This window comes from Hymenobacter sp. BRD67, from assembly GCF_013256425.1.
Taxonomy (GTDB): Bacteria; Bacteroidota; Bacteroidia; order Cytophagales; family Hymenobacteraceae; genus Hymenobacter.
The window spans coordinates 2,720,528-3,639,118 of record NZ_CP053904.1 but is presented as its reverse complement, the minus strand read 5'-3'; the positions used below and the strand labels follow the sequence as shown (position 1 = coordinate 3,639,118).

The 918,591-nt window shown below is 59.0% G+C and carries 826 protein-coding genes, 12 tRNA genes, 54 pseudogenes and 1 riboswitch; of the genes and pseudogenes, 447 read left to right on the top strand and 445 right to left on the bottom strand.

All coding sequences use genetic code 11. The annotated features are described in order from the left end of the window. Positions 1–12: 12 nt before the first annotated feature. On the top strand, positions 13–714 hold the full coding sequence (locus GKZ67_RS16955; RefSeq protein ID WP_173244668.1) for an HAD family hydrolase: 702 nt from the start codon (positions 13–15) through the stop codon (positions 712–714). An 18-nt stretch (positions 715–732) separates the two neighbouring features. Here GKZ67_RS16955 and GKZ67_RS25315 read toward each other — a convergent pair whose 3' ends face one another. From GKZ67_RS25315 to GKZ67_RS16935, 4 genes are all read right to left on the bottom strand, one after another. Further along, the gene (locus tag GKZ67_RS25315) at positions 733–1,263 is read right to left on the bottom strand and encodes a transposase (protein WP_173244665.1); all 531 of its coding nucleotides are present in this window, start codon (positions 1,261–1,263) and stop codon (positions 733–735) included. Positions 1,264–1,289: 26 nt separating this feature from the next. Then, a complete protein-coding gene (locus GKZ67_RS16945) occupies positions 1,290–2,297 on the bottom strand; it encodes a transposase (RefSeq protein WP_173244662.1) in 1,008 nt (335 codons plus the stop codon). Positions 2,298–2,354: 57 nt separating this feature from the next. After that, the gene (locus GKZ67_RS16940) at positions 2,355–2,768 is read right to left on the bottom strand and encodes a hypothetical protein (protein WP_173244659.1); all 414 of its coding nucleotides are present in this window, start codon (positions 2,766–2,768) and stop codon (positions 2,355–2,357) included. A 140-nt stretch (positions 2,769–2,908) separates the two neighbouring features. Continuing rightward, positions 2,909–3,436 carry a 3-hydroxyanthranilate 3,4-dioxygenase gene (locus tag GKZ67_RS16935; RefSeq protein ID WP_173244656.1) on the bottom strand — a complete coding sequence of 176 codons (528 nt, stop codon included), beginning with the start codon at positions 3,434–3,436 and terminating at the stop codon, positions 2,909–2,911. Positions 3,437–3,589: 153 nt separating this feature from the next. On the opposite strand from GKZ67_RS16935, the gene GKZ67_RS16930 reads away from it, so the two are divergent. Beyond that, a complete protein-coding gene (locus tag GKZ67_RS16930; RefSeq protein ID WP_173244653.1) occupies positions 3,590–5,344 on the top strand; it encodes a hypothetical protein in 1,755 nt (584 codons plus the stop codon). A 54-nt stretch (positions 5,345–5,398) separates the two neighbouring features. On the opposite strand, the gene GKZ67_RS16925 is transcribed toward GKZ67_RS16930, so the two are convergent. The 3 genes from GKZ67_RS16925 to GKZ67_RS16915 form a co-directional block, all read right to left on the bottom strand. Then, positions 5,399–5,872 carry a hypothetical protein gene (locus GKZ67_RS16925; protein WP_173244650.1) on the bottom strand — a complete coding sequence of 158 codons (474 nt, stop codon included), beginning with the start codon at positions 5,870–5,872 and terminating at the stop codon, positions 5,399–5,401. 372 nt (positions 5,873–6,244) lie between these two features. After that, positions 6,245–6,457 carry a hypothetical protein gene (locus tag GKZ67_RS16920; protein WP_173244647.1) on the bottom strand — a complete coding sequence of 71 codons (213 nt, stop codon included), beginning with the start codon at positions 6,455–6,457 and terminating at the stop codon, positions 6,245–6,247. Positions 6,458–6,561: 104 nt separating this feature from the next. Beyond that, entirely contained in the window at positions 6,562–6,822 is a 261-nt protein-coding gene (locus GKZ67_RS16915; RefSeq protein ID WP_173244643.1) for a hypothetical protein, read from the bottom strand. Between the two features lie 468 nt (positions 6,823–7,290). Here GKZ67_RS16915 and GKZ67_RS16910 point away from each other — a divergent pair, with 468 nt between their 5' ends. After that, entirely contained in the window at positions 7,291–8,016 is a 726-nt protein-coding gene (locus tag GKZ67_RS16910; RefSeq protein WP_254244897.1) for a glycosyltransferase family 2 protein, read from the top strand. 285 nt (positions 8,017–8,301) lie between these two features. On the opposite strand, the gene GKZ67_RS16905 is transcribed toward GKZ67_RS16910, so the two are convergent. From GKZ67_RS16905 to GKZ67_RS16895, 3 genes are all read right to left on the bottom strand, one after another. Next, positions 8,302–9,398, bottom strand: a protein-coding gene (locus tag GKZ67_RS16905) for an IS3 family transposase (protein WP_173244637.1) whose coding sequence is annotated in 2 segments (ribosomal slippage) — positions 8,302–9,146 and positions 9,146–9,398 — 1,098 coding nt in all. Because the reading frame shifts where the segments join, the coding sequence is not laid out codon by codon here. 63 nt (positions 9,399–9,461) lie between these two features. Beyond that, a complete protein-coding gene (locus GKZ67_RS16900) occupies positions 9,462–9,656 on the bottom strand; it encodes a hypothetical protein (protein WP_173244634.1) in 195 nt (64 codons plus the stop codon). Between the two features lie 572 nt (positions 9,657–10,228). Next, positions 10,229–10,774 carry a carbohydrate binding domain-containing protein gene (locus tag GKZ67_RS16895; protein ID WP_173244631.1) on the bottom strand — a complete coding sequence of 182 codons (546 nt, stop codon included), beginning with the start codon at positions 10,772–10,774 and terminating at the stop codon, positions 10,229–10,231. A 287-nt stretch (positions 10,775–11,061) separates the two neighbouring features. Between GKZ67_RS16895 and GKZ67_RS16890 the strand changes: the two genes are divergently transcribed. The 6 genes and pseudogenes from GKZ67_RS16890 to rfbA all read left to right on the top strand — a co-directional run bounded on the left by GKZ67_RS16890 (position 11,062) and on the right by rfbA (position 17,420). Beyond that, positions 11,062–11,661 (top strand): acyltransferase, encoded by a 600-nt coding sequence (locus GKZ67_RS16890; RefSeq protein WP_173244628.1) that lies wholly within the window; start codon positions 11,062–11,064, stop codon positions 11,659–11,661. Between the two features lie 89 nt (positions 11,662–11,750). Then, positions 11,751–13,048: pseudogene (locus GKZ67_RS16885) on the top strand (nucleotide sugar dehydrogenase). Positions 13,049–13,130: 82 nt separating this feature from the next. Continuing rightward, the gene (gene galE / locus GKZ67_RS16880; RefSeq protein ID WP_173244625.1) at positions 13,131–14,162 is read left to right on the top strand and encodes a UDP-glucose 4-epimerase GalE; all 1,032 of its coding nucleotides are present in this window, start codon (positions 13,131–13,133) and stop codon (positions 14,160–14,162) included. Between the two features lie 98 nt (positions 14,163–14,260). After that, positions 14,261–15,315: pseudogene (gene rfbB / locus GKZ67_RS16875) on the top strand (dTDP-glucose 4,6-dehydratase). Between the two features lie 112 nt (positions 15,316–15,427). After that, positions 15,428–16,435: an SDR family oxidoreductase gene (locus tag GKZ67_RS16870; RefSeq protein WP_173244621.1), complete on the top strand. Its 1,008-nt coding sequence runs from the start codon at positions 15,428–15,430 to the stop codon at positions 16,433–16,435. Positions 16,436–16,541: 106 nt separating this feature from the next. Continuing rightward, complete coding sequence (rfbA, locus tag GKZ67_RS16865; protein ID WP_173244618.1) at positions 16,542–17,420, top strand: glucose-1-phosphate thymidylyltransferase RfbA; 879 nt, start codon at positions 16,542–16,544, stop codon at positions 17,418–17,420. 79 nt (positions 17,421–17,499) lie between these two features. Here rfbA and GKZ67_RS25310 read toward each other — a convergent pair whose 3' ends face one another. Together GKZ67_RS25310 and GKZ67_RS16860 are read right to left on the bottom strand one after the other, a co-directional pair. Beyond that, positions 17,500–17,586: a hypothetical protein gene (locus GKZ67_RS25310; RefSeq protein WP_410505085.1), complete on the bottom strand. Its 87-nt coding sequence runs from the start codon at positions 17,584–17,586 to the stop codon at positions 17,500–17,502. A gap of 23 nt (positions 17,587–17,609) precedes the next feature. Beyond that, positions 17,610–18,707 carry an ATP-binding protein gene (locus tag GKZ67_RS16860; RefSeq protein WP_254244896.1) on the bottom strand — a complete coding sequence of 366 codons (1,098 nt, stop codon included), beginning with the start codon at positions 18,705–18,707 and terminating at the stop codon, positions 17,610–17,612. 171 nt (positions 18,708–18,878) lie between these two features. Here GKZ67_RS16860 and hemA point away from each other — a divergent pair, with 171 nt between their 5' ends. Continuing rightward, complete coding sequence (hemA, locus tag GKZ67_RS16855) at positions 18,879–20,159, top strand: glutamyl-tRNA reductase (RefSeq protein WP_173244615.1); 1,281 nt, start codon at positions 18,879–18,881, stop codon at positions 20,157–20,159. 101 nt (positions 20,160–20,260) lie between these two features. Here the strand turns inward: hemA and GKZ67_RS16850 are convergent, their stop codons facing one another. After that, on the bottom strand, positions 20,261–20,527 hold the full coding sequence (locus GKZ67_RS16850) for an ArsR/SmtB family transcription factor (RefSeq protein WP_254244895.1): 267 nt from the start codon (positions 20,525–20,527) through the stop codon (positions 20,261–20,263). Between the two features lie 782 nt (positions 20,528–21,309). Here GKZ67_RS16850 and GKZ67_RS16845 point away from each other — a divergent pair. The 4 genes from GKZ67_RS16845 (at position 21,310) to GKZ67_RS16830 (ending at position 24,462) form a co-directional block, all read left to right on the top strand. Then, positions 21,310–21,579 carry a hypothetical protein gene (locus GKZ67_RS16845; RefSeq protein WP_173244612.1) on the top strand — a complete coding sequence of 90 codons (270 nt, stop codon included), beginning with the start codon at positions 21,310–21,312 and terminating at the stop codon, positions 21,577–21,579. Beyond that, positions 21,570–22,421, top strand: a complete 852-nt coding sequence (locus GKZ67_RS16840) for a mechanosensitive ion channel family protein (protein ID WP_173244609.1) — start codon at positions 21,570–21,572, stop codon at positions 22,419–22,421. The genes GKZ67_RS16845 and GKZ67_RS16840 overlap by 10 nt, the downstream gene beginning before the upstream one ends. A 98-nt stretch (positions 22,422–22,519) precedes the next feature. Then, positions 22,520–23,002, top strand: a complete 483-nt coding sequence (locus GKZ67_RS16835) for a GAF domain-containing protein (RefSeq protein ID WP_173244606.1) — start codon at positions 22,520–22,522, stop codon at positions 23,000–23,002. Between the two features lie 74 nt (positions 23,003–23,076). After that, positions 23,077–24,462, top strand: coding sequence for an FAD-dependent oxidoreductase (locus GKZ67_RS16830; RefSeq protein ID WP_173244603.1), 1,386 nt, complete (start codon positions 23,077–23,079; stop codon positions 24,460–24,462). Positions 24,463–24,531: 69 nt separating this feature from the next. Here GKZ67_RS16830 and GKZ67_RS16825 read toward each other — a convergent pair whose 3' ends face one another. After that, complete coding sequence (locus tag GKZ67_RS16825) at positions 24,532–25,401, bottom strand: hypothetical protein (RefSeq protein WP_254244894.1); 870 nt, start codon at positions 25,399–25,401, stop codon at positions 24,532–24,534. Between the two features lie 203 nt (positions 25,402–25,604). Between GKZ67_RS16825 and GKZ67_RS16820 the strand changes: the two genes are divergently transcribed. From GKZ67_RS16820 to GKZ67_RS24755, 4 genes and pseudogenes are all read left to right on the top strand, one after another. Next, on the top strand, positions 25,605–26,582 hold the full coding sequence (locus tag GKZ67_RS16820) for an isopenicillin N synthase family dioxygenase (RefSeq protein ID WP_173244600.1): 978 nt from the start codon (positions 25,605–25,607) through the stop codon (positions 26,580–26,582). Between the two features lie 181 nt (positions 26,583–26,763). Next, positions 26,764–27,252 carry a hypothetical protein gene (locus GKZ67_RS16815; RefSeq protein ID WP_173244597.1) on the top strand — a complete coding sequence of 163 codons (489 nt, stop codon included), beginning with the start codon at positions 26,764–26,766 and terminating at the stop codon, positions 27,250–27,252. A gap of 450 nt (positions 27,253–27,702) precedes the next feature. Further along, positions 27,703–28,068: pseudogene (locus GKZ67_RS24760) on the top strand (chromate transporter); the annotation flags it as partial. A gap of 119 nt (positions 28,069–28,187) precedes the next feature. Beyond that, on the top strand, positions 28,188–28,838 hold the full coding sequence (locus tag GKZ67_RS24755; protein WP_317172172.1) for a chromate transporter: 651 nt from the start codon (positions 28,188–28,190) through the stop codon (positions 28,836–28,838). Positions 28,839–28,922: 84 nt separating this feature from the next. Here the strand turns inward: GKZ67_RS24755 and GKZ67_RS16805 are convergent, their stop codons facing one another. The 3 genes from GKZ67_RS16805 to GKZ67_RS16795 form a co-directional block, all read right to left on the bottom strand. Then, positions 28,923–29,996: a lipocalin family protein gene (locus GKZ67_RS16805; RefSeq protein ID WP_173244595.1), complete on the bottom strand. Its 1,074-nt coding sequence runs from the start codon at positions 29,994–29,996 to the stop codon at positions 28,923–28,925. A gap of 50 nt (positions 29,997–30,046) precedes the next feature. Beyond that, on the bottom strand, positions 30,047–30,400 hold the full coding sequence (locus tag GKZ67_RS16800; protein ID WP_254244893.1) for a carboxypeptidase-like regulatory domain-containing protein: 354 nt from the start codon (positions 30,398–30,400) through the stop codon (positions 30,047–30,049). Between the two features lie 166 nt (positions 30,401–30,566). Continuing rightward, positions 30,567–30,851, bottom strand: coding sequence for a hypothetical protein (locus tag GKZ67_RS16795; RefSeq protein WP_173244592.1), 285 nt, complete (start codon positions 30,849–30,851; stop codon positions 30,567–30,569). A gap of 113 nt (positions 30,852–30,964) precedes the next feature. Here GKZ67_RS16795 and GKZ67_RS16790 point away from each other — a divergent pair, with 113 nt between their 5' ends. Beyond that, the gene (locus GKZ67_RS16790; RefSeq protein WP_173244589.1) at positions 30,965–32,734 is read left to right on the top strand and encodes an amino acid permease; all 1,770 of its coding nucleotides are present in this window, start codon (positions 30,965–30,967) and stop codon (positions 32,732–32,734) included. Positions 32,735–33,136: 402 nt separating this feature from the next. Next, the gene (locus GKZ67_RS16785) at positions 33,137–33,931 is read left to right on the top strand and encodes a LytR/AlgR family response regulator transcription factor (RefSeq protein ID WP_173244586.1); all 795 of its coding nucleotides are present in this window, start codon (positions 33,137–33,139) and stop codon (positions 33,929–33,931) included. A gap of 21 nt (positions 33,932–33,952) precedes the next feature. On the opposite strand, the gene GKZ67_RS16780 is transcribed toward GKZ67_RS16785, so the two are convergent. Both GKZ67_RS16780 and GKZ67_RS25305 read right to left on the bottom strand, forming a co-directional pair. Continuing rightward, the gene (locus GKZ67_RS16780) at positions 33,953–36,475 is read right to left on the bottom strand and encodes a PAS domain-containing hybrid sensor histidine kinase/response regulator (protein WP_254244892.1); all 2,523 of its coding nucleotides are present in this window, start codon (positions 36,473–36,475) and stop codon (positions 33,953–33,955) included. Next, positions 36,364–36,597 (bottom strand): PAS domain-containing protein, encoded by a 234-nt coding sequence (locus GKZ67_RS25305; protein WP_410505084.1) that lies wholly within the window; start codon positions 36,595–36,597, stop codon positions 36,364–36,366. Before GKZ67_RS25305 ends, GKZ67_RS16780 begins: the two co-directional genes overlap by 112 nt. A 676-nt stretch (positions 36,598–37,273) precedes the next feature. Between GKZ67_RS25305 and GKZ67_RS16770 the strand changes: the two genes are divergently transcribed. The 4 genes from GKZ67_RS16770 (at position 37,274) to GKZ67_RS16755 (ending at position 42,693) form a co-directional block, all read left to right on the top strand. After that, the gene (locus tag GKZ67_RS16770; RefSeq protein WP_173244578.1) at positions 37,274–40,600 is read left to right on the top strand and encodes a T9SS type A sorting domain-containing protein; all 3,327 of its coding nucleotides are present in this window, start codon (positions 37,274–37,276) and stop codon (positions 40,598–40,600) included. Positions 40,601–40,655: 55 nt separating this feature from the next. Continuing rightward, positions 40,656–40,907, top strand: coding sequence for a hypothetical protein (locus GKZ67_RS16765; protein ID WP_173244575.1), 252 nt, complete (start codon positions 40,656–40,658; stop codon positions 40,905–40,907). An 80-nt stretch (positions 40,908–40,987) separates the two neighbouring features. Then, a complete protein-coding gene (locus GKZ67_RS16760; RefSeq protein ID WP_173244572.1) occupies positions 40,988–41,695 on the top strand; it encodes a Crp/Fnr family transcriptional regulator in 708 nt (235 codons plus the stop codon). 257 nt (positions 41,696–41,952) lie between these two features. Continuing rightward, a complete protein-coding gene (locus GKZ67_RS16755) occupies positions 41,953–42,693 on the top strand; it encodes a helix-turn-helix transcriptional regulator (RefSeq protein WP_173244569.1) in 741 nt (246 codons plus the stop codon). A 49-nt stretch (positions 42,694–42,742) separates the two neighbouring features. Here the strand turns inward: GKZ67_RS16755 and GKZ67_RS16750 are convergent, their stop codons facing one another. The 8 genes from GKZ67_RS16750 to GKZ67_RS16715 form a co-directional block, all read right to left on the bottom strand. Beyond that, entirely contained in the window at positions 42,743–44,155 is a 1,413-nt protein-coding gene (locus tag GKZ67_RS16750; RefSeq protein ID WP_173244566.1) for a carboxypeptidase-like regulatory domain-containing protein, read from the bottom strand. Between the two features lie 216 nt (positions 44,156–44,371). Beyond that, on the bottom strand, positions 44,372–44,647 hold the full coding sequence (gene csgH / locus GKZ67_RS16745) for a curli-like amyloid fiber formation chaperone CsgH (protein WP_173244563.1): 276 nt from the start codon (positions 44,645–44,647) through the stop codon (positions 44,372–44,374). 115 nt (positions 44,648–44,762) lie between these two features. Next, a complete protein-coding gene (locus tag GKZ67_RS16740) occupies positions 44,763–45,398 on the bottom strand; it encodes a hypothetical protein (RefSeq protein ID WP_173244560.1) in 636 nt (211 codons plus the stop codon). Positions 45,399–45,517: 119 nt separating this feature from the next. Continuing rightward, the gene (locus GKZ67_RS16735; RefSeq protein WP_173244558.1) at positions 45,518–46,135 is read right to left on the bottom strand and encodes a hypothetical protein; all 618 of its coding nucleotides are present in this window, start codon (positions 46,133–46,135) and stop codon (positions 45,518–45,520) included. A 177-nt stretch (positions 46,136–46,312) separates the two neighbouring features. Next, on the bottom strand, positions 46,313–47,743 hold the full coding sequence (locus GKZ67_RS16730; protein ID WP_254244891.1) for a CsgG/HfaB family protein: 1,431 nt from the start codon (positions 47,741–47,743) through the stop codon (positions 46,313–46,315). Positions 47,744–47,784: 41 nt separating this feature from the next. Next, complete coding sequence (locus GKZ67_RS16725; protein WP_173244556.1) at positions 47,785–48,198, bottom strand: curli production assembly/transport component CsgF; 414 nt, start codon at positions 48,196–48,198, stop codon at positions 47,785–47,787. After that, a complete protein-coding gene (locus GKZ67_RS16720) occupies positions 48,195–48,857 on the bottom strand; it encodes a CsgE family curli-type amyloid fiber assembly protein (RefSeq protein ID WP_173244553.1) in 663 nt (220 codons plus the stop codon). The genes GKZ67_RS16725 and GKZ67_RS16720 overlap by 4 nt, the downstream gene beginning before the upstream one ends. A 229-nt stretch (positions 48,858–49,086) precedes the next feature. Continuing rightward, positions 49,087–50,076, bottom strand: coding sequence for a DMT family transporter (locus tag GKZ67_RS16715; RefSeq protein ID WP_173244552.1), 990 nt, complete (start codon positions 50,074–50,076; stop codon positions 49,087–49,089). 49 nt (positions 50,077–50,125) lie between these two features. On the opposite strand from GKZ67_RS16715, the gene rpiA reads away from it, so the two are divergent. Then, on the top strand, positions 50,126–50,896 hold the full coding sequence (gene rpiA / locus GKZ67_RS16710; RefSeq protein ID WP_173244549.1) for a ribose-5-phosphate isomerase RpiA: 771 nt from the start codon (positions 50,126–50,128) through the stop codon (positions 50,894–50,896). Between the two features lie 74 nt (positions 50,897–50,970). Here the strand turns inward: rpiA and pgl are convergent, their stop codons facing one another. From pgl to gndA, 4 genes are read right to left on the bottom strand one after another with little or no spacing between them, the layout of a single operon-like run. Further along, complete coding sequence (gene pgl, locus GKZ67_RS16705; RefSeq protein ID WP_173244545.1) at positions 50,971–51,702, bottom strand: 6-phosphogluconolactonase; 732 nt, start codon at positions 51,700–51,702, stop codon at positions 50,971–50,973. After that, positions 51,699–53,021 carry a glucose-6-phosphate dehydrogenase gene (zwf, locus tag GKZ67_RS16700; RefSeq protein WP_317172171.1) on the bottom strand — a complete coding sequence of 441 codons (1,323 nt, stop codon included), beginning with the start codon at positions 53,019–53,021 and terminating at the stop codon, positions 51,699–51,701. The genes pgl and zwf overlap by 4 nt, the downstream gene beginning before the upstream one ends. 5 nt (positions 53,022–53,026) lie before the next feature. After that, complete coding sequence (locus GKZ67_RS24750; protein ID WP_317172170.1) at positions 53,027–53,215, bottom strand: hypothetical protein; 189 nt, start codon at positions 53,213–53,215, stop codon at positions 53,027–53,029. Then, positions 53,216–54,745: an NADP-dependent phosphogluconate dehydrogenase gene (gene gndA, locus GKZ67_RS16695; protein ID WP_173244542.1), complete on the bottom strand. Its 1,530-nt coding sequence runs from the start codon at positions 54,743–54,745 to the stop codon at positions 53,216–53,218. It abuts the gene before it with no gap. Between the two features lie 145 nt (positions 54,746–54,890). Here gndA and GKZ67_RS16690 point away from each other — a divergent pair, with 145 nt between their 5' ends. Next, positions 54,891–55,322 carry a DUF4174 domain-containing protein gene (locus GKZ67_RS16690; protein WP_173244539.1) on the top strand — a complete coding sequence of 144 codons (432 nt, stop codon included), beginning with the start codon at positions 54,891–54,893 and terminating at the stop codon, positions 55,320–55,322. A 55-nt stretch (positions 55,323–55,377) separates the two neighbouring features. Here GKZ67_RS16690 and dusB read toward each other — a convergent pair. Then, positions 55,378–56,366 (bottom strand): annotated as a pseudogene (gene dusB, locus GKZ67_RS16685) (tRNA dihydrouridine synthase DusB). Positions 56,367–56,455: 89 nt separating this feature from the next. Between dusB and GKZ67_RS16680 the strand changes: the two are divergent. From GKZ67_RS16680 to GKZ67_RS16655, 6 genes and pseudogenes are all read left to right on the top strand, one after another. Continuing rightward, positions 56,456–56,731 carry a hypothetical protein gene (locus GKZ67_RS16680; RefSeq protein WP_173244536.1) on the top strand — a complete coding sequence of 92 codons (276 nt, stop codon included), beginning with the start codon at positions 56,456–56,458 and terminating at the stop codon, positions 56,729–56,731. 88 nt (positions 56,732–56,819) lie between these two features. Then, entirely contained in the window at positions 56,820–57,440 is a 621-nt protein-coding gene (locus GKZ67_RS16675) for a CPBP family intramembrane glutamic endopeptidase (RefSeq protein WP_173244533.1), read from the top strand. 5 nt (positions 57,441–57,445) lie between these two features. After that, a complete protein-coding gene (locus tag GKZ67_RS16670; RefSeq protein ID WP_173244530.1) occupies positions 57,446–57,910 on the top strand; it encodes a phosphatidate cytidylyltransferase in 465 nt (154 codons plus the stop codon). Next, positions 57,910–58,458 carry a phosphatidate cytidylyltransferase gene (locus GKZ67_RS16665; protein ID WP_410505026.1) on the top strand — a complete coding sequence of 183 codons (549 nt, stop codon included), beginning with the start codon at positions 57,910–57,912 and terminating at the stop codon, positions 58,456–58,458. Before GKZ67_RS16670 ends, GKZ67_RS16665 begins: the two co-directional genes overlap by 1 nt. A gap of 164 nt (positions 58,459–58,622) precedes the next feature. Beyond that, positions 58,623–59,907, top strand: a pseudogene (locus tag GKZ67_RS16660) (Glu/Leu/Phe/Val family dehydrogenase). 213 nt (positions 59,908–60,120) lie between these two features. Then, on the top strand, positions 60,121–60,783 hold the full coding sequence (locus tag GKZ67_RS16655) for a phosphatidylserine decarboxylase family protein (protein WP_173246907.1): 663 nt from the start codon (positions 60,121–60,123) through the stop codon (positions 60,781–60,783). Between the two features lie 85 nt (positions 60,784–60,868). Here the strand turns inward: GKZ67_RS16655 and GKZ67_RS16650 are convergent, their stop codons facing one another. From GKZ67_RS16650 to GKZ67_RS16640, 3 genes and pseudogenes are all read right to left on the bottom strand, one after another. Further along, a complete protein-coding gene (locus GKZ67_RS16650; RefSeq protein WP_173244528.1) occupies positions 60,869–61,531 on the bottom strand; it encodes a hypothetical protein in 663 nt (220 codons plus the stop codon). A 70-nt stretch (positions 61,532–61,601) separates the two neighbouring features. Further along, positions 61,602–62,879, bottom strand: a complete 1,278-nt coding sequence (gene kynU / locus GKZ67_RS16645; protein ID WP_173244525.1) for a kynureninase — start codon at positions 62,877–62,879, stop codon at positions 61,602–61,604. A 78-nt stretch (positions 62,880–62,957) separates the two neighbouring features. Then, positions 62,958–64,159: pseudogene (locus tag GKZ67_RS16640) on the bottom strand (thiolase family protein). Between the two features lie 144 nt (positions 64,160–64,303). Between GKZ67_RS16640 and GKZ67_RS16635 the strand changes: the two are divergent. Next, a complete protein-coding gene (locus GKZ67_RS16635) occupies positions 64,304–64,732 on the top strand; it encodes a DUF4293 family protein (protein WP_254244890.1) in 429 nt (142 codons plus the stop codon). A gap of 81 nt (positions 64,733–64,813) precedes the next feature. Here GKZ67_RS16635 and GKZ67_RS16630 read toward each other — a convergent pair whose 3' ends face one another. The 6 genes from GKZ67_RS16630 to GKZ67_RS16605 all read right to left on the bottom strand — a co-directional run bounded on the left by GKZ67_RS16630 (position 64,814) and on the right by GKZ67_RS16605 (position 71,439). After that, complete coding sequence (locus tag GKZ67_RS16630) at positions 64,814–65,854, bottom strand: DUF4476 domain-containing protein (protein ID WP_173244519.1); 1,041 nt, start codon at positions 65,852–65,854, stop codon at positions 64,814–64,816. A gap of 168 nt (positions 65,855–66,022) precedes the next feature. Then, a complete protein-coding gene (locus GKZ67_RS16625; RefSeq protein ID WP_173244516.1) occupies positions 66,023–67,966 on the bottom strand; it encodes an OmpA family protein in 1,944 nt (647 codons plus the stop codon). Between the two features lie 69 nt (positions 67,967–68,035). After that, entirely contained in the window at positions 68,036–68,482 is a 447-nt protein-coding gene (locus GKZ67_RS16620; protein WP_254244889.1) for a hypothetical protein, read from the bottom strand. Positions 68,483–68,760: 278 nt separating this feature from the next. Further along, the gene (locus GKZ67_RS16615) at positions 68,761–69,669 is read right to left on the bottom strand and encodes a (Fe-S)-binding protein (protein ID WP_173244512.1); all 909 of its coding nucleotides are present in this window, start codon (positions 69,667–69,669) and stop codon (positions 68,761–68,763) included. 45 nt (positions 69,670–69,714) lie between these two features. Then, on the bottom strand, positions 69,715–70,026 hold the full coding sequence (locus GKZ67_RS16610) for a hypothetical protein (RefSeq protein WP_173244509.1): 312 nt from the start codon (positions 70,024–70,026) through the stop codon (positions 69,715–69,717). A 30-nt stretch (positions 70,027–70,056) separates the two neighbouring features. Next, on the bottom strand, positions 70,057–71,439 hold the full coding sequence (locus GKZ67_RS16605; protein WP_173244506.1) for a (Fe-S)-binding protein: 1,383 nt from the start codon (positions 71,437–71,439) through the stop codon (positions 70,057–70,059). A 173-nt stretch (positions 71,440–71,612) separates the two neighbouring features. Between GKZ67_RS16605 and GKZ67_RS16600 the strand changes: the two genes are divergently transcribed. After that, positions 71,613–71,685 (top strand) — tRNA-Phe (locus tag GKZ67_RS16600). A gap of 96 nt (positions 71,686–71,781) precedes the next feature. On the opposite strand, the gene GKZ67_RS16595 is transcribed toward GKZ67_RS16600, so the two are convergent. Continuing rightward, on the bottom strand, positions 71,782–72,987 hold the full coding sequence (locus GKZ67_RS16595) for an OmpA family protein (protein WP_173244503.1): 1,206 nt from the start codon (positions 72,985–72,987) through the stop codon (positions 71,782–71,784). A 352-nt stretch (positions 72,988–73,339) separates the two neighbouring features. Beyond that, a complete protein-coding gene (locus GKZ67_RS16590; protein WP_173244500.1) occupies positions 73,340–76,288 on the bottom strand; it encodes a 7TM diverse intracellular signaling domain-containing protein in 2,949 nt (982 codons plus the stop codon). A gap of 189 nt (positions 76,289–76,477) precedes the next feature. Here GKZ67_RS16590 and GKZ67_RS24745 point away from each other — a divergent pair, with 189 nt between their 5' ends. From GKZ67_RS24745 to GKZ67_RS16575, 3 genes are all read left to right on the top strand, one after another. Beyond that, positions 76,478–79,504, top strand: a complete 3,027-nt coding sequence (locus tag GKZ67_RS24745) for a PAS domain-containing protein (RefSeq protein ID WP_173244497.1) — start codon at positions 76,478–76,480, stop codon at positions 79,502–79,504. 249 nt (positions 79,505–79,753) lie between these two features. Further along, complete coding sequence (locus tag GKZ67_RS16580; protein WP_173244494.1) at positions 79,754–80,929, top strand: methionine aminotransferase; 1,176 nt, start codon at positions 79,754–79,756, stop codon at positions 80,927–80,929. A 62-nt stretch (positions 80,930–80,991) separates the two neighbouring features. After that, the gene (locus tag GKZ67_RS16575) at positions 80,992–81,795 is read left to right on the top strand and encodes an amidohydrolase (RefSeq protein ID WP_317172169.1); all 804 of its coding nucleotides are present in this window, start codon (positions 80,992–80,994) and stop codon (positions 81,793–81,795) included. Between the two features lie 92 nt (positions 81,796–81,887). Here the strand turns inward: GKZ67_RS16575 and GKZ67_RS16570 are convergent, their stop codons facing one another. Continuing rightward, positions 81,888–84,239 carry a T9SS type A sorting domain-containing protein gene (locus tag GKZ67_RS16570; RefSeq protein ID WP_173244491.1) on the bottom strand — a complete coding sequence of 784 codons (2,352 nt, stop codon included), beginning with the start codon at positions 84,237–84,239 and terminating at the stop codon, positions 81,888–81,890. A gap of 151 nt (positions 84,240–84,390) precedes the next feature. Here GKZ67_RS16570 and GKZ67_RS16565 point away from each other — a divergent pair, with 151 nt between their 5' ends. Further along, positions 84,391–85,689 carry a UDP-N-acetylmuramoyl-tripeptide--D-alanyl-D-alanine ligase gene (locus tag GKZ67_RS16565; protein ID WP_173244488.1) on the top strand — a complete coding sequence of 433 codons (1,299 nt, stop codon included), beginning with the start codon at positions 84,391–84,393 and terminating at the stop codon, positions 85,687–85,689. Between the two features lie 39 nt (positions 85,690–85,728). Here the strand turns inward: GKZ67_RS16565 and rfbC are convergent, their stop codons facing one another. After that, positions 85,729–86,274 carry a dTDP-4-dehydrorhamnose 3,5-epimerase gene (gene rfbC, locus GKZ67_RS16560; protein ID WP_173244485.1) on the bottom strand — a complete coding sequence of 182 codons (546 nt, stop codon included), beginning with the start codon at positions 86,272–86,274 and terminating at the stop codon, positions 85,729–85,731. 40 nt (positions 86,275–86,314) lie between these two features. Beyond that, positions 86,315–87,454: a glycosyltransferase family 4 protein gene (locus GKZ67_RS16555; protein WP_173244482.1), complete on the bottom strand. Its 1,140-nt coding sequence runs from the start codon at positions 87,452–87,454 to the stop codon at positions 86,315–86,317. 198 nt (positions 87,455–87,652) lie between these two features. On the opposite strand from GKZ67_RS16555, the gene GKZ67_RS16550 reads away from it, so the two are divergent. From GKZ67_RS16550 to GKZ67_RS16530, 6 genes are all read left to right on the top strand, one after another. Next, on the top strand, positions 87,653–87,949 hold the full coding sequence (locus GKZ67_RS16550) for a c-type cytochrome (RefSeq protein ID WP_173244479.1): 297 nt from the start codon (positions 87,653–87,655) through the stop codon (positions 87,947–87,949). 69 nt (positions 87,950–88,018) lie between these two features. Next, the gene (gene hflX, locus GKZ67_RS16545; protein WP_173244476.1) at positions 88,019–89,362 is read left to right on the top strand and encodes a GTPase HflX; all 1,344 of its coding nucleotides are present in this window, start codon (positions 88,019–88,021) and stop codon (positions 89,360–89,362) included. A 120-nt stretch (positions 89,363–89,482) separates the two neighbouring features. Then, complete coding sequence (locus tag GKZ67_RS16540; protein ID WP_173244471.1) at positions 89,483–89,980, top strand: SixA phosphatase family protein; 498 nt, start codon at positions 89,483–89,485, stop codon at positions 89,978–89,980. A 79-nt stretch (positions 89,981–90,059) separates the two neighbouring features. Beyond that, positions 90,060–91,007 carry a hypothetical protein gene (locus GKZ67_RS23815; protein ID WP_254244888.1) on the top strand — a complete coding sequence of 316 codons (948 nt, stop codon included), beginning with the start codon at positions 90,060–90,062 and terminating at the stop codon, positions 91,005–91,007. Next, positions 90,935–92,134 (top strand): phospholipase D-like domain-containing protein, encoded by a 1,200-nt coding sequence (locus GKZ67_RS16535; protein ID WP_254245267.1) that lies wholly within the window; start codon positions 90,935–90,937, stop codon positions 92,132–92,134. Before GKZ67_RS23815 ends, GKZ67_RS16535 begins: the two co-directional genes overlap by 73 nt. 60 nt (positions 92,135–92,194) lie before the next feature. Continuing rightward, a complete protein-coding gene (locus tag GKZ67_RS16530; protein ID WP_173244466.1) occupies positions 92,195–94,309 on the top strand; it encodes a molybdopterin-dependent oxidoreductase in 2,115 nt (704 codons plus the stop codon). A 224-nt stretch (positions 94,310–94,533) separates the two neighbouring features. Here GKZ67_RS16530 and GKZ67_RS16525 read toward each other — a convergent pair whose 3' ends face one another. The 4 genes from GKZ67_RS16525 to GKZ67_RS16510 form a co-directional block, all read right to left on the bottom strand. Then, positions 94,534–94,902 (bottom strand): hypothetical protein, encoded by a 369-nt coding sequence (locus GKZ67_RS16525; protein WP_173244463.1) that lies wholly within the window; start codon positions 94,900–94,902, stop codon positions 94,534–94,536. Positions 94,903–95,082: 180 nt separating this feature from the next. Then, entirely contained in the window at positions 95,083–95,583 is a 501-nt protein-coding gene (locus GKZ67_RS16520; protein ID WP_410505083.1) for a BamA/TamA family outer membrane protein, read from the bottom strand. Beyond that, positions 95,529–98,972: a metallophosphoesterase gene (locus tag GKZ67_RS16515; protein WP_173244458.1), complete on the bottom strand. Its 3,444-nt coding sequence runs from the start codon at positions 98,970–98,972 to the stop codon at positions 95,529–95,531. Before GKZ67_RS16515 ends, GKZ67_RS16520 begins: the two co-directional genes overlap by 55 nt. Continuing rightward, complete coding sequence (locus GKZ67_RS16510; protein ID WP_173244455.1) at positions 98,969–99,175, bottom strand: hypothetical protein; 207 nt, start codon at positions 99,173–99,175, stop codon at positions 98,969–98,971. Before GKZ67_RS16510 ends, GKZ67_RS16515 begins: the two co-directional genes overlap by 4 nt. 275 nt (positions 99,176–99,450) lie before the next feature. On the opposite strand from GKZ67_RS16510, the gene GKZ67_RS16505 reads away from it, so the two are divergent. Further along, the gene (locus GKZ67_RS16505; RefSeq protein ID WP_173244452.1) at positions 99,451–100,740 is read left to right on the top strand and encodes a Pycsar system effector family protein; all 1,290 of its coding nucleotides are present in this window, start codon (positions 99,451–99,453) and stop codon (positions 100,738–100,740) included. A 33-nt stretch (positions 100,741–100,773) separates the two neighbouring features. After that, positions 100,774–100,845, top strand: a tRNA-Arg gene (locus GKZ67_RS16500). A gap of 75 nt (positions 100,846–100,920) precedes the next feature. On the opposite strand, the gene GKZ67_RS16495 is transcribed toward GKZ67_RS16500, so the two are convergent. The 9 genes from GKZ67_RS16495 to GKZ67_RS16460 all read right to left on the bottom strand — a co-directional run bounded on the left by GKZ67_RS16495 (position 100,921) and on the right by GKZ67_RS16460 (position 109,509). Further along, positions 100,921–101,571, bottom strand: coding sequence for a DUF5686 family protein (locus GKZ67_RS16495; RefSeq protein ID WP_254245266.1), 651 nt, complete (start codon positions 101,569–101,571; stop codon positions 100,921–100,923). Next, a complete protein-coding gene (locus GKZ67_RS16490) occupies positions 101,538–102,797 on the bottom strand; it encodes a DUF5686 family protein (RefSeq protein ID WP_173244446.1) in 1,260 nt (419 codons plus the stop codon). The genes GKZ67_RS16495 and GKZ67_RS16490 overlap by 34 nt, the downstream gene beginning before the upstream one ends. Further along, entirely contained in the window at positions 102,784–103,491 is a 708-nt protein-coding gene (locus GKZ67_RS16485; protein WP_173244443.1) for a carboxypeptidase-like regulatory domain-containing protein, read from the bottom strand. Before GKZ67_RS16485 ends, GKZ67_RS16490 begins: the two co-directional genes overlap by 14 nt. A 93-nt stretch (positions 103,492–103,584) precedes the next feature. Continuing rightward, the gene (locus GKZ67_RS16480) at positions 103,585–104,775 is read right to left on the bottom strand and encodes a hypothetical protein (RefSeq protein WP_173244440.1); all 1,191 of its coding nucleotides are present in this window, start codon (positions 104,773–104,775) and stop codon (positions 103,585–103,587) included. Between the two features lie 39 nt (positions 104,776–104,814). Next, entirely contained in the window at positions 104,815–106,149 is a 1,335-nt protein-coding gene (locus GKZ67_RS16475; protein ID WP_173244437.1) for a family 1 glycosylhydrolase, read from the bottom strand. A 76-nt stretch (positions 106,150–106,225) separates the two neighbouring features. Beyond that, on the bottom strand, positions 106,226–107,557 hold the full coding sequence (locus GKZ67_RS16470; RefSeq protein WP_317172168.1) for a GMC family oxidoreductase: 1,332 nt from the start codon (positions 107,555–107,557) through the stop codon (positions 106,226–106,228). Between the two features lie 394 nt (positions 107,558–107,951). Further along, positions 107,952–108,230, bottom strand: a complete 279-nt coding sequence (locus tag GKZ67_RS23810) for a gluconate 2-dehydrogenase subunit 3 family protein (protein WP_254244887.1) — start codon at positions 108,228–108,230, stop codon at positions 107,952–107,954. Next, positions 108,218–108,520, bottom strand: coding sequence for a hypothetical protein (locus tag GKZ67_RS23805; protein WP_254244886.1), 303 nt, complete (start codon positions 108,518–108,520; stop codon positions 108,218–108,220). The genes GKZ67_RS23810 and GKZ67_RS23805 overlap by 13 nt, the downstream gene beginning before the upstream one ends. A 95-nt stretch (positions 108,521–108,615) precedes the next feature. Continuing rightward, entirely contained in the window at positions 108,616–109,509 is an 894-nt protein-coding gene (locus tag GKZ67_RS16460) for an SDR family oxidoreductase (protein ID WP_173244434.1), read from the bottom strand. A 252-nt stretch (positions 109,510–109,761) separates the two neighbouring features. On the opposite strand from GKZ67_RS16460, the gene GKZ67_RS23800 reads away from it, so the two are divergent. Both GKZ67_RS23800 and GKZ67_RS16455 read left to right on the top strand, forming a co-directional pair. Further along, positions 109,762–110,466 carry a hypothetical protein gene (locus tag GKZ67_RS23800; protein ID WP_254244885.1) on the top strand — a complete coding sequence of 235 codons (705 nt, stop codon included), beginning with the start codon at positions 109,762–109,764 and terminating at the stop codon, positions 110,464–110,466. Then, positions 110,391–111,269 (top strand): alpha/beta hydrolase family protein, encoded by an 879-nt coding sequence (locus GKZ67_RS16455; RefSeq protein WP_317172313.1) that lies wholly within the window; start codon positions 110,391–110,393, stop codon positions 111,267–111,269. The genes GKZ67_RS23800 and GKZ67_RS16455 overlap by 76 nt, the downstream gene beginning before the upstream one ends. 6 nt (positions 111,270–111,275) lie before the next feature. Here the strand turns inward: GKZ67_RS16455 and GKZ67_RS16450 are convergent, their stop codons facing one another. From GKZ67_RS16450 to GKZ67_RS16415, 8 genes are all read right to left on the bottom strand, one after another. Beyond that, positions 111,276–111,593, bottom strand: a complete 318-nt coding sequence (locus GKZ67_RS16450) for an OmpA family protein (RefSeq protein WP_173244428.1) — start codon at positions 111,591–111,593, stop codon at positions 111,276–111,278. Positions 111,594–111,739: 146 nt separating this feature from the next. Beyond that, positions 111,740–112,255: a PA14 domain-containing protein gene (locus GKZ67_RS16445; RefSeq protein ID WP_173244426.1), complete on the bottom strand. Its 516-nt coding sequence runs from the start codon at positions 112,253–112,255 to the stop codon at positions 111,740–111,742. After that, entirely contained in the window at positions 112,162–112,440 is a 279-nt protein-coding gene (locus GKZ67_RS16440) for a hypothetical protein (protein ID WP_173244423.1), read from the bottom strand. The genes GKZ67_RS16445 and GKZ67_RS16440 overlap by 94 nt, the downstream gene beginning before the upstream one ends. Positions 112,441–112,488: 48 nt before the next feature. Then, positions 112,489–113,199 (bottom strand): SDR family oxidoreductase, encoded by a 711-nt coding sequence (locus tag GKZ67_RS16435; protein WP_173244420.1) that lies wholly within the window; start codon positions 113,197–113,199, stop codon positions 112,489–112,491. A gap of 41 nt (positions 113,200–113,240) precedes the next feature. Next, a complete protein-coding gene (locus GKZ67_RS16430; RefSeq protein WP_173244418.1) occupies positions 113,241–113,699 on the bottom strand; it encodes a DUF2007 domain-containing protein in 459 nt (152 codons plus the stop codon). A 73-nt stretch (positions 113,700–113,772) separates the two neighbouring features. Further along, the gene (locus tag GKZ67_RS16425; protein WP_173244415.1) at positions 113,773–114,312 is read right to left on the bottom strand and encodes a hypothetical protein; all 540 of its coding nucleotides are present in this window, start codon (positions 114,310–114,312) and stop codon (positions 113,773–113,775) included. Positions 114,313–114,338: 26 nt separating this feature from the next. Further along, complete coding sequence (locus GKZ67_RS16420) at positions 114,339–114,752, bottom strand: energy transducer TonB (protein WP_173244412.1); 414 nt, start codon at positions 114,750–114,752, stop codon at positions 114,339–114,341. A gap of 336 nt (positions 114,753–115,088) precedes the next feature. Then, positions 115,089–115,652: a fasciclin domain-containing protein gene (locus GKZ67_RS16415; protein WP_173244409.1), complete on the bottom strand. Its 564-nt coding sequence runs from the start codon at positions 115,650–115,652 to the stop codon at positions 115,089–115,091. Positions 115,653–115,908: 256 nt separating this feature from the next. On the opposite strand from GKZ67_RS16415, the gene GKZ67_RS16410 reads away from it, so the two are divergent. Both GKZ67_RS16410 and GKZ67_RS16405 read left to right on the top strand, forming a co-directional pair. After that, positions 115,909–115,984, top strand: a tRNA-Gly gene (locus GKZ67_RS16410). A gap of 92 nt (positions 115,985–116,076) precedes the next feature. Further along, positions 116,077–116,159: transfer RNA gene (locus GKZ67_RS16405), tRNA-Leu, on the top strand. A gap of 95 nt (positions 116,160–116,254) precedes the next feature. Here GKZ67_RS16405 and GKZ67_RS16400 read toward each other — a convergent pair. The 8 genes and pseudogenes from GKZ67_RS16400 to GKZ67_RS16370 all read right to left on the bottom strand — a co-directional run bounded on the left by GKZ67_RS16400 (position 116,255) and on the right by GKZ67_RS16370 (position 122,911). Next, complete coding sequence (locus GKZ67_RS16400; protein WP_173244406.1) at positions 116,255–117,037, bottom strand: hypothetical protein; 783 nt, start codon at positions 117,035–117,037, stop codon at positions 116,255–116,257. A 185-nt stretch (positions 117,038–117,222) separates the two neighbouring features. Beyond that, positions 117,223–117,807: an arylesterase gene (locus GKZ67_RS16395; RefSeq protein WP_173244403.1), complete on the bottom strand. Its 585-nt coding sequence runs from the start codon at positions 117,805–117,807 to the stop codon at positions 117,223–117,225. Between the two features lie 99 nt (positions 117,808–117,906). Next, positions 117,907–118,518 carry a hypothetical protein gene (locus tag GKZ67_RS16390; RefSeq protein ID WP_173244400.1) on the bottom strand — a complete coding sequence of 204 codons (612 nt, stop codon included), beginning with the start codon at positions 118,516–118,518 and terminating at the stop codon, positions 117,907–117,909. A 61-nt stretch (positions 118,519–118,579) separates the two neighbouring features. Continuing rightward, positions 118,580–119,245 carry a carotenoid biosynthesis protein gene (locus tag GKZ67_RS16385; protein ID WP_173244397.1) on the bottom strand — a complete coding sequence of 222 codons (666 nt, stop codon included), beginning with the start codon at positions 119,243–119,245 and terminating at the stop codon, positions 118,580–118,582. A gap of 104 nt (positions 119,246–119,349) precedes the next feature. After that, on the bottom strand, positions 119,350–120,132 hold the full coding sequence (locus GKZ67_RS24740) for a phytoene desaturase family protein (protein ID WP_410505082.1): 783 nt from the start codon (positions 120,130–120,132) through the stop codon (positions 119,350–119,352). Then, positions 120,090–120,824, bottom strand: coding sequence for a phytoene desaturase family protein (locus GKZ67_RS24735; protein ID WP_317172167.1), 735 nt, complete (start codon positions 120,822–120,824; stop codon positions 120,090–120,092). The genes GKZ67_RS24740 and GKZ67_RS24735 overlap by 43 nt, the downstream gene beginning before the upstream one ends. A gap of 69 nt (positions 120,825–120,893) precedes the next feature. After that, a complete protein-coding gene (locus GKZ67_RS16375) occupies positions 120,894–121,697 on the bottom strand; it encodes a DUF3800 domain-containing protein (RefSeq protein WP_173244394.1) in 804 nt (267 codons plus the stop codon). A 15-nt stretch (positions 121,698–121,712) separates the two neighbouring features. Beyond that, positions 121,713–122,911, bottom strand: a pseudogene (locus GKZ67_RS16370) (class I SAM-dependent rRNA methyltransferase). 67 nt (positions 122,912–122,978) lie between these two features. Here GKZ67_RS16370 and GKZ67_RS16365 point away from each other — a divergent pair. Next, positions 122,979–123,443, top strand: a complete 465-nt coding sequence (locus tag GKZ67_RS16365) for a GNAT family N-acetyltransferase (protein ID WP_173244391.1) — start codon at positions 122,979–122,981, stop codon at positions 123,441–123,443. An 80-nt stretch (positions 123,444–123,523) separates the two neighbouring features. Here the strand turns inward: GKZ67_RS16365 and GKZ67_RS16360 are convergent, their stop codons facing one another. The 13 genes from GKZ67_RS16360 to GKZ67_RS16300 form a co-directional block, all read right to left on the bottom strand. Further along, positions 123,524–123,898 carry a hypothetical protein gene (locus tag GKZ67_RS16360; protein WP_173244388.1) on the bottom strand — a complete coding sequence of 125 codons (375 nt, stop codon included), beginning with the start codon at positions 123,896–123,898 and terminating at the stop codon, positions 123,524–123,526. Between the two features lie 53 nt (positions 123,899–123,951). Continuing rightward, on the bottom strand, positions 123,952–124,650 hold the full coding sequence (locus tag GKZ67_RS16355) for a hypothetical protein (protein ID WP_173244385.1): 699 nt from the start codon (positions 124,648–124,650) through the stop codon (positions 123,952–123,954). 72 nt (positions 124,651–124,722) lie between these two features. Next, the gene (locus GKZ67_RS16350) at positions 124,723–126,438 is read right to left on the bottom strand and encodes a hypothetical protein (protein ID WP_173244382.1); all 1,716 of its coding nucleotides are present in this window, start codon (positions 126,436–126,438) and stop codon (positions 124,723–124,725) included. 26 nt (positions 126,439–126,464) lie between these two features. After that, positions 126,465–127,763 carry a hypothetical protein gene (locus GKZ67_RS16345; RefSeq protein WP_173244380.1) on the bottom strand — a complete coding sequence of 433 codons (1,299 nt, stop codon included), beginning with the start codon at positions 127,761–127,763 and terminating at the stop codon, positions 126,465–126,467. Positions 127,764–127,772: 9 nt separating this feature from the next. Beyond that, the gene (locus GKZ67_RS16340) at positions 127,773–131,234 is read right to left on the bottom strand and encodes a hypothetical protein (protein WP_173244378.1); all 3,462 of its coding nucleotides are present in this window, start codon (positions 131,232–131,234) and stop codon (positions 127,773–127,775) included. An 84-nt stretch (positions 131,235–131,318) separates the two neighbouring features. Further along, positions 131,319–131,816: a hypothetical protein gene (locus GKZ67_RS16335; RefSeq protein ID WP_173244375.1), complete on the bottom strand. Its 498-nt coding sequence runs from the start codon at positions 131,814–131,816 to the stop codon at positions 131,319–131,321. Continuing rightward, complete coding sequence (locus tag GKZ67_RS16330) at positions 131,813–132,802, bottom strand: hypothetical protein (RefSeq protein WP_173244372.1); 990 nt, start codon at positions 132,800–132,802, stop codon at positions 131,813–131,815. Before GKZ67_RS16330 ends, GKZ67_RS16335 begins: the two co-directional genes overlap by 4 nt. A gap of 132 nt (positions 132,803–132,934) precedes the next feature. Continuing rightward, positions 132,935–133,345, bottom strand: coding sequence for a hypothetical protein (locus GKZ67_RS16325; protein WP_173244369.1), 411 nt, complete (start codon positions 133,343–133,345; stop codon positions 132,935–132,937). Positions 133,346–133,356: 11 nt separating this feature from the next. Further along, positions 133,357–134,673 (bottom strand): hypothetical protein, encoded by a 1,317-nt coding sequence (locus GKZ67_RS16320; RefSeq protein ID WP_173244366.1) that lies wholly within the window; start codon positions 134,671–134,673, stop codon positions 133,357–133,359. Positions 134,674–134,793: 120 nt separating this feature from the next. Then, entirely contained in the window at positions 134,794–137,793 is a 3,000-nt protein-coding gene (locus GKZ67_RS16315; RefSeq protein ID WP_173244363.1) for a DEAD/DEAH box helicase, read from the bottom strand. Between the two features lie 128 nt (positions 137,794–137,921). Further along, entirely contained in the window at positions 137,922–139,055 is a 1,134-nt protein-coding gene (locus GKZ67_RS16310) for an ABC transporter permease (RefSeq protein ID WP_254244884.1), read from the bottom strand. Between the two features lie 365 nt (positions 139,056–139,420). Then, entirely contained in the window at positions 139,421–140,230 is an 810-nt protein-coding gene (locus GKZ67_RS16305) for a class I SAM-dependent methyltransferase (protein WP_173244360.1), read from the bottom strand. A 59-nt stretch (positions 140,231–140,289) separates the two neighbouring features. Next, positions 140,290–140,610: a ribosome-binding factor A gene (locus tag GKZ67_RS16300; RefSeq protein WP_317172164.1), complete on the bottom strand. Its 321-nt coding sequence runs from the start codon at positions 140,608–140,610 to the stop codon at positions 140,290–140,292. A 285-nt stretch (positions 140,611–140,895) separates the two neighbouring features. Here GKZ67_RS16300 and GKZ67_RS16295 point away from each other — a divergent pair, with 285 nt between their 5' ends. After that, the gene (locus GKZ67_RS16295; protein ID WP_173244358.1) at positions 140,896–141,942 is read left to right on the top strand and encodes a hypothetical protein; all 1,047 of its coding nucleotides are present in this window, start codon (positions 140,896–140,898) and stop codon (positions 141,940–141,942) included. Next, entirely contained in the window at positions 141,942–142,331 is a 390-nt protein-coding gene (locus GKZ67_RS16290) for a hypothetical protein (RefSeq protein ID WP_173244355.1), read from the top strand. Before GKZ67_RS16295 ends, GKZ67_RS16290 begins: the two co-directional genes overlap by 1 nt. A gap of 51 nt (positions 142,332–142,382) precedes the next feature. Here the strand turns inward: GKZ67_RS16290 and tatC are convergent, their stop codons facing one another. The 5 genes from tatC to GKZ67_RS16265 form a co-directional block, all read right to left on the bottom strand. Then, entirely contained in the window at positions 142,383–143,201 is an 819-nt protein-coding gene (tatC, locus tag GKZ67_RS16285; protein ID WP_151089484.1) for a twin-arginine translocase subunit TatC, read from the bottom strand. Between the two features lie 240 nt (positions 143,202–143,441). After that, positions 143,442–144,749 (bottom strand): serine hydroxymethyltransferase, encoded by a 1,308-nt coding sequence (glyA, locus tag GKZ67_RS16280; RefSeq protein ID WP_173244352.1) that lies wholly within the window; start codon positions 144,747–144,749, stop codon positions 143,442–143,444. A gap of 92 nt (positions 144,750–144,841) precedes the next feature. Beyond that, complete coding sequence (locus GKZ67_RS16275) at positions 144,842–145,549, bottom strand: metallophosphoesterase (RefSeq protein ID WP_173244349.1); 708 nt, start codon at positions 145,547–145,549, stop codon at positions 144,842–144,844. Positions 145,550–145,639: 90 nt separating this feature from the next. Then, a complete protein-coding gene (locus tag GKZ67_RS16270; RefSeq protein ID WP_173244346.1) occupies positions 145,640–145,852 on the bottom strand; it encodes a hypothetical protein in 213 nt (70 codons plus the stop codon). Positions 145,853–145,967: 115 nt separating this feature from the next. Next, on the bottom strand, positions 145,968–146,480 hold the full coding sequence (locus GKZ67_RS16265) for a hypothetical protein (protein WP_173244343.1): 513 nt from the start codon (positions 146,478–146,480) through the stop codon (positions 145,968–145,970). A 265-nt stretch (positions 146,481–146,745) separates the two neighbouring features. Between GKZ67_RS16265 and GKZ67_RS16260 the strand changes: the two genes are divergently transcribed. The 8 genes from GKZ67_RS16260 (at position 146,746) to GKZ67_RS16225 (ending at position 151,618) form a co-directional block, all read left to right on the top strand. After that, positions 146,746–147,000: a hypothetical protein gene (locus GKZ67_RS16260; RefSeq protein ID WP_173244340.1), complete on the top strand. Its 255-nt coding sequence runs from the start codon at positions 146,746–146,748 to the stop codon at positions 146,998–147,000. Positions 147,001–147,209: 209 nt separating this feature from the next. Further along, a complete protein-coding gene (locus GKZ67_RS16255) occupies positions 147,210–147,470 on the top strand; it encodes a 4a-hydroxytetrahydrobiopterin dehydratase (protein ID WP_173244338.1) in 261 nt (86 codons plus the stop codon). Between the two features lie 98 nt (positions 147,471–147,568). Then, entirely contained in the window at positions 147,569–148,336 is a 768-nt protein-coding gene (gene rsmI / locus GKZ67_RS16250) for a 16S rRNA (cytidine(1402)-2'-O)-methyltransferase (protein ID WP_173244335.1), read from the top strand. Further along, on the top strand, positions 148,317–149,186 hold the full coding sequence (locus GKZ67_RS16245; RefSeq protein WP_173244332.1) for a hypothetical protein: 870 nt from the start codon (positions 148,317–148,319) through the stop codon (positions 149,184–149,186). The genes rsmI and GKZ67_RS16245 overlap by 20 nt, the downstream gene beginning before the upstream one ends. Then, positions 149,183–150,031, top strand: coding sequence for an apolipoprotein N-acyltransferase (locus GKZ67_RS16240; protein WP_254245264.1), 849 nt, complete (start codon positions 149,183–149,185; stop codon positions 150,029–150,031). Before GKZ67_RS16245 ends, GKZ67_RS16240 begins: the two co-directional genes overlap by 4 nt. A gap of 39 nt (positions 150,032–150,070) precedes the next feature. Next, positions 150,071–150,889: an inositol monophosphatase family protein gene (locus tag GKZ67_RS16235; RefSeq protein ID WP_173244329.1), complete on the top strand. Its 819-nt coding sequence runs from the start codon at positions 150,071–150,073 to the stop codon at positions 150,887–150,889. 80 nt (positions 150,890–150,969) lie between these two features. Beyond that, entirely contained in the window at positions 150,970–151,161 is a 192-nt protein-coding gene (locus GKZ67_RS16230) for a FeoB-associated Cys-rich membrane protein (RefSeq protein WP_217278606.1), read from the top strand. A 115-nt stretch (positions 151,162–151,276) separates the two neighbouring features. After that, the gene (locus tag GKZ67_RS16225; protein WP_173244326.1) at positions 151,277–151,618 is read left to right on the top strand and encodes a hypothetical protein; all 342 of its coding nucleotides are present in this window, start codon (positions 151,277–151,279) and stop codon (positions 151,616–151,618) included. Positions 151,619–151,740: 122 nt separating this feature from the next. Here the strand turns inward: GKZ67_RS16225 and GKZ67_RS16220 are convergent. The 3 genes and pseudogenes from GKZ67_RS16220 to radA form a co-directional block, all read right to left on the bottom strand. Next, positions 151,741–152,762, bottom strand: a pseudogene (locus GKZ67_RS16220) (SPASM domain-containing protein). Between the two features lie 78 nt (positions 152,763–152,840). Beyond that, positions 152,841–154,415 carry a peroxiredoxin family protein gene (locus GKZ67_RS16215; protein WP_173244323.1) on the bottom strand — a complete coding sequence of 525 codons (1,575 nt, stop codon included), beginning with the start codon at positions 154,413–154,415 and terminating at the stop codon, positions 152,841–152,843. Between the two features lie 250 nt (positions 154,416–154,665). Next, a complete protein-coding gene (gene radA / locus GKZ67_RS16210; protein ID WP_173244321.1) occupies positions 154,666–156,066 on the bottom strand; it encodes a DNA repair protein RadA in 1,401 nt (466 codons plus the stop codon). Between the two features lie 539 nt (positions 156,067–156,605). Between radA and GKZ67_RS16205 the strand changes: the two genes are divergently transcribed. Further along, the gene (locus GKZ67_RS16205) at positions 156,606–158,003 is read left to right on the top strand and encodes an ImmA/IrrE family metallo-endopeptidase (protein WP_173244318.1); all 1,398 of its coding nucleotides are present in this window, start codon (positions 156,606–156,608) and stop codon (positions 158,001–158,003) included. Between the two features lie 5 nt (positions 158,004–158,008). On the opposite strand, the gene GKZ67_RS16200 is transcribed toward GKZ67_RS16205, so the two are convergent. Then, complete coding sequence (locus tag GKZ67_RS16200; protein WP_173244315.1) at positions 158,009–158,710, bottom strand: hypothetical protein; 702 nt, start codon at positions 158,708–158,710, stop codon at positions 158,009–158,011. Between the two features lie 50 nt (positions 158,711–158,760). Then, complete coding sequence (locus GKZ67_RS16195; RefSeq protein WP_173244312.1) at positions 158,761–160,914, bottom strand: sigma-54-dependent Fis family transcriptional regulator; 2,154 nt, start codon at positions 160,912–160,914, stop codon at positions 158,761–158,763. Positions 160,915–161,142: 228 nt separating this feature from the next. Here GKZ67_RS16195 and GKZ67_RS16190 point away from each other — a divergent pair, with 228 nt between their 5' ends. The 6 genes and pseudogenes from GKZ67_RS16190 to GKZ67_RS16165 form a co-directional block, all read left to right on the top strand. Continuing rightward, a complete protein-coding gene (locus GKZ67_RS16190) occupies positions 161,143–161,505 on the top strand; it encodes a hypothetical protein (RefSeq protein WP_173244309.1) in 363 nt (120 codons plus the stop codon). After that, complete coding sequence (locus GKZ67_RS16185) at positions 161,439–162,506, top strand: TolC family protein (RefSeq protein WP_317172310.1); 1,068 nt, start codon at positions 161,439–161,441, stop codon at positions 162,504–162,506. The genes GKZ67_RS16190 and GKZ67_RS16185 overlap by 67 nt, the downstream gene beginning before the upstream one ends. 100 nt (positions 162,507–162,606) lie before the next feature. Then, complete coding sequence (locus tag GKZ67_RS16180; RefSeq protein ID WP_173244303.1) at positions 162,607–162,771, top strand: hypothetical protein; 165 nt, start codon at positions 162,607–162,609, stop codon at positions 162,769–162,771. Then, positions 162,720–162,998 (top strand): universal stress protein, encoded by a 279-nt coding sequence (locus GKZ67_RS16175; protein WP_173244300.1) that lies wholly within the window; start codon positions 162,720–162,722, stop codon positions 162,996–162,998. Before GKZ67_RS16180 ends, GKZ67_RS16175 begins: the two co-directional genes overlap by 52 nt. A gap of 92 nt (positions 162,999–163,090) precedes the next feature. Further along, positions 163,091–164,176, top strand: a complete 1,086-nt coding sequence (locus tag GKZ67_RS16170) for an HlyD family secretion protein (protein WP_173244295.1) — start codon at positions 163,091–163,093, stop codon at positions 164,174–164,176. Positions 164,177–164,387: 211 nt separating this feature from the next. Then, positions 164,388–165,859: pseudogene (locus GKZ67_RS16165) on the top strand (DHA2 family efflux MFS transporter permease subunit); the annotation flags it as partial. Positions 165,860–166,002: 143 nt separating this feature from the next. Here GKZ67_RS16165 and GKZ67_RS16160 read toward each other — a convergent pair. Continuing rightward, positions 166,003–167,031: a hypothetical protein gene (locus GKZ67_RS16160; RefSeq protein ID WP_254244881.1), complete on the bottom strand. Its 1,029-nt coding sequence runs from the start codon at positions 167,029–167,031 to the stop codon at positions 166,003–166,005. A gap of 154 nt (positions 167,032–167,185) precedes the next feature. Between GKZ67_RS16160 and GKZ67_RS16155 the strand changes: the two genes are divergently transcribed. Continuing rightward, entirely contained in the window at positions 167,186–168,007 is an 822-nt protein-coding gene (locus GKZ67_RS16155) for a class I SAM-dependent methyltransferase (RefSeq protein WP_173244292.1), read from the top strand. 10 nt (positions 168,008–168,017) lie between these two features. On the opposite strand, the gene GKZ67_RS16150 is transcribed toward GKZ67_RS16155, so the two are convergent. Then, on the bottom strand, positions 168,018–168,734 hold the full coding sequence (locus tag GKZ67_RS16150; protein ID WP_173244289.1) for a pyridoxine 5'-phosphate synthase: 717 nt from the start codon (positions 168,732–168,734) through the stop codon (positions 168,018–168,020). A gap of 224 nt (positions 168,735–168,958) precedes the next feature. Between GKZ67_RS16150 and GKZ67_RS16145 the strand changes: the two genes are divergently transcribed. The 15 genes from GKZ67_RS16145 (at position 168,959) to GKZ67_RS16075 (ending at position 183,028) form a co-directional block, all read left to right on the top strand. Continuing rightward, entirely contained in the window at positions 168,959–169,423 is a 465-nt protein-coding gene (locus GKZ67_RS16145) for a GatB/YqeY domain-containing protein (RefSeq protein ID WP_173244286.1), read from the top strand. Positions 169,424–169,501: 78 nt separating this feature from the next. Further along, a complete protein-coding gene (locus GKZ67_RS16140) occupies positions 169,502–170,023 on the top strand; it encodes a CvpA family protein (RefSeq protein WP_173244283.1) in 522 nt (173 codons plus the stop codon). A gap of 141 nt (positions 170,024–170,164) precedes the next feature. Beyond that, complete coding sequence (locus GKZ67_RS16135; protein WP_173244280.1) at positions 170,165–170,749, top strand: anthranilate synthase component II; 585 nt, start codon at positions 170,165–170,167, stop codon at positions 170,747–170,749. Between the two features lie 145 nt (positions 170,750–170,894). After that, the gene (locus tag GKZ67_RS16130; RefSeq protein WP_173244277.1) at positions 170,895–171,596 is read left to right on the top strand and encodes an alpha/beta fold hydrolase; all 702 of its coding nucleotides are present in this window, start codon (positions 170,895–170,897) and stop codon (positions 171,594–171,596) included. A 318-nt stretch (positions 171,597–171,914) separates the two neighbouring features. Then, positions 171,915–172,592 carry a CBS domain-containing protein gene (locus tag GKZ67_RS16125; protein ID WP_151086257.1) on the top strand — a complete coding sequence of 226 codons (678 nt, stop codon included), beginning with the start codon at positions 171,915–171,917 and terminating at the stop codon, positions 172,590–172,592. Between the two features lie 9 nt (positions 172,593–172,601). Beyond that, a complete protein-coding gene (locus tag GKZ67_RS16120) occupies positions 172,602–173,480 on the top strand; it encodes a POTRA domain-containing protein (protein WP_173244275.1) in 879 nt (292 codons plus the stop codon). Continuing rightward, a complete protein-coding gene (locus tag GKZ67_RS16115) occupies positions 173,432–174,070 on the top strand; it encodes a hypothetical protein (protein ID WP_173244272.1) in 639 nt (212 codons plus the stop codon). The genes GKZ67_RS16120 and GKZ67_RS16115 overlap by 49 nt, the downstream gene beginning before the upstream one ends. 119 nt (positions 174,071–174,189) lie before the next feature. Continuing rightward, the gene (locus GKZ67_RS16110; protein WP_173244269.1) at positions 174,190–175,080 is read left to right on the top strand and encodes an NAD kinase; all 891 of its coding nucleotides are present in this window, start codon (positions 174,190–174,192) and stop codon (positions 175,078–175,080) included. A gap of 141 nt (positions 175,081–175,221) precedes the next feature. Next, entirely contained in the window at positions 175,222–176,094 is an 873-nt protein-coding gene (locus GKZ67_RS16105) for a DUF6089 family protein (RefSeq protein WP_173244266.1), read from the top strand. A gap of 42 nt (positions 176,095–176,136) precedes the next feature. Continuing rightward, positions 176,137–176,901: a DUF6089 family protein gene (locus GKZ67_RS16100; RefSeq protein ID WP_173244263.1), complete on the top strand. Its 765-nt coding sequence runs from the start codon at positions 176,137–176,139 to the stop codon at positions 176,899–176,901. Between the two features lie 152 nt (positions 176,902–177,053). Next, on the top strand, positions 177,054–177,797 hold the full coding sequence (locus GKZ67_RS16095; RefSeq protein WP_173244260.1) for an isoprenyl transferase: 744 nt from the start codon (positions 177,054–177,056) through the stop codon (positions 177,795–177,797). Between the two features lie 83 nt (positions 177,798–177,880). Continuing rightward, positions 177,881–180,325, top strand: coding sequence for an outer membrane protein assembly factor BamA (gene bamA / locus GKZ67_RS16090; RefSeq protein WP_254244880.1), 2,445 nt, complete (start codon positions 177,881–177,883; stop codon positions 180,323–180,325). A 147-nt stretch (positions 180,326–180,472) separates the two neighbouring features. Continuing rightward, the gene (locus GKZ67_RS16085; protein WP_173244257.1) at positions 180,473–181,168 is read left to right on the top strand and encodes an OmpH family outer membrane protein; all 696 of its coding nucleotides are present in this window, start codon (positions 180,473–180,475) and stop codon (positions 181,166–181,168) included. Between the two features lie 57 nt (positions 181,169–181,225). Continuing rightward, complete coding sequence (locus GKZ67_RS16080; RefSeq protein WP_254244879.1) at positions 181,226–181,858, top strand: OmpH family outer membrane protein; 633 nt, start codon at positions 181,226–181,228, stop codon at positions 181,856–181,858. A gap of 96 nt (positions 181,859–181,954) precedes the next feature. Continuing rightward, entirely contained in the window at positions 181,955–183,028 is a 1,074-nt protein-coding gene (locus GKZ67_RS16075; protein ID WP_173244254.1) for an RluA family pseudouridine synthase, read from the top strand. 55 nt (positions 183,029–183,083) lie between these two features. Here the strand turns inward: GKZ67_RS16075 and GKZ67_RS16070 are convergent, their stop codons facing one another. The 11 genes and pseudogenes from GKZ67_RS16070 to mazG form a co-directional block, all read right to left on the bottom strand. After that, on the bottom strand, positions 183,084–184,190 hold the full coding sequence (locus GKZ67_RS16070) for a tetratricopeptide repeat protein (protein WP_173244251.1): 1,107 nt from the start codon (positions 184,188–184,190) through the stop codon (positions 183,084–183,086). Then, entirely contained in the window at positions 184,187–184,720 is a 534-nt protein-coding gene (locus GKZ67_RS16065) for a hypothetical protein (protein WP_173244248.1), read from the bottom strand. The genes GKZ67_RS16070 and GKZ67_RS16065 overlap by 4 nt, the downstream gene beginning before the upstream one ends. Positions 184,721–184,791: 71 nt before the next feature. Beyond that, positions 184,792–185,811 carry a PstS family phosphate ABC transporter substrate-binding protein gene (locus tag GKZ67_RS16060; protein WP_173244245.1) on the bottom strand — a complete coding sequence of 340 codons (1,020 nt, stop codon included), beginning with the start codon at positions 185,809–185,811 and terminating at the stop codon, positions 184,792–184,794. Further along, positions 185,798–186,064 (bottom strand): hypothetical protein, encoded by a 267-nt coding sequence (locus GKZ67_RS16055; protein ID WP_173244242.1) that lies wholly within the window; start codon positions 186,062–186,064, stop codon positions 185,798–185,800. Before GKZ67_RS16055 ends, GKZ67_RS16060 begins: the two co-directional genes overlap by 14 nt. 142 nt (positions 186,065–186,206) lie before the next feature. Beyond that, positions 186,207–187,031, bottom strand: coding sequence for an energy transducer TonB (locus GKZ67_RS16050; protein ID WP_173244240.1), 825 nt, complete (start codon positions 187,029–187,031; stop codon positions 186,207–186,209). A 183-nt stretch (positions 187,032–187,214) separates the two neighbouring features. Then, the gene (locus GKZ67_RS23790) at positions 187,215–187,718 is read right to left on the bottom strand and encodes an energy transducer TonB (RefSeq protein ID WP_229725292.1); all 504 of its coding nucleotides are present in this window, start codon (positions 187,716–187,718) and stop codon (positions 187,215–187,217) included. A 5-nt stretch (positions 187,719–187,723) separates the two neighbouring features. Continuing rightward, entirely contained in the window at positions 187,724–188,038 is a 315-nt protein-coding gene (locus tag GKZ67_RS23785; protein WP_254244878.1) for a hypothetical protein, read from the bottom strand. After that, entirely contained in the window at positions 188,035–188,592 is a 558-nt protein-coding gene (locus tag GKZ67_RS16040; protein ID WP_173244237.1) for an ExbD/TolR family protein, read from the bottom strand. Before GKZ67_RS16040 ends, GKZ67_RS23785 begins: the two co-directional genes overlap by 4 nt. 12 nt (positions 188,593–188,604) lie before the next feature. Continuing rightward, complete coding sequence (locus GKZ67_RS16035; RefSeq protein WP_173244234.1) at positions 188,605–189,237, bottom strand: ExbD/TolR family protein; 633 nt, start codon at positions 189,235–189,237, stop codon at positions 188,605–188,607. Positions 189,238–189,427: 190 nt separating this feature from the next. Next, positions 189,428–190,315 (bottom strand): MotA/TolQ/ExbB proton channel family protein, encoded by an 888-nt coding sequence (locus GKZ67_RS16030; protein ID WP_173244231.1) that lies wholly within the window; start codon positions 190,313–190,315, stop codon positions 189,428–189,430. A 374-nt stretch (positions 190,316–190,689) separates the two neighbouring features. Then, positions 190,690–191,516, bottom strand: a pseudogene (gene mazG, locus GKZ67_RS16025) (nucleoside triphosphate pyrophosphohydrolase). Positions 191,517–191,697: 181 nt separating this feature from the next. On the opposite strand from mazG, the gene glmM reads away from it, so the two are divergent. The 4 genes and pseudogenes from glmM (at position 191,698) to GKZ67_RS16005 (ending at position 196,718) form a co-directional block, all read left to right on the top strand. Next, positions 191,698–193,089: a phosphoglucosamine mutase gene (gene glmM, locus GKZ67_RS16020; RefSeq protein WP_173244229.1), complete on the top strand. Its 1,392-nt coding sequence runs from the start codon at positions 191,698–191,700 to the stop codon at positions 193,087–193,089. A 99-nt stretch (positions 193,090–193,188) separates the two neighbouring features. After that, a pseudogene (locus GKZ67_RS16015) lies at positions 193,189–194,330 on the top strand (cysteine desulfurase family protein). Positions 194,331–194,433: 103 nt separating this feature from the next. Continuing rightward, complete coding sequence (locus tag GKZ67_RS16010; protein WP_173244226.1) at positions 194,434–195,396, top strand: ComEA family DNA-binding protein; 963 nt, start codon at positions 194,434–194,436, stop codon at positions 195,394–195,396. Positions 195,397–195,494: 98 nt separating this feature from the next. Then, positions 195,495–196,718 carry a PepSY-associated TM helix domain-containing protein gene (locus GKZ67_RS16005; protein ID WP_173244224.1) on the top strand — a complete coding sequence of 408 codons (1,224 nt, stop codon included), beginning with the start codon at positions 195,495–195,497 and terminating at the stop codon, positions 196,716–196,718. 91 nt (positions 196,719–196,809) lie between these two features. Here GKZ67_RS16005 and GKZ67_RS16000 read toward each other — a convergent pair whose 3' ends face one another. Beyond that, complete coding sequence (locus tag GKZ67_RS16000) at positions 196,810–197,943, bottom strand: MFS transporter (protein ID WP_254245262.1); 1,134 nt, start codon at positions 197,941–197,943, stop codon at positions 196,810–196,812. Positions 197,944–198,153: 210 nt separating this feature from the next. Here GKZ67_RS16000 and GKZ67_RS15995 point away from each other — a divergent pair, with 210 nt between their 5' ends. Then, positions 198,154–198,537, top strand: a complete 384-nt coding sequence (locus GKZ67_RS15995) for an STAS/SEC14 domain-containing protein (protein WP_173244221.1) — start codon at positions 198,154–198,156, stop codon at positions 198,535–198,537. On the opposite strand, the gene GKZ67_RS15990 is transcribed toward GKZ67_RS15995, so the two are convergent. Further along, positions 198,516–199,481 (bottom strand): NAD(P)/FAD-dependent oxidoreductase, encoded by a 966-nt coding sequence (locus tag GKZ67_RS15990; RefSeq protein ID WP_173244218.1) that lies wholly within the window; start codon positions 199,479–199,481, stop codon positions 198,516–198,518. The genes GKZ67_RS15995 and GKZ67_RS15990 overlap by 22 nt on opposite strands. A gap of 153 nt (positions 199,482–199,634) precedes the next feature. Between GKZ67_RS15990 and GKZ67_RS15985 the strand changes: the two genes are divergently transcribed. The 7 genes from GKZ67_RS15985 (at position 199,635) to GKZ67_RS15955 (ending at position 206,437) form a co-directional block, all read left to right on the top strand. Then, positions 199,635–199,994, top strand: coding sequence for a winged helix-turn-helix domain-containing protein (locus GKZ67_RS15985; RefSeq protein ID WP_173244215.1), 360 nt, complete (start codon positions 199,635–199,637; stop codon positions 199,992–199,994). Positions 199,995–200,178: 184 nt separating this feature from the next. Further along, positions 200,179–200,610 carry a molybdopterin-dependent oxidoreductase gene (locus GKZ67_RS15980; RefSeq protein WP_173244212.1) on the top strand — a complete coding sequence of 144 codons (432 nt, stop codon included), beginning with the start codon at positions 200,179–200,181 and terminating at the stop codon, positions 200,608–200,610. A 23-nt stretch (positions 200,611–200,633) separates the two neighbouring features. After that, positions 200,634–203,285, top strand: coding sequence for a TonB-dependent receptor (locus GKZ67_RS15975; protein WP_173244209.1), 2,652 nt, complete (start codon positions 200,634–200,636; stop codon positions 203,283–203,285). Between the two features lie 63 nt (positions 203,286–203,348). Next, positions 203,349–204,440 (top strand): HesA/MoeB/ThiF family protein, encoded by a 1,092-nt coding sequence (moeB, locus tag GKZ67_RS15970; RefSeq protein WP_173244205.1) that lies wholly within the window; start codon positions 203,349–203,351, stop codon positions 204,438–204,440. Between the two features lie 188 nt (positions 204,441–204,628). Then, positions 204,629–205,624 carry a GTP 3',8-cyclase MoaA gene (gene moaA / locus GKZ67_RS15965; RefSeq protein WP_173244202.1) on the top strand — a complete coding sequence of 332 codons (996 nt, stop codon included), beginning with the start codon at positions 204,629–204,631 and terminating at the stop codon, positions 205,622–205,624. Positions 205,625–205,684: 60 nt separating this feature from the next. Beyond that, the gene (locus tag GKZ67_RS15960) at positions 205,685–205,927 is read left to right on the top strand and encodes a MoaD/ThiS family protein (RefSeq protein WP_173244199.1); all 243 of its coding nucleotides are present in this window, start codon (positions 205,685–205,687) and stop codon (positions 205,925–205,927) included. Between the two features lie 69 nt (positions 205,928–205,996). Further along, positions 205,997–206,437 (top strand): molybdenum cofactor biosynthesis protein MoaE, encoded by a 441-nt coding sequence (locus GKZ67_RS15955; protein ID WP_254244877.1) that lies wholly within the window; start codon positions 205,997–205,999, stop codon positions 206,435–206,437. 17 nt (positions 206,438–206,454) lie between these two features. Here the strand turns inward: GKZ67_RS15955 and moaC are convergent, their stop codons facing one another. The 7 genes from moaC to GKZ67_RS15920 all read right to left on the bottom strand — a co-directional run bounded on the left by moaC (position 206,455) and on the right by GKZ67_RS15920 (position 220,808). Beyond that, positions 206,455–206,946, bottom strand: coding sequence for a cyclic pyranopterin monophosphate synthase MoaC (gene moaC, locus GKZ67_RS15950; RefSeq protein ID WP_173244196.1), 492 nt, complete (start codon positions 206,944–206,946; stop codon positions 206,455–206,457). Positions 206,947–207,053: 107 nt separating this feature from the next. Further along, the gene (locus tag GKZ67_RS15945; RefSeq protein WP_173244193.1) at positions 207,054–208,904 is read right to left on the bottom strand and encodes a right-handed parallel beta-helix repeat-containing protein; all 1,851 of its coding nucleotides are present in this window, start codon (positions 208,902–208,904) and stop codon (positions 207,054–207,056) included. A 17-nt stretch (positions 208,905–208,921) separates the two neighbouring features. Continuing rightward, complete coding sequence (locus tag GKZ67_RS15940; protein ID WP_173244190.1) at positions 208,922–209,608, bottom strand: hypothetical protein; 687 nt, start codon at positions 209,606–209,608, stop codon at positions 208,922–208,924. 5 nt (positions 209,609–209,613) lie between these two features. Next, positions 209,614–210,111, bottom strand: coding sequence for a hypothetical protein (locus GKZ67_RS25300; RefSeq protein ID WP_410505025.1), 498 nt, complete (start codon positions 210,109–210,111; stop codon positions 209,614–209,616). A gap of 125 nt (positions 210,112–210,236) precedes the next feature. Next, positions 210,237–211,376 carry a hypothetical protein gene (locus GKZ67_RS15930; protein WP_173244184.1) on the bottom strand — a complete coding sequence of 380 codons (1,140 nt, stop codon included), beginning with the start codon at positions 211,374–211,376 and terminating at the stop codon, positions 210,237–210,239. A gap of 157 nt (positions 211,377–211,533) precedes the next feature. Continuing rightward, on the bottom strand, positions 211,534–212,982 hold the full coding sequence (locus tag GKZ67_RS15925) for a hypothetical protein (RefSeq protein ID WP_173244182.1): 1,449 nt from the start codon (positions 212,980–212,982) through the stop codon (positions 211,534–211,536). A gap of 251 nt (positions 212,983–213,233) precedes the next feature. Then, complete coding sequence (locus tag GKZ67_RS15920) at positions 213,234–220,808, bottom strand: right-handed parallel beta-helix repeat-containing protein (RefSeq protein WP_173244180.1); 7,575 nt, start codon at positions 220,806–220,808, stop codon at positions 213,234–213,236. 1,634 nt (positions 220,809–222,442) lie between these two features. Here GKZ67_RS15920 and GKZ67_RS15915 point away from each other — a divergent pair. Further along, positions 222,443–222,823, top strand: coding sequence for a hypothetical protein (locus tag GKZ67_RS15915; RefSeq protein ID WP_173244177.1), 381 nt, complete (start codon positions 222,443–222,445; stop codon positions 222,821–222,823). A gap of 93 nt (positions 222,824–222,916) precedes the next feature. On the opposite strand, the gene GKZ67_RS15910 is transcribed toward GKZ67_RS15915, so the two are convergent. Beyond that, positions 222,917–223,696, bottom strand: coding sequence for a 4-alpha-glucanotransferase (locus GKZ67_RS15910; RefSeq protein ID WP_173244175.1), 780 nt, complete (start codon positions 223,694–223,696; stop codon positions 222,917–222,919). Next, positions 223,669–225,687 (bottom strand): 4-alpha-glucanotransferase, encoded by a 2,019-nt coding sequence (locus GKZ67_RS15905; protein ID WP_173244172.1) that lies wholly within the window; start codon positions 225,685–225,687, stop codon positions 223,669–223,671. The genes GKZ67_RS15910 and GKZ67_RS15905 overlap by 28 nt, the downstream gene beginning before the upstream one ends. Positions 225,688–225,822: 135 nt before the next feature. Here GKZ67_RS15905 and GKZ67_RS15900 point away from each other — a divergent pair, with 135 nt between their 5' ends. Beyond that, positions 225,823–226,515 (top strand): hypothetical protein, encoded by a 693-nt coding sequence (locus GKZ67_RS15900; RefSeq protein WP_173244169.1) that lies wholly within the window; start codon positions 225,823–225,825, stop codon positions 226,513–226,515. Positions 226,516–226,610: 95 nt separating this feature from the next. Here GKZ67_RS15900 and GKZ67_RS15895 read toward each other — a convergent pair whose 3' ends face one another. Next, on the bottom strand, positions 226,611–227,921 hold the full coding sequence (locus GKZ67_RS15895) for an amidohydrolase (RefSeq protein WP_173244166.1): 1,311 nt from the start codon (positions 227,919–227,921) through the stop codon (positions 226,611–226,613). A gap of 169 nt (positions 227,922–228,090) precedes the next feature. Here GKZ67_RS15895 and GKZ67_RS15890 point away from each other — a divergent pair, with 169 nt between their 5' ends. Continuing rightward, positions 228,091–228,804, top strand: coding sequence for a phosphatase PAP2-related protein (locus tag GKZ67_RS15890; protein WP_173244163.1), 714 nt, complete (start codon positions 228,091–228,093; stop codon positions 228,802–228,804). 68 nt (positions 228,805–228,872) lie between these two features. Here the strand turns inward: GKZ67_RS15890 and GKZ67_RS15885 are convergent, their stop codons facing one another. After that, positions 228,873–230,291 carry an MATE family efflux transporter gene (locus GKZ67_RS15885; protein WP_173244160.1) on the bottom strand — a complete coding sequence of 473 codons (1,419 nt, stop codon included), beginning with the start codon at positions 230,289–230,291 and terminating at the stop codon, positions 228,873–228,875. A 30-nt stretch (positions 230,292–230,321) separates the two neighbouring features. Between GKZ67_RS15885 and GKZ67_RS25295 the strand changes: the two are divergent. Further along, positions 230,322–232,189 (top strand): annotated as a pseudogene (locus tag GKZ67_RS25295) (glycoside hydrolase family 15 protein). A gap of 94 nt (positions 232,190–232,283) precedes the next feature. Here the strand turns inward: GKZ67_RS25295 and GKZ67_RS15875 are convergent. The 4 genes from GKZ67_RS15875 to GKZ67_RS15860 form a co-directional block, all read right to left on the bottom strand. After that, the gene (locus GKZ67_RS15875; protein ID WP_173244157.1) at positions 232,284–234,461 is read right to left on the bottom strand and encodes a bifunctional alpha,alpha-trehalose-phosphate synthase (UDP-forming)/trehalose-phosphatase; all 2,178 of its coding nucleotides are present in this window, start codon (positions 234,459–234,461) and stop codon (positions 232,284–232,286) included. A 141-nt stretch (positions 234,462–234,602) separates the two neighbouring features. Then, positions 234,603–235,136 (bottom strand): TetR/AcrR family transcriptional regulator, encoded by a 534-nt coding sequence (locus GKZ67_RS15870; protein WP_173244154.1) that lies wholly within the window; start codon positions 235,134–235,136, stop codon positions 234,603–234,605. Positions 235,137–235,984: 848 nt separating this feature from the next. Next, complete coding sequence (locus GKZ67_RS15865; RefSeq protein WP_173244151.1) at positions 235,985–236,770, bottom strand: SDR family NAD(P)-dependent oxidoreductase; 786 nt, start codon at positions 236,768–236,770, stop codon at positions 235,985–235,987. A gap of 88 nt (positions 236,771–236,858) precedes the next feature. Further along, complete coding sequence (locus GKZ67_RS15860) at positions 236,859–237,674, bottom strand: phytanoyl-CoA dioxygenase family protein (RefSeq protein ID WP_173244148.1); 816 nt, start codon at positions 237,672–237,674, stop codon at positions 236,859–236,861. Positions 237,675–237,878: 204 nt separating this feature from the next. Between GKZ67_RS15860 and GKZ67_RS24715 the strand changes: the two genes are divergently transcribed. The 3 genes from GKZ67_RS24715 (at position 237,879) to GKZ67_RS15850 (ending at position 240,329) form a co-directional block, all read left to right on the top strand. Beyond that, on the top strand, positions 237,879–238,061 hold the full coding sequence (locus GKZ67_RS24715) for a hypothetical protein (protein WP_317172161.1): 183 nt from the start codon (positions 237,879–237,881) through the stop codon (positions 238,059–238,061). A 29-nt stretch (positions 238,062–238,090) separates the two neighbouring features. After that, positions 238,091–239,449 carry a hydroxymethylglutaryl-CoA reductase gene (locus GKZ67_RS15855; RefSeq protein ID WP_317172160.1) on the top strand — a complete coding sequence of 453 codons (1,359 nt, stop codon included), beginning with the start codon at positions 238,091–238,093 and terminating at the stop codon, positions 239,447–239,449. A gap of 148 nt (positions 239,450–239,597) precedes the next feature. Then, a complete protein-coding gene (locus GKZ67_RS15850; protein WP_173244145.1) occupies positions 239,598–240,329 on the top strand; it encodes a hypothetical protein in 732 nt (243 codons plus the stop codon). 54 nt (positions 240,330–240,383) lie between these two features. Here the strand turns inward: GKZ67_RS15850 and GKZ67_RS15845 are convergent, their stop codons facing one another. Next, positions 240,384–242,027 (bottom strand): S41 family peptidase, encoded by a 1,644-nt coding sequence (locus tag GKZ67_RS15845; protein WP_173244142.1) that lies wholly within the window; start codon positions 242,025–242,027, stop codon positions 240,384–240,386. A gap of 268 nt (positions 242,028–242,295) precedes the next feature. Here GKZ67_RS15845 and ruvX point away from each other — a divergent pair, with 268 nt between their 5' ends. From ruvX to GKZ67_RS15830, 3 genes are all read left to right on the top strand, one after another. Further along, on the top strand, positions 242,296–242,754 hold the full coding sequence (ruvX, locus tag GKZ67_RS15840) for a Holliday junction resolvase RuvX (RefSeq protein ID WP_173244139.1): 459 nt from the start codon (positions 242,296–242,298) through the stop codon (positions 242,752–242,754). Further along, positions 242,726–243,343, top strand: a complete 618-nt coding sequence (gene def, locus GKZ67_RS15835; RefSeq protein ID WP_173244136.1) for a peptide deformylase — start codon at positions 242,726–242,728, stop codon at positions 243,341–243,343. Before ruvX ends, def begins: the two co-directional genes overlap by 29 nt. A gap of 226 nt (positions 243,344–243,569) precedes the next feature. After that, the gene (locus GKZ67_RS15830; protein WP_254244876.1) at positions 243,570–244,535 is read left to right on the top strand and encodes a zinc dependent phospholipase C family protein; all 966 of its coding nucleotides are present in this window, start codon (positions 243,570–243,572) and stop codon (positions 244,533–244,535) included. A gap of 79 nt (positions 244,536–244,614) precedes the next feature. Here GKZ67_RS15830 and GKZ67_RS15825 read toward each other — a convergent pair whose 3' ends face one another. The 3 genes from GKZ67_RS15825 to GKZ67_RS15815 all read right to left on the bottom strand — a co-directional run bounded on the left by GKZ67_RS15825 (position 244,615) and on the right by GKZ67_RS15815 (position 249,992). Next, on the bottom strand, positions 244,615–246,033 hold the full coding sequence (locus GKZ67_RS15825; protein ID WP_217278605.1) for an MFS transporter: 1,419 nt from the start codon (positions 246,031–246,033) through the stop codon (positions 244,615–244,617). A gap of 83 nt (positions 246,034–246,116) precedes the next feature. Next, on the bottom strand, positions 246,117–247,826 hold the full coding sequence (locus GKZ67_RS15820; RefSeq protein WP_254244875.1) for an alpha-amylase family glycosyl hydrolase: 1,710 nt from the start codon (positions 247,824–247,826) through the stop codon (positions 246,117–246,119). A gap of 249 nt (positions 247,827–248,075) precedes the next feature. Next, positions 248,076–249,992, bottom strand: coding sequence for an alpha-amylase family glycosyl hydrolase (locus tag GKZ67_RS15815; RefSeq protein WP_254244874.1), 1,917 nt, complete (start codon positions 249,990–249,992; stop codon positions 248,076–248,078). A 179-nt stretch (positions 249,993–250,171) separates the two neighbouring features. Here GKZ67_RS15815 and glgP point away from each other — a divergent pair, with 179 nt between their 5' ends. From glgP to GKZ67_RS15805, 3 genes are all read left to right on the top strand, one after another. Next, entirely contained in the window at positions 250,172–251,518 is a 1,347-nt protein-coding gene (glgP, locus tag GKZ67_RS15810; RefSeq protein ID WP_254244873.1) for an alpha-glucan family phosphorylase, read from the top strand. Further along, a complete protein-coding gene (locus tag GKZ67_RS23780; RefSeq protein WP_254244872.1) occupies positions 251,467–251,817 on the top strand; it encodes a hypothetical protein in 351 nt (116 codons plus the stop codon). The genes glgP and GKZ67_RS23780 overlap by 52 nt, the downstream gene beginning before the upstream one ends. Positions 251,818–251,948: 131 nt before the next feature. Beyond that, complete coding sequence (locus GKZ67_RS15805) at positions 251,949–252,611, top strand: SOS response-associated peptidase (RefSeq protein WP_173244133.1); 663 nt, start codon at positions 251,949–251,951, stop codon at positions 252,609–252,611. A gap of 6 nt (positions 252,612–252,617) precedes the next feature. Here the strand turns inward: GKZ67_RS15805 and GKZ67_RS15800 are convergent, their stop codons facing one another. From GKZ67_RS15800 to GKZ67_RS15785, 5 genes are all read right to left on the bottom strand, one after another. After that, on the bottom strand, positions 252,618–255,038 hold the full coding sequence (locus GKZ67_RS15800; RefSeq protein WP_173244130.1) for a hypothetical protein: 2,421 nt from the start codon (positions 255,036–255,038) through the stop codon (positions 252,618–252,620). Positions 255,039–255,083: 45 nt separating this feature from the next. Next, positions 255,084–256,271, bottom strand: a complete 1,188-nt coding sequence (locus GKZ67_RS15795; RefSeq protein ID WP_173244127.1) for a DUF4249 domain-containing protein — start codon at positions 256,269–256,271, stop codon at positions 255,084–255,086. Then, positions 256,271–256,597 (bottom strand): hypothetical protein, encoded by a 327-nt coding sequence (locus GKZ67_RS24710; RefSeq protein ID WP_317172159.1) that lies wholly within the window; start codon positions 256,595–256,597, stop codon positions 256,271–256,273. Before GKZ67_RS24710 ends, GKZ67_RS15795 begins: the two co-directional genes overlap by 1 nt. Positions 256,598–256,635: 38 nt before the next feature. Then, positions 256,636–258,996, bottom strand: coding sequence for a carboxypeptidase-like regulatory domain-containing protein (locus GKZ67_RS15790; protein ID WP_317172158.1), 2,361 nt, complete (start codon positions 258,994–258,996; stop codon positions 256,636–256,638). An 88-nt stretch (positions 258,997–259,084) separates the two neighbouring features. Next, positions 259,085–259,774: a hypothetical protein gene (locus GKZ67_RS15785; RefSeq protein WP_173244124.1), complete on the bottom strand. Its 690-nt coding sequence runs from the start codon at positions 259,772–259,774 to the stop codon at positions 259,085–259,087. Positions 259,775–260,061: 287 nt separating this feature from the next. Here GKZ67_RS15785 and GKZ67_RS15780 point away from each other — a divergent pair, with 287 nt between their 5' ends. Continuing rightward, a complete protein-coding gene (locus GKZ67_RS15780; RefSeq protein WP_173244121.1) occupies positions 260,062–261,258 on the top strand; it encodes an alpha/beta hydrolase-fold protein in 1,197 nt (398 codons plus the stop codon). Here GKZ67_RS15780 and nth read toward each other — a convergent pair. The 3 genes and pseudogenes from nth to GKZ67_RS15765 form a co-directional block, all read right to left on the bottom strand. Continuing rightward, positions 261,195–261,880: pseudogene (gene nth / locus GKZ67_RS15775) on the bottom strand (endonuclease III). The gene GKZ67_RS15780 and the pseudogene nth overlap by 64 nt on opposite strands. Positions 261,881–261,998: 118 nt before the next feature. Next, positions 261,999–262,172, bottom strand: coding sequence for a hypothetical protein (locus GKZ67_RS15770; protein WP_254244871.1), 174 nt, complete (start codon positions 262,170–262,172; stop codon positions 261,999–262,001). Then, positions 262,162–262,797, bottom strand: coding sequence for an RNA polymerase sigma factor (locus tag GKZ67_RS15765; protein WP_151086135.1), 636 nt, complete (start codon positions 262,795–262,797; stop codon positions 262,162–262,164). The genes GKZ67_RS15770 and GKZ67_RS15765 overlap by 11 nt, the downstream gene beginning before the upstream one ends. Before the next feature lie 286 nt (positions 262,798–263,083). On the opposite strand from GKZ67_RS15765, the pseudogene GKZ67_RS25290 reads away from it, so the two are divergent. Then, a pseudogene (locus tag GKZ67_RS25290) lies at positions 263,084–263,784 on the top strand (alpha/beta fold hydrolase). Between the two features lie 42 nt (positions 263,785–263,826). After that, positions 263,827–264,822, top strand: coding sequence for a glycoside hydrolase family 43 protein (locus tag GKZ67_RS15750; protein WP_173244109.1), 996 nt, complete (start codon positions 263,827–263,829; stop codon positions 264,820–264,822). A gap of 561 nt (positions 264,823–265,383) precedes the next feature. Here GKZ67_RS15750 and GKZ67_RS15745 read toward each other — a convergent pair. After that, complete coding sequence (locus GKZ67_RS15745; protein ID WP_173244106.1) at positions 265,384–267,129, bottom strand: patatin-like phospholipase family protein; 1,746 nt, start codon at positions 267,127–267,129, stop codon at positions 265,384–265,386. Between the two features lie 683 nt (positions 267,130–267,812). Between GKZ67_RS15745 and GKZ67_RS15740 the strand changes: the two genes are divergently transcribed. Further along, on the top strand, positions 267,813–268,073 hold the full coding sequence (locus tag GKZ67_RS15740) for a hypothetical protein (RefSeq protein ID WP_173244103.1): 261 nt from the start codon (positions 267,813–267,815) through the stop codon (positions 268,071–268,073). A gap of 203 nt (positions 268,074–268,276) precedes the next feature. On the opposite strand, the gene uvrB is transcribed toward GKZ67_RS15740, so the two are convergent. The 5 genes from uvrB to GKZ67_RS15715 all read right to left on the bottom strand — a co-directional run bounded on the left by uvrB (position 268,277) and on the right by GKZ67_RS15715 (position 274,966). Continuing rightward, on the bottom strand, positions 268,277–270,322 hold the full coding sequence (gene uvrB, locus GKZ67_RS15735) for an excinuclease ABC subunit UvrB (protein WP_173244100.1): 2,046 nt from the start codon (positions 270,320–270,322) through the stop codon (positions 268,277–268,279). Between the two features lie 247 nt (positions 270,323–270,569). Then, on the bottom strand, positions 270,570–272,459 hold the full coding sequence (locus tag GKZ67_RS15730) for a hypothetical protein (protein WP_173244098.1): 1,890 nt from the start codon (positions 272,457–272,459) through the stop codon (positions 270,570–270,572). 17 nt (positions 272,460–272,476) lie between these two features. Continuing rightward, complete coding sequence (locus GKZ67_RS15725) at positions 272,477–273,106, bottom strand: RNA polymerase sigma factor (RefSeq protein ID WP_173244095.1); 630 nt, start codon at positions 273,104–273,106, stop codon at positions 272,477–272,479. Between the two features lie 420 nt (positions 273,107–273,526). Then, complete coding sequence (locus GKZ67_RS15720; RefSeq protein ID WP_173244092.1) at positions 273,527–274,264, bottom strand: shikimate dehydrogenase family protein; 738 nt, start codon at positions 274,262–274,264, stop codon at positions 273,527–273,529. Positions 274,265–274,291: 27 nt separating this feature from the next. After that, on the bottom strand, positions 274,292–274,966 hold the full coding sequence (locus GKZ67_RS15715; RefSeq protein ID WP_173244089.1) for a DedA family protein: 675 nt from the start codon (positions 274,964–274,966) through the stop codon (positions 274,292–274,294). Between the two features lie 111 nt (positions 274,967–275,077). On the opposite strand from GKZ67_RS15715, the gene GKZ67_RS15710 reads away from it, so the two are divergent. From GKZ67_RS15710 to GKZ67_RS15690, 5 genes are all read left to right on the top strand, one after another. Then, positions 275,078–276,001 (top strand): bestrophin family protein, encoded by a 924-nt coding sequence (locus GKZ67_RS15710; protein ID WP_151086117.1) that lies wholly within the window; start codon positions 275,078–275,080, stop codon positions 275,999–276,001. A gap of 305 nt (positions 276,002–276,306) precedes the next feature. Then, complete coding sequence (locus tag GKZ67_RS15705) at positions 276,307–279,081, top strand: T9SS type A sorting domain-containing protein (protein ID WP_173244086.1); 2,775 nt, start codon at positions 276,307–276,309, stop codon at positions 279,079–279,081. Between the two features lie 226 nt (positions 279,082–279,307). Further along, entirely contained in the window at positions 279,308–279,805 is a 498-nt protein-coding gene (locus GKZ67_RS15700; protein ID WP_173244084.1) for a hypothetical protein, read from the top strand. Positions 279,806–280,067: 262 nt separating this feature from the next. Next, positions 280,068–281,120, top strand: a complete 1,053-nt coding sequence (locus tag GKZ67_RS15695; protein WP_173244082.1) for a hypothetical protein — start codon at positions 280,068–280,070, stop codon at positions 281,118–281,120. A gap of 59 nt (positions 281,121–281,179) precedes the next feature. Further along, the gene (locus tag GKZ67_RS15690) at positions 281,180–281,515 is read left to right on the top strand and encodes a T9SS type A sorting domain-containing protein (RefSeq protein WP_173244078.1); all 336 of its coding nucleotides are present in this window, start codon (positions 281,180–281,182) and stop codon (positions 281,513–281,515) included. Between the two features lie 98 nt (positions 281,516–281,613). Here GKZ67_RS15690 and GKZ67_RS15685 read toward each other — a convergent pair whose 3' ends face one another. The 7 genes from GKZ67_RS15685 to GKZ67_RS15660 form a co-directional block, all read right to left on the bottom strand. After that, entirely contained in the window at positions 281,614–282,444 is an 831-nt protein-coding gene (locus GKZ67_RS15685) for a phosphosulfolactate synthase (RefSeq protein ID WP_173244075.1), read from the bottom strand. 136 nt (positions 282,445–282,580) lie between these two features. Further along, positions 282,581–283,978, bottom strand: a complete 1,398-nt coding sequence (locus tag GKZ67_RS15680; protein WP_173244072.1) for a tetratricopeptide repeat protein — start codon at positions 283,976–283,978, stop codon at positions 282,581–282,583. 138 nt (positions 283,979–284,116) lie between these two features. Further along, positions 284,117–285,007: an NAD-dependent epimerase/dehydratase family protein gene (locus GKZ67_RS15675; RefSeq protein ID WP_410505081.1), complete on the bottom strand. Its 891-nt coding sequence runs from the start codon at positions 285,005–285,007 to the stop codon at positions 284,117–284,119. Between the two features lie 8 nt (positions 285,008–285,015). Further along, the gene (locus GKZ67_RS25285; RefSeq protein ID WP_410505024.1) at positions 285,016–285,132 is read right to left on the bottom strand and encodes an NAD-dependent epimerase/dehydratase family protein; all 117 of its coding nucleotides are present in this window, start codon (positions 285,130–285,132) and stop codon (positions 285,016–285,018) included. A gap of 34 nt (positions 285,133–285,166) precedes the next feature. Continuing rightward, complete coding sequence (locus tag GKZ67_RS15670; protein ID WP_173244069.1) at positions 285,167–285,853, bottom strand: tyrosine-protein phosphatase; 687 nt, start codon at positions 285,851–285,853, stop codon at positions 285,167–285,169. Between the two features lie 113 nt (positions 285,854–285,966). Further along, positions 285,967–288,174 carry a polysaccharide biosynthesis tyrosine autokinase gene (locus tag GKZ67_RS15665; protein ID WP_173244066.1) on the bottom strand — a complete coding sequence of 736 codons (2,208 nt, stop codon included), beginning with the start codon at positions 288,172–288,174 and terminating at the stop codon, positions 285,967–285,969. Positions 288,175–288,514: 340 nt separating this feature from the next. Then, a complete protein-coding gene (locus GKZ67_RS15660) occupies positions 288,515–289,354 on the bottom strand; it encodes a polysaccharide biosynthesis/export family protein (RefSeq protein WP_173244063.1) in 840 nt (279 codons plus the stop codon). 353 nt (positions 289,355–289,707) lie between these two features. On the opposite strand from GKZ67_RS15660, the gene GKZ67_RS15655 reads away from it, so the two are divergent. The 4 genes from GKZ67_RS15655 (at position 289,708) to hpf (ending at position 292,715) form a co-directional block, all read left to right on the top strand. Next, entirely contained in the window at positions 289,708–290,856 is a 1,149-nt protein-coding gene (locus GKZ67_RS15655; protein WP_173244060.1) for an acyl-CoA dehydrogenase family protein, read from the top strand. A 190-nt stretch (positions 290,857–291,046) separates the two neighbouring features. Further along, positions 291,047–291,241, top strand: coding sequence for a 30S ribosomal protein S21 (gene rpsU, locus GKZ67_RS15650; protein ID WP_151086098.1), 195 nt, complete (start codon positions 291,047–291,049; stop codon positions 291,239–291,241). 149 nt (positions 291,242–291,390) lie between these two features. Next, positions 291,391–292,275 carry a tyrosine-type recombinase/integrase gene (locus GKZ67_RS15645; protein WP_173244057.1) on the top strand — a complete coding sequence of 295 codons (885 nt, stop codon included), beginning with the start codon at positions 291,391–291,393 and terminating at the stop codon, positions 292,273–292,275. Between the two features lie 140 nt (positions 292,276–292,415). Continuing rightward, positions 292,416–292,715, top strand: coding sequence for a ribosome hibernation-promoting factor, HPF/YfiA family (gene hpf, locus GKZ67_RS15640; RefSeq protein WP_151086094.1), 300 nt, complete (start codon positions 292,416–292,418; stop codon positions 292,713–292,715). 71 nt (positions 292,716–292,786) lie between these two features. Here the strand turns inward: hpf and metK are convergent, their stop codons facing one another. The 4 genes from metK to GKZ67_RS15625 form a co-directional block, all read right to left on the bottom strand. Further along, positions 292,787–294,049: a methionine adenosyltransferase gene (gene metK / locus GKZ67_RS15635; RefSeq protein WP_173244054.1), complete on the bottom strand. Its 1,263-nt coding sequence runs from the start codon at positions 294,047–294,049 to the stop codon at positions 292,787–292,789. A gap of 130 nt (positions 294,050–294,179) precedes the next feature. Continuing rightward, positions 294,180–294,626 carry a THUMP-like domain-containing protein gene (locus GKZ67_RS23770; RefSeq protein WP_254244869.1) on the bottom strand — a complete coding sequence of 149 codons (447 nt, stop codon included), beginning with the start codon at positions 294,624–294,626 and terminating at the stop codon, positions 294,180–294,182. After that, positions 294,623–295,369 (bottom strand): class I SAM-dependent methyltransferase, encoded by a 747-nt coding sequence (locus tag GKZ67_RS23765; RefSeq protein WP_254244868.1) that lies wholly within the window; start codon positions 295,367–295,369, stop codon positions 294,623–294,625. Before GKZ67_RS23765 ends, GKZ67_RS23770 begins: the two co-directional genes overlap by 4 nt. A gap of 104 nt (positions 295,370–295,473) precedes the next feature. Beyond that, the gene (locus GKZ67_RS15625) at positions 295,474–296,094 is read right to left on the bottom strand and encodes a hypothetical protein (protein ID WP_173244051.1); all 621 of its coding nucleotides are present in this window, start codon (positions 296,092–296,094) and stop codon (positions 295,474–295,476) included. 96 nt (positions 296,095–296,190) lie between these two features. On the opposite strand from GKZ67_RS15625, the pseudogene ahcY reads away from it, so the two are divergent. Continuing rightward, positions 296,191–297,509 (top strand): annotated as a pseudogene (gene ahcY / locus GKZ67_RS15620) (adenosylhomocysteinase). A gap of 135 nt (positions 297,510–297,644) precedes the next feature. Here ahcY and GKZ67_RS15615 read toward each other — a convergent pair. Together GKZ67_RS15615 and GKZ67_RS15610 are read right to left on the bottom strand one after the other, a co-directional pair. After that, on the bottom strand, positions 297,645–298,478 hold the full coding sequence (locus GKZ67_RS15615) for an SDR family NAD(P)-dependent oxidoreductase (RefSeq protein WP_173244048.1): 834 nt from the start codon (positions 298,476–298,478) through the stop codon (positions 297,645–297,647). Between the two features lie 60 nt (positions 298,479–298,538). After that, positions 298,539–299,300, bottom strand: a complete 762-nt coding sequence (locus GKZ67_RS15610; protein ID WP_173244045.1) for a hypothetical protein — start codon at positions 299,298–299,300, stop codon at positions 298,539–298,541. A 61-nt stretch (positions 299,301–299,361) separates the two neighbouring features. Between GKZ67_RS15610 and GKZ67_RS15605 the strand changes: the two genes are divergently transcribed. The 6 genes from GKZ67_RS15605 to nadD all read left to right on the top strand — a co-directional run bounded on the left by GKZ67_RS15605 (position 299,362) and on the right by nadD (position 303,514). Continuing rightward, positions 299,362–300,084: a glycosyltransferase family 2 protein gene (locus tag GKZ67_RS15605; RefSeq protein WP_173244042.1), complete on the top strand. Its 723-nt coding sequence runs from the start codon at positions 299,362–299,364 to the stop codon at positions 300,082–300,084. A gap of 43 nt (positions 300,085–300,127) precedes the next feature. Beyond that, the gene (locus GKZ67_RS15600) at positions 300,128–301,165 is read left to right on the top strand and encodes a glycosyltransferase family 9 protein (protein WP_173244039.1); all 1,038 of its coding nucleotides are present in this window, start codon (positions 300,128–300,130) and stop codon (positions 301,163–301,165) included. A gap of 159 nt (positions 301,166–301,324) precedes the next feature. Beyond that, positions 301,325–301,975, top strand: a complete 651-nt coding sequence (locus GKZ67_RS15595) for a sigma-70 family RNA polymerase sigma factor (protein ID WP_151086083.1) — start codon at positions 301,325–301,327, stop codon at positions 301,973–301,975. A gap of 127 nt (positions 301,976–302,102) precedes the next feature. Beyond that, positions 302,103–302,321, top strand: coding sequence for a hypothetical protein (locus GKZ67_RS15590; protein WP_173244037.1), 219 nt, complete (start codon positions 302,103–302,105; stop codon positions 302,319–302,321). Positions 302,322–302,333: 12 nt separating this feature from the next. Then, positions 302,334–302,924, top strand: a complete 591-nt coding sequence (gene gmk, locus GKZ67_RS15585; RefSeq protein WP_173244034.1) for a guanylate kinase — start codon at positions 302,334–302,336, stop codon at positions 302,922–302,924. After that, complete coding sequence (gene nadD, locus GKZ67_RS15580; RefSeq protein ID WP_254244867.1) at positions 302,921–303,514, top strand: nicotinate (nicotinamide) nucleotide adenylyltransferase; 594 nt, start codon at positions 302,921–302,923, stop codon at positions 303,512–303,514. Before gmk ends, nadD begins: the two co-directional genes overlap by 4 nt. 86 nt (positions 303,515–303,600) lie before the next feature. Here the strand turns inward: nadD and frr are convergent, their stop codons facing one another. From frr to GKZ67_RS15565, 4 genes are all read right to left on the bottom strand, one after another. Beyond that, the gene (gene frr, locus GKZ67_RS15575) at positions 303,601–304,164 is read right to left on the bottom strand and encodes a ribosome recycling factor (RefSeq protein ID WP_173244016.1); all 564 of its coding nucleotides are present in this window, start codon (positions 304,162–304,164) and stop codon (positions 303,601–303,603) included. 79 nt (positions 304,165–304,243) lie between these two features. Next, positions 304,244–305,035, bottom strand: a complete 792-nt coding sequence (pyrH, locus tag GKZ67_RS15570) for a UMP kinase (protein WP_173244013.1) — start codon at positions 305,033–305,035, stop codon at positions 304,244–304,246. Positions 305,036–305,076: 41 nt separating this feature from the next. Continuing rightward, on the bottom strand, positions 305,077–305,268 hold the full coding sequence (locus GKZ67_RS24705) for an acetyl-CoA carboxylase biotin carboxyl carrier protein subunit (protein ID WP_317172157.1): 192 nt from the start codon (positions 305,266–305,268) through the stop codon (positions 305,077–305,079). Continuing rightward, entirely contained in the window at positions 305,217–305,579 is a 363-nt protein-coding gene (locus tag GKZ67_RS15565) for an acetyl-CoA carboxylase biotin carboxyl carrier protein subunit (RefSeq protein WP_317172156.1), read from the bottom strand. The genes GKZ67_RS24705 and GKZ67_RS15565 overlap by 52 nt, the downstream gene beginning before the upstream one ends. 240 nt (positions 305,580–305,819) lie before the next feature. Here GKZ67_RS15565 and GKZ67_RS15560 point away from each other — a divergent pair, with 240 nt between their 5' ends. From GKZ67_RS15560 to rpsJ, 20 genes and pseudogenes are all read left to right on the top strand, one after another. Continuing rightward, on the top strand, positions 305,820–307,220 hold the full coding sequence (locus GKZ67_RS15560; RefSeq protein WP_173244010.1) for a M1 family metallopeptidase: 1,401 nt from the start codon (positions 305,820–305,822) through the stop codon (positions 307,218–307,220). Next, positions 307,196–308,239, top strand: coding sequence for a HEAT repeat domain-containing protein (locus GKZ67_RS15555; RefSeq protein ID WP_173244007.1), 1,044 nt, complete (start codon positions 307,196–307,198; stop codon positions 308,237–308,239). The genes GKZ67_RS15560 and GKZ67_RS15555 overlap by 25 nt, the downstream gene beginning before the upstream one ends. A gap of 170 nt (positions 308,240–308,409) precedes the next feature. Continuing rightward, a tRNA-Tyr gene (locus GKZ67_RS15550) sits at positions 308,410–308,489 on the top strand. Positions 308,490–308,512: 23 nt separating this feature from the next. After that, positions 308,513–308,585: transfer RNA gene (locus tag GKZ67_RS15545), tRNA-Gly, on the top strand. A 23-nt stretch (positions 308,586–308,608) separates the two neighbouring features. Beyond that, positions 308,609–308,680: transfer RNA gene (locus tag GKZ67_RS15540), tRNA-Thr, on the top strand. A 166-nt stretch (positions 308,681–308,846) separates the two neighbouring features. Continuing rightward, entirely contained in the window at positions 308,847–310,037 is a 1,191-nt protein-coding gene (gene tuf, locus GKZ67_RS15535; RefSeq protein WP_151086072.1) for an elongation factor Tu, read from the top strand. Positions 310,038–310,162: 125 nt separating this feature from the next. Then, a tRNA-Trp gene (locus GKZ67_RS15530) sits at positions 310,163–310,236 on the top strand. Between the two features lie 53 nt (positions 310,237–310,289). Then, positions 310,290–310,487 (top strand): preprotein translocase subunit SecE, encoded by a 198-nt coding sequence (gene secE, locus GKZ67_RS15525; protein ID WP_173244004.1) that lies wholly within the window; start codon positions 310,290–310,292, stop codon positions 310,485–310,487. A gap of 11 nt (positions 310,488–310,498) precedes the next feature. Continuing rightward, positions 310,499–311,056 carry a transcription termination/antitermination protein NusG gene (gene nusG, locus GKZ67_RS15520; protein WP_173244001.1) on the top strand — a complete coding sequence of 186 codons (558 nt, stop codon included), beginning with the start codon at positions 310,499–310,501 and terminating at the stop codon, positions 311,054–311,056. 116 nt (positions 311,057–311,172) lie between these two features. Then, entirely contained in the window at positions 311,173–311,616 is a 444-nt protein-coding gene (gene rplK, locus GKZ67_RS15515) for a 50S ribosomal protein L11 (RefSeq protein ID WP_068340394.1), read from the top strand. Positions 311,617–311,636: 20 nt separating this feature from the next. Then, positions 311,637–312,335, top strand: coding sequence for a 50S ribosomal protein L1 (gene rplA / locus GKZ67_RS15510; RefSeq protein ID WP_151086067.1), 699 nt, complete (start codon positions 311,637–311,639; stop codon positions 312,333–312,335). A 15-nt stretch (positions 312,336–312,350) separates the two neighbouring features. Further along, the gene (gene rplJ, locus GKZ67_RS15505; RefSeq protein ID WP_173243998.1) at positions 312,351–312,905 is read left to right on the top strand and encodes a 50S ribosomal protein L10; all 555 of its coding nucleotides are present in this window, start codon (positions 312,351–312,353) and stop codon (positions 312,903–312,905) included. Between the two features lie 60 nt (positions 312,906–312,965). Next, complete coding sequence (rplL, locus tag GKZ67_RS15500) at positions 312,966–313,346, top strand: 50S ribosomal protein L7/L12 (protein WP_173243995.1); 381 nt, start codon at positions 312,966–312,968, stop codon at positions 313,344–313,346. 422 nt (positions 313,347–313,768) lie between these two features. Then, a pseudogene (gene rpoB / locus GKZ67_RS15495) lies at positions 313,769–317,634 on the top strand (DNA-directed RNA polymerase subunit beta). Positions 317,635–317,915: 281 nt separating this feature from the next. Further along, positions 317,916–322,271 (top strand): DNA-directed RNA polymerase subunit beta', encoded by a 4,356-nt coding sequence (gene rpoC / locus GKZ67_RS15490; protein WP_173243992.1) that lies wholly within the window; start codon positions 317,916–317,918, stop codon positions 322,269–322,271. A gap of 630 nt (positions 322,272–322,901) precedes the next feature. Continuing rightward, complete coding sequence (locus tag GKZ67_RS15485; protein ID WP_173243989.1) at positions 322,902–323,243, top strand: DUF3467 domain-containing protein; 342 nt, start codon at positions 322,902–322,904, stop codon at positions 323,241–323,243. 116 nt (positions 323,244–323,359) lie between these two features. After that, on the top strand, positions 323,360–323,791 hold the full coding sequence (rpsL, locus tag GKZ67_RS15480; protein ID WP_068340417.1) for a 30S ribosomal protein S12: 432 nt from the start codon (positions 323,360–323,362) through the stop codon (positions 323,789–323,791). 96 nt (positions 323,792–323,887) lie between these two features. Then, the gene (gene rpsG, locus GKZ67_RS15475) at positions 323,888–324,355 is read left to right on the top strand and encodes a 30S ribosomal protein S7 (RefSeq protein WP_144846837.1); all 468 of its coding nucleotides are present in this window, start codon (positions 323,888–323,890) and stop codon (positions 324,353–324,355) included. Between the two features lie 111 nt (positions 324,356–324,466). Further along, positions 324,467–326,605: an elongation factor G gene (gene fusA, locus GKZ67_RS15470; protein WP_173243986.1), complete on the top strand. Its 2,139-nt coding sequence runs from the start codon at positions 324,467–324,469 to the stop codon at positions 326,603–326,605. A 46-nt stretch (positions 326,606–326,651) separates the two neighbouring features. Next, positions 326,652–326,957: a 30S ribosomal protein S10 gene (rpsJ, locus tag GKZ67_RS15465; RefSeq protein ID WP_151086051.1), complete on the top strand. Its 306-nt coding sequence runs from the start codon at positions 326,652–326,654 to the stop codon at positions 326,955–326,957. Between the two features lie 69 nt (positions 326,958–327,026). On the opposite strand, the gene GKZ67_RS15460 is transcribed toward rpsJ, so the two are convergent. After that, a complete protein-coding gene (locus tag GKZ67_RS15460) occupies positions 327,027–327,860 on the bottom strand; it encodes a glycosyltransferase (RefSeq protein ID WP_173243984.1) in 834 nt (277 codons plus the stop codon). A 216-nt stretch (positions 327,861–328,076) separates the two neighbouring features. On the opposite strand from GKZ67_RS15460, the gene GKZ67_RS15455 reads away from it, so the two are divergent. The 36 genes and pseudogenes from GKZ67_RS15455 (at position 328,077) to GKZ67_RS15280 (ending at position 352,028) form a co-directional block, all read left to right on the top strand. After that, positions 328,077–329,333, top strand: coding sequence for an O-antigen ligase family protein (locus GKZ67_RS15455; protein ID WP_173243979.1), 1,257 nt, complete (start codon positions 328,077–328,079; stop codon positions 329,331–329,333). A 179-nt stretch (positions 329,334–329,512) separates the two neighbouring features. Continuing rightward, positions 329,513–330,133: a 50S ribosomal protein L3 gene (rplC, locus tag GKZ67_RS15450; RefSeq protein ID WP_151086047.1), complete on the top strand. Its 621-nt coding sequence runs from the start codon at positions 329,513–329,515 to the stop codon at positions 330,131–330,133. A 19-nt stretch (positions 330,134–330,152) separates the two neighbouring features. Further along, complete coding sequence (rplD, locus tag GKZ67_RS15445; protein WP_173243976.1) at positions 330,153–330,800, top strand: 50S ribosomal protein L4; 648 nt, start codon at positions 330,153–330,155, stop codon at positions 330,798–330,800. Next, positions 330,800–331,087, top strand: a complete 288-nt coding sequence (gene rplW, locus GKZ67_RS15440; protein WP_068340438.1) for a 50S ribosomal protein L23 — start codon at positions 330,800–330,802, stop codon at positions 331,085–331,087. The genes rplD and rplW overlap by 1 nt, the downstream gene beginning before the upstream one ends. A gap of 33 nt (positions 331,088–331,120) precedes the next feature. Continuing rightward, on the top strand, positions 331,121–331,948 hold the full coding sequence (gene rplB, locus GKZ67_RS15435; RefSeq protein ID WP_151086043.1) for a 50S ribosomal protein L2: 828 nt from the start codon (positions 331,121–331,123) through the stop codon (positions 331,946–331,948). A 3-nt stretch (positions 331,949–331,951) separates the two neighbouring features. Beyond that, positions 331,952–332,230: a 30S ribosomal protein S19 gene (gene rpsS, locus GKZ67_RS15430; RefSeq protein ID WP_068340444.1), complete on the top strand. Its 279-nt coding sequence runs from the start codon at positions 331,952–331,954 to the stop codon at positions 332,228–332,230. Position 332,231: 1 nt separating this feature from the next. Next, positions 332,232–332,614: pseudogene (gene rplV, locus GKZ67_RS15425) on the top strand (50S ribosomal protein L22); the annotation flags it as partial. Between the two features lie 75 nt (positions 332,615–332,689). After that, positions 332,690–333,585, top strand: a pseudogene (gene rpsC, locus GKZ67_RS15420) (30S ribosomal protein S3). 93 nt (positions 333,586–333,678) lie between these two features. Continuing rightward, positions 333,679–334,107: a 50S ribosomal protein L16 gene (rplP, locus tag GKZ67_RS15415; protein ID WP_068340453.1), complete on the top strand. Its 429-nt coding sequence runs from the start codon at positions 333,679–333,681 to the stop codon at positions 334,105–334,107. 4 nt (positions 334,108–334,111) lie between these two features. Then, positions 334,112–334,321: a 50S ribosomal protein L29 gene (gene rpmC, locus GKZ67_RS15410; protein ID WP_173243970.1), complete on the top strand. Its 210-nt coding sequence runs from the start codon at positions 334,112–334,114 to the stop codon at positions 334,319–334,321. Positions 334,322–334,323: 2 nt separating this feature from the next. Then, positions 334,324–334,623 carry a 30S ribosomal protein S17 gene (gene rpsQ / locus GKZ67_RS15405; RefSeq protein WP_173243967.1) on the top strand — a complete coding sequence of 100 codons (300 nt, stop codon included), beginning with the start codon at positions 334,324–334,326 and terminating at the stop codon, positions 334,621–334,623. Positions 334,624–334,632: 9 nt separating this feature from the next. Next, a complete protein-coding gene (gene rplN / locus GKZ67_RS15400; RefSeq protein ID WP_173243964.1) occupies positions 334,633–334,995 on the top strand; it encodes a 50S ribosomal protein L14 in 363 nt (120 codons plus the stop codon). An 8-nt stretch (positions 334,996–335,003) separates the two neighbouring features. After that, positions 335,004–335,267, top strand: a complete 264-nt coding sequence (gene rplX / locus GKZ67_RS15395; protein ID WP_173243961.1) for a 50S ribosomal protein L24 — start codon at positions 335,004–335,006, stop codon at positions 335,265–335,267. Positions 335,268–335,279: 12 nt separating this feature from the next. Then, positions 335,280–335,836 (top strand): annotated as a pseudogene (gene rplE, locus GKZ67_RS15390) (50S ribosomal protein L5). Further along, a complete protein-coding gene (rpsN, locus tag GKZ67_RS15385; protein WP_144846881.1) occupies positions 335,836–336,105 on the top strand; it encodes a 30S ribosomal protein S14 in 270 nt (89 codons plus the stop codon). Before rplE ends, rpsN begins: the two are co-directional and overlap by 1 nt. Positions 336,106–336,432: 327 nt before the next feature. After that, positions 336,433–336,830, top strand: a pseudogene (gene rpsH, locus GKZ67_RS15380) (30S ribosomal protein S8). A gap of 22 nt (positions 336,831–336,852) precedes the next feature. Next, positions 336,853–337,410 (top strand): 50S ribosomal protein L6, encoded by a 558-nt coding sequence (gene rplF / locus GKZ67_RS15375; protein ID WP_173243958.1) that lies wholly within the window; start codon positions 336,853–336,855, stop codon positions 337,408–337,410. Between the two features lie 9 nt (positions 337,411–337,419). After that, positions 337,420–337,770 (top strand): 50S ribosomal protein L18, encoded by a 351-nt coding sequence (gene rplR / locus GKZ67_RS15370; protein WP_151086030.1) that lies wholly within the window; start codon positions 337,420–337,422, stop codon positions 337,768–337,770. Between the two features lie 6 nt (positions 337,771–337,776). Beyond that, entirely contained in the window at positions 337,777–338,391 is a 615-nt protein-coding gene (gene rpsE / locus GKZ67_RS15365) for a 30S ribosomal protein S5 (protein WP_133656913.1), read from the top strand. Between the two features lie 96 nt (positions 338,392–338,487). After that, positions 338,488–338,577 carry an uL30 family ribosomal protein gene (locus tag GKZ67_RS25280; RefSeq protein WP_410505023.1) on the top strand — a complete coding sequence of 30 codons (90 nt, stop codon included), beginning with the start codon at positions 338,488–338,490 and terminating at the stop codon, positions 338,575–338,577. A 15-nt stretch (positions 338,578–338,592) separates the two neighbouring features. Then, positions 338,593–339,039 (top strand): 50S ribosomal protein L15, encoded by a 447-nt coding sequence (gene rplO, locus GKZ67_RS15355; RefSeq protein ID WP_173243954.1) that lies wholly within the window; start codon positions 338,593–338,595, stop codon positions 339,037–339,039. A 22-nt stretch (positions 339,040–339,061) separates the two neighbouring features. Beyond that, complete coding sequence (gene secY, locus GKZ67_RS15350; RefSeq protein ID WP_151086024.1) at positions 339,062–340,378, top strand: preprotein translocase subunit SecY; 1,317 nt, start codon at positions 339,062–339,064, stop codon at positions 340,376–340,378. A gap of 9 nt (positions 340,379–340,387) precedes the next feature. Continuing rightward, positions 340,388–341,170, top strand: a complete 783-nt coding sequence (gene map, locus GKZ67_RS15345) for a type I methionyl aminopeptidase (protein WP_173243951.1) — start codon at positions 340,388–340,390, stop codon at positions 341,168–341,170. 5 nt (positions 341,171–341,175) lie between these two features. Then, positions 341,176–341,394 (top strand): translation initiation factor IF-1, encoded by a 219-nt coding sequence (infA, locus tag GKZ67_RS15340; protein ID WP_035567874.1) that lies wholly within the window; start codon positions 341,176–341,178, stop codon positions 341,392–341,394. 23 nt (positions 341,395–341,417) lie between these two features. After that, positions 341,418–341,534 (top strand): 50S ribosomal protein L36, encoded by a 117-nt coding sequence (gene rpmJ / locus GKZ67_RS15335; RefSeq protein WP_068340511.1) that lies wholly within the window; start codon positions 341,418–341,420, stop codon positions 341,532–341,534. A 114-nt stretch (positions 341,535–341,648) separates the two neighbouring features. Further along, positions 341,649–342,026 (top strand): 30S ribosomal protein S13, encoded by a 378-nt coding sequence (gene rpsM, locus GKZ67_RS15330; protein WP_151086021.1) that lies wholly within the window; start codon positions 341,649–341,651, stop codon positions 342,024–342,026. A gap of 135 nt (positions 342,027–342,161) precedes the next feature. Next, positions 342,162–342,554 (top strand): 30S ribosomal protein S11, encoded by a 393-nt coding sequence (gene rpsK, locus GKZ67_RS15325; protein ID WP_068340513.1) that lies wholly within the window; start codon positions 342,162–342,164, stop codon positions 342,552–342,554. A gap of 26 nt (positions 342,555–342,580) precedes the next feature. Continuing rightward, a complete protein-coding gene (gene rpsD / locus GKZ67_RS15320) occupies positions 342,581–343,186 on the top strand; it encodes a 30S ribosomal protein S4 (protein WP_151086019.1) in 606 nt (201 codons plus the stop codon). A 167-nt stretch (positions 343,187–343,353) separates the two neighbouring features. After that, entirely contained in the window at positions 343,354–344,343 is a 990-nt protein-coding gene (locus GKZ67_RS15315) for a DNA-directed RNA polymerase subunit alpha (protein ID WP_173243948.1), read from the top strand. A 247-nt stretch (positions 344,344–344,590) separates the two neighbouring features. Continuing rightward, positions 344,591–345,172 carry a 50S ribosomal protein L17 gene (gene rplQ, locus GKZ67_RS15310; protein ID WP_151086015.1) on the top strand — a complete coding sequence of 194 codons (582 nt, stop codon included), beginning with the start codon at positions 344,591–344,593 and terminating at the stop codon, positions 345,170–345,172. Between the two features lie 217 nt (positions 345,173–345,389). Continuing rightward, positions 345,390–348,015: pseudogene (locus tag GKZ67_RS15305) on the top strand (MGH1-like glycoside hydrolase domain-containing protein). A gap of 158 nt (positions 348,016–348,173) precedes the next feature. Further along, complete coding sequence (locus GKZ67_RS15300) at positions 348,174–348,749, top strand: RNA polymerase sigma factor (protein ID WP_173243945.1); 576 nt, start codon at positions 348,174–348,176, stop codon at positions 348,747–348,749. A 127-nt stretch (positions 348,750–348,876) separates the two neighbouring features. Continuing rightward, on the top strand, positions 348,877–349,677 hold the full coding sequence (locus tag GKZ67_RS15295; RefSeq protein ID WP_173243942.1) for a hypothetical protein: 801 nt from the start codon (positions 348,877–348,879) through the stop codon (positions 349,675–349,677). Beyond that, entirely contained in the window at positions 349,667–350,887 is a 1,221-nt protein-coding gene (locus GKZ67_RS15290; RefSeq protein ID WP_173243939.1) for a hypothetical protein, read from the top strand. The genes GKZ67_RS15295 and GKZ67_RS15290 overlap by 11 nt, the downstream gene beginning before the upstream one ends. 76 nt (positions 350,888–350,963) lie before the next feature. Further along, positions 350,964–351,458, top strand: a complete 495-nt coding sequence (locus tag GKZ67_RS15285) for a PPC domain-containing DNA-binding protein (RefSeq protein ID WP_254244866.1) — start codon at positions 350,964–350,966, stop codon at positions 351,456–351,458. A gap of 45 nt (positions 351,459–351,503) precedes the next feature. Then, positions 351,504–352,028, top strand: a complete 525-nt coding sequence (locus GKZ67_RS15280; RefSeq protein WP_254244865.1) for a PaaI family thioesterase — start codon at positions 351,504–351,506, stop codon at positions 352,026–352,028. A gap of 13 nt (positions 352,029–352,041) precedes the next feature. On the opposite strand, the gene GKZ67_RS15275 is transcribed toward GKZ67_RS15280, so the two are convergent. Beyond that, on the bottom strand, positions 352,042–353,568 hold the full coding sequence (locus GKZ67_RS15275) for a diadenylate cyclase (protein ID WP_173243936.1): 1,527 nt from the start codon (positions 353,566–353,568) through the stop codon (positions 352,042–352,044). Between the two features lie 13 nt (positions 353,569–353,581). Continuing rightward, the gene (locus GKZ67_RS15270) at positions 353,582–354,436 is read right to left on the bottom strand and encodes an energy transducer TonB (protein WP_173243933.1); all 855 of its coding nucleotides are present in this window, start codon (positions 354,434–354,436) and stop codon (positions 353,582–353,584) included. A gap of 175 nt (positions 354,437–354,611) precedes the next feature. Between GKZ67_RS15270 and GKZ67_RS15265 the strand changes: the two genes are divergently transcribed. The 8 genes and pseudogenes from GKZ67_RS15265 to GKZ67_RS15230 all read left to right on the top strand — a co-directional run bounded on the left by GKZ67_RS15265 (position 354,612) and on the right by GKZ67_RS15230 (position 361,404). After that, on the top strand, positions 354,612–355,373 hold the full coding sequence (locus GKZ67_RS15265) for a bestrophin family protein (RefSeq protein ID WP_173243930.1): 762 nt from the start codon (positions 354,612–354,614) through the stop codon (positions 355,371–355,373). Beyond that, positions 355,373–355,600, top strand: a complete 228-nt coding sequence (locus GKZ67_RS15260) for a bestrophin family ion channel (RefSeq protein ID WP_173243927.1) — start codon at positions 355,373–355,375, stop codon at positions 355,598–355,600. Before GKZ67_RS15265 ends, GKZ67_RS15260 begins: the two co-directional genes overlap by 1 nt. Positions 355,601–355,735: 135 nt before the next feature. Continuing rightward, a complete protein-coding gene (locus GKZ67_RS15255; protein WP_173246874.1) occupies positions 355,736–356,434 on the top strand; it encodes an MlaE family ABC transporter permease in 699 nt (232 codons plus the stop codon). A 254-nt stretch (positions 356,435–356,688) separates the two neighbouring features. Continuing rightward, positions 356,689–356,991 carry a hypothetical protein gene (locus tag GKZ67_RS22675; protein WP_217278604.1) on the top strand — a complete coding sequence of 101 codons (303 nt, stop codon included), beginning with the start codon at positions 356,689–356,691 and terminating at the stop codon, positions 356,989–356,991. Beyond that, positions 356,988–358,958, top strand: coding sequence for a T9SS type A sorting domain-containing protein (locus GKZ67_RS15250; RefSeq protein ID WP_217278603.1), 1,971 nt, complete (start codon positions 356,988–356,990; stop codon positions 358,956–358,958). Before GKZ67_RS22675 ends, GKZ67_RS15250 begins: the two co-directional genes overlap by 4 nt. A 193-nt stretch (positions 358,959–359,151) precedes the next feature. Then, complete coding sequence (locus GKZ67_RS15245; protein ID WP_173243924.1) at positions 359,152–359,376, top strand: hypothetical protein; 225 nt, start codon at positions 359,152–359,154, stop codon at positions 359,374–359,376. Further along, a complete protein-coding gene (locus tag GKZ67_RS15240) occupies positions 359,367–360,221 on the top strand; it encodes an FUSC family membrane protein (protein ID WP_173243921.1) in 855 nt (284 codons plus the stop codon). Before GKZ67_RS15245 ends, GKZ67_RS15240 begins: the two co-directional genes overlap by 10 nt. 173 nt (positions 360,222–360,394) lie before the next feature. Further along, positions 360,395–361,404: pseudogene (locus tag GKZ67_RS15230) on the top strand (FUSC family protein). 77 nt (positions 361,405–361,481) lie between these two features. On the opposite strand, the gene GKZ67_RS15225 reads toward GKZ67_RS15230, so the two are convergent. Further along, positions 361,482–361,658 carry a hypothetical protein gene (locus tag GKZ67_RS15225; RefSeq protein WP_173243912.1) on the bottom strand — a complete coding sequence of 59 codons (177 nt, stop codon included), beginning with the start codon at positions 361,656–361,658 and terminating at the stop codon, positions 361,482–361,484. A 152-nt stretch (positions 361,659–361,810) separates the two neighbouring features. Here GKZ67_RS15225 and GKZ67_RS24700 point away from each other — a divergent pair, with 152 nt between their 5' ends. From GKZ67_RS24700 to GKZ67_RS15205, 4 genes are all read left to right on the top strand, one after another. After that, the gene (locus tag GKZ67_RS24700) at positions 361,811–361,963 is read left to right on the top strand and encodes a hypothetical protein (protein WP_317172155.1); all 153 of its coding nucleotides are present in this window, start codon (positions 361,811–361,813) and stop codon (positions 361,961–361,963) included. Positions 361,964–362,124: 161 nt separating this feature from the next. Then, positions 362,125–362,820: a hypothetical protein gene (locus GKZ67_RS15215; RefSeq protein ID WP_173243909.1), complete on the top strand. Its 696-nt coding sequence runs from the start codon at positions 362,125–362,127 to the stop codon at positions 362,818–362,820. A 24-nt stretch (positions 362,821–362,844) separates the two neighbouring features. After that, a complete protein-coding gene (locus tag GKZ67_RS15210; RefSeq protein WP_173243906.1) occupies positions 362,845–363,564 on the top strand; it encodes an SHOCT domain-containing protein in 720 nt (239 codons plus the stop codon). A gap of 2 nt (positions 363,565–363,566) precedes the next feature. Further along, positions 363,567–364,628: a DUF3089 domain-containing protein gene (locus tag GKZ67_RS15205; RefSeq protein WP_173243903.1), complete on the top strand. Its 1,062-nt coding sequence runs from the start codon at positions 363,567–363,569 to the stop codon at positions 364,626–364,628. Between the two features lie 5 nt (positions 364,629–364,633). Here GKZ67_RS15205 and GKZ67_RS15200 read toward each other — a convergent pair whose 3' ends face one another. The 10 genes and pseudogenes from GKZ67_RS15200 to recA form a co-directional block, all read right to left on the bottom strand. Continuing rightward, positions 364,634–364,918, bottom strand: a complete 285-nt coding sequence (locus GKZ67_RS15200; protein WP_173243900.1) for a hypothetical protein — start codon at positions 364,916–364,918, stop codon at positions 364,634–364,636. Positions 364,919–364,988: 70 nt separating this feature from the next. Then, positions 364,989–365,825 carry a translation elongation factor Ts gene (gene tsf, locus GKZ67_RS15195; protein WP_173243897.1) on the bottom strand — a complete coding sequence of 279 codons (837 nt, stop codon included), beginning with the start codon at positions 365,823–365,825 and terminating at the stop codon, positions 364,989–364,991. Positions 365,826–365,978: 153 nt separating this feature from the next. Further along, positions 365,979–366,752, bottom strand: coding sequence for a 30S ribosomal protein S2 (gene rpsB / locus GKZ67_RS15190; protein WP_173243894.1), 774 nt, complete (start codon positions 366,750–366,752; stop codon positions 365,979–365,981). Between the two features lie 18 nt (positions 366,753–366,770). Further along, a complete protein-coding gene (gene rpsI, locus GKZ67_RS15185) occupies positions 366,771–367,157 on the bottom strand; it encodes a 30S ribosomal protein S9 (protein ID WP_151085981.1) in 387 nt (128 codons plus the stop codon). 135 nt (positions 367,158–367,292) lie between these two features. Next, the gene (gene rplM / locus GKZ67_RS15180; protein ID WP_173243890.1) at positions 367,293–367,745 is read right to left on the bottom strand and encodes a 50S ribosomal protein L13; all 453 of its coding nucleotides are present in this window, start codon (positions 367,743–367,745) and stop codon (positions 367,293–367,295) included. A gap of 130 nt (positions 367,746–367,875) precedes the next feature. Next, positions 367,876–368,487, bottom strand: coding sequence for an RluA family pseudouridine synthase (locus GKZ67_RS15175; protein WP_317172154.1), 612 nt, complete (start codon positions 368,485–368,487; stop codon positions 367,876–367,878). Between the two features lie 156 nt (positions 368,488–368,643). After that, positions 368,644–369,714, bottom strand: coding sequence for a sensor histidine kinase (locus tag GKZ67_RS15170; RefSeq protein WP_173243887.1), 1,071 nt, complete (start codon positions 369,712–369,714; stop codon positions 368,644–368,646). An 82-nt stretch (positions 369,715–369,796) separates the two neighbouring features. Beyond that, entirely contained in the window at positions 369,797–370,462 is a 666-nt protein-coding gene (locus tag GKZ67_RS15165; RefSeq protein WP_254245260.1) for a response regulator transcription factor, read from the bottom strand. Between the two features lie 195 nt (positions 370,463–370,657). Continuing rightward, complete coding sequence (locus tag GKZ67_RS15160; protein WP_173243881.1) at positions 370,658–371,494, bottom strand: DUF3108 domain-containing protein; 837 nt, start codon at positions 371,492–371,494, stop codon at positions 370,658–370,660. A 160-nt stretch (positions 371,495–371,654) separates the two neighbouring features. Next, positions 371,655–372,664: pseudogene (gene recA, locus GKZ67_RS15155) on the bottom strand (recombinase RecA). A 479-nt stretch (positions 372,665–373,143) separates the two neighbouring features. On the opposite strand from recA, the gene GKZ67_RS15150 reads away from it, so the two are divergent. Further along, positions 373,144–374,199, top strand: a complete 1,056-nt coding sequence (locus tag GKZ67_RS15150) for a hypothetical protein (RefSeq protein WP_173243879.1) — start codon at positions 373,144–373,146, stop codon at positions 374,197–374,199. Between the two features lie 54 nt (positions 374,200–374,253). Here GKZ67_RS15150 and GKZ67_RS15145 read toward each other — a convergent pair whose 3' ends face one another. The 19 genes and pseudogenes from GKZ67_RS15145 to GKZ67_RS25270 all read right to left on the bottom strand — a co-directional run bounded on the left by GKZ67_RS15145 (position 374,254) and on the right by GKZ67_RS25270 (position 392,026). Beyond that, a complete protein-coding gene (locus tag GKZ67_RS15145; protein ID WP_173243876.1) occupies positions 374,254–374,817 on the bottom strand; it encodes a GNAT family N-acetyltransferase in 564 nt (187 codons plus the stop codon). A 215-nt stretch (positions 374,818–375,032) separates the two neighbouring features. Continuing rightward, positions 375,033–375,452: a hypothetical protein gene (locus GKZ67_RS15140; RefSeq protein ID WP_173243872.1), complete on the bottom strand. Its 420-nt coding sequence runs from the start codon at positions 375,450–375,452 to the stop codon at positions 375,033–375,035. A 98-nt stretch (positions 375,453–375,550) separates the two neighbouring features. After that, positions 375,551–376,516, bottom strand: coding sequence for an AAA family ATPase (locus GKZ67_RS15135; RefSeq protein WP_151085962.1), 966 nt, complete (start codon positions 376,514–376,516; stop codon positions 375,551–375,553). 165 nt (positions 376,517–376,681) lie between these two features. Continuing rightward, entirely contained in the window at positions 376,682–377,563 is an 882-nt protein-coding gene (locus GKZ67_RS15130) for a peptidylprolyl isomerase (protein WP_254244864.1), read from the bottom strand. Between the two features lie 16 nt (positions 377,564–377,579). After that, entirely contained in the window at positions 377,580–377,942 is a 363-nt protein-coding gene (locus GKZ67_RS23760; protein ID WP_254244863.1) for a hypothetical protein, read from the bottom strand. Continuing rightward, positions 377,936–378,073, bottom strand: a complete 138-nt coding sequence (locus GKZ67_RS23755; RefSeq protein WP_254244862.1) for a hypothetical protein — start codon at positions 378,071–378,073, stop codon at positions 377,936–377,938. The genes GKZ67_RS23760 and GKZ67_RS23755 overlap by 7 nt, the downstream gene beginning before the upstream one ends. 153 nt (positions 378,074–378,226) lie before the next feature. Next, positions 378,227–380,602 carry a peptidylprolyl isomerase gene (locus GKZ67_RS15125; RefSeq protein ID WP_173243869.1) on the bottom strand — a complete coding sequence of 792 codons (2,376 nt, stop codon included), beginning with the start codon at positions 380,600–380,602 and terminating at the stop codon, positions 378,227–378,229. A gap of 256 nt (positions 380,603–380,858) precedes the next feature. Next, positions 380,859–381,275 carry an ATP-binding protein gene (locus GKZ67_RS15120; RefSeq protein ID WP_173243866.1) on the bottom strand — a complete coding sequence of 139 codons (417 nt, stop codon included), beginning with the start codon at positions 381,273–381,275 and terminating at the stop codon, positions 380,859–380,861. Between the two features lie 92 nt (positions 381,276–381,367). Continuing rightward, on the bottom strand, positions 381,368–381,697 hold the full coding sequence (locus tag GKZ67_RS15115; protein ID WP_173243864.1) for an STAS domain-containing protein: 330 nt from the start codon (positions 381,695–381,697) through the stop codon (positions 381,368–381,370). Between the two features lie 20 nt (positions 381,698–381,717). Beyond that, positions 381,718–383,823 (bottom strand): PP2C family protein-serine/threonine phosphatase, encoded by a 2,106-nt coding sequence (locus tag GKZ67_RS15110; RefSeq protein WP_173243861.1) that lies wholly within the window; start codon positions 383,821–383,823, stop codon positions 381,718–381,720. Positions 383,824–384,012: 189 nt separating this feature from the next. After that, positions 384,013–385,488 (bottom strand): annotated as a pseudogene (gene guaB / locus GKZ67_RS15105) (IMP dehydrogenase). A gap of 638 nt (positions 385,489–386,126) precedes the next feature. Then, positions 386,127–386,474, bottom strand: a complete 348-nt coding sequence (locus tag GKZ67_RS23750) for a hypothetical protein (protein WP_254244861.1) — start codon at positions 386,472–386,474, stop codon at positions 386,127–386,129. After that, positions 386,444–386,844, bottom strand: a pseudogene (locus tag GKZ67_RS25275) (FRG domain-containing protein). The gene GKZ67_RS23750 and the pseudogene GKZ67_RS25275 overlap by 31 nt, the downstream one beginning before the upstream one ends. A 283-nt stretch (positions 386,845–387,127) precedes the next feature. Further along, positions 387,128–387,961 carry an oxidoreductase gene (locus tag GKZ67_RS15095; protein ID WP_173243858.1) on the bottom strand — a complete coding sequence of 278 codons (834 nt, stop codon included), beginning with the start codon at positions 387,959–387,961 and terminating at the stop codon, positions 387,128–387,130. Positions 387,962–388,180: 219 nt separating this feature from the next. Then, positions 388,181–388,918, bottom strand: coding sequence for an ATP-dependent helicase C-terminal domain-containing protein (locus GKZ67_RS23735; protein WP_254244859.1), 738 nt, complete (start codon positions 388,916–388,918; stop codon positions 388,181–388,183). Next, entirely contained in the window at positions 388,888–390,828 is a 1,941-nt protein-coding gene (gene hrpB / locus GKZ67_RS15090) for an ATP-dependent helicase HrpB (protein ID WP_254244858.1), read from the bottom strand. The genes GKZ67_RS23735 and hrpB overlap by 31 nt, the downstream gene beginning before the upstream one ends. 82 nt (positions 390,829–390,910) lie before the next feature. Next, positions 390,911–391,672 (bottom strand): YqjF family protein, encoded by a 762-nt coding sequence (locus tag GKZ67_RS15085; protein WP_173243856.1) that lies wholly within the window; start codon positions 391,670–391,672, stop codon positions 390,911–390,913. Between the two features lie 31 nt (positions 391,673–391,703). Beyond that, positions 391,704–391,808 carry a hypothetical protein gene (locus GKZ67_RS23730; protein WP_410505080.1) on the bottom strand — a complete coding sequence of 35 codons (105 nt, stop codon included), beginning with the start codon at positions 391,806–391,808 and terminating at the stop codon, positions 391,704–391,706. Continuing rightward, entirely contained in the window at positions 391,760–392,026 is a 267-nt protein-coding gene (locus tag GKZ67_RS25270) for a rhodanese-like domain-containing protein (RefSeq protein WP_410505022.1), read from the bottom strand. Before GKZ67_RS25270 ends, GKZ67_RS23730 begins: the two co-directional genes overlap by 49 nt. Positions 392,027–392,080: 54 nt before the next feature. On the opposite strand from GKZ67_RS25270, the gene pnuC reads away from it, so the two are divergent. The 3 genes from pnuC (at position 392,081) to GKZ67_RS15065 (ending at position 394,258) form a co-directional block, all read left to right on the top strand. Beyond that, a complete protein-coding gene (pnuC, locus tag GKZ67_RS15075; protein WP_173243853.1) occupies positions 392,081–392,707 on the top strand; it encodes a nicotinamide riboside transporter PnuC in 627 nt (208 codons plus the stop codon). A gap of 80 nt (positions 392,708–392,787) precedes the next feature. Next, positions 392,788–393,288, top strand: coding sequence for an AAA family ATPase (locus GKZ67_RS15070; RefSeq protein ID WP_254244856.1), 501 nt, complete (start codon positions 392,788–392,790; stop codon positions 393,286–393,288). A gap of 280 nt (positions 393,289–393,568) precedes the next feature. After that, positions 393,569–394,258: an aldose 1-epimerase family protein gene (locus tag GKZ67_RS15065; protein ID WP_173243850.1), complete on the top strand. Its 690-nt coding sequence runs from the start codon at positions 393,569–393,571 to the stop codon at positions 394,256–394,258. A 3-nt stretch (positions 394,259–394,261) separates the two neighbouring features. Here GKZ67_RS15065 and GKZ67_RS15060 read toward each other — a convergent pair whose 3' ends face one another. Further along, complete coding sequence (locus tag GKZ67_RS15060; RefSeq protein ID WP_173243847.1) at positions 394,262–394,516, bottom strand: hypothetical protein; 255 nt, start codon at positions 394,514–394,516, stop codon at positions 394,262–394,264. A gap of 175 nt (positions 394,517–394,691) precedes the next feature. Next, positions 394,692–394,796, top strand: a riboswitch (TPP riboswitch). Between the two features lie 62 nt (positions 394,797–394,858). Between GKZ67_RS15060 and GKZ67_RS23720 the strand changes: the two genes are divergently transcribed. The 7 genes and pseudogenes from GKZ67_RS23720 (at position 394,859) to GKZ67_RS15025 (ending at position 402,092) form a co-directional block, all read left to right on the top strand. Then, complete coding sequence (locus GKZ67_RS23720) at positions 394,859–395,548, top strand: carboxypeptidase-like regulatory domain-containing protein (RefSeq protein WP_254244855.1); 690 nt, start codon at positions 394,859–394,861, stop codon at positions 395,546–395,548. 400 nt (positions 395,549–395,948) lie between these two features. Next, entirely contained in the window at positions 395,949–397,310 is a 1,362-nt protein-coding gene (locus tag GKZ67_RS23715; RefSeq protein ID WP_317172308.1) for a TonB-dependent receptor domain-containing protein, read from the top strand. 133 nt (positions 397,311–397,443) lie between these two features. Then, a pseudogene (gene modA, locus GKZ67_RS25265) lies at positions 397,444–398,210 on the top strand (molybdate ABC transporter substrate-binding protein). Positions 398,211–398,355: 145 nt separating this feature from the next. Beyond that, positions 398,356–398,970, top strand: a complete 615-nt coding sequence (modB, locus tag GKZ67_RS15040; protein WP_410505079.1) for a molybdate ABC transporter permease subunit — start codon at positions 398,356–398,358, stop codon at positions 398,968–398,970. Positions 398,971–398,976: 6 nt separating this feature from the next. Further along, entirely contained in the window at positions 398,977–399,822 is an 846-nt protein-coding gene (locus GKZ67_RS15035) for an ATP-binding cassette domain-containing protein (protein ID WP_173243841.1), read from the top strand. Between the two features lie 62 nt (positions 399,823–399,884). Then, positions 399,885–401,120 carry an acyl-CoA dehydrogenase family protein gene (locus tag GKZ67_RS15030; RefSeq protein ID WP_254244852.1) on the top strand — a complete coding sequence of 412 codons (1,236 nt, stop codon included), beginning with the start codon at positions 399,885–399,887 and terminating at the stop codon, positions 401,118–401,120. A gap of 393 nt (positions 401,121–401,513) precedes the next feature. After that, positions 401,514–402,092, top strand: coding sequence for a hypothetical protein (locus tag GKZ67_RS15025; protein ID WP_173243838.1), 579 nt, complete (start codon positions 401,514–401,516; stop codon positions 402,090–402,092). 26 nt (positions 402,093–402,118) lie between these two features. Here GKZ67_RS15025 and GKZ67_RS15020 read toward each other — a convergent pair whose 3' ends face one another. Next, entirely contained in the window at positions 402,119–402,484 is a 366-nt protein-coding gene (locus GKZ67_RS15020) for a hypothetical protein (RefSeq protein WP_173243835.1), read from the bottom strand. Positions 402,485–402,633: 149 nt separating this feature from the next. Here GKZ67_RS15020 and GKZ67_RS15015 point away from each other — a divergent pair, with 149 nt between their 5' ends. The 4 genes and pseudogenes from GKZ67_RS15015 to queG all read left to right on the top strand — a co-directional run bounded on the left by GKZ67_RS15015 (position 402,634) and on the right by queG (position 406,150). Then, positions 402,634–402,972 (top strand): hypothetical protein, encoded by a 339-nt coding sequence (locus tag GKZ67_RS15015; protein ID WP_173243832.1) that lies wholly within the window; start codon positions 402,634–402,636, stop codon positions 402,970–402,972. 104 nt (positions 402,973–403,076) lie between these two features. Further along, on the top strand, positions 403,077–403,421 hold the full coding sequence (locus tag GKZ67_RS15010; RefSeq protein WP_173243829.1) for an HIRAN domain-containing protein: 345 nt from the start codon (positions 403,077–403,079) through the stop codon (positions 403,419–403,421). Positions 403,422–404,044: 623 nt separating this feature from the next. Further along, positions 404,045–405,097, top strand: a complete 1,053-nt coding sequence (gene ruvB, locus GKZ67_RS15005) for a Holliday junction branch migration DNA helicase RuvB (RefSeq protein WP_151085912.1) — start codon at positions 404,045–404,047, stop codon at positions 405,095–405,097. A gap of 103 nt (positions 405,098–405,200) precedes the next feature. Then, positions 405,201–406,150: pseudogene (queG, locus tag GKZ67_RS15000) on the top strand (tRNA epoxyqueuosine(34) reductase QueG). Here the strand turns inward: queG and GKZ67_RS14995 are convergent. The 3 genes from GKZ67_RS14995 to GKZ67_RS14985 all read right to left on the bottom strand — a co-directional run bounded on the left by GKZ67_RS14995 (position 406,147) and on the right by GKZ67_RS14985 (position 408,653). Next, positions 406,147–406,356 (bottom strand): hypothetical protein, encoded by a 210-nt coding sequence (locus GKZ67_RS14995; RefSeq protein ID WP_151085909.1) that lies wholly within the window; start codon positions 406,354–406,356, stop codon positions 406,147–406,149. The pseudogene queG and the gene GKZ67_RS14995 sit on opposite strands and share 4 nt — an antisense overlap. A gap of 452 nt (positions 406,357–406,808) precedes the next feature. After that, positions 406,809–407,855, bottom strand: a complete 1,047-nt coding sequence (locus tag GKZ67_RS14990; RefSeq protein WP_173243826.1) for a ferritin-like domain-containing protein — start codon at positions 407,853–407,855, stop codon at positions 406,809–406,811. Positions 407,856–407,900: 45 nt separating this feature from the next. Beyond that, entirely contained in the window at positions 407,901–408,653 is a 753-nt protein-coding gene (locus GKZ67_RS14985) for a ferritin-like domain-containing protein (protein WP_173243823.1), read from the bottom strand. A 913-nt stretch (positions 408,654–409,566) separates the two neighbouring features. On the opposite strand from GKZ67_RS14985, the gene GKZ67_RS14980 reads away from it, so the two are divergent. The 3 genes and pseudogenes from GKZ67_RS14980 to aroC all read left to right on the top strand — a co-directional run bounded on the left by GKZ67_RS14980 (position 409,567) and on the right by aroC (position 412,236). Then, positions 409,567–409,929 (top strand): hypothetical protein, encoded by a 363-nt coding sequence (locus tag GKZ67_RS14980; RefSeq protein ID WP_173243820.1) that lies wholly within the window; start codon positions 409,567–409,569, stop codon positions 409,927–409,929. Continuing rightward, positions 409,869–411,047 (top strand): BatD family protein, encoded by a 1,179-nt coding sequence (locus tag GKZ67_RS14975; protein WP_173243817.1) that lies wholly within the window; start codon positions 409,869–409,871, stop codon positions 411,045–411,047. Before GKZ67_RS14980 ends, GKZ67_RS14975 begins: the two co-directional genes overlap by 61 nt. A gap of 110 nt (positions 411,048–411,157) precedes the next feature. Beyond that, positions 411,158–412,236 (top strand): annotated as a pseudogene (gene aroC, locus GKZ67_RS14970) (chorismate synthase). A gap of 108 nt (positions 412,237–412,344) precedes the next feature. Here aroC and GKZ67_RS14965 read toward each other — a convergent pair. Both GKZ67_RS14965 and GKZ67_RS14960 read right to left on the bottom strand, forming a co-directional pair. Continuing rightward, the gene (locus GKZ67_RS14965) at positions 412,345–412,596 is read right to left on the bottom strand and encodes a hypothetical protein (protein WP_173243814.1); all 252 of its coding nucleotides are present in this window, start codon (positions 412,594–412,596) and stop codon (positions 412,345–412,347) included. After that, positions 412,533–414,095, bottom strand: coding sequence for an insecticidal delta-endotoxin Cry8Ea1 family protein (locus GKZ67_RS14960; RefSeq protein ID WP_173243811.1), 1,563 nt, complete (start codon positions 414,093–414,095; stop codon positions 412,533–412,535). The genes GKZ67_RS14965 and GKZ67_RS14960 overlap by 64 nt, the downstream gene beginning before the upstream one ends. Before the next feature lie 294 nt (positions 414,096–414,389). Between GKZ67_RS14960 and GKZ67_RS14955 the strand changes: the two genes are divergently transcribed. Beyond that, complete coding sequence (locus GKZ67_RS14955) at positions 414,390–414,992, top strand: NifU family protein (protein ID WP_151085898.1); 603 nt, start codon at positions 414,390–414,392, stop codon at positions 414,990–414,992. 81 nt (positions 414,993–415,073) lie between these two features. On the opposite strand, the gene GKZ67_RS14950 is transcribed toward GKZ67_RS14955, so the two are convergent. The 12 genes from GKZ67_RS14950 to GKZ67_RS14895 form a co-directional block, all read right to left on the bottom strand. Further along, a complete protein-coding gene (locus GKZ67_RS14950) occupies positions 415,074–415,994 on the bottom strand; it encodes a DUF5777 family beta-barrel protein (protein ID WP_173243808.1) in 921 nt (306 codons plus the stop codon). Between the two features lie 22 nt (positions 415,995–416,016). Continuing rightward, positions 416,017–416,625, bottom strand: a complete 609-nt coding sequence (locus GKZ67_RS14945) for a YceI family protein (protein WP_173243805.1) — start codon at positions 416,623–416,625, stop codon at positions 416,017–416,019. Positions 416,626–416,675: 50 nt separating this feature from the next. Then, positions 416,676–417,107, bottom strand: a complete 432-nt coding sequence (locus GKZ67_RS14940; protein WP_173243802.1) for a hypothetical protein — start codon at positions 417,105–417,107, stop codon at positions 416,676–416,678. A gap of 492 nt (positions 417,108–417,599) precedes the next feature. Then, positions 417,600–418,607, bottom strand: coding sequence for an IS4 family transposase (locus GKZ67_RS14935; protein WP_173243799.1), 1,008 nt, complete (start codon positions 418,605–418,607; stop codon positions 417,600–417,602). Positions 418,608–418,797: 190 nt separating this feature from the next. Then, the gene (locus GKZ67_RS25260) at positions 418,798–419,043 is read right to left on the bottom strand and encodes a transposase DNA-binding-containing protein (RefSeq protein WP_173243797.1); all 246 of its coding nucleotides are present in this window, start codon (positions 419,041–419,043) and stop codon (positions 418,798–418,800) included. Between the two features lie 125 nt (positions 419,044–419,168). Then, positions 419,169–422,189 (bottom strand): protein translocase subunit SecDF, encoded by a 3,021-nt coding sequence (gene secDF, locus GKZ67_RS14925; RefSeq protein ID WP_173243794.1) that lies wholly within the window; start codon positions 422,187–422,189, stop codon positions 419,169–419,171. Between the two features lie 114 nt (positions 422,190–422,303). Then, entirely contained in the window at positions 422,304–422,684 is a 381-nt protein-coding gene (locus GKZ67_RS14920) for a hypothetical protein (RefSeq protein ID WP_173243791.1), read from the bottom strand. A 59-nt stretch (positions 422,685–422,743) separates the two neighbouring features. Beyond that, on the bottom strand, positions 422,744–424,804 hold the full coding sequence (locus GKZ67_RS14915) for a T9SS type A sorting domain-containing protein (protein WP_173243788.1): 2,061 nt from the start codon (positions 424,802–424,804) through the stop codon (positions 422,744–422,746). Between the two features lie 388 nt (positions 424,805–425,192). Next, positions 425,193–425,597: a DUF4268 domain-containing protein gene (locus GKZ67_RS14910; RefSeq protein ID WP_317172153.1), complete on the bottom strand. Its 405-nt coding sequence runs from the start codon at positions 425,595–425,597 to the stop codon at positions 425,193–425,195. 100 nt (positions 425,598–425,697) lie between these two features. After that, positions 425,698–426,324, bottom strand: coding sequence for a uridine kinase (locus GKZ67_RS14905; protein ID WP_173243785.1), 627 nt, complete (start codon positions 426,322–426,324; stop codon positions 425,698–425,700). A gap of 97 nt (positions 426,325–426,421) precedes the next feature. Then, positions 426,422–427,000 (bottom strand): RdgB/HAM1 family non-canonical purine NTP pyrophosphatase, encoded by a 579-nt coding sequence (rdgB, locus tag GKZ67_RS14900; RefSeq protein WP_173243782.1) that lies wholly within the window; start codon positions 426,998–427,000, stop codon positions 426,422–426,424. A 72-nt stretch (positions 427,001–427,072) separates the two neighbouring features. Next, positions 427,073–427,447 (bottom strand): hypothetical protein, encoded by a 375-nt coding sequence (locus tag GKZ67_RS14895; RefSeq protein ID WP_173243779.1) that lies wholly within the window; start codon positions 427,445–427,447, stop codon positions 427,073–427,075. 223 nt (positions 427,448–427,670) lie between these two features. On the opposite strand from GKZ67_RS14895, the gene GKZ67_RS14890 reads away from it, so the two are divergent. The 9 genes and pseudogenes from GKZ67_RS14890 (at position 427,671) to GKZ67_RS14860 (ending at position 434,500) form a co-directional block, all read left to right on the top strand. After that, positions 427,671–427,940, top strand: coding sequence for a type B 50S ribosomal protein L31 (locus tag GKZ67_RS14890; RefSeq protein ID WP_151085879.1), 270 nt, complete (start codon positions 427,671–427,673; stop codon positions 427,938–427,940). Between the two features lie 167 nt (positions 427,941–428,107). After that, a complete protein-coding gene (locus tag GKZ67_RS14885) occupies positions 428,108–429,343 on the top strand; it encodes a GlmU family protein (RefSeq protein WP_173243776.1) in 1,236 nt (411 codons plus the stop codon). Between the two features lie 308 nt (positions 429,344–429,651). Then, the gene (locus GKZ67_RS24150; RefSeq protein WP_262889611.1) at positions 429,652–429,777 is read left to right on the top strand and encodes a hypothetical protein; all 126 of its coding nucleotides are present in this window, start codon (positions 429,652–429,654) and stop codon (positions 429,775–429,777) included. Continuing rightward, complete coding sequence (locus tag GKZ67_RS14880) at positions 429,768–430,784, top strand: DNA polymerase III subunit delta (RefSeq protein WP_317172307.1); 1,017 nt, start codon at positions 429,768–429,770, stop codon at positions 430,782–430,784. The genes GKZ67_RS24150 and GKZ67_RS14880 overlap by 10 nt, the downstream gene beginning before the upstream one ends. Before the next feature lie 151 nt (positions 430,785–430,935). Next, positions 430,936–431,829 carry a DUF2279 domain-containing protein gene (locus GKZ67_RS14875; protein WP_254244851.1) on the top strand — a complete coding sequence of 298 codons (894 nt, stop codon included), beginning with the start codon at positions 430,936–430,938 and terminating at the stop codon, positions 431,827–431,829. Between the two features lie 40 nt (positions 431,830–431,869). Then, a pseudogene (gene hemC, locus GKZ67_RS25255) lies at positions 431,870–432,420 on the top strand (hydroxymethylbilane synthase); the annotation flags it as partial. A gap of 156 nt (positions 432,421–432,576) precedes the next feature. Continuing rightward, positions 432,577–432,819, top strand: a complete 243-nt coding sequence (locus GKZ67_RS25250; protein WP_410505078.1) for a hypothetical protein — start codon at positions 432,577–432,579, stop codon at positions 432,817–432,819. Positions 432,820–432,890: 71 nt separating this feature from the next. After that, positions 432,891–433,499, top strand: coding sequence for a peptidylprolyl isomerase (locus GKZ67_RS14865; protein ID WP_317172152.1), 609 nt, complete (start codon positions 432,891–432,893; stop codon positions 433,497–433,499). An 86-nt stretch (positions 433,500–433,585) separates the two neighbouring features. Further along, positions 433,586–434,500: an SDR family oxidoreductase gene (locus GKZ67_RS14860; protein ID WP_173243773.1), complete on the top strand. Its 915-nt coding sequence runs from the start codon at positions 433,586–433,588 to the stop codon at positions 434,498–434,500. Positions 434,501–434,728: 228 nt separating this feature from the next. Here the strand turns inward: GKZ67_RS14860 and GKZ67_RS14855 are convergent, their stop codons facing one another. The 7 genes from GKZ67_RS14855 to GKZ67_RS14825 all read right to left on the bottom strand — a co-directional run bounded on the left by GKZ67_RS14855 (position 434,729) and on the right by GKZ67_RS14825 (position 439,271). Beyond that, on the bottom strand, positions 434,729–434,932 hold the full coding sequence (locus tag GKZ67_RS14855) for a hypothetical protein (protein ID WP_173243770.1): 204 nt from the start codon (positions 434,930–434,932) through the stop codon (positions 434,729–434,731). A gap of 326 nt (positions 434,933–435,258) precedes the next feature. Further along, entirely contained in the window at positions 435,259–435,774 is a 516-nt protein-coding gene (locus GKZ67_RS14850) for an ABC transporter permease subunit (protein WP_173243767.1), read from the bottom strand. A 226-nt stretch (positions 435,775–436,000) separates the two neighbouring features. Continuing rightward, positions 436,001–436,231 carry a hypothetical protein gene (locus tag GKZ67_RS14845; protein ID WP_173243764.1) on the bottom strand — a complete coding sequence of 77 codons (231 nt, stop codon included), beginning with the start codon at positions 436,229–436,231 and terminating at the stop codon, positions 436,001–436,003. Beyond that, entirely contained in the window at positions 436,228–437,292 is a 1,065-nt protein-coding gene (locus GKZ67_RS14840) for an ABC transporter permease (RefSeq protein WP_173243761.1), read from the bottom strand. The genes GKZ67_RS14845 and GKZ67_RS14840 overlap by 4 nt, the downstream gene beginning before the upstream one ends. 2 nt (positions 437,293–437,294) lie before the next feature. Then, complete coding sequence (locus GKZ67_RS14835; protein ID WP_173243759.1) at positions 437,295–437,600, bottom strand: hypothetical protein; 306 nt, start codon at positions 437,598–437,600, stop codon at positions 437,295–437,297. 208 nt (positions 437,601–437,808) lie between these two features. Then, positions 437,809–438,909, bottom strand: coding sequence for an ABC transporter substrate-binding protein (locus tag GKZ67_RS14830; RefSeq protein WP_173243756.1), 1,101 nt, complete (start codon positions 438,907–438,909; stop codon positions 437,809–437,811). 218 nt (positions 438,910–439,127) lie between these two features. After that, positions 439,128–439,271 carry a hypothetical protein gene (locus GKZ67_RS14825; RefSeq protein ID WP_173243754.1) on the bottom strand — a complete coding sequence of 48 codons (144 nt, stop codon included), beginning with the start codon at positions 439,269–439,271 and terminating at the stop codon, positions 439,128–439,130. A 447-nt stretch (positions 439,272–439,718) separates the two neighbouring features. Here GKZ67_RS14825 and GKZ67_RS14820 point away from each other — a divergent pair, with 447 nt between their 5' ends. Next, complete coding sequence (locus GKZ67_RS14820; RefSeq protein WP_173243751.1) at positions 439,719–441,053, top strand: hypothetical protein; 1,335 nt, start codon at positions 439,719–439,721, stop codon at positions 441,051–441,053. A gap of 104 nt (positions 441,054–441,157) precedes the next feature. Here the strand turns inward: GKZ67_RS14820 and GKZ67_RS14815 are convergent, their stop codons facing one another. The 11 genes and pseudogenes from GKZ67_RS14815 to GKZ67_RS14770 form a co-directional block, all read right to left on the bottom strand. Then, positions 441,158–441,577, bottom strand: coding sequence for a PKD domain-containing protein (locus GKZ67_RS14815; protein WP_173243748.1), 420 nt, complete (start codon positions 441,575–441,577; stop codon positions 441,158–441,160). Further along, positions 441,547–441,807, bottom strand: a complete 261-nt coding sequence (locus GKZ67_RS14810) for a hypothetical protein (RefSeq protein ID WP_173243745.1) — start codon at positions 441,805–441,807, stop codon at positions 441,547–441,549. Before GKZ67_RS14810 ends, GKZ67_RS14815 begins: the two co-directional genes overlap by 31 nt. A 49-nt stretch (positions 441,808–441,856) precedes the next feature. After that, positions 441,857–442,618 carry a LytR/AlgR family response regulator transcription factor gene (locus GKZ67_RS14805; protein WP_173243742.1) on the bottom strand — a complete coding sequence of 254 codons (762 nt, stop codon included), beginning with the start codon at positions 442,616–442,618 and terminating at the stop codon, positions 441,857–441,859. Positions 442,619–442,737: 119 nt separating this feature from the next. Further along, complete coding sequence (locus GKZ67_RS25245) at positions 442,738–442,875, bottom strand: hypothetical protein (protein ID WP_410505077.1); 138 nt, start codon at positions 442,873–442,875, stop codon at positions 442,738–442,740. 332 nt (positions 442,876–443,207) lie between these two features. Next, positions 443,208–443,846 (bottom strand): annotated as a pseudogene (locus GKZ67_RS25240) (ATP-binding protein); the annotation flags it as partial. Then, positions 443,843–445,498, bottom strand: a complete 1,656-nt coding sequence (locus GKZ67_RS14795; RefSeq protein WP_173243736.1) for a histidine kinase dimerization/phospho-acceptor domain-containing protein — start codon at positions 445,496–445,498, stop codon at positions 443,843–443,845. The gene GKZ67_RS14795 and the pseudogene GKZ67_RS25240, both read right to left, overlap by 4 nt. A gap of 56 nt (positions 445,499–445,554) precedes the next feature. Further along, positions 445,555–445,788 (bottom strand): hypothetical protein, encoded by a 234-nt coding sequence (locus GKZ67_RS14790; RefSeq protein ID WP_173243734.1) that lies wholly within the window; start codon positions 445,786–445,788, stop codon positions 445,555–445,557. After that, positions 445,785–446,225 carry a two-component regulator propeller domain-containing protein gene (locus tag GKZ67_RS14785; protein ID WP_173243731.1) on the bottom strand — a complete coding sequence of 147 codons (441 nt, stop codon included), beginning with the start codon at positions 446,223–446,225 and terminating at the stop codon, positions 445,785–445,787. The genes GKZ67_RS14790 and GKZ67_RS14785 overlap by 4 nt, the downstream gene beginning before the upstream one ends. Positions 446,226–446,563: 338 nt before the next feature. After that, positions 446,564–448,921 carry a PKD domain-containing protein gene (locus GKZ67_RS14780; protein ID WP_173243728.1) on the bottom strand — a complete coding sequence of 786 codons (2,358 nt, stop codon included), beginning with the start codon at positions 448,919–448,921 and terminating at the stop codon, positions 446,564–446,566. Further along, positions 448,915–449,514: a hypothetical protein gene (locus tag GKZ67_RS14775; protein WP_173243725.1), complete on the bottom strand. Its 600-nt coding sequence runs from the start codon at positions 449,512–449,514 to the stop codon at positions 448,915–448,917. Before GKZ67_RS14775 ends, GKZ67_RS14780 begins: the two co-directional genes overlap by 7 nt. Next, complete coding sequence (locus tag GKZ67_RS14770; protein WP_173243722.1) at positions 449,511–450,281, bottom strand: hypothetical protein; 771 nt, start codon at positions 450,279–450,281, stop codon at positions 449,511–449,513. The genes GKZ67_RS14775 and GKZ67_RS14770 overlap by 4 nt, the downstream gene beginning before the upstream one ends. Positions 450,282–450,634: 353 nt before the next feature. Here GKZ67_RS14770 and GKZ67_RS14765 point away from each other — a divergent pair, with 353 nt between their 5' ends. After that, positions 450,635–450,985, top strand: coding sequence for a BrxA/BrxB family bacilliredoxin (locus tag GKZ67_RS14765; RefSeq protein ID WP_173243719.1), 351 nt, complete (start codon positions 450,635–450,637; stop codon positions 450,983–450,985). Between the two features lie 75 nt (positions 450,986–451,060). Here the strand turns inward: GKZ67_RS14765 and GKZ67_RS14760 are convergent, their stop codons facing one another. Further along, the gene (locus GKZ67_RS14760) at positions 451,061–451,459 is read right to left on the bottom strand and encodes a GxxExxY protein (RefSeq protein ID WP_173243716.1); all 399 of its coding nucleotides are present in this window, start codon (positions 451,457–451,459) and stop codon (positions 451,061–451,063) included. Positions 451,460–451,559: 100 nt separating this feature from the next. After that, positions 451,560–453,770 (bottom strand): DNA helicase RecQ, encoded by a 2,211-nt coding sequence (gene recQ / locus GKZ67_RS14755; protein ID WP_254244850.1) that lies wholly within the window; start codon positions 453,768–453,770, stop codon positions 451,560–451,562. 212 nt (positions 453,771–453,982) lie between these two features. On the opposite strand from recQ, the gene GKZ67_RS14750 reads away from it, so the two are divergent. From GKZ67_RS14750 to GKZ67_RS14740, 3 genes and pseudogenes are all read left to right on the top strand, one after another. Then, positions 453,983–454,993, top strand: a complete 1,011-nt coding sequence (locus GKZ67_RS14750) for an SIS domain-containing protein (RefSeq protein WP_410505021.1) — start codon at positions 453,983–453,985, stop codon at positions 454,991–454,993. Positions 454,994–455,106: 113 nt separating this feature from the next. Continuing rightward, positions 455,107–455,928, top strand: a complete 822-nt coding sequence (locus tag GKZ67_RS14745; protein ID WP_173243710.1) for a dolichyl-phosphate beta-glucosyltransferase — start codon at positions 455,107–455,109, stop codon at positions 455,926–455,928. Positions 455,929–455,985: 57 nt separating this feature from the next. Continuing rightward, a pseudogene (locus GKZ67_RS14740) lies at positions 455,986–457,073 on the top strand (mannose-1-phosphate guanylyltransferase). A gap of 131 nt (positions 457,074–457,204) precedes the next feature. Here the strand turns inward: GKZ67_RS14740 and GKZ67_RS14735 are convergent. The 4 genes from GKZ67_RS14735 to GKZ67_RS14720 are packed head-to-tail and all read right to left on the bottom strand — an operon-like array spanning position 457,205 to position 459,868. After that, positions 457,205–457,558: a hypothetical protein gene (locus GKZ67_RS14735; RefSeq protein WP_173243707.1), complete on the bottom strand. Its 354-nt coding sequence runs from the start codon at positions 457,556–457,558 to the stop codon at positions 457,205–457,207. 14 nt (positions 457,559–457,572) lie between these two features. Next, positions 457,573–458,301: a 23S rRNA (guanosine(2251)-2'-O)-methyltransferase RlmB gene (gene rlmB, locus GKZ67_RS14730; RefSeq protein ID WP_173243704.1), complete on the bottom strand. Its 729-nt coding sequence runs from the start codon at positions 458,299–458,301 to the stop codon at positions 457,573–457,575. Beyond that, positions 458,265–458,603 (bottom strand): hypothetical protein, encoded by a 339-nt coding sequence (locus GKZ67_RS14725; protein WP_173243701.1) that lies wholly within the window; start codon positions 458,601–458,603, stop codon positions 458,265–458,267. The genes rlmB and GKZ67_RS14725 overlap by 37 nt, the downstream gene beginning before the upstream one ends. Then, on the bottom strand, positions 458,576–459,868 hold the full coding sequence (locus GKZ67_RS14720) for a GWxTD domain-containing protein (RefSeq protein WP_173243698.1): 1,293 nt from the start codon (positions 459,866–459,868) through the stop codon (positions 458,576–458,578). The genes GKZ67_RS14725 and GKZ67_RS14720 overlap by 28 nt, the downstream gene beginning before the upstream one ends. 7 nt (positions 459,869–459,875) lie before the next feature. On the opposite strand from GKZ67_RS14720, the gene GKZ67_RS14715 reads away from it, so the two are divergent. After that, positions 459,876–460,169 carry a DUF4834 family protein gene (locus GKZ67_RS14715; RefSeq protein WP_173243695.1) on the top strand — a complete coding sequence of 98 codons (294 nt, stop codon included), beginning with the start codon at positions 459,876–459,878 and terminating at the stop codon, positions 460,167–460,169. Between the two features lie 269 nt (positions 460,170–460,438). Here GKZ67_RS14715 and GKZ67_RS14710 read toward each other — a convergent pair whose 3' ends face one another. Both GKZ67_RS14710 and GKZ67_RS14705 read right to left on the bottom strand, forming a co-directional pair. Further along, complete coding sequence (locus GKZ67_RS14710; RefSeq protein ID WP_173243693.1) at positions 460,439–463,108, bottom strand: DUF5686 and carboxypeptidase regulatory-like domain-containing protein; 2,670 nt, start codon at positions 463,106–463,108, stop codon at positions 460,439–460,441. A gap of 91 nt (positions 463,109–463,199) precedes the next feature. Then, positions 463,200–464,057 carry a DMT family transporter gene (locus GKZ67_RS14705; protein WP_173243690.1) on the bottom strand — a complete coding sequence of 286 codons (858 nt, stop codon included), beginning with the start codon at positions 464,055–464,057 and terminating at the stop codon, positions 463,200–463,202. Between the two features lie 138 nt (positions 464,058–464,195). Here GKZ67_RS14705 and GKZ67_RS14700 point away from each other — a divergent pair, with 138 nt between their 5' ends. Then, positions 464,196–464,693 (top strand): regulatory protein RecX, encoded by a 498-nt coding sequence (locus GKZ67_RS14700; RefSeq protein ID WP_173243686.1) that lies wholly within the window; start codon positions 464,196–464,198, stop codon positions 464,691–464,693. A gap of 91 nt (positions 464,694–464,784) precedes the next feature. On the opposite strand, the gene GKZ67_RS14695 is transcribed toward GKZ67_RS14700, so the two are convergent. Continuing rightward, positions 464,785–465,423, bottom strand: coding sequence for a DUF4230 domain-containing protein (locus GKZ67_RS14695; protein WP_254244849.1), 639 nt, complete (start codon positions 465,421–465,423; stop codon positions 464,785–464,787). A 102-nt stretch (positions 465,424–465,525) separates the two neighbouring features. On the opposite strand from GKZ67_RS14695, the gene GKZ67_RS14690 reads away from it, so the two are divergent. Next, positions 465,526–466,731 carry a hypothetical protein gene (locus tag GKZ67_RS14690; protein ID WP_173243683.1) on the top strand — a complete coding sequence of 402 codons (1,206 nt, stop codon included), beginning with the start codon at positions 465,526–465,528 and terminating at the stop codon, positions 466,729–466,731. Positions 466,732–466,765: 34 nt separating this feature from the next. On the opposite strand, the gene GKZ67_RS14685 is transcribed toward GKZ67_RS14690, so the two are convergent. The 5 genes and pseudogenes from GKZ67_RS14685 to GKZ67_RS14665 all read right to left on the bottom strand — a co-directional run bounded on the left by GKZ67_RS14685 (position 466,766) and on the right by GKZ67_RS14665 (position 472,290). Beyond that, the gene (locus tag GKZ67_RS14685; RefSeq protein WP_173243680.1) at positions 466,766–467,662 is read right to left on the bottom strand and encodes a 1-aminocyclopropane-1-carboxylate deaminase/D-cysteine desulfhydrase; all 897 of its coding nucleotides are present in this window, start codon (positions 467,660–467,662) and stop codon (positions 466,766–466,768) included. A 23-nt stretch (positions 467,663–467,685) separates the two neighbouring features. Beyond that, a complete protein-coding gene (locus GKZ67_RS14680; protein ID WP_173243677.1) occupies positions 467,686–468,696 on the bottom strand; it encodes a YfhO family protein in 1,011 nt (336 codons plus the stop codon). Next, positions 468,696–470,210, bottom strand: a complete 1,515-nt coding sequence (locus tag GKZ67_RS14675; protein ID WP_173243674.1) for a hypothetical protein — start codon at positions 470,208–470,210, stop codon at positions 468,696–468,698. The genes GKZ67_RS14680 and GKZ67_RS14675 overlap by 1 nt, the downstream gene beginning before the upstream one ends. Positions 470,211–470,637: 427 nt before the next feature. Next, positions 470,638–470,801: pseudogene (locus tag GKZ67_RS23710) on the bottom strand (IS630 family transposase); the annotation flags it as partial. Between the two features lie 379 nt (positions 470,802–471,180). Continuing rightward, complete coding sequence (locus tag GKZ67_RS14665; protein WP_173243668.1) at positions 471,181–472,290, bottom strand: TlpA family protein disulfide reductase; 1,110 nt, start codon at positions 472,288–472,290, stop codon at positions 471,181–471,183. Positions 472,291–472,697: 407 nt separating this feature from the next. Here GKZ67_RS14665 and GKZ67_RS14660 point away from each other — a divergent pair, with 407 nt between their 5' ends. The 3 genes from GKZ67_RS14660 (at position 472,698) to GKZ67_RS14650 (ending at position 476,967) form a co-directional block, all read left to right on the top strand. Next, positions 472,698–473,534: an oxidoreductase gene (locus GKZ67_RS14660; RefSeq protein ID WP_173243665.1), complete on the top strand. Its 837-nt coding sequence runs from the start codon at positions 472,698–472,700 to the stop codon at positions 473,532–473,534. Between the two features lie 104 nt (positions 473,535–473,638). Then, a complete protein-coding gene (locus GKZ67_RS14655; RefSeq protein ID WP_173243662.1) occupies positions 473,639–476,233 on the top strand; it encodes a bifunctional UDP-N-acetylmuramoyl-tripeptide:D-alanyl-D-alanine ligase/alanine racemase in 2,595 nt (864 codons plus the stop codon). A gap of 77 nt (positions 476,234–476,310) precedes the next feature. Next, entirely contained in the window at positions 476,311–476,967 is a 657-nt protein-coding gene (locus tag GKZ67_RS14650; RefSeq protein WP_173243659.1) for an OmpA family protein, read from the top strand. A 168-nt stretch (positions 476,968–477,135) separates the two neighbouring features. On the opposite strand, the gene GKZ67_RS14645 is transcribed toward GKZ67_RS14650, so the two are convergent. After that, positions 477,136–478,035: a carboxypeptidase-like regulatory domain-containing protein gene (locus tag GKZ67_RS14645; RefSeq protein ID WP_151085840.1), complete on the bottom strand. Its 900-nt coding sequence runs from the start codon at positions 478,033–478,035 to the stop codon at positions 477,136–477,138. Positions 478,036–478,366: 331 nt separating this feature from the next. Between GKZ67_RS14645 and GKZ67_RS14640 the strand changes: the two genes are divergently transcribed. Continuing rightward, the gene (locus GKZ67_RS14640) at positions 478,367–479,815 is read left to right on the top strand and encodes an alpha/beta hydrolase (RefSeq protein WP_173243656.1); all 1,449 of its coding nucleotides are present in this window, start codon (positions 478,367–478,369) and stop codon (positions 479,813–479,815) included. Between the two features lie 4 nt (positions 479,816–479,819). Here the strand turns inward: GKZ67_RS14640 and GKZ67_RS14635 are convergent. The 3 genes from GKZ67_RS14635 to GKZ67_RS14625 form a co-directional block, all read right to left on the bottom strand. After that, a protein-coding gene (locus GKZ67_RS14635) for an IS5 family transposase (protein WP_410505076.1) occupies positions 479,820–480,631 on the bottom strand; the annotation gives its coding sequence in 2 pieces (ribosomal slippage) (positions 479,820–480,478 and positions 480,478–480,631; 813 coding nt in all). Positions 480,632–480,828: 197 nt separating this feature from the next. Continuing rightward, a complete protein-coding gene (locus GKZ67_RS14630) occupies positions 480,829–481,203 on the bottom strand; it encodes a hypothetical protein (RefSeq protein WP_173243653.1) in 375 nt (124 codons plus the stop codon). After that, positions 481,149–481,745, bottom strand: coding sequence for a carboxypeptidase-like regulatory domain-containing protein (locus GKZ67_RS14625; protein WP_173243650.1), 597 nt, complete (start codon positions 481,743–481,745; stop codon positions 481,149–481,151). The genes GKZ67_RS14630 and GKZ67_RS14625 overlap by 55 nt, the downstream gene beginning before the upstream one ends. A 227-nt stretch (positions 481,746–481,972) precedes the next feature. Here GKZ67_RS14625 and GKZ67_RS14620 point away from each other — a divergent pair, with 227 nt between their 5' ends. From GKZ67_RS14620 to GKZ67_RS14610, 3 genes are read left to right on the top strand one after another with little or no spacing between them, the layout of a single operon-like run. Continuing rightward, positions 481,973–482,254, top strand: a complete 282-nt coding sequence (locus GKZ67_RS14620) for a ferrous iron transport protein A (RefSeq protein WP_254244848.1) — start codon at positions 481,973–481,975, stop codon at positions 482,252–482,254. 10 nt (positions 482,255–482,264) lie between these two features. Next, positions 482,265–484,439 (top strand): ferrous iron transport protein B, encoded by a 2,175-nt coding sequence (feoB, locus tag GKZ67_RS14615; RefSeq protein WP_173243647.1) that lies wholly within the window; start codon positions 482,265–482,267, stop codon positions 484,437–484,439. Then, positions 484,427–484,924: a hypothetical protein gene (locus tag GKZ67_RS14610; RefSeq protein WP_173243645.1), complete on the top strand. Its 498-nt coding sequence runs from the start codon at positions 484,427–484,429 to the stop codon at positions 484,922–484,924. Before feoB ends, GKZ67_RS14610 begins: the two co-directional genes overlap by 13 nt. A gap of 94 nt (positions 484,925–485,018) precedes the next feature. Here the strand turns inward: GKZ67_RS14610 and GKZ67_RS14605 are convergent, their stop codons facing one another. From GKZ67_RS14605 to GKZ67_RS14590, 4 genes are all read right to left on the bottom strand, one after another. Beyond that, the gene (locus GKZ67_RS14605; RefSeq protein ID WP_173243642.1) at positions 485,019–486,485 is read right to left on the bottom strand and encodes a RagB/SusD family nutrient uptake outer membrane protein; all 1,467 of its coding nucleotides are present in this window, start codon (positions 486,483–486,485) and stop codon (positions 485,019–485,021) included. Positions 486,486–486,506: 21 nt separating this feature from the next. Then, positions 486,507–489,572, bottom strand: a complete 3,066-nt coding sequence (locus tag GKZ67_RS14600) for a SusC/RagA family TonB-linked outer membrane protein (RefSeq protein WP_173243640.1) — start codon at positions 489,570–489,572, stop codon at positions 486,507–486,509. Between the two features lie 236 nt (positions 489,573–489,808). After that, positions 489,809–490,720: a RagB/SusD family nutrient uptake outer membrane protein gene (locus GKZ67_RS14595; protein ID WP_254244847.1), complete on the bottom strand. Its 912-nt coding sequence runs from the start codon at positions 490,718–490,720 to the stop codon at positions 489,809–489,811. 491 nt (positions 490,721–491,211) lie between these two features. After that, on the bottom strand, positions 491,212–494,247 hold the full coding sequence (locus GKZ67_RS14590) for a TonB-dependent receptor (RefSeq protein WP_317172151.1): 3,036 nt from the start codon (positions 494,245–494,247) through the stop codon (positions 491,212–491,214). Between the two features lie 311 nt (positions 494,248–494,558). Between GKZ67_RS14590 and GKZ67_RS23705 the strand changes: the two are divergent. The 6 genes and pseudogenes from GKZ67_RS23705 to GKZ67_RS14560 all read left to right on the top strand — a co-directional run. Beyond that, positions 494,559–495,035, top strand: a pseudogene (locus GKZ67_RS23705) (ribonuclease D); the annotation flags it as partial. An 80-nt stretch (positions 495,036–495,115) separates the two neighbouring features. Continuing rightward, complete coding sequence (locus tag GKZ67_RS14580; protein ID WP_317172150.1) at positions 495,116–495,739, top strand: HRDC domain-containing protein; 624 nt, start codon at positions 495,116–495,118, stop codon at positions 495,737–495,739. Between the two features lie 392 nt (positions 495,740–496,131). Then, positions 496,132–497,229 (top strand): endolytic transglycosylase MltG, encoded by a 1,098-nt coding sequence (gene mltG, locus GKZ67_RS14575; RefSeq protein WP_173243632.1) that lies wholly within the window; start codon positions 496,132–496,134, stop codon positions 497,227–497,229. A gap of 70 nt (positions 497,230–497,299) precedes the next feature. Next, a complete protein-coding gene (gene dtd, locus GKZ67_RS14570; RefSeq protein WP_173243629.1) occupies positions 497,300–497,746 on the top strand; it encodes a D-aminoacyl-tRNA deacylase in 447 nt (148 codons plus the stop codon). A 29-nt stretch (positions 497,747–497,775) separates the two neighbouring features. Continuing rightward, complete coding sequence (locus tag GKZ67_RS14565) at positions 497,776–498,126, top strand: nucleotide pyrophosphohydrolase (RefSeq protein WP_173243626.1); 351 nt, start codon at positions 497,776–497,778, stop codon at positions 498,124–498,126. Between the two features lie 46 nt (positions 498,127–498,172). After that, positions 498,173–499,336 carry an anhydro-N-acetylmuramic acid kinase gene (locus tag GKZ67_RS14560; protein ID WP_254244845.1) on the top strand — a complete coding sequence of 388 codons (1,164 nt, stop codon included), beginning with the start codon at positions 498,173–498,175 and terminating at the stop codon, positions 499,334–499,336. Between the two features lie 341 nt (positions 499,337–499,677). Here GKZ67_RS14560 and GKZ67_RS14555 read toward each other — a convergent pair whose 3' ends face one another. The 11 genes and pseudogenes from GKZ67_RS14555 to GKZ67_RS14505 form a co-directional block, all read right to left on the bottom strand. Next, complete coding sequence (locus GKZ67_RS14555) at positions 499,678–500,706, bottom strand: T9SS type A sorting domain-containing protein (RefSeq protein WP_173243623.1); 1,029 nt, start codon at positions 500,704–500,706, stop codon at positions 499,678–499,680. After that, a complete protein-coding gene (locus tag GKZ67_RS14550) occupies positions 500,697–501,674 on the bottom strand; it encodes a hypothetical protein (protein WP_173243620.1) in 978 nt (325 codons plus the stop codon). The genes GKZ67_RS14555 and GKZ67_RS14550 overlap by 10 nt, the downstream gene beginning before the upstream one ends. A 1,189-nt stretch (positions 501,675–502,863) precedes the next feature. Continuing rightward, positions 502,864–506,739 carry a beta strand repeat-containing protein gene (locus tag GKZ67_RS14545; RefSeq protein WP_173243617.1) on the bottom strand — a complete coding sequence of 1,292 codons (3,876 nt, stop codon included), beginning with the start codon at positions 506,737–506,739 and terminating at the stop codon, positions 502,864–502,866. A 353-nt stretch (positions 506,740–507,092) separates the two neighbouring features. Then, positions 507,093–507,302 (bottom strand): hypothetical protein, encoded by a 210-nt coding sequence (locus tag GKZ67_RS14540; protein ID WP_173243614.1) that lies wholly within the window; start codon positions 507,300–507,302, stop codon positions 507,093–507,095. Positions 507,303–507,320: 18 nt separating this feature from the next. Further along, the gene (locus tag GKZ67_RS14535; RefSeq protein ID WP_173243612.1) at positions 507,321–507,572 is read right to left on the bottom strand and encodes a hypothetical protein; all 252 of its coding nucleotides are present in this window, start codon (positions 507,570–507,572) and stop codon (positions 507,321–507,323) included. A gap of 10 nt (positions 507,573–507,582) precedes the next feature. Continuing rightward, a complete protein-coding gene (locus tag GKZ67_RS14530) occupies positions 507,583–507,828 on the bottom strand; it encodes a hypothetical protein (protein ID WP_173243609.1) in 246 nt (81 codons plus the stop codon). 113 nt (positions 507,829–507,941) lie between these two features. Continuing rightward, positions 507,942–508,256, bottom strand: a complete 315-nt coding sequence (locus tag GKZ67_RS14525; RefSeq protein ID WP_151085829.1) for an FtsB family cell division protein — start codon at positions 508,254–508,256, stop codon at positions 507,942–507,944. A gap of 87 nt (positions 508,257–508,343) precedes the next feature. Beyond that, positions 508,344–509,614, bottom strand: a pseudogene (gene eno, locus GKZ67_RS14520) (phosphopyruvate hydratase). Between the two features lie 104 nt (positions 509,615–509,718). After that, positions 509,719–510,780: a glycosyltransferase family protein gene (locus tag GKZ67_RS14515; RefSeq protein WP_173243606.1), complete on the bottom strand. Its 1,062-nt coding sequence runs from the start codon at positions 510,778–510,780 to the stop codon at positions 509,719–509,721. 93 nt (positions 510,781–510,873) lie between these two features. Further along, positions 510,874–512,310: a T9SS type A sorting domain-containing protein gene (locus GKZ67_RS14510; protein ID WP_173243603.1), complete on the bottom strand. Its 1,437-nt coding sequence runs from the start codon at positions 512,308–512,310 to the stop codon at positions 510,874–510,876. Positions 512,311–512,532: 222 nt separating this feature from the next. Continuing rightward, positions 512,533–513,069 (bottom strand): hypothetical protein, encoded by a 537-nt coding sequence (locus GKZ67_RS14505; RefSeq protein WP_173243601.1) that lies wholly within the window; start codon positions 513,067–513,069, stop codon positions 512,533–512,535. A 129-nt stretch (positions 513,070–513,198) separates the two neighbouring features. Here GKZ67_RS14505 and GKZ67_RS14500 point away from each other — a divergent pair, with 129 nt between their 5' ends. Next, a complete protein-coding gene (locus tag GKZ67_RS14500; RefSeq protein ID WP_173243598.1) occupies positions 513,199–514,140 on the top strand; it encodes a hypothetical protein in 942 nt (313 codons plus the stop codon). Between the two features lie 25 nt (positions 514,141–514,165). Here the strand turns inward: GKZ67_RS14500 and GKZ67_RS14495 are convergent, their stop codons facing one another. The 7 genes and pseudogenes from GKZ67_RS14495 to GKZ67_RS14460 all read right to left on the bottom strand — a co-directional run bounded on the left by GKZ67_RS14495 (position 514,166) and on the right by GKZ67_RS14460 (position 522,733). After that, positions 514,166–515,407 carry a M16 family metallopeptidase gene (locus GKZ67_RS14495; RefSeq protein ID WP_173243595.1) on the bottom strand — a complete coding sequence of 414 codons (1,242 nt, stop codon included), beginning with the start codon at positions 515,405–515,407 and terminating at the stop codon, positions 514,166–514,168. A gap of 210 nt (positions 515,408–515,617) precedes the next feature. After that, complete coding sequence (locus GKZ67_RS14490) at positions 515,618–516,004, bottom strand: PorV/PorQ family protein (RefSeq protein WP_173243592.1); 387 nt, start codon at positions 516,002–516,004, stop codon at positions 515,618–515,620. After that, positions 515,992–516,720 (bottom strand): type IX secretion system outer membrane channel protein PorV, encoded by a 729-nt coding sequence (porV, locus tag GKZ67_RS14485; RefSeq protein WP_254245254.1) that lies wholly within the window; start codon positions 516,718–516,720, stop codon positions 515,992–515,994. The genes GKZ67_RS14490 and porV overlap by 13 nt, the downstream gene beginning before the upstream one ends. Positions 516,721–516,970: 250 nt before the next feature. Next, a pseudogene (gene porU / locus GKZ67_RS23700) lies at positions 516,971–519,366 on the bottom strand (type IX secretion system sortase PorU). Between the two features lie 233 nt (positions 519,367–519,599). After that, on the bottom strand, positions 519,600–521,102 hold the full coding sequence (locus GKZ67_RS14470) for a hypothetical protein (RefSeq protein ID WP_173243586.1): 1,503 nt from the start codon (positions 521,100–521,102) through the stop codon (positions 519,600–519,602). Positions 521,103–521,224: 122 nt separating this feature from the next. Continuing rightward, a complete protein-coding gene (locus GKZ67_RS14465; protein WP_173243583.1) occupies positions 521,225–521,959 on the bottom strand; it encodes a CDP-alcohol phosphatidyltransferase family protein in 735 nt (244 codons plus the stop codon). A 129-nt stretch (positions 521,960–522,088) separates the two neighbouring features. Then, positions 522,089–522,733 carry an MBL fold metallo-hydrolase gene (locus tag GKZ67_RS14460; protein WP_173243580.1) on the bottom strand — a complete coding sequence of 215 codons (645 nt, stop codon included), beginning with the start codon at positions 522,731–522,733 and terminating at the stop codon, positions 522,089–522,091. A 108-nt stretch (positions 522,734–522,841) separates the two neighbouring features. On the opposite strand from GKZ67_RS14460, the gene GKZ67_RS14455 reads away from it, so the two are divergent. From GKZ67_RS14455 to GKZ67_RS14410, 11 genes are all read left to right on the top strand, one after another. After that, positions 522,842–523,924 carry an NAD(P)/FAD-dependent oxidoreductase gene (locus GKZ67_RS14455; RefSeq protein ID WP_173243579.1) on the top strand — a complete coding sequence of 361 codons (1,083 nt, stop codon included), beginning with the start codon at positions 522,842–522,844 and terminating at the stop codon, positions 523,922–523,924. Between the two features lie 130 nt (positions 523,925–524,054). Beyond that, positions 524,055–525,341, top strand: a complete 1,287-nt coding sequence (locus tag GKZ67_RS14450) for a TolB family protein (RefSeq protein ID WP_173243576.1) — start codon at positions 524,055–524,057, stop codon at positions 525,339–525,341. Then, complete coding sequence (locus GKZ67_RS14445; protein WP_173243573.1) at positions 525,284–526,654, top strand: TolB family protein; 1,371 nt, start codon at positions 525,284–525,286, stop codon at positions 526,652–526,654. Before GKZ67_RS14450 ends, GKZ67_RS14445 begins: the two co-directional genes overlap by 58 nt. Continuing rightward, positions 526,645–527,370 carry a hypothetical protein gene (locus tag GKZ67_RS14440; RefSeq protein ID WP_173243570.1) on the top strand — a complete coding sequence of 242 codons (726 nt, stop codon included), beginning with the start codon at positions 526,645–526,647 and terminating at the stop codon, positions 527,368–527,370. Before GKZ67_RS14445 ends, GKZ67_RS14440 begins: the two co-directional genes overlap by 10 nt. 185 nt (positions 527,371–527,555) lie before the next feature. Then, positions 527,556–528,005 carry a hypothetical protein gene (locus tag GKZ67_RS14435; protein WP_317172148.1) on the top strand — a complete coding sequence of 150 codons (450 nt, stop codon included), beginning with the start codon at positions 527,556–527,558 and terminating at the stop codon, positions 528,003–528,005. After that, entirely contained in the window at positions 527,993–528,130 is a 138-nt protein-coding gene (locus tag GKZ67_RS24685) for a hypothetical protein (protein ID WP_317172147.1), read from the top strand. The genes GKZ67_RS14435 and GKZ67_RS24685 overlap by 13 nt, the downstream gene beginning before the upstream one ends. Before the next feature lie 110 nt (positions 528,131–528,240). Beyond that, positions 528,241–528,909, top strand: a complete 669-nt coding sequence (gene ccsA / locus GKZ67_RS14430; RefSeq protein ID WP_254244844.1) for a cytochrome c biogenesis protein CcsA — start codon at positions 528,241–528,243, stop codon at positions 528,907–528,909. Then, on the top strand, positions 528,890–529,138 hold the full coding sequence (locus GKZ67_RS14425; RefSeq protein ID WP_173243564.1) for a CcmD family protein: 249 nt from the start codon (positions 528,890–528,892) through the stop codon (positions 529,136–529,138). Before ccsA (GKZ67_RS14430) ends, GKZ67_RS14425 begins: the two co-directional genes overlap by 20 nt. 129 nt (positions 529,139–529,267) lie before the next feature. Further along, positions 529,268–529,708: a cytochrome c maturation protein CcmE gene (locus GKZ67_RS14420; protein WP_173243561.1), complete on the top strand. Its 441-nt coding sequence runs from the start codon at positions 529,268–529,270 to the stop codon at positions 529,706–529,708. A gap of 329 nt (positions 529,709–530,037) precedes the next feature. Continuing rightward, positions 530,038–530,523 carry a LytR/AlgR family response regulator transcription factor gene (locus tag GKZ67_RS14415; protein WP_173243558.1) on the top strand — a complete coding sequence of 162 codons (486 nt, stop codon included), beginning with the start codon at positions 530,038–530,040 and terminating at the stop codon, positions 530,521–530,523. Beyond that, complete coding sequence (locus GKZ67_RS14410; RefSeq protein ID WP_173243555.1) at positions 530,490–530,819, top strand: LytR/AlgR family response regulator transcription factor; 330 nt, start codon at positions 530,490–530,492, stop codon at positions 530,817–530,819. The genes GKZ67_RS14415 and GKZ67_RS14410 overlap by 34 nt, the downstream gene beginning before the upstream one ends. Here the strand turns inward: GKZ67_RS14410 and GKZ67_RS14405 are convergent. Both GKZ67_RS14405 and GKZ67_RS14400 read right to left on the bottom strand, forming a co-directional pair. Continuing rightward, complete coding sequence (locus GKZ67_RS14405) at positions 530,816–532,789, bottom strand: ATP-binding protein (protein ID WP_173243552.1); 1,974 nt, start codon at positions 532,787–532,789, stop codon at positions 530,816–530,818. The genes GKZ67_RS14410 and GKZ67_RS14405 overlap by 4 nt on opposite strands. Next, positions 532,765–533,589 carry a PAS domain-containing protein gene (locus tag GKZ67_RS14400; protein WP_173243549.1) on the bottom strand — a complete coding sequence of 275 codons (825 nt, stop codon included), beginning with the start codon at positions 533,587–533,589 and terminating at the stop codon, positions 532,765–532,767. Before GKZ67_RS14400 ends, GKZ67_RS14405 begins: the two co-directional genes overlap by 25 nt. 143 nt (positions 533,590–533,732) lie before the next feature. Between GKZ67_RS14400 and ccsA (GKZ67_RS24680) the strand changes: the two genes are divergently transcribed. Together ccsA (GKZ67_RS24680) and GKZ67_RS24675 are read left to right on the top strand one after the other, a co-directional pair. Next, positions 533,733–534,839 carry a cytochrome c biogenesis protein CcsA gene (gene ccsA, locus GKZ67_RS24680; protein ID WP_317172146.1) on the top strand — a complete coding sequence of 369 codons (1,107 nt, stop codon included), beginning with the start codon at positions 533,733–533,735 and terminating at the stop codon, positions 534,837–534,839. Beyond that, on the top strand, positions 534,791–536,317 hold the full coding sequence (locus GKZ67_RS24675) for a hypothetical protein (protein WP_317172145.1): 1,527 nt from the start codon (positions 534,791–534,793) through the stop codon (positions 536,315–536,317). The genes ccsA (GKZ67_RS24680) and GKZ67_RS24675 overlap by 49 nt, the downstream gene beginning before the upstream one ends. A gap of 590 nt (positions 536,318–536,907) precedes the next feature. On the opposite strand, the gene GKZ67_RS14390 is transcribed toward GKZ67_RS24675, so the two are convergent. Beyond that, positions 536,908–539,697 carry a T9SS type A sorting domain-containing protein gene (locus tag GKZ67_RS14390; protein ID WP_173243545.1) on the bottom strand — a complete coding sequence of 930 codons (2,790 nt, stop codon included), beginning with the start codon at positions 539,695–539,697 and terminating at the stop codon, positions 536,908–536,910. 202 nt (positions 539,698–539,899) lie between these two features. Between GKZ67_RS14390 and GKZ67_RS14385 the strand changes: the two genes are divergently transcribed. The 7 genes from GKZ67_RS14385 to GKZ67_RS14355 all read left to right on the top strand — a co-directional run bounded on the left by GKZ67_RS14385 (position 539,900) and on the right by GKZ67_RS14355 (position 545,705). Continuing rightward, positions 539,900–540,721 (top strand): Rossmann-like and DUF2520 domain-containing protein, encoded by an 822-nt coding sequence (locus GKZ67_RS14385; RefSeq protein WP_173243543.1) that lies wholly within the window; start codon positions 539,900–539,902, stop codon positions 540,719–540,721. Positions 540,722–540,780: 59 nt separating this feature from the next. Then, on the top strand, positions 540,781–541,113 hold the full coding sequence (locus GKZ67_RS14380; protein WP_173243540.1) for a 2Fe-2S iron-sulfur cluster-binding protein: 333 nt from the start codon (positions 540,781–540,783) through the stop codon (positions 541,111–541,113). Positions 541,114–541,222: 109 nt separating this feature from the next. Further along, positions 541,223–541,459, top strand: a complete 237-nt coding sequence (gene iscX / locus GKZ67_RS14375; protein WP_151085805.1) for a Fe-S cluster assembly protein IscX — start codon at positions 541,223–541,225, stop codon at positions 541,457–541,459. A gap of 110 nt (positions 541,460–541,569) precedes the next feature. Then, positions 541,570–541,764, top strand: a complete 195-nt coding sequence (locus GKZ67_RS14370) for a cold-shock protein (protein ID WP_151085804.1) — start codon at positions 541,570–541,572, stop codon at positions 541,762–541,764. A 138-nt stretch (positions 541,765–541,902) separates the two neighbouring features. Beyond that, complete coding sequence (locus GKZ67_RS14365) at positions 541,903–542,853, top strand: geranylgeranylglycerol-phosphate geranylgeranyltransferase (protein ID WP_173243537.1); 951 nt, start codon at positions 541,903–541,905, stop codon at positions 542,851–542,853. A 172-nt stretch (positions 542,854–543,025) separates the two neighbouring features. Then, positions 543,026–544,189, top strand: coding sequence for a BamA/TamA family outer membrane protein (locus GKZ67_RS14360; protein WP_173243533.1), 1,164 nt, complete (start codon positions 543,026–543,028; stop codon positions 544,187–544,189). 226 nt (positions 544,190–544,415) lie between these two features. Next, positions 544,416–545,705: a glycosyltransferase gene (locus GKZ67_RS14355; RefSeq protein WP_173243530.1), complete on the top strand. Its 1,290-nt coding sequence runs from the start codon at positions 544,416–544,418 to the stop codon at positions 545,703–545,705. Between the two features lie 102 nt (positions 545,706–545,807). On the opposite strand, the gene GKZ67_RS14350 is transcribed toward GKZ67_RS14355, so the two are convergent. From GKZ67_RS14350 to GKZ67_RS14340, 3 genes are read right to left on the bottom strand one after another with little or no spacing between them, the layout of a single operon-like run. Beyond that, entirely contained in the window at positions 545,808–546,404 is a 597-nt protein-coding gene (locus GKZ67_RS14350; protein ID WP_173243527.1) for a class I SAM-dependent DNA methyltransferase, read from the bottom strand. After that, the gene (locus tag GKZ67_RS14345; RefSeq protein WP_173243525.1) at positions 546,401–547,144 is read right to left on the bottom strand and encodes a PIG-L deacetylase family protein; all 744 of its coding nucleotides are present in this window, start codon (positions 547,142–547,144) and stop codon (positions 546,401–546,403) included. Before GKZ67_RS14345 ends, GKZ67_RS14350 begins: the two co-directional genes overlap by 4 nt. Before the next feature lie 32 nt (positions 547,145–547,176). Further along, positions 547,177–548,232 (bottom strand): acyl-CoA dehydrogenase family protein, encoded by a 1,056-nt coding sequence (locus GKZ67_RS14340; RefSeq protein ID WP_173243523.1) that lies wholly within the window; start codon positions 548,230–548,232, stop codon positions 547,177–547,179. 417 nt (positions 548,233–548,649) lie between these two features. Here GKZ67_RS14340 and purH point away from each other — a divergent pair, with 417 nt between their 5' ends. Continuing rightward, a complete protein-coding gene (purH, locus tag GKZ67_RS14335; RefSeq protein ID WP_173243520.1) occupies positions 548,650–550,170 on the top strand; it encodes a bifunctional phosphoribosylaminoimidazolecarboxamide formyltransferase/IMP cyclohydrolase in 1,521 nt (506 codons plus the stop codon). 176 nt (positions 550,171–550,346) lie between these two features. Here purH and GKZ67_RS14330 read toward each other — a convergent pair whose 3' ends face one another. From GKZ67_RS14330 to GKZ67_RS14320, 3 genes are all read right to left on the bottom strand, one after another. Further along, complete coding sequence (locus GKZ67_RS14330; protein WP_173243517.1) at positions 550,347–550,853, bottom strand: DsrE family protein; 507 nt, start codon at positions 550,851–550,853, stop codon at positions 550,347–550,349. An 11-nt stretch (positions 550,854–550,864) separates the two neighbouring features. Continuing rightward, the gene (locus GKZ67_RS14325; protein ID WP_254244843.1) at positions 550,865–551,644 is read right to left on the bottom strand and encodes a c-type cytochrome; all 780 of its coding nucleotides are present in this window, start codon (positions 551,642–551,644) and stop codon (positions 550,865–550,867) included. 485 nt (positions 551,645–552,129) lie between these two features. Beyond that, positions 552,130–552,936, bottom strand: a complete 807-nt coding sequence (locus GKZ67_RS14320) for a sulfite exporter TauE/SafE family protein (RefSeq protein WP_173243514.1) — start codon at positions 552,934–552,936, stop codon at positions 552,130–552,132. A 255-nt stretch (positions 552,937–553,191) separates the two neighbouring features. On the opposite strand from GKZ67_RS14320, the gene GKZ67_RS14315 reads away from it, so the two are divergent. From GKZ67_RS14315 to GKZ67_RS14290, 6 genes are all read left to right on the top strand, one after another. Further along, positions 553,192–554,217 carry a rod shape-determining protein gene (locus tag GKZ67_RS14315; RefSeq protein WP_151085795.1) on the top strand — a complete coding sequence of 342 codons (1,026 nt, stop codon included), beginning with the start codon at positions 553,192–553,194 and terminating at the stop codon, positions 554,215–554,217. A gap of 85 nt (positions 554,218–554,302) precedes the next feature. After that, a complete protein-coding gene (gene mreC, locus GKZ67_RS14310; RefSeq protein WP_173243511.1) occupies positions 554,303–555,337 on the top strand; it encodes a rod shape-determining protein MreC in 1,035 nt (344 codons plus the stop codon). Further along, positions 555,334–555,861 (top strand): hypothetical protein, encoded by a 528-nt coding sequence (locus GKZ67_RS14305; protein WP_254244842.1) that lies wholly within the window; start codon positions 555,334–555,336, stop codon positions 555,859–555,861. Before mreC ends, GKZ67_RS14305 begins: the two co-directional genes overlap by 4 nt. 117 nt (positions 555,862–555,978) lie before the next feature. Next, positions 555,979–560,316, top strand: coding sequence for an MG2 domain-containing protein (locus GKZ67_RS14300; protein WP_173243508.1), 4,338 nt, complete (start codon positions 555,979–555,981; stop codon positions 560,314–560,316). Continuing rightward, positions 560,297–562,207 (top strand): hypothetical protein, encoded by a 1,911-nt coding sequence (locus GKZ67_RS14295; protein ID WP_173243505.1) that lies wholly within the window; start codon positions 560,297–560,299, stop codon positions 562,205–562,207. The genes GKZ67_RS14300 and GKZ67_RS14295 overlap by 20 nt, the downstream gene beginning before the upstream one ends. Before the next feature lie 169 nt (positions 562,208–562,376). Next, entirely contained in the window at positions 562,377–563,030 is a 654-nt protein-coding gene (locus GKZ67_RS14290) for a hypothetical protein (RefSeq protein ID WP_173243502.1), read from the top strand. A 137-nt stretch (positions 563,031–563,167) separates the two neighbouring features. On the opposite strand, the gene GKZ67_RS23695 is transcribed toward GKZ67_RS14290, so the two are convergent. The 4 genes from GKZ67_RS23695 to GKZ67_RS14275 form a co-directional block, all read right to left on the bottom strand. After that, a complete protein-coding gene (locus GKZ67_RS23695) occupies positions 563,168–563,980 on the bottom strand; it encodes a glycoside hydrolase family 28 protein (RefSeq protein ID WP_254245253.1) in 813 nt (270 codons plus the stop codon). After that, positions 563,908–564,651 (bottom strand): glycosyl hydrolase family 28-related protein, encoded by a 744-nt coding sequence (locus GKZ67_RS22670; RefSeq protein ID WP_217278602.1) that lies wholly within the window; start codon positions 564,649–564,651, stop codon positions 563,908–563,910. The genes GKZ67_RS23695 and GKZ67_RS22670 overlap by 73 nt, the downstream gene beginning before the upstream one ends. A 182-nt stretch (positions 564,652–564,833) precedes the next feature. Then, positions 564,834–565,154 (bottom strand): 2Fe-2S iron-sulfur cluster-binding protein, encoded by a 321-nt coding sequence (locus tag GKZ67_RS14280; protein WP_173243496.1) that lies wholly within the window; start codon positions 565,152–565,154, stop codon positions 564,834–564,836. Between the two features lie 92 nt (positions 565,155–565,246). After that, complete coding sequence (locus GKZ67_RS14275; RefSeq protein ID WP_173243493.1) at positions 565,247–566,263, bottom strand: NAD(P)/FAD-dependent oxidoreductase; 1,017 nt, start codon at positions 566,261–566,263, stop codon at positions 565,247–565,249. 630 nt (positions 566,264–566,893) lie between these two features. Here GKZ67_RS14275 and GKZ67_RS14270 point away from each other — a divergent pair. The 5 genes from GKZ67_RS14270 to GKZ67_RS14250 all read left to right on the top strand — a co-directional run bounded on the left by GKZ67_RS14270 (position 566,894) and on the right by GKZ67_RS14250 (position 573,636). Continuing rightward, the gene (locus GKZ67_RS14270) at positions 566,894–568,066 is read left to right on the top strand and encodes a glycosyltransferase family 4 protein (protein WP_173243490.1); all 1,173 of its coding nucleotides are present in this window, start codon (positions 566,894–566,896) and stop codon (positions 568,064–568,066) included. A gap of 572 nt (positions 568,067–568,638) precedes the next feature. Continuing rightward, a complete protein-coding gene (locus tag GKZ67_RS14265) occupies positions 568,639–569,217 on the top strand; it encodes a TonB-dependent receptor plug domain-containing protein (RefSeq protein ID WP_254244841.1) in 579 nt (192 codons plus the stop codon). A gap of 8 nt (positions 569,218–569,225) precedes the next feature. Next, on the top strand, positions 569,226–571,223 hold the full coding sequence (locus tag GKZ67_RS14260) for a TonB-dependent receptor domain-containing protein (protein WP_173243484.1): 1,998 nt from the start codon (positions 569,226–569,228) through the stop codon (positions 571,221–571,223). Between the two features lie 47 nt (positions 571,224–571,270). Next, positions 571,271–572,461, top strand: a complete 1,191-nt coding sequence (locus GKZ67_RS14255; protein ID WP_173243481.1) for a right-handed parallel beta-helix repeat-containing protein — start codon at positions 571,271–571,273, stop codon at positions 572,459–572,461. Positions 572,462–572,589: 128 nt separating this feature from the next. Further along, entirely contained in the window at positions 572,590–573,636 is a 1,047-nt protein-coding gene (locus tag GKZ67_RS14250; protein WP_173243478.1) for a YncE family protein, read from the top strand. 72 nt (positions 573,637–573,708) lie between these two features. Here GKZ67_RS14250 and GKZ67_RS14245 read toward each other — a convergent pair whose 3' ends face one another. From GKZ67_RS14245 to GKZ67_RS14225, 5 genes are all read right to left on the bottom strand, one after another. Further along, complete coding sequence (locus GKZ67_RS14245; RefSeq protein ID WP_173243475.1) at positions 573,709–574,149, bottom strand: hypothetical protein; 441 nt, start codon at positions 574,147–574,149, stop codon at positions 573,709–573,711. Positions 574,150–574,293: 144 nt separating this feature from the next. Continuing rightward, positions 574,294–577,482 (bottom strand): efflux RND transporter permease subunit, encoded by a 3,189-nt coding sequence (locus GKZ67_RS14240; protein WP_173243472.1) that lies wholly within the window; start codon positions 577,480–577,482, stop codon positions 574,294–574,296. Beyond that, positions 577,479–577,742, bottom strand: a complete 264-nt coding sequence (locus GKZ67_RS14235) for a hypothetical protein (protein WP_173243469.1) — start codon at positions 577,740–577,742, stop codon at positions 577,479–577,481. Before GKZ67_RS14235 ends, GKZ67_RS14240 begins: the two co-directional genes overlap by 4 nt. A gap of 2 nt (positions 577,743–577,744) precedes the next feature. Next, positions 577,745–578,365: an HlyD family efflux transporter periplasmic adaptor subunit gene (locus GKZ67_RS14230; RefSeq protein ID WP_173243466.1), complete on the bottom strand. Its 621-nt coding sequence runs from the start codon at positions 578,363–578,365 to the stop codon at positions 577,745–577,747. A gap of 122 nt (positions 578,366–578,487) precedes the next feature. Continuing rightward, entirely contained in the window at positions 578,488–579,804 is a 1,317-nt protein-coding gene (locus GKZ67_RS14225) for a TolC family protein (RefSeq protein ID WP_173243464.1), read from the bottom strand. Between the two features lie 367 nt (positions 579,805–580,171). On the opposite strand from GKZ67_RS14225, the gene GKZ67_RS14220 reads away from it, so the two are divergent. The 3 genes from GKZ67_RS14220 to GKZ67_RS14210 are packed head-to-tail and all read left to right on the top strand — an operon-like array spanning position 580,172 to position 582,536. Further along, positions 580,172–580,897, top strand: a complete 726-nt coding sequence (locus tag GKZ67_RS14220; RefSeq protein ID WP_173243461.1) for a carboxypeptidase regulatory-like domain-containing protein — start codon at positions 580,172–580,174, stop codon at positions 580,895–580,897. After that, positions 580,786–581,079, top strand: a complete 294-nt coding sequence (locus tag GKZ67_RS14215) for a hypothetical protein (protein ID WP_173243459.1) — start codon at positions 580,786–580,788, stop codon at positions 581,077–581,079. Before GKZ67_RS14220 ends, GKZ67_RS14215 begins: the two co-directional genes overlap by 112 nt. An 8-nt stretch (positions 581,080–581,087) precedes the next feature. Further along, complete coding sequence (locus GKZ67_RS14210) at positions 581,088–582,536, top strand: outer membrane beta-barrel family protein (protein ID WP_173243456.1); 1,449 nt, start codon at positions 581,088–581,090, stop codon at positions 582,534–582,536. Positions 582,537–582,586: 50 nt separating this feature from the next. On the opposite strand, the gene GKZ67_RS14205 is transcribed toward GKZ67_RS14210, so the two are convergent. The 4 genes from GKZ67_RS14205 to GKZ67_RS14190 form a co-directional block, all read right to left on the bottom strand. After that, complete coding sequence (locus tag GKZ67_RS14205; RefSeq protein WP_173243453.1) at positions 582,587–582,946, bottom strand: hypothetical protein; 360 nt, start codon at positions 582,944–582,946, stop codon at positions 582,587–582,589. 306 nt (positions 582,947–583,252) lie between these two features. Next, a tRNA-Arg gene (locus GKZ67_RS14200) sits at positions 583,253–583,326 on the bottom strand. Between the two features lie 123 nt (positions 583,327–583,449). Next, positions 583,450–584,160: a TVP38/TMEM64 family protein gene (locus tag GKZ67_RS14195; RefSeq protein WP_173243450.1), complete on the bottom strand. Its 711-nt coding sequence runs from the start codon at positions 584,158–584,160 to the stop codon at positions 583,450–583,452. 80 nt (positions 584,161–584,240) lie between these two features. After that, positions 584,241–585,149 (bottom strand): DUF2167 domain-containing protein, encoded by a 909-nt coding sequence (locus tag GKZ67_RS14190; protein ID WP_173243447.1) that lies wholly within the window; start codon positions 585,147–585,149, stop codon positions 584,241–584,243. 92 nt (positions 585,150–585,241) lie between these two features. On the opposite strand from GKZ67_RS14190, the pseudogene GKZ67_RS14185 reads away from it, so the two are divergent. The 4 genes and pseudogenes from GKZ67_RS14185 (at position 585,242) to GKZ67_RS14175 (ending at position 588,178) form a co-directional block, all read left to right on the top strand. After that, a pseudogene (locus GKZ67_RS14185) lies at positions 585,242–586,380 on the top strand (cystathionine gamma-synthase). A 148-nt stretch (positions 586,381–586,528) separates the two neighbouring features. Further along, positions 586,529–587,158, top strand: a complete 630-nt coding sequence (locus GKZ67_RS14180; RefSeq protein ID WP_254244840.1) for an SGNH/GDSL hydrolase family protein — start codon at positions 586,529–586,531, stop codon at positions 587,156–587,158. Between the two features lie 67 nt (positions 587,159–587,225). Next, a complete protein-coding gene (locus GKZ67_RS22665) occupies positions 587,226–587,525 on the top strand; it encodes an MBL fold metallo-hydrolase (protein WP_217278601.1) in 300 nt (99 codons plus the stop codon). After that, positions 587,492–588,178 carry an MBL fold metallo-hydrolase gene (locus GKZ67_RS14175; RefSeq protein WP_217278600.1) on the top strand — a complete coding sequence of 229 codons (687 nt, stop codon included), beginning with the start codon at positions 587,492–587,494 and terminating at the stop codon, positions 588,176–588,178. The genes GKZ67_RS22665 and GKZ67_RS14175 overlap by 34 nt, the downstream gene beginning before the upstream one ends. 117 nt (positions 588,179–588,295) lie before the next feature. On the opposite strand, the gene GKZ67_RS14170 is transcribed toward GKZ67_RS14175, so the two are convergent. Further along, the gene (locus tag GKZ67_RS14170) at positions 588,296–589,297 is read right to left on the bottom strand and encodes an OmpA family protein (RefSeq protein WP_254244839.1); all 1,002 of its coding nucleotides are present in this window, start codon (positions 589,295–589,297) and stop codon (positions 588,296–588,298) included. Positions 589,298–589,562: 265 nt separating this feature from the next. Here GKZ67_RS14170 and accD point away from each other — a divergent pair, with 265 nt between their 5' ends. The 9 genes and pseudogenes from accD to GKZ67_RS14140 all read left to right on the top strand — a co-directional run bounded on the left by accD (position 589,563) and on the right by GKZ67_RS14140 (position 594,701). Next, entirely contained in the window at positions 589,563–590,408 is an 846-nt protein-coding gene (gene accD, locus GKZ67_RS14165; protein ID WP_173243441.1) for an acetyl-CoA carboxylase, carboxyltransferase subunit beta, read from the top strand. A gap of 160 nt (positions 590,409–590,568) precedes the next feature. After that, complete coding sequence (locus GKZ67_RS14160; protein WP_254244838.1) at positions 590,569–591,312, top strand: OmpA family protein; 744 nt, start codon at positions 590,569–590,571, stop codon at positions 591,310–591,312. Between the two features lie 164 nt (positions 591,313–591,476). After that, on the top strand, positions 591,477–591,674 hold the full coding sequence (locus GKZ67_RS14155) for a hypothetical protein (protein WP_173240520.1): 198 nt from the start codon (positions 591,477–591,479) through the stop codon (positions 591,672–591,674). 296 nt (positions 591,675–591,970) lie between these two features. After that, positions 591,971–592,204 carry a hypothetical protein gene (locus GKZ67_RS23690; protein WP_254244837.1) on the top strand — a complete coding sequence of 78 codons (234 nt, stop codon included), beginning with the start codon at positions 591,971–591,973 and terminating at the stop codon, positions 592,202–592,204. 32 nt (positions 592,205–592,236) lie between these two features. Continuing rightward, on the top strand, positions 592,237–592,482 hold the full coding sequence (locus GKZ67_RS23685) for a hypothetical protein (protein WP_254244836.1): 246 nt from the start codon (positions 592,237–592,239) through the stop codon (positions 592,480–592,482). After that, on the top strand, positions 592,380–592,685 hold the full coding sequence (locus GKZ67_RS23680; protein WP_317172305.1) for an OmpA family protein: 306 nt from the start codon (positions 592,380–592,382) through the stop codon (positions 592,683–592,685). The genes GKZ67_RS23685 and GKZ67_RS23680 overlap by 103 nt, the downstream gene beginning before the upstream one ends. Positions 592,686–592,864: 179 nt before the next feature. Continuing rightward, a complete protein-coding gene (locus tag GKZ67_RS22660) occupies positions 592,865–593,167 on the top strand; it encodes a hypothetical protein (protein WP_217278599.1) in 303 nt (100 codons plus the stop codon). Between the two features lie 62 nt (positions 593,168–593,229). Continuing rightward, on the top strand, positions 593,230–593,631 hold the full coding sequence (locus tag GKZ67_RS22655; protein WP_217278598.1) for an endonuclease III domain-containing protein: 402 nt from the start codon (positions 593,230–593,232) through the stop codon (positions 593,629–593,631). Between the two features lie 87 nt (positions 593,632–593,718). Then, positions 593,719–594,701 (top strand): annotated as a pseudogene (locus tag GKZ67_RS14140) (radical SAM protein). Here GKZ67_RS14140 and GKZ67_RS14135 read toward each other — a convergent pair. Continuing rightward, positions 594,698–595,222: a hypothetical protein gene (locus GKZ67_RS14135; RefSeq protein WP_173243437.1), complete on the bottom strand. Its 525-nt coding sequence runs from the start codon at positions 595,220–595,222 to the stop codon at positions 594,698–594,700. The pseudogene GKZ67_RS14140 and the gene GKZ67_RS14135 overlap by 4 nt on opposite strands. 47 nt (positions 595,223–595,269) lie before the next feature. Here GKZ67_RS14135 and GKZ67_RS14130 point away from each other — a divergent pair. Further along, a pseudogene (locus GKZ67_RS14130) lies at positions 595,270–595,805 on the top strand (gamma carbonic anhydrase family protein). A gap of 339 nt (positions 595,806–596,144) precedes the next feature. Next, a complete protein-coding gene (locus GKZ67_RS14125) occupies positions 596,145–596,528 on the top strand; it encodes a TM2 domain-containing protein (protein WP_173243435.1) in 384 nt (127 codons plus the stop codon). A gap of 607 nt (positions 596,529–597,135) precedes the next feature. Here the strand turns inward: GKZ67_RS14125 and GKZ67_RS14120 are convergent. From GKZ67_RS14120 to GKZ67_RS14110, 3 genes are all read right to left on the bottom strand, one after another. After that, the gene (locus GKZ67_RS14120; protein WP_173243432.1) at positions 597,136–597,543 is read right to left on the bottom strand and encodes an RDD family protein; all 408 of its coding nucleotides are present in this window, start codon (positions 597,541–597,543) and stop codon (positions 597,136–597,138) included. Positions 597,544–597,567: 24 nt separating this feature from the next. After that, entirely contained in the window at positions 597,568–598,890 is a 1,323-nt protein-coding gene (locus GKZ67_RS14115; RefSeq protein WP_173243429.1) for a hemolysin family protein, read from the bottom strand. A 174-nt stretch (positions 598,891–599,064) separates the two neighbouring features. Beyond that, positions 599,065–599,187 (bottom strand) — tRNA-OTHER (locus GKZ67_RS14110). Between the two features lie 168 nt (positions 599,188–599,355). Between GKZ67_RS14110 and GKZ67_RS14105 the strand changes: the two genes are divergently transcribed. Beyond that, positions 599,356–599,844 carry an Lrp/AsnC family transcriptional regulator gene (locus tag GKZ67_RS14105; RefSeq protein ID WP_173243426.1) on the top strand — a complete coding sequence of 163 codons (489 nt, stop codon included), beginning with the start codon at positions 599,356–599,358 and terminating at the stop codon, positions 599,842–599,844. Between the two features lie 78 nt (positions 599,845–599,922). Here the strand turns inward: GKZ67_RS14105 and GKZ67_RS14100 are convergent, their stop codons facing one another. Next, entirely contained in the window at positions 599,923–601,830 is a 1,908-nt protein-coding gene (locus tag GKZ67_RS14100; protein WP_173243423.1) for an SPFH domain-containing protein, read from the bottom strand. 131 nt (positions 601,831–601,961) lie between these two features. Next, the gene (locus tag GKZ67_RS14095) at positions 601,962–602,333 is read right to left on the bottom strand and encodes a hypothetical protein (RefSeq protein WP_173243420.1); all 372 of its coding nucleotides are present in this window, start codon (positions 602,331–602,333) and stop codon (positions 601,962–601,964) included. A 183-nt stretch (positions 602,334–602,516) separates the two neighbouring features. Between GKZ67_RS14095 and GKZ67_RS14090 the strand changes: the two genes are divergently transcribed. Further along, complete coding sequence (locus GKZ67_RS14090; RefSeq protein WP_173243417.1) at positions 602,517–602,849, top strand: hypothetical protein; 333 nt, start codon at positions 602,517–602,519, stop codon at positions 602,847–602,849. Between the two features lie 100 nt (positions 602,850–602,949). Here the strand turns inward: GKZ67_RS14090 and trxA are convergent, their stop codons facing one another. The 4 genes from trxA to dnaE all read right to left on the bottom strand — a co-directional run bounded on the left by trxA (position 602,950) and on the right by dnaE (position 609,484). Next, a complete protein-coding gene (gene trxA, locus GKZ67_RS14085; RefSeq protein ID WP_068341183.1) occupies positions 602,950–603,279 on the bottom strand; it encodes a thioredoxin in 330 nt (109 codons plus the stop codon). Positions 603,280–603,516: 237 nt separating this feature from the next. Then, positions 603,517–603,705: a hypothetical protein gene (locus GKZ67_RS14080; protein WP_173243415.1), complete on the bottom strand. Its 189-nt coding sequence runs from the start codon at positions 603,703–603,705 to the stop codon at positions 603,517–603,519. Continuing rightward, a complete protein-coding gene (locus GKZ67_RS14075; protein WP_173243413.1) occupies positions 603,678–605,690 on the bottom strand; it encodes a hypothetical protein in 2,013 nt (670 codons plus the stop codon). The genes GKZ67_RS14080 and GKZ67_RS14075 overlap by 28 nt, the downstream gene beginning before the upstream one ends. A gap of 107 nt (positions 605,691–605,797) precedes the next feature. Next, positions 605,798–609,484, bottom strand: a complete 3,687-nt coding sequence (gene dnaE, locus GKZ67_RS14070) for a DNA polymerase III subunit alpha (protein WP_173243409.1) — start codon at positions 609,482–609,484, stop codon at positions 605,798–605,800. 621 nt (positions 609,485–610,105) lie between these two features. Between dnaE and GKZ67_RS14065 the strand changes: the two genes are divergently transcribed. From GKZ67_RS14065 to GKZ67_RS14050, 4 genes are all read left to right on the top strand, one after another. Then, entirely contained in the window at positions 610,106–611,224 is a 1,119-nt protein-coding gene (locus tag GKZ67_RS14065; protein ID WP_173243406.1) for a family 16 glycosylhydrolase, read from the top strand. After that, positions 611,131–612,954 (top strand): Ig-like domain-containing protein, encoded by a 1,824-nt coding sequence (locus GKZ67_RS14060; RefSeq protein WP_173243403.1) that lies wholly within the window; start codon positions 611,131–611,133, stop codon positions 612,952–612,954. The genes GKZ67_RS14065 and GKZ67_RS14060 overlap by 94 nt, the downstream gene beginning before the upstream one ends. 124 nt (positions 612,955–613,078) lie before the next feature. Further along, entirely contained in the window at positions 613,079–613,585 is a 507-nt protein-coding gene (locus tag GKZ67_RS14055) for a T9SS type A sorting domain-containing protein (protein ID WP_173243400.1), read from the top strand. Positions 613,586–613,889: 304 nt separating this feature from the next. Next, positions 613,890–614,957 carry a fatty acid desaturase family protein gene (locus GKZ67_RS14050; protein ID WP_173243397.1) on the top strand — a complete coding sequence of 356 codons (1,068 nt, stop codon included), beginning with the start codon at positions 613,890–613,892 and terminating at the stop codon, positions 614,955–614,957. A 35-nt stretch (positions 614,958–614,992) separates the two neighbouring features. Here GKZ67_RS14050 and GKZ67_RS14045 read toward each other — a convergent pair whose 3' ends face one another. Continuing rightward, positions 614,993–615,679: a phosphatase PAP2 family protein gene (locus GKZ67_RS14045; RefSeq protein WP_173243394.1), complete on the bottom strand. Its 687-nt coding sequence runs from the start codon at positions 615,677–615,679 to the stop codon at positions 614,993–614,995. Positions 615,680–615,841: 162 nt separating this feature from the next. On the opposite strand from GKZ67_RS14045, the gene GKZ67_RS14040 reads away from it, so the two are divergent. Beyond that, positions 615,842–617,131: an aminopeptidase P N-terminal domain-containing protein gene (locus GKZ67_RS14040; RefSeq protein ID WP_173243391.1), complete on the top strand. Its 1,290-nt coding sequence runs from the start codon at positions 615,842–615,844 to the stop codon at positions 617,129–617,131. Positions 617,132–617,219: 88 nt separating this feature from the next. Here the strand turns inward: GKZ67_RS14040 and GKZ67_RS14035 are convergent, their stop codons facing one another. Continuing rightward, a complete protein-coding gene (locus GKZ67_RS14035) occupies positions 617,220–618,002 on the bottom strand; it encodes a class I SAM-dependent methyltransferase (RefSeq protein ID WP_254244835.1) in 783 nt (260 codons plus the stop codon). Between the two features lie 200 nt (positions 618,003–618,202). Here GKZ67_RS14035 and GKZ67_RS14030 point away from each other — a divergent pair, with 200 nt between their 5' ends. Then, the gene (locus tag GKZ67_RS14030) at positions 618,203–618,826 is read left to right on the top strand and encodes a hypothetical protein (RefSeq protein WP_173243388.1); all 624 of its coding nucleotides are present in this window, start codon (positions 618,203–618,205) and stop codon (positions 618,824–618,826) included. Positions 618,827–618,943: 117 nt separating this feature from the next. Here GKZ67_RS14030 and priA read toward each other — a convergent pair whose 3' ends face one another. The 7 genes from priA to rpsF form a co-directional block, all read right to left on the bottom strand. After that, entirely contained in the window at positions 618,944–621,490 is a 2,547-nt protein-coding gene (priA, locus tag GKZ67_RS14025) for a primosomal protein N' (RefSeq protein ID WP_173243385.1), read from the bottom strand. A gap of 72 nt (positions 621,491–621,562) precedes the next feature. Next, entirely contained in the window at positions 621,563–623,614 is a 2,052-nt protein-coding gene (locus tag GKZ67_RS14020) for a thioredoxin domain-containing protein (RefSeq protein ID WP_173243382.1), read from the bottom strand. A 56-nt stretch (positions 623,615–623,670) separates the two neighbouring features. Further along, the gene (locus GKZ67_RS14015) at positions 623,671–624,186 is read right to left on the bottom strand and encodes a hypothetical protein (RefSeq protein WP_173243379.1); all 516 of its coding nucleotides are present in this window, start codon (positions 624,184–624,186) and stop codon (positions 623,671–623,673) included. 182 nt (positions 624,187–624,368) lie between these two features. Then, positions 624,369–625,838: a GSCFA domain-containing protein gene (locus GKZ67_RS14010; protein WP_173243375.1), complete on the bottom strand. Its 1,470-nt coding sequence runs from the start codon at positions 625,836–625,838 to the stop codon at positions 624,369–624,371. 77 nt (positions 625,839–625,915) lie between these two features. After that, on the bottom strand, positions 625,916–626,359 hold the full coding sequence (rplI, locus tag GKZ67_RS14005) for a 50S ribosomal protein L9 (protein WP_173243372.1): 444 nt from the start codon (positions 626,357–626,359) through the stop codon (positions 625,916–625,918). A gap of 10 nt (positions 626,360–626,369) precedes the next feature. After that, positions 626,370–626,642: a 30S ribosomal protein S18 gene (gene rpsR, locus GKZ67_RS14000; protein WP_151085757.1), complete on the bottom strand. Its 273-nt coding sequence runs from the start codon at positions 626,640–626,642 to the stop codon at positions 626,370–626,372. 19 nt (positions 626,643–626,661) lie between these two features. After that, a complete protein-coding gene (gene rpsF / locus GKZ67_RS13995) occupies positions 626,662–627,045 on the bottom strand; it encodes a 30S ribosomal protein S6 (protein WP_151085756.1) in 384 nt (127 codons plus the stop codon). 438 nt (positions 627,046–627,483) lie between these two features. Here rpsF and GKZ67_RS13990 point away from each other — a divergent pair, with 438 nt between their 5' ends. The 31 genes and pseudogenes from GKZ67_RS13990 to GKZ67_RS25230 all read left to right on the top strand — a co-directional run. Further along, positions 627,484–628,782 (top strand): cytochrome c3 family protein, encoded by a 1,299-nt coding sequence (locus tag GKZ67_RS13990; protein ID WP_254244834.1) that lies wholly within the window; start codon positions 627,484–627,486, stop codon positions 628,780–628,782. A gap of 112 nt (positions 628,783–628,894) precedes the next feature. Continuing rightward, positions 628,895–631,957 carry a TAT-variant-translocated molybdopterin oxidoreductase gene (locus GKZ67_RS13985; RefSeq protein ID WP_254244833.1) on the top strand — a complete coding sequence of 1,021 codons (3,063 nt, stop codon included), beginning with the start codon at positions 628,895–628,897 and terminating at the stop codon, positions 631,955–631,957. A 49-nt stretch (positions 631,958–632,006) separates the two neighbouring features. Beyond that, on the top strand, positions 632,007–633,488 hold the full coding sequence (gene nrfD, locus GKZ67_RS13980) for an NrfD/PsrC family molybdoenzyme membrane anchor subunit (protein WP_173243369.1): 1,482 nt from the start codon (positions 632,007–632,009) through the stop codon (positions 633,486–633,488). Then, a complete protein-coding gene (locus GKZ67_RS13975) occupies positions 633,481–634,074 on the top strand; it encodes a DUF3341 domain-containing protein (protein ID WP_173243365.1) in 594 nt (197 codons plus the stop codon). Before nrfD ends, GKZ67_RS13975 begins: the two co-directional genes overlap by 8 nt. Then, positions 634,074–634,829: a c-type cytochrome gene (locus tag GKZ67_RS13970; RefSeq protein WP_254244832.1), complete on the top strand. Its 756-nt coding sequence runs from the start codon at positions 634,074–634,076 to the stop codon at positions 634,827–634,829. Before GKZ67_RS13975 ends, GKZ67_RS13970 begins: the two co-directional genes overlap by 1 nt. Before the next feature lie 8 nt (positions 634,830–634,837). Continuing rightward, entirely contained in the window at positions 634,838–636,160 is a 1,323-nt protein-coding gene (locus tag GKZ67_RS13965) for a quinol:cytochrome C oxidoreductase (RefSeq protein ID WP_254244831.1), read from the top strand. Positions 636,161–636,251: 91 nt separating this feature from the next. Further along, entirely contained in the window at positions 636,252–637,349 is a 1,098-nt protein-coding gene (locus tag GKZ67_RS13960) for a cytochrome c oxidase subunit II (protein WP_173243362.1), read from the top strand. A 32-nt stretch (positions 637,350–637,381) separates the two neighbouring features. Then, entirely contained in the window at positions 637,382–639,247 is a 1,866-nt protein-coding gene (locus tag GKZ67_RS13955; protein ID WP_173243359.1) for a cbb3-type cytochrome c oxidase subunit I, read from the top strand. A gap of 156 nt (positions 639,248–639,403) precedes the next feature. Further along, positions 639,404–639,901, top strand: a complete 498-nt coding sequence (locus tag GKZ67_RS23675) for a COX15/CtaA family protein (protein WP_254244830.1) — start codon at positions 639,404–639,406, stop codon at positions 639,899–639,901. A 195-nt stretch (positions 639,902–640,096) separates the two neighbouring features. Next, positions 640,097–640,534 carry a COX15/CtaA family protein gene (locus tag GKZ67_RS23670; protein WP_254244829.1) on the top strand — a complete coding sequence of 146 codons (438 nt, stop codon included), beginning with the start codon at positions 640,097–640,099 and terminating at the stop codon, positions 640,532–640,534. A 56-nt stretch (positions 640,535–640,590) separates the two neighbouring features. Then, positions 640,591–641,441, top strand: a pseudogene (gene cyoE, locus GKZ67_RS13945) (heme o synthase). A gap of 97 nt (positions 641,442–641,538) precedes the next feature. Next, the gene (locus GKZ67_RS13940) at positions 641,539–642,129 is read left to right on the top strand and encodes a heme-copper oxidase subunit III (protein WP_173243355.1); all 591 of its coding nucleotides are present in this window, start codon (positions 641,539–641,541) and stop codon (positions 642,127–642,129) included. 44 nt (positions 642,130–642,173) lie between these two features. Next, positions 642,174–642,950 (top strand): cytochrome c oxidase subunit 3, encoded by a 777-nt coding sequence (locus GKZ67_RS13935; RefSeq protein WP_151085746.1) that lies wholly within the window; start codon positions 642,174–642,176, stop codon positions 642,948–642,950. 96 nt (positions 642,951–643,046) lie between these two features. Next, positions 643,047–643,403: a cytochrome C oxidase subunit IV family protein gene (locus GKZ67_RS13930; protein ID WP_151085745.1), complete on the top strand. Its 357-nt coding sequence runs from the start codon at positions 643,047–643,049 to the stop codon at positions 643,401–643,403. Between the two features lie 6 nt (positions 643,404–643,409). After that, complete coding sequence (locus GKZ67_RS13925) at positions 643,410–644,102, top strand: hypothetical protein (RefSeq protein WP_173243352.1); 693 nt, start codon at positions 643,410–643,412, stop codon at positions 644,100–644,102. Positions 644,103–644,171: 69 nt separating this feature from the next. Beyond that, positions 644,172–644,666, top strand: a complete 495-nt coding sequence (locus GKZ67_RS13920) for a DUF420 domain-containing protein (protein WP_254244828.1) — start codon at positions 644,172–644,174, stop codon at positions 644,664–644,666. A 27-nt stretch (positions 644,667–644,693) separates the two neighbouring features. Further along, on the top strand, positions 644,694–644,939 hold the full coding sequence (locus GKZ67_RS13915; RefSeq protein ID WP_173243349.1) for a hypothetical protein: 246 nt from the start codon (positions 644,694–644,696) through the stop codon (positions 644,937–644,939). A gap of 161 nt (positions 644,940–645,100) precedes the next feature. Then, positions 645,101–646,120: a hypothetical protein gene (locus GKZ67_RS13910; protein ID WP_173243346.1), complete on the top strand. Its 1,020-nt coding sequence runs from the start codon at positions 645,101–645,103 to the stop codon at positions 646,118–646,120. Positions 646,121–646,203: 83 nt separating this feature from the next. Next, a complete protein-coding gene (locus GKZ67_RS13905; protein WP_173243343.1) occupies positions 646,204–646,404 on the top strand; it encodes a hypothetical protein in 201 nt (66 codons plus the stop codon). Next, a complete protein-coding gene (locus GKZ67_RS13900; protein WP_173243340.1) occupies positions 646,332–648,872 on the top strand; it encodes an ATP-binding protein in 2,541 nt (846 codons plus the stop codon). The genes GKZ67_RS13905 and GKZ67_RS13900 overlap by 73 nt, the downstream gene beginning before the upstream one ends. Before the next feature lie 185 nt (positions 648,873–649,057). Continuing rightward, complete coding sequence (locus GKZ67_RS13895; RefSeq protein ID WP_173243337.1) at positions 649,058–649,426, top strand: hypothetical protein; 369 nt, start codon at positions 649,058–649,060, stop codon at positions 649,424–649,426. 208 nt (positions 649,427–649,634) lie between these two features. Next, on the top strand, positions 649,635–650,261 hold the full coding sequence (locus tag GKZ67_RS13890; RefSeq protein WP_173243334.1) for a hypothetical protein: 627 nt from the start codon (positions 649,635–649,637) through the stop codon (positions 650,259–650,261). Next, a complete protein-coding gene (locus GKZ67_RS13885) occupies positions 650,252–650,611 on the top strand; it encodes a hypothetical protein (RefSeq protein ID WP_173243331.1) in 360 nt (119 codons plus the stop codon). The genes GKZ67_RS13890 and GKZ67_RS13885 overlap by 10 nt, the downstream gene beginning before the upstream one ends. A gap of 268 nt (positions 650,612–650,879) precedes the next feature. Beyond that, the gene (locus GKZ67_RS13880; protein WP_173243328.1) at positions 650,880–652,295 is read left to right on the top strand and encodes a hypothetical protein; all 1,416 of its coding nucleotides are present in this window, start codon (positions 650,880–650,882) and stop codon (positions 652,293–652,295) included. After that, positions 652,280–652,918: a hypothetical protein gene (locus GKZ67_RS13875; protein WP_173243325.1), complete on the top strand. Its 639-nt coding sequence runs from the start codon at positions 652,280–652,282 to the stop codon at positions 652,916–652,918. The genes GKZ67_RS13880 and GKZ67_RS13875 overlap by 16 nt, the downstream gene beginning before the upstream one ends. 2 nt (positions 652,919–652,920) lie before the next feature. Further along, a complete protein-coding gene (locus GKZ67_RS13870; protein ID WP_173243322.1) occupies positions 652,921–653,442 on the top strand; it encodes a hypothetical protein in 522 nt (173 codons plus the stop codon). A 517-nt stretch (positions 653,443–653,959) separates the two neighbouring features. Further along, positions 653,960–654,268: a transposase gene (locus GKZ67_RS13865; RefSeq protein ID WP_173243319.1), complete on the top strand. Its 309-nt coding sequence runs from the start codon at positions 653,960–653,962 to the stop codon at positions 654,266–654,268. Next, a pseudogene (locus GKZ67_RS25235) lies at positions 654,265–654,504 on the top strand (IS3 family transposase); the annotation flags it as partial. The gene GKZ67_RS13865 and the pseudogene GKZ67_RS25235, both read left to right, overlap by 4 nt. A gap of 50 nt (positions 654,505–654,554) precedes the next feature. Beyond that, positions 654,555–654,929, top strand: a complete 375-nt coding sequence (locus tag GKZ67_RS13855; protein WP_254244827.1) for a DDE-type integrase/transposase/recombinase — start codon at positions 654,555–654,557, stop codon at positions 654,927–654,929. Between the two features lie 95 nt (positions 654,930–655,024). Further along, positions 655,025–655,303, top strand: a complete 279-nt coding sequence (locus GKZ67_RS13850; RefSeq protein WP_173243310.1) for a helix-turn-helix domain-containing protein — start codon at positions 655,025–655,027, stop codon at positions 655,301–655,303. A gap of 8 nt (positions 655,304–655,311) precedes the next feature. Next, positions 655,312–655,416, top strand: a pseudogene (locus GKZ67_RS25230) (hypothetical protein); the annotation flags it as partial. 2 nt (positions 655,417–655,418) lie between these two features. Here the strand turns inward: GKZ67_RS25230 and GKZ67_RS13840 are convergent. Continuing rightward, positions 655,419–655,607, bottom strand: coding sequence for a hypothetical protein (locus tag GKZ67_RS13840; RefSeq protein ID WP_173243307.1), 189 nt, complete (start codon positions 655,605–655,607; stop codon positions 655,419–655,421). A gap of 47 nt (positions 655,608–655,654) precedes the next feature. Between GKZ67_RS13840 and GKZ67_RS13835 the strand changes: the two genes are divergently transcribed. Both GKZ67_RS13835 and GKZ67_RS13830 read left to right on the top strand, forming a co-directional pair. Continuing rightward, positions 655,655–656,056: a transposase gene (locus tag GKZ67_RS13835; protein WP_173243304.1), complete on the top strand. Its 402-nt coding sequence runs from the start codon at positions 655,655–655,657 to the stop codon at positions 656,054–656,056. Positions 656,057–656,101: 45 nt separating this feature from the next. Continuing rightward, positions 656,102–656,230 (top strand): integrase core domain-containing protein, encoded by a 129-nt coding sequence (locus GKZ67_RS13830; protein ID WP_173243301.1) that lies wholly within the window; start codon positions 656,102–656,104, stop codon positions 656,228–656,230. 34 nt (positions 656,231–656,264) lie between these two features. Here the strand turns inward: GKZ67_RS13830 and GKZ67_RS13825 are convergent, their stop codons facing one another. Then, entirely contained in the window at positions 656,265–656,483 is a 219-nt protein-coding gene (locus GKZ67_RS13825; protein WP_173243298.1) for a hypothetical protein, read from the bottom strand. A 171-nt stretch (positions 656,484–656,654) separates the two neighbouring features. Here GKZ67_RS13825 and GKZ67_RS13820 point away from each other — a divergent pair, with 171 nt between their 5' ends. From GKZ67_RS13820 to GKZ67_RS13815, 4 genes and pseudogenes are all read left to right on the top strand, one after another. Further along, positions 656,655–657,887 (top strand): FAD binding domain-containing protein, encoded by a 1,233-nt coding sequence (locus GKZ67_RS13820; protein WP_254244826.1) that lies wholly within the window; start codon positions 656,655–656,657, stop codon positions 657,885–657,887. After that, positions 657,884–658,176, top strand: a pseudogene (locus GKZ67_RS23665) (hypothetical protein). Before GKZ67_RS13820 ends, GKZ67_RS23665 begins: the two are co-directional and overlap by 4 nt. 127 nt (positions 658,177–658,303) lie before the next feature. Next, a complete protein-coding gene (locus GKZ67_RS23660; protein ID WP_254244825.1) occupies positions 658,304–658,624 on the top strand; it encodes a hypothetical protein in 321 nt (106 codons plus the stop codon). Beyond that, a complete protein-coding gene (locus tag GKZ67_RS13815) occupies positions 658,575–660,584 on the top strand; it encodes a molybdopterin cofactor-binding domain-containing protein (protein WP_254244824.1) in 2,010 nt (669 codons plus the stop codon). The genes GKZ67_RS23660 and GKZ67_RS13815 overlap by 50 nt, the downstream gene beginning before the upstream one ends. A 78-nt stretch (positions 660,585–660,662) precedes the next feature. Here GKZ67_RS13815 and GKZ67_RS13810 read toward each other — a convergent pair whose 3' ends face one another. The 7 genes from GKZ67_RS13810 to allB all read right to left on the bottom strand — a co-directional run bounded on the left by GKZ67_RS13810 (position 660,663) and on the right by allB (position 666,582). Continuing rightward, positions 660,663–662,096, bottom strand: a complete 1,434-nt coding sequence (locus tag GKZ67_RS13810; RefSeq protein WP_173243295.1) for a DUF6986 family protein — start codon at positions 662,094–662,096, stop codon at positions 660,663–660,665. Positions 662,097–662,122: 26 nt separating this feature from the next. After that, positions 662,123–662,284, bottom strand: coding sequence for a hydroxyisourate hydrolase (locus GKZ67_RS23655; RefSeq protein ID WP_254244823.1), 162 nt, complete (start codon positions 662,282–662,284; stop codon positions 662,123–662,125). Then, positions 662,277–662,459 (bottom strand): hydroxyisourate hydrolase, encoded by a 183-nt coding sequence (locus GKZ67_RS23650; RefSeq protein WP_254244822.1) that lies wholly within the window; start codon positions 662,457–662,459, stop codon positions 662,277–662,279. Before GKZ67_RS23650 ends, GKZ67_RS23655 begins: the two co-directional genes overlap by 8 nt. Beyond that, on the bottom strand, positions 662,456–663,049 hold the full coding sequence (gene uraD, locus GKZ67_RS13800; protein ID WP_254244821.1) for a 2-oxo-4-hydroxy-4-carboxy-5-ureidoimidazoline decarboxylase: 594 nt from the start codon (positions 663,047–663,049) through the stop codon (positions 662,456–662,458). The genes GKZ67_RS23650 and uraD overlap by 4 nt, the downstream gene beginning before the upstream one ends. Position 663,050: 1 nt before the next feature. Next, positions 663,051–663,797 carry a (S)-ureidoglycine aminohydrolase gene (gene allE, locus GKZ67_RS13795; RefSeq protein WP_173243292.1) on the bottom strand — a complete coding sequence of 249 codons (747 nt, stop codon included), beginning with the start codon at positions 663,795–663,797 and terminating at the stop codon, positions 663,051–663,053. A gap of 148 nt (positions 663,798–663,945) precedes the next feature. Then, positions 663,946–665,196 (bottom strand): M20 family metallo-hydrolase, encoded by a 1,251-nt coding sequence (locus GKZ67_RS13790; protein WP_173243289.1) that lies wholly within the window; start codon positions 665,194–665,196, stop codon positions 663,946–663,948. 45 nt (positions 665,197–665,241) lie between these two features. After that, positions 665,242–666,582 (bottom strand): allantoinase AllB, encoded by a 1,341-nt coding sequence (allB, locus tag GKZ67_RS13785; protein ID WP_173243286.1) that lies wholly within the window; start codon positions 666,580–666,582, stop codon positions 665,242–665,244. 110 nt (positions 666,583–666,692) lie between these two features. Between allB and GKZ67_RS13780 the strand changes: the two genes are divergently transcribed. The 3 genes from GKZ67_RS13780 (at position 666,693) to GKZ67_RS13770 (ending at position 670,115) form a co-directional block, all read left to right on the top strand. Next, positions 666,693–668,099, top strand: a complete 1,407-nt coding sequence (locus GKZ67_RS13780; protein ID WP_217278597.1) for a urate hydroxylase PuuD — start codon at positions 666,693–666,695, stop codon at positions 668,097–668,099. Positions 668,100–668,119: 20 nt separating this feature from the next. Then, on the top strand, positions 668,120–669,091 hold the full coding sequence (locus tag GKZ67_RS13775; protein ID WP_173243283.1) for an XdhC family protein: 972 nt from the start codon (positions 668,120–668,122) through the stop codon (positions 669,089–669,091). A 103-nt stretch (positions 669,092–669,194) separates the two neighbouring features. Continuing rightward, entirely contained in the window at positions 669,195–670,115 is a 921-nt protein-coding gene (locus GKZ67_RS13770) for a methylated-DNA--[protein]-cysteine S-methyltransferase (RefSeq protein ID WP_173243280.1), read from the top strand. Between the two features lie 37 nt (positions 670,116–670,152). On the opposite strand, the gene GKZ67_RS13765 is transcribed toward GKZ67_RS13770, so the two are convergent. From GKZ67_RS13765 to GKZ67_RS13725, 9 genes are all read right to left on the bottom strand, one after another. Then, complete coding sequence (locus tag GKZ67_RS13765) at positions 670,153–670,344, bottom strand: hypothetical protein (protein WP_173243277.1); 192 nt, start codon at positions 670,342–670,344, stop codon at positions 670,153–670,155. Between the two features lie 43 nt (positions 670,345–670,387). Next, positions 670,388–672,262, bottom strand: coding sequence for a beta-N-acetylhexosaminidase (locus GKZ67_RS13760; protein WP_173243274.1), 1,875 nt, complete (start codon positions 672,260–672,262; stop codon positions 670,388–670,390). A gap of 149 nt (positions 672,263–672,411) precedes the next feature. After that, positions 672,412–673,758: a DUF58 domain-containing protein gene (locus tag GKZ67_RS13755; RefSeq protein ID WP_173243271.1), complete on the bottom strand. Its 1,347-nt coding sequence runs from the start codon at positions 673,756–673,758 to the stop codon at positions 672,412–672,414. Between the two features lie 54 nt (positions 673,759–673,812). Beyond that, a complete protein-coding gene (locus GKZ67_RS13750; protein WP_173243268.1) occupies positions 673,813–674,727 on the bottom strand; it encodes an AAA family ATPase in 915 nt (304 codons plus the stop codon). Between the two features lie 323 nt (positions 674,728–675,050). Then, complete coding sequence (locus GKZ67_RS13745) at positions 675,051–676,448, bottom strand: DUF4350 domain-containing protein (RefSeq protein ID WP_173243266.1); 1,398 nt, start codon at positions 676,446–676,448, stop codon at positions 675,051–675,053. 75 nt (positions 676,449–676,523) lie between these two features. After that, entirely contained in the window at positions 676,524–677,597 is a 1,074-nt protein-coding gene (locus tag GKZ67_RS13740; protein WP_173243263.1) for a glycosyltransferase family 4 protein, read from the bottom strand. Positions 677,598–677,611: 14 nt separating this feature from the next. Next, complete coding sequence (locus tag GKZ67_RS13735) at positions 677,612–678,319, bottom strand: DUF4129 domain-containing protein (protein WP_173243260.1); 708 nt, start codon at positions 678,317–678,319, stop codon at positions 677,612–677,614. Positions 678,320–678,439: 120 nt separating this feature from the next. Next, positions 678,440–679,456 (bottom strand): hypothetical protein, encoded by a 1,017-nt coding sequence (locus GKZ67_RS13730; RefSeq protein ID WP_173243257.1) that lies wholly within the window; start codon positions 679,454–679,456, stop codon positions 678,440–678,442. 4 nt (positions 679,457–679,460) lie between these two features. After that, positions 679,461–680,453, bottom strand: a complete 993-nt coding sequence (locus GKZ67_RS13725) for a stage II sporulation protein M (protein WP_173243254.1) — start codon at positions 680,451–680,453, stop codon at positions 679,461–679,463. Between the two features lie 97 nt (positions 680,454–680,550). Between GKZ67_RS13725 and GKZ67_RS13720 the strand changes: the two genes are divergently transcribed. After that, on the top strand, positions 680,551–681,279 hold the full coding sequence (locus tag GKZ67_RS13720) for an RDD family protein (protein ID WP_173243251.1): 729 nt from the start codon (positions 680,551–680,553) through the stop codon (positions 681,277–681,279). An 86-nt stretch (positions 681,280–681,365) separates the two neighbouring features. On the opposite strand, the gene GKZ67_RS13715 is transcribed toward GKZ67_RS13720, so the two are convergent. The 13 genes from GKZ67_RS13715 to GKZ67_RS13655 all read right to left on the bottom strand — a co-directional run bounded on the left by GKZ67_RS13715 (position 681,366) and on the right by GKZ67_RS13655 (position 697,266). Then, entirely contained in the window at positions 681,366–682,916 is a 1,551-nt protein-coding gene (locus tag GKZ67_RS13715; protein ID WP_410505075.1) for a GNAT family N-acetyltransferase, read from the bottom strand. A gap of 304 nt (positions 682,917–683,220) precedes the next feature. Then, positions 683,221–683,601, bottom strand: a complete 381-nt coding sequence (locus tag GKZ67_RS13710; protein ID WP_173243244.1) for a T9SS type A sorting domain-containing protein — start codon at positions 683,599–683,601, stop codon at positions 683,221–683,223. A gap of 41 nt (positions 683,602–683,642) precedes the next feature. Beyond that, positions 683,643–684,359, bottom strand: a complete 717-nt coding sequence (locus tag GKZ67_RS13705) for a hypothetical protein (protein ID WP_173243241.1) — start codon at positions 684,357–684,359, stop codon at positions 683,643–683,645. A 96-nt stretch (positions 684,360–684,455) separates the two neighbouring features. After that, entirely contained in the window at positions 684,456–685,121 is a 666-nt protein-coding gene (locus GKZ67_RS13700; protein ID WP_173243238.1) for a 3-oxoacid CoA-transferase subunit B, read from the bottom strand. A gap of 204 nt (positions 685,122–685,325) precedes the next feature. Beyond that, positions 685,326–686,021: a CoA transferase subunit A gene (locus GKZ67_RS13695; RefSeq protein WP_173243235.1), complete on the bottom strand. Its 696-nt coding sequence runs from the start codon at positions 686,019–686,021 to the stop codon at positions 685,326–685,328. After that, on the bottom strand, positions 686,018–687,232 hold the full coding sequence (locus GKZ67_RS13690; RefSeq protein WP_173243232.1) for a carboxypeptidase-like regulatory domain-containing protein: 1,215 nt from the start codon (positions 687,230–687,232) through the stop codon (positions 686,018–686,020). Before GKZ67_RS13690 ends, GKZ67_RS13695 begins: the two co-directional genes overlap by 4 nt. 141 nt (positions 687,233–687,373) lie before the next feature. Then, positions 687,374–688,612 carry a carboxypeptidase-like regulatory domain-containing protein gene (locus tag GKZ67_RS13685; protein ID WP_173243229.1) on the bottom strand — a complete coding sequence of 413 codons (1,239 nt, stop codon included), beginning with the start codon at positions 688,610–688,612 and terminating at the stop codon, positions 687,374–687,376. Positions 688,613–688,628: 16 nt separating this feature from the next. Then, positions 688,629–689,579, bottom strand: coding sequence for a bifunctional riboflavin kinase/FAD synthetase (locus GKZ67_RS13680; RefSeq protein WP_173243226.1), 951 nt, complete (start codon positions 689,577–689,579; stop codon positions 688,629–688,631). A 29-nt stretch (positions 689,580–689,608) separates the two neighbouring features. Beyond that, positions 689,609–690,451 (bottom strand): tRNA pseudouridine(55) synthase TruB, encoded by an 843-nt coding sequence (gene truB, locus GKZ67_RS13675; protein ID WP_173243223.1) that lies wholly within the window; start codon positions 690,449–690,451, stop codon positions 689,609–689,611. Beyond that, the gene (locus GKZ67_RS13670) at positions 690,448–691,278 is read right to left on the bottom strand and encodes an undecaprenyl-diphosphate phosphatase (RefSeq protein WP_173243220.1); all 831 of its coding nucleotides are present in this window, start codon (positions 691,276–691,278) and stop codon (positions 690,448–690,450) included. The genes truB and GKZ67_RS13670 overlap by 4 nt, the downstream gene beginning before the upstream one ends. A 25-nt stretch (positions 691,279–691,303) precedes the next feature. Beyond that, positions 691,304–691,648 (bottom strand): DUF3098 domain-containing protein, encoded by a 345-nt coding sequence (locus tag GKZ67_RS13665; RefSeq protein WP_173243218.1) that lies wholly within the window; start codon positions 691,646–691,648, stop codon positions 691,304–691,306. Between the two features lie 14 nt (positions 691,649–691,662). Then, positions 691,663–692,547, bottom strand: a complete 885-nt coding sequence (locus GKZ67_RS13660; RefSeq protein WP_173243215.1) for a cell division protein FtsX — start codon at positions 692,545–692,547, stop codon at positions 691,663–691,665. Between the two features lie 114 nt (positions 692,548–692,661). Further along, positions 692,662–697,266, bottom strand: coding sequence for a translocation/assembly module TamB domain-containing protein (locus GKZ67_RS13655; RefSeq protein WP_173243212.1), 4,605 nt, complete (start codon positions 697,264–697,266; stop codon positions 692,662–692,664). Between the two features lie 218 nt (positions 697,267–697,484). Between GKZ67_RS13655 and tsaD the strand changes: the two genes are divergently transcribed. The 4 genes from tsaD (at position 697,485) to GKZ67_RS13635 (ending at position 700,288) form a co-directional block, all read left to right on the top strand. Then, complete coding sequence (tsaD, locus tag GKZ67_RS13650; protein WP_173243209.1) at positions 697,485–698,486, top strand: tRNA (adenosine(37)-N6)-threonylcarbamoyltransferase complex transferase subunit TsaD; 1,002 nt, start codon at positions 697,485–697,487, stop codon at positions 698,484–698,486. Between the two features lie 22 nt (positions 698,487–698,508). Continuing rightward, positions 698,509–698,850 (top strand): NTF2 fold immunity protein, encoded by a 342-nt coding sequence (locus GKZ67_RS13645; RefSeq protein ID WP_173243206.1) that lies wholly within the window; start codon positions 698,509–698,511, stop codon positions 698,848–698,850. A 58-nt stretch (positions 698,851–698,908) separates the two neighbouring features. After that, a complete protein-coding gene (gene smpB, locus GKZ67_RS13640; RefSeq protein WP_173243204.1) occupies positions 698,909–699,364 on the top strand; it encodes an SsrA-binding protein SmpB in 456 nt (151 codons plus the stop codon). A 135-nt stretch (positions 699,365–699,499) separates the two neighbouring features. Beyond that, entirely contained in the window at positions 699,500–700,288 is a 789-nt protein-coding gene (locus tag GKZ67_RS13635) for a C40 family peptidase (RefSeq protein WP_254244820.1), read from the top strand. Positions 700,289–700,307: 19 nt separating this feature from the next. On the opposite strand, the pseudogene GKZ67_RS13630 reads toward GKZ67_RS13635, so the two are convergent. Then, positions 700,308–700,969 (bottom strand): annotated as a pseudogene (locus GKZ67_RS13630) (uracil-DNA glycosylase). Between the two features lie 124 nt (positions 700,970–701,093). Between GKZ67_RS13630 and apaG the strand changes: the two are divergent. Genes apaG through GKZ67_RS13615 form a run of 3 tightly spaced genes read left to right on the top strand, consistent with a single transcriptional unit; the run spans position 701,094 to position 702,741 of the window. Next, positions 701,094–701,480, top strand: a complete 387-nt coding sequence (gene apaG, locus GKZ67_RS13625) for a Co2+/Mg2+ efflux protein ApaG (protein ID WP_173243201.1) — start codon at positions 701,094–701,096, stop codon at positions 701,478–701,480. 22 nt (positions 701,481–701,502) lie between these two features. Next, positions 701,503–702,291 carry an O-methyltransferase gene (locus GKZ67_RS13620; RefSeq protein WP_173243198.1) on the top strand — a complete coding sequence of 263 codons (789 nt, stop codon included), beginning with the start codon at positions 701,503–701,505 and terminating at the stop codon, positions 702,289–702,291. A 48-nt stretch (positions 702,292–702,339) separates the two neighbouring features. After that, positions 702,340–702,741 carry a hypothetical protein gene (locus GKZ67_RS13615; RefSeq protein ID WP_173243195.1) on the top strand — a complete coding sequence of 134 codons (402 nt, stop codon included), beginning with the start codon at positions 702,340–702,342 and terminating at the stop codon, positions 702,739–702,741. Positions 702,742–702,749: 8 nt separating this feature from the next. Here the strand turns inward: GKZ67_RS13615 and kdsA are convergent, their stop codons facing one another. Both kdsA and GKZ67_RS13605 read right to left on the bottom strand, forming a co-directional pair. Next, positions 702,750–703,610: a 3-deoxy-8-phosphooctulonate synthase gene (gene kdsA / locus GKZ67_RS13610; RefSeq protein WP_173243192.1), complete on the bottom strand. Its 861-nt coding sequence runs from the start codon at positions 703,608–703,610 to the stop codon at positions 702,750–702,752. A 102-nt stretch (positions 703,611–703,712) separates the two neighbouring features. Further along, positions 703,713–704,333, bottom strand: coding sequence for a methyltransferase (locus GKZ67_RS13605; protein ID WP_173243189.1), 621 nt, complete (start codon positions 704,331–704,333; stop codon positions 703,713–703,715). 133 nt (positions 704,334–704,466) lie between these two features. Here GKZ67_RS13605 and GKZ67_RS13600 point away from each other — a divergent pair, with 133 nt between their 5' ends. The 7 genes from GKZ67_RS13600 (at position 704,467) to GKZ67_RS13570 (ending at position 714,312) form a co-directional block, all read left to right on the top strand. Beyond that, positions 704,467–705,420 carry a hypothetical protein gene (locus tag GKZ67_RS13600; protein WP_173243186.1) on the top strand — a complete coding sequence of 318 codons (954 nt, stop codon included), beginning with the start codon at positions 704,467–704,469 and terminating at the stop codon, positions 705,418–705,420. 97 nt (positions 705,421–705,517) lie between these two features. After that, complete coding sequence (locus tag GKZ67_RS13595) at positions 705,518–706,249, top strand: diphthine--ammonia ligase (protein WP_254244819.1); 732 nt, start codon at positions 705,518–705,520, stop codon at positions 706,247–706,249. Positions 706,250–706,345: 96 nt separating this feature from the next. Beyond that, on the top strand, positions 706,346–709,387 hold the full coding sequence (locus tag GKZ67_RS13590) for a glycoside hydrolase family 3 N-terminal domain-containing protein (RefSeq protein WP_173243183.1): 3,042 nt from the start codon (positions 706,346–706,348) through the stop codon (positions 709,385–709,387). Positions 709,388–709,472: 85 nt separating this feature from the next. Further along, positions 709,473–711,092: a 3-(methylthio)propionyl-CoA ligase gene (locus GKZ67_RS13585; RefSeq protein ID WP_173243180.1), complete on the top strand. Its 1,620-nt coding sequence runs from the start codon at positions 709,473–709,475 to the stop codon at positions 711,090–711,092. Between the two features lie 19 nt (positions 711,093–711,111). Next, positions 711,112–711,831: an SGNH/GDSL hydrolase family protein gene (locus GKZ67_RS13580; RefSeq protein WP_217278595.1), complete on the top strand. Its 720-nt coding sequence runs from the start codon at positions 711,112–711,114 to the stop codon at positions 711,829–711,831. 133 nt (positions 711,832–711,964) lie between these two features. After that, positions 711,965–712,738 (top strand): molybdopterin-dependent oxidoreductase, encoded by a 774-nt coding sequence (locus tag GKZ67_RS13575; protein ID WP_173243177.1) that lies wholly within the window; start codon positions 711,965–711,967, stop codon positions 712,736–712,738. A gap of 383 nt (positions 712,739–713,121) precedes the next feature. After that, the gene (locus GKZ67_RS13570) at positions 713,122–714,312 is read left to right on the top strand and encodes a PAS domain-containing sensor histidine kinase (RefSeq protein ID WP_173243174.1); all 1,191 of its coding nucleotides are present in this window, start codon (positions 713,122–713,124) and stop codon (positions 714,310–714,312) included. Positions 714,313–714,624: 312 nt separating this feature from the next. On the opposite strand, the gene GKZ67_RS13565 is transcribed toward GKZ67_RS13570, so the two are convergent. After that, positions 714,625–715,596, bottom strand: coding sequence for an IS110 family transposase (locus GKZ67_RS13565; protein ID WP_173243171.1), 972 nt, complete (start codon positions 715,594–715,596; stop codon positions 714,625–714,627). A gap of 297 nt (positions 715,597–715,893) precedes the next feature. On the opposite strand from GKZ67_RS13565, the gene GKZ67_RS13560 reads away from it, so the two are divergent. From GKZ67_RS13560 to GKZ67_RS13540, 5 genes are all read left to right on the top strand, one after another. Continuing rightward, the gene (locus GKZ67_RS13560; RefSeq protein WP_173243167.1) at positions 715,894–716,388 is read left to right on the top strand and encodes a ferritin-like domain-containing protein; all 495 of its coding nucleotides are present in this window, start codon (positions 715,894–715,896) and stop codon (positions 716,386–716,388) included. A 182-nt stretch (positions 716,389–716,570) separates the two neighbouring features. Further along, complete coding sequence (locus GKZ67_RS13555) at positions 716,571–717,497, top strand: RES domain-containing protein (RefSeq protein WP_173243164.1); 927 nt, start codon at positions 716,571–716,573, stop codon at positions 717,495–717,497. 108 nt (positions 717,498–717,605) lie between these two features. Continuing rightward, positions 717,606–718,025, top strand: a complete 420-nt coding sequence (locus tag GKZ67_RS13550) for a hypothetical protein (protein ID WP_173243161.1) — start codon at positions 717,606–717,608, stop codon at positions 718,023–718,025. Next, positions 718,022–718,939 carry an isoaspartyl peptidase/L-asparaginase family protein gene (locus GKZ67_RS13545; RefSeq protein WP_173243158.1) on the top strand — a complete coding sequence of 306 codons (918 nt, stop codon included), beginning with the start codon at positions 718,022–718,024 and terminating at the stop codon, positions 718,937–718,939. Before GKZ67_RS13550 ends, GKZ67_RS13545 begins: the two co-directional genes overlap by 4 nt. 73 nt (positions 718,940–719,012) lie before the next feature. Beyond that, positions 719,013–719,870 (top strand): cyanophycinase, encoded by an 858-nt coding sequence (locus GKZ67_RS13540; RefSeq protein WP_173243156.1) that lies wholly within the window; start codon positions 719,013–719,015, stop codon positions 719,868–719,870. 60 nt (positions 719,871–719,930) lie between these two features. On the opposite strand, the gene GKZ67_RS13535 is transcribed toward GKZ67_RS13540, so the two are convergent. From GKZ67_RS13535 to GKZ67_RS13485, 15 genes and pseudogenes are all read right to left on the bottom strand, one after another. Further along, entirely contained in the window at positions 719,931–720,188 is a 258-nt protein-coding gene (locus GKZ67_RS13535; RefSeq protein WP_173243153.1) for a hypothetical protein, read from the bottom strand. Between the two features lie 351 nt (positions 720,189–720,539). After that, on the bottom strand, positions 720,540–721,034 hold the full coding sequence (locus GKZ67_RS13530) for a LuxR C-terminal-related transcriptional regulator (protein ID WP_254244818.1): 495 nt from the start codon (positions 721,032–721,034) through the stop codon (positions 720,540–720,542). A 142-nt stretch (positions 721,035–721,176) separates the two neighbouring features. After that, positions 721,177–721,452 (bottom strand): sensor histidine kinase, encoded by a 276-nt coding sequence (locus tag GKZ67_RS25225; protein ID WP_410505020.1) that lies wholly within the window; start codon positions 721,450–721,452, stop codon positions 721,177–721,179. A gap of 200 nt (positions 721,453–721,652) precedes the next feature. Next, positions 721,653–723,008 (bottom strand): annotated as a pseudogene (locus tag GKZ67_RS13525) (PAS domain-containing protein); the annotation flags it as partial. Between the two features lie 95 nt (positions 723,009–723,103). Beyond that, entirely contained in the window at positions 723,104–723,463 is a 360-nt protein-coding gene (locus GKZ67_RS23645; RefSeq protein WP_254245251.1) for a GAF domain-containing protein, read from the bottom strand. A 5-nt stretch (positions 723,464–723,468) separates the two neighbouring features. Continuing rightward, positions 723,469–724,614: a PAS domain-containing protein gene (locus GKZ67_RS13520; protein ID WP_173243147.1), complete on the bottom strand. Its 1,146-nt coding sequence runs from the start codon at positions 724,612–724,614 to the stop codon at positions 723,469–723,471. A 313-nt stretch (positions 724,615–724,927) separates the two neighbouring features. Continuing rightward, positions 724,928–725,329, bottom strand: a complete 402-nt coding sequence (locus GKZ67_RS13515; protein ID WP_173243144.1) for a KGG domain-containing protein — start codon at positions 725,327–725,329, stop codon at positions 724,928–724,930. A 257-nt stretch (positions 725,330–725,586) separates the two neighbouring features. Next, positions 725,587–725,925, bottom strand: a complete 339-nt coding sequence (locus tag GKZ67_RS13510; protein WP_173243142.1) for an STAS domain-containing protein — start codon at positions 725,923–725,925, stop codon at positions 725,587–725,589. A 412-nt stretch (positions 725,926–726,337) separates the two neighbouring features. Further along, entirely contained in the window at positions 726,338–727,297 is a 960-nt protein-coding gene (locus GKZ67_RS13505) for a cryptochrome/photolyase family protein (RefSeq protein WP_254244817.1), read from the bottom strand. A 67-nt stretch (positions 727,298–727,364) separates the two neighbouring features. Beyond that, positions 727,365–727,538 (bottom strand): deoxyribodipyrimidine photo-lyase, encoded by a 174-nt coding sequence (locus GKZ67_RS23640; RefSeq protein ID WP_254244816.1) that lies wholly within the window; start codon positions 727,536–727,538, stop codon positions 727,365–727,367. Positions 727,539–727,788: 250 nt separating this feature from the next. After that, positions 727,789–729,885, bottom strand: coding sequence for a hypothetical protein (locus GKZ67_RS13500; RefSeq protein ID WP_254244815.1), 2,097 nt, complete (start codon positions 729,883–729,885; stop codon positions 727,789–727,791). A gap of 86 nt (positions 729,886–729,971) precedes the next feature. Next, entirely contained in the window at positions 729,972–730,781 is an 810-nt protein-coding gene (locus GKZ67_RS23635) for a DUF2723 domain-containing protein (protein WP_254244814.1), read from the bottom strand. 258 nt (positions 730,782–731,039) lie between these two features. Next, positions 731,040–731,438, bottom strand: coding sequence for a T9SS type A sorting domain-containing protein (locus GKZ67_RS13495; protein ID WP_173243140.1), 399 nt, complete (start codon positions 731,436–731,438; stop codon positions 731,040–731,042). Positions 731,439–731,777: 339 nt separating this feature from the next. Beyond that, on the bottom strand, positions 731,778–737,243 hold the full coding sequence (locus GKZ67_RS13490; protein WP_173243137.1) for an alpha-2-macroglobulin family protein: 5,466 nt from the start codon (positions 737,241–737,243) through the stop codon (positions 731,778–731,780). A 277-nt stretch (positions 737,244–737,520) separates the two neighbouring features. Further along, the gene (locus GKZ67_RS13485) at positions 737,521–738,303 is read right to left on the bottom strand and encodes a DUF535 family protein (protein WP_254244813.1); all 783 of its coding nucleotides are present in this window, start codon (positions 738,301–738,303) and stop codon (positions 737,521–737,523) included. Positions 738,304–738,695: 392 nt separating this feature from the next. On the opposite strand from GKZ67_RS13485, the gene GKZ67_RS13480 reads away from it, so the two are divergent. The 3 genes from GKZ67_RS13480 (at position 738,696) to GKZ67_RS13470 (ending at position 742,853) form a co-directional block, all read left to right on the top strand. Next, positions 738,696–739,604, top strand: coding sequence for a LysR family transcriptional regulator (locus GKZ67_RS13480; protein ID WP_173243131.1), 909 nt, complete (start codon positions 738,696–738,698; stop codon positions 739,602–739,604). 65 nt (positions 739,605–739,669) lie between these two features. Next, complete coding sequence (locus tag GKZ67_RS13475) at positions 739,670–740,875, top strand: threonine synthase (protein ID WP_173243128.1); 1,206 nt, start codon at positions 739,670–739,672, stop codon at positions 740,873–740,875. Positions 740,876–740,984: 109 nt separating this feature from the next. Next, complete coding sequence (locus tag GKZ67_RS13470; protein WP_173243125.1) at positions 740,985–742,853, top strand: polysaccharide deacetylase family protein; 1,869 nt, start codon at positions 740,985–740,987, stop codon at positions 742,851–742,853. A 45-nt stretch (positions 742,854–742,898) separates the two neighbouring features. On the opposite strand, the gene GKZ67_RS13465 is transcribed toward GKZ67_RS13470, so the two are convergent. The 5 genes from GKZ67_RS13465 to GKZ67_RS13445 all read right to left on the bottom strand — a co-directional run bounded on the left by GKZ67_RS13465 (position 742,899) and on the right by GKZ67_RS13445 (position 746,828). Beyond that, a complete protein-coding gene (locus tag GKZ67_RS13465) occupies positions 742,899–743,648 on the bottom strand; it encodes an endonuclease III domain-containing protein (RefSeq protein WP_173243122.1) in 750 nt (249 codons plus the stop codon). A 98-nt stretch (positions 743,649–743,746) separates the two neighbouring features. After that, a complete protein-coding gene (locus GKZ67_RS13460) occupies positions 743,747–744,040 on the bottom strand; it encodes a hypothetical protein (protein WP_173243119.1) in 294 nt (97 codons plus the stop codon). Continuing rightward, positions 744,028–744,696, bottom strand: coding sequence for a hypothetical protein (locus tag GKZ67_RS13455; protein WP_173243116.1), 669 nt, complete (start codon positions 744,694–744,696; stop codon positions 744,028–744,030). Before GKZ67_RS13455 ends, GKZ67_RS13460 begins: the two co-directional genes overlap by 13 nt. 141 nt (positions 744,697–744,837) lie before the next feature. After that, entirely contained in the window at positions 744,838–745,248 is a 411-nt protein-coding gene (locus GKZ67_RS13450; RefSeq protein ID WP_151085681.1) for a response regulator, read from the bottom strand. 77 nt (positions 745,249–745,325) lie between these two features. After that, positions 745,326–746,828, bottom strand: coding sequence for a sensor histidine kinase (locus GKZ67_RS13445; protein WP_173243113.1), 1,503 nt, complete (start codon positions 746,826–746,828; stop codon positions 745,326–745,328). A gap of 87 nt (positions 746,829–746,915) precedes the next feature. Between GKZ67_RS13445 and GKZ67_RS13440 the strand changes: the two genes are divergently transcribed. Then, entirely contained in the window at positions 746,916–747,746 is an 831-nt protein-coding gene (locus GKZ67_RS13440; protein WP_173243110.1) for a TrmH family RNA methyltransferase, read from the top strand. A gap of 15 nt (positions 747,747–747,761) precedes the next feature. Here the strand turns inward: GKZ67_RS13440 and GKZ67_RS13435 are convergent, their stop codons facing one another. Both GKZ67_RS13435 and typA read right to left on the bottom strand, forming a co-directional pair. Then, complete coding sequence (locus GKZ67_RS13435) at positions 747,762–748,265, bottom strand: hypothetical protein (protein ID WP_173243107.1); 504 nt, start codon at positions 748,263–748,265, stop codon at positions 747,762–747,764. A 123-nt stretch (positions 748,266–748,388) separates the two neighbouring features. Further along, positions 748,389–750,200: a translational GTPase TypA gene (typA, locus tag GKZ67_RS13430; RefSeq protein WP_173243104.1), complete on the bottom strand. Its 1,812-nt coding sequence runs from the start codon at positions 750,198–750,200 to the stop codon at positions 748,389–748,391. Positions 750,201–750,435: 235 nt separating this feature from the next. Between typA and msrB the strand changes: the two genes are divergently transcribed. Together msrB and GKZ67_RS13420 are read left to right on the top strand one after the other, a co-directional pair. Continuing rightward, positions 750,436–751,002, top strand: coding sequence for a peptide-methionine (R)-S-oxide reductase MsrB (gene msrB, locus GKZ67_RS13425; RefSeq protein WP_173243099.1), 567 nt, complete (start codon positions 750,436–750,438; stop codon positions 751,000–751,002). A gap of 72 nt (positions 751,003–751,074) precedes the next feature. Further along, complete coding sequence (locus GKZ67_RS13420; protein WP_173243096.1) at positions 751,075–751,431, top strand: hypothetical protein; 357 nt, start codon at positions 751,075–751,077, stop codon at positions 751,429–751,431. Between the two features lie 196 nt (positions 751,432–751,627). Here GKZ67_RS13420 and GKZ67_RS13415 read toward each other — a convergent pair whose 3' ends face one another. Then, positions 751,628–752,200, bottom strand: coding sequence for a hypothetical protein (locus GKZ67_RS13415; RefSeq protein ID WP_173243093.1), 573 nt, complete (start codon positions 752,198–752,200; stop codon positions 751,628–751,630). 249 nt (positions 752,201–752,449) lie between these two features. On the opposite strand from GKZ67_RS13415, the gene metG reads away from it, so the two are divergent. Then, positions 752,450–754,492, top strand: coding sequence for a methionine--tRNA ligase (gene metG, locus GKZ67_RS13410; RefSeq protein WP_173243090.1), 2,043 nt, complete (start codon positions 752,450–752,452; stop codon positions 754,490–754,492). Positions 754,493–754,566: 74 nt separating this feature from the next. On the opposite strand, the gene pth is transcribed toward metG, so the two are convergent. The 4 genes and pseudogenes from pth to GKZ67_RS13390 all read right to left on the bottom strand — a co-directional run bounded on the left by pth (position 754,567) and on the right by GKZ67_RS13390 (position 757,395). Continuing rightward, positions 754,567–755,133 carry an aminoacyl-tRNA hydrolase gene (pth, locus tag GKZ67_RS13405; RefSeq protein WP_173243087.1) on the bottom strand — a complete coding sequence of 189 codons (567 nt, stop codon included), beginning with the start codon at positions 755,131–755,133 and terminating at the stop codon, positions 754,567–754,569. Positions 755,134–755,325: 192 nt separating this feature from the next. Continuing rightward, positions 755,326–755,897, bottom strand: a pseudogene (locus GKZ67_RS13400) (50S ribosomal protein L25/general stress protein Ctc). A 339-nt stretch (positions 755,898–756,236) separates the two neighbouring features. After that, positions 756,237–757,166: a ribose-phosphate pyrophosphokinase gene (locus GKZ67_RS13395; RefSeq protein ID WP_173243084.1), complete on the bottom strand. Its 930-nt coding sequence runs from the start codon at positions 757,164–757,166 to the stop codon at positions 756,237–756,239. A gap of 156 nt (positions 757,167–757,322) precedes the next feature. Next, positions 757,323–757,395 (bottom strand) — tRNA-Gln (locus GKZ67_RS13390). A gap of 239 nt (positions 757,396–757,634) precedes the next feature. Between GKZ67_RS13390 and atpD the strand changes: the two are divergent. The 4 genes and pseudogenes from atpD to GKZ67_RS13370 all read left to right on the top strand — a co-directional run bounded on the left by atpD (position 757,635) and on the right by GKZ67_RS13370 (position 762,310). Then, positions 757,635–759,136, top strand: a pseudogene (gene atpD / locus GKZ67_RS13385) (F0F1 ATP synthase subunit beta). Between the two features lie 107 nt (positions 759,137–759,243). Continuing rightward, positions 759,244–759,486 carry an ATP synthase F1 subunit epsilon gene (gene atpC, locus GKZ67_RS13380; protein ID WP_151089449.1) on the top strand — a complete coding sequence of 81 codons (243 nt, stop codon included), beginning with the start codon at positions 759,244–759,246 and terminating at the stop codon, positions 759,484–759,486. Positions 759,487–759,717: 231 nt separating this feature from the next. Next, on the top strand, positions 759,718–760,863 hold the full coding sequence (locus tag GKZ67_RS13375; RefSeq protein WP_173243080.1) for a trans-sulfuration enzyme family protein: 1,146 nt from the start codon (positions 759,718–759,720) through the stop codon (positions 760,861–760,863). Between the two features lie 130 nt (positions 760,864–760,993). Next, on the top strand, positions 760,994–762,310 hold the full coding sequence (locus GKZ67_RS13370) for a leucine-rich repeat-containing protein kinase family protein (protein WP_173243077.1): 1,317 nt from the start codon (positions 760,994–760,996) through the stop codon (positions 762,308–762,310). 104 nt (positions 762,311–762,414) lie between these two features. Here the strand turns inward: GKZ67_RS13370 and GKZ67_RS13365 are convergent, their stop codons facing one another. The 3 genes and pseudogenes from GKZ67_RS13365 to GKZ67_RS13355 form a co-directional block, all read right to left on the bottom strand. Beyond that, the gene (locus tag GKZ67_RS13365; protein ID WP_173243074.1) at positions 762,415–763,548 is read right to left on the bottom strand and encodes a DegT/DnrJ/EryC1/StrS family aminotransferase; all 1,134 of its coding nucleotides are present in this window, start codon (positions 763,546–763,548) and stop codon (positions 762,415–762,417) included. A gap of 48 nt (positions 763,549–763,596) precedes the next feature. Next, a complete protein-coding gene (locus tag GKZ67_RS13360; protein WP_173243071.1) occupies positions 763,597–764,292 on the bottom strand; it encodes an acetyltransferase in 696 nt (231 codons plus the stop codon). Between the two features lie 36 nt (positions 764,293–764,328). Further along, positions 764,329–765,482, bottom strand: a pseudogene (locus tag GKZ67_RS13355) (ammonium transporter). 420 nt (positions 765,483–765,902) lie between these two features. On the opposite strand from GKZ67_RS13355, the gene GKZ67_RS13350 reads away from it, so the two are divergent. Continuing rightward, positions 765,903–766,139, top strand: coding sequence for a hypothetical protein (locus tag GKZ67_RS13350; protein ID WP_173243069.1), 237 nt, complete (start codon positions 765,903–765,905; stop codon positions 766,137–766,139). Positions 766,140–766,204: 65 nt separating this feature from the next. On the opposite strand, the gene GKZ67_RS13345 is transcribed toward GKZ67_RS13350, so the two are convergent. Both GKZ67_RS13345 and GKZ67_RS13340 read right to left on the bottom strand, forming a co-directional pair. After that, the gene (locus GKZ67_RS13345) at positions 766,205–766,480 is read right to left on the bottom strand and encodes a hypothetical protein (RefSeq protein ID WP_151089442.1); all 276 of its coding nucleotides are present in this window, start codon (positions 766,478–766,480) and stop codon (positions 766,205–766,207) included. Positions 766,481–766,610: 130 nt separating this feature from the next. Next, positions 766,611–767,854 (bottom strand): annotated as a pseudogene (locus GKZ67_RS13340) (S-adenosylmethionine:tRNA ribosyltransferase-isomerase). Between the two features lie 65 nt (positions 767,855–767,919). Between GKZ67_RS13340 and GKZ67_RS13335 the strand changes: the two are divergent. From GKZ67_RS13335 to GKZ67_RS13325, 3 genes are all read left to right on the top strand, one after another. Continuing rightward, positions 767,920–769,878, top strand: coding sequence for a peptidylprolyl isomerase (locus GKZ67_RS13335; RefSeq protein ID WP_173243067.1), 1,959 nt, complete (start codon positions 767,920–767,922; stop codon positions 769,876–769,878). An 86-nt stretch (positions 769,879–769,964) separates the two neighbouring features. Continuing rightward, positions 769,965–771,353 (top strand): hypothetical protein, encoded by a 1,389-nt coding sequence (locus GKZ67_RS13330; RefSeq protein ID WP_173243065.1) that lies wholly within the window; start codon positions 769,965–769,967, stop codon positions 771,351–771,353. Between the two features lie 117 nt (positions 771,354–771,470). After that, positions 771,471–772,271 (top strand): mechanosensitive ion channel family protein, encoded by an 801-nt coding sequence (locus GKZ67_RS13325; protein ID WP_173243063.1) that lies wholly within the window; start codon positions 771,471–771,473, stop codon positions 772,269–772,271. A 69-nt stretch (positions 772,272–772,340) separates the two neighbouring features. Here the strand turns inward: GKZ67_RS13325 and rsmG are convergent, their stop codons facing one another. The 3 genes from rsmG to GKZ67_RS13310 all read right to left on the bottom strand — a co-directional run bounded on the left by rsmG (position 772,341) and on the right by GKZ67_RS13310 (position 774,852). After that, positions 772,341–772,955: a 16S rRNA (guanine(527)-N(7))-methyltransferase RsmG gene (rsmG, locus tag GKZ67_RS13320; RefSeq protein ID WP_173243061.1), complete on the bottom strand. Its 615-nt coding sequence runs from the start codon at positions 772,953–772,955 to the stop codon at positions 772,341–772,343. Between the two features lie 150 nt (positions 772,956–773,105). Then, the gene (locus GKZ67_RS13315) at positions 773,106–773,729 is read right to left on the bottom strand and encodes an RNA polymerase sigma factor (protein WP_151089436.1); all 624 of its coding nucleotides are present in this window, start codon (positions 773,727–773,729) and stop codon (positions 773,106–773,108) included. Beyond that, positions 773,710–774,852 (bottom strand): glycosyltransferase, encoded by a 1,143-nt coding sequence (locus GKZ67_RS13310; protein ID WP_173243059.1) that lies wholly within the window; start codon positions 774,850–774,852, stop codon positions 773,710–773,712. Before GKZ67_RS13310 ends, GKZ67_RS13315 begins: the two co-directional genes overlap by 20 nt. 66 nt (positions 774,853–774,918) lie before the next feature. On the opposite strand from GKZ67_RS13310, the pseudogene tgt reads away from it, so the two are divergent. The 3 genes and pseudogenes from tgt (at position 774,919) to GKZ67_RS13295 (ending at position 778,185) form a co-directional block, all read left to right on the top strand. Continuing rightward, positions 774,919–776,048, top strand: a pseudogene (gene tgt / locus GKZ67_RS13305) (tRNA guanosine(34) transglycosylase Tgt). 60 nt (positions 776,049–776,108) lie between these two features. Continuing rightward, entirely contained in the window at positions 776,109–777,188 is a 1,080-nt protein-coding gene (locus GKZ67_RS13300; protein ID WP_173243057.1) for an LptF/LptG family permease, read from the top strand. Between the two features lie 64 nt (positions 777,189–777,252). Next, complete coding sequence (locus GKZ67_RS13295) at positions 777,253–778,185, top strand: DMT family transporter (RefSeq protein WP_173243055.1); 933 nt, start codon at positions 777,253–777,255, stop codon at positions 778,183–778,185. Between the two features lie 48 nt (positions 778,186–778,233). Here GKZ67_RS13295 and ispE read toward each other — a convergent pair whose 3' ends face one another. Further along, the gene (gene ispE / locus GKZ67_RS13290) at positions 778,234–779,061 is read right to left on the bottom strand and encodes a 4-(cytidine 5'-diphospho)-2-C-methyl-D-erythritol kinase (RefSeq protein ID WP_173243053.1); all 828 of its coding nucleotides are present in this window, start codon (positions 779,059–779,061) and stop codon (positions 778,234–778,236) included. Positions 779,062–779,159: 98 nt separating this feature from the next. Between ispE and GKZ67_RS13285 the strand changes: the two genes are divergently transcribed. From GKZ67_RS13285 to GKZ67_RS13275, 3 genes are all read left to right on the top strand, one after another. Next, positions 779,160–779,834, top strand: coding sequence for a sugar transferase (locus GKZ67_RS13285; RefSeq protein WP_173243051.1), 675 nt, complete (start codon positions 779,160–779,162; stop codon positions 779,832–779,834). Between the two features lie 194 nt (positions 779,835–780,028). After that, the gene (locus tag GKZ67_RS13280; RefSeq protein WP_173243049.1) at positions 780,029–780,733 is read left to right on the top strand and encodes a head GIN domain-containing protein; all 705 of its coding nucleotides are present in this window, start codon (positions 780,029–780,031) and stop codon (positions 780,731–780,733) included. A 132-nt stretch (positions 780,734–780,865) separates the two neighbouring features. Next, positions 780,866–781,579 (top strand): head GIN domain-containing protein, encoded by a 714-nt coding sequence (locus GKZ67_RS13275; protein ID WP_173243048.1) that lies wholly within the window; start codon positions 780,866–780,868, stop codon positions 781,577–781,579. A 131-nt stretch (positions 781,580–781,710) separates the two neighbouring features. Here GKZ67_RS13275 and GKZ67_RS13270 read toward each other — a convergent pair whose 3' ends face one another. From GKZ67_RS13270 to GKZ67_RS13240, 7 genes are all read right to left on the bottom strand, one after another. Further along, positions 781,711–782,415 carry an SAM-dependent methyltransferase gene (locus tag GKZ67_RS13270; RefSeq protein WP_317172144.1) on the bottom strand — a complete coding sequence of 235 codons (705 nt, stop codon included), beginning with the start codon at positions 782,413–782,415 and terminating at the stop codon, positions 781,711–781,713. A gap of 459 nt (positions 782,416–782,874) precedes the next feature. Next, a complete protein-coding gene (locus GKZ67_RS13265; RefSeq protein ID WP_173243044.1) occupies positions 782,875–783,090 on the bottom strand; it encodes a hypothetical protein in 216 nt (71 codons plus the stop codon). A 302-nt stretch (positions 783,091–783,392) separates the two neighbouring features. Further along, the gene (locus GKZ67_RS13260) at positions 783,393–784,211 is read right to left on the bottom strand and encodes an alpha/beta fold hydrolase (protein ID WP_173243040.1); all 819 of its coding nucleotides are present in this window, start codon (positions 784,209–784,211) and stop codon (positions 783,393–783,395) included. Positions 784,212–784,281: 70 nt separating this feature from the next. Then, entirely contained in the window at positions 784,282–784,533 is a 252-nt protein-coding gene (locus tag GKZ67_RS13255; protein ID WP_173243037.1) for a hypothetical protein, read from the bottom strand. Beyond that, on the bottom strand, positions 784,524–784,877 hold the full coding sequence (locus GKZ67_RS13250; RefSeq protein WP_173243034.1) for a hypothetical protein: 354 nt from the start codon (positions 784,875–784,877) through the stop codon (positions 784,524–784,526). Before GKZ67_RS13250 ends, GKZ67_RS13255 begins: the two co-directional genes overlap by 10 nt. Then, positions 784,874–786,070, bottom strand: coding sequence for a glycosyltransferase (locus GKZ67_RS13245; protein WP_173243031.1), 1,197 nt, complete (start codon positions 786,068–786,070; stop codon positions 784,874–784,876). Before GKZ67_RS13245 ends, GKZ67_RS13250 begins: the two co-directional genes overlap by 4 nt. Positions 786,071–786,196: 126 nt before the next feature. Beyond that, positions 786,197–789,601, bottom strand: a complete 3,405-nt coding sequence (locus GKZ67_RS13240) for a carboxypeptidase regulatory-like domain-containing protein (protein WP_173243028.1) — start codon at positions 789,599–789,601, stop codon at positions 786,197–786,199. Positions 789,602–789,933: 332 nt separating this feature from the next. Here GKZ67_RS13240 and GKZ67_RS13235 point away from each other — a divergent pair, with 332 nt between their 5' ends. Next, a complete protein-coding gene (locus GKZ67_RS13235; RefSeq protein ID WP_173243025.1) occupies positions 789,934–790,842 on the top strand; it encodes a YicC/YloC family endoribonuclease in 909 nt (302 codons plus the stop codon). 367 nt (positions 790,843–791,209) lie between these two features. Continuing rightward, a complete protein-coding gene (locus tag GKZ67_RS13230) occupies positions 791,210–791,752 on the top strand; it encodes a hypothetical protein (RefSeq protein WP_173243022.1) in 543 nt (180 codons plus the stop codon). A 149-nt stretch (positions 791,753–791,901) separates the two neighbouring features. Here the strand turns inward: GKZ67_RS13230 and GKZ67_RS13225 are convergent, their stop codons facing one another. From GKZ67_RS13225 to GKZ67_RS13165, 13 genes are all read right to left on the bottom strand, one after another. Then, a complete protein-coding gene (locus tag GKZ67_RS13225; protein WP_173243018.1) occupies positions 791,902–792,498 on the bottom strand; it encodes a M28 family metallopeptidase in 597 nt (198 codons plus the stop codon). Positions 792,499–792,658: 160 nt separating this feature from the next. After that, the gene (locus GKZ67_RS13220; protein ID WP_173243015.1) at positions 792,659–793,636 is read right to left on the bottom strand and encodes a VanZ family protein; all 978 of its coding nucleotides are present in this window, start codon (positions 793,634–793,636) and stop codon (positions 792,659–792,661) included. 87 nt (positions 793,637–793,723) lie between these two features. Then, positions 793,724–794,104 (bottom strand): glycine cleavage system protein GcvH, encoded by a 381-nt coding sequence (gene gcvH, locus GKZ67_RS13215; RefSeq protein ID WP_151089417.1) that lies wholly within the window; start codon positions 794,102–794,104, stop codon positions 793,724–793,726. A 92-nt stretch (positions 794,105–794,196) separates the two neighbouring features. After that, positions 794,197–800,127 carry a cell surface protein SprA gene (sprA, locus tag GKZ67_RS13210; protein WP_254244812.1) on the bottom strand — a complete coding sequence of 1,977 codons (5,931 nt, stop codon included), beginning with the start codon at positions 800,125–800,127 and terminating at the stop codon, positions 794,197–794,199. 53 nt (positions 800,128–800,180) lie between these two features. Continuing rightward, positions 800,181–801,872, bottom strand: a complete 1,692-nt coding sequence (gene sprA, locus GKZ67_RS13205; RefSeq protein ID WP_173243009.1) for a cell surface protein SprA — start codon at positions 801,870–801,872, stop codon at positions 800,181–800,183. A gap of 192 nt (positions 801,873–802,064) precedes the next feature. Continuing rightward, positions 802,065–802,670, bottom strand: a complete 606-nt coding sequence (gene ruvA / locus GKZ67_RS13200; protein ID WP_151089416.1) for a Holliday junction branch migration protein RuvA — start codon at positions 802,668–802,670, stop codon at positions 802,065–802,067. Positions 802,671–802,848: 178 nt separating this feature from the next. Further along, positions 802,849–805,119 (bottom strand): NADP-dependent malic enzyme, encoded by a 2,271-nt coding sequence (locus GKZ67_RS13195; protein ID WP_173243006.1) that lies wholly within the window; start codon positions 805,117–805,119, stop codon positions 802,849–802,851. A 223-nt stretch (positions 805,120–805,342) separates the two neighbouring features. After that, positions 805,343–807,571, bottom strand: a complete 2,229-nt coding sequence (locus GKZ67_RS13190) for a LysM peptidoglycan-binding domain-containing protein (RefSeq protein WP_173243003.1) — start codon at positions 807,569–807,571, stop codon at positions 805,343–805,345. Between the two features lie 116 nt (positions 807,572–807,687). Beyond that, on the bottom strand, positions 807,688–809,124 hold the full coding sequence (gene gatA / locus GKZ67_RS13185; RefSeq protein ID WP_173243000.1) for an Asp-tRNA(Asn)/Glu-tRNA(Gln) amidotransferase subunit GatA: 1,437 nt from the start codon (positions 809,122–809,124) through the stop codon (positions 807,688–807,690). A gap of 3 nt (positions 809,125–809,127) precedes the next feature. Further along, positions 809,128–809,604: a twin-arginine translocase TatA/TatE family subunit gene (tatA, locus tag GKZ67_RS24670; protein WP_173242997.1), complete on the bottom strand. Its 477-nt coding sequence runs from the start codon at positions 809,602–809,604 to the stop codon at positions 809,128–809,130. A 37-nt stretch (positions 809,605–809,641) separates the two neighbouring features. Next, positions 809,642–810,004: a twin-arginine translocase TatA/TatE family subunit gene (locus GKZ67_RS25220; RefSeq protein ID WP_173242991.1), complete on the bottom strand. Its 363-nt coding sequence runs from the start codon at positions 810,002–810,004 to the stop codon at positions 809,642–809,644. Between the two features lie 392 nt (positions 810,005–810,396). Beyond that, on the bottom strand, positions 810,397–811,911 hold the full coding sequence (locus tag GKZ67_RS13170; protein ID WP_173242988.1) for a polysaccharide biosynthesis C-terminal domain-containing protein: 1,515 nt from the start codon (positions 811,909–811,911) through the stop codon (positions 810,397–810,399). 99 nt (positions 811,912–812,010) lie between these two features. Beyond that, entirely contained in the window at positions 812,011–812,805 is a 795-nt protein-coding gene (locus tag GKZ67_RS13165; protein ID WP_173242985.1) for an enoyl-CoA hydratase/isomerase family protein, read from the bottom strand. Between the two features lie 236 nt (positions 812,806–813,041). Here GKZ67_RS13165 and mscL point away from each other — a divergent pair, with 236 nt between their 5' ends. Together mscL and GKZ67_RS13155 are read left to right on the top strand one after the other, a co-directional pair. Then, the gene (gene mscL / locus GKZ67_RS13160) at positions 813,042–813,461 is read left to right on the top strand and encodes a large conductance mechanosensitive channel protein MscL (protein ID WP_173242982.1); all 420 of its coding nucleotides are present in this window, start codon (positions 813,042–813,044) and stop codon (positions 813,459–813,461) included. Positions 813,462–813,552: 91 nt separating this feature from the next. Further along, a complete protein-coding gene (locus GKZ67_RS13155; protein ID WP_173242979.1) occupies positions 813,553–813,981 on the top strand; it encodes a hypothetical protein in 429 nt (142 codons plus the stop codon). A 150-nt stretch (positions 813,982–814,131) separates the two neighbouring features. Here the strand turns inward: GKZ67_RS13155 and infB are convergent, their stop codons facing one another. From infB to ggt, 4 genes are all read right to left on the bottom strand, one after another. After that, the gene (gene infB, locus GKZ67_RS13150; RefSeq protein WP_173242976.1) at positions 814,132–817,215 is read right to left on the bottom strand and encodes a translation initiation factor IF-2; all 3,084 of its coding nucleotides are present in this window, start codon (positions 817,213–817,215) and stop codon (positions 814,132–814,134) included. 124 nt (positions 817,216–817,339) lie between these two features. Next, complete coding sequence (gene nusA, locus GKZ67_RS13145) at positions 817,340–818,683, bottom strand: transcription termination factor NusA (protein WP_173242974.1); 1,344 nt, start codon at positions 818,681–818,683, stop codon at positions 817,340–817,342. 115 nt (positions 818,684–818,798) lie between these two features. Next, complete coding sequence (gene rimP / locus GKZ67_RS13140; protein ID WP_173242971.1) at positions 818,799–819,272, bottom strand: ribosome maturation factor RimP; 474 nt, start codon at positions 819,270–819,272, stop codon at positions 818,799–818,801. Positions 819,273–819,413: 141 nt separating this feature from the next. Then, the gene (gene ggt / locus GKZ67_RS13135; RefSeq protein ID WP_173242969.1) at positions 819,414–821,165 is read right to left on the bottom strand and encodes a gamma-glutamyltransferase; all 1,752 of its coding nucleotides are present in this window, start codon (positions 821,163–821,165) and stop codon (positions 819,414–819,416) included. 72 nt (positions 821,166–821,237) lie between these two features. On the opposite strand from ggt, the gene GKZ67_RS23620 reads away from it, so the two are divergent. Together GKZ67_RS23620 and GKZ67_RS13130 are read left to right on the top strand one after the other, a co-directional pair. After that, positions 821,238–821,495 carry a hypothetical protein gene (locus GKZ67_RS23620; protein ID WP_254244811.1) on the top strand — a complete coding sequence of 86 codons (258 nt, stop codon included), beginning with the start codon at positions 821,238–821,240 and terminating at the stop codon, positions 821,493–821,495. Continuing rightward, positions 821,492–823,303, top strand: coding sequence for an alpha amylase C-terminal domain-containing protein (locus GKZ67_RS13130; protein WP_254244810.1), 1,812 nt, complete (start codon positions 821,492–821,494; stop codon positions 823,301–823,303). The genes GKZ67_RS23620 and GKZ67_RS13130 overlap by 4 nt, the downstream gene beginning before the upstream one ends. A gap of 157 nt (positions 823,304–823,460) precedes the next feature. Here GKZ67_RS13130 and GKZ67_RS13125 read toward each other — a convergent pair whose 3' ends face one another. The 4 genes from GKZ67_RS13125 to GKZ67_RS13110 all read right to left on the bottom strand — a co-directional run bounded on the left by GKZ67_RS13125 (position 823,461) and on the right by GKZ67_RS13110 (position 829,618). Beyond that, positions 823,461–825,332, bottom strand: coding sequence for a beta-N-acetylhexosaminidase (locus tag GKZ67_RS13125; RefSeq protein ID WP_173242966.1), 1,872 nt, complete (start codon positions 825,330–825,332; stop codon positions 823,461–823,463). Between the two features lie 127 nt (positions 825,333–825,459). Then, positions 825,460–827,049 carry a SusD/RagB family nutrient-binding outer membrane lipoprotein gene (locus GKZ67_RS13120; RefSeq protein ID WP_173242963.1) on the bottom strand — a complete coding sequence of 530 codons (1,590 nt, stop codon included), beginning with the start codon at positions 827,047–827,049 and terminating at the stop codon, positions 825,460–825,462. A gap of 35 nt (positions 827,050–827,084) precedes the next feature. Next, positions 827,085–828,557 carry a TonB-dependent receptor gene (locus tag GKZ67_RS13115; RefSeq protein WP_173242960.1) on the bottom strand — a complete coding sequence of 491 codons (1,473 nt, stop codon included), beginning with the start codon at positions 828,555–828,557 and terminating at the stop codon, positions 827,085–827,087. A gap of 2 nt (positions 828,558–828,559) precedes the next feature. Further along, positions 828,560–829,618, bottom strand: a complete 1,059-nt coding sequence (locus tag GKZ67_RS13110) for a TonB-dependent receptor plug domain-containing protein (RefSeq protein ID WP_173242957.1) — start codon at positions 829,616–829,618, stop codon at positions 828,560–828,562. Positions 829,619–829,624: 6 nt separating this feature from the next. Here GKZ67_RS13110 and GKZ67_RS13105 point away from each other — a divergent pair, with 6 nt between their 5' ends. Next, positions 829,625–829,765: a hypothetical protein gene (locus tag GKZ67_RS13105; RefSeq protein ID WP_173240518.1), complete on the top strand. Its 141-nt coding sequence runs from the start codon at positions 829,625–829,627 to the stop codon at positions 829,763–829,765. A 98-nt stretch (positions 829,766–829,863) separates the two neighbouring features. Here GKZ67_RS13105 and GKZ67_RS25215 read toward each other — a convergent pair. From GKZ67_RS25215 to nagB, 4 genes and pseudogenes are all read right to left on the bottom strand, one after another. Then, positions 829,864–830,121 (bottom strand): annotated as a pseudogene (locus GKZ67_RS25215) (carboxypeptidase-like regulatory domain-containing protein); the annotation flags it as partial. A gap of 650 nt (positions 830,122–830,771) precedes the next feature. Further along, complete coding sequence (locus GKZ67_RS13100; protein WP_173242954.1) at positions 830,772–831,707, bottom strand: glycosyl hydrolase family 18 protein; 936 nt, start codon at positions 831,705–831,707, stop codon at positions 830,772–830,774. A 15-nt stretch (positions 831,708–831,722) separates the two neighbouring features. Then, positions 831,723–832,976 carry a sugar MFS transporter gene (locus GKZ67_RS13095; protein ID WP_317172143.1) on the bottom strand — a complete coding sequence of 418 codons (1,254 nt, stop codon included), beginning with the start codon at positions 832,974–832,976 and terminating at the stop codon, positions 831,723–831,725. Between the two features lie 128 nt (positions 832,977–833,104). Next, positions 833,105–835,020: pseudogene (nagB, locus tag GKZ67_RS13090) on the bottom strand (glucosamine-6-phosphate deaminase). Positions 835,021–835,748: 728 nt separating this feature from the next. Here nagB and GKZ67_RS13085 point away from each other — a divergent pair. Genes GKZ67_RS13085 through GKZ67_RS23610 form a run of 3 tightly spaced genes read left to right on the top strand, consistent with a single transcriptional unit; the run spans position 835,749 to position 837,875 of the window. Then, positions 835,749–836,849 (top strand): LacI family DNA-binding transcriptional regulator, encoded by a 1,101-nt coding sequence (locus GKZ67_RS13085; protein ID WP_254244809.1) that lies wholly within the window; start codon positions 835,749–835,751, stop codon positions 836,847–836,849. A 46-nt stretch (positions 836,850–836,895) separates the two neighbouring features. Beyond that, complete coding sequence (locus GKZ67_RS23615) at positions 836,896–837,465, top strand: Gfo/Idh/MocA family protein (RefSeq protein ID WP_254244808.1); 570 nt, start codon at positions 836,896–836,898, stop codon at positions 837,463–837,465. After that, on the top strand, positions 837,417–837,875 hold the full coding sequence (locus GKZ67_RS23610) for a hypothetical protein (RefSeq protein ID WP_254244807.1): 459 nt from the start codon (positions 837,417–837,419) through the stop codon (positions 837,873–837,875). Before GKZ67_RS23615 ends, GKZ67_RS23610 begins: the two co-directional genes overlap by 49 nt. A gap of 7 nt (positions 837,876–837,882) precedes the next feature. On the opposite strand, the gene GKZ67_RS13075 is transcribed toward GKZ67_RS23610, so the two are convergent. The 3 genes from GKZ67_RS13075 to GKZ67_RS13065 all read right to left on the bottom strand — a co-directional run bounded on the left by GKZ67_RS13075 (position 837,883) and on the right by GKZ67_RS13065 (position 839,721). Next, on the bottom strand, positions 837,883–838,356 hold the full coding sequence (locus GKZ67_RS13075; protein ID WP_173242951.1) for a YdeI/OmpD-associated family protein: 474 nt from the start codon (positions 838,354–838,356) through the stop codon (positions 837,883–837,885). After that, positions 838,343–838,873 (bottom strand): glycosyltransferase, encoded by a 531-nt coding sequence (locus tag GKZ67_RS13070; protein WP_254244806.1) that lies wholly within the window; start codon positions 838,871–838,873, stop codon positions 838,343–838,345. The genes GKZ67_RS13075 and GKZ67_RS13070 overlap by 14 nt, the downstream gene beginning before the upstream one ends. 257 nt (positions 838,874–839,130) lie before the next feature. Continuing rightward, positions 839,131–839,721: a hypothetical protein gene (locus tag GKZ67_RS13065; RefSeq protein ID WP_173242945.1), complete on the bottom strand. Its 591-nt coding sequence runs from the start codon at positions 839,719–839,721 to the stop codon at positions 839,131–839,133. 231 nt (positions 839,722–839,952) lie between these two features. On the opposite strand from GKZ67_RS13065, the gene GKZ67_RS13060 reads away from it, so the two are divergent. The 5 genes from GKZ67_RS13060 (at position 839,953) to GKZ67_RS13040 (ending at position 850,237) form a co-directional block, all read left to right on the top strand. Next, a complete protein-coding gene (locus GKZ67_RS13060; protein ID WP_173242942.1) occupies positions 839,953–842,454 on the top strand; it encodes a glycoside hydrolase family 31 protein in 2,502 nt (833 codons plus the stop codon). 420 nt (positions 842,455–842,874) lie between these two features. Next, positions 842,875–843,072, top strand: a complete 198-nt coding sequence (locus GKZ67_RS13055; RefSeq protein WP_173242939.1) for a hypothetical protein — start codon at positions 842,875–842,877, stop codon at positions 843,070–843,072. After that, entirely contained in the window at positions 843,069–848,135 is a 5,067-nt protein-coding gene (locus GKZ67_RS13050) for a LamG-like jellyroll fold domain-containing protein (protein WP_173242936.1), read from the top strand. Before GKZ67_RS13055 ends, GKZ67_RS13050 begins: the two co-directional genes overlap by 4 nt. Further along, positions 848,072–848,842, top strand: a complete 771-nt coding sequence (locus GKZ67_RS13045; protein WP_173242933.1) for a T9SS type A sorting domain-containing protein — start codon at positions 848,072–848,074, stop codon at positions 848,840–848,842. The genes GKZ67_RS13050 and GKZ67_RS13045 overlap by 64 nt, the downstream gene beginning before the upstream one ends. Positions 848,843–849,280: 438 nt before the next feature. Further along, complete coding sequence (locus GKZ67_RS13040) at positions 849,281–850,237, top strand: cation diffusion facilitator family transporter (RefSeq protein ID WP_254244805.1); 957 nt, start codon at positions 849,281–849,283, stop codon at positions 850,235–850,237. Positions 850,238–850,337: 100 nt separating this feature from the next. Here GKZ67_RS13040 and GKZ67_RS13035 read toward each other — a convergent pair whose 3' ends face one another. From GKZ67_RS13035 to GKZ67_RS13025, 3 genes and pseudogenes are all read right to left on the bottom strand, one after another. Next, positions 850,338–851,093, bottom strand: a complete 756-nt coding sequence (locus GKZ67_RS13035; RefSeq protein ID WP_151089690.1) for a succinate dehydrogenase/fumarate reductase iron-sulfur subunit — start codon at positions 851,091–851,093, stop codon at positions 850,338–850,340. Positions 851,094–851,216: 123 nt separating this feature from the next. Then, positions 851,217–853,149 (bottom strand): annotated as a pseudogene (locus tag GKZ67_RS13030) (fumarate reductase/succinate dehydrogenase flavoprotein subunit). A 23-nt stretch (positions 853,150–853,172) separates the two neighbouring features. Then, positions 853,173–853,910, bottom strand: coding sequence for a succinate dehydrogenase cytochrome b subunit (locus tag GKZ67_RS13025; RefSeq protein ID WP_151089389.1), 738 nt, complete (start codon positions 853,908–853,910; stop codon positions 853,173–853,175). 284 nt (positions 853,911–854,194) lie between these two features. Between GKZ67_RS13025 and GKZ67_RS13020 the strand changes: the two genes are divergently transcribed. The 5 genes from GKZ67_RS13020 (at position 854,195) to GKZ67_RS13000 (ending at position 860,196) form a co-directional block, all read left to right on the top strand. Next, entirely contained in the window at positions 854,195–856,291 is a 2,097-nt protein-coding gene (locus GKZ67_RS13020; RefSeq protein WP_173242931.1) for a hypothetical protein, read from the top strand. After that, on the top strand, positions 856,288–857,073 hold the full coding sequence (locus GKZ67_RS13015) for a gliding motility-associated C-terminal domain-containing protein (RefSeq protein ID WP_173242928.1): 786 nt from the start codon (positions 856,288–856,290) through the stop codon (positions 857,071–857,073). The genes GKZ67_RS13020 and GKZ67_RS13015 overlap by 4 nt, the downstream gene beginning before the upstream one ends. 203 nt (positions 857,074–857,276) lie before the next feature. Then, positions 857,277–858,116: an ACP S-malonyltransferase gene (gene fabD / locus GKZ67_RS13010; protein ID WP_173246794.1), complete on the top strand. Its 840-nt coding sequence runs from the start codon at positions 857,277–857,279 to the stop codon at positions 858,114–858,116. 257 nt (positions 858,117–858,373) lie between these two features. Further along, complete coding sequence (locus GKZ67_RS13005) at positions 858,374–859,531, top strand: acyltransferase family protein (protein WP_173242925.1); 1,158 nt, start codon at positions 858,374–858,376, stop codon at positions 859,529–859,531. A gap of 23 nt (positions 859,532–859,554) precedes the next feature. After that, a complete protein-coding gene (locus GKZ67_RS13000) occupies positions 859,555–860,196 on the top strand; it encodes a leucine-rich repeat domain-containing protein (protein ID WP_173242922.1) in 642 nt (213 codons plus the stop codon). A 70-nt stretch (positions 860,197–860,266) separates the two neighbouring features. On the opposite strand, the gene folK is transcribed toward GKZ67_RS13000, so the two are convergent. Together folK and GKZ67_RS12990 are read right to left on the bottom strand one after the other, a co-directional pair. Next, positions 860,267–860,962, bottom strand: a complete 696-nt coding sequence (folK, locus tag GKZ67_RS12995) for a 2-amino-4-hydroxy-6-hydroxymethyldihydropteridine diphosphokinase (RefSeq protein WP_317172142.1) — start codon at positions 860,960–860,962, stop codon at positions 860,267–860,269. 115 nt (positions 860,963–861,077) lie between these two features. Continuing rightward, a complete protein-coding gene (locus GKZ67_RS12990) occupies positions 861,078–861,989 on the bottom strand; it encodes an alpha/beta hydrolase family protein (RefSeq protein ID WP_173242919.1) in 912 nt (303 codons plus the stop codon). A 92-nt stretch (positions 861,990–862,081) separates the two neighbouring features. Between GKZ67_RS12990 and GKZ67_RS12985 the strand changes: the two genes are divergently transcribed. Then, positions 862,082–863,071: a polyprenyl synthetase family protein gene (locus tag GKZ67_RS12985; protein ID WP_151089380.1), complete on the top strand. Its 990-nt coding sequence runs from the start codon at positions 862,082–862,084 to the stop codon at positions 863,069–863,071. 177 nt (positions 863,072–863,248) lie between these two features. Here GKZ67_RS12985 and GKZ67_RS12980 read toward each other — a convergent pair whose 3' ends face one another. After that, positions 863,249–863,926, bottom strand: a complete 678-nt coding sequence (locus GKZ67_RS12980) for a peptidoglycan DD-metalloendopeptidase family protein (protein WP_173242917.1) — start codon at positions 863,924–863,926, stop codon at positions 863,249–863,251. 110 nt (positions 863,927–864,036) lie between these two features. Between GKZ67_RS12980 and GKZ67_RS12975 the strand changes: the two genes are divergently transcribed. The 3 genes from GKZ67_RS12975 (at position 864,037) to dut (ending at position 867,509) form a co-directional block, all read left to right on the top strand. Then, the gene (locus GKZ67_RS12975) at positions 864,037–865,134 is read left to right on the top strand and encodes a ferredoxin--NADP reductase (protein ID WP_173242914.1); all 1,098 of its coding nucleotides are present in this window, start codon (positions 864,037–864,039) and stop codon (positions 865,132–865,134) included. 94 nt (positions 865,135–865,228) lie between these two features. Further along, entirely contained in the window at positions 865,229–866,977 is a 1,749-nt protein-coding gene (locus tag GKZ67_RS12970) for a M3 family oligoendopeptidase (RefSeq protein ID WP_173242911.1), read from the top strand. Between the two features lie 97 nt (positions 866,978–867,074). Continuing rightward, entirely contained in the window at positions 867,075–867,509 is a 435-nt protein-coding gene (dut, locus tag GKZ67_RS12965; protein WP_173246791.1) for a dUTP diphosphatase, read from the top strand. A gap of 90 nt (positions 867,510–867,599) precedes the next feature. On the opposite strand, the gene GKZ67_RS12960 is transcribed toward dut, so the two are convergent. Further along, positions 867,600–867,983 carry a hypothetical protein gene (locus GKZ67_RS12960; RefSeq protein ID WP_151089376.1) on the bottom strand — a complete coding sequence of 128 codons (384 nt, stop codon included), beginning with the start codon at positions 867,981–867,983 and terminating at the stop codon, positions 867,600–867,602. 129 nt (positions 867,984–868,112) lie between these two features. On the opposite strand from GKZ67_RS12960, the gene GKZ67_RS12955 reads away from it, so the two are divergent. The 7 genes and pseudogenes from GKZ67_RS12955 (at position 868,113) to GKZ67_RS25205 (ending at position 875,186) form a co-directional block, all read left to right on the top strand. Continuing rightward, the gene (locus GKZ67_RS12955) at positions 868,113–869,036 is read left to right on the top strand and encodes a threonine/serine dehydratase (RefSeq protein WP_217278594.1); all 924 of its coding nucleotides are present in this window, start codon (positions 868,113–868,115) and stop codon (positions 869,034–869,036) included. Between the two features lie 182 nt (positions 869,037–869,218). Continuing rightward, entirely contained in the window at positions 869,219–870,229 is a 1,011-nt protein-coding gene (locus tag GKZ67_RS12950) for a sugar nucleotidyltransferase (RefSeq protein WP_173242908.1), read from the top strand. A gap of 143 nt (positions 870,230–870,372) precedes the next feature. Next, on the top strand, positions 870,373–872,172 hold the full coding sequence (locus GKZ67_RS12945) for a tetratricopeptide repeat protein (protein WP_254244804.1): 1,800 nt from the start codon (positions 870,373–870,375) through the stop codon (positions 872,170–872,172). After that, positions 872,165–872,956 (top strand): DUF4292 domain-containing protein, encoded by a 792-nt coding sequence (locus GKZ67_RS12940; RefSeq protein WP_173242902.1) that lies wholly within the window; start codon positions 872,165–872,167, stop codon positions 872,954–872,956. The genes GKZ67_RS12945 and GKZ67_RS12940 overlap by 8 nt, the downstream gene beginning before the upstream one ends. Positions 872,957–873,171: 215 nt before the next feature. Next, positions 873,172–873,465: a hypothetical protein gene (locus GKZ67_RS12935; RefSeq protein ID WP_173242899.1), complete on the top strand. Its 294-nt coding sequence runs from the start codon at positions 873,172–873,174 to the stop codon at positions 873,463–873,465. A gap of 350 nt (positions 873,466–873,815) precedes the next feature. Then, positions 873,816–874,139, top strand: coding sequence for a transposase (locus GKZ67_RS25210; protein WP_173242895.1), 324 nt, complete (start codon positions 873,816–873,818; stop codon positions 874,137–874,139). Positions 874,140–874,752: 613 nt separating this feature from the next. After that, positions 874,753–875,186, top strand: a pseudogene (locus GKZ67_RS25205) (transposase). Between the two features lie 13 nt (positions 875,187–875,199). On the opposite strand, the gene GKZ67_RS12915 reads toward GKZ67_RS25205, so the two are convergent. Next, positions 875,200–875,406, bottom strand: coding sequence for a hypothetical protein (locus tag GKZ67_RS12915; protein WP_173242889.1), 207 nt, complete (start codon positions 875,404–875,406; stop codon positions 875,200–875,202). 401 nt (positions 875,407–875,807) lie between these two features. Between GKZ67_RS12915 and GKZ67_RS12910 the strand changes: the two genes are divergently transcribed. Together GKZ67_RS12910 and GKZ67_RS12905 are read left to right on the top strand one after the other, a co-directional pair. Then, a complete protein-coding gene (locus GKZ67_RS12910) occupies positions 875,808–877,268 on the top strand; it encodes a murein hydrolase activator EnvC family protein (RefSeq protein ID WP_254244803.1) in 1,461 nt (486 codons plus the stop codon). A gap of 311 nt (positions 877,269–877,579) precedes the next feature. Beyond that, entirely contained in the window at positions 877,580–877,945 is a 366-nt protein-coding gene (locus tag GKZ67_RS12905) for a hypothetical protein (RefSeq protein ID WP_173242886.1), read from the top strand. 42 nt (positions 877,946–877,987) lie between these two features. On the opposite strand, the gene GKZ67_RS12900 is transcribed toward GKZ67_RS12905, so the two are convergent. The 3 genes from GKZ67_RS12900 to GKZ67_RS12890 all read right to left on the bottom strand — a co-directional run bounded on the left by GKZ67_RS12900 (position 877,988) and on the right by GKZ67_RS12890 (position 882,191). After that, complete coding sequence (locus GKZ67_RS12900) at positions 877,988–878,422, bottom strand: nucleoside deaminase (RefSeq protein ID WP_173242883.1); 435 nt, start codon at positions 878,420–878,422, stop codon at positions 877,988–877,990. A gap of 101 nt (positions 878,423–878,523) precedes the next feature. Continuing rightward, the gene (locus GKZ67_RS12895; protein WP_173242880.1) at positions 878,524–880,950 is read right to left on the bottom strand and encodes a gliding motility-associated C-terminal domain-containing protein; all 2,427 of its coding nucleotides are present in this window, start codon (positions 880,948–880,950) and stop codon (positions 878,524–878,526) included. Positions 880,951–880,985: 35 nt separating this feature from the next. Continuing rightward, positions 880,986–882,191, bottom strand: a complete 1,206-nt coding sequence (locus tag GKZ67_RS12890) for a hypothetical protein (RefSeq protein WP_173242877.1) — start codon at positions 882,189–882,191, stop codon at positions 880,986–880,988. 132 nt (positions 882,192–882,323) lie between these two features. Between GKZ67_RS12890 and GKZ67_RS12885 the strand changes: the two genes are divergently transcribed. The 4 genes and pseudogenes from GKZ67_RS12885 (at position 882,324) to GKZ67_RS23595 (ending at position 886,284) form a co-directional block, all read left to right on the top strand. Beyond that, positions 882,324–883,475, top strand: coding sequence for an endonuclease/exonuclease/phosphatase family protein (locus tag GKZ67_RS12885; RefSeq protein ID WP_173242853.1), 1,152 nt, complete (start codon positions 882,324–882,326; stop codon positions 883,473–883,475). Positions 883,476–883,612: 137 nt separating this feature from the next. Beyond that, positions 883,613–885,125: pseudogene (gene cysS / locus GKZ67_RS12880) on the top strand (cysteine--tRNA ligase). A gap of 258 nt (positions 885,126–885,383) precedes the next feature. Continuing rightward, complete coding sequence (locus tag GKZ67_RS23600) at positions 885,384–886,031, top strand: M28 family peptidase (protein ID WP_254244802.1); 648 nt, start codon at positions 885,384–885,386, stop codon at positions 886,029–886,031. Then, positions 886,024–886,284, top strand: coding sequence for a M28 family peptidase (locus GKZ67_RS23595; RefSeq protein ID WP_254244801.1), 261 nt, complete (start codon positions 886,024–886,026; stop codon positions 886,282–886,284). Before GKZ67_RS23600 ends, GKZ67_RS23595 begins: the two co-directional genes overlap by 8 nt. Before the next feature lie 56 nt (positions 886,285–886,340). Here the strand turns inward: GKZ67_RS23595 and GKZ67_RS12870 are convergent, their stop codons facing one another. Then, positions 886,341–886,922, bottom strand: a complete 582-nt coding sequence (locus GKZ67_RS12870; RefSeq protein WP_173242851.1) for a DinB family protein — start codon at positions 886,920–886,922, stop codon at positions 886,341–886,343. Between the two features lie 99 nt (positions 886,923–887,021). Here GKZ67_RS12870 and GKZ67_RS12865 point away from each other — a divergent pair, with 99 nt between their 5' ends. Further along, the gene (locus GKZ67_RS12865) at positions 887,022–888,020 is read left to right on the top strand and encodes a hypothetical protein (protein ID WP_173242849.1); all 999 of its coding nucleotides are present in this window, start codon (positions 887,022–887,024) and stop codon (positions 888,018–888,020) included. A 29-nt stretch (positions 888,021–888,049) separates the two neighbouring features. Here the strand turns inward: GKZ67_RS12865 and GKZ67_RS12860 are convergent, their stop codons facing one another. Further along, positions 888,050–889,159, bottom strand: coding sequence for a hypothetical protein (locus GKZ67_RS12860; RefSeq protein ID WP_173242847.1), 1,110 nt, complete (start codon positions 889,157–889,159; stop codon positions 888,050–888,052). After that, positions 889,135–889,353, bottom strand: coding sequence for a hypothetical protein (locus GKZ67_RS12855; RefSeq protein ID WP_173242845.1), 219 nt, complete (start codon positions 889,351–889,353; stop codon positions 889,135–889,137). Before GKZ67_RS12855 ends, GKZ67_RS12860 begins: the two co-directional genes overlap by 25 nt. A gap of 195 nt (positions 889,354–889,548) precedes the next feature. Between GKZ67_RS12855 and GKZ67_RS12850 the strand changes: the two genes are divergently transcribed. Then, a complete protein-coding gene (locus tag GKZ67_RS12850; protein ID WP_173242843.1) occupies positions 889,549–891,183 on the top strand; it encodes an amidase in 1,635 nt (544 codons plus the stop codon). Positions 891,184–891,242: 59 nt separating this feature from the next. Here the strand turns inward: GKZ67_RS12850 and GKZ67_RS12845 are convergent, their stop codons facing one another. Next, a complete protein-coding gene (locus GKZ67_RS12845; protein WP_173242841.1) occupies positions 891,243–892,652 on the bottom strand; it encodes an FAD-binding oxidoreductase in 1,410 nt (469 codons plus the stop codon). A gap of 445 nt (positions 892,653–893,097) precedes the next feature. Between GKZ67_RS12845 and GKZ67_RS25200 the strand changes: the two genes are divergently transcribed. The 12 genes from GKZ67_RS25200 to GKZ67_RS12790 all read left to right on the top strand — a co-directional run bounded on the left by GKZ67_RS25200 (position 893,098) and on the right by GKZ67_RS12790 (position 901,450). Further along, a complete protein-coding gene (locus GKZ67_RS25200; protein WP_410505074.1) occupies positions 893,098–893,262 on the top strand; it encodes a C40 family peptidase in 165 nt (54 codons plus the stop codon). Positions 893,263–893,276: 14 nt separating this feature from the next. Beyond that, complete coding sequence (locus GKZ67_RS24145) at positions 893,277–893,408, top strand: hypothetical protein (protein WP_262889602.1); 132 nt, start codon at positions 893,277–893,279, stop codon at positions 893,406–893,408. A 147-nt stretch (positions 893,409–893,555) separates the two neighbouring features. Beyond that, positions 893,556–894,215: a carboxypeptidase-like regulatory domain-containing protein gene (locus GKZ67_RS12835; RefSeq protein WP_173242837.1), complete on the top strand. Its 660-nt coding sequence runs from the start codon at positions 893,556–893,558 to the stop codon at positions 894,213–894,215. Positions 894,216–894,295: 80 nt separating this feature from the next. Further along, on the top strand, positions 894,296–894,880 hold the full coding sequence (locus tag GKZ67_RS12830; protein WP_173242835.1) for a hypothetical protein: 585 nt from the start codon (positions 894,296–894,298) through the stop codon (positions 894,878–894,880). Further along, positions 894,877–895,365, top strand: coding sequence for a hypothetical protein (locus GKZ67_RS12825; RefSeq protein WP_173242833.1), 489 nt, complete (start codon positions 894,877–894,879; stop codon positions 895,363–895,365). Before GKZ67_RS12830 ends, GKZ67_RS12825 begins: the two co-directional genes overlap by 4 nt. Next, on the top strand, positions 895,362–897,077 hold the full coding sequence (locus GKZ67_RS12820; RefSeq protein WP_173242831.1) for a hypothetical protein: 1,716 nt from the start codon (positions 895,362–895,364) through the stop codon (positions 897,075–897,077). Before GKZ67_RS12825 ends, GKZ67_RS12820 begins: the two co-directional genes overlap by 4 nt. A 272-nt stretch (positions 897,078–897,349) precedes the next feature. Beyond that, positions 897,350–897,982 (top strand): carboxypeptidase-like regulatory domain-containing protein, encoded by a 633-nt coding sequence (locus GKZ67_RS12815; protein ID WP_173242829.1) that lies wholly within the window; start codon positions 897,350–897,352, stop codon positions 897,980–897,982. Next, the gene (locus GKZ67_RS12810) at positions 897,979–898,464 is read left to right on the top strand and encodes a hypothetical protein (RefSeq protein WP_173242827.1); all 486 of its coding nucleotides are present in this window, start codon (positions 897,979–897,981) and stop codon (positions 898,462–898,464) included. The genes GKZ67_RS12815 and GKZ67_RS12810 overlap by 4 nt, the downstream gene beginning before the upstream one ends. Next, positions 898,386–899,651, top strand: coding sequence for a TonB-dependent receptor domain-containing protein (locus tag GKZ67_RS12805; protein WP_173246782.1), 1,266 nt, complete (start codon positions 898,386–898,388; stop codon positions 899,649–899,651). Before GKZ67_RS12810 ends, GKZ67_RS12805 begins: the two co-directional genes overlap by 79 nt. Beyond that, a complete protein-coding gene (locus GKZ67_RS12800; protein WP_173242825.1) occupies positions 899,594–900,604 on the top strand; it encodes a hypothetical protein in 1,011 nt (336 codons plus the stop codon). The genes GKZ67_RS12805 and GKZ67_RS12800 overlap by 58 nt, the downstream gene beginning before the upstream one ends. A gap of 177 nt (positions 900,605–900,781) precedes the next feature. Next, a tRNA-Ala gene (locus tag GKZ67_RS12795) sits at positions 900,782–900,855 on the top strand. Between the two features lie 151 nt (positions 900,856–901,006). Next, a complete protein-coding gene (locus GKZ67_RS12790) occupies positions 901,007–901,450 on the top strand; it encodes a DUF4890 domain-containing protein (protein ID WP_173242823.1) in 444 nt (147 codons plus the stop codon). 38 nt (positions 901,451–901,488) lie between these two features. Here GKZ67_RS12790 and GKZ67_RS12785 read toward each other — a convergent pair whose 3' ends face one another. Next, the gene (locus GKZ67_RS12785) at positions 901,489–901,902 is read right to left on the bottom strand and encodes an EamA family transporter (RefSeq protein ID WP_173242821.1); all 414 of its coding nucleotides are present in this window, start codon (positions 901,900–901,902) and stop codon (positions 901,489–901,491) included. Between the two features lie 161 nt (positions 901,903–902,063). Next, the gene (locus GKZ67_RS12780) at positions 902,064–902,507 is read right to left on the bottom strand and encodes a Fur family transcriptional regulator (RefSeq protein ID WP_173242819.1); all 444 of its coding nucleotides are present in this window, start codon (positions 902,505–902,507) and stop codon (positions 902,064–902,066) included. Positions 902,508–902,658: 151 nt separating this feature from the next. On the opposite strand from GKZ67_RS12780, the gene GKZ67_RS12775 reads away from it, so the two are divergent. The 3 genes from GKZ67_RS12775 to GKZ67_RS12765 are packed head-to-tail and all read left to right on the top strand — an operon-like array spanning position 902,659 to position 905,155. Further along, on the top strand, positions 902,659–904,272 hold the full coding sequence (locus tag GKZ67_RS12775) for an ArnT family glycosyltransferase (RefSeq protein WP_173242817.1): 1,614 nt from the start codon (positions 902,659–902,661) through the stop codon (positions 904,270–904,272). Further along, complete coding sequence (locus tag GKZ67_RS12770) at positions 904,269–904,682, top strand: lysylphosphatidylglycerol synthase transmembrane domain-containing protein (RefSeq protein WP_173242815.1); 414 nt, start codon at positions 904,269–904,271, stop codon at positions 904,680–904,682. The genes GKZ67_RS12775 and GKZ67_RS12770 overlap by 4 nt, the downstream gene beginning before the upstream one ends. 5 nt (positions 904,683–904,687) lie before the next feature. Further along, a complete protein-coding gene (locus GKZ67_RS12765) occupies positions 904,688–905,155 on the top strand; it encodes a hypothetical protein (RefSeq protein ID WP_173242813.1) in 468 nt (155 codons plus the stop codon). Between the two features lie 15 nt (positions 905,156–905,170). Here the strand turns inward: GKZ67_RS12765 and GKZ67_RS12760 are convergent, their stop codons facing one another. Both GKZ67_RS12760 and GKZ67_RS12755 read right to left on the bottom strand, forming a co-directional pair. After that, positions 905,171–905,971 carry a carbohydrate deacetylase gene (locus GKZ67_RS12760; RefSeq protein WP_173242811.1) on the bottom strand — a complete coding sequence of 267 codons (801 nt, stop codon included), beginning with the start codon at positions 905,969–905,971 and terminating at the stop codon, positions 905,171–905,173. A 67-nt stretch (positions 905,972–906,038) separates the two neighbouring features. Beyond that, entirely contained in the window at positions 906,039–907,034 is a 996-nt protein-coding gene (locus tag GKZ67_RS12755; protein WP_173242809.1) for a glycosyltransferase family 2 protein, read from the bottom strand. A gap of 118 nt (positions 907,035–907,152) precedes the next feature. Here GKZ67_RS12755 and GKZ67_RS12750 point away from each other — a divergent pair, with 118 nt between their 5' ends. Beyond that, positions 907,153–908,991: a penicillin-binding transpeptidase domain-containing protein gene (locus GKZ67_RS12750; protein WP_173242807.1), complete on the top strand. Its 1,839-nt coding sequence runs from the start codon at positions 907,153–907,155 to the stop codon at positions 908,989–908,991. A 31-nt stretch (positions 908,992–909,022) separates the two neighbouring features. On the opposite strand, the gene GKZ67_RS12745 is transcribed toward GKZ67_RS12750, so the two are convergent. Continuing rightward, entirely contained in the window at positions 909,023–909,670 is a 648-nt protein-coding gene (locus GKZ67_RS12745; RefSeq protein WP_173242805.1) for a hypothetical protein, read from the bottom strand. A gap of 105 nt (positions 909,671–909,775) precedes the next feature. On the opposite strand from GKZ67_RS12745, the gene rodA reads away from it, so the two are divergent. The 3 genes from rodA to GKZ67_RS12730 all read left to right on the top strand — a co-directional run bounded on the left by rodA (position 909,776) and on the right by GKZ67_RS12730 (position 912,733). Further along, positions 909,776–911,071: a rod shape-determining protein RodA gene (gene rodA, locus GKZ67_RS12740; protein ID WP_173242803.1), complete on the top strand. Its 1,296-nt coding sequence runs from the start codon at positions 909,776–909,778 to the stop codon at positions 911,069–911,071. Between the two features lie 88 nt (positions 911,072–911,159). Beyond that, positions 911,160–912,143 (top strand): hypothetical protein, encoded by a 984-nt coding sequence (locus tag GKZ67_RS12735; RefSeq protein ID WP_173242801.1) that lies wholly within the window; start codon positions 911,160–911,162, stop codon positions 912,141–912,143. 53 nt (positions 912,144–912,196) lie between these two features. After that, complete coding sequence (locus tag GKZ67_RS12730; RefSeq protein ID WP_173242799.1) at positions 912,197–912,733, top strand: hypothetical protein; 537 nt, start codon at positions 912,197–912,199, stop codon at positions 912,731–912,733. Here the strand turns inward: GKZ67_RS12730 and GKZ67_RS12725 are convergent. The 4 genes from GKZ67_RS12725 to GKZ67_RS12710 form a co-directional block, all read right to left on the bottom strand. Further along, positions 912,687–913,208, bottom strand: coding sequence for a hypothetical protein (locus GKZ67_RS12725; RefSeq protein WP_173242797.1), 522 nt, complete (start codon positions 913,206–913,208; stop codon positions 912,687–912,689). The genes GKZ67_RS12730 and GKZ67_RS12725 overlap by 47 nt on opposite strands. 112 nt (positions 913,209–913,320) lie before the next feature. Then, complete coding sequence (locus GKZ67_RS12720) at positions 913,321–913,728, bottom strand: hypothetical protein (RefSeq protein WP_173242795.1); 408 nt, start codon at positions 913,726–913,728, stop codon at positions 913,321–913,323. Next, complete coding sequence (locus tag GKZ67_RS12715) at positions 913,729–913,893, bottom strand: hypothetical protein (RefSeq protein WP_173242793.1); 165 nt, start codon at positions 913,891–913,893, stop codon at positions 913,729–913,731. Positions 913,894–913,964: 71 nt separating this feature from the next. Then, positions 913,965–914,930: a hypothetical protein gene (locus GKZ67_RS12710; RefSeq protein ID WP_173242791.1), complete on the bottom strand. Its 966-nt coding sequence runs from the start codon at positions 914,928–914,930 to the stop codon at positions 913,965–913,967. Between the two features lie 48 nt (positions 914,931–914,978). Between GKZ67_RS12710 and GKZ67_RS12705 the strand changes: the two genes are divergently transcribed. The 3 genes from GKZ67_RS12705 (at position 914,979) to GKZ67_RS12695 (ending at position 918,548) form a co-directional block, all read left to right on the top strand. Continuing rightward, entirely contained in the window at positions 914,979–915,260 is a 282-nt protein-coding gene (locus GKZ67_RS12705; RefSeq protein ID WP_173242789.1) for a 2Fe-2S iron-sulfur cluster-binding protein, read from the top strand. 185 nt (positions 915,261–915,445) lie between these two features. After that, positions 915,446–916,069 carry a thymidine kinase gene (locus GKZ67_RS12700; protein ID WP_173242787.1) on the top strand — a complete coding sequence of 208 codons (624 nt, stop codon included), beginning with the start codon at positions 915,446–915,448 and terminating at the stop codon, positions 916,067–916,069. 31 nt (positions 916,070–916,100) lie between these two features. Beyond that, complete coding sequence (locus GKZ67_RS12695) at positions 916,101–918,548, top strand: two-component regulator propeller domain-containing protein (RefSeq protein ID WP_173242785.1); 2,448 nt, start codon at positions 916,101–916,103, stop codon at positions 918,546–918,548. The last annotated feature ends 43 nt before the right edge of the window (positions 918,549–918,591 follow it).

Below are 918,591 nucleotides of genomic sequence, written 5' to 3'. Positions count from 1 at the left end.
TTCTCGATGCTTATGCCCAATCTTCACGCCCTCATCTTCGATATGGACGGCGTCCTCATCGATAACACACCTGTGCAGGCCCGCGCTTTCCAACTGCTTTTCCGCGACCAGAGTGTGCAGGTCGATGCCACTCAGCTGCTGCGCCGCCTGAACGGCGCGCCGGCCTCCGAAATTCTCAAGGAAGCCTTCGCCGAAAGGCCCCAGACCGCTAAGCAGCTCGAAGCTCTGGCCAGCCAGCGTGAATTTCTCTACCGCACGCTGTATTGGGACGACCGCCGCGCCCTGCCTGGCCTGGTCGATTTCTTGGAAGCTGCCCGCGCCGCCGGCCTCAAAATCGGCCTCGGTACCGGCTCGGGCCAGGAAACCATCAGCTACATCCTCGACGACCTCAACCTGCGCCGCTTCTTCGATGTAGTTATCACGAAAGACGACGTGGATAAGGGCAAGCCCCACGCCGATACCTATTCTGTAACGGCCCAAAAGCTGGGCGTGAAGCCCGAACACTGTGTGGTATTTGAGGATGCCTTGCTGGGCGAGCAGGCCGCCTACCGTGCCCACATGCACTGCGTAGCCGTGGCTTCGACCCTGCCGGGCCGCGATTTTCAGGCCCCACTGCTAGTCATCCGCGATTTTACCGAGTTGACGCCCGAGAAGCTGCGCGAGACGTTTGCAACAGCGAGACCAGTGCCTACACCCGCTAAGCAGCGGGCGTAGCGCTATGATAGAGAGGTTTTATATGCTGCAAATGGTCGTGGCTGTTGCAGAACTCCAGGTGGGTAGGCACTCAGTTAGAGAACTGACTTGAAGAGAGTTAGAATCGGTCAACCAAGCGCTAAAAAGCGAGCTATAGGGCCCTTGTTGCGCCGGGTATAGGGCCAGTGCCACGCTGGCGGGCTGCTTTGGCTGATGCTTGAGCAGCTTCTTCAAGTTGTAGGCAATCGCACTGAGCAGCATAGTTTTATGAGCTGCTGCCTGGCCCTTGGTGCCGACCCGTCGTAGCCCGTAGTGGTGGAGTAAGCTGCCAAAAACTGGTTCGACGGTGCGTTGCCGGAGCCGGCGCATCTGCTGGCCGGCCCGACTGTGTTGCCGGTGCCACGCGCGCCGATAGGCCGCATCAAAAGCCGAGCGCACGAACTTCTGCTGGGGCGCGGCCGGGGTGCAGCTCATCTTCAACGGGCAGTGCTGGCAGTCCTGATAAGCCGCCCGGTAATTCTTGACCCAGTTGCCGTCTTTGCTGGTGGCATAATTGCGAAAAGGCAGCAACTTGCCCGCTGGACAGCGAAACGCATCTAGCTCCGTTTCATACGTAAAGCCTTCGGGGCTGGCTTGTAGTGCCCAAACACGGGAATCCAGGGCGTAATCCCGCGCTGCTCCAGAAAAATATAGTTGAAGCCGTTGGAGTAGCCCGTATCAGCTACCAAGTCGTGCATGGGCAACTCGTTGGTCGCTAGCCGGGTTTGCAGCCGAGCGACCAGCTCTGGCAAGTGCGCACTGTCGCGACGGTCGGCAAAGTCGGCTTGGATGTGGCTGATGAGGCCGCTGGCTGTGTCCACGGCCACGCTGCACAGATAGTTGAGGGCGCGGGCTTTGCCGGGCTTGACGGAAATGCGCGCTTCGGGGTCGGTCGGACTATAGTGGGTCTTATTGCTCAGCAGCTGGGCTTTGGGGTGCTGGGCGCCCAGTCCACCCGGCGCGGCTTGCCGTTTGGCCCGCCGGGCCGCCTCGCGGCGCAGCTGGTGGGCCGGTGCGGACCGCACAACGGGCGCTGGGAGCACCTGCGGCTTGCCGGCAACTGTTAAGGAAGGGCCGACGGCCGCGGGCTTCTCGCGCAGCGTATCGAGCGAAGCCGCCGCTTTGACGGGAGCCGAGTCCACCACCTGGGTATCGCCGGCCACTAGCCCGGCGCGTACGCACTGGGCAAAGACCTGGTCAAAGAGGTGCTCGAAGACGGCCGCCGGATACAGCTGGCGAGTGCGACTGATAGTCGAGTGCCAAGGTAAGTCCTCGTCCACTTCATAACCCAGAAAATAGAGAATGTCGAGGCGCAAGGCGCACTGCTCGATTAGGCGCCGGTCGCTGACGATATTTTCCAGTCTACCTACCAGCACCAGCTTGAAAAACACCACTGGGTCGAGCGAGGGCTGTCCGGTGTGGCTGTAGACGGAGCGGGTCTGCTCGCGCAGAAACTCCCAGTCTAACAAGTCGCGCAAACGACGATAGAAATTGTGCTTGGGCACGCGCTCGGAGAGGCGGAAGCACAGGCTGAGTTTATCGTGGAAGTCTTTCTGGCCTTGCATCCGTTTTATACGAGCGCCCTACTTCTCCGATACTTCTGCAACAGCCACGGTCGTTTGCTAGAACGTAAAAGGGTATTTACAAATCGTTTTTTTAGTAATATCAGGCTGCTCGTAACCATTGATTATAGAGTACTTCCACACAATGCTTTCAACGCATAATTTATGTTTCCTAAAAGAAGTAACTGCTAAACTCCCTTTAGGCTTGAAGATAGAGTCTCCAGGTAAAATATATTTGCCGAATTCGGGAGGTAAATAGTGAATATATAAATTATTTCTATCTATGCTAAGGATGGGAAAGCCTCTATTGAAACCTTCAATATCCTGCACTGTGCCGCTTATTTGGGAATTTAGATATTTTGAGTAGCTCTTGGCGCTGATAACACTTGAACCATAAAGCAAAAAGAATACTCCTGTCACAAAAAAGGCAATACCCCAAATGAGTGGTTTAGACCTTAGATTAGATAGCTTCATACAATGCTTAGCGAGCAAAAAACAGGGTTATTTTAAGAATGATGCTACTTTATAACCTATTATAAGTTTTGTGAAAATAGCTTTATTTTAAGACCTGTCCAGTAAGACATGTTACTTTAAGTGGCTTTGCTTCTGTATGCTTACCCCACCTTGGCCGGCGTTTCCATATACGTGCCGCACACCTTGCACGTGCGCAGGTCATCATTAGCCCAGAAGCGGTTCATAATGGGCGGCAGCTGAGCTACGATGTCGGTAATCTCGGCAAACTCCTCGTAGAGCTGGTGGCCGCAGTTTTCGCAGTACCACTGAAAGCCGTCGAGCTCGCCGGCCGTGCGGTAGCGCTCCAGCACCAGGCCCACGGTGCCGGCCGGCCGGCGCGGCGAATGCGGCACGCCGGCCGGCAGCAGAAACATATCGCCGGCTTTTATTTCGATATCCACTGGCTGGCCATCTTCGATAATCTTCACCACAATATCGCCTTCGAGCTGCCAGAACAGCTCTTCGCCCTCGTCCACGTGGTAGTCTTTGCGGGCGTTGGGGCCGCCCACTACCATCACAATAAAGTCTTTATTATCCTTGAAAACCTGCTGGTTCCCTACGGGGGGCTTAAGCAGGTGGCGGTGGTCAGCAATCCACTGCGTAAAGTTAAAGGGGCGGGCAATGGGCATAGGGGTTGGTAAAAGAGGGACAATACAAAGCTAGCTACCGGGCCGCCGCTACTTTTGTTGAAATAATATAGCACCAGTAAAGTATTGGATAGACTGCCAGCACCTGTTTCTTTGGCGCCCAATTGCCTGGAATGGCGATGGTTGGGACTACTAATGGTGGTGTACGCCGGGTTATTCGCCTGGTACAGCTGGCCGCTGAGCCGGGAGGTTAGTACGGCCTTTGTGGGCTACGCCAACGGCGACGCCAACCAATACATCTGGAACGTCTGGAATTTTCGGCGGCAGGTAGTGGCGGGGCATAGCCCCATGTTTACGCCGCTGCTGCTCTACCCGCAGGGCACCAGCCTCTGGCTGCATACCTACACCCAGGTGCTGGGCGTGCTTAATCTGGTGCTGAACCAGGAATTCTGGTCCGTTAACCTGGGGTTGCTGCTGAGCTTCGTGCTTTCGGGAGTAGGCGCAGCGCGGCTGGCGGGGCGCTGGGTGCGCCAGCCGCTGCTGTGTGCGCTGGTGGGGTTCGCTTTCGCTTTTTCGCCCTACAAGCTGGCCCGCTGGCCCGAGCACTACAACCTGCTGCTCACGGCCACGGTGCCTTTCTACCTCTCCGCTTTTCTCGATGCCTTTGCCTTCAAAGCCGGCCGGCTCTGGCCGCGCATACGGAGCCGGCGGGCGCTGGCATGGGTAATTATCTTATTGATAGTTAGTTTTTTCAGCGATTATTACGTACTGGCCGGGCTGTGCTATTTTTCGGCGGGCTACGCGGCGTGGTGGGGCCTGCGGCTGGGAGCTATCCGCTGGCGGCGCTGGCAGCCGTGGGCTTGGCTGGCAGCTATTTTTGTGCTGGGCCATTTTGTGTCGCGCGGCCTTGGGCTGCTGGGGCTCGATGACCGGGGTGGCATCTGGTGGGGCGGCGACCTGGCCGGCTATCTGGTGCCGCCCGTGGGCAGCCGCTGGCTCGCCACCGCCGCCACCGATGCCTTCTGGCACAGCCCCCGCTTCCACAGCCCGGCCTCTGTCGAGAATATTAGTTTTTTAGGATATATACTGCCGCTGGCCGCCTTATTTCTGGCAGTGGCCGCGCTGCGGTCGCGCCGCCTAGGTAGCCCGCCGGCCGCGCCCGCCACTCCCGCCGAAACCCGGCCCTTCTGGGCACTGCTGCTATTGTTTGTGCTGCTCACCATGCCCGAGCTGCGCTGGATGGGCCACGACCTGTTTCGCTTACCAACTGGCATCGTGCATTTTGTGCCCTTCTTCAACAATATTCGCTGTCCCGTGCGGCACGTAATGATGGCCTCGCTGCTACTGCCCCTGGCAGTCAGCATCGGCTTGGATAAGTGGCTGCTGGGGCGGGCGCGAGGCTGGCGCCTGGGGCTGCCGGCGCTGCTGCTGGCGGGCGTTTTCGGGGAGTATCAGCACACGGCCTACCCGCTTATTCGGACTGCTGACGTGCCGGAGGCTTACCGCCTGGCCGCGGCCTTGCCCGGCGGTATCCTGTTCCCTGTTCCCCTGGGCTTGCGCGATGGCAACCAGCAGGTGGGTATCATGAACCCTGCGGAGCTTTTTTACCAGACGCGCCACGCCAAGGCGCTGCGGGGCGGCTACCTCTCGCGGGTGCCAGCCGCCACTTTTGCGGCCTTCGCCCACGAGCCAGTGCTGCGCACGCTGCTTATTGCGGAGCAGCATCCCGATTCGCTGGCGCTGCTGCCTGCCCCCACGCCCGCCGAGCTGCTGGCTTTTCGGCAGCGCTACCCGCAAGCCATCTTTGTCATTCGTCCCGAGCAGCACGAGCAGCCGGCGCATCGCCTGCTGCGCCAATGGCTGCTGCCGGCCGGCTACACCGAGCAGTTGGTAGCGGGCTACGAGGGCGATTACAGCTTGCTAAAGCCTCCGCTGCCCGCTGGCTATTAAAGCCGTTTTGGTGTCAGTGTGGCAGTAGGGCTGAAGCGGCTCTAAAACAAAAAGCTACTTGCTTTGCCGTAGCGCACTCACGCTCAGATTGTCGATATAGAGGGTGCTGGTGGAGGCCCCGTTCATGACATAAACCTTTACCTCGTCTTCGGGGCGCGCTTCGGCGGGTAGCTGGCTGGCAAACTTTACCTCATCCCACAGGCCGGGCGTGCCGCCCCACAAGCTGGTTATCTCCCCAATTTTATTGGTAATGCGGATGGCCTGCCACTTGTACGGGTCGGAATTGGGATGCCGAAACTCGATTACCAGCTGTGGCATCCCGTGGATATTGTATACTTTTTCCGGAGAGTAGGCCTGCACCCGCGCCTCTATCCAGTCGCCGGCCCGCAGGTTGGCAGCTCCCAGCTGCCCCTGGTAGCCGGGACTGTAAGGATGCGCCTTATTTACGAGCAGCGCCGGCGGCATCTGGGCAAACGTTGTGGTGCGCGCCGAGCTGGTATCGTGGCTGAAATCGTTGAAATACACCATTTCGGTCTGGTAAAGCCGGGGGTCGGGGGCCGGCTCGTTGGTATCAAACTTGGTTAGCGCCTCCTTATCAACCTGCGTCTTACCGAAATAAACAGGCTATTGTGCGAGTACAGGCTGCAAAAAAACCTGTATACCAGGTAGTTACTTCCCAGGTGCACTGCCAGCAGCAGTACCGCGCTCAGGCGGTCGCTGAAGCAGCGCAGCAAAAATCGCCGGAGCAGCCCCAGCCCAGTAATAGGCCAGCCCGGCCAGGTATAGCATCAGCTGGTAGGGTGGCGAGTAGCCGTCGGCGGGGTACTTGCTAAAATGCTGGGTGTAAAAGTGCGCCGCCTGAAAAAAAGGCCACCACAGCAGGGCCTGCCTCTGGTGTACTTAATAACGTACTGGTCGGGGTTGGCGCGGTTGGTAAGCCCCGTGCGGTCGAGCAGCTCGGGCACAAACCCCTAGGCCATCCAAATCGTGGTAAACCGTGGTGGCGGGCAGGTAGAGGTAATACCCGAACATATCCCAGCGGGTCACCTTCAGGTCGGGCCAGTTGGCAGTAGAGGCAGCCATGCCAAGCAGCACGGCCACCAGCAGCCACATGGCTGCCCCGCCTGCGGCCCGGCGAGCAAAGCGTGAGGTGCTACGGCAGCTAGCGGAGTCATAGCTAAACGCAAGGAGAACAGGCCCGGAAGCAGGCTGGTAGATTAGTCGGCCCGCAGCAGTTGTAAGTCGTCGAGATAAGCTGGCTGCGTACTAGTGATGCGCCACATATATACTTTCACCCAGCTGGTAAAGGGCGCGCCCTTGGGCAGCGTAATGAGGTGGTCTACCTCGCACCAACGGTTAACCGATGACTTGGCCGTTACTTCCTTAATCAGGTCGAAGCTGTCCCAAAGCAGCGGCTTATCCTCGCCGGGGTTTTTAAGCTCCGTCACCAGCAATACGCTCGCCTTGTCATTGGGCAAAAAAACCAGCCGTGCACCCGCAGCTTGCTGAGCTGGGTGACGCTGAGCTTGCCAAACAGGTTGTCGTAGCCCATGCTATACTCCGCTGCCGGGTCAACTTTCGCAGAATAAGCGCCCGAATGTGCCCGCTCTTTTGTAAGCGAAGGCACGTTGGCACCATTCTGCTACCCGTCGAGGTCGTCGAAGCTGGTGGCCGCCAGCTGGCCCGCTAGGGCGCTGGCAGTGGGCCCGCCGCACGAAAAAAGGACAACGCCAAGAAGCCTAAAAAGAATAATTTTCATCACTTATCGCAAGAAGACAACGGGCAAAAGTAGGGCGCACGGACCAAGGAAACCATAACTAAGCTATATGCTTTGCTATGCGCGCAGCTTGTACAAACGCCCGGAGAGGAGTTTGTGCAGAATGGAGTCTAGTTTTGAGGTTCAATTTCAGGAGGCGTGGTCGCGGGCCAGCCTTTTCGCTCTTACTTTGGTGCAGTTCACAACCCTTTCCATCATCGTGCCCGTGTACAACGAGGGCCGCACGATACATCAGATTCTGGATTTGCTGCGCGAACTCGAACTGGTGAACGATATTGGCAAAGAAATTATCCTGGTGAACGACTGCTCCAGCGACGATTCCGCAGCTGTCGTCAAGGCCTATGCTGTACGCTATCCCGAGCTGGGCCTGCGCCTGCTCGAGCACGCCGTGAACCTAGGTAAGGGCGCGGCCCTGCACACGGGCATCGCTGCCGCTACGGGCGAGTACATCATCATTCAGGATGCTGACCTGGAGTACGACCCGCAGGAGTACAACCTGCTGCTCAATCCTGTTCTCAAGGGCTTTGCCGATGTGGTGTATGGCTCGCGCTTTATGGGCGGCAACCCGCACCGCATTCTGTTCTTCTGGCACAGTATCGGCAATGCCTGGCTCACGTTTCTCACCAATATGGTGACCGACCTGAACCTGACCGATATGGAAACCTGCTACAAGCTGTTTCGGCGCGACATTATTCAGGGCCTGCAACTCGAAGAAAAGCGCTTTGGCTTCGAGCCCGAAGTAACGGCCAAGGTGGCGCGGGTGCCCGGCGTGCGCCTCTATGAGGTAGGCATCAGCTACTACGGGCGCACCTACGCCGAGGGCAAAAAAATAGGCTGGCGCGATGGTTTCCGTGCCATCTACTGTATTCTTAAGTATGGTTTGTTGCGTCGCTGATTGTCTTGAAATAACATAGTTATATCCTTTATAAATGCCAGCTACCCAGTTATCCTGCTCTAAAGCACCGAGTTCACTTTGCAGGGCTCAATGCGCTCCGTTGTGCGGCTGCGCTGGCCATTGTTATTTATTATAGCACACTGGGAATACAAGAGGGTAAGCCATCTGCCCTAAAGCTTATACCGCATAACTAAACTGTAGGGGGTGACCTGTTTTTATAATAAGCGGCTTTTTAATAATCTGCTTATGTAAGCTCCCCTCAAAGTAGGCCAGTCAAAACTGGAGTTAGGCAGCTTGACGAAACTCCATGGGGGTTAGAAAGTTAAGGGCCTCATGCGGGCGCAAATGATTGTAATCGTACTGCCAGCTCTGGCACTGTTCGCGCACCTGCCGTAGCGTGGTAAAGAGATAGGCATTGAGCAGTTCGCGGCGAAACGAGCCGTTAAAGCGTTCAATATAGGCATTTTGGGTCGGGCTAGCGGGTTGAATCCAGTGCAACTCGATGTGTTGCTCCTGACACCAGGTCTGGAGCACCTGACTGATAAGTTCAGGGCCGTTATCCACCCGAATCCGGGCCGGCGAGCCGTAGCGGCTGACCAGGGTGGTGAGCAGGGCCACGACGCGAGCGGCCGGTAGCGAGAAATCGACTTCTATACCGAGCACTTCCCGGTTCCAGTCCTCGACCACGTTCAAGGTGCGGAAGCGCCGCCCATCGGTTAAGGCATCGCTCATAAAATCGAGCGACCAGCAGACATTGGGCTGGGTGGGTACTTCCAGCGGTCGTTTGACCCGTTCAGGCAACCGCTTCTTTTTGCGCCGCTTTCCCAGTTGCAAGCTCCTTGCCTGGTAGAGTCGCCAGAGCCGCTTGTGATTGACTACCACCCCGAGCTTGCGCAGCCGATAGTAGTATTTCCAAAAGCCCCAACCCCCATGCCGCTTGACCAGCGCCCGCAAGCGGGTGACCAGGTCGGCGTCGGTGGCTTGCAGTCCCCCACGGCCCCCACCCGACGGGGTGGCATAGCTCTCGCGGGCCAGGCCCGTTAGTCGACACGCCTGGCGCTGGCTCAGCCCCCGCTCGCAGGCGTAGTGAGCCGCTTCGCGTCGGGCCGTGGGGGTAACTACTTTTTTCGCAGCACCTCCTTGATCACCTGGTTTTCCAGACTTAACTCGGCGTAGAGCTGTTTGAGGCGGCGGTTTTCATCTTCCAGGTGCTTCAGGCGTTGCAACTCACTAGTGCTCATGCCACCGAACTTGTTTTTCCAGGCGTAGAACGTGGCTTCGCTAATGCTGTGCTCGCGACAAATCTGCGCGACGGTCTGCCCTTGTTCCTGCTGACGCAACATACCCACTATTTGGGCTTCACTAAATCGACTCTTTTTCATAGGGCTGGTAAAAAAAGGGGGGGGGGTGAAAATACCACCTTCCTCTAGTTTACACTGGCCTACTTACAGGGGAAGCTTACACTTACTCTTAGCTGAGAAAGCAAATATGCTAACCATCAGCTTAAGAAGCTGTTTGTATTTATTGTGTTGTTGAACGTCTTGGATAGCAGCAATTACGAAACCTTCACTTTCGCCGCTTTCAAGAAATACCTTATTGCCTGGCCCCTTTGCTTTATCTTCAGCTTCTTTGTTTTTCAATAATTCCCATTTTGTAAAGCTATTGGTTAAAAGCAGTATAATCGATTACTTAGGCAGGATATCGTTTAGTTTATATATGTATCAAAGTCTGGTTATTGACTGTCTTGGCCGGCACAATTGGCAACTGCCACAAAGTATGTATTATGGTCAGCCGTTCGGGGTTTTCGTGTTGACTGTGGGCGTTGCAGCAGTTTCAGATGAGCTATTTGAGAAGCAAATTTTAAAGCTGAAAAAATCGCTTTGAGATTATATATACCCAGCCAAGTGAGCAGACTCTGCCAGAAGCCGATTAGTACCTTCATTAACTGCTTGCTGCACTAGCAATATGCGTAGTAGAGGCATTAGAGCTAGGCGCTGGCAGAAGTAGATGCTGAAGCTGTTTAGGAAGTTGGGGCCGAAGCAGGCTGCCGGCGATACCGCCCAACCAGACTTCCTAAACAGCTTCGCTATCAGCAACGCATTAAATACCGGACGAGTCCTTAGTATCTGTGCGGCAGCCCAGGCTTCAGGATATTCTGCTTAGCTGTCCTATTCCAAGCCGGGCAGCTATAAGAAGAAGGCTGACTAACGCGCTATTTGGCTTCGTTGTCGAGCGAGAGCGACAGGTCATCGAGATAGACCGGCTGACTGTCATCGGCGCGCCAGAGGTACACTTTGAGTGTCGAAGTAGCTTTCGCTGTAGCCGGAATAGTGATTACCCGCTCTACTTGCTGCCACTCGTTGAACTTCTTCACTTCCTTTTTCAGGTCAATGCCATTCCAGAGCAGCACGTTATTAGTCGGAAGGGTAGGGTCTTTAATCTCCGTCACCAATTGGGCGCTGGCCTGGGGGCTCGGCAAATAAACCCAGCCGCTAATCTTTATTTTTTCGGGTCGGCTCGTGCTCATTCTGCCAAGGGTGTTATTGTAGCCCAGGCTATAGTCAATACCCGGCCGCACCGACACGCTGTATGCGCCAGAGTGGGCCTTCTCTTTCGTCAGGGAAGGTTGGGGCGTATCCCCCATCCAGCCATCAACCGATTCAAAGTTATTGCTGGCTAGCGAGTTGGCAGGGGTAGAGGTCGAGTCGCCGCAGCTGGCTAACGAGGCCAGCAGTAGAAGGGCTAACCAGTTTTTCATGAGTGAAGAAGGTAAATCTATAAAATTCAGGCTCAAAGATAGGCGCCGCTAATGCGAGTTGACGTAGGCAGGACCCCGGCAATAAACCTTGGGCTACGGCCCGCTTTTTTATTGGTTGAAGCACCAGCGCAGTTCACGGGAGCTGTAAGCGGGCTGCCCGCTTACAGCTCCCGGTATAGGTTGACTCCCTGTAATATTAAAGAAAGTCAATTTGTGTTAAAGTGTCTCGCCTACTCCTTAACCCCCTTGCTTTGCTACCTTTGCGGTCGCAATTGCTTACCCGCCCCGTGTCTAACCTTCCTGCTGATTTTTATGCGCACCCCACTGCCGTGCTCGATGCGGGCTGCCGCATAGGGGAAGGTAGCCGTATCTGGCACTTTTGCCATGTGGCGGCGGGGGCTGTACTCGCCGAAAACTGCTCACTGGGCCAGAACGTGTTTGTAGCCGATGGCGTTATGCTAGGCCGCAATGTGAAGGTGCAGAACAACGTGAGCCTTTACGGCGGCGTAGTATGCGAAGATGATGTGTTTCTTGGCCCGTCGGTGGTGTTTACCAATGTGCGCAATCCGCGCTCGGCCGTGCCACGCCGGGGCGAAGGCCATTACCAGACGACCTATCTGGAGCAAGGCGTGAGCATCGGGGCAAATGCAACCATTATCTGTGGCGTGCGGCTTGGGCGCTATGCCTTTGTAGGTGCCGGAAGCGTAGTTACGCACAACGTGCCGGCCTATGCGCTCGTCTACGGTACGCCCGCCCGCCAGCAGGGCTGGATGAGTGCTTATGGCCACCGGCTGCGCTTCGACGAAGCGGGGCGGGCCATCTGCCCCGAAAGTGGCCAGCACTACCAGCTAAGCCCGGATAAAAAAACAGTATTTGAAATCGATTAAAAATTGAGAATTAAAAATTGAAATGTGGCAGTAAGTGAGCCTGGGTTTGATTTTTAATTTTTAATTCATAGTTTATAATTCCTACAAAAGTGTACGACGAACTCCTCCGCAAAGAAGCCAAGCTGGCCGTGATTGGCCTCGGCTATGTAGGCTTGCCCATCGCCCTCGAATTTGCCAAGCAACTCTCGGTTATCGGCTTCGATATCAATGCTGGCCGCGTGGAGATGATGCGCAACCACCAGGACCCTAGCGGCGAACTCGATAGCTCAGCTTTCGAAGGCTGCGATATCACCTTTACCGACTCGCTGGAAGTGCTGCGGGAGGCCCGGTTCTTTATTGTGGCCGTGCCTACGCCCATTGATGAGCATGCGCAGCCCGACCTCAAGCCCCTGCTGGGTGCTTCGGGCTCGGTAGGCAAGGTGTTGAAAAAGGGTGACTACGTGGTGTTTGAAAGCACTGTGTATCCCGGCTGCACCGAAGAAGACTGTATTCCGGTAATGGAAAAGCTTTCGGGCCTGAAATTCCAGACCGACTTCAAGGTTGGCTATTCGCCCGAGCGTATCAATCCCGGCGATAAGGAGCACACGCTGACGCGCATCGTAAAAGTGGTGAGCGGTTGCGATGAAGAATCGCTCGACGTTATCGCTAAAGTGTACGAGCTGGTAGTAAAAGCCGGCGTTCACCGCGCCAGCAGCATTCAGGTAGCCGAAGCGGCCAAGATTATCGAAAATACTCAGCGCGATGTCAACATTGCCCTGATGAATGAGCTTTCGATGATATTCGACCGCATGAATATTAATACCTATGAAGTACTGGAGGCGGCCGGTACGAAGTGGAACTTCCTCAAGTTTTCGCCTGGTCTGGTAGGCGGCCACTGCATCGGCGTAGACCCGTATTACCTTACTTATAAGGCCAAAGAGCTGGGCTATGATGCCAAGGTTATCCTGAGCGGCCGGACGACCAATGACAACATGGGGCCTATATCGCCCGCAAAACGGTGCAGATGATGATTAAGCGCGGCAAGGACGTAGCAAAAAGCCGCGTACTGGTAATGGGCGCAACGTTTAAGGAAAACGTGGAAGATATTCGCAATTCGAAGGTGGCCGACGTTATTCAGGAGTTGAAAAATTTCTCGGTAAACGTGGATATCGTTGACCCCCATGCCAGCTCCGACGAGCTACACCACGAGTATGGCTTCCGCCTTACGGCCGCCGACAGCATTCGGCACGACTACGATGCCGTTATCGTGGCCGTCAGCCATCAGCCTTACGTGGCCAAGGATGAAGCGTACTTCAAGTCCATCACGGCCGACAATGCCATACTGGTTGATATCAAAGGCCTCTATCGGAGCAAGCCGATGCAGGAGCTTGGTTATTGGAGCTTATAGCATAACGGTAATGGTCAATTAACTGCTTGGCTTGCTAAGCTAAGCAGTTAATTAATTATTAACCATTAACCATTATTTATATATGAAAAAGATTCTCGTTACCGGCGGCGCTGGCTACATTGGCTCCCATACGGTGGTTGAGCTGGCCCAGGCGGGCTACGAGCCCGTTATTATTGATAATTTCAGTAATTCGAGAGAGTCGGTGCTGGACGGACTACGGGCCATTCTGGGTCATGATGTGACGTGCTATCCTATCGACTGCGGCGATGCCGACGCCTTGCGCCAGGTATTCAAGACGGAAGGCAACGTGCAGGGCGTCATTCACTTCGCGGCTTTTAAAGCCGTTGGAGAATCAGTAGCCAAGCCATTGATGTACTTCCAGAATAACGTGGGCTCACTACTCACGCTGCTGAAAGTAATGCCGGAGTTCGGAGTAGAAAGCCTGGTGTTTTCTTCTTCGTGCACGGTTTACGGTATCCCCGACGCGCTGCCCGTAACGGAGGCTACGCCCACCAAGCCGGCCTCGTCGCCTTATGGCCGCACCAAGCAGATGTGCGAAGACGTTGTGCACGATGTGTCAGCTGCGCCCGATAATAAGCTGCATACTATACTGTTGCGCTATTTCAATCCAATTGGGGCACATGAGTCGGCGCGGATAGGTGAGCTGCCGCTGGGCGTGCCTAATAACCTGGTGCCGTTCATCACCCAGACGGCGGCCGGTATTCGCGAGAAGCTGACTATAAACGGCAGCGACTACGACACGCCCGATGGCACAAACGTGCGCGACTATATCCATGTAGTAGACCTGGCCAAGGCCCATATCACGGCCGTGCAGCGACTACTCGACCGCAAGGCCAGCGAGGTGGTCGAAACGTTCAACGTGGGCACAGGCCAAGGCAATTCGGTGCTTGAGGTAGTAAAAACCTTTGAGCAGGCCAGCGGTCAAAAGCTGAATTACGCTATGGGCCCACGCCGTCCCGGCGACGTGCCGGCCATTTATGCCGATGCTACTAAGGCTGCGGACGTATTGGGTTTCAGTACGACCACCTCATTATTCGATTCGCTGGTCAGCGCCTGGAAATGGCAGGAGGCTTTAAAAAATGTGGGAAATTAAAAAATGGTAAATGTGAAAATGAGTAGGCTATAGATTTGCTTTTCAATGCACTTGCAATTTTCACATTGTTCTACAGCTCACATTTTTATCTTACAAATATGAAAATTTTAATTACCGGCGGGGCCGGCTTCATCGGGTCGCATGTGGTGCGGCTGTTCGTGACCAAGTATCCTGCCTACCAGATTCTGAATCTTGATGCCCTGACTTATGCAGGCAATCTGGAAAATCTGCGTGATATCGAGAACGCCGCTAACTATAAGTTTGTCAAGGGCGATATCGCCGACCAGGCATTTATCGACCAGCTCTTCGCCAACGAGGAGCCCGATGCTGTTATTCACCTGGCCGCCGAAAGTCACGTTGACCGCAGTATTACCGACCCGATGGCGTTTGTGAAAACCAACGTTATCGGCACCGTTAACCTGTTGAATGCCGCCAAAAATCTCTGGAAGCCCAAGGGTTTTGAGGGGCACACGTTTTACCACGTCAGCACCGACGAGGTATACGGCTCGCTTGACTTCGGCCCCGAGATGTTTACCGAGGAAACGTCGTATGACCCGCGCTCGCCCTATTCAGCCTCCAAGGCCGCGTCCGACCACTTTGTGCGGGCCTGGTACCACACCTACGGCCTGCCCGTAAAGCTGAGCAACTGCTCGAATAACTACGGGCCTAACCACTTCCCCGAGAAGCTGATTCCGCTGGCTATTCACCGCCTGCGCACCGGCCAGAAAGTGCCTGTGTATGGTAAGGGTGAAAACGTGCGCGACTGGCTTTTCGTGAAGGACCACGCCACGGCTATCGATGCAGTGTTTCATAAGGGAAAGCTGGGCGACACCTACAACATCGGGGCGTAAACGAGTGGCAGAACCTTAAGCTTATTGAGCTGCTCTGCGATGTGGTAGATGAGAAAACCGGCCAGCCTCAGGGTACTTCGCGCCAGCTCATCACCTTCGTAACCGACCGCGCCGGCCACGATATGCGCTACGCCATCGATAGCAGCAAAATCATGCACGAGCTGGGCTGGAAGCCGAGCGTAACCTTTGAGCAGGGCCTGAGCCAAACCGTTGACTGGTACCTCGCCAACCAGGAATGGCTCGACCATGTGACGAGCGGCGCCTACCAAGAGTACAACACCAAGCAGTACGCGGGCCGCTAAACCTATTTTGTTATTGCGAGCGCAGCGAAGCAATCGCACCTGCACGATACCCGAACGATTACGTTCTGATGCGATTGCTTCGCTGCGCTCGCAATGACAAACCGACAGCTCTATGTACGAGATTCCTTTCACCGACCAGCCCATCACTGAGCTAAGCTTCCTCGTAACGGGCGGCGCGGGTTTTATCGGCTCCAATCTGGTTGAATACCTGCTGAAGCACGGCGCGAAAAAGGTGCGGGTGCTGGATAATTTCTCCAACGGCTTCCGCAAAAACCTGCGTTTATTTGAAGGCAATGCGGCGCTGGAGGTGCAGGAAGGCGATATCCGCGACCGTGAAGCCTGCGCCCGCGCCTGCCAGGGTATCGATGTTGTGCTGCACCAGGCAGCGCTGGGCTCGGTGCCGCGCTCCATCAACGACCCCGTTACGACCGATGAGGTAAACGTGGGCGGCTTTGTAAAAATGCTGTTTGCGGCCAAGGAAGCCGGCATCAAGCGCTTCGTGTACGCGGCTTCGTCGTCGACCTACGGCGACCATCCCGGCCTGCCCAAGGTGGAAGACCGCATTGGTAAGCCGCTCTCGCCCTACGCCGTCACCAAGTATGCCAACGAGCTGTACGCCGACGTATTTGCTCGTACCTACGGCATGGAAATTATCGGCCTGCGCTACTTCAATATCTTCGGCCCGCGCCAGGATCCCGGTGGGGCCTATGCAGCAGTTATTCCGCTGTTTATCGACGCTATTCTGGAAAATAATGCCCCCACGCTCAACGGCGACGGTGGGCAGACCCGCGACTTTACCTTCGTGGCCAACTGCGTGCAGGCCAACATCCGCGCCGCGCTCACCACAAACTCCGACGCGCTGAATCAGGTGTATAATATTGCCGTGGGCGACCGCACTTCGCTGGTGCAGCTATACAACATCCTGCGCGAAGAAGCGCACTCCAGCCTGGAGCCCAAGTTTGGCCCCAACCGCGCCGGCGATATCCGCGACTCACTGGCCGACATCACGAAGGCTGAAACCCGGCTGGGCTACGCCCCGCAGGTGCGCATCCGCGAAGGCCTGCAAAAAACCTTGTCGTGGTTTAAGGACAACCAGGATTTTATCAAAGAGCGCAACTAAAGAAGCGCAGAGTCTCGCAAAGTTGGCAGGGTTCCGCAGAGTACTTAGCCAGCAACTTTTGCGAAACTCTGCCAACTTTGCGAAACTCTGCGCTAAAAACAACTCTATGAAAGGCATTATCCTCGCCGGCGGCTCCGGCACCCGGCTGCATCCGCTCACCCTGGCTGTCTCGAAACAGCTTATGCCGGTTTATGACAAGCCGATGATATATTACCCATTATCTATATTGATGATGGCTGGTATTCGGGAAATACTTATCATTACCACGCCCCACGACCAGGAGCAATTCAAAAAACTGCTTGGCGACGGCCAAAGCCTGGGCTGCAGCTTTCAATACGTAGTGCAGGAAGTGCCCAACGGCCTGGCGCAGGCCTTTGTGCTTGGGGCTGATTTTATTGGCCAGGACAAAGTAGCTTTGGTGCTGGGCGATAATATCTTCCACGGCGAAGGCATGGAGGAGCTACTCAAAGCCAACAACAATCCCGACGGTGGTGTGGTATACGCCTACCATGTGCATGACCCCGAGCGCTACGGCGTAGTGGAGTTCGACGCCAATAAAGTAGCCCTCAGCATTGAGGAAAAGCCGGCTCAGCCCAAGAGCAATTACGCCGTGCCGGGCCTATATTTCTACGATAACGACGTAGTTGAAATTGCCCGTAACCTGCAGCCCAGCCCCCGCGGCGAATACGAAATCACGGACGTAAACCGCGAGTATCTGCGCCGCGGCAAGCTAAAGGTGGGTATTCTGGGCCGGGGCACGGCCTGGCTCGATACCGGTACCTTCGAAAGTCTCATGCAGGCCGGCGAGTTTGTGCGGGTGCTGGAGCAGCGTCAGGGCCTCAAAGTGGGCTCTATCGAGGAAGCCGCTTTCCGCCAGGGCTTTATCGATGCTGCGCAGCTCCGCAAAATTGCTGCCCCGCTGCGCAAGAGTGGTTACGGCGATTATCTGATGAACCTGCCCGACCAATTGGTAATGGGCGGGTAAGAGAATAAATACAAAAAGGCAATGGGTAATATCATTCTAATCGTTTGAACAATATTGCCCATTGCTTACTACTCATTACTCATTGGTTAAGTATTAGCCGGAACGTAGTGCCTTTGCCCACTTCGCTCCACTTCACGAAAAGGCGGCCCTCGTGGTAGTTTTCGATGATGCGGCGGGCCAGCGCCAGGCCTAGGCCCAGCCGCGCTTTTTGGTGGTGTAGCCGGGCATAAATACGTTTTCGAGCTTGTTTTTAGGGATGCCTTTGCCGGTATCGGTAATGTCGATGGCAACCTGGGGGTGGGGCGTACGCCGGCGCCACCACTGCCGCCGGGGCTTTACTCGGCGCAGTCGCAGCGTAATGGCGCCGCGCCCGTCCATGGCATCCACGGCATTTTTGCAGATATTCTCGACTACCCAATCGAATAGCGGCACGTTGAGGCAGGCCGGCGTATCGAGCGGCAGGTCCGTTTCGATGGTGAATTTTACCTTGCGCGACACCCGGCTTTCGAGATAGGCAATGGCATTGCGGGTAGTCTGATACAGGTTTTCGGCCTTGAGCACCGGCACCGAGCCGATATTGCTGAAGCGCTCGGTAATGATTTCGAGCCGTCGGATATCCTTGCCCAGCTCTTCTACAATCGGCTCGTCCTGAAAGCGGTCCGACTGCCGCAGATATTCCTGCCAGCCCACCAGCGAGCTCAGCGGCGTACCTAGCTGGTGGGCCGTTTCCTTGGCCAGGCCCACCCACACCCGGTTTTGCTCGGCCCGCCGCGAATAGCTGAACGAGATATACGCCATAATGCCCAGGGACGCGATAACGGCCAGGGCCGCCAGCGGGTAGGTGCGCAGCTGCCGCAGCAGCCGCGAATCCTGATAGAAAATATAGTTGCGCGTGCCACCCGCCAGCTCAATCACAATGGGCGGGTGGCGCTTTTGCATTTCCTGCAATACCTCATTCATCCGCCGCACCGAGTCGGCCGCTGGCAGGTGCGTACCCAACCCCAGGTTCTTGGCATCGTTAATATTCTCGCCATCAGTCAGGATAACCGGGATGGTCGTGTTGGCTTCAATAATCTGCTCTTGTAAAAAAGGCAGGTTTTTAGTGTCTTCCGTATTTATAATGTAGCGCAACGTTTTGGCGTATAAGTCAATCTGGCTCTGCTCGCGCTCCGAGAGGCGTTGCACGAGCACGTTGGTATAAATAACAGTAGCCCCGGCAATAAGCAGGGCCATTACCAAGACCAAGAGCTTGATGCGCGATTTTTGGTCGTAAAGGGGAGGAAGCATAGGGGGTAAAGGTCGGGCCTGCTGCCCGGAGCGCAGAATACGCAGTTCAACGAGGAAAAGCCTGGGTTTGGGTAGTTACCGAGTCTTCCGAACCCAATCGGCACTCTACCTGTTTCCATCGCAGTTATTTATACCGTAATTTTGCAGGCCGGCCCAGCGCCGACCCGTGCTATGTCCCATCCGTTTAAGGCTGTCAGTTTATCTTTCCGGAATGCCCCACTTGCTATTCGCGAGCTGCTGGCGCTGGATGAGGCCGCCTGCCGTCGCTTTTTAGAGCAGCTGCGTACCGAGCTGTCCCTATCGGACCTGTTGGTGCTGAGCACCTGCAACCGCACCGAAATCTACTACGCCCACGAAGACGACCACTCGGCCGTCATTATACGGGCGCTGGGCCAGCTTAAGCACCGCGCCGATGCACTAAGCTTTGCCCCGTATTTCGACCTGTTTGCGGATGCCGACTCGGCCACCCGCCACCTGTTCGAAGTGGCCCTGGGGCTCGATGCGCAGGTAGTGGGTGATATGCAGATTATCAATCAGGTAAAAAATGCCTACCAGTGGACGGCCGATGCCGACGCGGCGGGTCCGTTTCTGCACCGCTTGCTGCACACTATCTTTTTTGCCAATAAGCGCGTGCAGCAGGAAACCAGCTTCCGCGATGGGGCGGCTTCTATGAGCTACGCCGCTCTGGAGCTGGTGGAAGAGCTTACCGCCGATGTAGCGAGTCCGCGCGTGCTGGTGGTAGGGCTGGGCGAAATAGGGAGCGATGTATGCCGCCACCTGGCCGATAGCAAGAGCTTCGGCAGCGTGACGCTCTGCAACCGCACCCGTGCCCGCGCCGAGGAACTGGCCGCCGAGTTTGCGCCCGGCCGCCTGCGCATTGCCGATTTCGAAAACCTGGCTGAAGCGCTGCGCGAAGCCGATGTTATCATCTCATCCATCAACCGCGATACACCGTTCTTTACCCACAGCCTGGTTGCGCACCTCGATGTGCTGAGCTACAAATTTTTTATCGACCTGGCCGTGCCGCGCTCCGTGGCCGCCGAGGTGGAGCAGGTGCCGGGCGTGCTCGTGTATAACGTAGATGCTATCCAGAGCAAGGCTTCGGCCGCGCTGGAGCAGCGGCTGGCGGCGGTACCGCAGGTGCAGGCTATTATCGCCGAAAGCATGGTAGACTTTGCCGACTGGAGCCGCGAGATGCTGGTATCGCCGCTTATTCAGCGCATGAAAGCGAGCCTGGAGCAGCTGCGTCAGCAAGAGCTTGACCGCTTCCAGAAAAAAGCTACCCCTGCCGAGGTGAAGCTACTCGACGAAGCCACCCGCGCCTTTATGCAGAAGGTATTGAAGCAGCATGTGCTGCACCTCAAAGCTGCTTGTCGCCGCGATGAGGCCGAGCAGCTGCTCCCGTTGCTTACGGATATCTTCGACCTGGAGCAGCAGCCTGTCAGAGCTTAAAAGCCGCTTTCCGGAGAAAAGCTGGCTTACTAGCAAGTTGAGCCCGGTTAATAGTCAGCTAGCTGACTATTAACCGGGCTCAACTTGCTATAGAACACGAGCTAGATACGGCCTGAGTAATCTTCCAGGGTATCAATAATCTTCAACAGCTGCGGAACAGCCAGCGAGTAGTAGATTTTGGTACCCAGCTTGCTCGACTTCAGTACACCGCGGTCTTTTAGAGTGATAAGGTGCTGCGAAGCAATAGCCTGGGGAATATCAAGTGCCTGGTAGATTTCGGTTACCGACATCTGATGGTCTTTGGTCTTGCTTTTGCCGAGCAGGTCTACAATGGCGAGGCGCTTGGGGTGCGAAAGCACTTTAAGCATGGCGGCTGCGCGGTCTAACTGCTCAGCTTCAACGCGGGAATGCAAAGGTTTCATGGTGACTTTAAATTAGGAATGGTAGAAGGTAGAATAGAAGAATGAACCCAATCACCTATTACTAGGGTGCCGGTGCTGCAAAGTAAACGAAAGAATACTATAGTACACCATACTTTCTGCATAAAAGGCAATAAAAAACTTGGGCGCTGTACTTGGGTAAGTACAATTTAGTGGTCTTAAATAGAGTTTAAGGCACTTTTTTGGATTTTGAATGTGGGGGCATGATTCATAAATTTTCCGGGAGGCAAGCAAAAAATTCATCCCGCGCTTTAGCCTCAGTTAGCTGGGCTATAGCTGCTGTAAGTTGGGAGGGGCTACACTTTCACCAGCTTTTCAGGAAGCAAAGGCGTCCCGAGGGTATACTACGCAAGCGCGGATGAGCGCGCTTTACCAGTTCTTCATAGAATGCAATAATTTGGGTGGCAAGTGAAGCGGAAGTGAAAGAATATTAAAGTTTTAGCATATGCAAGTGGGTTGCTTACCCGCAGCCTGGGGCCGTGGGCAAGGCAATCAGTAATTGCTAAACTACCGACTCACGTAAGGGCGCTTCTTACTTTTGCCCGTCGCGTTCCGGTTACAGCGGCTTTGCAGCCAGTATACTACCAGGTGTATATTGGATGAACTGGACTTTGCCAGGAGTTAGCCGGGGCAGCTTAAGGCCCGTAATACGTAAAAGGATAGGCTTGGACGGCGCTGCGTACCCGAGGCGTTTGATTTACCCGTTACCAATGGAGATACCTGACTTTTTGCGCCGAGAAATACTCGGTAACCAGCTGTTTGACTACCTGACAGCCGCAGTTATTATGCTGTTGGGAGCGGCGTTGAACCGGCTGCTGTCGCGGCTGCTGAGCAAGGCGCTGTTTCGCCTCACCAAGCGCTACACGGCGGGGGTGTCGGAAGCCGAGCTGCACAATCTGCTGATTCAGCCGCTGGGAGCTCTTTTGTTTCTGGGGCTTTTTACCTGGCCTTTAGCGTACTGCGCTATCCTATGCCCCTAGCGGCAGTGCCGGGGGTTGAGCCGTGGCCTAAGGTAGCGCTGCTCGGGCTGTTTCACCTGGGCGTAATTGCTACCGTAGTGTGGGTGATTATGCGACTGGTTGATTTTGCCTTGCTGGTGGTGCAGCGCCGGGCCGAGCTGACGGCCACCGCCGGCAGTCGGCGGCTCGACAGTCAGTTTCTGCCTTTTGCCAAAGATCTGCTCAAGGTTTTTATCGTGGTCATCGGCTTGCTCGTAGCGCTGGGGCAGGTATTTGCGGTGAATGTGACGGCCCTGATTGGCGGCCTTGGCATTGGTGGGCTGGCGGTGGCCTTCGCGGCCAAGGAAAGCCTCGAAAACCTGCTGGCCTCCTTTACCATCTTTATCGACCAGCCCTTCGGGGTGGGCGACCTTGTAACGGCGGGTAGTGTAAGCGGCACGGTAGAAAAAATCGGCTTTCGCAGCACGCGCCTGCGCACGGCCGAGAAAAGCTACCTCACGGTGCCCAATAAAAGCATGATTGACAAGCCGCTCGACAACCTGAGCCTGCGTACGGCCCGGCGGGTTGGCTTTACGCTGTATTTTGACCAGAAAACGACCAGCGACCAGCTACAGGCCATTATTCGGGAGGCAGTGGCGGCCATCGCCGAGCACGCGCTGGTGACGCAGGATGTGCAGATGAAATTCAGTGCCATCTCGCCCGCTGGCAAGGAGGTAACCGTACAGTATTTTGTCGAAACTACGAGCTACGACGAGTACCTCGACGTGAAGGAGTCGCTGAACTACCGTCTGCTGGAAGCTGTCGAGCACCAGGGCGGTAGCTTTGCGGTGGCGGCTCCGGCTGCGTCGGCGGCCTCGGCTTAGCCGGGGCGCAGCGGCTATTTTTGCCGGCCCGCAAAACTTGTGGGGCCCGTATAGGCTTTTTGCTGGCAAAAGCCGCCAACCGGCCCTTTTTTCCTCTCATGTCTGAAACGCTGTTCCTGAAGCCGGGTCTCCCCAAGGCCGCCCGCTACGCCGAGCTACATCCGCAGCTGAACGCGCTCACCGCCGACGAAGCCGACTGCACGGCCAACCTGGCCAACACGGCCGCCGTGCTGCGGCAGGCTTTCGGCTTTTTTTGGGTGGGGTTCTATATAGTAAAAAATGAAGAATTGGTCTTGGGCCCGTTTCAGGGGCCTATCGCCTGCACCCGCATCCGCAAGGGGCGCGGCGTGTGCGGTACCAGCTGGGCCGAGGCCCGCACCATACTGGTGCCCGATGTGGAAGCTTTTCCCGGTCATATTGCCTGTAGCTCCGACTCGAAGTCGGAAATAGTGGTGCCCATACTGAAAAACGGACGGGTAGTGGCCGTGCTCGACGTGGACAGCGACCGGCTGGCCGAGTTTGACGAGGCCGACCAGGCCGGCCTGGAACAGCTGATGCAGCTGGCCGGCGCCTGGTTTTGAGATAGTATACGTTTTGTCGTTTGGCCAGGCCCCGCAACGGCACTTGGCCCGGCAGCCGCTAGCAAGTAAAAACAATGGCTGACTATTCATCTTCCGCAGCCGAGGCTGCGGCCGAGCCGCTGGTAATAATGGGGGCGGGGCTGATAGGCTCCCTCCTTGCCCTGTACCTGGCGCGGCGCGGCCACCCGGTGCAGGTGTTTGAGCGCCTGCCCGACCCGCGCAGGCAGGGCTTGCTGGGTGGCCGCTCTATCAACCTAGCGCTCTCGGACCGGGGCTGGCGCGCGCTGGCCGGCGTGGGCGTGGCCGACGACATTCGGCAGGTGGGCATTCCGATGTACCGGCGCGTGATGCACGACGGGCAGGGGCAGCTCACGTTTCAGCCCTACGGGCAGGAAAACCAGGCCATCTATTCTATCAACCGCGGCAGCCTCAACTGTACCCTGCTCGACCTGGCCGAGCAGGAGCCGCGCGTGCAGCTGGCCTTCGGCCAGAAGCTGACCGGGCTGGACCTGCTGGGCCGCCGGCTGCATTTGCAGGATGTAGCCAGCGGGCACGAGCAGGATGTAGCCTACGAGCGGCTGTTTGGAGCCGACGGAGCTTTTTCGGCGGTGCGCGCCGCCTTGCAGCGCACCGACCGCACCGATTACTCGCAGCAGTATCTCGAATATGGCTATAAAGAGCTGACCATTGCCGCAGGGGAAGCCGGCAGCTGGCAGCTCGAAAAAAACGCGCTGCACATCTGGCCCAGGGGTAATTTTTTGATGATTGCCCTGCCTAACCTCGATGGCTCGTTTAATGCCACGCTGTTTTTCCCGTATGAGGGCGACAAGTCATTTGCCGCGCTGCAAACGCCGGCCGAAGTAGCTGCGTTTTTTGCCGCCACCTTCCCCGACGCTGTGCCGCTGATGCCGCAGCTTACCAACGAGTTCTTCGACCATCCGACGGGCTCACTCGTTACCATTCGCTGCTTTCCGTGGGCCTACCACGATACGGTGCTTTTGCTGGGAGATGCGGCTCACGCCATTGTGCCGTTTTATGGCCAGGGGATGAATGCCGGCTTTGAAGACTGCACGGTGCTCAACCAGCTGCTGGAGCAGTATGGCGAGGCCAACTGGGGTCAGGTGATGGCTGCCTTTGAGCATCAGCGCAAGCCCAATACCGACGCCATGGCCGACCTGGCCCTCTACAACTTTGTGGAGATGCGCGACCGCGTGGCCGACCCGCGCTTTCTGCTGCAAAAGCGCATTGAGAGCAAAATAGCCGCCCAATATCCGGGCCAGTGGGTGCCACTCTACTCGCGGGTCACGTTCTCGCCCGATACCTCGTATGCCGAAGCCTGGGCTGCCGGCCAGCGCCAGGAGGCCATCATGGCTCAGCTCATGCCGCACATTCAGGCCGAGGCCGACTACGGGAAGCCGGAAGTGCAGGAGCTGCTAACCCAGGAGTTCAGTAAAAAATAATCGCTTGTCATTGCCGGCGCAAGGCAGTGAAGCGCGGCAATGACAAGCGATTTAAAGAGGCAGCGCTGGCTAGGGAGCTACCGTGATAGTGCGCGTAACAGAGTTGTACGGGCCGGGAATCAGGTTGCCGCTGCTGTCGAGCAGTTCCAGCTTGATAGTGGCCTGGCCGGCCGGCAGGCCTTCCATCATGTAAGGCAGCCACTGGTCGAGCATAAACTCGGTGCCGTTGATAGTAGCCCGTACCTTATTGCCATCGGGAGCCAGCGTGGTATTCACGAGGTAAAAGTCCAGCATAATCTTCTGCGCATCTTTCCCCGAATAAGTATCCTTAGGGCGGCTGTAGAAGAGATGCGGGGCTTTCAGGTCAAAATTCAGGGGTTGGGTGCCGGCGGCCGGGGTACCTACCGTGATGGTGCGCAGGTCATAAGCGCCGACGTGCTTGAGGCTCTCGTGGTACGAGCGCGACAAAAACGACAGCACCACATGCTGGCCGTCGGCGATGGGCTTGGTAAACTTGGTATCGTAATGGGCCGTGTAGGGCTGGTTGTCCACGATGTTGTGGATGTGCTGGCCTTTCATCGAGTTGGCCATTTGCATGGCGTGGTCGCTGGCCGTCATCTTGGTCAGCTGAAAATTGGTGAGGTCGTACGAAAACGCCACCTCGCCGCTGGGCACCGTCGAGCCCTGAATGGGGGCGTTCAAAACCATTTGCGCCGTCGGAAACTTGGGTGAGTCGTTGTAGGGCGTGAGGGTGATACCGCCTTTGGTCTGGGCCTGGCCCGATACGGTAGAGGCGGTGCGCGGCGCCCCGATAGCGTTGGGACGGTCGGCGGGGCTAACGGTAGAGGTTTCGGCCTGCTGCGAAGTGCTGCAGCTGCCCAGCAGCGCCAAGGCAGCCAGGGCCATGGTACCACTAAGAGGGGTGGCGAATCGGTTCATGTGAAAGGAACAGAAAGAGGTAAGAAGTTCTGCAAGGTACGCGACGGGTGCGCCTTAAGGTTTTGTATTAACTTCGCGGTGGCTACTTACTGGTTGCTGCTGGTGGGAGGGAGCCGGCGGCCAGCAGCGTAAGCAGCTGGCCGGCTCAGCCCGCTACCAGAAGATAGCCGTCATCAATCAGCAACCAACAACCCCTTTTTGTTATGGCTGATAATCTGCCTGACCACATTCCATCGCTCGACCTGGCTGATTTTCGCTCGGGCGACCCCACTCGTAAAGCCAGGTTTGTGAAGGAGCTGGGCGATGCTTACCAAAGCATCGGCTTCATTGCTCTCAAAAACCACGGCCTCAACGAGGAGCAGACCAAAGAGCTTTACCACGACGTGCAGCAGTTTTTTCAGCTGCCCGACGAGCAAAAGCAAGCGTATGAAAACCCAGCGCTGGCCGGCCAGCGAGGCTACATCAGCAAAGGGAAGGAGCACGCCAAAGGCCGTAACACCGGCGACCTGAAGGAGTTTTACCACGTAGGCCAGGAGGTGCTTGATGACACCGACCCGGTGAAAAACGACTACCCAGCCAATATCTGGCCCCAGGAGGTGCCCCGCTTTGAGCAGAGTACGATGAAGGCGTACCGTACGCTGGAGGCGGCCGGCCAGGATGTGCTGCGCGCCATCGCCCTCTACCTGGAGCTGCCCGAAAATTACTTTGACGACAAGGTGAAGCACGGCAACAGCATTCTGCGCCCCATTCACTACTTCCCCATCGAAGACCCCGACGCGGTGCCGGCCGATGCCGTACGCGCCGCCGAGCACGGCGACATCAACCTCATTACCCTGCTGATGGGGGCCAGCGCCGATGGTCTGCAAGTGAAGCGCCGCGATGGCCAGTGGATACCGATTACGGCCCTGCCCGACCAGATTGTGGTGAACGTGGGCGACATGCTGCAGCGCCTCACCAACGGCGTGCTCAAGAGCACTATTCACCGCGTGGTAAACCCGCCCCGCGAGAAAATGAATACTTCGCGCTACAGCATTCCGTTTTTCATGCACCCGCGCTCCGAAATGAGCCTGGCTGCCCTGGCGCACTGCGTAACGCCCGATAACCCCAAGAAGGAAACCGACATCACGGCCGGCGAATTTCTGAACGAGCGGCTGATTGAGCTGGGGCTGAAAAAAAAGTAAAGCCTTTTTAGTTTAGAAGAGCGGCTCACGCTGTGGGTGTCGGCTTTCTGACTCACGTAAGTAACCAAAAAGTCCCTGACGCCACGCGTCAGGGACCTTTTGGTTGGGGCAAACGGCTAGCTTAGGCCTCGCTGCCCGGCATTAAGTAGTACCGCCGGTAGAGCCGCCGGTAGAGCCTGAAGTGGTGCCGCTGGTAGTGCCGGAAGTACTGCCTGAGGTAGTACCGGAAGTAGTGCCAGTAGTAGAGCCGCTGGTACTACCCGAAGTTGTACCTGAAGTGGTGCCAGTGGTAGAGCCACTGGTAGAGCCGGCCGTGGTGCCGCTGGTAGAGCCGGTTGTAGTGCCACTCGTGGTGCCCGAAGTGGTACCGCTCGTAGTACCTGTCGTGCTGCCGCTGGTAGTGCCCGAAGTAGTACCGCTTGTAGTACCTGAAGTCGTGCCCGAGGTAGAGCCTGTCGTAGTGCCACTGGTAGTACCGGAAGTACTGCCTGTGGTAGTACCCGAAGTAGTGCCACTCGTAGTACCGGAAGTAGAAGTGCCCGAGGTAGTGCCGCTGGTAGTACCTGAAGTTGTACCGGAAGTACTGCCTGAGGTAGAGCCAGATGTTGACCCAGAAGTACTGCCGGAGGTAGTGCCAGAAGTGGAGCTAGGAGTAACCGAGTCCTTATGACAGCTGCTGACGAGGGCTATTGACGAGCATAGTGCCGCGCCCGATATCAATGAAATCCAGTGCCTTTTCATAGAGTGAATAGAATTGGAAAGTTAAAAAATGCAGGCTTGTGCCTCTGGATTAGTATACGGCTGGCTTTTTCAGGGTTGAAAGAATTAACCCGTAAATCGGTCTTGCGAAATACCCATTTTGACTGCGTGTTTTGCCCCGATTGAAGGGGTAAGCAGGGCAGTAGCCTCATAAAGTAGTAGTATCGGCGCTATCTTCGGTACAGGTAATACCGTCCTTACTGTGCCTGCCGAGCCTATTATTCCAGTTACTTCGCCCGTGCCGCTGGCGCCGTTGCGCCGGGCCGGGCGGCGGCTGCGTCACACTCGCAACTTTATTTTTCTGAAAGACGTGGCCGCGCTGGCCTGCACCGCTTTTGGTGGCCCACAGGCACACCTGGCCATGATGTTTCGGCTGCTGGTGCATAAGCGCCGTTACCTCACGGCCGCCGAGCTGCTGGAGCTACAGGCGCTGTGTGCCCTTTTGCCGGGCCCGACTTCTACCCAAACCATGACGGCCATCGGCTTCCGGCTGGGCGGGCCCAACCTGGCGTACCTCACGCTGCTCATCTGGTGCCTGCCGGCGGTCACGGTTATGACCCTGGCCGGGCTGCTGCTCACGCATTTCGACGCCGCTTTTACCACGCGGCTGGTGCAGTTTGTGCAGCCGGTGGCGGTGGGCTTCGTCGCTTTCTCAGCCTACCGCATTGCCGAGAAGGTGATTCAAACCAAAACCTCGGTAGCGCTGATGGTAGCGGCCGCCATGGTGGCGTACTTTTTCCAATTGCCGGGCGTGCTGCCGTTGCTGCTGCTGGCGGGCGGGGCCGTGACTACGCTGCGCTACCGCAAGCACGCCATTGTGCAGAACAAGACGCCTATTCGGGTGGAGTGGGCCAATGGGGCGCTGTGGCTGGGCACTTTTGTGGCGGCCGCGCTGCTGGGCCACTACACCCGCCTGCTGCCCGTGCGCCTGTTCGAGAACTTTTACCGCAACGGCTCGCTGGTATTTGGGGGCGGACAAGTGCTGGCCCATTGCTTTTTGCCGAGTTTGTTGAGTACAAGCGCTACCTCACAGGGCCGGAGTTTTTGTCGGGCCTGGGGCTGGTGCAGGCGCTGCCGGGACCAAATTTCTCCTTTGCCGCCTACATCGGGACGCTGGCCATGCGCCCGCTGGGCGGCATTGCGCCGCAGGTGCTGGGGGCCGTGGTAGGCACAGTGGGCATCTTTTTGCCGGGTACTTTCCTGATATTCTTCGTTATCCGCTTCTGGGACGGCCTTCGGCAATACCGCGTGGTCAAGGCCTCGCTCGAAGGCGTGAACGCCGTGAGCGCCGGCCTGGTGTGCGCGGCGGCGCTGCTGCTCTACCATCCGCTGCCCGACCGCCTGCTGGCCCTGCCCGGCCTCTGGGCCAGCGCCCATCGCCTGGCCCTGCCCCTCAACCCCCTGCTGGTAGGTCTCACGTTTCTGCTGCTGCTCTGGGAGCGGGTGCCGAGCGTAGCGATAGTGCTGGCCGCGCTGCTGGCCGGGGCCTTTGTCTGAACCGCAGATTTAGCGGATTCTTCGGATTGGTCGGATTTTGGGGACGATTAATCCGAAGAATCCGAAGAATCCGCGGTTCAGACATTACCGATTGGTGATTTCCACATACGCCTTGCCCGTCACGGGCTGGCCGTTGTGGGTGCCGCTTACTTTGCACATGCCTTCCCAGTAGTACATGGTGAAGGCGTGGAAAAAGCGCAGTGCCAGCTCCTGGTTGGGCACCAGTGGCTCCACTACCAGGTCGTAGCCCTGGGCGGGCACCTGTACGCGCCACTTGGCGGGGTATTTCCTGCCGGATGCGGGGCTGGTCCAGTAGGTGAGGGGCGTGAGCTGAAAGTCATGGCCCGAGAGGTGCATATTCTGGTTGTCGGCGCTGTAAAATGAGCCGTTGTTGAGGCCCTGGCCGGTGGCATTATTGCGCAGCGTGTTAAGCATCAGCTCCTCGCGGGGCTGGTCGAGCTGAATACTGAGCCAGTCCCAACCCACGTCCTTGCTCACAATGCTGGTGCAGTTCCACTGACGGTCATACCACAGCTCGCCGCTTACCTGGTGGGTTTTGCCGCCCACCGTGAGCGTGCCCGTAGTAGCCAGGCGCGGATACGAGTAGTAGCCGGCCGTGATACCCTGGCCGTAATTTTCGTAGCCGGTGCCGCCATGCAGCAGCACTGGCTTGGTAGGCGTAGTGCTTAGGTTAAGCGCGTAGCCGGCGTTGTTTTTGCCGGTGAGGGCGGCTTGCAGCTGGTAAGTGCCCTGCTGGCCGTCAAATTTCCAGACCTGCCCGGCCTTATGGTCGCGCAGGCGCACGGGCAGCGAGTCGGTGAGCAGGCGCGGCAGCTTGCCCAGCTTATAGTCATATTTAAACTGCTGGCCCTGCGGGTCGGTCAGGGCCACGTTTACCATCTGGTAGTCCTGCTTGCCATCCTTCAGGTTGAAGTGAAAGAAAACGTATTCCACGCCAAATTCCTCGCCCGTGGCCTGGTCGCGCAGGTGGCCGGTGAGATACCACCATTCCAGCGAGTTTTTGGGGTGCGGCGCTTCCTCGTGGGGCAGCTCGGCGCGGGTGGCGGTAGGGTTGAAGCGGGTAGTGGGTACCGGCTTAAAGGAAGCGCAGGCAGAAAGCAGCAGCGAAAGCAGCAGGGCCAGGGGTAATCGCGTCATACCCTGGCAAAAGGACTTTTGGGGGCGAAAGGTTTAGCAAAAACGCTACTTTACCCAGCTCGAAAAGGCTTGGCCAGCCAATACTTGCTCCAGTTGAAAAAGCGGCGCGGGTGCCAGGGCCACGGTCGCTGGTAATAAATGCCACCCGCTACTACTACCTCGCCTAGTAGACCATGCACATCGGGTTTCAGCGCAACAGCTAACGGCTGATTATCTGCAGCTATAACCAGCTGTTCCTGGGAGCTATATCCAATAAAGCTAAAAGCCAGCTGTGCCGAAACTGTACCAGCCGCCAGCGGCAGCACAAAGTGGCCGCTGGCATCGGTCGAGGTGCCGGTGGTCGTGCCTTTCAGCAGAACCGTCACGCCTGGCAGCCCTTCGTGCGTGATAGAATCAGTTACCACGCCGTGTATTGCTAGGGCCCGCCCGGAAGAGCCGGAAGCGTAGCTGAAGCCGGTGTTGCGCTGGTGTTGGCTTGGGATGAACCCAGGCTGCCAGCCGGGTTAAGTGCCGGGGTAGGGCCGCCACTATAATAATTGCCTGCGGCCTGCGCAGTAGCCCGGCCCGTACTCAGCAGACTGCCGGCGGCCAGGGCCGCACCCAGCCACGCACGCCAGCGCGGGCGGGCGTAGGGGCCAGCAATGGACGGTTTAGCTGGTCGGCTCGCAGTCGGCCGCAGGTTTCGCCTGCCACTTGCCAGAGCACGGACAGTATTTCAGCATCGGTTTTCTGCGAAAAGTCGATAACCGTTTTCTGGCAGGCGGCGCAGTGGCGGCCGCCGCTGGCCGGGGTCATGGCATCCCAGCTTTCGGGGCAGGGCTGCGGAAGGCGGAGAAGGGTAGCGCGCTGGGCCATAAGCAAAAAGTGAGTAGCGTTTTTGGGTTGATGCCGGGCCGGGCCCGATTGCACACGGCGAGGCCGTATCTTGGCCGTTTACTAGTTTGCGTGCCCAATCTTCCCCTGGCCGAATGCCCCCCACCAATTCCTCGCTCTTTCGCCGCAAATCCATCGCGGCCATCCTCGCTAATCCGCCCGCCGATGCCGACGGCCACGGGGGTGCTCCCGGCGGCCTGGCCCGCCATCTCACCGTGCGCGACCTTACGGGCCTTGGCATCGCGGCCATTATCGGGGCCGGCATCTTCTCTACCATTGGCCAGGCCAGCTTAAATGGCGGACCGGCTGTGTCGCTGCTGTTTGTATTTACGGCGGTGGCCTGCGCGTTTTCGGCTTTGTGCTATGCGCAGTTTGCGGCCACTATTCCGGTCAGCGGCTCGGCCTACACCTACGCCTACACCTCGTTTGGCGAGCTGGCCGCCTGGATTATCGGCTGGGCGCTCATCATGGAGTACGCCGTCGGCAATATAGTAGTTGCTATATCCTGGTCGGACTACTTTACCGGCCTGATGGATGGCATCGGCCTGCACATTCCGCTGTGGCTGACCATGGGCACCCAGAGTGCCCACCACGGCTACGAGGCCGTAATGGCCATTATGCAGGCCCACAAGCCCCTGGCCGAAGCCACGCCCGCTCAGCTCGACGCCTACAAGGCCTGGGCCCAGGCGCCCGAGCTGCCCGGCGGCTGGCGGCTGGTCGTCGATTTGCCGGCCTTCCTCATCACGGTAGCCATCACGGCACTGGTGTATGTGGGCATCAAGGAAAGCAAAAATGCCTCTAACCTGCTGGTGGTACTGAAGCTGATAATCGTGGCCGTGGTGATTGTGGTGGGCGCGTTCTACGTGAAGCCAGCCAACTGGTCGCCTTTTGCCCCCAACGGCATCGGCGGTGTGCTCAAAGGCGTGTCGGCTGTATTCTTTGCCTACATCGGCTTCGATGCTATCTCGACCACCGCCGAAGAGTGCAAAAATCCGCAGCGCGACCTGCCCAAGGCCATGATGTACGCGCTCATTATATGCACTGTTCTCTATGTTATTATTACGTTGGTACTCACCGGCATGGTGAGCTACAAAGAGCTGGGCGTGGGCGACCCGCTCTCGTTCGTGTTTGCCAAAGTGGGCCTGCCCCGGCTTTCGGCGCTAGTAGCGGTGAGCGCCGTGTTTGCAATGGCCTCGGTGCTGCTGGTGTTTCAGCTGGGGCAGCCGCGCATCTGGCTCACCATGAGCCGCGACGGCCTGCTGCCACCGGTGTTTGCCAAGGTGCACCCCCGGTTTCATACGCCCTCGTTCAGCACCATCATAACGGGTATTTTCGTGGGTGTGCCGGCGCTGTTCCTCAACATGGATTTGGTGGTTGACTTAACGAGCATCGGTACGCTGTTCGCCTTCGCGCTGGTGTGCGGCGGTATCCTTATCATCGACCCCTACGGCAAGTCCGACGCCCGCTTCCGGGTGCCCTACATTAGCGGTCGCTGGCTGGTGCCGCTGCTGCTGATAGCCTGCTCCTGGCTGCTCTGGCGCTATGACCACGCCACTATCGTTAAGTTTATTGAGGATAGCGACGGCACCACGGCCGCCCGCACCGGTGAGGGCTGGTACGCCGTGTTTCGCCACCAGATTCCGTACCTGGTATTTATGCTGGCCTCGCTGGCCATCATGGTCGTTACCTTCCGGAAAAAGCTCTCGCTGCTGCCAGTGCTGGGCCTGCTCACCAACCTGTACCTGATGACGCAGCTCGGCATCAACAACTGGACAATGTTTCTGATTTGGCTGCTGATTGGGCTGCTTATCTACTTTGGGTACGGGTATCAGCACTCCAAGCTGAATAAAGTAGCGGTTGGGTAAACCGAAAATAGTTGCTGGCAAGGTTGCGTATGCGCCCGGCGGCTGGTGTTACTGAGTTGTTTGCCAAAGCTCAAAACTGGTTGCGCCCGGCAAAGGCCCGAACCCGCAAGGCGCTGGAATGCGTTACTCGGGCCGCCATCTATTGGATAACCAGACTTGACGCAAAAAACTGGTTCGACCACTTTGGGTATCGACATACTATCCTGAAAGCTGCTCTTATACAGCAAGTAGACCCGCGTAGAACAGAGGGTGCCTCCGTTTTACGCGGGTCTACTTGCTGTAGCGCTGCCGTAAAATTCACCAGAACTTTGAGATGGTGCCGACTTAGGGCGAATTAATTGAGTATATGGAATTTTACTGAGAATTTTCGGTATATTTCGGCCTACCAACGGTTGCTTCAGAATGGCTACTAGTACCTCGCTGGCCTGCGTTATTATTGATAATAACGAAATAGATATATACATATTAGAGCATTTGGTGCAACTAACCGGCTCGTTGCAGCTGGTAGCCTCGTTTACTGACGCCGTGCAGGCGCTCGACTTTTTGCAGAGTCACCCGGAGGTACAGTTGGTATTACTCGATATCGACATGCCGGAGCTGACGGGCCTGGAGCTGGTTCGGATGCTCGCCGCGCCTCATCCGGAGATAGTTATTATTACCAGCCACCGCGACCATGCACTCGACGCCTTCGAGCTGCACGTGGCCGACTACCTCATTAAGCCGGTAGACTATGCCCGCTTTCGCAAGTCTATCGACCTTATTGTGCAGCGCTACCATAAGCCGGCTGCTGAACGCCAGGTAGCCAGTGGCCCGGACCCACACGTGGCGAGCGGCGTCATGCTGGCTTTTCCATTGCCCGAAGCGCTGCTGGACCCGGATGGCGCCAGCCAGGACCTGTTTGTGAAAGTGAATAACCGCCTGGTACGGCTCAACTTCAACGATGTGCTGTATATCGAGGCGATGTCGACCTATTCCGTGTTTGTTACGCCCAAGCAGAAATACATCGTACACCTCACCCTCAAGAGTATTGCGGAGCGGTTGCCTTTTGTCAATTTTCGGCGGGTGCATCGCTCTTACATGGTCAATACCAAGCTGATAGATAGTATTGAGGACAATGTGCTCACGCTGGCCGGCCACGAAGTGCCATTGGCTAAGTCGTATCAGGAAGAGCTGTATCACTCGTTGCGCAGCCTGTAGTAATTGAGGCAGGCCCGGGTTCTAGGACAGATGAGCGGGCAGCTCATGCAGGGCGGCTTCGATAATATCGGCCAGGTGCTGAGTTGCGGCCAGCAGGGCCGCGTTGGGTATGCTACCTGCCGAGGCGGCGGCATCAGCTTGCTGAATAAGCGTCATACTTTCTTCGGTAGCCCGAATGCCGAGGGCATGTAAGCTGGATTTGAGATGGTGTGCTAATTGGGCCACGGTGCCCCACTGGCCCGCAGTGGCAGCCGAGCGCAGGCTGGCAAGGATAGGGGGCGCGGTGCGCAAAAAAGATTCGATTATCTTCCTTATCAGGGTCTCATGCCCTTGCACATGCTGGCGCAGATACGTAAAGCTGACGGCCGGGGCCGCCGCTGGCCGGTAGGGTAACAGTTTCTGATACAAGTCGCTATCAATGAAAGGCTTGGTTAGGCAGTCGGTAAAGCCGGCTGCGAGGTAGCGCTCGGTATCGGTTCGGAAAGCGTGGGCTGTGAAGGCAATAACCGGCGTTGCGGCGCGCCGGGCATCGGGGTGCCGCCGCAGCTGCTGAAGTACCTCCAGGCCATTCATGCCCGGCATTTGAATATCGAGCAGCACCACATCAAATGACGCTTCGTGCAGCAGCGCCAGCGCGGCGGGGCCGCTGCTGGCCTCGCGCAGGGCAACTCCCCACTGCTCAAGAGAATAGCGCGCTACGCTGTGGTTAATCTCATTGTCGTCGATGAGTAGCAGCCGTAGCCCGGCCAGGCTGCCGGCCGCCAGCACCGGCGCTTGCATGAGGGCCGGGCCGGCAGCGGCCCTATGTAAGGTGAGCAGCAGCGTAAAGGTGCTGCCAATGCCGGGCTCGCTGTGCAGCGTGAGGGTGCCGCCCATTTGCGCGGTTAGTGCCCTACAAATACTCAGGCCGAGGCCCGTGCCGCCGTATTGCTGGCCCGTGTGCAGGTTCTCCTGGGTAAAAGGCTCGAAAATAGCTTGTTGGCGGGCCGGGTCGATGCCCGCGCCACTATCGGCAACCTCCAGCTGAACGGTGAGAGTGGTAGCCGTTTGGGCGAGCAGCTGGCTGCTAACGTGGATGTAGCCCTGCTGCGTAAACTTAAGCGCATTGCCTACCAGGTTGACAAGTATCTGGTTTAGGCGATGCGCGTCGCCCAGTACCCAAGGGTAGGGGAAAGGGTGGCCCAGGGCCAGGCACGTGAACTCCAGGCCTTTTTCGTGGGCTTGCCAGGCCAGGGGACCTAATACTTCCCGGACTGTTTGCCCCAGCTCAAACGGCTGGTGCTCCAGCTCCAGCTTGCCGCTGTTTATTTTGCTCATATCGAGCACATCATTTAATACTCGCAGCAAAAAGCTGCCGGAGGTGCGGATAATGCGCAGCAACTCTTGCTGCTGCGCATCGAGCGGCGTTTGAGCCAGCTGTGCCGCCATCCCCAGGATACCGTTGAGGGGCGTGCGAATCTCGTGGCTCATATTAGCCAGAAAAACTTCCTTGGCCTGGTCGGCCGCCTCGGCTACCTCTTTGGCATGCTTGAGCTGCTGCTCGGCTGCAATGCGTCTGGTTACGTCGTGCGCGTGGACTACTACGTACGCCGGCCGCCCAGCCTCAGCTGCTACCAGCTGGCTGCGAAAAAGCAGGTGACGTAGCTCCGTCTGCCCCGGCGGGCACACCTGTACTACCCCGGTAGCCTTATGGTTGGCCAGCAGGCGCTGCCGGTAGCTGCCAAAGGCCACGGTGGTCGTGGGCAGCAGCGTCGTTAGCTGCATCCCCAGCAAGGCATCCGGTTCGGTGCGCAGGAGCGCCGCCAGCGCCGGGTTGCCGGTGAGCAGCGTGCCGGCCAGGTCATGGGTGCAAATAATGGCCTGAGTGTGCGTCAATAAGTCGCGGTACTGTTTTTCGCTGTGCTCCAGCGTAAGCTGCATGGTTTTCAGCTCGGTGATATCGGTGCTGACGCATAGCACCAGTGGGCTGCCACTCTTGCTGATGAGAGGGCAGCGTATGGTCTGAAACCAACGTGCCTCGCCCGTATGCAGCACCAGCTTGGTTTCGGTACGCACGCGCTGGCCGCTGCAGCACACTTCCGCATCGGAAGGGGCCGCGGGTTGGCCGGCTTGGCGGGCCCCGCTGCCACCGGGGTCGGCAAAAGCCCTAACCTGCGCCTGTGACATCTGGTCCATTAGCGCGGTCATAGTCTGGTTTTGCATCAGTAGCTGCCCGTGTATGTTGCGCACAAAGAGCGCGTTAGGGCTGGCATCAAGCACGAGCTTGATAAGCTCATGGCTCAGGTCGCTTTCTAAATCAACCTGGTCGGAGCCAGGCGGCTGCGAAGGCCGGTGCTGCTCGGTAATATCGCGGCAGTAGAGGCAGTAGCCGCCCCCAGGCAGCTGAGCCAGCGACTGTCGCTTTAGCTCTACTATACGGCGGCTGTGCAGCGTCAGTGGGGCGCCCTCGGGGCGGCGCCCCGTAGTAGCTGCCCAAGCGTGTGCGCATCGGGGGTACTGGCGAATAGCTGCGCTTTCATAAGCTCGGCGGGCTGCCCAATCCAATGCGCCAACGGCTGGCCAAGCCCAAAGAGCGTGCAGAACGCCTGGTTGACCATTAATATAGTATTTTCTGAATTTGCCAGTAAAATGCCATCGCTTACCTGGCTCAGGCAGCTTGCCAGCATAGCAGTGGCGGCAGTTGCCGGGGCAGCAAGGCGGACCCGCTCTGCCGGCTGCTTGGTGGTAGGAGCGCCTTGCCGGCGCTTCAGCTCTTCGGATGCGAGCCGCCTCAGGACACTTGTCTGATAGGACATAAATAGAAGCAGCTTAATCGGCTCAAGTTAAAAGATTTTGTCAGGCCCGCAATAGCCCATAGCCCAGCACGCCTTATGCAGAAGCGAACTATCTGATAGAATGGCTAAGCAGCATGCCTGACCGATAAACGCCCTTCAAAAAAATAACCTGATCAGGAAGTACTACAAACCATTCTTTAAATAATAATGACGCTGCTTTAGCTATGCAACGGCACTATTGAGCCTACTCATGAGGCAGGGTTTAGCGGTAAGAGTAATTTTATCCCAGCTCCTTTTTCTACCCGCACTGCTGTCAGCAGCCAGCCACATGGCTTGTAAAATACAAGCAACAGTAGAGTGAAAAACAGATTTTTATGCGGATTAAAATTAAGAAAAATCCGCGTATAAACAATAGCTAAGGGCCATACCGGGAGCCAGGCGCCTGCCAGGGTTCCGGCGGCTGGCTTCTTCTTCCCTGACAAATAAGCCCATTGCTAAAACGCTATACTGCGTGGGCTGACTAGCTACCTGTTTACGCCGCGCTCCCTACCTCACTTCTGCTTTACCTATGAAACAACTTTACCCCCTCTGCCGGGGCTGGTGCCGTTGGGTGGCCAGTAGCTGGCCGCTGCTTTTGCTCGCCCTGGCCCTGCGCACCTCGCCTGCCGCGGCCCAAACGCCCTATCCGCTAGTGAGCGGCAACTATTTTGAAGGCTTTGATAACGTAGGCAGCTGGGCCGATGGCTTTGCCAGTGGTGTCGGCGCCGCGCCTTACGGAGCGGTGGGCAGCACGTATTCGGGCACGCCGCCAACTGGGCTGGTGCCCAGCCCCACCGTCACGACTATTTCGAGTAGCACCTTTGTGGCGGGTGGCACCGGCGGCGTGCAGCGCTATGTAGATACCACTACGCCAGCTGCCAACGGGCTGGCGTTGCTGGCCCCTGGCACTACCGATAATAAGTCGGCCGTGGCCGTAGACCTGTTTCTGGATTTCACTACCCGGCAGGCAGGTCAGCTTTCCTTTAAGTGGACGGTGCTTGCTAATGGCGCAAGCACCAGCGACCGCACGGCATCCCTGCGGGTGTATGCCAGCACCGATGGCGCCACGTTTACGGAGCTGCCGGCGGCAGCGGTGCTTAATAAGGTTAATAACAGCTCCGATACGGGCATTATTTCGGGCGTGCAGCTGCCAGCGTCGTTCAACAACTCGGCTACGGCCCGGCTGCGCTTTTACTGTTACAACGGCACGGGTGGCAGCACGGGCTCGCGACCCAAGCTGCTGCTCGATAACGTGGGCGTGACGTCGGTGCCGCTGCCCGCTATTTATTCCTTGAGCCCGGCCAGCGTGGCCGTGGGGTCGGGTGGGCAGGCAATTACCATCACGGGCAGCAACTTCACCAGTACCAGTGTCGCGTATTTTAATGGTAGCGCGCGCACCACTGCGCTTGGCTCGGGCACGCAGCTGGTAGTAACGCTGCTGGCCAGTGATGTAGCCGTGCAAGGTGTTTATCCTATGTGGGTTGTGGATGGGGCCAAAATCTCGAATACGCTTAACTTGCTGGTAGCGCAGGCTTACTATACCAAGGCCAGCGGCAGCCTGAACACCCTGAGCACATTTGGTACAAACACCGATGGCTCGGGCACGCCGCCGCCCAATTTTACTGCCACCGGACAGGTATTTTATGTAGGCGGGTCGTTGCGGACCATTACGGCTAACTGGACGGTGAGCGGGGCGGGGTCCAAGATGGTGCTGCTCGCCAACAGCGTCTTGGTTATCCCTAGCAACTATAACCTTTTTGGCACCCTGGATGCCGGTGCCGGTGCCATGCTGGAAGTGAATACCACCAGCGCTGTATCGGGCGTGGCGTTTGGGACCTTGGATGCCACCAGCACCATTACATTCAGCCAGAATGCCAGCTATGTAGTGCCAGCCGTGCCAGCCCCTGGCTACGGCAACCTAATACTGCGTAATGGCACTAAAACGCTGCCCGCCAGCCCCATTCTGGTGCAGGGCAATCTGCAGCTCGACAACCTGACCGCCTTTGGGGGCACGGCGCTTAATCTGGGCGGCAACCTGCTGCTCACGAGCCCGGTTACGTTTGACGCCACCGCTAAAATAGCGCTTACGACCACCAACGCTGCCACCCAGCAAACCCTGAGCGGCAACGGCACCGCGCTGGAGCTGCTAAGCCTGAGCACCAGCTCCAATACCCCTGGCGTCGCCCTGGGGCCTGCTACCAACCTACTGCTGGGTAGCAGCGCGGGCGGGGGCTACACGCTGGGCGCAAACTCGACGCTGAGCGTGGGTGATAATACGCTGACATTCCTGGCGGGTGGGCAGGCCGCTATCGGCGCAGGCACCGGCGTACTTCGCCTCACGCCAGCATCGGTGCTGGTATTTAACAAGAGTGGCGCGGCTCCACTGGGCACCCTGCGAGCCGATGTAACGGCCAATACCCTGGCCAGCCTGACCATTAACGCCACCGGCGGGGCCAGTATCAGCACGAATGACCTGACCCTGGGGAGCGCCTTAAAGGTTAACGGCCCGTTCAGCATGCCAAGCGGTCAGCTTAGTCTGAGCGCTAATACGCTGATGCTTAACGGGCCGGTAGCACTGGGTGCGCCCGGCACGGCTCAGCTTAACGGCTCTACTACCGCGAGCCTCGTTTTTGGGGGAGCGGGCAGCATCAGTACGCTGTCGTTTGCTGCGACGGGCAGTGTACTGGGCGACCTCACCATGAGCCATACCGATACGGTAACGGTGAAAATGGCATCGACCCTGACGGTTTACAGCTCCCTCGGGCTTAACCAGGGCAGCTTGCGCTTTTTGGGTTCTAACCGTCTGATAATAGCAGGCAGCGCGGTGCTGCTGGGAGGTGGCACCAACAGCTTTGTTAATGCCTTAATGCAGAGCGCCGTCACCAATTCATCCAGTAAAACAGCAGCCCTGCCTTACCCCGTGGGTAGCCGGGGGCAGTATCGGCCGCTAGTGCTGACTATTACGGCCAGCACCGGCACTACCAGCTACACCGTGCGGATACTGGATGGCGCGCCGCCCGCACATAACCTGCCCGGCACCATTCAGCGTGTGTCGCAGGTGCGCTACTTCACCATCTTGCCCGAAACCAGCACCAGTATCGTTACCAACGCGAGCGTGGGCCTCAGCTACGGGGCCGACGATGGCGTAGGGACCGGCAATACCAATCCTACTACCCTGCGCGTGGCCCGCAGCGACCCCGCTGCTTCGGGGCAGTGGCAAGACCTGGGCGGTAGCTATGCTTATCCGTTCGTAACCACCACCGTACCGTTTAGCAATTTTTCGTCCGACGGCTTATTTGTGCTGGCCGACAATGGCAATAACCCGCTGCCCGTGACGCTGCTCAGCTTCGGTGCCCAGCGCCAGGCCAGCGGCGTGCTAGTGAACTGGCGTACGGCAAGCGAGCAGCACAACGCCTATTTTGAGGTAGAGCGTAGCCTTGATGGTGTGGTCTTTAGTGCGGTGGGTAAGGTGACGGGGGCTGGCACCAGCGCGCAAGCGCACAATTACCACTACCTCGACGCGCAGGTCCCGGGCGAGCTGGTATATTACCGGCTGCGGCAGGCTGACGATTACTCGGGCTTAAGCAGCTACAGTACTGTGGCAGTTGTGCCCGGCGGCCCGGCCGCTACCCAACTGGCGCTCTATCCCAACCCGGCCACCGACCAGCTTATCGTGAGCCTGCCGGCGCAGGCCGCCGGCCAGCCGCTGCAAGTGTTTGACCTGCGGGGCAGCGCGGTCGCGCTGCCGGAGTTGGCCACTGGCGTGCTCGATGTGCGCCAGCTGGCCGCAGGCAGCTACTTCGTACGGGTAGGCGCGGGCGGCGCGGGCCTCACCCGTCGCTTCGTAAAGCTGTAGCTGCCGGTAGTTTTTGGCCCCCTCCTTTTCTTGCTGGTTTTTCAAAAATACCGCTATGGCTCCTGTCTATTTAACTGCTGCGCTGCACGTTGATTTCCCTGTCGGCCAGCTTCTTTCACCTGCTGAAGAGGCCGCCTACGCCTGCCGCCTGCGCGAAGTAGAGAATGTGCTCTTGTGCCAGGCATTTGGCGGGCAGGTGCCCCAGCCCAGCAGTCGGGAGCAGCTTCAGCGCTATCTGAATGGCGAAATCAGCCGGGCCGAGGCGTTCAGGCAGCTTCGCCCCGTGCCGCGTCGGTACGATAACTAGCCGGCTCCCGGCGCCCCCGGCGCTCTGGGGCAGGGTTGCGGCTTTCTACTGCTACTACACTCACTCTTCTTTCCTGCTCTATGATTCGCTTTGCTGCTCCCAACTGTCAAAATTGTCCCAGTTACCACCGCAATCTACTCCACTGCTGCTCGCATGCCGAGATAGCGTCAGTTTCCGAAGAAAAGACCAGCGAGCACTACGACGCGGGCCAGGTCATCTTCCGGGAGGGAAATCGGTCGGCTGGGCTCTACTGCGTTCACGAAGGCAAGATTAAGCTTGCCAAATTGGGGGGCGATGGGAAAGAGCAGATAATCAGGCTGGCCCGGAGCGGCGACGTGCTCGGCTACCAGGAACTGGTGAGCGACACCAGTCATTCTTTGTCGGCCATCGCCCTCAGCAGCTGTACCGTGTGCCTCATTCCCCGGCAGGTATTTTTTCATCATTTGCATACCAATCTTCAGTTTAGTAACGCGCTGATGCAGCTACTGGCCTACACGCTCGTGCAAACCGAAGTGCGGATGCTGCACCTTGCCTACAAGCCCGTGCGCGAGCGCCTCGCCGAAACGCTGCTGCTGCTGCTGCACACGTATGGTACTGAGGGTGATAGCGCCCCCTTCACAATGGCCATTACCCGCGAAGACCTGGGTGCGCTGATGGGCACCACCAAGGAAACAACTACCCGCATGCTCTCTGACTTTAAGCAGGAAGGCCTGCTCACCACCAAAGGCAGCGCTATTACTATCACGGCACCGCAGCAGCTGCTCAAAATCGCCACGCAGTTTGACTGATTGACAAGTATCTGTCAAGAGCTAATGGCCCGATAACATATTAAAATTTTAATATGTTATCGGGCCATTAGCTCTTGACTCAGCCTGGTGCCGCCTGCCAAAGATGATAAAGGTCAGTTTCGTTACTGGCCTGCCTCACTGGTCGGGTGCGTATGGGCGGGCACCTTTGCCAGGGCTACCTGTTTTGTTGCTGAGCCGGCCCCTTGCCCTTCAGCTCTGGGGTCCGTTGTGTACGCTGCACCTACCTTTTTTCTTTCATGCCGATTCCCGGGTCTACCGTAAAGAGCCTGCCGCCGGCCCTGCTGGCCGACGTGCTGCGTGAAGCCGAGCAGCTGGCCAGCCGGCTGTTTGCCAGCCAGTTTCTGGTGGTGTTTGAGGTGTGGTTGCAGCAGTGCTGCTACAGCAGCCCGGCTACCGAGGCCCTGCTGGGCTACGCGCCCGCCCAGCTGAGCCTGGCCTTGCTGTACGAAGCCATCCATCCCGACGATTTGCCGGCCGTTATTCAGGCCTCGACGCTGGCCAGTGAGTTTATGCAGCACTGCGAGCCGGGAGCTGCCGGGCAGCAGTCGGCCGCCTGCTTCAGCATCGATTACCGCCTGCGGTGCCAGGCCGGGCACTACCTGCACGTGCTGCGCCAGAACTTTATCCTAGCCCAGGATGCCCAGGGCCACCCGCTGGTGACGGCCAGCCTGTTTACCGATATATCGGCCCATAAAAACACGAATGATGTACGCTTCAGCCTCGACCATCCCGACTTTGCGGCCTGGCTGGCCGCCCGCAAGGGCAAGCGCACCGACGATGAGCTAAGCACCCGCGAGCAGGAAATTCTGGCGCTTGTCCTGGCGGGCGAAACCAATGCGGCTATCGCTGAGAAGCTGTTTATCAGTTACTTTACGGTTAAAACGCACCGCCGCAATATCAAGCGCAAAATCAAATCGAATAATACCAGCCACCGCCTCTCGCACCTGGGTGTAGGAAGTGTAAACCTGGCTAGCTAAAGCATTTCGCCCAAGCGGTTTACGCAAAAAAAAACACAGCTATTTTAAGCTATTTCCAGTCGGGCTGGGCCACGTCGGCAAACAGCTTGGTGCGGGTTGTGCCAGTGGCGTCGGCCTTCCAGAGGTCGCCGGGCGTTAGGCCATCATTTACCTGGTTTACGAATAGTACCGAGTAGCCATCGGGTGAGTAGCGGGGATTCAGGTCGTTGGTACCCAGTGGCTTGGGAGTCGAAGAGCCGTTGCTGAGCGTAATATCGGTTAGGTTGGTGCCATCGAGGCGCTGCGTAAACATGTGGGTGTCGAGCTGGCGGCCGGTGGGGCTGTCGAAGCCCGCCACGTCGCGGGTATACAGCACCCGGCTGCCATCAATGCTAAAGCTCGGCGAGTCGAGCCGGCCCGGCAGGTTGCCGACCAGCAGGGTAGGGTTGGAGCCATCGGCATTGAGAAGGTAAAGCTCTGCGTCATAGATATTAACGCCAACCGTTTGCACCACCAGGCGGTTGCCCTGGGCCGTCCAGTCGCACTCTCTGAAGTGGCGGTTGGGCGGCGCTGTAGCCAGCAGCAGCAAGCCCGTACCATCGTTATTGATGCGGTAAAGCTGGTTGTAGTGCGCATAAATAAGCTGCGCGCCATCGGGCGACCAGCGGTAGCCTACGCCGGCATTGTTATAGCCCTCCACAGCCAGGGTGGTAAGGCGGCGCTGGTTGGAGCCGTCGCGGTTCATGGTATAAAGCTGAAATTGCCCGGTCGCGTTGGAGGTATAGGCTATCAGGTCGCGGTTGGGGCTTAGCTGCGGGGCCGCCTCGGTGGTAGCGGCACTGGTGAGCTGCAACAGGTTGTCGCCGGTGCTGCTGGAAGAGTAGATATCAGCATTGCTGCCCACAGTGCGCACAAACAGAAAGCGGTTGTCGGGCAGCGGCTGGGTCTGGAAGCTCCACAAAACTGACCGGGTTGATGCTTTAGCCGAATTTGTAACGGTTACCTGCCAGTAGTATATAGAATTATATAGCAAATTGGTAACGGTCACGGTTGTGTCGCGCGAGCTGGTCAGCAGCGTGCGCTGGGTTACGCTGTTTGCCTCGTAGAGCACCACCGAGTAGCGCAGCGAGTCGCTTTTTACAGCCCCGGTCGAGTGCCAGCCCAGCGTAAGCTGCGTAGGCTGGCCCGTAGCGCCCGATGCCGGGCTGGGCTGCACCGGCGCACTGGGTGCCGTGGTGGGAGATGCCTTGTCGAGTATCACCGACACGGTTTGCGTCTGGCCTTCACTTACCACAACGCTGGTACTCTGGTCGGTATAGTTACTTTTGTGGGCCGTCAGGTTTATAGTGCCTACCGGTACCTGACTAATGGTAAACTGCCCTTTGGCATCCGTAACGTAGCCACTGGTAGCCGGAGTAGTAGTGATGGATACATTGGCCAGCGGCTTGCTGGTGCTGGCCTCAAACACAGTTCCGCTCAGCACCCCATAGCGCACGGGCTCCACAGTTGTTTCGGTGCAACCCCCAGCACCAACCATATCCCAGCAAAAAGGAAGAGGTGTTTCATACATCCAAAGCTAAAATTGCTGTTTAGGAAGTAGTTGTTTTGACCGAAAGCCTGCTGCCAGCAGCCAAGGGCTGCTTACCAGAAAAAGACTCACGCAACACTGCATGAGCCTTTCAAAACAGGCGCAGAGGCGCTAGTGGCTCACCGAGTCATGGGCAACGGCCCGGCCGGCGGCGTCGAATATGCGGAGGTTGATATGGTAGTGGTCCTGCCCGCCAGCGCTAATGGCTACTTGTGAGAGCGTTATCTCCTGCTGGGGTGGCAGCTCAAAGCTGCCGCGCTGCGTGTTGCGCGTCTGGCCAGTGGGGCCGGCGCGCACCGTCTGTAGGTCGTAGCGGTAGCGGGCCGGGGCACCGAGCAGGCTGCGGCAATGGCTGCTGATGCGCAGCAGCCCATCCTGCTGGTGCATGTCGAGGCGGGCTATACAGGGCTCGGGGCCTGGCGCCGAGCTAGGGGCGGTACGGCCGCTAGCACAAAAAGTAGCAAGCGAAGAAGCATAGCACGAGTAAGTAAAAGCCAGTTGATCAGGGGAATATCTTGCCCTGCTCAATCGTGAGCTTAATGCCGGTGCCCTGCATCTGCACGTTGTAGCCGGGGAGAGCTGTGCTTGTTGCCGACTCGCGTTGGGTCAGGCTGTTATTGTTGCCGATTTGGTCGATGGTGTAGCGGGCATGGCTGCCGGCGAGCTGCGTCGAATAAGCGTTATTCGTGCCCTGCTGTTGCACATCTACCAAGTTGTCGTTGCCGGTTACCTCCCCGGCAATGGTGTTGTCGCTGCCGTGCTGGCCCAGGTCTGAGCGGTTGCTGTTGCCGGTCTGGGTAAACGTAGTACGGTTTGTCGCGCCGGCTTGCGTCAGACTCAGGATATTGCCTATTCCAGCCTGCGAAATGGCAGCCTGGTTGGCCCGCCCGCCCAGGTTAACCTGGTTAAGCGTGGCGCTATTGCCAGTGCCCGATTGGGTCAGTGAGCTGATATTGAATGTGTTTTCGGAGGAAGGACTGAGCGTAGGCAGGCGTTCCACGCCCAAGTCTTCGGCCAGGCGCTGCTCGGCAGTGGCCGCTTGGCTTTGGGAGCGGGCCGGCACCTGCGCCCGCGCAGCCTGGGGAAGAGCGACCCCGAAGAGGCATAACGCCAACAGTAGAAAGCGCAATGTTTTCATAAGCAAAAGGAAAGGAAGGTGAGTAGCAGCACCGAAGCCGGACCCCAACGGCGGCTCGTGGCCAACTCGGGGTCCGGCTAGGTAAGGCCTGCCGCCAGCGGCAGCCGGCCTGGCAGGAGCTAGTGCTGCACCACGATAGAGGTGTTTGAGCTACCGTTTTGGTTAGCCCAGCTCCAGTTGGCACCGCCCGACTGGGCAGTAGTAGCATAGTTATTGTCGCCGCCATACTGCATCTGCACAGCTACGTTGCCGTTGCTGGTCTGCGTTACGCCGGCCCGGTCGCCGTTACCGGCCTGGGACTGGTAGCTATAGTTGAAGTCCGCATCGTTGGGGCCTTGGTCGCTGTTAGCCGTGTTGCCCGACCCGTGCTGAATCTGGATGGCCGTGCTGTAGTTGCCGTCCTGGCCAATCCAGGCGCGGTTGCGGGCTCCACTGGTGGAACCGGTGCGGTCCTGGGTCTGGTAGGCATTGTTGTGCCCTTCATTGTCATTGTCCAGGTCCTGCACAATGTCGGCCGTGTTGCCGGGGCCAGTCTGGTTAACGTTGGCGTACTGGCTGGTTCCGTTTTGCAGCACATACGAGTCATTGGCAAACGACGTGCTGCGGCCCTGATAGCCCGATGCACCAGCGTTGGCACCGGGTACAGCACCCAGGGAGTAAGGAGTAGCCTGCTGGGCGTGAGCGGCCGCAAAAACGAATAAGGAGGCAGCAAGAAGTTTGAGTTTCAGCGTATTCATGGGATGAGTCATTAAAGTTGAGAAAGAGAGGCAGTACATCCTCCGGCCGGAAGAACAAGTCAAAAGTACTGGGCCCGACTAAGGCAGCACAATACTCCAAAGGGAGTAAATTTCAAGCTGGCCTAAAGTGAAAAACTACTAGCTATTAATCTGGTTAATAACAAATTAAGCCGTACTTCAGGGTGGGCTTGCTGCTCGGCTGCGGCTTAGCCGCCCTACGTAGAATACCGCTCCCAGCCGGGCTCCCCAGTAGTAATCGTTGTAGCTGCCCTGGGCCAGCAGGTCGAGCTGGTCGCTGAAATAGTAGTGGTTGTCGAGGGTAAGGCTCAGCCCGAGGCGATTGCCCAGCAGGTACTCGGCCCCGATGCCGGTTACAGCATGGGGCAGCACCCGGTACAGGCCGGCGCGGCCTTCCCGGAGCGTCGCTCCGCCACCCACCAGCAAAAACGGCGTAAACCGGTCGGAAGGCAGCAGGCGTATCAGGCCCCCGGCCTCGGCATAGTCAAATACCTGGCTGAAATAGCTGCCTCCCGGCCCCGCCGCCAGCTGGCCCCGGCCCGCGTTTAGAAAAACGCTGCCCGCCGGGCTAGCCTGCCAGCGCAGCGTGAGCTCGGCCACTCCCCGGTTGAGCGGGGTGCTGTAGTCGCCTTGGTAGCGCTGCAGGCCGCCGCTTATACCCAGGCCGATACCAGCCCGCCGCGGCTGCTCTACCCGGCCCAGCGCGTCGATGCTCAAGTTTTCGGTTTTCTCGCGCAGGTAGGCCAGCATGGCGGGCCCGTGGCGCTCAGCGGTGTCGCGCGGGGCCCAGAACTTGTCTTTTATTCCTTCCAGAATGAGCGCCTGCACCGACTTTTCGATGGCCTCTTTCACGGCCATCTCGCTGGGCTCGTTGTAGGTAATGCCGGTTTCGGTTTCCAGCAGGCGCTTAAAATCAACAAACTGAAATACCCCGGCGCTAAGCTGCTGCGATAATATTGTTTTTGAAGTATATACAGTTTTCATAATACGTCCGGTGTTCGTGCTGATGGCCCGCAGGTACACCGTTACGCGGTCTTGCCGATACTGGCCCGAGGCCCCGGCCCCGAAGTAGCGCAGCCCGCCGCCGCCCGTTATAATATTAGAATCGTACGATATAATGCCGCCCTCTAAAATGATGCTGGCAAAAAGCATCGACGCCAGCGGGGCCGGCTGCTTGCCCGTCTGGGCCGCGTATTCCGACTGGGCCGAGCGAATTATCTTGCGCTCATTCAGTAAGTTGCCAATATTTTCGCGCTCAATCGACTCAAACCACTGCGACTCTTCCAGGGCGCGCAGCAGGATGCTGGTGGCACCCTGCGTTACCACGGTCGAAAAGCTGGCCCCGGTTTCGAGCAGGCGGTACTGGCCCGTCTGGTCGCGAAACTTGTACACAGCTACTATCGTTTTGCCCACCGGACTAGGGAGCCTGTGCCACAGCTCGTTGCCGGCTATTTCGGCCCCCAGGCGCGCGGGCTGGGGCGTCAGCATATGCTGGTGCAGATAAGGCATGCAGCTGCCGCCCGTAAGTAAAGCCAGCAGCGCCGCCGCGGCCAGGCGCGGCAGCCGCAGGCGCCGCCTTCCGGCCTCCAAAAGTCGAGGGCTTTTTGTATCAGAAAGAAGGCCCATCTGCATTACAGGCCGCTGGGAATGGTAATGGTCGTTTTATTGCCGGTGCCGGTATCGGTTACCACTACTATCAGGCCGCCGCCGCCCGGCGATACATTAACCTGGTAAGTGCCAACGGTATAGGAGCCCGCCTTGATAGCCCCTTGCCCAAACTGAGAGGTTAGCAGGCGGTTGGTGAGCTGCGAGAGTACCTGCTGATTGAGGTTGGCACTGAACTGCGTCAGCGGGTCGGTCTGCCCATTCGAGCCGCTGGTGCTGGGGTCGGCAATCCGGTTCTGGGCAGTGGCGGCAGCCTGCAGCCAGCTGCCATTAAACGTGTTGCCACCAAACGACGGGTTTATCGGCGTGTACACGAAGCGCTGCGCGTGGGCCGAGCACGACACTCCCAGCAACAGGCAAACAGAGAAAACCTTTTTCATAGCGAGAAGGAAGTGTAGTGAATTGAGAAACAGAATTTATCTGAAATCCTAAGCGGTTGCCACAGCCGGTCAGGGTGAGGGAGCGGGGCATTCTGGTTGCCGTTGGCAAGCTGGGTGGTCGTGGCCTGCTGCTGCTGGAGAAATTCGCGGGCCGCATCGACGGCGGCGGCTACTGCTTCCTGCTGCTGCTCGGCGCGGGTCGGCAGGGGCATTTCAAGCAGCTCCGTGTCGTTTACCGTGATGGCCACCAGCGAGGAGTTGCCGCGCAGGGGCCGCTCCGTCACCACGATGGTGTAGTCACCGAGGCCGGTATTTTCCTGCATGGTGCCGAAAAACAGCTCGTAAAAATCTCGCCCTTGCTTGGTGAGCGTCTGGTCGAGCACGAAGCCTTCGCTTTCGGCCTCCATGCCCGGCTGCACCTGTGCCTGATGCAGCGAGTCGGCCCGCAAAAACAGGCGCAGCGCTTCTTCTACCTGTCTGGTAGATAGTTGCTTGGTAGTGTCAGCCTTAGCGGAGGGCCGGGCCCGCGCCGGGCGCTGAGCCCAGGCAGCTGAGCCCTGCAGTAGTAGCAGCATCAGCGTCAGCAACTCCCATCGCATCCCAGCTGTGGCCCGGCCAACCGGCAGGCGAGCAAGCTGGGGAGAGCAGGAGCGAGGCATAAGAGAGAAGATGGAAGGTCGCCCGGGCCGCCAACAGCAGCACTAGCAAGCGCTTGAGATGGCCTCAAAGCTCGGGCTGACCCCCACCTGGCAAAATGCGCCTTCTCATCCGCGAAAGTGACCTTCGTCATTTTATAACGCGCTCGTGGCACCCCTGCGCGGTTACTAACGGTTACGCAATGGCCTGCACTACTCTTAAACCTGTACGCATGGGCCATCCTAAGCGCGCCTAACGGGCCCGGTGAATGATAAATACGCCAGCCAGAATAATGACCATACCCGCCGCGTGCCATAGGTTGAACGCCTCGCCGTCGAGCGCGCCCCAGGCCAGCGCCACAATGGGAATGAGGTAGGTGCTCGATGAGGCAAACAGCGTGGTGGAGCGCTGAATGAGCATGTTGAAGAGCATGGTGGCCACGGCCGTGCTCATAGTGGCCAGCAGGGCGATGTAGCCAAACGCCGGCCACGCGCCCGGCACCGTAGCCAGCTTGTGCACGAAGCCCGTGCCCAGCAACAAATACGCCAGCGCAGGTCCGCCGATAAGTAGCAGTAGCAGTGAGGTGACGGCTACCGGGCGCATGGTGTGCAGGCGATGCTTTATCACGTTCACGCTGAGGCCATAGCCCACAGTAGCCACCACAATGTAGAGCCCGTACCAGGCATTGCCCGCGCCGCCGGCCGGGGTGGTGGCGTCGCCGCTGCCGCCGAGCAGCATGAGCACCACCGTGCCCACCAGGCCCAGCCCGATACCCAGGACGCGCAGCCCGGTAAGGCGCTGCCCAAACAGCAGGGCGCCCACCAGTAGCGCAAATACTGCCGTGAGGGCATTGAGCACGCCCGCCAGCCCTGAGGCCAGCCGCGTTTCGGCATAGGCAAAGAGGAAAGCCGGAATAAGCGTTCCCACCGTGCCACTGAGCGCCAGCCACTTGAGACGGCCGCGCTCAACCCGGCCGATTTCACGCAGCCCAAACGGCAGCAGGAGCAGCGCCGCTACGCTCACCCGCGTTGCGCCCAGCTCCATTGCCGAAAACACCACGAGCCCTTTCTTCATCAAAATAAAAGAGGTGCCCCAGATGAGCGAGAGTACCAGCAGCAGGCCCCAGGCCGAAGCGGGCGGGCCGGCCTCGCGCGCTACCACTTCGGGCGCGGCCGATACGGCGGGGGCAAGGGCAGCTTCTGATAGGCTGGAGGTGGGGCAGGGCAGGGCAGGGGCAGGCATCGCTCAAAATTACGCCCGGCCGGAGGCCTAGCTGTGCCGTAACATTGCCATGGTTTTCACTTTTCCACTTTATGGCTTCTCTCATCCCCGCCCCTTCGCCCAGGAACACGAAAAACAACTCGCCGCTGCCGCTGCCGTGGGCTGGGTGCGCGAGGGTATGCTACTGGGACTCGGCACCGGCACCACAGCCGCGCATTTTATTACCCAGCTTGGCGAAAAGGTGCGCAATGGCCTCAAGGTGCACGGCACTGCCACCTCGCTGGCCAGCGAAGCGCTGGCGCGGCAGGTAGGCATTCCGCTGCTGGAGCCGCGCCGGGGCCTCACCTTCGACCTGGCCGTAGACGGTGCCGATGAGCTCGATGGGCAGCTGCGCCTCATTAAAGGCGGGGGCGGCGCGCTATTGCGCGAAAAAGTGCTCGAAACAGCCTCGCGCTATTTGCTCGTTATCGCCGATTCTTCCAAGGTAGTGCCGGTGCTGGGCCGTTTTCCGCTGCCGCTCGAAGTGGTGCCCTTCGCCCTTCCCTGGGTGCTCGATGCGCTGGAGCAGCTGGGTGGTGCTCCAATGCTGCGGATGCGCAAAGACGACCCGGCCGCGCCCGCTTATTCCGACCAGAAAAACCTGCTGGTCGATTGCCACTTTCAGCAGATAGCGGAGCCGGAATGGCTGGCTACGCAGCTCAAAACTATTCCCGGCATCGTGGAGCACGGCCTCTTTATTGGCTTGGCCAAGGCAGCAGTGGTTATTCAGGGCGGCGTAGCCCAGGTGCTAAAGCCCGGCGAAGCCGCCCGTCCGGCTGCGGAGTTTGCTGAGCTGCCGTAAGGAAAAGTCTGCAATTATCCCAGTCAGTATTGCGAGCAATGCGATAGCATCGCATTGCTCGCAATACTGAACGACTACTTGTTTTTAGCTAACTGCGCCGCCGCCGCCTCGTCCAGAAACCACTCAACTTCTCCGTGCTCCGGTTGAATCAGCTGAGCCGGATACTGCTCCACATCGCGCGGGAGCTCCAGCACCTGCCGCACGGCCTCGGCCTTGCCCGCGCCGTAAACCAGGAAGGCCACGGCCCGCGCCTGGTTTATCAGCGGAGCGGTGAATGTAATGCGAAACACTTCCTGTTCGGGCAGCCATACTTCCTTCACACCCACGGTGGTATCGTGCAGCACGGGCGTGTGCGGAAAGAGCGACGCCGTATGCGCGTTGTCGCCCAGGCCCAGCAGCACCAGGTCGAATACCGCTTTTTCTTCCCCAAAAAACTCCTCCACGGCCACGCCGTACTGGGCGGCCGCTTCGGCCGGGGCCAGCCTGGTATCAACGGCAACAACTTGAGCGGGGCGTATATTCAGCAAATTGAATAAAGTAGTTTTGGCCAGCAGGTAGTTGCTGTCGGGCGAGGTTTGGGGTACGTTGCGCTCGTCGCCAAAAAAGAAGTACACCTGCTCCCAGGCTAGCTGTGAGCGGTATTCGGGCGAGGCCAGCAGCTCATAGAGCTTCTTGGGCGAGCTGCCGCCCGACAGCGCCACCACAAAGCGGCCGCGAGCCGCCAGAGCCTGGTTGGCAACCGCCACAAAGTAATCGGCAAGGGCGCGTAGCGTGTCGTCGGCGCTCTTCAACACGTGTAGGTTCATTGTTTCTTGTTGTTGAGCGGCAGCGTAAACCAGTGGAAGCCGTCTTTGGCCACGAGGGCTTCGGCTACTTCCGGTCCCCACGAGTCGGCCGAGTAGTTGGGGAAATTCTGGCTGATGCGGTTCTGCCACGACGTCAGAATGGGCATCACCAGGTCCCAGGCTTCCTCTACCTGGTCGCCGCGCATAAAGAGGGTCTGGTCGCCCAGCATCACGTCGAGCAGCAGCGTTTCGTAGGCTTCGGGCGCTTCGCTCACGTAAGTGCCTTTGTAGTCAAACACCATGTCTACGGTGTTGAGCATCATCTCCACGCCGGGGCGCTTGGCTTGCACTTGCAGGCGAATGCTCATCTCGGGCTGTATGCTGATAACGAGGCGGTTCTGCTTCATGGTGTCCACCGTTTCGGGCGGGAAAATGAAGTGCGGCACCTCCTTAAACTGGATAGTTATCACCGAGGCCGACCGGTGCAGCCGCTTGCCGGTGCGCAGGTAAAACGGTACCCCGTGCCAGCGCCAGTTGTCCACAAAAAACTTTACCGCCGCGAAGGTTTCCGTATTCGATTGCGAATTAGCACCGGGCTCCTCGCGGTAGCCGGGCACCTCTTTGCCCTCAATCCAGCCAGGCCCGTACTGCCCGCGTACGGCCTGCTCGCGCACGCTTTCGGGCGTAAAGCGGCGCATGGCGCGCAGCACGTCCACCTTGCGGTCGCGCACTTCTTCGGCGCTAAAGCTCACCGGCGGCTCCATTGCCACTATGCACAGTAATTGCAGCAGGTGGTTCTGAATCATGTCGCGCAGCGCACCTGAGCCATCGTAGTAGCCCGTGCGCTCGCCTACGCCCAGGCTTTCCGTTACCGAAATCTGGACGTGCTCGATGTAGTTGCGGTTCCAGAGCGGCTCCATTATGGCATTCGCAAAGCGGAAAGCCATGATATTCTGCACCGTCTCCTTGCCCAGATAATGGTCGATTCTATATATCTGCTTTTCCTGGAATATGCGCCCCAGCAGCATATTCAGCTCCTTGGCCGAGCCCAGGTCGTGGCCAAAAGGCTTCTCAATAACGATACGCGTACGCTCGGCATCTTCCGTCAGGCCGGCTTTAGCCAGGTTTTCGGCAATGATAGGGAAGAAGTTGGGCGCTACCGCCAGGTAGTAGATAACGTTGGCAGGCGCTTTCCATTCCTTTTCCAGCTCCTTGATGCGCGTGCTAAACTCCTTGTAGGTCTTGGCGTTCTGCACGTCGGCAGCCTGGTAGTAGATGTGCGGCCCGAAAGCACCCCACTGCTCCTCCTTCACCTTGCCGCTACGCGAAAACTCGTTCACGTCGCTTAGCATCCGGCCCGGAAGTCGTCGTCGGAGAGGGGTGTACGGCCCGTGCCGATAAGGGCAAACTGCTCGGGCAGCCAGCCTTCAAGATAAAGATTATACAGGGCCGGGGCCAGCTTGCGGGCGTTCAGGTCGCCGGTGCCGCCAAAAATGACGAAAACGGTCGGCTGGGATTTTAAAAGCGCGTTCATCTACAAGTGCTTGTTAAGAGGCTCTTCGTTCGACTGCTTGGTTCCGGGCACGGGCGGCGTGGCGGGCGCCTGGTTGGCCTGCGGGCCGGCCGGCGACTCCACCTTGTCGCGCAAGCCCGTCCATTGGGTATGGAAAACGCCTTCTTTCCCAATCAATTCGTAGGTGTGCGCCCCAAAATAGTCGCGCTGCGCCTGAATAAGATTCGAAGGCAGGCGGGCCGTGCGGAAGGCATCGAAATAGCCCAGCGCCGAGGTGTAGGCCGGCACGGCCAGGCCACTCGTTACGGCCGCCGCAATGAGGCTGCGTGCGCCGCCCCCGCTGCCCTGCACCAGCTGCTGCACCTTGCTATCGAGCAGCAGGTGAGCCAGCTGGTTATTGCCTTCGAAGGCATTGAAAATGTCGTTCAAAAACGCCGAGCGGATAATGCAGCCGCCGCGCCAGATTTTGGCAATGGTGGCCAGGTGCAGGTCGTATTTGTACTCTTCCGATGCCTTGGCCAGCATGTGCATGCCCTGTGCATAGCTCATTATCATGCTGAAGTAGAAGGCCTGCTCCAGTTGCTTAAGCACTTCGTCGTTACTGCCAGGCAGCTTGCCGGCTTCGGGGCCGTATTGCGCAGCCAGCTGCACGCGCAGCTCTTTGTATTTCGACAAGTCGCGCATCGACACGGCCGTATCGATAGTCGGGATGGGAGCTTGCAGGTCCATCGCCACCTGCGAAGTCCACTTGCCGGTACCCTTGGCGCGGGCCTCATCCTTGATGTCGTCGAGCAGCAGGTGGTCGGTGCCGGGGGCGTTGAAGGCAAATATGTCCTTGGTTATATCTAACAGGAATGACTGCAGGCGCCCCTCGTTCCACTGCGTAAATACCTGGCCGATAGCTGCGTTATCAAGGCCCAGGCCGGTTTTAAGCACACCGTAGGTTTCGGCTATCAGCTCCATCAGGCCGTATTCGATGCCGTTGTGCACCATTTTTACGAAGTGGCCCGCCGCCCCTGGGCCCATGTAGGCCACGCAGGGTGCCCCATCAACTTTGGCCGCGATGGCCTCAAACACCGGCTGCATCACTTTGTAGGCCTCGGCGTCGCCGCCGGGCATCATGCTGGGGCCAAAGCGGGCCCCTTCCTCGCCGCCGCTCACGCCCATGCCGAAGAAGTGCAGGTTTTTGGCCGATAGCTCCTTGGCGCGGCGCTCGGTGTCGGTAAAGTGCGAGTTGCCGCCATCGATAAGAATATCGCCGGGGCTCAGCAGCGGCGTCATCTCCGCAATCACGCTGTCGACAATAGCGCCCGCGGGCACCAGCATCATAATGGCGCGGGGCGTTTTGATGCTCTGCACAAATTCTTTGGAGTCCATAAAGCCCTTCACGGGCTTGCCCTGGCCTTCCTGGCCGAGCAGGTCTACCTGCTTTTGGTTTTTGTCGTAGCCAGCCACCGCAAAGCCGTGGTCGGCCATGTTCAGCAGCAGGTTGCGGCCCATCGTGCCGAGGCCAATCATGCCGAATGCGTAGTCCGTGGGGGTGTCGCTCATTGTGCGAAGGAATAGGAGTGAAAGCGCAAAGGAAAGCTATACGCACAAATAGCCGCCGGGCTGCCGGTGAGCGCCTGGTGAAGTCGCTCGTCAGCCGAAAATAGTCCGGTTAGCGTAAGCAAGATTCTCCCTTCCAGGTTTGAAAATGCCCGTTATAAAATGGATATTGGGCTGGCTGGCGCTGCCTCTGCTAGCCGCGCAATCGTTCACCCCGCCCGGCCTAGCTCAGGCGCTGCAAGCTAGCCGCTGGCAGCACCGACTGCTACTGATTGGCGCGCCCACGGCTAGCCAGACCGATTTCCAGCAGCAGAAAAAGCTGCTGGCTGCCAGCAAAAAGGGATTAGCCGAGCGCGATTTTCAGGTAATTGAGGTAGTCTACGACCAGCTTTCGCCCGCCGACCGCCAGTGCTGGACGCAGCAGCTAGCCCAGCCGCTGGCCGGCTTTCGGGTAGTGCTCATCGGCAAAGACGGCGGCGTGAAGCGCACTGAAAACCAGCCGCTAGCCCCGCCGACCTCTTCGGCACCGTCGATAAAATGCCCATTCGCCGCGCGGAGATGCAGGATGGGAGATAATTAACAGGCGATTTTTGTGGTAGTTATTATTCTTAAACTATCAATCCGTAAGCCGCCGGCTAGCCCACCAGCACGGCGTCGCTGGCCGCAATTTCTTCTAATATAGCGTATACCTGCTCCCCGTTCTCAGCATCTACCAAGCGGGTGCGCCACTGCTTGGCCCCTTCGAGCCCGCGGAAATAATGCGCGTAGTGCCGCCGCATCTCAAAAATACCAGCCTTCGGGCCTTTCCACTCCAGGCTTTTGTCGAAGTGCATGCGGCACATGGCAATGCGCTCTTCCAGCGTGGGCGGGGCCAGGTGCTGGCCCGTAGCCACGAAGTGCTTTACTTCCCGAAAAATCCACGGATAGCCGATGGCTGCCCGGCCTATCATCACGCCATCCACGCCGTAGCGGTTCTTGTAAGCGAGCGCTTTTTCGGGCGAATCAATATCGCCGTTGCCGAATATGGGGATTTTAATGCGCGGGTTGTTTTTGATTTTGGCGATAAGCCGCCAGTCGGCGTCGCCTTTGTAGAGCTGCACGCGGGTGCGGCCGTGCACGGTAAGTGCCTCAATGCCCACATCCTGCAGGCGCTCGGCTACTTCTTCTACGTTCAGCGTGTCGTTGTCCCAGCCCAGGCGGGTTTTTACGGTCACCGGCAGGTGGGTATTTTTAACCACGGCGGCGGTCATGGCTACCATCTTGGGAATGTCGCGCAGCAGCGCCGCGCCCGCGCCGCGCAGGGCCACCTGCTTCACCGGGCAGCCGTAGTTGATGTCAATCAAATCGGGCCCGGCCTCGGTGCTGATGGCCGCGCATTCGCCCATGGTGTCTACGTCGGAGCCAAAGAGCTGAATGCCAATGGGCCGCTCGTAGTCAAACACGTCGAGCTTCTGGCGGCTTTTGGCCGCCGCCCGAATCAGCCCTTCACTCGAAATAAACTCGGTGTACATGAGGTCGGCCCGTTGGCCTTGCACACGGCCCGGAACGGCGGGTCCGATACGTCTTCCATCGGCGCAAGCAGCAGCGGGAAGTCGGGAAGCTGAATAGTGCGAATCGTAACCACGGAAATAGGCGGGCTTTAAGTAAAAGAACGTCACGCAGCAGTAGGCATAGCACCACGGACGAATATTTATTGCGCAAATTTACACCCCCTTGAACACCTCTGGCTTTATGAAAGGTTTGTCGCCCCGCTCCGTACACCCCGCCGTGCAACTTCTGATGCTGCTGGGCCTGGCCGTGGCGGGGCTGTGCCTGGCCAGCCTGCTGGCTCTGCTGCTGGCCAATGCGCTCTACGGCGTGTCGATGCTGCAGTTTGGGGCGCTGGCTGCCGCGCCCGAGCGTGCCCCGCACGGCTGGGAGGTGCTGATGCTTTACCAGGGCCTGTCGCTGGCGGGGTGGGGGCTGGGGCGGCAGTGCTGCCGCTGCTAGTGGGCAGTCTGTCGGTAGCTACTACGCGCCGCGCCGGCTGGGGGCGGCCTGGTGGCCGGCAGCGGCCGGGCTGGTTATCATCTGTTCGGTGCCCTTTCTATCGGCCCTGGTGGCCTGGAATGCCGGGGCGCACTTCCCGCCGGCGCTGCACGGCTTTGAGCTGTGGGCGCGCGATAAAGAAGACCAGGCCGCCGGCCTCACCAAGTTTCTGACCGACTTTCACACGCCCGCCCGGCTGCTGGTGGGCCTTATTGTTATTGCCATTGTGCCGGCCGTGGCCGAAGAGTTGGTTTTTCGGGGCGGCGTGCAGCGCTGTCTGGTGCGGTGGTTCGGCTCAAGGCACGTGGGCGTGTGGCTGGCGGCGGCCATTTTCTCGGCCATTCATATGCAGTTTTTCGGCTTCGTTCCGCGCTTTGTGCTGGGCCTGCTCTTAGGGTATCTCTACGAATGGAGCGGCAATATCGTCGTATCGATGGCTGCACACTTCACGCAGAATGCCTTGCAGCTGGTATTGCTCTATTTGTTTCAAAACAAGCTGCTGCCCGCTTCTTTTGACCCCGACGCCAATATCGCGGTGCCCTGGCCGGCCGTTATACTCTCGGCCGCGCTCACGGCGGGGCTGCTCTACTGGCTGCATCAGCGCTGGTCGGCCAGCCAGCCAGCCCCTGCGTTTGACCCCGTACTGCCCAGCGAGCGCGTGTCCCGCTAGCTTCTTTGCGCCTTAATCTTTGCCGATTTGAATCCAGCTACTACCTCGCCCGCCCCGAACCAGCCGAGCCCAAAGGCCCCAGCAACCTGCGCCTGCGCGTTATCTGGGGCGCGCTGGCGGCGGCGCTGCTCATCGGCTGCACGTTTGGCGGGCCCGTCTCCTTTGCGCTGTTTTTTGCAGCAGTACAGGCCGTGATACTGAAGGAGTTTTACCGGATAATGCGGGCCAGCGGGCATCGGCCGGCCAGCTGGGCGGGAGGGATTGTCGGAGTATTGATTTTCGCAGTCATCAATTTTCTTGTCGGCTGGACTGTATATGGGGGGCTATTTCATTTACCCATCAATAGTACCCTTTCTCCTCCTTTGTCAGCCTTTCCGCAGGCTACGCCTGGGTCATTGAGGTTATTCGACCTTGTAATGCTGCTATCAAGCATTCCCTCTGGATTGGGGCGGCTATTCTACTATTGGTAGTGTTAATAATAAGAGAAATCGTATTATGGCCGAATCATGGTCAGCCTTTCTCAAATATTGGGGCTACGCTTACTGGCTTACTTTATGTGAGCCTGCCGATGGCTTTACTGAGCGTTATAGCCTACGGCTCGGGCCATTTTGAGCCCGGCCGCGTCTTCTGCCTCATCTTCTTCGTGTGGGCGGCCGATACTGGCGCCTACTTCGCGGGCAAAAACTTTGGCAAGCACAAGCTGGCGCCCAGCATCTCGCCCGGCAAAACCTGGGAAGGCTGGGCCGGCGGCGCGGCGCTTACGCTCGTCACGGGCTGGGCGGCCGGCTATTTCCTGCCCGATATTCCGCTGAGCCACCGCCTGGTAGCCGCCGGCGTAGTGGCCGTATTCGGCCCGCTCGGCGACCTGGCCGAGTCGATGCTCAAGCGCAGCGCGGGCGTAAAGGATTCGGGCACCTTTCTGCCCGGCCACGGGGGCTGCTCGACCGCTTCGATGCTTTTTTGCTGGTGCTGCCGGTGCTGGCCCTACTGCAAGCACTCTTGGGTAGTTAGTCGGTAATAGGGTAGTAGGCAGCGGGAAATGCAGTTCTGCTTTGTCAGGCAGTAGCACGTGCTTCCTACTATCCTACCACTCATTCCCAATAGGCGTACCTTTGCGGCGCGTTTTCGTAAGCGTATCTGTCCTCCATCATCCCACCCACCCCTCACTTTTTATCCTCTCACATGGCAGCCACCACTGTGTACAAAGAGCCGGCCCCACGGGTCGACACCGAAAATCCGCTTGAGTCCATGATGTCGCGCTTTAATATCGCGGCCGAAATATTAGGACTTGACGATACTACTTATGAAGTACTGAAGGCACCCGATAAGCAGGTTATCGTGCACATGCCCGTATCGATGGACGATGGCAAGGTGCGCGTATTTGAAGGCTACCGCGTGGTGCACAACACCATACTGGGCCCCAGCAAGGGCGGCATTCGCTATGATATGCACGTGCACCTCGACGAGGTGAAAGCGCTCGCCGCCTGGATGACCTGGAAGTGCGCCGTGGTCGATATTCCCTACGGTGGGGCGAAGGGTGGCATAATCTGCGACCCTACTACCATGAGCGTGGGCGAGATTGAGCGCCTGACCCGTGCCTACACCGTGGCTATGAAGGACGTATTCGGCCCCGACCGCGACATTCCGGCCCCGATATGGGCACCGGCCCCGCGAGATGGCCTGGATTATGGACGAATTTTCCAAGACCGTGGGCTCGACTGCCTCGGCTGTCGTGACGGGCAAGCCCCTGGTAATGGGCGGCTCGCTGGGCCGCACCGAGGCTACCGGCCGCGGCGTAATGGTATCGACGCTGGCCGCGCTCAACAAGCTGGGCATGAAGCCTGAGGAAACTTCGGTAGCCGTGCAGGGCTTCGGCAACGTAGGCTCGTGGGCCGCCAAGCTGTTGTTTGATAAAGGGTTGAAAGTGAAAGGGGTCTCGGATATTTCGGGTGCTTACTGGAACGACAACGGTATCAACATCGACGAGGCTATTGCCTACAAAAATGCCCACAGCGGTCGCCTGGAAGGCTTTGAGGGCGCTGACCCCATGGACCCCACCAAGCTGCTGACCTCAGCAGTAGACGTTATCGTGCCAGCCGCCGTGGAGGATGTGATTACCGAGCACAATGCCCCTTTTATCCAGGCTAAGCTCATTGTGGAAGGTGCCAACGGCCCTACCTCTGCCTCGGCCGACCCCATTATTAATGAGAAGGGCATCATGGTAGTGCCCGACATTCTGGCCAACTCGGGTGGCGTAACCGTAAGCTACTTTGAGTGGGTGCAGAACAAGCAGGGCTTCAAGTGGAGCCTCGATATGGTAACCGAGCGCGCCGACCGCATCATGACGGAAGCTTTTGAGAAAGTGTACGTTACCAGCCAGAAATACAGCGTTCCGATGCGTATTGCGGCCTACGTAGTAGCCATCGATAAGGTAGCCCAAACCTATAAGTACCGCGGTGGCTACTAAGACCACTGATTAGCACGAATTTTCACGAATTTCACGGATTCTGTGGATGATTATCGGCTGGCTCTTTCTACTAGGGGAGCTAGCCGATAATTACTTAGTAGAAGAGAGCGTTAACAACTGGTGCCGTTAATTTACGTGTTAATTGAGTGAAGTATCGGGCGGTCAATCGTCCACAAAATCCGTGAAATCCGCTAAAATTCGTGCTACTCAGTGATTAAGATACACAAAGAAGGCCGCCGCATCTTGTTCGTGACGCTACTCGTGCTGCTGGCCCTCAACCTGCTGCTAAGCCGCTACAACGGCCCCAACGTGGTGTTCAATCGCATTTTTGCGGGTGCCTCGGTGGTAGCTTTTCTGATGCTGCTGCAGTTCTTCCGCTCGCCTTTTCGGCGCTTGCTCACGCACGAGGACCTGCTGCTGGCCCCGGCCGACGGCAAAGTAGTAGTGATTGAGGAAGTGATTGAAACCGAGTATTTTGAGGATGCCCGCCGGCAAATCAGCGTGTTTATGTCGCCTATCAATGTGCACATTACCCGCAATCCGGTGTCGGGTATCGTCAGGTATTTTAAGTATCATCCCGGCCAGTACCTGGTGGCCTGGCACCCCAAAAGCAGCACCCAGAACGAGCGCACCACGGTAGTAGTTGAGAGCGACGCCGGTCCACTGGTACTCTTCCGGCAGATTGCCGGCGCCATGGCCCGCCGCATTGTGTGGTACGTAAACGAAGGCGATGAAGTAAGCCAGGGCGAAGAGTTTGGCTTTATCAAGTTCGGCTCGCGGGTCGATATTTTTGTGCCCCTCAATGCCGAGATTAAAGTAGAGCTGGGCCAGAAAGTGAAGGGCGGTGAAACCGTGCTTTGTCAGCTTATAAGCTAACTACTGCAATCGTTTCAATAGTGAAAAGCCCGGCCGCATACGATTGCGGCCGGGCTTTTTACTATTGAAATGGAAACTGTGGGGCTTATTGTTGCTGCATTTGTTGCTTCATAAGCTGCGCGGCACCTGGAATGTGCTGGAGCAGCAGCCCCAGCGCCAGCATAACGCTGAAGCAGATGAGCAGCGGCAGCAGCCACCCGCGCGGCTTAAACTGATACGTACCCACGTAGCGCGGCCAAAACCAGAGGATGTAAGCCAGAATAGCCGGCAGATTCAATAACGGCACTAATAAGGGATTAATAGTATATTTTTGCATAAAAATATTTACTATTACCGCTTCTCCAATCAGATACGCCAGCACGAATGCAACTAATCCCCAGATGGCCTTGGTGCGCTTCAGGCGGCTAAAGTTCATCGCCAGCAGCACCGCTCCCGCAATAATAGTATTGAAGAGCACCGAAAAAAGGACAATTACGCCCGGCGTATACAGCACGGGCTGCTCTTCGGCGGGTAGCTCGATGCTTTCGGCACGGCTGAGCCTGGCTGCTTCGGCTGCGGCGGCCTGGGCCTGGGCCGCGACCTCCAGCTGCGGCCGTAGCGTCGTTTCCTCGGGGGCGGGCTGGCCGCGTCGCCGCAGCTCGTCGAAGGCGGCCAGCACGGCGTCTTCGCGGTACTGGGCGTAGCCAGTCACGTACTCGCGGAGCGCTGCATCGGACTTAAGGGCCATCTTGGCCGCGTAATCTTCCATAATAAGGGAGTGCGCAATGAGCAGCGCACAGTGCGCTGCTGCCGGTTAATCAGCGACTGCTCACTGTTCACTACTGATTGTAAAACTCAGAAATAGCTGCGCCTGCCCGGCGCACATCTTCAAACGAATTATAAAGCGGTACGGGTGCAAGGCGAATGACGTTGGGCTCGCGCCAGTCGGCGATAATGCCGCGCGCGGCCAGAAAGTTGAACAAGTCGCGCCCGCGCTCGTGCACCAGCAGCGAGAGCTGGCAGCCGCGCTGCGCCGGGTCGGCTGGGGTAATAATTTCGAGCCGGGACTTCGGTAGGCCCAGCTGGTTGATAAGAAATTCGAGGTAGCCGGTCAGCTTTTTGCTCTTGGCGCGCAGCACGGCTATGCCGCCGGCGCGGTCAAAAATCTCCAGGTTGGCCCGGTGCACGGCCATAGGCAATACCTGCCCGCACGAGAGCTGCCAGCCCGACGCCCCCGGCGAAGGCCGAAAGCCCGGCTTCATCTGGAAGCGCTCTTTCGGGTCCTGGCCCCACCAGCCGGCCAGCCGCAGCAGGTCGGGCTGATGCGCAAAGCGCTCATTAATAAATACTCCTGAGGTGCCGCCCGGCCCCGAATTCAGGTACTTATAGGTACACCAGCAGGCAAAATCCACGTCCCAGTCGTGCAGCTTCAGCTCTACGTTGCCAGCTGCGTGCGCCAGGTCGAAGCCCACGGTGGCCCCCACCGCGTGGCCCGCCCGCGTAATGGCCGCCATATCAAATACCTGCCCCGTGTAGTAGTTGATACCGCCAAAAATGACCGTCGCCAGCGAGTCGCCCAGTTCGGCGATTTTGGCCTCGATATCTTCGGTCCGCAATAAGTGCTCGCCTGGGCGCGGAAGCATCTCTACAATGGCCTCGGCCGGGTCGAGGCCGTGCAGGCGTGCCTGGCTTTCGAGCGCGTACTGGTCGGAGGGAAACGCGCCGCCTTCCATCAGTACCTTATAGCGCGTGGCAGTGGGCCGGTAAAACGACACGAGCAGCAGGTGCAGGTTCACTGTGAGCGTGTTCATTATTACCACTTCCAGCGGGTGGCCGCCCACCAGGCGGGCCGCGCCGTCGGTCAGGTTTTCGTGGTAATACATCCACGGCGACTCGCCCTGAAAATGGCCTTCGACGGCCCGCGTCTCCCACGAGTTAAACTCGGCCTCCACGGCGGCGCGGGCGGCGCGGGGCAGCAGGCCCAGCGAGTTGCCGCAGAAGTAGGCAGTGGGCTGGCCATCCGGACCGGGCGGAATGTGAAATTCCTGCCGGAAGGCAGCCAGAGAGTCGGCCGCATCCTGGGCGGCGGCAAAGGTGGGCGAAAGGTCGTAGGTCATGCGGGGTGGGAAGTAGCGCGGACTCTGTAAGTCCGCGCAAGTAGTTCAATGCGCGGACTCGCAGAGTCCGCGCTACGCTTACATTTTCTCGAAAACCATGGCGATGCCCTGGCCTACTCCCACGCACATGGCAGCGAGGCCGTAGCGAACGCCCTCGCGGCGCTGCATCTCGTGCACCAGCGTAGCCACAATGCGGGCCCCGCTCGAGCCCAGTGGGTGGCCAATGGCGATGGAGCCGCCGTTTACGTTCACCTTGCTCACATCGGCTCCCAACTCCCGGATAACGGCCAGGCTCTGGGAGGCAAAGGCCTCGTTCAGCTCCAGCAAATCCATGTCGGCCAGGGTGAGGCCCGCACGGTCCAGCGCCTTGCGGATAGCCGGCACCGGCCCCATGCCCATAATGGCCGGGTCGACGCCCGCCACGGCCGAGGATATTATCCTGGCCAGCGGCTTGAGGTTGTAGCGCGCCAGGGCATCGTCGCTCACCAGCAGCGCGGCGGCGGCCCCGTCGTTGATGCCCGCCGAGTTGCCCGCCGTTACGGTGCCACCGTCGAGCTTGAAGGCCGGCTTAAGGGTAGCCAGCTTTTCAAGGCTCGAAATACGGGGCTGCTCGTCGGTGTCAAACAGGGCCGTATCGCCTTTGGGCTGCGGCAGAAACACCGGCACCAGCTCCTTACGGAAGCGGCCTTTTTCGGCGGCCCGGTGGTACTTGCGCTGGCTCTCAAACGCGAACGCATCCTGCTCCTCGCGGCTAATGTTGTACTGGGCGGCCACGTTTTCGGCCGTTTCGCCCATCGTGTAGGGGTAGTGCTCCTTGGCCAAGCGCGGGTTCACGAAGCGCCAGCCCAGCGTGGTATCGTGGGCGGTGAAATCGCGGGCAAAAGCCGTGGCCGACTTCGCCATCACGAAGGGCGCCCGGGTCATGCTCTCCGAGCCCCGGCCAGGTACACGTCGCCTTCGCCTACTTTAATGGCGCGGGCCGCATCCATAATACTTTGCAAGCCGCTGGCACAGAGGCGGTTTACGGTATTGCCCGGCACAGTGACGGGCAAGCCGGCCAGCAGGGCAGCCATGCGGGCCACGTTGCGGTTGTCTTCGCCGGCCTGGTTGGCGGCCCCCATTATCACGTCTTCTACGGCGTTTTTGTCGAGGCTGGGGTTGCGGCGCAGCAGCTCACGCAGTACGAGGGCGGCCAGGTCATCGGGGCGGACGCTGCTGAGCGCGCCGCCAAACTTTCCAATCGGGGTGCGCACAGCATCCACGATATACGCATTGGGCATTCCAGAGTATCGTTGGGGCGAAGCGAGTCCGCCGGTTGAGGGCTAATTTTGGCCTGGCAACGCGCACCGGCGCGGGCCTTTTCCACAACCGCAAAGATGATACAAAGAATTCAAAGCGTTTTTCTGTTGCTGCTGGCTTTAGCCATGCTGAGCCTGCTCGCCCTGCCCCTCTGGCACAAAGTAGATGCCCTCACGCATCAGGAACTAACCCTGACGGCCTTTGGCTTTACGCCGACCAACATGCTCCGCCCCGCCACAAATGCGCCGGTCTGGGTAATTGGCGTGCTGGCCCTGGCCTCGGCGGCGGTGGCCATGTACGAAATTTTCCAGTTCCGCACCCGGTTTACCCAGCTCAAGCTGGGTATGCTCAACCTGCTGCTTATTATGGCCACCTTCGGGGCCGCGTTTTATTTTTCCAATCAGGGCGAAACGTTTCTCAACCCCAAGCTCGAAGGCCAGTTTCAGCCGGCCTTTTACCTGCCCACGCTGGCGCTGCTGCTGAACCTGCTCGCCAACCGCTTTATCCGGCGCGATGAGCAGTTGGTGCGCAACAGCTACGACCGGTTAAGATAGTTTATTTTGTATATAACAAAGCCCCGGTTGCCAGTCTGGCAGCCGGGGCTTTTGCGTGGTGTTTGAAGGTCGGAAAGGTAGTTAATCCTGCGGCAGGCCCACTGCCTGCTTCAGCGTGCGGATGCTCGATTTGAATTGCAGCGCGCTGTACACGTGGCTGAAATTCTGAGGGTCGCTGAGGTGCGAGTAGCCAAAGCGCGCCAGCTCAATGCGCGACTCATCGTGGACAAAGGTTCTGACCAGCTCGGCCAGCTCATCGGCGCTGAGGCTGCTTTGGTCCAGGGCCTGGGTAGCGGTGCGTAGGCGCTCCTCATCGGTGGCACGCTGGCGCAGGTCCTGGCTGAGGCCTTCTACGTCGGCCGGGGCCAGGGGCTGCAGGTTGGCTACGCTGTTGGGGGCCGAGTTTGGGTCGTAGCCGCCGTTGGCGGTTGTGTCGGGGTAGCTGCCGGCCGGTGCGTTGTTATAATCGCCGGAATTGCTCTGCGGCTGCCCGTTGCCGGGGTAAGCGGGAGCCGGAGCAGGTGCCGGGTAGGACTGAGGCTGCTGGCCGGGGTAAGTCGGGTTAGGCACCGGTGCCGGGTAGGGCTGGGGCTGCCCATTGCCAGGATAAGCCCCGCGTGGGTCATAGCCGCCGTTATTGTAGCCGCCCTGGGCAGGAGGAGGAGTCTGGCCTGGGCCGTAATAGCCGCCCTGTGGGCCGTTGTAACTGCCCTGGCCATTGCCATACGGAGCAGCGCCCTGGTCATAATAGCCTCCTTGCCCGTAGGCCGGGCTGCCAATCGGCAACACGCCAACCTGCCGCAGCTGTGGCCCATACGGGCGCACTAGCAGCACGTAGTCGGTTTCCAGGCCGGGCTGCAGCCACACCGTAGTGCGAAAGCGCATAGGCGGGCCGTAGCCGGTGGGTACACTAAACTCAGCCCAGTGCCGGCCGGGTGCCAGCAGCGCTACCCGAACCTGGGGCGCTACCGGACGCGTCAGCAGCCGCCCATCCAGCACCAGGCTAAAGGGCTGGCCCTGCTCGGCCGTAATAGTCAGGTTGGCCTGCGGCGCGGCCAGCGCTGGGGATGCCGCAGGCCAGGTAAGGAGCAGCGTGGCAGCCAACTTAAAGAGCGTTTTCATAAATGGCTAAACCAGGAAGCGGTAAAAATCCTTGCAGCTTCGGGCAGCTAAATTCAAACCCCGTGCCAACAAAAAAGCCTTCGCTGAGCAAAGGCTTTTTGGGAGAACATTAATTATTTAATATATAATAAATAATTAATATAATGAGCAAAGCTGGTTGGGCCATTCTTATTTGTCAATCCGCGTTACTTTAAACTCGGTACGACGGTTGCGCTGGTAGTCGGCCTCGGTCTTGGCATCTTTCACGATAGGCCGGGTTTCGCCGTAGCCTTTGGCCGTGATGCGGCTCTTGTCGATGCCCTTGCTGATAATGTACGCCACTGCTGCCTCGGCCCGCTGCTGACTGAGCTTGAGGTTGTAGGCATCTTTGCCGCGCTGGTCGGTGTGCGAGCTCAACTCGATATTAATCTTGGGGTTATCCTGCAAGGTTTGCACCAGCGTATCGAGGCGGATAGCCGCGTCGGGGCGGATGTTAAACTTGTTGTAGTCGTAAAAAATGTCCTTGATTTCGATGGCCCGGTTCACAACAATTTTACTGAGCGTGAGCGTCACGGGCAGCTTGATATCGTTCTGGGGCTGAGTCAGTGCCTCCGGGTTAGGGTAGCGCCCGACGGTGCTCAGGCTGGCCCGGGCCGTAAAGTCGCCGTTGCGGTCAGCAAATAAGCCGTAGGTCTGAGCCGAGTCGAGCTTGGTCGTGAATTTGCCATCGGGGCCGGTGAGCACGTCGCGCTTCTGGCCGGTGCCGCTGGTGATGGTTACCGTTTCATTGGCTACGGGGGTGGTTGTGCCGGTTTTGGCATCGCGTTCCACTACCGTGCCGTCGGCAAAGAACGTAACGATTTTGCGCGGCTTCTTTTTAAACGAGTACAAGTCATCCGAGCCTTTGCCGCCCTCCCGGTTGGAGGAAAAAATGCCCACGCCAGGCGCCGTGAAATAAGGCGCAAAATCGTCGGCCGGGCTGTTGATGCCGGGTCCCAGGTTTACGGGCTTACCACCTTTCACCTGGAAAATATCGAGCTTGCCGTAGCCAGGCCAGCCATCAGACGAAAAGTAGAGCGTGCCATCGGGCGCTACGCCGGGGAAGTTGTCGTTGCCCACCGAGTTGATGGCCTCACCCAGGTTTTCGGCGGGCGAGAAGCGGCCATTGGGGCCCAGCGTGGCTTTGTACAGGTCGTTGCCGCCCTGCCCGCCCTTACGCCCCGAGGCAAAGTAGAGCGTGGTACCATCGGGGGCAAAAGCCGGGGCAAAGTCGTCGGCCGTGCGGTCGTTGATATTAGCCAGAATGGGCGTCGTCCAGGCTCCGTCGCGGTAATAGGAAATCCACAAATCGACGCTGCGGTAGCCTTTTTTCGAGCCATCATTTGAGCGGGCAAACACCATCGTCTTGCCATCGGGCGTGTAGGTGGCGCTGGCTTGCAGCTCTTTATCGTTATTGAAAATGGGCTCCAGCTTGCGCGGCGTACCGCCGGTCAAGGCCGTGGGGTCGTCAAATTTCTGGGCATAGAGCGCCGTGTAGCGCTCGCCATTGCCAGGATAAGGCTTGCCGTCGCGGCCCGAAGCAAATACCAGCTCGCCGCTCGGCATGCGCGAAGCGGAAAAATCGGAGCTGGGCGAGTTCAGGGCCTCTACGGGAGATACTTCGTAACCAGCCGCCGCGCCGGCCAGCGCCTTGCTGGCCAAGGCATTGCGTGCTTCGGCTTCGGCGCGGGCAGCCAAAGTGTGGTTGGTGCCGTTTTGGGCGTAGGTGGTAAAGCGGGCGGCTGCCTCGTCGAACTTACCATTGGCTTTCAGGGCTTCGGCGTAGCGGTAGCCGAGGTCGGCGTTGCGCGAGTTGCCATCGAGCGCCGCTTTGTAATAGGGCTCGGCCTGGTCGAGGCGATTGGAAAGCCGGTAAGATTCGCCCAGGCGGAAATTGGCCGTAGCTGCGCCCTTACCCTTTGCCGCGTCGGCTTTGTAAAGCGGAATGGCCGCCTCATACTCGCCGCGCTGAAAGCGTTTATCGGCTTTACTTAGCTTGCCCGAGCTGGCACAGCCGCTCAGCGCCACAGCCGGGCCGGCCGCCCCGATAAGCAGTAATTTTCTGAGGGACGAAAAGCGAATTGAGAGAGCCATGCAGCCAGGAAATGCAAGTCGGGGTTTGATAGGCAATAATACAACTGTTTGGGCCAGCCCCGCCCGATGCTACCCGGCAAAATAGCTGGCTAGCCAGGTTTGACCGGCCGGGGCGGGCCAGTGGTCGTCTAATTCCTGTTTAGTACTCAACGTGTTGTTGAAATACAAGGTCTCAGGAGTTAGCTGACCAGCTGCAATGGCTTCGCGTAGCTCGCTGCGGGTAAGCAGCCGCAGCCCGGCTTCGTCAAGAAAGGCCATGCGCGACTTTTCCAACAAGCTTAGCCCCAGCTCTTGTTCCAGGGCCTGCACAAATCGCACCGATGCATCGATAGAGCACCCGCTGGCCCCGGCCACTGCTTCGTCGAGGCCAATCACCAGAAACTGCCGGTGCAGAAACTGCGCCGAAGCAGCCAGTTCCCGGCCATGGCTCGTCCACTCCTCGGCAAAGGCGGCCAGCCGGGGCAGCAGCCGCACCAGCTCTTCTTCGGTGAGGGGCGGCTGGCCTGGTAAATCCACACGCGGGCATGCGGGGGCAGGTGGTCAAAGGCAACGTACATAGCACCACTGAGTAGTACGGATTTTAGCGGATTGCACAGATTTTGTAGGTGCTGTGAAGCCGTAAATTCCGTTGGTTGTAACGAATAGAAGAGCGCAAAAGCAAGCAGGCGAGCCAACGCGCACCCACGGCAAAATTCGGGGTATCGGTTCAGCAGAGCTGGCTTGCCCCAGGCAAACAAAAGAGCACCGACTACAAAATCCGTGCAATCCGCTAAAATCCGGGCTAATCAGTGGTCTTAGGCGTTAATGCCTTCGGCGCTGGCTACCAGCTCGGCCAGGTCAAACACCTGCACGATACCCTCCTGTTCCTTGTTTTTCACGCCGTCGCTCATCATGGTCATGCAGAAAGGGCAGCCCACGGCAATGATACTGCCCTGCAGTGGGTGCTGGCCGGGCGCGGGGCGCTCGGTTTCGACGCCGCGCAGGTTATCCAGGGCCGCCGCTGCGCCGCCCAGCGTGGCCAACGCCTCCTCGGTGCGCTCGATGTTGATATCTTTTTTGCCGGGCTCGGGCTCCTTCCACATCTGGGCGCCGCCGGCGCCGCAGCACAGGCCGTTGGCACGGCTGCGCTTCATCTCCACCAGGTCGGCATCGAGGGCAGCGAGCACGTCGCGCGGGGCTTCGTAAATGTTGTTGGCCCGGCCCAGGTAGCATGAGTCGTGGAACGTGATGCGTCGGCCCTTAAAGCTTTCGCCACCCTTCACCGCTACTTTACCCTCATTGATAAGCTGTTGCAGGTAGGTGCTGTGGTGAATTACCTCGTACTCACCACCCAGCGCCGGATACTCGTTTTTGATGGTATTGAAGCAGTGCGGGCAGGCAGTCACGATTTTCTTAATGCCGTAGCCGTTCATCGTCGTGATGTTTTGCATGGCCTGCATCTGAAACAAAAACTCGTTGCCGGCCCGCTTGGCCGGGTCACCGGTGCAGCTCTCTTCGAGGCCCAGCACGGCGTAGTTGGTGCCGACGTGCTCCAGAATGCGGGCAAAGGCCCGGGTCACGCGCTTGTACCGGTCGTCGAACGCGCCTGCGCAGCCCACCCAGAATAGAATTTCGGGCGACTTGCCTTCGGCGGCCAGGTCGGCTACGGTGGGCACGGTAAGCTGGCGCTTGGCGGGGGCAGCAGGGGAGGAAGTAGGCGTCATATTTTTTTTGCTAAATACTCACAATCACTAACAACGAGGGCTCAATCAAGCGAAATCACCGGGATGCTCCAAGCGGTCGAGACGACGATTCGTATCGCGCTGCATCCGGGCCACGGAGTCCAGAATACCCATAATATCTTCAAGCTCGCGCTGATGCTGGTTGAGCGCCAGCGTATGCAAAGTCTGCTGGTGCGCCACCTGGTTTGCTGCCACTGTGTCAAGTTTATTTTCTACGTTGCCCAGTCGGTTCTCCACGTTGCCCAGCCGATTATTCATCTCCGCTAAGGTTTCATGAGTCTGGTCTGGTTTACGCAGCAGTTCGGCCAGCAATCCCAAAATTTGGTCTTCGCCTTTCATAAAAAGATAAGCTAGTCGGTGCGTACTAATTTATGTCGTCACCTTCTCCGCCACGTACAGCTCATCGGCCCAGTTGAGGCGGTCGGAAGGCGAGAAGGCCCAGGGCGCACCGTTGTTTTCGATGTTGGAGAACATGACGTTGAGCGAGTTGGGTGCGGCCGACTCTTCCAGCACCAGGAAGCGGCGCATCTCGATGATACTTTCCAAAGGGTTGATGTTCACCGGGCAGCTCTCGACGCAGGCGTTGCAGGTGGTGCAGGCCCACAGCTCCTCGGGCGTTACTTTGCCGCGCAGCAGCGTGGCGTTGGCCAGGTCCGTGATGGGCTCGTGCCTGGCTTCGGGGCCGTACACGTTGGGGTGGAAGATGAGCGGCGAGTTGTATTTCTCCTCCACCCGGTCGCGGGTGTCCATGATGATTTTGCGCGGCGAGAGCAGCTTGCCCGTCAGGTTGGCCGGGCACACCGAGGTACAGCGGCCGCACTCGGTGCACGAGTACGCGTTCAGCAGCGAAGTCCAGGGCAGGTCTTCCACGTCTTTGGCCCCGAAGGGCGTGGGCGCCAGGGCCGAGCCGTCGGGGTTGGTAGCCGGGGCCGGCACTACGTAGCTCGGGTCCATCATAGCCTTCACCTCGTGGGTAATGCTGTCTACGTTGGAAAACTGCCCCTGCGGTACCAGGCGCGAGTACCACACGTTCGGGAAGGCCAGCAGGATGTGGAAGTGCTTGGAGCTTGGGAGGTAATTGAGAAACAACAGGATGCCCGTGATGTGAATCCACCAGCCGGCGCGCTCCAGCACTTCGAGCGTGTCCACGCTGGTAGCCGGAAGCAGGTTGGCCAGAAAGTGACTGACCGGGAACGCGCCCGGCAGGGCCTTGCCTTCGAGCTGGTGCAGCCGAATGTCGGCCGAGTTCATGAAGAACAGCGCCGCCATCAGCGCTACTTCTATATAGAGAATAATATTGGCATCGAGCTTGGGCCACATGCGCAGCTCTACGCCGGTAAACCGCTGCACCGGCGGGCGGTGGTTGCGCCGCCACCAAAACGCCGCGACCGCCACAATAACCAGCGCGGCCAGTGTTTCATTCACGGCCATCAGGGCGCTGTACACCGGCCCCAGAAAGCTCAGGAAGCGGTGCGTGCCAAACAGGCCATCGATAATAATCTCAATTACCTCGATATTGATGACGATAAAACCCACGTACACCACCAGGTGCAGCACTGCGGGCGTAACGCGCTTAAACATCTTCTGCTGGCCAAAAGCCACCAGCAGGGTTTTGTTGAGGCGCTCGCCGAAGTGGCCGCTCATATCGCGGTCGCGGCCCACAAGGATGTTAGCCCGAATTTTGCGGACCTGCCAGGCAAACAGGCCGAAGGCTGCCAGCAACAGCAGCGCGAAAAGAATGGGTTGCAGCATAGACGGTAAAGGTAAGCGGCAGGGTGGGATAGGGCCGCAATTTAGTAGGCATGACGACTACTTTAGGTGCGCCTTGCTCACGTTCCTGAAATTTTTTTGCCCAGATTCTTGCACGGTAACCCGGTTTTCGTACCTTTGCGCTCCCAAGCCGCTAACCCGGCTTCGGAAAACCCGGCAACATAGCTCAGTTGGTAGAGCACAGCACTGAAAATGCTGGTGTCGTTGGTTCGATTCCAACTGTTGCCACAAAAAAAGCCTTCTGCACCAGTGCAGGAGGCTTTTTTTCGTTCCAAGAAATGAGGCGCTCGGTTTCTTAGCTTACTGTAGTTAAGTGGGCCTTGCCTAAATCTTCACAAACTCGACGCGGCGATTCTGGGCCTTGGCTGCGGCGGTATTGCTGGGGTCGAGCGGCTTGGTTTCTCCCAAGCCCTTGGCGGTGAGGCGGTCAGCCGAGATGCCTGCTTTGAGCAGGGCAGCCCGAACTGCCTCGGCCCGTGCCTGCGACAGTTTTAGGTTGGCCGCGGCATCACCATCCGAGTCGGTGTGGCCTTCTATGCTGAAGCGAAGTGCCGGTTGGCTTTGCAGTAGGCTGGCCAGCTGGGTGAGAGCAGGCTGCGAACTCGGCTTGATAACCGCCTGGCCAGGGTCAAATAAAATATCGTGGCTTACAATGCGGCCATCGGTCATGAGGCGGGCATACAGGTCTTTACCACCCTCGGCCAGCCGCACATTGCGCACCAGCAGCGGCTTGGTATCGCCGTAGATGGGCCGGGCCCCGATGGTAAGGCCCGTCGGCTTGCCGTGCACATCGGGCACGTTCAGCAGGCGGCTCTGGTCGAGGTAGCCTTTGAGGCTGCGCTGGTTGAAAGCCAGGGCAACGTGATGCCAGCTGCCGGCCGGCACCGTTTCGGTCAGGGTTTCCTGTCCCAGGTTTTTATCGGGCATTGTAATGCCTTTTTCCGTGATTTGCAGGTATCCCAGCTCGCCATTCACCTCCTGATGGTGCTTCCGCTCGTCCCACAGCCACACAAACATGCGTTGCGAAGGCAGTAGAAATACGTCCATCTCCAGCGTAAACGCCGCTGGCAGATAGTTGGCCTCCTTGATAAGCGGGCTGATATCGGCATTACGGGCAATGGCAATTGCTGGCTGCCCGCTCGCGCTCAGTACTTCGGCGCTGCCGTCGAGCAGCTCCCAGCGGGCCGGAAACTCGCCCAGCTGCTCACCAGCCAGCCGGTCTTCAAAAATGACCTTGCTGCCCGGCACAAAGTCGTAGCGGGAAGTCAGGTGCTCACCGCCGGCCGGGGCGGTGCTACCCGCCGCGTCGGTGGCGGCCGGGCTGCTTGCTGTGCCCTTGGCGGCCGAGGTAGCCGCGCTTTCGGTTTTGTCGAGGCCTTTGTTGATGGCCTGGTCGGTGCGCTGGCTAAGACGATTGTTTACCGCATTCTGCACGCGCGAGCCGATGTCGGGTAACCGGAACTGGGCGTGAGCGCCCGGCGCTGTGCCAAGCAACAGCAGTGCTAACGCAGGTTTATATAGGTTTTTCATGCTGTTTAGGGGCGTCGCCTGGGCTGCCGTTTGGATGGGAGTTTTTGAGAGAGAATGCAGACTGCTTAAAATGAAGGGGCTCAGTCTGACATATAAAGTAGGATGGAAAGCTGGGCCGATGTATGCCTTGCTGCCAGTGCAGTGCTCAGTGCAGGGGCACAAGCCAGTGACTTCGGCAAAGGTGGCTGGGTGCCGCTGGTGGTAGTTAGCAGGAATTTTACAAAAGCTAGCACTTTTGTAACAGAGTGTATAATATGCTCATAGTCAGGCGTGATTAATAAAAAAGCCCGATGCTATCGGGCTTATATCGGTAAATTAAATCTCGGCCAGCAGACGATGAAGGCTCATGCTTCTACTCTGTGAGGGCCGCCTGGCGGGCGGCATGTTCTGACGGCGGGTAGCCATACAGCTCCCGAAAGCACTTGGTAAAATAGGATAAATGCTGGAAGCCTACCTGGTAGCACACTTCGCCGACATTGCCGGCAGTGGCGGCCAGTAGCTGCGCTGCCCGGCGTAGGCGCACGGTGCGAATAAACTCGGTAGCGGGCTGGTCGGCCAGGGCTTTGAGCTTGCGATGCAGCTGCATACGGCTCAGGTGCAGCGCATCGGCAAGTTGGTCGACGCTAAAATTGGGGTCGGCCAGGTGCGCCTCTACCACCTCCAGCGCCCTGGTCAGAAAGTGCGCATCGACCGAAGTAATGGCGATATCGCGGGGCTGCAAAGTCATTTCCTGCCCAAAGCGCCGCCGCAGCAGCTGCCGCTGCTGAATAAGGTTGTGCACCCGCGCCCGCAGCTCGACCGGGCGGAAAGGCTTGGTGAGGTAGTCGTCGGCGCCCAGTTCCAGGCCGGCCAGCCGGCTTTCGTCGGCGGTGCGAGCCGTGAGCAGTACCACCGGAATATGGCTGGTTGCCTCATTGGCTTTTAGCTGCTCGCACAAGCCCAGGCCATCGAGCCCCGGCATCATCAGGTCGCTTACAACTAGGTCGGGGTTGTGGGCGTGGGCCGCCGCCAGGCCAGCCGGCCCATCGGAGGCAAGCAGCACGCGATAGTTGGCCGCCAGGCAGGTGCGCAGGTACTGACGCATGTCGGGGTGGTCTTCCACGATAAGCACCAAGGGCCGGCTCCCGGAAGTGTGGGCTGCCGCCCTGGCCGCCCGCTCGGTTGGGCCGGGCCGCTCGGCCAGGGCGGTAGTCGCGGGCACTTCGGCTGCCGTGGGCTCGGCCATTTGCTCGGGCGTTAAGTGAGCGCAGCCCAGCCGCAGCCGCACTTCAAAGGTAGTGCCCTGGCCCAGCGTGCTTTGGACGCATACCTGGCCGTGATGCAGCTGCACGAGCTCTTTGACCAACGCCAGGCCTACCCCCGAGCCACCGTGCGGGCGTGTAAGGGAGTCATCTGCCTGCTGAAACCGCTCGAAAATGCGGCCCAGGTGCTCGGGGGCAATGCCCGGCCCGGTATCCTGTACCTGAAGCACGGCCTCCTGGTCGTCGGCATAAAGCCGCACGCGCACCGTGCCGCTGGCCGGCGTAAATTTCAGGGCATTGCTGAGCAGATTACCCAGGATTTTTTCCAGCTGGTCGGGCTCTACCCAGGCTTCCACGGCGGGGCCATCGGCCTCAATGGTCAGGTTCAGGCCGCGGCTGGCGGCCAGCGAGCTAAAGGCCGCCGCGTGGATGCGCACGAAGCGGCGCAGGTCGGTGGGCACTGCCCGGAGCCGGAGCTGGCCTGCTTCGAGCCGGGCTACGTCGAGCAGCTGATTGACGAGCTGCAGCAGGCGCTGGGCCTGGTGGTGCATCAGCTCGTACTCGGCCGCCGCCGGATGGTCGGCGCGGGTATCGGTCACGAGCTGCTCGAGCGGGGCCAGAATAAGCGTAAGCGGCGTACGCAGCTCATGGCTGATGTTGGTGAAAAAGCGCGTCTTTAGCTCATCCAGGCTTTGCAGCTTATCGGTGGTTTGCAGGCTGGTTTGCAGCTCCTGGTAAGCGTGCTGCAGCTGCGCCGCATGGCGGGTCAGCTCGCGCGTGGCTTGCTCGCGCACGTCATCCTTTTCGCGCAGCGCCGCAATAGTAGCCTCCTGAGCCAGCTGCCGCTCGCGCCGGGCCACGTTGATGCGGTCGGCCAGCCCCAGCGAGAGCAGAATTACATCGAGGGCCGAGGTAACCCGAATACCGTATTCGGTGAAAAACGACACGGGCAGCAGCCGCAGCGTGCGCAGGTAAAACGCAATAACGGCGAGCAGCACCAGCGTCCAGCCGGCCATGTAATACCGCGCCGGCCGGTAGCCGGTCAGGGTGACGGCGATGCCGGCGGCCAGCAGCGCCGCACTCACGCCCAGCGCCACCAGGGGCGCCAGCCAGCCACCCCAGTCGTAGGGTATATATACGGCCAGCAGGGGCAGGGGCGTAAAGTAAGCGGCTGCCCGCAGCGCCCCATCGAGCCGCGGCGCAAGGCGCCCGGTTTCCAGAAAGGAGCGAACCGTGAGAATGCCGGTAAACAGCGTAGCCCCCAGCAGCAGGCCCTCCAGCAGGTCGATGTGCTGGCTGGTCAGAGCCGGCGCGGCTAGCACCGGAGCCAGCCACTGGCGAAGGTAGCCAGTGGCCTGCGCTTGTAAAAGCGCAAAGCTGCTGGCATACAGCACGTAGTAGAGGTAGGTGCGGTCGCGGATAGCCAGGAAAAGCAGTAGATTGTACACCACCAGTACCAGGAAGGTGCCAAAAAAAAGCGTTTCCCACACGTCTCCCTCCCGAAATAGCTGCAGCAGATGCGTGCGCTCGCAAAGCTGAAAGTTATATATACTGCCTGCTGAATGCAAGTAAAAGGTGCGCGGCTGCCCGCTGGGTAGCGTCAGGGCAATGTTGAACCGCCGGCCCGGTAGCGTGTGCAGCGCCGCCCAGGTGTAGTCGGGGTCGAGGTGCTGAGCCCGTATCACCCGGCCTCGCGCGTCTACCGTAAACAGGTCGAAGCTGGTCAGGAAAGCCCGCATGCTCAGTACCCATTGGGTGCGCGTGTTGAGCGCGTTGCCGAGCTGCCACCTTACCCAGTACGTGTGGCTGCCAGCAGTATTGGGAATAGACTCGGGGCTGCGCCGAAAGCGGCTGGCATAGGGCGCCGACAGCACCTGAGCCAGGCTCAACGGCGCGCCCGGCGGGTCGGGCAGCAGCTCCAGCAGCGGCGAAAGCTGATACGTCCGGGTCGTGTCGCGCAATAGCAGGGCGGGCGGGGCCGTCGTAACCGGCCCGCGCTGCGCTGCCAGGCACCGGGTGGCTGGCCATAGGCTCAGGAGAAGAAATAGCCAAAACCGCATACTTTGCCAGGTGAGCAGCACCAGATAAAAACGACCGCCGGTGGGCAGCGGCCACTCATTTACTGAGTGGCCGGAGCTAGCGGCAAGTTACAAATAACCAAGAATTTGGCCGCCACAATTCAGCTGGGAGGCGGCCAAATTCTGAGGCGTAATAGCCAGGAGCGGCCTACTTTACGTAGCTTGGCCATCATGGCCGAATTTGCTGCTCCCTTTTTCGACGATTTACGCGCAGCATACCCGCCCGACGAACTGCTGCGGGCAATGCTTGAGGTTTCGCTCACGGGCATGGCCCTTTACTCGCCCATTCGGGACGCCGACGGCGTCATCGTCGATTTTACCATTGACCTGCTAAACCCGGCGGCGCAGCGCATTCTGAGGCAGCCGGCGCGGCCGGGTGGCACCTACCTGCAGTACTATCCGCACACGCTGGAAACAGGGGTATTTGCCTTTCACCGTGATACGTTTGAGGCAGGTGGCCCGGCGCGTCTGGATGTCAACTACCAGGGCGACAGCCTGGACAACTATTTCCGGCTGTCGGCGTGCCGAGTAGGGCAGGGACTGCTCGTGAGCTTCACCGACACTGCCGACGAGTCGCGCTCGGCCGTAGAAGTGGCCCTGCGCAAGAGCCAGGTAAGCGAGCGGGCCGCCCGGGCCGAAGCCGAAAGCCAGCGCCAGCAGCTCTATAGCCTGTTGCAGCAGGCTCCCGTAGCTTTTGCGTACCTGGAAGGCCCGGAGTACATTATTACTCTGGCCAACCCCCTGGTTTGCCGGTTGTGGGACCGCCATCCCGAGGAGGTAATTGGCCTGCCGCTGCTAGTGGCACTGCCCGAGATTCAGGGCCAGGGGTTCGACCAGCTGCTGGCCGAGGTGCTGCGCACGGCGCAGCCTTTTTATGGAACCGAGGTGCCGGCGGTGCTGAAGCGCCAGGGGCAGCTCGAAACAGCCTACCTTAATTTTACTTACCAGCCCCAGCGCAGCGAAGACGGCACCGTGACGGGTATTGTGGTGGTGGCAATTGAGGTAACCGAACAAGTGCGGGCCCGTCAGCTGGTAGAAGAGCAGGCGCGCCAGACGAACCAGCTAAATGAAGAGCTGGCGGCTGCTAATGAAGAGCTGCAAGCGGCTAATGAGGAAATAAGGGCAAGTACCAACGAGCTGCTGGTTGCCCAGCGCGCGCTGCAGCACCTTAACGAAGCACTAGAGGCGCGTGTAGCCAAGCGCACACGTGCGCTGGTTGAGGCACTCGAAGAAACCCAGCGTCAGCGCGAGCAGGTGGCGGTTCAGGAAAATCGGCTTCAGCAAATACTGAGGCAGGTGCCGGCCGCCGTGGCTACCCTGGCCGGCCCTCAGCACCACTATACTTTTTTCAATACCAGCTTCCTGACCCTTACCGGGCACCGTCCACGCCTGGGAGCCGCCCTGGCCGAGGTAGTACCCGAGCTGCTTGAGCAAAGCATAGGTGGGCTGCTCGACCAGGTATATGCCAGCGGCAAGTCAGTATCGGATACAGAGCACCCTTTGTGGCTAAAAAACGCCGCCGAAGCTGAGCCCGAGCAGCGGTACGTTGACTTTAGCTTTCAGCCACTGCTCGACGCCCAGCAGCAGACCATTGGTGTTCTGATATTTATTGTCGATACGACCGATAAGGTACATAACCGCCAGCAGGCCCTGGCCGCCCAGGCCGAAGCTATGGCCGCCGCCGAGCGGCTGGCCGCGCAGCGCCAGGCATTTTACCACGTATTCGAGCAGACATCGGCCCTGGTTTTTATTGCACGGGGTCTGCAGCACTTCATCGAGTACGTCAATCCTGCCTATCAGGAGCTGTTTCCCAACCGCGTACTTATGGGCCGGGCTACGGCCGAGGCCATTCCGGCCGCCGTTACCGGCGGTTTTATTACCCTGCTCGACCAAGTGTATCAGACCGGAAGCCCCTACTTCGGCAATGAAGTACCCGTGGTGATTTACGACGCGGAAGGCCGGTCCTATACACGCTACCTGAACTTTACCTACCAGGCCGACCGTGAAAACGGGGAGATTGTCGGCGTGTCGTCGTTTGCCTTCGACGTAAGTGAGCAGGTAGTTGCCCGCCGGCAGCAGCTGGAGCAGCAGGCCCAGCTTGCCGACCTGTTTGCCCAGGCCCCAGTTGCCATTGCCATCATGCGCGGCGCGCACTACGTTATCGAAGTAGCCAACCCGCTGATGGCCCAAATCTGGGGCCGCACTCCGGCCCAGGTAGTCGGCCGCGAATTGCTGGAGGTGCTGCCCGAAGTGCGCGACCAGGGCTTTATGGAGCTTCTCGACCAAGTGATGGCGACCGGTGAGGCCTTTGTGGCTCAGGAGGTAAGCGCCCTGCTTGAGCGCGAGGGCGGTCTGAAGCAAGTGTACCTCAACTTTGTATACCAACCCTTGCGCGATGCGCAGGGGCTGATTACGAGTGTGGCGGTAGTGGCTACCGAAGTAAGCGAGCAAGTGGCGGCCCGCCAGCAGGTGTCGCTTGCCAACCAGCGCCTTACTGCGGCCAATGAGCAGCTTATTCGCACGAATGCCGACCTCGACAACTTTATTTACATCGCCTCGCACGATTTGCGGGAGCCCATAGGCAATATCGAAGGGCTGGTAACCGCGTTGCGCGAAGAGCTGGACCAGGTAGCCGACCTCACTAATATCGCGCCGCTGCTAACCATGATGCAGCGCGCCATAGAACGCTTTCAGCGTACTATCGGTGACCTGACGGAGGTAACCAAGTTGCAAAAAGCGTACGAGCAGCCTGGTGCCGCCGCTATCGACCTGGCCGCGCTGGTTGAGGCCGTGCGGCTCGATTTGCAGCCCCAGCTGGCTGCCACTGCGGGCAAGCTTTCGGTAGATGTGGCGGCCTGCCCTCGCTTGGCTTTTTCGGAAAAAAACCTGCGCAGTGTTATTTACAACCTGCTCAGCAATGCTTTTAAGTACCGCCACCCTCACCGCCGGCCGCTTGTGCGCCTGCGCAGCTACTCAGTTGCGCCCTACAGCGTGATAGAAGTACAGGACAACGGCCTGGGCCTCGACGAAAACCAGCAGCGCCAGCTATTCGGCCTGTTTCAGCGCCTGCACAGCCACGTAGACGGCACGGGCATCGGGCTCTATATGGTCAAGAAAATACTGGATAACGCCGGCGGCCGCATAGAGGTGGCCAGCCAGCTAGGTGTGGGGTCCACGTTTCGGCTGTACTTTCCGTAAATGAGCGGTCAGATTACGCATTGCTTAAAAATAGTTAATTATTTATATTAAACTTCCGCCAGCTTGCCGGCGCTGGAGCCGGACGCGGCCGTTGTCCGCTCGCCGAAGCAGCTGCATTTGCCACGCATTTATACTGCCTATGCTGTATTTTGCCCGGCAGTAGCCGGGCTGCGCTCTATCTGCGGGTTAGAAACTCCTGATTACCAGGCCGGTTTAGTAGCTGTCCTTTTGTTGCTTACAGTAGCGCTTATGCTTTCTTCCAAGCTGCCTGATGTTGGAGTCAGTATTTTCAGCCGGATGACCTTGCTGGCCCAGCAGACTGGTGCGCTCAACCTGGCCCAGGGTTTTCCTGATTATGACCCGCCGCTGGTGCTGCGCGAGGCATTGGCGCGCCACGCGCTGGCCAGCGGTAGCCATCAGTATGCGCCCATGCCGGGGCTACCCCGCCTGCGGGCGGCCATTGCGGCGCAGGTAAGCCGCTTGCAGCCCGATGCGCCCGCCCCCGACCCCGACACCGAGGTAACCATTACGGCCGGGGCTACGGAGGCGCTCTATGGTGTACTGGCTGCCGTAGTGCGTCCCGGCGATGAGGTTATTATCCTGGAGCCGGCCTATGACCTGTATGGACCGGCCGTGCGCCTGCAGGGTGGGGTGCCGCGCTACGTGCGCCTGCCGGCTCCGCAGTTCCGGCCCGATTGGGACGAGGTGCGCAAGGCACTGTCGCCCCGCACCCGGCTCATTATGGTGAATAGTCCGCACAACCCCAGCGGCGCGGTGTTTGGGGCTGCCGACTGGGAAGCGCTGGCGGCTCTCACCGAGGGCACCGATATACTGGTGCTCTCCGATGAAGTGTATGAGCACCTGGTATTCGACGGGGTGCTGCCGGGCAGCGCACGCCGGCATCCGGGGTTACGGGCGCGCAGCTTTGTGCTGTCGTCGTTTGGCAAAACCTACCACGCTACCGGCTGGAAGGTGGGCTACTGCCTGGCTCCACCCGCCCTCAGTGCCGAGCTGCGGCGGGTGCATCAATTCGTAACCTTCGCCGTAAGCACCCCCACGCAGCACGCCCTGGCCGATGTGCTGGAGGCCGACCCCACCGACGCGCACGCCCGCGGCCTGGCCGGGTTTTACCAGGCTAAGCGCGACGAGTTTGCGGCCCGGCTGGCCGACACCGGCTGGGGGCTGCTGCCGGTGCCGGGTGGCTACTTTCAGCTGGCCAGCTATGCAGCGCTCTCTACCCTGCCCGACCTGGCTTTTGCCGAAGAGCTGGCCCGGCAGTGGGGCGTGGCGGTAGTACCGGTGTCGGCATTTTACCACGATGGCTACAACGCTGGCCTGGTGCGCTTTTGCTTTGCCAAAGGCCCGGCGATGCTGCACCTGGCCGGCGAGCGCCTGGCCCGGCCACCTTTAGTGCCAGGGCAATAGCTCCTGAAAAGATAGTGCTGCCTCCTGGTAAGCCGCTTTGGTAACAGAAATTATGAGTTGGTATGATGAAGAAAGATTTAACTGTATCCCTGGTCCAAACTACCTTACACTGGCATCAACCTGCCGAAAACCGCGCGCTGATTACCGAGCTGCTCGCCTCGGCACTGCCCGAAAAAGGCCTCACAGACCTGATTGTACTGCCGGAAATGTTTACCACCGGGTTCAGCATGGAGGCTGAGGCTCAGGCCGAAACCTTTCCCGGCCCCACGCTGGACTGGATGCGCGAACAGGCTGCCCGCTACGATGCCGTAGTTACGGGCAGCGTACTTACCCGTGATGGCAGCTGCTTTTACAACCGCCTGTTCTGGGTGCGGCCCGATGGCAGCTATAGCGCCTACGACAAGCGTCACCTGTTTCGGCTGGCTGGCGAGCACCTGGTGTACTCAGCCGGCACCAGCCGCCTGCTGGAAGAGTGGCGCGGCTGGCGCATCCGGCCGCTTATCTGCTACGACCTGCGCTTCCCGGTCTGGAGCCGCAATGACCGGCACGACCCCTACGACTTATTGCTGTACGTAGCCAACTGGCCGCAGGCGCGGGCCGAAATATGGAAAACCCTGCTGCGGGCGCGGGCCATCGAAAACATGGCTTATACCTTGGGGGTCAATAGGCTGGGGACCGATGGTATCGGGCAGGAATATTCCGGCCAGTCGGCGCTGCTCGATATTCATGGCGAATACCTGGCGCAGGCCGGCAACCTTCAAACGGTGCTTACGCACACCCTACAGGCGGGCCCGTTGGAGGGCTACCGCGAGCAGCTACCCTTCCTGCTCGACGCCGACGACTTCATGCTAAAAGACTGTGGCTGACCAGCAGCTACCGGTAAAAAAGTATAGCCCGCCCGCGCGAGTTAGTACGCCGGGCCGGCTTCGCGGCGTGCTGCCCGGTAGGTTGCTGCTCCTCACTCCACGGCCAGGCGCTGGCTGGTAGCAGTGCCATCGGCTGCAGTGGCCTGCACCACATACAGGCCGGGGGCGAGGGCACGCAGGTCGAGGTGATGAGTGCGCGTGAGGGTCATGTCGCTGAGCACCTGGCGCCCGGCCAGGTCAAACAGGCGCAGACGCGTGGGCTGCGCGGTTTCGGTGGTGGCGGCCTGCCCGGCCGGGTTGGGGTAAATACTGAGAGCCAGGCTGACGGCAGCAGCCGTGCGCGTGGCCAACACCGTGCGGTTGCGGGGCATAAAGCTGATAATGCCGCCGGTTTGGGTGCCTACGTACAGCTCGGGAGTGCCATCCTGGTTGAGGTCGGCCGCGGCAGCCGCAAAGCGCAGCACGTAGCCCTGGCCCAGCCGGGCCGGCTCGTAAAGGCCGCTGAAGCTGTTGTAAAACAGTTCATTGCGCGCAATGAACTTGGGGCCCTGGCTGCGAAAGTTACTGTAGAGGCTGACCGTGCCTTTGCCGTCGAGCGTCAGCAAGTCGGGCTGGCCGTCGCCGTCGAAGTCGGCTACTGCGGGTGCCAGAAAAGCCGGCCGGCTGCCATTGTTGAGCAGCTGCCCATAATCGCCATCGGCCAGCACAAAAGCGTTGGCCAGGTTGCCCAGGCTGCCGGCTCCCTGGTTGCGGAAGTAGCGCAGGCTGCCGCCGCTGGGCTGCAAGGCATTGGTACCCAGCAACAAGTCTACGTACCCGTCATTGTCTACATCAAAAAAGCAGGGCGTGTCGCCTTCCAGCGAAGAAACCACGAGGTTGCCGGTAAGGCCCGGCAGCTGAAAGTAGCTGGCCCGCGCCGCCGAAAAGCTGGCCGCTTGCCCGGAAGATGCAGTATTTAATATATAATTTAAATTTAATGTTGTGCCGTTGTACGCCGAGTACACCAAATCGAGGGCTCCATCGCGGTTTAGGTCGACCAGCGCCGGGCGCAGCGACTCAAACTTTACGCCTGGAGTGAGGGCCGCTGTGGCCGCCAGCCCCAGGTAATCTTCGGTTACGAGCTGAAAAACAGGCCGATGCGCAGTGCCTACGTTGCGGTAGTAATAAAGGCTGGCCCGGTAGTACCCATTCACTAAATCGCCCTGGTTGCCCACCAGCATATCGGTGAGCCCATCGCCGTCGAGGTCACCAAAGGCCGGCATGCTGCCCTCGCTCGCGTCGAGCATGTCATTCTGTAAAAAGCCATCGCTGCTCAGGCTGAAGCTGGGCACGGCACCTGCGCTGGTAGCCGTGTTCAGGTACAGGGGTACGCTGTGGCGCATGCTCACGCGGTCGAGCGAGTTGTCGGCCATGTTGGGCGACACTACCAGGTCGGGCACCCCGTCGAAGTTGGCATCAAACGAGTAGGGGGCCGGAAAAACCGGCACGTTCACGGGCGCGGCCGCCGACGGAAACGCACTGCTGGCCCCCGCGGCGGCGATAACAGCATCGGTATTGGAAGTCCCCGAGTTGAGTAGCCGCGTTAGCTGCGGGCAGTTGTCGCGGCCGTCGAGCAGGTCGAGCTTGCCGTCGCCGTTGAGGTCGAGCAGCAGCACGTTGTGGCCCGTGCTGTGCTGAATGCGCTGCGGCGAGCAGGCCGCCGCCCCTTGCAGCTGGTAGCTGGCGCAGTCGGCGCAGGCAACTACCTGCCCCCAATAGTTGGTGGCCTGGGTAAAGGAAGTGATGCCGCCGCAGCTGCCGGTACTGGCGTTCAGATACAGCTCGATTACCGTAGAGCCTACGAAGTCGTAGGTCAGGATATCGAGCCGCCCATCGCCGTTTACATCCTGAATGCAAGGCAGATTGTACGCCCCAATGTTGAGGTTGCTGATGTAGCCGTTGTAGATAGGAAACGTCAGCTGGTTGTTGGCCAGCACAAAGCTCGGGTGGCCGGCCGCGTCGGGCACGTTGCGAAACACCCGAATGTCGCCGCCGCTGGCGAAGGTAAATAAATCGGCCCGCCCATCGCAGTCGTAGTCGCGCAGCAGCGCCCAGCCCGAAAGGTCGGTCGGAAAAGCCCACTCGTACTCGGGCGCATACTGCCAGTGCCGGCCCGTGCCGCCGGCAGCGGCCACGCTCAGAAAGGTATAGCTGCGCGACGTTTGCCGGTCAAACGCATACAGGTCGGGCTGGCCATCGCCATTGAAATCGATGCTGCTGAACTGCGGCGCGTTGAGCCCGCCGGCCCAGGGCATACCCAGGGTATCAGTGCCCTGCACAATTTTAGCTACGCTGCCGTATTGAAAGCCAAACTGGGAGCCCGACGTCTGGCCCTGGGCCGGGCCGGCGAGTAGTCCGCCCAGCAGCGCCAGCAGTAGCCCAACGCGCGATAGAATATGCAGCATAAAACAAGGGATGGTACAGGCCATAACAGCGCCGCCGGCCGCCATAGTTTAGCGCGCCGCGTAAAAATTGCACGTTACTTTGCATTTGCCCGGCCCAATCTACTGGCGGACCGGCTTTGTCGCCGGGCGGCCATCGCTCCGGCTTCTGCTCATGACTCTCTACGACCATTATCTCGCCGCGCAGGGCCAGGTGAGTACCGACTCGCGCCAACCCCAGCCCGGCACTTTGTTTTTTGCCCTCAACGGCCCCAGCTTTCGCGGGGCGGCCTTCGCGGCCGGTGCCCTGGCCAAGGGCGCCCGCCACGCCGTCGTTGACGACGAGCCGCTGGCGGCCCAGGACCCCACCCGCTACACTTATGCCCCCGACCCGCTGGTGGCCCTGCAAGCCCTGGCCCTTGAGCACCGCCGCCACTTTCGGGGCCCGGTGCTGGCGATAACCGGCTCCAACGGCAAAACTACCACCAAGGAGCTGCTGACAGTGGTGCTGGCCCAAAAGTTTACGGTGCTGGCTACCTTGGGAAATTTGAATAATCACATTGGAGTGCCCCTTACGCTGCTGCGCCTGCGCCCCCGCGAGCACAATTTTGCCGTGATTGAGATGGGAGCCAACCACCAAGGTGAAATCGCCGACTACTGCCGGTGGGCCGAGCCTACCTACGGCCTCATCACCAACATCGGCAAGGCTCACCTCGAAGGATTTGGGGGCGAAGAGGGCATCGCAAAAGGCAAGGGCGAGCTATTTGACTATCTGCGCGCTACCGGCGGCACAGCTTTCGTCAATACCCTTGATGCGAAGCTGCCCACGCTGGCTGCCGCCGTGCCGACGCGCATCAGCTACCCCGGCCCGGCCGACGACTACCCGGCGGCACTGCTCGCCGCCAACCCTGCGTTGCGCCTGCGCCTCTGGGATGGCACCCAGGTAATGGCGCAGCTCACCGGAGAATATAATTTTCCGAATATGGCCGCCGCCGCTGCCGTGGGCGCTTGCTTCGGCGTGCCGGCCGCGCACGTGGCCGAGGCCCTGGCTACGTATAATCCGCAAAATAACCGCTCCCAGCTCGCGCACACGGCGCTCGGCAACGACCTTATACTAGATGCCTACAATGCCAACCCCAGCAGCATGGTCGCGGCGCTGCGCAGCTTTGCCCAGCGCCCCGTAGCAGCCGGACAGGGCCGGGTAGCTATCCTGGGCGATATGTTTGAGCTGGGCGAAACCAGCGCTGCCGAACATCAGGCGCTGGGAAAGCTACTGGCCACTTTGCCGCTAACCAACGTAATCCTCATCGGGGCCCTGATGCAGGATGCCGCCACGGCGTATCCGTCGGCGTCGTACTTTGCTGATAAAGCCACTGCCGCCGCGTGGCTAACGCAGCACCCGTTACGCCACCAGCTCGTATTGCTCAAAGGCTCGCGCGGCATGGGTTTGGAAACACTGCTGCCGCTGCTCTAGCGCTGCTGATGAGCCAGCCTCAGCAGCACTATTACTTGGCTAAAACGGATTTTCCAGCTCGGCCAGGGTGGGCAGCGTGGCATCTTTCGGCGATATCAGGGCCTCGGCTACTCCCCAGTCGATGCCCAGCGCCGGGTCGTTCCAGCGTACTCCTCCTTCAGCGGCAGGAGCATAGTAATCGGAGCACTTATACAGAAACAACGTATCATCTTCCAGCGCCGCGAAGCCGTGGGCGAAGCCCTCGGGCACGTAGAGCACATTGCCCAGCTCGGCGGTTAGCTCTACTTTGGCGTGCTGGCCAAATGTGCTGGAGCGGTGGCGCAAGTCAACTACTATATCGAGGGCCCGCCCCTGGGCCACCCGCACCAGCTTGGCCTGGGCGTGCGGCGGGCGCTGGAAATGCAGCCCGCGCAACGTGCCCGCCTTCGAGATACTCTGATTATCCTGCACCCAGTGGTGGCGGGGCAGGCCCAGCCCTTCCATCGTGCGGGCACTAAAGGTCTCGAAGAATGCGCCACGCGGGTCACCAAAAATGCGGGGGCGAAACTCAAGTAGGCCCGGCAGGGCATGGGTAATAACTTGCATTTACTATATACTAGTGGGTTTGCTCAGGTCAGGATGAAAGCTACGCGCTGGTAATCTTTTGGCCGGCTTCGGCAACCGCGGCCAGGTACTGGCGCAGCACGAGCTGCTCATCAAATTTTTCTTCGGCCAGCTGGCGGCTGGCGGCCCCCAGCGCCGCGAGGCGGGCCGCGGGCAGCTGCGCCACCATAAGGAGCTTATCGGCCAGGTCGGAAGCCGAGCGCACTTCGCAGAGGTAGCCGTTGCGACCATTTTGCACGGTTTCGCGGCAGCCTGGCACGTCGGTGGTTACCAGGGGCTTGCCGCAAGCGGCAGCTTCGAGCAGGGTTTTGGGTGTACCCTCGCGGTAGGAGGGCAGCACGATGCAGTTGGCCTGGTGCAGGTGGGCCGCCACGTCGTCGGAAGTGCCCAGGTAGGCTACGTGGCCTTCCGTCAGCCACTGCTCGAAGGTGGCGCGGGGCACTCCCACGCCGCCGGCCTCGTCGAGGCCGCCCAGGAGCTGAAAGCGGACCTTATCGGCCCCCATTGCCGCCTGCACCTGCTTGGCGGCCGCAAAATATTCAACAATACCCTTTTCGTAAAGCACCCGCGCCACCATCAGGAAGGTAAAAGGCTCACCCGCGGCTTTTTCAATGGCCGGCTGAGGTTGAAACCGGGTCAAATCGACCCCCGAGCCGGGCACCAGGCCCGTAAGCGCGGGCTTTATCAGCCCGTAGCGCACAAAAAGCTCGCGGTCGTCGTTATTCTGAAAAAATACCTTGTGCGGGTACCGGAAAGCCAGCCGGTAGAGCCCCCGCGCTACCTTGCTCACCAGGTTTTCGACGATAAATACCGTGCCCAGCCCACTCACGTTGTTGATGCTGGGCACGCCTGCCAGCCGCGCCGCCAGGGTGCCGTAGATATTAGGCTTGATGGTAAAGTGCAGCACTACATCGGGGCGCTCCTGCTGGTACACGCGCATAAAGCGGCGTGTCAGCTGGGCATCCTTGATGGGGTTGGTACCCTTGTTTTCCATCACGATGGGCACGTAGCGGCAGCCCAGCTCACTTTCCAGGCGGTCGGAATAAGCGTCGGGGGGCGCAATGGCCAGCACCTCGTGCCCGGCCGCCCGCAATGCCTTCACCAGGCCCCGGCGGAAGTTCCAGATGTTCCAAGAAGTATTAATGACTAAGGCAACGCGCACTTGAGCAATGAGTGAGGAAGTGACTGAGGCAGGGGCAAGGGGCCGGGTAGCTGACTTGCAGTTACCTTACTTGGGGGCCGGCTCACGCCATTTCTCATTAGAAGTAGCGACAAAGGTCGGGCCGAAAATCGCCCCGGCCGTTATTTTAAGTAGTGCCGGCGGTTACTTTCGGGCTGGTTTTTGCGTTATACTACCTCTATGAAGCTTTTAAAAATCGTTGGCTTGCCGCTGGCTTTGCTCGGCTGGGCGGGGCCGGTGCAAGCGGCACCACCCGAACCCGGCCAGTTGCTCTTTCAAAAAAACTGCCAGCGCTGCCACGGCCCGGATGGCCGGCTGGGCCGAAACGGCGCGCATGACCTTACCAAAAGTAACCTCAATGAATCTGGGCGCACCTATTTGGTTACCAATGGTATGCGCAAAATGCCGGCCTTTGGCAAAACGCTTACGCCGGCTCAGATAGCGCAGGTGGTAGCGTATTCTCTCACTCTAAAGTAGTTGCCGGTAGCCGCTGAGGCTGGCAACCGCGTAGTAGCACCCATCAGCCGACAACCATTCGCTTATTGCATGGCCAAACAATCCGAAAACTCGCACAGCAGCACGCGGCACGTGGGCGCTACCGACCACACGCCCGCCCGCCGCGATACCAAGCTCGACCGGCTGCTCAAGACTAAAACCTACGAAACTGCCAGGGAGGTCGAAACCGCCGTGCTCGTGAGCGTGCCCCCGCGCCGCCAAACCGACGCGCAAACGACCGAATACCTCGACGAGTTGGCCTTTCTTATCGAAACGGCCGGGGCCCAGGCCACTCGCCGCTTTGTGCAGAAGCTAGACAAGCCCGATATCCGCACCTACGTGGGCGAGGGCAAGCTGGCCGAACTAAAGGCCTGGGTGACGCACGAAAAATCCAGCATGGTGGTGTTCGACGACGACCTCTCGCCCTCACAGCTGCGCAACCTGGAAGCCGAGCTGAAAGTGAAAATCGTGGACAGGTCGCTGCTCATTCTCGACATCTTTGCCCTGCGGGCCAAGTCGGCTACTTCGCGCACGCAGGTAGAGCTGGCTCAGTATCAGTACTTATTGCCCCGGCTTACTGGTCTCTGGACTCACCTCGACAAGCAGCGCGGCGGGGTAGGCATGAAGGGGCCGGGCGAAACGGAAATCGAAACCGACCGCCGGATTGTGCGTGACCGCATCGCCTTTCTGAAGGATAAGCTCGAAGACCTCGACAAGCAGGCCGCCACGCAGCGCAAAACGCGCAACAATACCATTCGGGTGGCGCTGGTGGGCTACACCAACGTAGGCAAATCGACCATTATGAACCTGCTGGGCAAAGCCGAGGTATTTGCCGAGAACAAGCTCTTTGCCACCGTCGATGCTACTACCCGCAAGGTGGTGCTCGACAACCATATTCCCTTTTTGCTATCGGATACCGTTGGGTTTATCCGCAAGCTGCCGACCAAGCTCATCGAAAGCTTCAAGAGCACACTCGATGAGATTCGGGAAGCCGACCTGCTCATTCACGTTGTCGATATCTCTCATCCGGCTTTTGAGGAGCACATTGCGGTAGTAAATGAAACGCTGCGCGAAATTGGCGCCGCTGACAAGCCGGTGCTGCTCGTTTTCAATAAGATAGACCAGTACACCCACGATGCGGACCCCGCCCCCGTGTTTGCCAGCGACGACCCGCAGCAGGATTTCCCCGGCGATTTTGACGAGCCAACCCCGCGCCCGCCGCTTGAGCAGCTGCAGGAAACGTACATGGCCCGGCTGCACGACCCGGTCGTGTTTATTTCGGCCCAAAACAAGGAAAATATCGAAGCCCTGCGCGAACTGCTGGGCCGGCGCGTGGCCGAGCTGGCCGCTCGCCGCTTCCCGCATCAGGCAGCCAGCTACGATGAGTATAAATAGTATTTTTACTATATTAAGTACTTTTTCCTAAACAGGTTCGTTAGCCAACTTCTTTCTTACCAAAAAAGACCGGCTGCAACGGCCGGCTTTTTTGTGCCCATCATCGCCTAGCTTCGTGCCATGAAAACGCTGTATCTAATGCGCCATGCCAAGTCGAGCTGGAGCTTCGATGAGCTGAGCGACCAGGAGCGCCCACTCAACGACCGGGGCCGCGACGATGCGCCCCGTATGGGGCAGGCCCTGGCTGCCCGGCACATTGTGCCCGACCTTATCGTAAGCTCGCCGGCCGTGCGGGCTATGAGCACGGCGGTACTGGTAGCCAGGGAGCTAAAATATGCTTCTGCTAATATTGTTGTGGAGCCCGGTATTTACCAGGCCGACCTCGACGACCTGCTGGCTATTATCCGCGCCCTGCCCGACACGGCGCAGTCGGTGCTGCTGACCGGGCACAACCCCACCCTTACCGATGTGGCCAATTACCTCTCGCCCTCGCCCCTAAGCAGCGAAATGCCCACCGCCGGCGTTATATGCCTGCGCTTTCAAACAGAAGCCTGGGCTGAGGTAAAGCAGGCTAACGCCGAGTTTTACTTCTTCGACTGCCCGAAAAACGTGGGATAGCCAGTAGGTATTCGATTTTCGTTGTTTGTTTTTCGTTAGACCAGGCAGGATACCGCAAGACAGCTAACTAAAATTGAACATGAAAACCCTGCCCCGCGACCTGAGCTGGCTGCGCTTCAACGCCCGCGTGCTGCAAGAAGCGCAGTGCCCCGAGGTGCCGCTGCTGGAGCGCCTGAAGTTTCTGGCCATTTTCTCGGCCAACCTCGACGAGTTTTTTAAGGTGCGGGTGGCTACGCTGCGGCGGCTCACTAAGCTCAAGAAGAAAACCAGGGCCCAGCTACCGCAAGACCAGCCCAAGCAGTTGCTGGCCAAGGTGCTGGCCGAAGTGCACCGCCAGCAGGAAGAGTTTGGCGGCACCTTTCGCGCGGTGCTGCCCGAGCTGCGGGCGGCCGGCATTCAGCTGCTCAGCTCCGATGAGCTGACCGACAGCCAGTGCGAGTGGGCGAAAGGCTATTTTGAGCAGAAGGTCCGCGATTTGCTGTCGCCCATTATGCTCGATGATACGCTGCACCACCTGCTGCTGAAAGACCAGGCCGTGTACCTGACCCTGTACCTTACTGAGCCGCGCGCGCCGGGCAAAAAGGTCGATGCCGAGCGGGTAGTCATTATGGAGCTGCCGACCCGGCGGCACGGCGGGCGGTTTGTGGCGCTGCCCGGCGGGGCCGGCACCGCTGCCGACCCCTTTCAGGTAGTGTTTCTGGATGATATTGTGCGGGTTGGCATAGCCAGCCTGTTTCCGGCCTATGCCCAGGTGCAGGTCAACGCGATTAAGCTGAGCCGCGACGCGGAGCTGGATATTGCCGAGGAGATTTCGGGCGATTTGCTGGCCAAGATTCGCAGCAGCCTGGCCAAGCGGGCCACCGGCTATCCGGCCCGCCTGCTCTACGACCCCACCATGCCCCCGCCGTGCGGCGGGCCATCAAGCAAAAAACCGGTATCGAGGACGAGGAGCTGGTGGAAGGCAGCCGCTACCACAATTTTCGCGATTTTTTTGGCTTCCCCGATTTTGGCCGGCAAGATTTGCTGAACCCCGCCTGGCCCGAGCTGCCGCACCCCACGCTGCCGCGCACCGGCCCGTTGCTGCCCGCCATCGCCCGGCGCGACCACCTGCTGCACCCGCCCTACCAGAGCTACGATGCTGTGCCGCGCCTTCTGCGCGAAGCGGCAAACGACCCGCGGGTAAATAGTATTAGCATTACGCTATATCGGGTGGCTGCCAAGAGCGCGGTGGTCAAGGCCTTGCTCAAAGCGCTCAAAAATGGCAAACAGGTAACGGCCGTAGTGGAGCTGAAAGCCCGCTTTGATGAGGAAAGCAACATCTATTGGGCCGAAAAGCTGAAGCGGGCCGGCGCCAACGTCATCTTCACTCCGCCCGAGCTCAAGTGCCACGCCAAGCTGCTGCTCCTTACGCGGCGCAGCGAGGCCGACGACTCCATGAGCCGCTACGCCTACCTCAGCTCGGGCAATTTTAACGAGGCCACCGCCCGGCTCTACGCCGACCACGGCCTGTTTACGGCCAATGCCGAACTCGTGGCGGAGGTAGACCAGGTATTCCGCTATTTCATTACGGGCGAAGAGCCGGCGCACTTGCAGCACCTGCTGGTAGCGCCGTTCGGGCTGCGCAAGCAGCTGCTTAAACTGATAGCCGCCGAGGCAGCCCGCGCCAAAAAGGGTGAGGAAGCCTATATCATTCTGAAAGTGAACTCGCTGGAAGACCCCGGCATGATTGCCGCGCTCTACGAGGCCAGTCAGGCGGGGGTGCGCATTGAGCTGCTCATCCGGGGCATTGGCTGCCTGGTGCCGGGCGAGCCGGGCCTGAGCGAGCATATCAGCCAGCGTGGGCAGCTGGACCGCTACCTGGAGCACGCCCGAATTTATGTATTTGGCAACGGCGGCGCGGAAAAGGTGTACGTCTCGTCGGCCGACTGGATGACCCGCAACCTCGACCGCCGGGTGGAAGTCGCTTTCCCGGTGCTCGACGACGCCCTGCGCGCCGAAGTGCGCCACCTGCTCGACCTGGAGCGGGCCGACAATGTGAAGGCGCGCGACTTCCATAACAACTACCTGCTGCCCGCGCCCGGCCAGCCGCGGGTACGCGCACAGGAAAACGAGTATCAGTACCTGAAAAAGCTGGCACCGCGGCGTAAAGCCTGAGTGCATGTTTTTTCTGGGGCTACGGCGTACTTTTCAGGCAGACTCTCCTTCCCACCCGGCATGTCTCCCGAAAAACACTACCGCGCCTGCAACCTCTGCGAAGCTATCTGCGGCCTCGAAATCACGCATCAGGACGGTAAAGTCCTGCGCATCATAGGCGACAAGGCCGACCCGTTCAGCCGGGGCCACATTTGCCCCAAGGCCGTGGGCTTGCAGGAGGTGTACGAAGACCCCGACCGCCTGCGCCACCCCTTGCGCCGCACGGCCACCGGCTGGGAAGAAATAAGCTGGGACACCGCCCTCGATGAAGTAGCCGACCGCCTGCGGCAGGTGCGCGCCCGGCACGGTGCCCACGCCACGGCCTGGTACGCCGGCAACCCCACGGTGCATAACTCCGGCACCCAGCTTGCGGCTCCCGGATTTTTGAAGGCTTTGGGCTCGCGGCACCTGTTTTCGGCCTCGTCGGTCGACCAGCTGCCGCACCACTTTGCGGCGTGGCAGCTGTTTGGGCACCCGCTGCTGCTGCCCGTGCCCGACCTCGACCGCACCGACTACTGGCTGATATTGGGCGCTAACCCTCTGGTTTCGAATGGGAGTCTGATGACTGCGCCCGACGTGGGCAAGCGCCTGCAAGCCATCGGGGACCGGGGCGGTAAGGTAGTCGTCATTGACCCGCGCCGCACCGAAACAGCCGCTCATGCCGACGAGCACCACTTTATCCGGCCCGGCACCGACGTGTTTTTGCTGCTGGCCATGACCCAGGTGCTCTTTGCCGAAAGCCTGGTGCGCCTGGGCCGGCTGGCTGAGTTTACCGACGGCCTGGCCGAGCTGCAAGCCGCCGTGGCCGCGTTTACGCCCGAGCGGGCGGCGGGCATCACGGGGGTGGAGGCCGCCACTATCCGCCGGCTGGCCCGCGAGCTGGCGGCGGCCGGGCGCGGCGTGTGCTACGGCCGGGTAGGCGTATCGGTGCAGGAGTTTGGCGGTCTGTGTTTGTGGCTGGTGAGCGTGCTCAATGCCCTTACTGGGCACCTCGACGAGCCGGGCGGCTACATGTTTGCCACGCCGGCCCTCGACCTGCTGGGCAATCCTCAGCTCTATGAGCGCTACAACCGCTTCCAGAGCCGCGTGCGGGGCGTGCCCGAGTTTATGGGCGAGCTGCCGGTGGCCTGCCTGGCCGAAGAAATGCTGACGCCCGGCCCCGGCCAGCTGCGGGCGCTGGTGACGAGCTGCGGCAACCCCGTGCTGAGCACCCCCAACGGCCGCCAGCTCGACCAGGCGCTCGAAAGCCTCGATTTTATGGTGAGCATCGACATCTACCTCAACGAAACCACGCGCCACGCCCACTACATTCTACCGCCCGCCACGGGCCTCGAAACTGCCCACTACGATGTGTCGTTTCACGCGCTGGCTATTCGTAACACGGCCCGTTACTCGGAGCCGCTGTTTGCCAAAAGCCCCGCGCAGCGCTACGACTGGGAGATATTTGAGGGTCTGCGCCAGCGCCTCGAAGCGGATACGTACGACCCGGCCACTGCCACCCCGCCCGAAAATCCAGAAGCCAAGGTCGACCTCGGCCTCCGCTACGGCACCTATGGCAAAGCGGGCCTTTCCGTGGCGGCCCTGCGCGAAGCGCCGCACGGCCTCGACCTGGGCCCGCTGCTGCCGCGCCTGCCCCAGGCGCTGCGCACGGCCGGCCAGCGTCTACACCTGGCCCCGCCCTTGCTGCTGGCTGACCTAGCCCGCGCCCGTAAGGCGCTGGCGGCGCCGTCGGCACTGGCTGACGGCCAGCTCTCCCTGGTCAGCCGCCGCGAGCTGCGCAGCAATAATTCGTGGATGCACAACCTGCCGCGTCTCATCAAGGGCCGCCCGCGCTGCACGCTGCACCTGCACCCCGTCGATGCCGCCGCCCGCCACCTCACCGATGGCCAGCTGGTGCGCGTGCGCTCCCGCGTGGGCAGCATCGAGCTGCCCGTGGAGCTGAGCGATAGGATGATGCCCGGCGTGGCCAGCATGCCCCACGGCTACGGCCACCAGCGCGCCGGCGTGCGCCTGGCTGTAGCCAGCCAGCAGGCCGGCGCCAGTATTAACGACTTAACCGATGAAGCTCGGCTCGATGTGTTGACTGGCAACGCCGCCCTGAGTGGCGTGCCAGTGTGGGTAGAGCCGGTAAAGTAAGATTACAGCACAGGGAATGAAGTATTTATTATTGGAAGACAAACCAGCGCCTTCTCCAAGTCAGTATACAGAGACTTGGAGAGGGCGCTAGGTAAGTTGAATGAAGCTGTCAACCAGCCGAGTTTAAGCGGTGATTGGTACTGCGGGCGGTTGTTATAGCAGCTTGTGTAGCGGTTAAGAGTCCGTCACAAGCGGTCGCTGGGGTGGGGCAAGAGTAAGCGGTGCTAGGCTTGCGCTGGCATCTCCTCGGGTTTGGTAAGCAGGCCCGCCAGTAGATTGATGGTGCCGATAACCAGAAAAGCATTGCGGGCCTTGCGGTTTTTGGCAAAGCCAAACAGCCAGGGAGCCGTTAGGGTCGTGACGGCCCCTAGCGCGTCAAAGGCCAGATGAGCTTTGAAAGGAATAACCCTGACCAGGCCCCACTCGGCGCGCGTGAAGAGGCTGGATGCCAGCACCGAGCTACTGAGAACGTAGCACAACGTAGCAGCAGTTTTTTCTGCAGTAAAACCTGCCAGGGCAGGTGCGGCGGCCACAAGCGGGACGTAGGTATAATCGGCAAAGCCGTGCTGGCGGCGAGAGATGGGCTGGTCCATATTGAAAAAGAAATAAGGAGAATGTGGTGGCTGGATACCGCAAAACATAACGCCGGCACCGGGAAAAGGATATAGCGGAGGTTATGAGTTAGACGCAGAAAAAGCCCCGTAGCATGCGCTACAGGGCTTTTGAGTACCAGCCCGCAAGGGCAGCGGCAGGCCGCCGGAGCCAGGCTTTGCTTAAAACAGAAAGTCGAATCCTACATACAGCAGCCGCTCTTCACCTACCGAGTACGTCACGTTGACTACCGCCTGGTCGAGAATATTGACGAAAGCGCCCCCGCCGAAGCCGGTGTGGAAGGCTTGCAGCCCCTGGCGCGTATCCTGGGCCGAATAAACGCGGCCTGCATCGGCCAGGCCCATGATGCCGAAGGTGCCGGGGAAGAGATAGGCGTTGAACTTGAACAGGTGCAGGCGGGCCTCGAAGTTGCCGTAGAGGCTGCTGCGGCCGGCGTAGCGGGTGCGGCGATAGCCGCGCAGGTTAGTGGTGCCACCCAGCGTATTAGCCTGGTAAAAGCGGTAGTCGCCAAGGTTGTGCTGCACGCCTACGCGGCCGGCGTAGGTGATACGGAACGGGAAATTAGGGGTGATGTACGCCTTCAGCTCAGAAGAAAGCCGGCCGTAAGTCAGCTGCTCGCCGTTAAGCTGCCAGTTGTACTGCGCCTCGTTGTGCCACTGAATACCAATGCGCGGGTCTTTGGGCGACGACTGTGCCCCGAAGTCGATGTATACCAGGCCGCCCAGGTAAGAGTTTGCCTGAAAGTCGGAGCTGCGGATGCCGAAGTGTCGGTTTTCGAGGCCCGTCCCGATGCTGTCTCTGATAACTGTTCCAATCTGGTCGCTTTCCACCCGGAAACGCTCATACTGCGGCCCAAAACCAATTTTGCCGAAGGTAAACAGCTTACGCTCAAGGGTGGGGCAATGTAGAAGCGGTCGAAGCGCACCCGGTAAGCACTATTGACCGTGCGGTTAGTAGCCTGGTCTTTGCCTTCCACCGCATAGTTCTGGGTGTTGTTGCCGATGCCGAAGAAATTATAAAGCAGCTGTGGTCCGTAAAACTGCGAAGCAATGTGCAAGTCGGTTTTACCACCGAATACGCTTGTAAACTGCCCGCTGTAGCGCAGGTTATAAGCCTGGCGGGCCGGGGCAAAGTTGGCCGTCAGGGTTTGCTCCGAGCTGAAGGGCTCGCGCCGGAAGCCGTAGCGCCGGTGCGTGACGCCGCCGCCCAGCAGCACGCCATCGTCGATATTATACCCAAAAAACAGGGCCGGGCCGGTGTAGTTGAGGCGGTAGTCTTTCAGGTCGAAGCGGTGCGGGTGGTCGTAGCGGCTCACTTCTACGCCTGGCTCCAGGCGCAGGCGGGCCTCGCCGCGCTTGTTCACAATCACGTTGCCGGTGTCGGCGTCGTAAATCTGGGTGCGATGCCGCATACCGGCAACCCGCGAGTTGTCGATGATAGTGTCACGGCCCGTGCCAGCAATGATGCGAATCTTATGGCCCTGGCGCTGGTCGCCGCTCAGGTCATACACGTCCTGGCCGCTGATACCGTACAGGCGAATCTCGTCGGTAGTGCGGTCGAAGGTGCGGTCGTAGAGAATCTTAGTTAGCTGACCTTTTTTGCTGATTTTCTGCATCACCACGCGCGTCTTGTGGTCGGGCAGGCGCGTCACCGTGAATTTTTCCCGCTTCTGCGAGCCGCGTACCTCCACGCGCTGGGCCATTACGTCGGCGTACTTGGCGGCCACGTCGGGCAGCAGGTCGCGGCGGCTCTTGAGCTTGGCCACAATCTCGGCGCCGTGCTCGGCATAAATCTGGGCCGGCCACTTATCGCGGAAGGCTTTTTCGATGATTTCGTCGGTGAGCTGGGCTTTCATAATGTTGGCCTGCTTCACCCACTCTTCGCGGCTCACGCCGCTCAGGTATAGCCGGTCGTTGCTGAGGCCGGTTTGGTTCAGGCCCTTGTAGTCGCCGTAATCGTAGCCGAAATTCTGAAAGTTGCGCACCGCAAATTTCTTTGAAATAAGCGAAGGCAGCACTCCATCACCTTTAAAAAAGGCAATGTCGCGGTCTTCGGGCACGGCCGTATAAATCTTGTCGCCGTCCTTGGTTTTGCGCTGGGCCCAGCGCCACTGGTCTTCGTGGCGGTCCCAGTCGCCAATCCACATATCGAAGAGGCGCGAGCGCGCAAAGGCCGGCTCGTCGACCTGGTTGTCGTTGTCGGCCAGCAGGTTTTCGAGCATCTTATCGGTGCTCACGAGCTTCTTGGCGTAGTCGAGCGAGGCGTCGGTATCCTGGCTGCCCTTGGCGTCTTCTTCCAGTGCGGCGGGCGTGTTGGCGAACTTCTGCCGGTACTGGCCCAGCGCCGGGTCATTCGGAATATAGACGTAGCGCGGGTTGGTATGCAGAATGCCAGCTGCGGTAGCCAGGGGCGGCAGCACAAACGAGGCATAGGGGTGCTGGGCCGATATCTGGTCCTGCAACACCGCTTTGGCCAGGCCGGTGCGGAAATTCTCGGGCAGCACGGCGGCGGGGTCTTTATCGATGCCCCGCACTGTGTAGTAGTAGCCGGCCTCGTTGCGCACTTTCAGTGAGGCTGTCTGCTTGCCGCCGCCCGTTTTGTACGGAATGAGCCCGCCTTCCGCGGTTTGGATATCGAGCACCGGAAAGGCAACCGGCGTAGCCCATTCCTTGCGGTAGTGCTCGCCCAGCAGCCAGTTGTGCAGGCGGCCGTGCTGGTTGTAGCTCGGGTTCACGGCTACCGTTACTACGCTGTCCTTGAAGTTGGGCCGCTTCATGGCCGAGGTTACGACGGGTGCCCCCGTAGGCTTATCGGCCGCCTTGGCGGCGGCCGACTCCAGGTCGTCGTTGCTCTGGTTGCCGGCGCGGGTAGCGGTGGCCCCGCCCGGCGCCTGCGTGCCGGGAGCCGCCCCCGAGTCGGGCTTATTCTTCTTGCTCACTTTGCTGCCGGGGCCTGCCGCTGCCGTAGCGGCCCGGCCCCGGCCCAACTCGGCATATACCTGCTGGCGGTATGCAAGCCGGGCCGTCTGGCCTTTGTCTTTATCGCTGGGAATGAGGTATTCGACCCACACCTGGCCGTCGTCGTAGTAATTGAGCCGGGCAAAGCCCTTTTCCTTGTCCGAAAACAGCGCCTCACCACCCTTGCCAGGCTTTACGTGCTGGGTTTTGCAGCCTGAGCCGCTGGTGATGAAGTGCGACTTGGTTTTCTCCTCGTCGTAATACTGGAGGTTGTGCTCGTGGCCGTTGGCATAGATAATATTCGGATATTTGCCAAACAGGTCGAGCAGGTTCTTCTTGTAGTCCTGGTAGGCCGGATACGCCAAATCCTGGGCAATGCCGCCATACTTGCGGGCCAGCGGGTACACCGACCCGATAACCGGCAGCGGTAGAAACGCATATTTCTGCACAATGCTGAGCGGAAACAGGTGGTCGGCCAGCGTAAAGTAGCCGCCGTGAATGCCATCCGAAAACAGCGGGTGGTGCGTCACAATCAGGATATGCTTGTCCTGGTTGCGCTTAATCACCTCTTCGAGCTGCGCATACACATCGTCTTCCGTGTTGGCCCCGCAGGCATTGCCGAAGGGCCGGTTGGCCTGGTCCGTAATAAACCATTGCGAGTTGATGGCAATCATCACCAGGTCGTCGCGCAGCCTGATTTCGTAGGGCCCGGGGCAGCCATCGCGCGGCACCAGAAAATCGCCGGTATAGGAAAAAGACACTGAATCTTTGGCCAGGTAGTGCTCGGTGTAGGCCTGCTCCCGGTTTACCTGGGCCAGCCCGCCCTTGTAGCCCTGAATCCAGTCGTGGTTGCCGGGCACCATGTATTTCTCTCCCTTGTAGCCTTTCAGAATATCGAGCTGGGCATTGAGCCGGTTTTCGGCCGTTTTGCGGTCGTAGGCGCCCTCGGGCGGCATACCCTGGTTGTACACGTTATCGCCCAGAAACACGACCGCGCTCTTGGTGCCGGCTTGCAGCATCTGCTTGCGCATGAAGTTCAGCGACGGCTCACCCCCGTGGTCGGCCAGAATGGGATTGCCTACGTCGCCAATCAAAAATACCGAATAGCGAATGCGGCTCGAATCGGGGGCAGGCGCTTTTCCCAGCCTACGGCCGTGCGGCGGTAATTGGGCTTGGGGTTTACCGGGTTGAAGTCGGACTCGCCGGCTTCGCCCAGCTCTTCGAGCTGCGCATGCACGGTGAGCGGAAGAGTAGCTAGTAGGCACAGGCAGCAGAAAAGGCGGAGAAGTAGTGTCATGTAGGTGAAAGTACACGTAGCGCGGGGCGCTACCAAAAAGGTAAATACGAGTTGCAGAATAAAGGCGTAAGGCTGGCTGTACGTAAGATTTTTTGGGCGGGCTGCCGGGCACTGCAAGACAAGCCGCCCTTTTTTATTTCCCGCGTGAGGGTTGCTACGCAAAGCCGGCCCGTGCGGTTGAGGTTAGGAATTAACCCGGGCCGACTGTAGCGCGTTGAAAGCCCACTGCCAGGCTGAACGCAACGCCGGCCGGCTGTTGTTTCTTGCGCTGAATTATGGCTACTACTACTCTCCCCGCCGAAGCCGAAACTCCGGCCGCCCCAGCTTCTCCGCCTGCCAAGCCGCCCAAGCCGGAGGTATCAGCGCTGGTGCAGCAGGCGCAGGCCTACCTCGAGCCCAAGCTGACGGCCGAGCTGGACCCCCGCCTCACCTACCACACGCTGGCGCATACGGCCTACGTAGTGAAGCAGGCCCGCAACCTGGCCGACGATGCCCAGCTCAGCCCCGAGCAAACCGAGGAGCTGCTGCTGGCCGCCTGGTTTCACGACACGGGCTACCTCGATACCTACGATGGCCACGAATACAAGAGCATGGCCCGGGCCGAGGCCTGGCTTCAGGAAAAAAAGGTGGAGCCCGCCCGCGTAGAGGTTATTAAAAACCTTATCCGCGCTACGCATCGCAACGAGACGCCAACTACGGAGCTCGAAAAAATAATGGTCGATGCCGATATGAGCAATCTGGCCGCCGACGATTTTCGGGCCCGCGCCGAGCTGCTGCGCACCGAGTGGGAGGTGGCCCTCGATAAGTCGTACAGCAACCCCGAGTGGGCTGAGCTGCAGCTCAACTTTATGCTGGCGCATAAGTACCTCTCCGGCGCTGGCAAAGACCGCTATAAGAAGTCGCTGAAAGCCAATATTGAAGACCAGCGCGACCGGCTCAAAAAGGCCGAGAAAAAAGCCAAGAAAAAGGAAAAGGAAAAAACCGACACCTTCGCCGAGCCCAAGCGGGGCATTGAAACAATGTTCCGCACCATGTACTCCAACCATATGAAGCTCTCCGACATGGCCGATAAAAAGGCCAGCATGATGATTTCGCTCAATGCCGTTATCATGTCGGTGATAATTACCTACCTGGGGGCCAAATCGTCGGGGATGACACCCACCGGCAATGCCAGCTTTACCCGCAATCCGATTCTGGCCGTGCCCATGGGCATTCTGCTGCTTACCGCCCTGGGCTCGGTAACCTCGGCTATTCTTTCGGCTCAGCCCGATGTCACGAGCTTCAAATGGCTGAAGCGCAACCCCGAGATTGCCACCAACCGGCGCGTCAACCTCTTGTTTTTCGGACAGTTCACCAAGCTCAGCCTGCAGCACTTTCAGGAAGGCATGCACGAGCTGATGCGCCAGAAAAATACGCTTTATACAAATATGATAACAGATGTATATTATCTTGGCGAAGTGCTCGACCGTAAATACAGGCTGTTGCGCGTGAGCTATTCCATTTTTATGGTTGGCCTGATACTCACGGCGCTCTCCTTTGGGATTGTACTCGCCTACAAGATGTAGGGGGGCTCGGCCGGTGGCTTACCTTTGTGGCCTGGCTGCGTAGTTCAAGGGATAGAATAGGCGTTTCCTAAACGCTTGATAGCAGTTCGAATCTGCTCGTGGCTACATATATAATTTTACTATACTCATGCTTCTTTCGAGGCATGGGTATTTTTTATGTGCCAGGAAAGTGTCGGGGCCCTAGAGCCGGAACTGCGCGCCTATCTTAATGCCGAAGTTTTTGGCATTGGGTAAGTCGCGGTAAGTCAGGCGATGAATAAAATCGACACGCAAGAACTTGAAAATATTCTCAATGCCGTAGCCTGCCTCTATGTAGGGCGTACCTGCCTGTAGCGCATTCAGGCGCACCAGCGGATTGTGGTCTTGGTCGAAGGGGGGCAGCAAGTTCCGATTAGTAGCCGAAAGGCCGCCGGCCAGGGCATTAGCCGTGGCAACCAGCCTCCAGTTGAAGCGCCGGATACCCGGAATCGCGTTCAGAATTATTCCTTCGAAATGCTGGTCGAGCCGTAGGGAAACCGAACGGTCGGTTACAAACTCGAAGTAGTTCATCAGGTTAAACGCATTGGCATTGAAGAACGGCGTCTCGTTGCCCAACGGCGTTTTGAGAATAATATAAGGCACCGCATCTGGGACATAGCTGCCCTCGACGCGGTAGCCCAGGCGGCCAAAATGCCCCAGCGATACGCTGTGCGTTATGAGCAGGTTGAACTTCTGGTATTCGGGATGCTGGCTGTCAGTAAACAGGTTACGTGAGCCCAAAGTATAGCGGAAAGTAAATACTGGCAATTTTTTAAGCCCTACTGCCCGTCGGCGGTTCTCACTCTGGACCAGGTTTTCGTCGGGGCGTAGCGCGATTCTAATACTACTTCCGACAGCGACAAGTCGCGGCCCAATGGCGCATTGGCCCCGTGGTCGGGCGTATCGTAATAGGAGAAAGGATGCAGCGGCACGATACCCTGGTAGCGCAGGGTCACGGTTTCAGTAAAGCCATGAAACAGGTCGCGCTGAATGCTAAGCGAGACTAAATCGCGCAAAATAACCCGTCCTTCGGTGAAGCGTCCCCAGCGGGAAGCAGCCAGAAACAGGTTATTATCAGGCAAAAAGTCATTGTCGAGTAACGCCACCTGCTCAACATCGTGGCGAAATTCCCCGGTAAGAACCGTCCAGTGGCGGCGCTCTGCAATGTAGCTCGTCCGTAGGCCGTACTTGCCCCGGCCATCTCGGGTGCCATAGGCCAGGTAAGCCTGATGCACCCAGCTGCGGCTAAATGCGGGTGTAGTACGAAAGCCCAGGCGGAAGCGATTGCCTTCAAAATCGTTGTGCGAATACGTATTGATGATAGGGCCAAGCTCTACCTTGCCGAGTTTCTTATAGCCGTTGATGAATAAGTCAATCCAGTCGAGGGTGCTGCGCACTGAGGGCAGCTCGCGGGCCGAGTCGAGCACGGCAAACGTCTGGCGCTCGCTCAAACTCAGGGTATCGGGCCGGTTCTTGTCAAAATAGCCTTCGGAAGCTCCGGTAGGCAGCAGCCCGCTCACGAGGTCGCTGGTTTGGCCTTTGCCGGGCTCCAGAATACTCGATACAATGGGCTGGTCGTAAAAGCCGCTTTCGGTATGCGACTGGTTGCGCACAAAGTCGGAATTAACAGTGGTAAAGCGTATCCGCATAGCCGCCTGTTTTTCGTAGGGGCGCACCCCCAGCACCAGGCGAGTGCGGATGGGCAGGCCGGGCCCGTCGCTGGGCGAGGTCATCTCCTGAAAAATGCGCAAGTCGCTGATAAAGTTAATATTAGCCTTGTCACTGGTAATAACGTCGATGCGTTTCAGGGCATACTTGTCGGTCGTAATCCAGATGGTGCCCGTAAAAGCAAGGTCGTGCGGGCGCTTGGGTACGATAGCGATTTTGTAGCAATAGTCCTTGCCTATCATCAGCGAGTCTTGCAGCTCGTAGTTGTAGGTAAGGCGGCCGCCGGCCGAAATGGGTGAGATAAAGTCTTTACCCAGAATGTTTTGCCAGTTGGGATAAAAATCGAAGCTTTGAAAGTTAGACCCCAGCATCTGGCTTAGTACCGAGCCTTCGCGGGGCCGGCACCCCGCATCTGCTTGTGCAGAATGTCTTCGCGGCGGCGTAGGGGCGGGCCGTACTTCTGGTACACTTTCGAGCCCACTTCGGAGGCAAAGAGGGGCAAGGGGCGTCGGGGTCCGAAGCGGCCGCTGCGCCCTGGCGCACGGCCAGCGCCCGAATATCTTTGACCACCTTGCGGTTGGCCAGCGACTTCGGGATGTCGGCCAAGCTCACTTCAATCCGATTATAAGAACTGTACTCGGAGGTGTTGAGTGCAGTCCGTTCATTTTCGGGTTTGTGCTTCTGCACTTCGCGCAAAATGCGGAAGGCTGGGTTTTCGGGCTGCCGCGAGCTTACTACTACCTCGGCCAGTGCCACGCCGCTGCCCTTGCGCAGCCGAAACAGGACAGACTGCTGCTCCTGGTTGCTCAGATGTTTGCGTTGGGTAATAAAGCCTAGCGCCGAGGCCGCCAGCGAATCCGGTGCGCCCGTCACGGTCAGCTTGAAGCGGCCGTCCACATCGGCCGTGATACCGGTGCTAGTTCTTGGTACGAAGATGGACGCAAACGGAATCGGCTCGCCCGAAATGGCCTCTACTACCTGCCCGCTAAGGACGAGGTGCTGGGCCACCGAATGCCGTCCCGCCAGCAGTAGTCCAAGCAACAGCAGCGAAACGATAAATCTCATAAAAATAGCGCGATAAGCAGAAGTATAGAAAGTAGAGTTATGTTCGCAAGTTACAGAGTGGCAGGCGGGGTAGCAATAAGTACTAGCCAGGCATTACCGTCTGCTTACTGGGCGGGGCGGCCCATCGGTTAGCCCTGGCCAGCCACCGCTGTAGCGTGGGCTGGGCCCCAGCGCTGCCAGCAGCAGCCAGTATGGAATAAAAGGACCGGAAAAGCGCGTTCCCCACTCTTCCACTGTCATCATCACTACACTGATTTGCAGGGCAATAGTCAACCCCGCATAGTATGGCGCCTGGTACGCGCCCGGGCGCTTCAGCAAACCCAGCCCGGCCAGCGTGTAGAGGGGCACCAGGCTGACTGCCACCCACACCCGGTGCAAGGTAGAATACCAGGGCCTGGGAAAGCCCAAAAAATAAATGGCTTTTAGTAGGCATAACTTACTGAAATAGCCAAAATTATGCGCTATAAACCAGCTCAGCTGGCTGACAGGCAACCAGGCCGCGGGTGGTATGACCAGGCTGGCCGGCCGCTCTACCGCCGTGGGCGGATAATCGAAGATGACCGTGCCTGCCGCATAGGTAGCAAGAAGATTAAACGCCGTAATAATGTGGTTGAGGGCTGCCCCGGCCAGGGCCGCAAGCACCAGCAGCCACGCCACCGCCCAGCCGCGCCGGCCCTGCTGCCACAAGTGATGCAGGCCCACAAGGGCTGCGGCGGCCAGGGCCACAAAGCCATTAGGCCGGATAGCTGCCGTGTAGCAGAGAATGGCCGCCGCTACTGCGCCGCTGCGCCGGTCGCGCACCCGCGCCATCGCCCACAGGCCGAACAGCAGGAAGCTGGTAAACAGCGACTCGGTCAGGATAAACGGGTTGAAAGCCTGCACCTCCACCCAGCTTACGAGCGCGGCCGTAGCCAGTGCCGCCGTGGGCCAGTAGCCGCCCGTAAGCCGCCGCACGGTCGCGTAAAACGCTTGCGCCGCCAGCCCCGACAGCGCCACCTGGGCCAGGCCCGCACCCATCAGGCCCAGCTCCGTTTTTAGGAAGAGGCTGATAAAGAGTGAGTAGCCGGCATAGTAGCCATAGTGGCCGCCGCCTAGGGTACCCGTGTCGGCCAGCTGCCGGGCGTACTCCACGTAGCTGAAGCCATCGCCCAGCAGATGCGGCCCGTGGTAGTAGCGCCAGCAACCGGCCTGCACCACCGCCCACCAGCCGGCCAGCAGCCACCCGTGGTAGCGGGCCAGCCAACCCCATGCCGCCTGCCATCTGGAAAAGGCTGCTGAATTCATCGTTCGCAAAAATAGGCTGCCAGCCGCCAGCTGGCGGGCCTACACCTCTACCTTCAGCGTAGCCGGCCGGGTAGTTACCTCAAACAGCTCGCCGTGCGGAACAATAGTAATTTGGCCATATTCGCGCAGCAGCATCTTGTAGGCCTCCGCTACCGCACGGGGCTTGCGGTCGAGGTCAAACAGGCCGCAGGCGTTTACGGTGCCGGTTTTTTGGGCCAGGCCCTTGTCCCAGTCAATCTGGTCGATGAGCGAGTACCACGTAAAGCCCAGCACAGGTACGCCTTCCTTGCGCATGCGCAAGATGTTGACCCACTGCTTCCAGAGCCAGGTAGGGCCTTCGCTGGCGGTGAGCACATTGGTTTCGGTGTGCATCACGGGCTTCTGGTAGCGCTGGTAGTAGTCGTGGGTAATGGTGTACCACCCGAGCACGTCCATACTGGTGCAGATTTCCCCGTTGGGCAGCACAATCTTTTCGTTGCGGCCGTAATAGTCGTTGCCCATTACCTGGTACCCGGGCGGCTCGCCGGCCATAAACCAGTCGTACTCGCGCCGCGTCATGCCATTGTCGTAAAGGTAGTTTACTACTTCACCTTCGGGTTGATGGGCATAGAGCAGGTCGAGGGCCGTAAAGCGCAGCTTGTTTTCCAGCTGCACGGCGGGGGTGCGCTCGGCCCGCAGCTCGTGGGTAAACTCGGCCGACTCGCTTTGCACGATAATGCAGTCGGGCCGGTGCTTGGCAATGCGCTGCGTACCCATAATGCTGGCGGCGACGGTGTGTTTGAGCGCCGTGACAAATGCCTTGTCGGTCTTCAGCTGCTCGTTCCAGCTGCCGTCTTTGGCACTCATCTTGGCCGTGACATAAATCTCGTTTACCGGCGTGTAGTAGCGCACCCAGGGGTAGCGCTTGGCTACCTCCTCGCAGTAAGCCGCAAAGTGTACCGGCAGCTCGGGGTTCTGAAAGTTACCCAGCCAGTCGGGCACCCCAAAGTGCATCAAATCCAGAATCGGGGTAATGCCCAGGCGCTGCATCTCGGCCATCGCCAGGTCGGCAAATTCCCAGTTATATTTTTCGGGGCTGAGCTGGATGTTGTAGTAGGGCAGGCCGTAGCGTAGCACTTTCAGGCCCATTTCTTTTACCAGGCCCAGGTCTTCCTGGTAGCGGTTGTAATGGTCGCATTCGGCTAGTAGGTCGCGCCGGGTTCGGCCGTGGTCGATGGTAGGGTAGCTGCACTCAATGCCGGTGGCAAACATGAAGTTGTTGGGCAGGCCTGTCGGCAGGCCGCTGCCGTTGTGGCCGGTGGCGCCGCCAAACTCATCACCTTCGTAGTTGCCGCTGCCGAAATGCTCTTTTATCTCGGTGAGAAAAGACTTCATAAAGAAATAGTTAGCGATGAGCAGTGAGCCAGTAAGAAAGGAGCTTGATGGTTGCGCCCTCTCATTGTAAGCTGCTTTATTGGTCCCGCCTTTTCTGCCTCTCCAAAAACTTGTCGGCCGTGCGCAGGCTCAGGGCCATGATGGTGAGGGCCGGGTTTACGCTGAGCGCGCTCGGAAACACCGAGTTATCGCAGATGTACAGGTTGGGTACGTCGAAGGCCCGGCCATCGCGGTCCACCACGGCATCGTCGCCGCTCAGGCCCATGCGGGCCGTGCCAATAACATGGGCGTAGCGCCCAAAGGCCCAGATGTCGGTAGCGCCGGCTGCTTCCCAAATGGCCCGCATCGTTTTTTCGGCGTGGGCATTCATCCGCAGCTCGTTTTCCTGGGCCGTGAAGTGCAGGCGCGGCTTGGGCAGCTGGCGGGCATCCTGTTCCTCGCTCAGCTCCAGGTAGTTATCGGCGTGCGGCAGGCAGTCGCCGAGGATATTGATGCCCGCAATGTGATTGAACTGCCGCATATAGTCGCGCAGGGCCTGGCCCCAGAGCTTGCGCCCGCGCGCTACCTGGCCCGCAAACGTAACCGGCATTACGCCAATGCTTTGCAGGAGGTAACCGCCCGCAAAGTCGGCATCCTTGGGCCGGTGCGTATCCTGCGAAATCAAGCCGCCCGGAATACCCTTGGTCGGCCGCACCTCGTCGGCAAACGTGCCCCACACCTGCACGCCCGGGTGGGCCATGAGGTTGCGGCCCACCTGGCCGCTGGTGAGAGCCAGCTGATTGAGCAGGAGCAGCCGGGGCGTTTCCACCGAGCCGCCGCATAAAAACAGGTGGTTACAGGCCAGTCGATGCGTCTGGCCGTTTTGTTTATATATAACAGCGCTAATATTCCCGTCCGCGTGGCGCTCTATCTCGGTTACGAAGCTATTAGGCCGAATGTCGGCCCCGTATTTCACGGCTAGCGGAATAAAGGTGACATCCATGCTGGCTTTTGCCCCATTAGCGCAGCCGGCCTGGCAAAAGCCGCACTTGATACATTCTTCGCGCCAGCCCACGCCCTCCTGGTAGTAGCGGCTGGCCAGGGCTGCGTTGGCGGCCGGCGAAGTGAGAATACCGAGTTTTTCGGCCCCACGCCCCATTAGCTGCGCGGCGCTGTTGAGGGGCAGCGGCGGCAGAGCGTAGCCTTTGGGGCGGGCGGGCCCCCAGGGATAAGGCGTTGGCCCTGAAATACCTAAAAACTGCTCAACTTCTTCAAAGTACGGGGCGAGGTCGTCGTAGGTAAGGGGCCAGTCTTCCCCCTTGCCAAAATCGCGGCGCAGGTGCAGGTCGTCGGGCAGCGGGCGGGGCGTGTAGGCCGTGTAATGCAGGGTAGAGCCACCCACGCCGGTACCAGAGTTGTTTTTACCCATGGCCAGCGGGTCGTGGCCGGCCGCCAGCCGCTCATCATTCCAAAATAAAAAGTCCTGGGCTTTTTCGTCGGTAGCGAAGTCGGTTTGCGGATTGTGCCAGGGCCGGCCTCCAGCGCCACTACCTTGAGCCCGGCCTGCGCCAGGCGGGCCAGCAGCGGCGCGCCGCCCGCCCCCAGGCCAATAACAATGCAGTCGACCGTCTCACTGGCAGCCGGCACGGGCTGCGGCTTTTCCAGCGGGGTGTCAATAGGAGCAGTCAAAGGCGCACTTTCGGCCAGCAGCTCGCGCAGTAAAGGGTCCTGAACGGCGGGCTCGGCAGGGCTAAGGATACCTTCCTCAGCAATTTCTTCGTCGGGCATAAGCTTCTAAGACGGTGGTCAGAATAGGGAAATGGCTATGCTTCGCGGGGTTCTTTTTCATTCAGCCCGATTCTAGTCCAGGTCGGCATGTTGGCGTAGCCTACGTAGCCGATTTCATCCTGCGCCCAAGGGTGGGCATAGTAGGTTTCGGTCAGCTCGGCCAGCAGCTCTTCAAAAAAACGGTCGGCGGGCAGCGTTTGCCAGGTAACACCGGGCGGGTTGCCGCCGGCCAGGGCCCCCAGCACCTCGTCCTGCTTATCGCCGGCGAGCTGCTCAAAAGCAGTAGCAAATAGCGCCTGCGCTATTTCCTGCACTCCGCCCAGGCCGAGGCGATAGGCTTCACGGTCGGGGGTAGGGCATCGTAGCGCCAGCCATCGGCCCGGCCCTCCGCCAGGCGGCGGTCTACGGCCGGGGCCAGCGGAATGGGCACCGGGCGCTCGGACTGGGGTAGCAGGCGAGCGGCTACGGCTACAAGGAGCTGATAAGCTTCGGGAGCCAGAAACTGCGGGGTGTAGGGCGCGCCGGTTTCGGCCAGGCGCTCGGTGAGGGCAGCACGGGTAGCCGCCGATACGTGCGCCGTAGGCAGCAGTTCCTGAGAGGTCATAGCAAGAAAACAGGTTGAAGCAAAGCGAGTAAGCCGGTGCTTAACTGCCCTGCTTCAACCTGAACGGTAAACTAGCGCAGATGTTTGCGCTGCGCTTATTCGTCGCTGCTTAGCTTGCCACCTGTTACGTGCACCAGCGCCCCGGTCATAAAGGAACCGTCTTGCGAGGCCAGCAGCACGTAAGCGGGCGCCAGCTCCTCGGGCTGGCCGGGGCGTTTGAGCGCTACCTCGTGCCCAAACTTCTCAATCTCGGAGCGCGGCATGGTTCCCGGGATGTTGGGCGTCCAGACTGGCCCCGGTACTACGCAGTTTACCCGAATGTTGCGCTCTCCCAAGTACAGCGCCAGCGACTTCGTAAGCGCATGAATACCAGCTTTTGTGCAGGCATAATCGACCAGAATCGGAATGCCCACAATACCCACAATGCTACCCGTATTGATGATGCAGTCGCCGCTTTGCAGGTGCGGAATAGCGGCCTGCGCCATCCACATATACCCCATGATATTGGTGTCGAAAGCCCGCCGAATCTGGGCTTCCGGGATGTCTTCAAACTTCTCCTGGGCCATCTGAAAAGCGGCATTATTGACCAGGATATTCAGGCCGCCCAGCTCCTGGCGCACCAGCCGCACGGCCTGGAAGGCCTGCTCCCGGTCGCGCACATCTAGCTGCAGCACCTGGCACCTGCGCTTTTCCAGCTCAACGAGGCGCTTGGTTTCCTGGGCATCTTCCTGGTTTTCATTAAATAGAATGGCTACGTCAGCACCTTCCTTCGCAAAGGCAATAGCCACGGCCCGGCCGATACCTGAATCGGCCCCGGTAATAAGCGCCACCTTGCCTTCGAGCTTGCCGGCGGCGCGGTACGCAGCCAGGCTGCTCTGCGGCTGAAATTTCATGTCGGCCTGCCTGGCAGGGTAAGGGAGCTTTTGGGCGTGCTCCTTCATGTCTTTCGCAGTAGGGCGCTTCGGCGGAGCAGGTTGACGGGCTGGCATAGTAGAAAAGAATAGGAACGATGCCCGCGTTTACGCAAAAGCCTGCGGCGTGGTCAGCGAGCCGGCTGCGGGCAATTTATTAACGCACCAGCTGGAGCGGGCAACTCGCTGATTTAGCGCTCTCTAAAACCGAAAAGCTTATGAAAGCAGTAAGTAGCCCAGCCACCCAAACGGGGCTGAAGCGGCTGTTCGCCGGTATTTTGCAGGGTGTTGTGCGCGTGCCGTTCGCAACCCTTCACAGAGTGAAAATTTATGCAGAAATCCTTACTTTTCCTGATACTGTTTGCGTGGGCCGTTGGGGTAGCATCCGGCGCTGCTGGCCGCCCTGCCGCCGAGCCGCCCCGCCTGAACGGACAGTGGCAGGGCCCGCTAAAAGTACCCGGCGGCACGCTTACGCTGGCTATTACCATTGTGCCGCTCAGCAACGGCACGTATTATGCGGCCCTGGACGTACCCCAGCAGCGCATCAGCCGCATGCCCGTTGAGGTCGAGCTCAAAGACGATAACCTGACCTTGCGCATCGAGCAGGCGGGCAGCAGCTTTGTGGGGAAGGTGCTGGCTGGTGGCGACAAGCTCAGCGGTACCTGGCAGCAGCCGGGCCTCAAAACCGACCTGGTGCTGGAGCGCAGCACTGCCCCGGTAGCTGCGCAGGCTGCCAAAAAGCTCCGCCTTACGCCGCCCTACCGCGAGTCGGAAGTGACCTTTCCCAACGCTATAGCGAAAATCAAGCTTAGCGGCACGCTCACCGTGCCCAGCGGGGAGGGCCGTTTGCGGCCGTGGTGCTGCTCTCCGACTCGGGGCCGCAAGACCGCGAAGCCGATGTGCAGGGCTACCATTTATTTGGTATACTGGCCGATTACCTCACCCGGCGCGGCATTGCCGTGCTGCGCTTCGACGACCGGGGCGTGGGGAAGTCGGGCGGCGACTATAGCCGCGCTACCACGCCCGAGTTTGTAACCGATGCCCAGGCAGCCCTGGCTTTTTTGCGCGGACGGCCCCTTATTGCGCCGCAGCAAGTGGGCCTGCTGGGCCACGGCGAAGGAGGCAACGTTGCGCTGCTGGCCGCTTCCGAGCCGCTGGAGGCACCCAATTTTGTGGTTTCGCTGGCTGCCTACGGGCAGCCCGGCCGCGATGTGCTGCGGCGTCAGCAGGGCGAGATTATGCGCCTTATCGGCGCCGATGGAGCGCAGGTAAAAGCGGCCCAGGGGTTATTTGACCAATTGGTAGAAACTGTGCGCCAGACGCCCAACCAAACGGCCGCCCGGACCAAGATTATCAGCTTGTTGCGTAGCAGCAACACGGGCCTTGATGAGCCTATGGCCCGCGCCCGCGCCGCCCAGCTGTCTTCGCCGTGGTCACGGTTCTTCTTCGATTTTAACCCCGCCACGCGCCTGCCATTGGTGCGCTGCCCGGTGCTGCTGCTCAACGGCACCGCCGATTTGCAGGTGGCTGCCGGCCGCAACATGTCGCTGCTGCAAAAAGGCCTGCGCCAGTCAGGTCAGGCAGTGCAGGCCCATCGCCTGGCCGGCGTCAACCACTTGTTTCAGGATGACCCCGCCCAATGGCCCATTGTGGGGGGCGAGCGGCAGGCCGCCTTTTCTGCTCAGGGCCTCACGTACCTGCGCGACTGGCTGCTGGAGCGCTCGCGCCTGCTTAAAACCCAGCAGCCCGTAACGGTGCGCCGCCCCGCCCCGCGCCCCAAGGCGCTTACGCCGCTGCGCAGTCGGAGCCGCCGGGGCGTAGTCACTGCGGCGCAGTAGGGCGCGCTAGGGTAGTGGCCGCAGCACCACCCGGCGGTTGCGCGGGCGCTGGTCGGGCTGGTTGTTGTCGGCTACCGGGCGGGTGCCGCCGTAGCCCACGGCCCGCAGCCGGGCAGCCTCCACTCCCTGCGTGGCCAGGTACTGGCACACGGCTTCGGCCCGCTGCCGCGAAAGCCGTTGATTGATAAAAGGGTCGCCCTGGTTGTCGGTGTGGCCCTGCACTTCCAGGTGCAGAGCAGGGCGCTGGGCCAGCGCCGCCGCCAATGTATCGAGGCGGGCCCGCACGGGTGGCAATAAATCGGCCCGGCCTTGCTCAAAATACAAGTCAGGCAGCGTTACGGCTTGCCCGGCAGCCAGGCGCGCGGCCAGGACATTTGTCTGGTCCGGCCCGGCTGGAACTTCGGTAGGAGTTGGGCGGGTAACCGGCGGAGGGGCAGTTGCCAGTGCCAGGTAGCTCCGGGAATGCGTCTTCAGGGGGCAGCTGCCGGTTCTGCAAGCAGAACTGTTTTAGTAGGTGAAGCTGGTCGCGGGGCGGGCGCCTCAGCCGTACGGAGCTGCGCAGGGGCTGCTGGTTGAGCAGGAGGTGTCGACCGGGCCGGCGCGCTGGCCAACAGCAGCTGACTAAATAAGTAGCGCGTCGGAATAACAGCGGGCCCGGCCTGCTCTTCGATTATGCCCCAGAGGTTGCGCCAGCTGCTGGGGGTAGTAGGTACGGCGGGCGTCTCCCAGGCAAGCCGCATTCGCGTGGAGAAGGAATACTGGCAGTAGTCTATCCGTAGCGAGTAAGGCTCTCCGGCATTGAGGTTCACGGCCAGCTGATAGTAGCTAAGGGGCTGCCCCTGCCACTCATTCAGCAGCTCGCGGCCATTGAGCCATAGCCTGATACCATCGTCTACGCTGAGGTGTAGCACGTAGCGGCCGGTAGTTGGCGGCACGAGCCAGCCCGTCCAGCGCACCGAAAAATCCTCGGCCGCCAGGCCAGGCACGGGGGCTGCTGATGCCAGTCGAAGTTAATGACCGGGTCGTGCCGGGTCAGTACCTTGCGCTCAAAGTTGCGGCCATCGTAGTACACTCCCACAAGGCCATCGCCGCCCTTGCGAACCTGTGCCTCCGCACACAGGGGCAGCAAGCCCAGCAGCCACCAGCAGAAATGCCATCCGTACCGCATCATGCAGTAAAGATGGCATTTTGCTATAAATAGTTGCTACCAGTAGCTTGCTTACCAGGGCAGGTGCTCGCTATCGTGGAAGTAGCCGCCGGTGGGCCCATCAGCGGGCAGCAGCGCCAGGCGCACGGCCGTTTTGGCACCCTCGCTCACGTCGAGCGGCGCATTGGAGCCGCCCAGGTCGGTTTTGACCCAGCCGGGGTGCGCGGCATTCACTTTGATATTCGTGTCGGACAGGTGCTGGGCCAGCACCACGGTCAGCATATTCAGGGCCGCCTTGGAGGACGTGTATCCCGGCGTGGCCCAGCTGCCGCCCTGCCCCTGGCTGATAGCCGTGAGCGAACCCAGAATGCTGCTCTGGTTCACAATGCGCCCGGCCGGGGCCTCGCGCAGCAGCGGCAGCAGCGCCCGCGTAATAGCGTACGGGGCAATAGTATTGGTCTCATATACCTGCCGCAGCGTGTCAGGGCTGATATCAAATCCTTCATCTAGCTGCACGCCCGCATTGTTTATTAGAATATCTAACCGGCCGAATGTTTGCTCGAAATAGACTGGCAGGGCTGCTATGTCGGCAGCATTGGTCACATCGAGCCGCAGCGCGTGCGCGTCCAGGCCCTGCTGGCGCAGCTCGGCGGCCGGGCCATCGGCCTTGCCGGGGCGAGCCCCAAGTACCACCGTAATACCCTGCTGGCCCAGCTGGCGGGCTATTTCCAGGCCCAGTCCTTTATTAGCTCCCGTAATAAGAGCGACTTTGTGTGTGTGCATATGGCTTAAACTGCCGGCCGGAGCGTCGGGTTTGCCGCTTTTCAAAAATTGAGGCCGCAGTGGAAGCAATGATAGGCCCGGCCTTGCAGCGGATAACGCCGCAGCCGCGACAGCAGGGCCACAAACCAGTGAGCCGCGCCCGGCCGGGCAGCCGCGTCGAAACTCACTTCGTCGGAGCCGCAGCGCGGGCAGTTTGTCACGGGCTGCGTTGTCGGGGCGGCGGCAGGTTCAGCTAGTCCGCCGCGCACGGCTTGCATCACGGCCGGCTCGCGCAGCGCTTCGGCTGCCCTGCTGGCATCGCGCGCATACACGTGCAGCCGCACGCCACCCGCCACGGGGCTATACATCCGATTGAGCGATACCAGGTTCTCATTGGTAAGAAAGCACGGAATGCCAGCCGCTTCCAGCCGCGTGCGGGCCAGATGGGCAGCCAGCGGCTCGTAGTACGAGTCGAGCACGATAATATTGTCCGACCGGGAAGTAGTAGAGTTAGTTGTCATAGCGGAACAGTCAGTTGCCGGAGAAGATACTGAAGCCGGCCCATCCCAGTCTCTAACAAGCGGTGGGCCATAATCATTTTTTGGTAGCCGTGGCGGCGTGCAGGTCCTGGGCCGTTCGCTTGGCCCGCAGGGCCGTAAACTCGGCTTGCCAGGCGCGGATGCGCAGCTCGTCACGGGCGGGCAGGTCCAGGCGGATGCGGGCCAGCTGAGCATTCAGGCGTCGATAAGTATCCTGGGCATAATCCCAGTCGCGGGCCTGCCAGGTGCCCTGGCGTACGCGGGTAGCCCGCAGCAGCTGCCCATAAGCCCCGGCAATAGTGGCTGGCGTGAGGCTGCTCACTTGCCCGGCGTAGCTGCCCAGCAGCTCCTGGTCCACGATTCTTTGTTTTTGCGGGGCCAATGGCACGGCCCGCCGGGCATGGTTGGCCGAGTCGAAGCGGGCTGTCTGGTGGCCCAGGCGGCTCAGGGTGCGGCCGGTAGTATGTGCCGCAGTATCGAGCTTGCTCATTTCCTGACGCACTATTTCCTGGCGCTCGCGGGGTGTCGAGTCACAGGCTGTGAGCAGTGCGCTCAACAGAAGTCCGCACAGTGACTTACTATAGGATGCTTTCATAGCGCCCTGCTACGGCCACAAGGGGGTCAGGGTTGGGCAAGCCGAAAGTTGAGCGGCAGCTCGTACTCCACCGGCACGGCCCGGTGGCCCACGCGGGCCGGTATCCACTGATTGGGCACCAGCTGAGCTACGCGCAGGGCTTCCTCATCGCAGCCGCCCCCGATGCGCTGCACCAGGTGATGATTGCTGGTATGTCCCAGCGTATCTATCAGAAAGCCAACCACTACCTTACCCTGAATATTGCGGGAAATAGCCGCCTGGGGGTAATTCAGCTGGGTAGTGTATTGCGACAGCGTAGCGTCGCCGCCCACAAACAAAGGCGGCTGGTCGGGATGCACGTAGCTCCACTTGCCGGGGCTTACCTCCGCGTGGCACGTGATGTCGGGGCCCGGCCGGAAATACAGCAGCTTTTGCTTGTCGTAGTCGTAGCGCTGCAGCACTACTTTTTCCCCCGAAGGCGTGTACCCATAGTATTCCCAAATACCAGTTTTTTGGCCTTTTTCAATAAATCCTTTTTCAAATTTTGTTTCCCGCAGCTTCTGGGCATCAGCACGTTGGCTAATAAGCAGGCAGCTGAGAAATAACAAAAAAGTACAAATACAATAGCGAGTAGAAATAAACATAGAATGGGGGTGGGAAAAGGATGAAAAACAGAATTGGCGAACCAAGATAGCACCCTTAGGCCAGTCGTCAAAACGCTGCCGCACGAAACAAAAAATCACTGGCTACCCATTTTGGGTAGCCAGTGATTTTTTGTGGGTCAGTAATAACGCCGGTTAGGGCATCAATACTTTATTTATTACATGGATAACACCATTGCTTTGCATAACGTCGGCAATGGTTACGGTGGCGATACCACCTTTCTCGTCTTTCAGTTCAATGGTTTTCGGGCCTTTCATCATCGCCGTCAGGGTGCCGCCGCTCACGGTGGTGAGGGTAGCCTTTCCGCCGCCAGCCTTGATGGCTTTCATCAGGTCGGCCGACGTCATGCGGCCAGCTACTACGTGATAGGTCAGAATTTTGGTGAGGGTAGCCTTGTTTTCGGGCTTTACCAAGTTATCGACCGTGCCAGCCGGTAGGGCGTTGAAGGCCTCATTAGTAGGGGCAAACACAGTAAATGGGCCGGGACCCGACAGCGTTTCGACCAGGCCAGCGGCCTTCACGGCCGCTACCAGCGTCGTGTGGTCCTTCGAATTGACGGCATTTTCAATAATGTTTTTCGTTGGGTACATTGGGGCGCCGCCAACCATGACCGTATTAGCTTTTTGGGCCGAAGCTGAGTGAATGCTGGCGGTGCCAAGGAGAGCCACCAGGGCCAGCGATGCAAAAGAAAATTTCATCTGGAATGGGAAAAGAAGGAAGTGAATTGTTGAGGTTTAAACCTGACCCACTTACGGTCTCTCTTCTCCAACTGGATTCTGAGAAAATGAAAAAAAGGCGCAACTTGCCGGCAATGGCCATAAAATAAAAAATTTTCCCCTTGAAAATGAAGCGGAAAGCCCCGGGGTATTAAAAATAAATAGCCTTGCTCTTGACAGTATCGACCTTTTGCCTACCTTTGTACCACCATTCGCCACCGCGGCGAACAAGTCTCAAGCGAGAGTAGCTCAGTTGGTAGAGCGCGACCTTGCCAAGGTCGAGGTCGCGAGTTCGAACCTCGTCTCCCGCTCCAAACAAAAAAGACGTTGCGTACTTGCAGCGTCTTTTTTGTTTATATCAAAGAGCAACGATTTTATCGTTAATTTTGATGGCAAAGTGCCCCGCGCCAGAGTGGTGGAATGGTATACACGAGGGACTTAAAATCCCTTGCCTTCACGGGCTTACGGGTTCGAGTCCCGTCTCTGGTACGAAAAACCCCGTTTGCGGCCTGCAAGCGGGGTTTTATCATTTAAAGGCAGGCGGGGCCTATGTTGCCAGCTGTGGTCGTCACTGAATCAGCTGGTTAGTCGGGCAGCGCAAGCTGGTAGGCTCCTATAATGGGGCTTTCAGGGATGAGGCCGTTCTTCTTCGCCCGGCCCATCATCCAGCGGGCGGTAGGCTTCCCCGCTTTCATGGTCTCAACCTGATGGATGTTGAAGGTAGTACCAAACCGGTCTTGCTGGCCCATTGTGCAAAAAGCAGCGTGCGGCCCGCAGTAGATGACGGCTGCTGGTGTGGTAGCCAACAGGCTATAGTCAGTAATCCAAACTGCATGTAAGGCCAGCAGACGATAGGCATCACGTGTAGGGTAGCCAGAATCAAGTAAGGAAACCGCGTTCGTAAAGCTTTTCACGCACCCGCCTTTCGCGTTGTTCCGGTCCGTAAAGTCCTTGTGCAACACCCACATTCGCTTGCAGATAAGGGTGTACATTGTGAGGGCATCTTGTTGAAAGGTAGATGTCTGCCCTTTCAGCGCCTTGATGCCGGCCATTTTCCGTACCGTATCTAACTCGCCGGCTCCCACGGCCACGCGGGTGCCGTCATGAAAAGTGCAGCGTGTACTATCCTCAGCTCGTCGAAACGAGGTAAAAACGGCATTGATTGACCCAAACTCCGCCAAAGCGGCTTTAATGAGCGCAATAGTGGTGCAGTTTCCGGGGCCCGTATCTCCACTACAACGTCCGAATGCAGAGTCAATTACGGCGGAGGTCTGGCGAAAGTCAGAAATTAATTGTGGGTGGCCCTGGGCGTAGCTTAAGCGGCTGCTAACCAACAGCCCCACAGTTATAAATGCTGATTTTATCATAAACCTCAAAGAGTAGCTTTAGGCCTGAGTTGCCGGTGTGCCGCAAAAGTTGGTGCATTAGTCAACCGGAAAGAGCCTGATTTTATGTATTTACTCTTACCCATAGGAGAAGTCCGGTCTTTGCCGATAACCCGGCGGTAGTATCGGCCCGCAGCTTGGTGGCAGCAGCCACCGATGGCAGGCTCCTACGCCTGCACCCGTAGCAGCGGCTCCAGCACGGCCCAGACATTGGCCGCAAGCACCTGCTGGCCCGCGGCGTTGGGATGTACACGGTCGGGCAGGTTAAGCTCGGGGCGGCCCAGCACACCCGCCAGCAGCGATGGGATAAAGGCTACCCCTTCGGTGCCGGCCAAGCTGCCAAACAGGCTGCCAAACTCCTGCGCATAGCGGCCGAGCCCCGGTAGGCCCAGTGGCCCAAGGTCGAACGGCACTTGCAGGCCGGCCAGCACGCGCTGGGCAGCGGGAAACTGCCGCCGCACCTCTTGCAGTATAAAGCGCAGGTTGGCCGTGGTTTCGCGTACCGCAATGCCGCGCAGCCCGTCGTTGGCCCCCAGCGCCAATACAAAGACATCTACTGAGTGGCGAGCGAGCATGCTGGCTAGGCGCTGACGGCCGCCAGCGCTGGTTTCACCACTAATGCCGTAGTTATAAGCCCGGTAGGGCAGGCCCGCAGCGTCCAGCCTGGCCTGAATAAGCGCAGGGAAGCTGGCCGCAGCCGGCAGCCCATGGCCGGCCGTGAGGCTATCGCCGAAGAAAATTATATTTTTCATATATTTGAGTAACCAAAATCCCGCTGCAAGGCCTTTGCAAGCCAGGCAGCGGGATACTGCAGTGCGGGTAAGCCCCGCCAATAAGTGACTAAGCTTTAGCTAGATTCGGGCAAAATGCTCGGCTGCCAGGCGGGCACCTTCTTCGGTGCAAAGGCCGCGGATGTAATACAAAAAAATGCTGCGAAATATTTCCGCCACTGGTATTGCGGCCGGAAATACGCCGGGCGTAAGTACCATGGTAAGCTGTTGTAAAAGTATAATCGTAACCAGCTGAATATTTATATCGCTCCGAAAAAGCTTCTGTCGGATACCTTCGTTGAGCAGCTGTTGCAGCTGGGGCGAGGAATAGGAAGCCAGATGGTCCTGAAAAGTTTGCCATACTTTTGGAAAGCTAGGCAATTCATTCAAATACAAAGGGTTGAGGTCGGTCAGGTCAATAAGTGCGTAGTTCAGCAGCCCATACAGGCGCTCTACAGCTGCCGAATAGTGCTCATACAGGCGAAGGTGGTCGGCCTTTTGGCGCTCAATATCGGCCAGGGTGGCATGCAGTACAAAATCGGCGCGGCTGGGGTAGCGGGAGCTGAACTCGGTAATTGTAAGGCCCTCGGCCTGTGCTAGTTGGCTGTTGGTAGGGGCCAGAAAGCCAGCTTGCCGAAACAACTGCATTGTGGCCGAAGGAGGTGAAGGGGTAAGGGCAGAAGTCGATTTCATAGAAGGATAAATCGTCGGAAAGAAATAAAGGTAGGGTCAGGGCAGGCCATTTCGGGCTAACTCATGGAGCCAATAAACCCAGGCCAAAGAAAAACAATAGCTGTACTAGATACACCATCGGTGCGAGCGGGTTACGCTTGAGAAAGGGCGTGCGCACAAATAAAACCTGCAGTACCAGCGCCAGCAAAAACCAGTCGCGAAAATTACGCAGCGGCACTAAATCGCCGGTCCAGTGCCAGAAATCGTAGCGCCCGGCCACGGGCTCCATGCACAGGTCAAAGCCTACCATCAGCACGGCGCCTACCAGCACCCGCACCACCCCCGAAGCCGGCAGGTAAGCTGCCAAAGTGCCTGCCAGGTACGTAACCAGCACCCAGTTGAGGCCAATAAGCCACGGCGCGCTCATGTACTGCGGCCCCAGCGTGGCGCCGTAGATATAGTGCCCAAACAGCAGGCCGGTATTGGTGCCTACCACCTCGGCTACCATTCCCAGCAAAAATGTCTGGGCCACAAATAGCCAGAAAACCAGGCCCCGCATGGGCTGAAATGCTGCCAGCAGCCCCGCCGTGAGCAGCAGCGTAAGCGGAGTGTATTTGAGGTAAAAGGCCTTGTCCTGACTAAAAGCCAACCCCACGAAGCCCGTGAGGTGAAATAATAAAACCAGCCCCTGCGCCAGCCGCAGCCGCCCGGTGGAAACCGCCGTAGCGGGTGAATTTGAAAACTCCATGGTGAAGGAAATCAAAAATCAAAAAGCACGAATCAAAAGCTATGAAGCATATTGCAATGAATATCAAAGCAATAGAGCATAGTTTTAATTTGTGTTTTTAACTTTTAATTAGAAATGAGTTCGGCTACAATTTTGGCCGAAAGCAGGCACAGCGGAATACCACCGCCCGGATGCACTGAGCCACCGCAAAAGTACAGCCCATTCAGCCGGCTCGAAAAGTTGGGGTGACGTAAAAATGCGGCCAGCGCATTGTTGCTGGAGCTACCGTACAGCGCCCCGCCAAACGACGAGGTGTCGGCCGCAATGCCGGGAGGGGTCCATTGCCTTTCGGCTTTAATAAGGGGCTCAAGCTCAACGCCCAGCGTGCGGCTAAGCTTGGCTAGCACTACCCGGCGGGTTTTGGCGGTCAGCGCCTCCCAATCCTGGCCCTGGTCGTGGGGCACGTTCACCATCACAAACCAGTTTTCGTGGCCGGCCGGGGCATCGGTGGGCGTTTTTTTAGAAGTAATGTTAACGTACACCGTCACGTCGTCGGCCACGGTCTGCTGCTGGAAGATGGCGTCGAACTCCTGCTTGTAATATTCAGAAAATACTATATTATGCAAATCCAGCTCGGGGAACTCACGGGCGATGCCCCAGTAAAAAATAAGCGCCGATGACGAGCGTGGCTGCGCCAGGGTGCGCTCGGGCGCGGGCTGGTGCGGGAGCAAGTGGCGGTAAGTAGGTACCACGTCCATGTTGCTCACTACCAGGCTAAAATCGTAGACATCCTGGTCGGTGCGCAGGCCGGTGATGAGGTCGCCGGCCGTCAGGATTTCGCGCACGGGCTCGTTGAACCGGAATTTTACCCCAAACTCTTCGGCCAGCCGGTGCAGGCTTTGGGCAATGGCATAAATGCCGCCTTCGGGGTAAAAGGCCCCGATGCCGTGCTCGAGGTGCGGAATGAGCGAGAGCGTAGCCGGGCTTGGTACGGGTCGGAGCCGTTGTAAGTAGCGTAGCGGTCAAATAGTTGCACCAACCTGGAGTCGTTGCCAAAGGCGCTGGCGTGGCGCGCGTGCATGGTGCCCGTGAGACCCAGACTGGGCAGGGCCGCCACGGCCTTCAGCGTTTCGGTGCTGAGGTAGGTGCCTAGTTTGTGCAGCGACTTATGCAGAAACGTGCCGGCTGTAGCGTCATACGCCCGCCCGCTGCGGGCCAGAAAATTGGTGACCTGCGCCGCCGGCACCCCAAGCTTTTGCTCCACTTCTGCCGCAAACTTTTCTGCGTCGGCCCAGGCAGTCAGCCGCGTACCGTCGGCAAAAAAATAGTTGGTAATGGGGTCGAGGCGCTCGTAGCGGAAGTAGTCGGTGGGCTCGCGGTGGGCCAGCCGAAAAATATCGTCTACCAATTGCGGCAGCGTGAAGAGCGACGGCCCGGCATCGAAGCGGTAGCCGCCCGGCAGCTCAAACTGCTGCATTTTGCCCCCAAACGAGCCGCTGGCCTCGAATACCGTGACCGGGTGCCCGGCAATGGCCAGCCGCGCGGCAGCCGCCAGCCCCGCCACGCCCGCGCCGATAATGGCAACGGCAGGTTTCGACAAACTCCTGGATTTTCCGTACATTTGCGGCGAACCACTGAAAGTCCGAATGGGCCGTAGGTGGTGTTTTTTTTAGCGAGGGTAGCAAACTATACCGTAGCGATTACTGCTACTGGCTTTGGTATTGAGAATTGGAATGGCTGCCTCCATCAATAATACAGCATCCTGCTCAGCAAGTACTCGCTTTACCCGATTAGCCCATTCTAAGTTGGTGCACAAATGCTTGGTAGCATAAAGCATCGTGATAAAGGCTAGTGTGTCAGCTGCCTGAATAAAATAGGATTGTGCGGAATTTTTCGGCAAAGGGTCTTCCACCAGTAGCCGGATTTCCTGGCGGGTGCTTGAGGATTCGTATTGGGAGGGTATATAATTTATCTTCTGTATTTTTCGTGATACGTTAGTCATTGCTCCTACTCTGCCTTCGTCTGTGATAATCATAAACTGCTCAGCCCTTTGTTGTTTGGTATCAGCAGCTTTCAACAGGCTATTTTCTATTCTTTGAATATTATATGTAAGAGCATTTTCTAATACAGGATATTTTTGATTCTTGATTTTAGTTTTGTCAATTACTACCACAATACCTTTTAAACGTAAAGTAGCCAAAGTGGCGATGTAGCGAAAAAGTATTTCGCGCCTGATTTCAGGAGCGTATTTGCCATGATAAGGATTTTTATCCTGGATAAACTCACGCGTATGAAATTCCTGCTTGACTGGAAAGTTATATTTACCGAGTAGCTCACGTCGGAAAGCAAGTAACTTTTGAAAGTTAAACTTCCATTCCGTATCTAGCATAGAAACGCTGGCTAACACAAACAGGTCAGACGAACGGCGTGGAAAGCCATCGTCACCTGATTCATCGAAATAGGATAGTACCATACTTCAAAATAAATACTACTCTACTGCCAGCACCAACCCTTTGAGGTACGCCCCTTCGGGGTGAAATAAACTCACCGGATGGTCGGCCGGCTGGGTGAGGCGGTGCAGAATGCGCGCCGGCCGGCCGGCCTCAATGGCAGCGGCCAGTACTGCGCCTTCAAACAGCTCGGGGCTAACTACCTGCGAGCACGAGAAGGTAAAGAGCAGCCCGCCCGGCGCCAGGTGCGCGATACCGGCCGCATTCAGCCGTTTGTAGCCCATGAGGGCGGCGTGGCGGGCGCCCATGTGCTTGGCAAACGCGGGCGGGTCGAGCACCAGCAGGTCGTACTCGGCCGAATGGCTTTTAAGGAAGGTGAGCACGTCGTCGGGGTAGGCGGCGTGGCGCTCGGGTGGCTCGATAGCCCGGCGTTGCGCTCGGTGAGGGCGATGGCTTTCTTGCTCGAATCGACGGAATGCACCAGCTCGGCCCCGGCTTCGAGGGCATAGACCGAGAAGCCGCCCGTGTAGCAAAAGGTATTGAGCACCCGGCGGCCGGGCGAGTAGCGGGCCAGCAGGGCGCGGTTGTCGCGCTGGTCGATGAAGAAGCCGGTTTTCTGGCCCGTTTCCCAATCCACGGCAAACTGGTGGCCATTTTCCGACACCAGATGCTCGTGGCCGCTGCTTTCGCCGAAGAGGTAGCCATTTTTGGCATCGCCTACGGTGTGGCCGGGTACTGTTTCAGCGCTTTTGTCATATATAGCCCGCAGCTTATTGCCAAACACGACTTGCAGCGCCGCCGCAATGTCGGGCCGGGCGCGGTACATGCCTACGCTGTGCGCCTGCACCACGGCCACGTCGCCATATACATCAATTATGAGGCCGGGCAGGCCATCGCCCTCGGCGTGCACCAGCCGAAACACGTTGGTATCGGCCGTGCCGGTCAGGCCAAGGCGCTGGCGCAGCGCGTAGGCATTGGCCAGGCGCTTTGCCCAGAAGTCGGGCGTTGGCAGCTCAGCTTCGGGGCCGAAATCCAACATGCGCACGGCGATGGAGCCGCCGCCCGAATAGTGGCCGACGCCGAGCAGCTCGCCGGCCTGGGTTTCGACGCGCACGGCTTCGCCCTCTGCCGGCTCGCCCTGCACGCGGGCAATTGCGCCCGAAAATACCCAGGGGTGGCGGCGGCGCAGGGAGTGGTCTTTTCCGTTTTTGAGGACGATGGTGGCGAAAGTCGGCATAGCCGGCAAAGGTACGGCCCCGGTGAGGCGAACTTTGCCCCGTTCAGGTCACTTCACCTGCTGCCTTATGCCTGCTACTGTTTCTATTCTGAACTACGAGCCCGCGCACCAGCCTGCTTTCCGGGCGCTCAACCAGGAGTGGATTTCGCGCTATTTTACCCTCGAGGCGCCTGATAAGGCCATGCTCGACGACCCCGAAGGCTACATTCTGGCACCGGGCGGCTATATTTTTATGGCAGACTATGCGGGCGAACTGGTAGGCACCTGCGCGCTCATTAAAGAGCGCGAGGGCGTGTATGAGCTGGCCAAAATGGCGGTGTCGCCGCGAGTGCAGGGGTTGGGCATCGGGTGGGCGCTCGGCGAGGCGGCCTTGCAAAAAGCCCGGCAGTTGGGCGCGCAGCGCGTCGAGCTGCTGTCCAACTCGCAGCTGACTCCGGCCCTGACGCTCTACAAAAAGCTGGGTTTCCGGTCCGTACCCGTGCCGCCCAGCCCGTACCAGCGGGCCAACGTCAAGATGATAATCGACTTGTAAATAATGCGTTAATTCTTACTTAAACCACTTCCGGTACACTGGCCCGCGCAGACTGAACTGCGCCCACATGGTAGGCCAAATCAGCACATCGAGCCAGCGGCGGCCGGTGCTAAACGTAATATCCTCGATGATGACACTGCCCCCGCCCGGCGCGGGGCAATGAGGTGGCGGTGGCGCCACTGCCGCAGCGGCGCGGGCAGCAGCTGCCCTTCGTCCACGAAGTAGCGCGTGCCATCCGGCAAGGTGCCATTGTCGGTGATGAGCGAGGTCCAGCGCCAGCGCTTGGGGCCGGCTTGCAGCTCGATAATGACCGTGTCGCCGGTGGTGCTGCCGTCGTAGCGAATTAGATGCAGCTTCGGAAAGGGCGGGGCCAGTGTCACAAACAGCTCGCGGGTGAAGCCGGCCAGCACCTGGTCGGGCGGCTGAGCCACGGGGAAGCAGAGCAGTAAGTGCATGGATTGCAATATTTCTGGTGTGCCAGGGAGATTGGTACTGAGTAAGGTGAAAGTCACTTGAGAACTACGCGACCAACTTTTGGAATTATCTGAATCAAAAACCGCTGATTCTTCCATTCCTCAGTGTTGTATTCCGCACCGTTCTCATTATACCTACCTACGCCACCGAAGCCATTACCCGCTAAAATTAACTCAACTACGTCGTGGTACTTCTTGGAATCAAAATCAACAATGTTGTTATTTTTCCAAAAGTCGTATAATGACTTAGCTCTTTGATAACTTAGTATATAGTTCCAATTCTCATAGCTTGTGTACGCGTAAGTGTCATATTTTGGATGGTATGGGTCTTTATATAAATTAGAGGCACTTCCAACTATCGCTAGTACGTAAGAAACATCTCTAAGCTTTGGTGTGCTCTTCTTCAGGATTAGTAGCGAATCGACTATAATTCGAAGCTTCTCACCAGTAGCTGCCAAGTACTTTGCATCTTCAGGATGTTGCAACGCTTTCTCTGGAGAGGACAAATCCCATTTCCCGCCAACGAAGGCTACATCTCTAGCTAAAGTATAACGTCGGAATTTCGGCTCGTATTGGAACAATGTCTTGTCGCTCATCATAGTGCGTAAAGAATTTTCTATACGCTGGATAACATCTAATTGCTCAAGGCGAGCATTTAGCTGTTTATTAGCTTCCTTGAGGCGCTCGCTCTCATCCTGAAATAGCTTGTAGCTCAGCACAAAGAGCACGAGCATAGTCAGAAACAACGCCGTCATCAGGTCGACGTAGCTGGGCCAGAAAAAGTCTTTACTTTGTTTCATAACGCCTTAGCCGACCATGCGTTGAAGCCAGTTGCGCTGGGTGAGCTTTTCGAGCACGGCGTTGGTGCGCTCGGTTTGGCGCAGCAGCTCTTCCTGAATGCGGCGGTTCTGCTCCAGCGGCTGTTGCAGGGCCTGCAGCGCCTCGGCACTATGGCGGGCCTGGGTTTCCTGGAGCTGGTTGAGGGCCTGCTGCTGCGCCGGCAATTGCTGGAACGGCGACAGATACTCCACAATTTTCTGATACACATTGTCCTGGTTGAGCTGGCGGAAGTGCGCCGACCACTGGGCGTGCGCCGCCTGGGCTTCCTGCTCAAACTCCTCGCGGCGGCGCGCCAGCACCTGGTTCATCTGCGCGGCATCTTCGCTCAGCGCCTGCCCCACACCCTGGCTGATTTTAGCCAGCAGCGCTTGGTGCTCGCCAAAAAACTGGGCCTGCTCCCGGATGCGGGCGTCGTGCTGCGCCAGGTAGCCAGGCACCTGGTTCAGCGCTTTTTCGAGACTGCCGAGGCGGTCGAGCAGGGCCGTGATGGTGCGCGCCGTGTCGGCCCCCTGGCTCACGGCCACGTTGAGGGCCTGCTGGTAGCCTAGAAACTTCTCGAACGAAGCGGCACTCTCATCTACCCGGTCGAATACCTTGATGGTGGCATTGGCCAGCTCAGTGTAGCCGATGGTTTGCAGCTTTTCCAGGAAGTCTTTCTGGATGCTGATATTCTCGGTTATGCGGCTGATGAGCGGGGTAAACTCCGCGATTTTAGCAAAAAAATCAACCTGAATCTTGGAGAAAAAATCCTGGTTGAACGTGTCGAGCACGGCCCGCAGGCTGCTCATGCTATTCTGCATGTCGGTGTTGAGCCGGGGCAGCAGCGCCTTTTGCAGGAAGTTGTAGTACCCGTTCTTAAGCCGGTCGCGGGTGGCACGGGCCGATTTCAGCAACTGGTTGCCGGCCAGCGTCAGCAGCAGGCCGGTAAAGCTGCCGCTCATGGCGATGAGAATGCCGCCCAGAAAGTGCGTGACGTCGGCGTTGTTGAACGATGACGCACCCGTGGCGCTGGCCTCCGCGGTTGGTGCCGCGCCAAAAGGATTTACTAGGGCTATCAGCCCCAGGATGGCTCCCAGAAAGGTGCCCAGCAACCCCAGGTAAAGCGGCGTAGAAAGCTGGGCCTCAATCTCCTGGTCAAGCAGGGCAGTTTCGCGCTCCGATATATCGCGCAGGGTGTTGAAGTCGGCCGCCGCCCCTTTATTGGCTTGCAGGTAATCGTTGGTATCGGTAACGATGCGGGCAAACTCGGGGCTGGGCCGAGCCACGGTCAGCGCATCAAACGCAGTCCGGTTGGTTAGGTCATGCGCAAGCTGGAAGTCGCCAGCATTAATAAACTGAAGTACTGCGCTTTCCGGCTGTTGATTGAAGATTTCCCATTGATTAGCTGTGCTATTCCATTTGCTTACCTGCACTGTTCCGTCACCCGGCCGTTGCATTATGGCAAACTCCTGCCCAGGGTAGAAAGCCCAGGTAAAAGAGCTGTGGCCCTGCAGAATCCGCTCTTTAGGAGGCAGACTCGAAAATTCGTTTTCCGTTACCTCTACTGCCTCAACGCCCAACTGAGCCACGTCGGGGTACATGCCCTGCACCCGCTGAATAAGACTGCGATTGAGGAAGAATGTGTACCCCTGCCAGGCAATAAGGCCCAGAATGAGAACGATTTCAAGTAATTGTAATGACATAGTAAATTTCCTATATTTTGGAGCGCCTAGCTGATTAGCAGCCGCGCCCGCTCTACTACCTGCCAGCCGTTGTCGTGGCGCTCAAGCTTACCTGCTTTCACGGCCGCCACCGAAGTAATGCGGCCCCCAATAGGCGGGTCGTAGTCGAAGAATTTTTGCAGCCGGGTCAATCCATCGCCGATAAGGCGGGCCTGGTCTACCTGCGGATTGAGCGTAAAGGTGGCCTGGTCGGGGTTGCGCGGGTTCACCGTCAGCATTAGCGCGAGCTGGGGCAGGGGCATATCCACAATTTTGCGCTCTTCTACGAAGGGCGTTTCCTGTACCGGGCCGTAGCGCGTAGCGGCGGGCGCAGATGCAGTCGGCGCTTCGGCCGGCGCACCTACCAGCTCTTCGATGGAAAGCTCCTGAGGCGGCAACGGCGCGGCCGCAATGGGCGGCGGGAGCTTAAGTGAAGGTGCTTTTTTGGTTGGGGCCGCCGGCACGCCCGAAAGCTGCTTTTTAAGCTCGTCCAGCTCCTGCCGAAGGCGTTTCAGCTGCGTGCTGAGGTTCTCATTCTGCTTGTGCAGCTTGCGGTATTCCTGCGAGTTCATGATGGCAGTAGCGTCTAATTCAGCGGAGGTAGGGTGGTCATGGTGACGGCGGCGGTTCCGCGAGCTGGAGCGCAGGGCCCTAGCCAGGCCTATGCCTGCCGTCCCGCCTATTACTAGCAACAACAAGCCCGCCAGGGTAGGCGGCAGGCCGAAGTAGCGCGGCTCACCCTCCGTTACCGTATAGTCCCGGGCAGGTGGCGCTGCTGCCGGCTCCGGCCTGGGGTGCTGGTCCTCGGCTACCGTAGGTGGCGCGGCGGCCGGCACCGGGGCCGCGAGTGCGGTCGAATCAGCGGGTTGAGGATTGGTAGCCAGGGCCTTGGGCTGCGTGAGCGTAGCCAGGGTAGTTTTTAGCTCCGTCAGCTTCAGGCGGGTCAGGCGGCCTTTTTTACTTTGCTGGCGCCTGCTTATCTCAGTTAAGATTACCTGCGCTACCTGTTGCGGGGTGGCTTTGGTGCCAGTACCGATGCTTTTTATCACATCGCCGCGCAATAACCCCAGCTCCGACTTGTCGGCCGGGGTTGCCAGGCGCCAGTCCTCAAACGCCTCGACCGTAGGCCAGGCGGCTGGTTGAGGCTGGGGCGGCTTGGTATCGGCCCAGATACGGCGCGCGGTAGCGGTCCATATTTTACCCTTCAGGCTATCGTCGGGGCTCGGGGCCGAAACGGTTTGACCCATTCCCGAATGGCCAGCGCCCAGCAGCAGCGACAAATACAGGAGCCGATGGCTAATTTTCATAGGCCTGAGTTAGTTAGCCGAGCTGTGCAGTACCTGCGACAGCACGTAGAGCGCGTGTTTCAGCGGCAGGAAAAACAGTGTTTCCGGAATTGGCTCACCAGCCGGCAATGTGTTGGCATAGCGCTGGCGGCCCAGGTTAAAGGAATCGGCCAGGGCAGCGGTTAGCTCGCGGAGCACCAGGCCGGGCGGGTTTTTGATGCCCAGGTTGTGCATTGCCGCCACCAGGTCGGGGTCAGTGAGGAGCAGGGTGAGGCACTTCTCCACGTTGGCGATTACGGCATTTTTCACGTCCTCCGTTATGTCGGTAGGGTAGAGGGGCCGGTTTTCAGCTTGCTCCTCGGTACCAGTGCCCACGGGCTGCACGATGGGCGGCACCTCCGCAGTGCTTTCAGCATCGAGGCCAGTGGCGAGTACGCCGCCATTGGCAGTAGTCTGCTTGGGGTCGTCGGCCAGCACGATTTTAAAATTGGCGGGCGCGGGCGTGCCCATTACTTTCGACAAGATGAGGCTGGCCACCTGCTCCAAGGGCCGCAGGTTGGTTGGGCACAGCAGGCGCAGGTAGAGGCTGCCGCGCCCTGTAAAGCACAGGTAGCGCGGCGCAGCCAGCCCCCGCAGGGCCGTTACCTGACCCAGATGGTACACGATGGCTCCAAAGTGCAGGTAAAACAGCACGCGTAGGTGCTGAGCCAGCAGTAGCCGCTCCCCAAACTGAAACTCGCGCTCATAGTTAAAGAGCAGACTAGCAACCTCCTCCGAGCCGAAGGCCGGATTGGCTTCCACTACGGCCAGGCACTTCACGGCCAGCTCGGCGGCTTTGGTCTGGGGCAGCGGGTGAGCCTTGATGCTGTCGAGGCCGAAGCGCACGAGGCCGTTGTCTTTGGTGCCGCGCACGTCGGCCGCGCCGTCGCCCCACAGCTCATTGCCGGCAAAGCGAAACGATGTACTGAATGCCGGATGGTGCTTGCGCGGACCCGCCGGGTTGGCCGTCTGGTCAGAATAAAACAGCACGTCAGAAGTGCCGCCGCCGATATCGATAAACGCCGCATTCTCGCCGGGGCCGGGCGTGACTAGCCCGCGCCGGGTCAGGAAAAAATACGGGGCTGACGACTCGGGCAAGTACGTGGTGCCGCGACTGGTGTGAAAAATCTCTTTAAACAGCGTATCCCACTCGCGCTGGTACAGGTCGCGACTGAACGCCGAAAAGCTGAGCGGCGCGAACCACACCACCTGCGTAGCTGATACGTTGCCGCCATGCAAGGCTGCTTTGTACTTGAACAAAAGCAGCATCTCGCGGAAAAACATCCGCACCCGGTGGCGGGCAGCCTCACTGGTATCGCCCCACTTCAGGTTGGTATGGTACGAGTCGTTGGTTTCCTCTTCCGTATTAATGCCAAAGCCCACGTTGACGTTGGCCAGCAGCCGCGGCGTCTCGATAGAGAAGCCCGGCGCTTCGCTGGTGGCCGTACGGATAGGAAACTGGTAGGGCGACCCGCCCGCTCCCACGAATGAGGGCACAAACTCGCGCTGCTGGTAGCGCTGCCAGCGCCGCAGCTGAATACCGTGGGCCGGGTCTTCCTCAATGCCCCGGTGCAGCTGCTCGTAAGCCTGATAATCGGTTTCCTCCGAAGACTTTTTCAACAAGGCCACGGCCGAATCTTCGGGCCCGAAATTGAACGGCTGCGGTGGCTGGCTGGGGCCGTCGTGGTAGGCCACGTGCGTATTGGTAGTGCCAAAGTCGATGGCAAAGCGGAACTCTTTGGTACCCTGGCGCACCTCGCGCCACCTTGGTACCACGAGCGCCTGCCCGGCCGCCGGCGCGGGGCTGCTCACCACCACATAGTCGAAGGGCGTGCCTTTAATTTCGTAGTAGGTGCTGCCCTCGTCGGTGCTGGTTTTGGGCGTGCGGCGGTAGGCGGTGGCACTCTGCTCGGTGCCGCTGGCCGACAGCAGCCGGCCCTGCACCCCAAATTGCAGCTCTACCGGCTTGTGGACCAGGCTGGGGTCAATGTTGTTGGCATCGACCAGCATTACTTTGTAAAAGTCGTTGAGCTGGGGCGCATCCGCGATTTTTACGAAAGGGAAAACCGATAGCCCGACGTTGGTTACCAGCAAACGGCCCAGCCCTTCGGTGCGCGGGTTGGGGTAGTAGGCACGCTCATAGTCCACGGTGAAGCCGCCCGCTACCGGAATGCGTAGGCGCACCCGCACGCAGGCCGGGTCCAGCTCCAGCGTGAGCTGGGTAGCCAGCTCAGCCGGTGTGAAGTAATCGAAGTAAAGGGGCTTCACCGGCAGCAGCGGCCAGCACGTGGGTTTGTAGCCGGGCGCGGTTTTGAGCTGGCCGGTCACGAAGCGGCTGCTATCGACCTCGTAGGGCACAGTGAGCAGCGTTTCTTCCAGCAGGTCGTTGAGCGTGAGATAGGGGTAGGCCAGCTCGGGGCCGGGCAGGGTACGGTCGGCCAGGGCGCGGGCGTCGGCGGCGGGCACCTTGGTGCCACTATCGCCCAGCAGCGAGTTGTTGTAATAAAATTTGCCCGGCACCTGCAGGCCAGGGCGCAGCACCAGCGGCAGCGGGTTGGGCAGCGGCCAGCCGGGCACCGGCACGCGGTTGGGCCGGATGGTGAAGTCGGAGTTACGCACGACACCCTCATCGGGGCGCACGCGCACGGCCACGCCGGCCACGGCTACCGGGTTGCCAGCCTGGTCGGTGAGCAGCGGGTAGTCGGCCAGCTGGGCGTTGCCATCCAGTCCCCACTTATTCAGAATGTTGGCATCAAGCGCATTGCGCACTGCCGGGGCCAGCCGGGCCAGCGCCGGGTCGGCCACAAACTGCTGGTAGATGAAGTCCTGAAATGCCTGCTCGCGCTGGCCCAACGCTACGTAGCGGCCATCGAAGTAGTAGCCCCCGCCTTCGGGCCGCTGCACGGGCAGGACGCGCACCGCCGGCGCCGGAAAAAAAAGCGTGAGTGGCGAAGTGCCGCCCAGCAGCTGAGGCGCTTCCTGGGCAGTAGCGCCAGGGAAGTATAACAGGTTCAATTCCGTAAGATTGGCAAAGCGCTTGCCATTGAGGTACAGTGCCAGCGCCTGCGCGAGCGGCTTGGTTTGTGGGTTGGCTTCCAGGCGGGCCAGCTCGGTGGCCTTATTCCAGGTGCGCACGCTCAGGCGCTGACCCGACTGCCGCCGCTGAAAGTAGTTGAATACCAGCTCCCACAAGTCCCAGAACTGGCCTACCAGCCGGTGATGCACCGTGTCGGTGGCCCCGCCGTTGCTGCCCACATAGGCCAGCGCCGTTTCTACCAGGTGCAGGCGGGCAAAGGGCGACGGAATTGCCACCGCCACGCGCTCGGCCCGGCCGCCCTCGGGGTCGAGAATGCCGCTGGGACCATCAATCTCATTTTTGCCGATTTTGCCGGTGCGGCCCCAGCCTTCGTGAGTGCTGGAACCCGTGCGGTGCAGGCGAAGTATCTTGGCCATAAGGTTTATAAGCGAGTAGCTGGCGGTATTTAGCCGGCAGCTTTCTTCTGATTTTTAGTAAGCTAAATTGCCTTGCGCGCGGCCCTACGAGTATTGCAGCTTGGTGTCGACAACCTTTTCGGTAGCCTTGTTGAAGGCTTCCACCAGCCAGCGCAGCGCACGGGGCGCATCGGGGTTGTCAAGATTGGTTTTCCCCACAGCGTCATTCAGCTCGGCGCGAATTACATCGTCGGTCAGCCCTTTATTGAAGAAGCTGGTAGCGATGGGCTTATCCGCTACCATCTTATTAAAGTCGGTTTCGTCGGGGTGCAGGGCGCCGAAGCGGCGCTCGCTCACGCCCAGCTCGCGCAGCCAGCTTTCGTACTCCGTAAAGAAGTCGGTAAGGTCTGCCAGCGGGCCGGTGCTGGCGGGCAGATGCTGGCCCAGCTTACCGCCTTTATAAAGCGGCGCGTTTTTCTCTTCGAGCAAATGCTGTCGGAAATACCGGGCGAAGTAGTGAAACTGAATCATGGGCCGAGCTACCTCGCGGCGCAAAGCGGGTGGCAGCTGCCCGAAGTCAACCGTTGGCTCGTCGCTCTTCAAGCCAAATTCGTGGTAAGCCGGACTGCCGCGGTCGAGCTGACTGGCAGGCTGCCCCAGAAAGTGGGGAATCGAGAGTGCCCCAGCAGCTCAATCAAGTGTGCCTGGTTGCGCTGCTCGGCGCGGCCGGGGTTGTTGGGCAGCGGCTGGCCGGCCTGGTCGCCGAGGTAGTACATGGCTTCCAGGCCTTCCAGGTGCTCGGCGTAGTAGCTCAGCGCCGTCTTGGTTTTGGTAATGAAGGTATTGGAGTCGATAAAATCCTGGCCGTTCTTCTTCTCCTCGGCCGAAGGCTGCTGGAGCTTAAAGTAAGGTAGCAGCACCAGTGCTCCGGCGGGCACTGCGGCCCGCACCGAAGGCTGCGGCAGGTCTACCCCAGGGTCGCGCAGGTTCTTGACCAGCAGCGGAAAGCCTGCCGCGCCCGTGCCGCCAAAAATGCTGCTGATAAAAAATACCCGGTCGTCGGTGTTCAGGCTTTGGGCCAAGTAGCGCATTTCCTTGGCTTGCACCAAAGAATTCAGCACTACGCTACCCACGTTGGGCGAGCCCCGAAAGCCGAGGTCGAGGCTGGCATTGAGGCTATCGGGGGTGAAGAGCAGGTCCAGCAAACCCCGCGTCTCGACCGAAGCCTCGTTGTAGTGCATGAAGTCCTTGAACGACTGATTGATGCCGCCAAAGTCGTACACAAACGAGTCGCGCAGGCCTTCCACGCCCGAGGTGTTAAGCTGAGCCAGGGTGGTGAGCGGCTGCCCAAAAAAGCCTTCGCCTTTAACATGCTGCCCGTCCTGGTGTAGCGCGTTGTGGATGCGGGCGTAGCGCTTAAGCAGGTCGACGGTGCGGGTTACGTCGCCGTTCTGGGTGTCGGGGTCTACCAGCACGGGCACTACCTGGTCGCAATCGGGCAGGCGCATGCCAGCAGCCAGCAGCATGGTGAGAGAGCGTAGCACCCGCGCGCCGGTGCCGCCCACGGCAAAGATGAAAAGACGAGCCAAAGCTTTCTAATGTGGAAATGTGATAGATGAGATGAATGTGCAGAATGTAAAAACGTATGGAATGTGATAAGCTTACTTAAAAAGCGTGTGCCATTTGCACATCTCCCACACTTAATACATCCTGCACATCAGCTAAAATGGCGTGCGGCGGGCGTGATTAGACCCCCACTTCAAAATCAGCGAGAAGAGGACAAACCACAGCGGCGCCACCAACGTGTTGGTAATGATGAAATAGCGCATGTACGGGTCGCGTACTGCTTCTGCGCCTATGCTTACGCGGTAGGCCAGCAGGGCACCCAGGCCGGCCACCAGCAGCAGCACCAGCAGCCAATGCGTAGGCCGATATAAACCCTGATGAGTAAGGGTTGGCACGGCATAATTGAATATATAGTAAAAAGCCACTACCAGTGCCAGCGCAGTGAGCAGGGTATAGAAGCCAGCAGTGTTAAAAATCTCGGCCTTGTAAAGCCCGTACATCGGCGATTTGCGGTCGTAGAATAGCTCGATACCATTGGTATAGAGGCTGTTAAAGAATTGCTGCATGGAAAAGAAAGTTATTGCTGAGCAAGTGTGAAAGAGGCGGTGAAAACGGCTGGTAAAGTCTGTGGGAAAGCTTCGCGTACGCCGTTCATAATCTCACTGAGGCGGTAGGTGTGTGGCACCGGTCCGGGCTGGTTATCGTTTTCGGTGCTGCGCTGGGCTACCCAGGCCGGGATACCCGGCGCGGACAGCGCTAGCCGGAGCTGGCCGCCCGCCTTAGGGAAGGCGCTGAGATGCAGGCGCAACGTGTGGGTATAAGCTTGCAGCTGGGGAACACCGGCGGTTGTTTTAATGGAGTTGGGCAGCAGCGTTACGCTGCCATCGGGCACCTGGGCCTGCAAGTTGTGCGCCAAAAAAGCTGGCTCGCGCCAGGCGGCCGGCAACTGACGCAGGTCGAGGGCCACGGTAAAGTCTACGCCCTGCTTAACGGAGGAAACGTCCAGATTCGTACTTACCCCGGCCCCGCTGTATGAAATGGACCCGCCACCGCCCGGTGCGAGTGGGCTGGTGGCCGGCACCTGCGTGAGCACCGCCGCATAAGGCACACTAGGGAAGGCCAGGCCAAAATAAGCCTGCTGGGTAGCGGCCGAAGGCGCGGGCAACACCTCGTTGAGGTAGCGGGCCACGGCCACGGCCGGCCCGATTATCCAGATGTAGTAAGGCATACTCTCGCCCTTTAGCACTACTTGCTTGTGCGGCGTTTTCACAGCCGGGAAGAAATTGCCATAAAACCGGGAGGTTTCGCCGAGCACGGCTACGGCCAATTGCTTTTTGGTGACAGTGGCCAGCGCGTCGGTGATATTTACATTCATCAACGCGCTGGTTGCCTGATTTTTGGGGCCGTATATAAAGTCCGACGTAATAACGTTTACCTTGTCAGCGGCTCCGGGCAATGCCAGGATATTTTCGAGCATTGTGGGCAGCTCCGTTCCCAGTGCCGCCTCATGCGTATCGCCCTGCACAATCTCCCGAAAATGTCCGTAGGTGCTTTTTTGTGGGGCTTTATTCAGCGAGAGCCAAAACTGCGCATCCGCCACGGCCGGGCTGCTATTGGTGCGCGAAGCCAACTGGCCAATGCGCTGCTGAAAAGCGGTCGGCTCGGTGGCCGTAGTGTTTTGCGGCATAAAGCCCCGCATACCGCCCGACAGCTCCAAAAAAACGTTGGCCTGCAAGGGCAATGCCTTGGTATCAGCTGCCACTCTGGGCTTTGCTGTCGCCGTTGTTGGAGCGGTAGTAGATTGGGGAGAGTCGTCCTTGACTTCCCCGCAGCTGCTGAGCAGGGCGCTACCAAGAGTAAAAGTCAGAAAAGCCGCCGAAAGGTGGTTGCGCATACGCCAGATGGAAAGGCCGGCAACTACTGTCGCCGTTACAGACGCAAGTAACGGCTTTTAGCGGAATGAGGATATACCCGCCTGGCAGCGCGCGGCCTAAAGCAGCCTATTTTACCGGCCTTACCCCAGCAGCTCTTCAATATCCTCGCGGGTCAGCGACTTTATCACGGCCTCATCGGTCGTTATCAAATCACTGACCAGCTTGAGCTTACGCTTTTGTAGCGCTAGTATTTTCTCCTCTACCGTGTTCTGGCTGATGAATTTGTACACGAATACGGGCCGCTGCTGGCCAATGCGGTGAGCACGGTCGATGGCCTGGGCCTCCACGGCAGGGTTCCACCACGGGTCGAGGATGAAGACGTAGTCGGCCGCCGTGAGGTTGAGCCCCACGCCACCGGCTTTAAGGCTGATAAGGAAGATTTGCAGGTCGGGAGTCTCCTGAAAGCGCGCCACCTCACCCTGACGGTCGCGGGTGTGGCCGTCGAGGTAGGCGTAGGCCAGCTGGCGCTCGTCGAGGCCGGCGCGCACCAAACTCAGGTGTTGTACAAATTGGCTGAATACCAATACTTTGTGCCCTTCGGCTACCACGCTGCGAATCATGCGCAGAATCTCCCGCATCTTGCCCGACTCGCCCGCGTAGTTCTGGTCGGCCAGGCGCGGGTGGTTGGCAATCTGGCGTAGGCGCGTCAGGCCTTGCAGTAGCATAAGCTGGGTACCGCCGGCCGGGGTTGGGGCGTGGCCATCGAGCGTTTCCAGAATTTTATTGCGGTAAAAGCTCTTGGTTTCTTCGTAAAACTGCTGCTGCTCGTCGGTGAGCGGGCAATAGCTGAGGTGTTCGGTTTTGGCAGGCAGCTCGCTGGCTACCTGCGCTTTGTGGCGGCGCAATACGAAGGGCTTGATGAGCGCGTGCAGCTTGCGGGTGCGGCTCTCGTCCTGATGCTTTTCAATGGGCTTCACAAATTCCTTGCGGAAAAATGCCTGGGTGCCCAGCAAGCCAGGGTTGATAAACGACATCTGCGACCACAAGTCCATGGTGCTGTTCTCAACCGGCGTGCCGGTGAGGATGAGCCGATGCCGCGCCCGCAGCTGCCGCACAGCCTGCGCCGTTGTCGAGCTGGGGTTTTTGATGGCCTGCGACTCGTCCAGAATGACGTAGTCGAACTGGTACGAGGCCAGCATTTCCGTGTCGAGGCGCACAATGCCGTAGCTGGTCAGCACCACGTCGTAGTCGGCAAACTGAGCCACGTCCTTAGTGCGGTACGTACCAGTGTAGGCCAGCAGCCGCAGACTGGGCGTAAATTTACGGGCCTCGTTTATCCAGTTGTGTACCAATGAGGTAGGTAGTACCAGTAACGAAGCCGCGCCGTTGGCCGCGCCGCTTTCCTTGCGCTCCATCAGCATGACCAGGGCTTGCACCGACTTGCCCAGGCCCATATCGTCGGCCAGGCAGCCGCCGAGGTGATAGTCCTGCACAAAGCGCAGCCAGTTGTAGCCGGCTTGCTGATAAGGCCGTAAAGTGCCCCGAAAGCCTGCCGGTAGCGGCCGGTCTTCCACGGCGGCAAAGTCGCGCAGCTTTTCGAGCCGGCGCGTGAGCGTAACAGTGGCCAGGTTATCCTGCTCTAAATCTGTAATCAGCGAAAGGTGATGGCGGCGCAAAGCCAGCGGCTGGCCCTCGCTTTCCTCGGCAAAAGCAAATAGCTCGAGGTAGTCGGTAAACCACTCGTCGGGAATGAAGGCCACCTGGCCATTGGGTAGGCGGTATTCGCGGCGGCGCTGCAAAATATAGGGCCGTAGCCGGATAAACGGCACTGCAAACTCGCCAAACCACACCGTGCCGCGCACGTCAAACCAGTCGCCGCGCTCCTCAATGCCCACATCAACCCGTACCGGGCCAATGAAATAATCCTGGCTGGCCGAGGCCGCGCCCTGCACCTGGTAGCCCAGCTCTGACAACGCGGGCGCGTTGTCGTGCAGCCAGCGGAAGGCATCGGCTTTGGGTAAGGATGCGTGGCCATCGGCATCGAGCGGCAGGCCGCGCTGGCGCAGCACATCGGCCCGCTCGTTTTCTTCCTTCGCCGAACGGAGTAGGCGGCGAAATATATAGGAATCTGCATCCTCTTCCAGCTGCACGCTCATGGGGCGCGGCGGCGTCAGCGGCAAGTCATAGGCGCCGTAGCGAAACGTGAGCGTGAAAAAGAGCGGTGCTTCGTCGGTGCCCAGGCCGGGCACTACTACGGGCTTGGGCAGGGGTACCCGGCCGCGCCGGGGCGGGCCGGGCGGGCGCACGGGTACCACCGGGGCACCGGCCGGCGGCCCCGCCGGCATATCGGAAAACGTAAGCTGCGGCCGTGCCAGGTAGCGCTCGGTTCGGATGTCGAAGCCGCGCGCGTGCACGTCGAACGACTCCATGAGCGGGGCCACAAACTTCTGGAAATAACTCTTCTCCACGGCGCGGGGCACCATGATAAACTTCTTATTCAGAAAGGGTTGCAGCTTGCGCCCGTCTACATCGTGCCGAAAGCAGTAGAGCACGTCATCGACCAGCAGCCAGGCCGGCTGCTGGCACACCAGCACGGCATTCTTAAACTGAAAGTCCAGCTTTTGATTCTGGTACTGGATGGTCGGAAAGTAGTGCGTGCTTTCTTCATTGCGCCGAAAGTGGAAAAGCACCGAGGCGGGCGTAGGCGCCAGCTTCAGCTCGCGCCAGGTGGGCTCGCCATCGCGTCCCATAATGAAAACCTGCTTGCCCTGTAGGCCCGCCAGCAGCCGCCCCAGGCGCGACTGCACGTAGCGCGCAATGGCTTCCTGCATGGGCTTGTCGCCTTTCTCCGCATTGTAGATTTTCAGGAAAAACTCGGCCGGCGTGATTTTGCGGGGCCAGAATTCCTTGATAACCGCATCTTGCTGAAGCTGGTCGCAGAGTGCAATCAGCTCATAGTCGTCGCGCTCTAGGCCATCCGCAAACTCAGGCGCATTTTTGACCGAAATCGTCTGGTGCTGCAGCGTGAGCTGGCCGCGGGGGCCCAGCTGCACCACGTGCGCCGTAAATAAATGGCCCAGGTACTCGTGCGCGAACAGCGAGTAAACGAGTTGAAAAGGTTGCGCAGTAGAAACATTCATAGCCGAGCACGAGAGCGTGCAAGTTACTCGTTTTTCGTGGTTCGTCGGCTATTGTCAGCTGCGGAGCACTGCTAAAGTATGCCTGGCCCGCAGAGGAGAGCGAAAAACCAACCGCCGAAAACGAGGTATTACAGGTTTTCGCGAATCTCCATACGCCCGGCATTCAGCGCGGGGCGAATAGACACCGCTAAGGTTATCGAGATGATAGCCAGGGCAATAAAGAAAATATCAACGGCTTGCATCTTTACCGGGTACGAGTCGACCACGCTCGTCGCCATACCCATGCTTACCACATGAAACGTTTCCTGCACCCAGCAGATAGTAACCCCGAGCACCAGCCCGGCCACCGCGCCTACCAGCGCCACAATCGCGCCGACCAACAAAAAAGAGCGTCGGATGAGCTGCTGAGTTGCCCCAATGGCTTGCAGCACGGCAATATCCTTGCGCTTGTCAATTACCAGCATAGATAGTGAAAAGAATATATTAAGCGAGGCAATCAGCAGGATGAAGGCAAACGTGATAAACACAAACAGCTTCTCAATCTTGATGGCTTTGAGCAGGCTCACATGCTGCTCGTCGGAGTCGAGCACCGTGAAACCCTTGCCGAGGCGCTCGCGCAGCTCCTGCTTCACCTTATCGGCTTTAAAGCTGGCACCTATGCGCACGTAGATGGCAGTGCGGCGGGCTCCGTAGCCCAGCAGCCGCCGCGCAAAGCTCAGGGGCACAAACAGGTAGCTGTCGTCGAGATGCTGCTCAATCTGGAAAATGCCCCCGGCCAGAATAGGCTCTTCATTAAAGGCTTTTTCAGGATTGATATTAAGCGTTTTGCGGCCGGGCTCCTGGCGTGGGTACAGTAGGCGCAAGGGCGCCAGGCGGTTATCGAGCGTGATACCCAGCTCGTGCTGCACACCTTCGCCGATGAGCGCATACTCGCGCTCGCCCCGCCGCAGGCGGTGGTCGCCGGCAATCAGATTAGAGTCAATAGGAATCTGGCCAAAGTAATTCTCCGACAGCCCGCGCATCTTCACTACCATCTGCCGGTCGTGGTATTGCAGCAGGGCGTTGTCTTCGATTACTTCGGTAAGCAGCGCGACGCCCGGCGTGCTTTGGATACGGGTAATGAGCAGGGTATCAACCGGAAAGGACTTACCCTGGCGGGCGGCAATGACCAGGCTCGGGTCCGATTTGCCGTAGAGCGAGCGTACCAGCTCTTCGAGGCCGTTAAACACCGAAAGCACAATGATAAGCGCCGCCGTGCCCACAGCTACCCCACCATCGAGATGTTGGAGATAATGGTAATGATGTTGCGCTTTTTCTTGGACAGGAAGTAGCGACGGGCAATGAGGAGAGGAACGTTCACAGGACCACTGATTGGCACAGATTAGAGCGGATTTCACGGATTTTGTAGACGATTGCTCGGCCACTCGCCACGCGCAGGCTTGCGCTTACCAGCCTGCCAGCTTCGTTTTCTCAGCCTTATACTAAATACTGCGAGCCGGGTAGGGCGCGCCGTCCATAAAATCCGGGAAATTTAAGCCAAACTAAATAGGAAACGGACGCTCAAAGCTGCCGGACGCACCGCCCACAAAATCCGTGAAATCCGCCCTAATCCGTGCCAGGCAGTGGTCTATTTCCAGGCTTTTACGATGAGGCCGGTGCCCGAGTCGTGCAGCGTGCGGGCATCGAACCAGTTGAGCAGCAGGCAGAATGGAAAAACGACGGCGTAATAAAAAGGCAGCAGCACAAAGAACCAGCGTGACTTACCCAGCATCAATATAGGGTATTTCATACTTAAGCGCCACGAAATCTGGCCCGGCTCGCCATAGCTGTAGCGGGCCTCAATGCGCTCGAAGCCAGCCGTACGCAGCTTCTGCTGAATCTCGTGAATGTTGTAGCCATCGCGCACGTGCTCCTCGATAAAGCTGGTTTCGGAGTCGGCGTGCACATCGGAGCCGCCCTGGTCGCTGGGCGTGGAGATGAGCAGCATGCCGCCATCCTTGAGCGAGGCGTGAATGTTGCGAAACACCTCGACATCTTCCAGAATGTGCTCCATCACATCCACGGCCAGTGCCAGGTCAAACGAGTTGGGTTCCTGGTAAAGCACCAGGTCTTGCACGGCAAACTGCACCTGCGGCCGGTTGATGGCCCGAAAAAAATTGTTGGAGTCGGCTACCTGCTCCTGCTTTACATCCACGGCCAGAATGCGCCACAGGCTGCTGAGGCCGCTGAGCCAGTAGCTATACTGGCCGTAGCCCGCGCCGGCATCCAGTATATCGAGCGGCGTGCGGGTGCGGCCCCTGGCCCACTGGCGCAGCTCGCGGTGCACGTGCCAGGTGCGCAGCAGCAGCAGGTCGAGCAACGTATAAAACAAGCGCCGCAGCCACGGCGAACGGTTAAATACATTGCCCAGGCTGCGTTTAATCGGGTCGTAATACATAGAAAGGGTGCGTCGTACGCGCCCGTTAGGGAATGGTAAAAACGGGTAGAAGGAGAAAATTACCGAAATAAACGTGGCCGTTCGTCGGCGGTATCTTCGTCGTTCTCATCTTGTTCGGGGCCAGCGGGCGGAATATCCAGCTGGCTGAGTACTTGGTCCATGTGAGCGGCGTAGGCGGCGCTGTCGTCGTGGAAGAACGTCAGCTCGGGCACCATGCGCACCTGGCTGCGAATGCGCTTGCCCAGCGCAAACCGTATTTCTTTGGTGTGTTCTTTAATGGCTTCGAGCCGCTCGGGCGCATCGTTGCCGATAAGCAGGCTCAGGTACACGCGGGCCACGGCCAGGTCGGGCGTCACCTTTACCGTGCTGATGCTAGGCACGAGCCCCCGCCAAACAAATGCGGCAAGTCGCGCTGAAGTACCTGGGCCAGCTCCTGCTGTAGCAGGCTGGCCATCTTTTGCTGTCGTTTGCTTTCCATAACTCGTTGCTAAACCACAAAGGTACACCGCCCGGTAGGGTGGTTTCGGGTTCGTGGGTTGCCAGTGCTGGTTTTGGGCTGGTCGTTTCCTGTTTTTCGTTTTCCCGGATTTCAGTTTAAGCGCCGACCTTTGCCCACAGCTAGTCTGAAACGGCCTGGCCAACCACGCTAAACCACTACTCAATTAGTGCTTCGGTTTTTTAAAAGCTCTCTTCCTGCGCAGCTGCTGGGGCTGCTGGTGCTGGCGCTGGCCATTCGGCTGCCGCTGCTGTGGCTGGGCCTGCCCACCACGGCGGCGGAGCTGCGCCTGCTGCTGCTGGGCGAGGGCGTGGCGGCCGGCGCCTGGCCCTACCGTGACCTCTACGATGGCACCGCCCCGCTGGCCGCCGCCGCCGCCGGTGTGCTGGAGCTGGCCTGGAGCCGGCCAATGGTGCTGTACCGGGCCGCCGCGCTCGGCCTGCTGCTATTGCAGGCGCTACGCTTCAACACCGTGCTCAACCGGGCCGATGTGCATCCCGAGCGGGGCTTTCTGGCGGCCCTCACGTATCTGGTAGTCGGCAGCCTGAGCAGCGAGCTCGACACGCTGACGCCGCTGCTCATCGGGCATACGTTCCTCATCTTTGCGCTCAGCGCGCTGCTGCCTACCTCCCGCGAGGGCTACGACAACCGGCGCCTGTTCCGGGCGGGTTTTTTGATAGGGCTGGCCGCACTCTGCTACCTGCCGCTGGCGTTGTTTGTCGGGCTGGGCCTGTTTGCCGTGCTCATCTTCGCGGCCAATTCCTTCCGCAGCTCGCTGTTGCTTATCTGCGGCTTTCTGTCGCCCTACGCCCTGTTAGCTACGGTATTTCTGTATGCCGGAGCGCTGCCCAACTTTGGCCTGATGCACCTGGAGCGGGGCTTTAGCCTGCCGGTGGCGGCTGCCGATGCCTTGCCGCCGGCGGTGGTCTGGCCGCTGCTGGGCGGCGCGGCCGTGCTGCTGGTTCTGGCGCTGCTGCGGGCTGCCAGCACGGCGCTCGGGCTGGTATTCCAAACCAAGTTTCGGCAGCTGATGCTGGTCTGGCTACTGGTAGTGCTGGCGGTACTGGCCGTGGGGCGCGGGTTGGCGCCGGGCTCGCTGCTGCTGCTGCTGCCGCCGCTCACCTACTTCAGCCTGTTTTTGTGGCAGCGCCTGCCAGGACAGCTGAGCTGGGCTCCCGAGCTGCTGTTTGTGGTGGTGCTCGGGCTACCGTGGTAGTGCGCTACCGAGAGCTGGTGCCCGGCCTGCCGGGCCTGTTGCGGCTGCCGGTCGAAAGCTCGTTTGCGCCGCAGCCTAATCCGGCTTATCGCCGCCTGGCTGCGGGCCGGGCGGTGCTGGTGCTGGGCCCCGACCGCCGCGACTACCTTACGCACCCGGCCGCCCGTCCCTACCTCGACTGGGCGCTGGCCCAGGCCGATTTCGGGCACCTCAACGAGTATGCCGCGGTGGTGCGCGTGGCTCGCAATATTGGTCCGCATCCGCCTGCCTATCTGCTTGACCAGAATGGCCTGCTGCCGCATCTTAAATATCTGCTCCCTGCTATATTTTCTTCGTATGAGCCGGTGCCCTCTGTGCCCGGAGCTTATAAGTTAAGAGTTAGGAAGTAAGTGTGAAGAGTCAAAAGACAGATAAAGTGGCTTTTAACTCTTCACTTTCAACTATTCTTGTGCCGCTTTGAGCCGGAGCTCTTCATTGAGCCGGGCGGCGCTGTTGCGGCGCACTACGCGGGCAATGTGGATACTCAGCTCGTAAAGCATCAGAATGGGAATGGTCACGATAATCTGAGCTGAGATATCGGGTGGCGTAATAATGGCCGCAATAATCAGAATCACCACGATGGCGTGCTTGCGGTACATGGTCATCAGCTCGGGCGTGACCAGGCCGGCTTTGGCCAGGAAAAATACCACCATCGGCAGCTCAAAGACGAAGGCGCAGGAAAGCGTCATGGTACTGAGCGTGCTCAGGTAGCTCTGCAAGTCAATCTGGTTCTGGATGGTAGGGTCGACGGTGTAGGACGCCAAGAAGTTAATGCTTAGCGGCGCAGCTATATAGTACCCAAATAATAAGCCCAGTACAAACAGCACCGATACGAAAAACACCGCCCCCTTCGAGTTGGCCCGCTCATGCGGATACAGGCCGGGCTTGATAAAGCGCCACAATTCCCAGAATAGATAAGGAAAAGCCAGGCAGATACCCACCATAAACGAGGTGCTGATGTGCATACTCAGCTGCCCGCTCATCTCCCGGTTCTGGATAATGAAATTGACCTGGTTCTCGCATGGGTCGGTCGAGCCGAAGTAGTGCCCGATTTTGCAGAAGGTCTGGTACGTCCAAAAATCGGAGCGCGACGGCCCCAGAATGAGGTCGTGAAACAGGAAGGTCTTGGCAAAAAACGCGCAGAGGGAAAACACCACCACTGCGATAGCCGCCCGGATGATGTGCCAGCGCAGCGCCTCCAGGTGGTCGATGAAAGACATCTCCGCTTCGCCTTCAGCGGCGGCGCGGTTCTGCTGAAACTTTTGAGTGGGGAGGTCAACGGGTAGATACTGAATTTGTTAATAATAATCTGTCATTGCGAGCGCAACGAAGTGAAGCGCGGCAACCTTTCCCTCACGTAAGCGCCGACGGGCAGACGACAAGGAAGGATTGCCGCGCTTCACTTCGTTGCGCTCGCAATGCATAGATGCCTTTTACGAGGCATACGGGTTTGGCGGCTTTTACGCCTGAAACAGCGGGTAAGCCTGCATCCACTCGTTTACCTGGTGGCGCACGCTGCTGAGGCGGCTGGCGTCGGCGTGGTGGGTCAGGGCTTCGTCAATCAGCTCCACGATGCGCGTCATATCGGCTTCAACCAGGCCGCGGGTAGTTACGGCCGCCGAGCCAATCCGGATGCCGCTCGTCACGAAAGGCGACTTATCATCGAAGGGCACCATGTTTTTATTAATGGTGATATCGGCCTGCACCAAGGTGTTTTCGGCCAGCTTGCCGGTAAGGCCCTTCGAGCGCAGGTCGATGAGCAGCAAGTGGTTGTCGGTGCCGCCCGAAATAATGTCGTAGCCCCGGCTTAGAAGCTCCTTGGCCAGCGCCTGCGCATTCTTCTGCACTTGCTGCACATACGTAGCATAGCCGTTGCCGAGCGCTTCGCCGAAGGCTACTGCCTTGGCCGCGATAACGTGTTCGAGCGGCCCGCCCTGGGTGCCGGGGAACACGCCCGAGTCGAGCAGGGCCGACATGGGCCGGATTTCGCCTTTCGGCGTTTTCAGGCCGAACGGATTATCAAAATCCTGGCCCAGCATGATGAGGCCGCCGCGCGGGCCGCGCAGGGTTTTGTGCGTGGTGGTGGTGACGATGTGGCAATGCGCAAACGGGTTGTTGAGCAAGCCCTTGGCAATGAGGCCGGCGGGGTGCGAGATGTCGGCCAGCAGCAGCGCCCCTACTTCGTCGGCGGCGCGGCGCAGGGCGGCGTAGTTCCAGTCGCGCGAGTAGGCCGAGGCTCCGCAGATAATCATATTGGGGCGTTCACGGCGGGCGGTGTCCACCACTTTATCCCAGTCGATGAGGCCGGTTTCTTTTTCCACCCCATAAAAGCTGGGCTGGTAGAGCTTGCCCGAAAAATTGACGGGCGAGCCGTGCGTAAGGTGGCCCCCGTGACTGAGGTCGAAGCCCAGAATCTTATCGCCGGGGTTGAGGCAGGCCAGCATCACGGCCGCGTTGGCCTGGGCCCCGGAGTGGGGCTGCACATTGGCCCAGGCCACGCCAAACAGTTCCTTCACCCGGTCGATGGCCAGCTGCTCAACCTGGTCAACTACTTCGCAGCCACCATAGTAACGCTTGCCGGGTAAACCCTCGGCGTACTTATTGGTAAGGATGGAGCCCTGGGCCAGCATCACTTGGTCGGAGACGTAGTTTTCGGAGGCAATCAGCTCCAGGCCATGGGTCTGGCGCTGGCGCTCCTGCGCAATGAGGTCGAAAATGGCTGTGTCGTACACGGCAGTAGTAGCGGAGGTGGAGGCGGTGGCTTGCATGGGCTCAAAAGTACAACTGGCTACCTCACCCTCAGCGGCTTTTCAAAGACACTATAGAATGGCCACCTGCCCACCAGGCGGCAAGTCGTTGCTCAGCGCCGGGCAATAGGGTATTCGAGCTCGCGGTTTTCCACCGCGTGTAGCTGCCAGCTGTCCAGATTGAGGGCTACGAGGTGCCGCAGCTCGGGGTTGAGCCGATACACAGCGCCCGCATCGAGGCCGATGGCACCAGCCCGGGCGGCCACCTGGCTCTTGATGTCGGCCAACGGCTTGGGCACGTGGCCATGCAGCAGCCGCTTGCCGGCCAGCCGCGACGGGTCATACACGAAGCTTTTGGTAGTGAGCATCGTGTCAAAATCGCGGTGCATTTCGGCGGGCGGCAGGGCAAAATTGTAGCCCGCATGCACCAGCACGAAGTCGGGCAGCTCCAGCTCGTAGGGCAGCTCAGTTAGCCAGCTCAGGTATTTTTCGGGTATTTCGCCAACGCTTGCCACGCCGAAGCTGGCGAGTGTCAGGGCTCGCTCGGGCTCGGTGAGCCACGTTTTTTTGGCGTGGCCGTGTGCCGCGTCAAGTAGCTCCTGGTCGTGGTTGCCCCGCAAGCACTGTACCTGGTAGCCAGCAGCTTGCAGCTGCATCAGGTAGGCCAGCAGCCCACCGCTGCTCGGGCCTTTGTTTACGTAGTCGCCCAGCAGATATAAGCTATCGGTGGGGCGCAGCCGTAGCTCTTCTTCCACCAGGTAGCGGAAAGTGCGCAGACAGCCGTGCAGGTCGGTGGCAGCGAAGCGGCGGGAAATTGACACAGAACTGTAAACGTAGTAATTATGCTATATAAGCAAGAAAATGCCCCGTGCCTTGCGGCCGGGGCATTTTGCAGGCCAAAAGCTTAGCGTTTAGGCGTAGCTGCCTTTGTCAAGCTCGGGCTTGTTGTGGCCGCGATTGGGGTGGGTAGTGCCTGCATCCTGTGCTTCGTCGGCGAGGCGAGCTTCGGTAGCTTCATCAAGGCTGCCAGCTGGCAATGCGTCAGCTTTCCGTTGCTCAGGCAGGCCCTCCTGATTCTTATTGGTCTTCGACTCCTGGTTCTGCTCCTGATGGTGGGTAGACATGGTGCGTAGCGTTAAGAAGTTGATACTATGATATAAAAAGCAGGAAGCTGTCAGTCAGCGCTTATAAGCGTTCTGGAGCACTCCAAAGCCGCTGCTTACCGCTTTCCTGTGGCACTTAAAATCCCTGGTCGATAGCCGAGTCCTGGGCACCGGGGTCAGTCAGCTCGGCATTGGTATCGGTGCCGGTGGCGGGCTTGACAGGTTTGGGTGCCATCTGGCCCATGCCCACGTGCGAGTCGGCATCCTCCATCTCGTCGGGACCCCGGCGCAGGTCATCAGCATCAAGCTCATCAACGGGGCCGCGCTGCGGCCGATGGCCGTTCTCGTCGCGCTCGTAGTCGGGGCTGGGCAGGTCCTGGTCGGGGCGCTGGTCGGCCCCCTCGTCGGCGGTGCGCATATTGTCGCCGGGCTGGTGGGTATCGGTGTTCGAATTCATGGCCAAGGCGGTTTCGCCCTCGCCGTTTACCGTGCCAAATCCTTCCTTGCCATCGCGGTTGCCAAAGCCGCCGCGGGCTTTTTCATTCTTGGGCGGGTCGGCATTGGGAATGCGCAGGCCGGCAGCAAATTCTTCTTCGGTCGTATCGTCGTTGATGACGCGGATGGGACGGTTGTTCGGGTCGACTGACATAAGTAAGAGGCGCGGCTGGTTGAAAAGGCGGGGCGCCTGGGAAAGTGTACTGTGGTTTGCTGATTTGGGTTTAGCCGCAGCAGCTTTCATCGGCACACTTGCTCATTTAGTCGACAGTCAGGACCTTCCCTGAAAATGTAAGCTGTTCATTAGTAAGGCAAAAGCAAAAATCCCTGAAAGCACTTCCCTGGATATGGCACAGGGCTTGCCTTGCAATGGGCAGACGCGTCCTGATTTTCTTTCTCACTTTCCACTCGCTTTTCCCATGAAAACCTCCCTGCTTTCGTTTGTTGCAGCCTTTACGCTGCTTGTTACTACTGCTGCTTCGGCCGCTGCTTTTCCCGCTCAGGGTCCTTATCGCCCGTCGCCCCGTCAGCGCCAGCGTCTGGAGGTGGCTCGCAACGAGCAGCAGCACCGTATGGCCCAGGAGCGCCGCCTGGAGCAGCGGCGAGTGGCTGAGCACGCTCGCTTTGAAGCTACTCGCCGCCACGACCACGGCTATAGCTACAGCCACCGCTAATTAATTGTCGTAAAGTAATTCAGGCTGCCCCGGCTTTGTCAGAAGGCTGGGGCAGCTTTCTGATTTATGGACTTCCCAGAGTGGGTTCCAAAGCCGGCGGCTCGCACCAGCCAAGCCGTTCTCCGACTTGGAAACCGCTCTAAACCACTGCGGCGTGTAATGAGGAGAAGGGGGTATATTTAGTATTTAATAACAACTGCCTCGCCCTTATGTGGACCGAACAAGACAATGCCCTGACCTGCGCCTTCCGCTTTAAGGACTTCCGGACGGCCTTTAGCTTCATGACTGATGTAGCCGAGGAAGCCGAGTTTCAGGACCATCACCCGTGGTGGAGTAACGACTATAACACGGTAAGCTTTCGGCTCTGCACGCACTCAGCCGGGCGCGTGGTTACGGCCAAAGACCACGGGCTGGCAGCCGCCATCGATAAACTGGCGACTGCCTACCAGGGTAAGGAGCTGGCAAGTTAAAAGCCTGGCATACTGCCAGCCTGAGCGAAATAGGATTAACCGGTTCCTTTTTCGCCTGAAAACCTGCGGCCTCTTCGCCTCACCCTACCTTTGTGGCTATGCCCGAAGCCGCTGCCCTTACCCTCGTGCCGACGCCCATCGGCAACCTCGAAGACATTACCCTGCGAGCCATTCGGGTGCTGCGCGAAGCCGATTTGGTGCTCTGCGAAGATACCCGCACCAGTGGGCGACTGCTCCAGCACCTGGAGCTAAAAAAGCCGCTGCAAGCTTACCATCTGCACAATGAGCACCAGGTAGTGCCGCGCCTGCTCGAGCGCCTGGCCAAGGGTGAGCGCATGGCCCTGGTGAGTGACGCCGGCACGCCGGGCATCTCCGACCCCGGCTTTCTATTGGTGCGAGAGTGCCTAGCGCGGGGCCTTGCCGTGGAGTGCCTGCCGGGGCCGACGGCCCTCATCCCAGCGCTGCTCAAGTCGGGCTTTGGGGCCGAGCGGTTTGCCTTCGAGGGCTTTTTGCCGGTGAAGAAAGGCCGGCAAACCCGCTTGCAGGAGCTGGCGCGCGAAACGCGTACGCTTATTTTTTACGAGTCGCCGCACCGCATCGTCAAAACCCTGACGCAGCTGGCCGAGGTGTTCGGTCCGGAGCGGCCCGCCAGCGTGAGCCGCGAGCTGACCAAGCTGTTTGAGGAAACGCTGACTGCCTCGCTGGGTGAGCTGGCGACGACGCTGGCGGCCCGCTCAGCCATTAAGGGCGAAATTGTACTGGTAGTAGAAGGTGCTAAACAAGAAAAAGGTGAGCGCAGCAAATACAACTTCCGCGACGACGAAGCCTCTGACGATGGTGATGCCGATGACGACCCCGCCGCGTAGCTTCTGGCAGCGCCCCCTGGTGCTGGCTACCCTGAGCGCGCTGCTACTGAGCGGCGGCTGGCCGCCGCAGCCGATAGGCCCGCTGGCCCTGGCGCTCTTCGCCGGCTGGGTTCCCTACCTGCTGATGGAGCGGCAGCTCACCCTGGCCAATGCGCGCAAGGGCCGCGTATTTGCCTATACTTACTGGGTGCTGCTGCTCTGGAACGCACTTACTACCTGGTGGGTAAGCTATTCGTCGCTGCCCGCCGGCATTGCGGCTGTGGTGCTCAATGCCCTGCTGATGTGCCTGCCGCTCATGGCCTTCCGGCAAACCAAAAAGCGTCTGGGCAACCGCCTGGGCTACCTCTCGCTGCCCATCTACTGGATTGCCTTCGAGCAGCTGCACCTGCACTGGGACCTCACCTGGCCCTGGCTCACGCTGGGTAACGGCTTTGCCGCCGCCCCCGAGTGGGTGCAGTGGTACGAGTACACGGGCTTTTTGGGCGGCTCGGTATGGGTGTGGGTGGTTAATATGCTGCTCTTTAGAAGCTTAATTAAGAGCCCGCTGCTAAAGACTAAGCATGAGAATGCTGGGGGTGTCACGCCTGCGCTTGCCTCCGGCTCTGGCCACCCGGCACGCCCAGCTTTCGGGTGGCCAAGTTCCATTTTTATTCCCCTCCTGGTCATTGTGTTGCCCATTGGGCTTTCTTACCTCATCGGGGCATCTTACCACGAAAAAGGCCCTACGGCCGAAGTAGTAGTGGTGCAGCCCAACCTCGACCCGTATAATGAGAAGTTTGAAGGGGGGCCAGCTTCGTCTCCCCCAACGAGCAGCTCACGCGCTTTCTCACCCTCTCGGAGCAGCACCTGACGCCCGCTACGCGGCTGGTTATCTGGCCCGAAACTGCCCTGGAAGAGCCGATGTGGGAAAATACGATTGAAGGCAGCCCCAAAATCCGGCGCATCCGGGCGTGGCTGGGGCGGCACCCCGGCGTGGCCCTGCTTACGGGCGTCACTACCATCGGCTCGTATCCAAGCAAGGAGACGGCCAGCGAAACTGCCCGCTACCGCGACGACCTGGGCTACTTCGATACCTTCAACGCCGGGGCATATTTTGCCTCCGCTACCGCTCCCATTGCCTTCTACCATAAGTCGCGGCTGGTGCCCGGAGTCGAGAAAATACCACCTGCGCTCACCGCCCTGATAGCGCACATCGACCTCGGCGGTTACGTGGGCTCATACGGCAGCCAGGCCGAGCGCACCGTATTTGCCGCGCCGGCCAATGCGCCGGCCCTGCTGCCGGCGCCTATTATCTGCTACGAATCTATCTACGGCGACTTTGTGAGCGAATATGCCCATAACGGGGCCACGCTACTCGCATTGTTTACCAACGATGCCTGGTGGCACGACTCGCCCGGCTATCGGCAGCTGCTGCGCTACGGTAGCCTGCGCTGCATCGAAACCCGCCGCGACCTGGCCCGCGCTGCCAACACCGGCTTCACGGGTTTCATCAATCAGAAGGGCGAAATTTTTCAGCTGGAGCCCGCCTGGATATCCACCGCCAGCCGGGGTACCGTGCACCTCAACCACGAGGTCACGTTCTACGCCCGCTTCGGCGAGCTTATCGGACACGCCGCGCAAGTGTTGGCGGTGCTGGGAATAGTGACCGTAGTAGTGTGGGCGTTGCGAGCCCGTAGGCTTAATAACAATGCTTAATTCAAACGGCGGACTACCAAGGTCCGTGCTGCTTTCTTTATGAACCCTGACCTGCTTCAGCTCTCCCATTCCGTGGCAGCCCTTTGCCGCGAGGTAGGAGGCTTTATTCGCCACGAAGTACACCAGTTCGACCCTGGCAAAATCCAGCAGAAAGGCTTGCACGACCTGGTGTCGTATGTTGATAAAGAATCGGAAAAGCGGCTGGTAGCAGCGCTTCAGCAGCTATTGCCCACGGCGGGCTTCGTGACGGAAGAAGGCACGGTGGCCAACTCCGATGCCAGCGTAGAATACCGCTGGATTATCGACCCGCTCGACGGCACCACCAACTTCATTCATGGCCTGCCGTGCTTTGCCGTAAGCGTGGCCCTAGCGCGCGGCAACGAGCCAGTGCTGGGCGTGGTGTACGAAGTGAGCCGCGACGAGTGCTTCCGGGGCGCGCTGGGCCACGGTGCCTTCCTCAACGAGCAGCCTATTCACGTTAGCTCGGCCGCTACCCTCAACGACTCGCTCATCGCCACCGGGCTGCCCTTCTACAAGTTCGACCACCTCGATGCCTACCTGCGCATTCTTACTGAGTATATGCAGGCCTCGCGGGGACTGCGGCGCTGGGGCTCGGCCGCGACCGACCTGGCCTACGTAGCCTGCGGGCGGTTCGACAGCTACTTCGAGTTCAATATCAATGCCTATGATGTGGCCGCCGGCGTTTTGCTGGTGCGCGAGGCGGGTGGCCGGGTCACGCAGTGGCTAAGCGAGGGCGACCCGGTATTCAATCGCGAAACACTAGCCACCAATACGCTGCTGCACAATGAAATGCAGTCTATAATGAAACGCCACTGGGAGGCGTCTTACAAGTCGTGAAGTCGTGGTTAATATAGTATTTATTTAATATTTACGGTCCTTGTAAACTTTCTGGCAGCGGCCACAGTTTTTTGAGTATCATGAACGCTCAGCTGCTTATCATCATTGCGCTTTTTGCCGCGGCGCTGGCTTACCTGGGCCGGCGCGTATGGCTGACTTTTGCTGCCAAAGGCCAGGCCGGCTGCGCCAAAGGCTGCGGCGGCGCCTGTGGCGCAGCTCTCGACGTTGAGGCTTTGCAGCGCACCATTGAGGCCCGCACGGCGGCCCGCTGAGACTTGGTCTAAAAACTAGTAGTATTGCATAACCTACTCCTGCCCCGGCTCCGTATAGCCGGGGCAGGCTGCTTTAGGCCCGCTTCATCTCCAGTTATCCGAAATACCCATCGCCATGCAGGATAAAGAAGAAATGACCAGTCTCGTGACGGTCGAAAAAAAGCTGAACAGCCAAGGCTATACCCACGATTTTACGGTGCGCGGCGGTCGCCTGTGCACGATGGACGACGATAGCGCCCGGACCTATAGCCCCGAGGAAACGACCATCATTGATTATTTCCGCTTCGAAGGAGAAAGCAACCCCGACGATATGGCTATTCTCTACGCCGTTGAAACCTCAGACGGTACGAAAGGCACTATCTCTTCCGCCTATGGCACCTACGCCAATGAAGACGTGGATAAGTTTATCCTGCACGTCGAGTCGCTGGGCAAAAACCTGGTAAAAGGCAAGAAATAGACTGCGGAGTTCACCAATAGGTCCACTCTATTGGCTGACCAGGCTAGTAAGTGAAATAAGAAAGGCCGCCCACTAAGGCGGCCTTTTTAAGTAAGCTATTTAATATCAATAAGTGGGCAAACTTACCCCCACACCTTGGTTCCCTCGGTGCAGTTGCGGCACATCTCAATCTGGTCGCGCCCTTTGAGCAGGGCCTGGCGAAAGCCCTGGTATTTCTGGCCGTGCCAGAGCGTGCGGAAGCTTTCGTTTTCACGGTCGCCGAGCCGGTATTCGGCGTCTTTGTCGAAGCAGCAGGGAACTACCTTGCCGTCCCAGGTTACCACGCAGGAATGCCACATTTTCCAGCAGCCATTCACAAGCTTGTTTTTCAGGCTAAAAGTGCCATTACCGTTGTTGGCATACCGCGAATAGTAGTCGATGGTCGGGATGAGCGGGGAGCCTTGCTGGTAGTCGTAAATCTGCGCGGTCTTAAACCATACATCGTCTACGCCCATTGCCTGGGCCAGCGCTTTGGCATCTGCTATCTGGTGCTCATTGGGGCGCACTACCAAAAACTGAAAAATAATTCGTGGGGTGCTGCTGTTCAGCTCTTTACGCCACTTTATCACGTTGCGGGTGCCGGCCAGTACTTTTTCCAGCTTGCCCCCCACGCGGTACTGCTGATACACTTCCTGGGTAGTGCCGTCGAGCGAGATAATAAGGCGGTCGAGCCCGCTTTCTACTGTGCGGCGCGCGTTCTGGTCGTTGAGAAAGTGGGCATTGGTACTGGTGGCGGTGTAAATACCCTTCTTACTCGCATACTCCACCAAATCCAGAAACTGCGGGTGCAGATAGGGCTCGCCCTGAAAGTAGAAAATGAGGTACCACAACCGGCTGGCTACCTCGTCAATCGTTTGTTTGAACAGCTCGGCCGGCAACATGCCCGTCGGCCGCGTAAACGAGCGCAGGCCGCTGGGGCACTCGGGCAGCGCAGGTTGCAGCTGGTGGTTGGCTCAATGGCCAGCGCTATGGGCAGGCCCCAGGCCCGCGCCCGCCCCGTGAGGCGGCTCAGTATATAGGACGATACTACCTGCGCGGCGTTAAGCACACGCTTGAGCGTGGCTTTACGCAAAAAGGAAAGGCCGTCGCGGATAGTGGAGCGCATAGAGGGGAGAATAGCGGCAATCTGCCGCACCACAGACACCCGAACCCCCACAGAAGTTTGCGCCGGCCGGGTGCCTGCCTACTTAGCTCCGCTGCCAGATAATTGCGACACGGCCGCGCTGTAGATACCGGCCTTGCCAAACGACTGGTTTATTTCGTCTACGGCGGCGCGGCTGCTCATGCGCTTGGGTTTGGGGTTGAGGATGGTGCCATCTTCGCCCAGCAGGAAATAGGTCGGTACTTCGGTGAGGTTATATGCTTTAGCTATTTCTGAGCGCATACCGCCCATTGCCCGCACATGCACCCCCGGCAGCTTTTTAATAGTAACGAGCTGTTTCCAGGGTGCCTCCAGCTCATCGAGCGCCACGTTTACAAACACGATATTCTTGCCCTCAAAGCGCTTATTCAGGTCTTGGGCATAGGCCAGGTCGCGCAGGCAAAGGCCGTTGGTTGATTTCCAGAAGTTCAGGTACACCAGCTTGCCCTGAAAACTGCTCAGGCGCACCGAATCGCCAGTAGCCGTCAGGAGCCGGAAATCGGGCGCCTGAGCACCAATAGCCAGGGCTTTATGCTTGCTAAAATCGCTGTCGAGCGCTGGCAGAAAGCGCTTGCGGCTATCCAGATTGCGGAAGTCGGCGAGCATGGCCGACGATTGCCGCACGTGCCCAAACCGAAACGACTCCTGCAGGATGCGACCCAGCGTAAGCAGTTTCATGGTGCCATTCAGGCGCTTGCTGGCCAGTGAGTAGCAGAAGGGATAGAAATCGGGGTCGGTGCGCAGGTGCTTTTGCTGCGCCGCCATGTAGTGCACATAGTTGAGCAAAAACTCCTGAAACTGCTCGTTGCTAACGGCCGTCTGGTCGTTGAGCAGGTTGGGGTCGCGCAGGAAGTCGTAATAGCCCGGTGTCATCGTCAGCCGGCCTTCCGTGCTCACCACTTGCTCGCGCAGGTCGGGAAAAGTAAGCCGGTCGTTGGCATTGGAATAAGTTATTTCTGCCTTGGCATAGTTATAAAAGTCAATCGTGAAGGATTGACGCGCGGCCCGGTCCTCCAGGAAGTTTTGCTCATGCTTGATGCGATAGTCAAGAAACGAAACAAAGGGAGCTTCATAGAGCTGAATATTGTCGGGCAGCACCTGAAAGCCGTCGTTCGAAACAAACTGCTCGTCAAATTCGGCCAGGTACGAATTGGCATTTGCCATCTGCTGGCGGTGGCGTTGCGCGTCGGTCAGGTTGGCGTTGTTGCGGAGCTTGGTAGCAAAGCCGGTAGGCACATCATTGGCCTTAAACTTAACGGTACCGGGCAAGTCGTCACCCTTAAAACGAACGTCCAAGTCAGTGCCAGGGTCCAAAAATAGGTCAGCAACCGCATCGCCGTATACTAAATCAGCTTTTGTAGAGCCGCTAAGCAAAACACTGAGCCGAAATTCACCTTTCTCGTTGAGGTGGGCATAGCTGATGCGCTCTTTGGCATCAAACGGGCTGTCGCGAATAGAAACGGCTACCGTATCGGTAGTTGGATTGGTAACGCGACCCGTGAGTATCGCCGCGCCGGCCACATCGGCCGGCCGGGCCCCCGCCGATTGAGCCTGGGCAGAAAGTGCCAGCGCCCAGCATAGTACCCAAGTTACTAGACAGGTAAAAGGTAATTTCATATAAAGTCGAACGGGGTATCGAAAGGCGTGGTTTTGGCAAGCCAGCAGGTAGTATAGAAGTTGAGTACCTACTTTGTTTTCGCGGTAAAAGTCAATTGTGACTTCGAAGATAAGACACGTTTGGCGCTCATCTTACACCAAGCCCCGTAAAAAAAAATACTCCTGAAAATTATGGCCTTACCCACCGCTGTTCGAGGGCGAATCCTATATTGGTTTGCCAGCTTGTCAGGTGAACGTCGGCTGAGTTAGCTTACCCAAACAGGCCTTGCAGCACTTCATCGAGCCGGCTTACCGCCTGGATGCGCAGACCCGCGCGGTCCTGGGCGGCCAGGTTCTTGCCGTTGAACTGCGACACGTACATTTCGCGAAAGCCCAGCTTCTCGGCTTCGGCCAGGCGCTGGTCGAGGCGGGGCACGGCGCGCATCTCCCCGCTGAGGCCAACCTCGGCGGCCAGGCATACGTCGCCCGGAATAGGTAGGTCATTGAGCGAGGAAACTACGGCGGCGCACACGGCCGCATCGAGCGCCGGGTCGTCGAGGCGCAGGCCGCCGGCGATATTCAGAAACACATCGTGCTGGCCGAGGCGCAGGCCGGCGCGCTTTTCGAGTACAGCCAGTAGCATTTGCAGGCGCTTGCTGTCGAAGCCCGTACTGCTACGCTGGGGCGTGCCGTAGGTGGCAGGCGTTACCAGGGCCTGCACTTCTACCAGTAGCGGGCGGTTGCCTTCCAGCGTAGCCCCGATAGCCATGCCGCTCAGGCTTTCGGCGCGCTGCGAAAGTAGAATCTCGGACGGGTTCGATACCTGGCGCAGGCCGGTGCCCTGCATCTCGTAAATGCCTAGCTCCGAGGTGCTGCCAAAGCGGTTTTTGGTGGTGCGCAGAATGCGGTAGCTTAAATGCCGGTCGCCCTCAAACTGCAGCACGGTATCGACCATGTGCTCCAGAATTTTGGGGCCCGCAATGCTGCCATCCTTGGTAATGTGCCCGATGAGCAGCACCGGCACGCCGGTTTCCTTGGCGTATTTTAGAAACTCGGCCGTGCACTCGCGCACCTGGCTCACCGAGCCCGCCCCACTCTCTACCAGCGTCGAATGCATGGTCTGGATAGAGTCGATGACGAGCAGGTTGGGCTGCACCTGGTCTACCTGCCGGAAAATATTCTGCGTATTGGTTTCAGTTAATATGTAGCAATTGGCGTGTTGGCCGTCGGCCAGGCGCTCGGCCCGCATCTTTATCTGGGCCTCGCTTTCTTCGCCGCTCACGTACAGAATGCGTAGCTGCTTCATCATCAGGGCAATCTGAAGCATGAGCGTGCTCTTGCCAATGCCCGGCTCGCCGCCGATGAGCACAATAGAGCCCGGTACCAGACCGCCACCCAGCACGCGGTTCAGCTCGCCGTCGGGCGTGAGAATGCGCGGCTCTTCTTCGTGCTGAATATCAGCCAAGGGGCGCGACTTGGCTGCTTTGTTGAGGTTGCCGCCGGGCACGGTGCTGGCAGGCTTCCACTGGCCGGTAGTGGTGGCCACGGTTTCCTTCTGAATAACTTCTTCAACGTAGGTGTTCCACTCGCCGCACGAAGGGCAGCGCCCTATCCACTTGGCCGACTGCGCCCCGCAGCTCTGACAGAAATAAACGGTTCTTGCCTTCGCCATTTGTCCCGGATTCTTGCTAAAATAATGTGCAAGAATAAGGCTCAAAAAGCTAAAAAGGTTGCACAAGGCCGGGGAGGATGCGCGGCATTACTAGTAGAGTGTTGCTATATAAAAAGCCTCTCCCGAAACGAAAGAGGCTTTCCAAACACTTACTTAGTTGGATTTGGGCTGGGTAGTAACAGACTTTATGCCAAAAACCAGCAATGGCTCAAGCTCAAGGCTGTGCAAAGCTGATTTTGTAGCCGCTACGCCAGCAATAGCTGCGCTAAAAATAAGCTTTACAGTCTTTTGGTAGCTTTGCAGCCGTAAGAAATCGCATTTGGAGAGTAGGGTAGGCTTTTTCGTCGGCAAGAAAAAAGAAGTTGCTTTCCTACGACGCGGGCCATGCCAGCCGACAGCCAGGTACACACATTTTATATATAGTAAAAATAATATATGATTAGCCACGGCCAGATTGTCCGGCTTATTTTTGGTTTAAAGCTGCGCGAGCTGCGGCAGGAGCGGGGCCTGTCGCCGGCCGAGCTGGCGCGGGCTGCGACATGTCGATTAGCTACCTCAATGAGATTGAGAAAGGTAAAAAATATCCTAAGGAAGATAAAATAGTAAGTCTGAGCAAGTTCTTAGAAGTACGTTACGACCAGCTGACGTCGGCTGAGCTGCCACGCCGGCTGGAGCCGGTGGCCGACCTGCTAAGTTCCAGGCTGCTCCAGGAGTTTCCATTGGCTATGTTCGGGCTGGAGCCGGCGCGGCTCATCGACCTCATTGCCAATGCGCCGGCCAAGATGAATGCCTTTATCAGCACCATCTTCGAGATTGCGCGCAACTACGAGATGCGGCAGGAGCATTTTTTTGTGGCCGCACTGCGCTCGTACCAGGAAATGCACGACAACTACTTCGAAGACCTGGAGCAGGATGCGCGGGCCTTTGTGGCCAGCCGGCAGCTGGCTACCGAACTGCCCTTCGGCGTAGCCCAGCTCGAAGCGGTGCTGACGCAGGAGTATGGCTACACGCTCGACCGCACCACCCTGGCGCACTACCCCGTGGCGGCGGCCGGCCGCCTGCGCTCGGTGCTGCAGCCCAAAACCCGCACCCTGCTGCTACACCCCAACCTGAGCCGGGGCCAGCAGGCTTTCATTCTGGGGCGTGAGGTGGGCTTCAATTACCTCAAGCTGAAAGAGCGACACTACGCCAGCCCCAACACGCTCGAAATACGCTCGTTTGAGGAGGTGCTCAATAATTTTCGGGCGTCCTACTTTGCCAGCGCGCTGCTGATGGAGGAGGATAGTATGGTGCGCGACCTGCGAGCATTTTTTAGCGCTGAAACGTGGCAGCCCGAAAGTATGCTGGCCCTGCTAACGCGCTACGACGTGAGCCCGGAAATGCTAATGCAGCGCCTGGCTACGCTGCTGCCCCGGTACTTTGGGCTGACCAGCCTGTTTTTTCTGCGATTTGACCAGCCGCGGGCCGGGGCTACCTACGTGCTGACCAAGGAGCTGCACCTCTCGCGCCTGCACAATCCGCACGGCAATGAGCTAAATGAGCACTACTGCCGCCGCTGGGTAAGCCTGCGGCTGATTGCAGAAGGCCGGGCTGCCACGCCGCCCAAGCCCGGCGCGCCGCTGTGCATGCTGCCCGCTGCGCAGCGCTCGCAGTACCTGGGTACCGACGATGAGTACCTGTGCTTTACGCTGGCCCGCGTAGGAGCGGCTGAGGCCCCGGCCATGAGTGTAACCGTGGGCCTGCGCTGCGACGACAACCTGCGCCGGCAGCTCCGGTTTCTGGCCGACCCGCTGCTGCCGGTTAAGCTAGTGAACGAAACCTGCGAGCGCTGTCCGCTGGCGGATTGCGAGGTGCGCGCCGCCCCGCCGGTGCAGGTGCAGCATGCCGCCGAGCGCACCGCATTTGAGGACGCTGTAGCGGCGCTGGTGGCCGGGTGAGGCCGCTAGTGGCCGGCTTCTTGGGCAGAGTGGTTGTAGGCGTCGAGCAGCTGGGGCACATTGGCGTAGCGGTGTCCTTCGGCTCCGGCCCGAATGGCGGCCGCCACTTCGGGAGAGTCGGCGAGGTAATCGGCCAGGAAGGGCGCAAACTTTTTGCCTTCCGGTACGGCCGTCATAGTTGTGGCACCGGGGCGGCGCAGGTACCATGCATGGTTGTACTTATCGCCGAAAGCGCCGGTCCAAACAACTGGCACCAGTACGGCGCCCGGCACCGGCAGCGGAACAGGCACCCCTTTCTTGGGCGTTGCCACATCGAATACCTCCACGCGCGGGCCCACCAGCAGGCGTAGTGCCAGCCCGTGGGCGCTTTCGCCTGGCAGGCGCACGGGCTCGTAGTACTTGCCGCTAAGCTCCACCCATTGCAGCTGCTCGCTGGTAATGAACACCGGCTTGGGCCGGGGCAGCACCAACGGATTGCGCCAGGTAAACTCCAGGCCATTGCCGCGCTCACTTACGTTGGTAATGAATACATAAAGCTGCTTGCCACCCGCCGTACCCAGCCGGCTCACCGGAAAATGGTACTTGGCATTAGCCGGCTGCAGCGTATCGGTGGCCAGGTTGCGGGCCTCCGTTGTCTGCGCCCGCGCTTGGCTCGCCAAGCTCAGCAGCGAAGCCGCAGCTAAAAAAAGAGTAAGCTGTGTACGCATAGTTGTCGGAGCTAAGTACTATATAGCAGGGGCAAATTAACCCCTGCACGCTACACAATGCCAACCGTGCGCCGGATGCCCAGCTTTTTCATGCGAGCCTCCAGGGTTTTTGGGTTGATATCCAGCAGCAAGGCTGCCCCGTTAGGGCCGCTTACCCGGCCTTCGGTGCGGTGCAGCGCCGTTAGGATGTGGTCGCGCTCCTGGTCACGCAGCGTCTTGATGGGTGCAGTCGAGTGAGTGCCAGTTACCGAGGCGGTAGGGGCTTCGTAAGTAGCCGGGCCGGGCGGCAAAGCCAGTAGCGCAGGCCCCGAGGCAAAGCCGCCAAACTCGAGCCACTGGCCTTGGCTCACGATAATAGCCTGCTCCAGCACGTGCTCCAGCTCGCGGATGTTACCGGGCCAGGGGTACGCTTGTAGCGCGGCCATGTCGGCCGGGCGAATGGGCCGCGGTGGGCGTGCCAGCCGCTTGCTCAGATTAGCCAGGTAATGCTGCACCAAGGGCCCAATATCCTGCGGGCGCTCGCGTAGCGGCTGCAAATGAATCGGAAATACGTTTAGCCGATAGTAGAGGTCGGCGCGGAAGCGACCGGCGCGCACTTCGTCTTCGAGCACGCGGTTGGTGGCGGCCAGCACGCGGGCGTCGGTTTGCAGCACGCGGTTGCTGCCCAGGCGCTCAAACTCTTTTTCCTGGAGCACCCGCAGCAGCTTGGCTTGCAGGTCGAGGGGCAGTTCGCCCACTTCATCCAGGAAAATGGTGCCGCCATCGGCCAGCTCAAACTTGCCGATGCGCCGTTCCACGGCCCCGGTATAAGCGCCTTTTTCATGGCCAAATAGCTCGCTCTCAATAAGCTGCGCTGGCAATGCCGCGCAGTTTATCTTTACCAGCGCCCGGCCGTGGCGGGGCGAGGCCTGGTGCAGGGCGCGGGCCACCACTTCCTTGCCGGTGCCGGTTTCGCCGGTGATGAGCACGGTGGCGTCGGTGCCAGCTACCTGCGCAATGCGCTGGCGCACCTGCTGCAAGGCCGGGCTATTGCCAATGAGGCCATCGGCGGGCCGGTCGGTATTTATCTCATCTATTAAATAGGTACGCTCCTGCTCCACTTTCGCCTTCAGCTCCTCAATTTGCTCGAAGGCAAACAGGTTTTCCAGGGCTAAGACAATCTGCGGTAATAACGCCTGGATAGTAGCTTGGTTGTCAACGTTGAAAGCCTCCGGGTCGGCCGCCGAGAGCGTAAGAACTGCCTGGCTGTCGGGGCGCTGCCACAGCAGGGCTACCAGCATGGCCCGCGTGCCGTAGTGCTCATACACGTAGCGCAGCCGCGGGTAGCGCACGGCCAGCGCGTGAAAATCGGCTCCCGTGTACACGCCCGAAGTTTGCAATAAGCTGTGCAGCTGTTCGTAGCTGCCGCCGCGGTGGTCCAGGCTAGCCTGCTGCTCACGGTCGATGGCCAGCGCTTCGAGCGGCCCGGCCCCTACACGGGAGAATTCGGCAAAAGCCTCAAAGTTTTTAGTTGGGCCGGTACGATTTATTCTGATTCCAAAATATTCAAAAGGTACTACCTTGCCCAGCGCCTCCGCTATGGCCTGGAACAGCGGCTCGCGCTGCTTGATGCTAAGCAGCGCGTGGGTAACGGCCAGCTGCATACTGCGTTCCTGCTCGCGCCGCGCTATCTCCTCAAAGGCCAGAGTGTTGCCCACGGCTACAGCTACCAGCGAGCCGATTTTTTCAAGCAGGCGCTCGTCGGCTGGCGTGAGCGCCGGCCGCCGCGCTGCCGAGAGGATAAGAAACCCGGTGAGCCGGCCACTAAGCCACAGCGGCACCGTTGTCATATAGTAAATTCCTTCCCTGCGAAGCTTATTAAAGGGTTCAAAATCAGGATAGTGAGCAGCGTATTCTTCCAGGCTGATATGCCGGAGCCGGGGGTCGGCCACGAGCTGCTCGACGGGCGAGCCCGCAATAGGTGAAAAATTGCTGGCTGTGGCATCGGGTGGCGGGCCGGGTGTGGAGCCACCCACGTAGTTGCGCAAAAACAGGCGCTTGTTCAGCAATTCCTTGTCGAATACGTTGATGCCAATCAGGTCGAAAGGGAAGATAAGCCGTAGCTTATTGGTAATCATCTGAAAAAGGACCTCTTTCTCCCGGATGGTCGCAATGGCCTCGTTGAGGTGTAGTAGCAGGGTTTCATCTTGGTTAGACTGCGGCATGGCTGGGTAAGATGATAATTACTGTTGAGCAATGGCTGAAATTGAAATAGGGAAATTCCTGTTATTTAAGGAAACCCTGCTTTTGCGCTATTGTTTGAGTGAAGCTATATCGGAGAAAAATATTTTTTATTAATCACTAAATGAATGAGTTATAAATAATAAATGTACCAACATCTTATTGGCACAATAGTCGGTAAGTCAGTGGCACACTACTACGCCACTTGGCTTATGTTTTCTAGATATCAACTTACCGGTTTTGCGGGGCTATCGCTGTTGGGCGGGCTGCTGACCCAGCCGGCGCTGGCCCAAAACCAGCCCGGTATTCCGGCTGCCTCACAAGCAATTGGCTTGGTGAGCGACTCCCTGACGCTGGGCGGCACGGTTCAGGCCGTACTTGACGCCAACCCCGGCGTCACCAATCTTACCGAACTGGCAAATGCAGCCAGCAGCCGCCTGAGTCAGACTCAGGCTGGCTTCTTGCCCCAGATTACGGGCACGGCCACTTATACCCGTCTCGACCCGGTATCGCACGCAGAGTTTGGCGGCGCGGGTTTCAATTTGCGCCCAACAATAACTTCGATGCTCACCTGACAGCGCAGTACGAGGTATTCGATTTTGGAAAGCGGGAAGCCATTACTAATCTCTCGCGTTCGCAGGTGCAGACGGCACAGGACAATATCCTGGTAGCTCGCCGCGACCTAGCCTTCAACGCGGCGCAAACGTATTATAATATCCTGTTCATGCGCGAAAGCATACGGGTGCAGGATGAGCAGATTGCCTCGCTGGTGGCGCACCGCAATGAGATGGAGAAGCGTGTGGAGGCTGGCGTCAGTACCAAGTTTGACGTGACGACCACCGACGTACGCATCACCCAGGCTCAGAACACCAAGCTCGACCTGCAAAACCAGCTGCGCAACCAGCAGGTGCAACTGGCCCGTCTGCTGCACAAGCCGCAGCAGGCCGACATTCCGGTGAAAGGCCGCCTCAGCTACGACCAGCAGCCCGTGAACCTGGAAGCCGAGCTGACCAAGGCCGCTGCCAACCGCCCCGAAGTGAAGCTGGCCAAAGATGCGGAAGCCACCGCCGACCTGCAAGCCAAACTCATCGACAAAAGCAACCTGCCGAGCCTCGGCGTAGGTGCGCAGGTAGGTAGCAAAAATGGCTACATCCTGCCCAATGTGGCCATCACCGATATGCGCTTTAATACGGTAGGCGTAGCTCAGCTGTCGGTGCCCATCTACGACGGTGGTAAAAACCGCAAGCAGCGTTTAGAAGCTGCCGCCAGCTACCGCGCCAGCCAGGCCCGTACTGCCGACACGCAGGAGCAAATTCGCGCCGACGTGCGCCAGGCAGCTAATAATATCGAGTTTAGCCAGGCCCGCTACAACAACGCTCTGCAGCAGGTGGCGCAGGCTACCGATGCCCTCACCCGCGCCCAGGGCCGCTACCGCTACGGCGTAGGCCAGAACCTGGACGTGCTTGATGCCGAAACTCAACTGGCCCAGGCCCGCCTGGCTCGTGCCCAAGCTATGTACAACTACACCCTCGGCCAATACCAACTCAAGCGCGCCACCGGCGAGCAGATTTGGTAATGAAATAATTAGAAGTCATGAACTAAGAGTAGACGCCGTCTTTTCGCTGCTGCTCAGGTATTCTGATTCATGATTTTTAATCTGTGATTTTTATAAAGAAATGACCCTCTCCACCATTCTCTGCCCGCTCGATTTTTCGGCTGCCTCGGCAGCGCTGGTGGCCTACGCCGCCGCGCTGGCCGTAGGCACGGGGCCGAGCTGCGCCTGCTGTACGTGCAGGAGCCCGCCCCGGCGGGCCAGACCATTGAGGCCGAAGCTGCGCTGACGGCCCATCGGGCCGCGGCCGTTGCCGCCGGCGTTGCCCGCGTCAGCACTGAGCTGGCGCATGGCGAGGCGGCTGCCACCATTCTGGCCGAGGCCCAGCGCTACCATGCCGACTTAATCGTCATCGGGGCCCACGGCCAAACCTGCCTCAGCCGCTTTTTAATGGGCAACACTGCCGAAATGGTAGTGCGTACCGCGCCTTGTCCCACCCTGCTCGTTCGCGAGTAAAAGCATTGGCTGCTCCCTGGCTGTTACGTAGTTAGGGCAAAGCAGCAGTAACCAGTACTTATATCAGAAGAAACCAGCACCCGCAACTTACAATGGCTACCCAAACTCAATCCCAAGAAGAGGTTCCTACCGCAGTCGCCGAGCCGCTCGAAGAACCCAAAAAGCGTAACCCGCTGGCACTTATTATCCTGGCGGTGGTGCTGCTGGTCGGCGGCTACTTTGGCTGGACGCGCTACCAGTTTGCCAAAGCGCACGAAAGCACCGACGACGCCCAGGTAGAAGGCGACGTATACCCGATTCTGCCCCGCGTGGCCGGCCCGGTCCTGAAAGTGTTTGTTGATGACAACCAGACGGTGAAAAAGGGCGACACGCTCGTTACCATCGATAAGTCGGACTATCAGCAGCGCGTAAACGCGGCGCAGGCGGCGCTGCTGGCAGCCCAGGCACAGGTGACGGCCGCCCGGGCGGGCGTAGCCACAGCCCAAGCTAACGTGCGCACCGCCCAAACCACTATCGGCGTGAGCGAAGCCAACTTGTCGAAGCTGCAAAAAGACTTGCAGCGCAGCACCAAGCTGCGCAACGAGGATATTATTCCGCAGAGTGATTATGATGCGGTGCAGGCCAACCTCAAGTCGACTACTGCCCAGCGGAGCACCGCTACCGACCAGGTGAGCGTGGCCCGCCAGCAGGTGGCCGCTGCCCAGCAGCAGATAGCCGTGGCCCAGGCCGTGGTAAAGCAGCGCCAAGCCGACCTCGACAATGCCCGACTCCAGCTCAGCTACACGACGCTCGTGGCTCCCGGCAACGGTATCGTAAGCAAGAAAAGCGTGCAGCCCGGCCAGGTAGTATCGCCCGGCCAGCAGCTTTTAGGTATTGTTTCGAGCAACAAAACCTGGGTTATTGCCAACTTTAAGGAAACCCAGATGGAAGAAATGAAAGTGGGCCAGCCGGTCAAGCTGGAAATCGATGCCTATCCGCATGAAGAGTTTCAGGGCCACGTCGAGTCGCTGTCGGCTGCTACGGGTGCCCGCTTTGCCCTGCTGCCTCCCGATAATGCCAGCGGCAACTTCGTAAAAGTAACCCAGCGTATTCCCGTGAAAATCGTGCTCGACCACGAAGACCCGCAGCACCCGCTGCGGGCCGGCATGAGCGTAAACGCGATTGTTGCCGTGAAGTAATCAGAGCTAACAGGTAAGAGTCAGGAGCTGAAGCCAGTATAGTTGTTTCGTTACCGCCAGTCTGCTTTTCAACTCTTAACTCTTAACCTTTAACTCACAACTAATCTAGTTTATGGAAACCGGATTTAGAAAATGGATTATCGTAGTTACGGTAGTTCTCTGCTGCCTTCTCGAGCTGATTGATACCAGTATCGTGAACGTGGCGCTGACCCAGATGATGGGCAACCTTTCGGCTACGCAGCAGGAAGTGAGCTGGGTAGTAGCTTCTTATGCCATTGCCAACGTTATTGTTATTCCGATGACCGGCTTCCTGGCCGAGCAGTTCGGCCGCAAAAACTACTACCTCGTATCGGTGATAATCTTTACGCTGGCCTCTATGGCCTGCGGCCAGAGTACCAACCTGTGGGAGCTGGTGGCCTTCCGCTTTATTCAGGGTATCGGGGGTGGAGCGCTCATGGCTACTTCGCAGGCTATTCTGATTGATACTTTTCCGCCCAAGCAGCTGCCCCTCGGGCAGGCCCTGTTTGGCATGGGCGTAATCATCGGCCCTACTATCGGGCCAACGCTCGGGGCTATATAGTAGAAAATTATGACTGGCCCTGGATATTCTACGTGAACGTGCCCGTGGGCATCATGGCCAGCATTTTCACCATCCTGTTTATCCGCGACCCCGAGCGCATCAAGAATGCTATCCCCAAGCCGTTGCGCGAGATTGACTGGGCCGGAATCGGCTTGCTGATACTGGGGGTAGGCTCCTTGCAGTTTGTGCTGGAGCAGGGCGAAACCAAAGACTGGTTCGACGACAACATCATCGTGCTCTTTACCTTGCTGGCCGCCGTTGGCCTCATCGGGTTCATCTGGCGGGAGCTTACCGCCAAGGCACCCATCGTGGACCTGCGCGTACTTACTAAAAGCCGTAACCTGGCGGTAGGGGCCTTCCTGTCGTTCGTGCTGGGCTTTGGCTTGTTTGCCTCGGTGTTTGTATTTCCCATCTTCACGCAGCGCATTCTGGGCTTCTCCGCCGAGCAAACGGGCTACATTCTGCTACCTGGCGCATTGGCTTCGGGCCTGATGATGCCCCTTGTAGGGAAAATGCTGGTGGCGGGCGTGCCCCAGAAGGCGATGCTGCCGGTAGGCTTTGCCATCTTCTTCGGCTTCACCTTCTGGATGGCCGCCCAGATTTCGCCCACCGCCGGTGAAAGCGACTTCTTCTGGCCGCTCATTGTGCGGGGCGTGGGCCTGGGCCTCATCTTTATGCCCATCACCACCATGAGCCTGGCGGGCCTGCAAGGCCGTGATGCCGGCCAGGCCGCGGGCCTTACCGGCATGATTCGCCAGCTCGGCGGCTCGTTTGGGGTGGCCATTGTGGGCACTTACCTCGAGCGCACCATTCAGGCCAACCGCGTGGCCCTGCTGCCCAATATCTCGCTCTACAACCCCGAAACTACCCAGCGCCTGCAAGCCTTCACGCAGAGCTTTCTGGCAAAAGGCTATTCGCTGAACCAAGCCCAGCAGCAGGCTTACGCCGTGCTCGAAGGTGTATTGATGAAACAGGTATCGCTGATTACCTACTCGCAGATATTTACCTCGCTTGGGTTGTTTTTCCTGGCTTGCGTACCGCTTATCCTGCTGGTAAAACGGACTAAGCAAGGCGAGAAAATCGACCTTAACGCGGCACACTAAGCAGGATGGCCCGGCTTTTGCAAAGCCTTCCCTACGTGGCTGTTTAGGTGACGATTATTAGGCACTAGGTTAGTATACTTTACCAAAAAAGGCTTCCCGCATTATGCGGGAAGCCTTTTTTATGCGTGCGGTCTGCCAGCCGTTTATTGGTACTGAATGTAGAGCGGCTTAGGATTCAGCTCGCTGAGCACCTCTTTCGGCGTCATCAGGTGCGAGTTACGGGGTTTGATATCGTATTCGTAGAATAATTTGAAACCTGTATATTGTACGGGCTGCTTCTCGATATACGCTTTGTACGAATCCTTCTTAAGCGTGGGGTCGCCCCAGCCGTCCATGTCCATCACCACCTGCACGCGCGGGTCGAGCTTGATGTTCTTGTAATTCGTCACCATACCCTGCGTAAAGCGGTGCACCATCAAAATCTTAGGCGGCAGGTGATTTTCACTCACGATGCGCGCCAGAAAATTGATGGCATAGTTTACGTCCTTGGCATCGTAGGTGCCGATTTTTTTGCCGGGGCGCACGCCCTTGGTTTGCATCGCAAACTCGGGGTCGATGCCGAGGTGAATGGTCGGGTCTTTCATGTACTCGGCCAGCTTGGGCAGCTCGTGCTTCAGGTCGCTGAGGCCCACCTGCACATCCATAAACAGAATGCAGTTGTGCTCCTTGGCCCAGGCGCGGGTTTCCTCAATGGTGCTCTTTGAGTTCATGAGGCGATACTTGCCATCGCCGGCGCTACCCTGCGCCGTAATGGTCACGCTGTGCAGGGCCGGCTGAATGGGCAGGGTTGGGTCGGCAGCCTGCCACTCCTTCAGCACCTTATCAAACTTGCGGAACATCTGGTCCTTGGGCTCGCGGCCCAGAATACCCATGCCCTTCGAGCGAATATTGCCATAAAATGCGACGATGCGGTGGCCGGGCAAAATAGCGCCCGGCAGCTGCCCGCTCTTGCGCACAATACTGTCGGCCCTGAGCGAGTCGCGCTGCAAGGCCAGGCGCTTAATCTTCACCGTGTCGACCGGAGCCGGCTTGTGGGCAACACCGGAATCGCCACCTTGGCTGGCTGAGGTTTCGCCCTGGCCGGGGCGGGTTTGGCAGGCAGCCAGGCTGACGCTGGCTAGCAGCCCCAGGCTCAGCGCGCCGCGCCAAGCCGAATGAAAACGTGAACGCACTACAGTTGAGATAGCTAAATGAAGGCGCAAGTTACGGCCGGGCAGGTCCCCGGCAAGTAAGCTTCCTGTAGCCAGTATGAAGGCAGGCCACGCGGTGCGGTGCAGATGCCAACCGATAACTTGCGGGCTGCTTCAACCTTGCCTGCCTAAGCTGGTGTCTTCCCGTCTTGCTACTGCCCTGCGCGCCTTCGCGGCGCTTGCCCGCACTCCCGCACTGCTTAATGTGGTGCTGACCGCCGATGCCAATGCCTGGCGGGCGCGGGCCCTGGCCCATGCCCAGCGCTGGCCGGGCCTCAATGCCGACGGACTGCCTTTGCTGCCATTTACGCAGTTTGTGCCGCCCACGGCACCCGCGGCAGCTCGCACCGTAGGGCCTTTTGCTTTTGGCGATGGCGGCTCGCTGCCCACCGACCTGCTGCTGCTACGCGCGCTGGCCCGGCAGCAGCCGGGCTGTCGCTACTTCGAAATCGGCACCTGGCGCGGCGAAAGCGCGGCCAATGTGGCGGCCGAGGCGGCTACCGTGCACACCCTCAACCTGAGCGCCGACGAAATGCGGGCGCTTCACTTACCCGAGCGCTACATCGGGCTGCATGGATATTTCTCGCGCCCACTACCCAATGTGACGCACCTGCACGGCAACTCCGCTGCCTTCGAGCTGGCCAGCTTACAGCGCAAGGCGGGGCCTTTCGACCTGGTTTTTATTGATGGTGACCACCGCTACGAGGCCGTGCGCCGCGATACAGCCCGCGTATTTGAGCACCTGGTAAGCTCCCATACGGTAGTGGTGTGGCACGATGCCAGCCGCCAGCCGGGCCAGCCGCGCTGGGAAGTGCTGGCCGGCCTGCTCGATGGCCTGCCCGCCGGCTTGCCGGGCCAGCTGTCGCAGGTAGGTAATACGCTGTGTGCTATATATTCACCAAGTCATATGCCTGCCCTGGCCCCGACCCGCTGGCCGACCCGGCCCGGTTTGAGGTAGAAGTGCGGTTTTAGCGCAGCTGACGCTTATATAGCTGCACTGTATTCTCCAGTCCCAGATACAAAGCGTCGGCTATCAGTGCATGCCCGATGCTCACTTCCTGCAAGCCGGGCAGCTCTTGGGCCAGGTAAGCAAGATTTTCCAGGTCGAGGTCGTGGCCGGCATTGAGGCCGAGGCCGGCCGCTACGGCTGCTTCGGCGGTGGCCCGGTAGGGCCGCACGGCCGCTAGGCGGTCGGTAGGGTAGAGGCGGGCATACGCTTCGGTATACAGCTCGATGCGGTCGGTACCCGTGCTAGCTGCCGCCGCTATCAGCCCCGGCTCGGGGTCGAGGAAAATGCTGACACGGGCACCGTAGCTCTTCAGCTCGGCCACCACATCGCGCAGGTAGGCCTGGTGCTTCGCCACGTCCCAGCCGGCATTCGAAGTGATGGCGTCGGGCGCATCGGGCACCAGCGTTACCTGCTCGGGGCGCACTTCACGCACCAGGGCCAAAAAATCGGGAGTGGGATTGCCTTCCACGTTCAGCTCGGTGGTGACGATAGCTTTCAGCTCGCGTACATCCTGGTAGCGGATGTGGCGCTCGTCGGGGCGCGGGTGCACCGTAATGCCTTCACCTCCAAAGCGCTCGATGTCGCGGGCGGCTTGCAGCAAGTCGGGGCGGGCATGCAGGCCACGGGCATTGCGCAGGGTGGCAATTTTGTTGATGTTAACGCTTAGCTTGACCACTGATTAGCTCGGATTTTAACGGATTGCACGGATTTTGTGGACGGCGTGCGCCGGGTAGGCTGGCGCGGCAGCGCAAGGTACCTTTGCCGGGCGGTTGGGTGCCCCGCCGTTTCTTGCCAGTGTAACCCAGCCGGCCGGCCTTGGGTTGCGCCAGGCTCCGCCCGGAGCCGCTACGCTTCGGCCAGCCGATTATTTTTCGTATTCCTTCTCCCACTCTTCCCAAAATGGCTCTCAAAGACACCATCGACGCCGGCATCAAGCAAGCTATGCTGGCGAAAGACAAAGTGCGCCTTACGGCGCTACGCAGCATCAAGTCGCAAATCCTGCTGGCCGAAACGGCTGAAGGAGCCAGCGCCACCGGCCTCAGCGCCGACCAGGAGCAGAAGCTGCTCATCAAGGCCGCCAAGCAGCGCCGCGACTCGGCGGCAACTTATAAAGAGCAGTTCCGCTCCGACCTCGAAGAAACCGAGCTGGCCGAGCTGGCTATTATCGAAGAGTTCCTGCCCCAGCAGCTTTCCGAGGCCGATTTGGTAGAAAAGCTCGTCGCTATTATTCAGCGCGTGGGCGCCACCGGCCCTTCCGACCTTGGCAAGGTGATGGGCGTAGCCGCCCGTGAGCTGGCTGGCCAGGCCGATGGCAAGCAGATTTCGCAAACGGTGAGCAGCCTGCTCAATAACACTAATTTCTAAAAACGGAAGCTGAATGGAAGAATGGAGTATCGGTTTTATCTTATTCTTCATTCCTCCTTTCGGGTTCTGCTTCAACGCATGACTCCGCTCGACCTGCTGCTCCTGCTGCCCATAGCTGTTGGCACGGTTAAGGGATTCCGCAAAGGGCTGGTGCTGGAAGTAGTGTCGCTGCTGGCGTTTGTGCTGGGCGTAGTAGGTGGGCTGAGCTTGCTGAGCGCTGCTATTCCGGTAGTGCGCGGATACCTGGGCGAGCTATTTGGGATGCTGCCCCTGGTGGCTTTTCTACTGGTGCTGGTGGGTATTATGTGGGGCGTTCACCTGCTGGGCGGACTCGTCAAAACGGCCGTTCACCTCACACCGCTCGGCGTGCTCGACAACCTGCTCGGAGCCGTGGCAGGCGGCCTGAAATGGCTGCTTGGGTTGAGCCTGCTGCTGCACGGAACCGCGCTGGCGGGCCTGCCCCTGCTGGCTCCCAGCCTCACCACTGGCTCGGTCGTGCTGCCCTGGGTACAAAAAGCTACTCCCCTGGCCTTGCAGGTAACCAGCTACGTGCTGCCAATCGGCCACAATCTGCTCGGCCGGCTGAAAGCTGCCATGTGATGGCCCGAGTTAGACTGGTTAATCGCTAGCGTAGATTAGCTACCGTTGCCACCCGGCCCACCTGGCGGGTGCAGTTTGCCTGCTGGGGCCGAGCCTGGAAACTGCCCCGGCAATTATTCCTTTCAAATTTCCCACTCAGTCTTGACCCTGCTTCTCCTCGATAGCTTCGACTCCTTTACCTATACCCTGGCCGATTATCTGCGCCAGCTGGGAGCCGAGGTGCTGGTGCGCCGCAACGATATACCCCTGGCCGAGCTGCAGGCGCTGGACTTTGCGGGTATTGTGCTATCGCCTGGTCCGGGCACCCCTGCCGCGGCCGGCAACCTGCTGGCGGTTATTGAGGCTTATCACCAGCGCCTGCCTATGCTGGGCGTGTGCCTGGGCCAGCAGGGGCTTGGCGAGTTTTTTGGAGCTACGCTGCGCCGGGCTGCCCGCCCGGTGCACGGCAAGGTATCCGACATTGAGCTGCTCGGCAACGATGCCTGGCTGGCCAGAATGCCCCGCCGCCAGCCCGTAACGCGCTACCATTCGCTGGTGCTGGAAGCCAGTACCTTGCCGGCTTGCCTGCGCCCGCTGGCTTTTACGGCCGATGCCGACCACGAACTAATGGCGCTGCGCCATGTCACCCTGCCGCTGTTTGGCGTGCAGTTTCATCCCGAAGCCCTGCTTACTACCTACGGCCTGCAGTGGCTGGCAAATTGGATAGCCTGTTGTAACATTGCATAGACCAGTTATGGCGTGCTACTTGTTGGGGCGCGCCCTCTAAAACAGCCTGAGCGGTACGCCGAAAAGGCAGCACACACCTGCAAAAGCAAATAGCTTGCTACGCTCGGGGCTTGTTTATTGAATATCAGTTGTATAGTAAAATAATATGGAGCTTCGCCGCCAGCAACAACACGGGTTTGACTATGTCGATGAAGGCCAGGGCCCCGTTTTGCTGCTGCTGCATGGGCTTTTTGGGGCGCTTAGCAACTGGCAGGATGTGGTAGCTGAGTTTGCGCCTGCCTACCGTGTCATTATCCCGGTGCTGCCCGTTTATGATATGCCGCTGCTGCAGGCAACGGTACCGGGCCTGGTCGAGTATGTGGAAAACTTTGTGGAAAAGCTCCGGCTGCCGGCTGCATTTACCCTGCTTGGCAACTCACTGGGCGGCCACGTAGCCCTGGTGTACACCCTGCGCCATCCCGGCCGCGTAAGCAGCCTGGTGCTCACGGGCAGCAGCGGCTTGTTTGAGGACGGGATGGGCGGCTCATTTCCGAAGCGGGGTGACTACAACTTTGTGCGTGAGCGCGTCGGGTATACGTTTTATGACCCTGCCGTGGCTACTAAGGAACTGGTCGATGAGGTATTCGCCGTTACCAATTCCAATGCCAAGTGCCTGCGTATGATTAGTATTGCCCGCTCGGCGCAGCACCATAACCTCGCCGGCGACCTGCACCGCATTCAGGCGCCGACGCTACTGGTGTGGGGCCTGAACGATACCATCACGCCGCCCCCGGTAGCCCACGACTTTGAGCGCCTGCTGCCCCGTGCCGAGCTGCGCTTTCTCGACCATTGCGGCCACGCCCCATGATGGAGCGTTCGGCCGGCTTTAACCGCTACCTGGCTGACTTTCTGCGGCGGGTAGCGCCGTAGCTTCGCCGGCTTGATGAGCGGGCCTGGCGAGCCGGAATAGCCGTCGGGCGAAGACCGGCGTAATTTTTGCCGCTTAGCAACAACCTTTCTGCCACGTTAGTAGTCCTAGTATTTTGCGGGCTTACGTACCGGCCTATGCCGTCTGTTCGGTAGCTTTCAGCGGAAAAATACCGGTTGCGCGTAAGTTTCGCTGGTGCTGGCTTTTGTTGAGCCGCTTGGCTGTTTGTTAGTCGCCTGCTTTTTAGATGCTACCCTTATGCCTGCTCTACTCGCCGAAGACTTACTCAACCAGATGATACCGCCTCTTAAAGGCACTGATACCACAGCCAAAGCTGCCCGTTGGCTCGAAGAGTTTCACGTGGGCCAGCTGCCCGTGCTAGCTGGCCGCCACTACCGGGGCCTTATTACCGAGCACGACCTGGCCGACTACGAAAACCCGGATACGCAGCTGGCCGACCTGGCCCTGGGCTACGCCAACGCGCATGTGCAGCACGACCAGCACTTTTACCGTGTGATGGAGCTGGCCATCGAAAACAAGATTCAGCTGGTGCCCGTGCTCGATGAGCAGCAGGAGTACGCCGGCGTGGTGACGGTGAGCGACGCGCTGGCCGCCTTTGGCCCGGTGCCCGGCATTGCCGGGCAGGGCAGCATTCTGGTGCTCACTATGGAAGAGCGCGACTACTCGCTCTCCCAAATTAGCCGCTACGTGGAGGAGAACAATGCCAAAATTCTCTCAGCCCACGTTATTGCCGATGAGCACGACCCCTTCCGCATTCGGCTTACCCTGCGCCTCAATACGGATAACCTGGCGCGTATTACGGCTACCTTAGAGCGCTTCGGCTATATAGTATCGGCCCAGTTTAGCGGGGCTGCGGCGGTGGGCGAAGATGAGCAGGAACGCTTTGACGCGCTCCTGCGCTATCTCAGCGTCTAACTTTACACGGTGAAGTACCGCGCCTGGCTTTCTTTTTTTTACGCGGTACCGTGGCTGCTGGCAGCCGGCATGGGGCTCTTGTTTGCCACCGCTGCGCTGGCCCAGGTGCCTCTGCCACCAGCTTCGGCCGACAGCCTGCGTGCCTTGAGCCGCGAACGCCATCCGCCGCCCCTGGTGCCGGTAGTGGCTCCTACCGATACGCTGGTGCGGGTGGGCGTGTGCCCTGCGCAACGCATACGGGTGGCCGCCATTCTGTTTGCGGGTAACGTCCGGACCCGCGAGCGAACGCTGCGGGCTGAGCTCGATTTTCACGAAGGCGACTCGCTGAGCGTGGCCGAGCTGCCGGCCCGGCTCGAAGCCAACCGCCGCCGCCTGTTCAATCTCCAGCTGTTTCATGCGGTGCTGGCGCAGGCCAGTTGCGGCGGCACCGGCCAGCTTACCATTCTTTTCAGCGTGCAGGAGCGCTGGTATATCCTGCCAACGCCAATTTTTTCGACTACGCCCGGCAATCTAAATGCCTGGTATAGTCGCTCCAACCGCTGGCAGCGCCTCGATTATGGCCTGCACCTCACCGATACCAACTTCCGGGGCCGCGCCGAGCAGGTCACGGCAAATATTCAGTTTGGCTTTAATAGAAAATTCGAATTATTCTATGAAGCGCCCGGCCTGGGCCGCCGCCGACGGGTAGGGGTGGGGTTCGGCATCTCGTATTACCAAAGCCGCAACCTCGACTATATAACGCTCAACGACCGCCTGGTTGACCTGGGTGACCATCCTGAGGAGGATGTATTTGCTATTCAGCGCTTTTATGCCACGGGGGGCTGCGCCTGCGGCATACCGTGCAGCTGGTATCGGCCCTCGACCTTTCTTACCACCGCGAGCAGATAAGCGACCTCATCTACGGGCTGAATCCGGATTATCTGCTGGGTTTGCAGCAGCGTCAGTACTTGGAAGCCAGCCTGATTACCACGCATAATCAGCGAAATACCTTTGCGTATCCGCTCACCGGGCAGTTTTTGCAGGGTGCGCTCACGTTTCGGCAGTTTGTCGGGGCCGAGCGCTCGCCCAGCTACGCTACGCTACGCCTGCATTATTCGCGCTACCTCAGCCTTGGGCATGGGTTGTACTACGCCATTGGTGTAGGGGCCCAAACGCGGCTCTTTGCGCCTGAGCTGGCTTATGCCGATGCCCGGGGCCTGGGTTACACCGTATTGGTGCGGGGCTACGACTACTACGTAGCCGAAGGCCGCTATTCCGGCCTGGTGCAGCAGGGGCTGAGCTTGCGCGCCTGGGCGCCGCCCCGCTCCGTATCCCGTTTGTTGGCAATCCTAAGGTTAATACCCTCCCGCTGGCTGTGTATCTCAATGCTTTTACCGATGCCGGGCTCACTGGCGGCAGCCTGCACCGGGCCCAGCCGCTGCCCAATCAGCTTCCCGACCAGCTGCTGGCGTCGGTGGGCCTGGGCCTACATCTTGTAACGTATTATGACCGCGTGTTTTGCTTCGAGTTGATTCGTACGCTCACAGTGTATCGCAGCACAGGGTTTTTTCTGCGTACCTCTTTCCCAATCTAGGCCGGGTCGTATTACGTTTTTGTTATGAAAATCGCCATTCTGGGCAAGCCCTTCGACGAAGCCGCCGCCCCCTTTATCCAAACCCTTCTGGATGAGCTGGCCGCCCGCCAAACCGAAATTCTGATTGTAGAGGCTTTTCACGAGTTTATGAAGCCGCGCCTGCGCTTGCCCGCTGGCACCACTACCTTTCGCCGTGGCGACTCGCTGCGCGGAGTGCAGTTCGTCCTCAGCATTGGGGGCGATGGCACGCTGCTCGATACTGTTACCTACGTGGGTGCCCAACAGCTTCCCATCCTGGGTATTAACACCGGTAGGCTGGGTTTCCTGGCACCCGTTAACCCCGACCAGATTGTGCAGGCGGTCGATGCACTCTTTAAAGGCCACTTCACGCTCGAAGACCGCAGCTTGCTGCGCGTCGATACCGACCCTGATGTATTCGGGCAATTGAATTTCGGCCTCAACGAGTTCAGCATTCTGAAGCGCGACTCGTCCTCAATGATTGCCGTTCATACGTATATCAACGGCGAATACTTAAACTCGTATTGGGCCGATGGACTGGTTGTATCAACACCAACCGGCTCTACGGGCTATTCGCTCAGTTGTGGCGGGCCGGTTATGCTCCCGCAAACCAACAATTTTATCATTGCTCCCGTATGTCCCCACAATTTAAACGTTCGCCCACTTATTGTATCCGACCAAAGCGTTATCTCGTTTGAGATAGAAGGCCGGGCCACCAGCTACCTGCTGGCCCTCGACTCTCGCTCCGTGCCTATCGAAGCCAGCGTTCAAATGGCCGTTCGCCGAGAAAGTTTTAATGCCCGGTTAGTTAAATTGAATCACGTCAATTTCTTAAGTACCCTGCGTAACAAGCTAAATTGGGGCCTCGACCGCCGTAACCCCACAACTATTATTTAGCTGAAACAGCCTAAATCTTTAATAAAAAAACAGCATAAATTTTTTTAGTTCCCTTTAACTCTTACTTTTGCATTCGCTGTAAGCCACGTCCCGTTAGGTTTGCGCCTTCCTTTGCCTGGTTAATTCTCTACTCTGCGCCTTATGACTAAGTTTTTCACGTATTCCACTGCCCTGCTTGCCGGGCTTACGCTGCTTGGTTCAACGCAGCATGCTGATGCGCAGCAATTCAGCAAGCGCAAGCAGTATACCTCTATCGGGATTAGCCTGAACGCCATGAACTATTTTGGCGACCTGAACCCAGCGACCAACTTCGCCTCGTTTCATCCAGGTGATACACGGCCAAACATAGGACTAAGCATCATGCATCGCTTTTTTCCGCGGGTATCAGGCCGTTTTGCACTTGCCTATGGGGCTATCGGAGCTAATGATAACACGAACGCAGATGCAAACGACCAGAATGCCCGTTTCCGTAATGCCCGGAATATGAACTTCCGGAATCGAATTACTGAAGCTTCTGCTGAAATAGTAGTCGACCTCATCGAAAACCGGAATAACTACCTCAAGCGTCCGGACTTTGTACCCTATCTGTTTTTAGGCGTAGCCGGGTTCCATCACAATCCGGAGGGTATGCGTGCTGATGGCACATACATTCCCTTGCAGCCGTTGATGACTGAGAACGTAAGCTACAGCTTGTGGCAGGTATCCATACCATTTGGTGGCGGCGTACGTTATCGTGTTAACCGCAACATGGATGTCTCGCTCGAAATTGGTTTACGTAAGACTTTTACCGGTTATTTGGACGATGTAAGCGGCAATTATGTGACGCCTACTAATTCAGCTCCTGATGCTCAGTATTTTGCACATGGTATAACGAACCAAGGTACTGCTAAAATTCCTGGACTCGATAATGTAGGTAATAAGCGTGGCCAGGGCAAAGATGACTGGTACACCGTTACTGGCATCTCGCTGAACTACATCCTGAACCCGAAAATCAAAAATCCCAAATTCCGCTAGGCCCTTGCTGGCTGGCTGGACTTTCACCTCACAGTCTGCTGCATGACCGTCTTCCGGTTTCCTTTCTCACTCCTCGCTGGCTTTGTGCTGGCGGGGAGTGCCTTTTTTTGGGCTAGTCCGGCCCTGGCTCAGCATACCAGCGAAATAGGGGTTGGGGTAGGAGCTACGAATTATAAGGGGGAAGTTTCTCCCCAGTTTCAGTGGCAGAATAGTCGCCCCGCCCTTACCATATTTTACCGTCGCGATGTATCAGTGCCGGTTACGCTACGTGGGGGTGTCACAGCGGGCTTCCTGGGCGCCACTGATGCCAATGTAGAAGGGGTCAACGGCGGCGTGCCACCGCTACAAAACTATCGCCAGCTGCACCTTACCGGTGGCCTGGTAGAGGCCTCTGGCGTAGTGGAGTATAATTTTCTTGATTATCATAGTCGCAAAGACCAGCACCGGGTGCATTTTTCACCCTACCTATTTGCCGGCCTGGCGCTCTATTATGCCAGCACAACCGTCACAACCGACAACGTCGCCCTGAAGCCTGCCTTCGACCGGCAGGGCAGTCGGGTAGGAGTTGCTATCCCGGCCGGGGCCGGAATAAAAGTGGCCCTCACCGAGCATTTTAATGTAGGCCTGGAGATGGGTGCCCGCAAAACCTTTACCGATATGCTAGACCATACCGGTGACCAGAGTGCCTTGCTCGTCAATAGCCACGACCAGGACTGGTATTACTATTCTGGTATCAGCGTGTCATATACCTTCTACCAAATTCTTTGCCCTAAGCCTTACGGGAAAGATAAAACCTTGCTGAGGTAAGCAATAAAAAGTTGATTGTAAAGTGCATTTGGCTTGATAGCCAGCTTGTTGAGAATAAAGCCGGGAAGTGGTTTTCAGACCTTGAGGTGAGAGCTGCGGCCTGACTGCAACCCTTTGCGTAACTTGCGGCCTCTTATACGCAAACCGCAACGATGGCCGAACGGTCCGAAATAGACCTCTCTAATATTCCAGCCCATGTCGCCGTTATCATGGATGGTAACGGCCGCTGGGCCAAACAGCGGGGAGGCCTGCGCGTGTTTGGACATCAAAGCGCTATTACGGCGGTGCGCGACACTGTGGAAGAGGCTGCCGAAATAGGGGTTAAGTACCTGACACTGTATGCCTTCTCGACTGAGAACTGGAATCGCCCGGCTATGGAAGTAACGGCACTCATGCAGCTGCTTGTGCATACCATTCGCCAGGAAACCAGTACGCTGCTTAAAAACAGCGTGCGGCTGCAAGCCATTGGTGAAATAAGCAGCCTGCCGGGTAATTGCCAGCGGGAGCTTGCCGAGGCAATTGAGCTAACCAAGGCCGGCACGCGCATGACTCTGGTGTTGGCGCTGAGCTATAGCGGGCGTTGGGACATCACCCAGGCCGGCCAGCGGCTGGCGGCTGATGTAGCAGCTGGTCGCCTGCTGCCAGCCGCGGTAACGGAAGCGACCATCACGGGCTATCTGGCTACGGCTGGTATTCCCGACCCCGAATTACTTATTCGCACAAGCGGCGAGCAGCGCATCAGCAACTTTCTGCTCTGGCAGCTGGCCTATACCGAACTTTATATCACTCCGTTGCTGTGGCCCGATTTCCGCCGCAGTCACTTTCGCGATGCGCTGCGAGCCTACCAAAGCCGTGAACGGCGCTTTGGCAAAACCAGCGAGCAGCTGGCTTCCTGATTTTATTTATGTTGATGATGCGCACCTACTTACGTAGTGGACTATTAAGTTTTTTACTGCTAACTGGCCTGCTGTCGGCCCGGTTGGCGCATGCTCAGGTAGCTGGAACTTCGGCCGATGAGCCGCACAAATATGAGCTGGGCGGCATTACGGTAAGCGGCTCCCGCTACCTCGACCCGAATACTCTGATTGGCTTATCGGGCCTGCGCATCGGGGATGCCGTCAATGTGCCCGGCGATGACATTGGCAAGGCGATTCGTAAAATATGGGCCCAGGGTATTCTGGCCGATATTTCGGTTAGTATTGCCCGTACCGAAGGCAACAAGATTTTCCTGGACTTCAACGTTCGGGAGCGGCCCCGCCTATCCAAGTTTACCTTCGAAGGTATCAGCAAGGGGCAGGCCGAGGAGATTGATAAGAAAATCAAGCTCATTCGTGGTAAGGTAGTTACTGATGCCCTATTGGCTAATACCCGGACGCAGGTCCGTAAGTTCTACAATAACAAGGGCTTCTTGGATGCAAAGGTGGTTATCCGGCAGGTAGCCGACTCGGCGCTATCTAATAGCGTGGCTCTGAAAATTGACGTAGATAAAGGGGCTAAGGTCCGCATTCATGATATTGAGTTTGAAGGTAATAAAGCCTTTAAGGATGGGAAGTTAGCCAAGCAGTTTAAAAAAACCAAAGCCCGGAACTCGTATAAATTTCTGACGCCAGGTAAGTTTCAGCGCTCCGACTTTGAGGACGACAAGCGTAAGCTGGTCGATTTCTACAATAACGAGGGCTATCGCGACGCTGCTATCGTATCGGATACCATTGAACGCGATGAGAAAGGCTTGATTGTGAAGGTGAAAGTGGATGAAGGGCCACGTTACTTCTTCCGGAAAATCACCTGGAACGGCAACTATCTCTACGATAGCAAAACCCTGGGCTCGGTGCTGGGCATTAAGGCCGGCAGCCCCTATAGTAAGGAAATACTGGATAAGCGCCTGAGCTACAACCCTACCGGCCAGGACGTAACTTCGCTCTATATGAACGACGGCTACCTGTTTTTTACCATCGACCCGGTTGAAACGAAAGTAGAAGGCGATTCTATCGACATTGAGATGCGCATTACCGAAGGCGTACAGGCGCGGGTAAAGGACATCAACATCGCGGGCAATACCAAGACGTCGGACCACGTGCTGCGCCGTACGCTGCGCACCCTGCCCGGCGATAAGTTTAACCGCGAGCTGCTTATTCGCTCGCAGCGCGAGATTGCGACGCTCGGCTATTTCGACCCCGAAAAAATCGGCATTAACCCGGTGCCGAACCAGGCCGATGGCACTGTGGATATCAACTATACTGTAGTTGAGAAGCCTTCGGACCAGATTACCCTTTCGGGTGGCTGGGGCGGCTACGCCGGCTTTATTGGTACGGTAGGCCTGGTGTTCAACAACTTTTCGCTGCGCAAAGCCAGCGACTTTCATAACTGGACGCCGGTGCCGGCCGGCGACGGCCAGCGCGTAGCCCTCAACGTGCAGGCCAACGGCTTGCAATACCAAGCGTACTCGTTCAGCTTTACGGAGCCCTGGCTGGGTGGGCGCAAGCCCAACTCATTCTCCTTCAGCCTGAACCGCAGTATTTCGCGCTTAGGGATTAACTTTAACCCCACCACGGGCAGCTTTATCAAGGTGAATAGCGCAACTATCGGCCTCGGCCGCCAGCTACGCGTGCCCGACGACTACTTCTCGCTAAGCAACTCCATCTCGTACAGCCAGTACACCCTCCAGAACTATTCGATTTTCAAGGATTTCAACACGGGCCGGGCCAACAACTTTACGTTTAATACCACGCTTTCGCGCAATAGCATCGACAACCCGACATATACGCGCCGCGGCTCGTCAATTAGCCTGAGCGTGAGTTTGACGCCGCCTTATTCGGCCTTCAAGGGTGCGCACCCCAATACGTATGAGTGGGTAGAGTTTCACAAGTGGATGTTTGACGCCTCGTGGTTTACGCCTATTGTAGGCAAGCTGGTGCTGAACACCCGGGCGCACTTTGGCTTTATCGGCACTTATACGCCCGACCGCACGCCTGGGCCGTTCGAGCGCTTCAAGATGGGTGGAGCCGGCCTGGGCTATGGCGGCGGCGGCTCATTCCTGGTAGGTACCGACTACATCGGCCTGCGGGGCTACGATGACCCCAACGGAGCATTTGCCATTCCAACGGCCCAATCCGGCGCAAGTGGTGGCGTTGCCTACAACAAGTATGTAGCTGAGCTGCGTTATCCCGTCAGCCTCAATCCGGCAGCTACAGTCTATGTGCTGGGTTTTGCTGAGGCGGGCAATGCCTTTAATAACTCTCAGCAGTACAACCCGTTCAACCTGTACCGCTCGGCTGGCTTTGGTGCCCGCATCTTTATGTCGGCCTTTGGCTTGCTGGGTTTCGACTATGGCCGGGCGTTCGATACTGTGAAGCCACCAGCTAATACTAGCTCCAAGCAGGATTTCAACCACTTTCACTTTATTATCGGCCAGCAGATTCGCTAATTTGCGTGCTGGGCTGAACGTTTAGGCACTTGCCGGTAGTTTGCGGGAGGGCGGCTGTCTTCCCGTAAACAAGACTAAAAAGCCCGGTTCGCTCGTTGAGTAAGCGGCGCTAGTGCCGGCTTCAGCTCCTATTCTTCCTTGTCTCGCATGACCCACGTTGCTCGTTATTTGCTGGCGCTGCTGCTGCTGGGAGCCTTTGTTCCCGCGTGGGGCCAGAAATTCGGTTATATAGATACTGAGTTTATCATGGGGAAAATGCCGGAATACGCGCAAGCCCAGCTGGAGCTGGGCAGGCTCACCGAAACCTGGCAACGGGAGATTGAGGCGCAGAAAAAAGACCTCGATAAGCTTTATCGTACCTACCAGGCCGAAGAAGTGGTGCTCACGGAGGCCATGAAAAAGAAGCGCCAGGACGAGATTCTAAAAAAAGAGCAGGATATTAAAGCCTACGAAGCCAAGCAGTTTGGCTACGAGGGACAGCTCTTTAAGAAGCGCGTTGAGCTCAATAAGCCGGCGCAGGATAAGATTTTTGATGCTGTAGAGAAAGTGGTGAAGGCGCGCAAGCTCGACTTCATGTTTGACCGCAACGGCGACCTGACCATGCTCTACGCCAGCCCCACGCACGATTATACAGAATTTGTGTTGGAAGAGCTGGGCCTCGGCTCGCCTACCCGCAACCAGCCGGGTACTAAAGGCCCCGTGAAGACCGTGAAGCCGCCCCAAACCCCGAATGCCAGCGCTGACCCGGCATTTGAGTCCGATTCGGGCACGCCCGACCCTGTAACCGGCTCCAAAACCCGGTCGGCTAAGGCTGGAAAGGCTGACGCTGGCGGAAAGCCTTAAACTAGTTAACTTTGCAAACCAGAATTTTTTAGACCCTTGACTTTCTTCGTAAACCGCGTGAAAAAACTTCACCTGACCTTCGCCTCCGCGCTACTCGTAGCCGGTTCGTTTTTCGCTCCGAATGCCCAGGCCCAGGCCCCGCTTAAGATTGGCTTTACCAGCGTGGAGTATGTACTGAGCCAGATGCCCGAAAGCAAGCAGATTGAGTCGGACCTGAAAACGTATGGCACCCAGCTGGAAGCCCAGCTGAAGAGCAAGCAAACGGCTTTCCAGACTAAGCTGGACGCGTATCAGAAAGGCGGCGCTGCCATGACGCCCGTTGTGAAAGCTGATACGGAAAAAGAGCTGCAAACCATGCAGCAGGGCCTCCAGGAATTCCAGCAGACCGCCCAGCAGTCGATGCAGCAGAAGCAGCAGACCCTGCTGCGCCCGGTGCTCGATAAGATTCAAAAGAACATTGACGCGGTAGCCGAGGAAAACGGCTACACGTATATCCTGAACTCGGATTCGGGCAGCAATCCCATTCTGCTGCACGGCCCGAAAGAAGGCGACGTATCGGATATCATCTTGAAAAAGATGGGTATTACGCCTACCGCGGCGGCGCCAGCCCCGGCCACCCAGGCCCCCAAGGCTACTGGCTCGGGCATCCCGGCTGCACCAGCCGGCAAAACCAAGACCAAGACCAAATAAGTACTGCCAGCAATTGGCTAAGAAGCCGGGGCCTTTGGCTCCGGCTTTTTTCGTGCCGGCTATCGGGATGCGGCTCAGTTTTATTATATATAATATATGGAATATTTTGCTGAGCTTCCGCTTGACCCAGTGGGTAATGGCCCCGACCTGGAGCCTGATGAAGCAGGGGAGGGCGATGAGCTGTATGAGCACCACCGCATCGTGGCCGACCGGGGGCAGGAGCTGCTGCGCCTCGATAAGTTCCTGCTCAACCGCCTGGCTAATGCCTCGCGCACCAAGATTCAGGATGCTATTCGGGCCGAGGCCGTACAGGTAAATGGCAAGGTAACCAAGCCCAACTACCGGGTGCGCCCGGCTGATATCATTACTATTACCCTGCCCGAGCCACCGCGCACGGGCAAAGTGGTGCCACAGGAGATGGCACTTGATATTCGCTATGAGGATGCCGACCTGCTCATTGTAAATAAGCCGGCTGGGATGGTCGTACACCCCGCATACGGCAATTGGGAGGGAACATTGGTAAATGGGCTGGCGTACCACCTCCAGAACCTGCCTACGGGCCGCAATGGTGAAATCAGGCCGGGGCTGGTGCATCGCATCGACAAGGATACATCCGGCCTGCTCGTCATCGGTAAAACCGAGTGGGCGATGACGCACTTGTCGCAGCAGTTTTTTCATCACACTATCGAGCGCAGCTACCTGGCGCTGGCCTGGGGCCGGTTCGACGATGACGCCGGCACCGTGCGCGGCCACATTGGGCGCAGCCTGCGCGACCGCAAAGTGCAGGCCGTGTACCCCGACGGTAGCCAGGGCAAGCATGCCGTAACCCATTACCGGGTACTCCAGCGCTACGGGCCGGTTACGCTGCTGGAGTGCCGCCTCGAAACCGGCCGCACTCACCAGATTCGGGCGCATATGCAGCATATCGGCCACCCGCTATTCAGCGACGCTACTTACGGGGGCGACCGCATCCGGGTGGGGCAGTCTACCGGCACCTACAAGGCATTTGTAGAGAACTGCTTTGCCCTCATGCCCCGGCAGGCGCTGCACGCCCGTTCGCTGGGTTTGGTGCATCCCAGCACCGGCGAGCGCCTGTTCTTTGAAGCTGAGCTACCCGAAGACTTCACGGCAGTGCTGGCCAAGTGGGAAGCATGGGCCGCCGCTCAATAAACAAAAAGCCCCGCCGTCAGCGTGACAGCGGGGCTTTTTGTTTATTGAGCGGTTGTTACTTCTTTTTAACAGTGGTCGTGGTGGTCTTTTTCACGGTCGAATTGCGGGCGGGCACTCCTTTGATAATTTTCATAGCACCGATAGCATCCGAGTTGGTGGGGTCCAGAGCCAGCACCTTTTCGTAGTACGGAGTAGCTTCTGCCTTGCGGCCGGCTTGCAGGTTGTAGTAGCCGAGGTAGTTGTTGGCTTCTATCAGGCCGTTCTTATACTTGGTCGGGTCGGCGCTGGTTAGCTCGATGTACTTCTCGTAGTACGGCTTAGCCAAGCCCTTCTTCGAGTCGGGGTCGAGGTTGAAGTTGGCCTGCGCACGGGCCTGATAAGCAGGGGCGTAAGTAGGCTTCGCCGTGGTGATGATGTTATACACACTATCAGCCTGCGCATACTGCTTGTTGCCACTATAGGCAGCTCCCAGGCGGAACTGGTCGCTTAGGTCGCCGTAAGGCGTAGCCATTATCTGCTTGTAGGTCCGGATAGCGTTAGCATACTGCTTCTGGGAGTTATAAGTCGTGGCCAGTTCGTGCAGCGCCTCATTTTTCTTGGCAGGGTCGGTAATGCTGGCAATGGATTTTTGCATTACATCGATTGCATCGCTCCCCTTGCCCGTCTTTACCAGAATTTTGCTCCGGTAAGCATTGTCTTCGGGAAGAATTTTTTCGGGTGGCGCAATTTTCAGGAAGTTGTCCATTGCGGCCAGCGCACCATTGTAATCACCCGTCTCATACAGGTCGAAGGCCTTAAGGCGGTTCATCGTGAAGTTATTTGGCTCAGCCGCGAGTACCTTATTCACTTCTACCAGCGACTCCGGGTACTTCTTGCTCAGGTAGAGGAAGGAAGCGTATTCAGCATCGGTTTTAGGCGACTTCTCAGCCATATCCGTGTACTGCTGGAACGTGCTAACCGCCTTATCATACTGTCCTGCTGAGTAATACATTTCAGCCAGCTCCTTGTAAGCGGGCGCATACTTGGGGTCCACGGCAATAGCTTTGTCAAGGCTTTCTTTGGCAGTAGTACCGTTGCGACTGCGTACGCTCAGGATACCTTTCTTCAGGTAAGCTTCCGTGTAGTTCGGATTGGCCGCGATGGCCCGGTCGTAGCTACTCATAGCTTCGCCGCCCCTTGGTCAGTTTTGAGGTAGATATCACCGCGGGCTACCATCAGAGCCGGGTCGTCTTTCCCCTTGCCGAGGGCTTCGGCTGTTTTAACGTATGTAAGCGGCTTGGTAATGTCTTTTACGTCAGACTCGCCGTAGGCCTGCGCAATCATGGTCAGCACCCGGGCGTCTTTATTTTTGGTGGCTTTAGCAGCGGCGTCAAACTTGGCGTCGGCCTCGCCGGCTTTGCCTTTGGCCAGCAATGCCCGGCCTTCGGCTACCATGCCAAACGGTGTAGGGCCAGCGGCGCGGTTGAAGTAATAGGAGGCAGAATCGGGCAAGTCGCGCATCTGGTAAATGCGGCCCAGCTCAAAGTTAGCTTCGGGGCTACTGTTGCCACGCAGGTCAGCACGAGCCTCGTTGTAGCGGCCAAGCTCAATAGCTTTTTGAGCGCTGGCTACAGTTTGGGCGGTGGCGGCCGTAGCGCCGGCCCCTACGGTGAGGGCGGTCAGCAGCAGCGGTTTCCAGGGCTTGAAAGGCATAAGAAGGGAGGGGAAAGTAAACTTAGGGTGAAAGATTGGCGCTTATACTACGCTTAGTGAGCTAAGGTAGTTCACTGGCGTTTGTTGGTGGTAACGATGCGGGCTTGCATGTTAGCGGGCATCAGGCCTGATTTCTGAAAGATGAGCTGGCCCTTTTGCCCGGCCACAAACGATACAAACCCCGAACCGAGCCCGGCCCGCGCTTCCCGGCTGATAGCGTAGATATCACGGCGCAACGGATAGTTCTGCAGCTCTGGGTGTTCCTTCAGCAGCGCAGCCGGTTTAGGAGCCAGGTACACTTGGTAGGGCTGGATGTAATCATCCTTGGTAGGATGCGGGCGGGCCGTGATACTGGCTACCCGAATGCGCCGCAGAAAGCCGCGCACGTTGGGGTCATCGAAGTCCGAAATCCAGTTGACGCCCACTATGCCAATCGCGCTCGGGTGCGCGGCCACGTACTCGATAAGCTTGCGGTTCGATTGCGTAGCCGCAGCCTTGGGGCTCAGGGCGCCCCCGCGCAGCAGCGTGTCGCGCACGAAGCGGCTGGTGCTGCTGCGGTTGGCATCAAACACTACGTTGATGGCCCCCAGCTTCTTTTGCCCGCTCACCTGGCTCCACTGAGCCGTCTGGCCGCTGAAGATGCCCCGCAGCTGGGTTAGTGTGAGCAGCGTGTCGGGGTTGGAAGGGTGCAGAATAATGGCCAGGCCATCAATGCCCACTTTGGTAGCGCGGGGCAGCATATTTTGTTTGTCCAGCTCCTTTTTCTCGTCCGCATTGAGCTCGCGCGACACCACAATGGCCTTTACCTTGTCATTCAGTAGGTCGAGAAAAACGCTGTCCTCGGGTTGATACGTTACTTTTAGGTGCGCATCAACATAGAGTTTTTGAAATGTATCGACCTGCGATTCCATTACAGGAGCAAAGGTTTCGTCGACGCTGATGCCTACATGGCCGCTGGTAGGGGTATCGGTAGCGTCCTCGCTGGTACCGGCCGAGCGGTCGGGGTGGCAGGCGGGCAGCACGCAGGTCGTGAGCAGCAGGGCTGCCAGTATGGCGCGGCCGGGCCGCAATGTTAGTTTAGCTAAAATCATCGGGCGTGGGCTTGCGAAACTGCGTACGAATGGTGCGCACGAAGCGAATGAGGCCATAAAGAATGAATACGGAGCCAAGTACCATACGGGTTTTAGGACCCAGGGGTAGCAAAGCCCCGGCTGCAGAAGGCCGGTGGGCGGTCAGCCAAAGCCAGATACCCAGCGCGGTGTACACCAGCGACATGATGAGGGTGAAGTAGCGAACTATCCGCTGGGGCGAGCCCAGGCGCTCTTCGGTGGTAGGAAGGGGCATGACAAAGCGAAAGTGGTAGAATACCATAACCCGCGCCCGGCTCCGATTTGTTCGGTGCCCGGCGCGGGTTGCTTATTCCGGATGCAAAAAAGGGCATAAAACACCGCTTCTCCTAACTATGGATATTGGCGACCAGCCGCACCTACTGATACTGAAACGTGATAGGCAAGGTAAAGCGCACCGGCACAGCATGCTTGCTCTGGTAGCCGGGCGTCCAGGCAGGCATCTGGCGGATTACCCGCAGGGCTTCTTCATCGAGGCCATAGCCTAAGCCTTTCAAAATTGTAACGTCCGAAATCTGGCCATCGGCTCCTACCACGAAGCTCATAAATACCCGCCCGCTGATGCCAGCTGCCAGGGCAGCCCCTGGGTAGCGCAGGTGGCTGCGCAGGTAGCGCAGTAAGGCTTCCTGCCCACCGGCAAACTCCGGCATTTTTTCGACGTAGCGAAATGGCTCGGTGGGCGCAGGAGTAGCAACGGCAGTTGTGCCGCTTGCCGGGCCAGCGGTACCGGCCACACCGGCATCGTCGGCCGCTATCCCTGGTACCACTGGCCCGGTGAGGCCATCAGCTACCGCTTCGACCGGGGTAGTAACAGGGCGGGGAGGAACCAGCTCATCTTTGGTCACTTGCGTCGGCTGCGTAAGGGCCGGATGCGCCGCAACGGTATGAGGGCGCGCTGGCGCTACCACGGCTGGCTTGGCCTTCTCCACTGTTGCCTGCATGGGCGGAATGATGGGGTCAAGAGCTACTATATGCGGCACCATTACCATCGGGGCCGGAGCCAGCGCCTGCCAGATATTCCAGCCCAGCACCAGGCCAGCCAGCAGCAGCACCGTCAGGCCGCCCGCCGAGGTCAGGTGCTGCTGATAGTCTTGCCGCAGCTGGTAAGCGCCATACGCCTGGTTGCGGCCCTCAAATACTACCTCGTCGAGGCTGTCAGTCAAAAATGCAGGAAGCAGAGACATAGCAGAGTAGTGGAAAAAGTGAAGGGATATTCACCGGAGGCATCCGGCTACCAAGCTGATGCCGGGCTTATACTTTTTCCACACCCTGCCAAAATTATTTTTCAGGCAACATAGCAATACTATAAAAGCAAAAAGGCCCTGGCTGCGAAGCAGTCAGGGCCTTTAGGACAAGCAAAAGGTAGCTTATTGAATTTTCAGCGTTACTGGTACCGTAAACGATACTTTCACTGCCCGGCCATTCTGCTTACCGGGGATGAACTTCGGCAGCGCCTTGATAGAGCGGATAGTTTCGGCGTCAACCGTGCCAGTCAGGCCTTTCACGATTTTTACGTCCGATACGTCACCATTCTCATCTACGGTGAAGCTGGCAAATACACGGCCTTCTACCTGGTTGCGCAGGTCAACGGCCGGGTAGCGGAAGTTTTTCTGGATGGCTGCCACGATGGCACCCATGCCACCGCCACCGGGGAGGGCCGGCATTTGCTCGACGTAGGTGTAGACTTTGTTTTCTACAACTTCTTCGACAACTTTATTGCCTTCGCCGCTCAGGTCGCTCAGGTCGGGGGCATCCGTGTTACCTTTTACGGTTACGGTCGCTACCGTTTTATCCTTCAGCTCTTCCTGGTCGGGTACTTCCTCCTTTTTTACTTCCTCGTCCTTTTTAATTACCGGCGGCGTGAACTTCACGGTCGTCAGCTTGGGCGGGGGGGGCGGCGGAGCCTCGGGGGCGGCGGGGGAGGCGGCGGCTTGGTTTCATCCAAGGGCGGCGCATCCATCAGCACGTTTTCTTTCAGGTTCAGCACTTCCTTGGGCTTACGCTCTTCGAGCATTTTAGCCAAGGCCGGAATGAATACCAGCAGCGCCAGCAAAGCCGTGCCGATGATAAGCGCCCGGGTTACGTGCCGCCCATACATGCGACGCAGTTGAAAAGCGCCGTACTCCTTGTTGCGCCCCTCAAATACGATGTCGTTCAAGCTGGCACTGGCCAGCTGCGCATTGTCCATCATAGCAATTTCTGAGTTTTAATGAGGTCAATGTCTTTTTTCGGGATGTCAATCAGCGCGTACTTCTTCTGATTGGTGATGTTCATCTCATCCAGAATATCAACCATATTCTTATATTTAGCCTCTTTGCCTTCGTGCACGTAGGGCTCAATCAGAATAATGGGTTCGGGCTGTTGGTGCTGACGCTCCAGCAGCACCTTGCGGATGCCATTGGCCGAGAAGTCGGTTACCTTAATCTCGGGCTTGGGTACCGAAGGGTCGGTGGGCTCGTTCAGGCCGAAGAAGTAGAAAACCTTGTTGTCGGGGGCCAGAATGATAGTCACAGCCTGCGACGCCTTGATTTTGGTTTGTTCGTCGTCCTTGAGGTTCTTATCCTTCACCGGCATCGTGAGCTGCATCACGTTGGGCTTGGCGAAGGTGGTGGTGAGCATAAAGAACGTCAGCAACAGGAAGGCCAAGTCAACCATGGGCGTCATGTCGATTTTGGTCGACATTTTCTTGGCCCGCTTTTTACCGCCTTTGCCAGAGTCTTTACTCTGTTGTTGGATTTCTGCCATGATTTCTCAGAATTATTGTCCGATGTATGAAGGCTTCATTTCCAGGCTAGTGAGCAGGTTGAAGCGGTTGATATCCTTTTCCTGCAGGTCTTTGATTACCGTTTGCACGGTTTTCACATCAGCGTTGCCATCGCCCTTAATAACCAAAAAGGTAGGCTTTTTGAACAGGGCAGCGTTGGCTTTACGGGCCTCAATTACCCAGTCAATCATCTGGTTGTTGAGCGAGTCGTAGGGGATGCCGGGCAGGGTCGGGTTCAGGGCCTTGCGCTGTTCGGTATCCTTGTCGAGGTAGCTGGCAAGCTGCGTAATCGGCACACCGAAGTTCGGCATCAGAGAAAATTGCTTAACCTGGGTAGGCGTGAACGTAACGCCGTACTTGGCACCAACAGCCTTGAGGGCAGCTTCTTTCACGGGTGCTTTGTCGTAGCCGAAGAAAACACGCTTGTTTTTATCAACGGTCAGGGTCAGAATGTCGCTGTCGGGAGCGTGCAGGTCCGACGTCGAAGACGGCGGGTCTACTACCACAGCTTCATCGGGGCGAAACTGCGTGGTCAACATAAAGAATGTTACCAGCAGAAACGCCAGGTCAACCATCGGCGTCATATCGAGCGACGGCGAGGTGCGGTGGGGTTTTACTTTAGGCATTGCCGGGAGAGGTTAAAATGACTGGGCGGGGCCATGTACAGCAGGAAGAGGTAGTACTGTCAGCAGGCCGCCAGGCGGGAGCCGCTCACAGGTACCGATGCCACTCGCATGCAAAATGCACACGGGCCCGAAAAAAAAGTTGGGGCGGGGACGGCAAAACGCCTCCGCCCCTCTTTTCGTGCCAGCAGGATTACGACTCCTGACCTGCGTTGCCGTGCTGGGCCGCGAAGGTCTGAATGATGCTGAAGCCAGCCTCATCAATGCTGTAAGTCAGCTCGTCAATCTTGCTGGTAAAGAAGTTGTAGGCTACGATGGCCAGAGCCGACGTACCGATACCGAGTGCCGTGTTGATAAGGGCTTCCGAGATACCGGTTGCCAGGGCCGTTGCGTCGGGGTTACCAGCCTGAGCCAGTGCCGAGAAGGCCTTAATCATACCGAATACCGTGCCGAGCAGACCTACCAGCGTAGCGATAGAAGCCAGGGTCGAGATGATAACCAGGTTCTTTTCGAGCATTGGCAGCTCCAGGGCAGTGCTTTCTTCGATTTCTTTCTGGATAGCGAGCACACGCTGGTCGGTGTTCATCGTGGTTTCGCGGCCCATTTCCTGGTATTTTTTCAGGCCGGCGCGTACTACGTTGGCAACCGAGCCTTTCTGCTGGTCGCAGAGAGCGATAGCACCGTTAATATCGTTCACGTTCAGCTTCTGGCGTACCGAGCGCACAAACGCTTCGATGCTCTGGCTGCCTTTAGCTTTCGAGATAGTAAGAGCACGCTCGATAGAGAAGGTAATAACGCAGAGTAGCATCGTCATCAGGAGCGGTACGATAACCCCGCCCTTGTGCACAATGCCGAGGTAGTCACCCGGCTTCGGGTTGTTCTCCGGGTTGTTGCCCAAGTAGTGGCTCGGGTCGCCCAGTACGAACATAAAGATAATGACGCTGGCGACGAAGGCGAGAACGATAACGATGACCGAAAACAGCGAGGCGCCACCGCTGCTTTTGGCGGGTGCGGCAGCAGCTTTGGGGGCGGCTGGCGCAGCGGGCCGAGCGCCCGGGTTTACAGCATTTTTCTGTTCCATGTGTCCAGTAAGTGTAGGAGGTGGGGGTTGGTTGAAGGGTAAAAAAGAAGGCTATAGGTGCGAGTTAACCAGGGCACAGGACCCAAGACACTGGCGCAAACAGGGGTTTCGGGGCCGAATCTACGCCGAAGGAAGGAAAAATCCGGCCTGCTAAATTTTTTTTTGTGCCGAATACTATTCGGTAAAAGGCCGAAAGTACTCGCTGAACCAGCCTGATGAGCTACTTAACCAGTCACTGAATTTTGGGTGAGGCCCCAACGTAGGAAGCTGCACGAAGGTTAATTGCCCAGGTGGGCGTTAACACCGACGCCGGCTGCCAGCAGCCGCAGCCTCCCCTGGCTCAGCCGTTTAGCCGCCTGGCTGCTTGCGCTTGCTTAGTTACCGGCCGCTTTGGCGGCGTTCCAGTAAACATCCATCTGGGCCAGCGTCATTTCCGACAAATTTTGTCCGTCCTGGGCCGCAGATGCTTCCAGGTACTGAAAGCGGCTGATAAATTTCCGATTCGTGCGTTCCAGCGCTTCTTCGGGGTTAATACCCGCAAAGCGGGCAAAGTTGACGAGCGAAAACAGTAGGTCGCCAAACTCCTTGGCGGCCCGCTCGGCCCGGCCCGCGTCGGCGAGCGGCTGGCCGTTGCCATATTCGGCTCCAAACTCGGCCAGCTCTTCCTGCACTTTCTGCCACACCTGGGTTGGCTCTTCAAAATCAAAGCCGGCGCCCCGGGCTTTTTCCTGAATGCGCATGGCCTTCACCAGTGCGGGCAGGGAGGCCGGCACGCCCCGAGCACGCCGCCGGTGTTGCCTTTTTCCTTTAGCTTCAGCTGCTCCCAGTTGCGCTTTACGGCCTCCTCATCGTCGGCTCGTGCGTCGCTATAAATATGAGGATGGCGATATATCAATTTTTCGCATTGCGCGTTCAGGGCGTCTGCAATGTCAAAAGCGCCCTGCTCGGCCGCGATACGGGCATAAAAAAGCAAGTGCAGCAGCACATCGCCCAACTCTTTTTTGAGGTCGGGCAGGTCGTGTCGCAGAATGGCATCACTCAGCTCGTAGGTTTCCTCAATGGTGAGGTGGCGCAGGCTCTCGAGCGTCTGTTTTTTGTCCCAGGGGCATTCCAGCCGCAAGCGGTCGAGTACATCGAGCAGGCGGCCGAATGCCTCAAGCTGAGCGGGCCGGCGGGCAGCGGTAAGCAGCATATTTTCCATAAAAAAGTAGCAGGCCGAATAATTTTGTTTGACTAAAGCAGGCCGTAGGTACAGGTGGCAGCGTACCTACACAGGCGATTGCTAGAAATGGGGGAAGGTTGCTGTCAACTACCCCAAGGGATAGATAACAGGCCTACAAACGGGCAAAGCGCCTACTTTTGCAAAGCTAAAGAGATAACCTGTGACGCTCATAAAATCTATTTCCGGTATTCGCGGCACCATTGGTGGCCCGGCCGGACAAGGCCTTACCCCCCTCGATGTGGTAAAATATGCTGCTGCCTACGGCACCTGGGCGGCAGCTCAGGCCACTACCAGCAAGCTGATAGTGATTGGCCGCGACGCTCGCCTCTCGGGCGAGATGGTGAGCCGCCTGGTAGCCGCCACGCTACAAGGCCTGGGCTTCGATGTGCTTGACCTGGGCCTCAGTACCACGCCCACGGTGGAGATGGCGGTGCCGGCCCGGCAGGCCGCGGGAGGCATTATTCTCACCGCCTCGCACAATCCCAAGCAGTGGAATGCCCTGAAGCTGCTCGACGCGCAGGGTGAGTTTTTGTCGGCGGCGGCTGGTGAGCGCGTCCTTGAGCTGGCCGAAAGCGAAAGCTTCGATTTTGCGCCCGTTACCAAGCTGGGCAGCTACGCCACCGACGATACTTTTCTGAGTGAGCACATTGCCGCTATTCTGGCCTCGCCCCTGGTTGACGTGACAGCTATCAGGGCCAAAAAATTCCGGGTAGTAGTCGATGCGGTAAACAGTAGCGGCGGCTTTGCCGTGCCGCAGCTGCTAACCGCCCTGGGCGTTGCAACCATTGAGAAAGTACACTGCGAGCCCACCGGCGACTTCGCTCACAACCCCGAGCCCCTGCCCGAACACCTGCGCGATATTGCCAGAGTGCTTGAGAAAGGAGGCTTCGACCTGGGCATCGTGGTAGACCCCGACGTAGACCGCCTGGCCCTGGTGAGCGAAAACGGGGAGATGTTTGGCGAAGAATACACGCTGGTAGCGGTTGCCGATTATGTGCTGGGCTACCACGGCGGCGGCAATACGGTAAGCAACCTCAGCAGTACCCGTGCCCTGCGCGATGTGACCGAAAAGCACGGCGGCACCTACACGGCCGCCGCCGTGGGCGAGGTAAACGTGGTGACCAAGATGAAAGAAACCAACGCCATTATCGGGGGCGAGGGGAACGGCGGCATTATTTTTCCCGAGCTGCACTACGGCCGTGATGCCCTGGTAGGCATTGCGCTGTTTCTGACGCACCTGGCTAAGTCGGGCCTGGCCATGAGCCGCCTGCGCAACTCCTATCCGAGCTATTTTATCTCCAAAAATAAAATTGAGCTCACGCCCGAAATCAATACCGACCAGGTGCTGGTGCAGATGGAGAAGCGCTACGCCAAGCAGCCAGTAAATACCATTGACGGGGTGAAAATTGAGTTCGACAAAGAGTGGGTGCACCTGCGGAAGTCGAATACCGAGCCCATTATTCGCATCTATGCCGAGTCGGACTCGAACGCCACGGCCGACCATCTGGCCCAAAAGATTATTGCCGATATAAAGGAGATTATTAATGGGTAGTAAGTAATAGGTAATTGGGTAATAAGTAGCGGCTAAGCTGTTAATTAGTACCCCTTACTCATTACCAAATTACCCATTAAGAAATTAACCACTAAGTAAATGCACGTTTACCTCGACAATGCCGCGACGACGCCGCTCGACCCCGAAGTGCTGGATGCCATGCTGCCCTACCTGAGCCAGCATTACGGCAACCCCAGCAGCCTACACGGGCCGGGGCGACAGGTGCGCTCGGCAATTGAGGTGGCGCGCAAAACGGTGGCGCAGCTGATTAATGCGGCCCCAGTGAAATTACATTCACCTCGGGCGGCACGGAGGCCGATAACTACGCCATTTTCGGCAGTGTGCGCACGTTGGGCCTGCGCCACGCCATTACCTCGTCGCTTGAGCACCATGCCGTGCTGCACCCGTTGCAGGCCCTGGCCAAAAGCGGCGAAACGGAGCTGAGCTACCTGCGCCACGATGCGCAGGGCCGGCTCGACCTCGGCCATCTGGAGGAGCTGCTGGCGGCCCATCCGCGCTCTTTTGTGAGCCTGATGCACGGCAACAATGAGCTGGGCAACCTGAACAGTATATTGGAAATAGGCGATATTTGTGCCCGGCACGACGCCGTTTTCCACACCGATACGGTGCAGACGATGGGCCACTACCACCACGATGTGCAGCAGCTCAAAAACCACTTTCTGGTGGGCTCGGCGCATAAGTTTCATGGGCCGAAAGGGGTAGGGTTTCTGTATCGGCGCGGCGGGCTGGAAGTAGGGCCGCTTATCCACGGCGGCGCGCAGGAGCGCAACGTGCGCTCGGGTACCGAAAACGTGTACGGCATTGTGGGCCTGGCCAAAGCCCTGGAAATTGCCTGCCGCGATATGACCGCGCACCAGCACTACATTCAGGGTCTGAAAGACCGGCTCATCGGCCGCCTTCGGGCAGGTATTGCCGATGTGCAGTTTAATGGCCTGTCGGTAGCGGCCGACCAGAGCCTCTACACTGTGCTCAGCGTGAGTCTGCCGCCGTCCAGCATCAGCGAGATGCTGCTTTTCAGCCTCGACATTAACAAGATAGCTGCCTCGGGCGGCTCTGCATGCACGAGTGGCGCCCAGCTCGGGTCGCACGTGCTCGAAGCCCTAGGCGGGGATTCCAACAGAGCAACTGTTCGCCTGTCGATGAGTAAGCTCAATACCGAGGAGGAGATTGACTACGCAGCCGCCCAGCTGGTAAAGCTGTACCAGCCTGCACTGGTGTAAGACTGCCTTTAGATGAATATTTGATGATGAGGAAGTATAATTGTGCTGATTTCTCATCATCAGCTCTTCATTTCTAATCAGGCAGTTCGTTTTCTGGCGCTGGATGCGGCGCTATTTCGGCTTTTCGCGGGCTGAAACCCGCGGCTTTGTGCTGCTGCTACTGGTGGCGCTGGCGGTGGCGGTGCTGCCCGTACTGCTGCGCCCTACAGACCCTGTTTATCTGCCGGCCGCCGACCAGCGCCAGCTCGATGAGTGGGGGCGCGACCTGGCGACCCGGCTCGATTCGGGCCGGGCAGCCAGTGCGCGCACGTATGCGGCCCGCTATCCGGCGCGGAGTGCGCGCTACCCGGCCGTTCCGCAGGTGGCGCTGGCTCCTTTCGACCCCAACGCGCTCACGGCGGAAGGCTGGGAGGCGCGGGGCGTACCGCATTTCGTGGCTGGCCGCATTGTTACGTACGGGCAAAAAGCCGGCGGCTTTCGCGCTAAAACCCAGCTACAGCGCATCTACGGGCTGCCCGATTCGGTGTATCAGCGGCTGCAGCCGTTTATCCAGCTACCGGCCGAACTGCCGGCTCCTGCCGGCCACGCCGCCCGCTCGTCGGCGTTTAGTGATAAGGCCGGTTTGCCGAGCCGGTTTGCGCGCAAGCCGGCGCATCTCCAGCCCTTCGACCTCAACCTGGCCGATACTACTCAGCTGATGCAGATAAAAGGCATAGGCTCCGGCCGCGCCCGGTGGATAGTAAAGCGCCGCGATGAGCTGGGCGGCTACCTGACGGCAAGCCAGCTAGATGAGGTGTTCGTGCTACGCGACGCGCCCGACCTGGTGGATAGTCTTCGTAAGTACACCTTCGTGGCCGCTGGCTTTGTGCCCCGGCCGGTGCACATCAACTCGGGCACGTTTGATGAGCTGTGGCCGCACCCCTACGTAGGCAAGCCGCTGGCTCGGCTCATTGTGGCCTATCGCAAGCAGCAGGGCGCTTTCAGTACTCCCGATGACCTAAGGCAAATCAAGATTCTCAAGGAAGAAAGCTTTGTAAGGCTGCGGCCCTATGTGCGCTGCGACTGAAAGGCAGCTGATAGTAGCTATCCCAGGCGAATAGTGAGCTTAATGATGATTTTTATTTAAAATCATTCTAAATTGCGACCGAATTCGTTTTTACTATCATGAAAATATTTTTTCGGCGGGTGCACTTGTACCTGGCTTTTTCGGCGGGGCTGGTTTTTTTGGTGCAGTGTCTTACGGGGACAGTTCTGGTTTTTGAGGACGAGATAACTCATGCCCTTTATGCTGGTCGCTATACAGTGGCGGTGCCGGCTGCCCAGCCGCGCCAGTCGCTGGCCGTGCTGGCCGACCACCTTCGGCAGCTCAAGCCGAAAAGTAAGCTATTGGGGTTCACGGTGTATGCCGACCCGGCGCGTACTGTCGAGCTTACTTATCGGGAGGCGCCCGCCCGGCCTGATGATACACAGCCGGCTGAAGGCCGTGGCTTCCGCAACAAAAGCGCTGCCCCACGCAGCGCTGGAGCCGACAAGCCCAGGGGTCGCCCCGAGCGGGGTAATACGGCCTTTCTAAATCCGTACAGCGGCCAGGTAGTGGGCCTGCTCGACAGGCAGGACCGCGGCATATTTAAAGTAGCGGAAGACGTGCACCGCCGCCTGCTGGCGGGCGAGGTAGGGAAGGCCTTAACGGGCCTCTCGGCACTATTTATCCTGGTTATTACGGCTACGGGCGTGGTGCTGTGGTGGCCCAAAACCTGGGCTTTGCTCACGGGCCGCCTGCGCATCAGGTGGAGCGGCAGCGGCAAGCGCATCACGCACGACCTGCACGTAGTGTTGGGCTTTTACTGCGCGCCGTTTTTGTTTGGCCTGGCGCTGACCGGGGTTATTATGTCGTATCGCTGGGCAGCGGAAAGCTTATTCCGCCTCACGGGCACCCGGCCCACGGTTGGTATTGCCGCCCCCCGGTCGGCCTTTCCGGGCAGCCCGCGCATGCTGGCTTATGATGCGGCGCTGCGCACGGGCCAGCAAGTGTATCGCACCGCCGAGTTCTGGCGCGTGGGTGCTCCCAAAGATTCGGCAGCCGCTATCTCCATAAGCGCACCGAGCACCTTGACCTGGCGGGCGGCGGGCCTGGATACCTTGTTTGCAGACCGCAGCACTGGGGCAGCGCTGGGGCAGCATCTCTACAGCCGGCAGTCGGCCGGTGCCCAGCTGCGGCGGCTGGCCAAGCCCCTGCACACCGGCGCAATCGGGGGCGCCTGGACCAAAGGCCTCGCCCTGGTCGTTGTCTTGTGCAGCCTTACGTTTCCGGTAACGGGCGTGCTGCTGTGGCTGAACCGCACGCGCCGCAAGCAGCCGAAAAAGACCCGCACACCAGTAGCAGTATAGTCGGGCTGGGCCTACTTCTTGCCGGCGCCCATTTCCAGGTTGCGGAGCTTATCGGCGCGCCAGGCCGTAATGCCGACCACCAGCATGGTCATCATCCCCCGAATATTACGCTGGGCACCGTTCCCATGAGCTTGGCCGCCGCCCCGCTCTCGAAGCTGCCGATTTCGTTGCTGGAGCCGATAAAAATGTTGTTTACCGCCGATACCCGGCCTTTCATATACTCCGGCGTGTAAGTATGGATAAGCGTGGAGCGCACGATTACCGATACCGAATCGAAGACGCCCGTCAGGAAAAGCAGGAAAAGCGATAAATAAAGATTTTTTGATAAGGCAAAGCCGATGGTTGCCAGCCCGAAGCCGCCCACGGCCCACAGCAGCTTGCGGCCCGCGTTCTTTTTGAGCGGCGAAAAGGTAAGCCACACCGCCATCAGTACCGAGCCAACCGAGGGAGCCGCCCGCAGATAGCCCAGGGCATCGGGACCGGCTTTCAGTATTTCGGAAGCGAAAATGGGTAGCAGCGCCACGGCCCCGCCGAAAAGTACCGCAAACATATCCAGCGACAACGCCGACAGCACTATCTGGTTGCTGAAAATGAACTTGATACCGCTCATAATGCTCTCACTTAGGCTCAGGCGCACACCCTCAATAACGGGCAGCTCGCGGCTGCCGATGCTGATAAAGAATAATAGGGCCAGGCCTTCCATTACTGTATCGACGCCGTAGGCAAACCCGATGCCCAGGTGCGCAAACAGCAGGCCGCCAATGGCCGGCCCCAGCACTGCGCCGGCCTGCCAGGTAGTAGAGTTCCACGTCACGGCATTGGCCAGCAGGCCACGGTCGGGCAGCAGCTGGGGCATAAATGAAAACACGGCCGGCCCCAGAAAGCCGCGGGCAATGCCGCTTACGAAAATAACCAGGTATAGCGGCCACACTACCGTGGCATCGAAGGCCGCCAGGTGCAGCCGCCCGTGGTTGAGCACGCTGGCCTGCGCCGGATGCGAAAGCCAGAACAGCGTGACGGCACATAAAAACAGTACTGCCACGGCCGGCACAATAATGCGCTTGCGCCGCACCGAATCGACCACGTGACCAGCATATAGAGAAACCCCTATGCTTGGGATGGCTTCGGCCAGGCCTACCAGGCCCAGGGCGAGTGGGTCTTTGGTGAGCTGAAAAATCTGCCAGCTTACTACTACGCCCTGAATCTGGGTGGCAATGGTAAACAGGATGCGGGCCGTAATCAGGCGCCGAAAATCGGGGATGCGCAGGGCGGCATACGGGTCGTGCGGGGCCGCGGGGGCACACTAGGGCTCATGGGCAACTTACGTCTAAAATAGAAGCAGTATTAACTACTGCATGGCACAAAAGTATGGTTCAGGGTAGGTGAAAGTAGCTTAACTTGCAGGCAGGCCGGGCTTGCCGACCACCTGCCGCTTATGACCAACCACGGCCTCGACCTGCTGCACCGCCCCGACCTGCCAGTGGTTATTGCCCGCTGGCAGCGCGCCGTAACGCCCACCGAGCTACGGGCCGGGTATGAGTCGCTGCTGGCCACCGCCGACGCAGTGGGCTGCGGCCGCTGGCTGCTCGACCTGCGCCGCCGCGAAGACCTCACCGAGCCCACGGTCAATACCTGGTTCAGCACCGAGTTTGCGCCGGGGCTGCGCGGCCGTTACGGCGAAGCCGTGCGCCTGGCTTTTTTGGTATCACCGCTGCGGGCGGCCCAGCCGGTGATGGCCATTGTATCGGCTACTACCACCGACTGCCAGATTGCGACCTTCACCGATGAAGCCGCGGCCTACGCCTGGCTGGCCGGCTGAGCAGGCTGCTGGCGCCGGGCCGGTTTGGGGCGGTGTACATCTTCGCGGGTGAGTGCCTCGTTGAGGCAGATGCCCGCTTTGTTGCCGGCAGCGGCGGCCAGCATAGCCTGCTGCTGGCCGGGCACCATATCGCCGGCCGCGTACACGCCGGGCACGGTAGTCTGGGCATTTTTATCGACCCAAACGGCGCCTTTGCTGGTGAGGCGTGCGCCCAGCTCGGCAGCCAGCGGGCTGCGCTGCTCCTGAGGAGCGTGCATAAACAGGGCCGTGCGTTCGAGAAAAGAGCCATCGGCAAACTCAACGCAGCGGAGCGAGCCCTTGGGCCCGCCCACCAGCCGGGCCAGCGGCTCCTCCCGTACGCTAATGCCCTGGCGCAGCAACCGCCGCCGCCCGTGCTCGGTGAGGCGGCTGGGCCCGTCGGTAACAACTATCAAATCGCGGCTCCAGTTGGTGAGTAGCAATGCCAGCCCCAGTACCGTCTTGCCCTGCCCGTAAACGGCCAGCGGCTGGTCGCGCACTTCGTAGCCGTGGCAGTAGGGGCAGTGTAATACGCTCGTGCCCCAAAGCTCCCGAAAGCCGGGCAGCGGCGGCAGCAAATCATCGACACCGGTGGCCAGCAGCACGCGCCGGGCTGTGCCGGCCCAGGCGTGGCCCAGGCCGGTGGTGCCCGCCGCCCGAAAAACCTGCCCTTCGCGTACAATAGACGTTATCTTCAGCTCCTGCAGCTCCACACTAGGGTAGGGAGCAAGCTGCGCGCGCGCAATGCGTAGCAGCTCGGCCGGCCGGATGCCGTCGTGGGTAAGAAAGCCATGTACGCCACCCGAGGGCGCATTGCGCGGCGCACCGCCATCGGCTACCAGCACCCGGCGGCGGCAGCGCGCCAGGGTAAGGGCCGCACTCAGGCCGGCGCTGCCCGCGCCCACTACCAACACATCATACTCCATAAGAAGATTACCCTAAAAAGATAGTTCGCCAGGTCAGGCGCTGCTCTCTATACTGCCCAACGTATGCCGAAGGTTATGTTCGCGGCGGCTTGGCACTAAATGAGCTATTTTTAAGGCATCGCTGGTAGCTGCCACGCGCCTTCTGTATTTTCTATGCACGAGCTTTTTGCTGAAAATCAAGCTTTCCGCGCCAGCGGCCGCCTCTGGATAGAAGGCCCGGCCGACCGCTTTCTCGGCATCGGCCGGCTCGAGCTGCTGGAGCGTATCCAAGCCACCGGCTCCATCTCGAAGGCCGCCAAGGAAATGGGCATGTCGTACAAAAAAGCCTGGGACTTAGTGAGCTCCATGAATGCCCAGGCCCGGCAGCCGCTGGTGGGCGCGCACGCGGGCGGGGCGCACGGCGGTGGCGCTACCCTCACGCCGGCCGGCGAGCAAGCCATCGCCGGGTTTCGGGCTATGCAGGCGCGGTTTGCGCAGTTTCTGGCCGACGAAACTGCCCGCCTCTACCACTAAGTACCCGTAAAGGACCCCAACATTCGGCCGGCTTCACCGTTATATTTGTCAAAATATAACGGTCTCGACTATTCGGCACATGCTACTTTTTTCTATTGGCCGCCGCTGGCTGCCCACGGCGTTGTTAGCGGCAAGCGTTGCTGGCTTGCACCCAGCCGCTTGCGCGCAGGTCGGCCCAGGTGCGGTGCCCGCTACTGCTACGCTGCGGGTGGAAGGGCTGGTGACTACGCCCCGCACCCTCAGCGCCGCCGACCTGGCCGCGCTGCCCCGCCACGAGCAGGCTACTACCGATAAGGACGGAAAAAAGCATGTGTACCGCGGGGTGGCGCTAGCCGATGTGCTGCACCTGGCGGGCGCGCCGGCCGGCAAGGCCATTCACGGGGCGGTGCTGGCCGAGGCCTTGCTGGCTACTGCTGCCGATGGCTACCGGGTGGTATTTGCCCTGCCGGAAATCGACGCCGATTTCTCGCCCCAGACTATTCTGTTGGTCGACCAGCGCGATGGTCAGCCCCTGCCCGCGCCCGATGGCCCCTATCAGCTCATTGTACCGCTGGAAAAAAAGCCCGCCCGCTGGGTGCGCCAGCTCACCGGCCTGCGGATAGTGAGCGTTCAGTAATACATAGTAAAAATATATATTGTATGAAAAAAAATCTACGCATCTTGTGCGGCTTGGTGGCGTGTGCTTCGGCCCTGGCCCATTCAGCTGCCGCCCAAGCGCCAAAGGCTCCGCGTCATCCAGCCCCTGCCGATACGCTGCGTACCAGCCTCAACGAGGTCGTGGTATCGGCTTCCAGGGTAGAGGAAAGCTTTTTGCAGTCGCCCGTAACAGTAGAAAAGCTCAACGCCCGCGCCATTCGGCTGTCGGCCGCTCCGTCATTTTTCGATGCCATCGAAAATCTGAAGGGCGTGCAGGTCATTACGCCCAGCCTGGGCTTCAAGGTGATAAATGCGCGGGGCTTCACCAACACCACCAACGTACGCTTTGCCCAGCTTGTGGATGGGGTGGATAACCAAGCGCCGCACATCGGCGGGCCAATTGGCAACGTGCTGGGACCGAGCGACCTCGACATTCAGAGTGTAGAGGTGGTGCCCGGTACGGCCGCCGCCCTGTATGGGCTGAATGCGATTAACGGCCTGGCAAATTTTCAAACCAAAAGTCCGTTTAACTCAGAGGGCCTGAGCCTGCGCCAGCAAACGGGCCTCAACCACCTGAGCGACCCGAATGTCAAAACGTTTGGGCAGGGCGCAACCACCGAAAAGCTGTATTCGGAAACCAGCTTGCGCTACGCCAAAGTGCTGATACCCGACAAGCTGGCTTTTAAAGTAAATGGCACTTACCTGCGCGGCTACGACTGGGTAGCTAATGACCAGACCGACATCAACCCCAACGGCAATGCTACTACGGGCCTGTTTGGGGCCGACAATCCGGCCCAGGACCAGGTGAACCGCTACGGTAATGAGTCGTCGGACCGCAAGAGTATTACGCTGGGCGGCAAGAGCTACTCGGTGGCCCGTACTGGCTACGACGAGCGCGACCTCGTCGACTATAATCTCAAGACACTCAAGGCCGACGCAGCGGTGCACTACCGCTTCCGGCCGGGCGTGGAGCTGGCTTATACCTACCGCGTGGCGGGCTTCGACAACGTGTATCAGCGCTCGAACCGCTTCCGGCTGCAAGGCTACCGCCTGCAGCAGCATGCTCTTACCCTGACCACGCCCGTGGTGCAGGCCCGCGCCTACCTCACCGAAGAAAATACCGGGCAGAGCTACAATCTGCGCTCGATGGGCGAGAACCTCGACCGCAGCTATAAGGCCGATACGCCCTGGTATGCCGACTATACCAACGCCTGGAACGCGGCCGTGGCGGGTGGGCAGTCGGTAGCCGCGGCGCACGCGACTGCCCGCGCCGCGGCCGATGCCGGCCGCCTCCAGCCCGGCACCGACGCCTTTAACCAAAAGCTGGCCCAGCTTCAGGATATCAATAACTGGGACGTAGGGGCGGCCCTGCGCGTACGGGCCAGCCTGGCCCACGCCGAAGCGCAGGTAAACATTGCCGAGGCCATTCGGCGCGGTGGCACGGCGCTGCCAGCCAACCTCGACCTGCTGGCCGGGGCCGACCACCGTACCTACATCGTAGTGCCCGATGGCAACTATTTTATTAATCCCAACCCTGGCAAAGACCCGCTGCACGACGATTTGCTGTATTCCAAAACCGGGGGCTTCGTGCAGGTTGGCGGCCGGCTTTTGCAGGAAAAGCTGCGCCTTACGGCCACGCTGCGGGTCGATAAAAACGACTATTTTGACGTAAAATTCAACCCGCGCTTCACGGCAGTGTACTCGCCCACGCAGCGCCAGAATTTCCGGCTCAGCTACCAGAGCGGCTACCGCTTTCCGAGCTTGTTCGAGGGTTTTTCGAACGTGAACAGCGGCCAGGTAAAGCGCATCGGCGGCTTGCGCGTGATGTCGGACGGCGTATTTGAGAACAGCTACCTGCGCAGTAGCATCGACGCGTTTAATGCGAAAGTGACGGCCGGCATCAACGGCACGCCGGCCCAGACGCGGGCTCAGGCCATTGCCGCCAATCAAAACTTACTGGTGAAAAACCCCTACACGTACCTGCGGCCCGAGTACATCCGCTCGCTCGAAATGGGCTACAAGGCGGCCTTCGGGCCGGGTGGCAGGCTACTGGTCGATGTCGATTTTTACTATAATTCGTACCGCGATTTCATCGCTCAGGTCGAAGCCTACGTGCCGCTTACGGCCAGCGGCACAGCGCTCACTACCGGCACCGACCTTACTACCATTGCTACGGCGCTCAGCAGTAGCGCTACCCAGGCGCGCTACCGGCTCTGGACCAACTCCCAAAGCCAGGTGTACAACTACGGCGGCTCGGCCGGGCTGCGCTACGAGCTGGGCGCCGGCTACCTGGCCGGGGCCAACACGACCTACACCCGCCTCGACCGCACCGAAAACGGCGATGGCCTCGAAGACGGCTTCAATACCCCGCGCTGGATGTATAACCTGAGCTTAGCCAACGAGAACGTTTATCAGAATGCCGGCTTCGGGCTGAACTTTCGGCATCAGGTCGGGTATTATTCCCAAACCTTCCTCGTCAATGGCGACGTACCCGCCTACAGTACCCTTGATGCGCAGCTGAGCTACTATATTCCGACCGCTCAGGTGCGGCTAAAGCTAGGTGCGAGTAATGTATTAAATAAATACTATGTATCGTACCTGGGCGGCCCGAGCGTCGGCGGGCTGTATTACCTAACGGTGATGTACGGCCTGTAGCTTCTATTGTCTGAGTAGAAGAATCGTTGAAAGTCAGGATATTATACTTTATTGATTTCAGTTATGTTTTCTCCTGCTGAGCGCCAGCGCTACCGTCGCCACCTTCAGCTAGCCGAAATCGGCGAAGCCGGGCAGCTGCGCCTGCGCCAGGCGCGGGTATTGGTGGTAGGCGCGGGCGGCCTGGGCTGCCCTGTGCTGCAATACCTGGCGGCGGCTGGCGTGGGTACACTGGGCCTGGCCGATGCTGACAAGGTAGAGCTGACCAATCTGCCGCGCCAGATTCTCTACGGCCCCGACGACGTAGGCCAGCTCAAAGTAGAAGCCGCAGCCCGCGCGCTGCGCCGCCTTAATGAGCTGAATAACTATGTGTTGCACCCCATGCGTGTAAGTCAGGCCAACGTGCGCGAGCTGGTGGCGCAGTACGATGTGGTAGTCGATGGGTCCGATAACTTCCCGACCCGCTACCTGCTCAACGATGCCTGCGTAAGTCTGGGCCGGCCGCTGGTGTCGGGGGCCATCTACAAGTTTGAGGGGCAGGTATCGGTGTTTAACTATGCAGGCGGCCCCACTTACCGCTGCCTTTTTCCCGAGCCGCCCAGCGCGGCCGAAGCGCCCGACTGCAACACGACCGGCGTGCTCAATGTGCTGCCCGGCCTCATCGGCACGGTACAGGCTACCGAGGCGCTGAAAGTAGTGCTGGGCCTGGGCGACGTGCTCAGCGGCCGTCTCTGGCTATTGGATACGCTCAGCTTTCAGACCCGCACGCTGCGCTTCAGGCGTGATGCGCTGCAAAGCCAACTGAATCTTGATACGGCCAACCCGGCCGATTACATTGACGCCAGCTGCACTCCGGCACAAGTTGTTGCTTGCCTGAGCGCCAGCGAGCTACGGCAGCAGCTGGCCGCCGCCGAGCCGCCGCTGCTGCTTGATGTGCGTGGGCCGCTGGAGTTTCAGCGCCGCCACCTGCCCGGTGCCGTGCTGCTGCCCCTGCCCGAGCTGGCTGCCCGCGCCGCCGAGGTGCCGCGCCACCGCCCGGTGGTAGTGTATTGCCAGAGTGGGGTACGCAGCGCCAAAGCCGTGGCGCTGCTGCGCGGCGAGCTTGGCTACGACAATGTGCTGAGTCTGCGCGGCGGATTGGAAGACTACCCGGGCTAAGCTGACTATGCAGCCAGCAAGCCGCGCTGCGTCGGCCGCTGCAACAAATTGCGGCCGACAGTGCTTCTACTGCCTGCGGGCTACCAACCTGCCCGGTGGCTTCCGCGTAGGCGATGCTAGTTCGGCGAGTTGGTAGGGCCACTGGCTACCGACGTATATTTGAGTAGATGTCTTCCCTTTCTTCTTCTGTGCTCCACGACGCCCACGGCCGGCCGCTCGAATACCTGCGGCTGGCAGTTACGGACCGTTGTAACCTGCGCTGTTTTTATTGCATGCCCGAAGAGGGTATTACTTATTTGCCTAAGCACGACTTGCTTAGCTATGAGGAGATGCTACGCCTGGTAGGCGTGATGACGCAGCTGGGCGTGCGCAAGGTGCGCCTTACCGGCGGTGAGCCCTTCGTGCGCCGCGACCTGGTGCCGTTTATGGAGCGCCTGGCTGCCCTGCCGGGCCTCAGTGATATCAGCCTGACTACCAATGGTGTGCTTACGGCACCCCACGTGCCGGCCCTGGCCCGCCTGGGCATAAAGGCGGTCAACCTAAGCCTCGACACCCTCGACCGCCAGCGCTTTTTTGCGATAACCCGCCGCGATGAGCTGCCGCAGGTGCTGCGCACGCTGCATGCGCTGCTTGAGGTGGGTATTCAGGTGAAAATCAATGCCGTAGTAATGGATGGGCGTAATATCCAGGACCTGGTGCCGCTGGCTGAGCTAAGCCGCGAGCTGCCGGTTGATGTGCGGTTCATCGAAGAAATGCCCTTTAACGGCGGCAGCCATATTGCCACACCCGAATCGCTGCCCTGGAACCACCGCCGCATCCGGCAGCATCTGGAGGCACATCTGGGGGAGCTGAGGCCGGTGCCCATGCCCGTGGGAGCCACGGCCAGCGAGTATACCATTGCCGGCCACCGGGGCAGCGTGGGCATTATCGCGGCTTACTCGCGCACGTTCTGCGGCAGCTGCAACCGCCTGCGTCTCACTGCCGAAGGCGGCATCAAAACCTGTCTCTACGACCAGGGCGTGCTCGACCTGCGGGCGCTGCTGCGCAATGGCGCAACCGATAACGACCTGGCCGAAGCCCTGGCCCAGGCTTTCTATCACCGCGCCGCCAACGGCTTCGAGGCCGAGCGCCTGCGCCCCGTGCACCAGCTCAGCTTCGAGAGCATGGCGACCATTGGCGGATAACTTTAATGAGCAATTGCTGGCAAGCTGCCTATTGCTCACTGCGCATCACTCATTGAAAACATGGACCTTACTGTCTCGCTTTTTGGAATTGCCCGCGAAATCGTGGGGCAGTCGTCGCTGACGCTTACTGCGCCCGCCGGGCAGTCGGCCGCCGGGCTGCTGGCCGAGCTGCGCACCGCCTACCCCGCACTGGCCAGCCTGCGCAGCCTGGCCGTAGCGGTTAATAATGAATACGCTGCTGCGGATGTGGAGCTGCACGAGCGCGATGAGATTGCACTTATTCCGCCCGTAAGCGGTGGTTAATATAGTATTTATTATATATTTAGCATGCGGCTGCCTTCTTAAGTAGCCCGGCGTGCTGCTTGCTTTGTCATGACCGACCAGCCTTCTTTCCCCATGCTTATCGACCTCACCGACCAGCCCATCGACGTGGCGGCGGTGCTGCACGCGGCCGAGTCGGACGAGGCCGGGGCGGTTAACGCCTTCATTGGTACGGTGCGCAACCGCAGCGAAGGGCGCCGCGTGGTACGCCTGCACTACGAAGCCTACCCACCCATGGCCCTGCACCAGCTGCGCCGTGTGGCCGAAATGGCCCTCGAAAAGTGGCCTATGCTGCGCCAGGTAGCTGTATCGCACCGCCACGGTACTCTCGAAATCGGGGATGTGGCCGTAGTAGTAGCGGTATCGACGCCGCACCGCGCCGATTCGTTTGCCGCCTGCGAGTACATTATTGATACGCTCAAAGAGGTGGTACCTATCTGGAAAAAAGAGGAGTATGAGGATGGCACCGTGTGGGTAGCTGCTCACCCGTAGCCAGCGGGGCGCTATCCTTAGCCTGGGTGGTGGAAGTCTGATTTGCCGCCGGTTTTCTCCACCAGCCGCACCTGCTCAATGACGATGTCGTGCGACATGGCCTTGCACATATCATACACCGTAAGCGCCGCTACGGAGGCGCCGGTGAGCGCTTCCATCTCGACGCCGGTTTTGCCGGTGACGCGGGCCGTGCATTCAATAAGTACCGAATCGGGCAGGACTACTTCGATAGTGAGCTGGCAGTCGTCGAGCCCGAGCGGGTGGCAGAGCGGAATAAGGTCAGCGGTTTTCTTGGCCGCCATTATGCCGGCCAGGATGGCCGTTTGAAACACCGGTCCTTTGCGGGTGGGTAAATCGCCGGCCTGCACCAGCGCCAGAATATCGGCCCCGAGGCGCACCCGGGCCCGGGCGCGGGCCAGGCGGGCCGTGATGGCCTTGCCGCCAACGTTGACCATAGCGGGCTGGCCGGCGGGGGTGAGGTGGGTAAGCTTAGGGGATAAATCGAACATAAAAGTAAACGCTGTATTGAGAAGCGCAAAATACGGCGAACGAGGGTAGGTTTAACAAAAAAGCCTCTCTGCCAAAGGCAGAGAGGCTTTGCATCTGGCATAATCAGCTATTCTTTGGTTAGTCGTAATGTCTGACGCAGGAGCGAGCCATCTTTAGCAAGACCAGTCAGCACTAATTGGTAGATACTAGTAGGTAGGTTTTGCAGGTCGAGAAGCTGAGGCTTACCCCCAGCCAAGCTCCACTGTTGAACTTGGCGGCCAGTATTATCCAGCAGACTTACCTGATAGGTATTAATGTCTGCTAATGAGCTTAAATCCATCCACACAGTGCTTTGAGCCGGTACAGGATAGCAGCTGATAGCTACCGACTTATCAGAAGCAAATACAATACTTCGAACGGGCGAGAAAGCAGTAGTACCATTAAGGTCTACCTGGCGCAAGCGGTAATACACGGGCTGACCGGGTTGCTGATGGCCAATACCAGCATCAGTATAGGTATATGAGGTCGTCGTGGTCTTATTTCCTTGCGCAGCTACTTGACCAATTTTTGCGAAGATATTGCCGTCGAGGCTACGCTCAACAGTATAGTAGTCACTATTCAACTCGGAGGCAGTGGTCCAGGCTAGTTGGGCATCATAATTCAGTGCCTTAGCTATAAACGCAGTTAGCTCTACTGGCAGTGGCCCAGAAAGTAGGGTAATATTACCTGAATACTCCGAAGTTATGGTACTGGAAGTAGCTGTAGCTGTAATAACATTACCTGGTGCCAAAGTAACGCCGGACGGCAACGAGCTCAGAGGAATGCTGAACGAGAATTTATTAGTATTGTCAGTGCCTTGATTGTGGCCGTTGATAACACCTCCATAAGTCCCCGTTCCGTTATCAAGGTCGGCAGCACTGCCTTCTACTTGTGATGTTAAGTACACAGGCCCTTCTCCAAAGCCAGACCCATCAGCTGTCACACCAGACGCTGCTACATTGAAAAACTCTATTTTGACCCCTGGCCGGGCGTAGCCGGCAATAACTAGGTTGGCCCCCGATACACGGGCCTGAACTATAATCGGGAAGTTGAGCAGGCCATTGGCTCCAATAGCCGATGAGCCATTTTTACGACCATCAATATCGCCATAGTCATTAAGGACAGGTGTGCCAACAGTCTCAGCATCGGTGTTATTCATCAGCTTGATGCCAAGCTGGCCGTTGGCACCGATAGCATTCTGGCTTATAGTAGTAGAACCAGAAGTATTAGCTACGTTAGTTCCTGGCCGGACTAATATACCGCTGCCGGTATTATTAGAAATAGCATTGAGAGAGACAGTATTACCCGTGCCATAAGCACGTATCCCTGATGTTCTGGCGCCACCGGTACCATTACTGCTGATTGTATTGCCAGTTACCAGGATATTGCCCGCGCTGCCATCGAAGTCAACTCCCGAGCCTCTGTTAGCCGTAACTAAATTGGTTTGGACAGTACCTCCCGCACCCGCAAGTAGAATACCACTGGCTGAAGTATTGAGCAAGGCATTGTTCCGAATCTCATTACCGGTAATAGTTACCCCGCCAGTTGCACCAGTTGCCAAGTTCTGGACCCCGGTGTTACCATTGTACCCAATCAAGTTGTTGGTTATAGAGGAGCTGGTAGTACCAGCAGCGAGTAGTATGCCATTGCCAGTACTACGCGTAGTAATTGTGTTCGGGTCGGTGCCGTTGGTGGGGAAAGTAGTAGCGGCGGTACCAATAACGTTATTAGTGATGAATGTGCCGCTGGTAGCTGCAATAGCTATATATATATTGGACCCGTTAGCATTTCCTGTACCACTAGCGCCAGTATTACCGAAGCCATAAATGGAAATCCCCTGTACACCATCGCCAATGCCAGCGAGGGTAATGCCATAGTCGGATGCGCTAGTACCGGGTGTCCCCACTATTTGTACTTCCGGACCATTGAGCTGACCCAATGTAGTGCCTGCCGCACCTACTGTGCCCCCGTGCCAAGCGTTACGTTATTGGTATTGCTATTACGGGTCTGAGTAGTACCATCTATTATAGTATTTGCATCCGTTACTATTAAAGCTCCGTTCGTTGCTGTAGCCGGTGTGAACACAGCTACGCCACTGGTATTAAGCTGATTTGTCAAGCCACTGCGCAATCCTGGTACCGCTGTCGGGCCTGGTACCATGAAAATACTAGACTCTTTACTGGTTGCCAGGGCGGTAGTTATGCCGCTAGCATTAGTATAGACCTGGGCTAAGCTGCTCTCACCACTCAGGGCATTGCTATTGGCAATGAACTGACGCAAGGAGCCAATACCTGAGTCGTTTGTATTAGTGATCACGTCAAAATTGTAGCCAAAGTCAACATCGGTCACACTGGTCGAACTTACTGTTACAGGAACTTGGCTCAGGCCGGCTACGCTCGCCTGACTGGCTCCGCTCACGCTGAAAGCGCTCGTCGTAAAGGATACATACGTGCCTGAGGAGGGCGTAACCAGGCCAATTTGGACGCCATTCAGCAATACGCTGACAGTGAGGTTGTCAACGCGGCCATTATTTGTGCGTTGCGCCGTCAGGAAGCGGATCGAATAAGTACCCGCTGGTAGCTGAATAGTCTGCTGGAACGAGCCATAGGTACCGCCTGCTCCGGCACCGCTACCTATCTGCAAGAAGCCTACCTGCGTACCGTTAGTAGTGTTAGGGGCAAAAGCCCAGAATTACCAACGATACCATCGTAAGAACTACCAGAAACAGCATTAAATGTCCAGCCTGCCGTAAAGGGACCTGAAAGGACGCTACCTCCCGCGCTTGGCGTTTCAAAGCCCTGATTGCTTATCGGGTTTGGGCTCACCGTACCACTTGAGGTCAAAACCTCCACATTATCAATGAAAGCAACGTTATTTAACCCACTGGTGTTTTGAGCCACGAAGCTGAGTGTAACACCCGTAGTGGTCGAGACGGCTGGGCTGTCGGTGGTAGCTGCGGGGTTTTCTCCCCCGACGCGATTGGGGTCATTACGCACGTAAGTCTGAACTGGCATGGGCGCTGGATTGGCCGTTGTGCCGTTAGGCCGTGCTGACTTTACCGTGGGCATTACCGTACGTACGGTGTACGTGCCAGGTGCTGCATTGAATGAATATGCACCATTGACATCAGTGATAGTAGTTCCCACAATGGCATTGGTTGCATCGTATAGTTCTACTGTAGCATTAGGTAGGCCAACTGCTCCCGAGCCGAGTGTAGTGCGGCTACGACCGGCGCCACCTCCGTAGTTGGCATCTTCAAATATGGTTCCGCTTACAAGCAAGGCTGTAATGGGGCGTTGGTGCCAAATTCAGAGGTGCCGGAGCCAGGTAAATAGGCTGTTGCCGTCAGACTCTGCCCTGTTGTGCTAAACACCACTCCACTAGGCGCATTAATGCTCGCATTGAACCTGCCATTAGCATCGGCAGTAAGGGTAGTCAGATAGGTTTGTCCCTCGCCATGAGGTACGTTGAGGCCATCGCCAGCAACAGTGGCCCCATTGTTATTGCCGTCATCGTCGACGAAATAAATTTCAATAGTGGCACCTGCAAAAGCCGTCTGGCCAGAAGAGCTTCCGATATAACCTGTTACTGTGATGTTACTACTTGTATTGTAGCGTGCTGTAGTGAATATCGGGTAGTTCATGCCGCTATTTCCAAAGGCAGTGGATAGAGTACCCGTATTAGCCGTTACCCCATCACCATTGCCATAATCAGTCGCCCCATGGCCATTGCCCAGCGCATTTGATGCACCCACGTAGTAGTTTGATTGAGAAATAATATCAATACCAAGGTTTCCTCCGGTTGGCGAGTTCTTGGCCGTACCGTTAGTGAAGGTGCTGTTACGACTGATGATAACATTGCGCTGTCCATAACCTACTACAATGCCAGATGCCTGACTTTGATAGATGCGGTTGAAAACAATCGAATCGGCACTGGTACCTACATTCGTGCCGTTGCGCTGTAGATAGAGAATAGCTGCCCCTTCCAACTGTGCCCGGGCTAGCGATGTACTACCATTTCCATTGTCAAAAAAGGTGTTATTACGTACTACGTTGATGCCACCTGCTCCGGTTTGGCCTATTTCGAACTGTATGCCATCTGAGTTGCTGGTAGTGATTAGATTATAGGTGACTTTCACTGGGCCTGTACTTGCTTGGTCACCAAAAGTCATAGCATCACCACCAACTACGCGATACCCGTTTTGCACAAACTCGTTGCCGGTTATCAGCAGGCCAGCAGTATTGGCTCCTCCTGAGTAGTTCAGGCCGGAGCCAGCAGCATACCCAAATAAATTATAGCGAACTATACCGTACGAAAGACCTTTTACACCGAGTCCAAAAGCAGGATTATAGGCTGTACCACCTGGGTCGGCTACAGCTAAAGCAGTAACACCAATTAGGTTGCCTATCACTTGCAGATTACGGGCAGCAGTAGTGGCACCCGCCTGCAGTACCCCCCGTGAATGGCGATTCCCTGTACACCGAGGCTGTCACCTTCCAGGTCGAGGCCGTAAGCCAGCGATGTATTGGCTGCAATTTCTACTTCAGGCCGATTAAACTGGGCGAAGGTTACCCCCGCACACCTACGGTGCCTCCAGTCCCTACCTGGCCAGTATTAGAATCGTTGATATTAATTGTTTGGGTTGTGCCGTCGATACGCGTACGGCCATCAGTAATGGCTGGTAACACGCTAGCAAGTTGAATCAACGCCCTCGCTGCCCCAGAACTGCCAGTCAGTCCTGAATTCAGGGCTGCTCTCTGCCCAGGGTGGGCGTTGCCGTCGGGAATCATAAATATGCTGGCTTCCCGGCCAGCTAATTGCCCTACCTGTGCCAAGCCAGCATTTGTCAGGGCATTGGAGTTCACAATAAACTGCCGAAGTGACCCCTGGCCCACATCGGTTGAGTTGACAATAGTTGAAAAATTGTACCCAAAATCTACCCCCGCTACCGCGCTGCTGCCGGTGGCCAGGCTAACCGGTGCCTGGCTCTGGGCTGTGAACGTACTAAGTACGTTCACAGGTGCCGGTACCGTAAAATTCGCCGTGTAGGTGGCGAAGAGTTGAGCGGCCGTAGGAGCGATATTACCCGCGTTTACTGTGCCGGTGGCACTGGTAAAGGTAAGCGTAGTAGTAACCCCATTAATAGTAACTGTACCTTTTACTACTTGGGCTCCGCCAGGATTAGCACGCTGGGCAGCACGGAGGGTTAAGGTATAGGCAGTACCACTTGAAGGTAATAATACCGACTGTTGAATAGTGCCAGCTACATTATTATACCCTTGTAAAAAGGCTACTTGTGAACCATCAGGAGCGGGCGGTGGAGCAAAGGCGCTGTTGTTTGTAGCGCTGGCGTATGCTATGCCCGCGTTACCACTAAATGACCAGCTTCCGCCAGTAGGATTGTATTTGTAGGCATTGCTACCGGTCCCAACGGAGGGAGTTTCGAAGCTGTAATTCGGAATGGAGCCACTATTCAGGCTTAGATTATCTATAAATATAGTGTTGTCTGAGCCGTTAGTCAGCGTTGTGAAATTGAATGCTACTGCCGTAGTGCCTGGCACGTAAGCCCCAGCATCCTGTAGCTCGGGCGCTTCACCCCCTACGCGGTTTACGTCACTGGCTCCGTTGTTGGTACGAAAAGTCTGAACGGGTAGTAGCCCGCCAACACTACCAGGGCGGGTCGAATTCACCGTAGAGTTTACTACCCGCACAATATAGTTGCCGGCCGCCTGACCCGTAAAGCTATATTGCCCGAGAGAACCGGCCGTAGTACTCGTGGTAGTATTGGCAATATAGTTGCCCGCGCTACTGTAAAGCTCAACAGTAGCTGCCGTAGCGGGAGTCGCTGCGGTACCAACTCCTTTGGTTCCGGAGGTGCCAAAAGGTCGACCGGCACCGCCTCCATAGTTGACATCTTCAAATACGGTTCCGCTTATAGAACCCGTCTGAGCTTGTGCCACAGACACACTTAGTGCAAGGATGCAAGCTAAATGAGAGAAAAGTAGTCTTGGTTTCATGCAGTAAAGGCGGTAAAATTTAAAGGTAAGTCGCAGTGCTAGAAACTAATGCAGTATGTAAAAGTACAGCATAGTATGTTAAGTAGTCATTTTTTGAGTAATAGATTCGCTACTCAAATCAGTATCGTCATTCTGCGTGATTGGGGCGAATTATTGTCTATCAATTTATTAATCAGGCAATTGGTAGCTATTTTAAGCAAATAAAAAAACCTTCCAAAGTTGGAAGGTTTTTTATTTGCTTAAAATAACTATTATTCTTTAGTGAGACGTATGACTTGGCGTAGACTCGAGTTGTCCGCAAGGGTGCCCGTAACAAGCACCTGATAGGTGCCGGTAGCCAGGTTTGAGAGGTCGAGTTGATGAGACACGCCGCCAGCCAATATGGTAGCCAATACCTGGCGCCCGGTGGCATCTAACACTACTACCTGATAAGCGCCATTTACTGGCAATTGACTTAAGTCGAGTGCTGTAGTGCTTTGGGCCGGATTAGGATATAGGCTAAGTGCCACCGTGGCAACTTTGCTGAAGCTTACTGCCCGAACCGGCGAGTAAGAAGCTGAGCCATCGAGGTCTACCTGCCGCAGGCGATAGTATGCAGTGCCTTGCGTGCGGGCCGCGATGTTGGCATCGGTATAGGTATAGCCAGTGGTAGTAGCCGTGGTACCCTGGGCCGCCAACTCCGCTATTTTGCTGAAGGTGGTGCCATCGAGGCTGCGCTCGACCTCAAAGCGGTTGCTGTTCTGCTCCGAAGCCGTGGTCCAAGAGAGAAGGGCATCGCGGTTTTGTACAGCAACGGCTGTAAAGGCTGTCAGTACAACCGGCAACGGGTAGGCCCCGATGGTAAAGGAGACTGGGGCCGTATTGGTGCCGCCGTTCAGGTCAGTCGTCGTCACATTCACAGTGTAAGTCTGGGCCGTTTTGTTATTGGCCAGCAGACTGGCGTTGCTCACGTAGATGGTGCCGGTGCTAGTATTCAGGCTTACGCCCGCTGGTAAGGTGCCCGATGCCAGGGTGGCGTTGGTGCCGACGGTAGGCAGTCCATTGGCTGCGCCGCTTTGCAGGATACCGGTCGTCGTGTCATAAATAGTGCCCGCTGAAGTATACACGGCCGTGTTGGGGTCGGTTACCTGTGCCAGAATATCATTGGTTGCGTACTTATTAGTTCCACCTTTTGTGTCGTTGTACTTAACGTAGGAGGTAGGCTGGTCGGCTGCTACCGGAACAGTGTAGCCCACTACTGGCGACTGGTTATTAACCGCATCGGTTGCCAGATACGTGAACGAGGCATTACCCGAGAACGACGTATTGGGCAGGAAGCGCAACGTTTTAGCTTGGTTGGCAGTCAGGGTCTTATTATTCGTCACGGCAGCATAGATGCCGGTGGTGGTGCCGTCGTTGCTGTAGTAGAGAATACCCTGAGTAGTAGGCGGAATGTTTACGATGGTAAACGGCGTCGAGGCATTGAGGGCATTTTCGGGGTCGGAAGCGGGCAGCGGCGAGATGAGCAGGCCGTTGGGCGTAGCACTATTGCTGGCAACGGTGTTGCCCATCGGGCTTTGCAGACTATTGACGACTGCGAAGGCCAGCGGGGGCTGGTTAGTAGCCGTAGTAGTGATAGTCGCCGTGTTGTTGCCAGGGATGTTATCGTTGGCTACAGCGACGGTTGCGGTCATCGATACACCAGCGGCTGGCTGGACCAACGTGAAGCTGTTGGCTACGGCCCCGTTGTTACCGGCAGCCTGGCCGGCCGCTACCGTCCAAGTGATGGTGTTGGCCAGGCTAGAATACACTCCGCTGTTTGTAATGCTACCTGGCGTCTGGCCGCTGGGTACAGTTACAGTCTGGGTGGTAGCGTTGGCCGTGAGCGAGGGGCCGTTGTTGGTGGTCGTCACGGTGTATGTCTGGATTGTGCCAGGAAGGGCCGAAGCTGGGCCACTGATGCTCGTTACCTCGTCGAATATGGGAGTGATAGCGACAGGGATACTATTTACATCGTTAGCCTGGGCGGCGGCCGTAGCCGGCTCGCTCGTATCGGAAGTCGTGGCGGCGGTAGCTAGTAGTGGCCCGTTGTTCGGAGCCGTTATCTGCACCTGATAGCTAACGTTGCCGGTGTTGCCGGTAACCTGGCTGGCGATGGTCGGGAAGGTAACCAGGCCAGTGGTCGTGTTGTAGGTAGCGCCGTTACCGAAGGTGATAACGTTGCCACTTAGCGTGCCCGTTGGCTGACCAACTACCTGAATGGTGGCCGTAGTGAGGCCCGGTACCAGTTGCAGGGTGGGCCGTACATTCACGGCCGGGTCGGTGCCGATGTTGCCATAAGTTGCCGTAAACGTTACAGGCGAGCCGGCTACGGCCGGGCTGGCTGAAGCCGTTACTATCGCCGTGATGTCAGCCGAGGTCGTGGTGGTCGGGGCAATGCTCGTTGCCACGCTGCTCGTGTTGTTGCTGGTAATCGGGTCGGTAACCGCCGAGCTGGCAGCGGCTATTCCGGTGGTTTGGCCACCGATAGCATTAGGCATTATGTAGGTTACGTAGTTGCTTACCGTCTGGCCGTTGGCCAGGCTCGAAACGGTTGGGAAAGTAACCAGACCAGTGCCTGTATTGTAAGTAGCACCGCTGCCATAAGTGATAACACCACCGCTCAGCGTACCCGTCTGGCCACCTACTTGCAGCGTTGCCGCCGTAAAGCCGGTTGCCAGTTGTAAGGTTGTCACGGTGCTGGTAGCTACCGAGGGGCCGTTGTTGGTGGTGGTCACCGAGTAAGTAACCGCGTTGCCTATTACTGCCGTTGCCGGACCAGCTACTGAAGTGGACAGGTCGGCCGAGGCCGTCACCGTCGTGGCTACGGTGGCATTGTTATTAGCCACTACTCCATCGGGACTACTCGAGGCTACGCTGCTGCTAGGGCTGAAGCTCAGCGCCGGGGCGATGAAGGTCAGCTTATATACCTGCATTGTGCCGTTGGCGTCGGTTGCCTGCGTTGGGAAGGCAACTTGGCCGGTAGTAGCATTGTACGAAACACCGCTCACCGTATTGCCTGCTCCATCGGTGATGGTTACGCTGGCTAGGCCGGCCGGCAGCTGCGCCGTCTCGGTTACGCTGGTGGCGGCCATCGGGCCGTTGTTGAGGAAGGTGGCGGTGTACTGAACTGACTGGCCGGCCGTAGCGGAGGCTGGGCCCGTAATAGTCGTAGCTAGGTCAGTCGATTGCAGCAGCGTGACTGCCACTGCCGCTACGTTGTCTGCAGGTACGGGGTCGGTATTGGTAGTGCTTACCGTAGCCGTAGCCAGCAGCTGGCCGTTGCTGCCAGTAGAGGCCGGTGCCGCGAACGTAATCGTGTTGCTCACGCTCGTGCCACTGGTGCTGCCATTCACGCCGTTGGCAAGGGTGAGGAAAGTAACGATGCCAGTCTGCGTGTTGTAGGTAGTACCACTGGCTGTGCCATTAGTGAAGGTAAGTACACTGCCAGCGGTAGTGCTGGTAGTGCTGCCACCTACGCTGATGCTCCCTTGCAGACCAGGCAAGATCTGCACCTTCTGCGTAACCCCGGTAGCCGCGTTGGGCCCGTTGTTACCCGTAATAACGGTCAGTGTAACGTTGCTGCCCACCGTGGCCGTCGCTACCGACGAGTTGATTTTGGTGTAGGCATTAGCCATGCCGGCTGCCGTAGTACTCACGGTTATCGAAGTCGGGCTGGCGGCGGTGCTGCCATTGATGCCGACGTTGTTATTAGCAGTGTTAGTATCGCCGGCCGTAGTAGCGTTTGAACTAGTATTAGGCGTTACCAAGGCGGTAGGGGCAAAGGCCGCGCCGGGCATGGCAAAGCTCACGGTGTTGGCTACCGTCTGGCCGCTGGGTACGTTGGGCAGGGTGGGGAAAATAACCCCGCCACCCGGTACCGAGTAGCTCACGCCGTTCGATACCAGGGTCTGGGTCGTAGCCGAGGGGTTATATACACCGCCGTTACTTACGTACACGTTGGCCAGGCCACTTACCAGTTGCAGGGTCTGTACGGCGTTGGCAACGGCGCTCGGGCCGTTATTGGTGGTGGTCACCGCCAGGGTTACGAGGTCGCCGGCTACGGATGAGGTCGGGCCCGTGAGCGTTGTAGCCAAGTCGAAGGCCGGAGTGATTGTCATGGCCGCGTTGGCCGTATTGTTGGTCGTCTGGCCAGCTTCGTTGGTCGTCGTTGAGATAGTAGCCGCGGCTACTACCGGGCCGGTAGCCGGAGCATCGAAGGTAATAACCGAAGTAGTTGGTGTGCTGCCGGCGATTGAAGTCAGGCTTGCGTACGTCACTATGCCCGTGACACTGTTATATGCGCCACCGTTAGTAGCCGTTACGTTGGTCAGACCTTTGGGCAGCTGCACGGCAGCTACTACGCCGGCCGCCGTAGCGGGGCCGTTGTTGTTGAAGACTACGGTGAACTTGGGAGGCGTGCCGGCCGATGCCAGTGTACCTGCTGCTACCGTTGTCGTGGTAGCCGTTACGGTCGCAAGTACATCGGCTACCGGGTTTACTATGGCCAAGATGGTCGAGGCATCCGGAGCCGCGTTAGTACCCTGCGAGGTCGTCGTGGTTACGTTGCTCGTGATGGCCAACGTGCCCGTAGCCGTTGTAGCCGGCGTGAAGCTGAACGTATAGGCATTGCTGGCACCGCTGGCTAGCGTGGCCGCCGTGCTAAAGTCAATCACATTGCCGGTAGGGGTATAGCTCGCCCCGTTTACGAAAACGTTGGTAGCACCAGTCGGCAGTGTTACCTGACGGGTTACAGTGGTAGCAGTTTGTGGGCCCTCGTTGGTGAAGCTTGCCGTGTAGTTGCCCGAGGGCTGACCGGGGCTCACAGTAGCCGGACCAGTTAGGGCCGTGGTTACGTCGGCTGCAGCCGTTACCGGGATAGTGTAGGTAGCCGCACCGTTCGAGACCGTGCCGCTGGTGTTGTGGGTCGTGCTAGCCGTGCCGTTGGCATCCGTCGCCGTGTAAGTAAACGTCGCGGTAGCCGTTGAGCCAAATACCGGCCGGAAGGTCAGCTGGCCGATGTTGGCGGCCGGCACTACGGTAGCCACCGTTACGGGGGTGCCATTGTAGAACAGCGTGCCGGTACTCGCCGGATTTACTGTGTAGGTGGCGATGGTGTTGGCGGTAGAGGTCGTCAGGTCGCCGGTAAGACCGGTGGCGGTACCCGACAGGTTGGGGTTGAGTACAACCGGCGTTAGGGTATTGCTGGGAATGCTCGTGTTGGTTACATCATTAGGTACCGGCGTCGACAGCACCCGGGTATTGCCCGAGAACTCCGAAGTTGCGCCGGCCAGCGTAGCCGTGCTGGTCAGCAGGGATGCTGTGGTAACAGGTTGGCCGTTGAGGGTGCCGTTCGTCAGCGGAATAGTGACCGTAAAGGCGTTGGCATTGGTATCCGAGCCCTGGTTCACCCCATTGATAGTGCCGGAGTAGCTGCCGCCGCCCGCGCCGCCAGCCGTGAAGGTGGTCAGATACGATTTGCCCTGACCGAAGTAGGTACCGGTCGCATTCACCGATGCCGGATTGCTCTGAGCTAGGTATAGCTCGACGGTAGCGCCTGGCTTGGCGTAGCCGGTTACAACCAAGTTATTGCCTACTACCGTGGCGGTGCGTAGCACGGGGTAGTTTAGCAGGCCGTTGGCACCTGTAGTGGTGGTGCTGTTCAGCGTCACAAATGGCGAAGTGCCAGCTGGCTCGTTGTCGCCGGTGGCTTCCAAGTCGATACCAACTTGACCGGTGGCGGCGGCCCCGTTGCGGGCGAGCACGTTACCGTTATTGTAAATGGCGTTCTTGCTGATGGCCGTTGTACTCGCTGCAGCGGTTGCGCCACCATTTGTTGCCCCTTCCAGCATAATGCCGGCGCCGTAGTTATCAGAGATGATGTTCTGAGTGATGGTGTTGCCCGCACCGTAGATGCGTACGCCGGGTGTTTCGCCGGGGGGCAGGGTAGCCGTGCCACGACCATTATCGCTGATGGTATTGCCCGATATGGAGTTGCTGCCTGCCGAGCGGTAGCCGTCGATACCCTGGCCCGAAGTGCCGGTAAACAGGTTGTTGGTTACCGTGGCGCTGCTGCCCTGAATATCTACGCCGTCGTAGTTGGCACCGCCCAGGCCGTTACTGCGTACCTCGTTGCCCGTTACACTCACGTTGGTAACGCCTGCGTTAATCGAAATACCCTTGCTGTTGGAGAAGCCAATCAGGTTATCGCTCACTACTACGCCACTGGTGCCGCCCGTCAGGCGTACGTTGTCAGCGTTGTTGGCAGTTGGTGGGGTAGCAAATGCCGTAGCCGTGGTGCCCAGCACATTCTGGGTGATGGTGACGCCGTTGGCTGCACTGCGGATGTTAGCGCCGTTGTTGCTGTCAAGCGCGTTGCCAAAGCCGTAGATAGCCAGCCCCTGTACAAGGGTGCCGGTGCCCGTGCTGGCAATATCGAGGCCAAAGGCAACGGCCGAGGTGCCGGTCAGCTGCACTTCCGGGCCGCTGAGCTGCGCCAGCGCCGTGCCGGTGGTACCCACTGTGCCGCCCGTGCCCAGCGTAACGTTGTTGGTATTGCCCACGTTCTGGGCCTGGGTGGTGCCATCAATGCTGGTACTGGCCCCATTCGTACCCGCTAAGGCGGGTAGTGCTGTTACCGGCGTAATAACGGCTACGCCATTAGTTAGCTGAGAAGCCAGGCCGGGATTGGTGGCTGCGTTATACACCGTTAGGCCAGCGTGTGCGTTGCCATCGGTTATCATAAAGATGCTCTTCTCCACGCCCGCAGCGGGGGCACTACCACCACTGCTCGCCGCTACCTGTGCCAGGCCCGTATTGCTGAGAGCGTTGGCATTGGTAATGAACTGCCGTAGCGAGCCCTGGCCGGTGTCGTTGGTATTGACTACCGTATCGAAGTTGTAGCCGAAGTCTGGGCCGACATTATTAGCAGTGTTAAAAGTGCCTAGCGATTGGGCGGCCGTCGTCCCGGTGGCTGGGGTTAAAGTAAGAAGAAGCGAATTAGTCGTGTTGGCAGCTGCATCGCTGCGCGCCGGATATTGACCTCCTACCTGCGAGGTGGTGCCATTGTAAGTTTGAACAGGTAACAGGCCGCTGACATAGCCAGAGCGGCTGCTCGTAACGGTGCTGTTCACCACGCGCACGGTATAGCTCGTATTGGCGGTGGTATTAAACGTGTATTTGCCGGTTGCATCGGTCGTAGTGCTGGCTACAAACGCGCCGGTGGCTGTATTGTACAGCTCGACGGTAGCCCCGCTGCGGGGCGAAGTGCCCGACGTGCTGATTGGCCGGCCAGCGCCTCCGCCATAGTTAACGTCTTCAAAGACGTAGCCCGTTGAAGTTGCCGTAAAGTTGACGGTCAGGTTAGCCGGTGCCGAGGTGGCGCCTTGCACATCCGTCACCGTGAAAGGTAGATTGTAAGTTACGCCCCCGTCTGCGGGGTCAATACTAACTGTCTGGCCAATAGCCAGCGTACCGTCGGCATTGGTTATAAGGGTGCGGGCGGCCGCCGAGGCAGCGCCAAACGTCGCCGCCGTATAGGTCGTACCGTTTATCGTGATGCTGGTAGCGCCAGTTGGGAAGGTAGTCAGTGTAAGAGAGGTCAGCGCGCCACCCGAAGTATCAGTACCTGAAAAACCACTGCTGACGTTGGTCGAATTGACGCCGCCGGGGTTGTTAAACGTGAGCGTGGCAGGTGTAGCAGCGGGATTAGGTGTTAATGAAGAAACGCCTATATAGAATAAGTCGCCACTGTGGTCGGTGCTGGGATTTCCATGCCAATTAGCTGCGCTAGCAGCGTTGCCACGCATGTAAAGACGAAAGGTCAGGCTGTTAACCCCTGCAGCAGGTGTTGTAACCAAGACTGAGCCGCTTACAAAGTTGCCCGCAGGGTCAGCGTTACCATTGCGTATTTGTGGTACTCCAACCGTTGGCGTAGCGTCTACTAAAAATTGCGCTTCGCCGCTCAGCTTAGAAAGTGTGTTAGCGCCAGGGTTTAGCAATTCTAATTCGGTCGTGAATCCAAGGCCGGTACTACTCGTGCCACCCAGGTCATTAAGGTGAATAATCGGGTTAACTGTCGAACGGCTAAAATTGATAACTAGGTCAGCATAGTAATAACGAACAGCTTTTGAGGCGTTGTAGGGCAAGCCTTCAATGGAAGCAAAAACTGACACTGCCCGGTTAGTTGCCGACGCGATACCAGTACCTGCAGTAATGCTTGGTGCCGAGGCCGAAGTAAAGTCAGCATCAGGATGAGCAATCAAGTTGTTCATTAATGGATAATACGGAAACGCAACGAGTTGCGTACTAGCCGTACCCAGATTGGGTGTAGTCCCAAAGTTCACGGCTACACCCGTACTAACCTGCGTAGTTGTACTGAGCGTGTACTGCTGATTGACCAGCGAAAAAGAAGCAGTAGACGTTGGCGAAAAAGCCACGAAGGTGGTGCCAGTCGGATTATTCGTGTTGTTCTGAAAGGTAATGGCCGGTGCTGTCGTAGCCGGACCATTTGTGGTCGGAGTTCCCGTACCAGCTGCAAACTCTAGCGTAGGAGTTTGCGCTTGTGCCCCACCAGGCCGAAGCAATGCTGCCCATGCAAGCAAAAAGATGAGTAAATGTGAAATTTTCATAAGCCAGCTTACAGTTGCAGGGGTTATAGAAGAAGGGAAGAGATGAATTATCTGGCTTGCAGTGAGTTAACAGATAAGTCAAATCACTTAAATCAAATTAAAGCTATTAGCTGAACCTTTAGCTAGGACAAAGCTACTTGTCAATCAATAGGCTGGCTTGTTATTTCGCCCAACTGCTTTTTTTGCTGGCTGAACGAAATAGATAAGCTTCAAACAAGACTTTTCGCACCTACGAAAAAGCAAAATAGCTGGATTTAGTAGGGCAAAAAGGTTTCATTAAAATAGTTATTATTAAAAAATTGCAAAAAAATGTTGTTTATAGCAGCGAGGAGCATTCTGGCGGTAAAGGGGCTTGCTTATGATAATTGGCTTACCAGAGCCGTTTTCCAAGTCGAGTACAGCCAGTCTGTTCTAGGACTTAAAAACCGCTCTAGCGCAATTGCGGAGTCAGTGTACTGCCGGGCAAGTAGCGCGGACGTCTAATCTGCCCGCCTTCGGCCGGTCTACTGTCGGCTTAAAAGTTCGCGCTGCTGCCCAGCGACTCTCAAACCGCGCTAAGCTTAACTGCTATTGTAGTTTTACTCAGCCTTGAGCTGGCGGCTGGCTAAAAAGTAAGCTCATCTACTGGTATTATCCAAAGTATTTTTAGTATATTAGCAGTGGGCTCAGCCACTTGAGATAAGAGGAAGAAGCAGGTTTGAATTGACTTAAGCGGCTTGGCTCAGTAGTTATTTCTGAAAAACCAATGGAGTCGGGCACCACTTGTCCGTCGCGCTGGTTAAAAGTCATCCGCTCACTAATACTCTGCCGCTATGAAACTTCACTTATCGGGCTGGCTGCTGGGCAGCCTGCTGGCTGCTGCGCCGGTTGCCGCTGCGCCGCACGTATGGACAATAGCCGGCCCACCGGCCGTAGCCGAAGAATTTGTACAGGCCTGCAATGCTCGCCTCGACCTTACCGACGAGCAGCGCACCGGCCTGCGGGCGTATCTGGAGCAGGAGATAGACTACATGGCCGTGCAAGCGGCCAACCACTCGGCGGCCGAAGTGGCTGAGCTGGTGCCCGCCGAGCGTGAGCAGCTGCAACGCGTGGCGGGACACCTGCTTTCGCCGGGGCAGCTGCGCCAGTTTCGCGAGTTGGAAGCCACCCCCCGCATGCGCGAATACCTCAAAGAGATGTCGCTTGCCGATTAGGAAATAGCTGCAATTATGCATATAATTAAAAAGGCCACCCAACCGGGTGGCCTTTTTGCTTCTTAGCTGCTGAGTAGCAGAGAGCCGGTGGAGTTAATAGGCCGGTCCGCGGGCGCTGGCTGCCACCAGCGCCCGCACGGGCTCGTTGAAGCCAACCGCTTCTACCAGCTCTTCGAGGGGCAGGTGCAGGCGGTATTTCCAGAAGTGCTGGGGGTTGCTCGGTACGTTAATCTGCTCGTCGTGCGGGTTGGGGCGGCGCAGCTGGGTATCGATACCCAGAAAATCCTGGAGCGGAAAAATGGCCCACATAGCTGGCGAGTGCAGGTGCTGGGTCAGCACTTCGCGCACCACCCAGGGCTCGCAGTAGTAGGGCGCGAGCTGGCGCCAGTGGCCGAGCGTGGTTTCGAAGTAGCGCTGGGTACGCACCCGGTCTTCTTCCCACCAGCCGCGCAGCGTGCTCATGTCGTGGCTGCCGGTGGTTACTACCGATAGGTACGGCGCATCGGCCGGATGGCCAAACTCAGTAGCCGGGTTGGAGGGCATGCGCTGAATATTCAGGCCCAGAATACCGAGCTGGTGCATCACGCCGGGCACCGAGGCGGGCACCATGCCCAGGTCTTCGCCACAAATGAGCATGTCGGTGGCGTAGCGTACGGCCGGCAGCTTCACGAGGCCCTGCTCGCGCCAGAACTCCTCATGGCGACGGAAGAAATAATCGACGTAGATGTCGTCGTAGAGCCGGCGGCGACTCTCGTCATCGGCCAGCTCGGCAAAGCTGGCAGTCTTATTTAAGGTAATGCGCGGGTGGTAGAAGTCGTTGCCGGCCGGCAGAAACAGCACCTCGTTCACAAACTGATACAGGCCCGGCCGCACGCGCAGCAGGAACTCCTCCCGCTCGGGTGGGTTGATATATTATTTTCTATATATTCCTCAATCTGCCGCTGGTTGGCTACGTGCGGTCGGAGCTGCAGCGCTCCATAGCTATCAGCCACCAAAAACTCGTCGAAGACGGCCTGCGCATCGGCCCCAAAAACCCGCTCCAGCAGGTGCCAGCGGATGTAGGGCTCACACAGACGGCCGTAGTCAAACCAGCCCAGGCGACGCTCAATCTCGTCGCGGTGCAGCGGCAGGGCAGGGGCAAAGTGGCCAAGCAGGCCCTCAACCGAGTTTTCAGGCATTTCCCAGATGCGGAAAAAGCCCAGAATGTGGTCGATGCGCAGCGCGTCGAAGTAACGGGCGAGGTGGCCCAGGCGCTCGCGCCACCACTGGTAGTTGTCCTGGGCCATGCGCTCCCAGTTGTAGGTCGGAAAGCGCCAGTTCTGGCCGGTGGTGGAGAAATCGTCGGGCGGTGCCCCGGCCTGCTGGTCCATGTGGAATAGCTCGGGCTGGGTCCAGGCATCTACCGAATGGCGGTAGATGCCGATGGGCAGGTCGCCTTTCAGCACCACGCCCCTGGCGCGGCCATAGTTTACGGCCGCGCGCAGCTGTTTATCGAGGTGAAACTGGGTAAAGAAGTGCAGGCCAAACTCGTCAAAGTCGGCGCCGGCTTCGTTGGTCAGCTCGGCCAGACCGACCGGCGCTCGAAACTCGCGGGGCCACTGGTGAAAGTCGGCTGTGCCGAAGCGCTCGCGCAGGGCCGAGAATGCCGCGTAGGGGATAAGCCAGCTCGCCTGCTCAGCCTTGAAGGTGTGAAACTCGGGGTCGACCAGGAACTTCTTTTTCTCCTGCTGGTACAGGAGCCTGAGTAACTTCCACTTGCCGTTCATCACGGCTTCGTAGTCTACAAAGTCCTTGGCATTCAGCTCCTCTCTTAGCCGGGTCAGCTCAGTGCGGGCAGCCTTGTCCTTAAGGTCGGCAATGCCTTCGAGGTGCAGGTACTGCGGGTGCAGCGCAAACACGGAGATGGCCGCGTAGGGGTAGGAGTCGACCCAGGTATGCGTGGCCGTCGTATCATTGATGGGCAGAATCTGCACCAGGTTAAGGCCGGTTTTCTCGGCCCAGTCAATGAGCAGCTTCAGGTCAGAAAACTCGCCTACGCCCAGGCCCTTCTCGCTGCGCAGCGAGAACACGGGCATGGCTACGCCGGCCCCGCGCCAGGGCCCCGCGTGGTAGCGGAAGCCCTCATCAGCCAGCACCGTAAGGGTGCCCGGCTGGGCAGTGCCGGCCGGCAGCACCCGGTCGTCGCCGGTTTCGAGCTGTACCACGGCGTGGCGCTCGGGGCTCCAGAAACCGTACTTGTAGCGCAGCTCGGCTTCGGGGTTTTGCAGCGCCAGCTCGGCCTGCCAGGCCGGAAAATTGCTGTCCGACAGCAGCAGCGGCCGGGTATTATCCCAGCTGCCGAGAGCCGGGTCGGAGCCCAGCACGCACACCTGGTGGTGTGGGTCGACGCGGGGCGCTTCGAGCTGAAAGCGCACTGTAGCTGGGGCGGCCACCGCTTTTTTGGCTTTGCCGGCTGCCTTTTTAATCGGGGTTGCCGACCCAATGCCGGGCTGAAAGGGCGGCCGACGAAACAGCGCTTTAGTAAAAGCAGCCGTAAACAACTCGTTATCGGCCTGCGCCGGTGCCCGCCAGAAATCGCGCACCTCCAGCTGCTGATAGGGAGGCGCGGCCGGCAATGGGAGGGCGCGATTGGTCCCCCATTCCCACACTACCCCGCCACCTTCAAACAGCAGCACGTATTTATAGGCTACCTCGGTGGTAGTAGCGGGCACGGCCACTTCGGCACTCCAGTACGTAGTCGCCTCGTCGTAGTGCAGCGGCAGCGAGTGGGCTAAGTTCCAGAGGCCCAGAGCGGGCAGCGAGCCGCACACCACCAGGCGCTGGCCAAAAGTGGTGCGGTAAGGCAGGGAAAAGCTAAGAGTCATAAACGCAAACCAGTATAAGGGCCGCAAGATACTGCCCGAAGGTCTGGGCGGCTATGCGCCAACGGCCGGACGGTGTCCGCCGTATGTGGCATTTAAGCCGCGCTTTGCTGGCTTTCTATTTCCTTTTCCCTCGCCATGCGTCTTCTTTTGCTAAGTGCCCTGCTTGGTGCCAGCTTATCTGCCCTGGCGGCCCGGCCGCCGGGCTACCGGGCCCCTCATCGCTACCTCACCCCGAGCAATCAGCCCTACCATCGCCAGCCTCTCCGGGTCAATTTCGGCTTGAACACGACCTACTACAACGGCGACGTTGCCAGCAGCTCGGCCGGCAATACCTACAAAATCGGTTATGGCATCGGCCTGGCGCAAACGCTTAGTCCGCGCCTGACCCTCGCCATCGACCTGTCGTCGGTGCGCATGGCTGCCAAGGACGCTTTTCCGGAGCGGGGTTTTTCGTTCAGTAGCCGCAACACGCTGCTCACCGGCCTGTTGCGCTACAATATATTTGCCGATAAAAGTCTGCTAATCGGCCCCGAGCACAAGGAAATGCCCGTGCTGCTCTTCGTGTCGGCCGGGGTAGGTGCACTGCGCTACGACCCTAGCCCCGGCCAGTACGGCTTTCCACTGGCGCCCGAAGCGGGCTACACCACTTTCACCGGCCTGGCAGCGGTGCTGCCCGTGGGGGCGGCGTCACGCTGCGCGCGTCTCCACACCTGGCCTTTACGGCCGAGGCGCTGTATTTCTTCACCAGCAGCGATATGCTCGATGGCATCAGCCAGCGCGGCAATCCCGATTCTAAGGACAGCTTTGCCACGGCTACCATTAAAATAGAGTATTCGCTATTTAAATCACGGCCGAAGCCTCTCGTGCACAACGACTAGCAGTGCAGGTGGCTGTAGGCTAAATGCGTACCGCCGCTGCCTGTGCTACTTCTTGCTTAAATAGTCGGCGGCCAGCGTAGCCAGGGTTTTTACGCCCAGAGGAAAGGCGCTCTCGTCGATTTTAAAGCCGGCAGTGTGATGGTCGGCTACGGTGGCAGGGTCAGTGCCCGGCGTCATGCCGCCCAGAAAAACGAACAGACCCGGCACTTTTTCCTGGTAGCAGGCAAAGTCCTCGGCGCCGGTTACGGCCTTTATCTCTAGCACGTTGGCGGTGCCGGCGGTGCGCTGCAGGGTGGGCAGCATACGGGCCGTGAGAGCCGGGTCGTTGAAGGTAACCGGCACGTAGGGCTCGATGCCTACCTCGGCGGTGGCACCATTGGCGGCGGCAATGCCATTAGCAGTGCGCTTGATAGCCGCCCAGATGCGCTCCTGCGTGGCGGGGCTGAAGGCCCGGATGGTGCCGCTAAGCGTGGCATCGGGCGGAATTACGTTGTAGCGCACGCCGGCCTGCACGGTGCCTACGGTTACCACGGCCGCGTCCTGCGTCAGGTCTACCTGGCGGCTCACAATGGTTTGGAGGGCCGTAATAATCTCGGCGGCCGTCACCACCGGGTCGATGCTGCTCCAGGGCTTGGCGCCGTGGCTGCCCTTGCCGATAACCTTAATGGTGAAGCGGTCGGAGCTGGCCATCTCGCCGCGCGGCCGGTACTGTATTTGCCCCACCGGGGCCGTGGCCCAGATGTGCAGCCCGAAGATGGCGTCGACTTTGGGCTTATCCAGCACGCCTTCCTGCACCATCAGCTTGGCGCCACCCACCACGCCGGGCAGTGAGCCTTCCTCAGCTGGCTGAAAAATGAATTTGACGGTGCCGGGCAGGTCTTTTTTTACTTGGCTAAGCACTTCGGCCGCTCCGAGCAGCATGGCCACGTGGGTGTCGTGGCCGCAGGCGTGCATCACGCCCACGGGCTGGCCCAGGTAAGTGCTTTTTACGGTAGAGGCAAAAGCCAGGCCGGTGGTTTCGGTGAGGGGCAGCCCATCCATGTCGGCGCGCAGGGCCACTACCGGGCCGGGCTTGCCGCCGCGCAGGATGCCTACTACGCCCGTACGTGCCACGCCGGTTTGTACTTCCAGGCCTAGGCTTTTGAGCTGGGCGGCAATAAGCTCAGCGGTGCGGTGCTCTTCGTTGCCTAGCTCGGGGTGCTCGTGCAGGTCGCGCCGCCAGGCCACTACTTTAGGCTGCTCGGCATCGGCCAGCTTCGCAATGCGGGCATCCAGGGCCACGTTCTGGGCGTGGGCACCGGGGGTAGCCAGTGCAAACCCAAGCCCTGCAAGAATAATAGGAGTAGCATAGTTCATGGCGGCCAAGATACCGCTTCGGCCGTCGGTATTCGCACAACTACTTCGAAACATAACCAGCGGGCAACTTGGGCTACCTGGCCACTCGTTAAGGAACTAGTAGCGCTAAGTAAGCAGTTGGGCTTATTTTTGTCTGTTACGCCCCGCCCGCTCTTTCTAATTCGCTGTTATGCCTGCACTTCCCATCGCTGCACCGCCCGCCTGCCCCGCCACCCCACAAGCGCCGCTACCCGTAGCTGATGCCTGGGGCCCGGCACTGGCCCGGCCTGCGTTTCGGGCGAGCTGGCTGGTACTGCTACTGCTGCTATTTGGCGTGCTGGTGCCCCTGGTGCCGGGCTTTTTTTTATTTATCCAGCAGCGGCCGGGTACCGTATTAGTCGACCCCCTTTTAGCCTTGCTGCCGCGTCACAATGTGGCCACCCCGGTTTTTGTGCTGATGTACGGCGCCGTGCTGGGGGCCGTGGGCTGGCTCACGCGCCATCCGCTGCTGTTTTTGCGCGGGCTATGGGGCTACTTTATCTTGCTGCTGCTGCGCCTTTTTACTATTTGGCTGGTGCCGCTGGCCCCGCCCCTCGACCTGCTGCCAATGCCCGACCCTTTCACGGCGCAGCTGTTTCACACCACTGGCGGGCTGGCTATTACCAAGGATTTATTTTTCTCGGGGCATACGGCCACCGTGGCGATTCTGGCCCTGGCAGTGCGGGGCTACTGGTGGCGACGGGTGCTGGCGCTGGTAGCGCTATGCATCGGGATACTAGTGCTGGTGCAGCGCGTGCATTATACCTATGACGTGGTGGCCGCGCCCTTTTTTGCCTTTTTTGCCTACTGGCTGGCCGGGCACCTTACCCGCCGCGCTACCCAGGCTCCCCTGCCGTCAAAGTAAGTTGCTCCTGGTGGCTTCGCCTGCTATCAAGCTGCGTCCTGGCCTAGCCGAAGCAAAGTGGGAACGAACTACTCCGCTGCCGGCACAGCGGGCGCTCCCGCATTCGGGCGCTGCGGGTCGGCCAGGCGGGGCCGCTGCCAGCTTCCCTTCAGATACCAGATGCCCGCCACCAGCGCCGATAGCACGTTGGCTATCACAAACGACCACCACAGCCCGTGAAAGCCCAGCGCCGTGTGCTGCGACAAATACCAGGCCACTGGGAACTGTAGGCCCCACACCCCGATTATCGTGAGCACCATGGCACCCAACGTGTTGCCCGAGCCGCGCAGCGCCCCTGATATACATTGCTGCACTCCCGTAAAGCACAAACTGAACACCGCGATGCGGACAAACTCGATGGCGTTGTGGGTTACCGCCTCATCGCCTTTCAGAAAGAAGCGTACCATTGGCCCGGCGGCCAGCCAACCAATGGCCCCAAGCAGCAACAGGCCGACAAAGCTGATGACGATGGCGTAGTTGGCCGTGCGCAGCGCCCTGGGCAGGTTGGCGGCCCCGATATTCTGGGCTACCAGCGTAGAGCAGGCCAGCGAAATACCCAGCGCCGGAATAATGCCTAGGGCCAGAATGCGCGACCCGATGCCGTAGGTAGCCAATATCGTGGTGCCGAAAGCAGCCGCCAGCCCGGTGAGCATCGACAGGCCCAGCGCCCGCGCCGAAAGGTCGATGGAGGAAGGCAAGCCGAGCTTTACGGAGCGCCGCATGAGCGGAAAGTCGGGCACGAAGCCCTTGAAGCTGAGCTGGATGCCGGCCTTGCCACGTAGCAGCACCGCCATGCCGATAACCACGCTCAGAAACTGCGTGCTAAGGGTAGCCACGGCTGCGCCCGCTACTCCAAAGGCCGGCACCGGCCCCCAGCCATAAATAAAGAGCGGGTCGAGCAAAAAGTTGAGTACCAGCGTTCCAATGTTGATGTACAGCGGAATACGCACCTCTCCCACGCCCCGCATCAGGGCCTGAAACATGAGAAAGCCGAAGTTGAATACCAGCCCCAGCATCAGCACCCGCTGAAAAGAATTAGCCAGATTGAATATATCGGGCCCCACGTTAAACAGCCGCAGAATAAGCGGCGAGGCTGCGTAGGCCGCCACCGAAAGCACCAGCGCCAGAGCGGTTTCGAGCGCCAGTGACTGCGCGGCAATGTGGTTGACCATCTTCAGGTTGCGGGCGCCGTAGTTCTGCGCGACCAGCACCGAGCCGGCCACCGAAAAGCCCGAGCCCAGTGCCATTAGCAAAAAATTGATTGGAAAGCATACGGCCACGGCCGCTACCGCGCCGGCCCCCAGCCGGCCAACCCAAAAGGCATCGACCAATTGATAGCCGGTTTGCAGCAGATTGCCAAATACAATGGGCAGCGCCAGGGTGAGCAGCGCTTTTAAAATAGAGCCTTCGGTGAGATTGGGGCGCGGGCGGGCGGCAGTAGGGTGCATATACCGCCATAATACGTGCCTTTGGGCCACATGGCTGCTTCAACCCCCGGCAACCTCCGTCGCCCGAAGCAGGTACTAAGCCTCGTACCAGGCCGGCTCGCGCCGGCGATTCTTCTCATGACCAAACACACCTACAACATGGGCGTGGTCGGCAACTGTGCCTTCCTGGCGCTCATTGGCACCGACACGGCCGTGCGCTGGCTTTGCTGGCCCCGCTTCGACAGCAGCTTTGTATTTGGCCCCTTGCTCGATGAGCAAAAAGGCGGCGAGTTCAGTATTCGTTCGGCAAAGGCTTTTACATCGTCGCAGTACTATATTCAAAATACGAATGTGCTCTGCACCGAGATTGCCACGGCCGAAGGCAGCTACCGCGTTACCGACTTTGCGCCGCGCTTTTTGCAGTACGAACGCTACTACAAGCCGTTGATGTTCATTCGGAAAGTAGAGCCGCTAGCCGGCGCGCCCCGCGTGCGGGTGGTGTGCCGGCCCGTGGGCGAGTACGGCGAGTTAGAGCTGACGCGCCGCCGCAGTTCAAACCATATTGCCTTTCTGGGGCTGGAAGAGGAAATTCGCCTCACAACTAATATCCCGCTCACCTACGTGCTCGATGAGGAGGACTTTGTGCTGAATGAAGCCAAGTACCTCGTCCTCACCTATGGCGCGCCGCTCGAAGCTGCGCTGGAAAGTACGGCCGAGCGTTTCCTGACCGGCACGCTGGCTTACTGGCGCAGCTGGGTGAAAAGCACGAGTATCGGCAGCTTTCACCAAGACCAGGTTATCCGCTCGGCGCTGGCGCTCAAAATTCACCAGTACGAAGACACGGGGGCTATCATCGCGGCCAGTACTACCAGCCTGCCCGAAGCGCCCGGCAGCACCCGCAACTGGGATTACCGCTTCTGCTGGATGCGTGATACCTACTACATCCTCACGGCCTTCAATAATATCGGGCACTCCGAGGAACTGGAGCGGTATTTTCACTTCATTGCCAATATCTCGACCAAGGTCAGGGACAAATTTCAGCCGCTCTACGGCATCGGGGGCAGTCGGAGCTGACGGAGCGGGAACTGCCGCTGGCCGGCTACCTGGGCAACCAGCCCGTGCGCATCGGCAATGATGCTTACACACACATTCAAAATGATGTATATGGCCAGGTGCTGGTGGCGCTGCTGCCGCTCTACGTCGATTGCCGCTTTCAGGACCCCAGCCGCCAAGCCCCGCTGCCGCTGGTAGAGGAAGCCCTGCGCCTCATCGATACGACTATGGACCAGCCCGACGCCGGCCTGTGGGAGTTTCGGCACATTGCCCAAAAGCACTGCTATACCTACCTTTTTCACTGGGCGGGCAGCCACGCGGCCCTGCGGGTGGCCCGCGCGCTAGGCAACCAGGCCCTGGAAGCCAAAGCCAGCCGCCTGCTGCAAGCGGCCCAGCAGCACCTCGAAGCCTGCTTTGACAGCAGCCGGAGCGTGTACACCAATGCCATCGGTTCGCCCAACCTGGATGCCAGCACCATCCAGCTCATCACCATGGGCTACCTCGACCCGACTTCGGAAAAGGCCCGTCACCACTTGGTAGAGCTGGAGAAGGAGCTGAAGACCCCCGAAGGGCTGTTTTACCGCTACCGGCACCCCGACGATTTCGGCACGCCCGAGACGACCTTCCTCATCTGCTCCTTTTGGTACGTGGAGGCGCTGGCCTGCGTAGGCCGCCTCGACGAGGCCATCCGCGAGTTTGAGCAGCTCATTACCTACACCAATCACCTTGGTCTGCTGAGCGAAGATGTAGATGCCAGAACCGGCTCGCAATGGGGCAACTTCCCGCAGGCCTACAGCCACGTCGGTTTGGTGAATGCGGCATACCGCATCGCCAAAAAGCTCGATAAGCCAAATTTCGTGGGGTAAAGAACGTTTCGAGCCATCTGTGTAAATCTGCTGCGTCTGCTGTCGGCTGCTTCACCCAAGCCTACAGCGAGCGCAGCAGATTAGCGCAGCAGATTTATGCCAACAGCCGGCGTAATAGCTGTCGCGCCTCCGTGGGCGAGGCAATATTGAACCTTGCCAGCGAGCGCACCCCGTGGCCTACCCGTACCGAGTAGGCTTCGGGCGGCAGCACCCGAAACGTATCCTCATCGGTGCGGTCGTCGCCGAGGGCCAGTACAAAATCGGGCGCGTACTGGGTTAGCCATCGGGCCGCGGCATTGCCTTTGTTAATGCCAGAATTCTTGATTTCCAATACCTTATTGCCCTCCATCACTTGCAGGTCGGTGTTGGCGGTCATAAACGAGAGGTGGCTCAGCAGCTCGCGGGCCCGTACCTTGCCCAAGCCAGCATCGGCCCGGCGGTAATGCCACACCAGCGAATAGTCTTTCTCCTCAATAAAGGAGCCGGCCGTGCGGGCTACGTACAGCTCAAGCACGGGGCGCAGCTCGCGTTTCCACTCGTTGCGCAGCTGTTGGTAGAGCTGCCAGTCTTCGCCCGCCGCGCGCAGCCACACGCCATGCTCGGCAATAAAATCGAGGGGCAGGTCGCCGAGCCATTTTTCCAGCGTGGTCCGGTCGCGCCCACTAATAATAACCACCCGCGTATTCGGCAGCCCGGCCAGGTCCTGAAGCAGCTTGCGCAGCTCCGCGCCCGGCTCGGCCCGTTGCGGATTAGCCTGAAATGCGACCAAAGTGCCATCGTAGTCGAGCAGTAGCAGGCGCTGGCTGGCGGCCTGAAAGTCGGCCAGCAGCTGCGAGGTAGCCGGGCTGGTCAGCATTTCGGGCGCCAGGGTCTGCTGCTTCATCTTGGTATAAGCCAGCTGGTTCATAAACAGCTTCGCCCACGAAAAAACGTTGTAGCGCTTTACCAGGGCCTGCATGGCACTTATGCGGATGGTCTGCTCCTCTTCGGGCATTACCAGCGCCTCGTGCATGGCTTCGGCCAGCTGGCTTAAGTCGGTTGGGTTAATGATGAGCGCATCCGATAGCTCACGGGCTGCCCCGGCCCGCTCGCTCAGAATCAGTACCCCGCGCTGGTCGGGCTTGCTGGCCACGTACTCTTTCGCCACCAGGTTCATGCCATCACGCATGGGCGTTACCAGGGCTACTTCCGCCAGCCGGTAGAGGGCCGCCAGCTCCTCAGTGGGCAGCGACCGGTAGAAATACGATATCGGATTCCAGCCGATAGTGCGGTACTGCGCATTGAGCCGGCCTACCAGCTCGTCAATCTCTTCCTTAAGCGCGGCGTACTGGGCCACCTGGTCGCGCGAGGGCACCACGAGCATGACCAGGCACACTTTTTCGCGCCACTCGGGGTAGCGCTGCAACAGCAGGTCGAAGGCCCGCAGGCGCTGCGCAATCCCTTTAGTATAGTCGAGCCGGTCAATAGACAGGATAATGCGGGTGTCGTGCAGGGCCTCCCGGTACACTGCCTCGTGGGCCTTGGCTTCTTCGGAGGCAGCCGCCTGGGCGTAGCGCTCGTAGTCGATACCCATCGGAAAAGCATCGACCCGCACCGAGCGGGTAGGGGTTTCAATCTGCCCGTTCTGCGCCGGTAAACCCAGCAGGTGCGATACCGCGCTCAGAAAGTGCCGCATGTAGCCGAAGGTGTGAAACCCGATAAGGTCGGCCCCCAGCATACCGCGTAGCAGCTCGGTACGCCAGGGCAGCACCCGTATCAGCTCCTGCGACGGAAACGGGATATGCAGAAAAAAACCAATCGATGCCTCGGGCCGTGCCTGGCGCAGCAGCTCCGGCAGCAGCAGCAGCTGGTAGTCGTGCACCCAGATAGTATCGTCGGGGCCGGCCTCGGCCAATACGGCGGCGCAAAATTTCTGATTGACGGCTACATACGCTTCCCAGTGTGCCGGCTCATAGGTGGCAAACTCGCTGAAGTAGTGGAAGGTAGGCCACAGCGTAGAGTTGCTGAAGCCTTCGTAGAAGTCATGAATCTCGGCTTCGCTCAGAAAAACCGGGGCCATATTGTCGGCCCGCAGCTCTTCGCGGATGTGTGTTTCCTCGCCCTCATCCTGCACAAAAAGCCCCGGCCAGCCAACCCATAAATTGTCGCCCTGGCGGTAGATAGACCCCAGCCCCGTCGCCAGCCCGCCTTCGCTGGACTGAAACGTGAGGCCTTCGTCGGTGCGCTGGACTTTAGTAGGCAGGCGATTAGAGACAATTATGGTACGCGACATAGGCCAAAACAAGTTGGTAAGTCTGTACAGGTACGGAGTATTTCACCAAAAAGCCATGCTATAATGGGTTGCCCTGGGCCAACTACTGCTGGGCCAGCCCCAAATAGCCGCTTATAGCAGAGGTCGGTTCGGGCTCCCGGCTTAGCGCTGTACCTCGTACTTACGCTTGATAAAGTCCAGCATCTCCCGCACATGCTCGTCGGTTTTGTTGGCTTCAATTTTCCACAGGGCCTCAATCAGCAGCAGTAGCAGGCGGGTTTCCTGCTCGGGCTCCGGGTAGCCCAGCTGCTCAAACGCAGTTTGCAGGCGGGCGGGCACCGGGCGCATGAAGCGCTCGTGCTGCTGTTGCGCCATTTCCCGGTCGGCCAGGCGGTATTGCAGCTTCCAAAAATGCGGCTCCTCCAGCACCAGTTTATAAGGCAGGTCGATAACGCTGTGGATAAACGTGAGCGGGTCAAGCTCGGCCAGGCCCCCGCGGTTGTGCTCGATAATGCGCTGGTAGCCGCTCTTGATAATGAAGTCAAGCAGCTGCTCCTTCGAGCCGAAATGCTTAAAGATAAGCGCCTCCGAAACCCCGGCCGCCTTGGCAATCTGTTGGGTAGAGGTATTTTCAAAGCCCTTATCGCCAAAAAGTTGCAGCGCCACATTGGCAATATGTTGGCGGCGGGTAATCATAACGAGGCAGGGTGGGTAGGGTAGCACCAGGCAGCTGGCCCTGGCAGCAAGATGAAAGGCAAAGTTCGGGGATAGCTGCCGCAAAAAATGCTCACGGTGTAGCTTTATCAGGGCTGGCAGCGGTTAGCACGCTGGCTCACAAAAAGAAACCGGCCGATTTGGGAGCTCCAAATCGGCCGGTTGAAAAACTTTCAGCTTCTGCCAGGCCGGGGCGGGGCAGGGATACAAAACCAGACGGGGTGGGACGACGGCTGGAGTACTCAGAGTGTGATTCTAAACCAGCTGGGGTGGGACGACAGCCGGGCAACGAGAGTGTGAGGTGAGCTAGCCGGGGTGGGACAACGGCTGGCTGCTAGCGTGGTAACGAGTAGGCTATCAGCTGACCGGGTGGGGCTCGCCAGCTGATAGCGGGAGCAATATTACAACAAAAAAACAAATCAGGGTAAGTGTTAGCTCACCAGCAGCAGGTGAGTGTGTACTCACCGTCATGTTTTATTGATAAATGTTTGATAATCAGAGTAAAAAAATTAGGTGTAAAATTTTGTCATTTCGTAATAAGTGTCAAAGAATGGCTTTTCGGCTACTGCAATGCCAACAAAGGTTTGGGGAAGTTTTTAAGTAGTTTCGCTGCGTTAACCGACCTTTAAAAGATGCTGGTTGGGTAGACAGCAGGCGTGGAGCACTGCAAAACCTTGCTTGCACCTTCCGCGCAGTGCTACTCGGGCACAGCGCCAAAAAGCCGGCTCTACCTGCTACTATCTGCCTTGCTGCCAGCAAAACGTAAAACCCGCCAGGTTGCGCGGGGCTACCTGGCGGGTTTCAGCTTTAAACATATAAAAATAAATATATTATAGATGCTTTTCGTAAATGCCGGCGGCAATTTTTTCGACGATGGGCTTGGGCACTACGCTGGTGAGGCCAGCCGATACTTTATTAAGTATTCCTGGGATAAACTCGGCCTTGCCGGCAAACAGTGCTTTTAAGCCAGCCTCGGCTACCTGGTCGGCAGTCATGGAAACCTTGTTGGCCACGGCTTGCAGCTCGGTGCCCATTCCGGCGCGATTGCCAAAATCGGTAGTGGTGGCACCGGGGCTGAGGCAGGTTACGCCAATGGCTGTGTCTTTCAGCTCATAGCGCAGACCCCGGCTGAAGCTTAGCAGAAAGGCCTTGCTGGCCGCGTACACCGTTAGGGAGGGCACTGCCTGGTAGGCCGCTGTGCTGGCCACATTCAGAATAAAGCCCCGCTCGGCCTGGCGCAGCAGCGGCAGCAGCGCATAGGTAAGCTGCACCGGTAGGGTGAGGTTGAGCTGCAACATATTCAACTGCTCTTCGAGGTTGAGCTGCTCGAAGCGGCCCCACAGGCCATAACCGGCGTTGTTGACGAGCACTGCCAGCCCATCGGGCGACTGGTGAGCAACCCAGGTAGCTACCTGAACCGCCGCTTCGGGCTGGGTAAGGTCGAGAGCCAGTACTTGGGCCCGCCGCTGATGGCGGGCCTGCACTTGCTGAGCCAGCGCCCGCAGCTGGTCGCCGGAGCGGGCTACCAGCAGCAGGTCGTAGCCGCGGCGCGCCAGGCCCAGCGCCAGCGCCCGGCCAATACCGCGCGAGGCGCCGGTAATAAGTGCAGTTGCCATAAAATAGCTGAAGGATGGGAGAAGGCGGACTAAAAAAGCACGTCATGCTGCGCTTGCTGCAGCATGACGTGCTTCGGAGTGGGCGTAGCTACTTAACCAGGTGCAGGAAGCGCAGGTAGAAAGGGGTAGGGCTTTCATTGCTTTTGGGCTGGTACTTGCCGCCGATAATGGGCACGTACATCACCCGGCGGCGCGATTCGGGGCCTACAAGCGGCGACTGCGCCACGCGGTGCCACATGCGGCCATCGTGCACAGTGAGGTCGCCGGGTTCGGTTTCAACGGCTATCTCGTTGGGGTCGTAGTACACGTCCTTGTAGTACTTCTTGCGAAACAGCATCTTACCCAGGCTCTGGCGATGCGTGCCCGGAATAATGCGCAGGCCGCCGTTGGTGGCTTTGGTGCCATCGAGGTGCAGGCCCACGTTGAGCATGGGCCGGATGCGCTTGCCGTAAAAAACATCGCGCAGCGAGTCGGTGTGCCAGCCCATTTGGCTGAACTCGGAGCCTTCGACGTTTACGTAGTGGTTAACCACCAGACCATCGCGCTCGTTTTCGCCCACGCGGCCATCCGATGATTCCAGCAGCGGAAACAGTGCCTCAAAGCGGGGGTCTTGCAGCAGCTCATGCAGCACCGGGCTGTGCTGCGAGGCAAAGGCAAAGCGCTGCACAATGGGCGAGCCATCCACATCCTTGCCATACTTAATAGGTACCCCGTTTACTTTGTCGACGTTATGCGCCAGCCAGGCAGCCTGGATATCCTGCGTAGCTTTCAGATACGCCTGCACCTGCTCGGGCGAAGCGAATGGCCGGAAATGCAAAAACCCATACTTCGAGAAAAAGGCCCGTTGCTCGGCCGTTAGCTCCTGGCCAAGCGTAAAGCGCGGATAGTCAGATAAAGATGCCATAGAAAAAAAGCTGGCGGAAATAACTCCCGACTCGCCCTGGGATTTAAATGAAAGGGCAAAGATACGGTAACAGGTAGTGGGCTGAAATGAACAGACATATTCTAACTGCCGGGCATGCGGCCAATAACCACGCCGCCCGCACCGAAGTTTGGGCCTGAAGCCGGTTTTTAGTGGTCGCTGCCTATCTTTTGGCACCTTATTGCGTTGCGGTCGCTGTCAGTACGTACTACCGGCGCAATTGACTGGCTTTTCCGGCTCCGGCGCTTTATCATTCTCTTTCCGCCTTATTTCCCCACCCTGCTTATGATTTTCACGCCCAGCCCCATGCTTCTGAAACTGCTTTATAACCGGGGCAGCCTGCACAACCTGCCCGAGGGCCAGGGGTAGCGTTTAGTATCAAAAATCGCCTCGATACGGTGCGGCTGACGGGCCTGAAGCAAGTGAAAATTGGGGAAGTGGTAGTGCTGGCTACCCATATTCAACTCGACCTGGGCAACGGAGACCTGCGAGCCGGTACCGCGCTTGATGCTGACAAGCAGGCAATTGAGCTGCCGGTGGGGCGCACTATCACGTTTTTGCTCGACACGCCCGCCCTACCCGAGGGTATGCACCAGCTCCGGGCGCAATTCAGTACCGATGTCTTGGGGGAACTGAGTGTGGAGGTCGAAGATGCCATTGTGAGCCACGATGGGCGGGTCCGCATTCCGCGCTCGGAAGATGACGACTACGCCGAAGCGGCCATTACGGCCCGGCAGCACTTTGCCGAGCAGTTTACGCAGCAGCAGTTTCACCACTTAAAAAACTATTCTTTCGACCCGCAGCAGCTCAAGGGTAATTGTGAGCACTTTGTAGGAGTGGCGCAGGTGCCAATTGGACTAGCTGGTCCGCTCCATCTAAATGGCGAGCACGCCCAGGGTGAGTTTCTTATCCCGATGGCAACCACTGAAGGTACTTTGGTGGCCAGCTACAACCGCGGTATGCAGGTGCTCAACCTGTGCGGCGGCGTCAAATGCACCGTTATCGGCGATGCCATGCAGCGAGCCCCGGTATTTGTGTTCGATGATGCGCGCGGGGCCCGTGACTTCGGCCGCTGGGTGGCCGAAAGCCTGGAGCAGATTCGGCCCCAGGCCGAAAGTACCTCCACCGTTGCAAAATTGCAGTATATTGATACTTATTTAAGTAATAAGTTTGCGTATCTGCGCTTCAATTTCTCGACTGGCGACGCGGCCGGGCAGAACATGGTGGGCCGGGCCACGTTTGCGGCCTGCTCCTGGATTCTGGAGCAGTACAAGGGTGCGCCGATTCGAAACTTTTACCTCGAATCTAACTTTGCTACCGACAAGAAAGCCAGTCAGATAAACATTATGCGCACGCGGGGCAAGCGCGTGGTAGCCGAGGCAGTTATCAAGCGCGAGGTGTTGCAGCAGCGCATGCGCGTGACGCCCGAGCAGCTGGCCTACCACGGCCAGGTAAGCAACGTAGGCGCGTTCTTATCGGGGGCCAACAACAACGGGGCGCACTCAGCCAATGGCATCACGGCGTTGTTTATCGCCACGGGCCAGGATGTAGCGAACGTGAGCGAGTCGTCGGCCGGGGTGTTATACTCGGAGGTGACGAAGGAGGGCGATTTATACATAAATATCACTATTCCGTCGCTTATTGTAGCTACTCACGGGGGCGGCACCGGCCTGGCTACCCAAAACGAATGCCTGCGCATGCTGGGCTGCGTGGGCCGGGGCACGGTGTACAAGTTTGCTGAGATAGTGGCGGGGTAGTGCTGGCCGGCGAGCTGAGCCTGGGAGCGGCCATATCGAGCAGCGACTGGGTCAGCAGCCACGAGCAATATGGGCGTAATCGCTAGCAGCAATGGCGAATAGGCGCGCTTATATTTGGTGGCTCTATTCCCAACCCCTTGTGCGCCCGATGAAAACACCCCTACTTACTTTACTGGTTTTCGGCCTGTCGCTGGCGGCCCGGGCACAGGCCGGCCGCGCCGCTGACCCCGGCCGTGCCCTCTACCGCGAGGCCAATACCCCGGCAGCCGTCCATCACCTGCGCGCCGAAACCAGCCTGCACGAAAGCGAATACCTGAACAAGGGTGCGTACGAAGTCGGCTACCTGCGCCTGCTCGACGGTCGGCGCGTGCTGCTGCCCGGCCTGCGCTACCACGTAGGCCAGCGCGTAGTGCAGGTGCAGGATTCGATGCAGGTCGACAGTACGCACTACTGGCCGCTGGCCGCCGTGCGGGGCTTCGACCTGGGAGCCGAAGACGAAGCGCCTCTTTCGGCGGGGCAGGGTGCCTTGGTGCCGGCCGTGCGCCGCTACCGCGCCCGCCTGGTGCAGGAAGGCAAGCTCGGCACCCGCCGCGAAGCGGTAGAAGTACTCACGTCTATCGACTCCGGGCCTCTGCTGCTGGCCTGGCTGCCAACGGTAGCTGAAGGGAGCCTGAGCCAGGTGCTGGTGGCCGGCATCGGCACGCCCGTGACCGAGGTGCTGCGCCCGCTCGAGCTTACGCAGCCGGCCGTGCTCCACCTCTGTAGCAGCCGTGCCGATGAAGTGCGCTCGTTTGCCGCTAGTCGGCACCTGCGCTACGACCAGCCGACCGAGGTAGCCAAAATGCTGGATTACTACAACCGGATAGCTGTAGCAAAATAACGCCTAGCTGCCGTTACTTACCCTGCAACGCCAGCATTGCCGTGCTATCCTGTACTACGTGCAGGGCCTGCTGCAGCTCCAAGTCATTGTCGAGCAGGATGGTGCGGGCGGCTTCGACACCATAGGCGCTGCGCGCAATGCTGGCCTTGAGGCAGGTACGCAGAGCGGGGGCGCAGCGCCGCATAGCGCTTGGGTCGGGTCGCATGCCCGCCAGGGCTGCCTGCCGCGCAAGGGCATCCAGCTCGGTATCGGTGATGCGAAACACCGCCTGGTACTGGGCAAAGCGCAGGCCTGCCAGCTCAGCCTTATGCTGCTGGTAAAAAGTGAGCGCGTACGCCCGCAGCACCCCCAGGTTTTGGAGGCGGGTGTAGTAGGCTGAGTGCAGCAACGTATCGCGGGCCACGAATATATCGGGCATGATGCCTCCGCCCCGTACACAACCCGGCCGTGGTCGGTACGGAAGCGCTGCTCGGTAGCAAAGTGTACGCTATCGGCCGAGCTCAGCTCGCCGTGCTGCTGGCGCTCGGTCAGCTCGCGGTTGTAGGTGGCCCGGTCGGGGCCGTAGGGCTTCTGAATGCAGCGGCCTACGGGCGTATAGTAGCGGGCCACCGTCAGGCGCAGCTCGCCGCCATCCTGCAGCGGAATGGGCTGCTGCACCAGGCCCTTGCCGAAAGTGCGGCGACCCACCAGCAAGGCGCGGTCGTGGTCTTGCAATGCCCCGGCCAGCACTTCGGCAGCCGAAGCACTGTTTTCGTCTACCAGCACCACCAGGGGGTTTTGCTCCCAGTCGCCGGCTACGTGGGCGTAGGTTTGGGTAGCAAATTGCTCATCCTTACCGGCCGTATACACAATCTTGCGCGAGCCGGCAATAAACTCGTCGGCCAAGCGGGTGGCACGGTCGAGGTAGCCGCCGGGGTTGCCCCGCAAATCCAGTATCAGACGTTGCAGGCCCTGGTGCTGCAAGTCGGCAAGCTGGGCTTTAAACTCTTCGTACGTATTGGTAGCAAATCGATTAACTTTAATATAGCCCGTTTTGCCATCTTCCAGCAGCAGGCCTGGCTCAACCGACACATTCGGCACGCGCCCCCGGTTGAAGCGAAAGCTCTGCGCCTGCGCCTGGTGCGGCCTGGCCACCAGCAGGTTGAGGCTGCTGCCGCGGGGGCCACGCAAGAGCTGCATCAGCTGATTGGTGCTCAGATGGGCGCCGGCCACCGGCGCAGCGCCCACACGCAAAAGCTGGTCGCCGGGAAGGAGCCCGGCCGCCTCGGCCGGGCCACCGGGCAGGGTGGAGACAACGGTGGCCGTATCCCGGAAAAAGTTAAAATCGACTCCGGCCCCGTCGAAGCTGCTTTGCAGAAAAGCGTCGACCTGCTCGCGGTCTTTGGCCGGGATATACACCGAGTGCGGGTCGAGCTTGCCCAGCAGCTGAGCTACGGCATAGTTGGTCAGCCCGTCGGCGTCGACCGAATCGACGTAATCGCGGTCGATGTAGCTCAGAATCTCCTTGTAGCGCAGGTAGCCGCGCGCGGTGGCATCGGGGTTTTCGGTGTGAGGGCGAAACGGATTGGTACCCAGAATGATACCCAGGCCCAGCGTAAGCACCGGCAACAGCTTCAGGTAATGCCGAGCCCGGCCGCGGCGGGCCGGTGCCGGGGCAGCAGAAGAAACAGCGCCGGGCGATGGCAGCGGGGCAGGCATAAGCGAATCCGCAGAGCGTAGAATTTTAAGTCAGCCCGAACAAAAGCCAACCAGTAACTCAAATTTACCGCTCGCTTAGCACAACTATTTCATAACCACGGCCAATAGGCGCATATTCAGGATAAGCCCACACATTTTCTGGTTAAAAGTCAATTTTGTGACCTTAAGAAGTGGTCGGGGAGGCTTGGTGGGTAAGCCGTTGCGGCGGCAACGGAGCTGGCCCGGCCCTGGGCAGATACCGTATCTTTGTGATTTAAGGCGCTTGCTTATGTCATCTTCCCTTCCTGGTCGTATCCTGGCCATAGATTATGGCAATAAGCGGGTGGGCCTGGCTATTACCGACCCGCTTCAACTTATTGCTTCCCCGCTGGATACCATACATAGCCAGGACCTGGTAAAATTTGTGCTTGACTACCACCAGCGGGAGCCGCTGGCGGCCGTAGTGGTAGGAATGCCGCGTACGCTGCTCAACGAGCCCACCGATTCTACCAGTGCGGTGGTGGGCCTTTTGCGCCGCTTGCGCCGCGAGCTGCCCGCTGTGCCCGTGCACGAAATCGACGAGCGCTTTACTTCGCGCCTGGCCAAGCAAGCCATGCTGGCCGGCGGCCTGGGCCGCAAAGCCCGCCAGGATAAAGCCACGGTCGATAAAGTGAGCGCCGCGCTTATTCTTCAGTCATTTTTAGAGTCCCCCTTCGCTAATGATTCTCCCGATTGTCGCCATTGGTGACCCCGTATTAAAAACGCTTGCCAAAGCTATTCCGGCCGAACTGCCTGCCACTGAGCTGAGCCAGCTGGTGCAGGATATGTTCGAAACTATGTACTCGGCCCACGGGGTAGGCCTGGCCGCTCCGCAGATTGGCCGCAGCGTGCGGCTGTTTGTGATGGACTCGGGCCCCATGCTGGAAGTGGACGAAGAAGACGAAGACGAGCCGGTAGAGGTAGCTAATGCCGATGAAATCCACGAAACGCCCATTAAGCGGGCCTTTATCAACCCCCGTATGGTGAGCGAAACCGGCGAAGAGTGGGGCTTTGAGGAAGGCTGCCTGAGTATTCCGGGCGTGCGCGAGCTAGTATATAGAAACCCTAATATTATACTTCGCTACGAGGACGAAAACCGCCAGCCCCACGAAGAAGCCTTTAGCGGCATGGCGGCCCGGATTATTCAGCACGAATACGACCACCTGGAGGGCGTGCTGTTTACCGACAAGCTTTCGGCTTTTAAGAAACAGCTGCTCAAGGGCCGGCTGGCGCGCATCAGCAAGGGCGACGTGAAGCACGACTACCGCATGAAGTTTGCGACTACCGGGCGGCGCTAAGGCGCCTTGCTCCCTGGCTGAAGCCGGCATATCAGAAGATATGCCGGCTTTTTTGTTACTTGCTGCTTCAGCTATAGCAGTATTGGCTTGTTAGCTATTCAATTAATTTATAGTAAACTGATAGACAACACAAAGCTAATGTTTAATCTGCTCAGTAAATGCTATCATAATGGTCAGTGAATAGGCGAGGCATGCAAAATCTGAATAAGTACACGCCGCGCTGGCAATGGGTAGTCGTGTTGCTGCTGGCGCTGCTGCCCCGCCGGCCCAGGCCTGGGGCTTCTTTGGCCATCGGCTGCTCAACCGACTGGCCGTATATACCCTGCCGCCCGAGATGCTGCCCTTCTTCAAGGCCAATATCGACTACTTGACCGTGAACGCCACGCGACCCGATTCGCGCCGTACCGTAGTGCCAACGGAAGCGCCGCGCCACTTTCTGGATGTTGATGCCTACGGCGACAGTGCCCTCACGCGCCACGGCCTGCCCCGTGCCTATGCCGACGCCGTGGCCCTGGCCGGTAGTGAAGACTCGCTGCTGCACCACGGCATTGTGCCCTGGCAGGTGGCCATGATGAAAAGTCAGCTCACGGCTGCCTTCCGCGACCAGGACACGGATAAAATTCTGCGCCTGGCAGCCGATATGGGCCACTACGTGGCCGATGCCTGCGTGCCGCTGCATACTACCCGCAACTACAACGGCCAGCTTACCAGCCAGCGGGGAATCCATGCGCTCTGGGAGTCGCGCCTGCCCGAGCTGCAAGCCGCCGAGTACAACCTGCTCACCGGTCCGGCTCCGTACCTGGAACAGCCTACCGAAGCCGCGTGGGCGGCCGTAGCGCGGGCCCACGCGGCTGTCGACTCCGTATTCAGCATGGAACGGGCGGTGTCCAGGGAATTGCCGGAGGACCGAAAATATGGTTACGAGCAGCGTGGCAACCAAACCATCCGCACGTACTCGCGCGAGTTTAGCCGGGCCTATCATCGTCGGCTTAATGGTCAGGTAGAGCGGCAGCTGCGCTACGCGGCGCGGCTCATCGGAGCCTTCTGGTACACCTGCTGGGTTGATGCCGGCCAGCCCGACCTAACTGAGCTGGAGCAGCAGCCCTCGGTAGCCGAGCAGCTACAGGTAGCCCAGGAAGCTAAGCAGGCGGCTGCGGCTCCGCAGGTGACTGTGCCGGGCCACGACGAATAAAAGGTGAGCGTTGGAAAGCATACAAAAAAAGGGCTGACCTACAAAGGTCAGCCCTTTTGAGATATAGTAAATTTCAGGTTTAAACCTCCGGGTTGGCGCTGGCCAGCACGTCGTAGGCCATGTTTTCGGCCGGGGTCATGTTGTTGGGCAAGCGGATATCGTCGGCATCGTGCACGCGTAGGGTGAGCAGGCCGGCCAGTATCATCGATATGCCGCCGATGATGAGCGTATAAATGGGCTGGTCATGAAACACGTACTTCGTGAGCGGGCCCAGGATAAGACCCGCCGCACCTTGGGGCAGCACCACAAAAAAGTTGAACACACCCATATAATACCCCATTTTGCTCGAAGGCAAGGCCCCGGCCAGCATGGCGTAGGGCACGGACAGGATACTCGCCCAGGCAATGCCCACACCCACCATCGAGACAAGAATATAGTGGTAGTCGTGAATAAAGTAAATAGAAATCAGCCCCAGGCCGCCCAGCACCAAGGCCAGCATGTGGGTGAAGCGGCGGCTCGTAGCCCGAGCCACCAGCGGCAGGAGCAGGGCCATCACGGCCGATAAGCCATTATACACCGAGAAGCAAACGCCCACCCAGTCGCCGCCCTTATTATAGTCGGCAGAGGTAGGGTTGGTGGTGTGAAAAATGTGGCTGGTAACGGCCTGCGTAGTGTAAATCCACATGGCAAACAGCGCAAACCACGAAAAGAACTGCACCACGGCCAATTGGCGCATGGTACGCGGCATCTCAAAAATGCCGGCAAACGACTCGCGAAAGCCGTGGGCGAGACCGGCGGTACGAGCTTTTTCGGCTTCAAACTCGGCCAGGTTTTCGGGCGGATACTCACGGGTGCGCAACACCGTCCAGAGCACAGCCAGGAAGAAAACGATGCCCCCCGCCGTAAAGGAATAGCGCACGGAGGCCGGAATGTGGCCCGCCGTGGCCGTGTTGGAAATGTGAAACCAGTTGGTAAGCATCCAGGGCAGCGACGACGCTACCACGGCCCCTATGCCAATAAAAAAGGTTTGGGCCCCGAAGCCCGTGGTGCGCTGCGAGGAGGGCAGCAGGTCGCCGACCAGTGCCCGGAAAGGCTCCATACTGATGTTGATGCTCGAATCCATTATCCAGAGCATACCGGCGGCCATCCACAGGGCCGTCACGTTGGGCATTATCAGTAGGGAAAGCGAAGCCAGGATGGCTCCTACCAGAAAGTAAGGCCGGCGCCGGCCCCAGCGTGGGCTCCAGGTGCGGTCGGAGAGATAGCCGATGATGGGCTGCACCAGCAGGCCCGTAGCGGGCGCAGCCAGCCACAAAAAGGCTATCTCGTCGGTTTTGGCCCCCATCGTTTCGAAGATGCGGCTTACATTGGCGTTCTGCAAGGCAAAGCCAAACTGGATACCCAGAAAGCCGAAGCTCATGTTCCAGATTTGCCAGAAGCTGAGGCGGGGCTTTACGCGCAGCGAGGCGGGCGAGGCGACCACGGTAGATGCAGCCATGAGAGCAGAAGGAGCGAAAGGGTGGGAAAACGAGTAAGGAAAGTTACGTTACCACGACTGGTAAAAGCGCACGTGGCCAGCGGTTAGCGCGGCTTTATTTCCAGCACCGTGGCGCTGAGCGGTTCCAGGGTCAGGTTGAGGCTGTTGCGGGCTTCCCCACCATTCAATAAGTCTTGGTAAGCATAAGTGCGCTGCGGGTCGAGGCCGATGGCTTGCAGCACATTATCCGGAATAAGCACGGTGGGGTGGTAGGTTTTGGTGTCGCTGAAATTGACGACAACCAGCACCTGCTGGCCTTTGCTGTAGCGCAAAAAGGTGTAGAGCTTGCGCTGGTCGTACTCCTTGCCGAGGTTGTTGGCATCCTGCAGCTCGTAAAACCGGCCTTTGCGGATGGCCTCGCTGCTGCCCGCTAGCGAAAGCAGGCGGGCGTAGAAATCACGCAGCTGCTTTTGCTCGGGGCTGAGCTTGCCGCCGTCAAATTTGCCGTGGTTCATCCACTTCTGGTGCTCGGGCACACTCCAGTAGTCGAAGATGGTGGTGCGGCCATCGCCCGTATTAAAGCCCGCCGCGCCGGCGGCTGGCTCGCCTACTTCCTGGCCCATGTAGAGCATGACGGGGCCGCTGGCCAGCGTGGCCGCCAGCGTCATGGCCGGAATAGCGCGGCGCGGGTTGGTCGCAAACTCTTTGGAGGCAATGCGCTGCTCGTCGTGGTTTTCCAGAAAGCGCAGCATGTGCGAGCTAAAGCCGTTGCTTTCCTCTTTCCAGACGTGGGTAATGTCGTCGGTGGTGCCTTCCTGGCGCATCAGGCGGCGCAGGCCATCGTAGAGGCCCACTTTATCATACAAAAAGTCGAAGTGGCCTTTGGTAAGATAGGTGTTGTATTCCTTAGGATTATAGGCTTCGCCGATGAAGATGATACCGGGCTTTACCTTCTTGACTTCAGGAATAACGTAGGCCCAGAACTCGACGGGTACCATCTCGGCTACGTCACACCGAAAGCCATCTACATCTTTCTGAGCCCAATACACCAGAATATCACGCATCTTCTTCCACGTATCGGGCACCGGGTCGAAGTGCGTGGCGCGGCCATTCTGGTAATCGACGCCGTAGTTGAGCTTCACCGTTTCGAACCAGTCGTCGAGCTTGGGTGCGGCCGAAAACACGTCGTTGCCGGTTGCCTTGGCCGGAAACTCAGTGTATTTGCCATCCTCGCCCGGCCCTTTGAGCGCGCCGAGCGGATTGTAGCCGGCCGGCACCACAAAGTGCTGGCCGGGCAGGTAATAGAAATTGTTGTTGGGAGCGAAGGACTTGGTCTTATCATCCTGCGCGCCGAGGTCAACCACGCCCGCGGGTTTCGCATCAGAATGATAGGAGCGGGCTACGTGGTTGGGAATGAAGTCGATAATAACCTTAAGCCCGTGGGCATGAGTGCGCTTTACCAAGGCTTCAAACTCTTCCAGCCGGTTTTTAGGATTCACGGCCAGGTCGGGGTCCACGTCGTAATAATCCTTCACGGCGTAGGGCGAGCCGGCGCGGCCTTTCACCACGTCGGCATCGTCGGCGGGCAGGCCGGCTACGGGGTAGCTCGTCATGGTGGCGTGCTCCAGCACGCCGGTGTACCACATATGTGATACGCCCAGCTCCTTTATCTTGGTCAGTGCCAGGTCGTTGATATCGCTAAACTTGCCGCAGCCATTTTCCAGAATAGTGCCGTAGGGCTTATTCAGCGCCACTTTGTTGCCAAACAGGCGCGGCAGCAGCTGGTAGATAACGAGCTTGTTATCCTGGGGCACTTCGGAAGTCGTATTCGGGTCGTTAGCCAGAACTGGAGGGGGGTATCGGCCACGGGTAAAGAGGGCGGGGTAAAGGCGGATAATGCCAGCAAACTGGCCGCCAGCGTCAGATTCTTCATAGGCGGCCGTAAGTTAGGGCTCAGATGGCAGGGTTTAATCAGCACGATGGCGTTGAAGCTGCTCAGGGAGTCGCCCGGCGAGCATACAAGCTCATGCAAACTTCCTGAGCAGCTTCACTTTCAGCTCGTGCTACTTCCGCAGCTCTACCACCCAGGCCGTGTGCGCCGGGAGGTGCAGGGTCTTTAAATCGGTGATAGCCGCGCCGCTTACCACTTCTACGCCCGACGAGAAGCCGTCGGTACGCTCGGCGTAGCGCGTACCATCTACCTTCTTTTCCTCTTTGGTATTGTTAGCGATAATCATCACGCACTCACCGCCTTCGTTGTAGCGGAAGTAGGTGTACACGCCATCCTGCGGAATAAACTGCATGAGCTTGCCGCTGCTCAGTACCGGGTGGGCCTTGCGATAGTTGGCCAGCTTGCTCACGTAATCAAACGCCTCACCGGTCTGCCCCGGCCGCGCTACGAAATAGTTAGTTTTGTCGCCGGCCCAGCCGCCGGCAAAATCTTCCCGCACCTTGCCGTCGGGATTCGAAAAATTCTTCATCAGCACTTCGGTGCCGTAGTAGAGCTGCGGCACGCCGCGCAGGGTCAGCAGCCAGGCAATGCCCATCTTATACTTGTTGAAATCTTCGCCGATAACCGAGTAGAAGCGGCTCATGTCGTGGTTGTCCAGGAAAGGCACGTTGCGGGTAGCATCCGTGTACAGCCAGTCGCCCTGAATGGCGTGGTAGAGCTTGCTCAAGTCGCCGTTATCGCCTTTCAGCGCATCGCCCACGGCAAAGCAAATCTGGAAGTCGAGCACGCCGGGCAGGTTCGACTTAAACCCATTCACGGGCGGCAGAATATTCTGGGCGAAGAAGGCTTGCTCGGCCTCAGTACCTTCCCAGGCTTCGCCAAACATAGATAATTTTGGATATTCATCGGCCATCGCCTTGCCCCAATCCATCAGGAACTTAGGCTCCGAATAGGGATAGGTATCAATGCGATAGCCATCGAGGCCGGTACTTTCTACCCACCACAAAAAATTCTGAATCAGGTAAGTAGCTACCAGCGGGTTGCTCTGGTTCACATCGGGCATGGTGGTGTCAAACCAGCCATCGTTTTCCAGCTTGCGGTCGAGCTTCGAGCCGTGCGGGTCGTTGAGCACGAAGGCGTTGTAGTTGCTGCGCGTGAAGGTGGGGAAGGCGTGAAACCAGTCGGCCGCCGGCTTGTCCAGAAACAAATGGTGGTAGCTGCCCCAGTGGTTGAGCACAATATCCTGCACTACTTTGAGGCCCTGGCTATGCGCATTTTTTACAAATTGCACGTACTCGGCGTTAGTACCGTAGCGCGGGTCAATCTTGTAGCAGTCCGTGACGGCGTAGCCGTGGTAGCTGGCCTTGGGCATATCGTTTTCGATAACCGGCGTAGGCCAGATAGCCGTGGCGCCCAGCTGCTTGATGTAGGCAAAGTGGTCCTCAATGCCCTTGAGGTCGCCGCCGTGCCGGGCATACATCGAGTCGCGGGCAATGTGATTTACGCGGGTGCCTTTTACCACGTCGTTCTTCGGGTCGCCGTTGGCAAAGCGGTCGGGCATCAGCATATAGATGAAGTCGGCCTGCGTGAGGCCCTGGGTGCGGGCCGGGTCCTGGTTGCGGGGCCGCAGCTCGTAGCTGTAGGTGAGGCTTTTAGCGCCTTTAAACTGAAGCTTAAGCTTGCCGGGCTGTGCCTGTGGGCTAATGCTAAGGTTGACAATAAGGTAGTTGGGGCTTTCGAGCTTCTGCGAGCCATTGAGCGTAACGCCGGGGTAGGTAGCAAGGCTAACCTGGCTGCCGGCAATGCCGGGCGCGTTTACCAGCAACTGCAGCTGCGGGTTTTTCATGCCCACAAACCAATAGGTGGGGTCGATGCGAACCTGCGCGGCAACGCGGGCCGTGGCCCAGGCCGGCGAAGCCCCAGCAACAGGACGGCCGCTACCGCAGCCAGGAGAAAGCGAAAAATGCGCATAAGCCAGATAATGAGAAAGTAAGGTGGGAAAAAGCAGGGTGAAATCAGGTGCAGTCAACTGGCCGGAAGTCCGGAAAGTCCGGCGTTCAGGCCCCGCAAACCATTGCGGAAGTGGCTGGCCAAACCCACAGGCAAAATACACCGACTTGCGCCGCGCGCCCGCTAGCTTTGGGTTGTGGGTCGTTCATTTGCTGCGCCAAACCCTCTTAGTAACAACTCGCTACCAATTTTTTTTCGATGACTTTTCAATTTAAAGCCCCCACTCCGGCCGCTAAATACAAGACGCCGGCGGCTTACTTCTCCATGGAGTTTGCCCTCGACCAGAGCCTGAAAATCTATTCCGGCGGGTTGGGCTTTCTGGCGGGCTCGCACATGCGCTCGGCCTACGAGCTCAAGCAGAACCTCGTCGGCATCGGCATTCTGTGGACGTACGGCTACTACGACCAGGAGCGTAACCCTGACCAGAGCATGAAAGCCGAGTTTCTGCACAAGCACTATTCGTTTCTGCAGGATACTGGGCTGGTTTTCCCCATCATCATCCACGATGCTGAGGTACACGTGAAAGCACTGTACCTGGCGCCCGACACATTTGGCACCGCGCCGATATTTTTCCTGACAACCGACATTCCGGAAAACGATTACCTCTCGCGTACTATCTCGCACCACCTCTACGACCCGGACACCGCCGCGCGGGTAGCGCAAAGCATGCTGCTGGGCATTGGCGGCGGCAAGCTGCTCGATGTGCTGGGCAGGCAGACCGATATCTACCACCTCAACGAAGGCCATGGCCTGCCGTTGGCGTTTTACCTCTATCAAAAGTACGGCCACGACCTGGCCGAAGTACAAAAGCGACTGGTATTTACGACCCACACGCCCGAGCTTGCCGGCAACGAGGAGCACCCCATGAAGCTGCTCCAGGATATGAGCTTTTTTGCGGGCGTGCCCGCCGAGGAAGTGCGCCAGGTGGCGCGGGTCGAAAATGACACGCTCAACTACACGCTTACTGCGCTTCGCTTCGCCCGTAAAGCCAACGCCGTGAGCAAAGTACACGGCACGGTAGCCAACGAAATGTGGGGCCACTACGCGGGTATCTGCCCCATTATCTCCATCACCAATGCTCAGAATGGCACCTACTGGCGCGACCCGCAGCTGGCGGCCGCCCACAAAGCCAAAAACGACGATGCCCTGCTGGCTCGCAAGAAGGAGCTGAAAAAGGCGCTGTTCTGCACGGTAGCCGACCAGACGGGCACCCTGCTCGACCCGAATGTGCTGACCATTGTGTGGGCCCGCCGCTTCGCGGCCTACAAGCGGGCCGACCTCATCCTGCGTGATTTTGAGCGCTTTGTAAAGCTGGTGACCAACGACGAGCGCCCGGTACAGGTAATCTGGGCCGGCAAGCCGTATCCGAAAGATTATGGTGCAATTAATATATTCAACGACATCATCCGTAAGACCAAGGACCTGAAGCGCTGTGCCGTGCTCACGGGCTATGAGCTGAGCTTATCGGCCGAGCTGAAAAAGGGCTCCGACCTGTGGCTGAATACCCGCGCTACCCACGCGAGGCCAGCGGCACCAGCGGCATGACGGCCGCCATGAACGCCTGCGTTAGCGTGAGCATCGCCGATGGCTGGATTCCGGAGTTTGCCAAAGATGGTGAAAACTGCTTTCTCATCGAGCACACCGACGTGAGCCTGCCCGATGCGCAGAAGGATGATATTGAGGCCGCCACGCTCCTGAGCGTGCTTGAAAACACGGTGGTGCCGATGTACTACGACCAGCCTAAGCAATTCCTGAAAGTGGTGAAGGCCGCCATGAAAGATGTGGAGCCGGAATTTGAGAGCACGCGCATGGCCCGTGAGTATTACGAGCAGCTGTACAAGTAAGCACTAAGTGCGCATAAGCTGTTGTGCTGCGCCTGCGAAGCATCTTATCACCCCCGGCAAACGTTAGGAGAAAAAATCCTGACAGCTGCGGACGCGATAAGATGCTTCGCAGGCGCAGCACGACTTTTTTTATGTGTGGCCGCTACACCATTATCTCCCCGGCGCCGGCTTTAGCCAAGCGCTTTAATGCGAAGGAAGCAACCGCTCCGGCGCCCAATTTTAACGCCGCGCCCTCGCAGGCGCTGCCCGTCATCACCAATGCCGCGCCCGGCCAGATTCAGCTCGTGAGCTGGGGCCTGGTACCCGGCTGGAGCCGCGACCCGGCCAGCGGCCCCAAGCCCATCAATGCCCGCGCCGAAACCCTGATGGAGAAGCCCAGCTTCCGGCAGCTGCTGGCCCGTAAGCGCTGCCTGGTGCTGGCTGATAGTTTTTACGAGTGGCAGGCCACGGAGCGCGGCAAAATCCCGCATCGTATTCTGCTGAAAGACGAGCAGCCCTTCGCCTTTGCCGGCCTCTGGGACGAGTGGCTCGACAAAAGCACCGGCGAGCTGCACCCTACTTTTACCATCGTCACGACCGAGCCCAACGAGCTGATGGCCAAGCTGCACAACCGGATGCCGGTTATTCTGCCCGGTCCCAAAGCCGAGCAGGCCTGGCTTTCCGATGGACTGGGCCCATCGCAGCACCAGCAGCTCCTGGTGCCCTACGATGCCAGCTTAATGCGCGAATACGTTATTACGAGCCGCGTAAACTCGCCAGCACACAACGATGCCGAGGTGCTAGTAGCGGCGTAGCAACTGCTACAGTGCCGGCTTTACCTCAAACGTGAAGCTGGTACTGCCCGCCTGCCCGTCATTGCTCAGGCCCTGGGCTACTACCAGGTAGCGCCCTGCCTGGTCGGAAGTATAAAAAGTGAGTGTCTGGCCGCCGCCAGCTGTTAGCTTAACCTCGGGGTTCCAGTATAGCAGGTTGCGCAGGTCGGGTAGTGTTGTGCTTTGCTGAGCCGCAGTTTCGTAGCGGGGCGCGAAAAACTCCCGGTGTCCCTGTATGCCTTCATACTCTTCCAGCAAAGCGCGTGGGTCGAGCGCAAAGCCTGCCAGGTCGCCCTTATACGTGGCAAAGCTTACAACGCCCTCGTACGTTTCGGGGCCGTAAAAGTAGCGCTTGGTCATAACGGCAATCTTGCGAATCCGCAACGGGTCGAATGCCATGAGCTTGTTGAGGTTGAACTGGGGCACACCATCGAGCAGCACCAGCGGGTCTTCATGAAACATCATCTGGCGAGCCTTATCGGCTACCAGAAAATGAAAGCCGTCTTTGTGCATGCGTACCCTCACCCCCATGATGTACTCGCGCATCACTTCCTCCAGTACCTTAAAGCGGGTGTAATCGTCGAGGCGATACTGCTCGCTGGGACGCCCATAAAAATCGGTCGTATCGCGGGCCGGTACCTCGTAGCGGGCGAGCTTACCAAAGTAAGCATTTTGCAGCTGGGTTTGCAGGTGCCGCTGCGTAAGCGCCGGCTCCAGACGCGGCGAAAGTGCCAGGGCTCCCGGTAGCGTGGCTGCGTAGCGCTCAGAGTAGGGCGACAGCAGCTCGAGCCGGTAAGTGCTGTCGCGCCGGTAGTTGGTTTGAAGAACTACCTGGTGGTGACCGTAAAAATCCTTTAGCTCAAATTGCACCAACCCATCGGGGCGGCTTTTAGAGGTGTAAAAGCGGGCATTGTGGCTCGGGCAGGCCAGATAAGTCATAATTCCTGGTGCCGGTGCCCCGGCGGCTGTAAGTACGCGGCCCTGGACCAACGGGCCGTTTATCTCTGGCACATACGAGAGGGCAGGCGCATGAGCTGCCAGTACATCACCCCAGCGAAAGCGGCTCCAGCCATGCGTAAGCATGAGGTTATCGGCAGCCTCCCGGCCCACCCGGCTGGAGTCGCGCAGGTAGTAGCCAGGGTTCTCCACCCTGCCTTTCAGGTCGGAAGTGAGGGTAAGAAAGCTGCTGATATCGGCCGGATTTGCCCCGGCGGCCAGTGAGTCGAGCTGGTAGACGGCCACCGACACATTGGCAGCTGTAGCGTCTGATAGCGTCAGGTTCAGGCTAACTTTTTCCTGCGGCCCATACTGCACTTTGTCGGAGCTGGCCGCTAGGGCCAGTGGCTGCCCAGGTCGTTGAAAGTAAAGCCGTTCGGCTACTGGCTCACGGCGGCTATTAAAAACGGTAAAGTGGGAAATGCCATCTAACAAATCCTGCTTGTTCAGCAAAAAGCGCGTATTGCCGGTTGCATCAGGGGTAGCGGCTTGCGCTGCTGCTACGTGCTGCCCTGAGTGGGCCACCAGCAGCAGCCGTGAAGCAGCTGGCCCGGCTTCCCGAGTAGCTACGGTGAGGCGTAGCTGCGCAGGGCCAGACTCTTCGAGGTGCAACACGTAGCCGTGGGCCGCCGCCACTGGTAGCCGGGCTGTAATCACGGTGCCGTTTGCTAGCCTGACTTCGGCCAGGTAAGCTACATCGGCATCGGCAGGGGTAAAAGAGAAGCTCCCCAGACCAAACCTGAGTGAGCGGAACGTCGCTACTATTGCTCCCCGGCTGTTGCGCACCAAGCCGGTAGCGTCAAGGCCTTTGCCCGCCTGGTTAGTCAGGCGAAAGGCAACCTTGCTCGTGAGCCCTTGTACGAGACTGCCACCTTCGGGAAAAAATTGGAGGTCGTAGGCGGGCACAGCCGCAACCGGGGCAGCTCCCGAAGCAGCGAATGTATTGATAATGGTAACCGGAGCCTGGAAATAAAACTCGGGGCCAAAATTCTTCATCCAATTGGTGTAGGCCCGCACAGTATAAACCCCCGTGGGCAGCGAGGCCGGTAGCTCAAGCGTGCCTTGCCCGGTGGCGTCGTGCAAAGCGATGCTGGCCTGCACTACTGGCTGCTGCATCTGGTTAAGTATTTCTACATACGCCACTTTGCTCAGGGCAAGTGGTTTGTGGAAGGTGCCATCCACAGCATAGAGCTTGAGCCACATCGTTTCGCGGGCAGTGTACACGGGCCGGTCGAGGTGCACATACAGCTTCTCCACCAGCACCTGCTGGCCGTAGCGCGCCAGCTGCTGGCCAACGATGGCCAGCGAGTCGGCAGACTGAGCCTGGGCCGGGCCAACCAGCCAGCCGCTAGTCAGCAGCAGCCCCAGCAGCCACTGGCGGCAACCAGCCAATGAAGTAGGGTTTCTCATCATTTAGAAGAAAATCAGCTTGATAGGGCTAACTGGTGCAGCCACCGCCTACGGCCAGAAGCTGGGCTTTACATTGGTGCCCCGCGTGCGACAGTCGATGCACTCCAATGTGCTCACTGTATAGTCGTGGCCACTAGGCAGGATGGCCACGGGATAAAGAATATTGCGCCGAAAAACAATAAGCGCGTAGTTGGGGATGGGTGGGTCATCCATATAAGCTGGCTTGTCTTTCGGAATGGTGTCGAGCCGGCAGCCATCATTTACCGCATCGGCATACACGAGCTGCCCTTTGGGCAGTTCGTCTCGGGCAATGAACAGGCGTTGCTCTACTACTGAGTGAGCGGAAACAAATCCAAGTACGGGCTCGCTCGAATCACTGAGCGAGTGCACGTTGCCGGTGAGCTGCGAAGGCAGCGGGTCGTTAATGGTGCCCACGCTCTCGGTGTTTTTGCGCAATATTTCCCAGTAGTCGTACTCCGCCTGCGTTTGGGCATACTGGCGCACCAGGATGCTATAAAGCGATTGGAGGCGCTCGCTGGGAAATGCGAGAAACTGCAGCGGGTAATCACTCACAACATCCTGGCTCAGCGTCGCCGTCGTGTTCTGCTTAATGCTGGTCGACGGCTCGGTATGCCAGCAGTGGTAGATGTCCTCGGTGCGAGGCACCACGTAAGGAGCCGGCGGGTTCGCGTTGGTGTCTTTAAATGTGACCACCGAAAAGTAGGCCGCCGTAAACGCCCAGGTTTCGCTGTAGTCCCAGCGGTAGTAGTGCGTGTTGTTGGCCGGGTCATGGGCGCTCACATACACCTGCAGCCCCTGGTTTTCCAGCTTCCAGTTGACACGGTCAATGGGCGGTGTCGTTTTGGCCTCAATTAGGTCGGAGAGATAGGCGCGGCCTTTTGCCGTTGTAATAGAAAGCTGGTACTTGCGCGTTGGGTCGAGCGTTTGGGTAGGCGAAGAGTAGGTGCCGGCCGGGCTTTCAGTGAGCGGGTAATGCCGGCCCAGGTCATCCTGGATGTAAACAGTAGCTTTCGGCTCAACCGAAACGCTGCCCTTGGCGGCCAGGGCCTGCGTGCGGGTGAGCTTAATAACGGTACTGCCTTGGGTATTGATAAACCCGTCTACTACAAGGTAGGCCTGCGTAGCGGCCGGAGTGTTAATGTTATAAGGCTCTATGCAGCTGCCCAAAGCAAGCAGCCCAGCCAACACCAGATAACGTATGGAAATAAAGCCCATTAGAAGCGGAAGTTGTAGGTTACGGTTGGGATAGGCTGCGCGAAGATGGAGAGCTGGTAGCCGTTAATCTGGCCGTTTTGTGATTGAAAATATACCGAGTACGGATTGTGGCGGCCCGTAAGGTTGTACACTGCCAGCGTCCAGGAGCTGTGCGCCAGCTTATTAACCTTATGGTTGCCCTCGATATTCATAGCCAGGTCCATTCGGTAGTAGTCGGGTACGCGGTAGGCGTTGCGGTCAGAGTAATACACGCGCAGCGAATTGCCCAGGTAGTACTTAGCCAAAGGCAGGGTAATAGGCCGGCCCGTGCTGTAGTTGAGATTCATTGATAAGCTGAAGCGCCGGCTAAAACGGTAGTTGCTGACTAGGGTGGCATCATGGGCTTGTCAAAGTTGCTGGGGTAGTAGCTGCCGCCGTTGATGATATCGGTGCCGGTGTTCACTTGTACCAGCGAGCGGGAATAGGTGTAGCTCAGCCAGCCATTGAGCTTCCCCGTCGACTTACGCACCATAAGCTCAACACCGTAGGCCCGGCCTTCGCCATTTACCACGTCGGTTTCGAGGTGATGGTTGAGTAGCAGGGTAGCCCCGCCCTTGTAGTCCAGAAAATCATGCATTACCTTGTAGTAAGCCTCAACCGACGTTTCGATGGTATTCGACTTGAAATTGCGGTAATAGCCCACCGAAGCCTGGTCACCTACCTGCGGCCGGATGTAGCGGTCGCTCAGCTTCCAGCTGTCGGTAGGTGAAACCACCGTAGTATTAGTGAGCTGATGAATATACTGCCGCATCCGGTTCAAGCTCAGCTTCACCGACGAGTTGGCCGAGGCAGCATATTTTGCCGAAAGCCGGTATTCGGGGCCTTGGTAAGTGGCCAGCACCTTGCCGCTGCCATAGCTGGTAATCCCCGTAATGGTCGACTCGCTGAGCGAAATACCAGGTTGATACTCATTCACATCGCGCGGTCCCAGGGCATTATAGAGCGAATAGCGCAACCCGGCGGCTACCGAAAAGCGCGGCGAGATATCGAAGCGGTCCGATATATAAAGTGCGCTCTCCAGCGCCCGCTCGGTACTTAGTACATCGTTGACTACCAGTGAGCTGCTGCCCAGCGGGCTAAGGCTGCCCGGCGCAATCTGATAAAACAGCGAGCTGCCGCCAAACTCGATGGTGTGCCGCGCATTCGGGAAATAGCTAAAATCGGCCTGCACCCCGCCCTGATTCAGATTGTAAGACAGCTGCGACGCCGTAATGGGGTTGCGCTCGGTGCTCAAGCTGTACTGGTAGCGGCTGAATGTGCCGGTCAGCACACCATAGAGCTTATCGCTGATAACATGCTTCCATTTCAGGCTGCTGGCCAGGTTACTGTAGTTGTACACGGTGTCGGTAGCCAGCCGAAAGCGGTCGCGGCTATAGTAGCCAGTAGCATACAGGCTGTTGCGGTCGCTGAAATCGTAGGCTATGTGAGCGCTCAAATCATAAAAGGAAGCGGCGCTCGAATTCAGGCTCTTGCTTGGGAGTTGTTTTAGCAGCCAGTCGGAATAGGAGGTGCGGCCAGCCACCAGAAAAGACCCTTTGCCCTTTGCCAGCGGCCCTTCCAGGGTGAGGCGGCTGGTGAGCAGCCCGATGCCGCCCGAGGCCTCAATTTTCTTGCGATTACCGTCGCGGGTGGCAATGTCGAGCACCGATGAGAGCCGCCCGCCGTAGCGGGCCGGTACGGTGCTTTTGTACAACTCAACCGATTTCAGCATGTCGGGGTTAAAAGCCGAAAAAAAGCCGAACAGGTGCGAGGGGTTGTAAATGGTCGCGTCGTTAAACAAGACCAGGTTCTGGTCGGTGCCACCGCCGCGCACGCTCATACCGGTATTGCCCTCACCTACCGATTTTACCCCTGGCAGCGTGAGGATAACCCGCAGGATATCGGCCTCGCCAAAAACCGTGGGAACCTGCTTAATGGTCTTGATGTCCAGCTTTTGCACGCCCATTTGCATGCTGGTTACGTTGTGGTCCTTCTCCGCTTCAATCACTACCTCTTTCAGCGGCGTAATATCTTCCTCAACCTCAATGTCGAGCTTGCCGTTGCCGTGCAGGTTCAGCAGTCGCACGGTATTCTTGATGCCCAGCCCCCGCAGGTTCAGGCGCTGGCGGCCCACCGGTAGCGTAAGGGTGTAAGAGCCAAACTGGTCGGTCGAAACTCCAATAGTAGGATTTTCTACATATACGGAGGCGCCCACTACGGGCTCGCCGCTCCTGGCTTCCCGCACCCGGCCCGTGATAGTAGCCTTGCCGTTGCTGGAAGCCTGGTCGAGCCCCAGCTCATACACCTTGCCGGCTACCGCACCAGCCACTACCGGGTGGGCAGCGGGGTTTGTGCCGGCTTGGGTTACCGGTTCCTTCCCGGCTGGCTGAAAAAAATTGTCGGGCAACCGCGTCTCGATGGCTATCCCGGTGGTGATGTACACCCGGTGGTCGGCGGCGATGGCAAACTGCAGGGAGGTAGCACGCAGCGCGTGGCGCAGTACTTCGTCCAGGGGCTGGTCCACCACCTGAAGGGTGATGCGGACACTATCTACATCGGCCGGCTTGTAGTAAAAGCGATAGGGCGTAGTAGCGGCCAGCTGCCGGACAAACTCAGCAAAGGGTAGCTGCCGAAAATCGCCGCTAATGGTGGGTGGCGGACCCTGCTGCCCATAGCCCGCCACCCCGTAGCCCAGCAGTAAGCTCAATAAGATAAAACGGTAAAAAAAAATCATATGGCGCGATAGAGGTAGCTTAAAAAATAAGCGGGCAAACGCATAGGTAGTAAGGGCAGCTTTAGTAAGCCCGCGCTAGCTCGTTGTAGTAGCTCACCAGCTGTACCAGCGACGCTTCCCGGCTTTCAGGGTTGAATTTCAGCGCATTGGCCCTGGCATATTTTTGCAGCTCGGCCTTTTTACTTGCAAACAGGCTCACTAGCTGGCCCAGTTTTGCTACCCGGTAAGTACTGCCCTGGTGCTGGACAAAAAAGCGGGTTTCTTCCACGAATTTCCCGCTGAGGCCCCGGCCCGCCGCCGATTTAGTAATGATTTTGGTGCGACGAACCAGCAGGCGCGCCGGCCCATCCAGCTTCAGGTCGTAGAAGCCGGCGGCCAGGGTTCCGGCCGAGTCGGCCGGGAGCCAGACAAAATGGTAGTTGTCAAAAGCAAAAAACCGGACCTTTTCCCGAATCAGCTGAATAGTTACGCCGCGTACCGAATCAAAGGCTAACACCTGGTCCTGGTTTTGCTCATACTGCAAGGGCACCTGTGTAAAAGAGCGACCATCATAGTCGATAGTGCCCCGATGTAGCTTATCCGATTGCAGAAAGGGCGTGCCTGTGATGTACGAAGGGGCCAGGTTGAGATATTCGCCGCCGTTTAGCAGCCGCGATTCATCTTGGGTAGCCGCAGTATATAGTTCATTGGCCCGCGCAATGCTGGCCGAAACGCCGGAATCATGGCGGACAAGCCCTTGCGCGCCGGCCAACTGGGAAATCAGGAGACAGAATAGAATAAGGAAAGCCTTTCGTGTTGCAAGCATGTATAACTGGTTGAGTGCTAAAAGTAACCTGACGCAACGCAGCATTCGCGGCGGCTTTCTGGAAAGTCTTATCTGGGCACGCCGAAGCGGGTAACGCTGGTGTTGGATAGTTTTTTTGAAATATAACTCCGCAATATATTAACAAAGTCTTCATGCACTGTCGGCTTGGAGCGTGTAGTCGGTAGTGCTGGCAGGCGGGCAATCTTTGCCCCATACTTTGCCGTAGGCCAGCTATGAAAAAACTCTTCTCCCGCCTGCTTTCCCGGCTAGGCCGAAGAGCCACCCGGGCACCCATTACGTTTCGACTTACCTCAATACCGCCCAATACCCCGGCCGGGGCCACGATTTACCTCACGGGCTCGTGTAATGGCTGGACAACCGACGACCCGGCCTTTGCGCTGGCCTTCGACCCGGCCGATGGCAGCTATGCGCTGACCATCCCACCCGGCCGGGGGCTGCTCGAATATAAGTTTACGCGCGGCAGCTGGGCCACCATCGAAACTGATGCCGATAATCGGGCCATGCCTAACCGGCGCTGTCAGTTTGGGCCGCGCTCGCGAGTGGTATCACTCCAGGTGCTCAATTGGGAAGACCAGGGTGGTATCATTCCGCCCCGCCAGCATTCGGCCTCGCCCAATGTGCACATTCTGGCCCCGGCTTTTCCGATGCCGCAGCTGCGGCGTACGCGGCGCGTGTGGGTATATCTGCCGCCCGGCTACGCGGCTGGCACTCGCCGCTACCCGGTGCTGTACCTGCAAGACGGCCAGAATGTGTTTGACCAGTTTACGTCCTTCAGCGGTGAGTGGGGCGTCGATGAAACCCTCGACCGGCTCGCTGCTGCCGGCCACGACCTGGGCGGCTGCCTGGTAGTAGCCGTTGACAACGCAGGGCCGCATCGGCTCGATGAGTATTCGCCCTGGCGCAACCGTCGCGCCCGGCACGGCGGTGAGGGCGAGCAGTACGTCAACTTCCTGGTCCACACCCTCAAGCCCTACATCGACCACCACTACCGCACGCAGCCCGGCTGCGAAACTACCGGCATTGCCGGCTCCAGTATGGGCGGGCTGCTGGCTACCTACGCGGCGCTGCGCTACCCGGCGGTGTTCGGGCGGGTGGGCGTGTTTTCGCCCGCCTACTGGTTTGCCGGGCAGTCGCTGCTGGCTTACGTGGCACAGCACAAGCCCCGGCCCGCTACCCGCTGGTATTTCGTGTGCGGGGCACAGGAAGGTCCTACTATGGTGCCCCTGATGGCCACGCTGCGCGAGGCGCTGCGCGAAGCCGGTGTGCCAGCCGCCAACCTGCGGTTCAACGTGCGGCCCGATGGTCAGCATGCTGAATGGTTCTGGCAGCGCGAGTTTGCCGCGGCTTACGACTGGCTTTTTGCCGAAGGCTTACCTGTGGCAGCGGCCCCGGCTACTTCCCTGGCGTAGTAGGTGCAGAAGTCGGTGAGCGGGCAAATGCTGCACTTCGGCGAGCGGGCTACGCAAATATAGCGTCCGTGCAATATAAGCCAGTGGTGCGATTTCGGGATAATTTCCTGCGGAATGTAGCGCACCAGCGCTTTTTCCACGGCCAGGGGGTAGTCGCCGTTTTGGGCACAAGCCCCAGCCGGTGCGATACCCGGAAAACGTGCGTGTCAACGGCCATCGCCGGCTGGTTGTAAATCACTGACACAACCACATTGGCCGTTTTGCGGCCCACGCCGGGCAGGCGCTGCAGCTCTTCAATGCTGCTGGGTACTTCGCCGCCAAACTCTTCGAGCAGCAGGCGGCCCAGACCGGCCAGGTGCTTGGCCTTGTTGTTGGGGTACGAAATACTGCGGATAAGCGGAAAAATGTCCTCTGCCTTGGCACTGCCCAACTCGGCGGCCGTCGGAAACTGCTCGAGCAGGGCGGGCATTATCTGGTTTACGCGCTTGTCGGTACACTGCGCGCTCAACACTACCGCCACAATCAGCTCGTAAGGGTTACGGTACGCCAGCTCGGTTTTGGGCTCCGGAAAGTTACTGGTGAAATAGTCGAGAAAGCGGCGAAACCGTTCGGGGCGAGTCATTGCGGGAATGGCCCAGAAAGGGGCTGAGCTATCGACAAAATTACCCTACTAAAAGAGAACGTCATGCTTCGGCTAGCTCAGCACAACGTTCTTTTCCCTGCTGTTAAGACGTAGCCCGCTAGCGCATAAACGTACGCGAATACTGCAAAATAGCCGCCGTGGTATCGGGGCGTGGGTTGCGGACCAGGTGGTCGAGGGTGCGCTGCGACAGTAGCAGGTCGGCGCAGGTTGCCGCCAGCTCAGCGTCGTGCAGGAGCGCGTCTTCGATAGTATGCTGTTCGTCAGCTGGCAATTCGTTGTACACGTAGCGGAGCAACGTCGGGTGGGGTAAGGTTTGAATCATATAAAAGCGAATGAGCGGCCATTTTCTTCCGCAGGTTAATGAGGGCGTAGCGCATACGGCCCAGCGCGGTATTGATGCTGACGCCGGTTGCGTCGGCTATTTCCTGAAAGCTCATGTCGCCGTAGTGGCGCATCAGCAATACTTCCTTTTGGGCAGTTGGTAATTCCTGAATCAGTTGCCGGAGGTGCGCGTGGCTTTCCTCGCGGCCCAGCATATCGTCGGCCGACTCTTCCGAGAGGTGTAACGAGTTTGCCAGCCCCATGTTGTCATCGAGGCTGGTTTGGGGCGCTCGCTTGGCGCGGCGGAAGGCATCGATGGCCAGGTTGTGCGCAATACGGCACAGCCACGAGCCAAACTTGCCTTCGTCCTGGTAGCGCCCACTTTTGAGGGTATGAATGGCCTTGATAAACGTATCCTGCGTCAGGTCGTCGGCCAGGTCCTCATCGCGCACTACCAGCTGGATAGTCGTATAGACCCGCGCCTGATGGCGCTGGAGCAGCTGGGCAAAGGCCGTTTCGCGGCCGGCCAGGTAGAGAGCGATGAGCGCGGAGTCGCTCGGCTGCATGGGTTCCATAAAGAACTACGGGTTATAGGGAACGTAGAGCTTCTGGTCGATAGTATGCAGCGTTAAGAAAAAAGATGGAGTGAGCTAAAAATGAAGCCCGCTATAATCAAGCCAAATGTAGCAGGTGAGCCGCAAGTTGTGCAAGTAAGTTATCGCCGGGCGCGCAACTTTTTTTCTGAGGGACCAGTAGCACGGCGGGTATCGGCTGCTCGGGCTTCCGGGCAAGCAAAGCAAGGCGCTAGCTACCCCCCGGCCCGTGCGTACAAGCCCGGGTATTACCTATTCAGCTTTCTACATGGTCACTTACCTTGCGTTGCATTACTGGGCCGGCGCGGGCCGCGAGTTTGATTTGCTGCCGCTGCCTCCCGGAGCCCGGCTGCTGGCGCCCGACCTGCCGGGCTTTGGGGCGCAGGCTGCCCCGGCCGGGTTCGATTACTCAGTTAAAAGCTACGCCGACTGGCTGGCCGCGTACATTCACGAGCGCCAACTAACCGATTATCAGCTCATCGGGCATAGCATGGGGGCAAGTTTGCGCTGGCGCTGGCGGCCCGGCAGCCGGCAGGCCTGCGGGGCTTGTTGCTGCTGTCGCCTTCGCCGCCTACCCCCGAGCCCATTAGCGAGGCCGACCGGACCGCCAGCCGGGCGGCTTTCGGCCAGCGGGCCGAAGCCGAGAAGACGTTCGACAAGATTACCGGCCTGCCCGTGCCCGCCGGCTGGCGCGAGCGCGTGGTGGCCGACAACCTGCGTACCTCGCACGCCGCCTGGGATGCCTGGCTGCAACGTGGTACCCGTGAGGATATAGCTGCCCTGATGCCCCACGTAGCCGTGCCTTGCCGCCTGCTGGTGGGCGAGCACGACCGGGCCATCTCGCCCGCTACGCAACGCTCGCAAACCCTGCCGCTGCTGCCCGCCGGCTCGCGCCTGGAACTGGTGCCCGGCGCCGGCCATCTGCTGCCGCTGGAAGCACCAAGTGCACTATGGGAGCAAATCAAGTAAATATAATAAATAATATTTTATATAAACTAGCTGTTGCGTCGTATGACCTACCAAAACCCGGTGCTGGATACCGATTTTCCGGACCCCAGCGTGCTGCTCGCTCCGGATGGCTATTATTACGCCTACGCTACTCAAACAAAGTACCACGGGCGCATCCTCAACTTTCAGGTGGCTCGCTCGACCGACCTGGTAAGCTGGGAGCATCTGGGAGAAGCCATGCCCGCTAAGCCGGTATGGGCAGCCAGCACGCAGCGCTTTTGGGCACCCGATGTGAGCCGCCACGCCGATGGGCGCTATCTACTATACTATTCGGCGCAGCCCAACGACCCGGCGGCCGGCCTGTGCCTGGGCGTAGCCGTAGCTGAGCAGCCCGCCGGGCCGTTTGTCGATACCGGCCACCCGCTGCTGGTCGGCGGTCCGGGCTTCGAGAATATCGACCCCATGCGCTTTGTAGAGGCCGGCTCAGGACAGCAACTGCTATTCTGGGGCTCGGGCTTCGGGCCTCTGCGCGTGCGTGAACTGGCGGCCGATGGGCTGGCTTTTACTACCGGAAGCGAAGCCCGAATAGTAGTGCAGCCTCGTCCAGCGCAAGCCAGTGCGTACGGTCATCTCATTGAAGGCAGCTGGGTACACTACCGGCAGGGCTGGTACTACCTGTTTTACTCGGGCGATAACTGCTGCGGCCCCGATGCCCGCTACGCCGTATTGGTGGCCCGTGCCCGGCAGGCGGCCGGCCCCTATCAAACCCTGGCAGAAGCTACCGGTACGGCCGGCACCATCCTCACTGAAAACGCGCGCTGGCAGGCTCCGGGCCATAACTGCCTCGTTACTGACTCGGCTGGCCACGACTGGCTGCTATATCACGCCATCGACCGCCGCCAGCCCACTTTCGATGCCATCAACGACGAGCAGGGGTACTCCCGGCGCGTACTGCTCCTCGATAAAGTGGTATATGATGCCGAAGGCTGGCCCCACATTGGCACGCCCTCTACGGAGCCTCAGCCGGGGCCGGAGATAGAAAAGCTGTTCAGGAGATAGCTTATTCTAACGACCGGCCTCTGAATAGAATATACCCCAGGTGGCCATACACGCCCAGGCGATGGTCGGGGTCGTCATAATATTCGGCATGAACTGCGAGCGGACCCACGGGCGTATTAAAAATAAAGCCGGTGGAAGCGGTTAGATAAGGCCGGCTAAGACCAGCGCCCCGCGAGGCTAGCTGTTGATTATCAGATAGCGGAGCGATGTTAAGGTGCGTAAATACTTCCGTGCGCCATTCAAGCTTGCCCAGCACCTGCTGCGAGTAGCGCAGCCCGGCCGCAGCAAAGCGTGGGGAGCGGTAGTGCTCCATAAACAGCGTGCGTGAGTCGGCCAAAGGGGCAAAAACGGGGGCGCTGGTCAGCGAGGAGCGGTAGTTAAAGAATTCTCCCTGGCCGCTTAGCATCAGCTCGCCAAAATAGCCCCAGACCGATTTTTCTTTTTTGAGCGGCTGATACCGTTCGTATGTGCCCCGAAATTGCAGCCACTGGTGATGCTGCGACTGCTCGCCCAGTTGCTGAAAGACGGAAGTGGTGCCGGGGTCGTACACCTCGGTGCCCGTTACGGCCCGCACCGTGAATACATAGCGCCGGCCGGCCGTGGCATACTGCTTGCGGTTGAGGGAGTTACGGGCAAAGCGAATGGCTGCCGTACCGCCTTTGAAGGAAGTGCGGTCCAGCACGTCCGACGACTGTAGCTCGGGCGTATTGGCATACGAATCGGTATTGTAGAAGGCCCGATATCGAGCACCGTACGCGAGCGGTAGCGGGGCGAAACGCCAATCTGCGTCCCAATCTTCGTGTCTTTCTGCTGCACCTGGGTATTGAGCACGTTGCGGCCGAGCAGACCACCGGTTTGCTGATAATCCCATTGGTTGTAGGTAATAATAGGCGCTACGTAAAACGGCAGCCGGCCCGGCGCGTTGATGCGGAACGTGCCCTGCGCGCCATTATAAAAGCGCCCTACGCTCACGTTGGCCGCGGCCGAATAAAGCAGCTGCCGCAGGTAGCGGAATTCCACGCCCAAATAAAGGCTTTCGATAGGCCGGGTACTGAGCGTGAAGCCTATCTCGGTAGCAATGTTGTTGTTACGCTGCGCATCTACGCTGAATACGTACCCCTTTAGGGCTTCGTCGTAGCGAATACGCGGGTAGATATTACGGAAATAGTCGTCGGAGGCCAAGCGGTAGTAGCCTTCTTCCAGGTCATCAATGCTATAGGTAGAGCCTTGCTTGCGAAAAAAGCGCCGCGCATACTCGTTTTGGTCGGGGCGTAGGCCATTTACTTCCACCTTTACAAAGCGTGGCGGCGGCACGCTTTGTTGAAAAGCCAGCCGGCGGCGCTGAAGCGTTACGGTATCTACGCGGCGCGTAATGCGCCGCTTAATTTCGTCTAGCCGCAGCTGGGCGGCAGTGTCGCCTTTGGCAATGAGGGTGCGCACTTTGTCGAAGTCGGCGGCGCCCAGATTTCCTAAATCGGGCTGGATATATATTCCGTTTTTACCTACGCTGTTGGTGTCGGCTACGCTGGTGCCCAAAAAGAAAAGGGTGCTGGTCAGCAAGTCATCATCCTTTTTAAAAGGATATTTTTTGAGCGCCACGTCACCTACGTTCACTCCGATAATGATGTCGGGCTGAAAGTCTTTCCGCATCACATCGGTTGGAAAGTTATCCAGCACTGCCCCGTCAAAAAGGTAGCGCCCGTCGAGGTTGCGAATGGGCCGGAAAGCCAACGGGTAAGCCATCGAGTTGCGCACGGCATCAGCAAGCAAGCCCGATTTCTGGTCTACCTGCTTGCGCGTGAAGACCTCGGTGGCCAGGCAGCGGTACGGTACAAATAAGTTATCGAAGTTGTATTTGGCAGCGGCGGCCGACGGGGCCAGTAGCCGGGCCAGCGCAAAGTTGAGATTGAGGTCGTTGACCAGGTTGGGCGAGATATTGGCTTTGAACGAAGAATCAATCGATAGCCCCAGCCGCAGCGACGACGGCGACGGCTCAGCTGTAAGAAAATTAAATGTTTTGTCGGGCAGTACTTTACCCGAGGCCCAGTTTTGAAACTCGTCCGAGAGTACAATTTGCTCAATATCCTTTGGCGAATAGCCGGCGGCGTACATGGCGCCTACTACGGCCCCCATGCTGTTGCCAACGATATAATCAATCGGAATACCATTAGCTTCCAGTTGCTTAAGCACGCCCACGTGCGCCAGGCCCTTGGCACCACCACCACTCAGCACCAGGCCCACTTTCTGAGCCATAGCGGGCGCGGCTAGGCTGAGAGCCAGCAGCAGGCACAGTAATTTTTTAGGCATAGTAGCTAAAATGGAGTAGCAAGGTACGTGCGCCTTACGCCCCTCCCTGCCTACCGGTTTCTGGCAATAGTAAAAGGAGCAGTGGTATAAAGCGAACAGGAGATAATAAATGAATTTTGTTTAATAATCTGATAATTAACCTTGAACAGCTCATAGTGGATTTGCTTAGTTCGGGCAACTTCTATGTTTTCAGAACGTAGGTCAGGTGTTCTACTTTTCTGGCCCCCTGATGATAACTCCTGCCCCGACGCCGACGCCAGTAGCACCCCGGCTCGCAAGCGAACCAAAACCCGCCCTGCTGCTCGTCGCCGTACCGACGAGAATACCTACACTGACCCAACCTGCGCGAGCAGCTGAAAACCGGGATTCGGGCTGCTGCAAAAGGCGGCGAGCCTGGCACCTGGAGCGCCCGTAAATCGCAGCTGCTGACCCTGGCTTACCAAAAAGCTGGTGGCGGCTACCTGCAGCAGCATCCCAACTCGAAGCAGAAAAGCCCGGCCAAACCGCCACGGGTGAAAGCCAATACAACTACTGTAAAACAGCCTTCGTCCAAAAAGACAGTCCGGGCTAAGCCAAAACCTAAGTAGCAAGCTGCGAACGCTAATGCCTTAACAGCCTGCATAAAAAAGCCCGCCTTGCTTTCCATTCGGGCAAGACGGGCTTTTGAGGCTAAGCACAGCGCTGTGCTCGGTTATCTGGTGGTGCTGCCTGTGGTCGAGCCAGTAGTGCTGCCCGAGGTAGTACCGGTAGTTGTGCTACCCGAGGTAGTGCCAGTTGTGGTACTGCCCGAGGTGGAGCCACTGGTAGTGCCCGACGTGCTACCCGATGCACTATCGGCCCCGGTAGTCGCACAGGAGCTCATCAGTGCGAGGGAGGCGCAGAGCGCAGCACCCAGCAAAAAGGAACGTTGTGTCCGTTGCATAAATGTGGAAAAGGTTAAGTGAGTGGCTACTAACGAATAAATTGCCTGCTGGGTTACTATCGCCGATAACGGAATAGCCATACAAGCTAACTAAAAATGCGATAATTAATAAAATTTTATATATTTATAATATTTGATATTATGTCAGTGTGGTGTCTGCTTGTCGAGGCATGACGTTCTTTTTGATTTTCACTACGTCCCAAACAGCGTCAGAATAACGGGCTATTATTCCCGCTTACTCTTTAATAGTTGCTTAAGCGTACCTAGCTCGTCGCGTAGCTTGGCAGCTTGCAGAAAATCAAGCTCCTTCGCAGCTGCCTCCATCTGCTTTTCAGTGGTTTTGATGAGTTTTTCCAGCTCAGCGCGGTTCATCATAGCCACTACGGGCTCGGCGGCCAGCGCGAGTGCCGCGCCGCCATCGGCATAAGTTCCGGCCGGGGTTGGGGCTTCCACGGTGCGGTAATCGGCCAGGTCGGTCTGGCCCATAATCTGGGCATGGCTCTTCCGTACCGTGCGCGGCGTAATACCATGCTCCTCGTTGTAAGCCATTTGGGTAGCGCGGCGGCGATTGGTTTCATCAATTGCCCGCTGCATCGAGCCCGTCATGCGGTCGGCATACAAGATAACTTTGCCGCGCTCATTGCGCGCCGCCCGGCCCATCGTTTGTATCAGCGAGCGCTGGTCGCGTAGAAAGCCTTCCTTATCGGCATCCAGAATCGCAACCAGGCTAACTTCTGGCAGGTCAAGGCCTTCGCGCAATAAGTTTACGCCAATAAGCACATCCACTTCGCCCAGCCGCAAGCGACGCAGAATCTCCACGCGGTCTAGGGTTTTCACATCGGAGTGAATGTATTCGACCTTGATGCCCAGGCGCTCCATGTACTTGCTCAGCTCTTCGGCCATGCGCTTGGTAAGGGTCGTCACGAGCACGCGGTCGCCGGCTTTCACGCGGTTATCTACCTCGTCGAGCAGGTCATCAATCTGGTTGATGCTCGGGCGCAGGTCAATTTCGGGGTCAAGCAGACCGGTGGGGCGGATAATCTGCTCCACTACCACCCCATTGGCCTGGGTTAGCTCGTAATCGGCCGGGGTCGCGCTTACGTACACCGCTTGGCGGTACATGCTCTCAAACTCATTGAAAGTCAGTGGGCGGTTATCAAACGCCGACGGCAGCCGGAAGCCGTACTCAATAAGCGCGGTTTTGCGCGAGCGGTCACCGCCCCACATAGCCCGGATTTGGGGAATCGTGGCGTGGCTCTCGTCGACCACCAGCAGGTAGTCATCAGGGAAATAGTCGAGCAGGCAGAATGGGCGCGAGCCCGGCTCGCGCCGGTCAAAATAGCGCGAATAGTTCTCGATGCCCGAGCAGTAGCCCAACTCGCGTATCATTTCGAGGTCAAACTCCGTGCGCTCCTGAATGCGGCGGGCTTCCACGTCGCGCCCTTCTTTCTCGAAATACTTGTGCTGCTGCACCATGTCATCCTGAATTTCGTGGATGGCAGTTTGCAGCGTCTCCTTGCCCGTCACAAACAGGTTGGCCGGATACAGCGTCATATTTTTCTCATCGCTGAGCTTCTTGCCGCTGGCGGGGTCTATCTTCTGAATGGCTTCAATCTCATCGCCAAAGAAATAAATGCGGTAGGCATAGTCGGCATAGGCCGGAAATACGTCAACGGTGTCGCCCTTCACCCGAAACGAGCCACGCGTAAACTCTACTTCGGTGCGCGAATACAGAATCTGGACGAACTGATACAGCAGGTTGTTGCGCGAGTAGCGGTGGCCGGGCGCCAGAAATATTACATTTTTGCTGAATTCCTCGGGGTTGCCGATGCCGTAGATGCACGACACGGAGGCCACCACCACCACATCGCGCCGCCCGCTGAGCAGGGTAGAGGTGCAGTGCAGCCGCAGCTTCTCAATCTCCTCGTTAATAGCTAAGTCCTTCTCAATGAAGACGTCGGAGCTGGCAATGTAGGCCTCCGGCTGGTAATAATCGTAGTAGCTGATATAGTATTCGACGGCATTTTGCGGGAAAAATGCCTTGAACTCACCGTAGAGCTGAGCCGCCAGCGTCTTATTGTGGCACAGCACCAGCGCCGGCTTGCCGGTTTCGGCAATCACGTTGGCCATGGTGAAGGTTTTGCCCGTGCCGGTCGCTCCGAGTAGCACCTGGGCCGGCTCGCCGTTGTTTACGCCCTGCACGAGCTGCGCTATGGCGCGGGGCTGGTCACCGGTTGGTTTAAATTCGGAGGTAAGCTGGTAGGTTGACATGCGCAAAAAGCCGGAAACAGGCCAACCCCTTAACCCCGAACCAGCGGCCGGGGTTTCTGCCTTTTCAACAAAACCCTTTACTCACCTCATGCACCGTACTCGCAGCTAGCTATTAGCTGAGGCTTTTCTTGCATTAAATTGCTGCTGGCAAGGCAGTTGCTACAGATGGCGGGTTACAAAGCCGTTGCGCCGCTCGGGTGGGTAGGCGCACTGCCCTGGTCACCAGTATAGTTAGCGGTCGGAGCCGCTAGGAAACCGGAAGGCTGGCTGCCCGCCAGCTGCTGAGAGCCGTTGAGGAAAGGGGGCAGCGCTGCTGTGCTACCCGATGCCACATAGCGGGGAGGGCTGGCTGTAGGGCGTCGGGTTGGAAGACGTGGTAGGGTAGTAGCGGGCAGTTGGCCAGCTGTTTGCTTAGTAAGTGTTTGGCGAACAGCTTGGTGCCGCGTGGCGAAGCGTGCGCCCAAAATACACACACTGGCCAGGCCGGCCAATAGTAAGCGTAAAAAGACTGGCATAGGCTTGCTGGGTAAGGGTGGCAAACATAGCGGGTAGCAGAGTGAATATAGTACTTACTTAAGCAGCTGGGTGCGGCCCAGCTCCAGGCCGGCTTCCAGCCCAATGCTATAGGGCGCTGCTGGTGCATAAAATCCTGCGCGGGGTCTGCATTCAGGCTCAAAATGCCCATTTCGGCCACGGGCCCCAGGTTAAGGGTCCATTGATGGCCCACCGGGCGAAATTGCATGCCGGCCCCCGCCCGCATGCTGCCCGACAAATGCCGATAGGGTGAGCCGGTCGATAGCAGCGAATATGAGTGCGCCGCCTCGGGGCTGCCATCTACCTCACTACGCGCGTTTAGTAGGGCCGTAAACAGCGCCCCCACCCGGCCATACAGCGAAAAGCCACTCTTAATGGGATTAGTGTAGCGCACCTCGACCGGCACACTGGCCGAGCGATAGTGATAAGAAGTGCGTTGCAGGTGCGGCTGCATAGCCTGGGTGTATACCAGGTCGGCTACCTGCTCGCCCGTAAACGCAACCGAGCTGGCCGACGTAGCAGTAGTTTGGGTCAGCTCCAGGCCCGTGCGCAAGCCCCAGCGGCTGGCCCCCAGGCGGCGGGTGGCCCAGAGGCTCAGGCGCTGCCCCAGGCCGGCCCGTAGATTGCTGCGGTATTCGGCAGCCGCAGCCTGGGTAGTGAGGGCCGAGCTGGTCCCAAATGCCACATTGTAGCTGGTCGTAGGCTTGGTAAAGTCAACATTTGGCTGAAAGGCCCCGGCCGCGTAGGAAAGCCCATATTGCCAGTTTCGGGTGGGCTTGGTCGGTGCCGGCTCATTCACCGGAACCTGGTTGAGCATGCTTGGCAAGCTGCTGGTCGGGACTACTAAAGCCGCCGTGCGGGCTACCAGCACGGCTACCTGGCTACTTGCTGCGCTTTTGCTCCCCGTCTCATCAAAGGCACTAATTAGGGCGCCATCGCTGAGTGGCATGCCAAGGCCAGCGCTCGCCGCCGGCGCTAAAGAAGCAGCCTCGTCCTTGCTGTATGCCACTGTAGCAGGATAAGTGGCTTCATAGTTGCGACCACCAATTGGCGTAGCTGCCGGGTAGCTGCCCGAAGGGCGGGCCACTAACAGACTTGAGGACCCGTTCTGGGTCGTTAGCCGCCGGCTTCCAGTCTGCAGGCTAGTCAGCCCAGCAAGGGTAGTGCGGGCGTCAGCAATTGCTGAAGCCGAAAGAGTAGTGCTTGGGTCGATAGCGGGCGAAGTAAAAGTGGAAACAGTAGAAGCTGCAAAGCTGGTAAAATCTATTTTATTAGTACCCACCCCTAAAGCCGCCGGCTGCACTGCCGCTGGGTGTGCACTAGTGGCCGTGGCGGGCCCAGTAGTTTCTGCCAGGCCAGGAGCCTGCTGCCGGGTATGCCACCAGCCACCGCTAGCCAGCGAAGCCACCAGCAAACTAGCCGCAATTGCCCAGCGATGTGCGCGCAGGCGGCGGCGATACTGCTCGTTCTGGGCGAGCAGCAAGCTGTTGTCGAGCTGCTCCCATAGCTGGGGGCGCGGTGGTACCGCTGCCGCTTCACTTTCCAGCAAATGGTGGCGAAACAGCTCTTCAAGACTACCCTTGGGAGGGGTGGATGGGTTCATAATAGCGTGAAGGATAATTAATTGATTGGAGATTGCAGGCGGGCTAGCTTGTTTTGTAGCACCACGCGCGCCCGGGAGTATTGCGACTTGCTGGTGCCTTCCGAAATATCGAGCATTTCGCCGATTTCCTTGTGCGTATACCCTTCGATGGCGTACAGATTAAAGACCAGTCGGTAGCGCGGGGCCAGCTCCTGCACGATGGCTAGCAGCTCCTCATACGCGTAGTTGCTGAAGGTAAACTCCTCGCTGGCCAGCGTTTCGGGGTAGTCACCATCGCTCATGGCTACCAGTGGGGCGTTGCGGCGGTGCTGCCGCAGGGCCGCGTTTATCATGATGCGCCGAATCCAGAACTCTAGCGGACACTCGCGCCGGAAACTAGCCAGGGTTCGAAAAACGGTTAAAAACCCTTCCTGTAGCACATCTTCGGCCTCAAAGGTTGTTTGGGCATAGCGCAGGCACACGGCCATCATGCGGGCGGCATAACGCTCGTACAGCAGCTTCTGCACCAGTTGCCGGCCCTGCAGGCAGCCGTCAATTAGCTCAGCTTCGCTCGGGGCTGCTACTGGTCCCGAGCGGCTTACCGTCAGGGTGCCGGCCACTGGCCTTTCTTCCTCATTGGCCAGAGCGGGCCAGGCCAGGGCACTCATGGCTGAAGCCGGGTTGCGCCGGGGTAAAGTGCTTTCAACATACGCGGTGCGAACTGCCAACGAAAGATATGTTCCCTTACCGGGCTTTGCTCCCTTGCCTGGTTGTCAAGCCTGAAGAATCCCGAAGCTGGCTAATCGTTGCAAACGCGCCATGTATTTTTTTATTGCTACAATAATTATCTGGCTATTAGGTAACTAGCAATAATTAGGCCCAGGTTGCGTAATGATGTAGCTACATCCAATGAAGCCGCAGCTATTGAACCTGATTTAGTAGGAAGGAATAAAAAAGAACGTCATGCTCAGCATGATTGGTAATCGTGATTGTGCATACTTCCTAAACAGCTTCATTGGCTGGTTAGTATAGCAAGCCGGCTGCAGGCTTTTCGCCTCAGGCTCTTTCCTGCCGCACCTGCCCAGCCTTTAGCCGTTCCAGATTGCCCAGGCAGCTTCTGCCTGAAGCTCCAGCATTTCGTAGCCGTTCTTGGTCTGCGCTCCGGCTTCCCGGCCGCGCCGCAAAAACAGCGTTTCACCAGGATTATAAATCAAATCGAATAAATAGTGCGTCGTGCCCAGGGCACTGTAGGGCAGCGGAAGGCACTCATTGCTGGCTGGAAAGGTGCCCACCGGCGTTGTATTTATAATAAGTGGGTGCGCCGCTATCACTTCCGGGGTTAGCGCTTCGTACGTAAGGTTGGCGCCGGGCGGGTTGCGCGATACCAGCCAGTACGGAATATGCAGCTCGCGGAGCGCAACGCCAACGGCCTTTGCTGCCCCGCCGCTGCCCAATACCAAAGCGCGGCTAGCCGGCGTTACCGGATAAAAGGATTGCAGGGAGCGCATAAAGCCAACGTAATCCGTGTTGTGCCCGATGAGGCTGCCATCAGGACTGAATTCGACTACGTTGACTGCCCCAACTATTGCGGCCGATGAGGCTACCCGCGTGAGGTAGGGCCAGATTTGCTCTTTATAAGGAATGGTTACGTTTAGCCCGGCCAGGTGCGGGTGCTGAGCCAGCAGCTGAGGCAATTCGCTGGCCGCTTGCAGCTCAAACAGCTCGTAGTGACAGTCTTCCAGGTGAAGCCGGGCGAACTTTTGCGTGAAATATCTCTGCGAAAACGAATGAACGAGCGAGCGTCCGATTAGCCCAAATGTGCGCATAATGAGGAGAGCAACGCAGCTGGCAGTTTATCCCTGCTGCACCGCCTTGCTGCGAAGCTTACTTTGTAAAAACTGCCACAGTGGTGGGATGACCGAAAAGAGGATAATTCCATATATCACTAATGTGAAGTTGTTCTTCACCCACGGGATGGAGCCCAAAAAGTAGCCCGCCAGTGTGAGTAACATTACCCAGAGTACCGCACCCACAATACTGTAAGAGGCAAAGTGCTTGTATGTCATAGTGCCCACACCAGCTACAAACGGCGCAAACGTGCGCACGATGGGCACGAATCGCGCCATGATGATTGTCTTGCCGCCGTGTTTGGCATAAAAAGCTTGGGTTTGCTCTAGGTACTTTCGCTTTAAAAAGCGAAAGTCTTCCTGAAATACCTTGGGACCCAGGTAATCGCCAATTGCATAGTTGAGGTTGTCGCCGATGAAAGCCGCTGATATCAGCAGTGGTATCAGGTACAGAATATTGAGCAGCGGGTGGCCAGTTTCGGGGCTGGCCTGGGCCGCTAGGGTGCCCGCTACGAAAAGCAGCGAATCACCAGGCAGAAAAGGAAATACGATAACGCCTGTCTCGGTGAAAATGATTAGAAACAGAATGAGATACGTGAGGTTACCATAGTCGTGTACCACGTTAACCAACGTTTTGTCGAGATGTAAAACCAGGTCGAGAAAATGCTTGAGGAGCTCCATTATAAAAGGCTTGAGCCTACAAAGAAAGCAGACTGGTACGAAGATTGTCGTGCCCAGCCTCAACGCGGACCTTACGGATTGCGTTAAAGCCTTTCCGTTAATTCTACTGTCATGATAGTGTACAAGGGAGGTGACTGGTGGCAGGCACTTCGTCACTTTCATACCTCCGCCGTTATCCGCCATCTCTTAAAGCGAGTAACGCTGGTGGGGTTATACAATGCGGTAATTGCTATATGGGGGTTAGAGTTTCACCACCATATGCTTAATATAAGCCGGGAATATTTCTCTTTTCTGGGAATTTTATTAAGCCTGCTGCTGGTGTTTCGCACCAATACAGCCTACGACCGGTATTACGAAGGGCGCAAGGTGTGGGGGCAGCTCGTGTCGCAGTGCCGGGGCCTGGCCATAGAGTTTAATGCGGTGCTCCCGCGCGATGCTATTGCCAGCCGGCGCTACTTTGCGGCCCTCATCTCCAACTTTCCCTTTGCGCTCAAGGGCTCGCTGCGCAACGATATGAAGTTTGAGCAGATGGAAGCTACGCCCGATATAATGGAGCGGCTGCGTTCGGCCGAGAATGTGGCAGTTACGCTCATATCGGTATTGCAGGAGAGCCTGGAGCAGCTGCGGCAGGTAGAGATTGTCCGGGATATTCACCTGCTCAACTTCAAGCCCCACTTTCTGGGCATGATGTCGGTAAACGGGGTGTGTGAGCGTATCAAGGCGACACCTATTCCGTTTTCCTATACGTTTTTTATTAAGGCTTATATTCTGATTTTTATTGGAGTTATGCCATTTGTGCTGCTCTCGACTTCGGGCTATTTCATGATTCCGATTACCATGTTTGGGGCGTATGCGCTGCTGGGCCTGGAAATGATTGGCGAAGAGATAGAAAACCCTTTCGGACTTGATTCCAACGACCTGCCGCTCACGCAGCTCTCCAACAAGATTCGGGTAGCCGTCCATGATGTGCTGCGGGTAGAGCTTTCGGAGCAGAAGAAGGCGCTGGCTGCCGTGCCATACAGCGTGGTGCATTAAATTAGCTGGCACTTAAGAAATTATTTCTTGAATTTTAGAAGGGTGGCACTTTTCTTGTTTCACGTGTGTATGCACGATTTCATGGGCTTATTCCAAGTTAAAATATAACTTATCAATAGAAGCCTCTTTTTTTGAAAAAGCTTTAAACAGAATGTAACCCTTTGCGTACAAGGCCACACTTGTGGTTTCGACTTCAACCACTTTAGACTTTAGACTCACAATTAACTGCTTTTGTCATGCGAACACTTACCCCTCCTAGCTGCCCGAACTTCGGTTGGCTATCCTGGCAGACTGTATTACCTCTGTTGGCTATTTTTATCGGTCTTGGCTTTGCTCGTAATGCCCAGGCGCAGACCGCCTCTTTTTATGATGATGGTGTAACCCTCTATCAGCAGCAAGCTAGTAGCAATTCGACTAATGCGGTCAGTTATAGCGGTACAGCATTTGATGCTCCCTATGTTAACTATATCCCGCTGGGAACCACATCTTCTACTAACCGCCCCAATCCTAATCTCGGTACTTACGATTTGACAGGTACCAGCCAGTTGGTATTTGGTAGTGGCTCATTGGTCGCTGACCCACCAACGAATAGGGGCAAAGCACTTGGTACGCTAACCGGTGCTCGCATCCGCTACCGCGTTTACCCGTCTGCCACTGCTTCCGGTTCAGAGCCTGCTTACTCTACGCTGACCCTAACGGACCAGGGTGCATTTTCAGCAGGTGGCGAACAGTTCGGTAATACTACTAATGTCAACCTGCTTAGCGGCCTGACAGTAGGTGGTACCTACGTGGTTGACTTTGTTTTTGACGTAGATACTAAGCTTGCTAACGGTAGTACTATTACTACAAGCGACCCAAGCTCTTCCTATCAAGCTAATTTTACCCTGGTTGCGCCTCCGGCTCCTACACTTACTGGTACGTCGGTTTATATATCGCCCAACAACAGTGGTAATATCGTCTACCACGTTACGCCTCCTACTCCTCCGGCTTTTCAGGGCGCTGACCTAGGCACTCCGGCCGGTGGTGGTACTCCGCAGCAGTTTAATGTAAACAATGGTATCCTCATCCTGAATGGTGGCGTAGCTACTACCACGGATGCCGGAGGTAGCACGGTTCAAAACGTTACGCTGTACTATCGGGTATATCAGCAGGGCACTACGCCAACATCTCAATTTAACTATATTAACCTGCCGCTGACCTCAACGAGCACGAGTGTTCAGAACGGCTACACGGTGAATACCCGGACGTTCTCCACAGCTTCGGCGAATATCAACCTCATCAACAATTTGCCCGCTGCGGGGACGTATAACCTGGATGTATATTACCTGGCAAGCGGTAACAATACTTCTACCCCAACGCCCACCACCTTCCAGCTAACGGATAACAATAACGGCAGCTACTACACCGCGCACTTTACGGTAAACGGTACGCCAACTCCCTCAACCATCTGGACGGGCGGTATCAACGACAACTGGTTTGACGCGAGAAACTGGACCAATGGTGTTCCAAACAGCGGAACAAACGCCACGATTGCTAACCTGGGAACGAATAACCCTAACCCATATCCGAACATCTACTCCAATACTACTTATCAGTATGGGGGCGCAACGGTAGATAATAGTAATTCGGGGCCAGCGGAAGCTCGAAACTTGATTATGTCGGGTAACACGCAGTCAGACCGCTCTATTCTTCGTCTACAAGTTGGGCGCCTGAACGTATATGGTGATTTTGACAACCGGTTCTCCAGCTTCATTCAGCGTGAAACTACCATTATTGGTTTCGTTGGTGCCAACCAGTCTATTACTGGTGGCGATTTTCAGCAGGTGGTTATCGACGGTTCGGGTACCAAGTCGTTGACTGGCACTATGAACGTCGCTGTTACGCTGACATTCAACAATGGATTATTGGTAACGGATATTACAAACCCCGGCAGCTCCGTAGTTAACCTGGCTGACCGTAGCGTTGTTAATAATAACAACGGCGCAACATTGGTAGGAGAGCGTGAAGGTTCTTATCTGCGTGGATTTGCTCAAACTACTCGTGCTTCTACTACTTTGGAAGAGCAGTATGAATATGGCTTCATGGGAATGTATATTACCTGGCATGCCGTATCATACACTGCTTCGGATGGAACGTCAAACTCGGGCGGTAACCCTGGTAGCGTACAGGTAACCCGCAACACGGCTGAGGCTTATAATCCGGTTCAGAATACAGCTGGTATCCGCCGTATTTTCGGGGTGCGCCCAGGTAACCCTAACGCTACTACTGGTGGTCTGAATGGCGATATAGTATTCCAGTATCTTACCAGCGAGACCAAGAACTTGGGCTCGGGTGGTAACATCAATATCAACAAGGCCAACTTAGTGCTGTTCATCTCGAAAAACAGCGGTAATACTTTTACGAACCTGGGCCGTACCGCCAATGATACGATTAATAACAAGCTCACTAAGAACGGGGTAACGTCTTTTGCTACCTTCACGCTAGGTGACCAAACTCACCCGCTGCCTGTTCGTCTGGTTGCTTTCGATGCCAAGCGTATCAACAGCAATGCGCTCATCACATGGGCTACTGCTACGGAAACAAATAGCTCGGGCTTTGAAGTACAGGTAGCAACCGATGGCAAGACTTACCGCAAAATTGGCTTTGTAGCCAGCTTCTCGGCCAACAGCGGTCAGTATCAGGCTTACAGCTATACCGATACCGAAGCCAACAAATCGGGCGTACGCTACTATCGCCTGCGTCAGGTAGACTTGGATGGTACGGAGTCGTTCTCTCCGGTACGGGTAGTAAGCTTCTCTTCTGCTGTTGCTGAAGGAGTGGCCGCCCTCAGCATCTATCCGAACCCTTCTACGGGTGGCGACCAAGCTACAGTAGTAGTGCAATCGTCAGTAGCGGGTGCTGGTACTATGCAACTACTCGACATGACGGGTCGTAGCATCTCTACTACTCCTATTACTACGGTTGCTGGTATTACAGAGGTGGCTGTACCGCAAGCCAACTCACTCAGTTCGGGCATCTACATGGTGAAAGTTACCTTCGCTACCGGCGAAGTGAAAACAATTCGCCTGCAGAAGCGCTAGGCTTACCAGCCTGCTGACGAACAAAAAAGGACTGACTCGTAGGAGTCAGTCCTTTTTTGTTCGTCAGCAATAAAGATTGTTGTCTGATACCACTGCTGGCCAAGTAGTAAAGCAAGTATATTGTTAGTGCTGAATTATGAGAAAATTCCAGCGCGGGCTCAACTTTTTTTAAGCCCGTGAGTATATCGCCCCGAAGGCTCTTTCGAGAATAAATTTTTTATCATCCATGTCACTCTCTACTTTTTCAGTTCCAGGTGTTGGCTATTCTTGGGGTAAGCTGCGGCAACTGTTGTTTTTATTAGCTGGTGTATTATGCGCCACTGGTGCCCATGCGCAATACTCTAATGACTTGGGCTTTTTTAACAACTATGTTATCATAAATGGTACTTACTACAAAACAGATGTTGCTAATGCCAGTGATGGTACAAACGCTTCTTTTCCAAGCTCACTAGGCTCGTTTGACCGCACGAGTGGTACTTTAACGCTGGGCGCTCAGCTCAACACGTACGAGCACAACGGCAACGTCGTGGCTAGTCCGGCTCAGTTATTTTATCGGGTGTATCCTACTACCAATGCGGATGGCTCTACCGGGCCTTCTGCTACGTATCGGTTCAACCCGATAAGCATCCCCAAGCCTATCAGACTGGTAGTGACGGCGATACCAACCGTCGCTTTCAGACTCCGGATAATGCTACCGGAGCCAATGCGTCGGGCAACATTCTGAATTTCACCAGCGGTCCTGGAAGCTACACGTTGGAATTATATATTCAAGCGAATGGCAGCAATAATGGTAATTCCTTTGCCATCTACGATTCGCGCAATGGGGCCAACTACAAAACGACGTTTACGGTAACCGGTACTGCCCAAGCGCCACAACCTGGATTGGTGGCCCCAACCCGCAGTGTGCTAACCCGCAGCCCGCCAATTCTGGTGATTGGTTCGAGCCGCTTAACTGGAGCAACGGGGTACCCACCGCCACGACGGATGTGGAAATCCCAAATTATAGTGACCCCTGCACCGTTTATCCTAATATCAACTCTACGGCGGCTACTGGCCCGGCACTGGCTCATAACCTGACTATTGAGGGTAACTCTACTGTTGACCGGGGCCTGGCCCGCCTGGTAACCGGTGAGTTGAGGGTATACGGTGACTTTGTAGACCATGCCAACGGGTTTATTCAACGGGAAACCTCAGTTTTCACGCTTGCTGGTGGCAACCAGGTATTCGCCAGGGAGCCCTACCAGGTATTGCGCGTAGACGGCGGAGGAATAAAAACGGTGAACAACAACGGGGAAAATGTTCAAATTCCTACTGTCATTGAAAAGAGCCTGACGCTGTTAAATGGGATTATCAGCACGGGGCCCCAGACGCTTTCGCTAGCCGATAATTCGGGCGCTACCATCACGGGGGAAAATGATACCAACTACATACTGGGCATCGTGCAAACCTATGAGCGGGCTGCCCCTGGCACTGCGCAAAATTTTAATAATATTGGTATCACACTCACTTTTACTGGTAACGACCCCGGTAACGTGCGGGTCGTGCGCACCACGGGCCAGTCGGTAGTGACGGCTGGTAAGCCGAGCATCAGCCGTACCTTTGGCTTGCAGCCCGACTATCCGACTGGTCTGAGCGCGACGGCGGTATTCCACTACCTCAACCACGAAACCATGAACGTGACGGCCGGCGGCCTGTCGGCGGCGCAGCTTGACAAGAGCAAGCTTACTTTTTATGTGTCTGGCAATGGAGGAGCAGGCTTCATCAATAAAGGCCGCACCAGCACCGATGGCGCAACCGAGGTAACGCTTGCTAACCTGACCCAGTTTGCCACTACTACGCTCGGCGAAGACGACGGAACCCTGCCGGTGCACATGCTCTACTTCACGGCAATTCACGCCGCCGATGGCGCGTTGCTGAACTGGGGTACGGCCAGCGAGCTGAACAATGCCGGCTTTGATGTACAAGTGAGCACAGATGGCGTCAGCTTCAGCACACTTGCTACCATAAAGCCCGCTGCTGCAACCAGTGATGCTCCCTGAATTATAGCTACACGGATAAGGAAGCACAAAGCGGCACCCGGTACTACCGCCTGCGCCAAGTGGACCTCGATGGTGTGGAGTCTTTCACGCCGGTGCGCGTTCTCACCTTCAGCGGCACCAACCAGGCTTCGGCAGTGGCGGCTTCCATCTTCCCTAATCCTTTCCGCGATGGCGACCAGCTCCAAGTGGCTGTGCAGCTTGCCCAGGCCGGCGGCGTCCAGGTACATATGACCGACTTGCTGGGCCGTGAGGTAGCAAATAAGGTTACCACGATGGCCGCGGGCTCGGCGACCATCACAGTACCCCAGCCGCAGAATCTGCCAGCCGGCTTATACGTGGTGCGGGTGACACTGCCCGACGGTAAAATGCAGCAGCTGAAGGTTGAGAAAAAATAGCGCTTCGCCTGAACGCGCTCACTAAAAAAGCCGGCCTCCAGCATTGGAGACCGGCTTTTTTGTCGCAAAAAAACAGACAACTATCTAGTAATCCTATATTACCCGCGCGGCATAGATGTGCCCGGCTTACCCGTTTTGGCTGCCGGTTGAAACATCTGGTCTACACTGTCCATATCGAGAAAATGCGAAAAAGTGTCGCCCCGCAGCCCCAGCCGGATGGTTTCGAGGCTCACTATCTCGTTGGGCGCAATGTTGCCCAGGTTTACGTTGGCTCCGAGTAGCTTTATAAACCATACCTGCTGCGCTTTCTGGGGTGCCTCCCAAATAATGCGCTCCGAAGGAATTTTGGTTAGAATCTCTTCGACCAGACCCGAGCGAACCTCGCCGGTACTGCGAAAAAGGCCTACGTTGCCCCCTTCGCGCGCCTCACCGATTACTTTCACGGCACCAGCCTCCAGCTCGGCCTGCATCTGCGAAATCCATTTGTAGGGCGGAATTATCTTTTCCGCGTCTTTAGAGCCTACTTCGCTGAGCACATTCACCGACTTGCTTAGCTCCCGAATAAACCCACACTTGCGGTCGTGGTCGAGGTCGATGCTCCCGTCCGATACCTCAGCGTACTCCAAGCCAAAGCTGTCAAGCAGGCGGCGATAGTCGTCAAACTGATTGCGGATAATAAAAGCCTCAAACAGAGTGCCACCTAAATAGACCGGAATACCGGATTCGCGGTATATAGCAAGTTTGCGCTTTAGGTTGGGCACTACATAGGAGGTAGCCCAGCCGAGCTTAACAATGTCGGTATATGCTCCGCCTACCTCCAAAAAGTCTTCTACCTCCCGCATACTCAGCCCCTTATCCATCATCATAGTAAAGCCCTGCTCGCGAGGCTTTTGGGTGCGTTCGGGAAGTTGAGAAAGCGAATAGTTCATACTGTGCAAAGCAGGCGCTGGCCGGCCGATAAGAGAGAATAGGAACAAAAAAACCTGCCTGCCACAAGGGCAGGCAGGTACAAAATTAACTCATAATGTAGTTGACAAGCTGCGCCAACTACCCGATAGGGGTGGGCTACTTGCGAAACTGGTCGATAAGCCGCTGCAGAGCGGGCTGCTTTTCCAGCTCCGGGAAATAGTCGAACAGCAGAGTATGCTGCTCATAATTGAGCGTAAGCGCCGTTTCCAATTCCTGGTAAGCTTCGCGCAGGCGGCCGGCCGCGAGCAGATAAGCACAAATCATATAGTGGAAATGCGCTTCGTGCGGATGCAGCTCTACCGCGCGCTGAAGCAGGTCGGTGGCTTCTTCAAAATGACCTTGCTCGTACAGAATAGCGCTCCAGCTTACCCAGCCGGTAGCGTCTTCGGGAGCCACTTCCGTAGCCTTTTCATACGCCTCAAGAGCGCTGACAATATTGCCAACCTGATTCTCGGCGGCCCCAAGCGCCGACCAGTATTCGCCACTTTCGCCGTATAGCTCTACCGCCCTGCGGAAGAAGTGTAACGCTTCGTAGGGGCGCTCCTGCTCCTGCAGTAACACACCCTGGCCAAACCAGGCTTCGTCCATCTCCGGATTAATCTCCAGTGCCTTGCGGTAATACTGACGGGCCAGGTCCCAGCTACGCATCTTTTCGTAGCATTCCCCTATGTTGCAAAGGGCTTCATCGGTAGGCGCACCGGGCGGGTAGCTAAGCTCAAACTCCGCAATAGCGCGCTCGTACTGCTGTTGGCACACAAAGGTGTCGGCCAGCCAGTGGTGCGCATCATGAAAATCGGCTTCGATAACAATGGCATAGTCAAAAGCCGCCGCTGCCTGCTCGTACTTCTCCAGCCGGTAATAATACTGGCCCAGGTTGTACCACGCTACCGCCGAATACGGGTCATCGTCAGTGAAGCGCTGAAAAAACTCCTCATGCTCAGACAGCCGATTACTGGTTTCCAGGCAGTTAAGTAATTCCTGAACGGTGGTTTCGTTGTCGGGCTGCAAGCGCAGGCTGTGCTTATAATGACGGGCTGCGCTCTTGAACTTGTGCCAGCTCTGGTAAGCCAGCCCCAGGTTGAAGTGAATATCCTCGCGGTCGCTGTGGCGCTCAAGAGCCGCCTGGAAATAGCGGATAGCTTCTTCAAAGTCGCCCCGCTGCGTGGCAATAATGCCGCGCGTTACGGCCACATCGGCATTGTCGGGGTCGCGGGTAGCCACGCTGGCAATCTGGCGCTCGGCTTCAGCATAGTCGCCGCGCATAGCCGCAATCTGAGCACGGTCAATCAGCAGTTCAATAGAAAACGGATATTGGCTAAGGGCAGCTTCGCAAGCCTGCTGCGCCTTGTCGAAAGCAGCGGAGGTGACATAGTGGTCGATAATTACTTCAAATTCTTCCAGGTCAAAGAATACTGCCTCATCGTGAGCCAGCATTCGCTCGTAGCGGCGCACGGTTTCCTGAGCAGCTCGTGGGTCGTCAAATGATTCGTTCATGCGCATAATAATCACAACTTATACAGGCTGGCCGGGCCCTTTGCTACCAGCAGGCAGTAGCGATAGTCTATAGTCATTACGACGCAAATCAGCCGCCCTGCTACTCTTATCTTCCAAAAAACTGTGCCAGCCTTTTCGCTAAGTTACAACCGTTGGCCGGGCTGTCCGGTTCGTTTTAAGGGTCTGCGTTAGCCACGCAATGGTTTCGGCCAGCGGCCGAAAAGCGAGACCCGTAGCAAGCTGGGCCTTACGTGCTTCATACACAAGCGGCTGGCGGCCAGCCCGGGCTGTATCACGGGTAATGAGCGGGCGGGCGTTGGTCAGTACAGACCGCGCATGCTCCAGCCTCCAGATAATCTCCGCCGCCCAGTCGGGCACTGCAGTGAGTGGGGGCCGCCGGCCAAATGCCAGGGCCGTCTGGGTTAGGAAGCTGCCCAGTGCGCATGCCCCTCCGCTCAGGATGTAGCGGGCAGGTGGGAGCGTGGGTAACTCCAGGGTAAGGCGTAGCAGATGAGCAACCACATCGCGCACATCTACAAAGTTGAGCTGGCTTTGCGTATAAAAGCGGTGCTCATCGTAGGCGTAGCGCAATAAGCGGGTACTGCTACGATGCCAGTCGCCCGGACCCAGTACCACTGATGGATTAACGATAACGGCCGATAGTCCTTCCGCAATGCCGCGCCATACTTCCAGCTCAGCCAGGTACTTGCTGGTGGCATAGGCCGAGTGGCTGGCGCCCAGGTCCCAGGTTGCCGTTTCATCGAGCAGCAAGGGCGCGCCGGTGGCGGCCCCGGCCGGCGCCTGGCCCAGCGCCGCTACCGACGACACGTAGCCCAGGCGAATCGATTGCCGCCGTAGACAAGCATCCACGATAGCGGCCGTGCCTTCCACGTTTACTCGCAGCAGCTCATCTTCATCCTGAGGCGCATACGAAACCAGGCCAGCGCAGTGCAGTACGTGCGTCACCTCGGGCGTTAGTGCCTCCGCCAGTAGAGTAGTATCAAGAAGGTCGCCCTGTAGCCAGTCGATGCCGGCCGCTATATCATCCGGGGTTTGGCGCCGCGATACAACGCTCTAACGGCCAGCCCACGCTGCCGCAACTCCCGCAACACAAACGTGCCAATAAGACCCGTGCCACCCGTTACAAAAATCATTGCGCCGAAGATAGGAGAGCCTTTGCCCGCTGCCTCATAAGGTATTGTTAAGTAACGGCAACGCCATCAACTTTCTAAAGTAAGCTGATTTTACCGTTTTGGTAGCCAGGGCGGCCGTATGGCGCAGGTGGTGCGTGTCAGTACCCACGAAATCTACCAGGCCCTCGTCAATTAGCTTTTCCGCTACCTGCCGGGCGGCCGGCGAGTAGTAGCCGGCCAATGAGTTGAGATTGAGCTGAAATAAGACGCCGTATTCCTGCCGCAATTTTTTGAGGTCGTCAAAGCGGCCATAAAAATATACGTAGCGTTCAGGGTGCGCCAGTACCGGCCGGTAGCCAGCCGCCTTAAGCTCAAAGATGACGGACTGAAGGTTAAATGGCTCGTTAAGATAAGATGTTTCTATTAATATATATTTGTATTCATTTCCAAAGCTTAATAACTCCGTGCCATCGGCCAGCTTACGGCCCAGCCATTCATCGAGATAATACTCGGCTGCGCATTCCAGCTCCACATCACCCAGGTCGGCCTCAGCGGCGGCGGCTTGCAGCGTTGTCAGTGCCGCCCGAATCTCAGTAGGGGTGTTCTTATAGAAGTCGCCCATGATGTGAGGCGTCATTACCAACTTGCGAAAGCCTAGCGTCCGCAATTCGCGCAGCAGTTCCAGGCTATGGGCCAGCGTTTCAGCCCCGTCATCGAGTCCGGGCAGGAGGTGCGAATGCATATCAACCCTGAGCGCCGCCAGTGGCAGCCCCGAGGATAGGCGCCGGCCGGCACTATTGGTGCTTCGCCTCCAAAAAGCCGCTGCCAGAAACCTGCCATAGTTACCTGTCTAATCTAGCTGAAAAGGCCTTTAAGACGCTGGCGCCAGGTTTTTCTCTGTGTGGGCTCTTCGTAGTAGCCCATGCCGTAGGTACCGTAGCCGTAGCCGTAGCCATACCCGTAGCCGTACCCATAGCCATAGCTGCCCTGTGCTTTGGCGTCGTTAAGAATCGTGCACATGCGCGTAAACTGATTGTTGCGCATCAACCGGTTGAGGTTTTTGAGAAATGACTTGCGTGAATAGTTGGCCCGAACGATGTAGATAGGTACGTCGGCCTTGCGCATGATGAGGATGCCATCTGTCACCAGGCCTACGGGCGGCGTATCAATCATGATAACATCGTACGTCAGGTACAACTCTTCCAGCATCTGGTCGAAGCGCGGATTCAGAATGAGCTCCGATGGATTGGGCGGCGTGGGCCCCGCCGAGATGAAATCTAGCGCTGAGATGTCGGTGTGCTGAATACACTCAGCAACCGTGTGGCGGTCGATAAGAATAGTGCTGATGCCGCGTACGTTTTCGGCTCCAAACGCCAGGTTTACCTTGGGTTTGCGCATATCAAGGTCGAGCACTATTACCCGCTGCCCCGACTGGGCAATAATGCCCGCAAGGTTGACTGTTACGAACGTTTTGCCTTCGCCCGAAATTGTCGAAGTTACCGAAATCAACCGTTTCTTGGTAGAGGGGCTGATAAAATCCAGGTTAGTTCGAATAGAGCGAATGGCTTCCGATACCGAGGATTTGGGGTTCTTATCTACTACTAACCGCGATACATCCAGTCGCTCTTTCTCATAAGTAGGAATTACGCCTAACACCGAGGCTTTGGTACTATGCTCTAGCTCACTCACGCTCGTAACAGTGTTGTGCATCAGGTAGCGGACGGCAATCAGGCCTAGGCCCAGCACCAGCCCACCTACGAGACCAATAACATAGATAAGAAGGCGTACCGGCGAAATCGGGATGTCGGGTGCCGAAGCTGGAGAAAGAATTTGAAAATCTGCTGTCGTACCGGCATTTTTAATATTGTACTCCACCTTCTTTTCCAGCAGCATCTGGTAGCTATTGCCATACAGCTCCAGGGGGCGCTTGAGTCTTTCCAGCTCTGTTTCTTTGCCGGGCAGCGATTGCAAGGCACCCCCAAGTTGTGACTGCTGCTTATCCAGCAGCGCCATTTCTGTTTGCAGCTGCTTGCGGGCCTGAGCAAGCTGCCGGTTTAGGGTATTGGTGGCAAACTTCACCTGGGCCCGTATCTGAGCCAGGGCCTCCGTTTTATCGGTGTACGAACGCTCAACGCGCCGCAGGTTTTGCTGAAGTGAATTAAGTTCAGTAAGCTGTTGGGCGAGCGAGGGGTTATCAAGTACCTCCAGCTCAGGAATAGACTGCGTTACGGGTATATCATCGCTAGGCGTTAAGCGTTCCTGAGTGGCCAGCTGAGCAACTTCCGTCAGTACGGTAATCTTTTGTTGCAGCTTCAGACGAGTAGTCTGAATATCCTCAAGCTTGGAGGTGATATCTCCCAATTCGCTTTTGGCATCATACGTGCCGTTGCGCTGGACAAAATTCTTAAGATTATCCTCGGCCTTGGCCAAGTTTCTGCCGTTCTCTTCAAGCTGCTGATCCAAATAGGCAAGAGCCTTTTCGGTAGATTCCTGCTTGCGTGCCAGCTTGGCGTCGCGATAAACTGTGTCAAGCGCGTTTACCAGCCGTTGGGCTTTAACGCGGTTATTATCTAAAAAGGAAATCTGAATTGTATTCGCGTTTGCATTCAGAATTTCAGCTGTCAGATTCTGGTCCAAATAGGCATTAATGGTATTATCATCAAGAATAGTAAAGTGGTAATTGGCCTCAGTAGATGTGCCAGTGGCACTGCCTGATGGAAGTAAGCGCAGGCGCATGCCTGGTAGTTGCACGTACTGCCCCAATTCATAATTTCCGGCCAGGGTTTCATTGCTTTTCAGAGAAACCTGCAGGTGATAGTGCTTGGCATCCAGGTACTCGACACTGAACTTATGGTTATAATAAACCGGGTCGCTGATGCTATATTCTACCTGAAAAGGGCTGGTTCCGAATAGCTCCGTTTCGAGAACTGTGCCTTGAGTGTAATAATTAATATCGAGCGGAACAGTTTGCTTAAGCCGCTTATAAGTAAGCCCCGATTTAATAAGCTCGACCTCGCCCGCAAGCTGCGCGGCCTGCTTGTTATCAACTCCAGCAGCATTCATTGCTAGGCCCAAGCCTAAGGCGTTAGCATCACTACGCTCGTCTATTTTTAATATAGAGGTTGCTTTATAAATAGGCTTGGTATAGCGTAAATAAAGCCAGGAACCCGTGAAACCTAAAATAAGTAGTATAATTACCCATGGCAAGCTTCGGCGGGCTACTAAAACCAGCGTATTCAGGTCAAAGCTGCCTGCTCCGTCAATATCCTCATCAGGCGAAGAAAGGATAGTAGGCAGCCCTGCTTCTGGCCCCGATGAAGCTCGTCGGATTAGCTCTTCCAACTCTGCGTTTTCGCTTAATGCCATAATTTGAGATTATTAATTTAAAAAATAGTTTATTAAACTATTTTTTCGCTAAAACGGCAAAAGTGAAAATAAAGCTTATAGTTGAAAAGACTGTTCCAAGCAGGCCCAACGCCGGGCCAGCATCAATTATGGCATCCGTAAAGGGGCGGCGCAACGGCTGAATATAAATAATATCGTTAGGCTCAATCTGTAAGTTGCCCCGGCGCATACCTTCTAGGGTGCTAAGGTCAACAAACTGCACTTGTGGGTTTTTCAAGTCTCCTCTAATGATGCGAATATTGTTTATGCGCCCTCCATTACGGTTGAAGCTGCTACTAGTAATACCTGAACTGCTAGCATTATTGCTTCCGTCTGCGCCACCAGCTAGAGCTAACACTTCCAGTAGATTCATATTATCATTAGTGAGAGGAATAACCAGTCCACCGGGCGAGCCCAGTATAATAACACGATTATTCGTAACGGCAGTTTTGACGAAAGGCTCCTTATAGTATTCGCTATAACGTACTTTAAGTAAGCTGTCTGCTTGTATTAAACTCAGCCCGCGTACCTGTACCCGGTCTACGAGCGGAAGTCGGACGGTGCCATCGGCTTGGACGGTAAACTGAGTAGCTCCAGGAATACTACTCGCTCCTTGGCCTGTACTGCGCTGGCCAGGGCTGGTAAATGACGTACTTGGAGTTGGAGTAGTACCAATACTAGGCGCTCCAAAACGTAACTCCCCGTTCGGGTCAATTAGTTTCTCTCCTTTGTTGGTGTAAACCTGAACGTTGAGAATATCGTTGCTATGAATACGGTAATTACGGTCGGTTCGGTTAACGGCTCGCCGTAGCTTCGCCGTATCAACAACCCCATCGCTTCCTCTCGTAAGCTGAAACATGGTGCGCTGGTTGTAGTAGCGGGTTGTTACGCACGAAGAAAGCATGCCGAATATCGGTAGTGCTAAGAGCAGCAGCCGACGAAGCGGCCCAGACGAAAGCGAGGATATGAAAGCCAAAAGAGAGCCGATTCAACAAAGCCAGGCTAGCGAAAGATGCTGACCGCAGGCTTCTACAAGTAAAAAATGTCCCAAAAGTAACCTATTTACGCTGGGCTTTCAAAAATCCGGTCTTGCCGTCTCATAATAGCCCCTGGCAGGCAACAGCCTCAGAATCGTATTTTTGTAGGCACGAACCCCTAGGCGGGGTTCTACACACTTCTCCCCCCTCACCCACCCCACTTTAACGTATCCTTATGGAAGCTACCGTAGCGACCGAAAACCAGGCCATGATTGCACAGATGGTGCGTGATTTTGGTCTCCAACACATCAAGCCCAACATGATGCGCTGGGATAATACGCAGGAATTTCCCCGCGACCTGTTTCGCCAGCTTGGTGAGCTCGGGCTGATGGGTGTGCTGGTGCCCCACCAATATGGCGGCTCCGGCTTTGGCTACCAGGAATATGTGACAGCTATTGCCGAGCTTTCCAAAATTGATGGTAGCATTGGTCTGAGTATGGCGGCTCATAACTCGCTCTGTACCGGGCACATTTTGCAGCACGCTTCTGAAGAGCAGAAGCAGAAGTACCTGCCGCGACTAGCTTCGGGTGAGTGGCTGGGTGCCTGGGGCCTGACCGAGCCTAACACCGGCTCTGATGCAGGCAATATGCGCACCACCGCCACGCTCGATGCCAGCGGGGAGTATTATGTACTGAACGGCGCCAAAAACTTTATTACCCACGGCAAAAGCGGCGACGTGGCCGTGGTTATTGCCCGTACCGGCGAGGTCGGCGACTCGCATGGCATGACGGCTTTTATCGTGGAGCGCGGCACGCCGGGGTTTGAGGGTGGCCGCAAAGAAGATAAGCTGGGAATGAGGGCTTCCGAAACCACGGAAATGATTTTTACCGATTGCCGGGTGCCCGTAGAAAACGTCATCGGTAAGGTAGGGGATGGTTTTGTCCAAAGCCTCAAGGTGCTCGACGGTGGGCGCATCAGCATCGCGGCGCTAAGCCTGGGAATTGCGCAGGGGGCTTACGAAGCTGCTCTGCAATACAGCAAGGAACGCCAGCAGTTCAACCAGCCCATTAGCAACTTCCAGGGTATTGCCTTTAAGCTGGCTGATATGGCGACCGAGATTGAAGCAGCCAGCCTGCTAACCTACCGTGCCGCCGCTATGAAAGACCGTGGCGAAAACGTGAACCTCGAATCGGCAATGGCTAAGCTCTACGCCTCGGAGGTAAGCGTGCGGGTTGCCAACGAGGGCGTTCAAATCTTTGGCGGCTATGGATACACTAAAGACTATCCGGCCGAAAAGTATTACCGCGACGCTAAGCTCTGCACAATAGGGGAGGGTACGAGCGAAATACAAAAGCTCGTCATTGCCCGTGCTTTGCTGAAATAAATGTCAGGAATTATGCGGATTCAAACCGGTTTCGCAGCTTTTATGGGTAGTCGCCCGTCATGCTGGTAACGGATTGAGGGCGAATCATCCGCAAAATCCGGCAAACGGGTTTGAATCCGCGTAATCCCTGAGTATCTTTGCGGCCCGATTTACTCGGCTTCCCGTAGCGAAAGCATTCTCACTCCCCGATATGATTATCGTTCAAATCAAAGACAACGAAACCGTTGACCGCGCCCTGAAGCGCTTCAAGAAGAAATTCGAGCGCACTGGCGTGTTGAAAGAGCTGCGTCGCCGCACGTTCTTCCAGAAGCCGAGCATCACCAAGCGCAAGCTGAAGCAGAAAGCAGTATACAAGCTGGCTACCTACGGCGGCGAAAACGAGTAATCGTTTTATTGCGCTCTGGCGGCTGTAAAAGCCCGCCCAATTACCCTTGGTAATTGGGCGGGCTTTTAGCGTTGCGGGTTTGGGAAAAACACAGCCGGGCACTACTTTGCAGCCCCGGCCGTTGGCCAAAGCTTTGGTCTGATTTAAAGATGGATGAATTTCTGGATTTTTTGCGGTACGAGAAGCGCTTCAGCACGCATACCATTACTTCATACCAAACTGACCTGACGCAGTTTAGCGCGTATATACAGGCTGAGTATGAGCTAGCCGACCCTGCTCAGGCTACTCATCCGCTTATCCGGGGCTGGGTAGTAAGCCTGATGGACCAGGACCTCGACCCGCGTACTGTAAACCGAAAAGTGGCTTGCCTGCGCTCATTCTACAAGTTTTTATTGCGCGGGCACCGCATCGAAGCCAACCCTATGCTGCGTATCAAGGCCCCTAAAATGGCCAATAAGCTGCCCGAATTCGTGCCCGAAGAATCGCTCAACCGGCTGCTCAATTCCTTTGAGTTTGAGGAGAGCTTTGCCGGCGCCCGCGACCAGCTGGTGCTGGAAACGCTGTACGGAACGGGTATTCGCCTTTCAGAGCTGTTGGGAATTACCGATAACGACTTGGATATCAGTGCGCGCACTGTGCGCGTAACCGGCAAGGGCAACAAGCAGCGGGTAGTGCCTCTAAACCCATCGCTGCTGCTGGTGCTGGAAAAGTACCGTACATACCGGAGTACTGAATTTGGCGCTATCGCGCCGGGCAGCGCTTTTCTGCGCACTGATAAGGGCGAGCCGCTGTACGAGAAGCTGGTGTACCGCACGGTGAAAAAATACCTTAGTCAGGCCTCTACCTCGGCAGCCCACCAGCATCCGCACGCATTGCGCCATGCGTTTGCCACGCACCTGCTGGGTAAGGGAGCCGACCTCAATTCTATCAAAGAATTGCTGGGACATGCAAGCCTGGCGGCTACGCAAGTGTACACCCACTTGTCCGTAGACCGCCTAAAATCCGTATTTGAACAAGCCCACCCAAGGGCCTGAGTTCAGTTTGGAATGAAGCAGGAGAAACAAATGATTATAAGTAGTTGCTGCTCAGCTTACGGCTGGATAGCAGGCGGCTCTTAGTCCTTTGGTATTAGGCTTTGTTCTCGATTTCCTATCCACCCAATTCCCCTTTGCCCATGAAAGTGCAAATGCAATCGGTGCATTTCGATGCCGACAAAACCCTGCTCGACTTCATTCAGCAGCGCCTCAACAAGCTGGAACATTTTTACGACCGTGTAACGGATGGCGAAGTTATTCTGCGCCTCAACAACAAGGATGGAGTGGCCAACAAAACCGTTGAAATCAAGCTGATGGTACCCGGTAGTACTCTGTTCAGCCAGGAGGATGCAGCATCCTTCGAAGCGGCTACCGATGCTGCGGTGGAAGCTCTGAAGCGGCAGATTACCCGGTATAAAGAAAAATCGCTAAGCCATTAGTTTTTTTTATATATAGCAAAAATCCCCTGTGGTCAACGGCCGCAGGGGATTTTTGCTAGAAGGATAGTCAGCTAGAGACTAAACGCGGTCTTGATACGGTCCACGTAGTCCAGCTTTTCCCAGGTAAAGGTTTCGAAGGTTTTTTCCTCGCCGTCCTTCATTTTAACGGTGATGGTACCGGGTTGGCGACCCATATGGCCGTAGGCGGCTGTAGCGCCGAAAATAGGATTCCGCAGCCCCAGCCGTTCCACAATGGCGTAAGGCCGTAGGTCAAACAGTTCGTTTACCTTATCCGAAATCTCCCCATCGGTGAGTTTGTGGCCAGCAGCGTTGGTTGCCTTGGTAGTGCCCGAGGTAGTGACGTACAAGCCCACTGGCTTGGCTACGCCAATGGCGTAGGCAACCTGCACCAACGCCTGGTCGGCCACCCCAGCAGCTACGAGATTTTTGGCAATGTGGCGGGCAGCGTAGGCGGCCGAGCGGTCTACCTTGCTCGAGTCTTTGCCGGAGAAGGCGCCTCCGCCGTGCGCGCCCTTGCCGCCGTAGGTATCGACAATAATCTTGCGGCCCGTGAGGCCCGAGTCGCCATGCGGCCCACCGATAACGAACTTGCCGGTAGGGTTGATGTGGTGCTTTATATCAGCAGTGAACAGTGCCTGCACTTCGGCGCTTAGCTTGGCTTTCACGCGCGGAATGAGAATAGCGATAATATCCTGCTTAATGCGGGCCAGCATCTTCTCTTCTGAGGCATCGAAGTCGTCGTGCTGGGTACTGATAACAATAGTATCGATGGCTACCGGGCGGTGGTCATCAGAATACCGGATAGTCACCTGGCTTTTGGCGTCGGGGCGCAGGTAAGTCATTTCCTGGCCGGCCTTGCGGATAGCGGCCAGCTCTTCGAGCAGGGCGTGCGAAAGGTCCAGGGCCAGGGGCATATAGTTGGCCGTTTCGTTCGTAGCGTAGCCAAACATCATGCCCTGGTCGCCGGCACCCTGCTCTTCCGGAGCCTGACGCACCACTCCCTGGTTGATATCGGGCGACTGCTCGTGCAGCGCCGACAGGATGCCGCAGCTCTCGGCTTCAAACTTATACTCAGCCTTGGTATAGCCGATGCGACGGATGACGTTACGGGCAATGCTCTGAACATCTACGTAGGCCGATGATTTTACTTCGCCGGCAATAACGACCAGGCCGGTAGTTACCATCGTTTCGCAGGCAACTTTAGCGGCCGGGTCCTGGCGCAGGAAGTCGTCCAGGATGGCATCCGAAATTTGGTCGGCAACTTTATCGGGGTGGCCTTCCGAAACCGATTCGGAAGTGAACAGATAGGGCATGGCAAAGGATTAATCAAACAAAAATGCTGCCTGTGGCAGCGCGTATCGCCTGGGGCAGCAGGCTGCAAAACTACTCACTAAATTCTTGGCTGAACTCACGTTGCGGCTAGTCGGCAGCCCGGCCGGATACTTATAGCTTAGCGCAGATGAGCACGACCAGCCGGCCACGCAGGTCGGTAGTAGCAAACAGGTACTGGTCGCCGCCCTCCCGAATACCCGTGCGCCGCCGAAAATCGGCTACCGACTCCGGAAAATTGCGGGTTGTAACGTGTGCCCGGCCTTCGGGACCAAGGTGCGCTTTCAGGGTGGGACCATCAGCTTTCTCCATAGCCAGAATGCGGAACGTTCGCCCCGGAAAATCGGCCCGCAGTTCCTGGCTGGTATACAAGTGGCTGTGTTGATGGAGCTTGAGTAGCTCAAACGCAGTGCCGATACTTTTGAAGGCTCCGGCTTTCAGAATGGCAGCATTGGGCTCGTACAGATACTGCTGGGCCTCGGCATAGCGCGGTACGGCGCGTGCTTCGCGTGCCCGGTTAACGCGAAATTCCTGCTGGCAGCCATCACGCCGTAGGTTCACAGCCAGGCGCTCGGGTCGATGGCCGGCTCGGCACCCAGCTCGTAGAGCACCTCCTTTACTTCGTTTTCCACGGCCAGCACCCACAGGCGACGCACGTGGCGCAGCTCCTCAATCGCCAGCTCAATATCAAGCATGGGCGAAGTCTTAAGCAGAATACGCGGCGCGTGCCGCAGCAACAGCGGCAACAAGCGCGGCACATCGGGCTCACAGTCGGCCAGCCGAAACAGTTTGCCGCCGCGCTGGTCGCGCCGGGCCGGGTCGAGATACAGCCAGTCGAATTGCTGGTTGGCAGCCTTCAGAAAGCTGGCGGCATCCGCCGCATGCGTCGTTACGTTGCCGATGCGTAGCTGCGCGAGGTTGTAGGCTACTATCTCCGCCAGCCGGGGGTCGCGCTCCACATAGTCTACCTGGTCAACTACCTCCGCGAAGTGTGCCGAATCGGCCCCGAAGCCGCCCGTGAGGTCAGCGAGCCGGCTGGCTCCTGCTACCAGGCTGGCTTTGTAAGTAGCCGTCCGTTCCGACGAAGCCTGCTCTACCGACAGCGCCGGGGGGAAAATCAATTCTTGGTTATCAGCCCAGGCGGGCAGTTTCACGCGAGCCTTCTGACGGGCCTGAATCTGACGTACCAAATCAGGCACGGGCAGATGGGGGTAGCGACGGGCCTGGAGAGCAAGGTGGGCCGGGTCGTCGTAAAGGTGAGCAGCCACATACTTGCGAGCTGCCTCGGGCAAAGGAAACGTCATTGTGCAGCCACTAACGCAAAAACCGGCCAACAGGTGCAATGCCCATCGGCCGGTTTGCTTGGTTCAGGAGTCAACAAGTAAGTAAAAGACGGTTATTCTGACCGTTACATCTGCCAGCGTAGCGCCAGCAGCGGTTGGCCAGCCGGAGCTGTCAGTACGCCGATGCTGGCTGGCCGCAGGCGAGGCCACACGGTGCCATGCTTACCGGATAAGTCAGAATTGTAGTCGTCTATTGATTGTTTGATATACTCGTTAGTATGGTGATTGATGAATATTGTGGCCAGCAGGCTTACTACCGCCACGCCGGCTGCTGCCTGCTGCGTACTATTGAAATAAACCGGGTCGCCGTGGCTGAACACCTGTGAGCCATACAAACCCAGGCTGCCAACCAGCACGGCCTTGTCAACCAGGTAAAGGGTTTTCTGGCGCTTATACTTGTCCAACTCGCGCAGGGCCTGGGTATTGCCGGCCAGATAGGGGCGTAGCCGTTGACCAAAAAAACCGGCACTCTGGTAGTCTTCCCCGGTTTTGCCAGGAGCCAGAAAATAAAATTTCTGCTGATGTCCGTACTGCCCGCGCTCCTCATCTTCGGGTAAAAGCCGGATGGTAGCAGGGTTGGCTTGCTGCGCCAGTGCGGCCCGGCCCGCCAGGCTAAGGCCTACGGCCAGGCACGAAACTGTGAGCCAGCGTGCTACGCTGCCCGAATAACGAATAGAAGTGGTCATAGCCAGCAAAGATATGGCAGATACTTACGGCCAGCGCATCCTAACAAAAGCGTATCTTTGCGGTTGGAATCCACGACCTTTCATTTACTGACTATCATGGTAGAGACCAAGCCTACAACCTACGTTCCGTATAAAGTAAAAGACCTGAGCCTGGCCGAATGGGGGCGCAAGGAGATTCGCTTGGCCGAAGCCGAGATGCCCGGCCTGATGTCGTTGCGCGCGGAGTTTGGCCCCAGCCAGCCGCTGAAAGGTGCTCGCATTGCGGGCTGCCTGCACATGACCATCCAAACCGCTGTGCTCATCGAGACGCTCATGGCCCTGGGGCTGACGTTACCTGGTCGTCGTGCAATATATTTTCGACGCAGGACCATGCGGCGGCGGCTGTCGCGGCGGCCGGCATTCCGGTGTATGCCTGGAAGGGCATGAGCGAGGAAGAATTTAACTGGTGCATCGAGCAGACACTGTTTTTCGGAGAAGAGCGTCAGCCGCTTAATATGATTCTCGACGATGGCGGCGACCTCACCAACATGGTGCTCAACCAGTTCCCGGAGCTGGCTGCCGGTATCAGAGGGGTGAGCGAAGAAACCACGACCGGCGTGCTGCGTCTCATCGAGCGCGTAAAAAATGGCTCGCTGCCTTTCCCGGCCTTTAACGTGAACGACTCGGTAACGAAGTCGAAGTTTGATAACAAGTACGGCTGCAAAGAGTCGGCCGTAGATGCCATTCGCCGGGCTACCGACGTGATGATGGCGGGCAAAGTGGCCGTAGTTGCCGGCTACGGCGATGTAGGAAAAGGCACTGCGGCCTCGCTGCGTGGTGCCGGTGCCCGCGTTATCGTCACCGAGATAGACCCCATCTGCGCGCTGCAAGCCGCCATGGATAGCTACGAGGTAAAGAAGATGGAGAACGCTATTCCGCGGGCTGATATCGTCATTACTACTACGGGCAACTGTGATATTATCCGGGAGGAGCACTTCCGCGCCCTCAAGGACAAGGCTATCGTCTGCAACATCGGTCACTTCGACGATGAAATCGACATGGCGTGGCTGAACAAAAACTATGGCCACACCAAAGACACTGTAAAGCCCCAGGTGGATATTTATAACATCGACGGCAAAGAGGTTATCATTCTGGCCGAAGGCCGCCTGGTAAACCTGGGCTGCGCCACGGGGCACCCATCGTTCGTGATGTCGAACTCGTTCACCAACCAGACTCTGGCTCAGCTGGAGCTGTGGAAGAACGCCAGCCACTACGAAAACCAGGTATATACCCTGCCCAAGCACCTGGATGAGAAAGTAGCCCGCCTGCATCTCGCCAAAATAGGCGTAGAGCTGGACGAGTTGACGCCTAAGCAGGCCGACTACATCAAAGTACCAGTGGAAGGCCCGTTCAAATCGGACCTGTACCGCTACTAATACATAGTAAATAACATATGTTTAAAGCCCCGCCAGCAGCTGCTGGCGGGGCTTTCTTGTAAGTTGTGCGGAAGGATACTGCGGGAAAATAGCCAAAACCCTAATCGAGAAACTTTGTGCCGGTGAGCTGCTCAGTCAGCTCCCAGAGACGCCGGTTGTTTTCGGGGTATTAAAGCTGCTTTTTACCGGCTCGGGCTTTTTCTTATTATAGAAGCCTCCGCTAACGGTGCCGGCCTGGGCATCGGTAGCCAGAAAAATGCTGGTTTCGGCTCCTTTCTCGGGCGATAGCATAAAGGGCCGGCCCAGGGTAAGTACAGCAGTCAGCCAGCCGCCCGACTGCTGCCCGTAGCCGGTGGCCACCGCGCCGGGGTGCAGCGAGTTGGTGGTGACGTTGGTGATGCCGTGCTCGCGCAGGCGCCGCGCCAGCTCCTGGGTAAACATGATGTTCCAGAGCTTGGTGTTGCCATATTCCCACACGGGGCTGTATGAGCGCTCCGATTGCAGGTCGTCGAGCGTGGGCTTGGAAAAGCGGTAGGCCATCGAGGCCACGTTTACGATGCGGGCCGCCGGGCTTTTTTGCAGTAAGTCGAAGAGCAGGCTGGTAAGCAGAAACGGCCCGAGGTGATTGGTAGCCAGTGTCAGCTCATTGCCATCGGCCGATACCTGGCGCTCGGCCCCAAACATGAGGCCCGCATTGTTTATCAGCACATCGAGGCGCGGGTATTTGTCATGAATTTGCGCGGCTACGTCGCGCACCTGCTGAAGCACCGAAAGGTCGGCCAGCACGATGTCAACGTGCTTGTTGCCAGTAGTATCGATAATGTCGCGCTGCGTGCGCTCGGCCTTGGCCCGGTTGCGGGCCAGGATAACGACGTGCGCGCCCTGGCGGGCGAGCTCACGGGCCGTTACTTCGCCAATGCCGGAAGTAGCGCCGGTGACAAGAATGAGTTTATTCTGTACGTCAGCCATAGAGTTTTAGCGTAATAGACTGCCCTATACGCAACGGCCGCCATAAAGGTGGCGCCCCGGCTATCGGCGTGGTGCTGGCTTTGGCTTTGGCAGCGCCGCCAGGTAAGGTTTGACGTAGCGATTACCGGGAAAAAACTTCAGCGTTCGCTGCCCAAAATAACGGCACAGCTCAAGCTGATGCAGGTTAGCAAAACATTCCGTTTGATACTGCAAAATTTGCTCACGCAAGGAGGAATTCTCAGCGGCAGCATCAGGCATACTTCGTAAAGCCGCTGCCGCGCGTGAGAGGTTGTACGAGGCCGCTGCCCACTGCTGGTCGTCGAGCTGCAAAGTAGCCAGCTTGAAATAAGCCTCCACGAAAGGCATGTAGACCGTAACGGCCTGTGGGCTTTCGCGGCCGTATATATCCAGCAACGCAATCAAACGCTGGTAAACCGGATAGCTCAACTCACGAGTATTGGCGCCTCGGTACAGGGCCCTGGCATAGCAGTTCAGCACCGATGGGTCGGCCGGGGTAAGGTTGGCTGCGTCTGCCACGAGGGCCGCTGCCTCATCATACCTGCCATCGGTATAAGCACGGTCCGACTCCGCTACTTCGATGGGGTGAGGCGTGGCTGGTACTATGGGCGCTTGCTTGGGAAGCAAGGCAGGTACGCCCTCAAAGTCTTCGTCGCGTAGCGGCTGGTCGTCGCCCACATAATGAAAGTTGTGCTTGGTTTTGATGAAGGCGCAATCGTCTGTAGTCTGATATGTTTGGGCCCGGCCAATACCCGGAAGCAGCACCAAAGCCAGCACGAGCCCCGTGAGTAGCGTTGTTTTCATTTCCAAAGCTATCAACAGCAGCGGTTCTACCCGCAGCCGGGCTGCTAGCTTTGCAGTGCCCATGCCAGTCTCGCTCTCTGTCGTCGTTATTACCTTCAATGAGGAAGCCAACATTGCCCGCTGCCTGCAGGCGCTGGGCACGGTAGCCGACGAAGTACTGGTAGTCGATTCGTTCTCCTCCGACGGCACGGTGGAAATCTGCCGCCAGCACGGCGCCCGCGTTATTCAAAATGCCTTCGCCGGCTACGTCGAGCAAAAAAACTTCGCTACCGACCAGGCTAAGTCCGACTACATTTTGCAGCTCGATGCCGACGAAGTGCTCACCGATGAGCTGCGCCAGAGCATTCAGGCTGTAAAAAATAACTGGCAGCATGCGGCTTACTCGCTGGCGCGCCTCACCAACTACTGCGGCACCTGGGTGCGCCACGGCGGCTGGTACCCCGACCGCAAGCTGCGCCTCTACGACCGCCGCCTGGGCCGCTGGCAGGGCCTGCTACTGCACGAGCACTACGAAGTGAACGCTGGGCAGTCTACCGGCCAGCTTATGGGTGATATATTACATTTTTCATATATTTCAATTGCGCAGCACGTCAGCCAGCTGAATAAATTCACGAGTATCACGGCGCAGGAGCGGGCGCTGAAGGGCCAGACCCGCGTAACGTTCTTTCATCTCTTACTGAAGCCGCTCTGGAAATTTGTGCATGGCTATGTGTTCCAGCTGGGCTTTCTGGATGGCTTCGCAGGCCTAAGTATCGCGGTCATTTCGGCCTGGGGGTATTTCTGAAGTTCGCGAAGCTGAAAACCGGCACCCAAAACGCGCCCACGTCATGAGTCCGACTTTCCTCATTTCACGTACCGATGCCATCGGCGATGTGGTTTTGACGCTGCCCGTAGCTGGCTGGCTCAAGCAGCAGTATCCCGGCTGCCGGGTGGTGCTTATTGGGCGTAGCTACACCGCTGCCGTAGCTTCCGCTTGCCCCCAGCTAGATGATTTTTTGGCTATCGATACCTTACAAAAGCTGCCTGCGGCCGAGCAGCTGGCGCAGCTACGCAGCTACGGGGCGGCGGCTATTATCCACGTTTTTCCGAATAAATTTCTCGCGAAGCTGGCTCAGCAAGCTAATATTCCGGTACGTATCGGCACGCGCAACCGCTTGTTTCACTGGCTCACCTGCAACCGGCTGGTAGCGCTCAGCCGCCGCCACTCGCCGCTGCACGAGGCCCAGTTGAACCTGCAGCTTTTGCAGCCGCTTGGTTATAGCCAGGTGCTCAGCCTGGCTGCCATCACCGCATTGACGGGCCTGCGGGCAGCTACGCCGCTGCCTACTGAGTATCAGCAGTTGCTGGCTGCCCGGCAGCCGGGCCAGCTCCAAATTATTCTGCACCCGCGCAGCCGGGGCAGCGCCCGTGAGTGGGGTTTGCCGCATTTTGGCGAGCTAGCCCGGCTGCTACACGAGGCCGGGCACCGCGTTTTCGTTAGTGGCACGGCGGCCGAAGGCGAGGAGCTGGCCGGCTGGCTGCGCGAAAACGCCCGTTTCATCACCGCCGACCTCACCGGCCAGCTGGCACTACCCGAGTTCATCGCCTTTATTGCTGCCGCTGATGGGCTGGTAGCGGGCAGTACCGGGCCTTTGCACCTGGCTGCCGCGCTTGGTCGCCAGGCACTGGGGTTGTACCCGCCCATTCGGCCCATGCACCCCGGCCGCTGGGCGCCGCTTGGGCCGCATGCCGAATACCTGGTAGTTGACCGGCCCAACTGCCAGGATTGTGAGGCACAGCCAACCGAATGTACCTGCATCAAGGCAATTGCGGCAGCTACTGTAGCAGCCCAAATTGCTCGCTGGCAGCCTTTGCAGGCAACCTAGCAGCCACTTCCTACCGTACGTAGCATTTACTGTCGGCGCATCAGGCTCTATATTGTTGCCGCTAGCAAGGCCATGCGGCTCACGCACTAGTCAAATCGATGCTGTCTGGTCTTACTTTTGCCCAGTTCCTGGTTTTATTACCTGCCCTATCTACCCATTATGAGTGACTCTCCCGAACGGGTGAAGCTGAGCAAAGAGGAAAAAGACCGGCGCTTTCAGGCCGAGCTGATGCCGGTGCTCGACCCGCTCTACAACTTCGCCTATCGCCTCACGCTCGACGAAGACGATGCCAACGACCTGGTGCAGGAAACCTACCTCAAGGCGTACCGCTTTTTCGAGTACTTCGAGCCCGGCACCAATGCTAAGGCCTGGCTTTTTCGCATCCTGAAAAACTCGTTTATCAACGATTTTCGGAAGAAAAGCAAGCAGCCGGCGAAAGTCGATTACAGCGAAGTTGAAGGATATTATAATCCGGATGAAGTAGAGGGCGATGCCGATACCGGGGCTTCGTCGTCTGACCTGCGGCAGCAGTCCTCGCGCGACCTTATCGGCGACGAAGTAGCTAGCGCCTTAAACTCGCTACCAGTTGATTTTCGGACGGTTATCATCCTGTGCGACCTTGAGGGCTTTACCTACGAGGAAATGGCCAAGGTGCTCGATATTCCGATTGGTACGGTACGCTCACGCCTGCACCGGGCTCGTAATTTCCTCAAGGACAAGCTTGAAAAATATGCCTCATCCATGGGCTATGGGAACGATGCCTCTGATGATGCCGTTAATGCCGCCGAACCCGACGACGAAAACAGTTAATTTTTTCTTCACCATTTAACCCCAGGCTAAGACCCTGTTCCCGATTCGCTCATGGAAGCTACTGCTACTACAACCAATCTGTCGGCCCCCTTGCCTCGCCCTTGGCTAGTGCCCCGACTGCGACCGCGTGAACATTGTACTTGACCAACTTCTCGAAGGCCGGAGCCTGACCGAAGAAGATGAGGATTACCTCATCCACCACGGCGACGATTGCTCGCCCTGCTTCGATGATATTAAGAAGCAACAAGTGTTTATCGGCTTTCTGAATCAGAAAGTTGGCCGCCGGCCGGCCCCTTCGGCACTGCCACACGCTATCATGGCGCGTTTGCACGCCGAAATAGCCTAGCTTTGTAGCCCTATGCAGGGCAAAATCATTGTATTCTCGGCTCCGTCAGGGGCGGGCAAGACGACTATCGTACATCGGCTCATGGAGTTAATCCCGGAGTTGAACTTCTCCATCTCGGCCTGTACCCGCGACCGCCGCGGCCGCGCCGAGGTCAACGGCAAAGACTATCACTTCATTACGGTAGCCGATTTTCAGGATAAGATTCGTCACAACGAATTTGTGGAGTGGGAAGAGGTATACGAAGGGGCCTTTTATGGCACCCTCAAATCGGAGATTGAGCGTATCTGGGCCACTGGGAAGCACGCTATTCTCGATGTAGATGTGAAGGGCGGCCTTAGCATCAAAGCGTTTTATAAAGAGCGGGCGCTCGCCGTTTTTGTACGGCCTCCTTCCATCGAAGCGCTGGCTGAGCGGCTCACGGCGCGGGCCACCGACTCTACTTCCAGTATCTCTTCGCGGGTATATAAAGCCACTTTCGAGCTGGCCTTTGAGGACAAGTTTGACGTCACGGTTGTGAACGATAAGCTGGAGGAGGCAGTCGCCCACGCCGAAAAGCTGGTGCGCGACTTCATTCAATCCGATACGCTCACTGAGGTGGTATGATGCCGAGTGTTTCCGGCCCCACGCGCCGCATCGGCTTGCTATTCGGCTCGTTTAACCCCGTGCATACCGGCCACCTTATTCTGGCCGAGCACTTTGCCACCCGCACCGACTTGGCGGAAGTATGGCTGGTCGTATCGCCCCAAAACCCGTTTAAAGCGGGAGCCGAGCTGCTGCCCGAAGCCCAGCGCCTGGGCCTGGTAGAGCTGGCCATTGCCGGCAATCTGCGCCTGCGCGCCGAAGCTATAGAGTTTGGTCTGCCGCGGCCCAGCTATACCATCGCTACCCTCGACGCGTTACGTAAGCGTCATCCCGACACGGAGTTTGTTTTGCTAATGGGCGCCGATAACCTGCCCGGCCTGCCGCGCTGGCAGCAAGCAGCTCGCCTGCTGGCTGAGGTCGATATATACGTCTACCCGCGCCCCGGCACCGTCTTGCCCGAGCTGGCACTTTTTCCGCGCGTACGGGTAATGCAGGCGCCCTTACTCGATATTTCGGCTACCTATATTCGCGAAAGCCTGCGCCTCGGCCGCTCTATCCGCTATCTGGTACCTGCTTCCGTAGAAGCCGAGCTAGTAACGCAAGGTGGCTGAATAGAGGATTTATACTATATAAGGTCTTGTGGATATAGAAAAAAGTCCGGCGATAGCTCGCCGGGCTTTTTTGTTGTGAAAAGACCTCAGATGGTCATAATCTCCGACTCTTTTTTGGAGAAGAGCTTATCTACTTCATTGATGTGAGAGTCGGTATATTTCTGCACCTTCGCTTCAGCGTCCTTGATGGCGTCTTCCGGCGCACCATCTTTCTGGAGCTTGCGCAAAGCCTCGTTTACATCCTTGCGGATGCCGCGTACCCGTACTTTACCGGCTTCCGCTTCGTTTTTGGCCTGCTTTACCAGGTCGCGGCGGCGCTCTTCGGTCATAGGTGGGATGTTGAGGCGCACGCCATCGGCATCAGCAACGGGATTTAAGCCCAGGTCGCTGTTCTTGATGGCTTTGGATACCTCATTTACCATGTTTTTCTCCCAGGGCTTAATTAGCAGCGAACGAGGGTCGGGAGCTGAGATATTCGCAATTTGCGCTACCGGGGTGGGCGTACCGTAATAATCTACGCGCAGGCCATCGAGCATCGCCGGCGAGGCCTTGCCGGCCCGGATACGACCCATTTCTACGCCCACGTGGGCAATGGCCTTGCCCATCGACTCCTCAGCATCGCTAAGGTAAAATTGAATTTCCTCGTCCATGTTAAAAATTAGCGTTTTTTGTTGGCAGCTGCCGGTTCTTGTTAGCAAAGTTTATAAAGGCGCCGGACAACTACTAAAATCAGGCTTGTTCGGGCAGGTTGCCTACCTGCGGCGGCAGGCCGCTTAGCTCGGGCAGCGCATTGGCAGCGCGCGCAAGGCCACCAGCCATTGTTACCAGCGTACCAAGGTCTTCGCCAGCGAGAAGGCGCTCCAGATTGCCCGCCGTATTCATATCGAATACGATGATAGGCAGGTTGTTCTCTTTGCAAAGCGTGAAGGCCGTCATATCCATCACGCTCAGGTTTTTCTCCATTACCTCATCAAACGAAATGCGTGAGTAGCGCACGGCATTGGGATTCTTCTCGGGGTCAGCTGAATAAATGCCATCTACCCGGGTGCCCTTCAGCACCACGTCGGCTTCAATCTCGATAGCGCGCAGCGAGGCGGCCGAGTCGGTAGTAAAGTAAGGCGAGCCAATGCCCGCGCCAAAAATTACCACGCGCCCTTTCTCCAGATGGCGCATGGCCCGGCGTCGGATGTAGGGCTCGCACACCCGCTGAATAGTAAGGCCCGAAAGCAGGCGGGTGGGCACGTCCATTTTTTCCAGGGCGCTTTGCAGGGCCATCGAGTTGATAACCGTAGCCAGCATGCCCATATAGTCGCCCTGCACACGGTCGAGGCCAAAGTGCTCGGCCTGCACACCCCGGAAAATATTGCCGCCGCCAATTACCACGGCTACCTGCACACCCTGCGCTGCTACCGTCTTTATTTCGGTAGCGTACTGCATTAGCCGGTCAGCATCAATGCCGTATTGCTGCTGGCCCATAAGCGCTTCGCCGCTGAGCTTAAGAAGAATTCGGTGATAAGTCAAAATAGTGGGTGAGTAAGGGTGAGCAGGGGAGAGGGGTAGAATCAGGCAAACTGTACCAGTACCTGGCCTTTGGTAACATTGGCCCGCAGGTCTACTTTGATGCTGCCGATAGTCCCGTCAGCCGGTGCTTTTAAAATATTTTCCATCTTCATAGCTTCCAGTACCAGCAGCGGGTCGCCCTTCAGCACGGCCTGGCCGGGCTGCACCCGAATGTCAATAATGAGACCCGGCATGGGGCCTTCAGCTCGTTTATCCGGGCAACATTGGCATCGCTCAGGCCCAGCCGGTCGAGGAGTAAGTCAAACCGGTCTTTGGCGTGCAAGTCTACCCGCTGGCCATTGATTTTCAGCGTGAAGGTTTTGGCCGCATAATCGGCCTCTACCAGCTCGGCAGTATATGACTGCCCCTTGTAAAGCACGTGATATCGCCCGTTTCCGAGCGGGGCCACATCCCAGGCAAAGGGCTGGCCATTGAGGGTAAGGGAGTCGGTGGCCTGAAAATCCACCTCCCAGCTATGCGCTGAGCCAGTGCTGATACTGAGCATAGAGAAGTCGGCCCTGCTGGCCGAAACTGGGTTAAAGGTACGGTGAATCTTAATTTCGTCGGAACTTGCCAGCCTTTTCCAGGGTCCGATAGTAATATGCGATTTATAATTCCCGCTAGTTTTATTGTTTGTGTAGCGATTGCCCTGCCTTCCCGGGGCCAGTCGACCGGTGGCTCAAGCAAGGATAATCATAAGAAAGCGGTTGAGGCTCCCGTCGCGCCTGCTTCGGCTAGTATCACCGTGCCGTCGTGGCTGCCGCCCACTGCACCCCTGCAGCCGGCCGCTACCCAAATCACGGATGTACTGGATACCAAGCTCGACGTGCGTTTTGATTATGCGCACCAGTATCTGCTTGGTACGGCGGTGCTTACGCTACGCCCGCATTTCTATGCCCAAAGTGATTTGAAGCTTGATGCCAAAGGCTTTGATATAAAAAGCGTGCAGCTGCTGAGTGGTAAGGGACCTAAGGTCTTGACCTATAAATATGATGGACGCCAGCTTACCATTGCCCTCGACCACGCCTACTCACGGGAGCAGCCCTATCAGGTACGCATTGCCTACGTAGCCAAGCCCAATGAGCTGCCGGCCGGTGGCAGCGAAGCTATTACGGCGGCCAAGGGCCTGTATTTTATTAATCCATTGGGCAAGGAGGCCAACAAGCCCCGGCAAATCTGGACGCAGGGCGAGACGCAAAGCAGCTCCTGCTGGTTTCCGACCATCGACCAGCCCAACCAGCGCATGACCCAGGAGATTGCGATGACGGTCGAGGACCAGTTCAAAACGCTTTCCAATGGGCTGCTGATAGCCTCCAAAAAGAATGCCGACGGCTCGCGCACCGATACCTGGCGCCAAACCCTGCCCGCCGCCCCTTATCTCACCATGATGGCCGTTGGCGACTTTGCCGTGGTATCCGATACCTGGCACGGCAAAGCTGTCGACTACTATGTCGAGCCCAAGTACAAGAGCACAGCCAAAGCCGTTTTTGGGCGCACACCCGAAATGATGGACTTCTTTTCCAAAAAGCTCGGTATTGACTATCCGTGGGAGAAATATTCGCAGATATCTGTGCGCGACTATGTGAGTGGCGCTATGGAAAATGCTACGGCCACGGTACACGGTGCGGCCATCCAGGCTACTCGCCGCGAGCTGCTCGATGCCACCTACGAAACCTCTGAGTCCATTATTGCGCACGAACTGTTTCACCACTGGTTTGGCGATTACGTCACCTGCGAGTCGTGGAGCAACCTGCCGCTCAATGAGAGCTTTGCCAACTACTCGCAGTATCTCTGGGCCGAGTACAAATACGGAGCCGATGCCGCTGCACTGGTGCAGCAGCAGGACCTGACCCATTACCTCGAAGAAGCCGAGTCGAAGCGCGAGCCGCTTATCCGCTACCACTATGCCAACCGGGAGGATATGTTCGACCGCCATTCCTACGAGAAGGGCGGCCGGGTACTGCATATGCTACGCAAGTATATAGGGGATGATGCATTTTTTGCCGGTCTCAATCATTACCTCACCAAAAACAAGCTAACTGCTGTTGAAATCAGCAAGCTGCGCACGGCTTTCGAAGAAACGACGGGGAAGACTTACACTGGTTCTTCGACCAGTGGTTTATGCAGCGCGGCCACCCCGAGCTGAAGATTACGCACTCCTACAGCAACGGCCAGGTGCTGCTGCACGTGCAGCAAACGCAGGATACCCTCTTTCAGCCGGTGTTTCGCCTGCCGGTAGCTGTCACGGTGTGGCAAAAGGAAAAGCCTACCGAGCACCACATCACTATCACGAAAGCCGACCAGACCTTCTCTTTCCTTGCGGCCGATAAGCCGACAATGGTAAAATTCGATAGCGAAGGCCAACTGCTGGCTCAAATCGACGAAGAGCGCAGTATGGAGGAGCTGGTATTTCAGTTTTACCACGCCCGCAACTACTTGCAGAAATATGAGGCAATGGACCTGCTGCAAAACAAGACCACCGACTTTGGCGTCAGCGGCTTGTTTCGCAATGCCCTGACCGATAACTTCTTCGCCGTGCGCCGTACGGCGCTCGACCACCTGCGCGGCTACCGCGGGCCTTCGGCCAACGCCGTGCGGGCCGAAATTCAGCATCTGGCTACCACCGACCCGAACAGCGCCGTGCGGGCGCAGGCGCTTATCACGCTGGCTTCCTTCCCCAGCGAAAACTATGCCTCCACTTACCTCACGGCGCTGCGCGACAGCTCTTACCTGGTGGAGGCCGGTGCTATCGATGCCCTGGCCAAGCTGCCTACTTCACCTGCCCGCACCCAGCTGGCAGCCCTCGACAATACCCCCAACTCTACCCTGCTCGTGTCGCTGGCCGGTTATTATGCCCAGCGCGGCAGCATCGACCAGTACGCTTGGTTTATGCGCCGTCTGCCCGACCTCACCGACACCGACCTCTATACCTACCTGCAGGCATTTGGCGCCTTCATGGTGCAGATGCCCGTCATTGAGCGCGATAAAGGCGTACAAACCCTGGAGACTATTGCCCGCACCCATCCCCAATACTTCGTGCGGCTGGGGGCATACAAAGGCCTCATGGCGCTCACACCCAGCCAGCCCGACCTTAAAGCAGTACTACTTGACATAAAAAGTAAAGAAACTGATGAGCGGCTCAAAGCATTTTATAACTTAATGTGAACCAACCCAAAGGCTGGCCTGAGTGCTGCTTGAGAAGCCGTATAAAGCGTGTAGTTACCGGAAATGAGCATCCCGGCACACAACTTTTTCTTGAGCAGCACTTGCATCTTCCCGAAAAACCTGTACTTTTGCGTCTCAATTCCAGCAAGCGGCCGGATTTGTAAACAAATGGGGGTATCGCATAGCGGCAATTGCGGGTGACTGTAACTCACCTCCTTCGGGTTCATAGGTTCGAGTCCTGTTACCCCCACTTTAATAAAATGAGTACCATCTGCGGGAGTAGCTCAGTTGGTAGAGCGGCAGCCTTCCAAGCTGCAGGTCGCGGGTTCGAACCTCGTCTCCCGCTCATTTTACCAGTTTATAGAATAAGCCGTTTTAGCTCAGTGGTAGAGCACTTCCTTGGTAAGGAAGAGGTCATGGGTTCAAATCCCATAAATGGCTCAGCAGTTACGGAACTACCCACCCTTTAGGCGGGTTAGGGCCGGGTCAGCAAGAGAAGCGATGCGCAGCACCTAAGCCTGAATTGGCCCAAGCTGGGTTTCGCTTTCTTGCCATATAGACTACTTGCTTTTACTTTAATTCCCCTCTTTTTTCTCAACTCTTTACAATGGCTAAAGAAAATTTCGACCGGTCGAAGCCGCACGTAAACATCGGCACCATCGGTCACGTTGACCACGGCAAGACGACCCTGACCGCAGCTATCACCACGGTGCTGGCTAACCAGGGTCTGGCTGAAAAGCGCGACTTCTCCTCGATTGACAACGCCCCCGAGGAAAAAGAGCGTGGTATCACCATCAACACGGCACACGTAGAGTACTCTACCGCCAACCGTCACTATGCGCACGTTGACTGCCCCGGTCACGCCGACTATGTGAAGAACATGGTAACGGGTGCTGCCCAGATGGACGGTGCTATCCTCGTGGTAGCTGCTACCGACGGCCCGATGCCCCAGACCCGTGAGCACATCCTGCTCGCCCGTCAGGTAGGTGTTCCTCAGCTGGTAGTGTTCATGAACAAAGTTGACATGGTGGATGACCCCGAGCTGCTTGAGCTCGTGGAAATGGAAATCCGCGAACTCCTCTCGTTCTACAACTTCGACGGCGACAACATTCCGGTTATCCAGGGCTCGGCCCTGGGCGGCCTGAACGGCGATGCCAACTGGGTTCCCAAAATCAACGAGCTGATGGCTGCAGTGGATTCGTTTATTCCGATTCCTGCCCGTCTGACCGACCTGCCTTTCCTGATGCCAGTAGAGGACGTGTTCTCGATTACGGGTCGTGGCACGGTTGCTACCGGTCGTATCGAGCGCGGTATCATCAACTCGGGCGAGCAGGTTGACATCCTGGGTATGGGTGCTGCTGAAGGCCTGAAGTCGACGGTTACGGGTGTGGAAATGTTCCGCAAAATCCTGGACCGTGGCGAAGCTGGTGACAACGTAGGTCTGCTGCTCCGTGGCATTGAGAAAGAAGCCATCCGTCGCGGCATGGTTATCTGCAAGCCCGGCTCGGTTAAGCCCCACCAGAAGTTTAAGGCTGAGGTGTACGTGCTCTCGAAAGAGGAAGGCGGCCGCCACACCCCGTTCTTCAACAACTACCGTCCGCAGTTCTACCTGCGTACCACCGACGTTACCGGCATCATCACCCTCCCCGAGGGCGTTGAAATGGTAATGCCCGGCGATAACATCACCATCACGGTGGAGCTTATCAGCAAAGTGGCTATGGAGAAAGGCCTCCGCTTCGCTATCCGTGAGGGTGGCCGTACGGTAGGCGCTGGTCAGGTGACCGAAATCCTCGACTAGTTTTAGCTTTCTAGCTAAAAATTAAGACAATCCGCCTCGATTTTTCGGGGGCGGATTTGTTTTGTATAAAATGCTTTGTACCTTTGCACTCCCATAAGCAAATAGCGCTTACGGGGCTGTTACCTACGAGTGTAGTTCAAGGGTAGAATAGAGGTCTCCAAAACCTTTGATGGGAGTTCGAATCTCTCCACTCGTGCCACTTTTAGCCGCTGTTGCGGCTGTTTTATCTGCCCTCACCGGCTTTTTGCAACCATGGCTAAGCTGAACAACTACTTCCGCGACACCATCGAGGAGATGCGTTACAACGTAACGTGGCCCTCGACTACCGAACTGCAAAAGAGCGCGGGTCTGGTGTTGATTGGCTCCCTGGTATTTGCCGCCGTGGTAGGCCTGATGGATGTGAGCTTCAACACGGCGCTCACCGCATTTTATCAAACTTTCGCCCGCTAGGTTTTAAGAAGATGGGTGAATTGAAATGGTATGTGGTTCGCTCGGTGAGCGGCCAGGAGAAAAAAGCCAAAACGTATATGGAGACCGAAATCGGTCGCCACAACTTGCAGGAGCTGCTTCCGCAGGTGCTGATTCCGGTTGAGAAGGTGTTTGAGATGCGCAACGGCAAGAAGCGCGTGCGCGAGCGCAACCTGTATCCCGGCTATATTATTATTCATTCGGACCTGACGCACGGTGAGGTGCAGAACATCATCACCTCCACGCCCGGCGTAATTGGTTTTCTGGGCGATAAGGAAACCAAGACTACTAATGCCAAGCCAGTGCCTTTGTCGCTGAACGAGGTAAACCGTCTGCTGGGCGTAGTTGACGAGGCCGAAGAAAAGTCCGCCGAGCTCGAAACCCCTTTCACGGTGGGCGAGCTGGTAAAAGTTATCGATGGCCCGTTCAATGGCTTCAGCGGCAACGTCAACGAAGTATTTGAGGAACGTAAGAAACTAAATGTTATCGTGAAAATTTTCGGCCGCGCTCAGCCGGTAGAGTTGAGCTACACGCAGGTCGAGAAAGAGTAACAAACCTTATACGTCGCCTGATATCCACTCCGGTCAGGCGGTGCTTCCACTAGGAGTATTATCTGAACTGAGGCTAGTACGAGTTACGTCGTGCCCGCCGCAGCTTTATCAACCAAATGGCCAAAGAAATTAGAGGTTACCTGAAACTTCAGGTAAAGGGAGGCTCCGCGAATCCCGCGCCGCCGATTGGACCTGCGCTTGGTAGTAAAGGCTTGAATATCATGGAGTTTTGCAAGCAGTTTAATGCGCGCACCCAGGATAAAGCTGGCCAAATCTGCCCCGTCCTGATTACGATGTACACCGATAAGTCTTTTGACTTCGTCATTAAGACTCCTCCGGTACCGGTTCTCCTGATGGATGCCGCCAAGTTGCAGAACGGCTCGAAAGAGCCAAACCGTAACAAAGTGGGTTCGGTAACGTGGGACCAGGTTCGGACCATCGCCGAAACCAAAATGCCCGACCTGAACGCTTTCAAAGTGGAGTCGGCCATGAAGCAAGTTGCTGGCACTGCCCGCAGCATGGGTATCACCGTAAAGGGCGATTCGCCTTTTGCTGAATAACTAACCGGAGGACATACACAATGGCAGCAATCAGCAAAAAGCGCAAGGAAGCCCTTGCCAAGCATGACCTGACGCAGGTACGCAGCCTGCTCGAAGCCGCGCAAGTGGTGAAGGATATTACGTACACCAAGTTCGACGCCTCGGTTGATATCGACGTTCGCCTCGGTGTAGACCCCCGCAAAGCCGACCAGATGGTGCGTGGTGTAGCCACCCTGCCCCACGGCACTGGCAAAACCGTTCGCGTACTGGCCTTGGTGCCTGCCGATAAAGAAGCCGAAGCTACCGCCGCTGGTGCCGACTTTGTAGGTCTGGACGACTACATCGCTAAAATCGAGAAAGGCTGGACCGACATCGACGTAATTATCACCATGCCTTCGGTAATGGCGAAAGTTGGTCGCCTTGGTCGCGTACTTGGCCCGCGTGGTCTGATGCCAAACCCGAAGTCGGGCACGGTAACGACCGACGTAGCTAAGGCGGTGCAGGAAGTGAAGGCTGGTAAAATCGACTTCAAAGTTGACAAAACCGGTATCATTCATTGCTCAGTAGGGAAAGTATCGTTCGACCCCAGCAAGCTGGCTGAGAACGCGCTGGAAGTGATTCAGACGCTGGGTCGTCTGAAGCCGTCTTCTTCGAAAGGCACCTATATCCGCAGCATCACGCTCAGCAGCACCATGTCGCCGGCAGTGCCGGTCGACAGCACGGTTTCTTCCGCTAACTAATAATATCAACCAACCATGAATCGGGAAGAAAAACAAGCCCTCGTGGATGAGTTGAGCGAGAAGTTTCAGTCGCACAACGCATTCTATATTGCCGATGCCTCGGGCATGTCGGTAGCGAAAATCAATGACTTCCGTCGCCTCTGCTTCAACCGCGGCATGGAATTCAAGGTGTATAAGAACTCGTTCATCCGCAAGGCGCTCGACACCCTCGGCGGCGACACCAGCGAGATGGACGCAGCGCTGAAAGGCCAATCTGGTGTATTGTTCTCGAAAGAGAGCGGCAACGCCCCGGCCAAGCTGCTGAAGGACTTTTACAAAGCCCAGGCTTATGGTCGCGGCGTAACCCCTAAGCCCGCGCTGAAGGGTGCCTTTATCGACGCCAGCATCTTCATCGGTGCTGACCAGCTCGAAGGCCTTACCACTATCAAAGGCAAACAGGAACTGCTCGGTGAACTCATCGGCCTGCTGCAATCGCCCGCCAAAAACGTTATCTCTGCTCTGTCGAGCGGCGGCAACAAGCTGGCTGGTATCCTCAAAACGCTTTCCGAAAAAGAAGAAGCTGCTGGCTAACCGCTGCTCACCTTTTTCAACTTTCAATTTTCAACTTACAACCCCTAATACCCTACCGAAATGGCCGATTTGAAAGCCTTCGCTGAGCAGCTTGTTAGCCTCACCGTTAAAGAAGTAAACGAACTCGCTGGTATCCTGAAAGACGAGTATGGCATCGAGCCTGCTGCTGCTGCTCCCGTAATGGTAGCTGGTGGTGGTGGCGCTGCTGCTGCCGAGGCTCCTGAGGAAAAGACCACGTTTGACGTAATCCTGAAAGCTGCCGGTGGCGCTAAGCTGCAAGTAGTTAAGCTGGTAAAAGACCTGACCGGCCTGGGCCTGAAAGAAGCCAAGGAACTGGTTGACGGTGCTCCCAAGCCCCTGAAAGAAGGTGTTACCAAAGATGAGGCCGAAGGCCTGAAGAAGCAGCTTGAAGAAGCTGGTGCTGAAGTAGAAGTTAAGTAGGTTTGCCTACGGGCTTGCTCCCGAATCGGATTAGGCCTGGCACTTAGCCAGGTCTTTTCCTGTTTGTAGAGAATAAGTTACTTTTTGCAACTGAAAGCGGCTGCTTTTGGTTGTCTTACGCTGGCAGTTTTCTTCTTCTATCATCTAGCATGGAGCGAAGCAAAATACAAGGACCTTATCACGTTACACGTCGCAGGAGTTTCGGACTCATCTGACAAACAGCGTGGTAAGGTCCTTTGCTGCGCTCATAACCCCTGAGTTCGTCTGAAGGCTTTTACCGTAGGTGCAGGTGTAAAGGCAACCTTCCGAACATAGGTTGATAGTAGAGCTAACTCGCGTAGCTGCAATAGCTTACGTGTACATTTTTAAAACCTTTCCAATTGGCTACACCGCAAGCAACTGAGGCCGCCGAAGTCAAACACCTGACTGGGGCCAGTGAGCGAATCAATTTCGCCAAGATTAAGAAAGTTATCGAGTACCCGGACTTTCTGGACGTGCAGGTGCAGTCGTTCCAGGAGTTCTTTCAGCTCGAAACAGCCGCCGCCAGCCGCACGAATGAAGGCTTGTTCAAGGTATTTGCCGAGAACTTCCCGATTTCGGACTCGCGCGAAAACTTCGTGCTGAACTTTATCGACTATCACGTTGACCCACCGAAATACACGGTGGATGAGTGCATCGACCGCGGCCTTACCTACGCAGTGCCCCTGAAAGCGAAGCTGCAGCTCATTTGCAACGACAAGGATAACGAGGACTTCCAAACTATTGAGCAGGAAGTTTTCTTGGGCAATATTCCGTACATGACGGAAAAAGGCTCGTTCGTTATCAACGGTGCCGAGCGCGTTATTGTATCGCAGCTGCATCGCTCGCCGGGCGTGTTCTTTGCCCAGAGCAAGCACACGAATGGCACCAAGCTATATTCGGCCCGCATTATCCCGTTCAAGGGCTCGTGGATTGAATTCGCCACGGACGTAAACAACGTGATGTACGCCTACATCGACCGCAAGAAGAAATTCCCGGTAACGACGCTGCTGCGCGCTATTGGTTACGGTACGGATAAGGACATTCTGGACTTGTTCGGCCTAAGCGAGGAAGTAAAGGCTGATAAGAAAAACCTCAAGAAAGCGGTTGGTCGCAAGCTGGCCGCTCGGGTGCTCCGCACCTGGACGGAAGATTTCGTGGACGAGGATACCGGGGAGGTAGTTTCTATCGACCGGAACGAAGTGCTGCTGGAGCGCGACTCGACCATCAACGAGGAAGATATTGACACCATTGTGGAGGCCGGTGCTAAATCGGTTATTCTGCATAAGGAAAATGTGAATATTGCAGATTTTGCGATTATTTACAATACCCTGCAGAAAGACAACTCCAACTCGGAAAAGGAAGCTGTTGAGCAGATTTACCGTCAGCTCCGGAACACCGAGGCCCCGATGAAGAAACCGCTCGTGATATTATCCAGAAGTTGTTCTTCTCGGACAAGCGCTACGACCTTGGAGAAGTAGGCCGCTACCGGATTAACAAGAAGCTCCAGATTGACATGAGTCAGGAGTCGCGGGTATTGACTAATCAGGATATTGTACTGATTGTGAAGTACCTGATTGGCTTGATTAACTCGAAGGCCATTGTCGATGACATTGACCACCTGAGCAATCGCCGCGTACGCACGGTGGGCGAGCAGTTGTACGCTCAGTTCGGCGTAGGGCTGGCCCGGATGGCGCGTACCATCAAGGAGCGCATGAACGTGCGCGACAACGAGGACTTCAAGCCGGTTGACCTGATTAACGCCCGCACGCTTTCGAGCGTGATTAACTCGTTCTTCGGTACCAACCAGCTGTCGCAGTTCATGGACCAGACCAACCCGCTGGCTGAAGTGACGCATAAGCGTCGCGTTTCGGCGCTCGGGCCGGGAGGTTTGAGCCGCGAGCGTGCGGGTTTCGAGGTACGTGACGTTCACTACACGCACTACGGCCGTCTGTGCACCATTGAAACGCCGGAAGGCCCGAACATCGGTCTGATTTCGTCACTCTGCGTGCACGCCCGGGTAAACTCGATGGGCTTCATCGAGACGCCTTACCGCCACGTAACAGCTGGTACGGTAGACATGACTTCTAATGTGAAGTTCCTGACTGCCGAAGAAGAAGACACGCACCACATTGCCCAGGCCAACTCGCTGCTGAGCGAGGAAGGTAAAATGACGCAGCAGTTGGTGAAAGGTCGTTTTGAAGGTGACTTCCCGGTGGTAGCACCCGACGAGTACACCTACATGGACGTAGCCCCAAACCAGATTGTATCGGTTGCTGCTTCGCTGATTCCGTTCTTGGAGCACGATGACGCCAACCGGGCGCTCATGGGCTCGAACATGCAGCGCCAGGCAGTGCCACTGCTCCGCCCCGAGGCTCCGATTGTGGGCACGGGTCTGGAAGGCCGTACGGCTATCGACTCGCGGGCGCTCATCATCGCCGAAGGCGAAGGCGTGGTTGACTCGGTTGATGCTAACCGCATTATTATTAAGTACGACCTGTCGGACGACGATGTGGCCGTAAGCTTTGATGCTGAGCGTAAGACGTACAGCCTCATTAAGTTCCGTCGTACCAACCAGGATACCTGCCTCAATCTCACGCCGCTGGTGAAAAACGGCGAGCGCGTAACCAAGGGCCAGGTGCTTTGCGAAGGCTATGGCACCAACCGCGGGGAGCTGGCGCTGGGCCGCAACATGCAGGTTGCCTTCATGCCGTGGCAGGGCTACAACTTCGAGGATGCCATCGTTATCTCGGAGCGCGTAGTTCGCGACGATATCTTTACTTCGATTCACATCGAAGAGTTTGAGCTGGAAGTGCGCGAGACCAAGCGCGGCGAAGAAGAGCTGACTTCGGAAATTCCGAACGTGAGCGAGGAAGCCGTTCGCAACCTCGACGACAACGGCATTATCCGCCTTGGGGCGGAGGTGAAGGAAGGCGATATCCTCATCGGCAAGATTACGCCGAAGGGCGAAACCGACCCGACTCCGGAAGAGAAGCTGCTCCGCGCCATTTTCGGCGACAAGGCTGGTGACGTGAAGGATGCTTCGCTTAAGGCGCCGCCCTCCCTGAACGGGGTGGTTATCGGCACCAAGCTCTTCTCGCGGCCCAAGAAGGATAAAAACCTTCGCGCCAAGTCGAAGAAAGAGGTGGAGGACCTGAAGGAAGGCTATGCCCGCGAATTGCGCGGCGTGAAGGCGATAATGATTGATAAGCTGGTAGGCTTGCTGGAAGGCAAGACGAGCCAGGGCATCAAGCACCGCTTTGGCGACGACGTGCTGACAAAAGGCGTGAAATTCAACCGGAAAAATATCAGCGAGGCGCTGTTCCCCGATAAGAATGCTTATCGCGACGAGAGCAACTACGCGGTGCCGGAAGAAGTGAACCTCTTCAAGGACCTGCAGCTGGAAGGCTGGACCGCGGATGCCCGCGTGAATGAGCTGCTGCTCCGCCTGGTGAAAAACTACGCCAAGCGCCGCAACACCATCACGGCTCGCTTTAAGCGGGAGCGCTTCACGCTAGAGGTTGGCGACGAGCTTCCAGCCGGCATTGTTCAATTAGCGAAAGTCTATATTGCCAAGAAGCGCAAGCTGAAAGTAGGTGATAAGATGGCTGGTCGCCACGGCAACAAAGGGGTAGTAGCCCGCATCGTGCGCGATGAGGATATGCCCTTCCTGCCCGACGGCACCCCGATGGACATTGTGCTCAACCCGCTCGGCGTACCGAGCCGGATGAACATCGGTCAGATTTACGAAACCGTACTCGGCTGGGCTGGTCTGAAAATGGGGCGCACCTACGCAACCCCAATTTTCGACGGCGCTACCGAAGACGAAGTAGCTAAGGAGCTGACCGCCGCCGGCTTGCCCGATTGGGGCCGTGCCTATCTGCACGACGGCCTGACCGGCGACCGCTTCGACCAGCCGGTGACCGTGGGCGTGATTTACATGCTCAAGCTTGGTCACCTGGTTGACGACAAGATGCACGCCCGTTCCATTGGGCCGTACTCGCTCATTACGCAGCAGCCGCTGGGTGGTAAGGCACAGTTCGGTGGCCAGCGCTTCGGCGAGATGGAAGTATGGGCGCTGGAGGCCTTCGGTGCTTCCAACGTGCTTCAGGAAATCCTGACGGTGAAGTCGGACGACGTGGTTGGCCGGGCCAAAGCGTACGAAGCCATTGTGAAAGGTGACGTATTGCCCAAGCCGAATATTCCTGAGTCGTTCAACGTGTTGATTCACGAGCTACGCGGTCTGGCGCTGGAAATCACGCTAGAGTAGTAAAATATGCTTACTAAGGAGTTGGTTACGGACAGTGACCAACTCTTCGTGAGTTTTTGGAAGTTTAGTTGAAAAGCGTCTGGTACGAAACAGCTGTCCCGAGACAGGTCAGGGCAGTGAAGGAACCGGCCGCTTATTGTTTATAGAGGAATACAAGACCTGACGAGAATCTACTACGAGGCGTACCTGTCTGACCCGTAGAGCACTTTTCGTAGCGTCAAACTGTTAGAGAAGACTCTGGCAGTTCAAAGCCAAACAGCTAAAAGCTTAACACATACCTAATGGCTTTCGCAAAAAATAAGAAGTTAGTTCAGGACTTCTCCAAGGTTACCATCTCGCTGGCCTCGCCCGAAGCAATTCTGGAGCGCAGCACCGGTGAAGTGGTGAAGCCGGAAACGATTAACTACCGCACCTACAAGCCCGAAATGGGTGGCCTGTTCTGCGAGCGGATTTTTGGTCCGGTAAAGGACTGGGAATGCCACTGCGGCAAATACAAGCGTATCCGCTATAAGGGCATCATCTGCGACCGTTGCGGCGTGGAGGTGACCGAGAAGAAGGTACGCCGCGAGCGTATGGGCCACATCGAGCTGGTGGTGCCCGTAGCGCACATCTGGTACTTTAAGAGCCTGCCGAATAAAATCGGCTACCTGCTGGGCCTGCCCACCAAGAAGCTCGACCAGATTATATATTACGAACGCTATGTAGTGGTCCAGCCCGGCGTACAGGCCGAAGAAGGTGTGCAGCAGCTCGACTTCCTCACGGAGGATGAGTACCTGGACATCATCGACAAGCTGCCCCGCGAAAACCAGCTGCTGCCGAACGAAGACCCGCAGAAGTTCATCGCCAAGATGGGTGCCGACGCGCTGCAAATGCTGCTCGAACGCATTAACCTCGACGAGCTGAGCTACTCGCTCCGCGATTCGGCGGCGCACGAAACTTCGCAGCAGCGTAAGGCTGAGGCGCTGAAGCGTTTGCGCGTAGTAGAAGCGTTCCGGGATGCTGCTACCCGCGTAGAGAACCGCCCCGAGTGGATGGTAATCCGCATGGTGCCGGTTATTCCGCCCGAGCTGCGCCCGCTGGTGCCGTTGGATGGTGGCCGTTTCGCTACCTCCGACCTGAACGACCTGTACCGTCGCGTTATCATCCGCAACAACCGCCTCAAGCGCCTGATTGAAATCAAAGCGCCGGAAGTGATTCTGCGGAACGAGAAGCGTATGCTGCAAGAGGCGGTCGATTCGCTCTTCGACAACTCGCGTAAGGTGAACGCTGTACGTGCCGAAGGCAACCGCGCCCTGAAGTCGCTGTCCGATATGCTGAAAGGCAAGCAGGGCCGCTTCCGTCAAAACCTGCTCGGTAAGCGTGTTGACTACTCGGGCCGTTCGGTAATCGTCGTGGGTCCGGAGCTGAAGCTGCACGAGTGCGGCCTGCCCAAGAACATGGCGGCTGAGCTGTTTAAGCCGTTCATCATCCGCAAGCTCATTGAGCGCGGTATCGTGAAAACGGTGAAGTCGGCTAAGAAAATCGTCGACCGTAAGGACGCCGTAGTGTGGGACATCCTGGAGAACGTGCTCAAAGGCCACCCAGTGCTCCTCAACCGGGCACCTACGCTACACCGCTTGGGCATCCAAGCGTTCCAGCCGCGCCTCATTGAAGGCAAGGCTATCCAGTTGCACCCACTCGTTTGTACGGCCTTCAACGCTGACTTTGACGGTGACCAGATGGCTGTGCACGTTCCGCTAGGGCCGGCTGCCATCCTGGAAGCTTCGATGCTCATGCTGGCATCGCACAACATCCTGAACCCCGCCAACGGCGCGCCTATCGCGGTACCGTCGCAGGACATGGTTCTGGGCTTGTACTACGTTACCAAAGGAAAGCGCTCGACGCCGGAAGAGCAAATCCAGGGCGAAGGCCGAGCCTTCTACTCTGACGAAGAAGTAGTTATTGCTCTCAACGAAAAGCAGCTGTCGAAGCACGCCTACATCAAGGTGCGCACGATGGTTCGGGATGAGAACGATGACCTCGTTCAGAAGACTATCGAAACTGTTGCCGGCCGCGTGCTCTTCAACCAGCTTGTGCCCCAGGAAGTAGGCTTCGTAGATGAGCTGCTAACCAAGAAAAAGCTTCAGCAAATCATCTCGATGGTGTTTAAGCGCACGGGCATGGCCCGCACCGCGCAGTTCCTGGACGACATCAAGACGCTGGGCTTCCAGTCGGCCTACAAAGGCGGCCTGAGCATGGGGCTGGGTGACATTCAGATTCCGAAAGAGAAGGATATTCTTATCAAGCAGGCCCAGGCCGACGTAGCTGCCGTAATGCAGAACTACCAGATGGGTCTGATTACGAACAACGAACGCTACAACCAGGTCATCGACGTCTGGACGCGCATCAACTCGCAGATTACGGAGACGCTCATGGGTCGCCTCGAAAAGGAGAACCAAGGCTTCAACTCCATCTACATGATGATGCACTCGGGCGCCCGCGGCTCGCGGGAGCAGATTCGTCAGCTCGGCGGTATGCGTGGTCTGATGGCCAAGCCTCAGAAGTCGCTGCAAGGCTCGGTAGGCGAGATTATCGAGAACCCGATTCTGTCGAACTTCAAAGAAGGCCTCGACGTAATCGAGTACTTCATCTCGACGCACGGTGCCCGTAAAGGTCTGGCCGACACGGCTATGAAAACGGCCGACGCTGGATACCTGACCCGCCGTCTGGTAGACGTATCGCAGGACGTTATCGTAAACGAGCCCGACTGCGGTACCCTCCGGGGCACCGAAACCTTCGCGCTGAAAGATAACGAAGACATCGTGGAGCCGCTTTCGGAGCGTATCCTCGGCCGTACGGCCGTGCACGATATCATCGACCCGCTGACCAACGAGCTAATCTTGGCCGCCGGTGAGCAAATCATCGAGGAGACTACCCGCCGTATCGACGCGACCAGCATTGAGTCCGTGGAGATTCGCTCGGTACTGACCTGCGAAAGCAAGCGCGGTATCTGCGCTAAATGCTATGGCCGCAACCTGGCTACTGGCCGCATGGTGCAGAAAGGCGAAGCTGTTGGGGTTATCGCTGCGCAGTCGATTGGCGAGCCGGGTACCCAGCTCACGCTACGTACGTTCCACGTAGGTGGTACGGCTTCCAACATCACGGTAGAAGCTAACATCCGCGCCAAGTTTGCCGGTATCGTCGAGTTCGAGGATATCCGTACCGTAGCTGGGGTCAATTCCGAAGGAACTGAAACCAACGTGGTAATGGGTCGCTCGGGCGAGGTTCGGATTGTAGAGAAAGGCACCGGCAAGGTATTCATCTCCAACCACGTTCCTTATGGCTCTTTCCTGCTTGTTAAAGAGGGCGAAGAGGTAGAGAAAGGCAAAGAGCTGGTTAACTGGGACCCTTACAACGCCGTTATTCTGGCCGAGTTCGACGGTACTATCCAGTACGATGCCCTCACGGAAGGCATTACTTACCGCGAGGAAACCGACGAACAGACGGGCTTCCGCGAGAAAGTAATCATCGAATCGAAAGACAAAGCGCAAAACCCGTCGGTATTGCTGAACCCTGCCAAGGGGGCCGATGCGGATGCTACCAAAGCGTATAGCATGCCGGTAGGCGCTCACCTGAACGTCGAAAACGGCGTGAAAGTGAAGGCTGGTCACATCCTGGCTAAGATTCCGCGTGCCGTAGGCAAAACCCGCGACATTACCGGTGGTCTGCCCCGCGTAGTGGAGTTGTTTGAGGCGCGTAACCCCTCGAACCCGGCTGTAGTGTCGGAAATCGATGGTGTAGTAACCTACGGCTCGGTGAAGCGTGGCAACCGCGAAATCTTCGTGGAGTCGAAAGACGGCGTGAAGCGGAAGTACATGGTGCCGCTGTCGAAGTTTATCCTGGTGCAGGACAACGACTTCGTGCGGGCCGGTGCGCCGCTCTCGGATGGTGCCATCACTCCGAGCGATATCCTGAATATTCAGGGCCCCGGCTCGGTGCAGGAGTACCTCGTGAACGAGATTCAGGAAGTATACCGCTTGCAGGGTGTGAAAATCAACGACAAGCACATTGAAGTTATCGTCCGCCAGATGATGCAGAAAGTGCTGGTAATGGACGCCGGCGATACGAGCTTCCTCGAAAATCAGCTCGTTGACAAAGTGCTGCTCATGGAAGAGAACGACATCGTTATCGACATGAAAGTCGTGACCGATTCGGGCGATTCGACCGAGCTGCGCCCTGGTCAGATTGTAACCAGCCGCAAGCTGCGCGACGAAAACTCGTCGCTCCGCCGTCGCGACCTCAAGCTGGCGCAAGTGCGCGATGCGCAGCCGGCCGTTTCGCGGCCCACGCTGCAAGGCATCACGCAGGCTTCGCTGGGTACGGCTTCGTTTATCTCGGCTGCCTCCTTCCAGGAAACGACCAAGGTGCTAAGCGAGGCTGCCATCCGTGGCAAAGCCGACGAACTGCTGGGCTTGAAAGAGAACGTAATCGTTGGTCACCTCATCCCCGCCGGTACTGGCTTGCGCGAGTACCAAGGCATCGAGGTGTCGTCGAAAGACGACCACGCGACCAAGCTGGCTACCCAGGCTGCCGAGCAGGCTGCCGTTCCCGCCAAGCGTCCCTCGCGCGCCAAGCGTGAGACGACCGTGCAGGAATAACGAATGATGTAGGTTTGTAATAGAACCCCCGGCTAGCCTTGGCTAGTCGGGGGTTCTTAATTTGGTAGCACATATTAGCAAGCCTTTATGAAATTCCAATACATAACTTACTTTATAGTAAGTAGTATAGCATCTAAAGCACAAGACGTCCCATTTAAAGTGGGAAAAGCTTATAATGAGTAAGTAGATTCTACAGCAATTCCTGCACAGCTTGTCATATCATTACGATGGATTGCACCAAATGCGAAGGATGTTTCTTGGGGCCATTTGTTCTGTACTAAGTGTCCAAAAGACGGAAATTACAGTTACTACCAAACTGAGTTTTACCAAGGGAATGACCAAGCTAGCATAACGTTTAACGAAAGTGCTCAACCCATAGCATTTAAGCTAAAAATAAACTTAACACAGACGCCCAAGGAGGTGCAAAGCGCAATCAATAAGGTAGTTAAAAAGCTAGAAGCCGATTTTCAGAGGATTGATTTAGACATTACGTCATTTAATGTCAGAGAAAAATTACTCTACAAAGTGATTTTTTACATTCCAACAGAAGACAAAAAGCATTGGACGCAGTACGATAAGCTTGTTTTTACCGACAAAGGGAACATTACTAAATCAAACGATATCGACTAGATGCAGCCCAACCAACCCCAAAACCCCGACCCTAACGCGCTCAACATTGAGCTAAGCGAAGTCATTGCCGAAGGCGAATACGCCAACCTGGCCCTGATTGCGCACAGCAGCAGCGAGTTTGTAGTAGACTTTATTCGCATGATGCCAGGCGCGCCCAAGGCCAAGGTGAAAGCCCGCGTCATTCTCACGCCTGAGCACGCCAAGCGCTTGCTATCAGCTTTGGAGGAGAATATCCAGCGCTTCGAGCAAAGCTTCGGTCCTATCAAAGTGCATCAGGAAGCGCCCAGCTATCCGATGAACTTCGGCGGCGCGGTAGGGAGGCGTAGAGTGCAGCTTACCTAACCGCCGTTAAACGGAAAATTAACTTTTTCAGCGAGTTTGCTATTGCCAAACTATTTTCTTACCTTTGCAGGCCTGAAAATTTGGGAGCAAACGGCTCTCGTTCAACCAATCGCTAAATGCCAACCATCAACCAACTAGTACGGAAAGGCCGGGAAGCTTTGACTACCAAGTCGAAGTCGCCCGCTCTTGATTCGTGCCCGCAGCGTCGGGGCGTATGCACTCGCGTGTATACCACCACGCCTAAGAAGCCGAACTCGGCTATGCGCAAAGTGGCCCGTGTGCGCCTTACCAACGGTAAGGAAGTAAACGCATACATTCCCGGTGAAGGCCACAACCTCCAGGAGCACAGCATCGTGCTCATTCGCGGAGGCCGGGTAAAAGACCTGCCAGGTGTTCGCTACCACATCATCCGTGGTGCCCTCGACACCGCTGGCGTAAGTGGCCGCTTGCAACGCCGCTCGAAGTACGGCGCCAAGCGCCCGAAGCCGGGCCAGCCCGCCGCAGCCGCAGGTAAAGGTGGCAAAGGCGCTCCTGCTAAGAAGAAGTAATTTAATAGTTGTCAGTTGCTAGTTGTCAGTTGTCAGGCCGGATTTCGGTGTTCGCAACTGACAGCTGGCAGCTTACAACTGACAACTAGTTAAACCATGCGTAAGTCTAAACCGAAAAAGCGCATCCTCCTGCCGGACCCCAAGTTCAAGGAGACGCTCGTAACCCGCTTCGTCAATTACATGATGTATGACGGGAAGAAGAACCTGGCCTATACCATTTTCTACGATGCCGTAGAGCAGGTAGAGACCCGTACCAAAGAGAACGGCCTCGAAATGTGGCGCAAAGCGTTGAACAACGTGATGCCGACCGTAGAGGTAAAGAGCCGCCGCGTGGGTGGTGCTACGTTCCAGGTGCCGATTGAAGTGCGCGCCGACCGCCGCATTGCGGTTGGCTCGAAGTGGCTGATTCAGTACGCTCGTCGCCGTGGGGAAAAAACCATGAAAGACAAGCTGGCGGGCGAAATCATTGCTGCTGCTAAGGGCGAAGGTGCTGCCGTTAAGAAAAAAGACGACACCCACCGCATGGCCGAAGCCAACAAAGCCTTCTCGCACTTCCGTTTCTAATATACGCGAATGTTTAGCGGGTTGATGAGCTTAGATTGAATGTTTAACCAGCTTTGGTTGTCTTCTTTCCTGAACTCATCAATCCGCTAACGCGCTAATTAACCTACCGTAATGGCAGTCAACAAAGAGCTACAATACCTGCGCAATATTGGCATCATGGCCCATATCGACGCCGGCAAAACGACTACCTCGGAGCGGATTCTGTACTACACCGGCAAAACCCACAAGATTGGGGAGGTGCACGACGGAGCCGCTACGATGGACTGGATGGAGCAGGAGCAGGAGCGTGGTATCACCATTACTTCGGCGGCTACTACTACCTTCTGGAACTATCCGACTGATGCGCAGGGCAACGCGGTTCCTGAGACGCACCAATACAAAATCAACCTCATCGACACCCCTGGTCACGTTGACTTTACCGTAGAGGTGGAGCGCTCGTTGCGCGTGCTGGACGGTGCTGTGGCCCTGTTCTGCGCCGTATCGGGCGTGGAGCCGCAGTCGGAAACGGTATGGCGTCAGGCTGACAAATATAGCGTTCCGCGCATATGCTTTGTCAACAAGATGGACCGCGCTGGTGCCGACTTCTTCAAGGCGGTAAGCGAAATCAAAGATAAGCTCGGCGCTAACCCGGTGCCGCTGCAAATCCCAATTGGCGCTGAAGACACGTTTAAAGGCGTAGTTGACCTGCTGACTGGCAAAGCCATTGTGTGGGACGACGCGACCGAAGGCAAATCGTACAACGAGGTTCCGGTTCCCGAAGACCTCGTGGAAACGGTAGCCGAGTGGCGCGAGAAGCTCATCGAGAGCGTAGCCGACTACGATGATACCTTGATGGAGAAATTCTTCGAGGACCCGGAGAGCATTACCCGCGAAGAGATGATGGTTGTTATCCGCAAAGCGGTTATCGACATGAAGTTCTCGCCCGTACTGTGCGGCTCGGCCTTCAAGAACAAAGGTGTGCAGACGATGCTGGATGCCGTAATGGCTTACCTGCCGTCGCCGCTCGACATGCCTGCTATCATGGGCACCAACCCCGACACCGGGGCTGAGGTAGAGCGCCACCCCGACAACTCGGAGCCTTTCACCGCTCTGGCGTTCAAAATTGCCACCGACCCTTACGTTGGACGTCTCTGCTTCTTCCGCTGCTATTCGGGCGTGCTCGATGGGGGTTCGTACGTGCTCAACAACCGCACCGGCAAAAAGGAGCGTATCTCGCGCCTCATGCAGATGCACTCCAACAAGCAGAACCCGATTGATAAGATTCAGGCGGGTGATATCGCGGCTGGTGTTGGCTTCAAAGACATCAAAACCGGCGATACGCTGACCGACGAGAAGAACCCGCTGGTACTGGAGTCGATGTCGTTCCCGGAGCCGGTAATTGGCTATGCTATCGAGCCGAAGACGCAGGCCGACGTTGACAAGATGGGTATGGCTATCGCCAAACTCATTGAAGAAGACCCGACCCTGCGCGTGAACACGGATGAGGAGACTGGCCAGACTGTACTGCGCGGTATGGGCGAGTTGCACCTCGAAATCATTATCGACCGGATGCGTCGGGAGTTCAAAGTAGAAATTAACCAGGGTGCTCCCCAGGTTGCTTACAAAGAAATCCTGACCAAGAAAGTTGACCACCGCGAAACCTACAAGAAGCAAACCGGTGGCCGCGGTAAGTTCGGCGACATCGTGTTTGAGCTTGGTCCGAAAGAGACGGAGCCCGAAAAGCCGGGCTTCGAATTCGAGAATGGTATCGTCGGCGGTGTGATTCCTCGTGAATTCATTGCGCCTATCCAGAAGGGCTTCGAAGAGGCCATGAAGCAGGGCCCGTTGGCCGGCTTCCCGATTGAGGGCATGAAGGTGCGTCTGTACCACGGTTCCTTCCACGACGTTGACTCGGACGCGCTGTCGTTTGAACTCGCCGCCCGTGGTGGCTTCCGCGAGGCCGCACGCAAAGCTGGTCCGAAACTGCTTGAGCCTATCATGGCCGTAGAAGTAGTTTGCCCCGACGAATACACTGGCCCGGTAACGGGTGACCTGAACCGCCGCCGTGGCCTGATGAAGGGTATGGATACCAAAGGTGGTGCCCAGGTTATCAAAGCCGACGTGCCGCTGTCGGAGCTGTTTGGCTACGTTACCGACCTGCGCACGCTGTCGTCGGGCCGTGCCTCGGCTTCGCTTACTTTCTCGCACTACGAGACCGTACCGCAAAACATGGCCGATGCCATCATTGCTAAAATAAAAGGCGGTAAATAGTTTTCCTTCAGCTTGTTAACACTGAGGCAATCGGCCTCTCCCAACCATGAACCAAAAAATCAGAATCAAGCTGAAAAGCTACGACCACACGTTGGTCGATAAGTCGGCCGAGAAAATCGTGAAAGCGGTTAAAGCGACCGGCGCTATCGTAAGCGGCCCGATTCCGTTGCCGACGGAAAAGGAGAAGTACACCGTACTTCGCTCGCCCCACGTAAACAAGAAGAGCCGGGAGCAATTCCAGCTTTGCACCTACAAGCGGCTGGTTGATATTTTCTCGACCAGCAGCAAAACGGTAGATGCACTTATGAAGCTGGAATTGCCCAGCGGCGTGGACGTTGAAATCAAAGTCTGAGCCTGAGCTTAGGTATCAAAAAAGCCCCATCAGTAGTTACTGATGGGGCTTTTTTGTTTCTGGTATATCTTAAAAAGACGATTTTTGTATCAAGCCATAAGGCGTAAAGGCAACGCGGTCGCGTACTACTTGGTCGTATAGCGCCTTGCTTATTGCGGGTCGCGGAAGGAGCTTGTGATGACAGTGGTAAGCGACAGCTATATTGAGGACGGGGACTATTTTTATTCCGTTTAAGCGCAGTCGAAAATCAATATCTGAATCCTCTCCGAAGGTGGGAGCGGTATAGCGTTCGTCGAAACCATTAATGGCTTCAAAATCGGCCTTCATCACCGAAAAGTTGGCTCCGAGCAGGCCGCGCTCTTTGCGGTTGAAATATCGTCGTAACCAAGTATTCGTTACGTAAAAGCCATTCATAAAGTGGAACGTACGCCGCCTCAAAAAATCTGCCAGTTGACCCAGCATAATAGCCGGACTTTGCAGAATACCTTGCCGGACTAGCTCAGGCGTAAGCTGAGCAGTGAGCCGCGCAGATATATCGATGCGCCGGCCAGCCAGGCAGCGGCCCAGGCCCCCGTGGGCTAGGTGCTCGGCCACAAAAGCAGGATGAGGAATGCAGTCGCCATCCAAAAAGATAAGCTGCTGGCCTTGAGCTAGCCGAATGGAAGCGTTGAGAATCCGGTTTTTTAGAAACCCCGCGTCGGGGTGCCAATTGTGAGTGATTCTTAATGAAGAGCCTTGACGTAGGGCCGTGAGCTGGGCAACAAAGGCTTCGCTGGAGCCATCGTCGGAAATGATGACCTCAAAGTCTTTTTCTGTTTGGGTTTCGAGTCCGGCCAGTACCAGCTGCAGAAAGTCGAACCGGTTATAAACGGAAATAATAACAGATGCTTTAGTAGGAGTCATAAGTAAAAATAGCGTTCAGCGCCGCTACGATGGATAAGTAAGGCACTTGATGCCGGGTTTGCCCAATGTGCGTTGCCGGCCCGACGGTCCTTACGGAAAAGCGCCTAATACTTTTTTAAGCCGCTTATCTTTGTCTACTATGATTGCTGCCAAGACTTGGCCAGTTTCGCCTGAGCGCTGGCAGTCACCGCACAATTAGTATGTACTGTTTATCAAATGTGGCGTTTTTTTTCGGAGTTCCGGGTACGGCAACTGAGTGTATACTGGGTAGGAGTAATTATTGCCGGCTTGTTTCTGACGCGCTGGGTGCTGGTGTTACCTAGCATTGGAATAGCTGGATTTACGCTTACTGCGTTAGCATACGCCTTGCAGCATAAAGTGGTAGCGCAGCGCAGATATGCACCTCAGCTGCTAAGCTTTGTGGTAGTTTATGGGGTACATATGCTGGCCGGGCTGCTACACAGCAGCATTACCAACCAGGATTTCCAGAAAGACCTGCTCCTGCAACTGCCATTATTGCTTCTGCCGCTCGCTTTCGTATTGCTGCCAAGCTGGGGCACCGCGCAAAAGCAGCAGGTATGGCTAATACTTATTAGCTGCTGCTTACTCTCTGCACTGGGAGCTACCATCCACTATCTGCACCACTCTAAAGAGATAGACGCGCTTTATTCCCGCTCACAGGTAATGCCCACTGAGCCAGACCATATCCGGTTTAGTCTACTGATAAGCATCTCGATTGTTGCCGGAGTAGATATGCTGCTTACCAAAGGAGTTGCCCGTAGCCTGAAAGTTCTGGTAGCTGTCAGCATCACGCTACTCTTTCTGTTTCAACATCTACTTGCAGTGCGCAGTGGGCTGCTTACTGTATATGCCGCCATTTTTACCTATCTGGGCGGCCTGCTTTTCTACCAGGGGCGTTGGAAGCCCTCTGTGCTGGGACTGCTGGCCATTGGCGCTATTGGCGGCTCCTGCCTCTTGCTGTTTCCGACGCTCCAGATTCGGATTAGGAACACGGTGTTTGATACGCAGCATCGCCATATTGCCAGCGCCGCCAATAATTTTTCGGTTACTTCCCGTATCTATTCCTACGAAGTAGCAGAGTCCCTCTTGTGGCAGCATCCGCTACTGGGCATAGGAAAAGTGGCCTTGCCCCATGCAATGGCACAGCAGTATAGCTACCGTTACCCCGAAATAAGCGCTGAGAACTATGCGCTGCCTCATAATCAGTTTCTGTACAATGCAGTTTCCTATGGATTGCTGGGCCTGCTGCTCTTTTTGCTCGGGTTCTACTATCCGTTCTGGCAGGCGCTCAGGGAGCATAATATTCAGGCAGTGGCAATATATTGTATAATATCACTATCCTTCCTGAGTGAGTACACCTTGGAAACCAATATTGGCGTCATTGTCGGGGTGCTGTTTATGCTGATTGCCTTAGCCCCGGTGAGCGAGGCAGCACCGAGGCAACCTATATAATATATAAATTATATTATATAGGTTGCTCATCGCCTGGCTTTTCTGTAGCTAACAGCCTGAGTGAAAATTATTTTATGCGCCAACTTGGTTTTTCTCAGCAAAAACCACTACCTTTGCACTCCCTTAGCGAAAAGGCCACTCGGGCCTTTTCTTTTTGTGTCATTTAATATCCACACAGAATGCCTGGCATCATCGGTAAAAAAATCGGTATGACAAGCCTCTTCACTCCGGACGGGAAGAACATTCCCTGCACGCTCATCGAAGCGGGTCCGTGCGTAGTGACGCAGGTTAAAACTGTCGAAACTGACGGCTATAATGCTGTTCAGCTCGGCTACGGCGAGAAGAAAGCCAAGCGTACTACCAAGGCGCTGGCTGGTCACTTCGCGAAAGCCGGTACCACCCCCAAAAAGCGCCTTGTCGAGTTCCGCACGGAAGACATCGCAACGTATACCCTGGGCAGCACGGTTGAAACCTCGCTGTTCGAAGAAGGTGAGTTCGTTGACGTAGTAGGTACCTCAAAAGGTAAAGGCTTTCAAGGGGTTGTAAAGCGCTACAACTTCCAGGGCGTGGGTGGTCAAACCCACGGTCAGCACAACCGTCTGCGTCACCCCGGTTCTATCGGTGCGTGCTCGTGGCCTTCGCGCGTATTCAAAGGAATGCGCATGGGTGGCCGCATGGGCACCGACCGCGTCAAGATTCAGAACCTGAAAGTGATGCGTATTGTGGCTGATAAGAACCTGATTCTGGTGAGTGGCTCGGTGCCCGGCGCCAAGAACGGCTACGTGGTTCTGGAGAAATAACCTGCTAAGCTTACTAGAGATGGAACTGTCCGTATTCAATAGCAAAGGCGAAGACACCGGCCGCAAGGTTACGCTGTCCGACGCCGTGTTCGGCCACGAGCCGAACGAGCACGTCATGTACCTCGACGTGAAGCAGTACCTGGCCAACCAGCGCCAGGGTACGCACAAATCGAAGGAGCGCGCTGAAATCGCTCGCACCACCAAGAAGCTGAAGAAGCAGAAAGGCACCGGCGGTGCCCGCGCTGGTTCGATGAAGTCGGGTGTGTTCGTAGGTGGTGGCCGGATGTTCGGCCCTCGTCCGCGCGATTACAGCTTTAAGCTGAATAAGAAAACCAAGCGCGTTGCGCGCCTGTCGGCCCTTTCGGTGCTGGCTCGCGAAGGCAAAGTGACCCTAGTTGAAAACCTGGTGCTGAGCACGCCCCGTACGAAAGACTTTGTTGCCATCCTCAATGGCATGAAGCTCAACAACGGCCGCAAGACCTTGTATGTAGCTGCTGAGGCTGACAAGAATCTGCTGCTGAGCGCCCGCAACGTGCAGAAGGTGAAAATTGCTACCCCAGTAGCGCTCAACACCCACGACTTGCTGAACACGGACACCTTGCTGATTAGCGAAGATGGTTTGCGTTCACTGGAGCAATTGTACACCGCTAACAACTCCGCCGAATAATGAGCACGCTGAAACGCCCCATTATCACCGAGAAGGCTACCAGCCTCACCGAAACCGGCCGCTACGTATTCGAAGTGGAACGCACGGCTAACAAGGTGCAGATTAAGAAAGACATCGAGCAGCTTTATGGCGTCACCGTGACTGGCATCAACACGATGCGCACGATTGGCAAAATCAAGTCGAAGGCTACCAAAGGTGGCCAGGTTTCGGGTCGTCGCGCTCACGGCAAAAAAGCCGTTGTGACCCTGAAGGACGGTGACATCATCGATTTCTACGGCAATATCTAATTGCCTTCGCCGCAAAAGCCCAACTAGCTAGTAATGGCACTTAAAAAACTCAGACCAACCACGCCAGGCCAACGCTTCCGCGTGGCCCCGGCCTTCGACGAGCTAACGACGTCGACGCCGGAGAAGTCGTTGCTGACCTCGCTCAAAAAGAGCGGTGGCCGCAACTCTTCGGGTAAAATGTCTAACCGCTATATTGGCGGTGGACACAAGACCCAGTATCGTATCGTAGACTTCAAGCGTGACAAGAACGGTGTTCCGGCCACGGTGAAGACTATTGAGTACGACCCCAACCGCACGGCGCGCATCGCCTTGCTACATTACGCCGACGGCGAGAAGCGCTACATCATCGCCCCCGCTGGCCTGAACGTAGACGCGACCATCGTATCGGGTCCTGGCGTAGCTCCCGACCTTGGCAACGCGTTGCCGCTTCGCGAGATGCCCCTCGGTACTATCGTGCATAACATTGAGCTGCAGCCCGGTCAAGGTGCTGCTATCGCTCGCTCAGCTGGCACGTATGCCCAGCTCGTCGCCCGCGAAGAGCGGTACGCTACCCTCAAGCTGCCCTCCGGTGAGATGCGCATGGTACTCGTTACCTGCACGGCCACGGTTGGTACAGTATCTAACGGCGACCATATGAACGTGGTGATGGGCAAAGCCGGTCGCAACCGTTGGGCTGGTCGTCGCCCCCGCGTTCGTGGTGTAGCCATGAACCCTGTTGACCACCCAATGGGTGGTGGTGAAGGTAAATCGTCGGGTGGTCACCCACGTAGCCGTAACGGTATCTTCGCGAAGGGTCAGAAGACCCGCAACAAGAACAAGTATTCTGAGAACCTGATTGTCAGCCGCAAAGGCAAGAAGTAATATATGGCACGTTCACTCAAAAAAGGGCCGTACATTGACTTCCGGCTCGAGAAAAAGGTAGAAGCGCTCGAAAGCGCTGGCAAGAAGTCGGTGGTTAAAACCTGGTCGCGGCGCTCGATGATTTCGCCCGACTTCGTAGGCCACACCTTCGCAGTCCACAACGGGAACAAGTTCATCCCGGTCTATGTAACTGAAAACATGGTGGGCCACAAGCTCGGCGAGTTTGCGCCCACGCGCAACTTCCGCGGTCACGTCGCCAAAAAAGATAAAGGCAAGCGTTAAGATGGAAGCAGTAGCCAAACTCCGCAACGTACCTACCTCGCCGCGCAAAATGCGCTTGGTAGCCAATCTGGTACGCGGCAAGCGCGTTACCCAGGCCCTCGGCCTGCTCCGCTTCGAAGCCAATTCGGGCGCTGAGCGCATCGAAAAGCTCCTCTTGTCGGCGCTAGCCAACTGGCAGGCTAAGAATGCTGACGAGCGTATCGAAGATGCTGACCTCTACGTGACCGAAATCATGGTGGACGAAGGACGCCAACTGAAGCGTCTGCGCCCTGCCCCCAGGGTCGCGGCCATCGTATCCGCAAGCGTAGCAACCATGTTACCTTGGTAGTTGGTCCGCCTCTCGAATCGCAGCTGACTCGTAAAGAGCGCAACAAGCTGAATCGTAGCAATAACCAGCCAGTAGCTGCGCCCGACAAAAACAAGCCTGCCAACGAAACCCCTGCCAACGCTTAATCTATCATGGGACAGAAAGTAAATCCCGTCGGTTTCCGACTCGGCGTTATTAAAGGCTGGGACTCAAACTGGTACGGCGGCAAGGATTTTGCCGACAAACTCGTTGAGGACGAGAAAATCCGCAAGTACATCAACGCCCGTATCCAAAAGGGCGGTATCTCGCGCATCGTTATCGAGCGCACCCTGAAGCGGATTACCATCACCATCAACACGGCTCGTCCGGGGGTGGTAATCGGTAAAGGTGGCCAGGAGGTTGATAAGATCAAGGACGAGCTCAAGGAAATCACCAAGAAGGACGTTCAAATCAACATCTTTGAGATTAAGCGTCCTGAGCTGGACGCTCGCCTGGTAGGGGAGAGCATCGCACAGCAGCTGGCTGCTCGTATCTCGTTCCGTCGCGCCATGAAGATGTCTATCCAGGCTGCTATGCGGGCTGGTGCTGAAGGCATCAAAATTCAGTGCGGTGGCCGCCTAGGTGGTGCCGAGATTGCTCGCTCGGAGCAGTACAAAGAAGGTCGTACCCCGCTGCACACGCTGCGCGCCGACATCGACTATGCTCTGTCGGAAGCCCAAACGGTGTATGGCAAAATCGGCATCAAGGTGTGGGTAATGCGCGGTGAGGTATTCGGCAAGCCCGACCTCTCGCCAAACCAAGTGCCTGCTGGTCAGCAGGGTGGTGATGACCGTGGCGGCCGTGGTGGCGACCGTGGTCCGCGCCGCGATGGTGACCGCAACGACCGTGGTCCGCGTCGCGATGGCGACCGTGGCCCGCGTCGTGACGGCGCCGCCGGTGGCCCCGTGGTGGCCAGGGCGGCCAAGGCGGTGGCAACCGTGGTGGTCAAGGCGGTGGCCCCGCTGGCGGTGGCAACCGCGGCGGCCAGGGTGGCGGCCCCCGTCGCTAGGGTTACTTAAACTAGTCTGAGCCGTATCCTGAATCATTTTGTTCAGGGTACGGTTCACTGCTAATATTTTTCAAGTTTTCTTTTTTTACTCAAATGTTACAACCGAAAAGGACCAAGTATCGCAAGATGCAAAAGGGTCGCGTAACAGGCCTGGCCTACCGCGGCAGCTCCATAGACTTCGGTTCGTTCGCGCTTAAGTCACTGGAAATCTCTTGGATTACGGCTCGCCAGATTGAGGCTGCCCGTATTGCCATGACCCGTGCCATGAAACGCGAAGGGCAAGTATGGATTCGCATTTTCCCAGATAAGCCAATTACCAAGAAGCCTGCTGAAGTGCGGATGGGTAAGGGTAAAGGTTCGCCCGAGTATTGGGTAGCCTGCGTGAAGCCTGGCCAAATCATGTTTGAATCGGATGGCGTGAGCCTCGAAACCGCGAAGGAGTCGCTGCGTCTGGCGGCTCAGAAGCTGCCGGTTCGTACCTCATTTGTAGTTCGTCGCGACTACGTAGAGAACGCTGCTTAATCCGATGAAAAACGAAGCAATCCGCGCCCTGTCGCTCGACGACCTGCGCACGCAAATCAAAACCGAGCAAACCAACGGCCAGCAGATGCGCTTTGCGCACGCTATCAGCCCGCTCGAAAACCCCGGCCGCCTGAAGGCCAACCGCAAAACCGTTGCTCGCCTGCAAACGGAGCTTTCGCGTCGGAACAATGAGCAGGCTTCTAACCAAGCTTAGTAATGGAACCGACTCAAGAAAACCTGTTGCCGGCTCACGACAATGCTTCGGACCGCAACATGCGGAAAGAAATCGTGGGCAAGGTGACCAGCAACAAGATGGATAAGTCCATCACGGTGGCGGTAGTAGCCAAGCACCAGCACCCGATTTACGGTAAGTTCGTGAGCAAGACTACTAAGTTCCACGCCCACGACGAGAAAAACGAGTGTGGCGAAGGTGACTTGGTGCGCATCATGAGCACCCGTCCCCTGAGCAAGACCAAGCGCTGGCGCCTGGTTGAAATTGTTGAACGTGCTAAATAATCCTGAACGATGATACAGCAAGAATCCCGCCTCACGGTAGCCGACAATAGCGGCGCCAAGGAAGTGCTCTGCATCCGCGTACTGGGTGGCACGGGCAAGAAGTATGCTACGGTTGGTGATAAAATCGTGGTAGCTATCAAGTCGGCTATCCCTTCGGGCAATGCCAAGAAAGGTACTGTTAGCAAGGCTGTTATCGTACGCGTGAAGAAAGAAATCCGTCGTAAGGACGGCTCTTATATCCGCTTCGACGACAACGCGGCCGTACTGCTCAACAACAACGACGAGCCCCGCGGCACGCGCATCTTCGGGCCAGTAGCCCGCGAGCTGCGCGAGAAGCAGTTTATGAAAATCGTATCGCTGGCCCCGAAGTAATCTAACCAATGGCAACCAAAGCAAAAGCCCCGGTCGTGCACCTGCACGTGAAATCCGGCGACCTCGTGAAGGTTATTGCCGGCGACGAGCGCGGCAAAACCGGCACCATCAAATCGGTAAATCGCTCTACACAGCGGGTTATCGTAGAAGGCCTGAACCTGGTAACGAAGCACAACAAGCCGAGTGCCAAGAATCCCCAGGGTGGCATCACTAAAATCGAGAGCCCCATGCACGTGTCGAACGTGAAGAAGGTTGATTCGGCCAACGCTTAATTCGTTACGATAATGGCTCGACTGAAAGATAAATATCAGAAAGAAGTAGTACCCGCGCTCCAGGAGAAATTCCAGTTCAAGAGCATCATGCAGGTACCGCGCATCACCAAAATCTGCATCAACCGGGGCATCGGTGCCGCTGTTGCTGACAAGAAATTGGTTGATAACGGGGTAGAGGAGCTGACGACCATCACTGGTCAGAAGGCTGTTGCAACCATCGCCAAGCGTTCGGTTTCTAACTTCAAACTCCGTGAGGGTATGCCCATCGGTGCGCGCGTGACGCTGCGTGGCGAGCGGATGTACGAATTCCTCGACCGTTTGCTGACCGTAGCACTGCCCGCGTACGGGATTTCAAAGGCATCAATGACAAGGGCTTCGACGGCCGGGGTAACTACACCCTCGGTGTGAAGGAGCAGATTATCTTCCCCGAGATTTCGATTGATAAAATCAAAGGCATCTCCGGTATGGATATCACCTTCGTAACGACGGCCGAAAACGATGAGCAGAGCTACGAGTTGCTCCGCGCTTTCGGTATGCCCTTCGCCAACGCTAAAAAGGAAGCTGAATAATGGCTAAAGAATCCATCAAAGCCCGGGCCCGCAAGCGCGTTGCCCTGGTAGCCCGCTACGCTGAGAAGCGCAAGGCCCTGAAAGCTGCCGGTGACTACGCTGGCCTCGATAAGTTGCCCCGCAACGCGTCGCCCGTGCGCCTGCACAACCGCGATATGATTGACGGCCGCCCCCGTGGCTACATGCGTAAGTTTGGCATCAGCCGCGTTCGCTTCCGCGAAATGGCGTTGGCTGGTAAGATTCCCGGCGTGACGAAGTCGAGCTGGTAGTATACAAAACGGCCAAAACTGATTCCCAAGTTAATGTTTTCGGACCTTAGCTTGGGAATTTCTTTTGGGCTTATAAGGAGTAGTGACGAATAAAAGTTAGCTGAGAGTTTGCATAAGTGCCACACTTCCTGCTACCTTTGCACCCCGAAAAAGCTTACGTACGTTGTGGGTTCGCCCACTCATTTGGCAGGTTGCCGAAAGAAACCATGGGCCGGCCCCGACAGCCGAGCCCAGTAGTCTTAACTGAAATTTCGTTGTACGGCAGTAGCTAGTGCGTCGAAATTTTCTTATCTTTGCGGTCCCAAAACCAGGGCCTATTTTAACTAAATGAATACTGACCCGATTGCCGATTACCTTACCCGGTTGCGCAACGCCATTAAGGCGAACCACCGGGTAGTGGAAATCCCGGCCAGCAACATCAAAAAGGAAATCACGAAGGTGCTCTACCACAAGGGCTACATTCAGAGCTACCGTTTTGATGATACTTCGGCCCAAGGTGTGATTAAAATCGCCTTGAAGTATAACCCCACTACGAAAGCCCCGGCTATCACCAAGCTGGAGCGCGTGAGCACTCCCGGTCTGCGCCAGTATCGGCACGTCGAGAACCTGCCCGCGTACTGAGCGGTTTGGGTGTGGCCATCCTGTCGACCTCGAAAGGGGTAATGACCGAAAAGGAGGCTAAAAATGAGAACGTGGGCGGCGAGGTGCTGTGCTACGTGTACTAACCTGCTAAGCCCTAGTATCTATATGTCCCGCATTGGCAAACTACCGATTGCACTGCCCGCCGGCGTGCAGGTATCGGTCGACAACGAAAATACCGTAACGGTTAAAGGCCCCAAAGGCACCCTGACCCAGGTTGTAGACCGCGACATCGCGGTAGCTATGGAAGACGGCCAGGTAGTAGTGACCCGTCCGACCGAGCAGAAGCGCCACAAGGCCATGCACGGCCTGTACCGCTCACTTATCAATAACATGATTACGGGTGTAAACACTGGCTTCGAGCATAAGCTCGAACTAGTAGGTGTAGGCTACAAGGCCGCCCTGGCTGGCCAGTCGCTGGAACTGTCGCTTGGCTACTCGCACAACGTGTACCTGGCGCTGCCCAAAGAAGTGTCGGCCACGGCCGTTACCGAAAAAGGTAAAAACCCCATTGTAACCTTGACCAGCATCGATAAGCAGCTTATCGGTCAGGTAGCCGCCAAAATCCGCTCGTTGCGGAAAGTCGAGCCTTACAAAGGCAAGGGTGTGCGCTTCGTGGGTGAAATCGTTCGTCGTAAAGCCGGCAAGACTGCCGCTAAAAAGTAATCTAGTATCATGGCTTTCGATAAAGCAACTCGCCGGAAGCGCATTCAGCGCATCATCCGCACGAAAGTGTCCGGCACATCGGAGCGCCCGCGCCTGTCGGTGTTCCGCTCTAACACGGGCATCTACGCCCAGATTATCGACGACACGGCCGGCCGCACGCTGGCTGCCGCTTCGTCGAAGAAGGTAACCGCCGAAGGTGGTAACGGGGTGGCGCTGGCCGCTGCCGTAGGCCGCGAAATCGCCGCTAAGGCGCAGGAGGCTGGCATCACGAAAGTGGTGTTCGACCGCTCAGGTTACCTCTATCACGGTCGTATTAAATCATTGGCAGAAGGAGCCCGCGAAGGCGGCCTCAATTTCTAAGGCATCATGGCAGAGTATAACAACAACAACCGTGGTGGCGCTCCTGGGGGAAACGACCGCGGTGGCAACAACCGGGGCGGCAACGACCGTCGCGGCAACGACCGCGGTGGCCGCGGCAACGATAGCTCGGTTCAGGGCGACTCAGACTTCAAAGAAAAAGTAGTAGCCATCAACCGGGTAGCCAAAGTGGTGAAAGGTGGTCGTCGCTTCAGCTTCTCGGCTATCGTAGTGGTAGGCGATGGCAAAGGCAACGTGGGCTACGGCCTGGGCAAAGCCAACGAGGTGACCGATGCCATTGCCAAAGGCATTGACGACGCTCGCAAGAATGTAGTGAAAGTGCCGCTGTACAAGCACACTGTTCCCCACGTAATGGAAGGCCGCTACGGTGGAGGTTTCGTACTTGTTCAGCCCGCTGCGGCTGGTACGGGCGTAATCGCTGGCGGCGCTATGCGTGCCGTGTTCGAATCGGCTGGTATCAAAGACGTACTCGCTAAGTCGAAAGGCTCGTCGAACCCCCACAACGTAGTAAAGGCTACCTTTGCTGCCCTAGCCAAGATGCGCGACCCGATGCAAATAGCTCAGGCGCGCGGCATTTCTCTCGCTCGCGTATTTAACGGTTAAGTTGACCATGCCACAGATTCAAGTAAAGCTCGTGCGCAGCGCCATCGACCGCCCGAGCGTCAGAAGCGCACCGTGCAGGCCCTCGGCCTGAATAAAATGAACAGCACTGCTACTCACGAAGCCAATCCCAGTATCCTGGGTATGGTAGCTTCGGTAAAGCACCTGCTGGAAGTAACCGAACTGTAAGCGTTTATCCCAGTCATGAATCTTTCCAATCTAAAACCCGCCGCTGGCTCGACGCGCAACAACAAGCGTCTTGGCCGTGGTGAAGGCTCAGGTGGTGGTGGTACCGCTACCCGTGGTCACAAAGGTGCTAAGTCACGCTCGGGCTACTCGCGCAAGTCGGGCTTCGAAGGCGGTCAAATGCCTCTGCAGCGTCGTGTGCCGAAATTCGGTTTCACGAACATCAACCGTGTTGAGTACAAAGGCATTAACCTGGACGTGCTGCAGAGCCTGCTCGAAAAGGGGACTGTTGCTTCGATGGACCAGGCCTACTTCGTAGAGGCTGGTCTGGTATCGAAGAATGCTAAAATTAAAATTCTGGGCCGCGGTGAGCTGACTGCTGCTTTGGAAGTACACGCTCATGCTTTTTCAAAGACTGCCCAAGAGGCTATCGAGAAGGCTGGTGGCAAAGTAGTTACGCTGTAACTTATATTGTTAGGAAGTAGCAATGAATAAGTTTATCAACACGATAAAAAACATTTTTGCGATTGAGGATTTGCGTACGCGAATCCTCAATACGCTATTTTTCATTGCTATCTATCGGCTCGGCTGCTACGTCGTATTGCCTGGCGTTGACCCAACCCGTCTGAAGGCGGGTAGCGGCGGGGTATTCGGCATTCTGGATACGCTGCTGGGTGGGGCGTTTAGCCACGCCTCCATCTTCGCGCTGGGCATTATGCCCTACATCTCGGCTTCTATTGTGCTGCAGCTGCTTACGATTGCGGTACCTTACTTTCAGAAGCTTCAGAAGGAAGGCGAATCAGGCCGGAAGAAAATTAACCAGTATACCCGCTTACTGACTATCCCGATTGTGATGGCTCAGTCTGTGGGTTTCCTGGCTACTATCAATGCGGAGGCGATAACTAATCCGGGCACCTTCTTTACTGTTTCTACGATGCTCATCATCACAGCCGGAACGCTGTTTTGCATGTGGCTGGGTGAGAAAATTACCGATAAAGGAATCGGCAATGGCATTTCCATGATTATCATGATTGGAATTGTCTCGCGCCTACCCGGTGCCCTTATTGGCGAAGCAGCTGCTAAAGGCATTAACAAGTCACTGATTTTCCTGCTGGAGCTGGTGGTGCTGTTCCTGGTAGTAATGGCCGTTATCGTGCTTACGCAGGCTGTTCGCCGTATTCCGGTGCAGTACGCAAAGCAGGTAGGCGGTACTACGCAGCTTGATGCGCAGCGACAGTTTATTCCGCTGAAAGTCAATGCAGCAGGTGTAATGCCCATCATCTTTGCCCAGTCGCTGATGTTTGTGCCTAGCATTGCTGCTTCCGCATGGGATAAGAATAGTGATTTGGCGGCTACTATAGCTGCCTATTTTTCTCCCGAGCACTGGGTATACAATACCGTATTCGCTTTATTGATTATCGTATTCACCTATTTCTACACTGCTATCAGTGTCAACCCCAACCAGATTGCGGATGACCTGAAGCGGAGTGGCGGCTTTGTGCCGGGTGTGAAGCCGGGGCGCGATACCTCCGAATTCATTGATGATATCCTGACGCGTGTGACGTTGCCCGGAGCAGTAGCCCTGGCGTTGATTGCCATCTTCCCGACCATGGCGCTGTTGCTGGGCGTAACTCGTCCCTTGTCGCTGTTCTACGGTGGTACTTCCCTTATCATTATGGTGGGGGTAGTACTTGATACGCTGAACCAGATAGAAAGCTATCTGCTCATGCGGCATTACGATGGAATGATGAAGTCGGGCAAACTGCGTGGCCGTGCTACTGAACCAGTAGCGTTGGCTTCGTAAACAGAAACCATGGCTACCGGCACTATTCAGTATAAAACAGAAGAAGAGATTGACTTGATGCGCGCCGCCGGGCAGCTACTGGCACGCGCGCACGGGGAGGTAGCTGCGCTGGTTCGGGAAGGAGTTACGACGCGGGAGTTGGACCGTCGCGCCGAAGAGTTCATTCGGGACCACGGGGCTACTCCTTCGTTCAAAGGATTATATGGTTTTCCGCATAGCCTCTGCCTTAGTCCAAACGCGGTAGTGGTGCACGGGTTTGCTACCGATGAGCCATTGAAGAGTGGTGATATTCTGTCAGTAGATTGCGGAGTGCTGCTCAACGGCTACCACGCAGATAGTGCCTATACTTACCCAATCGGGGAAGTATCGCCGGAAGTGCGGCAACTGCTTAAGGAAACGGAAGCTTCGCTGTACAAAGGCATTGAGCAGGCCGTAGCTGGTAACCGTGTTGGCGATATCAGCTTTGCCATTCAAAACCATGTTGCTCCGAAAGGGTACGGCGTGGTGCGCGAATTGGTAGGGCATGGGGTAGGTGCCAGCCTGCATGAGAAGCCTGAGGTCCCTAACTACGGTAAACGTGGTTCCGGACCTCTGCTGCAAACCGGAATGACCCTGGCGATTGAGCCGATGGTAACGCTGGGCAAGAAGGATGTAGTACAGGAAAAGGATGGCTGGACTATCCGGACCCGTGATAAAAAAGCCGCTGCGCACTTTGAGCACACGGTTGTTGTTAGAAAAGACAAGGCAGAGATTCTGACTTCGTTTGAATATATAGAAAAAGCACTGCAGTAGCCCTTATGGCAAAACAAGCCTCCATCGAGCAGGACGGTACCATCCTCGAAGCCCTTTCTAACGCCATGTTTCGCGTGGAATTGGAAAATGGCCACCAACTGATTGCCCACATTTCGGGCAAGATGCGGATGCACTATATTAAAATTCTGCCCGGCGACAAGGTGAAACTGGAGATGTCGCCTTACGACTTGTCGAAGGGCCGTATAAAGTATCGTTACAAGTAATTTTTTTCGTTCTTTTCAAGGTCATGAAAGTAAAAACCTCGGTGAAGAAACGTAGCGTTGATTGCAAAATCATCCGTCGCAACGGCAAGCTCTACGTTATCAACAAGAAGAACCCCCGCTTCAAGCAGCGTCAGGGCTAAATCATTTTTCAGAAACCCGGAGCCTTGGGTACTGACTGGTTTGAACTTTTATTCAGCCAGTCGCCTTCCAAGCCGCTGCCGGGCTTTCTGGTCCGCAAACACCTAACAACCACTATGGCTCGTATCGCAGGGGTAGACATCCCGGACAACAAGCGCGGCGAAATCGCCCTGACTTACATTTTCGGCATTGGCCGGAGCAATTCGGTTAAAATCCTCACTCAGGCTGGCATTGATGTCAACAAAAAAGTGAAGGATTGGACTGAAGCTGAAGCTAGCGAGGTGCGTAACATCATCGCGGCCGGGCACAAAACCGAAGGCGTACTGCGTTCGGAGATTCAGCTCAACATCAAACGTTTGATGGACATTGGCTGCTATCGTGGCCTGCGTCACCGCAAAGGCCTGCCGGTGCGCGGCCAGCATACCAAAAACAACTCGCGTACCCGTAAGGGCAAGCGCAAAACTGTTGCTGGTAAGAAGAAAGCAACGAAATAATTCATAGCGGCAATCGGGATTTCAGTTATCAATTAGCAGTGAACAGTTATCAGCCTAGATGACTTCAACTGCTAACTGTTCATTGCTAATTGATAACTGAAATTTCAACACCTGCCGTGTTTCAGCGATAACCAAATGGCACAAAAAAGAAAAGACAAAGCCAAAAAGCGGCTTGTCGTGGTGGAGCAGGTGGGCCAGGTCCACATTCGCGCCTCCTTTAACAACATCATTATCTCGGTCACCAACTCCAATGGTCAGGTAATTTCCTGGGCTTCGGCAGGTAAGATGGGTTTCCGGGGCTCGAAGAAAAACACTCCTTATGCAGCCCAAATGGCAGCTACGGATTGCGGCAAAGTAGCTCATGACCTCGGCATGCGCAAAGCCGAAATCTTCGTGAAAGGCCCGGGCGCTGGCCGTGAGTCGGCTATTCGCGCCCTGGGTAACGTGGGCATTGAAGTGACGACCATTCGCGACGTGACGCCGCTGCCGCACAACGGCTGCCGCCCGCCCAAGCGTCGCCGCGTTTGATTTTTCATTTCTGTTAGTAAACCCACATGGCACGTTATACTGGCCCTACCGCCAAAATCGCCCGCCGCTTTTCGGAGCCGATTTTTGGCCCGAGCAAAGCGCTCAATAAGAAAAACTATCCGCCCGGCCAGCACGGCCGTGGCCGCCGCAAGAAGCAGTCGGAATATGCTGTCCAGCTAATGGAGAAGCAGAAAGTAAAGTACCTGTACGGTGTGCTGGAGAAATACTTCGAGAACCTGTTTCACAAAGCGGCGGTACTGCCCGGCATTACGGGTGAAAACCTGCTTGGCCTGCTTGAGTCGCGGCTGGACAATGTGGTGTACCGCCTTGGTATCGCCAGCACCCGTCGTGCTGCTCGTCAGCTGGTGTCGCACAAGCACATCACCGTGAACGGTGAAGTGGTAAACATTCCTTCGTACAAGCTCCGCGCCGGCGACCAGGTTGGGGTGCGTGAGAAGTCGAAGTCGCTCGAAGCTATCACTACCAGCCTGACGGTTCGCAATGCGCGTCAGTTCTCGTGGCTGGAGTGGGACGGCAAGGACATGGTGGGCACGTTCACCAACATGCCGTCGCGTGAGCTGATTCCGGAAAAAATTACGGAGCAGCTCATCGTCGAACTGTATTCGAAGTAATAAAGGCACTTGGTGCGGCCCGGGCTTGGCTCGGGCCGCACTTATGCTGACCCCATCCCCGGCTCGTCCCCGGTGGGGCGGGGAACCTGTTTTAGGCAACAGGTTGGTTTTGGGGAACTTAGCAAGCTTCGGCTTGCTTTACTTTTAAATAACTAAACGCCCCACATATGTCAATCTTAGCTTTTCAGATGCCGGAGAAGGTGGTGATGGAGAAATCCGACGACTTCACCGGAACGTTTGAATTCAAGCCTCTGGAGAAGGGCTACGGCGTCACGATTGGGAACGCGCTGCGGCGCATTCTGCTGTCGTCGCTGGAGGGCTTCGCCATTACGTCGGTGCGCACGACTTCGGTGCTGCACGAGTTCTCGACGATTGAAGGAGTGATTGAGGATATGTCCGAAATCATCCTGAACCTCAAGCAAGTGCGCTTCAAGAAAATCAGCGACGCCATTGAGGACAAGATTACGGTGCGCGTAAGCGGTCAGGACAGCTTTACGGCTGGCGACATTGGCAAGTTTGCCGTAGGTTTTCAAATTCTGAATCCGAAGCTGGTTATCTGCAACCTCGACCCAGCCAAGGAGCTGGAGTTTGAGCTGACGATTGCGCGGGGCCGGGGCTACGTACCCGCCGACGAGAACAAGCCCACCGACCAGGTTTTTGGTCAGATTGCCATTGATGCTATCTACACGCCTATCAAGAACGTGAAGTACAGCATCGAGAACACGCGCGTAGAGCAGAAGACTGACTACGAGCGGTTGCTGATTGAAATCCAGACCGACGGCTCGATTCATCCGGAGGAGGCGCTGAAAGGTGCCGCCAATATCCTGATTCAGCACTTTATGCTGTTCTCAGACAGCACGATGCAGCTGAGCGGTAACCGCCCGGCGGCTGCCGAGCCGATTGATGAGGAAACCCTCGCTATGCGCAAGGTGCTGAAAACTTCGCTCGGCGAGATGGACCTTTCGGTACGGGCTTATAACTGCCTGAAAGCGGCCGACATCAAAACCCTGGGCGAGCTGGTACAGCTCGACATGGCCGACATGATGAAGTTCCGCAACTTCGGTAAGAAGAGCCTCACTGAGCTGGAAAACCTGGTTGAGGAGAAGGGTCTCCATTTCGGCATGGACCTGAGCAAGTATCGCCTCGACGAAGACTAGAATTATTGAATGTGGGAGGTGGAAGAATGAGGAAATGTGGCCAATGCCCCGACTCACACTTCCAACTCCCACATTTTTTAGGTTACGAATGAGGCGGGGTGACCAGAAAAGCAATTTTCACATCTGCCACATTTTATATTTCTGCCTTATTTTCAATCCGCTACGCCCTCGGGATTAGGGTTCTAATGAGGTCCGTTGACCCGCCGTGGTCCTGGTCCGCAAGCGTAGCATTTAACCAATCTGTCCGATGAGACACGGTAAAAAAATCAACCACCTGGGGCGCACAGCCTCCCACCGCAACGCGATGCTGTCGAACATGGCTTCGTCGCTCATTCTCCACAAGCGCGTAACCACGACGGTTGCCAAAGCCAAAGCTTTGCGCCAGTTTGTGGAGCCATTGCTGACTAAGGCTAAAGACGATACGACGCACTCGCGCCGTACTGTTTTCGCTACCCTGCAAAGCAAGGAAAGTATTAAGGAGCTGTACGGAGAGATTGCCGGTCGGATTGCCAACCGTCCGGGTGGCTATACCCGCATTCTGAAGCTGAGCGCTACCCGCGCCGGTGACAACGCCGATATGTGCATCATCGAGCTGGTTGACTTCAACGAGACGCTGCTCGAAGCCAAGAATGCTGCTGAAGCCAAAACTACTACTACCCGTCGTTCGCGTCGTCGGGGTGGCAAGTCGGAGGCTGGTAATGAAGCTGGTACGTCGGCCGCTGTGGTGGCTGATGCTCCGGCTGCCACTACTACCGAGTCGGCTCCGGCAGACACAGCTACCGACACGCTGACCAACGGGGAAACCCGCGAGCAAGCTGCCGCTGAGTAGTTAGCTGCTAACTATAGAAAAAGGGACGTGCTTCACGGCACGTCCCTTTTTTTGTGCGCTATTCTGGATAGAACGCCGGGTTTGTAGTAAAGCGTACCCAAAGGCAACTGTGAGCGTGCGAACCAGTATTACGAAATAAAGAATACAGGAGCGGCGACAGCCGGCCTAGCGTCAGGGTGTCAGTGGCTAGGAGTAATATTAATAATTTATTATATTAATGGAAGAGCAGCGACGTCTGGCGGAAGCCAATAACCATACAGCGAGCTGGCGAAAATTCGGCCCTTACCTTACCGAGCGGCAGTGGGGCACGGTGCGCGAAGACTATAGCGCCGATGGCAATGCCTGGGACTTTATCACGCACGAGATGGCGCGCTCGTATGCCTATCGCTGGGGAGAAGAAGGCATTGCAGGGCTTAGCGACGATAAGCAGCGGCTATGTTTTGGCGTGGGCCTGTGGAACGGAGTCGATGAGCAGCTGAAGGAGCGGCTTTTTGGCTTGACAAACGGCCAGGGCAACCATGGGAGGATGTGAAGGAGCAGTACTATTACCTGGATAGTACGCCCACGCACTCGTACATGAAAATGCTTTATAAGTATCCGCAGCATGCTTTTCCGTACGAAAAGCTGCTAGCGGAGAATGGCCGGCGCACCCGGCTGGAGCCGGAGTACGAGCTGCTGGATACCGGTATTTTTGACGAGAGCCGCTACTTCGATGTATTTATAGAATATGCCAAGGCCGCGCCCGACGATGTGCTGGTACGCATTACAGCGCACAACCGCGGGCCGGAAGCTGCTACTTTGCACGTGCTGCCGCAGCTATGGTTTCGTAATACCTGGGCCTGGGGCAACGACGACCGGCGCCCCGAACTGCGCCAAGTGGCAGCCGGGGTAGTGCAGGCTACACATTCGGAGCTGGGCCAGTACCAGTTATATAGTGACCAGGAGCCCGAGCTGCTGTTCTGTGAGAATGAAACTAATACGAGCCTGCTGGGCCGCCAGCCAGCCGGCGAATCCTACTTTAAGGATGGTATTAACGACTATCTGGTAGGCGGCCGGCAGAAAGCGGTGAACCTGGCCCGAACGGGTACGAAAGCGGCGGCGCATTACGTGTTTACAATTGCACCGGGCGAAGCGCAGGTGGTACGTCTGCGCTTGAGCCAGCCGGTACATGATACGCCGTTTGCGAATTTTGACGAGCTTTTTGCCACCCGGCAGCAGGAAGCCGAAGTGTTTTACGAGTGTGTGCAGGAGGGCGTGGCTGACCCGGATGCCCGCAATGTGCAGCGGCAGGCTTTTGCCGGTATGCTTTGGAGCAAGCAGTTTTATTGCTACGATGTGAGCCAGTGGCTCGACGGCGACCCGGCCTGGCCCGCGCCGAAGGAGCGGCAGAAAGGCCGCAACTCAAGCTGGCGCCACTTGCACAATGCCGACATCATCTCAATGCCCGATAAGTGGGAGTATCCGTGGTATGCGGCCTGGGACCTGGCTTTTCATTGCCTGCCGCTGGCGATGGTTGATGCCAGCTTTGCCAAGCAGCAGCTGCGGCTGCTGACGCAGGACGGCTACCTGCATCCCAACGGCCAGATGCCGGCCTACGAGTGGAAGTTTGAGGATGTGAATGCGCCGGTACACGCTTGGGCTACGTGGCGCGTGTACCAGATGGACCGTAAGCTTAACGGCGGCAACGGCGATACCCCGTTTCTGGAAGCCGTGTTTCAAAAGCTGGTGATGACGTTTACGTGGTGGGTAAACCGCAAGGACCACGACGAGCGCAACATCTTCGAGGGGGGCTTTCTGGGGATGGACAACATCGGCGTGTTTGACCGCTCGGCCCCGCTGCCCACCGGCGGGAAGATTGAGCAGAGTGACGGCACGAGCTGGATGGCCATGTTTGCCCTCAACCTGATGCGCATGGCGCTGGAGCTGGCCAAAACTAACCCCGTGTATCAGGAAATGGCCAGTAAGTTCTTCGAGCACTTTCTGCACATTGCCTATGCGATGACGCGCGGGGCGGGGGCGATTTTAACCTCTGGGACGAGGAAGACCAGTTTTACTACGACGTGCTGCACACCCCCGACGACTCGCGGTCGCGCCTGCGCATTCGCTCCATGGTAGGCCTGATTCCGCTGTTTGCGGTAGAGGTGATTGAGGATGAGCTGCTCAATGCCATGCCGCAGTTTACGGCCCGGGCTCAGTGGCTGATAGAAAACCGGCCGCACCTCGTGGGCCAGGTAAGCCGCTGGCAGGAATTGGGTAAGGGCACGCACCGCCATCTGCTGAGCCTGATGCGGCGCAGCCGCCTCAAAAGCGTGTTGGCACGGATGCTGGATGAGACCGAATTTCTGTCTGACCACGGCATCCGGTCGTTGTCGCGCTACCACCTTGAGCACCCGTATGAGTACCAGGCCGAAGAATCGAGCTTCACGGTGACGTATGTGCCGGGCGAAGCCGAATCGGATATGTTTGGGGGCAACTCCAACTGGCGCGGGCCGGTCTGGTTCCCAGTCAACTACCTCATTATCGAGTCGTTGCAGCGGTTTTATGCCTACTATGGCGACACCTTCACGGTAGAGTACCCGACGGGCTCGGGTCAGCAGCACAACCTCAAGGAAATAGCCGATGCCCTGGCCGCGCGCCTGGCCCGGCTGCTGCTGAAGGATGCCGATGGCAAGCGCCCGGCTTTCGGCAACTCGGTGCTATTGCAGCACGACCCGCATTTTAAAAACTACCTGCTGTTTCACGAGTTTTTTCATGGTGATGATGGCCACGGCCTAGGGGCCAGCCACCAAACCGGCTGGACGGGCCTGGTAGTGCGCCTGCTTCAGCAGCGGACGCAGGAGTAGGGAGGTTGATTTGTAATATATTAAATTTAATATGTACTTCGGGCGCTGGTAATCATTATCGTCACGCAGTGCAACCCGACGCACGTGCGCTTTGTCTGTTAGGGTACAATTTCGGAAAGCCACCGACCTTTGCGCTTTACTGTTAGCCGAGTTTGCCTATGGAAGCCGTTGCCTATATCGATATTAATGCCCCGCTGGTAGAGCGGTGCCGCGTAAACGACCGGCAGGCGCAGGCCGAGCTGTACCGCCGCTACTCGAAGGCCATGTTTAACGCGGCGCTGCGTATCACGGGCGACTATGCCGAGGCGGAGGATGTATTGCAGGAGTCTTTCCTGAGCGCGTTTCGGGAGCTGAGTGGGTATAAGGGCGACTCGTCGTTCGGAGCCTGGCTCAAGCGCATTGTAGTAAATAAGAGTATTAATTGCCTACGGCAGCGGCGCTTGCAGCTGGTGCCGCTCGAAGACTTTCACCACGACGCGGCCCCCGCCGAGCAGGTGTCGCCGCACGCCGCCGACGATGCCGATGAGCAGCAGTACCGGGCCGACGTACTGCGGCGCTGCATTCAGGAGCTGCCCGATGGCTACCGGGTGGTGCTCTCGCTTTACCTGCTGGAAGGCTACGACCACCTTGAAATAGCCGGCATTCTGGGCATTACCGAATCGACCTCGAAGTCGCAGTACAGTCGGGCGCGGCAGCGCCTGCGCGAGCTGGCGATGCAGCGCGGCCTGAGTTAGCAGACCAGCATTACGCTTTAGCAAATTCTTCTCCTACCCACCCCAAGTTACCAGCCGTTGCGGCGTGGCACTCGTATTAGCCCCGCGCAATTGTTCTACTCCGCGTTGAGGCGGAACCCTATTCATTATGGAACCTATTAGTCGTCAGTCACTAGAAAATTACGCGGAGCGGCACCGGGCCGACTTCGACCTGCACGAGCCCCGGCCCGAGCTGTGGGCTGCTCTCGAAAAGCAGCTGCACGGCGAAGCCAGCGCTGAGGCGGTGTCGCCGCGCATGAGTGTATTTGTAAACCAGGTCGTCGAGCCGCAGCTGGCGCAACAGCCGGCGCCGGTGCCCGCATTGCCATCCTTTAAGGCCGAGCGTTGGCAGCGCTATGGCCTTGCGGCGGCCCTGGCGGCGCTCATAATTGCGGCAGGCGCTGGTGAAGCCTGGAAAACCAAGCATAGCCCGGCGGTAGCCAGCCAGCACACCGAAGCTACCAGCAGTGCTACCGATGCCGCCCTATACCTGGGCCCCGATGCCAGTGTGCTGGCCGCCAGCCAGGGTGGCGCCGACGTAGATGCCCGCCTTGACACGGCTGTGCATGGCATGGAGCGCTACTACATTGCGCAGCTTACCGACCGCCAAACGCAGCTTAGCCAGCTTGCGCCGTCTGCGACGGCCGAGTGGACGCGCGAGCTTATTGGCCTCGATTCGAGCTATCAGCAGCTGAAGCGTGAGCTGCCCCGTCATCCGCAGCCCGAAGTAGTGCTGACGGCAATGAATCGCAATCTGCAAATCAGGCTCGATATTCTGGACCGGCAGCTGCAGCTGCACGGCAGCGACCAGGCCGACCTGGCTGGCGGCAGTGCTTCCGCCAATGGCGAGTATGTGCTGGCCGATAGCCGGGGAATAGCCGACAATGTAATGCGCCGGAATGACCACTAAGCGTAATTTTCAGCTGGCCGGACTGGGGCTGCTAGTGGTTGGGCTATGCAGGCCCGTGCTGGGCCAGACTGTCCCCGAGCGGCCTGCTGACCGGACACAGATAACGTACTATATAGCACCCGCTGCCGGCGGAGGGCAGGAGGCCCCGGCCGCGCAGCTCAGCCCGGTGCAGGAAGAAAAAACGCCTCCTATTGAGCAGCGGCGGCGTATCAGCCGCAGCTTTCGGGTAGTGAAGGCGGGGCAGGCTTTTTCGCTCGATACCCGGTACGGACACGTGCGCATAAGTAGCTGGGACAAGCCGGAAATGAAGGTTGAAGCCGAGCTGGTAGCTCGCGCCGAAACAGCTGTGGCGGCCGACCAGCTGCTCGATGGCCTGAGTGTGCAGTGGCTCGAGTACGATGCCCGCACGGGTGGGGTAGCCGTCAGCTCGCAGTTTGGCCCGGCCCTGAAGGGTAAATGCAGCGGGGGCGGCTGCCGCTATGAGGTAAACTATACTGTGTGGCTGCCTGGCACTACCGCTCTGTGCGTAACCACCAGCTTTGCCGATGTGGCAGTAGCCAGCGATTGGCAGGGCCCGGCGAAGCTCTCCGTAAACTACGGCACGCTGCGCACCGGCCGCTTGGCCGGCACCGGCACCGTGGTGCATATTGCCAACGGCGACGCAACGTTGCCCTATGCCCGCCAGGCCAGCTTTGAAGCCGACTACGCCCGCCTGCGCCTGGAAGCCGGTGAGCAGATTGAGCTGCGCACTAATTATTCAGACGTAGATATGGGCACGGTGCACGACCTGACGGTGCACAGCAAGTACGGCGATGTGGCGTTGGGTACCGTGCGCACTTTGCGGGGCTCATCGGGCTATTCACACTTTAGCGTAGGGAAGCTCAGCGAAGGCCTCGATATGGCCGTGCGCTACTGCCCCGATTTTGAAGTGCGCGACATGGGAGCCAACTTTCGCCAGATAACTCTCGATGGCGGCTATAGCACCATCCGGCTGGGGTTTGCCGAGGCTACCCCCAGCTTTCGCTTCGACGTGAGCACCGAGCAGGGCCAGCTGCTGGTCGATAAAAAGCAGGTGCGCGTGCTTTCCTCGGGCGAGACGAGCCAGGGCATTGCCGATGTGCTGGGGGTGTACGGCGGCCGGGTGCCGGCACCCGGTGCCGGCAATGTGAATATCAAGGTGCGCTACGGCACGGTGCGATTTAGCAAATAAAAGCCAGGTAGAAGGAAAGCGCCGGGCTGTCGGGCCGCTTCCCGCTTAGCTTTGTGAGGTACTGAAACTTCTTTCGTTGCTACTGCTCGGGCTGGTCGCCGGCACGGTGCGGGCGCAAACAACCGCTGCCGTGGTCCCTTCCTCTACGCTCAAAGCCTACGCACTACGCCTGAAGCCCGGCGCCGACCTGCGCCAGCAGCTTACGGCTTTTGTAGCTGCTCATCACCTTGAGGCCGTTGCCGTACTTACCTGCGTCGGCAGCCTTGCCGAAGTGAGCCTGCGCCTGGCCAACCAGGAAAATGCCACGCACTACCGCGGGCATTTTGAGATTGTCTCGTTGGTAGGTACGCTGTCGGCCGCAGCGGGCGGGCACCTGCACCTGGCCGTTGCCGATAGCACGGGCCGTACGCTGGGTGGCCATTTGCTTGATGGCTGCCGCATTTATACCACCGCCGAAATCGTGCTGGGCGCGCTCCCGGAGCTACAGTTTGGGCGCGAAACTGACCCCACGTTTGGCTACAAGGAGCTGGTGGTTAAGAAAGCCCCGCCCCGGCGCGTCAAAAAGCCCTAGCTTCGCGGCGCTGGCTGCGTCTGTTTCGGCCGGTGCCTTGTGGTTATGACTTCTTCTCCCATTTCAGTGGCCGACCCTGCGGCGGCGTTTCGCCGCCAGGTGCTTAGCCCCGCCCGGCTGCGGCTGTTTATGCTGCGCAAGCTGCCGATGGCCTGGCTAGCCGGCCTGCGGCTGCTGGCCCTTACGCCGGAGGCGGCTACTGTTTCTATTCGGTATAAGTACCTCACCCAAAATCCTTTTCGGAGCATCTACTTTGCCTGCCTGGCAATGGCGGCCGAGCTGGCTTCGGGTATTCAGGCTATGATGCAGGTGCAGAGCGGCGGGCCGGTATCGATGCTGGTGGTAGGCCTCACGGCCGAGTTCAGCAAAAAAGCCGTGGGTACCATTGCTTTCACCTGTGCCGACGGCGCGGCTATTGCGCAGGCGGTGGCCGAAAGCCGCGCCACCGGCGAGGGTCGCAGCGTTGTCGCCACCAGCACCGGCCGCGACGAAGCCGGCGACGTGGTAGCGGTCTTTCGCGTCACCTGGTCGTTTCGGGCAAAGAAGGGCAGCCCTGGCAAAAGCTACTAATTTTTTTGCTGGCTTACTGCCGGGCTTCCGCCAGGTTCTCTTTGGTAAGCACATCCACCATGCCGTCTTCGCTCACTACTACCACGAGGCAGGGGTAGGGCGAGCTATCGACGTAGCGCACGGCCGAATTGTAGCGCGCCCCGCGTGTGCTGGTACCGTGGCCGCTGGCTTTCCCGTCGAGAATAACGCCGATAGAATAGCAATAGCCTTCGGGGTCGAGTAGTACGGCCCCGTCGATAGCCGTAATGAGCTGGGTGATGAGCGGCGTAAGCGGTACCGGCTCGATAAGCGTGCATTGCAGCTTAAGGCGGTCGGCCTCGGCCAGCGCTTCGGTAGTGATGACGAGCAGCGTACCCTTTGGCTGGCGGCTGGCTTCGAGCACTACCTGCCAGAGGTGCTCTACCTTATCGGGCCGCGTAATGCTGAAGGTGCGCTTGAGGTCGCGCCGAAAGCGGTTGAGGTTGAGGCGGGGCCGGGGCAGGGTAGGCAGGCCGTAGCGCGAGCGCAGCAGTATCTGCCCGGCGTGGGCAAACTCCCAGGCGTAGTGCGTGACGAAGTGAATCTCGAACAAGTCTTCGCGGCTGGGGTCGTAGTGGCCCACCTGGCGGCCCAGGGCATATACTTTTTCGCCATCGGCCAGCAGGTGCACATCGTGGCTGGCCATTTCGAGCAGCTTGCGTACGGCCCGGTAATCGCTCAGCTCGGTAGGGCAGGTGAGGGCAAAAACCTCCTCCACGTTGGGATGGCCGCGCCGCGCCAGCAGCAGGCGGCCTACGCCTTCGCCACCTTCATAGCGCAGGCTGGATATAGTATTAAGGGTATAGAACAGCCGGGCCACGCCGGGGTCGGCGCCCATGGCATGGGCCGGCGTATCGAGCAGGCTTTTGCCGGCGGCGCGCAGTAACTCCTCGCTTTCGCGGGGCCGAAACAGAAAGCCCGCCCCTGGTTCAGGCTCATTCAGCCACTTCACACATTCCTCGTTGAAGCGAAACATGGCCCCCACCAACAGCGAGTTGGCCAAGGGCCGGCCGTCGGTGTAATAGCGGTCGGGTTGCAGCGAAGGATACGAGCGCAGCGGTTTGCGCTTAACTCTTAATATAGTAAAAACGTAATATTCATCGAGTCGTACCGGCCAGCCGGTAAAGTGCTGGTAGGTGGCCTGGTCGTTGAGTTCATCCAGAATCTGCTGCACTACGGCCCGGATGCTGCGGTTTTCGTAGCGCATGCGCAGCATGGCCGGGCTCATGGTTTCCTCGGTGGGCATGGCAATGTGCACCCGGCCGGCAGCGTGCCTGGCCAGGCCCTGTGCTACGGCTCCGGCAAAGGCCTCGGTGGGCAGGCCCGCTTCGGCTGGCTCCTGGCAGATGGGCAGGTGGCCCGCCGCATCGTGGGGTAGCCCCAGCACGATAACGTAGGGGTGCAGGTCGTCGTCGAGGGCATCAAACAGCGCCTGGGCAGTGGCCTGGGCCACCTGGCGGTAGCGTTGCTGATGCGGCCAGATGCAGCCGCTTGAAACAGGAAGAGCGAGGGTGGGGAGCATGAGTAGAAGGGGCCTATAGCTGGAAAATAACCGGCAAGGTCATCTTTTGCTTTATCGGCTTGCCCTGGTAAGTAGCCGGCTCCCACTTCGGCGCGGCTTTGATGAGGCGCACGGCTTCTTCATCGAGGCCCGAGCCGTGCTTCTGAATCACGCGCACGTCGGTGAGCGAGCCGTCGGGCTGCACGGTAAACTCGACGGGCACTTTGGCCTGAATGTGCCGCTTACGGGCCAGGTCGGGGTATTTCTGGTTGGCCGCAATCCAGGAGAAGAACGCCGCGTTGCCACCCACCGGCTGGGCCGACTTCTCGGGCCGGATGATGGCCGCGCCATTGGCGGCCGTACCCACTACCGAGCTGGTACCGGGCGCGGCCGCTACTGCGCCGGGCGGCAGCGGACGCCCCGGCGCGGGGCTGCCGGCGGCCGGAATTTCGACGGCCTCGCCCGAGCCGGGTGCCAGCACAAAGCTCACCGGTACCGTAACATGCTGGCGCACTGTCTGGCCGTGGTTGTGGGCCGGCGTCCACTTAGGAGCAGCTTTAATAACCCGGATGGCTTCGGCATCGAGCAGCGGGGCCACGGGCTGCACCACTTTTACCTCGTCTACGGTACCGTTTCGCTCTACCACGAAGCTCACCTGCACGGTGCCTTCCTGCTTGGCCTGCAAGGCCGCCGTTGGGTATTTCTGGTGGCTCTGCAGGTACTCAGCATAGGCAGCGGGGCCGCCCTTGGGCACGGCCGGCTGCTCCACAGCCTCGTAAATGCGTTTGGGGTCGTCCTGCGTGTACGTAAGCTTGGCAGGTTTTTGAGCCAAGGCCGGCGTAACAGCGGCCAGGGCCAGCAGCAGAGGGTAGAAGCGGAGATTAAACATGGATTAAAAATGAAGTAATCGGCCAACAATAACCAGGGCTGGCAGGTAAAGAGGGCAGCCCGCCTCCCCGACAGCATTTTTGGGCCGGGGAGTTGCTCCGACAAAGAACGTACTGCCACGGTGGCGGCAGTGTTTTTTGTTGAAATTACGGCTAATCAAGCTTCAGTTCTTCTACATGTACATTCGGCAAAATCTTCACCCGCTTTTTGTGTGGCGGCAGTATGGCTGGCAGCCGCTGCTCATCTTTGCCAGCTACGACGCATTTATCTGCCTGCTCTATGGGCCGCTAGACGTTCATTGGCTCGATATACCGTGGCAGCCGGTAGCGCTGCTGGGTACGGCCGTAGCCTTTTACATCGGCTTTAAAAGCAACGGCTCGTATGCGCGCTTTTGGGAAGGCCGGCAGATGTGGGGTGCTATTGTAAACACCTCCCGCGCGTGGGCGCTGCGGGTGTTCGACTTTGTGCAGCAAGTGCCGGGCGGCGATGCGCTGCCCGCCGCCGAGCTGGCCGAGCTGCACCGCCGGCTGCTGTACCGGCAGCTGGCCTGGTGCAATGCCCTGCGCCTGCACCTGCGCCGCCAAACGGCCGAGCGCTGGGACGCCGAAGTAGCCCCTTTTTTGTCTGACCCCGCCGACCGCGCCCTCGCCACCACCGCCAACCCGCCCACGCACCTGCTGCGCCACCAGAGCAAAGAGGTGCTGGAGCTGCAGCAGCGGGGCCTGCTCACCGAGTTCCGCCACGTAGCCCTGATGGGTACTATTCAGGAGTTGCTGAACGCGCAGGGAGCCTGCGAGCGTATCAAGAATACGCCTTTCCCGCGCCAGTACGCCTTCTTCAGCTACGTCTTTGTCTGGATTTTTGGCCTGCTGCTGCCCTGGGCCTGGTCGAAGAGTTTGATAGCCGCGTGGCGCTGGGCCCGTTTCACGTCTGGCTGATGGTGCCCTTTGCGGCGGCCGTCAGCTGGGTATTCAATACGATTGAGCTGGTCGGCCACAACAGCGAAAATCCCTTTGATAATAAGGTAAACGACGTGCCGATGTCGGCCATCTGCCGCAGCATCGAAATAGACCTGCGCGAGCTGCTGGGCGAAACCGAGCTGCCCCGCCAGTGCAGCCCGTGGAGGGCGTGCTTTATTAGAAAACCTGAGCAGGACGGAAAATAAAAGCGCTGCCTCTGCGTCAGGCTAAGCAGGCGCACTTTGCCTCCTGCTATCCCGTACCTTTGCGGCTCGTACTTATCCTTAGGTGATGTATAGATACCCCGGCCGATTTCTGCGTTTGGCCGCTTCGTGCTGTTGATGCAAATGATGCTAACCCGGCCCGAGCGCCGCCAGGTGCTGTGGCAGCGAACCCTGGACGAAGCCGTGGATATTGGCACCGATTCCGTGTTTATTGTAGGGCTGGTATCAACCTTTATCGGAGCGGTTACCTGCGTGCAGATTGCCTATAACATGGTCAATCCGCTTATTCCCATGAGCACAGTGGGCTTTATGGTGCGCGAGATGACTATTCTGGAGCTGGCTCCTACCATTATCTCGGTGGTGCTGGCCGGTAAGGTCGGGTCGGCCATTGCGGGCGGGCTGGGCACCATGCGCATTACCGAGCAGATTTCGGCCATCGACGCGATGGGCATCAACTCGGCCTCCTACCTGGTGCTACCGCGCATTCTGGCCTCGCTTTTCGTGTTTCCGCTGCTTGTTATTCTAGCCATGAACCTGAGTATTCTGGGCGGCTACGTGGCTACTCAGGTATCGGGCACCATGCCCGGAGCCGATTATATCGAGGGCCTGCGCTACGCGTTCAAGCCCTACACTGTCCTGTTTGCGCTCATCAAGTCAGTTGTGTTTGCCTTCCTCGTGTCGGCCATCTCGTCATACAAGGGCTACACGCTCAAGGGCGGCGCGCTCGAAGTAGGCAAAGCCAGTACGGCGGCCGTGACCAACTCCATTATTTCCATTTTGCTGGCTGATTACGCGCTGGCCTCTATCCTGCTTTAGCGCCTGCCAGGTACGAGTATCGTAGTCAGCAATAGGCTGAGTGCGTAGCTGCCGCAGTACTATTACAGGATGCGGAATGGATAAGCAGCAGGTTCGCGCTTTTTTTAGTTGGTAATGTTGCCGATAACGTTTGCGTAGATTAAGGCGCACCTTTTCCTCATCAAACGCTCATTTCCTGAGGCTTAGCGGCTAGGTTTGTGTAAGCCGGTCCCACTGCCGGGGCTTGCCGAAGCCCACCAAAAAAGCTTCAGGTTATGAAAAACCTGCTTTACCTGCTCTTACTACTAGCTCCTGTTGCCCTGCGTGCTCAGGCGTTAACTATCCTGGAATCAGCGGGCTGGCTCGAGTCGGCGTATGTGAAGTGGCAGCCAGTTGCGAATGCGCAGAGCTACAACGTGTACTACAGCGGCGAAGGCGTTGTAAACCAGAAGCTGGACAACCAGCTCATCCGAAACTATGGCTCCTTTTACCGCGCTGATGCGCTGGGCCTGAAGGCCGGAACGTATACGCTCAAAGTTGTGCCCGTAACCTCGGGGCCGAAGGGACCGCCACAGTGACCAGCTCGCTATCGGTGCAGGCCCATGACCGTACCGGGTTTGCCTTCAGCGGGGGCGGGGTGCCGGGCGCCTACAATGCCGACGGCACCGTCAAAAGCAATGCGGTGATACTCTACATCACGCAAAACACCAAGAATACCATTTCCCTCAATGTGGCAGGGGCGACTATTAACCCGTGCGTGGGGTTGCAGACAATTCTGGAGGGCTTCAAGAAAGGCAAGGACACGCGCCCGCTGATAGTGCGTATGGTGGGGCAGATTACCGACCCCAGCTACCTGCAGGCCGGCGATATCGTTATCGAGAACAACAATTTTGCCTCCGGGTATATTACCCTAGAAGGAGTTGGCAACGATGCAACGGCCGATGGCTGGGGAATTCGGATGAAAGGCGCGTCCAATATCGAGATACGCAACATCGGCGTGATGAACTGCAACAGTGACGAGGGAGATAGTATTGGCCTTCAGCAGGATAACGACCATATCTGGGTGCATAATGTCGATTTCTTTTACGGCGATGCGGGCAGCGACCCCGACCAGATTAAGGGCGATGGCGCGCTGGATACCAAAAAGTCGACCTACATCACGTTTTCCTATAACCATTTCTGGGACACGGGTAAGTCTAACCTGCTGGGTCTGAGCGAAGGAACCACGCAAGGGCTATACATTACCTATCACCACAACTGGTATGACCATTCGGACTCCCGCCATCCCCGGGTTCGTTTTTATTCGGCTCACGTTTACAATAACTATTACGATGGCAATGCGAAATACGGGGCCGGCTCGACAATGGGCTCTTCTGTATTTATGGAAAACAATTACTTCCGCAATTGCCACTATCCAATGCTGACCTCCATGCAGGGCACGGATGTGTACAATCCCCTTACGCAAGTAAATGACTATAAAAATATGCCAATCTTCTCCAACGAAGATGGCGGTACCATCAAGGCATTCAACAACTACATGGTGGGGCAGCAGCGCTTTGTGCCTTATGGCGCCGCTGGCTATCCCAACTCTACGGTTGACTTTGATGCGTACGTGGTAGCTACCCGAGCAGAAACGGTTCCAAGCTCCATTGTATCGGTGTATGGCAAAAACACCTACAACAACTTTGATACAAACGCCTCCATTATGTATGCCTACACGCCCGACAGCCCCGATGCGGCCAAGGCAAAGGTGATGCAGAACGCAGGGCGCATCAATGGCGGCGATTTCCAGTGGACTTTCAACAACGCGGTCGATGATGCCTCCTCGGCAGTAAATGGCCCGCTGAAAACCGCGCTTACAAACTACAAGACCGGTCTGGTTTCGGTTCAGGGCGACGGAACCTCGACAACCGGGGGAGGTGGTACCGGCACGGGTACGGGCTCTACCGCTGCCGGTATGGTGCACAATTTTACCCTGGCCGGCACTACCAGCTCGTTTTACACCATCACCGGCAATCTGTCAACTTCGGGAGGAACGGTAACTTATAACGGCCTGACCTTGACGCAGTCGCTGAAGCTGGAGTCGGCAACGACTATCTCCTTTACGACAACGGATGTCGCCACATTTACGCTGGTATTCAATGATACATTCAGCGGAACTATTAAGGTAGACGGCACCAGCCAGACGGTAAGCGCCGGTAGACTAACCATGACGCTCTCGGTTGGGCCTCATCAAATCACCAAGGGCTCCACCGCAAACCTGTACTACATGAGCACTGTCTATACCGGGGCAGGCCCGCTGGCAACGCTAGGCGCGGAAGAACTACAAGTGCTTAGTGTTTACCCAAATCCGGCGGCAGATGAAGTGCTGGTGGGCTGGAAGAGCAAGCGAGAGTTTTCGCTATATACCATCACGGGCAGCCTGCTGAAAACCGGCATTACCAACCAGCCTTTTAGTCTGAAAGGCGTTAAGCCAGGCGTGTATTTGATTCTGATTCGAGACGAAGAAGGAAATCTACGCACGAGCCATTTGCTCAAGCAATAGCTGTATCTTCTGCTTTGCCGCGACACTTGCCCGGAAACCGTGGTTTCCGGGCAAGTGTCGCGGCAAAGTCGTGTAGTAGCTGTTTCAGGTGTTGGAAAGACAGGTGTACTATTCACGGCTATCGGTCAGTAGCTCAGAAGCTCAATAAAGGCTGGCGTGGCACGAGCAGCCGTTGGTGCAGGAGCGGCTGCTCATGGCACGCCGGCTTAACCACGTTCCTTCCCCGTCGTACTTTCGGGCAGCCATGCCGTTTGCCCTGCCCCGCGTGTCGCGCCGCGACCTTTCGTATTTCTTCTTCAGCCAGCACTTCTCCGATGGGCTACGCACGACGCTGGCTATTTTGCTGCCGGCAGTGCTGGGGCGCAGTGGGGGCAGTTTGCGGCCGGTATTACCATCTCGACCGGGGCCGTGTGCTTGAGCGTAACCGACACACCGGGCCCGCTGCTGCACCGCCGCAATGGCCTGCTGGCTACGCTGGTACTGGTATTTTTGGGTACCTTACTTACGAGCTGGCTGGCACCGCACCGCTTCTGGCTGGGCCTGGCCATCTGTGGGCTGAGCTTTGGGCTGACTATGCTGCTGGTGTGGGGCGCCCGGGCGGGCTCGGTAGGCTCGGCTACGCTGCTGGGCATGGTGCTCACGCTGGCGCACGCACCGGTGGGGTGGCGCGCCATTGTTTTCCACTCGGTGCTGCTGGCCCTGGGTGGCGGCTGGTACCTGCTGCTGGCGCTGCTGCAAGGCCGGGTGCAGCCCTACCGGGCGGCGCAGCAGGCGCTGGGGGAGTGCCTGCACGCCGTGGCCGATTTCCTCTCGATTAAAGCGTCGTTTTACGGGGCCGCTACCGACCTCGACGAGGCGTATCGCCGCCTCGTCGCCCAGCAGGTGGTAGTGAATGAAAAGCAGGAGGCCGTTCGCGACCTCATTTTTCGCTCGCGCCAGATTGTGAGCGAAAGCACCAGCGCCGGCCGTCGCCTGGTGCTCACCTTTACCGAGACGGTTGACTTATATGAGCACATTACGGCGGGCTACTACGACTATGCTGCCCTGCGCACGGCCTTCGGCAGCACGGGCGTGCTGGCCGATATCCAGGGAGTAATCGGCCGCCTGGCCACCGACCTCGACTACCTGGGTAGTGCCATTCTGGTAAATCGCGCCTATGGCAGCCCGGCCCCGACCGCCTGCCCGAGCTCACGCGCCTGCAAGCCCGCATCAATGCCCTGCCTGGTGCCGAAGCCGCGCCGGGCCAGCGGACGCTGGCGCTGAAAAAGATACTGGTAAACCTGCGCGACCTAAGCCAGCGCGTGAGCAGCATCCGGCGCTACTTCGACGAAGCCCAGGCGGCTATCACCGCTCCCGACCCGCGGCGCGTGGCCAGCCACGGGCAGTTTGTGGCCCGGCAGGAGCTGGAGTGGAGCGCCTTTCCGGAAAACCTGACCATGAGCTCATCGGTGTTCCGGCACGCCGTCCGCATGACGGTGGCCTGCGCCGTGGCTTATACCGTGGCCGAGTTTCTGTGGCACGGCCAGCACAACTACTGGATTCTGATGACGGTAACGTTTATGCTCAAGCCAGCCTTCAGCCTCACCCGCGAGCGTAATATCCAGCGTATCACCGGCACGCTGGGGGCGGGGCGCTGGGCGTACTCATTATGTGGGCAGTGCCCAATGGGGACGTACGCTTTGGGCTGCTGCTCGTGTTTATGGTTATCGCGTACTCTTTTCAGCGCACTAAATATCTGGTAACTGTAATATTTCTGACGGCTTATCTGCTTATCATGTTCAGCTTTCTGGGGCTGGGCTATTTGGGCGTGATTGCGGAGCGCCTGACCGATACTGCTATGGGCTGCGCCATTGCGCTGGCTGTGGGTTACCTGCTGTTTCCGCGCTGGGAGGCCGACCAGCTGCCCGACCTGCTTGCCGCTACGCTGCGCGCCAACCTGGCCTACCTGCGCCAGCTGGCCGACCGCCTGGCCGGCCGCGAGGTGCCGCCTACTACTTATCGTTTGCTGCGCAAAGACGTGTACGTGGCCTCTGCCAACCTGGCGGCCGCCTTCCAGCGCATGCTTTCCGAGCCGCGCCGTACGCGCCGCCACCCTACCGAAGTGCACGAGTTTGTGGTGCTTAACCATATTTTGTCGGCCAATATCTCAGCCCTTACCACCACCTGGCAAGATGCCAGCACCCCCAACCCGCCCGTGCCGCCCGAAAGCCGCCGGGTGCTTACCAGCGCCCAGGCCGCCCTTAGCAAAAGCCTGAAAAGCCTGGCCGGCCCTGCTGCCATTGCGCCCGAGTCTACGGCCGTGCCGACAGTGGCGCTGCAAAATGACGTGCGTGCCGATGCCAGTGCCGAAGCCGCCCAGCCCGACCGCACTCTGGCCGAGCAGCTGGCTTTTTTGCAAAAGGTAAGCAGTGACCTGAGCCGCGTCACCGAAGCCCTGGTGGCTTGAAGTGTCTGTCTGCCAACAAAAAACCGTCTGGCTCAGGTAGCGTGGGCCAGACGGTTTGCGTAAAAAATCAAAGCGGACTATTTGCTGCCCGAGCCGCCGGCTTTTTTGCCGCCGCCGTCGTGCTTGTTTACCGTGGCCCAGGCGCGGGCTTCGGCTTCCTTGTCGTCAACGCCTCTTTTTTCGTAGCCTTCCTCGATGTGCTCGGCCTGGCGCTTTTGCTTGTCGGTGTATTTCGACTTATCTCCCTGGGGCATGGTCGTAGAATGTAAAAGGTGATGGAAAAGCCTGGCCGCGTGGGGCCGACGTGCCTTTTATACGCCGGGCTGACCGGCCGCGTTAAAGTCGAGTTTAACCGGCCGGGCCGGGTAGTCGTACTATCTTCGGCCGATTCTCTTGTTCTTAGCTCATGCGTCACGTTGCCGATATTCCGTTTCCCCAGGTTAAAATCACGCTGCTGGCCTGGAACGGCAAATACCTGCTCAAGCTGGAGCAAGGCCCCCTGGAGCAAACCTACAAAGTGAGCGAGCTCGACCTCACCGGCATTGCCCCCCCGACGTAGAAATCCGGCAGCTGCTCGACGATGAGTTTCTGGCCGCCGCCGTAGCCCGGTTTCAGCACATGCAGCAGGATATGCGCGCCGCCTTTGCCCGCCACGACGAGCGCTAGGGCTTTTCTTAATATTAAAATTTATTTATGTATAATTTCCGCTTCCTGCTGCTAATGGCTTGCTTACTGGGCACTGCCCCGGCCTGGGCCCAGCTCTACGAAGTGCGGCAGGGCCAGCTGCCCTACGCCGGCCGCTCGCAGTCCAGTATCAATGTAGTAGTAGATGGCTCGGTAGACGAAACCCGCGATTTCTTTCAGTATTTTATGAAAGACGCGTACCGCATCTCATTTAAAAGCGGCCTGGCGGGTTTGCTGGGCAAGAAAACGGCTATCGCGGCCAAGCAGGTAGCCGGCACGGCCATTTCGAGCCGGCCCGTCGATTTGTACGCAGCCCTCACGGCCCTTACCGACTCAACTACCGAAGTGGCGCTTTTTGGGGGCTTTGGCGAAAAAACATTTTTCTCGCCCGACCTGACTGCTGTCGAGTTTACGCATCTGCAGGATATGCTCGAAAAATACGCGCCCGCCGCCCGCACCAATGCCTACCGCCAGCAGGTGGCAGCGGCCGAGGCGAAAGTAGCGGCCGTAGACAAGGAAAAGGACAAGCTGAACCGCGCTATCGAATCGACGCGTAGCAACACCGCCGCCAATCTCAAGCGCATCGACGAGCTGCTGCGCCAGAATAAGTCCAACGCCCTGCTGCTGCGCCAGGATAGTGTGCAGCTCATCAGTAATGGCCAGCTGCGCGAAGCTAGTAGTCAGGTTTTGGAGCGTCGGCGCTCCCGGCTGTCGGCTATCGACCACAAATAAATTTTCTGCATTTTTGTACTCGCTATGAGCCCGTCCGATGCCAACTCGTCTCTTGCCGCCCTGCGGCAGCTCAAGGAAATGCTCGATGCCGGTACCATTACCGCGGCGGAGTTCGAAACGCTGAAGCGGCAGATTATTTTCGGCATCGAACCGGCGCTGCCAATGGCTACGCCGCTCGGTACCGATGGGCCGCCCACCCCAGCGGTGTCCGAAGCATCCATTCGTGAGTATGAGACCGTTGCGCCGCCCGCCCCCCTGCCCGCTGCCATTTCGACAGAGGCCGTACCAGCGGTGCCGCCGGTAGCTGCGCCCGATTGGCTGGCTTCGGCCGCGCCCAGCCTGCTCTCGTTTGAAGAGCGGCCGCTTCCGCCGGCCGAAGAGCGGCGCAATCCGCTCAACCTGGTCTTTATTGTGGGTGGGGTGCTGGTGCTGCTGGGCATCGTGCTGTACTTGTTTATCGACCGCCCCTCCAACCCCGACGAGCACCTAACCAGCACCAGCCAAACGGCCGCCGACTCTACCGTGACAGCTCCCGAAGTTGGTCCTCAAGCCGAACAGCTGACTCTGCCGCCCGCCGCCGCGCCCGAAACCATCCGGGTAGCACCCGCCGCCCGCCCGGTAGCCGCGCCGGCCACCAGCCAGCTCCGGGCCGATTCGGCAAAGCCTGTTACAGCACCGGTTAAAGCAGCAGCTGTACCTAGCCAGCCCGTGCCTATCGATTCAGCGGCTACTAAAAACCCTTAGCGGTGTATCAGGCTAGTAGTCGGCGGGTAGTGGCGGTCGCCAGCCTTGGTGCCTGCGGGGTGCTAAGCAGCTGCCTGAACATTCTGCGACCTGTTCATAAATTTTCGGTCGAGGCCGCTGGGCCGGCGCCCAACTATGCCGATACCACACACTGGGCCGCCCTGCCCTGCCACCGCACGGCCGCGCAGCAGCGTTTGCCAGGCCTGCCGCGTCCTGCCTTTACGCCAGCCGACACGGTAGCCGATGTCTTCTACGTGCACCCGACCACCTATTTCTGGCGGCTGGGCTACTGGAATGCCCCGCTGCGGCTGCATCGCCTGCGCCGCTTCACTGACCGTACCTGCCTGCGCAATCAGGCCAGCTTATTCTACGATGTTGGTCGGCTCTACGCGCCGCGCTACCGGCAGGCCACCTTATATAGCTTTTTTGCTACAAAGAACCCGTCCAGCCCGCTCGCACTCGACCTGGCGTATGCCGACGTGAAGGCGGCCTTTCAATACTATCTCAAGCACTATAATCACGGCCGTCCGTTCATTATCGCCAGTCACAGCCAGGGCACTATGCACGCCCAGCGCCTGCTACACGAGCTGATTGATGATAACCCTCAGCTGCGTAAGCAGCTGATTGCCGCCTACCTGGTAGGAAGAAAAGTTAAGCCACACGAGTACCAGCACCTGCCGCCCCTGCGCGACTCGCTCCAGACCGGCGGCATCATTGCCTGGAACACTGCCTCGCGCGGCACCGAGTTTGCGCCCTATCGCGGCCTGCTCGTCACCAATCCGCTCACCTGGACGCTCGACTCAGCCGCTGCTCCAGCCAGCATCAACCGGGGCGGTGTGCCGCTCACCTTCAAGCGCATCGACCCGCACGTTACCGGCGCTCAGATTCACCACGGCCTACTCTGGGCCGACCCCACGCACCCGCCTGGCTATCGCCACCTGCACATTCCCGGCGAGAAGGATTTAGCCGCCTCCTACCATATTGTCGATTATAATCTCTTCTACCTCAACGTGCGGGAGAACGCGCGGGCCAGGGTGCGGGCGTGGGTACGGCAGAAGCATTAGCCCTTTCAATCCTGCGCTAAGTCCCACTCAAACATCTTCCGGAATCCGCTAAACCCTAATTCGGGAAAGCGAGCATCCCAGGCATCCAGCATTCTCCAAAAGGCCACTTCATCAAAATTGACAAAGTCGTTCGCTGAGGCCAGCGCAAAATTGTGGAGCGCATAGGCAACCGGGGCTGCATAACGACCAATATTAATGGCCGAAATATCATGAGGTATTTCCATCTGCTTGATTTGTATCAGAAAATTGTATAAAATTTTCCGATAAGCAATTTTGCGTTTCTCATCCATAAGTACAAAAGAAAGCCCGCTGGCGCATTGCCAGCGGGCTTTCTTTTGCTAACACAAATCAGGCTAAAAGCTACGCGCCGATGGCTACGCGCTTGAAGTCCGATACCGTCATGCCTTTCGACTGCTTATCAAGCAGCTGGGCGATGGTCAGCGAGTTGTCTTTTACAAATTCCTGATTCAGCAGGGTGTTCTCCTTGTAGAACTTGTTGAGCTTGCCCTGGGCGATTTTCTCCAGCATAGCCTCGGGCTTGCCTTCAGCACGCGCCTGCTCTTTGCCGATTTCGATTTCGCGCTCTACCGTAGCCGAGTCCACACCGTCTTTGTCAACGGCCACGGGCTTCATGGCTACGATTTGCATGGCTACGTCGCGGCCGATGGCGGCCACGTCGGCGCTGCCTACATTTTTCAGGCCCACAAGTACACCCTTCTTGTTATCCGAGTGGATGTACGAAGCCACTTTCTCGGCAGTAAGGGTAGTATAGGTGAGGTCGAGCTTCTCGCCGATTTTGCCGGTCAGCTCCGTAATGTGCTCCTGCACGGTGCGGCCATCGGCTTCTTTAGCAGCGAGCAGGTCTTCCTTAGTGCCCACGTTCGTTTTCACGGCCGTGTCCAGGATTTGCTGCACCAGGGCACGGAAATCGGCTACTTTGGCTACCGATTCGGTTTCGCAAGCCAGGGCTACCAGCTTGCCGGTAGTGCCGTCGGCGCTCACGTTTACCAGTACCAAGCCTTCCGAAGTGGCGTTGTCGGCGCGCTTGTCGGCGATTTTCTGACCCTGCTTACGCAGGATGTCGCGGGCGGCTTCAAAGTCGCCGTCGGCTTCGGTCAGGGCTTTTTTGCAATCCATCATGCCCGCACCGGTCATGGTGCGAAGCTTGTTTACGTCTGCGGCGGTGATAGCGGCCATAGTTGTAGCGCGGACTTTTAGTCCGCGAATGGTGGTGAAGTAGGGAGGTTAATTCAGCTGTTCGCGGACTGAAAGTCCGCGCTACATAGAAAAAGGGAACTGCCAAGCACTTGCCTCGACCGTTCCCTCTTTCGTCAAGCTTAGAAAAGCGGCTTAGGCTTCGTTGTCAGCTTCGGTTTTCTCCGCAATGGCAGCCTCATCGGCTTCTTTGCGGTCAGCATCTTCTTTGTCAACTTTGCGCTCCGACAGGCCATCTTCGATAGCTTTGCCGATTACATTGATAATCAATTGAATTGACTTCGATGCATCGTCGTTGGCCGGAATCGGGAACTGAACGAGGTCGGGGTTGGAGTTGGTATCGCAGATAGCAAAAACCGGGATACCCAATTTCTGGGCTTCTTTCACGGCAATGTGCTCGCGCTTCACGTCTACCACAAAAAGGGCAGCGGGCAGGCGGCTTAGCTCCGAGATACCACCCATTACGCGCTCCAGCTTCTCGCGCTCACGCGTCATCATGAGCTTCTCGCGCTTGGCAAGGGCCGCGTAGGCAGTATTCTCTTTCACCATCTTGTCGATGGTGCTCATTTTCTTCAGCGACTTGCGGATGGTGGCGAAGTTCGTCAGCATCCCGCCCAGCCAGCGGTCCGTCACGAAAGGCATCTTGAGGCGGGTAGCCTCCGTCTGCACAATCTCCTGGGCCTGCTTTTTGGTGGCTACGAACATGATTTTACGGCCGCTTTTCGCGATGTTGCGAATAGCATTGGCGGCGTAATCGAGCGAAGCCAGGGTCTTGTTGAGGTCGATAATATGGATGCCGTTCTTCTCCATGAAGATGTACGGCGCCATTTTCGGGTCCCACTTGCGCGTAAGGTGGCCAAAGTGGGCACCCGCGTCAAGCAGCTCTTTATAGGTGGTGGACTGAGCCATGATAGTCTGCTTCGAATATTAGCGTTTAGAGAACTGGAACGAGCGGCGCGCTTTGCGCTTGCCGAACTTCTTCCGCTCGACCATGCGGGGGTCGCGGGTCATAAAGCCTTCTTTTTTCAAAGCCGGCCGAACTTCCTCGTTGTCGCTTACCAGGGCTTTCGTGATGGCGAGGCGGATAGCCTCAGCCTGGCCGGCGATACCGCCGCCGCTCACGTTCACCTTGATGTCGTACTGGCCCACCTGCTCGAGGGTAGCCAGCGGCTGGTTCACTATGTTCTCCAACAGCTCGTTGGCGAAGTAGGACTTCATGTCCCGGTTATTGATAGTGATATTCCCTTGCCCGGCCTGCATGTAGATGCGGGCCACCGAGGTTTTTCTTCTACCAGAGGTGTTAGTAGCTGCCATTAAATTAATGTGAGAAATAAAAGAATGTGGAGATGTGAAAATGTGGCAGATGTGAAGAATAGATAATTAGTGTATTGACTAACTAACGCATTCTCACATTTTCACATCAGGCACATTTCTCACATTTAAAAAGATTTACAGATTCTTCAGCTCGTATACTTGCGGCTGTTGCGCCTCGTGCGGATGCTCGGTGCCAGCGTATACGTAGAGGTTGCGGAATTGCTCGGCACCGAGGCGGTTGCCTTGCAGCATGCCTTTAACGGCGTGCTCGATGGCTTTGCGCGAATCGCGGTTCATCTGCTCGCGCAGGGTGCGCTGCTTCTGGCCGCCGGGGTAGCCCGAGTGCGAAATATAGACTTTCTCAGTCAGTTTCTTGCCCGTTACGCGCAGCTTGTCCGAGTTGATAACAATTACGTTATCGCCGCAGTCGGAGTTGGGGGTGAACGAAGGCTTGTGCTTGCCACGCAGGATGTTGGCAATTTGGCTGCACACGCGGCCCAGCGGGGCCACGCTGGCGTCTACGATAACCCAGTTTTTCTGGGCGTTGGCCTTGTTGACGTGGGTCGTCTTGAAGCTCAGGTGGTCCATGGGGATGGTAAAAAATTACCGGCTAAACAATTGACAATAAACCCCAACCCGTTCGGGGCTGGGGAAAAACGGACACAAAGGTACCATTTTTTTGGTACACTACCAAATGCCAGTCAGGTAAAAGCCTGAATTAGCGGTACTGCTGCAAGGTTTCGACCAGCACCCGGAAATCCTTCGGATAGGGCGCCTCAATCCGGATGGTCTCGCCATCCAGCCCGGTAAAGCCGAGTTCTTTGGCGTGGAGCGCAAAGCGCTTGATAAAGGGCTGCTCCGTTTCGCCCTCTTTAAGATTAAACTTCTTCTTGAGCGTGGAAAGGAAAAAGTCTTCGCCGCCGTAGAGGTGGTCGCCCACGATAGGCGTCTGCACATACGCCAGGTGCAGCCGAATCTGGTGCATGCGGCCCGTCACGGGCTCGCACTGCACCAGGGCGTGGCGGGCATACGTTTCGAGGGTGGTAAACCGCGTTTCAGCGGGCTTGCCCTTGAAGGCCAGGCGGGCCTTGCCGCTCTTGGTGGTTTCGATATTACGCTCTACCACAAACTTTTCCAAAGGCGGCGCGCCCCAGGTTACGGCATGGTAAATCTTGCTTACCTCGCGGTTTTCAAACTGCATCGAGATATGGCGATAGGCCTCCGGGTTTTTGGCCAGCACCAGCGCCCCGCTGGTATCGCGGTCGAGGCGATGGCCTACCTGGGCATCGGCAGCATACTCGCGGGCGAGGCGAAGCAGACTGGCCGCCACACCAATGCGCTCGTCAAGGGTAGAGAGAAAAGGGGCTTGTTGACGACGATATAATCGTCGTTCTCAAACAGAATCAGGTCTTTGAACTTGGGTGGCTTCATGCGAAGCGCAAAGGTACGTCTGCCAGTAAGTCCGGCTCGCCGCGTCTGGGTTAAGCTACTTCAGCGCTTTGGGCCGCGCCAGCTTGAATTCCATCGTGGTGCCTTCATTCAGCACGCTTTTAATGTGAATGGTAGACTTGTGCGCCTCCACTATATGCTTGCTGATGGCCAGGCCCAGGCCCGAGCCGCCCGCCGAGCGCGAACGACTTTTGTCTATCCGGTAAAAGCGCTCGAAGATGCGGGCCTGGTGTTCGGGGGCAATACCGGCCCCGTCGTCACGCACCGCAATGCGTACGCCGTTGCGGCCAGGCGTGAGCGCTACTACTACGTGGCCATTACCTTCCCGGCCATATTTTATGGCATTGTCAATCAAGTTGATAAGTACCTGGCGGATGCGGTTGCGGTCAGCCACAACGGGAAGTTCCTCGGCCGCCAGGTGCGGCGGAAACAGCTCCAGCGTGGTACCGCGCCGCTGGGCCTGCTGCTCCAGCAGCTCAAACAGCTCCTGCACCAGCCCAACGAGGTCGAAACGCTGCCGCCGCATGCGAATGACGCCTTTTTCCAGCTGCGAAATCGTGACCAGGTCCTGCACCAAGGCATCGAGCGCGTCGAGGCTGGCGGCGGCCCGCTGCAAAAACTTGCGCCGCGTGGCTGGGTCCATGCCCTGGTCCGGGTTTTCTTCTTCCTCATCCAGGATGGTATGCACAAAGCCCTGCGCCGCAAAAAGCGGGGTTTTCAGCTCGTGCGATACATCGGCCAGAAACTCCCGGCGCAGGGCTTGCAGGCGCATCAGCTCATCGAGCTCCTGCTGGCGGCGCTCGGCCATCTCCACTATTTCGTCGCCAATGCGCCGCAGAGGCTCGGGGCGAAATAAAAACTTGTTGCTGAGGCGCTTAAACTCTTTCCGCTTGATGTGCTCCAGCCGGGAGTAGATGCCGTTAATTTCCTGAAAAATCAGGGCCTCAAAAGATAGGTAAATCAATAAGAAGCAAGCTGCCACTGTGATGCCCGCCGCCAGAAATGCCTGATGCGTAGGCAGAGCAGGTGCCAGGTAAGCAAACGTAGTAAGTACCCCCGCTACCAGCAGCGCAATCAGAACGGCGATGGTGCGGGAAGAAAGGTTCATTTAACAGGGTATCCCAGATAGTTTTCCAGTTGGAAGATAGCGTCCAACGGGTATATGGTCACGGTTACTTGTTAAATGAAAATTAGTCTGCATTGAACTTATAGCCCACGCCCTTAATGGTCTGGATGTGGTGGTCGCCCACTTTTTCACGCACTTTGCGCACGTGCACATCCACGGTGCGGGCCAGCACAAATACGTCGTTGCCCCAGATATTCTGCAGCAGCTCATCGCGGCTGAATACCTTGTGCGGCGAGGCCGCCAGGAAGGCCAGCAGCTCAAACTCCTTTTTGGGCAGCGTGATTTTACGCCCGTCCTGATACACCGCAAAGGCTGTGCGGTCGATGCGCAGGCCGTTGATGTCGATGGCCTCCACCCCGGCATGGGGGTCCTGGTCGCGGCGCACAATGGCCGCCAGCCGGCTGAGCAGCGCTCGCGGTTTGATGGGCTTCGCCAGAAAGTCGTCGGCACCGGCCTCAAAGGCCGCAACTTCGGAAAATTCCTCCGCCCGGGCGGTTAAAAATAGAATATATATATCTTTGAACTTTTTTTGCTCGCGCAGCATCCGGCAGGCGGCGATGCCATCGAGGTGCGGCATCATGACATCGAGTAGAATGATATCGGGGTTAAACTCCTGCGCTATGGCCAGGGCCTGGCGGCCGTCGCCGGCCGAAGCCGTGAGATACCCTTCCTTTTTAAGGTTGAATTCCAGCAACTCGACGATGTCTGGGTCATCGTCGACAACCAGAATCCGGTAGGCAGCAGACTTTGTTTGCGTTAACCGTTGGGGGCGGGCGTGGCCACGGCGGGAAGGCGAAAGGGGTAAGGACTTTCGCGTCACAAAATTACCTGCTCCGGCGCGGCAGCCGTGTTACGTTTGTGTGACGCCGATAGTAGGGACAGCAAAAGCCAGGAAACAGGCAAATAATAGTCTGCCTGCTCATCATTAGTCTTTTGCGGAATATGGATTTTGTCTGACCATATTAAGCCGGCTTTTTAGGCCTTCGTACTTATACATATCTACTTTCACGGCGCCCACGAACATCTCGGCCTGAAACAGTACCGGAATCTTGTTGCGGTCGTCGGAGAGATACACTTTGATGGCGTCTTCGCCTCGGAAAATGCGGTTGGTGGGCAGCCTGGGCACTAGCTTAAGCACGTGCACGGGGCCAGCTTTGGTCTCGACTATCTCGCGGCCTTTGAAGACGACTTCCAGATTAAAAGTAGATTCGTCGAAATAGCCGCCCATATGGATAACCTCGCCCGGCTTCATGTGGTCGTAGTTGAGGGTGCGGAGGTAGTAAAAGCCACTTACCAGCTCCTGAACATTGTTAGGCACCTTAAATGTGTAGCGGATGGGGTCTTTGCGGTGGGTCTGCAGCACGTTTACGATAGCGTGGGCCTGGTCGAAATCGACTACTTCCTTTTTGCGATAGGCGCTTTCTTCAATATCGCGGGTGGAGCGCAGCGGCAGGATGCTGGCCGTGTCGATGTAAGCACGCCACTGGTCCTTTACGTGCAGAAAGAAATCGAAAGAGCCAGTAGTACGGCCGCTCACGGTGGCCTTGTAGCAGGGCCGGTCGGCCACTCGCTCGAGGCTGCCGGAGGTTTCTACAACTGCTTCGGCTGCGTTAATCACCCCATAATGAACCTTGTAGCGAATGGTTTCGCCGGTTTTAAAGCTGGTATTAGGCCACAGGCGTACGGGCTCGGCGGTGCCGGGGGGCTGCGTCGCGGCGGCGCATAGCCAAAGCAGGGGAATAACTAGCCAGCAGCGCGGCATAAGAGCAGTAGAAAGCGAAAGCAGAGCAAGCGGTACAAACCAGATGCCAGCCACAAAACTACGCAGCGAGTACCGCGTAGGGTTGCCTTAGCCAGGCGCAAAAAGCCCCGCTGCCAGCTGGCAGCGGGGCTTTACGGAAAAAGTAAGCTAAGCAGGTCGCTTACAGCGTGTCGTCGCCGTCTTCGGGGCCGCTCATGTCCACTGGGATGATATCCTCATCGCCCTTAGCCATGGTGCGGATTTTAGCCTCAATCTGGTCGGCCAGCTCGGGGTTGTCGAGCAGCAGGGTTTTTACGGCTTCGCGGCCCTGGCCAATCTTGTTGCCATCGTAGCTGAACCACGAGCCCGACTTCCCAATGATGCCCATGTCGACGCCCAGGTCCACAATTTCGCCGACTTTCGAGATGCCCTGCCCGTAGATGATATCAAACTCGACCACCTTGAAGGGCGGCGCAACTTTGTTTTTCACCACTTTCACCTTGGTGCGGTTGCCGGTTACGTTGTCCTTGTCTTCCTTAATCTGGCCGATGCGCCGGATGTCGAGGCGCACCGAAGCGTAGAATTTCAGGGCGTTACCGCCGGTCGTGGTTTCGGGCGAGCCAAACATCACGCCGATTTTCTCACGCAGCTGGTTGATGAAGATACACAGGCAGTTGGTCTTGTTAATGGTGCCGGTGAGCTTGCGCAGGGCCTGGCTCATGAGGCGGGCGTGCAGACCCACTTTCGAGTCGCCCATATCGCCTTCGAGCTCGCCTTTCGGCACGAGGGCCGCCACGGAGTCGATTACGATGATGTCGATAGCGCCCGAGCTGATGAGCTGGTCGGCAATTTCCAGGGCTTGCTCGCCGTTGTCGGGCTGCGCGATGAGGAGGTTGTCCACATCAATGCCCAGCTTTTTGGCGTAGGTAGGGTCGAAGGCGTGCTCGGCGTCGATGAAGGCGGCAGTGCCACCGGCCTTTTGGGCTTCGGCAATGGCATGCATCGTCAGCGTAGTCTTACCGCTCGATTCGGGCCGTAGATTTCGACCACGCGCCCACGGGGTAACCCGCCGATGCCGAGGGCAATATCCAGCGACAGCGAGCCGGTGCTGATGGCCGGAATATCGTTTACCTTCTGGTCCGAGAGCTTCATCACGGTACCTTTGCCGAAGGCTTTGTCGAGCTTCTCCATCGTCAGTGCAAGTGCCTTGGCTTTCTCGGCAGCTGGGTTGGAGGGGGCATTCTTGTCAGCTTTCTCGACCGTTTCAGGTTTGTCGGCTTTTTTGGTTGCTAAGGCCATGAAGGGGTTGGGGTGTAAAGAAACTTAGGTTTGTAAAAATACGGTATTTTGGTTTACCGCAGCAAGGCAGCACAACAGGAGGCTAAGCCTGGCTACCGTTCTGTTTTTCGACGGCTATTTCTAACGCATCGGCCCCCGGTTTTGTGCCGGAAACGCCCAAATTTATGGGGAAATTTCTAAAAATTTTAGTTAGCCTTGGGGCTGTGCTGGTTACGGCTGGGCCGGCGTGGGCGCAGCTGGATAACCGGGCGTTTACGTCGCCCACGCCGGGTGAAGTACGCCACATTTTGGTTGCGGATGTAGCTGCGTCGTCAAAGCAGCAAGCAGATTCTGTAGAAGCAGCAAATAACCGTATTAGTGAATCACGCAGTTTGCGTTATTCATTTAATGCGGGCGACCTGCGTCTTTCCCTCAACGCCTTCATCTTCTTCAAGGACAACGAGTATTTCAACCCCATTGTCGAAGGCTACACGCTGTTTGGCACGCAGCTGAACCCGCAGCTCGTTTATTATCCGACCAAAGAGCTGCGCCTGGAAGCCGGCGTTTTTATCTGGAAGGATTTTGGAAACCCTATATTAAAACAGGTTCGCCCCACCTACCGCGCCACCTGGACACACAAGAACAGCCAGTTTATTTTCGGCAACATCAAGGCCAATCTCAACCACGAGTACATCGAGCCGCTCATGGACTTTGAGCGCGTGATGCTAAAGCCGTTGGAGGAGGGCGTGCAGTACCGGCTGAATACCAGGCACGTGTTTCTGGATACCTGGGTCGACTGGCTGCGGCAGGAGTACCCGGGGGTGAGCTACCAGGAGCAGATTGCCGGCGGACTGAGCAGCAGCTTCGGCCTGACCGGCGACAATAGCCGGGTGCAGCTATCGGTGCCGTTTCAGTTTACGGCCCGGCACCACGGCGGGCAGATTGATACGCTGCACATTCCTATCCAGACGATTTTTAACTATGCCAGTGGCCTGATGGCGCGCCTGCCGCTGCATGGGTCGGTAGTTCAGGCCGTGCGGGTAAATGCCTATGGCTTGCTCTACGGCGACCATTCCAGCGTATTTCTGCTGCCTTTCAACAACGGCCACGCGCTGTATCTCAACGGCACGCTCGAAACCCGCTACGTTGACCTCATGCTGAGCTACTGGCAGGGGCATCAATTTTACGCACCCTTCGGTGGCACGTACTACCAGTCGGTGGCCTCGCGCTACGGTACCCCCGGCTATAGCGAGGCCGACCGCCGCCTGCTGCTCGTGCGCCTGCTGCGCGACTTCCGCATCTCCGACGCGGCGGCCCTGACGGTGCGCGTCGAGCCGGTGTACGACTTCAACCGCAGCCTGCTCGATTTTTCTTTCGGCGTTTACCTCAACTTTCGGCAGGAATGGCTGCTGGGCAATGTGGGCAGGCGAGTGCGCGTCGGGCAGTAAATATAGTATATTTAATATGTTTGAAACCTGGCTAAAAAGGGCGACAGCCGGGGTTTAGCTGCCGGCATCGCGCGTGCGGACGAAGTGCAGAATTTCGGCCTGAGGCAGATGGCTGTCCCAGAAGCTGAGTCGGAGCCACCGGGGCGCTTCGGGCTGCTCAGGGTTCTGCAAGCTAAAGCCCAGGTCGCGGGCTACGGCCTGCGCCCGCAGGTTGTCGGCAAAGCAGCGAATAAGCAGCCGCTGCGCAGCTACCGGCGACGCGAACCCAAAGGTGCAGACCGCAGCCAGCGCCTCACGGGCATAGCCGTGGCCTTCGGCCTCAACGGCCAGGTAATAGCCGATTTCGGCCTGCTCGTTTCGCTGGGGCATCAGGCAGATATCGCCCAGGTACTCGTGGGTTTCGCGGTGCCAGATGCCCATTACGTAAAAGCGGCCGGTGCGCCAGTCGTGGGCAAAGGTGGCGAGCTGAATGCGGGCGGCGGCCAAGGTAGGTACCGCACGCAAGCGGTCGGGAAACGAAGCCCGCAGGCGCCCCCGGCTCTGGTCGAGCACCGTGTAAAAAGCCGGCGCGTCGGCGGGCTCATAGGGGCGTAACAAAAGGCGGGCAGTTTCGAGCACTGTATTGGGTAAGAAGAGCAGCCCGCAGAACAAACAATAACCCTGCCTGACGCTGCAACCTCACTAGCAAAAACAAGCTGCTTTTTTAGCTATTGTTTGAAAACCGATTTTATAAACTGGGTACTACCGCACTGTAATGCCCGCTTTATAGCCCAACGAAAAAGGCCGCCTGCTCAGGCGGCCTTTTTCGTTGGGCTATAAAGCGGGCGAAGCCACTACTCAGACCGTATACTGCCGGGGCTGCCCAGCGCTTGCTGGGTACGCATCACGTTTACCTGCCGGGCCGCTTCGTTGAAGAACTCCAGGCGGCGAATCAGCATTTCTTTCGTAAATACGCGGCCTTCAGGCGTACGCATGACCGACTGCTTATCGGCGAGCACGCGCTGCATGGCGGCCAGCGTCTGGTCTTCGTGGCGCATAAACTGCTGCTGAAACTCGGCCAGCCGCGCCACTCCGGTGGCCGTGAGGGTAAAATGCTCGCCGGCCCCCTGGTTCAGCACTTCGCACAGCACATATACCTCCAGAGGCAGGCTGGTTTCGAGGGCGGTGGTGCGCAGGTCGAGGCCGGCGGCCAGCGCATCGAGAATAATGCGCACGTTGCGCTCAAATTGCTGATAGTACGCTTGGGCTTCCATGATTTCATTTACCATTTGCCATTCAACATTCAATACGCAAAGGATAAAATCCAGTGAGTGCCAAGGTGTTAAATGTTAAATGATAAGTGTTAAATGATTTAAAGTAGTTCTTTGATAATCTGCTCTACCGTGGTGCCTTCGGCTTCGGCTTTGAAGTTGCGCACGAGGCGGTGACGCAGGATAGGCAAAGCTACGGCGCGCACGTCTTCAATATCGGGCGAGTACTTGCCGGTGAGCAGCGCGTTGCACTTGGCAGCCACAATAAGGTACTGGCTGGCCCGCGGGCCGGCACCCCATTCCAACAGCTGCTGGGCGCGCGGGGCAGTGCGCGGCATATTGGGTCGCGTTTTGTGCACCAGCCCGACGGCGTATTCTACTACGTTATCGGCCACCGGCACGCGGCGCACCAGCGCCTGGTAAGCCTGAATATCGTCGGAATGCAATATTCTGCTCACCGTCGGCTTGCGGTCGGAGGTAGTGTTCTTGACAATGTTCAGCTCCTCCTCGTAGCTCGGGTAGCCCAGCTCGATGTTGAACATAAAGCGGTCGAGCTGCGCTTCGGGAAGGGGATACGTGCCTTCCTGCTCAATCGGGTTCTGGGTGGCCAGCACGAAGAATGGCCGCGCCAGCGGGTAGCGCTGCCCGGCCACCGTAACGGCGTACTCCTGCATGCTTTCGAGCAGGGCCGCCTGGGTTTTGGGCGGCGTCCGGTTTATCTCGTCGGCCAAGATGATGTTAGCAAAAATCGGCCCCTTCACAAACTGAAACTCACGCTGCTGCGTCAGGGTTTCCGAGCCCACGATGTCGGAGGGCATCAAATCGGGCGTAAACTGGATGCGGTTGAAGGAGAGGTCGAGCGAGTCGGCAATAGTCTGGATAAGCAGCGTTTTGGCCAGCCCCGGCACGCCCACCAGCAGGCAATGGCCCTGGGCAAACACAGCCGTGAGCACGAGCCGTACCACGTCGTCCTGACCCACAATGACTTTACCGATTTCCTGCCGCAGCTGCTGGTACGCCTGCTTCAGAGAGTCGGCCGCTTCTTTATCGTTTTGAAATTGAGCCATTATCAAGCTAATAATATACTAAAAGAACGTCCTGCTCAGCGCTTAGCGAAGCACCCGGCTGGCATCGGTGGCGCAATGACTCGGGCAGTGCGGGCAAGCTGCTTTGGCCGGCCGATACCGGATGCGCTGGACATCTCTTTTTATTCAACGCTGTTTTAGCGGCTCTTACTGGTCGGTGCTGGCAGTCAGTACCTTGCACTCGGCGTATTCGGGAGCAACTTCCAAGTACACGGTGCTGCGGTTCTTTTCGTACCACTCATCCAGCGCTTTGTTTTTCTTCTGGGTGAGGGCCGCCTGCGAAATTTTCTGGTAGTCGTCGAGCAGGTTGGCCTGGTGAGGGGGCGTGTTGCTCTTCAGGTAAAGAATGCGCATGGCTTCCTTGCCGTCATCAGTACGGTAGGGCAGCGGGGGCGTAATGTGGCCCACCTTCATGGTATCGATAATAAAGAAGACGGCTGGGTCGAGCTTATCGAGCGGCAGCTTCGAGCCGCCATCGGCCCGGTTGGCCAGCAGCCCGCCGTTGGCAGCGGTTATCTTATCGGTGCTGAAATCCTTCGCTGCTTTGGCAAAAGAAATACTATCCTTCAGAATCTGATTGCGAATACGGGTCAGCTTGGTCGCGGCCACGCTGGCATCGGCGGCGCCGGCAGCGGGCTTCAGCAATATATGGCGAGTTGAATAGGAGTCGCCCTTGCGCTCGATAAACTGGATGAGGTGAAAGCCGAACTGCGACTCTACCACCGGCGATAGCTGACCGGGCTCCAGCTTGCGCGATGCGGCCTCGTACTCGGGTACCAGCTCTCCTTTTTTAAAGAACCCCAGGTAACCGCCCTGAGCGGCCGAGCCAGGGTCCTGCGAATACTTTTTCGCTAATTCCTCGAAGCTCTCGCCCGCCAGCACGCGACCGCGCAGGTCGTTGAGCTGGGCAATGGCTTCCTGCTTGGCCTTGTCGTTTACCTGCGCCGGAATCACAATCTGCCCGACTTCTACTTCGGTTGAGAAATAGGGAACGCTGTCTTTGGGCACCTTATCGAAGTACTCTTTCACTTCGCGGGGGTGATGGCTACTTTACCCGAAATCTTGTCCTGCATCTCCTGCTGCACCAGCTGGTCGCGCACCTGGGGCGCAGGTCTTCCTTGAGAACTCGCACCGGCTTGTTGTACATCTCCTCCAGCTTCTTTTCGGAGCCTACCTGCTGCACGAAGTAGTTCATGCGGCGGTCGAGCTCACTGTTGACCCGCGCATCGGTCACGGTTACGGAGTCGATATCGGCCCGGGCCAGCATCAGCTTGCTCAGCACCAGGCTCTGCAGAATTTTGCAGCGCAGGTCGGGCGGCAGGGGCTTGCCCTGGGCGCGCGCCTGCTCCTGGGCCACAATGCCTTCTACTTCGGAGCGAAGAATAATCTGGTTATCAACCTTTACCACAATGCCATCGAGTATCTGCTGGCCCCGGGGCGGCTGATACCCAGCTGCGCGTAGCTGGTATGCGGCAGGGCCAGCACTGCCGCAAGTGCGAATAAGGAGTAGGCGGATAGGCGCCGAAGGATACGTTGCATAAGATAGGGAGTCGCGAGGCGGGCCAGAGGTTGCCGCCCATGCCGCGATAACATAAAAGGTTTTTAGCGTTTCTGGTTCCTGCAAGCTGCGTAAATGGGATTTACTCGCCGCCCGGAGCCAGGCCGCCTGGCGCGATGCTTCAGCGCCGGACGCTATTTAGTGACCAGCTTATTTACTTCCTGCTCGTTAACTTTTACGGGATACTGCTGGCGCAGCTGCTCAATCCACTGCTTCTCCAGGTAGTTCTGGTAATCGCTGGTGGCCTGGCCCCGCGCATCGCTTAGGGCTTTGGGGCCGGCGGGCAGGCTCTTTTTTACCACTATGGCGTAGTAGCGGCCGTCGCGCTGGGTAGTGTAAGTGCCAGCCGGGCGGGTCAGGTACTCATCCATCACCTTGTTTTCGCCCTTCTGAAAGATACGCTGCTGAATCTGCACGGCCAGCGGGTTCTGCTGGTTGAGGTTGGCCTCGAGGGCGCTGGTAGCAGTGCTGAAGAAAGCCAGGCGGGTATCTCCATCGGCAGTGACCGCCGTGCGAGTAGGGGCGGCCCCCAGCCGATGGCGGGCAATCTTGCCAGTCTTGGCCAGGTAGTCGATAGCGGCAGAAGCGCGCTGGTGAGCCAGCGCCGGGCTCTCGCCCTTGCGGATGTGGCCGGCTACTGTCACAAAAAGAGCCGTATCCTGGCTCATGCGCCGGGCCACGTCCTCGAGCACGGCCGAGCCGCCACTGCCCGCGGGCGTGGCCGTGCCGGCCTTAAAATGCACCAGCGCCGAGCCGGCTTTGCCCGCGATGGCGTAGCGGCCGGCTGGCAGCTCGCGCTGCGCCCTGGCCAGCAGCTGCGGCGTGGCAGCCGAAATAACGCTGCCCTGCACGCGCTGCCCAAACTGATAGTTGGCTTGGTTGGCCAAAAAGAATTTCTTCAAGCCAGCCGTGTCCTCAATAGCCTTGCTCCAGACTTTGGTGTCCATCAGTTGGAAGAGCAGAATGCCGTCGCGGTATTCCTGCACGAGCATGCGGTAGTCCTCATACTTGGCGGGCAGGCTGTTTTTCTCAAACTCGGTCAGACTCTGGTCTACGTACTGGTCGTAGAGCTGCTGCATCACAAAGGCCGGCTCGGCCGTGGGGCGCGGGCGCTGGTTCTGCTGCACGTAAGCCAGAAAGCTGGCTACGGTGTAAGGCTGGCCTTTGATAGTAAAGAGCGGCAGCTTATCGCCGCCGGATTTGGTCGTCTGCTTGGAAGCCTTGGCCCCGCTGGCCGTCATGGTAGCAGCGTTGAACTTGTAGCGGCCATGCACCAGCGCAGTATCGGCCTGCGCAAAAGCCAGCGTCTTGGCTGCCGGAATCTCCACAAACTGGTCTTCCTGGCGAATACGCTTAAGAAAAGCCGCGTGGTTGAGCTCCGAGCGCGAGTCTTTAGCCACCTTGCTTTTCAGCGTCGGCTCCATAGTGGCGAAGGCAGCCAGCGGCTGCTTTTCGATGAGCTTGATAATGTGCCAACCGTAGGGCGTTTGAACCGGAGCCGAGATGTCGCCGGGCTTTTGCAGCTTAAACGCCACTTCCTCAAACGACGGAATCATGCGGCCGGTGCCGAAGGCCGGCAACTCGCCACCATTGGGAGCCGAGCCGGCATCTTCCGAAAACTGCGCCACGAGCTTGTTCCAGTTCTCGCCCTTGCGCAGACGAGCATACAGCTCATTGATTTTTTTGTGAGCGGCCGCCGAGTCGGCCTTGGGGGCCTGGGGCGTCACGCGCACCATCAGGTGGGCTACCTTGATTTCGCCCTGCGCAGTGCGCTTATCGTTTACCTTGATAATATGGTAGCCGAAGCGCGTGCGGATGGGCTGGCTTACCTGCCCCACCGGCGTGCGATAAGCGGCCGACTCAAACGGGTACACCATCTGCATGGCCGTGAAGTAGCCGAGTTTGCCGGCATTCTCCTTGGCCGAGGGGTCTTCGCTGCTGGCGCTGGCCACGAGACCAAAGTCTTCGCCGCTCGTAACGCGCTGACGCAGGGCCTGTATTTTTTGATAAGCGGCCAGCGTATCGGCTGGCGACGCATCGGGCGCTACCCGCACCAGAATGTGCGAGGCATTTACTTCCTGGCCCATGCGGTCGTAGGCTTCGCGCACCAGCTGGTCGGTCACACCCTTCTCGGTGAGGTAGGGCAGCGCCAGCTGCTGCTTGTAGCCGTCGAGCTCGCGCCGAAATGCCTGCGTGGTGTCGAGGCCCTGCTTTTCAGCATCCAGCACTTTAAGCCGAAAGTTGGTATAAAGCGTGAGATAGTCGGTTACGCTCGCACGAGTGCCGTAGTCGGCAGCGGTGCTGTTGTTTTTCTTATAAACGTAAGCAAACTCACGGCTGGGCACCGGGTAAGTGCCCAGCGTTTCGATAGCGGGGCCGGTGGTAGCTACTGGCTGGCTCACGGCTTGGCTGGCCGGGTTGGTGGCGGTAGTAGGCTTGCTGGCTTGGCAGGCAGCCAGCTGAAGCAGCGTGGCGGCAGCGGCACCGGCCAACGGAAGGCGTGAATGCATAGATAAAATGAAGAGAACCGACCTGAACGCACCTTAAAAGGCAAATGGCAACGGGCCGGGCACAATACTGGTGCAATTTTACGAAGAAATTGCCGGCTTATGCGCGGGCGCCGGTTGCCGCCCTCATGGTGCTGATAGCCAAGCGCGTCTGAAATGATAGCCGCGGGTCTGGTTTTGCCTGAAAAGACCAACGGGTAAGCCACCCTTTTAAGGCGACTTACCCGTTGCGGGGATTGCGGCTGGAAAAGCTCGTGATTCACATAAGCTCTTTGCTTAAGTGGCAAACAGTATGCGAGTTGCGCTCAAAAAACTCTACCCGGTCCATAATGCGCGATACCAGGGCCATGCCCATGCCGCCCTTGCGACCCTGCTGAATGTAGGCACGCAAATCGGGCGTAGCCACCTTGCCCGAAGGCAGAAACAGCGTGCTGCCGTGGTCTTCAATCTCTATATCAAGCTGCCGGTCAGTAAGAACCAGCAGCAAGTCCAGAAATTGACTGGCATCTTCGCCATTGGCATGGATAATAAAGTTGGCCATCACCTCATCTACTGCCAGTACTACCTGGTTGACGGTAATCTCTTTACGATGAGCGCTCAGCAAAAAGCTGCGCACGAAGTCACGCACCTGCTGCAGGTTCTGGCGCGAACAACTAATGCGGATGCGGTCTTGCATGGCGAAGGCGGAAAACGGAGCAGCAGAAGAACAGAGAAGCTACAAGGGCAAGATGTTTGTTCAGTGTTGGTCAGCTGCTGGTGAGCTACTGATTAAGCAGCCTGCGCCTCTTTTTCGGTGGGTACGATGGTCATCAGGGAATCGAGGCCCAGGATTTCGAATACGTTAAATACCTTTTCCTGCATATTGTAGAATACCAGCTTGACGTTGGAATCCTGCAGGCGCTGCAAATGGGAGATAAATACGCCAAGTCCAGCCGACGATATGTAGCTAAGGCGCTGGCAGTCAATCAGTACTTTTTTGTAATTAAGTAGCTCAGGCTTGTTGAGCTCAGTGTCGAGTATCACGGCGGAGGAAGCGTCCAGCTCCCCGTCGAGGATAAGCGTAAGGGTAGTGTCAGCGGGTTGAGCAGTTACTTTCATAATAGGCCCCATACGCGGGGCTAGGGTTGAGGTTGGGCTGACTTGAACTTAATAACGAGCAGCGTCTGGTCGTCGTGCAGGGGCAGGCCTTTGCTGAACTCCTGCACATCTTCGCGAATGTACTGGTTTATTTCTTCGGCCGACTGATAAAAGCACTGGCCCAGCATCTGAGCCAGACGCTCTTCGCCATACTCGTCGCCATCGGCATTGCGGGCTTCGGGAATCCCATCGGTATAAATCACCATGACATCACCCGGGTTGTAGTCCCAGAACTGATTTTTGACGTGGCGGCCATAGCTGGCATCACGCAAAATACCCAGGCCCAGGCCTTCGCTACGGAAGTAGCTTACTTCCTCCTTAATAGAGTGATAGTAAAGCGTGTGGCAGTGCCCGGCGCGGGCAAAGCTAAAGCCGCCGGCCTCGTAGTCGATGAGGTAAAACGAGGCCGTGATAAATGACGAGCGCTCCAGGCAGTGCGTGAGCGCCTCATTAGCCAGCACCATAAAGCGATGCGGGTCGGGGTAGCGCTCCCGGTCTTTCTTAGCCAGCGGATTAGGCTGCATGAGGGCGTGGAAGATACCCTTCATCTGGGCCGTGTGGAAGGCCGCCGTGACGCCCTTGCCCGATACATCGCCGATGAGCACCGCTAGGCGCTGGCCCGGCAAGTGCAGAAAGTCGTAAAAATCGCCGCCTACTTCCTTTGCTGCCTGCGCATAGGTGCTGATTTCAAACCAGTTGTCGGTGGGAAGGTGCTTAGGGATGAGGCGCTCCTGTACCAGCGCGGCAATGCGCAGCTCATCCTGAGCCCGCTGGCTGATGCGGGCTTCCTGCGCCAGCTGCAAGTTTTCGAGGCTCAGGACGGTCTGGGTCGTAAACGTGTGCAGAATACTTAGGTCTTCGGGCTCGAAGCCAGCCTGGTTTTTTTTCAGCAGCAGCAGGTGGCCGTAGTCGTGCGTGCTGCTACGCAGAGGCAATATAGCGATAGACCCATATTGCTGGCTCAGGCCCACGAGGCGCTGCGAGCGTAGCAGGTCGTTGTCGATAATCTCGGTTTGCCCGGCCGCCAGCAGTGCGGCCAACTGAGGGCGTAGCGCTACCAGGTCGGCCGGGAGCAGCTCATGCGTAGGCGCAGCTGGGGCGGGGCCGGTTGTTTCGATGGGTTGAGCCGGCGTATCGAGCCAGGCGGCGTCGGCCCGAATGGTTTGCACCGCCGAGGTAAAGAGAGCCTGGTATATTTCGGCGGCCGTCTGGCCGCGCTGGATAATCTGGCTCAGCTGCTGCAAGCTCAGGATTTCGGCCCGTCGCTGCTCATAGACATCGGCAATAGGCAGGTTGAAAAGCGTGACCAGCAGGCCGGCCACAGCATAAAAAACGGCGAAGAAAGAAGCAAGAATCAGGAAGGCCTGCTGGGTGGGCGGAGTTAGCAGAGCAGGGTCGGCCTGGGCGTTGCGCAGGTAGAGCAGAAAGAGCGTAAGAAAGCCCAACACGCCCAGCTGCAGCATAATAGCCTGTAGCTTCTGGCCCTGGCTGAGGTAGGCAACCCAGCGCTGGTGCCCACTCAGGTACACCCCAAAGAGGCCCAGGCCCGTGATAACTGCCACCCGGATATAGTCGGGAGTATGCCACTCGAAGAGCTGAAATAGCAGCGCAACGCCCAGGATAACCTCAAAAGCCGTCCATTCGCGCTGTAGCCGGGGGCTGCCGCGAAAGTTGACCAGCGAGCGCCAGATGTAGAGCGTGCGCGCCAGCAGAATAATAAACAGTGCCAGGCTGATGGTATAGCCGACACTGGCCGTAATATCGCCGCGAAGCGGCAAGGCTTTATCAGCCGCCAGCCGCACAAACGCTTGTACGCCAACAAGCAGCGCGGTAAGTATGAGGCCACGCCAAAACAGGCGGAGCAGCAGCGCCAGGAAGCCGTGTCCGCTCAGCGGGTCGGGCTGGAGGCGGGTGTAAAGAAACACGCTGGCCGCAAAGCCGCCCTGCGCCAGTAAAAGCAGCCAGCGCGGCCAGTCTGGCGGCAGCCCCAATAACGTGTGGCCCTGGCTGAGCGTACCGAGCAGCAATAGCAGCCAGCATAGGGCCGCTACTACTATGAGCCAGACCGAACTGCGAAACTTGGGCATAGAAGAGAGGGCAAAAACAGAGCGCGGCCGCCTCCTACATACAACGCTCTACTACCCGGCCGAAAAAAGACAAGGCGCAAAACTACGAATGAGGGGACTAGTTCCTAGCTGTTGATTTTTCGTAGCCAGACCATTTCTCTACAAAGCTGGCAAAGAACCACTAAAAACCAACAGCCAGGGACAGTAGCCTTAGCGACTCGAGTAGTTGGGAGCCTCGCGGGTAATCTGCACATCGTGCGGATGGCTTTCGCGCAGGCCCGCCCCGGTGATACGCACAAACTGCGCTGCTTGCAGCGTGGGCAGGTCGGGGGCGCCCACGTAGCCCATGCCGGCACGCAGGCCCCCGGCCAGCTGGTACAGCACTTCGCTTACACTGCCTTTGAAGGGAACCCGCCCCACAATGCCTTCCGGCACGAGTTTCTTTACATCGTCTTCAGCATCCTGAAAGTAGCGGTCCTTAGAGCCATCTTCCATTGCCTCGACCGAGCCCATGCCGCGGTAGCTTTTGTATTTGCGGCCTTCGTAGATAATGAGCTCGCCCGGCGACTCTTCGGTGCCGGCCAGCAGCGAGCCTACCATAACGGCGGCCGCCCCGCCAGCCAGCGCCTTCACGATATCACCCGAAAACTTGATGCCGCCGTCGGCGACGATGGTAGCTCCGGTGCCCTCCACCCCCGGGCGGCTTCGAGCACTGCCGAAAGCTGGGGTACGCCGATACCGGCGATGATGCGCGTGGTGCAGATAGAGCCAGGGCCGACACCAACTTTAACTACCTCGGCGCCAGCCTCGGCTAGGGCACGGGCGCCGGCAGCGGTAGCCACGTTGCCGGCCATTATATCGAGATTTGGGTATGTTTGCTTAAGAAGGCGCACGGCGTCGAGCACGCCTTTGCTGTGGCCGTGGGCCGTGTCTATGCTGATGAGGTCAACCCCGGCTTCGACCAGCGCGGCCGTGCGCTGCAAGAGGTCGGCCGTGACGCCCACGGCGGCGCCCACGCGCAGGCGGCCCAGGCCATCTTTGCTGGCCTGCGGCGAGCGGCGGCGCTTCCGAATATCCTTGTAGGTCATAAGGCCCGTGAGGCGGCCTTCAGCATCTACCAAAGGCAGCTTATCTACCTTCCGGTCCTGCAGCATATCCTCGGCGGCGGCCTGGTCGATGCCGGCGGGGCCGTTACAAGGCGGTCGAGCGGCACCATTACGGTCGTAACGGGGGCGCTAAAATCCTTTTCAAAGCGTAGGTCGCGGCTGGTAAGAATGCCCACCAAGCGGCGGTCGGCCTCCACCACCGGAATGCCCCGATGTTGTGCTGGCGCATCAGCTTGCGGGCATCAGCCAGCGAGGCGGTGGGCGGCAGCGTAAACGGGTCCTGGATAAGGGCCGACTCGCTGCGCTTCACGCGCCGTACCTGCTCGGCTTGCTTGCCGATGCTCATATTCTTGTGAATAATACCGAGGCCGCCGGCCTGCGCCAGCGCAATCGCCATGTCGGCTTCCGTCACGGTATCCATCGCGGCCGAGATGAGGGGCAGGTGCAGCCGGATGCGCGGGGTAAGCTGGGTGCCGGGGTCGCAGTCTCGGGGTAGTACCTCCGAGTAAGCGGGCAGGAGCAGTACGTCGTCGTAGGTCAGGGCCTCGAAGGCGATTTTGGGGGTGGCGTGGTCGGCCATAGCAACAGGGGGTTTGGGCAGAAAACCGTATTGCCAGACAAATATACGGCGCAGATGCGGGCCCGGCATATGGTCGGTTGCACTTTGCCAACCCAACCCTGCCAGGGAGATGGCCGTTTATGTAAGAAAACCCTACTACCAGGCATCGTTAAAGACAGTTCTGCTATGGCAACCTTCTTTGTTCGCTACGCTTTGCCGCTGGCTGTGCTTTGCAGTATGGCACTGAGTTCCTGCATAGTACAGGAAAGAGGCCGGCGTGGCTACCACGACCACGACCGGGGCTACTACCACGATGGGCGGCGGGGCTATTAGTAGCTCAAACTAGGAAGTAGCTGCGCAAAAACAAAAAAGACTCGCCCCAATTGGGACGAGCCTTTCCAACAGGTTCCTTTTCCACAAGAAAACCAATCTGTTGCTTCGGCATAGCCGGAGCGATGAGAGCAGCCGGAGCGCGGAACGGGGTGCCGCCGCAGAGACTGTTAAGGGAATAAAACTTTGGAGATACGTACGTAAGAATCACGTTTCTCCCTTGTTTACAATACAAAATTACTACTTACTTGCTAGATATTACCTAGTAAAGTCGCTGAGTAAGCGAAAATTCTCGCTGAATTGCACGCTATAGCTATCGAACCGCGCTGCTAGCCGGGCAGGTCGGCTCCATCGGCAGTGGCCGGGCGGCCCTGCGCTGCTGAGTAATGACGATGCAGCCAACGGCTCAGGCCGCCCAGGCCGGGCATCAATACCCGCTCAGTAATATTAGCCTGGTCTAATTTGTCGCGTATTTCCCATTTCAGGCGGGCCGGGATGCGGATGCGGAAATACAGCTCGGGGCGTTGCGCCAGCCACTCATGCAGAGCGGCTTCGGGCGTATTCATGAGGGCAAACAGGGCGTACTGATGTACGATGCGGGCATCGAGGGAGGGTGGCTCCAGAAACAGCACAAAGGGCTTGGCCTTCAGGCTGGCCAGCGCGTGCAGGTCGGGCACGACGGGGCCAGCAGCTCAGAGGTAAATACATTAGAGCCCTCGCTGGCCAGCGCGTCGCGCAGGGCTGGGGGCAGGTGCTCGGCCGCTTTTACGTAGTTCAGGGCCCATAGTATGCCATCCTGGTGGTAGGCATTCAGGTCGTCGGTGGCGAAGTGCAGGGCTACGTAGGGCGAGTAGGTCCAGTCGAGCAGCCGCGTGGGCAGGCCGTGGTGCTGAGCCAGGGCCAGCCAGTCCCAGACCGTGGCGCTGGGGGGGTAGTGGTGTCGCGGGCATACTTGCGAAAGTTGCGCAGCAGGTGATGCTCCAGCAGGTGATAGTTGCCGCCCAGGCGCTGCAGACTGGTGCTGAGCGTATAGCCAAAGCTACGCATACCCCGATACACAAAAGGCGAGCGGTAGCGCCCCAGGCGGGCATCCCAGGTTTCGTGAAACAGTAGGTCTTGCAGGTGCTGCCAGCTCTGGGCTTCGAAGTCGTTGGCAGTGGGCGGAGGCGAACTGGGCATGGGGTGAAGATAAGGCTGAGTAGGAGCAGGAAATCCCAAAAGCACGTCGTGCCGAGCTTGCCGAAGTATCGCTGCCACACCGTGCACCGATGAGGTAGAGATGCTTCGGCAAGCTCGGCACGACGCTTTTAGTTAGCCACGAAAACCTTGGCTAGCTCGGGAAGTCGGCCCCGTTGCCAATGTGGGCGTACTGCTCAATTTCTGCCTTAATGGTCGTAAACTTATCCAGGGCACCCTTTACGGCGGCTTTGCCAAGGGGCAGATGCAGCGGTGGGTTTTCCAGGCGCACGAGGTCGAACATGGCCTGGGCGGCGCGCTCCGGGTCGCCGGGCTGCTGGCCGCTGTAACCCTGAATATTGGCCATGTTCTGGCCGGCCGTGGCCCGGTAATCGGCAATGGCCGGCTCGGTATAAGTGGCCGAGCGGCCGGCCCAGTCGGTGCGGAAGCCGCTGGGCTCCACATTGGTGACATGGATGCCCAGCGGCCCCACCTGAGCCGCGAGGCTCTCCCCAATGCCTTCGAGCGCAAACTTGGAGCCGTTATAAATGCCTACGCCCGGAAAAGCCCGCAGCCCGCCAATACTGGTGATGTTGAGGATATGGCCGCTTTTGCGCTGGCGCAGGTGGGGCAATACCGCCCGCAGCACCCGCAAGGGGCCAAATACATTGATGTCGAACTGCCGCTGCACTTCGGCATCAGGCACTTCTTCAATGGGCCCCATCGAGCCATAGCCGGCGTTGTTAACGACTACATCGAGATGCCCGAGCGCCTCAATGGCAGCAGCTACGGCCTGCTTCACGGCCGCCTCGTCGGCCACATCGGCTACCAGGCCAATGCCGTTGGGGCCAGCTTTGCGGGTAAACTCGTCGGCCTGCGCCTGTTGGCGGAAGGTGGCCGCTACCTTATCACCTTTGGCGAGCGCAAGCTCGGCCAGGTGCTTGCCAAAGCCGGTGCTGACACCGGTAATAAACCAATGCTTGGTCATGGAATGCAAAAGTAAAAAACTTGTAAAGGAAGGCGATAAAGACGCGCAAAGGGGGACGTTTGTTTGGCGGACCTGCCCTGACAAACGTTTTTTGACTACCTAACCCGCTCCACAAGCTCAGAAATTGACGGGTGGCTTGACTTACAAAGTCAGTTTATTTGTGCCGACGCAACTTTTTTTGTGCTGCCGCTTGAACTTCTTGTACCAGCTCCGCAGAATCTAGGACGTTCCCAGGCGCTTTTTGGTAAGCCTAGTGGGAATGTGCTTCATGGGCTCATCGGGCCACGGGTGCCGGGGATAGCGGCCTTTCAGGTCTTTACGTACCTCAAAATAGCCTTTCTCCCAGAAGCTGCGCAAATCGCGGGTTACCTGTGCCGGGCGCCCGCCCGGCGATAGCAGGTGCAGTAGCAGCGGTACCTTGCCGGCCGCCACAGCAGGCGTTTCGGTGAGGCCAAACAGCTCCTGCAGCTTCACGGCCAGCACCGGCGCGGCGGGGTCGGCATAGTCGAGGGTAATATGCGAGCCGCTGGGTACTTCCAGGGTGGCGGGCGCGAGGCGGTCCAGCTGCTGGCGCTGGGCCCAGCCGCCGGGCAGCCGCGCCAGCAGCGGCTCAGTAAGGTCGAGGCGCTGTACCTGGTCGAGGCTCTTGAGGCCGTTGAGGTGAGGGCCCAGCCAGGCGGGCAAATCGGCCCGCAGCGCTTCCTCGTCGAATGCCGGCCAGGCATCGGGCGTGGCCGCCGGGAAATGCCAGCGCAAAAACTCCAGTCGCTGCTGCAGCTGGCGCGCGGCGGGCGTCCAGCTCAGCTTTTCGAGGCCTGCTTCCTGCAAATAGCTCAGCAAGGCTTGCGCTACCAGTGCGGCGTTGGGCTGGCCAATGATACTTTCGGCCAGCAGCAGCGCGCCCAGCCGGCGCACGCGCCGGCCCGTCACGCGCTGGCCGGCGGGGTCGAAGCGCACGTCCTCCGTGGTGATAATTTGCTCGCCAAAAGCGGTTTCCAGCTCTTCCTTATCGAGTGGCGCGGCCAGCGTAGCGCGGGGGCAGTAGCGGTGCCCGCCAGGAAAGCCACGGCAAAAAATTCGGCTTGCGGGTCTACCTCCTCGGTGCGCAGACTTACGCGCTGGCCCGTTACGAGACGCAGGCGGTCGGCCCCTTCGCGCTGCGCCAGCCGGTCGGGGTAAGCCAGGGCAGTAAGCAGCCCGAGGGGTGCCGAAGCAAAAGAGGCTGGCGCCGAGGTGGTTTTAATACCCAGCCGGCTTTGCAGGTGGCGGGCTACATCGCGCACGCGCTGCAAGGTGGCATGGTGCAGCGCCAGGCCGGGCAGCGGCGGCCGGCCGCTGGCAAATGCTTCGAGGCGCAGGCGCAGGTCGGGGGGCAGCGGGCGCGGGTCGTTGGGCGTGGCCCAGCGCAGCAGGTCGCGCTCGGCCAGCAGGGCAGCCAGCGCGGCGGCCGCCGGGCCGTAGCCCAGCTCAGTGCCCCGCACCACGAGGTGGCCGAGGCGCGGCGGCAGCCCCAGCCTGGCCAGCTGGCGACCGTGGGCCGTGGGCTTTGAAGAGGTAAAAGACGAGGATTCAGCCGGAGTCTTGACCGAGGTGTTAACTTTTAATACGTCACTTTTAATTTCTTTAGCTACGCTCTCCAAAGCCCCTAGTCGCAGCAGCAGCTCGCGGGCCTGGGCTGCGGCTGCCGCTGGCGGCACATCGAGCCAGCGCAGGCTGGCCGGGTCATGCGTGCCCCACAGGGCCAGCTCCAATACCAGGCCGCTAAGGTCAGCACTATGAATTTCGGGCGGGCGGTGCGCCGGTAGCAGGTGCTGCTCGGCCTCGGTCCAGAGGCGGTAGCAGGTGCCAGGCGCCAGGCGGCCGGCGCGGCCCCGGCGCTGGTCGGCGCTGGCGCGGGCCACGGGCACGGTTTCGAGCGAGGTGAAGCCCGTGCGCGGCGCAAAGCGCGGCACCCGCGCATAGCCACCGTCAATCACTACCCGCACACCCTCAATGGTAAGGCTGGTTTCGGCGATGCTGGTGGCCAGAATAACCTTGCGCTGGCCGGCCGGAGCCGGCCGCAGAGCCGCATCCTGAGCTTCGAGCGGCAACTCGCCGTGCAGCAGGTGCAGCGAGGTGTCAGCCCCGAGGCTGTCATATAGCCTTTCCTCTATACGCTGCAAGTCGGCCACGCCGGGCAGAAATACCAGCACGTCGCCCTCGTGCGCCGCCAGGGCGGCCCGCACTTGGTTGGGCACCAGCTCGGCCAAGCGCTCGCCGGGCTTATGGGGTAAAGCGGCCGCGCGGCGCGGGTCGAGGTACCGGGTCTCGATGGGAAATAAAAAACCCGCCGACGATACCACCGGCGCGGGCAGCCACTGGCCCAGCCGCTGGGCCTCCAGCGTGGCCGACATGAGCAAGATGCGCAGCTCAGGCCGCAGCACGGTCTGCGCATCGAGGGCCAGCGCCAGGCCCAAATCCGCGTTCAGGCTGCGCTCGTGGTATTCATCAAACACGATACAGGTCACGTCTTCCAGCGCCGGGTCGTCCTGCAGCATGCGCGTCAGGATACCTTCGGTAATAACCTCAATGCGCGTATCGGCGCTCACTTTGCTGTCGAGGCGCACGCGGTAGCCCACGGTGCGGCCCACCGGCTCGCCCAGCAGCTGCGCCAGGCGGGCCGCGGCGGCGCGGGTAGCCAGCTGGCGCGGCTCCAGCACCAGAATCTTTTGGGCTGGCTGGCGCCAGCTCGCGGCCAGCAGCGCCAAGGGTACTACCGTTGTTTTGCCGGCGCCGGGCGGCGCTTCGAGCACGGCGCGGGAGCTGGTTTCGAGCGCCGCCAGCAGCTCGGGCAGGGCGGCTACAACGGGCAGGTTGGGATAAATCAACTTTAAAGCTAAAATGAAAAGAGGGATGCAGCATGGAGGCCGACTACCTGGTAAGTCCCCTTGCTGCATTCCAAATTTAACCTTATACTCGCTGTAAGCGCCACAAATCCACGCTGAGCGGGCCGCCCGCGTGCAGCACGGGCACGCCTGCCGGGGTGGGCAGCGCGTGGCTTTCGACCAATGACGAGTCGTAGTGCAGCAGCTCGGCAGCCCGCAGCGGCCAGGGCTGATGCGCAATGCGGCCCCGGTAGAGCCGGTCGCCATGCGTTGGGGCGTGCCCGCCGGCCGCGTACAGGCAGTAGCGCTCGGTCAGGAAAAAGGCCAGCGAGCCGGGTTCGCTCGGCGGCAAGGCCTCGCCCAGCTGCCAGGTAGCGGTGAAGTGGGCCGGCGCGGCGCCGTTGTGCACACGGTGGCCGGTGTAGTGCAGGCGCTCGGTTGCGGGTCGCTCCAGCGTGAGCCGCGCCCGGAAGTAGGGCAGGTGAAAAAAGGTGCGCGCCGCCCACACGGCCAGCGCATTGGTGGCATCGAGCGAGAAAAACCACACGCCCGGCACGCCATCGAGGTGTACATAAGTGCGCACGTTCAGCTCCAGAAACTCCCGCACGCCGGGCACGGGCGGCGTTACGCGGCTGCGCACGTTCCACATGCGAAAAGGTACCACGCCCAGCCAGGCGTGCCCATCGTAGGTATCAACCAGCAGGCGCTCAGGCAGGTGAGGCTGAATAACTTCGACCGGCACGGGCCAGTGCATAAACAGCAGGTCGCCCCAGTCCTGGTGCATCAGCGGCCGGCCGCCGGGGCGCTCGCGCAGAGCCAGGCGGTCGGGTAGGGTAGGGGCTGGCATTGATAATATGTAGTTTTATGAATATTCAGACTTAATAAACCGGTACGTCGGCATCCACCTCGCGGCTCCAGGCGTCGATACCGCCTCTTAAGTTAAGCAGATTTTCGCGGCCCAGGCGGTGCTGCAAGTAGCCCAGCGCCTGGGCCGAGCGCACGCCATGGTGGCAGATGAGCACCACCGGCCCCGTGGGCGGATTTCCGCCGCCCGGCGCGGTATCTCGCCCAGCGGAATAAGCGCGCTGCCTTGGATGCGGCAGTAGTCAAACTCCCGCTGCTCGCGCACGTCGATAAGCTGAATATCCTCGCCGGCGGCAAGGCGGGCGTGCAGGTCGGCGGGCGTCAGGTCGGGTAGCATGGGGCAAAAGTACCTGGGCCACGGCTACCTTGCGCGGCTTTTCTGCCTTACTATATGCTGCTTTTTGCTTTTGCGAGCCTGCCTGCCGATATTCTGGCCGCCGTGCGCGCCACTACCGGCCTCGAATGGGCGGCCGTGCTCACGGGATTTGCCTGCGTGTGGCTGGCGGCCCGCGAGTCGCTCTGGAATTTTCCGATTGCCATTATTAGCTGCCTGCTCTACGTGGCTATCTACCACCACGCGGCGCTGTATTCCGACCGCAACCTGCAGGGCTTGTTTATTGCGCTCAGCGCCTACGGCTGGTACGAGTGGCTGTATGGTGGGCGCAACAAAACCCCGCTCGCCGTCACGCACACTACGTCGGCCGAGTGGCTACTGTCGGCCGCCTTTGCCGTGGCCTACACGGCAGGCTTCGGCTACTACCTGCGCCACCACACCGACTCCGCTTTTCCGTACCTGGATAGCTTCACCACGGGCGTGAGCATTGTAGCGCAGTTTCTGCTCATGCGCAAGCGCCTCGAAAACTGGTGGCTCTGGATACTGGTCGATATGGTGTACGTGCCTATTCTGTGGGCCAAGCACTTGTATCCGACCAGCTTGCTGTATGCGCTGTATCTGGCGCTGGCTATTTATGGCTACTGGGAGTGGAAAAAGGATGCCAAAAGAGCGCGCGTAGAATGAAGCAGGAAAAGCTGACCCAGACAGGCTGGGGCGAGGAGGTGAAAAAGGAGCATGTTTCATTCCTGGCTTCATCTACTTCCTTGAAAAAAATCTCCCTCACCGGGCCCGAATCGGCGGGCAAGAGCACGCTGGCGGCGCAGCTGGCGGCGCACTACGGCAGCGTGTTCGTGCCGGAATACGCCCGCGAGTACCTCGAAAAAAATGGTGCGCGCTACGCGCTGCCCGACCTCGAAGCCATTGCCCACGGCCAGCTGGCTGCCGAAGACGTGGCCGCGGCCCACGCCACCGGCCTGCTCTTTTGCGATACCGATTTGCTGGTGCTGAAAATATGGGCTGAAAATGCTTTTGGAGCTTGCCCAGCCTGGATACTAGCCGCGCTGGCCCGGCCGCGCTATGCCCTGACGCTGCTGCTGGCCCCGACCTGCCCTGGACGCCCGACCCGCTGCGCGAGCACCCCGACCCGGCCCAGCGCTGGCACTTTTACCGGCTGTACCTGGCCGAGCTGCAAAGCCGGGGCTGGCCCTTTGCCGAAATCAGTGGGCCACCCGCCGAGCGCCTGGCGCAGGCCACCACGGCCATAGCTGCGCTGCTGGCAAAGCGCTAGCCGGCCGACTCACGTATAGTAAGCAGCTGCTTTCCGGTAAGCTTCAGCTTAATTTTTCTACCCATGCCTACCCTCACCTCTGCCACTGCCCGCGTCGAAGTTTCCGCCCACGGTGCCGAGCTCACCAGCTTTGTGCACCTGGCTACGGGCCACGACTACATCTGGCCCGCCGACCCGGCGCAGTGGGCGCGGCACGCGCCGCTGCTGTTTCCCATCGTAGGCAAGCTGCCCGATGATTCTTATCTGTATGAGGGCAGTTGTATAAGCTGCCGCAGCATGGCTTTGCCCGCGACCAGGAGTTTCAGCTTATCAGGCACGAGGCGAGCAGCCTCACGTTTCAGCTCATGGCCAGCGAAAGCAGCCGGGCCGTTTTCCCCTTCGAATTTGACCTACGGGTTCAGTATGAGCTGCGTGATACCCTCCTTACCGTGGAGTGGCGCGTGCGCAACCCCGCCGCGGCCCCGCACGAGCTGCTGTTCAGCATTGGGGCGCACCCGGCGTTTCGCTGCCCCATGCAGCCCGCGGCCGGCGAGCAATTCAGCGATTACGCTTTTCATTTCGACCACCCGGTCGGGCTGCGCCGCCAGCTGCTGCGCGGCGGCCTGCGCACCGGCGAAACAGCTCCGGTGGCCACCCAACAAGCGCTGTTGCCGCTCAGCTACGAATTATTTGCCGACGATGCGCTGGTATTCAGCCACTTCGATTTCACGCGCCTTACCTTGCAGAAGGCCGATAAAACCGGCCCCTTCGTGCGCATGCAGTTCGACGGCTTTCCGTACCTCGGCCTCTGGACCAAAGGCCCCGGAGCCGGCTTCGTCTGCATTGAGCCCTGGCAGGGCGTAGCTAGTCTGGCCGGCCCCGCGCAGGAGCTACGCGACAAAGAAGGCATTCTGACCGTAACGCCCGGCCAGACGTTTGTCGCCCGCTATAGTATAGAGGTTGGCTAATATTTAGCTGGCTATGGAGCCAATGCCATTACACCTCCACCGGCCGGCGCCGGTTGTAGTCGGGCTCCCAGTCGTTGATGGGCCGCGAGATGCCGGGCGGCAGGTCGATATCGGGCAGGCCGGGGTCGTGGGGCTCGCCGCCCCGTCGTCGCCATCGGAAGAAGGCGGAGGCGGTGGGGGAACGCTACGCCGCTTGGGCATCACCACAAACATGGTGAAAACGGCCAGCAAAAACAGGGCGCACAAAAGCTGGTGCATAACAAAGGGCCGATAGCGAGGACATGAAAAACCGTTCGATTGCTGCCTAGCCTCAACGCAAAGAGGCCGTCTTCCGTTGCTGGCTGCCGCACTATGCTAAGATAGCTGATAGCCAGCAAATCAGTCGCACATGCCGGTACTATGCCCATTTAACGTCGGCAGGGCGCTATCTTTGCGGCATGTTTAGGGGTGCTGACCAGGAAAATCCTGGCTGGCTGAGATTACACCCATTGAACCGGAACCGGGTAATGCCGGCGTCGGGAAAAAACAATCCACGAGCGTTTCCGCCTGTGCACCGACCCCTGGGGCCCGGGCGCGTTCTACTTATTCCTTATTTAACGTTTGAAAACGATACTCTCTGCGGGAGCGGCGCTACTGGCGCTGGCGGCCGCGCCGGCGTGGGCACAAGGCCCCGTGTCCGGCACCCTTACCAATGCCCAAACGGGTACTGCCCTGCCCGGCGCCACCGTGCTACTCCTTGACCAGCCTAGCCTAGGCACCACTACCGATGCCAGCGGCGCGTTTACGCTGCCAGCCGTGCCGGGCGGGGCGCACACGCTGCAAATACGCTTCGTAGGCTTCGAAACCATCAGCCAGCCCCTGCAAGGGCAGGCTGGGCCGCAGCAGCTGGCTCCTCTGGCCTTGCGTACGGCCCGCAACCTCACCCCCGAGGCGGTGGTCACGGCCACCCGCGCTAATGAGCGCACGGCTACCACTTACCAGAACGTGAGCCGCGAGCAGCTGCAAGCCCGCAACTTCGGCCAGGACCTGCCTTACCTGCTCGACCAGACGCCCTCCGTAGTGACGACTTCCGACGCCGGCACCGGCGTGGGGTACACGGCGCTGCGCATCCGGGGCACGGACGGCACCCGCATCAACGTGACGCTCAACGGAGTGCCGGTAAACGAGGCGGAAAGTCACGGAGTATTCTTCGTCGACTTGCCCGATTTGGCTTCGTCTATTCAGAGCATCCAGGTGCAGCGCGGAGCCGGCCCCAGCACCAACGGCGCGGGGCCTTCGGGGCCAGCCTGAACGTGGAAACCCTGGGCCTGCGGCCCAAAGCCTACGCCGAAATCAACAACTCGGCCGGCTCGTTTGGCACCTGGAAAACGACGGTGGCCGCCGGCACCGGCCTTCTCAACGGCCACTTTACCCTCGATGCGCGGGCTTCGCGGGTGCAAAGCGACGGCTACATCGACCGGGGCTGGTCGCGGCTCAAGTCGCTGTACCTGGCCGGTACATATTCGGATGAAAAAACGCTGCTGCGCGCCCTCGTTATCACCGGATACGAAACGACTTACCAGGCCTGGTATGGCCTGGCCGATTCGCTGCTGACTAAAAACCGCCGCTACAACGAGGCGGGTACCGACGCCGGCCAGCACCAGCCGGCCTATAAGAATCAGACCGATAACTACCAGCAGGATTATTATCAATTCCTGATTTCAAGGCAATTAACCTCGAAGCTCAACCTGAGCGTGACGCCCTTCTGGACGCGTGGCGGCGGGTACTACGAAGAGTACAAGGCCAACCAGAACTTTGCCATGTACGGCATTTCGGGACCGGTGTACCAGCCGCGCGCGGCCGGCGGGTTCGATACGCTCACTACTACCGACGTTATCCGCCGCCGCTGGCTCAAAACCGACCTTTACGGCGCTACTTACGCCTTGCAGCTGCGGCCCGCTGCCGGCGGCTTCCTTTCCGAAGCTACGCTGGGCGGCGCAGTGGTAGGCTACCGGGCCAGCACTTTGATGAGCTGACCTGGGCGCAGCGCGGCAACAATATTCCCGAAACCGGCACGCCTTATTACTCCGAGCCCAACGCCCACAAGCTGGATGTGAATACCTACGCCCGTGCCACGGTGGCGCTCAGCGACAACCTGTCGGCCTTCGGCGATGTGCAGTACCGCCACGTCAGCTACGAGCTGTTTGCACCCGACGGCAGCCCCAACGGCGGCAAAAGCCAGCAAACCATCAACTTCGACTTTCTAAATCCTAAGGCGGGCCTTACGTATCAGGTGAAGGAGGGAGTGGCCGCGTATGCCTCGTATGCCCTGGCGCAGCGCGAGCCCACCCGCACCGACTATACCGATACCCCCGCCGAGCGCCGCCCCACCGCCGAAAAGCTGCACAACCTGGAGGTGGGCCTGCGGCACACCACGGGCGCTTTTCAATGGTCGGCAAACTATTACCTGATGCTGTACCGCGACCAGCTCGTGCTCTCGGGCCGGCTCGATGACGTGGGCAACCCCATCCATACCAACGTGCGCGACTCGTATCGCACCGGTATTGAGCTGCAAGCCGCCGCCCGCCTGGCCAAAGGGCTCACCTTCAGCCCCACGGCTACTGTCAGTCGTAATAAAATCAACAATTATACCGACTACCTGACCGACGAGAATTCCGTGGAGCACGGCACGCAATATAAGCAAACTGATATATCCTTCTCGCCCAGCCTCACCTTTGCCTACACGCTGGAATATGAGTTGGTGCCCGGTCTGCGCCTGGCTACGCTGGCCCGCTACGCCAGCCGCCAGTATCTCGACAACACGGCCACCGACAGCCGCAGCATTCCGCAGTACTACGTGCAGGATGTGCGTCTGCGCTACCTCTGGCATCCCTCAACGCTGGGTTTTCGCGAAATTGAGCTGGCGGCGGTGGTAAACAATGTGCTGGGCGCTACCTACGTCAACAACGGCTACACCTACGGCTACCTCTACGGTGGGCAGGCGTATTACCAAAGCTATTTCTATCCGCAGGCCCGGCAAAACTTCCTGGCTTCGCTGAATCTGCGCTGGTAACATTTTGCTGGCTCACCAGCAGAAAAGCCTGGCGGCCCCGCTGCCAGGCTTTTTCATGCTCAAAACCTTGGGTTAGGCAGGGTTGTATCTTTGCATATATAACGGTGGCATTCCGTTGCTCTGCTTGCTTATTATGTTCCGAATCCTGCTTGCGTTTCTGCTGCTGAGCAGCTGGCTCCCTACGCGGGCGGCCCCGTTGGGCCCGGCCGGCCCCGCGCCCATTACCATCGCCGCTGCCGCCGACCTCAAGTACGTACTCGACTCGCTGATCACGATTTTCAACCGCCAGCATCCGGCCAGTCCGGTAACGGTGGTCTATGGCTCATCGGGGAAGTTCTTCGAGCAGCTTAGTCACGGTGCACCCTTCGATATTTTTTTCTCAGCCGATGGCGACTACCCTTACGCCTCCAGCAGCAGGGCCTTACGGCGGGGGCACCGCAGCTCTATGCGCAGGGCCGCCTGGTGCTGTGGAGCAAGAAGCTGAACCCCAGTCTAAAAGGCATGAATACCCTGCTCGACCCGCAGGTGCGGCACATTGCAATTGCCAACCCCGCCCACGCGCCCTATGGCCAGCGCGCCGAAGAAGCCCTACGTTACTACAAGCTCTACAACCAGGTAAAATCGCGCCTGGTAATGGGCGAAAACATTGCCCAGACGGCCCAGTACGCCACCACCGACGCGGCCGAAGTGGGCCTGCTGGCCTACTCACTTGCGCTCAGTCCTGAGCTGCGCCGGGCGGGTCGGTTTTACCTTATTCCAACGGTGGCTCATGCGCCCTTGCAGCAGCGCTATGTGGTGCTGAAGCGCGCCAGGACCAATACCACGGCCACCGCTTTTGCGGCCTTCATGGCTACGCCCATAGCTCGGCAGGCATTGCACAAGTACGGGTTTATTCTGTAACTAATATCAGGCTACCAGCTGCCGCCAGGTTCATAACAGCGCCTGAGCTTTTGTTAATAAGCTAACTATCACTAGTTAAAATGCCCCCGATTACTGGCAAACCCTGCGGCTAACCCTGGCGCTGGCGGCGTGTACCACGCTGCTGCTGCTGGTAGTGGGCTTGCCGCTGGCCTACGCGCTGGCCCGCTCGCGCAGCCGGCTGCGGCCGCTGATAGAGGCGGTGGTGAGTTTGCCGCTGGTGCTGCCTCCCACCGTTATCGGGTTTTACCTGCTGCTGGCGTTCAGCGACAGCACGGCCCTGGGTCGCTTTTTGATTGGGCGGCTGGGCATGAGCTTAAATTTTACCTTCGGCGGCATATTGATAGGGTCTTTAGTATATAGCCTGCCCTTTATGGTTCAGCCTTTGCAGGCGGGGTTTCAGCAGCTGCCGCGCTCGCTTACTGAGGCGGCCTATACACTCGGCAAGTCGCGGCTTACTACGCTGTGGCGCGTGCTGCTGCCCAATATGAAGCCCGCCCTGCTCAACGGCATCGTGCTCACCTTTGCCCACACGCTGGGCGAGTTTGGGGTGGTGCTGATGATAGGCGGGAGCCTGCCCGGCCGCACGCGCGTGGCTTCCATTGCCATCTACGACGAGGTGCAGAGCCTGCACTATGCCCAGGCCAATGCCTACGCCTTTACGCTGCTGGCGGTAGCTTTCGTTATTCTGGTGGCGTTGTACTGGTTTACCAAAAAAGATGCGGCCCGCCGCCTCGCCTGATTGCCCGTGATTGACTTTCATCTCACCAAAGCCTTGCATACGGCTGCCGGCCCGCGTAAGCTCGATGTGCGCCTGACCCTGGCTCCGGGCGAGCTGCTGGCCATCAGTGGGCCCTCGGGGGCGGGTAAAACGACGCTGCTTCGCCTGCTGGCGGGCCTCAGCCGGCCCGATAGCGGCTTTCTGCAAGTCGATGGCCAGGAGTGGTACAGCCACGAGCGCAAGCACTGGCTGCCGCCGCAGCGCCGGCCCCTGGGCTTTGTATTTCAGGATTATGCGCTGTTTCCGAATATGACGGTGCGCGAAAACCTGGCCTTCGCTGCTGCCGGCCAGCCCAACCCGCGCCAGCTTGAGGCCGGGCTGCTCAGTTTGCTGGAGCTGACCGAACTGGCCGAGCGCCGGCCGGTTGCTTTGTCGGGCGGCCAGCAGCAGCGCGTGGCGCTGGCCCGCGCTCTGGCCCGCCGGCCGCGCCTGTTGCTGCTCGACGAGCCCCTGGCGGCGCTGGATGGGCCCAGCCGCCAGCGCCTGCAACAGGCCCTGGCCGACATACACCGCGAGTTCAACCTCACTACGCTGCTTATCAGCCACGACCCTGCCGAGATTGCCCGGCTGGCCCACCGCGTGGTGGAGCTCGACCTGGGCCGGGTGCGGCGCGTGGGTGCCCCTGAGCCGCCGGCCGGGGCGCTGGTGCAGGGTAGGGTAGAGGCTGTGCTGCCGGGTGGCTTGCTGCGCGTGCGCCTGGCCGGCAGCACGGCGCTGGTCGAGGTGCCCGCACCCGTGGGCTCTACCCCGGTGCCCGGCGATGAGCTGGCGCTGATGCTGGCCGTAGTATCGGTGCCGCAGCTGGCTTGTTAGAACTACCCGGCGCGATTCGCCGCCTGGCTATCTTTGTCTGAAACCTCTCAGCCCACCCGCCCATGTCTTCCATCGCCGACGTTCTCTCGCCCGAAGCTAAAGCCCACACTGCCCAAAAGGGCAGCACCAATGCCAACGGCTTCACCGACTATTTCGACCTCGACGGCCTGCTCACTGAGGAAAATATCCTCGTGCGGCAGAGCATCCGCGACTTCGTAAAAAAGGAGATTTCGCCCAACATCGAGCGCTGGGCGCAGCAGGCACATTTCCCGTCGGAAATCGTGCGCAAGTTTGGCGAGGTGGGTGCCTTCGGCCCCACTATTCCGCAGGAATACGGGGGCGGCGGGCTCGACTACATTAGCTACGGGCTCATTATGCAGGAGATTGAGCGCGGCGACTCGGGCATGCGCTCTACGGCTTCGGTGCAGGGCTCGCTGGTGATGTTTCCCATCTACGCTTACGGGTCTGAGGAGCAGCGCCACAAATTCCTGCCCAGGCTGGCCAGCGGCGAGTGGCTGGGCTGCTTCGGGCTCACCGAGCCCGACCACGGCTCGAACCCCGGCGGCATGACTACCAACATTCGGGAGGAAGGCGACCACTATATTTTGAACGGGGCCAAGCTCTGGATATCAAACTCGCCCGAGTGCCAGGTGGCCGTAGTGTGGGCCAAAAACGAGCAGGGCCGCATCAAGGGCGTGCTCGTGGAGCGCGGTATGGAAGGCTTTACCACCCCCGAAATTCACAACAAGTGGAGCCTGCGCGCCAGTATCACCGGCGAGCTGGTGTTTGACAACGTTAAGATTCCCAAAGAGAATATCCTGCCCAACGTGGAGGGCCTGAAAGGCCCGCTGAGCTGCCTCGACTCGGCCCGCTTCGGCATTGCCTGGGGTGCCATCGGCGCGGCCATCGACTGCTACGAGTCGGCCCTAAAGTACTCGCTTCAGCGCGAGCAGTTCGGCAAGCCTATCGCCAGCTTTCAGCTTCAGCAAAAGAAGCTGGCCGAAATGATTACCGAAATCACCAAGGCGCAGCTCCTGGCCTGGCGCCTGGGCGTGCTCAAAAATGAAGGCCGCGCCACCAGCGCCCAAATCTCGATGGCCAAGCGGAACTCGGTCGAAATGGCCCTGCACGTAGCCCGCGAAGCCCGCCAGATTCACGGCGGCATGGGCATCACGGGCGAGTACCCCATCATGCGCCACATGATGAACCTGGAATCGGTGGTGACTTATGAGGGCACGCACGATATTCACTTACTCATTACGGGGGCTGATATTACAGGTATTCAGGCGTTTAAGTAGTTTGTGTTATGGAGTTGGAATTGGTTGACTATCTTATTCAAGAACATTCGGATAAGATAGTCTGGCCGAATATGTCAACGATTCGGTCCTTTCTGGACTTTGAGAAGCTGGCAGCTATACCGGATAAGTCTGCTCGGGAGCGGATGCGTGCCGATATGATACGTGCTGGTTGGTTGTCGAGCGGTGCGGTAGAAGCATTGGCTCGTAGAAGCATTGGCTCTATGTGAAGATGGAATGTCGGCTGTTCGCGAGCACATTGCGCAAAAAATATACGACGAGCATGGCGGTGATGCACTACTCAATAAGTGCCCTCGCTGCCACCGCCTGGCCCGCACCGCTCAAGCTGAGCAATGTCGCTATTGCGGGAACAATTGGCATTAATGCGACGCTAATATGGGCCTTGATACAGTAGAGTTAGTATATAGCCTCGAACGCTATTTCGGAGTCGAAATACCAGACGCAGTATCCGAAAAGCTCTACACGGTAGGCGAAGTAGCCACGTGGTTCAGCCAACAACTAGGGGTAACGGGGCAGCGATACTCGGCGGTGCGGGCCGACGTAGCTGCGCAGCTGCTGGCCGAGCTACCGGCCGCCGCCACCGAAGCCATGCCACTTCGAGAGGCGCTGCCCGATGCTCAAGCGCTTAAATTGTATCGGTACGCGCTGCGCAATCGCTACGGGCTGGTGCTGCCGCCGCTGGCAGCCCCGCCTGCTTTCTCCGCTTCACCATCGTTGTGGGAAGTGCTGACTGGCCGGCAGCTTCCCAAGACGCCCTATTGGCACACCCAAACCCTGACCGAGCTAATCGACTGGACAATAGCGGCCAACTACGAGAAGCTGCTAGTGCCGCCGCTAGGTAGCTACTATGAGGTGGAGCAGGCCGTTATCGGCATTACAAGCTATTCCTCAGGGGTGCCGGTTGAGGAAATACGCTTGGAAAGTAGCTTCGTCAACGACCTGGGTATGGATTAGCGCACCGGGCGGCCAGGGCACTGCCCTTAACGCCGCTCCAGCAGATACACCGTTTCGGTGGTGGCCCCCACGCCTACGGTACTTTGGGCCACACTCACCACGCGCCACCCGTGCGTAGCTAGCTCATTGACTTTCAAGAGCTCGGCCCGATGCAGCGCCACGCCGGCCGCCGTGCTGTTGCGCTCGGTGCCCACCTTAATGGAGGTAAGGCGCTGCACCTGCTCCTGGCCGTCGGGCTGGATGGTGGTAATCTCCGGTACGTACGACTCGGTGCCTGGCCGGCCACTGCCTATTACCATCAGGTAGCCGGTCGGCGCGACGCTGCCGGGATAAGAAGCCCAGGAGGCGGCCGCAGCCAGCCCTATGGCCGCAAAGGTGAGGTGTTTTTTCATGAAGTAAAGATGAATAAAAAATTGGTGAGATAGCTCAAGTATTCGCAGCAGGTAGTAGCAGTATCGAGCTAACCTAATAGCAGAAAGCCAACTAGCTGGCCCGTCTGCGCGTATAGCCAAGCGTACCTCACTCATTTATTTCCTTTGCTATGACTACTGAACCCGAAGACCAGCACCACGAAAACGCCGCCAGCCGCCGCGCCGAGCGCCGCGAGCACGACAAAGAAGCCTACCGCGAACAAGGCGACGACATGCGCCAGGGTGGCCCCGACCCCGACCTGGCTCACCGCCTGCGCACCCGCTCGGGCGACGGCAACTTTGACCCCAACGTGCCGGCCGAAGATGGCACCAGCAACGGCATAGCGGCTCACATCGGCAGCAGCGGCCAGGGTGCCAGCCGGCGCGGCCATGATACCGAGCAAAACAGCAACAAAGCCCCCGACCGCCTCGACCAGCGCAACGTGGAAGGCGGCGATTTGAAAGATTAGGAATTTGCTATATGTTAGCATAAAAAGCCCGGCGCGCTCAGCGCGCCGGGCTTTTTAAGGCCGGGTTTTGGCGGCTTTACCTGCTCGGGCCGTAATTTGCCCGCATGAAGCCCGCTACGCCCCTCGTTTTGCTGGAATGCCTGGTTGCCGGCACTTCCCATCGCCCCGAACTACCCAAGCAGGAAAAAAAGCTCCAGGTGGGTCAGGCCCTGCGCCTTGTGCGCGAAGCCGATAGCAAATATGACGACTGGGCCGTGCAGGTGCACTCGGGTGCAGCCGATGACAAGACCAGCTACTGGCTCGGCTACCTGCCCGAAACCCGCAACGAAACGGTGGCCCGCCTGCTCGATGCCGGCTACCCGCTCACCGCGCGCTTGGCCCACAAAGCCTGGGAAGATGACTGGCTCCACCTGGAAATTGAAGTGCTGTGGGCCGATAAGGTGAAGTAAGACAGAACGTTGTTCTAGGTATTGGAATTTGCTTCTGCCTTATTGGGCAGCAGGCCAGAGAGGTATCATTGCAGTGCGGATACTTTTTTTGTGTGAAGCTGTAAGAAAACACTGTGAGGAGAAACCAAGTGACTAGAAACGGCTCCGGAACCGCTCATTCTCACGTATTCTCTCACCTGTTTTTCTTGGCTTTTCATGCATAACACGTTTGCCTGGCTGGCCCATGCCTGCTTGGCGTTGCACCCGCTTCCGCCATCCATCAGCCTGCAGCCTGCTGGCCGGCCAACCAACTCGTGGCCCCAGAGGACCATCTGTCGTTTCGGGTGCGGGTGGTGGGGCAGGGATGGCCCTTGCTGCTAGCCTATGTGGCACAGTAGCGGCCGCACTGGCGGGGCGTTGGGCAGGTATGTCGCCATTTCGGCCTGCAGCGTTACGAGCGTGAGTTTGGCCCGGCCGAGCAGGAACTGCACTCCTGGGCCACTGCCTGGCCGGAGGAGCGAGCTACTCAGTAGAGACTAATTTAATTAGTAAGTTAGCCCGGTTGCTAGTATTTTTTGCTAAAGTCCGGCACTATGACCTGGCGCAATGTGTTATCTTTCGACACGCAAATTATAGCTTATCCCATGCGCGAAGCCTTTCTAACTGGCGGCACCGACCATTTCGATACTACCGATAAGGACATCGACAAAGCCCTGCGCCCGCTTAGCTTCGATGACTTTACGGGCCAGGATAAAATTCTGGAAAACCTGAAAGTCTTCGTAGCTGCGGCCAAGCAGCGCGGCGATGCCCTCGACCATGTGCTGCTGCACGGCCCGCCCGGCCTGGGCAAAACCACGCTCTCGCACATCATTGCCAATGAGTTGGGTGCCGGCATCAAGATGACCAGCGGCCCGGTGCTCGACAAGCCCAGCGACCTCGCCGGCCTGCTCACCAACCTGGAGCCGCATGACGTGCTCTTCATTGACGAGATTCACCGCCTCAATCCGGTGGTGGAAGAATACTTGTATTCGGCGATGGAAGACTACCGCATCGACATCATGCTCGACTCGGGCCCCAATGCCCGCTCGGTGCAGATTTCGCTGTCGCCCTTCACGCTCATCGGCGCTACCACGCGCTCGGGTATGCTCACGGCCCCGCTGCGGGCCCGCTTTGGTATCTCGGCCCGCTTGGAGTATTATGATTCTAAGCTGCTGACTACCATTGTGAAGCGCTCGGCTGAGATTCTGGGTACGCCTATCCACGAAGATGCAGCCTTCGAAATTGCCCGCCGCTCGCGCGGTACGCCCCGCATTGCCAACAACCTGCTGCGCCGCACCCGCGACTTTGCCCAAATAAAAGGCACTGGCATCATTACGGTCGATATTGCCCAGTTTGCCCTCAATGCGCTCGACGTGGACGCCCGCGGTCTCGACGACATGGACAAGCGTATTCTTACCACCATCATCGACAAGTTCAAAGGTGGCCCGGTGGGTATCAGCACCATCGCCACGGCCTGCGGCGAAGAGGGCGAAACCATTGAGGAAGTGTACGAGCCCTTTCTCATTCAGGAAGGCTACATCAAGCGCACGGCGCGGGGCCGGGAGGCGACTGAAGCTGCCTACCAGCACCTGGGGCGCCTATTGCCCCAGCATCTGCGCGGCAATTCGGGCGACTTATTCGCCGAGATTACGTCGTAAAAGGTGTAGCTTAGACTCTGAGAGTCCGCGCGTGGTATCATTAAACAATGTTCTCACGCGCGGACTCTCAGAGTCCACGCTACGGCCCACTTGCCCAAAAGCTATGTTACTGCACGCCGAATGGACACCCTACATCAAGCGCCGGGCGGCGGAGTTGGGATTTATGGCCTGCGGAATTTCCAGGGCTGAGTTTCTGGAAGAAGAAGCCCCGCGCCTCGAAAACTGGCTTAAAAAGGGCATGCAGGGAAAAATGAGCTACATGGAAAACCACTTCGACAAGCGCCTCGACCCGCGCCTGCTCGTGGATGGCGCTAAATCGGTGATTTCCTTACTGCTCAACTATTACCCGCCGGCCGAAGCGCAACAGCCCCCGACACGCTGCAAATCAGTAAGTATGCTTATGGGCGCGACTACCACTTTGTTATTAAAGACAAGCTGAAAGTCCTACTGGCCGACATGCAGGCCAATATCGGGGAGCTAGGCGGCCGCTGCTTCGTCGATTCGGCGCCGGTGCTCGACAAGGCCTGGGCCAAAAAGAGCGGTCTGGGCTGGGTGGGCAAAAATGCTAACCTTATCACGCCGGGCACGGGCTCCTTCTACTTTATCGCCGAGCTGATTGTGGACTTGGAGCTGGACTACGACGGCGCCATCCGCGACTACTGCGGCACTTGCACCAAGTGCCTCGATGCCTGCCCCACGCAGGCCATCACCGAGCCCTACGTGGTCGATGGCAGCAAGTGCATCAGCTACTTTACCATCGAGCTGAAGGACCAGCTTATTCCGCAGAGCGTGGCCGGGCAATTCGGCAGCTGGGTATTCGGGTGCGATATCTGTCAGGACGTGTGCCCCTGGAACCGCTTTTCAAAGGCCACGCAGGAGCCTCAGTTCCAGCCCCGGCCTGAGCTGAATCAGCTGTCAGTCAGTGACTGGCAGGAAATTACCCACGAAGTTTTTCAGGAGCTGTTTCGCCAGTCGCCGCTCAAGCGCACGGGCTATGAGGGGTTGAAGCGCAACATTCAGTTCGTTACTGGCCATGGCCAGCCGCAGAGCTAAGCTGCCAGCTTGGGCAGTGTGCTGTACTGGGTAAAAACCCGCTTTAACACCCGGCGGTAGAGGCGGGCAAACTTCTCGTAGCACCACGTTTTGAAGGCCGGCAGCTCATCAGGCAAAATTTGCCGCAGCGCCTTGCGCAGCTCTTTCTCAAAAAGGATTTTGCTGAAGCTGACTTTAAGCAAAATCGTTTTTACGTAATCTAACATAGCGGGTGGGAATAAGAGAGGTAAGTAGGTAGGTGCGTCCTATACGGAAAAACGGCCGATAATGCTTCAAAAGCGCTTTATCCACTGTTAAAGTGGCTGTCTTTCCGGATACTGATAGAAAGTTACTAAGTTTTTATTGATTTTTCTTTAACGCAGCCTGCCCAGATTCCCGGTTATCGAATAACAATTATCCGGGCAAATGGCTGCTTGCCAGGCAGCTTAAATCCGATTGCAGAAAAAGTTGGCGCAGCTTCGGGAAGAGTATACGCCAGCGCAGCTGACACCCCACCACTCAGTTTCGCTGGGCCCCTGGAGTAACTCCCAAGTTGGGGTGCAGCTTGGCGCCGTTTTCAAATGCGTGTACCGGGCGGGCTGCCTAGGAGCCGCTCTACCTAAAAAGAGGGCTTGCCATCGCTGGCAAGCCCTCTTTTTAGGTAAGTACACCCAACCGGCTATTGGTCGAAGAACTTGCTGGTAGTAGTAGCAAACGTTTTGGCGATAGTTACTACGGTAGCCATATCCAGGGGCTCGTCAAAAGCCTCTGAGTAAGACAGCGCCGGGAAGCCCGAGGTAGCTGTTAGCGTAGACGACGATAAGGCAACACCGCCCTGCGTGATATTATCCTCACCGGGGTAGTTGGTTGGGTCGGCGCCGGGGCCATAGATAGGAGCCGTTACGGAAGGAACCGCTCCACCACCGTCTTTGCCCGATACCCAGCTCTTGGGCGAAGCCGAACGGTCGGCTTCGGAGTTGGGGTTGGTAGGTGCAACGCTGGAAGCGGCATTATTCGTAACGCCACCGCGACGCATAGTGCGCAGGCGGGAAGCATGACGAGCCTCTACCGAGTGAATGTTGAGCGCCGTCGTCAATACGTTCTGGTTGCTCATCAGGGCAGTAGCGCCGCCTTTATAGGCCCGTACGCCTGTGTCTTCGAGCGATTGAGCTACTCCCAGGAAAACGGCCGGGTTGCTGAATACGAAGCTAGCGCCGCTGAAAGGACCTGCACCCGTGCCTTTACCACCGGTAAAGTCAAAGTCGGCCGTTACACCCGGCAGTACGAGTGTGGAGCTGGGAGCGTTGATAGGAATGCCACCCAGTGCTTTAATCGTAGCAATCAGGTCGTTGACGTGGTTATTCTCATCGACCCGGATAAGGTCGAGCGAGGAAAGGTTGGTAGCGCTATACTGGCCGCGCAGCGCCGACTGGGTAGTGCTGGTGCCGGTGTTGGAGCTAGTGGTACCTATACCCAGGTTGTAGAAGGTGGTTTCCAGATACTCCAGCTTCAGGGCGTAGTTTAGCACCTGCAGCACGGTAGCTGCCGTGGAAGTCTGAGCGTAGGCTTTGTTGAAGATAGCACCCAGCGCCAGCGGCAGCGCCGCCGCCGTTAGGGTGCGGCCCAGGCCGCCCATGTTTTTGAATACCGAACGGCGAGAATCTAGACGCTCGTAAACTTCCGGGTCAACTTTCTCGATTTCGGAAAGGATATGAAAAAAATTCATGGCAATAGTGGATAGGAAGATGAGGAATTAGGACGGAGCTGCCGATTAGCCGAGGCCGGAAACATCGAGCTTAGAGCCATCGGCCAGGTAGGTATTGGCCGTAGCTACTACTACCGAAGGCAGTTTGGAATACTCCGTGCTCAATGGGCTCAAACCGTTGTTATTGTTGGTACCACTCAGGTTGATAACGTCGCCTCCGACGAAGTTGCCTTCCTGCACAAGGTCGCGGATAAGGGCTGCGTGACGAGCTTCAACCGAAACAATCTTACCGGCAATAACCAGGTACGCCGGCGTAGTGATAAACTTGCCCGCCCCATTGTAGGCTGCCACGCCCAGGTCCTCAAAAGCCTGCGCCGCACCTAGTACCGAGCTTTTCGACGTGAAGTCAATCTTCGAGAAGTCGGGCGTCAGGGCCTTGATAGGCGTAGCACCGGCCCCGGTAATGGCGGCCTTGAAGAAATCACGGTGAATTACCTCGTGGTAGTAGAGGTCGTCCAGAATCTGCTTTTCAGCAGCGTTGGCACCCGTGTAGTACGAGCCGGTGCGAACCTGAGTGTAGAAGGCCGCCTCAAGCTGCTCGAGGGCGTAGGCGTAGTTAAGTACGCCCACGTCGCCACTCCCTACACTTACTGTGCCCGGCGATGAGTCGCTCTTGCTGCAGCCGGCCAAGACCAGGGCGGTGGCGCCGGCGGTAGCGCCGGCATACATAAAGAAAGAGCGCCGCTTGATGGGCGTGTACAGCGGCTTATCAAGGTCGGGCCCTTGTAGCGCTGGACCGGAGGAAATGATGTTGGACATAAAAAAGGAAAAGGAAAAAAGAGAAACTAAAGTGATTACTCAAACTGCCTGGCCAAACTATGTATAGCAATAGTCCAACCCCGTTTTTGGGCTTGCTGGTAGTCCTTTACGGCCCTGACTGGTTAAGGATATGGGGGAGGTAGATTGTTGTTGCGCTGGGCTAGGTAGTAATTCGGCGGTAAGTGCTTTACCGACAGTTACGTTATTAAAAACAAGTTGGATAAAAAAATCTAAAAATAAAGCCACATAGCAGTTTTGTCTTAATGCCAGAATAATAAGATTTTTTGAATGTTTGTTTTAACTATAATAAGTCATTGTAGCCGTTTTACTGGAGCACCGGCCACTTATGCGCATCGCCCAAGCTTGGCTTCCAAATCAATCTACGTTGAGGTAGCCGGGAGCGGATTCCTAAAAGGCAATTTAGAGGACCGAAAAAACAGGTAGCTGCACGTAAAGCGGCTTACTTGGCTTGGGTCTTTACCAGGAGTTCCGCGTCGGTACAAAGAGGTTTTGCCATTAGCTGTATCGTGATAATGTGCAATTTTACAGCGCGTTGAATGCCGCGTGGTTGCGCTAAGCGCAGGAGTGAGCGCCTCCGCCAGAAGGATTCCCGCACCGGTCAATTATGTAGTGATTTATTAGTACGGAAAGCCGCCCCTAACCTGCCCAGGCTGTGGGCAGGTCGGGGGCGGCCAGCCCACAGCAGCAAAAAGGCCAGTCTTTGCAGACTGGCCTTTTTGATAATATATAAATTAATTGATATTTAACGTTTCCTGCCTGAGTAGGCTGTTAGAATAGCGTAAATTTATTGCTTCAGTAGAAATAGCATAGCGAAAAAAGCTGACTCGCCCGGAGGAAAGAAGCATGGACACGTACGAGCTTTGCAGATGGCCTGGATTTTCATTCTATTAAATTGATAGCGCGGCGAGCAATACTGGTTGGAGCTGCCTGGTGGCTGTGGCTGGCCTGGTGGCTGCTGAGCAGCCTGGCTTTGCAGGCCCAGCCGGCAGCCCGGCCCCCTGGCGAAGCTGTGCTTCTGCCGGTGCCCGCTGCGATTTCGCTGGCCGGGCCACTAAAGCTGGCCTTCCGGCTGCGGGGTACTCCCTTGGTCAGCCATTCGGAGTTTCCCGAAATCGAAGGATTTCGCAAGGGCGGGCAGGCTACCACTACGGCTACACAACTGCTGCCCGGCGGGGCCACCGCACCGAGCTTACCGTGGAGCAGCGCTACCTGCCCTATACCGAAGGCGACTATGTGGTGCCGCCTTTTTCCCTGACCGTGAATGGCCAGGTACTGCCCAGCCCCGGCGGCCGGGTACGGGTGGGCCCCGCACTGCCGGCGCCCGATGTCGGGGCGGCCCCGCCCGGTACGGGCGTGGGCTCGCTCGACCAGCTGCTGGGCAAGCCCAAGCCGAAGTACTTCTACGAGCCTCCCGATGATGCGTCCCTGGTGCTGGAGGCCGACCGCGACCGTGTATTTGTGGGGCAGGGCGTGCGGGTGAGTCTGTATTTTTATCTTCGGCCGGCCGACCAGGCGCTGCTTAATTTCTACGATTTCAACAACCAGCTTACCGAGCTACTGCGGCAGCTGCGCCAGCCTACTACCTGGGAGGTGCCCGTGGCCGACCCCTCCGTGTTGCCTGATAGCGTGCGCCGCGCCAATGGGCAGGTGTACCTGCGCTTCCGGCTGGCGGCCGGCACTTACTACCCGCTTACCCCACAGAGCCTGCTGTTTCCGGCGCTGAGCCTCACGCTCACGAAGTTTAAATTACTGAAAAAGCCGCAGCCCGGCGAAAATGAGCGGTTGGCTATGTATAAGACCTACGTGGCACCGGCGCTGCGCGTGGCTGTGCGCCCGCTGCCCGCCCCGGGTGGCGCAATAGTCGGCGACTACGTGCTGCACGAGGGTATCAGCAGTACGCGTTTTCGCACCGGGGAAGCCTTCACGTACACCTTTGGCGTGGAAGGGAGCGGCAATGCGGCGGCCCTGGTGCCCCCTACGCTGCACCCGCGTAGCGGCCTGGAAGTATATGGCCCCGATATTCGGGATAATACGCTGCCGGATGGGCGAATCCAGAAAAGCTTTCGCTATCGGTTGGTGACGCAGCGGCCGGGTGCCCTGGCCCTCGATAGCCTGCTCCAGCTGCCGTTTTTCAATCCGCGCACGGCTCGCTACGACACCTTACGCCCGCAGCTAAAGCTAGTAATAGGTGGCGGTGAACGCTTGCCGGCCACTGCCCGCCCCGTTGACGACCCCTTTTATGGTCCGGCAATGCTGCGAGCTGATACCCAACTGCAGCCCCTGGGGGTATACAAGCAAGTGGGCCGGTACGCGGCCCTCTTGGTAGTACTGCTGCTGGCAGTGGCAGTGGTAGGGTGGTGGCGGGCGGGGTAACTTTGCCAGCCAGCTTATCCGCTATCCGCCATCAGTTGTCAGGCAAATGAGCTACCTCTTTTTGTTAGCAGCTGACGATTATGACCTAACAACTTCGCAGCTCACGCTTCATGTCAAACACTTTCGGAACGCTTTTTCGCATCACCACCTTCGGCGAGTCACATGGAGTGGGTATTGGGGTTATTATCGACGGCTGCCCGGCCGGACTGGCGCTCGACCCGGCCACTATTCAACGGGCGCTGGACCGCCGCCGGCCGGGGCAGTCGGCCCTTACAACGCCGCGCCAGGAGGCCGACCGCGTGCAGGTGCAGTCGGGAGTGTTTGAGGGCGTTACTACCGGTACGCCCATCAGCCTGTTTATTGCTAATGCCGACCAGCGCTCCGACGACTACTCGCACATTGCCGGGACCTACCGCCCCAGCCACGCCGACTACACCTACGATGCTAAGTATGGCCGGCGCGACCACCGGGGCGGCGGCCGCAGCTCGGCCCGCGAAACGGCCGCCCGCGTAGCCGCCGGGGCCGTGGCCGCCCAGCTGCTGGCTGCTTTTGGCATAGCGGTGCAGGCCTATGTTTCGGCGGTGGGCGAGGTAGAAGTACCCAAAGGTTACAAAGAGCTGGACCTGAGCCTGACCGAAAGCAACCCCGTGCGCTGCCCCGACCCCGCCACGGCGGCGCTGATGGAAGCGCGCATCCGGGCGGCCCAGGCGGCCCGCGATACGGTAGGGGGGTCGTCACGGGCATTGCTACGGGCCTGCCGCCCGGCCTGGGCGAGCCCGTATTCGATAAGCTGCCCGCCGTGCTGGGTCACGCGCTGCTCAGCATCAATGCCGTAAAGGGCTTCGAGTTTGGCTCTGGCTTTGCAGGCACCAGGCTGCCCGGCTCGGCCCATAACGACCAGTTTTATACCGATGAGACCGGCCGTGTGCGCACGCGCACCAACCACAGCGGCGGCAGCCAGGGCGGTATAAGCAACGGTCAGGACGTACATTTTAGGGTAGCTTTCAAGCCGGTAGCTACCATCCTGCAAACCCAGCAAACTATCAACCAGCAGGGCCAAACGGTGGAGCTGGCCGGCCGGGGCCGCCACGATGCCTGCGTGCTGCCCCGGGCCGTGCCCATCGTGGAGGCCATGACCCAGCTTGTGCTAGCCGACCTGCTACTGCGCGCCCGCGCCAACCGGCTGTAGACGAAAGGGAAGCAGGCGTAAATTCAGCAGATTATAGCCAAAAACAAGCCCCGTCCGGAACGTCCGGGCGGGGCTTGCAGGCCTTAAGGTGTGGGCAAACCGGCTACCCTACGCCAGCTCGGTATACTGCCAGTGCAGCGTGAGGCCGTTGAGGTTGCTGGCCCCCTGGTAGCCCGAAATGTAGCCCAGGTGGGCATTGAGCGCGGTGGGCGGGTCGGCGCTCCAGAAATTGCCCTCGTCGCGGCCTCCTGCAAGGCCGTACACGCGGCCCTGGTTGGTTTCAAACCAGAGTGCGTTCATGCGGTACGACGACCGGCCGTAGACCGACACAATCTCTTCGTCGGGCTGCAGGTCAAACACCGCGCGGTGGCCGCCCCCCCGCCGTGCATGGCCGTGGGCGCGCCGTCGTAGCACAGGTGCATGCCATCTATCCACAGGCCCGCGTGGATAACGATGGCCGTGATGCGCTTGCCGGCCGCCGCGCTTTCGTCGCTGAACGCGACGCCCTCTTTGCTGCCGTAAGTGCCCATAGCCAGGGTCTTACGCTGGGTGGTAGGCTGCTGAGTGCGGTTGGGGTGGAGGTATTTCCAGGTGCGCGAAGGCGCCAGCAGCACATCCAGCTCGGCCCCAAACTGCGCCGTTACCTGCTCGATGCGGTTTTGCAGCACCACCTGCATGCGCTGCCGGGCATTGGGCGTGCCGTCGCCGCTGGTAGTGCGGTACATGCTAGCACTCCAGCCGTCGTAGCTGTCGGAGGCAAAATAAGTGTATTTGCTATTGCCCAGGCCAATAGTTTTGTCCTCCTCGCGCCAGCCTATCTTTTTCAGCCGCCACTCCAGGGCCCGCTGCCGGCTCAGAATGCAGGCTGCCGTGTAGTCGGCAAAGGCAGTATCGAACTGCGCCAGGTGGTCGGCCGCGTCGGGGTCGGGTATGCCGTAGATATATTGGTAGCGCACGCATTGCTCGCGCAGGGTGCCCAGGGCCAAGCTCCCCACCGATACCAGGTAGGTAAGGCGCTTTTCGGGATGCTGGGCGTTGATGACGTCGTGCTTAAGATTGTTTACCTCCCGTAGCATGCCCGTGAAATACTCGCTTTTCTGCTTGGTAGTGGCAGAAGTTTTTTCGTAAACTACCGCATTGTCGTGAAAGCCGTTGAGCTTGTTTTGAATCTGCAACAGGTTGTTTTCCTCGATAAGCTCCTTTACCAGCGTCTCCACGTAGTTGCGCATCTGGTCAAATACCGTGCTCTGGCCCTTGGGCCACAGAAAGCCAATGAGCCCCTTCAGCCCCGAGCCCACTTCGGGCACGGCCCCGGCCATACTGATGACCGTGTCGCGCAGGCGCTCCGAGTTCACCTCCGGCACAAAGGGCATCGTTTCGGCGTGGCTGTAGTCTGCCCCCGAAAGTACCGGCCGAAAGTGCTGGTTGCCGGCGTTAGCATTCGGCGCCTGCTCGTACTGAATAACCACGGCCTTGTCGTCTTGCGAGGCCATCATCACATCCAGCATTTTGCCACTCACCGAGCAGCGGATGTAGTAGTAGCCCGGCCCACCATAAATGAACTTGAAGCGCTGGTTGCCGTTGCTGTCATCTCCGTTGCGGGTCCAGAGGCATAGCACGTCGCCGCTATGCTGGGCACTATCCGACACATCCAGCACCAGATTGTGCCCATGTACCTGAATCATGTACTCGCGAAAGCCTACCTGGTGAAAGACAAACTGCTGACTCTGGGGCATGGCAGGGTCAAAAGTTTGCTGCTGTAGCTTAGCGCCACGGATAATCCTGCTGATGCCCAGTACTTTGCCGCTGTGCTGCACAAAGAGGTTGTAGGGTTTGCCAGGTTCGGGAATAAACGCCATACGAGGTAAATAGGGATTGGAGGTGAGGAATAAATGCGCTGCAAGGTACGCGGCTATTCTTCTCAGTCTTATCGCATAATGATGTGATAAAATAGGGTAATGCGGTTTTTTTCCGGCGGCCTGGCCGCCAGCCCCGCCACCTCACTGCTGGCCCTACCTTTGCAACCTCCGCGGGGCCTACGCTGTTGTAAGCGCCGAAAGGCCCTGACGACTATGGCCGCGGGGCCGCCGGCCTGCTGTTAGTCCGCCCTGCCGTCAGAAATCACCCTTATCTGCCACCTTAGTCTTCCCGTCATGTCTGCTGTTTCTATCTACGCCGAGGCGTCACCCAATCCTGAGAGCATGAAATTCGTGCTCAACTCTACCTTGCTGCCCGATGGCGTGAGTGTAGACTATCCCAACCTGGAAGCGGCGGCCAACTCGCCCATCGCCCAGGAGCTGTTTGGCTTCGATTATGTAGGCCGCGTATTTATTGCCCAAAACTTCGTAACCATCACCAAAACGCAGCCCGCGCTGGGCTGGACCAGCATCATCCCGGAGCTGCGCCAGTTTATCAAGAGCTATGTGGAGGCCGGTGGGCAGCTCTTTATAGTAGACCCTGCGGCTGAGCAAAAAGCCGCGCAGGCTGCCTCCGCCGGCGACCCCACGCAACAGGACGGCTTCACAAGCCAGAAAATCATCGACCTGCTCGATAACTACGTGCGCCCCGCCGTGGAGCAGGATGGCGGCAACATCACCTTCAAAAGCTACCACGACGGCATCGTGACCGTAAACCTGCAGGGCTCCTGCTCGGGCTGCCCTTCGGCTACGGTTACCCTCAAGTCGGGCATCGAAAACCTGCTCAAGCGCATGGTGCCCGAAGTGCGCGAGGTAGTAGCCGAAGGAGTGCTGGTATAGTATTTGCTGAATATAATAAAAAAGGGGCGTTCGGCTTATTTAATAGCCGGACGCCCCTTTTATAAGCCACTGCCCCAACGGTTATATCTTATGGCGCCGCTGCTTCACTGTAAAGTTGCGGTTGATGTTGAAGCCAAAATAAATGCCTCCCTTGAAGAAGTTGTCGTTCGTTTCGCCGATAAACTGCTTTTCAATCATGCCCTGCGCGTTGGTCAGCATCAGCTGAAAGATGTGGCCGCCGGTTTCAATATCCACGCCCACTGCCAGCGAGTTCTGGAAGTGGTCTCTGGTGTATTGGTCAAAGTTGTAGTAGTATTCGGCGTTGAGCGAGAAGCGCTTGGTAAGCTTGTAGCGCCCACCAACTCCCAGCGCGTAGATATCATTTTTCGGGCCTTCATTCATCACCAGGTTGCGGTGAATGAGCGTTGGCATAAACTGCAGCGAAAAATCGGTGCTGAACTTACGGGCAATCAGAGCCTGGTAGCTGTAAGTCGAGCGCAGGCTGACAGTGTGGTCGATATTATCGTCGTAGTGCAGGGTAGTAATAGCCGAAGAGGCAAACAGCGTTACCGAAAATGGCATTGCATGGGCCCCGGTGCTTTGCCGCAAAGCGCGGAGCTTTACGAACCCATCGACGGTTTTATCGAGGGTCGAACGCCCCAAGCCAATTTCCAGGCGGTCGTTGATAGCATACTCCAGGGCCAGGCGCATTTTGGCCTGGTCGAGGCCGTAAAAATTATAGGCTCCGCTGTTTAACGGCCCGATGCGGTGCTCAATCAGGAATACAAGGGTGCCTTCGCCGGGCGTTTGAACGGTGTGGCCATTGATGAGCCGGGTGCTTTTAAACGTAGCATCTACCAGCTCGTTTGGGGCATCTTTTTTACTTTCGGCATCGAGCTGTCCCAGCAGGTCGCCCTGCGCATGAGCCGCCGGCGCGGCCCATACTGCGAGCAGCAGACTCAGCAGGGAAACGCGGCTGAAAAGTGTAAGGAGTTGCTTCATAAAATATTAAATCAGTTAAAAGTTAAGGTTGAGATACCAGTGCGGGCGAAACCGCGTCGCAGGTGAGGTTGATGCGTACGCTCACCGACTTGGCAATGTGCTCGCGCACAAGCAGGGGGATGTCGATGGAAAAGTCGGCCGGGGCCACGTTGAAGTAGGCAAATACTACCAGCTGGCCATCACGCACTTGCAGGGTGCCCGTAACCAATACTTTGTGCGTCACCCCGTGCATCGTAAGGTTACCTTCGGCCTCTACCGTCTGCGTGGCCGTCGGCAGCTGCTTCAGCACCTGGGCAGCATTGTTAATCTGGCCGGTAAAAGTGGCCTTCGGAAATTTTTCCGATTCCATGTAGTTCTCGTTGAAGTGCTCCTGCATGAGGGTGCGCTTAAACTGAAACTCGTGAATGGGCACCGAAAAGGCTATTTGCCCGGTGGCAAGGTCAAATACGGCCGCAACCTTATCGTTGCGGGCTTCAATATCCTCCATGATAGAGGCAGAAAAAAAGGAGATGTGGCCGCCCCTGGTCATAAATTTGCCCTGTGCCCAGGCCTGCCCCGGGCTTCCCAGCCCCAGCAGTAGCCAGGCCAACAGGATGCCCAGACGCCCCACACTTGGTATTAGTTTTGTCATATCCAAGTGAATAGGGTAAGAAAAGAAAAGGAGGAGAGCATCAGCGGAGGCTAGTTGTTTTTAGCTCCCTCATCAACCCACGTTTTAATGAGTGCCACCTGGCAGGCGTCCAGCTGCCCATTGCCATCGTAAGGCATGGGGTTAAAGCCCGAGTCGTGCCGGATGCAGCCTACCATGTAGCTTACCCCACCGATGCCGGTAGCTGGGGAAGTCCAGGCGCTTACCGATGAAAACGATTCCATGTTCATAGCGCTCGATGCGCCGTTGGGAAACGGAATCTGGTAGTGGGCCGCATCGTGGCACCGATAGCAGTTCGACTTGAAAATGGGCACTACGTCTTTTGCATAGCTTACATTACTGTAGGTTGTCGTACAACCTTCGGGCGCTATGCGCGTGTAGGAGCAGGCTGAGAGGAGCCCGGCAAAAGCGGCTACCACGCCAAACAGGCGGAGGGTATTGGCCCGCAAAGTAAATAATTTCACAAAAAGTAAAAATTTAGTAGGAACAAGGTAATAGTTAAGCGAAATGGCTTTGGAAAGATACGCCGTAAACTACTAGTAAATCAAGTCTTTGCTAGTAGCAATTGGTAGCAACCCGGGAGCTGGGTACTCGCCTTAGCCAGGCAGTTCTTTAGCGAAAAAACTGGTCTTTAACGGAGGTAATCGCGTTAAAAAATAGCTTTATATAGAAATTAGCTAAGCCGTTTAGGCTGCTGCCAACCTACGCTTGCCAACAAAACTAGGATTGAGCTCTTCGAAAACTTTTTGTTTTCGCCCATCACTGCTTTTAGCTGTGTAAACTGACTGATAATCTCAACCACCGTTTTCGAATAATGTTCGTGCCCCATGCGACTTTATAGTTGCCAGCCGTGCGGACTGTGGCTTTATGCTTAAAATAACAAAAAGGCCCGGCTGTGCAGCTTGTCTTTACCCAAATCTTGTAGAGAAAGCGCCGGCCGGTAGGCCGGCGCTTTTTTAGTGCTCTTCCGGGGGCAACAGGGCGGCCAGCCGTACGCCTTCGGCTAAGTAGCGCAGGCTCACCAGCCCGAGCCAGAGCGTCTGCCAGCCTGGCGGTCCATCGCCGGTTCGGCCCAGGTGCCCACCCAGTCCAGCCAGGGCGTAGAATACCTCCCGCACGGTTCGAATGGGCCGCGTGCGCTGGCTGCGCAAGACCCGTAAATAGCTGGCTGATAGACCTGACGACTCAGCTGGTGCATCGGGTTGCTGGCGGCTATGCTCGCGCAGGTCCACTAGCGCCAGCGCCACCACGCTCAGCAAGGCCACCGCCGCAAACAGGCGTGGGGCGGTGTGCAGTTGCAAGCGCTCGGCACCCAGGCCCGTTTTCAGGGCTTTATGAAAGTCCTCGATGAGCCAGCGGCTGGCGTACTGTCGAGCCCGCTCCTGTGCTTGGGGGAAGCTGCTTATCACGTCGTCACACAGTAGGAGCCACTCCAGCTTACCGCCCGGCTCCCACACCCGTACTACGCTGGCAGCCACCGGTTCCCCTTTGCCCGTACTAGCGCCCGGCCGTTGGGGAGCGCGTAGCGCCAACACGGCACTGTAACTCACCTGCAGGCGCACCTGCCGGGCCGCTTGGCCCGGACGAGCACGCAAGGCCAGTTCCAGTTGCCCGGCACTAGGCTGCGCCCGGGCCACGGCAAAGAGCGTCGGCGGTGGCGCCTCAGATGGGGCGACCAAGCCCCGGTCTTGGGCGGCCCGGACTACAAAGCCCAGCCCCTGCTGTCGGCATTGGCGCAGATGCTCGTAAATATCCGCGCCGCGGTCCGCCACCACGACCCAGCGCCCAGCCGCCGGCGGTGAGCCAACCGCGCGCAGGCTGCGCGCCCACAGCGCGGACTCGCGCACCCGCCCCTGCCGGGGCCGGCTGCCGCCGTGGGGGTGCGCCTTCTCGGCCGCTGGCCGGGCCTGGCGCACGTAAAACTGCTGGTCGAGCAGCCCCAGCAAGGGCAGCGGTGGGCGCACCGCCCCGCCGGTAGGTCGCTGGCTGGCCAACTGGCGGCCACCAACGAGTGCAGCAGTACGCCCTGCTCCCCGCTGGCCCCCGCCCCCACTGGTCCCAGGCCCGCCCGGCGGGCCGTGGCGGGGGCCCAGCGCAACTGGGTCGTGTCCTCGACCAGCAAATAGGTGCCGGCCTGCTGCAACTGCTGCTGAACTAATTGGCGGTGTGGCTCTTGCAGGATGTCGGGTGTGACGGCTGCCCCGCCCAGCAACTGGTAGGCGGCCTTGCTAGCGTAGGCCGACCCGGCCCCAACTGCGGGATACTGGCCCCAGGCTGGCGGGCCCAGCCAGCTACTAGCGTACAGACGCGCCGCTGGCGGCGCACATCACCGAGCTGTACGGTCCCAAAATGCGTGCTGGCCCATTGCTGGGCATCACAAAATTGCTGAGAAATGCGCATCCCACGCCAACGCGTAGGGCACTAAAAAAGCGCCGGCCTACCGGCCGGCGCTTTCTCTACGAGATTTGGGTAAGGACAAGCTGTGCAGCCGGGCCTTTTTGAATATTCAAAAAATACTATTTCAATTAGATGGTAGTAGCGGTGCTCAGCTTGGGCGCATCGCCGGGCAGGCTGGTAACGTCTTCGCCAGCGGCTTTGCGCTCGCGCTCTTCCTGGCGGCCATACGTATCGAGAATAATAGGTGTGGCGATGAACAGCGACGAGTAGGTGCCGAAGATGATACCGATAATCATGGCAAACGAGAACGAGCGCAGCGTTTCGCCCCCGAAGATGTAGAGCACCAGCACGACCAGAAACACGGTGGTAAACGTAATCATGGTGCGCGAGAACGTCGAGTTCAGGGCCGGGTTCACTACCTGGGCGAAGGTCAGCTTGGGGTTTTCGCGCAGGTATTCCCGCACCCGGTCGTAGATAACCACCGTGTCGTTCATCGAGAAGCCGATAATGGAGAGTACTGCCGCCACGAAAATCTGGTCCATCTCGTAGTTGGCCCCGAAGGCGCGGGCGATGGGGTAGGAGGCAATAACCAGCAGCGCATCGTGGAAAAGCGCGATAACGGCGGCCATCGAATACTGCCACTTCTCGAAGCGGAAAAGCACATACACGAAGATGCCGAGCAGGGTCAGCGCCAGGCTCAGGAACGAGGTGCGCTTGATGTCGTCGGCAATGGTGGCGCCTACTTTGGAAGTCGATTTGATAGCCGGCGCGTCGGCCGCGTATTTGCTTAGGCCCTGATTCAGGGCGTCGGCCACAGCTTTGTCGGCCGTCTGGCTTTCATCTTCGGCCAGGTAGCTGGTCGTGATGCGCAGGCGGTCGGGGTTGCCGTACTGCTTTACTTCGAGGCCGGTGTTCTTGAAAGCCGGCTCCAGCGCGGTACGGACATCCGAAGCCACCATCGGCTTGTTGAAATCGACGACGTAAGCGCGGCCACCTTCAAAGTCAACGCCCAGGTTGGGGCCACCTTGCAGATACATCAGCACGAAGCCCGTGATGATAACGATGCTCGAGAAAGCATAGGCAATCTTGCGCTTGCCCACGATGTCGAAGTTCAGGTTCTTGAACAGGTTGCGCGAGAGGAAGGTCGAGAACGTAATGGCGCTCGTCGTTTTGCCCTTTATCAGGAACTCGATAATGAGGCGCGATACGTACACGGCCGACAGGAACGAGGTGAGCACACCAATGCCCAGCGTGACAGCAAAGCTCTGCACCGGCCCCGTGCCAAAGAAGCCCAGGATGATGGCGATAAGCATGGTGGTCACGTTCGAGTCGAAGATGGCCGAGAAAGCGCGGCTGTAGCCGGCGTTCACGGCATCATGCAGCGAGTGGCCGTGGTCCAGCTCTTCGCGAATACGCTCGAAAATCAGTACGTTGGCATCTACCGACGAGGCAATTACCAGAATCAGGCCGGCAATGCCGGGCAGCGTGAGCGCCGTGCTGAACTGCGCCAGCACGCCTAAAATCAGGAACATGTTGAAGAGCAGGGCGGCATCGGCCACGAGGCCGGCGCGGCCGTAGTACATGGCCATAAAGACCATAATAATCAGCAGACCAGCCAGCGACGAGTACAAACCCTGGTTGATGGCCTCCTTGCCGAGCGAGGGGCCTACTACGGCTTCTTCCACGATGCGGGTCGGAGCGGGCAGCTTACCGGCTTTCAGTACCTGGGCCAGGTCCTGGGCTTCGTCGATGCTGAAGTTGCCCGAGATGCTGGTATTACCGCCCGAGATTTCACTCTGCACAACGGGGTCCGAATACACCACGTCGTCGAGCACCACGGCTACCTGCTTGCCGATGTTGGCACCGGTCATTTTCTGCCACTTGCGCGCGCCAGTGGGGTTCATGCTCATGCTTACCTCGGGGCGGCCGGTCTGGTCATAGTCCTGGCGCGCATCGCTCACTACCTCGCCGCCAATGGGCGCGGCAATAACTCCGGTCCGGTCTTTCTTCACGGCCACCAGGCGCAGAAACTGCTGGCCATTGGCATCAATCGGCTTATTGAGGTAAAGCAGCGCCATGTTAGGCGGCAGAATGCTACGGGCTTCTTCCGAGCGCAGTACGCGGTTCATCTGGGCCGTATCGCGCAGGTTTACGCCAAGCGTGCCGGGCATGGTGAGCAGGCGGGCCAGCACACCGCCTTTCTGGGCGGCGGCCGTAGAGTCGGTTTTGGCCTTGCCGGCCGGTGCTTTCTTGGCCAGCTGGGCCGCCAGCGAAGTAGTATCTTTTTGAGCTCCTTTGGCGCCGCCAGCAGCGGCAATGGTCGAGTCAGCTTTGCTCACGGCTTTGGCCGGGGCGCTGGTAGCGGCTTTTTCCTTGGCCGTCAACACCTGGTCGAGCTGTGCAAGGTAGGGTGTCACCTCATTCTGGGGCCATACCTCGTAGAATTCGAGCTTGGCCTGGCCTTGCAGCAGCTTACGCACGCGGTCGGGGTTATCTACGCCGGGCAGCTCGACCTGAATGCGGCCGGTGCCCTTTACACGCTGGATGTTGGGCTGGTTTACCCCAAACTTATCCACGCGCTTGCGCAGGATATCGAACGAGCGGCCAATGGCGTCTTCTTCTTCCTTATTAATGGCCGACAGCACCTTGCTATCCGAGCTGTTGAGGTCAATTTTGCGGTCTTTATTGACCGAGTTGGCGAAAATGCGGTTCAGCGGTACGCCGGGCGCCGTTTCCTGGTAGGCTTGGTAAAACAGCGTGGTGAAGGCCGTGCCGGAGTTGGTTTTCTGGCGCTCTTGAGCCAGCTCCAGGGCTTTATTGAAAGCCGGGTCTTTCGAGTTGCCGGCCATCGCCCGCACAATTTCCACGGGCGAAACCTCCAGGGTTACGTGCATGCCGCCCTTCAGGTCGAGGCCCAGGCCCAGCTCGCTCTGCTTCACATCGCGGTAGGTATAAGAGCCAAACACCGGCGCGCGCCATACCGAGTCGAGGTAGTGCTGACGCTTGGTTTCGTCGAGCTGGCCGTTGTGCGTGGCGTAGTTAACCGCCTTCTGCTGCACGCCCCGCGAAACGTAGGTGAAGAAGAGAAAGTACGCGCACAGCACCGAAACGATGAGGGTGAGCGTAATAATGAGTCCTTTGTAACGCATCAGATAAAAATGTAGAATGTAGAAATGAAGAATCGAAAGGGTAAGCAGAAATGAGGCGGGCAGAGCTACCAGAAGCTAGCTCTTTATTTCTCATTCCCAATTCCTCATTGAAGGCTAGGGTGCCTGGGGTGCCAGGGTAGTGGCCAGCAGGCGCAGGCGGCACACCAGCGCCACGCTAGCGCCTGAGTTGCCTGCATAAAGCCGCGCTACTACCCGGCGCACCAGGCGCGGGAGCCAGCTGGCAGGCAGTATACCGGGTAGCCAGGCCAGCGCAAAGGCCGGGGCCACGTAGCTACCCAGCGGCGAGGCCGCTTCCAGCAGTACTTTTTGCTTGACTACAGTAGCCCTGGGCGCGGCGCTCAGCTGGGCTGGCGTGGGGCGGCCAGGACGTAGCAGGCTTACTGTCCGGCCGTTCAGGCCCAGCAACAGCAGCACCGGCAGGGCCAGCAGGGCCACGCGCAGAAAGTGCTGAAACTGAGAAATGGAATAGCGCATCGTAGGAACAGGGCTACAAATATAGCTTGGCCCGCTCACATTGAATCAATAGTTTACGGCTACGGAACCAGTATTGCGCTACTGTTGATGGCAGTGGCAGAAATGCACCGCAGGTAGTATAGGCCTGCAGGCAGGTTAGTTACCGGCTGTAAGTCAACTGCTGCTGGTGCACTGGTATAAATATGCTGCCAAACAGGTCGTCCCAGCATGTCAACCAAGGTCAGTGTGACAGGCTGGCCCACTATAGTAGCAGGTAATATAGCAGTGCAGTAGCCACCAACTGCCGGATTAGGGTATACAAGTAACTGGCCGGCTGAAGCTGTAGCTGGCGAATGCGTTGCTAACAAAGAAACGCCACTCAATTGGCGCAGGCAGAAGTTTTCGCCATCAGCTATAACCAAGTTGCCAGCTGGGGTAAATGCCAAGCCCGTAATGTTGCCAAATACGGCAGTCAATGCCGGGCCATTGACAAACCCTGTTTCGTTGCTACCTACTACCGTGCTAACACGGCCGTCAGGGGTCACTTGGCGGATGCGTGTCTGTTGCGAAATAAGCGTATTGAATCCGGTATTCCACTCTGATACGAAAGCTACGCCGTTCGGTGATACTGCCAGTGCAACTAGACCGCCACCAAAGTTAAAGCGCGCTGCCGACCCGCTTCCATCCACTTCTCCGCCATGTAAGTCAGTCGGGTCACCGGCAACAGTCGTCACTAGGCCAGCCGGACTGACTTTGCGCACTGTATTATAATCAGCTAAATAAAGGGTGCCATCGGCTGTAGCTGCCATAGAGGCCACAAGTCCGAAGCCAGCAGCTGCTCCCTGGCCGTCAATAATACCGCGGGAGGGACCGGAGCTGCCTCCCGCATAACCGGCTACAGTTGAAACAACGCCAGCCGGAGTTATTTTGCGGATATTATAAAAGTAGTAGTCATACATATAAAGGTTTCCGGTCGCATCAATCGCTAGTCTACCGGGTTCGCCAAAGTAGGCCTGCCTACCTACTCCATCTTGATAGGTCATCTGATAGGGTAGCTGGGTAGTGTCACCGCCCGCTACCGTAGAAACAATACCAGCTGTAGATATTTTGCGAATGGCCTTGTTGAATGAATCGGTTAAGTAAACGTTGCCGTTAGCATCCTGTACCATTCCCTGGATATCCTGACCGAATTTAGCGCTGGCTACTGGTCCATCGCGGTAGCCAAGTTGGTTACTGATAGTGAATAGAGTAGTAACGGTGCCCGTCGACGAAACTTGCCGTATTTTACCCCCGGTTATGCCGTTTGTGACAAAATTCCTACTTTGATTAGACTCATAAAGTAGGATGTTTCCCCCAGTGCCATTCGTCATAAGCACCGGCCGGGTGAAGCGGGCCTGGGCGGCCGGCCCGTCGACTTGGCCAAAAGTGGAAGCAGAATCCAAGTAAGTGCTGACTACCCCAGCCGGCGTAATGCGTCGGATGCGGTTGGGTCCTGCCTCTACTACTAAGGCATCGCCGTTAGGAGTGCTTGTGACCGCTCCTAGCAAGCCAAACCGGACCGCAGCGCCAACACCATCAGCATAGCCAGCGGCGGTGGGGCTGCCCGCCAGTGTCGTGACCGCACCAGCGGGAGTTACAGTGCGTAGGCAGTGATTCTGGTAGTCAGATACATACAAATTGCCGCCAGGCGCTAAGCTTAGCGAGCACATACCATTGAAGCGTGTTTGTCGGCCCTGCCCGTCGAGGTAGCCGTCGGTAGCAGTATCACCTGCTATTGTCCGAATGTAGCCCGACTGCGGGTCAATCTGGCGGATAGTACTCCTATCGGCCAGGTATAGATAGCCATCACTAGCCAGCACCATACTGTGGGGGGCGCTAATGCGGCCCACGCCAGCCGGCCCATCGCGAAAACCAGCCAAGCCGTTGCCAGCCAGGGTAGTGACCGTGCCATTGGCTGAAATCTTGCGAATAAGCCGAACCGGAAAATCTTCCGCTACATAAAAATTGCCTGCCGCATCGCGCGCAAAGCAAGCAGCGGCTTGCAGCGGTGCACCTACCAACTGCGTTATCTGTCCTGTTGGCGTTATCTTTAAAAGAGACTTAAGAGTGCTTACATATAAGTTGCCAGCCCCATCGCCCACGAGCTTATCGGGAAATCCGAGGCTGGCAGTACTGGTACTGCCAGGCAAGCCGCCACTTCTGGGTAGCCCGGCTACGGTCGAGAGTACGCCTGCTGGCGATAGCTTCCGTACCTGATAAGTATCGGTGAAAAGCAGGTTTCCACCCGCATCTAAATACAATCCGCTGGCCCGCTGAAAATGTCCTGTACCTGTACTGCCATCAGCAAATGGCGCACCGCCAGCTAATAGGCTAACAGTAGGCTGGGCACGTAGTACGGCCCAAGAAATAGAAAAAGACTAGTAAGTAAAAAATGCTTCATGCACAGCCATAAGAAAAGAGAAACTTCGCAAAGCTATGCCATTATACTGATGCAGTCAAAATACTCGCGCAGGCAAAAAGAGGTAGCTGCTACCCTTCCCGCAGCTCCTCGAAGGCGTACTGCGCGCCGCTCCAGAACTCATCCAAGGCAATGAGGCGGGGCTTGAAGAAGGAAATTAGCGCCGGCCAGTCGTCGCGGCTGAACAGGTTGACGGGCGCCAACTCCTTATAGATGCGGCTAAGGGGCTGGCCGTGCTCATTGGTGGCGGCCGCTTCCCAGGTCCATTCTTCGCCCAGCGCTTCGTGCAGCAGGCTTTTCAACTCCCCAAACTGCTCGTAAAACAGCTCGCGTATGCCGGCATCGGGCTGTGTCAGCTCAATGCCGATGCGGGCGCGGCGGTTATCGGCATCGAGCTTAAACTGCACGCCTTTCAGGCCCGTTTTGTAGTTTATCCAGTTTACCGCCAGGCCGTCGGCCGAGAGCACCGGGGCCATATACTGCCCAGGGTGGTCCAAAAAGCCTGGCGTAGCTGAGAGGCTTCGGCTTTGCTATACACGGCAAAAAAGATGAGTTAAGCTATACTAAACCAGCAGCTTAGATGGCCTCGGCTACTTTCGCTTTCAGATAGCCCGTGAGCACGGCCAGCCCATTCTCAAAGTGCCGGTTGTTGGGAATAATTATATCCGCGTCGGCCTTGAAGGGCTGGATATACTTTTCGTAGGTCGGCGCTACGTGGTGCGTGTAGCGATAAAGCACGTCCTGCAAGTCGTAGCCCCGCTCGTCGCGGTCGCGTACGATGCGGCGGTGCAGCTTTACATGCTCCTGAGCATCTATATATACTTTTAAATCAAGAAGATTGGCAATCTCCTCAAAATAAAAGACGAAGATGCCCTCGACCACCACGATGGGCGCAGGCCGGAAGACCAGCTCGGCGGGCACCACATTCTGGTTATTAAACGTGTATTCCTGGCGGCGCACTTCGTGGCCTTCGCGCAGCCGGCGCACATCGGCCGCGTAAGCAACCGAGTCGATGCTCGATGGCAGGTCGAAGTTTTCTACGCCCTGGTCGTCGCGAAACTGCTGCTCGCGGGGATGGTAGTAATTATCCTGCGAAATCAAACAGATGTCGCGTTCAGGAAAGGCGGCCAGCAGGCGGCGCAAAAACGTGGTTTTGCCCGATGCGCTGCCGCCCGTGATACCAACGAGGTAGGGATGCTGCATAACGGGGAGCAAAGGTACAGGTAATGGGTAATAGGCAGCCGGGCACCGGGTAATCCTGCTCAACAGCCATCGGTATTATGCAGTGTCCAACTGTCTGTTATCCATTCAAAAACGCGACCAGCCCGGCCACGGCCCGCGCCCGGTGGCTAAGCTGATTTTTTTCGGCAAGCGTCATTTCGGCGAAAGTGCGGCCGTCGCCCTCGTCGGGTACAAATACGGGGTCGTAGCCAAAGCCGCCGCGGCCGATGGGGGCCGCCGCAATGGTGCCGGCTACCTCACCGCTGAACTCGCGCACCTCGTGCAGGCCGCGCACCAGCGCCACTACGGTGCGAAAGCGCGCCCGGCGATTGGACTGAGTGCCAAGCTCGTGCAGCAGCTTAGCTACGTTGTCGGCGGCCTCGCGCTGGGGGCCGGCGTAGCGCGCCGAGTACACGCCGGGCTCGCCGTGCAGGGCCTCTACTTCCAGCCCGGTATCGTCGGCAAAGCAGGGCACGCCATACTGGTCGAAGACATACTGCGCCTTCTGGCGGGCATTGCCCTCCAGGGTGGGCTGGGTTTCGGGTAGCTCTTCGTGGCAGCCAATTTCGGCCAGGCTTAGCAGCTCGATGCCGGCCGGCAGCAGCGGGCGAATTTCATCAAGCTTATGGGCATTGTTGGAGGCAAAGCAAAGACGCATAGCAGTTCTAAGAAAGGGCTGGAACAAGGGAGCCGCGCAGTCAAAGCTACGGCGCCGCCGGCACCCTGGGGCCTAGCGAAACATCAGCTTGATAGTGCCCCACGAACGCTGAACCACGCCAACCGTGCTGGCTTCCGTAGTTGGATAGGCTTGACTGGGCACGGGGCTGTCCAAGGCAAAGCGATACTCCACGGGCGTCTGCCGCACGTCCGGGCTGCCAGGCAGCAGGGGAGAGTCGCTGCTATAGCTGGGCTCGCTGGCAGGAGTCCCGCCTGGCATAGGCTGAAAATCGGTTTCAGTAGCGGCGCCCCATCCTATCTGCACGGCATTGCCATCGTGCGCGGCGATAGCCAGCAGTACGGTTATAGCCAGTACCAACCCCGCGCTACCCAACCCCAACCCCCAGCCGCGGCTGAAAAAAAAATGCGAAGAGTAGCGCTGAAGCATAGCTGACAACTGCTGCACACAGGGCAGCAAGCCAACCAAATATAGGGCGCAGCGGCTTTTGTCCGGCATACTCCCGTTTTAAATAAGTAGCTGGGCCAGTGAGGCGAGCCTGGCTACGAAGAAGCAGGCGCCCGGCAATTGATTTTGTCGGAGCTAATGCGTACTTTTGCAGTCCCTTCCGCAAAACCGGCAGGGTTTAATAGGTAAATAGGCCCTCCCGATAATGAAAAAGGACACGCACCCCGAGTACCGCCAGGTAGTTTTCCAAGACACCTCTTCGGACTTCAAGTTTATCACCCGCTCCACAATGACGTCGGCCGAGACGATTCAGTGGGAAGACGGCAACACCTACCCGGTGATTAAAATCGAAGTAAGCAGCGCTTCGCACCCCTTTTACACGGGTAAAAATATGTTCATCGATACGGCTGGTCGCGTGGAGAAATTCCGCAGCCGCTACGCCAAGAAAGAGCAGAATACAGCTGGCAAGCAGTAGTATTTGGGGCTTTTGGCGGTTGGCTACCGGCTTTCAATTTTTGAAAAACTCCTTTCGGCAGCGCCGGAAGGAGTTTTTTATTGCCTGCTGCCGGGGCTGCCGGGCGTAATTTTGTCTTTCCCGAAAAGCTGCCGGCCGGTAGCCGCTGGCCGCTATTAGCTAATCCTATGCATCTTCTTTTTTTCGATGACCCGGCCATCCGGCCGCATTTGCTGCCGCTCACCTTTACCCGGCCGGTGGCGGCGCTGCGTTGCGGCATTCTCACCATCGCCGAAAAGTGGCAGCACCGGCTGGGTACGGCAACGATGGGCTACCTCACCCAGCCGTATTTGCAGGCCAGGTTTCCGGCTGGCAACGTCGCCGGCCCCGCGCTGGTCGTGAATGGCGCCGTCTGTCCCGACGACCTGCTGGCCCGACAGGTGCTGGCACTCGCGCCCGGCCAGGGCCTCTACTTTGGTGATACGCTGGTGGCCGCCCACCTCGCCGATGCCAGCCAGGTGGCCGAGCTGGTACAAGATGGCCTGCGCGAGCAGCGTCCGGTAGCCGAAGAGGTAGTCATTATCGAGCGCCCCTGGCAGCTGTTTCTGCAAAACGGGGCAGAGATTCGCCGCGATTTTGCCTTGCTCACGGCCGGGCGCACCTCGCAGCCGCTGGGCGACGCCCATACGATTGTATATAATGAAAATAATATATTTATCGAGGAAGGTGTGAAAATCCGCGCGGCCATTCTGAACGCCGAGGACGGCCCCATCTACTTAGGTAAAAACTCGCAGGTGCACGAAGGCGCCATTCTCAAAGGCCCGCTGGCCTTGTGCGAGGGCAGCCACGTAAACGCCGGCGCCAAGCTGCGCGGCGACAATACTATCGGGCCATTCTCGAAAGTAGGTGGCGAAGTAGGCAATAGCATCTTGCTGGGCTACAGCAATAAAGGTCACGACGGCTACCTCGGCAACTCGGTTATCGGCGAGTGGTGCAACCTGGGGGCCGATACCAACACCAGCAACCTCAAAAACAACTACGCCCCGGTGAAGGTGTGGAGCCACGCCGCCAAGCGCTTCGTCGACACCGGCCAAACCTTCTGCGGCCTACTCATGGGCGACCACAGCAAGTGCGGCATCAATACTATGTTTAACACCGGCACGGTGGTAGGCGTGGGCGCCAATATTTTCGGCGCAGGCTTCCCGCGCCAGTTCATACCGAGCTTCAGCTGGGGCGGCGCGGCGGGCTTTGAAACGTTTAAGCTCAATAAGTTTGCCGAGGTGGCCGAACGCGTGATGGGCCGGCGCGGGCTAGCCTACGATGCGGTGGAGCAAGGGATTATCGCGGAGGTTTTCAAGCAGACGATGGAGGATAGAATCTGGGACAAGGTCAGAACCGCAGATTTATCGGATTCTTCGGATTAATCGGATTATGGTGACGGCTTTAGAAGAGTGCTTTTGGCTTTATGCTTCTTGATAGTCGGTATAGTAAGCTGACGGAAACTAGTATCGGCTGCGCGATGGAGGCACCGCAGGTTAGGAACCGGCTTTCAGGAAGTGATGAAGCTATTTGGGAAGTCGGGGCCGAAGTGAGCTGCCCGCCGGGGATACCGCCCAATTCGACTTCCTAAACCGCTTCGATTCATCAAAAGCGAGCAACGAAACAAGGTGTGAAAAATGAATCGGCCTCAAAATCCGCATAATCCGAAGAATCCGATAAATCCGCGGTTCAGATGAAATTCGCCGACATCCCCAACCAGCTAGCCCTCAAGGAAGTGCTGCGCCAGTCGGTACAGCGCGGGCACGTGGCGCACGCCCAGCTGTTTCGCGGGCCGAGGGCTCGGCGGCGCTGGCCTTAGCGCTGGCCTACGCGCAGTACCTCAACTGCGAGGGCCGTGCCGATGCTGCCGAAGATAGCTGCGGCCACTGCCCGGCGTGCCTGAAAATCAGTAAGCTGGCGCATCCCGACCTCAACTTTATTCTGCCCACCACTACGACCAAGGCGGTGCCCAAGGGCGCCACCAGCGGCCGGTTTATGGCCGAGTGGCGCACCTTTCTGGCCGAAAGCTCCTACCAGGGCTTCAACGACTGGATGCAGCACATCGGGGCCGAAAACAAGCAGGGCAGCATCTCGAAGGAAGAAGCGGGACAGCTGCTCAAGCTCGTCAGCCTCAAGGCATTTGAGGCCCGGTTTAAGCTCGTCATCATCTGGTTGCCCGAGCTCATGCACCCGGCCGCCGCCAATGCCGTGCTCAAGCTGCTGGAGGAGCCGCCGCCGGCTACGGTGTTTTTGCTCGTCAGCAATGAGCCCGAGCGGCTGCTGCCTACCATCATCAGCCGGGTGCAGCCGGTGGTGGTGCGGCCGTTTTCTGAAGACGATATAACGCGCTACCTGACTGCCCATTACCAAGTGCCCGAGGTAAAAGCCCGGCAGGTAGCGCAATTGGCCGAGGGCAACCTGGGCGCGGCCATCGCCAGCCGCGAGCACAGCGCCGACCATAACTACGCCGAATTCTTCATCAACTGGATGCGTAAATGCTACAGCCTGAAAATGACGGAGGTAATAGCCCTGGCCGATGAGTTCCAGAAGATGGGCCGCGAAAACCAGAAGGAGCAGCTCAGCTTCTCGCTGGGGCTGTTGCGCAAGGTGCTGCTCTACGGCATCGACCCCCAGATGGTGCCGCACCTGCCCACCGGCGAGCAGCAGTTCGTGCAGGGTTTCAGCAAGTTTGTGACGGCTCGCAACGCCGACCAGCTTAGCGAGGAGCTAAACACTGCGCACTACCACATCGAGCGCAATGCTAACCCGCGCATGGTGTTTGTCGATGCCTCGCTGCGGATGGGTCAGCAATTGCGGCGAGGGTAGGCGCGTGCCGCCCCGCCCGCCCGCACAACCCAGTAACTGGTAGTCGGCTCGCTTGCCTCCTGTCCATCGCATTCGGCCGGGGGCGTGCTACGCGCCCCTACCTTTGCTTTATGCGTCATCGTTTGCTCCCGGTTTTACTCGCGGCCAGCTTTTGCTACCCGGCCCAGGCGCAGGTAGTGGGCCCGCCGGCCCCGAGCCGGTGCCGGCGGGTATCAACCAGGGCCGCTTTATTGGCGTAATGATAGGCACTGCCGTAGTATACACCCTGACTTCTTACCTATTAGGCAAAACCTGGTACACCAAGCGCGTGCCCTTTCATTCCTTCAACGACAACGGCGAGTGGCTGCAAATGGACAAGTTTGGCCACGCCACCACGGCCTATGCCATTAGCCGGGGCGAGTATGAGCTGTTTCGGTGGAGTGGCGTCAATGAGCGGGCATCGGCCCTGACCGGTGGCCTAGTGGCGCTGCTGTATCAAACTACTATTGAGCTGTTTGACGGCCGCTCGGAGGGCTGGGGATTTTCAAAAGGCGATATGGTGGCTAACCTCAGTGGGATTGGCTTATTTATGGGCCAGCAGTATGGCTTTGGCGAGCAGAAGGTGAGCCTGCGCTACGGCTGGCGGCAAAGCATCTACCCACCGTACCGGCCCAATCTACTCGGGAAAAGCATTGGTACGCAGATGCTGAAGGATTACAACGGCCAGCAGTACTGGCTGTCGCTCAATATTGCTTCGGTGCTGCCGGTGGGCCCGTCGTTTCCGCGCTGGCTCAATCTTGACCTCGGGTATAGCGGCAGCGGTATGACCGGCGGCCACGCCAACCCGCCGTATGTCGACGCCGACGGTAAGGAAGTGAAATTTACCCGCTACCGGCAGTTTTATGTGTCGCCCGATGTAAGTCTGGCCCATTTGCCGGGTATCAGCGGTAGCGGCGCGCAGGCGCTGGTCAGTGCCGGGCAGTTCTTTAAGATTCCGGCTCCCTCGCTCGAATACAACCACTTAAGCGGTTTGCGCCTGCACCCACTAGTATTACCCAAAGATTGATTTTTATTTTTCGCGCTGTTAAACAGCCCGCAAAAACGCTATGTCTGAACCTATTATTCGTCTGGCTACCCGCGCCTCCCGCCTGGCCCTCTGGCAAACCGAGCACGTCGCGGCTTTGCTCAAGCAGGCTGGTCTGAATACCGAGATTGTGCCCATGCAAACCACCGGCGACCAGGTGCTCGACCGGTCGCTGGCTAAAATCGGGTCGAAAGGCGTCTTTACCGAAGAGCTCGAAGAAAGCCTGCGGCGTGGCGATACGCACCTGGCCATCCATTCGGCCAAAGATGTGCAGAGTACGCTGCCGCCCGACCTGGAGCTGCTGGCTTTTCTGGAGCGTGAGCAAGTGAACGACGTGATTATCAGCTTTCAGGAAGATTTTGATATCAGCCGGTCCGGCATCTTGCTGGGCACCAGCAGCACCCGCCGCAAGGCGCTGCTGCGGCGCTTCTACCCCTGGCCAACACCGCCGAGGCGCGTGGTAATCTCCAGACGCGCATTCGCAAGCTCGAAGAAGGCCAGTACGATGCCTTGGTGCTGGCCTATGCCGGCGTGCACCGCATGGGCTACGACCATCTCATCCGGCACTACCTGCCTACCGATACGTTTGTGCCGCCCGTAGGCCAGGGCAGCATCGCAGTCGAAAGCTCCCGCTTTCTGGACGAAGCGCTTAAAAACCGTATCCGGCAGGCGCTCGACCACCCGGCTACCCACCGCTGCCTGCTGGCCGAGCGGGCCTTTTTGCGCACCATGGAAGGCGGCTGCAGCATTCCATCGTTTGCGCTGGCTACGCTCACGCCGGCCGGCGACGTGCGCCTGCACGGCGGCCTCATCAGCCTCAGTGGCGAGGAGTATATCGACGTAGTGCAAACGGCCCCGCCGCGCAGGCCGAAGGCCTGGGCATGGCCGTGGCCGACTACGTGCTGGCTCACGGTGGCACCGCCATCCTGGCCAGCATCCGCGAGCACCGGGGCGAGCAGTAGGGGTTGTTAAATAGATTTTTTCATATATTTTACAGCGTTTTTCATCCCTATGAAGCTACTCACTGTTGGCCCAGAGCTATTGTGTTGGGGCTCCTGCTGCTGGAGCTGCCGGTGCTGGCTGCCAAGCGGCCCCGGCTCAGCAAGAAGGATGAAGTGGTAACCATCACCACCAGCCTGGGCGATATCCGTCTTATCTTATTCAATGATACGCCTTTGCACCGGGCTAATTTTCTGAAAAAAGCCAGCGATGGCTTTTATAACGGCACCACCTTTCACCGCGTCATTCCCAATTTTATGGTGCAGGGCGGCGACCCCAACTCGAAAGATGCCGACCCCACCAATGATGGCCTGGGGCCGCCCAACGAGCCGACTATTCCGGCTGAGCTGGCTGCCGGCCACAAGCACGACTATGGTGCCGTAGCCGCCGCCCGCCAGGGCGACTTTGCCAACCCGCAGCGCGCTAGCAGCTCAAGTCAGTTTTACTTGGTCGAAAAGCATGAAGGCACCCATTTTCTTGATGGCCAATACACGGTATTTGGCCAGGTCATCAAAGGTCAGGAAGTAATTGATAAAATCGCGGCCCTGCCCAAAGATGCCCGCGACCGCCCGCTTACCGACCTGAAGATGACGATGAAGGTAGAAAAGCTGAAGAAAAAGAAAATTACGGAGCTGTACGGGTACAGCTATTAGCTTTTTTGAACTGCGCCTCTTGGGGTAAGCGTGGCGCAACGGCTATTTGAACACCCACCTGCATACTATCCTTTGCCTACCCGCTCATGAAGCTGCTACTCACTGGCTCTAATGGCTTGCTCGGCCAGAAGCTCGTGGCGCTCCTTCACCAGGAGCCAACCATAGAGCTGCTGGCTACCGCGCGCGGTGCCAACCGCCTGGCCGCGCATTACCCGGCCTTGCGCTTTCGCACGCTCGATGTGATTGATGCTGCTCAGGTGAAGCAGGTTATGACGGAGGAGCGTCCCACGCACGTTATTCATACTGCCGCCATGACGCAGGTCGATGACTGTGAGCTAAACCAGCAAGCCTGCTGGACGCAGAATGTGACGGCCGTGGTCCACCTGGCTGCTATCTGCGCCAAGCTTAATATTCACTTCACTCACCTCAGCACCGACTTTATATTCAACGGCCAGCAAAGCATGCTGGACGAGAGTGCCGTGCCCGGGCCGCTCAGCCACTATGGAGCGAGTAAGCTGGCTGCCGAGCAGTTGGTGCAGGCTACGGCCGGGCTGCGCTGGGCCATTGCGCGCACCGTGCTGGTATATGGTACCCTCACGGCTGGTAGCCGCAGCAATATTGTGCTCTGGGTACGCGACTCTTTGCGTAAAGGCCAGGCTATTAAGGTTGTAAGCGACCAGTGGCGCACGCCTACGCTAGCCGAGGACCTCGCTCAGGGTTGCTGGCTGCTGGCCCGGCAATCGGCACAAGGTATCTACCATTTAAGTGGCTACGAGCTGCTGACGCCGTTTGAAATGGCCACGCAAATAGCCGATTTCTATAAGCTTGATAAGAATTTGCTGGAAAAGGTGGACGCCAGTACTTTTACGCAGCCCGGCCGGCGGCCGGCCCGTACGGGCTTCCGCATCGATAAGGCAGTGCGTGAGCTGGGCTACCACCCTCACTCTTTTGCTGAAGGATTGGCTCTGGTAGCCCGCCAGCTGGACCGTGCAGCGGAATAAGCTGGGCTGACTGCTAAACCCCAACGTCAGGCAAATAAAAAGCCCGCCAGCATTGCCGACGGGCTTTTCAGCTATAAGCCTTCCGCTTCTAAAATAAGTGGATTTGAATAAAAGGACCTGGATAGTGGACTAACTCGAGCTTCCCGTACCAGCGAGGGTCATTGGGCAGCTCATACAAAGCAGATGCTAAAAAAATGAGATGATGGCTTGACGGTTAGGTGATTAGGCCTAAAGGTGCTCCGGCCACTCCCCGATAAGTAAGCCTCCAATGAGCATAGCAGTGTGTTGGCGTAGGGCTGCCTCGCCCAAAACGCGGGGCACAAGCCGACCATCCAGCGTCGTGAAATCGCGGCCGGCGGCCAGGGCAGAGTAAGTAGCAGGTGATGAGCCGGTATAAGCAGAATCTTGCCGCGATGAAGAAGGAGATTTCATGTAATGACCACTGAATAAGTCCACTATAAAAGACGTAGCGTAGCTTTGGGAAGTAAATAGGGTACAAGATTAAGGGCGGCTTACTGCTCTCGAAAGGACATAGTCGTAAATTTTGTGACATATAAAATCAGTGTTTTTTAGTAAAAAAATACATTAAAAATATAAAAAAATTACATTTTTAATGTATTTTTCTGTAATTGCCCCTGCTGATTGTCGTATTGGCCCTGCGTATGCAATTACTCGCTTGCTGAAAACACTCGCTTTTGTGACAATTGAGACCCACCCGATGAGTCGATTAGCCAGCCAGCCGAGGGTAGAATCGGGGGTTATTTGCTGGCCGCTACCTTTTGTAGGGCCAGCAAAGTGGCCAGCAGGGCAACGCCAGGCGCCAGCGCTACCCACCAGGCGCTGGGGTCTTGGCGCACGGTAGCCAGCAGGGTGCCCCAGCCAACTGCATTGGAGGCCTGCCCAATACCCAGAAAAGCTAAGGCAGTTTCCAGCCTTATCAGGCCAGCCAGGCTCAGGGGAGCCAGGGTGCGCAGGGGCTGGCAGGCTGCCGGAAGGGCGTGGTGCCACCAGATGCGGCCCGGTCCCAGCCCGCTGGCCCAGGCCGCTTCGATAAAGGGCTGCACGCGCACGCGCAGCATTTCGGCCCGCACCACGCGAGCGGGCTCGGGCCACGCAATAAGCACCAGCAGCGCAAGCAGCTGTACCGGCCTGAGGGGCGGCCCGGCCGCCAGGGCTATAAGCAGCACCAGTCGGGGCAAGGCTCCCAGCATAGTAGCTATTCCTAGCAGCAGGCTGTCGAGCGGCAGGGCAAAGGTGAGCGGCCTGATTTGCAACGCCTGCTGCCGGCGGAATATGATAGTCTCATATAGGCCACTGATAGACAGTATAGAAACGGTAAAATACCCGCAGCCGGGCAGTTGCAGCAGCCACCAGGCCAGCGCCGCCGGCAGCCCAAGCGCACCCAGTGGCAGGCGCAGGCGGGTATTGCCCCAGAAGCCGGCTGCCCCCCCGCTACCGCGCCGAAGGCAGTAGCCAGCGCTACGGCCGGCAGACTGAGTTTCACGAGCCGCTGGGCCCCGCTACCAGGCCCGCGAGCACATCGCGCCCCAGCACATCGGTGCCGAAGTAGTGAAGCGGGCTGGGAGGTGCTGCCATGTGCAGCAGGTCGGGAGCCGTGCTGAGATAGGGCAGGCGCAGCCAGGAGCTAAGCAGCCCGGTAGCAGCTACTATTCCCAGCCAGCACAGGGCGAGCCAATAGCCAGGGCGCTTCAGTAAACCAGCGGGCGTCATGCAGTGGGCCGGAGGCGTGGGTCTATGGTAAAATAGAGAATATCTGCTAGTATTAGCCCAAGCAGGCGGGCTGCTGCCGTAAGCAGCACGCCTGCCACTACCACCGGATAGTCGTGGGCGGCCGCTGCTTCTGCCAGCAGGCGGCCGCTGCCCGGCAGGGAAAACACGACCTCGACTACTACCGTGCCGGCTACCAGGGCTGGCAGCAGGTCGGTGAGCGTGGTGAGCAGTGGCAGCACGGCATTGGGCAGGGCATGACGCCGTAATACCTGCCCGACACCCAGGCCCTTGGCGCGGGCCGTCGTAGCGTAGGCCATCCGCGCCTCGTGGCGCAGCGCGGCTTCCAGCGGTAGCGTCAGGCTGGGCACTACGGCCAGTATCAGGCTCAGCAGCGGGAGTGCTGAGCGGGCTGCCCAATAGCCTATGAGCTGCCCGGCACTACCCGCAGTCGTATCCGAAATGCGACCGGTAGCCGGAAACAAGTCCAGCACATCCGGGTTGGCCAGCAGCAGTAGCAGCGCCAGCGCCAGCAGAAACAGCGGCATCACCTGTAAGCCAGCCAGCCCAGCCCGGATGAGGGCGCGCACCTTTCCTCCCGAAGCGCGGGCCAGATAGAGCGCCAGCCCTAGCGCCAGGGCGGTGGCCAGGGTAGCTGCGCCGGCCGCCAGTGGCAGACTATACCCCAGGGCCTGGCGTAACAGGCTGGCTACGGGCTGCCCATCGCGGTACGACTGGCCCAGGTTGCCGTGCAGCAGCAGCATTACCCACTGGTGGTATTGGTTATGGGCCCCGTGCCAGTGCCAGCCGCCGGGCCTCGCAGCCGAGCGGGTAATATAAAAAGCCGGCTCGTCGAGCCCGAGGCGGTGGCGCAGCTGCCGGGCGGCTGCCGGAGCTGCCGCGGCGCTCATGGCTGCGGCCGGGCGGCTTAAGTTACCAGCCTCTTCCAGGGTCGCCAGCTCGGGGCCGGTTGGCAGCTGGCGGCTTAGTACAAACACTAAAGAAGCAATGCCCCAGGCAGCCAGCGCAGCGCGTCCGAGGCGGGTGAGCAGCCACCAGCCCATCGTTAGTTAGTGGGTGCCCGCAGGCTGTCGGTGGTGGCCCAGGCCAGCGCGGCAGGCACATAGCCCGGCTTAAGCCCCGACGTGGCTACTGGCAGCAGGCGACGGCTGGTAACCAGGCGGATAGGCAAGAAAAACAACGGTACCAGCGGCATCTCTTCCCGAACTACGGCTTGCAGCTTGCGGAGCATCAGGCGTTTGCGCCGCTCATTCCCTTCGACAGCAATACCCGCGAGCAGCCCGTCGGTAGCGGGGGTGCCGAAACCGGTAAAATTGCCGTTGCCGATAGCATTGGTATGCAGAACGGGCATAAAGTTGAAGCCAAGCGGACTGCCCTTACCAGGCGGATATACATATCAAAATCGCCGGTGCGCAACGCGCTCACAAGTACTGAGGTTTCGGTAGGAACCAGCACGATAGGAATGCCGAGCTGCGCGGCCGCCGCCTGAAACTGCAAAGCGGCCGTCGCAAACGTCGTTTCGTCGGTGCGATAGCGTAGCCGCAAGGTGAGCGGACTGGCTAAAGACGGGTGCCGCCAGGTGCCATCGGGCTGCCGCCGCCAGCCCGCCTGCTGCAGCAGTGCCACGGCCCGGGCGGGGCATAGGTCAGGGGCGGCAGGCTGTCGTTATAGTAAGGGCTGGTGGGTGGCAGCAAGCCTACCGTAGTAAGGCCTTGCCCCAGCTGGGTGGCCTTGAGCAGCGCAACAGGGTCAAACAACCGGCTGAGGGCCTGGCGAGTGCGCTTATCGGACAGGGGAGCGCGCCGCGTGTTAAACCCAGCCGTTACCATATCGTAGGATGGGCTGCTGTAAAAAAATAATTCGCGCTGGGCCGCTGCGGAAGCCTGTAAGCGCTGAAAAAAGCGGGCCGGTACCGGCGAATATACTTCCAGCTCGTGGCGACGTAGCGCCAGCGTAGCGACGGCATCATCGGGAATAACAACAAAATCCAGCTGTTGGGGGCGAGCCTGAAGTACCGGCGAGGCCGGGCGTAGTGCATCGGCCCACCAGTGGGCCTTGCGTTGCAGCAACAGGTGCCGCCCGGTTTCCCACGCCGCCAGCTTATACGCTCCGCAGCCAGGCAGCCGCTCGGGATGGCGAGCCAGGTCGGCTTGCTGATACCGTTGTACGAGGGCGGCCACCGCCGGCGCCGGAGGGCGCGACTCGGGCCAGTCTTGCAGCGCGGCCAGTGAAATGGCTCGTAAGGTATGCGCCGGATCAAGTACTGCTTCGGGCAAGATAGGGTAGTCGCCGGAAGTAGTGGCCAGCTCGGTAGCCTGGCCGCGACACACTACCGTAAAGTGGCGCGCATCGGCAGGGTCAAGCTGAATTTTTCGAATAAAGCTGAATTGCGAGCGGGCTCCCTCGTTGGGCAGCCCTGGGCATTGCATTAATTTAAGCGTAAAGTCAACATCGGTAGCTAGCACGGGTTGCCCGTTGTCCCAGGTAGCGGCCGGCCGCAAATAATAATCCAAGGAGGTAAGCGAATCTCCAACAAGCGTTATCTGCGGCAGCGACTGGGCCAGGGCTGGCGCGTATCTATTGTATTTATAATCTATTTGCAGCAGGCTCGCATGCAACAGAGTGGCAACATCGATGGCGTTCTGATTGGGAAGCGCCATAGGGTCCAGCGTTTCCGCGTCGTAGGCCCAGCGAATGCGAATCGGAGTAGAAGCGGACTCTTGCCGGGTAGTAGGTGACGAGCAAGCCCAGGTCAGAAATAGCAGAAATCCACCAAGCCAGAAGTATTTCATTTTGCAATGGCATTACAAATGCCATTGGCAAGTTAGCAGGCTAGACCTTAAATTAACTTCTACTGCTACCAGACAACGCTGCTGCCTTAGTTGCCGCCGACGCTAGTTGTAGTCTGAGTAGGAGCTACGATGTCGCTACCGCCCCAGCCGCTGCTGCCAATGTTGTTGGTGGCGGGCGGGCTAGACAAGGTAGCGAGTTGCAACAGGGCGAAAGTAATGAGCTCCAACATGGCTAGGAAAGATTTGCGGTGAATTGTTGATACAAAGCTCCTTTCCTTGGCAGGCACTTAAAAGGACATTAGCCTTTCTGCTGTGACAATGATTATTCTTATAATTTATTGAATTTTATTTATAGGTACCGCTTCTTTTATGGGTTAGCTGGTTTGGGGGCGGAGAATTTATGGAATCGGTGCTTGCGAAAAAAAACGAAGTTGTGACATCTTATCGTGTAAATTGCGCATGCTATTCCAAGATACAAAGCTTGAAAAAAGACGCGGTATTTAAAAGGACAGTTTGCTGAGTTTTTTAAACCCCTTTTAGCCGGGCAGGCAGGAGGCAAAAGTGCTTTTAATTAATTTGGAATAAGTTTTTCGATGAAAGAGATTGCGAATTTGGCGCGAATTGTGACATTGCGCCGGTCAAATCAGCGGCCTCTACTTGACCTGGATGCCTCCCGCATGGGTAAAGAAGAGCGGCTGATGCAGGAAGTAATAGCCAATCCGGAAATGACCACCATACAGCTAACCAAATCGCTTTATGGGGCAAACTCGATTAATAATCAGGCTGCTATGCGCCAGCTGCGGGCGCGGGTGCAGGACAAGCTACTCAATCACCTATACTTTCTGGACCATTCCGACCCGCGCTTTGTGGTATCGCGCCGCTACGAGGTAGAATGCCTGGACTTGTTACACAAGGTAACGATTTTATGTTTAGAAGGAGAGTATAGCCTGAGTGAGCGGCTGTTACGTCGTTGCATGCGAATGGCCCTGCAAGGCGAGTTTATGGGCTATGCCGAGCAGGCCGGCCAGCGGCTCCTGACTATATATGCCGAGCAAAACCTTCCCTATAAGTACGATGCCCTAAGTAAAACCCTGGCCAAGCTGCGGGAAGTCATTCGCTACGAGCAGGAAGCAGAGGAGCTTTCGTTGTCTGTTCGGCTGGGCATGGCGCGGGCCGTAGCCAAGCGACGGGCAATTTTGCTGAAGATGCCGGCATACCTGGCCAGGGCCGAAGAGCTGCACAAGCAGGGCAAAACCTTTATTACGTTTTTGGCGCTGTATCGGATACGTATAGGCAACGCAGAGCTGACCGGGCGCTACGAGGACATTGTGCAGTATACCACAATGGCTACCCGGCTCCTGCAGCAGGGTAAGCTCAATGCCCGGCGCTTCGACCAGCGCTTCAATCAGTTTATGATGGTGTATGCCTACCTGCGCACCCGGCAGGCGGCGGCTGGCCTGAAGCTGGCGGAGGCCTTTGCCCAGGAGATGCACCCTACTTCCAGCAACTGGTTTTATTTCTACGAGCATTATCTGCTGCTGGCCCTGCATGCGGGCGAGTATGAGCAGGCGCTGCAACTGCTGCATCTGGCGCACAAAAATCCTTCTTTTACCAAGCTGCGGCCCGCGGCTTTGCAGCGCTGGGAGTTGCTGGAGGCTTACACCGAGTTTATCCAGCCACTTGAAAAGCTGCCGGTGCGTCGCCGCAACCAGCTGGCCGTGTTTGCGGCCCTGACCGTGCCCGAGTACAGCCGCGATAAGCGCGGCCACAACGTGGCCATTCTGGTATTTCAGCTGCTACACTTCCTGCGGCAGCGCCTCCTGGAGCCAGTGCTCTCACGGCTTGAGCGCCTGCGCAAGTACCAGCAGCGGCACCTGCGTGATGCGGCTACGCTGCGGAGCCGCACCTTTCTGCGGCTGCTGCTGCTGCTGCCCGAAGCCGACTTCGACCCCGAAGTGCTGGGGCAGCGCAGTAAGCCCTTGCTGGCAGCTCTGAAAAAAGCCCCCTGGTAGGCGAGGCCGATGCCGAAATCGAGATTGTTCCGTACGAGGATTTGTGGCAGCTGGTATTGGGCATTCTGAGCCAGGGCACCCCGCAGTAGCCTTTGCGCTGCTGCCTAAGGCTCCACGATAACTTCCTGGCTGACGCAGTTGCTGGCGGCGCAGGCTCCGGGGCCGTAGCCGCGCAGGCTCATGCGCACCGGAAAGCGCCCGGGCTTGCGGAAGCTGTGCTCGACGCGCCGCCCCTGCTGGGTAAAGCCATCGCGAAAATCCCAGATGACTACTACCGATTGGCAGTCGGGCAATACCGAGTCCAGCGCATCGAATGCTACCGGCTGCCCGGCTCGTACCCGAAGCGTGGGGCCCACGCTAAAATTGAGTACCGGCTTACGCAGCAAGTCCACGTCGAAGGTTTTTTCGGCGCGGCGTACTTCGCCGGTGGCCGGCACCACTACATCGAGCACCACCCGGTAGCGGGCCCGAGTGGCATAGCAGTGCGTGATGGTCAGGCCCGTGAGTGTAGTACCATCGCCCATGTTCCATCGGTACTCAAGGGGCCGGCGCCGGGGTCTACCGAGCGGCTGGCGTCGAAATCGACGCATAGCTCGACGGGCTGCAGCGGGCCGCAGCTGGCCGCCTGGGTGGCAGTGGAGTCGGCACCGGTAGCCTGAGCGGCCACCACAGCTGGCGTACCCGCCAGCGCCACTGCTGCCAGGGTACCCCGCAGCCAAACAAAAACAGGCGAAAAGGAAGCAGTAAAAGGCACTGAAAAGTGGGAGTTAGCGTGAAAAATAGCGCCGGCGGGCTGCGCAGCCCTACAGCTTGTTGAGGCGTTGAAGCAGGCCGCGCATGTACGTTTGGCCCACCGGAATATATTTCTCTTTAATCAGCAGGGAGTTGTCTTCCAGCGCCTGCACATAGTCGATATTGATGATGAAGGAGCGATGCACCCGCACAAAGTGCTGGGGCGGAAACTTCTCTTCAATGGCCCGCATGGTACTATAGACAATAAGCTTGCTACGGGTAGTAACCAGGTGCACGTAGTCACCTAGGGCTTCAACATAGTAAATGTCGGCGAAATCGACCCGAACGAGCTTATTATCAACCTTTACAAAAGTGAATTCGGGGTTGGAGCCTATGGGCTGCGCCTGCGTATCGGGGTCGGCCGCTGTTCGCTGGGCAGTAATGGTTTCGAGTACCTTTTGGGCTGCCTGCAGAAAGCGCGGATAGCTCAACGGCTTAAGCAGATAATCGGCTACGGCAAATTCGAAGGCCTGCACGGCATACGACTGGCTACTGGTAATGAGTACCACCTGCGGGGCCTCCGGCAGCGAGCGGAGTAGGTCGAGGCCCGACATCAGAGGCATCTCAATGTCCAGAAATAATACGTCGAAAGCCTGCGTACGAAGAATCTCGGCGGCTTCAATGGCACTGCTGCACGCTCCGGACGCTTCTAAGAAAGGCGTATTGGCAATGCAGTTCTGCACTATCTGGACTGACAAAGGGTCATCGTCAACAATGAGACAACGCAGCGGAGCCGGGGTGAGGCCATCAACTTCGGGAGAAGAAAAGGACATAGGGCAGCGGGAAAGCAGGTAGATAGGTCGGGCAAAAGTAGGGACTGGCTCCGGGGTCCGGGCGATAATGAGCGTAAAGAGCTCTGGTTTACTTTATTATTTGGCTGTCATTCCGCAAATTAGGCTCTTTGCTGAAGCTGGGGGTATAATTGGCCGAGCTGCTGCCGCACAGTTTGCAGCAAGGGCTCGCAGAAAGGATAGCCGGGAGTCCGGGCGCTGCGCTCCAGCTCATCGAGCTGCGCGTGCAGGCCGGGCACGCCAAAGTAAGCCACCTGGCCTTTAAGCTTGTGCGCCAGGGTGGCCACGGCGGTGGGGTCGTGGGGCAGGCAGCAGCCAGTAGCTGCTCAAGGGCCGGTGCCTCGGTCAAGAAAGTATTCACAATCTGACTGATAAAGCTGGCATTACCGCCTGCCAGCTCCTCCAGCTGCTGCCAGTTGGGGTGCAGGGCAGGGGGCGCGCTGGGCGGCAGAGTGGCCGCTGGCGCTGCCTCGGGCGAAGAAACTCCGGCCAGCCGCCCCGTAAAATGTGCCAGCCGGGCGTAGAGCACGGCCGGCTCAAAAGGCTTGGCCAGCAGGTCGTTCATGCCGGCCGCCAATGCCAGGCTACGGTCTTCGGGCAGTACCGAGGCCGTGAGGCCAATAATGGGCAGCCTGGTGGCGTCGGGGCAATGCTGACGCAGGGCCCGGGCGGCGGCGTAGCCATCGAGCTCCGGCATCTGAATATCCATAAACACGGCGTCGAAGGGCTCGGTAGCCGTTAGCACGCGCTCCACGGCCAGGCGGCCATTTTCGGCGATAACTACCTGTACATTCCAGTTTTCCAGTGTTTTGCGTGCTACCAGCTGGTTGAGCTGGTTGTCTTCGGCCACTAGCACGCGCAGCGCGGGCTCGAAGGCGGGCAGCGGCCCTGCTACCGCGCCCGGCCGGGTTTGGGCGGGGTCAGCGATGGGGTAAGTCAACTCAAAATAAAACACTGAGCCGCTTCCTTCCTGGCTACGCACGCCCAACTCGCCGCCGTGCAGCTGTACCAGGTTGCGGGCAATGCTGAGCCCCAGGCCCGTGCCGCCAAACTCGCGGGTAGTGCTGGCATTCGCCTGCGAAAAATCATCAAAAATGGCCGTCAGCTTATTGGCTGCAATGCCGATGCCAGTGTCTTCCACTTCAAACCTTAGGGCTGCGTGGGCCAGGTCGGGGGCCGGGCCGGGCGCCAGTGTTACCCGTACGGTCACGCCCCGCGCCGGGTAAATTTCAACGCGTTGCTCACCAGGTTGACGAGTACCTGCTGCAAGCGCACGGGGTCGCCAACCACGGCAGCAGGTATATCTTCTGAAACGAATGTATTAAAATCCAGCCCCTTGCTGTCGGCCGCGTAGCGAAAGAGCGTGCTAAGTCCGCGTACCGCCTCGGGGAGCCGGAACGCTATCTGCTCCAGCGTAAGCTTACCGGCCTCCATCTTCGACGAATCGAGGATGTCGTTGAGAATAACCAGCAGATTCTGCGACGACGAGTGAATGGCCGTCAGGTATTCGCCTTGCTCAGGATTGAGCGACGTTTGCTGCAATAAGTTGGTGAGGCCGATGACTGCGTTCATCGGGGTGCGGATTTCGTGGCTCATGTTGGCCAGAAACTGCGCCTTGGCCCGGCGCGATGCTTCAGCCGCGTCACGGGCTACGAGTAGCTCGCCATTTATGTGCTCGATATCGTGGTTCTTCTGGCGTAGCTCACTGGTGCGGTGCTGCACGGTTTTTTCGAGCTGAAGCTTCTGGCGACGCAGCACGCCTTCGCGGGTGCGTACCACGGCAATGAGCACTGCCAGCAGAGCCAACGCGCCCAAAGCCAGTGTGGTAGCCCGCTGCCACCAGGGGGTGGCAACAGTGAACACGCTGCGGGCGGCCGGGCTCCAGGAGCTGCCGGGTATGGCCCGGCGCACCTGCGCCTGCAATTCGTAGCGGCCGGGGCCGAGCCCGACAAACTGGGCCTCGCCGGCCCCGCTCGTGCGGCTCCATTCGTCGGACAGGCCGCGCAGGCGGTAGCGATAGCGGAGTGCCGCCGCGCCACCGGGGGCCAAACTGAGCCCCTGAAACACGAAGCTGACGCGGTGCTGCCCCGCCGCCAGCTGGCCAAGTGTGGTTGGCGCGTGTGCTTCGCCATCTACCTCGGCCCCGGTTAGTACTACCGGTGGCGTGGAGAGGCGACCCGGCGTTGAGCCTGCCAGCTGGTCGAGGTCGAGGCGCAGGATGCCGGCCTGGGTAGCGAGCCAGGCCACCGGGGCCGGGCCGGCGGTGAGCGCAGTGCTCGGCAGCATAGCCCGAACGAGCTCATTATCGGCTGCGGCCAGCGTAATGGCGGCCGTATGCCCAGGGCCGAGCAGGCTCAGGCCCTGCGGGTGCACCAGCAGCAGCGAGCCCGCCAGCGGTGCCGGCAGCGGCAGCAGAGCCGTGAGGTAATCGCTGGGTAGGGCTTTGGTGGCGGCCGTTAGCTGTTGCCACGAGCCACTGGTGGGTTTAAAGAACAGCCCCTGGCCTTCGGTGCCGACCCAGACAGTCCCGTTGGCGTCTTCGGCCAGAGCACTGGCATCCAGGCCCACACTGTTCAGCTTATGATACAAAAAGTGTCGTTGTGCCGGTTCCCACACAGCCAGGCCGGTATTGTGCGTGGCCACCCATACGCGGCCGGTATGGTCGGCCAACAGCGCGTAAATGCTGTTGTGCAGCAAGCCATTGGCTGTGGTAAAATGCTGAGCTGCCGAAGTTGCGTTGGGGCTTGAAATAGTGGGCAAATTATATACTCCGTCGGCGGCCGTGCCCACCCACAGCCCCGTACCGGGAGTGTAAGCCAGCGCCGTTATGGCCGAGCCCAGACCTTGGGAAAGGCCGCGCACCGGCTGCCACGGCCGGCCGGGCGCCGCCTCGACATAAACCCCCGCCGTAGCAGTACCTACCCAAAAGCCCCCCCCAAGGCGGCGGGGCGCGCCAGCAGCACGGTAGCCGCTTCGCCAGTAGGGGGGCGCGCCGGAGCCAGCGGATGAGTAGCTTTACCTAAAGCGGGTAGCTGATAGTACAAAGTGCCATTGCTGGTGCCCCATACCTGCTGTTGCCGGTCTGCATCAGGCAGGCTGCTGAGCAGCAGGTCGTGGCCCGGTGCGCCGGCTGGCTTAGGCCATAGGCTCAAAAAGCGGTCGGCGTGCTGCCATAGGCCTTGGCCGGCGGTGCCCAGCCAGGCATTGCCTTCACGGTCTTCGAGCAGGCAGGTGGGTACCACATCGGCAGGAAGGGGCAGGTGGAAGCGGCGTCGATACGCCCCAGGCGGGCAGTATCGGGAGCAGGCGACCCCACGCGGCCCGCCGGGCCGCCCCGCGTGGTGGTAGGCGCAGCGCGAAAAGCGTCGCCCGCCAGCCGCACCGACCGGCTGCCCTCGTGGTGCAGCACCCAGAGGGCGCCACTGGCCGGGTCTTCCCAAAGGCCCGTTACGAAGTTCTCGGCCAGGCCATCGCGGGTGGTGAGCGTAACAAAGCGGCTGCCATCGTAGCGCACCAGGCCCTCTGCGGTGCCCAGCCAGAGGTAGCCTTGCCGGTCTTGCAGCAGGCAGTAGATAAATGGCTGGCTCAAGCCTTCTGCGGGACCAAAATGCCGCACGAATGCCCGCGGTGCCGGGGCCGCATAGCTCAGTCCTGGCAGCAGGCCCGCCAGCAGTAAGGCGAAACATATTATTTTTCTTATATAATATAAAATCAATGTGAAGTCTGAAAAATAAGAAGTGCTACAAAAGACAGGTCGGTTATTCTCCGCAAGTTACCAGCCCCTGCCAGCTTTCGGGCGGGCTTCTGGCCGGCTAGGGGAAGTTACTCGGTCAGCACGGTGATTTTGCCCGCCGACGTGCGGCCGGGGCCAAAAGCAAAGGGCCGGGCTACTGCCCGGCCCTTGCCAAAAGCGGTTGAGCCAGCCTGCTACTCAAACACGAGGCGCCGCGCGGCCGGGGTGCCGCCAGCCGGAGTGTACAGCAGGTTGTAAAGGCCCGGTGCTAGGCCAGGGCGCAGGGTGCGCTCGAGTACGGCTCCGCTTTGCTGCACCTGCTCCTGCCACACTACGCGGCCCAGGTCATCGACCAGGCGCAGGCCTACGCTGCCGGTAAAGGCGGGCAGGCGTACGGTAAGCGTACCGCCCTGGGGCGTGGGGTTGGGCCAGGCTTCGAGGCCTACGACGCTGGCCGCCGAAGTCAGGCTGAGTAGATTATTGCCAACCAGTACATTATCGAGGTAGAGGTACTGGCCGTAGCCGTTGCGCCCCACAAAGCGGATAACCACCGACTTACCAGCGTAGGGAGTCAGGTCGACGCGCTCCTGCCGCCAGTCGGCCCCCGAAGCGGGCAGGAAGATAGTCTGGTCTTTGGGCGACGTAGTAGGCAGTGTCCCCGCCGCGCCTTTGGCGTATGGCTTACCCAGAATGGCTCCGGAGCAGGCATCCGCAATCTGCACGCTCAGCGAGTCGAGCTGCTGGTTGCTCACTTTGCCGTAAGCCACATCGAAGAGCAGGGTAGGGCTGGCGCCAGTCAGGCTCAGGGCCGGCGAGTACACGGCATCGTGCTCACCCACATTCGAGTCGAACCAGAACGGCGCCCGCAGGGCGCGGGTCGGCTGGTTGTTGCGCCCGATAATATTGTCGGCCAGCGTCCAGGTCACGCCGTGGTCGGGGTTAACGATGGACCAGCCCGGCGGTAGCGTCTGGGTATTGGGCGTATTGTCGAACGTTTCGGCCAGCGGCAGGAGGCGGCCACCCACCGCCACCAGAATAGTGGTGGTAGTGCTGCCATACGCATTGCTCACGGTGAGCGTAGCCGTGTAGTTGCCCGCCGTGGCGTAGGCTACTGTGCCGGGGCTGGCAGCAGTCGAAGTGGCGGGCGTGCCGCCCGGAAAGCTCCAGCTATAGGTACCGGGACAGTAGGCGGCCGTGCTGCTGAACGTAACGCTGCCGCCGGCACAAATGCTGGCATTGGTGGTCGTGACGGTGGCCTGCGGGGCGCGGCCGTAGATAAACACATAGCCCGTGTCGGTGCGGGCTACCGTCCCGTTGGCATTGCTTACGCTCAGCACCACCGGGTAGTGGCCGGGCGTGTTGTAAACTACTGCTGGGTTGGGCAAGGTGGAAGCGGCCGGCGTGCCACCGGCAAAAGTCCAGGCGTAGGTAGTGGGCTTAAACAGCGAAGAGTCAGCATACTGCACCGTCAGGCCCGGGCAGCCGATAGTAGGCTGGCTGGAATGATAAAGCGCCACCGGCGCGGGGCTCAGGCCCGTAACGGCGATGTCGTCGAATACCCGCCCGGCCTGGGAAGTGGTGTTGCTGCCCGTGGCGGCGCCCGCTCCGTACTGCTGAAACTTCAGGCGCACATCATTGCCCAGCGTAACGCCCAGTGTAGTGGCCAGCTGCGTCAGGTTTACCGATTTGGTCTGGTAAGTGGTAGTTGCGTTGGTGCCGGTGAGGTCAAATACCCGGTACCAGGTAGTGCCGCCATCTACGCTCAGCGCCACGCCGTCGGAACTGCTGGAGCCGGTAAACTGCGTCGGCATTAGCTCGTCGGTTTCGGCAGCCAGCTTACGCTCTCTAAAAGTCAGCAGCGCATTGCTGGCCGTTACACCGTTGAAATACCATACTGCCTCATTCAGGGCGCGGTTGCTAATGCCGGGGTACGAATCGAGCAGCAAATGGTGAACGCCGGAGGCCGGGTTGAGGGTCGTGACTACCTGCACCCGGCCCGCCCGCGTGCTGTTCACAGTCCAGCTGGTAGGCAGTGCGCCTTTTTCCATGTCTTCTACCGCCGGCGGCGTAGTAGCCGCAACGGGCCCATAAATCGCCGTAAAGGCATCAACCAGGCCTGGCCCCGTGAGCGGGTCGGTGGTCGTGGCGCCAATCAGGCGGGCCGTTGTGGCCATCCGGGTGTACACCTGGGCCGGCGTTAGCGTGGGCTCCGACTGCCGCAGCAGCGCGGCCACGGCTGCCGCGTGCGGGGCTGCCGCCGAAGTGCCGAAAAAATTGGGGAAGCCATCGCCTTCGTAGTCGTTGGCACTGGTCCCAAACGAGGAGGTGTTGACGCCATCAATAGCCGCCAGGTTGGGCTTTTGGCGCACTTCGGGGGTAATAAGGGGTGTGCCGTCGGGCGCAAACAGGAAGGTTGGTGTTCCTTTCGACGTAAAGCTTTCGGGCGCGCGGGGGTTGTCGTAGCGCACAGCCGCTACCGATATGGCCGCCGCCGCCGCCGTGTGCCCGACAATGGTGCCGCTGTTGGTTTGCCATTCGGTGGGACCTACCACGGTGGGGAGAGGCCGTTCAGCTCGTTTACATATTTGATGCGCGTCGGATTGGCCGTGCCTGCCCGACGACGAATTACGAGGTCAAACGCCGTGGTATGAGTTTGGGTGGTGTCGTTATGAAAACCAATATATTCGGCCGGATATTCCAGCTGGATATTGTTGTCGGTCGAGCTGGCCACTACAACGCCTTTAGCCGAAATCAGGAAAACATCCAGGTCGGTTTTAACGCCGTTAGCGGTATAAAACGGGTCCGACCATTGCAGCGGCAGCTGCAGGTCGTTGCCGTTCATCACTACGAAGCGCTGGGTGGTATCGGGAGTGCTGGTAGTGGAGAAATTCAGCTTGCCTACTCCTTTGGCATCGTTGATGAAAACAGGGGCCGTATTCTCATAGCTGTTGTTGGCATTGTTGCCCGCCGACGAGAAGTAGCTGACGCTCCGCTGACTTACTACCTGCGTAATAGCCTGCGCGATAACGCCATCCTGAAAAAACGGCTCGTTGAAGTAGCCTACATCATCTACTATCACCTGGCAGTTGCCCAGGGCCGGGTCGGCCAGCCGGATAATCTGGTTGGCAAAGTCTCCTTCACTCACATTAGCCGTACTGAACGCCAGCGGCGAGCCGGGGCCAGGTCGTGCACAATCTGGCACATGGCGCGGCCTTCGTCGGTGGTGCCGTCGTCGAGCAGCACCTGCACGCCGGTGGCGGGCAGGTCGCCGGTGGCAATGTCAGTAGCGGCCCCGTTGAGCGAATTAAACGAGTCGCTGATAACTCCTACCCGCACGCCCTTGCCGTCGAGGTTGCGCGGCTGCAGCGCACGGGTGCGGGCTGCTTCCATCGTAACATCACCCTGGCTGGTAGTGGCCCCTACGCGCAGCAGGGGTCGGTAGCTGGGAATTACACCCAGCAGCCCCTGGGCCGAAAGCGCCGCGATGCCCTGGCTGCCGGGTGCCAGCTGGCTCACGGGCAGCAGGCCTTCCACAAAGTGCAGATTGGGAAAAGAGGCTAGCGTTACAAACCCCTTGCTGAGCAGGCTTGGCAGCAGCGCCGTTACATTCTGGGCCATGATGCGCACCAGTACCGAGGTGCCGCTCTTTCCAAAGCGCAGCTGCGGAAAGGTCTGGCTTGCCGCGCTGGCGGCCAGACTGCGATTGGCCAGTCCGACTTGATAGAGGCGCTGCAAATCGCCGCTCAGGCGCGAGCCAGCGTCGGTGCGCTGGGCGGTGATAGCCAGCGCCGCTACCTGCGGCTGCGTCGCTGCCTGACGCAGCGAGCCGGGCAGCGGGACGGGCTTCTGGGCTTGAGCAGAGTAGCTAAAGCCAGCGCAAACAGCCAGCGCGCAGATAACTGCCCGTGGCATCCGTGGAAGAAAGTTTGGAATCATTCAGGAAATAATAGATGAACTAATAATGAAAAAAAATCGAATTTACGGCTTCATAATGAGGCTACTAGCCGCCGTGAAGCAAGATAATAGCAAGCAGGCAATCGGGCTGTTGGGGCGGCAGCCGGGCTTGGCGCTTCCGAACCTTTTGCTAGCTACGGGGCTTGTACTGCATTAATGCGGCCAGGCCGTATTTTTGTAGTGGTGCAGGAAGCAGTTCTGCTTCTCTGCGCCTTCCTAGTAACTTTTCTGCTGTATAAAATGGCTGTTTACCCCGAATACATGGTCGCCCCATCCGCCAGGACCTGGTAGAGGCAGGCTTTGAGCAACTGATGTCGCCCCAGGAAGTCGATGCGGCGCTGGCCGAGAAAGAAGGCACCGTGCTGGTTGCCGTTAATTCGGTGTGTGGCTGTGCCGCCGCGAAGGCCCGCCCCGCCCTGAAGCTGGCCCTGGCCAGTGCCGATAAAAAGCCGGCTAAGCTGGTCACCGTTTTTGCCGGCATGGAAACCGATGCCGTGGCCAAAATGCGCGAGCACTTGCTGCCTTACCCGCCCTCGTCGCCCTGCATCGGCCTTTTCAAAGATGGTGAGCTGGTGCATATGATTGAGCGCTACCACATTGAAGGCTCTGACCTCATGCGCATTGTGAACAACCTGCAAGGCGCTTTTGAGGAGTATTGCTAGACCACGGCTTAGCGCGGATAATAGCGGATTTCACGGATTTTGTGGACGGCTTCAACGGTGTTGAGGCCGTCTTTTTTATACCCTGGGCTGGCGGGTAGGATTATGGAGCAGACGTCGTAACCTAAGGCTGGCTTCACCAAAATTTAGGAGTAGAGCTACTTCCAGCCGATAAGCTTTCAGGTAGTTTATCGTTTGTGCATAGTGTGCATCAGACAATACGCTCACGGCTTTTAATTCAACCAGTACCTGACCCTCAATTAGAAAATCGGCGCGCCGGGCACCGATAGCGGGGTCTTTATAAAAAACGGGTAACTGAATCTCCCCTTGCAAACTAACCCCTTCCTGCTTTAGCTCCACCGCTAGTCCGCGTTGATAAATCAACTCAGGAAAGCCGCTGCCAAGCTCACTATGTACCCGCATCGCACAGCCGATAACTCTTCTGGTAAGGTCGTGGAAACGGGTATCAAGTAGCATAAATACAAATAAAGCAAAATATAAAAAAAGACGGCCTCAACACCGTTGAAGCCGTCCACAAAATCCGTGAAATCCGCTATTATCCGCGCTAAGCCGTGGTCTAATTAGCCACTTCGCTCAGAAACTTGATGCGCATTAACCTTACCTCTTCCTCAGTAAAGTCATCGGGCCCGAGCTCAGTCATTGCCAGGGCAATATTGTCGGAGCTGGCCGACATAAAGTAGTCGAAAATCTCGTCCTGCTTATCCTCGTCTACCACATCCTGAATGTAATAGTCCAGGTTGAGGCGAGTGCCCGAGTAGCATATATGCTCAATTTCCTCTACCAGGTCGGCCATCGAAATGCCCTGGCTGCGGGCAATACCCGCCAAATCCATTTTCTTATCTATCTGCTGAATAATATATATTTTCAGCTTTGAGCGGTTGACGGTAGACTTAATAATGACATCGGCCGCCGTTTCGATGTCGTTGTCTTCCACATACTTCTTGACGGCCGCCACGAAGGGCGCGCCAAACTTCTGCGCTTTGCCCTGGCCTACGCCCGAAATATGGGTCAGCTCGTGCAGGCTTTGCGGGTAGGTAGTAGCCATTTCTTTCAGGCTGGGGTCCTGAAAGAGTACATAGGGCGGCAGGTTTTTCTGCTTGGCTACTTGCTTGCGCAGCTCCTTCAGCAGGGTAAACAGCGCCTCGTCGTGGCCGGCAGCCTGCTGCACCTTTTCCTCATCTTCTTCCTCCTGCTTCTCGGCCTCAAAATCGTGGTCTTTGGTCAGCGTGAACGGATGCGGATTTTCGATAAAATCAATGCCTTTTTCGGTGATGCGAACCAGGCCGATAGAGTCGATATCCTTCTCCAGCAGGCCGTTGAGCAGGCACTGGCGCAACACCGATTGCCAGTGCTGCATATCGCCGCTCAGCTCCTTGCCCTGGCCGTACACCGGCAGGCCGCTGTGGCCGTAGCTTTCGATGTGCGGGTTATTGAGCCCCAGCAACACCTGCGCCACGTGGTCCAGCCCAAAGCGCGCTTCGGTCTGGACCACGGCCCGCAACGCCAGGCCTACGTGCCGGGTGCCGTCAAACTTCTCTTTCGGATGGCGGCAGTTGTCGCAAAAGCCGCAGTCTTTGTCGAGGTGTTCGCCAAAATAATGCAGCAGCTGGCGGCGGCGGCACACGGCGCTCTCCGAGTAGTTCGTCATTTCCAGCAGCAGCTGCCGGGCATTGTCGCGCTCGGTTACGGGCTTGTCCTTGCTGAATTTTTCGAGCTTCAGAATATCATCGTAGCTGTAAAACATCAGGCAGTTGCCTTCCAGGCCATCGCGGCCGCCGCGGCCGGTTTCCTGGTAGTAGCCCTCAATGCTTTTCGGCGCGTCGTAGTGAATAACAAAGCGCACGTCGGGCTTATCGATGCCCATGCCGAAGGCAATAGTTGCCACAATCACGTCGCAGTCCTCATTCAGAAACGCGTCCTGATTGTTCATGCGCGTGTGCGGGTCGAGCCCGGCGTGGTAGGGCAGGGCCCGCACGTCGTTGACGCGCAGCAGCTCGGCCACTTCTTCTACCTTCTTGCGGCTCAGGCAGTAAATAATGCCGGCCTTGCCTTTGTGCGACTGCACGTACTGAATCAGCTGCTTCTTGGTATTGCGCTTGGCCCGCACCTCATAGTAGAGGTTGGTGCGGTTAAACGACGTTTTAAACACGCTCGCGTCGTCCATGTGCAGGTTTTTCTGGATATCGAGCTGCACCTTGGGCGTGGCCGTGGCCGTGAGGGCAATCAGCGGAATGCGCCCGCCCAGGTTGTCAATAATACCCCGAATCTTGCGGTACTCGGGCCGGAAATCGTGGCCCCATTCCGAGATGCAGTGCGCCTCGTCGATGGCCACGAAGGAGATGCTGGCTTTTTGGAGAAAAGCAATAGTGTCTTCTTTGGTCAGGCTCTCGGGCGCCACGTATAGCAGCCGTACTTCGCCCGAAATCACGTCTTTTCTGACGCGGTTCATCTCCGTCTTGGTCAGCGTAGAATTGTACACCTGCGCGTTTACCCCAAATGCCGAGAGCTGGTCAACCTGATTTTTCATCAGGGCAATAAGCGGCGAGATAACGATGGCCGTCCCCGGCAGCACCAGCGCCGGCAGCTGGTAACACAGGCTCTTGCCTGCCCCGGTAGGCATGATGACGAATGTATTGTTGCCAGCTAATATATTCTGAATAACAGCTTCTTGCGTTCCTCTGAACTGACCAAAACCGAATACTTCCTTAAGCTTGGTTTTTAATTCAGCAGTCGCAATAACTGGTTCTTCAACGGCGGTCAGTGACATAGACTAGCAAAATAAGGCGAGGCGGAGCGCGTAGGTTATTAGCGAAGATAAGCAGGAAGTGAACTTTTCTTTTAAAATCGGCCATCGACACGTAACATTTCAGAAAAGTTCCGAACCAAGGCTGCCAAAGTCCTAAACCGCGGGGCGGTTCGTGTGCATTCCTTTGCGCGCTGTTGTGACCCATGTCACACTTATGCAGCGTATTTTTGGCCGTGCAACCGACTTCCACTCCTCCTGCCGCTGCGACGGCCCCCGTTGATGTGCTGGCCGTGGCCCGTCAGGTGCTGCTTACCGAAGCCGATGCCCTGCGCGACGTCGCGCAGGCCGTGGGCGCTACGCCCGATTTTGCTGCCTGCGTGGTGGCGCTACTGGCTCTTCGGGGCCGCGTGGTTGTGACGGGCGTGGGCAAAAGCGCCCACATTGCCGGCAAGCTGGTGGCTACGCTCAACGGGACGGGCACGCCCGCCTTGTTTATGCACGCCGCCGATGCCATTCATGGCGACCTGGGCATGATTCAGGGCGAAGATTTCGTCATTGCCATCAGCAAAAGCGGCGACACGCCCGAAATAAAGGTGTTGGTGCCGCTGCTACGCCGCAAAGGCGTGCCCCTGGCCGCACTCGTAAGCAATGCCGATTCGTATTTAGCCAAGCAGGCCGATTTTGTGCTGCACGCGCCGGTGCGCCGCGAGGCCTGCCCCCACGACCTGGCCCCTACTACCAGCACCACAGCCGCCCTGGCCCTGGGTGATGCCCTGGCCGTGTGCCTGCTCGAAAGCCGCCAGTTTTCGGCCCAAGATTTTGCGCGCCTCCACCCTGGCGGCACCCTGGGTAAAAAGCTGTATCTGACGGTGGGTGACCTCAGCCGCCAGAACCAGCGCCCGCAGGTGAGCCTGGCCGCGCCGCTACGCGATGTGCTGCTCGAAATTTCGGGTAAGCGCCTGGGTGCCACCGCAGTGCTCGACGAAGCCGGCCGCCTGGCGGGCATCATCACCGACGGCGACCTGCGCCGGATGCTGGGCCGCGGCCACCTGGCCGAGTTGGAAACAGTTGCCGCCCGCGATATTCTGACGCCTCACCCGGCTACCATTGAACTCACCGAGTTTGCCGCCGAAGCCCTGGCCCGGATGCAGGCCCGCAATATCACGCAGCTGATAGTAACGGAGAACGGACAGTTTGCCGGGTTCATTCACTTGCACGACTTGCTGCGAGAAGGTTTGGTATAAGAAGTCATAAGTTTAATATTTATAATATATGATTTAAAAAATATTTATTAAGCTGAATTTTAACGTTGATAGCGGCCTTTTCCTTTATATTTCCTGTTCTTTTCACACTACTTGTGTTTCCGAGTGCAGCCTCCCTGGTTTCTTTCCTTATCCCAGCCTACAATGAAAGCGCGCGCTTAGGCCACACGCTCAGGCAGGTACTAAAGTATCTTGATGCCCAGCCGTATGCCAGCGAGGTGCTGGTAGTAGATGACGGCTCGGCCGACGATACGGCCCAGGTAGCGGAAGCTTTTTTTGCTGACCACGCCGGCCGGGTAAGTACCCGCGTGCTTAGCTACCAGCCCAATCGGGGTAAGGGCTATGCCGTGCGCCAGGGCTTGCTGGCGGCGCAGGGGCAGGTGGCCGTGTTTTCGGATGCCGACCTCTCGACGCCCATTGAAGAATTGCCCAAGCTGCTGAATCCCCTGCTGGCGGGCACCTATGATGTCGTTTTTGGTTCGCGGGCGCTCGACCGCAGCCTTATCGGGGTGCATCAGCCCTGGCTGCGCGAGCAAAGCGGCCGGGTCTTCAACCTGGTAATGCGGCTGGCTACCGGCCTGCCTTACTGGGACACGCAATGTGGCTTCAAAGCTTTTCGGCTGGCCGTGTGCCGCCCCGTGGTGGAGGCCGCCGTGCTCGACCGCTTCGGGTTTGATGTGGAGCTGCTGTACCTGGCCTACCGCGCCGGCCTGCGCCTGCTTGAGCAGCCTGTGCGCTGGAATGACGCGGCCGGCAGCAAAGTAAGCTTTCTAAGCGGCCTCGGCGGCTTTAGCGAGCTGCGGCAGCTGCGCCGCCGGGCTGCCCGGGGCTACTACGACGGGGCGCTGCGCCTCACGCGAATAGCCGCCGCCAATGCGGCGCCACTGGCCTTATCCAGCCAACCGGCCGGAGGGTAAGCCGCGCCGCTGCCATCCTTTTGCACTTTACTCTTTCGCCCTCCCACCTATCGCCCCATGAATCATACTTATCTCGTCGTGATGGCGGGCGGTATCGGCAGTCGCTTCTGGCCGTTCAGCCGCACTCAGTACCCCAAGCAGTTTCATGATGTGCTGGGGGTAGGGCGTTCCATGCTACAGCTTACCGTGGACCGCTTTCGGGGCATCTGCCCACCCGAAAACGTATTTGTAGTTACCAATCGCGACTATATCGGGCTGGTACACGAGCATTTGCCCGAGCTGCCACCCAGTCAGATTCTGGGTGAGCCCATTGGCCGAAATACGGGTCCCTGCATTGCCTACGCCAGCTACTGCATTGCCCAGCGCGACCCGCAGGCTACGCTAATCATCTCCCCGCCGACCATGCCGTGCTGCGCGAGGAAGAGTTTCGGCGACTGATTCGCGAAGCGGTGGTGGCGGCCCGCCAGCACGCGGTGCTCATTACGCTGGGTATTCAGCCCTCCCGGCCGGATACTGGGTATGGCTACATTCAATATATGGATGATGCTGTTCATCGCCTGCCCGACAGCAATCTTTATAAGGTGAAAACATTCACTGAAAAGCCGAATGCTGACCTGGCCCGCATGTTTATCGATAGCGGCGACTTTCTATGGAATGCCGGCCTTTTTGTGTGGCGGGCCGATGTCATTATCGAGGCTTTTCACCAGTGCCTGAGCGATATAGCTGAGGTATTTGACGAGGGGAAAACCCAGCTTGGCACGCCGCAGGAAGCCGCTTTTATCGACGAGGCTTACTCGCGCTGCCGCAACATCAGCATCGATTTCGGGGTGATGGAAAAAGCCGATAACGTATACGTGCTGCCCGCCGATATCGGCTGGAGCGACCTCGGCACCTGGGACTCGCTGCACCAGGTGAGCCCCCACGATGCCCAGGGCAACGTAGTTGATGGCGAGGTGCTGCTCTATGATACCCGCGACTGCCTCATTAAAACACCCCACGAGCGCCTGGTGGTGGTGCAGGGCCTCGAAGGCTACATTGTGGCCGAGCACGACAACGTGCTGCTCATCTGCCAGCGCTCAGAAGAGCAGCGCGTGAAAGAGTTTGTGGCCGACGTGAAAGCCAAGAAGGGGGTAGGGTATAATTAGCGCCTGCCATATAAAAATAACCAGGGCTCCCGCACATGGCAGGAGTCCTGGTTATTTTACTTTCACTCCTGCCACTGACTGCGGGAGCCGGCTTGTTTTTACGGGGCCGGGCCACTCTTACTTGGCGGATGTTACCAATTTAGCCAACGCATAAATAGGTTGAATTTTTCTATCCCAAGTTCCGCTGGATATTTCCGCTGCACCTCTGGCTCCGGCAGCTGTTCAAGAAGATAATTAAAAAGAAAAGCTTGCTGGCTGCGGTCATATCTGACCCGTACTACTTCGTGGTGTATGGCAAAGGGCGTGTACTTGCTAATGACCAACTCATCTAAAGACGTAACAGCAAAAACCCGTTGAGCCAATGAGGTGCCTTTAATATGCTGCACCAGCGCTAGCAATTCTTCCTGATGCCACCCTTGGCTATTTAAGTCAACAAAATGGCTTTCAATAGAATCCCAAGACCTGGATGATACTAGCTGGCTCATCGTTGTCAGAATAGCTACCCCCGGCTTTTCGCCACTTCAAACAGCATGATGCCGGCGGCGACGCCCACGTTCAGGCTTTGAATCTGGCCGCTCATCGGGATGCGCAGGCGCTGGTCGCAGAGGCGCAGCAATTCGGGCGAGATGCCGTCTTCCTCCGAGCCCATGACCACGGCGATGGGGCCGCTAAGGCTGGCGGGCTCGGTGTGGCCGAGGTCGGCATCGGCCTTTTCGGTGCAGGCGATAACGGTAAGGCCGCTCTCCTTCAGAAAGTTGATGGTCTGGCGCAGGTCGGCCTCGCGGCATACTGGCAGGATGTTGAGCGCGCCGGCCGAGGTTTTTACGGCATCGCCGTTGATTTGGGCCGCGCCGTGCGCGGGCACTACCAGCGCCTGCACCCCCATACACTCGGCGGTGCGGGCAATGGCGCCAAAGTTGCGCACGTCGGTCACCCGGTCGAGCAGCAGCAGAAAGGGCACTTTTCCATCCTCAAACAAACCGGCCAGCAGCGAGTCGAGCGGAGCGAAGTCGATAGGCGATACAAATGCCACCGCGCCCTGGTGGTTTTTGCGGGTGAGGCCTTCGAGCTTTTCCAGCGGCACCAGCGACACAGGTACGTTGGCTTCGCGGGCCAGGGCCGAGATATCTTGCGTGAGCGAGTTTTTGGTGCCCCGCAGCAGGAAAATCTTGTCTAGCGTCCGGCCCGCATTCAGCGCTTCCAGAATGGGGCGCAGCCCAAAAAGCATGTCGATGCTACGGTCGGCAGCGGGGCGGGTAGTGTGCTCTTTATAAACGGGACTGCTGCCGCGCTCCTGGCCCCGACCTTCGGCCGGTCGGTTGGGCGTGACCTGCCGGCCGCGCTCATCATAAAACGGGCGCTGGGGCGGGCTCTGCTGGCTCCGTCGTTGCTGCCGGTACGGCGGCGGTCGTCGCCGCTGGCCGGCCGGCCGGCCCGGCGCTCGTTGTTAGCAGCACCTTCGCGAAAGCGGCGGGGCACGTAGTCGTCGCTGAACCCGTCGTTTAGCGGGCGGTCGTCCTTGTTCTCCATTGTTCTACGGCGGCATACCAGAGCATTTCGTACTCGGGTCGGCGCACCAGTTCGTAGTTATCAGGCGCTAAGGTACTAGGGCGGGGCCGGAAGGTGAAGGCCACGGCCTCGCCCTGGCGGCCGGCCTGGTCATAGTGCCAGCGCTCTTCGCCGCTGGGCAGGCGGCGCACGCTTTGGGGCGGCCCCAGCACCACGTAAAGCAGGCCCCGGTCGGTAAGCCAGCCAGCTTTGTGGCCGGTAAATACTTCATTGGCAGTGGTTACGCGGCTGTAGTAGCGCCGTATCATCTCCCGGCCCCGCACCTGGTCACCGCCCGCTGCGTCGAGCCAAAAGCGGTCAATTGCCCGCTTGGGGTCAGCCGCTTTCAGCAAGGCCTGGCGCTCGGCGGCTGTGGTAAGATAAAGCAGGGGCTCAATAACCTCGGGGGCGGTGCTTTGGCCGGGAAAGCTGGCTGGCACTACCAGCAGCGGCACCGTATGCCTGGGCTCGCCGCCCGCGCCGCCAACTTTCAGCGCATATAAGCCTTGCGAAGGAAGGCGCAGCAGACTACCCGCCGGCACTGGCGCCGCCGACGAATCGATAATGCCCAGCGTGCGCGGGGCGGCGGCCTGGCTACGCGGGTCGGTAAAGGGTGGCAGGGCCGGCGTGCCGGTGGGGTAGCGCCGCCAGCGTACGGGCTGCACCGGCCCATACGTGGCTACTGCCACCCCTTCGCCGGCATTCAGATAAGGCCGGTCGAGCACCAGCCCGGTCGAGTCGAGCAGTACGAAGGGGCGGCTCAGCAGCTCGGGTGTGAGGCGTAGCCAGGCGGTAGTGGCCGCGTCCTGGTCAGGGCTGGGCGGCTGGTTGGTAAGCGAGGGCTTGTCGAGGCTCACTTGCAGCACTGCGCCCGCCGTGAGGCGGGCCGCGCTCACAGCTGCCGTCAGCACCTGCACCGGGGCGGCCGGGTTGCTGCCGGGGTAGGGGCGGGCGGCGCGTACTTCCTGCCACAGCGGCTGCTTGGCTTCGTAGGTAGCCCAGCCGGTGAGGCGCAGCATGGTGGCCGCGGAACCCGGAGCGGGGGCTGGGCGGTTTAGAAAAATACGCAGACTATCGCCCTCGCGGCGCACTATGGGCCGCAGCCGGTCGGGTACCGGGCGGTATAGCCCGGCAAAGTCGGGCGTAGCCAGCCAATGAGGACTGGCGGCCAGGCTAGTGAGGCCCGCCAGCAGCAGCGCCGCCCAGAACCCAGGCCCGGTCCCGTCGTAAATTGCCTTTCTTTTCAAACTGCTCATGGCTTTCACGCTTTCGCTACTGCTGTTTTTTTTACTTGTACGGTTTGTGCTGCCTCAGGTGCTGCGGGCAGTGCTGGGCAGCTTTGTGCGGCAGCAGGTGCATAAGGCGCAGCAAGGCGGATTTTATGCGCCGCCCGGCGCTGGCCCGATGGGCGGCCAACAGGCACCGCCGCAAGAGCCCACTACCAGGCCCGGCCAGGTGCGCGTCGACTATGTGCCGCCCACCGCGCCTGGTGAGCATAAGCACGAATTTCGCGGCGGCGAGTATGTGGATTATGAAGAGGTAAAGTAAGAGGCGCGCTGCTGCACACCTCGCTAAGCACTTTCCCCCGCTCCTCTCCGAAAAAGAAGGGAGGAGCCTGACAGCATTTTTTAGACATTGCTGTATTGAGGAATGATGGCGATAATGTCTACGGCGGCCCAGACGAATTTCTATGCTTCGTCGGCAGCAGCGCAGCCGATGTCATCGAGGCACTTTATACAAACAAAACCCCACCGGAAATACCCGCGCTCCGTCCACAAAATCCGTGAAATCCGGTAAAATCCGCGCCAATCTGTGGTCTAGAAACCCAGCCCCAGGCGTATGCCCGTACCCACGCGCTGCCCACTTTGCAGCCCGGTATAGAAGTCGACGCGTACTACTTTAAAAATGTGCTCCACGCCCGCCCCCAGCTCTACATAATGTCCAATCTGAGCGGTATGCAGGTAATTGAGAGACATGACTTCCTGCCATTTCAGCGCTCGTAGCAGCGGAATTTTATTGAAGATAAAGCCATTAAAATGGTGGTTGAAATGCCCTTCGAAGTAGCTGGCGCGGGTGCTGTACTGGTAGTAGTCGAGCAGCTGAAACTCATTGAAGTTAGCCGCCAGCAGGGTGCGGTTGCCCGAGAAATGGCGGTAGTCGGCAAACGTCATTCCTTCCTGCTTGCCCACAAAGCCGCCCACTACGGCTTGCACCGTGGAGGTGCCCAGCAGCCCGAACTGCATAGTATGGCGCACTGAGGCTTGCAGCAGCAGGTAGCGCACGTCGGCTCCCAGCAGGTGCGGCACGGCCAGCCGGCCCTGCACGTTGAAGGTCGGCCACTTCGAGCCCAGGTTGAACTTGCCATCGGGCCGGGTGATGTAGCGCTGGCCGGGCTTGTAGCTGAGGCTCAGGCCCAGGGTGGCGGCCTGGCTGCTGCCAAAGCCGGTGCCCTGCGGTGCTTCCTCGGCCACGGGCTGGTTGGGGGTGAAGGCCCGGCCCGGCACGTCGTGCCAGAGATAGTCGGCCGTATTTACCAGCTCCACCCGGTTGAAGTAGCTGGCCGAGCCGCGCACCGTGAGCCCATTCACCGGCTCCCAGAAGTAGCTTAGCTCGGCCCCATCGCGGCGGTAGAGCTTGGCGTAGTTGCGGTTGGCATAAAGCGAATACGTGGTGTTGATAAACGGCGTGAGCTGCGAGTTGCGGTCGAAGTTCTCAATAGTGCGACCCGCCACCAGGCCAAGCTGCCGCAGTTTCACCGCGTCGAGCTGCCAGTTTGCGGTCAGGCTGGGCTGCAATTGCTTGTTGCTGAAGCCGTAGCGCAAAGTAGGCGTCAGGTTCACGAAGCGGCGGTCGTCGGTGCGCTGGGTGTAGGTGGCCTGGGCATTCAGCACGTACCCTTCTACCGTGTTGTATTGCAGCTCGTTGAAGATGGGGGCTACTACGAAGCTGCGCTTGGCGAAGCTATTGCTGTAGGTGTAGCCCGTGAGCAGCAGCTTGCCGGGGCTAAGGGCGTTGCGCTTGCGGTCGAGGGAGTCCTGGTAGGGGCGCGACTTGCGTACCACCTCGCTGCTGTCTTTTTTATGATAGTCAATCTTTTCTTCTTCCGTGAGGGGCACCGGGCGCACCTGGCTCCAGTAGGTGGTATCGCGCTCGTTCACCCCTTTTTCGATGAGCTGCACCTCGCCTTTTCTCATACGGGCAATGGGGTCGTGGCGCAGCGAGTCGTGCCGGGCCTGCTGCACCTGGCGGCGCACCTGCCGGTTGAGGCCCGCCAGGTTGGGCTTTTCGCGCCGAATCTGGCGCGTCAGCTCCTTGGTGGTAACGGGCGCTATGGCTGGCGGCGTACTGGGCGGGCTGCCGGGCGCCGGCACCAGGGGCCTTGCCTCGGGCGGTGCGGGGTAAGTGGGCACTACGTGGTCGTAGTTGGAAAAAACGGCCGTGACGTAGCCCGTGCCTTTAAAGCCGAAGGCCGAAAAATCGACGGCCAGCTTCTGCGATTGAATAACCCAGGCGTGTGGCGCACCCGACGCGGGGGCAAACAGCTGCTCGATGTGCAGGTCGTCGACGTAATCGAGCTGGGCATCTTTGGTAAGGCGCAGGTCTACGGAATGTATCCTCCATGAGCCATCTACTATATAGATAAAACCCGCAAAAACCGGGTCGGAGTGGCGGCGCGGAATAACCCGGATTTTATGCACCAGCTCGCCGTTTTGCTGGGTGCTGCCTACCAGCTCGTACTGGTAAAAAAGCAGCGCATTGGCGGCAATCGGCGATACGAAGCCGCGCTCCGAAAAGCCCGATTTTACCAGGTTATTATAAAAGCTGAGGCCGCGCCCGGCGCTGGCCCGGTTGAAGCTGATGCCGTGCGAGTCGCCGCTGACCCGGCTCGACAGCATGTGCTCTTTCACCACATCGGGCTGCGTAAAGGCAATGTCGGACAAGCTTTCGGATAAATAAAAAATGCCGGGCTTAACGTCGGGGCCGACTTTTATAAGGCCGAAAATCTTGCTGGGCGTTTCGCTGAGGCGGCCCAGACTTTTGATGTAGATGCGGGCCCGGAAAGCGGCTACCTCGCGCTGGTGGTAGGCCCGCCACTGCTGCGCGTGCTGAATAATGGCGTAAGCTGGGTCGCGGTCGGAGCCGCGCACCGTAACTTCCGTGAGGCTGTACGACTCCGGAACCAGCGTTATATTAAAAGTCACGGTAGAGTCGTTGGCGGGCACGCGCACGGTTTCGGTGCGCGGGCGGTAGCCTACATACTGAAAAACAAGCTGGTAGGTACCTGCGCTAAGCCGTAGCTGGTACTGGCCCTGCTCATTGGAGCCCGTGCTGGTGGCCGAGCCGCGCACGGCCACATTGGCAAAAGGCAGGCCCGCGCCGTCGGGGCCGCTAACCTTGCCCTTGATGATGCCGGCCTGCGCCGCGCCGGCCAGCAATAGCCAACAGCTAAGCGCCAAGTAAAACCGCACCCGAGTAGTGATAACCATAAGCAAATACCCTTCTAAAGCAGTCGGCAAGATAGGGCCTCCGCTCAGGTAGAGGCCTGCCAGCAGGGCAGCGATTGGCAGCCCACTGGCTTTAGGCAGAGTGTTGCTGGTGCCGCGCCGAGTACCAGGCGTTCAGGCCCACCCCCAGCAGCACCAGCGCAATGCCCGGATAGACGGTAGCCTTTACGGTATCGCCAAATACAAAATAGCCCAGCGCCGTGGCGTAGATAAGGCCCAGGTAGTCGAGGGCGGCCAGGAAGCCGGCCTGCTGTTCCTGAAAAGCCAGCGTGATGCACCACAGCGCTACGTGGGTGAGTACGCCGGCCAGCGCCAGCCATAGCCAATCGCTGCCCTGCGGCCATTTCCAGCCAAAAAGCATCCAGACGGAAGCAATAGCCAGGGGCACGATGTTGAAGTAGAATACCGGTACCAGTGGCGCAACTTTAGCGCCTACCCGTCGCAAAAAGGCACTGCTCAGCCCCGACGATACTGCCGACCCTACCCCCAGCAGCACCCCTGCCGAAAGTAGCCCGGCCGTGCCCTTGGCCAGCACTACGCCAGCGATGGCTACGGCGTAAAACACGCCCTGCCAGGGCCGTAGCGGCTCATTCACCAGCCAGATGGCGGCTATCGCCGTTACGGCCGGGGCCAGGTAGCTGAGCGTAATGGCCCCGGCCAGCGGTAGCACCTTCAGCGCCAGAAAGCCCAGAATAAGTGAGCCGGCCCCAAAAATGCCCCGCCCCAGCAGGTTGGGCCGCGCTTCGGGCGGGCCCCACACGGGCACCCCGGTGCGGTGCAATTGCCAGCTGGTAAGCAGAAGTGAGATAAGGCAGCGGGCAAAAATAATTTCGGCCGTGGGCACGTCGGCCAGCTTCTTTACGGCTACGTTGACGACGGCCAGCATGGCCGTCGAGGCCAGCATATAGAGGATTCCGGGCGAAACGCGCATAGAGGCAAAGGCAAGTAGCCCCGGCACGCCGGCACGTTTGGGCTTCGCCAATCGTTGGCTTAGGCCGGCGGCTCGCCTGCTACAACGGCCCCGCCGCTACTTCGTTTCCGTACTTTACGGCGGCTCACTGCATTTTTTATGTTTAAAAACCCCGATAAGGCTTCTAAGACCTATACGCCCGGTGAGGCGCTACCCAAAATCGCGGCTTATTGTGCCTACCAGGAGCGTACGCAGAAGGAGGTTGCCGACAAGCTGAAAAGCTACGGCCTCGACGAAGACGAAGCCGGCGAGATTATTATCCGCCTTGGCCGCGAGAAGCTGCTCGACGAGGAGCGCTATGCCCAGGCGTATGCCCGCGGCAAGCATCGCACCAACGGCTGGGGCCGTCGCCGCATCAGGCTGGAGATGAAGGCGAAAGGCCTGAGTGACTACTGCATCAAAAGCGGCCTCAAAGAGCTCGATGGCGATGAGTATTTCGACAAGCTCAAGCAGCTGCTTGGCCAGCGCGATGCCCGCGAAAAAGAAGCCCACCCCCTGAAACGCAAGATGAAGCTCATGGCTTACCTCACGCAAAAAGGCTACGAGTCGGACCTGATTCAGGAAGCGTTAGGTGAGCTTAATATAAGAAATGATTAATGCTTTCTTGCAGCAGGGTTCGTAAAGATGTTTTAGGGGGCCAGGCGTTTGGCTGGGACACAGGGCGCGGCAAAAGCTAACAGTTTTTTTGTCAAGGAAATATAGGTAGGGCCTTACAGCTTGCGCGGCGGCACCGGGGCCACGAGCCGCCCGCCAATAACCACGCGCCGCCCGTAAGCGTGTGCAGCATGGGCACCAGAATCTGCTGGGCGTTGCGCTGGGTTTCGGCCAGAATGCCCGATTGCAGGGCTGAGCGGCGTACCTGCGCCTCGGCATAGCGATAGGCCTCATCAACGAGCTCGGCATCCTGAAAAAAACCATTCTCGGTGCTGAATACCCGGCTCTGGCTGTGGTCGACCTGAAAAGCGCACAGCTCCGGGGCCGGCAGGATGATGCGCACTACCGAGTCGCCTTCAAACGTCACATCCTGGGGCCTTAGCTGGCGCAGGTCGAGGCAGCCCACGGCTTCGCCGCCCACGATGAGCGCGGCCTTGGCATCGGGCAAAAACGGGTACTTGGCCGAGCGCTTGTACTCTACCACGTCCTTAAAGCGGTAGCGTACCAGCTCCAGCTTGCCCAGGGCTTCTACCTGGGTAAGCACCGTGTTGTGCGTCACCGTCACCTGCGGCTCACGCGCTGCCAGCGTGGAACCGATTTTTCGCCACAAAAACACCCCCAGGGCAACGAGAGCAAGCAACGGAAACAGGCGGCGAATGAGGCGGGGCAGCATAAGGGCAGCAGTAAGCTAAGCCGTAGCTTATACGGGCAAGCGCCGCGCAAGCTACGGCGGCCCGTACGCGTGAGCTGGCCGCGGGTGTAGCTTTGGCCCGCTATGCGCTCGCTTTCACACTTCGTTGCTATACTTGGCCGACGCTGCTGGCGGGTGCACCCCTGGCTGCTGCTGGGGCTATGGCTGCTGGTGCAGGCTGGATTTCTGCTCAAGTTTCACGGCCCGCACTACGCCAACGACAGCGCTCGCTACCTTAACTACGCTGCCAACCTGGCCACCCACGGCTACTACCAGCTGGAGCCGGGGGCCGCCTCGGCTACCATTGCCAACAACGGGGTCGATACGTTTCAGTACGAGCACAATCAGCGCTACATCTTGTACCCCTGGTTTCAGAGCGTGTGGCTGCGGCTGCACGCCGGCTGGTGGGGCATTGTGCTGGCCCAGCTGGCTGTTTCCGGGGTGGCGGCACGGGCGCTGTACGCGGCAGTGAGGCGGCTGGCGCCGGGCGGGCGCGCCGCTGCGGTGGCTACCGCCTTGTTTATCGCGTGGCCCGATGTGCAGCAGTTCAACTGCTACCTGCTCACCGAGTCGCTGTTCATCAGCTTGTCGGTACTCTCGTTTTGGGCGCTGGTGCGGGTGCGCGCCGGCGGCTGGGGGGCCTGGGTACTGCTGGTGAGCCTGCTGCTGCTCACGGCGCTGGTGCGGCCCAATGGCTTCGTTGTAGCTGGGGCCGCTGGGGTCGCGGGGCTGGCCGTGCTTTACACCCGGCAGCGCCGGCTTTTCTGGGGCGCCATCGGACTGGGCGTGCTGGCAGTGCCGCTGGTGGTGTGGTGGCTCAACTATCAGCTAATCAGCTTTTTTATTGTAGAAACTTACCAGCGCGGCGAGCTAATGTTTGCTACGCCAGTATGGGCTATTCATCCAGGCGCGCCCCTCGATATGCCGCCCGCTGGCATTGGCCAGATGTCGCGGGTGCTGTACTTTGCCGCCCACAATCCCGGCTTCCTGGCCCGGCTCATGCTGGGTAAGCTCCTCGTGTTTTTCAGCAGCGTGAAGCCCTACTATTCACTTGGTCATCGCCTGCTGAGTGTGCTAGTGCTGTGGCCGTTGTACTGGCTGGCAGTCCGCGCCATCCGCCGCGCCGACGTGTGGCTGCCGGCGCGGGCGTTTCTGGCCGGCGTGCCGCTGCTGCAAGCCGCGGTGGTTATGCTCACCGTTGATGACTACGACGTGCGCTTTCTGGCCCCGGTGCTGCCGTTTGTGTTTGGGCTGGCTGCTTTGCAGCTCACGGCCAACAGCAAGCGGTGAGCAAGCGCTTTCCCGGCCACGGGTTTTTTACTGCCTACAGGAACCCCGCCCATGCTTGCAGGCCTCCCGTATGCACGGCTACGACGGTGCTGCCGGGCGTAAAGTGCCCTTTTTTAAGAAGGTCAAGCACGCCAAAAAGTAGCTTGCCGGTATAGATAGGGTCGAGCAGCACACCATAATCGGCCTGAAACTGCTGAATGAATGCCCTTAATTCGGGCGGCAGCCTGGCGTAGCCGCCGAAGTGATAGCCGGTGTGCAGCTCGTAGTTGGTGAGCGGGCGGTTAGCGGCGGCCTGCGTCAGCGCGTCAATCTCGCCGCGCAAAAAATCAGCGCCTTTCAGGGCCGCTACGCCTATCGCGCGGGCCGGGTAGGGGGCTTCGGCCAGGCCCAGCGCCAGGCCGGCCAGGGTGCCGCCGGTGCCTGCCGCCACGGCCACGGCATCGAAGTCGGTGTGCCGGCGCAGCTCGCCGATAAGCTCGGCCACGCCGCGCAGGGCCAGCGCATTGGTGCCGCCCTCGGGCAGCAGATAGGGGTGGCCGAACTGCTGCTGGATATCGGTTAAAAATTCCGGCTCATTGCGGCGGCGGTAAGTAGCGCGGTCGAGATAGTGCAGAGCCATGCCATCGGCCACGCACTGCGCCAGGGTCGGGTTGAGGGGCTGGTGCTCTTCGCCACGCACCAGGCCAATAGTGTTAAACCCATAGAGCCGTCCTGCGGCTGCCACCGCCGCCAGGTGGTTGGAGTACGCCCCGCCGAAAGTAAGCAGGTTCGTAAATCCTTCCCAAATGGCTTCTTGTATATTGTATTTGAGCTTACGGGCCTTATTTCCCGGCAGGTCGGAGTTGAGTAGGTCGTCGCGCCAGAGCAGCAGGCGCACGCCGTGGCGCTCGGCGATGGGGTGGGGTATAGGAAGTAAAAAATCGTTTGTCATTTCGAGCGCAATGACCGGCGAGGTTAGGCGGCCCTGGCAGTGTCACCGTTCTCATCAACCCGGCGCTGCCGGAAGCCGAATACGCCTGCCGCCGCTACCGCCAGCAGTACGCCGATGCTGGCTAGCAGCGACACCGTATTACCAATCTTATATTCTTTGGGCTCGAACACAAACTTGATTTCGTGGGCGCCGGCCGGCACCTGCATGGCGCGCAGCACAAAGTCGGCCCGGAAATGGGGCACCGGCTTGCCATCGAGGAAAGCCTGCCAGCCATCGGCGTAATAGATTTCGGAGAAGACCGCCGTGGCCGGCCGGGCGGCCGAGTAGCGGTAGGTGAGGGCGTCGGGCGCGTAGCTGGTGAGGGCGATGGTAGCCGACGAGTCAGGATACGCCGCCGGCTTCACGTCGGGAAACTTGTGCGTGTCAACTACTGCTACCTGCCTGGCATTGAGAGTAGTGAGGGCATTCATCTCGGCGTCAGGGCTGTCTACGGCGCGTAGCTCACGCACAAACCAAGCATTGCCCAGCGCGCCGGGGTTGCGCTGCACCTGCTCGGCTTCGCCCTGCTTTTGAGGTGGCACTATCACGTAGCGTGTGTTCAGCATGTTGAGCACGCCGGTATTATTCTGCGATATCTGGCGCTCGATGAGGTCCTGGTAGCGGCGCAGCTTGGCGCCGTGGTAGCCGCCGATGCTCTTATGAAAGTACGAGGTGCGCGCCTCATTGAACGGGTTGCCGAGGTTGAGCACGCGGTAGCTCAGGTCCTTGTCCTGGAGTATCTGCTGGTCGGCGGGCGAAGGCTGGAAGCTCTCGACAATGGTTTCGTTCTGGAAATTCTTCTCGCCCAGGTAGCGCTTGTCCACCGTCCAGAGGTCGAGCAAGACCAGTGCTGCCACCGCCAGCGCGGCAAGGCGGGCGTCAATCTTGCCCCGCAGGTAAAAGAACAGCGCCGCCAGCGTGAGGCCCACAAACAGCAGTCCGCGCCAGATATCGTTGTGCAGCAAATCGGCACGGTCGGCGCGCAGCGCTGTCATCAACTGGGGCGTAAAGCCGCTTTGTGAGAGCCCGGCATCCTGCGGGAGGCATAATCGAAGCTCAGGCTGGCAATCCAGCTCAGCAGCAGGAAGCCCGCCGTAATGGCTCCGGCATATAGCAATTGCCGGGTGCGTAGCTGGTAATCGGCCGACTCGACCACCACGGCCGGTGTGCCAGCGGCTGCACGAGCAGCTTTGGCCAGCGCCGGATGCATCGGCTCGGTAGCGGGTCCTGCGCCTGGAGGCCCCGCTACCGGGCGTGGCCGCAGTATGCGCGAGAGCGCCAGCGCGGCTAGCAGCGGCATAGCCAGCTGGGCTATTACCAGGCCCATGCTCACGGCGCGGAAGCTGCGGTAGCCCGGCAGGTAATCGAATATCAGGTTGTTAATGGTTTCAAAGTTCTTACCCCAGGCCAGCACAAACGAGAGCAGCGTGCCCGCCAGCAGCCAGTAGCGCGTGCGCTTATCGACCACAAACAGCCCAAGCACAAACAGAAAGCACACCGTAACGCCCACGTACACCGGGCCGGCCACGTAGGCCTGGTCGCCCCAGTAGGTGGGCATACTGCCCAGGTATTCTTCGGGTAGGCCGGCGGCAGCCAGGTGCGAGTCTTTACCCAGCGGCATGGCGCTGCTGCCGCCGTAGAAGTTGGGCACCAGCAGCGTCATCGTCTCGCCCACGCCGTAGCTGTAGGCAAAAGCGTAGTCGCGGTCCTGCTGCCGGGCACTGGGCGCGGCTGGCTGGCCGGGCTGGGGCGGCAAGGCTTTTAGCTCAGAGGGCGAGCGGTTGCTGTATTTACTGTATTCGTAGGTGGTATAGAGGCGGCCGAAGCTCACGCCAATAGCCAGCAGCGCACCCACGCCCAGCAAGGCTACGCGGCTAAGAAAATCGGGCAAGCGCCCGGCCCGAATGGCGGCCACCAGCTCCATGAGGCCATAAATAGCCACCAGCAAGCCCAGGTAATAGGTAATCTGCGGGTGGTTGGCCCGCACGTTCATGGTCAGGCCCAGCGTGAAGAGCGCTGCGCCCAGCCACTTGTTCTGCCGAAAAGCCAGCAGCAGGCCGCCCAGTACCAGCGGCGCGTAGGCCAGCGCCCACGACTTGGTATTGTGCCCGGCCGCCAGAATGGCGAGGTTGTAGCTCGAAAAGCCCAGCGCCACCGCGCCGGCCACCGCCACCAGCGGGCGCACGCCTAGCGCCACCAGCAGCACGTAGCCGCAGAGCAAGGCCACAAACAGGTTGCTCACCACGCCGGGCAGGCCCAGCGCCACGGCCTTCTGCACGAACACGAACAAGTCGCCGGGAAAGTGCACCGAGATGAGGTAGGTCGGCATCCCCGAGAACATGGAGTTGGTCCACAGCGGCTCGTGGCCGTGCTCGGCGGCCCACTGCTGCGTTTCGTGCGCGCCGCCCTGAAACTGGGTAATATCGTGCTGCGCTAATGTTTGGTGGTTGAAGACGATGGGCGCGAAGTAGGCCACGGCCAGCACCACGAAGAACAACACGGCCAGCACGTGTGGCCAGGCCCGCTGCCACAGCGGCGCGGGCGGGGGGTAAGCGAAGCAGAAACGGCCATCGGGCGGTTTAAATACGGTTGGGCAATTGAAGCCCGAAGGTAGCGCCGGGGCGGGGAAGGGATGGCGTAAGCCTAATCGAAGGCTGACCAGCCTTTCTTTGTGCTAGCCTCGTTTTCCAGTGAGTAGGGCCAACTTTTGCAAGGTAGATGGGCACCGCTTGCTGATAGTAGGTATGCGCTAGTAGATTAAATCTAGTTGGTTGTCGGGTACAATAGTTTGAGTTTAAGGCGGGCCTCGGCGGTGGTGAACTGCCAGCTGGTAAGCTTTCCGCGCTGGTTGTGGGCCCTCTGCCAGGCCTGGCACTAGGCTTCCAACGCCAGTCGGTCTGGCACGCGTTCGGGCAGGCCGTGGGTGAGCACGGCGGCAAACTCGATTTCAGCCATCTTCAGCCATAAGCCGTGCTTAAGGGTGAACACAAACTCGACCCGCTGCAAGAGGGCGTGGGCGCGGGCCGGGTCAAAAACGCTCGTAAAAAGCCGCCGGCTGGTGGGCCGACAAGTTGTCGAGTACGACCGTCACGCGCTCGGCCTGAGCGCAGTCCTCGTCAAGCAGGCGGGTCTCCACGCGGGCGAAGGTGAGCCGGTCTTCGACCTGCACCCGGCGGCTGCCCGAGCAGGGCGGCCTCGACCCCCGCTTCAGGGGCACGCTGGCGCAGGCGCTCCAAGGTGCGCGTGCTCACGGCGTAGGCCTAGCTAGTTTGCGCGTCCGTCCAGCCTAACCCATTGGTGGTCACAGCCAGCAGGCACTGCGCCCGTACCAACCGCGTGCTGGCGACCCGCTTGTGCTGCACCACCTCCCTTAACGAAGCCCGCTCCTGCTAGGTCAACGTGATAATATAGCATTTTGCCATCGGTAGTGATAGATTATTTCACCTGACAAGGTATTAGATTTCACCTACTAGCAATAATTAGTTTGCTACTGCACGTTTAATAGCGGCGGCTACTGCTTGCATGTTGCTGCCGCCCTCTTTATCCAATACCACTTTCCCATCCTTGCCAATCACCACATAGTGGGGAAAACCAGTGACGTGATACGCTGTCTGCTGCGCAGGGGTCCCCATCACTTGCAGATACGTTGCCCGCTGGCGATGCAAAATGCCTGCTGCTCGCAGGATAGCCTCCTTAGAGGAGTCTAGTAGCACCCCCATAACGACTACCTGGCTGGGGTAAGTGTCCTGCATATGCTGCAATTTGGGCATGGAGGCGATACAAGGCGCGCAGAACGTTTCCCAAAAGTCTAGTACCACCACTTTCCCTCGGTAGGCCTGCAGCTTAATGGGGGCCTTCGTAAAACTCACCAGCTGAAAGGGCGGGGCCGCCCGCCCGAGCAGCGAAGGGGCTGCTACGGGTGCGGGAGCCGGTACAACAGGACTGTACTCGGTTAGAAAAGCTGGGGCTTGCAGCACTTGCGTTTGAGCGGCCGCGTTAAGCTGGACTTTTGTGAGCAGTTTGCGCGTAATCCAGGGGCGACCTCCGCGTACCATTGACGTGCGCACGATGCGGACCAGACCGGTTGTACCATCGAGAAACAAGTCGGTAGAACGGTTCAGGACGTCAACAGTTGGTTGGTCAGGATAACGTAAATGTAGCACCCCACCCTGTGGGCTAGTGCTGTACGTAACGCTTTGGTAGGTAGTGTCAATAGCGAGAAGTTCTTCTACTAGCATTTGCCCGGCCGGACTACCTAGCACTGACGGAGCATAAGGCTCCTTCACAATTTGGAAGGTCTTGACCTTATCGTCAAGGTCGAAGCCTACATTGCCATTGTAATAATAGGACGCACCTATATCCGGGCGATGCGCAAAAAAGCTCACGCCGAGCAATCTGCTTTTGGGGTTGCGTTGGAGCATCACCTGGCCAGTATGGTGCCAGACGTCGCCCTCGCCGAAGGTGTCATTTCGTTCTACCTGGTAGTCCACCGCGTTGAGCGCGGCAATAGTGGTGCGATAGGTGCGCAGCCGCTCGGCCCCTGTTTGCGCGCTACTGCGCTGCCCTGCGCCTAGTAGCAGGAGGGACAAAAGGAAACTGTATTTCATGCGAAGAAATCCTAACCAGCGGTAAGTATATGCGCTAACCGAAGTAGCTTAATGCTTGTCATATAAGTAACTACGCTCAAAAGAGTTGTAAAAGGCTATTTTGCATTATCAAATATACGCTGTATGCCCAGGGGGTGAAAAGTGACTTGTCCGACTATAGCTTCACCCGATGGCACGGGGCTCTGTCCCGCGCCATCGGCGCTGACCCAAACAGCTTTAAAGGCTCAGGAGAGAGGCTGCCCTTGGTTTGCCAGGTCAATCGCATAATTTTTTTTGCTTATCAAAAATAAGTACTTTATTGTATATTAAAACTTGTACATAAATAATAAATCACCAAACAATCAGCCTCCGCTGCGTGTCTTGCTCCCTCATTCCACAAGACGTATCTCATGCCTGATACCCAAAAAACCTGGTTTATTACCGGCGCCTCCACCGGCCTCGGCGAAGCCCTGGCAACGCTGTTGCTCGACAAGGGCGAGCGTGTGGCCGCCACCTTCCGCAAGCCGGAGCAAGTTGCTGAATTTACGAAGCGCAAGCCCGGCCACAGCCTGGGCGTGCTGGTAGACGTGACCGACGCCGACCAGATAAAGGGGGCCGTGGCGCACGTCATTGCCGCTTCCGGCCACCTCGACGTGGTCGTAAATAATGCCGGCTACGGCTCGCTGGGCAGCATTGAAGAGATTACCGAAGCCGAAACTATCCGGCAGTTCGACGTGAATATGATGGGGCCGCTACGCGTGATTCGGGCGGTGCTGCCGGCCCTGCGCGAGCGCCGGGCCGGCCACATTCTCAACGTAACTTCGGTGGGCGGCTTTATCGGCATGGCGCACGCAGGCATCTACAACGCCTCGAAGTTTGCGCTTGAAGGCCTCGGCGAGTCGCTGGCTGCGCAGGTGAAGCCGCTGGGCATCCACGTCACCAACGTCGAGCCGGGGCCGTTTCGCACCAAGTGGGCGGGCGAGTCGGCGACCTACACGGAAAATAAAATCGCCGACTACGCCAGCACCGTGGGCGCGGGTCTCAAGGCCTCGCTGGGCCGCGACGGCAACCAGGCCGGCGACCCCGTGAAGGCCGCCGAAGCTATGTACCAGCTCGTGCGCCTGCCTAACCCGCCCGTGCACCTATTGCTCGGCGGCTTCGCTTACAAGATGGTGCGCGACAAATTGCAGGGGTTATTAAAAGAAATCGACGACTTTGCCTACCTCGGCGAGCCGACTGATTTCTAGGCCGGAGTAGCGTGGACTCTGCGAGTCCGTGCGTGGGAACGTTGTTCAATACTACCACGCGCGGACTCGCAGAGTCCACGCTACTTCCCGACCTTTGCCGGGCCATGTCCATTCGTTTTTCTGACCTGCCGGCCCTGCTCGGCGGCACCCTGCTGCAAGCGCCCGCCACCAATGCTGCCCTCGCCACGCTGCTGCTCGACAGCCGCCGCGTGGGCCTCGTGACCGGCGCCGTGTTCTTCGCCCTGCGCGGGCCCAATCACGACGGCCACCAGCACCTGGTGGCGCTTTACGCGCGCGGCGTGCGGCTGTTTGTGGTGAGCCAGCCGCCGGCCAGCCTGGCCCCGTTTGCGGGCGCAGGCTTCGTGCAGGTGGCCGATACGCTGGCCGCGCTGCAAGCGCTGGCGGCGCGGCACCGGGCGGCTTTCACCGGGCCGGTGTGGGCCATCACGGGCTCCAACGGCAAAACCATTGTGAAGGAGTGGCTGGCTCAGCTGCTGGCCTCCGATGAAGACATCTGCCGCTCGCCCAAAAGCTACAACTCGCAGGTGGGCGTGCCGCTGAGCGTGTGGGAGCTGGCACCCGGCCGCCACACGCTGGGTATTTTTGAGGCTGGCATCTCGGAGCGCGGCGAGATGCAGAAACTGGCCGCGATTATCCGGCCCACGCACGGCATTTTTACCACATTGGGTACGGCCCACGACGCTGGCTTTTCTTCCGAAGAAGAAAAGCTGGGAGAAAAGCTCGGCCTGTTCGAACTGCCCGGCTTCGAGCTGCTGGTATACTGCGCCGATCAGCCCGTGGTACACGCCGCCGTGCGGGTGCGCGGCCTGCCGGCCCTGGCCTGGACGCGCCGCGATGCTCCCGGCGCGGCGCTGCGCTTTCGGCTGACAGCCAACTCGGCCGGCACTACCAGCGTGCGCGTGCGGTTGGGCGAAGCCGAAGCCGCGGCGCATTTCACCAACGAGCGGCTGGCGCTGCGGGCCGCTTCGCGCTTCACGCTGCCCTTTGCCGATGAGCCGTCGGTCGAGAACGCGCTGCACTGCCTGGCCGTGCTGCTGTGGCGGCAGCTCGACCCCGCCAAGGCGCTGGCTTCGGCCGAGATTCAGCGCCGCCTGCTGCGGCTGCACCCGGTGGCCATGCGCCTCGAAATGAAAGCCGGCCGCCACGGCTGCTACCTGCTCGATGATACCTATAATAACGACCTCGCCGGCCTCTCGCTGGCGCTCGATGCGCTGAGCCGGCAGGCCCGGCCCGGTGGGCGTACGCTCATTCTCAGCGATGTGCTCGAATCGGGTCTCAGCGGTGCCGAGCTCTACGCCCGCGTGGCAGCGCTGGTGCAGGCCCACGGCGTAACGCGCCTCATTGGGGTAGGTGAGGAGTTGAGCTATGAGTTAGGAGGTAGGAGTGATGAGTTAGCAGAAGGAATTCAAAATAGCCAGCTCCTAACTCAATTTTATGCTTCCACCGAAGCACTGCTGGCGGAGCTGCGGCCCGCTGATTTTCAAAATGAAACCATCCTGGTAAAAGGCGCGCGGCGCTTTGGCTTCGAGCGCGTGGTAGCGGCTTTGCAGCAGCCCCAGCACGGCACGGTGCTCGAAGTAAACCTGGATGCGCTCACGCACAATCTCCAATACTACCGCCAGCGCCTGAACCCTGCTACGAAGCTCATGGTGATGGTAAAGGCTTTCGCCTACGGCAGCGGCTCCTACGAGGTGGCCAGCCTGCTGGAGTTTCAGCGGGCCGACTACCTGGCCGTGGCTTATGCCGACGAAGGCCAGCAGCTGCGCGATAGTGGTATTAGCCTGCCCGTTATGGTGCTGAACCCAGGGCCCGATTCCTTCAGCCAGCTGCGGCGCTATAGGCTGGAGCCCGAAATCTACTCGCTGGAGCGCCTGCGCGACTACCTGCAAGCCGCCCGCGAAGCAACTGCCGATGGGGCTGGGCCCTTGCCGCCGCTGCATATCAAGCTCGATACGGGTATGCGCCGCCTGGGCTTTGCCGAAGAAGAATTGCCCGACTTGCTGGCGCTGCTGGCCGCCCACCGCGCTGCCTTGCCAGTGGCGGGCATCATGACCCACCTGGCGGCGGCCGACGACCCGGCCCACGACGATTTTACCAGGCAGCAGCTGAGCACTTTCCGGCGTATGGCGGCGGCCATAGAAGCGGTGCTGGGCTACCCGGCGCTCAAGCATGCGCTCAATTCGGCCGGCATTCGGCGCTTTCCCGAGGCGCAGCTCGATATGGTGCGCCTGGGCGTAGGCCTGTATGGCGTAGAGGCGGGGGCGGAGGATGCTGCTAATCTGCTACCGGTAAGCACCTTGAAAACAACTATCTCCCAGATAAAAACGCTGCCGGCCGGCACTACCGTCGGCTACGGGCGGCGCGGGGCCGCCACCGACCACGAGCGCCGCGTAGCCACGCTGGCCATTGGCTACGCCGATGGCTACGACCGGCGCTTCAGCAACGGCCGGGGCGTGGTGCTGCTGCACGGCCGCCGCGCCCCGGTGGTGGGCTCGGTGTGCATGGATATGGTGATGGTAGACGTAACGGATATCGCCGATGCCCGGCCTGGCGACGTGGCGATAGTGTTTGGCGAAGCGCTGGGCATAAGCGAGTTGGCGGCTCGCATTGGTACTATTGCCTACGAGCTGCTGACCAACGTAAGTGAGCGGGTGAAGCGGGTGTTTGTGAGCGAATGATGTGAATGTGCTAACACTACGGCCGGGTTTCCGTATGTGGCCTAGCTTTTTGCATTCGTTCTAACCCTTCTTTCACCATGACCAAATCATTGTTTCCGCTGTTGGCAGCGGCCACGCTCGTTTTTACCAGCTGCAGCGACCTCAAAAAATCGGATGAGAAAAATACCCTTGGCGAAGCGACCAAGGATACCGCAGTAGTGGCGCGCACCGGCAAAACGGTGAGCGATGTTGCTACAGGAGCCGCGAATGGCGTCGATAGCGCCGCCAGCAAAACCGGCAGCGCCATCAGCAACGCCTTCGACCTCACCAAGGCCAAGCTCTCCGATGTGAAGCTTTCGGAGATTAACACGCCCGGCGTCACCGTGCGCGGCAATGACGATTACCAGGTGTACGGGGTAGACGAGAAAATCCTCTTCGATACCAACAAGTCAGATATCAAGCCCAGCGCCGCCGCTGCGCTCAAGCAAATTGGCGCGTCTATCAACCAGCGCTACGCCGGTAAAGAGGTGCGGGTACTCGGCTTTGCTGATGCCCGTGGCGACAAAAGCTACAACCGCGAGCTGAGCGAGAAGCGCGCCCAGGCGGTTAAAAATTATCTTACTACCACTGATAAGCTCGCGGCCGACCACGTAAGCACCGAGGCTTTTGGCGCCAGTGCGCCGGTTGCCTCCAATGCAACGGCCGCCGGCCGCCAGCAAAATCGCCGCGTAGAAATTGCCGTGCGGGTGAAGTAGCCCCGCCCGGTCGGCAGCAGGTAAAGTTATTGGCTGCGCAATAGCCAGCCTTGTTAAAATGCAAAATGCCTCCGTCGCTTAGCGACGGAGGCATTTTTAGTAATTCGCCTTTATAGGGTTGCCGGGTAGTGTCTTATCGGATGGCTAGCAGCAGTAGGGGAGCGCGCCTTATTTATAGGCGTCTACCTCGGCGCGCATCATAGCGTTGAAGTGCGAGCCGCCGTTGGCCAGCGTTACCAGGTTCCAGCCGCGGCCAATGGCATAGCTCCAGGTGCGACTATCCTTGAACTCGAAAGTGGGCCGCAGAATCTGGCCGTAAGGCGTGTAGTTGTCCATGAAATTAGTGGTGTAGAACTTGTCACCGCTCACAATCCACTCCATTGCCACGTAGAAGCCTTCTTCAGGTGCTACCAGGTTGTAGGGCGACAAATCGACCGTAAACCACTCGCCCCCACGGGCCGCCGAAACGATAACGCTCTCGGTCAGCATGTCTTCATTGGGCGCGTTGTAGTTGCCGTTCGCTTTGTAGATGCGTACCCGGAACGGCTCACGCGGGAAGCCGTTTTCCCCGATAAAAAACGATACTGTGCGGATGAGACCGAGCTTTTTAGCTTTATCGTTTTTGCACATGAAGGCATACTGCTGGCCCGGCAGGCCCTGAATCATACCGGCGCCCGGCGAGTTGGAGTGCGCACCCAACAGCGTGGGTTTTACCCCCTTGGTTTCCACTTTTACTTCGGCAAGCGCAACGGCCTGCTTCGGAAGCTGAATAATAATCTCTTCCATATTGGCCCCGCGCTTCACGTAGAGGGCGGTTCGCTTATAGCCCAGCGCCATCACGACAACCGAGTCTTCGGTTACCTTGGTGGGCATAGCCAGCTGAAAGTAGCCGTATTCATTGGTAAGCGCGCCGGTTTGCTCCTCGCGCAGGTTGATGGAGGCAAACGGAATAGGGTCCTGCGTCTTTTCATCCACCACGCGGCCCGTAATGCGGCCTTCCTGCTGGGCCCAGCTCAGCGTGGGCAGCAGGCTGCCAATAATCAAAAGGAATAGTAAACGCTTAATCATACAGTAAAAAAGAAATGGATAGGGCTCCGGCCCACAAATTTAATTACAAGGCTTCGCATCTAAAGTAGGGTAGCCGGGAAATTTCTAGAAAAATTCCTACTTGGCAAATAAAAAAAGTCGGGACCCGTGCGGAACCCTGCTCCAGGCTGCTGGCGCCACCCGGCTGGGCAGCGTCAGCCCGCTGCCGGTCACTTACAAAACCCGGGTGGCTGCAAGAGCATTGCGCCGCTGGTTTCGTTGCGTCTGGCCCCTAACTTCGCCCGAGTAATGGCTATTGAGCCAGGTTTTTAATTGTCGGATGCACAATAGCTTGGCTCCCTCACTGCTATCTATGAAAACAAGTAGGCTAATTGGCTTGGCGATGGTGCTGGTGTGGCTGGCGCAGGGCGTACGGGCACAGCCTGGTAGCTCTTTCGCCAGCCATGCCCGCACGGCCGCAACCCTCGATGGACTATGGCGAGGGAAGCTGCTGGCCCCCGGAGGCGCCCTTGATTTAAGCGTAAGCATGGTGCGCCTGACGGGCGGCAGCTATTTTGCGGCGCTCGACGTGCCCGTGCAGAAACTCAATCGGATACCCATTGACGTGCGGCAGCCTACCGGCACCGACTCGGTGGTGCTGCTAGTGTCGGAAACCAGCAGCCGGTTCTTGGGCCGCCGCTCGCCCGATGGCCAGGAACTGAGCGGCCTGTGGTGCCGGCAGGGCCAGCGCACCCCCATAACCCTGCACCACGAGGCCTTCGACAGCAGCACCCCCACCGATGCGGTGGCCAGGTTTACGCCTCCTTACCAGGTCGAAGAGGTAATAGTGACAAGCTATACCGCGCGGCTGCGGCTGGCCGGCTCTCTCACGCTGCCGCCGGGCACCGGCCCGTTTCCGGCCGTGGTACTGGTATCCGACTTCGGCCAGCAGGACCGCGACGGGCTTACGCCGGGCGCGCCGGTTACAATGTTGAGCTACCGCATGCTGGGCACCCTGGCCGATTACCTCACCCGCCGCGGTATTGCCGTGCTGCGCCTCGACGACCGGGGCACGGGGCAATCGGGCGGCAGCGGCGACTCCGCTACGCCTATTCAGCGGGCCGGCGACCTGCAGGCAGCGCTCAACTACCTGCGTACCCGCCCCGAGATAGACCTGATGCACCTAGGGGTAATCGGCCACGGCGAAGGAGCCAACGTGGCGCTGCTGGTGGCCGCCTCGCCGCTGCCGCCGGCTTTTGTAGTGGGCCTGGGCACCTACGGGCTGCCCGGCCACGAAACCCTGTTGCTGCAGCAAGAGCAAGTGTGGCGGGCGCAGAAGCTCCCGCCCGTGCAGTTTAGCCTGCGGGTGCGTCGGCAGCAGGAACTGTACGACATTATCCGCAACCCGGCCAACCTGGCCCAAACTCAGACCATCGTGGCTAATATGCTGCACCAGAGTGACCCAGCCCTGTCGGCTGCCGAGGGCCAGCGCCAGACGGCGGCGCTGCTTACGCCCTGGCATCGTTCCTTTTTATCGTTCGACCCGACCGAGAATATCTACGCCGTGCAGTGCCCGGTATTGCTGATAACGGGCCAGGCCGATGAGCAGGCCCCGCCCGCCCGGCACCTGCCGGCCCTGAAGCAGGCCTTTAAGGCCAGTGGCAACCGCCTGCTGACCATGTATCGGCCCAAGGGAATTAACCACCTCATGCAACCGCCACTATACCAGTGGAATATGCTGGGCGGTGAGCCCAAGCCTACGTTTGACCCCGGCGTGCAGGAGTTTATCCGGCGGTGGGTGGTTGGGCACGCGGGTAACTAAAAGTCTATCCGAAAAATAAGAGGGAGTGTCGCCAGATGGTGTTGGCGCAGTCCAAGTGCAAGAACGCTTCATAATTGGCCACTTTCTTTTCCCAGCGGATGAGCAAGCGGCGAAAGCGGTGGAACCAGGCATGGGTGCGCTCGACGACCCAGCGGCGGGCACGGTAATGCGGGGTCCGGCACTTGTCAGCTTCTTCGCCCCGGCCCAGGATGTGGACGCGGTAGCCCCAGCGGGCCAGCAGGCGGCGAATGGCCTCGGCATCGTAGCCCTTATCGGCGCAGAAACCGGGCGCAAAATCGCCTTCGGCCGGTGGGGGCAGCACGGGCATCGAGCCGAGCACGGCCTGCACCTGAGTGACTTCGTGTACGTTGGCCCCGGTGACGGCCACGCCAATGGGTAGGCCCTGGGCTTCGGTCAGCACGTGGCGCTTGACGCCGCCCTTGCCCCGGTCGGTGGGGTTGGGGCCAACGGCCTCGCCGCCAAGCGGGGCCTTGGTCTGGCAGGCGTCGAGGCACTGCCAGTCCCAGTCCAGGCGGCCTTCGGCCTGCAGCTGGACCAACCCGCTGGTCCAGAGTTGCTTGAACACCCCAGCACGGGTCCACTCCTGGAACCGGTCATGGACCGTGGAGGCCGCCCCCAGGCACCGCGGCAGGGCTTTCCACTGCATCCCGTACACAAAATGTAGTACATGGCGAAGAACATCTGGCGGTCACAGGCACGTGGCCGGCCCCGCTGGCCAAGGCCGCTGGGCACGGCCGGCAGCAGCGGCTCGACGGCGGCCCACAAGGCCGGCGAGGGCAAAAAATCGGCATGAATCGTAGCTTCGTAGTCGGTTGTAGTCGGACGCAACGGGAATCTTGCAAGGTGTGGTAACCCCAAAATTCTCGCGTCTGGCTACAACTTTCTTATTTTTCGGATAGGCTCTAAGTATTCCAGCCAAACTAAAAGGGTTGCCGCTGCTCCGGGGTTATGGAGCGGCGGCAACCCTTTAGTTTGTATTAACTATATAGTGCTTACTTAATCATGTCCACTTCTGCCTTAATCATGGCATTGTAGTGCTGGCCGGCGGCGGTGGCCATCGTCAGCAGCGTCCAGCCTTTAGCGATGGAGTACGTCCAGGTACGGCTTTCCTTGAACTCGAAGGTCGGGCGCATAATCTGGCCGTAGGGCGTATAGCTGTCGTCCATAAAGTTGGTATTGAAGAACTTGTCGCCGCTCACAATCCATTCCATCGCCACAAAGAAGCCTTCTTCGGGCGCTACCACATTGTAAGGTGTCAGGTCAACGGTGTACCACTGGCCGCCTTTCGGGGCCGATACTACCACGTTATCGGTCAGGATATCCGTATTGGGCGAGTTGTAGTTGCCGTCGGGCTTGTAGAGGCGCACCCGGAACGGCTCGCGGGGAAGCCGTTTTCGCCGATGTAGAACGACACCGAGCGGATGTTGCCCAACCGCTTGTTTTTGTCATTCTTGACAAAAAAGGCATACTGCCCACCGGGCTGGCCTTGCAGCAGGCCATCGCCCGGCCGGTTGGAGCTGGTGCCCAGCTCCAGGTTTTTCACTTTGCCCCCTTTCACCGTTACTTCTTTCAGGGCAATGGCGCGGCGGCTCACTTCCAGCACGAGGTTGGCCATGGGTTTACCCTTTTCTACTGCAATGGCCAGATGCTCGTAGCCCAGCGCCATCACAATGAGCGAGTCGGTATCGTTTTTCACCGGCCCAGGCAGCTGAAAAACCCCAAACTCATTGCTGAGTGCCCCGGTCTGTTCCGACTTCAGGCTAAGAGAGGTAAACGGCAGAGGCTCCTTCGTGGCCTTGTCAATAATTTTGCCGGCTAAGAGCGAAGGAGCGGGCGAAGTAGACTGCGCTCGTACGGTGCCGCTGGCAACGCATACGAATAGTGCAAAATAAAATAAACGTTGAAACATTTGTAAGTAGAAAGAGGACTGGCTAATGCAAAAATAAGCTTGAAAAGCTTAGGTTTTGCATAGATAGGCTGGCCTTTTAGTCAAGACTTTAGTACGTTGCGGCGAACCCCGCCGGATTGTAGACGAACGGCCTTATAGTGGATAAAAAATCCTATTGGCTGGGTCGGGCAACTAAAGTGCCGTATCTTTGTTTGAATTAAATCTAAATAACCAAACACTCTGCTATCGTGGCTCTTTTTCGTCGCTCCACCGCTGTGGCTGCTCAGCAGCCGGCTTCCGGCCGCCGCACCGCCAACGACCTGCGGCCCGGCGAATCGGCCACTGTATGCTGCCTGAAAGACCCGCAGATGGCCCTCAAGCTGCTCGATATGGGGTGCATTCCGGGTACGCAGGTGCGGCTGGCGGGCCGCGCTCCCCTCGGCGACCCGCTCATGCTGGTGCTCGGGGATGAAGAATATACGCTGTCGCTGCGCGTAAGCGAGGCCCTCACAATACAGCTAAAAGACTAACCCAAACGTAATGGTGGGCGCTAGTAAGGATGTGCGGCAGGCGTCGCCGCTCCCCGGCCCGCGGGAGGCGGCCCCGGAGCGCCTGCCCCGCCTGGCCCTCATCGGCAATCCCAACTCGGGCAAAACCTCGCTGTTTAATCAGCTGACGGGCCTCAACCAGAAGGTGGGGAATTTTCCCGGTGTTACCGTCGACCGCAAAACGGGCATTGCCCAGCTCGGCGGGCAGCGCCGGGCCGAAGTAGTGGATTTGCCCGGCACGTACTCGCTCTATCCCAAGAGCCTCGATGAGCGCGTTATTGCCGATTTGCTTTATAATCCGCGCTCGCCCGACTACCCCGACTTTGTGGTAGTGACCGTGGATGCCAGCAACCTGCGCCGCAGCCTGCTGCTGTTTTCGCAGCTCGCCGACCTGGGCCTGCCGGCCATCCTGGCGCTCAACATGACCGATGTAGCTGCTGAGCGCGGTATTCAGCTCGATGTAGCGACGCTGGAGCGGGAGCTGGGCGTGCCCGTGGTGCCGATGAATGCGCGCAGGGGAGTGGGCCTGGCCGCGCTGCGCATCGTCATGGCCGACCGCCTGGCCGCCCGGCCGCCGGCCGGCCGCTTCTGGCAGCCGGCGCCCGAGCTGCGGCCGCTGCTGGCCGAGATTCGCCAGCACTTTAAGCTGCCCAACGACTACCTGGCGCTGCACTATGCCCACCAGTTCCGGCAGCTGCACTTCCTGAGCGAAGACGACCGCCAGTACCTGGCCACGCTTACCGAAAAAGCTGCTTTCAACTCTACCGCCCAGCAGGCGGCCGAAACGGTAGCGCGCTACGCTCACATAAATGAGCTGCTGCTGGAGGTAGTGACCGTGACGCGCACCGAGCGCCGCGAGCCAGCCTCCAATCGCATCGACAAGGTGCTGACGCACCGCATATTTGGCTACCTTATTTTCTTGGCAATTCTGTTTTTGCTGTTTCAGGCCATCTTTGCCTGGGCCCAGTATCCGATGCAATGGATAGACCAGGGCATTTCGGCCCTGAGCGCGGCTATTCAGGCGCGTTTTCACGGGCCGCTGGTGCGGCTGCTTACGGAGGGCGTGATAGCCGGCCTGGGCGGGGTGCTGATTTTTATTCCGCAGATTGCCCTGCTCTTTGCCTTCCTGGCGGTGCTGGAAGAAACCGGCTACATGGCCAGGGTCACTTTTCTCATGGACAAGCTGATGCGTCCGTTTGGGCTCAGCGGCAAGAGCGTGGTGCCGCTTATTTCGGGGCTTGCCTGCGCGGTGCCGGCCATTATGGGCGCCCGCACCATTGAGAGCTGGAAAGATAGGATGTTGACGATATTCGTCACGCCCCTGATGTCGTGCTCGGCGCGCATTCCGGTATACACGGTGCTGGTGGCGCTGGTAGTGCCCGACGAGGCGTGGCTCGGCCTATTCAACCTGCGCGGGCTCGTGCTGATGGGCCTCTACCTGCTGGGGCTCACGTCTGCGCTGCTGTCGGCGCTGCTGCTGAAAGCCGTGCTCAAAGCCCGCGAGCGCAGCTACTTCATCATGGAGTTTCCAGTGTATCGCTGGCCGCGCTGGAAAAACGTGGGCCTGACGATTGTGGAGAAAGTAAAAGCCTTCGTAACGCAGGCTGGCAAGGTAATCATTGCCATCTCAATACTGCTGTGGGTATTGGCCAGCTATGGTCCGGGCCGGCGGCAGGAGCAGGCCGCCCTTCAGATGCAGCAAACGGCCAGCGCCGGGCACTGGTCGGCTGCCGAAACCGAGCGGCGCGTGGCTTCGGCCCGCCTCGAAAACTCCTACGCAGGCTCTTTCGGGCATGTGCTGGAGCCCGCCATCCAGCCGCTGGGCTTCGACTGGAAAGTCGGGATTGCGCTGCTCACGTCCTTCGCGGCCCGCGAGGTATTTGTGGGCACTATGAGCACCATTTACAGCGTGGGCCAGGATGCCGACCTGGGCACGGTGCAGCAAAAGCTGGCCGGCGAAAAAGATGCGCAGGGCCGGCCGTTCTTTACGCCGGTGCGGGCCTTGTCGCTGCTGGTGTTTTACGTGTTTGCCATGCAGTGCATGAGCACACTGGCCGTTACGTACCGCGAAACCAAAAGCTGGCGCTGGCCCCTGGGCCAGCTCGTGTACATGACCGGCCTGGCCTACGTGGCCTCGCTGTTTGTATGGCAGGTATGGGGGAGCTAAACAATACCAAACAGATGACGACCTACGAAACCCTGCTTCGCCTTGCCTTCCGTGAGCCCGCTGAGGCAGCTCACTATCTTACGCCCGCTGCGCTGGGTACCGAAGCCGGCTTCGAGCAGGCTACCGGCCGCGACCAGCCTTTCCGCTTCGAGCAGTGGCGCCTGGGTGTGGCCATGAGCCTGCTGCGCCTGCTCGGCGACCTGGGCGACCACGATGAGGCCCGCCGCGCTGCCGAAGTACTGCACCGCGCCTTGAACACGGCCCACTCGCCGCAGGAAATCGACAAGCAGATTGGCAAGGAAAACAAGTTGTTTGAGCAGATTTATACCAATCTCTACGTCAACGACGAAGGCGAAGCCCTGCTTGACCTCTTCGCCCGCACGCTCGACGCCGACGCGCCCGACCTGCTGGCCCAGGTGCAGGCCGAGGCGGTGGACCTGGCGCGGGAGCTGAATTTCGATGAGGAAGACGACGACCAGGAATAGCGCCCCCGCTATCTGCCGATAAGTAAAGCCCAGCCACAACTAAAAGAGGCCCGCGACAAACGTCGCGGGCCTCTTTCTGTACTGTCTCGTGAGCTTAGTAGCCGGGGTTTTGCACCAGCAGCGAATTGTTGTTGATTTCCTGGTAAGGAATGGGCAGAATCGCTTTGGGGTCGTTTGCGTTAAAGGCTGGTACGGCGGGCGAGCCAGGGTCGGTTGCGGTAGGGGGAATAGCAGGTTGAAAAGGCCGAATCACGCCATTCGTGCGCTTGAGGTCGTAGAGACGGAAGCCCTCAAAGGCCAGTTCCAACTGCCGCTCCAGCAGCACATCGGGCAGCATGGCTCCGATAACGGGGGTAGCCCCGGAGCGCAGCCGCACTTTATTAATATCAGCATCACCCGATTTGCCGGCCCGAATGTCGCACTCGGCCCGGATGAGGTACATCTCGGCCAGGCGAATCAGCGGAATATCCTGACCATACGTGCGCCACTTTATTGTGCGCAGGTGGTTGGGCTTAGTGTTGCCGTCGCTCAGGTAAATAAGCTTTTTGGTTCGCAGAATGGTGAGCGAGTCGGTGCCGCGCACGTCGGAGCTGCCATACAGATTGGCAAAATCGCCGTTAACCCGCACATCGCCCCGGCCATAGCTAATACCCTGGTCGCCGGTCGGGCTGTAACCCGCAAAGAAGGTAGCCAGGCCGCTGTTGGCAGTGCCAGCGTTGTTCTGGTCATTCTGCTGAATCTCGAACAGGCTCTCGGAGCTGTTGCGATTCTGAAAAACGGCCGCCAGGGTACCTGCCAGCGATGCTCCGCTGTTGGTAATCACGTCGTCGGCCGCCGCACGGGCCGCCGGGTAGTTGCCTTGCTGCAAATACACTCGTGCCAGCAGGGCCTCGGCCGAGAACGAAGAGGCCCGGGTTACGTTCTGGGCTGGCAGATTCTTCATAGCCGCCTGCAAATCGCTGATAACCTGCGCATACACCTGCTCAACCGTTGCCCGGGGCAGCTTGGTGTCGCCCTGGGCAATAGTGGTGTTGGCGGTCAGGGCCAGCGGCACACCCAGCTGGGTATTGTTTGTCCCAGCCTTGTATTGCTGCGCGTAAAGGCGTACCAGCTCGAAGTACATTGCCGCCCGGATAAAGCGCATCTCGCCCCGGAACTGCTGCTTTTGGGTACTGTCGGTGACTACGCCCAGGTTAGCCAGCACCACATTGGTTTGGTTGATATTGGCGTAGGCCGCCCGCCATATTTCCAGCGCATTGCTAATCTGCGCGTTCTGGATATGGTTGGCCAGCTGCGCATAGTTCTGAAAAGACCCCTCCCACGAGATATAGCCATCGCCGGCTATCAGCTCGGGTACCAAAATCAGGTCGGTACCATAGAGGCTCGAATTATCGAGCTGCGAGTAGCAGCCAACTACGGCCGCCCCCACTTTCTGGGTAGTATTGAAAGCTGTCGAAAGGTCAATGGCCTGCTGCGGCTGAATGTCAAGCGCATCCTTACATGCCGATAAGCCCAGGCTAAGTCCAAGGGCCACGACCGGCCAGGAAAATATTTTTTTCATATATAGTAAATTAACTAGCTATTAGAAGCCCACATTCACACCTGCCAGGAACGTCTTGGCCAGCGGCGGCGTGTAAAAATCGTGGCCGAGCGCAATGTTGCGGTACAGCGACGAGCCATCGCCCAGGCCGAAGGTGTTCACCTCGGGGTCGTAGCCCGTGTACTTGGTAAACGTGGCCAGGTTCTGGGCCGTCACATAAATACGTACGCTCTTCATGTAGCCGCGATTGGCGATGTCGGCCGGCAGCGAGTAGCCCAGCGTCACGTTTTTAATGCGGAAGAACGAGCCATCCTGGATAAAGCGCGACGAGTTGCCGATGCCGTTGCCCGAGCCAAAGCTCGATTTGGGAACGTCGGTAATGTCGCCGGGCTTCTGCCAGCGGTTGAGCTGGTCCACAGTCTGGTTGTCGAGGTAGTTGTTGAAGCCCGTAGACTGATATACCCCGGCCGCGTTATAAATGTCATTGCCGTACGAAAACTGCCCCAGAGCGCTCAGGTCGAAGCCTTTAAACGAGAAGTTGGTATTTACCCCGCCCGTAAACTTAGGATTGGGGTTGCCCACCTTCTGGTCGGGAGCGGCGCCGTAATCGTTGCTTTTTGAGCCATCGGCCTGGTAGTAGAGTGCATCCCCGTTGGCGGGGTCTACGCCGGCATAGCGCTTGGTGTAGAATACGCCAAGCGGCTCGCCCTGCTGAACCCGGCTGATAATGGCCCCACCCGGAATGATAGGCGTGGTCAGCGAAGTGATAAGGTTGCGGTTGAACGACATGTTGGCGCCCAGGTTCCACTTAAAGTCGCCATCCAGGATGCGGCCGTTCAGGGCAATTTCCAGGCCGCGGTTGCGCAGGGCGCCCACGTTCTGGGTAACGTTGCTGAAGCCGCTGGTCAGCTGCAGCTGGCGGTTGAGCAGCAGCTTGTCGGTCTGCTTCTGGTACACGTCTACCTCGCCCGTAATGCGGTTTTGGAGGAAGCCGAACTCTACACCAAAGTCGGTCTGCTTGGTATTCTCCCAGGTCAGGTTGTTGTCACCAAGCGCGCTGCTGATAAACGTACCCGACTGGTCGGCATAGGGCTGAGCCCCTACCAGGCTGCGGGCGGCGAAGTTGCCTACCTCGGAATTGCCGGTAAGGCCGTAGCTGGCGCGTAGCTTCAGAAAGTTGACGACCGCATTGCCTTTCAAAAAGCTTTCTTCGGAAAGCAGGTAGCCTACGGAAGCAGCTCCGAAGTTACCATACCGAGTATTCAGGCCAAAGCGCGACGAGCCGTCGCGGCGAACACTGCCGCCTATCAGGTATTTGCCCTGAAAGTTGTAGTTAACGCGCGCAAAGTAGGAGAGGATGCCATACCCGGTGCCCGTCGACTGCGAGCCGGATGTTTTAACCGCCGCGCTGGCTACGCGCGTAAAGTCATTGGTAGGGAAGCCCCGGCCTTCTGCCGACGTAAGTTTCGTGTCGGAGCGCTGATACGACTCGCCGGCCAGCACATCCAGGTGGTGGTCGGTACCCAGGTCCAGCACGTAGGTGGCCGTGTTGTTATTGGTGTAGTTAACGGCCTGGGTCTGGGCGCTGATAGCATAGCCGGTGGCCCCACCCGTTTGCGTGCCGGCGCCCCGCACCAGGTCTTCGTTCAGGTCCAGGAAGTCGCCGCCCACCTCGGTGCGCAGCGTCAGGCCCTTAATCGGCACAAAGTTGAGGTAAGCTGAGCTGAACGAGCGGTAGATGCCGGCCCGGTTGCTGCCCAGCTCCTGGTCAATCAGGGCGTTGTAGTAGATAGTCTGAGCGTTGAACAAGCCCGTAGCTGGGTCAATCACCGGCTGGGTCGGGGCCAGCGCGTTGAGCTGCAGGGGGTTGGAAAAGTCGTTGTCGCCGGCTACACGGTCGTTTACGGTGCGGGCCAGCGAGGTGTTGATGCCTACTTTCAAATTATCCCGGATGCTGTGGTCCAGGTTCAGGCGCAGGCTGCCGCGACGGAAGCGGTTGCCGACGATAATACCCTTCTGGTCGTTGAACGTGCCGCTCAGGTAGAAGCGCGTTTTAGCATCGCCGCCGCTGGCGCTGAAATCGTACTGCGACACGTTGGCCGCATCACCGAACGGCCGGTAATGGCCTTGGTTGCGGAAGGCCTGATTGCTCCAGTTGGTATCGTAGGGCGAGTTGTAGTCGAGCCCAAAGTAGTTGCTAAAGTCGCCAGGCAAGGTTTTTGTAGTCGAGTACCCCGCGTTTATGAGCGACTCGCCCAGCAGCTGATTGTATTGCGACGCGTTGAGAAACTGACGCTCACGAGTAGGGGCGCTCACGCCGTAGTAGTAGCCGGCCGTAACTTTCGTTTCGCCCTGGCGACCTTTCTTGGTCGTGATAATAACGACCCCATTGGAAGCCCGGGAACCATAGATAGCGGAGGCCGAGGCATCTTTCAGAATGCTGATGCTCTCGATATCGTTGGGGTTGAGGTCGGCCAAGGGGTTGAGCGGCTCGGTGGTAGTGGCCCCCGACGACTGGTCGGCCGACGTAATGGGAATGCCGTCAATAACGTACAGCGGCTGGTTGGAGGCAGTTACCGACGAAGTGCCGCGTACCTGAATGTTGATGCCCTGGCCCAGCTTGCCGCTGCCCTGGTTGATAACCACGCCTGGCGTGCGGCCCTGGATAGCCTGCTCAAACGACTGCACCGGCTGGTTTTGCACCACGTTGCCCGAGAGCTGGGTTACTGAGCCGGTTATATCTGCTTTGGCCTGCGAGCCGTAGCCTACTACGACGGCTTCCGACAGCACTTTCTGGTCAGGGGCCAGGGCGATGGCGAAAGTAGGGTTAGTGCCGATGGGCAGGGATGCAGTAGTATAGCCAATCGAGCTGAAAGTCAGTGTAGTGGCAGAGGCCGGAGCCGCCAGTGAAAAGCTGCCATCCGCATTGGTCGATGCGCCTACCGTAGTGCCGGTTACCAATACCGTAACGCCCGGCAGGCCCTGGCCAGTCACCCGGTCAGTTACGCGCCCGCTTAGTTGCCGCGTCTGAGCAAACGCGGCGAATGCTGTAAGCCAGCCTAGTAGCAGCAGTATGTATCGTGGAGAAGTAAATGGATTTTTTTTCATAAAATACCCTTGAATGTGAAGGAAAACCTAGTTATGTTAACATGAAGCCTCTGTTTGTGGCGCAAGTAACTTCTGTTTCTTGAAGAAAAGATGATGAAGTATAAAATGTTTTTCTGTTAACAAACCATGACCCTTCATTCTGTCGGATAGACTTACTGAAGATGAAATGCGATTGCCAATAAAAAGGCCCGAACCAGCTTGGTTCGGGCCTTTTTATTGGCAATCGCTTTGGTAGGTTAATACCCGGCGTTCTGCACTAGGTTCGGGTTGGCGTTGATTTGGGGCAGCGGAATGGGGAATACCAGCTTGGGCGAATTCCAGGGCAAAGTAGTGTTGGTCAGCGGGTCAAAGGCCGACTCCATGTTGCGCTTTACATCGCCGAGGCGGAAGCCTTCAAAGGCCAGCTCGAGGCGACGCTCCTTTAAAATAGCTGGCAGCGTAACAGCCGCTAGCGCTGGCAGGTGCGCCCGCTGGCGGATGGTATTGATATCGCCAAGTGGTGCAGCCCCTACCTGCGTACCGGCGCGGAAATTGGCCTCTGCCCGAATCAGGTACATTTCATCTAGCCGAATCAGCTTAATGTTGCCATACAGCACATCATACTTATTCGTATAGTATACCCCGTTAACTTTCTGATAAAGAGTGCTGCGGTCGTCGCCCGGCTCGAAAAGGCTGATAAACTGCTGCTGAATCTCCACATCGGCCCGCCGATTCTGCGAGTAGAAGGTGTTCAGGTCGTTGGTACCGCTCTGAGCTGAAAATTGCAGCGCGAAGATGTCTTCCTGCGTGTTGGCCAGCAGGCTGGTGCTGGAGAGGAAGTTGTCGCCGTAATTGGGGTTCAGGCTAAAGCGGTTGGAGCTAATAACCCGGCTGGCTGCCGCCGCGGCCGCGGGATAATTGCCCTGCTGCAGATAAACCCGCGCCAGTAGCGCGGCAGCCGCATACTTATTGGCGAAGATACCGTTCGAAGCCGGTAGCTTGGCTTCGGCTGTAGTCAGGTCGGTGATAACCTGCGTGTATACCTCAGCTACCGTGTTGCGACTAACATTATTGGCGTCTGAGATGGTAGTGGTAGGGGTGAGCACCAGTGGCACGCCAGGGTTGGTAGCCGGATTACCGTCGTTCCAGGCACGGCCGTAGGTGCGCACGAGGTCGAAATAGACCAGCGAGCGCAGAAATTTAGCCTCCCCTCCACGCTGCTTTGCAAGGCCGGCGTGTTGAGCTTGCCCAAGTTAGCCAGCACATTATTGGTGCGGTTGATAACGTCGTATGCGCTAACCCAGATATTGTTTACGAAGCCATTCGTGTAAAGTAACGTTTTGCGCTGAGCCTGTTGAGGTTCTTGGTACGTGCCGACAAATACCTCGTCACCGTTATCAGCCAGCACGTCAGTCATCAATTGCCAGTCGCCACCGTAAATACGGAAGTTTTGCAGGCCCGCGTAGCTGCCTATCAGCCCGGCCTGGACGTCGTTGGAGGTATTAAAGGCATTAGCCGAGTCGATGCTACTGACTGGCTGTACGTTTAGCTTATTATTGCAGCCCACGAGTCCACCCGTGAGCAGAGCGGCCGCTAGCAGCCCCATGAATATCTTGTTCATATAAAATTCGAGCGTTGAAATGAGTAAAGCCAGCGGCGCTTAGAAGCCTAGGTTAATGCCGACCGTGTAGGTCCGGGGCTGAGGCGCAGTATAGAAGCTGATGCCCTGGTTGATGTTGTTCTGGGTCGTATTGCTGGTACCGGTGGCGGCGTCATAGCTAACTTCCGGGTCCCAGCCAGCGTACTTCGTAAAGGTCAGTAGGTTAAATCCTTGTACAAAGACGCGGGCCGTCTGGAAGTGGCCCCGCTGGGCTACGCTGCTGGGCAGGTTGTAGCCTAACACTACCGAGCGCAGGCGGCCATAGTCGCCATTGCTGACAAAGCGCGACGAGTTGCCAATGCCGTTGCCGCCCAGGTAAACGGCTTTGGGTACGTTGGTGATATCGCCCGGCTTCTGCCAGCGGTTAAGCTGGTCGCGGGTCTGGTTGTCGGGGCCGTTATTGAAGCCTACCGAATAGTACTGCGCGGCTCCGTCAAAAATCTGATTGCCGAACACGCCAACGAGCGTTACTCCCAGGTCAAAGCCTTTGTAAGTAAAGGTGTTGGTAATGCCGCCGGTCCAGGTTGGGTTAGGATTGCCGATGGGCACGTTTGCGGCCAGGTTGATATCGTTGGTAGTGCTGCGGTCAATGGTGCCGTCGGCCTTCGTCGTATTCAGGTAGTAAAGGGCATCGCCATTGGCCGGATTGACTCCGGCGTACTCCGGCCCGATAAATTCACCTAGCGGCTGGCCTGCCTGGGCCCGGTTCAGGAAGCTGCCCAGGATGTCGGGACCAGCAAGGTCCAGAATCTTATTTCGGTTGATGGCGGCATTAGCGCTGGTCGTCCAGGTAAAGTCCCCCACGATGTTGTGGGTGGTCAGCGAAAATTCAATACCTTGGTTGCGCAGGCTGCCTACGTTCTTATTTTCAGAAGTGAAGCCGGTGGTTGCGGGTACTGGCTGAGCCAGGAGCAGCCCGGTCGTGTTTTTCCGGTACACATCAATCTCACCGCTGATGCGCCCGCCGAAGAAGCCGTACTCCAGCCCGGCATCGTACTGCACCGTCGATTCCCAGCTCAGGTTTTCGTTGCCTACCTGCGCGGGCCGTTGGCCAGGAACACCTACGTAGCCCGCTCCAACGCCCGAAAACAGGTTGCGCGAGGCGAAGTTGCCAAAGTTCTGGTTACCTGTCTTGCCAATGCTGGCGCGCAGCTTAAGCAGGCTCAGGGTTGGATTGTTCTTCAAAAAACTCTCCTCCGACAACAGCCAGCCTACTGAGGCGGCCGGGAACACTCCATAGCGCCGGTTGATACCAAAGCGCGACGAGCCGTCGATACGGGCGCTGGCGCCTACCAGGTACTTGCCGGCAAAGGCGTAGGAGCCCCGGGCAAAGTAAGATACCAGTGCGTAGCCCGTAGTATAAGAAGTGCCGGCCGTGATTTGTGACGCGTTATCAATGGTGCGGTAGGCATCCGAAGCAAACTGGGTGCCCGTTACGCTGTTGCCATTTAGGCGGGCTTCCTCGTAGCTGGTGCCGACGGTTAACTCCACCGCGTGCTGCTCAGCCAGCGTTTTCTTGTAAGAAAAGTAGTTGTTCACTACGACTTTCGCGCTGGTTACGGCCGAGTTGAAGCCAAAGCCATTGGTGGGTCCGCTGTTGCGAGCCGTAATCCGACCAGAGTATTGCTCTTCGCCCTGGTTCAGTACGTCGGTACCTAGTTCCGAGCGGAAGAGCAGGTCATTGGTAAGCTTCAGCTGTCCGTAAACGTTACCCAGCAGCCGGTACACGGTAGTGGTGTAAGTGCTTCCCTGAAGACTCAGCAGCGGATTGTAGTAAAAGGGGAACGTAGCATTGGGCAGACCGGTAGTGGGGTCGAGCGCGCCGCTCACCAGGCCCGTGGCCGGGTCGATAAGCGGAGTAATCGGCGAAAGTGCCACAATCTGCATGGGCGTGCTGAAGGCATCATCGTTGGGCACCCGGTAGTTGACTGAGCGCGTAGCTGTCAGGTTGATGCCAAACGACAGCCGGTCGGTAGCCTGGTGGTCAAGGTTGAAGCGCGCCGCGATACGCTTGTACTCGTTATTTATAAGAATGCCCTTCTGGTCGCTGAACTGCCCTGAAAAGTAGAAGCGGGTTTTCTCGTTGCCGCCGCTGGCATTTAAATCGTACTGCTGAAATGGGGCTTTTTGAAAAACCTGGTCCTGCCAGTTGGTATTATAGGTCAGGGGGTCAGCGGCACCACCCGCGTAGCGCTGCAACCGGCTGGCATTAGAGGCAGCCGAGCGACCCGAGTTAACCAGTGCTTCCGTAATCAGTGTTACGTATTCCTGATTGTTGAGGAATTCGCGCTTGTGCGTGGCTTCGCTGTATCCACCCTGCACATTGAAGTTAAAGCGCGTCACGCCGGCTTTGCCGCGCTTGGTGGTGATGAGCACTACCCCGTTTGTAGCCCGCGACCCGTAGATGGCTGACGACGCCGCATCTTTGAGCACGCTGATGCTTTCAATGTCGTTGGGGTTAATATCGGCAATGGGGTTTGTAGCAGCTACCGTAGACGACAGGTTGTCCGAAACTACCGGTACCCCATCTACCACGTATAGCGGCTGTGCATCGCCGCTGATGGAGGAAACTCCTCGGACGCGCACCCGGATGCCCTGCCCTAGCTTGCCGCTGCTGTTTTCGATAAATACCCCGGCTGCTTTGCCCTGAATCGACTGCTCGAACGATTGAACCGGCTGGTTGCCAACATCCTTGCTCGCCAATTGGGTTACTGCGCCCGTGAGGTCGGCCTTGGTCTGGGTACCGTAGCCAACTACCACAGCCTCTGCCAAATCGGTAGTGGACGTTGCCAGGGTTATGTTCAAAGAACCACGACCCGCTACCGCAATCGTCTGGGAAACATAGCCCACCGAACTGATAACAAGCGTAGCACCAGGTTTCACCGATAAGCTGAAGGAGCCATCGGCCCCGCTGCTCACGCCATTGGTACTGCCACGCTCTACGATAGTCGCCCCTGGCACGGCGCTGCCATCGGAGCCTAAGACACGGCCACTGACTACCTGGGTCTGGGCTAGTGCCGGAAGCGTAGCTACCACTAACAAAGGAGTAAAGATTCTTCTCATAAAGGGGCTTTGGGTTGAAAAGTGATAAGTAATGAGGAAGGCACAGTTTGCTGAAGACTTCATGTAGATGACTTATGCAAATTAAGGGCTGTTACAACATTAAATTAGTATGAAATCTCAAAATACCCCTAATTTTTTAAGGGGCGTTTTGAAAAGCAGATTACTTCTATTGAGTTAGTTGGTTATCCATAGTGGAACATCAGGAAAAGAATCAATAAACTAATTTGCTTAAAATAGCGTGAGGAGAATTCGCCCGCAGCAGCCCCGTACCTTTGCTGCCACGCATGAAGCCTACTATCCACTACCTCACTACGGCGGCCCAGGTGGCCGAGGCCGCCGCTCACTTCGCCACCCTGCCGCGCATTGGCATCGACCTGGAGTTTGACGACAACCGTTATCGGTACGGCCGCCACGTAGCCCTTATTCAGGTATTTGATGGGGAAAGTGTTTACTTAATTGACCCTCTTCCGCTGGAGCCCGAGATGGCCGCCGGGCTGGAGCCGCTGTTTTCGGTGCTGCGCGACCCGGCCGTGGCCAAGGTTTTTCACTCCTGTAAATCCGACATCCTGCTGCTCGACGAGCTGTTTGATGTGCATTGCCGCAGCATTATCGATACCAGCGTGCAGTTTACACTGCTGGCGCTCGAGGATAACAATATCTCGTTGGGTCGCCTCATTCAGAGCGAGTTAGGCTTTGAGGTAGATAAGGGCGAGCAAAAATCGAACTGGCTGAAGCGCCCGCTTACCGAGGCCCAGAAAGAGTACGCGGCCAATGATGTGCTCTATCTTTTTGAGCTGACCGACCGCCTGGCGGTGCGCTTGCAGGAGCAGGGCCGGGCTCAGTGGGCGGCCGAGGAAAACCTGGCGCTCGAAGCCGTGCGCTACGGCCGCGACGAGCTGCGCCCCACCTGCGCCTGGCCGGCAAGTTTCGCATCGGTCCGGCCGAGTTGCCGCTGTTTCGCGAGCTGTATGCCCTGCGCGACCGCGTGGCGCGGCAGCTCGACCGGCCCAGCTATATGGTGCTCAGCAACGACCGGCTGGCCGAGCTGGCGCATCAGCCCATCACCTCGCACGGGGCTCTGCGCAATGCCGGAGGTCTACACCCCGAGCTGAAGCGCGCGCCCTACGCCGACGAGCTGGTGGCCCTGGCTACCGCCGACCTTGCGTCCGATGGCCCGCTGCCCGCCGACCAGCGTCGGCCGCAGCCCTTCCGCCGCCGCTTTGGTGGCCCTATGGCCGCGCGCGCCGAAGCCCGCGAGGCGCTGCTTACGAGTATCAAAAATCATCTGGCTGCCGATTATAGCCCCGTGCTGGCCAATACCGTGCTCAGCAACCGGTTGATTGGTGATGTGGTGGAGCAAGGTAGCCTGGCCGCGCTGCGCCCGTGGCAGCGCCAGCTGCTAGGCGAAACTGCTGCCCGTCATGGGTTGGTAATCAGCGAGCTAGAAGAGCCATTGCAGGGCTAGCGAGGTAGCATTAAGCGTGCTGCTACACTTCCCAGGCATATTGTAGGCTGGTAAGCCCGGCAAACCTATACAGACTGTCAAATGAGAAAAATTAAATAATATTTGTATTTATAAATATTTATTAGGCCAGAAGACATGGCTATTGCGCGGACGTCTGGTACATGCCACAGTTCATGCCTGTGATTTCCTGACTGAAGCCTTACTACGAATTTGTAAGTCAGAATGTTAGCATATGTATTATGCCAGTGAGTGTATTCGTGGTGTGCCGGTGGAAGTAGTAAATATGTAGAAAATTATATGCGTGGCGCGGCGCAGCTGGCCAGTGCGTGGCTTACCCGGCTGGCACTACTTTTGGCAATTTGCTGCCGGGCGGCTACTCCGCGGGCTACCTTATGACCGAACCTGTTGTGCCTGTGCTCGTTGCCGACTCTGCCCGGCCCACCCGGCAGAGCCGGCGCGGCTGGCTGGTCGTCCTGGTGCTAACTTTGGCCGCCCTGGTAGCAGGCCTGACTTATCAGCTGCTGTACCGCTCCAACGTGCCGACGGCCGTGGAAGGCCCGGCTTATCTCTACATCCGGCGCGGCGCGGGCCTGAAGGCGGTGCTCGACTCGCTGACGCGACCGGGCCTGCTGGCCCGGCCCTCCGATTTTGCGCGCGTGGCCCGCTGGCGTGGCTACGGCACCCCGGCCCGGCCCGTGCGCCCCGGCCGCTACACGCTGCCAGCCGGAACCGGCAACCTCGACCTGCTGCGCCTGCTCGAAAGCGGCCGGCAGGATACGGTGGTATTCACCATCCAGCCCTTTCACTACCTGCCGCAGCTGCCGCGCCAGGCCGGCCGCCAGCTCGACACCGATACTGCCCGGCTGCATAAGCTGCTGGCCGATAACGCGTACCTGGTCGGGCGCTACGGCCTTGATACCGCTACCGTGCGGACGCTTTTTATTCCGGGCCAGCTGCGGCTGTGCTGGCCTACCCCGGCCGCTGCCTTCCTCGACTCGGTGGCCGCCCGCCACCGGCGCTTCTGGAATGCTAAGCGGCTGGCCGAAGCCGACTCGCTGAAAATGACCCCGGTGCAGGTAGCGGTACTCGCCAGCATTGTGCAGCGCGAAACGGCCCAGCCTACTGATAAGCCTATTATCGCGGGTGTCTACCTCAACCGCCTGCGCCGGGGCCAGCCCTTGCAGGCCGACCCCACTCTGCTGTGGCCGCTGCACGGCCTGGGCACCCGCAAGCGCGTGCTCAACGTCGATAAAAACGTCGATTCGCCCTACAATACCTACCGGCACAAAGGCTTGCCGCCCGGCCCCATCACCACGCCTTATCCGCAGGCGCTGGAGGCGGTGCTGCGCCCCGCGCACCACCACTACGTCTTTTTCTGCGCCCGGCCCGATGGTAGCGGCTTTTCCGATTTTGCCGCCACCTTTGCCCAGCACAAGCAGAACGCCCGCCGCTACCAGCACCACTTGGATAGTCTGAAAATCAAGCGGTAGTATAGGGGCGTTTAAGCTAGCCGTTTATCCTTGCGAGCGCAGGGAGTTACCCATTAAGCAGTAGTAAAATATGCGCCTTGTTATCCAGCGCGTTCGCGAAGCCTCCGTTACGGTAGCTACTACGATTACCGGCCAGATTGGTCCCGGCCTGCTGGTGCTGGCCGGCTGCGCGCCCACCGACGACGAGGCGGCCCTGACTTGGCTGGCCCGCAAGCTGGTAGGCCTGCGAATTTTTAACGATGAGCAGGGCCAGATGAACCGCAGCGTGCGCGACGTGGGCGGCCAGGTGCTGGTAGTGAGCCAGTTTACGCTGCTGGCCGATGCGCGCAAGGGCAACCGGCCCAGCTACATCGGGGCGGCGCCGCCCGCCGTGGCCGAGCCGCTCTACGAGCGCTTCGTAGCGCTGGTGGCGCAGGAGCTAGGTCAGGCCGTGCCCACCGGCATTTTCGGGGCCGATATGCAGGTGCGCCTGCTCAACGACGGGCCGGTAACCATCGTGCTTGATTCACCGGTTTAGAATTTTAAATATAGTAAATAATTAATATAATGACTATTCAGCAGGCCCAGGCTACGGTAGACGAGTGGATAAACACCACCGGCGTGCGCTACTTCAGCGAACTAACCAATATGGCTATCCTGACCGAGGAGGTGGGGGAGGTGGCGCGCCTCATTGCGCGGCAGTACGGCGAGCAGTCGTTCAAGGAGTCGGACAAGGGCCGCGAGCTGGGCGATGAGCTGGCCGATGTGCTGTTTGTCGTCATCTGCCTGGCCAATCAGACCGGCATCGACCTCACCGAAGCCCTCGCCCGCAACCTGGCCAAGAAAACCCAGCGCGACGCCACCCGGCACCACGAAAATCCCAAGCTGAGTCAGCAAGCAGGCAGGGGGAAGGAATGAAGAATGGCTGCCCTTTATTCTTCCTTTCCTCAACTATCCTTCTCAAATGAATCCGCACCTGAGCCGTTTGCTGGCCGTGGCGCAGCAGCCCAACCGCCGCATCGTGGGGCTGATGTCGGGCACCTCGCTCGATGGGCTCGACGTGGCGCTGTGCCGTTGCACCGGCGCCGGCCCCTCGCTGCGGGTTGTGCTGGAAGAGTTTGCGACCGTGCCGTACCCGGCTGATTGGCAGCAGCGCCTGCGGGCCATCAGCCAGCCGGTGGTGCAGCTGGAAGAGCTGGTGCTGCTGCACGCGGGGCTGGCCCGCTACCACGCGCAGCTGGTGCTCGACTGCCTGGCGCGCTGGCGGGTGCCGCCAGCGGCCGTGGATGTGCTGGCCAGCCACGGGCAGACTATCTGGCACGCGCCGCGCCACCAGCACGGGCAGGAAGGTTTTGCGCACCATGCCACGCTGCAAATCGGCGACGGCGACCATCTGGCGGTGCTCACGGGTATTATTACGCTCTCCGATTTCCGGCAGAAGCACGTGGCGGCCGGGGGCGAGGGCGCGCCGCTGGCTCCGTTGGCCGATGAGCTGCTGTTTCGGCGGCCGGGCACCAACCGGCTACTGCTCAACCTGGGTGGTATCGCCAACTTTACCCTTTTGCCCGCCGACGGTGGCCCCGCCCAGGCCACCGACACCGGCCCGGCCAACACGCTGCTCGACTACGTGGTGCGCCAACACTACCCCGGCCGGGCGTACGACGCGGGTGGACAGCTGGCGGCACAGGGGCGGCCCCACGCCGGGCTGCTGGCGGCGCTGCTGGCGCAGCCGTTTTTTGCCGCGCCTTTTCCCAAAACTACCGGCCCGGAGCTGTTTTCATCGGAATATTTAGCTGGAAATCAGTGCGCTACCGCCACCGAAAACCTGCCCGTGCCCGACCTGCTGGCCACCCTCGTGGAGCTGACGGCCGGGGCCGTAGCCCAGGCTGCCCGCCATTACCTTGGCCCGCAGCCGGTGGCCGAGGTGCTGGTGAGCGGTGGCGGCGCCCACAATAAGGCCCTGCTGGCCGCCCTGGCCCGGCAGCTGCCGGCCACCGAGTGGCGCAGTACCGCTGAGGCCGGTGTGCCGCCCGATGCCAAAGAAGCCGTATTGTTTGCGGTGCTGGCCAACGAGGCGCTGGCCGGCCAGTCGGGCCTGCGCCTGGGTAAAATCTCGCTGCCCGGCTAGTAGTGAGGTACTTGTCGGATATAATCGTTTGAGTCTGACGCGGGCTGCCGGCTGTCCGCTCATTGGCCGAACAATTTTGGGCGCACGATAAGTGCACAGCCAGCCATGCCCCAATTTGACTTCCTAGAGCAAATTCTGGGTCAATGTACGGGTTCTGTTCTTGCGTTCGCCTCACCCCCGGCCCCCTCTCCGAAAAGGAGAGGGGGAGCCAGTCTGGCAAAATGTGTACACTGACTCAGAATCCGCGCTAACTAGCATCAGCGGCGACATGGCTGGCCCAACAGCGCAGTGGAAATAGCCTAAAAAGACCTCAGTGGCAGCTGAGGTCTTTTTATTTTCGCTTACTCCTTTATCAGTCTCAACGTTTGAACTCCCGCAGCGGTTGCTAATCGGAGCAGGTATACCCCTGTTGGCAAGCTGCTAAAGAAGGTTGGTTCGAGCGCGGGTTGACTGGCGCCTGCGGGCAGCGGCCCCAATTCCTGGTTCAGCACTTGGCGGCCAACCGCATCGAGGAGCGTGAGGGTGGCTGCGGCAGTAGCCTGCGGCAGCACCAGGCGCAGTTGTACGGTTTGCTGATAGGGATTGGGCCAGGCTACTAGCAGGCCGGCCGGGGCATCGAACAACACCGTGCGCACGGGCGAGAAAGTGGCCGTGCCCTGCTGGTCTAGCTGGCGCAGGCGGTAGTAGCGCAGGCCGCTCTTGCCGGCTTCGCGGTCGGTGAAGCTGTAGCTACGGGGGGTGGCGCTATTACCCGCCCCGGCCACCAGGCCCAGCGCCCGGAAGCTTTGCCCGTCCAGGCTCACCTGCACCTCAAACTCCTTGTTAGCCAGCTCCGTGGCCGTGGTCCAGCTCAGCACGACGTCGGAGCCCTGGCGCACGGCTTCGAAGCGTACCAGCTCTACGGGCAGCGGGGCGGCCTGGTCGCTGATGGCCAGCAGGCCCAGGCGGGTAAACTGGCTGGGACCGACCAGCGTACGAACCGGGGCGGGGTTGACGGTGGTGGCGTAGGTGTCGTAGCCGCTGTTGTCGGCGCTGCGCTGGCTGATTTGCTGAGCGCCCTCGCTGGCGATGGTACCCAGCGAGGCCGGGTCGTAGGTAAGCGTGGGCTGGTAGGTGTAGCCGCTGCCGTCGGCATTGTCGTTGCTGAAGGTAAAGTAGGCGTTGGCGTAGCGGGCACCGGCAGCAAAGGGCGCGGGCGGATTGGTACCCGAATAGTAGCGGGCCGTCACGCTGGTGGGCACTGTGCCGGTGCTGCTGTAGGTGAGCTGGGCCAGGGTGCGCCCGCCCAGCGAAAATGCCTGCGTGCTGCCCGGCGCGGGCACGGCCGACACGGCCAGTGCCGGCGGGGTGCTGATGGGCGTCACTTCCACCGAGCCGATGTCGGGGCACCGGCGGCCACGGTGGTAGAGCGGGTTGTGCCAGCGTAGTCGGTGCCAACGCTGGCCACCTGGGTGCCGGTGCCGTTGGCGTACCAGGCGGCCGGGCTGGCCGGGTTCACCGACAGGTCGCCGGTACTAGTATTGGTGAAGAGGCTGGCCGAAGGCAGCACCGATGCCTGCTCGCTCAGGCTGCTGCCGTCGCCGCCGGTGGCCGCTTTGTAGGCAGCGAAGGTGTAGACGCTGCCGCCGTACTGATTGACGTAGCTGCTGCTGTTAGCGTTGATGTACAGGTTGTAGTCGGCCGTGTTAGTGCCCGGGTTTGCGGGAGAACCCACGAAATTGGTAGTCGAGGGCGTAGTCAGCGCCAGGTTGAGGCCGCTCCCGCTTCGTTCGTTGTAGAGAATGTTGTTGCGCAGCACGAGGCCCGCAGTGGTGCTGTTGCGGTATAGCGCGTAGGTGCTACTGCTGCCCGTCCCGGCCAGGTACACCGCGTTGTAGGCGTAGGTATTGCCGGTGCCATTTTCGTAGAGGCCGTACAGGTTGGGCGCGGCGGCCGTGGCCCCGGTGCTCGACAGCTGGTTGTTGGCCACCGTTACGCCCGTGCCGTCGTTGTAGAGCAAGAGAATGCGGTCGGCCAGCGAGCCGGTGCCGGTGCTGGAGGAGAAGAGGCCGGCCACGCGGTTGCGGGCTACCAGGCTGCCAGTCGCCGCCCCGGTCACGTAAATGCCGCTCACGTAGTGGTAAAAAGTAGAAGTCGGGGCGGTGGTCGACGAGTTGCCGATGTTGCTCAGCTGGTTGCCCGTCACGGTCACCAGCCCGGTGGCCGCCGTGAAGATACCGACGGTCTGGGCGTTGCGCGTAGCATTAGGCGTCGAGCTGTTGACGAGGCCGCTGACGATGTTGTCGCGCACTATGGGCGCGGCCCCGGTGCCGGTGGCGTAGATGCCGAACAGGAACACCCCCCCATCAGGCCGGCGTTGGTTTGCAGGTTCAGCACCTGGTTGTTGGCGATGGTAGCAGCGGCGGTGCTACTTACGTAAATGCCGTAGCCGTAGCCCACCTTCAGGCCTTGCGTGGGCGAGGCGTCGCCGATGATGTTGCCACTGACATCACCGATGTTTACCGCGCCGCCCCCTACATTGATGCCGTTGCTGAAGGAAGAGGTGCCCGCGTTGGTAAGGGCCCGGATGACGTTGCCCTGCACGCTGGTAGCCGGCGCGTTGCCGACCACCAGGGCAATGCCGTTCAGGTTGCCCGAGGTGGAGCCCACGGTCATAGTGCCGCCGCTGGCTCCGCTGCTCGTCCCGCCGATGTAGTTGCCGCTCACCGTGTGGCCGGCGCCGCCGCTGAAATAGATACCCGTGAAGGCCGCGCTGTTGGTGCCCGCCGTCTGGTAAATACTGTTGTTGCTAACTGTGTGGCCGTTGCCGCCGGCCACCTGCACAAAAATCAGGGTTGTCGAGCGGGCCGCCTCCTGGTAGAGAGAGTTGCCCACTATTGACCAGGCAGAGTTGTTGCTGCCGGCCAGGTACACCGCACCTGCCGAGAAATTATGCAGCTGGCTGTTCGAAACGGCGTTGTTCGAGTTGGGTACCGTACCGCTCAGGCCCGCCGAGTAGATGCCGTTGGCGTAGCTGGCGGTAGTGGCATTGCCGGGGCTGCGCACGTCGAGCCCGGTGAAGGTGTTGTTGTTGTTGCCGGTGCTGCTGCCGCTGCCCAGCACGATGGTGCCGCTGCCGGCGTTGGTGTTGGCGCTTTCTACCAGCAGGTAGCTTAGCGTATTGTTGCTGGCGTCGCCGGTCAGGCTGAAGGTGGGCGCGCTGGCCGTGGTGTTGCTGAAGCGCAGGTTTTGCGCGCCCGTCGGCTGCTGCCCGTTAAAGCTGACGCGGCTGGCCCCCACCAGGCGTATCAGGCCCGCAGTAGTGGTGGCTGTGGCCGTGATGTTGCGCAGGGTACCGTCCGACTGCACGGTGAGCGAGTAGCCGTTGCCGCCGTCGGCCAGCGCTGTCAGTGCCACCGCGCCCGTTTCGCCCGTCAGGTCCGAGGTAATGGTGACGGTGGTGTTGCCCGCCAGCGCACCGTTGTTGAGGGCGTCGAATACGCCGCCCGCGTTGGTGAGCGAGGTATAGGGCTGGCCCGTACCCACCGTCAGGGCCGTGGGCAGCCCCGAGAGTGTGTACTGGTTGAGGGTGCTGCCGGCGGGGCTAAGCGGGGCTCCGATGGGGAAGGCCGCGCTGCCGAGCGCCACGCTGGCCGGCGCGGCCGCGAAGGTACCCGCGTCGAGGCCCACGTTGGGCGTGGCTGCCCCGTCCTGGGCCACCACAAAGTACTGAATGGTAGTGCCTGCCCCGGCACGGTGGGCAGCAGGCTATAGTCGAGGGTAAAGCTGAAGGGCGAGGTGCTGCCGCTGGCCTCCACCCACTTCCAGCCGGGAGTGGCGCTGGTGTTATCGGTGTAGGCGTTGGGGTCGGTCGAAAGCTTGTAGTATACCCGGGGCCGGGCGCCGCTGGCGCCATTCACGCCGCTGCCGGGCGTCACATCCTGCACCAGCACGTTGGTAAAGGCTCGGCTGCTGAAGGGCGTGTAGGTGATGCCCGGCGCCACCAGGTCGAGGTAGGTGTAGCTGCCCTCGTAGGCCCCGATGTCGGGCGTGGTGGTGCTGCGCGTGGTGCCGGTGTAGTCCGTCGTAATGTCAGCAAGGGGGAGCGCTCCGCCCTCGATGGGGGCCGCCGCCGTGGGCTGCAGAAAACTGGCGTCGGTGCCAGTGGTGCTCACGAAGCTCACCGGCTGGCTGATAGTGCGCTGCTCACGGCTCAGACTGCTATTGCCCGCGCCCGGCGCAGTGTACATAAAGCTGCGGTAGGTAAAGAGCGTGGTTTTGGCGTTGGTGGGGGTGGCCGTGGCCAGGCCCTCGGCGTAGAGCAGGCCGCTGGCGGCGTAGAGCAGGTTGCTGGTGCTGCTGCCGGCCAGGTTGACCGGCGGGGTGCCGGCCGTGCCGGCTGCCACGCGGCCCAAGGCTACGCTCTTACCGGTGCCGCTGGCGGTGGCGCTATTCTGCACCAGGTTATTGTTGAGGGTGATGGTAGTGGGCGTGCCCGTGAAGGCGATGCCCGCCGCCCCGAAGTTGGTGCCGCCGCTACCACTCAGGTACACTGTGTTGTAGTAGACATTCAGGGTGGTGCCGGCACTCAGGTAGAGCCCCGCCACGGCCGGGCTGCTGGTGCTGGCCGGGGCCGTCAGGTTGCCCACTACGTTGTTGGCCAGCGTATGCGTGCTGCCGAGGGCCGTGTACAGGCCATACACCGTGGCGGTGCCCGCGCCGGTGGCGCTCAGGTCGCTGATTTTGTTGCCGCTGGTGAGCAGCGGCGCGGTGGCGCTGGCGCTGCTCGCCAGAAACATCCCGTATACGCCGGCCACCCCGCTGCTGCTCAGGCTGCCGACGGTATTGCCCGAGAGGCTGCCGCCCGGCAGGTTGCTGGTAGCCGTGAGCGGGTTGCTGGTGCTGCTGCTGGTGCTGATGCCCACCACCGCGCCGGCCCCGCTCAGGTTCTGAATGGTATTGCCCGTGAGGCTGGCGCCGGCCGCCGCATTGCCGGCCGCCCACAGGCCCGTCAGCGTTGAGCTGCCCGTGCTGATGCCCCCACCGGTAGCCAGCGAGCCGATAGTGTTGTTGCTGACTACCAGCGTGGTGCTCGGGCCGGTCGGAGCCAGCAGGCCCACGAAGGGCGAGGTAAAGGTGCCCGCCGTGCCCCGCAGGTTGAGGCCGGTAAAGGTGTTGCTGGTGAGCGTGTGCGTGCCGGCGCCGGCGGGCGTGCCCGTATTGACGTAGCCATATACCACGTTACCGGAAGTAGCATTCTTGGTGAAGCCCGTGAACTGGTTGCCCTGCACCAGTATGTTGCTGCTGGTGCTGCTGGCGTTGAGGAAGGTAACCCCGCCGCTCGAGGCGGTGCTGCTGTTCTGGTAGCGGTTGTTGCTAATGGTGAGTAGCCCCGCGCTGGTGCCCGTCGCCTGGATAATGGTCACGGTCCCGGTGCTGGTCGTGCTGCTGTTCAGCAGGGTGTTGTTATCGAAGGTGAGCGTCGAGGCCGTGGTGCTGCTGTTAGCGACACCCGTAAAACTGGAAGTAAACGTGCCGCCCGTGTGGGTGCCGGTGTAGGTAAGGGTATTGTTGCTCATCGCGGCCGCGCCCGTCAGCGGGGCCAGGTTGATAATCCCGGTAAGCCCCGACGTAGTAGCGCCGGCCGAGGTAGCCAGCCCAAAAGTGAAGGTGTTGCCGTTGAAGCTGGTTGTACCGCTTATCCCGGCGCCTTGGTTTACTACTCCCGTCATCGCCGGGCTGATAGTGGCCCCGCTGTTAGTGATGTCTACCGTATAGTTGTTGTTGCTGACGACCAGGCTGCCCGGTAAGGCTGTTGTGTTGGTAACGCCCTGCACGTTGCCGGAAAGAACGCCGACCGTGGCCGGGGCGGCCGGCACCGTGTAGCGGATGGTGTTGCCGCTTATCGACAGCACCCCACTCACCGCACCGCCGTTGACAATGGCCTGGGGTGAGGCCGTAATCGTGCCGCCGCTGTCGGTATTGGTTAGCGTATAGGTCACGGTATTCGTGCTTATCGTCAGGTTGGCGGTAGTCACGCTGGTGGCGATACCTATGTGGGCGTTGGAGCTGGCCGCGATGGTGCCGGGGCCGGAGTTGCTCACGTTGAAGGTGACCACGTTGTTGCTGATGGTAGCCGCGCTCGTCACCGTGCCTCCGCAACTCACTCCCTGCGCCGCTTTATCAAGGCCGCCTGCCCCCGTATTATTCAGGTTATACGTGAGCTGGTTGCCGCTCACGTTCAGCACCCCGATGCCGGAGCCGCTGACCGACTGCACCAGCATGCGGGTGTTGGCGCCGGTCGTGGCGGCGGCCGTGGTGGTATAGCCTACCACGTTGTTGAGCAGGTTGGCGGTACCCGTGCCGATGTGGCCCGCGTAGACCCCCGTGGCCGTGCCGGTGCTGGCGTTGGCGGCCTGCGTCAGCGTCACCTGGTTGTTGTTCAGGTTGCAGTCGCCGCTCTGGCCCAGGCTGGCATACACGCCCGCCACGCCGTTGGGGGCCGCCACACCGCCGCCGCCCGCATTGTCCACGGTGTTGTAGCTGGCATTCACCGCGCTTTGCGCCGTCAGCTGGATACCGTAGCCAGTCAGGCTGCCCACGCCGCCAAAGTTGCGGATGATGTTGCCCGTTGCGGCCGAAGCGCCCCCGAAGTCGTTGTTCTGGTCGGCCAGCGTGTAGGGCGAAGCCGCAGTGAAGCCGTTGGCAAAGATGCCCAGCTGGGTATTGAGAATGGTGTTGGTGTAGAAGCGGTTGCCCGAGTTGCTGCCGGCCGCCGTCGTGGGCGTCACGCCCGCACCGGTAGCATCGGTAGTGGCCAGGTAAATACCGTAAACCAGCCCCGTAGTTGAGTTGCCGCCCGAGCGGTTAAGTGTCACGGTGCAGTTCCGGATGGTATTGTTCTGGCAGCCATTGGTAGCGCTGGTGCGGAAGAAGGCGAAGCCGTACTCCATCGCCGTCGTCGGCGTGTTGTTGCTGGCTGGGTCTATCAGGTCAATGCCATCGAAGGTGACATAGTCGGTTCCGCTCAGGCGCACGAGGGCGTCAGCCGCGGCGGTGGTGCTGCCCGGGTTCAGGGTGCCCGCCGCTGCCGTAATCAGCGGGTTGGCCCCGGTGCCCGATTTCTGGAAAATAATCTGGCCGACCCCAGCCGTGCCCTGGGCCGTGAGCAGCGGCAGCCCGCCGGCCGGGGCCGTTTCGACGTAGCCGGCCGCCACGTTCACCGTCACGCCCCCGTTGGGAAAGTTGGTATTAATGTCGTTGATGGCTTGCGTGAAGCTACTGTAGTTGCCCGGCAGCGTTTTCGTGGTTTGCGCCTGGGCGCCGACAGCGCTCAGCATTACCAGTAGCAAAAGCAGGTAAGGCCACCGTGCGGTGGGGTAGCCAGTCGCAGCGCCTACAAAAGGTAAATAGTTGGCTTTCATAACTAAAAAATAGAGAACACAGCAAGCAAAGGTAGTATGGCCGCCGTTTAGCGAAGCCAATAGAAAATACAAATTTCTGCTTTTTGGCTTCGTCCGTGGCTCCGCCGCTCGCACGAAACGCCCCCATCCTGGCGTTTCCCGGCACCCGGTCAAACTTATGAGGTAGGGTTCGCCGCCTCCACCTGCTACTGCTGCCGGTTCGCTGGGGGAGCTGTGCCGCTGTGGCTCCTGGCCGGTGCGACGACCACGCGCCCGAGTTGGCCCAGCCGGGCCCCTTGCTGGCCCGCCCGTGCTGCCGGCCCGGACAGCCGATAGTAAGCCGCCGCTCACTCAGCGCGCAGAATTTCGGGCAGCTAGCGCCGCGCTACCTGCGGTTGGGTAGGCGCAGTCAGTACTGAGCCAGAGGATGAGTGGGCAGCGTTACCGTCGAAAAAGCGGCGCCGCCGGGTTAGCCGTATGCTCGCCCGGTAGTCGAGTAGCATATCGCCGGCGCTCAGGGAGGCATCGTTCGAAAAGCAGAGCTTTAGCAGGGCGCTGCCCGCTACGCCGCCACCCAGGTTCACGGCCTGGGCACTGACATCTTAGGTGTTGGGTGGCCCGTACTTAACCGCCGTGACCTGGTTGTTACGCACGTTCAAGACGGGCACGCTGGCCAGCAGCTGATGGTAGCCGCAAAGCCGCTGCCCGCACTGTTGCCCCGGCCCCAACTGCTCGGTAAGCACGCCTGTGCTGGTAGTGGCGTACAGCGTGCCCAGCGTCCGAAAACCATAATAATTGGTGCCAGGGTCGGAGTACCAGCATACACCACGAGCTTGTCGTATCGTAACCGGCAAACAGATTGAGCTATGTGAAGTCCACCCTGATTTTATTGCCCGCAGTGGCCGGCGGCAGCGTCATGGCTCCGGTGGCATTCAGCGAGTAAGGACCTGTTGCCCCGCCATTGTCGTAGAGTGTGCCTGAGCAAGTGGTGTAGCTGGTTGTGCCGTTGCGGGCGAGTGAGGTGAGTACGTCTGGCGCGCAACGGCCCGGACTGCAAAGCCCGCCAAACAGAAAAACAAATGCCAGTACCGGGTAAAGATTCTCATACAATAGGCTGCGAGGCCTTCTGACAGTGAGTCCGGAGATATATTAAATAATTTATATTAAAAACGCCCGCTATTTCTATGCTAGCGGGCGTTTTTAATTCAAGCAGCGCAAGCGCCTTACTCAGTGGGCTTGGGCACCAGCACAAATACGTCTTCGCCGGGGCGCTTCATGAGGTATTTCTCACGGGCAAACTTCTCCAGTAAAGCCGGTGAGCTGAGCAACTCGGCGCGGTCTTTTTTCACTACTTCAATATTAGCCTCGTAATATTCTTTCTCGGCCCGCAGCTCGCGCCACTTGTGGTACATGTCGTACTGCTTACCAAGGTCGTTGGAGTCGAACACGGTCATCCACACCACAAAGCCGGCGGCCGTGAGGAAATAGAAGTTGCGCAGCACGCGCAGAGTAGGCGAGAGAAAGGCGGGGAGCTGCATTCTTAATGGTTAATGGTTAGTTGTTAATGATTAATTGTCAATGGAATGCCGAAGCAGTATTAAGCATTAGCAACTAACCATTAAAATCTACATTTTCTTGCCGGGGAAGTACGCCGTTTCGCCCAGCTCTTCCTCGATGCGGAGCAGCTGGTTGTACTTGGCCATGCGGTCGGAGCGCGAGGCCGAGCCGGTTTTAATCTGGCCGGTGTTCAGGGCCACGGCCAGGTCGGCAATGGTCGAGTCTTCGGTCTCGCCCGAGCGGTGGCTCATGATGGACTTGTAGCCGTTGCGGCGGCCCAGGTTCACGGCGTCGATGGTTTCGGTGAGCGAGCCAATCTGGTTGACTTTGATGAGAATGGCGTTGGCCACGTGCTCGTCAATGCCGCGCTGCAGGCGCTCCACGTTGGTGACGAACAGGTCGTCGCCGACAAGCTGAATTTTCTTGCCTACCTGGTCGGTGAAGCTCTTCCAGCCGGCCCAGTCGTCCTCGGCCAGACCGTCTTCGATGCTTACAATCGGGTATTTCTTGGTCCACTCCACCCAGTAGCTCACCATCTGCTCGCTGGTGAGCTTGTCGCCGGTGCTCTTCTTGAAGTGGTAATGGCCGTCTTCGTAAAACTCCGACGCGGCCGGGTCCAGCGCAATCATCACCTGCTCGCCGGGCTTGTAGCCCGCCTGTTCAATAGCTTGCAGCACCAGCTGAATGGCTTCTTCGTTACTCTGAATATCGGGGCGAAGCCGCCTTCGTCGCCCACGTTGGTGCTCAGGCCCTTCTTCTTCAGCACCGACTTCAGGGTGTGGAAGATATCCGTGCCCCAGCGCAGCGCCTCCGAGAAGGAGCTGGCGCCCACCGGCATTACCATAAATTCCTGGAAGTCAATCTTGTTGTCGGCGTGCGAGCCGCCGTTCAGGATGTTCATCATCGGCACGGGCAGCGTGTTGGCACCCACGCCGCCTACGTAGCGGTACAGCGGCTGACCCAGCTCCTGGGCGGCGGCGCGGGCCGCCGCCAGGCTCACGCCCAGAATGGCATTGGCGCCAAGGTTGCCCTTATTAGCGGTGCCGTCGAGCTCGCGCATGATTTTGTCAAGCAGCGCCTGCTCGTACACCGAGAAGCCTACCAGCTCTTCGGCAATCTTGGAATTCACGTTTTCAACGGCTTTCAGCACGCCCTTGCCCTGATAAATACCCTTGTCGCCGTCGCGCAGCTCTACGGCTTCGTGTACGCCGGTGCTGGCCCCGCTAGGCACGGCGGCGCGGCCCACGGTGCCCGAATCGGTGGTGACGTCAACTTCTACGGTCGGATTGCCGCGTGAATCCAAAATCTGGCGGGCATGAATAGCTGCGATGTAGCTCATGTGGTGGTAAAGGAAGATGAGAGATGCAAATGTAGCCTACTGTTTTGGAGAACGGCGTACAATTTCGCGGGGCTCTGCAAACGTTGCCGGCAGCCGCTGCGGGGCTACACCTCAGCCAGTACTTCGGCCAGCCGGGCAAAAAGCACCTCATTGCCGGCTTGCCGGTAGCTGGCCAGCGCCGTTTCAAACTGCGGCAACTCAGCCAGAAAAGCCTGCACATTCGCCGGCGTAATGGCCTCAAAATGCCGCCCATAGCCGCGCTGCTCAATCTCGGCCGCGTTCAGCCACTGCTCAAACTGCGCCGGAATGGGTACCGCGCACACCGGCTTATGCAGGTACACTGCCTCCGAAATCAGCGAAAAGCCGCCGTTGGTGAGCACCGCCCGGCTGCCTGCCAGCTCGGCAATAAAGCCCGCTTCGGAGAATGGCCGTAGCAGCACGTTGCCATGCGCCTCGTCTTTATTGAAGCCATACACCCGAAACTCCTGCTCCGGCAGCTGCTGCAAGATGGGAATCAGGTCGCCCTGCGTAGTGGCCGATTGATAAACCAGTATATAGTCGCCGCGGGTTGGGTGGGCCGCCTGTATCTCGGGGCGAATAATGCTGGGCACCAGCGTGGTGCGCTCGGCATAGCGCGGGCGCAGCGGCAGCTCAAAAAAGGTGGTGATGAGGTAGTGCCGGGCGCGCGGCAGCTTGGCCCGCACCAGGTAGCGGGCCACGTCATAGTCTTCGCGCTGGGTGTCAGGTACTGCTACATCGAGGCGGGCGCGGCTGATAATCTGCATATTATCAATGCTGATAATCGGTACCCGCAGCAGCTTGGCAAAGAAATAGCTGAACGACTCGAAATCTGAAATCACTACCTCGGGCCGGAAGCCGCGCAGCAGCTGCCGATACTGCCGGAAGTTGACTTGCAGCGCCTCGGGCGCAGTGCGCAGCGTCAGGCCCAGGGTGCGCGACTTCGACACCGTCAGCTGCTTATACGCCAGGTGAAAGCCCTTTATCTCCAGCACCCGCCCCGGAAAAGTCTTGTCGAGCAGCGTAAAAGCCCGCGAGCTGCTGACCACGCGCACTTCGTGCCCCTGCTCCAGCAGCCAGGCAATAATGACTTTGCTGCGGGTAGCGTGGCCCAGGCCCTCGCCCGGCACGCCGTAAAGAATGGTCATTTAGCGTAATGGGTAGTGAATAATGCGCAGTAAAGAACGTCACTTTACCCCTTACTACTCATTAGTCACCACCCATTACCGGCCACTTATTACCTACTGAATAAGCAGCTTGCCGGTGCGGGTGCTGCCACTGGCTTCGAGCTGCACCAGGTAAAGGCCAGCGGGGAGATTTTGCAGCGGTAGCGGCACCTGGCGCGGGCCGGCGGGCTGTGCCTGCTGCGTAAGCACGCTGCGAACCAGGCGACCTTTCTCATCGAGGATGCGCAGGCTGACGGGGCCAGCCTGATTCAACGTGAAGCTGGCAGTGGCCGCTCCCAGCTCGGCCGGGTTGGGATGGAGCAAAAAGTCGCTTTCGGCCCCGGCAGCATTGCCCACGGGCACGGCCGAGCGGGTGGCCAGGGCTACGGCTTCGTCGCCGGCCTGGTAGGGCACCAGGTCGAAGAAGCCGACCAGCATCTCGTCGCTGGTGTTTTCTCCCCAGGTCACGGTTTTCGGAGGCGAGTTGGGTTGGCTGGGGTTACTGGTCGTGTTGTCGTAAGTAACATCGGCCTCCAGGCGCGAGCCGGCCGGAATGTACTGCATGGTCGGAAAGCGATAGTTACCCTGCCAGCGGAAATTCCAGTCGTCGATTTTCAAGAGCTTGATGGTATCGCCGCTGGGCTTGATGGCCCATACCTTCCAGCTTTTACCCAGCAGGTGCGAATGGGGCAGCACGGAAAGCAGGCTTACATCCTGCGACACGCCAAAGGTGTAGTGAAACGTCTTGACCTGGCCGGCTGGAATGACAAACGGGCCGTTGGTAAGGCCCCAGAAGGGCGTAATAACGGGCTGCGTGGCTACGTAGCGCTGCACCGGCTGGCGGCTGTAAAAGATGTTGATAACCGACGAGTCGGTTTGGGCCACGCTCGTGGGGCCGTAGTGTACCTGCACCAGCAGGCGGGCATGGCGATAAAGCTTTTTGCCCATGCCCGCCGGATAAAAGCGCGCCTGATTGCCCGGCACCCAGCCGGCAAAGTTGTCTTCCACAGTCGTAAACCCGAAGCCGCCAAAGCTGGTGTAACCGTAGCCGGGGTCCTGGGCGTCGCGCTGCTCGCCCTGGCTGGTGGTGTCGAGGCCGATGATGGCGTGGTGCACCAGGCGCTTGTTGCCAGGCCGAAACTCCACGGCGGCAATATCGTGGTCGGCAGATATAGTAACCGGCAGCACAAACACCCGGTACAGGTCTTGGTTGGTGCCCGGTACCGTAAAAGTTTGCCGCATCGGCACTACCAGGTCGGGGGTGCCGAGCTGCGAGCCGCCCGGGAAGGTTGGCACGGCGGGTGCCAGCGCCGGGTTGCCCTGGGGCATGCCGCTGGTTACCCAGCTCCGGATGCTGGCTATCTCTGCGGTAGAGAGGGTATTTTCGTCGAGGTAGTGGCGATAGGTAGGGTCGGGCTTCCAGGGCGGCATATAGCCCGAGCCCGTAACGGCCATAACGGTAGTGCCGTGGCTAACCACGTCCTGGTAGCTCAACAGCGAAAACGGCGCCACTTCGCCCGGCCGGTGGCAGCGGGCACAGTGCGAATAGATAATAGGGCTATGTGCTCGCTGAAGTTCAGCTGGGTGGCCTGGGCCTGCGTGCGGCCAGGCCGTATAAAGTCAGCTAAAAGGAGGAATAGTAAGAAAAATCTTGTCATAATACTGCGATAAAGTCTGAGTATCTTAAAGATAAGAGCTAATGGCCGGCTTGCTCGTGGCAATCGAACCTTTGCTTTACTGGCCCAGCCCGGCTTTTTCGATGTAGCAGCCCACTGCCTGCGTGCGCGGCACGGCCACGGCGCGGCCCGCCGCCAGGTCGGCCAGGGCATCGGCCAGCTCATGATGCTGGCTCACAGTGCGGCGCTGGCCCAGCGCGGCATACTGGTCGTCGAGCCGGCCCTGATATAGAATGGTATGGTGGTCGGCAGCGACTAGCACTACTTCCGGTGTAATACGGGCGCCCAGGCGTTGCGCCAGCACCTGGCCGGGGTCGGACTGGGTAGTAAATGGCACCGTATAGGTGCGGGCAAAAGCTGCTACGCTGGCCGGGGTAGCCTCCGCCCCGGAAATACGCCCACAAACTGCGCCCCAAGGGGCATAGCGGGCATACAGCGCCCGCAGCGGCAGCGTCGCCTGCTGGCTGATGGGGCAGCTTTCGGCCAGAAAAACATAGACCGTGACGGGTAGGCGGGGCGCGGCGGGGCGGCTGGCGCTGCCCACCAGCCCCAGCCCGGCCAGCACGAGTAGTTTGCCAGGAAAAAGTAGCCTCATCGCGGATAATGGCCGATGGCCCGTCAGAGTAGGTGGTGCTAGCCCAGACACCAGCCAGCGGACCGGGGTTCCGGGTTGGCGCGGTTTTCGTATTAGGCCGTACACATTGCTTCCACACTCTTGCTACTTATGCGTATTTCTGCTGCTTCTTTTCCACTGGGCCGGGCCGCCGCTTTGCTGGCCCTGGCGGCTACGGCGTGTACTGCGCCGCGTGGTATCACTACTTCGGGAAAGGTAACGCCCCAGGGTGAGTTTCGGCTGGCCTACAACCAAGGGTTTAACGTGGGCTCAGCCCCGCTCAGCAAGGCCGGCTCGGCGGTGAAAACGGCTGCCAGCCAGTTGGGTAGCCAGGCTGCGCGGGGCGACACTGTGCGCTACTCGGGGGCCGTAAGCAACCTGCAGACGGCGGCGCTGGCCTACCTGCTCGACCCTTTGCAGCCTACGGCCGACCTCAGCATTCGCTATGGGGTGGTGCCGCGCCTCGATGTGGGCTATAAGTACGCCTTTGGCTCCCACGTCTTCGATACCCAGTATCAGCTGCTCGGCCCCACGGGCTCGGTCGAAAACCCCGACCGGGATGCGGCCGGCGGCACCACGTATGCCAGCATTGGCTTGCAGTATGCCATTCAGCGGGCGGCCCTGCCCAATCTGTCATTCCTGACGGATGTTAATAACCTGCTGGGCATCTCGGCTTCGCGCCACGATGTGCTGATTCCGCTCACCGTGAGCCAGTCGTTTGGGCCTGAGGAAAGCATTGGCGCTATCAGCTACGGCGCGGTGTACGCGCACTCATGGGTGAGCTATGGCTTCACGCCCAGCAATTTATACAACGCCACCGGTGGTTCCAGGCTGCCTGCGCTGCCCCGGCAGAGCCGTAATTTCTCGTCCTATGGCTTGTTTCTCAACCTCAAGCTCGGCTACAAATACGTGTACGTAGTGCCGGCCGTCAGTCTCTACTATCAGAATTATGGCGACTTTACCCTGCTCGACGGCAGCACTACCTCGCTCAGTGGGGTCACGTTTATTCCTTCGCTGGGCCTTCAGTTCCGCATTCCTAACCTGAGCCGGTAGAGCAGCGCGTACTAAAAACGGAGAATTAACAAACCAGCTCCGGCACTTCGCCCCCGGCTACTACCGTCAGCATGTCGGCGGGGCTGAGGTAGGTGCGGGCCAGGGCCTGCAGCTCGGCGGCCGTTACGGCCTGGGTGCGCTGCACCAGGTTGGCATAGTAGTCGGGCCGCAGGCCTTGCAGCACCACGTAGCGGTAGCGGTCGGCCTGCTCAAACACAGTGGCCGTTTCGCCCAGCAGCTTGCCCAGGGTATAGTTCTTGACGGTTTCGAGCTCATCGTCATCCAGCGGCTCTTGCTGCAGGCGGGTTAGCTCGGCGGCAATCTCGAAGCGGGTAGCGCCGGCACTTTCGCCGTTTACGTCGGTGCCGATAACCAGGGCGGTAGCCTGCTCGCGGGCTACTACGCTGGCATGAATGCCGTAGGTAAAGCCCTTGTCTTCCCGGATATTCTTCATGAGCCGCGAGCCAAAGTAGCCGCCCAGAATCTTGACCAGCAGTAGCAGCTCGGGCGTTTGTGCTTCGGTAGGAGCCGGCCAGCGCCGCCCTACTCGCAGCGAAGCCTGAATACTTCCCTCAACCGGCACGCTGACTATCCCGGTAGGAGAGGGCTCGGGCACCAGTGGCGGCTGGGTAGGCAGCGCGGCCGGCACCGCGCCGGTAGCGGGCTGCCACTGGCCCAGCTGCCTCGCCACGGCGGCGGCCGCGGCGGCCACGTCGCCGCTCAGAAATAGCTCGGCTCCGGCCGGTGCGTAGGCCGCCGCGTGGAAGGCGCGCAGCTCGGCCGCCGTAAAGGCAGTAAAAGAGGCTTCGTCAAACGGCCGGCCGTAGGCCGACTCGGCCCCAAATAGCTGGCGGTTGAACTCTTCGCTGGCGCGGTAGCTGGTTTTCTGGCGCTCTACCCGCATATTCTGGCTGATGCGGGTTTGCAGCTGGCGCAGCTCGGTTTCGGGAAAGCTGGGAGCGGCTAATACATCGGTCACCAGCGGCAGCAGGTCGGGCAGGTAGCGGGCCAGGCAGTAGAGCGTGAGCGTAGTGCGGTCGGGGCCAGCCTCACAGTCGAGCGAGGCCCCGTAAAAAGCTACCATATCGGCAATCTCGCGGGCCGAGCGCGTGGCCGTACCTTCGGTCAGCATGCGGGCCGTGAGCTGCGAGATACCCGGCTGCGGCTCCTGGCGCTTGCCGGCGGGCAGCACTACCTGCAAGCGCAGCACGGGCTGGGCATCGTTGGCCAGCAGGTGCAGGCGCGCACTATTGGGCAGGGTGCTCACCTGTGGGCTGGGTAATACAATCTGGGTAAGCGGCTGGGTAGGAGGGGCTGAAGGCGATTGAGCACAGCGTTTTAGAATTAAAGCTTAAAAATAACGCAGTAAAAGGCTGTTTGCCCGCAGCCGCCGGTACTAAAAAGTGAGGCTGGGGAGCGGCGACTGCTTCAGTCCTGCTCCCCAGCCCTTTTGTACGTCGTACCGCTTACTGCCCCATTAGTTAGGCAGCGTGCCCTGCGTACCGCCCGCGCCTTTCTCATCAAAGGCATCGGCCAGCTTGTTGAGGTTGAAGTGCAGCGATACGCGGATAGTCTGCGCCAGGGGGTTGGCCTGCGAGTTGGGCACCAGGTACGTGCCATCGACGCCGAACACCGACAACTGCGCGCCCAGGCCAAAGCTCAGGTACTGGCGAGCGCCGGTATGCGGGTTTTCGTAAAAGTAGCCGACGCGGGCCGCAATCTTATTGTCGTACCAGTATTCCATGCCGCCGTGCAGGTTAATTTCCTGAAGCTCTCCTTTAAAGCCGCCCGGCGCGTCGTTAAACGAGCTGAAGATACCCGAAACAATGCCCTGCTGCTGGCGTTCGCGGTCTATGCGCTGCACCCGGGCTGTCTGGGCAGTGTCTTTGCTATTGGGGTTTCGTAATAGGGCGAGGGCACCAGGAGCTTGGTTGCGTCGAAGGCCAGCGTTATCTTATTGTACGAGTCTATTTCGCGGGTAATGGCCGTGCCCAGGCGCAGCTGCGTGGGCAGAAAGCTCGGATTAGTGGCATCCCGATACACCATCTTGTTGCCGATGTTGCTGACCGCCAAGCCAAAGGCGAGGTTGTACACACCCGCGCCAATGGTAGCATCCTTGCTGTAATAAGCTCCCAGGTCGGCCGCAAACGAGCTGCCCGGCTGGGCATCGCCCCCACCCGGAAATGAGCCGATAATGTTGGAGCGCACGTAGCGTGCCGACACGCCTACGCCGAAGTTTTCTCCCAGCTTCTGGCCATACGATACCGTAAAGGCATACTCCTTGGGGTTGAAATTACCGTTGGGCAGGTTCTGAAAGTCGCGGTAGTCGATGTTGCCGAGGTTGAAGTAAAGCAGCGAGGCCGATATAGCGCCGCGGTCGCCCACCTTGCCGTAGCCCGACAGGTAGCTCAGGCTCATGTCGTCGGTAATCTGGCGCAGCCAGGGCGAGTACGACGGCGAAAAGGCATATTTGTAATTTACAAAGCCCAGCTTGCCGGGGTTGTAGTAGGCTGCGTTAGCATCGGGCGAGGTAGCCACGCCGGCATCGCCCAGCGCCGCGCCGCGCGCATCGGGGCTCAGCGTCAGGATGGGTACTGCCGTGGTGATGGTGTGCAGGTCGGCAGTGGCTACTTGCGCCAGCGCCGCGGGGCGGCCAGCAGCAAGAGCGCCGGCGTAAAGCCCAGCGTACGAAAAAAAGTCATAGGATTTAGTAAAGTGCTGCTCTAAATGTAAGAATACAAGCGTCCCCGAAAACGTTGCAAAGAAAGAAGGTTATTCTTGCTCAATACGGAGCGGCCATTAAATTAGATTTTTATTATATATAAATTGATTAATTTAATAGGACCAGCTTTTCAAACTTCGTGGCTACCTGGTCGCCCGAGCGGACGCTAACCCGGTACACGTACACGCCCCGCGCCAGCTGGTCGTGGTAGTCGTCACGGCCGTCCCAGCTCAGGCTGGGGTCCTGGTGAGTGCTGGGGATGTGGGCCGTGCTGGATGGAAAGCTGGCGTGCAGGGTTTTGACGAGGCGGCCGGCTATGGTAAATATCTGCACCTGCACATCCAGCTCGGAGCCCGCGCGGGTCTGGTCGAAGTGGAAGGTTGTGATGTTGCTGAAAGGGTTGGGATAGTTTAAGACGTGGTCGAGAGCCAGCTGCGCCGATTGCGCAACGAGGAAGTCAACTGTGCCTTCGGCCGAATTATTGTGCGTATCCCAGGCCTTGAGGCGAATAGTATGAGGGCCGGGCGCCAGGTCTTTGTAGAGGTAGCGCACCAGGCCGGTGCGGAAGTTGTCGACGTCAGTGGTGTAGGCATCGTTTACCACTACCAGCTTGGTCGGGTCGTTGTCGAGCGTGAGGGTGATATCGTGCCCGATGCCCGCGCTCGACGTGTTGATACCTGATGCGTCCTTGAGCCGGGCAATGAGCAGCGGGTTTGGAGTAGCAGTGGCACCCGATACAAAGGACGTATCGTTGGGCAGGGCCGCAGTAGAAATAAACAAGTGTACCAGCGGCGGCCGGGTATCGCTGGTGGCCCCGTGCGCGGCCCCGCCCACCAGAGCCAGCTGATACCCCTGGGCATCTACTTTGTTGACCAGGTCGGCGGCGTACAGGCTGATTTTACCTTTACCCACGTTATAGGCAATGTCTTTGGGCACCACAAACTTAACCGAGAAGCGGCCCGCCCGAACGGTGGCCTGCCCGCCATAGATTACGTTCTCCTGCGTCTGCACGTCAATTTTAACAGAACCCGCATCGCCCAGCGTCTGCACCGTTATGGGCTTGTCGAAAATAGTGATGTCGGCCGTGCCGCCGAAGCCGGGGTTCAGCACGCCATTGTTTTCGATGTGACCGCTCAAGCGCATCTGGCCGAGGGCCTGTAGTGTGTCAAGGCTGGTCGTAATTGATTGTACGTGGTGGCCATTGATAGAATCGAGTACTACCCGCTGGCTTGGGTAGGCCAGGCGGGTAGTGGGGTCAGCGAGCAGGGTATAGTTGCGGTTGTTAAGGTCGCCGCTGGGCGAATTATTTTTAGCGGTGCTGGCCGCCAGGCCCAGGTAGGGCAGCGTGCCCGCTGCGTTGCGGGTTAATACCTGAGTGTAGAAATTATTAACAACCTCTGTATTAAAATTTGAATAAACTACACGGGTGGTAGTAAATAGCCCGACGGCACCCCCCGTGACATTGTCGGTAAGTACCTGCTCGCCGGCGGAGGTAAAGTCGGGGTTGTCGTAGGTGCTCAGGTCGCAGGTGCCGGTTACGAAAAAGGTGAGGCGGTTTTGGTTATTGAGCGCCAGCAGCGAAGGAATCGTGATAATCTGCTCATCGGCCAGGCCTCGCGGCCCCCGTGGCCGGTATAGCCAATCATCAGCGAGCCCTGCTCCAGCGCTTCATCTATGGCGGCCACGGCGGCCGGTGAGCGCTGGCCGGCCGCTACGCTTACCTGCGGAAACAGGTCGAGATAATCCTTCCGCAGGTTGTAGGCCGGCTCACGGGAAGTGATGTTGACGGCGAAAATGGTTTCCGACTCGGTGGCAAACTCGTTGGTTTTTTCCGCGTCCGTGTCGTCGGCCGTGAGGGTGATACGGTTGCGCCACTTGCCAAAGCTGGCCGGCGAGTCGTAGGCAATAAGCTTATCTACCACCTGCTGGGCCTGAGCCGCATTAGCCCGGTCGTTGATAGGCGTACGCACGGGCAGGCGCCCGATGCCGATGTCGGTGGCTTCGAAATTGCCCACGTTAGCCTCTATCCACTCGCCCTCGCTATCGTCGAGCAAGCCATAGTAGTCTTCTGATGAATAGCTGTTTAGTCCCTCAATATTGTCACGGCTACTACTGAAGTTGTCCACCGGCTGAAACGACTCGCGCGACTCGTAGGTAGGCACGAAGTCCTGGTTAGCCGCGTTGAAGTTGGAGGTGGTTTTGAAGGGTGCGCGGGTCACCCACCAGGCGGGCTGCTGGCTGGCATCGTTGTAGGGCGACGACTTATAGTCGAACGAAGCATCGCCAAACAGCAGCAGGTAGCCGCGATTGCCTACCGGGTCGGGGTTGCGGTCGTACACCTGCTTCATCAGGTCGCGGATGGCGGTGGCATCCTGCCCGCCCGAGCTGTATTCGTTGTACACCTGCTTAGTGGTTACCACGGCCACATTGAGACCGTTATAGTCGCGGCGGTGCTGGGCCAGCCGCTCGGCCTGCGCCTGGAACGGCGGGTAGGTTACAATCACCAAATTCAGCTTGCCATCGCTGTTGAGGGCGTGCAGGTTCTGATTCGGAATTTTGCCAAACAGCCGGGGCGCATCGAAGGTGCCGCTGGGCTGCACGGCTACAAACTCGCGCAGCGAATCGGTGTAGGCCAGAAAGCTGCTGCTGGCGTCTAGGGTCTGCGCCTGCGGCTGGCGCGGGTTGGTTACTTCCCACACCTGAGTGCCGGGGCTGGTGTTAGCTACCGTGAAGGTGCCTACGGTGCCGGCCCCCGCTTGTAGTTGAGCGAGTTAAACTCCAGGTAGGAGCCGTTGAGGCGCAGCTGGCGCTTCACCACCAGCTCCAGGTAGTCGAGGTAGCCGGTGCCAGCCGCATCGTACGAGGAAAAAGTCAGCGTTACCTTAGGGTCGGTGAGGCCGGCCGGGGTGAGGGTAGTAAAGGTGTGAAAATCGTTGGTAGCCACGGCCGTAAACGAGCCGTTGGGGATGCCGGGCAGCGACTGACTACCCAGCTTGGCACCGTTAAGCGCTACATCGAAGCTGCTGTTTTGCAAAGCCGTATTGGCAGTAGCTACGGTCAGGCGCAGGGTATCGCCGGCTACCAGGTCGGCCAGCGGCTGGTTGCCATCGCCACTGAAAACGAAGTCGCGCTGGGGGTTGCTGCTCGTAAAAGCTTCGCCCAGCCAGCGGCGGCCCGAGTGCAGAAGGTTGACGAGGTCATGCTCGTAGAAGCGGCGGTCCAGAAACGTCGTGATGGGCGCCCCCTGCGGCGCTCTGCCGGGGGCAGCTACCGTTGGAATGCGCCGCCCGTTGTTGTTACCTACCGTCACAAAGTAGTAGGCCGTGTCGCAGTAAAAGTTGTTGATGTGCTTGAAGCGCCCGCCTTCGCCCAGCAGCCCGAACAAGCCGGGCTGGGTGGGAGCCGCGGTAAGCGCACTGGCTCCCGGCTGGCTGGCCCGCCAGGTATGCGGCCCTCTGGCATAGAACAGAAAGTATTCGTTATCATCGAATACGCCATCTCCATTGCCTACAAACAGCAGGTTGTTTTCGGCCAGGTCATCGGGGCGGGGCGCGGAGTTGGCCTGGGGCAGCAGGCCGATGGCGTTGCCAAAGAGCTGGATACGGCGCGGGTCCAGGGTGGCTACGGGCAGGCCCAGGCTTTTGAGCGTCGCCTTATCGAGCTTATAAACGCCATTGTGCGGCACGCCGATTTTAAACCAGTCGCCCTTACTCAGCACCGACGTGCCGACGTGCGTCCGGCCCGCCGTGTAGCGGGCGGCCGCGTTGCTGCCGGTAGCCTGGCCGGCGTAGGAAAACGACAGCAGGCGCTCGGCCTGGCCGGTTTGCGGGTTGCGGCGCACGGGCTGAATCAGCACGTAGGTGTACGGGCGGCGGGCCTCGGTGCCGTAGCGCAGCTGCACGGCCGGCGCGGCGGGCAAGGTAATGTTACCCAATAGCTTGACATCAGCGGCCGGAAAGGCTTCGTACACGGCATCACGCAGCTCGCCGCTGCCGATGGTGCCGGCCAGGCGTAGCGTGTAGGTGCCCACCACGGCACCGGGCCCATGATAAGCGCCCTTAAAGCTGGGTACGCGGCGCGGCGCATCGTCGGCGTTGGCCCGCGGGTTGGGCAGGCTGGCGTAGGTGGTCCAGCTGAGGCTAACGGGCACTACCTGCGCCGGGCCGCCCGCCTGGGCGTACGCTGGCACGGTAAAGCCCACCAGTATTCCCAGCAGCAGCATCGAGAAAAGGTTTCGCATATATACTACCTGCTAAGGCACTACTCAAATATAAACAGGCTGTTCACCGCTCGTGGGTCAGAGATGCGTAGCTGAAAGGCGGCTACTCAATTTCTGGTAACCTAACAGTGATAGCGCCCAACTTATTGCGGGCTGCCGGGGCTGGGTTCGAGGCCGTCGCGGCTGCGCACCCGGCCGGGCACCGACATGAGCACGTAGAGCAGCACCGCCACCGGTATGCCGGCCGACCGCAACGTAGCAACCAGCACCAATGCCACCCCTACAAAAATAAACCGCCGCCGGTTTCCCAGCCAGCGCAGGTTTTTAAATTTCAGGGCGAAGAGCGGCAGCTCGGCCACCAGCAGGCCCGAGAGCAGCGCAGTAAGACCCAGCAGCAGCCACGGATTGAGGATGATACCACTCAGACCAAACCGGTCGTGGGCCAGAATGAGCGGCAGCGAGGCCACCACCAGCGTGCAGGCCGGCGTAGGCAGGCCAATAAACGAGGTTGTTTGGCGCGTATCGTTATTGAACTTGGCCAGGCGCAGGGCCGAAAAAATACTCACGACGAAACCCAGGCGCGCCAGCCAGTGCCAGCCGCTCGCTGCCCATACCTCGTGGCTGGTCAGCAGCATGTACAAAATGGCCCCCGGCACTACCCCAAACGACACCATATCGGCCAGCGAGTCCAGGTCTTTACCGATGGGCGACGACACCCGCAGCGCCCGCGCCAGCAGCCCGTCGAAGAAGTCGGCCACGGCGGCGATGCCCACCAGGTAGGCTCCCATTACCAGCTCGCCCCGAAAAATAAACGTGAGCGCCAGGCACCCGCACAGCAGGTTGAGGCAGGTAACAGCGTTGGGAATATGTCGTTTCAAGGAGTTGACTGCCTGAGCACAGCGCCGGCTTTCTCATGCCTTACGCCACTGTTGTGAGTAGTAATTCTGACAAGCGAAGCCGTGAGTAGCTGCTTCCCCTTTACCCTGATAAAAGTCCGAATTCAGCGCTTACTTCAAAAACGGATTGCTCCGCCGCTCCTCGCCGATAGTTGTGGCCGGGCCGTGGCCAGGGTACACAACCGTGGCGTCGGGCAGCGAAAGCAACTCTTTTCTGATACTGGCCAGCAGCGTGGCGTGGTCGCCGCCCGGCAGGTCGGTGCGGCCCACACTGCCCTTAAACAGCACATCGCCGCCTACCAGCTGCCCGCCGGCTGCATCATAAAGCACCACATGGCCCGGCGCGTGACCAGGGGCAAAGCGCACCTCCAGCCGGCTCTCGCCCAGCTCGATAACCTGCCCGGCCGTTAGCTCACCCGTGGGCTCGGCCGGCTCGTAGGCCGCAAAGCCGTAGGGGCCGGCGTAAGTTGGCACAGCCCGCAGGGTGGGCAGGTCGAGCGAATGTAGCAAAAAGGGTATATTTGGGTAGTGCTGCAGCACAAAGGCATTGCCCAGCACGTGGTCGATGTGGGCGTGGGTGTTGAGCAGGTACTGCACGACCAGCTTTTCGCTTTCGAGGTAGTGGTGCAGGGTACGCTGCTCATCGGCCGAGTAGGCGCCGGGGTCCACAATGGCCGTGGCCCGGCTCGCCTCGTCGATAAGCAGGTAAGTGTTCTCGCTGAAAGCGTTGAAGGTGAAGCTGACTATTCGGAGCATGTGGCAAAGGTAATTGGGAGGAAGTGAGGGCCGCCGAACCCCAGGGGCGCGCTGCCTTTCTGCGCTGCTGCCGCCCTCACTTCCTCCCACCGTACTTTGCCGCTGCTAATGACTGATTTCTCCGACTACGATTACCTGCTGGTAGGGCACGGCATTGCCGGGGCGGTGCTGGCGCGCGAGCTGCGCGGGCGCGGCTACCGCGTGCTGGTGTACGACGACCCCCGGCCCGATACGGCATCCCGGGTGGCGGCTGGCCTTATGAACCCCGTGGCCGGCAAGCGCTTTGCCCTTACCTGGCGGGCGCAGGAAACGCTGCCTTACGCTGTTGCCTACTACGAAGCCCTCGCTGCCGAACTTGGCGAAGATTTTTTTCAGGCCAGCCCTATTCTGAAAGTATTCGGCTCCGAGCAGGAGCAGCAGCAGATGCTGGCGCGGGCCTCAGCCAACCCCTGGGAAGGCTTCGTCGAGAAAATCGAGTCTGCGCCCATTGAGCGGGCGGGTCTGCTGGCTCCCTTTGGCGGCGCCTGGCTGCGCGGGGGCGGCCACCTGCGCGTAGAGTGGCTTTTGAACTTGCTGGCGCGGCAAGGCCGGGCGGAGGGCTGGCTGCGCGAAGAAACTTTTAGCTGGCAGCACCTCGTTAGCAGCGGCACGGGCGTGGCCTATGCACCGGGGCAACTACGGGCACGGCAGGTGGTGTGCTGCCAGGGCGTAGCGGCGCTGGCTTGCCCGCACTTCAGCTGGCTGCCGCTTACCCCAAATCAGGGCGCGGTGCTCGATGTGGTAGTGCCCGGTCTTAGCCCAAATCAGGTACTCAATCGGGGTGCCTACGTAGTGCCGGCCGGGCCCGAAGGCCAGTTTCGGGTGGGCGCCACCTACCGCTGGCCGCCTTTTGCTACCGAGCCCGACGACAGCGACCGGCGTGAGCTGGCCGGGCGGCTGGCCGGGCTTACGGACCTGCCGTTTGAAGTGCGGGGCGAGCGCCGCGCCGTGCGGCCCGCTGTGCGCGACCGCCGTCCGCTGCTGGGCCGGCACCCCACCCTGCCGTGGCTGACCCTTTTTGGCGGCTTTGGCTCCAAGGGGGTGAGCCTGGCTCCGCGCCTGGCCGCCCTGCTGGCCGAGCACCTTGCCAGTGGTGCCGAGCTGTGGCCCGATGTTACCTTAGCTCGTTACTATGCGCATTGTCCTTCCTAAGTTGCCGATACTCGCACACCAGACCGGCCTGTTGTGCGTTAAGAACAGGAAACGCTGATGCTGGTTCCGGGAGAGGCTTTTGTTGCGGCCGGTCTACATTTCTTCTGCCATTATTCTGACTCGATTTGCTGTGAATTTTTTCCAATCACTCCGCCGGCTTGCCGCCGGCCCACTGCGGGAAGCAGGCTATTGGGTACTGCTGCTGTTGCTGGCCGGCGCCGCGGTGCTGCCCGCCCGCGCCCAAACTGCCCAGGAGCCCTTTGGCCGGGTGCGCATTCAGTACAAGAAATTCAATTGGGAGGAGTTTTCAACCCAGAATTTCAACGTCTATTTTTATGCGGGTGGGGAAGCGAGCGCCCGTCGCACGGCCGAGTATGCTGAGCAGGAACTGCAACGCATTACGGCCCTGGTAGGGTACTTCCCCTACAGCAAGACCACGCTCATGCTCTACAACTCGGTCGGCGACCTGCGGCAGAGCAACATCGGGCTGCCCGTGGCCAATGCCGTGAACGGGGGCGAGGCGCAGCTGGCGAAGCAAACTAAAGTTCAAGTGGCCTTTACGGGCCGCCAAACCGACTTCAAGCGCGAGCTGAGCTTCCAAATAACGCAGGTGCTGCTCAACGATATGCTGTACGGCGGCTCGCTGCGGGAAGTATTGCAAAGCAACTATATGTTGCAGCTGCCCGACTGGTTTGTCAGTGGGGCCTCGGCGTACGCGGCCGAGGGCTGGAGCATCGACATGGATGCTTACATGCGCGACATGGTGCGCCAGTACCCAAGCGGCAACCGAACGGCCCAGTTCTTTACCCGCAACCCGCGGCTGGCCGGCCACAGCATCTGGAATTATATTGCTGAGCGCTACGGCTATGGCACGGTGCAGAACGTGCTGAATCTCACGCGCATCACCCGCGACGTGGAAGTAGGCATCTCATCGTCGCTCAATGTGCCCTACAAGGTGTTCTTGCGTAATTGGGTGAGCTACTACCGCGATATCAACACGGGCGGCGCGCTGGCTACCCTGGTGGTGCCAGCCGAGGCTAACCGCCTCAGCAGCCGCAACAAGCGCGGGCTCGACGTGTTTTCGCAGCCCGTTTTCAGCCCCGACGGCCAGCATCTGGCCTACGCCGTAAATGAGCAGGGCCGCTACCATGTGGTAATAGCTAATCGCGACGGCTCCCACCGCCATACGCTGCTCCAGGGCGGCTACCGTACGCCCGACCAGCAGGTAGAAACCCGGCTGCCCGTGCTGGCCTGGCGCGGCAATGCCCAGCTTGCCGTGGCCGAGATGCAGCAAGGCCGCATGACCCTGCACGTGCACGACGCCACGCGTACTGTACTCATTGGCCGTTTGCGGGGGCGTTGCGCCTGCGCCACCCGGCCACCATTTTCGCGCCCTACGACGAGGTGCTTGATATGAACTACTCGGCCGATGGCAAAGCGCTGGTATTTACGGCCGTGCAAAACGGGCAGAACGATATCTATTTGCTGCGGGCCGGCAGCCGGCAGCCCGAAAGGCTGACCAATGACTTGTTTGACGACCAGCAGGCGGTATTTATGCCCAACGGCCAGGAAGTGGTGTTCAGCTCCAACCGCTACCTCGACTCGACTGGCCATGCCCGGCCGGCTACTTTTCCGAACGTAGTCAACAACTACGACCTGTTTATCTGCCACCTCGATGGCCGTGCTACGCCCATTGAGCCGCTGGTAAGCACTATCTCTAACGAAACCCGCCCCCGCCCGCTATCCGACGACGAGATTGTGTACCTGGGCGAAGAAAGCGGCGTTAGAGGGTTGTTCCGGTACTCGCGCAAAACCGGCCAGCACCAGCCGATAAGCAATTTTGCGGCGAATATTCAGGACTTTGACCTCAGCATGCCTTCGGGCGCGCTGGCCTTTATTCCGCAGGTGCAGGCCCGCGACCTGCTCTTCCTGTATCCGCACTACGACCTGCCTGCCAGCCTGGTAGTTGGCAAAACCTCCCGCCAGCGCATTCTGGAAAACCGCTCACAGCCGGCGCCGGTACGGCCGCAGGCTGCCGCGCCACAGGCGGCCCCCGCCACCACGCCTGCGGCGGCTACCCCGGCAGCCACTGCCACGCCGGGCAAGCATCGCGGCAGCACCGCGCCGCTCAACCCCAACAACTATCAGTTTGAGGAGGATGAGGATGTTGCGCCGGTGCGCCCTCGCCGTGCGCCGGCCCGCACGGCTACCACGGCCAGCCGGCCCGGTAGCAATCCGGCCATTGCCGGCCCTTACCGCTACGACACCCGCTTCATGGCCGATAACCTGATGACAGGCGTGGCCATCGACCCCTTGCTGGGCTTCGGGTTGTCGCTGCAGGCCAACCTATCCGATGCGTTTGAGAATAACCGCTTTCAGGCCAGCATCTTTGGGCAGCTCGATTTTCGTACGAGCAACATCAATGTTTCGTACACGAATGTGACCCGGCGCTTCGACTGGACGTTGGCTTATCAGAAGCAGGCCTATTTCTTCGATGATGGCACGGGCTCGGGGCAGCTGTTGCGCTTTGGCCGCCACGAGGTAGCTCCCACGCTGGCCTACCCGCTCACGCATAGCCTGAGCTTGCGGGCGGGCCCCGCTACGACAATATTAGCCGGGCGCTTACCGGCAACAGCACGACCGACGGCGACATTGCCCGTAACTATCTGGGCTACAACGCGGAGCTGGTGTTCGATAATTCGCGTGCCACCGGGGTCAATATGCTGGTAGGTACCCGCATGAAAGTGGGTATATTGCAAATGAACGATATTCAGACCAAGGCCAACAACTTTGGCAAGTTCTACATCGACCTGCGTCACTACCAAAAGATTCATCGCCAGATAGTGTGGGCCAACCGGGCCAGCTATGGCCAGTTTTTTGGGTTGGCCGAGTCGGGTAGCAATCCGCAGGTGTTTCGCCTGGGCGGCATGGACAACTGGATAAACCAAAGCTATACCGGCGACCGCCTGCTGGTGCCTGCAGGCAGCAACCAGGCCCTGCCCGACCCCACTACCATGTTCTACCAGCAGTTCGTAACCAACCTGCGGGGCTTTGACCTGAGCAAGCGCACCGGTACGCGCTACGTGCTGTTTAATAGTGAGCTGCGCATCCCCATTGTGCAGTATTTCGCCAACCGGCCCATCTATTCCGGCTTTCTGCGCAATCTGCAGTTTGTAGGCTTCTTCGATGCGGGTACTGCCTACAACGGCACCAACCCCTTTGGCGAAGACAACTCCAACAATACCGTTCCCATCGCCAACGTCAACTCGGGCAGCCCCTTCTTCGGTACCGTCACCAACTTCAGCAACCCCATCCTGATGGGCTACGGGGCCGGCGTGCGCAGCAGTCTGCTGGGCTTCTACGTGAAGTTCGACATGGCCTGGGCCCGCGAAAATTACGTTACCTCCAAGCCCAAGCCCTATCTGACGCTGGGCCACGACTTCTAATCAAGTAATGCGTAATGGGGAGTTGGTAACGTGGGCCGGTAGGTGGCGCAACATTACCTACTCCCCATTACGCATTACTTTTGCAGCCGTGTCGCTGCTTGCTGAAATCTGGTTGTTGCTGCTGAAAGACCTGCGCCTGGAGTGGCGGCAGCGCAGCGCTCTGGGCGGTCTGCTGCTTTATGTGGGTGGCACAGTGTACGTTAGTTACCTCAGCTTTAGCTTTCGCGGGGGGCTCCGCCCCCGCCCGCCTGGAATGCGCTGTTCTGGGTTATTTTGCTCTTTGCGGCCCTCGGGGCAGCGGGGCGGGGCTGGCCCAGGAGTCGGCCGGCCTGCGGCTCTACTATTACACCGTGGCCCGGCCCGAGGCCGTAGTACTAGCCAAGATTTTTTACAACGCGCTGCTGCTGTTGGCGCTGGCTATTCCGGGGCTGCTGCTGTATACCTTGCTGCTCGGCAACCCGGTGCAGGACTGGCCGCTTTACACTAGCAGTATTGCGCTGGGTGCCCTGAGCCTGGCTTCGTCGCTGACGCTGGTATCGGGCATTGCGGCGCGGGCCGGGCAGGGGGCGGTACGCTGCTGGCCGTGCTGGGCTTGCCGGTGCTGGTACCCGTGCTTTTGCTATTGGTTAAAGTAAGTAAAAATGCGCTCGATGGCCTACCCTGGGAGGCCAGCCAGAGCTCGGTCATTACGCTGGTGGCGCTGAACTTTATTGTGGGCGCGGTGTCTTATCTGTTGTTTCCCTTTCTATGGCGCAGCTGAGTAACGGGCTTCAAATACTAACGGCCGTTAGCCTTTGAAGCCTAAGCTTAATGTGCTTTTACTTCTTAAAGAAGCTGTCGGCTACCTACTGCCAGCTAAGCATTTACAAAATGAAGTGGTGGAAATACCTGGCCATTGTGCTGCTGCTCTACACGGCTGTAATGGGCTTGCTGGGCCATGTGCCCCGCCTGGCCATTCTCAACGAAACGGAGCGTAATCTGTACTTCCACGTGCCAATGTGGTTTGGTATGACCATTATCCTGCTCGCTTCGGTGGTGAATTCTATTCGCTACCTGCGCAGCCCCAGCACGCACCTCGATATTCTGGCCCACGAGTCGGCCAAAACCGGCATTTTGCTGGGCTGCCTGGGGCTGATGACCGGCAGCATATGGGCCCGCTACACCTGGGGCACCTGGTGGACAACCGACGTAAAGCTCAACGGGGCGGCCGTTACCATGCTCATTTACGCGGCTTACCTGGTGCTGCGCGGGGCCGTGCCCGACGAGCAGCAGCGGGCGCGGCTTTCGGCCATCTATAATATTTTTGCGTTTGCGGCGGCCATTCCGCTGCTGTTTATCATGCCCCGGCTGGCGTCGGCGTCGCTGCACCCCGGCATGGGTGGCAATCCCGGCTTCTCGAAGTACGACCTTGATAGCGCGATGCGCATGGTGTTTTATCCGGCCGTTATCGGCTGGACGCTCCTCGGCGTCTGGATTACCGAAGTAGCTTGCCGCCTGGCTTTTATAAAAGAGAAAATATATGAAAAACAACTTGCTTAGCCGGTCGCTGGCCTGGCTGCTGCCCTTGCTGCTGCTCGCTGGCCCGGTCCTGGCTCAAGCCGGCGCCGTGGCGGCCGACCAGCCCGAGATGGCCGATGCCCTGCGCCAGAGCGGCAAAATCTACGTGGTCGTGCTGGTTATTGTCATCATTTTAAGCGGCCTGCTGCTGTATCTGGTGCGCCTCGACCGCAAAGTGACTCGCCTGGAGCGCGAGGTAGAGGGCCGCTGATAAAATGGGGGATATATGGAATTTGAAAATGTGGGAAATGTTACTCATTAACCACGTAGCAAGCTTTTAAGGAGCACCTTTCTATATTACGCTTATTTTTCTATTCTGCACATTTTCACATTTACCCGCATGAAGAAGTCGCACATTTTCGTTTTAGTGGTTATCGCGGCCGCGGTAGGTATTATCATCAGTACTATGTCGGATGCCAGTACGTATTCGACGTTTACTATCGCCCGCCAGCAGGCGGCCGCTGGCAACTCGGCGAAGGTGCACGTAGTGGGCACCCTGCCCCGCGATGCCGATAAGCGCCCGATAGGCCTGGAATATGACCCCGTAGCTAACCCAAACTACTTCGCCTTCACTATGGTAGATACGCTGCATGTAGCGCAGCGCGTGGTGTACCGTAATCCGAAGCCGCAGGACCTCGACAAGTCGGAGCAGGTGGTAATTGTAGGAGCCATGAAAGACGGCGTTTTTGAGGCCGACCAGATTCTGACCAAGTGCCCCAGCAAATATGTGGAGAAAGACCTGGGCAAAACTGGTCCGCCCGCCACGGCCATGAATAATTAAGCGGAGCTAATAGCCTGCTTGGCAGCAGGCCGGCCCGGCCAGTGCAGCCCAAGGCTGTCGTTTTGGCGTGGGCCCCAAGCGCTATTTTTTTACGAATCAGTACATGAAATAATATAATATATTTTACATGGCCTATCTGTCAAAGCACGATAAGCGTAGCGAAGCGGCCAACAGAAAGCAGCCAGTAAGGTTATTAGCTTTAGGCTCGAAGATAGGTAGCGCTAGTACCTTGACCTGCTGGCTGCTAAAGGGTAGCCAGCAGGCCGGTTGGCGGGCGACTACCCGCTTCTGGCTTAACTTGCTGACCTAGCTTCTGCGCTGCTCTTACTGTGCCTACTTCTTTTGCTCCTCTGATGAACTCTATCGGCACTTCTACTGCGGCTGCTTTACCCCAGCTGGCCTGCGTTGTAGTTGATGACAATGAAATGAACCGGCTTATGCTGGAGCATTACGTAAGTATTACCGATGGGCTTGTGCTCGCTGGCTCTTTTGCCGACGGCGTAACCTGTCTGAATTATTTCCGCAATGGGGGAACTGCCGATATACTGCTGCTTGATATTAGTATGCCCGAGCTTACCGGCCTCGACCTGGTACGCATTCTGCCCGAGCCTACCCCGGCGGTGGTCCTCGTAACCTCCCACCGCGACTACGCTGTTGATGCCTTCGAGCTGCGCGTGTCCGATTACCTGGTAAAGCCGCTCGACTATGCCCGCTTTATCCGGACGGTAGACCGTATCCGGAGTGAGCGCACAGCCCACGCCCCGAAGAGCTGGGCGAGGCCATGTTCGGAGCCGATGGCAATGCCTTGTTTTTAAAGATAAATAACCGCCTCACCCGCGTCAATTTTGATGATGTGCTGTACATCGAAGCCATGTCGATGTATTCGGTGCTCGTAACGCTCAAGCATAAGCACATTGTGTATGCTACACTCAAGACCTTTGAAGAGCGTCTGCCGTTCGCGCACTTCGTGCGCGTGCACCGCTCCTACATGGTAAACACCGAGCTCATCGAAGCAGTAGAAGACAATCAGCTGCAGCTGCCCGGCGGCCATGAGGTACCCGTGGCTAAAGCTTACCAGGAGGGCTTTTTCAAGCGGCTGCGCGGCATCTAGCGTCGCGCCGCTTGTTGCCCGGCCGGCTGGGTAAGCTCGCCCGGCAGCTCCAGCAATACGGCTTCGATAGCGGCCAGCAGCTGCGCCACGGCCACCTGGCGGGCGGGCGCGTCGGGGGTTGGAAACAGCGCCGGCGCGGGTTCCAGGATGGGTAGCACCGCCCGGGCACCTTCGATATCGAGGGTAAGAATATTAGGTTTGATGTGGTGCACCAGCTCCGCTACCTGTAACCAGTCGTGGGCTTCGGCCGCCGCCCGCACCTTTTGCAGGCTGGAGGGCATGTGCGTCAGAAAAGAGTTGACCATCGCCGCTACGAAGGTGGCATTGCCTTTTACCTCTTCGCGCAGGCGGGCAAGGCTGTAGGCAGGCAGCCCGTCCGGCACCGGCTCAGATTGCGGCCGGCTCAGCAAGGCTACCAGCTTGGCATACAAGTCTTCTTCGGTAAAGGGCTTGGCCAGGTAGTCGTCCATCCCGGCGGCCAGGTATTTTTCGTTATCGCTCCGAAACACGTTGGCCGTAAGTGCCAGCACGGGCAGGGCGGCCCGGGCTTGGTCGGGCAGCAGGCGCAGGCGTTGCGTTACCTCTATACCGCTCATGCCAGGCATTTGGATATCCATCAGCACCACATCGTACAGCTGGTCCTGGAGCTTTTGCAGGGCAATCAGTCCATCTTCGGCTTCGTCTACCTCCACGCCCCACTGCACCAGGTGCAGGCGGGCTACGGTACGGTTGATGGGGTTGTCTTCGGCCAGCAGCACCCGAATGCCGCGCAGTTGCCCGGTATCGAAGGCTCCTACGATAACCGGGGCCGGCTCTTCGGTTTTGCGTAGCGGCAGGGTAAACGAAAAGGTGCTGCCCTGGCCCAGCTTGCTGGTTACCTGGAGCTCGCCCCCCAGCTGCGTTACCAGCGCCCGACTGATGGTAAGCCCCAGGCCCGTGCCGCCATAGCGCCGGGTGGTATCGGCATAGGCCTGCGTAAAGCTCTCAAAAATGCGCTCCAGCGCTTCCTCGCTGATGCCGATGCCGGAGTCCTGCACCGTAAACCGCACCAGCAGCTCTTCGTCGGTTTCGCCCACCAGAAAGCTGCGTAGCCACACGCTGCCGCTGGTAGTGAACTTGATGGCGTTGGAAAGCAGGTTGAGCAGAATCTGATTGAGGCGAAACGGGTCGCTTAGTACCCAGGGCACTTCGTCGCTGGCAAAGGGCTTGAAGCCGAACGTCAGCCCTTTTTCCTGGGCCTGGAGGGTGAGCGTGGCCACGGCCTGCTGCATCGACTCGTGCAGATGAAACGCCACGTGCTCCATCTCCAGCTTGCCCGAGTGGATTTTAGATACATCGAGCACGTCGTTGAGCACTCCCAGCAAATGGGCGCCCGAGCTGCGAATAGTGCGGACAAACTCCTGCTGCTGCGGGCTAAGGCGGGTTTTAGCCAGCAGGGCGGCCATGCCCAGCACGCCGTTCATGGGGGTGCGAATCTCGTGGCTCATATTGGCCAGAAAGTTTTCACGAGCCTTAGCCGATTCTTCGGCGGCCAGCTGAGCAGCTTTCAGCGCCGTGATATCGGTGCTCACGCCCAGCACCTGCACCGTGCCATCGGGGCGCACCAGCGGGCGCTTGATAGAATAAAACCAGCGCAGCTCGCCAGTTGGGGAGGTTGATGGCTCTTCGGCGCTCACTTCGCGGCCAGTAGCCAGCACCTGAGCATCCACGGCGGCATACTGCGCAGCTTCCTGCGCTTTTATGTTGCGTAGCTCCTCATTAGGCAGCTGAGGATGGTGCTCATCAAGCTTAAACAATGCCCGGTTGCCAAATACTACCTGGCCAGCCGAATCGCGCACATATATCGGGTTAGGGCTGGTGTCGAGCACCTGCTGAATAAATTCCTGCTGCTCACGGCGGGCCGCCTCGCTGCGCTGGCTGCGCTCCTCGGCCTGCACGCGGGCCGTTACATCGAGGCCGCTTCCCAGCATGTAGGGCAGGCCCTTCCCGGCCCCGACAGCAGCTTAAACTGCCGCTGGTGGTGCACTTCGCCGCCGGGTACCGGGGTGCAGTCATCCCAGTCGACCGGCTCCGTGCTGGCCTCGGCCTGCTCAAACATGCGGTCGCGGTATTCGGCCAGGGCCATCGGAAACCCATAGCGGGCGCAGTATTCCCGAAGCGTGCGGCCGGGCAGCCAGGCGCGGTGCTCAGCATCGGGCACGGCCTGCGGATTGACATACACATAGCGGCGCTGCTCGTCGAGCACAGCAATCTCGACCGGCACCTCATCCAGAATGGTTTCGTAGAATCGGCGCTGCGCATCGCGCTCGCCTTCCATCTGGCGGTGCTGGGTCACATCACGGTAGCTCAGCAGCCAGCCGCTCGTATCGCCTAGGTTCACGCGGTGCGACTCGCGCTCCAGGGTACGGCCATCGCGCAGCAGTAGCGGGCCGCTACGCCGGGTTTCACTTAGTTCCTGCGTTATTTCTTCGTCATAGGCCACGGGGTCGGCCACGCACTCGCGTACCTGACCTGCCAGCTTTAAGGCTTTTATTCCCAGCCACTGCGCCGCCGGCAGCTGCAAGCCGATGAGGCGGCAAAACTGGTCATTAATAAGCAGTACGTACCCATCGGCTCCAATTAGCAGAAGCCCCTCGCTCAGCGAGTCGGTAAGGGCTGCAAGCTGTTGGCGGGCGGTAGCCGCCTCGGCGCGGGCCTGGCGCAATTCCAGCTCCAGGTCAGCAAAGTCATGAGGCGCAGCGGGTGGCAGGGTGGGCGTAGGAGAGGTCAAGGAACCAGGAGCAGATAGAAGGTGTAGCAATCAACCAGTGTTGAAGGTAAACAAAAAAGCTGGTCGGTTGGTCGTTGCCACACTGGTCGCCGCGGCCCGCCCCGCCCTTTGGGCGGTACCTTTGTAGAAAAAACAGCTTGCCCGTGAATTTAGTACTTGGAAATCTTGGTCAGGCCAGTGTAATTCTGGCGTTCGTGGCAGCGGCAGTAGCCGCTTATGGCTACTTTCAGGCGGCGCGGGGCCGGGCCCTGGGCCAGCCCGAGGGCAGCTGGCTGCGGCTGGCGCGCGGTGCTTTTTTTGTGCACGGCGCGGCCGTGCTGGCGGTGGTTGCCTGCCTTTTTACCATCATCTACACGCACCGCTACGAGTACTACTACGCCTGGTCGCACTCCAGCAACCACCTGCCGGTACACTTCATGATTTCCTGCTTCTGGGAAGGGCAGGAGGGAAGCTTTCTGCTCTGGATATTCTGGCATGTAGTACTGGGCCTGGGTATTATGAAATTCAACCGTCAGTGGGAAGCACCGGTGCTGGCTGTGTTCGCCACGGTGCAGGCCTTCCTGGTAAGCATGATTCTGGGCGTAGTGGTGGGGGGCGTAAAAATCGGCTCGTCGCCGTTTATCCTGCTGCGCGACTTTATGGTAGACCTGCCGGTCTGGAAAATCAACCCCAACTTCGTGCCTAAAGACGGCTCGGGCCTCAACCCCTTGCTCCAGAACTACTGGATGGTGATTCACCCGCCCACGCTGTTTCTGGGCTTTGCGCTCACGCTGGTGCCATTTGCCTTTGCTATTGCCGGCCTCTGGAAAAAGGAGTTGACAGGCTGGGTAAAGCCCGCTCTGCCCTGGACGGCCTTCGGCGGCGCGGTGCTGGGTATCGGTATCATGATGGGTGCCTACTGGGCCTACGAAACCCTAAACTTCGGCGGCTTCTGGAACTGGGACCCCGTGGAAAATGCCGTCTATATTCCGTGGCTCGTGCTTATCGCCGCTTTGCACGGAATGGTGCTGTGGCAGCGGCGGCGCATTGGCCTGCGCACCGCTTATACGCTGGTAATAGCCACGTTCGTACTCATTCTCTACGCTACGTTCCTGACGCGCAGCGGCGTGCTGGGCAATGCCTCGGTACACTCCTTTACCGACCTGGGCCTGTCGGGTCAGCTTATTATCTACTTGGCATTCTTTACGGTGGGGCCATTGCTTTGCTGGCCGCCCGCTGGAAGAGCATCCCGGTTTCGGAGAAAGAGCTGACGGCCTATAGCCCCGAGCTGTGGGTGTTTCTGGGAGCTACGGTCCTCTGCCTGGCTGCCTTCCAGGTGGTGGCTACTACCAGCATCCCGGTTTATAATGCCTTTCTGGGCTTTATCGGCATTAAGTCAAACCTGGCTTTGCCCGCCGACCAGATTCAGCACTACACCCGCATTCAGCTGTGGGCCGGCGTGCTGATTGGCCTGCTCTCGGGCGTGGCGCAGGTGCTGTGGTGGCGCAACACCAAGGAGTCGGTTATCAATGCCCTGGCTACGCCGACCATGCTGGCGCTGCTCACCACGGCGCTGGTGGTGCTGCTGACGCGCTATTTCGGTCATACCATGTCGGCGCCGTACGTGGTGCTGCTGCTGGCGGGCCTGTTTGGCATCATGACCAATGCCGGCACGCTCTTCGGGCTGTGGCGCCGTGGGGTTACGCTTTCGGGCGGGGCCGTTGCCCACCTGGGCATTGCCCTGATGCTGCTTGGTATTCTGGCTTCAGCGGGTTACTCCAACGTGATTTCGCGCAACATGAGTGGCAAGCTCATCTCGCGTGAGATGAACGACCAGGACAACGAAAACAACGTGCTGCTGTGGCGCAACGAAACCGGCCTGATGAATGGCTACGATGTGACCTACACCGGCCAGTACCTCGACGTGCCCGGCGTGCCCGACTACGTAAACACCCAGCTGCTGTACCGCACCGACGACGAGTATAAGGCCGTGGCGCGGGGCGAAATAAAGCAGGGCGACAAAACGTTTTACCACACGGGTGATACGCTCACGATTCGCCCCGAAAATACTTACTACCGCGTCGATTACAACGACAAGAAGACCGGGCAGAAATTTACGCTCTATCCCCGCGCCCAGGTAAACGAGGAGATGGGTGGCCTGCTCGCCTCGCCCGCCCTGCAGCGCTTCTGGGACCACGATATCTACTCGCACATTTCCTCCGTGCCCGACCCGCGCAAGGAGATTCCGTGGAGCCCGGCCATTCCGCACGAGCTCAGCGTGGGCGATACACTGTTCTTGAACGACTACTTCGCCGTGTTCCGCGCCATCGAGCAGGCGCATGAGGTGCCCGGCATTAAGCTGCAAACCGGCGACATTGCCTTGCAGGCCGACATGATTATCACGGGTGAAAAGGGACGGCAATATCATGCGCACCCTATATTCTTGCTGCGCGACCGCCAGGTGGGCCGCGTGCCCGAGATTATCGAAGACCTGGGCCTGCGCCTCACCCTCGACCAGATTGACCCCGTTAAGGGCAAATTTACCTTTGCCATCAGCACTACCGGCAAAGACTATATTATTCTGAAGGCCACCGAAAAGCCCTTTATCAACCTGCTTTGGGGCGGTACGCTGCTCATGGGCTTCGGCCTAGTGTTGAGTATGCGTCAGCGCCGGAGTGCTCGCGCCGTGCCCGCCGCTGAGCCCGCCGGCCGGCCCGGCGCAGCCCGGCCGCAGGTGCTGGCCAGCTAGCCAGCTTTGGTTTATATCTCACAAAAAAGGCGTTCTAACCAGAGCGCCTTTTTTGTGAGATACGTGCAAATAGCGGTGCTTTTAGCGCAGTTTCTAAGTCAGGGTATACGAGGTAGAGACGCCTCTTTGCGTCTCGGCATTGAACGACTATAGCTGCGCGGTTTAAACAACGACGAGACGCAAAGAGGCGTCTCTATACTGTCCTGTACCGCAGTTCGTACTCCGCTCTAAGTGAGCTTTACTGGCTGGCGTTCCGCAGGGTTGCCGACCTGTATAAGCTAATAAATTCCGGGTATGGGGCCATGCTTCCTGGCAGGCCCGCCCAGCCACCAAGCCAACTGTAGAGTGGAGTGCCACTCGGTTCTGCATGTGTCTCAAAATGCGAATTATAAATATATTAATTTACAATATTAAAGCAGTTTAGGAAGTCACGACTAAAGCAGGCTGCCCGCCGGGGATACCGCCCAACTCGACTTCCTAAACCGCTTGACTAACAGCAAATAGAGCTGCGTACAAGGGTCCGGCCGGGCTCGCAAAAAAGGCCACCCCAGCGGGGTGGCCTTTTTGTTAGGAATCGCAGAGGTGCGAGCTTATTTCACGATAGCAATCTGCCGGGTCAGCGTATCGTCGCCGTTGCGGAGCTGCAGGTTATAGAGGCCGGGAGCCAGGTTGCTCAGGTCGAGCTTGTTGCTGTAGTTGTCGCGGGCCGAGCCCGTATATACTACCTGGCCGAGCGTGTTGCTTACCTGCACACCGAGGCTACCCTTGGCGTTGGCGCCGTGAATGTCGAGCGCAAACACGCCATTGGAAGGGTTGGGGAATACCGTTGTGGCTTTGAGCAGCGCTTCCGAGGTAGTAGCAGTTACGGTTACGGCCGTTACGCTCACGTCGTCGATGTAGAGGTTGCCCTGGTTGGCCGCGCTCTTGATGTGGAAGCCCACGTACTGCGTGCTGGTGCCAGCGGGCAGTAAGGCCACTACCGGAGTTGAGGAGCCGTTAGCCAGCGCGTACGTCGTGTTGGTGATGGCATTATTGGTAAAGAGCAGGTTGGTCTGGCCGGCAACTGTTGCGGCCGTGCCCGATTTAACCTCCAGGCTTTCGGTGCCCGTCGGCGTGGTACCCACGCCCGAAGTGCGGTAGCGGAACGCCACCTGGTAGCGGGTGCTGCTGCTGGCCGGAGCCAGGGCCAGCGCCGGCGTGAAGAACCAGTCGTCGGCCGCTACGTTATTGAGCGGAATACCATTGTAGCGCATATCATTGGTGCCCGAGTAAGGGTTCTCGGTCGAGATGCGCCAGGTCGTGCCGTCGTTGTTGGCGTCGAGGGTAGTGATACCGCAGGGTAGGGACTGGCCCGAAAGAATTGTATCGAAATTCTGGTTATATGGGAAAGTCGAGACAACAGGGTTGGGGTCGCAAGATGTAGTGAATGCTACCGGCGCACTAAACAAACTGGTACCGCCCGCTGTGCAGTTGCTTCGGGCATATACCTGGTAGGTGGTAGCCGACGTGAGGCCCGTCAGGGTAAAAGGAAGAATAGTAGCCGTAACCGTAGTGCCCGCGCTATAAGGGTTAAAGCCGGTAGGGCCATATACTAGTTGATAGCCAGTATTATTAGTGGCAGCGGTCAAGTTTATAGCGGCCGTAGTAGCTGTGACGTTGGTAGCAGTAAGGGCAGTGGGCGGGGCGCAAGTGGGCGCGGCACCCAGCCCAACTTCAATAGCGAAGCGAAGTGGCAGGTTGTACTGGCTGAGGTCGTACCAGGGCGCCGCGCCGCTGAAAGAGATAAGAAACGTTCCAGGCCGCAACGGGTCTTCCTTCTGCGCTAGCACCCCAGCGCCACCAGCACTGTTCTCCTGAACTCCTACGTAAAAAGAACCGGCTGCGACCTGCAGGTTGCCAAGGCTAACCGAAACGGGGCCACCCGTGGTGGTGCGGGTCTGAACAGGTGAGGTAAACAGAATGTTGCCCGGAGCGCCACTTGCGCCCGTAGCATCGTAAACGAGCACTTTATAGGTGATGCCCGTCTGTGTAGTGGGGTTGAACGTAATAACGGCATCAGTCAGGCTGATGTCCTTCGTTACCGTTTGCTTGGTGGTGATTACTCCACCGTTGGTAGTATTATCGACATCGAAATAGTAGTCGAAGGATGGGTTACCATTACCCTGGTCGATATACGACAGTCGGTTGGGAGTGACCAACTGCGTGTACGTCGAGGTATTATTAGCTGGGTTGCCATCGCCCGTAGCAGTGGCCGTTACCACAATATTGTTGGTGCCTACTGTTAGCGTGCTGGGATACGCCGCAAATGTTACTACACTAGAAGCGTTGGGCGCCAGCGAAGCAATTGTCTGGGTGTCGGTTAAAGTATTGGCCCCCGTCACGTTCAGCGCCACGGTAACGTTGGTCAGCGGCTGAGCCCCTTTGTTGGATATTACTGCCTGAATGGCTTGCGGCAATGCAGTGGGCGTGGCAATTTTGCCAAGCGTATAAATAGCACTTACTGCGGCATCAAGCGCCGGTACCGACACAAAGCGGTAAGTCCGGCCCGCATCAGCCAGGTATGTTTGCCGCACGTTGTGTGCGTTAGCGGCCGAAGCAGGCTGATACGGCCCCGAAAAGAAAGTAGTAGTGCCCCAGGCAGCAGAAGAGCTTTTGGTAGCCAGCACATCCTGACCTACCGCGCTGCTTGAGCCCTTCAGGCCTACAGCTACGTATTTGGCGTTGGGCGCACCAGTACCCGCGGTGGGCTTATTATACACAAAGTCAACCTGGTTGGTGGTTTCATACAGCTTTACCTGGAAGGAAAAGTTGTCGTACTGACGCGTGATGATAGTGGTCACCGTTGCCGACGCCGCTGTTGCCTTGTCTGCCACATTAGTCCACTGTATCGTGCACACGCGGTTTGGTGCCGTGCCCGTTACCGCCATCTGGTAGCTGGCCCCGGCCGTACCTGACTCGAGGTCGATGTTAAACGGCATGATGAGGTTAACATCAGCCGGGTCAGTGCTATTGGCTGGCCCCAACTCAGGGGTTTGCGCATAGATGGAGTGTGCGGCGGCCTTCGACGGCGCATTGGCTCCCAGACGCAGCAAGCCATTGGTATTCAGTACAAACTGGGTAAATGCTGTGCCGTTGTAGTTAAATGTGAAACCAATATTCTGCGGCTGCGAATTATCATCGTCCGTATTGGTAGTGGCTATTGGTGTGGCGGTAGTCCCGAGGCTGTTAAATGTTTCAACCACGTTGGTTGTGCCTGCCGCGCCGTAGTTGAAATTCTGGGCCTGTGCCGCTATTATAGCGCCGCCCGCGAGCAGCGCCGTTAGGCACAACTGCCGCAGCCGGCGGCTCCAGGGGCTTACCCGAGTGTAAGGGTTCATCATGTGAAAAAAGAAAAGTGGAGAAAAAATGAAGGAAGTCGTTGACAACTAACCAACTGATTTACTGCCTTACATTTAAGAAGGGCGTTAACAGTGATTTGCGGCCACAATATGCTACTTATTCAGCAAAGTACCTTCAGATTATTTTAATCTTGGCCACGTAAAGTAGGGCCGCTGCTCTCATTCAGCGAGCGAACTTTGCCCAGTGAATACAATAACTAAGACCAGCCCGCCCCTAACAATCGGGGTGTTTGGAGCCGGGCGGGTAGCGTCGGCCCTGGTGTCGGCGCTAAAGGCAGCGGGTCACTATATAGTATTTATTGCAAGCCGCTCCCCCGGCCCGGCCGCGCTCTTGGCTGCGGCGCTGCCCGGCTGCCTGGTGCTATCGATGGAAGAAACTGCGGCGGCCCTGCCGGCTGCCGAGGTGTACCTGCTGGCCGTGCCCGACGCAGCGGTGGCGAGCCTGCTCACCACGGTATCATGGCCGGCAGGCGCGGTAGTGGCGCACACGGCAGGCGCCCTGCCGCTGGCCGTGTTCGAGACCGTGCCGCAGGTGCGCGGCGGCGTGCTGTACCCGTTGCAAACCTTCAGCCCCGGCCGGGCTATCGACTGGTCGGCCGTGCCCCTGTTTGTGGAGGCAGCCACCGCAGAGGCTGAGGACCGGCTGCTAACCCTGGCCCGCAGCCTCAGCCGGCGCGTGGCCCTGCTCGATTCGGGGCGGCGGCTGCGGTTGCACCTGGGAGCGGTATTTGCCAGCAACTTTACTAACCACCTGCTGGGGGTGGCGCAGGCGCTGCTTGCCGGGGCGGGCCTGTCGTTTGAGCTACTGCATCCTTTGGTGCAGGAAACCATAAGCAAGGCGTTGGCGGCGCAATCCTCGCCTTTTGAGGTGCAAACCGGGCCGGCCGTGCGCCACGATGCGGCCACCCTCGCGGCCCACGAGGCAGCGCTGGCCGCGGAGCCCGCCTGGCAAGAACTTTATGCGCGGCTCTCGGTAAGTATTCAGGCGGCAGCGGCGGGCAGCTAAGCTCCGGCCGGCTACCTTAACTTTGCGCTTTGCAATTACGCCCACCGGGCCCTTTTATTTTGACACCCTCCACCATTATTTTTCAGTTTCAGGACGGCCAGCCCGCCCAAACGCACATTGCGGTTAGCGGCGAGTCGGTGCTCGATGTGGCGCTCAATAACGGCATACAGCTTCAGCACAACTGCGGGGGCGTGTGCGGGTGCAGCACCTGCCACGTGTATATTGACAAAGGGGGCGATGCCTTGCCCGAGATTTCGGACAAGGAAGAAGACTTCATCGACCGCGCCATCAACCCGCGCCTCAACTCCCGCCTGGCCTGCCAGTGCGTAGTGCCAAACGAACGCCTCGAACTGGTGGTAACAGTACCGCCCCAGCACTTTCTGGGGCACTAGCCTATAGTTGAAAATTAAAAAGCACGCGCTCAAAACCGGGGCTGGCCAAGCAACAGTCCGGTTGCAAATGCTTTTTAATTTTTGATTGATACATTTTAACTCACACAAGATGAACCACTACGAGCCGCCCATTCATTGGGCCGACCACGAAGATGTCGCCATTGCGCTCTACGAGAAGTTTGGCGACGACTTTACGGAAGCCAAAATCTACCGCATCCGGTTTACCGAGCTGCTGGACTGGGTGCTGAGCCTGCCCAATTTTGAGGGCACCCGCGAGCAGGCCAACGAAGGCCACCTGGAGCAGATTCAGGCCAAGTGGGTATACGAGTGGCGCGACCACCAGTAGCCTGCCTCAACCTGCCGGGCGCCGGCCCCGTATGCAGGGGCCACTGGCAGTAAGGCACCAGTTTAATGACCACGCGAGTGGCCGCCTCTTTCGATTTTTTGCCAATCACCATGAAAACGGGCACTGTAAAATTTTTTAACGAGGCCAAAGGCTTCGGCTTTATCACCGACGATGTAACGAAGGAGGATTTCTTTGTGCACGTAACGGGGCTCAACGGCGGCCAGATTCAGCAAAACGACCGCGTGGAGTTTGAAACGCAGGAAGGCCGTAAAGGCGTGAACGCCGTCAACGTGCGGCGCGTCTGAGTTTTGTCGTCCGTCTGCCGGCCGGGCCGGTAGGCAGTAAAGTCCCCGCCGGTCGCCGGTGGGGACTTTCTGTTTTAGGCCGGTGTCGGCAATGGCCGGCCAGGGGTGCCGTACCTTCGGGGCGCTTGTCCTGCCTTTATGTCTGCCTCCCTGCTCCCTGCCTCTGCTGCCGACCCCGCGCCCACCGCAGGCGGAGCCGATGAGCTGCCCCTGGGTGGCCCCGGCCAGGCCGGCCGGCTGGCCAGGGCATTGCCGGGCCTGGTACGCTGGCCCAACCTGGCCATTATGCTGCTTAGCCTGGTGCTTGTGCGGGTAATGCTGTTGCCGGGGCAACCCCTGCGGACCGTGCTCCTGGCCCCCGGCTTTGGGCTGCTGGTACTAACCTCGTTACTGGTGGCCGCGGCAGGCTATATCATCAATGACTATTATGATGTGAAGATTGACGCCATTAACCGGCCCGACCGGCTGGTGGTGGGCCGGCTGCTGCGGCGGCGCCACGCCATGCTGGCGCATATTCTGCTGAGTGGGGTGGGGGTGGTGTTGGCGGCGGCGCTCTCGTGGCCGCTGGGGCTGGTAACGCTGGCGGCCGTGGCTCTGCTCTGGGGCTACTCGGCCCGGTTTAAGCGCCTGCCGCTGGTGGGTAACCTCAGCATTGGGGCACTTACGGCCGCGCTGGTGCTTCTGCCCGAGCTTCAGCTGCTTACGGGCCGCGAAGCCGTGTGGCTCTACGCCCTGGCAGCTTTCCTGCTAACGGTGGTGCGCGAGATAGTGAAGGATATGGAAGACATGCGCGGCGATGCCCAGCACGGCTGCCATACGCTGCCCTTGGTGTGGGGGCTGGTCCGCAGCAAGTGGGTGGCGGGGGTGTTTCTGGGCTGTCTGGCGCTGCTGGTGCTGGCAGCGGCCGGCCAGCTGCTGGTGTGGGGCCGCTGGGCCCTGGCCGCGTGGCTGCTGGGGCTGGTGCTGGTGCCGCTGGCTTGGCTGGCTCGCCTGCTGCTACGTGCCGACCGCCGCCGTCACTTTCGGCAGCTTAGCGCCTGGTGCAAGGGCATCATGCTGGCTGGGGTGCTGAGTATGCTGCTGGTGTAGCCAGGGGTGCGGAAGCCGCGCTGCGCCGTGCCGCCAGCCAGCAAAAGAGCGCAGCCAACTGGCTAAGTGCCTGAGTATGCAGCACTAGTTTGCGTATAATGCCGGGGTGAGTCAACCGCTGAGGCCGCTTTTCCGTTGAGGTCTTCAATACATTTTCATTTTACCGTTTTATATGCGCTTTTTTCCGCTGCTGCTGGCCGGGTTGGTGGGCACTGCCCTCGTAAGCCAGGGGCAGGGCCTGCCGGCTGGCCAGACCGAGTCTTCCAAGCCTCCCAAAAAAATTACCATTCTGCCGGTGCCGGTGATATTTTATCAGCAGGAAACCGGGGCCGGCTACGGCCTGGGCGGCCTGCTGAGCGGCCGGTTTGGTCAGGATACCCTCACCCGCGCCTCCAACGCCCGCGCTCAGGCCTGGTTCACCCAGAAGCATCAGTCACTGTTTCAGTTTGTGCATACTATTTACTCGCCCGGCGAGCAGTATTACCTGAACGGCGAAATCAGCTATTATAAAAATCTGCTCTACTACTACGGCATCGGCAACGATACGAAGAAGGAAAATGAGTCGGGCTTGTCCAATAACCTGCTCATTATCAACCAGCGCGTGCAAAAGAGCATTGCGCCCAAGCTGTTTGCCGGCCTGATGTACCGTTTCACGCGCACCACCGACAATACGCCCGAGCAGTACGCCACCGATGGCCACTCGCCCAACTATTTTTTGAGCAGCGATAATGGCCGCCTCGACCAGCGTCAGCGCCAGAATACCAGTATCTCGGGGGTGGGGCCGGTTATCACGTTTGATGACCGCGACGTGGCGCTGGCTGCTTTTAAAGGCAACCTGCTTGATATGAGCATTATGTTCAACGGCAAAGGCATCGGGTCAGATTATAACTTTGTGCGCTATCAAGTTGATGCGCGGCACTTTCAGCCCATTTTCTCCAGTAAAACCATTCTGGCGCTGCAGTTTCTGGGGCAGTTTCACTCCGGCGATGTGCCCTTCCGGGAGCTGGCCGGCCTGGGCGCCAACCTGGGCGGGACGCTCTATAACAACGCCAACCTCGACCGGGGTATCTACGAGCAGCGCTTCCGCGACCGGCAGATGATGACTTTTCAGGCCGAGCTGCGGCAGCACCTGTTCTGGCGCATCGACGGGGCCGCCTTCGGCTCGGTGGGCCAGGTAGGGTATAATATAACTGACTTTACGGTTGATGGCATAAAGCCGGCTGGCGGCCTTGGCGCCCGCTTCAACTTTATTCGCCGCGACCGGGTAAACCTGCGCTTCGATTACGCCTGGGGCAGCGCGCCAGGCTTTTATTTTGCTATCGGTGAGGCGTTTTAAACCAGCAGTCACCACGCCGGAAAGCCGCGCATCCGCAAGGGTAGCGCGGCTTTTTTAGGCGGATAACCAAGCAAGCTGACAGACTTGTTGTTTAAGTTAAAACGCTTATAATTAATATGTTAGTTTATAAGGTGAAATGAGCTTATAGTGAGGGCTGCTTAAGGGCGCAAAAATTACGCGGCAAACGCCTATCCTTCGTGAAGCAAGGGCGTACAAAGGGTACCATATGGACCAATTAGCCCAGCCGGCTCGCTTCCACGCCACCCGCGAAGCCACGGCTACCGCCCCACCGGCCCTACTTTCCCAGCCGCCTACCGAAGAGCAGCTGCTGCGCCAGGCCGAGCGCGCCCTGCACCGGCAATTGCCGCCGCCGGCCGCCGCTTTGCAGGCATGCGTCATTATTCCGGCCAAAGACGAGGCGACTACGCTGCCGGCTACCCTGGCCGCGTTGGCTGCCCAAACTACCCTTGCCGGGCAGACGTTACCTGCTGGTATGCTGGAAGTTATTGTGCTGGCTAACAATTGTATCGACCGTACGGCCGCGGCTGTGCGCCAGGCCGCTCGCCGGCATCCTAGCCTAGTTGTGCACGTGGCCGAGGTGCAGCTGCCACGCTCGCACGCCCATGTGGGCCGGGCGCGCCGGCTGCTGCTCGACGAGGCTGCTCAGCGCCTGGAGGATACTATCGGGCCAACGGGCGTGCTGCTCAGCACCGATGCCGATACGCTGGTTGCCTCTACCTGGCTGGCCGCCACCCTGCGCGAGATAGAAGAGGGTGCCGAAGCCGTGGGAGGGCGTATTCTTACCCAGACGCCGGCCGCCGTGGCGCCTTGTCCCGTTCGGCGTATTCAATTGCGCGATGCGGCTTACCGGGTGCTGCTGCGCCAGCTCGAAGACCTGGTAGACCCCTGCGCTGTTGACCCCTGGCCCAGCCATCACCAGCACTTTGGGGCTAGCCTGGCCCTTACGGTGCGGGCATATCGGCAGGTGGGTGGCCTGCCCGCCGTGCCTTTTCTGGAAGATGAGTCGCTATGGCAGCTCTTGTTGCAGCACGACCTGCCCGTGCGGCATAGTCCAAGGGTTCAGGTATATACTTCGGCCCGCCGCTGCGGGCGCGTAGAAGTGGGCCTGTCGTGGCAGCTGCGCGAATGGGAAACGCTCACTGAGCAGCAGCGCGAGCCGCTGGTGCCCTGCCCGCACGAGCTGGTGCGCGTGTGGCGCACCCGCCGCAGCCTCCGCGCCTGGTGGCAGCAAGGAGCCGTGGCGGTTGGTCCCGAACTGGCCCGCCTGGCCCGTGCCCTCGAAATACCCGTGCCAGACTTACTTAAGCAGGCGCGGGGAACGGCGGCCTTCGGCCAGCTCTGGCAATGGGTAGAAGCCACGCGGGGGGCAATACTGCCGGTGCCGCTCAACGGAGCACTCCGCGACCTGCGGACCTACCTGCGCGAAGGAGTGAGTGGGTGCTTCGCCCCGGCTCCGGGGCAGTCTGCCCGGCCTTTGCGCCAAGCGGCGGAATAAGACTTGGCGCCGCTCGTGCAGGCGAAGAGCGGACAGCCGGCGAAAAAGCCGGCAGCCCGCCCCGGCCAAGCTACTCTTGGGCCTGAAACTTGCGCTAATCACTTATTGCCGCTCAACTAAGTCGAGACGGTATTTAGCAGCACGGTGCCCATGCAGGTGTTTAAGTGAGCCTTGTGGGCCAGTTTGAGCCATAAAAAAATCGTGTACCTCATCGCCGGTCTGTGGGTAGTCGGGCACGGGTGGCGTCCAGTGCACCAGTAGTAGCTGCGCGCCGGGGCGCAGGGCGGCTAGCATCTGCTCCGAAGCACGTGCCAGGTCGGCGGGCGACCAGTAATAGCCAACTTCGGAAAGCAAAATCAGGTCGAACTGCCCCTGGGGAAACTCTGCGGGCACCTGCATATGCTGTAGAGTTACCTGCGGCAATTGGGCGCAGCGCTGCCGGGCCTGAGCCAGCGCCGCCTCGCTCACATCAACGCTTAGCAGCTCGCCGCAGCGCCCGGCCAGCTGCGCGGTAAGCACGCCGATAGAGCAGCCAATCTCGAAAGCCCGCTCGTAGCGCGGGCGGTTGAGCGCCGCCAGCGTATCCGCGTATTTGGCGCGCTCGTAGGGGCTGCTGGCGAAGGCCCAGGGGTCGTTATTGGCCCGGTACACATCGTCAAAGTAGCCGGGGTCAAGCGTATTTGGCTGATTGGTATTCATAAGCAAATAGCGCTTTCGATGAATACTTCGCTTGGCTGGGCAAAGTGGGCCAGCATACTGTCACTCAATAAAAAGCCGCTCGGGTCATCCGTAATAATACCGGGGGCCAGCTGCGAGCGATGGGCCGCAATGGCCCGCTGCTTCTGACCCAGCACCCCGCTGATGTTGAGTCGAAAGCCTTGGCCTTCGGCGGGCTGGGGAAGGTCGGCGGGCACGGCACGCTCCCAGGCCCACACCAGGTATTCGAGGCGGCGTGGGGACGCTGGCAGCTGGCTCAGCGCGGCGGTGGCCAGCAGGCTGCTGGCGCGGTGGTCGGGGTGGGGGTCACGCCGCCAGGGCACCAGCACCGTTTGAGCCTGCTGCCGGGCCAGAAAGTCGGCCAGCTTCTGGGCCGCCTGCTCAAACGCCGGCCCGTGGCTGGGCACCTGGCCATCGGGCAGGCCGAGGTAAAGAACATTGTTTTCATCGAGCCCCAGCACGGCCAGCGCGTGGCGCAGCTCGGCGTAGCGCAGCTCGCGGCGGGCCACGACCGAAAAATCCCGCGAGTGTGGGTGCGACATTGAGCCATCGCTTACCAGCACGGCCGCTGTGGGCTGGCCTGCCTGCCCCAGCAAAGCCAGCAGGCCGCCGCAGCCCAGGGCCTCGTCGTCGGGGTGCGGAATGACAATAACAGTGCTACCCAGCGTGGCCGCGTAGCTGGCGGGCCGCAGTGGGTAAGTAGCAAAAAGCGTATCGGACATAAGCCGACTTTACGCACTAAGTACGGGCACCGTTACCCTTGCCAGAGCTGGTAGGCGGGCTTGTCCGAAGCCAGCGCGAAGCGGCCGCTTTCGGCCAGAGCCGCATCGGGGGCCGGCTGGCGCAGGTAGTGCGTCAGGTCGCGGTGCAGGCGCTCAAAGGGTTCGGGCTGAAGTAGCCCGCGGGCACCCACACAACGCTCGGCCAGCCGCAGGGTTTGCAGGCAAATATCTTCTGTGACACCGCGTAAGCCGTTACCATAGGCCGCTGTAGCAGCCTGGCGCGCCGCTGGCCACGCCTCCAGCGGGGCAGTAGCGGGTAGTGCGGCGTGCTCGGCTGCGCCCCGTAGCCAGAGCTGGCCGGTTTCGTGCAAGGCCAGCAGCTCGCCCAGGCGCTGGCGCTGGTAGGGGTCGTCGGTGCGGCCGAGGCGGCGTAGGAAGCGGCGGGTTTCGTCGAGCACGGCCGCGGCCCCGCCCAGCTGCACAGCCGCAAACCGCGCTGCCCCGCCCCCAAACCACGGCGCCAGGTAATAGTCATTAGGTTGGCCCACCAGGTCTTCGGGTCCGACCTCCAGGCCCGTCAGGTCGGCCCGGAAGCTGGCCGTGGCCCGCATACCCAGCGGCCGCCAGAAGCTGCGGTCCAGCACCGGCGGCTGCTGGTCGGCGCGCAGCAGCACCAGCTGCCAGCCTTCCTGCTTCGGCAAAGCCCCGGTCAGCACCGGCCGGCTGATGTGTCCCGCGCCCGAGGCAAACGTTTTTGCCCCGCGCAGGCGGTAGCGGCCCGCGGTATTGAGTACGGCCTCGAGGTGCACGCCTTCGGCCGGGTTTTCCGTATTCCAAACTCCAAATAGGTGGCCGGCGCGGGCGTCGGCAGCGGCCCGCGCTACCTGCGCCGGGCTGCCAAAGCGCCGTAGCAGCAGCAGCGCATTAACGTGGCCTTCCCACAGCCGTCCTACTACCAGGTTGCCGCGCCCGATGTGATAAAGTGCTTGCAGCAGCGGCAGCGTAGCGGCAGGCTCGCTCAGTCCCATCCCTCCCAGGCTGGTTGGCAGCACGGCCGTCAGCAGGCCGGCCTCGTGCAGCCAGTGCATTTCCTGGGTCGGGAAGCCCCCGGTTTCGTCGGTAAGCGCCGCCTGGGCCAGCAGGCGCGGGCCAGCTGCGCGGCGGCCAGCACGGCCTGCGCGGGATAGGCTGCGCGGGCGTAGCGTCCTCGGCCGCTGGAGAAGAGATAAGCAAATCGGCCGTGGTGAAGTCAGTCATTTAATAATCAGGCAAAAACAATCTGGCATAAGGATGAGCCTATGCTTGAGCTTGTATAACCTCAAACAGGTAGTGGGAGTTGCACAGAAAGAAGGAGCAGCCGTCCCGGTTGTTTTTTAGCAGAAGCTACCAGGGCCGGCCGGTGCGCCTACCTTTGGGGCGCCAAGCCCTTACCACGGTTGGCCGGGTAGGGGCGAGGCAGCTTTTGCACTCCGCACAGCATTTTACCCCCTAAACTTTCCCGTTCGATGTCTGACGCTCGCCCTATTCGCGCCGCCCTGCTTTCCGTGTATCACAAAGACCGGCTGGCCCCGCTGGTAGCTACTTTGCGCCGCCTGGGCGTTACGCTCTACTCCACGGGCGGTACCCAGAAATTTCTCGAAGAGCAAGGCGCTGAGGTAATTGCCGTCGAAGACCTCACCGGCTTTCCCGAAGTATTCGGCGGCCGCGTCAAAACCCTGCATCCTAAGGTATTCGGGGGTATTCTGCACCGTCGCCACGAAGCCGGCGACCTCGCCCAGGCCGAGCAGCACGGCATTCCACCCATCGATTTGGTTGTGGTTGACCTGTATCCGTTTGAGGAAACCGTGGCCAGCGGCGCGGCGGAGCAGGACGTGATTGAGAAAATTGACATCGGCGGCATTGCCCTGCTTCGTGCCGCCGCCAAAAATTACCGCGATGTGCTCGTAATCAGCTCGCGCGAGCAGTACGAGGCTGTGACCCAGCTGCTCGATAAAACCAACGGCAGCCCCAGCATCGATGACCGCCGCCACTACGCGGCTGCCGCTTTCCAGGCTACCAGCCACTACGACACCGAGATTTTTAAGTACGTGAGCCAGGGTACCACACTGGAAGCCCAGGTACCCACGACCAGCCTGCGCTACGGTGAAAACCCGCATCAGGCCGGCACTTTCCACGGCGACCTTACGGCGCTGTTTGACCAGCTGCACGGCAAGCAGCTGAGCTACAACAACCTCGTGGATGTAGATGCCGCCGTGCAGCTTATGCGCGAGTTTGCGGGCGGGCCGCCCGCCGTGGCTATCCTCAAGCACACCAATGCCTGCGGCGTGGCGCAGGCCGCTACATTAGAAAAAGCCTATATTAATGCCCTGGCCTGCGACCCGGTTTCGGCCTTCGGTGGCGTCATCATTGTTAATCAAGAAGTTGACCTGGCCACTGCTCAGGAGCTGAACAAGCTGTTTTTCGAGGTGCTTATCGCGCCCGGCTTTGCTGCCGAGGCGCTGCCGGTGCTGCAAAGCAAGAAAAACCGTATTCTACTGCGTCAGAAGCCGGTAGCGTTTCCCAGTAAGCTGGTCAAGACCCTGCTCAACGGCATAATTGAGCAGGATGCCGACCTGCAAACCGAAACGGCGGCCGATTTCCGCACCGTCACCAGGTCGGCCCCGACGGCCGATGAAACGGCCGCGCTGGAATTTGCCCTCAAAATCTGCAAGCACACCAAGAGCAATACCATTGTGCTGGCCCGCCCCGGCCAGCTGCTGGCCTCTGGTGTGGGGCAGACCTCGCGGGTTGATGCCCTGCGCCAGGCCATCGAAAAGGCCGGTAGCTTTGGCTTCGACCTGCACGGGGCCGTAATGGCCTCCGATGCGTTTTTTCCCTTCCCCGACTGCGTCGAGATTGCGGCGGCCGCTGGCGTACGCGCCGTGGTACAGCCCGGCGGCTCCATCAAAGACCAGGATAGTATCGACGCCTGCGACCGCCTCGGCCTGGCGATGGTACTAACCGGCGTCCGGCACTTCAAGCATTGAGTTAATTAGAAATGTGAAGATGTGAAAAATGTGAAGATGTGAAAAATGTGGAAATGTGAAGATGTAGAAATTAAAAACTGTTAATTAGAAGATTCCTACTTTCTAAATTTTCACATTTTCACATTTTCACATTTTCACATTTCCACATCTTCACATTTTTCACATTTTTAATTAATTTAAGGGTGTACCAGCGCCCAGCCTTCGGCCTGGCGGATAATGAGCTCGCCGTTGCCAGTGGGCACTACCGAGATGTAAGGCAGCATATCCGCCCTGGTAAGCTTGTAGGCGTTCATCGAGTTCTGGCACTGCGCCAACACGACGCCGGCCTGCTGCAACGCCAGCACGTCGGCCTCGTAGGGTTGGTCTTTCTTAAACACCACCGTGCCGCCACTGAATGCTACCAGCTCCAGCTCCAGCTTGCCTTTGAGGCGCGGGTCGTTGAGGGCATTCAGCATGTTGTGCAGCGTCTTGCTGATAAGCTTTGGGTCATCGTTGTCGAGCTGATACACTGCCCGGTAGTGTGCTTTGGAGGCCGGCGCGCCCGTAAACTGGGCAGCCTTGGCCGCCACCGCTGCATTGGGGGGCGTCAGGAGTGGGGCGGGCGTAGCTGCCGGGGTAGTTTGGGCGTGAGCGGCTACGCTCACCAGCAGGCCGGCTAGCAGGAAACGGGCAAAAAGAGTCATGCAGGAAAGAGCTAAGAGGCAGGAAGAGGATGTGCTCTGGCAATAGGCTGAAAAGGGCCATACTTATGCTGAAGCGCTGAAAAGCCATCGGTATACGGGCCAAATGGATGGTCGATGGGCTTCTGACGCAGGTCGGGCCAGTCGTGCGGAGTGGGCCGGTGGGGGCGAGGCTGCGAGTTGATAAACGCGGCCACGTCCCAGGCCTGGGCATCGGTTAGCTGCGGGCGGTCAAACGTAGCTCCGTAGGGCATAGCCGCCTTCACATACCGGGCCAGGCTGCTGAGGCGGTAGAGGCCCGCCGCATCGGAGTAGCTGGCCGGCCCCCACAGGGGTGGGTACTGATAGCCGTGCCCATCGGGCAGCAGCTGGCCCTGGCCGGCCGGGCCGTGGCACGACTGGCACTTGGCGCCAAACACCGCCCGGCCGATTACCGGGTCGGCTGCCCGGTCGAGGTAGGGCAGGGGTATGAGGCCCGTGCCGTACACCTTCCGGCCCTTGGCAATGCCCTGACCCAGCCAGGTGAGGTACGCCACCAAAGCCCGCTGCTCGCGGCTGCCGGCCGGCAGGGCGCGGCCGTTGAGGCTGCGCTCTACGCAGTCCGTCACGCGCTTATCGATGCCTTCGACGGTACCCGAGCGGGCCCGCAGCTTGGGGTAGGTAGCGGCTACGGCCAGGTAATTGTTGGCAAAGCCCCGGGTGCCGGCGTCGAGGTGGCAGTTCTGGCAGTTCATGCCGTTGGTGAAGTGCCCCACGGAGCCGGTGGGCCCGAGGTAGCGCGCAGTATGAGCCACCAGCTCACGCCCGTAGCGGATAGTCTGCCCGGCTGCCGTAGCCGGAATCGTGGCCGGGTCGGGGGCCGCAAAAGCCGGCCGGTGGTAGCTGCCCGGAGGGGAGGGCCTTCAGCGGCTTCTGGCAGGCGGAGCGACCCGGCTTGCCGCGCTGGCCACACCAACTCGCCCAGCAGCCAGGCTACGAGCAGCCCCATGCCCGCCGCTACGAGCAGCAGCGCGCGCGCTAGCCGGACTAGCCGGGGCCGGGGTTGGATGCGTAAGCCATCGTGCGGGAGCAAGTTACTGCTTAGCACGAATTCCAGGTAAGTAGCTACGTAGTAATAGGCTGAGTTTGGTAATTATTATAAATATAGTGAATTTCTAATGTATTTTGTAGAGCTTCCAGGTTTCCCATCAGCTTGTGGGCAGCCGGCCCCGTCTACCAGCTGGTGGACTGCGCTAAAATACATTAGGCTTCCTAACTGGCTTGTTTCCCTGTTTTCGGGTTAGTGATGAGGAAATAAAAGCTCTTTAGCCAGAATAAACGTGCCCATTGCCAGGGTAAACCAGCCGAAAGCAGGCTTGAGCCGGGCGCCTGGAATGAGCGGGGCCAGGCGGGTACCCAGCACAATGCCCCCGAGCGCAAAAGCCAGAAAGCCCAGCAGAAAGCCCCAGTCGATAGCCCGGCCCGCGCTCAGGTCGCCGCTGAAGCCAATGAGCGAGTTCAAGGCGATAATAGTCAGGGAGGTGCCCACGGCCATCTTCATGGGCAGCCGTGCGCCCAGCACCAGCGCCGGAATAATGAGAAAACCGCCGCCCGCGCCCACAAAACCGGTAAGGAAGCCCACCACGGCCCCGATGCCCAGCACCAGTGCGTAGTTGGGCGCCGGGAGCCGCGGCAGGGCGGCTTCCGGCGCCGAATGGCGAATCATGGAAGTGGCCGCCGCTACCATTAGCCCGGCAAACGCCAGCAGCACCAGCAGGTCTTTGGTAAAAACCAGGCTGCCCACGGTAAACAGCTCGTGCGGAATAGCGGGCAGCAGCACCCTGCGCGTCAGAAACACCACCACGAGCGAGGGTAGCAGAAGGACCAGGGCCGTGGGCAATGCTACCAGCCCCTTGCGAAAATAGCCGGCCGCGCCTACCAGCGAGGTGCTGCCCACAATGAAGAGCGAGTACGCCGTGCTCTGCACCGGGCTTACCCCCAGCAGGTACACCAGCGCCGGCACCGTCAGGATAGAGCCGCCGCCCCCCATGATACCCAGCGCCAGCCCAATAAAAACGGCCGCGAGATAGCCCAGATAGTGCAGCATAAAGAAAAGTTGTATAATGAAAGGCGCGTGGCTATTGCTACGTAGTGGCGAAAACGCCGTGCTGCCAAAAGGACACTGTTGCCCTGCTGTGGCACGGGAGTTTGAGATATTTTTAATATATAGTAAAAATTTTTAATTCGCCGGGGCGCTGGCCCGCCGGCCGCTGTGGTTGCCGGCGGTGCAATCGTTGCCACGGCGTTCTATACTACCTTTGCTTATTACTACCAGTTTCTTATTCCGCGCTGAGCTATCTAAATGGGGTTCTTCAATTTCCTGACCAGCGACATTGCCATTGACCTGGGCACTGCCAATACGTTAATCATTCACAATGATAAGATTGTGGTGGATGAGCCGAGCATTATTGCCAAAGACCGCACCACCAACAAGGTGATTGCGGTGGGCAGTAAGGCGCAGCAGATGCACGAGAAAACACACGATAATATTAAGACCATCCGCCCGCTCAAGGACGGCGTAATTGCCGACTTCCACGCCGCTGAGGAAATGATAAAGGGCCTCATCCGGCTCATTGATACGCGCAACCGGCTGTTTCAGCCTTCGCACCGCATGGTTATCTGCATTCCGAGCGGCATTACGGAAGTGGAGAAGCGCGCCGTGCGCGACTCGGCCGAGCACGCCGGAGCCAAGGAGGTGTGGATGATTCAGGAACCGATGGCCGCCGCCATCGGCATCGGCATTGATGTGGAGCAGCCCGTGGGCTCGATGATAATCGACATTGGGGGCGGTACCACCGAGATTGCGGTTATCGCCCTCTCGGGTATCGTGTGCGACCAGTCGATTAAAACGGCCGGCGACGTGTTCAACCAAGACATTCTGGACTATATGCGCCGGCAGCACAACCTGCTGATTGGCGAGCGCTCGGCCGAGCGCATCAAGATTGAGGTAGGAGCGGCCCTGACCGAGCTCGACGTGACGCCGCCCGACTATGAGGTGCGCGGCCGCGACCTGATGACGGGCATTCCGAAGGTGATTAAGGTAACGTCGTCGGAAATCGCTATTGCCCTCGACAAGTCGGTAGCCAAAATCGAAGAAGCTGTGCTCAAGGCCCTGGAAATCAGTCCTCCCGAGCTGTCGGCCGATATCTACGAGAACGGTATTCACCTCACCGGCGGCGGCGCGCTGCTGCGCGGCCTCGACAAGCGCCTGGCTGCCAAAACCAAGCTGCCCATCCACATTGCCGAAGACCCGCTGCGGGCCGTGGTGCGCGGCACCGGCAAGGCAATCAAGGATATTCAGGCTTACCGGGGCGTACTCTTAACGTAAACTCAACTGAGAGCAAAGAATGAGGAATGAAGAATTGCCGCCGGGGTAATTCTTCATTCCTCATTCTTCGTTCCTCATTTTCACCATGCGTAATCTTATCGCGTTTCTGCTGCGCTTCCAGGGAGTGATGCTCTTTGTGCTGCTGGAGGTGATGAGTCTTTTTCTGTTTGTTACCAATAGCTCGTATCATCGGGCCGCTTTTTTCAACTCGGCCAATGCGTACGCGGGCGTCGTGCTGGCGCGCCGCACGCAGGTGGCCGATTATTTCCGGCTCGATGAGCTGAACCGTCAGCTGCTGACCGACAATGCCCGGCTGCGCCAGCAGCTTTATCCGCCCGATTTTGCGCGCCGCGAGGCCGACTCGCTGCCGGTGCGGCGCGATACCCTGGGCCATATTATCTACCGGCACCTGCGGCCCGCGCTCAGCGAGGCCGCCGTGCCCGCGCTCGCCGGCAAAAGCAAGGAGGCCAAGGGGTTAAAGCCAAGAATAAGTAATTATCCTGATACCTTATTACTGGGCGCCGCCCAGGTGCCGACCCATGATGCCGCGTATCCGCTGGTGGCGGCCCGGGTTATCAACAATTCGTTGCGGGCCGTAGACAACTACCTGACGCTGAACGTAGGCGCGGCTGATGGGGTGCAGCCCGGCCTGGGCGTGATGAGTAGCAGCGGCGTGGTGGGCCAGGTAAAAGCGGTGAGCGCACACTACGCCACCGTGTTTTCGCTGCTGCACTCCAAAATGGCCATCGCCGCCAAAATAAAGCGCGACGGTACCTTTGGCAGTGTGAAATGGCCCGGCGATGACTTTACTTACGCGCTGCTCGACTACATTCCGCGCCAGAACCGCCTGGTGCGCGGCGACTCGGTGGTGACGTCGGGCTACAATGCCGTGTTTCCCGAAGGCGTGTTTATCGGTACCGTAGAGTCGTTTGTGAAGGAGCCGGACAAGAATTTCTGGACGGTGCGGGTGCGGCTGGGCGTCGATTTCAGCCGCCTTACCTACGTGTACGTGGTGCACAACCGCCCCCGCACCGAGCGCGACTCGCTCGAAGCCGCGGCTACCGCCCCCGAGCCGGCCCCCGTGAAGCCCGTCGTTAAGCCGAAAATACCGCGCCCATGAGTATGCTAGGCGTTGTGTTGCGGCAGCTGCTGCGCTTTGGGCTGTATGCCGGCGTGCAGGTCCTGATTATCGGGCAGCTGTCGCTGTTCGGGCTGGGCTGGTGCTTTCTTTACCTGGGCTATATCCTGTTTTTGCCCCTGCGCACGCCCATTGCGTTGCAGCTGCTACTGGGGTTTGCGATAGGCCTGACCATGGACATCAGCTACGACACGGGCGGGCTGCACGCGGCGGCGGCCGTGCTGCTGGCTTACCTGCGCCCCTGGGTGCTGCGCCTGCTTACCCCGCGCGACGGCTACGATGCCCAGGATACGGTGAATGTGCACCAGATGGGCTGGCAGTGGTTTATGGTGTACCTGCTGCTACTCGTGAGTATGCACCATGTGGTTTATTTCTTTCTCGAGCTGGGCTCGTTCCGGCATCCGCTGCTGGCCCTGGGCCGGGTGGGGGTCAGCATTCTGTTTACGAGTGTGGCGCTGCTGATAGTGCAGCTGCTGTTTTTCCCGGTGCGGCGCGGGCGCAGCTAGCTTCGGGGAGTAAGGCGGCGGCGTGTGCAGTTGGCATGGTTCCGGCATCTTTAGGGCATCAACCTCGGCCGTAAGCCTGCCCTTATGCGTATCTTCTTGCTTTGCTGTATTCTACTGATGACTGTGCTCCTTGCCGATTCGGCCGCACCGGGGCCGCCCTCGCCATTTGCCGCGCAGTGGAAAAAAATTGACGCCTTACTCAGCAAGGAGCAAACGGCCACGGCCGCGCCGCTGGTAGAAAAAATCTATCAGCAAGCCAAAAAGCAAGACGATGCCGCTGCTTATATTAGAGCTTTACTATATAAAATCCGGCTGCTCGAAGCCAGGGAGCAGGATGCCGACGAGAAGGCCATTGCGCTACTGGAACAAGATGTAAAAATGGCCCGGTTTCCCGCCCGTCCCATCTTGCATTCGCTGCTGGCGGGCTTGTATGCCGATTACTATACTCAGCACCGCTACCAGCTGTACGGGCGTACGGCCGGGGCCGCGCCCACCACCGACCAAAGCACCCCCGGCGCGGCTAACGGTGGCACCACCCTCGCCACCTGGGATGCCGGCCGGCTGGGCTCGGCCATTGTGCGGCACTACCAGCAGTCAGTAGAAGACGAGCCCCAGCGCCAGCTAAAAACCTCCCTGGCCAGCCTGGGCAACCTGGTCACGGGCGGCGATGCCGAGGGCCGCGCTCTGCGCCCCACGCTCTACGACCTGCTGGCCCAGCGGGCCATTGCGGGGCTGCAAAATCAGGAATGGTACATCACCAAACCCGAGCAGCAGTGGCAGCCCACCGACCCGCAGCTGCTTGGCAGCGCGCCGGAGTTTGCGGCCCTGCGGCTGACGGCCCCGGCGGCCGACTCGCTCAATGGGCCGCTGCACGCGTTGCAGCTGTTGCAGGCCCTCACGGCCGCCCGCCTCGCTGCCAATAATCCGGCCGCGCTGGCCGACGTGGACTTGCAGCGCCTCCATTACCTGCACGGCTTTACCCAAAACACTCCTTTGGCCGACCAGTATGAGCCAGCTCTACAGCGTTTGGCCGAAATGTATAAAGCCCTGCCTGCCAGTACGGAGTTTATGGCGCGGCGCGCCCAGGCGCGCCATGAAGCCGGCGATGAGGTAGCTGCTCTTACCCTCACGCACACGGCCGAAGCCCGGTTTCCGAAGTCGCGCGGCGCGGCGCGGGCCCGGCAGCTACGCGCCGCTATCGAGCAGCCCGAGCTAGCCTTTTCGGCGGCCGATGTGGTGGTGCCCGGCCAGCCCTGGCGGCTGGATGTGACGGTACGCAACGTGACGGAGCTGCACGCCTGGGCGTATCGCATCAGCGCTAAAGAATGGCAGCAAGGCCACTACGACCCCCAGAACCGTCCGCTCGCCAAGCGCTTCGCCCATGCTTTAGAAGCCGCTCCGGCCGCCACCTGGGCCGTGCCGCTGCCCGCGCACTCCTTCGACTACAAAGAGCAGAAGCTGGCGGCGGCCGGTGCGGCGCTGCCGGCTGGCTATTACCTCATCCTGCTTAGCAATAAGGCTCAGCTTCTAACCGACCAGGCTGCGACTTCAGCACCGGCTGGTACCGTAACGGCCTATGCCCTGCTGGGAGCCAGTCAGCTCAGTTTGGTATACCGCACAAACCCAGCCAGCGGCGCTACGGCGCTGCTGCTGGTAGACCGGGCCAGCGGAGTTCCGCTGGCGGGCGTTAAAAATCAGGCCACCTTCAACGTGTATAATCGCGCCAAGCAGCGCGACGACCGTCGCCTGGGCGACGTGCTGCCCACCGGCCCGACGGGCGAGGTAGAAATTCCGGCCCCGAATAAATCTACTGACGCGCTGGGCCGTGAGCAGCTGAGCAGCGTGCGCTCCTGGCTGGGCCGTGATACACTGCTGACCGCCCTAAATTCCTATTACTTCTCTGGTACTGAAAACGAGCCCAAGCCGCCGCAACGCCACACCTTCCTATTTACTGACCGTGCTATCTACCGGCCAGGACAAATAGTGTATTTCAAGGGGATTCTGACTGAGAGTCAGGCGGGTAAAGCACAGCTGTTAGCTAAAGAGCCGCAGGAGGTAGAGCTGGAAGATGTGAACGGCCAAACGCTGCAAAAACAAAGCTTCGTTACCAACGATTTTGGCTCGTTCAGCGGGTCATTTGTGCTGCCGGCCGGCTTGCTAAACGGGGAATTTACGCTGAGCGCTGACGACGGCGAGCTACGCTTCGCCGTGGAAGATTATAAGCGGCCGACCTTTTTGGTGGCGCTCGACTCGGTGCCCGGCCGGCCGCAGCTGGGCCAGCCGCTGAACGTGACCGGCCGTGCCCGCGCCTACGCCGGGCAGGCCACTGACGGCGCACAGGTGAGCTACCGAGTAACGCGCCGCGAGCTATGGCCGCTGTTTGAGTATGGCTTCGGCGGGCGAAGTATGTCTCAGCCCGGCCCACGCGGCGGTAACCAGGAGGTGGCCCACGGCACTACTTCGACCGATGGTGAGGGCCGCTTCGCTATCACCTTTACGCCGCCGCTGGTGCCTGTAGCGGCGGGTCACCCCAGTCGTATCTGGCAGGACTGGGAGCCGGGCTACGTATTTGAAATAACGGCCGACGTAACCGACGCGGCTGGCGAAACCCGCACCGGTACGCGCAATGTGCCCATCGGCCACAATCCGCTCAGCCTGCGCCTTACCGGCCCCGACGCGGCCGATAAACAGCGGTTGCCGGCTTTCACGCTGTTGAGCACCAATGCTACCGGCGAGCCGCTGCCTGCGGCGGGCACGTTGCGCCTGCTGGCCCGCCGCTACCGCCCCAACCCACCCGGCATGCCCGGCCCGGTGCCCGAAACAGCCGACAACGAGGCCGCGTCGGAGCTGGTTAAGACCCTGGCTTTCGACACTAAAAACAGCCCGGAGCTCGACCTGAAAGCTGCGCTGACGGCGCTGCCCACCGGCCGCTACCGCCTCGAAGCCCAGGCAGCTGGCGCTGATTCGGCGCGGGCGCTGCTTGATTTTACGCTCTATAACTCGCAGGCCGCTGCCGTGCCCTTTGCCACGCCCGATTGGTTTGTGTCGCTGCAAGACACTGTATTGCCCGGACAACCGGCCAGCATCTTACTGGGGAGCAGCGAGGCCGATGCCCATATACTTCTCGAAGTAGAGCGCGGCGGCGAACTGCTACACCACGAGTGGCTAACCCTGAAAGCCGGTGAGCAGCGCCGCCTGGCCCTCGGAAGTGGTTTCGCTGATGCGCGTGGCCCGCTCTATTTCCATACTACGCAGGTGCGCGACAACCACCTCTATCGCCACGATGCCGTGGTGCAGGTAGCTGAAAAACCTCAGTCACTACAACTGGCCATCAGTACCTTCCGCGACCGGCTGCAGCCGGGCCAGCGCGAAACCTGGCGCGTTACCATTCGCCAGGCCAACGGCAAAGCCGCCGATGCCGAGCTGCTGGCTACGCTCTATGACCAGAGCCTGGATGTATTTCGGTCGCATAGCTTTCAGGGGCTGGAGTTTGGGGGTAATTACTTCCCGGCGCGGTTTGGCCGGCAGGGCGTTTTTGGGCAAATGAGTTCTGATTTTTTCGCTACAGCAAATGATGGTGTGGAGCTGAAAGCAGTCGATTACCCTGAATTAAATAATTGGCAGCAACACTTAAATGAAGTGCCTGACCAAGAAGAACTGAGGCAGAAGAACGGTAGTAGTAGCAAAGTTGAGAGAGCTTTGCAGGGGAAAGTAGCTGGAGTGCAGATACAACGCGCGGTGCCTAGCGGTGGCCCCCGAATAGTGATTCGGGGACTTAGTTCTGGAGCGGCGGCTCCGATGTCTAAAATGGCAGGTAGTAATTCGTTGAGCGAGGTCGTAACGGTAGCTTATGGCGTTCAACAAAAACCTGCCTCCCCCGACCTAACTGCCATCCCCACCCGCAGCGATTTTCGCGAAACGGCCTTCTGGCAGCCTGCCCTGCGCACCGATAAAAACGGCGAAGTAGTGCTCGAATTTCAGATGCCCGAGGCCGTGACGCGCTGGCAGCTGCTGGCCCTGGCCCACGACAAAGGCCTGCATACCGGCCAGCTGGCCCGGCAGCTCGTTACCCAGAAAGAAATCCAGCTTACGCCCAACGCGCCGCGTTTTCTGCGGCCGGGCGACACTTTCACTTTCGCCGCCAAATTCTCGAACCTCACTGACTACGCCACCAGCGGCACGGCCCAGCTCTTTCTGCTCGATGCCGCTACGGGCCAGGATATTACCGGTCAGTTAGTGAAAAGCCCGGCCCAGCAGACCGTAGCAGCGGGCGCGCACCAGAGCGTCGCGCTGGGCTGGGAGCTAAGCCTGCCCGCCGACTTTGCGCCGGTGGCCGTGACCTATCGGGTAGTGGCCGAAAGCCAGTTAGCAGTGAACAGTGAGCAGTTAGCAGGTAAAAAGAGCCGCAAAACCAAGCATAAGGGTCCCCTCTCTTTTGGAGAGAGGCCGGGGTGAGGTTCTCCGATGGGAGGAAAACACCCTGCCGGTACTGCCCAATAAGATTCTCATCACCGAAAGCCTGCCGCTGCCAATCGTAGGGCCAGCCACCCGCGAGTTTGAGCTGAAGAAGCTGACCAGCACCAGCTCGCCTACCCGGCGCAACTACTCGCTCACGCTGGAAATGACTGCCAACCCCGCCTGGTATGCCATGCAGAGCCTGCCCTACCTCATGGAATACCCGTACGAGTGTTCCGAGCAAGTATTCAGCCGGCTCTATGCTAACCTGCTGGCGGCTCAGATTCTGAAGTCCAACCCGCGCTTCAAGGCTGTGCTGGCCGAGTGGACGCGCCAGGCTCGTAGCGGCACTGCCGCCCAGCAAAATGCCCTGGCCAGTAAGCTGGCCCAAAACCAGGAGCTGAAAAGCCTGCTCTTGCAGGAAACGCCCTGGGTGCGCGATGCGCAGGGCGAAGCCGAGCGCCTGGCCCGCCTCAGCACGCTCTTTGACGAAGCCCGGCTGCATGGCGAAACCGCCCGCGCCCTGGCCAGGCTACAAGCTATGCAACTGCCCGACGGCGCGTTTCCGTGGTTCGATAACATGCCCGCTGACCGCTACATCACCCAGCTGATTGTGGCCGGGTTCGGTAAATTAAAAAAGCTGAATGCGTTCGATGCCAGCCAGAACGAAATAGCGCGCACCATACTGCAAAATGCCCTGGCCTACCAGGACCGCGCCACTGCCGCCGAATACGTCGAGCTGCGCCGCGCCAAAGACTTTAAGCCCGAGCGCGATGAGCTGAGCCTGCTCGAAATTCAGGGGCTGTATGCCCGCAGCTTCTGGCCGGCCGGGTCACTGCCAGCGGGTGCGGGAGCTGCTTATACCTTTTATCGGCAGCAGGCGGCCCGCTACTGGCCGCGCCAAGCCCCGCTGCTGCAAGGGCAGCTGGCGCTGGCCCTGTACCGGCACGATGCGGCCAACCATACCAGCCAGGATATTATGCGGGCCCTTGCCGAAAACGCCCTGCACTCGCCCGCACTGGGTATGTACTGGAAAGACGTGATTGCCAGTACGTACTGGCAGGAGTCGCCCACCGAAACCCAGGCAACGCTTATCGAAGCCTTCGACGAAATCAAAAACGACCAGCAAGCGGTCGATGAGCTCAAGCTGTGGCTGCTCACGCAAAAGCAGACCCACAATTGGCCCAGCACCCGCGCCACCGCCGACGCCTGCTATGCTTTGCTGCTGCGCGGCTCCGACTGGCTGGCTGCCCCGCAGCCGTTGAAAATAAGCATGGGGGGCGAAATCATTCGGCCCGAAGCCAGCCAGGCCGGTACGGGCTACTTCAAAACCAGCTGGGCGGCCGCCGAGGTGCAGCCCAACCAGGGGAAAGTAACCGTCACCAAGCCCGACGCGGGCGTGGCCTGGGGCGCGCTCTACTGGCAGTATTTTGAGGATATTGATAAGGTAACGCCCGCTGCTACCCCGCTCAGCCTCGAGCGCCAGCTTTACCGCGAAACGCGCACGGCCGCTGGTCCGCAGCTCGAAAAAATCATGGCCACTACACCGCTCAAAGTGGGCGATGCCCTGGTGGTGCGCCTGGTGCTGCGTACCGACCGCGAGCTCGAATACGTGCACTTAAAGGACCAGCGCGCCGCCGGCCTCGAGCCAATTAATCAGCTCAGCGGCTACCAGTACCAAAATGGTCTGGGGTATTATGAAAGCCCCCGTGACGCAGCTACCAGCTTTTTTCTGAGCCTGGTACCGCGCGGCACCCACGTCTTTGAATATCGACTGCGGGCCAGTCAGGCTGGCGACTTTTCGGGTGGCCTCAGTCAGGTGCAGTGTATGTACGCGCCGGAATTTGGCGCTAACTCGGCCGGGCAGCGGCTCACTATTGCTCCGCTTTAGGGTGGGCAGGTGGGCGTTTGTGTAAAAAAATGATAACGATTGCAGGCTCGTGCCCCTTCCGCAAACAGGCATAACGGCGCCAAACCTAGCGGTTGTGCCCGGCAAGCCTGTTGCACGGGTGGGGTATCAAACGTATTTTTGTTCTTCTAAATTATTCAGTAAGTTATTGATGAGGAAGCTAGTTGTTTTAATTGCCTTATCGCTGACCACGTCAGCGGCCTGGGCGCAAGCTGAAAAGGCGACCGTTGTAACCAAGCTGCCCGGCGAAGAAAACCTCAGCACCCGCGAGCGGGCCGAGCGCGATTTCCTGATGCCGGTGCGCCGTAAAAAGGCCGAAGCGCTCTCCAAGCCCACGGCCTCGGCCGAGCAGCTGAGCACCGCCGCTCCCGAGTCGGACGCTACTGCTCACTACAACGAAGCCCCTACCGACCCGCGCACCGAGGAAGTCGCTTCGCCTGCTCACGAGTCGGCCAGCCACTCCCGGTCGCGGGCTTCCCGCCACGCCGCCTGGCTGGCGGCCCGCCGCGAGGAGCGCGCCGCCGAAGCTCGCGCCGAGCGCCGTGCCGAAGCCCGCCGGGCTGCCCGCCATAGCAGCCATAGTAGCCACAATAGCAAGAGCAAGCATCACAGTGCCGAAAAGTCCAGCTCGCATCACAGCAGCAAAAAATCTGCTTCTCATAAGAGTAAAAGCAAGAGCAAAAAGGAGTCTACCAGAAAGTCAGCTCACCACCATACCAGCGAGAAAAAGACCAAGACGAAAGCCAAGCACAAGTCGTCAGCAAGTAAGCATAAGTCGTCGGCTAAGCATAAGCACCGCCGCTAATTCATATATAAAAGCTATATTAAAAAAGGCCCGGCAATCTGCCGGGCCTTTTTTAATTTCTTGATTCGTCGTTCGTTACTCATTCTTCGTTATGCTGACGACGAAAAATGAATAACGAGTAACGAACGACGAATACGCTACTGCGCTATAGTGATATTTTTGGCAGCTGAGGCCGGGATGGCGGGCTGGTCGACGGTCGTCAGGCGCACATTCTTGAACTCGATGTTGCGAATATCGTCGGCTACTACCCCTTTGGTAGCTTCGATACTCACGTTGTCGAAGTGGATATCGTGGACCGGCTGCTGGGGCAGCCCCCGGAAAAACAGGGCCGTTTCGGCGCCTTTACAGGTGATGTCGCGCAGGAAGAAGTTCTGAAAATCAGGAACCTTGGTTGCCTCCGCAGGCATGCCGCTGCCCTTTGCCTTGCCGGCGGGCACGTCTTCGTAATACGTATCGAACAGCACAGCCTCGTGCAGAATGTTCGTCATGGCAATGTTATCGACGTAGATATCGCGCACCAGTCCGCCACGGCCAGCATTGCTCTTCACGCGCACGCCAATGTCGGTCCCCATAAAGTGGCAGTCCGTCACCCAGATATTGCGCATGCCGCCGTCGGTGTTGCTGCCCACCACGAAGCCGCCGTGGCCTTGCAGCACGGTGCAGTCGGCAATGAGGACATTAGTTAACGCCGGGTCGTCGGGTGCGTTATTACCGCTCGACTTCATGCAGATGCCGTCGTCGCCGGCACTCACGGTGCAGTGGTAGATAACTACGTTGTGGCTGGCGCTGATGTCGATGCCATCGCCGTTCTGAGCCCAGTAGTCGTTGTGCACCTGTACGTTGCGAATGATAAGGTTAGTGATACCCTTCGGGTTAATTACGAACATGGGCGAGTTGCGAAACGTCGGCCCGTCGAGCAGCAGGTTTTTGGTATTGGTAATAGCCACCATTTTGGGCCGCAGAAAGTCGCGGGCCGGCAGGTAGTCGGCTTCGGTGGCATCGGGCTTGTTTTTGAGCTTTTTGAGCAATGCCTCGCCGCCCATGGCCTCGCGGCTGGGCCACCAGATTTTGCCATCGGCGCTGAGCACGCCCCCGAGCGCACCACGCGGTCCCACTCGCCGGCCGAAACCTTGCCTTTCTTCAAGGGCCGCCACGCCTCGCCCGAGCCGTCGAACACGCCCGGCCCGGTGATGGCCACGTTTTCCAGCCTGGTGCCCCAGATGGGCGGCGTCACCTCATACTGGCCCCGGCCGGCCGCTTGCAGCGGGTAGTGCGTGCGGTCGGGCGTAAATAAGACCATTGTGCCGGCTTCGGTATGCAGGTCAATGTTGCTCCGCAGTTCAATGGGGCCGGTGAGCCACGTGCCGGCCGGCACCACTACGTGGCCGCCGCCCGCCTGGGCACACGCCGCAATGGCTTTGGCAAATGCCTCAGTATTCAGGGTTTTACCATCGGCTACCCCACCAAATTCCTTAATAGAAACTGTGTGGGCCGGAATAACCGGGTCGGGCACGGCCGGCATGGTAAAAGGCGCGTGCTGGGTGTACCAGGCTACGTCGTGAGCCGGCGTTTGGGCCAAGGCAGGTAAGGCGGCCAGCCAGAGCAGCGAAAAGAGTTTCATAAAGAGAGCGGAGGTAAGAATGTCAGCGGTAGGGCAATACAGCAATAGCCACGCCAGCCTTATGGCAACGATTGCAAGACGCGCCGCGCCGCATTTCGTCAGGCACCCAAGTCCGGATGCCTGACGAAATGCGACGCGGCGCATGCGTAACTAATGCTGGGTGCCTGGTTGTAAAGCGGCCGTCAGGCCGGCTCGGCCACGCGCACTACCAGCCCGTCGAGGTTGGGGGCCAGGCGAATCTGGCAGCTCAGGCGGCTGGTTTCGTGCAGCAGGGGCAGGGTATCGAGCATGGCCCACTCGTCGTCGCTGGGCTCGGGCAGGGGCGGACCAGCCAGAATCTCGACGTGGCAGGTGGCGCACAGCGCCATGCCGCCGCAGGTAGCCTGAATAGGATAATCGCTGGCTTTGAGCAATTCCATCAGGCTCAGGCCCATATCGGTGGGCGCAGGCAGCTCGCGCCGCTGGCCGGGCGCTTCCTCCACGTAAATGCGGATGTCACTCATAAAGAGGTTATGAGTCAAAAGCTAAAACCTAAAAGTTAAAATGAGGACGGTGCCCCAGCTTTTAACTCCCAACTCCTAACTTTTAACTTCCTTTAAAGGGATGGTGCCCCGTTGACGGTGGTGTACTTGAGCGTGTATTTCTTATCGGGGTAGATGTACTTGAACGCGCCCTGGCACATGAGCGCTGCCTCGTGGAAGCCGCACAGAATGAGCTTGAGCTTGCCGGGATAGGTGTTAATATCGCCAATGGCATATACTCCGGGCAGGGAGGTGCTATAATCCACGGTATTAACCACTACGGCGTCGTTGTCGAGGGCCAGTCCCCAGTCGCCGATGGGCCCGAGCTTGGGCGTGAGGCCAAAGAGCGGCACGAAGGCATCGAGCGGCACTGTTTCGGTGCGGCCATCGTTGCCGGTGATAGTAACCTGCTCCAGGTGGCCGTTGCCGTGCAGGTGCGTTACGTTGGAGCTGAGCACGAGCTTGATTTTGCCAGCTTCGTGCAGGTTTTTGACCTTTTCGGCCGAGTCGGCCGCACCGCGAAAAGTGGTGCCGCGATGCACGAGCGTCACATCGGCAGCCACGTTGGCCAGGAAGTTGGTCCAGTCGAGGGCCGAGTCGCCGCCGCCCGCAATCACGATTTTCTTATCCCGGAAGTGCTCGGGGTCGCGCACCATATAGTGCACGCCCTTCCCGCCCTCAAAGCGCTCAAGGTTTTCGACGGCCGGCTTGCGCGGCTCAAATGAACCCAGCCCGCCCGCAATGGCCACGGCCTTGCACTGAATCTCGGTGCCGTCGGTGGTGTAAAGCTGAAACGAGCCGTCGTCGAGCTTGGCGAAGCGCTCAACCCGCTCGCCCAGCGTGAAAGTGGGGTGGAAGGGCGCAATCTGCTTCAGCAGATTATCGACTAAATCGCCGGCCAGAATCTCAGGAAAGCCTGGAATGTCGTATATAGGTTTTTTTGGATATATCTCCGAAAGCTGCCCGCCCGGCTGGGGCAGCGCATCTACTACGTGGCAGCGCAGCTTCAGCAAGCCGGCTTCGAATACGGCAAACAGCCCCACGGGGCCCGCCCCGATGATGCAGATATCAGTGGAAATTACAGCAGACATTCAGGCAAAAAAACATTAATATTTAGAATGAGTACAAAGATACGGCCGGTCCGGCGCGGGATAAAACCCCGGGGCCGTCGCCAGGGCTAGCCGCCACTAAATAGCTTAAAAAACGTAACAGTGGGGTGTCGGGTAAGATTCTGAGGCAAAAGCGCTTTACTCCCAAGTTGTTTTAAACCGGGCATGGCTTTTCTCCTTTTTGGTAGCAGGCGCCGCTGCCTTTGGCCCGGCAGCAGGGAGCTGCGGCGCCGGGTATTTTTAAGGTAGCAGCGGGGCGATGAGTTAAACCAGTGGCCCTGGCCGGCGTCCATACCACAGCGGGCAGTCGCTGACAAACCAGCATTGCGGGAGTCTGCACAGCGGCCGGCTGAAGGCAAAATGAAGCATCCAACTGGCCGGTCTGAACATTAAGCAGGTCGTAACGCCGGTGGTCGATACAATACCGATGTTAGTCGATGAAACCCGTCTGGTTAATCAGAAACGGGCATAAGGCAGGCTAATTTGCTGATGATTTAAGACGCGAGCAAAGGCTGAGGGCACGGGCTACAGAGGAAATACAGCTTGTAAAACAGAGTGCCAGCCTGTTTTCGGTTGCCTTAGATGGTTGGTTGGCTAGTGAAAAAGGTTGCTATGAACGCTGTTGCTGCTACTGTCGAGCGTGCCGCTGTTTCCACCGGCGGGTTTGCGCTGTCGCTGCTGTGCCTGTCGAGAAGCTGGGGCGGCCTGGAGCTGAATACGGTGCGCTTTGCCGGGTGGATGCAGCAGCGGGGTTGGTCTGTGCAGCTCATTACCCTGCCCGATTCGCCCTTGGCGGCGCGGGCCCAGGAGCTAAATTTGCCGGTGGTGCTGCTGCGCAACCGCCTGAAAGCAGTAGATATAGTGGCCGCGCGGCAATTGGCCGAGGTGCTGCGCCACTTTGGCACCCAGTCGCTGATGGTGACGCGCAACGGCGACCTGGGCCTGGCGGTGCTCTGCAAAAAATGCTGGGTCCCCTCTCTGCGCCTGGTTTATCAGCAGCACATGCAGCTGGGAATAACCAAGCGCGGCCTCATCCATACGCTGCGCTACCGGGCCCTGGATGCGTGGCTGGCGCCCTTGCCAGGGCTGGCGCGGCAGGTGCTCACCAAAACCCGGCTGCCGGCCACCCGGCTGCACGTAGTGCCGCTGGGCATCGAGCTGAAAAAGTTTGCCTATTCGTCACTCACGCAGGCCGAAGCCCGCGCCCAGCTGGGTTTATCGCTCGCGCCGGGCACCGTGCTGCTCGGGCTGATTGGGCGCTTCGACCGGGGCAAGGGCCAGAAATTTGTGGTAAAGGCGTTGGCCCGCCTGCGCCAGCAGTATCCGCAGCTGCAGCTGCTACTGGTGGGCGAATCGACGTTGAACGAGGGCAACAGCTATAAAAACCGCGTGCTTGCCCGCATCAGGCGCCTGCGTCTGAGCCAGGTGGTACACGTGCGGCCCTTTACCCCGCAGCCCGAAGTAGCTTACCGCGCGCTTGATATTGCCCTGGTAGCTTCTACCAACGAAACCTACGGCATGGTGACCCTGGAGGCAATGGCTACCGGCCTGCCGGTGGTAGCCTGCGCCACCGGCGGCACCCTCGAGCTGGTAGAGGACGGCCAAACCGGCTTGCTTTTCCCGCTGCATAATGCGGAAGCGTTGAACGCGGCTATCGAGCGCCTGCTACTATCCCCGGACCTGGCGGCCCGGCTGGGCCGCCAGGCAAAAGCCCACGTGCTGGCCGGCTACTCGCATCAGCAGCAGTGCGCCCTGACGGAGCAGGTGCTGCTTGGGCTCGGCTAGCCCGCTGGCAGCCAGTAGTATAACGAAAGCCAACCCGGACAGCGAGAATAAGCGCTATGCAAATTGCCTGGCATTTGGCTGCAGAGGGTGACGGGAGCAGACTCCGGGCTAGTGGGCTGCCCCTGGTCCCCAATTCTTATTTAGCGCAGAGGTGAGGAACCCGCCAGGGCTTATTATTATACTCATATAAAAAATTATCATTTAAATAGCGAATTTAGTGATTATACGTTGAGTATAATATAATTGTGTAAAGGCTTTAATTAATATTAAAATAGTTAAATAAATATTTTTTATATTTTGAGTAAAAATTGATTTAATTTTGTGTATAACCTATTGTTAATTAGATTCATAGCATGTTCATAAGTTGTTAAACAAAGTAATCAGATGTTCATAATAAGGTAATCACTAACGCCTGTTCGTGAGGTGACCTTTGTGCTGGATTCAGTGCAAAAATTATGAAGTGGATAATGTTACTGGGGTTTGTTTGGCTAGCCTTTAGTAGTCAAGCTGCTACGATTAATGGTCGGGTAACGGGCGGGAAAGGAAACGACGCGCTGATTGGAGCTACCGTAATGGTACAGGGTACCAGCTTTAATGCTCCGGTAGACGCAAGCGGGCAGTATGAGATTCGCAATGTGCCAACCGGTAGTTACACAGTGCGGGCATCTTTTGTAGGCTATCGTGAGGAGAGTAAAGCAGTTGTTCTAACGAATGACAAGCAGACGATTACAATTGATTTCGCCCTGCAAGAGCAGTCGCAGAGCTTGGGCAACGTGTTGGTATCGGGTAAGATGAACCAGGAGGAAGAAAACGCTTCCCGCTTATCTGAAAGAACGGCCGATAATATTATTAATGTCATTTCATCCAAGGCAATTGAGCGTTCGCCAGACATCAACGCGGCTAATGTGCTCACGCGGGTTTCGGGCATTACTATTCAGCGCAGTGCGGGCAACGATGGGGCCTACGCCGTTATCCGGGGCATGGAGCCGCGCTATAACAACACGCTGGTTAACGGCATCAAAATACCCAGCCCGGATAGCAAAAACCGCTTCGTACCGCTGGATATCGTTCCATCCGACCTGCTTAAGCGAATTGAGGTCACCAAGTCGCTGGTACCCAGCATGGAGGGTGATGCCACCGGGGCACCGTAAACCTGGTAATGAAGGATGCGCCGGATACCACCCTGTTCCGGGCCACGGCCTCCATTGGGTACAGCCAGGTTTTCCTCGACCGAAAGTTTGAGTCGTTTTCGCAGGCCGATATTCAGGCCCAAAGCCCCAGTGGGCGCAACGGCGACCAGTACGTAGCCACTGAGGCCGACTTTTCCAGAAGCAACCTGAAGGTGGTGCCCAAGCAGGCCCCGCCGACCTACTTGGCCGGACTGACTTTCGGCCACCGCTACCTCCATAACCGGTTGGGGCTGCTGGTGGCGCTGAATACCCAGAACCAGTACTATGGCTCAGACGGCCAGTTTAATACCGTAGCCACAGACCCTCAGAATAAACCGTACCTGGTCGTTACGGAGGCTCCCCGCCACTTCTCGATTCACCAGGTAAACAGCGGGCTGGTGACGCACCTTGATTTCACTGTCAATGAGCGCAACAAGCTGTCTTTCGATAATCTGCTGCTGCGCTCCACGTATACGCAGACGCAGACTGCTATCGATACCAGCCTGACGGACCAGCGTAGAGGGCCGGGCACCGGCACCATAAACACGATTACCCGCACGTTTGCAACGCAGCAAATCCTGGAAAATGCCAAGCTCTCGGGCCGCCACGAGCTTGCCAGCCGCCTGTTGTTCGATTGGGCGGGGGTAGTATCGGTAGCTACCAGCAGCACCCCGGATGATGCAAACCTGGACACCGATTTCCTGCTTTCGCCCACGGCCGACCACAGGATTGTCCGGACCCCCGATTACGTCAACTCGATAACCCGCTACTGGCAGCACAACCGTGACCGGGACTATAGCGGGCTCGCCAACTTGGCGTACCAGACCACGCTGCTCGACCATGCGTTAGAGCTGAAAGCCGGGGGCTTATACCGCTCGAAAGACCGGTATAACATGCTGGACGAATACGACCTGAAAGGGGCGCAGAATGCCGACGGTACCAAGCAGGTATTTACGGGAATCGACAACTCACACTTTGTCGTCTACACCCCCCTCGGTACGGCGGCGGCGGATGCTGCGAACTATACCGCCTTCGAAAAAATAGCGGCCGGTTACGTGCAGGCCAAATGGGAGCTGGGGCCGCTGCAGGTGTTGACGGGGGTGCGCATAGAGAATACGCAGCAAGGGTTTCATACCCGACAGATTTCGACCGTTTCCACGCTGCCTACCGACGTTGCGGTCAGCTACCAGGACCTGCTGCCCAGCGTCAATCTAAAGTATGGGCTGAGCGAGCGGCAGAATCTGCGCTTCTCGTACTTCAGCTCTATCAACCGGCCCAACTACTACGAGCTGGTTCCCTTCAACGACCCCCGCACGGGTACCGTCGGCAATCCGCTGTTGCGACGCGCTACCGCCGACAACCTGGACCTGCGCTACGAAATCTATCCTACTGCCGAAGACTTCTTTACCGTCGGGGTTTTCTACAAGCGCATTGTCGATGCTATCGAGCTGAAGTACGCCGGCTTCGGCGGCGGGCAGCTGTTCCGGAAGCCACAGAACAATGCTTCGCCTGTTACCAACGCGGGCTTTGAGGCGACTTTCACCAAGTATGTTCAACACTTCGGCTTGTCGGGTAACTATACCTACACCCACTCAGTGCTGACTGATAGTAAGGTATTTAACGACCCAACTACGGGTACTTCCTACCTGGTAGCCCAGACCCGGCCGCTCCAGAGCCAGGCCGACCACATTGTCAACCTCTCGCTGCTGTTCCGCGACAAGGCCACGGGCTTTTACACCCAGCTTTCCTACCAGTATACGGGCCGCATTCTACAGCTCGTGGATTACAACTTCGATTACTACCAGCAGCCGCTCTCCTCGCTGGCCCTGTCGGTAGATAAAGACATTACCCGTCACTTTACTGCCTTTGCCAAGCTCAATAACCTGCTGAATACCAAGACGACCTACACGGTAAACCAGTCCGACCTGATTCTGCAGCAGGACGCCTACAAAGCCACCTACCTGCTGGGCGTACGATACGCCCTCTAAGTCCAGCCTACTTCTAACTTCCACATTTTTCTTACCACATTTTTCGAATGTCAAACTCCTTCACCCGTGCTCTTGGTGGCCTGGCGTTAGGCCTGCTGGCCTTGACCTCCTGTAAAAAAACGGAGAGCTTAAGCATTACGGCTGCACCCCAGCCTTCGTCTCACCCGATTACCTCCACTACGCTTTCGGGTAACCTGAAGGGCACCCTGCTCTCATCGGTAGGTACCTACACAATGTCGGGCGACGTACACGTAGCACTAAAAGATACCCTCTATGTGCAGAAGGGCGTTACGATTAACGTTACGAACAACTCGGCATTCTTCGTTGACGGCAACCTGATTGTGGAAGGCACGGCCGCCAGCCCGGTCACGTTCACGTCGCCTTTGAACAAAAAAGGCTCTTGGGGTGGCTTTCAGTGCGACAGCGCGCAGTCGGTCAGCATCAAGTGGGCGCACATCAACTACGCGGGTGGTCCGAACGCCACGGGCTCGCCCCGTGGTACTATTCGTATCGCGCCCAAATCGCCCAAGCAGCACATTAAGGTTACCATTCAGGACTCCTGGCTTTTGTCAGGCACAGATGATGGTATATCGCTCTTCGGCGGTGGGGTTGTTGTAGACATTCAGCGCAACACGATTGGCGACGAGGGTACTACCGACGGGGATGCCATCAACCTGAAGAGTGGCGCAACCGGCGTGGTGGCTTACAACGTGCTGTGGAATGGCGCTGGTACGGCCATCAAGCTCGAAACCAGCCCCACAGTTCTGTATCCGCAGACCAACGTGACGGTAAACAACAACACCATCGTTGCGAGTGGCTACCGCCGCGGCGCCGGCGAGCCTGGCCGGGCCATCTCAGCTGATAAATTTGCCCAGGGTGCTATTTTTAACAACCTGATTGTTAATGATTACTACGGTCTCGACATCAATCCGGTGGCCGATGTAAAGAACGTCATCTACGGCTATAACTACTTCTATACGGCGGTTGACTCGACCCGCAAGAATTTCTATCCGGCTGGCTCCATTGGCAAGCCGCAGCCTACGGATATCATCTCGACGAGCAAGACGGATAAAGACCCCATGTTCGTGAAGCTATCGGCTACGACGGACCCCAGCCAGGGCGTAGATCCCAACGACTATCACCTGCAAGCCGGCTCGCCGGCTAAAGGCAAGGGTAACCCGACCTACAACAACGACATCGGCGCCTATACCAGCGACGACAAAGGCAACAAGCACTAATTCATCAGCTTATCTTTAAGCTAAGAAGGCCCATGCATCCTGTATGGGCTTTCTTATAACCGTTCTTCAGCTTCTCTACAGAGTTGAGGCTCACCTTAGTCTAAAATTTCCTTTCCTATTCTGAACGCATGAAATATCTCCTGCTCGCCGCTCCGCTGGCGCTCAGCCTTGCCAGTGGCGCTGCCCTGGGCCAAACTGCCCCGGCCGCCGCTGGCCATGCCCCGTATCGTCTGCTCAATACCATTACTATTGGTGGTGAGGGCGGCTGGGATTACCTGAACGTGGACCCCGCCGGCAAGCGCCTGTACCTCTCGCACGGCACCCAGGTGGACGTGGTAGACCTGGCCACGCGCAAGGTTATTGGCACTATCGCCAATACGCCCGGCGTACACGGCATTGATGTGGTGCCAAGCGCGAACCGTGGCTACATCACCTGCGGCCGCAATAATACCTGCGTGGTATTTGACCTCACTACCTTCAAGACCATCGGCGAGCCCATTCCGACCGGGCCCAAGCCCGATGCCTTGCTCTACGACGCCTTTTCCAAGCGGGTGTTCCTGTTTAGCAATGCGGGCGGCAAAACCACCGTGCTCAACGGCACCACCGGCGCAGTAGAAGGTACCGCCGAGCTGGAGGGTGATATCGAAGCCCCGGCCACCGATGGCAAAGGCCACATCTTCGCCAACGTCGAGAATAAGAGCGAGGTGATTGAGTTCGACGCCAAAACCCTGGCGGTGCGCCTGCGCCACAAGCTGGCCCCCGGCGAAGAGCCCACCGGCCTGGGCTTCGACCCCAAAAACAACCGGCTGTTCAGCGCCTGCCACAACGAGAAACTCATTGTCACCGACAGCAAAACCGGCAAGCAAATCGCTGTGCTGCCCATCGGTGCCGGTGTTGACGGGGCCGTATTCGACCCATCCACCCAAAATATTGTGACCTCCAACGGTTCGGGCACGTTCACCGTCATTCACCAGGACTCGCCCACCAAATACACCGTGGTAGCCAATATGCCCACTGCCCGCGGGGCTCGCACCATTGCCCTTGACCCCGTTTCGCACCACATCTTCACCTGCACGGCCGATTACGGTCCTGCGCCGGCCGCCACTACCGAAAACCCGCACCCACGGCCCAGCATCGTGCCCGGCACGTTCCGGGTGCTGGAGTATGGCAAATAAACGATAGTGATTTTGAACAAAGCCCTTCGGTGTACAACACCGAAGGGCTTTGTTCATTGCTGCCGGTGGAGGCTACTTCTTGGCCATCGTGCCGTCGGCGTTGAATACTACATCCTGCTTTTTACCACCTTTGCTGACCTCGGCCTCGTAGGTAGTGGTGCCGCTTGCTGCCACGATGGTGGCCGCTTCGTTGATTTTGTAGGCTTTATACTCGCGGGCCAGCCGGGCGCGCACAGGGGCCGGAAGCTGGCTCGGCAACATGTCCGTTTCGGTTTCCACCAGCTCGCCGCCGGGGGTAATCACGGCCGACATCGTTTTACCATTGAGCTTGAAGCCGGCTTCGTATTTGTCGCCTTCTTTTTCCCAGGTGTTCGATTTTACGGTAGAGAACTTGGCCTTGAAGGTGGCTTTGGCCGCGGCCGGAACCTGAGCGGGCTTCAGCACCTGGGCATGAGCAAACGCGGGGGCCGCCATTATTAAAGCGGCCGCCAGCAGAACCTGATTCGTAAGCATAAGCAGGATTTTAAATGAAAGTATACGCTAAGCTATGTGCTGATGCTGAGGTTCTTCTGTAGAAACTGACTGCTGGGTTAGTCATTTCGCGAAGACCGGAAAAGCTTCCCACCGTGCTTTGCACCGGAGCGGCAGGCGGGCGCGCTAGCCGCGCTCCGCCAGCTCTTGGGCGGCGTTGCGACGATGATAAATCAGGCGCATGCCCGTGGGCAGCACAAACAGCAGCATGGGCAGCGCCACCAGAAAGCCGCCGATAACGGCTACGGCCAGCGGCTGTTGCATCTGGGCCCCCAGCCCGATACCCAGCGCTAGCGGCGAGAGCGCCAGAATAGCCCCGATAGCCGTCATCAGCTTGGGCCGGATGCGCAGGGCAATGGCGTAGCGAATGGCCGTGTCCACGTCGCCGGTTTCGCGCAGCGAGTCGTAGAACTGATGCACCGTAAATATAGCGTTTTCTGCGATTATGCCCACTATCATGATGATGCCCGTGTAGCTGCTCACGTTGAGCGGAATACCGGCAAAAAACAAGCCCAGCAGGCAGCCCGTGATACCCATCACCGAGATAAAGAGCACAAGCACGGCTATCAGCCACTCGCGAAACAGAAAGAGCAGCACCGCGAACACCAGCAGGCTGGCCGTGAGCAAAATCAGCTCCAGCTCACGAAACGACGACTGCTGCTCGGCATAGGCCCCGCCGTATACGATGGTATAGCCCGGCGGCAGGGTTATCTGCCGGCTCACCTGCTGCCGGATGGCCTGCACGGCCGAGCCCAGGTCGCGCCCATCGAGGCGGGCGGTGAGCACAGCCACCGACTTCAGGTCTTCGCGCCGCAGCTCCACGTTGCCGGGCTCCACGTCGATAGTTGCGAAGAAGGGGAGGGGCCGGGGGCTGCCGCTGGGCAGGAAGATAACCTGCTTTTGCAGCTGGGCCAGGCTGTTCTGATTGAAGTCAACGAAGCGCAGCAGCACCTGGCGCATCTGCTCTCCATCCTGCACCTGGCCCACCTGTATGCCACCCAGCGAGCCCGCCTGGGCCGGTGAAATGCTGGCCTGGGTTGTGCCGTTGCCCAGTATCTGGCCGCCCACCAGGTTGCTGAGCTGGGCCTGAAAGTCGAGCGGGGTGAGGCCGTAGAGCGCGAGCTTGGCCACATCGGGCCGGAAGACGATGCTGGGCCCCGAGGGCACCAGGCCGTCGTTGATGTCGGCCACGCCGGGCACTTTCGCCAGCACTTTGCCCGTTTGCTCCGAGAGCTTTTCGAGGGTAGCCTGGTCGTCGCCGAAGAGCTTGATTTCAATAGGCTTGGACGAGCTCATCAAATCGCCGAGCAGGTCGGAGATGCGCTGGCCGAAGTCTACCGTCAGCGCCGGCTGGGTAGCCTCAATACGCTGGCGCAGCTGGGCAATAACCTCGGGCGTGCTCAGCTTGTGGTCGCGTTTCAGCTGAATGGAGTAGTCGCCGTACTCGGGCGGCCGGGTATCGAAGGCCAGCCCGATGCCGGTGCGCCGCGAATAGCTTTCAATTTCGGGGTGCTTGGTAATAATATCGCGCTCTACCTGGCGCAGCATGCGGTCGGTTTCGGCCTGGCTGGTGCCGGGCGGGGCATGGTAGTCGAGCACAATGGTACCCTCGTCGAGGTCGGGCAGGAAGCCGGTTTCGAGGCGGCCGGCTGCCAGGTAGGCGCCTGCCCCCAGCCCCAGCAGTAGCAGCAACGCCAGCAGCGGCCGGGCAAACAGATTGGTGAGCCAGCTGAGCTTATCGGCCTGCTCCTGGGCCGCGTTGTGGGCGTGGGCGTTTTTGCCCGCCCGGTAGCCGATAAACAGGTGCAGCACCGGCAGCAGCAGCCAGGTTACCAGAAACGAGCAGACCATGGTAATCTGCATGGTGTCTGATAGTTCCTTGAAGAAGCTGCCGGCCAGGCCGCTCATCAGCCGGAACGGAAAGTGGATGACGATGGTGCTCAGCGACGACGCCACCATCGCCGGAAACAGCCCGTGAATGGCCTCCCGCACCACGCGCGAGTTGCTATAGTCCGGGTTTTCCTCATGGCCCCGGTATATCTGCTCAATGATGACGATGGCATCGTCGATAATCAGCCCCACCGACGCTGCGATGGCGCCCAGCGACATAATATCCAGGGTAATGCCAAACAGGTAGAGCACCAGCAGCGTGAAGCAGACCGTAACCGGAATGGTGAGCAGCACTGCCAGGCTGGCCCGCCACGAGCGCAGAAACACTATCATGACCAGAATAGCCAGGGCCAGTCCTTCAACAATGCTGTGGATAACGCTGCCAATGCTGTCGCTCACGAATACCGACTGGTCGTAGTAGGGCTTCAGGGTCATGCCCGGCGGCAGCAGCCGGCGCAGCTCAGCCGCCTTGGCGTGGGCATCGCGGGCAAAGGTGGTGAGGTCAACGCCCTGCTGCTTCACCAGGTCGATGAGCACCGCATCGTGGCCGTTGGCATTGATGATGACGAATTCCTGCTGCTCCTGAATATCCACGGTCGCCACGTCCTGCACCCGCACCACCCGGCCCGAGTCGGCGCGGATAACCACGTGCTTCAGGTCATCGACCGAGCCCAGGCGGGTGTCGGCCAGGGTGAGGTAGAGGCGGCGGAAGCTGGCCAGGTTGCCGGCCGACTGCACAAAGTTGGTCGCCACAAAGGCAGCTTGCAGCTGGGCCGAAGTGACGCGCTGCCCGGCCAGCCGGGCAGGGTCCGGAATGACCACAAACTGCTTGGCCTTGCCACCGCGCACCACCACGTTAGAAGCCCCGGATACCTGCGAAAATAAGGGTCGGGCCAGCAGGTTAGCCGCGTCGCGCAGGGCAATGGGCGAACGTGAGCTGCTTTCCAGGGAGTAGCCCAGCACCGGGAAAAGCGACTGGTTCATGGCCTCGGTGGCGATGGTGACGCCCGCCGGCAGCAGGCCTTTTATCTCATTTACCCGGCTTTCGAGCTGCGATTTGGTGCTGTACACATCCACGTTCCAGTTCAGAAACACCTGAATCACGCACGAGCCCCGGCTGGTGCTGCTCTTCACCACCGTTACGCCTTTTACCCGCTTCACAGCGGCTTCCAGCGGCTTGGTCACGGTTATCATCATGCGGTCGATGGGCTGCTGGCCGGCATCGGCGATGAGTGTAATCTTTGGGAAGGTAACTTCCGGAAACAGCGCCGTTTGCATTCGCGAATACGCAAACAGGCCCACGGCCAGCAAGAGCAGGCCTACCAGCAGAATGGGCTTGCGGTAGGTCTGGAAATAGGTAGCGTCGGCGGGGCCGGCCGCAGCCGGCGCGGGTGGCGCTGGGGTAGCAGTGACGGGCTCGCTCATCGTACCAGCTTCACTTTAGCCGTGTCGGCCAGGCCGTAGTTGCCCACGCTCAGAATGCGGTCATTCGGGTTAAACGTCGGGCTCTTGATTTCAAGCTGACCGGGCTGCTGCACCCCCAGCACCACCGGGACTTTTACCGCAGTCGAGTCGTTGACCAGCTTCATCACCCAGAAATTATGCAGTGTTTCATCGGCCAGCACGCAGGCCGTGGGCAGGGTTTGGGCATTGGGCCGCTTGGTCTGGGTGAGGCGCACCTGCACAATCAGGTTTTCGGGATAACGCCCGGCGGGTTGCTGGGCCGTACCAGGAATACTTCTGACTGGCCGGGGCTGACGCTGGCCAGCGGGGCCTGCACCGTGCCCGTGAGGTGCGTGCTGTCGGGCAGGATGATGGTGCAGGTGGGCTGACCCACGGCCAGCGAGTGGTACTCGTAGGGCAGGTTCAGCTGAAACACAAGCTGGCTGCTTTCGGCTACGGTACACAAAGGAGTACCTTCGAGTAAGTAATCGCCCGATTGCTGAATGTTGAGCAGGCTTACGATGCCGCTGGCCGGGGCCGTTACCGCTACCAGACCGAAGCCCTTGAGCGAAGGGTCGATGCGCTGCACCGAGCCGCCGAGGGCCCGGCGCTCCTTGGTTTCGAGGGTGAACAGCACCTGGCCCGCCGTTACGCGGTCGCCCAGTCGCACCTTTACGCCCGTAACGTAGGCCGCCACGGGGGCCGTAACGGTGCTTTTGCGCGGGTAGGTCGAAGTAGCCGGGAAGGTGCGGTACTGCGTCAGGTTTTGGGTGCTGACCTGCACTGCCTGCACCTGGGCGCGGGGTGGGGGGCCGGCCGCTTCATCATCGGGGGCCGCCCCGCCGTGGCAGGCGCCGAGAAGCACCGCCGAAAGTCCGCAAAGCACACAAAAACGAAGTCGGGATAACATAGGCAGAGGGCTGACCGGCAGGTTTCGGCAGCCTGAGCACGCGCGCCATAGCGCGCAGCTCATGGCCCCCGAAAAAGCTACCACGTCCAGTAGTTGTAAGCGTTTATGAGCAGCAGGCGGTTGTTTTCCAGCAGTACCAGGTCGCGGGTAGCCACCGCGTAATTTTTAAGTACCTGCACGTAGTTTACCACCGAAAGCTGCCCGGCAATAACTTCCCGCTTGTACGAGTCGAGCACCTGCCGGTAGCTGGCAATCTGCTCACGGGCCAGCCGCTGGCGCTGCTCCAGGGCCCGCAGCTCATAAAGCAGGCGCTCTTGCCGCACGGGGTTAACGATGGCAAAGTTCTGACGATACGCGCGGGTGGTTTCGAGCAGCACATTGGTGCGGTCGCGGCTCAGCTGGCGCTGGTGTCCATCAAACAGAAACATGCTGAAGCTCAGGCCTGCGCTCACGCCAAACCGCTGCGGTATGTCGGCAAATGACACCGCCTCGAGGCCGCCGTTGGCGAAGGCATTGACTACCGGCCGGTAGCGCAGCTCAAACACCTGCTGGTTGGCGGCCAGCGTCAGGCTGTCGAGGCGGTAGCGCTGCACAAAGTTCGACAAGCCGGCCGGCCCCCGCTGCCGCAGGGGCAGGTTGGGCGGGGCCAGCTGCACTTCGGTGGTGTCGCCCAGTCCGCAGAGCACGTTCAGGTCGAGCAGGTCGCGGTGATAAGCCGTTCGGTAGGTGTTGAGAAACAGCTGCTGGGTTTCTACCTCAATGCTAAGCAGGGCATAGTCCGACTGCTTTAGCAGGCTGGCTTCCACGAGCTTGCGCACCAGCAGGCGCTGCCGGTCCAGAATATCGAGCAGCTCACGGATATAGGTGAGCTGGTCCAGGTCCTGCCGGCACAGAATGTACTGGTCGCCCACCAGCTTCTCCAGGTCGTGTAGGGAGAGGCGCGAGAGGTTCTGCTGGCTCAGTGTCAGGCCCTGGGCCTGCTGGGCAAAAGCCTCAAACCGCTTTTGATTGAAGAGCGGCTGGGTAAGTTGAGCGTAGCCTTGGTAAAGCGCCCCGTTGCTGAGCGCCACGTCGTAGCCAACATATTTCGTGCTATTCGCATCGACCGAGTAGCGAAGCGCCGGGTGGCCATTATCGAGCGACAATACGGGCACCGCCGTGTAATTAGCAACCAGGGTGCCTTGCGCCTTGGTATAAAAAGCACGCAGCCGCTCGGTTTCGAGCTGAATGGCCCGGCCCTGGTTTTGCACATCGCGGCTCAGCGGGCTGTTTTGCTGAGCCTGGGTTAAATAAAACGCCAGGTCACGCACCGGGCCGGCGGGTGCCCCTGGCTGCCCCAGCCCCACCCGCGTCAGGCCCAGGCATAACAGATAAACTAGTGCTACTATGCGCATAAACACGGGAATGCGAAGCTGGCCTTGCGTGCAAATAAGAAGCAAGCTAGTCGACAATTTGGGGGTAATTCTGAAGCGCCTATGCCGGTGTAGCGTGGGTTTACAACCCGGCCTACCGCAAGCGCCAGCCGGCCGGGCTACCGGCCCCGACCAAATGAACTCAGAATTGAGCCGGAGCTTTGACAGTTGAACTTACTGGCTTCGCCTGCTAACGTCCAGCCAAGCTACTGGTTACGACACCGGCAGGATGGAGAGGAAAAAAAGGGATTATAATATTATATATTTAATATATAACAAATAAACAATGAAACAGAGTGTTTGGGCGGTGTCTCGTTTGGGGATTTTTAGTTTGTTGTTACTGTGTGGGTTGAATGCGGCGCGCGCGCAGAATGGCACCGTGCAGGGTACGCTGCAGGAAGTAGGCAGTGGGCAGCCCATCTCATTTGCCAGCGTAGTGTTGCTACGGAGCCGCGACTCGACTTTCGTGGCCGGCACCCAGGCCAGCGAAACCGGGGCCTTTGTGCTGGCCAAGGTGCCGCTGGGGCAGTATGTGCTGCGCGCCACTGCCGTTGGTTACCGCACCGGCCGCCGGGTAGTATCACTCACGGCAGCTGCGCCCACCTTAGCGTTGGGTACGCTGCGGCTACGGCTGGCTGCTACCCAACTCACCGATGTGGTCGTAACGGCTGAGCGCCCGGTAGTGAGCGACGGCCTCGATAAAAAAGTGGTAGACGTAACCAAGGACCTGACCATAACCGGCGGCACGGCCATCGACGCGCTGCAAAACGTGCCCTCCGTGACGGTGGACCAGACCGGGGCCGTCAGCATCCGGGGCTCGGGCGGCGTAACCATCTTTATCGATGGCAAGCCCACAACGACGACGCTGGACCAGATTCCGGCCAGCAGCATTCAGAGTATTGAGGTGATTACCAATCCCTCGTCGCGCTACGATGCGTCGGGGCGGGCGGCATTCTCAACATCGTGCTCAAGAAAGAGCGCCGCGACGGGCTCAACGGCCAGGCCAGCGCCACGGCGGGCACCGGCGAAAAGTACAATACCTCCCTTAGCCTTAACTACCGCAAAGGCAAGCTGAATGCCTTTGGCTCGTATGATTTTCGGCGCGACCGCCGACGCATCAACGGTACGCTCGACCAGAGTACCACGGCCAACGATACGACGCTGCTGCTGCACCAGGACCGTAGCGGGGTCAATTACCAGACCTCGCACGCGGTACGCCTGGGCCTGGACTATGGGCTTACCCCGAGCAGACCCTGACGCTGGCCGTGCAGCCGCGCTTCAACCAGCTTTATAACGACGAAACGCTCGACTCGCGCCAGCTAAACCTCACAGCAGGCAGCCAGGTGGTACCGGCCGGCACCAGTCACCGCAGCAATGCTACCAATGGCATCTTCCGGTCGGCTGATGTAACGCTCGACTACCGCCGCACCTGGGCCCGGCACGAGGGCCGCGAGCTTACGGCCAACGCCGTGTACACGCCCCTGCTAGCTGATAATCAGGTGGGCTCTACTATCGTTGCGGTGGATAACGCGGTGCAGCTTCAGCAGCAGCGTACTATCAACCATACCACGCAGGGCACGGCTCAGCTTGATTATGTACACCCGCTAACTGAGAAAAGCCGCTTCGAGCTGGGGGCGCGCAGCTCGCTGCGGCAGTACGACCTCGACTATCGCTTCAGTAGTACGCCGGCGCTGCCCTACGATCCGTCCAACCGCTTCATTTACAAGCAGTACGTGCAGGCGGCCTACGGTATTTACGCCAATGCGCTGGGCAAGCTCAACTACCAGCTGGGCCTGCGCGGCGAGCAAACCAACCTGAGCGGCCAGCAGCTGGCTACCGACGCCAAGCCGATTCCGCACCATTATTTCGACCTTTTTCCGAGCGCCGTACTGGCCTACGAGCTGCCGCACGACCAGCGGGTGCAGCTGAGCTACTCCAAGCGCATTCAGCGGCCCGACGCGGGCGAGCTGAACCCGTTCACCGACCGCTCCGACCAGTTTAACCTCGTAACGGGCAACCCCAACCTGCTGCCCGAGTACGTGCATTCGGTAGAACTGGGCAACCAGCTGACTTTTGCGGGTGGGCGTAGCCTGAGCGCCACCGCTTTCTATCGGCTCGAAACTAACACCGCCCAGGGGTTTCGCCAGGTTATCTACGACTCGCTTTCCCGCCGCCAGGTTACGAGCACCACCCGCCAGAACCTGGGCCAGGAAACCTCCTACGGCCTGGAGCTGGTGGGAGCCAGCCCGCTTACCGAGTTCTGGAAGGTGAACGTCACGGCCTCCACCTTCCGCCGCCTCATTCGGGGCTCCTCGGGCGTGGTGCCTATCAACACAGCCAGCCAGGTGTATACCACGCGCCTCAACAACACGTTCACTCTCACCAAGCAGCTCGGCGCGCAGCTGGCGCTCAACTACCGCTCGCCCATCAATACGGCGCAGGGTACCCGCAGCGCAAACTTCAACGTCGACTTTGCCGCCCGCTACAACGTGCTCGGCGACCGCGGGACGATTACGCTGCGCGTGGCCGATATCTTCAATACGCTCCATTTTAACTCTACGGCCTATGGCGATGCCTTCGCCACCGACCAGCGTTTCAAGCGCGAGTCGCGCATTGCCTTCCTGGGCTTTGCCTACCGCTTTGGCCAGAATCAGGCCGTCAAGCCCACGAAGAATAAGAACGACCAGGAGGATGCCGGCGGCGGATTTGAGTAAAGAACCGGAGAGCTGATGTTGGATGAAGCCAGTAGTAATTTCTGCGCTGGCTACAAGTTGAATCTGAGGCGAAAGGCCCTTATTAAGTCGGCTATCTGTAAGTGTGCAGCCAGCCGCCCGGTTGTCTTACTGGCCGTGCCAGGAGCCGGCTTGGTTTGCTCAAGCCAGGCCACCGCCTCACTCATCTCGTTGAACAGCGAAATAGTCGCGTTGGGCAGCCTGGCCATGATTTCATGGGCCATAGCTTGGCCACGCACGGAGGGCGCATACACCCAGGCCATTTGTCGGATACCGGCCAAGTCTATATAGGGCATAAAATTGCTGGCCATCCAGGCGGCTACCTCCCGGTCGACATTCGTAATTTGCAGGTTGCTGTTGAGAACGCGGGGTAAGAGTTTAACAGAAAGCACTTAGCGAGCTCCAGGCAAGTCGCCTGCACAGTATGTAAGGTTAGCTCGCCGTACCAATCCACGAACAGCCAGTCATTCCAGGTGTCGTAGTAGACATAAGCGCAGGGCGCGGTACAGAGTAGGGAAAGGTTCATACCCGAGCGTGAAGAGTCTCTATAAAAGTATGATAGCGAGGCTGGTTCTTGCACAAGTATTTTTTGACTCAGGCAGGTTGAGCGTATGGATGTGAAGCCGACAATCTAGTCACTAAAAACCTCAAAATAACTAATAAAAAAGGCCCTCCGCATATGCGGAGGGCCTTTTTCGTGGTCGTATAAGGAGTCGAACCTTAAACCTTCTGATTCGTAGTCAGATGCTCTATCCAATTGAGCTATACAACCAATTTCCCGTGTTGGGACTGCAAAGGTAGGAAGAAATTTTTCGCCTGCCCAAATTCGCCGCGATATTTTTGGCTAAAAAACAGCTTGCAGCGCAGCAATTGGGTAATAATCAGGGCGAAAATATTAGCTGGCCGGGGTGCTGCGCCGCAACACCCGCTGCAAGGCCTGGTTGAATACTATAAACAGGCCAAACAGGGAGGCGGCTACCAGGCCCAGCAGTACCAGTTTGCTGAGTGTACCCTCGTCGGGGTCGCGCAGCAGCATTAAGACATCCTGAGCCTTGGTGCCAAGCCAGTAGAAAAAAAGGCTGCGTGGGAGCATACCTACCACCGAAGCTACCAGAAAGCGGCGGCGCGCCACGCCCACAATAGCCAGTACGAAGGTCATCAGCGCAAAGGGCAGCACCGGCGACAAGCGCGTGAGGATAATGAGCGACCAGCTTTGACTTTGCAGCTCGCCGAGTACGGCGTCGGCTTTGGGGAAATGGTGCAGAAAGCTGCGCAGCTTGCCGTGGTCGAGGCGGCGGGCCAGCTCATAGCCCAGGGCAGAGGCCAGCGCGTAGGCAACCACCATGCCCGCCAGGCCGCTCCAGCCAAAGTAATAGCCCGTGATGATGGCCACGAACGTAGTAGGCGTGAGCGCCAGCGCCATTGTGAGGCCCACTACCAGAAAGTACAGCAGGCTTTGGCTAGGCGAAAGTTCGTGCAGCAGCGTAGGGCGCTCGTAGAGCAGGCCCAGCGCCGAGGTCGAGCCCAGCAGCGGCACGGCCAGCAGCAGGCCCATCGTGAGCAAGGTGGAGAAGTTCTTTTGGAAAAGCTCGCGCAGAAAAGCCATTCTGAAAAAAGCCGGGGCCGGCCATAGGGTAGGCGAAAGTACCTACGCAAAGGCCAGCCCCGGTGCTGCGGCTGCCGGCACTACTCTTCCGTTTTGGTGCCGAAGCCAAAAAAGCGCTTGATGGCCGTCCAGGCGCCGCCTAGCGCCAGTAAGCCTAATTTCCAGAATTTCAGAATGATAGCAAAGAACCCCACCTTCGCTAGTACCTTGCCGGCAATGAGGCCGCCGATGCCGTAGGCGGCTACCTCATCTATACCAGCGCTGTAGTCGTTGTATTGCTGCCCCTTCACGAAGGAAACATTGGTGAGCAGGTCGGGAATGCTGGCCTTGATTTCGGGCAGCTGCTTGGGCGTAGCAATGGCATTGAAAACCAGCACGCCCTTGCGGCCCAGAATGCGCACGTTGTAATTAAGCGTCTCGTCCAGGCCATCGCCAAAGCGTAAGAGCTTGGCCCAGTGCAAGGTGTGCTGGGTTTTGTCGTAGTATGGCGGGGCGCCCCAGCCTATGAGATGCACGGCATCGTAGCCGCTTTTCACGCGCTCCTGATTTTCTTCATCGACGTCCTTCTGCATTTCTTCCAGCAGCTCGTCGTACTTGATGTCGTCGGCATCGTTGTCCTTCACGTAGCCCATGGGGTCGAACTGAATAAGATAGCCCCAACTGCCATCGCTCATGGGGCCGCGGTCGGCCGGAAAAAGCATTCCCAGGCTTTCCTGCGGCGGGTTGTGCCAAAGCGTATGCATCACCCGGGCGCTTTGGGCCGAGTCGAGGTAGCGGAAGCCGCGCGGCACCGTTAGCTCGCCCACCCCACCGGGTAGCATAATGTGGCCCTGCTGGTAGCGAAAGGTGCCGTTGATAGAATCGACCGCGGCCTGATAAGCCGCTGCCGAATCGACTACCACCGGTGGCCGTACTTTTTTCGGGGGCGCGGCGGCAGCCGTAAAAGTGAGCGCAACAACGCCGCCCACCAGGAGTACTAGTTTTTTCATGTGCTTGAGCTAAGTAATAAACGAATATTCAGCGCTAAAGATAGACAGTGCCAGCCGGCGCGCAAGCAGCCGGGTAGGTACCTTTGCGCCCTATGAAATTCGCGACCAAAGCCATTCACGCCGGCGTACATCCCGACCCCGAAACCGGGGCCATCATGACGCCTATTTACCAGACCTCGACCTACGCGCAGCGCTCGCCCGGCGACAACCGGGGCTATGAGTACTCGCGCACCCATAATCCCACGCGTACCCAGCTGCAGGATGCCCTGGCAGCCCTCGATAATGGCCGGCACGGCCTGGCTTTTGCCTCGGGTATGGCCGCTATCGACTGCGTGCTGCACCTGCTCAAGCCCGGCGACGAGGTGATTTCGACCGACGACCTCTACGGCGGCAGCTACCGTATCATGACCAAGGTGTATGAGCCGCTGGGCATCAACTTTCACTTCGTGCCAATGGGCGATATGGAAGCCGTACGCGCCAAAGTGACGGCCAACACCAAGCTCATCTGGGTCGAAACGCCTACCAATCCGCTGCTCAACATTATCGATATAGCAGCGGCGGCGGCGCTGGCCAGGGAAGCCGGCGCGCTGCTGGCCGTCGACAACACTTTTTCGACGCCCTACCTGCAGGAACCGCTGGCGCTGGGGGCCGATATCGTGGTGTATTCACTTACCAAGTACATGGCCGGCCACTCCGATACGGTGATGGGGGCGCTGGTTTTCAACGATGAGCACCTGCTTGAGCGCCTGAGCTTTTATCAGAACGCCTGCGGCGGCACGCCCGGCCCGCAGGACTGCTTTCTGGTGCTGCGCGGCCTCAAGACCCTACACCTGCGCATGCAGCGCCATTGCGAAAACGGCCGCGCCATTGCCGAATACCTGCGCCAGCACCCCAAAGTAGATAAAGTGTATTGGCCGGGCTTCGAAAGCCACCCCAACCACGCCATTGCCGCCCGGCAGATGCGCGATTTCGGGGCATGATTTCCTTCGTGCTCAAAGGTGACAAGAAGGAGGATGCTATTGCGGTGCTCGAAAAATTCCAGCTCTTTACCCTGGCTGAAAGCCTGGGCGGCGTCGAAAGCCTGAGCGGCCACCCGGCTACCATGACGCACGCCAGCATCCCGGCCGAGCAGCGCCGCAAGGCCGGCCTCAGCGATTCGCTTATTCGCCTGAGCGTAGGCATCGAGGATGCTGAAGATTTGATTGACGACCTGGCCCAGGCAATCGGCTAGGGGCCGCGCTGCCGGCCAAGCTGCCCTACCGGCTCGTAAGTAGAAGGGCGGCGCTGATGCGCTGCCCTTTATGCTTTATATGCGATTTTTTCTATTCTTAACCTTTTTGCTGACTGCGTGCGCCTGGGCGCAGTTGTTGCCTATCCCTGTGTCTTCTGCTGCGTCTGCCGCTCCGGCTATTCCGTACCTCGCCCTGGGCGATTCCTACACCATCGGCGAAGGCGCTGCTCATGCCGACCGCTGGCCGGTGCAGCTGGCTGGCCTGGCCCGGGCGCAGGGGCTGAAGCTGGCCGACCCCGATATCATTGCCCGCACCGGCTGGACTACCGCCGAGCTGCAGCAAGCCATTGTGGCCAGTGGTAACCACCGCACCAACTATGGCCTAGTATCGCTGCTCATCGGTGTTAATAACCAGTATCGGGGGCAAAGCCTGGAGCTATACCGCACCGAATTTCGGCAGCTGCTGGCTACGGCAATAGGCTTCGCGGGCGGCAGCGTGCACCACGTAGTAGTGCTCAGCATTCCTGACTGGGGCCAGACGCCCTTTGCCCACGACCGCGACCCGGACCAGATTAGCCGCGAAATCGACCAGTTCAATGCAGCAGCGCAGGCCGAATGCCAACGCGCCGGGGTGGCCTACATAGCTATTACCGACCTCACCCGCGCCGCGGCCGGCCATGCCCACCAGTTTACCAGCGATGGCCTGCACTACACTGGCCAGCAGATGCAGCAATGGGCCGCCCGAGCGCTGCCCGTGGTGCAGGCGCTGCTGAAGTAGCCGCCCACAAAACATCCGGGCCGCCGTTGCGTCATAGGCAGGCAATACCCTATTCTCTGCTTCGCTCATGCTGCTTCAGCCCCGCCGTGCCGGCAACAAGTATTACAATGTGCTGCCTACCAGCGTGAGCCCGCCCTCGGGCTACGCCAGGCTGCTGAGCCGCTACCTCTTTGAAAAAGCTGAGCGTGAGCCGCGTGAGCCGCTCGGCCCTTTTCGGGCAGATGCAGGGGCGCTGGCCGCGCCCGTGCCGCCCACGTCGCTGCATGCTACCTGGCTCGGTCACAGCACTATGCTGCTCGAAGTTGATGGCCGTCGCTTTCTTACCGACCCCGTGTGGAGCGAGCGGGCCTCCCCTCGCAGCTGCTAGGCCCCAAGCGCTTTTTTGCGCCGCCGCTGCCGCTGGCGCAGGTGCCGCCGCTCGATGGCATCCTGCTTTCGCACGATCACTACGACCACCTCGACGAGGCGGCTATCCGGGCGCTGGCCCCGCGTGGCGAGCAGTTTTTTTGCCCGCTGGGCGTGGGGGCGCACCTGCGCCGCTGGGGCGTGGCGACTGATTGCATTACGGAAGTTACGTGGTGGGATAATATCGCGCTGGCGCCCGATTTTGAGCTTATCGCTACCCCGGCACGGCATTTTTCGGGTCGGGGGCTACTCAATCGCGACAGTACACTCTGGGCCTCGTGGGTACTGAAAGGGCCGCAGCACCGCGTGTTTTTCGGTGGCGACTCGGGGCCGTTTGACGAGGCTTTCGAGCAGATTGGCGCGGCGTATGGCCCGTTTGACTTGGTGATGCTCGAAATCGGCGCTTCCGACCCCGAGTGGGCTGCTATTCACCTCGGCCCCGACAACGCGCTGGCCGCTCACCGCCTGCTGGGCGGCGGCCCGCTGCTGCCGCTGCACTGGGGAACCTTCAATCTGGCCTTTCATGCCTGGCGGCAGCCCGTGCAGCGCCTCATCGAGGCAGCCGGCCCTAAGGTGACCTTGCTGCTGCCCGCCCCGGCCAGCGCCTGGACGTAGCCGCCGGGCCAATCAACTCGCAGTGGTGGAAGTAGTTGCAGTAGTGCAGCACAAGCACAGTCCCTACTAAGGGCCGCCTCTGCCTGAGGTCGGACTTTAGTATATATATATTATATTCTAAGGTTTTGGCGCGCCGCTGTTGCTGTCGAGTATCTGAAACAGCTCGTCGAGCTTAGGGGTAAGAATAATCTCGGTGCGGCGGTTCAAGGCCTTGTCCTGGGGCGTGTCGTTGGGAGCCACCGGCACGTACTGCGAGCGGCCCGAGGCCGTAATGCGGCTTGGCTCTACGCCGCTGGCCGTGAGCAGGCGCGCAATGTCGGTGGCGCGCAGCGCGCTCAGGTCCCAGTTGTCGGTAATGCTGCCGGTGGGGCGCATGGGCACGTTGTCGGTATGGCCTTCCACTACCACGTTCACGTCTTTCTGCTCCTGCAATACCGTGGCCAGCTTTTTCAGGGCTTCCTGCCCTTTGGGGTCTACCTTGGTTGAGCCCGATTTGAAGAGTAGCTGCTCGGAGAGCGACACGTATACTTTGCCATCCTTGAGCTTCACTTGCAGGTCTTTGGAGTTGAAGCTGAGCAGCGCATTGCTTACGCGGGCCTTGAGGTCGTTCACCGCCTTGTCCTTATCAGCCAGCGCCTGAGTCAGCTCGGCCAGCTTGGCTTCGCGGGTAGAAAGGTCCGATTTGGCTTTTTGCAGGCTGATGTCGAGCGCCCCCAGCTCGCTTTCGCGGGTAGCCAGGTCTTTGGCCAGCTTGCCATAGTCGGCATTGCGGTCGGCCAGGGCGCGGTCGCTGTTCTTGAGCAGCTTATCGTAGCTATCGGTGAGCTGGGTATAAAGCGTACGGGTGCGGCGCAGGGCATTGCCGGTCTGGGTCGAGTCGGCTACAAGGCGCTTCTGGTCGAGGCGCAGCTCGGCCAGCGCATCGGTGGTTTTTTGCAGGTCGGCCTTGGCTTGGCGCAGCTGGCTTTCGGCGCTGGTGCGGGCTTCCTGCTCACTTTGCTGGCGGGCCTGGAGGTCTTCGTAGCGCTTGGCCGTAACGCAACTGCTAAGCCCTGACGCACTGACCGCCAGCAAGCTCAGGCCCAGGAAAGGGCGATAAAAAAACAAAAACTTTTTCAAGCAGAAAAAGGCCGTACGCGGCCGGCTAAGTGATGGTTGGGGCAAGTTACAGCCGCACCGGGCATGCGTGCGTGCTGCCAGGCTGGGCAGGCTCGTGGGTAGCTTACGGATTCCTCATGTGGCGTTCATCTCACTGGTTCCGTTCTGATGGTAACTATCGCGTAATTTTGCCCCTCTGAAGATTGGGAAAATACCCCTTGTCCTATATTGGCTGGGCCAGTCCCTCTTCACCTCTCATTCGTCATTTCTCCAGTTCCCCACCAGTATGGCTTGGTTCAAGCGCCAGGAAAAGGGCATTATCACCCCCACCGAGCAGAAAAAGGAAACGCCCGACGGCCTGTGGTATAAGTGCCCCGAGTGCAAAACCGTGGCTACGATGGCCGAGCACAAGCGCCTGCACTACGTGTGCGCCAACTGTGGCCACCACGACCGCATCGACGCGGCGGCATATTTCGAGATTTTGTTTGATGGCGGCCAGTTTGAAGAGCTGGATGCCAACCTGACTTCCGGCGACCCGCTCCACTTCGTGGATACCAAGGCCTACCCGCAACGCGTGCAGGCCACCGAAAAAAGTACCGGCCTGAAAGATGCCGTGCGCACGGCCCACGGCCAGTGCACTGGCCAGCCGCTGCTAATTGCCGCCATGGACTTTCGCTTTATCGGCGGCTCGATGGGCTCGGTAGTAGGCGAGAAAATTGCCCGCGCTATCGACTACGCCCGCCAGCAGCGTATGCCTTTTCTCATGATTTCGCGCTCGGGCGGGGCCCGCATGATGGAAGCCGGCTACTCGCTCATGCAAATGGCCAAAACATCGGCCAAGCTGGCGCTGCTCTCCGAGGCCGGAGTGCCTTATATCAGCCTGCTGACTGACCCCACGACGGGCGGCGTGACGGCTTCGTTTGCCATGCTCGGCGACTTCAACATTGCGGAGCCGGGGGCGCTTATTGGCTTCGCCGGCCCGCGCGTTATCAAAGAAACGATTGGCAAGGACCTGCCGAAGGGCTTCCAAAGCGCCGAGTTTGTGCTGGAGCACGGCTTCCTCGACTTTATTGTGGACCGCCGTGAGCTGAAGCAGCGCCTCACCGACGTGCTGGCTATGCTGGCAAAATAATAAGCGTAATCGGCGTGTAGGGCGTAATGCCGTGCTCACCATGCCCAGCGACAGTCAGTACTCACTGGCACGACTTTGGAAAAGCCCGCTCTGGTAACCAGAGCGGGCTTTTTCGTATAAGCCCAACTGACGTTGATTTTTTTCACCAAAAACTCATAAAATGATTACTTCCAAGTCTGTTCTGGCCATGCTGATGGCCTTTGTGCTGCTGCTAAGCTCCTGCGCTTCGTCGCGCCAAACTACCACGCAGCCCGACTTATCCAGCAATAATGGCACGGGAGTGCGCAAAGATGGCATGAACAAAACTACCAAAGGTGGCCTTATCGGTGCCGGTGGTGGCGCAGTGGCCGGGGCTATTCTGGGCCGCGTAATCGGTGGCGGCCGCGGCACCGCTGCCGGGGCTATTCTGGGGGCCGCCGTGGGCGGCGGCGCGGGCGCACTCATCGGCCGCAAAATGGACAAGCAAGCTCAGGAGCTCCAGCGCGATATGGCGAATGCCAAGGTGGAGCGCGTAGGCGAGGGCATCAAAATCACCTTCGACTCGGGTATTCTGTTCGATACTAATAGCAGTGCCCTGCGCCCCGCTTCGCAGGCCGATATCAGCAAGCTGGCCGCTACGCTCCAGAAGTATCCCGACACCAACGTGCTGGTAGAAGGGCACACCGACTCGTCGGGCTCCGATGCCATCAACCAGCCCCTGAGCGAGAACCGGGCGCAGGCCGTAGCCAATGGCATTACGGCGCAGGGCGTGGCCGCCAGCCGCATTACCACCAAAGGCTACGGCTCGTCGCAGCCCGTGGGCGATAACACGACGGCCGAAGGCAAGCAAGCCAACCGCCGCGTAGAAGTAGCCATCTTCGCCAACGAAAAGATGAAAAAAGCCGCCGAGGCCGGTACGCTATAAGCTGTAATTCAAGCTATTGGTTTGATAAGCCCGGTGTCTGTCAGGCACCGGGCTTTTTCAGGGCCGTACAGCAACTACCTGCCTTACTGTCGCGTTAAAGTCTGGCACGGCCGGCGAGCCGCTGCGTTTTTTCCTTCTTCTTCCATTCAACGTTCTGCTGCATTATGAAATTCTGTTCGGGATTCTTCGCCACACTCTTGTTATTCTTTGTGCTCGTAAGCTCAGCTGCTCAGGCCCAGGACCATCCAAAAGGCTGGAGTGATAAGGCCAAAGGTGCCGCTATTGGCGGCGGCGGCGGGGCCATAGTAGGTGGGCTGCTGGGTGGCGGCAAAGGTGCCCTGATAGGGGCCGGGCCGGGGTAGTAGCCGGGGGCTGGTCGGCCGCAACCGCGATAAGAAGTATCACCCGACCCGCTACAATCACTATGTAAACAACCCCAATAAGCGGGTGCCTGTGCCCGTGCACCACTATGTGCATCGCTAGGGCTGCGGCACTACCTCCTGGCGCTACTTACCTTACAACGAGCCCGGCCTACTGCCGGGCTCGTTTCTTTTAAAGCGAAGTCAAGGGTTTGGCAAGGTGGTTGTAATTGCCGAACTTGCAGCCGCGTAGCTGCTATACTAACAGGCAGCCGTATTTTTATTTCCTCTTTTTCTTCATGAAAATTTTTAAACACTCTTTTGCCTATCTGCTTGCCTTCGTAATGCTGCTGGGCCACTTTGCACAGGCACAAACCACTACCGTTACCACCGACAAGCCCGCCGGTATGAGCAAAACCCTCAAGGGTGGCATTCTGGGTGGCTTGGGCGGCGCCGCCGGCGGGGCCATTCTGGGCCGCGTTATTGGTGGCAAGTCGGGCACGGCCAAAGGAGCTATCCTCGGGCCGCCGTAGGCGGAGCCGGTGGGGCACTGATTGGCCGCAAGATGGATAAGCAAGCGGCTGAGCTGCGCCGCGACCTCGACGGAGCTACCGTGGAGCGCGTGGGCGAAGGTATCAAAATCACGTTTGCTTCGGGTATCCTGTTTGGCAGCAACTCGGCTACGCTGACGCCGGGGCTACCGGCAATATCGACGAGCTGGCTACCACGCTTCAGAAGTATGCCGATACTAATATCGTTATTGAAGGCCACACCGATGCTTCGGGCTCCGATGCCATCAACCAGCCCCTGAGCCAGCGTCGCGCCCAGGCGGTAGCCAATGAGCTAACGACTAAAGGGGTGGATACCAGCCGCATCACGGCTAAAGGCTATGGCTCGACCCAGCCGGTAGGCGACAACTCGACGGCGGCGGGCAAAGCAGCCAACCGCCGCGTGGAAGTGGCCATCTTCGCCAACGAAAAGATGCAGAAAGCCGCTAAGAAAGGCCAGCTCTAAGGACCACTGAGTAGCGCGGATTTTAGCCGATTTCACGGATTTTGTGGACGGCTGCCTTGCGGCTGATGACGTAGTAAGTAACGAAAAAGCCGCCCATCGGGCGGCTTTTTCCGTTTAAGCAAACTCTTCTTAAGAAACTGGCTGTAAAGCTAGGCACGCCGACAAAATCTGTTTACTCCGTGGTTCAAGTAACTTCTTCGCCGCTCGATAAAGCCCTGGCTGACCATAGTATCCTGGACGGGTTTTTTGGGCGGGTGCCCACGGCGGCTCGTCGCACGCCCATGCGTGAGCTTATCTCCACCCTGCTCTCGCACCGTACCACCCACGCCGACGAAGAGTTGGCCTACGACCGCATGCTCGAAGCTTTCGGCGACTGGGAAGGTGTGCTACGCGCCCCCTTGATGACCTCATTCACGCCATTCGCACCACGCGCTGGCCGGCCACCCAGGCCCCGCGCATTCAGGATATTCTGGGCCGCATAAAGGCCGAAACGGGCGGCAGCTTCACGCTCGATTTCCTGGCCGACTGGCCCACCGAAAAGGCGATGCAGTGGCTTACCGATATGCCGGGCATTGGCTTGAAAACGGCCTCTCTGGTGCTGCTCTTCAACTTCCGCAAGCCCGTGCTGCCCGTCGATGCCCATGTGCACCGCGTGATGCAGCGCCTCGGCGTGCTGGGGCCAAAAGTATCGGTAGAGAAGGCGCATGACGTGCTGCTTGCCCTGCTCAAGCCGCACCTCGACCCCGAAGGCCTGTTCAACTTTCACAAGCACAACTACTGGCACGGGCAGCAAATCTGCTTTTTTCAGAAGCCTAATTGCCCGCGCTGCCCGCTCAAGGGCTTTTGCAGCTATTACCAGGAGCATTACGGCCCAGCCACACCCGAGGCCCTGGCCGCCACGCCCACGCACTGGGATGCAGCCGCCTGGGGCCAGCTGCCGCATTAACTTCGTAGCGTAGACGCTGCGAGTCCGCGCGTTGCTTCGTTGAACAACGTTCTCACGCGCGGGCTCTCAGCGTCCACGCTACCGCTTATGCGCCTCGTCAAGCATCCAGTATTGTGCAATTACTATGTTACGTACCGCTGCAATGCGAAGTGCGCGTTTTGCGATATCTGGGAAAAGCCCTCGCCCTACATCACCCTGGCCGATGTGGAGGCCAACCTGCGCGACCTCAAGCGACTTGGCGTTAAGGTAATTGACTTTACGGGCGGTGAGCCGCTGCTGCACCGCCAGCTGCCCGAGTTTCTGGCGCTGGCCCGGCAGCTGGGCTTTATCACGACCGTAACGACCAATGCACTGCTCTACCCTAAAAATGCCGAAAAGCTGCGTGGGCTGGTCGATATGCTGCATTTTTCGCTCGATAGCATCGACCGCGACACCCACGACCGGGGCCGGGGCGTGGCCTGCTACGATTTTGTGCTCGAAAGCATGCGCGTAGCCAAAGAGCTGGGCGAGCGGCCCGATATTCTGTTCACCGTCTTCCGGCACAACCTGGCCGACCTGGAGCGCGTGTACCGCGAGATTACGCAACCCAATGGGCTGATACTCATTCTGAACCCGGCTTTTGAGTACGGTGACGTCGATACCGGCGAGCAGCTGAGCGAAGAGGAGCTGGATTTTCTGTCGGCTTTCGGCAAGCGCAAGGGCGTGTATTTGAATGAGGGTTTTATCGCCTTGCGCCGCGATGGTGGCAACCACGTAGCCGCGCCCGTGTGCCGGGCGGCCAGCACTACGCTCGTCATTTCGCCCCACAATGAGCTGGTGCTGCCCTGCTACCACCTCGGCGACCAGAGGTTTCCCATCAACGGCCGGCTGTTCGACCTCTACCAGGCCCCGAAACCCAGCGTCTGGCCGCGCTCGAGGGCCGCCTGCCCGCCTGCGAAGGCTGCACCATCAACTGCTACATGCAGCCCAGCTTTGCGGTCGAAACCAGTAAGTATTTCTGGCAGGCGCTACCCAGCACGCTGAAGTATAATTGGGAGAAAGGAACCTGGAAGCGGCTGCTGCGGGCTTAATCTGCCACTTCCGGCTGCGCGCCGCGGATACGCAGCTGGCTCATTATCTGTTGGATGGCTGCTGGCTGCTGGGTGCCAATAAGCAGGCGCTCGCCGCTAGTCAGAATGAGTTGCAGCCCCTGGTTGCCCCAGGCATTATATGCCCCGCTTTCACCTCCAAACGTACGAATGCCCCAGCCGCCGTACTCGCTCATGGGCGCATAGGTGCGTATGTAAGCCCGCCGTACTTGCGCCCAGGGTGTGAAACGCCACTCGCTTTGCAGTGGGACAAAGCGCACGCGCACGCCGTCGGTTGACAATTGCGTGTGCAGCTTCGCAAAACCTAGCAGCAAGAAGGATAGCAGGGTAACGAACGCTGTCATGCCGGCCATTTCCAGCGCGCTGTGCCGGCTATCTACTCCGATGACCACTCCTAAAACAATGGCCGGCGCTAGCAGCGCCAGCCCCACCAGTGCCGCAGCATCGGCTGGCACTCGGCGAAAAGCGGGGGAGAGGACGCGGCGGGCATAGGCATTAGTCAAAGGTAGCCGCCGGGCATACATTTGGAAATTCATTTGCCACCGCAGCTATGCCCGCTCTTATTTTGCCCGTTCACGGCGTGTTACCTACCATTGGGCCCGACTGTTTTCTGGCCGACAACGCGACCATTGTGGGCGATGTAGTGCTGGGGCGCGGCTGCACCGTGTGGTTTACGGCCGTGATTCGGGGCGACGTAAACAGCATCCGCATCGGCAACGAAACCAATATTCAGGATGGAGCTGTGCTGCACTGCACCTACGAAAAAGCGGCCCTCACCATCGGCTCGCGGGTGAGTATCGGCCACCGTGCCCTGGTGCACGGCTGCACCGTGCACGACGATGTGCTCATCGGCATGGGTGCCATCGTGATGGACCACGCCGTGGTCGGAGCCGGCTGCCTCATTGCGGCCGGGCGGTGGTGCTGGAAAACATGGTGTGCGAGCCCGGCTACCTCTATGCAGGGGTGCCAGCCCGCAAAATCAAGCCTGTGAGCGCGACGCAGGCCGAAGGCCTGCGTCGCACGGCCGCCAATTATCAGCTGTATGCCAGCTGGTTTTCAGCAAACCCGTATGAAAAAAAAGAATAAAAATGCTCATCGACGTAAATAGTGGAAGAATGTTTTATGAGTGAATAGGAAATCAATTGCCGGCCTGATAGTTTTGCCAGTAAGTTTTACCCTTTCACCCTTCACCTTTTTTTACTGTTACCAGATGAGAAAGACTTACCACCTGCTATTGGCCCTCGGGGCTATGGCTGCCTCCCTGTCTTCGTGCAGCCGCTCCAACTATGCTTTTAACAGCAGTACGCCCGCTTATTTAGGCTCAGAACCTGTGCGCTCTATTGTAGCAGAGGCTCCGTCGGCTAACAAGACTGTCGCGACAGTTGTAACCCCGAAGCTGCCACTGTTGTTACGGAAACTGTGCCTATGCACCGGGCTGTTCGTCCTTTAGCGCATCATGCTACAGCGCCAGTAACCGCGAAGGCTATCGTAAAAGCTGCAACTACTGAAAAGGCTGAATTAACTAAATTTGACCGTAAGGCTTTCAAAAAAGAGGTAAAGCACCAATTGGCAGCAGCTCCTAAGTCAACAACAGTTGAAGGCAAAAGCCAGATTGTAGCGGCTGTCCTCTGCTTCTTTTTGGGTGGTTTGGGCATTCATGACTTCTACCTCGGCCGCGTAGGAAAAGGGATTTTGCAAATTATTCTCTCAATCCTGTTGGTCGGCTTTATCCTAGTTATCATTGACTTTATCCGTATCCTTCTTGGCACTGAGAAGCCAAAGGATGGTGATTATGCAAAGAAACTATAGGGGCGTAGCTATGAGCAGGCAATAATACCAGCTCCATACTAAAGAGGCGGCTATTCTATCAAAGAATAGCCGCCTCTTTAGTATGGAGCTGGTATTGCTATTTAACTGTTGAGCTTGGCGCTGAGTTTGTAGCTGGCATGTTAACAGCATTAACCATGCGGGTAGGGTGTGGCTTGTAAATGGCCCCAGTTGCAAAGTCAATACCCACACCAAGTAAGCCAACCAGCAGGACGTCAGCAACTAATGCACCTACCCGGATTTCGCGCTGTGGCTGTCCAGGTAGGGGTCTGGTCCGCTGGTAGTCGGTAATACCTCCACCAAGAATAGTGGCACAGCTAGAGAGTGAGCTAGCAATTAACCCGAAGGCTATAATTTGTCGAAGTCTAAACATACAGGCAGAAAAAAGAGGTAAAAACCAATCGCTAGTTGCTATGCAATAGTTTTTGGCAAGGAAAGAGATGGCTACAGTACGCTTACTATGTGCGCAAAATAAGCGTTTATATGGGGAATCTATACTTATTTCCTATGGCAATGCAATAATATCTAGCGAGTCGTTTATGTAAACAATATTACTTCTATAGACGGCTCGCAAGCTATTACTATCAGTCTAGTAATCCAAATGAATAACTTTTGTTTTGGATACACGGTCGTGCCAAGCAAGCTTATTCGAACTGAACAGTAGGCTAAGTGGCTCTAAAGGAAGGAATCGGCATGCAGTACGCAGCAAAAGCTGGCCAGTATGAGGCGCCGCGTCATTATTTGTTACCAGCTGGGTGCCAGTTAAAAGCTTGCCTATAGTACGCTTGAAAAATATTTCCATCCCCGCGTAGTAGGCGAACATAATTGCCAGCACTACAAAGCGATAGCCTTCAGGCTTGAGTAAGCCGGTTGGCAGAAGCCGCAACAGGCCCAGAAATAAAAATAGAATACAGCCGATATCTACTACCCAAGTAAGTAGGCGACGTATTTTCGAGGCTTCCATAAAACTAGCCGCAGGAATATAGGCGGCTAGCAAAGCTACGCATTTAATTCAAGCAATTTATGCGGCCAACGGGTCGACCTCTGGGGTTGAGGCAGCTATCACCCGCAGCTGTACCATCTCGACTACGCGGCCGGTGCGGCTCAGCACCCGGAACTCGTAGGGCTCGAATACGGCCACGTCGCCGACCTCCGGGATGTTGCCGTAAAGCACATTCAGCAGGCCACCCACGGTTTCGTAGTCGTCGCCTTCGGGCAGCGGGAAGGGCAGGTATTCGTTGGCGTCGGAGATGGCGGTGGAGGTATTCACCCGGTATTCGCTTTCCGACATTTTCTCCACTACCGGCACCTCGTTATCGTACTCGTCCTGGATTTCTCCCACCAGCTCTTCCATAATATCCTCGATGGTAACGATGCCTGATACGCCGCCAAACTCGTCGCTCACCACGGCCATCACAATGTGCTTGCGCTGAAACTGGCGCAGCAGTCTATTGATTTTCTTAGTTTCAGGCACGAAGTAAGCCGGGCGCATAATCCGGGCCAGCTCCAGCGGCTCGCCGTTGCGGATGATGGGTAGCAGGTCTTTTACATATAGTATTCCTACTATATTATCAATATTGCCCTCGAATACGGGCAGGCGTGAGTAGCCTTCGCTAAAGACGGTTTCGAGGATTTTCTCTTCGGGGGCGTTCACGTTGAGGGCAGCGAGCTTGGTGCGGGGCACCATAATCTGCTTCACCATGCGGTCGTTGAACTGAAACACGTTCTCAATCAGCTCGTGCTCCGAATCCTGGATTTCCCCGCTTTCCTTGCTTTGGTCGATAAGCAGGCGCAGCTCGTCGGAGGTGTGGGCCTCGGTACCGTGCACATTGCTGATGCCCACCGCACCGAGCAGCAGGTTGGCCGCTTTCGACAAAAACCAGGTTAAAGGCAGGGTGGCCAGGTAAAATGCGCGCAGCGGCAGCACCAGCGCCAGGCTAATGGCTTCGGGCCGCTGAATAGCCAGTGCTTTCGGAAACAGCTCGCCGAAGAGCACGTGCAAAAACGTCAGGATGATAACGCCCAGCGTAACGGCAATGCTGTGGGCCGTTATGGGGCTGATAGCCAGGCCAAGGCGCGGCAGAAAATCGAGTACGATACCCGAAAACAGCTCTTCGCCCACGGCGCCCAGCAGCAGCGAAGCCAGTGTAACCCCCAGCTGCGTTGCCGAAAGGTAGTCGTAGAGCCGGCGCAGCACGCTCACGGCCTGGCCCGCCAGGCGACTCCCTTCCTTGGCTTTAATTTCCAGCTGCGAAAGACGCACCCGGATAAGGGAGAACTCTGCCGCAACAAAGAACGCGTTTATTAAAATCAGGAAAAGTGTAAAAAGTATTTTTATGCCCATGAGCCTGGCTTACCACCGATACGAACCGCCGGGGTAGCCTCAGTTGCACAAAAGTACGCACGCTGGCAGGGCGGGTTTGCTGCGGATACTATAATTCAAGGATTTGGCTGGGGTATACTGGCAAAGAGCCGCTTTCCAGGCTCGGAAAGCGGCTCTTTATAGCCCAGGGCTATGCTGTAGCGGAAGGACTTGAACCTCCACGAAGTAGTTAGGCAGCTACTCCGAAAAGCAGCGGCTTTTTCCCATGCTCTTCACCCCGAGAGAGGAGGGCGTGTCTGCCAGTTTCACCACACTACAAGGTTGGCATCGCCACGCCGGTTGCGTTTTGATGGGTCAAAGATAAGGCGCAGATTTTGGTTTTTGCAAATTTCATTTAAAAAATGCCCAAAAATTATTTAATCTTCAATATAGAAGCCGAATTTGTGATAAATTGTTGTAATTTTGGCTTTCCATTAGCAATCCCAAATGCCCCGTACTTACGAACTAGATGACATTGACCGCCGCATTCTGAGCCTACTGGTGCAGGATGCCAAGCTGCCGTATTCCGAAATTGCCCGGCAGCTCCACGTTTCGGGAGGCACCATTCATAGCCGGATGACGCGCCTCGAGGAACTGGGTATAGTGCGCGGGGCCACCCTCGACCTCGACCTGCAAAAGGTAGGCTTCGGCATTCAGGCTTTTTTAGGCATCTTTTTGCTTAAAAGCTCTTATTGCGATACGGTTATTGCGCAGCTACGCACTATTCCGGAGGTTATCAGCGTGCACTTTACTACGGGTAGCTACAACCTGTTTGCCCGGCTGGCCTGCCGCGATACCCAGCACCTGCGCAATGTGCTGCACGACCTGGTGCAGCAGATAGAAGGCGTAGAGCGCACCGAAACCCTGATTTCGCTGGAAGAAGTATTCAGCCGCGCCGTGCAGCTGGAAGACGCTACTGCTCCGGTAGCTGAGTAGCATCGGGTAGCTATTAAGCAGAAGGGCGGCAACCTGACCGGTTTGCCGCCCTTAGTAGTGGTAAGTGGGTGAGTTGGGCTACACTGTCGGCGTTTCTGGCGCAGCTGCTTCGGGTTTACCAGTCTGGCTGGCTGGCCCGGCTTTTTGATTTTGTACCAGCAGGCCCACCAGCGCTTCGACCAGGCCGCCGCTGCCGGCGCCCGAGCTGCCATTGGCTTGCACATCGGGCGTGATTTTCACCTGGCGGTCGCCGATTATCTGCATTAGCTGCAGGGCAGTAAACTCGCGGGTGCCAAGGCTGGCCACGCCTACCTGGTACGCCTCCGCCTTGGCCTGGCCGATGGCCCGGATGGCTTCGGCTTCGCCCACGCCGCGCAGGCGGGTGGCTTCGGAATCGGCAATGGCGCGCAGGCGGGTGCTTTCGGCTTCGCCGCCGGCGCGCAGTTTAGCAGCTTCAGCCTCGCCGCGTACTTTTTTTACCTGTGAGTTAGCATTTAGCTCGGCAATATTTACGCCCTGCTCACTCTTTACCAGCTCACTTTGAATGTCGGCGATGCTGGTTTCGCGCACCAGCGCCTGGCGCTGGGTTTGGGCGGCCTGCTGCACCTCGTAGGTTTTGCGCTGCTCCTCGGCCAGCTTGCGGTCGGTTTGGGTGGTCATTAGCTGGGCCGGCGGCACGATGTCGCCAATGAGCGTGTCCACGGCCTGCACATTGTAAGTAGCCAGCGCATTACGAATAAAGGTAGCGGCATCACGCTGCCGCTCGGCGCGGTTGGTGAGGTAGTCGAGCACCGTGTATTCCTGCGAGCTGTTGCGGAAATAATTGCCTACAATTGGCTCCAGTACATGGTCTACCAGGTTTTGCATAGAGCCCACCCGCGAAATAACCCGCGGCGCATCCAGGGCCGCTACGTGAATAATCTGGGCCACATCAAGGTTAAAGGAGAAACCGTCGCGCGAGCGCACAGTAATGCTGCTCAGGGAATTGTCGTAGCCGTGGGCTTCGGTACGCACGGCCCAGTTGAGCACGATGTTAGTAGTGGGCACCAGCTCGACGCGCATAATCCGCGTGTTAAGGGGCTGGCGGCCAGGGTACAGCGGCGTTACCCAAATGCCTTTGTGGCCTACTTCCACAAGGTTGCCGTGGGTGAAATCGGCCCCGCTTACATCCTGAGCCGGGCGCCCCACAAACGAGATGACCACGCCCACATGGCCAATCGGAATCTCGGTCATGGGCACCTGCTCGACGCGGCAAAACCACGGGTTCAGGTTCCAGGCGCCGCTCAGCAGCACCTGCTCCTGCAGGCCGCGCCGGCCGCCTGCACTCAAAAAGCGCTGGGCATCCTGAAAGTTGTCGTGCTCCGGAATAACCGGGCCGGCTATTTCGCCGGGCTCAATCGGAATGCCGTCGAGCGTGGTAACAATACCCACCGCGTCGGGGGCTACTCTGTACACGGCCAGCTCGTTGGGGTTCATGCCCATCGAATCGGCATTGCGCCGGGTGATGATGGTAAACAGGGCCGTATTAATACGGTAAGTGCCCGCCGTTAATATTCCGAGCTGCCGGCCCTTCTCGCCGCCGCTGGTCAGAAACGCGCGGGCATCCTGGTAGTCGTCGCAGGCAACTACGCGGCCCAGCATGTGGCTGGGCGGAATGGGGCTGCCGCCATTCGCAACTACCAGTCCGATTTCGCCCTGCGGCACCACGGTTACGGGCTCTTTGGTAACGGCAAACTGCCAGGGCCACAGAAAAAAGTGCCAGCCCGGCGCTAGGGTATCCGCTTGGAGGCCCGCCTCGCCTTCCAGGGCAATCAGGCGGCCGGCAGCCAGGCTGGAGTTGGCAAACTTCTTGGCCACGATGCCTACTTCTAGCTCGCCGATAACGACAATTCCCAGCAGCGACCGGGCTACCAGCAGCAGGATCAGTAGCCCGCCCAGAATAGCAAGCAGGGTATAAAAGAAGGGAACAGTAAGGGCTGCAAGCATAAAATTGATTTAAAGAGGAATAGCAACGCCGAAAGATAACAGCTCCGACCCGTTGGGCTTACCTGAGCCGCGCCCATAAAAAAACCTTCCGGCCTAGCCGGAAGGTTTTTAGCGTATGCTATTGCGCTAGCTTACATCTTGGTTTTGGTCGTGGTCGTCGTTTTGTTGGCCTTGTAGCGCATATCGGGCGTTCCGTCCTTCTTCATCGGGCCGGCCGCGTGCATCGTCGAGGTGGAGGTAGTTTTGTTGGCCTTGTAGCGCATGTCGGGCGTGCCATCGGCCTTCATTTTGGTCGTGGTGGTCGAAGACGAAGCGGCCGGGGCCATCATGCCCGTTTTGGTAGTCGTAGTAGTCTTGTGCGTGGCAGGGGCCGGCATCGTTTTAGACGATGTCATTTTGGTCGAGCTGCTGCTCATGGTGCTGGCAGCCGGGGCCGTTTGGGCCTGTGCCGAAAGGCCGCCCAGCACGAGTAGCGCAGAGAGGAAACCGAGAATGCGTTTCATGGTAAAGAAGTAAAAAAAGGTGGGAAGGGGAAAGCGCCGCCGTAAACGACTGCAATTGGCCAGTAATATAAGTAGTTTCAAGTAAATCAAAAAAGAATCTGATTTAGCAGCAATAAAACTGGTGCACGTTTTGCCTGTTCAAAAGTCATTCCAGCTTTGGAAGTCATTTTTTCCTTTTCCACCATGAAAAATTTATTTTGCTCAGTAGCTGCCTTTTGTGGGCTACTTGCAGTCTCAGCCCCATTAGCGCAGGCTCAAGACCGTACTCCGGCCATAAATGCCCGGCAGGCACAGGAGCGTAATCGCATCAGGCAGGGAGTGCGCTCGGGTGAGCTGACCCGGCCCGAAGCTGCCCGCCTGCGCGGCCGTGAAGCCAGAATAGGCGCCGATAAGCGCGCTGCCCGCGCCGATGGTGTCGTGACGCGTGGTGAGCGCCAGGAAATTCGCCACGACGAGCAGCGCACCAGCCGCGCTATCTACAACCAGAAGCACGACCGGCAGGTACGCCGCTACTAGCGGCTAGCCTCTTTTACTGCTAAAGCTAAAAGCCCAAAAAGCCCCGCATTGCTATAATGCGGGGCTTTCTAGGGTTACTTAAGCTGAGTAGCACCAGGTACTAGGCGGTTACCTGGGCTTCGAGCTTCTGAGCGAGTACGTGCTTGGGCACGGCACCCACTTGCTTATCTACAATCTGACCGTTCTTGAATACCAGCAGCGTCGGAATGCTGCGGATTCCGAACTTCATGGAAGTCTGGGGGTTAGCGTCTACATCTACCTTGCCAACGATGACCTTGCCTTCGTATTCTCCGGCCAGCTCTTCTACTACCGGGCCTACCATGCGGCAGGGGCCGCACCATTCGGCCCAGAAGTCCACAAGTACCGGTTTGTCCGAGTTGATAATCTCCTCGAAGTTGGCGTCGGTTATTTCAATTGCTTTATGCGCCATGACGCTAAGGAATAGGTTAGTGAAATTACGTCCGGCGTGTACAGCCAACGCGGCTGCAAGGTAGCGGAGTTGAGGTAAAACAAACGAGGTAGGGGAAAGTTCAGCCGGTAGCGCGGCCGCCTGAAGAATGGCAAGCGCACGCAATGTCCTTGAGCGGACTGAAGCTAATGCTTGCTAGGCCGGTGCAGAACTGCCTGTTCAATACTGGGGCGATGAATGCGTTTAGCTAGCCCTGATTCAAGGAGTTACTATGAGACGCGCCGTGCTAAGGCGCTGGTTGTCGGCATCGAGCACCAGAAAATACGTGCCAGCAGCCAACTGAGACAAGCCAGACAGCGGCAGCTGAGTAAGGCCGCTGGGGAAGGGGGTAGGCGGCAGAGGTGCGGCTACCAGCCGGCCTACCGCGTCGAATAGTCGGAGCCGCACGCAGCGAGCGGTGGGTAGCGCCAGTTGGACGGTGAGGGGCCGGTCGTGGGGTTAGGGTAAGCTAGCACGGCCGAGGCCAGTACGGCAATAGTGGCCGCAGCTTCAGCTACGACCGCCCGGTCGGACCGCATCGCCTCCCGGTAGGCTGGGCTGGCACACAAAGTCGTAATGGCTGCCGCTGGCTGGGGCGGCAGCAGCCGCGTGCAGGCTGTCGGCAGAGAGGGAGCAGCCGGTAACGGGTCGTTGGTGTCCTCGACAGTGGTGGGGTAGCTGGCTACGAGCAGCACGGGCTGGGCATCGGGCGCATCGGGCCGCCGTAGCTGCACCCACACTTTCACACTCACCGGCCCCGCGGGCAGGAAGCCATCGCAGTCGGTCGGCCCATCAAGGGTAAATACTTGGTCGGGCAGGCAGCCAGCCGAGACATACGCGGTGCGCACCAGGTGTTGTACCGGGCCGGCCGGGTCGTCGCTAAGGGGTAATGGTGCTTCGTAGGTAGCAAAATCGCCGGGCGGTAGCGTAGCGGGGTAGCTACTGCCCGCCACTACCAGCGCCGCTCGAAAATCGGTGACTACCAGGCCCGCCGCCGGGTTCAATGCATAAGCCAAGTCGGCGGGCAGGCGAAAGCGGTAGCGCAGGCGCGAATGCCCGTCTGCGTCGCGCACAGTCGTTACCTGGCGCTGCACCGTAGGGCGGCGCAGCAGGCTAAGTACGCCTAGCACCTCGTTGTAATAGGGGTAGCGGCTTACTGCGGGTGCCGTAACCGCGCCAGGCGTAGCTAGCCGGATGATGCCCAGCGTGTCGGTAGGCTGCGAAAACCCCTTTACCCGGCTACCTGTTTGGGCGTACGCATTAGGTTGTTGCGCAGGGACAACCCCTGTCCCCGGCAGGTTGGTCGACAGGCCCCCAACGGTCAGATAATCCAAGCCGTTGAGGAAGCGCTCGGTACGAGGGTCTTGCAAAAAAGCCGGGCTCAAAAAGTTTCGGCTACCAGTGCGCTGGTCTGCGCTACTGGCCCTGAGCCAAAACCAAGCTGCCGAATCGAGGCTCATGGCCAGGGCTGGGTCGTGAGTAGTGGCTTGCAGCCAGTTCAGGCGCTGGCGCTGCTGGCTGGCCGCCGCCACGTCGTAATAGCCAGTAGTGAGCAGCGAGCCGGGCGTCTGGCCCTGGTAGCCCAGCATAGGGAAGCCCCGCATCGAGCCGCTATCCTGCACGTTTTCGGCGCCGTAGGGCGAAAGCAGCAGCCCGGCTATCGGCCCGGTGGCCGTCACCCTGGGCAGGTTGAGCATCGTTGGGTTCATGGCCATCACATCTATTTCCAGCTCCGAGCGAAACAGGCAGGTGCAGGGGTCATACTCGAGCGGAAAATCGGCCACGAACCACTTACCCGCCTGGTTCAGGTGGCGGCCCACGCCCGTAAGCACAGCCCCCAGGCCAGCAGGCGCGTCGAGCAGTGCCGTGGCCGGGGCTGCCACCCGGTTCAGCAAGCCAGATTTGGTAGTCAGCCCCTGGCCGGCGGCAAAACGCAGCGTCAGGTAGTGGTAGGTGTAGGCCTGCTGCGGCTCGGCCACCGTGGCGAACACGCGCAGCAGGCCCGTAAAGCGATGGTAAAGTACCACGTAGGGTAGGGGTGCTCCGGCCGGCCGGGGCTGACCCTGCTCGGTATAGCCTAGGTTGTAAGCCAGCAGTTCCCAGCCATTGGCCGGCAGGTCGGCCGAGCCTGATAGGAACACGGTTTCGAGGTTATCAGGCTGCTGGTAAGGCGTGTACTCAAAGTAGGCGCGTCCCTGACCCGTGCGCGGACTCACACTATAGAGCTGATAAACCCGATTGTCATACGGCGGGGGCGTTGCCGGATTCCACCAATTAAAAAATGTATTGCGGCGGTCGGGCCGTACGGAATTAATCGGCTGGGTCGGGTCGGTGCTGATGCCCGTAGCCGGGCAGGGTCCCGCCGGTTGGGCCAACCCGCCCAGCCAGCCCATAGTCAGCCAAAATGCTAAAAAACAGCGGGTAAGAGCACCGTGTCGCATTAAAATTCGGAATATAGGCGATGCACAAAGCTACTATCCTCGCAAATAGTTGCGATGGCTTATATCAGCGAGCACACATCCAGCTCAAACTCGCGCATTTTCTCGATAAAGGTCTTTGGCTCAATCTGAAAGCGCCGCGAAAACATATCCACCGCCAGGCGCTCGTGGGGCTCTACAAACTGGATTTCCAGACGCTTCGAGCCTTTGGCGTGCTCAATGGCTTCCTGCAAGCGGTCAATCATGGGGCCGGTTACGGTGCGCAGGTCGAGCTTCACGCGCACGCCTTTGCTAAGCTTATCGGCTACCTGGGCCAGCGGCTCCATGGTTTTTATTTTCAATTCCCACTGGTCCTGGGTGCCGTAGCGCAGCTCCATCTTGCCGCGCACAAACATGGGTGGCACTTGGTCGTTGTGATAATTCTTAGGGTTGATAAGTGGGCCGTATTTGCTGTAATCATCGCGAAACAGCGCCAGATTGAGGCTCGAATCGTAGTCTTCGATGTTGAACGAGGCCATGGGTTGGCCACTCTTGGTAGTGCGAAATACTACCCCCGACACCAAGCCGGCAATGTTCACGTCTTTGCCCTTCTGTGCATCCAGTTTATCGAGCGGGCAAGTGCAGTAAGCGTCGATTTCCATGCGGTACGTGTCGAGCGGGTGGCCCGAGAGGTAAAAACCTACCACTTCCTTTTCGCGGCGCAGCTTTTCGGGGGCGCTCCACTCTTCCAGCTCCGCTACCTTGGGCAGGGGCGCGGCCACGGCTCCGAATGCACTGGCGCCAAACAAGCTGTGCTGCGCCGATTCTTTAGCCGCCTGGTGCTGCTGGCCCAGCTTCATGGCTTTTTCGATGAGGTTCTGGTCACCGGCCGGGGCATCCAGAAACTGCCGTCGGTTGTATTTCTCGAAGCTGTCGAAGGCGCCAGCCTGGGCCAGGCTTTCCCAGGTTTTTTTGTTCACAGCGCGTAGGTTTACGCGCTTGGCAAAGTCGAAAACGTCGCTGAACGGCCCGCTTTTCTGCCGCTCTTCTACCAGCTCGAGTACGGCGGCTTCGCCCGCGCCCTTCACGGCGGCCAGGCCAAAGCGAATCTGGTTTTCGCGGGGCACGTTAAATTTTTGCTCCGACTCGTTTACGTCGGGCCCCAGTACGGCCACACCCTGCTTGCGGGCTTCCTCGATAAAGAAGGTTACCTTCTTAATGTCGCCCATGTTGTTGGTGAGCACGGCGGCCATGTACTCGGCCGGGTAGTTAGCCTTCAGATAGCCAGTTTGATACGCCACCACCGAGTAGGCGGCCGAGTGCGAGCGGTTGAAGCCGTACTCGGCAAATTTTTCCATCACGTCGAACACCTCGGAGGCTTTCTTGGCCGGTATCTTGTGCAGCTTACCGGCGCCCTCCACAAATTTCTCGCGCTCCAGGGCCATCTTTTTCATGTCCTTCTTACCCATGGCGCGGCGCAGCAGGTCGGCCCCGCCGAGCGAGTAGCCAGCCAGAATCTGGGCCGTTTGCATAATCTGCTCCTGGTACACCATAATTCCCTGGCTATATTCCAGAATTGGCTTTAATAGCTCGTGCGGATATACTACTTCTTCGCGGCCGTGCTTGCGGTTGATGAAGTCAGGAATGAACTGCATCGGGCCGGGCCGGTACAGGGCATTCATGGCAATCAGGTCCTCAATGTTGGTGGGCTTCAAGTCCTTGAGGTACATGCGCATTCCTTCCGACTCAAACTGGAACGTGCCAATCGTATCGCCGCGCTGGTAGAGGGCGTAGGTCTTGGGGTCGTCGAGCGGAATATCGTCGATATTGATTTTAACGCCGTGGTTGCGCTCAATCAGGTTCAGCGCGTCCACAATGATGGTCAGGGTTTTAAGGCCCAGAAAGTCCATCTTGAGCATGCCGGCGCTCTCAATCACCTTGCCATCGAACTGCGTAATAAGCAGGTCCGAGTCTTTGGAGGTCGAAACAGGGATGTACTTGGTAATGTCGTCGGGGGCAATGATGACGCCTGCCGCGTGAATACCGGTATTGCGTACCGAGCCTTCGAGGCGCTCGGCCAGGGCCAGAATCTGGCCTTTCAGGTCGCCCTGGTCATTGCGAATGGCTTGCAGCTCAGGTACATCACGGAAGGCGCCGGCCAGGGTGGTACCGGGCTTTTCGGGCACGAGCTTGGCAATCTCGTTGGCGGCGGGCAGCGGCAGCTCCATGGCGCGGGCCACGTCCTTGATGCTGGATTTGGCGGCCATCGTGCCGAAGGTGATAATCTGGGCTACCTGCGTTTTGCCGTACTTGCCCACCACATAGTCAATGACTTTCTGCCGATTGACGTCGTCAAAGTCGATGTCGATATCGGGCATCGACACGCGCTCGGGGTTCAGGAAGCGCTCAAAAAGCAGTGAATATTTGATTGGGTCTATATTGGTGATGCCCACGCAATACGCCACCGCCGAGCCGGCTGCCGAGCCCCGGCCGGGGCCTACGGCCACGCCCATGCTGCGGCCCTTATTAATAAAATCCTGCGTAATAAGAAAATAGCCCGCAAAACCCATCGTCTGGATAATGCGCAGCTCGTAGTTGAGCCGCTCCTCAACCTCGGGCGTGCGCTCGGAGTAGCGGGGCCGCTCGCCTTCAAAGGCGCCTTTAAAGGTGAGGTCGCGCAGGAACTCGTCGGCGTTGGCAAAGCCGGCCGGCAGCGGGAAGTTGGGGAGCAGGATATCGCGGGCCAGCTTGGGCGGCGTCACTTTATCCACAATCTCGTTGGTGTTATCCACACTCTCAGGCACATCACTGAACAATTCGTTCATCTGGGCCTGCGTCTTGAAGTAAAACTGGTCGTTGGCAAAGCCGAAGCGGCGTTTACGCTGCTTTGGCGGCTTTTGCAGCTCTTCATCGATGCGGGCGAGCATGCGCCGGGCATTTTCGTCGTAGCCGTGCTGGCTCTTCAGGTTGTCGAGCAGGTCGTAGTGCACCCGCTGGTCGGCGGTGAGGATGGTGTAGTAGTTCGTTTCGAAGTCGCCGACCGGGATACTGCGCTCCTCGGCCGTGTTCACGCACAGCAGCAGGTCGTGGGCGGCGTAGTCGGTCTGGTCAACGTAGTGCGAGTCGTTAGTACAGATAACCTTGACGTTGTACTTTTTGGCAAAGCGTAGCAGCACCTGGTTTACATCTTCCTGGCTTTTGCCGGTGCCATCGAAGTTCTGCAGACCATGCCGCTGAATCTCGATGTAGAAGTCTTCGCCAAAAACATTGAGCCACCATTTCAGCAATTCCTCGGCCTTGTCTTCGCCCTCAAACAGAATAGCCTGCGGAATCTCGGCCCCGATGCAGCAGCTGGTCGCAATCAGCCCTTCGTGGTGCAGGAGCAGCAGCTCTTTATCAATGCGCGGAAACTTCGAGTACACCCCTTCAATAAAGCTCATCGAGCTGAGCTTGGCCAGGTTGTGGTAGCCGGCCTGGTCTTTAGCCAGCAGCAGCTGGTGGTAGCGGTTGTCTTTCTCGCCTTTCTCGCGCAAAAACGTCTTTTTGTGGCGGTCGGCCACCATATAAAACTCGGAGCCCACTATTGGCTTGACGTTGTACTTATTGGCCTCTGCCACGAAGTTGAACGCGCCAAACATATTGCCGTGGTCGGTGAGCGCTACGGCGGGCATGCCATCAGCCTGCGCTTTCTTCATCAGCGCCCCGATGCTGGCCTGGCCATCGAGCAATGAATACTGAGTATGCGAATGCAGGTGCGAGAAAGTAGGCATGGGGCAGGCGAATGGATAAGCAGTAGCCGATAGCGGCGAAAAAGCAGCAGCCAGGTGTTCGTTGCCTAAAGTTACGCCGGCCGCAGGGCCGGGGCAAGCAGCGGCAGGGTAGGGGCCTGAGAGTCAGAGGCGCAAAAATGAAGCGGTGGTCGCCTTGCGCCAATCAGGCAACAAGTGAAAGAGCCAGGGCCGGAAATAGGGTGCAGGCCGGCAGGCCCAAACCGGTAGCAGCCTGCCGTGCCAGCCAGGTGCCGCCGGCCCGAAAAGCTGCCCAAGGACCTGAAATATGGCCTGATTAAGCCGACTGAACTATATTGTTAATGACATGGCACTTGCTAAAGTGCAAAATGACACGCGTGCTATACGCTTACTGCACATCCTGAAAAAATCTCTCCAGCTATTCTAAAGTAAGCTGGAAGCAGGTTTAGAGGGTGAGTTTTTCATCTGGCTACTGCCAGACTATACGCTATGCTGGCAATAAAATACAACACTGCTACACAAGGCGCCGGCTTGGTCTGCTGTCGGGGCAGGCGTGGCATGGGTCGGGAAGTCAATCATTTTTCAGCTGCATGTATCCTTCGGTTTCTTTTTCTCCCATCCATTTCTAACCGGTCGTTCTTGATGAAAACAATCACTTACTCGCTCAACTTGCTGCGGTCTGCCGGCAGGCTCATGCTCTTGCTGGGCGGGCTGCTTTGCGGCGGCCAACTGTCGGCTTCGGCTCAAACGCTGGTTTGGGAAGAAAACTTCGATGGCCCGACCATTAATCCCGACAACTGGACCTTTGACTTTGGCGATGGCTGCGAGCGGGGCAACTGCGGCTGGGGAAATCAAGAGCTGGAATACTATACCAGCCGCCCCGAAAACGCGCGTATCGAAAATGGCAACCTGCGCATCGAAGCCCGGCGCGAAGATTTTCAGGGTAAGCCTTTTACCTCGGCAAGGTTGAAGACCTACGGCCGGGTACACTTCAAATACGGTACACTGGAAGCGCGTATCAAAGTGCCCAACCTGCAAAATGGCCTCTGGCCGGCGTTTTGGATGCTGGGCACCACCGGCACCTGGCCGGCCAGCGGCGAAATTGATATGATGGAAATGGGTGCGAAGACCTCTTATCCCGACAATGTGAATAACTGGGCCGGGGCCGCCGTACACTGGGACTACAAAGGCTCACAGGCCGACTACGAGCAGGTATATAAGAGTGCGGCCGCGCTCACCGACGATTACCACGTGTACAAGCTGCAGTGGGATGCCAACCTCATTAAGGTGTTTATCGACAACGTACAGTTTTTCAGCGTCGGTATCTCGAATGTGGCCGTGAGCGACATGGAAGAGTTTCACAAGCCGCAGTACGTGCTGCTCAACCTGGCCGTGGGCGGCAACTACACCGGTAAGATGAATCCTGGTGATATCACGGCTACCCTGCCGGCAGCCATGCTGGTCGATTACCTGCGTCTGTACCAGAATCCGGGCGATGAGCTATATCTGGGTAAGGACCATGCTTTTGCTGGCGACTACGGGGTATATTCGGAGCGGCCCGCCATTGTCGATAAGCTCGTTTACGACGGGCAGGACGCCAACCTGTACTACTGGAACAACCTGACCAATATTACGACGCCCGTACCGGTGCCCTTCGAGGGCAGCAGGTGCTGGCCGTGCACGCCAACAGCGGCAGCTGGTTTGGCCTGGGAGTGGATAATGTGGCCAAGAATATGGGAAACTTTGCCAATGGCGCGCTAAAGTTTCAGTTTAAAACCACTTACGCTGGCCAGTTTAAGGTAGGGGTGAAAAGTGGGCACGGCGAAACCTGGATTAATTTTCCGGCGGGTGGCGCGTCGCAATACGGGATGGTGCGCGATGGCAGCTGGCACGAAGTAGCGATTCCGCTGAGCGCCTTCGACCAGCCCAATCTGGGCATGCACATCGACCTGGTGTCGATGACCAGCCTGTTTATGTTTGCGGGCGACCCGGCAATCAGCGACGGCGATTTTTACATCGACGACATCCGCTTCACGGGTGGCGTGGCGGCTAACCCACCGCCCACAGTGACCCTCACTGCCCCGGCCAACAATGCGATTGTGACGCTACCGGCCAGCCTAACCCTGACCGCCACGGCCGCTGACGCCAACGGCACGGTGACGAAAGTAGACTTTTACCAGGGGGCAACGCTGCTCGGCACCAGCACAACCAGCCCCTATAGCTATACCTGGGCCGGGGCACCGGCCGGCGTGTATGTGCTCACGGCCAAGGCGACTGACGACGGCGGCGCCACCACAACTTCCAGCCCCGTGACAGTATTTGTGGCGGCCGCCGGTAACACGGCCCCCACGGTGAGCCTGACCTCTCCCAGCGACGGAGCCCGCTTTCTCACGCCGGCCAGTATTACTCTCAGCGCCAGCGCTACCGATGCCGGGGGCGGTATCTATAAGGTTGATTTTTACCAGGGTACTACCCTGCTGGCTACCAGTTATACCAGTCCCTACAGCTACACTTGGGCCGGGGCGCCGGCCGGTAGCTACGCGCTTAGCGCCAAGGCTACTGATACGGGCGGACTCGTGACTACGTCGGCCGTGGTTAACATCACCGTGGCCGACCCCATTGTGCCAACTGTCAGCATTACGGCTCCGGCTGCGGGTACCAGTCTACTGGCGCCTGCCACGCTCACCATTGCCGCCACGGCTACTGATACCAACAGCCCGATTGCCAAAGTAGAATTTTACCAGGGCACTACCAAGCTGGGAGAAGACCTTACCGCCCCGTATACCTATGACTGGGCCAATGTTGGCCCCGGCTCGTACTCGCTCACGGCCAAGGCCACCGCCAACGACGGCTATGCTACCACCTCGACCGCGATTGCGTTGGAAGTGAAAGCAATACCCTGCGCCAGTACTGCCTCAAACGGGGAGTACCGCTACGAGGTCTACACCAGCGGTACGGATGTATCGTTTACTTTTCACCCGCTTGGCGCTACGGCTGGCGGCAGCCTGGCCATTATCTTTATTCGTGAAGGGAGCACCGGGGCCTACCCTGGCTATACGATGGTGAAGAACGCGGCCGGCGACTTTACCTTCACCAAAACCATCGCTGCTGGAACAGTAGCGAGCTTCTATTTTACCTACCAGGTAGGCGCTGGTGGTGCAGAGCACAATACCGCCGATGCTCCGCACAGCTACACCGTGGGTACCGTTTGCACCGGCAGCAGCACTACTAATATTCCGCCTACCGTTAGCCTGACCGCGCCGCTGGCCACGGCTACGTTTACTGCCCCCGCCACTATCAGCCTGGCCGCCACCGCCGCCGATACCGATGGTACAGTAACGAAAGTGGAGTTTTACCAAGGCTCAACCAAGCTCGGCGAAGCTACCACCGCGCCGTATGCTTACAGCTGGACCAATGTAATGGCTGGTTCCTATGTGCTCACGGCTACCGCTACCGACAACAACGGGCCAGTACTACCTCGGCCCCCGTAACGGTGCTGGTCCGCAGCGCCGATGGCTACTGTGCTACCACGGCCGATTATAGCTTCGTGGCTATAACGACCGGGGCTAACGTCACGTTTACTTTTCACCCGCTCGGGGCCACCGTAGGGGCAGCTTGGCTATTGTTTACATCCAGGAGGGTGCGACGGGGGCTTATCCCGGCTACACGATGGTGAAGAACGCAGCCGGTGATTTCACCTTTACCAGGGCCATTGCCAATGGCACAGTAACGAGTGTGTACTTTACTTACCAGGTGGGCGCTGGCGGCCCCGAAAATAACACGGCCGCCGCCCCCCATAGCTACACCGTTGGAACCAGCTGCGGCGCAGTAGTTACCAGCAGCGTAGCGGCGGCCGCTGCCGGCTCATTCAGCCTGTATCCCAATCCTACTGGTCAGCAACGCACCGTCCTGACGTTCACCTTGCCGCAGAGTGCCCATTATGATGCGGGGCTCTATGACCTGAGAGGCGCCAAGGTGGCCACCATCGGCACAGGTAATGCTATCGGAAACAAGGAGGTAACATTGGCCGTTTCGACCAGCCAGCTTGCCAGTGGCGTTTACCTGGTTAAGCTGATTACTGATGCCACAGTGGTCGATAAGCGATTAATAGTCAGTCATTAGATTCGGAAAATAGCAAAAGCAAAAAGCTCTGGTCGGATACGGTCAGGGCTTTTTACGTGCCTCAGAAATAAGCTGGAAAAGGAATCATTGTAAAATAAAAGCTACCTTTACCTCGCTTTTCTGCGTATAAAATAATATCAGTTTCCCTGCATGCAGCAGAGCCGGCGCTTAGCCGATGTAGAGTAGGTTGCCAAGGGCCGCACCGGCCCGCCGTCGGGGTCGCGTAAGACTCAGTTTTTAGCTGGCAGGCTTTGCTTCCTGTGCCCAGCGGACTGCTCAATAGCGGCCTTACCCCATTCCCTTAATGAAAGTATTAGCAGCCTCCACCGACCCGGTGAATAGCCGGCCGGAGGCGCCCACCCACCTCGATAGTTTTCTTGGCCACTACCTGCAAGACGAGCGCGACCTGCCTTTTGTCTATCTCAGCCTGAAAATATCGGCAACTATGCTGCCACTGGCCGTGCTGCTCTTCGTGCCCGCTCTGCGGGGCGCTGCGTGGTGGGCAGTATTTGGGGTGTTTTTCTTTTTGAGTAATGCCGTTTTTAAAGGCCCTTTCGGGTTGATGCTGCATTGTACCAGTCACCGCGTGCTGTTTAAGAAAAAATACAGCGTGCTGAATAAGTACATTCCGTGGGTTATCGGGCCACTGTTTGGGCAAACGCCCGAAACGTACTTCACGCACCACATGGGCATGCACCATCCGGAAAACAATCTGCCGGATGACGAAAGCTCAACCATGTTTTATCAGCGCGACTCATTGCGCGGCTTTCTGCACTATCTCACCGACTTTCTGGTGCTGGGCATTCCGCGGCTGGTAGGCTACTTTAATCGCCGCCACAGGCCGGTGCTCCGGTTTAGGCTGCTGCGTGGCGAGCTTATTTATATAATTTTTTCTATATTAATGGCCTGCGTTAATCTGCCGGCAACGCTGGCGGTATTTGTGGTGCCGCTCGTGCTTTCGCGGGTTATAATGATGCTGGGTAACTGGGCGCAGCACGCGTTTATAGCCGCCGATAGCCCCGAAAACTGCTACCGCAACAGCGTTACCTGCATTAATACTACCTATAACCATAAGTGCTGGAACGATGGCTACCACATCAGCCACCACCTGAAGCCGGCCATGCACTGGACCGAGCACCCGCAGCACTTTCGCCAAAACCTAGGCTTGTACGCCAGCAACGACGCCATCGTCTTCGACGGCATTCACTTTCTGCATATTTTCTTTTACCTCATGGGCAAGCGCTACGATTTGCTGGCCCGTCACTTTGTGCTGCTCGATGGCACTGCCCGCACGGAAACCGAAGTAATAGACCTGTTGCGAAGTCGCACGCAGCGTATCGGGCGCGAGGTGCTGGTGCCCCAGTTGCTATAGGTAAGCAAGAAAACTGAGCAGCAAGCGCGATAGAATCAGTAATTCTTGATGCTCGGCTTACTGCCCGGCCGCCGCAGCCGCCACTGATACCAGGGTCGGGGGTGCCGGTCGAGCCAGGGCTCCAGCCAGGCGAGCAGCGCCAGGGTAAGCACGGTGCCCAGTACCGAGCCGGCATACACGTCTTCCACGAAGTGCTGGGCCAGGTACACCCGCGAGTAGGCGGTGAGCACGGCCAGCAGCAGAAAGGCTACACCCCAGCTTTTTTGCCGCACCAGGTAAGTAAGGACTAAAAAAACCGAGAAAGCCGACGTGGAATGCCCCGAGGGAAAGCTTTTGAGCGTGCCCATTACCACGCCTTCCACTACGTGCAAAGGCGGGAAGCCGGGGTTTTCCTGAAAATACCGGAAAGGCCGGGGGTGGCCCGTAAAAATGAGCTGCTTGCCAATCTGGGCGGCCAGCGAAGTCACCGCAAAGCAAGCGAAACTGAGCAGCGCCCAGCGAAAGCGGATAAACAGCAGTGCCAGCGTAACGAGTACGTAAAAAAGGCCATCGCCCACGTTGGTAAAGGGCCGGAAAAACTGGTCAAAAAAGGGCGTAGAGTGGCCATTTACGAAGAAAAAGGCCGTGTGCTTAGGAGTAGTCAGCAGGATAGCTCCCACGCCCAGCAGCACCAGGCCGTAGGGAATGAGGAAAGTACGGGTTTGCCGAAGCAGGTGCAGCATAAGGAAGGACTTTTGTGGCAAGCTTTAGTCAGGCTCAAGGGTCTTGCAGCTGTTCCCACGCAGCTGCTGCGCTTACCGCCTGCAAAACTACCGCCCGGCGGCTCGGCCCACGGTTGGAGCAGGATGTAACTTGCGTGTCTAACCTGTCTTTTCGTCTCTCCCATGCGCTACGGTCCCATCGCCCCCGAGCTGTTTATCGAAAATCGCCGCCGCTTCCGCGAGCTGCTGCCCGCACAGTCGCTGGCAATATTAAATTCTAACGATATACTGCCGACTAATGCCGATGGTACGCTGGCACTCAAGCAGAACACCGACCTGTTTTATCTGTCGGGCGTCGACCAGGAAGAAAGCATTCTGGTTATTTGCCCCGATGCGGCGCTGCCCAAGCACCGCGAGATTCTATTTCTAAAGGAAACCTCCGAGCATATTCTGGTGTGGGAAGGCTATAAGCTGACCAAGGAAGAAGCCCGGCAGGTGTCGGGCGTGCCCACCATTATGTGGCTCGATGCGTTTCCGGCCGTGCTGGCCGCCCTCATGAACGAGGCCGAGTACGTGTACCTCAACTCCAACGAGCACATTCGGGCCGTAGTGGAGGTCGAAACCCGCGATGCCCGCTTTATCAAAGACTTGCAGCGCCGCTACCCGCTGCACCAGTACCGCCGCGCCTCCCGGCTGCTGCACCAGCTGCGCGCTATCAAGAGCCCCGAGGAAATCCGCCTGATGCGTCGCGCCTGCGAGATTACTGGCAATGCGTTTCAGCGCCTGCTGGGCTTTGTAAAGCCCGGCGTGTGGGAATATGAGATTGAGGCCGAGATTCTGCACGAGTTTGTGCGCTCCGGCTCGCGCGGGCCAGCCTACGGCAGCATTATCGGCAGCGGCGAAAGCGCGACCATTCTGCACTACGTAAGCAACGACCGCCAGTGCCAGGATGGCGACGTGCTGCTGCTCGACTTCGGGGCCGAATATGCTAATTACGCCGCTGACCTCTCGCGCAGTATTCCGGTCAATGGCACCTTCACGCCGCGCCAGCGCCAGGTGTACGAAGCCGTGCTGCGGGTTTTCCGGTTTGCCAGTGCCTGCCTCGTGGTTGGCAACAGCATTGAGGAGTATCACAAGCAGGTAGGGGAGGCGATGGAGCAGGAGCTCATCCACCTCGACCTGCTAAATGCCAGCGACGTTAAAAACCAGGACCCCGACGCGCCGCTCTACAAGAAGTATTTTCCGCACGGCACCAGCCATTACCTGGGCCTCGACGTGCACGATGTCGGCTACAAGTACCGCAAGTTTGAAGCAGGTATGGTCTACACCTGCGAGCCCGGCATCTACATCCGCGAAGAAAAGCTGGGTATTCGCCTGGAAAACGATATTCTCCTCACAACGCACGGCAATGAGGACTTAATGGCGCACATTCCGCTGGAAATCGCCGATATCGAGCGCCTGATGAAGCGCTAAGCTGAATTCAGCAAGCAAAAAAGAACCTCATGCTGAGCTTGCCGAAGCATGAGGTTCTTTTTTGCTTGCCGGCTACTTTCCGCATAGTTTACTTAACCGCCCGTCGAAACAGCAGCAAATGCTGCTGGGGTAGGGTTTCGCGTACTTCCACGAATTCCAGTCCGATAGCTTCCATTTCCTTGCGGGCCTGGGCCACGGTCATCTTGTGAATAGGCTTGATGGGCACCGCAGGGTCTTCGGCCCGGTACTCAACCAGCGCCAGCCGGCCGGTACCCGGCCGCAGCGCTCCCCGAATGGCCAGGCCCATCTCGCGGGGCCGGTCAAACTCGTGGTAGGCATCCACCAGGAGCACCATATCGACCTTGCCGGCCGGCAGGTGCGGGTCGGTAGTGGTGCCGAGTATCGGCTCTACATTTCGCAAGCCGTTCTTGAGCTGGCGCGCTTTTAGCTCAGCTATCATTTCGGGCTGAATATCAACGGCCAGCACCTTGCCGCGCGGCACCAGCGGGGCCAGCCGAAACGAGAAAAAGCCCGTGCCCGCGCCAATATCGGCTACTACGTCCGTGGGTTTGAGGTGCAGCTCGTGGAGCAGTGTTTCTGTACCTTCCTCCTGGCTACGGTCGTCGCGCTCCAGCCAACCGGCCCCTTCGTGGCCCATTACGTGAGCAATCTGACGGCCCTGGTAGTAGCGGGCAATGCCATTGGGGTCGCGGGGCGGGCGGTTTTCGTAGCCCGCCGAATCGGGTGGGCGGGTGGTAATAGTCGCCGCCCGTAAGCTGGCGCGGTTTGCCACATTCGATTCTAGTGGCAGCTGCGTGCAGGCAGCGGCTCCGGCTCCCAACCCCATCCACAGCACAACGGCATTCTTCATAAGCAACAAATTCAGTCCAAAAGCAGCAGCGTGCTGCCCGGTACAACAACCAAGAAAGGCCTGTCGTTCAGTAGCACGAGCGAAGCTACGCGTACTTGCCGGCGATTCATCTCAAAAAAAGTATGCGCGGCATTCAGCCAAAACCTTTTTTATAACGTACTCCCGACACAATTCTTTCATCAAATTTTGCTTTTCACCTTATGCAAAACCTGACTTCTACCCTGGGCCGCCTAGCTGTGGTCCTGACCAGCGCCCTGGCTTTGGGCTCGTGCAGCCGCGCCGAATACTCATTTCAGTCGCACGCCCCTTCTTACCTGGGCACTACTACGGCTCCGCCTAAGGCTCGCCTGGCAGTTGCCTCGTCTATCGAGACGCCTGCGGCGGCCCCCGCTGCCGAAGCCGCTACTACCGTTGCGACCCCCAATCAGGAAGATATCGCGGCAGTAAAGCCTGCTCCGGCTTCTACGCCGCCGGTAGCCTCGGTTCCGGTGGCCAAAGCAAAAGCACATGTTGCTGAAGCAGCTGCCGTAGCCACTGCCCCGGAGGCCGTAGCTACCAAAGCCGCTCCCAAACTCAACCTGGTACAGCGCCTGGCCCTGAATAAAGTGATGCGTAAGCTGGATAAGCAAACGCAGAAAATCACGGCTCGCCAGGGCAATAACACGGCTTCGACCACCCGCGGCGCTATCAACGGGAATCTGAAAATCGGTCTTGTGCTGCTGCTTATTGGTTTGCTGCTCAGCTTAATCAACGGGCTGATTGGTACTATTGTAGCTATTATCGGTCTGATTTTCATCGTACTCTGGTTGCTTGACCAAGTATAATAAAAAAATGATATAAGCTAAAAAAGCCCCGGCTGCCTTGTGCAGCCGGGGCTTTTTTAGTTACTACTGGCAGGCAGAAGGCGACCTGCTCCTGGCTCATGTCACTTCCCAGCCCGGTTACATCGGGTCCACGTCGGCCACGAGGCGAGCCTGCCGGAATTCTTTCTGGTCGCGCACCACGTCCATAGCTGCGCAAATGGCCAGCTTGGCGGCCTTCAGCACGGTATGCTCCCGGCTGAGCTTGATGACGATTTCCTGCAGGAAAAAATTGCGAATTCTGAATATATACGGCGCCTCCGGCCCCAGCACGGGGCCACGCCCGAGGCGGTCGGCCAGCTCCTGCGTAAGCAGGATGGCGGCTTTTTGAGCCAGCTCCTGGTCCATGTGCTTCACCGTCAGCTTTATCATGCGGGCAAACGGCGGGTATTCGTGCTCGCGCCGCTGCTGAACCTCATATTCATAAAACTCTATGTAATCATTGCGAATGACCTTATCGAAAATCACCTGGGTCGGGTCGGCGGTTTGAATCAGCACCTTGCCTTTCTTTCCCTTGCGGCCGGCCCGGCCGCTCACCTGCACAAACATCTGGTAGGCCCGCTCGTGCGCCCGGTAGTCGGGATAATGAATGATACTGTCGGCATTGACAATGCCCACCAAGCTCACGTTTTCAAAGTCGAGGCCCTTGGTTACCATCTGGGTACCCACGAGTACGTTGGTTTTCTGCTGCTCGAAGTCGCCGATAATCTGCTGATAGGCATTTTTGGCGCGGGTCGTGTCCAGGTCCATCCGCTGCACATTGGCCTGCGGCAGCATTATTTTGAGGTCATCTTCCAGCTTCTCGGTGCCAAAGCCCTGGGTGCGCAACGCCCGCGACCCGCAGGCCGGACACTGGGTGGGCATGCCTTCGTGGTAGCCGCAGTAGTGGCAGCGCAGCTCGTGGGCGTGCTTGTGGTAGCTTAGGCTGACGGCGCAACTCTGGCACTTCGGAATGTAGCCACAGTCCTGGCAGGCCACCACCGGCGCGTAGCCCCGCCGGTTCTGAAAGAGAATAACCTGCTCATTCTGCGCGATTTTGCTTTCCATCGCGTTCAGCAAATCAGCCGAGAAGTGATTGTGCATCTTCTTGGCCTCGCGCAGCTTGCGGGTGTCAATCAGCTCAATCTCCGGCATGCCGGCTTCGCCGAAGCGCTTGCTCAGCGTCACGAGCCCGTAGCGGCCCTGGCGGGCCTGGTAGTAGGTTTCGACGGCCGGCGTGGCCGAGCCCAGCAGCACCTTGGCGCCCTGAAAGTTGCCCATCATCAGGGCCACTTCGCGGGCGTTGTAGCGCGGGGCGGGGTCGTACTGCTTGTAGCTCGACTCGTGCTCCTCATCGACGATAATGAGCGCGAGGCTGTCGAACGGCAGAAATACGGCCGAGCGCACGCCTACTACCACCTGAAAGCGGCCCGAGAGCACGCCATTCCACACCTCGACCCGCTCATTGTCCGAGAACTTGGAGTGGTACACGCCCAGCCGCGTGCCAAATACGCGCATCAGCCGGGTTACAATCTGGGCCGTCAGCGCGATTTCGGGCAGCAGGTACAGCACCTGGCCGCCCCCATCGAGCGCCTTGCGAATGAGGTCGATGTAAATCTCCGTTTTGCCCGAACCCGTGACGCCGTGCAGCAGCACGATGTCTTTCTGCCCAAACAGATTCATCACCTCGTCGTGGGCCACGGTCTGCGCCTCGCTGAGCTGAAAAGGCATTTGCGCCAGCGGGTTCTCATCGAGCGGAAACCGCGACACAATCTGGTCAAACTGCTCCAGTATCCCGTTCTTTATCAACGTATTCACCGCCGAGGGCGAGAGGTGCGGCGAGCTGGTTAGGGCGGCCTTCTCAAGGCCCTGGTGGTTGAGGTGCTCATTGTGGTGCACCGGCACGCGCTGCAAGTATTTGAGCAGCACATCTACCTGCTTGGGCTTGGCAGCCAGGTCTTCAAATAGCCGCTCTACGGCGGCCGTACTCACAAAATGGTGCGCCAGGCGCACTTTCTTCACCACTTTGGGCGAATATTTATCAGCAAGCTGCTCAAAAAGAAAGATAACGTCTTTCTGAATCAGCGACTTGATAACCTTATGAAACGACGCAATGCCCAGCACCTCACCCACTTCAGTAAACGTCAGGGCCTTGCCGTCTTCGGTGCGCAGGTTGTCCACGATGCGCTGCTCTTTGTCGTCGAGCGGGTAGGGGCTGCCATCGGCCACATACGCCGGGTGCAGCTGAATGCGCGACTCGGAGCTGAGCTTGAGCGCGGCTGGCAGCGCGGCGTTTATTACCTCACCCAGCGTACACATGTAATAGTCGGCAATCCAGCGGAAGAGCTTGAGCTGCGGCTGGGACACGACGGGCGCGTCGTCGATAAATTCCAGAATGTATTTGGCCTGATATTCCTTGGGCGGCGTTTCGTGCACGGCGGCCACAATGCAGCTTAGCGTGCGCTTGGCCCCGAACTGCACAATAACCCGACCGCCGATTACTACATTATCGTTCAGCTCATAAGGCACCCGGTAGGTGTAGAGCTTGGGCAGGGGCAGGGGCAAAATCACGTCTACGAACAGCGTCACGCGGTCGGGCAGGACGGCGGGCGCGGGGGTAGGCGAAGCAAATTCGAACGTAAGCGACACGGATAACAGCTAGCAGCAGGCGAATAGTAAAGATAACCCCGGTAGGGGGTAGGTTGATGCCGGCCCGGCCAGCTAGTGCTTGCCCAATGCGAGTTTCGCCAGTGCTTCAGCTACAGAATACACCGGCAGCTGGCAGGTGCGGTCACGGCACACATAAATAATGGTTTTGTCAGCGACCGAGCGCCCGGCTAGAAGCGGTAGCTCACTGGTTGTCAGGCTGCCAGCAAGGATATCATGGGGCAGAAAGTGCCGGCTTAGCTCGGTGCGCCGGGCCTCAGCTTGTGGCCCGGTAATGGCTACCTCGGCGCCCGGCCGCAGCAGCGCCGCGTAGAGGCTGGCCCAATTGGCTAAGTGCTGCGGCTCTTTGGCGGCCAGGGCTTGTACCTGGCTTAGCATAGCCGCGGCCAGGGTCTGGTACTCAGTATTTTCGAGGTGGCGGCCCAGGCGCAGCAGGTTGTGCGCCATCACCGAGTTGGAGCCGGGAATAACGTTGTCGAACAGCTCTTTTTTGCGAGCGATGAGTGGCTCCGCGCTGGCATCAGTGTAATAGAACAGCTGCTCGGCGGCGTCAAAAAAATTGTCGAGCACGTAGCGGGTCAGCGTTTCGGCCTCGCGCAGCCAGCTTTCCGTGAACGTAGCCTCATAGAGGCTCACGTAGGCTTCTATCACGAGGGCATAGTCTTCCAGAAAGCCATTGATGGTGGCACGGCCGTTTTTCCAGGTGCGGTACAGGCGCGGGCCTTCGCGGAGGTTTTGCTGCAAAAAATTGGCATTATGCAGCGCCAAGGTCAAAAACTCGGCTTCGCCGAATGCCCGGTAAGCGGCTACCAGCCCGCTGAGCATGAGTGCGTTCCAGCCAGTCAGCACCTTGTCGTCGAGGCCAGGGCGAACGCGTTTGGCGCGAGCAGCCAGCAACGTTTTCTGCCAGCCGTGAATGAGCTTGGCCAGCAGGTGAGGCTCCAGGTTGTGCGCCTGGGCAAATTCTTCGTCCCGTTGCCTGCGGTGCAGAATATTGCGTCCATGCTCCCAGTTGCCTACCCCCGTGCAGTGATAGTAAGCGGCGGCCATCGGCTCCTCATCGCCAAGCAGCAGCTGCAATTCCTCGCGGGTCCAGACGTAGAACTTGCCTTCCTCTCCTTCGCTGTCGGCGTCGAGCGATGAATAGAAGCCACCCTCCGGGTTGGTCAACTCGCGCCGCACCCAGTTTACAGTCTGAAACACCACCTCGCGGTACAACGGGTCGCGCGTCACCTGGAAAGCTTCGCTATAGAGGCTGAGTAGCTGCCCGTTATCATAGAGCATTTTTTCGAAGTGCGGCACCAGCCACTCGGCATCGACCGAGTAGCGGGCAAAGCCCCCGCCCACCTGGTCGTAAATGCCACCCCAGGCCATCTCGCGCAGCGTAAGGTTAAGCTGAGCTAAAATATTCGGGCTGCCCGATAGATGGTGCGCCCGTAGCAAAAAGCGCCAGATGCCGGGCATGGGAAACTTTGGGGCGCGGTTGGTGCCGCCACGCTCGCCATCGAAGCGCAGGCCCAGGTTGTAAACCAGCAGCTGAAACTCTGCGACGCTTACCGTCGGGCCAGGGGCATCGCCAGCAGTGTATTTCTCCAGCTCGCTGATTTGCAGTACTTGCGCAAAGCGCTCGGCCGAGTTATCCAGCTCGGCGCGGTGCTCTCCGGCGTAGGCTTGGGCAATGTTTTCGAGCAGCTTCACCCAGCTGCCCGGCGGAAAATACGTGCCGCCATAAAAAGGCTTGGCTTCGGGCGTGAGAATAACATTCAGTGGCCAGCCCCCCTGAATGCCCATTGCCTGCACCGCCTCCATGTACACCTGGTCTACATCGGGGCGCTCCTCTCTATCAACCTTGATGCACACAAAATGTGCATTCATTACCTGCGCTACCTGCTCGTTTTCAAATGATTCACGTTCCATTACGTGGCACCAGTGGCAGGCCGCGTAGCCAATACTCACGACAATCGGCTTCTGCTCGGTCTGGGCCCGCGCCAGCGCCGCTGGTCCCCACGGATACCAGTCAACCGGGTTGTGGGCATGTTGCAGCAGGTAGGGGCTGGTTTCGTGGGCCAGGCGGTTGGCGGGTCGGGTAGGGGAGGCGGTAGACATGCGCTAAGAAAGCTGGGTAAAACAAAACCCAGCCGGCCGGGCTGGGTTTTGAAAAGTTAGCTGGCCGCCTCATCGGGTGGCGGTGTAGTGCCGGTGGCACGCCTCCGGGGCGGGGCCGCCGTTCGGGCGGCTGCTTTCTTAGGCACTGCCTTTTTAGTCGTGGCCGGCTTCTTCGCTGCCGCAGGCTTAGTTGTGCGGGCAGGTTTGCCGGGGCGGCTGGCCGCCTTCCTGGCCGGTATTTCCGGCGATATTGCTGGTACTGGCGTCGGCGTTTCGTCAACGGCTGGAGGTTGCGAAGCGGTTGCCTTTGGCCGGCCCCGCCGGGGTCGCGGCGGCGCGGCGGCCGCAATCGGCTCAGGTATTTCAGCTGCAGCGGCTGGCAGCTCGGCAGGGGTAGTCTCCATTGCTTCAGCAATGGCCGGCCGCTCCAGCAAGGCCACCGGAATAATAGGCGGCGAGATAATCGGAGCCGTTGCCGGTAGCGCTTCCGTAAAAGTGGGCTCACCAGAGGTCGGTAGGGCCGCGCTTGGCTCGGCTACCCGGTACAAGCCCTCGCGCCGGCCGCGCTTCACTATGCCCGATTTCGTGATGACTTTCGACTTTTTAGGAGTAGGGCCAGCCCCGCGCTTGCGAGTCGATGGCTCTGCCGTGGCTACTGCAGGCCGCGGCTCGTCCGGCTGCTGCTCACTTAAGCTTGCAGGGATTACCTTGTTTTCTGAATATTCAGAATTAACTATGTCATCAGCTTCCAGCGCTACACCCGTAGCTTCCTGAGCCAGCTCCTCCAGTAGCTCGGTTTCGGCCAGGCCAGTACCTTGCTCCTCCGCCAGCCGTGCCGCATGCTTGCGAGCGGTGCGCTTGGCCCCGCCCGCGAGCGGCGCTTTTTCTTCTTAGCCGGATAAGTAGTTTCGTTCTCTTCCGTGGGCACCGGGCTCGTCTGCGTTTCAGCAACCGGCATTTCTATAGCCGCCACGCTTTCTTCTGGCACCAAGTCGGGTAAAAGCTGCGCTGGCTCAGCAGGCTGAACACTAGCGGGCTGGTGCCGGCTTTCGCGGCGGTCCTGACCGTTGCGGCCGTTGCGTCGGTTATCGCGTCGGCTGCCGTCCTGGCGCTGGCGCTCGGGCCGCAGGGAAGCAGCCTCTTCCGGCCGGTGCAGCCTGGCTGTAGCCACTGTGTCGTCACCAATATCAATGCGCTCTTCGTCATCCGTCTCCGCTTCCGGTACGCGCACCGCCTTGGGTGGCGGCAGGGCCGCGAGCTGACGCTGCACGTCGCGCAGCTCCTGGCGCACATCCACGCCCTGGCCGCTAAGCCGCTCCAGCCGCTCGCGCGTTTGGTCGAGGAAGGTACGGTGCTCGGGCGCACCGAGGTGCAGGGGCCGATGGCCCAGCGATTGCCGCACGGCCGCCCATTCTTTACGGAAGCGCCCGAAGTCAGCGTCGAAATAAGCCCGCGCAAATTTGTCCCAGATATAGTCTTCCGCTACTTCGGAGGGGTGCAGCATGTCGGCTCCATAGAAGCGATAGTCCCGCAGCTCATCGTTCAGCAGCTCATACGCCGGAAAATAGCTTACGCCCAGCAGCAGCTCACTTAGGTAGTGACAGGCCACCCGTAGCACCGACTTGCTCACTGCATTCAGCGGCAGCGTATCTTTGATATGCCTGACTGGGCTCACGGTCAGAACGATACGAATATCCGGGTTAATTCGCCGCAGCAGCGAATGCACTTCGGCCAGCCCGTTTACAATCTCGTCGGCGGTCAGCAGCTCCTTTTCAAACAGCGCGGCTGGTAGCTTATGCAGGTTGCTCACCAGCTCACCGGTTTCGCGCAGCCGGTAGGCCCAGGCGGTACCCAGGGTAAGTAGCACCGTGTCGGCGGTCTGCACAAAGTCGCCTACCCGGCGCACGGTTTCCTGGATGGTTTGCAACAGCTCAACCGGCGACTCTGCCCCGATAGTGCTGTGAAAATCGTAGCTCTGCCAGCGGCCCCGCGCTTCTACTACGTGCTGTTGCCAATCCTGCGCCTCGCCGGCAGCAGCTCGCAATAGCTGCGCCAGCGCCAGCGGCTGAAATACTGTCCCGAAGGGATTGACCAGCGTAGTTACCTTATTAAGCCGTAGTCGCTCACCAATACTGTCGGCAAAGCACGAGCCTACCGTGAGTACCCGCGCCGTGCGCGCTAATAGCCGCTCCTGCGGCGCAATCGTTAGTTCAGTCCGAAACATGAATTGCAAAGGTAGGCCCAAAAAAAGACGCCCCACCTTACGGCAGAGCGTCTTTACAACATACTGATACCAAGTGCTTAGGCAGCAACCACGCGGAAGTTAACCGTGTGCTTCACTTCTTTGTGCAGGTTCAGGGTAGCGGTGTAGTCGCCAGCAGTAGCCGGCTCCTGGTCAAAGCTCAGGCGCTTGCGGTCTACGTCAATGCCCTTGTTCTTCAGCGCTTCGGCCAGTTGCAGCGTGGTTACGCGGCCAAAGATTTTGCCGGTTTCACCCACTTTAGCGGGCAGGTCAAATACCTGGCTGCCTACCTGGTCGGCTACCGCCTGCGCGTCAGCTTTCACTTTCTCCGCTTTGTGAGCGGCCTGGCGCACGTTCTCAGCTACGATTTTCTTAGCCGATTTATCAGCCAGAATAGCCAAGCCCTGCGGCAACAGATAGTTGCGGCCGTAGCCCGACTTTACCGTTACGAGGTCGTTCTTGTAGCCCAGGCCCTTAACGTCGTCTTTCAGAATGATTTCCATATCTTCAGGTCTATTTAAGGGCGTCGGTTACGTAGGGCATCAGGGCCAGGTGACGGGCTTTTGCCACGGCCTGCGCCACTTTGCGCTGAAATTTCAGGCTGGTGCCCGTGATGCGGCGGGGCAGCAAGCGGCCCTGCTCGTTCACAAACTTGAGCAGAAAGTTCGGGTCTTTGTAGTCAACGTACTTGATGCCGTTTTTCTTGAAGCGGCAGTACTTGTTGCGCGTGTCAACCGGCTTGTTGCCGTTGTCACGGTTGTTGTTGCGGTTATTTTGCGTAGCCATCGTTTTGTTTAATAGAAGGTTACTGCGCTACGGCTTCGGCTGCTTGCGGAGCCTTGTGCTGGTTCATCTCGCCGTTGCGGCGGCGTTCGTTGTACGTTACGGAGTGCTTGTCCAGCACCGTCGTGAGGAAGCGGATTACCCGCTCGTCGCGGCGGAATGCCAGCTCCAGTACGTCCACAATATTTCCTTCGCCGCTGTGATTGTAAGTCAGCGTGAAGTAGTAACCAGTGGATTTCTTCTGAATAGGGTAAGCCAGCTTGCGCAAGCCCCAGGCTTCAGTTGAAATGAGGTCGGCGCTATTTTCCTTAAGCACCTGCGAGAACTTCTCGACCGTCTCTTGCACCTGGCCCTCGTTTAACACGGGGGTGAGGATGAAGACCGTCTCGTAATTTCTTACGTCCATTGACGGGGTTGATTTTGTAAAGTGAAAAAATGAATTGGGGGCAAAGGTACTGATTTTTCGGGGTATTACCAATAGATACTGCCAACTATTCTCCGGCTCAGCTGAGAGGGCGCTTAATTGGTCGCTGCTTTGATTCGTCTTCCGTGTATGTATAGTATAAAGTTTTCGACACTTTTTAGGCTGGATAAAAACCCAAGCTATCCGGGGCGGGTTAATCAAGCAGCCAATACATTGAGTAATAAGAGAGGCGATAAAGCCAAAGCAAAAAGAGAAGTTAGTTTGATTCTAAATAAGCTTGGCCATTCTGAAAATGGCTTTGCCATCTTTGCAGCCCACAATTCGTAGCCTACATTTGCACCCCGGAAAGGGTACGCCCGCAATCCGTTTTACCGGTTCGTTTGGATGATGAATAGCTTTCTATCACGCACCAGTTCGTGGGTGCTCGCACTATTTCTAGCCGTAGCGGCCCCGGCCCTGGCTCAGAATACCGCCTCTGTCACTAAAAACGGCGTGGCTCCCGGCGGAGCAGCCGCTGCCACGCCTGCTGCCGCTGCTGCACCCGCCGGTGCGCCTGGTGCAGGTGGCGGCGATGCCGCTGCTATTGCGGCCGGCGATGCCTTGTTTAAAAATAACTGCGCTCAGTGTCACGCAGTTAAGGATAAAGTAGTTGGCCCGGCGCTGGGCGGCATTACCAAGCGCCGCTCCATTTCCTGGATTATTCCGTGGGTACATAATTCCAGCAAGGTCATTGCCAGCGGCGACGAGTATGCGGTGAAGCTGTACAACGACAACGGCAAGCAGCAGATGCCCGCCTTCCCCCAGCTCTCGGATAAGGAAATCACGAGCATTGTAGCCTGGGTAACTTCGCAGGAAACTGCTGCCAGCCCAACAGCTGCTACTGGTGGTACTACTGCTGAAAATGCAGGCGGGGCGGATGGCCAGGATGCGGCCGGAGCGAGCAAGTACACCGATGTACTACTCATCGTACTTGTGGTAGTACTCATAGTACTGGTCGTAACCCTCGCCATCATCGCCAATCTGATGAAGGACGTGCTGCAAGGCCGCAAAGACCTCGATGGCCGCGATGTAGAGGTGCTAAACCAGCGCTTCGACTGGACCAAGCTGTATCATTCAACGGTGCTGCGCGGGATTGTGGGCACAGTGTTCGCGCTGGTGCTGCTCTATGAAGGCGTCCAGAGTGTTATGGCTGTGGGTCTGACGCAGGGCTATCAGCCCACCCAGCCGATTGCCTTTTCGCACAAAATCCACGCTGGCGAAAACCAGATTAACTGCGCCTACTGCCATACGTCGGTCTACAAAAGCAAATCGGCCAACATTCCTTCGGCTAACATCTGCATGAACTGCCACTCGCAGATTAAGACCGAGTCGCCGGAAATCAAGAAAATCTACCGTGCCATCGAGCGCAAGCAGCCAATTCAGTGGGTGCGTATCCACAACCTGCCTGACCTGGCGTATTTCAACCACTCGCAGCACACGCAGGTGGGTGGCATTCAGTGCCAGACCTGCCACGGCCCTATCCAGAATATGGATGTCGTGTACCAGTATTCGGCGCTGACCATGGGCTGGTGCATCAACTGCCACCGCGAGACGCCCCTCAACACAAAAGGCAATGGCTACTACGACAACCTCGTGAAACTGCACGATAAGTCCAACAACGCTGTGCCCTTCACTGTGTCGTCGAACGGTGGTACCGAGTGCTCGAAGTGCCACTACTAATTTTTTCCTAGCTAAGCTTTTATAAAAGACATGAGTTGAGTGCCGGGTGCGGCTAACACCAGCTGTTAACGCCCCGGTCTTTGCTCACTGCGAATGTCTCATACCTGATAAGATGAAATACTGGAAGGGAATTGAAGAGCTCGACAACTCGCCGGAGTTCGTAAAAAACGCCTTTGCCGAGTTTCCCGACTTTCTGCCGGTGAAGGAAGGCCGTGCAGGCAGCGCCGATGATTCATCGGTAGCGCCGCGCCGCGACTTTCTGAAACTCATGGGCTTTAGCGTGGCGGCCGCTACACTGGCAGCGTGTGAAGCACCGGTTCATAAGGCCATTCCTTACCTGAACAAGCCTGAGGAGATTGACCCGAGCATCTCCAACTTCTACGCCTCGACTTACTTTACCGGCTCGGACTACAATGCCGTACTGGTTAAAAACCGCGATGGCCGTCCTATTAAGCTAGAGGGCAACCCCGAGTCGCCCGTGACGCGTGGCGGCCTCTCGGCTCGTGCGCAGGCGGCAGTGCTCAACCTCTATGATGGCGCCCGCTTGCAGCACTTCATGGCCAAAGGCAAAAGGGTAGAGTTCGCGCAGCTCGACCAGGCTGTTCGGACCGGCCTTGGGAGCGCCAGCGGCAAGATTGTGCTGGTATCGCCCACTATCATCAGCCCCGGCACCAAGCGTGCCATTGCGGAGCTGGCGGGCCGCTATCGCAGCTTCGAGCACGTTATGTATGACGTGAACTCGGCTTCTGCTTTGCTGCAGGCTAATGGTGGCGTACTGCCCTCCTATGACTTCAGCCGGGTCAACGTTATTGTAAGCCTCGGGGCGGACTTCCTCGGTACGTGGATTTCACCAGTCGAGTACTCACGGCAGTACGTGACGAACCGGAAGGTAAGCACCGACAAGCGGACCATGTCGCGCCACTTCCAGTTTGAAACGGCGCTCTCGCTGACTGGCTCCAACGCTGACGTGCGAGTGGCGGTTAAGCCTTCGGAAATTGGACCAATAGCGCTGGCACTATATAATGCTGTTGCTGGTGGTGGTTCTTCAGCTGGCCTCTCGGCCGCTGCGCAGAAGCAGGTTGCCCAGGCGGCTAAAGAGCTTCAGGCTAATCGCGGTGCCTCGCTGGTTGTGTCGGGCTCCAACGACCCGGCAGTGCAAACAGTAGTGGCGGCTATCAATCAGGCACTAGGCAATGTAGGTACTACGCTGAGCCTCACCACTCCTTCGTTTGTGCGCCAGGGGGAGGACGGCCGCATGAGCCAGTTTATCAGCGACCTGAAAAGTGGCGCTGTCGGCGCCGTAATCTTCTACCACGCCAACCCCGTTTTCAACCACCCGCGCGGTGCCGAAATCGAAGAGGCGCTGAAAGGCAACAAGGCGGCACTGACCATCTCGCTCAACGACCGACTGGACGAAACCGGCTCGCTCTGCCAGTACCAGGCTCCCGACCATCACTGGCTGGAGTCGTGGAACGACTACGAGCCCAAGCGTGGCGAGCTGAGCCTGGCTCAGCCAACCATTACACCCTTGTTTAAGACCCGTCAGGCCCAGGAAACTTTCCTGCGCTGGGCCGGCTCTAACGAAACGTATTACGATTTCCTGAAGGATGGCTGGCGCACAGTGCTGGGCACCAATAACGGCTTCCAGGCTGCCTGGGATAAAGTAGTGCACGATGGGGTAGCTACTGGCTCAGCTCTGCCTACACCCACTTTCACTACCCAGCCCCTGAGCTTGGCGGAAGCAACCAGCCGCTTAGGTGGGGCGTCTAAGTCAGGTATCGAAGCCGTACTTTATGAGAAAGTTGGTATTGGCGAGGGTGGGATAGAGGGCAACAACCCTTTCCTGCACGAGCTGCCTGACCCCATCTCGAAAGCTACCTGGGGCAACTATGTGGCTGTGCCGCGTAAAATGGCCGAAGAAAACAAGTGGCAGCAAAACGACGTGCTGAAAGTAACAGCCGGTGGCAAAAGCATTGAGCTGCCCGTGCTGGTGCAGCCAGGGCAGGCCGAAGGCACGGTAAGCATTGCCGTTGGTTACGGTCGCACGAAGGTTGGTAAAGTAGGCGACGCAGTCGGGGCCAATGCTTTCGTATTGGCGCAGGCTACTCCCGCTGGCGTACAGTATTACAATACAGTTACGCTGGAAAAAACGGGCGCTACCAACCCTATTGCGCAGACGCAGACGCACCACACCATCATGGACCGCCATGAGGTAGTGCAGGAGAACACGCTGGCTAAATACCGCGAGAATCCTAAAGAAGTATCGGAGTACGAGCGCGTTGCAACGCCTGACGGCCTGGAAAAGCCCAACAAGGTTTCGTTGTGGCAGGACTATCAGTACAATGACCACCACTGGGGTATGGCGGTTGACCTCAACTCCTGCATCGGCTGTGGCTCGTGCGTGATTGGGTGCCAGACCGAAAACAACATTGCCGTAGTGGGCAAGCAGCAGGTTCTTAACCGCCGCGAGATGCACTGGATGCGCATTGACCGCTACTATAGCTCGGACCACCACGAGGATGAGTTCGAGAAAAACGGCAAGCTGAAGACTTACGCAGCCATGGAAGACCCTTCGGATAATCCGCAGGTAATTTTCCAGCCTATGATGTGCCAGCACTGCAACCACGCACCCTGCGAAACAGTCTGCCCGGTACTGGCTACCACGCACAGCTCGGAAGGTCTGAATCAGATGACCTACAACCGTTGCGTAGGTACTCGCTACTGCGCCAACAACTGCCCGTATAAAGTGCGCCGCTTTAACTGGTTCTCGTACTACTCGAATGAGAAGTTTGAGGACGTAAACGGCCATATGTTCACCGACCTTGGCCGCATGGTGCTGAACCCCGACGTGACAGTTCGTGCTCGTGGGGTAATGGAAAAGTGCTCGATGTGCATCCAGCGCATCCAACTCGGTAAGCTGGAGGCTAAAAAGCAGAAGCGTCGCCCGAAAGATGGCGAAATCATAACCGCTTGCGCTCAGTCGTGCCCCACCGAAGCTATTCTGTTTGGCGATATGCGCGACCCCAATAGCCGCCTCAGCCAGCTATTGCGCCGCGAAGATGGTGAACGGGCTTTCCACGTGCTCGATTCCATCAACGTGCAGCCGAACGTGACCTACCTGACCAAAATCCGTAACGGTGCCGCCGAATTCTTCCCCCAGGAAGAAAAAGCCTAAGCTGTTAATTGCTTGATAAGAACGAGTTAAGACATTAATATTCATCACTATGCAGTACGTATCACCAGTGCGCGAACCACTCGTAACGAGCGGCAAAACGTACCACGACGTCACTCAGGATATCTGCTACCAGGTAGAAGCAGCTCCGAACATCCGCTGGATGGGAGCCCTGGGTGTAGCCTTGATTCTGCTGGGCATTTTCTTCTATTCGGTGTACCGGACGCTTTGGTACGGCATCGGCGAGTGGGGTCTCAACAAAACCATCGGCTGGGCTTGGGATATTACCAACTTCGTATGGTGGGTAGGTATCGGCCACGCCGGTACGCTGATTTCGGCCGTACTACTGCTGTTCCGTCAGAAGTGGCGCTCGTCCATCAACCGGGCGGCCGAAGCAATGACGATTTTCGCCGTAATCTGCGCCGCCATGTTTCCGGTGTTGCACATGGGCCGTCCCTGGTTGGCATTCTATGTATTCCCACTGCAAAACACGCTGGGGTCGCTGTGGGCTAACTTCAACTCGCCGCTGCTGTGGGACGTGTTTGCCATCTCCACGTACTTCACCGTATCGCTGGTATTCTGGTACACCGGTCTGGTTCCCGATTTCGCCACCATTCGTGACCGCGCAAAAGGTAAGATTGCTCGGTTCAGCTACTCCATTCTGAGTATGGGCTGGACCGGCTCAGCCAAGCACTGGTCACGCTACGAGACGGTATCGTTGATTCTGGCTGGTGTGTCGACGCCGCTGGTACTTTCGGTACACACTATTGTATCGATGGACTTTGCTACCTCCGTGGTGCCGGGCTGGCACACGACCATCTTCCCGCCATACTTCGTTTCGGGTGCCATCTTCTCCGGCTTCGCAATGGTGCTGACGCTGATGCTCATTACCCGCGTTGTATTCAAGCTGGAAGACTATATCACGTTGGAGCACATTGCCCTCATGAATAAAATCATGATGGTAACGGGCTCAATCGTTGGGGTAGCCTACATCACCGAGTTTTTCATCGCGTGGTATTCGCAGGTTGAGTATGAGCAGTATTGCTTTATCAACCGGGCTACCGGTCCCTACTGGTGGGCATACGCATGCATGATGAGCTGCAACGTACTCTCGCCCCAGTTTGTGTGGATTCGTCGCGTTCGCTACAGCATTGTGATGACATTCATCCTGTCAATAATTGTGAATATCGGCATGTGGTTCGAGCGCTTCGTAATCATTGTGTCTTCGCTGCACCGCGATTACCTGCCTTCCTCATGGGCAATGTTCTCGCCTACCCGCATCGACGTTGGCATTTACGTTGGTACCATCGGCCTGTTCTTTACCTTGTTCCTGTTGTTTGCCAAGTTCTTCCCGGTAATCAATATGGCAGAAGTAAAAACCATTCTGAAGTATACGGTTAACGACGGGCCTACTTATGGAGGCTCCAACGACGGTAGCCGCTCGCCCGCCGGCCATCATGCTGCGCCTGCTCCTTATTCTACGCCCGGCGTTCCGGCATCGGCACCCGTAAACTACGATAAGCAAAATGACTAGTCCTGCCGTCACCGCTGCCGCGCCGGCCGCTATTGCCCCGGCCCCGGCCACTACCAGTTCGACCAAGCGTTTCGTACTGGGTATTTTTGATGACGAAGATGTACTGCTCCACGCGGTTGATAATCTGCGCGGAGCAGGTGTGAAAATCTACGATGTCTTCTCGCCTTATCCGGTTCACGGAATCGATGATGCGCTAGGTATCGAGCGCTCTCGCTTGCCCATTGCCGCGTTTTTCTATGGCATGTGCGGCCTGGCGTTCGCACTATGGCTTCAGATTTATACGCTGGGTTTTGACTGGCCAATGATTATTGGGGGTAAGCCTGCGATTTCGCTGCCTGCCTTTATTCCGGTGGCTTTCGAGCTGACGGTGTTTTTTACCTGTCATGGCATGGTAATCACCTTCTACACAATCTCAAGACTTTACCCGCGCTTTAAAACGCCGGTACTGGATGTACGCTCAACAGATGACAAGTTTGTAGTGGCCATCGAGCTGGATGAAAACAGCTCGCAAATGCCGAAATTGACCCAGCTGCTGCGTGAAAACGGTGCCAGCGAAGTCAATCAAAAGGAAATGACCAAATTCTAATGATGTCGCCTTCCCTCAAATACGGGCTGTCCGCGGCCTCGCTGGTACTAAGCCTGGGTGTAGCTTCCTGCACGCCGGACCCAAACAGCCCTGGCGTAGAATACGCCCCGGAAATGTACGAGTCGATTCCGTACGAGCCGTTGCGCCAAATCAGGTTCAATACGATTAACTCGTTTGGAATCAACGAGCGCACGCCTGCTGCTGGCACGGTTCCTCGTGGTAAGCTTGCTTACTTCGACCACATCCCAAAAGACAGTGTAGGAATTGCTGAGCGTACGCTTCATAATCCTTATGCTTACACTAAGGAGAACGTTCTGGAAGGCCAGGCTCTCTTTACCCGCTATTGCCAGCACTGCCACGGTGAAAAAGGTGATGGTCAGGGCCCCGTGGGGATGAAGTTTAAAGGTGTTCCCAACTATTCGGCGGGCACTTACAAAACGATGAACGATGGGCACATCTATCACGTCATCGAATGGGGGCGCAACCGGATGATGCCCCACGGCTCGCAGGTAAACCCGGAGGAGCGTTGGAAAATTGCGATGTACGTGCACGTACTGCAAATTAATAACGACCCCGCCGACTTGCCGAAAGTAGTGAAAGTAGCGGCACCAGTTGATGTTACGAGCGCCTCTACGGGGGAAGCTTCGGCCATGACTGACCCTAGCAATCAAAAGCCCGAGGGTAAGGCCAACGCCAATAGCCACTCTGAAACGCCCGGCCAGGGCACTAAAGGCCGTAATGGCTCGATGAACTAACTGACCCTATGGCAACTCTGACTCATCATCACGAACCCGCCGCCGTCGAGCAGCTAGCACATAGCCCCAAGGCTCAGCGGACATTCATGACCATTATCGGTGCCGGGATACTGGTATTGCTAATTGGTATTGTGGCCGCGCTCATGCACTGGGGCGAGCACCACGAAGCTGCCGGCGAGGCAGCCGGTCACCTGAATGCGGCCCACGATGCTTCTGCCACTGAAGAAGGGCACTCGGTACTAATCCGTCGCATTGTAGTAAGCCTGTGGCATAGCAACCTGTTTCTGGTTGGGGTATCAGGCATTGGTACCGTATTTATGGCTATCCAGTACGTGGCCTACGCAGGCTGGTCGGTAGTAGTAAAGCGCATTAACGAAGCCCTTGGTGCCTGGCTGATTCCGGGTGGCATCCTCATGGTACTGCTCTTTGTAGTAGGGCGTCATGACATTTTCCACTGGACGGAGGATGGAGTCATGACAAAAGGCTCCGCTACTTACGATAAGATTATAGCAGGCAAATCCGGCTTCCTGACCTTCTCATTCTATCTGATTAGAATGATAATATATTTAGGAATATGGATTTATTTTACCTGGCGTTTACGTCAGCTCTCCCTTCAGGAAGACCTTAACGGGGGAACCCGCTATTTCCACACCAGCATAAATGCCGCCGCCTTGTTTTTGGTGCTGTATGCTGTTACGTCTTCCATGGCAGCCTGGGACTGGGTTATGTCAGTCGATGTGCATTGGTTTAGCACTATGTTTGGCTGGTATGTATTTGCTTCCTGGTGGGTATCGGGCATCGCGGCTACTACCTTGATTGCCATCTTCCTGAAGCAGGCAGGCTACCTGCGCTTCATGAATGCCAACCACTTCCATGACTTGGGCAAGCTGATGTTCGGCTTCAGCATTTTCTGGACTTACGTATGGTTTGCGCAGTTTATGCTCATCTGGTATGCCAACCTTCCGGAGGAAGCGGTATATTACAATCAGCGCCTGGGCGGCTTCAACGGCAGCTATACCTGGATTTTCTATTTTAATCTGGTAATCAATTTTGCCTTTCCTTTCCTGGTACTGATGACCCGGGATGCCAAGCGCCAAATGATTATCATGAAAATAGTTTGTATTGCCATTCTGGTTGGTCACTGGTCAGACTTCTATTTGATGATAATGCCCGGCACTTTAAAAGGCAACAATGGGTTCCTCATTGAGATTGGTATCGCCATGATTTTGCTCGGAGCCTTCCTGATTCTGCTTACTCGCCGTCTGGCCGAAGCGTCGCTGATTCCGGTAAACCACCCCTTCGTGGAAGAAAGCGTTCACCACACCACCTAATTTAAGAGCCTAGACTTTTAGAACTTACCACCCGGTGCTTGGTTACTAGTCAGTATCTAGGCACGGGTTCTGGTTTCTCCCTTCTATCCAAATGAGTACTTTAACTATTCTGCTAGTCTTGGGGCTGCTGCTGGTCGTGTTCGGCTTGCTGTTTCGCATTCAAATACTAACTGCTATCTTCTCCGGCTCTTATGTGCGCCAGATTGGCACCAGCAACCGCGTCAATGCCTTGCTGATGTTAGTATTCATGGTAGTAGGAGGGGCTGCTTTCTTCTGGTCGTTCGCCGAAAACTTCGGCAAAATGAATCCGCCTATTGCTTCCGTTCACGGCCATGCTATGGAACGCATGTTTTGGACGACGATGATAGTTATTGGTATTGCCTTTGTCATTACGCAGGCTCTGCTCTTCATCTACTCTTATAAGTATCAGCATCAGGACGGCCGCCGCGCCTACTTCTTCTCGCACAACAACAAGATTGAGGTTATCTGGACGATTATTCCGGCCATTGTAATGGCTTCGCTGATTTTCGCCGGCTGGAAAGCCTGGACCCGTATCACGGGTCCAGCTCCTAAAGATGCCATCGTGCTGGAAGTAATGGGTAAGCAGTTTAACTGGCTGGTACGTTATCCCGGCCGCGACATGAAGCTGGGCGTAGTAAACTATCGCTTGATCGACGCGGCTAACGATTTCGGGTTTGACCTGAGTGACAAGGCTGCCGCTGATGACTTTGTCGCCTCGGAAATTCACGTACCGAAGGGCCACCCGGTACTTATAAAGATTCGCTCGCGCGATGTGCTGCACGCAGTGTATATGCCGCAGTTCCGCGTGCAGATGTATGCCGTGCCTGGTATGCCTACCCGCTTCTGGTTCACGCCTACCACTACTACCGACGAGATGCGGGCGAAGCTGGGTAACCCGAAGTTCAACTACGAGCTGGCTTGCAACCAGATTTGCGGGAAAGGCCACTTTGCTATGAAGCTCAACATCGTAGTGGACGAGCCCGATGACTACGTAGCCTGGTTTGCTGCCCAAAGCCCGATTTCGAAGAATGCGGACCTCATGGCTTCCTACAAGCAGATGAGCCAGCAGACCGGCTTAGGTAAAGGTGGTAGCCAAGGTGCTAAGGCTAGCGCCATCGAGGAAACCGGCGAATCGCCTGCTCCATTGGCGGCTCAGGCGTCGCTCTAAAGACTTACTTTTTAGCAGTTTTATTCTGATTTATGGCTACTAATCTTCCGGTTTCCTCGCAGTCGCAGGGTGGAATAGGTACTGCGCCAGTGCCTCACACTGAGCACGACGACCATCTGCACGACCACGAGCACCACGACCAGCACTGGCTATGGAAATACGTTTTCAGCCAGGACCATAAAATGATTGCCCGCCAGTTTCTGATTACTGGTATGATGTGGGCTATTATTGGCGGCGTGCTTTCGAGCCTGTTTCGCCTGCAACTGGGCTGGCCCGAGGCTACGCTCGACTGGCTTCAGCCATTACTTGGCAAGTGGATTTCGGGCGGCAAGCTGGACCCCGAGTTCTACCTGGCGCTGGTGACGATGCACGGTACCATTATGGTATTCTTTGTGCTGACGGCCGGTCTATCGGGTACGTTCTCTAACTTCCTGATTCCGTTGCAGGTAGGTGCCCGTGATATGGCTTCGGGCTTCATGAATATGCTCTCGTACTGGTTTTTCTTCCTGTCGAGCCTTATCATGTTCTGCTCGCTGTTTCTGGAAACCGGTCCTGCTTCGGCTGGCTGGACAATCTATCCGCCGCTGAGCGCTTTGCCCCAGGCTATTTCCGGCTCGGGCACGGGCATGACGATGTGGCTCGTAAGCATGGTGTTCTTTATCGTGTCGCAGCTGCTGGGTGGCGTCAACTACGTTACGACGGTTATCAACCTGCGTACCCGTGGCATGAGCATGAGCAAGCTGCCACTTACTATCTGGGCTTTCTTCCTGACTGCTATTCTGGGTATCCTGTCGTTCCCGGTTCTGTTTTCAGCGGCCCTGCTGCTGGTATTTGACCGCTCGTTTGGTACTTCTTTCTTCCTGTCCGATATCTACATCGCTGGTCAGGCATTGCACAACCAGGGCGGTTCGCCGGTACTGTTTCAGCACTTGTTCTGGTTCCTGGGTCACCCCGAAGTATACATCGTGATTATGCCCGCGATGGGTATGGTGTCGGAAGTGCTGGCTACCAATGCCCGCAAGCCGATTTTTGGCTACCGCGCCATGATTGGCTCGCTGATTGGTATCTCGCTGCTGTCATTCGTCGTGTGGGCTCACCACATGTTTGTGACGGGTATGAACCCCTTCCTGGGTTCGGTTTTCATGTTCCTGACCTTGATTATCGCCGTACCATCGGGGGTAAAAGTGTTTAACTGGCTAGCTACACTGTGGCGCGGCAACATCCGCTTCACGTCCGCGATGCTATTTGCCATTGGGTTTGTGTCGTTGTTTATCTCGGGTGGTCTCACGGGTATTATCCTTGGCAACGCTACGCTCGACATCCAGATGCACAACACCTACTTCGTGGTGGCTCACTTCCACCTGGTAATGGGTTCGTCGGCTTTCTTCGGCCTGTTTGCCGGGGTTTATCACTGGTTTCCCAAGATGTTTGGCCGCATGATGGATGAGAAGCTAGGGTATATCCACTTCTGGCTGACCTTCCTGGGCGTATATCTGGTATTTATGCCGATGCACTACGTGGGTATTGCCGGCTTCCCCCGTCGCTACTACGCCTGGACCGGCTTTGATGCCTTCTCGCAGTTTGCCGACCTGAATAAGTTTATCTCGGCGGCTGCTATTCTGGCTTTCTTCGCCCAGTTTATTTTCATCTTCAACTTCTTCTACAGCATTTTCCGTGGCCGCCGTGCCACTGAGAACCCGTGGAACTCGACGACGCTGGAGTGGACGACGCCCATCGAGCCCGGTCACGGCAACTGGCCCGGTGAGATTCCGGCTGTTTATCGTTGGCCCTACGACTACAGCAAGCCTGGGGCAGAAGCGGACTTTATTCCGCAGAACGTACCCTACTCGCAAACGCCTTCGTCAAACCTGCCTTACGAGCGCGAGTTGGCGGATTAGCCTGCCAGCATGCCTTTGCCTGAACGGGCCGCCGCATCCCGGCGGCCCGTTTCTTTTTGACCACGGATTGGCGTGGATTTTAGCGGATTTCACGGATTTTGTAGCCGCAAGCAGTTCGTGTGCCTGGGGCTGAGAGGAGTATTAGCAATTTGTATTATGAACGAGCCGGGATTTGTGCGGCGCTTCCGTTTTTGGAGCGTCCTGACGGTGATAAGTATCTACCTGCTCATTCTGGTAGGAGGCGTAGTGCGGGCAACCGGCTCGGGTATGGGCTGCCCTGATTGGCCCAAGTGCTTTGGCCAGTGGGTGCCGCCTACGGAAGCCAGCCAGTTGCCCGCCAATTACAAGCAGGTGTACACTGCCCAACGGGTAGCCAAAAACCAAAAGCTGGCCCGGACGCTGGCCAGCCTGGGATTCCGGCAGGTAGCCGGCGAAATATTTGCTCATCCTACTCAATATATAGAAACAGAATTTAACGCTGTTAAAACGTGGATTGAGTATTTGAATCGCCTGCTGGGGGCACTCATTGGCATTTTTGTATTTGTGACTGCCGTGGTCGCGCTACCGTACTGGCGCCGTGACCGGCCGGTAGTATGGCTGGCGGTAGGAGCGTGGGTGCTTACCGGCTTTCAGGGTGGCTGGGGTCGCTGGTAGTGTCGACCAATCTGCTGCCCGTGATGGTGACGATTCATATGGGGCTAGCGCTGTTTATTGTAGCTATGCTCCTGTATGCGGCACACCGGGCCCGCTGGGCCGGGCCGAAGCCGAGCTTGACCGTCAGCTGGAGCTGGAAACCCTAGGGGCGAAGCAGACGAAGCGCTAGCCACTGCCACTGGCCTGCGCTGGCTGATGTGGGGTGCGCTGCTACTCACCTTCGTGCAGATAATACTAGGTACGCAAGTGCGCGAGGAGATAGACCGGATTGCATCGGCGGCTGGCTACGGGCATCGTAGTACCTGGATTGAGGCGCTGGGTAGCGTTTTTGAGGCGCACCGCACACTCTCGGCCATCCTGGTGCTGGCCAACGTGTATATCGGCTTCCAGCTCTGGCAGCTGGAGGCTGCGGGGCTGCGGCAACTGGTAGCGGCTACCGGGGTCCTGTTAGGGCTGGAACTCGTGGCAGGTATTACGCTGGCTTATTTCGCGCTGCCCGCTTTTGTGCAGCCCGTACACCTGACCCTGGCAACCCTGCTTTTTGGTACTCAGTTTTTGACGCTGCTGGCCCTGCGGCGACTGGCACGGGTAGGGACATTTGCCGGAGCTCAGCCCCTACAAGAAGCGAACTAAGTACCCGCCCTAGCCCCGGTAGGGCGTACCTTTGCAGCAGCAATTTTATCTGGTTAATGACGAAGGCCCGCGCCTATTTTCAGCTCCTCAAGTTTCGGCTGTCCTTCACGGTGGCGTTTTCCAGCGCGCTGGGTTACCTGCTGGGGTCGGCTACACCAAACTGGGGCGGGCGCTGCTGGTACTGCTGGGTGGCCTGCTCGTAACGGGCGCAGCCAATATCATCAACCAGATATTTGAGAAGGACCTCGATAAGCTGATGCGCCGTACCGAGAACCGGCCCCTGCCCACCGGCCGCCTTTCGCCCACCGAAGCCTGGGTATTCTGCGCCCTGCTGGCTCTGGTGGGGCTAGGCATGCTGGCGTATTATTTCAACCCGCTCTCGGCGGCTCTCTCACTACTATCGCTTATTCTTTATGGGTTTATCTACACGCCCCTCAAAACGGTATCGCCGGTGTGCGTGGCCGTGGGGGCGATTCCGGGAGGCTTGCCGCCGCTTATCGGCTGGGTAGCAGCCACCGGCTATATAGGAGAAGCCGCCTGGGTACTATTTGGTATTCAGTTTATGTGGCAGTTTCCGCACTTCTGGGCCATTGCCTGGGTAGCTGATGACGACTACAAGCGGGCCGGCTTCAAGATGCTGCCAACACCGGGCGAGCGCGACCTGCGCACGGCTTTTCAGATAATGACCTACACGGTGCTACTGATTCCGGTGTCGCTGCTGCCGCTCGTGCTGGGTATTTCGGGCCGTACGTCGGCCGGGGTGGCGCTGGTCTGCGGGGTACTGTTTACGCTGCTTACGGTGCGCCTGATGCGCACCCAGGACCGCAAGGCCGCGCTAAGTATCATGTTTGCCTCGTTCCTCTACCTGCCCATCGTGCAGATTGCGCTGCTTTTAGATAAAGTTTGATTTATAGTTGCCAGTTTTTTGTTGTCAGTTGTTAGTAAGCCAACGGACAACAGCCCTGTTAGCAACCAACGACAACAACTTATTTACTCATTATACCATGAAGACTTCCGAGGCAATTTATGCTGATAAGGAGATGGGCCTGGGCTGGCACCCGAAGCGGGTACTCCTGGTTCTGCTTATTTTCAGCATTGTAATGATGTTTGCCGCTTTTACCAGCGGCTATATAGTGCGGCGCGATGAAGGCAACTGGCGCGAGTTTGACCTGCCCGCAAGCTTGCTCTTCAACTCCATCGTCATTGCGCTCAGTAGCGCGGCGATGCAGTGGGCTTACTATTCGGCCAAGCACGATGAAGTGAAGCGCACGCACCTGGGGCTGCTGCTGACGATGGTGCTGGGTATAGTATTTCTGTTTGGGCAGGTTCACTCGTGGGGCGACCTCGTGGCCGGCCACACCTTCTTTGGCGGGGCGGATGCCAATCCGTCGGGTTCTTTCGTGTATGTATTGATGGGCGTACACGCTTTCCACCTTATCACGGGCCTCATTTTTGTGGCCGTAGTTTTGAAGCGAAGCCTTAATTATCAGGTGCATTCGCGCGCAATGCTTTCGATTGGTAACGCTACCTTATACTGGCACTTCCTGGGCGGGCTTTGGCTGTACCTGTATTTGTTCCTACTTTTGAACCACTAAACGGGAATTTGGCGTAAAGCCCGCCTGTCCATCTGTTGTCCGTTATGGCCCACTCCACTACTTTGCAGCCCACCGCTGCCTCTGCCGCCTACGTCGATGCTCCCCGCACCGGCACCTGGGACGGCGGCAATGAACCCTTCAAGGCAAGCTACGGCAAGCTGATGATGTGGATTTTCCTGCTCTCGGATACCTTCACTTTCGGCGCATTTCTGACGGCCTACGGCCTCATTCGTCACAAGCACGGGGTATTCACGGGGCAGGCAAAAGACTTTTTCTTTAGCACCGCGCATTGGCCGATTCCAGAAAAGGTATTTAATGCCTTTCCCGGGATGCACGGCGTAGACCTGCCGCTGGCGTTCGTGGCGCTGATGACCATGATTCTTATTTTCAGCTCCGTAACGATGGTGCTGGCCGTAGAAGCGGGCCACCGGATGGACAAAGCTGATGTGCAGAAGTGGCTGTTGTGGACCATTCTGTTTGGCAGCATGTTTCTCTGCAGCCAGGCCATTGAGTGGACGCACTTTATCGGTGGCCACGAAGAGGGCACGCGCATGGCCGATGGTACTATCTTTCACGGCGCTAACCTGGTGATGAATCAGTACGGCCCACCGCTGTTTGGCGACCTGTTCTTCTTTATTACGGGCTTCCACGGTACCCACGTATTTTCGGGTGTTTGCCTACTGGTGTGGTGCTTTATTGCCACTACCAACGGCACCTTTGAAAAGCGTGGTCATTACGAGATGATTGAGAAAATCGGCCTCTACTGGCACTTCGTAGACCTGGTATGGGTATTTGTGTTCACGTTCTTCTACCTCGTTTAACTTCATTATGGGTTGAAAATTAGGAATTATGAAGGCTGTCTTAGCGGATGGCATCACAATTCATAAGTCACAATTCACAATTCATAACTCAAAGCAATGTCTGCTCACGCTGCTACCGAACAAAGCGCCTTTACCGGCGAAATTCCCAAGCCCAACACCGCCTGGATTTGGAAAACCTTCTGGATTCTGGTTGTTATCACGGCAATCGAGTTTGCCATTGCCTTCTCGATGACCTCGCCGGGCCTGCGGACGTTCCGCAACAGTATCTTCATCGTGATGACGCTGCTCAAGGCTTTCTTTATTGTCGGAGAGTTCATGCACCTGAAGCACGAAGTAAAGAGTCTTATCTGGACGATTCTGATACCGACGGCGCTGCTGGTGTGGCTGGTAGTGGCCCTCGTAACGGAAGGCTCGTATGTAGGCGAAGTACTTTCGCACATGTTTAGCAGCTAAAGCAGCATGCGACCACGCCAGACTATCTTGCTGGGCCTGCTGTTGCTGGTGCCGGTGCTGGCGTTCTTATTCCTCTATGGCTTTGGCCGCAATCATTACGCGCTGCCAACCTACTTGCCCGAGCGGGCGGACTCGGTCCGCACCTCGGCAGGAGGGTGGCAGCGCGATACTGTTTTTCACCGGGTACGGCCGTTTCGCCTGCGCACAGTAGGAGGGCGCACGCTGACGAGTGCGGAACTGGTCCAGGGCATGTATGTAGTGCAGTTTTACGCGCCCGGCGAAGCAGGTGCGCCGGCTGCCCGCGTGCTGGCCCGCATTCAGGAGCGGTTCCGGCCCGAACCCCGGGTACGAATGGTAACGCTGGTGCCCACTGCCGCCAGCACTGCCGCTACCGATGCGCAGCTTGAAAAGCTAAGCGAACAGTACGGCACCATAAGCGGTAAATGGCTGATTGCAGCAGCCCCGGCCGACACGCTGCGGCAACTGGCGCAGTACGAGTTTGGCCAAACGGCCCTGCGGCCCGGGCACTTTCCCTTTCGGCCCGCTACCGAACCCGCGAACCTGCTGCCCGGTCGGCTGTTGTTGATAGATAAAGCCCAGCATGTGCGGGGCTACTACGACGCCACCGACAAGTACGAGGTCGAGCGCCTGATTACCGAACTCAACGTTTTGCTTTACAGCTATGACAACCGCGACTGAGCAGCTACATCCGCCGGTGCTGGAGCCCGGCGACTATACCAAGTATAAAGTTATTCTGGGACGCTGGGCGTGGTAGTACCGCTGCTGGTAGCCGTGCTGTTTTATTTCAAAAACATCTTTCGCATACAGGGGGCCGATGTGTATCTGCACGCGCTGCCCGCCGTCAATGCCGCCCTCAACTCGCTAACGGCCGTAGCGTTACTGACCGGCTTTTACTTTATCAGGCAGAAAAACGTGCTGGCACACCGCACGGCCATGGGTACGGCTTTCGCGCTGGGCGGCTTGTTTTTGATTTCTTACGTCGCCTACCACTCGCAGGTCGAGAGCACGCATTTTGGCGGTGTTGGGGCAGTGAAAGCCCTTTATTTTCTGTTGCTGCTCACGCACATCAGCCTGGCCGCCGTCACGGTAGCCTTGGTTCTCTTTACCTTATACTTCGCGCTGACCGGACAGTACACCAAGCATAAGCGCATTGCCCGGTGGACCTTTCCCATCTGGCTTTACGTCTCGGTAACGGGTGTTATCGTATATTTCATGATTGCGCCGTACTATCCGGTGGTCTAAGGATAATTAATTAATTTAATAATATATATGAAAAAAATGATTTTAGGGCTGGTGCTGAGCTTCATGGCCCTGACAACCGTACTGCCTGCCGCCGCCCAATGCGTAATGTGCAAAAGCCAGGTAGAAGCCGCTCGGGCTGAGAAAGACGACTATGACGTAGCGGGCCTCAACAAAGGCATTGTGTATATGATGACGGTGCCCTACATTTTGATGGGAGCCGTAGGCTTCTTCTGGTACCGCCGCACGCATCCGAAGCGGCCTGCCAAGTTTTAAGCCGAAATTGGGTGTAGCAACCGTTGGCCCTGCCTTATAGCTGGGCCAACGGTTTTTTTATGCTCTTGGCATGGGCTGAAGCCAGTATCCGGCAGTAGCTTGCAGTAGTTGGCCGGCCTGATTTTCGGCGGGCGGCCCACGTTAGCCTTTACTTTCCAGCTTTGTCTTTGTTGCCCGTCCGCTTTTCGTTTGCTCGCTCCTGGCCGCTGGTGCTGCTGCTGCTGGCACTGCTAAGCTTTGTGGGCAGCTGGCTGGCAAATAACTACGGGCAGTTTTCGGATAACAGCCTGCTTTCGCCCAACGCAGCCCACCTGCAAAACCTGGTAAACCAGGCCGCCGCTACGGCCGGGCGCGAGGCCGGGCGCGTAGCAGTAGAGTGCCAGCCTCCGGCAGCCCCTGATTTCAGCCGCCTGCTGACGGAGTGCTCTTATCCGACCTTTGTGGCCGTGAATGGGCAGATAGCCGGCTGGTCGGCCTCGGGCCCCGAGCCCACCAGCGCGGAGCTGGCCGACCCCCGGGCCGAGCGGCTTACTGAAACGACGCTGGGTGAGTTTTTAGTGGTGCGCCGGGCCCTTGGGCCGGTGGTGGTGCTGGTTTACGTGCCCCTGGCCCGGCACTACGGCATTAGCAACCGCTACTTGCGTGAGGGGGCCACGCCGGCCCTGCTGCAAGGAATGGAGGTGCAGGTACGGGCCGCCCCGGTGCAGCCCAACGCCGCCAACGGGCTGGTGGCTGCCCTGGTCGATACGCAGGGGCAATACCTGTTTTCGGTAGTGCAGCTGCCGGGTAATGCCTTAGCCGGGCGCTTGCTGCCGCTGGCACTGCTTGTGCTGGGTATTGCTTTTTATACGGTGGGCTGGCTGGGGCTGGTGCGCCGCTGGTGGCAGCAGGGGCAGGTGGCGTTGGCCCTGGTAGTGCTGGCGGGCACGCCGCTGGTGCTGCGGCTCGTGCTGCTGTATCTCGGGCTGCCTTACGCCTGGCTGGAGCTGCCCCTGTTCGACCCGCGGGTGTATGCCGTGTCGGGCTGGGCTCCTTCGCTGGGCGACTTGCTGCTCAATGGCCTGCTGGCCGTGCTGCTGGCAGGTAGCCTGGTGCTGATGAGCCATCACTACGAGCTGCCAGCACGGGCCGGGCGGGCGCCGGGCGGGCGCTGGGGCTGCCTGCCCTGGCAGGGTTTATAGTTTCACTAGGGTCATTGTATAGCTATTACTGTAGTGCGTTCAGTAATAATCAGCTTAGCCTTGATATTACGCAGAGCATGCAGGTGAGTGGGTTCCGACTGGTACTGTTGCTGGCGGTACTGCTGCACACGGCGGCTTTCGTAACCGGCTTTTACCTCTGTACGGAGCTGTTGCTGCCCGACCTGCGCCGCCTGCCGCGCCGCCTGCTGCTGTGGGGTGGGGCAGCCTGGCGGTGCTGTTGCTGGGCCTGGGTGGCGGGCTGCATCGGGGCTACCTGCTGCTGACGGGCATGGCTTGCCTGTACTTGGTGCTGGCGCGGCTCGGGCAGCTGGCCGGGCGGCCGGCGCAGCGTGGCCCCGCCTATTTGCTGTTTCTGCTGCTGGGGCTGGCCTCGGCTACCGGCGCAGCGGCGTTATACGGGCAGTTTGAGCACCAGCTCTTGCTGGATAAGCAGCGGCTGGCTACCAATCTCTTAGTTGATAATGATTTGCAGGGAGAGTTCCTGCTGGGGCAGCGGTTGCGCCGGCTGGCCAGCGACCCGCTGGTTGCCCGCCTGTTTACCACAATGCCGGTGCGCACCGAGGCCATCCGGCGGCGCATCGAGCGGCAGTACCTACGCAGCTATTTTGATAAATACGAAGAGTCGGTAGACCTGTTTGACCCCAGCGGGCAGCCTGTGGGCGGTGAAGCCGATGATACCCTGACCTTCAATCAGACGCGCTTGCTGCTCTCGCGCACAGCTACGCCTACCGACCAGGAAGGAGTATACCTGCTCAAATCGGATAACTCGTTTAGCTCGCGCCGCTACGTAGCGGTAGTACCCGTGACGCAGCCCGCGCCGGGCGGCATAGGGCCTCCCGCGCCGGTTGGCACCATTCTGCTCACGCTGAGCCTGAAGCAGCTGGCCAGCTACAGCGTGCTGCCCGAGCTGCTGGTCGACCAGAAGTTTTTTCAGCCGGGCCTGGCGACTGACCTCAGCTATGCCGGCTATGCCAAGGGGCGGCTGGTGTACAGCGAAGGCGACTTCGACTATGCCAACCGCTTACCAGTCGCTTTGCTGCGCGACCAGCGGCTGTATCAAAATGGCTTGATAGTCAGCGATTTTCACCACCTGGCGATGCGCGACGCCAGTGGCCGGCGGGTGGTCGTCGTAACCACCAGTACCTACTCGGTGGCCGACTGGTTTTCCAACTTCTCTTTTCAGCTGCTGCTCAACGTATTGGTGTGGCTGCTGGCGGGTGGGGCCTACCTGCTGCTGCGCCGCGAAGGCTGGGGCGTGCAGTTCAATTTCAGCGCCCGCATTCAGCTGCTGCTCAATCTGGGTATTCTTCTTCCGCTGCTGGTGGTGAGCGTGGCTACGGCCAGCCAGGTAATATCGGGCTACCGCCGCGATTTGCACCGCACCTACGAGCGCCGCGGGCGCATTGCGCTTGAAAGCCTGCTCCGCCGCCGCGACCAGCTTACCGATACGACGGCCCGGCCGGTGCTTCAGGCGCTGGCCCACAACGTGGCGGCCCTCACCGAAACCGACCTTAACCTGTACGACTCGCGCGGGCAGCTGCTGGTGAGCTCGCAGCCCCTCATTTTTGAGGCCGGGCTGTTGGGGCCGCTGCTCAACCCGCAGGCCCTGGTAGAGCTGCGTGAGCGCGGGCTGAGCCGGACGCTGCTTACCGAGCGAGCGGGCTCGCTTTCATTCAACTCGCTGTATCTGCCCGTGCGGGCCGCCAGTGTCGATGGCCCATCAGGGCCGGTGCTGGGCTACGTAGGCATTCCGTTTTTCGACTCGCAGAAAGAGCTGGACAGCAAGCTGACGGAGCTGTTTACGACCATCCTGAACATCTTTACACTTATGTTTCTGGTGTTTCTGGGGCTGGCTTTTGTAGCCACGCGCCAGCTTACGGCACCACTCAAGCTGCTGACCCAGCGCCTGACGCGCACCACGCTCACCGGCCAGAACGAGCTGCTCGACTACCATTCGAGCGACGACGAAATTGGCTTGCTGGTGAGCGAGTATAACTCGATGCTACGCAAGCTGGAAGCCAGTAAGCGCGAGCTGGCGGCCCAGGAAAAAGAGGCGGCCTGGCGCGAGATGGCCCGGCAGGTAGCCCACGAAATCAAGAACCCACTCACGCCCATGAAGCTGAGTCTGCAATATCTGCAAAAGGCTATATCGGAGCGCCGGCCCAATGCGGAAGAGCTGATTGGGCGCATTTCCCAAACGCTCATTACGCAGATTGATGTGCTTTCCGATATCGCCACCTCTTTCAGCACTTTTACCAACCTGCCCGCCATGCGCCCCACCCGCCTCGATGTGGTGGCGGTGCTCCGCCACTGCGCCGACCTGTTTCGGCAAAATGATGGCGATGAGAAAGGCGAGCTGCACCTGCAGCTGCCGCCCGATGGCACGTACACGGTTTTTGCCGATGAAAGCCTGCTGGTGCGCACCTTCAACAACCTGCTGCTGAATGCCCGCCAGGCGGTACCCAGCGACCGCTCGCCGCGCCAGCAGGTAAGCCTGCGGGCGGAGGGCACCGGCAAAATCCTCATCACGATTACCGACAACGGAGCTGGTATTGCCGAGGAAGTGCGTGAAAAGATATTCCGGCCCAATTTTACTACCAAGCTCACCGGCTCGGGTATCGGGCTGGCAGTAGCCAAGCGGGGTATTGAAGGCGCGGGTGGGCGCCTGTGGTTTGAGACCGAAGTGGGTGTGGGTACCACGTTCTTTATTGAGCTGCCACTGGCCGGATAGCGCAGTTGGACGAGAAAACTCACAGGCTCACCGAGCCGTATAGTTTATTGGGCTAGTAAATACTGCCATCTGCTAAGAGCATAAAGTGAGCTGAGAGCAAGCAGGGTAGTTTTGGTTCAGTTACTTATTCGCCTCTCCGCTTCGCCATGTCAACTTACTTACGCCTCCTTTCTGGTTTCCTCCTAATGGGCTTCTTGCTGCTAAGCGGCCTGGGAGCGCAAGCACAAGAGGTAGTGCCGGCCGAGTCGTCAGCCGCAACGGTTTCGCAGCAGGCGCAGCGCCAGGCCGAGTTTCTGGCCGATGCCCTGCAGCTGAAGGGGCGCCAGGTACACGCGGTACAAGCCGCGCTGCTGGCTCGCCTCGATGCCAACGACGTGTTGAGCCACTTGCTCTTTGTGTCGGGCACCGCCGCTGCGGCAGCTTATGAAGCGGTTGATTACCGCTACTATGCTGTTGTGGGCAAGGTGCTTACGCCTAGCCAGTTTCATTTGCTGCTGCAGCTCGATGAAAAGGCCGCTGCCAGTGATGCCGCGCTGGCAACCAGCAACCCATAGTCTTTGCCAACTTTCGGAGGCTGTTAACCCGGAATAAGCGGATGAAGCTGCGCAGCTTCGTCCGCTTATTTTTTGGACGCAGCATCGGTAATTAGCCGCTGGTGCTAACGCTTTCTTTTTTCGGGGGCGCAAGTCTGTAAGCAGGCAAGTACGGGCAATCGGTGAGTAGTAGCGAGTAGTCGGGCCAGGCTACTCAGCAATCGGGGTTATGGGGCGTACCAAAGGGGGCGGCGTAGCGTTGTGCGCCTACTGCTGCCGAACTTTACTCTATGACCCAACGCTACCGCTTCTGCTTCGCCCTCGTGGCTCTGCTGGTAGCGGTGTTGGGTTTGGCGACACCCGCCCGGGCCCAGCAGCCCGGCCCGCCGCCAGCCGCGCCGGCCCTAAAGCGGCCCGCCCGGCCGCCGAGCCCGCCCCGCCCAATACCCGGCGCTGTCGCTATCAGCGCCTGGCCATCGGCCGTGATACTACGAGCTTCACGCTGCGCGATACGCTTACTATTGTGCCGGCTTCGGTAACGGCCAATGGCCAGGCGGTCGGCTACGACCCGCGCACCGACCGCTACCAGCTGGTGCGCCCGGCCCCGCGCGATAGCAGTGGCGTGGGCCGGCCCGACTCGGTGCTGCTTTGCTACCGGGTGCTGCCACTGCCGCTGCTGCGGGCCCGCTACCGCCGCCCGCGCCGGCTCATGGACAGCATCGACTTTCGCGACCGGCCCATGCTGGGCGCGCAGGACTTTTCGCAGAAAGAGCAGATACTGAGCACGCCGGGCATTAGCAAAACGGGCAATCTGTCCAGGGGATTTCTTTTGGCAATACCCAGAACGTGTTTGTGAACTCGGCGCTGAACTTACAGCTGGAGGGGCAACTGACCGAGAATATTCATCTCACGGCCGCTATCTCCGACCAGAACGTGCCTTTTCAGCCCGAAGGCAACACCCAGACGCTGCAGCAGTTCGATAAAATCTATATTACCCTTACCGGCCCGCAGTGGAACCTGACGGCCGGCGACGTGGTGCTGCGCAACAAGCCCGATTATTTTTTGCGCTACTATAAAAATATTCAAGGTGCCGCCATTGAGGCCAATCTGGGGCGCCCGGCCCGCAGCCGCTGCAGGCTGGCTCCACCAACAACAGCGTCAGCAACGCGCCGCCCTCGTCCTTTACAACCTACACCAACGGCGTGACCAACAACAGCGCCGCGCCTCAGGGCGCGGTCGGCGCGCCGCTTACGCCGCCCACGGCTGCCGTACCGCCCGGCCAGGTGCTGCCCACAGCCCCGCCGGCCGGGGCTGCCAGCGTGGTTGTGCGCGACAAGCAGGGCCAGATTCGCTCCTCGACGCTGGTAGCGGGCGGGGTGGCCAAGGGCAAGTTTGCCAGCCTCGATGTGAAGCCCCTCGACAACGTTCAGGGCCGTACCGCCTCACCGGCCCCAACGGCGAGCAGTTTATCATTGTGCTGGCTGGCTCGGAGCGCGTGTACCTCGATGGACGGCTGCAGACGCGAGGTTTCGACTTCGACTATGTTATCGACTACAACCTGGCGGAAATTACGTTTTCGCCGCGCCACCTCATCACGGCTAATACGCGCCTGAAAGTCGATTTTGAATACTCCGACCTCAACTATTCGCGCTCCCTCTACACCATCAGCCACTACCAGCAGGTGGGGAAGCTGAATGTGCGCGGCAACTATTACCAGGAGGCCGACAGCCCCGATAACCTGGCCAACCTCACGCTCTCGGCCCAAGACCAGCAGCTGCTGCGCAGTGCCGGCAACGTGTCGACGGTGCAGGCACCAGGGGCCGATTCGGCAGCCTTCAACCACACCCTGGTGCAATACCACCGCGTGGCCCAGGTCGATGCCGGCACGGGGCTGCGAACCTATGCGTTTGTGTATGCCACTGACTCGCTCCGCGGGGTGTACACGGTACGCTTTACGCAAGTAGCGGCCAATGCGGGTGATTATGCGCTGAGTACCACTGACGTAAACGCGAACGGCCGGGTCTATAAGTACGTCGGCACTAACCTGGGCGATTACAAGGCCGTGCGGATTTTGCCCACGCCGCTGCTCAAGCAGATGGTAACTGCCGGGGCTACCTACCAGCTCGACCGGTCGGCCGCGGTGTTTGTAGACCTGGCCAGCTCTCAGCTGCAGCGCAACCGCTTTGCGGTAGGCACTGAAGACAAAGGCGGGGCCATGCGCGTGGGCTATACCGTGCAAGACCGGGCTCTGCCGGCCTGGGTGCCGGCCGCGCTGCAGAAATACCGCCTCCGCTCGGCCCTCGACTACGAGTACACGGCCCCCAAATTTGCGCCCATCGACCGCTACCGCGATATTGAGTTCGACCGCAACTGGAGCGCCCCCAGCACCGCCAACGCCACCACGACCGATGCCCGTGAGGATAATATATTCAACTTTGCCATTGGGCTGAGCCGCGACGCCAACCACGCCGTGAACTACCGTGTGAGCCGCCGCTACCGGCCCGGCGAGGTGAGCGGTGTGCAGCAGTGGGTCGACGTAGCCCAGCAGGTGGGCCGGCTCGAAATGCGCGGCTCCTTGTTCTTACTCAACTCGCAGGCCGGGCGCTACCATTCCGACTGGGCACGGGGCGAGGCCAGCGTGCGCTACGGTGGCGGGCGGCTTATTCCGGGCTACACCTATCGGTTTGATAAAAACAAGGTTATCTCCCCGCGGGCGATACCATTCGCTCGGCTAATTATTTCGACGAGCACACCTTCTTTCTGCAAACCCCCGACACCGGCCGCACCCGCTACAGCCTCAACTACAGCTTTCGGCGCGACCGCACGCCCACCGCCGAGCAGGATAACCTCGCTATTCACAACCAGTCGCAGACGGTGCAGGGCAACCTGACCACCCGCATCAGCAAAACGCAGGACCTGCGTTTTGTTGCTACCTACCGCGACGTGAACCTGGTGAGTACCCCCGACAGCGCCCGCCAGCGTAACATTCTGGGCAAAATAGACCACAACGTCAGCTTTCTGCAAAACCAGATTCGCTCCGAGCTGAGCTACAGCGTGCAAACCGGCCGCGAGCTACGGCGCGACTTTTCGTTTCTGGCCGTGCCGGCCGGGCAGGGCACCCACTACTACGCCGGCGACCTCAACCACAACGGCGTGCAGGATAAGGATGAGTTTCTGGAGGCTCAAACCCCTGATGCCCAGTACCGTACGTACATCAAGGTGTACCTGCCCACCAACGATTACCTCACCGCCTACCAGAACCGCCTCAGCTATCGCCTCACCGTGAACGCGCCCCGCGGCTGGCGCGAGGCCGGCAGCTGGCGCGCCGGGCTGGCCCGGCTCAGCAGCATCAGCAGCGCCACGGTAGACCGCCGCACCACCAGCCCCGACCTGGGCTCGCGCCTCAACCCGTTTAGCTTCAATAAGGAAGATGACAAGCTCTTGGCCTTCAATCAGCTGTTGCGGAATACGCTGTACTTTAATAGGGCAAACCCTATATTCGGGCCGAGCTGACCGTGCAGCAAACCCAGCAAAAAACCCTGCTTACCGAAGGCTTCGACCTGCGCAACCTTACCACTCAAAGCCTGCTGCTGCGCCGCACGCTGGCGCAGTCGTTTACAGGCCGGCTCACCACCGCCCGCGACGTGCGCGAGGCCCAGGCCTCGTACTCGGCGGCGCGCAATTTCCGGCTGCTTATCTACACCGTGCAGCCCGAAATCAGCTACCAGCCCAGCCCCATGCTACGCCTCACCGGTTCACTGCTGCACACCAATAAGCACGATGTACTCGACCACACCGGTCAGGCCGACGTGCCCAACAACACCCAGGGCAGGTTTGATGACCTGGGCCTCGAAACCCGCCTCAGCCAGGTTAGCAAGCGCACGCTTACGGTGGCTACGCACGTCACGCGGGTAGCCTTTACGGGCGATGCCAACGCCCAGAATTCCGTAGTGGGCCTCGAAATATTGCAGGCTCTGCGCCCGGCACCAACTACACCTGGAACCTTAACCTCGAACAGCGCCTGGCTAATGGCCTGAATATCAACGTAGCGTATGATGGCCGCAAGGCCAGCGGCTCCAGCGTAGTGCATACCGGCCGGATGCAGGTGGCGGTGCTGTTTTAGGGTTTAATGACCTGTAAGCCAACGGCCCACAGGTGGTCAAAGTCATGGTTAGTGGTATGCAATTCCACGCCGAAATACAAGGCTGTCGCTGCAATCCACAGGTCATTCTTTCCCATATTTCGGGAGGAGATACCAGCTGGTAACGGCTGTTGCGTCAATTTGCCCTGGCTATAAGCATCCAGGTAAGCGTAGGGCTGAAGCAGTTGGTCCGACACTTCAATAGGGGAAACTGCTGTCGGATTTGTTGCAGAAAGTTTGTCTTTTGCGGGCCCCAAGCTGCCTTTAAGGCAAAAGCTTCTAGTTCACCAGCTACGATAACCGATAGTAAAGTGCGGGCAGGAAGCGTTTCCTCTCGGCGAATATGTTGGATAATCAGATTGGTTGAGGTGGTCGGGTAGGAATGGACACGGAGAAAGTAACTTTCCCCTGTCATGGAAGCAGAAAAATCCGCCGGTAAACGGCAACGAACCAAGTATGATGCAGCGTTTCGGAGCGAGGCGGTCCGCCGCGTGAACCAGGATGGGCAGATGGCGGCGCGGGTCGCCCAGGCGTTAGGCATGAGCGAGGCCGTGTTGGGCAAGTGGGTGCGGGCGGCCCGCGCGCAAGCCGCTCGTTCAGTGGGTAGCGAAGCGCTGGAGCAAGAAAATAAGCAGTTGCGAGCCCAACTGGCGCGCGCCGAAATGGAGCGCGACATTTTAAAAAAAGCGCTGACCATATTTTCGCAACCGACGGGCCGATGAAACGCTTCACCTTCATTGCGTTACATGTCCATTGCTGGTCCGTACGGCAGCAGTGCCAGCTGCTAGGCGTTAGTCCCAGCGGGTACTACGCGTGGTGCAAGCGGGCACCCGCGTCGGCGGCCGGGCAAGCGCTTCCTGCTTGGCAAGTGGCGGCCCAGCGCGTGTTCACCACCCACGCCGGCCGCTATGGCCAGCGCCGATTACGGGCCCAACTGCGGCGAGAAGGCTATGCGGTAGGCCGGCAGCGGCTGCGCGGCTGGCTCAGCGCCAGTGGCTTACGCGCGCTTTGCACCCGCCTCAGTACCCGTCCCCGCGCACCACCCAGGCTGACCCGCAGGCCATTGCCGCTGCTAACAAACTCGCTAGCTGGCCGGCGGCCACGGCCCCCAACCAAATTTGGGTGGGCGATATCACCTACCTGGCCCTGGCCACGGGGCAGTGGGCGTACCTGGCCTGCTGGCGCGATGCCTTTTCCCGGCGCGTGGTGGGCTGGCACGTGAGCGAGTCGCTGCACACGGACTTGATTCTGACCGCTTTCAACCGGGCTGTCGCGGTCTGCCAGCCCCCACCGGGCCTGCTCGTGCACGCCGACCGGGCAGCCAGTACACTAGCGACGCTTTTACCACCTTACTTGACCGGACCCAGGCCATTGCCAGCCTGAGCCGACCCGGCAATCCTTACGACAACGCCCTGGCTGAGAGCGGCTGGAGTACGCTTAAGTAGTCTACCAAAAATAATCCAGTAGTAGCTTAGGGGATGAAATTAGCTTCTATTGCGCTGGACGCTGCGCAAATCGAGCAGTTGGAGCAGGCCGCTGCGCACGGCAAGCATTCCCGAGAGCGGCGGCGGGCACAGGCCGTGCTCAGCCAGCATCGGGGCCTGAGCTTGCAGCAGCTAGCGGCCGCGTACGCCGTTGGCCGGGATACAGTCCGGCTCTGGCTCACCCGTTTTGAGCAGGGAGGCGTAGCCGCCCTGGCCGAGGGCGCCCGGAGTGGGCGTCCGAGCAAACTCGATGCGCCCGCCCAAAAAAAGTAGTCGCCTGGGTGGGTGCCTGCTGCCAACAGCTGCGGCGCCTGGTGCCCCGCTGCCTGCACGAGTTGAGCGTGCGCCTGCACCTGAGCACCTTACGCCGGGTGCTGCACCGCGCGGGCTACAGCTGGAAGCGCACCCGGCGTTCCTTGAAGGCGCAAGTGCCCCCGTCGCCTTCGCCGCTTGCCAGCAGCGCCTGGCGGCCCTGCACCAGGCCGAGCAGCGCGGGGAAGTGGCCGTCTTTTACGCCGATGAGGTGCGGTTCTCCCGCCTGGCCCCCGTGCCCTACGCCTGGCAGCGCAGCGGCCAACCCCCGGTGGAACTACCCGCCGAGCGCGGGCCACCGGCGGCTACTCCGTGCTGGGTTTCTGGCAGCCGGGCGACCCGCAAGGCACGGGGCGGCAGGCCTTTACCGGCTGGCTCTCCCACACGGCCTTCACCGCAGAGGTCTTCGTGGCGGCAGTGAACGAGTGGGTGGCGGACCTGCGGCAGCCTACTGTACTCGTGCTCGACAACGCCTCGATTCACAAGGCCCACCTGGTGCAGCAGCACCAGGCCGACTGGGCCGCCGCCGGGCTAACGCTCTTGTTTCTGCCGCCTTATTCGCCCGAATTGAACCGCATTGAAATCCTGTGGCGCTTCTGCAAGCATTACTGGCTCACGCCCGCCGCTTATCAAACCCCCGAAACGTTGCGGCAAGCTGTCTGCCAACTCATCCTTGATATTGGCACCACTGACTACTGGATTACTTTTGCTTGACTACTTAAAACCGAGCTACTGCCTCGTGGGGCTTGCTTTGCCGACTTGGAAGAAGCTCGCCTGGAACTGGCCGAATATCTCGACCTCTACTACAACACCCAGCGCCTGCACTCGGCCTTGGGCTACTGCACCCCGCTCGAAATCGAACTCCACTATCGCTTTAACCTACCTTAGCTCCCTGTCCATTTGGACCCGACCACCTCAGGTATCAAGAAACATCGCTGTCCTTTTGGCGCTCGTCAGCTAGAAGTTGGTCCATACGCTGATTATCTTCTTGTGTAAAGTGCAGATTAGGAATTGGTAGCGGCCCACGAGCTGCATACTCTTCCGTAAAACGCTGAACGCCATACGCTTTAATATCCTCTGGGCGTAACGCAGTGCGACCCTGCCTTAGCAACTGTTGAAGTGGATTGGCAACAAAGCTCATAGTGCTGACCCAGATAAAATTAATACTACTCAAACGCGGTGCTAGAAATAGAAGTTTACACGGCGGTTGGAGTGCTATAAAGGTATTTGTAAAGCGCAGGACTTTGGCTAAAATTACTATCTGCACTATCTTACCCGTTCGTTTGTCCGCCTTGGATAAGCAAACCAGGACATGATTTCTTTCTACCTCAACGACCAGCCCATCCACACCGCCGAGCCAGCTGCCAGCGCGCTGCTCGACTTTGTGCGCTATCACGAGCACCTGACGGGCACCAAAATCGGCTGCCGCGAGGGCGACTGCGGCGCTTGCACCGTGCTGGTGGGCGAACTGGTCGAAGATGGCCAACGCCTTGCCTACCAGAGCATGACGAGCTGCCTTACGCCGCTCGGCAACGTGCACGGCAAGCACGTCGTCACGGTGGAGGGCATCAACCCGGCCGGCGGGCAGCTCACGCCGGTGCAGCAGGCCATCGTGGACCAAAACGGCGCGCAGTGCGGCTTCTGCACGGTAGGCTTCGTGCTGTCGCTCACTGGCCACAGTCTCAGCGATAAGCCGGCTACCGCGAGCAGCACCCGCGCCGCTATCGACGGCAACATCTGCCGCTGCACGGGCTACAAGAGCCTGGAGCGTGCTGCCGCGCGCCTCACCGCCGAGCTAGCCGGGCGGCCCGCCACGAATAGCATCAAGTGGCTGAGCGAAAAGCAGTTCGTGCCCGTCTACTTTACCGAAATACCCGCCCGCCTGTCCGCCCTGCGCGCCGCTACGGCCCCGGCGGAAGCCCCGGCCGTAGCGGGCAGCAATGGCCATGACGCCGACGGCGCGCACATTTCGACTTCGCCCAACGGCCACGCGCAAAGCCAGAACGGCCAGCATTCAGCCAGTCAGCCAGTCCCCCATCCACTCTTGTCGGGTGGCACCGACCTGCTGGTGCAGCGCCTCGATGAGCTGCGCCAGCAGCCCGTGCGCCTGCTCTTCGACCAAAGCGGCCGGCGCGGCGTGCGCCAGCATGAAGGCCGCGTAGTGCTGGGCGCCGCCACCACGGCCAGCCAGCTACTGGAGTCGGAGGTGATGCGCGGCCTGCTGTCACGTCTGCCCGACTACCTCAAGCTGGTGTCGAGCACGCCCATCCGCAACATGGGCACGGTGGCTGGCAACTTCGTAAATGCTTCGCCCATTGGCGATTTGACCATATTGTTTCTGGCGCTGGGCGCTGAAATTACGCTGGCCGACGCGGCCGGCGCCAGCCGCTCTCTGCCGCTGGCCGGGCTGTATCTCGGATATAAAAAGCTGGCGAAAGCCGCCGATGAGCAGGTGACCGAAATCAGCTTCCCGGCCCGCAGGCCAGCGATTTTTTCAATTTTGAGAAGGTATCCAAGCGTACGCACCTCGACATTGCCAGCGTGAACACCGCCGCCTGGCTGCGGGTCGAAAACAACATAATCACGGCTGCCCGCATCTCGGCCGGTGGGTAGGGCCGGTGCCGCTGCTGCTGGCCCGCACCGGCGACTACCTGCAGGGCCGCGAATTATCGGCCGACACGGTGGCCGGTGCCAATGCGGTGATGCAGGAAGAAATCAGCCCGATTAGCGACGTGCGCGGCACGGCGGCTTATAAGCGCCTGCTGCTGCGGCAGCTGCTGTTTGCGCATTTCCTGCGCTTCGCGCCGGAAATGAGGCTGGCGGAGTTGATTTAGGTCGGTGAATAATAAAGACCGTCATGCTGAGCTTGTCGAAGCATCTCTACCGAACGATACCCTGTCGGCACGGTAGAGATGCTTCGACAAGCTCAGCATGACATACGAGTTAATACAAAGGCTAGCCATGAACCACCTCGACCCTCAGCGCCACGTGCGCGGCGAATCGCAATACCTCGACGATGTGCCCGTGCAGCAGGGCACGCTTTACGCGGCGGTGTATGAGTCGCCGCTCGCCCACGGGGTGCTCAAAAGCCTCGACCTGAGCGTCGCGCAAAATGCGCCCGGCGTGGTGCGTATTCTCACGGCGCAGGATATTCCCGGCCGCAACCAAATCGGGGCATCGTGCCCGATGAGCCGCTGCTGGCCGAGGGCCACGTGCATTTTCGGGGCAGCCGGTGGCGCTGGTGCTGGCCCGCACCGAGGCGCAGGCCCACGCCGCGCTTAAATTCATAAAAGCCGATATTTCGCCGCTGCCCATCGTTACCGACCCGCGCCAGGCCGCCGCGCAGGGCGAATTAATTGTGCCGCCGCGCACGTTTCGCATCGGCGACTCGGCCGGCGCCTTTGCCGGATGTGTGCACGTGTTTGAAGGCGTGGCCGAGAGCGGCGGGCAGGAGCATCTGTACATCGAAACGCAGGGCGCCTACGCCTTCCCAACCGAAATGGGTGGCGTGAAAATTATTTCCTCGACCCAGGGGCCAACGGCCGTGCAGCGCCACTGCGCCGTGGTGCTGGGCGTGGGCATGTACCAGGTAGAAGTGGACGTGACGCGCCTGGGCGGCGGCTTTGGCGGCAAGGAAGACCAGGCCACACCCTGGGGCTGCCTGGCCGCGCTGGGGGCGTTTCTGGTGAAAAAGCCGGTGAAGCTGGTGCTTGACCGCATGGCCGATATGCGCATGACCGGCAAGCGCCATCCGTACTCGTCGGACTTCAAAATCGGTCTGAGCAAGGACCTAAAAATCCTGGCCTACGAGGTGACCTACTACCAGAATGCCGGCGCGGCGGCCGACCTCTCGCCGGCCGTGCTGGAGCGCACGCTCTTTCATACTACCAACGCCTATTTTATGCCCAACGTGACGGCCACTGCCAATTCGTGCCGCACCAATCTGCCGCCTAACACGGCCTTCCGGGGCTTCGGCGGGCCGCAGGGAATGTTCGTTATCGAGTCGGCCATCACTAAAGCGGCCGAGGCGTTGGGCGTGCTGCCCAGCGACATCCAGCGGCGGAATCTGCTTCGCGAGGGTGACTTGTTCCCGTACCGCCAGCCGGCCGAGCTGTGCCACGCCGAGCAGGCCTGGGACACGGCCGCCGAGTTGTTTGACCTGGCAAAGCAGCGGGAGGAAATCGGGGAATTTAATTCAAAAAATACTATATTTAAAAAGGGCCTGGCGGTGATGCCCATCTGCTTCGGCATCTCCTTTACCAAGACGTTTATGAACCAGACGCGGGCGCTGGTGCACATCTACACCGATGGCTCGGTGGGCATCAGTACCGGCGCGGTAGAGATGGGGCAGGGCGTGAACACCAAAATCGCGCAGGTGGCGGCCCGCACGCTGGGCATTTCGATTAACCGAATTAAAATCGAAACCACCAATACTACCCGCGTCGCTAACACCTCGCCCAGCGCCGCCAGCGCCACCGCCGACCTCAACGGCAAGGCCACTGAGCTGGCCTGCCTGGCGCTGCGCGAGCGCCTGCTGCGCCACGCCAGCACCGAGTTTGCGGTCGATTACGAAGGCATTATCATCGAGAACGAGCAGGTGCTGGCCGCCGGTATCCCGGCCGAAACCACTTGGGAAAAGCTGGTGAGCAGCGCCTTAGTGCGCCGCGTATCGCTCACCGAAAACGCCCACTACGCCACGCCCGGCGTGCATTTCGACGCCAGCGTGGAGCAGGGCCACCCGTTTGCCTACCACGTGTACGGCACGGCTCTCACCATCGCCACCGTCGATTGCCTGCGCGGCACTTACACCATTGACAGCATGCAGATTGCCCACGATTTCGGCCAGAGCTTCAGCCCCGCCATCGACCGCGGCCAGATTGAGGGCGGCGTCGTGCAGGGCATCGGCTGGATGACGCTGGAGGAAGTGAGGTACAACGACGAAGGCCGCCTGCTTAGCAACTCGCTGAACAGCTACAAGATACCCGACCTCTACTCGGTGCCCGCCGTGCTCGACGTGCACTTCCTCGACACGCCCGGCCACCCCAATGCCATCCTGCGCTCTAAGGCCGTGGGCGAGCCGCCGCTGATGTACGGCATCGGCGCCTACTTCGCCCTGCGCGACGCGGTGCGGGCCTTTCAGCCGCGCGTGGCCCTGCCGCTGGTGGCCCCCATGACGCCCGAGCGGGTGTTGGGTGGGTTGTACCTGGAAGTTATTATGGAAAAGCAGACAGTAGCAGGCTAAAACTGCACCAACAGGAACGTCATGCTTCGACAACCTCAGCATGACGTTCTTTTTGATTTCTGCTATCTGACTGGCTAATTATGCCTTGCGGCGGCGCCCGGCCAAAATCCGGTAAAACGAGCGGGTTTCGATTTCCTCAATTGTGAGGCCGGTGGGCACGATGTCTTCTTCGGTGAGAGCGCCGCAGTTCAGGGCTTTGAGGAAGAAGTTGAGCAGGCCCTGGCCGGTGGCGGCGTCGTCGAAGATATCGCCGGTGAGGGTGGAGATGGCCGCCCGGTCCACGAAGGTTTTGAGGCGGTGCACCGCGCCTTCGTAGGAGCTGAGGAAGAAATTGTAGGTGGCTGCGTAGCGCATGGGCAGCTGCGCGGGGTTGAGGTCCCAGCCCTGGTAGAGGCCGTTGATGAGCGAGTGCATGGTGTGGTGGTAGGCTTGGCGCCAGCCGCTGTGCACGGCTTCCTGGTTTTCGCGCAGCTGCGCAAACGTCAGGTTATCACCCCGGTGCGGACCGATAGGCATCACGTTGGTAGCGCCGTCGCTAAGGAAGATGCCGGTGCCGCCCAGCGCCACCTTGGTCATGTGGTGGGCAAAGTCGCAGACGGGGTGCGCCATGGTCTGGTACTTGGCCGTGATGCCGGCCGAGGCCGTGTAGTCGTAGGTGCCGAAGTGCGCCGCGATGCAGCGCCCCTCGCTGGCGCGGATGATGCGCATCAGGGGGTTGCGGCCCTCGTCGTCCATCACAATCTGGGTGGCTTCCACCATCGTTTCCATCTTCAAGGTGCCGGGCGCCAGGTGGTTGGCTTTTTCCAGCAGCTCGAAAAAGCGCACCATGGTGGTCATCTGTTCGGGGATGGTGACTTTGGGCAGCATCACCACGAAGTTGTTGGGCAGCTTGCCGCCAGTAGCTTCGAGCAGGGTGGTCAGGAAGATATCCAGGGTGCGCACGCCACGCGCCTTCAGGTCTTCGGTGAAAGGCTTGATGCGGATGCCGATGAAGGGCGAGAGCGTGCCCTGCGCCATGCCTTTGGCTACCTCGTGGGCGGCCTGCACGGCGGTGGCGTCTTCCTCGGCGTCGGGCCGGTTGCCGAAGCCATCCTCAAAATCAATGCGAAAATCTTCGACGGCCTCGGTTTTGAGCTTCTGCACCATCTTGTTGTAGACGGTGTAGGCCAGCCAGGCGGGCTCCTGGCGGCGTTGGTCGGCGGGCAGCTTGTCGAGGTAGTCGGTGAGGTCGTGGATGTCTTTTTCGAGGGTGGGCAGGCGCTCGTGGCCGGCCAGCTGGAGCACGCGAGCCAATTCCACGAAGTTGGGGGCGTAGGTCTGGAGGTTTCGCAGGGCGATTTCGCCCATTCGCACGCAGGTGTCGGCCTTGAAAAGGTTGGCGCCGCCGTACACGGTGTGCACGGGCTGGCGGTCGGGCCGGTCGCCGGGGTAGGTGTGCTGAAAGCGCAGATTGGCCACGCCAAGCTGGTTGAGCAGGGCGGTTTTGTCGGAGTCCGGGAGGCTGAGGTTCATGGGAGGGAATGGATAGGAAATATGGCTCACGAGCCGCGATAGGTGCTGTAGCCGAACGGGTTGAGTAGCAGCGGTACGTGGTAGTGCGACTCATCGGCCACCGTAAAGCAGATTTCTACAAACGGGTAGAAATGAGCTGATTCGTCGCGCCCAAAATAATCCTGCGTGAAAAAACGGAGCTTATACATGCCCGCGCCAACAGCGTGGCGGGGGCAGCAGGTCGGGTATGCGGCCGTCGGCGTTGGTCACGCCGCGGGCTATTTCGCGCCAGCCCTCGCCAGCCGGCTCGTGCAGGGTGATGGTGACGCCGGCTGCCGGCCGGCCTTTGGTTGTGTCAAGTATATGGGTAGTTATCTGGCTCATGCAAGTAGTTTTTCGAGGCGCAGGCGCGTGATTTTGGCCTGCTCGCCCATGGCAACGCGGATTTCCTGGCCAGGCTCGTGCGGCAGCCGGGCTTGCAGCAGCGCCAGCATTTCATCCGCCGACTTGCCCGTGGCGCACACAATGAAGATGTAGCCGAACTTGCGCTCATACGCCTCGTTGCCGGCCGCCAGCGCTTCCAGGGTATCTGGTGAAGCCTGTTTTACAGCGCCTTGCTCGCCAGCCGCCCAGGTGGCGGTACTAGCAAACTTCTCCTTCAGCGCCTTCACGTCGCCAATTTTGGGGTGGTGCGTAAAGGCCTCACGCCAGTCGGCTTCGCTCAAGCTGTACCAAATGCGGTCGGCCGCCTCATAGAGCGCTGGAATTGAGTCGAAAGGGAATTGGGCATTTAGTGTATTTACCCAGGCCGTGGCACCGCAGCAGGTAGTCAGCGCCTCGGCGCGGGCGGTAGGGGCAGAGCGTTGAGGTCGGAAAGGGTCATAAGCAGTAGCGTGGAATCTGCGAGTCCGCGCGTGGAGCGTAATGAAAAGCTGGCGTTCAGGCTGGGCAATGCGCGGACTCGCAGAGTCCACGCTACACCACCGTCGGAAACCGGTTCACGTTCTTATAGTAGATGTACACCGACGGCTCCTTGCCAATCGAGGCGGCCCACTGCTGGCAGAAAGGCGCCATCCAGATAGAATCACCTTTCTGCACCGGGTACCACTGCTGGTCAAGCATGTAGATTGCCTGGCCCTGCAAGTAGAGCAGGCCGTGCTCCATAATGTGCGTCTCTACCATCGGCAGGTTGCCGCCGGGCTGGTAGGTGAAGATGTTGACGGCCATGTCGAAGCCCAACTCATTGGGCAGCAGCTCCTGAATGCGCAGCGCCTCATCGTTCATGTACACGGGGGCCTTGCTGTCGTCTTTTTCGCCCCAGTACACGCCAGGGGTGGCGTGGCCCGCCAGCGGCTCATATACTTTGTGGAAGGTAAGAATCTGGGTGTTAGCCGTCGGGTTTTTGAAGGTATAGCGTTGGCCGATAGGCACGTATACAAACTTGCCCACGGTCAGAATCCGGCTGTCGTCGCCGATGGTGGCCTGCACCTGGCCCTGCACCACGTAGAAAAAAATCTGCGACGCCTGGGTTTCGCCCGTCAGCTGGCCGGCGTCGGTGAGCGTGACGAGCGTCTGGCAGAGGCGCGCGCCCATCTGCTCATTGATGATGACGTTAACGGTGCCGCCCGTCCAGCCGGGCACGTTGCTGTTGATGTAGCCGTCGGGCGCGATGATGGCGTGGTTGCGCCGGGTGACGGAACGGGTGGTAGAGCCTAGCTGCATAAGGTGGGAAAGGGTAAAGTCAAGAAAGTAATCAAAGTCGTTTGTCATTGCGAGCCTGCGAAGCAATCGCACCCGAACGACCCTGACGCGAGTCACACGGGTATCGTTCGAGTGCGATTGCCGCGCTGCGCTCGCAATGACAAACGGCTCAGTTGTACTTGTTTTTTAATTCCAAAAGAAACCGCTCGGCCACTGCCAGCGCGGCAGCCACATCAGCCGCCTCCACGTTCTCCAACGGGTTGTGGCTAATGCCTTTGTAGCAGCGTATGAAGGCCATTGTGGCCGGTGCTACGGCCGAGGCGGGCACGGCGTCGTGGCCGGCGCCGCTCACCAGGCCTTCGACCTCGTAGCCGCTGGCCGCGATGGCCTGGCCGAGCAGGCGGTTCAGCTCGCGGTCGCAGGCTACGGGCGCCGTGGCCTGCACCAATTGCCAGTGCAGCGCCACGCCGCGCCGGGCGGCAATGGCCTCGGCCTGGGTTTGTAAGTCGGCGTAGGCGGCGGCTAGCTGGCCGGCGGCGGGGCTGCGCAGGTCGAGGCTGTGAATGACTTGGCCGGGAATAACATTGCTGGCCGAGTACGGAATGCGCAGCTGGCCCACGGTAGCCACCAGGCCCTGGCGGTGGGCCAGGGCGAAGCTTTCGGCCGCCAGCACAAACTCGGCCGCGGCAGCCAGCGCATCCTGGCGCATGGGCATGGGCACCGTGCCGGCGTGGCCGGCCATGCCCTGCCAGGTCAGCTCTACGCGCTGCTGCCCGGCAATGGCCGTGACCAGCGCAATGGGTACTGTGCTTTCCCAGAGCACCGGCCCCTGCTCGATGTGCAGCTCGAAGTAGCCCAGCCATTCCTCGGCGGGCAGGGCATCGGTGGCGATGCTGGCCGCATTGCCGCCCATCTCGGCAATGGCTTGGGCCAAGGTAATGCCATCGGCATCAGCTCGTTGTAAAAGGGTAGGCTCAAAAGCACCGGTTACGACCTTACTACCTAAATAGGTGGTGTGAAAACGCACCCCTTCTTCATCGCTGAAGGCAATTAGCTCCAGGTTGAATGGCAACTCAACGCCTTGCTGAATAATATTTTCCACCAAATCCAGCCCCATCAATACGCCCAGGGGGCCGTCGTATTTACCGGCGTTCACTACCGTGTCGATGTGCGAGGCCAGCACGAAAGTTTTGGCGCCCGGCCGCCGGCTGGCCAGCCGCCCGCGCAGGTTGCCGATGCCATCGAGCCGGGTTTCAAGGCCCGCGGCCTCAAACCAGCCTTGCACCAGGTCGCGGCCGCGCACGAAGGCCGGCGTGCCAAAGCGGCGCGTGACGGTAGCGCCCGTGGCGTCTTCACTGATGGCGGCCAGTTCGTCGATGCGGCTGAGAATGAGGGTGGTACGGGCGAGATGGTCGGGCATGGAAGGAGGTGAGGTGCCGTTGAGCGAAACCGCAAACATACATGCCTAGCGCGTCACAAACTGCCCCCGGTTCAGATGTAAGAAATCGGGATGCCTAAAAACTTCCTCGCCGGCCAGGAATGTATGCGTCACTACGCCTCGCAATTCGTGGCCCAAGTAAGGCGATACCTTGTGGCGATGGTGTAGCAGGGCTTCGGTCACGGTGAAGGTGGCCTCGGGAGCCAGTACCAGCAGGTCGGCGTCGTAGCCTTTGGCGATCTGGCCTTTGCGGTGGCTTTGGCCGATGAGCCGGGCGGGGTTGGCACTGAGCCAGCGGGCCAAATCGGGTAGCGTGGCGCCGCGCGGGCGGGCAGCGGTCCAGAGCACCGGCAGGGCCAGCTGCAGCGAGGCGATGCCGCCCCAGGCCGTAGCAAAATCGCCGCTGGCCAGCTGCTTGAGGCCGGGCGGGGCGGGCGAGTGGTCGGTGGCCACGAAATCGATGAGGCCGCTTTGCAGCGCCTGCCACAGCTGCTCGTTGTTGGCCCGCTCCCGGATGGGCGGCGCGCACTTAAACTGCGTCTGGCCGTCGGCAATGTCTTCAGCGTTAAAAAACAGGTAGTGCTGACCGGTTTCCACGGTCAGCGGCAGGCCCTGGGCCTTGGCCTCGGCAATGGCAGCCAGCGAGCTGGCCGCCGACAAATGCACGATGTGCACCGGGCAGCGGTACTCGGCGCAGAGCCGAATTATTAGCTTAATGGCCTCTTCTTCCCAGCTTTTGGGGCGTGAGGCCAGGTAGTTGGCGTAGGAGCGGGTGTCGCCCTTCTTCCACGCCTCATTCTCCTCCGATAGTTCGCAGTGCACCAGCAGCGGCCGGCCGTGGCGGGCCAGAATGGGCATTGCGCGGCGCAAATCGGCCTCCGTGGCATTCGGAAATTCGTCGATGCCCGAGTGGGTCAGAAATGCCTTAAAGCCCAGCACGCCGGCCGCAATAAGCGGCTCGATTTGGTCGGCGTTGCCGGGCACGATGCCGCCCCAGAAGCCCACGTTGGTATGCAGCTGGCCCTGGGTAGCAGCTTGCTTAATACGTAGATTCTCTACCGAAGTCGTGACCGGTGCCGAGTTCAACGGCATGTCTACCAGCGTGGTAAGCCCGCCCGCCAGCGCGGCGCGGGTGCCGGTGTCGAAGCCCTCCCACTCGGTGCGGCCGGGCTCGTTGAGGTGTACGTGCGGGTCGATGACGCCGGGCAGAATGGCCGCGTCGCCGAGGTCGAGCGCCGGGCCGGCGTCCCGGGCAGCATAATCGTAGGGCAGCACGGCCGCAATGCGCCCCGCTTGCAGTATAAGCGTCGCCGGGCGCTCGCCATCGGGCAGCACTACATAGCGGCTGCGGAGGACAAAATTGGACATAAAGGAAAAATTTGACGCTAAATTGAGGACTTTTCCCCAACTGCGGCTATTCTTGCAGGTCGTTTTGTAGAGTGGGCTGGTCCTGAGCGGCTGTAGTTTTTATATTTTCTATGCTTCAATACGTTACCTTACTTGCGCTTTTACTAACCTTTGGGCTGCTGCTGGGAGCTATTGTAGTGCTTCAGCACCTGGCCAAAAGCCGGCCCCACGGCGGCCCCGTGGGCGACAAAGGCTTTACGCTCGAAGGCTTTTCGTATGCTTTTATGCTGCTGGCGGCCGTAACAGCGGTGGGCGTGTGCTACGTGCTGGTGCGCGACACGCCCTGGGGAGGGCATATATTAGAGTGGCTGAATATTGTCGTGCGGCTCATGCATATCACCTTCGGCATTGCCTGGATTGGCGCCTCGTTCTACTTCGTATTTCTCGAAAATGCCCTCAACCGGACCGATAACGTGCGCGATGAGCTAGCCGGCAACCTGTGGGCCGTGCATGGCGGCGGCTTTTACTACCTCGAAAAATACAAGCTCGCGCCCTCGCAAATACCTAAAAACCTACACTGGTTTAAGTATGAAGCCTACTTTACCTGGCTTTCGGGCTTCAGCCTGCTGTTTGTAGTCTATTACTTCAACGCCAGCTCCATGCTGATTGACCCGCGGGTGCTGGCTATTTCGCCGCTGGCGGGCGTGAGTATCGGGGTGGGGTCGTTTGGGGTGGCATGGCTGCTCTACGATGGCCTGTGCCGCACGGCACTGGTGCGCAGCCGCTGGTTTATGGTGGTGGGCTTTGCGTTGGCCGTGGGTTTCGCGTTTTTCTACGCCCAGGTGTTCAGCGCGCGGGCCGCCTACATCCACTTCGGGGCTATGCTGGGCACGCTGATGGTGGCCAACGTGTTTTTTATCATCATACCATCGCAGAAAGCGATGGTGAAAGCTGCCACCAACGGCACACCGCTCGACCCTGCGCTGGGCAAAAACTCGCTGGTCCGCTCGCTGCACAACAACTATTTTACACTGCCCGTGCTGTTTGTGATGGTGAGCAACCACTTTCCCAGTACTTTTGGGCACGCGTATCCGTGGGCTATTCTGGCGGCCATTACGCTGGGCACGGCGGGCGTGAAGCACTGGCTCAACCTGCGCGAGAAGCACCAGTCCAACGCCTGGGTGCTGCCCCTGTCGGCGGCAATTCTGCTGGGCGTGGTATTCGTAACGGCTCCCAAAGTGGAGCCGGGCACGGCCGCCGGCCGCTGCACCCAGCAGGTAAGCATGGTTCAGGTAAACGCTATTGTGCAGAAACGCTGCATTCAGTGCCACTCGGCACACCCGACCGACGACGTATTTAAGGCGCCGCCCAACGGGGTGGTGTACGATACGCCGGAAGATATTATCCGGCTGAAAGACAAGATAATGCAGCGCGTGGTCATCACCAGAACGATGCCCCAAAACAACAAAACCCAGATAACCCAGCAGGAGCGTGACCTCATCGGCTGCTGGATTAATCAGGGCGCCTTGAATAAGTAAAAGTTATCACTGAGTAAAACTTGCCTGCTGCCCCCCGCGACCTGCCCGTTTGGACGCTTGCCGCCGCCGCCCTTGGGGCTGGCCAAGCGGCCGTGCTGCTGTGCGTGGTGCGCAGCGAGGGCAGCAGTCCCGGCCGCCAGGGTTTCAAGCTGGTAGTCACGGCCGAAGCTGCGGCCGGCTCCATCGGCGGCGGCATTATGGAGCACAAGTGGGCGGAGCTGGCCCGCCAGCGCCTGCGCGAAGGCGTTGCTACGCCGCTGCTGCGCCCTCAGATTCACCGGCGCGAGGCCCCGGCCGACCGCTCGGGCATGATGTGCTCGGGCGAGCAGGAGGTGCTGCTGTGGCCCTTGCAGCCTACCGATTTGCCGGTAATACAGGCCATTGTGACGGCTTTGCAAACCCTTCAGGCTGGTGCGTGGCAGGTGAGTGAAGCAGCAGGCTTGCAGTTTGTTACCACACTGTCAAGCCATTTTTATAGCTATCTGTCTGGCCCAGTCTGGCAGTATACGGAGCGGCTGGGCTACCGCGACCAGCTCACTATTGTGGGCGGCGGGCACGTGAGCCGGGCACTCGCCCGCGTGGCCGCCAACCTGGAGTTTGAAATAACTGTGCTCGACGACCGGCCCGACCTGCCCACGCTGGCCTCCAACGACGACGCCCACCATCGCCTCGTGCTAAGCTACGATACCCTGGCCGACGCCGTGCCGCCCGGCCCGCACCTCTACGTAGTGGTAATGACCGTGGGCTACCGGACTGACGAAGTTGCCTTGCGGCAACTAATAGGAAAACCCTATGCTTACCTGGGCGTAATGGGCAGCGCTGCCAAAGCTGCCGAGCTGCGCCGCGTCTTAAGCGAGGCCGGTTTTGCCGACGCGGCCATAGCCCGGCTCCGGGGGCCGATTGGGGTGCCGATTGCCAGCCGTACCCCAGAAGAAATCGCGGTGAGTGTGGCGGCCGAGCTGATTGCGGTGCGCAACCAGGGGCGCCACTGAGGCGGGCCACTCACCAAGGCAGCATTGCCGAAAGTGCGCAAGATTCGGATAGACGCGGGCTTAGCCGAAAGGTAATTTTGGGGCCTAACAATGTTGCTACTTTATGAGCCAGTTACCCTTTCCGACTACCTGCCCGCCTGAGCTGTTGCCGGCCGGTCCCGGCCCGGCGCCCGCCGCTGGCGCACAGGCTAGCCTCGACTACACCCGCGTTGAGCAGGCCATCAGCTTTATTGCCGGTCATGTTAGCGAGCAGCCTTCGCTGGAGGCAATTGCGGCGCAGGTACACCTCAGCCCCTTTCATTTCAATCGGCTGTTTACGCGCTGGGCAGGCACCAGTCCGCAGCGGTTTTTACGTTTTCTTACCAAGGAGTACGCCCGGCAGGTGCTGGCCGAATCGGGCAGTGTGCTCGCCGCTACGTATCAGGCCGGGCTGTCGGGCCCGAGTCGGCTGCACGACTTGTTCGTAGCCTACGAGGCCATGACTCCGGCCGAGTACCGGGCGCAGGCCGCCGGCCTCACCATCGCCTATGGCTTTCACGCCACACCTTTTGGCGAAAGCCTGCTGAGCCTGACCGACCGGGGCATCTGCGGCCTCACGTTTCAGGCCGAAGCAGAGCGGGCCGCTGCGTTGGCGCAGCTTCGGGCCACCTGGCCCGGCGCGACGCTCCAGCCTGATGCCGCCCGAACGGAGAGCGTGGCCGCCCGGCTTTTTGCCATCAACGCTACCCCGGCCGGCCAGCGCCTGCCGCTTGTGCTGAAGGGTACCAATTTCCAGATAAAAGTGTGGGAGGCGCTGCTACGTATTCCGGCCGGGGCCGTGGTCTCGTACCGCGATGTGGCAGCGGCTATCGGGCAGCCAGGAGCCAGCCAGGCGGTGGGTGGTGCAGTAGGGGCCAACAACATTGGCTATCTGATTCCGTGTCACCGGGTTATTCAGCAGCACGGTGGGCCGGGTGGCTATCGCTGGGGCAATGCCCGCAAGCAGGCCCTGCTGGCATGGGAAGCGGCGCAGGTGGCGGCGTAGCCGGCAGCCAATGGAGTGACCGAACAGGCCCCCGCAATTAGTCGGCCGGTGCGGTTGGTGGCTGCGGGGCATTGAGCGCGGCCTTTTCCTGGTCGTCCAGGTCGTCGAGCTTTTCCTCTTCGTGCCAGATTTCCACCGGGTTGAACAAGCTGGTTAAGGCCGCCAAATCTTCCAGCAGGTGGTCGTCGGCGGGCTGCTCGCTGGCAGAAGGCGATGAATTTGTTTGCATAGCCCACCTACGTAGGACTGCTAGCCTTAGGTTATGGTGCTTGTCAACTCTGTGAACCCACTAGCCGCCGCGCTGCGCCGATAATGGCCAGCTCGGCCTGGCCGACGGGTTTTTGGGCGGCATCAAGCTGAGCTTTGGCGGTGGTTTGCCAGGCTGGTAGCGGCGGCTGGCCTTGCGCCAGCTGCGCGAGGCGCTGGTCGAGCAACGCGGCTACAAGGCCGAGCTGGGCCGCCAGCGGGGCATATTCGGCCAGGCTGGGGCTGAGCACGAACAGCGGCGGCAGGGCCTCGGTAGCGTGCTGCCAATCGGCTACTTGCTGGCGCAGGGCGGCGAGCTGACGGCTGGCGACCGGAGACAGTGTGGGCGGACCAGTGGCCGGAAACCGGGGTACTGCGATACTAAGGCTGGCTAGCAGGCTGTCTACCGTGGCCCCAAAGCGCCGGGCCACTTCCGCCTCGGCGGGGGCGGCATCCACGAGGCGGGTCAGGGGCGTTTCGGTGGAGTATTTAAAACCCTGGAAGTGCCGCTTGTATTCCTTCACCGGCTCTAAAAGGGCCGCGAAGGTTTGCAGGGCGGGCAGCGCGGCTGGGTATGGTGCCGCCAGTTGGCGCAGCAGCGCGGCCGGGGCACGCCGGTGCCGCACGCCCATCGCGTCCAGCTCTTCCGACACGAAAGCCAGGCGGCGATACAGGTCGGGTACGTCTTGCGTGAGGCCGGCGGGGCTCCACAGGCGCTCAGCCACGGCGGCCGCGCGGGGCCACACCCGGCTCTCGTAGATGACGCTGTCGGCAAACTCGCTCCACATTTCGGCCTCGCCGCCCAGCACGCGGGCTTGCAGCGAGTCGGGGATACCTTGCAGCGGGTCGGCGGCGTAGTGCGCAGCGGCCGAAAAATTCAGGTCGAGGTAGTAGCCGTGGGCGCGCAGGGCGGGGTGACCCAGGCGCACGGCATCGGCCACGCCCTTGGGGCCGCGCCAGCTTTCAATTACCACCGGCGCGGGCAGGTCGGGTCCCAGAATCTCATCCCAGCCCACCATCGTCTTGCCCAGCTTTTGCAGCAGGCTGAGCATCCGGCGGTTGAAATAATTTTGCAATTGATGCTTATCGACGTAGCCTTTCGCGTTGAGAAAGCATTTATCCTGCATAAAGGCCACTATGCGCGGGTTGTGCCGCCACTGCCGGCCATCGTTCTCATCACCGCCAATGTGGAAGTACGGGTCCGGAAACAGCCCGCTCATCTCGGTCAGCACCGAGTCGAGCATGGTGTAGGTGCTTTCGCGGGTAGGGTCGAGGGCAATGTTGAGCACGCCCCAGCGGGTGGGCACCGCCCTGAGCGAGTCGTTGCAGGCCAGGCGTGGGTAAGCCGCCAGCAGCGCGCCGGCGTGGCCGGGCAAGTCAAACTCAGGTACCACCCGGATGCCGCGCTGGGCGGCGTAGCGCACCACCTCGCGCACCTCGGCCTGGGTGTAGTAGCCGGTGGCGCCGCCCACCGTGTGCAGGCGCGGAAACAGCTTGCTCTCGACGCGCCAGCCCTGGTCGTCGCACAGGTGCCAGTGCAGCACGTTGAGCTTCACGGCGGCCATGCCATCAATAGTGCGCTTGACCACGGCCACCGGCAGGAAGTGCCGGGCTGGGTCGACCAATAGCCCCCGCCACCGAAAGCGCGGCTGGTCCTGAATATCGCAGAACTGCGCCCGCCAGCCATGCGGCGTGGCCTCGATTACCTGCCGAAAGGTGGCCAGCCCCCGCTGAATACCCAGCGGCGAAGCTGCCGTGAGCAGTGCGCCGGTGGCATTGATGCGCAGGCGGTAGCTTTCATCGGTAGAGGTAGCCGCACCTGTTATTTCGCGGTGCAGGGCCAGTAGCGGCGCGGCTTTGAAGGTGTAGTGGCCCGCCTGCCAGCTGGCCTGCGCGGGCACCGGCAGCAGGGGGCGCTGGGCGTGGGCAGTTAAACCAGCAAAGACCAGTGCAATCCCAGCGCAGCGTTTCGCAAAGTTGGCAGCGTTTCGCAGGGGCGAATGGTAAACTACTTTGCGAAACGCTGCCAACTTTGCGAAACGCTGCGTTATCATATCAATCCCCTGGCCTTGAATTCCAGGTATTTATTTATCGTATTGGCCGTCAGCAACTGCGGCGGCGTGAGCAGCGCCTGAATACCGTAGCGCTGCAGCTCGCGCACAATCTGGCGCTTCTCCTGCTGAAATTTTTCGGCAATAGTCTGGTTGTACACGTCGGCCGTCGTTTCGGCCGGTGCGTCGAGATAAGTGCGCAACTCGGTATTTTCGAAAAAAACTACCAGCAGCAAATGCTGCTTGCTAAGACCCCGCAGGTAGGGCAACTGACGCTGCATGCCCTGTAAGGTTTCAAAATTGGTGAATAAAATCAATAAGCTGCGCTGCTTTACGCGGGCCCGCACCGTGGCGTAGAGCCGCTCGTAGTCGGTTTCGAGGTACTGGGTTTTTTGGCGATAGAGTACTTCCAGAATAGTGCGCAGGTGGCCCGGCCGGCGCTCGGCGGGCACCACCGCGCCGGGCTTGCTGGAGAACGTAATCAGCCCCGCTTTATCGTGCTTGAGCAGAGCAATATTACTCATTACCAGCGTGGCGTTGATGGCATAGTCGAGCAGACTCAGGCCCTCAAACGGCATCCGCATCACCCGGCCCTTGTCGATGAGGCAGAATACCTGCTGGGCGCGCTCATCCTGAAAGTGATTGACAACCAGCGTGTCGGCCGGGCCGCTGCTGCGCCGGGCGCTGGCTTTCCAGTTGATGGTGCGCGGGTCGTCGCCGCTGGCGTAGGGCCTAAGCTGCTCAAACTCCATGCTCTGGCCCACGCGCCGGATGCGCTTCACGCCCACTTCCGTGAGGCGATTGTGAATGGCCAGCAGCTCGTACTGCCGCATCTGTAAAAACGACGGGTACACCGGCACCACCTTGGCCTGGTCGAAGCGAAAGCGCCGCCGCACCAGCCGCAGCGGCGAGGCCGCGTACACGTTCAGGGCCCCAAACTCGTACTCGCCGCGCTTGGTAGGGCGCAGCTGGTAGGTAATTACCTGCGTCTGCCCTGGCTGAATAATAGTTTCAAACAGCACGTCGCGCCGCTGAAACTGGTGCGGAATCTCGTCAATCACTTCTACCTGCACCCCGAAGCGGTAGCGGCTTTCCAGGTACAGCTTCACCTCGTTGTCGTCGCCGTTGGATAGCTTGTCGCCCAGCACGCGTCGGCCAAATATAGGTAAAACATTATGCTTGCCCGGTGCAAAGAGCAGCAGCGCATCGAGCAGCGTGAGCAACCCGGCCGCGCCCAACAATACCTGCATCGGCCCCAGCAGCCACGGCAGAAAAAAGGCCACTACAAAGCCCGCAATGAGCGCCATGCAGAGGTAAAAGAAGCGTTTGGTTAGAAACAGGCTCATAAATACAACTTGTGCGTGCAAGCGCGAGGGCAAACGCATGTTAGCTGGTAAAACCTACCGCGGCACTTCCACGCTCTGCACAATCTGCTTTACTACTTCATCGGCCGTGCCGCCTTCCATCTCGCGCTCGGGCGTGAGCATGATGCGGTGGCGCAGCACCGGCGCGGCCAGAAACTGCACGTCTTCGGGCGTCACAAAGTCGCGGCCGCGCAGGGCTGCCAGCGCCTTGGCCCCGTTGAGCAGCGCAATGCTGGCGCGGGGCGATGCGCCCAGGTACAGCGCCTTATGGGCGCGGGTCTGGCCCACTATTTTGGCAATGTATTCGAGCACGTTGGCTTCCACGCGCTGCTGGCCCACCTGCCGGCGCAACGCGGCCAGGTCGGCCGCTGAGAGCACCGGCTTTATAAGTTCCAGCGGCGTGCCGCCGAAGCCGCTGTGGTGGCCCTGCAAAATCTGGATTTCCTCGGCCAGCGTGGGGTAGCCCACGTTCAGCTTAAAGAGGAAGCGGTCGAGCTGCGCTTCGGGCAGGCGGTAAGTGCCTTCCTGCTCAATCGGGTTTTGAGTAGCCAGCACCACGAAGGGCGAGTCCATGCGGTGCGCCGTGCCGTCCTGAGTCACGGTGCGCTCCTCCATCACCTCAAACAGGGCCGACTGCGTCTTGGCGGGGGCGCGGTTGATTTCGTCAATCAGCACCACGCTGGCGAAGATGGGGCCGGGCCGAAACTCGAAATCGCCCTGCGCCGGCCGAAACACGCTGGTGCCCAGCACATCGGCCGGCATCAGGTCGGGCGTAAACTGAATGCGGCTGAACGGCACATCCAGGGTGCGGGCCAGCAGCTTGGCGGTGAGGGTTTTGGCCACGCCCGGCACGCCCTCAAGCAGGACGTGGCCATCGGCGAGCAGGGCCGTGAGCAGCAGCTCCAGCAAGTCGTGCTGGCCCACAATAACCTGCCCGATTTGCTGGCGCACGGCCTCGACGTGCGCCGTGAGCTGCGAGAGGTCGGTGCGCGGGCAAAGCTGCCGGCGGCTACCGGCGCTGAAGAAGCAAGGGTGGGGTCGTCGAAAGACTGAGTTTCCATGAGTTGGCAGGCTGGTAGCGGGCGCGTAGCTTCGCTTTTGAAAGAAAGGCTGGTGGAAAGTGAATAGCAGAAAGTGCTATTATGTCTTCAGCTTTATTGAGTACTATGAGGTAGTAAAAGCTGTTTAGGCAATTCAGTGGGCTTTTATTGGAAAAGTTATAAATAGATAAAATGCAATTTATTTGCTCAGTGCAATAAAGGCTGTGAGTGCAATCAGGTAGATTCCCGCTTAAAATCACGGATGGCCCGGCTCAAGGTAAGCAGCTCGCGGTCGGTGACGACGGGCGCGGTGCGGGCAAAGTTGATGAGCCGCAGCAGCTCATCGATGCGCAGGCGCGGCAGGCCCGCCTTCTGGCTCAGGCGCTCGCGGAAAGCGTCGTCGCCAAGGTCGGGCGCCGGCTCGTGAAATCGGCTGCGCAGGTAGTCCAGAAAGAGACTCACTTTTTTTTCCGCAATGCGGTTGTGGCTGCGGCCCTGCTGGTAGAGGCTAGCCACGGTGCGCGTAAAAAGCAGGGTTGTATTGGGCAAGGGCTTGAGAATGGGAATAACCCGCTGCCGTCGCCGCGCCTCTACCAGCACAAAGAGCAGCGTGGCCAGTAAGGCCAGGTAATAGGCGGTGCGCAGGGCGGGGTGCGCCATAATAACCCGCAGAATGGACTGCTCGCCGGCGCGGCCCTGCTTCTGGTACTCATCCCACCAGCTTGGCCGGCCGGCGGGCAGGTAGGAAAGCGCCGCAAACGCAAAGTCGGCGGTGCGCGGTCGCAGTACCCAGTAGTTGCCCAGTGCCAGCGGTACCGAGCATAGGTAAAAGTGCCCGCGTCCGTGGTCGAGGCGCAGTAGCACCGGCCGGCCCTGCGCATCGGCGGCGAGGGTGGCTCCGTGGTGGGGCCGCCGCGCCGTGAGGGCCAGCCGGTAGCCAGCCACTGCACCGCCAAAGCGAAACGTAGCCGCCGCCTGGCCCGGCCGAGGCTGAAGCAGGTGCAGGGCTACCGAGTCGCGGGCGGTAGCCGGGCCCACCTCAGGCACCAGCGAATGCCGATGGAGCGTATCGGCTGCATAAGTGCGAATGCCCAGCGTATCAGCCAGCAAGCCCCGGCCCGGCGCGCCAAAATCTTCGGCGGCGATAAAGACATCATGCCCTTCGGCCACAAAGCGCAGGAGGGCGGCAGTTTCGAGAGGGGTAGCAGTAAACTCTTGATTAATAAATATATAGCTAGCCCGCGTTTTCGTCAGCGGTAGCGTAGCCATTTCGGTCTGGGCGGCCGCCAGGTCGTTGGTGGCCGCCTGGCGGGCCTCGTCCGCGAGCGAGTCGGGCCGGGCCGCGCTCGCCGAGTCGGGGGCAAACTCCACATTGGAAGGCCGGCCGCCTTTGAGCTGCGGCTCTTCGTTGCCAAGCAATTGATTATAAATAGGCTGGCGCACAGCTGTCACCGAGTCGGAGCCCATTAGCTGCGGCAGCGCATCGTAGAGCACGTAGGTGCCGTACGGAATTTTATCCTTATTACTGAGCGTAGGGCTCCAGTTTAGCGGCTTGGGCCGATAATATTCCAGCGTCACGTAGCCCCCAAACAAGAGCAGCATCCCCAGCAGATACCAACGAAAAGTAGTCAAGATGTAACGAGCTGATAGATAAGAGTAACAGGTAGTTGCTGGCGCAGAATGACCGCGGTTGGGAGCTTAATTACCTCATTGCCCCAGTACTTCATGGTAGACTGCCAGATAATCGGCCGCCGCCTGTTGCCAGCTAAAATGCCGGGCCTGCGCCTGCGCTGTCGCCGCCCGCTCGGGCGAGTGCCGGGCAAGGCCCGCAGCCAGCACCTGGCGCATGCTTTCGGGCGAAAAGTCATCGAAATAATATGCCGCCGGGCCGCCTACCTCGGGCAGCGACGTGAGGCGGCTCAGAAATACCGGCTTGCCAAGCTGCATAGCCTCTACTACCGGCAAGCCAAATCCCTCAGCCAGTGAGGGTTGTAGGTAAGCCTGGCAGTGCTGATAGTACCAGGTTTTATCGGCTTCGCTGATGCTGGTAAGTATCGTTACCCGGTCGGCCACGCCGGCTTGGGCAGCGGCCGCCCGAATGGTGGCTACGTAAGTGGGCTCCGCAAAGCTGCCAGCAACAACCAGCTCACAGTCATTGCCTTGCAATAAAGCGGGCAGTACGTGAAAGTTCTTCTTTGCATTGATAGTACCCAGCGCAAACAGGAAGGCCGGGCGCGGCACATAGGCGGGCGCGTGGCCGGCCGGCGTGGGCGCCAGCGCCTCCACGCCGCGCCGCACGTAGCGCAGCGGCGTGGCCGCTGAGTAGCCCAACAGGTCGGCATGATGCAGGATGTCCTGACGTACGTAGTCGGAGATGGTTACCAGGTAATCGGCCCGCCGGATGTTGCGCTGCACCATCGCCAGCTGCCGGACGTAGGTGCGCTCATCGGCCTTCTCGTGCAGAAAATTGAGGTCATGCACCGTGAGCACTACCTTCGTGAGCGGACTAGTGGGCACGTACCAGCTTAGCTGTGAGGTGGCATGCCAGAGGCGGAAGCCGTAGCTGGCTGGGTTGAGATACTTGTGAAAGCTGCGCTGCGTGAGGTAGCGTACGCCGGCGTGGCCGAGGCTGCCCACTTCGGCCGGCGGCACGTAGCAGTAGAGCTGGTAGCGGTGGTTCTGGCGGATGAGCTCGTGGGCCAGCGGCACCACAAAATGACTAAAACCGCTATTTCGGTTTTTAAGCGGCTCACAATCAAAGATAATACGAGGCAGCGACATGGGTAAAAGGGCAATTAAGCGAAGCGCCTACTCGTTGTATTGGTATTAAGCTGCGCTCCTAGCTGGTACTGGTCGGCGCGCACTTGCTGGTAGAGGGGGGCGGGCAGCGGTACTTCGCCGTACCAGATGTACTCAAACTGCTGCGTTAGCTTGCTAAAGGCCGGGTGCAGGGCCCCGCGACTGGCTTTCAGCTCACGCAGGTAAGCCTGGTTGGTTTTGTCGGGTTGCCAGGCAATGAGGTTGCCGTCGGTAAGCTGCTTTAGCAGTTGCAGATAACCCAGGCGCACGGCCAGGCGCAGGTTGCCGGCGGCTTCGGCCTGGGTTATCGCGTCGGCAAAGTTCAGCTCGTGGATATTTTCCTGCCCGGTTTCGTAGCTGAGTGGCACGGCGCGCGGCGCGCGGCCAAAGGCTTTGGTAAGGTCGACTTGCAGCAGCTTGAGCACTGCAAATACCAGCGTAGCCCCCAGCAGTCCATAGAAGATAGTGTTCCAGGCAACTTTGCCGCCGCGCGTTGTCAGCAAAGGGCCTAGCCAGCTCCAAAGCCAGGCCATGAGCCGGGCCAGCCATCCTGCTTGCTCGGGCTCACCTAAGGCGGTGGTGTATTGGAAGTCGCGCTGGCTGCGCAACTCATGCAGGCGCGCCGCCGCCGGGCGGCGCACTGGCTGCGGCGCCGTGTCGGCTGGTAGCGGTGGTGCCGTGGTCGTGTCAGCACGGGCTTTCATCAGTGCCACCCACCGGTGGGGCACCGGTTGCGGGCCGCCCGCAGCGAGCCGCTCGCCAGCACCAGTAGCCCCAGGACCAGGCACGGCAACCACGGCCTTAATATATTACTTTCAATATATTTAGTATTCACCTTCATCGTCGGGCCGGTACTGGCTGGAATGCGCAACCGGGATGGCCTGGGGATGGCCTAGCTTATCGACCAGCAGGCGCAGTCCAACTCCTTCTTTCTGCTCGGCCAGGTGGAAGTATTGAAACGCCAGCACCAGCAGGGGCAGCACGTAGGTAAACATAATGCCGAGGGCGTAGAAGCAGGTAGCTACCAGCCCCAGGATATCCGAGTTGAGCCCCGGCAGCTGCAGCATTTTGCCAAACATCACCGCGTACTGCGGAATGGCGAAGACGATAGTGAGCATGGACTGGAGAAACAGCGCTACGAGCAGCAGGCCAAACGTGGACCACCACTGCCCGCGAATCAGCTGGAAGCACCGGCCCACGGAAGCCACTACCGACCGGTCTTCAAACCACAGCACCGGGAAGTATAAAGCAAATACAATGTAAACATAGATACTCGCCAGCATAAGCAGCAAAAAGACCAGGGAAGTCATTCCAGGCCCGGATGCTATCGAGGACATGCCACCGACTACTCCGCTTAGTAAAATACCCCACCCCACCAGGCCTATTACCAGCAATAGCAAGAAGCCCAAGACAATGCGGCCCAGGCGGGCGCGTAGCTCGGCCCACACCTGGGCAGTTGTTACGGGCTCGGTAGCGGGGAGCCGCAGGCGCACCCGCAGGTAGGCATACAGGCTGCCACTGAGCAGCATAAAGGCCAGGATGCCTCCCACAAAGGCCAATCCCAGACCGCTGAAATTGAACATGTCGTAGGGCGAGGCGGGGTGCGGCAGGGGCACGTGTGCCCGCTGGGCGGCCAGCGTGCGCCCCGACATATTATAGATGCCGTTATTGAAAAGGCCCAGCCCGACACCCATCAGCAGCGTAAACGGTAGTACGAAGTATACCAGGCATTTGCCGAGGCTGCGCCAGTGCTCGCCGATAAACTCGAACGAGGCCGAAATCTTGGCTCCAAAGTCACGCTCCTGCCAGAAATCGGCCGGACTGGTAAAAGTGTTTTTCATATATTCACAAAGTTGGGCTGCCGGGCTGCGGCGGAGAAAGCAAGGATAAGTTACGCAGCATCCGCCGCTGCACCAGGCGCGGATAAACGCCAAAGTACCAGATAATAAACGCCGCCGACCCGCCAATGATGAGCAGGCTCAGGGCCACGGGCATCTCGGTGTGGCGCGTGACGAAGCTTTCGAGGAAAGCCGCCGCTACGATAACCGGCGTCAGGCCCAGGGCCAGCTTCACGGCATCGCGGGCGGCGCGGGTCAGCGACTCGCGCCGCGAGTAGGTGCCCGGAAACAGCACGCCGCCGCCCAAAATAAACCCGGCTCCGCCGGCCAGCACGATGCTGGGGATTTCGAGCGTGCCATGAATCCAGATGGTGAGCAGCGAGGGCAAAAGCACGTGCTGCTGGTAGAAAAAATACTGAAAAGCCCCGAGCATGACGCCATTGTAGAAGAGGGAGTACACTGTGCCCACGCCCAGCGTAACGCCCAGCACAAAGGTGCGCAGGGCCACATACAAGTTCTTGGCCGCGATGCCGAGAAACATCACCGACGAGCTGCCCGACTTATAAATGGCCATCGGGTCGCCACTGCGGATATTGGCCAGGGTCTGGTTTACGTAGTCGTCGCCGAGCACCACGCGCAGAAAATTCTCATCGTAGGCCGCGGAGAGCATCCCAATAGCGGTAAACAACACAAACAATCCCATTGCCCAGGCCAACGTGCCGTGGTGCCGGGCTACTACCAGGGGGACTTCCACGGCCCAAAACCGGCCGAAGCGGCCTTGCTCTTCGGCTTTATTTTTATAGATGGACTGGTGCAGGGTGCTGGCCAGCGTGTTGAGATAGACGGTAGTAGGCGAAGTCGGATAGAAGGTCTGGGCGTAGGCCAGGTCGTCGGTGAGGCTGATAAAGCGGGCGGCCAGCTCATCGGGATTAGTCGACGGCTGGGCTTCGTACTGCTGCCAGCGGGACTGATTTTGACGCAGAAAAGCAGCTTCACGCATAGATAGAATAGGTTAGGGCCTTAAAGGTAGGCAGCGGCCAGATAGGTACTTGGCCTGGCCGGTGTATTTTTCGGGCCGGTTTACTTTTTATTGCTTTATGGCCACCATTCGCGTTCACACCACTCAAAACGTTACCCTTGAATATGAGGTAGCCAGTATCGGCGACCGCATCGTGGCCACTATTCTCGACAACCTGGTGCTGGCTGCGTGGGCCATTGCCGCTGTCTTATCCGTAACAACCATAGCCGGCCGTAGTAGTACCATCAGCGCGTGGATAATTGGGATACTGGTAGGTATCCCCTACGTCTTTTATAACCTGGTCTGCGAGATATGGCTCAATGGCCAGAGCCTAGGTAAAAAAGCGCGCGACCTGCGGGTAATGCGCCTCGATGGTACGTCACCGCGTCTCGGCGACTACTTTTTGCGCTGGCTGCTGCGCATTATTGATTTCGGGGTTGGTAGTGGGCTGGTGGCCGTTATTACTATCGCTATTAATGGCAAAGGCCAGCGCCTCGGCGACCTGGCTGCCGGCACTACGGTCATCAGCCTCAAGGCCCGGCCCGAGCAGCTGCCAATGCTGACGAGCGTGCAGGTACCGCCCGGCTACCAGCCCGTATTTGCGCAGGCGGCCGACCTCACCGACCACGACGTAGCCCTGCTGCGCCAGCTGCTGGGTCGTAGTATTAAACAAGACAACTATCTGCTGCTCAATGAGACGGCCAATAAAATAAAGTCGCTACTGCACCTGCACAGCGACCTGTCCGACGAGGCCTTCCTCCACACCATCCTGCGCGACCACGCTTATATAGTTGCTGCTGAGCACTAAGCCCAACTCTGGTAGCAAGCATGCAAAAAGGCAGGCCGTTGGCGTACGGCCTGCCTTTTTTAAATATAATTAAATTTATATGTTTATTATCCGGCCGCAATGGCTTTGCGGCGGCCGGGCTTCACGGCGGGCTGACGCTCCTCGCCCTGCGTCAGCAGCTCTTCGTCGCGCTGCTGGTCAGCTTTCTTCAGCCAGCTTACGCTGTAGAGGTCCTTGCGGCGGTCGCGCAGGTTGCGCACGGCCCCGCTGCTGTTCAGGTCTTTAAGCAAGTCGAGGTCGAGGTCGGCGATAAGCGTCATCTCGGTATTGGGCGTGGCTTCGGCCACGATGGCATCGTGCGGGAAAGCAAAGTCGGAAGGGCTGAATACGGCCGACTGCGAATATTGTATGTCCATATTCTCTACCCTGGGCAGGTTGCCCACCGAGCCCGTGATGGCCACGTAGCACTCGTTCTCAATGGCACGGGCCTGGGCGCAGATGCGCACCCGCTGGTAAGAGTTCTTGGTGTCGGTCCAGAAGGGGACGAAGAGAATTTTCATGCCCTCATCGCTGAGCAGGCGCGACAGCTCCGGAAACTCTACGTCGTAGCACACCAGGATGCCGATTTTGCCAAAATCAGTGTCGAAACACTGTAGTTTATCACCGCCGCGCATACCCCAGTAGCTGGCTTCGTCGGGGGTTACGTGCAGCTTGTATTGCTCGTCCACGGTCCCGTCGCGCCGGCATAAGTAGCTCACATTGTAGAGCTTGCCATCTTCATACACTGGCATGGAGCCCGCAATTACGTTGATGTTGTAGCTCACGGCCAGCTCCATCATGCGCACCTTAATGGGCTCGGTAAAGGCCGCCATGCCCCGAATAGCCGCCGAAGCCGACTCCTCGTTGGTAAGGGCCATCATGGGGGCATTAAAAAACTCCGGAAACAGCACTAAGTCAGCCTTATAGCCGCTCACGGTATCGACAAAGAACTCAATTTGCTGAAAAAAATCTTCCAGGCTCTTGGTAGCGCGCATCTGCCACTGCACAATGCCAATGCGCACGTTCGACTTCTGGTTGCCGATGAGCTTGTCGAACTCCTCGTCGTAATACACATTAATCCATTCCAGCAGCGTAGCATAAGCCTTTGACTCCGAGTCGTAGGGCAGGTAGCCGCGAATGATTTTCCGCACGTAGAACTCGTTCGAGAGTTGGAAAGTAAGGATGGGGTCGACGAGCTCCTTGTTGCGCACCATCTCCACGTACTTGGCGGGGGTCATCTCGCCCGCGTACTGGGCATAGCCGGGAATGCGCCCGCCGGCCACCATAGCGCGTAGGTTCAGGCTCTCGCACAGCTCTTTACGAGCATCGTAAAGCCGGCGCCCCAGGCGCAGGCTGCGGTACTCGGGGTCTACAAACACATCGACGCCGTAAAGGGTATCACCTTCGGCATCGTGGGTGTCAAACTTGCCATTGCCCGTGATTTTGGCGTAGGTGTGCTTGTCGCCAAACTTGCTGTAATCCACGATGATAGCCAGCGCAGCCGCCACTACCTGGCCATTGTCCTCGATGCAAATCTGGCCTTCGGGAAACTTGCGCAGCAGCGCTGCAAACTCGTCGGCCGTCCAGGCGCCCTCCATGTTGGAGTATACTTTCTCCATGATGGCCTTGATGGCCTTAAAGTCGTTGCGCCGCAGCTGGCGCAGCACCAGCTTGTGGGCCGGCACGGCGGTGGGCGTCAGGCGCTCGTCGAGGGCCGTGAGGGCAGGCCCCAGCTTACTGCTTTTTTTGTGGTGGTGCGCGCCGCCGGGCGCGCCCTTTCCAGTAGATGAAATAGCCATTATAGCTCAGGTAAAAAATCGGGTTGAATAAGCGGGTGGCCAGGCAAAAGTAGCTGTCGGGCCGACCGGGGCCGGGCGGCCGGCGAGCATCGCTCCCGCTAAACGCATGCCTGGACGCGTAAGTTTATTCGCGTACTACCCGGCGCGTGGCCTGGCCCTGGCTGGTTTGCACTGTGAGCAGCAGCACCCCACGGAAGCTGCCTAGTGCGGCCGCCTCCAGCGTGAGGGCCCCGTCGGGGCTGCCGGCAAAGCGCCGGCTGAACAGCTGCCGACCCAGCAGGTCGGTGGCCGTTACCGTGAGCGGCCCGCTGCCGGCCGGTACGGCCAGGCGCAGAGCGGTGCCGGCTACTGAAGGATTAGGGTAAACGCTGACTAAAGTATTGGCCGCCGCGTTGCGGGCAGCCAGCCGCACAATGCGCCGGTACACATCGCGGTACTCAACCCCCGATACTACTTCCGCGCCCGCCACGGTGGTGGTGGTGATAGTCAGCACCGGTACGTGCACGCCCTTGGCCAGCCAACGGTACTCGTGGGTGAGGGGCAGCGTCAGGCCCTGGCCGGGGCGCCGCCAACCGCGAGGCTGTCGTGGTCGAGCAGGGTTGCCACGAGGCGCACTGCCTGAAAGGTGCCAAAGGGCGTCGTAATCGTGCCCCAGGCGTCGGGCTGGCTGGTGCGCTGGCGCTTCTGACTAAAATAACCCGTGCCGGCCAGCACGGCTGGCGTAGTCAGCAGTGAGTTGCTAACGCTGGCCCCGCTGCCGTAGCTGATGGGAAAGCGATAAATAACGTCCTGCTGCGCCTGCGAGGCATACGTTACGGGCACCGCTAAGCCATTGAGGGTGCCGCCGTAGCCTACCAGTCGAAAGTCGGCCGGCGATACGTTGGAAAACTCCAGCGGGTCGGTAATGGGCAGCCCCAGGGCAGTGGCGGGGAGCGGCAGCGCCCGCGGCACCACCAGCGTAGCGCGCGAGGCAGGGTTCAGGAGCGGGTTATTAAACGTGAACTGCAGGGTCGCCGCGGTAGTATTCACGTTGGCATAGCGGTCGACGGTTTGGGAGCTGGCTACGAGGCCCGAGTAATCCCAGGTTTGGTTAGCCCCGTTGCGGCTGAGGGGCGGGGCGCTGGCGGGCAGCCCGGTGGCCTGGCTTAGACGCAGCGTATCGCCCACGGCCGGCATATCGGCGGCCGTGATGCCAGGCGACGTCTGGGCCCGGGCCGCGCCGGCCAGCAGCGCAACTGGCAGAAGTAACGAGTAGCGAAGCATAAGTAGTTGGTAAGTTGATTTTCAGCTTAAAGCTACCACCTCGTCCGCATCGGCCGTATGAAGCGGGTCGCGTAGGAGCCGGCGCTGCCGTCCTGGCTACACGCCGCTCATTTCGGGCACGTCCTCATCGGGCATGGGCACTACCAGACGGCCGGCCGTGGCCGCCCGAATCTGGGCCACGCTCACGCCGGGGGCCCGCTCGCGCAGTACAAAGCCATCGGGCGTTACATCGAGCACCGCCAGCTCGGTCACGATTTTCTTCACGCAGCGCAGGCCGGTAATGGGCAAGGTGCAGGTAGGGAGCAGCTTGGAAGAGCCGTCGCGGGCTACGTGCTGCATGGCCACGATGATGTTTTTGGCCGACGCTACGAGGTCCATCGCGCCGCCCATGCCCTTCACCATCTTGCCCGGAATCTTCCAGTTGGCAATATCGCCGCGCTCCGATACTTCCATCGCCCCGAGGATGGTAAGGTCCACGTGCTCACCGCGAATCATGCCAAACGAGTCGGCTGAGGAAAAAATGCTGGAGCCGGGCAGCGTGGTAACGGTTTGCTTGCCGGCGTTGATGAGGTCGGGGTCAACCTCTCTTTCGGTGGGAAAGGGGCCCATGCCGAGCAGGCCGTTCTCCGACTGTAGCTCTACGCTAATGCCGGCCGGAATATAGTTGGCCACCAGCGTCGGAATGCCGATGCCGAGGTTCACGTAGGAGTTATTTTGTACTTCTTGCGCAATGCGCCGGGCGATGCCGTGCTTGTCTAACATAAGATTGTCTGAACCGCGGATTTATCGGATTCAGCGGAATAGTCGGATTTTGGTGACGACTTTTAGGGTGCTCGAACGCTTTACCTTTCGAGCTGCGCTCGAGTCAGGCCAGCAGGCACATCAGGGGAGAAGAACTAAAAAACTGGGCTAGTCGGAAGCGTCACCAAAATCCGACCAATCCGCTGAATCCGATAAATCCGCGGTTCAGACGCGTACTGTGCGCTGCTCAATGCGCTTTTCGTAATGAGCGCCCTGAAAGATGCGCTGTACGAAAATACCCGGCGTGTGAATCTGATTGGGGTCCAGCTCGCCGGCTGGCACCAGCTCTTCGACCTCGGCCACGGTGATTTTGCCGGCCGTGGCCATCATGGGGTTAAAGTTGCGGGCCGTGCCCTTGTAGATAAGGTTGCCGGCCGTGTCGCCTTTCCAGGCCTTTACGAAGGCAAAATCGGCGGTGAGGCCGGTTTCGAGCAGATACATCTTGCCATTAAACTCGCGGCTTTCCTTGCCTTCGCCCACCTCGGTGCCGTAGCCAGCCGGCGTGTAGAAGGCCGGAATGCCCGCCCCGCCGGCCCGGCAGCGCTCGGCCAGCGTGCCCTGCGGAATGAGCTCTACTTCAAGCTCACCGGCCAGCAGTTGACGCTCAAACTCGGCATTTTCGCCCACGTAGCTCGAAATCATTTTCTTTACCTGCCGCTTTTGCAGCAGCAGGCCTATGCCGAAGTCATCGACCCCCGCGTTGTTGCTGATGCAGGTGAGGTCTTTCACGCCCAGGCGCAGCAGCTCCTGGATGGCGTTTTCGGGGATGCCGCAGAGGCCGAAGCCGCCGAGCATCAGGGTCATACCGTCGGCCAGGCCCGCGAGGGCAGCCTGGGCATCGGCCACAGTTTTGGTTATCATGGGTGGGAAACAGGAGAGATAGGCAGGTAATTCAAGGGCAAAAATTCACCCATTTTTTCGAAACCCCAGTATTCGTCGGTAAATACGGCCAGCGGGTTAGCAAGCCGGCCGTTGTAGAGAAGCTCAACTTCGGGCTGTATCAGCAGCAACTGCGATACCTGCCGATTGGTGACTGGTGTGGGTGATACTCTTGCCCACGGCGAAGCCTGAAGCTGATAAAAAGGGTCGGGGCCGGCATTTAAGTAGCTTACCTGCAGCCGGTCGCGGAAGCGCAGAAAAATGTGCTTCCCGTCGTCCGAGACACAGCGCAGGCTGTCGATAGGCCGGGCAGCCGTGTAAAGCATGGCAAGGCTGGGCGGCACCTTTGCCCATCGGGCCAGTGAATCGTGCTCGGCGGCCGAGTACCCGCTTCGGCGGCGCAGCAAGGCTTTGCGCAAGCTGTCGACGCGAGCAAAGCCCGGATTGTCTACTATACGCAGCCGCCGGGCTACGAAGCCTTCAGCCGCCACGCGGTTGTCGTGCACGCTTTTCAAAAAATGGGTGAGCGAGCCCTGGTAGGCGCGCACCCGATTAGCTTCCCAGCGCCGCTGTTGGCGTTTGGAGCGGGTTGTCATTTCCTCAAATACCGGCTGGCCGTAGAATGTGACAATCTGCCGCGTAAAATTGGTGTTGAAGCGCAGCCCGTAGTACTTAATGCGGTAGCCCAAGGCGTCGTTATCCACCTGTATAAACTTGTAGGCCGAAGCCGTCAGCTCATTGGCGACTGGATCGAAATCAAGCAGCACGTCGTCAGGATTACGGATGTGGCACTGAAGCGAAAAGGTGGAGCGGCCCAGAAATAAGTCCTTAAATTTCTGGTAGTCGCTGGCCCGGTTAGGATTGGGGCGCACTACTACTTCGCCGAGCTGACTGGTTGCCGGCGCCAGCCGCAGCGTAAGCTGCTGAGCTATCGTTCCTACCTTAATGGTTTGCCGGGCCAGTCGGTAGCCTACGTAAGAGGCCACTACGTCGTAGGTGCCCGGTGGTACATTTGAAAAAGTAAATCGGCCCTGCTCGGTGGTAATGGCGCCCAGCGTGGTATTAGCCAGAAATACGCTGGCGAATGGCAGGGGCTGGTGCGTTAGCGAGTCGAGCACGGTGCCGCTTAGCACCGCCTGCGCTGTCGCCAGCCGGGGAAGTAGAAGCAGCAGGGCAACAAGTAGTCGGTACATGCCAGGGTGTTTTACTCGGTTAGCAGCGAGCGAAATTACTAGGGCAAGTAGTAGTTGATAGAGCTAAGCTAAGATAGTAGCCAAATTTAGGATAAATATAATAAAATTTATATATTAAACAAGCTCCGCAAAAGCAGCACGCTATTTACCTGGGCCTGCTTTATCAGCCGTCGCGGGAGGTTGATAATCAAGCGGTAAAAACTCGCCGATTTTCTCAAAGCCCCAGTATTCGCCGGTCGATACGGCCAGTGGGTCGCGTAGCGAGCCGTTGGGGCGAATCTCAGCTTCGTGCGCCTGCAGGCGCAGGCGCGACACCTCGCGCTGGGCCGGGTAGGGCTGCCGGCGGGGCTCGGGGCCGAGCGTGGCCATGGGAGCGTCGTACTGCGGGTCGGGAGCTTCGCCAAAGTGAGCCACCTGTAGCTCACCGGTAAAGCGTAGAAACACCCGGCCATCGTCCGATACGCGGCGCAGGCTATCGATGGGCCGGGCGGCCGGAAAGAGCGTGGCGAAGGCCGGGGCTACGCTGCCGAGCCGGGCCAGCGAGTCCTGCTCGGCTGCCGTGAGCGAACCGGCCGGCCGCTTTCGCAACTGGCTGAGGCGTACAAAGCGCGGGTTGGGCGTGAGGCGCACCTGCTGGGTCAGGAAGTTGTTGGCGCGCAGGGTATTGGTGTAAACGCTGCGTAAAAAATGCGGAAACGAGCCGATATAGGCCGTTACGCGGTTAGCATCCCACTGCTGGCGCTGCGCCTCGTCGCGGGGCGTCATCTCTTCAAATACCGGCAGGCCATTAAAGGTAATCGACTCGTCATCCGTATTATAGGTGAAGAACATGCCGAAGTACTTTAGCCGATAGCCCAGCGCCTGGTTCTCCACCTGCACGAAGTTTCGGGCTGAGGCCGTCAGCTCGTGGGTCGAGTCGTTGGTGTACACCACCACGTCTTTGGGGTTGGTGATGTGGCACTGCCGCGAAAACGTGCTTTCCCCCAGAAAAAAGTCGGTAAACTTCTTGTAGTCTTCCTCCCGGTGCGGATTGGCGCTCACCACTACCTCGCCCAGCGTGGCCCCACTAGAGCCCAGCCGCAGGGTCACTTCCTGCTTGGCCGCGCCCACGCCCACGGTGATGCTCTGCTTGCCCAGGCGGTAGCCCACGTACGAGCCGACGAGGTCGTAGGTGCCGGCCGGCACCCGCGGAAACTCAAACTGCCCCTGCTCGGTGGTAGTGGCGCCCAGCGTGGTATTGGCCAGAAACACGCTGGCAAAGGAAAGCGGCTTTTGGGTAGCCGAGTCGAGCACTACGCCGCTGACGCGGCCCTGCGCCCGGGCCGTGCCTAGCATTCCCAGCCCGAAAACCCACAGCAGTACGATGCGCAATTTAATCATAAGCAACAGTCAGCAATTAGCAAGCCAGCGCGGCGCGGGTGGCCCGGGCATCTAGCGAGAGCTGGGCTTTGAGGGCGTCGAGCCCGTCGTATTTCTCCTCGCCCCGCAGCCAGGCAACGAATTCGAGCGTCAGGTATTGCCCGTACAGGTCGCCGCTAAAATCAAGCAGGTTTACCTCAATAGTTTGCGCCAGCCCCTCGCCGATGGTAGGCCGCACGCCGATGCTGAGCATGGCCGGGTGCCGGGTGCCGGCCGCCGTAGTGGCCCACACCGCATAAATGCCCTGGGCCGGCACCAGCTTCAGCTTCTCGGGCACGCTGAGGTTGGCGGTAGGGTAGCCGATGGTGCGGCCCAGCTGCTGGCCCGTAACGACCAGGCCCGTAAGCGGGTACTGATAGCCGAGGTAGGCCGTGGCCGTGGCTACGTCGCCGGCCCGCAGCGCCCGCCGGGTGCGGGTGCTGCTCACGCCCACCGCGTCCACATCCTGGCGCGGAATCTCTTCTACCGTGAAGCCGTAGCGGCTGGCGTGCTGGCTCAGGTACTCGAAGCTGCCCTCCCGGTTTTTGCCAAAGCGGTGGTCGTAGCCGATGACCAGGTGCCGGGCATGAACGGTGTTTAATAGTAATTTCTGAATATACTCCTCCGACGTCCACTCGGCAAACTCGCGGGTGAAAGGCATTATCAGCAGGTAATCGACGCCGAACTCGGCCAGCCGTGCTGTGCGCTCTTCCAGCGTATTGAGCAGCTGCAGCTCCAGCAGCTCGGGGTGCGAAGGGGGTGGGCCCAGCACCAGACGCGGGTGAGGCCAATAAGTGATAACTACGGCCACGCCGCCCACCGCGTCGGCTACCTGCCGCAGCCGCCCCAGAATGCGCTGATGCCCCCGGTGTACCCCATCAAAGGTGCCGCTCGTAACCACGGCATTGGGGAGATAAGGAAAGGAGGCTGGGTCGGTAATAACAACCATAGAAAGCAGTGTTGAGCAGCGTAGGCCAATTACGCAGATTCGGATGGGGGCGGTGCATCCGGCACCTGCGCGGCCGTGGCTGCTGCCTGCTGGGCCGCGTAGTAGTCGAGGCCGGTCCGGGCCACCGGCCTGCGCTCGCGGCGCGGGCGCTCGACTTGGGGGGCCGCTCCTGCGGCCTCAGGGTGGGGCGGGCGCAGGGCCTGGACCTCCGCTATCGTCCAGGCATCGGCGAGCTGGTAGCTGCCGATGCGGGTGCGCACCAGGCGCGTGAGGTGCGCGCCGCAGCCCAGGGCTGCGCCCAGGTCGCGGGCCAGGCTGCGGATATAAGTCCCCTTGGAGCACACCACCCGAAAGTCGATTAGGGGCAGGGCAATGCGCGTGAGCTCAAACGCTTTAATCTCAATGGTTTTCGGCTTGATAACGGCTTCCTCGCCCTTGCGGGCCAGCTCGTAGGCCCGCTGCCCGTCTACCTTCACCGCCGAAAAAAGCGGGGGCGTCTGCTCGATTTTACCCAAAAAGGTACCCACGGCGGCCTCAATTGCTTCGGGCGTCAGGTGCTCGTAGGGCCGCTCAGCATCCACGGGTGTTTCGAGGTCGAAGCTGGGCGTGGTCTGACCCAGGCGAAAAGTGCCTTCGTATTCCTTCTCCTGCGCCTGAATCAGGTCTATCTCCTTGGTTTTTTTGCCGGTGCACAGAATAAGCAGCCCGCTTGCCAGGGGGTCGAGGGTGCCGGCATGACCGATTTTGCGCGGGCGCAACGTGTTCTTCACCTTGCGCACCACGTCAAACGAGCTCCAGGTCAGGGGCTTATCGAGCAGCAGTACTTCGCCCGCCTCAAAGTCGAAATCGGCCAGGCGCTTTTTCTCCCTCATACCAGCTCCAGGTTAACGCCCAGGCCTAGCATCAGTAGCAGCAGGCCCCCCACGATAATGCGGTAGATGCCGAAGGCCCGAAAGCCGTATTTCGCCACAAAGCCGACGAAGAACCGAATGGCCAGCAGCGCCACCACAAAAGCGACTACGTTGCCGAGCAGCAGCAGCTTTACTTCGTCGCCCGAAAACAGGTGGCTCAGGCTGGTGCCGTGGCTATGAGCTTCTTTATAGTAGTCGTAGATATCCTTCGCGGCTGCGGCGGCCATTGTGGGCATGGCCAGAAAGAAGGCAAACTCGGCCGCCGCCCGCCGCGTCAGCCGCTGGGTGAGGCCGCCGATAATGGTGGCCGCCGACCGGCTGACGCCCGGCACCACGGCCAGGCACTGAAACAGGCCGATAATCAGCGCTTCCTTAAAGCTGGGGTTGGTAACCGGGTGACCGCCTTTCTGGGGGTCTTCCTGCGGAAACCATTTGTCAACGAATAGCAGCACGATGCCGCCCAGCAGCAGCATAATGCCCACCGTCGTCACCGATTCGAGTAGGGCGTCGATGTGCTTTTTGAGCAGCAGGCCCACTACCACAATCGGCAGAAAAGCTACCAGCAGCTTCAGGTAAAAGTCGAAGCTCTGGAAAAAGCGCTTCCAGTACACCACCAGCACCGACAGGATAGCCCCGAGCTGAATAACGACCAGAAATAGCTTGGCAAACGGAGTCATCTCCATGCCCAGCAGCCGCGAGGCAATAATCATGTGGCCGGTACTCGATACGGGTAAAAACTCGGTGAGTCCTTCCACGATAGCCAGCAGCAGCGCGTGCCAGTAAGTCATTGGGTAGAGGTAATTTATTGGCAGATTAGCCGGGGCGCTTGTAGGCGGGCTTGGTAGGAGTGGGCGTTGGCGTCGGGGCCACAGCCGGCTTTAAGTCGGCTGCGAGGGGAGCCGCCACTACCGGCGCAGCCGGCGCCACTGGGGCCAGCTCGCCGGGGTTGCTACGCACCATAATGGCTGCAAACTCAATCACGAAGCCTATAAACAGCAAAATCGGACCCAGCGTAAGGCCCAGGAAGCCCTCGCCATAATCGGCTTTGTCGAGCATCATGGTGATGAAGCCGACGGCCAGTACGGCCAGACCTACCCACATCAGGCGGTAGTTGCGGGGGCCGAAAGCGAAGCGTGGGGCAGGAGTGGTAGGTTGCATAAGCGGGTGAGGAGTTAGTAAAGCTCGTCTAGCGAAACATTCAAATATTTATTTACTGCCCAATAAGAGCTGAAAAAGCCGATGGCCGTGCCTAGCGCCAGTACCCCCAGCAGGAGCAGCCCGATAAGGTGGTCGTCGCGCAGCAGGCGCAGCTGGGCAATTTCGAGGTAGGCGTATTGCAGCAGGCTCAGCAGTACCAGCACGGCCAGCACCCCGCTGGCCAGCCCCTGCCAGGTAGCCCGCCGCAGAAATGGCTGCTGAATAAAGAACCGCGTGGCGCCCACGAGTTGCATAGAGCGAATAAGCAGGCGCTGCGAAAACATGGCCAGCTTAATGGTATTGTTAATCAGAATAACCACGACGAGCACCAGTACGGCCGCAAAGCCCAGCAGCAGCAGGCTCACGCGCTCCAGGTTTTGATTGATGCTGGCAAACAAGGTCTTGGGGTATTGCACCTCAAACACGCCGCGCTGCTGGCTCAGGCTGCGGCCCAGCAGGCGCAGGTGGGTAGTATCGGTATACTCGGGCCGAATCTTGAGCACGTACGCATCGCGCAGCGGGTTGTCATCCAGAAAATTGTGAAAATCCTCGCCGGTGGTTTCCAGCAGCTGGCGGGCACCTTCCTCCTTGCTCACGAAGTGAACCTGCGGGCGGCCATCCAGCTCGGCCACGTAGGGCTGGTGCTCCAGGTCCTGCTGCAGGCGCAGCAGCTCGGTTTCGGGCAGGTTGCGCTCGAGGTACACCTGCACTTCCAGGTTTTCGCGCACTACTTCGCCCAGCTTATGCGCGTGCAGCAGCAGCAGGCCAAATAACCCGATGACCGTAAGCGCCAGCGTAATGCTGAACACCACCAGCAGGGTAGGGTAGGAGCCGAGTTTCTTTTTGCGGGGCTTGGCCATAGAGTCGCAAAGGTACGCCCGGCGTTTAATCGCCTGTCATTGAAAATAGTCAGCTGTGCTTGCGGCGCCCTGCTTTGGTGGGCTCGCTGGGGCAACCTGTTAATTGATACTAATTTACAGATTCGTGCGCTTGTCTTCCTCCACCGTCAATACTTCGCGGGCGCGGCGGGTGGCGCGCTCGCGGCGGCTGGGCGCTTCGCGGCTAAACAGCTCGCTGACGTTGTTAAACTCCTTGGTATGCAGCAGCGAAACCCCGGCGCGGGGCTGGTTTACGGTCGTCACGAGGTTGTCGCGCGGGGTGGTTTCGTAGCGCAGCTTGGCCCGAAACTTTCCGTCGGGCCGCAGAAAATACTCCAGGCTGAAATCGCCAATCAGCGAAGTCTGGGTATAGGGCAGGCCGGTGGCGGGGTTAATGTTAGCGCTGTTGGAGTTGCTGATGCCACCCTCGCGGGTGAGGCGCAGGCGGCCGCCCAGAAACGAGTAGCTTAGGCGCACCTGCAGCGCCTGGAGCTGGTCGGCGGTGAGGCCGCTGATGTTGAAGTCAATTTCCAGGTTCTGGTCAATCTGCGACGTGAGCAGGCCGAGCTGCGAGGAAATAATCTGGCCCAGGCTGTTCTGCACCGCGTTGTTCTGGCCCGTGAGCGAAATGCCGCTGAAGCTATTGCTGTTTTGTGGAGATAACGTTCTGAACACCAGCAGGCTGAATACCTGGCGATTTAACTCCTGCTCGTCGTTGCGCAGCAGGGCAATAAACGAGGCCAGGTCATTTTGCAGCGAGCTGGGCGCATCGTCAAACTCCAGCGCCAGCTTGATTACCGGCAGCAGCAGCGGCCCGGTGAGGTTCATGACGGCCGTAACGGGCACCACCGCAGCGCCCGTGCCCGCCCCGGTGCTTTGCAGAATCGGGGCCAGGGAAGTGCGCTGGGTGTAGGTGGCCGTCACGTTCATCTGGCCATCGAGCGGGTCGCCGTTCCAGGTAATGACGCCGCCCGGCTGCACCACAAACTCTTTATTAACAAGGCCTTGCAGCGTGAAGTTGTAGGCGCCGCGCACAATCTCGACCTGGCCGTACATGTTAAAATCGCCGCGCGTGTCGATGTTCAGGCGCAGCTGGCCGGTGGCTGCCCCGCGAATTACATCGCCTGTGCTTTCATCGAGCAAAATCTCCAGGTAGGCGTCGGGCGTCACCGTCAGGTTCATATTCAGCTGAATACCCGAGAGGTCGACTTTATTCTGTTCGGCCAGGAGTGCCGCCTGTCGGGCCTGGCGGCGGCGCACCGAGTCGGGCAGGTTGCGGCTCACAAACTTGATGTAGCTGGCCTGCTCGGCTTTGGCGGCATTGTCGAGGGGCAGGGCCAGGCGCGTGCCGGCTTCGGAAGTAGCCCGGACATCTACCACGAGGTCGTCGACCGGGCCGCGCACGGTGGCCGTGCCGGTAGCGTACGCCGTCCCGAAGTACAGGTCGTTGTCGCGCCGGGTGGTGTGCAGCACCTGAAACTTGCGGAAGCTGGCACTCATCTCCAGCGACATATTCTGGAAGCCCTGGTGGCGGATAACGCCATCCACCGTGCCCACGTTGCCCTGCTGGTCGCGCAGCTGCACTTTGTTAAACCCGATAGAAGTAGTTGTGAAGCTGATGCGGTCGGCAAAATGGTAGGTGGTGCCCAGGTAGCCAAACGTGAAGCGCCCATCGGTCACATCAACGATGCCGGCCAGGGTAGGTGCCCCAAACATGCCGCCCAGCAGCAGCTGCCCGCGGCCGGTACCGCCCAGGTTGGTGAGCAGGCCGCCTAAAAAAGGCTGGGCGAGCACTACCGGCGCATCGTTCAGCTCAGCGGTCAGGTTAAACTGCTGGGTCGATGAGCCCGGGGCCAGGTAGCCGCTCACCGTGAGCACGCGCTGCTGCTGGCGGGCTACGTCGAGGTTCAGCCGCAGCTGGCCGCTGGGGTTGTCCCAGTCGCCGCGCCCCGCCACCTGCCCAATGAGTGTACCCTCATACACGAGCGAGTCGACGGCCAAGGTGCTGTTAATATCGAGCTGATTATATATTCCGCTCACCGCGGCCTGCATGTTCAGCCGGCCGCCCAGGTGCTGGTTGATGACCGAGCTGAGCGACGATAAATCAAAATTGGCAATGTCGAGCTTCAGGGGTGGCTGGTGCGGGTCGGGCGAGATAACACCCTGGGCGCTCAGGCGCTCCTTGCCGTGGCTGAGCACAAAGTTCTGAATATCCATCACCTTGCCATAGTCGCTGATTCTGATGGCATTGTCGGCCGCAATGCTGTAGTCCTGGTCGAGCAGGTGCAGGCCGCTACGTCGAAACACCACCTGCACAGCCCTGGGCAGAAACTCCAGCGACCCATTAATATTGGCGCGGTTGGTGGTGCCGCTTTGGGCCAGCGAGGTCGAAAAGCTGATGCGCTGCTGGTCCCACACGCCTTCCAGCACAAACTTCTCCGTGCGGCCCAGCGTCGGCAGCACCTGGTGCCCGGAGGTAAAGCTGGTCTGGGCCAGTACTTCGGGCTGGTAGGGCAGCTTGGAAGTGGTAAAGTCGAACTCCGTGGCAATGGTGTGCACCGGCCCATACCAGATGCTGTCGAACTTGCCGCCCAACTGCAAAATCGACGTTTCGCCCTGCCGGAACGAGCCATCGATGCTGCTATTGTCGGCAATCTGCAGCTCCGGCACAAACAGGTTCAGTACCGGGTTTATGTGCTTGAGGTCGAGGTCCAGCTCAATGGCGTAGGTTGGCAGCCGGCGCTGGCGCTTGCGTTGGTAGTAGGCCGCGGTAGCCGCCGCATTGCTCTCAAAATTGAGGCGGTACTCATGCCAGAGCGTAGTAAGGTCCTGCACCACGGCTCCAAACTCAAACGCCCCGTTGACGGTGAGGTCTACCAGCTCCGAGTTCAGCTTTACCTGGCGCTGGCCCCGGCTGTTGCGGGTGCTGCGCACATCCAGCGTATCGAGGTCGAGGCTTTTGTTGCGCAGCGTAAAGTGTGAGCCGCGCAGCTGCGCCGAGCCCAGCAGCGAGTCTAGCTGCGTGCCGCGCAGGTTTACCCGCGCCGTGGTGCTTACGGTGAGCGGCACCGCCAGCAGCCCCAGCGCGCCCAGGTTGGCGTGGGCCACGTTGGCTAGCACATCAATGTGCTGGTGCCGGGGGTCGAGGTTGAAATCGCCGCTGGCAGTGAGGCGGGCGGCCGGGTCGTTGGCCGTCACCTTGCCTTTAAAGCCCTGGCCCGCAAAGTCGCCGTCGAGGCTCAGGTTGTGGTAGCGGTAGCCCGCCAGCCAGATGGCCGGCACCGTTACCACGGCATGGCCCTTGGCAATAGGCGGCACGAAGCCCGTGCCCGTCACGCGTCCATCTACCGATACATCCCGAATAATCGACTCGTCGCCAATAAACTTACCCACATTAAAGGCCGTGCTGTGGACGGTGCCCTCGTACACCGCGTGGTCGAAGTCGCTCTTGGTCTTCAGGTTAACGTCGGTCGATACCGCGCCCAGCGCCGTATCGAAGCTGGCCTTGCCTACAAAGTCGTTGTAGAAACCAACAAATTGCCCGTCGAGCTTTACCAAACCCAGGCGCTGCACCAGCTTATTGGCCGAGGCCGGCAGGAAGCGCCGCAGGTCGGCTGCGTCAATCTGCGAGGGTTGGAGGCGCAGGTCGATGAGGCTTTCGCGCCAGTGGGGCAGGTTATCGGCGTGGGCGCGGCTGGCCACAATGTGCGTGCGGCGGCCATAGCGCACATCCAGGTTCTTTATCTGGAAGTCGCGCACGTAGCCTTTGGCATCGCCCGAGATAAAGATGGAATCTTTCAGCGAAGCCAGGTCGGGCGCAAACTTGGCAATGTCATCCGTGTAGATTTTGGTCCCGCGCAGCTGCGTCACCACCCGCATCGAGTCGTTGAAGTCCGAAAAGTTGCCGAAGCGCTTGTACTCGAAGCGCACGTACTTGCGCAGCTCGCTGCGGCCCACCCGCAGAGTCAGGTTGTTGAACTCCCAGAAGTGCCTGTTGTACTGAATGTCGGCCGTTAGCTCGCGCAGGTGGGTTTGTGAGGGCGTTTCTACGGTGCGCAGGCCGGCAATGCGGGCGCGCAGGGTGTCGCTTTTCCAGTTAAGCTGCGAGATAGTGGCATAGATGCTGTCGGCCACTAAGTGGTCGTAGTCAATAGCCCGGCCGTAGAAGGCCTCGCGGGGCCGGTCGGGCCGCTCAATGGCAAAGTGCCCGTTGCGAATGGCTACCTCGTGCAGCTGAAAATCGAATGGCTTGGAGGTCGTACTCGTGTCGGGTGCCCCGCTCAGGCGCTTAATGGCGGCCAGGAACTGGTCGAGCGTAGTAGAGTCGGGCCGGCCGGCCACGTCGCGCAGCACAAAGCGCGGCTCGGTAAGCGTGAGCGTACCCACGTGCAGGTGGCGCGGGTCAAACACCGAAAACAGCTTGATATCGGCATCGGCCTGGCCCACGCCAAAGAGCTCGCCGCCGCGCCGGTCCAGCACCCGCACGCCCTCCAGCAGCACATGCGAAAACGGCCGCACATCGACGCTGCCAATCTCTACTTCCTGCCCCAGCTTCCGGGTTAGTACCTCGGCTACCTGGTGCGCTACCCGTGTTTGCACGCTCGGCACGCGCAGCGCCAGCAGTATTCCGCCCACCGCCAGCACCAGCACCACGGCCAGCCCAAGCAGAATTTTAAGCAGAATATGAAGAAAGCGACGCACGAAAGACAGAAAAGGCTGGTTTAGTGAAACCCCTGGGCGAGCAGTTACTAACGCAAAGGTGCGGCTTTTAGCGCGCACTACCCGCGCCAACGTAGGAGGGAGCAGCCAGGTTCGCCCGAACTTTGCGGTTTCGCTTTGTTACTTCAAGGGCAGCCCCGCGTTTGTTCCCGCAAGCGCAGGCCCGCAAGAACACCGGACTTTTAAGCAGATACCTACAGATGAATCTTCTCGCTATCGAATCCAGCTGCGACGATACCGGCGCGGCCGTGTTTCAGAATGGCCAGCTGCTGAGCAACGTGGTGGCCGGCCAGGCCGTGCACGAGCAGTACGGCGGCGTGGTGCCCGAGCTGGCCTCGCGGGCACACCAGCAGCACCTGCTGCCCGTGGTGACGGCCGCGCTGCGCCAGGCCGGCCTCAGTAAAAGCGACCTCGATGCCGTGGCCGTAACGCAGGGCCCCGGCCTGCTGGGCTCCCTATTAGTAGGTAACCTGTTTGCCAAAAGCCTGGCGCTGGCGCTGGGCAAGCCGCTGCTGGCTGTCAATCACATGCGGGCGCACATTCTGGCGCACTTTATCCGGGAGCCCAAGCCGCTGTTTCCGTTTCTGTGCCTTACCGTGAGCGGCGGCCATACGCAGCTGGTAGTGGTGCACAGTGCCCTGCATATGGAGATTCTGGGTCAGACTATCGACGACGCGGCCGGGGAGGCGTTCGATAAAACGGCTAAGCTGCTGGGCTTGCCCTACCCCGGCGGCCCCCGCCTCGACAAGCTGGCCCAGACCGGCAACCCGCGCCGCTTCGAGTTTCCGATTGGGGCAATGAATGGCTACAGCTTCTCGTTCAGCGGCCTCAAAACCTCGGTGCTGTACTTTCTTAAAAAGGAAACAGTCGCCAATCCCGACTTCATTCAGCAAAACCTGGCCGACCTCTGCGCCAGTATCCAATACACCATTGTGCAAACGCTGCTGCGCCAGCTTAAAAAAGCGGCGCTGGCTACGGGCCTGCGCCAGGTGGCGCTGGCCGGCGGCGTAGCGGCCAACTCGGGCTTGCGGCAAGGCTTGCAGGCCCTGGCCGAGGTGGAGGGTTGGGAGGTGTTTATTCCCGACTTCCAGTTTTGCACCGACAACGCGGCAATGGTGGGCCAGGCGGCCATCTTCCAGTACGAGGCCGGCGACTTTGCCAGCCAGCTCACCAGCCCCGACCCGCGTTTGAAGCTGGCGTGATATAACGCGATAAGTTTGGGCTATGAATAAAAAATGGATTTTTGGGACTCTACCGTTTTTATTGGTCAGCTGCAATCATTATGAGCGGCCAAAATATCTTACCCGAAATTGGCATCCAGCCGACGGCTATGTTGCTGATAGCGCCACTGCTATCAAAATAGCGCAAGCAATTATGTTTGAACAAATCGGGGAAGAAGTTCTCGAGTATAAGCGCCTTAATGCTAAGCTGGAAGGTGGTAATAGTTGGATGGTGTGGGGTGCTCTGCCCCTTGGAGACGATGGCGCTCCAGTTTTTGGCGGCTATTTTCAGATGAGAATTGACAAGAAAAACGGGGCTGTAACAGAGGTTGAAATAGGAAAGTAATTTTACTCGCTCCACCTGAATCTGCGGTATTCGCGTAATTGGTAAGAATCTGCGATTTATGAAAGACAAGACTCCCGCCAACATCAATATCAAAAACCGCCGCGCCAGTCACGAATACACGTTCCTGGCCAAGTACGACGCGGGCATGATGCTGCAAGGCACCGAAATAAAAAGCATTCGCGCGGGCGAAGCCAACCTTCAGGATGGCTACTGCACCTTCGACCACAAGGGCGACCTGTGGGTGCACAGCGTGCGCATTGCGCCCTATACGCTGGGTACTTACAACAACCACGATGCCATGCGCGCCCGGAAGCTGCTGCTCAACAAGCGCGAGCTGAAGCAGCTGGCCGGCAAGATGGACACCGGCCTCACCATTATTCCGCTGCGGCTGTTCGTGACCGACCGCGGCTTTGCCAAGCTTGAAATTGCGCTGGCTCAGGGCAAAAAGCTCTTCGATAAGCGCGACGACCTCAAGGCCAAAGACCAAAAGCGCGAAATGGAGCGCTACCGCTAGCTTTATTTTGTATGTGAAAACGTGCGGAATATGGAAATGTGGAAGATAGCTGCGCTACCCAGCACATGGTAGTCTGCTTTTCCCTCAATTCATTTTCACATTTTTCACATCCCGCACATTGCCACATTTAATAACTTGAACCACGGTATTTGCGCCCTGAGCGCCGTTCCTGTCCGAGCCGAGCCAACCGACCGCGCCGAGCTGGTCACCGAGCTGCTGTTTGGCGAATGCTACACGGTGCTGCTCGCGCAGGGCCACTGGCTGCGCATCGAGTCGGCCGCCGACAGCTACCTGGGCTGGATGGATTACAAGCAGCACCGCCCCGTGAGCGAGGCATACTTTGCCGCCTGGCAGGCCCAAGACCACCCCCGCGTGCTCGATGTAGTGCAGGTGGTATCTAATGCCACTATGCGGCAGCCCATTACGCTGGGCTGCCGCTTACCCTTCTTCGACGGCATGACGCTCCGGGTCGGCGATGATAACTCCCTGTTTTATAACGGACCGGCTACCAACCCGGCGCAGCCTGCCACGCCCGAGCGCCAGCTGGCGCTGCTGCGTAAAATGAGCCAGCACTTTCTGCGGGCTCCCTACGTGTGGGGCGGCAAGCAGGTCTTCGGCCTCGACTGCTCGGGTCTTATGCAAACGCTGTTTGGGCTGATTGGCGTGCAGCTGCCCCGCGATGCCCGCCAGCAGATTGCCCTCGGAGTGCCCGTCGATTTCGTAACCCAGGCCCGGCCCGGTGATTTGGCTTTTTTCGATAATGCCGACGGCAACATCGTGCACGTCGGCTTAGTGTTCGACGATGGCCTCATCCTACACGCCCACGGTGAGGTGCGCCTCGACCCCCTCGACCACAACGGTATTTTCAACCGCGACCGCAAGCGTTACAGCCACAACCTGCGCCTAATCAAGCGTCTCCTGTAGGGGTGCGTCGCACGCGCCCCTACCACGCTATTGGCGTCTCGTTGTGCTTTGTCAGCCACGCATTAGCCTGGCTGAAGGGCTTGGAGCCGAAAAAGCCGCGGTCAGCCGAGTAGGGTGAGGGGTGCGCGGCCTTCAGAATGAGGTGCTTGCGCGCATCAATCAGCTCTTCCTTTTTCTGCGCATACGCGCCCCACAGGATAAACACTACGTGCGGCCGGCCCGCCGAAACCTGGCGGATAACGGCATCGGTAAATTCTTCCCAGCCTTTTTTCTGGTGCGAGCCCGGCGTGGCAGCCCGCACCGTAAGGGTGGCATTGAGCAGCAGCACGCCCTGCTGCGCCCAGCGGTCGAGGTTGCCGTTAGCGGGGGCCGGCGTGCCGGGAATATCGTCCTGTAGCTCCTTAAATATATTTTGCAGCGAGGGGGCGTACGAATGCCTTCATTTACCGAAAAAGCCAGCCCGTGCGCCTGATTTTTTCCGTGGTACGGGTCCTGACCCAGTATAACGACCTTTACTTCCTCAAACGGGCAGGCGTCGAAGGCATGAAAAATCTGCGAGCCCAGCGGATATACCGTGGTGGTAGCATACTCGCCGCGCACCCAGGCAGTGAGCTTCTGAAAATAAGGCTTCTCAAATTCGGCTGCCAGCACCGGCTGCCAGCTTTCGGCAATCTTGACCATAAACGAGAAAGAAAAAGAAGGCGTATAGAGGCGAAATTAAACTATCGGCTTGGGCGTTGAGCCCCTAAACCTACCTTTCGGAGATACTGTTACCCTAAGCAGCGTAATTTCGCCGGTCGCCGCTATGCCAACTACCACTACGCAGGGCGTAACCGTTACGGTTACGACCAACTACCTGCCCGATTACTCCAGCCCCGCGCAGGAGCACTATGTATTTGCTTATCGTATTGATATTCGGAATAATAGTGAGTTTACCGTAAAGCTGTTGCGCCGCCACTGGTACATTTCTGATGTGGGAACCAGCGTGCGCGAGGTAGAGGGCGAGGGCGTGGTGGGCCGCACGCCGGTGCTGGAGCCCGGTGAGGCTCACCAGTACGTAAGCGGCTGCAACCTGAAATCGGGCATGGGCAAAATGCGCGGCACCTATCTCATGGAGCGCGTGGGCAGCGGAGAGCATTTCCAGGTCAATATCCCGGAATTTATGCTGATTGTGCCCTTTCGGATGAACTGACTTTTTGCTATAGAGCTACAATTTGCACCAACTCTTCTCCTTTCTCCGCCACTGGCTGCTGCGCTCGGGCAGTGCCCACGGGCTGCATTCGCCGTTTGTGTTCGGGCTCTACACCACGGTTATTCGCCACACGGGTGAGTTTGCCGCCTTTCCGCGCATCGAAAAGCGCCGGCACGAGCTGCTGGCCAGCGAGCAGGTGCTGGAGGTAACCGACTTTGGCGCGGGCTCGCAGGTGGCCGGGGCAGGCGGCCGCAGGCGACCGGTGCGCGACATAGCCCGCCACGCGGCCAAGCCCCGGCGCCTGGCGCAGCTGCTGTTTCGGCTGGTCAATCACTTTCGCCCGGCTACCATCCTGGAGCTGGGTACCTCGCTGGGCCTCACCACGGCCTACCTGGCACTGGCCGACTCGCGCAGTCAGGTTATCACCTTTGAGGGCTGCCCCAACACCGCGGCCGTTGCGCGCGAAACATTCAATAAATTGAATATTAAGAATGTGCGTCTGGTTGAAGGTAACCTCGACCAGACGCTGCCTGCCACCTTGGCCACGCTGCCTCAGCCGCTCGATTTCGTATTCTTCGATGGCAACCACCGCTACGAGCCCACGCTGCGCTATTTCGAGCAGTGCCTGGCTAAAGCGCACGAAAACAGTGTATTCGTGCTCGACGATATCCACTGGTCGGCCGAGATGGAGCGGGCCTGGGAAGCCATCAAAGCGCATCCCAGCATAACCGTGACCATTGATTTATTTTACGTAGGGCTGGTGTTCTTTCGCAAGAAGCAGCCCCGGCAAGATTTCTGGCTGCGGTATTAGCTGCTGTTGCCCGTTAACTTCGTCATATCTCTTAACGACCCATTTGCCATGCCAACTGCTGACCAGCGCCTTGACCAACTAGAGCCGGTTATTAGCGAAATGCTCGCCCGCCAGGATGAAACGGCCGCTAAAGTGGAGCGTGTGTCGGCCCAGGTGCGCCAACTCACGTTTACCGTCACTAATGCCCTTACTGCACAGAGCAATACGATTGAATATCTACTCAATAAAACTACCAAGCTAGAGCAGGACCAAGGCGAGTTACGCCAGGAAATGAACCAGCGCTTTGGGGAAGTTGAACAACGCTTTAACCAAGTTGAACAACGCTTCAACCAGGTCGAACAACGCTTTAACCAGGTCGAGCAGCATTTTGATAAGTTCGAACAGCGTTTCGATAAGTTCGAACTAAGCTTCGACCAGCTTTTCGATTATATCAAAGAAAAGCTGAAATAAAGGTTTGCCTACGCATTCAACCCCTGTGGGTCGAGGTCGCCGCTGGACCGCACGGCTTCGCGCACGCGCGTGAGGCGTTGCAACAGCGCTTCGAGCTGGTCGAGCGGCAGCATGTTGGCGCCGTCGGAGAGAGCGGTGGCAGGCGTGGGGTGCGTTTCGATAAAGAGGCCGTCGGCCCCCACGGCGATGGCCGCCTTGGCAATGGTTTCGATGAGCGCGGGCTGGCCGCCCGCAACACCGCTGGCCTGGTTGGGCTGCTGCAAGGAGTGCGTTACATCCATCACCACGGGCACGCCGAAGCTGCGCATGGTGGGCAGGTTGCGAAAATCAACAACCAGGTCGCTGTAGCCGAAAGAGTTGCCCCGGTCGGTAAGGATGACGTGGGGGTTGCCGGCACCCTGCACTTTGTCCATGGCCCAGCGCATGGCTTCGCCGTTGAGGAATTGCCCCTTCTTGATATTCACCACCTTGCCGGTGTTGGCGGCGGCCACGAGCAGGTCGGTTTGGCGGCAGAGGAAAGCCGGAATTTGCAGCACATCCACGTACTCAGCGGCCAGCGCAGCCTCATCCGACTCATGGATATCGGTCACGGTGGGCACGCCGATTTCGCGCCCCACTTTTTGCAGAATACGCAACGCCGTCTCATCGCCGATGCCGGTAAAGGAATCGAGCCGCGAGCGGTTGGCCTTTCGATATGAGCCTTTGAATATATATGGTATTTGTAATTTATCAGTGATGTGCTTGACGCGCTCGGCAATGCGCAGGGCCATATCCTCGCCTTCGATGACGCAGGGACCAGCCATCAGGAAAAATTGACCCGAGTTGGTGTTGCGGAAATGGGGGAGGGCGCGGGCAAGGGAAGTGAGCATCTTTTAATATAATGTGGGAAATGTGGGGAATGTGGGAAATTTGAAAATAGGAGAAATTTGAGGGCGAGACGGATATAAGAATTTAATAATTTAGCACATCTCTCACATCTGCCACATTTTCCGCAGGCAAATAAACAGCTCGCGGCCGGCGCGGGCGGGCAGCGAATTATACGCCGTCTCGAAGTGAATAAACTCGAAATACGGCTCGAAATAGGCGGTGTATTCGGCGCGGCTACCCCCAAACGGCGGCTCGGCGGCATTCGGAAAATCAGTGTCGAATAAGAGCCCGGCCAGCTTACCGCCCGGCCGCAGCAGGGCGGCGCACTGCCGCGCATAGGCTGGCCGCAGGGTTGGGTTCAGAGCGCAGAAAAACGTTTGCTCGATAATAAGGTCGAATTTGTCGGCGGGGTCGAGGGCGAAGAAATCGGCTTGCCAGAGGTTTTCTTTCGGAAAATCGGGTACGCGGGCGGCCAGCGCGGCCAGCGGCTCGGGTGCAAAATCGGCCACGATAACGTGGCGAAAGCCCAGGTGGTGTAGGTATTCGGCCTCGTATGCGCGGCCCGCCCCGGGGATAAGGATGCGCGGCTGCTGATTTACAACGAGTTGGTCGAAGTAGGCCCGCAGGGGCGGCGTAGCTCGGCGGGCATCCCAGCTATCGCGGCCAGAAGTAGTGTAGCGGGCCTGCCAATAGGCCGCGTCGAAGGCTGGGAAAACCGTTTGCATGAGAGCCTAGTATAAAGAAGGCCGGAGCCAACTGGAAATTTCGCCTATTTTTACCCGCCACAAAGGTAGGTAGCGGCCCGGCGGGCATCGTCTGCCAACCTTTTTTCTGCCACTTTATCCCCAGCCCCCCTTTATGGAGCCACAACAGGAATATCCCGAACCCCGCCAGAACAACAGCCGTGCCCTCCTGTGGGTAGCGCTCGTCCTCGTGCTGCTAGGTATCAATGGGGTATTGTTTTACCTGAATTCGCAGAAAAAAACAGAGAATGAGCAGCTTACTACCCAGGTGCAAGCCAAAGACACCAAGCTGCAAGCCCAAATAAAAGAATACGAAGACCTGAAAGCCAGCTACGAGCGCCAGAGCCAGGACCTGCAAAAGCTGGGCCTCAGCAACGACTCGCTCGAAGCCCGTATCTCTGGCATTAATGCCGACCTGCTGAGGCTGCGCTCGTTTAAGGCCGGGTCGTTTTCATTGGCTGAGCAGCAGCGCTTTAAGCAGCGGGCGCTCAACCTGGAAAGCCAGCTTAAGAAAAAAGACGACCAGATTGCCGACCTGCGCAAGTCCAACGAAAACCTGTATACCGAAACTACTACCCTTAAAGAGCGGCAAAATAAGCTGACCGATACCATCAGCACCATTGCGAAAACCAACCGCGACCTGAGCGAGAAAGTGACGGTAGCCTCGCGCCTGCAAGCTGATAATATTCACGTAAGTGTGCTGAATAAGAAGGATAAGGAGAAAGACGACGATAAGGAGGAGTTTAAGGCCAAGCGCGTAGACCGTGTAAAAGTGGCCTTCTCGTTGGCCCGCAACGATGTGTCGCCGAAGGAGACGAAAACCATCTACCTGCGTATTCTGGAGCCCGATGGCGCGGCCTTGTACAACTTGAGCACCGGCGGCGGCACTTTCACGGTAGATGGCCAGGAGGCGTTCTACACCATGAAGCAGGACGTGGTATTCGACAACTCGAAGCAGGCGCTGAACTTTGTGTACGCCAAGGGAGGTGACTACAAAATCGGCCAGCACACCGTAGAGCTGTACGAAGGTGGTGCCCTCATGGGCAAGACGACGTTTACGCTGAAATAGCCCTGAATAGCTGCGTGCCAAGCGCTTAAAGAGCACATCAGGCTGCGCGCAGCAGCCTGATGTGCTCTTTTCAGATACTTCTAAAAAGCAGCTGCTCATGCCCAAAAAAGCCCTGATGAGCTGGAGCGGCGGTAAGGATTCGGCGCTTGCGCTGTATTACGCGCTTCAGAATCCAGCGTATACCGTGCAGCACCTGCTCACGAGCGTTAATGCCCACTACGAGCGCATTTCGATGCACGGCGTGCGGGTAGCCTTGCTCGAGGCCCAGGCTCGGCGCATTGGCCTGCCGCTTACGCAGCTGCGGCTGCCCGAAATGCCCTCGATGGAAGAGTACGACCACGCGCTGCTGGCCACGCTCGGCGGCTTGCGGGCGCAGGGCGTGGCGGCGGCGATTTACGGCGATATCTTTTTGGAAGACCTGCGGGCCTACCGCGAGCAGCAGTTGGCGCGGGTGCCGCTGCGGGGCGAGTTTCCGCTGTGGCAGCGGGCCGGGGCCGACTTGCTGCGCGAGTTTATTGACCAGGGATTTCGAGCCATAATCGTTTGTGTGAACGAGCGCTGGCTCGATGCCAGCTTTTGCGGGCGGCTGCTCGACCGCGATTTTCTGCTCGACCTGCCGCCTGGGGTAGACCCCTGCGGGGAGAATGGCGAGTACCACAGCTTTGTATTCGAGGCCCCGTATTTCAGCTCGCCGGTGCTTTTTGAGAAAGGAGTGCTGGTGCGCCGCACCTACGCGCCGGTAGCTGGCACGGCGGAGCGCGGGCCCGATGACCCCTTTGCCACGGGTTTCTGGTACTGCGACCTGCTGCCGGCGGAAACCGCAGGGTAAGCTTTGGCTTGTCGGTAAAAAACAACGCGTGGCCAGCTGGAGCTTGCCCTGTAATTCATTCCGACTTTTGCAGCTTCATTCCTTGCTGCTATTCGCTTGTCTTTCAAAAAATACCTCCTGTTTTTGCTGTTGCTGGCCGGCCCGCTGACGGTGTTGGCCCAGCACCGCCCGGCGGCCCGGCCTCATCCCAGAAAAGCAGCGGCCGCCTCTCCCAAAGTTGCTTTCAGTGGCAAGCAGCCCGCATTTTTGCGCTACCTGCACTCGGTCTGGGTCGATAGCCTGATGCGTGCGCTGACGCCCCGGCAGCGAGTGGCGCAGCTGTTTATGGTGGCAGCGTATTCCAATAAGCCCGCCATTTACCAGGATTCGATTTCGATGCTGATAAAGCAGTACGGTATTGGCGGCCTTATATATTTTCAGGGCGGCCCCGTGCGGCAGACGCGCCTGCTCAACCGCTTCCAGAGCCAGAGCCAGGTACCGCTGCTGGTGGCCATGGATGGCGAATGGGGCGCGGGCATGCGCCTGGATAGCGTGCTGAAGTTCCCGTATCAGATGAGCCTGGGCGCGGTGCCGCAGGCCGACTCGATGCTCATCTATGACATGGGCCGCGAGGTGGCACGCCAGTTTAAGCGCCTGGGTATGCAGGTGAATTTTGCGCCCGTGGTTGACGTCAATAACAACCCGAACAACCCCGTTATCGGCTTCCGCTCGTGGGGCGAAAACCCGGCCGCGGTAGCCCGGCTTAGTCGCCTGTATATGAGAGGCATGCAGGATGCTGGCGTACTGGCCGTAGCCAAGCACTTTCCCGGCCACGGCGACGTGGATGCCGACTCGCACCTGGCCCTGCCGCTCGTGCGCGTAGACCGGGGCCGACTCGACTCGCTCGAGCTGCCACCCTTCAGAAGCATGATTGCCAACGGTATCGGGGGCATGATGGTGGCCCACCTCGACGTGCCGGCCCTCGATACCGTGCGCGGCCCCAGCACCTTATCCAAGCGCATTGTAACGGGCCTGCTGCGCGAGCAGATGGGCTTCCGGGGCGTGATTTTTACGGATGCGATGAATATGCAGGGCGTCATCAAAAAAACGCCCACCGGCGAGGCGGAGGTGCGGGCGCTGCAGGCCGGAAACGACGTGCTGGAGTTCAGTAAGAACGTGCCCGTGGCCCTGAAAGCCGTGCTGGCCGCTGTAGATAGCGGGCGCATCTCGCAGGCGCGCATCGACGAAAGCTGCCGCCGCGTGCTGGCCCTCAAGCAGTGGGCGGGCCTGCGCAAGTACCATCCCGTTGCCGAGCAGCAGCTGTTTGCCGACCTCAACCCGCCGCATGCCCGCTACCTCACCCACCGCCTCACCGAGCACAGCCTCACGCTGCTGCGCAACCAGGGTAGCGTGCTGCCCTTGCAGCGCCTCGATACCCTGCGCATAGCTACGCTCGTGCTGGGCGGCAGCCCCGCCGATACTACTGATTTTCAGCGAGTCGTCGCCAGCTACGATGCGGCCACGGCTCACTTCCACCTGCCCGCTACCCCCACAATGGACGAGCTGATGGACATTCGGGCCCGGCTTTTTACGTACGATGTCGTGCTGGTGGCGCTGCAAGGCCTGGGCCGGCTGCCGGCCACCAATTTTGGCATCGCCCCCGAGACCAACCTCCTGCTGCGCGAGTTGAGTAAGCCTGGCCAGCGCCTGATAATCACCATCTTCGGCTCGGCCTACGCGGCGGCCAGGGTGCGCGACTTTGACCGGGCCAGCGCCGTGCTGATGGCTTACCAGGAAAGCCCCGAGGCACAGGAGCTCGCGGCCCAGCTTATTTTTGGCGGCATTGGCGCGCGGGGCAAGCTGCCGGTATCGGTAACCAACAGCCTGCCCGCCGGCTTTGGCCTGCGTACCAAAGCCGGGCTGCGCCTGGCTTATGCCAACCCCGAAGATGCTAACATGGACAAGACCCTGGAAGCACGGGTCGATAGTATTATGGCCCAGGCCCTGGCGGCCCGCGCCACGCCGGGCGGCCAGGTGCTGATAGCCCGGCGCGGGATAGTAGTGCTGCAAAAAAGCTATGGTTATCAGACATATGCTGAAGGCCACGGTGCTACGCCGCCAAGCCCGCGCCACGCTGCCGCTTTGGGTAGCAGTGTTGGCAGCGAGCCTGCCGTGCCAGGGGTGGGCGAAGGCCCGGCCAGCCGGCCGCCGGCCCGGCCCGCCGGCCCCCGGGCCGTGCAGAACAGCGATTATTACGACCTGGCCGAGCTTACCAAAACCCTGGCGGCCACGCCCGCCCTGGTGCTGCTCCAGGAGCAGGGCAAGTTCAGCCCCGATAGTACGTTAGGTCATTTTTTTCCGGGACTGCGCAGGACTGATAAGGCCGGCCTGAAAATGCGCGACGTGCTAAGCCAGCGCGTCGGGCTGCCCGCTACGCTGCCGTTGTGGCCCGCTCTGGTCAAGCCCGATGGCACCTTATCGCAGCGTTGGTTCCGGCCCGATTCGTCGGCACGGTTTCCGCTGCCGGTGGCCCGTGGGCTGTGGGGCAGCCGGCAGCTGCCAGCCTATATACAGCAGCAAATCGGGGCTGCGCGGCTCACGGCCAGGGCGAGCGAGGTAGCGTCAGATTTACCTTTTTACCTCTATCCCGAACTGGTGCGCCGGCGAACGGGCACGACTCTGGAAAAATACATAGAAAATTCCTTATATAAACAGCTGGGCTCCGGCTTGCATTACCAGCCGCTGCACCACGCGGTGGCGAGCCGCATAGCGCCAACTGCCTACGACTCGTTGTTTCGGCGCCAGCTGCTACGCGGCTACGTAGAAGATGCAGGGGCAGCGCTGCTGGGCGGCGTGTCGGGCCACGCGGGCCTTTTTGGCTCGGGCAATGATGTAGCGCAGCTGGTGCAGGCCTACGCCTGGGGCGGGCGCTACGGCGGCCAGCAGCTTCTCAAAAAAGAGCTGCTGGCCGATTACCTTCCGGCGGGCAGCTTTGGGCAGACGGGCTCCACGGGCACGTATTATTGGGTTGACCCGGAAAAAGAGTTGGTGGTGGTGGTGCTTACCAACCGCAGCCATCCCGCGCGCCACAACAAGAAGCTGGAGGAGCTGAATATCCCGGCCCGGATTCAGCAGGCGGCCATCCAGGCCGTGCTGTAGGAGAAGACCGGGAGTTGCTTGTTGGCGGCCGGCTGCTATCTTCCGCCCACCAACTTCCCACTCTGCCCCGAATATGCTCGGACTCATGATGCAAATGCCCCTGCGCATCGCGGGGCTCATCGAACACGCCGCCAAATGGCACGGCGATACCGAAATCGTGTCGCGCCTGCCCGAAGGTGGTCCCTTGCACCGCTACACCTACGCCGCCGCCCACGAGCGCGCCCGGCAGCTGGCCAATGCCCTGACGCGCCTGGGCATCCAAAATGGTGACCGCGTGGGCACGCTGGCCTGGAATACCCACCGGCATTTCGAGCTGTACTATGGCATCTCGGGGATTGCGGCGGTATGCCATACCATCAACCCCCGGCTCTTTTTCGAGCAGCTGGTGTACATCATCAACCACGCCAAGGACCGGCTGCTTTTCTTCGACCTCACATTTTTGCCGCTGGTCAATAAGCTGGCGCCGCACTGCCCCACGGTCGAGAAATGGATACTCATGACCGGCGACGAGCACCTGCCCGCCGAGTCGGCGCTGCCGGGCCTGACCAGCTATGAAAGCCTGCTGGCTGCCGAAAGCGCTGACTTTGAGTGGCCATTTTTTGACGAGAATACGGCCTCGTCGCTCTGCTACACCTCCGGCACTACCGACGAGCCCAAGGGCGTGCTTTACTCGCACCGCTCCACGCTGCTGCACTCGTACGCGGCCTCGCTGCCCGACTGCTTCAACTGCGGCGCGCGCGACGTCATTTTGCCCGTCGTGCCCATGTTTCACGTCAATGCCTGGGGCTCGCCCTACCTGGCGGCGCTCAATGGCTGCAAGCTGGTGCTGCCCGGCCCGGCGCTCGATGCCGCCAGCTTATATGACCTGTTTGAAAGTGAGAAAGTGACCTTCTCGGCTGGCGTGCCCACCATCTGGTTTGGGCTGCTGACGTACATGCGCGAGGGGCACCGCAAATTTTCCACGCTGCGCAAGATGATAGTGGGCGGGGCCTCGTGCCCACCGGCCCTGCTGCGGGCTTTTGATGAAGAACTGGGCGTTGAAATCCGCCACGCCTGGGGCATGAGTGAAACCTCGCCGCTGGGTACCGTGAGCACCCTAAAAGGCAAGCAGCTCGACTTACCTGAAGAAGCACAGTTCTTCCTGAAAATCAAGCAGGGGCGCGTTATTTTTGGCGTCGATATGGAAATTGTGGACGGCGAAGGCCAGCCGCTGCCGCACGATGGCGTAGCCTTTGGCGACCTGCTGGTACGCGGGCCGTTCATTGCCAGTGACTACTTCGGCGCGGCAAGCCCCGGCCAGCTTACGGCCAGCGGCTGGTTCCGTACCGGCGACGTAGCTACCATCGACCCCGATGGCTTCATGAATATCACCGACCGCTCGAAGGACGTGATAAAGTCGGGCGGCGAGTGGATTTCCAGCATCGACCTCGAAAACCTGGCCGTGGCGCACCCCGCCATTGCCGAAGCCGCCGTTATTGGCGTGCCGCACCCCAAATGGAGCGAGCGCCCGCTGCTGATAGCCGTGCTCAAACCCGGCCACGACATCAGCGGCGAAGAGCTGCTGGCCTTTCTGGATGGCAAAATTGCCCCCTGGTGGCGGCCCGACGCTGTGGAGTTTGTAGCACAGCTGCCGCATACTGCCACGGGGAAGCTGTTGAAAACCCAACTCCGGAAAGACTTCGCGGGCTATGAGCTGAAGGCGTAATTCAATCAGGAGCTTGACTGTGAAAACTCTCTTTTTTATGCTGCTGGTGCTGTGCAGCTATGCGCTGCCGGCTGCCGCGCAGGCGGTAGTAGACCGAGATGGACTCACACGCTACGCTGCGGCTAATAACTTGCTGGGGACTTCCAGGCCCGGTAAGCCGCGCGTGGTACTACTCGGAAACTCCATTACGGATAGCTGGCCGAAAGCCGATTCAGCTTTTTTTGCCGGGAGCCGCAACGAGTATATCGGCCGCGGTATAAGCGGGCAGACTTCACCCCAAATGCTCGTTCGCTTCCGGCAGGACGTACTCGGCCTTCATCCGCAAGTGGTAGTTATTCTGGCTGGTATCAATGATATAGCGGAAAATACCGGGCCATACGACCCGGCAGCTACCCTCAATAATATTAAGTCGATGACCGAGCTTGCCCAGGCCCATGGCATTCGGGTTATTCTATGCTCAGTACTGCCGGCCTACGATTTTCCATGGCGCAAAGGATTAGCGCCCGCGTCCAAAGTGCTGGCCCTTAACGGACTGATTAAAGCATATGCCGCGCAACAGCGCGTAAGCTATCTGGATTACCACGCGTCTATGGCCGACAGCCGGCAGGGCCTGCCGCCCGCCCTCTCCAAAGACGAGGTGCATCCAACCCTGGCCGGCTACCGCATCATGGAACCGCTGCTTGAGCAAGCGGTGGCAGCGACGCTAAAGGAAAAGCAGAACCATTCGCCTTCTCATTGAACGGCAATTCAGTTAGATAAATAAATTTATCGCTATAAGTAGCCGCCTGTAGCGACTTTTTTTGGGTCACCCGCGTAGAGTAGTGCAAATGGGCTGCGAGCATCACGCAGCCCTGGTAGCAATCTTTCCGACAATGACCGAAACCCGCGACAGTATCCAGGACATTTGGGGAGCCCGTACTCCATATAATGGGGAGTGGCCGGTTCGCATAGATGAGCGCACAACTGAGGAGCCCGACCACTGGGTGCAGTCGGCCTGCGTGCTGTGCTCCAACGGCTGTGGCTGCGACATTGGCGTTAAGAACGGCCGCATTGTGGGCGTGCGAGGCCGGGCCGTGGACCGCGTAAACCACGGCCGCCTGGGCCCCAAGGGCCTGCACGGCTGGGAAGCGAATAACAGCCCCTACCCCCTCACCACGCTGCTCATCCGGCGCAAGGGAAAGCTGGAGCCCGCCACCTGGGACGAGGCCATGAGCCTGCTAGTAGAAAAGTCGAAAGAACAGCTTAATAAGCATACCAGTAGTGCGATTGCCTTTTATATCTCGGGCCAGCTCTTTATAGAGGAATACTACACTCTGGGCGTGCTGGGCAAGGCCAGCCTGAGTACTCCGCACATGGACGGCAACACCCGCCGGTGTACTGCCACGGCGGGAGCTGCGCTCAAAATATCTTTCGGCACCGATGGGCAGGCCGACTCCTACGCCGACCTCGACACTACCGATGCGGTGCTGCTGGTGGGCCACAATCTTGATGCGGCCCCGCAGCAAGCGCCAGGCCGACTGGCTGCTGGGCCGCATCAAGCAGGCTGCCCCACAAACGCTGGTAGTGGCCGACTAGCTGGTCACCGCCGCGTCGGTGGCCGTGATTTGAGCCGGCCAGCAGGCCTGGGGAGTTGTGTCCATTCTTAAATATATTAAATATTAAATTGGGTAAGTAATTGATTGGGCGGCTTGCCCGAACGTGGCTGCTTACAGGGGCCGGTAAGGCAAAAAAGTGTTGCCAGTCTGGGAGCAGCGGGAGCTTTTTAATACCGTTGGTTAAAGCTGAGATAAGCAAAGGCGGCTCTTCAACTCAATTTTAAGTACTTGCAGCAACCGTCCTGTCAGAAGTGCGGAGGCAGGCTACGGTAAACGCTGAGCGAAATGAGGGCCAGGGTTTCGCCAGCGGTATCGCGGGCGGCAGGTAAGTTGGGGGCGCGGTGAGGGCTGGCCTACGGAGCGGCCGACTTGCCAGGCAGGAGCAGGCCAGAACCGGTAAGGCAACTGTACCTTGCCCTTTCTTCCTCAGTTTCGTGCTGACCATCGCTATGCCCCTGAGCCCTCTTTCTCTCGAACAACAAAACGCAGCGCTGCGGGAAGAAATCCGGCAGCTGCGCGCTGGCCAGCTGGTAGCGCAGCAGGCCAGTTCGGGTGAGGAAGAGCTTCGGCAGGCCCGGTTTCAAACGATATTCGACAACTCGCCGTTTGGGCAGAAAATTATTACCTCGGACCTGATTATTCGGCAGGCCAACCGGGCGGTGCTGGAGATGCTCGGCTGTGTGAGCCTGCACGACGTGGTGGGCCACCAAATTATGGAGTTTGCCCATCCCGACCACCGCGACGACTGGCGCTTTTGGCAGGAGCGGCTCTGGAAGCACAAGCTGCCGAGCTTCACGCACGAAACCTGCCTGGTGCGCCCCGACGGGACCGGGTTCTGGTGCCAGGTTACTTCCTTTCGCTTCTTTGATGGGGACCAGGAGCTGGGGTATACCCAGCTGGAGGATATCAGCGACCGCAAAGCGATGGAGCTGCGCCTCAAGCGCCTCTACGATGCGCAGGAAACTATTCTGCACTTGGTGGCACACGACTTAAAGGCACCCATCGGCCACATTCAGCTGCTGGCCGACCTGCTGCAGGACCAGCTGCCCACAGACGAGCCGGCGGCAGACACGGCGCGCTACCTGGCCCTTATCCGCCAGGCCTGCGCCGACGCCACTCACCTGCTGCACAACGTGCTGGTGCTGGGAGCGCTTGACGGCACCCGCCTGGCCAAGCGCCCCCACAACCTGGGGCCCTGGCTGACGCAGCGGCTGGCGCCTCATCAGCTGGTGGCGCACAAAAAAGGCCTGGCCCTGACGCTGGACGTGCCGGAGCAGCCTGTACAAGCCAACCTCAATGCCGAGTCCTTTGGGCGGGTAGTTGATAACCTGGTTAGCAACGCCCTCAAGTTTACCCCGGCCGGAGGCCAGGTGCGGGTAGCCGTGCAGCATACGGGCGAGCGCGTGCAGCTCACGGTGAGCGACACCGGCATTGGCATTCCCGAGGCATTGCAGCCCGATTTATTTGAGAAGTTCAGTCCCTCGGCTCGCGCCGGGGTGGGCGGGGAGGCCGGTACCGGTCTGGGGCTCTTCATTACCCGGCAAATAGTGCAGCAGCACCACGGCAAGCTCTGGGTAGAAAGCCAGGAAGGGGTAGGCAGCTGCTTCTTTGTAGAGCTACCCTGAGCCGGCAGCTGGCAGGCCGCCGATGCAGAAAATGCCGCCCGGGTTTAGTAGCCGCTTCTGAGGCTAGTGCGGATAGGCGGCAGGCTGGTACATGGAAGTAGCTCGGCTGGCCCACGCGTTTAGCCCGCGAAAACTGCTGATTTGTGGAAGTGCTAACGCGTATTTGTGCACTACGTACTTTCTGCATATAGAGGTTTTGCAGAGCATGCTTTTCACTCTTAAACAGCTACTTAATACATGCGTAAGGAAAAGGTGGGGCCTTGCGGCCGGCCTTGAAAGCAGTTAACATGAACTGTGTTGAACAGCCGAGCTTTAAGCGAGAGAGCTACTAAAATCAGCTTGGTAAGGCACGCCTGATTTGATGATGGCGAAAGCTTGCTTCAAAAGCTTGTTGCACACGGCAATCAGCGCTAATTTCTTGTTCTTGCCCTTGGCCACGAGTCGGTCAAAGAGGGCCGCGCAGGCTGCGTTCGTTTTTTTGGCTGAGAAGCTGCACATAAACAGTTTACCTCGAATCAAGCCGCCGCCCATTTTCGTGATGCGCATCCTGCCGCGAATGCTGGTGCCAGAAGTGTGCTCGCGGGGCGACAAACCGGCCATCGCAATGAGCTGTCGATAGTTATCCAGGCGGGTAAAGCCTCCGGCAAAGAGCAGCAGCATGCCCGCTGTCTTGCGCCCAATGCCGGGAATGGAGCAGAGTAACGCCATTTCGGCGGCAAAGCGTTGTTCTAGCAGGGCCAGCAGTTCGGCCTCGACCGCCGCTACTTGTTGGGTTAGGGCCTTGAACGTCTGTTGCAAGCGTTTCAGCGCCAGCTTGCTAATGATTGGTTGTTGCTGAAGGGCTTCCAATGCGTTGCCCACCATGACTTTTTGTTTCAGTAGCTGCTCGTTCACTTGTTCGAGTTGCCGACACTCAACTAGTACTGTTTCGTCCGGCTGCCAAACTTTGAGCGGCTGCTGCTGGCCATAGCGCAGCAGCCACTGCGCATCTTTGCGGTCACTTTTGCCTTTACTCAAGTGCATCTGAATGAAGCGCTTGATGACGAGCGGATTCAGGACCGCTACCTGGCCACCCTGCTCATGCAAGTAATAGGCTAAGGCCAAATTGTAGGTACCCGTGGCTTCCATCACAAACTGGCAATGAGCGCCGCAAGCCTTCACTAGCTGCTGAAAGCCGGCTTTGCTATTGCTGACTTCCAGGTGCTGGGCCTGGTCGTTAACCTGGTAACAGACGGCCAGCGTGGCCTTGCTCACGTCGATGCCGACAACCGGCAGGTGGTTCATATCCATAACGAGGTGGGGTGAAGAAGAAGAAAACGCGTAAAAAGGACTTCCAGGGAATCTTTTGCTATCCTGATACAGGCTCTCGGGCCTCATGGAACTGTTCAAAGTAGCCCTAGAAAAGGACGGGGATTGTCATGTTAAACGGGCTCTAGTGCCCCATAACAGTGGAATCTTATTCCGTCCCTTTCCTTCTTGTTCAACCAAGTTACAGGCCGTGCCTGAACATAGGATGCCATCTGGGGTGGGCGTATGCTCAGGAGGACGCTACCCGCCAGTTTCTACCTTATCCTCCTTCTTATGTTCGACAAACTTGAAACCCTCGACGACTTGTTCGAGATGCAGCTGAAAGACTTGTACAGCGCCGAAAACCAGCTGGTGAAGGCCTTGCCCCTGATGGCCGAAAAAGCCCGGGATAGCCGCCTGAAAGCCGGCTTTACCAAGCACCTGCACGAAACGGAAAAGCAGATTGAGCGCCTTGAAAAAATCGGTCAGTCCCTGGACCTCGACCTCGATGGCCACACCTGCAAGGCGATGGCCGGCCTGATTGCCGAAGGGCAGGAAACCATGTCGGAGCGCGCTACCGATGAGGTGATGGACGCCGCCCTCATTGCTGCTGCCCAGCGCATTGAGCACTATGAGATTTCGGGCTACGGCACCGCTGCCCACTTTGCCGAACGCCTCGGTAATACTCAGGCTGCCGGCTTGCTGCGCCAAACCCTGGACGAGGAGCAGCTCACCGACACCAAGCTCAACAACATGGCCAAGAACTACCTCAATCAGAAAGCTTTGTAGTCTACGCATACGGCACTGAAGCTGTTTAGGAATAGTAACTGCCTCCGGCTTCGCCAAGCTCGGCTGAGGGGTAAGCATGAGCTTGCAGTTTTTCTGAACAGCCTTTTTGTCAACTATAAAAATGCCCGCTGCCAGCGGGCATTTTTGGTTAAATCCGGCTTGTGCCGGCCCTTCCGTTTACTATGTCAACCAGCTCTTCTGCTTCCGCTACGGCCTTGGTTAAGCACCGAATAGCCTCGCTCCAGCATCTTGATTTGCGACGATACTCCATCGACGAGCTGGTGGCGCGCGTGCGCGAGTTGCTCGAAGGCCAGTCCTTACGCTGCCTCACGCTGGCCACCGGCCGGCTGCTGTACCGCGGCATTCTGGGCGAGGCGCTGCCCGAGCGGCTGGCTGACGTCTCGTATCCGCCGGCTGCCGCGGTGCGCCACGACCAGCGGGCCAACCGGGCCGGGGAGCCTATGTTCTATTGCAGCGCTACCTGGCACCCGCCGTTTTTTGAGGCCCGCGTGCAGCCAGGCGACGGCATTGTTATCAGCCGCTGGCAAACGCGCCAGCCGCTGCGTATTCTGAGCTTTGGCTACGCCGATACCTGTGCCGACGACCCGCACTCGGACCGCGAAAAGGCGCTGCGCCAGGCGCTGGCTCAATTACCGGCCGAAACCCGCGACCTGGCCACGTTCCTGACCAGCACCTTCACCAAGACGGTGGCCGACGACAACCGCCACCACTACCGCCTGTCTATTGCCGTGGCCGAAGCCTGCCAATTGGGCCAGTCCTTTGATGGCCTGCTGTACCCGTCGGCAGCTATGGCCTCGCCGGCCCATAACCTGGCCCTGCACCCCAACTGCCTCGATGCGGGCAAGCTGACACTCGATTACGTAGAGCACCTGCGCGTACACCAGGTGTCGCCCGATACCGACGTACTCGACGTGCGCTCACTCGACATTGCCCATTGCGCCGGGCCCGATGGCTACCTGCACTGGCAGGGCCGCCCCGGCAACTGGGTACTGCGCGAAGGTAGCACTGCCGCCGATTGCTGGCTGCAAAACGGCGTATGGCGCTGTGCCCATCGGCCCGGTGCCGGCAGTGAGGCCGCCGCTGGTTAGAAACACGGAGGGTAAAACACGGACTTATCCGGTTAAAATACGTCTTTTTCTCATCGCTGCACATCGCCCGCGGTACGTTATAAGCAGGTCTGTTCTCTCCTGATTTCTATGAATCCCACCCTCACTTTTGCCGACGAGCCAGTGACGGCTGCCCCGGCCGCTCACTCATTTGCTGTGCGCCACTCGCCCGAAATGCCTGCCTACTACGAGCTGGCGCTCGAAGATGACCAAGGAGACCTTGCCCACTGGGTGATTCCGTTGCCGCTGAAGCAACTGGCCAAGCGCCCGGTACTGCTGTGGCTGCTGTCGGCCTCGCCCTTGCTGGACTCGCTGGCCTGCGTCGAAACCGGCCCCATGCAGCTGGCTTCGACCCGGCTCGGTGCCGCCACCACGCTGCGCGCCGAGCTGGCGCAGGGCGTACTCCGCCTCAAGTTTGAGGGCCAGCTTCTGCGTGGCTATTACCGCTTGCAGTGCCTGCCCACGGGCTGCGGGCAGCTTTGGCAGCTAACCCCTATCGGTCACGTATGAGTACGAGCACCTATGCATTAGTCATCCATGGCGGGGCTGTTACGCTGAAGCCCGGCGAGCTGAGCCCGGAGGAAGAAACTGCCCAGCGCGAGGGCCTAGCCCAGGCGCTGCAAGCCGGTTGGGAAATCCTGCACTGCGGCGGCTCTGCCCTCGACGCTGTTGAGGCCGTGGTGCGCTGCTTCGAAGATAACCCGCACTTCAACGCCGGGCGTGGCAGCGCCCTCAACCAGCAGGGCGAGGCCAATATGGATGCCGCCATTATGGATGGCCGCACCCTGAAGGCCGGCGCCGTAAGCGCCGTACCCTACGTGCAAAATCCCATTAGCCTGGCCCGCGCCGTGATGGAACACAGTCCGCATGTGTGTGTGTCTGGGCTCGGTGCCCTAGAGCTGGCCCTCGAAAAAGACCTGCCGGTGAAGGGTCCTAGCTATTTTATGACCGAAAAAAACCGCCGGCAGTGGCTGGAAATCGTGCAGCAGGAGGGGACCCGGGCCGGGCACGATACTGTGGGCGCCGTAGCGCTCGACCAGGCCGGCAACCTGGCCGTAGCCACAAGCACTGGCGGCATTGAGGGCAAGCTAAAGGGGCGTGTGGGCGACAGCCCCATCCTGGGCGGCGGCACCTTCGCCAGCAACGAGGCCTGCGCGGTATCGTGCACCGGCGACGGCGAGGTGATTATGCGCGGCGCGCTGGCCCACGAAGTTTATGCCTTGGTTAAGTACAAAGGCCTGCCGCTGGCCGAAGCCTGCCGGGCCGCCATTAGCCTGCGCGACGATGAGCTGAAGGGCGACAAAGGCCTGATTGCCATCGACAAGCAAGGTAATATTGCCTTAGAATTTAACTCCAACCTGATGCGCCGTGCCTACCGCGTGGGCGATGGCGAGCCAGTAGTAGCCATGTGGAAGGATGAGTAGCGGCGCGGGTACGGCCCGCTGGCCTTCTCTAAATTTTACGCTCCAGCGACCTTTTTAAATTCTGTTTTTTGTCATGGCTACTATGTTTCCTACTCCCAAAGGCAAGCTGCTCGTTATCGGTGGCCATGAGCAACGCGGGAAAGACGGCCCCGACCGCGAACAATCCTCCGAATCTATTTTGGAGCGCTTTGTTGACGAACTGCACCAGAAAAATACCGTCGTCGTCATCCCCACCGCTTCGGAGATACCCGAAGAGTCGGCGCAGGACTATGTGGAGGTGTTTACGGGCTTCGGGGTCAAGCACGTCGAAGTGCTCAACGTGCAAAGCCGCGAGCAGGCCAATAGCGTGGAGGCGCTCGACATGCTGGACCGGGCCGATGGCGTCATGTTTACGGGGGGCGACCAGCTGCGGCTCACGGCTTTAATCGGCGGCACACTGCTGCTTAAGCGCCTCACCGAGCGCTACCTGCGCGAGCCGCTCGTGATAGCGGGCACCAGCGCCGGGGCCACCGCCATGAGCACGCCCATGATTTACCAGGGCCGCAACGATTCCGGCTTTGTAAAAGACGAAATCCACATTACTACCGGCCTGCAGCTGCTGCGCGACGTGGCTATCGACACCCACTTTATTGCCCGGGGCCGTATCGTACGCATGGCGCAGATTATTGCCACCAATCCCGGCTGCATCGGCCTGGGCCTGGAAGAGGATACGGCCGTGCTCGTCAGCAAAGGCAACGAGCTGGAAGTTATCGGCAATGGCATTGTGGTGCTGCTCGATGGCCACGAATGTAGGGAAAATACTATATACCAGGTGCAGCCCGGCGAGGTCTTTTCCATCCGCGACCTGCGCCTGCACCTGCTGGCCAAGGGGCAGCGCTTTACCCTACCCGGCTTTGCGTCCAGCAAGCCGCCGCTGGAAAAGCCGGAGTAGTGCCTGGTTGGCTGGCCGTAAGCCCGGCGTGGTGCCTGCTGCGCCGGGCTTAGCCGGCTACTAGCGCAGTATCTTGCCCTGGTTATCCCAATGGCTCGATTTAACTTCCAGGCTGCCCGGCTGGCGTTTGATGGTGCGCGTGTAACGCTCACCGGCAATGAGGCCATCGGGGCGGCGCTTGCCAAAAAACAACAGTACCGGCTCACCGTGCTCATTGGTAACGAAGGTGATATCGTAGCCTTTAAACACGTCGTCGATGGTGGTTTTGGGCTCGTAGATTTTGCTTAGCTTTTTGTCTAATTCAGGATGCAGAGGCATAGTGAAAATAGCTTTGGAGTGGGTAGGTACAGAAGCCGTGCAGGAAGCCTGAAAATTCAGGATTGACTCTTCTGTTTAAGTGGTGTCCGCTTGTCGAAGCACCTTCCAGGGCCAGGAATACCAAGGCCGGTGGCTAGCTGCGCGGCAAGTTTTGCTGCTATCAGCAAGCGGATAAAAACAGGCGTCTGCCCGGTTTTACGGCTGACTATCAAGCACCAGCTGGTAGTTTTATACGGGTTTTTTGTTCCGTATAAATCGGTAAGCTCCGTACTTATACCCGTTTTGGGCCAACAGGAGAGGTTGCCACGAGCGCGATACTTGCTGAAATAAGGCATAGGCTCCCCGCCAGCCTTATTTCAGCAAACCCTGGTTGGCAGCGATTTTTATTAGCGTGGCAGTATTCTTGGCCCCGGTTTTTTCCATGATATTCTGGCGGTGCGTTTCCACCGTACGCGGGCTTGTATATAGCTTCTCTGCTATTTGGGCGGTAGTCATGCCGTCGGCCACCAGCTGCAGAATCTCCTGCTCGCGGGCCGTGAGGCCACCCGTAGGCCTGGCGGCGGGCTCAGGAATTCCGACCAGCAATTTTTCCAGCATCGACAAGCCCAGCTCCGAGCATAGAAAGCGGCGGCCGGCGGCCACGGCGCGCACGGCCCCGGTTATTTCATCGTGGCCGGCGTTTTTTAGCACGTAGCCGTGGGCCCCGGCCGCCAGCACCTGCCCGATAGCGCGCTCATTGTCAACCATCGACAGTACCAGTATCCGCACGTCGGGGAATTCGGCACGCAGGCGATGGGTGGTGGCCAGGCCGTCGAGCACGGGCATATGCAGGTCGAGCAGCACCACATCGCAGGGGTAGTGGGCAGCTGGGCAAGCAGCTGCTCGCCGTCTTCGGCCTCGCCCACAATCTCCAGCTCGCCGGCTTGCTGAAAGAGTGCGCGCAGGCCGTGGCGCAGCACGGTGTGGTCATCAACGAGAAAGAGGCGTATCATAGCGGTTCAGGAATGGGGAAGGGAATACGAATGCGTACGTAGGCTCCGCCAGTGGTGACGGAGCCGGTTTCTACTTGTCCCCCGAGCAGAATCACCTGGTCACGAATGCTGCGTAGGCCCAGGCCGTGGTGCACGGCCGGCGCCGGCGCGAAGCCAGGGCCGTTGTCTTCGGCCCGCAAGAGCACCCAGCCGGGCATGGTTTCCAGCTCCAGGCTGGCCTCGGTGGCCCCGTGGGCGTGCCTGATGATGTTTTGGGCCAGCTCCTGGGCCATGCGGTAAATAGCCATTTGCAGCGATGGGGCGAGCGGGGAGGGGTGTCATCGAGCTCGACCAGGAAGTGCAGGCGCAGCTGGGGCGTGCTCAGCTTAGTGCTGATGTCGTGCAGGGCGGCGGCCAGGCCAAACTCTTCCAGCACCATAGGCACCAGCTCGTGCGAGAGGGCGCGGGTTTGGCGAATTGCCTCGCCCAATAGCCGGTCGGCCTCGCGGTGAGCCGCTACCAGGGTGGGGTCGGTGCCCAGCAGCGGGGCGTAGAGCCGGTCGAGGTGCAGCTTGGTGGCGTACAGAATCTGGCCAACGCCGTTGTGCAGGCTCTCGGCCATGCGCTTGCGCTCAGCCTCCTGGGCGGCCTGCACGGCCTCAAACAAGGCCCGCTGCTGCCGCAGACGCAGGTGCAGGTTATCCAGCTCCAGGCGCTGCAACTCGCTGATGTCCAGGTCTACGCCCAGCACGCGCACGGCAAGGCCCTGCTCGTCGTAAAATACGACGGCTTTCATGCGCACCGTTTTAACGGTCCCTCCTACTTGCAGGCGCAGGATTTCTTCGAAGTCGCCCGTGCCGGAGGCCAGGCGGTGCACCAGCTGCCGGGCCCGGGCCTGGTCTTCGGCCAGCACCACTTCCAGGTAAGAAGCGGGCGCTACGGCCTGGCCCAGGGGCCAGCCAAAGAGCTGGTACATGCCATCGGACCAGCGCATGGTGCTCGTGGCCAGCTCGTAATCCCAGCTGCCCAGGCCCGCTACGGCCTCGGCCTGCTCCAGCAGGCGCAGGTTTTTCATGCGCTCCTGCTCGGCCGTTTTACGCTCGGTAATGTCGAGGTTGGTGGCTACCACGCCGTCGCCCAGCTTCACAAACTGGCAGGCAAACCACTTGTCAAAGCCTTCATAAGGATAGTAATATTCCATACCCTGGGGCTCGCCCGTTTCCAGGGTTCGCATGGCCAGGTCGAAGATACCGACTTCGCGAATACCCGGATATTCCTGCGCGTAGAGCTTGCCTACCAGGTCGGTGCGGCCGGTTGCGCGCGCCAGCTCCCGGCTCACCAGCCGCAGGCGAAAGTCCAGCACGGCCCCGTTGTCGTCGCGCACCGCTTCCTGCACCGACATGGCAATCAGGTTAGTATCGAAAACCGACTGGAGCAGGTCGTGGCTGGCTTGTAGCTCGTGGGTACGACGGGCCACGTGCTGCTCCAGCTCCTTGTTGAACCCAGCCAGCTGCTGCTGAGTCAGTATGGCCTCGGTCACATCCCAGTGCACGCCCCGCAGGCAAATACCGCCCAGGCTGGGCTCGGGGTTGCCCTGCCCGCGCTCCTCTATCCAGCGTACTTCCCCGTCGTGCGGGCGCACAATGCGGAAAATGCTGTGAAAGTCCTCGCCTGTGCGGCCCGCCTGGTTAAACACAGCCTGGTGGCGGTCCCGGTCTTCGGGATGCACCAGCTCAAAAAAAGCCTCACTGGTGGCGATGGGTGTGTCGGGCCGCAAGCCCAACACTTCTTCCGACATGGCCGACAAGCTGATGCGGTTGCTCTCAGAGGTCCACTCGAAGCTGCCCATGCGGCCAGCCTGCAGGGCCAGCGACAGGCGTGCCTCACTCAGGCGCAGGGCTTCTTGGGCGCGGCCCTGCTCCACCGCGGCCCAGGTGCGCTCGGCTACTTCGGTGGCCAGGGCCACATCGAGCGCAGCCCATTCGTGGGCGTACTTTGCACCAGGCACAGCACCCCCACGGGCTGCCCGTTTTTGATGACGGGCACATTGAGGTAAGAGATAATTTGCAGCTGCACGCAGAGCCGGCGCAGGCTTTCATCCACCGACTCGTCCTGGCGCACGTCGCGCACGCTAAACGGCTGCCCGGCTTCGATAGCTGCCTGCATCGGGGCAAAATTGGTTAATAAGTAAGTGCCGGCCACCGAAGGCAGCCCGTCGCTAGCCGCGTCGCGCCGAATAACGACCCGGCTGCCTTCAACTTCGCAGTAAAAGCAGCGGTCGGCCGCGAAGTGCTGCCGGGCCAGGCGCGTTACGGTTTGCTGAATGGCCCTGGGGTCGGCCAGCGGGCCCAGGGCATCGGCCAGCCGCAGCCGGAACGTGTTGGCTTCGAAGGCGTGGCGTACCTGCTGCTCGCGCTCCTTGCGCCCGGTGATGTCGTTGAAGAGCACCGCCACCTGCCGGGCTTCGGGGCACCCACCCGAAAGGCGTGCATGTCGAACCAGCGGCCTAGCTGCGGCACGCTGCGCTCTACGCGCACCGTTGAGCCAGTGCGGGCTACCTGCCCAAAAGTGTCGAACCAGAACGGTTCCAGATCAGGTATCAGCTCCCGTATAGTTTTGCCCTGCACGTCAGCCGGCATGCCTGACTGCTGCGCAAATACCGGGTTCGACTCCAGGTAGCGGTAGTCAACGGCGTGCTGCCCCGTTTCCTCAAACAGTACTTCCAGCAAGCAAAAGCCCTGGTCCATCGTGTAGAACAGGGCGTGGTACTTGTCGGTGGCGTGTTGCATCAGGCTATCGCGCAGGCGCAGCGCTTCGGCCTGGGTATTTTTGAGCTCCGTGATGTCGCGGGCAATGCCGAGCACGGTTTCAATTTTGCCGTCGCGCAGCTCGGGTACCAGGCGCGAGTAGAAATAAGCCGTGCCCTGCGGCCCGGAATACGAATTATAGTGCTCCTGCGGCTGGCCGGTGTCAAATACGCGCTGTAGGGCTGCCATGTAGGGGCCCGCGATGTCGGCCGGGGCGTCCATTTCGTTAAACGTGCGGCCTAGCAAGGTGCTTACTGGCTGCCCGGCCTTACTGGCAAAGCCAGCATTGGCGTAGCGCAGGCGCAGGTCGGGCGTCCAGCGCGTAAGTACATCGGGCATGTTGTCGGCCAGGGCCTGGTATTGCTGCTCACGCTGCTTTTGGGGAGTAATATCCTGCCAATACAGTGCCCAGCCGCCGGGCTGGCGGGCGGCCGAAAGGGTAATCCACTGTTCCTTCTCCGGTAAAAATACCTCGCGGGGTGGTGCTTCGTCTGGCTCCAGCAGCTGCAGCAGGGTTGCGCTCACGGCGGGTGGTAAGCTGGCCTCGCTTAGCGGCTGGCCCAGCAGCGCCGCTGGCTGGGTACCGCACCAGCGGGCCGCCTGCTGGTTTACCTGCCTGATAATGTGCTGCTCATCTACTACCAGCACCCCCAGGGCAGCGCATCAAGCAGCGCCTCGGCCGCGAGTGAGTTTCCTGGCAAAGGCGGAGGTAGCAACGCGTTGGGCGTGGATTCCATGCGAGTTGAGCAGGTAGGTAAGTCCGTAAAGGTATGGCTGGTGCCAGAATTCTGGAATGGGAGAGTCGTTGTTGCTTAATAGTTGAACAATAAGGTATTGGGCTGGCAAAAGGCCCCACTAGCAGCGGCCCGGAATGGACTATTGCTGGTGGGGCCCCTGAAGCACAGCTAGCTAGCGCCGGAAGGTGTCATCGCTCCGGCCGACTGCTGGCTGCGGGTGCAGGCTAGCGGTTATTGCCGCCTTCGTTGTTGCGGGCTTTCGCTTCGCCACCTTTGCGGCCGGCTTCGGCATGCTGCTCCGAGGAGCCGCCGCGCTGGCCACCACCGCCCTGGTTGCCACCCTGGTTACCGCCGCCGTGGCTGGCTTCGCCGCCTTTACGACCGGCTTCGCGGGCTTCTTCCGAATTCCATTCGTGAGCGTGGCCGCTGGCGTGGGCTGCTTTGCCACCCTCACTGGCAATACGACGCTGCTCTTCTTCGTCCATAGCGGCGAAGCCGCGCTCTCCATTACCTTGGTTTTGGTTGCCGCCCTGGTTGTTCTGAGCTTTGGCTTCGCCGCCTTTGCGGCCGGCCTGGGCATGCTGCTCCGAAGAGCCACCACGCTGGTTTTCTTGATTGTTAGCCATGACTTAAAGAAGTAAGAGTTGGGTGAGAAAAGGTGGTCGCGTCAACGGCCACTGCTGCCCACTTCAACGGCTAAACCAGTGCTCGTGGTCATTGCTTGTTGAGTATAATGCGTTGATTTTAAGAAATTTAGTAGTTTCAACGGATGCTGCAATGTGGTTTTTTTAGCCGGGCAGAGGAAAATACGTAAGCTTGCGTGCCGACTACGTAGCCCGTTGGGAGTACCTGCGTATATGCTGGCCGCCGCGGTTTTTTGTGCCTATAGCAGCGCGGCCGCGTCATCGAGAGTAGGCACGATAAGCAGATGGGTACCCGTGCCGGCCAGGGTGTGCTGCAAGGTGCGCTCTACGGCAGTAGGCACCTGGCAGAGTATCAGGCGTGCCTTGCGCCGGTGCAGGCGCTGCTGGCACGACCACAGCAGCCAGGCCGCCGTCACCGATAAGCTGTCGAGCAGGCGGCAATCGACCCAGACGGCTGGTTTGCCGCTGCGGCAGGCACGGGCCAGGTGCGCTGCCAGCTCCGCTTCACCCGTGGTGGTAGGGGCAGGGGCCAGCGCCAGCAGGTAGCTCGCTGGAAACAGCTCGTGGAAAATAATCATAGCGGCGATGGGTTTAGGAGAAGGGGATATACAAAGCTCCGCGCCGATAACTACTTTATTGTCCGCATTTTCCTGTAGATTGTCAGGCACAAATACGGAGTTTCCACCAGTTGCCGTCACTGCCGGCTTGGCTGCTTAGCCGTTGCGCCCACCTAGCAAAAACAGCCGGCCGGGGGCCGCTTTGCCTGGTCGCGCAGTCTCATTTTCTGGCCGGGTCGGCGCGTTTGCTCGGCTGGCTGCTCTCTGTTGAAACAAGACGGCATTTTTGTCTGCTAAACACCTCGGTTACCGGGTAAGTAGGCCAGGTCAGGTGCGGCCCTTGCGGATGGCATCAAGGGCCCGGCTACGGCCTTCTTTCAAGTCCACGATGGGGCGGGGTAATTATCGGTGCCGTATTCGGGCACCCATTTTTTTATGTAGGCAAAGTCGGGGTCATACTGCTTCTGCTGGCTCTCGGGCTATATACCCGAAACCACGGCGCGGCTATGGCGCCGGTGCCGGCCATCCACTGCCAGTTGCCCACGTTGTTGCTCATGTCGTAGTCGAGCAGCTTTTCCGAGAAGTAGTGCTCTCCCAGGCGCCAGTCCATAAAAAGGTGCTTAACCAGGAAGCCCGCCGCCACAATGCGGGCCCGGTTGTGGAGGTAGCCCGTCTGATTAAGCTGGCGCATACCGGCATCGACCAGGGGCACACCGGTGCGGCCCTCGCACCAGGCCTGGTACTCGACCGGGGCGTGCCGATAGGGGAGGTGCCGCATTTTGGGGTCGTAGGCCTGCGTGGCGGTGTGGGGGAAGTGCCAGAGCAGCATCATGAAGAAGTCGCGCCAGATTAGCTCGTTCAGTAGCTTCTTGTTCAGGTGGTTGGCTTCCTGCATGAGCGCCCGGACGCTGACCGTACCGAAGCGCAGATGCACCGATAGCCGGGTAGTACCGTGGTCGAGGGCCGGCGTGTCGCGGGTTTTGTCGTAGTGCCGCACCACTTCGGCAGGGGGCAGGCTGGCGGGCACGGTGTACTGCTCGTGCCGCTCAAAGCCCAGGTTCCGGAGGGTAGGGCGGCCGGCGTCGCGCCTGGGGCGGGCCAGGTTTTCTTTTTTAAAAAGCCCCGCCGAGGGGTGAGGCTTGAAATCGTGCTCGGGCTTGAGCTGAGCCTGCCAGGTTTTAGAATAGGCCCCAAATACTTTATGTGGCTTGCCATTCTTGGTTAGTACTTCTTCCTTGGCAAAAATCACCTGGTCTTTGAACTGCTGAAAAGCCACGCCGTGCTTTTCGAGCAGCCGGGCCACCGCATTATCGCGCTCCGTGGCATAGGGCTCGTAGTCTTCATTGGTGTAAACGGCGGCCAGGTCGTAGTCGTGCAGTAGCTGCCCGAACACTTCCAGTACCGCGCCGTGCCGAACCAGCAGCTCGCCCCGGCCTCATGGGCCTCGTGGGCCAGGCGCTCTACCTGGTCGAAGATGAAGGTGAGGCGGGCGTCGTTCCGGGGTAGCTTCTCCAGAATGGTGCTGTCATAGATAAAGAGGGCAGCACCGGCTCATCGCGTTGCAGCGCCGCTGCCAGCCCCGCGTTGTCGTCGAAGCGTAAGTCGCGCCGATGCCAGAAGATAGTGATTTTCATGTTTCTCCTTACGTAATACCCACCAGCCTGATTTCGGCTGACTACGAAGCGGTTTAGGAAGTCGGGGCCGAAGCGGGCTGCCAGCGATACCGCCGAACTCGACATCCTAAGCAGCTTCTACGCGTAAAGTTTGCGCTACTGTCGCCTGGCTTCACTACCGCTCCGGCACGTTGCTAAACTCCAAAAGCTCAAAGCCCCGCTGGCACGATGCCAGCGGGCTTTGAGCTTTTGCGCGTCGCACTTGGGAGGATTATTGGCTCCGCTCCTGCAGGTAGGGCGCCAGTACTTCGTAGGCTTTTTTGGCGCGGGCCTCATCGTGCACCTGAGCAGCCGCCTGGTACACGCTCTGCAAAGTGAGCAGGTAGCCGCGCTGGGCGTCGTCGAAGAGCGCGCCGTCGTGGGTCTGGTAATAGCTCAGGATGTTGATACTACGCTCGGTGAGCTTGTCGAGAATGGCGTTGGCCTTGTCTTTTTCGCCCACTGCTACGAGCACCGGCACCAGCTGCGGCGTGTAGTAGTCGAAGGGTACAGCATTGTCGGGCATCACGTCCAGGCACTTGTTGGCCACTTCCTTGGCCTTGGCCATATCGCCGGCAGCAAGGTAGGAGTTGGCGAGGCGGGCAAACTTATCGCGGTAGTTGGCCGGGAAGCGCAGGTTGTTCTCGTCGTAGAATACGCTGGCGTTGTTCAGGCCCCGGTACTGGAACTTGTGCATCAGCTCGTCGTAGCAGATAGACTTCTCCACGTAGCCCTCGTCGCCGCGGCGGTCGTAGTTGGGGTCGCGCAGCGGCAGCAGGCGGTAGGCCATGCCTTCGAGCTGGAAGTAGGGCTGCAAATTCATGTAGTCGCTCGGGGCTACCGTGGAGCTGAAGTAGATGGGCCGCTTCCAGTTGTTAGTGGCAATCATGTCCAGAATCACCAGGTTTTTCTTTTCGATGGCCTTCTTGCCCATACTCCAGTCGAGGCGGCTTACGAGCTGCTTCTCGCGGTCTTTCGGAATGATACCCAGCGCCTTCACGGCCGCCGTATCCACGTTCAGGAAGAACTTGGGCGTGGGGAAGGTCATGGTCGAGTAGTTGCCGTCGGAATACTTGAGCAGCGGGCTGCCCTGGCCCACCAGGCTGATAAACTGCTTGAGGTCGAGGCTATCGACGGCCGGGTTGGGCGAGAAGGGCAGCATGTCGTTGTTGCCCTGCGCATAGGTATTGTCGTTCATCGAGATGGGCAGGCCCTGCGAGAGATATGCGCGGCGCTTCATCTGCTGAATGTACCAGTCGGTGTTCAGGTACGAAAGCACGGCCACCCGCACGTCGGTACGAATGCCTTCGACCTCCTGCGCATACCAGAGCGGGAAGGTGTCGTTGTCGCCATTGGTGAACAGGATGGCATTGGGGGCGCAGCTGTTGAGCAGGTTGCGGGCCGAATCGACCGAATTGTAGCGGCCCGTGCGGTTGTGGTCGTTCCAGCCCTGGGCTAAGAGGATGGTAGGCGAAAGCAAGCCCAGTACAATAGCCACTCCGGCGCGGGCATTATCGGCCTTGAGAGCGGCCGCCAGCAGCTGGCCCAGGCCAATGACGCCCAGGCCAATCCAGATGGCGTAGGCAAACGTGGCACCACAGAAGGTATAGTCACGCTCGCGCGGCTCGATGGGCGGCTGGTTCAAATATACTACAATCGCTATGCCTGTAAAGAGGAACAGCAGTCCCACAACCAGGGCATCGTGCCCGCGCCGGCGCAGCTGCACAAACAAGCCTATCAAGCCCAAGATGAGCGGAATGGCGAAGAAATTATTGTGGGCAAAGCTGCCACCAATGCGCGGCGGCAGGGTGCTGGGGCTCGGGCTGCCGGGCCATACCACGCCCGCCTGCTGAATGTCGGACTCGCGGCCCACGTAGTTCCAGAAGAAATAGCGCCAGAACATGTGCCCAATCTGGTACCGGAACAGGAAGCCCAGGTTCTGGCCCATGGTCGGCTTGGTGCCTTCCTGCAGGTCGGGCACCCATTTCTTATACTCCTGAATATGAGCGGGGTCGTAGCTGTAGAGGCGCGGCAGCAGCATCTTGTCGGCATCGGCGTAGCCGGGCTCCTGGGCGCGGGGCAGAATCTCGACGTACTTGCCGTTCTCCCGCTTGTAGCGCGGGGCGCCTTCCTCGTAGTGGTCGGGCTGGGCATTGAACTGCGGGCCGTAGAGCAGGGGGCGCGAGCCGTACTGCTCGCGCTTGAGGTAGCTCACGAAGCTCAGCACATCCTCGGGGTCATTTTCGTTGATGGTGGGGTGAAACGACGAGCGGATGGGCACAATGAGGTAAGTCGAGTACCCGATGAGGATGAACACGAAGCACAGCATGGCCGTGTTCAGCAACTGGCTGCGCCGCTGGTAGGAGAGACGGAACCCAAACCAAATCAGGCCTACAAACAGCAGCAGGAAAATAATTAGACCCGAATCGAAGGGCAGGCCGATGGTATTGACAAAGAATACCTCGAAGCCCCGGCCAGCGTGGGCAGGCCCGGAATAATGCCCACCAGCACCGAGCCTACGATAACCAGGCTGACGGCCAGCGTAACGAGGCCGCCTACTAGATTGGGGTTTTTCGAGCGGCGGTAATAATAGATGAAGGCCAGTGCCGGCAGGGCCAGCAGGTTGAGCAAGTGGACACCAATGCTGAGACCGATAACGTAGGCAATGAGAATGAGCCACTTATCCGAGTCGGCGTCGCGGGCGTGCTCTTCCCACTTCATCATTATCCAGACCACGGCGGCGGTGCAAAGGCTCGACATAGCATACACCTCGCTTTCCTCGGCGTTGAACCAGAACGAATCGGAAAAGGCAAACGAGAGGGCTCCCACAATGCCCGCGCCCAGAATGAGCAGGGTCTGGTAGCTGGTAGGCTCGGGCGTTTCGGTTTCGAACTCGCTGCGGGCTACCAGCAGCTTGCGGCCCATGCGGGTGATTATCCAGAACAGAAACAGCACCGTAAAGGCGCTGCTCAGCGCCGACAGGGCATTTACCAGCACCGGCACCCTGGTGGGGTCGCCGAAGCTGAACAAGGATATCAGCCGGCCCAGAATGAGGAAAGTGGGGGCACCCGGCGGGTGAGGCACCAGTAACTTGTAGGCGCAGGCCGTAAACTCGCCGCAGTCCCAGAAAGGGGCAGTGGGCTCCAGCGTGAGCAGAAAGACGACGGCGGCGATGGCAAATACCACCCAGCCGACCAGGTTGTTTAACCGGTTAAATGAACTCATACGGGGCAAAAATGGCCGGTCGCCGCCGCCAGAAGCAACAGTTTCCGGTCCAGAGGAAAATTCCGGTATAGCTAATCCGTTGCCAATTGGCAACAAGTCCCCAAAAGTAGGCATTAACGAGTTAGGGGTTGCTTGTGCCAGGGGGAATTAAAATTTTTGCAGCAGAAAATAACAAGGGGTGGGAGAGCGTGTCTCACCAGCCGGTGCATACGCTCTCCCACCCCTTAGTTATTTTCTGCTGCAAAAATTTTGCGGCCCTTACAGCAGGGTTAGCCGATTGGTGCTCACAGCTTTGTCATTTACGAGCAGCGAGCAAAAATACAAACCTGCCGGCAGGCCGGCCACATCGAGCGGCAGGCCAATCGAAGCTGTAGCGAGCGGCAGCGGCAGCAGGCGCACCTCACGGCCCAGTACGTTGCTGAGGCGCAGCTTGTACTCGGGCCCGTGCTGAGCCGACAGCTGCACCGTTAGCTGCCCGCGGGCGGGGTTCGGGAAAAAGCTCAACGACGGTGCCGCCGACTGGAAGGGCGCAGCACCCTGCACCACCTGAACCGCGCCCGCCGCTGTGCGCGACCCGTAAACGGTAGCTCCGGCCGCGGCTGGCAGCAAAGCCAGTACCGCTAAAAGCAGAGAAACAACAGGAGTAGCAAAGCGCATGAGTGAAGCAGAATAGGACACAGAGCTTAATTGTCAGGCAAGTAAGAGCCGCGTGGGTGAGGTACTTGTGAATACAAGCTCCGTGCCGGATTGGAAGTTTCCAAGATACGGCAAAAGTCTGCCAAAGCGGCAGTTTTGTAGCTGAAACAGGTGCGGGAGACCCAAAAATTCAGTCTCCCTTGTTAAGGATGCAGTTTAGGTAGCTTTGGTTGGCTCAGCACCAGTCAGTAGAACGCAAGTTGCTCAACAACAAGGTGAAAATAGTGCGGCTTTACCGTACGCGTACGGTGCCGGCGCCATTATAGGAGTGGTACTCGGCGTTGTACATCGCATCGGCGCTCACCGGCCCAGCCTGAACGTGCCCTTGCTCACGGCGCGGGCCAGGTAGTAGAAGGTTTTGGGTTTGGGCGTGGCAGTGGTGAAGAGGTTGATACGGTCATCGCGCACGTCGAGGTAGTCGGGTTGGGCGGCGTCGCGCACGAAAGCTATTTCGCGGGTCACACCCAGGCGCGGGTTCTCGATTTCGAGGCCGGCGGGCAGCAGGTCGGTGATGGCCACGTTTTTGACCTCACCGGCCGCATCGGCGGCCTGAATGGTGAGCTTTACCACTACCAGGTCATTCTGGCGGAAGCTGGCCGAGCCCACCGGCTGCCCGGTGCGCGTCAGAAACTGGCGGCGCACCCGCAGGTAGCTGTCTTCCTCGCGCACCTGCCCGCCGGCCGAGATGCCCTCGGCCTCCCAGAAGTAGTAGAGCGCGCCCGCGCCGGTGGCCTTCAGCAGCAGCTTATAGTTGACCACATTGTTCACCGAGAGGTCTTTGCCGTCGAACTGGCCCAGCACTTTGCCGCCCGCCGAAATGGTAGCGGTGGCGGTGCTGGCCTGGCTTTTGCGGGCAATTTTGCCCAGCGCCAGCAGCGCGAAGGCCCGTTCCTGGGTGTTGAGGTAAGGGGCAGTGTGCAGTTGCCGTCTCAGCTGCCGGGCGATACTATTTACCTGAGGGTTAGTCGGGTCGGCTTCGAGTAGGGCATTGAGCGCCAGCGCCTCATCGCGGATGGGCGAGGAGAACGAGTCGCCCAGCTCGCGGCCCGACTTTTCGGGCGTAAACTGCGTGGGCAGCACCTCCTGAAAAGCCCGCTGCTGCCCGCCCAGCGCGTAGGTGCAGGCCAGTAGGAAGCGGGCATCGGGCGTGAGCAGGGGCCGGTTGGCCTTGTAGTAGTTAAGGGCCACGGCATCCTGGCGGCCGGCCAGGGCTAATACATAGAGCGAATACGATATTTCGCGCTTGGCAATGATGCGCTGGTGGGCGATATTACCGGCATCGAAATACTGGTAAAGCTCAGTTTCGCGCTTCCTGAGGCGGAACTGCAAGTAGCGCAGCACCTTATCGAGGGTACTCTGGTTCACGGCGAAGCCGGCCTGCTTGGCTTCAAGCAGGAAATGGGCCGCGTAGGTGGTGGCCCACCAGTTGTCGTAGTCGCCGCCCGGCCAATAGCTCAGGCTGCCGTTGTAGAGCTGCATGGCCTCTATTTTGCGGATGGCCTCCTGCACGTTGTAGTTGGGGTTGTAGCGCTGGGCCTTCGCGCCAGCCCCCGTTTTCTGACGCAGCGTGGCCGCCAAATCGCCGAAATACAGCTGCGGAAACGCGGCCGATACGGTTTGCTCCAGGCAGCCGTAGGGGTATTCGAGCAGGTAGCTCAGGTCTTTGGAAAACTGCGTGAGCGGCGAGCGGCTCAGCAGCAGCCGCGAGCGCTGGCCGGTGGGCAGGAAGTCGGTGCGCAGGTTGAGCGCGACGGGCGCGCCGGCCGTGACCTCGCCGCTGCCGGTGCGCTTCTCCAGCGGCGCGGCCGGGCGGATGGGCAGTTCGATTACCTCTCGAAAGCCATTGCCCTCAGTTGGAAAGTTGTCAGCTTTCATTACAATTGTAATAGTCTCACTACCTACACCTTTTGCGACAATACGAAATAATGCTCGCTGTTCCGAATTAGCGCGTATGCTTAGCTTATGGCCTGAAGAAGCTGATGATAGTAAAGAGTTTTTATGAAAGTCTTCTTGACTGTGTACAACAGATAAAATGCCTTTTAGCGGACTATTGGGTTCCCCAATGAGTAGTCCAACATCACCGTTGATAGTTTTGCCGGTCGTATTCGTCAGCGTCACCGGCACATCAAGCGTATCGCCGGGGCTAGCGAAGCGCGGCAGCGCCGTACTAATCACCACCGGGTCGGCCACCTTCATCGTTTGCTCGGCGTTGCCGAAGGCGTCGTCTTTGTAGGCCACGGCCATCACGCGCAGCGCCCCGCTGAACTGCGGCACCCGCACTTTGTAGCGCACGAGGCCGTTGGCATCGGCCGTTAAAATCCCGCTCCATTTGGCCACCAGCTGCACGCGGCGGCTGGGCACGGGCGAGGTGCGGCGGGCCAGGTCGGCCGCGTCGCCACCGCTGCTGCTGGTGCCCAGCTCGGGCAGCAGGAAAGGATATATATCAAACGCGCTCACTTCGAGCGCCCGCTTCTGGTAGAAGTAGCCGTAGGGGTCGGGCGTGCGGTAGTCTTTGCGCTGCAAAATGCCTTCATCAACCACTGCCAGCGTTACCTGCGCTTTCGGAGCCGTATGCACCTCAATGGTCTGGAAGGTTTGCGAGCGGCTCATCTTCGCTGCTTTCAGGGTCACGGGCAGGTGCGTGCCGGGCTTTTCGACGGTGAGCGGCACGAAACCGCGGGCCACGGTAAGCGGTAGTGAGTTATCGGTAATGGGCCGGATGGCGGTGGCCGTGACGTAGATATTGGGCGCATAACCAGCGCGGATGGGCACGCGCACCTGGGCCGATTTCTGGTCGGTATCGACGTAGAAATGCTCCAGAACGCGGTTGCGCTCCACCGTCACGAGCACCCGGCCGGCGAAGGGCGTTTTGAGCAGTAGCTGCGCCGTTTCGCCGGGCGCGTACTTCGGCTTGTTGGGCTCAATGGTCACCTCGCCTTCGGTATTGACCTCGAAGGAGTTGCCGGCCGTGTCGCCGCTGCCGTAGGCGTAAAAGTGGCTGGCCACGTAGCTCGCCGCGCCCGGCCGAAACAGGCGCACCTCGTACTCGCCCGAGTAGGTGGGCGTAAAGAAAATAGTGCTGTTGGCGTCTACCGCTATCGCCTGGTTTTGCAGCACCTGCTCACGCTTCTGCGAATTGTACACGTAGCGCCCGCCCTGGCGCTCCAGCACGGTTTCCCAGAGCAGGCGCACAATCTGTACCTGCGCCGGGGCCTGCGTGGGCCGCCCGGCCGGCGTGAGGGCGATAAGCTTGATGGGTAATTCCTGCCGCGTGCCTACCAGCTCGGCCGGCTGCTGAATGCCGAACATCACGGCCTGGGTCTGTACCTCAAAGGTGGCGAGCCGGTTTACCGGCCGCCCGGTTTCATCGAATATAGTAGCGAAGGCCACTCCCTCCAGTGTGCCCAGGTCGCGCACATCGGGTAGCTGGTAGGCGGCGGTGCCGTGCCCGGCGGCGTCGGTTTCGCCCTCGCGCACTTCCTTCTGAAAGCGCTCGGCAATGCCCGCCACCGTGGCGGCGCTGCGGCCCGTACCCGTGCGCAGCTGAAAGGAGTAATTCGGGTATTTGGGCGCCGAAAAGGCTTTTTCCTTCAGGGAGAACTCGACTTCAAACTTGCGCCCGGCCGCGGGCGGACCAAATAAGTTCTGGGCCTGGATAGCGGCCGTCACGGTCTGGCCGGCGCGCAGCACGGTGGGCTCGGCCGCCACGGTCACCTTCAGCCGGTCGGGGATAAACTCCTCCACGCTCACCGGCCGGGAAGTCAGCAGCACGTCGTTGCCGGTCAGCACTTCGAGCGAATACGTGCCCGTCATCACCGTGGCGGGCAAAATAAAGCGCGACTCCACGGCGCCGGTGGCGCTCAGCTTTTCGCCGAGGCTGGCGTATTCCTTACCGGTGGGCAATAGCAGGCGCACCTTCACGGGCAGGCCGGCGGGCGGGGTTGCCCACGCCTCGGTGCGCACTACCACGTTGGTATGGATGGTATCGCCGGGCCGGTACAGGTCGCGGTCGCCGTACAAAAAGGCCTGGTAATGCGCCGCGTTGCTGGTGAGCCCGCCCACCTCGAAGCGCGAAGTTTCAACCCGGCTCTTCGGCAAGCTCAGAAAAGTAAAGTCGCTGCCCTGCGTGGCCGTAACCATGCCCAGCTTCAGGCGCGAGCCGGCCACGCTATCGTAGCGGGCCACGCCCTGGCCGTTGGTAATGGCCGTGCCCATCAGCTGGTTGCTGGTACTGATGAAGCGCACCGTAGCCCCGCTTACCGGCCGCGCCGCGCGCAGCGAGTTAAGAAAAACCACCGCGTTGCCATCGGCGTTTTGCCTGGCAATGACGCCTAGGTCGGTGAAGGCTATCAGCTTTTCTTCGCGCAGCCACAGGTGTTCGGTGTCCTGCACGCGCACCACGTACAGCCCTTTGAGCGGGGCGCTGAATTCTAGGTCTTTCAAATTCAGCTTGAGCAGGTGCAGGCCGTTTTCTCTGGCCAGCCCGGCCGTGGCGTAGGTGCGGGTAAAAAGTACGTCTCCCCGGTTTTCGAGCTCGTAATACTGGTAGCTGTGCTCGCCATACTCGCCGCCTTCGCCTTCACTGTCGGCCTCCGCGTTGGTGTCGTAGCCGTATTGCTTGTCAGAACGTAGGGTTTCCTGAATATTGCTGGCATAAATCTTGGCCACCGTCACCTGCACTTTCTCTACCTGATTGAGGCGCAAGCCCAGGTTGCGGCTGCCATTGGCGTTGAGGTACATAGCCTTCTCCGAGCTGGCAAAGCTGATACTTGGCTCGCTGGTGCCGAAGCTCACCCCCTGATGAAACGCCTCCGTCAGCTGCCCGCCCAGCGCGCCGCGCAGGCCCGGTGTAATACTTATTTGGTAGTCCTTGCCCACCTCAAAGCCGCCGCGCAGCAGCAGGCCGCTTTCCAGTGCCTCAATCTCATAGGGCACGGCCGGCTCCACCTTCAACAGCGGCTGAATGTCGGCCACCGATACGGGCTGGTTGGTGAGTAGCGTCACCACGGCCTGGCCGTTGAGCACCTGGCCGGTCAGCTCGCGCACTTGCAGAAGTTGCTGGTCAGGTATGTCCGCATCGGCCTGCAGCGGGCCGGCCGTGGGCTGGCTGCCGGCCACAGCTTGCAGGCCGCTCGCTACCTCGAAGTGCAGCGGCTGGCTGGCCGTCACTTCCTGGTTGAGGGTAAGGCTCAGCGTGCGGTCGGGCTCGGCGGTGGTGAGGGTGAAGGCCACCGGCCGGCCGCCCTGGCTCAGATGCAGGTGGGCTCGCAGGTCGGCGGGCCGCACGGCGTAGTTAAACAGCACGTTGGCCCGCAGCTCGGCCGTGTTCGCCGCCCGGCTGCTGCGCCCATAAAATACCTGCGCCCCACTCAGCGCAAGAAAAGGGGTATGGAACTTCGAGCGGGGCAGCGTTAGCTTTTGCTTGCCCGAGGGCAGCGCGGACGGCCGTAGCCGGGCCGAAAAGGTGGTGCTGGGCCGAAACGGCTCCAGCGGCGAAAATACCAGCTCACGCCCGTCGTTGGTCCACTTAAACTTGCCCCTGATGGCCGGTTCAAACTGCACGTAGCGTGTGGTATCCCAGCGGCCGCTCTGGCCGGCCGGCACCACCGGCTCATCGAAGCCGAAAACCAGGTTCTGGGTCGGGTCTATTTCCTCGCCGGCCGCCTGGGCCGTTGCCCCATCAGCCGTGAGCTGGTCGGTCTTTTTAGTGCACGAAAAAGCAGTTAGCAGCGCGAGAAGCAACAGGAGGCGAGCACGGGCCAGCATAGCGAAGAAGAAGAAAAGCCGGCCGGAAGATAGGGCAACCATAGGCTCTTCCAACGGGCTAGCCGCAAGCTGCTTTACTGCCGCACAGCTCTTGGGCTGATGGGTACCTCCGTCGAGGTTCAGCCGCTGGCTATACCTGCTGCTACAGCACATGCCCGGCTCTTCGCTGCGCCAGTCGTGACAAGTATCCTGATTACTATAACTATACTACTACCTGGCTTTGCAGCCGCTAGGGGCGGGTAAGCTGACAGGAGCCTGATAGAAGCCGGCGTCGGTCCTAACGGGTATTGCTAACATCCTGCTCAGCGCGTATCTGCTGAAAAATAGTCAGGCAGTTTTGCTCAACGGCCTGGCGCAGCGCCTGCTTATAGTGCCGCTTGCGCAAGGTGCGGGCCCGGTGCTTGGACTTGATGCTGTCAAGGGGCTTTTGGAACGGGATTATTGGCAATAGAAACAGGTTGGCCGCCGTGCGGATTCCTTCCTGCTGTTCCCAGAAAGCGTTGTAATTGAAGTGGCTGCCCGTACCGAAGCTCAGCTGTTCTTCGGTGCTGATGCCCACGGCCTGGTCGATGTGCAGCGCGGCAGCCAAGCCGTAAGCGGCTTGCACAAGCAAAGTAGCGGGGGTGATGTCGAGCAGTGCCCTGGTGGCGTGCCGGTAGCGACCCTGATGAGCAGTGCCCTGAACCTGGCTGATAAGTATTGCCTGGCGGCTGGTAGCGCCTACCAGTCGGCCCGGTACAATGACAAAGGACACAACCTGCAATAAAACCCCGTTGCTGATAAGATTGAGCGACAACTCCCCCTCAAACCCCACAACTGATGGGTAAGATAAGGAGATGGTAAAAACGTCGGCGCCCCGCTGCTCTTGCCAAATGACCGTCTGGCTGGCCACCAGGTTGAAAAAACCGGGCCCTACGAAGTCTGTCAGAAAGTCGTAATGATTGAGAAGGACCGCCAGGCGGGTAGTGCGTGAAAAGCTCGATGCTATATACCTCGACAGGTATTTGTACAAAAAGCGTGGCTGCCGCTCCCGCAGTTGGTTCAGAGCAGGCGCAACCATGAACTGCCTGATACGCTGAAATTCGGGATAGTTTCCTAACGTCTGAATATAGCGAATGCCGTGTTTAACCGGCCCAAATCCGGAGTGGTTAAATGCCTGCCTTAAAAACGTAACCATCAACTTGTACGGAGTATAACTATGGGCTCACCTAAACAACTCCTCCTTCATCAACTAAAGTTAAAGACCCGGTGAAGCAATTGATTCTCTTAAATTGGACAAATCTTTTAATAAATTGTTGCAGAACACTCTTAAGTAGCAGCTTGAACCTTTTTACAGCTAGGAAAAAACTTGTTGCGACTCATCCGGTAACTGTGAAGGTTACTGGCCCGCCCGCATGGGTCACCCCGCCGCATGAGGCTGGGTAGCTGGCTTTAGCTTACGGCATTCTCCTCATGCTTTCCCACGCCCACGAAGTATTTCTCGAAGTAGCCCAGCGCCTGAGCTTTACTAAAGCCGGGCAGGCACTGTTTATCAGCCAGTCGGCGGTGAGCAAGCAGGTAAAAGCGCTGGAAGAGTATTATAAGGCCGGCCTTTTTGAGCGGCTGGGCGGCAGCGTGCAGCTAACGCCAGCTGGCCAGAAGCTTTACCAAAAACTGTTGCAAGCCAAGCAGTTGCAGCAAGAGCTGCAGCAGGAGATGGGCGAGCTGAGCCCTGCCTTTGCACCGGCCGTGCACCTGCTTATCGGGGCCAGTACTACTATCTCGCTCTACGTGCTGCCGGTAGTGGTGGCCGCCTACCTGCGCCAGCATCCGCACCACCAGCTCAGCCTCAAAAATCGCAACAGCGATAATATATTGAAAGCGCTATTGGAGCACGAGATTGAGCTGGGTATCATCGAAGGCATTCATAAAGTCAGCAACGTTACTTACACGCCGCTGCTCACCGACGAGGTAGTGGCTGTGTGCGCCGCCAGCAACCCCTTGGCTGGCCGCGAGCTGGTCGTTAGCGACTTGCTTAGTATTCCGCTGGCGCTGCGCGAGGTGGGTTCCGGCACGTTGGCCGTACTTGAAGAAGCCCTGGAGCAGCAACAGCTGAAGCTGGCCGCGCTGCCGGTGCGCGTGCGCCTGGGCGGCACCGAGGCGCTAAAGAATTTTGTGCGGGTAGAAGCAACCTGTCTGGCTTTTTTGCCCCGGCAGGCAGTACTCAAAGAGCTGGCCAGCGGCGAGCTGGTGGAGGTGAAAATTAAGGGCCTTTTCTTGGAGCGAAAATTCAACTTTATCCAGCGTAAGGGCACCGAAAACAGCGGGCCCTACCGCGACTTCCTGCGCTTCACGCAGCGTTACTATTCCGTAAAGGAATAGGCTATGCCAAAACTCCATTTCGCTACGGCATAGTATCCCGTATAGAGCAGCTACAACTTTGTCCTATGAACCAAGTAGCCACGCTGCCCCTTTCGCGGGTGCACTCTCTGCACTGTGCCAATTGCGGCACCACCTATTCGCCATTCGAGCTGCAGGGTGTGTCGGCCTGCTGCCAGCAGCCGCTGGTGGCCGACTACGACCTGCACGAGCCGCTCAGTCGGGCCGAAGGTATCAACCTGGCTGACAGCTCGATGTGGCGATATGGGGCCTTGTTGCCCCTGCTCGATGAAGCCAACAAAGTGACGCTGGGCGAAGGCCTGACGCCCTTACTAAACCTGCCGCGCCTGGCTGCCCGCTACAGCCTGAGTTCGCTCGTTTTAAAAGACGAGGGGCAGAATCCCACCGGCTCGTTTAAGGCGCGGGGCCTGAGCATGGCCGTGTCCAAAGCGAAAGAATTGGGTATCAAGGGCTGTATTATTCCCACCGCCGGTAATGCGGGCGTGGCTATGGCGGCCTATTGCGCCCGCGGCGGCCTCTCGGCTACCGTCGTGATGCCGCGCCACACGCCCGAGGCCTTCAAGGAAGAGTGCTATTGGTATGGTGCCCAGGTAGAGCTGGTGGATGGTCTTATAAATGATTGCGCGGCCCGCGTACGTCAGCTCAATGCCGGCGGCGAGCTGCTCGATATCTCTACCCTTAAGGAGCCCTACCGCCTCGAAGGCAAGAAAACGATGGGCTACGAAATTGCCGAGCAGCTCAACTGGCAGCTGCCCGATGTGCTGCTGTACCCCGCCGGCGGTGGCACCGGGCTTATCGGCATCTGGAAAGCGTTTCAGGAAATGAAAGCGCTCGGCTGGCTGGCGCCCGATGTGGCGCTGCCCCGCATGGTAGCCGTGCAGGCCGAAAACTGCTGCCCGCTGCTCGAAACCTACCTCGGCCACCAGCCCAACTGCCACAACTACAACGGCCGCCCCACGCTGGCCAATGGCCTGGCCGTGCCGCGCCCGCTGGGCGAGGCGCTGATGCTGCAAGTGTTGCGCGAGTCGAATGGTACGGTGGTCGCTATTAGCGAGGAAGGCATGCTGGAAGGGATGCGCGAGCTGGGCCAGCACGAGGGCCTGTTTGTGGCTCCCGAGGGTGCGGCCGTCTGGATGGCTACCCGCCGCCTGCTGGCCGAGGGCTGGCTGCGCGCCGATGAGCGCATCCTGCTCCTGAACACCGGCAGTGGCCAAAAATACATGAGCAACGTGGCCGGCCGCGCCTGGGCGTAATTTGTTGTTCGTTGTTTGCCATTCCCTGTTTGGTGTAATCAATAACGAATGGCAAACAACGAAAACGGGCCTGGCCGCAAAGTCTGCGCTGCTGCCCGACCTTTGCGCCATGCGCATTCTGCACGTACTGTCTGCTAATTTCTTTGCTGGCTCCGTAGCCTACGCCGTGGCCCTGGCCGAGGCGCACCATCGCGAAGGCCACCAGGTATGGCTGGCCTCCGATGCGGCCACGCTGCCCACCGTGGCCGGGCAGGTGCAACTGCCGGTAAGTGAGCGCAGCTACGTGCAGCGCCTGCGCAATATCCGGGTGTTGCGCCAGCTCGTGCGCCAGCATCAAATTGACGTAGTGCATGCCCACTCGCGGGCCGCCAGCTGGGTAAGCTACTTCGCTTTACGAGGCCTGAAAGTGCCGCTGGTGAGCACCGTGCACGGCCGGCAGCACCTGCATGTCTCTACTTCGGCTTTTGATATATATGGCGAAAAGGCTATTGCCATTTGTGAAAATCTGGCCGAGCATCTACGGGAAGAAGTGAAGATGGCCGCCGCTAAAATCGTGGTTGTGCCCAACGGCATAGCCTTTGGCGAAGAACTAAAAACTGAACCCGGCGAATTCGTGACGGGCTCGCCGGATTCGCCTTCTACGTCCCTCCGCCTGGCATTTATTGGCCGCTTCAATGGCCCCAAGGGCGAGCAGGTGGCGGTGCTGCTTCAGCAGGCTGTTCCTGGTCTGATGCAGGAGTTTCCTCATCTGCGGGTGGCTCTTATTGGCGGCGAGCTGGCGCAGCTTTCGGCGCCGGGTAAGGTGGCCCTTAAGCAGTTGCAAAGCCAGTTTGGCGAGCGGGTCGAAGTCGTGGGCTTTACCGATGACGTGGCCGGCTGGCTGCTGAAAACCGACCTCGTCATCGGGGCCGGGCGGGTGGCAATGGAGGCCCTGGGCGCGGGCCGGGCCGTGCTGGCGCTGGGCGAGGCAGCCTACGTGGGCCTGGTGACGCCCGCTACCTATGCCGAGGCGGCTGCTTCCAACTTCGGCGACGTCTCAGCCCGCCAGCAGCCACACTTTCTGGTAAATGCCGCGCAGGTAGCGCTCGATGCGCGCGCTTTCCTGCGCCAGCCGCACCGGATAGCGCCGGCCCTGCAGCAGCGGGTGCGCAGCGAGTACAGTCTGGCGCGGGTGGCCGGGCAGGTACTGGCGGTGTATGAGTCGGCCCGCATGCGCCTGGCTGCGCCCGATTTTATTCCGGTGCTTATGTATCATAAAATCCCGGAAGCACCTATTGCCACCAAGCACCAGATTTTTGTTACGAAGGAGAATTTTGCCGGACATCTGGCTTATTTCAAACGCCACAAAATCAGCCCTATTACTTTTCGCGACTACCAGGATTTTGCCAGTGGGCGGCGCAAGCTGGCCGAGTTTCCGGCCCGGCCCATTATCCTGACCTTCGACGACGGCTACACCGACAACTACACCAACCTGCTGCCGCTGATGCAGCAGGCGGGCTATCGTGGCGTACTATATCTGTTGGGCGACTTTGAGGTGCGCCACAACCAGTGGGACCTCGCCGCCGACCCTACCGAACCCCGCGCCGATATCATGAGCGAAGCGCAGAAGCGGGCCTTTGTGGCAGCAGGCTGGGAAATCGGAGCGCATACGCAGTCGCACCCGCGCCTTACTACGCTGGCACCGGCGGCGGCGGCCCACGAAATCGCCCAAAGCAAGGCCGAGCTGGAGCGCCGCCTGGGCGTCGAGGTCCTGTCGTTTGCCTATCCGTATGGCGACCTGAGCCCCGAAACCAAGGCCCTGGTGCAGCAGGCCGGCTTTACCTACGCTGTGGCTACCGACTCGGGTGGCCTGCACCTGGAAGACGACCGGATGCAGATTTTTCGCATCAATATGTTCCCGCACGAAACGCCGGCCAGTCTTTTTAAAAAAACGGCCAAATGGTACCGGAAGTACTACCGCTGGAAGCGCAAAAAATAAGCAACGGGTAACGTGGTAATATTAATTATTTTGAATATTTACCCGTTACTCATTGCCGGCTATAGCCCGTCCGTAGGGGCACACATCCAGCATAATGCAGCGCTGGCAGGCGGGCTGGCGATAATAACAGCATTTCTGGCCATGAAACATGAGCGCCTCGTGGTGGTCGTACACTTGCTGGGCAGTCCAGTTGGGCGGCAGCAGTGCCGCTAGCAGTGCGTGGGCCGGCCCTTCGCCCACCTTGGGCCCAATCAGCCCCAGGCGCTGCGCTACCCGGTGGTGGTGGCTATCGACCGGCATAGCTGGCCGGCGCAACGTGCTGAACAATAGTGTGGCCGCGCTGGTCTTGGGGCCTACGCCACTGATACTCTCCAGCCAGGCGCGGGCTTCGGGGATGGGTCGGTCGGCCAGAAAATCGAGTGAGCACGGCGGCAGATTTTCGTCGCCGCAGCGACGGCTTATCTCCTGCAGCACCGCCTGAATGCGCGGAGCCTTTTGCTCGGGCCAGGTGCAGGCGCTCAGGGCGCGCTGCACGTCCAGCACCGGCGCGTCGCGTACTGCTTCCCAGCTTGGAAAGGTGGCCCGCAACTGCTGGTAGGCGCGGTGCGAATCGGCATTCTTGGTGCGATGCGACAGCAGGGCGCTGATAAGCTCGCTTAAGGGGTCTTTGTCGCTGAAAAATAAAAACGGCGCCCCGTACTCGGCGCACAGGCGCTGGTGAGCTAGCAGCGCCAGCGCCTGCTGAGCCTCAAAACCGACAGATTGGGCGGGAGCCGCCGCGTGGGAAGATGCCATGAAAAAAGGTACTGCAAACCGGGGCTGGTGGTTTGCAGTACCCGTATTATTTGTTGCACATGGTTTGCGCTATCGCCAATAGCAGACCAGCTCGTACCCTAGCGCTGGCCGGTACTATTATAGAGCGCAATGGCCTGCCGCTGGGCCGAGGCCTGCTTGCCTTGCAGCACCAGCGGAACGATAAGTACCGGAATGGCCACGTACAGCGCCGGCGAAATCCCGTTGCCGTTATTCTGCAGCGACTGCAGCGCCCCGTAGATGAGCAGGCCGGCGCCAGCTACGTAGGCAATAGTAGAGCTGCGCTGATAGCGCCGGGCCTGACTCAGCAGCTCCTGGGCGCCGGCATTGTCGGCGGTTGCCAGGGCCAGGTTGCGGGCAGTCAGGTTTTGCACCGGGCCGTTGTCTTTCGAAAAATACTCGGTTTTGGTGGTGCGATAGCCGCTGCCGTAGGGATAGCCCCCAAACCCCCGTAGCCAAAGCCTCCGTAGCCCGGCATGCCGTAGCCGCCCGGCGCATAGCTGGTGTTATAAGTAGCATAGAGGCTGATGCGGCCGGTTTTTTCGCGGCGCAGCGTGGCCTCGCGCGACGAGCCCGGCAGCGTGGTGCGCACAAAGTGGCCGGTTTCGTTCTCATAAAAGCCGACTTCGCTCATCTCCACGCGGCGCTGGCCATCGAGTAGCAGAAAGTTGCGGCCAAACAGCGGCTGCTTCACCTCTACATCGTACACATTGTAGATAGCCCCGTTTTTGAGGCCCACCTGATAGCGCGTGGGGCGCGTCGAGCCCCCCATAATGTAGGGGCGATTGGCCGGGGCCGGGGCGGCCTCGGGCGAGGTCGCTACCGGGGCCCGGCGCGCCGAGTCGGGGGCGGGCGTAGTAGTGGCTGCTGGTACAGTATCAAGCTGCCGGGGAGCGGGTGCCGCTTGGCGCGGGGCCGGTGTGGGCACCACGGGCGCACCGCCAAGCTGCCGGGGAGCATCCTGCGCCAGGGCAGGTAGCCAGGCGGCGCTCAGCCCCAGGCCCAGCACCGCAACAAACAAAGATTTCATGGAGGCAAATAAACACTATCTGGGCCAACTCTGGCTAGAGTGCTCCTAACGCGGCCACCCCGCACCAAAGTGTCCGGCAGGTGGGCAGGATTTTAGCCAGGTAAATATTAAAAATATTTAATATTTAATATTTAATATTAATCACTTAAGCAGCTCTTCCAATAGGCTCAGGCTGTCGACCAGGTCGTCGCCGGTGGCGAAGTCGAGGGGCTTGGTTATGTAGCCGCTCACGCCCAGCCGCTCGGCCTCGGTGCGGTCGAGGTCGAGGGCCGAGGTGGTGGTGATAAACACCGGCAGGTGCTGAAGTGCGGGCGTGGCCCGCAGCACTTCCAGAAACTCGATTCCGTTCATGCGCGGCATATTCAGGTCGAGCAGAATCACCTCGGGCAACGGCTCCAGCGCTGGCACATTGTTGCGGCCCAGCAGCATATCCAGCGCCTCCTCGCCGTTGAAAGCCATATGCAGCTCGTGGGGCACGCTGAAGTGCGCAAAGGACTTTTGCGCCGTCATCGTGTCAAAAACATCATCTTCAATCAGTAGGATGGAGCGCATAAGAAAATAGGTTTAGTATATACTTGAGTAAGCTAATTTCGTCGGTTGGCTGGTCATAATTTACCAGCGCTGACTGCTCAGCGCTCGTTTTTTGGCCAGGTGAAGCTAAACGCCGCGCCTTGCCCCACGGCCGACTCAACCCGAATGCTGCCCTGCTGGTCGTCGAGCAGCTTTTTAACGATACTCAGGCCAATGCCCGTGCTTTCGGCCGTGTGCCGGTCGCGCAGGGTCTGGAAAAGCAAAAATATTTTTTGATGATGCTCGGGCGCAATACCCGGGCCATTATCCTGAACCCGAAACTCATACTGAGTACCCAGGTCCTGGCTGGCTACCTCGACCCGGCCAGGGTCGGGACCGTTGTAGTGCTTTACGGCATTGCTGAGCAGGTTGGTGAAAACCTGCTGTAAGCTCAGGCGGTCGGTTACAAAGGTAGGCAGGCCGGGGGCCAGTACCAGCTCGAAGCTGGGCGGCACTACCAGCTCGGCCACCTCGCGCACCAGCTCGGCCACGTCTACGGGTTCCAGCTGGCGCTCGGCGCGGCTGGCGCGGGCATAAGCCAGCAGGCCATTGATGAGGTCGTCGAGCCGGCTCAGGCGGCCCTTCATCTGGTCCAGATAGCCGCGTAGCTGCGGTGATAGCTCGGCGGCCAGCTCCTGCTCAATCCATTTCACGATGGTGCTGAGCCCGCGCAGCGGGGCCTTCAGGTCGTGCGAGGCTACGTAGGCAAACTGGTCGAGCTCCTTATTGCGGTTTTCCAGGGCCGCAAAGGCGGTGTCGAGGGCCTGCGTCATCTGGTTGAGCAGGGTGGCCAGCGAGGCCAGGCGGTCCTGCTGCTGGCCAGCATTGGTCAGCTTGGCCTTGTAGTCGCCCTGCACCACCTGCCGCGCCAGGTGCTCCATGGCCCGGATGCGCTGGGCAGTGTCGAGGTTGGTGCGCGTGAGCGCCAGGCGCAGGTCGTCGTTGGCTTGCAGCTCGCTCACAATCTTACGAAACAGCCCCAGCACGATAATAGCGGCCAGAATGGCCGAGGCTATGATGGCCGAGGGGGCCAGCTTCTGAAAAAGGCTCTGCTGGCGGTCGCGCTTGCGCAGCAGGTCGTCTTCGTACAAGCGGATGCGCCGCATGAGGCCTTGAAGCGTGTGCAACGGAGGCTGCTCCCTTAGCAGCAGTGACTGTGCCGCCGGCGTGGTAGGCGAGAAGGTGCGAAACGTAGCCAGCTCCTGAAGCTGCACGTCCACAAAGCGGCGCAGCGAGTCGGCGCGGGCCCGTTGGGGGGCATCATCGGCTACCAGCTTTGCGAGCTTTTGTACCTCCGCTTGCATGAGCGTAGCGTTGTGGTGATAAGTGCCTAAGTAGGCGGTGTCGGCGAGCAGCAGGTAGTTGCGAACGCCACTTTGTGCATCCCGGATGTTGAGGCGCAGGTCGCTGGTTTGCTGAAGCACCTGGTACGAGTGCTCGACCAGCTGGGTATAAACGCTGAGCTGCTGAATAGCCACGTAGGCCGTGATAGAGGTAGCCATCAGCACCGACAGCGCAATGGCAAAGCCGAGCGAAATCTTGGCGTTAAGACGAAGGTTCAAAAGCGTTGGATGAGGAGAAAACGGGTGTGTGCGCTCAAAGTAACGGCAGTGCCCGGTGCCGGCCCGGCTGGCTAGTACCTTCGCGCTATGTATGCCGCTCGCCCTTCTTCGCCCGACCGTATTACCAGCCTGCATAATCCCCGCATCAAAGACGTGTTGCGCTTGCAGGAAAAATCGGCCGAGCGCCGGCGGCAGGGGCTTACGCTGGTGGAGGGCTACCGCGAGCTGACCAATGCCCGCCAGGCGGGCTGGGCCGTGGCGACGCTCTTCGTGTGCGCCGAGCTGGCGGGCGACGAACTTAACCAGGAGCTGCTGGCTCCGGCCCAGCTCGTGCCGCGCTCCTACGAGTTTCTGCCCGTGAGCGCGGCCGTCTTTGCCAAGCTGGCCGTGCGCGAGCGCTCCGATGGCGTGCTGGCCGTCCTGCGCACGCCTCAGTATACCCTGGCCAGCCTCTCCCTGCCCCCAAATCCTTTGGTGCTGGTGCTCGAAGCCGTAGAAAAGCCGGGCAACCTCGGGGCTATTCTACGTACTGCCGATGCGGCGCCGGCCCACGCCGTGCTGGTGGGCGACCCGCGTACCGACCTCTACAACCCCAATGTTATCCGGGCCAGCCTGGGCGGCATCTTCACGGTGCCTACCGTGGCCGCGCCCATGGCCGAGGTGCTGGCTTTTCTCAAGGAAAAAGGCATCCGCACCTTTGCCGCCGCGCTGGCCGATGGGGCGAAGGCGTATACCGATGCCAGCTTTACCGGCCCCACTGCCCTGGTGCTCGGCACCGAAGCTGATGGGCTCACGCCCGCCACCCGCGCCGCCTGCGACGAAACCGTTATCATCCCCATGCGTGGTGTGCTGGACTCGCTTAATGTGAGCGTGGCCGCCGCCGTGCTCACTTTCGAGGCGGTGCGCCAGCGCGGGTAGCGCGCTGTATTCAGCTTAGTAAATTGTCACGCCAAAGCCCAGCTCCCGCGCCAAGCCCCGCGCTTCCTCGGCCTGGGCCTCGGCCACCACGCTCAGGGGGTAGGCATCGCTGTCCAGCGTCAGCAGCACTAGGGCCAGCCCCAGCGCCTCCAGCGCTTCCTGTAAGGCATCAAGGGCCTCCGGTCCTTTTCCCGTTGCTGCAAGCCGCAGCCGGGCGGGCCGCCCCTGGTGCTCCAGGATATCGTTGAGGCCCTCGGCAGTGTCGGCGGCGGGGTCGTGGTAGTCGCTTTCCCACAGCAGGTCTTCGGCAAGCAGCGCGTCGATTAGAGCTACATCGCGTAGCTCCTGGACCGGCAGCGCGGCCTCCATGCCGCGCTCAGCCAGCTCCTCCGCAAATGCGGTCTGGTAAGCAGCGGGGTCGCGCAGTGCCAGGGCCAGCCGCTGGCCGATGCGCTGGCACGCCTCGGCATCGGCCAGGGTGAAAAGCTGAATAAACTGGTTTAGGGTATCCTGATTCATAAGTTAAAAGTCGGGCAATGCGCAAAGGAAAAAGAAAAAGGGCACGACCAACGCCGCGCCCTTTCCTAAAATAACCCGCGCCTGAATCTGCGAAAGCACGAAAATCGGCGCGGCTCTACCAAGTTACTCGGCCGTTTTGGCGTAGCGCAGGCGCTCGTTCTCATCGAGCAGAATCTTGCGCATCCGGACCGACTTAGGCGTTACTTCCAAATATTCATCTTTCTGTATATACTCCATTGCTTCTTCCAGCGAAAACTGGCGCTTCGGCACAATCTTGGCGTTCTCATCCGAGCCCGAAGCCCGCATGTTGGTCAGCTTCTTGCCCTTCTGGATGTTGATAGTCAAGTCGTTGGGGCGGGTATGCTCGCCGATAACCTGGCCGGCGTATACTTCCTCACCTGGGTCCACGAAAAAGGAGCCGCGGTCCTGCATCTTGTCGATGGTATAGGCAGTGCCAGGGCCGGTTTCGAGCGAAATCAGCGAGCCCGCGATACGGCCCGGAATCGGGCCTTTGTGCGGCTCGTAGCTGGCGAAGCGGTGGTTCATGATGGCCTCTCCTGCAGTGGCAGTCAGCACGTTGTTGCGCAGGCCAATGAGGCCCCGACTCGGAATGCTGAACTCCAGGTGCTGCAGGTCGCCTTTCGGCTCCATGATGGTCATTTCGCCTTTACGCATGCTTACCAGCTCGATAACCTTGCCGGCAGTTTCCTCCGGCACGTCTACTACCAGCAGCTCAACCGGCTCCAGGCGGTTGCCTTCCTCATCTTCCTTAAACAGCACCTGGGGCTGGCCCACCTGCAGCTCGTAGCCTTCGCGGCGCATGGTTTCAATCAGTACCGACAAGTGCAGAATACCGCGGCCAAATACCAGGAAGGTGTCTTCCTTATCGGTGGCCTGCACGCGCAGCGCCAGGTTTTTCTCGGTTTCCTTAAACAGGCGGTCGCGCAAGTGACGCGAAGTCACGAACTTACCTTCCTTACCAAAAAACGGCGAGTTGTTGATGGTGAACAGCATGTTCATCGTCGGCTCGTCGATGCTGATGCGCTCAAGAGCCTCCGGGTTTTCGGCATCGGCCAGCGTATCACCGATGTCGAAGCCTTCGATGCCCGATACGGCGCAGATTTCGCCGCTGCTCACCGCGTCTACTTTTACCCGGCCGAGGCCTTCAAATATGTGCAGCTCACGCACTTTTACTTTTTTGATGCTGCCGTCGGCCTTCATCAGACTCAGGTTGGCACCCTCGTTCAAGGTGCCGCGGTGTACCCGGCCGATGGCAATACGACCCACGAACGACGAGTAGTCGAGCGAGGTAATCTGCATCTGCGGCGTGCCATCCAGCACGGGCGCCGGCGGAATTGAGGCTACTACTGCGTCGAGCAGCGGAATAATATTGTCGGTTTTTACTTTCCAGTCAGTGCTCATCCAGCCCTGCTTGCTCGAACCATACAAGGTCACGAAATCAAGCTGGTCTTCGGTAGCACCCAGGTTGAACATAAGGTCGAAAACCTGCTCATGTACCTCGTCGGGACGGCAGTTTTCCTTGTCCACTTTGTTCACTACCACGATGGGTTTCAGGCCCAGGTCGAGCGCTTTGCCCAGCACGAAGCGGGTCTGCGGCATGGCGCCTTCGAAGGCATCCACGAGCAGCAGCACACCATCGGCCATCTTCAGCACGCGCTCTACCTCACCGCCGAAGTCGGCGTGACCAGGCGTGTCGATGATGTTGATTTTCACGCCATTATAGCGCACCGACACGTTCTTGGATACGATGGTGATGCCACGCTCGCGCTCCAGGTCGTTGTTGTCGAGGATAAGGTCGTCGAAGTGCTGATGCGCGTCGAAAATCTTGGAGGCGTGGATAATCTTATCCACCAAAGTCGTCTTGCCGTGGTCAACGTGGGCAATGATGGCGATATTCCGAATGTTCTGGGTCATACGTATGTTTTTGCGGCCGCAAAGGTACGGGTATTTAACTAGAAAACCGAGTTACCTTATTAGTGTCCGCTCCCTAACGCCCGCCGGGCGCCCAATTGTTCCGAACTGAGTAGCCGCATTTTAGCGCTGGGTTGGTGGGCCGGCGGGGTTCCGGGCCAGCTTCCGGCATCCGAACGCCCTGGCAGTTACGTTTGTTAGGCAGCTACTTAATTTCTTTCTGCTTTCGCCTTCAGCCATGCGCTTTTCCCTGCTTTCCGTTCTGCTGAGCGTGGCGGCCCTCACGCCCGCCTGCTCCCAAACCCACGCCGACCAGTCCCGGGCGGTAGCTGCCGTGCCGGCTGGTCCTCACGGGGCCGCAGTTACGACTGCCAAATATCCGCAGCCCCAACCCGCAACGGGGAAGGCCGGCGAGTTTGCCGTCGTAAAAACCGATGCGGAGTGGAAAAAACAGCTTACGCCTGCCCAATACTACATTCTGCGCGAAGAAGGCACCGAGCCGCCATTCCACAATAAGTATTTCGACAACCACGCGGCGGGTAATTATTACTGCGCGGCCGACCACAACCTGTTGTTCTCCTCCGATACCAAATTTGAGTCGGGCACCGGCTGGCCCAGCTTCTACGCGCCGGCGCTGCCCACGAGCCTCAAAGTAAAGTCTGATAAAAGCTTCGGCATGAGCCGCGACGAGATTGTGTGCGCCAAGTGCGGCGGCCATCTGGGCCACGTATTCGACGATGGCCCGGCCCCCACGGGCCAGCGCTACTGCATGGATTCGGACGGGATGCTGTTTGAGAAAAAATAGGGGCCAACTACCTGGCGCTTCCATCGTTTAAGCAAGGCGGCCCGCCGGGGGCTGCCTTTTTGCTGCTACTCAATGCTTTTACGATTTTCTCTCCAGCGGGCCCTGGCGGCCTTGCCACTGCTCCTGGCCGGCTGTACCGCTTCGGAGCAAACTGCCGAAAGTGCCGCCCCGCGCGCCGTGCCCACCGAGGTAACCACCGACGCCGACCGCCGCGCCATCTACAATGCCAACGCCCCGCGGGGCTCTTCCCCGACCCAGACAATACCCGACGCCACGCCTAATACGCTGCGCCTGGGCGAGCAGGCGTCCGACATCAACCGCCTCAAACGGCCCGAGTCGCTGAATACCAACGACCCCAACACTTCTACCAGCGAAACCCGCCTGCAGCGCATCGACCAGTCCATTCCCGATACCCTACGCCGTCCCTGAACAGGAGCCGCCGCGTCCGGCGGCCAGCTGGCACCTTACATACCCGGCGCGGCGAAAAGCCACCTTATTTTTCGTGCCCCAGTAAAAAGGCCGTTACCATTGCTGGTAACGGCCTTTTTAAAAGGTGTTTTGGAAGAATAAGAGAATCAGGCGTTGTCAACAGCGACGCTATCATTGCTGGTAGCATCCGGAGTGCTTAGACTGGCTGCTCCAACTGCCGCTGGCTGGCGCCGGGGCGGCCCGGCCCGCGGCCGGCGGCCCCCGCCTTGCTGCTCGCGGCTTTGCGCGCGGCAGCCGTATCAGCTGCTTTCGAAGCGGCCTTGCGCGAGGAGCTGCTTTTGCTGCTCCGGCTGCTGGCATCGGCGGCGTCCGTGGCGGCTGGGGCCGGCAGGTTAATATCGGTGGTGCGGCCGGGGGCGATAGAATCGTAGTGCCGCACAATGGTGTGCAGGGCCTGCTCAAACATGCGCTCGGTATCCACATCGAGGCGGCGGGTAGCTTCCTTCACCACCTCTTTCAGCTTGTCCTTCGTTTCTTTGCGGATGCGGGCCACTACTTCGCTCATGCGCACGTCGAGCTCGCGTTGCAGCTGCTTGGCCGCCGACTTAAGGCTCTGCTTCTGGCTGGCTTTCTTTTCAGCGCGGTCGTCGGTTAAGTGTTTACTGGCGCGGCGACCGGCTTTATCAGCCTTGCGTTGCGCTTTTTCCTCCGGAGTGCGTTTGGCGCTGGCGGCAGTTGCCGTAGCTTCCGTACTGTTTTTTTTGGCCATGAGTAAAAAAGGGTTTTGGAAAGGAGTAGAGGAGGTGAATTAGCTGCGGCGTGCCAAATATAAATTTAATTTAACTGGCAAACGCTAAGGGGTGTTTATTTGTTAGAAAACCCTGTTGTTTTTTGCCGCATTTTCTTCGTTAATCAAGCGTTACTTTTAAATCAGGCCAAGTTGTGTGCACATGCGCGCAATGAGTATTTCGGCCCTTGCGATGCAGTAAATAGCATCTGCATTGATTATTAATTCACAATGAGCTCTCTCCCAAAGCGTTATACCGTAACTGCTGCCCTGCCTTATGCCAATGGGCCGGTGCACATTGGTCACCTGGCCGGCGTATATCTGCCCGCCGATATTTACGTGCGCTACCTGCGCGCTCAGAACCGAGACGTAAAATTTATTTGCGGCTCCGATGAGCACGGCGTACCCATTACCATCAGGGCCCAGAAAGAGGGGGTTACGCCCCAGCAGGTAGTGGATAAATACCACGCCATTATCCGCGACTCATTTAAGGAGTTCAACGTGTCGTTCGACGTGTATTCGCGCACTTCATCAAAAACTCACGCCGAAGTTTCCAGCGATTTTTTCAAGAAATTATACAGCGAGAATAAATTTATTGAGCAAACCACGCAGCAGCTTTATGATGAGCAGGCCGCCCAGTTTCTGGCCGACCGCTACGTGGTGGGCACCTGCCCTAATTGTGGCAACGAAAATGCCTACGGCGACCAGTGTGAGCGTTGCGGCACGTCGCTTAGTCCGACGGAGTTAATTAATCCGCGCTCTATGCTCAGCGGCAATACGCCGGTGCTGCGCGATACCCGGCACTGGTTTTTGCCCCTCGACCAATACGAGCCCTGGCTGCGTGAATGGATAATTGAGGGCCATAAAAATGACTGGAAAACCAACGTGTATGGTCAGTGCAAATCCTGGATTGACCAGGGCCTGCATCCCCGAGCCGTAACGCGCGACCTCGACTGGGGCGTGCCCGTGCCGGTACCCGGTGCTGAAGGTAAAGTATTGTACGTGTGGTTTGATGCCCCTATTGGCTACATTTCCGCTACCAAGGAAGGCTTCCCCGATGAGTGGGAGAAATACTGGAAAGACCCCGAAACCAAACTGGTGCATTTTATTGGCAAGGATAATATAGTATTTCACTGTATTATTTTTCCGGTAATGCTGAAAGCGCACGGCGAGTATATTTTGCCGGATAATGTGCCGGCCAACGAGTTTTTAAATCTGGAAGGCGATAAAATCAGCACCTCGCGCAACTGGGCGGTGTGGCTGCACGAATACCTCGCTGATTTTCCGGGGCAAGCCGATATATTGCGCTATGTGCTGTGCGCCAATGCGCCCGAAACCAAGGACAACGATTTTACCTGGAAGGATTTTCAGGCCCGGAACAATAACGAGCTGGTGGCTACGCTTGGTAATTTTATAAACCGGGCGGCGGTGCTCACGCAAAAGTTTTTTGAGGGCAAAGTGCCCGAGCGCGGCGAATTGACGGAAATCGATGAAGAGGTATTCCGGCAGCTGGCCGAATTTCCGGCGCGGGTCGGCGACCTTATTGAAAACTACCGCTTCCGCGACGCCCTGGCTGAAGTACTAAACCTGGCCCGGCTCGGTAATAAATACCTGGCCGATACCCAACCCTGGCACCTTATTAAAACCGATGCGGCCCGCACGGGTACGGTGCTGCACGTCGCCTTGCAGGTAGCGGCCGCGCTGGTGCCACTGCTCACCCCCTTCCTGCCCGAATCGGCGGGTAAGCTGGCTGCCATGCTCAACTTCGAGCCCGGCGACTGGCAGAGCGCGGCCAGAGCTACGCAATTGCCCGCCGGGCATCAGCTGCGGGAGCCCGCGCTGCTATTTGCCAAAATCGACGACAGCGTGGTGCACGCGCAGGTGCAGAAGCTGCTCGATACCAAGCAGGCCAACGCCCTGGCTGCTACGCCAGTTGTGCCCACCAAGGAGAACGTCAGCTTCGACGAATTCGGTAAAATGGACTTGCGCATCGGTACGATTGTCGCGGCCGAAAAAGTGGCCAAAACCAAGAAGCTGCTGAAGCTGACTATCGACACCGGCCTCGACCAGCGCACCATCGTCAGCGGCATTGCCGAATCGTTTATTCCGGAGGCGCTGATTGGCCAGCAGGCCATGGTATTAATAAACCTGGCGCCCCGTGAAATTAAAGGAATTCAAAGTCAGGGCATGTTGCTGCTAGCTGAAAATGCCGACGGTACGCTGGCCCTGATGCAGCCCGGCAGCGCAGTGCGCAACGGCAGCCCGATTTTGTAGTCTCGGCAATTATCGAAAAAAGAACGTCATGCGGAGCTTATCGCAGCATGACGTTCTTTTTTTGAGGATAGTAGCTATTTCACATTTACGCTATTCATGGCCCGCTCCAGGCCAAGCGCCCCAAAGGCCAGCACGGCTTCGCCGGCTTTTTCGATGCGTAGCGGTAAGTCAAGCTGCTCATCTACCGAAAACGGGTTGAGTACGTAATCTACCTGCCGCCCTTTCGGAAAATTCGCATCGACGCCGAAGCGCAGCCGCGCATATACGTCGGTGCCGAGCGTGGCCTGAATATCCTTCAGGCCATTGTGTCCGCCCGCCGAGCCCTGGCCTTTCAGGCGCAATTTGCCAAAGGGCAGCGCCAGGTCGTCGGTCACAACCAGCATATTCTCGACGGGTATTTTCAGCGTGCTCAGCCAGTGCGCGGCGGCTTTGCCACTCAGGTTCATAAAGGTGGTAGGCTTCACCAGCACGTAAGTGTGGCCCTTGCTTTTAAACTCAGTGGTAAATGCATGTCGCCCCAGCCCAAAGCGCGGAGCTTCGAATTTAGCCGCCAGGTAATCGGCCACCATAAACCCGATATTGTGGCGCGTACTGGCATATTCGGGGCCGATGTTGCCAAGGCAAAGAATTAAGAAGACCACTGATTAGTACGGATTTTAACGAATTTCGAGAATTTTGTGGACGATTGTCACCGTCCGGGGCGCTGCCATAAGCCCAGGCCAGCAGCCTCTATTTAACGAAAAAAGCCACCCCGAGAGGTGGCTTTTTACTTACGGAATAACGGCGCTAACAAAATCCGTGAAATCCGTTAAAATTCGTGCTAATCAGCGGACTTATTTGCCGGCGGCCATTTCGCCTTTAAGCGCGCGCGGTACGGTTACGGTAGCAATCGGCGCCTGGGCACTGGTCAGGATGGTGTAGTTGGTGGGCTTAACCGCACCTACTTTCACCGATTTGCCCAGCTCGAGGGTGCTGATATCAACTTCAACGTAGTCGGGCAGGTTTTCGGCCGCCGCCTTCACCTTCAGCTTGCGCAGCTTGCTGGCCAGCTTACCACCGGCCAGTACGCCCGGCGAAACGCCAACGTACTTCACGGGATATCCATCTTCACTTCTTTGCCGTCCTCAATCTCCAGGAAGTCAACGTGCAGCAGCATCTCGTTCACGGGATGGAACTGGGCATCCTGCACAATGGCGCGGTAGTGCGTGCCTTCCACGTTCAGGTCCACGATGTGAGCCTCCGGGGTATACAGCAATTCGCGGAACAGAATAGCGGGCACCGAGAAGTGCACCGTGTCTTTGCCACCGTACAGTACGCACGGCACCTGCGCATCGAGGCGCAGCGCCTTCGCGTCCGTCTTGCCGAGATTCGCTCTTTTAAACCCTACAATCTCCAGGCTTTTCATAAAAGAAGTTGATTTGGAATGAATTATCCGCCGGGCAACCCTTACCAAACGGGCCGCAAAGGTACGGGCTTAGGGCGGGAATAGCAACCTTAGTTTGAGGATTTACCGTGACCAAGCTATGATAGCAAGGCAAAAGAGATCCCATAGTACTGCTACTGAAAAAGTAATAAATGCAGTTAATCGTAGGACTCCACGGGCGAACGTATTTGCTGCGAAGACTCAGTGTAAACCCCAGGTCAGCAAGCCAATCATCAGCACAAGTAACACAGCAATAAGTATTTGGTTGAAAAGCAAAACCTATTACATTGAAAATTCAGGTATAGTGAGTATTCCTGTCCGCTAGCTAAACAGCGAGCTGATGCTCTCGTGCGTCACCACGTTGCGAATAGCGGCGGCAAACAGCGGGGCTAGCGAAATCACGCGCACCTTCTCGTTTTCCTCGCGCTGCGGAATGGTATCGGTGGTAATCAGCTCGGTGAGTTGGGAGGCGCGAATGCGGGCGTGGGCCGGGCCGCTGAGCAGCGGGTGCGTAATCACGGCGCGTACCGAGTTGGCACCGCGCTCCATCACGAGGTCGGCGGCTTTGCAGATGGTGCCGGCGGTGTCTACCATGTCATCCACAAATACGACGTCCATGCCTTTTACATCGCCGATTACCTGCATGGAGGCAATCTCGTTGGCCCGCAGGCGCATCTTGTCGCAGACCACAATCTCCGCCCCGAATTTCTTGGCAAAGGCGCGGGTACGTACCACGCCGCCCACGTCGGGCGAGGCAAATATCAGATTTTCCAGATTAAGCGACTTGATGTAAGGCGCGGTAACGGTGGCTCCGTCGAGGTGGTCGACCGGAATATCGAAAAAACCCTGTATCTGGCCCGCGTGCAGGTCGCAGGTCATAAGCCGGTCGGTACCCACGCTTTGGATAATATTGGCTACCACTTTGGCCCCGATGCTCACGCGGGGCTTATCCTTGCGGTCCTGGCGGGCGTAGCCCATGTAAGGCATCACAATATTGACTTTGTGAGCCGAGGCGCGCTTGCAGGCATCCACCATCAGCATCAGCTCCATCAGGTTTTCGGAGGGCGGGAAGGTGCTTTGTATAAGAAACACCTCGCAGCCGCGCACGCTCTCGTCGAAGCTCGGGCTCAGCTCGTTGTCGGCAAAACGCTGCAAGGTGAGGTCGCCCAGCGGCTGGCCATAGGATTCGGCAATCTTCTGAGCCAGTTCCAGAGAGGCGCTACCAGCAAATAGTTTAACGTGCGGGTCCATAATAACGGGAAGATAAAAACAAAAAAGCCTGTCATTCTGCGCATATGGCAGAGATGACAGGCGGCGATGGGAGAGAAGTAAAAAGCGGAAGGCGCTGACTTACTCCCGGGAGGGAGAAGCCAGCGCCTTTACTAAAATTGTCGAGCGTTGTCGAAGTTGTCCGACCAGGGCTCGAACCTGGACTTTCTTGAATCAAAATCAAGCGTGTTGCCAGTTACACCATCGGACAATTTCCCTTGTGGCGGTGTGCCGTTCGGGGCTGCAAAGGTACTACGAGAATAATACGAGGCAAGAGATAGGTAAAAAAAAATTTAAAAAGTGCTCCGGCAGCGAGTGGGGGCACTTTGCGCCAGGTTAAGGCACAGGCCCGGTTCATGTAAGCTACAGCTTTGAAAAGACGGGTTTGAATCGTACTTTTGCACCCTCAAAAGCGTATTAATTTAGTAAAACCTAGTAAAACCCAAGCAAATGGCGAATTCGGGCAAAATCACCCAGGTTATCGGCCCCGTGGTAGACGTGAGCTTCGCGGGCGAAGGCGACCTCCCCAACATCTTCGACGCCCTGGAAGTAACCAAAGACAACGGCCAGGTCGTGATGCTGGAATGCCAGCAGCACCTGGGCGAAGACCGGGTGCGCACCATTGCCATGGACTCGACCGAGGGCCTGACCCGTGGCGCCGCCGTGCGCAGCCTGGGCCATGCCATCACGATGCCGACCGGCGACGGGGTGAAGGGCCGCTTGTTTAACGTTATTGGCCAGGCAATTGATGGCATTCCGCAGCCGGTGAGCACCGGCGGTCTGCCCATTCACCGCAACGCTCCCGCGTTCGAGGACTTGGCAACCTCTTCGGAAGTATTCTTCACCGGTATCAAAGTAATCGACCTGCTCGCTCCGTATGTAAAGGGCGGTAAGATTGGATTGTTCGGGGGGCCGGCGTAGGCAAGACCGTACTAATTCAGGAGCTTATCAACAACGTGGCCAAGGCCTACTCGGGCCTGTCGGTATTTGCCGGCGTGGGTGAGCGCACCCGTGAGGGTAATGACCTGCTGCGTGAATTTATCGAAGCCAATATCATCCGCTACGGCGACGCCTTCAAGCACTCGATGGAAGAAGGCGGCTGGGACCTGTCGAAAGTAGACATGGTGGAGATGGAAAAATCGCAGGCTACGCTGGTGTTCGGCCAGATGAACGAGCCTCCTGGAGCCCGCGCCCGCGTGGCGTTGTCGGGACTGACCATTGCCGAAAGCTTCCGCGATGGCGACGGCACCGGCGCTGGCCGCGACATCCTGTTCTTTATCGACAACATCTTCCGCTTCACGCAGGCAGGCTCGGAAGTATCGGCGCTCTTGGGCCGGATGCCGTCGGCTGTGGGCTATCAGCCCACGCTGGCTACCGAGATGGGGGCCATGCAGGAGCGCATCACCTCGACCAAGCGCGGCTCGATTACCTCGGTGCAGGCCGTGTATGTGCCCGCCGATGACTTGACCGACCCGGCCCCGGCCAACACCTTTGCTCACCTGGATGCCACGACGGTACTGAGCCGCAAAATCGCCGAGTTGGGCATCTACCCGGCCGTTGACCCGCTCGACTCGACCTCGCGCATCCTCGACGCTACCATTCTGGGCGATGAGCACTACAACACTGCTCAGCGCGTGAAGGAGATTTTGCAGCGCTACAAGGAGTTGCAGGACATCATCGCCATCTTGGGGATGGACGAGCTGAGCGAGGAAGACAAGCAGACGGTAAACCGCGCCCGCCGCGTGCAGCGCTTCCTGTCGCAGCCCTTCTTCGTGGCCGAGCAGTTCACCGGCCTGCAGGGCGTATTGGTTGACATCAAGGACACCATCAAGGGTTTCAACGAAATCATCGACGGCAAGTACGACCACCTGCCCGAGTCGGCCTTCAACCTGGTCGGCAACATCGAAGATGCCGTAGCTAAGGGCGAGCGCCTGATGGCGGAAGCCAAATAAATTTTTTAAATGTGGAAAATGTGGGAAGGTGGTAGATGTGAAAATTGATTTTCTATCGACCACATTCCCACATTTTCACATCTATCACCTTCCCACATTTAAAAACTATGCACTTAGAAATCATCACTCCCGACCGGAAAGTATTTGAGGGCGAGGCAAGCGCGGTGCGGTTTCCGGGCACCGATGGCTCGTTTGAAGTGCTTAATAACCACGCTCCCCTGATTGCGGCGCTAAAGGCGGGCGACGTAACGGTGACGGGCGCGGGCGGCGGCACATTTCACATCAGCGGCGGCATCGTGGAGGTACTACGGAATAGCGTGATTGTGCTGGCTGAGTCGGCTTCGGCCTAGTAAATTGTTTAGTAGGATAAAAAAGGGCGCTCGCGCTGGCTACGGCCGGTGCGAGCGCCCTTTTTTATTTGGTAGAATAACAAAAAAATAGTAAAAGTAATATATATATTAAATACGGTCGCGCCTGGCCTCAGCAATAAGACAAAGCTATAGCCGGCCGATAGCGAAAATTGCTAGTTACACTGGCCAGACCGTGTGGGTTAAGAAGGGCCGCCCTACCTTCGTGCTCCTATGAACCTGACCCCGATTCACCCGAAAGTTACCCCGATTTACCAGACCTCGGTCTTCAAGTTTGCCTCGTTGGCCGAGCTGGAAACCTACTACACGACCCCCGACCACGGCGGCATGTACGGCTATTCGCGCTCCGAGCATCCTAATTCTGACGAGCTGGTGACCGAGGTGGCGCGGCTCGAAGGAGCTACCGGGGGTGGGGTAGCTACCGGCGCCGGACTGGCGGGCTTGCTGGCGGCCGTGCTGGCCACCTGCCAGGCCGGCGACCATGTATTGTGCCCCGCTGAGCTATATGGTGGCTCGGTAGTACTGCTTTCCCAAGAGCTGGCCCGCCTGGGCATCGAAACAACTTACGTGCCGCTGACCGAGCTCTACGACGTGGCCCGCCACCGCCGGCCTACTACCAGGCTGGTGCTGGCCGAGGTGCTCAGCAACCCGCTGCTAACGGTGCTTGATGGCCCGCGCCTGGCTCGTGCCTGCCAGCAGCAGGGGATATTATTGCTGATTGACAGCTCTTTTACCTCACCCATTCTGACGCAGCCCCTGAGCTGGGGAGCCGACTTGGTGTGGCATTCGGCTACCAAATACCTGGCCGGACACTCCGACACCACGGCGGGCGTGGTAGTGGCCCGCGACCCTGTCTTGGGCAAGCGCCTGCGCCAGGTAGCGGGTAGCCTGGGCCTGATGTTGGCCCCGCTCGATAGCTGGCTGGCCGTGCGTGGCCTCAAAACCCTGCGCCTGCGCATGCGGCAGCACTCCGAGAATGCGCTGCTGGTAGCCCGCTTTTTGGCCGAAAGCCCGGCCGTAGCGCAGGTATTTTACCCCGGCCTCGCAACGCATCCCGGCCATGTGCTGGCGGCGCACGAGCTGCTGGGCGGCTTATTTGGGGGTATGCTCTCAATACGACTAGCCGACGACTCAGCGGCGGCTGTCGATGCCTTTGTGCAGAAAAGTAAGCTGTTCCCGCTGGCCCCCTCGCTGGCGGGCGTGCAGTCGTCGTGCTCGTACCCGGCCGCAACCTCGCACCGGGGCCTCACGGCCGAGCAGCGGCTTGCGCTAGGCATTACGCCGGGCGTGATACGCCTGAGCGTAGGAATCGAAGAGCCCGCCGATTTATTGGTTGATTTGAAGCAGGCGCTGGGGTAGCGTCGAAAGCGCGCTGGGCCAGCCCACTGCCAGACTGGCCCAGCGGGCTTTACCAAGCCGCGGCTATCCGCCCAACTCGAGAAAACGCATCACTACCAGCCCATACGCCCAGGCTGCCGACCTTTGCCGCATGCATACGCTTGAAGAGTTGCGGTCGGGTAAGCTGGCTGGTAGTACCCGGCTTGATTTATCGGCTAATCTGACGGAGTTTCCCGAAGAGATATTCAGCCTGGCGGATACGCTGGAAATCCTGAATCTGTCGGGCAACCGGCTTTCGGCGCTACCCCCTGACCTAAGTCGCTTGCACCGGCTACAAATTCTTTTTTGCTCCGATAACCAGTTTACTACCGTGCCCGAGGTGCTGGGCCGGTGCCCAAAGCTCAGCATGGTGGGCTTTAAGGCCAATAAAATCCGCACCTTGCCAGCGGCCTCGCTGCCACCTGCGCTGCGTTGGCTGATTCTTACGGATAATCAGCTCGAAGCCCTGCCGGATGAAATCGGCCATTGTACGCAGTTGCAGAAGCTGCTGCTGGCTGGCAACCGGCTACGCCAACTGCCTCAAGCTTTGGCTAACTGCATCCATTTGGAGCTGCTGCGTGTTGCGGCCAATCAGCTTACTGAGCTGCCCGCCTGGCTACTAGCCATGCCGCAGCTCACGTGGCTAGCCTACGCGGGCAACCCCTTTTGTGATGAACTGGAAACAGCTGCCGTGGCAACGCATCCCATTCGCGCTATCGCCTGGCAAGAGCTGGCCCTGGCGCAGCGACTAGGAGAGGGAGCCTCGGGCGTTATCTACCGGGCGCAGTGGCAGCCCGCTGGTTTGGCGCCAACGGCGGTGGCCGTGAAGCTTTTTAAAGGAGCAGTCACGAGCGACGGCCTGCCGCACAGTGAGATGTCGGCCTGCATCAGCGCGGGCACTCAGCCTAATCTGGTTGAGGTTGAAGGTAAAATTAGTCAGCATCCGGCAGGCGTCGAAGGCTTGGTGCTTGGGCTGATTGACCCGGAATTCAGCAACCTAGCCGGTCCGCCCAGCCTGGCTACCTGCACGCGAGATGTATATTCAGAAAACTCTATTTTTAGTCCGGAAGTAACTGTGCGGCTGGCGCATGGGGTGGCTTCGGCGGCGGCTCACCTGCACGAGCGCGGCATTATGCACGGTGACCTCTACGCGCATAATATTCTGGCTACGCCGGCCGGCAACGCGCTGCTGAGTGATTTTGGTGCCGCGAGCTTCTTTGACCCGGCTGCTCCCGAAGCTACTGCCTTACAGCGCCTGGAAGTGCGCGCCTTTGGCTGCCTGCTCGAAGAGCTGCTGGCCCGCTGCCCGGCCGCCATAGTTGGTAACATGCCCCAAATGCTGGCTTTGCAGCAGCATTGCATGCAGCCGGTAGCGGCCAGCCGGCCGTTGTTTGCCGACATTGTTCGCCTGCTGGATGGGGTACGGTAAGACATGGAGCTTGCTCCGAGCGGCATCTGCGCCCCGTCATCAGGTGCAACCAGTAAGTGAGCTGCCAACTTAAGGCCGCTTACAGAAGTGCTTTAAGTTAAGAATCAGGCAGTGAGTGCCTCGCGCAGGGCTTTGGCTACCCGTCTCAGCTCCTCTTCGCCCATAGCGGTGCCGCTGGGCAGGCACAGGCCCCTGGCAAAAAGGTCGGCGCAAACCTCGCCACCGTACATGGGCGCACCGGCAAAGAGCGGCTGTAAGTGCAAGGGCTTCCAGAGCGGCCGGCTCTCGATATTACGCGTTTCGAGGTGCTGGCGAATGGTTTCGGGCGTTGCTGCGGTAGCCTCATTATCGAGCAGTAGGGTGGTAAGCCAGCGGTTGGAGAGGCTGCCGGCCGGCTCGGTAGCGGGGGCCACGGCCAGGCCCAGCAGGCCGGCGAGATGCTCGCGGTACCAGCTGAAAATCTCGCGGCGGCGCTTCACACGGTCGGGCAACAGCTCCATTTGCCCGCGGCCAATGCCGGCCAGCAGATTGCTGAGGCGGTAGTTGAAGCCAACCTGCGAATGCTGGTAGTGCGGGGCCGGGTCTTTCGCCTGGGTAGCCAGGAAACGGGCTTTCTCGGCCAGCGTGCGGTCGTAGGTAACGAGGGCACCGCCCCCGCTGGTGGTCAGAATCTTATTGCCATTAAACGAAAAAACGCCAACCCGGCCAAAGCCGCCCAGCGGCTGGTGCTGCCAGAGCGAGCCGAGGGCTTCGGCCGCGTCTTCCAGCACCGGCAGCTCAAACTCAGCGGCCAGCGCCAGGATTTCGGGGAGCCGGGCGGGCATGCCGTAGAGATGCACTAGCAGCAAGGCTTTAGGTTTTTTACCTTGGCTGATACGGTCTGCAATCGCTTCGCGCAGGCGCTGCGGGCAGATATTCCAGGTAGTATTCTCGCTGTCAATGAATACCGGCGTAGCACCGCAGTACAAAATAGCATTGGCCGAGGCCACGAAGGTAAACGAGGGGCACAACACTTCGTCGCCCGCTCCTACGCCCAGCAGTAGCAGACCCAGGTGCAATGCCGCTGTGCCCGAGGTAAGGGCCACGCAATAAGGCACGCCCACCGCGGCGCAGATATCGGCCTCAAAACCATTGAGATTAGGCCCGACCGGAGCTACCCAATTGTCTTCTACTGCTTTATGCAGGTAGTTTAATTCGTGGCGGCCCAGGTGGGGAGGCGAGAGGTAGATGCGGTCCATATGATTAACTGGGAACGAGAGAGGAAGAGTTGCCGCTGGCGCAACGCCTCAGTCCAAAGGCTTGATTTTTCTCGCCGGCACTCCTACGGCAGTGCAGCCGGCGGGCAGATGATGCACCACTACGGCCCCCGCGCCCACGGTGGTATGCGCCCCAATATGTACCTGGTGGATAACCGTGGCATTGGTGCCCAGGTATACGCCCGTGGCGAGGTGCGCCCCGCCGCCCACGTTGGCGTGAGGCATCAGGGAGCAGAAATCGTCGAGTACGCTGTCGTGGCCCAGCGTGCAGCCCAGGTTCAGTAATACGAAGCGGCCCAAACGGATATCACAGGTCAGGATGCAGCCGCGCTGGATAAGGCAGCCTTCCTGCAAAGCCACGCGCTGCTCGGCCCGCAGGGCTACATCGGGGTGAACCAGGGGCGGGAATGAAAGCAGCGGCGAGTGCAGGCGCTGCACCACGGCGGCCCGCGCGGCGCTGCTGCCTACCGCCACGGCCACGGCCAGCGGGGTAGGTTGGGCATTGAGGTCGGCCACGGTGCCCAGGTAGGGGAGGCCCGCCACGGCAGGGGTGGCCGGCGGTTGGTCGTCGTAGAAGCCCAGCAGCTGCCAGCTGGCCCCGGCAGCGTTGAGCTGGGCAATCAGCAGGGCTATCTCACGGCCCAGCCCTCCCGCCCCGACAAGTGCAATGGGCGTGACAGGTGGTAGCGCATCAGCCTCGTAGGCAGTAGAAAGCAGTTGGGTCATAGGCAGCGGAGCGACAGGCTCCGTGCCTGGCGCGTATCAGGCAGCCAGCAGGGCTTCGCCGTGCTGGCTGGTATCGAGCCCGTGGGTTTCGTTCTCGGCATTTACCCGGATGGGCACGATAAAGTTAGTGACCCGGTATAAAATCCAGGAGCCCCCAAACGTGAAGGTACCTACAACCAGCAGTGTCAGCAGGTGATACCCCAGCAGCGCCGCGCCGCCCCCGGTAAACAGCCCACCCTTCTGGGCGAAAAGCGCCGTGGCCAGCATACCCACAATGCCGCCTACTCCGTGGCACGGAAACACGTCGAGGGTATCGTCGAGCGTAGTGCGGTTTTTTAGGATAACGGCCCCAAAACTCACCCCCGACGCCAGAATACCGATGGCAATGGCTGGCCCGTAGGCCACGTACCCCGCCGCTGGCGTGATAGCCACCAGCCCGACCACCGCGCCCACGGCAGCTCCCATGGCGGAGGGGCGCTGCCCACGGGCTGCTTCCAGCACCATCCAGGTAAGCATGGCGGCGGCCGAAGCAAAGTGCGTGGTTACGAAGGCCTGCACGGCCTGGGCATTGGCCCCTAATGCGGAGCCCGCATTGAAGCCAAACCAGCCAAACCACAACAGGCCCGTGCCCAGGATAACGAACGGAATATTAACCGGCGTATGCGCGTGGCCGTCGAGGTGCGAGCGGCGGCGGCCAATGGCCAGCGCACCGGCCAGCGCCGCGAAACCAGCCGAAATATGCACAACCGTACCCCCGCAAAGTCGAGCACGCCCCATTTGGCCAAAAAGCCGTCGGGGTGCCAGGCCCAGTGCGCCAGCGGGCAGTAAATAAAAATGCTAAACAGGCAGATAAAAATCAGGTAGCCCCAGAACCGGATGCGCTCAGCAAAGCCGCCGCTGATGAGGGCCGGCGTAATGATGGCAAACTTGAGCTGAAAGGCGGCAAACAGCACGAGCGGCAGCCCCATGCCCAGGCGCGGGTGCGGGGCCGTACCCACGTTATCGAACATAAAGAACGTGCGCGGGTCGCCGATTACGCCCCCGATATCGTTGCCGAAAGCCAGTGAAAAGCCCACTACGTACCATAGCAAAGAAATGACTCCCAGTGAGATAAAGCTCTGCAGCATGGTAGAGATGATGCTGCCCCGGTTTACCATGCCACCGTAGAAAAAGGCCAGGCCCGGCGTCATGAGCAGCACCAATGCGGTCGAGAATAGCATCCAGGCTATATCTCCGGTTTGCATACTGTTGGGAGTGGCCTCGGGGTGATGATGCGGAACAAAAGCAGCTAGCAGCGCCAGAATCACGAGCACAGCCAGCGATGGGCGGGCAAGCAGTTGTTTGCGAGACATAAAATACCTGAAATAGCAGAATGACCTGTGCGAAGATAGGCAATTTTGTCAATTATTGGGTAGTTCCAGCTAAAGTCTATAAAAATTTAAGGGGTATTTGCAGATTAAGGTATACTAAATGAGGTAATGACCCTTTTGTCATAGGGTGCATGTTTTATCGTTGGCAGCTTACAAAATCCAGGCTGCTGGTAACCCTCGCGCAACCAGAATGGTATTAGCCGTGAGGAGGCTGCTTTTCCCAGCCGTCCGGCTGCGTATATGACTCATAAAAAGAAATGGCTGCTTTTTGCGCCGGCCGGCCTGATGGCTATTGGGGCCGGCGCCAGTATGGTTGACTGGGCGGGTTCGCTTAAAACCCAGGGCAAGCCTGCTGCTACGTGGGTACTGGCCGGCACCGGCGCCCTACTAGTGCTTAATGCCGGAGTAAGTCTTTTCGGGCGCGGAGTAGTTGAAAAAGTGCTGTACGAGCTACGCGAAAATCAGCCCGGTAAGTAAGCGAAACCCACAAAAAAAGCCCTGGCCGAAGCCAGGGCTTTTTAGATAAGCGCTGCAAAGACAGACTACTCAGTCTTGGCTTCCATTTTCTTGGTGCCGTGCTTCAGTTTAGCGCCGGCTTTCTGAGTGCCGTGCTTGATTTTGTGGCCGGCTTTCGTGGCTACGTTCTTGGTAGCTTCACCCGTATTTTCGATGGCCTGGCCAACATTGGTCTTGCCGGTTTTGGTGGTAGCTTTAACAGTACCGTTATCACGAACCTTCACTTCGGTAGTGGGGGTAGTTTGGGCAATAGCAGCGGTAGCAAACGCGCAGGTAGCGAGCAGCAGAATTACTTTTTTCATGACTGAAAGTGTGGGGAAAAGGTGTTTTCGGCTCTTTGTACGGGGCAGCTTAAGCTGGGTTGTCCGTCGTATAGCAGACTCTTTTCAAAGCCCGTGCCAGATTTGCTATAGGCTGCTAATAACCCGATGCTTAGGGCAAAAGCAGCGAGGAATCGCCGTAGCTTAAGAATCGGTAGCCGTGGTTAAGCGCATGGCTGTATACCCTGCGCCACTCCGGCCCGAGCAGCGCCGACACTAACAGCAATAACGTGCTTTCAGGTTGGTGAAAATTAGTAATCAGCCCCTGTGCCAGCCGAAACCGGTAGCCGGGCGCAATAAGCAGCTGTGTGCTGGCTTCAATAGCCGCCGAGCCGGTCGCATTGAGGTGATGGAGGAGCGCCTGCAACGCGGCTTCAGGCGCTACGTCGGCTTCGCCGGGCGCCAGGGGCGCGTAGGGCTGCCACTGCGCCACGCGCAGCTCGGCTGCGGCACTGGGCTGGCGGACCAGCGCTGCCCCGAGCCAGTACAGGCTTTCGAGGGTGCGCAGGCTGGTAGTACCTACCGCGATAACCGGGTGCGGCCGGTGGGCCAGCAGCTGCCGCAGCAAGCTGGCCTGCACAATAATCGGCTCGGCGTGCATGGGGTGGTCGGCCATTGTTTCGGCCTTCACTGGCTGAAAGGTGCCCGCCCCACGTGCAGCGTTACGTGGCCGGTGGCAATGCCGCGCCCGGCCAGTTCGGCCAGTAGCTCGGGCGTGAAGTGCAGGCCGGCCGTGGGGGCAGCCACGGCGCCTTCGTGAGCAGCGTACACCGTTTGGTAGCGCACGGCATCGGTGGCAGTGTCGGGGCGGTGCAGGTAGGGCGGCAGGGGCAGGTGGCCAGCCGCCCGCAGCACCTCGGCAAACGGCAGTGTGGCGGGCTCCCAGCGGAAGTCAACCAGGCTTTCGCCGCCGGCCTCGGTAGCCTGGCGCTCGGCCCATAGCGTAGCCGGCTGGTTATCAACTGTAAATTTTAAGCTTACCGGACCGCTTTTCCAGCGCCGGCCATTGCCCACCAGGCACCGCCAGGTGCAGGCACCGGTTTGCTGCAAGGCCGGCTCAATGGCGCGGTGCGGGGCCACCGGCTCGAGGCAAAAAAGCTCGACCCGGCCCCCGCTCGGCCGCTGGGCCAGCAGCCGGGCCCGCACCACGCGGGTGTCGTTAAAAATCAGCAGGGTATCAGCGGGCAGCTCGCCGGGCAGCCCACGGAAAACCGTATCGCTGATAACCCCCTGGCGACTTACCAGCAGCCGGCTGGCGGCCCGGTCGGGCAGGGGCTCGGGTGCGATACGGTCGGCGGGCAGGTCGTAGTGAAAATCCTGGATGCGGAGCTGGTGCGGGTCGATTGGGGTAGGCATAATAGGCAGCTTGAAGCTACAAAGGTCGGGCCGCCCGTTACTTGCGGCTTCAACCCCGTGCTTATATGCGCCTTCTGCCCATTCTTTTTCTAGCGCTGCCGCTGCTGGCGGCTGGCGCACCACCGGTTCATCCTTATGCCGATGCCACGCGCCGCCGCATTGCCACGGCCCAGGACGAACGCAACACGGCCGCACTTCTACCTTTTCTACAGGATAAAAACGCCACCTATCGGGCGGCGTCGACCGAAGCCCTGGCCTCGGTGCAGGATAAAAAAGCCGTGCCCGCGTTATTGCCCTTATTGCAGGATGCCAACCCTGCCGTGCGCCGCGCCGCTGCCTACGCCCTGGGCCAGACCGGCGACAGCACCGCCGTGCCAGCCCTGGCCCAGCGCCTCGCTCAGCCCGAGACAAATTCGCTGGCTCGCCGCGCTGCCTACGAGGCGCTGGGCCGCTGCGTCACCAAAAATTCGGTCAGTCAGCTTTATATGCTGAAAATACCCGGCCCCGACTCGTCTGCCGCGCCTGGCCGGGCCTGGGCGCTGTACCGCGCCAGCCTGCGCGGGTTGGCTACGCCCGAGGTGGTGCGCCAGGCCGTACTATTGTTGGGCCAGCCCGGCCTGAAGCTGGCTCCGGCGCGGGCCGGCGCATCGGCCGCCCTCACCCGCATGCGGGGCCAGGATTCAACGCTGGCTAGGGTAGCACTGCCGATTTTGCTGAAAACGGTGGCCAGCGACCCCGATTATTTCGTGCGGGAGAATTGCGCGTCGGCCCTGGGCCGGGTAAGTCGGCCGGCGGCGTGGGAGGCGCTGGTGAAAGCGGCCAGCACCGACGCCGATCATCGGGTGCGCATCGCCGCCTTGCGGGCGCTGCCGCTGCATTCTTTCATTGGCGTAGTAGCTAGCGTAGACCAGGGACTAACCAGGCCGCTGGCGCAGGAGTCGCTGGTGGCGGCCGAATGGCTGCTCAAGACGCCTACCGATAGCCTCTGGGCAAAGGCCGATTTTCTGCCTTATGTTCAGCGCGCTACGCACTGGCGCACCCGCGCCACACTCTTACAGGCCGCATTGCACCACGCCCGACCTGCGCACCGCCCGGCGCTGGCCGACACCATCCGCCGCCGCTACCAGCACACGCCCAATCAATACGAGAAAGCAGCTCTGCTCACCGCGCTCAGCGAAGACCCGGCGCAGCTCGATTTTCTAGCGAAAGAAGCCAGCCTGACCACCGGCCCGCCGGTGGTGCCCGGCGCCGCCTTGGCGGCGCTGGTGAGCCTGCGGGGGAATAAGAAATTCCCGGCGGCCCGGCAGGCCGACTTCACGGCCGCGCTACGTCGGGCGCTGGCCGGCGGCGACGTAGCCCAGCTGGCCACGGCAGCCGAGGCCTTTGCCAACCCCACGCTGGTGCCCGCGCCGCAGCCCGAAGACCTGGCTGCCTTGCGCCAGGCTCAGGGCAAGCTGGCCCTGCCCCGCGAAATTGAGGCCTGGCTGGGCTTGCAGCAGGCGTTGGATAAGCTCACCAAAGCTCCAAAGCCAACACCCGCGCCGGTCGGCCCCGCCAGCCAGCATCCCATCGACTGGGCGCTGGTGCAGACTATTCCGGTAGGCCAGAAAGTGCGCTTGACGACTACCAAAGGGATTATTGTGCTTGAGCTGAAAGTGGCCGAAGCTCCCGGTTCGGTCGCCAGCTTTGTGAGCTTAGTGAAAAAGCATTTCTACGATGGGCTGTATTTTCACCGCGTGGTGCCCGATTTTGTGGCGCAGGGCGGCGACCCGCGGGGCGATGGCTCGGGCAGCACGCCCTACAATCTGCGCTCCGAGTTTGCGCAGCTCACCTACGGCGCCGGGGCGGTGGGCCTGGCATCGGCCGGCAAGGATACCGAGAGCTGCCAGTTTTTCTTCACGCACCAGCCCACCCCGCACCTCGACGGGCGCTACACCATCTTTGCCCAGGTGGTGCAGGGAATGAGCGTAGTGCAGCAGCTCGAAATTGGCGATAAAATCCTGACCGCTAAGCTCAGTAACTAACCGCGCGGCTACCCGCGTTATTGCCTCCATCCTAAATATAAGCCTGCCAGGTGCTGATGAAAACCCGTTTTTTACTTTTGGGGTGTGTGCTGTTTGTGCTTGCCGACCTCGCCTGCACCTTCGTGCAGTACAATCGTATGGTGCTTGATGGTGATTTGACGGCCATCGTACTGCCTGCGCCGCACTATGCCGCCGTGCTGCACGACCCGTTTGGCTGGGCAGTGCTGGCCAAGAATGAGGTATATGCGGCGCCCAATCGGTTTTTTGCGCACGCTACCATGGCCGCTTACTTCCGGTTGGTGCCGGGTTGGCTGCACGCTTTTCTTACGCCCATCGCCAGCTTATATGCGTCAGCAGCTATATTCTCGGTGCTGGTGCAGGCCTTGCTGCTGTACGTGCTGGCTGTGTATGCTACCGGCACCGGCCAGCTCAGCAGCTGGCGGCTCTGGCTCGTGATGGCCTTGCTCGCCCCTTTTTTTCAGGCGCAGGGCTACGCGGGCGAGATGGCAATTATTCCGCAGGCTATCTCCTATACCTTCTTTTATCCGTGGCCGCTGCTGTTGCTGCTGGTGTGGCTGCTGCCTTTCTACCGGCTGGCCCAGGGACAGCCGTGGCGGCTGTCGGCCTGGGGAATGGTGGCAAGCCTGGGCCTGCTGTTGGTGCTGGCTTTCAACGGTCCCATTATTCCGGGTGTGGTAGCAGTGTTGCTGTTGGGCATCGGAGTGCGCCGGCTGTCGGAGCGCGCCAGCGGCCCCGCTCCGCTGGTCCTGCACTGGCAGCCCGCGCTACTGCTGGTCCTGCTGGGGCTGTTGTGCGCCTACTCGCTCTACATAGGCCGCAATAATGCGGAAAACCTTGAGCATACGCGCACGCTCTGGGAGCGCTATCAGCTGCTGCCAATGGGCGTATTTAAGCAATTAACGGGCAAGCTGGGAATGCCACTGCTGCTGGTGGTGTGCATGGGCAATGCCTACCTGTTGCGCCGCTGGGCCGCGCCCACGCCCGAAAACCGCCGCATCCGGCTGGTGCTACGCTGGGTGGGCTGGTTTGCGCTGGCCTACGTGCTATTGCTGCCGCTGGGTGGCTACCGCACTTACCGGCCCTATCTGCTGCGCTTCGACTCCATTTCGCCCATTACGCTGGGGCTGATTTTCTTCTATGCCCTCTCGGCCGGCTACTTGCTGCAAAATCTGGTCGGCCGGGCCCGTATTGCCTACGTAGTGGGCGTGGCGGCAGTATTCTTTATTTATGCCAATGCCGACCGCAAGCTACAGGTAGCCGATGGCAACGACTGCGAGCGCGCTGCCCTTACGCAGCTGGCCTGGGCACCGGCTAATCAGCCGGTTGTGCATCTTGACCAAAATTGTACGGTACTTTCCTGGAATCTGATTACCGACCCGGCTACCTCAGCAACCAATGCGGCCATGCTGGAGCAGTGGGGTATCACGCAGGGTACTAAGCAGTATTATCACTAAGTTGCCTGCCGGCAAGTGGTCGTGCCATTTTTGAGCTACGGCTTAAATTTGGAGTAATACTGCGGCCGACGAGCCATTGGTAATACCTGTTAAATTCTATATTCGCTGTCTGTTTCTATGCCTGTAGCACCCGCTTTTTCGCTTGCCAAGGTAGATGTTTACCTCGAACGCCTGACGAGTCTCACCGTCTTGTATCTGCCTCGGCTGGTAGCGGCCGTGGTATTGCTGGCCGTAGGCTGGTGGGTTATCGGCTGGCTTAGCCGGCTGGTAGCGGTGGCAACCGAGCGCCTCGATGTGTCGCTCAGCTCGTTTCTGACGAGCATGTTCAGCATCGCCCTAAAAGTGCTGCTGCTCATCTCGGCGGCGGGCATGGCGGGCTTCGAAACTACCTCGTTTGTAGCCATTCTGGGAGCTGCCGGCCTGGCCGTGGGCCTGGCACTGCAAGGCACGCTGGCTAACTTTGCGGGTGGGGTGCTTATTCTGGTTTTTAAGCCTTTTACCATCGGGGATGTCATTGAGAGCCAGGGTAAAAGTGGTACTGTACAAGCCATCCAGATTTTCAATACCATCCTGCTCACCTCGCAGGGCGATACCGTGATTTTGCCCAATGGCGCTACGTCCAACGGTGTTATTGTAAATAAAGCCCATCCCAAACAGGCGCTGGTTGAAGTGCCGCTGGAAATGGACAGTGCCACCAACCTCGATACCCTGCGTCAGCAAGCCCTGCCGCTGATGCAGCGCACCAGCCAGGCCCTGGCCGACCCAACCCCGCAGGTCAGCATCATTGCCCTCAAGCCCGGCGCAACTATGACCGTTGCCTTCCGCGTGCATACCGCGCCTGGGCAGGAAGAAGTCGTGCGCAACGAGCTGATAGAAAGTCTACAGCAGCTATTTGCCGCGCAGAAGCCCGCCGAATAAGAAGCTAAAAAGCACTGCCTGGCTCACTTCATGAAGTGAGCCAGGCAGTGCTTTTTACGTCGATACGACTTACACCGGCACTACCACTACTTTTTTCGTCTCGAAAAACTCGCCCTCAAAAAAATCCGCCAAATGCACCTCGCGCGCTACGAGGCCGCTCTCGGCAATCTCTTCGGTCAGGTCGCCGCCCTTGAGGTAGTAAAGGCCGGCACCGCGGGCAGGCTTGGCCTTGAAGCGGTGCGCTATCCAGGGATGAAACGTGGCCAGCCGGGCCACGGCGCGGCTCACCACAAAGTCGAATTTGGCGTGTACCTGCTCGGCGCGGATTTGCTCGGCCGTCACGTTGGTCAGGCCCAGGTCGGCGGCCATAAACTGCACCGCCCTGATTTTTTTGCCGATACTATCGACGAGGTGAAACTGCACTTCCGGAAATAGTATCGCCAGCGGCAGGCCCGGCAGGCCGCCGCCCGTGCCTACATCGAGTACCGAGCTGCCAGCCGGAAACTGCACCACCTTGGCAATGCCCAGCGAATGCAGAATGTGGCGCTCCAGCAGGTTGTCGGTGTCGGTGCGGGCCACCAGGTTTATTTGCGCGTTCCAGGCTTTAAACTCGGTTTCGAGGCGCGCAAACTGGGCCAGCTGCTGCTTAGTGAGGTTGGGGAAGTAGGTAGTGAGAAGGGACATGCAGAAGCGGCTAGGCACGGGAAAGGGCTAAAAAATAGTAGAACGTCATGCTGAGCTTGTCGAAACAGCTCTACCGCATCGTTGGATGAATCGGTAGAGCTGTTTTGGCAAGCTCAGCATGACGTTCTGTTGGTCATGCCGACGGCAAAATTAAATAAACTCTTTCTTGTCCTTCACCATGTCAAAGAGCAACTCGCGGGCGCGGTGCAGCTGGGCTTTCACGGTGCCGAGCGGGGCTTTCAGCTCAGTGGCGATTTCTTCGTAGCTCAGCTCGTCGAAGTAGCGCAGGCTCACCAGGCGCTGATATTTATCCGGCAGGCGCGACACCACGTGGCGCATGATTTCAATTTTCTGATTTTTAATCGTCGTGTCGGCCGGGTTGAGGTCGTTGTCGCGAAACTCAAGCTGAATCTCGTCGCCATCGCCCATTTTCACGGCCGAGTCGATACTCATGGTCTTGATTTTATTCTTGCGAATAAAATCGATGCAATTATTGGTGGCGATGCGAAACAGCCAGGTGCTGAACGCAAACTCGGGGTTGAACTTGTGCAGGTTCTTAAAAGCCTTGGCGAAGGCCTCAATGGTGAGGTCCTCGGCATCGTCGGGGTTGCGCACCATCTTGAGCACGACGTGAAACACCGGCTTTTTATAGATGTGCATCAGCTCAGCATAGGCCTTCTCATCGCCGTGGTCTACGGCGGCCCGGATAAGCTTGAAGTCATGCTTAGCCTTGGACGAGAACTGTTTCTGAATGTCAGCGGAGTTTACTTCCATTGGAGCGGGCGGCGCTTAAGCAGGGAAAGGCCCAGGCGCAGTAAAGAACAAAGTAAAGAAAATCGAGCACGGGCAAAGCCAGCGCGGGTAGTACGGTGCGCTGGCGGCGAGCCAGTGCAGTATAAGTAAAGCCGAGCAACAATGTTCGGGCCAACCAGATTATTCCCAAAGATACCAAGTTTTCTCGGGACAGTCCAAATGCCAGAATGGCGGGTGTCAGCAGGTAAAAAAGGGCGTTGCTACCCATAAAAAAGGCCAGGCGGCGGCGGTCGGCAGCCCGGTAGCGGCTGCCGGCCGAGAGGTGCCGCCGCTTCTGGCGCCACCACGCACGCCAGGTTGTGGCGGGTTGGCTCAGGGTTTGGGCCGCAGGGTCGGCCACCACGGCCACGCGGGCCCCGGCCGCTACTGCATCCTGCACCAGCAGGTCGTCGTCGCCGCTGAGGCGGCGGATATGACTGGCAAAGCCCTTGGTGCTGTTGAAGGTAGCTTTGGTGTACGCCAGGTTGCGGCCCACGCCCATGTAAGGCTTGCCGGCCCAGGCCAGGCTCAGGTATTGGGCGCCGGTAAGGAGGGTTTCGTAGCGGATGAGCTGATTGAGCAAGCCCGGTGCTTCGGCATAGGCCGAAAAGCCCAGCACAATATCGGCCCCGCTTTTTTGGCTAAAGCCGCGCTGCATCAATCGCAGCCAGTCGGGGCTGACAGGCCGGCAGTCGGCGTCGGTAAACAGCAGGTGCTCGTAGCGGGCCGCTTTTATGCCCAGGGTAAGCGCATATTTTTTGGGCGAAAAGCCGGCTGGCGTGTGCGTCACCGTCACAAGCCGGAAGCGGCCCGGGTAATACTGACTCAGCTGCTGGGCATACAGGTACGTATCGTCCTGGCTGCGGTCGTCGATGAGCACCAGCTCGAAGCCGGCCGCATAGTCCTGGCGCAGCAGCAGCGGCACCAGCTCGCGCAGGTTTTCCAGCTCGTTGTGTGCGCAGAGAATAATAGATACCGGCCGGGTATCGGGGCCCGGCTCGGTGGCTGCCGCCTCGGCCGGCCGGCGCGTAAACGGCCGGAAATAGCGGCCCCAAAACCACCCCTGCACCAGTAGCAAGGGCAGCAGCAGCAAGGCGGGAGGCAAGTGGGGGAGCGAGGGTAACAACACAGGACTAGCCGGCAAAGGTAAGTCGGCGGTAATTTTGTCAGAATGACGTTTGACTTACAAGCCCACGACCCGGGCACCAAGGCCCGCGCCGGCCGCCTTACCACTGCGCACGGCCCCATCGAGACGCCCATTTTTATGCCCGTCGGCACGGCCGGCACCGTAAAGGCCGTGGGCCAGCGCGAGCTGAAGCAGGATGTGCAGGCGCAGATTATTCTGGGCAATACCTATCATTTGTACCTGCGCCCCGGCCTCGACGTGCTGCAAGCCGCCGGCGGCTTGCATAAATTCAACGGCTGGGACCGGCCCATTCTCACCGACAGCGGCGGCTACCAGGTGTTTTCGCTCAGCGGCACCCGCAAGATTAAGGAGGAGGGCGTCACGTTTCGCTCGCACATCGACGGCTCGAAGCACTTGTTTTCGCCCGAAGGCGTGATGGATATTCAGCGCCGCATCGGGGCCGACATCATCATGGCCTTCGATGAGTGCACGCCCTGGCCCTGCGAGTACGACTACGCCCGCCGCTCGCTTGATATGACGCACCGTTGGCTTACCCGCTGCATCCAGCGCCTCGACACCACCGAGCCGCTATACGGCTACGAGCAGACGCTCTTTCCCATCGTGCAGGGCAGCACCTTCAAGGATTTGCGCCGGCAGTCAGCCGAGTTTGTGGCCGAGCAGGGCCGCGCTGGCAACGCCATCGGCGGCCTCAGCGTGGGCGAGCCCGCCGAGCTGATGTACGAGATGACCGAGCTGGTCTGCGATATACTGCCCCCGACAAGCCGCGCTACCTCATGGGCGTGGGCACCCCGGCCAATATTCTGGAGAACATAGCGTTAGGGATAGATATGTTCGACTGTGTAATGCCCACCCGCAATGCCCGCAACGGCATGCTCTTTACCACCCAGGGCATTATCAACGTCACCAATAAGAAGTGGGAGCTGGATTTTTCGCCCATCGACGAGGAGCTTGGCGGCCACGCCAGCACGTTTTACACTAAAGCGTACCTGCGCCACCTCTTTCAGGCCAAAGAAATGCTGGGTGCGCAGATTGCCTCGCAGCACAACCTCACCTTTTATCTGTGGCTGGTGAAGGAAGCACGCAAGCAAATCGTGGCCGGCACGTTTGGCGAGTGGAAAAAGGGTATGGTGGAGAAGCTAATGCGTAGGTTGTAGCTACAAGCTATATAATCGGCTGTCATTGCGAGACAGGCGACTTTGGTAGAAATCAACCACATGAAAATCCTCGACAAATACATCATCGGCAAGTTTCTCACCGCGTTTTTTTTCACGGTGCTGATGCTCGTGTCGGTGATTTGCGTGATTGACTACACGGAGAAGAACGACGACTTTCTGCACCACAGCCTCACGTTCTGGCACGTTTTTACGCATTATTATATCTACCTTTTTCCGTATTTTGCCAATCTGCTGGCGCCCATCACCATCTTCATCGCGGTGGTGTTTGTGACGTCGCGGCTGGCCGCGCGCACCGAACTGGTGGCCATGCTGGCCAGCGGCATGAGCTTTGAGCGACTGCTGGTGCCCTATGCCCTGGGGGCGGGTGTGATTGCGGTACTCACGTTTGGACTCATCAGCTGGGTTATCCCGAAGGGTACCAAGGAGATAGTGAAGTTTGAAAACCTGCACGTGCAGGAGCCCTGGAAATTTGAGGGGCGTAATATTCACGTCAAAATCGGGCCGCGCAGCTACGCCTACCTCGAGAGCTACGACGCTGAGCACAACATCGGCTACCGCTTTGCGCTCGAAACCATCGACAGCACCATTCTGCGCCGCCGCCTTACGGCCGATGCCCTGACGTGGGACTCGACCAAGCAGGCCTGGAAAATGACGCCCCAGACGGTGCGAACCTTTCACGGCCAAACCGGGGAAACCCTGCAAACTATTCCGGCCCGCGATACCACGCTCAACCTGTACCCCAAGGACTTTGCCAGCACCTATCGCCTGGCCGAAACGCTGACTTCGCCCGAGCTCAACGACCTGATTGCCACTAAAATCATGCGGGGCGCCAACGACACGGCCCAGTACCTGAGCGTGAAGTACGAGCGCTATGCCTACCCCTTCGATACGATTATCCTCACCATGATTGGCGTGGTGCTGAGTGCCCGCAAGAGCCGCGCCGGCGTGGGCGGGCAAATTGCGCTGGGCTTCGTGCTGGCGTTTGTCTTTATCATCTTCGTGATGCTCTCGCGCAACCTGGCCTCGGTGGGCAGCCTGCCGCCCATGCTGGCGGCCTGGGTGCCGGGGATGGTATTCTCAGTTATCGGCTTTTTTCTCTACCGGGTAGTACCCAAATAATTCGGGGCCTGGTGCCTGAGTTGTTTAACGAACTCCCTCAGGCACGAGGCACGAGGCACCCACTATGCTAAAAGATTACCTCAAGCTACATTTTATCGTCCTGCTGTGGGGCTTCACGGCCATTTTGGGCAAGCTGATTACCGTGCCGCCGGTCGAGCTGGTGTTCTGGCGCACGCTGCTGGCCAGCACCGGGCTAGTGGGCCTGCTGGTGGCACGGCGCACGGGCTGGCGCCTGGCCCCGGCCGAAGCACTGCGGCTGCTGGGCGTGGGCGCGCTGGTGGCGGCGCACTGGATAACGTTTTTTCTGGCGGCCCGCCTTTCCTCGGTAAGTGTGTGCCTGGCGGGCATGGCCACGCTGGCGTTGTGGACTTCCCTGCTGGAGCCGCTGCTGCTGTGGCGGCGGGTGCGGCCCTACGAAGTGGGCCTGGGGTTGCTGGCAATGGTGGGCCTCTACCTGATTTCGCAGGCCGAGTTTACGCAGCTTACCGGCCTGCTGGTGGCAGTGGCCTCGGCGGGGCTCTCGGCGCTGTTCAGTGTGCTCAACTCGCAGTTGGTGAAGCGCCACGCGCCAGTGCGACTTACTTTTTACGAGATGCTGGGCGCTTGCCTGAGCATCGTGCTGTTTTTTCCAGTCTATAGCCGCTATTTCACGCAGGGAGCGGGGCTGCAGCTAGCCTGGCACGGCTACGACTGGCTGTGGCTGCTGCTGCTGGCCGGCGTGTGCACCGTGTACGCCTTCTCGTCCTCGGTCGAGCTGATGAAGCGGATTTCGGCCTTCGTGGTGAACCTGACCATCAACCTGGAGCCGGTGTATGGCATCGTGCTGGCGCAGGCACTTTTTGTGCTGCGTGTACCGGGCTTCGGGCAGGAAAAAATGTCGGGCGGCTTTTATATCGGTACTCTCCTTATTCTGGCCAGCGTGCTGGTGCATCCGGTACTCGACCAGTGGAACCAGCGCCGCTTACAAAAGCAGGAGCCCATCGAAGCAATACTTTAGCCACCAGCACCTGCGCGCAGTGGTGGCTTAACCGCTGGTTAAAACCGTTTATAAGAGGCCCCGCCACACCAGGTACTCAGCGGGCCAGGGCAAGGCGGGGGCCTCCGGCCTGTCGGGAAATAAGGCGTATACCGCGGAGCCCGAGCCGGAGAGACTGGCGTAGCCCGCGCCGGCATTATATAGTAAATTCTTAATATTATTCAGTACCGGAAATGTCGGGGCCAGCGCGGCTTCAAAATCGTTGCTGACCGTGGTGCGCCAGCTGCTCATGGGTTGGGCCAGGGCCTCGCGCAGCGGGTATGCCGGTGCTTGCGGCACAATGCCCGCAAAGGCCTGCGCCGTGCTGATGTGCAGGTTGGGGTACACCACTACGCAGGCGGTGCCGCGCATATTCAGGTCGATGGGCTCGAAAATATCGCCTTTGCCGCGCGCCAGCCGAGGCGTATTCTCCATAAAAAACGCACAATCGGCGCCGAGCCTGCGCGCGTAGCTTTCGAGCTGCGCCGTCGTCAGCGGCAGCCCACCTACTTCGGCTATGGCTCGTAAGGCAAATGCGGCATCGGCCGAGCCGCCCCCCAGCCCCGCGCCGATGGGCACGATTTTGTGCAGATGCAGCTGCATGGCCGGCAGCGCCGCGAAATCGGCCTTTAGTAGCTCGTAAGCCCTCAGGCACAGGTTGGTAGCGGCCTCGCCCGGAATGGGCCGGCCCGTGAGGGTAAGGTTGGCGGCGACCTGGCCTTTGGGCGCGGGCAGTACTTCGAGCGCGTCGTTCCAGGGAAGGGGCAAGAATACAGTTTCCAGCTCGTGGTAGCCATCGGGCCGCCTGGCCGTTACGTAAAGGCCCAGATTGAGCTTGGCGTTGGGAAAGGAAAGCAAAGGGAACGGGATAGTGGGTAACGGGTAGTAAAGAACGTCATACTAAACGCAATGAAGTATGACGTTCTTTACTACCCGTTACTCGTTACCCATTACCCATGTACCCTGGTAAGCGCCTGCTCGACCTGGCCGTGGCCCTGCCGCTGGTGGTGCTCACGCTGCCGCTGCTGGCCCTAGGAGCCGCGCTGGCGGCCGGCCAGAACGGCGGTGCCTGGCTGTTTCGGCAGCGGCGGCCGGGGCTGGGCGGGCAGCTTTTTACCTTGTATAAGCTGCAAACCATGACCAGCGCCCGCGACCCCGGCACTGGCCAGCTGCTGCCCGATGCCCAGCGCCTGCCGGCCATCGGGCGCTGGCTGCGAGCTACTTCGCTCGATGAGCTGCCGCAGCTTTGGAATATTGTGCGCGGTGATATGAGCCTGGTAGGCCCGCGACCGCTGCTGCCCGCGTATTTGCCGCTATACTCGCCCAGGCAGGCACGGCGCCACCTCGTGCGCCCCGGCCTCACGGGCTGGGCGCAGGTAAACGGGCGAAACGCTATCTCGTGGGAAGAAAAATTTGATTTTGATGTGTGGTACGTGGAGCATCAAAGCTTTTGGCTCGATGTAAGCATTTTGTGGCGCACAGTAGGGCGGGTGCTGGGCCGGCGCGGCATCGCGGCCCAGGGCGAAGCCACTATGTCGGCCTTTAAAGGCAATGCCCGAGTAGCCGACAGGCCGCTGCCTGATGCAGGAGCGGCTGCTAATGAGCTTGCTAGCACCCGGCGCGAAGAATAGGGTAGTTGGGGTAGGGTTTAGGGTAATTGGGATAATAATCTTGAAGAGCCGGGCAACGGCCGTCATCTTTGCCGCATCTCGCCAGCCAGGCAACCAGCAGCCCAGCTTTTTTAGCCCAAGGCATGTAACGAACTACCAGCTGGCCTGGTAACCAGGCCAGCATCCCAATTTTCCCTCCTTTTTCCCTTTCACTCATGAAAAATCTGTTCTTCCCGGTTTTACTCTGGTTGCTGGCCCTGGTGCCCGCCCTGGCTCAGACCTCTTCCGAAGTTCGGGCCGTGTCTACCTTCCACGCGGTGGAGGTAAGTAGCGGCATCGAGCTGTTCGTAACGGCGGGCACGCCCCAGCGCGTGGAGGTGACGGCCGACACGCCCGAAAACCGCGCCCGCATCAAAACCACCGTGGAGGATGGGGTGTTGCGGGTAAAATTCGATATGCAGGCGTCGGACCTGTGGCGCAACAACCACCACAACAAGCTGCGCGTGAACGTTACCGCTGCCCAGCTTACCGGGCTGTCGGCCAGCAGCGGCTCCGAGCTACATGTGAAAAGCACTGCCTACGCCACCGCCGACCTGCGGCTGTCCGTGTCGTCGGGGGCTTCGCTCAAAGGCGACTTTGCGGCAGCTTCCATTCAGGCCGAGCTTAGCAGCGGCGCCGAGGCCGTGGTGAGCGGCACCACCCAGCGCCTGGGCGTGCGCACCAGCAGCGGCGGTAGCTTTAGCGGCAAAAACCTGCGTACCAGCGATTGTGAGGCCGAAGCCAGCAGCGGCGGCAGCGTGGCCGTGGAGGTGCAGAAAACCCTCTCGGCGCGGGCCAGCAGCGGCGGCAGCGTCACCTACGGCGGGGCGCCTCAGGTATCGAAGCACACCAGCAGCGGCGGCAGCGTGAGTGGCCGGTAGCATACTCAGGCGTGAGTAAGCGCTAGTAGCAAGCTCAAACTGCCTTTCTTTGTCCTTTCTTTAAGTTGCAGTCGCTTGCTGCGCATTGCCAAGCGTGGCCTGCCCGGTAAAAGTAGTTGACTAATAGTATATATGAAAAAATATTTTCTGCCTGCCCTGCTGTGGGTGCTGGCCCTGGTACCGGCCCTGGCCCAAACTGAGCTATCGACCCAGGTGCGACCCTTGGAAGCCTTTCATGCCATCAATATTGGCACGGGTATCGAGCTGGAACTGACGGCCGGACACCCGCAACGGGTGGAAGTGAGCGCCATCTCGGCCGAGTTTCGCGAGCATATTCTGACCACCGTTACCAGCGGTGTGCTCAATATTCATTACGACAACCCCGATGAGCGCGACAACCGTAAGCTCTCGCGCATCAATAAAAAGCTGCACGTGGCCGTTACGGCCGACCAGCTCACGGCCATCACGGCCGGCAGCGGGGCCAAGGTAACGGGCACCGGCAGCTTCGCCACGCCCGATTTTCAGCTCGATATCTCGTCGGGAGCCAGCTTCAAGGCCGCGCTCAACGTGGCGGTGCTCATTGTGCGCCAAAATAGCGGTAGTGTTGTGTCCGTCAGCGGACAGGCGCCGCGCTTCGACCTCAATATCAACAGCGGGGCTACGTTTGATGGCAAAGAGCTGCAAACCAACCGCAGCCAGATAGAGGCCGGCAGCGGCAGCAGCGCCACGCTGGCCGTGCGCGAAGTGCTGCTGGCCGAGGCCAGCGGCGGGGCCAGCATCCGTTACCTGGGCTCGCCCAAGCTCACCAAAAACGTGAGTGGTGGCGGCAGCGTCAGCGGTAAATAAAACAGCTTGCTGTAAGCTGCGTCGCCTGCGCCAGTGTCAGGCCGCAGCTAGTCTGGAAGCCGCTGCCCCTACGGGCCGCGGCTTTCTGCTGTAAGCAAGCGTCAGCGCCGGCGTTGCGGAGCACCCGCCTGCTATTTGCCCCAGGCAAATACTGCCGGGCGCTTGTGCAGCGGCGGCAGCACAGGCAGGCGGCGCCACTCGGCTACGGGCAGCGTGCGCAGGTACTCGGTAGGAGCGGTGAGGTCGGCGGCCACGCAGAGGCGGGTGCCGGGCGAAAGGTGAGCCAGCAAGTCGCTGAGGAGCTGGTCGTTGCGGTAGGGCGTTTCGATGCACAGCTGGCTTTGGTCGCGCTGGGCCGCCTCTTTGTCGAGGGCTTTGATAGCCGTGATGCGAGCGGCCTTCTCGATGGGCAAGTAGCCATGAAAGGCAAACCGCTGCCCATTGAGCCCCGAGCCCATGAGGGTTAATAAAATCGACGACGGCCCTACCAGCGGGCGCACGGCCAGCCCCAGCCGGTGCGCCTCCTGGGCCAGCGCCGCGCCGGGGTCGGCAATGCCAGGGCAGCCCGCTTCTGATAATACCCCACCCGCTATATCCTCTTTTAGCAATGGTTCGAGGGCCGCCTTTACCTGAGCGGCTGTGCTATCCTTATCGATAAGCACAAACCGAATATCCTCGATTATGCGGTGCGGGGCTACCTCCTTCACGAAGCGGCGGGCGGTGCGCAGGTTTTCGACCAGGAAGTAGGGCAGCCGGGTCACGGCGGCCACCACCTGCGGCGGCAGTACCTGCGGGGCCGTGCCCTCGGCCAGCGGAGTAGGAAGGAGATAAAGCAAAGGAGAAGGAAGAATAGCGAGGTAGCAGCTAGGGTTGGTCAGCGGCCAGCTCATCGGGGCGAAGCGGCATAACCAGAAGCAGAAAACAAATAAAAGAGCTACCTGCCAGCATAAGCCAAAGCAGCAAACGCCCCGTACTGGTGCCGCGTTCGGCGAATGGCCTCCGAATAGGCTGTAGAAGCAGCGGTGAGCCCCAGTAAGGGGCTAGTGCGCTGGCGCGCACAGCCCGGTATTGGTCGTATGCAGGACCCTCAAGCCGCATTAGGTAAGTGAAATCGGCTAAATTCAGCGAATCGAAATGAGCATCGGTGCGAGCAGCGAAGTTGACGAAGTGCCAATTAGCTTCACCGGGCGAGAGGTTGTCGCCCAGCGTCTTTTGGTACGAATAAACTAGCCAAGCGGGCGGTAGCAGCCGGGCTTGCGGGACTAACCGGGCTGTGGCAGTATCGGCTTCGGCGGCTAGCAAGGGCAGGCGTAGGCTACGGAAGCTTCGAAGCGCTTGCTGCCGCCTTTCAATATGTAGATGTGCGGAGCTGCGTAGCGCCCCAGGTGAGGTCTATCGGCATAATAGGAGCTATGCAACCTGAAAAATACTGCTTCGCCCGGCTGTGCTAGTTCGCGCACGCTACGCAGGTCGCGCACTTCGCCCACACGGTAGCGTAGGTAGTTGCGCAAGTTCCATCCCAGAGCTACGAAAAGCGCCCATACAAATAGCAGAGGTACTTCCCTGCTTTCGCCCTTTGTATTTGAAGCTAACAGCGCCCAAGGGCGCCACAGCCACCAGCACATAGCAAAACCTATTCCTAGCGGCCCCCACAATGACCACCTGTATCCCCATGACCATGGTCGGAGTAGAGCAGTAGCCCCTCCGAAAACCAGTAAGAAAATGGCTAAAGCTTGCAGATAAGGCAACAGAAGGGTACGCCCCCGTCGAGGCAGAGTGTCATACCAGGATGGGTGAGAGTTTGGCATGACAGCTATAGGTGCCCTACGAAATTTTTCACCAGCGCAAACACCTCCTCCGGCTTTTCGGCGTGCAGCCAGTGGCCGGCGTCGGGTACGGTCACCACCTGCGAGTTGGGGAACAGGGCCGGGATGCCGTGCAGCTTATCGTCGGGCGTGATGTAGTCGGACTTGCCACCGCGCACAAACAGCGTGGGCTTCAGGAACGGCTGCGCGGCCCCGATTTCTTCACCGATAGCGGCCAGCTGGCTTACCAGCACTGGTAAGTTGATGCGCCAGGCAAACGAATTGTCTTCACGACGATACAGGTTCTTGAGCAGGAACTGCCGCACGCCTACCTGCGGAATGCGTGCGGCCAGCGCAGCCTCGGCCTGCTGCCGGGTTTGAAGGGCGGCTAGGTCCACTGCCTGCAAGCCGGCAATAATGGCATCCTGATGCTCCATGTTGGAAAAGCGCGGCGCAATGTCGAGCACCAGCAGCTGGGCCAGCCGGGCGGGGTAGCCCAGCGCCAGGCACATGGCCACCTTGCCGCCCATGCTGTGGCCCAATACGGTAAGGCGGGCCGGGTCAAGGTGGAGGTGGTCGAGCAGGGCGAGCACATCCTGCGCCATGAGGGCGTAGCTGTGCTCGGGCGAGTGAAACGAGCGCCCGTGGTTGCGTAAATCAACCGACACCACTCGCAGGCCGGCCTCATCGGCCCAGCGCCGGGCCAGCGTATGCCAGTTGTCGAGGGTGCCAAACAAGCCGTGGAGAATCACCAGCGGGGTAGCTGCCGGGTTGCCCTGGTCAAGATAATGCAGCAGCGGAGGGGTTGAAGCAGAAAAATCAGCCATACCACAAAGGTCGGGGCCAGCTGGGAGATGGGCGAGGCCGAAGCAAGCAGGTTTATTTTCCCGGCTCTCTTTACACCCACGCCCAGGCGCGGCGACGCTCCTGCACCTCTATGCCGAAATGACGCAGGTAGCGCACCAGGGGCTGAATGTCTGATAGCATCAAGGTAGTCAGAATAATGTCACCCTGAGGCAGTGGCAGCCGCAGGTACTCGTAGCGCCGCCAGAAAACGCCCGACCAGCGGCAGCGGCTCCACTCTACGGGGCCGGGCCCTGGCCAGCCCTGGCGGGCCGGGTCGTAGGCTAATACGTCGTCTAAAGCCACCTGTAGCCGCCCCCGAGCGGGTCAAATACCAGCGTAGTAGCGGCATTGAGCGTATAGTAGCGCAGGTGCAGCACCAGCGCCGGCACGGCCAGCGCCAGAATAGCCGCCAGCAGTGCCCAGGCCAGCCCGCGCTCGGCGGCGGTGGGAGCCAGCAGGCCCGGCCCGGCGGCGGCAAAGCCTGTGCCCACGGCCAGCAGCGGCCAGGTAAGCAGCACCAGCTGCCGGGTCGCGGTGGCATGAAAGACAGTCGCTTTTTTGCCAAAAATCCCTAATACCCAACGGGACAGGCCCATCAGCACAACCAGGCTTACGGTGGCTTCGAGCAGCGAGCGGGTAAGGTTCATAGCCCCAAAATACGGGCATACACCGCCGCAAAGGCCCGGCCCACCGCCGGGTAGCTGAACTCGGCCACCGCCCGCGCCCGTAGCGCGGCCGCATCGAAGCGCCCGGCCGGGGCTGTAAGTACCGTGCGCAGGGCCTCGGCCAGGGCCGCCTCGTCGGTGGGCGGCACCAGCAGGCCCAGGCGGTCGGAGGATAATAGCTCGGGCACACCGCCCACGCGGGTAGCCACGGCGGGCAACCCGCTGGCCTGCGCCTCGATGAGCACGCAGGGCAGGTTCTCGTAATTGGAAAAAAGGACCAGGGCCGCCGCCCGGCGCATTTCGGTGGCTACCTGGGCCGGGGTGAGCTTGCCCAGAAACTCAACGGTGCCGGTAGCCAGCAGGCCGAGCGTGGCGGCCAGCTGGTGCACCTGCACCTCATCGGGGCCATAGCCCGCAATGCGCAGGTGCAGGCCCGGCAGGGGCGGGGCCGTGGCGCGCAGCCGGGCCACGGTGCGCAGCAAGCCGCTCAGGTTTTTGGCTTTTTCATTGAAAGCCGCTACGTGCAGCAGGCCCTGCCGCCGCGCCTGGTCATCGGCAGGCGGGTAAAAAAGCTCGGTGTCGACCACGTTGGGAATCACGACCGTGCGCGGATTGGCCCCGCCCAGCGCCGCCAGCGCCCGCGCCAGGTCGTGCGACACGGGCAGGCTGGCTGCTGCCCGCCGCACCAGGTGGCCCACCATCCAGCGCCGCGCCTGGCCCAGGCGGCCGGCGTTGGCGGGCAGCAGCGCCGTTTGGTGCTCAGTGAGCACGTAGGGAATGCCGTGCCGGGCGCGCAGCCACCATGCCAGCGCGGCCGGCCGCAGCAGTACGTGGGCGTGCACCACATCGGGCCGCCGGCCGGCCCAGTGGCGGCGCACGGCCCGCAGCCCGCGCCGCTGGCATAGCAGCCACAGCAGCAGCTTCAGCAGCTTGTCGAGCGGGGCCAGGCCAGTGGGCCGGGCGCGGTAGTAGTAGCTCCAGGTGGGCACCGGGCCGGCCAGGTCAATATCCGCGTCGATGAGCCGGGGCAGTGGCCCGCGCGCCACGGCCGCAAACACCACCGCCGACTCGATGCCCGGTTGGGCCGCGATGGCCGCCACGTGCCGGGCCACGAAGTCGCCATCCTGGTCGTCGTAGCGGTGCGGGTACCATTTGGGCAGGTGCAGGATTCTCAAGGGTGAATGTAGACTAAGCAGAAGCGATAACGGCCAGCTGAGCTGATGCCGGGAGTACTATTCAAAAGTAAAGCCCGCCCTTGGTGAGGGCGGGCTTTACGTAGCCGGATGTTTGCGCGCAGTATACTAAAACAGGTAGCGCACGCCCAGCTGTCCCTGCCAGCGCGAGGCCAGCTGGTCGATAGAGTAAGTAGCGGGGTTGCTAAAAGTGAAGGCCGGGCGGTTAAACGTCGTGGCGTTGTAAGTAGTCGAGATGTTGCCGCTGGCATCGGCGTAAGCCACCTGGTTGAGGCCGGTGCTGAGCGTCGAGTTAAACGTGTTTGGCACGAAATACTGGCGGCCCCAGCTGTTGTTCAGGAAGTTGCCAAAGTTGATGATGTCGAACGAAATCTGGATGGAATGGCCCTGCGATACCACCCCGGCTTCGTTGGGCGTGAGCTTGCCGAGCTTGGCTTCCACCATCAGGCGAACGTCGGCCTGGTTGTTCCAGGGCGTACGGGCCGCGTTGCGCTCGGCATACTGGCCGCGGCGGGTGCTCAGGTAGGGGTCGTTGCTGATGAAGCTGTTGAGGGCAGTGTACTGGGCACCGCTGCCGTCCTGCACATAGGCCGTTCCCACTTTGTTAACCAGTACGATGTCTGAGGCCGAGCCAGGGATATAAGCCAGCTCAACGTTCTGCTGACCATTGCCCAGGAAGTTGTTGTTATACACCCAGGTGTAGGGCGCACCGCTCTGGTAAGTCAGTACCGAAGTGAGGTAGCCGGTGAAGCGGCCATCATTGGTAGACTTGTGCATGTTGATGCTGGCAACTACGCGGTGGCGCAGGTCGAAGTTGGAATAGGCCAGGCCGGGGTTGTTAACGTTCAAAGCCGGGTTCAACTCCCAGTTCGACTGCGGCGAGTTACGGATACCGTTGCTGATATCCTTGCTCACGCCGTAGGTGTAAGCAGCATTAACGTCAAGCAGCGTGTTGAGCGTCTGGCCTACAGAGCCAGTCAGCTGGTAGCGGTAGCCCTGCTGGGTATTGGTTAGGAAGAAGGCGTTCGAGAAGCCACTGTTCACCTTGGTGCCGCCGTAGGGGGCCGCGATATACTTCGGGCTCTGAGTCGGGCCCTGGGCCAGGTAGGTTACGTTGTCGGCCAGGTTGATATTCTCAAACTGCACGTCCTGGAGGGTCTTGGTGTACAGGCCCTCCACCGAGAAGCGGGTGCCCGAAGCCATCTTGAAGTCGAAGGCCAGGTTCGAGCGCCACACCTGCGGCATCTTGAAGTTGTTGTCAATCAGGTTCACCTCCGTCGTGCTCTGGGCCGAGGCGGGCAGCTGCTTGTAGATGTTGTTCGGGTTCTGGCTGAGGTAGTACTTGCCAGCCGTAGCGGGCGTGGTTTGAATATTGTTCAAATCCACCGAGTTGAAATTCACGCCGTTGTTGTAGTAGGCGTAGCCAAACCAGGCAAACGGTACCCGGCCGGTGAAGACGCCCGAGCCACCGCGCACTATAAACGAGCCGTCGCCGTTTACATCGTAGTTGAAGCCCAGACGAGGGGAAATCTGTACCTGGCCGAGATAGCCGTTGCTGAGCTGCTGCCAGGGAGTGTGCGTGTACGTCTGGTTCAGGGTCCGCGTGTCGTTGGCCGGGTTATTTACCAGGGTCGAGTTCAGAGCCGGCTTGGTAGGCAGCGAGGCGATGTCGAAGCGAATGCCGGGCGTAATCTTCAGGCGGTCGTTTATCGTCCATTCGTCCTGCACGTAGCCGCTGTAGAAGTTGATGTTGAATGCCGCCGAAGGGTTATTATAGTTGTAGTCGTACGAGTTGTCGCCCACCATGCCGTTGTTGTAGGTGCCCCGGATGCGGCTCGGCAAATCGCTGAGGAAGTCGTTCACGCTGTTGTACTCGATACGGCCGTTCCAGGAGTTGATAAAGCCGTAGTCGATGTGGTAGAACTCGTTGTGCGTGCCTACCGTGATGGCGTGCGAGCCGGTGTAGAACGTCACGTTATCGGTCAACTCAAACGTCTTCTGGCGCTGGTTGAAGATGCTGGCCTCGCGGTCCGAGCCCAGCAGAATCTGGTTCGACCCGCTGTAGTAGCTGCTGGTACCGGGAGTGCCTACCGTCGTGCCTACGTTGTTAATCTGAACGGCCGGAAACACGTTGGCCTGGCCGCCAATCAGGTTGCGGTAGTCGTGGATGTTGGTATAGCCCAGAATCAGGTTGTTAGCCAGGGTGTTCGAGAAGTTCGACTTTACTTCCAGTACCGTCGAGTTCTGCACGTTATTCTGCGTAAAGTCCTGCGAGCCAAACTTGAACAGGCTGCCCGAGCGCTCCAGGTTGGTAGCTACCGCGCTGATATAATTGTGACGCAAGGCGATGCTCGTCTTGTCGTTCACGTTGAAGTCCAGGCGGCCGAAAATCTTGTTGCTGTTCGAGTAGATGTTATAGTCGCCGTAGTCACCTACGTTGTAGCTGGCCGTGCCCAGCGTCCCATCGGCGTTGCGGGTGGTGTAGTTGTTGAGCTTGGCCGCAATCTGCTGGGCCAGGTCTACCGTCACCGGCGAGCCGGGGGCGCCGGCGGCGTAGAACTGGGGCTCGGTGCGGCGCGCCAGCTCGGCATTGGTGAAGAAGAATAGCTTATTTTTAATAATCGGGCCACCCAGGCGGAAGCCAGTCTGGTAGTCGTGGTATGACGGTCCGATTTTCGAGTTGGTGCCGTCGACGCTCTTGCCGGTGATGTCCTGGTTACGGCCATAGCCATACACCGAGCCGTGAAAGTCATTGGTGCCCGAGCGCGTCACGGCATTAATTGAGCCGCCGGTGAAGTTACCCAGCTTTACGTCGTAGGGAGCTACCTGGGCCTGAATCTCCTGGATGGCGTCGAGCGAAATCGGGTTGGCGCGGGCCGAGCCTCCGGGCAGGCCGCTGGTGCCGCCCTGGCCACCCAGCGAGGGCGAAAAGCCAATCGCGTCGTTGTTGATGGCACCATCGAGGGTAATGTTGTTGTAGCGGAACGAGCTACCTGCAAACGAGTTGTTCGAGTTGCGCGGGTCGAGGCGCGTAAAGTCCTGAATGCTGCGCGAGATGGTCGGCAGCTGCTGCAACTGCTCGCGGCCTACGTTGGTGCCGGCCCCGGTTTTGGTAGCCTGAGTGTTGCCCACTACCACTACCTCATTCAGGGCCTGGGCCTCGGCCGCCAGCGTGAAGTTGAGGCGGGTCGTATTACCCAGCGTCAGAAATACGTTGTTGATAGTCTGCTCTTTGTAGCCGACGTACGTTACCGTAATGGTATAAGGTCCGCCGGGAGACAGGTTGGGGATGGTAAAGCGGCCGTCGGTTTCGGTAGCCGTGCCGCGCTTGGTACCGGTAGGCACGTTGGTAGCCACTACGGTTACGCCAATCAGGTCCTCGTTTTTGTCGGAGCTAATCTTGCCGCTAATGGCCGAAGTGGTGACCTGCGCCGAAGCCATCTTGGCCAGCAGCAGTAGCAGAAGGAGAATTGTCAGCCGCGTGGCGGTCCGACCAAAGGTAAGAGTGCGCATAAAAAGGGGGTTAGGCCAATGCGAACGCAAAGGTCCCCCGGCATTGTCGGCGATAGGCGAGTCAATCGGTTATCAAATCATTGGCAATCAGCACTACCCGTAATACTGCCGTAACACAGCCCGGCCGTGCTGCGCTGGCCGGGCCGTTTCCGCACAATTCCCAAAAGCTACCCCTGCCTTATTCAACGAGTAATACCGGGCGGTCAGCGAGTAATTGAGGGTGATAGTCGCCCCAGAAGCCGGCAGGGGTAGTATGGGGTAGCTTAAAGGCTGGCCTACCCCGTAATATTGTATACTCAACCAGCCGATGCCCCGCGCTTACCTCTTCGTTTATGTTGCTTTCCATGACGGGCTTTGGCCAGGCTCACCGCGATACGGACCGCTATACCGCGACGGCCGAGCTGCGCTCGCTCAATTCCAAAACCCTCGATCTCACCCTGCGCCTGCCACGCTTTCTGCAAGCGCACGAGCACGAAATTCGTCAGCAAATCACCAAGGCCCTGCTGCGCGGCAAAGTCAACTTCAATATTGATTTTAATCGACCGGCCAGCGCGGCGGCCGCCCCGGCGCTCAACCGGCCGGCCCTGTTGGCGGCCTTTCACGAGCTGCAAGCCGTGGCCCAAAGCCTGGGCCTGGCCGCTACCGAAGAAACCCTGCTGGCCGCCCTGCGCCTGCCCGGCGTTGTGCCCACGGCAGCCGAAGCAGCCCAGACCAGCCAAGCCGAAACCGGAGCCGAAGAGCCAACCTGGGCCGAGCTACAACCGCTGCTTACCGAGGCGCTGGCAGCCATGCAGCAGTTTCGACAAGACGAAGGCCAGACGCTGCAGCAGGAAATTCTGGGCTACCTAGCTACTATTCGGCAGCAGCTGGCGGCCGTTGACTTGCACGACCCGCAGCGCGTGGCGCACGTTCGGCAGCGCCTGGCAACGCACCTGGCCGAGCTAACCCAGCACGAGCAGTTCAATGCTACCCGCTTCGAGCAGGAAGTATTGTACTACATCGAGAAGCTGGATATTGCCGAAGAAAAAGTTCGCCTGTCAGCCCACCTCGACTACTTTGAGCTGGCTACCCGGCAGCCCGACGAGGCGGTGGGTAAAAAGCTCGGCTTCCTGGCTCAGGAAATAGGCCGGGAAATCAATACGATAGGCTCAAAAGCAAATGATGCCACCGTTCAGCATCTGGTGGTAGGTATGAAAGAAGAACTGGAAAAAATCAAAGAACAGCTTAATAATATCCTGTAGCTAAATCCAAAGTCCTGGGTTTCACGTAGAGTAAAAAAGGTTCCACCTACTGAAATTGAAAAAAACCTCTGTATCTTTCCAGTCCTTTTTTGGATTTATAGAAGAAAAATGAAGCGGCTACAGGCGCGGTTTAACGAATTTTCACGAAACCTTCTCTTTTAAAGGAACTTGTTTTTGCTCACATAATCAGTAAGTTAAGCCAAGTGGCGCAGGGGTTGCAAAAACTATTTTCGCACCTGCTAGCCGTTGAGGTGTTTTTGGAACAGAAGTTGCATTTTGTGTGTAACTTAGATTCCGAATCGAAAGCCAATCAAAACCGGATAAATTTTATTTTACTTCTACTACTACCTTTTACCACTCTACTCCCATGAAAAAAATAGTACTCTTGCTGCTCACTTCCTGCGCAAGCCTACTCATGGCAGCGCGCCCCGCTTCTGAGATTGAACTGGTAAAGAAGCGCGTGCTAAGCGAGCGCGTGGAGGTGCTGATTCCCAAAGGCTTCGAGGTTATGACCGAGCAGCAGATGGATTTTGCCTATGCCCACGCCAGCAGCCGCCCCAGCGTAGTATTCACCAATAACAACCTGGTATCGCTGGCCTTCAACTATTCTGACAACGACGCCGACCAGGACATGGTGCAGGTGTACCAGGATAACTTTGCCAAGGCTTACCATAAGCAGTATAAGCAAACTACCTGGTTTGGCGAAGGTGTGAAGGAAGTAGGCAACCGTAAGGTAGGCTACCTCGAATTCATGAAGCCCGAGATGGGCCACGAAGTGTACACGCTTGTATTCTTCACCGACGTGCAGGGTAAGTTGCTCATCTGCACATTTAACTGCGCCGACCGCCAGAAGCCCGAATGGGAGCCCCTGGCCAAGCGTATCCTGAACTCACTCAAAGCCAACAGCTAGGGCCACCAGTTTAAGCTGTACTTGCAGCGCCAGACGCAGAACTCCCCGGCCACTAGGCTGGGGTTTTTTGCGTTTATACAGTCTTTATAATATGGGGCAGCGGGTGGATGAATATTTTATATATTTAAAAAGCTTAATATAATAAATAATCAATTGCTGGCTAGCTCATTCAGAAAGTCGCGGGCCAGCCCGAAGGCACCCGCAAAGCCCGCCAGCGAAAGCGCGGCCGGCTGGTCGTTTACGTCGTGGTAAGCCAGGCTGCCGCCGCGCGTGTACAGGAAAAATGCCGGCACCCCGGCTTGCGAAAACGGGAAGTGGTCGGAGTTGGCGGCCGGGCCCCGGGCGGTGAGGCGCGGCAGGTAGTGGTGGGCCTCATTGAAGAACGTGAGCCGGCGAAAAGCCGCTTCGTGCACCCGGCCATTTACTACGGTGGCGCCTTCCTCCCCGGTGCCCAGCAGGTCGAGGTTGAGCAGGAATTTGATGCGGGCCAGCGGCACCAGCGGGTGCTGCACGAAATAGGTAGAGCCCAGCAGTCCCGCTTCTTCGGCCCCAAAAAGCAGAAACACAACCGAGCAGGCGGGGCGGTTTTCGGGCCGGGCATAGTAGGCAGCCAGCTCCAGCAGCAGCGCCACGCCGCTGGCGTTGTCGTTGGCACCGGGAAAGTAGGTTTTACGGCCCATCATGCCGAGGTGGTCGTAGTGGGCCGAGACTACGAGGAAGCTGTCGGGCTGGGTACGTCCGCGCACGATGGCAGCGAGGTTCTGGGTTTGGTAGTGGCGCAGGAGTTGGGCGTCGGCTTGTAGCCGGATGGTTTGGGGAGTTAAGCCGCCGGCCGGGTCGGTAGGCCACTGGCTGGCCAGAATGTCGAAGCGGAGTTGGGGGCCTGCGTACCGGCCAGCGAGGCCGTCAGCTTGGGGACCAGAACGAGGCGGGGGCCGCCGGCCGCCAGGCGTTTTTGCAATTCGGGGGCAGCGTGGGCAAGCGGGCCTCGTCGCGGGCGCGCATGACGGTCGCGTTGGGTAGGTAGCCGGTTACCCAGGGCGTAGCTTTCACGCCCGGTACCATTCCTGCCAAACCCGTAGTATAGCGCCGGACGGCTGCCGTATCCGTAAAAATCAGGGTGTCTAAGGGCCAGGCGCGAAACTCGCGGGCAATTTTATCAGACCCCGACTCGGGCGCGGCGATGAAGTCTCGCCCGGGCCGCAGGTTGTGAGGGTTGCGCCCGGTCAGTTGGGCCTGCAGCTCACCCGGAAACGTATTCACATCCAACGTAAAAGATTGGGTGTAATCGGGCGCCAGTGGCTGCAGGCCCAGCTGGCGCAGTCGGCCGCGCAGGTAAGCGGCGGCCAGGTGCTCGCCCTGCTGCACGTAGCCCCGCCCGTGCATTTTGGGGGAAGCTAACTCTTCGATGGTGCGGCGGGCGCGGGCCAAATCGGGCTCGGTAGCCTGGGCGTGGGCGTAGTCGGGTAGCACTAGCAAGAAGGCCAGGGGTAGCGCCGACCGGCGCCCGCCGCGGCCGGCCAGGCCCGCCCCGGCCAGAACCAGTGCTGCCCCAATGGTATCGCCCAGCAGGTCGGTCCACTCGGCGTGGCGGCCCATGTTCATTAAATATTGAAGTAGCTCAATTAAGCTGCCAAATAGCACGCATCCCAGCAGCACCCAGCCGCCGGCGTAGCGCGCCAGCCGGGGCACGCACCGTGCCCACAGCCAGCCCAGGCCGGCCAGCACGGCAAATACCCCGGCGTGGGCGGCCGTGTCGAACGAAAGCAGCTTCCACTCGGGCGTGCGGGGCATGTCCTGCGCCGGGGTCAGGGTCAGGACCAGCATCACGGCGACCCAGGCGAGGGCCAGACGGCCGTAGAAGCGTCGGGTAAGCGTTTTCATGGCGGGGTAAGCAAAAAAAGAACGTCATGCGCAGCGGGCCGAAGCCGCTCCGCATGACGTGTGGTAAGGTAAGGCCGACGGGCCGCGCTACGCGCCAATCAGCTCGCCGTAGGCCTGGGCCGACAGCAAGGCCGCTACCTCGCCGGGGTTGGCTATCTTCATCTTAATAATCCAACCGTCGCCGTAAGGGTCCGAGTTTACGGTTTCGGGCGCGTCGGCCAGCTTGGGGTTTACTTCGAGCACGGTGCCGCTGATGGGGCTGAATAAGTCGGAAACCGTTTTTACGGCCTCTACCGTACCGAATACGTCGTGCTGCGCAACGTCTTTATCGACCGTGTCGATATCAACATACACAATGTCGCCCAGCTCATGCTGCGCATGGTCGGTAATGCCGATGGTGGCCGTGTCACCGTCCACGCTAATCCATTCGTGGTCTTTGGTGTAGTGCAGGGTGGCGGGGATATTCATACTGAAAGGGGAGAAGTAAGAGACAAACCTGCGGCAAAAGTAAGGGCAGCCCGCCGAAGGCCAGAGAAACCCGAAGCCCGGTACCGGCCCCGCTACTGGAGGCTGTAGCGCAGCTGAATGCCGCCTTCGGTGGTGGCATTGCGGAAGGCATTGCTCACGCGGGGCTGGGTGATGGTCTGAGTAAAGTAGAACTGCAAGTTGAGTCGGGCGTTGAGCAGGTAGTCGATGGTGGGGCGCAGCTGAACTTGCAGCGAGCCGTTGGTAATCTGGCTGCTGGAAGTGCCCACAAAGCTGGGCGTAGTAGTGGTCGCCTCCTGCGGGTCTACCGAGTTGATAATGCTGCGCTGAATGGTTGCGTTGTCGCGGATGCTGAGGTCGAGGCGGGCAGTGAGGTTGTTTTTAAGGGTGCGCTGCTCGCCCCCCACCCGGAAGGGCAGCTTAAAGCCGGTGGCGGCGTAGCCCAGGCCGATAACCAGCTCGGTAGTGTGCAGCTCGGTTATCTGGGCGTTGGTTACGTTCAGGGCCACGGCGCGGCTGGTATTGTACTGCACGCGGCCGGTTACGTTGTTCACGGTCTGGAAATTGACACCGATAAATGGGGTCAGGCTTTCCACAATGCTCACCTGCCCGATAACGTAGTAGGGCACGTACTGGCCGGTCGAGTTCAGTACGTAGGGCAGAATATCGCCGGCGCTGCTGTTAAAAAAGCCGGGCTCCGAGGCGTAGTTGGTGGAGGTGGTGTAGCCGCCCATGTTGTATACCGACGAGTAGGCGTGGTTCAGGGTAAACGAGCGGAAGACGTTGCGAATGGCCGGCAGGTCGGATAAGCCGTTGTAGTCGATGCGCCAGTTGGGCAGCGGAATCACCCCGAAAGGGTCAAACTCCTTGGCCTGGTAGCCATCCGACGACTTGCCGTGGTAGGCATCGAGGAAACTCTGGAGCAGCACATCCTGCGAGTTGTAGCTGTAGTATCCAGGCACCACCTGTGTAGTCGTGATGCCCCCCGTAGTGGTCGTGATGGTCGTGTTCGGGTTGGCCGCCTGCAAGCGCTGCTGCACGATGCCCCGGTTCTGGACAAAGCGGTCGAAGGCCTTGCTGGTTTCGCCATTGGCCCCCAGGTCGTTAAATAAGGTCTGGATGGTGATGGTAGTCGCGCTGTACGTGCCGGTGCCCAGCGCCTGGGTCGGGGCCATTATGTAAGGCTGACCAGGCTGGCCCTGCACGGGAACCAGCGTGCCCAGCTCCTGGTAAGCGGCGCTGGTGGTATCGATGGCGCGGCGGTAGTAGGCCTCGTTGTTGCGCACCTTCTGCCGCCGCAGGTCGAGCTGAATATTAAAGCCCCGGAAGGGTTCCAGCGCGGTGCGGGCGGTGAGGTTTTCGGTCAGAATATTCGACAGCGGCGTGTTCAGGTACTGGCTTTGGTCGGTGTACCAGCCCCGCGCGTTGGCGTAGCCATACAGCTCGCCGGGGTCATACTGCTTGCCCAGGATGAAGGGAATGCCCGGCGCGAGCGTACTGCGCTGCAAGCCCAAAAAGTTGGTATTGGGCAGATAGCCCGGCAGCAGCGTGCCAGTGGAGCGGGTATAAGTGAAGTTGAGATTACGCGCCGTCATCACAGCCCTCAGCACTGCTTTTACGAGGCGCAAAGGGTCTTTGCGGGCCGTGTCGGGCGCGGCCGGCTTAGGCCGAGTGAGGTTGTTGGGGTCAATGGCCACGACCGGGGGCCGGGCCGGCGGCGGGGCGTTGTTGATAATATTCAGGAATTTAACCTTGTTGTAGAGCTTCACCAGGTCAATCTTGCCATTGGCGCTCATTTCGGCATTGTTCTGAATGGTATTGCCGAGGTTGAGTACGGTCGAGGTAGTGTCGAGGCTGCCATCGCTCCGCCGGGCCGGATTAAAGATGCCCGCCCGCAACGCCGTGGAGGCCGCCTGCCAGCTATAGTGGGCCGAGTAGCGCGCATCGGCTGAGAGCCAGTCGGTGAGCGGAAACTTGTCGAGGGGCAGGCGATAAGTGAGAGCGGCCGTCTGAGTGAAATTGGTAGTACGGCCGCCAGTTTTAAGATGGTCCCAGAGCAGCGCGCGGTTAGTAATAGCATCGGCGCTATTGCCAATGCTCTGGCCCGCGCCTTCGTCAATCACGCCCCGGTTGTTGGCCGTGTAATCGAAAATAAGCGCCTTGGTCAGGTCCCACTTCAGGTCATATATCCGGCTGATGTAGAAAGATTTATAAAAGACGCCGTCGATGCCGGCCGTGCTGGGCAGGGTGCCGGGCTCGGTTACACGTTGCAAAAAGCGCTCGTTGTAGCGCCGGTCGAGGTCGGTGCGGAACGAGAAGCGCGAGGGCAGCGGCGTAAAGTTGATTTGCTGAAATATCTTTAAATATGGATTATCAAGTGCTTTGAGCTTTGCCAGGGGCGTAAAGTTGCGCGGCTGGGTCTGGTACACGTAGGCTAGCGCAGCGGTGTACGACTGCGTATAGTCGCGCTGGGTATTAATGTCGGTGTGCAGGCGCTCGGTGATGGCGTAGCTGACGGCCACGTTCTCGATGTCCCAGGGATGTTGCTTGGTTTTGGTGGGCGCCCGCTCCTTGCGCACGTTCAGCACCGAGATGCTGCGCGTGGTTGTGCGGTCTACTACCAGATTTCTATATTCGGTCGCGGCAGCCGCATCCTTAAACTTCAGCAGGCTTTGGTCGAGCTTGGTATCGGGGTCGAGCGGGTCGTACTGCGGCGTGATGGTCTGGCGGCCGGCCTGCACCAGCACCGGTACTTTCAGGTGCAGCTGAGCCGGCAAGAACTTCTCGGCCGCCACCGTGGCGTTGAGGTCGCCACGCAGCACGTCGCTGGTCGAGCGCTGCTGGGCTTTGTCCTGCAAGCCCCCGAAGCCCACCCCAATAAACGAGCCGGTGGCCGTGATGTTGGCCAGGTCGGCCAGCTTCACGTTCAGGCGGGCGTTGGCGGCCCAGCCGCCCTGGCTGTCAAAGTCAAATACCCGAAACTCATCGGCCCACAAGCACACGCTCTTTTCACTGGCATCGGAGTTGGTAGCAGTAGCCACCGGGTTCAGAATGCCAATCATGCAGCCCTGCACCGCCGACAGGTCGGGGTTGCCGATTACCGTGATGATAACTCCGTTGGGCCGCCGATACGTAAAGGGAATGGTATAGCTTACTACTGCTTGGGCATTGCGGGCAGCCTTGGCGTCGATAAAGTCCTGCAAGGCTAGGTCTACGTTGTTGGCAACAGGCCACACGTCGGTTTGGGCAGTCGAGCCGGGTTTGGTGATAACCAGCGGCAGGGAGTATTCATAGTAGTTCTGGCTGTAATCGGTGCCGATGCGAATGAATGCCCGCACGCTGCTATCAGCAACCGTAACGCCGGCGTTGCTGGACTCGGCGTGCAGGTACATGCGCAGGCGCTTGTAGCGCAGCAGGTTAGTCGTGAGGTTTTTGTAAGAAGCCTTGGCGTAGCCGTCGCGCAGGTTATCCACGCACAGGCGCAGGCTTTGCTCGTTTTGCTGCCGCGATACGGCCGTGGAGCCATACTCCACGTCGCGGGTAATATTGGGCGGCACCACGTACGGAATAGCCGCATTAGAGCCGGTGCTGCCCTGCGTTAAGCCATTTTCCTCTACGCTCACCGTCGAAATCGTAAACGCGTCGGCATCGGTGGCAATGCCGGCAATGGGCCCGGCCTTGGGGTCCGAGATACGGCTCAGGTATTCGCGCCACTGGTTGGCCACAAACTGCGGCTGCACCATGCGCAGCACCACCGGCTGCTGCCAGCCGGTCATGTACATGCGCACAAAGCGAATGTTTTTAAAGCCAAATGGCTGGCCGCCATTGCCTTCTACGCGCTGGTACTGGCGTATCGGCACCCGGAACTGGTACCACGTTACGTTTTCGCCGCTGCCGCCCGTGGCGCTGGGGGCCGTGGCTATTACTTTGTCGGTGATGTAGTTCTGGCCCACCGTGAGCTGGCCGGGTACCAGGTGAATGGGGTATTCGTAGTACTGCTCGGTGGTCTGGATAACGTTATCGCGGTTCAGGTCTTCCTTGTCGGGGTAAGCCGTGGAGCTGAGCTGCGAGTTTTCGGGCGAGTTGCCTTCGTAGTTGTCGTAGTCTTTGTAGCGGCCCAGAAGCTGGGTGTTGTTGGCGTCGTAAATCGGGTCGAGGTGGTGGTGGAAGTCGTCGGCCGAGGGGTCAGCCAGCGTCGATTTGAAGAAGGCCTGCTCGTCGGTATCATTCAGGCCATCCAGGCCTACGTCCTGGCTGGCGCGGGCGCCGGGCGTAGCATTAAAGGCATCGAGCAGAAATTGCTGGGTCGTGACGCGGCCGTAGGGAGTGGGCTGGGTAGTGGTGGCTGGGTCGTCGCCCGGCACGGGCAGGCCGTTCTCAAACTCGTGCTGGCCCTGGTCGCGCAGCACGTCCTCACTGATGTTGCCCAGGTTGATAAACAGGTCGCCGCCCCTGGTATCGTCCACGTATTGCCGTGGGCTGGTCGGGTCGCTGTTGAGCGCCGCTACCAGGCCATTCTTACCCTTGATGAAAGGGTCGAGCAGCCAGAATTCGAGGTACTCGACGTTGGCGTTGTCGAAGTCGGTATCGAAGGTGATGCCGCGCGCAATGCCGCCAAACTTATTGTCGGGCAGGCCGGCGGCCGGCGAGAACAACCGGCCTGCGCTGCCCTGAATATTGGGCGTATAGTTGTAGGGGCCGCGCTCCTCGGGGTAGTAGGCCATGTCAAACGTATACTCGTAGCCATTGCCGGTTGCCCCGAGGTCTTTATTCGGGAAAATCTCGTTGCGCGGAACGCCGCGAGTATAGTGGTTATTTAATGTTTGGGTGGTGATGCCGGCCGGCACGCTGGGGCCACCGGTGTAGTACGTCTGGTCGATGGTGTACCAGGCCAGCTTGGCGCGGTGGTAGCCATTGACCAGGCCATCAATGTTGCTGCCCGCAATGGGCGCGGGAGTAGCCGCCAGGCGCCAGGACGGAATGGCCGCCAGGCCGCCCAGCGTGTAGGGCGTACGGGCATTCTCGAAGTCGTCGAGGTAGCTCACGCCGTTTTCTCCGTTGCCCAGCTGCGACTGCCCGGCAATGAGCTTGGCTACCTCGCCGGTAAAGGCCACCGTCGATACTTCTTTGGTCGACACAAAGGGCAGGTAATCCACCAGCTTGGTGAGCACCCGGCTGTCTTTGCGCAGGCTGATATCGGCTCCCAGAATAGTGTTGTTGGCCGGCTCGTCGCCTACGTTCACGCGGTTGATGCCGGGCGCCTGGTTTTCCAGAATGTGCATCGCCGTGGCCCCCAGCGTAATATCCTTGTTTAGCGCGTAGTCGAAGCGGGCCCCCAGCAGCTTGCGCGGCTGCACCTGCACTAGGGCGCTCTTCTCAAAGTCGACCCGCAGCTCGTTGGCTGAGTTCAGGTATGAGGGATTGAGAATCTTAACCTTGGCCTGGTCATAGAAAACCTGGTAGTCAACCCCTTCGGTAAGTAGCGTGCTGCCCGAGTACACCTTTACCGAGCCCTGCGCCACCCCGATGCCCGGCAGGTTTATCTCATCGGTGCTCGTGCCCTGAAAGCGCCCCCGCAGCACAAACTTGTCCTTGGTCTGCTGCTGCTGCGCATCGCTCTGCGTCTGGTTATACAGCGCCTGGTACACGTATTTCTGGGCCAGCAGCCGTTCATTGGCCTGGTTAGAGCCGGGCGTGGTGCCCGTAGTATCGAACTGCGCCTTCAGGTACGAGCCGAATGGCTGCACACTGGGAAATATTATCTTGCCCAGCTCCGTATCGATGGTGATACCGGGGAAGAAGTCGAAGTTGCCATCCGGGTTGCGGTCGTTGTTGGCATTTACGCGGTCGAGGCCCATGACCTGTATCAGCGGAATGTTCTGAATCTTAGCCCCCTCTTTCAAGGAAATCAGGTCAACGCCCGTGATGTCGTCCTTGTAGATAAGCTGAAGCTGAAAATTATCGCGGTTCACCTGGGAGGTATTCAGGGAATAGATGTTTTTCATCATCAAATCCCAGGTCGGCGTGTTGTGCGTCAGCAGGTTGGGGTTGGCCGGGTTTACGCTGGGTCGGCAATGCCAACGCCTGGGTTGGTAGCCTTCAGCATCTTGAGGAAGATAACCTGGTCGGCCCCCACGTTGGTGTACTCCGTCTGCGTCTCCCCCACGGTGTAAGACTTGCCATTGTAGAGCAGCTCGTAGCTCACGCCCAGTACCTGGTCGGGCAGCAGGGCCGTATTCAGGTTTACATAGCCAAGCTGGGCGTTGAAAGTGTACTCGCTGGGCATGAGCTTACGGGCACGCAGGCGCTCGTAGTCCAGGTTTTTGACCATCGATACACTACCTCCCGGCGTTGAGAGGCTGTTCAGATAGGTTTCTATACTGAGGTTGTTGCGGTTGGCATCGGTGGCTTTGGGCAGCGACTGGTAGAGGTAGTTGGCCTGGTTCTTCGGTGGCGTCTTTATCGATGGGGTACTGCCCTGGTTGAAAAACTGCTGCCGGTAGAGGCGCTCCTGCCGGGGCTCGCCCAGGTCCATCAGGGCTACTACGTTGCGCAGGTTGTCGGTGGTGCGGTTGTCGTTGGTCACCCACACTTCCAGGCGGCGAATCTCGAAGCCGCTCTGCACTGTAGGCAGTCCGCGTAGCGCTTGGTCGTAGTTGTCACGGAAATACTGCGACAGAAAGTAGTGTCGGTCTTTCTCATACTGGCTGGCTTTCAGCTCAAACGTGCGGCTTTGCGCCCCGTTCTGCACCCGCACCTCGTCTTGCGAGCCGCGGAGCGTGGCGGCCACCGCCGTAACGCCCAGCCGGCCAAACTGCAGCTGCGTCTTGATGCCGAACAGGTTGGAGCCGCCCGTAATCAGCGAGTTGTTCAGGGGCATGCTCACGTTGCCCAGGTCCAGCTTGCGCAGAATGTCGGTGGGCTGCCCGGCGTAGTCAAACTTCATCTGGTTGTCGAAGTCGAATGCCGCCTTGGTGTCGTAGTTAAACGTCAGCTTGAGCTTGGTACCGACCTGCCCGCTCAGGCTCAGATTCATGTTTTGCTCAAATATGAAGTCGCCTACGCTCTGCTGGCGCAGGGTCAGGGCCGGGTTGCGGTTTACGTTAAACTTCGCGCCCGCCTTAAAGGTGAGCGAGCCGGCGGGCCGGATATCAATGTAGGAACCCCCAAAAATGCGGTCGGCCACCGGCCCGAGGTATATTTTCGGAATCAGGCGCTGGGCCTGCGGGCTGCCCGGCGCGGCGGGCGCCCCGGCAATGCCGCCCATGGCCTTCTGCCGGTAGTAGTCGTTGATGGCCTGCCGCTCCTGGTACTTCAGCAGGTCTTGCTGCGAGATGGTGGTGGGGTCGCGGTAGTCTATCTGCGAGCCCACCGTTTCGCGCACGTTGTAGTTCTTCAGGCTGTCGTCGGGCGTTACCACCAGCTTCACAGTCTTGGGCAGCGGCAAAATCAGCGGCGAGCGGCGGCCCCGTGGCGAGAAGTGGCTGCCCGGGCGGTCGCGCACGGTGCGCAGGCGCGGGCGGCGGCTGGGCCGGTAGCGGCTGGTATCGGCCGGCGTAGTCTGGGCCGGCAGGCCCTGGAGCGGCAACCCTAACCGGCTTACCCACGTATTCCAGGTAGTCGGGTAGCGGCGCCCGGCCGCCCCTGCCGGAGCTGCCCACACAGCCACCAACACCGACGATACCACGGCTACCGCCAATAGCGTACCCGAAGTAGCGAATTTAGAACCGACAGACAGTAGAGACTTCAAGCAGATGGCAGGTGCGGCCGCCGCGGCAAAGCGGGACCGGATTTAGACAATGTTGAGTAGCTGGCCAAAACCTTGCTAGCAACCTGGTAGGCTTTGCCAGGCGCTGGCAGCGGGGCGGTCCCCGGCAGCTCGCCGGAGGCCGTGCGCTAGCGCATGGTGCTTACAGGAAGCAGAAGATGTTGGCTTAAAACCCTAATGTGATTTCAGGGCAAACTTAATGAGCTCTTCCACGCTCAGGTCGTTGCCGTGCTTGTGCTGAATCTGGTCAAGATTTTTTTCAGCGGCAGCACGGGCAAAGCCCAGCATGACTAATGCCTGCAACGCTTCCTGACGCTGCGTATTGTGCTGGCGGGCCAGCGGCACGGTGTCAACCCCCGCTTTGGCCAGCAGCTCGTCTTTGCGTAGCTTGTCTTTCAGCTCCAGAATCACGCGTTGAGCCGTTTTGGGTCCCACACCTTTGATACTCTGGATGGCCCGCACGTCTTCGTTTACAATGGCCTGGCGAATCTCGCCCACGCCCATGCTGCTCACCATGTTGATGCCCGTGCCCGGCCCAATGCCCGATACCGATATCAGGTGCAGAAACAGCGCTTTTTCGTTCGGGTCCAGGAAGCCATAGAGCGTTTGCCCGTCTTCCTTCACGTGCTGGTAGGTGTACACCTTCACTTTCTCCAGCTCGACGGGCAGCTTGGAGTAAGTTGCCAGTGAAATCTTTACCTCATAGCCCACGCCACCAGTATCAATAATGGCTTGGGTAGGGTCTTTATAGGCGAGTTTACCGTCGAGGTAGGCAATCATAGGGGTGGGGTGGGGTGAAGTCAGCCAGTAACCAAAGGCGGGCCGATTGCCCCAGCCAGTGCAAGGCCGTTTGGTTGAATAAGTGGTAGAGAGCGGCCGAAAAACAATTCCCGGCCGCCCACCAAGCACATTCAATCTATCAAAAATAACATTGAATCTTCATCCCTCAAGCTCTACGCTACAGCGCTTTGCCGTCGCGCTGCGCATCCACTACCGCAATGGCGGTCATGTTCACGATGTCGCGCACGCTAGCGCCGAGCTGTAGAATATGCACCGGCTTGCGCATACCCATCAGCACCGGCCCGATTACCTCGGAGCCGCCAATTTCCTGAAGCACTTTGTAGGCAATGTTGCCGGACTCTACATTCGGGAAAATCAACGTGTTAGCTCCTTTTGCAGCCAAAGGCGAAAAACCGTAGTTTTCCTGTAGCAGCTGGAGGTTCAGGGCCACGTTGGCCTGCATTTCGCCGTCGATGAGCAGGTCGGGGTAGCGCTGCTTGGCCAGCTCAGTGGCCCGGCGGGTTTTTTCGGGCAGCGGGCCGGCATTCGAGCCAAAGTTGGAATAGCTGATAACCGCCACGCGCGGCTCCGAGTCGAAGAAGCGCACGGCCCGGGCCGTCAGGCCGATAATCTCCACCATTTCCTCCGCCGTCGGATTAATGTTCACCGTGGTATCGGCGAAGAAATACGGACCTTTCTTGTTCTGGATAATGTACATCGACGATACCCGCTTGATGCCGTCGGCCGGCCCAATAACCTGCAGCGACGGGATGAGACTCTTGCCATAATCCTTGGTAAGCCCCGTAATGCAGGCGTCGGCAGCCCCGGTTTCCACCATCATGGCCGCGTAATAGTTGCGCTCGCGCAACAGGCGCTTGCCCTCGTACAGGGTAATGCCCCGGCGCTGCCGCTTCTCGTACAGCAGCTCGGCATACTCGGTGCGCGTGGCTTCATCCTGCAGAATATCAAGGATTTCGCAGCCCTCTAGGTCGATGTTGTTGGCTTGGGCGATGGCCTGAATTTTGGCGTGCGGCCCCAGCAAAATGGGGTGGGCAATGCCTTCGTCGCGCACGAGCTGCGCCGCTTTGAGAATCTTGTAATTGTCGGCCTCCGCAAATACCACGCGCTTGGGGTTAGCTCGGGCCGCCGACGTGATGCGGTTCATCAGCTTGCGGTCGAGGCCCAGGCGTGCCCGTAGCTCGTCTTCGTAGGCCTGCCAGTCGGTGATGGGCCGGCGGGCCACGCCGCTTTCCATGGCGGCCCGCGCCACGGCCGGCGACAGACTGGTAATCAACCTCGGGTCCAGGGGCTTGGGAATGAGATACGTACGCCCAAACGCCAGCGTGTTGTCGCCATAAGCGTTGTTCACCATATCGGGCACCGGCTCCTTGCTTAGCTCGGCCAGGGCGCGCACGGCCGCCAGCTTCATGGCCTCGTTTATTTCGGTCGCCCGCACGTCAAGCGCGCCGCGAAATATATAGGGAAAACCTAATACATTGTTTACCTGGTTCGGATGGTCCGAGCGGCCGGTAGCCATAATCAGGTCGGGCCGGGTGCTGGTGGCCAGCTCGTAGCTGATTTCAGGCTCCGGGTTGGCCAGCGCAAACACGATGGGGTCGTTGGCCATGCGCAGCAGCAGGCCGGCCGGCAGCACCTTGGCGGCCGAAAGACCCAGAAATACATCGGCGTCCTCCATGGCCTCGTCGAGCGTCGAAATCGGCCGCTTGGTGGCAAACTGCATCTGAATCGGAGCAAGGTTGGTCCGCTGGGTATTGATAACTCCGTCTTTATCAAAGACAACCACGTTCTCAATCTTCAGGCCCAGCGCCACGTACAGCCGCAGGCAGGAAATGGCGGCCGCGCCAGCGCCACTCACTACCAGGCGGATATTCTCAATCTTTTTGCCCACTACTTCGAGCGCATTCAGCAGCGCGGCCGATGAGATAATGGCCGTGCCGTGCTGGTCGTCGTGCATCACCGGAATCTTCATCAGCGCCTTCAATTCTGTCTCAATTCGGAAACATTCAGGAGCTTTAATATCCTCCAGGTTGATGCCGCCAAACGTGGGCTCTAGCGCCTTCACGATGCGGATAAACTCGTCGGGGTCATTGGCATCAATCTCAATATCAAAGCAGTCGATACCTGCAAACTTCTTGAATAGCACGCCTTTGCCTTCCATCACGGGTTTGCTGGCGGCGGGCCCGATATTGCCTAGGCCCAGCACGGCCGTGCCGTTTGAGATAACGGCTACCAGGTTGCCTTTTGCCGTGTATTTATACACGTCGTCGGGGTTTTTGGCGATTTCCTTGCACGGCTCGGCCACGCCCGGCGAGTAAGCCAGCGCCAGGTCGAGCTGGGTGCTGACGGGCTTAGTGGGAACAACTTCAATCTTCCCCTGCGGGCTTTGCTCGTGGTAGGCCAGGGCATCTTCGCGGTTTATCTTAAGCATCGCAATCGTATAGGTTACTGGGCAGGGCGGAATTCCAGGCCGCAAGTTCGGGTACATTTGGCTATACCGGCCGGGCTTATCTAAAAAAACAGCGCCCGGCGAACACTACGCCGGGCGCCGGTGGGGCAAGAAAGGTTGTCGGCCAGAGCTGGCAAGTGCAGGAGGAAGCGCCCGTCTTGCGCGCTGCTTGGTCAGGAATAAGAGCGGATAGCTTGCTGTAAATTCAGCCAGCCTGCACTACCAGCTTTTGCCCAAGCTTCACGGCATCGGTAGTAAGGTGATTGAGGCGGCGCAGCTCCTCCACGCTTACGCCAAAGCGGCGCGAGATATTATAGAGCGTATCGCCGGCCTGCACCGTATGCGTACTCAGACGGGGCTCGGCACGCTCAGGCTTGCGGCGGCCGTCGGCGCGGGTGGCCAGGGCATCGGGAGCGGCGCCAAAGCGCAGCCGCTGGCCTACCAGCACACTTTCACCCGGCAGCTCATTCCATTCCCGCACCTGCGCTACCGTCACGCCATGCTCCTGGGCCAGCTTAGTCAGGTTGTCGCCGGGCCGCACGATATACGTGTCTGCTTTGTGGGCTGGCGTGCTACCAGCCTTTAAAGCCAGTGAAGGCTCGGCTGCTTCGCGGGGCTGCGCCAGCGCAACAGCCAGTGTCTTCGGGCGGCTGCGGCGGGGGTGAGCTGGAGCCGCGCTGCTATCGGCGCTGGCCACGAGGTCGTCGGGGGCGGCGGCCTGGGCCTTAGCAGTAGCCAGCTGCTGGGCCTTTTCTTCGGCCGCCGCTGCTTTTGCCAGGGCAGCCGCTCGGAAAATAGCCTGGCGCTGCTGCGCCGCCACGCGGGCCGCCTGCTGTTTCTGAATACGCAGCAGCTCCTGTGCCTGAGCAGCCTCGCGTTGCGCCAGTACCTGGGCCTCGCGGGCGTAGCGCGCATTGGCGGCCGCCAGGGCCTGCATCCCACTATCAGCCTGAGCAATCTGGTGCGGTACCAGCGTAGCAGGTAGCGTGCTTGCTACGGGAGCAGGTGCCGGGGTGGCTGGCATGGGCACAAACACGACCAGTTCGCGGCCGGGCTTCAGGGTGGCATGCCTGGGCAGCTCGTTCCAGCGGCGTAACTGCGCCGGGCTCACCTCAAATTTTTCGGCCACGGTCGCTACCGTCTGGCCCCGGCGCACGGTGTAGTGCAGGCGGCGGTAGCGCGGCGTAGCTTCGCTGGTTTCGGTTCGGGGGCCGGTGCTGGCGGCCAGCTCATCGCGGGTTGGCCAGGGCGCAACGCCCGCCAGCCGCACCAGGCGGGGAGGTAGCAGCTGCGGCAGGTCGGTAAGCGGCTGGCAATAAGCCAGCAGCGTAGCACGGTCTACCTCGCCAAGGTGCTCGCGGGCAGCGCTGGGGAAGCGCAACACGTAGGGCCGGTAGCCGGCGGGCAGGCCGCCATGACGCACTTCGGGATTGTAGCGGCCCAGCGTCAGCGAGTCGGCATAGCCCAGCGCCCGACTCAGGCGGCGCAGGTCGAAGGCCTGGCCGCGCAAGCCCAAGGTATCGAGGGGCTCATAGCGCTGGTAGCGCAGCGCCGGGTCGTTCAGGCCATGCTCGCTGGCATACTTCATGGCATACATAATAGCCGTGAAGGTGGGTACATAATTGCGCGTTTCGGCTGGTAGATGCGGATAGAGCTCCCAAAACGTATGCTTGCCGGTTTTGCGAATAACCCGCTGCATATTGCCCGCGCCCCAGTTGTAGGCCGCCAGCACCAGCTCCCAATCGTGGAATACTCCGTACAAATAGCGCAGATGCTTGCAAGCAGCTTCGGTGGCTTTTTCGGGGTGCATGCGCTCATCTACCCATTCGTCGCGCTTCAGGCGCAGGTCGCTGGCCGTAGGCGGCATAAACTGCCACAATCCTACCGCGCCTACCGGCGACTTCGCCGTGGGTATCAGCGCCGACTCTACTACCGACAGATACTTCAGGTCGGTGGGCAGGTTATACTGAGCAAGGTATTTTTCAAACGTCGGAAAGTAGAACTGCTCGCGCTCCAGCACCCGCTGCGTGTAGCCGCGCTGGCGCTCGGTAAACAGCCGCACATAAGCCAGAACCGCCGCGTTAAATTGATGGGGCGCATCGGTTTCGATGCAATTCATGCGGTCGTTTACCAGCTCGTAGAGCGTAGGCGGCGTTTGGAGCCACACCAGGCGGGCCGAGTCAACGGCCGGATCAGTCAGCGGCTCGGCCGCCAGCGAGTCGAGCGTAGCGGCCGGAAGCTCTACTACCTGCCGGATGGTATCGCCCGGAATAAGGCTGGATTGGGGTGGGCGGGGGGCTTCGTGGCTGCGCGGTACTCGCTGCGCCAAGGCCGGAACCGCCCCCAGCGTAAGGGCTAGCAGCAACAGTCGCCGCGCCAGGTGCGGCCTACGCGGGCCGGTAAAGGGCGCGGACGGTTGCTGTAAAGCTTTCATAAGGCTAAGGTAAATGACAATTACTGAACTACCTAACCGAAGCGAGGCGCGCAACAATACGGCGGGGTTGCCGGTACTGTTGCGCGCCTCGCTCAATGCTAAAGCCGCTGGCTAACCTAGTTGGCTGCTTCTACCGTGGTCAGCGTATTGGCAAAAGCCAGTAAATCAGCTTCCCGAAATGCCCCGCTTAGTATCTGTAAGCCAATGGGCATGCCCGCATGGTCCTGGCCAGCGGGTATCGAAATGGCAGGCACTCCGGCCAGCGAAGCCTGCACCGTAAAAATATCGGCCAGGTACATCGAAACCGGGTCTTGCTTTTCACCAAGCCTGAAAGCCGTAGTAGGCGTAGTAGGCAGCACCAGAAAGTCGAACTGCCGCAGCAGCTCGTCAGTTTTTTCTTTAATAAGCCGCCGCACGCGCTGGGCCTTGGTATAGTATGCGTCGTAATAGCTGGCGCTCAATACAAAGGTGCCCAGCATAATACGCCGCTGTACTTCGGGGCCGAAACCCTGCGCGCGGGTCTTTTTATAGAGCGATTCCAGGTCCGTGACGTCGGGTGCCCGGAAACCGTACTTCACGCCATCGAAGCGCGAGAGGTTGGAGCTGGCCTCGGCCGTGGTAAGAATGTAGTAGGTCGGAATCATTTCCTCCAGCAGCGGAAACTCCACTGCCTCTACCGTGTGGCCGTGGCTACGTAGCGTATCGAGCGTTTGCTGCAGGGCCTCATGTACTTCGGCCTGCAAACCCGAACGTTCTATAGCATTTGCTATATAGCCGATACGGTACTGAGCAGCTGGATTAAGCAGCTCGCTGTAGGCTGGCACCGGCTCCTGGCTGGCAGTACTATCGTAGCCATCGGCCCCGGCCATTACCTCGAGCAGGCGGGCGGCGTCTTCTACCGAGTGCGTAATGGGCCCAATCTGGTCGAAAGACGACGCAAATGCTACCAGCCCGTAGCGCGAAATGCGCGAGTAGGTAGGCTTGAGCCCAATAACACCGCAGAACGCGGCCGGCTGACGCACCGAGCCGCCCGTATCGGAGCCGATGGAGGCCAGGCACATATCGGCCTGGACGGCTACGGCCGAGCCGCCCGACGAGCCGCCCGGTACCCGGCTGGGGTCCTGCGCATTGCGTACGGGGCCGAAAGCAGAGTTTTCGTTCGAGCCGCCCATCGCAAACTCGTCGCAGTTCTGGCGACCAATAAAAATGGCGTCCTCGGCCAGTAGTCGCTGCACAGCAGTACCGGTGAAGAGCGACTTAAATCCGTTGAGAATGCGGCTGCTGCTTTGCAGCGAATGGCCCTGATAGGCCAGTACGTCTTTCAGCCCGATAACCATACCGGCGAGCTTACCCGCCGTGCCCTGGGCCAGCTTTTCATCTACGGCAACAGCCTGCTGACGGGCCTCATCGGCCCATACCTCCAGAAACACGTTCAGCTCGGCGTTGCGCTGGCTGATGTTATCGAGGTAATACTCAACGAGCTGGCGGCAGGACGTAGTGCCCGCCGCCAGCTCGCGCTGAATTTCCGAAAGGGAAGAAAACAGAGGTTTCAAATCTTAAACGTCGGTTGATGGCTGGTCGAGGCGGGGCTGCGTACCATGCACCGCATCCGCCGTAGGCGGAATGGGAGTGCTCTGGTGAAAAGTTGGCTGGCCCGCCGTCGGCAAATCTACGGCACCCGGCGCGGTATAGCCCGCTACCGGCGCTACGTAGTCGCCGGCCAGCGGAGTAGGCGCTCCGGGTGCCGGCTGGTAGGGCGCAGGCTGCTGGCCATAAGCCGGGTTTTGCTGCTGATAGGGCTGGTTGGGGTTGTAGCCCTGATTGTTATACGGCTGATTCGGGCTCTGCTGACCGGCCCGCTCAAACTCGTTCCGGATTTCGCTGCTGGCATCCTTAAACTCGCGGATGCCCTTGCCCAGGCCCCGGGCCAGCTCCGGAATTTTATTTGCGCCAAAAAAAATGAGAATGACGACCATTATCAGAATCAGCTCGGAGCCGCCGATGTCGCCTAAGAAAAGCAGGGGGGAGTTCATAAGTACAAAAAGTAAAAGCGGAGACGGATAAGGCTGGCTACCTAGCTGGCCGGCGTGTTGGGGTTATAAGGGGCTTGGGGCATCTGGCCCTGCGCGGGGGGCCATACTGCTGCGGCTGCTGTGGATAGCCGTTCTGGTTGTAGCCCGGCTGCTGCGCGTAGCCTTGCTGCGGCTGCTGCGGATAGCCACCCTGGTTGTAGCCGGGCTGCTGGTTGTAATTCGGGTTAGCAGGCCGCTGCGGCTCAGGGTTGCTGGCATCCTTGAACTCACGCACCCCCTGGCCTACGCCCCGAAACAATTCCGGAATGCGCTTGGCCCCAAAAAACAGCACCAGAATAAAGATGATGAATATAATGGTTCGGGGATTACTCAGAAACAATAAGGGCAAGGAAAGGAGCATGGGCGGGCCGGCTGCAAAGCCGTAGAAATGGTTGAAAACGAAGATACGTAAAAACGAAGGCTTTGGACGGGCAAAGGTACCGGCTGGCGGCCTAACGCCTTTAAGCCAAGCGGCCTCTCTACGTGGAGAGCCGGCAGCTACCTGCGTTTATTTTTGGAAAGTTGGACTCTGACCAACTGCCAGCCAGATTATGGTAGCGTTAAGCCGGCCGCCAGCCATTTTCATCGAGAAATCTGGGGTATTACTCAAAGCTGATGCACCTTTGTAGTGGTTAGCAGCCTTAACCGGAGCAGCGCTGTTTTAACAGCCTGCCGAGGCAGAGGAAGTTGGCTAAGTTTGTTTTCATAGCTCAGAAAGGCATCGGACATTGTTCGATGCTTTTTTTTGCCTGCTCACACCCGTAAGCTGCGCCGTGCCTCCAGCGCATATACCAGCGCTGCAAAAAGGAGCGGTAGCCCCAGGCCCAGCGCGTAGCCGCCACTGCCGGGCAGCGCCCGCACGAGCGGCTGGCCCGCCACTACCAGGGCCACCGCGCCCAGCAGCCACAGCAGGAGCCGCCCCACCGGGTAGGGCACCGGGAAGTGCCGCTCGCCCAGCCACCAGCAAATGCCGGCCATCATAAAATAGCACGCCAGCGTAGCCCAGGCACTGCCTGTATAGCCAAGTACAGGTATCAGAATGAAATTGAGCACGATGGTGAGCACTGCCCCGGCCGCCCCGATGTAGGTGCCAAAATAAGTTTTATCGGTTAGCTTAAACCAGACCGATAGGTTGTAGTACACGCCCAGAAACAGGTTGGCCAGTAACAGAACAGGCACAACTCCCAGGCCGGCCAGGTACTCCGGGCGCCGCAGAAACAAGGGGCCAATCCAGCTGAGATTCAAACTGATGCCTATAAAAATGAAGGTGCAGCAAAGGGTAAACCATTTCAGCACCAGCGCGAAGGTGGCCGGTGAGTTCTTCTCCGTGCTTTGAGCAAAGAAAAAAGGTTCGGCTGCGTATCTAAAAGCTTGAATAATAAGAGACATGAATATGCTGAGCTTGTAACAGGCACCGTACACACCCACGGCGGCCAGCCGGCTCTGGCCGGGGTAAAACCCTTCGGGTAGCCAGGCCGGCAGCAGAATGCGGTCGAGGGTTTCGTTGACCATTCCGGCGAGGCCCATCAGCATAAGGGGCAGCGCATAGGCTAGCAAGGGTTGTAGAAAAGCGAGCCGGGGCCACTGGAAGCGGAAATCGAGCAGCTCGTAGCCCAGCAGCAGCAGGGTAAGCGCCGAGGCCGCCAGGTTGGATAAAAATACGTAGCCAACTCCCAGATTCGGGTTGTAAACCGCTGCTACCAAAGGCCGTAGCGACCCTAGCATACTGCCGGGCGCGCTTTTCACTACCGCCGGGCACAGCACTATGAAAAACAGGTTGAGCCCGACATACAGCAAGATGTTGGTGAGGCGGATGGTAGCAAACTTACGGGCTTTGTTTTCGAGGCGTAGGCGAGCGAAGGGCAGCGCTGCAACCGCATCCATGCCCAGGATAAGAGCTATCCAAACCGCGTACTCCTCGTGGCCGGGCGGCAGGTGCAGCAGCGCCAGCAGGGGCCGGGCCAGCAGCGCCAGCAGCAGGGTGAGCGCTATGCTGCTGAGCAGCAGCAGGCTGAGGGTTCGGTTATACAGGGCGCGTCGGTCTTCGCCCGGCCGGTTGGCAAAGCGAAAAAACGTGGTTTCGAGGCCGTACGTGAATACCACGTTCAGAAACGAAACGTAGGCGTAAAGCCCCGTCACGATGCCGTATTCGGCCGCTGAAAAGTGCCCGGTATAAATGGGCACCAGCAGGTAGCTAAGTACCCGTCCCACAATGCTGCTGACGCCGTAGATGGCCGTTTGGGAGGCCAGCTTTTTCGCAATACTCATCCAGGTCGGATTACAAATGAAAGCCTGTAAATTAAAAATTGCCAAGGAGGCAGTTGCCTTGAAATACCAGAAGGTAATTTTTAATTTTTACCACAATTGCTACTTCCCCTTGAACACTGCCGGGCGCTTTTCCAGGAAGGCTGCCGTGCCTTCCTTAAAGTCGGCCGTGCCAAATGCCTGGCCAAAGGCGCTGGCTTCGGCTGCGTAGCCAGCCTGGCCTCCCTCCTCAAAAAATGTATTGACGCAGTCGATTGTCAGGCCAACTGCCAAGGGTGCTTTGCTCAGAATCTTGCGCAGCAGGTTTTTGCTGAACGCCAGCAGCTCGGGCAGTGGCACAACGTGGTTGGCCAGGCCCAGGCGCAGGGCTTCCTCAGCTTTTAGCTGGTCGGCCGTGAGCAGCAGCTCCAGGGCCTTGCCCTTGCCTACCAGTTGCACCAGACGCTGGGTGCCGCCGTAGCCGGGCAGCAAGCCCAGGTTTACCTCGGGCTGGCCGAAGCGGGCATTTTCGGAAGCTACCCGAATGTGGCAGGCCATGGCCAGTTCGCAGCCGCCGCCCAGCGCAAAGCCATTTACGGCGGCTACCACGGGCTTGGGGCTGGTTTCGAAGCGACGAAACACGGCCTGGCCCCGGCTAGCGGCCGCTTGTGCGTCCGGGCCGCTAAGGGCCGCCAGCTCGGCAATATCGGCCCCCGCTACAAAAGCCTTCTCGCCGCTGCCCGTAAGCAGGATGCCGCGCACCGCCGCATCGGCCCGGGCCTGCTCAATTGCCACCCCCAGCTCGCCGATAGTGGCCGCGTTCAGGGCGTTTAGCTTGGCCGGGCGGTTAAGCGTGATAGTTAGGATGCCGGAATCAGCATCCAGTTCATACAGCAGGTTTTCAAACGAAGTCGCCATAAAGTAGCAGTTGGTGGGCAAAAAGCGTAGCCGCCAAAGGTACGGCAGGTAGCCAGCCCATCAGGCTTATCTCCTCGCAGCCCGGGTTCGTGGGCTAAAAGCACGCATAGGGCGAAATACTGGCTAATCGCTGGCATATTGCGCCAAACTTTGTGGCAGCCAGCTATATTGGCTCGCTTAAGTAAGGCTTATCAGCCGGCGCTACACTATTCTTTTCACCTTTTTTCACTAATCCCATGAGCTTTGTCTCTGAGTTCAAACAGTTTATTTCCAAGGGAAATGTACTCGACCTCGCCGTTGGCGTTATCATCGGTGGCGCCTTCGGCAAAATCGTCACCTCGCTGACCGACGATATTATCATGCCTATCTTAAGCGTATTCACGAGTGGGGTCGACTTCAAAGAGAAGTTCTTTGCTATCAACGGCCACCATTACGACACGCTCAAAGCCGCCCAGGATGCGAAAGCCGCCGTAGTAAGCTACGGCAACTTTATCAATGCCGTCATCTACTTTCTTATTATTGCCTTCGTCATTTTTTGGGTAGTGAAGATGGCCAACCGCTTCAAAAAGCCCGTTCCGGTAGTTGTAGCGGCCCCGGTTGTTACCCGTGACCAGGAATTGCTGACCGAAATTCTGGACGCGCTCCGCACGCGCTAACTGCTTGGCTAAGCCGGGCCGGAACTTCCATTTCCGGTCCGACATTCCTATACTATTGCTACCCGCTTCTTTGCCTATTCTATTCTAATCAGTGAAAAAACTAGTTGTTTCCGCGCCACTGGCTATGATGGCGTTGCTGCTTTCGGCCCCCGTACAGGCACAATCGGCCGCGCCCAACTTTCCGGCTCCGGGCACACCGGCGCGGCCAGCCTCGGCCAGCAGCCCCGATGCCGCCCGTACGCGCCGCCAGCAGCAGATGAGCCCCGAAGATGCTGCCCGCGACCAGCAGCTGCAAGTGCTGGAGGCCCGTACCGGCAACACCAGCTTTGGGGTTGAAAAAGGCGGCCCATATCGCCAACTCGATAAAAATAACGGGTCGTTTACCGTGCGCAAGTTTAAGGCGCTACCAGGCCAGGAGCAGCAGAAAGGCGTTTCGCGCCGCGTGGTAATGGGCGCTCACACCACCGGCAAGCCATTGGTGCACGACCACGGGCGCAAAAAGAAGTTTCTTTTTTTCTAGCATTTCAACCGGGTATTTAGCGGCTTCAGCCAACAGTGGCCGCTTTCTGTAAGTGTGTTTCCAAACCTTATCCCACAAAAAAGGCCACTCATGCGAGTGGCCTTTTTTGTGGGATAGAAGCGGCCCGAAAGGGCGGGCTGTAATTCTGAATTACAGCTTGCGCTTGATTTCCTGCTCTTCGAAACCTTCGATGTTGTCGCCTTCCTGCAAGTCGTGGAAGTTTTTCACCGAGATACCGCATTCGTAACCCTGGCGTACTTCCGAAACATCGTCCTTGAAGCGCTTAAGGTCCTGAATCTCTCCCGTGTACTGTACGATACCGTTGCGCACCACCCGCACGCGGGTTTTGCGGGTAAACGTGCCGTCCGTAACCATGCAGCCGGCAATGACGCCGACTTTGGTGATGTTGAATACCTGCCGCACTTCGGCATTGGCCACCACCATCTCCTGCACGGTAGGCGCCAGCATGCCTTCCATCGCGTCCTTCACCTCATTAATGGCGTTGTAGATGATGGAATACAGGCGTACGTCAATCTGCTCCTGCTCGGCAAGGCGCCGCGCGCTTTGCGAGGGCCGCACCTGGAAGCCGATAATGATGGCATCGGAGGCCGAAGCTAGCAGCACGTCGCTTTCGGAGATGGCACCTACGCCTTTGCTCAGGATGTTCACCTTCACTTCGGGCGTGCTCAGCTTCAGCAGCGAGTCGGAGAGGGCTTCTACCGAACCGTCTACGTCGCCTTTTACCAGGATATTGAGCTCTTTAAACGAGCCAATAGCCAGGCGGCGCCCAATCTCATCCAGCGTAATGTGCTTTTTGGTACGGATGCTCTGTTCGCGGGCCAGCTGCTGGCGCTGGGTAGCCAGCTCACGGGCTTCGCGCTCCGTTTCCATCACCTGAATACGGTCACCGGCCTGCGGGGCGCCGGTTAGACCAAGCACCTGCACCGGAGTGGCCGGGCCGGCTACTTTCTTCTTCTTCCCGCGGTAGTCGGTCATCGCTTTTACGCGGCCGTAGTGCGGGCCGGCCAGTACGATATCGCCTACGTTGAGCGTGCCGGTCTGCACCAGCACAGTGGTAACATAGCCCCGGCCTTTGTCCAGCTCGGCTTCGATAACCGTTCCTACCGCGTTGCGGTCGGGGTTGGCTTTGAGGTCGAGTAGCTCGGCTTCGAGCAATACTTTTTCCAGCAAATCGTCTACGCCGATACCCGACTTGGCCGATACTTCCTGGCTCTGGTACTTGCCGCCCCACTCTTCCACCAGAATATTCATCTGCGAAAGCTCTTCGCGGATTTTCTCCGAGTTAGCGGCGGGCTTATCAATCTTGTTGATGGCAATGATAATCGGTACGCCGGCTGCCTGCGCGTGGTTGATGGCCTCCTTGGTCTGGGGCATCACCGAGTCGTCGGCCGCGATAACGATAATGGCAATATCCGTGACCTTGGCCCCACGGGCCCGCATGGCGGTAAAGGCCTCGTGACCCGGCGTATCAAGGAACGTAATCGGGTTGCCCGACTTGGTGCGTACCTCGTAGGCCCCGATGTGCTGCGTAATACCGCCGGCTTCACCTTTGGCCACGCTTGCTTCGCGAATATAGTCCAAAAGCGATGTTTTGCCGTGGTCGACGTGGCCCATGATGGTCACGATAGGCGCACGGGGCTGCAGGTCTTCCGGCGCATCGGTCATGTCGATGGGCTCCTCGTCCTCTTCGGCCGACAGGAACTCGACGTCGTAGCCAAACTCGTCGGCAATCACCGTGATGGCTTCGGCATCGAGGCGCTGGTTGATGGAGACGAACATCCCCATACCCAGGCACACTTTGATAACCTCGTTCACGTTCACGTCCATCAACGACGCAAGGTCGTTGGCGGAAATAAACTCGGTGAGCTTCAGGGTTTTAGCATCAAGCTCATTCTGCGCACGCAGGGCTTCGCGCTCTTCGGCTGCCATACCCCGCTTATCGCGGCGATACTTGGCGCGGTTAGCGGCGGCGTTGTTTTTGCCACCGCTCAGCTTCGCCAGCGTAGCCTTGATTTGCTCCTGAATCTGCTTGTCGTTCTGCTCAGGCGTAAGCGCGGGCTGCGGGGTGCTGGGGCGATTGTTGCCCTGGCCGGGCCCACCGGGGCGATTACCCTGGCCTGGCCCACCGGGCCGGTTGCCCTGCCCGGGACCGCCGGGGCGATTACCACCCTGGCCCGGTCCACCACTGGGACGATTCCCTTGGTAGCCGCCACCCTGCTGGCCGGTACCCGCCGTATTGCCACCCGGCTGGCCGGGGGCCGGCAGGCGCTGGCGCTTTTTCTGGTTGTTGGTGCCCACGCCACTCTTGCGGACGTCGGACGAAGCCACGGGCCGGGGGCCACGGCCGCCCGGTCCGCGCCGACTCGAATCGAGCGGGAGCTGAATCTTGCCGAGTACCGTCAGGCCTTTCAGCTGGTCGGCCTTGGCTACAATAGTGCCTTCTTCGCCAGCGGGGGCATCGGGGGTAGCTGGTGCTTCTGGCGCAGGTGCCGGAGCTGCTGCTACGGGTGCCGGTGCGCTGGCAACAGCCGGTGCTGGCGCTGGCGCTGCGGCAGCCACCGGAGCGGCGGCTGGTGCCGGAGCAGCGGCAACCGGTGCTGCTACCGGAGCGGGAGCAGGTTGCGGGGCTGGCGCTGGTTTTACCTCGGCAACCGGAGCCGGAGCTGGTGCGGCAACCGGAGCGGGAGCCGGCGGGCGGACCGGGATAACCCGGCCTTTCTTATCCAGCTCAATCTTACCCATTACTTTGAGGCCGGGCGTTTTAGGAGCCTCGGGCGCTACCGACTCGGGTTGCGCCGGTGCTACTGCCGGCGCCGGTGCTTCTGCTGCGGGGGCTGGTGTTGGGGCCGGAGCTGCTGCTGGTACTGGCAAAATGGGAGCTGCCACGGGCACGGGGGCAGCAACGGGCGCCGCTACCGGTGCGGGCTTGGGTGCCGGCGGGGCTACCGGCGCGGGCTTAGGTACGACGGCCTGGGCCTGCGCGTTCAGCTCGCTTTGGCGACGGGCCTGCGTGTGGCGCTGGGCTTCCTGTTTATCCTGTGCGGAAGCGGCAAATTCTTTTTCCAGTAGCCCTACCTGCTCACTGGTGAGCTTGGTAGTAGGCTTATTCTCTACCGCAATCCCTTTGCGGGAAAGGGCCTCGACGGCCCGGTCGATGCCAATATTCAGGTCTTTGGCCGCCTGTAGTAGCCGTTTCGGGGTTGCTTCCGCCATTCTAATATGTCGCGAACGATTACGTTCAGGGTGCAAAGGTAAAGATTAAATCTGGCCAGCAGGCTATAAGTCAAGCCTACTGGCTTGATTTAATATGCTACCCGCTGGCGGTCGGCCCCGGCCCTCATTGGGCGGCCGGGGCGCTTTCGGTGTCAGTGTCTGGGCCGGCAGCTGCTTCTGCGTTGGAAGTCGCCGCCACAGCGGCGTCGTCGGTCGGCAGATTGTCATCATCGGCAAACTCCTGCCGGATGACGCGGTACAGGTCGTCCACGGTTTCTTCTTCCAGCTCGGTGCGGCGTACGATATCGTCTTTCTTCACGGCGAGCACTGCCCGGCCGGTGTCGAGGCCGATTTTCTTCAGCTCAGCAATAATCCAGGGCTCAATCTCGTCGCTGAATTCGTCGAGGGAAATATCTTCTTCGTAGTCAGTGGCTTCGCGGAATACGTCGATTTCCATGCCTACCAGCCGCGAGGCCAGCTTGATGTTGGCCCCGCCCCGGCCAATGGCCAGGCTCACCTGGTCGGGCTTCATAAACACCGAAACCCGGCCGGTTTGTTCACTGATTTTCATCGAGCCAACCTTGGCTGGCGACAAGGCCCGTGAAATGAACAGCTCCAGGTTGTCGGTATAGTTGATAATGTCGATATTCTCGTTCATCAGCTCGCGCACTACCGGGTGAATGCGTGAGCCTTTCATGCCCACGCAGGCACCTACCGGGTCGATGCGCTCGTCGTAGCTCTCGACGGCTACTTTGGCGCGCTCGCCGGGCTCGCGCACCACGTTCTTGATGCTGATGAGGCCATCGTAAATCTCGGGCACCTCCTGCTCAAACAAGCGCTCCAGAAAGGCCGGGGCGGCGCGGCTCAGAATTACTTTCGGCGAGCCGTTCACCACGTCGACGCGGTGCACCACGGCCCGCACGGTATCGCCTTTGCGGTAGCGGTCCTTAGGAATCTGCTCGCTCTTGGGCAGCACCAGCTCGTTCTCATCCTTGTCGAGAATGAGGGCTTCACGGCTCCATACCTGATATACTTCGCCGGTGATGATTTCACCCACCAGGTCTTTGTATTTCTGATACAGGTTGTCGCGCTCCATATCCTTGACGCGCTGAATGAGCGTCTGGCGGGCCAGCAGCACGGCCCGGCGGCCGAAGTCCTCAATCTTAATCGGCTCGGCAACCGATTCGCCAATCTCGAAATCGGGCTCAATCTTCTGCGCGTCCGACAACGGAATCTTGTCGAGGTCCCAGATATCCTCCGAGTCGTCGTCCACGATTTCACGGTTGCGCCATATTTCCAGGTCGCCGTTATCGGGGTTAATGATAACGTCGAAGTTGGAGTCGTCCTCAAACTTCTTCCGAATCATCGTCCGAAACACGTCGTCGAGGATGGACATCATCGTGGGCCGGTCGATATTACGGCTCTTGGCGAAGTCCTGGAAGTTTTCGATTAGGATGTTAGCGTTCATGTTTTTTGGTCATCCTGAGCTGGCGAAGGACCTTATCGCCTCCGCGCGGCATTAAGTAGAAACTCTGACGAAAGCGGCGGTGATAAGATGCCTGCTTCGTCAGCACGACAACTGTTTATTTAAAGGAGATAACAACTGTGGCTTCTTTAATGTCCCCGAAAGGTATAAAGACGGCGGGCAGGGTGGTTTTCTTGGTTCGTACTTTAATAACTTCTTCCAGCTCAATGCCTTCGGACGTAACGGCAGTCAGCGGGCCGGTTTTCTCAATGCCGTCCTGCATTTTCAGCGCGAGGCTGCGCCCGATGTGGCGCGTGTACTGACGCGGGTCGGTGAGCGGCTGGTCGGCCCCCGGCGAGGTCACTTCGAGCGAGTACGCGGCCTCCTCGCCGTAGGCTTCTTCGAGGCCCCGGTTGAGGCGCCGCGTTACCTGGGCGCACTCCTGAATGCCGAGCCCATTGGGGCCGTCGAGGGTCGCGGTGATTTTAGGCATCACCGAGTCAGATACGGTGAGGTCGACCACATATAAGCCACTGTCGCCGAGGGCGTCGGCGAGCAATTGCTGAATGCGGTGGCGGTCAAATTGAGCCATGACAGGCGGGGGATAAGGCAAAAAAAGAGGGGACTGCGCGTCCCTCTTTTCAGATTGAATACCAATTTCTGGGGCAAAGATACGGCTTTTTTTGGCTTGGTGCAATGTAGCCACCCCGGCGCTTGAAGCAGTACTTATGCCCTAATAGCCCACGGCTTTATCATCACCCCGCGGGTCGGCGCCGCCTTCCAGCTGCCCGTCGGGGCGCACCCGGATAATATCGAGGCGGCCCCAGGCGGGGCGGGGCTGGGGGTTGAAGCCTTTTTCCTGCAAGACTTTCTCTGCCGCGGGCGTGAGGGCGCCGGCTTCTACGTCGAGCTGGTCGGGCAGCCACTGGTGGTGCAGGCGCGGGGCTGCCACCGCCTGCTCGGCATCGGCGCCATAATCGACCACCGCTAGAATGCTTTGCAGTACGCTGGTAATGATGGTGCTGCCGCCCGGCGTGCCCGTAACGAGCGCCAGCCGGCCGTTTTTGGTAAGGATGGCGGGCGTCATGCTGCTGAGCATGCGCTTGCCGGGCGCGATGGCGTTGGCGACGCCGCCCACCAGGCCGTACGAGTTAGGCACGCCGGCCTTGGCGCTGAAGTCGTCCATCTCGTTGTTCAGCAGGAAGCCCGCGCCGGCCACCACCACTTTGCTGCCGTAGGCGCCGTTGAGGGTAGTGGTGCAGCTCACGGCGTTTCCCTGGGCATCGACTATGCTGTAGTGGGTAGTCTGGTCGCTCTCGTAGCGCGGCAGGCCAGGACCGGCCGTAATGCGGGCGCTGGGCGTGGCCGAGCCGTCGGCCGGAATGGTGCCGGCGCGCTGCCGGTTATAGCTTTTGTCCAGCAGCTGCGCCACCGGCACCTGGCCAAAGTCGGGGTCGCCGAGGTAGGTGGCGCGGTCGGCATAGGCCCGGCGCTCGGCCTCCGTAATGAGCGCTACCGCAGCCGGCGTGTGATAGCCGAGCCGGGCCAGATTATGCGGCTCCAGCGTTTGCAGAATTTGCAGCAGCGCCACGCCGCCGCTGCTAGGGGGCGGCATTGTAAGCACGTCGTAGCCCCGGTAGGTGCCGTGCAGCGCGGCGCGCCACTTGGGCTGGTAGGCATTGAGGTCGGCCTGAGTAATCAGGCCGCCGCCCTGCTTCATCTGGGCCAGCAGCAGCTCGGCGGTGCGCCCCTGGTAGAAGCCGGCCCGGCCCTGGTCCTGAATGCGCTGGAGCACGGCGGCCAGGGCGGGCTGCTTCAGCGTATCGCCCGGCTGCCAGGCGGTGGCCCGCACGAAAACGGGCGGCGCGCCGGGGTTATACTTCGTAAAATCGGCCTGCGTGCGGTTGAGGCCGGCGGCTTCCTTGGTAGTGAGGGCCACGCCCTGCCGGGCCAGGCGCACGGCGGGCGCTACCAGGCTGGGCCAGGGCAGCTTACCCAGCTTCTGGTGCAGGGCCACCATGCCGGCCACAGTGCCGGGCGTGCCGGTCGAAAGCACCCCGGCGGTGCTCAGGTCGGGCACCACATTGCCGCCGGCGTCGAGATACATGTCGCGGCGGGCGGCAGCGGGGGCCGTTTCGCGGAAGTCGAGGGTGCCGTCGGTACCGCTCTTATCGCGGTACACGATAAAGCCACCGCCGCCCACGTTGCCAGCCACCGGCAGCACCACCGCCAGCGCAAACTGCACCGCCACGGCCGCATCATACGCATTGCCGCCCTGCTGCATAATGTCGCGGCCAACCTTAGAGGCCACCGGGTGGGCCGACACCACCAGTGCGTGGCGAGCCACCACGGGCGCGGCGGCCGGGGGCAGCTGGTCGGCAATGGCTGGCTTGGGGGGGCGGGTGGCAGTGTGCTGGCCCAGCGCTGGCCCGGCCAACGCGGCCAGCAGCAAAGCAGCCGAAGAAAAACGCGAAAACGTATGCATGCTGCAAAGTAGGCATCGCCGCGTCGCAACTGGCCAGCTACCTACCTTTGAAAAGCTAATTTCTCTTGCCTTATGTCTGCCAAAACCCAGGTTCCGGCCGCTGCTTCTGTTCCCGTGCTGACACTTACCCAGGAAGACGTCTGGCTGCAGCCCTACGAGCCGGTGCTGCTGGCCCGCCAGCAGCGGCTGGCCGCTCGCCTGGCTGCTATCAAGCAGGCCTATGGCTCGCTCAGCAAGTTTGCCACCGCACACGAGCAGCTGGGGCTGCACTACGATGCCCGTCGGGGGGCTACGTGGTGCGGGAGTGGGCCCCCGGCGCCGAGGCAGTGAGCCTGGTCGGCGACTTTAATTTCTGGAACCGGCAGGCCGACCCACTGCAAAAAAACGAAGCGAGCGGCATCTGGGAGGGCTTTATTGCGGACGACGCGAACGGCCGCCGCCCGGCCGCCGGCTCGCGCTACAAGCTGCACGTGGTGGCCCACGGCCAGGGTAAAGACCGGTTGCCGGCTTATTTGCGGCGTGCGGTGCAGGACGAGCAGACCAAGGATTACTCGGCTCAGGTCTGGGTGCCGGAAGCGCCGTTTGCGTGGACGGATAAAGCCTTCCGGGTTGCCACGGCTACTCAGGGCCAGCCACTTATTTACGAGGCGCACCCCGGCATGGCGCAGGAGGAAAGCCGCGTGGGCAGCTACCGCGAGTTTGCGGATTACGTGCTGCCGCGCATCCAGGCCGACGGCTACAATACGGTGCAGCTGATGGCCGTATTAGAACATCCCTATTATGGCTCGTTCGGCTACCATGTGGCTAATTTCTTCGCGCCCAGCTCGCGCTTCGGTACGCCCGAAGACCTGAAATACTTAGTAAACGAAGCGCACCGGCGTAATATAGCGGTTTTGCTTGATTTGGTGCATTCGCACGCCGTCAAGAACGAGGCCGAAGGACTCGCTGATTTCGACGGCTCGGGCAACCTCTATTTTCACAAGGGCGAGCGCGGCAACCATCCGGGCTGGGACAGCAAGCTGTTTGACTACGGCCGGCCCGAGGTACAACAGTTCCTGCTTAGCAACCTGCGCTACTGGCTGGAGGAGTTTCACTTCGACGGCTTTCGCTTCGACGGCGTTACGTCGATGCTCTACCACCACCACGGTGAGGGCCACGCCTTTGGCGGCTACGACAGCTACTTCGGCCCGCAGGCCGACGACGATGCTATTCTTTACCTCATGCTGGCCAGCACGCTGGTGCGCGAATTCAAGAAGCCGGCCCTGCTCATTGCCGAGGATATGAGCGGCCTGCCCGGCCTGTGCCGGCCCATTGCCGACGGCGGGGTGGGTTTCGACTACCGGCTGGGTATGGGCCTGCCCGATTTCTGGATTAAAACGCTCAAGCATAAGCGCGACGAAGACTGGGACCTCGGCGAGCTGTGGCACCAGCTCGTGAACCGCCGCCAGGGCGAGAAAACCGTAGCTTACGCCGAGAGCCACGACCAGGCGTTGGTAGGCGATAAGACGCTGGCCCAGTGGCTCTACGGCGATGCTATTTACCAGCACATGCACGTGCAGGACGGCGACGGCGGCGCGGCGCGGGCCACGGCGCTGCACAAGCTCATCCGGCTCATTACGCTGAGCGCGGGCGGCGAGGCCTACCTCAACTTCATGGGCAACGAGTTTGGCCACCCCGAATGGATTGACTTCCCCCGCGCTGGCAACGACTGGAGCTACCACTACGCCCGCCGCCAGTGGAGCCTGGCCGACAACCCCGACCTGCGCTACGCCCAGCTCCTGGCCTTCGATAAGGGCATGCTGGCGCTGGCCCGCGAACGGCGGCTGCTGGTGCACGGGCCGGCTCAGCTGCTCAACCTCGACCACGGCAATAGCATCATTGCGTTTGAGCGGGCCGGATTGGTATTCGTATTCAGCTTTCAGGTAAGCGAAAGCTTTTTCGACTACGCTGTTCCCGTGCCGGCGGCCGGGCGCTACCGCCTGGTATTTACTTCCGACAAGCCGGAGTTTGGGGGCTTCGACCGCCTCGACGAGTCGGTGGTGTACGACACGCTGGGAGGGGGCGGCACGGCCGAAGCGCCGCGCCTGCGGCTATACGTACCCAGCCGCACGGCTCTGGTGCTGAGCCGGGATAAATAGCCCAGAGTGGGCGTTCAGGTACTGGCTGGCCTATAGGCAGCTGGCTTTGGGCCTACCGGCTGCTTGCCGCAGCGGGCCAAGCCTGCGGCAAATAGTTGGTAGCAGGCTTGGTCCGAGCACTGGGGCAGCAGGCTGTAATAAAAGTATTTAATACATATCATTTTATTAATATTTCCGCCGGCGGGCTTTTGCGGCCATTCGGCGCAATGGTTACGGCCCGAAGGGTGAGCTGGCGGTTGAGAGGCACGGCCAATGGCTTGCTATACAGCTCGGTAGTCTCATCGGGTAGTTTGCCATCCAGCGTATAGCGAATCTGACTGCCTGGCACCAGCGAGCGGAGCGTAACTACTGCTTTGCCGCCCTGCCTCACCAGGCTGGTGCTGTCGAGGCCCAGCGGCTCGGGCACACGATAGTTGATTTTTTTAGCGTCGAGCCGGGCAAACTGCTGACTCATGCGCGGCAAAAAATCAGCGTAGCTTTTACCGGCTGCCGGCGTCCAGGCCACCTCCGCCACGGCCAGCAGCCTGGGAAACAGCATGTATTCGGCTTTTTCGGGCGTCGTGATGTATTCGGTCCATAGGTTAGCCTGAGGCCCCAGAATATGCTTTTGCTGCTCGGGCGTCAGCTCGGCGGGCAGTGGGTTATAGCTGTAGATTTTGGCCAGCGGCAGATAGCCGCCAATCATCAGCGGCTCGTTGGGGCTGTGCGGTACCGGGTTCTGGCCAGCGTCGAGGTAGAGGTAGCCACTTGGCGCCATGACTACGTCGTTGCCGTGCCGGGCGGCTTCTATGCCGGCTTTCTGGCCGCGCCAACTCATGATAGTAGCGCCCGGCGTGATGCCGCCTTCCAGAATCTCATCCCAGCCAATGAGCTTTTTGCCCTTACTCTCCAAAAACGCTTCGATGCGCCGGTTGAACCAGCCCTGCACTTTTTCCACGTCGGCAAGCCCTTCGCGCTTCATAAGCTCCTGCACGGCGGCGCTTTCCTGCCAGCGGGTTTTAGGGGCTTCGTCGCCCCCAATGTGCACGTATTTGCCCGGGAATAAAGTGGTTACTTCCGTTAGTACATCTTCAAAAAAGTGAATTGTGGGCTCAGTTGGGCATACGATATCCTCGTTCACGCCCCATTTGGTCCAGGTTTCGTAGGGTCCGGGCCTGCACGCCAGCTCGGGGTAGGCAGCCAGTACGGCCACCGAGTGGCCCGGCATCTCAATTTCGGGCACAATGGTGATGTAGCGTCGCGCGGCATAGGCTACCACTTCCCTGATTTGGGCTTGCGTGTAGAAGCCGCCGTAGGGCTGGCCGTCGTATTTAAAATCGGCCGGCGATTTAAATAATTGTTGGGCACCGAGCAGGGTTTCCTTGCGAAAAGCGCTGATTTGAGTCAGCTTGGGATATTTTTTAATCTCGATACGCCAGCCCTGGTCGTCGGTCAGGTGCCAATGAAAGGTATTGAGCTTGTAGGCCGCCAGGAAGTCGATATACTTTTTCACAAACCCCACCGAAAAGAAGTGCCGGCACACATCGAGCATGCCGCCCCGCCACCGAAAAGCTGGCTCATCAGTAATGCGTACATAGGGCACGCGCGTAGTGGCTGTCGGCCGGGACGGCAGCAGCTGAAGAAGGGTTTGGCTGCCGTAAAAAAGCCCCGCGCCGCCCGCCGCCGTTATCCGCACGCCGGCTTTATCTACTACCAGCTGATAGCCCTCAGGGTGGGAGGTAGGGGCCGTGAGTAGCGTAATCTGCGCCTGCTGGCGGTTGGTGGTCAGCGTCACGATTTTGCCTAGGGGAGCCAGCATTTCTTTCAGCAGCCCGGCCACGTTCAGCTCATCCTTACTCACTGCGTAGAGGCTGATTTTTTGAGGCAGCGCGTAGGTGGCAGCGTACGCTTTCACCTGGCGGGGCAGCGGCACCAAGCCCAGGCTTTGCGCGGGCACCTCGGCCGGCTGCGCCCGCGCGGGCGCAGCTGTCAATAAGCTTACTGCCAGTAAACCAGCGAGCCGGGTGATAAATGAAAGGCTGAAAACCATAAGCTGCTAAGGACGAAAAAGGCTTTCGTAAGTAAGTCGGACAAAGAAAACGAATAGCACGTCATGCATAGCAGGGCTGCGCATGACGTGCTACTGTGAGGTATAGTAACTGGCGTAACAGGCGTGGTTATTTATCCCAGTACACGCGGCCCGTCAGGTTATCACCGCCCGGCACGGCGGCACTGGCCGCTTTGTAGTTGTCGGGGTTAGTCGTGGTTTCGGAGATGGGGTAGGGGAATCGGCGCGGAATCTGGCCGTTGGTCGCATTGTTGGGGTACACCACGGGCGTGAGGGTAGGGTAGCCGCTGCGGCGCCAGTTCGACCACGACTCGTAAAAATCGAGCATGGTGTTGGTCAGGGCCCAGTACTGCGAGTTGATTTGCTGAAGTCCCTGGCTCGCGTTGTACGGGTTAGCGGTGAGGTAGGTGCTGATGTCGGCGGCGGCTACGGTCAGGGTGGGGTCATACTGGCTCAGGTAGCTGCAGGCCGAGGTAACGCCGGCGGCATAGTGCTGCGCGGCACTGCCCAGTCCCCAGCGTTGGGCCGCCTCAGCCAGCAGCAGCTCCGACTCGCCGTAGGTGAAGATAAACGTGGGGCCGTTGCGCTTTATCATGCCAGGGCTAGGCGACGAATAATCGGGAAACGAGGTGTAGGTGGGGTCGGTTGAGATGTCGAAGCCGGCCCGGCCGCTCAGGTCTTTGCCATTGGGCATGCCTTTCTGCACGGCTGCCGTAGCGATAGCCCCCGGATTCTGGTCTTTGCTTACGTCCTTGAGGTAGAGCTGCGTGACGGCGATTTTCGACAAGCGCGGGTCGTTGGTCGATTTCAGGAAGTCAATAAAGGTCTTCGACCATTTCACGTAGTAGTTTTCCTGGCCGCCATCGCCGAGCAGTATTTGGCTGTTGCGGTTCTGCGTGACCCTGGCCCCCGACACGTCGTGCAGCACAAACGCGTTGTCGGCATCGCTCTGCATGGTTTTGCCCTGCACCTGGGTAGCATACTTCTGGGCCGTGGCGGGGTCTACCTTGGTCAGGCGCATGGCAATACGCAGCAGCAGCGAGTTGCCAAAGCGCTGCCATTGCTGAATATTGCCTTTGTAAAATACATCGCCCGAAGGAATGTCAGCCGTGGGGTCGAGGGCCGCCGTGGCCTCCGACACCTCCTTCAGCAGGTCGGTGTAAATGTCCTGCTGCTTGTCGTATTTGGGGGTAATAACGCCCGTGTAGTAGCCCATGCCGGCCTGCGAGTACGGTACATCGCCGTAGAGGTCCGTAATGCGCTCCATAATCAGGGCCCGCATAATGCGGCCTACCTGGTGCAGGTTTTTGTACTTGACCTTGCCGTCGGTAGATTGTACCAAATCGGTAATCGGCTTTACCTGCTCGGCGTAGGCCCCGTCGGTATTAATGCCCCAGTAAGCTGCCGTGTATGACTCGTTGAGCAGATACTTATCGCCCGCCCAGTAGCTGACCACGGTCGAGAGCCCCTGAATCATGGTGGAGCTGTAAATCAGGTTGGCCCGCCAGGTTTCGTAGGCAAAGTCGGCGCTGCCGGTATACCCCAGCTGTGCCGTAGTCAGCAGGTAGTTGGCGTCGAAGTTTGCCTGACTGTACGTCGAGGGGTTGGTGTTAATATCGTCGAAGCTCTTGGTGCAGCCACTGGCTACTGCCAGGATTGCGGCCGACAGCAGGGTATAGGTGGGGAAAATGCGTTTCATAAGAGAGCTGGTTAAGAATAGCCGGATTGAAAACACTAGAATTTGGCGCTCAGGTTAAGACCGTACGTTTTCGACGGCGGCACCCCACCCAGCTCCAGGCCCTGCGAAAAGGCGTTGTAGCTGCCTTCAGGGTCAATGTTGTCGGTCTTGCGCATCAAAAAGGCCAAGTTGCGGGCCACCAGGCTCAGCGTCAGGCGCTGAATGTGGTTGTTAAACATGGCGGTGGGAAAGGAGTAGCCCAAGGTTACCTGCCGCAGCTTGATAAAGCTGGCATCCTGCACAAAGTCTTTGGAGACGTTGTTGGCCAGCGTGCCGTAATAAGTAGCTGCGTCAATCTTGTCGGTACCGAAGGTGCCTTCGCGGTTCACCAGCGTTTCTTTGCGCAGGCCAAAAACAGTGGCGTAGTAGTCGGTAGCCGAAAAAATCTTGCCCCCGAATTTTCCGTCAATCAGCACACCCAGGTTGAAGTGGCCCATGGTAAAGTCGTTGCTCCAGCCGCCGGTAAGGGGGTGAAACGCGGTGCCGTAGGCAGTCAGGTCGCCGCGGGCGGGTACGCCGTTGGTGGTAGTGGCAATGCTGCCGTCGGTGTTGTACTTGTTGTCGTAGGCCATTACCTGCCCAAAGGGCTTGCCCACAATCTGCGCCACGTAGCCCACGCCCGAGCGCGACGTAGCATACACTGATTGCGTTTGGCCGGCGGCCAGCGAGAGCACGGTGTTTTTATTGTAAGCGCCATTGAGCGACGAGGTCCAGGTGAAGGCCGCCGTTTTCACCGGCAGCACGGTCAGCAGCATTTCTACGCCTTTGTTTTCCATCTCGCCTGCGTTCAGCACTGCGCCCTGATAGCCCGAGCTGATAGAAGCCGGAGCAAATACAATCTCGTTCGACGATTTTTTCTTGTAAGCTGTCAGGTCCAGGCGCACCCGGTTCTGCACGAAAGCCAGCTCGGTGCCAACTTCCAGCTCGGTAGCGCTGGAGGGTAGTAGGTTGCTGTTCGGGATATTGGCGTTGCTAGGGGTGCCCAATGGGCGCCCATTAAGCGTAACGGGCAGCAGCGCGTAGCTCAGCTGCGTCTGGTAAGGAATAGTAGCCTGGCCGACCCGCGAGTAGCCCGCCCTGATTTTGCCAAAAGACAGGAAATCCGGCTTCCAAAGCTCGGAGAATACAAACGAGGCGCTCACCCCGGGGTACGTGATACCCAGGTTGTTGTCCCGGCCCGGCGTGGCCAGCGTCGAGAACCAGTCGCGGCGGGTGGTGGCCGTCACGAACAAGTATTCGCGGTAAGACAGGTCCAGGGAGCCGTAAACGGATTGGATTTCCTGGTCGCTGGGGAAAACCTGCGACGATTTATCATTCGCGTTATTAAGCGAGTTTACCCCGAAGATGGCCAGGTTGTTGCCGATGTTCTGGAGGGTTTCCGACTTGGTGCGGCGGTAGCTGGCCCCCAGGTTGGGCGTAAAGGTGAAGCTATCGCCAACCTTGAACGACTTGCCAACCAGCCCGTCCACGTTCAGGTCGGTAAAATCGGTCGAAAGCTCGATGATTCTGCCCCCGGCAGGTACCCCGTACCCGACGGCGTAACGCTGGTGTAGCGGTCGGTGTAGCTGTCGCGGCCCACCCGGCCCTGCAAAAACAAGCCGTTGTCCAGGGTATAACGGGCGGTTACGTTCGAAAGCAGGCGCTCGCGCGTGGTGTTGTTGACGAAGTTATGGGCTGCGAAGTAAGGATTGGTATTGTAGGGGTTGCCCGTGTTGTACACCAGCTCGGTGCCATCGGGGTTCGTGCCCGGAGCCAGGGTCCTCACGTCCAGGCTGGTAGGTAGAAATATTACGTTGAAGTTGGCGTTGCCGGCCCCGTCGGCCAGGATGGGGCGGTTATGGGCCTGCTCCAGAATGTAGTTGGCCCGCGCATCAAGGCTCAGGTGCTTGTACGGGTTGAAAGTGCCCGTAAAGTTGAAGGTCTGCCGGTCGAGGCCCGAGTTGGGCACTACGGCTCTGTTTGAGAGGTCGCTGGCCGAAAAACGTATCGAGCCCCCGTCAAAGCTCTTATTGAAGGCCAGAGTATTGGTAAGGCTGCTGCCCGTGCGGTAGAAGTTTTGGAGGTTGTCTTTCTGAGCCACGTAGGGCCGCGAAGTGCCGTCAAACTGCACCACGCTGGAGCCGTCGAGCTTACCGCCCCAGCTGGAGTTGCCAACCTGCGCGGCCCCGACGGCCGTAGTGGGCTTCGTGTTGTTGGCACCCTGGCCGTACTCATACTGCCAGTCGGTAAGGTTGTATATTTTTTCAGCTACAAAGTTGCTGTTGAACTCAATACCGTCGTTGCCCCGGGCACTTTTGGTCGTTATCAGAATAACGCCCGCCTTGGCCCGGTAGCCGTACAGGGCCGAGGCCGCGGCCCCTTTCAGCACCGAGATGGTTTCGATGTCGTCCGGATTGATGTTGGAAATGGGGTCGCCCAGGTCCGGCGAGTTGTCGTATTGCGAGCCGCTATTCGCCGTGCTGGGCTGACTTTCCACGGGCACGCCGTTGATAACATACAGCGGCTGGTTGGTCTGGTTAAGACTCGACACCCCCGGATGATAACGTTGCTCGACGAGCCCGGCCCGCCCGCCGTGGAGTTGACGTTGAGGCCGGCTACCTTGCCTACCAGCGAGTTGGTTATGTTCGTTTCCCGCGCCTGGGTCAGCGACTCGCCTTTTATTTCGGTTACCGAATAGCCCAGGGTTTTTCGTTCGCGCGTTACGTTCAGTGCGGTTACGACGACTTCATTCAGCGCCTGGGCGTTATCTTTCAGCGTTATATTAAGTACGTTCTGGGCCAGAACGTGGACAGTCTGGGCGTCGTAGCCGACCGACGAGAAAACTAGTGTCGCCGTATCGGGCACGGCAATAGAAAAGCTGCCCTCCCTATTGGTGCTAATGCCCTGGTGGGTGCCGCGCACAATAATAGTAACCCCCGGTATGCCTGCGCCCTTAACATCGGTCACTTTGCCGGATACTGTCCTTGTTTGAGCCTGAACCAAGCCTTGCAGGCCCAATAGCAGTAAAAAAGTAAGCCAAGTAATCTTTTTCATAGGGTCCGGGGGTTGTTTGGTGATGGGAAAAGATGGCGCAGCAACTTCAAAAGCAGAATGTGGGAAAGACTTATGCCAGGGCCAGCAGCCAGGTAGTATGAAGCCGGCCGAAAAAGGCCCTGTAAGACTTGGCCAAAACCAGGGAGACAAAAGCCCGGAGTGATAGCCAGGCTGGAATTTAAAATATACCAGCAAAAGAATATAATTGGCTGGTATTGAGTAGGAATTGCTTGGCAGTGGTTGCCCCGTAGCTATGCGTTCGCCTAAGGGCGCACTTTCACTAGTAGTGGTCGGAGAGCCTGCGTGAGAGCAGCACGTCTGCCGGCTGTGGGTTGCCTTACCAGTCTTATCCCAGCAGGCAATTTATTGCCTGTCAAAGGAGAATTTTTGAACTATTACTAAATAATCTGCCTCAAACATAACTGCTTAACTTAAGCAAAACAAGGAGATGAGGAAAAAATGTGTGCGCACACGCAAAAATATTTGTTTAGAGTGCCCGCCCACGCATAAATATTTCTTCGTTGCCTTATTTACCTCTGCCCGATAGGACCGGGAGCAGCGCAATTTGTAATTATGCTGGGGCGATAGCAGCAGGCATATAGCTGTCTGCATGTTTTACGAGCGGGCGTGCTGTAGCTGCGCGCGGACCATCAGCGCCCCGCAGGAAGTGCCTGGGTGTGCTGCCCTACTACCCGGCTGATAGCTGCCAGCAGCGAGCTGGCCCCGGCAGCATCCTGCGTCAATTCCCAAATCATAACACCGCTGGCCTGGTCGAGCGCAAGGGTAGTTTTACTCGCTATCGTGGCCAGGCCGTTGTAGCCCAGGTTCTTAAAGCTATCAGTATTCGGGTCAGCCCCCTGCGCCAGGAGGCTGGCATAGGGTACTCCACCAGGCTGGGCGTAGAACGGCACTCCCAGCACGGCTTTGCTGGCTGGTAAGCCGCGCAGCTTCCAGTAGGCCAGCGTTTGAACCGCCGAGGCGTAAGTGGCGTGCATCGGGTGCGGGCCATCGTAGGCCATTATATTCAGAAAATCAACGCTTTCGAATACGCCACGCTGAATTCCCGGCCCACCCCAGGCCCCACCGGCTACTGCGGCAGTCAGGAGTTTGCCCTGGCTGTGCAGCCGGGTGGCCAGCTGCTGTAAAAGGGCCGCGTAGCCGGCAGCCGTGCAGGTATCCGGATATTCCCAATCAATATCTATCCCGTCGAGCTGATAGTCGTCAGCAAAATGCAGCAGGTTGGTGACGAACGCGCGGGTGTACTGGGCATTAGACCCGATTGCGTCGAAGGCGCTGTGGTCGCCGTCGTGCCAGCCGCCCACCGATACCAGGGCCCGCACATGGGCAGCATGGGCGGCCGCTACCAGTTGCCGCAGCTTTGCAGGATTATCAATGGGGTGCAGGCCGCCGGTCGCAGTGGGCTGCAAAAAGGCATAGTTAACGTGGGTGAGCTGGGCAAGCTGAGCGTTGGTTACGCTGCCGTGCCACGACGGCACGTAGCCTACCACCCGAAACTGGGCCCAGCCCGCCGCCGGGGCAAGCAGCAGCGCCACCAAAATTACCTGAGCTAACTGACGGGCTCTCATATGCAGTAGGGGAGGCTAAATGGCAGGAATAGCATACGTGGCCCCGGCCTTGCCCTGCCTGGTATGGCCTTTAAGCGCAAAAAACAGGATGTAGAAGTAGCACGGAAGTAATACTAAATAGGCATGCTGCAGGCCCAGTACCTCGCTGGTTTTGCCATATAAGTAGGGCAGCACCGCGCCGCCTCCAATGCCCATTATCAGCAAGGCCGAGCCCTGCTCCGTAAAGCTGCCCAGCCCGCGGATACTGAGCGGGAATATGGCCGGCCACATCAGCGAGTTGGCGAGCCCCAGCATGGCGATGCAAAAAACGGACATATATCCTTGGGTGAATATTGCGCCGGCAGTGAAGCAGATGCCGACCACCGCGCAGATGCGGAGCGCCGCCTGCTGGCTCAGCCGCCTGGGGATGGTGGCTACCCCAATAAGGTACCCTACCAGCATGGCCACCAGCGTAAAAGACGTGAAGTTGCGGGCAATATCCAGGCTGATTCCCTGCGACCGGCCATACTGAATGATGGTGTCGCCGGCAATTACCTCGACCCCCACGTAGCAAAACAGGGCCAGCACCCCCAGCCATAAATGAGGGAACTGCCAGATGCTTTTAGCCGACTGGTGTGGCATAGCGCTCGCAGCCGGCGGGCTAGAGCCTATTTCGGGCAGGCCCGACAGCTTGATAAGCACGGCCAGAACGAGCAGCCCGCCCGTCATCACCAGGTAAGGCCCGATAACCCGGTGCGCCAGCTGTAGCAGCAGGGCTTGTTTCTGGGCGGCTGCCAGGGGGCCGGCCAGCTGGCTTTCCAGCTGGGCCGTGCCTTTCAGCACTACCGCGCCAATAATAACCGGACTCAGGGCACCAGCTATTTTGCTGCAGATACCCATAATGCTGATACGACGGGCCGCACTCTCCAGCGGCCCCAAAATACTGGCGTAGGGGTTGGAGGCCGTTTGCAGCAGGGCCAGGCCCGCGCCTTGTACAAACAACCCGGCCAGAAACAGGCTAAAGGAGCGGGCCTGCGCCGCGGGCACAAATACGGCCGTTCCCACTGCCATAACGACCAGGCCCAGGGCCATGCCATTTTTAAACCCGGTTCTTTTCAGCAGCAGCGAAGCAGGAAGCGCAAAGAAAACGTAGGCAATGTAAAAGGCAAACGTCACCAGCAGCGCCTGCGAATACGTTAGCTCACAAGCTATCTTTAAAAAGGGAATCAGTGTTCCGTTGAGCCAAGTGATAAACCCGAAAATGAAAAACAGCGCTCCAATAATAACCAAAGGGGAACGACGTGCCGGCGGGAGCTTTCCATTGAGCAGATAAGTGAGGTATAGTATCCGGAAAAAGCAGTCAGAGGTAGGAGCCGGGCGCTGGGCTGCTCGTACACCCGTACAGCGGAGGATAGTAGTTAAAAGCGATACCTCACAAAGGCTTCAATAGCCTCGTATTCAGCTAGTCCTAGCTTATCGTAAAGCTTTGCTGTTGCGTGGTTGCGGTCTTCGGAGCGCTGCCAGAACTCGCGCTTGTCGTTGCCCGGAAATACGGCGCTGTCTTTCTGCGACTGATGCTTGAAAATAGCTTTTCGCTTCCGCAGCAGCTCTTCGGGGCTGATGGGCACTGCCATCTCAATCTCCTGCACGTCCCACTCCTGCCAGGCGCCGCGGTACAGCCACAGGTAGCAGTCCTCCACCCATTCTTCCTGACCTTTGAGGCGAGCAAGTGCCGCAAAAATGGCATCCAGGCAAATGCGGTGCGTACCGTGCGGGTCGCGCAGGTCGCCGGCCGCAAAAATCTGGTGCGGCCTGATTTGCTGTAGAATAGCAATGGTTTCCTCGATATCGGCTTCGCCAAGCGGCTTCTTTTTTACCTGGCCGGTTTCGTAAAAGGGCATATTCATAAAATGGATATGCTGCTCCTGCACTCCGCAAAAGCGGCAGGCCGCCATAGCCTCGCCTTTACGAATAAGCGCCTTAATATCCTGTACCAGCAGGCTGTCTTCTTCGCCGAGCTTTTTGTGCTTCAGAAACTCCACTACCGCTGCATGCTCCTCGCGCATTTGCGCTACGCCTAGCTGCTGCTTTTCGGCAAAGTCAAGGGCGAAGTCGGCAAAGCGCCGCGCGTCGTCGTCAAATACCGCCAGGTTGCCCGAGGTCTGGTAAGCCACGTGCACCTCGTGCCCCTGGTCTACCAGGCGCAGCAGCGTGCCGCCCATGGAAATCACGTCGTCGTCGGGGTGCGGGCTGAAAACGAGCGAGCGCTTACTCGCGGGCACTGCCCGCTCGGGCGCTGCGCATCGTTTGAGTTGGGCTTGCCGCCCGGCCAACCCGTAATTGTATGCTGAATGGCGTTAAATACCTTTATGTTAAGATTATACGCATTGCCGGCCTCCACCAGCAAGTCGCTCAGGCTACCGTCTTTGTAGTCTTCATCGGTAAGCTTCAGAATGGGTTTCTGCATTTTTAAGCTCAGCCAGATGACGGCCCGCCGAATCAGGTTGTCGTCCCACGAGCACATGCCCACCAGCCACGGCGTTTTAATGCGAGTCAGCTCCAGGGCCGCCCACTGGTCCACTACCACGTTCACATTCGGATGACTTTGTAGAAAGGAAGCCGGCACCTCATCCGAAATCCGTCCCTCCACAGTTTGCTGCAGAATGCGGGCCTTGCTTTCGCCCCACGCCATCAGGATAATCCGGCGGGCCTTCATAATAGTGCCCACGCCCATGGTCAGGGCCCGGAGCGGCACAAACTCCTCCTTAATAAAGTCTTTTGCCGCGTCCGTAATCGTCAGCGGGTCGAGCTTTACCAGGCGCGTAACCGAGGTACTGGCCGAGCCCGGTTCGTTGAAGCCAATGTGCCCGGTGCGGCCTATGCCAAGCAGCTGCAAATCCAGCCCTCCGCAGTCCTTAATCTGCTGCTCGTATGCCTGGCAGTATTCTTTTACCTGCTCTATGGCCAGCGTGCCATCGGGAATGTGAATGTTTTCGGGCAAAATGTCGATATGGTCGAACAGCTGCTCGTGCATGAAATAGACATAGCTCTGCAGCTCGTCGGGCTGCATGGGATAGTACTCGTCGAGGTTAAACGTGACGACGTTCGCAAAGCTGAGGCTTTCCTGCTGGTGCAGGCGAATCAGCTCCTGGTACACCCCAATGGGCGACGAGCCGGTGGCCAGGCCCAGCACGGCTTTTTTGCCTTTCTGCTGCTTGTGACGGATAATGCCCGCAATCTCCTGGGCAATACGGATAGCTCCCTGCGCCGCGTGCTCGAAAATGACTACCGGAAGCTTCTCAAACGTAGTCTCGGGATAGTTAAGAACTTCCATGTCAAATTTTAAAATGTAAAAAATGAGAGTTGGGGTAAGCAGAGTGAGGCGGCCGACGCAAGCCGCTTACAACGGCCGCAGGGCTGGCATAAGAATCTTGCAGCAGAGACTGATAATAGGATTTTTCGTAGCAGATACAACTAATTCTGCCCAAACTTAAGCAACTGGCATAAGCAATGCAAACCCTGGAATAAAAAATGTGCGCGCACACGCAAAAATATTTGCTATGAGTGCCCGCACACGCGAATAAATATTTTTGCGCTCTCCCGGATTTCGAAAAAAGGATAGTGTATAACTAATGCAAGAGCCTTTCCGACGTATGCTGGTAGCCCAGACTATTTTTATGCTCCGGCAGTTGGCTGGTAGCAACTGAAAAAAAGGAAGCAGGCAACCGGCAGCCGGGTATGGCCAAGGAACACTGATGGAGTGGTTGCCAATGCTCGGCTCACTCCCTGTTGCCAGCTAGAGCAGTTTCGTAGCCCGCCCCTTTCAACCTGTACACTCACTTGCAAACCGCTCTGGCATTGCTATCGGGCGTGCTGCTACTTTTGGAGAGTATGGCCAGCGTAGGTAGCGCTGGCTTTATAGTTCAGCTCGCGTCCGCGATGCACACCCGTTGCGGTGGCGCGGGAATGCGAACGACAAAATTTGCACTACTATTTACCTGTTCCGAAGCCGCTCTAAGTGATAACTTTGTTAAATTTTTCAAGTAAGCGCTTAGCATACACATGAGTAAAACTGCGGTGCGCCTCAAGGATATAGCAGCCAAAGCAAACGTTTCGGTCGGAACCGTAGACCGGGTTTTGCACAATCGGGGCCGGGTTTCGGAGGAAGTGCGGCAGAAGGTACTGCTGATGATGAAAGAGCTGGAGTACGAGCCCAATATGATAGCGCGTACGCTGGGCTCCAACCGCAGCTATCGGCTGGCGGTGCTGCAGCCCGACCACCTGCTCGACCCTTACTGGCAAGCTCCCTGGGATGGTATTGAGAAAGCCGGCAGGGACCTCAAACAGTATGGTATAAACGTTATTATATACCCGTATAGCCTTACAGAGGTTTCGTCTTTTATAGAGCAGGCTGAAGCCGCGACAGCCTCGCAGCCCGACGGTATTTTGATTGCGCCGCTGTTTTACCGTGAGTCGCTGACCTTCTTTGCGCGGTGGCAGGCGCAAAGCATTCCTTACGTACTGTTTAATACCTACATTGCTGAGCTGGAATCGCTCAGCTACGTTGGGCAGGATTCTTACCAAAGCGGCTTTCTGGCGGGCAAGCTGGTGCAGTTTGGGCAGGCGCAGCCCGGTACTTTTTTAATAGTGCATATTGCGGAAGACGTAGCCAACTCCGTGCACGTAACCCAAAAGGAGCGGGGCTTTCGCGATTACTTTGCGCAGCTTGCCGCTACTGCAACCGAGGCCAAAAGCCCGTACACCATCATCAGCATCGACCTGCCGCAGCCGACCGAGCCCTCTTTTGCCCGGCAGCTCAACCGCTTGCTCGATGATGAGGCAATTCAGCTGAAAGGGATTTTTGTGAGTACTTCAAAAGCTTATGAGATAGCTCCTTATCTGCAAGCCTACCAGCGTGAGAATATCCGACTGGTGGGGTACGACCTGCTCGAAAAGAATATTCATTTTCTGAATGAGAATATCATCGACTTTTTAATAAACCAGAACCCCGGGAGCAAGGCTACTGGGGTATTTTCACGTTGGCCGATTTGCTGGTTTTTAAGAAAGAGGTGTTGCCGCTCAAGTACCTGCCACTCGATATTATCACGAAAGAAAACCTGCAATACTACATTACTGCTCCCGCTGCGTAGGCGGAAGCGGTAAGTGGTGCGTACCAAGGGCAGGCTGGCTTTTAGTCCCGATTTATACCATGCGCACCTTCAACTGGGCCATTCTGGGCCTGGGAACCATCGCCCATAAATTTGCCCAGGATTTGGCGCTGGTGCCCCAGGCCCGCCTGCATGCCGTGGCTTCCCGTAGCCTGGCTAAGGCGCAGGCGTTTGCCGCCACCTACGGGGTGCCGCACGCGGTAGGCAGCTACGAAGCGCTGCTGGCCCTGCCCGACCTCGACGTGGTCTACATTGCCACTCCTCACTCGGAGCACCACGCCCACGCCCTGCTGTGCCTGCGCGCCGGCTTGCCCGTTCTCTGCGAAAAAGCATTTGCCCGCAGTGCCAGCCAGGCGCAGGAAATGATAGAGGCCGCGCAGCGGCGCGGGGTTTTCCTGATGGAAGCGTTCTGGACGCGCTTCTTCCCGGCTATCGGCCAGGCCTTGGAGGTGGTGCGGGCCGGGGCTATCGGGGAGGTAAAGCACCTGGTGGCCGACTTTGGCTTTGCCAGCGAGTATAATCCCACTGGCCGGCTGTTTAACCCGGCATTGGCCGGGGCTCCTTGCTGGATATCGGCGTCTATCCGCTTTTTATCAGCCAGCTTTTTTTAGGCGCACCCGTAGCCGTGCGGGCGGTATCGACCTTCACAGCCACGGGAGTTGACCTCAATTGCGTGATGGCCTTGGCTTATGCCACCGGGGCCACTGCCAGCCTGGTTTCTACGCTGGCCGCTACGACCGATAACCGCTGCGTGCTGTATGGCACGGCCGGCCAGCTGCACCTTACCGGGCGGTTTCATGCGCCCAGCGGCCTGCGCATACAGGTATTTGGCCAGGAGGCGCAGGTAGTTGCTTCCCCAACAACGGGGTATGGCTACCACTACGAAGCCGCCCACGTGCAGCAGTGCCTGGCGCAAGGCTTGCTGGAAAGCCCGCTGTTGCCCTGGGCTTTCAGCTTGCAGCTGATGGAGCTGGCCGATGAGGTGCGCCGGCAAATTGGCTTGCGCTACCCAGGCGAATAAGCGGCCGCTACTCGCGCTTGCGGCCAATGCTGAGGCGATACACCGTTTCGGTGAGGCGCTTGGCGCGGGTTTCGGCGGTTTTCGCGCCCTTCAGGTAGCGCACGTAGGCCCGTTGCTCGGGCTTGGTGAGGCTTTTGAAAAACTTCAGGGCAGCAGCGTTTTCGGCCAGGCCGGCCGCCAGGTCGTCGGGCATGGTCACCACGCGCTCGCTCAGGTCTTGGCGCAGGGCCACGCGCAGCACGTCGCCCACCGTTTTGCCCACGGCGCGCCGCACCTCACGCGGAATCACCAGGGCGTGGTAGCCATCGCCGAGCGGCAGCAACTCGCCCTGGTACGGAAAGCCGTCTATGGCCGTTTGCACCAGCAGCTCCTCCTGGGTGCCGTAAAGCTCGGCCACCGAAAAAGGCGCTACCACAAATACATCGCCCGTGCGCGGGTCGGCTTCGAGCACCGCTTCAAATTCCTGTTCAAATTCCGTCATTGTCGGCAAAATTAACTCGCGCTGGCCACCAGACGCGCCTGGACCTGGTGCAGCGCCTGGGCAATGGCTGCAGTATCGCTGGCCGGGATGGGGAGCACCGCGCCGGCGGCAGGTGTAGCTCGCGGCGAACCCGCTCTGCCAAGGCCGGTGTTTCGGTTAGAATAAGGTTGGCCCGGCGCAGCGCTTGGCGTTGCAGCTCGGCTATCCAGCCGGTTGCCGTATCCAGAGATTCCTCGGGGCGCGCCGCGAGGCTGGCTACGTGCAGCACCAGCGGCTGGCCGGTGCGCTGCCGCAGCTCCTGGGCCGCCAGCCACGTAGGCCAGGCGGGCGCATAAATAGCGTCAAAGCCCAGCTCAGCCCGCGCCACCGGCACGGCAAAGCGCGCGTACTGAATAACCTGAAAATTTAAATCGGGGTCCGAAAAGCTTTGCGCCGCCGGCAGCAGGGCCGGGTACACCGGCAGAGCGGGCTCGTCGGTAGCCAGGGCCAGCGCGGCGGTTGCTGGCGTTTCCGGCACAGCTACCGGCTGCCTTAAAGCCGCCAGGGCCTGCGGCCAGCCCGCGTGAGCCAGCTGCTGGCTGGTTAAATATTCAAAATTTTCTATATTAAGAATAGCCTCCTCGCTCGGCTCTACAGCAGCCTGCGGCCGCAAATCGGCTTCCAGCTCTGTGGTCTGAGTCAGCTCTTCACCTAGCTCAGCCGGCGGAACAAACTCCTGGGCTGGGCCTGGGGTGTAGCTCGGATAATCAGTAGTGTCTACTCGTGCATCGGGCGTTAGCTCAGTTGCCAGCGCCAGGGGCGCCGCGGCAGAAGGGCGTTCGTTGATTGCCGGAGCAGGTATGGGTGGGCTGGCAGCCTCTGTAGAGGCAGCAAGTACTTCGGTCGCTCCCAGATACGGGCCGCCGGCCGCCCGGCGGCCCCGGTCCAGATAGGGGAGGGCAGGGGTTGCCCGGCTTTTTGGGCCAGCTCGGGTAAGCTCAGACTCGCCAGGCGCACTACCCGCACCAGCGACCAGGCGGGCAGCGGTGCAACGGCCGGCGTAGCTGCCGGCGGAAGCGGGTAGGCTACGGTAGGCGGCGCGGGGCTTGCCAGGGCAGCTTCGGACAGGGGCGCAGCCTGAGCGGGCGCCGGACCTGGAGCCGGGGCCGGCGCCAGGTCCGCATCGGCCAAGGGCAGTGGCAGGTATTCTTCGGGGCTGAGCCGGCCGGGGGCGTCGGCCTGGGGCACCAGCACGACAATAGAATCGACAACCGGCTCGTGGGCCTGCGTGGCGGCCAGCAGGGCCCGCACGGCTGGCGCCGCCTCATCCCAGGCCAGTACCAGAACGGCGATAGGGGCGGGTGTAGCGGCAGCAGGCAAAAGCATCGGCAGAGATTAACCCTGCGAATAACGGCACTGCGGAAGGCAGGATAATGGATAAGCTAAAAAATATAATTGCGCTACTGGCCGGCGCAGTAGCATTTCCAGTTCCGGTCCCCAGCTTTATGCCAGCGCTAAAAAGTAACTTGCGAGCTGAAAGCTGCGCAGCTATCGGCTTCGGCCGGCTTTTTATCGTTAGGTGCGCAGGCCCCTCTGCTCTTCCAGCCCTTCCCCAGTATGCCTACCAATTCCGTTCAGGAAAATAACTATATGCTCAACGACCTGGCCGCCCAAGCGCGTCAGGAGCACCTGCCCGGCCCGGTGCAGCTCGTGGAGCAAACCAACGACCACCTCTTCACATTTACGACCGATAACGGGACACGCCTGCTGCTGCAGGTGCTCTCCGATAAGATTCTGCGCTTTCGCTACCTGACGCCCGAAAGCCCGGCCGAACCCGATTTCAGCTACGCCGTGCCCGACCCGGCCGTGGAGCATACCATGCGCCCCAGCGTACCGGGCTTTCTGGAGTTTAAGGAAAAGAGCGACCACTACCGCCTTACCACGGCCCGCCTGATTTGCATCGTCTGGAAGGATTCGCTGCGCACCCGCGTGCTCGACCGCTCCGGCAATATTCTTTCGGCTGATGAAAAAGGCTTTCACTGGCACCACGACGACGACACCGGCAACGACATCGTGAAGATGAGCCAGCAGGTGCCCAGCGGCGTATGCTACTACGGCCTTGGCGATAAGCCCGCCAATATGAACCTGCGCGGCCAGCGGTTTTGCAACTGGGGCTCCGATACCTACGGCTACGTAAAAGGGTCGGACCCCCTGTATAAGAATATCCCGTTTTTTCAGGTGCTGCACCAGCGCATCGCCCACGGTATTTTCTTCGATAATACCTTCAAGGCCTTCTTTGACTTTGCGGCCGAGCGCGCCGACGTGACCAGCTTCTGGGCCGAGGGCGGCGAGATGAACTACTACTTCATCTACGGCCCCACCCTGCTCGAAGTAACCGAGGAATATACCTGCCTGACCTGCCCGCCCGAGCTGCCGCCGCTCTGGACGCTGGGCTACCACCAGTGCAAGTGGAGCTACTTTCCGGAAAGCAATGTGAAGGAGATTACGAGGAGCTTGCGCGAGCGCCGTATTCCGTGCGATGCGATTTACCTCGACATCGACTACATGGATGGGTACCGGTGCTTTACCTGGAGCCCGCAGCATTTTCCCGAGCCCAAGCGCCTGGTGCAGGAGCTGGCGGCCGACGGCTTTAAGCTGGTCGTTATCATCGACCCCGGCATTAAGATTGACCCGGCTTACCCGGTGTATCAGGAGGGGCTTCAACACGACTTTTTCTGCCGCCGCGCCGATGGCCCGCTGATGAAAGGCTCGGTATGGCCCGGCCAGTGCAACTTTCCCGACTACACGCGGCCCGAGGTACGCGAATGGTGGGCTGGCCTGTTTAAGGGCCTCATTCAGGATGTGGGCGTAAAAGGCGTGTGGAATGACATGAACGAGCCCGCCGTATTTGAAAAAGGCACTTTTCCTGACGACGTGCGCTTTGGCTACGACGGCCAGCCGGCCTCGCATCGCAAGGCCCACAATATCTATGGTATGCAGATGGCCCGCGCTACCAACAATGGCGTGAAGCAGTTTAGCTACCCCAACCGGCCGTTTACCATTACGCGCAGCACGTATGCAGGCGGCCAGCGCTATTCCTCGGGCTGGACCGGCGACAACATTGCCAGCTGGGACCACCTGTGGCTGGCTAATATTCAGTGCCAGCGCCTGAGTATCAGTGGCTTCAGCTTCATCGGTTCCGACATCGGTGGCTTCATCGACACGCCCGACGGCGAGCTGTACGCCCGCTGGATTGCGCTTGGGGCGTTTCACCCGTTTTTCCGCACCCACAGCTCCGGCGACCACGGCGACCAGGAGCCCTGGAGCTTTGGCGAGCCCTACACCAGCCTGGCGCGCCACTTTATTGAGCTGCGCTACCAGCTGCTGCCCTACGTGTACACCGCCTTCTGGCAGTATACTACCCGCGGCACACCCATGCTGCGCCCGCTCACCTTCCTCGACCAGGACGACCCCGAAACCTACCTGCGCATGGCCGAGTTTTCGCTCGGCGACCACCTGCTAGTATGCCCCATCACCCAGGCCGGGGCCGACGGCCGCTGGATGTACCTGCCCAAAGGCGACTGGTACTATTACTGGACCGACGAGCTGAAAGCCGGTGGGCAGGAAGTCTGGGCGTCGGCCGACCTCACCCGTATTCCGCTCTTCGTAAAAGCCGGCGCAGTAGTGCCTATGCAGCCGGTGATGCAGTACGTGGGTGAAAAAGCGGTGGAGCAGTTGACGCTGCACGTGTACTATAAAAATGGCACCGCCGCGAGCGTGCTCTACGACGATGGCGGCGAGGGCTATGCCTACCACGAAGGCCAGCAAACCACCCGCCGCTTCACCGTGACGGGCGATGCCGCATCGCTCACGCTGACGCAGGCCACGGAGGGAAACTACCTGACACCCTACACTACCTATCGCGTGGTGCTGCACGGCCTGCCTGCCGCACTGGCGAACGTAGCCGCCGATGGCCAGCCCGTGGCCTTGAGCGAGTATCCGGCCACCGATACCACCGTGGCTGCCCCGGCCGTGGTGGTGGCCGTAGGGTTTGAGGAGGTGCGGCTGGAGCTGGCGGCTCCGTTCCCTAAAGAGCCGGCGGCTTCTCCCAAAGCGTAAAGAGCTGCAAATGACAAAAAGCTCCTGCGCTTCCATTGTGGACATGTTTTGCTGCTTGCCGAGTAGCTTTTAAGAGTCTTTAAGGGGAGCTTTTAGCTCAGATTTTTAAAATATAAAATATATAAATTTTTATTTACTATCAATGCAAAGCCATATGTGTTGCGGCACGGGCTTTTGCTCTTAATTTACATAATATAAAAATTTAAACAAAAAATATAAATATTTTTTTAGTAATTCGAATAATGAAGAAATTAGCTTGGCATTCGCTAAGCAGAACTATTCTTTCAGCTAGGCGCGGCCGTATCGCATGATAATGCGATACGGCCGCGCCTATTTTAGGCTAATCTTTGTGGGAAATTACTGGCTGCTAATTACTGCCATTAAGTAAAAAGCAGTCGGTCTACACCTTCTTTTTTCTGTATGGTAATTTTTACTTTGTTACGGGTTCGCTTGGCTGGCCTACTGACCGGGCTGCTGCTACTAAACACCCTTACCACTTTCGCCCAGGTGCCGCCCGGCAATGCGCTGGCCTTTGATGGCACAGGCGAGTACGTAACCGGCACTAACTCACTGCTGCCTCAGAATAACTCCCCCGTACCCTGGAAGCCTGGGTATTGACCACGACCACCGGCGGGGTTATATTCAACTATGGCACGGCTAGCACCAACCAGCGCTCGGGCATCCTCGTCAGCAGTGGCGGCCACCTCTATTACGTGGGCGAGTTCAACGACCTGGAAGGTAGCAAAACCATAACCGACGGCCATTGGCACCACGTAGCGGCTACCTACGACGGCACTAGCCTGAAGCTATATGTAGATGGGGTACTGGATGTTTCCAGCAATCCGGGAGCCTTCAGCACCACCGGCACCAGTTGGAACCTGGGCAAGCGTATTCCGCCGCTCACGTCGAACGAGCTGTTTACGGGCCATATCGACGAGATGCGCGTGTACAGCACGGCGCTGACCCCGGCCCAACTGCAAGCCGACATGACCCATACCAGCGTGGCCGTGCCGGGCAGCCTGGTGGCGTACTACGATTTTGATACGGGTACGGCCGGCGGCAACAACACCGGGCTGACGACCCTGACCGACCGCAGCAGCAACGCGCAAAACGGAACGCTGACTGGCTTTGCCCTCACCGGCACCACTTCGAACTGGGTAGAAAGCTACGCGCTGGTGGTGCCCGCGCTCGCACCCTCTTCCGGTATCAGCAGCACCGGCTTCACGGCCAGCTGGACGGCCCCGGCCATCGGCACCGTCACCAACTACGTGCTTGACTATTCCACCTCGCCCGGCTTTACAGCGGGCGTGGCTACGGTGAGCCCGGCGGCCGGTACTACCAGCCGGGCACTTAGCGGACTGATGCCCAATACGACGTACTACCTGCGCCTGCGGGCCGATAAAGCCAGCGTAACCGGCCAGGGTGCTTACGCTGCCATCGGCACGGGGCGCACTGCCACGGCCCAGGCACCGCCCGGCAATGCGCTGGATTTGGACGGAGTAGATGATTATGTGCGCATCCCTGACAATAGCGCCCTCGACTTTGGGGCGGGCGATTTCACGGTAGAGGGCTGGGTGCTGAAGGAGGCCAACTCCTCGAGCTACTCAAATGCCGTTGGCCCGGGAGGCAAATGGAACACGGGCGGTTCGCCCGGTACCAACGAGTGGCTGCTGCAAACCACGGTGAGCGGCAGCGACAACCTGCCCTCCTTTCTGTTGGAAAGCGGCACGACCACCTACAGCTGCAATGGCCTGGTGCCCCTGGCATTGAACCGCTGGTACCACCTGGCCGGGGTGCGTCAGGGAAATCAGCTGCTGCTTTACGTGAATGGCGTGCTCCAGGCGACAACGGTCATTCCGGCTACGGCGGCGGTTAACAAAGCGGGGCGCGACCTGCTGCTGGGGGCCATTGCGGTAAATACTGCCAGCTATTTTGCCAACGAGCGCCTTGACGAGGTCCGGATATGGAGCCTGGCCCGCACGGCGGCCCAGATTCAGGCGGCCTACCTCAACCAGCCGGCCTTGCCCCAGACCGGGCTGGTGGCCGCCTATAACTTTGACCAGGGCACGGCCGGCGGCTCCAATACCACTGTCACTTCCCTAACCGACCAGACGGGTAACCTGCACGATGGTACCCTGAATAACTTCAGCCTGACCAGCACTACCTCCAACTGGGTAGAAAGCTACGCGCTGGTGGTGCCCGCGCTGGGAGCCGCTACGGCCAGCACCGCCACCGGCTTCACGGCCAACTGGACAGCCCCAGCCATCGGCACTGTGGACAACGGCTACCGCCTCGATGTGGCCACTTCCAATACGTTTACGGCGGCATCGCTGGTAGCGGGCTCGCCTTTCGCTGCAGCTGGCACCAGCCAGGTCGTGACCGGCCTCGACCCGACCCAGACCTACTACTACCGCGTGCGAGCCGACAAAGCCTCGGTCACCGGCCAGGGCGCTTCCAGTGCTACGGGCCTGCGCCGGGCCCCTACCCCGATAGTGCCGCCCGGCAACGCGCTGGCCTTCGACGGCAACGACGACTACGTGGCAGTAGCCACCCAGCCCGCCCTCGACAATCTGGGCCTGGGCTCGTTTACGCTGGAGGCGTGGGTGTATGGTACTAATCTGTCGGCGGTCAACTCCATTATCCGCAAGAGCGGCGACTATAACCTGGTGCTGCTGTCGGGCGGGCTGCTGTATGCGGAAGTCTGGTCTGGGGGCATGAGCAACCCGACCCGCTCGTACGCTACGGCGACCGCGGCCATTACGCAAAACCACTGGACGCACGTGGGCGCCACCTGGGATGGCACGACCCTTAAGCTATACGTGAACGGCGTAGCAGTGGCAGCCACGCCAGGCTCGTTAGCCATCGCGACAGCTGAACCTTTACAGATAGGCCGCTCAGCTGCGTATAACCAGGCCTTTAACGGCCGCCTCGACGAAGTGCGCATCTACAACGCGGCCCTGACGGCCGCCCAGGTGCAGGCCGATATGACCAGCACCAGCGCCGCCCTGCCGGCCAGCCAGCTGCTCTACTACAACTTTGACCAGGGCACGGCCAGCGGCTCCAACGCGGGATATACCACCGTGGCTAACCAGGCCGCCGATGCCGCCCACGGCATCCTGAATAACTTCAGCCTGACCGGCACGACCTCGAACTGGGTGGAAAGCTACGCCCTGCTGCAACCCACCGGCCTGGCTGTATCGGCCCGCACCGGCACCGGCTTCACCGCCAGCTGGGTGGCTCCGCTCCTCAACGGCGCGCCCCCGGCGGCCGGCGAAGTAGAGGGCTATGTGCTTGACGTATCTACGTCGGCCACGTTTGCTTCCGGCGTCACGTCCTTTCCCGTGGCAGGGGCCGGCACTACCAGTGTAGCGGCCACAGGGCTCGCCAACGGCACCAACTACTACGTAGGTGTGCGGGCCGAAAAGAGCACTGTAACCGGCCAGGGCGCGTACTCGCCCATCGTACTCACCCACACCGTAGGCACCGATGCCAAGCTCTCCAACCTGGTAGCCTCGGCGGGTGTGCTGACTCCTGCCTTTGCTACTGCTACGCTGGCGTACATCCTGTATGTGGGAGCCGGTACCAGCACCTACACCCTGACGCCCACGGCTAGCAACAGCTACACCAGCATTCTGGTGAACGGCACCGCCGTGGCCAGCGGCTCGGCCTCAGCGACCCTGAACGTGGGCAGTACCGCCACTATCGTGCTGACGTCGGAAGACGGCAACACCACTGCTACCTACACCGTGCAGGCCATGGTGGCGCCCGGTTACTTCCGCAGCGTGGCCACCGGCAACTGGGGCGACCCTGCTACCTGGGAGGCCTCGTACGACGGCAGTACCGGCTGGGCGGCGGCGCCCGTGGCCCCCACCGGCAGCTATGTAGGCACGGTGAATGTGCGCAACAGCCACGTGGTGACAGTAGCCGTCACCACCAGCACCAAAACCACTACTATCGAAAGCGGCGGTATCCTGAACACGCTGGCTGGCCAGCCGCTGACCATCCCGAGCGGTGCCACCATGACCGTGAACGCGGGCGGCGTGCTGTCCATCGGCAAGCTGAGCGGGACCGACGGCGTGACGGGCACCAGCACCAACCTGGGCACGCTGAGCGTGACCGGTACCAATGCCCTCACGGTGAACGGTACACTGGTGCTGAACACGGGCACGACCACGCCGGTCAGCCAGGGCATCTTCGCCACGACTACGACCATTGGAAACGGCGGCCGGCTGGTGCAGTATGCTACGTATGCTAATATTTCCATGCCGGCTCCCACCTGGAGCGCCGGCTCGACGCTGGAGCTGGCCGGGGGCATCGCCAGCCAGACCTATGCTATTGTCAGCCAGACGCTGCAAAACCTGGATGTGAACCTCGCGGGCCTGCCCAGCGGCTCCGCTACATTGGCCCAGCCCTATCTGTTCTCGACCTCCGCCAATGTCACCGTGGCGGGCACCCTCACCGTGCGCAGCACCGGGGCGGGAACCGTGGCGGGCACCCTGCGCCTGTTTAACGGACCCACTACCGGCTCGCTCACGCTGGGCAGCGTAGACGGCAGCGGCAACCGCACCGGCGGCTATGTGCAGCAAGCCGGCACCAGCGTGGTGGGCAGCTTCGGCGGCAACAGCGGCACCACGGGCACTCCCCTCACCGTGCAGGGCAGCTTTCAGCTCAACGGCGGCACGTTTGCGGCGGCGCAGGCCCTTAATACGGGTACCTCCACGCTCCGTGCCACTCCGCTTACGGTAAACGGCGACTTCGCGGTGGCCAGCGGGGCTACGTTCAACCTGCTATCGGCGGCGCAGGGCGCAACCGCCAACTATGCGGGCGGCACGGTGGCGCTGAACGGCAACTTCAGCAACGCCGGTACTGTGAGCACCGGCAACACGGCCAGCACTACCCAGAAGCTGCTCTTTGGCAAAGCCGGTACCCAGACCTTTAGTAATACCGGCACGATATCGGGCCTGGTAAACGCCCAGGTGAACAGCGGCACTATTCTCGACCTGGGCACCAGCGCCTTCACCGGCACAGGCTACTTCACTACGCAGAGCGGCTCGACGCTACGCCTGGGCAGCCCCGATGGTATCAGCGCCAGCGGCACGGCTACCGGCAACGTGCAGAGCACCGGCACCCGCACCTTCAACGGCAGCTTTGAGTATTACGGGCCGGTGGCGCAGATGACGGGCACCGGCTTGCCGGCTACGCTGGCGGCTACCAGCACGCTCGCCTTCAACAACCCGGCCGGCGTCACCCTTTCGCAGGCGACTTCCGTGCCCGGCACCCTCCAGCTCAAGCAGGGTGTGGTGACGACCACCGCCACCAACCTGCTCACGCTGGGCACCGGCCCCACCGTGGCGGGCACCCTCGATGCCACGGCCAGCAACTCGGGCAGTGTGGTGGGCCCCTTTAAGTGCTGGATTCCGGCCACTGCGGGCTCGTATACCTTCCCGGTGGGCACGCCCACGCTGCTGCGCCCGGCCACCATCAACTTCACTACGGCACCCACCGCGGCCGGCTCGCTCACGGCCGAATTTATCGCCCAGCCTTCCGGCAACCAGGGCCTGCCCTTACCGAGGGCAGCATCAACGTCAACCAGGCTGCAACCAGCGGCTACTGGCACGTGGCGGCGGGCGATAACCTGGCTGGTGGTACCTACACGCCCAGTTTCACCTTCACCGGCCTGAGCGGCGTGCGCGACTACACCCAGCTGGTGCTGCTCAAGCGCCCCGACGCGGCCTCCAACTGGGCCCTGGTGGGCACGCATGTGCCCACCACCGGCTCCAACGCGGCTCCCGTACTCAGCCGAACCGGCGTGACGGGCTTCTCCGACTTCACCGCCGGCGGCGATGCCAACGTGAACCCGCTCCCCGTGGAGCTGGTAAGCTTCACGGCGCAAGCTCAGGGCAGGGTAGTGGCCCTGACCTGGCGCACAGCTTCGGAAAAAAACAGCTCCCGCTTTGAGGTAGAGCGTAGCGCCAATGGGTCCGATTTTGAGCGCATTGCCACCGTGGCCGCCGCTGGCAGCAGCCCGAATGCCCAGGCGTATGCCTACACCGACAGTCAGCTGCTCAGTGGTGTAACGCTGCTTTACTACCGCCTGCACCAGCTCGACCTGGATGGCCAGGCTGCCTACTCGCCCGTCCGCAGCGTGGCCATCGCCTCACCTCCGGCTGGCCTCACGGTGTTTCCTAACCCAGCCACCCGGGCGGCCACCCTTGCCGGAGCACTACCCGGTACGCGGGTCCTGGTGCTTGATGCATTGGGTCGCACCGTGCTTACGGCCACGGTTGATGCCGCTGGCACGGCCGCGCTCGTGCTGCCGGACGGCTTAGCCAGTGGCATATACGTGGTGCGTGCCGGCACTCAGGCCCAGCAACTGGTAATCGAATAGCCGATAGCCCTGGTATACTAAGTTGCCCTCACAGGGTAAGTACAAAAATCCCCGGCCATTGGTCGGGGATTTTTGCATCCGGCCCAAAGCCTGTTCGTAAAGTCAGCCTGCCGGCAGTGGCCCGGCTTAGGAGCGCAAGCTTCAGGTCTGTATAGAGCTTGACTGGTGCGGGCTGCCGGCTTTGGGCAGGCTGTCCGCTCGTCGGCTTCGCCGCTCGGGCTGGCTACGAGCGTACAGCGGCAACTCGCCTTTCCTGCCTGCTGTGCAGGACGTGTGCAAAACCAGTAAGTGCCGCCCCAGCGGACTTTGGCGCTTGAGTAAGAGTGGTCAGCTACTTGCTCGAAAGCTTTAGCCTAAACCAGAGCCGGCCCGTATTAGCTGCGCCAACCAGCGGCGGGCGGTGTGGCCCGCCAACTGTTATTTCTTACCTTCCTCACTTTGGCTGCTTCTCCCAAAACCGACGCGCCTCAATCTAAAACTGCCATTGTGGCCGCGCTGGCGGCCAACCTGGGCATTGCGGCCATCAAGTTTGCTGCGGCGTGGTTTACGGGCTCGTCGGCCATGCTTTCCGAGGCCATTCACTCGCTGGTAGATACGGCCAACGAGTGGCTGCTGCTGCTGGGGCTGCGCGCCAGCCAGCAGCCGGCTACCGCGCACCGGCCCTTCGGCTACGGGCGCGAGCTGTACTTCTGGGCCTTTATGGTGGCGGTATTTATCTTCCTGATTGGCGGTGGCCTGTCGCTTTATGAAGGCTACGAGCACCTGCGCCACCCCACGCCGCTTAGTAACCTTACCTGGAACTACGTGGTGCTGAGCCTAGCATTTTGCTTCGATGGGGGCTCCTTTCTGGTCGCGCGGCGCACGTTTAACGCCCAGCGGGGCGGGCAGCCTTTCTGGAAGGCGTTTCGCGACAGTAAGGACCCGGCCATTTTCGTGGTTCTTTTTGAGGATGCGTCCGATTTGCTGGGGCTGCTAATTGCGTTTCTGGGCGTGTTTCTCAGCCACTGGCTGAATAGGCCGGCGCTCGATGGCGTGGCCTCGCTGCTTATCGGGCTGCTGCTGCTGGTAGTGGCCGGCCTGCTGCTGCGCGAAACCAAAAGTCTGCTGCTGGGCGAGCCTGCCGAAGAGGCCGTCCTCCAGCGCATTGCCGAACTGGTAGATGCTGAAAAGGCCGTAGCCCGCACGGCTGCGCCGCTGTCATCTTATCTCAGCCCACACGAAATTCTGGTTGTCCTAACCGTCAGCTTCGAGCCCAGCTTGCCAGCTGCGCAGGTAGTCGAAATTATTGAGCGCCTGCGCACTGCCGTTCAGCAGGCGCATCCCGACGTCAAGCACCTCTTTATTCAGCCCGTAGCCGCCAGTAAGCAAACAGATTATGGAAGCTCAGTAGCTTAATAATATTAAATAGTATATATTTAATATTTTGGCCTTGCAACGTAAAAAGGGCGCGTCAGTTTATCTGACGCGCCCTTTTTACGTTGCAGGTAGCTGGTGGCTACGCCAGATTGTTCGACGATACCTTGGCCGTGAGGAACTCGCGGTTCAGGATGGCGATATTTTCCAGCGAGATGCCCACCGGGCACTCGGCAGCGCACGAGCCGATGTTGGAGCAGGCGCCGAAGCCCTCGATGTCCATCTGGGCTACCATATTCTCCACGCGGGTTTTGGCTTCCACCTGGCCCTGGGGAAGCAGCGCCAGCTGCGACACCTTGGCGCTCACGAAGAGCATGGCCGACGCGTTTTTGCAGGCCGCCACGCAGGCGCCACAGCCAATGCAGGTAGCGGCCTCAAACGCCCGGTCCGAAATCTCCTTCGGAATCGGAATCTCGTTGCCGTCGGGCGTGCCGCCGGTGTTCACACTCACGTAGCCACCCGCCTGAATGATGCGGTCGAAGGCCGAGCGGTCTACGCTCAGGTCTTTGTTCACGGGGAAGGCATTGGCACGCCAGGGCTCCACGGTGATAGTATCACCATCGGAGAACTTACGCATGTGCAGCTGGCAGGTAGTGGTACCCTTTTCGGGACCGTGCGAGCGGCCGTTGATAAACAAGTCGCACGAGCCGCAGATGCCCTCGCGGCAGTCATGGTCGAAAGCTACCGGGTCCTGGCCTTTGTGCAGCAGGTCCTCGTTGAGCACATCCAGCATTTCAAGAAACGACATATCCGGAGATATCTCATTTACCTTATATTCTACAATCTGGCCTTCGGTCTGGCGGTTGGGCTGCCGCCACACGCGCAGCGTCAGGTTCATTGGTTTAGCGTTGGGGTTGGAGCCGGCCATCTTACTTCTAATTGGGAATTAAGAACAAAGAAGGAGAAATTGAAAAGAGAGCCCAGGGCTGCTCGGCAATTCTCATGCGCTGTTCCTCAGTAATTACTTATAGCTGCGCTGCGTGAGTTTGACGTTCTCAAACACCAGCTCCTCCTTATTGAGACGCTCGGGCTGGTTGTCACCCATGTACTCCCAGGCTGCCACATAGGCATAGTGGTCGTCGTCGCGCAGGGCTTCGCCTTCGGGCGTCTGGTATTCCTCGCGGAAGTGACCGCCGCAGCTTTCGTTGCGGTCGAGGGCGTCGTCTACCATCAGCTCGCCCAGCTCCAGGAAGTCGGCCACGCGGCCGGCTTTTTCCAGCGCCTGGTTCATGTCCTCATTAGAGCCTACCACCTTTACATCCTGCCAGAACTCGCGCCGCAGCTGCTGAATGGCGGCTTTGGCATGTTTCAGGCCTTCGGCATTGCGGGCCATGCCGCAGTACTCCCACATGATGTGGCCCAGCGCCTTATGAAACTGGTCGGGCGTCCGGTTGCCATTAATGCTGAGCAGCTGCTCGACGCGGGCCTGCACACCGGCTTTCGCCTCAGCGAAGGCCGGGTGGTCGGTCGTTACCGGCTTGGGCGGCGTAGAAGCCAGGTAATCGCCAATAGTGTAAGGAATTACGAAGTAGCCATCGGCCAGGCCCTGCATCAGGGCCGAAGCGCCGAGGCGGTTGGCCCCGTGGTCGGAGAAGTTGCACTCGCCCGCGGCATAGAGGCCAGGAATGGTCGTCTGAAGGTTGTAGTCAACCCACAGGCCGCCCATGGTGTAGTGTACCGCCGGGTAGATGCGCATGGGCATCTCATAGGGGTTCTCGTCGGTAATCTTCTCGTACATCTCGAAAAGGTTACCATATTTCTGGCTTACCGCTTCGGCGCTGGTGCGCTTGATAACGTCGGCAAAGTCGAGGTACACGGCCAGGCCCGTCGAGCCTACGCCCCGGCCCTCGTCGCACATCTGCTTGGCGTTGCGCGAGGCTACGTCGCGGGGCACCAGGTTGCCGAAGGCCGGGTACTTGCGCTCCAGGAAGTAGTCGCGGTCGTCCTCTTTGATATCCTGCGGCTTCACTTCGCCTTTGCGCACGCGCTCGGCCATTTCCACCGTTTTAGGCACCCACACGCGGCCATCGTTGCGCAGCGACTCCGACATCAGCGTCAGCTTCGACTGATAGTCGCCCGATACCGGAATGCAGGTGGGGTGAATCTGGGTAAAGCAGGGGTTGGCAAAATAAGCCCCTTTCTTGTGCGCCCGCCAGGCGGCCGTCACGTTGCAGTATTTGGCGTTGGTGCTCAGGTAGAACACGTTGCCGTAGCCGCCGGTAGCCAGCACCACCGCGTGGGCCGCGTGGGTCTGGGTTTCGCCGGTGATGAGATTACGCGTCACGATACCGCGCGCCTGGCCATCGATTACAACGATATCGAGCAGCTCTGAGCGGGTGTACATCTTCACCTTGCCGTAGGCAATCTGCCGGCTCAGCGCCGAATAGGCCCCAGCAGTAGCTGCTGGCCGGTCTGGCCGCGGGCGTAGAACGTGCGGCTTACCTGCGCGCCCCCAAACGAGCGGTTGGCCAGCAGCCCGCCGTACTCGCGGGCAAAGGGCACACCCTGCGCCACGCACTGGTCGATAATATTCACCGATACCTGAGCCAGGCGGTACACATTGGCCTCACGGGCGCGGTAGTCGCCGCCCTTGATGGTGTCGTAGAACAAGCGGAAAACCGAGTCGCCGTCGTTCTGGTAGTTTTTGGCAGCGTTGATACCGCCCTGCGCCGCGATGGAGTGCGCCCGGCGCGGCGAGTCGTGGTAAGTAAACGCTTTTACGTTGTAGCCCAGCTCGGCCAGCGAGGCGGCCGCCGAGGCGCCGGCCAGGCCGGTACCCACCACAATCACATCGTATTTCCGCTTGTTGGCGGGGTTAACGAGCTTGACGTTAAACTTGTGTTTGTCCCATTTCTCGGCCAGGGGCCTTCGGGCGCTTTGGAATTCAGAATCATATAGGGTAGCTAAGAAACTGAGGTTAGTTGAACGCCAGCACAAGCTGGTGCAGCACGGCCGGCGCGTTGCTTACCAGGGCTCCTTTCTCGTTGGTAAACAAGAGAAAGTAAAGCGGCATCGAAGCAAAGCCAGCCGATACAATGACAGCGAACGCATAGCCAAAGTTTTTAATAAGCGGCATGTATTTGCGGTGGTTGAGGCCCAGCGTCTGGAAGCCCGAGCGGAAGCCGTGCCAGAGGTGGTAGCCGAGGCTGGCCTGCGCCGCCACGTAGAGCACCACGTACCACCACTGATGAAACGACGATACCACTACCTGATACAGGTTATCGTTGTGGTTAATATCGGTATCAAGGGTGCCGAAGCGGGCGCGCCAGAAGAAATTGTACAGGTGCACAATCAAAAACACCAGGATGATGGAGCCCAGAATGCCCATGTTGCGGGATGTCCACTCCGAGTTTTGCTTGGCCTGCCACTGGTCGTACTGGTGCGAGCGGGCGCCTTTGTTACGGTTAGTGAGCATGAGGGCTTCGTAGATGTGGAAGCCGAAGCCCAGCACCAGGCCCCACTCCAGGGTGCGGATAATGGGGTTGTGCCCCATAAAATGCGAGTAAACGTTGAAGGCAACGCCATCATCGTTTTTGAAAAGCTGGAGGTTGCCAACCAGGTGGACTACCAGAAAGGAACAGAGAAACAGGCCCGTAAGGGACATGATTATCTTGCGCCCGATGCTGCTGGTGAAGGTTTTTGTAAACCAGTTCATAGAGATTTCAGCCGAGAAATTGACCGTTTGTAACGCCCAAAGGTAGGGCCGGCCGCGCCCTCAGCCCAAGGTAGCAAGGTAACATTAGCGTTATTTAGAAAGGTTAAATCCAGCAGCTCCGCCCTGGGTAGCCGGGGCTGAATCAATCTCGCCCGAATACCGTTAGGCAATTTGCTGCTTACTTTAGGATAACCAAGCTCGTTTGCGAATGGTTGAGAAACCAAAGTAATTGCGCTAAGGTCCGATTTTTGCGGCAGTAGGCGGTCTTTCAACACTGGTAGTTTATGCGAATTTTTTTATCATTCGGGAAGAATGGGGGTCGGGGTGCCGGGCTGCTGGCTGCGCTGTTGCTGGTACTGGGCTGGCTTTGCCCGCAGGCAGCGCAGGCCACCCACATCCGGGCGGGCGATATCCAGGCCAAAGTTGATACGATTACGGGCAACCCTAATCACATCTACTTCAGGCTCACGCTTTACCTCGACCCCAGCGCACCGGGTAAGCAGCCGGCTGCTACCATTTTCTTTGGCGATGGCACCTTCAGCGGCGTAGATGGCATTCCGCGAGCTACCGATGTTATTCTGGCTTCTAACCCCGGAGTTGAGGTTAGTACGTATCTGTTTGACCATATATATCCAGGTCCTAATTCTAATGGCTACCTGGTAAGCTTTGTGGGCGAGAACCGGGTAGGTGGCGTTGTGAATATGGCCAGCTCGATAAACCAGACTTTTTATATCAATTCGCGCATTGTAATTGACCCCTCGCTGGGCCGCAACCACTCGCCGGTGCTGCGCGCCCCGGCTATCGACCGAGCCGGGCTGGGGCAGGTGTTTTTGCACAATCCGGCCGCTTATGATGCCGACGGCGATTCGCTCGCCTTCAAGCTGCGGCCCAGCCAGCAGGCCGCAGTCGGAGTAGCAGGAGACGCCATCCAGGCGGCTATCAATAATAATAATACGCCGATTAACAAAGTATGTGACGGCTTCGTGTTTCCGGATGATCCGGCTATTGCGCCGGGGGCTTTGCAGGTGCCCTACTCGGGGGTGCCGGCCAGCACGGGGGGGCCGGCCATTTTTGTGCAGGATGTGCATACGGGCCAGATTACCTGGAATGCCCCGGCCAAAGCCGGGTATTACAACGTAGCCTTCACCGTAGAAGAATGGCGGCGCTCGGCGGCGGGGCATCGGCTTATCGGGCAGGTTATCCGCGATATGCAGATTCTGGTAGTCGCAACCAGCAACCTGCGGCCCAACCTGACGGCCCCGCCCGACGTGTGCGTGGTAGCCAACCAGCGCGTGACGCTCAATATCTCGGCCGCCGACGGGTCGGCTCCCAATGCCCAGGCGCCAACCAATGTAACGCTCTATGCTTACAGCGGCACTATTCCGCCGGCTACGTTTACCCAGAATAACGTAGGGACTTCCGTAACCGGCACCTACACCTGGACGCCCACCTGTGCCAACGTAGCCAGCGAGCCCTATATCGTGGTGTTCAAGGCGCAGGACAAACCCGCTAACCCGGCGGTTGACCCCATCCTCATTGATGAGAAGCCGGTGCGGATAACGGTAATCGGGCCGCCGCCCCAAAACCTTAAGACTGTGCCGGCCATTGGCAATCCTAATCCTGCTGTGCAGGTAAGCTGGGACAACTATGCGTGTGGCAATGCCAGCCAGATGCTGATTTATCGTAAAGAAAACCCGTCGAGCTTTGTGCCCGGCGATTGCCAGACAGGAATACCAGCCAACGCGGGCTACACGCAGGTGGGAACCGTGGCGGCAACTGCTACTACGTTCACCGACGATAACGCCGGCAAAGGCCTGACCAGGGGCGTAACGTACTGCTACCGCATCTACGCCACCTTCCCGCTGCCGGCCGGAGGGGCCAGCATCGCGTCGGCAGAAAGCTGCGTCACCCTGAGTGGCCGCTCGGCGATGATTACGAATGTGGATGTGAATAAAACCGACGCCAACTTCGGGCAGATAACCGTGAAGTGGACGCAGCCCCGGCCAAACAGCGGTACGTATAGCGCACCGTATGGCTACCGCCTCAGCCGAAGCACGGGCACCGGGCCCGCCGTGCTGCTCCCTGCTATCACCAATCTGACCGATACGACCTACGTTGACCAGGGGCTGAATACTGTGGCTAACCAGTACACGTATTCGCTTACTTTCTTCAACACTGACCAGTCGGGGGCGACGCCGGTTGAAAAAACTGAAGTCTCGCCCACGGCTACCAGCGTGCGTACCAGCCTGGTTCCCGACGGCCTGGCCAAAACCATTACCGTCACCTGGGCTTACAAGGTGCCCTGGGATAACAGCAAGCAGCCTAGTCGCATCTATCGCCAGGACCTGGGCACGGGGCTTTCAACCAGATTGCGACCGTGACGCCCGGCCCTACCAGCGGTACCTATGTAGATAACGACAGCAAGCTGCAAGTGGGCCAGCAGTACTGTTACTACGTGCAGACCACCGGCCAGTACCCCAACTACAGCTTCCTGAGCAGCCTGCTCAACAACAGCCAGCAAACCTGTACCACGCTGCAATCGGTGCCCTGCACGCCGGTGCTCACGCTACAGGTGACGAACTGCGACAGCCTGTCGAAGATTACCTACGACCCGTCTGCTAATCAGCTTTATCAAAATAACCTGCGCTGGACGACGGGCAGTGCGCCCACCGGCTGCCTGACCAATGCGGTGCGCTACCGTATTTTCCGTAGCGACACGGAAACGGGTACGTATATACTGATTGACTCGACCCAGCAGCTCACGTATAGCGACCGCAATCGGCCCCGCCCCACCTACTGCTACAAGGTGCAGGCAGTAGCCGCAAATGGCCTGCGCAGCGGCTTGAGTAACTCGGCCTGCCAGAGCGATTGCGTATACTTTATTCTGCCCAATATCTTTATTCCCGGCAGCAGCTCGAAAGCCAATCAGGTATTCCGGCCCAAAACAACCAGTCCGCTGCTGCACACGCACATCCAGATATTTAACCGCTGGGGGCGCAAGGTGTACGAGAGCGACCAGGACCCTTACATTAACTGGACCGGCGGCGGTGCCACGAGCGAAAGCGCGCCCGGCGGCCTGGCTTCGGGGGCATTTACTATTACCTGGCCGAAGTGGAGTTTGCCGATGCAGCCCAAACCAAGCGCACCTACAAAGGGTGGGTAGAGCTGGTTCGATAAATAGGGAATTTACTATATTAGAAAAGCCGCCCTCGCCGGGGCGGCTTTTTTGGCTTTATTTTGCCGGGCCGGCACTAACTGCCGGCTTTTGTGGAATATTAAATTTTTACTATCTTGAATCCTTCCCACCCTTCCGAAGCCGCCCCGACGGCCGTGCTGTTTCCCGGTCAGGGCTCGCAGTTTCCGGGCATGGCCCGCGAGCTGTTCGAGCAGAGCGAGGCCGCCCGCGCCCTGCTCACGCAGGCCAACGATATCCTGGGCTTCAACCTCACCAAGCTTCTATTTGAGGGCAGCGAAGAAGATTTGCGCCGCACGGATGTGACGCAGCCGGCCGTGTTTGTGCATTCGGTGGCGCAGTTCGTGGCCCGGCCCGACTGGCAGCCCGCGATGGTGGCCGGCCACTCGCTGGGCGAGTTTTCGGCGCTGGTGGCAGCCGGGGTGCTCACCTTCGCCGATGCGCTGCCGCTGGTGGCGCGCCGCGCCCAGGCCATGCAGGCCGCCTGCGAAGAGCAGCCCGGCACGATGGCCGCCATCCTGGGCCTGGCCGATGAGGCCGTGGAGCGGGGCTGCCAGGACGTAGCGGCCGGCGGCGACGTCGTGGTAGCCGCCAACTACAACTGCCCCGGCCAGCTCGTTATCTCGGGCTCGGTGGCGGGCGTTACCAAAGCCTGCGAGGTGCTGAAAGCCGCCGGCGCCAAGCGCGCCCTGCTGCTGCCGGTGGGTGGGGCCTTCCACTCGCCGCTGATGCAGTCGGCCCAGGCCGCGCTGGCCGAGGCTATCGAGCGCACCAGCTTCCAGGCGGCCCGCTGCCCCGTGTACCAGAACGTGGACGCGGCTCCGCACCGTGACCCGGCCGCAATCAAGACCAACCTGCTGGCCCAGCTCACTGCCCCCGTTCGTTGGACGCAGAGCGTGCAGGCCATGTTCCGCGACGGCGCCACGCACTTCGTGGAATGCGGCCCCGGCAAGGTGTTGCAGGGCCTGGTCAAGAAAATCGAGCCTGCCGCCACGGCCGGCTCGGCCGCGTAGCACTCCGGCTTTTACGGCGGCCGGCGGGTGCTGGGAAGCTGTTTAGGAAGTCAGCCAAAAATCTTTTTGAACGTCATGCTGAGCCTGTCGAAGCATCTCCATCGCTTCGACAGGCTCAGCATGACGTTCTCATATTTCCTAGACAGCTTCTAGGTGTAGCGACGCGAAGGGTCGCGTCGCTACACTTCGTGCACCAACCCGGCATTTGCACGACTGACTCGCGGTGCTTTGCAAGGGCAAGCTATATTTAGCTCCCTATGCAGGCTGTCTCGCTATCAACCAAGCCCCATTACCCCATCCTCGACGGCCTGCGGGGCGTGGCGGCCCTGGTGGTCGTGGCCTTTCACCTGTGCGAGGCCCACGCCACCAGTCACCTCGACCAGCTTATCAACCACGGCTACCTGGCGGTGGATTTCTTCTTTCTGCTGTCGGGCTTCGTGATTGGCTACGCCTACGACGACCGGTGGGGCCGCCTCCGGGTGGGCGGCTTCTTCAAGCGGCGGCTGGTGCGCCTGCAGCCGATGGTAGTAATGGGGATGGTAATCGGGGCAGGGTTTTATTACTTCCAGGCGGGCAGCCTGTGGCCCGCCATCGGCCCGACGCCGGGGTGGCTGGTGCTACTCGTGCTGCTGCTGGGCTGCTTGCTGGTGCCGGTGCCGCCTGCCCTCGACATTCGGGGCTGGCACGAAACCTATCCGCTCAACGGGCCGGGCTGGTCGCTGTTCTTTGAGTATATAGCCAACGTGTTGTACGCCACGCTCGTGCGCCGCTTCTCTAACGCGGCCCTGGCCGGGCTGGTGGCGCTGGCGGCGGGACTGCTGCTGCACCTGGCGCTCACCAGCCCCGAGGGCGACGTTGTGGGCGGCTGGTCGCTGGAGCCGGAGCAGCTGCACATCGGCTTCGCCCGCCTGCTGTACCCGTTTTTTGCGGGGCTGCTGCTGTTTCGGCTGGCCCGGCTGCGTCGCATTGCCAATGCCTTTGGATGGAGCAGCCTCTTGGTGGTAGGGGTGCTGGCCATGCCCCGCATCGGCAGCCCCGCGCACCCGTGGCAAAATGGGCTCTACGATGCGCTCAGCATCCTGCTCGTTTTCCCCGGTATTATCTTCATGGGAGCCAGCGGGGCGGTGCGCTCGGCCCCGGCCAAGCGGCTATGCCGCTTCCTGGGCGATATTTCGTACCCGATTTACATCACGCATTATCCGCTCATCTACACCTACACGGCCTGGGTCGCGGCGCACAAAATTCCCTTGCGCACCGGCTGGCCCGTGGCGGCGCTGGTGTTTGTGGCCGCCGTGATTCTGGCTTATGGTTGCTTGAAATTTTACGATGAGCCGGTGCGGGAATGGTTGAAAAAAAAGGTGTTGGTGAATGGGGGAGCTCAGTCGGAGGGCAAAATATCTTCTGTAATCAGATAAGAACCAGCAAGCTTTCTGTAACTATGAAGATTAAAAGCGAAATGTCTTTTTTCGAAAAGGTATCCTTGTATTTTGCAACAAATTATACTGATATTAATTTGGCATTACACAAACCTCAAAAGGTACAGCGCTTATCTATTCAATTTTGGGAGGGAGATACTAATAGCTATGCAGACGATTTTATCAGATTTAAAAACTTAAAAGAATTAAATATACAAACGGGTTTAAATCATCCGTCATTTCTGCCGAGCCAGATAGGGGAGCTTAAGAAGCTGAGGAAATTAAGCATCTTAAATGTGCCATTTAAAGAGTTTCCAACCTGGATACAAAATTTAGTTGAGCTAGAGCACCTAAGTATTAGAGGTTGTGAGCTAACTGAAATACCAAGATTTATCGGGCGTTTACGTAATCTGAAAGAGCTAAGAGTTGAAAACTGTGAATTGGATTCTATTCCTAAAGAGTTAAGCTTATTAGATAAAGTGAAATATTTGTCATTGGCAGATACCAAAATAACTTACTTCCCTTTAGAGAATTTGCCGCCGAATATTAAATTGCTTGGCTTAGGCGGACCGATTTTTGGTTATACAGTAGATGAATTGTGCAGATTAAAGAAAGCATTGCCACACGTAAGAATTTGGTCAATTATCGATACTGATTGTAATTAAAAAATAGGGTTGTTATGATTTGTCAACGGCATATTGATTATTATGCTGCTAGAGTAAATCTTAACTTGCTCTAATGCTCATTACTCATTTTCACATCCTCCCGCCGCCTTGCACAAATCGTGAAGATTCGTGCTAACAGTCTATCGTAAAGGGCAGCAAAAATGCCGGCCTTTGGCGCGACACATGCGCCCCACACAACTCCCACGGCCCAGGCCCGCCAAGCGGTGGATTTCCTCGCGCAGCCGTTGGTGCAGCGGCTGCTAAGGTGGAGTAAGCGCCTATGCAGTAATTCGTTGTACGGGCAACGGGTCAGTACACGCGGATAGCAGCTCGCTGATGGTTTGGTGCAGCTGCGGGTGCCGGAGCTGCGGGGCCAGCTCGGCCAGGGCACCAGGGCAAAGCGGCGGGCCGGCAGCGCCGGGTGCGGCACGGTGAGGGTCGGCGTTGCCAGTATTTCCTGCCCGAAGAGCAGAATATCCACGTCCAGGGTGCGGGCGGCCCAGCGTACCTGCCGCTCGCGGCCCTGCTGCTGCTCGGCGGCGAGGCAGGCGGCCAGCAGGGCAGGGGCCGCCAGGTCGGTTTCGATGGCCAGCACCTGGTTGAGAAAGGCCGGCTGGTCGGTCAGGCCCCAGGCGGCCGTTTCGTAGAGCGCCGAGGCGGCCACGAGGCGGCCAGCGGTGGCCGTCAGGTCGTGGCGGGCCTGCGCCAGGCGGGCGGCCCGGTCGCCGAGGTTGCTGCCCAGCAGCAGATAGGCTAGCGTTGGCAAGTAAAATGATGAGATAAAAACCAGGTTGTTTTGGTAGAGAGGCTGTTTGGGATGTGCGAGAACGTTATGCTTCGACAAGCTCAGCATGACGTTCTTTTTTATTTTCGACAACTTCCTAAGCAGCTTCGGCATGCTCCGGCGGTACATCCCCAGTTTTTAATTCGTCACTTTTAATTTTCAATTCAAAAAACCTTGCCGTTTGCTCCGCAATAAGCCGGGCTGGGGCGGGCAGCTCCGGGCCCGCCCAGGGGTGCGCCCCGCCGAACATGTGCCCGGCGCCGGGCACCACGAATACCTCGGCGCGGGGCTGGGCGGCGTGTAGCTGGTGCACGGCCGCCAGGGGCACGGTTTCGTCCTGGTCGCCGTGGATGAGCAGCACTGGCTGGCGCAGGCCCGGCATGAGCGCCGGCAGGTCGAGGCGGACGCGGTTTTTATAAAAATCCTCGGCAATCTGGTAGTACATGGGTAGCTGCTGGCCGGTGCGGGTGTTGGGCACGTAGAGCACGCCGTCGCGCTGCCATTGGGCCAGTACTTCGGCGGGCCAGCGGGGGTGCAGGTCGGCCACGGCGGCCCAGGTAGCCACGGCCGCCACGCGTGGGTCTTCGGCCGCTTTGAGCAGCACCAGGGCGCCGCCCCGGCTGTGGCCCACCAGGAAAAGCCGGCTTAGGTCGAGGGACTCGGCGGGTAGGGGCGTGGCGCCGGGCGTGTGCAGCGCATCGAGCAGCTGGCCCAGGTCGTCGAGCTCCAGGCTGAAATTATTGCGGCCGAACGCTTCCAGGTCTTCCAAATCGCCGGTGCCACCCACTACCACGCCGTTGTGCGAGAGGTTGAGCTTGACGAATACGAAGCCTTTTTCAGCGAAGAAGCGCGCCAGCAGGCCGAAGTGCCCCCAATCCTTAAACCCCTTGAACCCGTGCACGAACACTACTACTGGCTGGGGGTGGCCGGTGGGCTGCCAGGTGGCATCGGCGGCAAACGGGCGGCCGTGGGCGCGGCCGGTGAGCAGGAACTCGACAGTACGGAGCATGCGGCTAAGGTAGTGCCGACTCGGTAGTCCGCGTTTGCGAAGGGGCCGGCAGACGGTAAAGTCCGCGCTACTGGCCGTATCATTGCGCCCGCATGGCAAATCCGCTCGACCGAATTCAAGCTCCTATCGCGGCCGAAATGGCCGAGTTTGAAGTAAAATTCCGGCAGTCGATGCAAACCAGGGTGCTGCTGCTCGATAAGATTATGGGCTACATCGTGCGCCGCAAAGGCAAGCAGGTGCGGCCCATGTTCGTGTTTCTGACGGCCCGCGCCAGCAGCGCCAACCCGGCCGGCCCGCTGCCCGAGGCCGTGTTTCGGGGCGCGGCGCTCATTGAGCTGCTGCACACGGCTACGCTGGTGCACGACGACGTAGTGGACGAGAGCAACTACCGGCGCGGCTTTTTCTCCATCAACGCTCTGTGGAAGAATAAGATAGCCGTGCTCGTGGGCGATTACCTGCTGAGTAGGGGTCTGCTGCTCTCGCTCGAAAACGACGACTTCGACCTGCTCAAGATTGTGAGCAACGCCGTGCGCGAGCTGAGCGAAGGCGAGCTGCTGCAAATTGAAAAAGCCCGCCGGCTAGATATTACGGAAGAGGTATATTTCGACATCATCCGCCAGAAAACGGCCTCGCTCATCGCCTCCTGCACGGCCGTGGGCGCGGCGGCGGCCGGCGCCGACAAGGCCACCATCGAAAAAGCCCGGCTCTTTGGCGAGAAAGTGGGCATGGCCTTCCAGATAAAGGACGACCTGTTCGACTACGGCACGGCCGAAATCGGCAAGCCGGTGGGCATTGACATCAAGGAGAAAAAGATGACGTTGCCGCTTATCTACGCCTTGCAGCAGGCCAGCTGGCTCGACAAGCGCCGCGTTATCTACAACGTGAAAAACAACGCCGGCCACCGCGACCGCGTGCAGCAGGTAATCGACTTCGTGAAGCAGTCGGGCGGCCTGGATTACGCCATCCGCACCATGGAGCGCTACCGCGACGAGGCGCTGGCCATCCTGCGCGAGTTCCCGGAATCAGAAGCGCGCAACTCGCTCGAAACGCTGATTAACTACACGATAGAGCGGGAGAAGTGATTTAATTTAACAGTCGTTTTACACCAGTTTCGCAGTCAGTGTACGGCTGGCAAGTAGCGCGGACTTTTAGTCCGCGAGTACCACGCGTCAGCACTCACGGACTAAAAGTCCGCGCTACTTGCCAGTCCGAAACTGCTCTGGTTGCGCGATAGGCGCCATTCGAACGTCTCAGACTTGTTAAATAAAAACGTTGGGGTCGGGGCACAGCGCGGCCCAGTATTCCCGCTCGCTGGGCGGGGCCACGCCCGGAAAGTCACCCCAGCGGCCCTGCATGTCGCGCATCAGCTGAAAGTGCAGGTGCGGCGGCCAGTCGCCGTTTTCGGGGTGCGGGCCCACGTGGCAAAACACTGCTCCGGCTGCTAGTGCCTGCCCGATGCGCAGCCCGGCCAAATCGGTGCGCGTGAGGTGGCCGTAGAGGCTGAAAAATGCGATGCCTTCCAGCTCGTGCTGCAAGATGATAGTCGGGCCATAATCGCCGAAGTTGTTGTTGTCGGCCAGGCTGTGCACCACGGCGGGCAGCGGTGCGGCCACGGGCGTGCCGGCCGGCACCCACACATCAATGCCTAGGTGCAGCGAGCGCGGCTCGGTAGCAGCGTCGAAGTGCGGGCTGCGACGGTAGATAACCCGGTTTTCGAGGTAACCTCCGATGCCCACGGTGGCGTGCTGCTCGGCCAGCATCTCGCGCACCAGCTCGTCAAAGACTGTGGTGTCGCGCAGGCGCTCGGGGTGGGAGAGGAGCGGGTTGGCCGCCGTAAAATCGAGCAGCGCTACCTGAGGGCCGCGCAGCGAAAACGGAAACAGCGGCGCAAACGCTGCGCGGTGGCGGGCCAGCAGCTGGGTAAAGTCGGGCATCATGCAACGAAACTAGCGCTGGTTAGTTAAACACATGTAGCCTTGAAAAATGATAACCACTCCGTCACCGGCTGAGGTTATCGTAAATTTGCGGCCTTATCCAGCTTTAGCCCATGTCGTTGTACCTGACGCTCACCGTCGTCGCCCTCACCCAGGAAACCCCTGATACCGTTACCATTCATTTGCAGCGGCCCGATGGCCAGGCCGTACCCAGCAAGCCCGGCCAGTTCCTGACGCTGCTCGTGCCCTGCGGCCCGGCCGGCAGCCGGCCCGAGCGCCGCGCCTACTCGCTCAGTAGCACCCCGGCCGAAGCCCCGCGCCTGTCCGTCACGGTGAAGCGGGTAGTGGGCGGCCTGGTAAGCAACTTCCTGCTTGATAATGTGAAAGTAGGCCAGCAGTACGAGGTAATGCCGCCCCTCGGCAGCTTCGTGGTGCAGCCCAGTCCTAAAGCCGCCCGCTCGCTGGTGCTCATCGGGGCCGGCTCAGGCATTACGCCGCTGATGAGCATGCTCAAGGCCATTCTGGCCACAGAGCCGCAGAGCCACGTGCTGCTCATTTATGGCAATCGCAACGAGGAAACGGTTATCTTTAAAAAGCAGCTCGCTGAGCTTGAGGCCGGCAGCCGGGGCCGGCTGCAAGTCGAGCACGTGTACAGCCAGCCGCTGGGGCCGCCCGCCGCGCACCAGCACACCGGCCGCCTCAACCGCACCACTATTTTGCGGGTGCTGGAGCAGCGGCACCAGTTTCCGGCCCCGCAGGCCGAGTACTACATCTGCGGCCCCGAAGGCCTGATGACCGAAGCCCAGGCTGCCCTGGAGCTGCTGGGCGTGCCGGCCAGCCGCGTGCGCCGCGAGAGCTTTCTGGCCGCTGCCGACGCGGCCGAAACCGGCGATGCGCACGGCGACTCCCTCGCCGGCACCAACGACGGCCAGGTGGTGAGCCGCACCGTAACGGTGCAGTACGAGGGCAGCGACTACGTGTTTGAGGTGCCCGCCAGGCAGACTATTCTGGATGCGGCCCTCGACCAGGATATCGACCTGCCGTACTCGTGCCAGGCCGGCGTATGCACGGCCTGCCGGGGCAAGTGCCTCAGCGGCAAGGTGCATCTCGACGAGCGCGAAGGCCTCTCCGACTCAGAGTTAGCTAAAGGCTATGTTCTCACCTGCGTAGCTCATCCGTTAACGGCCGATGTAGTAATCGAAATTGGCTGATAGTCAGTAAGCACCATATGCTACGCATTAGCTTATTAGGCAAAGGGTAAAACATATTCGGACGACTGGTAATTATTTGCGTAACTTGTGTTCTATGGTGTTTTCTGAGCTTGATACCCCGGCTACTTCGCTGGCCACTGATACTGCCCGCCCCCCGCGCCATTACTTGCCCGAAGATTTTCGCGTAACTGACTGGGCTGCGCTGGAGCCGTTTTTTCAGGAACTGCAGCACCGTGCCCTAGCTGATGCCGCCGCCCTGGAGCGCTGGCTGCTCGACCGCTCCGAGCTGGAGTCGGTGCTGAGCGAGGACCTGGCCTGGCGCTACATCCGCATGACCTGCGACACCCAGGACGAAGCCAGCGCTGAGGCCTTTCAGTTTTTTGTGCAGGAAGTCGAGCCCCAGACTGCCCCGTACGACCACGCGCTCAATGAAAAGCTGCTCGCCAGTCCTTATCTGCCCGAACTCGACCAGGCTCGCTACGGAGTATTTCTGCGCTCGGTGCGCCGGGCGTCGGAAATATACAGAGAAGATAATATTGTTCTTAAAACCGAGATTTCGACCAAGCAGCAGCAGTACGCCGCCACGGTAGGGGCCATGACCGTAACCCTCGACGGCGAGGAGCTAACCCTGCCCCGCGCCGCCGACCGCCTCAAAAGCCTCAGCCGCCCGGTGCGCGAGCAGGCCTGGCGCGCCATTCAGGCCCGCCGTATGCAGGATAGCAAGCCGCTTGACCAGCTCTTTACCGAGCTGGTGACCTTGCGGCACCAGGTGGCGCTCAACGCCGGCTTCAGCAACTTCCGCGACTATATGTTTGCGGCCCTGGGGCGCTTCGACTACACGGCGGAGGATTGCTTTGACTTCCACTCGGCCATCGGGGCTACGGTAGTGCCGCTCATCAACGAGTTTGACGAGGCGCGGCGGCAGGAGCTTAAGCTCCCAGCCCTGCGCCCCTGGGACCTTGATGTGGACCCCAGCGGCAAGCCGCCGCTGCATCCGTTCCGGACCGGTGCCGAGCTGCTGGACAAGACCATCACGGTTTTTCAGCGCCTCGACCCCTTTCTGGGAGACTGCCTGCGTACCATGCGCCAGATGGGGCACCTCGACCTCGAAAGCCGCAAGGGTAAGGCGCCCGGCGGCTACAACTACCCGCTCGACGAAACCGGCGTGCCGTTCATTTTTATGAACGCCACTTCTTCGCTGCGCGACGTGGTAACGATGCTGCACGAAGGCGGGCACGCGGTGCATTCGTTTCTTACGCGCCGCCTGCCCCTCTCGGCCGATAAGCACCCGCCGAGTGAAGTGGCTGAGCTGGCCTCCATGAGCATGGAGCTGATGAGCATGGACCACTGGGACGTGTTTTTTCAGGACCCCGCCGAGCTGCGCCGGGCTAAGAAAACCCATCTCGAAAGTGTGCTCGAAACTTTTCCGTGGGTAGCTACTATCGACAAGTTTCAGCATTGGGTGTACGAAAACCCCAAGCATACCGAGGCGCAGCGCCACCAGCGCTGGACCGAGATTTTTCAGAATTTCAACCAGCGTACCGTGAGCTGGAGCGGCCTGGAGCACTTTCGGCCCTACCTGTGGCAGAAGCAGCTCCACCTCTACGAAGTGCCTTTTTACTATATAGAGTATGCGATGGCCCAACTCGGAGCTATTGCCATGTGGCGCAATTTCCGGCAAGACCCTGCTGCCGCGCTGGCCGGCTACCAGCGGGCTCTGGCTCTGGGCTACACCGTGCCCATTGGCGAGGTATATGCCGCCGCCGGCATTCGCTTCGATTTCAGCACCAGCTACCTGCGCCAGCTGGCTGATTTCGTGCGTGAGGAAATGGCAGCCTTATAACTTGGGTAAATAATTCAGTATAATAAGACCGCCATGCTGGCCCGCGCGAAGCATGACGGTCTTTTTTCTTAGAAAAGAAACAGTTTACGAGTACATGCTGCTCATTCCCGTCATCAATTCTTCCCGGCATCCGCTGCCGGAATACCAAACGGCGCACGCCGCCGGCCTCGACCTGCGCGCCGACCTGCCCAATGGCTCCCTCACGCTGGGCCCGCTGGAGCGGGCACTGGTGCCGACTGGCCTGAGCCTGGCGCTGCCCGCCGGCTACGAGGCGCAGGTGCGGCCGCGCAGCGGCCTGGCCTACAAGCACGGTATCGGCATTGTCAACAGCCCCGGCACCATCGACGCCGACTACCGGGGCGAGATAAAAGTGCTGCTGGTAAACTTGTCCAACGAGCCATTTGCCGTGCACGATGGCGAGCGCATTGCCCAGCTGGTAGTGGCCCGCCACGAAACAATAGCGTGGCAGCCCACCGAAAGCCTGAGCCAGACCGCTCGCGGCGCGGGGGGCTACGGCAGCACCGGCAAGTAAGTTATTTGCGTAATGAGCGCACGGGGAATACTGTCGTTCTGCTATTCGAACGACAGTATTCCCCGTGCGCTCATTACGCAGATTACTTCCTTAGCGAGCGGGAGCAGTACCAGCCGCGCGCTGCCGGGCAATAATCTGCAGGTTGCCGCCAGCGGCATTAAGCTTCTGGCTGAGCTCCCGAATTTTGTCGCCCATGCCCTCAAAGCTGTGAATGGGCAGCGCAGCCTTGGCCGTGAGGTCGGCCAGCTTTTGAAAGGAAGCGCCCATCGCGGCAACGTCGTTGCGCTGCATATGGCCATTGAGCGTATCCAGCTCCTGCACCACGAGGCGCACGGCCGGGTTATCGCTGCTGCTCAGCATTTGGTACCAGTGGCTTACCTGCTGCTGACCAGTGCTGGCATCTTGCTCAAAGCCGTTGTTGATAGTGGCAAACAGCACCTGAATGCTGGATTCGATTTCGGAGATGAAGTTCATAGCGCAAAAGTAAGGGCCCATTGCCCTAACGCAGAAGCGGGTTGGGCAGTTATTCGGCCGGTGCCCGCTGCTTGGGGCATTGGGCACCGCCGCACCACCTTTGCGCTCCCACGCTGATTTCGTTTTCTTATGCAACTGATTACACTGGCCGATGCCCGGCAGGCGCAACTGCGCCTGCAAGGTCTGGCGCGGCACACGCCCTTATTGCCGATGGCCCTGCCCGAGCTGGGCGCCGAGCAAGTTTACCTCAAGCCCGAAAGCCTGCAGCCCATTGGCTCTTTTAAGATTCGGGGGGCGGGCAATCGCATTATGGCTCTTACCCAGGCCGAGCGGGCGCGGGGCGTGCTGGCATACAGCAGCGGCAACCACGCCCAGGGTGTAGCCTACGCGGCGCGGCAACTGGGCTTGCGGGCCACTATTATCATGCCTACCAATGCCCCGCAGGTAAAAATTGCTGCTACCCGGGCGCTAGGCGCCGAAGTAGTGCTGTACGACCCCGCTCATGAAAAGCGCGAGGCCGTGGCCGCCCGGCTGCTGGCCGGTGCGGCCGAGCCCCCGGTGCTTGTGCCACCCTTCGACGACGCTTACGTAATTGCCGGGCAAGCTACGGTAGGGCTGGAAATTTTTCAGGACCTGCCAGCCGTGGAGCTGGTGCTGGCGCCGGTGGGCGGGGGCGGCCTGCTGGGGGGTATGGCCGCGGTGCTCAAGCTCCTGAAGCCCAGCATTAAGGTAATTGGTGTGGAGCCCGAGCTGGCTGCCGATGCGCAGGCCTCGATGCGGGCCGGCAAGGTAGTGGAGTGGACCGCTGCCGATACCAACCGCACGCTGGCCGACGGGGTACGCACGCTGGCGGTGAGCGACTTAACTTTTGCCCACCTCCGGCAGTATGCCGATGATATCGTGACCGTGACCGAAGCCGAGCTGCGGGCCGCCGCCCGCCGCCTGCTGCTCGAAGCCCGGCTGGTAGTGGAGCCCACCGCCGCACTGCCCTGGCGGCCCTGCTGCGCCACCGCGCCAGCCTGCCGCCCAGCCAGCATACCGTGTTGGTGCTAAGCGGCGGCAACGCCGACCCGGCCACGCTGATTGAGCTGCTGGGCGGATAAAATTCATTCGACAGTAAGCTAGGCCCCGGCTTGGGCTGCATCTTTGCGCCAATGCGCCTGGCCAACCGATTTGGGTAAAACCCAGTATGGCTACTTAGTAATTCTGAAAACATCTTCCACCCAATTACACCAATGAAAATTATCGTCCCAATGGCCGGCATGGGCAAGCGCATGCGCCCGCACACGCTCACTGTACCGAAGCCCCTCATTCCCATAGCTGGTAAGCCGATTGTGCAGCGCCTCGTGGAAGATATTGCCCGCGTGTGCGGCGAGCCCGTAGAGGAGGTGGCCTTCATTATTGGTCGCTTCGGGGCCACCGTGGAGAAAAGCCTAGTGGCCATTGCCGAGTCGGTAGGCGCCAAGGGCACGATTTATTACCAGGATGAGCCGCTGGGCACCGCCCACGCCATCTTGTGCGCCCGGCCTTCGTTGAGTGGCCCGCTGGTGGTAGCCTTTGCCGATACGCTGTTCAAGGCCGATTTTACGCTTGACAGCTCGGTGCCCGGCACCATCTGGGTGCAGAAAGTGGCCGACCCCCGGCCCTTTGGCGTGGTGAAGCTCAACGAGCAGGGTCAGATTACGGAGTTTGTCGAGAAGCCTCAGGAATTTGTTTCCGACCTCGCTATTATTGGAATATATTACTTCCAGGATGGCGAGTACCTGCGCGATGAGCTGCAATACCTGCTCGATAACGACATCAAGGACAAAGGCGAGTATCAGCTCACCAATGCCCTCGAAAATATGAAGAACAAGGGCACTGTGTTTGTGCCCGGCCAGGTAACCGAGTGGCTCGACTGCGGCAACAAGGATGCGACTGTCTTCACCAACCAGCGCTACCTCGAATACCTGAAGGAGCGGGGCGAAAAGCTCGTGGCCGACTCGGCCAAAGTGACCAACTCGGTACTCATCGAGCCGGTGTACCTGGGCGAGAACGTAGTAATTACCAATTCGGTGGTTGGCCCTCACGTCTCGCTTAGCGCGGGCGCGGTGGTGGAAGACTCTCGCCTGTCGAACTCCATTGTGCAGAGCGCGGCCACCGTGCGCCATGCCAACGTGACCAACTCAATGATTGGCAACAACGCCAGCCTCACCGGCCGCCCCAACGACCTGAGTGTGGGCGATTTTAATGTCCTGCAAGTGTGATATTTCAGGCGCGGCAGGCGTTACCAAACGGCGTGGCCCCTGCTGGGGCTGCGCCGTTCGTAGTTGGGCCCCGTACATTCGCCGGAAAGGTTTCCGGCTTGCTTTTTATGCGTATGCGTTCGTTTGCGTCTAGTCTATTGGTAATGAGTGCTTTGTCGCTGGTCGGCTTGAGCCAGAGCCGGGGGCAATCTCCGGGTGCGGTGGCCCGGCCCGACTCGGCGGCCACGCGCCCGCCTGTGAAGCTCAGCCGCAAGGAGCGCAAGGAGCTGGCGCAGCGCCTCGAAATAGAGGCTAAAAAGGCTGCTGCCCACCCGCCGCTGTCGGCGAAGGAGCGCGAGCTGAGCGAGGCGCTGTATACGGACGGGGTGAAGTACGTTATTTTGGAAGACTACCCCAAGGCGCTGGAGCGGCTGCTGAAAGCCTATACCCTGATGCCCGAGAATGCGGCCATCAACTACAAGCTGGCCGAAGCTAACCTGCTGAGCGGCAACCTACGCGATGCTACCGGCTACGCCGAGGCCGCCGTGAAGCTCGACGTCAAAAACCCGTACTATTACCTGCTGCTGGCCCAGGCCCAGGCCAGCCAGAAGCAGTATGAAGCGGCCACCGCTACCTACGCCAGCCTGGTGAAAGAAGTGCCCAACTCGGGCAGCTACCTGTTTCAGCTCGCCGACCTCTACCTGGCCCAGAACAAGCTGCCCGAAGCGCTGGCCACGCTCGATAAGGCGCAGGCGCAGTTTGGCAGCCTCGACGAGATTGCCTTTAAAAAGCAGCAGATATACCTGCGCCAGAACAACCTGCCGCTGGCGCTGAAGGAAGGTGAAAACCTGATTGCCGCCAACCCATCCGAGCCGCGCTACGTGCTGGCCCAGGCCGAGATGTACGCGGCTAATAACCGCCTGCCCGATGCTATCCGGGTAGCTGAGCAGGCCCTGCACCTCGACCCCGGCAACCCCCAGGCCCGTTTGATTCTGGCCGACGCGTACCGCCAGCAAAACCAGCCGGCCGAGGTAGAGAAGCAACTGCGCCTTGCCTTTGAAAGCCCGGCGCTGGAAATCGACCAGGCCGTGCGTATTCTGGTGGGCTACCTCAAGCAATTGCCCGACCCCAAGGTGGCTCCGCTGGCTCTCGACCTGGCCGCCGCTACCGTGCGCAGCCACCCGCGTGAGGCCAAGGCCTACAGCATAGCCGGCGATGTGCAGATGCAGACCGGCCACAAGCGCGAGGCCCGCAACACCTACTTGCAGGCCCTGAGATACGATAAATCGAAATACCAGCTTTGGCAGCAGGTAGTGCTGCTCGATGCCGAGCTGAGCCAGACCGACTCGCTGCTCGTGCACAGCGACGCGGCGTTGGAGCTGTTTCCGAACCAGGCCCCGCTGTGGTTTTACAACGGCGTGGGGCACCTGCTGAAGAAGCAGCCCCAGCAGGCCGTAGCGGCGCTGGAGCACGGCCGTCGCCTGGCCGTGAGCAACGCCGAGCAGCAAAGCCAGTTCGATGCCCAGCTGGGCGATGCCTACCAAGAGCTGAAAGACTACGCCAAGTCGGACGCCGCCTACGAAGCGGTGCTCGCGGCCGACCCCAACAACTACGGCGTGTTGAATAATTACAGCTATTTTCTGAGCCTGCGGGGCGAAAAGCTCGACAAAGCCAATGAAATGTCGGGGCGTACCGTAAAGCAGTTTCCCGACAATGATACCTACCTCGATACCTATGCCTGGGTGCTTTACAAGCAGAAAGACTACGCCGGCGCTAAGCAAAGCCTGGAAAAAGCGCTGAAAACAACCAAGGATGCCAGCATCCTGGAGCACTACGGCGACGTACTATGGCAGCTCGGCGACCACGCCGGGGCCGTCGCGGCCTGGCAGCGGGCTCACAAGGCCGGGGCAGGTGCCTCGCCGCTGCTCGACCGCAAAGTGAAAGAACAAAAGCTCTATGAATAAATCACTGTTCCTGCTGGCCGCATTGGGTCTGGCCAGCTGCCACCGGGCGGTATCGACCAAATCGGGCTCGCTGACGGCCGGCACCTCCACGCCCGTTGCCGTGGCCACGCCAGCCGGGGTGAAGGCCGCTAACACCAGCTTTCAGTACCTGAACGGCCGGGGCAAAATTCACTTCAAGCATAAGGATACCGACCAATCGGCCAACTTCTCACTGCGGATGCGGCGCGATTCGGCCATCTGGCTTTCGGGCTCGCTGCTGGGCATCGAGGGGGTGCGCGCCCTGCTTACACCCGACTCGGTGCGGGTGGTCAATCGTCTGCAAAAGACCTACTTCGCCGGCGATTACGCCTACCTGAGCCAGCTGCTGAACGTGCCCGTGAGCTACCAGCAGATGCAGGCTATTCTGCTCGGCGACTACCAGGCCGCGCCCAAAGGAGCGCTGCCTGTGGTGAAAAAAGAAGGTGATAATCAAGTCATCACCTATCCCCAGGCCTCGTTGATACTCGAGCAGCTGCTGAGCGGCAGTACCGGCCGCTTGCAGCAGCTGAAAGTAAGTGAAACGGCCGCCCAGCGCAGCCTCACCGTAGGGTACACCGATTTTCAGAAGCCTACCGGGGCGGACTTGCCTTTTGCCTTTACTACCAACGTAGTGGGCCAGCAGGGTGGCACCGAAAGCACCTCAGCTACGCTCAGTTACCAGAAAGTGGAAGTTGGCTCCGGGCACCTGGACTTCCCGTTTAGTATCCCGAAAGGATACGCCCGGCAGGCAAAAGTGAAGAAATAACATCGTGTTTGTAATATGTGTAAATTTATTGCTAATAAACTATTTGTTATTAATATAGTATAACGTGTGTCTGGGTGCGCTATAAGGCGAGGCGGCGTGGGGAGGCTGTGCCGCTAGCGCGTCAGTAGAGGCACCTGACTCTTATCGACGTTGGCAAAGACGGCATTTAGAGCGGTTTTCAGGATAGTTTACGGGTTTGGACGTAGCTTCTGGGGATGAAAGCATATTCTCTTGATTTGCGCGAGCGGGTGGCGGCAGCTTGTGCGCAGCCCGGCCGCACGATTGGCGCGGTCGCGGCGCAGTTCAGCGTGTCGGTTTCGTTTGTGGAAAAGCTGCTGCACCGCCAGCGCACCACGGGCGCGGTGGCAGCCCGGCCCCGCACCCCGGCCCCGCCCCGGAACTGGAGGCCCGCGCCCGAGACGAATTGCGGGCCTGTTTGCGCCAGGAGCCCGATGCCACGTTGGCGGAATTGTGCACCTGGCTGGCCGCGCTCGGCGGCCCGGCCGTGAGCTCCACGACCCTGTGGCGGGCGGTGCAGGCGCTGGGCTGGCGGCGAAAAAAAAGAGCGTCCACGCCGCCGAACGCGACACCCGGCGGGTCGTAGACCTGCGGCGGGCGTTTGTGGAGGCCCTGCAAACCGAAGATTTCACCTGCTTCAAGTTCGTGGACGAAATGCGGATGAAGCATTTGGGACCAGGACGAATCTGACCTATTGCCGGCGCTACGCCCGCGCCGAGGGCGGGCAACGCGCCCAGCAGGCCACGCCGCTGCACGGCGGACCGAACGTGACGCTGGTGGCCGCCCTGACCCCGACCGGCTTGCAAGCGGCCATGACCCTGAGCGGGGCCGTCCCGGGGACGTGTTTGCGGCCTACCTCGACCAGGTGCTCGGGCCCACCCTGGTGCCGGGCGACGTGGTCGTGCTCGACAACCTGCCCACCCACAAGGTGGCCGGGCTGCGCGAACTCGTCGAAGCCCGCGGGGCTCGTCTGCTGTACCTGCCGCCTTACTCGCCCGCCTTAAACCCCAGTGAGTTGGCCTTTAGCAAGCTCAAAACCTGGCTGCGCACGGCCCAGGCCCGCACCCGAGAGGCGCTGGAATGCGTCATTCAAGCTGCCACGGAGTGCATAAGCGAGCAGGATGCTGAAAACTGGTTTGACCATTGTGGCTACCACGTACACTAACTTGAAATCCGCTCTAAATAACCGGCATCATAGAGCGGTTTCGGAGTCATTATACAGATTTTTAGCGTAGCTTGGTAGTATGCAAGCCTATTCCGATGATTTGCGCGAGCGCGTAGTGGCTGCCTATGCGACTGGTCAGTGCACCATTAGCCAGGTAGCCAGCCGCTTTGCCGTCTCCATTTCGTTTGTCGACAAGCTGCTCAAGCGCCAGCGCACCAGCGGTTCAGTGGCGGCCCTGCCCCGCGCGGTGGCCCGGCACCTCGCCTGCAAGAAACGGACCGCCAGCGCCTGGCAGCCTGTGTCGCCGCCCAGCCCGACGCCACCCTGGCCGAGTTGGGCCAGCAGTTGGTGGCTGCCGGCAGTCCCGCCGTGGGGCAGACCGTGTTGTGGCAGACGCTGCAACTACTCGATTTACGGCGCAAAAAAAGAGTCTGCACGCCGCCGAGCGCGACACGGACCGGGTGAGGGGGCTGCGGCGAGCGTTTTTGGAAGCTATTTAACACGAAGATGTTACCCGCTTCAAGTTCGTGGATGAAATGCGCATTAAGCATTTGGGCCCAGTGTCAACCTGAGGTATACCCGCCGCTACGGCCGCGCGCCGGGCGGGCAACGCGTGGACGCGGCCGTGCCGTTGCGTAACGGCCCCAATGTGACGCTAGTGGCCGCCCTCTCGGCCCAGGGCGTGGAAGCGGTCATGGAGTTAGACGGGGCGCTGAACACAGCTAGCTTCGCCGTGTACCTGGAGCAGGTGCTTGGACCCGGCTTGCAGCCGGGGACGTGGTGGTCTTGGATAACTGGCCGGTGCACAAGGCCGACGGCCTGGCCGAGCTGGTAGAAGCGCGTGGGGCACGCCTGCTGTATTTGCCGCCTTACTCGCCGGATTTCACGCCCATTGAACTGGCGTTCAGCAAGCTCAAAACGCACTTGCGTACCGCTGCCGCCCGTACCTGTGAGGCGCTGAAGGCCGCCTTGGATGCGGCCCTGGCCTGGATAACGGCCGACGATGCGCAAAACTGGTTTGACCATTGCGGCTATCATGTACACTGACTCCGAATCCGCTCTAGGTAGTGATGAAATTGGGATACCCATCATAGCCCTGCGGCGTCCAGGGCTGCCCATTAAACAAACACCCGAAGGTGCCGGCACCGGTCTGGGTAGCGGGCGGCAGCTGGTCTTCGGGCTTGGCGAGGCTGGGGTCGCTTTTCTGACATTGAGTCAGGCCCAGCAGGGCGGTCAGCAGGCTTAGCTGAAGACGGTAACGTATCATGCGAAAATGATGGGTGGTGAGAGGCAGCGTGAAAACAGGTCAGGTAAACGTAGCGCAACGCAATGGCCGCCCCAACAGAGAATGTTGCGGCATCAGACTTTTAATTAGGGTAATTTGCCAGCTATTGGGTTGTGAAAAAGTGCCCCGGGATTTTGGAAAGCCACAGAAGCCAGTGTGCACTGCGGGACTTTAGAGCGGTTTCCAGGTTCGGGTACAGCTTGGCCGGTACCCGGATGTGGAAACTGCTTTAGAAGCGAGTTGTCCGAACCCCGCTCACCCCTCTTTCAGGCAGCAGCTGACCGATTGGCGCGGCCACTGCGGTGGCCGGCTCGGTGTTCGTGCGTTATTTTGTGGGGCGGTAGCTTGCCCACTGCCACCTTACTTTCTTCGTGCCGGTTCCTTTGCCTTTTTCTACGCTGCGTTTTCTGGCGGTCTGGCTGCTATTGCTGCTGGCGGGGCCGGCCGTGGCGCAGCGCCATCGCCCGGCCAAAAAATCGACGCGGCCGGGCCGCACGGCCAGCCGCCATCCGCGCACCAGAAGCAAGGCCCAACTGGAGCGTGAGCGCCAGGCCAACCTGGCCCGCATCCAGGAAGCCGGGAAGGTGCTGACTCAGACTACCCAAAAAAAGCAGGCGACGCTGGGCCAGCTCAACGTTATCAAGGAAAAGCTGACCGAGAAGCAGGGGCAGATTCAACATATCTCGACGCAGCTGCAAGGCATCGAAACCAACGTGCACCAGACGGTGAAGCAGGTGCTGACCACCCAGGAGCAGCTGGCCAACCTCAAGGTCGAGTATGCCAAGCTGATGTATGCGGCCTCCAAAACCAGTAGCGGCTTCAACCAGCTCATGTTTTTGTTTGCCTCGGATTCGTTCAACCAGTTTGTGCTGCGCCTGCGCTACGTGCGCCAGTACACCGAGGAGCGCCAGAAGCAGGCCCTGCGCATTCTGGGGGCGCAGCAGCAGCTCAGTCACCAGCTCGATGGCCTCACGCAGCAGCGCCAGCGCCAGAAAAGCCTGCTCACCAATCAATTGGTTGAAAACCGTAACCTGCTGGGTCTTAAAACCGAGCAGGATGAGGTAGTGCAGCAGCTCAGCCAGCAGGAGCAGGGCCTGCGCCAGGAGCTGGCCGAGCGCCAGCAGGCCGTGGCTCGCCTCGACGACCTCATTGCCCAGCGCGTGCGCGAGGAAATAGCCCGCGCTGCCCACGCCGCCCGCCTGGCCGCCGTGGCTGCCCGCCGCCGGGCGGCCCACACAGCAGCTACCCGGCGGCGCGGTGCCTCCGGCGCAGCCGTGACCCATGCCGACGAGCCCGCCGCTGCTACTGGCCAGGAGCTAACGACGAAAGAAGACGACTCCAGCGCCAACCCCGAAAGCGACGCGCCCGAAGAAACCGTGGCCGACCGCCGGGCCAGCCGCGTAGCTCTCACCCCCGAAACGTCGGTCCTGTCCTCGAATTTTGCCGGCAACCGGGGGCGGCTGCCCTGGCCGGTGGCGCGGGGCTTCCTGGCCCAGCACTTTGGCCGGCACCCGCACCCCGTGCTCAAGCACGTTACCGTCGATAACCGGGGCGTCGATATTCAAACCAATGAGGGCGAGGCCGTGCGCTCGGTATTTGCGGGCCGGGTGCTCACGGTGGCTCAGGTGCCGGGCATGAACACCATTGTCATGATTCAGCACGGCGAATACTTTACGGTGTATGCCAAGCTGCGCTCGGTAAACGTGCACGAAGGCGAGCAGGTAGATGCCCGCCAGGCCATCGGCACGGCCGCTACCGATGCCGACGGCACCACCCAGGTGCAGTTTCAGGTGTGGCGCAACTCAGCCAACCTCAACCCGGAAAGTTGGCTGGGGCGGAAATAGCGATAAGTAGCTTAGCGCGGTTCCGGAAGTGCTACCAGCACACCCTGTCGAGCTTGCTCAAGTGGCCTATACCCCCGCTCGTTATAGCTGTCCGGCCTATTCCTGAATAGGTGCAATAATCTTACGACAACCTTGCAACTATATAGGCAGTAGTTATACTCTCCTTGTAGTCGTCACTAGTAGTCGGGTCCCACTGTAATATGCTGAAAACACTACGTATATCTCTGCTATTGGCGGCTACTTGTGCCAGCCTTACATCTTGCCAAAAAACGGCAGGTAGTGAAAATGATTTTGAGAACGGCCCAGTTACCGTGCGCGGCGAATGGCGGCTGGCGGTTTCCGGAGGGGGCATTACGGGGAAGATGGACCCGGTGCCAGCCAGCCAGGATATTCGCAGCGTATTTGGACCTGACAGTACATACGCAGAGTATCTCAACGGCAAGCTTACACTCACCAGCACGTTTCGCCTCGCTACCCGGCCAGCCTACCAGGGTGTCCCAGCTATGACGGTATTGCTTACCAAAAGCTATAATTCTCCCTCTGGCCAGGCCTACTATCGGGTGCAGTATGTGACGGAACTGACGCCCAACAAACTATACCTGACCACCGGTACGGGCTGTGCCATAAATTCAGAGTATGTTCGCGTGCAAGCTGCCAGCCCAGCCACAGCTCCTTAAAAAAGCAGCTGCCGAACTGGCAGTTGTGTAAATAGCCCCGGCTTACAGCTCCATAATATCCTCGTTCCAGAGTGTGGGCTCGGCGGCGATAAACTCGCGCATCAGCTCCACGCACTCGGGCGAGTTGAGGATTTCGACCTTTACGCCGTGTGAGTGCAGGAAATCGAGCGATTCGCCGAAGGTCTGGGCTTCACCAACTATCACCTTCGGGATTTTAAACTGCACGATAGTGCCGGCGCACATGTAGCAGGGCATGAGTGTGGTGTAGAGCACCGTGTCGCGGTAGGTGCGCTGGCGGCCGGCATTGCGCAGGGCATCCATTTCGCCGTGGGCAATGGGGTCGAGGTTCTGCACGCGCTTGTTGTGGCCGCGCCCTATTATTTCCTGGCCACGCACCAGTACGGAGCCAATCGGGATGCCACCCTCGCGGCGGCCCTGGCGCGCCTCGTCGATAGCGGCCTGCATGAAAATATCCATTTTTAGGTGCCTTTTCTAGTGAACAGTGAGTAAAGAACGGCATCCTGAGCTTACCGACGACTTCCCGCACTTGCTCCATTGCCTGATAATTGCTGGCCTGCTTACCTGATTAGCTCTACCCAGCCCTTGATTGGCGTGCCGCCGTCGGGTGGGGTAAACAGGTAATAATACAGGCCGGGAGCCAGCCCGGTGCCGTCCCAGGTGTTCTGGTAAGCCGCATTTTCGTACACTTGCTGGCCCCAGCGGGAAAATACCTGGAGGCGCGGCGGGCACCCACCCAGGCGCGTGACAAACAAGTCGTTGCGGTTGTCGCCGTTGGGCGTAAATATATTCGGAATGAACATATCCTGCACCTTTATGGGAGGCAGGCTCAGGGTGCGCCCGCAGCGATTCTGGTTAAATGCTACCTTAACGCGGGGCTGAAAAGTGCCGGCCCTGAGATAGGTATGCGTAACGTCGGGGCCGGTAGTCACGGTCGTGCTGTCGTCGCCAAAATTCCAGCTCAGCACAGCATCTGCCGGCAGCCCCGCCGCCGGTTGGCTGAAATGCACCACCAGCGGCGCTACGTTGGAGGGCACGCAGGCGGCCGGTACCAGCACGGGCGCCAGCACTGGCTCGGGCAGCAACGTAATGCGGCGCGTCAGTGCTACCGGGCAGGCCGAGCTGGCGTTAACGGTATAGGTCAGGGCAAAAGTGCCGATACCGGGAGGCGTAAAAACAGCGCCGTTGGCCGACAGGCCCGGCCCGCTCCAGGTGCCGCCTGCCGGCGTAGCGCGCAGGCGAAACGCCTGGGTGCTGCCGGGGCACAGGATGGTATCGGGCGGCACTACCACGTTGGCAATGGGCAGTACCTGCACGGTAGCCGTAGCCTGGCTCGCCTGGCTACCGCAGCTGCTGGAAGCCGCCAGCGAGTACGTAAGCGTCTGGGTACCTACCAGGGCAGTACTGGGCGTAAATACATAGGTGCCGGGGCTAGGGCTGCTCACGCCCGGCCCGGCCCAAGTGCCCCCGCCGGGGCTGCCGGTGGTGAGGGGCAGGGGGCTGGCATTGGCACAGAGCGTGGGCAGGGCCGCCGCGCTGGCGGGTACGCGCGTGCCCACCACTATGGTAAGCGTAGCGGAGGCGCTGCAGGCGCTCGTAACGCCCGGCACGCTGTAGGTGAGCTGCTGATTGCCGGCCAGCGCCAGGCTGGGCGTAAAAATAAAGCCCGTAGCTACCGAGCCCGATACGCCCGGGCCCGTCCAGGTGCCACCCGTAGGCGTGCCGCTTAACCGTATCGGAGGGGAAGTGTCGCATACTGTTTGGCCCGGACCGACCATTGCTACCGTCGGCTCAAAATTCAACTTGAAAGCGGCGTTGTTACAGAAGTTAAAATCAGCCCGCCCATTAGTGGGCGAGTACGAATAAGCCCCTGGAGGTACCGGAAAGCCGTTCAGGTTGCTGCACGAGCAGGCCGCCGCGTATACCACGCCGCGCGGGTCAAAGCGCGAAGAGCCTCCGTCGACGTGGTCGCCTTCCGAAAAAGGAGTGGGGTCGCCGTAGTACGTGGCGTAGCTCAGCTGGGCAAGGCCGGGAGCAAACTGCGCCAGGTAAAAATCGGAGCCGTTGCCCGGCGTGTCGGGTACGGTGCGTACGGCATTGGGGGTCGTAGGCAGGCCATCAGTGAAGCCATTAGAGGCATTGGGCGAGCCATTGCCATAGTAGCTATACGCCTGTTGGTTTACCATGCCGCCCCAGCCGCAGGCATATACCCGGTCGCACTGGTCAACCAAAAAGGCCGTGGGCGAAATATCGATAGTAGCGCGCCCGCTGCCAAACACCGTACTCAGCAGCGACTTATCCAGGTCGGGGCTGAGCTTTTGGATAAACTGCCGGCTTCCCGCGTTGCTGTACACACCGGGGCTTACCGGCCAGCTGCCCAGCGTCTGGCCCAGCAGATACACCCCGCCATCGCTGCCCAGCTGCACAAAAAACACCTGGTCGTAGCTGCTGGTACCCAAGAAGGTAGCCCGCTGTACCGCGCTGCCATCGGCCGCGATACGAGCCACGAAGCCGTCGACGCTGCCCGCATTGTGGGGCTGCCAGCCGGTTGCCGTGCCCGGCAGGCTGGCGCTGAGCGTGCCGCCGCCCACGTATACGTTGCCATTCGCGTCGAGCTGCACCGAGTAAGCAGCATCAGCGGCCGTGCCGCCCAAAAAGCCGCTCCATAGTAGGGTGTTGAGGTTGGGCGAGAGCTTGCACACTACTGCATCGCAGGAGCCGCCCTGGTAGGTGCGCCCAAAGCTGCCCGCCGAGGTCGGAAAGTTGACGGAGCTGCTAACGGAGGCCACGTACACATTGCCCTGAGCATCGGTCAGAATGTCGCCGCGCAGCGCATCGCCGTAGTTTTGAGGTAGTTGCCGCACCGTCGAAATGGGGTTGTAAGCAGCAATGCCATCGTTGCCGCTGCCGCCCAGGTATGTAGCAGCCAGCAGCGACCCGCCGTCGGCACTCAGGCGGGCTATCACCATATCGGTGCCGCTGGCCACCCGGTAGATAGCGGCCGGGGCATAGCCAAACGGGTCTACCGACTGCCCCCCGCAAACCCGCGCTGCACAGCGCCATCGGTAGTGGGAAAATTGGTTGAGGAAGTGCTGCCCAGCAGCAGCAGCTCATTTCGGGCATTTACGACCAGGCTGCTCGGGAAGTCGTCGCGGTTGCCGCCCAGGTAAGTGGCCCACACCCGCGCCGCGGGCCCGTTAACGGCGGGGTTATATTTGATAAGCGCTATGTCTATCACGCCGCTGAACGAGGTCTGAAACGCGCCCGGGGTGGTCGGATAGCTGGGGAGGGCAAGCATATCATCGAGCACAATGCCGCCCGAATACAGGTTGCCGGCTGCATCGTAGGTAGCCGTGAAGCCCCAGTTGCTGCCCTTGGCCCCCGAATAGGTAGAAAACACGACGGTAGGGTCGATGACCAGGGGCCGGCTGTGGTCGTAGGCCCCGAGCTCGAACGATACCCGCGCTTCGGCGGTGTTCAGGCGGTAGCGGCAGGCCACCGCGCGGCGGCTGCCGGTAGCCGGGTCAAGCTGATAGGCGTGCGGCGCCAGCTCGGTGAGGCTGCCCACCGTGGTGCCCACGTGCAGCTGGCCATCAGCGCTGAGGGTAAGCCGGGTGGCTCCCTCATAACGCAGCTGTACCCGGCCGGCATCGGCCCCGGCGGCCACCTCAAAGTCGTATTCGAGGTGCTGGGTCGCATTCTCGTAAAAGCGGGTGGCTATACCGGGCCAGGGAGCCTGGTAGCGCACCTGCCGATAGCTGGGCACGGCGCTCGCCCACTGGGTGGCATCGCTGCCGTGCAGGTAGTTGCGCACCTCGCCGGTAGCCTCAGCCGGGGTAAGGCTGGTAGTAGTATCAGCTCCTACAAAGCGCACCCGAAGCTGGTGGCCCCGGATGGCTCCCGCAGGCCCGGCAACTGCCGCTGCAATGCCGCCCGCCGAGGTGGCCGCCGGGCCTGCGGTGCCGCCCTTCCAGGGCTGGGGGTGCTCAACGTGCTGTAGTAATATATAGTGGAGGCCGCCTGGCTCCAGGCAAAGGTGCCCGCCGGGCACGGCGGCCGCATAGCGCACGGCGGCCGGCCACTGCCCTTTGTTCGGTACAAACTCCAGGCTTGCCGGGGTTTCGGGTGGTAGGGTGGGCATAATGGCCGGCGCAGTGGCCCGCTGCCCCCGGGCCGGGCCGCTAAGCGCCACCAGGAGGCATAAAATGGCGTAGATTTTTTTCGACATAGCAAATACTATATAAGGCGCATGCGTAAAGCTAAGCCGCGGTGGCCAAGCCCTGACTATTGGCGCGGCCCGCTCGCGCCGTCGCCGTATTTTTGCCGTGCCCAAGGCGTGCTGATGCGCTGCTGGCTTGCTGTGAGCCGTCTGCTTTCCTATCGATTTACCCTGCTGGTGCTGCTTGGCCTGCTGCTGAGCGTAGCGGCCGAGCGGGTGCCGGGCCGACAGCTTTCACTGGCTCCGCTGCTGGCGCTCACGGTGCCGCTGTGGCTGGTGCTTACCGGCTTGATGGCGCTATACTGGGCGTTGCGTCGGCGGCGCATCACGCTGCTGCCGCTGGCCGTGCTGGTGCTGGCCTGGCCGCAGGTGCAGCGCGGGCTGCCGCTACACGCAGCCGGCTTGCGGGCCCTGGCATCGGGCTACGTAAGCGACTCCCTTGCGCAGCAAGCCCGGCCTGGGGCCACCCTGCGGCTGCTTTCGGCCAACGTGCGCATTTTCAACGTGTATGCGCAGCTGCGTAAGCCTGACCCGGCCGCCCCGGCCAACTTTATCAGCTGGCTGGCCGCCAGCCGGGCCGATGTGCTGTGCCTGCAGGAGTTTTATCAGGAGCCGCCCGGCACCCGCTCGGCCGATGGCAGTCTGTTTCGGGTAGGGGAGCGCGTCGGGGCCGAGAGCGGCCGACAGGTATTCGTTTCCAAAAGCCTGACGAACAGCAGTGGCGCGCAGTTTGGGTTGGCTATTTTTTCGCGCTTCCCCATTGTGGGGCGCGGCGAAATCGCCTTCGGTCGCCTCAGTCAGAACCACGCCATGTGGGTGGATGTAGCCGGCCCCGGCCCGCTCGACACCGTCCGGATTTTCAACGCCCACCTCCAAAGTATGAGCATTGACGAGAGCGACCTGGTAAAAGCCAGCTCTTCCAAAGCCGGCTTCGAGAGCAAGGGGCGGGGCTTGCTTGGTCGCTTTATACGCGGTGCCGCCGCCCGGGCCTGGCAGGCCGATACCCTGCTGGCGCACATCCGGCGCGCGCCCTACCCGGTGCTGCTGGCCGGCGATTTCAACGATGTGCCCTATTCTTATGCCTATACGGTGTTGGCCGGGCAGCTGCAGAATGCCTGGGCCACTACCGGCTTCGGGCCCGGCAATACGTACCACGGCAGCCTGCCGCCGCTACTACGCATCGACCAGCAGTTTGCCGGCTCGCCGTGGCAGGTGCTGGGCTGTCGTATCCACACCGAAATTCCGTATTCCGACCATTTTCCGGTGGAGGCGGTATATGAGTTGAGAAATTGAGTGGTGAAATAACTCCTGACAGATGCTTAGCCATTCCTACTGAACTTTGCCGGACCTTCGCCGTTCGGTTATCTACGCCGCCCCGTGCCGGGAGCCGCCCCTGAAAGCGGCTTGCTGCTTATTGTTTACTACTGTCCATGTCGCTGACGCTCTATAACACGCTGTCCCGCAAGAAGGAAAATTTTGAGCCCCTGCACCCGCCGCTGGTGGGCCTGTATCTGTGCGGCCCCACGGTTTACAACGATGCGCACCTGGGCAACGCGCGCGGGCCTATTGTGTTCGATGTGCTTACCCGCTACCTGCGCTACCTGGGCTACCAGGTGCGCTACGTGCGCAATATCACCGACGTCGGCCACCTGGTAGGCGATAGCGATGAGGGAGAGGATAAGCTCGCCAAAACGGCCCGCGCCCAGAAGCTGGAACCCATGCAGGTAGCCCAGCACTACACCGTGCGCTACCGTCAGGCCATGGCCGCGCTCGGCTGCCTGCCGCCCGATATCGAGCCCCAGGCCAGCGGCCACATTACCGAGCAAATCGGCCTCATTACCGAAATTATCGGCCGGGGCCTGGCCTACGAGGTCAATGGCTCGGTGTATTTCGACGTGCCCAAGTACAACGCCGAGGGCCTGAGCTACGGCCGCCTTTCGGGCCGCGTGGTGGAAGAGCTGCTGGCCAACACGCGCGCCGAGCTGGCCGGGCAAGACGAAAAACGCTCGCCTACCGACTTTGCGCTCTGGAAAAATGCGGCCCCGAGCACCTGATGCGCTGGCCCTCGCCCTGGGGCGAAGGCTTTCCCGGCTGGCACCTCGAATGCTCGGCCATGAGCCGGAAGTACCTCGGGGCCGACTTTGACATTCACGGCGGGGCCTCGATTTGATGTTTCCGCACCACGAGTGCGAAATTGCTCAGAACGAGGCCTCTAACACCCCCGGCACCGGCGCCCGCTTCTGGCTGCACAACAACATGCTGACCGTGAACGGCCAGAAGATGAGCAAGTCGCTGGGAAACTTCGTGACCCTGAATGAGATGTTTCAGGGCCAGAGCGCCGTGCTCTCGCAGGCGTATTCGCCCATGACGCTGCGCTTCTTCTTCTTGCAGGCGCAGTACCGCTCGCCCATCGACCTCTCCGACGAGGCCCTGCAAGCGGCCCGCAAAGGTTTCCGCAAGCTCATGAACGGCCTGCGGCTGCTGGACAGTGGGAAACTGACAAGTAACAGGGAAGAGGTGGCTGCCCTCAATGAGCAAAAGCTGGCTGCCAATAGCCAGCAGCTGACTGCGCTGGCCGCCAAGCCGTTCGAGTTTCTCAACGACGACCTTAATACGCCCCGCGCCGTGGCCGCCGTGTTTGACCTGCTCAAGCGCTTCAATACCTTGGCGGCCAGCCCCGCCGCGCTGGCCGAAGTAAGCCCCGAAGCTGTAGCCGAAGCCGCCGCTGCCTACCGCACCGTGGTCAGCGACATTCTGGGCCTGCGCGACGAGCCCCGCGCCAGCGCCGAAGACCTGCTGGCCCTGGCCCTGGGTTTTTACCAGGAAGCCAAGTCGGAGAAAGCTTACGATAAGGTTGACCAGATTCGCACTGCGCTTAAGGGGCAGGGCATTGTAATTAAGGACACCAAAACCGGCGTCGAGTGGGCCTATAGTGAGGAGTAGGGCCTACTAGCAGAACTTTGTCTGCTGATGAAGGAAGCATCTTATCACGGCGGCTTTCATCAGCATACCACTCAATGCGGCGCGGGCGTGATAAGGTCCTTCGCCAGCTCAGGATGACAGTCGTAATTTTATGCGTTTCCAACCCCTTCGCTACTCTTTGCTCGCCGTGGCTGGCTTAGCCCTGCTCACGGCCTGCCCCTCCGAAAAGCCGGCTGAAGGCACGGCGGCCAGCCCCCAGCTGCCACCAAGGCCCCTAAGGTGCCCGCCTTCAACGCCGACTCGGCCTACGCTTATACCGCCAAGCAGGTGGCATTTGGCCCGCGCGTGCCCAACAAGCCGGCCCATACGGCCTGCGGCAAGTACTTGGTGGCTAAGCTGAAAAGCTTTGGCCTGGCAGTGCATGAGCAGCCTTTTCAGGCTATGACGTTTGATGGGGTACAGATTAGCGGCCTCAACATCATTGCCCAATACCAGCCCACGGCCGCCCGGCGCATTGCGCTCTTTGCCCACTGGGATACCCGCCCCTTTGCCGATGCCGACAAGCAGCACAAAAATGCCCCCATGGACGGGGCCAGCGACGGGGCCAGCGCCGTGGCTACGGCCCTCGAAATAGCCCGCGTGCTCAGCCAGCAGCCGGCCAACCTGGCGCCTAACGTCGGCGTGGATATTATTCTGGTTGATGCCGAAGACTGGGGCCACGATGATACGACGCAGGCTGATGTGAAAAACCAGCTCGCCGGTAGTGGTACCGACTCGTGGTGCCTCGGCTCGCAGTACTGGGCCAAGCACCTCGTGCCGGCCGGCTACAAAGCCGAGTACGGTATTCTGTTCGATATGGTGGGGGCCAAAGGGGGCGGTTTACCCGCGAAGGGCCTCGCTGAAAAATGCCCGCTCGGCGGTGGATAAAATCTGGAATACGGCCGCTAAAATCGGCTATTCCGATTATTTCCTTTTCTCCGATACCGGCGAAATCCTCGACGACCACGTGTATACCAGCCAGGCGGGCATCCCGACGGTCGATATCTACGACCACCCACCCTACGGCGGTGACTACTTCCCGGCCTACCACCACACCACGGCCGACAATATGAGCATCATCGACCGCAAGACGATGAAAGCGGTGGGGCAGACGGTGCTACAGGTGCTTTATGATGAGTAAGTAGCGTAATGGGAGAAATGTCGTTCAAGAACACAGAACGACATTTCTCCCATTTCTCATTTTCTGGCAGCGATAGCTGCCTGCTCGGCCTGCTTTACGTAGCGGTGCATGTGGGTAACCAGGGCCTCAAACACATCGGTGAGCCGCAGGCGCAGCCACGGATACAGCGGGTTGGGGATGCGCACCGTGCCGGCATCTACCTGGCGAGCCAGCAGCAGCAGGCGCAGCAGCTCGTCGAGCTGGCGGTTAAAAGCTTCTACTACGGTACCGGTAAGGCGTACCCCAGTGGGCGCAAACTGCTTGGGGCGACGCAAAAGGTTGTCGCCCAGGCCATTGTTGCGTTGGGCAGTAGCCGTAAAGTAGCGTCCCAGCCAGCCGCTACGCACCTGAGCACCGGCTACCGAGCCACTGGCCTGGGCCAGCCGCAGCCGGGCTTTTAAGCTGGGCAAATAATAGCCATTTACTATATTTAAATGCTCCAGGCATTGGGCCGCGCTCCATTTATCGAAGGCCGGGCGGCGGTTGAGCTGCTCGGAGGTGAGCGGACGCAGGCGTTGGTGGGAGAGCACGCGCAGGGCCAGCACCTGGTTGGTAAGCTGGTCGAAAAACTCGTTAGTGTCGCGTGCGGAAGCACTCATAGCGAAAGAATAGCAATCAGAACGGAACGTTTGAGTTGTAATATTACGGCGAAGCCTGGGATAATACCCTAGTTCTGCACTGGCTTTTTGCTTCCGATTATGCGCTCTTATACTTTCTGCCTGAATCGCGTGCTGGGGTTACTGGGATTATTACTCGCTGCCGCTGCCGGGGCCGCCGCCCAGGCCGTACCAAATCCGGGGGAGAAAATTGAGAGCCTGGTCACCTTTGGCCCGCAGGCTCCCATCACGAGCGGCGACGACGACTTTACCCAGACATTCTTCTTTCTGGTGCCCGCTGCCGAGCGGCGGCCCATCTACATCCGGGTATTTGACCCCGATTGCGGCGGCCAGCTCGATGCCAAAGTGGGCGAGTTTAATACCCGTACCGAGTTCAGCCTATATGGCGGGCCGGGCACGCACTCAGCCAAAGGCGCTACCGACCCGCGCCCGGCCAGCCCGGCCGGACCGCCCAGCGGCCGGCTAATCAAGCAGCAGACCTTTGGCGTGGAGCCGGCCTACGATGGCGGCTACTTCACCTTCGGCCCGCTCAACCCGCTGGAAGGCGAGCTGGTAGAGCAGTTTCAGGGCTATGTGTATAAGGTAGTGGTGCGGGGCGTAAGCGGCAACGATGGCAATCTCTATCGCTTTTTTCTGAGTAGCAGCCCCAATCTGAACGTGCCCATTCCGGGCGGCAACGCCTTTACCTATGAGTATTGCTTCCGCATTCCGGCCGCCCCACCCACGGGCCGGCCGGTTACGGTGCATCTCTATCCGTTTGCCAGCGAGCACGTTGTCAGCATCAAGCAAAGCAACTTTGATGTCGACAACTCTGCTACGCTGACTGTCTTCAGCATTGCCAAAAATGGCCATTCTGCCCCGGTAAGCGGCGATGGCCAGTGGGCGAGCAGCGTGCTCCCCATCGACCCCAAAGAGTTTGGCTTATCCCTTGATTTTCGCCTGGTAAGCAAGGCCACCACGTTCAACGATGTCGTATTCTACGTCACTGACCAGTACGATACCGCGCTACCCTTCTTCGCCGTGCCGCTGGGTGGCCCACCGAAGTATAAGTACGATATAGATATTAAGGTGCATCGATAGAAGCCAGTTTGGGGACTTGGCTTGTTTACTCAGACTTCGTCCCGTCCACCGTTGCGGCGGGGTGTGGGGCCATAGTCGCCATCCTTGGGCTGGTCATTTTCTTCGGGGCGGAAGTCGGCCCGGTTTTCCTGCCCATAATTTCCAGCTTTATCCTGCGTAGTAACCCCATCCTGCTCGGCAGGGCGAGCGCCGGGGTTGTGGTCGTCGTAGGAGCCGCCCTTGGAGCCAAACCCCTGGCTGGTATTGCCTTCCTTCGAGCCGGCGGGGCCGAAGCCGTTGCGCGAGTCGCCGGTCTGAGGATTGCCGGGCCGGGCCTCTTCGCTGCGGGCGTGGCCGTAGCCATAGCCGGAGTTTTGCGGCGCATCGGGCGAGTTGACGGGGGCAGCGGCTCCCTGGCCGGCGGGTGCATCGCCCTGGCTACCCTGGTTGTCGTAGCCCCCGCGCGAAGAGCGCTGGTCTTCGTGCTGATTGCGGCCGGCTACGCCCGCCTCTACGTGGTTATCGGTAGTGCCGGCCGGCAGGCCCACGCCCGAGGTATGGCCGTAGTCGGCCGCGTAGGCACCGCCCACGGTAGGCGCCCCATTATCATTCTGAAAAGCCGCCACTTCCCCGGTTTTGTCGGGCAGGTTGCGGTTGTCCTGGGTGTTGCCGCGGCCATCGGTAGGCGGCTGGCGGGGGGCGCTGGTATCACCAAAATGAAGGCTCGTCGGCGCTGGGGTATCACGCACGGCGTGGCCCTGCTGCTCGGGCCGGGCGTCGCGGCCGTCGTAGTCGCGGTAGGCATTGTGCTGCGGGCCGGGCGCAGCCGCGCCCTGGCCGTAGTATTTTTCCTCGTTGGCCTCGGCAGCCGGGCGCTCGGCCGCCGTCTCAAACTCGCGGTACTGGTTGCCAAAGCCTCCGTGGGTAGCGCCCTGCGTGCCCTGCTCGCCAAATTCGCCCCGGTTGGCATCGGCACGCTGGTTGCTGGCCCGGTCGTGGTCCTGAAAGCTGCCCTGCACATCATTGCCGAAGTTGCCGCCATAAATGTTGGGCTGCTGCGAAGACAAGGCCGGCGCTGGCCCGGCAGTGAGGTCGGAAGGATGGGCCTCGCGGTTTTCTTGTTCGCCGCCCGGCTCTACAGCGCCCTTGCCTGCTTCCATCTCACTAGCAAACAGCTCTTTCGTCGAAGGGGCTGGGTGTTATCGGTACCCGGCTGCATCGCCGGGGTAGGTCGTTGTAAGGAGCTGTTGGCTAGCGCATCCTGCGTATCAGCTCCCACTTTAGCGGGCTTGTCGGCCGATTGGGCAGGTTTGTTGCCGGCTATTTCGTTGGGTTGGTCGTTGAGGCTGGGCATAAGAAAAGACAGAAGAGGGTGGAGAAGAGCTAGTAGCGCGTAGCGCAATACTGCTTACCTATACGCCCCGGCGCGGCTGGTGTTCGGCCCGGCTGCAAGGCCCCGGAAAATAGCAGGACCGCAGCCTTGCGGGCGGCATCGGTGTCCTTACTTTTGACTCCTTACTTCTCTTGCCTATCAGCTGCTTTTTACTTCATGCAACGCCGTCAATTTCTTCAGCATGGCACGCAGGCCGCGCTGGCCTCGACTCTGCTTCCGCTCGCCGCTGCCGCTGCGCCCGTTTCTTCAGCTCCGGCTACTGCCGACAGTAAGCCAGCCGTTGCTGCTGCTCCTTTTGCGCTCAGTGAGCTAACCATCGCCGACCTGCAGGCGCAGCTAAGCAGTGGCAAGGCCACCAGCCGCAGCCTGTGCCAGCAGTACCTGGCCCGCATCGCGGCTATCGACAAAGCCGGGCCTGGTCTGAACGCTATCATTGAACTGAATCCTGATGCGCTGGGCATCGCCGATGGCCTCGATAAAGAGCGTAAGGCCGGCAAGCTGCGCGGCCCGCTGCACGGCATCCCGGTATTGATAAAAGACAATATTGATACCGGCGATAAGATGCAGACCACGGCCGGGGCGCTGGCGCTGGCGGGCCACCACGCCGCCCACGACTCGTTTGTGGCCAAGCAGCTGCGGGCGGCCGGGGCCATCATTCTGGGAAAAACCAACCTGAGCGAGTGGGCCAATTTCCGCTCGACGCACTCGGCCAGCGGCTGGAGCAGCCGGGGTGGCCAAACGCACAACCCGTACGTCATCGACCGCACGCCCAGCGGCAGCAGCGCCGGCTCGGGCTCGGCCGCGTCGGCCAGCTTGTGTGCGGTAGCCGTGGGCACCGAAACCAATGGCTCTATTGTGTCGCCTTCGTCGGTGAATGGCCTGGTGGGGCTCAAGCCTACCGTGGGGCTGGTGAGCCGCACGGGGATTATTCCCATTTCGGCCACGCAGGATACCGCCGGCCCCATGGCGCGCTGCGTGCGCGACGCGGCCCTGCTGCTGGGCGCCCTAGCCGGCCCCGACCCGGCCGACGCCGTGACTGTATCGGCCAGCAACCCCGCGAAAGCGGCCGACTACACCCGCCTGCTGCGCCCCGACGCGCTCAAAGGGCAGAAGCTGGGCGTGGAGAAAGGCCACCTGACCAGCCAGACCGCCGGCGGCGAGCTGCTGCGCCAAGCCGTGGCCGTGCTCAAAGCCCAGGGCGCCACCATGGTCGAAGTGGATGTGCGCACCGCCACCCAGCCCATCGGCGAAGCTGAGTTCGACGTGCTGCTCTACGAGTTTAAGGATGGCGTAAATAAGTACTTGGCCAATACCAAAGCCCCGGTTAAAACGCTGGCCGACGTCATTGCCTTCAACAAAGCCAACGCGGCCAAGGCGATGCCCTTCTTCCAGCAGGAAACGCTGGAGCTGGCCGAAAAAACGGATGGCCTGACGGCCGAGAAATACACGACGGCTTTGCGCAAGGTGGTCGATATCTCGCGCCAGGCCCTGGATGCAGCCCTGAAAACCGACGGCGGGCTGGCGGGCATCGTGGCCATCACCACTGGCCCGGCCGCCTGCATCGACCTCGTAAACGGCGAGTACAACACCGGCCCCGGCTACTCGGGCGCGGCCGCCATGGCCGGCTACCCACACCTGACGCTGCCCATGGGCTACGTGCACGGTCTGCCCATCGGGCTTTCCATCGTGGGTGGCCCCTACAAGGAAGCTGAAATATTAGGTTTAGGCTATGCTTACGAGCAGGCTACCAAGCACCGGAAAGCACCGGAGTTTAAGGCAGTGATTGGGTAATGTCAGTTAGCAATTAGCAGTTAGCAGTTAGCAGTTAGCAATTGTTAACTGCTAACTGGCTAAAATATCTTTCCCGGATTCAGAATGCCATGCGGGTCAAACACCTGCTTGATGCCGCGCATGAGGTTCAGGTTGGCCTCGGCCAGGGCAATGTGCATGTAGGGCTTCTGCACCAGGCCAATGCCGTGCTCGCCCGAGATAGTGCCGCCGAGCTGCACGCAGAGCTGGAATATCTCGGAGATGGGTTGGCGCAGGCCCACGTTCCACTGCTCGTCGGTGAGCGCGCCGCGAATGATGTTGACGTGCAGGTTGCCGTCGCCGGCGTGGCCGTAGCACACGCTTTTGAAGCCGTAGCGCCGGCCGATTTCCTTCACGCCTTTGAGCAGGGTAGGCAGCTCGGCGCGGGGCACTACCGTGTCTTCCTCCTTATACACCGAGTTGTAGCGCACCGAATTGCCGATGTTGCGCCTGATTTTCCAGAGGTCGTCCTTCTGCCCGGCCGTGTCGGCCAGCAGAATTTCGCCCACATCGTAGCCTTCCAGCACTCCGTACACCTGCTCGGCCTCCTTATACAATTCGTCAAGGTCCTGGCCATCGAGCTCAATGAGCAGGTGGGCGGTGATGTCTTCGGGCAGGGTGAGCGGAATTTTCAGGTAGTCGGACGACCAGGCAATGGCCTCGCGCTCCATAAACTCCATGCCCGACGGAATAACCCCGGCCCGGAACACGGCCGACACCGCCTCGGCCGCCTGCGCCTCCTGCCGGAAAGGCACCAGCATCAGAATAGTGTGCTTGGGGTAGGGCAGGAGCCGGAATACCGCCTTGGTGATAATGCCCAGCGTGCCTTCCGAGCCCACCATCAGCTGGGTGAGGTTGTAGCCGGTGGCGTACTTCAGGGTATTGGCACCGGTCCAGATAATATCGCCGGTGGGCAATACTACCTGTAGGTTCAGGACGTAGTCGCGGGTGGTGCCGTACTTCACGGCCTTGGGGCCGCCGCTGCTCTGGCTTAGGTTGCCGCCCAAAAAGCACGAGCCCTTGCTGGCCGGGTCGGGCGGGTAAAACAGGCCCACATCCTGCACCGCGTTCTGAAACGCCTCGGTTACCACACCCGGCTCCACGGTGGCTTGCAGGTTGCGCTCATCAATCTTCAGAATTTTATTGAAGCGCTCCATGCTCAGCACTACCCCGTTGTGAACAGGCAGCGCCCCGCCGCTGAGGCCGGTGCCGGCACCGCGTGCCGTAACCGGCACGCGGTGCTCGTGGCAGAGCTTCAGGATGGCGCTTACCTCTTCCACGGTGCCGGGGCGCAGCACCACATCGGGGGCAAAGTGGAAATCCTCGGTGTGGTCGCGGCCGTAGCTTTCGTACTGCTGTGCCTCGGTAGTGGCGGCCGTGAGTACGTGCGCCGTGCCTACGACCTGTTCAAAAGCAGATACTAGCGCGGGAGTAAGGGCGTTGAATGACATGCGTGTAAAAGAACGGCTGGCAGCCGCCGGGCTATATTTGCCAGTAATGCAGAGTGAGAAAACGAAGGTAAGGCCAATAGCGAAAGCACGAATTGCGGCTTGCCGCCCGGTTACCAACCCAACCTGGCAGCGCTACTATGGCCTGGCGCTGGTGTTGTTGCTGCTGGCCAGCAGCTGCCAGCGCAAGCTCAACCAGCATAACGGGCGCTACTACTCGGCCCGCGACATGGCCCGTATGAAGCACGGCCAGCGGGTAGCTGGCCCGAGCGCGACCAAAACGAAAACCAAGACTACTACAGCCGGTAGTGGCGGCGTGGCAACCACTACTAAAGTAGTGATAAAGCGGCCTTTGCGCACCGGCAATGCTACCGGGGTGCTGGCCAGCGTCATCGACAATGCCCGCGCCTACCAGGGTACGCCCTACCTGTTTGGCGGCACCACCCGCATGGGAATGGACTGCTCGGCCCTGCTCCAGCTGTCATTTGCTGAGGCAGGCATCACCATCCCGCGCTCATCGAATGAGCAAGCTGCCTGGGGCGACCCGGTGAAACCCACCGAGCTGCGGCCCGGCGACTTTTTATTTTTTGGCGCCTCCCCGGCTCGCAGGTAATTACGCACGTTGGCATGGTGACGGTAGTCGATGAGGAAGGCGTCGAGTTCATTCACGCCTCTACCTCGCTGGGCGTTATAGAAAACAGCTTCGAGGCCGATTATTACCTGAGCCGCTTCATTCGGGCTGTACGACCGAAGCTATGACCTTTTGATGAAGTGAAAAATGAAGATTAGATGAACTAATCAATTTATCTTCAGATTTTTAACATGAGCATAATGTGTAAGTCTGAAGGATAGGAAGTAATTTTGCCGGCAGACCAGCTAGCCTTTCTTCCATTTTTAATTCTTCTTATGAAGCTTCACTACTTACGACAGACACTGCTGTTGGCATTGTTGCTGTTGACAGCTCAGCTTGGCTGGAGCCAGGGTGCTACTACGGCCGCTATGAGCGGCACCATTACCGATGCCAAAGGGCAGTTTTTGCCCGGTGCTACGGTAATTGCCGTGCACACACCTACTAACACGCAGTACGTAGCACCTACCAACGCTGATGGTCGTTTCAACATCCAGAACATGCGGGTAGGCGGTCCCTATACCGTAAAGGTTACGTTCGTAGGCTTTCAGGATTTTACCCGCACTGGTATCAACCTGACGCTGGCCGAAAACTTCCGCCTCGATGCCAAACTGGGTGAAAGCTCAACCCAGTTGACGGAGGTTACCGTAACTGGTCGTCAAAACCCAGTTATCAACGCCGACCGTACCGGTGCTGCTACGACTATTCAGCGTCAGGTAATTGAGCAGCTGCCAACTATCAACCGCTCATTTTCCGATTATACCCGTCTCACACCCCAGGCCAACGGCCAAGGTGGCTTCGGTAGTCGTAACAACCTCTATAACAACATCACTATCGACGGAGCCCTATTTAATAACTCCTTCGGCTTGTCGGGTACCATTGGGGCCAGGCTAATGCTCAACCTATCTCGCTCGATGCCATCGACCAGATACAGGTGAGCATTGCGCCTTATGACGTGCGGCAGGGCTCTTTTACTGGAGCTGGTATCAACGCTGTAACCCGTTCAGGCAGTAATAAAGTGTCGGCTTCGGTTTATGGTTTTTATCGTGACCAGAACTACGTAGGTACTCATATCGGCAACGTAGATAACACAATTGCCAATTTTAATTTGAAGAACTTTGGCTTCCGCGTTGGTGGGCCCATCATTAAAGACAAGCTGTTCTTCTTCATTAATGCCGAGCGAGAACTGCGTACCGACCCGCCCACAGGCAACTACTCGGCCGCTACCCAGGCTAACCCCGCCAACGGCCAGTCGGTGTCGCAGGCGTCAGCATCTGACCTGAACACGCTCAGCAGCTTTCTGATGTCGAAGTATAACTATAACCCTGGTCCTTACCAAGGCTACTCGCTGGCGTCGAACAGCGATAAGTTTACGGCTAAGATAGACTGGAACATCAGCCAGAACCACCGCTTCAACATTAAGTACAACTACCTGAAGTCGTACCGCGATGTGCCACCCAGTGGCTCGGGTTCCATCAGCAACCGCTCACAGACGGTATTTGGCCTTCCTTTCTACGGCTCCTATTACCGCATCAACAACAACATCAACTCATTTATCGCCGAGTTGAACAGCACCTTTGGGCCAAGTTTGCCAACAACATGACGGCCGGTTTCCTATCCAACCGCGACTACCGTGAGAGTGGAGGTGGCGGCGCTATTCCGCTATTTCCACTGGTGGACATTGGCAACGCGACTACTCTGAGTGCCCCCGGCACCCGCGTAACGGCTCCGCAGACGCTTACCTCATTTGGTTATGAGCCTTTCTCTGCCTTCAACATACTGAATACCAATACGTATCAGTTTGGCGACAACTTTACGGCCTTCCTAGGCAAGCACAATGTGACGGTGGGTACCTACAACGAGCTATATAAGTATACCAACGGCTTCGCCCCTCAGTACTACGGTGCGTTTGTGTATAACTCGCTGCAAGACTTCTATGCCTCGGCTGCTACCGCTGACGCGCCCTATGGTTACAACTACACCAACGGCGCACTTACCCCCGCCTCGCCTCTGATGGTCTGCGCTCGGCCCAGCGTTATCAACTGCGCTACTCGGCACTGCCCGATGGCTCGTTCCCATATGCCGTGACTAATGCCGCCCAGATTGGGGTTTACATCCAGGATGAATGGTCGCCGGCCAGTAATCTAAAGCTGACCTACGGTATTCGCGGTGACCTGCCAATCATCTATTCCAGCATTCAGCAGAACTATCCGGTGAGCGGCGGTACAGACCCGGCTACTGGTAAATCTTATGCCGGCCTGAATAACTTCCGCGATAACATCCAGATTAATACCAGCCAGCTGCCCAACCGTACGGTACTGTTTTCGCCCCGTATAGGGTTTAACTGGGACGTGAACGACGACCGCAAAACGCAGCTGCGCGGCGGTACGGGTATCTTCACTGGCCGCGTACCCTACGTTTGGATTTCAAACCAAGCCAGCAACAACGGGGTACAATTTGGCTCGATTGACTTTCAGGGTGCATCTGCAGCTGGCTACGCTTTCAGCCCTAACGTTGACCAGTACCGTACGCAGTTGACCGCTGGAGGTGCTAACACCTCGTATAACCTCGCCGTAACCGCCCGCGACTTTAAGTTTCCGCAGGTGTGGCGCTCAAATCTAGCTCTTGACCACGAGATTATAGGCGGGATAGTGGGCACCATTGAGGGCCTGTATACCAAAGACCTGAACGCGGTATATTTCCAGAATATCAACCTTCCTAATTCGACCAACCGGGCAGTAGGAGCTGATAACCGCCCGATTTTTTATACGCCGAGCGCTACCGGGGTTGGCCTGAATGCGTCGCCCTATAACCGTATCTACGGACAAACTCCGGATGGTAAGGCGATTACACCTTCGGTAGGCAATCCGGCTATTACTGACGCTATTCTGCTCAACAATACCAGCGCAGGCTATTCGTACAGCTTCACGGGTCAGTTGCAGAAAACATTCAGCAATGGGCTCTACGCTATGGCTGCCTATACCTACTCCGACGCGCGCTCGGTAAACGATGGAGGCTCGATTGCTCAGTCCAGTTGGGCTGGTCGTCCCGTATCGGGTGACCCTAACTCCCAAGAGTTGGGCTACTCGGCCTACCTGGTATCGCACCGGGTAATTGGCTCGCTTTCTTACCGCTTCAACTACCTGGGCCACCTGGGTACCACCATCTCGCTGTTCTACACGGGTGCGCCCGGCGGTCGCTATTCCTACACCTACAGCGGCGACATGAATGGAGACGGTGTGAACGGCAACGACCTGATGTACATTCCACGCAATGCCAGCGAGATAGTATTGGTAGACCGTACCACGAATTTTAGCGGCAGCACGGACAAATTTGTGTACACAGCCGCCCAGCAGGCGATTGACCTCGAAAACTATATCAACTCAGACCCCTACCTGCGGGCCCACCGTGGCCAGTATGCCGAGCGCAACGGCGCCGTTCAGCCCTGGCAGCACGAAATAGACTTCCGTCTGTTACAAGATGTGTTCACTAATATCGGCGAAAACCGCAACGCGCTACAGTTTAGCCTAGATATCTTCAACGTAGGCAATCTGATTAACCGGAATTGGGGCTCGTATCAGTTTCCATACAATAGCTCGCCGCTCGCCTTTGCTGGCTACAACGCACAGGGGCAGCCGACCTTTTACCTGCAAACTGTAGCCGGGGCGACCCGTGCAGTAAGTGGTGGTACCACTACTATCACGCCTCCGCAAGTACTCACAACGCCTTTCCGCACCGATGTGACAACGCTGGTCTCGCGCTGGCAGATGCAGATTGGCCTGCGCTACCTATTCAACTAACCGGGCCGCTGGCCACTAGCCAGTTTGTCTACCCGAAAGCGGGGCAGGAAGCAATTCCTGCCCCGCTTTTTTGTAAGCCAGCCACTGCCTTCATAAAAAGCTCATGGGCTCCCACAAAATGTACTTGGCAAAAGCATAAAATCATAAAAAAATTTGAGTCATCTAACCATCAGATTTTACGAGCACTACTAATGAATTTGACATGAGCAATACTCATTTTTTCTTCATATTTTGATGGGTTTAGATGTAGGTAAGATGAAAAATAGGCGTTTGTGCAGCTTAACTTTGCCGCACACTGGCACCTGTGCGCCTTTTACCTTTTTTCATTCTATGAGAAATCTACCTCTACGCCACTTCACGCTGCTCCTGTTTTTGCTGCTTACGGCCCGTTTGAGCTGGGGCAGGGAGCCACTACGGCCTCCCTTAGCGGGGCGGTAACTGATGCGAAAGGCGAGCCGCTGCCAGGAGCCACCGTGCTGGCCGTCCATACGCCGACCAACACGCAGTACGGCGTGGGTACCAATGCTGATGGCCGCTACAACATTCAGGGTATGCGCGTTGGCGGGCCGTACACGGTTAAAGTAACATTCGTAGGCTATCAGGATGTGGTGAAAACGGGCATTATTCTGTCGCTGGGCGAAAACAAGCGTATTGATGCGCCGATGAGCACCTCAACTACGGAGCTCGGCGAAGTAACTATCACCACCCGCCGCGACCCGGTCATCAATGCCGGCCGTACCGGGGCCGAAACCAACGTAAGCCGTGAGCAGATAAGCCAGCTACCCACGTTGAGCCGCTCGCTCACCGACTTCACGCGCCTTACCCCGCAGGCTGGCGGGGCGGCAGCTCATCATTTGGCGGTGCCAACAACCGCTACAACAACATTACCATTGATGGCGCCGTGAACAACGACGTATTCGGGCTGGCTTCTTCCGGCACGCCCGGCGGGCAGGCTGGCACCAACCCTATCGCCCTCGATGCCATCGACCAGATTCAGGTGGTGCTGGCCCCCTATGACGTTACAATGGGCAACTTTACCGGGGCCGGGGTAAATGCTGTTACCCGCTCGGGCTCCAACGATTTGTCGGCCTCCATCTACGGCTTTGGGCGCAACCAGAATACGGTGGGCAAAAGCGTAACCGACGGCTCCAAGGCAGATAAGTTTTACAACTACCAGACGGGCTTCCGCGTGGGAGGAGCTTTGGTAAAAGATAAAGTCTTCTTCTTTCTGAATGCGGAGATACAGCGCGTTAATACGCCCCTGGGCTACCTGCCGGGGGAGCCGACTCACGCGCCAGCGTTAGTGTTATCAACGCCATTCGGACGGCGGCCCTGCTGCCTACTGCCAGCGGCGGCTTCTATGGTGGCTACGACCCCGGCACGGTAGGCGATATCACGCGCCTCACCGAAAGCAATAAGATTTTTGCCCGCCTCGACTTCAACCTCTCGGAGAATAACACCCTGACCCTGCGTCATAACTTCGTGAAGGCGTTTGACGACAACATTACCCGCACGGGTACCAACGTCCGCTTCAGCAACAACGCATATCGCTTCAGTAACCTGCAAAACAGCACGGTTGCCGAGCTCAATAGTCGCTTCGCGGGTGGCTTCTCCAACAAGCTGATTTTAAGCTACAGTGCCATCCGTGATTCGCGCGATGTAGTAGGTGCCCCCGGCCCCGCTTATCAGATTTCGGAAGGTGGCGTTACCTATAGCCTGGGGCAGGAGCGCAGCTCCGTAGCAAACCAGCTCGACCAGGATATCATTGAGATTACCGATAACCTCACCAAAGCCATTGGCAAGCACACGTTTACGGTGGGTACCCACAACGAGGGCTTCAAGTTCCGCAACCTGTTTCTTAATAACGGGGCCGGCTACTACACGTTCTCTTCGCTGGCCAACTTTCAGGCTGGTAAGGCTACGCAAGTACAGTCGAGCTACCCTACCGCCAACAATGGAGAGGCAAGCTTCAAGGCGGCGCAGTTGGGCTTCTATGCGCAGGACGAGTACACCCCCGTCGAAAACCTGCGCCTGACCCTAGGTATGCGTATCGACGTACCCGTATTTGTAGACAAGCCGGGTTACAACGCCGGCGTAACCGAGGGCTCGAAAGCCGCCAACGGCACCTTCAATGCCGGCTTCGGCAGCCAGTACAAAACCAGCAATACGCCTAACGGCCAGGTACTCTACTCGCCCCGCCTGGGCTTTAACTGGGACGTAAACAATGATACCAAAATTCAGCTGCGCGGCGGTACGGGTATTTTCTCGGGCCGCGTGCCCTTCGTGTGGATTTCTAACAGCTATACCAACAGCGGCCTGGTGCAGGGCTCGGTAAACCAGACGGCAGCCACTGGCACTACGCTGCCGGTGCAGATTGACCCTGCCAAGATTGCGACTTCTTATACCCAGGTGCTTACCAGCCAGATAAACTTAGTAAGCGATAACTTTAAGCTCCCCAGGTATGGCGCTCAAACCTGGCAGCCGACTTCCGCCTGCCGGGTGATGTTGTCGCCACCGTGGAAGGAATCTACTCCAAGACCATTAACGATATCTATTATAAGGATATCAACCTGACGGCTCCGGTAGGTCGCCTGGCCGGCCCCGACCAGCGTCCGATATATGCGGCTACTACGGCCCTGCGCCGGGTTAACCCAAACTATACCAACGTTTACCTGCTCGACAATACCAACCAGGGCTATCGCTACAACGCCACTTTCCAGCTGCAGAAGCGCTTCCTGAATGGTCTGAACACTACAGCTGCCTACACCTACGGCGTATCGAAAGAGGTGAACAGCGGTACCAGCAGCACGGCCTCGTCGAACTACGCATTCAACCAGGTGGCGTATGACCCGAATAGCCCCGAGCTGGGCTACTCGCGCAACGACCAGCGTCATCGCGTTATCGCGAGTACGGGCTATACCTTCCGCTATGCTAACAACAAGCTCGGTACCACTATTACAATGTTCTACGAAGGCCTGTCGGGCCAGCCGCTGACGTACATCTACGGCCAGAGCACGGACCTCAACCGTGACGGCAACACGGGCAACGACCTGCTGTACGTGCCAACCGACGTGCGCGACCCTAACCAAATCCGCCTCGTGGCCACCGAAAACCGCGACCTGGCTACGGTTCAGAACCAACTCGAGGCATTTATCCAGAACGACCCTTACCTGAGCAGCCACCGCGGGCAGGTAGTGGAGCGCTTCGGCGCCCGCCTGCCCTGGACGCATGAAGTTGACCTGCGCGTAGCCCAGGAAATTTTCTTTACGGCCGGCGGCAAGCGCAACAGCCTGCAAATCACGTTCGATATCTTTAACCTGGGCAATCTGCTTAACAACAACTGGGGCCGCCAGTATGTGGTGTCTAACAATGCCGTAGAACTGCTGAAAGTAGAGTCGACCAACGTGAATGCGCAACCCACCTTCTCGCTGCCATCGGCCTATGGCAACAGCGGCCGCTCCTACGATTTCGCGTCGTTTGGCTCGCGCTGGCAGGGGCAGCTGGGCATACGCTACAGCTTCAACTAAGTACTCGGGTAATTGTGAAAGGTGCTGAAAAAGGGCGGGAGATTCTCCCGCCCTTTTTTTTGCGCCTGATTTTGCGTTAGTTGTGAAGAATATTGGCTCAGGGACTTGCACAAGCGAAAAGCCAGCGTACTTTTGCACAACCAAAGCGCAACCGGCGCGGTGGTAAAGCCCTAAAACGGGGGATTAGCTCAGCTGGCTAGAGCGCTTGCATGGCATGCAAGAGGTCATCGGTTCGACTCCGATATTCTCCACACCCGTTTGCTGAAAGGCACCTGCGAGCATTGCTGGCAGGTGCCTTTTTTCGTTGTAGCAGTTTCGAAGCGGCATCCTGCCAAGGATATACTTCATTAGGCGTTCAGCTGGCAGTGGCAGTTTTACGGCTTCTACCAACTTCTTTCACTCATGACTACTTCCTTTCGTATCGGCGCTTTATCGTTGTTGCTAGCCGGGTTGACTCTCTCTACCAGTGCGCAGGCACAGCAGGCACCAGCCGCTTCAGCCTCGGCCCCTGCCACCGCCAGCCACGCTACTGCTTACCACGCCGCAGCGCCCGAGCAGCGCGCCGATAAAATGAGCCAGGAGCTGGCCCGGCAATTGAGCCTCGACGCCGCTACTACGGCCAAAGTTCGGGCTGCGGCCCTGACGCGCGACCAGAAAATAGATGCAATTCAGAATGGTACCACCAGCAATAAGGAAAAGAATACGGCCCTGCAAGCCAATGCGCAGGAGTTCAAGGCCGCGCTGCAGGGCATTCTGACGCCTGCGCAGTTTGCGCAATACGCATCGCACGGGGGTAAGCACCGGGCTGATAAATCAGCTCCAGCCGCTCCGGCTACAAATCAGTAGCTCGAGCTTGCGTACAGGCCGCGCCGGGGCGGGCTTCCTCAGAGGATGAGCACCAAAGTGCCCCCAATGATGAGGCCCGCGCCCAGCGCGGCTTTCAGCGTCAGGGTTTCGCCCAAAAAGACCACGGAAAGCGCAATGGCCAGCGCCACGCTCAGCTTATCGACCGGGGCTACCTGCGATACTTTGCCCAGCTGCAAGGCCCGAAAGTAGCACAGCCACGACAGCCCCGTGGCAATACCTGAGAGCACCAAAAACAGCCAGGTACGGGGCTGAAGCGTGAATATATCAGAAGGGTTATCTTTGAAAAATACGATGCCCCAGGCCACTACCAGGATAACCACGGTGCGAATAGCGGTGGCTAAATCGGAGCTGACCCCTTTAATGCCAACCTTGGCCAGTACAGCAGTGAGGGCCGCAAATACGGCAGATAGCAGGGCGTAGGTCCACCACATTGGCAGTTAACAGTTAACAGTGAGCAGTTTTCGGCGCGGCTGGCTGCCCCACTTTCTGCGGGCTACTCTCTACGTAGGCGCCGCCGGAAAGTACATTTTTAACATAAGTACATCGCAGGTCTCCGGCTGGCAAGAACTGGCTACTCAGTGTGGCTGCCCAATCAGCTCTGGCAAAACTGGCAGGTACCGGAAAGCAGAAAGTCGCGCCGCTGGGCCTGAAACCCGCCGGGCAGCTGCACGGCCGGAATGGCTACCTGGCTCAGGCAATACGTGTGGCTGCACACCCCGCACTTAAAATGCACATGATTATCGAAGTGCGCGTCGGCTGAGCATTCAATGGAGCAGGCAGCGTAGCGCAGCACGTCGGTATCGTCGATAACGCGGTGAATGAGCCCCTGCTGCTCGAAGCTTTTGAGGGTGCGGTAGAGCGTGATGCGGTCGGTATCGGCCCCTATTTCCTGCTCAATCTCGGCCCCGGTAAGCGCATAGCCTTTGCCGGTGAGGGCGGCCAGCACGGCGCGGCGCACGGGGGTCTGGCGCAGGCCGTGGCGTAGCAGCGTCTGGGTAAGGCGGTCGGGGATGGTAGCAGGTGTGGGAGACGACATAAGCCAAACTTACGAAAAGATGGGAGCCTTGGCTAACGCAAACTGCCCCGCGCCGGAGGCAGCCGTACCTTTGCCGGGCCTGCGCCGCCAAGGGCCGGCCTACCGGGTGGCGGCCCTTGGTGGGCTGCTCCCGACCAACCTAACCAAACTTGTGGTAGAATCGTTAGCTCGCCGTCTAATTACCTTCCTCAGCCAGCATCCGGGGTGGGTGGCAGTCTTTACGTTGCTACTGGCTTTGCCGGCGCTGCTGGTGCACCTGGGCTGGCAGCCGCTGCTCGTCGATGAGCCCATCCGGGCACTGGTAGCGCTCGAAATGCATTACTCGGGCAGGTTTTTTGCGCCCACGCTGCAAGGGCTGCCTTATTATAACAAGCCGCCGCTGTTCAACTGGCTGCTGGTGGCCCTGTTTCGCCTCACGGGCCGGCAGGATGAGTGGATACTGCGCCTGCCTACCATTGCGGCGCTGCTGCTATATACTACCGCCCTGTGGCGGGTATTGCGCCCGCAGCTGGGCAGCCGGCTGGCCTTTACGGTAGCGCTGGCTTTTGCTACCACGGGTCGGGTTCTGTTCTACGATTCCTTTCTGGGGCTTATCGACCTCTGGCACGCCTGCCTGACGTGGCTGGGCTTCATGGCCGTGTGGTATCTGGGGCAACGCAAACAGTGGGTGAGCCTCTTTGTGCTTACCTACGCGCTTACCGCAGTCGGCTTTCTACTGAAAGGGCTGCCTTCAGTCGTGTTCCAGGGCCTGGCCCTGCTGGTTTATTTTCTGGATACCCGCCAGTGGCGGCGCTTGTTTGGCTGGCAGCACGTGCTGGGCGTGCTGGTGATGCTGCTTATTCTGGGTTCATATTTTTTTATATATAGTAAACACAACTCGCTCGAAGTGGCGCTGGCCACGCTCTGGTCGCAGTCGAGCCAGCGCACTGTAGCGGCCCAGCCGCTGGCCGAGTCTGTTCAGTACGTGCTGCTGTTTCCGTTCGACTTCATCAAGCACTTTCTGCCCTGGTCGCTGCTGGTGGGGTGCCTGCTGGTGCCGGGGGCGCGCCGGCTGGTAATGGCCCAGCCGTTTTTGCGCTACAACGCGCTGCTGTTTCTGGCCATCTTGCCGGTGTACTGGCTATCGCCGGCTACCATTCCGCGCTACCTGTTTATGCTGGTGCCGCTGGGCCTCACCGTAGTAATTGCGCTGTATGCGCAGTATCAGCCGGTGAGAACGCTCCCCACGCGCTGGCTCGATGGGCTATTGCTGGGATTGCTCACTGTGAGTGCCCTGGCTCCGTTGGTGACGCCTTTCGTGTCGCTTACGCGGGTAGTGCCGGGCGTATGGGCCTGGGCCGTAGCGATGTGCGCGGCGCTGGGGGTAGGGGCCTACCTGTTCTGGCGGCTGGCCGACTACCGCCTGCTCGTACTGGCGTATTACCTGCTGGTGCTGCGCCTGGCCTTCGATATTTTTATTTTTCCGGCCCGTATGCAGACTTCCTCCGAGGTACCGTACCGCACGGCTGCCATTCGGGTAGGGCGTGAAACCAAAGGCCGGCCCCTGGTACTGTACCCCAGCGGCTGGCCGCTCGACAATGTGGAGGCCTTTTACATAGCGCGGGAGCGGGGCGAAACCCTGACGATTGCTCCGCTGCCGCTGCGCCCGCATACCCTGTACCTGGCCGATGAGCGCCAGTTGCGCGGAATGCGCTATCGCACCCTCGACAGGTTCCGGATTGACGACGGCATCCTGTTCGTGCTGGTGGAATTTCAGCAGCCATGAGGGCTACCGACGAAACCCCGAAGGCGCCGATATCGGCCTGGCGCCGCTACGCGCTGCTGGCCGTGAAGCTGGCCTTCATGGCCGGGGCGCTCTGGCTGGTGGCCCGTCACCTCGACCTGCCCACGCTGGGCCGCACCCTGCGCTACGCCCGGCCGGGCTGGCTGGGGCTGGCCGCGGGGCTGTTCACGCTCTCGAAGCTGATTTCTTCGGTTCGGCTCAATACCTTTTTCCGGGCCGTTGGTATTCAGCTTACCGAGCGCTACAACCTGCGCCTCTATTGGCTGGGCATGTTTTATAACCTGTTTCTACCCGGCGGCATCGGCGGCGATGGCTATAAGGTGTACCTGCTGGGCAAGGAGTTTCCGGGGCGGCGGGGCTTATCTTCCGCGCCCTGCTGCTCGACCGGCTAAGCGGCATGGTGGCGCTGCTGGTGCTGCTGTTGGGGCTGTTTGCGGCCACCGATTACCCCGGCTGGTGGCGGGCCGGCGCGCTGGCACTGGTACCGCTGGGCGTGGCCGTCAGCTACGGACTGGGCCGCTGGGGATTTGGCGAGTTTCGCTCGGCTTTTGGGCGCACCTCGTGGCAGGCGCTGGGCGTGCAGGGCGCGCAGGTGCTGTGCGCCTGGGCGCTGCTGGCGGCGCTGAGCGCGGCCGGCGGGCCGGTGCTGCCGTATCTGCTGGTGTTTCTGGCATCGAGCATCGCGGCGGTGCTGCCCCTTACGGTGGGCGGCCTGGGGGCGCGCGAGCTAACTTTTTTGTACGGCGCCAAGCTGTTTGCCCTGAGCGTGCCGGTGGCCGTAAGCGTAAGTGTGCTGTTCTACGTAATTACGGCGGTAGTATCGCTGGTGGGAGCGCTGGTGCGGGTTGAGCGTCAGGGAGCGTAGGCCAGCGGGTTGGCTTTACACCGCGGCGTAACTCACCAGCTCACCGCCTAGCTCGCGCAGTAGTTCGCGCAGCTGGCTCCCGCGCCAGAACTCATATTCCGGCACCCGCATCAGCGGCGAGCCGGGGCGCTCGCTCAGGCCTGGGTGACTCATGAACTCCACTACGTCGGCGTGCTGGAAAGCCGCCGCCACGCCTCGCCGAAAGCCGGCGGCACTGGCCGGCTCGGTTGAAAACGTACTCACCAAAGCGCCCGGCGTGGCAAAGCCCCGCAGGGCAGGCCGGCTGCTGAGCGCAAAGCCTTGCAGTACCAGTCCGCGCGCATCGAAGCGGCCCGCCGCCGTGAGCTGGCGTACCCGGCGCACGCCCAGTTCGCGCAAAATCCTAAGCAGGGCCGGCCCCAGCAGCGGATATTGGTGCAGGTGCTGGTGGCTATCGGCGTGGGTGGGTGCTAGTCCGGCGGCCGCCAGCCGGCGGAGCTGGGCAGCTACTTCGGTTTTAAGCTCCTGAGGCCGCACCTTGCCGCGCAAAAAACGCTGCCACAGCTGGCTGGACGAATAAAACTGCCCGTCAATATCTATTAAAGACGATACTTGCGAAGCGGCGCTCAGCGGCTGGCCGGCATTGAGGGTGAGGTGCAGGCCCACCGAAAGGGTAGGTGAGGCCAGCTGTTGCAGCGCCCGTAGCTCGGCGTCGGTGGCAAAGTTGGCCATCACCGTGGTGCTGCTTACCTGCCCGGCGGCGCCCAGCTCCAGAATGGCCTGGGTAGCGGGCGCGTCCCAGCCATAGTCATCGCAGTTGATGATAAGCTTTTTCATTTGCCAGGCAACTGTGTGCAGGGTAGACAGCTATCCCAGAAGATGCTAGCTGAATAAACAGGAAGTGTTAAATGGTACCTGATGACGCCAGCTGCCGGACCACGTAGGGCGTGCGCGTGCGGCGGGCGTAGTAGTTGTACATCCCAATCTCGGCCAGCACGCCGAAGCAGAGCAGGAAAATACCAGCCATTATCAGAAACAGGCTGAAAATGAACTCAAGCGGGTAAGTAGCCTCAATATTCAGTTTAAAGAATATTGAGCGGATAAGAAACTGGCCTGCCAGTATGCCACCGGTAAACAAGCTCAGCAGCCCGGCCAGCCCGAACAGGCGGAACGGCTTGCGCGAGTGGACGATAAAAAAACGCAGGATAAACAGGTCGAGAATAACGTAGAAGAGCTTGCTAATCTTGTAGTTGCTCTGCCCGAACTGTCGCTCGTGAATCTCAATGGGAAACTCGCAGTAGCGCAGGTTTTTGCGCGCCACCAGCGCGCCCAGAAAGCGGTGCGCATCGCCGAGCATCTCCACGTTCTTTACCAGGTAGCTGCGATACGCCTTATAGGTGGCGCCAAAATAGCGCAGCTGCACCCCTGACAGGCGGCGGATAATGCCGTGCGCCGTGGTGGCCAGGGCCGTGGCAATGGGGCCTTCGGGCCGCTTGGCCTTGGCCCCGCCTACCATGTCGTAGCCCTCGTTGATGAGGCTGATAAACTGCGGAATGTAGGCCGGGTCATGTTGCAGGTCGCCATCCATGGCAATAATGACCTCGCCCCGCGCCTGGGCAAAGCCGGCGCGCAGGCTCAGGGTCTGGCCGTAGTTGCCGGCTAGGTCGATGGCTACCAGGTGCTTGTCGTAGGCAGCCAGCTCCTGCATCACGGTCCAGCTGCGGTCGGTGCTGCCGTCGTTCACCAGTATCAGCTCGTAGTCGTAGCCATGCTGCTGCATCACGGCCGCCACGCGGCTTACCAGCTGCGCCACCGTATCAGCCTCGTTATACAAGGGAGCTACTACCGAGATGAGGCCGGTAAAAGCAGTATTGGCAGTGGGCGTTACGAGCGGCGGCATGGGCAGAAGTTGAAACCACAAAGGTACTCGTGCGGTAGCGCGGACTTTATAGCCCGCGTTTGCGTTAGCCAGGCGCGAACTACAAAATCCGCGCTACTTCCCGGCGTAACTTTACTGTATGCAATACCTGGAAGGCCGGCGCTACGTGGTGCTGGCAATATTTACCCTGGTGGGTCTGCTGTTCGTGAGCCGGCTGTTTTACCTGCAAGTGCTCGACGACTCGTACAAAACGGCGGCCGACCGCAATACGCTTCAGCGGCAGGTGCAGGTGCCCTACCGGGGCCTCATCTACGACCGGCACGACTCGCTGCTGGTTACCAACACGCCCGTTTACGACCTGATGGTAGTGCCCCGCGAGGTAAAGCACCTCGACTCGGCCAAGTTTTGCCAGGTAATGCAGCTGCCCCTGGAAGACCTGCGTCTGGGCTTGCAGGCGGCCCGGGCCTACTCACGGGTGCGCCCTTCGCCCCTGATTCAAAACCTGAGCACGCCCGAGCTGGCCGCCATTCAGGATAATCTGATTGACTTTCCGGGCTTTCGGGTGCAGGCCCGCATGGCCCGCGCCTACCGCACCCAAAACCTGGCCCACGCGCTGGGCTACGTGGGCTCCATTACGCCCAAGCTGCTCGAAACACCCAAATACGCGCACTATTCGCCGGGCGAAAACGTGGGTATCTCGGGCTTGGAATCGTATTACGAGCCTATTCTGATGGGCCGGCGCGGTGTGCAGTACCGGCTGGTAAACGTGCGTGGCATCGACAAAGGGTCGTTTCGGGGGGGCGAGTTCGACACGCTCTCGCAGGCCGGGCAGGATTTGCACCTGAGTATTGATGCCGGCCTACAGGCCTACGGTGAAAAGCTGCTGGCCGGCCGCCGCGGCTGGATAGTGGCCATCGACCCCAAAACCGGCGAGATTCTCAGCTTTGTGTCGGCCCCGCACTACGAGCCGCAGATGCTGACCGGCAAGGGCATGGGCAACCGCTACATGGACCTGCTGCGCAACCCCGACCGCCCGCTTTTCGACCGCCCGCTGATGGCTACCTTCCCGCCCGGCTCGGTATTTAAGCTGGTAAACGAGCTGGTGGCCCTGCAAATGGGCGTCGTCACGCCCGGTACCGGCTTTCCCTGCGACCAGCGCCTGGTGCGCTGCACCCACCGCCACGAGTACCCGGCCAACGTCAACATTGCCATAAAAAACAGCTGCAACCCCTATTTCTACCAGGTGATGCGGGCCGCGGTGGTGCGTGGGCAATCGCCCAACAAGTTTGAGGATGCCCGCCTGGGCCTGGGCCAGTGGCAGAAAATGGTCAAAACCTTCGGCCTGGGCGAAAAGCTGGGCGTAGATATGGGCCACGAGAAGCGCGGGCTTATTCCGTCGCCCGATTTTTACGACAAGCTGCGCGGCTTTCACCACTGGAATTTCAAAACGGTGTACTCGCTCAGCATCGGGCAGGGTGAAATTGGTATTACGGGCCTGCAAATGGCCAATGTGCTGGCCACTATTGCCAACCGGGGCTACTATTACGCCCCGCACTTTGTGCGGGCCGTGGGCAGCAGCGGCCAGCCGCTGCCCGAGTTTCGGCAGCGCCACTACACGGCCGTCGATACCACGCTTTTTAAATATGTTATTCCGGGGATGCAGGAAGTGGTAGACGGGCGCGGCGGCACCGGCTCGTTTGCCAGCCTAGCGCAGTACGGCATTTCGGTGGCCGGCAAAACCGGCACCGTGCAGAACGCGCACGGGGAAGACCACTCGACGTTTGCCGCGTTTGCCCCCGCCAACGACCCCAAAATCGCTATTGCCGTTTTCATCGAGAACGCTGGCTTTGGCGGCACCTTCGCCGCGCCCGCCGCCGGCCTGATGATGGAGCGCTACCTGCGGGGCAAAGTAGCTCCCAATCGCAAGCGCTGGGAAGACTGGGTGATGTACGGCGTGGCGCCTACTCACCGGCATTAGCGCGGCAGTGGGTCGGGAAAGCATTGGGCCCCTATGGCACCCCGCCGTATTCGAATGCCACGGTAGACGTGAAAAGGCGATATGTACAAGTATTGTTATAATGTGGCCGTAGACTATCGGATATCGGTTGGCTGAAAATATTGTAAGAATAGCGACCCATACCACTCATGCGAAAAGAAATTTTTGTCGGCTCGCCGTTTTGTACGCCAATACAGTTAGCTTTCGCTAGGTGTGCTGCTATAGCGCGGAAAGTATCATCTGTCCAGTGCAAACGTTCCTTAACGACAGATAATGAGGTTACTTCCGGGTCATAGTCTGCGTGTGGAGTTGAGTGGGCTGGGAGCTCTTTATAGTGGTAAGGATTGAATTCCCATTCGGCAAAATACGATTTGCCCTGACTTATTTTATCCGGTGGATAGCTTATTTTCATAGAAGCATTATCAAGGTCGTTAAACTCAATATCAACCACTAAATTGCTAGGAGTAATCGAGTTAAAGTAGGCCTTCAATTCATCTAACTCTTTTTTATGCGATTGGTAGTTCTCTCTAAGCTCTTGCTCACTGGAACTGGAAAATAAGTTGGAATAGAATGGATTTGTAAGAATCGGGTAGAGGTAAAGCCCAAGTGATAGACTGAAGACAATGGCACACGACAGCAAAATTTTAGCAGTAAGGGACATATCTGAAGCAGATTAAGAAATATCTTGGCAAGATTAAACTAGGCGTTACAAATCGGCTTCGCTGTATCCACCACCGAAGCCCGACCTTTGCCGAAAGTTTCTTACATGTCTCCCGTTACCACCCGTTCTTCACGCAGTATCGACTGGCCGCTGCTGCTCATTTACCTGCTGCTGGTGGGCCTGGGCTGGGGGGCCGTGTACGCGGCCAGCTACTCGCCCGATGCGCCGGCCAATCCGCTCTCCTCGCTCAGCTTTTCGGAGCTGATGGCCTTCAACTGGTTTAAGCAGCTTATCTGGATAGGTACGGCGGTCGTGCTCATCGTGATTTTGCTGGTGGTCGACTACAAGGCCTATGACACGCTGGCCTACGTGCTCTACGGCGGCATGATAGTGCTACTGCTGGTGACGCTGGTGGTGGCACGGCCCATTGCGGGCTCGCGCTCGTGGCTGGAGTTTGGGCCGGTGCGCCTGCAGCCGGCCGAGTTTGCCAAGTTTACGACCGCGCTGGCGGCCTCGCGCTTTATGGCCGGTATTAACCTGCGCAACCAGAACTGGCGCGACCAGGCCGTGCTGGCCGGCCTCACGCTGCTACCAGTGGCGCTCATCCTGGCTTCCAACGAAACCGGGCAGTCGCTGGTGTTTGCGGCCCTGCTGCTGGCTTATTTCCGGGAAGGCATGTCGCCGCTTATTCTGCTGCTGCTGGCGGCGGGCGGCATTATACTGCTGCTGGCGCTGCTGGTGCCCAAGCTGTGGCTGGTGGGCGGCTTTACCCTGGTGCTGGGTATAGCGTTTTTGCTGAATTCGCGGCTGTGGCGCCACCATCTGCCGCTGAGTCTGGGGGCCTGGGCGCTGGTTATCGGCATGGTATTCGGCGTCGATTTTTTCTTCAACCACGTATTGCAGCCCCACCAGCGCCAGCGCATCGAGATGCTTATCGACCCCGGCAAAGACCCCCTGGGCAAAGGCTGGAACGTGACGCAAAGCAAAATTGCGCTCGGCTCGGGTGGCTGGTTTGGTAAAGGGTTCCTAAAAGGCACCCAAACCAAGTTTGATTTCGTGCCCGAGCAAAGCACCGATTTCATTTTCTGTACCGTGGGAGAGGAGTGGGGCTGGACCGGCTGCCTGGTCGTTATTGCCCTCTACCTTACCCTGCTCTGGCGAATTCTGTGGGTGGCCGAGCGCCAGAAGTCGGTGTTTGGGCGCACCTACGGCTACTGCGCGGCCAGCATCCTGTTTGTGCACTTTACCGTGAACCTGGGCATGACGATGGGCCTGATGCCGGTGGTAGGTATTCCGCTGCCGTTTTTCAGCTACGGCGGCTCGTCGCTGTGGTCGTTTACCATCCTGCTCTTTGCCCTGCTGGCGCTCGATGCCCACCGCAAGCAGGATTTGGAGCGCTAGGACGCAATAATTTGCCAGTTGGGTAAGTGCCACCGAAGCCCGGCGCAGCGCCTGCCCATTAGCGTCCAGCACGTAGCTTGCGGGCTTCATGCAGCATCGCCCAACCGCTTTTCGCTTACGTACCGGCCGCACGTGGCCCAGCATAGCCGTAGCTGGCCTGCTTACGGCTGTCTGCCTGGCGCTACCCACCCGCAACCCCACCGGCGACGCGTGGTACTACGCGGCCTGCTCGCGCTGGGGCCAGGAGCTGTTGCAGCCCCACCACCTACTCTACAATGCCATCGGCTGGCTGTGGCTGCAACTGGTAGGAGCTAGCGGAGCCGCGCCTGCCGGCCTGCCGGCCATCACCTGGCTACAAACGCTGAACGCGCTGACGGCCGGCGCCTGCCTGCTGGTGCTGGCCCGGCTGCTGGCGCGGGCGGGCGCGCCCGGTGCGGCCATACCGGCCTGGCTACTACTGGTAGGCAGCTGTTTCGGAATGCTGCGCTTCGCTACCGAAAACGAGACGTACATACTCCCACTGCTACTGGCGCTGCTGGCCAGTCTGGCCTGGGCGCAGGCCTGCCATACCCTGGGGGCGCGTTGGCGCTGGCTGGTGCTGGCCGGGCTGCTGGCGGCGCTGGCCTGCCTTGTGCACCAGCTGATGGTGTGGTGGTGGCTAGGCTTGCTGCTGGGGCTGCGGCCCTGGCGGGGGCGTGCTGGTGTGCGCCTGGGGCTGGTGTATGGGCTGCCGGCCCTTTTAGTGCCTGTTGCGTATGTGCTGGCGGCTCCGGCCAGCGGCGTGGCCGGCGTAGTGCGCTTTGCCCTGCACGACTACCTGACCGGTAGCGCCCGCGTGGAGCTGGGCGGGCGCAGCCTGCTGCTTACAGGTATTAGCGTGATACGCACGGTGGGGCAGGTACACGGCAATATGGGGCCGCTGCTGGCCCACTGGCCGGTAGGGCTGGGGCTGATTGGTTTGATAAGTATAGTATTAATTGCATATGGTGTTCTGGGCTGGTACCGGGTCCGGCCGCTGCCCACCCAGCAGGCCCAAGCCCCGCCCGTGGCATCCGGCGCACGCACGCCCTGATTGGGGCGCTGCACCTGGGCTTTGCGGCCCAGGCGGCCGGCAATGCCGAGTTTATGGTCATGCTGCCGGCCCTGGCGGCAATAGCGCTGGCCGGCGGGAAACTGCGAGCCTGGGCCCCGCGTCGGGTGGCAGCCGTGGGCACTGCGCTGTTGAGCTGGAATCTGGCTTTCGCCTTACTTCCGGCGCATAGCCTCGTTTACACGGGCGCCGGGCCCGCGCTGCGCCTGCGCGTGCTGACCCAGCCGGCCGCGTGGTTTTTGCTGCGCGACCCCAATCTGCTGCGCAACCAGCTGCAGTATTATACCGGGCGGGCCGACAGCGCCCCGCGCATTATCGGGCTGCCCGTGCGGCCCGATGCGGCTTTCCGGCACTGGCTGGTGGCGCGGCTGGCCGCGGGCGAGGTAGTATACACCGATGCGCTGGGCGGCTACTGGCCGCTCGACCGCGCACAGCTAACTCTGGGCGACGGAGCAACCCGGGCGCTGAACGGTTTTGCTGCCCGGCGCGTCGATTCTATGGCGACATTCTTCGGCCCGTACTACCTCACGCGGCTCGGCCCGGCCGCCCCCAAATGCGCCCCAGCCAGCTAACGGCCAACGCCAGCGCCGCCGTAAAAACCGGCGAAAACAGGTAGCCCATCCGCCCGAGGTCGCCCGAGAGGGCCATGTGTAGCAATACGATGAGCGCCAGGCCGGCCTCGGGCCAGCCGAGTAGCGGGGCAAGCGCCCGCCGACCGTTGGGCCGCAGCAGGGCCGCCGCTACCGGCAGCCAAAACAACCCCCAAATACTGAAAACCTCGGCTATGCCTTTCAGCGAGGCTACTTTTCGCAGCGAATACCAGAGGTTTTCGACGTGCGAAAAGGCATTGCTGACAGACGCTGCTGCCGGCGCGGCCGCCGCTTTATCTACCCACCAGTGTACGGCGGCCAGCGCCAGCAGCCCCAGCGCCAGGGCTGCCGCCTGCCCCTGCCAGCCCAGCGCCCGGCGCCCGAACCATAGTAGCCACGGCAGTAGAAAAACGAACGATTCCTTGGCCAGCGGCCCCACCAGCAGCGCCAGGGCCACCGCCCAGCCTGCCTCCGGCCCCGGCGGTAAGCATAGTAGCTCAGGCCAAAAACCAGTAAGTACAGGCTGTCGGTAAGCGGCAGGCCGGCCATGTAGGCAGTCCAGCGGCTACTCAGCACCAGCACCAGGGCCAGGGCCGTTGCGCCCGACGAGACACCCACCTGGCGGGCGCTCCGGAAGAAGCAGGCCCCGCCGCTCCCACCAGCAGAGAATTGAGCAAGTAGAAAGCCAGTCGCAGGGGCCATTCGCCGGCTGGCCGGGGCGAGCTGGGTGGGTCGCCGAGTAGTGCCAGGGGGCGGGCCAGCAGGCCTGCCGCCACTGGCACCAGTACCCGGTAGCGCCGCGTCACGTTCACGCTATCGAAGCGCCCGCTAGCCAAGCGCAGGTAGCTGCGCGTGTCGAGCGAGTGCGAAAAGTCGTAGTGCCGGTACATCGGATAGGCTGCATTAAGCAGCACCCCCAGCGCCAGCGCCCACGGCAGCAGCCAGCGCCGTACCCAGGTTGCGGTCAGCAGCGGCATTTAAGCTCCGGCAAACTTGCGCTCAATCAGCTTCAGCAGCTTGCCCACGTGCTCTTCCTTGCGGCTCCAGTCGTGGCGCGTGGCCAGCTCCTGGCGCACATAGGCGAGGGCCGTATCGGCATCAGGCAGCGTATCGAGGTGCTGAATGGCCGCGTGGTACTCCATATTCTCACCGTTAAACAACTCATTGATAAAGCTGAAGCGCTGGTTGATGGAAATAGCCTCCCGCAGGCTTACTACCTTGGGCGCCCCCGCTCGGCCAGCGGGGCGGCGCCGGCGTGGGCTGCCTCGCGCAGCGTATCGGCCAGGTGCGGCGTGCTCGGCTGGGTTGCCTTGAGCTTGGCATAAAGCGGAGTCTCAGCGGAAACTCCGCCAGCCAGCGGCTGGATGGGGATTACGGGGTCGGTAGCAGCCGGGGCCGCGGCCGGCGATGTAGGTAGCAGCGCTGGGCTAATCTCAGGTACTGCTGCTGGGGTAGAAATAGCTGGGGCCGGTTTTTCGGGTGCCGGGGCTGGCGGTGCTACGGTTACCGGGGCCGCCGGCTTGGCCGGACCATCGTCCCAGAGGTCGGCCTCGGTAAGCGGCAGCAGGGTGCTGAGCTCCGGCACGAGTTGCGAGAGCGGAGGCAGCATTTTAGCATTAGCCGTGAGGTATAAGTCGAAGCGCTGGCGTAAGAACTCGCGGCTGAGAGGTGCATTGCTCGGGGGTAGACTGTTCACAAAGCCCTCGAAAAATTCTTTGGTGCGGTCCAGGTAGCGCAGGTGGTCGCGCAGGTAAGCCAGGGGAATAGCCTCCTCCGCGTCGGGGCCGGCCGGGGGCAGTACCAGGCGCTCGAAGGCCTCTGCCGGAGCGGTAGCCAGCACCAGCGTATCGCTGATGGCCTGCGCCAGCAGCGGCTCCAGGGCTGCCCGGTCGAGGCGGATATGCCGCGAGAGCACGTTCATGAACTGTCCCAGCGCTGCCCGCACTGCCTCAGCCTCAAAGTTGAAATAAGGGCTGCGTAAGGCATTGGCTTCCTGCTGCCAGCGGCCCAGTAGCTGGCGCAGCAACAGCAGGTTGACCTGCCGCACCGGCGTAAACTTGAGCAGCGCCGGGCCATCGAGTGTGGCATCGGGCTGGGTACCAAAAAACTGTTGGCTGAGCCGGGTAGCCAGCCGGCGGCCGTACTGCTCGCACTTGGCGAGGCTATATTTGTCCTGCATAGCATGTGCCGGCCGCGGGCCGGATTCGTGCGCCAAGTTAGCCACAAAATGCCCCTGCTGACCATTGCGGGCCTGCCCGGCCCGCCTCTCAACGTGCCCGTGGGTACTACGGTACTGGCGGCCATCCATGCGGCGGGCCACGATTGGTGGCACGCCTGCGGGGCCAAAGGCCGCTGCACTACCTGCCGGGTACGCGTGCTGAGCGGCGCCGAGCTGCTCGCGCCGCTCACCGAGCCTGAGCTGCGCTACCGGGCCGCCGGCCGCCTGCACGAAACCGAGCGGCTGGCCTGCCAGGCCAGGATTAGGAGTGAAAAGTCAGGAGTTGGCTAGAAAAGCAGGGTGGGCGAGGCAGCAGGCTACCAATCGGAAAGCTTTTAAGCAGGAGCGCGGTCAGAGGCGTTTGCTACCGCGCATTAGCGGGCGGTGCCGTACTTTGTCAGCGTCTTTTTGCTGGCCGAGTAGTTAGGTGTCTCTTCCCAACTCCTGACTTTTAACTCCTAACTTTTAACTCCATCTTGTTTACCGAGCCCCGCCGCCTGTCCGATTTCCCGCGCCGCCGCGGCTGGCTGGAAGTTATCTGCGGCTCCATGTTTTCGGGTAAGACCGAAGAGCTGATTCGCCGCCTCACCCGGGCCCGCATTGCGCGGCAGCGGGTCGAGATTTTCAAGCCCGCCCTCGATACCCGCTACCACGCCCAGGATGTGGTGAGCCACAACCAGACCAGTATTCGCTCTTCGCCGGTGCAGTCGCCGGCCGAGATACTGCTGCTGGCCGGCGGCAGTAGCGACGTTATCGGCATCGACGAAGCGCAGTTCTTCGACGAGTCGCTGGTGGAAGTGTGCCGGCAGCTGGCCGACGGTGGCACCCGCGTTATCGTGGCCGGCCTCGATATGGACTACCTCGGCCGGCCATTCGGACCCATGCCGGCACTGCTGGCTACGGCCGAGTTTGTCACCAAAGTGCACGCCGTATGCGTGTGCTGCGGCGAGCTGGCGGCCTACTCATATCGCATTGCCGCCAGTGCCAACCAGATTTTGCTGGGCGAAACCGATAGCTACGAGGCCCGCTGCCGCCCCTGCTTTCTGGCAGGTGAGGCGGCGCAGTCGCACCGACCTGATACGGCCCGCGCCACGCACTAACTTGGGTCGCTTAGCAGTTACCAGGTAGCAGTTGCGCCAGCAAGCCGGGCCGGTAGCTGCAAAAACAACCTGTAGTATCCTGCTCCCAAATACGTTTTTACCTGCCATTACTACCGCCTATGCCTCGTTTTTTCGCCTGGATGCTATTGGCCCTCCTGAGTACTGCCCGGGCCTGGGGCCAGGGGCTGCCTACGGCGATTGGCAGCTGCACCTGCCCGCCCGGCACCCGCTCAACCTGGCCGAGGCCGGTAATCAGCTGTACGTAGCTGATGAATCATCTTTCTATGTATATAATAAAGAATTACATGCTACGCAGCTGCTGTCGCGGCGCGATGGACTGAGTGATGTGGGCGTGGCAGCTGTTGCCTTCGACTCGGCTTCGGCCCAGCTGATAATTGTGTACCGCAGCGGAAATATTGACCTGCTGGGCCCCAACGGCACCGTGCGCAACATAACCGACCTGCTGCGGAAAGAAAGCCAGACGGCCAAGGTTATTAACCAGGTTCAGATTTATAACGGCTTGGCTTACATCGGTACCAGCCTGGGCGTGGTGGTGCTCGACCTGGCCAGGCAGGAGGTGCGCGACACGTACAGCGCCATTGGCGCGGGTGGCCAGGTCATAACTTCCTACGCCACTGTTGTGCTGCACGACACTATTTACGCGGCTACCTCGGCGGGCGTGCTGCGCGGCCGGATTGCCGCCGGGGTAAACCTGCTCGACTATGGCAGCTGGACGCAGGAGCTGCCCAATCCGGCGCAGCCCGGCCAGACGTACACGCAGCTGGCGGCCTACCGGGGCCATGTGCTGGCTGGCAGCAACTTTCGGGGTGTCGATTACCTGGCCGGAGTAGGGGCGGCCCGCCGCTGGCGCTTTTCGCCCAACAGCTACGGCAATGAGGTACTGCGGCTGCGGGCAAGCGGCGGCCAGCTGCTGCTGGCCTTCAACGGCAGCCCCTTGCGGCGCTTCGACGCCGCTACTGGCATGGTGGTAGATGTATTGCCGCTGGCGGCTACCGGCCGCCAGATAAACGACGTGCTGCGCGAAGCCGACGGTACCTACTACGTGGCCAGCTACTACAATGCTATGCAGCGCTATGCGCCCGGCACTACCAGCGCGCCCGAAATTATTTTGCCCAATGCCCCCGAAACGGCCGCGGCCTACGGCCTGCTGGCCAATGCGGCCACCAACACCGTTGACGTATTCAGCGGCGGCTACTCGGGCGATAGCGGGGTGCAGTTTGGCAGTCGTAATGGGTTTTATGAGTACCAGGGCGGGCACTGGACGAACTACACGGCCACCGCTTTTCCCTCCGCCACTGATTTTCCCAATCTGCTCGATATCTCGCATGGTACCCGCACGGCCGATGGCACGCTCTACCTGGCCAGCTACGGCAATGGCCTGCTCGAATGGAAAGGGCCGGGCAACTACCGGCAGTTTACGGCCGGCACCCCCGGCTCACCCCTGCGCAGCAGCCTCGACCCCGACCTGAGCAACCTGAACTACGTGCGCGTTACGGACGTGGCGGCCGACCCCAACGGGCCGTACGTGTGGGTAGTAAACCGGCACCAGCGGGCCAACGTGCCGGGCCTGTTCCGCTTTCAGCCTGCCAATGCTACCTGGAAGGCGGGCCCGGCCAACGGCTTCGAAAACCTCGACCGGGTAACGGTCGATACCTACGGCAATCCCTGGGCTACGCAATCGCGCAAGGGCGGTAATGGCCTGGTTGCGTACGATACGACTACGCAGCGGGCCTTTTTCTTCAACACCGCCGATAAGCTGCCCAATAACCTGGTATATGCCGTCGTGTGCGACCGTGCCGGGAGCATCTGGGTTGGTACGGCTACCGGAGTAGCCTCCATCGACGCCAGTGCCGTGGTAAGCGCCGCCGCGCAGAACACGGCTCAGCCCAGCTTTAACGTGCCCAATGCGCAGAGCGGCAATGGCTTATTTCCAACGCTCTATAACGAAACGGTACGCTGCATCGCCATCGATGGCGCCAACCGCAAGTGGTTTGGCACTCCCAATGGCCTGTGGCTATTCAACGACAAGGCTTCGGAGGCGCTCCTGCACTTCACCACGGCAAACAGCCCGCTGCCTAGCAATAGTATCGTAGATGTGGCCGTGAACGACAAAACCGGCGAGGTATTCGTGGCTACCGATGCGGGCGTAGTCAGCTACCAGGGCTCGGCCAGCGTAACGGATGGCGCGCCGAGCTGCGCCCAGGTGTGGCCCAACCCCGTCCAGCCCCAGTTTGCGGGCACGGTAGGTATCAGCGGAGTAGCCAATAATGCGCAGGTGCGCATCACCGACGTGGCCGGCCATCTCGTATACAGCACCCACGCGGCCGGCGGCACCGTTACCTGGAACCTGGCCGATACGGCCGGCCGCCGGGTGCGCTCGGGCGTGTACCTAGTCCTCACGTCTGATGCCGACGGTAAAAATACCTGCGTCAGCAAGGTCGCCGTACTCAGTAATTAGTTGTGAGTTAAAAGTTATGAGTTATGGGTTGGCCAGCGGGCTA

Excerpts from the sequence above, each read along its gene's own strand:
- GKZ67_RS13690 (WP_173243232.1), bottom strand. The coding sequence starts at position 687,232 with ATGTACCGACTACTTGTTGCCCTGCTGCTTCTACTTCCCCGGCTGGCG.
- GKZ67_RS16195 (WP_173244312.1), bottom strand. The coding sequence starts at position 160,914 with ATGCCGCAGTCTAACCAAGATGAAACCCTGCTACTACACCTCAACGAG.
- GKZ67_RS14125 (WP_173243435.1), top strand. The coding sequence starts at position 596,145 with ATGCACCGGGCTGTTCGTCCTTTAGCGCATCATGCTACAGCGCCAGTA.
- GKZ67_RS16105 (WP_173244266.1), top strand. The coding sequence starts at position 175,222 with ATGACTAAGTTTTTCACGTATTCCACTGCCCTGCTTGCCGGGCTTACG.
- GKZ67_RS12705 (WP_173242789.1), top strand. The coding sequence starts at position 914,979 with ATGCCCCTGCTGACCATTGCGGGCCTGCCCGGCCCGCCTCTCAACGTG.
- GKZ67_RS13810 (WP_173243295.1), bottom strand. The coding sequence starts at position 662,096 with ATGAACCTCAGCCTCCCGGACTCCGACAAAACCGCCCTGCTCAACCAG.
- GKZ67_RS15655 (WP_173244060.1), top strand. The coding sequence starts at position 289,708 with ATGGAAGCTACCGTAGCGACCGAAAACCAGGCCATGATTGCACAGATG.
- GKZ67_RS16530 (WP_173244466.1), top strand. The coding sequence starts at position 92,195 with ATGTCTCCCGAAAAACACTACCGCGCCTGCAACCTCTGCGAAGCTATC.
- GKZ67_RS13510 (WP_173243142.1), bottom strand. The coding sequence starts at position 725,925 with ATGATTATTTTCCACGAGCTGTTTCCAGCGAGCTACCTGCTGGCGCTG.
- rdgB (WP_173243782.1), bottom strand. The coding sequence starts at position 427,000 with ATGCGTCTTTGCTTTGCCTCCAACAATGCCCATAAGCTTGATGAAATT.
- GKZ67_RS16385 (WP_173244397.1), bottom strand. The coding sequence starts at position 119,245 with ATGGAGTTTTCAAATTCACCCGCTACGGCGGTTTCCACCGGGCGGCTG.
- GKZ67_RS12940 (WP_173242902.1), top strand. The coding sequence starts at position 872,165 with ATGAATAAATCACTGTTCCTGCTGGCCGCATTGGGTCTGGCCAGCTGC.
- GKZ67_RS14410 (WP_173243555.1), top strand. The coding sequence starts at position 530,490 with ATGTTCGGAGCCGATGGCAATGCCTTGTTTTTAAAGATAAATAACCGC.
- allB (WP_173243286.1), bottom strand. The coding sequence starts at position 666,582 with ATGTCCAATTTTGTCCTCCGCAGCCGCTATGTAGTGCTGCCCGATGGC.
- GKZ67_RS12870 (WP_173242851.1), bottom strand. The coding sequence starts at position 886,922 with ATGAGTGCTTCCGCACGCGACACTAACGAGTTTTTCGACCAGCTTACC.
- rsmI (WP_173244335.1), top strand. The coding sequence starts at position 147,569 with ATGCCCGAAGCCGCTGCCCTTACCCTCGTGCCGACGCCCATCGGCAAC.
- GKZ67_RS23800 (WP_254244885.1), top strand. The coding sequence starts at position 109,762 with ATGCAGAAATCCTTACTTTTCCTGATACTGTTTGCGTGGGCCGTTGGG.
- GKZ67_RS15870 (WP_173244154.1), bottom strand. The coding sequence starts at position 235,136 with ATGATTACCCGCCGCCAACATATTGCCAATGTGGCGCTGCAACTTTTT.
- GKZ67_RS14300 (WP_173243508.1), top strand. The coding sequence starts at position 555,979 with ATGACTGTGCTCCTTGCCGATTCGGCCGCACCGGGGCCGCCCTCGCCA.
- rlmB (WP_173243704.1), bottom strand. The coding sequence starts at position 458,301 with ATGCTTTTTGGGCTGCGCCCCATTCTGGAAGCGCTGAATGCGGGCCGG.
- GKZ67_RS13315 (WP_151089436.1), bottom strand. The coding sequence starts at position 773,729 with ATGGAAGTAAACTCCGCTGACATTCAGAAACAGTTCTCGTCCAAGGCT.
- GKZ67_RS13370 (WP_173243077.1), top strand. The coding sequence starts at position 760,994 with ATGCATACGCTTGAAGAGTTGCGGTCGGGTAAGCTGGCTGGTAGTACC.
- GKZ67_RS14920 (WP_173243791.1), bottom strand. The coding sequence starts at position 422,684 with ATGCGCTATTCCATTTCTCAGTTTCAGCACTTTCTGCGCGTGGCCCTG.
- GKZ67_RS13735 (WP_173243260.1), bottom strand. The coding sequence starts at position 678,319 with ATGAAAGCCCGTGCTGACACGACCACGGCACCACCGCTACCAGCCGAC.
- GKZ67_RS23815 (WP_254244888.1), top strand. The coding sequence starts at position 90,060 with ATGAAAACCCTGCCCCGCGACCTGAGCTGGCTGCGCTTCAACGCCCGC.
- GKZ67_RS15200 (WP_173243900.1), bottom strand. The coding sequence starts at position 364,918 with ATGGATGAGAAACGCAAAATTGCTTATCGGAAAATTTTATACAATTTT.
- radA (WP_173244321.1), bottom strand. The coding sequence starts at position 156,066 with ATGGCGAAGGCAAGAACCGTTTATTTCTGTCAGAGCTGCGGGGCGCAG.
- fusA (WP_173243986.1), top strand. The coding sequence starts at position 324,467 with ATGGCAGTCAACAAAGAGCTACAATACCTGCGCAATATTGGCATCATG.
- GKZ67_RS13550 (WP_173243161.1), top strand. The coding sequence starts at position 717,606 with ATGAATCCCACCCTCACTTTTGCCGACGAGCCAGTGACGGCTGCCCCG.
- GKZ67_RS16790 (WP_173244589.1), top strand. The coding sequence starts at position 30,965 with ATGCCCCCCACCAATTCCTCGCTCTTTCGCCGCAAATCCATCGCGGCC.
- GKZ67_RS16205 (WP_173244318.1), top strand. The coding sequence starts at position 156,606 with ATGTCGATTAGCTACCTCAATGAGATTGAGAAAGGTAAAAAATATCCT.
- GKZ67_RS23805 (WP_254244886.1), bottom strand. The coding sequence starts at position 108,520 with ATGACCTCTCAGGAACTGCTGCCTACGGCGCACGTATCGGCGGCTACC.
- GKZ67_RS14600 (WP_173243640.1), bottom strand. The coding sequence starts at position 489,572 with ATGAAAAAAAATCCATTTACTTCTCCACGATACATACTGCTGCTACTA.
- GKZ67_RS13220 (WP_173243015.1), bottom strand. The coding sequence starts at position 793,636 with ATGAAAACGCTTACCCGACGCTTCTACGGCCGTCTGGCCCTCGCCTGG.
- GKZ67_RS13000 (WP_173242922.1), top strand. The coding sequence starts at position 859,555 with ATGAAGATTAAAAGCGAAATGTCTTTTTTCGAAAAGGTATCCTTGTAT.
- rplJ (WP_173243998.1), top strand. The coding sequence starts at position 312,351 with ATGAATCGGGAAGAAAAACAAGCCCTCGTGGATGAGTTGAGCGAGAAG.
- GKZ67_RS16540 (WP_173244471.1), top strand. The coding sequence starts at position 89,483 with ATGAAAACGCTGTATCTAATGCGCCATGCCAAGTCGAGCTGGAGCTTC.
- GKZ67_RS16225 (WP_173244326.1), top strand. The coding sequence starts at position 151,277 with ATGCAGGATAAAGAAGAAATGACCAGTCTCGTGACGGTCGAAAAAAAG.
- GKZ67_RS16735 (WP_173244558.1), bottom strand. The coding sequence starts at position 46,135 with ATGAATACGCTGAAACTCAAACTTCTTGCTGCCTCCTTATTCGTTTTT.
- GKZ67_RS16795 (WP_173244592.1), bottom strand. The coding sequence starts at position 30,851 with ATGGCCCAGCGCGCTACCCTTCTCCGCCTTCCGCAGCCCTGCCCCGAA.
- kdsA (WP_173243192.1), bottom strand. The coding sequence starts at position 703,610 with ATGCTCACTTCCCTTGCCCGCGCCCTCCCCCATTTCCGCAACACCAAC.
- GKZ67_RS24705 (WP_317172157.1), bottom strand. The coding sequence starts at position 305,268 with ATGCCGGGTCTCATTATTGACATTCGGGTGCAGCCCGGCCAGGCCGTG.
- GKZ67_RS14710 (WP_173243693.1), bottom strand. The coding sequence starts at position 463,108 with ATGGTTATCACTACTCGGGTGCGGTTTTACTTGGCGCTTAGCTGTTGG.
- smpB (WP_173243204.1), top strand. The coding sequence starts at position 698,909 with ATGAAAGACAAGACTCCCGCCAACATCAATATCAAAAACCGCCGCGCC.
- GKZ67_RS15960 (WP_173244199.1), top strand. The coding sequence starts at position 205,685 with ATGGACCTTACTGTCTCGCTTTTTGGAATTGCCCGCGAAATCGTGGGG.
- GKZ67_RS16095 (WP_173244260.1), top strand. The coding sequence starts at position 177,054 with ATGGCCGAACGGTCCGAAATAGACCTCTCTAATATTCCAGCCCATGTC.
- GKZ67_RS15290 (WP_173243939.1), top strand. The coding sequence starts at position 349,667 with ATGACCACTAAGCGTAATTTTCAGCTGGCCGGACTGGGGCTGCTAGTG.
- GKZ67_RS14470 (WP_173243586.1), bottom strand. The coding sequence starts at position 521,102 with ATGCGAAACCTTTTCTCGATGCTGCTGCTGGGAATACTGGTGGGCTTT.
- GKZ67_RS15030 (WP_254244852.1), top strand. The coding sequence starts at position 399,885 with ATGTCTTCCATCGCCGACGTTCTCTCGCCCGAAGCTAAAGCCCACACT.
- GKZ67_RS13250 (WP_173243034.1), bottom strand. The coding sequence starts at position 784,877 with ATGAACCTTACCCGCTCGCTGCTCGAAGCCACCGTAAGCCTGGTTGTG.
- dtd (WP_173243629.1), top strand. The coding sequence starts at position 497,300 with ATGCGCCTTGTTATCCAGCGCGTTCGCGAAGCCTCCGTTACGGTAGCT.
- GKZ67_RS13770 (WP_173243280.1), top strand. The coding sequence starts at position 669,195 with ATGAGCCAGTTACCCTTTCCGACTACCTGCCCGCCTGAGCTGTTGCCG.
- GKZ67_RS15715 (WP_173244089.1), bottom strand. The coding sequence starts at position 274,966 with ATGGAGCTCCTCAAGCATTTTCTCGACCTGGTTTTACATCTCGACAAA.
- GKZ67_RS16005 (WP_173244224.1), top strand. The coding sequence starts at position 195,495 with ATGAAAATATTTTTTCGGCGGGTGCACTTGTACCTGGCTTTTTCGGCG.
- tsaD (WP_173243209.1), top strand. The coding sequence starts at position 697,485 with ATGAATCTTCTCGCTATCGAATCCAGCTGCGACGATACCGGCGCGGCC.
- GKZ67_RS23635 (WP_254244814.1), bottom strand. The coding sequence starts at position 730,781 with ATGAGTTCATTTAACCGGTTAAACAACCTGGTCGGCTGGGTGGTATTT.
- glyA (WP_173244352.1), bottom strand. The coding sequence starts at position 144,749 with ATGCAAGCCACCGCCTCCACCTCCGCTACTACTGCCGTGTACGACACA.
- rpmJ (WP_068340511.1), top strand. The coding sequence starts at position 341,418 with ATGAAAGTAAAAACCTCGGTGAAGAAACGTAGCGTTGATTGCAAAATC.
- GKZ67_RS23755 (WP_254244862.1), bottom strand. The coding sequence starts at position 378,073 with ATGCAACGTATCCTTCGGCGCCTATCCGCCTACTCCTTATTCGCACTT.
- GKZ67_RS13350 (WP_173243069.1), top strand. The coding sequence starts at position 765,903 with ATGACTCATAAAAAGAAATGGCTGCTTTTTGCGCCGGCCGGCCTGATG.
- GKZ67_RS15920 (WP_173244180.1), bottom strand. The coding sequence starts at position 220,808 with ATGCGTGGCAACGCTGCTAGCGCAGCTAATTGGCATGGAAATCCCAGC.
- GKZ67_RS14895 (WP_173243779.1), bottom strand. The coding sequence starts at position 427,447 with ATGCTTCAGCGCTACTCTTCGCATTTTTTTTTCAGCCGCGGCTGGGGG.
- moeB (WP_173244205.1), top strand. The coding sequence starts at position 203,349 with ATGTTTTCTCCTGCTGAGCGCCAGCGCTACCGTCGCCACCTTCAGCTA.
- GKZ67_RS15645 (WP_173244057.1), top strand. The coding sequence starts at position 291,391 with ATGGATGAATTTCTGGATTTTTTGCGGTACGAGAAGCGCTTCAGCACG.
- rplO (WP_173243954.1), top strand. The coding sequence starts at position 338,593 with ATGAATCTTTCCAATCTAAAACCCGCCGCTGGCTCGACGCGCAACAAC.
- GKZ67_RS15115 (WP_173243864.1), bottom strand. The coding sequence starts at position 381,697 with ATGAAAGTAACTGCTCAACCCGCTGACACTACCCTTACGCTTATCCTC.
- GKZ67_RS15255 (WP_173246874.1), top strand. The coding sequence starts at position 355,736 with ATGCAAATGATGCTAACCCGGCCCGAGCGCCGCCAGGTGCTGTGGCAG.
- rplX (WP_173243961.1), top strand. The coding sequence starts at position 335,004 with ATGGCAACCAAAGCAAAAGCCCCGGTCGTGCACCTGCACGTGAAATCC.
- GKZ67_RS14305 (WP_254244842.1), top strand. The coding sequence starts at position 555,334 with ATGAGTATGCTAGGCGTTGTGTTGCGGCAGCTGCTGCGCTTTGGGCTG.
- GKZ67_RS14290 (WP_173243502.1), top strand. The coding sequence starts at position 562,377 with ATGAGGAAGCTAGTTGTTTTAATTGCCTTATCGCTGACCACGTCAGCG.
- GKZ67_RS15925 (WP_173244182.1), bottom strand. The coding sequence starts at position 212,982 with ATGAAACCAAGACTACTTTTCTCTCATTTAGCTTGCATCCTTGCACTA.
- GKZ67_RS13545 (WP_173243158.1), top strand. The coding sequence starts at position 718,022 with ATGAGTACGAGCACCTATGCATTAGTCATCCATGGCGGGGCTGTTACG.
- GKZ67_RS13575 (WP_173243177.1), top strand. The coding sequence starts at position 711,965 with ATGACCGAAACCCGCGACAGTATCCAGGACATTTGGGGAGCCCGTACT.
- GKZ67_RS12950 (WP_173242908.1), top strand. The coding sequence starts at position 869,219 with ATGAAAATTATCGTCCCAATGGCCGGCATGGGCAAGCGCATGCGCCCG.
- GKZ67_RS16425 (WP_173244415.1), bottom strand. The coding sequence starts at position 114,312 with ATGAAAGCATCCTATAGTAAGTCACTGTGCGGACTTCTGTTGAGCGCA.
- GKZ67_RS15110 (WP_173243861.1), bottom strand. The coding sequence starts at position 383,823 with ATGCCCAAGTTTCGCAGTTCGGTCTGGCTCATAGTAGTAGCGGCCCTA.
- GKZ67_RS13235 (WP_173243025.1), top strand. The coding sequence starts at position 789,934 with ATGTTGCTTTCCATGACGGGCTTTGGCCAGGCTCACCGCGATACGGAC.
- GKZ67_RS16010 (WP_173244226.1), top strand. The coding sequence starts at position 194,434 with ATGCGGCGCTATTTCGGCTTTTCGCGGGCTGAAACCCGCGGCTTTGTG.
- GKZ67_RS16100 (WP_173244263.1), top strand. The coding sequence starts at position 176,137 with ATGACCGTCTTCCGGTTTCCTTTCTCACTCCTCGCTGGCTTTGTGCTG.
- nusG (WP_173244001.1), top strand. The coding sequence starts at position 310,499 with ATGGGTGAATTGAAATGGTATGTGGTTCGCTCGGTGAGCGGCCAGGAG.
- GKZ67_RS12970 (WP_173242911.1), top strand. The coding sequence starts at position 865,229 with ATGGTGTTTTCTGAGCTTGATACCCCGGCTACTTCGCTGGCCACTGAT.
- glgP (WP_254244873.1), top strand. The coding sequence starts at position 250,172 with ATGACTTTTCAATTTAAAGCCCCCACTCCGGCCGCTAAATACAAGACG.
- GKZ67_RS12960 (WP_151089376.1), bottom strand. The coding sequence starts at position 867,983 with ATGAACTTCATCTCCGAAATCGAATCCAGCATTCAGGTGCTGTTTGCC.
- GKZ67_RS16570 (WP_173244491.1), bottom strand. The coding sequence starts at position 84,239 with ATGCTGCATATTCTATCGCGCGTTGGGCTACTGCTGGCGCTGCTGGGC.
- secY (WP_151086024.1), top strand. The coding sequence starts at position 339,062 with ATGAATAAGTTTATCAACACGATAAAAAACATTTTTGCGATTGAGGAT.
- GKZ67_RS16125 (WP_151086257.1), top strand. The coding sequence starts at position 171,915 with ATGCCTGCTCTACTCGCCGAAGACTTACTCAACCAGATGATACCGCCT.
- GKZ67_RS14985 (WP_173243823.1), bottom strand. The coding sequence starts at position 408,653 with ATGTCCAACATCATTTCCTCCGGTCCAGCGCTACAAGGGCCCGACCTT.
- GKZ67_RS14115 (WP_173243429.1), bottom strand. The coding sequence starts at position 598,890 with ATGGGCATAAAAATACTTTTTACACTTTTCCTGATTTTAATAAACGCG.
- GKZ67_RS15060 (WP_173243847.1), bottom strand. The coding sequence starts at position 394,516 with ATGCACCAGCTTTTGTGCGCCCTGTTTTTGCTGGCCGTTTTCACCATG.
- GKZ67_RS16130 (WP_173244277.1), top strand. The coding sequence starts at position 170,895 with ATGGAGCTTCGCCGCCAGCAACAACACGGGTTTGACTATGTCGATGAA.
- GKZ67_RS14655 (WP_173243662.1), top strand. The coding sequence starts at position 473,639 with ATGTCCATTCGTTTTTCTGACCTGCCGGCCCTGCTCGGCGGCACCCTG.
- rplM (WP_173243890.1), bottom strand. The coding sequence starts at position 367,745 with ATGGACCACCTGAGCTTCAAGACGACCCACGTCAACAAGGCCAACGCC.
- GKZ67_RS14565 (WP_173243626.1), top strand. The coding sequence starts at position 497,776 with ATGACTATTCAGCAGGCCCAGGCTACGGTAGACGAGTGGATAAACACC.
- rplN (WP_173243964.1), top strand. The coding sequence starts at position 334,633 with ATGATACAGCAAGAATCCCGCCTCACGGTAGCCGACAATAGCGGCGCC.
- GKZ67_RS12780 (WP_173242819.1), bottom strand. The coding sequence starts at position 902,507 with ATGTCGTCTCCCACACCTGCTACCATCCCCGACCGCCTTACCCAGACG.
- GKZ67_RS16360 (WP_173244388.1), bottom strand. The coding sequence starts at position 123,898 with ATGCACTTACTGCTCTGCTTCCCCGTGGCTCAGCCGCCCGACCAGGTG.
- GKZ67_RS15600 (WP_173244039.1), top strand. The coding sequence starts at position 300,128 with ATGAGTCCGACTTTCCTCATTTCACGTACCGATGCCATCGGCGATGTG.
- GKZ67_RS15745 (WP_173244106.1), bottom strand. The coding sequence starts at position 267,129 with ATGCCTAAAAAATTACTGTGCCTGCTGCTGGCTCTCAGCCTAGCCGCG.
- GKZ67_RS16565 (WP_173244488.1), top strand. The coding sequence starts at position 84,391 with ATGACTCTCTACGACCATTATCTCGCCGCGCAGGGCCAGGTGAGTACC.
- GKZ67_RS13275 (WP_173243048.1), top strand. The coding sequence starts at position 780,866 with ATGAAAAAATATTTTCTGCCTGCCCTGCTGTGGGTGCTGGCCCTGGTA.
- GKZ67_RS15710 (WP_151086117.1), top strand. The coding sequence starts at position 275,078 with ATGATAGTGTACAAGGGAGGTGACTGGTGGCAGGCACTTCGTCACTTT.
- GKZ67_RS16180 (WP_173244303.1), top strand. The coding sequence starts at position 162,607 with ATGACCCTCTCCACCATTCTCTGCCCGCTCGATTTTTCGGCTGCCTCG.
- GKZ67_RS13915 (WP_173243349.1), top strand. The coding sequence starts at position 644,694 with ATGAAAAAAATGATTTTAGGGCTGGTGCTGAGCTTCATGGCCCTGACA.
- GKZ67_RS12955 (WP_217278594.1), top strand. The coding sequence starts at position 868,113 with ATGCAACTGATTACACTGGCCGATGCCCGGCAGGCGCAACTGCGCCTG.
- GKZ67_RS14650 (WP_173243659.1), top strand. The coding sequence starts at position 476,311 with ATGACCAAATCATTGTTTCCGCTGTTGGCAGCGGCCACGCTCGTTTTT.
- GKZ67_RS23785 (WP_254244878.1), bottom strand. The coding sequence starts at position 188,038 with ATGATGGACAATGCGCAGCTGGCCAGTGCCAGCTTGAACGACATCGTA.
- GKZ67_RS14190 (WP_173243447.1), bottom strand. The coding sequence starts at position 585,149 with ATGAAAAAACTAGTACTCCTGGTGGGCGGCGTTGTTGCGCTCACTTTT.
- GKZ67_RS16270 (WP_173244346.1), bottom strand. The coding sequence starts at position 145,852 with ATGTCTACCCACCATCAGGAGCAGAACCAGGAGTCGAAGACCAATAAG.
- GKZ67_RS13300 (WP_173243057.1), top strand. The coding sequence starts at position 776,109 with ATGAAAATCCTCGACAAATACATCATCGGCAAGTTTCTCACCGCGTTT.
- GKZ67_RS13450 (WP_151085681.1), bottom strand. The coding sequence starts at position 745,248 with ATGCGCTCCATCCTACTGATTGAAGATGATGTTTTTGACACGATGACG.
- GKZ67_RS14830 (WP_173243756.1), bottom strand. The coding sequence starts at position 438,909 with ATGGCGCTTCCCAATCAGAACGCCATCGATGTTGCCACTCTGTTGCAT.
- galE (WP_173244625.1), top strand. The coding sequence starts at position 13,131 with ATGAAAAAGATTCTCGTTACCGGCGGCGCTGGCTACATTGGCTCCCAT.
- GKZ67_RS14680 (WP_173243677.1), bottom strand. The coding sequence starts at position 468,696 with ATGACAGCGCTGCGCGCCGACCGTGCCGATTTGCTGCACAACGATATC.
- ruvA (WP_151089416.1), bottom strand. The coding sequence starts at position 802,670 with ATGATTGCCTACCTCGACGGTAAACTCGCCTATAAAGACCCTACCCAA.
- GKZ67_RS15900 (WP_173244169.1), top strand. The coding sequence starts at position 225,823 with ATGCGTCTTCTTTTGCTAAGTGCCCTGCTTGGTGCCAGCTTATCTGCC.
- rfbA (WP_173244618.1), top strand. The coding sequence starts at position 16,542 with ATGAAAGGCATTATCCTCGCCGGCGGCTCCGGCACCCGGCTGCATCCG.
- GKZ67_RS14040 (WP_173243391.1), top strand. The coding sequence starts at position 615,842 with ATGCGCTACGGTCCCATCGCCCCCGAGCTGTTTATCGAAAATCGCCGC.
- ruvB (WP_151085912.1), top strand. The coding sequence starts at position 404,045 with ATGCGCGAAGCCTTTCTAACTGGCGGCACCGACCATTTCGATACTACC.
- moaC (WP_173244196.1), bottom strand. The coding sequence starts at position 206,946 with ATGTTCGATTTATCCCCTAAGCTTACCCACCTCACCCCCGCCGGCCAG.
- GKZ67_RS13695 (WP_173243235.1), bottom strand. The coding sequence starts at position 686,021 with ATGATAACCAAAACTGTGGCCGATGCCCAGGCTGCCCTCGCGGGCCTG.
- GKZ67_RS16365 (WP_173244391.1), top strand. The coding sequence starts at position 122,979 with ATGCCTGCTACTGTTTCTATTCTGAACTACGAGCCCGCGCACCAGCCT.
- GKZ67_RS15830 (WP_254244876.1), top strand. The coding sequence starts at position 243,570 with ATGGGTAGTCGTGTTGCTGCTGGCGCTGCTGCCCCGCCGGCCCAGGCC.
- GKZ67_RS16715 (WP_173244552.1), bottom strand. The coding sequence starts at position 50,076 with ATGCCTGCCCCTGCCCTGCCCTGCCCCACCTCCAGCCTATCAGAAGCT.
- frr (WP_173244016.1), bottom strand. The coding sequence starts at position 304,164 with ATGGACGAGGAAATTCAATTTTACCTTAGCGATGCTGAGGAGTCGATG.
- GKZ67_RS13975 (WP_173243365.1), top strand. The coding sequence starts at position 633,481 with ATGACTAGTCCTGCCGTCACCGCTGCCGCGCCGGCCGCTATTGCCCCG.
- GKZ67_RS13765 (WP_173243277.1), bottom strand. The coding sequence starts at position 670,344 with ATGCAAACAAATTCATCGCCTTCTGCCAGCGAGCAGCCCGCCGACGAC.
- GKZ67_RS15795 (WP_173244127.1), bottom strand. The coding sequence starts at position 256,271 with ATGGGCTTTATTTCCATACGTTATCTGGTGTTGGCTGGGCTGCTTGCT.
- GKZ67_RS16325 (WP_173244369.1), bottom strand. The coding sequence starts at position 133,345 with ATGCAGCAATTCTTTAACAGCCTCTATACCAATGGTATCGAGCTATTC.
- GKZ67_RS22665 (WP_217278601.1), top strand. The coding sequence starts at position 587,226 with ATGCTGCTTCAGCCCCGCCGTGCCGGCAACAAGTATTACAATGTGCTG.
- GKZ67_RS14355 (WP_173243530.1), top strand. The coding sequence starts at position 544,416 with ATGGACCAATTAGCCCAGCCGGCTCGCTTCCACGCCACCCGCGAAGCC.
- GKZ67_RS16835 (WP_173244606.1), top strand. The coding sequence starts at position 22,520 with ATGTCTGAAACGCTGTTCCTGAAGCCGGGTCTCCCCAAGGCCGCCCGC.
- GKZ67_RS24750 (WP_317172170.1), bottom strand. The coding sequence starts at position 53,215 with ATGAACGCGCTTTTAAAATCCCAGCCGACCGTTTTCGTCATTTTTGGC.
- GKZ67_RS13585 (WP_173243180.1), top strand. The coding sequence starts at position 709,473 with ATGATGCAAATGCCCCTGCGCATCGCGGGGCTCATCGAACACGCCGCC.
- GKZ67_RS16035 (WP_173244234.1), bottom strand. The coding sequence starts at position 189,237 with ATGCCTAAAGTAAAACCCCACCGCACCTCGCCGTCGCTCGATATGACG.
- GKZ67_RS16920 (WP_173244647.1), bottom strand. The coding sequence starts at position 6,457 with ATGTGGCTGCTGGTGGCCGTGCTGCTTGGCATGGCTGCCTCTACTGCC.
- GKZ67_RS16690 (WP_173244539.1), top strand. The coding sequence starts at position 54,891 with ATGCCCGTTATAAAATGGATATTGGGCTGGCTGGCGCTGCCTCTGCTA.
- GKZ67_RS15990 (WP_173244218.1), bottom strand. The coding sequence starts at position 199,481 with ATGGAGTATGATGTGTTGGTAGTGGGCGCGGGCAGCGCCGGCCTGAGT.
- rpsD (WP_151086019.1), top strand. The coding sequence starts at position 342,581 with ATGGCACGTTATACTGGCCCTACCGCCAAAATCGCCCGCCGCTTTTCG.
- GKZ67_RS15875 (WP_173244157.1), bottom strand. The coding sequence starts at position 234,461 with ATGTCGCGTACCATAATTGTCTCTAATCGCCTGCCTACTAAAGTCCAG.
- GKZ67_RS13965 (WP_254244831.1), top strand. The coding sequence starts at position 634,838 with ATGGCAACTCTGACTCATCATCACGAACCCGCCGCCGTCGAGCAGCTA.
- GKZ67_RS14265 (WP_254244841.1), top strand. The coding sequence starts at position 568,639 with ATGGTACAGGGTACCAGCTTTAATGCTCCGGTAGACGCAAGCGGGCAG.
- GKZ67_RS12985 (WP_151089380.1), top strand. The coding sequence starts at position 862,082 with ATGGCAAATCCGCTCGACCGAATTCAAGCTCCTATCGCGGCCGAAATG.
- rplF (WP_173243958.1), top strand. The coding sequence starts at position 336,853 with ATGTCCCGCATTGGCAAACTACCGATTGCACTGCCCGCCGGCGTGCAG.
- rodA (WP_173242803.1), top strand. The coding sequence starts at position 909,776 with ATGTCTCCCGTTACCACCCGTTCTTCACGCAGTATCGACTGGCCGCTG.
- GKZ67_RS13475 (WP_173243128.1), top strand. The coding sequence starts at position 739,670 with ATGAACCAAGTAGCCACGCTGCCCCTTTCGCGGGTGCACTCTCTGCAC.
- GKZ67_RS14815 (WP_173243748.1), bottom strand. The coding sequence starts at position 441,577 with ATGGGCGATGGTACTACACTCACGGGCCTGACCATCACGCACTGCTAT.
- GKZ67_RS15665 (WP_173244066.1), bottom strand. The coding sequence starts at position 288,174 with ATGAATGCTGCTGGAGTTGATAACAAGCAGGCCGCGCAGCTTGCGGGC.
- GKZ67_RS12720 (WP_173242795.1), bottom strand. The coding sequence starts at position 913,728 with ATGCCGCTGCTGACCGCAACCTGGGTACGGCGCTGGCTGCTGCCGTGG.
- GKZ67_RS14695 (WP_254244849.1), bottom strand. The coding sequence starts at position 465,423 with ATGCTGCCCCGCCTCATTCGCCGCCTGTTTCCGTTGCTTGCTCTCGTT.
- GKZ67_RS14225 (WP_173243464.1), bottom strand. The coding sequence starts at position 579,804 with ATGCGCATAGTAGCACTAGTTTATCTGTTATGCCTGGGCCTGACGCGG.
- GKZ67_RS22655 (WP_217278598.1), top strand. The coding sequence starts at position 593,230 with ATGCAGTGGCTTACCGATATGCCGGGCATTGGCTTGAAAACGGCCTCT.
- GKZ67_RS12790 (WP_173242823.1), top strand. The coding sequence starts at position 901,007 with ATGACTACTTCCTTTCGTATCGGCGCTTTATCGTTGTTGCTAGCCGGG.
- GKZ67_RS14605 (WP_173243642.1), bottom strand. The coding sequence starts at position 486,485 with ATGAAAAAAATATTTTCCTGGCCGGTCGTGGCCCTTGGACTTAGCCTG.
- GKZ67_RS14820 (WP_173243751.1), top strand. The coding sequence starts at position 439,719 with ATGGGTAAAGAAGAGCGGCTGATGCAGGAAGTAATAGCCAATCCGGAA.
- GKZ67_RS13455 (WP_173243116.1), bottom strand. The coding sequence starts at position 744,696 with ATGAAATCTTTGTTTGTTGCGGTGCTGGGCCTGGGGCTGAGCGCCGCC.
- GKZ67_RS12855 (WP_173242845.1), bottom strand. The coding sequence starts at position 889,353 with ATGCCCAGCCTCAACGACCAACCCAACGAAATAGCCGGCAACAAACCT.
- GKZ67_RS13165 (WP_173242985.1), bottom strand. The coding sequence starts at position 812,805 with ATGGCGACTTCGTTTGAAAACCTGCTGTATGAACTGGATGCTGATTCC.
- rplD (WP_173243976.1), top strand. The coding sequence starts at position 330,153 with ATGGAACTGTCCGTATTCAATAGCAAAGGCGAAGACACCGGCCGCAAG.
- GKZ67_RS16050 (WP_173244240.1), bottom strand. The coding sequence starts at position 187,031 with ATGTCTCTGCTTCCTGCATTTTTGACTGACAGCCTCGACGAGGTAGTA.
- GKZ67_RS25305 (WP_410505084.1), bottom strand. The coding sequence starts at position 36,597 with ATGCTGGCAAGCTGCCTGAGCCAGGTAAGCGATGGCATTTTACTGGCA.
- GKZ67_RS14280 (WP_173243496.1), bottom strand. The coding sequence starts at position 565,154 with ATGAGTGACATCCGCATTTACGTGGAGGAAGCGCCCGGCCAGCGGCGC.
- GKZ67_RS15610 (WP_173244045.1), bottom strand. The coding sequence starts at position 299,300 with ATGAAAACAACGCTACTCACGGGGCTCGTGCTGGCTTTGGTGCTGCTT.
- GKZ67_RS12745 (WP_173242805.1), bottom strand. The coding sequence starts at position 909,670 with ATGTCCCTTACTGCTAAAATTTTGCTGTCGTGTGCCATTGTCTTCAGT.
- GKZ67_RS13555 (WP_173243164.1), top strand. The coding sequence starts at position 716,571 with ATGTCAACCAGCTCTTCTGCTTCCGCTACGGCCTTGGTTAAGCACCGA.
- GKZ67_RS12730 (WP_173242799.1), top strand. The coding sequence starts at position 912,197 with ATGGTCATGCTGCCGGCCCTGGCGGCAATAGCGCTGGCCGGCGGGAAA.
- rplB (WP_151086043.1), top strand. The coding sequence starts at position 331,121 with ATGGCACTTAAAAAACTCAGACCAACCACGCCAGGCCAACGCTTCCGC.
- fabD (WP_173246794.1), top strand. The coding sequence starts at position 857,277 with ATGGCCCGCGAGCTGTTCGAGCAGAGCGAGGCCGCCCGCGCCCTGCTC.
- GKZ67_RS13700 (WP_173243238.1), bottom strand. The coding sequence starts at position 685,121 with ATGTTAGACAAGCACGGCATCGCCCGGCGCATTGCGCAAGAAGTACAA.
- tsf (WP_173243897.1), bottom strand. The coding sequence starts at position 365,825 with ATGGCCGCTATCACCGCCGCAGACGTAAACAAGCTTCGCACCATGACC.
- GKZ67_RS12975 (WP_173242914.1), top strand. The coding sequence starts at position 864,037 with ATGTCGTTGTACCTGACGCTCACCGTCGTCGCCCTCACCCAGGAAACC.
- GKZ67_RS15845 (WP_173244142.1), bottom strand. The coding sequence starts at position 242,027 with ATGCCTGCCCCGCTGCCATCGCCCGGCGCTGTTTCTTCTGCTGCCCCG.
- GKZ67_RS14905 (WP_173243785.1), bottom strand. The coding sequence starts at position 426,324 with ATGCAGCATCCCTACCTCGTTGGTATCACGGGCGGCAGCGCATCGGGC.
- GKZ67_RS15895 (WP_173244166.1), bottom strand. The coding sequence starts at position 227,921 with ATGAACTATGCTACTCCTATTATTCTTGCAGGGCTTGGGTTTGCACTG.
- GKZ67_RS13665 (WP_173243218.1), bottom strand. The coding sequence starts at position 691,648 with ATGCAACCTACCACTCCTGCCCCACGCTTCGCTTTCGGCCCCCGCAAC.
- GKZ67_RS14330 (WP_173243517.1), bottom strand. The coding sequence starts at position 550,853 with ATGACTCTTTTTGCCCGTTTCCTGCTAGCCGGCCTGCTGGTGAGCGTA.
- GKZ67_RS12760 (WP_173242811.1), bottom strand. The coding sequence starts at position 905,971 with ATGAAAAAGCTTATCATCAACTGCGATGACTATGGCTGGGACGCGCCC.
- GKZ67_RS15720 (WP_173244092.1), bottom strand. The coding sequence starts at position 274,264 with ATGCGCACATTTGGGCTAATCGGACGCTCGCTCGTTCATTCGTTTTCG.
- rpoC (WP_173243992.1), top strand. The coding sequence starts at position 317,916 with ATGGCTTTCGCAAAAAATAAGAAGTTAGTTCAGGACTTCTCCAAGGTT.
- GKZ67_RS14945 (WP_173243805.1), bottom strand. The coding sequence starts at position 416,625 with ATGACAAAACTAATACCAAGTGTGGGGCGTCTGGGCATCCTGTTGGCC.
- GKZ67_RS14890 (WP_151085879.1), top strand. The coding sequence starts at position 427,671 with ATGAAAAAGGACACGCACCCCGAGTACCGCCAGGTAGTTTTCCAAGAC.
- GKZ67_RS15765 (WP_151086135.1), bottom strand. The coding sequence starts at position 262,797 with ATGGAACCCATGCAGCCGAGCGACTCCGCGCTCATCGCTCTCTACCTG.
- GKZ67_RS13285 (WP_173243051.1), top strand. The coding sequence starts at position 779,160 with ATGTACCCTGGTAAGCGCCTGCTCGACCTGGCCGTGGCCCTGCCGCTG.
- GKZ67_RS16615 (WP_173244512.1), bottom strand. The coding sequence starts at position 69,669 with ATGACGCCTACTTCCTCCCCTGCTGCCCCCGCCAAGCGCCAGCTTACC.
- GKZ67_RS14560 (WP_254244845.1), top strand. The coding sequence starts at position 498,173 with ATGAATCCGCACCTGAGCCGTTTGCTGGCCGTGGCGCAGCAGCCCAAC.
- GKZ67_RS13420 (WP_173243096.1), top strand. The coding sequence starts at position 751,075 with ATGCTTTTACGATTTTCTCTCCAGCGGGCCCTGGCGGCCTTGCCACTG.
- GKZ67_RS16605 (WP_173244506.1), bottom strand. The coding sequence starts at position 71,439 with ATGCTGCAACCCATTCTTTTCGCGCTGCTGTTGCTGGCAGCCTTCGGC.
- GKZ67_RS14835 (WP_173243759.1), bottom strand. The coding sequence starts at position 437,600 with ATGCCCGTTCTGCATACCAATGCTATCGGCAACGGCAATTTTACCGGT.
- GKZ67_RS13780 (WP_217278597.1), top strand. The coding sequence starts at position 666,693 with ATGCTTCAATACGTTACCTTACTTGCGCTTTTACTAACCTTTGGGCTG.
- GKZ67_RS14270 (WP_173243490.1), top strand. The coding sequence starts at position 566,894 with ATGAACGCTGTTGCTGCTACTGTCGAGCGTGCCGCTGTTTCCACCGGC.
- GKZ67_RS16510 (WP_173244455.1), bottom strand. The coding sequence starts at position 99,175 with ATGACACTACTTCTCCGCCTTTTCTGCTGCCTGTGCCTACTAGCTACT.
- GKZ67_RS15555 (WP_173244007.1), top strand. The coding sequence starts at position 307,196 with ATGCAGCGCGGCCACCCCGAGCTGAAGATTACGCACTCCTACAGCAAC.
- GKZ67_RS13705 (WP_173243241.1), bottom strand. The coding sequence starts at position 684,359 with ATGCTTCGCTACTCGTTACTTCTGCCAGTTGCGCTGCTGGCCGGCGCG.
- GKZ67_RS13295 (WP_173243055.1), top strand. The coding sequence starts at position 777,253 with ATGCTAAAAGATTACCTCAAGCTACATTTTATCGTCCTGCTGTGGGGC.
- GKZ67_RS12735 (WP_173242801.1), top strand. The coding sequence starts at position 911,160 with ATGCAGCATCGCCCAACCGCTTTTCGCTTACGTACCGGCCGCACGTGG.
- GKZ67_RS14960 (WP_173243811.1), bottom strand. The coding sequence starts at position 414,095 with ATGGCGTTTATTCCCGAACCTGGCAAACCCTACAACCTCTTTGTGCAG.
- rpsQ (WP_173243967.1), top strand. The coding sequence starts at position 334,324 with ATGGAACCGACTCAAGAAAACCTGTTGCCGGCTCACGACAATGCTTCG.
- GKZ67_RS15225 (WP_173243912.1), bottom strand. The coding sequence starts at position 361,658 with ATGCCCCAGGGAGATAAGTCGAAATACACCGACAAGCAAAAGCGCCAG.
- rpsN (WP_144846881.1), top strand. The coding sequence starts at position 335,836 with ATGGCTAAAGAATCCATCAAAGCCCGGGCCCGCAAGCGCGTTGCCCTG.
- GKZ67_RS13485 (WP_254244813.1), bottom strand. The coding sequence starts at position 738,303 with ATGGTTGCGCCTGCTCTGAACCAACTGCGGGAGCGGCAGCCACGCTTT.
- GKZ67_RS16200 (WP_173244315.1), bottom strand. The coding sequence starts at position 158,710 with ATGCGTACACAGCTTACTCTTTTTTTAGCTGCGGCTTCGCTGCTGAGC.
- GKZ67_RS23655 (WP_254244823.1), bottom strand. The coding sequence starts at position 662,284 with ATGTATAAGCTCCGTTTTTTCACGCAGGATTATTTTGGGCGCGACGAA.
- GKZ67_RS16930 (WP_173244653.1), top strand. The coding sequence starts at position 3,590 with ATGGTGGTGTACGCCGGGTTATTCGCCTGGTACAGCTGGCCGCTGAGC.
- GKZ67_RS16760 (WP_173244572.1), top strand. The coding sequence starts at position 40,988 with ATGATTCGCTTTGCTGCTCCCAACTGTCAAAATTGTCCCAGTTACCAC.
- GKZ67_RS13365 (WP_173243074.1), bottom strand. The coding sequence starts at position 763,548 with ATGGACCGCATCTACCTCTCGCCTCCCCACCTGGGCCGCCACGAATTA.
- GKZ67_RS16430 (WP_173244418.1), bottom strand. The coding sequence starts at position 113,699 with ATGACAACTAACTCTACTACTTCCCGGTCGGACAATATTATCGTGCTC.
- GKZ67_RS13190 (WP_173243003.1), bottom strand. The coding sequence starts at position 807,571 with ATGAAAGCTTTACAGCAACCGTCCGCGCCCTTTACCGGCCCGCGTAGG.
- GKZ67_RS14705 (WP_173243690.1), bottom strand. The coding sequence starts at position 464,057 with ATGCGCGTTTCGCCCGGAATCCTCTATATGCTGGCCTCGACGGCCATG.
- GKZ67_RS22670 (WP_217278602.1), bottom strand. The coding sequence starts at position 564,651 with ATGAAACTCTTTTCGCTGCTCTGGCTGGCCGCCTTACCTGCCTTGGCC.
- GKZ67_RS16140 (WP_173244283.1), top strand. The coding sequence starts at position 169,502 with ATGACTCCGCTCGACCTGCTGCTCCTGCTGCCCATAGCTGTTGGCACG.
- GKZ67_RS16805 (WP_173244595.1), bottom strand. The coding sequence starts at position 29,996 with ATGACGCGATTACCCCTGGCCCTGCTGCTTTCGCTGCTGCTTTCTGCC.
- rpsF (WP_151085756.1), bottom strand. The coding sequence starts at position 627,045 with ATGGACGTAAGAAATTACGAGACGGTCTTCATCCTCACCCCCGTGTTA.
- GKZ67_RS14990 (WP_173243826.1), bottom strand. The coding sequence starts at position 407,855 with ATGAATTTTTTTCATATCCTTTCCGAAATCGAGAAAGTTGACCCGGAA.
- GKZ67_RS16255 (WP_173244338.1), top strand. The coding sequence starts at position 147,210 with ATGTGGACCGAACAAGACAATGCCCTGACCTGCGCCTTCCGCTTTAAG.
- GKZ67_RS16580 (WP_173244494.1), top strand. The coding sequence starts at position 79,754 with ATGCTTTCTTCCAAGCTGCCTGATGTTGGAGTCAGTATTTTCAGCCGG.
- GKZ67_RS13740 (WP_173243263.1), bottom strand. The coding sequence starts at position 677,597 with ATGTCGCTGCCTCGTATTATCTTTGATTGTGAGCCGCTTAAAAACCGA.
- GKZ67_RS16595 (WP_173244503.1), bottom strand. The coding sequence starts at position 72,987 with ATGAAAAACCTATATAAACCTGCGTTAGCACTGCTGTTGCTTGGCACA.
- GKZ67_RS15140 (WP_173243872.1), bottom strand. The coding sequence starts at position 375,452 with ATGGAAGCCCAAGCGTACTATCAGCAATTTGAGCGCAACGTGCGCATT.
- GKZ67_RS16490 (WP_173244446.1), bottom strand. The coding sequence starts at position 102,797 with ATGCTGGGGTCTAACTTTCAAAGCTTCGATTTTTATCCCAACTGGCAA.
- GKZ67_RS25225 (WP_410505020.1), bottom strand. The coding sequence starts at position 721,452 with ATGGCCCAGGAGCTGGCCCAAAACATCATCAGGCACGCCCACGGGGCC.
- GKZ67_RS15860 (WP_173244148.1), bottom strand. The coding sequence starts at position 237,674 with ATGGCATCTTTATCTGACTATCCGCGCTTTACGCTTGGCCAGGAGCTA.
- hpf (WP_151086094.1), top strand. The coding sequence starts at position 292,416 with ATGAAAGTGCAAATGCAATCGGTGCATTTCGATGCCGACAAAACCCTG.
- GKZ67_RS25200 (WP_410505074.1), top strand. The coding sequence starts at position 893,098 with ATGGGAATGGACTGCTCGGCCCTGCTCCAGCTGTCATTTGCTGAGGCA.
- rpsK (WP_068340513.1), top strand. The coding sequence starts at position 342,162 with ATGGCACAAAAAAGAAAAGACAAAGCCAAAAAGCGGCTTGTCGTGGTG.
- GKZ67_RS15700 (WP_173244084.1), top strand. The coding sequence starts at position 279,308 with ATGTCACTCTCTACTTTTTCAGTTCCAGGTGTTGGCTATTCTTGGGGT.
- GKZ67_RS15460 (WP_173243984.1), bottom strand. The coding sequence starts at position 327,860 with ATGACTCCTACTAAAGCATCTGTTATTATTTCCGTTTATAACCGGTTC.
- GKZ67_RS14855 (WP_173243770.1), bottom strand. The coding sequence starts at position 434,932 with ATGAAATCTCCTTCTTCATCGCGGCAAGATTCTGCTTATACCGGCTCA.
- GKZ67_RS24710 (WP_317172159.1), bottom strand. The coding sequence starts at position 256,597 with ATGAATCTCAACTACAGCACGGGCCGGCCTATTACCCTGCCTTTGGCT.
- GKZ67_RS14505 (WP_173243601.1), bottom strand. The coding sequence starts at position 513,069 with ATGAGGCTACTTTTTCCTGGCAAACTACTCGTGCTGGCCGGGCTGGGG.
- GKZ67_RS13345 (WP_151089442.1), bottom strand. The coding sequence starts at position 766,480 with ATGAAAAAAGTAATTCTGCTGCTCGCTACCTGCGCGTTTGCTACCGCT.
- GKZ67_RS23615 (WP_254244808.1), top strand. The coding sequence starts at position 836,896 with ATGCGCACCTTCAACTGGGCCATTCTGGGCCTGGGAACCATCGCCCAT.
- GKZ67_RS13500 (WP_254244815.1), bottom strand. The coding sequence starts at position 729,885 with ATGCTGTGCTTCGTGTTCATCCTCATCGGGTACTCGACTTACCTCATT.
- GKZ67_RS12935 (WP_173242899.1), top strand. The coding sequence starts at position 873,172 with ATGAAAGCATATTCTCTTGATTTGCGCGAGCGGGTGGCGGCAGCTTGT.
- GKZ67_RS13105 (WP_173240518.1), top strand. The coding sequence starts at position 829,625 with ATGATAACGTTGCTCGACGAGCCCGGCCCGCCCGCCGTGGAGTTGACG.
- pnuC (WP_173243853.1), top strand. The coding sequence starts at position 392,081 with ATGCTGCTTTTTGCTTTTGCGAGCCTGCCTGCCGATATTCTGGCCGCC.
- GKZ67_RS13925 (WP_173243352.1), top strand. The coding sequence starts at position 643,410 with ATGCGACCACGCCAGACTATCTTGCTGGGCCTGCTGTTGCTGGTGCCG.
- GKZ67_RS14095 (WP_173243420.1), bottom strand. The coding sequence starts at position 602,333 with ATGAAACGCATTCTCGGTTTCCTCTCTGCGCTACTCGTGCTGGGCGGC.
- GKZ67_RS13790 (WP_173243289.1), bottom strand. The coding sequence starts at position 665,196 with ATGCCCGACCATCTCGCCCGTACCACCCTCATTCTCAGCCGCATCGAC.
- GKZ67_RS16480 (WP_173244440.1), bottom strand. The coding sequence starts at position 104,775 with ATGAATTCAGCAGCCTTTTCCAGATGGCAGGCGGCATGGGGTTGGCTG.
- rfbC (WP_173244485.1), bottom strand. The coding sequence starts at position 86,274 with ATGCAAGTTATTACCCATGCCCTGCCGGGCCTACTTGAGTTTCGCCCC.
- GKZ67_RS16925 (WP_173244650.1), bottom strand. The coding sequence starts at position 5,872 with ATGGTGTATTTCAACGATTTCAGCCACGATACCAGCTCGGCGCGCACC.
- GKZ67_RS15890 (WP_173244163.1), top strand. The coding sequence starts at position 228,091 with ATGCCTGCACTTCCCATCGCTGCACCGCCCGCCTGCCCCGCCACCCCA.
- GKZ67_RS15995 (WP_173244221.1), top strand. The coding sequence starts at position 198,154 with ATGACCAACCACGGCCTCGACCTGCTGCACCGCCCCGACCTGCCAGTG.
- GKZ67_RS13170 (WP_173242988.1), bottom strand. The coding sequence starts at position 811,911 with ATGAGTATTGCGAAAAAGCTGGCCTCCCAAACGGCCATCTACGGCGTC.
- GKZ67_RS25280 (WP_410505023.1), top strand. The coding sequence starts at position 338,488 with ATGAACAGCACTGCTACTCACGAAGCCAATCCCAGTATCCTGGGTATG.
- GKZ67_RS12755 (WP_173242809.1), bottom strand. The coding sequence starts at position 907,034 with ATGCCGCCGCTCGTAACGCCCACTGCCAATACTGCTTTTACCGGCCTC.
- GKZ67_RS13440 (WP_173243110.1), top strand. The coding sequence starts at position 746,916 with ATGTATGCCGCTCGCCCTTCTTCGCCCGACCGTATTACCAGCCTGCAT.
- GKZ67_RS16845 (WP_173244612.1), top strand. The coding sequence starts at position 21,310 with ATGGAGATACCTGACTTTTTGCGCCGAGAAATACTCGGTAACCAGCTG.
- GKZ67_RS15800 (WP_173244130.1), bottom strand. The coding sequence starts at position 255,038 with ATGATGAGAAACCCTACTTCATTGGCTGGTTGCCGCCAGTGGCTGCTG.
- GKZ67_RS16345 (WP_173244380.1), bottom strand. The coding sequence starts at position 127,763 with ATGAAAATTAGCCATCGGCTCCTGTATTTGTCGCTGCTGCTGGGCGCT.
- GKZ67_RS14405 (WP_173243552.1), bottom strand. The coding sequence starts at position 532,789 with ATGCTGGGAAGCGGCCTCGATGTAACGGCCCGCGTGCAGGCCGAGGAG.
- GKZ67_RS14340 (WP_173243523.1), bottom strand. The coding sequence starts at position 548,232 with ATGCACTGGCTGCACGAGGCCGGCCTGCTGACGGCCGTGCTGCCAACC.
- GKZ67_RS15260 (WP_173243927.1), top strand. The coding sequence starts at position 355,373 with ATGGTGCCCTTTGCGGCGGCCGTCAGCTGGGTATTCAATACGATTGAG.
- GKZ67_RS16850 (WP_254244895.1), bottom strand. The coding sequence starts at position 20,527 with ATGCTTAAAGTGCTTTCGCACCCCAAGCGCCTCGCCATTGTAGACCTG.
- GKZ67_RS15275 (WP_173243936.1), bottom strand. The coding sequence starts at position 353,568 with ATGCTCCCCACCCTCGCTCTTCCTGTTTCAAGCGGCTGCATCTGGCCG.
- GKZ67_RS13495 (WP_173243140.1), bottom strand. The coding sequence starts at position 731,438 with ATGCGCTTTGCTACTCCTGTTGTTTCTCTGCTTTTAGCGGTACTGGCT.
- GKZ67_RS13535 (WP_173243153.1), bottom strand. The coding sequence starts at position 720,188 with ATGCCTCTGCATCCTGAATTAGACAAAAAGCTAAGCAAAATCTACGAG.
- GKZ67_RS16895 (WP_173244631.1), bottom strand. The coding sequence starts at position 10,774 with ATGAAAAACTGGTTAGCCCTTCTACTGCTGGCCTCGTTAGCCAGCTGC.
- GKZ67_RS14315 (WP_151085795.1), top strand. The coding sequence starts at position 553,192 with ATGGGGTTCTTCAATTTCCTGACCAGCGACATTGCCATTGACCTGGGC.
- GKZ67_RS12765 (WP_173242813.1), top strand. The coding sequence starts at position 904,688 with ATGGTGGCGCTGCTGGTGCTGCTGTTGGGGCTGTTTGCGGCCACCGAT.
- GKZ67_RS16375 (WP_173244394.1), bottom strand. The coding sequence starts at position 121,697 with ATGGTACTATCCTATTTCGATGAATCAGGTGACGATGGCTTTCCACGC.
- secE (WP_173244004.1), top strand. The coding sequence starts at position 310,290 with ATGGCTAAGCTGAACAACTACTTCCGCGACACCATCGAGGAGATGCGT.
- GKZ67_RS15985 (WP_173244215.1), top strand. The coding sequence starts at position 199,635 with ATGCACGAGCTTTTTGCTGAAAATCAAGCTTTCCGCGCCAGCGGCCGC.
- GKZ67_RS14455 (WP_173243579.1), top strand. The coding sequence starts at position 522,842 with ATGACTGATTTCTCCGACTACGATTACCTGCTGGTAGGGCACGGCATT.
- GKZ67_RS12850 (WP_173242843.1), top strand. The coding sequence starts at position 889,549 with ATGCAACGCCGTCAATTTCTTCAGCATGGCACGCAGGCCGCGCTGGCC.
- GKZ67_RS15805 (WP_173244133.1), top strand. The coding sequence starts at position 251,949 with ATGTGTGGCCGCTACACCATTATCTCCCCGGCGCCGGCTTTAGCCAAG.
- GKZ67_RS15595 (WP_151086083.1), top strand. The coding sequence starts at position 301,325 with ATGAGTGACTCTCCCGAACGGGTGAAGCTGAGCAAAGAGGAAAAAGAC.
- GKZ67_RS13600 (WP_173243186.1), top strand. The coding sequence starts at position 704,467 with ATGGAGCCACAACAGGAATATCCCGAACCCCGCCAGAACAACAGCCGT.
- GKZ67_RS16440 (WP_173244423.1), bottom strand. The coding sequence starts at position 112,440 with ATGATGCGGTACGGATGGCATTTCTGCTGGTGGCTGCTGGGCTTGCTG.
- GKZ67_RS14045 (WP_173243394.1), bottom strand. The coding sequence starts at position 615,679 with ATGCTGCACCTGCTTCGGCAAACCCGTACTTTCCTCATTCCCTACGGC.
- GKZ67_RS16395 (WP_173244403.1), bottom strand. The coding sequence starts at position 117,807 with ATGAAAAATATAATTTTCTTCGGCGATAGCCTCACGGCCGGCCATGGG.
- GKZ67_RS16505 (WP_173244452.1), top strand. The coding sequence starts at position 99,451 with ATGGCTACTACTACTCTCCCCGCCGAAGCCGAAACTCCGGCCGCCCCA.
- rsmG (WP_173243061.1), bottom strand. The coding sequence starts at position 772,955 with ATGTCCCTTCTCACTACCTACTTCCCCAACCTCACTAAGCAGCAGCTG.
- GKZ67_RS14440 (WP_173243570.1), top strand. The coding sequence starts at position 526,645 with ATGCTGGTAGGTACCCGCATGAAAGTGGGTATATTGCAAATGAACGAT.
- GKZ67_RS15120 (WP_173243866.1), bottom strand. The coding sequence starts at position 381,275 with ATGCAAGACCGCATCCGCATTAGTTGTTCGCGCCAGAACCTGCAGCAG.
- GKZ67_RS16770 (WP_173244578.1), top strand. The coding sequence starts at position 37,274 with ATGAAACAACTTTACCCCCTCTGCCGGGGCTGGTGCCGTTGGGTGGCC.
- GKZ67_RS15660 (WP_173244063.1), bottom strand. The coding sequence starts at position 289,354 with ATGTTTCAGCTTACGAGAGGAAGCGATGGGGTTGTTGATACGGCGAAG.
- GKZ67_RS13005 (WP_173242925.1), top strand. The coding sequence starts at position 858,374 with ATGCAGGCTGTCTCGCTATCAACCAAGCCCCATTACCCCATCCTCGAC.
- GKZ67_RS14690 (WP_173243683.1), top strand. The coding sequence starts at position 465,526 with ATGCGCTCGCTTTCACACTTCGTTGCTATACTTGGCCGACGCTGCTGG.
- GKZ67_RS13890 (WP_173243334.1), top strand. The coding sequence starts at position 649,635 with ATGGGGCGTACCAAAGGGGGCGGCGTAGCGTTGTGCGCCTACTGCTGC.
- GKZ67_RS14625 (WP_173243650.1), bottom strand. The coding sequence starts at position 481,745 with ATGTTTCAACGTTTATTTTATTTTGCACTATTCGTATGCGTTGCCAGC.
- rplL (WP_173243995.1), top strand. The coding sequence starts at position 312,966 with ATGGCCGATTTGAAAGCCTTCGCTGAGCAGCTTGTTAGCCTCACCGTT.
- apaG (WP_173243201.1), top strand. The coding sequence starts at position 701,094 with ATGCCAACTACCACTACGCAGGGCGTAACCGTTACGGTTACGACCAAC.
- GKZ67_RS23620 (WP_254244811.1), top strand. The coding sequence starts at position 821,238 with ATGTCTGCCAAAACCCAGGTTCCGGCCGCTGCTTCTGTTCCCGTGCTG.
- GKZ67_RS24150 (WP_262889611.1), top strand. The coding sequence starts at position 429,652 with ATGAAATTCGCCGACATCCCCAACCAGCTAGCCCTCAAGGAAGTGCTG.
- ruvX (WP_173244139.1), top strand. The coding sequence starts at position 242,296 with ATGTCATCTTCCCTTCCTGGTCGTATCCTGGCCATAGATTATGGCAAT.
- GKZ67_RS13415 (WP_173243093.1), bottom strand. The coding sequence starts at position 752,200 with ATGGCCAAAAAAAACAGTACGGAAGCTACGGCAACTGCCGCCAGCGCC.
- rplR (WP_151086030.1), top strand. The coding sequence starts at position 337,420 with ATGGCTTTCGATAAAGCAACTCGCCGGAAGCGCATTCAGCGCATCATC.
- rpiA (WP_173244549.1), top strand. The coding sequence starts at position 50,126 with ATGGTTTTCACTTTTCCACTTTATGGCTTCTCTCATCCCCGCCCCTTC.
- GKZ67_RS15455 (WP_173243979.1), top strand. The coding sequence starts at position 328,077 with ATGTGGCGTTTTTTTTCGGAGTTCCGGGTACGGCAACTGAGTGTATAC.
- GKZ67_RS13230 (WP_173243022.1), top strand. The coding sequence starts at position 791,210 with ATGAAAAAAATAGTACTCTTGCTGCTCACTTCCTGCGCAAGCCTACTC.
- GKZ67_RS14765 (WP_173243719.1), top strand. The coding sequence starts at position 450,635 with ATGTCGCCCCAGGAAGTCGATGCGGCGCTGGCCGAGAAAGAAGGCACC.
- GKZ67_RS16415 (WP_173244409.1), bottom strand. The coding sequence starts at position 115,652 with ATGAAATTTTCTTTTGCATCGCTGGCCCTGGTGGCTCTCCTTGGCACC.
- GKZ67_RS12860 (WP_173242847.1), bottom strand. The coding sequence starts at position 889,159 with ATGGAAGCAGGCAAGGGCGCTGTAGAGCCGGGCGGCGAACAAGAAAAC.
- GKZ67_RS15125 (WP_173243869.1), bottom strand. The coding sequence starts at position 380,602 with ATGCATTCACGCCTTCCGTTGGCCGGTGCCGCTGCCGCCACGCTGCTT.
- GKZ67_RS13865 (WP_173243319.1), top strand. The coding sequence starts at position 653,960 with ATGGAAGCAGAAAAATCCGCCGGTAAACGGCAACGAACCAAGTATGAT.
- GKZ67_RS16935 (WP_173244656.1), bottom strand. The coding sequence starts at position 3,436 with ATGCCCATTGCCCGCCCCTTTAACTTTACGCAGTGGATTGCTGACCAC.
- GKZ67_RS16305 (WP_173244360.1), bottom strand. The coding sequence starts at position 140,230 with ATGTATTACGACCCGATTAAACGCAGCCTGGGCAATGTATTTAACCGT.
- GKZ67_RS13660 (WP_173243215.1), bottom strand. The coding sequence starts at position 692,547 with ATGGCCAAGCCCCGCAAAAAGAAACTCGGCTCCTACCCTACCCTGCTG.
- GKZ67_RS15295 (WP_173243942.1), top strand. The coding sequence starts at position 348,877 with ATGGAACCTATTAGTCGTCAGTCACTAGAAAATTACGCGGAGCGGCAC.
- GKZ67_RS16740 (WP_173244560.1), bottom strand. The coding sequence starts at position 45,398 with ATGAAAACATTGCGCTTTCTACTGTTGGCGTTATGCCTCTTCGGGGTC.
- GKZ67_RS16720 (WP_173244553.1), bottom strand. The coding sequence starts at position 48,857 with ATGCCTCGCTCCTGCTCTCCCCAGCTTGCTCGCCTGCCGGTTGGCCGG.
- GKZ67_RS15095 (WP_173243858.1), bottom strand. The coding sequence starts at position 387,961 with ATGACCAAGCATTGGTTTATTACCGGTGTCAGCACCGGCTTTGGCAAG.
- rpsE (WP_133656913.1), top strand. The coding sequence starts at position 337,777 with ATGGCAGAGTATAACAACAACAACCGTGGTGGCGCTCCTGGGGGAAAC.
- GKZ67_RS16470 (WP_317172168.1), bottom strand. The coding sequence starts at position 107,557 with ATGGGTAAAAACAACTCTGGTACCGGCGTGGGTGGCTCTACCCTGCAT.
- GKZ67_RS13515 (WP_173243144.1), bottom strand. The coding sequence starts at position 725,329 with ATGGCTAACAATCAAGAAAACCAGCGTGGTGGCTCTTCGGAGCAGCAT.
- GKZ67_RS16340 (WP_173244378.1), bottom strand. The coding sequence starts at position 131,234 with ATGGCCAAGATACTTCGCCTGCACCGCACGGGTTCCAGCACTCACGAA.
- GKZ67_RS13895 (WP_173243337.1), top strand. The coding sequence starts at position 649,058 with ATGGGCTTCTTGCTGCTAAGCGGCCTGGGAGCGCAAGCACAAGAGGTA.
- purH (WP_173243520.1), top strand. The coding sequence starts at position 548,650 with ATGTCTGACGCTCGCCCTATTCGCGCCGCCCTGCTTTCCGTGTATCAC.
- GKZ67_RS13985 (WP_254244833.1), top strand. The coding sequence starts at position 628,895 with ATGAAATACTGGAAGGGAATTGAAGAGCTCGACAACTCGCCGGAGTTC.
- GKZ67_RS16460 (WP_173244434.1), bottom strand. The coding sequence starts at position 109,509 with ATGCCAGCCCGTCAACCTGCTCCGCCGAAGCGCCCTACTGCGAAAGAC.
- GKZ67_RS14725 (WP_173243701.1), bottom strand. The coding sequence starts at position 458,603 with ATGGAGAACAAGGACGACCGCCCGCTAAACGACGGGTTCAGCGACGAC.
- GKZ67_RS14685 (WP_173243680.1), bottom strand. The coding sequence starts at position 467,662 with ATGACAAACGATTTTTTACTTCCTATACCCCACCCCATCGCCGAGCGC.
- sprA (WP_254244812.1), bottom strand. The coding sequence starts at position 800,127 with ATGAAAAACATCTATTCCCTGAATACCTCCCAGGTGAACCGCGATAAT.
- rpsG (WP_144846837.1), top strand. The coding sequence starts at position 323,888 with ATGCGTAAGTCTAAACCGAAAAAGCGCATCCTCCTGCCGGACCCCAAG.
- secDF (WP_173243794.1), bottom strand. The coding sequence starts at position 422,189 with ATGCGTTACAAAGGACTCATTATTACGCTCACCCTCATCGTTTCGGTG.
- GKZ67_RS16575 (WP_317172169.1), top strand. The coding sequence starts at position 80,992 with ATGATGAAGAAAGATTTAACTGTATCCCTGGTCCAAACTACCTTACAC.
- GKZ67_RS16830 (WP_173244603.1), top strand. The coding sequence starts at position 23,077 with ATGGCTGACTATTCATCTTCCGCAGCCGAGGCTGCGGCCGAGCCGCTG.
- nrfD (WP_173243369.1), top strand. The coding sequence starts at position 632,007 with ATGCAGTACGTATCACCAGTGCGCGAACCACTCGTAACGAGCGGCAAA.
- GKZ67_RS14545 (WP_173243617.1), bottom strand. The coding sequence starts at position 506,739 with ATGAAAGCCAACTATTTACCTTTTGTAGGCGCTGCGACTGGCTACCCC.
- GKZ67_RS14365 (WP_173243537.1), top strand. The coding sequence starts at position 541,903 with ATGTCTGCCTCCCTGCTCCCTGCCTCTGCTGCCGACCCCGCGCCCACC.
- GKZ67_RS14105 (WP_173243426.1), top strand. The coding sequence starts at position 599,356 with ATGCCCCGTACTTACGAACTAGATGACATTGACCGCCGCATTCTGAGC.
- rplW (WP_068340438.1), top strand. The coding sequence starts at position 330,800 with ATGAGCACGCTGAAACGCCCCATTATCACCGAGAAGGCTACCAGCCTC.
- GKZ67_RS24745 (WP_173244497.1), top strand. The coding sequence starts at position 76,478 with ATGGCCGAATTTGCTGCTCCCTTTTTCGACGATTTACGCGCAGCATAC.
- recQ (WP_254244850.1), bottom strand. The coding sequence starts at position 453,770 with ATGTCACTGACCGCCGTTGAAGAACCAGTTATTGCGACTGCTGAATTA.
- map (WP_173243951.1), top strand. The coding sequence starts at position 340,388 with ATGGCTACCGGCACTATTCAGTATAAAACAGAAGAAGAGATTGACTTG.
- GKZ67_RS15160 (WP_173243881.1), bottom strand. The coding sequence starts at position 371,494 with ATGCCGCGCTGCTGGCTAGTTATTCCCCTGCTTTGGCTATGCGCCGCC.
- GKZ67_RS16065 (WP_173244248.1), bottom strand. The coding sequence starts at position 184,720 with ATGCCTTTCAAGCCCTGGAAACCGCTGCTGCTGACCGCCCTCACCGTA.
- uvrB (WP_173244100.1), bottom strand. The coding sequence starts at position 270,322 with ATGTCAACCTACCAGCTTACCTCCGAATTTAAACCAACCGGTGACCAG.
- GKZ67_RS13565 (WP_173243171.1), bottom strand. The coding sequence starts at position 715,596 with ATGAACCACCTGCCGGTTGTCGGCATCGACGTGAGCAAGGCCACGCTG.
- GKZ67_RS15850 (WP_173244145.1), top strand. The coding sequence starts at position 239,598 with ATGAAAACACCCCTACTTACTTTACTGGTTTTCGGCCTGTCGCTGGCG.
- GKZ67_RS16725 (WP_173244556.1), bottom strand. The coding sequence starts at position 48,198 with ATGAAAAAGGTTTTCTCTGTTTGCCTGTTGCTGGGAGTGTCGTGCTCG.
- csgH (WP_173244563.1), bottom strand. The coding sequence starts at position 44,647 with ATGCACCAGCAGGATGGGCTGCTGCGCATCAGCAGCCATTGCCGCAGC.
- GKZ67_RS13645 (WP_173243206.1), top strand. The coding sequence starts at position 698,509 with ATGAATAAAAAATGGATTTTTGGGACTCTACCGTTTTTATTGGTCAGC.
- GKZ67_RS12845 (WP_173242841.1), bottom strand. The coding sequence starts at position 892,652 with ATGTCATTCAACGCCCTTACTCCCGCGCTAGTATCTGCTTTTGAACAG.
- ccsA (WP_254244844.1), top strand. The coding sequence starts at position 528,241 with ATGAAGTGGTGGAAATACCTGGCCATTGTGCTGCTGCTCTACACGGCT.
- GKZ67_RS16075 (WP_173244254.1), top strand. The coding sequence starts at position 181,955 with ATGGAATATTTTGCTGAGCTTCCGCTTGACCCAGTGGGTAATGGCCCC.
- GKZ67_RS14250 (WP_173243478.1), top strand. The coding sequence starts at position 572,590 with ATGAAATATCTCCTGCTCGCCGCTCCGCTGGCGCTCAGCCTTGCCAGT.
- GKZ67_RS13470 (WP_173243125.1), top strand. The coding sequence starts at position 740,985 with ATGCGCATTCTGCACGTACTGTCTGCTAATTTCTTTGCTGGCTCCGTA.
- mreC (WP_173243511.1), top strand. The coding sequence starts at position 554,303 with ATGCGTAATCTTATCGCGTTTCTGCTGCGCTTCCAGGGAGTGATGCTC.
- GKZ67_RS13595 (WP_254244819.1), top strand. The coding sequence starts at position 705,518 with ATGCCCAAAAAAGCCCTGATGAGCTGGAGCGGCGGTAAGGATTCGGCG.
- GKZ67_RS13670 (WP_173243220.1), bottom strand. The coding sequence starts at position 691,278 with ATGACTTACTGGCACGCGCTGCTGCTGGCTATCGTGGAAGGACTCACC.
- GKZ67_RS15085 (WP_173243856.1), bottom strand. The coding sequence starts at position 391,672 with ATGCCAGCCCCTACCCTACCCGACCGCCTGGCTCTGCGCGAGCGCCCC.
- GKZ67_RS16260 (WP_173244340.1), top strand. The coding sequence starts at position 146,746 with ATGAAAACCTCCCTGCTTTCGTTTGTTGCAGCCTTTACGCTGCTTGTT.
- GKZ67_RS12715 (WP_173242793.1), bottom strand. The coding sequence starts at position 913,893 with ATGGAGTACCACGCGGCCATTCAGCACCTCGATACGCTGCCTGATGCC.
- GKZ67_RS13720 (WP_173243251.1), top strand. The coding sequence starts at position 680,551 with ATGGCCACCATTCGCGTTCACACCACTCAAAACGTTACCCTTGAATAT.
- GKZ67_RS14020 (WP_173243382.1), bottom strand. The coding sequence starts at position 623,614 with ATGTCTACCGCCTCCCCTACCCGACCCGCCAACCGCCTGGCCCACGAA.
- GKZ67_RS13280 (WP_173243049.1), top strand. The coding sequence starts at position 780,029 with ATGAAAAATCTGTTCTTCCCGGTTTTACTCTGGTTGCTGGCCCTGGTG.
- GKZ67_RS14160 (WP_254244838.1), top strand. The coding sequence starts at position 590,569 with ATGATTACTTCCAAGTCTGTTCTGGCCATGCTGATGGCCTTTGTGCTG.
- GKZ67_RS14350 (WP_173243527.1), bottom strand. The coding sequence starts at position 546,404 with ATGAATACCAATCAGCCAAATACGCTTGACCCCGGCTACTTTGACGAT.
- rpsJ (WP_151086051.1), top strand. The coding sequence starts at position 326,652 with ATGAACCAAAAAATCAGAATCAAGCTGAAAAGCTACGACCACACGTTG.
- GKZ67_RS15615 (WP_173244048.1), bottom strand. The coding sequence starts at position 298,478 with ATGGCTGACGTACAGAATAAACTCATTCTTGTCACCGGCGCTACTTCC.
- GKZ67_RS14255 (WP_173243481.1), top strand. The coding sequence starts at position 571,271 with ATGTCAAACTCCTTCACCCGTGCTCTTGGTGGCCTGGCGTTAGGCCTG.
- GKZ67_RS16390 (WP_173244400.1), bottom strand. The coding sequence starts at position 118,518 with ATGAAATCGACTTCTGCCCTTACCCCTTCACCTCCTTCGGCCACAATG.
- GKZ67_RS16350 (WP_173244382.1), bottom strand. The coding sequence starts at position 126,438 with ATGTCATTACAATTACTTGAAATCGTTCTCATTCTGGGCCTTATTGCC.
- rpmC (WP_173243970.1), top strand. The coding sequence starts at position 334,112 with ATGAAAAACGAAGCAATCCGCGCCCTGTCGCTCGACGACCTGCGCACG.
- GKZ67_RS16945 (WP_173244662.1), bottom strand. The coding sequence starts at position 2,297 with ATGCAAGGCCAGAAAGACTTCCACGATAAACTCAGCCTGTGCTTCCGC.
- rpsR (WP_151085757.1), bottom strand. The coding sequence starts at position 626,642 with ATGGCTACGCAAAATAACCGCAACAACAACCGTGACAACGGCAACAAG.
- GKZ67_RS14460 (WP_173243580.1), bottom strand. The coding sequence starts at position 522,733 with ATGCTCCGAATAGTCAGCTTCACCTTCAACGCTTTCAGCGAGAACACT.
- GKZ67_RS14840 (WP_173243761.1), bottom strand. The coding sequence starts at position 437,292 with ATGGGCTGGTGGCTGCTCACCCGCCTCGGACGCGCTGCGCTGGCTGCC.
- GKZ67_RS14515 (WP_173243606.1), bottom strand. The coding sequence starts at position 510,780 with ATGACCATTCTTTACGGCGTGCCGGGCGAGGGCCTGGGCCACGCTACC.
- GKZ67_RS13615 (WP_173243195.1), top strand. The coding sequence starts at position 702,340 with ATGCCAACTGCTGACCAGCGCCTTGACCAACTAGAGCCGGTTATTAGC.
- GKZ67_RS14610 (WP_173243645.1), top strand. The coding sequence starts at position 484,427 with ATGGGGGAGCTAAACAATACCAAACAGATGACGACCTACGAAACCCTG.
- GKZ67_RS13820 (WP_254244826.1), top strand. The coding sequence starts at position 656,655 with ATGATTTCTTTCTACCTCAACGACCAGCCCATCCACACCGCCGAGCCA.
- GKZ67_RS13490 (WP_173243137.1), bottom strand. The coding sequence starts at position 737,243 with ATGCTGGCCCGTGCTCGCCTCCTGTTGCTTCTCGCGCTGCTAACTGCT.
- GKZ67_RS14845 (WP_173243764.1), bottom strand. The coding sequence starts at position 436,231 with ATGACGCCCGCTGGTTTACTGAAGCGCCCTGGCTATTGGCTCGCCCTG.
- metG (WP_173243090.1), top strand. The coding sequence starts at position 752,450 with ATGAGCTCTCTCCCAAAGCGTTATACCGTAACTGCTGCCCTGCCTTAT.
- GKZ67_RS16630 (WP_173244519.1), bottom strand. The coding sequence starts at position 65,854 with ATGAAAACGCTCTTTAAGTTGGCTGCCACGCTGCTCCTTACCTGGCCT.
- GKZ67_RS12900 (WP_173242883.1), bottom strand. The coding sequence starts at position 878,422 with ATGGATATTTTCATGCAGGCCGCTATCGACGAGGCGCGCCAGGGCCGC.
- mscL (WP_173242982.1), top strand. The coding sequence starts at position 813,042 with ATGAGCTTTGTCTCTGAGTTCAAACAGTTTATTTCCAAGGGAAATGTA.
- GKZ67_RS14805 (WP_173243742.1), bottom strand. The coding sequence starts at position 442,618 with ATGTCCTTTTCTTCTCCCGAAGTTGATGGCCTCACCCCGGCTCCGCTG.
- GKZ67_RS23685 (WP_254244836.1), top strand. The coding sequence starts at position 592,237 with ATGGATAAGCAAGCGGCTGAGCTGCGCCGCGACCTCGACGGAGCTACC.
- GKZ67_RS13940 (WP_173243355.1), top strand. The coding sequence starts at position 641,539 with ATGAAGACTTCCGAGGCAATTTATGCTGATAAGGAGATGGGCCTGGGC.
- GKZ67_RS16355 (WP_173244385.1), bottom strand. The coding sequence starts at position 124,650 with ATGCTCGTGCTCTTTGTGCTGAGCTACAAGCTATTTCAGGATGAGAGC.
- GKZ67_RS14345 (WP_173243525.1), bottom strand. The coding sequence starts at position 547,144 with ATGTCCGATACGCTTTTTGCTACTTACCCACTGCGGCCCGCCAGCTAC.
- GKZ67_RS16190 (WP_173244309.1), top strand. The coding sequence starts at position 161,143 with ATGTTTTCTAGATATCAACTTACCGGTTTTGCGGGGCTATCGCTGTTG.
- typA (WP_173243104.1), bottom strand. The coding sequence starts at position 750,200 with ATGACCCAGAACATTCGGAATATCGCCATCATTGCCCACGTTGACCAC.
- GKZ67_RS16590 (WP_173244500.1), bottom strand. The coding sequence starts at position 76,288 with ATGCGGTTTTGGCTATTTCTTCTCCTGAGCCTATGGCCAGCCACCCGG.
- GKZ67_RS16060 (WP_173244245.1), bottom strand. The coding sequence starts at position 185,811 with ATGATTTTAGCTAAACTAACATTGCGGCCCGGCCGCGCCATACTGGCA.
- GKZ67_RS16320 (WP_173244366.1), bottom strand. The coding sequence starts at position 134,673 with ATGCGCAACCACCTTTCGGCGGCTTTTCTGACTTTTACTCTTGGTAGC.
- dnaE (WP_173243409.1), bottom strand. The coding sequence starts at position 609,484 with ATGCCTACTTTCTCGCACCTGCATTCGCATACTCAGTATTCATTGCTC.
- GKZ67_RS16755 (WP_173244569.1), top strand. The coding sequence starts at position 41,953 with ATGCCGATTCCCGGGTCTACCGTAAAGAGCCTGCCGCCGGCCCTGCTG.
- GKZ67_RS16230 (WP_217278606.1), top strand. The coding sequence starts at position 150,970 with ATGAACGCTCAGCTGCTTATCATCATTGCGCTTTTTGCCGCGGCGCTG.
- GKZ67_RS14010 (WP_173243375.1), bottom strand. The coding sequence starts at position 625,838 with ATGTTTCGGACTGAACTAACGATTGCGCCGCAGGAGCGGCTATTAGCG.
- GKZ67_RS13850 (WP_173243310.1), top strand. The coding sequence starts at position 655,025 with ATGAAATTAGCTTCTATTGCGCTGGACGCTGCGCAAATCGAGCAGTTG.
- hflX (WP_173244476.1), top strand. The coding sequence starts at position 88,019 with ATGGCCAAACAATCCGAAAACTCGCACAGCAGCACGCGGCACGTGGGC.
- GKZ67_RS14770 (WP_173243722.1), bottom strand. The coding sequence starts at position 450,281 with ATGCCACGGGCAGTTATCTGCGCGCTGGCTGTTTGCGCTGGCTTTAGC.
- hemA (WP_173244615.1), top strand. The coding sequence starts at position 18,879 with ATGTCCCATCCGTTTAAGGCTGTCAGTTTATCTTTCCGGAATGCCCCA.
- GKZ67_RS13025 (WP_151089389.1), bottom strand. The coding sequence starts at position 853,910 with ATGAACTGGTTTACAAAAACCTTCACCAGCAGCATCGGGCGCAAGATA.
- GKZ67_RS13100 (WP_173242954.1), bottom strand. The coding sequence starts at position 831,707 with ATGAGAGCCCGTCAGTTAGCTCAGGTAATTTTGGTGGCGCTGCTGCTT.
- GKZ67_RS15975 (WP_173244209.1), top strand. The coding sequence starts at position 200,634 with ATGAAAAAAAATCTACGCATCTTGTGCGGCTTGGTGGCGTGTGCTTCG.
- GKZ67_RS13065 (WP_173242945.1), bottom strand. The coding sequence starts at position 839,721 with ATGCTTTTGCCTGCTGCCGCTACACCCGCCCCTATCGCCGTTCTGGTA.
- GKZ67_RS14700 (WP_173243686.1), top strand. The coding sequence starts at position 464,196 with ATGTTTAAAAACCCCGATAAGGCTTCTAAGACCTATACGCCCGGTGAG.
- allE (WP_173243292.1), bottom strand. The coding sequence starts at position 663,797 with ATGCAGCTAGGCTCTACCACCCGTTCCGTCACCCGGCGCAACCACGCC.
- GKZ67_RS13195 (WP_173243006.1), bottom strand. The coding sequence starts at position 805,119 with ATGCTTAAGATAAACCGCGAAGATGCCCTGGCCTACCACGAGCAAAGC.
- GKZ67_RS14090 (WP_173243417.1), top strand. The coding sequence starts at position 602,517 with ATGAAAAATTTATTTTGCTCAGTAGCTGCCTTTTGTGGGCTACTTGCA.
- GKZ67_RS12750 (WP_173242807.1), top strand. The coding sequence starts at position 907,153 with ATGCAATACCTGGAAGGCCGGCGCTACGTGGTGCTGGCAATATTTACC.
- GKZ67_RS12865 (WP_173242849.1), top strand. The coding sequence starts at position 887,022 with ATGCGCTCTTATACTTTCTGCCTGAATCGCGTGCTGGGGTTACTGGGA.
- GKZ67_RS14995 (WP_151085909.1), bottom strand. The coding sequence starts at position 406,356 with ATGTTAGATTACGTAAAAACGATTTTGCTTAAAGTCAGCTTCAGCAAA.
- GKZ67_RS16765 (WP_173244575.1), top strand. The coding sequence starts at position 40,656 with ATGGCTCCTGTCTATTTAACTGCTGCGCTGCACGTTGATTTCCCTGTC.
- GKZ67_RS16485 (WP_173244443.1), bottom strand. The coding sequence starts at position 103,491 with ATGAGATTTATCGTTTCGCTGCTGTTGCTTGGACTACTGCTGGCGGGA.
- GKZ67_RS16475 (WP_173244437.1), bottom strand. The coding sequence starts at position 106,149 with ATGAAGTCTTTTCTCACCGAGATAAAAGAGCATTTCGGCAGCGGCAAC.
- GKZ67_RS14760 (WP_173243716.1), bottom strand. The coding sequence starts at position 451,459 with ATGCTACTTGATACCCGTTTCCACGACCTTACCAGAAGAGTTATCGGC.
- GKZ67_RS15265 (WP_173243930.1), top strand. The coding sequence starts at position 354,612 with ATGTACATTCGGCAAAATCTTCACCCGCTTTTTGTGTGGCGGCAGTAT.
- GKZ67_RS25220 (WP_173242991.1), bottom strand. The coding sequence starts at position 810,004 with ATGCTCCTTTCCTTGCCCTTATTGTTTCTGAGTAATCCCCGAACCATT.
- GKZ67_RS15245 (WP_173243924.1), top strand. The coding sequence starts at position 359,152 with ATGGCACGCCGGCTTAACCACGTTCCTTCCCCGTCGTACTTTCGGGCA.
- infA (WP_035567874.1), top strand. The coding sequence starts at position 341,176 with ATGGCAAAACAAGCCTCCATCGAGCAGGACGGTACCATCCTCGAAGCC.
- GKZ67_RS15915 (WP_173244177.1), top strand. The coding sequence starts at position 222,443 with ATGAAACTTCACTTATCGGGCTGGCTGCTGGGCAGCCTGCTGGCTGCT.
- GKZ67_RS15685 (WP_173244075.1), bottom strand. The coding sequence starts at position 282,444 with ATGAACTATTCGCTTTCTCAACTTCCCGAACGCACCCAAAAGCCTCGC.
- GKZ67_RS23670 (WP_254244829.1), top strand. The coding sequence starts at position 640,097 with ATGTGGGGTGCGCTGCTACTCACCTTCGTGCAGATAATACTAGGTACG.
- GKZ67_RS14275 (WP_173243493.1), bottom strand. The coding sequence starts at position 566,263 with ATGTCTGCTGTAATTTCCACTGATATCTGCATCATCGGGGCGGGCCCC.
- GKZ67_RS13325 (WP_173243063.1), top strand. The coding sequence starts at position 771,471 with ATGCCTGTAGCACCCGCTTTTTCGCTTGCCAAGGTAGATGTTTACCTC.
- GKZ67_RS13680 (WP_173243226.1), bottom strand. The coding sequence starts at position 689,579 with ATGGTTGTTATTACCGACCCAGCCTCCTTTCCTTATCTCCCCAATGCC.
- GKZ67_RS14100 (WP_173243423.1), bottom strand. The coding sequence starts at position 601,830 with ATGCTTGCAGCCCTTACTGTTCCCTTCTTTTATACCCTGCTTGCTATT.
- rplA (WP_151086067.1), top strand. The coding sequence starts at position 311,637 with ATGGCAGCAATCAGCAAAAAGCGCAAGGAAGCCCTTGCCAAGCATGAC.
- GKZ67_RS16055 (WP_173244242.1), bottom strand. The coding sequence starts at position 186,064 with ATGCCCCTTCCTACCACCGAAGAGCGCCTGGGCTCGCCCCAGCGGATA.
- GKZ67_RS15955 (WP_254244877.1), top strand. The coding sequence starts at position 205,997 with ATGACCGACCAGCCTTCTTTCCCCATGCTTATCGACCTCACCGACCAG.
- GKZ67_RS13480 (WP_173243131.1), top strand. The coding sequence starts at position 738,696 with ATGCTTTCCCACGCCCACGAAGTATTTCTCGAAGTAGCCCAGCGCCTG.
- rplQ (WP_151086015.1), top strand. The coding sequence starts at position 344,591 with ATGAGACACGGTAAAAAAATCAACCACCTGGGGCGCACAGCCTCCCAC.
- atpC (WP_151089449.1), top strand. The coding sequence starts at position 759,244 with ATGCACTTAGAAATCATCACTCCCGACCGGAAAGTATTTGAGGGCGAG.
- GKZ67_RS13120 (WP_173242963.1), bottom strand. The coding sequence starts at position 827,049 with ATGAAACGCATTTTCCCCACCTATACCCTGCTGTCGGCCGCAATCCTG.
- GKZ67_RS14825 (WP_173243754.1), bottom strand. The coding sequence starts at position 439,271 with ATGTTGGAGCTCATTACTTTCGCCCTGTTGCAACTCGCTACCTTGTCT.
- GKZ67_RS13465 (WP_173243122.1), bottom strand. The coding sequence starts at position 743,648 with ATGGCATCTTCCCACGCGGCGGCTCCCGCCCAATCTGTCGGTTTTGAG.
- GKZ67_RS15300 (WP_173243945.1), top strand. The coding sequence starts at position 348,174 with ATGGAAGCCGTTGCCTATATCGATATTAATGCCCCGCTGGTAGAGCGG.
- GKZ67_RS15170 (WP_173243887.1), bottom strand. The coding sequence starts at position 369,714 with ATGAACCTTTCTTCCCGCACCATCGCCGTTCTGATTGCGCTGCTGGTA.
- GKZ67_RS13935 (WP_151085746.1), top strand. The coding sequence starts at position 642,174 with ATGGCCCACTCCACTACTTTGCAGCCCACCGCTGCCTCTGCCGCCTAC.
- GKZ67_RS12890 (WP_173242877.1), bottom strand. The coding sequence starts at position 882,191 with ATGTCGAAAAAAATCTACGCCATTTTATGCCTCCTGGTGGCGCTTAGC.
- GKZ67_RS24145 (WP_262889602.1), top strand. The coding sequence starts at position 893,277 with ATGGTGACGGTAGTCGATGAGGAAGGCGTCGAGTTCATTCACGCCTCT.
- GKZ67_RS16400 (WP_173244406.1), bottom strand. The coding sequence starts at position 117,037 with ATGATAAAATCAGCATTTATAACTGTGGGGCTGTTGGTTAGCAGCCGC.
- GKZ67_RS15680 (WP_173244072.1), bottom strand. The coding sequence starts at position 283,978 with ATGAACGAATCATTTGACGACCCACGAGCTGCTCAGGAAACCGTGCGC.
- GKZ67_RS15780 (WP_173244121.1), top strand. The coding sequence starts at position 260,062 with ATGAAAAAACTCTTCTCCCGCCTGCTTTCCCGGCTAGGCCGAAGAGCC.
- GKZ67_RS14950 (WP_173243808.1), bottom strand. The coding sequence starts at position 415,994 with ATGAAGCAACTCCTTACACTTTTCAGCCGCGTTTCCCTGCTGAGTCTG.
- GKZ67_RS16525 (WP_173244463.1), bottom strand. The coding sequence starts at position 94,902 with ATGGACCAGCCCATCTCTCGCCGCCAGCACGGCTTTGCCGATTATACC.
- GKZ67_RS15135 (WP_151085962.1), bottom strand. The coding sequence starts at position 376,516 with ATGGCTCAATTTCAAAACGATAAAGAAGCGGCCGACTCTCTGAAGCAG.
- GKZ67_RS23650 (WP_254244822.1), bottom strand. The coding sequence starts at position 662,459 with ATGAGCCAGATAACTACCCATATACTTGACACAACCAAAGGCCGGCCG.
- GKZ67_RS15730 (WP_173244098.1), bottom strand. The coding sequence starts at position 272,459 with ATGAACCCATCCACCCCTCCCAAGGGTAGTCTTGAAGAGCTGTTTCGC.
- GKZ67_RS16215 (WP_173244323.1), bottom strand. The coding sequence starts at position 154,415 with ATGAAATTACCTTTTACCTGTCTAGTAACTTGGGTACTATGCTGGGCG.
- GKZ67_RS12785 (WP_173242821.1), bottom strand. The coding sequence starts at position 901,902 with ATGTGGTGGACCTACGCCCTGCTATCTGCCGTATTTGCGGCCCTCACT.
- GKZ67_RS15565 (WP_317172156.1), bottom strand. The coding sequence starts at position 305,579 with ATGCTCAGTATCAGCACTGGCTCAGCGCATAGCTGGGAGGTGGATTTT.
- gmk (WP_173244034.1), top strand. The coding sequence starts at position 302,334 with ATGCAGGGCAAAATCATTGTATTCTCGGCTCCGTCAGGGGCGGGCAAG.
- rpsU (WP_151086098.1), top strand. The coding sequence starts at position 291,047 with ATGATTATCGTTCAAATCAAAGACAACGAAACCGTTGACCGCGCCCTG.
- GKZ67_RS16550 (WP_173244479.1), top strand. The coding sequence starts at position 87,653 with ATGAAGCTTTTAAAAATCGTTGGCTTGCCGCTGGCTTTGCTCGGCTGG.
- GKZ67_RS15670 (WP_173244069.1), bottom strand. The coding sequence starts at position 285,853 with ATGCATTCGCACCTCCTGCCCGGACTCGATGACGGGGCTGAAACGCTG.
- GKZ67_RS16610 (WP_173244509.1), bottom strand. The coding sequence starts at position 70,026 with ATGAAAGGCGAAGACCAAATTTTGGGATTGCTGGCCGAACTGCTGCGT.
- GKZ67_RS16825 (WP_254244894.1), bottom strand. The coding sequence starts at position 25,401 with ATGAACCGATTCGCCACCCCTCTTAGTGGTACCATGGCCCTGGCTGCC.
- GKZ67_RS14860 (WP_173243773.1), top strand. The coding sequence starts at position 433,586 with ATGAAGCTGCTACTCACTGGCTCTAATGGCTTGCTCGGCCAGAAGCTC.
- rpsL (WP_068340417.1), top strand. The coding sequence starts at position 323,360 with ATGCCAACCATCAACCAACTAGTACGGAAAGGCCGGGAAGCTTTGACT.
- GKZ67_RS13560 (WP_173243167.1), top strand. The coding sequence starts at position 715,894 with ATGTTCGACAAACTTGAAACCCTCGACGACTTGTTCGAGATGCAGCTG.
- GKZ67_RS15210 (WP_173243906.1), top strand. The coding sequence starts at position 362,845 with ATGAGCCCGTCCGATGCCAACTCGTCTCTTGCCGCCCTGCGGCAGCTC.
- GKZ67_RS16040 (WP_173244237.1), bottom strand. The coding sequence starts at position 188,592 with ATGGCAGAAATCCAACAACAGAGTAAAGACTCTGGCAAAGGCGGTAAA.
- GKZ67_RS13360 (WP_173243071.1), bottom strand. The coding sequence starts at position 764,292 with ATGACCCAACTGCTTTCTACTGCCTACGAGGCTGATGCGCTACCACCT.
- GKZ67_RS16955 (WP_173244668.1), top strand. The coding sequence starts at position 13 with ATGCCCAATCTTCACGCCCTCATCTTCGATATGGACGGCGTCCTCATC.
- GKZ67_RS16840 (WP_173244609.1), top strand. The coding sequence starts at position 21,570 with ATGCCCCTAGCGGCAGTGCCGGGGGTTGAGCCGTGGCCTAAGGTAGCG.
- GKZ67_RS15625 (WP_173244051.1), bottom strand. The coding sequence starts at position 296,094 with ATGACCACTTCTATTCGTTATTCGGGCAGCGTAGCACGCTGGCTCACA.
- rplP (WP_068340453.1), top strand. The coding sequence starts at position 333,679 with ATGTTACAACCGAAAAGGACCAAGTATCGCAAGATGCAAAAGGGTCGC.
- GKZ67_RS13020 (WP_173242931.1), top strand. The coding sequence starts at position 854,195 with ATGCGAATTTTTTTATCATTCGGGAAGAATGGGGGTCGGGGTGCCGGG.
- GKZ67_RS16940 (WP_173244659.1), bottom strand. The coding sequence starts at position 2,768 with ATGAAGCTATCTAATCTAAGGTCTAAACCACTCATTTGGGGTATTGCC.
- metK (WP_173244054.1), bottom strand. The coding sequence starts at position 294,049 with ATGCCCTATCTGTTCACTTCCGAATCGGTTTCGGAAGGCCACCCCGAT.
- GKZ67_RS14155 (WP_173240520.1), top strand. The coding sequence starts at position 591,477 with ATGAAATTCTGTTCGGGATTCTTCGCCACACTCTTGTTATTCTTTGTG.
- GKZ67_RS14500 (WP_173243598.1), top strand. The coding sequence starts at position 513,199 with ATGCGTATTTCTGCTGCTTCTTTTCCACTGGGCCGGGCCGCCGCTTTG.
- kynU (WP_173244525.1), bottom strand. The coding sequence starts at position 62,879 with ATGACCTACGACCTTTCGCCCACCTTTGCCGCCGCCCAGGATGCGGCC.
- GKZ67_RS16785 (WP_173244586.1), top strand. The coding sequence starts at position 33,137 with ATGGCTACTAGTACCTCGCTGGCCTGCGTTATTATTGATAATAACGAA.
- GKZ67_RS14245 (WP_173243475.1), bottom strand. The coding sequence starts at position 574,149 with ATGCTTACGAATCAGGTTCTGCTGGCGGCCGCTTTAATAATGGCGGCC.
- rplK (WP_068340394.1), top strand. The coding sequence starts at position 311,173 with ATGGCCAAAGAAATTAGAGGTTACCTGAAACTTCAGGTAAAGGGAGGC.
- tuf (WP_151086072.1), top strand. The coding sequence starts at position 308,847 with ATGGCTAAAGAAAATTTCGACCGGTCGAAGCCGCACGTAAACATCGGC.
- tatC (WP_151089484.1), bottom strand. The coding sequence starts at position 143,201 with ATGTCTTTCATCGACCACCTGGAGGCGCTGCGCTGGCACATCATCCGG.
- GKZ67_RS14370 (WP_151085804.1), top strand. The coding sequence starts at position 541,570 with ATGAAAACGGGCACTGTAAAATTTTTTAACGAGGCCAAAGGCTTCGGC.
- truB (WP_173243223.1), bottom strand. The coding sequence starts at position 690,451 with ATGAGGGAGAAAAAGCGCCTGGCCGATTTCGACTTTGAGGCGGGCGAA.
- GKZ67_RS14075 (WP_173243413.1), bottom strand. The coding sequence starts at position 605,690 with ATGGGCTGGCTGGGCGGGTTGGCCCAACCGGCGGGACCCTGCCCGGCT.
- GKZ67_RS13035 (WP_151089690.1), bottom strand. The coding sequence starts at position 851,093 with ATGAACCTGACGCTGCGCGTGTGGCGGCAGCCCAACCGCCAGACCGAA.
- rplC (WP_151086047.1), top strand. The coding sequence starts at position 329,513 with ATGCCTGGCATCATCGGTAAAAAAATCGGTATGACAAGCCTCTTCACT.
- GKZ67_RS16030 (WP_173244231.1), bottom strand. The coding sequence starts at position 190,315 with ATGGAACAGAAAAATGCTGTAAACCCGGGCGCTCGGCCCGCTGCGCCA.
- GKZ67_RS16235 (WP_173244329.1), top strand. The coding sequence starts at position 150,071 with ATGAACCCTGACCTGCTTCAGCTCTCCCATTCCGTGGCAGCCCTTTGC.
- GKZ67_RS13260 (WP_173243040.1), bottom strand. The coding sequence starts at position 784,211 with ATGGCTGATTTTTCTGCTTCAACCCCTCCGCTGCTGCATTATCTTGAC.
- GKZ67_RS16145 (WP_173244286.1), top strand. The coding sequence starts at position 168,959 with ATGGCTCTCAAAGACACCATCGACGCCGGCATCAAGCAAGCTATGCTG.
- GKZ67_RS16435 (WP_173244420.1), bottom strand. The coding sequence starts at position 113,199 with ATGCACACACACAAAGTCGCTCTTATTACGGGAGCTAATAAAGGACTG.
- GKZ67_RS15885 (WP_173244160.1), bottom strand. The coding sequence starts at position 230,291 with ATGCACCCTACTGCCGCCCGCCCGCGCCCCAATCTCACCGAAGGCTCT.
- iscX (WP_151085805.1), top strand. The coding sequence starts at position 541,223 with ATGAACCACTACGAGCCGCCCATTCATTGGGCCGACCACGAAGATGTC.
- GKZ67_RS13685 (WP_173243229.1), bottom strand. The coding sequence starts at position 688,612 with ATGATTAAATTGCGCATCGTACTGCTGTGGGTTTTCGGGCTGGGAATG.
- GKZ67_RS13730 (WP_173243257.1), bottom strand. The coding sequence starts at position 679,456 with ATGAAAAACACTTTTACCAGTCCGGCCGATTTCTGGCAGGAGCGTGAC.
- gcvH (WP_151089417.1), bottom strand. The coding sequence starts at position 794,104 with ATGAATATCCCCGCCACCCTGCACTACACCAAAGACCACGAATGGATT.
- trxA (WP_068341183.1), bottom strand. The coding sequence starts at position 603,279 with ATGGCGCATAAAGCAATTGAAATAACCGACGCCAACTTCGAGGAGATT.
- tatA (WP_173242997.1), bottom strand. The coding sequence starts at position 809,604 with ATGAACTCCCCCCTGCTTTTCTTAGGCGACATCGGCGGCTCCGAGCTG.
- GKZ67_RS23690 (WP_254244837.1), top strand. The coding sequence starts at position 591,971 with ATGAAAATTTTTAAACACTCTTTTGCCTATCTGCTTGCCTTCGTAATG.
- rpsB (WP_173243894.1), bottom strand. The coding sequence starts at position 366,752 with ATGGCTCAGTCCACCACCTATAAAGAGCTGCTTGACGCGGGTGCCCAC.
- GKZ67_RS13725 (WP_173243254.1), bottom strand. The coding sequence starts at position 680,453 with ATGCGTGAAGCTGCTTTTCTGCGTCAAAATCAGTCCCGCTGGCAGCAG.
- GKZ67_RS15015 (WP_173243832.1), top strand. The coding sequence starts at position 402,634 with ATGACTACTGAACCCGAAGACCAGCACCACGAAAACGCCGCCAGCCGC.
- GKZ67_RS12825 (WP_173242833.1), top strand. The coding sequence starts at position 894,877 with ATGACGGCCGGTTTCCTATCCAACCGCGACTACCGTGAGAGTGGAGGT.
- GKZ67_RS15010 (WP_173243829.1), top strand. The coding sequence starts at position 403,077 with ATGAAGCCCGCTACGCCCCTCGTTTTGCTGGAATGCCTGGTTGCCGGC.
- GKZ67_RS25260 (WP_173243797.1), bottom strand. The coding sequence starts at position 419,043 with ATGCGCATTTCTCAGCAATTTTGTGATGCCCAGCAATGGGCCAGCACG.
- GKZ67_RS13930 (WP_151085745.1), top strand. The coding sequence starts at position 643,047 with ATGTCTGCTCACGCTGCTACCGAACAAAGCGCCTTTACCGGCGAAATT.
- GKZ67_RS13605 (WP_173243189.1), bottom strand. The coding sequence starts at position 704,333 with ATGCAAACGGTTTTCCCAGCCTTCGACGCGGCCTATTGGCAGGCCCGC.
- GKZ67_RS14660 (WP_173243665.1), top strand. The coding sequence starts at position 472,698 with ATGCCTGATACCCAAAAAACCTGGTTTATTACCGGCGCCTCCACCGGC.
- feoB (WP_173243647.1), top strand. The coding sequence starts at position 482,265 with ATGGTGGGCGCTAGTAAGGATGTGCGGCAGGCGTCGCCGCTCCCCGGC.
- GKZ67_RS15725 (WP_173244095.1), bottom strand. The coding sequence starts at position 273,106 with ATGAGTGCCCTGGCCTGGCCCGCTCTGGCCAATGAGGAAGAAAGGCCA.
- GKZ67_RS16625 (WP_173244516.1), bottom strand. The coding sequence starts at position 67,966 with ATGGCTCTCTCAATTCGCTTTTCGTCCCTCAGAAAATTACTGCTTATC.
- GKZ67_RS15215 (WP_173243909.1), top strand. The coding sequence starts at position 362,125 with ATGGCTTGCTTACTGGGCACTGCCCCGGCCTGGGCCCAGCTCTACGAA.
- nusA (WP_173242974.1), bottom strand. The coding sequence starts at position 818,683 with ATGAACGCTAACATCCTAATCGAAAACTTCCAGGACTTCGCCAAGAGC.
- GKZ67_RS12915 (WP_173242889.1), bottom strand. The coding sequence starts at position 875,406 with ATGATACGTTACCGTCTTCAGCTAAGCCTGCTGACCGCCCTGCTGGGC.
- GKZ67_RS16265 (WP_173244343.1), bottom strand. The coding sequence starts at position 146,480 with ATGTCAGTCGACCCGAACAACCGTCCCATCCGCGTCATCAACGACGAT.
- GKZ67_RS14425 (WP_173243564.1), top strand. The coding sequence starts at position 528,890 with ATGAAAAACAACTTGCTTAGCCGGTCGCTGGCCTGGCTGCTGCCCTTG.
- GKZ67_RS16245 (WP_173244332.1), top strand. The coding sequence starts at position 148,317 with ATGACGACCCCGCCGCGTAGCTTCTGGCAGCGCCCCCTGGTGCTGGCT.
- GKZ67_RS15270 (WP_173243933.1), bottom strand. The coding sequence starts at position 354,436 with ATGTTTAATCTCCGCTTCTACCCTCTGCTGCTGGCCCTGGCCGCTGTT.
- GKZ67_RS15025 (WP_173243838.1), top strand. The coding sequence starts at position 401,514 with ATGGGCCTTGATACAGTAGAGTTAGTATATAGCCTCGAACGCTATTTC.
- rplI (WP_173243372.1), bottom strand. The coding sequence starts at position 626,359 with ATGGAAATCATTCTGAAAGACGACGTTAAGGGCCTGGGCTACAAGAAC.
- gndA (WP_173244542.1), bottom strand. The coding sequence starts at position 54,745 with ATGAGCGACACCCCCACGGACTACGCATTCGGCATGATTGGCCTCGGC.
- GKZ67_RS13335 (WP_173243067.1), top strand. The coding sequence starts at position 767,920 with ATGCGCCTTCTGCCCATTCTTTTTCTAGCGCTGCCGCTGCTGGCGGCT.
- GKZ67_RS13240 (WP_173243028.1), bottom strand. The coding sequence starts at position 789,601 with ATGCGCACTCTTACCTTTGGTCGGACCGCCACGCGGCTGACAATTCTC.
- GKZ67_RS14260 (WP_173243484.1), top strand. The coding sequence starts at position 569,226 with ATGAAGGATGCGCCGGATACCACCCTGTTCCGGGCCACGGCCTCCATT.
- GKZ67_RS23675 (WP_254244830.1), top strand. The coding sequence starts at position 639,404 with ATGAACGAGCCGGGATTTGTGCGGCGCTTCCGTTTTTGGAGCGTCCTG.
- GKZ67_RS16070 (WP_173244251.1), bottom strand. The coding sequence starts at position 184,190 with ATGAGTAGCTACGACCGGGCCATCGCGGCCAATCCGAACTACACGGAA.
- GKZ67_RS14240 (WP_173243472.1), bottom strand. The coding sequence starts at position 577,482 with ATGAGCGAGCCCGTCACTGCTACCCCAGCGCCACCCGCGCCGGCTGCG.
- msrB (WP_173243099.1), top strand. The coding sequence starts at position 750,436 with ATGCGCTTTTCCCTGCTTTCCGTTCTGCTGAGCGTGGCGGCCCTCACG.
- GKZ67_RS14715 (WP_173243695.1), top strand. The coding sequence starts at position 459,876 with ATGGCTTTCACGCTTTCGCTACTGCTGTTTTTTTTACTTGTACGGTTT.
- GKZ67_RS13055 (WP_173242939.1), top strand. The coding sequence starts at position 842,875 with ATGGTAATTTTTACTTTGTTACGGGTTCGCTTGGCTGGCCTACTGACC.
- GKZ67_RS13085 (WP_254244809.1), top strand. The coding sequence starts at position 835,749 with ATGAGTAAAACTGCGGTGCGCCTCAAGGATATAGCAGCCAAAGCAAAC.
- GKZ67_RS14885 (WP_173243776.1), top strand. The coding sequence starts at position 428,108 with ATGCATCTTCTTTTTTTCGATGACCCGGCCATCCGGCCGCATTTGCTG.
- GKZ67_RS15315 (WP_173243948.1), top strand. The coding sequence starts at position 343,354 with ATGTCAATCTTAGCTTTTCAGATGCCGGAGAAGGTGGTGATGGAGAAA.
- GKZ67_RS12710 (WP_173242791.1), bottom strand. The coding sequence starts at position 914,930 with ATGCAGGACAAATATAGCCTCGCCAAGTGCGAGCAGTACGGCCGCCGG.
- infB (WP_173242976.1), bottom strand. The coding sequence starts at position 817,215 with ATGGCGGAAGCAACCCCGAAACGGCTACTACAGGCGGCCAAAGACCTG.
- GKZ67_RS13375 (WP_173243080.1), top strand. The coding sequence starts at position 759,718 with ATGAACCTGACCCCGATTCACCCGAAAGTTACCCCGATTTACCAGACC.
- pgl (WP_173244545.1), bottom strand. The coding sequence starts at position 51,702 with ATGAACCTACACGTGTTGAAGAGCGCCGACGACACGCTACGCGCCCTT.
- GKZ67_RS14050 (WP_173243397.1), top strand. The coding sequence starts at position 613,890 with ATGAAAGTATTAGCAGCCTCCACCGACCCGGTGAATAGCCGGCCGGAG.
- GKZ67_RS14065 (WP_173243406.1), top strand. The coding sequence starts at position 610,106 with ATGAAAACAATCACTTACTCGCTCAACTTGCTGCGGTCTGCCGGCAGG.
- GKZ67_RS24700 (WP_317172155.1), top strand. The coding sequence starts at position 361,811 with ATGCGTCACGTTGCCGATATTCCGTTTCCCCAGGTTAAAATCACGCTG.
- GKZ67_RS16860 (WP_254244896.1), bottom strand. The coding sequence starts at position 18,707 with ATGCTTCCTCCCCTTTACGACCAAAAATCGCGCATCAAGCTCTTGGTC.
- GKZ67_RS16820 (WP_173244600.1), top strand. The coding sequence starts at position 25,605 with ATGGCTGATAATCTGCCTGACCACATTCCATCGCTCGACCTGGCTGAT.
- GKZ67_RS14320 (WP_173243514.1), bottom strand. The coding sequence starts at position 552,936 with ATGCTGCACTATCTGGGCTATCTCGCGGCCGTTTTTATTGGGCTGGCG.
- GKZ67_RS15825 (WP_217278605.1), bottom strand. The coding sequence starts at position 246,033 with ATGGCTGCATCTACCGTGGTCGCCTCGCCCGCCTCGCTGCGCGTAAAG.
- accD (WP_173243441.1), top strand. The coding sequence starts at position 589,563 with ATGGCTTGGTTCAAGCGCCAGGAAAAGGGCATTATCACCCCCACCGAG.
- GKZ67_RS14360 (WP_173243533.1), top strand. The coding sequence starts at position 543,026 with ATGCGCTTTTTTCCGCTGCTGCTGGCCGGGTTGGTGGGCACTGCCCTC.
- GKZ67_RS13960 (WP_173243362.1), top strand. The coding sequence starts at position 636,252 with ATGAGTACTTTAACTATTCTGCTAGTCTTGGGGCTGCTGCTGGTCGTG.
- GKZ67_RS12770 (WP_173242815.1), top strand. The coding sequence starts at position 904,269 with ATGAGGGCTACCGACGAAACCCCGAAGGCGCCGATATCGGCCTGGCGC.
- GKZ67_RS16870 (WP_173244621.1), top strand. The coding sequence starts at position 15,428 with ATGTACGAGATTCCTTTCACCGACCAGCCCATCACTGAGCTAAGCTTC.
- GKZ67_RS14195 (WP_173243450.1), bottom strand. The coding sequence starts at position 584,160 with ATGGCTTTTCTGCGCGAGCTTTTCCAAAAGAACTTCTCCACCTTGCTC.
- GKZ67_RS15750 (WP_173244109.1), top strand. The coding sequence starts at position 263,827 with ATGACCTACCAAAACCCGGTGCTGGATACCGATTTTCCGGACCCCAGC.
- GKZ67_RS23765 (WP_254244868.1), bottom strand. The coding sequence starts at position 295,369 with ATGACGTTTCCTTTGCCCGAGGCAGCTCGCAAGTATGTGGCTGCTCAC.
- GKZ67_RS15605 (WP_173244042.1), top strand. The coding sequence starts at position 299,362 with ATGCCAGTCTCGCTCTCTGTCGTCGTTATTACCTTCAATGAGGAAGCC.
- GKZ67_RS14525 (WP_151085829.1), bottom strand. The coding sequence starts at position 508,256 with ATGCAGCTCCCCGCCTTTCTCTCGCCTACTCTGCGCGTGCTGCGCAAC.
- def (WP_173244136.1), top strand. The coding sequence starts at position 242,726 with ATGATTCTCCCGATTGTCGCCATTGGTGACCCCGTATTAAAAACGCTT.
- nadD (WP_254244867.1), top strand. The coding sequence starts at position 302,921 with ATGATGCCGAGTGTTTCCGGCCCCACGCGCCGCATCGGCTTGCTATTC.
- GKZ67_RS15905 (WP_173244172.1), bottom strand. The coding sequence starts at position 225,687 with ATGACTCTTAGCTTTTCCCTGCCTTACCGCACCACTTTTGGCCAGCGC.
- GKZ67_RS16170 (WP_173244295.1), top strand. The coding sequence starts at position 163,091 with ATGGCTACCCAAACTCAATCCCAAGAAGAGGTTCCTACCGCAGTCGCC.
- GKZ67_RS13435 (WP_173243107.1), bottom strand. The coding sequence starts at position 748,265 with ATGAATCAGGATACCCTAAACCAGTTTATTCAGCTTTTCACCCTGGCC.
- GKZ67_RS14030 (WP_173243388.1), top strand. The coding sequence starts at position 618,203 with ATGCAAAACCTGACTTCTACCCTGGGCCGCCTAGCTGTGGTCCTGACC.
- mltG (WP_173243632.1), top strand. The coding sequence starts at position 496,132 with ATGACCGAACCTGTTGTGCCTGTGCTCGTTGCCGACTCTGCCCGGCCC.
- GKZ67_RS16110 (WP_173244269.1), top strand. The coding sequence starts at position 174,190 with ATGAAAATCGCCATTCTGGGCAAGCCCTTCGACGAAGCCGCCGCCCCC.
- GKZ67_RS13395 (WP_173243084.1), bottom strand. The coding sequence starts at position 757,166 with ATGGACCCGCACGTTAAACTATTTGCTGGTAGCGCCTCTCTGGAACTG.
- GKZ67_RS16315 (WP_173244363.1), bottom strand. The coding sequence starts at position 137,793 with ATGAATGTTTCTACTGCGCAACCTTTTCAACTCGTTTACTCGCTGTTC.
- GKZ67_RS23695 (WP_254245253.1), bottom strand. The coding sequence starts at position 563,980 with ATGGTGGCTATTACCAATACCAAAAACCTGCTGCTCGACGGGCCGACG.
- GKZ67_RS13125 (WP_173242966.1), bottom strand. The coding sequence starts at position 825,332 with ATGGTTTTCAGCCTTTCATTTATCACCCGGCTCGCTGGTTTACTGGCA.
- GKZ67_RS16085 (WP_173244257.1), top strand. The coding sequence starts at position 180,473 with ATGACCCACGTTGCTCGTTATTTGCTGGCGCTGCTGCTGCTGGGAGCC.
- GKZ67_RS14910 (WP_317172153.1), bottom strand. The coding sequence starts at position 425,597 with ATGGCCCCGGTGCTCTCGGCCGACGGCCTGGCGGTAAACTGGATAAAC.
- GKZ67_RS14420 (WP_173243561.1), top strand. The coding sequence starts at position 529,268 with ATGAAGAAGTCGCACATTTTCGTTTTAGTGGTTATCGCGGCCGCGGTA.
- GKZ67_RS14640 (WP_173243656.1), top strand. The coding sequence starts at position 478,367 with ATGAAAACAAGTAGGCTAATTGGCTTGGCGATGGTGCTGGTGTGGCTG.
- rpsS (WP_068340444.1), top strand. The coding sequence starts at position 331,952 with ATGGCACGTTCACTCAAAAAAGGGCCGTACATTGACTTCCGGCTCGAG.
- GKZ67_RS15020 (WP_173243835.1), bottom strand. The coding sequence starts at position 402,484 with ATGAAAAAACACCTCACCTTTGCGGCCATAGGGCTGGCTGCGGCCGCC.
- GKZ67_RS12835 (WP_173242837.1), top strand. The coding sequence starts at position 893,556 with ATGAAGCTTCACTACTTACGACAGACACTGCTGTTGGCATTGTTGCTG.
- GKZ67_RS14645 (WP_151085840.1), bottom strand. The coding sequence starts at position 478,035 with ATGATTAAGCGTTTACTATTCCTTTTGATTATTGGCAGCCTGCTGCCC.
- GKZ67_RS14955 (WP_151085898.1), top strand. The coding sequence starts at position 414,390 with ATGTCTGCTGTTTCTATCTACGCCGAGGCGTCACCCAATCCTGAGAGC.
- GKZ67_RS15280 (WP_254244865.1), top strand. The coding sequence starts at position 351,504 with ATGACTTCTTCTCCCATTTCAGTGGCCGACCCTGCGGCGGCGTTTCGC.
- GKZ67_RS13715 (WP_410505075.1), bottom strand. The coding sequence starts at position 682,916 with ATGGAGAAAGTATACTCCAACATGGAGGGCGCCTGGACGGCCGACGAG.
- GKZ67_RS22675 (WP_217278604.1), top strand. The coding sequence starts at position 356,689 with ATGAAAAACCTGCTTTACCTGCTCTTACTACTAGCTCCTGTTGCCCTG.
- GKZ67_RS25285 (WP_410505024.1), bottom strand. The coding sequence starts at position 285,132 with ATGATTTTTGTAACGGGTGGCACGGGTCTTATTGGCACGTTTGTGTTG.
- rpsM (WP_151086021.1), top strand. The coding sequence starts at position 341,649 with ATGGCTCGTATCGCAGGGGTAGACATCCCGGACAACAAGCGCGGCGAA.
- GKZ67_RS15865 (WP_173244151.1), bottom strand. The coding sequence starts at position 236,770 with ATGGCAACTGCACTTATTACCGGCGCCTCGCGCGGTATTGGCCGGGCG.
- GKZ67_RS13755 (WP_173243271.1), bottom strand. The coding sequence starts at position 673,758 with ATGAGCCTGTTTCTAACCAAACGCTTCTTTTACCTCTGCATGGCGCTC.
- rimP (WP_173242971.1), bottom strand. The coding sequence starts at position 819,272 with ATGGCTCAATTTGACCGCCACCGCATTCAGCAATTGCTCGCCGACGCC.
- GKZ67_RS13075 (WP_173242951.1), bottom strand. The coding sequence starts at position 838,356 with ATGACGGAATTTGAACAGGAATTTGAAGCGGTGCTCGAAGCCGACCCG.
- ggt (WP_173242969.1), bottom strand. The coding sequence starts at position 821,165 with ATGCATACGTTTTCGCGTTTTTCTTCGGCTGCTTTGCTGCTGGCCGCG.
- GKZ67_RS16650 (WP_173244528.1), bottom strand. The coding sequence starts at position 61,531 with ATGGAAGATTACGCGGCCAAGATGGCCCTTAAGTCCGATGCAGCGCTC.
- GKZ67_RS15485 (WP_173243989.1), top strand. The coding sequence starts at position 322,902 with ATGCAGCCCAACCAACCCCAAAACCCCGACCCTAACGCGCTCAACATT.
- GKZ67_RS16635 (WP_254244890.1), top strand. The coding sequence starts at position 64,304 with ATGCTGAGCCTGCTCGCCCTGCCCCTCTGGCACAAAGTAGATGCCCTC.
- GKZ67_RS14735 (WP_173243707.1), bottom strand. The coding sequence starts at position 457,558 with ATGAGCCAGCTAGTATCATCCAGGTCTTGGGATTCTATTGAAAGCCAT.
- GKZ67_RS14390 (WP_173243545.1), bottom strand. The coding sequence starts at position 539,697 with ATGATGAACCCTTACACTCGGGTAAGCCCCTGGAGCCGCCGGCTGCGG.
- GKZ67_RS13825 (WP_173243298.1), bottom strand. The coding sequence starts at position 656,483 with ATGAGCTTTGTTGCCAATCCACTTCAACAGTTGCTAAGGCAGGGTCGC.
- GKZ67_RS23640 (WP_254244816.1), bottom strand. The coding sequence starts at position 727,538 with ATGAAAATCACTATCTTCTGGCATCGGCGCGACTTACGCTTCGACGAC.
- GKZ67_RS23660 (WP_254244825.1), top strand. The coding sequence starts at position 658,304 with ATGAACCACCTCGACCCTCAGCGCCACGTGCGCGGCGAATCGCAATAC.
- GKZ67_RS12945 (WP_254244804.1), top strand. The coding sequence starts at position 870,373 with ATGAGTGCTTTGTCGCTGGTCGGCTTGAGCCAGAGCCGGGGGCAATCT.
- GKZ67_RS12980 (WP_173242917.1), bottom strand. The coding sequence starts at position 863,926 with ATGATGCCCGACTTTACCCAGCTGCTGGCCCGCCACCGCGCAGCGTTT.
- GKZ67_RS13955 (WP_173243359.1), top strand. The coding sequence starts at position 637,382 with ATGGCTACTAATCTTCCGGTTTCCTCGCAGTCGCAGGGTGGAATAGGT.
- GKZ67_RS13060 (WP_173242942.1), top strand. The coding sequence starts at position 839,953 with ATGCCTACCAATTCCGTTCAGGAAAATAACTATATGCTCAACGACCTG.
- GKZ67_RS13970 (WP_254244832.1), top strand. The coding sequence starts at position 634,074 with ATGATGTCGCCTTCCCTCAAATACGGGCTGTCCGCGGCCTCGCTGGTA.
- GKZ67_RS14035 (WP_254244835.1), bottom strand. The coding sequence starts at position 618,002 with ATGAAGAATGCCGTTGTGCTGTGGATGGGGTTGGGAGCCGGAGCCGCT.
- GKZ67_RS25250 (WP_410505078.1), top strand. The coding sequence starts at position 432,577 with ATGGAAGGCGGCTGCAGCATTCCATCGTTTGCGCTGGCTACGCTCACG.
- rpsI (WP_151085981.1), bottom strand. The coding sequence starts at position 367,157 with ATGGCAGCTACTAACACCTCTGGTAGAAGAAAAACCTCGGTGGCCCGC.
- GKZ67_RS13540 (WP_173243156.1), top strand. The coding sequence starts at position 719,013 with ATGGCTACTATGTTTCCTACTCCCAAAGGCAAGCTGCTCGTTATCGGT.
- GKZ67_RS12990 (WP_173242919.1), bottom strand. The coding sequence starts at position 861,989 with ATGCTCCGTACTGTCGAGTTCCTGCTCACCGGCCGCGCCCACGGCCGC.
- GKZ67_RS25270 (WP_410505022.1), bottom strand. The coding sequence starts at position 392,026 with ATGCTACCCGACCTGACGCCCGCCGACCTGCACGCCCGCCTTGCCGCC.